This window comes from Edaphobacter bradus, assembly GCF_025685645.1.
In the GTDB taxonomy this organism is placed as follows: Bacteria; Acidobacteriota; Terriglobia; order Terriglobales; family Acidobacteriaceae; genus Edaphobacter; species Edaphobacter bradus.
The window spans coordinates 802,394-1,458,508 of sequence record NZ_JAGSYF010000001.1 but is presented as its reverse complement, the minus strand read 5'-3'; the positions used below and the strand labels follow the sequence as shown (position 1 = coordinate 1,458,508).

Annotated in this window: 569 protein-coding genes, 11 tRNA genes, 1 pseudogene and 3 riboswitches (1 of these 584 running past the window's edge); of the genes and pseudogenes, 302 read left to right on the top strand and 279 right to left on the bottom strand. The window is 59.7% G+C overall.

Translation table 11 applies throughout. The annotated features are described in order from the left end of the window. Positions 1 to 456: 456 nt before the first annotated feature. The 8 genes from OHL16_RS06205 to OHL16_RS06175 form a co-directional block, all read right to left on the bottom strand. Positions 457 to 1,311, bottom strand: coding sequence for a hypothetical protein (locus OHL16_RS06205; RefSeq protein WP_263366195.1), 855 nt, complete (start codon positions 1,309 to 1,311; stop codon positions 457 to 459). Then, a complete protein-coding gene (locus OHL16_RS20220) occupies positions 1,311 to 1,592 on the bottom strand; it encodes an HNH endonuclease (protein WP_396127156.1) in 282 nt (93 codons plus the stop codon). Before OHL16_RS20220 ends, OHL16_RS06205 begins: the two co-directional genes overlap by 1 nt. A 172-nt stretch (positions 1,593 to 1,764) precedes the next feature. Beyond that, positions 1,765 to 2,535: a hypothetical protein gene (locus tag OHL16_RS06200; protein ID WP_263366194.1), complete on the bottom strand. Its 771-nt coding sequence runs from the start codon at positions 2,533 to 2,535 to the stop codon at positions 1,765 to 1,767. A gap of 23 nt (positions 2,536 to 2,558) precedes the next feature. Then, complete coding sequence (locus tag OHL16_RS06195) at positions 2,559 to 2,834, bottom strand: hypothetical protein (protein ID WP_263366193.1); 276 nt, start codon at positions 2,832 to 2,834, stop codon at positions 2,559 to 2,561. 254 nt (positions 2,835 to 3,088) lie between these two features. Further along, positions 3,089 to 3,544, bottom strand: coding sequence for an amidase family protein (locus tag OHL16_RS06190; protein WP_263366192.1), 456 nt, complete (start codon positions 3,542 to 3,544; stop codon positions 3,089 to 3,091). 98 nt (positions 3,545 to 3,642) lie between these two features. Beyond that, positions 3,643 to 5,334 carry a DUF2322 family protein gene (locus OHL16_RS06185; protein ID WP_263366191.1) on the bottom strand — a complete coding sequence of 564 codons (1,692 nt, stop codon included), beginning with the start codon at positions 5,332 to 5,334 and terminating at the stop codon, positions 3,643 to 3,645. Beyond that, a complete protein-coding gene (locus tag OHL16_RS06180; protein ID WP_263366190.1) occupies positions 5,312 to 6,769 on the bottom strand; it encodes a DUF3857 domain-containing transglutaminase family protein in 1,458 nt (485 codons plus the stop codon). Before OHL16_RS06180 ends, OHL16_RS06185 begins: the two co-directional genes overlap by 23 nt. A gap of 286 nt (positions 6,770 to 7,055) precedes the next feature. Further along, on the bottom strand, positions 7,056 to 9,734 hold the full coding sequence (locus tag OHL16_RS06175; RefSeq protein ID WP_263366189.1) for a M48 family metallopeptidase: 2,679 nt from the start codon (positions 9,732 to 9,734) through the stop codon (positions 7,056 to 7,058). A gap of 716 nt (positions 9,735 to 10,450) precedes the next feature. On the opposite strand from OHL16_RS06175, the gene OHL16_RS06170 reads away from it, so the two are divergent. Continuing rightward, positions 10,451 to 10,912, top strand: a complete 462-nt coding sequence (locus OHL16_RS06170) for a CBS domain-containing protein (protein ID WP_263366188.1) — start codon at positions 10,451 to 10,453, stop codon at positions 10,910 to 10,912. Between the two features lie 777 nt (positions 10,913 to 11,689). Here OHL16_RS06170 and OHL16_RS06165 read toward each other — a convergent pair. From OHL16_RS06165 to OHL16_RS06145, 6 genes are all read right to left on the bottom strand, one after another. Next, positions 11,690 to 11,902: a helix-turn-helix domain-containing protein gene (locus OHL16_RS06165; RefSeq protein WP_263366187.1), complete on the bottom strand. Its 213-nt coding sequence runs from the start codon at positions 11,900 to 11,902 to the stop codon at positions 11,690 to 11,692. An 8-nt stretch (positions 11,903 to 11,910) separates the two neighbouring features. After that, entirely contained in the window at positions 11,911 to 12,036 is a 126-nt protein-coding gene (locus tag OHL16_RS20215) for a helix-turn-helix domain-containing protein (RefSeq protein WP_396127140.1), read from the bottom strand. A gap of 180 nt (positions 12,037 to 12,216) precedes the next feature. Further along, positions 12,217 to 14,076: a hypothetical protein gene (locus OHL16_RS06160; RefSeq protein ID WP_263366186.1), complete on the bottom strand. Its 1,860-nt coding sequence runs from the start codon at positions 14,074 to 14,076 to the stop codon at positions 12,217 to 12,219. A 534-nt stretch (positions 14,077 to 14,610) separates the two neighbouring features. Further along, positions 14,611 to 16,257: a GMC family oxidoreductase gene (locus tag OHL16_RS06155; RefSeq protein WP_263366185.1), complete on the bottom strand. Its 1,647-nt coding sequence runs from the start codon at positions 16,255 to 16,257 to the stop codon at positions 14,611 to 14,613. A gap of 502 nt (positions 16,258 to 16,759) precedes the next feature. Continuing rightward, positions 16,760 to 17,062: a helix-turn-helix domain-containing protein gene (locus tag OHL16_RS06150; RefSeq protein WP_263366184.1), complete on the bottom strand. Its 303-nt coding sequence runs from the start codon at positions 17,060 to 17,062 to the stop codon at positions 16,760 to 16,762. A gap of 564 nt (positions 17,063 to 17,626) precedes the next feature. Then, the gene (locus OHL16_RS06145; protein WP_263366183.1) at positions 17,627 to 18,559 is read right to left on the bottom strand and encodes a helix-turn-helix domain-containing protein; all 933 of its coding nucleotides are present in this window, start codon (positions 18,557 to 18,559) and stop codon (positions 17,627 to 17,629) included. A 412-nt stretch (positions 18,560 to 18,971) separates the two neighbouring features. On the opposite strand from OHL16_RS06145, the gene OHL16_RS20210 reads away from it, so the two are divergent. From OHL16_RS20210 to OHL16_RS06125, 6 genes are all read left to right on the top strand, one after another. Then, a complete protein-coding gene (locus OHL16_RS20210) occupies positions 18,972 to 19,184 on the top strand; it encodes a transposase (protein ID WP_396127139.1) in 213 nt (70 codons plus the stop codon). 995 nt (positions 19,185 to 20,179) lie between these two features. Further along, positions 20,180 to 20,491, top strand: a complete 312-nt coding sequence (locus OHL16_RS06140; RefSeq protein ID WP_263366182.1) for a hypothetical protein — start codon at positions 20,180 to 20,182, stop codon at positions 20,489 to 20,491. Then, entirely contained in the window at positions 20,488 to 21,783 is a 1,296-nt protein-coding gene (locus tag OHL16_RS06135; RefSeq protein WP_263366181.1) for a hypothetical protein, read from the top strand. The genes OHL16_RS06140 and OHL16_RS06135 overlap by 4 nt, the downstream gene beginning before the upstream one ends. 35 nt (positions 21,784 to 21,818) lie before the next feature. Continuing rightward, positions 21,819 to 22,343 (top strand): PadR family transcriptional regulator, encoded by a 525-nt coding sequence (locus OHL16_RS06130; protein ID WP_263366180.1) that lies wholly within the window; start codon positions 21,819 to 21,821, stop codon positions 22,341 to 22,343. A 326-nt stretch (positions 22,344 to 22,669) separates the two neighbouring features. Continuing rightward, positions 22,670 to 22,984, top strand: a complete 315-nt coding sequence (locus OHL16_RS20205; protein WP_396127138.1) for a helix-turn-helix transcriptional regulator — start codon at positions 22,670 to 22,672, stop codon at positions 22,982 to 22,984. Beyond that, positions 22,869 to 23,954 (top strand): tyrosine-type recombinase/integrase, encoded by a 1,086-nt coding sequence (locus OHL16_RS06125; RefSeq protein WP_396127155.1) that lies wholly within the window; start codon positions 22,869 to 22,871, stop codon positions 23,952 to 23,954. The genes OHL16_RS20205 and OHL16_RS06125 overlap by 116 nt, the downstream gene beginning before the upstream one ends. Before the next feature lie 237 nt (positions 23,955 to 24,191). On the opposite strand, the gene OHL16_RS06120 is transcribed toward OHL16_RS06125, so the two are convergent. From OHL16_RS06120 to smc, 8 genes are all read right to left on the bottom strand, one after another. Continuing rightward, positions 24,192 to 24,266: transfer RNA gene (locus OHL16_RS06120), tRNA-Cys, on the bottom strand. 69 nt (positions 24,267 to 24,335) lie between these two features. Further along, positions 24,336 to 24,410, bottom strand: a tRNA-Gly gene (locus tag OHL16_RS06115). 66 nt (positions 24,411 to 24,476) lie between these two features. Then, positions 24,477 to 26,396: a type II secretion system protein GspD gene (locus OHL16_RS06110; protein WP_263366178.1), complete on the bottom strand. Its 1,920-nt coding sequence runs from the start codon at positions 26,394 to 26,396 to the stop codon at positions 24,477 to 24,479. A 31-nt stretch (positions 26,397 to 26,427) separates the two neighbouring features. Beyond that, positions 26,428 to 26,706, bottom strand: a complete 279-nt coding sequence (locus OHL16_RS06105) for a helix-turn-helix domain-containing protein (protein ID WP_263366177.1) — start codon at positions 26,704 to 26,706, stop codon at positions 26,428 to 26,430. Positions 26,707 to 26,757: 51 nt separating this feature from the next. Further along, positions 26,758 to 27,294 carry a CvpA family protein gene (locus OHL16_RS06100; RefSeq protein WP_263366176.1) on the bottom strand — a complete coding sequence of 179 codons (537 nt, stop codon included), beginning with the start codon at positions 27,292 to 27,294 and terminating at the stop codon, positions 26,758 to 26,760. Next, positions 27,291 to 28,184, bottom strand: coding sequence for a phosphoribosylaminoimidazolesuccinocarboxamide synthase (locus OHL16_RS06095; RefSeq protein ID WP_263366175.1), 894 nt, complete (start codon positions 28,182 to 28,184; stop codon positions 27,291 to 27,293). Before OHL16_RS06095 ends, OHL16_RS06100 begins: the two co-directional genes overlap by 4 nt. A gap of 17 nt (positions 28,185 to 28,201) precedes the next feature. Beyond that, a complete protein-coding gene (locus OHL16_RS06090; RefSeq protein WP_263366174.1) occupies positions 28,202 to 28,852 on the bottom strand; it encodes a hypothetical protein in 651 nt (216 codons plus the stop codon). An 83-nt stretch (positions 28,853 to 28,935) separates the two neighbouring features. Further along, positions 28,936 to 32,862, bottom strand: coding sequence for a chromosome segregation protein SMC (gene smc, locus OHL16_RS06085; RefSeq protein ID WP_263366173.1), 3,927 nt, complete (start codon positions 32,860 to 32,862; stop codon positions 28,936 to 28,938). Between the two features lie 360 nt (positions 32,863 to 33,222). Here smc and OHL16_RS06080 point away from each other — a divergent pair, with 360 nt between their 5' ends. From OHL16_RS06080 to OHL16_RS06070, 3 genes are all read left to right on the top strand, one after another. Next, the gene (locus OHL16_RS06080; protein ID WP_263366172.1) at positions 33,223 to 34,080 is read left to right on the top strand and encodes a hypothetical protein; all 858 of its coding nucleotides are present in this window, start codon (positions 33,223 to 33,225) and stop codon (positions 34,078 to 34,080) included. Continuing rightward, positions 34,080 to 34,466, top strand: a complete 387-nt coding sequence (locus OHL16_RS06075) for a c-type cytochrome (RefSeq protein ID WP_263366171.1) — start codon at positions 34,080 to 34,082, stop codon at positions 34,464 to 34,466. Before OHL16_RS06080 ends, OHL16_RS06075 begins: the two co-directional genes overlap by 1 nt. A 274-nt stretch (positions 34,467 to 34,740) precedes the next feature. Further along, positions 34,741 to 36,060 (top strand): hypothetical protein, encoded by a 1,320-nt coding sequence (locus OHL16_RS06070; RefSeq protein ID WP_263366170.1) that lies wholly within the window; start codon positions 34,741 to 34,743, stop codon positions 36,058 to 36,060. Positions 36,061 to 36,329: 269 nt separating this feature from the next. Here the strand turns inward: OHL16_RS06070 and OHL16_RS06065 are convergent, their stop codons facing one another. Then, positions 36,330 to 37,124, bottom strand: a complete 795-nt coding sequence (locus tag OHL16_RS06065) for a TIGR00282 family metallophosphoesterase (protein WP_263366169.1) — start codon at positions 37,122 to 37,124, stop codon at positions 36,330 to 36,332. 58 nt (positions 37,125 to 37,182) lie between these two features. Here OHL16_RS06065 and OHL16_RS06060 point away from each other — a divergent pair, with 58 nt between their 5' ends. After that, complete coding sequence (locus tag OHL16_RS06060; RefSeq protein ID WP_263366168.1) at positions 37,183 to 37,560, top strand: RrF2 family transcriptional regulator; 378 nt, start codon at positions 37,183 to 37,185, stop codon at positions 37,558 to 37,560. A gap of 288 nt (positions 37,561 to 37,848) precedes the next feature. Here OHL16_RS06060 and lysS read toward each other — a convergent pair whose 3' ends face one another. Continuing rightward, positions 37,849 to 39,612: a lysine--tRNA ligase gene (gene lysS, locus OHL16_RS06055; RefSeq protein ID WP_263366167.1), complete on the bottom strand. Its 1,764-nt coding sequence runs from the start codon at positions 39,610 to 39,612 to the stop codon at positions 37,849 to 37,851. A gap of 98 nt (positions 39,613 to 39,710) precedes the next feature. On the opposite strand from lysS, the gene OHL16_RS06050 reads away from it, so the two are divergent. From OHL16_RS06050 to OHL16_RS06035, 4 genes are all read left to right on the top strand, one after another. After that, the gene (locus OHL16_RS06050; RefSeq protein ID WP_263366166.1) at positions 39,711 to 39,947 is read left to right on the top strand and encodes an AtpZ/AtpI family protein; all 237 of its coding nucleotides are present in this window, start codon (positions 39,711 to 39,713) and stop codon (positions 39,945 to 39,947) included. Then, positions 39,948 to 40,358: a hypothetical protein gene (locus tag OHL16_RS06045; protein WP_263366165.1), complete on the top strand. Its 411-nt coding sequence runs from the start codon at positions 39,948 to 39,950 to the stop codon at positions 40,356 to 40,358. A gap of 35 nt (positions 40,359 to 40,393) precedes the next feature. After that, complete coding sequence (gene atpB, locus OHL16_RS06040; RefSeq protein WP_263366164.1) at positions 40,394 to 41,125, top strand: F0F1 ATP synthase subunit A; 732 nt, start codon at positions 40,394 to 40,396, stop codon at positions 41,123 to 41,125. 170 nt (positions 41,126 to 41,295) lie between these two features. Beyond that, on the top strand, positions 41,296 to 41,598 hold the full coding sequence (locus OHL16_RS06035) for an ATP synthase F0 subunit C (protein WP_263366163.1): 303 nt from the start codon (positions 41,296 to 41,298) through the stop codon (positions 41,596 to 41,598). Positions 41,599 to 41,702: 104 nt separating this feature from the next. Here OHL16_RS06035 and OHL16_RS06030 read toward each other — a convergent pair whose 3' ends face one another. From OHL16_RS06030 to OHL16_RS05960, 15 genes are all read right to left on the bottom strand, one after another. Continuing rightward, positions 41,703 to 43,193: an NADH-quinone oxidoreductase subunit N gene (locus tag OHL16_RS06030; protein ID WP_263366162.1), complete on the bottom strand. Its 1,491-nt coding sequence runs from the start codon at positions 43,191 to 43,193 to the stop codon at positions 41,703 to 41,705. Next, positions 43,193 to 44,743: a complex I subunit 4 family protein gene (locus tag OHL16_RS06025; protein WP_263366161.1), complete on the bottom strand. Its 1,551-nt coding sequence runs from the start codon at positions 44,741 to 44,743 to the stop codon at positions 43,193 to 43,195. The genes OHL16_RS06030 and OHL16_RS06025 overlap by 1 nt, the downstream gene beginning before the upstream one ends. Positions 44,744 to 44,796: 53 nt before the next feature. Continuing rightward, complete coding sequence (gene nuoL, locus OHL16_RS06020) at positions 44,797 to 46,833, bottom strand: NADH-quinone oxidoreductase subunit L (protein WP_263366160.1); 2,037 nt, start codon at positions 46,831 to 46,833, stop codon at positions 44,797 to 44,799. Between the two features lie 15 nt (positions 46,834 to 46,848). Beyond that, on the bottom strand, positions 46,849 to 47,160 hold the full coding sequence (gene nuoK, locus OHL16_RS06015) for an NADH-quinone oxidoreductase subunit NuoK (RefSeq protein WP_263366159.1): 312 nt from the start codon (positions 47,158 to 47,160) through the stop codon (positions 46,849 to 46,851). A gap of 6 nt (positions 47,161 to 47,166) precedes the next feature. Then, on the bottom strand, positions 47,167 to 47,673 hold the full coding sequence (locus tag OHL16_RS06010) for an NADH-quinone oxidoreductase subunit J family protein (protein WP_263366158.1): 507 nt from the start codon (positions 47,671 to 47,673) through the stop codon (positions 47,167 to 47,169). 77 nt (positions 47,674 to 47,750) lie between these two features. Beyond that, positions 47,751 to 48,812 carry an NADH-quinone oxidoreductase subunit NuoH gene (gene nuoH, locus OHL16_RS06005; protein WP_263366157.1) on the bottom strand — a complete coding sequence of 354 codons (1,062 nt, stop codon included), beginning with the start codon at positions 48,810 to 48,812 and terminating at the stop codon, positions 47,751 to 47,753. A 27-nt stretch (positions 48,813 to 48,839) separates the two neighbouring features. After that, a complete protein-coding gene (locus tag OHL16_RS06000) occupies positions 48,840 to 51,230 on the bottom strand; it encodes a molybdopterin-dependent oxidoreductase (protein WP_263366156.1) in 2,391 nt (796 codons plus the stop codon). A 138-nt stretch (positions 51,231 to 51,368) separates the two neighbouring features. Continuing rightward, positions 51,369 to 52,691: an NADH-quinone oxidoreductase subunit NuoF gene (gene nuoF / locus OHL16_RS05995; protein ID WP_263366155.1), complete on the bottom strand. Its 1,323-nt coding sequence runs from the start codon at positions 52,689 to 52,691 to the stop codon at positions 51,369 to 51,371. Continuing rightward, complete coding sequence (locus OHL16_RS05990; RefSeq protein WP_263366154.1) at positions 52,692 to 53,201, bottom strand: NADH-quinone oxidoreductase subunit NuoE family protein; 510 nt, start codon at positions 53,199 to 53,201, stop codon at positions 52,692 to 52,694. Between the two features lie 66 nt (positions 53,202 to 53,267). Then, a complete protein-coding gene (locus tag OHL16_RS05985) occupies positions 53,268 to 53,570 on the bottom strand; it encodes a transcriptional regulator (protein ID WP_263366153.1) in 303 nt (100 codons plus the stop codon). A gap of 91 nt (positions 53,571 to 53,661) precedes the next feature. Beyond that, complete coding sequence (gene nuoD, locus OHL16_RS05980) at positions 53,662 to 54,918, bottom strand: NADH dehydrogenase (quinone) subunit D (RefSeq protein ID WP_317891035.1); 1,257 nt, start codon at positions 54,916 to 54,918, stop codon at positions 53,662 to 53,664. Continuing rightward, a complete protein-coding gene (locus OHL16_RS05975) occupies positions 54,918 to 55,400 on the bottom strand; it encodes an NADH-quinone oxidoreductase subunit C (RefSeq protein ID WP_263366152.1) in 483 nt (160 codons plus the stop codon). The genes nuoD and OHL16_RS05975 overlap by 1 nt, the downstream gene beginning before the upstream one ends. After that, entirely contained in the window at positions 55,400 to 55,807 is a 408-nt protein-coding gene (locus tag OHL16_RS05970; RefSeq protein ID WP_263366151.1) for an NADH-quinone oxidoreductase subunit A, read from the bottom strand. The genes OHL16_RS05975 and OHL16_RS05970 overlap by 1 nt, the downstream gene beginning before the upstream one ends. A 60-nt stretch (positions 55,808 to 55,867) precedes the next feature. Continuing rightward, positions 55,868 to 56,815 (bottom strand): prepilin peptidase, encoded by a 948-nt coding sequence (locus tag OHL16_RS05965; protein WP_263366150.1) that lies wholly within the window; start codon positions 56,813 to 56,815, stop codon positions 55,868 to 55,870. A 21-nt stretch (positions 56,816 to 56,836) separates the two neighbouring features. Beyond that, positions 56,837 to 58,243 carry a carbohydrate porin gene (locus OHL16_RS05960; protein ID WP_317891034.1) on the bottom strand — a complete coding sequence of 469 codons (1,407 nt, stop codon included), beginning with the start codon at positions 58,241 to 58,243 and terminating at the stop codon, positions 56,837 to 56,839. A 406-nt stretch (positions 58,244 to 58,649) separates the two neighbouring features. Between OHL16_RS05960 and OHL16_RS05955 the strand changes: the two genes are divergently transcribed. The 5 genes from OHL16_RS05955 (at position 58,650) to OHL16_RS05935 (ending at position 63,118) form a co-directional block, all read left to right on the top strand. Further along, on the top strand, positions 58,650 to 58,925 hold the full coding sequence (locus OHL16_RS05955; protein ID WP_263366148.1) for a metal/formaldehyde-sensitive transcriptional repressor: 276 nt from the start codon (positions 58,650 to 58,652) through the stop codon (positions 58,923 to 58,925). Between the two features lie 456 nt (positions 58,926 to 59,381). Further along, entirely contained in the window at positions 59,382 to 60,152 is a 771-nt protein-coding gene (locus tag OHL16_RS05950) for a thiazole synthase (RefSeq protein ID WP_263366147.1), read from the top strand. Between the two features lie 53 nt (positions 60,153 to 60,205). Continuing rightward, entirely contained in the window at positions 60,206 to 60,715 is a 510-nt protein-coding gene (gene ruvC, locus OHL16_RS05945) for a crossover junction endodeoxyribonuclease RuvC (RefSeq protein ID WP_263366146.1), read from the top strand. After that, a complete protein-coding gene (locus OHL16_RS05940; RefSeq protein WP_263366145.1) occupies positions 60,712 to 61,437 on the top strand; it encodes a hypothetical protein in 726 nt (241 codons plus the stop codon). Before ruvC ends, OHL16_RS05940 begins: the two co-directional genes overlap by 4 nt. A 67-nt stretch (positions 61,438 to 61,504) precedes the next feature. Further along, on the top strand, positions 61,505 to 63,118 hold the full coding sequence (locus OHL16_RS05935) for a DUF6600 domain-containing protein (RefSeq protein WP_263366144.1): 1,614 nt from the start codon (positions 61,505 to 61,507) through the stop codon (positions 63,116 to 63,118). Here the strand turns inward: OHL16_RS05935 and rsmA are convergent. Next, positions 63,115 to 63,912 carry a 16S rRNA (adenine(1518)-N(6)/adenine(1519)-N(6))-dimethyltransferase RsmA gene (gene rsmA, locus OHL16_RS05930; protein WP_263366143.1) on the bottom strand — a complete coding sequence of 266 codons (798 nt, stop codon included), beginning with the start codon at positions 63,910 to 63,912 and terminating at the stop codon, positions 63,115 to 63,117. The two genes, OHL16_RS05935 and rsmA, sit on opposite strands and share 4 nt — an antisense overlap. Before the next feature lie 73 nt (positions 63,913 to 63,985). Between rsmA and glgA the strand changes: the two genes are divergently transcribed. Continuing rightward, on the top strand, positions 63,986 to 65,434 hold the full coding sequence (glgA, locus tag OHL16_RS05925) for a glycogen synthase GlgA (RefSeq protein ID WP_263366142.1): 1,449 nt from the start codon (positions 63,986 to 63,988) through the stop codon (positions 65,432 to 65,434). A gap of 7 nt (positions 65,435 to 65,441) precedes the next feature. On the opposite strand, the gene ypfJ is transcribed toward glgA, so the two are convergent. Continuing rightward, positions 65,442 to 66,302, bottom strand: coding sequence for a KPN_02809 family neutral zinc metallopeptidase (gene ypfJ / locus OHL16_RS05920; RefSeq protein WP_263366141.1), 861 nt, complete (start codon positions 66,300 to 66,302; stop codon positions 65,442 to 65,444). 171 nt (positions 66,303 to 66,473) lie between these two features. On the opposite strand from ypfJ, the gene OHL16_RS05915 reads away from it, so the two are divergent. From OHL16_RS05915 to OHL16_RS05905, 3 genes are all read left to right on the top strand, one after another. Continuing rightward, positions 66,474 to 68,066, top strand: a complete 1,593-nt coding sequence (locus OHL16_RS05915; protein ID WP_263366140.1) for an ArnT family glycosyltransferase — start codon at positions 66,474 to 66,476, stop codon at positions 68,064 to 68,066. Positions 68,067 to 68,107: 41 nt separating this feature from the next. Further along, positions 68,108 to 69,487 carry an APC family permease gene (locus OHL16_RS05910; protein WP_263366139.1) on the top strand — a complete coding sequence of 460 codons (1,380 nt, stop codon included), beginning with the start codon at positions 68,108 to 68,110 and terminating at the stop codon, positions 69,485 to 69,487. Between the two features lie 639 nt (positions 69,488 to 70,126). Beyond that, the gene (locus OHL16_RS05905; protein WP_263366138.1) at positions 70,127 to 71,335 is read left to right on the top strand and encodes a HEAT repeat domain-containing protein; all 1,209 of its coding nucleotides are present in this window, start codon (positions 70,127 to 70,129) and stop codon (positions 71,333 to 71,335) included. Between the two features lie 257 nt (positions 71,336 to 71,592). On the opposite strand, the gene OHL16_RS05900 is transcribed toward OHL16_RS05905, so the two are convergent. From OHL16_RS05900 to uvrA (OHL16_RS05890), 3 genes are all read right to left on the bottom strand, one after another. Next, positions 71,593 to 72,933, bottom strand: coding sequence for a sugar porter family MFS transporter (locus OHL16_RS05900; protein ID WP_263366137.1), 1,341 nt, complete (start codon positions 72,931 to 72,933; stop codon positions 71,593 to 71,595). Positions 72,934 to 73,274: 341 nt separating this feature from the next. Beyond that, positions 73,275 to 74,231 carry a CPBP family intramembrane glutamic endopeptidase gene (locus OHL16_RS05895; protein WP_263366136.1) on the bottom strand — a complete coding sequence of 319 codons (957 nt, stop codon included), beginning with the start codon at positions 74,229 to 74,231 and terminating at the stop codon, positions 73,275 to 73,277. Continuing rightward, a complete protein-coding gene (uvrA, locus tag OHL16_RS05890) occupies positions 74,228 to 77,356 on the bottom strand; it encodes an excinuclease ABC subunit UvrA (protein ID WP_263366244.1) in 3,129 nt (1,042 codons plus the stop codon). The genes OHL16_RS05895 and uvrA (OHL16_RS05890) overlap by 4 nt, the downstream gene beginning before the upstream one ends. Before the next feature lie 252 nt (positions 77,357 to 77,608). Here uvrA (OHL16_RS05890) and OHL16_RS05885 point away from each other — a divergent pair, with 252 nt between their 5' ends. After that, positions 77,609 to 77,782: a hypothetical protein gene (locus OHL16_RS05885; RefSeq protein WP_263366135.1), complete on the top strand. Its 174-nt coding sequence runs from the start codon at positions 77,609 to 77,611 to the stop codon at positions 77,780 to 77,782. Positions 77,783 to 78,035: 253 nt separating this feature from the next. Here OHL16_RS05885 and OHL16_RS05880 read toward each other — a convergent pair whose 3' ends face one another. Further along, the gene (locus OHL16_RS05880) at positions 78,036 to 78,803 is read right to left on the bottom strand and encodes a hypothetical protein (protein ID WP_263366134.1); all 768 of its coding nucleotides are present in this window, start codon (positions 78,801 to 78,803) and stop codon (positions 78,036 to 78,038) included. Between the two features lie 154 nt (positions 78,804 to 78,957). Here OHL16_RS05880 and OHL16_RS05875 point away from each other — a divergent pair, with 154 nt between their 5' ends. The 4 genes from OHL16_RS05875 (at position 78,958) to OHL16_RS05860 (ending at position 82,225) form a co-directional block, all read left to right on the top strand. Then, complete coding sequence (locus OHL16_RS05875) at positions 78,958 to 79,995, top strand: hypothetical protein (RefSeq protein WP_263366133.1); 1,038 nt, start codon at positions 78,958 to 78,960, stop codon at positions 79,993 to 79,995. A gap of 162 nt (positions 79,996 to 80,157) precedes the next feature. After that, positions 80,158 to 80,805, top strand: a complete 648-nt coding sequence (locus tag OHL16_RS05870) for a nitroreductase family protein (RefSeq protein ID WP_263366243.1) — start codon at positions 80,158 to 80,160, stop codon at positions 80,803 to 80,805. Continuing rightward, positions 80,802 to 81,275 (top strand): NUDIX hydrolase, encoded by a 474-nt coding sequence (locus OHL16_RS05865; protein ID WP_263366132.1) that lies wholly within the window; start codon positions 80,802 to 80,804, stop codon positions 81,273 to 81,275. The genes OHL16_RS05870 and OHL16_RS05865 overlap by 4 nt, the downstream gene beginning before the upstream one ends. Next, positions 81,272 to 82,225 (top strand): alpha/beta fold hydrolase, encoded by a 954-nt coding sequence (locus OHL16_RS05860; RefSeq protein WP_263366131.1) that lies wholly within the window; start codon positions 81,272 to 81,274, stop codon positions 82,223 to 82,225. Before OHL16_RS05865 ends, OHL16_RS05860 begins: the two co-directional genes overlap by 4 nt. Here the strand turns inward: OHL16_RS05860 and OHL16_RS05855 are convergent. Further along, the gene (locus OHL16_RS05855) at positions 82,222 to 82,827 is read right to left on the bottom strand and encodes a UbiX family flavin prenyltransferase (RefSeq protein WP_263366130.1); all 606 of its coding nucleotides are present in this window, start codon (positions 82,825 to 82,827) and stop codon (positions 82,222 to 82,224) included. The two genes, OHL16_RS05860 and OHL16_RS05855, sit on opposite strands and share 4 nt — an antisense overlap. Before the next feature lie 137 nt (positions 82,828 to 82,964). Between OHL16_RS05855 and OHL16_RS05850 the strand changes: the two genes are divergently transcribed. After that, a complete protein-coding gene (locus OHL16_RS05850; protein WP_263366129.1) occupies positions 82,965 to 83,954 on the top strand; it encodes a hypothetical protein in 990 nt (329 codons plus the stop codon). Here OHL16_RS05850 and OHL16_RS05845 read toward each other — a convergent pair. Then, entirely contained in the window at positions 83,951 to 84,571 is a 621-nt protein-coding gene (locus OHL16_RS05845) for a YkgJ family cysteine cluster protein (RefSeq protein ID WP_263366128.1), read from the bottom strand. The genes OHL16_RS05850 and OHL16_RS05845 overlap by 4 nt on opposite strands. Before the next feature lie 75 nt (positions 84,572 to 84,646). After that, complete coding sequence (locus OHL16_RS05840) at positions 84,647 to 84,850, bottom strand: hypothetical protein (protein WP_263366127.1); 204 nt, start codon at positions 84,848 to 84,850, stop codon at positions 84,647 to 84,649. A 281-nt stretch (positions 84,851 to 85,131) separates the two neighbouring features. On the opposite strand from OHL16_RS05840, the gene OHL16_RS05835 reads away from it, so the two are divergent. After that, positions 85,132 to 85,455 carry a GIY-YIG nuclease family protein gene (locus OHL16_RS05835; RefSeq protein WP_263366126.1) on the top strand — a complete coding sequence of 108 codons (324 nt, stop codon included), beginning with the start codon at positions 85,132 to 85,134 and terminating at the stop codon, positions 85,453 to 85,455. A gap of 98 nt (positions 85,456 to 85,553) precedes the next feature. Here the strand turns inward: OHL16_RS05835 and purB are convergent, their stop codons facing one another. From purB to OHL16_RS05790, 9 genes are all read right to left on the bottom strand, one after another. Beyond that, positions 85,554 to 86,861 (bottom strand): adenylosuccinate lyase, encoded by a 1,308-nt coding sequence (gene purB / locus OHL16_RS05830; protein WP_263366125.1) that lies wholly within the window; start codon positions 86,859 to 86,861, stop codon positions 85,554 to 85,556. Between the two features lie 35 nt (positions 86,862 to 86,896). After that, a complete protein-coding gene (locus tag OHL16_RS05825; RefSeq protein ID WP_263366124.1) occupies positions 86,897 to 87,154 on the bottom strand; it encodes a glutaredoxin family protein in 258 nt (85 codons plus the stop codon). A gap of 9 nt (positions 87,155 to 87,163) precedes the next feature. After that, entirely contained in the window at positions 87,164 to 87,553 is a 390-nt protein-coding gene (locus OHL16_RS05820; RefSeq protein WP_263366123.1) for a VOC family protein, read from the bottom strand. A 2-nt stretch (positions 87,554 to 87,555) separates the two neighbouring features. Next, positions 87,556 to 88,206: a cysteine hydrolase family protein gene (locus tag OHL16_RS05815; RefSeq protein WP_263366122.1), complete on the bottom strand. Its 651-nt coding sequence runs from the start codon at positions 88,204 to 88,206 to the stop codon at positions 87,556 to 87,558. A gap of 23 nt (positions 88,207 to 88,229) precedes the next feature. Next, on the bottom strand, positions 88,230 to 89,000 hold the full coding sequence (locus OHL16_RS05810) for an SDR family NAD(P)-dependent oxidoreductase (RefSeq protein WP_263366121.1): 771 nt from the start codon (positions 88,998 to 89,000) through the stop codon (positions 88,230 to 88,232). A 72-nt stretch (positions 89,001 to 89,072) separates the two neighbouring features. After that, positions 89,073 to 89,960, bottom strand: a complete 888-nt coding sequence (locus tag OHL16_RS05805) for an SAM hydrolase/SAM-dependent halogenase family protein (protein WP_263366120.1) — start codon at positions 89,958 to 89,960, stop codon at positions 89,073 to 89,075. Positions 89,961 to 89,974: 14 nt separating this feature from the next. Continuing rightward, positions 89,975 to 90,259, bottom strand: a complete 285-nt coding sequence (locus tag OHL16_RS05800; protein WP_263366119.1) for a DUF3175 domain-containing protein — start codon at positions 90,257 to 90,259, stop codon at positions 89,975 to 89,977. Next, a complete protein-coding gene (tadA, locus tag OHL16_RS05795; RefSeq protein ID WP_263366118.1) occupies positions 90,204 to 90,794 on the bottom strand; it encodes a tRNA adenosine(34) deaminase TadA in 591 nt (196 codons plus the stop codon). Before tadA ends, OHL16_RS05800 begins: the two co-directional genes overlap by 56 nt. Further along, positions 90,794 to 91,879 (bottom strand): agmatine deiminase family protein, encoded by a 1,086-nt coding sequence (locus tag OHL16_RS05790; protein ID WP_263366117.1) that lies wholly within the window; start codon positions 91,877 to 91,879, stop codon positions 90,794 to 90,796. Before OHL16_RS05790 ends, tadA begins: the two co-directional genes overlap by 1 nt. Positions 91,880 to 92,246: 367 nt before the next feature. Between OHL16_RS05790 and OHL16_RS05785 the strand changes: the two genes are divergently transcribed. Continuing rightward, complete coding sequence (locus OHL16_RS05785; RefSeq protein WP_317891033.1) at positions 92,247 to 93,515, top strand: sugar MFS transporter; 1,269 nt, start codon at positions 92,247 to 92,249, stop codon at positions 93,513 to 93,515. Positions 93,516 to 93,772: 257 nt separating this feature from the next. Here OHL16_RS05785 and OHL16_RS05780 read toward each other — a convergent pair whose 3' ends face one another. After that, complete coding sequence (locus OHL16_RS05780; protein ID WP_263366115.1) at positions 93,773 to 94,741, bottom strand: carbon-nitrogen hydrolase; 969 nt, start codon at positions 94,739 to 94,741, stop codon at positions 93,773 to 93,775. A gap of 212 nt (positions 94,742 to 94,953) precedes the next feature. Here OHL16_RS05780 and OHL16_RS05775 point away from each other — a divergent pair, with 212 nt between their 5' ends. The 4 genes from OHL16_RS05775 to mdh all read left to right on the top strand — a co-directional run bounded on the left by OHL16_RS05775 (position 94,954) and on the right by mdh (position 99,752). Further along, positions 94,954 to 95,451: a PEP-CTERM sorting domain-containing protein gene (locus tag OHL16_RS05775; RefSeq protein ID WP_263366114.1), complete on the top strand. Its 498-nt coding sequence runs from the start codon at positions 94,954 to 94,956 to the stop codon at positions 95,449 to 95,451. Between the two features lie 349 nt (positions 95,452 to 95,800). Next, a complete protein-coding gene (locus OHL16_RS05770; protein WP_396127153.1) occupies positions 95,801 to 97,168 on the top strand; it encodes a glutamine synthetase family protein in 1,368 nt (455 codons plus the stop codon). A 182-nt stretch (positions 97,169 to 97,350) separates the two neighbouring features. Then, the gene (locus tag OHL16_RS05765; protein WP_263366112.1) at positions 97,351 to 98,751 is read left to right on the top strand and encodes an NADP-dependent isocitrate dehydrogenase; all 1,401 of its coding nucleotides are present in this window, start codon (positions 97,351 to 97,353) and stop codon (positions 98,749 to 98,751) included. A 71-nt stretch (positions 98,752 to 98,822) separates the two neighbouring features. Beyond that, on the top strand, positions 98,823 to 99,752 hold the full coding sequence (gene mdh, locus OHL16_RS05760) for a malate dehydrogenase (RefSeq protein ID WP_263366111.1): 930 nt from the start codon (positions 98,823 to 98,825) through the stop codon (positions 99,750 to 99,752). Between the two features lie 540 nt (positions 99,753 to 100,292). Here mdh and OHL16_RS05755 read toward each other — a convergent pair. The 3 genes from OHL16_RS05755 to OHL16_RS05745 all read right to left on the bottom strand — a co-directional run bounded on the left by OHL16_RS05755 (position 100,293) and on the right by OHL16_RS05745 (position 103,267). Continuing rightward, a complete protein-coding gene (locus tag OHL16_RS05755; protein WP_263366110.1) occupies positions 100,293 to 101,633 on the bottom strand; it encodes an oligosaccharide repeat unit polymerase in 1,341 nt (446 codons plus the stop codon). Between the two features lie 279 nt (positions 101,634 to 101,912). Beyond that, the gene (locus OHL16_RS05750) at positions 101,913 to 102,434 is read right to left on the bottom strand and encodes a peptidylprolyl isomerase (protein WP_263366109.1); all 522 of its coding nucleotides are present in this window, start codon (positions 102,432 to 102,434) and stop codon (positions 101,913 to 101,915) included. A gap of 74 nt (positions 102,435 to 102,508) precedes the next feature. Further along, on the bottom strand, positions 102,509 to 103,267 hold the full coding sequence (locus OHL16_RS05745; RefSeq protein ID WP_263366108.1) for a peptidylprolyl isomerase: 759 nt from the start codon (positions 103,265 to 103,267) through the stop codon (positions 102,509 to 102,511). 163 nt (positions 103,268 to 103,430) lie between these two features. Here OHL16_RS05745 and OHL16_RS05740 point away from each other — a divergent pair, with 163 nt between their 5' ends. Then, entirely contained in the window at positions 103,431 to 103,724 is a 294-nt protein-coding gene (locus OHL16_RS05740; RefSeq protein WP_263366107.1) for a putative quinol monooxygenase, read from the top strand. A gap of 16 nt (positions 103,725 to 103,740) precedes the next feature. Here OHL16_RS05740 and OHL16_RS05735 read toward each other — a convergent pair whose 3' ends face one another. From OHL16_RS05735 to OHL16_RS05725, 3 genes are all read right to left on the bottom strand, one after another. Next, entirely contained in the window at positions 103,741 to 105,009 is a 1,269-nt protein-coding gene (locus tag OHL16_RS05735) for a dipeptidase (protein ID WP_317891032.1), read from the bottom strand. Between the two features lie 381 nt (positions 105,010 to 105,390). Then, positions 105,391 to 106,332: a Kdo hydroxylase family protein gene (locus OHL16_RS05730; protein ID WP_263366106.1), complete on the bottom strand. Its 942-nt coding sequence runs from the start codon at positions 106,330 to 106,332 to the stop codon at positions 105,391 to 105,393. 168 nt (positions 106,333 to 106,500) lie between these two features. Then, the gene (locus OHL16_RS05725) at positions 106,501 to 106,899 is read right to left on the bottom strand and encodes a GlcG/HbpS family heme-binding protein (RefSeq protein ID WP_263366105.1); all 399 of its coding nucleotides are present in this window, start codon (positions 106,897 to 106,899) and stop codon (positions 106,501 to 106,503) included. A gap of 200 nt (positions 106,900 to 107,099) precedes the next feature. Here OHL16_RS05725 and OHL16_RS05720 point away from each other — a divergent pair, with 200 nt between their 5' ends. After that, entirely contained in the window at positions 107,100 to 108,026 is a 927-nt protein-coding gene (locus tag OHL16_RS05720; protein ID WP_263366104.1) for a hypothetical protein, read from the top strand. 6 nt (positions 108,027 to 108,032) lie between these two features. Here the strand turns inward: OHL16_RS05720 and sdhB are convergent, their stop codons facing one another. From sdhB to OHL16_RS05680, 8 genes are all read right to left on the bottom strand, one after another. After that, a complete protein-coding gene (sdhB, locus tag OHL16_RS05715; protein ID WP_263366103.1) occupies positions 108,033 to 108,794 on the bottom strand; it encodes a succinate dehydrogenase iron-sulfur subunit in 762 nt (253 codons plus the stop codon). Positions 108,795 to 108,978: 184 nt separating this feature from the next. After that, on the bottom strand, positions 108,979 to 109,131 hold the full coding sequence (locus OHL16_RS05710) for a hypothetical protein (protein WP_263366102.1): 153 nt from the start codon (positions 109,129 to 109,131) through the stop codon (positions 108,979 to 108,981). Positions 109,132 to 109,166: 35 nt separating this feature from the next. Then, entirely contained in the window at positions 109,167 to 110,942 is a 1,776-nt protein-coding gene (gene sdhA / locus OHL16_RS05705; protein WP_263366101.1) for a succinate dehydrogenase flavoprotein subunit, read from the bottom strand. 7 nt (positions 110,943 to 110,949) lie between these two features. Further along, complete coding sequence (locus OHL16_RS05700; RefSeq protein ID WP_263366100.1) at positions 110,950 to 111,354, bottom strand: hypothetical protein; 405 nt, start codon at positions 111,352 to 111,354, stop codon at positions 110,950 to 110,952. Then, positions 111,351 to 112,145 carry a succinate dehydrogenase gene (locus OHL16_RS05695; protein WP_263366099.1) on the bottom strand — a complete coding sequence of 265 codons (795 nt, stop codon included), beginning with the start codon at positions 112,143 to 112,145 and terminating at the stop codon, positions 111,351 to 111,353. Before OHL16_RS05695 ends, OHL16_RS05700 begins: the two co-directional genes overlap by 4 nt. Before the next feature lie 132 nt (positions 112,146 to 112,277). Beyond that, a complete protein-coding gene (locus OHL16_RS05690; RefSeq protein ID WP_263366098.1) occupies positions 112,278 to 112,910 on the bottom strand; it encodes a non-canonical purine NTP pyrophosphatase in 633 nt (210 codons plus the stop codon). A 25-nt stretch (positions 112,911 to 112,935) separates the two neighbouring features. Next, positions 112,936 to 114,297 carry a hypothetical protein gene (locus tag OHL16_RS05685; protein ID WP_263366097.1) on the bottom strand — a complete coding sequence of 454 codons (1,362 nt, stop codon included), beginning with the start codon at positions 114,295 to 114,297 and terminating at the stop codon, positions 112,936 to 112,938. A gap of 74 nt (positions 114,298 to 114,371) precedes the next feature. Continuing rightward, positions 114,372 to 114,701, bottom strand: coding sequence for a hypothetical protein (locus OHL16_RS05680; RefSeq protein WP_263366096.1), 330 nt, complete (start codon positions 114,699 to 114,701; stop codon positions 114,372 to 114,374). Between the two features lie 97 nt (positions 114,702 to 114,798). Here OHL16_RS05680 and OHL16_RS05675 point away from each other — a divergent pair, with 97 nt between their 5' ends. Continuing rightward, complete coding sequence (locus tag OHL16_RS05675) at positions 114,799 to 115,230, top strand: secondary thiamine-phosphate synthase enzyme YjbQ (protein WP_263366095.1); 432 nt, start codon at positions 114,799 to 114,801, stop codon at positions 115,228 to 115,230. Here the strand turns inward: OHL16_RS05675 and OHL16_RS05670 are convergent. Genes OHL16_RS05670 through OHL16_RS05660 form a run of 3 tightly spaced genes read right to left on the bottom strand, consistent with a single transcriptional unit; the run spans position 115,196 to position 117,018 of the window. Beyond that, positions 115,196 to 115,957 (bottom strand): flagellar motor protein MotB, encoded by a 762-nt coding sequence (locus OHL16_RS05670; protein ID WP_263366094.1) that lies wholly within the window; start codon positions 115,955 to 115,957, stop codon positions 115,196 to 115,198. The genes OHL16_RS05675 and OHL16_RS05670 overlap by 35 nt on opposite strands. Continuing rightward, entirely contained in the window at positions 115,954 to 116,733 is a 780-nt protein-coding gene (locus tag OHL16_RS05665) for a flagellar motor protein (RefSeq protein WP_263366093.1), read from the bottom strand. Before OHL16_RS05665 ends, OHL16_RS05670 begins: the two co-directional genes overlap by 4 nt. 12 nt (positions 116,734 to 116,745) lie before the next feature. Then, a complete protein-coding gene (locus OHL16_RS05660) occupies positions 116,746 to 117,018 on the bottom strand; it encodes a flagellar FlbD family protein (RefSeq protein ID WP_263366092.1) in 273 nt (90 codons plus the stop codon). A 232-nt stretch (positions 117,019 to 117,250) separates the two neighbouring features. On the opposite strand from OHL16_RS05660, the gene OHL16_RS05655 reads away from it, so the two are divergent. The 4 genes from OHL16_RS05655 to OHL16_RS05640 all read left to right on the top strand — a co-directional run bounded on the left by OHL16_RS05655 (position 117,251) and on the right by OHL16_RS05640 (position 121,770). Beyond that, positions 117,251 to 118,462 carry a flagellin N-terminal helical domain-containing protein gene (locus tag OHL16_RS05655; RefSeq protein ID WP_263366091.1) on the top strand — a complete coding sequence of 404 codons (1,212 nt, stop codon included), beginning with the start codon at positions 117,251 to 117,253 and terminating at the stop codon, positions 118,460 to 118,462. Between the two features lie 135 nt (positions 118,463 to 118,597). Then, entirely contained in the window at positions 118,598 to 119,977 is a 1,380-nt protein-coding gene (gene fliD, locus OHL16_RS05650) for a flagellar filament capping protein FliD (RefSeq protein ID WP_263366090.1), read from the top strand. A 5-nt stretch (positions 119,978 to 119,982) separates the two neighbouring features. Then, the gene (gene fliS / locus OHL16_RS05645; protein ID WP_263366089.1) at positions 119,983 to 120,456 is read left to right on the top strand and encodes a flagellar export chaperone FliS; all 474 of its coding nucleotides are present in this window, start codon (positions 119,983 to 119,985) and stop codon (positions 120,454 to 120,456) included. Between the two features lie 513 nt (positions 120,457 to 120,969). Further along, entirely contained in the window at positions 120,970 to 121,770 is an 801-nt protein-coding gene (locus OHL16_RS05640) for a hypothetical protein (protein WP_263366088.1), read from the top strand. Between the two features lie 119 nt (positions 121,771 to 121,889). Here OHL16_RS05640 and OHL16_RS05635 read toward each other — a convergent pair whose 3' ends face one another. From OHL16_RS05635 to OHL16_RS05605, 7 genes are all read right to left on the bottom strand, one after another. Next, entirely contained in the window at positions 121,890 to 123,695 is a 1,806-nt protein-coding gene (locus OHL16_RS05635) for an ABC transporter ATP-binding protein (RefSeq protein WP_263366241.1), read from the bottom strand. A 36-nt stretch (positions 123,696 to 123,731) separates the two neighbouring features. Further along, on the bottom strand, positions 123,732 to 124,352 hold the full coding sequence (locus OHL16_RS05630; protein ID WP_263366087.1) for an FKBP-type peptidyl-prolyl cis-trans isomerase: 621 nt from the start codon (positions 124,350 to 124,352) through the stop codon (positions 123,732 to 123,734). Between the two features lie 83 nt (positions 124,353 to 124,435). Continuing rightward, a complete protein-coding gene (gene lptF / locus OHL16_RS05625) occupies positions 124,436 to 126,808 on the bottom strand; it encodes an LPS export ABC transporter permease LptF (protein WP_263366085.1) in 2,373 nt (790 codons plus the stop codon). A 64-nt stretch (positions 126,809 to 126,872) separates the two neighbouring features. Beyond that, positions 126,873 to 127,859, bottom strand: coding sequence for a carbohydrate kinase family protein (locus OHL16_RS05620; RefSeq protein ID WP_263366084.1), 987 nt, complete (start codon positions 127,857 to 127,859; stop codon positions 126,873 to 126,875). Between the two features lie 131 nt (positions 127,860 to 127,990). Beyond that, entirely contained in the window at positions 127,991 to 128,521 is a 531-nt protein-coding gene (locus OHL16_RS05615; protein WP_263366082.1) for a GNAT family N-acetyltransferase, read from the bottom strand. Between the two features lie 106 nt (positions 128,522 to 128,627). Further along, the gene (locus OHL16_RS05610) at positions 128,628 to 129,368 is read right to left on the bottom strand and encodes a response regulator transcription factor (protein WP_263366081.1); all 741 of its coding nucleotides are present in this window, start codon (positions 129,366 to 129,368) and stop codon (positions 128,628 to 128,630) included. Between the two features lie 13 nt (positions 129,369 to 129,381). Beyond that, positions 129,382 to 130,323: a sensor histidine kinase gene (locus tag OHL16_RS05605; protein WP_263366080.1), complete on the bottom strand. Its 942-nt coding sequence runs from the start codon at positions 130,321 to 130,323 to the stop codon at positions 129,382 to 129,384. 88 nt (positions 130,324 to 130,411) lie between these two features. Here OHL16_RS05605 and OHL16_RS05600 point away from each other — a divergent pair, with 88 nt between their 5' ends. Further along, the gene (locus OHL16_RS05600) at positions 130,412 to 130,837 is read left to right on the top strand and encodes an NIPSNAP family protein (RefSeq protein ID WP_263366079.1); all 426 of its coding nucleotides are present in this window, start codon (positions 130,412 to 130,414) and stop codon (positions 130,835 to 130,837) included. A 63-nt stretch (positions 130,838 to 130,900) separates the two neighbouring features. Here OHL16_RS05600 and OHL16_RS05595 read toward each other — a convergent pair whose 3' ends face one another. Further along, positions 130,901 to 131,164, bottom strand: coding sequence for a DUF3011 domain-containing protein (locus OHL16_RS05595; protein ID WP_263366078.1), 264 nt, complete (start codon positions 131,162 to 131,164; stop codon positions 130,901 to 130,903). A 219-nt stretch (positions 131,165 to 131,383) separates the two neighbouring features. Next, a complete protein-coding gene (locus OHL16_RS05590; RefSeq protein WP_263366077.1) occupies positions 131,384 to 132,376 on the bottom strand; it encodes an acyl-CoA desaturase in 993 nt (330 codons plus the stop codon). 133 nt (positions 132,377 to 132,509) lie between these two features. Between OHL16_RS05590 and OHL16_RS05585 the strand changes: the two genes are divergently transcribed. Together OHL16_RS05585 and OHL16_RS05580 are read left to right on the top strand one after the other, a co-directional pair. Continuing rightward, positions 132,510 to 135,332, top strand: coding sequence for a bifunctional YncE family protein/alkaline phosphatase family protein (locus tag OHL16_RS05585; RefSeq protein WP_263366076.1), 2,823 nt, complete (start codon positions 132,510 to 132,512; stop codon positions 135,330 to 135,332). Then, positions 135,319 to 136,239 carry a type I phosphomannose isomerase catalytic subunit gene (locus tag OHL16_RS05580; protein ID WP_263366075.1) on the top strand — a complete coding sequence of 307 codons (921 nt, stop codon included), beginning with the start codon at positions 135,319 to 135,321 and terminating at the stop codon, positions 136,237 to 136,239. The genes OHL16_RS05585 and OHL16_RS05580 overlap by 14 nt, the downstream gene beginning before the upstream one ends. Positions 136,240 to 136,246: 7 nt before the next feature. Here the strand turns inward: OHL16_RS05580 and OHL16_RS05575 are convergent, their stop codons facing one another. Continuing rightward, positions 136,247 to 137,542: an ArnT family glycosyltransferase gene (locus tag OHL16_RS05575; protein ID WP_263366074.1), complete on the bottom strand. Its 1,296-nt coding sequence runs from the start codon at positions 137,540 to 137,542 to the stop codon at positions 136,247 to 136,249. 307 nt (positions 137,543 to 137,849) lie between these two features. Beyond that, positions 137,850 to 138,716, bottom strand: coding sequence for an IclR family transcriptional regulator domain-containing protein (locus OHL16_RS05570; RefSeq protein WP_263366073.1), 867 nt, complete (start codon positions 138,714 to 138,716; stop codon positions 137,850 to 137,852). Positions 138,717 to 138,848: 132 nt separating this feature from the next. On the opposite strand from OHL16_RS05570, the gene pgi reads away from it, so the two are divergent. Next, positions 138,849 to 140,486: a glucose-6-phosphate isomerase gene (gene pgi, locus OHL16_RS05565; protein WP_263366072.1), complete on the top strand. Its 1,638-nt coding sequence runs from the start codon at positions 138,849 to 138,851 to the stop codon at positions 140,484 to 140,486. Positions 140,487 to 140,891: 405 nt separating this feature from the next. Here pgi and OHL16_RS05560 read toward each other — a convergent pair whose 3' ends face one another. The 4 genes from OHL16_RS05560 to OHL16_RS05545 form a co-directional block, all read right to left on the bottom strand. After that, positions 140,892 to 142,121 carry a carboxypeptidase-like regulatory domain-containing protein gene (locus OHL16_RS05560; RefSeq protein ID WP_263366071.1) on the bottom strand — a complete coding sequence of 410 codons (1,230 nt, stop codon included), beginning with the start codon at positions 142,119 to 142,121 and terminating at the stop codon, positions 140,892 to 140,894. A 528-nt stretch (positions 142,122 to 142,649) separates the two neighbouring features. Continuing rightward, positions 142,650 to 142,850 (bottom strand): cold-shock protein, encoded by a 201-nt coding sequence (locus tag OHL16_RS05555; RefSeq protein WP_263366070.1) that lies wholly within the window; start codon positions 142,848 to 142,850, stop codon positions 142,650 to 142,652. Positions 142,851 to 143,057: 207 nt separating this feature from the next. Beyond that, complete coding sequence (locus tag OHL16_RS05550; protein ID WP_263366069.1) at positions 143,058 to 143,285, bottom strand: hypothetical protein; 228 nt, start codon at positions 143,283 to 143,285, stop codon at positions 143,058 to 143,060. A 124-nt stretch (positions 143,286 to 143,409) separates the two neighbouring features. Continuing rightward, a complete protein-coding gene (locus OHL16_RS05545; RefSeq protein WP_263366240.1) occupies positions 143,410 to 143,724 on the bottom strand; it encodes a DUF3050 domain-containing protein in 315 nt (104 codons plus the stop codon). Between the two features lie 258 nt (positions 143,725 to 143,982). Here OHL16_RS05545 and OHL16_RS05540 point away from each other — a divergent pair, with 258 nt between their 5' ends. Further along, positions 143,983 to 144,666, top strand: a complete 684-nt coding sequence (locus OHL16_RS05540) for a hypothetical protein (protein WP_263366068.1) — start codon at positions 143,983 to 143,985, stop codon at positions 144,664 to 144,666. A 90-nt stretch (positions 144,667 to 144,756) separates the two neighbouring features. Here OHL16_RS05540 and gltX read toward each other — a convergent pair whose 3' ends face one another. After that, entirely contained in the window at positions 144,757 to 146,247 is a 1,491-nt protein-coding gene (gene gltX / locus OHL16_RS05535) for a glutamate--tRNA ligase (RefSeq protein ID WP_263366067.1), read from the bottom strand. A gap of 185 nt (positions 146,248 to 146,432) precedes the next feature. Further along, complete coding sequence (locus OHL16_RS05530) at positions 146,433 to 146,936, bottom strand: chemotaxis protein CheX (RefSeq protein ID WP_263366066.1); 504 nt, start codon at positions 146,934 to 146,936, stop codon at positions 146,433 to 146,435. Positions 146,937 to 147,220: 284 nt separating this feature from the next. Here OHL16_RS05530 and rbsK point away from each other — a divergent pair, with 284 nt between their 5' ends. From rbsK to OHL16_RS05515, 3 genes are all read left to right on the top strand, one after another. Further along, positions 147,221 to 148,141, top strand: coding sequence for a ribokinase (gene rbsK, locus OHL16_RS05525; RefSeq protein ID WP_263366065.1), 921 nt, complete (start codon positions 147,221 to 147,223; stop codon positions 148,139 to 148,141). A 212-nt stretch (positions 148,142 to 148,353) separates the two neighbouring features. Further along, positions 148,354 to 149,373, top strand: a complete 1,020-nt coding sequence (gene deoC, locus OHL16_RS05520) for a deoxyribose-phosphate aldolase (RefSeq protein ID WP_263366064.1) — start codon at positions 148,354 to 148,356, stop codon at positions 149,371 to 149,373. Positions 149,374 to 149,382: 9 nt separating this feature from the next. Next, positions 149,383 to 151,767 carry an aldehyde dehydrogenase family protein gene (locus OHL16_RS05515; protein ID WP_263366063.1) on the top strand — a complete coding sequence of 795 codons (2,385 nt, stop codon included), beginning with the start codon at positions 149,383 to 149,385 and terminating at the stop codon, positions 151,765 to 151,767. A 98-nt stretch (positions 151,768 to 151,865) separates the two neighbouring features. On the opposite strand, the gene OHL16_RS05510 is transcribed toward OHL16_RS05515, so the two are convergent. From OHL16_RS05510 to OHL16_RS05495, 4 genes are all read right to left on the bottom strand, one after another. Beyond that, positions 151,866 to 153,203, bottom strand: a complete 1,338-nt coding sequence (locus OHL16_RS05510) for a TolC family protein (protein ID WP_263366062.1) — start codon at positions 153,201 to 153,203, stop codon at positions 151,866 to 151,868. Between the two features lie 232 nt (positions 153,204 to 153,435). Continuing rightward, positions 153,436 to 154,599 (bottom strand): HlyD family secretion protein, encoded by a 1,164-nt coding sequence (locus tag OHL16_RS05505; RefSeq protein ID WP_263366060.1) that lies wholly within the window; start codon positions 154,597 to 154,599, stop codon positions 153,436 to 153,438. A gap of 496 nt (positions 154,600 to 155,095) precedes the next feature. After that, entirely contained in the window at positions 155,096 to 156,073 is a 978-nt protein-coding gene (locus tag OHL16_RS05500; RefSeq protein ID WP_263366059.1) for an aldo/keto reductase, read from the bottom strand. Between the two features lie 139 nt (positions 156,074 to 156,212). Further along, positions 156,213 to 157,169, bottom strand: coding sequence for an AraC family transcriptional regulator (locus OHL16_RS05495; protein WP_263366057.1), 957 nt, complete (start codon positions 157,167 to 157,169; stop codon positions 156,213 to 156,215). A gap of 98 nt (positions 157,170 to 157,267) precedes the next feature. Between OHL16_RS05495 and OHL16_RS05490 the strand changes: the two genes are divergently transcribed. The 5 genes from OHL16_RS05490 to OHL16_RS05475 all read left to right on the top strand — a co-directional run bounded on the left by OHL16_RS05490 (position 157,268) and on the right by OHL16_RS05475 (position 163,393). Next, positions 157,268 to 158,728: a TolC family protein gene (locus OHL16_RS05490; RefSeq protein ID WP_263366056.1), complete on the top strand. Its 1,461-nt coding sequence runs from the start codon at positions 157,268 to 157,270 to the stop codon at positions 158,726 to 158,728. Positions 158,729 to 158,850: 122 nt separating this feature from the next. Next, positions 158,851 to 159,030, top strand: coding sequence for a YtcA family lipoprotein (locus tag OHL16_RS20200; RefSeq protein ID WP_396127152.1), 180 nt, complete (start codon positions 158,851 to 158,853; stop codon positions 159,028 to 159,030). An 11-nt stretch (positions 159,031 to 159,041) separates the two neighbouring features. Then, positions 159,042 to 160,259, top strand: a complete 1,218-nt coding sequence (locus OHL16_RS05485; protein WP_263366055.1) for an efflux RND transporter periplasmic adaptor subunit — start codon at positions 159,042 to 159,044, stop codon at positions 160,257 to 160,259. Beyond that, complete coding sequence (locus OHL16_RS05480; protein WP_263366054.1) at positions 160,256 to 162,382, top strand: FUSC family protein; 2,127 nt, start codon at positions 160,256 to 160,258, stop codon at positions 162,380 to 162,382. The genes OHL16_RS05485 and OHL16_RS05480 overlap by 4 nt, the downstream gene beginning before the upstream one ends. Positions 162,383 to 162,628: 246 nt before the next feature. Beyond that, positions 162,629 to 163,393: a hypothetical protein gene (locus OHL16_RS05475; protein ID WP_263366053.1), complete on the top strand. Its 765-nt coding sequence runs from the start codon at positions 162,629 to 162,631 to the stop codon at positions 163,391 to 163,393. 202 nt (positions 163,394 to 163,595) lie between these two features. Here OHL16_RS05475 and OHL16_RS05470 read toward each other — a convergent pair whose 3' ends face one another. Beyond that, positions 163,596 to 163,871, bottom strand: coding sequence for a metal/formaldehyde-sensitive transcriptional repressor (locus tag OHL16_RS05470; protein ID WP_263366052.1), 276 nt, complete (start codon positions 163,869 to 163,871; stop codon positions 163,596 to 163,598). Positions 163,872 to 164,393: 522 nt separating this feature from the next. Between OHL16_RS05470 and OHL16_RS05465 the strand changes: the two genes are divergently transcribed. The 5 genes from OHL16_RS05465 to OHL16_RS05445 all read left to right on the top strand — a co-directional run bounded on the left by OHL16_RS05465 (position 164,394) and on the right by OHL16_RS05445 (position 170,975). Then, positions 164,394 to 165,707 carry an Nramp family divalent metal transporter gene (locus OHL16_RS05465; protein WP_263366051.1) on the top strand — a complete coding sequence of 438 codons (1,314 nt, stop codon included), beginning with the start codon at positions 164,394 to 164,396 and terminating at the stop codon, positions 165,705 to 165,707. Positions 165,708 to 165,742: 35 nt separating this feature from the next. After that, positions 165,743 to 165,940 (top strand): hypothetical protein, encoded by a 198-nt coding sequence (locus tag OHL16_RS05460; protein ID WP_263366050.1) that lies wholly within the window; start codon positions 165,743 to 165,745, stop codon positions 165,938 to 165,940. A gap of 294 nt (positions 165,941 to 166,234) precedes the next feature. After that, entirely contained in the window at positions 166,235 to 169,915 is a 3,681-nt protein-coding gene (locus OHL16_RS05455) for a TonB-dependent receptor (protein ID WP_263366049.1), read from the top strand. Positions 169,916 to 169,978: 63 nt separating this feature from the next. Next, positions 169,979 to 170,689, top strand: a complete 711-nt coding sequence (locus tag OHL16_RS05450) for an MgtC/SapB family protein (protein ID WP_263366048.1) — start codon at positions 169,979 to 169,981, stop codon at positions 170,687 to 170,689. A gap of 22 nt (positions 170,690 to 170,711) precedes the next feature. Continuing rightward, positions 170,712 to 170,975 (top strand): metal-sensing transcriptional repressor, encoded by a 264-nt coding sequence (locus OHL16_RS05445; protein WP_263366047.1) that lies wholly within the window; start codon positions 170,712 to 170,714, stop codon positions 170,973 to 170,975. A gap of 14 nt (positions 170,976 to 170,989) precedes the next feature. On the opposite strand, the gene OHL16_RS05440 is transcribed toward OHL16_RS05445, so the two are convergent. Beyond that, the gene (locus OHL16_RS05440; protein ID WP_263366046.1) at positions 170,990 to 173,839 is read right to left on the bottom strand and encodes a serine/threonine-protein kinase; all 2,850 of its coding nucleotides are present in this window, start codon (positions 173,837 to 173,839) and stop codon (positions 170,990 to 170,992) included. A 38-nt stretch (positions 173,840 to 173,877) separates the two neighbouring features. Further along, positions 173,878 to 174,213: a hypothetical protein gene (locus OHL16_RS05435; protein WP_263366045.1), complete on the bottom strand. Its 336-nt coding sequence runs from the start codon at positions 174,211 to 174,213 to the stop codon at positions 173,878 to 173,880. Between the two features lie 530 nt (positions 174,214 to 174,743). Between OHL16_RS05435 and OHL16_RS05430 the strand changes: the two genes are divergently transcribed. Then, the gene (locus OHL16_RS05430) at positions 174,744 to 174,899 is read left to right on the top strand and encodes a hypothetical protein (protein WP_263366044.1); all 156 of its coding nucleotides are present in this window, start codon (positions 174,744 to 174,746) and stop codon (positions 174,897 to 174,899) included. Between the two features lie 1,690 nt (positions 174,900 to 176,589). On the opposite strand, the gene OHL16_RS05425 is transcribed toward OHL16_RS05430, so the two are convergent. Then, a tRNA-Met gene (locus OHL16_RS05425) sits at positions 176,590 to 176,666 on the bottom strand. A 169-nt stretch (positions 176,667 to 176,835) separates the two neighbouring features. On the opposite strand from OHL16_RS05425, the gene OHL16_RS05420 reads away from it, so the two are divergent. From OHL16_RS05420 to OHL16_RS05390, 7 genes are all read left to right on the top strand, one after another. Then, entirely contained in the window at positions 176,836 to 178,152 is a 1,317-nt protein-coding gene (locus OHL16_RS05420; RefSeq protein ID WP_263366043.1) for a BON domain-containing protein, read from the top strand. A 229-nt stretch (positions 178,153 to 178,381) separates the two neighbouring features. After that, complete coding sequence (locus tag OHL16_RS05415) at positions 178,382 to 180,352, top strand: peptidylprolyl isomerase (protein WP_263366042.1); 1,971 nt, start codon at positions 178,382 to 178,384, stop codon at positions 180,350 to 180,352. A 139-nt stretch (positions 180,353 to 180,491) separates the two neighbouring features. Further along, the gene (gene malQ / locus OHL16_RS05410) at positions 180,492 to 182,090 is read left to right on the top strand and encodes a 4-alpha-glucanotransferase (protein ID WP_263366041.1); all 1,599 of its coding nucleotides are present in this window, start codon (positions 180,492 to 180,494) and stop codon (positions 182,088 to 182,090) included. 43 nt (positions 182,091 to 182,133) lie between these two features. Then, entirely contained in the window at positions 182,134 to 182,319 is a 186-nt protein-coding gene (locus OHL16_RS05405; RefSeq protein ID WP_263366039.1) for a hypothetical protein, read from the top strand. Further along, positions 182,316 to 182,891 (top strand): 3-hydroxyacyl-CoA dehydrogenase NAD-binding domain-containing protein, encoded by a 576-nt coding sequence (locus tag OHL16_RS05400; RefSeq protein WP_263366038.1) that lies wholly within the window; start codon positions 182,316 to 182,318, stop codon positions 182,889 to 182,891. Before OHL16_RS05405 ends, OHL16_RS05400 begins: the two co-directional genes overlap by 4 nt. 89 nt (positions 182,892 to 182,980) lie before the next feature. Further along, positions 182,981 to 184,237, top strand: coding sequence for an ABC transporter permease (locus OHL16_RS05395; protein WP_263366037.1), 1,257 nt, complete (start codon positions 182,981 to 182,983; stop codon positions 184,235 to 184,237). 5 nt (positions 184,238 to 184,242) lie between these two features. Beyond that, complete coding sequence (locus OHL16_RS05390) at positions 184,243 to 185,481, top strand: ABC transporter permease (RefSeq protein ID WP_263366036.1); 1,239 nt, start codon at positions 184,243 to 184,245, stop codon at positions 185,479 to 185,481. A 59-nt stretch (positions 185,482 to 185,540) separates the two neighbouring features. Here OHL16_RS05390 and OHL16_RS05385 read toward each other — a convergent pair whose 3' ends face one another. Both OHL16_RS05385 and lpxB read right to left on the bottom strand, forming a co-directional pair. Continuing rightward, the gene (locus tag OHL16_RS05385; RefSeq protein WP_263366034.1) at positions 185,541 to 187,529 is read right to left on the bottom strand and encodes a M1 family aminopeptidase; all 1,989 of its coding nucleotides are present in this window, start codon (positions 187,527 to 187,529) and stop codon (positions 185,541 to 185,543) included. A gap of 44 nt (positions 187,530 to 187,573) precedes the next feature. Continuing rightward, complete coding sequence (gene lpxB, locus OHL16_RS05380; RefSeq protein WP_263366239.1) at positions 187,574 to 188,812, bottom strand: lipid-A-disaccharide synthase; 1,239 nt, start codon at positions 188,810 to 188,812, stop codon at positions 187,574 to 187,576. Between the two features lie 96 nt (positions 188,813 to 188,908). Here lpxB and OHL16_RS05375 point away from each other — a divergent pair, with 96 nt between their 5' ends. Then, positions 188,909 to 189,595, top strand: a complete 687-nt coding sequence (locus OHL16_RS05375) for a YdeI/OmpD-associated family protein (protein WP_263366032.1) — start codon at positions 188,909 to 188,911, stop codon at positions 189,593 to 189,595. Here OHL16_RS05375 and OHL16_RS05370 read toward each other — a convergent pair. Together OHL16_RS05370 and OHL16_RS05365 are read right to left on the bottom strand one after the other, a co-directional pair. Further along, positions 189,592 to 191,568 (bottom strand): ABC transporter ATP-binding protein, encoded by a 1,977-nt coding sequence (locus OHL16_RS05370; protein ID WP_263366031.1) that lies wholly within the window; start codon positions 191,566 to 191,568, stop codon positions 189,592 to 189,594. The genes OHL16_RS05375 and OHL16_RS05370 overlap by 4 nt on opposite strands. Positions 191,569 to 191,644: 76 nt before the next feature. Then, complete coding sequence (locus OHL16_RS05365) at positions 191,645 to 192,424, bottom strand: DUF1223 domain-containing protein (RefSeq protein ID WP_263366030.1); 780 nt, start codon at positions 192,422 to 192,424, stop codon at positions 191,645 to 191,647. 85 nt (positions 192,425 to 192,509) lie between these two features. Between OHL16_RS05365 and hemW the strand changes: the two genes are divergently transcribed. Both hemW and ltaE read left to right on the top strand, forming a co-directional pair. After that, complete coding sequence (gene hemW / locus OHL16_RS05360; protein ID WP_317891031.1) at positions 192,510 to 193,745, top strand: radical SAM family heme chaperone HemW; 1,236 nt, start codon at positions 192,510 to 192,512, stop codon at positions 193,743 to 193,745. Between the two features lie 42 nt (positions 193,746 to 193,787). Beyond that, positions 193,788 to 194,816, top strand: coding sequence for a low-specificity L-threonine aldolase (ltaE, locus tag OHL16_RS05355; protein ID WP_263366029.1), 1,029 nt, complete (start codon positions 193,788 to 193,790; stop codon positions 194,814 to 194,816). A 2-nt stretch (positions 194,817 to 194,818) separates the two neighbouring features. Here ltaE and OHL16_RS05350 read toward each other — a convergent pair whose 3' ends face one another. Then, the gene (locus tag OHL16_RS05350) at positions 194,819 to 196,615 is read right to left on the bottom strand and encodes an ATP-binding protein (RefSeq protein WP_263366028.1); all 1,797 of its coding nucleotides are present in this window, start codon (positions 196,613 to 196,615) and stop codon (positions 194,819 to 194,821) included. 28 nt (positions 196,616 to 196,643) lie between these two features. After that, complete coding sequence (locus tag OHL16_RS05345) at positions 196,644 to 197,018, bottom strand: response regulator (protein ID WP_263366027.1); 375 nt, start codon at positions 197,016 to 197,018, stop codon at positions 196,644 to 196,646. Positions 197,019 to 197,191: 173 nt separating this feature from the next. Between OHL16_RS05345 and OHL16_RS05340 the strand changes: the two genes are divergently transcribed. The 7 genes from OHL16_RS05340 (at position 197,192) to phoU (ending at position 203,900) form a co-directional block, all read left to right on the top strand. After that, the gene (locus tag OHL16_RS05340) at positions 197,192 to 197,896 is read left to right on the top strand and encodes a winged helix-turn-helix domain-containing protein (RefSeq protein WP_263366026.1); all 705 of its coding nucleotides are present in this window, start codon (positions 197,192 to 197,194) and stop codon (positions 197,894 to 197,896) included. Positions 197,897 to 197,911: 15 nt separating this feature from the next. Beyond that, positions 197,912 to 199,282 (top strand): sensor histidine kinase, encoded by a 1,371-nt coding sequence (locus OHL16_RS05335; protein ID WP_263366025.1) that lies wholly within the window; start codon positions 197,912 to 197,914, stop codon positions 199,280 to 199,282. A 108-nt stretch (positions 199,283 to 199,390) separates the two neighbouring features. After that, positions 199,391 to 200,395 (top strand): phosphate ABC transporter substrate-binding protein PstS, encoded by a 1,005-nt coding sequence (gene pstS / locus OHL16_RS05330; protein ID WP_263366024.1) that lies wholly within the window; start codon positions 199,391 to 199,393, stop codon positions 200,393 to 200,395. A 136-nt stretch (positions 200,396 to 200,531) separates the two neighbouring features. After that, positions 200,532 to 201,578 (top strand): phosphate ABC transporter permease subunit PstC, encoded by a 1,047-nt coding sequence (gene pstC, locus OHL16_RS05325; RefSeq protein WP_396127137.1) that lies wholly within the window; start codon positions 200,532 to 200,534, stop codon positions 201,576 to 201,578. Beyond that, positions 201,578 to 202,483 carry a phosphate ABC transporter permease PstA gene (gene pstA / locus OHL16_RS05320; protein WP_263366023.1) on the top strand — a complete coding sequence of 302 codons (906 nt, stop codon included), beginning with the start codon at positions 201,578 to 201,580 and terminating at the stop codon, positions 202,481 to 202,483. Before pstC ends, pstA begins: the two co-directional genes overlap by 1 nt. Next, on the top strand, positions 202,483 to 203,241 hold the full coding sequence (pstB, locus tag OHL16_RS05315; protein WP_263366022.1) for a phosphate ABC transporter ATP-binding protein PstB: 759 nt from the start codon (positions 202,483 to 202,485) through the stop codon (positions 203,239 to 203,241). The genes pstA and pstB overlap by 1 nt, the downstream gene beginning before the upstream one ends. Further along, positions 203,241 to 203,900 (top strand): phosphate signaling complex protein PhoU, encoded by a 660-nt coding sequence (gene phoU / locus OHL16_RS05310; protein ID WP_263366021.1) that lies wholly within the window; start codon positions 203,241 to 203,243, stop codon positions 203,898 to 203,900. Before pstB ends, phoU begins: the two co-directional genes overlap by 1 nt. Here phoU and OHL16_RS05305 read toward each other — a convergent pair. Further along, positions 203,897 to 207,529, bottom strand: coding sequence for a UvrD-helicase domain-containing protein (locus tag OHL16_RS05305; protein ID WP_263366020.1), 3,633 nt, complete (start codon positions 207,527 to 207,529; stop codon positions 203,897 to 203,899). The two genes, phoU and OHL16_RS05305, sit on opposite strands and share 4 nt — an antisense overlap. Continuing rightward, positions 207,522 to 210,290 (bottom strand): PD-(D/E)XK nuclease family protein, encoded by a 2,769-nt coding sequence (locus tag OHL16_RS05300; protein WP_263366019.1) that lies wholly within the window; start codon positions 210,288 to 210,290, stop codon positions 207,522 to 207,524. Before OHL16_RS05300 ends, OHL16_RS05305 begins: the two co-directional genes overlap by 8 nt. 37 nt (positions 210,291 to 210,327) lie before the next feature. On the opposite strand from OHL16_RS05300, the gene OHL16_RS05295 reads away from it, so the two are divergent. After that, positions 210,328 to 211,236 (top strand): SCO family protein, encoded by a 909-nt coding sequence (locus OHL16_RS05295; RefSeq protein WP_263366018.1) that lies wholly within the window; start codon positions 210,328 to 210,330, stop codon positions 211,234 to 211,236. 6 nt (positions 211,237 to 211,242) lie between these two features. On the opposite strand, the gene OHL16_RS05290 is transcribed toward OHL16_RS05295, so the two are convergent. Next, positions 211,243 to 211,689, bottom strand: coding sequence for a CBS domain-containing protein (locus OHL16_RS05290; protein ID WP_263366017.1), 447 nt, complete (start codon positions 211,687 to 211,689; stop codon positions 211,243 to 211,245). Positions 211,690 to 211,834: 145 nt separating this feature from the next. Here OHL16_RS05290 and OHL16_RS05285 point away from each other — a divergent pair, with 145 nt between their 5' ends. Further along, positions 211,835 to 212,212, top strand: a complete 378-nt coding sequence (locus OHL16_RS05285; protein ID WP_263366016.1) for a hypothetical protein — start codon at positions 211,835 to 211,837, stop codon at positions 212,210 to 212,212. Between the two features lie 122 nt (positions 212,213 to 212,334). Further along, positions 212,335 to 214,245 (top strand): ABC transporter ATP-binding protein, encoded by a 1,911-nt coding sequence (locus OHL16_RS05280; RefSeq protein ID WP_263366236.1) that lies wholly within the window; start codon positions 212,335 to 212,337, stop codon positions 214,243 to 214,245. Positions 214,246 to 214,251: 6 nt separating this feature from the next. On the opposite strand, the gene OHL16_RS05275 is transcribed toward OHL16_RS05280, so the two are convergent. Continuing rightward, positions 214,252 to 216,339 carry a S9 family peptidase gene (locus tag OHL16_RS05275; protein ID WP_263366015.1) on the bottom strand — a complete coding sequence of 696 codons (2,088 nt, stop codon included), beginning with the start codon at positions 216,337 to 216,339 and terminating at the stop codon, positions 214,252 to 214,254. A gap of 91 nt (positions 216,340 to 216,430) precedes the next feature. Here OHL16_RS05275 and OHL16_RS05270 point away from each other — a divergent pair, with 91 nt between their 5' ends. From OHL16_RS05270 to OHL16_RS05260, 3 genes are all read left to right on the top strand, one after another. Next, on the top strand, positions 216,431 to 217,093 hold the full coding sequence (locus tag OHL16_RS05270) for a DUF4142 domain-containing protein (protein WP_263366014.1): 663 nt from the start codon (positions 216,431 to 216,433) through the stop codon (positions 217,091 to 217,093). Between the two features lie 43 nt (positions 217,094 to 217,136). Beyond that, positions 217,137 to 217,913, top strand: a complete 777-nt coding sequence (locus tag OHL16_RS05265; protein WP_263366012.1) for a TPM domain-containing protein — start codon at positions 217,137 to 217,139, stop codon at positions 217,911 to 217,913. A gap of 116 nt (positions 217,914 to 218,029) precedes the next feature. Continuing rightward, positions 218,030 to 218,614, top strand: a complete 585-nt coding sequence (locus OHL16_RS05260; protein WP_263366011.1) for a LemA family protein — start codon at positions 218,030 to 218,032, stop codon at positions 218,612 to 218,614. Positions 218,615 to 218,700: 86 nt separating this feature from the next. Here the strand turns inward: OHL16_RS05260 and OHL16_RS05255 are convergent, their stop codons facing one another. Further along, positions 218,701 to 219,048, bottom strand: coding sequence for an STAS domain-containing protein (locus tag OHL16_RS05255; protein WP_263366010.1), 348 nt, complete (start codon positions 219,046 to 219,048; stop codon positions 218,701 to 218,703). 13 nt (positions 219,049 to 219,061) lie between these two features. After that, the gene (locus OHL16_RS05250; RefSeq protein ID WP_317891030.1) at positions 219,062 to 219,589 is read right to left on the bottom strand and encodes an ATP-binding protein; all 528 of its coding nucleotides are present in this window, start codon (positions 219,587 to 219,589) and stop codon (positions 219,062 to 219,064) included. Positions 219,590 to 219,709: 120 nt separating this feature from the next. Here OHL16_RS05250 and OHL16_RS05245 point away from each other — a divergent pair, with 120 nt between their 5' ends. The 3 genes from OHL16_RS05245 to OHL16_RS05235 all read left to right on the top strand — a co-directional run bounded on the left by OHL16_RS05245 (position 219,710) and on the right by OHL16_RS05235 (position 223,826). Beyond that, positions 219,710 to 221,761 carry a M13 family metallopeptidase gene (locus OHL16_RS05245; RefSeq protein ID WP_263366009.1) on the top strand — a complete coding sequence of 684 codons (2,052 nt, stop codon included), beginning with the start codon at positions 219,710 to 219,712 and terminating at the stop codon, positions 221,759 to 221,761. 7 nt (positions 221,762 to 221,768) lie between these two features. Further along, positions 221,769 to 223,052: a magnesium transporter MgtE N-terminal domain-containing protein gene (locus OHL16_RS05240; RefSeq protein ID WP_263366008.1), complete on the top strand. Its 1,284-nt coding sequence runs from the start codon at positions 221,769 to 221,771 to the stop codon at positions 223,050 to 223,052. Between the two features lie 273 nt (positions 223,053 to 223,325). Next, positions 223,326 to 223,826: a DoxX family protein gene (locus tag OHL16_RS05235; protein ID WP_263366006.1), complete on the top strand. Its 501-nt coding sequence runs from the start codon at positions 223,326 to 223,328 to the stop codon at positions 223,824 to 223,826. A 39-nt stretch (positions 223,827 to 223,865) separates the two neighbouring features. Here the strand turns inward: OHL16_RS05235 and OHL16_RS05230 are convergent, their stop codons facing one another. Beyond that, positions 223,866 to 224,600, bottom strand: coding sequence for a GntR family transcriptional regulator (locus OHL16_RS05230; protein WP_263366005.1), 735 nt, complete (start codon positions 224,598 to 224,600; stop codon positions 223,866 to 223,868). Positions 224,601 to 224,831: 231 nt separating this feature from the next. Here OHL16_RS05230 and OHL16_RS05225 point away from each other — a divergent pair, with 231 nt between their 5' ends. Then, complete coding sequence (locus OHL16_RS05225) at positions 224,832 to 225,869, top strand: CgeB family protein (RefSeq protein ID WP_263366004.1); 1,038 nt, start codon at positions 224,832 to 224,834, stop codon at positions 225,867 to 225,869. On the opposite strand, the gene OHL16_RS05220 is transcribed toward OHL16_RS05225, so the two are convergent. Next, on the bottom strand, positions 225,856 to 226,398 hold the full coding sequence (locus OHL16_RS05220) for a hypothetical protein (protein WP_263366003.1): 543 nt from the start codon (positions 226,396 to 226,398) through the stop codon (positions 225,856 to 225,858). The two genes, OHL16_RS05225 and OHL16_RS05220, sit on opposite strands and share 14 nt — an antisense overlap. A 720-nt stretch (positions 226,399 to 227,118) precedes the next feature. On the opposite strand from OHL16_RS05220, the gene OHL16_RS05215 reads away from it, so the two are divergent. Then, positions 227,119 to 227,841 (top strand): HAD family hydrolase, encoded by a 723-nt coding sequence (locus tag OHL16_RS05215; protein ID WP_263366002.1) that lies wholly within the window; start codon positions 227,119 to 227,121, stop codon positions 227,839 to 227,841. A 47-nt stretch (positions 227,842 to 227,888) separates the two neighbouring features. Further along, positions 227,889 to 228,350 (top strand): (deoxy)nucleoside triphosphate pyrophosphohydrolase, encoded by a 462-nt coding sequence (locus tag OHL16_RS05210; RefSeq protein WP_396127136.1) that lies wholly within the window; start codon positions 227,889 to 227,891, stop codon positions 228,348 to 228,350. 7 nt (positions 228,351 to 228,357) lie between these two features. Here the strand turns inward: OHL16_RS05210 and OHL16_RS05205 are convergent, their stop codons facing one another. Then, positions 228,358 to 229,608: an Nramp family divalent metal transporter gene (locus tag OHL16_RS05205; RefSeq protein WP_263366000.1), complete on the bottom strand. Its 1,251-nt coding sequence runs from the start codon at positions 229,606 to 229,608 to the stop codon at positions 228,358 to 228,360. 622 nt (positions 229,609 to 230,230) lie between these two features. Continuing rightward, positions 230,231 to 230,992: a sugar phosphate isomerase/epimerase family protein gene (locus tag OHL16_RS05200; protein WP_317891029.1), complete on the bottom strand. Its 762-nt coding sequence runs from the start codon at positions 230,990 to 230,992 to the stop codon at positions 230,231 to 230,233. Positions 230,993 to 231,273: 281 nt separating this feature from the next. On the opposite strand from OHL16_RS05200, the gene OHL16_RS05195 reads away from it, so the two are divergent. Together OHL16_RS05195 and OHL16_RS05190 are read left to right on the top strand one after the other, a co-directional pair. Further along, positions 231,274 to 234,753: a TonB-dependent receptor gene (locus OHL16_RS05195; RefSeq protein ID WP_263365998.1), complete on the top strand. Its 3,480-nt coding sequence runs from the start codon at positions 231,274 to 231,276 to the stop codon at positions 234,751 to 234,753. A 339-nt stretch (positions 234,754 to 235,092) separates the two neighbouring features. After that, positions 235,093 to 238,548 carry a TonB-dependent receptor gene (locus OHL16_RS05190; RefSeq protein ID WP_263365997.1) on the top strand — a complete coding sequence of 1,152 codons (3,456 nt, stop codon included), beginning with the start codon at positions 235,093 to 235,095 and terminating at the stop codon, positions 238,546 to 238,548. Positions 238,549 to 238,702: 154 nt separating this feature from the next. Here the strand turns inward: OHL16_RS05190 and OHL16_RS05185 are convergent, their stop codons facing one another. Further along, positions 238,703 to 239,287, bottom strand: a complete 585-nt coding sequence (locus OHL16_RS05185) for a peroxiredoxin family protein (protein WP_263365996.1) — start codon at positions 239,285 to 239,287, stop codon at positions 238,703 to 238,705. 242 nt (positions 239,288 to 239,529) lie between these two features. On the opposite strand from OHL16_RS05185, the gene OHL16_RS05180 reads away from it, so the two are divergent. From OHL16_RS05180 to OHL16_RS05155, 6 genes are all read left to right on the top strand, one after another. Continuing rightward, entirely contained in the window at positions 239,530 to 240,567 is a 1,038-nt protein-coding gene (locus OHL16_RS05180) for an FAD:protein FMN transferase (protein WP_263365994.1), read from the top strand. Next, entirely contained in the window at positions 240,564 to 241,784 is a 1,221-nt protein-coding gene (locus OHL16_RS05175; protein ID WP_263365993.1) for a Gfo/Idh/MocA family protein, read from the top strand. The genes OHL16_RS05180 and OHL16_RS05175 overlap by 4 nt, the downstream gene beginning before the upstream one ends. A 96-nt stretch (positions 241,785 to 241,880) precedes the next feature. After that, positions 241,881 to 242,074, top strand: a riboswitch (cobalamin riboswitch). A 97-nt stretch (positions 242,075 to 242,171) separates the two neighbouring features. After that, positions 242,172 to 244,559, top strand: a complete 2,388-nt coding sequence (locus tag OHL16_RS05170) for a ribonucleoside-diphosphate reductase subunit alpha (protein WP_263365992.1) — start codon at positions 242,172 to 242,174, stop codon at positions 244,557 to 244,559. Positions 244,560 to 244,571: 12 nt separating this feature from the next. Next, positions 244,572 to 245,591 (top strand): ribonucleotide-diphosphate reductase subunit beta, encoded by a 1,020-nt coding sequence (locus OHL16_RS05165; protein WP_263365991.1) that lies wholly within the window; start codon positions 244,572 to 244,574, stop codon positions 245,589 to 245,591. 134 nt (positions 245,592 to 245,725) lie between these two features. Continuing rightward, positions 245,726 to 246,946, top strand: coding sequence for a hypothetical protein (locus tag OHL16_RS05160; protein WP_263365990.1), 1,221 nt, complete (start codon positions 245,726 to 245,728; stop codon positions 246,944 to 246,946). Next, a complete protein-coding gene (locus OHL16_RS05155; protein ID WP_263365989.1) occupies positions 246,853 to 248,418 on the top strand; it encodes a hypothetical protein in 1,566 nt (521 codons plus the stop codon). The genes OHL16_RS05160 and OHL16_RS05155 overlap by 94 nt, the downstream gene beginning before the upstream one ends. A 4-nt stretch (positions 248,419 to 248,422) precedes the next feature. Here the strand turns inward: OHL16_RS05155 and OHL16_RS05150 are convergent, their stop codons facing one another. Further along, on the bottom strand, positions 248,423 to 249,016 hold the full coding sequence (locus OHL16_RS05150) for a D-sedoheptulose 7-phosphate isomerase (protein ID WP_263365987.1): 594 nt from the start codon (positions 249,014 to 249,016) through the stop codon (positions 248,423 to 248,425). Between the two features lie 175 nt (positions 249,017 to 249,191). On the opposite strand from OHL16_RS05150, the gene OHL16_RS05145 reads away from it, so the two are divergent. The 10 genes from OHL16_RS05145 (at position 249,192) to mqnE (ending at position 261,760) form a co-directional block, all read left to right on the top strand. Further along, entirely contained in the window at positions 249,192 to 250,133 is a 942-nt protein-coding gene (locus OHL16_RS05145) for an alpha/beta hydrolase (protein WP_263365986.1), read from the top strand. Between the two features lie 14 nt (positions 250,134 to 250,147). Then, positions 250,148 to 250,432, top strand: a complete 285-nt coding sequence (locus OHL16_RS05140) for a hypothetical protein (RefSeq protein ID WP_263365985.1) — start codon at positions 250,148 to 250,150, stop codon at positions 250,430 to 250,432. A 206-nt stretch (positions 250,433 to 250,638) separates the two neighbouring features. After that, positions 250,639 to 252,066 (top strand): ammonium transporter, encoded by a 1,428-nt coding sequence (locus OHL16_RS05135; protein ID WP_263365984.1) that lies wholly within the window; start codon positions 250,639 to 250,641, stop codon positions 252,064 to 252,066. A 33-nt stretch (positions 252,067 to 252,099) separates the two neighbouring features. Continuing rightward, positions 252,100 to 252,438: a P-II family nitrogen regulator gene (locus OHL16_RS05130; protein WP_263365983.1), complete on the top strand. Its 339-nt coding sequence runs from the start codon at positions 252,100 to 252,102 to the stop codon at positions 252,436 to 252,438. An 82-nt stretch (positions 252,439 to 252,520) separates the two neighbouring features. Beyond that, a complete protein-coding gene (gene glnD, locus OHL16_RS05125; RefSeq protein WP_263365982.1) occupies positions 252,521 to 255,190 on the top strand; it encodes a [protein-PII] uridylyltransferase in 2,670 nt (889 codons plus the stop codon). Continuing rightward, positions 255,180 to 255,902, top strand: coding sequence for a hypothetical protein (locus OHL16_RS05120; RefSeq protein ID WP_263365981.1), 723 nt, complete (start codon positions 255,180 to 255,182; stop codon positions 255,900 to 255,902). The genes glnD and OHL16_RS05120 overlap by 11 nt, the downstream gene beginning before the upstream one ends. A gap of 116 nt (positions 255,903 to 256,018) precedes the next feature. Further along, positions 256,019 to 256,609 (top strand): NADH-quinone oxidoreductase subunit B, encoded by a 591-nt coding sequence (locus OHL16_RS05115; protein ID WP_263365980.1) that lies wholly within the window; start codon positions 256,019 to 256,021, stop codon positions 256,607 to 256,609. A 211-nt stretch (positions 256,610 to 256,820) separates the two neighbouring features. Further along, positions 256,821 to 258,470 (top strand): OmpA family protein, encoded by a 1,650-nt coding sequence (locus tag OHL16_RS05110; protein WP_263365979.1) that lies wholly within the window; start codon positions 256,821 to 256,823, stop codon positions 258,468 to 258,470. Between the two features lie 130 nt (positions 258,471 to 258,600). Beyond that, positions 258,601 to 260,562: a WD40/YVTN/BNR-like repeat-containing protein gene (locus tag OHL16_RS05105; RefSeq protein ID WP_263365978.1), complete on the top strand. Its 1,962-nt coding sequence runs from the start codon at positions 258,601 to 258,603 to the stop codon at positions 260,560 to 260,562. A 46-nt stretch (positions 260,563 to 260,608) separates the two neighbouring features. Continuing rightward, a complete protein-coding gene (gene mqnE, locus OHL16_RS05100) occupies positions 260,609 to 261,760 on the top strand; it encodes an aminofutalosine synthase MqnE (protein ID WP_263365977.1) in 1,152 nt (383 codons plus the stop codon). A 425-nt stretch (positions 261,761 to 262,185) separates the two neighbouring features. On the opposite strand, the gene OHL16_RS05095 is transcribed toward mqnE, so the two are convergent. Both OHL16_RS05095 and OHL16_RS05090 read right to left on the bottom strand, forming a co-directional pair. Further along, positions 262,186 to 263,358, bottom strand: a complete 1,173-nt coding sequence (locus tag OHL16_RS05095; RefSeq protein WP_263365976.1) for an MFS transporter — start codon at positions 263,356 to 263,358, stop codon at positions 262,186 to 262,188. Between the two features lie 11 nt (positions 263,359 to 263,369). Beyond that, positions 263,370 to 264,443: a LacI family DNA-binding transcriptional regulator gene (locus OHL16_RS05090; RefSeq protein WP_263365975.1), complete on the bottom strand. Its 1,074-nt coding sequence runs from the start codon at positions 264,441 to 264,443 to the stop codon at positions 263,370 to 263,372. Positions 264,444 to 264,967: 524 nt separating this feature from the next. Between OHL16_RS05090 and OHL16_RS05085 the strand changes: the two genes are divergently transcribed. Beyond that, positions 264,968 to 268,090 carry a TonB-dependent receptor gene (locus OHL16_RS05085; RefSeq protein ID WP_263365974.1) on the top strand — a complete coding sequence of 1,041 codons (3,123 nt, stop codon included), beginning with the start codon at positions 264,968 to 264,970 and terminating at the stop codon, positions 268,088 to 268,090. 102 nt (positions 268,091 to 268,192) lie between these two features. Here the strand turns inward: OHL16_RS05085 and murA are convergent, their stop codons facing one another. Beyond that, positions 268,193 to 269,476 (bottom strand): UDP-N-acetylglucosamine 1-carboxyvinyltransferase, encoded by a 1,284-nt coding sequence (murA, locus tag OHL16_RS05080; RefSeq protein WP_263365973.1) that lies wholly within the window; start codon positions 269,474 to 269,476, stop codon positions 268,193 to 268,195. 472 nt (positions 269,477 to 269,948) lie between these two features. On the opposite strand from murA, the gene OHL16_RS05075 reads away from it, so the two are divergent. Next, positions 269,949 to 271,196 (top strand): glycosyltransferase family 87 protein, encoded by a 1,248-nt coding sequence (locus tag OHL16_RS05075; RefSeq protein ID WP_263365972.1) that lies wholly within the window; start codon positions 269,949 to 269,951, stop codon positions 271,194 to 271,196. 366 nt (positions 271,197 to 271,562) lie between these two features. Here the strand turns inward: OHL16_RS05075 and murQ are convergent, their stop codons facing one another. Beyond that, positions 271,563 to 272,528, bottom strand: coding sequence for an N-acetylmuramic acid 6-phosphate etherase (murQ, locus tag OHL16_RS05070; protein WP_263365971.1), 966 nt, complete (start codon positions 272,526 to 272,528; stop codon positions 271,563 to 271,565). Between the two features lie 236 nt (positions 272,529 to 272,764). On the opposite strand from murQ, the gene OHL16_RS05065 reads away from it, so the two are divergent. Continuing rightward, complete coding sequence (locus OHL16_RS05065) at positions 272,765 to 273,835, top strand: serine hydrolase (protein ID WP_263365970.1); 1,071 nt, start codon at positions 272,765 to 272,767, stop codon at positions 273,833 to 273,835. Then, positions 273,832 to 274,428: a signal peptidase I gene (lepB, locus tag OHL16_RS05060; protein ID WP_263365969.1), complete on the top strand. Its 597-nt coding sequence runs from the start codon at positions 273,832 to 273,834 to the stop codon at positions 274,426 to 274,428. Before OHL16_RS05065 ends, lepB begins: the two co-directional genes overlap by 4 nt. Positions 274,429 to 274,431: 3 nt before the next feature. Here lepB and tpiA read toward each other — a convergent pair whose 3' ends face one another. The 7 genes from tpiA to gap all read right to left on the bottom strand — a co-directional run bounded on the left by tpiA (position 274,432) and on the right by gap (position 280,001). Next, a complete protein-coding gene (gene tpiA / locus OHL16_RS05055) occupies positions 274,432 to 275,190 on the bottom strand; it encodes a triose-phosphate isomerase (protein ID WP_263365968.1) in 759 nt (252 codons plus the stop codon). 138 nt (positions 275,191 to 275,328) lie between these two features. Further along, positions 275,329 to 275,979, bottom strand: coding sequence for a DUF4919 domain-containing protein (locus OHL16_RS05050; RefSeq protein WP_263365967.1), 651 nt, complete (start codon positions 275,977 to 275,979; stop codon positions 275,329 to 275,331). After that, a complete protein-coding gene (locus tag OHL16_RS05045; protein WP_263365966.1) occupies positions 275,976 to 277,202 on the bottom strand; it encodes a phosphoglycerate kinase in 1,227 nt (408 codons plus the stop codon). Before OHL16_RS05045 ends, OHL16_RS05050 begins: the two co-directional genes overlap by 4 nt. A gap of 95 nt (positions 277,203 to 277,297) precedes the next feature. Next, entirely contained in the window at positions 277,298 to 277,777 is a 480-nt protein-coding gene (locus OHL16_RS05040) for a DUF1440 domain-containing protein (RefSeq protein ID WP_263365965.1), read from the bottom strand. Positions 277,778 to 277,834: 57 nt separating this feature from the next. Next, on the bottom strand, positions 277,835 to 278,212 hold the full coding sequence (locus tag OHL16_RS05035; RefSeq protein ID WP_263365964.1) for a RidA family protein: 378 nt from the start codon (positions 278,210 to 278,212) through the stop codon (positions 277,835 to 277,837). Positions 278,213 to 278,581: 369 nt separating this feature from the next. Beyond that, entirely contained in the window at positions 278,582 to 278,854 is a 273-nt protein-coding gene (locus OHL16_RS05030) for a hypothetical protein (RefSeq protein ID WP_263365963.1), read from the bottom strand. Between the two features lie 142 nt (positions 278,855 to 278,996). Then, entirely contained in the window at positions 278,997 to 280,001 is a 1,005-nt protein-coding gene (gene gap, locus OHL16_RS05025) for a type I glyceraldehyde-3-phosphate dehydrogenase (protein ID WP_263365962.1), read from the bottom strand. 238 nt (positions 280,002 to 280,239) lie between these two features. Between gap and OHL16_RS05020 the strand changes: the two genes are divergently transcribed. From OHL16_RS05020 to OHL16_RS04995, 6 genes are all read left to right on the top strand, one after another. Beyond that, positions 280,240 to 281,031, top strand: a complete 792-nt coding sequence (locus OHL16_RS05020; protein ID WP_263365961.1) for an AAA family ATPase — start codon at positions 280,240 to 280,242, stop codon at positions 281,029 to 281,031. A gap of 27 nt (positions 281,032 to 281,058) precedes the next feature. After that, positions 281,059 to 281,811: an ATP-binding cassette domain-containing protein gene (locus tag OHL16_RS05015; protein ID WP_263365960.1), complete on the top strand. Its 753-nt coding sequence runs from the start codon at positions 281,059 to 281,061 to the stop codon at positions 281,809 to 281,811. Further along, positions 281,811 to 282,440 carry an ABC transporter permease gene (locus OHL16_RS05010; protein WP_263366234.1) on the top strand — a complete coding sequence of 210 codons (630 nt, stop codon included), beginning with the start codon at positions 281,811 to 281,813 and terminating at the stop codon, positions 282,438 to 282,440. The genes OHL16_RS05015 and OHL16_RS05010 overlap by 1 nt, the downstream gene beginning before the upstream one ends. After that, complete coding sequence (locus tag OHL16_RS05005) at positions 282,404 to 283,381, top strand: glycine betaine ABC transporter substrate-binding protein (protein ID WP_263365959.1); 978 nt, start codon at positions 282,404 to 282,406, stop codon at positions 283,379 to 283,381. Before OHL16_RS05010 ends, OHL16_RS05005 begins: the two co-directional genes overlap by 37 nt. A gap of 88 nt (positions 283,382 to 283,469) precedes the next feature. After that, entirely contained in the window at positions 283,470 to 283,967 is a 498-nt protein-coding gene (locus tag OHL16_RS05000; RefSeq protein ID WP_263365958.1) for a DUF1203 domain-containing protein, read from the top strand. Next, positions 283,948 to 284,472 (top strand): DinB family protein, encoded by a 525-nt coding sequence (locus OHL16_RS04995; RefSeq protein WP_263365957.1) that lies wholly within the window; start codon positions 283,948 to 283,950, stop codon positions 284,470 to 284,472. The genes OHL16_RS05000 and OHL16_RS04995 overlap by 20 nt, the downstream gene beginning before the upstream one ends. On the opposite strand, the gene pstS (OHL16_RS04990) is transcribed toward OHL16_RS04995, so the two are convergent. From pstS (OHL16_RS04990) to ribA, 3 genes are all read right to left on the bottom strand, one after another. Further along, positions 284,459 to 285,907 carry a phosphate ABC transporter substrate-binding protein PstS gene (gene pstS / locus OHL16_RS04990; protein WP_263365956.1) on the bottom strand — a complete coding sequence of 483 codons (1,449 nt, stop codon included), beginning with the start codon at positions 285,905 to 285,907 and terminating at the stop codon, positions 284,459 to 284,461. The genes OHL16_RS04995 and pstS (OHL16_RS04990) overlap by 14 nt on opposite strands. A gap of 63 nt (positions 285,908 to 285,970) precedes the next feature. Continuing rightward, on the bottom strand, positions 285,971 to 288,172 hold the full coding sequence (locus OHL16_RS04985; protein ID WP_263365955.1) for a DUF748 domain-containing protein: 2,202 nt from the start codon (positions 288,170 to 288,172) through the stop codon (positions 285,971 to 285,973). 166 nt (positions 288,173 to 288,338) lie between these two features. Further along, entirely contained in the window at positions 288,339 to 288,977 is a 639-nt protein-coding gene (ribA, locus tag OHL16_RS04980; RefSeq protein WP_263365954.1) for a GTP cyclohydrolase II, read from the bottom strand. A gap of 102 nt (positions 288,978 to 289,079) precedes the next feature. Between ribA and OHL16_RS04975 the strand changes: the two genes are divergently transcribed. After that, positions 289,080 to 290,498: a sensor histidine kinase gene (locus OHL16_RS04975; RefSeq protein ID WP_263365953.1), complete on the top strand. Its 1,419-nt coding sequence runs from the start codon at positions 289,080 to 289,082 to the stop codon at positions 290,496 to 290,498. A 28-nt stretch (positions 290,499 to 290,526) separates the two neighbouring features. On the opposite strand, the gene bshA is transcribed toward OHL16_RS04975, so the two are convergent. The 3 genes from bshA to OHL16_RS04960 all read right to left on the bottom strand — a co-directional run bounded on the left by bshA (position 290,527) and on the right by OHL16_RS04960 (position 292,707). Beyond that, positions 290,527 to 291,663: an N-acetyl-alpha-D-glucosaminyl L-malate synthase BshA gene (bshA, locus tag OHL16_RS04970; protein WP_263365952.1), complete on the bottom strand. Its 1,137-nt coding sequence runs from the start codon at positions 291,661 to 291,663 to the stop codon at positions 290,527 to 290,529. A gap of 22 nt (positions 291,664 to 291,685) precedes the next feature. Continuing rightward, on the bottom strand, positions 291,686 to 292,579 hold the full coding sequence (locus OHL16_RS04965; protein ID WP_263365951.1) for a ChbG/HpnK family deacetylase: 894 nt from the start codon (positions 292,577 to 292,579) through the stop codon (positions 291,686 to 291,688). A 51-nt stretch (positions 292,580 to 292,630) separates the two neighbouring features. Then, positions 292,631 to 292,707: transfer RNA gene (locus tag OHL16_RS04960), tRNA-Val, on the bottom strand. 191 nt (positions 292,708 to 292,898) lie between these two features. On the opposite strand from OHL16_RS04960, the gene OHL16_RS04955 reads away from it, so the two are divergent. The 3 genes from OHL16_RS04955 (at position 292,899) to OHL16_RS04945 (ending at position 295,310) form a co-directional block, all read left to right on the top strand. After that, positions 292,899 to 292,975: transfer RNA gene (locus OHL16_RS04955), tRNA-Asp, on the top strand. 199 nt (positions 292,976 to 293,174) lie between these two features. After that, a complete protein-coding gene (locus OHL16_RS04950) occupies positions 293,175 to 293,513 on the top strand; it encodes a DUF427 domain-containing protein (protein WP_263365950.1) in 339 nt (112 codons plus the stop codon). Positions 293,514 to 293,546: 33 nt separating this feature from the next. Continuing rightward, on the top strand, positions 293,547 to 295,310 hold the full coding sequence (locus OHL16_RS04945) for an MOSC and FAD-binding oxidoreductase domain-containing protein (protein ID WP_263365949.1): 1,764 nt from the start codon (positions 293,547 to 293,549) through the stop codon (positions 295,308 to 295,310). Between the two features lie 58 nt (positions 295,311 to 295,368). Here OHL16_RS04945 and OHL16_RS04940 read toward each other — a convergent pair whose 3' ends face one another. Continuing rightward, a complete protein-coding gene (locus OHL16_RS04940; protein WP_263365948.1) occupies positions 295,369 to 297,660 on the bottom strand; it encodes a Tex family protein in 2,292 nt (763 codons plus the stop codon). 678 nt (positions 297,661 to 298,338) lie between these two features. On the opposite strand from OHL16_RS04940, the gene OHL16_RS04935 reads away from it, so the two are divergent. Beyond that, positions 298,339 to 299,949, top strand: coding sequence for a lipase maturation factor family protein (locus tag OHL16_RS04935; protein ID WP_263365947.1), 1,611 nt, complete (start codon positions 298,339 to 298,341; stop codon positions 299,947 to 299,949). Between the two features lie 122 nt (positions 299,950 to 300,071). Here OHL16_RS04935 and OHL16_RS04930 read toward each other — a convergent pair whose 3' ends face one another. The 6 genes from OHL16_RS04930 to OHL16_RS04905 all read right to left on the bottom strand — a co-directional run bounded on the left by OHL16_RS04930 (position 300,072) and on the right by OHL16_RS04905 (position 305,929). Then, on the bottom strand, positions 300,072 to 300,644 hold the full coding sequence (locus OHL16_RS04930; RefSeq protein WP_263365946.1) for a response regulator transcription factor: 573 nt from the start codon (positions 300,642 to 300,644) through the stop codon (positions 300,072 to 300,074). A gap of 147 nt (positions 300,645 to 300,791) precedes the next feature. Continuing rightward, a complete protein-coding gene (locus tag OHL16_RS04925) occupies positions 300,792 to 301,694 on the bottom strand; it encodes a S1C family serine protease (protein WP_263365945.1) in 903 nt (300 codons plus the stop codon). A 177-nt stretch (positions 301,695 to 301,871) separates the two neighbouring features. Beyond that, entirely contained in the window at positions 301,872 to 303,584 is a 1,713-nt protein-coding gene (locus tag OHL16_RS04920) for a hypothetical protein (RefSeq protein WP_263365944.1), read from the bottom strand. Between the two features lie 30 nt (positions 303,585 to 303,614). After that, positions 303,615 to 304,115, bottom strand: a complete 501-nt coding sequence (locus OHL16_RS04915; protein ID WP_263365943.1) for a TadE/TadG family type IV pilus assembly protein — start codon at positions 304,113 to 304,115, stop codon at positions 303,615 to 303,617. 41 nt (positions 304,116 to 304,156) lie between these two features. Beyond that, a complete protein-coding gene (locus OHL16_RS04910) occupies positions 304,157 to 304,663 on the bottom strand; it encodes a TadE/TadG family type IV pilus assembly protein (RefSeq protein WP_263365942.1) in 507 nt (168 codons plus the stop codon). Between the two features lie 24 nt (positions 304,664 to 304,687). Continuing rightward, the gene (locus OHL16_RS04905) at positions 304,688 to 305,929 is read right to left on the bottom strand and encodes a pilus assembly protein TadG-related protein (RefSeq protein WP_263365941.1); all 1,242 of its coding nucleotides are present in this window, start codon (positions 305,927 to 305,929) and stop codon (positions 304,688 to 304,690) included. A gap of 483 nt (positions 305,930 to 306,412) precedes the next feature. Here OHL16_RS04905 and OHL16_RS04900 point away from each other — a divergent pair, with 483 nt between their 5' ends. The 3 genes from OHL16_RS04900 (at position 306,413) to OHL16_RS04890 (ending at position 309,358) form a co-directional block, all read left to right on the top strand. Continuing rightward, positions 306,413 to 307,942, top strand: coding sequence for a hypothetical protein (locus OHL16_RS04900; protein WP_263365940.1), 1,530 nt, complete (start codon positions 306,413 to 306,415; stop codon positions 307,940 to 307,942). 29 nt (positions 307,943 to 307,971) lie between these two features. Continuing rightward, entirely contained in the window at positions 307,972 to 308,412 is a 441-nt protein-coding gene (locus tag OHL16_RS04895; protein ID WP_263365939.1) for a hypothetical protein, read from the top strand. Between the two features lie 325 nt (positions 308,413 to 308,737). Further along, positions 308,738 to 309,358, top strand: coding sequence for a hypothetical protein (locus tag OHL16_RS04890; RefSeq protein ID WP_263365938.1), 621 nt, complete (start codon positions 308,738 to 308,740; stop codon positions 309,356 to 309,358). Between the two features lie 32 nt (positions 309,359 to 309,390). Here the strand turns inward: OHL16_RS04890 and OHL16_RS04885 are convergent, their stop codons facing one another. The 13 genes from OHL16_RS04885 to OHL16_RS04825 all read right to left on the bottom strand — a co-directional run bounded on the left by OHL16_RS04885 (position 309,391) and on the right by OHL16_RS04825 (position 320,313). Continuing rightward, positions 309,391 to 309,774 carry a DUF192 domain-containing protein gene (locus OHL16_RS04885; protein WP_263365937.1) on the bottom strand — a complete coding sequence of 128 codons (384 nt, stop codon included), beginning with the start codon at positions 309,772 to 309,774 and terminating at the stop codon, positions 309,391 to 309,393. 138 nt (positions 309,775 to 309,912) lie between these two features. After that, positions 309,913 to 310,812: a type II secretion system F family protein gene (locus OHL16_RS04880; RefSeq protein WP_263365936.1), complete on the bottom strand. Its 900-nt coding sequence runs from the start codon at positions 310,810 to 310,812 to the stop codon at positions 309,913 to 309,915. Between the two features lie 6 nt (positions 310,813 to 310,818). Beyond that, positions 310,819 to 311,778 (bottom strand): type II secretion system F family protein, encoded by a 960-nt coding sequence (locus OHL16_RS04875; RefSeq protein ID WP_263365935.1) that lies wholly within the window; start codon positions 311,776 to 311,778, stop codon positions 310,819 to 310,821. Between the two features lie 18 nt (positions 311,779 to 311,796). Then, positions 311,797 to 313,158, bottom strand: coding sequence for a CpaF family protein (locus OHL16_RS04870; RefSeq protein ID WP_263365934.1), 1,362 nt, complete (start codon positions 313,156 to 313,158; stop codon positions 311,797 to 311,799). Positions 313,159 to 313,219: 61 nt separating this feature from the next. Further along, complete coding sequence (locus tag OHL16_RS04865; RefSeq protein ID WP_263365933.1) at positions 313,220 to 314,464, bottom strand: AAA family ATPase; 1,245 nt, start codon at positions 314,462 to 314,464, stop codon at positions 313,220 to 313,222. 50 nt (positions 314,465 to 314,514) lie between these two features. Continuing rightward, positions 314,515 to 315,903: a type II and III secretion system protein family protein gene (locus OHL16_RS04860; RefSeq protein WP_263365932.1), complete on the bottom strand. Its 1,389-nt coding sequence runs from the start codon at positions 315,901 to 315,903 to the stop codon at positions 314,515 to 314,517. A 44-nt stretch (positions 315,904 to 315,947) separates the two neighbouring features. Then, entirely contained in the window at positions 315,948 to 316,772 is an 825-nt protein-coding gene (gene cpaB / locus OHL16_RS04855) for a Flp pilus assembly protein CpaB (protein ID WP_263365931.1), read from the bottom strand. A gap of 5 nt (positions 316,773 to 316,777) precedes the next feature. Continuing rightward, a complete protein-coding gene (locus OHL16_RS20120) occupies positions 316,778 to 317,308 on the bottom strand; it encodes an A24 family peptidase (RefSeq protein WP_317891028.1) in 531 nt (176 codons plus the stop codon). A gap of 143 nt (positions 317,309 to 317,451) precedes the next feature. After that, positions 317,452 to 317,637 carry a Flp family type IVb pilin gene (locus OHL16_RS04845; protein WP_263365930.1) on the bottom strand — a complete coding sequence of 62 codons (186 nt, stop codon included), beginning with the start codon at positions 317,635 to 317,637 and terminating at the stop codon, positions 317,452 to 317,454. 567 nt (positions 317,638 to 318,204) lie between these two features. Next, on the bottom strand, positions 318,205 to 318,390 hold the full coding sequence (locus tag OHL16_RS04840) for a Flp family type IVb pilin (RefSeq protein WP_263365929.1): 186 nt from the start codon (positions 318,388 to 318,390) through the stop codon (positions 318,205 to 318,207). A 501-nt stretch (positions 318,391 to 318,891) separates the two neighbouring features. Further along, positions 318,892 to 319,137: an anti-sigma factor family protein gene (locus OHL16_RS04835; RefSeq protein ID WP_263365928.1), complete on the bottom strand. Its 246-nt coding sequence runs from the start codon at positions 319,135 to 319,137 to the stop codon at positions 318,892 to 318,894. After that, the gene (locus OHL16_RS04830) at positions 319,134 to 319,760 is read right to left on the bottom strand and encodes an RNA polymerase sigma factor (RefSeq protein ID WP_263365927.1); all 627 of its coding nucleotides are present in this window, start codon (positions 319,758 to 319,760) and stop codon (positions 319,134 to 319,136) included. Before OHL16_RS04830 ends, OHL16_RS04835 begins: the two co-directional genes overlap by 4 nt. A gap of 250 nt (positions 319,761 to 320,010) precedes the next feature. After that, positions 320,011 to 320,313 (bottom strand): hypothetical protein, encoded by a 303-nt coding sequence (locus tag OHL16_RS04825; RefSeq protein WP_263365925.1) that lies wholly within the window; start codon positions 320,311 to 320,313, stop codon positions 320,011 to 320,013. Between OHL16_RS04825 and OHL16_RS04820 the strand changes: the two genes are divergently transcribed. Then, the gene (locus OHL16_RS04820) at positions 320,291 to 322,375 is read left to right on the top strand and encodes a lytic transglycosylase domain-containing protein (protein WP_263365924.1); all 2,085 of its coding nucleotides are present in this window, start codon (positions 320,291 to 320,293) and stop codon (positions 322,373 to 322,375) included. The two genes, OHL16_RS04825 and OHL16_RS04820, sit on opposite strands and share 23 nt — an antisense overlap. 219 nt (positions 322,376 to 322,594) lie before the next feature. After that, positions 322,595 to 322,858 (top strand): hypothetical protein, encoded by a 264-nt coding sequence (locus OHL16_RS04815; RefSeq protein WP_263365923.1) that lies wholly within the window; start codon positions 322,595 to 322,597, stop codon positions 322,856 to 322,858. A 9-nt stretch (positions 322,859 to 322,867) separates the two neighbouring features. Here OHL16_RS04815 and OHL16_RS04810 read toward each other — a convergent pair whose 3' ends face one another. Both OHL16_RS04810 and OHL16_RS04805 read right to left on the bottom strand, forming a co-directional pair. After that, positions 322,868 to 324,124 (bottom strand): ABC transporter permease, encoded by a 1,257-nt coding sequence (locus OHL16_RS04810; protein WP_263365922.1) that lies wholly within the window; start codon positions 324,122 to 324,124, stop codon positions 322,868 to 322,870. A gap of 3 nt (positions 324,125 to 324,127) precedes the next feature. Further along, positions 324,128 to 325,384 carry an ABC transporter permease gene (locus tag OHL16_RS04805; RefSeq protein WP_263365921.1) on the bottom strand — a complete coding sequence of 419 codons (1,257 nt, stop codon included), beginning with the start codon at positions 325,382 to 325,384 and terminating at the stop codon, positions 324,128 to 324,130. Between the two features lie 125 nt (positions 325,385 to 325,509). Here OHL16_RS04805 and OHL16_RS04800 point away from each other — a divergent pair. Next, positions 325,510 to 325,598: transfer RNA gene (locus OHL16_RS04800), tRNA-Leu, on the top strand. 197 nt (positions 325,599 to 325,795) lie between these two features. On the opposite strand, the gene OHL16_RS04795 is transcribed toward OHL16_RS04800, so the two are convergent. After that, positions 325,796 to 326,602, bottom strand: coding sequence for a carbonic anhydrase (locus OHL16_RS04795; RefSeq protein ID WP_263365920.1), 807 nt, complete (start codon positions 326,600 to 326,602; stop codon positions 325,796 to 325,798). A 288-nt stretch (positions 326,603 to 326,890) separates the two neighbouring features. Here OHL16_RS04795 and OHL16_RS04790 point away from each other — a divergent pair, with 288 nt between their 5' ends. The 3 genes from OHL16_RS04790 to OHL16_RS04780 all read left to right on the top strand — a co-directional run bounded on the left by OHL16_RS04790 (position 326,891) and on the right by OHL16_RS04780 (position 329,451). Further along, positions 326,891 to 327,424, top strand: coding sequence for a transporter (locus tag OHL16_RS04790; RefSeq protein WP_396127135.1), 534 nt, complete (start codon positions 326,891 to 326,893; stop codon positions 327,422 to 327,424). A gap of 392 nt (positions 327,425 to 327,816) precedes the next feature. Beyond that, entirely contained in the window at positions 327,817 to 328,971 is a 1,155-nt protein-coding gene (locus OHL16_RS04785; protein ID WP_263365918.1) for a hypothetical protein, read from the top strand. A gap of 81 nt (positions 328,972 to 329,052) precedes the next feature. Beyond that, complete coding sequence (locus OHL16_RS04780; RefSeq protein ID WP_263365917.1) at positions 329,053 to 329,451, top strand: SemiSWEET family sugar transporter; 399 nt, start codon at positions 329,053 to 329,055, stop codon at positions 329,449 to 329,451. A gap of 72 nt (positions 329,452 to 329,523) precedes the next feature. Here the strand turns inward: OHL16_RS04780 and OHL16_RS04775 are convergent, their stop codons facing one another. Continuing rightward, on the bottom strand, positions 329,524 to 330,513 hold the full coding sequence (locus tag OHL16_RS04775) for a hypothetical protein (protein WP_263365916.1): 990 nt from the start codon (positions 330,511 to 330,513) through the stop codon (positions 329,524 to 329,526). A gap of 860 nt (positions 330,514 to 331,373) precedes the next feature. On the opposite strand from OHL16_RS04775, the gene OHL16_RS04770 reads away from it, so the two are divergent. Next, the gene (locus OHL16_RS04770; RefSeq protein WP_263365915.1) at positions 331,374 to 333,128 is read left to right on the top strand and encodes a sugar porter family MFS transporter; all 1,755 of its coding nucleotides are present in this window, start codon (positions 331,374 to 331,376) and stop codon (positions 333,126 to 333,128) included. An 89-nt stretch (positions 333,129 to 333,217) separates the two neighbouring features. After that, entirely contained in the window at positions 333,218 to 335,647 is a 2,430-nt protein-coding gene (locus OHL16_RS04765; RefSeq protein ID WP_263365914.1) for a heavy metal translocating P-type ATPase, read from the top strand. A gap of 39 nt (positions 335,648 to 335,686) precedes the next feature. Here OHL16_RS04765 and OHL16_RS04760 read toward each other — a convergent pair whose 3' ends face one another. The 3 genes from OHL16_RS04760 to OHL16_RS04750 are packed head-to-tail and all read right to left on the bottom strand — an operon-like array spanning position 335,687 to position 338,229. After that, on the bottom strand, positions 335,687 to 336,346 hold the full coding sequence (locus tag OHL16_RS04760; protein ID WP_263365913.1) for a LolA family protein: 660 nt from the start codon (positions 336,344 to 336,346) through the stop codon (positions 335,687 to 335,689). Continuing rightward, positions 336,346 to 336,864 (bottom strand): type II secretion system protein, encoded by a 519-nt coding sequence (locus OHL16_RS04755; protein WP_263365912.1) that lies wholly within the window; start codon positions 336,862 to 336,864, stop codon positions 336,346 to 336,348. Before OHL16_RS04755 ends, OHL16_RS04760 begins: the two co-directional genes overlap by 1 nt. Positions 336,865 to 336,912: 48 nt before the next feature. After that, a complete protein-coding gene (locus tag OHL16_RS04750) occupies positions 336,913 to 338,229 on the bottom strand; it encodes a M16 family metallopeptidase (protein ID WP_263365911.1) in 1,317 nt (438 codons plus the stop codon). Positions 338,230 to 338,339: 110 nt separating this feature from the next. Here OHL16_RS04750 and rlmN point away from each other — a divergent pair, with 110 nt between their 5' ends. Continuing rightward, on the top strand, positions 338,340 to 339,581 hold the full coding sequence (gene rlmN / locus OHL16_RS04745) for a 23S rRNA (adenine(2503)-C(2))-methyltransferase RlmN (RefSeq protein ID WP_263365910.1): 1,242 nt from the start codon (positions 338,340 to 338,342) through the stop codon (positions 339,579 to 339,581). After that, on the top strand, positions 339,578 to 340,003 hold the full coding sequence (locus OHL16_RS04740) for a hypothetical protein (protein ID WP_263365909.1): 426 nt from the start codon (positions 339,578 to 339,580) through the stop codon (positions 340,001 to 340,003). Before rlmN ends, OHL16_RS04740 begins: the two co-directional genes overlap by 4 nt. A gap of 17 nt (positions 340,004 to 340,020) precedes the next feature. On the opposite strand, the gene OHL16_RS04735 is transcribed toward OHL16_RS04740, so the two are convergent. The 3 genes from OHL16_RS04735 to OHL16_RS04725 form a co-directional block, all read right to left on the bottom strand. Beyond that, positions 340,021 to 341,127, bottom strand: a complete 1,107-nt coding sequence (locus tag OHL16_RS04735; RefSeq protein WP_263365908.1) for a gluconeogenesis factor YvcK family protein — start codon at positions 341,125 to 341,127, stop codon at positions 340,021 to 340,023. A 70-nt stretch (positions 341,128 to 341,197) separates the two neighbouring features. Continuing rightward, positions 341,198 to 341,761: a tetratricopeptide repeat protein gene (locus OHL16_RS04730; protein WP_263365907.1), complete on the bottom strand. Its 564-nt coding sequence runs from the start codon at positions 341,759 to 341,761 to the stop codon at positions 341,198 to 341,200. Positions 341,762 to 341,932: 171 nt separating this feature from the next. Continuing rightward, complete coding sequence (locus tag OHL16_RS04725; protein WP_263365906.1) at positions 341,933 to 342,541, bottom strand: DUF4254 domain-containing protein; 609 nt, start codon at positions 342,539 to 342,541, stop codon at positions 341,933 to 341,935. An 82-nt stretch (positions 342,542 to 342,623) separates the two neighbouring features. On the opposite strand from OHL16_RS04725, the gene OHL16_RS04720 reads away from it, so the two are divergent. The 4 genes from OHL16_RS04720 (at position 342,624) to rfaD (ending at position 347,503) form a co-directional block, all read left to right on the top strand. Beyond that, positions 342,624 to 343,742, top strand: coding sequence for a glycosyltransferase family 9 protein (locus OHL16_RS04720; protein WP_263365905.1), 1,119 nt, complete (start codon positions 342,624 to 342,626; stop codon positions 343,740 to 343,742). Between the two features lie 172 nt (positions 343,743 to 343,914). Beyond that, on the top strand, positions 343,915 to 345,045 hold the full coding sequence (locus OHL16_RS04715; protein WP_263365904.1) for a glycosyltransferase family 4 protein: 1,131 nt from the start codon (positions 343,915 to 343,917) through the stop codon (positions 345,043 to 345,045). Further along, positions 345,042 to 346,526, top strand: coding sequence for a bifunctional D-glycero-beta-D-manno-heptose-7-phosphate kinase/D-glycero-beta-D-manno-heptose 1-phosphate adenylyltransferase HldE (hldE, locus tag OHL16_RS04710; RefSeq protein WP_263365903.1), 1,485 nt, complete (start codon positions 345,042 to 345,044; stop codon positions 346,524 to 346,526). Before OHL16_RS04715 ends, hldE begins: the two co-directional genes overlap by 4 nt. Then, on the top strand, positions 346,523 to 347,503 hold the full coding sequence (gene rfaD / locus OHL16_RS04705; protein WP_263365902.1) for an ADP-glyceromanno-heptose 6-epimerase: 981 nt from the start codon (positions 346,523 to 346,525) through the stop codon (positions 347,501 to 347,503). The genes hldE and rfaD overlap by 4 nt, the downstream gene beginning before the upstream one ends. Positions 347,504 to 347,629: 126 nt before the next feature. On the opposite strand, the gene OHL16_RS04700 is transcribed toward rfaD, so the two are convergent. Beyond that, a tRNA-Lys gene (locus tag OHL16_RS04700) sits at positions 347,630 to 347,705 on the bottom strand. Positions 347,706 to 348,137: 432 nt separating this feature from the next. Between OHL16_RS04700 and OHL16_RS04695 the strand changes: the two genes are divergently transcribed. The 6 genes from OHL16_RS04695 (at position 348,138) to OHL16_RS04670 (ending at position 365,648) form a co-directional block, all read left to right on the top strand. After that, positions 348,138 to 350,495, top strand: coding sequence for a cellulose synthase operon protein YhjQ/BcsQ (locus tag OHL16_RS04695; protein WP_263365901.1), 2,358 nt, complete (start codon positions 348,138 to 348,140; stop codon positions 350,493 to 350,495). Next, positions 350,492 to 355,018: a UDP-forming cellulose synthase catalytic subunit gene (gene bcsA / locus OHL16_RS04690; protein ID WP_263365900.1), complete on the top strand. Its 4,527-nt coding sequence runs from the start codon at positions 350,492 to 350,494 to the stop codon at positions 355,016 to 355,018. Before OHL16_RS04695 ends, bcsA begins: the two co-directional genes overlap by 4 nt. Before the next feature lie 46 nt (positions 355,019 to 355,064). Then, complete coding sequence (gene bcsZ, locus OHL16_RS04685; RefSeq protein ID WP_263365899.1) at positions 355,065 to 356,237, top strand: cellulose synthase complex periplasmic endoglucanase BcsZ; 1,173 nt, start codon at positions 355,065 to 355,067, stop codon at positions 356,235 to 356,237. A gap of 153 nt (positions 356,238 to 356,390) precedes the next feature. Then, positions 356,391 to 361,406, top strand: coding sequence for a cellulose synthase subunit BcsC-related outer membrane protein (locus tag OHL16_RS04680; RefSeq protein WP_263365898.1), 5,016 nt, complete (start codon positions 356,391 to 356,393; stop codon positions 361,404 to 361,406). Positions 361,407 to 361,580: 174 nt separating this feature from the next. Then, positions 361,581 to 363,563, top strand: coding sequence for a DUF3857 domain-containing transglutaminase family protein (locus OHL16_RS04675; RefSeq protein ID WP_263365897.1), 1,983 nt, complete (start codon positions 361,581 to 361,583; stop codon positions 363,561 to 363,563). A 45-nt stretch (positions 363,564 to 363,608) separates the two neighbouring features. Beyond that, complete coding sequence (locus OHL16_RS04670) at positions 363,609 to 365,648, top strand: DUF3857 domain-containing transglutaminase family protein (protein WP_263365896.1); 2,040 nt, start codon at positions 363,609 to 363,611, stop codon at positions 365,646 to 365,648. On the opposite strand, the gene OHL16_RS04665 is transcribed toward OHL16_RS04670, so the two are convergent. Next, a complete protein-coding gene (locus OHL16_RS04665) occupies positions 365,602 to 367,266 on the bottom strand; it encodes a hypothetical protein (protein WP_263365895.1) in 1,665 nt (554 codons plus the stop codon). The two genes, OHL16_RS04670 and OHL16_RS04665, sit on opposite strands and share 47 nt — an antisense overlap. Positions 367,267 to 367,486: 220 nt before the next feature. On the opposite strand from OHL16_RS04665, the gene OHL16_RS04660 reads away from it, so the two are divergent. Then, a complete protein-coding gene (locus tag OHL16_RS04660; RefSeq protein ID WP_263365894.1) occupies positions 367,487 to 368,503 on the top strand; it encodes a lysylphosphatidylglycerol synthase transmembrane domain-containing protein in 1,017 nt (338 codons plus the stop codon). A gap of 237 nt (positions 368,504 to 368,740) precedes the next feature. After that, positions 368,741 to 370,741: an arginine--tRNA ligase gene (locus tag OHL16_RS04655; RefSeq protein ID WP_263365893.1), complete on the top strand. Its 2,001-nt coding sequence runs from the start codon at positions 368,741 to 368,743 to the stop codon at positions 370,739 to 370,741. Positions 370,742 to 370,861: 120 nt separating this feature from the next. Here OHL16_RS04655 and OHL16_RS04650 read toward each other — a convergent pair whose 3' ends face one another. Both OHL16_RS04650 and smpB read right to left on the bottom strand, forming a co-directional pair. Continuing rightward, positions 370,862 to 372,418 (bottom strand): leucyl aminopeptidase, encoded by a 1,557-nt coding sequence (locus OHL16_RS04650; RefSeq protein ID WP_263365892.1) that lies wholly within the window; start codon positions 372,416 to 372,418, stop codon positions 370,862 to 370,864. A gap of 92 nt (positions 372,419 to 372,510) precedes the next feature. Next, the gene (gene smpB, locus OHL16_RS04645; RefSeq protein ID WP_263365891.1) at positions 372,511 to 373,050 is read right to left on the bottom strand and encodes an SsrA-binding protein SmpB; all 540 of its coding nucleotides are present in this window, start codon (positions 373,048 to 373,050) and stop codon (positions 372,511 to 372,513) included. Between the two features lie 296 nt (positions 373,051 to 373,346). Between smpB and OHL16_RS04640 the strand changes: the two genes are divergently transcribed. The 4 genes from OHL16_RS04640 to OHL16_RS04625 all read left to right on the top strand — a co-directional run bounded on the left by OHL16_RS04640 (position 373,347) and on the right by OHL16_RS04625 (position 378,341). Continuing rightward, positions 373,347 to 375,746 (top strand): cohesin domain-containing protein, encoded by a 2,400-nt coding sequence (locus tag OHL16_RS04640; protein ID WP_263365890.1) that lies wholly within the window; start codon positions 373,347 to 373,349, stop codon positions 375,744 to 375,746. 224 nt (positions 375,747 to 375,970) lie between these two features. Further along, on the top strand, positions 375,971 to 376,426 hold the full coding sequence (locus tag OHL16_RS04635) for a type II secretion system protein (protein WP_263365889.1): 456 nt from the start codon (positions 375,971 to 375,973) through the stop codon (positions 376,424 to 376,426). Continuing rightward, a complete protein-coding gene (locus OHL16_RS04630) occupies positions 376,420 to 376,929 on the top strand; it encodes a type II secretion system protein (RefSeq protein WP_263365888.1) in 510 nt (169 codons plus the stop codon). The genes OHL16_RS04635 and OHL16_RS04630 overlap by 7 nt, the downstream gene beginning before the upstream one ends. Before the next feature lie 119 nt (positions 376,930 to 377,048). Further along, positions 377,049 to 378,341 carry a M48 family metallopeptidase gene (locus tag OHL16_RS04625; protein ID WP_263365887.1) on the top strand — a complete coding sequence of 431 codons (1,293 nt, stop codon included), beginning with the start codon at positions 377,049 to 377,051 and terminating at the stop codon, positions 378,339 to 378,341. A gap of 42 nt (positions 378,342 to 378,383) precedes the next feature. Here OHL16_RS04625 and OHL16_RS04620 read toward each other — a convergent pair whose 3' ends face one another. Further along, complete coding sequence (locus OHL16_RS04620) at positions 378,384 to 379,013, bottom strand: malonic semialdehyde reductase (protein WP_263365886.1); 630 nt, start codon at positions 379,011 to 379,013, stop codon at positions 378,384 to 378,386. Positions 379,014 to 379,129: 116 nt separating this feature from the next. On the opposite strand from OHL16_RS04620, the gene queF reads away from it, so the two are divergent. Together queF and OHL16_RS04610 are read left to right on the top strand one after the other, a co-directional pair. After that, positions 379,130 to 379,552 (top strand): preQ(1) synthase, encoded by a 423-nt coding sequence (gene queF, locus OHL16_RS04615; protein ID WP_263365885.1) that lies wholly within the window; start codon positions 379,130 to 379,132, stop codon positions 379,550 to 379,552. Positions 379,553 to 380,054: 502 nt separating this feature from the next. Next, positions 380,055 to 381,071: a methyltransferase family protein gene (locus OHL16_RS04610; RefSeq protein ID WP_263365884.1), complete on the top strand. Its 1,017-nt coding sequence runs from the start codon at positions 380,055 to 380,057 to the stop codon at positions 381,069 to 381,071. 82 nt (positions 381,072 to 381,153) lie between these two features. Here OHL16_RS04610 and OHL16_RS04605 read toward each other — a convergent pair whose 3' ends face one another. Beyond that, a complete protein-coding gene (locus OHL16_RS04605; RefSeq protein ID WP_263365883.1) occupies positions 381,154 to 381,561 on the bottom strand; it encodes a c-type cytochrome in 408 nt (135 codons plus the stop codon). Positions 381,562 to 381,734: 173 nt separating this feature from the next. Next, complete coding sequence (locus OHL16_RS04600; RefSeq protein WP_263365882.1) at positions 381,735 to 381,995, bottom strand: hypothetical protein; 261 nt, start codon at positions 381,993 to 381,995, stop codon at positions 381,735 to 381,737. Between the two features lie 308 nt (positions 381,996 to 382,303). Between OHL16_RS04600 and OHL16_RS04595 the strand changes: the two genes are divergently transcribed. Next, positions 382,304 to 382,765 (top strand): ACT domain-containing protein, encoded by a 462-nt coding sequence (locus OHL16_RS04595; RefSeq protein ID WP_263365881.1) that lies wholly within the window; start codon positions 382,304 to 382,306, stop codon positions 382,763 to 382,765. A 673-nt stretch (positions 382,766 to 383,438) separates the two neighbouring features. Here OHL16_RS04595 and OHL16_RS04590 read toward each other — a convergent pair. Continuing rightward, positions 383,439 to 383,750: a hypothetical protein gene (locus tag OHL16_RS04590; RefSeq protein ID WP_263365880.1), complete on the bottom strand. Its 312-nt coding sequence runs from the start codon at positions 383,748 to 383,750 to the stop codon at positions 383,439 to 383,441. Positions 383,751 to 383,896: 146 nt separating this feature from the next. On the opposite strand from OHL16_RS04590, the gene gpmI reads away from it, so the two are divergent. Genes gpmI through recR form a run of 3 tightly spaced genes read left to right on the top strand, consistent with a single transcriptional unit; the run spans position 383,897 to position 386,498 of the window. After that, positions 383,897 to 385,528, top strand: coding sequence for a 2,3-bisphosphoglycerate-independent phosphoglycerate mutase (gene gpmI / locus OHL16_RS04585; protein WP_263365879.1), 1,632 nt, complete (start codon positions 383,897 to 383,899; stop codon positions 385,526 to 385,528). Between the two features lie 38 nt (positions 385,529 to 385,566). Continuing rightward, positions 385,567 to 385,899 (top strand): YbaB/EbfC family nucleoid-associated protein, encoded by a 333-nt coding sequence (locus OHL16_RS04580; protein WP_263365878.1) that lies wholly within the window; start codon positions 385,567 to 385,569, stop codon positions 385,897 to 385,899. A gap of 20 nt (positions 385,900 to 385,919) precedes the next feature. Continuing rightward, positions 385,920 to 386,498, top strand: a complete 579-nt coding sequence (gene recR, locus OHL16_RS04575; protein ID WP_263365877.1) for a recombination mediator RecR — start codon at positions 385,920 to 385,922, stop codon at positions 386,496 to 386,498. A 1-nt stretch (position 386,499) separates the two neighbouring features. On the opposite strand, the gene dnaX is transcribed toward recR, so the two are convergent. Both dnaX and OHL16_RS04565 read right to left on the bottom strand, forming a co-directional pair. Beyond that, complete coding sequence (gene dnaX, locus OHL16_RS04570) at positions 386,500 to 388,449, bottom strand: DNA polymerase III subunit gamma/tau (RefSeq protein WP_263365876.1); 1,950 nt, start codon at positions 388,447 to 388,449, stop codon at positions 386,500 to 386,502. 51 nt (positions 388,450 to 388,500) lie between these two features. After that, a complete protein-coding gene (locus OHL16_RS04565) occupies positions 388,501 to 388,962 on the bottom strand; it encodes an SET domain-containing protein (RefSeq protein ID WP_263365875.1) in 462 nt (153 codons plus the stop codon). A 139-nt stretch (positions 388,963 to 389,101) separates the two neighbouring features. On the opposite strand from OHL16_RS04565, the gene OHL16_RS04560 reads away from it, so the two are divergent. Both OHL16_RS04560 and OHL16_RS04555 read left to right on the top strand, forming a co-directional pair. Continuing rightward, positions 389,102 to 389,875 (top strand): tetratricopeptide repeat protein, encoded by a 774-nt coding sequence (locus OHL16_RS04560; protein ID WP_263365874.1) that lies wholly within the window; start codon positions 389,102 to 389,104, stop codon positions 389,873 to 389,875. Between the two features lie 32 nt (positions 389,876 to 389,907). Then, positions 389,908 to 390,447, top strand: coding sequence for a DinB family protein (locus OHL16_RS04555; RefSeq protein WP_263365873.1), 540 nt, complete (start codon positions 389,908 to 389,910; stop codon positions 390,445 to 390,447). On the opposite strand, the gene OHL16_RS04550 is transcribed toward OHL16_RS04555, so the two are convergent. Beyond that, positions 390,444 to 390,899: a hypothetical protein gene (locus tag OHL16_RS04550; protein ID WP_263365872.1), complete on the bottom strand. Its 456-nt coding sequence runs from the start codon at positions 390,897 to 390,899 to the stop codon at positions 390,444 to 390,446. The two genes, OHL16_RS04555 and OHL16_RS04550, sit on opposite strands and share 4 nt — an antisense overlap. 154 nt (positions 390,900 to 391,053) lie before the next feature. Here OHL16_RS04550 and OHL16_RS04545 point away from each other — a divergent pair, with 154 nt between their 5' ends. From OHL16_RS04545 to OHL16_RS04515, 7 genes are all read left to right on the top strand, one after another. Then, positions 391,054 to 392,280: a tetratricopeptide repeat protein gene (locus tag OHL16_RS04545; RefSeq protein ID WP_263365871.1), complete on the top strand. Its 1,227-nt coding sequence runs from the start codon at positions 391,054 to 391,056 to the stop codon at positions 392,278 to 392,280. 98 nt (positions 392,281 to 392,378) lie between these two features. Beyond that, positions 392,379 to 392,684, top strand: a complete 306-nt coding sequence (locus OHL16_RS04540; protein WP_396127134.1) for a PspC domain-containing protein — start codon at positions 392,379 to 392,381, stop codon at positions 392,682 to 392,684. A gap of 3 nt (positions 392,685 to 392,687) precedes the next feature. Next, on the top strand, positions 392,688 to 393,977 hold the full coding sequence (lysA, locus tag OHL16_RS04535; RefSeq protein ID WP_263365869.1) for a diaminopimelate decarboxylase: 1,290 nt from the start codon (positions 392,688 to 392,690) through the stop codon (positions 393,975 to 393,977). An 83-nt stretch (positions 393,978 to 394,060) separates the two neighbouring features. Beyond that, positions 394,061 to 394,801, top strand: a complete 741-nt coding sequence (locus OHL16_RS04530) for a YebC/PmpR family DNA-binding transcriptional regulator (protein WP_263365868.1) — start codon at positions 394,061 to 394,063, stop codon at positions 394,799 to 394,801. 119 nt (positions 394,802 to 394,920) lie between these two features. Next, positions 394,921 to 395,610, top strand: a complete 690-nt coding sequence (locus OHL16_RS04525; RefSeq protein WP_263365867.1) for an acyloxyacyl hydrolase — start codon at positions 394,921 to 394,923, stop codon at positions 395,608 to 395,610. Positions 395,611 to 395,614: 4 nt separating this feature from the next. Next, on the top strand, positions 395,615 to 396,547 hold the full coding sequence (ftcD, locus tag OHL16_RS04520; protein ID WP_263365866.1) for a glutamate formimidoyltransferase: 933 nt from the start codon (positions 395,615 to 395,617) through the stop codon (positions 396,545 to 396,547). Between the two features lie 139 nt (positions 396,548 to 396,686). Beyond that, on the top strand, positions 396,687 to 397,631 hold the full coding sequence (locus OHL16_RS04515) for a hypothetical protein (protein WP_263365865.1): 945 nt from the start codon (positions 396,687 to 396,689) through the stop codon (positions 397,629 to 397,631). Between the two features lie 98 nt (positions 397,632 to 397,729). Here the strand turns inward: OHL16_RS04515 and flgL are convergent, their stop codons facing one another. The 10 genes from flgL to OHL16_RS04465 all read right to left on the bottom strand — a co-directional run bounded on the left by flgL (position 397,730) and on the right by OHL16_RS04465 (position 405,108). Next, positions 397,730 to 398,626: a flagellar hook-associated protein FlgL gene (gene flgL / locus OHL16_RS04510; protein ID WP_263365864.1), complete on the bottom strand. Its 897-nt coding sequence runs from the start codon at positions 398,624 to 398,626 to the stop codon at positions 397,730 to 397,732. Between the two features lie 49 nt (positions 398,627 to 398,675). Next, positions 398,676 to 400,082: a flagellar hook-associated protein FlgK gene (gene flgK, locus OHL16_RS04505; RefSeq protein ID WP_263365863.1), complete on the bottom strand. Its 1,407-nt coding sequence runs from the start codon at positions 400,080 to 400,082 to the stop codon at positions 398,676 to 398,678. Next, the gene (locus tag OHL16_RS04500) at positions 400,070 to 400,348 is read right to left on the bottom strand and encodes a hypothetical protein (protein WP_263365862.1); all 279 of its coding nucleotides are present in this window, start codon (positions 400,346 to 400,348) and stop codon (positions 400,070 to 400,072) included. The genes flgK and OHL16_RS04500 overlap by 13 nt, the downstream gene beginning before the upstream one ends. A gap of 2 nt (positions 400,349 to 400,350) precedes the next feature. Continuing rightward, entirely contained in the window at positions 400,351 to 400,662 is a 312-nt protein-coding gene (gene flgM / locus OHL16_RS04495; protein WP_263365861.1) for a flagellar biosynthesis anti-sigma factor FlgM, read from the bottom strand. Positions 400,663 to 400,710: 48 nt separating this feature from the next. Continuing rightward, on the bottom strand, positions 400,711 to 401,025 hold the full coding sequence (locus OHL16_RS04490; protein ID WP_263365860.1) for a hypothetical protein: 315 nt from the start codon (positions 401,023 to 401,025) through the stop codon (positions 400,711 to 400,713). After that, positions 401,022 to 402,110, bottom strand: a complete 1,089-nt coding sequence (locus tag OHL16_RS04485) for a flagellar basal body P-ring protein FlgI (RefSeq protein ID WP_263365859.1) — start codon at positions 402,108 to 402,110, stop codon at positions 401,022 to 401,024. The genes OHL16_RS04490 and OHL16_RS04485 overlap by 4 nt, the downstream gene beginning before the upstream one ends. A 161-nt stretch (positions 402,111 to 402,271) precedes the next feature. After that, the gene (locus OHL16_RS04480; protein WP_263365858.1) at positions 402,272 to 402,991 is read right to left on the bottom strand and encodes a flagellar basal body L-ring protein FlgH; all 720 of its coding nucleotides are present in this window, start codon (positions 402,989 to 402,991) and stop codon (positions 402,272 to 402,274) included. Beyond that, positions 402,988 to 403,455: a flagella basal body P-ring formation protein FlgA gene (locus tag OHL16_RS04475; RefSeq protein ID WP_263365857.1), complete on the bottom strand. Its 468-nt coding sequence runs from the start codon at positions 403,453 to 403,455 to the stop codon at positions 402,988 to 402,990. The genes OHL16_RS04480 and OHL16_RS04475 overlap by 4 nt, the downstream gene beginning before the upstream one ends. A 79-nt stretch (positions 403,456 to 403,534) precedes the next feature. Next, positions 403,535 to 404,323: a flagellar basal-body rod protein FlgG gene (gene flgG / locus OHL16_RS04470; RefSeq protein WP_263365856.1), complete on the bottom strand. Its 789-nt coding sequence runs from the start codon at positions 404,321 to 404,323 to the stop codon at positions 403,535 to 403,537. Positions 404,324 to 404,352: 29 nt separating this feature from the next. Further along, positions 404,353 to 405,108 carry a flagellar hook-basal body protein gene (locus tag OHL16_RS04465; RefSeq protein WP_263365855.1) on the bottom strand — a complete coding sequence of 252 codons (756 nt, stop codon included), beginning with the start codon at positions 405,106 to 405,108 and terminating at the stop codon, positions 404,353 to 404,355. Between the two features lie 136 nt (positions 405,109 to 405,244). Here OHL16_RS04465 and OHL16_RS04460 point away from each other — a divergent pair, with 136 nt between their 5' ends. The 8 genes from OHL16_RS04460 to eutC all read left to right on the top strand — a co-directional run bounded on the left by OHL16_RS04460 (position 405,245) and on the right by eutC (position 412,645). Further along, complete coding sequence (locus tag OHL16_RS04460; RefSeq protein WP_263365854.1) at positions 405,245 to 405,634, top strand: response regulator; 390 nt, start codon at positions 405,245 to 405,247, stop codon at positions 405,632 to 405,634. 46 nt (positions 405,635 to 405,680) lie between these two features. Beyond that, a complete protein-coding gene (locus OHL16_RS04455; protein WP_263365853.1) occupies positions 405,681 to 405,899 on the top strand; it encodes a hypothetical protein in 219 nt (72 codons plus the stop codon). 123 nt (positions 405,900 to 406,022) lie between these two features. After that, a complete protein-coding gene (gene rpsO / locus OHL16_RS04450; protein ID WP_263366233.1) occupies positions 406,023 to 406,289 on the top strand; it encodes a 30S ribosomal protein S15 in 267 nt (88 codons plus the stop codon). A gap of 306 nt (positions 406,290 to 406,595) precedes the next feature. Next, the gene (gene pnp / locus OHL16_RS04445; protein WP_263365852.1) at positions 406,596 to 408,974 is read left to right on the top strand and encodes a polyribonucleotide nucleotidyltransferase; all 2,379 of its coding nucleotides are present in this window, start codon (positions 406,596 to 406,598) and stop codon (positions 408,972 to 408,974) included. A 66-nt stretch (positions 408,975 to 409,040) separates the two neighbouring features. Further along, positions 409,041 to 409,940: a hypothetical protein gene (locus OHL16_RS04440; protein WP_263365851.1), complete on the top strand. Its 900-nt coding sequence runs from the start codon at positions 409,041 to 409,043 to the stop codon at positions 409,938 to 409,940. A gap of 46 nt (positions 409,941 to 409,986) precedes the next feature. Further along, on the top strand, positions 409,987 to 410,397 hold the full coding sequence (locus OHL16_RS04435) for a hypothetical protein (RefSeq protein ID WP_263365850.1): 411 nt from the start codon (positions 409,987 to 409,989) through the stop codon (positions 410,395 to 410,397). Between the two features lie 94 nt (positions 410,398 to 410,491). Then, a complete protein-coding gene (locus tag OHL16_RS04430; RefSeq protein ID WP_263365849.1) occupies positions 410,492 to 411,850 on the top strand; it encodes an ethanolamine ammonia-lyase subunit EutB in 1,359 nt (452 codons plus the stop codon). 9 nt (positions 411,851 to 411,859) lie between these two features. Further along, the gene (eutC, locus tag OHL16_RS04425) at positions 411,860 to 412,645 is read left to right on the top strand and encodes an ethanolamine ammonia-lyase subunit EutC (RefSeq protein WP_263365848.1); all 786 of its coding nucleotides are present in this window, start codon (positions 411,860 to 411,862) and stop codon (positions 412,643 to 412,645) included. Between the two features lie 153 nt (positions 412,646 to 412,798). Here the strand turns inward: eutC and OHL16_RS04420 are convergent, their stop codons facing one another. From OHL16_RS04420 to OHL16_RS04405, 4 genes are all read right to left on the bottom strand, one after another. Continuing rightward, positions 412,799 to 413,599: a dienelactone hydrolase family protein gene (locus OHL16_RS04420; protein ID WP_263365847.1), complete on the bottom strand. Its 801-nt coding sequence runs from the start codon at positions 413,597 to 413,599 to the stop codon at positions 412,799 to 412,801. A 103-nt stretch (positions 413,600 to 413,702) separates the two neighbouring features. Then, entirely contained in the window at positions 413,703 to 414,092 is a 390-nt protein-coding gene (locus OHL16_RS04415; RefSeq protein WP_263365846.1) for a DUF302 domain-containing protein, read from the bottom strand. A 27-nt stretch (positions 414,093 to 414,119) separates the two neighbouring features. Further along, entirely contained in the window at positions 414,120 to 414,956 is an 837-nt protein-coding gene (locus OHL16_RS04410; protein ID WP_263365845.1) for an ABC transporter substrate-binding protein, read from the bottom strand. Positions 414,957 to 415,367: 411 nt separating this feature from the next. Next, the gene (locus OHL16_RS04405; RefSeq protein WP_263365844.1) at positions 415,368 to 415,991 is read right to left on the bottom strand and encodes a DNA-3-methyladenine glycosylase; all 624 of its coding nucleotides are present in this window, start codon (positions 415,989 to 415,991) and stop codon (positions 415,368 to 415,370) included. A gap of 385 nt (positions 415,992 to 416,376) precedes the next feature. On the opposite strand from OHL16_RS04405, the gene OHL16_RS04400 reads away from it, so the two are divergent. The 5 genes from OHL16_RS04400 to OHL16_RS04385 are packed head-to-tail and all read left to right on the top strand — an operon-like array spanning position 416,377 to position 419,458. Next, complete coding sequence (locus tag OHL16_RS04400) at positions 416,377 to 416,661, top strand: hypothetical protein (protein ID WP_263365843.1); 285 nt, start codon at positions 416,377 to 416,379, stop codon at positions 416,659 to 416,661. Continuing rightward, the gene (locus tag OHL16_RS20195; RefSeq protein WP_396127132.1) at positions 416,579 to 416,986 is read left to right on the top strand and encodes a helix-turn-helix domain-containing protein; all 408 of its coding nucleotides are present in this window, start codon (positions 416,579 to 416,581) and stop codon (positions 416,984 to 416,986) included. The genes OHL16_RS04400 and OHL16_RS20195 overlap by 83 nt, the downstream gene beginning before the upstream one ends. Before the next feature lie 4 nt (positions 416,987 to 416,990). After that, complete coding sequence (locus OHL16_RS04395) at positions 416,991 to 417,833, top strand: ImmA/IrrE family metallo-endopeptidase (protein WP_263365842.1); 843 nt, start codon at positions 416,991 to 416,993, stop codon at positions 417,831 to 417,833. After that, on the top strand, positions 417,826 to 418,557 hold the full coding sequence (locus OHL16_RS04390; protein ID WP_263365841.1) for a hypothetical protein: 732 nt from the start codon (positions 417,826 to 417,828) through the stop codon (positions 418,555 to 418,557). The genes OHL16_RS04395 and OHL16_RS04390 overlap by 8 nt, the downstream gene beginning before the upstream one ends. Beyond that, positions 418,547 to 419,458: a nucleoside triphosphate pyrophosphohydrolase family protein gene (locus tag OHL16_RS04385; RefSeq protein ID WP_263365840.1), complete on the top strand. Its 912-nt coding sequence runs from the start codon at positions 418,547 to 418,549 to the stop codon at positions 419,456 to 419,458. The genes OHL16_RS04390 and OHL16_RS04385 overlap by 11 nt, the downstream gene beginning before the upstream one ends. On the opposite strand, the gene uvrB is transcribed toward OHL16_RS04385, so the two are convergent. Next, positions 419,455 to 421,443 carry an excinuclease ABC subunit UvrB gene (uvrB, locus tag OHL16_RS04380; protein ID WP_263365839.1) on the bottom strand — a complete coding sequence of 663 codons (1,989 nt, stop codon included), beginning with the start codon at positions 421,441 to 421,443 and terminating at the stop codon, positions 419,455 to 419,457. The genes OHL16_RS04385 and uvrB overlap by 4 nt on opposite strands. 39 nt (positions 421,444 to 421,482) lie before the next feature. Between uvrB and OHL16_RS04375 the strand changes: the two genes are divergently transcribed. Then, positions 421,483 to 422,070, top strand: coding sequence for a histidine phosphatase family protein (locus OHL16_RS04375; RefSeq protein WP_263365838.1), 588 nt, complete (start codon positions 421,483 to 421,485; stop codon positions 422,068 to 422,070). A 9-nt stretch (positions 422,071 to 422,079) separates the two neighbouring features. On the opposite strand, the gene OHL16_RS04370 is transcribed toward OHL16_RS04375, so the two are convergent. Then, positions 422,080 to 423,300: an FAD-dependent oxidoreductase gene (locus tag OHL16_RS04370; RefSeq protein ID WP_263365837.1), complete on the bottom strand. Its 1,221-nt coding sequence runs from the start codon at positions 423,298 to 423,300 to the stop codon at positions 422,080 to 422,082. A gap of 102 nt (positions 423,301 to 423,402) precedes the next feature. On the opposite strand from OHL16_RS04370, the gene OHL16_RS04365 reads away from it, so the two are divergent. Continuing rightward, positions 423,403 to 425,076: a M20/M25/M40 family metallo-hydrolase gene (locus tag OHL16_RS04365; RefSeq protein ID WP_263365836.1), complete on the top strand. Its 1,674-nt coding sequence runs from the start codon at positions 423,403 to 423,405 to the stop codon at positions 425,074 to 425,076. 105 nt (positions 425,077 to 425,181) lie between these two features. Here the strand turns inward: OHL16_RS04365 and OHL16_RS04360 are convergent, their stop codons facing one another. From OHL16_RS04360 to OHL16_RS04325, 8 genes are all read right to left on the bottom strand, one after another. Next, entirely contained in the window at positions 425,182 to 425,943 is a 762-nt protein-coding gene (locus tag OHL16_RS04360; protein ID WP_317891027.1) for an HAD family hydrolase, read from the bottom strand. Beyond that, entirely contained in the window at positions 425,889 to 426,380 is a 492-nt protein-coding gene (locus OHL16_RS04355) for a YybH family protein (protein ID WP_263365835.1), read from the bottom strand. The genes OHL16_RS04360 and OHL16_RS04355 overlap by 55 nt, the downstream gene beginning before the upstream one ends. A gap of 29 nt (positions 426,381 to 426,409) precedes the next feature. After that, positions 426,410 to 427,261 carry a DUF4097 family beta strand repeat-containing protein gene (locus OHL16_RS04350; protein ID WP_263365834.1) on the bottom strand — a complete coding sequence of 284 codons (852 nt, stop codon included), beginning with the start codon at positions 427,259 to 427,261 and terminating at the stop codon, positions 426,410 to 426,412. 204 nt (positions 427,262 to 427,465) lie between these two features. Next, positions 427,466 to 428,674, bottom strand: a complete 1,209-nt coding sequence (locus tag OHL16_RS04345) for an efflux RND transporter periplasmic adaptor subunit (RefSeq protein ID WP_263365833.1) — start codon at positions 428,672 to 428,674, stop codon at positions 427,466 to 427,468. A 160-nt stretch (positions 428,675 to 428,834) separates the two neighbouring features. Then, the gene (lexA, locus tag OHL16_RS04340; RefSeq protein ID WP_263365832.1) at positions 428,835 to 429,437 is read right to left on the bottom strand and encodes a transcriptional repressor LexA; all 603 of its coding nucleotides are present in this window, start codon (positions 429,435 to 429,437) and stop codon (positions 428,835 to 428,837) included. A 53-nt stretch (positions 429,438 to 429,490) separates the two neighbouring features. After that, entirely contained in the window at positions 429,491 to 431,374 is a 1,884-nt protein-coding gene (locus tag OHL16_RS04335; protein WP_263365831.1) for a SpoIIE family protein phosphatase, read from the bottom strand. Positions 431,375 to 431,505: 131 nt separating this feature from the next. Next, entirely contained in the window at positions 431,506 to 432,285 is a 780-nt protein-coding gene (gene deoC / locus OHL16_RS04330) for a deoxyribose-phosphate aldolase (RefSeq protein WP_263365830.1), read from the bottom strand. 111 nt (positions 432,286 to 432,396) lie between these two features. Further along, entirely contained in the window at positions 432,397 to 432,903 is a 507-nt protein-coding gene (locus tag OHL16_RS04325; protein ID WP_263365829.1) for a DinB family protein, read from the bottom strand. A 108-nt stretch (positions 432,904 to 433,011) separates the two neighbouring features. Between OHL16_RS04325 and OHL16_RS04320 the strand changes: the two genes are divergently transcribed. After that, positions 433,012 to 433,085: transfer RNA gene (locus tag OHL16_RS04320), tRNA-Gln, on the top strand. 27 nt (positions 433,086 to 433,112) lie between these two features. On the opposite strand, the gene OHL16_RS04315 is transcribed toward OHL16_RS04320, so the two are convergent. The 3 genes from OHL16_RS04315 to mutS form a co-directional block, all read right to left on the bottom strand. Continuing rightward, entirely contained in the window at positions 433,113 to 434,549 is a 1,437-nt protein-coding gene (locus tag OHL16_RS04315; protein ID WP_263366231.1) for an ABC transporter substrate-binding protein, read from the bottom strand. 134 nt (positions 434,550 to 434,683) lie between these two features. Continuing rightward, positions 434,684 to 435,871, bottom strand: coding sequence for an anhydro-N-acetylmuramic acid kinase (locus OHL16_RS04310; RefSeq protein ID WP_263365828.1), 1,188 nt, complete (start codon positions 435,869 to 435,871; stop codon positions 434,684 to 434,686). A gap of 106 nt (positions 435,872 to 435,977) precedes the next feature. Continuing rightward, entirely contained in the window at positions 435,978 to 438,683 is a 2,706-nt protein-coding gene (gene mutS / locus OHL16_RS04305) for a DNA mismatch repair protein MutS (RefSeq protein ID WP_263365827.1), read from the bottom strand. Positions 438,684 to 438,815: 132 nt separating this feature from the next. Between mutS and ccsA the strand changes: the two genes are divergently transcribed. The 5 genes from ccsA (at position 438,816) to OHL16_RS04280 (ending at position 445,621) form a co-directional block, all read left to right on the top strand. Further along, positions 438,816 to 439,631: a cytochrome c biogenesis protein CcsA gene (gene ccsA / locus OHL16_RS04300; RefSeq protein ID WP_263365826.1), complete on the top strand. Its 816-nt coding sequence runs from the start codon at positions 438,816 to 438,818 to the stop codon at positions 439,629 to 439,631. Continuing rightward, positions 439,628 to 440,896 (top strand): glutamyl-tRNA reductase, encoded by a 1,269-nt coding sequence (hemA, locus tag OHL16_RS04295; protein ID WP_263365825.1) that lies wholly within the window; start codon positions 439,628 to 439,630, stop codon positions 440,894 to 440,896. The genes ccsA and hemA overlap by 4 nt, the downstream gene beginning before the upstream one ends. A gap of 92 nt (positions 440,897 to 440,988) precedes the next feature. Continuing rightward, on the top strand, positions 440,989 to 441,972 hold the full coding sequence (locus OHL16_RS04290; RefSeq protein WP_263365824.1) for a FecR domain-containing protein: 984 nt from the start codon (positions 440,989 to 440,991) through the stop codon (positions 441,970 to 441,972). Between the two features lie 188 nt (positions 441,973 to 442,160). Beyond that, a complete protein-coding gene (hemC, locus tag OHL16_RS04285; protein WP_263365823.1) occupies positions 442,161 to 443,114 on the top strand; it encodes a hydroxymethylbilane synthase in 954 nt (317 codons plus the stop codon). Positions 443,115 to 443,209: 95 nt separating this feature from the next. Further along, on the top strand, positions 443,210 to 445,621 hold the full coding sequence (locus OHL16_RS04280) for an Orn/Lys/Arg family decarboxylase (RefSeq protein ID WP_263365822.1): 2,412 nt from the start codon (positions 443,210 to 443,212) through the stop codon (positions 445,619 to 445,621). A 44-nt stretch (positions 445,622 to 445,665) separates the two neighbouring features. Here OHL16_RS04280 and OHL16_RS04275 read toward each other — a convergent pair whose 3' ends face one another. After that, positions 445,666 to 445,956 (bottom strand): GYD domain-containing protein, encoded by a 291-nt coding sequence (locus tag OHL16_RS04275; protein WP_263365821.1) that lies wholly within the window; start codon positions 445,954 to 445,956, stop codon positions 445,666 to 445,668. Between the two features lie 130 nt (positions 445,957 to 446,086). Between OHL16_RS04275 and OHL16_RS04270 the strand changes: the two genes are divergently transcribed. Further along, positions 446,087 to 446,839, top strand: a complete 753-nt coding sequence (locus OHL16_RS04270; RefSeq protein WP_263365820.1) for a uroporphyrinogen-III synthase — start codon at positions 446,087 to 446,089, stop codon at positions 446,837 to 446,839. A 90-nt stretch (positions 446,840 to 446,929) separates the two neighbouring features. Here the strand turns inward: OHL16_RS04270 and nth are convergent, their stop codons facing one another. Continuing rightward, on the bottom strand, positions 446,930 to 447,637 hold the full coding sequence (gene nth, locus OHL16_RS04265) for an endonuclease III (protein ID WP_263365819.1): 708 nt from the start codon (positions 447,635 to 447,637) through the stop codon (positions 446,930 to 446,932). 3 nt (positions 447,638 to 447,640) lie between these two features. Next, positions 447,641 to 448,498 (bottom strand): chlorite dismutase family protein, encoded by an 858-nt coding sequence (locus OHL16_RS04260; protein ID WP_263365818.1) that lies wholly within the window; start codon positions 448,496 to 448,498, stop codon positions 447,641 to 447,643. Between the two features lie 70 nt (positions 448,499 to 448,568). Between OHL16_RS04260 and OHL16_RS04255 the strand changes: the two genes are divergently transcribed. Both OHL16_RS04255 and OHL16_RS04250 read left to right on the top strand, forming a co-directional pair. Further along, a complete protein-coding gene (locus OHL16_RS04255; protein ID WP_263365817.1) occupies positions 448,569 to 449,213 on the top strand; it encodes a DedA family protein in 645 nt (214 codons plus the stop codon). A 26-nt stretch (positions 449,214 to 449,239) separates the two neighbouring features. Next, entirely contained in the window at positions 449,240 to 450,373 is a 1,134-nt protein-coding gene (locus OHL16_RS04250; RefSeq protein ID WP_317891039.1) for an acyltransferase family protein, read from the top strand. Between the two features lie 206 nt (positions 450,374 to 450,579). Here OHL16_RS04250 and OHL16_RS04245 read toward each other — a convergent pair whose 3' ends face one another. Next, entirely contained in the window at positions 450,580 to 450,984 is a 405-nt protein-coding gene (locus tag OHL16_RS04245; RefSeq protein WP_263366229.1) for a phosphate-starvation-inducible PsiE family protein, read from the bottom strand. 258 nt (positions 450,985 to 451,242) lie between these two features. On the opposite strand from OHL16_RS04245, the gene OHL16_RS04240 reads away from it, so the two are divergent. Then, on the top strand, positions 451,243 to 452,586 hold the full coding sequence (locus tag OHL16_RS04240; protein WP_263365816.1) for an inositol-3-phosphate synthase: 1,344 nt from the start codon (positions 451,243 to 451,245) through the stop codon (positions 452,584 to 452,586). A gap of 166 nt (positions 452,587 to 452,752) precedes the next feature. On the opposite strand, the gene OHL16_RS04235 is transcribed toward OHL16_RS04240, so the two are convergent. Then, complete coding sequence (locus OHL16_RS04235) at positions 452,753 to 453,655, bottom strand: hypothetical protein (protein WP_263365815.1); 903 nt, start codon at positions 453,653 to 453,655, stop codon at positions 452,753 to 452,755. An 828-nt stretch (positions 453,656 to 454,483) separates the two neighbouring features. On the opposite strand from OHL16_RS04235, the gene OHL16_RS04230 reads away from it, so the two are divergent. The 5 genes from OHL16_RS04230 to OHL16_RS04210 all read left to right on the top strand — a co-directional run bounded on the left by OHL16_RS04230 (position 454,484) and on the right by OHL16_RS04210 (position 459,163). After that, complete coding sequence (locus tag OHL16_RS04230; RefSeq protein ID WP_263365814.1) at positions 454,484 to 456,115, top strand: sensor histidine kinase; 1,632 nt, start codon at positions 454,484 to 454,486, stop codon at positions 456,113 to 456,115. Beyond that, positions 456,112 to 456,834 carry a response regulator transcription factor gene (locus OHL16_RS04225; protein ID WP_263365813.1) on the top strand — a complete coding sequence of 241 codons (723 nt, stop codon included), beginning with the start codon at positions 456,112 to 456,114 and terminating at the stop codon, positions 456,832 to 456,834. The genes OHL16_RS04230 and OHL16_RS04225 overlap by 4 nt, the downstream gene beginning before the upstream one ends. Positions 456,835 to 457,045: 211 nt before the next feature. Then, positions 457,046 to 457,786, top strand: coding sequence for a PP2C family protein-serine/threonine phosphatase (locus OHL16_RS04220; RefSeq protein WP_263365812.1), 741 nt, complete (start codon positions 457,046 to 457,048; stop codon positions 457,784 to 457,786). Positions 457,787 to 457,858: 72 nt separating this feature from the next. After that, on the top strand, positions 457,859 to 458,275 hold the full coding sequence (locus OHL16_RS04215; RefSeq protein WP_263365811.1) for a hypothetical protein: 417 nt from the start codon (positions 457,859 to 457,861) through the stop codon (positions 458,273 to 458,275). A 159-nt stretch (positions 458,276 to 458,434) separates the two neighbouring features. Then, positions 458,435 to 459,163 (top strand): hypothetical protein, encoded by a 729-nt coding sequence (locus OHL16_RS04210; RefSeq protein WP_263365810.1) that lies wholly within the window; start codon positions 458,435 to 458,437, stop codon positions 459,161 to 459,163. 243 nt (positions 459,164 to 459,406) lie between these two features. Here the strand turns inward: OHL16_RS04210 and yihA are convergent, their stop codons facing one another. Together yihA and OHL16_RS04200 are read right to left on the bottom strand one after the other, a co-directional pair. Further along, entirely contained in the window at positions 459,407 to 460,018 is a 612-nt protein-coding gene (yihA, locus tag OHL16_RS04205; RefSeq protein ID WP_263365809.1) for a ribosome biogenesis GTP-binding protein YihA/YsxC, read from the bottom strand. 95 nt (positions 460,019 to 460,113) lie between these two features. Further along, positions 460,114 to 460,968 carry a hypothetical protein gene (locus OHL16_RS04200; protein ID WP_263365808.1) on the bottom strand — a complete coding sequence of 285 codons (855 nt, stop codon included), beginning with the start codon at positions 460,966 to 460,968 and terminating at the stop codon, positions 460,114 to 460,116. A gap of 528 nt (positions 460,969 to 461,496) precedes the next feature. Here OHL16_RS04200 and OHL16_RS04195 point away from each other — a divergent pair. Then, entirely contained in the window at positions 461,497 to 463,623 is a 2,127-nt protein-coding gene (locus OHL16_RS04195; RefSeq protein WP_263365807.1) for an NHL repeat-containing protein, read from the top strand. A gap of 87 nt (positions 463,624 to 463,710) precedes the next feature. On the opposite strand, the gene OHL16_RS04190 is transcribed toward OHL16_RS04195, so the two are convergent. Beyond that, positions 463,711 to 464,034, bottom strand: coding sequence for an L-rhamnose mutarotase (locus OHL16_RS04190; protein ID WP_263365806.1), 324 nt, complete (start codon positions 464,032 to 464,034; stop codon positions 463,711 to 463,713). A gap of 210 nt (positions 464,035 to 464,244) precedes the next feature. On the opposite strand from OHL16_RS04190, the gene OHL16_RS04185 reads away from it, so the two are divergent. The 3 genes from OHL16_RS04185 to OHL16_RS04175 all read left to right on the top strand — a co-directional run bounded on the left by OHL16_RS04185 (position 464,245) and on the right by OHL16_RS04175 (position 468,478). Then, entirely contained in the window at positions 464,245 to 464,994 is a 750-nt protein-coding gene (locus OHL16_RS04185) for an SDR family NAD(P)-dependent oxidoreductase (protein WP_263365805.1), read from the top strand. 87 nt (positions 464,995 to 465,081) lie between these two features. After that, positions 465,082 to 465,951, top strand: coding sequence for a fumarylacetoacetate hydrolase family protein (locus OHL16_RS04180; protein WP_263365804.1), 870 nt, complete (start codon positions 465,082 to 465,084; stop codon positions 465,949 to 465,951). A 223-nt stretch (positions 465,952 to 466,174) separates the two neighbouring features. Continuing rightward, positions 466,175 to 468,478, top strand: a complete 2,304-nt coding sequence (locus OHL16_RS04175) for an NHL domain-containing protein (RefSeq protein ID WP_263365803.1) — start codon at positions 466,175 to 466,177, stop codon at positions 468,476 to 468,478. Here the strand turns inward: OHL16_RS04175 and OHL16_RS04170 are convergent. The 8 genes from OHL16_RS04170 to OHL16_RS04135 all read right to left on the bottom strand — a co-directional run bounded on the left by OHL16_RS04170 (position 468,475) and on the right by OHL16_RS04135 (position 475,324). After that, positions 468,475 to 469,203, bottom strand: a complete 729-nt coding sequence (locus tag OHL16_RS04170) for a ZIP family metal transporter (RefSeq protein ID WP_263365802.1) — start codon at positions 469,201 to 469,203, stop codon at positions 468,475 to 468,477. The genes OHL16_RS04175 and OHL16_RS04170 overlap by 4 nt on opposite strands. A 73-nt stretch (positions 469,204 to 469,276) precedes the next feature. Continuing rightward, positions 469,277 to 469,825 (bottom strand): DUF4149 domain-containing protein, encoded by a 549-nt coding sequence (locus OHL16_RS04165; protein ID WP_263365801.1) that lies wholly within the window; start codon positions 469,823 to 469,825, stop codon positions 469,277 to 469,279. Continuing rightward, positions 469,795 to 470,652, bottom strand: coding sequence for a zinc metalloprotease HtpX (locus tag OHL16_RS04160; RefSeq protein WP_263365800.1), 858 nt, complete (start codon positions 470,650 to 470,652; stop codon positions 469,795 to 469,797). The genes OHL16_RS04165 and OHL16_RS04160 overlap by 31 nt, the downstream gene beginning before the upstream one ends. Before the next feature lie 18 nt (positions 470,653 to 470,670). Next, entirely contained in the window at positions 470,671 to 471,927 is a 1,257-nt protein-coding gene (locus OHL16_RS04155) for a carboxypeptidase-like regulatory domain-containing protein (protein WP_263365799.1), read from the bottom strand. A gap of 117 nt (positions 471,928 to 472,044) precedes the next feature. Continuing rightward, positions 472,045 to 472,323: a hypothetical protein gene (locus OHL16_RS04150; protein ID WP_263365798.1), complete on the bottom strand. Its 279-nt coding sequence runs from the start codon at positions 472,321 to 472,323 to the stop codon at positions 472,045 to 472,047. Continuing rightward, complete coding sequence (locus OHL16_RS04145) at positions 472,323 to 472,799, bottom strand: cytochrome c-type biogenesis protein (RefSeq protein WP_263365797.1); 477 nt, start codon at positions 472,797 to 472,799, stop codon at positions 472,323 to 472,325. Before OHL16_RS04145 ends, OHL16_RS04150 begins: the two co-directional genes overlap by 1 nt. Beyond that, positions 472,792 to 474,858 (bottom strand): heme lyase CcmF/NrfE family subunit, encoded by a 2,067-nt coding sequence (locus OHL16_RS04140; RefSeq protein ID WP_263365796.1) that lies wholly within the window; start codon positions 474,856 to 474,858, stop codon positions 472,792 to 472,794. Before OHL16_RS04140 ends, OHL16_RS04145 begins: the two co-directional genes overlap by 8 nt. A 70-nt stretch (positions 474,859 to 474,928) precedes the next feature. After that, entirely contained in the window at positions 474,929 to 475,324 is a 396-nt protein-coding gene (locus OHL16_RS04135) for a response regulator (RefSeq protein ID WP_263365795.1), read from the bottom strand. A gap of 379 nt (positions 475,325 to 475,703) precedes the next feature. Between OHL16_RS04135 and OHL16_RS04130 the strand changes: the two genes are divergently transcribed. From OHL16_RS04130 to OHL16_RS04115, 4 genes are all read left to right on the top strand, one after another. Next, the gene (locus tag OHL16_RS04130; RefSeq protein ID WP_263365794.1) at positions 475,704 to 477,497 is read left to right on the top strand and encodes a sodium:solute symporter family protein; all 1,794 of its coding nucleotides are present in this window, start codon (positions 475,704 to 475,706) and stop codon (positions 477,495 to 477,497) included. A gap of 82 nt (positions 477,498 to 477,579) precedes the next feature. Beyond that, the gene (locus OHL16_RS04125; RefSeq protein WP_263365793.1) at positions 477,580 to 477,834 is read left to right on the top strand and encodes a hypothetical protein; all 255 of its coding nucleotides are present in this window, start codon (positions 477,580 to 477,582) and stop codon (positions 477,832 to 477,834) included. A gap of 46 nt (positions 477,835 to 477,880) precedes the next feature. After that, positions 477,881 to 478,606, top strand: coding sequence for an acyloxyacyl hydrolase (locus OHL16_RS04120; protein WP_263365792.1), 726 nt, complete (start codon positions 477,881 to 477,883; stop codon positions 478,604 to 478,606). Between the two features lie 400 nt (positions 478,607 to 479,006). Continuing rightward, positions 479,007 to 481,514: a serine/threonine-protein kinase gene (locus OHL16_RS04115; RefSeq protein WP_263365791.1), complete on the top strand. Its 2,508-nt coding sequence runs from the start codon at positions 479,007 to 479,009 to the stop codon at positions 481,512 to 481,514. 215 nt (positions 481,515 to 481,729) lie between these two features. On the opposite strand, the gene OHL16_RS04110 is transcribed toward OHL16_RS04115, so the two are convergent. Beyond that, the gene (locus tag OHL16_RS04110) at positions 481,730 to 482,689 is read right to left on the bottom strand and encodes a hypothetical protein (RefSeq protein WP_263365790.1); all 960 of its coding nucleotides are present in this window, start codon (positions 482,687 to 482,689) and stop codon (positions 481,730 to 481,732) included. Positions 482,690 to 483,067: 378 nt separating this feature from the next. On the opposite strand from OHL16_RS04110, the gene eno reads away from it, so the two are divergent. The 5 genes from eno to OHL16_RS04085 all read left to right on the top strand — a co-directional run bounded on the left by eno (position 483,068) and on the right by OHL16_RS04085 (position 487,570). Next, a complete protein-coding gene (gene eno / locus OHL16_RS04105) occupies positions 483,068 to 484,360 on the top strand; it encodes a phosphopyruvate hydratase (protein WP_263366228.1) in 1,293 nt (430 codons plus the stop codon). 20 nt (positions 484,361 to 484,380) lie between these two features. Then, positions 484,381 to 485,412 (top strand): L-glyceraldehyde 3-phosphate reductase, encoded by a 1,032-nt coding sequence (mgrA, locus tag OHL16_RS04100; protein ID WP_263365789.1) that lies wholly within the window; start codon positions 484,381 to 484,383, stop codon positions 485,410 to 485,412. After that, positions 485,409 to 485,558, top strand: coding sequence for a hypothetical protein (locus tag OHL16_RS04095; RefSeq protein WP_317891026.1), 150 nt, complete (start codon positions 485,409 to 485,411; stop codon positions 485,556 to 485,558). The genes mgrA and OHL16_RS04095 overlap by 4 nt, the downstream gene beginning before the upstream one ends. Before the next feature lie 174 nt (positions 485,559 to 485,732). Then, positions 485,733 to 486,755 carry a phosphogluconate dehydrogenase (NAD(+)-dependent, decarboxylating) gene (gene gnd, locus OHL16_RS04090; protein WP_263365788.1) on the top strand — a complete coding sequence of 341 codons (1,023 nt, stop codon included), beginning with the start codon at positions 485,733 to 485,735 and terminating at the stop codon, positions 486,753 to 486,755. A 92-nt stretch (positions 486,756 to 486,847) separates the two neighbouring features. Further along, the gene (locus OHL16_RS04085; RefSeq protein WP_263365787.1) at positions 486,848 to 487,570 is read left to right on the top strand and encodes an SIR2 family NAD-dependent protein deacylase; all 723 of its coding nucleotides are present in this window, start codon (positions 486,848 to 486,850) and stop codon (positions 487,568 to 487,570) included. A gap of 59 nt (positions 487,571 to 487,629) precedes the next feature. Here the strand turns inward: OHL16_RS04085 and OHL16_RS04080 are convergent, their stop codons facing one another. Beyond that, positions 487,630 to 487,890, bottom strand: a complete 261-nt coding sequence (locus OHL16_RS04080) for a hypothetical protein (RefSeq protein ID WP_263365786.1) — start codon at positions 487,888 to 487,890, stop codon at positions 487,630 to 487,632. A 275-nt stretch (positions 487,891 to 488,165) separates the two neighbouring features. Between OHL16_RS04080 and OHL16_RS04075 the strand changes: the two genes are divergently transcribed. The 4 genes from OHL16_RS04075 to OHL16_RS04060 all read left to right on the top strand — a co-directional run bounded on the left by OHL16_RS04075 (position 488,166) and on the right by OHL16_RS04060 (position 492,143). Further along, on the top strand, positions 488,166 to 489,005 hold the full coding sequence (locus OHL16_RS04075) for a phosphatase PAP2 family protein (RefSeq protein WP_263365785.1): 840 nt from the start codon (positions 488,166 to 488,168) through the stop codon (positions 489,003 to 489,005). A gap of 43 nt (positions 489,006 to 489,048) precedes the next feature. Beyond that, positions 489,049 to 489,510, top strand: a complete 462-nt coding sequence (locus tag OHL16_RS04070) for a nuclear transport factor 2 family protein (RefSeq protein ID WP_263365784.1) — start codon at positions 489,049 to 489,051, stop codon at positions 489,508 to 489,510. Between the two features lie 141 nt (positions 489,511 to 489,651). Next, positions 489,652 to 490,971, top strand: a complete 1,320-nt coding sequence (locus tag OHL16_RS04065; RefSeq protein WP_263365783.1) for a spinster family MFS transporter — start codon at positions 489,652 to 489,654, stop codon at positions 490,969 to 490,971. Continuing rightward, positions 490,968 to 492,143 (top strand): glycosyltransferase, encoded by a 1,176-nt coding sequence (locus OHL16_RS04060; protein ID WP_263365782.1) that lies wholly within the window; start codon positions 490,968 to 490,970, stop codon positions 492,141 to 492,143. The genes OHL16_RS04065 and OHL16_RS04060 overlap by 4 nt, the downstream gene beginning before the upstream one ends. A gap of 36 nt (positions 492,144 to 492,179) precedes the next feature. On the opposite strand, the gene ispG is transcribed toward OHL16_RS04060, so the two are convergent. Beyond that, positions 492,180 to 493,412 carry a flavodoxin-dependent (E)-4-hydroxy-3-methylbut-2-enyl-diphosphate synthase gene (gene ispG / locus OHL16_RS04055; protein WP_263365781.1) on the bottom strand — a complete coding sequence of 411 codons (1,233 nt, stop codon included), beginning with the start codon at positions 493,410 to 493,412 and terminating at the stop codon, positions 492,180 to 492,182. A gap of 64 nt (positions 493,413 to 493,476) precedes the next feature. Between ispG and OHL16_RS04050 the strand changes: the two genes are divergently transcribed. The 3 genes from OHL16_RS04050 (at position 493,477) to OHL16_RS04040 (ending at position 497,159) form a co-directional block, all read left to right on the top strand. Next, positions 493,477 to 493,553: transfer RNA gene (locus tag OHL16_RS04050), tRNA-Arg, on the top strand. A 1,090-nt stretch (positions 493,554 to 494,643) separates the two neighbouring features. Next, the gene (locus tag OHL16_RS04045; RefSeq protein ID WP_263365780.1) at positions 494,644 to 496,137 is read left to right on the top strand and encodes a DUF3300 domain-containing protein; all 1,494 of its coding nucleotides are present in this window, start codon (positions 494,644 to 494,646) and stop codon (positions 496,135 to 496,137) included. 29 nt (positions 496,138 to 496,166) lie between these two features. Beyond that, positions 496,167 to 497,159, top strand: coding sequence for a DUF2950 domain-containing protein (locus tag OHL16_RS04040; protein ID WP_263365779.1), 993 nt, complete (start codon positions 496,167 to 496,169; stop codon positions 497,157 to 497,159). Positions 497,160 to 497,284: 125 nt separating this feature from the next. Here OHL16_RS04040 and OHL16_RS04035 read toward each other — a convergent pair whose 3' ends face one another. From OHL16_RS04035 to OHL16_RS04015, 5 genes are all read right to left on the bottom strand, one after another. Next, positions 497,285 to 498,322, bottom strand: coding sequence for an amidohydrolase family protein (locus OHL16_RS04035; RefSeq protein ID WP_263365778.1), 1,038 nt, complete (start codon positions 498,320 to 498,322; stop codon positions 497,285 to 497,287). A 96-nt stretch (positions 498,323 to 498,418) separates the two neighbouring features. After that, positions 498,419 to 500,020, bottom strand: a complete 1,602-nt coding sequence (locus OHL16_RS04030; protein WP_263365777.1) for a hypothetical protein — start codon at positions 500,018 to 500,020, stop codon at positions 498,419 to 498,421. Between the two features lie 54 nt (positions 500,021 to 500,074). Continuing rightward, complete coding sequence (glsA, locus tag OHL16_RS04025) at positions 500,075 to 501,136, bottom strand: glutaminase A (RefSeq protein WP_263365776.1); 1,062 nt, start codon at positions 501,134 to 501,136, stop codon at positions 500,075 to 500,077. 82 nt (positions 501,137 to 501,218) lie between these two features. Beyond that, positions 501,219 to 502,628 (bottom strand): DcaP family trimeric outer membrane transporter, encoded by a 1,410-nt coding sequence (locus tag OHL16_RS04020; protein ID WP_263365775.1) that lies wholly within the window; start codon positions 502,626 to 502,628, stop codon positions 501,219 to 501,221. Between the two features lie 332 nt (positions 502,629 to 502,960). Further along, positions 502,961 to 503,377, bottom strand: a complete 417-nt coding sequence (locus OHL16_RS04015; RefSeq protein ID WP_263365774.1) for a response regulator — start codon at positions 503,375 to 503,377, stop codon at positions 502,961 to 502,963. A 110-nt stretch (positions 503,378 to 503,487) separates the two neighbouring features. Between OHL16_RS04015 and OHL16_RS04010 the strand changes: the two are divergent. The 8 genes and pseudogenes from OHL16_RS04010 to OHL16_RS20190 all read left to right on the top strand — a co-directional run. Continuing rightward, positions 503,488 to 503,872, top strand: a pseudogene (locus OHL16_RS04010) (integrase core domain-containing protein); the annotation flags it as partial. Between the two features lie 494 nt (positions 503,873 to 504,366). Next, a complete protein-coding gene (locus tag OHL16_RS04005) occupies positions 504,367 to 506,121 on the top strand; it encodes a sensor histidine kinase (RefSeq protein ID WP_263365773.1) in 1,755 nt (584 codons plus the stop codon). Positions 506,122 to 506,315: 194 nt separating this feature from the next. Continuing rightward, a complete protein-coding gene (locus OHL16_RS04000) occupies positions 506,316 to 507,017 on the top strand; it encodes a response regulator (protein WP_263365772.1) in 702 nt (233 codons plus the stop codon). A gap of 119 nt (positions 507,018 to 507,136) precedes the next feature. Then, positions 507,137 to 508,846 carry an aspartate-alanine antiporter gene (gene aspT, locus OHL16_RS03995; protein ID WP_263365771.1) on the top strand — a complete coding sequence of 570 codons (1,710 nt, stop codon included), beginning with the start codon at positions 507,137 to 507,139 and terminating at the stop codon, positions 508,844 to 508,846. Positions 508,847 to 508,892: 46 nt separating this feature from the next. Next, complete coding sequence (locus OHL16_RS03990) at positions 508,893 to 509,360, top strand: L-asparaginase family protein (protein ID WP_263365770.1); 468 nt, start codon at positions 508,893 to 508,895, stop codon at positions 509,358 to 509,360. 278 nt (positions 509,361 to 509,638) lie between these two features. Continuing rightward, positions 509,639 to 510,031 carry a hypothetical protein gene (locus OHL16_RS03985; RefSeq protein ID WP_263365769.1) on the top strand — a complete coding sequence of 131 codons (393 nt, stop codon included), beginning with the start codon at positions 509,639 to 509,641 and terminating at the stop codon, positions 510,029 to 510,031. After that, positions 510,025 to 510,150 carry a hypothetical protein gene (locus OHL16_RS03980; RefSeq protein ID WP_263365768.1) on the top strand — a complete coding sequence of 42 codons (126 nt, stop codon included), beginning with the start codon at positions 510,025 to 510,027 and terminating at the stop codon, positions 510,148 to 510,150. The genes OHL16_RS03985 and OHL16_RS03980 overlap by 7 nt, the downstream gene beginning before the upstream one ends. Before the next feature lie 19 nt (positions 510,151 to 510,169). Further along, positions 510,170 to 510,331, top strand: coding sequence for a hypothetical protein (locus tag OHL16_RS20190; protein WP_396127151.1), 162 nt, complete (start codon positions 510,170 to 510,172; stop codon positions 510,329 to 510,331). Between the two features lie 80 nt (positions 510,332 to 510,411). On the opposite strand, the gene OHL16_RS03975 is transcribed toward OHL16_RS20190, so the two are convergent. Beyond that, positions 510,412 to 510,924: a hypothetical protein gene (locus OHL16_RS03975; protein ID WP_263365767.1), complete on the bottom strand. Its 513-nt coding sequence runs from the start codon at positions 510,922 to 510,924 to the stop codon at positions 510,412 to 510,414. Positions 510,925 to 511,125: 201 nt separating this feature from the next. Here OHL16_RS03975 and OHL16_RS03970 point away from each other — a divergent pair, with 201 nt between their 5' ends. The 4 genes from OHL16_RS03970 to OHL16_RS03955 all read left to right on the top strand — a co-directional run bounded on the left by OHL16_RS03970 (position 511,126) and on the right by OHL16_RS03955 (position 517,424). Beyond that, a complete protein-coding gene (locus OHL16_RS03970; RefSeq protein ID WP_263366227.1) occupies positions 511,126 to 512,100 on the top strand; it encodes a glycosyltransferase family 2 protein in 975 nt (324 codons plus the stop codon). 100 nt (positions 512,101 to 512,200) lie between these two features. Continuing rightward, the gene (locus OHL16_RS03965) at positions 512,201 to 513,187 is read left to right on the top strand and encodes a quinone oxidoreductase family protein (protein WP_263365766.1); all 987 of its coding nucleotides are present in this window, start codon (positions 512,201 to 512,203) and stop codon (positions 513,185 to 513,187) included. Positions 513,188 to 513,275: 88 nt separating this feature from the next. Further along, positions 513,276 to 513,487, top strand: a riboswitch (cobalamin riboswitch). Between the two features lie 34 nt (positions 513,488 to 513,521). Beyond that, positions 513,522 to 515,993, top strand: a complete 2,472-nt coding sequence (locus OHL16_RS03960) for a TonB-dependent receptor (protein ID WP_263365765.1) — start codon at positions 513,522 to 513,524, stop codon at positions 515,991 to 515,993. A 513-nt stretch (positions 515,994 to 516,506) separates the two neighbouring features. Further along, a complete protein-coding gene (locus tag OHL16_RS03955) occupies positions 516,507 to 517,424 on the top strand; it encodes a vWA domain-containing protein (RefSeq protein ID WP_263365764.1) in 918 nt (305 codons plus the stop codon). Positions 517,425 to 517,484: 60 nt separating this feature from the next. Here OHL16_RS03955 and groL read toward each other — a convergent pair whose 3' ends face one another. Then, positions 517,485 to 519,152, bottom strand: coding sequence for a chaperonin GroEL (gene groL / locus OHL16_RS03950; protein ID WP_263365763.1), 1,668 nt, complete (start codon positions 519,150 to 519,152; stop codon positions 517,485 to 517,487). A 114-nt stretch (positions 519,153 to 519,266) separates the two neighbouring features. Continuing rightward, positions 519,267 to 519,563, bottom strand: a complete 297-nt coding sequence (locus OHL16_RS03945; protein ID WP_263365762.1) for a co-chaperone GroES — start codon at positions 519,561 to 519,563, stop codon at positions 519,267 to 519,269. Between the two features lie 345 nt (positions 519,564 to 519,908). Between OHL16_RS03945 and OHL16_RS03940 the strand changes: the two genes are divergently transcribed. Together OHL16_RS03940 and OHL16_RS03935 are read left to right on the top strand one after the other, a co-directional pair. Then, positions 519,909 to 520,478, top strand: coding sequence for a hypothetical protein (locus OHL16_RS03940; RefSeq protein WP_263365761.1), 570 nt, complete (start codon positions 519,909 to 519,911; stop codon positions 520,476 to 520,478). Between the two features lie 7 nt (positions 520,479 to 520,485). Next, entirely contained in the window at positions 520,486 to 521,214 is a 729-nt protein-coding gene (locus OHL16_RS03935) for an SDR family NAD(P)-dependent oxidoreductase (protein WP_263365760.1), read from the top strand. 12 nt (positions 521,215 to 521,226) lie between these two features. Here the strand turns inward: OHL16_RS03935 and OHL16_RS03930 are convergent, their stop codons facing one another. Continuing rightward, positions 521,227 to 522,018 (bottom strand): tyrosine-protein phosphatase, encoded by a 792-nt coding sequence (locus OHL16_RS03930; RefSeq protein ID WP_263365759.1) that lies wholly within the window; start codon positions 522,016 to 522,018, stop codon positions 521,227 to 521,229. A gap of 8 nt (positions 522,019 to 522,026) precedes the next feature. Further along, positions 522,027 to 522,725, bottom strand: a complete 699-nt coding sequence (gene purQ, locus OHL16_RS03925; protein WP_263365758.1) for a phosphoribosylformylglycinamidine synthase subunit PurQ — start codon at positions 522,723 to 522,725, stop codon at positions 522,027 to 522,029. A gap of 138 nt (positions 522,726 to 522,863) precedes the next feature. On the opposite strand from purQ, the gene OHL16_RS03920 reads away from it, so the two are divergent. Next, entirely contained in the window at positions 522,864 to 523,355 is a 492-nt protein-coding gene (locus OHL16_RS03920) for an AI-2E family transporter (protein WP_263365757.1), read from the top strand. 3 nt (positions 523,356 to 523,358) lie between these two features. Here the strand turns inward: OHL16_RS03920 and OHL16_RS03915 are convergent, their stop codons facing one another. Both OHL16_RS03915 and OHL16_RS03910 read right to left on the bottom strand, forming a co-directional pair. Then, positions 523,359 to 525,149 (bottom strand): ABC transporter permease, encoded by a 1,791-nt coding sequence (locus tag OHL16_RS03915; protein WP_263365756.1) that lies wholly within the window; start codon positions 525,147 to 525,149, stop codon positions 523,359 to 523,361. Then, complete coding sequence (locus tag OHL16_RS03910) at positions 525,146 to 526,501, bottom strand: ABC transporter ATP-binding protein (RefSeq protein ID WP_263365755.1); 1,356 nt, start codon at positions 526,499 to 526,501, stop codon at positions 525,146 to 525,148. The genes OHL16_RS03915 and OHL16_RS03910 overlap by 4 nt, the downstream gene beginning before the upstream one ends. Positions 526,502 to 526,687: 186 nt before the next feature. Here OHL16_RS03910 and OHL16_RS03905 point away from each other — a divergent pair, with 186 nt between their 5' ends. After that, positions 526,688 to 527,071 carry a response regulator gene (locus OHL16_RS03905; RefSeq protein ID WP_263365754.1) on the top strand — a complete coding sequence of 128 codons (384 nt, stop codon included), beginning with the start codon at positions 526,688 to 526,690 and terminating at the stop codon, positions 527,069 to 527,071. Positions 527,072 to 527,098: 27 nt separating this feature from the next. Here OHL16_RS03905 and OHL16_RS03900 read toward each other — a convergent pair whose 3' ends face one another. From OHL16_RS03900 to OHL16_RS03880, 5 genes are all read right to left on the bottom strand, one after another. Further along, the gene (locus OHL16_RS03900) at positions 527,099 to 527,689 is read right to left on the bottom strand and encodes an LbetaH domain-containing protein (RefSeq protein ID WP_263365753.1); all 591 of its coding nucleotides are present in this window, start codon (positions 527,687 to 527,689) and stop codon (positions 527,099 to 527,101) included. A gap of 28 nt (positions 527,690 to 527,717) precedes the next feature. Then, positions 527,718 to 528,884: a glycosyltransferase gene (locus tag OHL16_RS03895; protein WP_263365752.1), complete on the bottom strand. Its 1,167-nt coding sequence runs from the start codon at positions 528,882 to 528,884 to the stop codon at positions 527,718 to 527,720. 61 nt (positions 528,885 to 528,945) lie between these two features. Continuing rightward, the gene (locus OHL16_RS03890) at positions 528,946 to 530,193 is read right to left on the bottom strand and encodes a glycosyltransferase family 4 protein (RefSeq protein WP_263365751.1); all 1,248 of its coding nucleotides are present in this window, start codon (positions 530,191 to 530,193) and stop codon (positions 528,946 to 528,948) included. A 44-nt stretch (positions 530,194 to 530,237) separates the two neighbouring features. Then, complete coding sequence (locus OHL16_RS03885; RefSeq protein WP_263365750.1) at positions 530,238 to 531,272, bottom strand: polysaccharide biosynthesis/export family protein; 1,035 nt, start codon at positions 531,270 to 531,272, stop codon at positions 530,238 to 530,240. Next, the gene (locus OHL16_RS03880) at positions 531,269 to 533,509 is read right to left on the bottom strand and encodes a GumC family protein (RefSeq protein WP_263365749.1); all 2,241 of its coding nucleotides are present in this window, start codon (positions 533,507 to 533,509) and stop codon (positions 531,269 to 531,271) included. The genes OHL16_RS03885 and OHL16_RS03880 overlap by 4 nt, the downstream gene beginning before the upstream one ends. Before the next feature lie 145 nt (positions 533,510 to 533,654). Here OHL16_RS03880 and OHL16_RS03875 point away from each other — a divergent pair, with 145 nt between their 5' ends. Both OHL16_RS03875 and OHL16_RS03870 read left to right on the top strand, forming a co-directional pair. Further along, complete coding sequence (locus tag OHL16_RS03875; RefSeq protein WP_263365748.1) at positions 533,655 to 535,082, top strand: UDP-glucose dehydrogenase family protein; 1,428 nt, start codon at positions 533,655 to 533,657, stop codon at positions 535,080 to 535,082. Between the two features lie 114 nt (positions 535,083 to 535,196). Continuing rightward, positions 535,197 to 536,132, top strand: coding sequence for a UDP-glucuronic acid decarboxylase family protein (locus tag OHL16_RS03870; RefSeq protein ID WP_263365747.1), 936 nt, complete (start codon positions 535,197 to 535,199; stop codon positions 536,130 to 536,132). A 31-nt stretch (positions 536,133 to 536,163) separates the two neighbouring features. Here the strand turns inward: OHL16_RS03870 and pyrF are convergent, their stop codons facing one another. Continuing rightward, complete coding sequence (gene pyrF / locus OHL16_RS03865) at positions 536,164 to 536,910, bottom strand: orotidine-5'-phosphate decarboxylase (RefSeq protein WP_263365746.1); 747 nt, start codon at positions 536,908 to 536,910, stop codon at positions 536,164 to 536,166. A gap of 63 nt (positions 536,911 to 536,973) precedes the next feature. Then, the gene (locus tag OHL16_RS03860) at positions 536,974 to 537,429 is read right to left on the bottom strand and encodes a septal ring lytic transglycosylase RlpA family protein (RefSeq protein ID WP_263365745.1); all 456 of its coding nucleotides are present in this window, start codon (positions 537,427 to 537,429) and stop codon (positions 536,974 to 536,976) included. A 345-nt stretch (positions 537,430 to 537,774) separates the two neighbouring features. Here OHL16_RS03860 and thiD point away from each other — a divergent pair, with 345 nt between their 5' ends. Continuing rightward, positions 537,775 to 538,587 carry a bifunctional hydroxymethylpyrimidine kinase/phosphomethylpyrimidine kinase gene (gene thiD / locus OHL16_RS03855; protein ID WP_263365744.1) on the top strand — a complete coding sequence of 271 codons (813 nt, stop codon included), beginning with the start codon at positions 537,775 to 537,777 and terminating at the stop codon, positions 538,585 to 538,587. Between the two features lie 3 nt (positions 538,588 to 538,590). Here the strand turns inward: thiD and OHL16_RS03850 are convergent, their stop codons facing one another. Beyond that, positions 538,591 to 540,651, bottom strand: coding sequence for a DUF1800 domain-containing protein (locus tag OHL16_RS03850; RefSeq protein WP_263365743.1), 2,061 nt, complete (start codon positions 540,649 to 540,651; stop codon positions 538,591 to 538,593). Positions 540,652 to 540,786: 135 nt separating this feature from the next. On the opposite strand from OHL16_RS03850, the gene OHL16_RS03845 reads away from it, so the two are divergent. Beyond that, positions 540,787 to 541,131, top strand: coding sequence for a hypothetical protein (locus OHL16_RS03845; RefSeq protein WP_263365742.1), 345 nt, complete (start codon positions 540,787 to 540,789; stop codon positions 541,129 to 541,131). Between the two features lie 37 nt (positions 541,132 to 541,168). Continuing rightward, positions 541,169 to 541,426, top strand: a complete 258-nt coding sequence (gene thiS / locus OHL16_RS03840) for a sulfur carrier protein ThiS (protein ID WP_263365741.1) — start codon at positions 541,169 to 541,171, stop codon at positions 541,424 to 541,426. On the opposite strand, the gene OHL16_RS03835 is transcribed toward thiS, so the two are convergent. After that, on the bottom strand, positions 541,363 to 542,598 hold the full coding sequence (locus OHL16_RS03835) for a glycosyltransferase family 4 protein (protein ID WP_263365740.1): 1,236 nt from the start codon (positions 542,596 to 542,598) through the stop codon (positions 541,363 to 541,365). The genes thiS and OHL16_RS03835 overlap by 64 nt on opposite strands. 366 nt (positions 542,599 to 542,964) lie before the next feature. Here OHL16_RS03835 and dps point away from each other — a divergent pair, with 366 nt between their 5' ends. The 8 genes from dps (at position 542,965) to OHL16_RS03795 (ending at position 554,151) form a co-directional block, all read left to right on the top strand. Then, on the top strand, positions 542,965 to 543,576 hold the full coding sequence (gene dps / locus OHL16_RS03830; protein WP_263365739.1) for a DNA protection during starvation protein: 612 nt from the start codon (positions 542,965 to 542,967) through the stop codon (positions 543,574 to 543,576). A gap of 22 nt (positions 543,577 to 543,598) precedes the next feature. Then, the gene (locus OHL16_RS03825) at positions 543,599 to 543,940 is read left to right on the top strand and encodes a 2Fe-2S iron-sulfur cluster-binding protein (protein WP_263365738.1); all 342 of its coding nucleotides are present in this window, start codon (positions 543,599 to 543,601) and stop codon (positions 543,938 to 543,940) included. A gap of 245 nt (positions 543,941 to 544,185) precedes the next feature. After that, on the top strand, positions 544,186 to 545,793 hold the full coding sequence (locus OHL16_RS03820; protein ID WP_263365737.1) for a carboxypeptidase-like regulatory domain-containing protein: 1,608 nt from the start codon (positions 544,186 to 544,188) through the stop codon (positions 545,791 to 545,793). A gap of 164 nt (positions 545,794 to 545,957) precedes the next feature. Beyond that, complete coding sequence (locus tag OHL16_RS03815) at positions 545,958 to 547,511, top strand: carboxypeptidase-like regulatory domain-containing protein (protein WP_396127130.1); 1,554 nt, start codon at positions 545,958 to 545,960, stop codon at positions 547,509 to 547,511. 19 nt (positions 547,512 to 547,530) lie between these two features. Beyond that, positions 547,531 to 547,746, top strand: a complete 216-nt coding sequence (locus OHL16_RS03810) for an efflux RND transporter permease subunit (RefSeq protein ID WP_263365735.1) — start codon at positions 547,531 to 547,533, stop codon at positions 547,744 to 547,746. A 386-nt stretch (positions 547,747 to 548,132) separates the two neighbouring features. Beyond that, positions 548,133 to 549,392: a TolC family protein gene (locus tag OHL16_RS03805; RefSeq protein ID WP_263365734.1), complete on the top strand. Its 1,260-nt coding sequence runs from the start codon at positions 548,133 to 548,135 to the stop codon at positions 549,390 to 549,392. Between the two features lie 179 nt (positions 549,393 to 549,571). After that, positions 549,572 to 550,969 (top strand): efflux RND transporter periplasmic adaptor subunit, encoded by a 1,398-nt coding sequence (locus OHL16_RS03800; protein WP_263365733.1) that lies wholly within the window; start codon positions 549,572 to 549,574, stop codon positions 550,967 to 550,969. Next, a complete protein-coding gene (locus OHL16_RS03795) occupies positions 550,969 to 554,151 on the top strand; it encodes an efflux RND transporter permease subunit (RefSeq protein WP_263365732.1) in 3,183 nt (1,060 codons plus the stop codon). Before OHL16_RS03800 ends, OHL16_RS03795 begins: the two co-directional genes overlap by 1 nt. A gap of 186 nt (positions 554,152 to 554,337) precedes the next feature. Here the strand turns inward: OHL16_RS03795 and OHL16_RS03790 are convergent. Both OHL16_RS03790 and OHL16_RS03785 read right to left on the bottom strand, forming a co-directional pair. Then, positions 554,338 to 554,425, bottom strand: a tRNA-Ser gene (locus OHL16_RS03790). A gap of 190 nt (positions 554,426 to 554,615) precedes the next feature. Then, a complete protein-coding gene (locus tag OHL16_RS03785; protein WP_263365731.1) occupies positions 554,616 to 557,882 on the bottom strand; it encodes a serine/threonine-protein kinase in 3,267 nt (1,088 codons plus the stop codon). Between the two features lie 73 nt (positions 557,883 to 557,955). Here OHL16_RS03785 and OHL16_RS03780 point away from each other — a divergent pair, with 73 nt between their 5' ends. Further along, complete coding sequence (locus tag OHL16_RS03780; protein WP_263365730.1) at positions 557,956 to 558,675, top strand: HAD family hydrolase; 720 nt, start codon at positions 557,956 to 557,958, stop codon at positions 558,673 to 558,675. 239 nt (positions 558,676 to 558,914) lie between these two features. Next, positions 558,915 to 559,448, top strand: a complete 534-nt coding sequence (locus OHL16_RS03775) for an RNA polymerase sigma factor (RefSeq protein ID WP_263365729.1) — start codon at positions 558,915 to 558,917, stop codon at positions 559,446 to 559,448. Positions 559,449 to 559,466: 18 nt separating this feature from the next. On the opposite strand, the gene OHL16_RS03770 is transcribed toward OHL16_RS03775, so the two are convergent. Further along, positions 559,467 to 560,552: an isoaspartyl peptidase/L-asparaginase family protein gene (locus OHL16_RS03770; RefSeq protein WP_263365728.1), complete on the bottom strand. Its 1,086-nt coding sequence runs from the start codon at positions 560,550 to 560,552 to the stop codon at positions 559,467 to 559,469. A 177-nt stretch (positions 560,553 to 560,729) separates the two neighbouring features. On the opposite strand from OHL16_RS03770, the gene OHL16_RS03765 reads away from it, so the two are divergent. The 3 genes from OHL16_RS03765 to OHL16_RS03755 all read left to right on the top strand — a co-directional run bounded on the left by OHL16_RS03765 (position 560,730) and on the right by OHL16_RS03755 (position 561,846). Then, positions 560,730 to 560,814: transfer RNA gene (locus OHL16_RS03765), tRNA-Leu, on the top strand. A gap of 38 nt (positions 560,815 to 560,852) precedes the next feature. Then, positions 560,853 to 561,143 carry a preprotein translocase subunit SecG gene (gene secG / locus OHL16_RS03760; RefSeq protein ID WP_263365727.1) on the top strand — a complete coding sequence of 97 codons (291 nt, stop codon included), beginning with the start codon at positions 560,853 to 560,855 and terminating at the stop codon, positions 561,141 to 561,143. 79 nt (positions 561,144 to 561,222) lie between these two features. Continuing rightward, positions 561,223 to 561,846 (top strand): MBL fold metallo-hydrolase, encoded by a 624-nt coding sequence (locus tag OHL16_RS03755; RefSeq protein ID WP_263365726.1) that lies wholly within the window; start codon positions 561,223 to 561,225, stop codon positions 561,844 to 561,846. A 63-nt stretch (positions 561,847 to 561,909) separates the two neighbouring features. Here the strand turns inward: OHL16_RS03755 and OHL16_RS03750 are convergent, their stop codons facing one another. Next, a complete protein-coding gene (locus OHL16_RS03750) occupies positions 561,910 to 563,073 on the bottom strand; it encodes a pyridoxal phosphate-dependent aminotransferase (RefSeq protein WP_263365725.1) in 1,164 nt (387 codons plus the stop codon). 53 nt (positions 563,074 to 563,126) lie between these two features. Here OHL16_RS03750 and OHL16_RS03745 point away from each other — a divergent pair, with 53 nt between their 5' ends. The 6 genes from OHL16_RS03745 to OHL16_RS03720 all read left to right on the top strand — a co-directional run bounded on the left by OHL16_RS03745 (position 563,127) and on the right by OHL16_RS03720 (position 569,197). Beyond that, positions 563,127 to 563,783, top strand: coding sequence for an HAD family hydrolase (locus tag OHL16_RS03745; protein ID WP_263365724.1), 657 nt, complete (start codon positions 563,127 to 563,129; stop codon positions 563,781 to 563,783). Between the two features lie 132 nt (positions 563,784 to 563,915). Beyond that, positions 563,916 to 565,556, top strand: a complete 1,641-nt coding sequence (locus tag OHL16_RS03740) for an SBBP repeat-containing protein (RefSeq protein WP_263365723.1) — start codon at positions 563,916 to 563,918, stop codon at positions 565,554 to 565,556. 536 nt (positions 565,557 to 566,092) lie between these two features. Further along, complete coding sequence (locus OHL16_RS03735; RefSeq protein ID WP_263365722.1) at positions 566,093 to 567,034, top strand: hypothetical protein; 942 nt, start codon at positions 566,093 to 566,095, stop codon at positions 567,032 to 567,034. Positions 567,035 to 567,140: 106 nt separating this feature from the next. Next, positions 567,141 to 567,644, top strand: a complete 504-nt coding sequence (locus tag OHL16_RS03730) for an RNA polymerase sigma factor (RefSeq protein ID WP_263365721.1) — start codon at positions 567,141 to 567,143, stop codon at positions 567,642 to 567,644. Continuing rightward, positions 567,641 to 568,165 (top strand): hypothetical protein, encoded by a 525-nt coding sequence (locus OHL16_RS03725; protein ID WP_263365720.1) that lies wholly within the window; start codon positions 567,641 to 567,643, stop codon positions 568,163 to 568,165. The genes OHL16_RS03730 and OHL16_RS03725 overlap by 4 nt, the downstream gene beginning before the upstream one ends. 39 nt (positions 568,166 to 568,204) lie before the next feature. Next, on the top strand, positions 568,205 to 569,197 hold the full coding sequence (locus OHL16_RS03720; RefSeq protein WP_263365719.1) for an aldo/keto reductase: 993 nt from the start codon (positions 568,205 to 568,207) through the stop codon (positions 569,195 to 569,197). Between the two features lie 70 nt (positions 569,198 to 569,267). On the opposite strand, the gene ribB is transcribed toward OHL16_RS03720, so the two are convergent. From ribB to OHL16_RS03705, 3 genes are all read right to left on the bottom strand, one after another. Continuing rightward, entirely contained in the window at positions 569,268 to 570,413 is a 1,146-nt protein-coding gene (ribB, locus tag OHL16_RS03715; RefSeq protein WP_263365718.1) for a 3,4-dihydroxy-2-butanone-4-phosphate synthase, read from the bottom strand. Between the two features lie 110 nt (positions 570,414 to 570,523). Further along, complete coding sequence (locus OHL16_RS03710) at positions 570,524 to 570,751, bottom strand: hypothetical protein (protein ID WP_020710367.1); 228 nt, start codon at positions 570,749 to 570,751, stop codon at positions 570,524 to 570,526. A 314-nt stretch (positions 570,752 to 571,065) separates the two neighbouring features. Then, positions 571,066 to 571,560, bottom strand: a complete 495-nt coding sequence (locus tag OHL16_RS03705) for a rhodanese-like domain-containing protein (protein WP_263365717.1) — start codon at positions 571,558 to 571,560, stop codon at positions 571,066 to 571,068. A 139-nt stretch (positions 571,561 to 571,699) separates the two neighbouring features. On the opposite strand from OHL16_RS03705, the gene OHL16_RS03700 reads away from it, so the two are divergent. Further along, positions 571,700 to 574,126: a RecQ family ATP-dependent DNA helicase gene (locus OHL16_RS03700; RefSeq protein ID WP_263365716.1), complete on the top strand. Its 2,427-nt coding sequence runs from the start codon at positions 571,700 to 571,702 to the stop codon at positions 574,124 to 574,126. 82 nt (positions 574,127 to 574,208) lie between these two features. Beyond that, the gene (locus OHL16_RS03695; RefSeq protein WP_263365715.1) at positions 574,209 to 574,715 is read left to right on the top strand and encodes a PaaI family thioesterase; all 507 of its coding nucleotides are present in this window, start codon (positions 574,209 to 574,211) and stop codon (positions 574,713 to 574,715) included. Positions 574,716 to 574,726: 11 nt separating this feature from the next. Here the strand turns inward: OHL16_RS03695 and OHL16_RS03690 are convergent, their stop codons facing one another. Further along, entirely contained in the window at positions 574,727 to 575,476 is a 750-nt protein-coding gene (locus OHL16_RS03690; protein WP_263365714.1) for a glycosyltransferase, read from the bottom strand. Between the two features lie 191 nt (positions 575,477 to 575,667). On the opposite strand from OHL16_RS03690, the gene pdxS reads away from it, so the two are divergent. The 4 genes from pdxS (at position 575,668) to pdxT (ending at position 578,653) form a co-directional block, all read left to right on the top strand. Further along, the gene (gene pdxS, locus OHL16_RS03685) at positions 575,668 to 576,621 is read left to right on the top strand and encodes a pyridoxal 5'-phosphate synthase lyase subunit PdxS (RefSeq protein ID WP_263365713.1); all 954 of its coding nucleotides are present in this window, start codon (positions 575,668 to 575,670) and stop codon (positions 576,619 to 576,621) included. A 70-nt stretch (positions 576,622 to 576,691) separates the two neighbouring features. Further along, complete coding sequence (locus OHL16_RS03680) at positions 576,692 to 577,078, top strand: hypothetical protein (RefSeq protein ID WP_263365712.1); 387 nt, start codon at positions 576,692 to 576,694, stop codon at positions 577,076 to 577,078. A 375-nt stretch (positions 577,079 to 577,453) separates the two neighbouring features. Beyond that, complete coding sequence (locus OHL16_RS03675) at positions 577,454 to 577,789, top strand: VOC family protein (RefSeq protein WP_263365711.1); 336 nt, start codon at positions 577,454 to 577,456, stop codon at positions 577,787 to 577,789. 252 nt (positions 577,790 to 578,041) lie between these two features. Further along, positions 578,042 to 578,653, top strand: a complete 612-nt coding sequence (gene pdxT, locus OHL16_RS03670; RefSeq protein WP_263365710.1) for a pyridoxal 5'-phosphate synthase glutaminase subunit PdxT — start codon at positions 578,042 to 578,044, stop codon at positions 578,651 to 578,653. Here the strand turns inward: pdxT and OHL16_RS03665 are convergent. The 3 genes from OHL16_RS03665 to OHL16_RS03655 are packed head-to-tail and all read right to left on the bottom strand — an operon-like array spanning position 578,650 to position 581,177. Then, positions 578,650 to 579,858: an aminotransferase class V-fold PLP-dependent enzyme gene (locus OHL16_RS03665; RefSeq protein WP_263365709.1), complete on the bottom strand. Its 1,209-nt coding sequence runs from the start codon at positions 579,856 to 579,858 to the stop codon at positions 578,650 to 578,652. The two genes, pdxT and OHL16_RS03665, sit on opposite strands and share 4 nt — an antisense overlap. Beyond that, a complete protein-coding gene (locus OHL16_RS03660) occupies positions 579,855 to 580,706 on the bottom strand; it encodes a tryptophan 2,3-dioxygenase (RefSeq protein ID WP_263365708.1) in 852 nt (283 codons plus the stop codon). The genes OHL16_RS03665 and OHL16_RS03660 overlap by 4 nt, the downstream gene beginning before the upstream one ends. Positions 580,707 to 580,763: 57 nt before the next feature. After that, the gene (locus OHL16_RS03655) at positions 580,764 to 581,177 is read right to left on the bottom strand and encodes a helix-turn-helix transcriptional regulator (RefSeq protein WP_263365707.1); all 414 of its coding nucleotides are present in this window, start codon (positions 581,175 to 581,177) and stop codon (positions 580,764 to 580,766) included. 132 nt (positions 581,178 to 581,309) lie between these two features. Here OHL16_RS03655 and OHL16_RS03650 point away from each other — a divergent pair, with 132 nt between their 5' ends. The 3 genes from OHL16_RS03650 to OHL16_RS03640 are packed head-to-tail and all read left to right on the top strand — an operon-like array spanning position 581,310 to position 584,717. Continuing rightward, positions 581,310 to 582,062 carry a cupredoxin domain-containing protein gene (locus tag OHL16_RS03650; protein WP_263365706.1) on the top strand — a complete coding sequence of 251 codons (753 nt, stop codon included), beginning with the start codon at positions 581,310 to 581,312 and terminating at the stop codon, positions 582,060 to 582,062. Next, positions 582,059 to 583,909: a cytochrome c oxidase subunit I gene (locus OHL16_RS03645; protein ID WP_263365705.1), complete on the top strand. Its 1,851-nt coding sequence runs from the start codon at positions 582,059 to 582,061 to the stop codon at positions 583,907 to 583,909. Before OHL16_RS03650 ends, OHL16_RS03645 begins: the two co-directional genes overlap by 4 nt. A gap of 34 nt (positions 583,910 to 583,943) precedes the next feature. Further along, complete coding sequence (locus OHL16_RS03640; RefSeq protein WP_263365704.1) at positions 583,944 to 584,717, top strand: cytochrome c oxidase subunit 3; 774 nt, start codon at positions 583,944 to 583,946, stop codon at positions 584,715 to 584,717. Between the two features lie 302 nt (positions 584,718 to 585,019). Here OHL16_RS03640 and OHL16_RS03635 read toward each other — a convergent pair whose 3' ends face one another. Continuing rightward, on the bottom strand, positions 585,020 to 586,792 hold the full coding sequence (locus OHL16_RS03635; RefSeq protein ID WP_263365703.1) for a tRNA nucleotidyltransferase/poly(A) polymerase family protein: 1,773 nt from the start codon (positions 586,790 to 586,792) through the stop codon (positions 585,020 to 585,022). Between the two features lie 208 nt (positions 586,793 to 587,000). Here OHL16_RS03635 and OHL16_RS03630 point away from each other — a divergent pair, with 208 nt between their 5' ends. The 8 genes from OHL16_RS03630 to OHL16_RS03595 all read left to right on the top strand — a co-directional run bounded on the left by OHL16_RS03630 (position 587,001) and on the right by OHL16_RS03595 (position 595,339). Further along, entirely contained in the window at positions 587,001 to 587,558 is a 558-nt protein-coding gene (locus OHL16_RS03630) for a DUF6982 domain-containing protein (RefSeq protein ID WP_263365702.1), read from the top strand. Positions 587,559 to 587,588: 30 nt separating this feature from the next. Then, positions 587,589 to 588,587, top strand: a complete 999-nt coding sequence (gene lpxD, locus OHL16_RS03625) for a UDP-3-O-(3-hydroxymyristoyl)glucosamine N-acyltransferase (protein ID WP_263365701.1) — start codon at positions 587,589 to 587,591, stop codon at positions 588,585 to 588,587. A gap of 70 nt (positions 588,588 to 588,657) precedes the next feature. Next, on the top strand, positions 588,658 to 589,461 hold the full coding sequence (locus tag OHL16_RS03620; protein ID WP_263365700.1) for an ATP-binding response regulator: 804 nt from the start codon (positions 588,658 to 588,660) through the stop codon (positions 589,459 to 589,461). 141 nt (positions 589,462 to 589,602) lie between these two features. Next, on the top strand, positions 589,603 to 589,953 hold the full coding sequence (locus tag OHL16_RS03615; protein WP_263365699.1) for a hypothetical protein: 351 nt from the start codon (positions 589,603 to 589,605) through the stop codon (positions 589,951 to 589,953). A gap of 44 nt (positions 589,954 to 589,997) precedes the next feature. Continuing rightward, a complete protein-coding gene (gene tmk, locus OHL16_RS03610; RefSeq protein WP_263365698.1) occupies positions 589,998 to 590,675 on the top strand; it encodes a dTMP kinase in 678 nt (225 codons plus the stop codon). After that, positions 590,672 to 592,129: a cytochrome P450 gene (locus OHL16_RS03605; protein WP_263365697.1), complete on the top strand. Its 1,458-nt coding sequence runs from the start codon at positions 590,672 to 590,674 to the stop codon at positions 592,127 to 592,129. Before tmk ends, OHL16_RS03605 begins: the two co-directional genes overlap by 4 nt. 443 nt (positions 592,130 to 592,572) lie before the next feature. Then, positions 592,573 to 593,655: a kelch repeat-containing protein gene (locus OHL16_RS03600; RefSeq protein WP_263365696.1), complete on the top strand. Its 1,083-nt coding sequence runs from the start codon at positions 592,573 to 592,575 to the stop codon at positions 593,653 to 593,655. A gap of 202 nt (positions 593,656 to 593,857) precedes the next feature. Then, positions 593,858 to 595,339, top strand: coding sequence for a M20/M25/M40 family metallo-hydrolase (locus tag OHL16_RS03595; protein WP_263365695.1), 1,482 nt, complete (start codon positions 593,858 to 593,860; stop codon positions 595,337 to 595,339). Here the strand turns inward: OHL16_RS03595 and OHL16_RS03590 are convergent. Next, positions 595,336 to 595,944, bottom strand: a complete 609-nt coding sequence (locus OHL16_RS03590; protein ID WP_263365694.1) for a YbhB/YbcL family Raf kinase inhibitor-like protein — start codon at positions 595,942 to 595,944, stop codon at positions 595,336 to 595,338. The two genes, OHL16_RS03595 and OHL16_RS03590, sit on opposite strands and share 4 nt — an antisense overlap. Before the next feature lie 154 nt (positions 595,945 to 596,098). Between OHL16_RS03590 and OHL16_RS03585 the strand changes: the two genes are divergently transcribed. Continuing rightward, the gene (locus OHL16_RS03585; RefSeq protein ID WP_263365693.1) at positions 596,099 to 596,971 is read left to right on the top strand and encodes an aldo/keto reductase; all 873 of its coding nucleotides are present in this window, start codon (positions 596,099 to 596,101) and stop codon (positions 596,969 to 596,971) included. A 10-nt stretch (positions 596,972 to 596,981) separates the two neighbouring features. Here OHL16_RS03585 and OHL16_RS03580 read toward each other — a convergent pair whose 3' ends face one another. Both OHL16_RS03580 and OHL16_RS03575 read right to left on the bottom strand, forming a co-directional pair. Further along, on the bottom strand, positions 596,982 to 597,365 hold the full coding sequence (locus OHL16_RS03580; RefSeq protein ID WP_263365692.1) for an RNA-binding S4 domain-containing protein: 384 nt from the start codon (positions 597,363 to 597,365) through the stop codon (positions 596,982 to 596,984). Between the two features lie 21 nt (positions 597,366 to 597,386). Further along, entirely contained in the window at positions 597,387 to 598,175 is a 789-nt protein-coding gene (locus tag OHL16_RS03575) for an alpha/beta hydrolase family protein (RefSeq protein WP_263365691.1), read from the bottom strand. Between the two features lie 197 nt (positions 598,176 to 598,372). On the opposite strand from OHL16_RS03575, the gene OHL16_RS03570 reads away from it, so the two are divergent. Then, the gene (locus tag OHL16_RS03570) at positions 598,373 to 599,512 is read left to right on the top strand and encodes a DNA polymerase III subunit (RefSeq protein ID WP_263365690.1); all 1,140 of its coding nucleotides are present in this window, start codon (positions 598,373 to 598,375) and stop codon (positions 599,510 to 599,512) included. Positions 599,513 to 599,602: 90 nt separating this feature from the next. Here OHL16_RS03570 and OHL16_RS03565 read toward each other — a convergent pair whose 3' ends face one another. Then, positions 599,603 to 600,598, bottom strand: a complete 996-nt coding sequence (locus OHL16_RS03565) for an L-threonylcarbamoyladenylate synthase (protein ID WP_263365689.1) — start codon at positions 600,596 to 600,598, stop codon at positions 599,603 to 599,605. 52 nt (positions 600,599 to 600,650) lie between these two features. On the opposite strand from OHL16_RS03565, the gene OHL16_RS03560 reads away from it, so the two are divergent. The 3 genes from OHL16_RS03560 (at position 600,651) to OHL16_RS03550 (ending at position 603,422) form a co-directional block, all read left to right on the top strand. Further along, positions 600,651 to 601,253: a class IV adenylate cyclase gene (locus OHL16_RS03560; RefSeq protein ID WP_263365688.1), complete on the top strand. Its 603-nt coding sequence runs from the start codon at positions 600,651 to 600,653 to the stop codon at positions 601,251 to 601,253. A gap of 73 nt (positions 601,254 to 601,326) precedes the next feature. Beyond that, positions 601,327 to 601,659: an energy transducer TonB gene (locus OHL16_RS03555; protein ID WP_263365687.1), complete on the top strand. Its 333-nt coding sequence runs from the start codon at positions 601,327 to 601,329 to the stop codon at positions 601,657 to 601,659. A gap of 44 nt (positions 601,660 to 601,703) precedes the next feature. Next, a complete protein-coding gene (locus OHL16_RS03550; protein WP_263365686.1) occupies positions 601,704 to 603,422 on the top strand; it encodes a methyl-accepting chemotaxis protein in 1,719 nt (572 codons plus the stop codon). A gap of 65 nt (positions 603,423 to 603,487) precedes the next feature. On the opposite strand, the gene OHL16_RS03545 is transcribed toward OHL16_RS03550, so the two are convergent. Beyond that, complete coding sequence (locus OHL16_RS03545; RefSeq protein ID WP_263365685.1) at positions 603,488 to 604,570, bottom strand: energy transducer TonB; 1,083 nt, start codon at positions 604,568 to 604,570, stop codon at positions 603,488 to 603,490. Positions 604,571 to 604,877: 307 nt separating this feature from the next. On the opposite strand from OHL16_RS03545, the gene ileS reads away from it, so the two are divergent. Both ileS and lspA read left to right on the top strand, forming a co-directional pair. Then, positions 604,878 to 607,718 carry an isoleucine--tRNA ligase gene (gene ileS / locus OHL16_RS03540; protein WP_263365684.1) on the top strand — a complete coding sequence of 947 codons (2,841 nt, stop codon included), beginning with the start codon at positions 604,878 to 604,880 and terminating at the stop codon, positions 607,716 to 607,718. A gap of 17 nt (positions 607,719 to 607,735) precedes the next feature. After that, positions 607,736 to 608,236, top strand: coding sequence for a signal peptidase II (lspA, locus tag OHL16_RS03535; protein WP_263365683.1), 501 nt, complete (start codon positions 607,736 to 607,738; stop codon positions 608,234 to 608,236). Positions 608,237 to 608,328: 92 nt separating this feature from the next. Here the strand turns inward: lspA and OHL16_RS03530 are convergent, their stop codons facing one another. Continuing rightward, positions 608,329 to 609,636 (bottom strand): acetamidase/formamidase family protein, encoded by a 1,308-nt coding sequence (locus OHL16_RS03530; RefSeq protein WP_263365682.1) that lies wholly within the window; start codon positions 609,634 to 609,636, stop codon positions 608,329 to 608,331. A 159-nt stretch (positions 609,637 to 609,795) separates the two neighbouring features. On the opposite strand from OHL16_RS03530, the gene uvrA (OHL16_RS03525) reads away from it, so the two are divergent. Beyond that, entirely contained in the window at positions 609,796 to 612,903 is a 3,108-nt protein-coding gene (gene uvrA, locus OHL16_RS03525; RefSeq protein ID WP_263365681.1) for an excinuclease ABC subunit UvrA, read from the top strand. A gap of 23 nt (positions 612,904 to 612,926) precedes the next feature. Here uvrA (OHL16_RS03525) and OHL16_RS03520 read toward each other — a convergent pair whose 3' ends face one another. Further along, positions 612,927 to 613,931, bottom strand: coding sequence for an oxygenase MpaB family protein (locus OHL16_RS03520; RefSeq protein ID WP_263365680.1), 1,005 nt, complete (start codon positions 613,929 to 613,931; stop codon positions 612,927 to 612,929). Positions 613,932 to 614,189: 258 nt separating this feature from the next. On the opposite strand from OHL16_RS03520, the gene OHL16_RS03515 reads away from it, so the two are divergent. Beyond that, positions 614,190 to 615,272 (top strand): DUF481 domain-containing protein, encoded by a 1,083-nt coding sequence (locus OHL16_RS03515; RefSeq protein ID WP_263365679.1) that lies wholly within the window; start codon positions 614,190 to 614,192, stop codon positions 615,270 to 615,272. A 224-nt stretch (positions 615,273 to 615,496) separates the two neighbouring features. Here OHL16_RS03515 and OHL16_RS03510 read toward each other — a convergent pair whose 3' ends face one another. Further along, a complete protein-coding gene (locus tag OHL16_RS03510) occupies positions 615,497 to 615,625 on the bottom strand; it encodes a hypothetical protein (protein ID WP_263365678.1) in 129 nt (42 codons plus the stop codon). Between the two features lie 404 nt (positions 615,626 to 616,029). Between OHL16_RS03510 and OHL16_RS03505 the strand changes: the two genes are divergently transcribed. From OHL16_RS03505 to aqpZ, 5 genes are all read left to right on the top strand, one after another. Next, positions 616,030 to 617,388, top strand: a complete 1,359-nt coding sequence (locus OHL16_RS03505) for a tetratricopeptide repeat protein (RefSeq protein ID WP_263365677.1) — start codon at positions 616,030 to 616,032, stop codon at positions 617,386 to 617,388. Between the two features lie 21 nt (positions 617,389 to 617,409). Continuing rightward, positions 617,410 to 617,880 (top strand): hypothetical protein, encoded by a 471-nt coding sequence (locus tag OHL16_RS03500; RefSeq protein ID WP_263365676.1) that lies wholly within the window; start codon positions 617,410 to 617,412, stop codon positions 617,878 to 617,880. Positions 617,881 to 617,887: 7 nt separating this feature from the next. Beyond that, a complete protein-coding gene (locus OHL16_RS03495; RefSeq protein ID WP_263365675.1) occupies positions 617,888 to 618,418 on the top strand; it encodes a hypothetical protein in 531 nt (176 codons plus the stop codon). 33 nt (positions 618,419 to 618,451) lie between these two features. After that, positions 618,452 to 619,138: a M48 family metalloprotease gene (locus OHL16_RS03490; protein ID WP_263365674.1), complete on the top strand. Its 687-nt coding sequence runs from the start codon at positions 618,452 to 618,454 to the stop codon at positions 619,136 to 619,138. A 123-nt stretch (positions 619,139 to 619,261) separates the two neighbouring features. Beyond that, entirely contained in the window at positions 619,262 to 619,987 is a 726-nt protein-coding gene (gene aqpZ, locus OHL16_RS03485; RefSeq protein WP_263365673.1) for an aquaporin Z, read from the top strand. A gap of 46 nt (positions 619,988 to 620,033) precedes the next feature. Here aqpZ and OHL16_RS03480 read toward each other — a convergent pair whose 3' ends face one another. Then, on the bottom strand, positions 620,034 to 620,906 hold the full coding sequence (locus tag OHL16_RS03480; RefSeq protein ID WP_263365672.1) for a prolipoprotein diacylglyceryl transferase: 873 nt from the start codon (positions 620,904 to 620,906) through the stop codon (positions 620,034 to 620,036). Positions 620,907 to 620,974: 68 nt separating this feature from the next. On the opposite strand from OHL16_RS03480, the gene hpt reads away from it, so the two are divergent. Next, positions 620,975 to 621,547, top strand: a complete 573-nt coding sequence (gene hpt, locus OHL16_RS03475; RefSeq protein ID WP_263365671.1) for a hypoxanthine phosphoribosyltransferase — start codon at positions 620,975 to 620,977, stop codon at positions 621,545 to 621,547. Here hpt and OHL16_RS03470 read toward each other — a convergent pair. Further along, the gene (locus OHL16_RS03470) at positions 621,544 to 622,584 is read right to left on the bottom strand and encodes an LLM class flavin-dependent oxidoreductase (protein ID WP_263365670.1); all 1,041 of its coding nucleotides are present in this window, start codon (positions 622,582 to 622,584) and stop codon (positions 621,544 to 621,546) included. The two genes, hpt and OHL16_RS03470, sit on opposite strands and share 4 nt — an antisense overlap. A gap of 55 nt (positions 622,585 to 622,639) precedes the next feature. Beyond that, positions 622,640 to 623,827 carry a VWA domain-containing protein gene (locus OHL16_RS03465; RefSeq protein ID WP_263365669.1) on the bottom strand — a complete coding sequence of 396 codons (1,188 nt, stop codon included), beginning with the start codon at positions 623,825 to 623,827 and terminating at the stop codon, positions 622,640 to 622,642. A 45-nt stretch (positions 623,828 to 623,872) separates the two neighbouring features. Between OHL16_RS03465 and OHL16_RS03460 the strand changes: the two genes are divergently transcribed. From OHL16_RS03460 to OHL16_RS03435, 6 genes are all read left to right on the top strand, one after another. Continuing rightward, on the top strand, positions 623,873 to 625,756 hold the full coding sequence (locus OHL16_RS03460) for a SpoIVB peptidase S55 (protein WP_263365668.1): 1,884 nt from the start codon (positions 623,873 to 623,875) through the stop codon (positions 625,754 to 625,756). Between the two features lie 103 nt (positions 625,757 to 625,859). Then, positions 625,860 to 626,867 carry an NAD(P)-dependent alcohol dehydrogenase gene (locus tag OHL16_RS03455; protein WP_263365667.1) on the top strand — a complete coding sequence of 336 codons (1,008 nt, stop codon included), beginning with the start codon at positions 625,860 to 625,862 and terminating at the stop codon, positions 626,865 to 626,867. Positions 626,868 to 626,942: 75 nt separating this feature from the next. After that, complete coding sequence (locus tag OHL16_RS03450) at positions 626,943 to 629,135, top strand: ligand-binding sensor domain-containing protein (RefSeq protein WP_263365666.1); 2,193 nt, start codon at positions 626,943 to 626,945, stop codon at positions 629,133 to 629,135. Between the two features lie 79 nt (positions 629,136 to 629,214). Continuing rightward, positions 629,215 to 630,507, top strand: coding sequence for an ABC transporter permease (locus OHL16_RS03445; RefSeq protein WP_263365665.1), 1,293 nt, complete (start codon positions 629,215 to 629,217; stop codon positions 630,505 to 630,507). Positions 630,508 to 630,594: 87 nt separating this feature from the next. After that, on the top strand, positions 630,595 to 631,290 hold the full coding sequence (locus OHL16_RS03440; RefSeq protein WP_396127150.1) for an ABC transporter ATP-binding protein: 696 nt from the start codon (positions 630,595 to 630,597) through the stop codon (positions 631,288 to 631,290). A 246-nt stretch (positions 631,291 to 631,536) separates the two neighbouring features. After that, entirely contained in the window at positions 631,537 to 633,999 is a 2,463-nt protein-coding gene (locus OHL16_RS03435) for an ATP-dependent Clp protease ATP-binding subunit (protein ID WP_263365663.1), read from the top strand. A gap of 87 nt (positions 634,000 to 634,086) precedes the next feature. Here the strand turns inward: OHL16_RS03435 and OHL16_RS03430 are convergent, their stop codons facing one another. Beyond that, on the bottom strand, positions 634,087 to 634,383 hold the full coding sequence (locus OHL16_RS03430) for a YtxH domain-containing protein (RefSeq protein ID WP_263365662.1): 297 nt from the start codon (positions 634,381 to 634,383) through the stop codon (positions 634,087 to 634,089). A gap of 286 nt (positions 634,384 to 634,669) precedes the next feature. After that, positions 634,670 to 635,380, bottom strand: a complete 711-nt coding sequence (locus OHL16_RS03425; protein WP_263365661.1) for a uracil-DNA glycosylase — start codon at positions 635,378 to 635,380, stop codon at positions 634,670 to 634,672. 127 nt (positions 635,381 to 635,507) lie between these two features. Between OHL16_RS03425 and OHL16_RS03420 the strand changes: the two genes are divergently transcribed. From OHL16_RS03420 to lon, 5 genes are all read left to right on the top strand, one after another. After that, complete coding sequence (locus tag OHL16_RS03420) at positions 635,508 to 636,809, top strand: aldose epimerase family protein (RefSeq protein ID WP_263365660.1); 1,302 nt, start codon at positions 635,508 to 635,510, stop codon at positions 636,807 to 636,809. A gap of 139 nt (positions 636,810 to 636,948) precedes the next feature. Then, a complete protein-coding gene (gene tig, locus OHL16_RS03415) occupies positions 636,949 to 638,373 on the top strand; it encodes a trigger factor (protein WP_263365659.1) in 1,425 nt (474 codons plus the stop codon). 51 nt (positions 638,374 to 638,424) lie between these two features. Beyond that, positions 638,425 to 639,015, top strand: coding sequence for an ATP-dependent Clp endopeptidase proteolytic subunit ClpP (clpP, locus tag OHL16_RS03410; RefSeq protein WP_263365658.1), 591 nt, complete (start codon positions 638,425 to 638,427; stop codon positions 639,013 to 639,015). A gap of 171 nt (positions 639,016 to 639,186) precedes the next feature. Next, positions 639,187 to 640,473 carry an ATP-dependent Clp protease ATP-binding subunit ClpX gene (clpX, locus tag OHL16_RS03405; protein WP_263365657.1) on the top strand — a complete coding sequence of 429 codons (1,287 nt, stop codon included), beginning with the start codon at positions 639,187 to 639,189 and terminating at the stop codon, positions 640,471 to 640,473. 259 nt (positions 640,474 to 640,732) lie between these two features. Continuing rightward, positions 640,733 to 643,156 (top strand): endopeptidase La, encoded by a 2,424-nt coding sequence (gene lon / locus OHL16_RS03400; protein ID WP_263365656.1) that lies wholly within the window; start codon positions 640,733 to 640,735, stop codon positions 643,154 to 643,156. A 75-nt stretch (positions 643,157 to 643,231) separates the two neighbouring features. Here the strand turns inward: lon and OHL16_RS03395 are convergent, their stop codons facing one another. The 8 genes from OHL16_RS03395 to OHL16_RS03360 all read right to left on the bottom strand — a co-directional run bounded on the left by OHL16_RS03395 (position 643,232) and on the right by OHL16_RS03360 (position 652,822). Beyond that, positions 643,232 to 643,381 (bottom strand): DUF5670 family protein, encoded by a 150-nt coding sequence (locus OHL16_RS03395; RefSeq protein WP_263365655.1) that lies wholly within the window; start codon positions 643,379 to 643,381, stop codon positions 643,232 to 643,234. A gap of 103 nt (positions 643,382 to 643,484) precedes the next feature. Next, positions 643,485 to 643,766, bottom strand: coding sequence for a MoaD/ThiS family protein (locus OHL16_RS03390; RefSeq protein ID WP_263365654.1), 282 nt, complete (start codon positions 643,764 to 643,766; stop codon positions 643,485 to 643,487). Between the two features lie 6 nt (positions 643,767 to 643,772). Then, positions 643,773 to 645,053 carry a threonine synthase gene (thrC, locus tag OHL16_RS03385; protein ID WP_263365653.1) on the bottom strand — a complete coding sequence of 427 codons (1,281 nt, stop codon included), beginning with the start codon at positions 645,051 to 645,053 and terminating at the stop codon, positions 643,773 to 643,775. 119 nt (positions 645,054 to 645,172) lie between these two features. Further along, a riboswitch (SAM riboswitch) is annotated at positions 645,173 to 645,278 on the bottom strand. 95 nt (positions 645,279 to 645,373) lie between these two features. Further along, complete coding sequence (gene metH, locus OHL16_RS03380) at positions 645,374 to 648,103, bottom strand: methionine synthase (RefSeq protein WP_263365652.1); 2,730 nt, start codon at positions 648,101 to 648,103, stop codon at positions 645,374 to 645,376. Continuing rightward, positions 648,100 to 649,215 carry a homocysteine S-methyltransferase family protein gene (locus OHL16_RS03375; protein WP_263365651.1) on the bottom strand — a complete coding sequence of 372 codons (1,116 nt, stop codon included), beginning with the start codon at positions 649,213 to 649,215 and terminating at the stop codon, positions 648,100 to 648,102. Before OHL16_RS03375 ends, metH begins: the two co-directional genes overlap by 4 nt. A 109-nt stretch (positions 649,216 to 649,324) precedes the next feature. Continuing rightward, positions 649,325 to 649,834 carry an NADH-quinone oxidoreductase subunit NuoI gene (gene nuoI, locus OHL16_RS03370; RefSeq protein ID WP_263365650.1) on the bottom strand — a complete coding sequence of 170 codons (510 nt, stop codon included), beginning with the start codon at positions 649,832 to 649,834 and terminating at the stop codon, positions 649,325 to 649,327. Positions 649,835 to 649,927: 93 nt separating this feature from the next. Then, positions 649,928 to 651,517, bottom strand: coding sequence for a UbiD family decarboxylase (locus OHL16_RS03365; RefSeq protein ID WP_263365649.1), 1,590 nt, complete (start codon positions 651,515 to 651,517; stop codon positions 649,928 to 649,930). A 75-nt stretch (positions 651,518 to 651,592) separates the two neighbouring features. Further along, positions 651,593 to 652,822: an acyltransferase family protein gene (locus OHL16_RS03360; protein WP_263365648.1), complete on the bottom strand. Its 1,230-nt coding sequence runs from the start codon at positions 652,820 to 652,822 to the stop codon at positions 651,593 to 651,595. A 378-nt stretch (positions 652,823 to 653,200) separates the two neighbouring features. On the opposite strand from OHL16_RS03360, the gene OHL16_RS03355 reads away from it, so the two are divergent. After that, the gene (locus OHL16_RS03355) at positions 653,201 to 653,683 is read left to right on the top strand and encodes an energy transducer TonB (protein ID WP_263365647.1); all 483 of its coding nucleotides are present in this window, start codon (positions 653,201 to 653,203) and stop codon (positions 653,681 to 653,683) included. A 7-nt stretch (positions 653,684 to 653,690) separates the two neighbouring features. Here OHL16_RS03355 and OHL16_RS03350 read toward each other — a convergent pair whose 3' ends face one another. The 3 genes from OHL16_RS03350 to OHL16_RS03340 all read right to left on the bottom strand — a co-directional run. After that, positions 653,691 to 654,722 (bottom strand): VTT domain-containing protein, encoded by a 1,032-nt coding sequence (locus OHL16_RS03350; protein WP_263365646.1) that lies wholly within the window; start codon positions 654,720 to 654,722, stop codon positions 653,691 to 653,693. Positions 654,723 to 654,839: 117 nt separating this feature from the next. Beyond that, positions 654,840 to 656,069: an HlyD family secretion protein gene (locus OHL16_RS03345; RefSeq protein ID WP_263365645.1), complete on the bottom strand. Its 1,230-nt coding sequence runs from the start codon at positions 656,067 to 656,069 to the stop codon at positions 654,840 to 654,842. 2 nt (positions 656,070 to 656,071) lie between these two features. Next, positions 656,072 to 656,115, bottom strand: partial view of a TolC family protein gene (locus OHL16_RS03340; RefSeq protein WP_263365644.1) — the 3' portion only. Its footprint extends 1,480 nt past the window's final position; only the last 44 of its 1,524 coding nucleotides appear in the window; its start codon lies beyond the right edge, outside the window; its stop codon occupies positions 656,072 to 656,074.

Here is a 656,115-nt window from a genome sequence, read left to right as displayed (position 1 = left end):
GAGATACAGGGTCAGCCCTGAGGTTCTGGGGCTCGTAGGTCCGTGCCTGGCTTCCTGGGAGGCTTGGGATGCCTGCCGAGTTGGTTGATCTACTGCCGTAGGAGTGTTGGCTGAAGTATTTTTGTGGGACTTAGGCGACAGGAGTCGGTAGGCTCTTGTTCTGGAGGAACGGGACAGAGGGGGTTCCCTCCTATATATGCAGGCCTCTCTCTCTAGAGAGTCAGGGAATAGGCGGGTCACCCTCAGTGAGCACCAATGACATGTATGACCTCGATGTGCTCGCCAAGAAGATGCCATGCGTGGCGAAGTGGGCGAACATCATCGCCAACGCCAAATAGCCTCAGGGTGCGCGATCCACTGCTCAGCACGCGCATGAGAACGGTTCAGACACACCTTAGCCTCGCCACGAATGTAACTAAGCTACGATTCGCAGAATGACCGTAGAGCGAAACCTGATCAGAGCGAGGGAGGCTCTGATGTTCGCGAGGGTTTTTTCCACGGGTGCGAAAATGGCATCCCACTCACTTCATGGAGGGCCGTCACTACTTCCTCGTTTGATGCCTCTCTCATCCCGCTTCCATTGATCTCGCATATGACGTCGAATGGACTGAAATCCGTCTTCTTGGGCCCCAAATCGACACGCAAATGCAACCCATAAAGGCGCACGAAGGCTTTCAGGCCATCCGGTTCGGACGAAATCACGATGCAATGAGGATCGTCGTTCGTGGTGAATGTGCCCCGTTCTGGGGCCTCTTTGACCGGCTCATTCTCCGAGTCGCGATTCCCAAGGATGTACTGCCGCATCTCCTCGTCGAAGTCGCCATCCAGACCCTCACCTGAAATTGCGCCGTATAGGCCATAACCGATTTTCGCGGCGACTCTCCTCACGCACTGTGGGTCGTAATTTAGGGCGATCATGTGTTCAGTCCCGCCCTTAATCTCAGTGCCGCTTCCCCAGGCGCCAGCGTCCACTTGAAATTCGCTCAGGGCGATATGCATGAAAACGTTGTTAAATCGCATGGCTTCTTCGGGGTCTCGAGCCCTGATCATAAACCGCTTGCCCGGCAGCATGATGATTCGCGGCCAAAACTCGGGATCGGCCGATATCTCTGGATCCAGGTCCGTATTTACCGTCAGTTCGAACACCAATTCGCCACGCCCGCGCTTCACCTTCAGAAAGCCGCGGAAAGTGTCGAGGAGCTTCTGTACGTCTGCCGGAGCCGTTCCTCTGATGCGCGCCTCGACCGGTTCATCAGGAACCACCTTGATCTCGATGTAAGGCAGAGAGCTCACCTTTTCGCCGGCAGACATCAGGCTCTCCAAGTATCCGCATATGGGTGCTTACCCATGATGTACCTCGGCTGGAGCTGGCCACTTGTGGGTCTGTTCGGGTGCCTCGGCGGAAGCGGGGCGGTCAGCGCCGAGATGGCCAGAATCGATTTGCGTGAGACTTCATGCTCCGCCTTCGACAAAATGAACTGGCAGTTGCGACACGCGGGCACGGTGAACTCCGTCGTTCCGCCGAGTGCGCGTGGGACGATATGATCTGCGGTAAGCTTCTCGCCCTGGTTATGGCACCAGAAGCAGCGCATCGAACTTAGATTGATCGCCACAATCTGAGCTTATACCGGCTCTCGAAATGCCCTGCCATCGCGTCCCGTCGCCTCAGGACGCGCTCCGAGGCTTCCAGTAGTGGGTTCCATCGTTCCGCGACAGGAGAGACGCTGAAAAGCAGTTTCTCAGGTGCATGCACGCACCTGATGCTTACTTAAGAAGTCCCAGTCGTCTCGATTCAGCTTCAGTTTCGTTGACGATCATTGTGACAGCGCGAATCATCCCATCAACATTGGCCCTCACATCTCGTCCTTCGATTATTCCGACCTTGCCGAACTGTATGCCGAAGGAAAATTGGGCTTTGTACTTCCACTTGAGTCCTCGCTGTGTAACTGCAAAAGTTATCTCATCTTCTTCGCCGCCGTAAACACCGTCCATGAATCGGATGGGGCTGCTAATAACGTCGGAGGTCTCCAGATGGGGCAGATTGACGCCGACCACGGATGCGACGGGAACCAAGAGCTTGTGCTTCGATGCTTTACATAGTTCGTTCATTGCAAACAGAAGATCACTCCCACCCGCGTAAGGCTCATATCTGGCGAAAAGATCGGTAATATCTGTGGGCAACCCCTTGCACACACCGTTTATGCGACCTTTGAGGTCTCCGGAGGTTCTACAGAAGGGGAAGTAAATACCATCAACCGATATGCCGGGAATGCAGCGAGCAACATCACAGGCGGCGAGGTCCAGAGCCGCCCGGAGGTCTTCGACAGCATGAATTGTGTGCTTTGTAAGCGCGAGTGGGAGCGGCTTACAGATTCTGAACTTGTACCGTTCGTGAATGCCGTCCGGATCAGGTTCGATAAACACCTCGCATGGTGCCCGCTTGAAGTAAACGTTCGCGCACCGTTCAAAATCGGCAAGGCTTTCCTTTGCCCACTGAATACGCAGGCGTGAACCCGCAAACGCTTCTGTGTTCATGCGGCGATTGTAGCGTCTGATAGTCAGTCAAGTGTATTATTCCCGGCATTTTGGGGTCTGGGATTCCGACGGGAATGGTCGAGCGCGGCAATAATCCCAAAGACCATCGAAAGAAGTCCGGTGAGTGTTCCCAAGGCCCCATCGTATTTAGGAAACACCAGGGAGAGCAGGAAACCGATCAGGAAGCCGCCCATAACCGTTCCAAGGGAAAATAGGGCAGTTCGCCATCTCGTGTTGCTTCTGCCAATGGAATAGACGAGAACGACAAGAAAAATCACGCCTAGCAACGAACCATTCATGCCGCCATGCTACTTGTCTTTTGATTGCTCCGAAATAGACTTCTTCGCCATTTTCTCGGCTTCTAGCCGCGCCTTGATCTCCGAGTGGGTTACTTGTCCGCTACGACAAATGAACCGCACTCCGGGAAAATGACGCCACCAAGTGCACGAAATCGCGATAAACATCAGCGGAGGTTGTGAAAACCACTGTGCGACTGGTGCATTAACGGTGCACGTATGGAACACTCTCCCGTGGTAAAGAGGGGGGATCACGCCTATCCAAGTTGCCGAAAACCCCGTTTTGCGGGAATCTCATACTTCAATGCAGGAAAGCGCACGGACTCGGCTGTGTGCCCGAGTTGCTTGAGCGCTTCAGCAGCAGCTTCGACCGTCGCCGCGACCTCGCCGTCGATCGGACCACAGCCGGGCCCCACCAGCCAGCCCACACGAAGCGGACGCTTGTTGGAACTCCCAATTCCGTTATCGAACGAGATGGCGTTGCTGGAGTAGCCGTCCTGTCCGTCCTGTCCAGCTAGTTGGGAAAAAGCCAACGATAGATCGCGGATACTGCGCGCCATCGGGCCTACATGCCAGAAACGGCGCGGCTCAGGCGGCCAGATACCGGTCATGGGGACGCGTCCGTGGGTGGCCTTGAGCGAGACAATGCCGGTGTGCGCTGCAGGCCCCCGCACGGAGATAGCAAGGTCAGTACCCAGGTCAATCGGAGACATGCCTGCCACAATCGCCGCCGACTCGCCACCTGGAGTCACCCGGCGTCAGAGCCAAGATCCAGGAATGAACCGGGACGACATGAAAGCACGTGGCGAATCTACTCTGACGCGCCTTCCACTGCGATACCAGAGTTGAGCATAAATACCAAATCGCAGGTCGAGCTCTTCTTACCGCAGTACACAACTGCATCGCGCAGCACACGCGCAGACGATCCGGCTGGCTCCGCGCCGGGCAGATGCAGCGACTTTGCCTCGTCCAGCAGGGGCTTCAGTTTTGCATCACCGGAGACGAGCATAGCTGCCGCGATACCATCGGCGTTCAACTGGAGACGTACCGTGCCGCCACCCTCTGCACCCGCGCCATTCTTCACGTGGTAGCTGCGAAAATCCTGCATCGACGTTGCAAAGTGCTCGCCGCTGGCCGCCTTGACCCCGGCCTTCTCAAGGCGCGCAATGGCCGCAGCCACTTCGGCAAAGTCCTGCTTCGCATCGGCCGCATGCTCCGCCTGCTTTGCAAGCCGGTACATCCATAGGGCATCTGCATTGCGGTCCAGACCCTCGAAGGCCTGCGCCAGGTGATTGCCGACGATTACGTTTTGCTGTGAGAACCATGCTGCGCGCAGGTACGGCTCGGCCTCCTTCGGCTTGCTCTCCAGCAGCAAAATGTAGCCCAGCGTGTCCCACGAGGCTGTGAGGTTCGCCGACTCGGCAAAGGCCTTCGTATTCGCCTCTTCCAAAACGTGCGAGGCGGTCGCCTTTTCCAGCAGATTGACCGAACGGCGCGACTGCGTCTCCGCGAACGGCAGATCGATCTTCGTCTCCGACAGCACGTAGACGTTATTGTTGATGACATCCGGATCATCGCTACCGTCCATCGCCTTCTTCGCGGCCATGGCGGCTTCTTCGTTGCGATGCAGTTCATACAGCGTGCTTGCCACCTGCGAGGCCACCGCGCGGTCTTCAGGCTGGCGCGCCTGCAGATCGCGCAGAACTCCGAGCGCATGCGTGTAGTCGCCCTGTTTGCCAAACACATAGACTCGCATCTGCTGAACCCGTTCGCTGCTACCGCCGTACCTGTTCAGCAATCCCTCAGCATCGCTGTAACGCTGCTTGTTGCTGTATTCCTGGGCCAGTCCGAGAACCATCCAGGGGTCGTCATCGGGATGTGCCTTCATCTCCGCTTCGACATCGCGGGCGCCGGAGTCAAGATCCCCGTCATTCGCCTTGACGAGCCCAAGCATACCCAGGACGTAAGGCGCGTCCGGTGAACTCTTGCGTAAAGCTTCGAGGCGGCTGCGGGCTCCACCCAGATCTCTTCGCTGCAGCATAGCGGTGATCTCTGCCAGCTGCTGTCGCGTGTCAGAGGGGTTCGAGGGCTCGGCCGCAGGCGTCGTATCCTTGGCCGGCGTGGTGGATGTGCTCTTTGCGCCCTCCTTGTTGATCGTGAGGTGATCGGGCGGGATGAGCCGCAGGTAGGGCTCCCCATCGTTCACCAGAGTTGCTTTCTGAAAGGCAAGGTAATCCTTCCATCGGTCACGCGGCAGCTTATGCACCTTGACGACCAGCTTGCGATCCGCGATGACCTTCCCGTCGACAAAGCGATATGTCTTGTCGTAGGTAGCGAACTCCCGGGAGACATGAACTGCGTCGGGCAGCTCTGCACGATAGCCCGCGGGAAGGGCCATGGTACTGTGAGCCTCGACGGTACGCGGTGCGCCAAGGTCGATATCGTGTTCGGGCGCCTTCTCTTCGCTCACAAGAGTGAGTTCAACAGCGGGGAAGAGAGGCAACGATTGATTGTTCTCCCACCCAGCGCATCATGGAGCGCAACTCCAGCTCATTGTCAGATCTCGCGGTCAATACCATGTGGCTCTTCAGCAGGCCGTCACTGTCCAGGGTGCCCTCGGCGACAAAGTCTTCGTGATAGGCATAGGGCGGGTTCGCCGGAGTCTTCTCCATTGCGGCCGGAGCCTTATCCGGGATGACGAGCGCCTGCTGGTCGCGGATGACGGGCATGAGCACGCGGAAGGGTGCGACCTCAGCGGTGGAATCGAGCCAGACTCGCTCCGGCTTGCCGGCTGCGTCAGGCAATTCGACTGTCGTGATGGCGTGGTTGAAGACCGAGGGTGATGGCACATCTGTTACCGGCGCAATCCCCGCCCCGATCAGCACGGGTGCCGTGGTCATCCCTTTCGCGCGCAGCAGGCTCTCCAACAGAGTGTCCTTGTCCTTGCAATCGCCGTAGCCGTGGTCCAGCACCTCGTCGGGTGTATGCGGCTGGAAGCGCCCAACACCGAACGAGAGCGAGATGTAGCGGACCTGCGTCGCAACGAAGCGATAGAGCGCCTCTGCCTGTTCCTGAGGTGTCTTCGCATTTCTGGTCAGCTCATCGGCTTTGGCTCGCACGCTGGCGGTAGGCTGGAGGCGCTGCTCTGCCAGACCGCGGTACCAGTCGCCAACCTCTGCCCAGCTATGGAAGGTGGTCCATGCCACGCTGGGCAGCTTGCGTCCGTCGGCGTCCTCGTCCGGATCCTTCACCTTGGCCACGGTCATCTTGCCGTTCTCGTCGCGTGCGCTGGCCTTGGTCTGCGAGGAGGTCCACGTCCACACCTGCATTCCGTCGCGCGTCACCGGCATCGCCTTGTGGTTCGGGCTCCAAACCTGCACGTAGGTCTTTTCCGGCACGGCAAGCGTTAGACTCTGTTCCAGAACCACGCCACCCTGCACCAGGAAATGCTCCGCCCCCCAGAATTGTCCTGGCGCTTGCGCCTTGGTAAGGACGGTGTGGAACTGATATTCGAGCCGGTCGCCCGACGCAAGGCTACGCACGGGGAGGTGTTTCTCTTTCAGGTCCGAGTACATGGGTGCTTCACGGGTTACTTCTGCGGGCATCTCCATGGCGTCGTCGACTGGCGTGTTTACCGTGCCGCCGTCCGGCTTATGCACGCGTACGAATTCCATCGTCGCGGTCGAATTTGCTGAAGCGTAAGACAGATTCAACACGCTGAACTGCCGCGCCACGCCGTCTGACTGAATGCGCACGATCACATGCTGCACTATGTCTCCGGTGCCGTCGGCCTTCATTGTTGTAGTGGTGTCGTACCGCTCAAAGACGAACGGCTCGTCGCGGTACGGATCCACGGAGGACGCCGGAGTTTGAGTATGGGACGGCAGCGGCAGAGTCGCAATTACGGCAGCGGACAACACAATCAGACGGAGTTTCATGGATGTAACTGCGTGTATAACAGATTTCGGGAACCGGGTACATACCCCACATTGCCCCCGACCAGCCACTACAGTTAGAATGACCTAGCCCGTTCCTCGTCATGTGACGATTACTCAACGTAGGCCGACTAATGAGATGGTCCGCCGCGCAAGCAGGGGATTTTAGAGACGGCTTCTAAAGGTTGCCGAAAAACGCCGTTTCGGGGAACCTAGGTTCGGCAGGGCAGGAGCTAGACTGGACAAGTATGAACAAGGTCCAGCGTGCGACCCTACTCACCAGCGAGCTTTAGTGGATAGGTTCCGCAGAAGAAGTGTTTGAGGGACCTGCAGCGGCAATTGTCTTCTGTTGCAGGTCGATCACACGAATCTTCTGGTCCGCGCCCAGGAGCAACAACTTCTTTCCTTCGTCTTCAAATCTGGCCAGGTGAACTGTCGTGCCGGCCTGAAAATGAGAGACCTCCTTGCCATTCAGGTCATAGACTAGCGCTTCGTCCCGGCGGTTCTTCACGCAGAACAGGCCGGCCTGCTGGTCGACGCCGACTACATATCCGAATACCTGCTGTGTCATGGCACCGCTTTTGGCGGAGAATAAGAGCACACGGTTATCCGATGCGTTGAGCAGGATTGTGCCCTGTACCTCGTTGATGCCGCTGACACCATAGTAGGAAGGCGGTCGCGTTAGCACTACCGATTTCAAAATTTCCCCCTTGTCGATGGACAGGACTTCGATGAGCAGTCCGGCTTCCTTGTCCTTCAGCGCGGCCACTTGCGCTGCCAGTTCCGGCCTGTTCTTCAGCTCCGCCTTACCCGCGGCTGATGACGTCTTCCACACAAAGAGCAGGTTGTTGTCCGCGTAGTTCCGCGTAGAGGCGGGCTTTTCCTTTTCAAAGGTGCGGTTCCACTGCTCCTTGCCGTTTGCCAGGTCGCGCACGGTGAGCAGAAACTTTCCCCTTCCCTGATCCTTCCATTCCATCATGCGACCGGCACGCATGAACATCTCATCGGTCAAGGGGTAGTCCACTTTCATTATTTCGCTCTTGCCCAAACTCGCCCGCCCTACATTTCGCTCGATCTTGTCATATTTAGGGAAGTCGAGATAGAGGTTGCCGTCTGGATGAAAGGTCGCGCCGGTGAACCCGCGCATATAATAGAGCCGCCCACCGGTCTTCAGATCCCAAACCGCTCCGCGGCTTTTTCCTGAAATTGCTAGATAGCGCCCATCCGGCGACAACTCAACGACTCTCGTGCTGCCTAGAGGGCTCAGCGGCAGCATCCGCCTTGCAAGTTCCTGTATTGGCTTTATCCCATCGTACGTTCCGACCACGACCGAACCGTCGGGCGCCTCCACCGCGATGGAAGCTCCCCAGATGTCCAGGGTCTGGATCATTGGCAGCTGCATCACCTTTTGTGTCGCAAGATTCAGAACAAGCGTATTGTTGTGCTCCCCTCCCCGCGTTACTAAAAAGTCACCCTTCGACACGCTGTTCAGCGTCGCGAAGGCCATCGGCAACGTGCCGAGACGCTTTCCATCGGGGAATGAGAACCACCCTGAGTTCTTTGGCGAGGTCAGGCTCTCACCCACGATGTCCTGTTCTTTAAAGGCGAAGGCGCCGGAGACGTCATGATTGAAATCGCCACCCAGTTTTACCGGCGTGCGGCTGCGCAGATCGAATGCGAGTTTTCCGGTGTCGACGCCGATTGTGAGGTAGTTCCCATCCTGGGAGATAGCGCTGAAGAAAGGATCATCTGCCAGCCCGATCTCGTGCCGGAGCAGCCATAGCCAGACGCTATATACGTTGGTGTAGAAGAAATCGTTCTTCTGATAGATCGACTGGCCGCTCTCTATGTCGATCAGCGAAAGATTGAAAGGGACCTTGCCGGTGATTTCATTCAGCTCTCCAGCCGTCACGCACGCCAACGTGCGTCCATCTGGAGACAGCACTGTCTGGAGGCAATCGTCCTTCACTACGATCTCATGCGCGGATAGAAGTTTCTGTTGGGCGACACCCCACTCCTCGACGTGAAGCTTTGGGGTGTAGAAGACGATCTTGGTCGAGTCGGGGCTCCACTCTGCGGGCTTCGCATTATCTGCGTCAAAGCGAAAGAGTAATTGGAGGGGGTCACGCTGCAGGACGAAGATGGAGCTCTCATCCTGGGCGAACAGATACTTGCCGTCACGGCTGAAGCGTAGCCTTTGCAGGTCCATCCGCAGCGGCGGCTGCAGAGCTAGTGTTTTTTCTGCGGCGGATTCCGTTTCAGCAGCAGCAGCTGATTTCTGATTGGCCGTCACTGCATTCTTCCACTGGTGAAACTGGGCGCTTGCGCTGGTAGCAGCCGCACCACAGCCCTTTGGAAGCTCCGTGACGAGCTGCCGCAGTTGACGCAGGCGCTTCTGTGTGGGCGTTGTCTGGCCGAAGAAATCAGATAAGGGGCCGCCAGTCTTTCCTTGCACAAAGAAGCTGCGGTCCCAGAACTCAGCGTAGGCCTGCGGTTGATAGCCTGCCACCGCCATTGCATAGACGGCTACTCTGTCCGCTTGATTCTGGTTGGAGTCGGAATCAGGATCCTCGTGCCGTTTCTTGTCATTGCGTCTTGCATCCATCAGACGGCGAAACTTCTCGTACACATCGGATTTATCGCCGATGGATGTTACGCCCAACAGTCGATGCATTTGTTCGGAGATCTCGGCCGCGGACTGATGTGTGACGATGTGGCCGATCTCATGCGCCAGCACACCTGCGATCTCATCCTCACTGTGTGCGCTCGCGACCAGCTTTCGCGTGAGGTAAACACGCCCACCTGCCAGGCTGAAGCCGTTAACTTCGGACGAATCGATCAGGACAAATCGAAAACGAATTTTGGTTGGTGGAAGTGCTGCGAGCACCCGCGCGCCAATCTTATCGAGGTACGCATTCTCGGCGGGGTCTTTGATGATTGTGTACTCGTTCTCAATCATGTCGGCCATCGCGTCGCCGAGCCAAACCTCCTGCTCGTCGCTGAATAGATCGCCGGAGACTGGTTTGACCCATCCCGCAGGCGCAGGACAAGCCGTTTGGGCAGGCAGAAGAGAGGAACCGGCTGTCAGAAAAAGCCAGGAGTACAGAACAGGACGAACGAAGAAACTAAGAGTCCGGAATCCAAATGGCATGCGGTCGAACTATAACATTCCGCTCGTCATCTGGACATACATCTCTTAGGCGGTTGCGGCACACGGCTCTCAGCTGATAGGTGAGGCCCTTTTATTGGTTTGAGTTGAGCCTCTAAGACTTGATCGCGCGACTCGGTATCCAGGACATTGGACAGCTCTGAGGGCATCGGGCTCCTGCTCGGATCGATTACCGCCAGAACCACCGTCGACAAATCCGTAAAGAGCCGTTAGTTGTCCGAGGGGTAGGGTGTCCCGAATCGCATCGACGCAGGTCCGCGATCTGAGATAGGCAGAAATTCGCTAGAAATACAGGGCGAAGTTGGGCGAAAAACCGTAGTTTCCCAAAACTCCGTTTTCAGGCAGTAAGGAATCGACGGTCCATCCGAAAGTTCCGTATTGCCGACAATACGCCCGGTTCGTGGAGGTAGGCGTACTACGGTCACCGATCAACGAGGACTAGAATAGAGGCGTCCGCGTCTCCCCGACGCGGGGTGCCCGTTGGCCGGACCACGGCGCGGGCGAGAGGAGGTCTCATGAAAGTGCAGGACATCATGAGCAAGACACTCTCCTGTTGTGCGGCGACGGATACTCTCCAGAAGGCTGCACGGCTAATGAAGGAACAGGATGTCGGAGCCATTCCCGTTGTGAACGACTGCGATGAACGGAAGCTGCTCGGCATCATTACCGATCGGGACATCTGCATGAAGGTTGTCGCGCAGGGAAATCTGACCAGCACGGCCAAGGTCTCCGAGGCAATGACCAGCGCGCCGGCTACATGTAGGCCCGACGAATCGATCGAAGGATGCGAATCCCTCATGAAGCGCCACCAGGTGAGACGCATCCCGGTGGTGGACTCGAGCGGCGTGTGCGTGGGCATCGTCTCCCAGGCGGACATCGCGCTGCGCGACACGCCAGAGCACATCAAAGACACTCTGGCGGCAGTGTCGCAGCACCGCGCCTGGCCGCAGGGTCAGGCGGTAGCGACGAGCGCGTAAATACAGAGCACAGAGTTCAGTAGGAGCCAGCCAGGGTGTCGAGAACCGTGACGGAAATTCCCGGCCCTGACCGGCGGCTGCGTAAAAGCGGGGAAATGGAGGTAAGGACCTATGGCTGTCTGCGAGGTTTGCGGTAATGAGTATGACAAGGCAATTATCGTTGAGGCAGCCGGAGCACGTCATACTTTCGACAGCTTCGAATGTGCGATTCAGGCAATGGCGCCAATCTGCGAGCATTGCAACTGCAAGGTAATTGGACACGGAGTGGAGGTCGCGGGCCAGTTTTTCTGCTGCGCTCATTGTGCTCGGCTTGTCACTTCCGCTACTGATGTCAAGGACAGGGTTGCGTAATCTTCCGGCTTAGAGCCTCTATGCCCAGGAGCCAGACTCCTGATTGGACAATCACTGCGTAACTCTCGTTCGGACACATGGACCTCCGATCCAAGTGAGCAACTTGTCTTCGATGAGAATCGGACCGCTGCTCGGCACCGACGTGAGCTGTTGTTGGCGTATTACCGGCAATACGGAAGGTTCGTGGAACCGAACTCCCCAAATGTCGGGTTTTGAGCAAGTTCGCGCCAGATCACAGCTTGCGGCTGGACTGTTAAAACGCACTTATGGGACAAGCGGCCGTTGCGGGAGGCCCTATTTTCGATGAAATTCGTGGACGGTTTCGAAGGATCAACTACAACCTATCGATGAAATGACCAGCATTTACCAGCGAAATCTCGCTCGATCCGCTCCCCACGTAGGTGCGCACGCACTTGAGAACGGTTCCTAACGGGACGGCAGGCCAGCGGCCATCTCGACGGGTGCGCAGCAAAGCTCGGCAGCCAGCACCAGGGTCATCCGAGAGGGGTTGCGCTTGCCGGAGAGCCAATGGGTCACAGTCACATGGCTCACGCCAAAGCGCGCGCCGATTGCCTTCAGCGTTTCGCCTGCATCCCGGCGTGCCTGCAACCATGCCGCGAATTGGGAGCGAGTGAGCATACAAGAGTTCAGGATTCCAACTGCCAACGCAAGATAACTGCCAACGTCTCGCTGCTCATTGTGCCGTCTTTCTCGATTCTGGCAAGGGTGCTCGGGGGAATGCCGATGCGTTCGGCGGCTTGCCGGACGCTCATGTGCTCATGGTGACGCCATGCTAAGAGTAATTCCGCTATCTACATGGAGCTAGGTTACGACACCGGACGCCCACTTAGACACGCGTAGCGTTAGTAGGACGGGAACAGGTGCAGGCTAAGACACATAGTTTTCCGGATATAGCCGGCAGGGGTGATTCTCGCTCCGATGGTCGCAACAAACTACAAAAGTCTGCCCATAGCCGCCTCCGCGTTCCTTTTGCTTTGGATCGTAACCTGGGCTTCTATTGCCGGTCGAGTACGGAGTTGTTCCAGCGTCGAGCGCAACACTCGGCCAACCAACTTCTCGAGTCCCTGTTCGCGCGGCAGATTCTCAATGCACGAATTGAGCAAGGCATCGAGTGTCGGCATGCCGTCTGCCCGCGTTACTGCTCGTACTGCGCGCTCGAGGAAGCGTATCGCTTTGCTGAGTTGCTGCGACGGCTCTGGTATCCGAAGCGCGGCCCGCCACGGAGCGCCTGGGTTTGCGTCGGACAACAAGGGCCCAATACACTCGGGGGCATACGCCAGGGCTTCCGTCAACGCCTGTGCCCAGCCGGTTAGGATGGTGAGTTCTTCGAGTTCCAGGGAGCGCGCAGCCGGCGCTTCGGATTCGAAATTCGATGGCGCCGAGTCTGCGCTGCCGGCCCGCACCTGATGGACGGCGACGTCGAAGTGTTCCGTCACGTTGTTAATGGGGCTGCGGCCATCCGCGCTCCGTCGTGTCGCACGATCCCCGCAGATTGTGAGGAGGACGCCTTGCGCGCCGGCTTCCAGCGGAATCTCGCGGATGCCCCGGACTGGGTCCTTCCACAACGCGATCACAGGAGACGACTCGCGCCCGCGTGGTCGAGAGCGCTTCACCATGCCGTAGGACGTCAGCGTCAGAACAGACGACCCAGGATCATCGGCCAGAATGCTGGCATATCGTGCCGCCCAGCGCGAGGCGAGCTGTGGTCCGTCGAGCAAGGGAGTAACAACGACGGTTGGGCCGACGGATCGGATGACTTCGCCTACATCGTCGATCTGGGCCAGGTCCTCGCATACCAACGAGACCATAGTGATTTCGTCGCCGAGTTCTACGAAATGTAGTGTTCGCCGAGGTACGTCTACCGCTTCCCACCAGCGGACGTGAGGGTGAAGGGCGCCTCCCAAGTGATACTGGTAGATCTGTCCTTCATCCAGCGACCAGCGATGGTGTTTGTTCTGGCGAATGTGAAACCACTGCTCGGAGGTCGAGCTCGAAGGTGGGGCGGCTTTTTCCAATCTTGGGCTTATGCTCATGTGCACCCAGTTGCCAGGAAACCCCCCCGGCTGCGTTGAACGCTGGCGGACGCCGGTAATGAGCCCAGTCACTCCGTGGCGTTCCAAAAGGGTTTCGAGATCGTTGACTTCGCTCTCGTCGACCGCGCTCTCCGGTAGCAGCACAACGTCCACGCTGTCTACCTCATCGCGGGCAGCGACAATCAGGCGGCTCACGAGATCCAAATCGAGCTTCTCCGAAGGTGCGAACTGAAAAAAACCGAAGGGCTCTTTGCCCAACCTTTCCACCGAATTGTCCAGTGGGCGGAAATCGGACTCTCGCACTCGCAGCGGCCAGGGTAGCAGCAGCAAGTTGGCGTGCCTGGCCCGAGGGTCCGTACCGTTGCGACGGGCAGGCACCTTGTGCCAGCGTGCCTCCACGCTGGGACCTCGAACGCAGGCGTAGCGGGAAAACGAGCGCAACGACGTTCCGTTGGGAGGCGTGCGCACCTTGGGCAGTACACGCAGGAAATGTGGTTGAATTCGAGCCAGCGATCCGGTTTTTGCAAGTAGCTCGCGGCCACGGGCCCGGTATACGCACCCCTTTCCGTCCGACCTGTCGAGGGCCATGCCAAGTCCAGCGCACGCCTCGTCGGCGATTGCATGTAGCGTCAGCAGCGCCTCGAACATTCTCCAGTCGTGACCCTCGGCTAGATGCTCAAGTGTCATGCCGGCACGCTCGCGAAAGATGCTCCACTCCTCCATCAGTAGCTCGGGGAACGGGGTTGCCCGATCCTCCACCCACATGCTCCACTGCCGGCCTGCTTCCTCGACAGCATTGGACCAGGAAGAAAAGCGGCTCGGCGGCCACTCCTGATTATTTGGTGGAGATAAGACAAACCGGTACGCTTCTGAGCGTTCAAGAAGGACGTTAGTGAGAGCGAACAAGTCGGCGGGCCATTCCAGGTATTCGGCAGTGATCGGGCTTCCGGCCACAGCGTGCCATATGGATTCTAGAATTGGCTCTCCTGCGGTTGAATTCGTGGCAACGAGCGCCATTTCGCCATTAGCTTTCATCGGTCTCCCTCCCGGCTCAGAGATGCTACTCATAGCCCAACTGAAATCACAATGAACAGCGTTAACATACTTAAGAACACGGATCGCCCTTGATATTCCCCATAGAAAGGCGATACAACAAATGCTTGTAAGAGAAATTCATTTTTTCTGCCGCAAAGCGCCCTAGTGCACCGAGAAGATGGCCACAGTGCGCCGCTGAAGGCGCAGGGAGCTGAAATCGATTTGCGGTACTTTTCCACAATGCCTGCAATTCGAATTTCAAAAGCGGTCAGACCGCGAGCCAGATGCCGTCCCTATCTGGTGCTCATCCCGTATGACTTCTGCTGCACGCTCCCCGACGATCACACAGGGAGCCATGGTGTTGCCGGTGGTCACGCGTGGCATGATCGATCCATCCGCGATACGAAGGTTATCGACGCCGTAGACTTTGAGATAGCCGTCGACAACAGACATGGCTTGCCGACCCATTTGAGCGGTGGATGTCTGATGCCAAAGGCTAAACGCTGTGTCGCGGATGTAGTTTTCTAGTTCTGGACGTTCCAAGTTGTCGGGAATAAGCTCTCGCGTGACAAAAGGACGGAGAGCGTGGGAGTTGCCTATCTCGCGACAAAGTTCTACACATGCTAAGGCAGCCTTCCGATCATCGGGGTCGCAGAGATAATTCGCTTCAATCTGAACAGGATCGGTGGGATCGGAGCCGGTAAGGCGAACACGACCGCGACTCTTGGGCCGAACGACGTTACCGATGAGACACCAACCACGTGCAGGAAGGCCAAATTTTGCTGCGTCCCCAGCGCTTAGCACAGCTTGCAGAATTTGGAAGTCAGGGCTAGCTAAACCAGCCTCACTCTTCCCGTATATGACCGCACCCGGCACGAGACTGGGAGGTAGCGATTCCGAACATTCCCAGAGACAGCAAAAAGCAGGATGGTCTTGAAATCCGTGTCCGACTCCTGGGAGATGTTGGACTACCGGGATTCCAAAGCGCAGCAGTTCGGCCTGATCGCCGATACCAGACTGCATGAGGACCTTCGGCGTGTGTATTGCGCCGAGCGACAGAATTACTTCGCGTCCTGCGCGAATGCGGCGTGTGCTTCCTTCATAAGAGATCTCCACGCCAGTGGTTCGGTTGCCCTCGAAAGTTAGCCGAGTAACCAGCGCGTGGGGGAGCACCGTGAGGTTTGGCTGGTCCATTTGCGGGAAGACATACGCCCGGAAAACGGATTGGCGTTTTCCATCGCGAATGCGCATGTCAGCAGCGGATGCGCCACCGTCGGCCTCCATGATGCGGCCGTTCTGATTTTCAAAGATCGGAATCCCAAGCGAGCTTATGCCCTCAAACAAGGCTCGGACGGCTGGTGTCGGATCGCGATGCAGCGGCTGGACAAATACTGGTCCACGGGTTCCGCGATATCTTGGATCGGGTGCCCCCTGCCAGTCCTCGATGCGGCGATAAATATCAAGAACCGATTCATAGCTCCACGCTGGATCCCCCGTTTCTGATGCAAAGAAGTCCCAGTCGCTCTTGTGACCGCGAGCCCAGATCATCCCGTTGATGCTCGATCCTCCGCCCAGAACCTTCCCCATCCCCAGCGGAAGGGCGCGGCCGTTAAGATGTGGGTTCGGCTCGGCCTTGAACTGCCAGTATCTCTCGCTTCCGATATTCGTGACCCATTGGCGCGCATCCGAGACACTTGGTACATCGTCGTCGCCACCCGCTTCCAGCAACAGGACACTCACAGCCGGGTTTTCCGCGAGGCGACTCGCAACTACGGACCCTGAAGAGCCTGATCCGCAGATCACAAAGTCGTACTGAGTTTTTAGGTTGGACCTGAGTTTTCGCTGATTCGCGTGAACGCGTTCCGCGAAATTATCACCTGTTTGCGTTTCACTCTTGGAAGTCATTTCAACACTCCTTTTGACTACTCGACTAGTAAACCGAGAGTTGAACCGCGACTTGTGTCTGCATCTCGGTCTCTGTGCACAATCCTCGTGGTTGTTTATGAGGAACTACCGCCGGGGTAGAGGCCTTGTATAGAGGACACGAGCAAGTGCTGGAGCATCGAACAAAGAAGCCTCTGTTGGCCCGAATTCTTGCCGCGATGTATTTCACCGAGGGTATGTCCCAGAGTCAGTAAATCGCGCCAAAGGTGTGGAGTCGTATCTATATCCCCGGCGTCGGGTCGAATTTTTGGGGCAATTGTCACGCGCTGATGTCGGGTGTGTCAGGTGAGTGAGGAATTGATTCGGGCGCTTGACGAATGCAATCAACGTCGTTCGGGTGCAAAGAGTACGGCCCCAAGCGCTGACTGACACGAAGTATCAGGCGCCGGATGATCCGAGCTACATCGCGCTGCGCGCGACGTGACCTCAAAAGCTCCCAAGCTGCAAGCCCAGTTGCTTGTTTTCAGCGTAGGTATCGGTATCGATATTCCATCGGACTGACTCCGCATATCTGGCGGAATATGCGGGCAAAGTGCTGCTGGGTTTTGAAACCACAGGCGATGGCAACATCCAGCACGCGCGTTTCGGCAGAGCGCAACATCTCTTTAGCGCGCTCGACTCTGACACGCAAGACAAACTGATACGGTGTCTCTCCCGTTGACTTCCGAAACATCTGCGAGAAATGAGCGGTGCTGAGCCCTACGGACTGCGCCAGTTCACATAGGCGTAATTCGTCCTCCATCTTGGCGTGCACGAACTCTTTCACCGCTTCTCAAGCGGGCGGGACCGAGTCCACCTTTGTAGGTACTCGAAGACTGGTGCCACACGGCATAACCGTTGACCAGGGCTACGGCCATTGCCTGCTCTATGGAATCCAGAAATAGGAGCCCACTGGGGAAGCCTGCAGATCTCTCGGCATAAGCCGCTGCCGCCAAACCACCCACACGTGCGTCAACCAGGTTATCGATGCTGCGCAATTCAACCTCGCCCGTCGTCTCATCCGCAGCTGCCCTTAGTGCAGCGCCCGAAATGGCGATTGTCATAACGTGTAAGCCATCGATTCTGTACCACTTTTCCAAGTGAGCCGAGGTTAACCGCATTGCGCCTGTGGAATACGTAAACCTCCGCATCTTAGAACTGTGCAAACCGATTTCAACCGAGCCAGGCCGCAAAGCCATAGCAAGAACCGGTTGGTGCTCCACCCAGAAGCGTGGCTCCGTCGCAGATTCAGGCGTAAGGATTTCAACTCTCATGTTTTTCCGCGCGACCGCCCAGCATGGCTAATCCCTCCACTAGGAACAAACAAAGATCTTGGTGAGTTGTTCCCAGCCTAAGTGTGTTCTCGGATGTGATCTGGTTCGTGTCCGCCGCTCGCTGAGACTCCGTTACGCGGCACGATTAGAGTCTCTGGACGAACCGTCACGGGAATAGGTACCGCGTCAGGCAGAAAAGCCGTCGAAACTCCAGCTGGTTCGAAAAGCAGAAACTCCCTGCGATACTCTGTCGGGCTTAAGCCGCACGCATGACGAAACACGCGTGCAAAATGTTGCTGGGTTTTGAAGCCGCACGCTATGGCGACATCCAGCACGCGCATTTCGGCAGAGCGCAACATCTCCTTCGCTCGCTGGATGCGATGCCAGAGGAGACACTGGTGCGGAGTCTGGCCGGTCGTATTGCGGAAGACTTCCGAGAAATGCGTAGCGCTGAGCCCAACCGTGCGCGCCATTTCCTCAAGACTTAAGTCCTCCTCCATCTTCTCCTCCACCAATTCTTTAATCTTTCGCAATTTCGCGGGGCTTAGTCCCCCACGATAAACCCGCACGCTATAGTCGCGCACGCCATAACCGACGACCAGAGCCCGGGCAAGTGCCTGCTCGATAGAGTCGAGAAAAAGACGTCCATTGGGGAAGTCCGCGGTTCTTTCCACATCCACTGCCGTAGCCAACGCGCGCAATCGCGGATCCGCGAGTTCGCGTTCGAGGCGCAATTCTATTCTGCTCCCTGTGCAATCAGAGGCGGCCATCAACGCCTTGTCAGAAATGGTCATGGTTACATGTGTCATATCACACGTGCCGATCCAGTACTCCGATTGCGGCGGACAGAGTCCCATCAGGCCAGCATCGAAGGTGATTCGCCTAAGGGCAGAACGTCTTAACCCGATCTCCATTGAACCTGGATGGAGCGTCATCCCTAGAAGATGTTCACGATTCAGGCTTAGGTACGGCTCGTCGACAGGACCGCGAGTCTCCAACACAACCTTCATTGTTCCGCACCTCCTTTTCAGAATTCGATGCCTTGTACGTGGAAAAGAATTCCGGAGAATTCGATCCAATATCGCGGTTTAAGACACAAGCAGACTCGCTGGGCGGTTTTACTAAATTCGTCGAAGTCGCGAGTGGTCTGACCAAAGATAAATGAGGAGAGTGATGACCTTCGGGATTCGAGACAATTCGTAGTTTGCAATAGCAGCAAGCCAGCGCTCTCCGACAGCGGCGTTCACAGCAGCCTATCTTGTGGCCCGCTTCTGCGCCCTCCCTCGTAGTCGTATACGTAAACGCACTGGGACGGATCTGTGCGGGGACGATCAGTGATAGATCATCACTGCCGCAGCAGTAATTCTGCTGATCGGCACCACCGAGCGATGCGTCGAAATCCAAAACGGCATCAACACAGGAATGCCGTATCGACGTGATCTAACTGACGAACAGTGGAAAACCCTCGATCTGCTGATCCCGAAACCAAGGAGACGACGGGATGGCAGAGGCCGACCTTGGAAAAGTCGCCGATCCGTTCTGAACGGTATCCTCTGGGTGTTGCGGACTGGCGCACCCTGGGCGGACCTCCCCGACCGATACCCTTCGTTCCAGACCTGTCACAGGCGGTTTTAGCAATGGGTTCGGTCCGGCCTGATGACTAGGATCATGACTGCTCTTGCGCAAGAACTCAGTGCCCGAGGCACAATCGATGTTCGTGAAGCCTTTATCGACGCGAGTTTTGCGCCCGCCAAAAAAGGGGGCGCAAGGTCGGAAAAACAAAACGCGGCAAGGGAACGAAGATCGTGGCAGTCGCAGATCGTAATGGGCTACCGGTTTCTGTTTGCGCTGAAAGTGCCACTCCGCATGAAGTGACGCTAGCCATGTCCACTTTGCTACAGATGGTCGTTCCCGACGCCCCTCAGAACCTAATCGGTGACAACGCCTATGACTCGACCTCCTCGACGCAGAAATGAGGTTCTACGGCATTGAACTCATTGCGCCACATCGTCGGAATCGAAGGAATTCTACTCAGGATGGACGTCGTCTGAAGCGGTACCAACGAAGCTGGGCAGCCGGACACTTTCCACCACCACCATTGTGGAGGGCGATTTTTCCCCCGCCGTGCAAGTTCGGCAAAAGGCGTCCCTGCCTGCGACGTGAGCCAATTCCGGACAACTAAGTCCGGCGTGTGTGAGAGGCCGCCAGAGTTACAGGGCGACTCAGGCCGAAAGTCCGGTGATGCTGTGGTGACTAAGTGGCATACAAACCCTTGCATCTGAGTGCAAACCCATACACGGATGAAGATGAGCGATCCCCACGATTGACGCGGGTTTCTGCTCATTCTGGCAAATCCAGCCAAACGCTGCAATTTGGCCCCGAACCCGCTTTCACGGCGACAACATGAGTTCGAATTCGGTCGGCGCCAAACTCGATTGGCCCGTGCCGGGCCCCGATACGATCAGTTCCACATCTCTTCTACAGAGTGGCTGTGGCCGATCTCCGCCGCAATGCCAAAAACACCCTAAATGGCGTGTTTTCAAGAAAATAAAAATCGGGGAAGCCGGAATTGGCGGCAAAGATCTTCGGAATGAATGGCGTGTCTATACTAACCACCCCCGGACACCCAAATGTTTCGACATTTCCACCTCGATATCCATTCCCGCGCTACAGCGCCTGTTTCCGTTCCTGGTGGTGCAGAGTCCGATGAGACCAATCGCCGGCTCGCACCATATATATCGATGGCCATCCAGATTTTGTCCGATCACGATCTGGAGGTCGAAGACTGCGAACGTCTCAGCTTGATCGTTCAGGCCGCTCTGGACGGCCGCGCGCATTTCTTTTTCGCCGCCCTGCACGAACCAGACCCGGAAGAACTGGACCAGTTTTTCGCGGACTTCATCGTCCGCTGCATTGTTCCTTCCCGTGCGAGGTGTGTGTGAGTTTCCCGAAGGTACGCATCACAATCAACCCGAACGAATACAGCTTGATCAAGCCGGGCCTTGATTTGCTGGTAGCCAGGCATGCCACTGCTCTCTCAGGCAGCTTTCCCAATCGTCATCCATGGGACCGAATCGACCCTCTTGCTTCGAACGTCTACCGGGATCGTGCCTATGACGCGTCACTCGCCCAGACCTTGATCGAAGTGCGGGGCAAGCTCTTCGGGCTAGCATCTTCGCGGCGTATTTACGCAGACACGCTGGAACTATGCATTCTGGCGTTCGCCCTCCGCCAGCTACACAAAGCAGATCCATCGTTGTCTGAACAGCACCCTAAGGAAATAATCGCCGCTTTTGCTGGAAAGCTGGAGAAATATCGGAAACGGGCGAAGCGCCGTGCCATCGATCTTCTGGGTAAGCAAGCCTACGACGACGCTCATGTCCGTTGGAAACGGTTCGGTGACTGGATGCAGTATCACCTCCTTTATCAAAGGATTCCGCGGAGAGGAACTCCTTTACTCAAACAGCTATGGCGGGACAAGAGGGCGGGTATGGCCGAGCTCATCAAGACCACGGTCGCGGAGCGCTACGACTGTGCGCTGACTGAAGAACAGATCAACCGGATATGCGATCTGGCGATCCCAAGCTTGCGCCGGAGAAGGCACGAGCTGACCCTTAACACCGTCCTGTCTGGATCGGAGTCTGCGAAGGACTTCCTGATCGCCTTCATCACCAAGCGGCTGGAACTGAAGAAAGGACCCAAGGCCCCGCGGACCCATTGGGAGCAATATTGGGCAAGAGCGGAGATGATTGCTGAAGTGATGAGGAGACGAGGGGTTCAACAAGGCTCTTCCACTCCTTTATCCCCCGATGGGGACGACAGTGCCCAGAATGTCCCTGCAACCAACGGCGTCCAACCTCCGACCACGGATACTGTTGCGGATACTGGGCAGGAGCGCCTCGTTCATGTGACCGATCAACAGATCATCAAAGCGGTCAAGCAGTGGTTCCTGGATAACGTTGATGGAGGCTACCGCCAAGCCATATGCGATGAAGCCCGACATCAAGTGGTTCGATATCCATCATCATATGCGCGACCTCTGATTTCAAAATCGTTGCGCGACCTTATAGAGGAGACCCGTCCTACGATGATCCATTGCAGTCAAGATAGTGACTACATGAACGGTCACATCGAGTGGCTGCTCGGGTGGATGCTAGCCCTTCGTCGAGACCCGATCTTTCTCTATCAAGCAATCGGCGCCGGGTATGCCGCGGCAATGATATCGGCGGCATGATCGCAGTCGTACCGTATATTGACTCAGGAGCAGAAGTGGACTCATCCGTATTGGACATCTTCATTCTGTCGCTGTTGGACCGTGGTCACGAAACGACCTATGACCTGCAACGGCAAGCGGGGCTGTCCCTGGGGTCCACCGTACCCGCCCTCCGTCGGCTCGAAGCTAAGCGCCTGATCACCCGGCAGGAGACTTTCACACCTGGCTCCCGTCCCAGGAACGCCTTTGCACTGACCGCTGCTGGCAGAAAACTTGCCCGTAACGGTTGGAAGCCATTGTTGGATTCAGGACGCTCTGACGACGACCTCGAGGCTGTCCTGCGGATAGCTGAGATGGCTCGAGCCAACAACGCGCATCCCGTCGAGATCAAAAGATTTCTGGCCGAGGCCAGCCGAACAAGGCTCGAGTCTGCAAAAGTCGAAGCTAAGGCGGTGGCCCAGAAACCGCAGGACTACGTGACGGTGAGAGACCGATGGAGCCAGGCCCGGCTCCAAGCCGAGGCAAAGTTTCTCACGGACCTTGCAGACGAGTACAGAAAGCCAACAAGGCGAACGCGGTAAGAATCGCTCAACAACCTGTCCGTAATCCCAGCACAAAAGCTCGAAGCACCCTTTTGAAACACCTGCTGGTCCGGTCGCCCTTCCAATGAAGGTAGGCGCGGAGAATCGAGCTTTACGGATGCTTTGGTAGCGCCGGGCCAGTGTGATTCAGTAAGGCTTCGAGGGGGGAACCCTGGGTTCTCGATCCGAGTGCGGCACCCGCGGATCACAGGAGTGCACCTTACATCCTCCATATCTTCCGTGGTCTGTTTGGCAGGAGCCCGCGGCTCCATAGATTTGAGTCATAGACAAGCTTTGATTTTTTTCGAGGGTAAGAAACAACTGTAATGACATTTTCCCGCGAAAATTTGCTTTCGCCGCAAGAGCTTGCCGAGACACTCGGACTCTCGGCTGCTACGCTTGCGGACTGGCGATCGCAAAAACGTGGCCCAGCGTATTTAGCTGTTGGGCGTAAGATCTGGTATCCGCGGGATCGGGTAGGAAAGTGGCTTGAGACTAAGTTGAAAGAGACGAGAGACGATGGCAATACGGAAACGCAGCGGCATATGGCACTACCGGTTCAAACTCGACGGCAGGGAATACACCGCATCCACAGGCTTGGCCGCCACCACACGAAACGAGACCGAGGCGAGACAGCTTGAAGCGGAGCACCGTAAGGCTCTCTTAGAAGGACGAGCGCCTCTGCGGCGTATTGTCGTTCGGGAGTTCACAGATGCTGTCGAGGACTTTCTGCACTGGACGGAGATGGAGTATCGAACTCATCCGAACAGTCATCGTCGAATTGCTACAAGCATGACCAGCGCGAAAGAATTCTTCACGACGAAGCCCGTGAGCACGATCTCCGATGCAGATATTGAGGCATACAAGGTTTGGCGCTTCAATGAACACAAGGTCCGCGATATAACCGTCAGACACGACCTGCATGCCCTTTCCGTGTTCTTTAAATATGCAATCAAACAGCGCTGGACCCGCGAGAATCCAATTGACAACGTGAAGATTCCCTCGGACGACGATGCTGTTCGGATCCATGTGGTCACGCAGGAAGAAGAACGGGAGTACTTTGCCCGCGCAGCGAAGAACCAAAATCTGTACGACTTGGCAATGATCATGCGAAACCAGGGCATGAGACCAGAAGAAGTCACCTCTCTGCGAAAAGAGGACGTCGATCTGGAACGTGGGAAGGTTCACATTCGATCTGGTAAGTCGAAGGCTGCACGACGCACATTGGATCTGACAGCGGAAAGCCGCAGCATTTTGGCAAGGCGATGCCAAAGCACATCGCAGTGGATCTTTCCGTCTAATCGAAAATCCGGGGCGTCCATCAAGAGATTGAATGGAGCGCATGATCGCGCCTGTGCGGGCACGAAGACCAGGCGTGCCCTCAATTTTGTTCTCTACGATTGGAGGCATTCATTTGCGACGCGCATGGCGGAAGCAGGGGTTGATCTCGCGACGTTAGCGGCAATTCTCGGACACAGTTCAATCCGTATTGTTCAGCGCTATGTGCATCCCACAGCGGACCACAAAAGGGAAGCGATGCGCCGGTTCGAGCAGGTCCTCGTGGAAGTGGATAATGCTGCTATGACGGGAGCTTCGAGGGCAGTGAATTGATGCTCAGCCCGGTTTGAATCGCGACAGTTTTTTGGAAATTGGTACTTCTTTTTTTACCCGCCCTGGTGGCGGGTTTTACTTTTGCGGAATTCGGGAGAAAGCCCCGGCGAATTTTTCCGTCCGCTTTTTGTCCGCCTTTGGCGACAAATCAGCCCGAATCAGGCCCCTTGAGCACGAACGAGGACGAGTGACCTTCGCTCGTAAGTTTTTGATTTATTTGAAAAGCCCGAGAAAATTTGGAGGCGCGGGTCGGGATCGAACCGACGCATAAAGGTTTTGCAGACCTCTCCCTTACCACTTGGGTACCGCGCCCCGGGGTGGGCTATTCATTTGGAAGCCCCGCTGAATTGTAGATGAAGTGTACCGCAGGCAGGGGGTGTTTGGAGCGGGAGACCGGGGTCGAACCGGCGACATCTTCCTTGGCAAGGAAGCACTCTACCACTGAGCTACTCCCGCTCTACAGTTATAAGTATAGCGGTCCGAAGGTATGTGGTCAACGCGTGGGGGATATTGAGATGCGCCTCAATCCGACCCGGGCAGATTGAGCGCGATACGAGGCCCGGCGGCTGTATTTCCCCGGTGGCGAACAACGTGAGGAGTAATGAGCAGTACCAACTCGCTCGTGTCAGAATCTGTCGTCTTGATCGCTGTCACTGTCTGGAATCCGGGCAACTCGCCCAGACCCGGAAGGCCATTCACCGCCGCAGACTCCTGCTTGGTGAGGGAACTGGCGATCAGCGCCGTTTCGCCATCGCGTACCGTCACATCTGAGACGTACTGCCGACTGGCGAGTATGGGAATATTATTCAGCGACGTGCCCGCCAGCGCTTCGATCTTCAGGTCCAAATGCATAGCAATTCTGCCGGATCTCTGCACCACGGGTGTTGCCTTCAGAGTGAGGCCGAGGTCTTCATATTGAATCTGTGGAACGCTGACGCTTGACACCTGGGATAGCAAGCTTGTCGCGCTGATTCCGTTGATGGTGACTCCTGCTAATTGTGAGACCGTTGGTGTGGCGCCGCTGGAGTAGATGCCGGTTGTGACGGGGTAGCGCGTCCCAGCCCGAAAGGTTCCGGTCTGCTTATAGCCGACGCGGAGTTGGATGTTGTCCAGAGCTCGCGTGTCACTGGAACTGAGCGCGAGGTGGAGGTTCGTAGGCGGCATTGTGACGCCGCCCAGGGTTAGACCGCCGCCGAAGAGGCCAATCGTGCTGCTTAGTAGGGTACTCTGGACCAGGCCCGAAGAGATCAGCGCGAGCGCGATGGTAATGTCGCTGGCGTTAGCGGGGATTAACCCCTGTGAGATCGCTTGGTTCACCAGCGACTGGTTTGCCGTAACCAGGTCATGGGCCGCGCTCTCGACGCTGTAGAAGCCAATCTGCTGCGGAAACTGTATGCCGATACTGCGCTGCCGCGTCCGGTCAACGGAGTAGAGATTGATATCCAGAAGGACTTCGCCGCCGCCGTCAATCAGGTCGGCCAGCGTCACGTTAACAGCGTTCAGCGTCTCTTCAGGGGCGCGAATCAGTAATGTGCCTGAGCCGTTCAGCACGGTCGGCTGCTTGACGTCGAAGACGGTGCGAACCATGTTGCTGAGCTCCGACATCTGCTCCGGCGTCAGGCTGGGGATGTAGATCGTTTCCTGCAACTGGCGCTCGAAGCGCTGCCGGTTTTCGGTCGTATCCTTAATGACCAGCGCACTATGCGGATCGAGTGGCACAGCGAACAGGCCCGCCATCTTCAGCACGATTTGCGTGGCCTGCTGGTAGTGTGAGTCGTCCAGGTCGAAGCGCAGGTCCTGCCTCTGGACAGAATCGTCGAAAACGGCTCGTATCCCGTAAGCCGCCATGACCTGACGGACAACATCCCTGGAGTCCCCGCGGATGTTGAAGCTGCTGGTGCCTGGACCCGGCATAAGCCTTACTGGACCCGCAATGGCCGGGCCGTGCTGAGGCAAAGACTGGATCTCCGGATTGAAAGCAGGAGGAGCAGGGGAGCTGCTCAGGTGCTGGGCCACGATGCTGTTTTGCGGGTCAAGTGCCCGCGCAGCGGCAAGCAGCGCCTCTGCTTTCTTGCTCTCTCCCAGCAGGCGCGCTTTGCCAGCCTGCTGCACCAGTTCAGTCACCCGGTGCTCGCGGGCCAGGCTGGCCGCAAGGGCGTAATCTTGATTGTCGGGATTCAGCGTAGCGGCCTTCTCAAACCGAGCCTCGGCCCCAGCCAGGTCGTTGCGGTCCAGAAGGCGGGCGCCTGCGAGGTAGGCGTCCTCTGCAGCAGCAATCTGACGTTTGCCCGGGGCGGGCCTCGACGAACTCGCGACGGCCTGTTGTGTTGAACCAGTGCCGGGAGCAGGCGTTTGAGCCGGAACCAGGGTTGAAACGCCAGTCATCGCGAACGCGATCATCTGAATCGCAAGCGGGGCGCGTGGTTGAGGCTTGGATGCCATGAACTTCTGAAGCGTTAGACGACGCAGAATGCTATCGGGCGCTTGCGATGCTCTGCACACGTGGCCGTTCGCTGGCGACAGGCCTGCGCATTCCATTCCGGATCTGTGCCGTGTCCAGGTCCAGCTCGGCGAGTGTGCGGCTCAGGGTGTTGCGGTGCATGCCCAGCTCTTCAGCGGCCTTGCACTGATTGCCCTTGTGATGAGCGAGAACTTCGAGGATATACCGCTTCTTGAACTGCCGAATGGCGTCGGCGTATGAGATTCCTGCACTGTGCATCTGAATAATCAGACCATCCATTTCGCGCTTCAAGGGCGTACTCCTTGCTCGTCGTCTTTCGTCTGACGCTTCTTCATTTTCCCCTTAACTGTGCGGCTTGATCCACCCGGGTGCGGTGTGCTTGAGTTCTTCCGCGCCCTTCCGAATTTGCTGTTGCAGGTCGTGGGGTACAACGAAGGATACCGCATGAGCCCCGGCAAGGAAATAGGGAACAAACCGGGAATTTTTCGTCCAGGCATTCTGAGGCAGAAAGGCCAATGCCGCCATCAGGATCGCCACGCCCAGCAAACATCCCCTGATCAGCCCGAATCCTGCCCCCGCCAGCCGGTCGAAGAAGCCCAGTCCGATGGCATCCGCTGTCCGATGCAGCAGCTTGCCGAGGATGGCGGCTAAGACCATGATCCCGATTGCGATAAGAAGGAAGGCCACAACATTGGCAATGGAAGCAGTCGTGATAAGTCTGCCGAGCCGTTGCGCGAGCCAGGGGTAATTCCAGCTTGCCAGGAGGATACCTGCCACGAGGCCGACCAGGCCAAAGATCTCTCGCACCAGACCCCGCATGAAGGCCGCGACGGTCGAGTACGCGAGCACGGCAAGAAGGATCCAGTCGAATCCGTTCATAGCGTTGGACGGCCCGTAACCAGCCTGAAGGCCTCCAGATACTTCTCCCTCGTCTTTTCGATGACCTCGGGTGGTAGGGGAGGCGCCGGGGCCTGCTTGTTCCAGCGGATCGACTCCAGGTAGTCGCGGACGTACTGCTTGTCGAACGAAGGCTGCGCGCCGCCGGGCGAGTATGTGTCCGCGGGCCAGTAACGCGAGGAGTCAGGCGTGAGTACCTCATCGGCCAGAATGATCTCGCCGTCGATCTCCCCGAACTCGAACTTCGTGTCGGCGAGAATCAGGCCCTTGCTCTCGGCGTGCCTGGAGGCCTTCTCAAAGATCGCAAGCGTCAGATCGCGCAGTTGTGCCGCCCGCCCGGCTCCAACCGTGGCCTCCATCGTGGCAAAGGAGATGTTCTCGTCGTGGCCGCCAGTGTGGATCTTTGCAGCCGGCGTAAAGATGGGCTCAGGGAGCCGATCGGACTCGCGCAAACCGGAGGGCAGGCGAATGCCGCAGACCGAGCCGTTCTCCTGGTAGTCCTTCCAGCCCGAGCCAGAGAGATAGGCACGCACGACGCACTCAACGGGAAACATCTTCGCCCGTTTGACCAGCATGCTGCGCCCATCAAGCTGATCGAGATACGGTTTGAGCTGACCGGGAAACTGCCTGGCGTCGGCAGTGATCAGGTGGTTCTTCACCGTGCCTTTCAGGAGATCGAACCAGAATAAAGAGAGCTGCGTGAGAATGCGCCCCTTGTCCGGAATGCCGCTTCCCAGGACGTGGTCAAAGGCCGAGATGCGGTCGGTCGCGACGAAGAGAAGCTGGTGGTCGTCGAGGGCATAGATGTCACGAACCTTGCCGCGCGCCGTCAGGGGCAGGGAACCGAGGTCTGTTTGAAGAAGTGCTGTCATTGTTTCTCCTGGCGCTATCACTTGAACTTGTCCGTGTTGCGCATATGCATAGGAAGTGTTCGTTCCAGTGTCTGCTGTCCGGGATGGCCGGGGCAGATGAATTGGACTGTTTTGGCGTTGGGGTCAGCGATGGCGGAAGACTTTGCCGCGTCGCACTGGACCGTGTTGAACGCAAATCGCTGGACGAGGTGATGCAGAAAGGGGGCGAAGGGAGGCTTGTAGTACACCATAACGTCGAACCCGCTATTTTGATCTCCCCAAACCTCCCACGCGATCCTTTCACTCATGTAAGGACCGCCGATCGATGAGATCTCCGCCGGCTGCGGCTCGAAGAGAAGCGTAAGCGGCATCAGGAGACTGGACCCGAAGGTGGGAGTCAACAGAATCAGTGCACACAATACGGTGAGCCACTGGGGGCGCATCAGGCTGAAGCGTACTAACACAATCTCAAATCCGGCTGCTGCAGCCCAGTTCAGCAGAGCATTCATTCTGCCCGAGGTCATGCTCCATTGCGTTGCGGCAAAGAGCACGCGAAGCAGGGTCAGGGTGACCCCGGCGCCGATGAGCAATGTCTGCAGCCGCTCTGGGAGGTGCCACCAGAAAAACCGCAGCACAATCATTGCTGTGGTCAACAGAGCAAGCGCAGCCATCGTCAGCGGAATATACATGCCTTCTGTAGCTTAGTTCGTCTCCGCCGCCTCGCCGCAAAAGAAATGGCGGGGCAGCACCGGCGCCACCCCGAGGATCAGCATCACGCCACTGCCCGCCGGGTATCGGAGGCATCGCGCCGGTTCAGATTGACGCTGACGATCTTCGAGACGCCCGGCTCCTGCATGGTGACTCCGTAGATGACGTCTGCCTGGGCCATCGTCCGCTTGCTGTGCGTGATCACCACGAACTGGGTGGTTGCGCTCATGTCCGCAATCAGTTTGGCGAAACGGCCAACGTTGGTCTCGTCCAGCGGCGCGTCCACCTCGTCCAGAATGCAGAACGGCGCCGGCTGGAACTGGAAGATGCCGACCAGCAGGGATAGCGCGGTGAGAGCCTTCTCTCCTCCCGAAAGAAGGAGGATGTTCTGCAGCTTCTTGCCAGGAGGCGAGGCCACGATGTCGATCCCGCTCTCGGCCGAGTTCTCCTGGTCGGTCAGTTTCATGAACGCCTGACCGCCGCCAAAGAGCTTCGTGAATGTCACCGAGAAGTTCTCGTTGATCACCTTGAACGCCTCGTCGAACTTAAGCTTCGAGACCTCGTCGATCTCCTTGATTGAAGCCTGCGTGTTTTCGATCGAGTCCAGCAGGTCCTTACGCTGCGTCTCGAGGAACTCATGCCGCTGTGATGTCTCGTTGTACTCTTCGAGTGCCATCATGTTCACGGGCCCCATCGATTCGAGCTTCTGCTTCAGCCCGCGCGCCGCCTCTTCCTCAGTGTGAAGGGCATCGCCCTCGATCCGCGCAATCGCCGCGTCCTCGCGAAGCGTCGCAGCCTCGACGGCCAGATCGTTCAGGCAGGTCGCTTCAAGATGCTCGATGTCTGAGGCCAGCTTCGCCGCGCGCGCTGTCAGGCCCGCGCGCTGCTCACGAAGCGCCTCCGTCTCATGCCGCAACGTGCGCAGCTTCTGGTCCAGCTCGCCAAGCGAGGCCCGAAGTCCCGCAGCCTCCTCGGTCAGCCGGGCGCCTTCAGCCACAGCGTTGGCCCGGGTTTCCGCGATTTGGCTGTGCTCGGTGGCGAGCGTCGCGGTCTCCTCCTCGCGTCGCAACTTCTCAGAGCCTGCGGACGCAAGCTGCTGCTCCAGTTGCTGAATCCGTTGGGTCTGCCCGTTGTAGAGCCGCGCCGTCTGGTCGAAGTTCGCCTGCGCGTTGCGCCGCCTCTCCTCAAGCCCTGCCAGCGCGGCCGAGGCCTGTGCCGCCTGCTGCTGCAGCTCCTCGCGTCGGCTGCGAAGCTCGTTCAGGCGTTGCTGCAACTCCGCGAGCTGACCCTCCAACCCCGCGCGCTCTGCCTCGACGCTCGCCGCCTCCTGCTGCTTCCGAGTGATCAGCTCAGTCTTCTGGTTGCGGGCGTCGCGATTACGCTCAGTGGCCAACGACCACTCCTGCAGGCGCCGCTCGATCCTTGCCGTCTCCGACTCCATCTGGCGCAGCGCCGCGCCAGAGTTCGCCGACTCGCGCTCTGCATCGCGCCGTTCGTGGGTTTTGCTCTCAATTCCTGCGTTCAGCTCCGCAATCTGTCGCTGCAGCTCGGCTGTCCGAAGGTCGGCCTGGGCCAGTTCCTGCTCGGCCTGCTCGATCTTCTGCTGGACCTCATTCAGCTCACGCTTCAGCGCCAGCGGACCCTGTGCTCTCGCCCTGCCTCCCGTCACCGTCACGTTATGGAACGTCTCCCCGGTTGGAGATAGGAAGAACGCATGCGGATTCGACAGCGCCAGCGTCCGCGCCGTGTACGAGTCCGGTGCCACATAACCCTCGCGCAGCTTCGGCAGAATCACCTCCAGCGATTTGCCGAAGCCATCCAGCACGCGCACGCACTCCCGCAGCGGCACAACGCCGTCGATGCTGGCTACATTCGCAACCGCCCCGCTCTCCATCCCCTCCGTGAAGGCGAAGTTCGCCTGGGCGTCGTGCGGATGCACCATGAAGGTCGCGCGCCCGGCGACGTCGGTCTGCAGCAGGTGCATCCCGGCGTTGGCTGCGTCCCAGCTCTTGACCACGACGTAGTTCAACTCGTCGCGCAAGAACTCGTCGACGACGCTCTCGTACTTGCCGTCAACCTCGAGGAAGTCAGCCAGCGTGCCGACCGGAGCCATGTTGTCGTGTGTCCGGTCCTTCGTTGTCTTGAAGATGTTGCGCACCGTCTCTGTCGAGTAGCTGTGATCGCGAATCAGCCCTTCGAGCGAGTTTCGCCGCCCGTTCAGCGAAGCGACCTCGCCGCGAAGCTGATCTCCGCGGCGCTTGCTGTCGACTTCCTCGCGACGCCGCGCGTCGAGGTTCAGCCGCATCTCGGCAATCTCGGCCTCCAGCCGCTTCAGCCGCTCGGTCACGGATTCAAAGGAGAGCCTCACCTGCCCACGCTCGATTCCCAGTGTCTCCAGTTCCATCCGCGCCGTCTCGGACTCGCGCTGCAGCCGCTCTGCCTCCTGCTCCATGCTCGCCAGTGACGCAGCGGCCTGCGCCTCTTCGCTGCGAGTACGCGAGGCGCGGTCGACCATCTGCATCATCGATCGTCGAATCTGCTCGGTCTGCTGTTCCACTGCGCTCAGCGTGCGTACAGCCTCCTGGGCTTGCGCCTGCTGCGCCTGCGCCGCCTCGCGCGAGCCCGTCGCTTCGGACATCGCGTTCTCAAGGAAGCTCTTGTGCTGCTCCAGCTCTCCCGCCAGTCCGGTCAACTGCTCCCGGGCCTGCGTTAGCTCCTCGGCCCCCGTCGCGAGCCGCGTTGTCAGCTCGGCGACGCGGTCGGTGTTTGAAGCCGTTCGCGCCGCGATCCGCTCCAGTTCCACGGCAGACTGGTTCGCCTGCGCACCGGCCTCTCGAATCTGCTGATCCAGCGTATAGCCCTTGCGGATGCCCTCCGTGTGCTCGACATCCATCTGCTCCACGGTCGCGGCCTGTGCGTCGATCTGTGTCGCCAGCGCCGCAATCTGCTCGGTCGTCGCGGCCTGCTCGGCATCCATCTGCGACATGCGGCTGGCCAGCACGACGCGAAGCCGCGTCCGCAGCTCATCGCGCAACGCCCCATAACGCTCTGCCTTGGCCGCCTGACGCTTCAGCGTCGCCATCTGCCGCGTCACTTCTTCAAAGATGTCGTTCACGCGCGCGAGGTTCTGCTTGGCGGACTCAAGCCGCAGCTCCGCCAGACGCTTCTTCGTCTTGAAGCGCGTAATTCCAGCGGCCTCTTCGATGATGCTGCGACGGTCCAGAGGCTTGGAGCTCAACAGTTGTCCGATGCGCTCCTGCCCGATGATCGCGTAGGACTCACCTCCCAGGCCTGTGCCCATGAAGATGTCCTGAATATCGCGCAGACGGCAGATCTTGCCGTTCAGAAGATACTCTGAGTCGCCCGAGCGGAACAGCCGCCGGGTGATCGTCAGCTCGCCCGCTCGCACCGGTGCGCGGTTGAACTTCCGTCGCCGAATCTTCAGGACAACACTCCCGGGTATAGCGTCCCCGGCCGCAGCGTCATTTTCCGCCGCGGCGCTGTTGTCGGCGGCCTCAGCCGCGACCGCACCCTCGACCTGCTCGCCCGCTGCCTCCCCCTCAATCACCACGCCGGGCTGCGCCTCAGCAACCGCGTCCTCGGTCTCCTGCGCCCGCTGCGCCCGCATAGCGGTCTCATCCCAGTCCGACGAGTGTTCCGCGGGGTGCTCGTCCGCGATCACAACCTCAGGGCCATCCGGGGGCAGCGCGCCGTCGTAGACGTCGGGGTCCACCAGAGTCAGCGACACTTCGGCCATACCGGTCGGTTTGCGATCGCGCGTTCCTGCAAAGATGACGTCCTCCATCTTCACGCCGCGCAGGCTCTTGGCCGACTGCTCACCCAGCACCCACGTAATGGCGTCAGAGATGTTCGACTTGCCGCAGCCGTTCGGTCCCACGATGGCTGCGATGCCTTCGCCGGAGAGCTGGACCTCTGTGCGGTCACAGAACGATTTGAAGCCGAGGATCTGAACTTTTTTCAGCTTGAGCAAGGGCACCTCTTGGCCCCACCCGAGGTCTTCCGGGGGAGGGAGCACTCTAGTCTTTTAAGACGGATTTAACTCTAGCCTCGGCCGAGCGTGGAATCAACGGGTACAACACTACTGGTTGTGGATAAGGGGTATTTAATCCCACAAATGGGTAGCAATTGATATTCGGCTCACTTTTCAACCCAGCGAAGAGTTATTCAGGGTCGATCCAAATCCAGTTCCAAAAAATGATATAAGACTAATAAAGTCTTATATTGAACAGATGGATGCAGAAAAATGACACTTCGCTGTTCGTTGCTTCGACTTGATATGCGACTGTTTTAGTCTGCAATTGTTCCTTTATGAAAGCAGGTTTGATCCGAAATGCTGCGTTACCTTTGTGCCATGTGGTTGGGACTGGGAGCAATCCTTCCTATCTCCGCCCAGGAGCTTCCGTACTTTGTCACCTACTCTCACCACATGGAGGAGCCCGGTTCACTTGAGGTCGAGTCAAAAATTGCCACAGGCAAACCGGAAGACGGCAATCGTTTCGGCGGAAATGCCTTTGAATTGGAGTACGGCACCACGGCCTGGTGGACGTCTGAGCTCTATCTAGAGGGGCAGACGACAGCGCATGACAGCACGGTCTTTACAGGGTACCGCATCGAAAATCGTGTGCGCCCCCTGCTGCGAGAGCATTGGGTCAATCCAGTCCTCTACTTCGAGTTCGAGGACATCAATGGTGCGAACAAGAGTTTGCTCGAAGTCGTTGGACACGACGGCAACGATGACTTGACCGGCAGCAACAGTGAGGCGCGTGCCGAGAAGAAGCGCGAGGCTGAGCTCAAGCTCATCCTCTCCAGTAACTGGAAGGGCTGGAATTTCTCGGAGAACATCATCGCTGAAAAGGACCTCCGCCATGCTCCGTGGGAGTTTGGCTACACTCTGGGAGCAAGCCGCCCCCTGCGGTTGGCTGGCGGTGTTAGATCGAACGCATTCGCTCTGCAGAACTTCGCAGCCGGAGCTGAGATGTACGGCGGGCTCGGCGACAAAGATTCGTTTGGTCTGCATCAGACGTCGCACTACTTCGGACCAACGTTCAACTGGAATATCCCCGGAGGTCCCAGGATTACGGCTTCGCCGAATTTCGGGTTGAACGACCACAGCGTCGCGCGGATCTACCGATTCGGAGTGGCTTACGAGATCGGCCAGCTCTCCCGCTACTTCAAAGGAGGTCGCTGATGCGCGCCATTATTGTGGCAATCGCCATATCCTTCTCAGCACCGCTTGTATTCGCAGCCTCCGATGGTGTCTGGTTGAAGCGGGTCCCCGACCAGGACCGTGCACGAATAAACCCTTACGCCCTGGATGAAAATGCTGCCGCTGCCGGAGCACTTTTGTACAAGCGGAACTGTGCGTCCTGCCATGCGGCCGATGCGAGCGGGCAAGGCAAGCGCCCCAGCCTTCGGACCACACGAGTACAGCATGCGAGCGACGGCGAGCTTTTTTGGCTGCTGACCAACGGAAACCTTGGCCACGGTATGCCGTCATGGTCTCGGCTGCCTGAAGATCAGCGCTGGCAATTGACGCGCTATCTGCACTCTTTGCCGCTCGAAGAGACAAAGTGAAGCCCCTGACTTTGCGCCATTTGCACGTCAGTTTTTTGTAAAAGGTCAATGCTTTTGAGCATCGCTGCTTGCCATAGAGCAACGTGATTTCTATAATCCGCATCATCACGTGCCGTGATGCACAGCACAGGGAAGCCGAGGCCAGCAGGGATGTTGGACACAAGCGTAACCGGTGTCGGGTGCATCATCCATGTGTCTATCCGATTCATTGACCCCCGGGGCCACCGGCAGGCAGAATCTGAAGAGAGATCTACTCATTATTGAGGAGTGTGGAATGAAGAAGGCAGTCGTTGCGTCTCTCCTGGCGGTCGCTAGCGTTGCACCTTTGGCGCGTTTTGCGGTTGCACAGACCCAGGTCAATCTGGGCTCAAACGCGCAGCAGGGTGGTGGCGTCCAGATGCCCCCTGCCGAGTACAACGCGTACAACAACGCGATCACGCAGAGCACTCCGCAGGCGAAGGCTCCGGCTCTGGAGGCTTACCTGACTGCCTACCCGCAGTCGGCGGTCAAAGCTGACGTGCTCCAGCAACTGATGCTGGCCTACAGTGCTTTTGATCCTGCAAAGACGGTCGATGCTGCTGACCGGCTTCTCCAGGTTGATCCGAACAACCTCCGTGGGCTTACCTTTGAGGTCTACTTCCGCCGTCAGGCGGCCGAGCAGCTCACCGATGCGGCTGCGAAGCAGGCCGGTCTCGACAAGGCTGCCGAGTATGCGCAGAAGGGTCTCGCCGCTCCCAAGCCGCAGGGTATGAGCGATGCTGACTTCAATACGATCAGGTCCAGCGCCACGCCCATCTTTGACAGCGCTATCGCAGTTGATGCGCTCAACAAGAAGGACACCGCTACCGCGATCGACAACTTCAAGAAGGAACTCGCCAGCGTTCCTGTCGATCAGACGACCAAGCCCGGCCCCATCCTGCAGGACACCTACTACCTTGGCCTGGCCTACCTTCAGTCCACGCCTCCGGACCTGCTCAACTGCGCCTTCTACCTGGCTCGATTCGTCTCGTTCGCTCCCGAGCCCTATAAGTCGCAGACGCTTCCGACGGCCCAGTACTGCTACAAGCGGTATCACGGCAGCCCGGACGGCTACGACGGTCTTGCCCAGACGGCGCAGGCGAACCTGAACCCACCCGCCAACCTCGCGACCACCATAACCCCTGCTCCGAAGCCTGCGGACATCGCCGCGCAGACTGTGGCCAGTACTCCGGACCTCTCCACCCTCGCGATCAGCGACAAGGAGTTCATCCTGCAGTACGGCAAGCCTGAGGACGCCGCCAAGGTCTGGGACACCATCAAAGGCAAGTCGGTCCAGGTTCCTGACGCAACCGTAGTCGCGGTCTCTGACACAGCCCTCCAGGTCGCCGTCTCCGACGATGCGGTTCAGTCGAAGACTGCCGACTTTACTTTCCAGCTTGCCGCAGCGTTGAAGACTCCTCCAGCGGTTGGAGACAAGGTGACCGTCAGCGGAACCTATGCCTCCTTCGCGCCGAGCCCGATAATGATCACGATGAGCGATGGGGCGGTCGTTGAGCCGAAGAAGGCCCCGGTGAAGAAGCCGACTGCGACCCACCACCCTACCCACCGTCAGTAGTCAGACACTAGCTGGAAAGAGGGCAGCCCGTCTGGGCTGCCCTCTTTCTTTGTTGCCCCCCACCCCTACCAAAAGTGTGCAAAATATTCCATCGAAACAAGATAGGTCCGGACTTCCTTTGGCGTTAAAGAACAAAGCCCCGATAGGCTCGGGGCTTTTCCAGCTAAGACCATTCTATCAGGTCGGAAGGCGAATCATGCCACGTGCAAGTGATTGATTATTAGCATGTTAGTCCCTTTAGGGGCTTGACAGGATTTCATGTGGAAAAGTCATTCGCCGAGCATGATGTGCTGGATGCTGTACGCTCGTCCGGTAGCTCCGTCACAGCTGATGAGGGCGGCGCACATCTTGGGGTTGCCCTTGGCGGGCTCGAACTTGCCGGGCATGCCGGTGAGGAAGCGGTTGAGGACGAGCTCGGTCTCGACGCCGATGACCGAGTCGTAGGGGCCGGACATGCCTACGTCAGTCTGGAAGGCGGTTCCCATGGGCAGGACGCGGGCGTCGGCTGTGGGGATGTGGGTGTGGGTTCCCAGGACGGCGGTGACGCGTCCGTCGAGGAACCAGCCGAGGGCGACCTTCTCGCTGGTGGTCTCGGCGTGGATGTCAAGGAGAATGACCTTGGCCTTGATCTGGCTGAGGAGCTCGTCGGCCTTGCGGAATGGATCGTCGCAGGAGGACATGAAGACGCGGCCCTGGAGGTTCAGGACGGCGTAGGTCTGGCCGTTTGGGAGCGTGCCCTCGTAGACGCCGAAGCCCGGGGTTCCGACGGCGTAGTTGGCCGGGCGCAGGATGCGGCGTCCTCGTTCATGGGAGTCGGCGGGGACGGTCATGTACTCGAAGATCTCGCGCTTGTCCCAGATGTGGTTGCCGGTGGTGATGACGTGGGCTCCGAGGTCGAAGATCTCCTCAGCGATGGAGGGGGTGATGCCAAAGCCTCCAGCGGCGTTTTCGCCATTGATGACAAGGAGATCGACGGAGTTGGTTTCGAGGACGTGGGGCAGGTGTTCACGTACGATGTGGCGGCCGGCGGAGCCAAAGATATCGCCGACGAAAAGAATGTTCACAAAAAAGATGCTATCACCCGCAGTGTGCGTGGCTTGCAGGTGTGGTAGTTTGCTTGGCATGGCACAGAGTGAGCGTTTTCAACTGAGCGTGCGGGTGCTGGCAGTGCTGGCCAGCGAGCCGGAGAATATGCACACATCGGCGTCGATTGCCGAGACGCTGAAGGAGAGCGCGGTGATGGTGCGGAGGGCGTTTCTGCTGCTGCACAAGGCGGGGCTGATTGTGCAGCGCAAGGGGCCGCACGGGGGGGCGAAGCTGAAGGTCTCGCCCAAGCAGATCGGCCTGGGGGATGTGTTTGCAGCGACGGCGGGGGACTGGCTTAGTGTGGACGAAAAGGCGGTGACGGGGCTGATGAAAAAGGTCAGGGCCGATGCGGTGGAGGCAATGAACGAGCACTCGCTGGCGCAGGTGGTGAAGAAGATGAAAAAAGCTGGTTAGCGAGTCAGCAGGTCAGCGGGATTTGGTGGGGTGAGAGCCTTGATGGCTTCCAGAAGGGCGGTTCAGGCACGCCATCAATGGGGTACCCAGTTTGTGGCGGCCGAGGTTTTTACTTTCCCACCCTTCGCGATGAAGCTGCGAAGGATGGGGCACCCGAGTATTTGTGGCGCTCTGGGTGGAATGCCGGGATTCTTCGCTGCGCTCAGAATGACCGTAGCTAAGAGGCTGCGCTTGGAATGACCGTAGCTAAGAGGTTGCGCTTGGAATGACCGATTTGTCGAATGATGCCTACTCGGCGGATTCTCCGTGGGGTTGGCCTTGTTTTTCGGCTAGCTGGTCGGCGGTTTTTTGCTGGGGGCGCATGAGGGGGAAGAGGATTACGTCGCGGATGGAGCGCGAGTTGGTGAGGATCATGGTGAGGCGGTCGATGCCTATGCCCTCGCCAGCAGTAGGGGGAAGGCCGTAGCCGAGGGCGCGGACGTAGTCCTCGTCGATGGCGGACATGGCCTCTTCGTCGCCGCGCTCTTTTTGCTCGATCTGCTGCTGGAAGCGGTTGTGCTGGTCGACTGGGTCGTTTAGCTCGGAGAAGGCGTTGCCGACCTCGAAGCCTCCGATGTAGAACTCGAAGCGCTCGACCCAGTCGGGCTCTTCGGGCTTGATCTTGGAGAGAGGGGAGACGGCGAGGGGGAAGTCGTAGATGATGGTGGGTTGGATGAGGTGGGGTTCGGCGAGACCCTCAAATACGTCAGCAATGATCTTTCCCAGTGGTACGTTCTCATCTTCAATTTCTTGTGCCGGAATCCAGAGCGCATCGTATTCGTAGTCATCCTCTGAGAGAGCCAGCATCGCAGAGTCAACGCAACGACTCAATTCGGCGCGATTGTCGAAAGTCGACAATGACGGAACACGAGATTTTTTCGGCCACCACTTGATGATGGCCTCGCGCATGGAGAGCTTGGTCCAGTTGCCGAGGTTGATCTCGTTGCCGTTGAAGTGGGTGATAAGGGAGCCATTGACTTCCATTGCTACGAACTTGATGAGCTCTTCGCTGAGGTTCATCAGGTCGTGGTAGTTGGCGTAGGCCTGGTAGAACTCGAGCATGGTGAACTCGGGGTTGTGCTTGGTGCTGACGCCTTCGTTGCGGAAGTTGCGGTTGATCTCGTAGACGCGGTCGAGGCCGCCGACGACGAGGCGCTTGAGGTAGAGCTCGGGGGCGATGCGGAGGAAGAGGTCGATGTCGAGCTCGTTGTGGTGGGTGGTGAAGGGACGCGCGGCAGCTCCGCCGGCGATCTGCTGCATCATGGGGGTTTCGACTTCGAGGTAGCCCCTCGTGTCGAAGAAGGCTCGAATGGCGCGGAGGATGGCGGCCCGCTTGACGAAGACTTCGCGGACGTTGCGGGATTCTTCGGGTTCCGGTTGTGTTTGTGGCGCCTCGGGAGAACTACCGGGGTTCTTCGCTTCGCTCAGAATGACCCCGTCTGAGGGGGAGGGGTTTAAAGCGGGTTTGTCGGCCTTGGCAGAGTGACCGGTGTTCATGAAGAGGTCGACGTAGCGCTGGCGGTAGCGTAGCTCGGTGTCCTCGAGGCCGTGGTACTTGTCGGGGAGGGCGAGCATGGCCTTAGCGAGGAAGGCGATTTCGGAGACGTGGACGGTGAGTTCGCCGGTGCGGGTGCGCATGAGGTAGCCGCTGACGCCGATGTGGTCTCCTAGGTCGAGGAGCTTGTAGAGGGCGAAGGCGTTCTCGCCGACGTCGTCTTTGCGGACGTAGATCTGCAGACGCTGGCCGTTCTGCTGGAGCTGGGCGAAGCCGGCCTTGCCCTGAAGGCGGATGGCCATGATGCGTCCGGCGATGCGGACGGTGGTGCGGTTGGCTTCCAGCAGCTCGCCGGAGACGGGGGACTCGGGAGAGTCGTACTGGCGCTTGAGGTCGGGGATGAGGGCGGTGAAGTCGAAGGAGTTGGGGTAGGTGGCGTAGCCCAGGGCCTTGATCTGCTCAAGTTTGTCGCGGCGCTGCTGATAGAGCTTCTGCTCGAAGTCGGAGTCGAAGAACACGAAGTTTCCTTTGAACGGGTGTGGTCGTTTTTCAGTATAGCGGCGGGTGGAGGCGGGAAGGGAAAGCGGTGGGGATGTCGTGATGTAATAGTTGGGCTATGGCGGATGACGACAAAAAAGGCGGCGGGCTGGGCGAGCTGGTGAAAGCGGAGTCGATGATTCAGCTGGCGATTGCGCTGCCGGCCGGGTGCCTGATCGGATGGCTGATCGGCGAATGGCTGGACAAGCACTTCCACCAGACCTGGATGGGGGTTGTAGGGATTTTGCTGGGGGCTGCCGGCGGGTTTATGCAGATCTTCCTGACTGCGTCGCGATATCTGAAGAGGGGGAAGTAAGTGCGGGCTTTGGAGAGCTTTAGTGATGAGGACTTTCGCCAGACGGTGATGCGGGCGCTGCGGCTGCTGGCCGTGGTGACGGTGGTGGCGGCTCCGCTGCTGTGGTGGAAGCTGGGGTGGCAGTCTGCGGTTCTGCTGGTGGTGGGAGCGGCGATCTCGGGGTCGGGGCTGTTTGAGTGGCTGCGGCTGATGACGGCCGTGATGGAGCGGATGGACGGCGGAGGGAAGGCCAGACCGATGGGGATGGTGCTGGTGGGATTCTTCCTGCGGCTGGGCCTCACGGTAGTGCTGCTTTATGTTAGCCTTAAGGCACTCAATGGTTCAGTGTATGCGCTGGCCGGAGGCCTTGCGCTGGGAGTGTTTGCGCTCACAGTGGAAGGTCTCAAGCTGCTGAAGGCGTGGACCGTTTAGGCGAGATTAAGAAAAGATTCTGCTGATTTTTCTATATGCCAACCCAGCTTTTGTTTACCCGTTTTTTGAATGCCTACTTCGCAGAGCCTGTGACGGCTCTGCTGAAGTCCGTTCACGTGACACCGCAGTATCCTGAGGCTCCAATTTCGAACGCCTTCGCGATGGAGCTGCTGGTCTTCCTGCTGCTGGTTGCGTACTTCGTGGTGGTGCGGCTCTCGTTGAGCATTGAGAAGCCGAGCGGAGTGCAGCACATGGCCGAGATGACCAACGAGTTTGTCGAGGAGCAGGCAGAACAGATCATCGGACATGGCTCGGAGCAGTTTGTCAGCTACCTGACGGCGCTGTTCCTGTTCATCCTGCTAGCGAACCTGCTGGGGCTGGTGCCGGGGCTGGAGTCGCCAACCGCGAACGTTGTGGTTCCGCTGGGATTTGCGCTGGTGACGTTCCTCTACTACCACTTCCACGGTCTACGGGCCAATGGCGGCGCGTACATCAAGCAGTTCCTCGGGCCGGTGTGGTGGCTGTCGTGGCTGCTGTTCCCGATTGAAGTGATCTCGCACTGCGCGCGTGTGCTCTCGCTCACGGTTCGACTTTACGCGAACATGTTCGCTGGGGATCTCGTGACGCTGGCGTTCTTCTCGCTGGTGCCGGTGGGAATTCCGCTGATCTTCCTGGGGCTGCACCTTGGCGTCGCCGTGGTGCAGGCGTATGTGTTCTTCCTGCTGGCGTCGATCTACCTGTCGCTTGCCGTGGCGCACGATCATTAAAACGCGACCGCGGGTTTGCACGGAAAACCGCGGATTGAATTACCGAATTGAGTTTGTCTGGGAGGGACTCCCTCTTCCGGGCAGCAACAACGCCGCGAGCGTGAGGGTGCCAGCACGGTGAGCATCAACCACCCACTGGCGGCGTATCTGACGGGAGATGGAGTAACACAATGAAGCAGTTGCAATATCTGTTTATGTCGTTGGCCGCAATGCTGCTCGCAACGCCGGCCTTTGCGCAGAGCGCAGTCGCGCCTGCCAATCAGTGGGTTCCGCTGGCTGCCGGTCTGGGCATGGCCCTTGCGGCTGGTCTCTGCGGTCTGGGTCAGGGCAAGGCGACGGCCTCGGCAACCGAGGCCCTGGCGCGCAACCCGGGAGCTCGTCCTGGAATCTTCATCTTCCTGATTCTTGGTCTCGCATTCATCGAGTCGCTGGCGCTGTTCACCTTCGTCATCATCTTCCTCAAGGTGAAGTAAGTTCTTAGTTTTTAGCTGCTAGCTTTTAGCTGTACGAAAAGCCCTCGCTTCGGCGAGGGCTTTTCTGTGCGCGCGAGACTCTTCAATGAATTGAAGAATGAGATTTACCGGCTGGTGGCCGTGGTGCTTTGTGCGGCAGGCGCGGTGGCTGTAGCGCTGCGCTGGGCGAGCGAGAGCACGCGGCCCGGGGCGATGCCGAGCAGCAGTGTTGCGACGGCCGTGAAGGTTAGGGCTACCGCTGCCGGAATGCTGACAGAGGGAATCTGGTTGAGGCGGCTGTCTTCGTGGGGCTGGCGGCTGTAGAGTGCGGCCAGCAGTCGGAGGTAGTAGAAGCAGGCGACTCCACTGTTGAGCAGGCCGATCACGGCGAGCCAGACGCGGCCGGAGTGCAGTGCGGCGGTGAAGACGTAGAACTTGCCGAAGAAGCCTCCGGTGAACGGGATGCCGATGAGGGAGAGCAGGAAGAAGCCGAGCACGGCGGCCAGCACGGGGCGCTTGAGGGCGAGTCCGGCATAGTCGTCGATGGTACGGACCTGCTCGTCGTAGCGGGCGATCTGGGTGATGACGGCGAAGGCGCCCACCTGCATGGCGGAGTAGGCAGCAGCGTAGAAACAGGCAGAGGCGATTCCATCTTGCGGGAAGGCAGTGAAGGCGACGAGCAGGTAGCCGGCGTGCGCGATGGAAGAGTAGGCCAGGAGGCGCTTGACATCGCGCTGGAGTAGCGCGCCGAGGTTGCCAATGGTCATCGACAGGGCAGCGAGGATCCAGATGAGCGCAGCCCAGCGGTGCTCTATGCCAGCGAAGCCCGAGAAGGTGATGCGGAGCAGGACGGCGAAGGCGGCCATCTTGGGAGCCGTGGACATCATGCCGACGATGGGGGCCGGGGCTCCCTGGTAGACGTCGGGGGCCCAGACGTGGAAGGGCGCGGCGGAGACCTTGAAGCCGAGGCCGATGAGCATCATGCCTAGAGCGAGGAAGGCGAGCTTCTGCGTTGGGCTGGAGCCAAGTGTCTGGGCGATGGCCGCGATCGACGTGGAGCCTGTGGCTCCGAAGGCCAGCGCGATGCCGTAGAGGAAGAAGGCAGTGGCGAAGGAGCCGAGGAGGAAGTACTTGATAGAGGACTCGACGCCGGTGGACTGGCCCTTGCGGAAGCCGGCCATGATGTAGGTGGAGATGGAGGAGATCTCGAGGCCGATGAAGACCATCAGGAGCTCGACCGAGCAGGTCATGAACATCATTCCCACAGCGCCGAAGAGGGTGAGGGCGAAGTACTCGCCGGCGTGGGTGGCGTTGCCTTCGAAATAGTCGAGCGAGCTGAGGAGTGTGACCAGGACGACGGCGGCGATCAGCAGGTGGAAGAAGACCGAGAAGGCGTCGGTCTGGACCGTGCCATAAAAGGCATGGAGCGTGCCGAAGCTGAGCTGGTACCAGCTTGCGAGGCCTGCAGCGAGAGTCCCGAGAATGGCGAGCCAGCCGAGTGGCTTGCGCGAGCTGCCCGCAGGGAGCATGGGCTCGGCCAGCATGATAAGAACGCCGGCGATGGTGAGGATGTACTCGGGCAGAAGGGCGACGATGTTGGGGGAGAGGCTCGGCATTAGCGCTGGCCTCCTTCTGAGGTGGCTTCAAAGTTCACGGTTGTGGCCTGGGTGTGAGTGAGTGTGGCGGCGATGCGGCTGCCAGCGGTATCGATGGCGCGCATGAACACCGGAGAGGCGACGCCCATCACGAGGAAGATGATGACGAGCGGCCAGAGGGCGAGGTGCTCGCGGATGTCGAGATCGACAGCCGGAACCGATTCGCTTCTGGGACTGAGATCGCCGTAGAAGACGCGCTGGATCATCCAGAGCATGTAGGAGGCAGTGAGGATTACGCCCGTGGTGGCGAAGGTGGTCCAGGCGATGTGGTGCGCGACGGCCGACTGCATGGAGCCGGAGAGGACGAGGAACTCACCGACGAAGCCGTTGAGCATGGGCAGGCCAACGACAGAGAGTGAGGTGATGACGAACATGGTGACGATCCACGGGAGCTTCGCAGCGAGGCCGCCGTAGTCGCGCATGTCATAGGTTCCGTAGCGCTCGTAGAGCAGGCCGAGCAGCATGAAGAAAGCAGATCCGCCAAGGCCCTCGTTGAGGGTCTGGTAGATTCCGCCGTCGACGCCCGCGATCGTTAGGGCGAAGATGCCGAAGATGACCATGCTGACGTGGCCGAGGGTTCCGAAGGCCGCGAGGCGCTTGAGGTCCTTCTGGACGAGCGCGAGCAGCGCGCCGTAGACGATGCCGATGGCTCCAAGGGCGATCATGAACGGTGCGATGCGGTGCGACTGCGCGGGGAAGATGCCGAAGGAGAAGCGCAGGATGGAGTAGAGGCCGAGCTTTCCGGCCAGCACCATGACGACAGCGGTGGGGGCTTCTGAGATGGCGTCGGCGAGCCAGCCGTGCAGCGGGAAGACAGGTACCTTTACGGCGAAGGCTGCGAGGAAGGCGAGTGAGGCGAGCCAGAGCGCGGCGGAGTTGCTTGAGATGCTGTGCGTCGCGGCAAGCTGCGCGAGGACGGGCATGTCGAAGGTGCCGGTCTTCGCGTAGAGCCAGAGCATGGCGACGAGGAGGATGGCCGAGGGGATGAAGGCGTAGAGGAAGAACTTGATGGCGGCGCGCCGGCGATGCTCGGTGCGCCCGAAGGTGGCGATGAGGATCGCCGTGGGAACGAGCGAGAGCTCCCAGAAGGCGTAGTAGAGAAAGAGGTCGAGCGAGACGAAGACGCCGAGCATCGCGACCTGTAGGAGCAGGAAGAGCGTGTAGAAGAGGCGGCGGCGGGTGCCGATGGCTCGCCAGGAGATAAGGACGCCGAGCGGGGCGAGCAGGCCGGTGAGGACGACGAGCCACATGGAGAGGCCGTCGGCACCTACGTGGTAGTGGATCGATGGGTTGGCGATCCACAGGAGATTCTGCTCAAACTGGAAACTGCCGGAGGCGGCGGCGTAGTCGTAGTGGAAGGGAAGATGGAGCGTGAGCAGGAAGGTCACGAGGGTGACGGCGAGGGCGCTCCACTGCTGGATGCGGTCGCGGTCGGGCAGGAGCGCGAGGACGATGGCTCCGGCGAGGGGGACGAAGGTGATGATCGTCAGGATGGAGTGGTCGAGATTCATCGGTTCCTTGAGTACGAAAGCAGATCCCTGAGGGATGACAACCAAAGTTAGTGCTACCAGAGTGAGCGGCCAAAGATCATGACAAAGATGACGGCAGCGGCGCCGAGTGCGAGCCAGCCGGCGTAGGAGCGAATGTTTCCGGACTGAATCTGCCGGGTGAGCTTACTGAGGCCCTTGGTAGTGGCTCCCGCGGCTGCACCTGAGCCGTTGATAAGGCCGGTATCGACGAGGCCTCCAAGAATGAGGCGCGAGAACATGAGCAGCGGTGTGACGATGATGAGGCCGTAGAGTTCGTCGATGTAGAACTTGTTCAGGACGAGGCGGTAGAGGGTCGGGGACCGCTGCGCGAGCGCGGCTGCCATGCCGGGCTTGCGGTAGTAGAAGAGCCAGGCGATATAGAAGCCGATGGCGGCGGCGAGGACGGAGACAGCGGCGAGGCCAAGCTCAGTCGAGTGGCTGACGGCTTCCGCTACTGGGGCTCCGGCGCCGAAGACTGGATCAAGGAAGCTGCCGATCTCGTCGTGACCCAGCATGGCCGCAGGGATGCCGACCCATCCGCCGATGATCGAGAGCAGAGCGAGGATCATGAGCGGGAGGGTCATGACGAGCGGGGACTCGTGGACGCCGTGGGCGTGTCCGGCGTGGCGGTCGTCGTGATCGGCGACCATGACGGTGTGAGTGTCTGACTGGGCGTGGACGGCGGCTCCGTGGTTGTGGAGGTCGGCTTGTTCCTCGAAGCGCTCCTCACCCCAGAAAGTCTTGAACCAGAGCCGGAACATGTAGAAGGATGTCATTCCGGCGGTGACGAGGCCGACGAGCCACAGCAGTTTGCCGATGGGGTTGTCGCTGGTGAAGGCGCGGAAGAGAATCTCGTCCTTGGAGAAGAAGCCAGCGAGCGGCGGGATTCCGGCGATGGCGACGACGCCCATCGTCATGGTCCAGAAGGTGACGGGGATGCGCTTTCGCAGGCCGCCCATTTTGCGCATGTCCTGCTCGCCGCCCAGGGCGTGGATGACGGAGCCGGCGGCGAGGAAGAGCAGCGCCTTGAAGAAGGCGTGGGTGAGCAGGTGGAAGATTCCGGCCGCGTAGGCTCCGACGCCGCAGCCGAGGAACATGTAGCCGAGTTGGGAGACGGTCGAGTAGGCGAGGACGCGCTTGATGTCGTGCTGCACTAAGCCGATGCAGGCGGCAAAGATGGCGGTGGCCGCGCCGATGATGGCGACGACTCCGAGGGCGTAGGGGCTGTGGTCGAAGAGGACGTGGCAGCGGGCGACCATGTAGACGCCCGCCGTGACCATCGTGGCCGCGTGAATGAGGGCCGAGACGGGCGTGGGGCCTTCCATGGCGTCGGGGAGCCAGACGTAGAGAGGAATCTGCGCGGACTTGCCAGTGGCTCCGAGGACTAACAGGAGCGCGATGGCAGTAAGGAATCCGCCCTGCCACTCATGGTGTTGCGAAATGGCGTTGAAGACGGTGGAGAAGTCGAGCGAGCCGAAGTGGGCGACGAGGAGGAACATCGCGAGGAGGAAGCCGAAGTCGCCGATGCGGTTGAGGATGAAGGCCTTCTTGCCGGCGTTGGCGGCGGAGTCCTTGCGGAAGTAGAAGCCGATGAGCAGGTAGGAGGCGAGGCCGACGCCTTCCCAGCCGACAAACAGCAGCAGGAAGTTGGAGGCGAGGACCAGCACCAGCATGAAGAACATGAAGAGGTTCAGGTAGGCGAAGAAGCGCCAGTAGCCCTCCTCGTGCGCCATGTAGCCGACGGAGTACACATGGATGATGAAACCGACGCCGGTGACGACACCGAGCATGATGAGCGTGAGGTGATCGACGGTAAGGGCGAAGTCGGCGTGGAAGCCCGAGATGGAGATCCAGCTATTGCCGAAGAGGGTCGCGACGGTCTGGATGGACTGGGGTGCGCCGGGGGCCTTCATGCTGAACCAGAGCCAGATCCAGAGAGCGGCGGGGATGGCGGTGAAGACAAGGGCGACGGCGGAGACGAGAGCGCGCGGCAGACGGCGGCCGAGGGTTCCGTTGATGAGGAACCCGGCGAAGGGAAGCAGCGGAATCAACCAGAGATAGGAAGCGGGCATCGGAAGTAACGATCCTTAGAGTTTCAGCAGGTTGACCTGGTCGACGTTGAGGGTCTGTCGCGTGCGGAAGATGGCGATGATAATTGCGAGTCCGACCGCGGACTCGGCTGCTGCGACGACCATGACGAAGAAGACGAAGATCTGGCCCGAGACCTGGTGCCACATGTGCGCGAAGGCGACGAAGGTCAAGTTGACTGCGTTGAGCATCAGCTCGATCGACATAAAGACGGTGATGAGATTGCGCTTGATGAGGAAGCTGGCGACGCCGGTGGAGAAGAGGATGGCGGCGAGGACCAGGTACCAGGAGATAGGCACGACGGCTGTCATAAAGGGCTATTGCTCCTTTCGTGCGAGCACGACGGCTCCGAGGATCGCTACGAGGATAAGAACGCTGGTGACCTCGAACGGCAGCAGGAAGTCGCGGAAGAGTAGCGTGCTGACCTGGGAGATGTTGGAGACGGCGTGGCTGAGGTAGCCGCCGAGTTGGGCCGCGCCGAGGGACTTGCCTTCGGTGAGGAAGACGAAGCTGAGGAGGCAGAAGATGGCCGCGGCGCCGGGGAATCCGGCGATGTAGGCGGCACGGCTGCCGTGGGTTCGTTCTTCTTCGCCCGCGTTCAAAAGCATGATGACGAAGACGAAGAGCACCATGATGGCGCCGGAGTAGACGATGACCTGCGCGGCGGCGAGGAACTCGGCCCCGAGGGACCAGAAAAGGACGGCCAGGGACATCATGACGACGACCAGCGAAAGGGCGCTGTTGACCGGGTGCCTTTGCAGCAGGAAGTTGATGGCTCCCGCGACCGCCAGCGCGCCAAAGATGAGGAAGAGTGCCAGTTGCATGGTGATCTCGGTTCGATCTTTCTCAACGCAGCAGATATTTGGCTATCTGCTGATTGTAAAACAGCTTGCTGGCGCGGCTAGCCGCGCAGCGCAAGGACAAGGCTGGTGAGGATGATGTTGATCATCGCCAGCGGGAGAAGGAACTTCCAGCCAAATGCCATCAGCTGGTCATAGCGGAAACGGGGCAGCGTGCCTCGCACCCAGATGTAGAGCAGGAGAAAGCCGAAAACCTTGGCGACGAACCAGAAGATGGGAAAGATGGCGGTGAGGATAGGGCCGCCAAAGTTGTCGGGGAGGAGATGCCCGAGGGGACTCGAGGGGCCGCCGAGGAAGAGGAGTGAGGCGACGCAGGCTACGGTAATCATGTTGGCGTACTCGGCCATGAAGAACATGGCGAACTTCATGGAGGAGTACTCGGTGTGGTAGCCGGCGACCAGTTCAGATTCGGCCTCGGGAAGGTCGAAGGGAGCGCGGTTTGTCTCGGCGTAGGCAGCCATAAGGTAGATGAAGAAGGCGAGGATCTGGAAGCCGCCGAAGACATTCCAAGACAATGCGCCGTGGGCAGACTGGCTGTTGACGATGTCGCGCAGGCTGAGCGACTGGGCGCGGAGGACGACCCCGACGAGCGAGAGGCCGAGCGCCAGCTCGTAGCTGATCATCTGCGAGGTGGCACGGAGGGAGCCGAGGAGCGCGAACTTGTTGTTCGACGACCAGCCGGAGAGCGCGATGCCGTAGACGCCGATGGAGGTGATGCCGAGGATGACCAGCAGGCCGATGTTGATGTCGGCGATGTTGAACATGTCCACGCCCTGGATGTGGTGGACCTGTCCGAAGGGAACGACTGCGATGGAGACGAGCGCGCAGGTGAGCGCGATGATGGGTGCGATGATGAAGAGCGGGCGCGCGGAGGCGAGCGGCATGAGGTCTTCTTTAAGGAAGAGCTTGATGCCGTCGGCGAGCGGCTGCAGCATGCCAAAAGGGCCGACACGCGAGGGGCCCCAGCGGTTCTGCATGCGGCCGAGTACCTTGCGCTCGAGCAGAACGGTGTAGGCGACCGCCGACAGCGTGATGACGAGCACGACGACGATCTTGAGGATACTGAGCAGCAGGAACGTCTGGAATGGACTGAGATAGCTCACGATTTTTACTCTTGCTCCCTGTCGTTATCAGTCTGCTGCGGTTTGAATCTGGGTCAGGGGTTGGCTGGCCTGGAATTGTTGCACGTCATTGAGCATGGTGGAATAGCGGCCCAGAGTTCCTGAGGTGAAGAGGGTGTCGTTGGCCGGGAGGACTAGGTCACGGCGGTTGCCTATCTGGACGAGGCCGCTCGCGGCGGGTTCCAGGTGCTGGTCGTTGCCGCTCAGTAGCTGGAGCCGAAGCAGGTTGTAGCCGGGGACCAGCCGTTGAATCTCGTCGAGAATGGCGAAGGGGTCGAAGGGCGAGAGCTTCGGCTCGAGGTTGTTCGCCGTCAACCATACCGTATGGCGGTCAGCCTCGCCGGACTGCGCGCCGCGGCTCTGGCCCATGTCGGCGCGGAGGCCCTTGCCGAAGGGGACGAGTTGCTTGACGTCAGCGCCCATCTTGTCTGCGATGCGGACGATCATCTCGAAGTCGGTGCGGACGCCGGCGCGGTCGCCAGCCTTGTTGACGAGCTGAAGGTCGCCGTAGCTGTTGGTGACGGAGCCGGACTTCTCGTAGAGGTTCGCGGCGGGAAGGATGACGTCGGCGATCTGCGCGGTCTCGGTGAGAAACATCTCCTGCACGATGACAAAGGTGTTCTTGAGAGTCGCGGTATCGACGCCGTAACGGGCGATGGGATTTGCGCCGACGACGTAGAGAGCGGAGAGCTCGCCGCGACCGGCGGCGTCGAAGATCTCGAGCATGTCGAGGCCGGGTGTCGTGGGTGCGTTATGCTCCGCGAATGTTCCGGGCGCCGCAACCGGCGTGTAACCCGGAAGCATGTCGGGCAGCAGGCCCATGTCGGCGGCTCCGCGCGAGTTGACGTAGTCGGAGAGCAGAGCGAACTTTCTGTTCGGCATAGTGAGGCCGAAGTTGAGGAGGCGCTTCAGGTCTGCGCCCCGGAACTCGGAGCCGATAAGAACGAGGAGTTCCTTTTCGGCGCGTACGGCGTCACGGAAGCGGTGGAACGACGCTGCGTCTGCGCCGGGATGCGTCAGTGCTTCGACGGCGGAGTCATCTCCGGCGAGGAAGCTGGCGAGCGCGCCGTAGCTAAAGGGAGCGATGTGGGCAAAGGCCTTCGCCTGGCGGCGGAGCTTGATCTCCTCGGAGTTGGCAACATAGAGGCGAGCCTTGTTGAGGCGGACGTCGCTGCGGAGGTTCCACGCCGTTCCGGGGGCCTGGTTGGTGGGGTCTCCGCCGAGAACCATGATGGCCGGTGCCGTGTGAGTGTCGCGGAGCGATGCGGCACGATTGGAATGCCCTGCAAGGCCCTGGGCGAAGGTGACGTAGTCCGCCGTACGATGGTGGTCGATGTTGTTAGTGCCGACGACCGTGCGGGCGAACTTCTGCAGCAGGTAGGCCTCTTCGTTGGTGAGGCGGTTGCCGCCGATGACCCCAATGGACTTGCCGCCGCGGGCATCACGCAGCTCACGCAGCTTCATGCCCGCGTGGGTGAAGGCCTCCTCCCAGGAGACGGGCTTGAGTTCGCCGTTCGCCTGGCGGACGAGTGGCTGGGTGATGCGGTCCTTGTGGTTGGCGAAGTCGAAGGCGTAGCGGCCCTTGTTGCAGAGGAAGTCGCCGTTGATGCCGCTCTTGTCGCGGTTGTCGCCACGGAGAATCTCCGCGCCGTCGGAGGTGGAACGCACGCCGAGTGTGGTCTTGCAGCCGTCGCCGCAGTGCGTGCAGATGGTGGAGACGTGGTTCATCTCCCACGGACGGGTTTTGTAGCGATAGGTGCCGCTGGTGAGCGCGCCGACGGGGCAGGCGTCGATGCACATGCCGCACTGCTCGCAGTCCAGGTGGGCGAGGTTGTCAGGGGCGAGCTGGGCGGGAATGTTGGGAGCGATGACGGCGGATGAGCCGCGGTTCTGGATGCCGAGCGCGAAGACGTCCATGCCCTCGCCGCACATGCGGACGCAGCGGTAGCAGAGGATGCAGCGCGGGCGGTCGAAGTAGACGACCGGGGACCACTTCTGCTCCTCGCGGTGGTTCTTGGGCTCGGCGTAGAAGCTGTCGGCGGCGCCGTACTTGAAGGTCATGTCCTGCAGTTCGCACTCGCCGCCGGCGTCGCAGACGGGGCAGTCGAGGGGGTGGTTGCCGAGCAGGAGCTGAATGGTGGCCTTGCGGGCCTGGGCGATCTCGGGGGTCTCGGTCTGGACGACCATGCCTTCGGCAACCGTCGTGGTGCAGGCGGTCTGGAGCTTTGGCATCTTCTCGATGCGGACGACGCACATGCGACACGCGGCCTGCAGTGACAGCCCGGGGTAGTAGCAGAAGGCGGGGACCTCGATGCCGGCGGACTTGCAGGCGTCGATGAGCAGTGTGCCCGCGGGGGCGGTGAGTTGTTTGCCGTCTACTGTGAACTTTACGTCTGGCATCTGAAATCCTCTACTTCGACTTCTCGATCAAAATCTGCTGATCTGAGCTGTAGTGTTTGCGTAAGCTCAACACGCGGAACAGACCGACTAAAAGTACGATTGCAACCAATACCCAGACTAGTCCAGACAGAGTCTTGTTCAATGTCCTGCTCCTACGAGCTCCTGCACGGTGATGATCGGGGTTCCGGCCTTGTGGCCCTCGATGTAGTCCTCGAACTCCTTGCGGAACTTCTTGACGAAGCCGATGGTCGGCATAGCGGCCGCGTCGCCGAGCGGGCAGAAGGTGCGTCCCAGCATGTTTTCGGCGAGGTACTGGACGTTATCCACATCCTTTTTGGCCCCGCCGCCGTTGTAGACGCGGGTGAGGGTCTTCTTGATCCAGTCCGTGCCTTCGCGGCAGGGGATGCACCAGCCGCAGGACTCGTGCTGGTAGAAGGCGATGGTGCGGAGGGCGAACTCGACGATGGAGACGGTCTCGTCAAGCACGACGATGCCGCCTGATCCGAGCATGGTGCCCGCCTTGGCCATCTGGTCGAAGTCGAGGCCTACGTCGATCTCATCCGCGGTGAGGACTGGGCAGGAGCTTCCGCCGGGGACGACAGCCTTGAGCTTCTTGCCGTCCTTGATACCGCCGGCGACGTCGTAGATGGCCTTGCGGAGCGAGTAGCCCATGGGCAGCTCGTAGACGCCGGGGCGCTCTACATGTCCGGAAATGCCAAATAGCCGTGTGCCGCCGTTGCGCTCCGAGCCGAGCTTGGCGTACTCTTCGCCGCCCATCAGCAGGATGTGAGGCGCAGCGGCGATGGTCTCGGCGTTGTTGATGACCGTGGGGCCGCCGTAGAGGCCGACGACGGCGGGGAAGGGAGGCTTGATGCGAGGGACGCCGCGCTTGCCTTCGAGCGACTCCATGAGGGCGGATTCTTCGCCGACCTCATATGCCCCGGCGCCGGACTGGGTGACGATATCGAAGTCGACGCCCTGGTGGCCGAAGATGTTCTTGCCGAGGATGCCCTTGGCATAGGCGTCGGCGACGGCCTTCTCTACGATCTTCAGCAGGTAACGGTACTCGCCGCGCAGATAGATGAAGCCCATCTTCGCGCCGATGGCGAGGCCGGCAATCATTGTACCTTCGATGACGGCGTGCGGATCATGCAGGAAGATGACGTGGTCTTTGCAGGTTCCCGGCTCGGACTCGTCGCCGTTGACGAGGACGTACTTGGGCTTCTCGGACTGCTTGGGCACGAAGGACCACTTCATGCCGGTAGGGAAGCCGGCTCCACCGCGACCGCGCAGGCCCGAGGCCTTCATGGTGTTGATGATCCAGTCGGGACCCTGGGCGATGGCCTTCTGCACGGCCTTGTAGCCGTCGAGTTCAATGTACTTGTCGATATTGGTCGCGCCCTGTCCGAAACGGCGGCTGATAACGTGGACTTCATCGGGATGGGAGACGAGGGTGGGCATCTATTTCACGTCCTTTCCCAGGCCCTGGCGATAGGTCTCGAGGATCTCGTCGACCTTGACCGTGGTGAGGTTGTCGTGGAAGTCGTAGTTGACCTGCATGGCCGGGGCCCAGCAGCAGGCTCCAATGCACTCGACCTCCTCTAAGGAAAATAGACCATCTTTCGTCACTTCTTTATGCCCGATGCCGAGCTTGTGCTTGCAGTGGTCGAGGATCTCGTAGCCGCCGCGCAGCATGCAGGAGATATTGGTGCAGACCTGTACGTTGTACTTGCCCGCAGGCTTTGTGCGCAGCATGGAGTAGTACGAAAGCACGTTGCGTACGTCCAACTCGATAAGGTCAAGCCGAGCAGCAATCTCGGTGACGACCGCATCGGAGATGTAACCTACGTCGTCCTGCGCGTAGAGCAGCATGGGCACGAGGGCGGAGCGCTTGACGGGATAGATGGTGACCAGGTGGTCGAAACGGGCGGCCATCTCCGGCGAAAAGATCGAATTTGCAATCGTGCTCATCGTTTGAGTTCCTGGGCGGCAGGATGAAGCAGATTCCTCCGCTCCGCTGCGGAATGACAACCAAAACTACCGAGACTCACTCATCATCTCCCGTGCCAGCGATTCGGCGGCAAGGTCCATCTGTTGGGGTATCCCATTTAGTTTAACCGTTCCGTCTTCTTCAAGAGAAAAAGGAGAGCGGTTACCCTCGCTGTCTTCGACGAGATCGTGCGTGAAGCGAAGCCAGCGGCTTGCGACCCGCAGGGTGATCTCGTCTGCGCCGACCTCTACGACAGCATGATGCCGGCTGTTGAGTCCGTGGACAGCGGCGTAGGAACGAAGCAGCGATGCCCAGGAGGTCCAAAGCTCACGGTGGAGAATTGTGTCCAACCGTTCCCTCAGGGGCTAACTGCCCCGATTGATCCATCCAAATGTTTGGGCATGGCTGAAGGCCGTGCCCTTATGACAGCAAAAAACTGACCTATCGATCGATCTCCCCGAGAACGATATCGATTGACCCAATGACGGCGACGACATCGGCAAGCAATCTTCCCTTGCACATGGTCTCGAGCGCCTGCAGCGTGGCGAAGCCCGGGTTGCGCATGTGGACGCGGTAGGGCTTGGCGGTTCCGTCGGAGACGACGTAGTAGCCCATCTCTCCGTGCGGCGCCTCGACGGCCTGGAAGACCTCTCCGGCCGGCACTGCAAAGCCTTCGGTGACGATCTTGAAGTGATGGATGAGCGACTCCATCTGGGTCTTCATCTGTTCGCGATCGGGCAGGATGATCTTGGGGGCGACGGCGGTGATGCGGCCTTCTGGCATGCCGTCGAGGGCCTGCTGGGCGATCTTCACGCTCTCGCGCATTTCCTGCATGCGTAGGACGTAGCGGGTCCAGACGTCGCCTTCCGTAGCGACGGGCACTTTGAACTGAAACTTCTCGTAGCCCGAGTAGGGCATGTCGCGGCGGATGTCCCAGTCCACGCCCGAGGCGCGCAGGGGCGGCCCGGTGACTCCGAGCGCGATGGCGTCTGCGGCGGAGAGATAGCCAACGCCCTTGATGCGGTTGATCCAGATGGGATTGCCGGAGAGGAGGTTCTCGTACTCCTGGATCTTCTCGGGGAAGAGGTTCAGGAACTCCTGCACCTTCTCGTAGAAGTCCAGCGGCGGCTCGAGCGAGACTCCGCCGATGCGGATATAGCTGGTCATCATTCGCTGGCCGGCGAGGCCCTCGAAGATTCGGAGCAGCATCTCGCGCTCGCGGAAGCAGTAGAGGAAGACGGTGAGCGCGCCGATGTCCATGGCGTGCGTTCCCAGCCAGACCAGGTGCGACTGAATGCGCGTCAACTCGCTGAGGAGAACGCGAAGGTACTGTGCGCGCTCGGGAATCTCCAGGCCCAGCAACTTCTCCACCGCGAGGCAGTAGGTGAGGTTGTTGACCATTGGGCATAGATAGTCGACGCGGTCGGTCATGGGAACGACCTGCTGGTAGAACTTCGCCTCGCAGGTCTTCTCGATGCCGGTGTGGAGGTAGCCGATGTCTGGCGCGAGCGAGACGACGGTCTCTCCGTCGATTTCGAGCACGAGGCGGAGAACGCCGTGCGTCGAAGGATGCTGCGGCCCCATGTTGATGACCATCGTCTGGTCGGCCAGAGGGTCGGTGCCGTGCTTGTGCAGTTCGGCATCAGCGATAACGTCGTCGATTCCGGGAATGACCATGTCTGGAGCAGCGGGTGCCATTAGCGATAGCCCTCCACGGGGTAGTCCTTGCGCAGGGGATGGCCGTTCCAGTCCTCCGGCATCATAATGCGGCGAAGGTTGGGATGGCTGCCGAAGTGAACGCCGAAGAGGTCGAAGACCTCACGCTCGTAGAAGTTGGCCGCGGGCCAGACACTGGTGATGGAGTCGATCGCAGCATCATCCCCTGAGAGGCGCACGATAAGGCGTACGCGACGCTTCAGCGAGTGGGAGAGGATGTGGTAGGTGATCTGGAAGCGTGGTTCGGAGGGGTACCAGTCGACCGCGGTGACCGTTTCGAGGAAGTTGTAGCCGGCCTTCTGTACGGCCTGACAGGCGGTGATGATGTTCTCGCGGGCGACGGTGATGGTCAACTCAGCGCGGTCGTACTTGGCGTCAGTGGCCAGCGAGGACAGGGCTTTGACGGCGGGCTCTTCGGGAAACTTCTCGAAGACCGCCTGTGCGCCTGTGATTGGGGCGTCCATTAGAGATCTCCCTTGTCTGTGGACCAGTCGAGAATGCCTTTCTTCCAGACGTAGAAGAGGCCGACGGCGACGAAGCCGAGGTAGACGAGCATCTCGTAGAAGCCGAACATGCGCGAGCCAGTGATGGCCGGCAGACGGCGGAAGATGACCGCCCAGGGAAGCATGAAGACGGCCTCAACGTCGAAGAGGATGAAGAGCATCGCGACCATGTAAAAGCGGACGGTAAACCGTCCGCGAGAGTCGCCCAGGGGCTCCATACCGCACTCGTAGGAGCTTGATTTAGTACGGGAGTTCTTGTGTTTGCCGATGAGGAAGGACGCGCCGACCATACCACATGCAAGGCCCAGTGCTACCAGGATTTGCAGGACCAGCGGAAGGTAGTTCCAGATGTATGGGTACTGTTGCATGGCCATCTTCGACTCTAAGAGTGTGACTGACAAGTGTCAAGTTAGCCGACGCTTACGGTGCTATCGCATCAGCACGCTGTAGGACTCGATGATCCTGTCCCCGAACTGCGCGGCGAATAGGCCTCCAGCAGCGAGAAAGCTGCCGAAAGCGAGCTTCGTTGCCAGCGCTGCCTTGCCGCGCACCATGAGCACGACTCCGTAGACGCTCGCCGTCAACACGCCGGCAAACAACGCCAGCACTGCCGGCCAGAAGCCGAGGAGAGACGCGATCATTGCAAAAAGTTTCACATCCCCCAGGCCCATGCCTTCGCGGCGGCGGAGCGCGTGGTAGAGCCAGCGCACCAGGAGCAGCAGCAGCGCGGCACAGCAGACGGCGAGCACGCGTCCGCCGATGAGGGCTTCAGGGCCGGTGAGAAAGACGTTGCCGCGGTCGCTGACTCCTCCTGGGCTGGAGAGGTGGATACTCTGACGGGTCAGCAGGACCTGGCCCTCATTTGGGCCGAGGAAGATAGCCTGCGTGCAGATGAGGAACAGGCCGGCCGCGATTCCTGTGAGCGTAAAGGCATCCGGCAGCAACTGCGTCTGCCAGTCCATGACGATGAGGCCGATGAGCAGGAAGCCAAGGATAGTGACGGCGACGTTGACGATGATGCCAGAGACTGCGTCCGACGTCGTTCCGACGCCGCTGGGTTTCCAGAAGTAAAAGCTGAGCAGCGTGTGAAGGCGTGCTGCCTGGACGGCGAACCAGATGCCGACGGCAAGCTCGACCAGCGGATAGCGCGGGGGAATGGTCTGGTGGCAGTCGCGGCAGCGGCGTCCCAGGAGAAGCCAGCTAAGAAGCGGAATGTTGTCGTACCAGCGGATGGCGGCTCCGCACTCCGGGCAGCGCGAACGCGGGTGGATGATCGATTCGTGCCAGGGCAGGCGGGAGATGCAGACGTTCAAAAAGCTGCCAAAGAGCAGGCCGAGAAGAAACCCGGCAATCTCATAGAGGATGCGAGAGTTCACGCTTGAAGTATACGGCGCAATCTAGAAATCGACGTGCATGCGGACGGATTCGACCAGCACCGGGCCGCGGTCCTTGTTGTAGCCGGGATGATTGATGAACTGCATGTCGAGGGCATAGTAGACCCCGCGCCATGCGCGCAGGTTGTAGTAGCCCTCGAGGATGTCTTCGCGCGCGTAGTTGAGTTTGCCGTCGCCGAGCAGAAAGCCCAGTCCACCGTAGCGCAGGTAGTTCTGGTGGTCGCGCTTGATGGCGTTCGAGCTGAAGGCGAGGCCCAGCTTGTCGTAGGGGCGGGACCAGCGCCGGCCGGCGTAGTCGCCGCCGAACTCGATCGTCTGGTCGACCTCGGTGTATGCGTAGGACTCATGCTGCCCCTCGTTCCAGCCGAAACGGAGGAAGGCGCGCAGGTCCTGGGTGAGCTCCTGCTCTGCGTTGAGTCCGAAGCCATATTTGACGGCACCGAACTTCTCCACTGAAGTGATCTCAGGCCGGGTACCGACGCCCGAGAGATATGCCTTGACTGCGTCACGGTAGAGTCCCATGTGCGCGTGGTTCACGTAACCGAGCGCTCGAACGACTCCCTTGCGGTCTGAGCTGACGAGGCCTCCCAGGAGCGAGCGGCGCAACTCGAACTCCACATTCTGGCCGCTGGCGCGCCGCAGGTTCCAGTCGAGATCGATTCCGTTGGCGACCTTTGGCATCAACGCGACGCCGTAGCGGGCAGACCAACCTTTGTCGATGTACTCGGCTATGGCTCCGTAGGTGTAGCCACGGGTGTCGGCAGCGTAGTCCCATGCGCCATTGTTGTCGGTGGTCCAGTTGAGGAACTGGAGATGGCTGTCGGTGCCGATGCTGTTGAGATCGAAGAAGTCGGGCATGCCCAGCTTGCCGACATGAAGCTCCAGCCGGCGCTCAGGGGCCTGTGTCGCGAGCGAGAATGGGGTGCGGCTGACGTCCACGAGCTTGCTTGAAAGGCCGATGGTCTGGTGTAACTGAACACGGGCGACGTAGGGCGCGGAACCCAGATTAGGGTTGCGCACGACGTCGAGGTTAGTGAAGCCACCCAGTCCCAGCGCCTCGCTGATGCCGCGGCCTCCTGTGGATTCGACATCCAAAATGGCGTCGGTGTTGTAGCGGGCATGCCTATGCAACTGGAGCCCGAGAAAGAGCGTGCCGACCAATGAGGTCTTGTACTCGCCGCGGCTAAGCAGGCTGTTTGGCCCTTCATATGGTGAGTGAAATGGGCCGTGCGCCTGAAAGATGATGTTTGCCTGTCCGGTGATGAGCCATGGAGCGCCCTCCGGGTGAGGGAAGACCGTCGCCGAGGAGTCCCCTGCCGGCACCGGCGCATCGGGCAGCTTAACCCGGGGGCTGGGGTGGGCGGCGCCTAGCGCCATCTCCTGTGCATGTGCGAAGAGGGATAGTGTCAAAAGAAGAAGAGCTGCCAGAGCTTGCGACGAATTTTTGAGTGTCCGGGGCAATGTTAACGAGGATGCTGGAAGAATGTAAACGTAGCGCAAACGGCCTGCCTTCCCCGGGGGGCGAGAGAAGGCAGGCCGAGTTAATCCGGGGTCGTCGTCTTGTTCGTCGATGGTCTCTGGCAGGGCGGACCAGACGCAGGCGAGCGGGCAACGCTCATTGGTAGTTTCGACCCAGCGGCGGATGATCCCGGTACGTGGATTCGCAGTATGTTGTTTGGAGCGATTGAGGTGCAACATCCGGTTAATCATTGGCTGACTCCTCCTTTCTGTGTGCGAAGGCATTGGTTCTGCGATCTTCACAACGGGTTGACACTCGATATAGTATACCCCCATATAGTATTTACGGGGAGGTGAGATGTCCCATACCAGAAGAGAACAGATCAAGCTACTCAACCGAGTCAAGCGGATTCGCGGTCAGATGGACAGCGTCGAGCGGGCACTGGCCTCAGAAGACCACGAGTGTGCCGATGTCCTGATGCTGCTAGCCGCGGTGCGTGGTGGAATCAATGGGTTGATGGCGGAGGTCCTCGAGGACCACGTCCGGCTGCATCTGCTGCAGGATGGCCACGCTCCGCTGACCCCAGAACTGGGCGAGGACCTAATCGATCTCGTGCGCGCCTATCTCAAGTAGTAGTCGCATGCTGATGCCTCCTTTTGGGTTTGAGCGAAGTTGCGTTTTGTATGTTTGCGTATCTAAGTCGTTGATAGCAGCATATCATCAAAGTTAACCGTGGTTAACTAAAAATAGTGTTCCATGATTTATTCGAATTTCGCCTGAGTACTCCTTGATGCCGGGGTGCGAGGGGCCGCTTGCATGCGGCTGCTCCTGGCGGTAAGCTGCCTGTACACGGGAAAGGAGGGTGATCCAGCCTATGAAATCTGACAGTAAGAGTTGCATCAATACACGTGAGGTGACTGAGGCTTAGAGCGTCCCTGCTCTAGTCCTGGCGGTCTTCAACTTCGAAGCTCAACGCCGAGGCCCTCCGAGTACGGACGCCTCAGGTCAATCTCAACAGTTCACCGGCATGCGGCCCGTGGCTCCACATGGAGTGCGGGCCGTCTGCGTCTTCGGCTTTAGAATAACGACATGACACCTCTGGTTATTGCGGGCAGGGCCTTTCAGTCACGGCTGATTGTTGGCACGGGAAAGTACAAGGACGGACCTGAGACGCAGGCAGCGATTGAGGCCTCGGGCGCGGAGATGGTGACTGTCGCGGTAAGGAGGGTGAACCTCGACCGGTCGAGCGAGTCGCTGCTCGACTACATCGATCCGCAACGCTACTTCCTGTTGCCGAATACGGCGGGCTGCTACACCGCCGAGGAGGCGATTCGCGCGGCAAGGCTGGGGCGGGAGGTCGGGCTTTCCGACTGGGTAAAGATTGAGGTCATCGGCGACCAGAAGACGCTGTATCCGGATGTGCAGGCGACGCTGGAGGCCACACGGGTTTTGGTAAAGGAAGGCTTTACGGTTCTCCCGTATACATCTGACGATATTGTATTTGCCAAGCGGCTCATCGACGCTGGAGCTGCGGCCGTCATGCCGCTTGGAGCGCCGATCGGCAGTGGCCTGGGGCTGCAGAATACGGCGAATCTGCGAATCCTGCGGGAACTCATCACGGAGGTTCCTCTGATTGTCGACGCAGGGGTGGGAACGGCCTCAGACGCTTCGGTGGCGATGGAGCTTGGGTTCGACGCGGTGCTGATGAATACGGCGATCGCTCAGGCGCAGGACCCGCTGCTGATGGCTGAGGCGATGCAGCATGCGGTGCTGGCCGGGCGGCAAGCATATCTGGCAGGCCGGATGCCAAAGAAGCTGTATGCGACGGCGAGCTCGCCAGTCGAGGGAATCTCGCGATAGCGGGACTCAAGCTTGTCAGCGGCTTGCAGCCGCAGATGCAGTAAACTTCGCCCATGCGTGTCTTCGGAATCGATTGCGGCACGGAGTTCACCGGCTATGGTGTGGTCGAACTCGACGACCGCTCGCGGATGCCCCGTCTCGCTCATATTGCTGCCGGGACGATTCGGCTTAGCAAGAAAGAGAAGACGCCGCACCGGCTGGCCCAGGTGTACGCGGAGCTGACTGCGCTGCTTGCGTTGCATCAGCCCGATGTTGTGGCGATTGAAGAGGTCTTCTTTTCGGCCAATGCGAAGTCGGCCCTGAAGTTGGGGCAGGTGCGCGGTGTGGCCATGCTGGCGGCTGCGAGCTGCGGTCTGCCGGTTGCCGAGTACGCTCCGCTCTCGATCAAGAGCTCCGTCGTCGGCTACGGCCTGGCGGCGAAGGAGCAGGTGCAGTTTATGGTGACCCGGCTGCTGGAACTGGATCGCGCCCCCGAATCGCCTGACGCAGCGGATGCATTGGCGATTGCCATCTGCCATATCCATACGGCGCAGACGCTTGAGGCGCAAGGGGTCCGCCGATGAATGTGATGAGGAATGCGTTGCCGCGAGTAGTGTTGGGAGTCGTTCTGGCGGCAGGTTCCGGGCATGCCTTCGCGGGACAGTCTGGTACGACATCGAACGATCTATCAGCTTCGACCCTGCCGGAGGTAAGCTTCAACTTCGATCGAGTAGGGTTGTCGGTTCCTCACTTCACTCTTCTAGTCCATGAGGATGGCAGCGGACGGTATCAGGCCCAGGAGGCTCCGGTTGCTGGAACTCAAACTGTGTCACAACATACGGCAGGGAAGCCCATTGATCGCCCCATCACGCTAAGTGCGCCGACGGTAGCGATGATCTTCAAGACGGCCCGTTCGCTCAACCACTTCAACATGACCTGCGCGTCGAAGGCAAAAAACATTGCCGATACAGGCAACAAGACGCTGAGCTACTCCGGGCCCGATGGGCGCGGAGCCTGCACCTATAACTTCTCAGAGAACAAAGGCGTTATGGTGTTGACGGATATGTTTGAGGCCATCGCCTTCACGATGGACACGGGCCGGCGTCTGGAATTTCTACACCGCTATGACCGCCTGGGGTTGGATGCCGAGATGGAGACCCTCACGCACGAGGTGGAGCAGAAACGCGCACTGGAGTTGGGGACGATCTCGGACACGCTGACGTCGCTGGCCAGCGATGACTCCGTGCTCCAGAGAGTGCGAATACGGGCTGAAAAACTGCTGGAGCTGGCGAACAATAGCAAGTAGCGCCAGGGAACCTCTGAGCGCGACTCGCGTCTAATCATCAAGTGTTGCATGTAGTACGGAGTCCTTTATGAAGGGCCATCCTTGGTTGCGTTCCGGAGTTCCTGGGTGGGGAATCCGGCGAGTGCTGATTGCGCTGGTATTAGCGGGGGCGTCAACTTTGCTGTGGGCGGAAGCCGAAGGTGCTCACCGCACTGCTCGGCTTAGCTATGTTCAGGGCAGTGTCAAGGTGGATCTCGTCCGCACCGGGGGCAGCTATAAGGCACAGTTGAATATGCCCCTGTCCCAGGGACAGCGCATCCGCACCGAGGAAAATGGGCAGGCCGAGGTGGAGTTTGAGGACGGCAGCGTGGTGCGGCTTACTCCGTATTCGACGCTAAGTCTGGATACGCTGAAGGTTGATGAGGGTGGTAATTTTCAGACGCATATGAGCGTGGTCGGAGGCCTGGTGTATGCGGAGTTGCGTGCCTCTTCGACGGTTGAGTACAGGCTGGCTGCGGGCGGAGACGTGATTACTCCTCTGGTGGATGCGACGGTTCGCGTAAATCTGGATCAGCCTCCAGCACTGATTGCGGTGTTTTCAGGGGCGGTCCATGTCGAGCGGGTCGACATGCGAACTGGGGGGTATCGCACGGATGTGCAGGCTGGGCAAAGTGTGATCGATGATTCATCGTCGCCGAACAGATTCCTCTTGATACAGCAGATCGCGGAGGACTCGTGGGACACGTGGAACGCAGACCGGGACCAGGCGGCGGCCGATCAGGCAGCGGCCCGCACCAGCGCTCGTGACGGATTTGCCGGGAACCAGGGCTATGGCTGGTCCGACCTTGACACGTATGGGACGTGGTATGACGTGCCGGGGCAGGGGCTGGTGTGGCAGCCGACGGCAGGGCTGGATTCAGGGTTCGATCCTTATGGCTACGGGAGCTGGGTGTGGTCTTCAGGCCTGGGGTATTTATGGGCGTCGGGATATCCGTGGGGATGGACGCCATACCGCTGCGGAAACTGGTCGTACTGGGGCGGTTTTGGCTGGGGCTGGGCGCCGGGAATCGGTTGCGGCTTCGGTGGATGGGGCTTTGGCGGAGTATCCGTGATTAATATAGGCCGGCCTCCGTTGGGATATCGCCCCCCGACCGTGCCGGTGCGTGGCCCGCAGGGCGTGCATCCGATTGTGAGTGTTGGACGGCTGACCAAGCCTACGAGGCCTTTGCATGCGCCGGAGGAGACGCGGACAATTGCCGGGCAGATCGCGACTCCATTGCATCCGGTCGGCGGCAGCGAAGCATTTCAGAGTGGCAACACGGGAGCAGCCTTGCGGCGGGATTTCCCGGTTGACCGCACTAGCCATCCAGGATCGGTAATTGTGACTGGGCCAAGTGTCACTGGGCAGCGTCAGACAGTGCCGAACATGCCAGTGCAGAGGCAGCCGTATTCGTCGTTCCGCTCCGGACCGGCCGCTCAGTCTTTACGACCAGCTCCGATTGTGGGCCATATCCCGGCTGTGGAGATACATGGCGCTCAGGCTCCAATGCCTCACCCCTCTTACGCGATGCCACAGCCGTACTATGCGCCGCCGATGTTACAGCCGCACTATTCTGCGCCGCCGATGTCCCATTCGCCGGCGGGACCTTCCGCTCCGTCTGGAGGGCATTCGGGGGCGGCGGGTTCTGGGCGAAGCCGTTAGAGAGCGTGCTTGCTCAGCGCGCGATAGAGCTCTGCCATTGCTTCCAGTGTGAGGGATTCGGCCCGCGCCTGCTGCGATATGCCGGTGGGCCAATGGGTCAGCTGCGCAGTGGAGTAGCCTGCGGCCCGAAGGTTGTTGTGCAGCGTCTTGCGTTTCTGCGCGAATATCTGTTTGAGGAAGGCGTCGAATCCTGCTGCGTCGACGCGCAGTTCGTGAAATCGTGGTGCGAACTCCAGCCGGAGCACAGTTGAGTGGACCTCGGGAGGCGGTGAGAAGGCCGAGGGTGGAAGGGTAAATAGATTCTCGACTCGCGCATACATCTGCGTGGTCGCAGAGAGAAGTCCATACTCTCGCCTGCCGGGAGAGGCGGAGACTCGCTCCGCGACTTCGCGTTGCATCATGACGACGGCTCGCGCCAGCTTGACTTGCGCGGCAGCGGCGTAGAGGTGGAGCAGGATGTCGGATGTGATGTAGTACGGCAGGTTGCCGATGACGTCCGCTGTTTCGTCTTGAGGGGCGAGAGATGCGAGGTCGGATTTCAGCACGTCGATCTCTACGATCTCGACATTGGGTTGGTCGCGAAAGCGGTGAGCAAGCTCGGGGGCCAGTTCGCGGTCAAGTTCGAGCGCGATCAGCCGTTTGCAGCGTGAGGCGAGGATTTCGGTGATGGCTCCGCGCCCGGGGCCGATCTCGATCACCGTCCGCTGGCTGATGTCTCCGAGCGCTGCCACGATGGCGTGACGCGCGGCCTCATCGACCAGAAAATTCTGTCCGAGTTTCGCTTTATGTTTCATTCGTCGTGGTGCGCGGGAAACGCATTGGGCATCTCTTTGTATAGACTAACGTTTCGGGATCGAGGGACAAAGGATGGATATCGTTTTTGCGGCGTCGGAGTGCGCTCCCTGGGCGAAGACAGGCGGGCTAGCGGATGTAGTCAGTGGTCTTCCGCGAGAGCTGGCCAAGTTGGGGCACAAAGTCAGAGTGTTTATTCCTTATTACCGTCAGGTCGCGAAGGCGGTTCCTGATCCGCCGGTTGTGCTGAAGAGCGTGACGATTCCGTTTTCGTACTACAACCGTTTTGCAAGGATTGTGGACGGCGGGAATGCGCACGGCGTCCAGATGTACTTTGTCGATAGCCCTGAGATGTTTGACCGCGAGAGCTTCTATGGCACACCGTCGGGCGACTATCCGGATAACGCAGAGCGGTTCGGTCTCTTCAGCCGCGCCGTGATCGAGGCGACGAAGGTGCTGGGGATTCCAGACGTCTTCCATGTGCACGACTGGCAGGCCGCGATGGTGTCGGTCTATCTCCGCTCGACATACTACTTCGACCCGGTCTTTCGTCACGTTCCTGCCGTGCTGACCATCCATAATGGCGGCTACCAGGGCACGTTTCCGCCGCGCACGATGGAGACATTGCTGCTGCCGTGGGACATGTTCACCATGGACAAGCTGGAGCACTACGACAAGGTGAACTTCCTGAAGGGAGGCGTCATCTACTCCGACGCAATCACGACGGTCAGTCGCAAGTATGCCGAGGAGCTCCAGACGCCGGAGTACGGCAACGGGCTGGAAGGGATATTTCGGCGGCGGAACGGCGACCTGTTCGGCATCCTGAACGGCGCGGACTATACCGAGTGGAACCCGGCGATCGATCCGTATATCGCCGCGCACTACACGGCTGACAAGCTTGCAGGTAAGAAGGAGTGCAGGCGCGATCTGCTGCACGCCTTCGGGTTCAATGGAGTCAGCGACGAGACGGCGGTGATTGGCGTGGTCTCGCGCTTCGCGACACAGAAGGGCTTCGACTTCATCGTCGAGATCATGGATCGCCTGGTCCAGCAGGACATGGTGCTGGCGATGCTCGGCAACGGGGAAGAGTATTACGAGCGCCAGTTGACTGAGATTGCCGCGCGACACCCCGCGAAGGTCAGGGTGCAGGTGAAGTTCGACAACGTAGTGGCGCACAAGATTGAGGCCGGGTCAGACATGTTCCTGATGCCGTCGCGCTACGAACCGGGCGGGCTGAACCAGATCTACAGCCTGAAGTATGGGACCGTGCCGATCGTGAGGGCGACGGGAGGGCTCGACGACACGATAGACGAGCAGCCTGACGGCAGCGGCAACGGCTTCAAGTTCCGGGGATATGACGCGTCGTTGTTGATGACGGCGATTGAGCGCGCGCTTGGCACCTTCCGCAACAAGAAGGAGTGGACTGCGATGATGAAGCGCGGAATGGCGCAGGACTTCTCCTGGTCGAAGTCTGTGCGGGAGTATGTGCGGGTGTACGAGCGGGTGATTCAGAACCGGAGCTAGTCGGTTTTCAATGGAGCTGGCCGCCTGTCGCAAAAGTATTGCACGCCGCGACCGTTCCCTCATCGAAGCCGCGCTTGAACCAGCCAGTGCGCTGTGCGGAGCTTCCGTGCGTGAACGTCTCGGGGCTGACGGTGCCGCGCTCCATCTTCTGCAAGTGGTCGTCGCCAACCGCTGCGGCAGCCCGGAGGCCAGCGTTGATGTCGCTTTGATCGACCAGCTTGCGCTGATCGGTGCTGTGCGCCCAGACTCCGGCGAGACAGTCGGCCTGGAGTTCGAGATCGACCGAAAGAGAATTGGTCTCCGATGGGCTCCGGCTGGAGAGCTGCCGAAGCTTCTGCTCGATTCCAAGGATGTTCTGCACGTGGTGGCCGAGTTCATGGGCGATGACGTAGGCCTGAGCGAAGTCGGCCGTGCTGCCGCCTATGCGCCTAAGCTCGTTCCAGAAGCTGAGATCGATGTAGACCTTCTCGTCGGCCGGGCAGTAGAAGGGGCCGGTCTGAGACTGTGCGACGCCGCAGCCGGACCGGGTGTAGTCGCGGAAGAGGACGAGCTTGGCGTGGCGATAGGGGTGTCCCGTCTGCTCAGGAAGAAGCTGTGTCCAGGTCTTCTGCACATCGTCCAGCGTCCACGAGACGAGTTGCGCCGAGCGGTCTTCGCCGGGAGAGATGGCGCGGCGGTCGGCAGAATGCGGCGCAACTGCGCCGCCGCCGGCCAAGTAAGCGCCAATGAAGTTGCGTCCGGTGATCAGGCTGATGACGAGCAGGACTACGATGCCGAGGATTCCCAGGCCTCCGCCGCCGAAGCCGCCACCTGAAGAGCGTCGCCTGTCTTCTACGTCGTTGCTGAGACCGCCAGGTGTCCAGTCCATGATTTACTCCATAAGCAAGAAATTCATCGGTTGATGGAACAAGGCGGCCCACTGGATCCGTATGATGCTCCAAGATTAGGCAAGCAGCAGTGGACCAGTCAAAGGCGGTCGCTATGTGCTTTAGTGTCCGCTGGAAACGATGCTGAAATCCCTCTCAGGAGAGAGAATCGCATGCCGAATGCGACTACGACGGTCGTTCGCCCTGTGGACCAAACCCTCGCCGCGGCGCTTCGCCTGGCAACGCTGTTTGCCGCGATCAAGCTGGTCTTGCATATTGTTGCGACGGCGTGGGAGCAGCATATTGGCTACAGCTACTTCCGTGATGAGTTCTACTACCTGATATGCGGCCGCCACTTTGCGTGGGGCTACGTCGATCAGGGGCCGATCGTTGCAATCCAGGCGAGGCTTGGCGAACTGATCTTCGGCAAGTCGCTCGTCGGCATTCGGATGTTCTCGGCGATGGCGGGCGCGGCGCGCGTGCTGCTGACGGGGTTGCTGGTCTGGGCTCTCGGTGGGCGCAGGCCGGCGCAGACGTTGGCAATGATCGGGGTTCTGGTTGCGCCGCAGTATCTGGGGATCGATAGCTATCTTTCGATGAACTCCTTCGAGTCGATCTTCTGGATGGGCTGTCTCTTTTCCCTGATCCAGGTCGTCCGCGGCCGTAGCGAGAGATGGTGGTTGCTGTTTGGCGTTGCCGGTGGAATCGGACTGCTGAATAAGCCATCGATGACGTTCTTTCTTGTGGCGCTGCTTGCAGGGTTGCTGCTGACTCGGCAACGGCGGGTACTCTTCAGCCGCTGGGCCGCTGCTGGCGTTGCGTTTCTGATTCTCATCGCGCTTCCGAACCTGCTATGGCAGATTCACTATCATTGGCCGACGCTCGAGTTTTTGCATAATGGCCAGATTGAGAACAAGAACATCAAACTAGCCCCACTGCCGTTTCTCTGGAAGCAGATTCTGAATATGCAGCCGGTTGCGGTGCTCATATGGGGCGCTGGGCTGGTATGGCTGTTTCGCAATCCTGCAGCCAAGGGTTGGCGATGGCTGGCGTGGACATATCTCTTGTTCCTTGCCGCGATGATGGCTCTGCATGCGAAGGACTACTACGTCTCTCCGATCTATCCCATCCTGTATGCCGCTGGCGGTATCGCATGGGAGATGCGTTTTGCTCAACGGGCAGCCGTCAGGCAGGACCGGGCCTTTGCGTTTCCTGTGATGGAGACGGTGCTGCTGGTCGTTGCGGTGGTGGTGCTACCGATGTCGATACCGACGATGCCGCCGGCGCAATGGATTGCCTATGCCAAGGCGATGCACCTTTACAACGCAAGCGACAACACCGAGAACGAGGCGAGCGGAGCGCTGCCGCAGTTCTATGCAGACCGGTTCGGCTGGCGGGAAGAGGTCGATGAAGTCACGCGCATCTATCATTCGCTCTCGCCCGAGGACCAGAAGAAAGTCGGAATCCTCTGCTCGAACTATGGTGAGGCGAGCGCGATCAATTTTCTCGGACATGGACTTCCTTTCGCAATCAGCGGGCACAACAATTACTGGTTGTGGGGGCCGCATGGGTATACGGGCGAGGTGATGATCGTCGTCAACGGCGCGTCGCCTGAGGAGATGCGCAAGTACTACGACTCAGTGACTGTCGCCGGGCGGATGGACAGCCCGCTCTCGATGCCCTATGAACGGCGCAATATCTACCTGGTGCGCGGGCGGCACAAGAACATCGTTGACGACTGGGATGACTTCAAGCACTACATCTAGCTGAGATTGCGCGGGAGTGTGCTACTCTCCGTGCATCCCTCATGCAGGAAACCAGAACAGAGCTCCCGCGCGTTCTCAACGCCTCGCACGCTACCTCCATCGTTGTCGGCATCATCATCGGAAGCGGCATCTTTCTTGTGCCGCGGGAGATGATGGCGGCTGTTGGCTCGTCCGGCATGGTCTACGCGGTGTGGATCACTGGCGGCCTGCTGTCGCTGTTTGGCGCGATGACGTACGCGGAGATTGCCGCGATGCGGCCGAAGTATGGCGGCGAGTATGCGTTTCTGCGGGAAGCGTATGGCGATTTGGTTGCCTTTCTGTACATGTGGACTTGGATCACCATTGCGAAGCCTGCGTCGATTGCGACGATCGCCGCTGGCCTGGCTCGCGTGCTGGGGACGTTTGCGATCTTCAGCTTTTTCTCGCGGCCTGCGATTGGGCCGCTCTTGTGGAGCCAGGTCTTTGCGATTGCGATGACGTGGCTGATTACGGGGTTGAACATTCTTGGCACTCGCAAGTCGGGCAATGTGCAGCTTGCGCTGACGTGGCTGAAGGTGCTGCTAATCATTGTGATCGCAGGCTTCTGTTTTGGAGCCGCGGGCAGCCATGGCTCGTGGCATAACTTCGCGACCAGCTTTGCCGGGGCCCGGGGAGGGTTCTCCGGCTTCATGATTGCGCTGATCGCGGCGCTATGGGCCTACGACGGCTGGAGCGATGTCACCCAGATGGCCGGCGAGGTGAAGCGTCCGCAGCGCAGCCTGCCAGTGGCGCTGGTGGGAGGAGTGGCCATCGTCGGCGGGCTGTATATGCTGACCAACGCGGCCATTCAATATGTCATGCCCGCGGCGGCGATCGCCACGGCGGACCGGCCGGCGGCCGATGCGCTGCGCTCGATCGCGGGCGCGTGGGGCTCGGGGCTGGTGTCGATCGGCATGGCGGTGAGCATCTGCGCCACGTTTGTCGGCTCATCGCTGTCGGGCGCACGCGTTCCGTTCGCCGCGGCGCACGATGGACTCTTTTTCAAGCGGCTGGCGCATGTGCATCCGAGGTTTGAGACGCCTTCGACGGCTCTGATCCTGCAGGCGGTGCTGAGTTCGCTGTTGCTGCTGGCGATCGGCAGGTTCCAGGCGCTGTTTTCGCTGGCGATCTTCTCGGAGTGGTTCTTCTATGCCCTGACGGCGAGCACGGTGTTCGTCTTCCGCAGGCGCGAGCCTGAGGCGAAGCGGCCTTACAGCGTCTGGGGCTATCCAGTGCTGCCCGGCTTGTTCATCGCTGCGGCGGTGGTGCTTCTGGTCTTCTCGTTTGCCGACCAGCCACGGAACTCGCTGATCGGGACTGGTGTGATCCTGCTGGGGATTCCGCTGCATAAGGCGTTCCAGCGGAGCAGGGTTGCTCAGGGAGTCAGCAAGTCAGCGAGGTAGTGAGTCAGCAAGTTAGCGAGTCAGCGGGTCAACAAGTTAGCGAGTCAGCAAGTTAGCGAGTCGGCAGGGGCGTCTTGGTAACCCCCTTCCCCCCATGGTCTTGCGTAAAATATTCATTCTATTTGGTTTAGGTTTGGACTTAGGATGTAAAGTATTCTATCTAAAGGGCTTAATTTTTAAAGTATTAAAGACAAATGAGTTGTGGAGTTAAATGTGGAAGCCCCGGGGATGCCGGGGCTCTGGCCTATTTCTATTATAGCGAGTTAGGAAAACTATTCTGCCATCGGGAAGTTGTTGATTTGGATGTGGTTGAGCGGTTTGGGGGCTTGACAGGATTTTCTGTGGAAATTCTGGCTGAATCTGGTGCTAGTGTTATGGCCGAAGCTCAATGATTCAACGACTTAGTGGGTGAAGATGAAAAATCGAACGCGCTCTGAAGAGACGAATTACTTCCGTGAAATGATCTGTCTGGTTTTGTGGGGTTCGCTTCTGGTCAACGTTGCGTATGGGCAAAGCGCGGGCGAGCAGACGGATGAAGCCTCCAATGCAAAGACTCTTCAGGTTCTGAATTATCTAAGACAAGGTGTCTATGGCCCCACGACTCCGGAGCAGGTTGCTGGAGCGGAGAGGGGACAACTGGTGTCCATTCTGGAAGAGAGATTTGTGCACACCCAGGATGCCGACATAAAAGCGAGAGTCGCCAAGGCATTGGTCGATCTTGGGGACAAAAACGAAGCCTATTGGGACTTTTTGGTGCAGCAGGCGAAGCTGGCGATTGAGAGCGATGCTCCGTCTCCACAGTGCCAGTCTCCAGTGAACTGTATATCGGGGCATCCAGCGGAGTATGTTGCGTGGGCCCGAGCCCATAACGTTGCTGAAGGCTCACAAGCAGAGATGGCATTGTATTGGCGTGAGGGCAAAGTTTACTTGGTATCTGGCGATCCAAGAGGGATTCCATTGCTTCGTGAAGCCCTCAAGTCACCTAACCGCGACGTCGTCTGGGCAGGGGCGAATGGACTGACGCGTGCCGATGACAAGGATTCGATTCCGTTGATCGTCGAGGCATGCAAGCGGTTCCATGATGCAGATGAGGTGCGGCTCATCGCGCATACTCTAAGGCAATTCCAGACAGATCCCGAGGCACGAGCTGCGGCACGAGCTGCTGAGGAACAGTGTCTGCCCCCTCCCGATCCGATTGAGGCCTTGAAACGGAACAACGAGGACCCGCTGTTTTACGTCCAAAAAGCCGCAGCGACACATCCGGCAGAGACTATTTCCATCCTGAAGGAAAACTTTGTGAATACCGAGGATGAACGTCATAAGGCGCAGATTGCGAGTGCTTTGATCGGCCTGGGAGACAAGGAGGATATCTACTGGGATTTTCTGTTGCGGATGGCGACAGCGTTGCTGGAAAGCGAAGCCTCGTCTGCTGTGAAGAACGATGCGCAGGGAAAGCCGATCGAGGGGCCTTCGCCGGAGGACGCGTGGGACAAGGAGAATGCGATCTTCAACAAGATGCTGACGTTCATTGAGATCGTGGCTGAAACCCGGGATCCCAGGGGAGTGCGGCTGCTTCGAAGAGCTCTTTCATCCCCTGATTATGAAATTCAGACTTTTGCAGCAGCTGGATTGGTCCGGGCGCGGGACAATGATTCGATTCCGCTGATCATTGATGCATGCAAGAATGCGTCGCCGTATGTGGCGTCTTCCATTGCGCAGGCGTTGGTGTATTTTGATGATCCTCGGGCGCAGAGCGCTGTGGATCGGTACCTTTCCAAGGAGGACGCTAAAGCTGCTCGCGAGGAGAAGGCGAATGGGATTGGTCCTCTGGGACCGTGGCCTCCTTAGCAGCAGATCCCCAATGGGGAGCAAAACCACTATGCGGCCGGAATGTTGGGTTCATTCCCATCCATAGCGGTAAAACTGCGATGGATGGGGCACTCGAACATTTGTGGCTGGGAAGAGAAAAGCAGATTCCTCGGCTTCGCTCGGAATGACAACAAGAAAAGCAACCGCAGATCCTTCGACTCCGCTGCGCTTCGCTCAGGATGACACGTTGTTGAGAGGGCTTCGCTCAGGATGACACTGTTTGGGGACGTGTGGCTTCAATGCAGGCCGAGGTGGGCTTGCATGCCTTCGAGGGTCTGGCCTTTGGTCTCGGGGTACAGGAAGAGGACAGTGAAGAACTGCACCACCATCATCAGGGCGAAGAAGGCGAAGGGTAGCGCCTTGGAGTAGACGGCCACGTAGGGGAAGACGTTGGCGATGATGCCGTTGGTGATCCAGTGGGAGGAGGAGCCGAGACTCTGGCCCTTGGAGCGGACGTTGGTGGGGAAGACTTCGCTCAGGTAGACCCAGATGACGGCTCCCTGTGAGATGGCGAAGGAGACGATGAAGCCGACGAGCAGGGCGAGGAGTATGTGGAGATGCTGCCCGGTGTGGAAGACCCAGGCGACTCCGGAGAGGGAGAGGCAGCAGCCAACGGCTCCGATGAGGAGGAGGGGTTTGCGGCCGATCTTGTCGATGATAGAGATACCTACGAGCGTAGTGAGCAGGTTGGCGAGGCCGACGACGACAGCCTGCATGGCACTGGAGACAGAGCTGAATCCAGCGTAGGAGAAGATGTCATTGAGGTAGTAGAGAATCGCGTTGATTCCCGAAAGCTGGTTGAAGAGGCCGATGGAGACGGCGAGGAAGATTAGCTTGCCGTAGCGGTGCTGGAAAAGGGTGTGCTGAGTGAGGCCGCCTTCGGCCTTGAGGGATTCCACGATGGAGTCAACTTCGGCGCGGGAGTCGGGTGAGCCGAGCTCGGCGAGGATGCGGTAGGCCTCGTCGAGGCGGTTCTGGCTGACGAGCCAGCGAGAGCTGTGGGGCACGGTGAAGAGCAGGGCGAGGAAAAGGGTGGCGGGAAGGACTCCGACGCCGAGCTGGAGGCGCCACTCGATGGCTCCGAAGTGGAAGCTGGCGATGATGGCGTTGGACAGATAGGCGAGAAGGATACCGATGACGATGTTGATCTGGAAGAGGCCGACGAGGCGGCCGCGCCACTTGGCGGGAGAGAGCTCGGCGATGTAGACGGGGCCGAGGACGGAGGAGCCACCTATTCCGAGTCCTCCGATGAAGCGGAAGATGAGGAAGCTGGTCCATGGGCCGGCGAGGGCGCAGCCCAGGGCAGAGACCACGTAGAGCACGGCCATGACGCGAAGGGCGGCGCGGCTGCCGATGCGCTGGCCGAGCGGGCCGGAGAAGATGGCTCCGAGGACGGTTCCGTAGAGCGCGATAGCGACGGTGAAGCCCTTTTGGCCTTCGGTGAGGGCGTAGTGGAACTGGAGGGAGTGGGTGGTGCCGGCGATAACGGCAGTGTCGAAGCCGAAGAGGAGACCACCGAGCGCTCCGGTAAGGGCACTCTTGGCGAGGAGGAGGAGGGTTCTTTTTTGGGCGTCCATGATGGGCGCTTCATTTTCTCATGGGGCTAGGGTTAGGTTGAATCGAACAAGCAACGCAAAGGTCGCAAAGCTCCACAAAAGCGCGGACTCAGACAGGCTTAGCCGCAAAGACCGCGAAGGCTGCGGCAATCCGTTGCGCTCCCTGTGTCTTCGGTTGTACCGACATATCCGAGATGTCGGAGACGTGAGATATAGGCAGAAAGGGAGAAAGTATGGGCAGGTCGAAGAAACATCAGATCCATTCGACTACGCCTATGGCGATGAAACTGCCATAGGCTCCGCTCAGGATGACATTTCAACGAGAGCCAAACACTTACCTACTACCTATATGTCGAAACTACCTAGTTCGTCATGCGCTCTAAGTGGCGGTAGCCGCCGGTTCCGATGAAGAGGTGGAGGAAGATAGTGAGGTTGTAGCCGGCGTGGACCAGCGTGGAGCAGGCGACTGATTGGGTGCGCAGGCGGACCAGAGTGAGGATCAGCGAGACGCAGAAGAGCAGGATAAGAACGGGCCAGGCGAAGCCGACCTGCTGTCCGTGGAGCGCCGTGAAGAGGATGCTGGTGACGACGGTGGAGAAGACGATGGCCGGCGCGGTGAGGCTGGTGGTGATTCGCCAGCGCTCGTGAGCGGCGGGGGAGCGGGGGAGCGAGAGCCAGTCGTAGGCGATGGCGAAGGCGGGGAGGAAGAAGCCGCGGAAGCAGACCTCCTCAAACATGGGCGCGAGGAATATCCCGAAGGCGGTCACGAGCCAGACGTCGGAGGCGCTGCGGAAGAAGTCGTCCATGGGGATCGACTTGGGAACGGGAAGAAGCGAAGAGATGGCCTGCACGGTGACGCTGAGGACGATGCCGAGAGGAACGAGCTTGAGGACGTTGCGGAGGGCGGCAGGGAGGTCCCAGCGGAGGCCGTCGGCGAAGGAGCGGTGCCAGAGCAGGGGAAAGACGGCCCAAGAGAAGAGCAGCGTGGCGATGTAGGTAAAGGCCTCGGAGCCGACGATAAGCTTGGGATTGATCAGGGCAGTGATGCTCTTGTGGGGATCGCGGGCGGCGGGGTGGGAGAAGGCGAGGATGGCGGCCTCGGTGAAGAAGAGCACGACAGCGGCGAAGAGGACGAAGAGCAGGGCGTGGCCGATATGGGGGACGCGGGCCGGAACTCCGGGGCCGGGAGCGACGGAGGGCGGCGGGGCTTCGATGACGATGGCCTTGCCGCCGGTGGGGTTGAGGGCCTGCGGAGAGTCGACGGGCGGAGCCTGCGGCTGGGAGGCGTCGGCGGTGCGTGTTGGGAAGCGGTCGATCATGCCTTCTTTTTCTTCGCGGCTTTAGCAGTGGTCTTCGCCGGGGGCTTGGCTGCGGATCGTTTGGCGCGAGGCGGCTTGGCTTCGGCGGCTTCGGTCAGTTTAGACGGACGCGGGGTGGGGACGCCCGTTTTCTTTTCAGGAGGGCTGAAGGGAGTTTTAGCTTTCTTGGGCGCGTCGGGGGCGGCAGCGAAGCTGGCGGGCTGTGGGCCGGCGTGGGAGTTTCCAGCCCCGTTGCGGCCGGCGAGCTGCGCCGGGGTGTAGTGGCGGGCCAGGAACTCTGCGGTGTAAGAGCCGGGTACGGTGGCGACCTGCTCGGGGGTGCCGTGGGCGATGACACGGCCGCCGCCTTCGCCGCCCTCGGGGCCGAGGTCGAGGATGTAGTCGGCGTTGCGGATGATGTCGAGGTTGTGCTCGATGATGATGACGGTGTTGCCGAGGTCGGTGAGGCGGTGGAGAACCTCGAGGAGCTTGCGGACGTCGTCGAAGTGGAGGCCTGTGGTGGGCTCGTCGAGGAGGTAGAGGGTGCGACCGGTCTGGCGCTTGGAGAGCTCGCGGGCGAGCTTCATGCGCTGGGCCTCGCCGCCGGAGAGGGTGGTGGCGGACTGGCCGAGGTGGATGTAGCCGAGGCCTACGTCGACGAGGGTCTGGAGCTTCTGGTTGACGGCGGGGATGTCCTTGAGGACGGGCAGCGCGTCTTCGATGGGGAGGTCGAGGATGTCGGCGATGGAGTAGCCGTTGAATTTGACGGAGAGGGTCTCCTGATTGTAACGGCGACCGTTACAGACGTCGCAGAGAACGTAGACGTCGGGGAGGAAGTTCATCTCGATGCGGCGTTGGCCTTCGCCCTGGCAGGCCTCGCAGCGTCCGCCCTGAACGTTGAAGGAGAAGCGGCCGGGTTTGTAGCCGCGCTCGCGGGACTCGGGGAGCATGGCGAAGATGTCGCGGATGGCGGAGAAGACTCCTGTGTATGTGGCGGGGTTGGAGCGCGGGGTACGGCCGATGGGGGACTGGTCGATCTCGATGACCTTGTCGATCTGGTCGATGCCGACGATGCGGCCGTGCTGGCCGGGCTCTTCGCGTGAGCCGTAGAGCTCTTTGGCGAGGGCACGGTAGAGGATGTCGTTGACGAGAGTGGATTTTCCGCTGCCGCTTACGCCTGTGATGACGGTCATGACGCCTAGGGGGAAGTGGGCGGTGACGTTCTGGAGGTTGTGGGCGTGGGCATTCTCGACGGTGACCCAACGGCCCGTGAGTGGGCGCGGGGCTTGATCGGGGGTGGGGCGGGCGACGATGTCGATCTTGCCGGCGAGGTACTGTCCGGTGATGGAGGCTTCGTTGTCCATGATCTGCTGCGGAGTTCCGTCGGCGATGAGGAGGCCGCCGTTCTTACCGGCACCGGGGCCGAGGTCGAGGACGTAATCGGCTTTACGGATGGTGTCTTCGTCGTGCTCGACGACGAGGACTGTGTTGCCGAGGTCGCGGAGGTTTTCGAGGGCCTGGATGAGACGCTGGTTGTCGCGCTGGTGGAGGCCGATGGAGGGCTCGTCGAGGACGTAGAGGACTCCGCGGAGGCGCGAGCCGATCTGTGTGGCGAGGCGGATACGCTGGCCTTCGCCGCCGGAGAGCGTGGCGGCTGAGCGATCGAGCGAGAGATAGCCGAGGCCTACGGCGTTGAGGAACTCGAGGCGCTCGATGACCTCGCGCTGAAGACGGTCGGCGATGATGCGGTCGCGGCCGGTGAAGTTCATGTTGCGGGCGCCGGTGAGGGCGCGCTCGAGTGAGAGGCCGGTGAAGTCGGCGATGGATGCGCCGTTGACGGTGACAGCGAGGGACTCGGGGCGGAGGCGTTTGCCGTGGCAGCGGGGGCAGGTGGTCGCGGACATGTACTGCATCATGTACTCGCGGTAGCCCTCGGAGCGGGAGTCTTCGAGGTTGGAACGGAGATAGCTGAATATGCCGTGGAAGCCGGTGCGGGAGGCTTCGCCTTTGGGTGGGCCGTAGAGGAAGAGGTTCTGGTGATCGGTGGTGAGCTGGTCGAAGGGCTTGCGGATGTCGATCTTGTACTTGTCGGCGGCGAGCTTGATGAGGCGGAGGAGGTACTGCGAGGCGGAGCCGGGGCCCATGGCTCCGTCGAGGAGGGGCTTGGACCAGTCGGCGATGGTCTTGGCGGGGTCGAAGTCGTAGATGCTGCCGAGGCCGTGGCACTCGGGGCAGGCTCCGTAGGCGGAGTTGAAGGAGAAGCTGCGGGGCTCGAGCTTGGGGACGTTGATTCCGCAGTCGGGGCAGGCCATCGAGGAGGAGTACAGAGTCTCGTCCTGCTTGCGGGTGTCAGGGTTCTGGATGCCGATGAGGACGAGGCCGTTGGCCATCTGGAGGGCCTTGGCTACGGAGGCTTCGAGTCGGCGGGTGTCGTATTTCAGTTGTTGGTTGTCAGTTGTTGGTTGTTGGTTGGGGTCTGGTTGGAGGGGTTTGAGGATGATGCGGTCGACGATGGCCTCGATGGTGTGGTTCTTGCGCTTTTCGAGGCGCATGCCCTCGGTGATCTCGGTCATCTCGCCGTCGATGCGGGCACGGAAGCCCTGCTGGTCGAGGGATGCGAGCTCTTCGCGGAACTCGCCTTTGCGGCCTCGGACGATGGGGGCGTAGATGGTGATGCGTTCGCCGGGGGCGAGGGCTACGATGCGCTCAACGATCTGGTCGGCGCTCTGGCGTGAGATGGGTCGGCCGCAATTGGGGCAGTGGGGCTGGCCGACGGAGGCGTAGAGGAGGCGGAGGTAGTCGTAGATCTCGGTGATGGTGCCGACGGTGGAGCGCGGGGAGCGCGAGGTGGTCTTCTGCTCAATGGAGATGGCGGGGGAGAGGCCGTCGATGGAGTCGACGTCGGGGCGCTCCATCTGGTCTAAGAATTGGCGCGCGTATGCCGATAAGGTTTCTACGTAACGACGCTGGCCCTCGGCGTAGATGGTGTCGAAGGCGAGGGAGGATTTGCCCGACCCCGAGAGGCCGGTGACTACGGTGAGGGTGTTGCGCGGGATGGTGACCGAAACGTTGCGCAGGTTGTGCTGGCGCGCTCCGCGGACGGTGATCTGGGTGATGCCTCGGGGTGATTCCTGCGCGGTGTCCATGGGCGGATTTTGGTGCTGGGTGGCCAAGTCTCTAGGATAAGGCATTTGGAGGGACGAAGGAGGCTCGGGTCGCGAGACTGGCCGTGGCTGGCTCCGGTTGCGGAGATGTATCTGAAGTTGTACTAGCAGACGCTTCGCGGGCCATTGTAATTCACGGTCGATCTGTAAGAATGGTGCAGACCGCGACCCTTCCTGATGAGGAAAGCAGGGGATGATGGTTGGTTTTCAAGATGTTGAAAGAGGGAGTCTTCTGTGATTTCGATAGTGCTGATCTCTGCTGTGCTGGCGTCTTTGGCATTCGGTGTTCTGGTCGCTTATTGGATATGCGCATCGATGTTCAGGATCTTCCGGATCCACGCGCAGCAGGTGGCTGCGACGAAGACGGCGCGGACGCTGGTGGCATCTTCGCAGACGGTGGAGAGCTAGAGCCCTAGGGAATAGGGACCGGGAATAACGTCTGATCGGCGCTCGGCTTGGGTGGGCTGGCCAGATTTCTTGAAAAGAACGGAATCGAGATTGGGCTTGTGCAAACGGCAGGTGTCTTCGGCCTTGCCCATCGCAGGCTCTTCGGTAGCTCTGGAAGAAAGCAGATTCCTCCCCATTCGGCTTCGCTCAGGGCAGGCTGCTGCGGAATGACGACAAAAAAGACATCGGCAACGGCATAGGCAGAATCCGCAGCTTACTGCGGATTTGTCTGTTGTTGCTGCTGCTGCTGGCGGAGGCGCTGGAGGTCCTCGTAGATCTGCTGCGGCGTCTTGACGCCATTGGGCGATTGCTGCTGAGTGGAATCAGCGGGTGAGCTGGAGGAGGGAGTGTCTCCGGTGCGGATGTTTGCTGGCGGGATGGACGGAGGAGTGGGGTTTGGCTGCGCTGGTGAGGATCCGGCCTCGCTGGACGGTTGCGGATACCCAACCGGCCCGCGCGGCGGCAGGTCGCCCGCGTCGTCGTCGTCCGCGCGCACGGCGTTGGGGTTGGGGGGCGTGGGGCCTCCAGTGCGTGGAGTGAGGATGAGCTCGGTCGGCGTGGACCCATTGCCCTGAACGAGAAGCATGTTGCTGCTGGTGCCGTCGAGCAGCGCAGCGAGGACCTGGCCGGCAGGGCCGCTGTAGTCGCCGAAGACGCGCTCGTCCATGACGCCGCCGGTGATCTTGATCTGTTCGGCGCGGGCGATGTCGCGGAGGATCTGGTTGAGGCTGGAGTTGTAGGCTGAGACCGTGATCTGTCCTGCGGCAACGGTGACTTCAGCACGGCGCGCGGGGCTCTGAGCCGGAGTGAGCGGAGCAGCCGGCGCTGTGGTCACTGGCGGAGTCGCGGTCTGAGGGGCTGGCGGCAGCGTCGAAGTCTTTGCCGGTGGTTGCTGGCGGGTGGGGCGCGATTGGGCACAGAGGAGTGCCGAGGCTGAGAGGCCGATGGCAGCGAGGAACCGGATTGATGTTTGGGCCCGCATAGTCTCTGTGTGAGTAAGTATAGGACGATTGACGGTTCCGGAGGTCACTGTGGTGTGCCTCTGATTCGTCAACAGCTTATCGCGTCCATTACGTCCGCGAGAGAAGAGAGCTCGTTGTACTAGACTTGTTGTGGCTTGCGAGGAGGAGTGGAAGATGCAGGCGATTGGGCACAGTATGGGCCGGGGTGCGACGGCGGCCGCGATGGCGTTGATGCTTCTGGTGGGTGGAGGCGCGGCGCTGGGAGAGAGTTGCACCACGCAGTCGGCGATGACTGCGACAGTTCGCGACGCACTGGCGGCAGCCGGACGAGGGCTGGCGGAGAAGGTTCAGGCGGGGGACGCGTCTGCTGTTCGCGCGATGACGGTACCCGAGTACGCGAAGGACTTCAGGGCGATTGAGAATGCAGTGGCAGCAACATCGGCGAAGGTGAAGGACGCGAGGCTGGTGGTGGAGCAGGTGTATCTGCTGGAAGCGAGCGATCTGAAGCTGGGAGCGGATGGGTCGGCGCCTGAGGCGCAGTTTTTGTGCTCGCTGAACCAGACGATCGCGGAGGCGGAATTCACGATTCCCACGCTGCCTCCGGGGAGGTATGGATTTGCGATTGTGGAGGCGCACGGCGCGACTCCGTGGCGGCTCTCGTTCCTGATGCGGCAGGAGGAGGGACCGTGGCTGATGACGGGCTTTTATCCGAAGCCGATGACAGCAGCAGGCCACGATGGACTGTGGTACTGGACGCAGGCGCGCGTGATGGCGAAGGACAAGGAGCGGTGGAATGCGTGGCTGTATTATCTGCAGGCTGAGAGTCTGCTGAATCCGGCGAACTTTATCCAGAGTTCGCATCTTGAGAAGCTGAAGTTGGAGGAGTCAGCGGCGACCCCTCCGGCCGCGTCGGAGGGGGTGAGTGCGACGGCTCCGCTCGTGGTGCGCGGGACGGATGGAGCGGAGTACCACTTTACCGGGATCGGAACAGATGATTCGCTTGCGAAGGACAAGCTGGATGTGGCAGCCAGGTTGAAGGTGGACGCGATCGGCGACCCAGCGGCTGCGCGCAAGCGGAATGAGAGCGCGATGGCCGCGCTGCTGGCGGCGTATCCGGAGATGCGCAAGGGATTTCATGGAGTGTGGATCTTTGCCGAGGCGCCGGGACAGAACCCGCTTGCAACCGAGCATGCGATGAACGAGATTCCATGAGCAGCGGCGATCCAGGCGTAGTGACGATGATTTGATATGGCGATGGTATCTTGAAAGACGTTTCCGCGGAGGACGGGATGAATCTGAACTGGTGATCGGGGCGGGCGGCATCGCATCCTGTTTGCAGGACCAATTTGAGACTCCGTGGTAAAGAAGAGCATGATGGCAAAGATCAAGAAGACTTTGATACAGGCGATTGAGGAGCGACGCGCGACACCCAGCTTTGATGGGACGCCGATTCCTGCCGAAGACCTGAAGCAGATTCTGAACGCGGGCCTGCATGCTCCGAGCGGGTTCAACCTGCAGCCATGGCGGTTTATCGTAGTGCAGTCGCTGGAGCAGAAGAAGAAGCTGCGGGCGGCGAGCTTCAACCAGGCGAAGGTGGAAGAGGCGTCCGCGGTGATTGTGGCCTGTGGCGATGCGGACGCGTGGCGCAAGGACCTGGATATGATGCTGAAGATGGGGCGCAACGGAGGAATGCCGGAGGCATATGCGGCCCAGGCCGAGGTGCGGGTCTCAAATTACATGGCGAATTTTTCGACCGAGCAGATGCAGTCGTGGCTGACGAAGCAGGTGACGCTGGCCTTTACCCACATGCTGCTGATGGCCGAGGTGATGGGATACGACACGGCTCCGATGGAAGGGTTTGAGCAGGAGAGGGTGCATGAGGTGCTGCGGCTGCCGATGAGCTACTGGGTGGTGGCGCTGCTGGGAGTGGGGCATCTGAAGGGGCCGGATAAGTACAACGGCGGCCGCTTCGAGATGGGGCATACAGTGTTCGGGGAAGAGTACGGCAAGCCGCTGAAGTGAGTAACGAGGTCGAGAGGGTGGAGCGGGAGTATCCAGCGTCGCCGATGGTGGGTGTGGCGGCAGTGGTCGTGCGCGGAGATGAGATTCTGCTGGTGCGGCGCGGGCGGGAGCCGCTGCGTGGGACGTGGTCGCTGCCCGGTGGCCTGCTGGAACTGGGCGAGACGACCGCAGAGGGCGTGGCGCGCGAGGTCCTGGAAGAGACCGCCGTGCGCGTGCAGCCGGTGGAGATTGTCACGACGCTTGACCGCATCATGCGTGATGACGATGGCCGCGTGCAGTACCATTATGTGCTGGTGGAGTGGTTGTGTCTTGCTGAGGACACGCGGAGCGAGCCGGTATGTGGAGACGATGCCGAGGCCGCCGAGTGGGTGAAGCGCGACGAGATTTTCTCTTCTGCGTATGGCCTGGCTGAGCCTACACTGGGCGTGATTGCAAAAGCTCTGAAGCTCGCGGAGACAATGAAGAGATGAGGACTGGGTTGCGGATTCTTTCAGTTGTAGTGCTTGTTCTGGTTGTCGGCGGCCTGGTGTTTTACTTCCATCCGCTATGGGTAACGGATCAGCAGCTTCGGCTTGCGCTGTGGCGCGAGGGTGTGAAGAGCGATTATGTGGAGGCAGGCGGGTACAGGCTGCACTACTTTGAGGCGCAGCCGGCTGGAGGGGGCGGCACTCCGCTGCTGCTGGTGCATGGATTGGGTGCTCGGGGGGAGGACTGGGCGAAGATGATTCCGGCGCTGGCGGCGCAGGGATTCCACGTATATGTGCCGGACCTGCTGGGCTATGGGAGATCGCAGAAGCCGGACGTGAGCTACTCGATCTCGATGGAAGAGGACGTGGTGGTGAAGTATATGCAGGCGATGCATCTGGCCAAAGCCGACGTGGGCGGATGGTCGATGGGTGGATGGATCTCGATGAAACTGGCGCTGGATCATCCGGAGCTGGTGGATCGGCTGGTGGTGTATGACAGCGCTGGGATTTATTTTCCCGCGAGCTTTGGGCCGGAACTGTTTGTGCCGGCAGATCAGGCGGGGATTACGCAGTTGATGAAGATGCTTTCGCCGCATCCGCGCGTGGTGCCGGGGTTTGTAGGCGAAGCTATTTTGCGGCGGATCGCGGGGAATGGGTGGGTCGTGGAGCGCAGCATGTCGGCGATGACGAACGGGCACGATCTGCTGGACTTTCGGCTGCACGATGTAAAGGAGCCGACGCTGGTGGTGTGGGGATCGCACGATGATCTGATTCCACTTTCGACGGGCGAGAAGATTCATGGCCTGATTCCGGGTTCGTCGTTGTTAGTGGTGGATGGGTGCGGGCATCTGGCTCCGGCGGAGTGCTGGAAGCCAGTAGTGAAGGGCACGGTGGAGTTTCTGAAGGCGGAGTCGCCTGCCACCGGTGGGGAGAAGACTGTTGCGGGGAACTAGTCTTCGTCGGGGTGCCACTGGTAGGCGTCTGGCTGGGACAGGCCGACGTGAGCGAGGACGCGGCAGACGTACTGGCGGGCCATCTCGCAGATGCTTTGCGGTTGGTTGTAGAGCGTGGGGATGACGGGAAAGATGGTGGCCCCGGCGTCAGACGCGAGCTGCATGTTGCGCAGGTGGATGCGATTGAAGGGGGTCTCGCGGACGCAGAGGATGAGCGGGCGGCGCTCCTTGAGGGTGACGTCGGCGGCGCGATGGATGAGGTTGGAGGCAAGGCCGTTGGCGATGGCGGCGAGGGTTCCCATGGAGCAGGGAAGGATGATCATGGCCGAGGTGGGATAGCTGCCGCTGGCGATGCTGGCTCCGATGTCGGAGTCGGCGTGCTGGTGGACTTTGGCTGAGGGTGAGCCGAGGAGCTTTTCGGCGAGGGCGTTGCGACCGCTGAGCTGGAGCTCTTCAGCGAAGACGCGGAGGGAGTTTTCAGAGGCGATGAAATTTATTTTTGCGACACGAGGGTCTGCGGCGAGGGCGCGAAGCATCTCAGCAGCGTAGATGCTGCCGCTGGCTCCGGTTACGGCGAGAGTGATGTTGTGGGGTTCGGTCACGAAATTGATTATCGCTCAGTGATGAAGAAGCTGCCGTGCGCGACTTTATCTGAGCCTTCGTTGTTTAAGCGGAATATGTCATTGAGTGGAGGGATATGGGCGCCTGCAGAGCAAGGAGTGAGCGCTGGAGTGTGTGGATGATGATCGGGATTGTGGCGATGCTGTTCCATGGCGCGAGGGCGCACGCCTCTGTCGCTCTGCTGATGGAAGAGCCATATGGAGATTTCGGGGCGTTCAATCCGACTGGACATGCGGCGGTTTATCTGAATCATGTTTGTGCGGAGTCGCCGACCGCGCTGCGGATGTGCCGCAAGGGTGAGTACGGCGTGGTGATCAGCAGGTATCACAAGATGAATGGATATGACTGGATTGCAGTGCCGCTGATTCCTTATCTGTATGCGGTGAACTCCGTGGATGAGATACCGGCTATGGTGGACAATGCGGCGGTTGCGGGGCTGCGTGATGCGTACCGGAGAAACTATCTCGAAGCGCTGGCTCCGGACAACAAGAAGGGCCTGGCACCGGGCGGGGAGTGGACGCAACTCGTCGGGGCTTCGTATGACCGAACGATCCATGGGTTTGAGGTGGAGAGCACGCCGGAGCAGGATGAGCGGTTCGTGGAGTACGTGAACGACAAGAGAAATGTGGGGCACTTCAACCTGTTCTTCCATAACTGCGCGGATTTTTCGCGGGTAGTGCTGGATATTTACCTTCCGCATGCGATCCATCGGAACTTTTTTGCCGACGCGGGCTTGATGACCCCTAAACAGGTGGCTCGTTCGCTGGTGAAGTATGGGAGAAAGCATCCTGAGGTGCATATGTCGGCGTTTGTGATCCCGCAAGTAAAAGGGAGCGCGCCGCGGAGCCATGGCGTGGACGGCGTTGCCGAGTCGCTGGTGAAGAGCAAGAAGTACCTGATCCCGCTGGTGGTGCTGAATCCCGAGGTAACCGGTGGGATTGTTGTGGCGTATCTGTTTGATGGCAGGTTGAAGCTGCCTAAGGACGCGAGAGTGTTTGCGGTAGACGATGCTGAGGTGACGGATGTGCCGGGGATGGCGGGCGTTACGTCGAGCGGAGTGCGCACGCCACTTCCGCAGCCTGCGGAGGGAACGAGTCCTCCGCATTAGCGGCTGGGGTTTGGGCCGCGGAGAGCGTAGGTGATGAGGGTCTCGCCGTGGAGGTTGTGGACGGTATTCCAGGCTTCGTTGCTGGCAGCTTCCTGTGCGGGGATGGTGGGGTCGAGTTCGCAGGCGGCGATCTCTTCAGTGGTGGCGTGGATGTAGCAGAGTTCGCAGGTGGCGAGGTTGCCGTCGGCGGTCCGCATGGGAGGACCGAAGGTACGGCAGACGATGGGGCGGTCTTCGTAGAGGTCGCAGGTTCCGGTGGTGGGGTCGAGGACGGGGCATGGCTCGTTGTCGCCTAGAGCGTTTTCGGCTTCGTCGGCGAAGAGGGGCGAGGTTTCGTAGTCTCCAGAGAGGATGCCGGTGGAGGTGTCGCCGGGGAAGTGTGGGTTCAGGCGGGCGAGGGATTCGGCTGCTCGGGCTTGGATGCGTTGCGATTTTGCTGGATCGGATTGTTCGAGGGCCTGGAGGCCTTCGCGTAGGCGGGCTGCGTCCCGCCGGGAGATGGGGAAGACTCCGTGGCAGCATTGGGTACAGCCGGGGCGGCAGACCAGGTGTGAGCCGCTGCGTTGGGTGGCGGAGAGTAGGGCGGCGTCTGCGATTTGGATTAGGGATTGCAACACGATGAATTCGTGGAAAGGTCGCGCTTCGCGCGATGCCCACATCTCAAAATCGAGATAGGGGGCACCCTTACCCGGCTAGACGGATTTGCGCTGGAAGGTCGTCTTCTTCGTGCCGGCGAAAGAATCTTTCGCCTTGACTGAGGCCGTGGACGATCCGGCGATTGGGTTTCCGCCGCTCTTCGCTTTCGCAGCTTTTTCGCGCGCTGCCTGGAGTTTCTGTGCTTTAGGGCCCAACCCACGTACCTTTATTTCGGATGCTTTAGGGATGAAATCACTCATGGAGAAATGCTCTCATGCTGAGAGGTTGTGAAACAAGGTGGGGCCGCGCGTGATCATTTTTGCGAGGCGCGCAGTAAGACGCCGTGGGTGCTTGGGTGCACTGGGACGACGGGCTAATTGTGGTGCCTGCGTTGGGTGGCGGAGAGTAGGGCGGTGTCTACGATTTGGATTAGGTTATCAACCAATGCGATGACACACTGCGAGCGAGGTGAGGTACTGGTTAACGTCCGCCAGGCATACTGATTGTCATTCCGCAGCGCAGCGGAGGAATCTGCTTCTCTATGCCTTATGGAATTGCTAGATTCAAACCAATGGCAGGTCGCGAGTACATCTTCTACACCTACATTCTCGCGAGTCGCTCCCGCAATCTCTATATCGGAGTCACAAACAATATTGTTGCAAGAGTCTTACAGCATCGCGAGCTTCGCCCAAATACATATACAGCACGATATAGAGTCACGCGGCTTGTCTATTACGAGCGGTTCGCCTATGTGCACAACGCGATCGCTCGCGAAAAAGAGTTAAAGGACTGGAACCGCCAGAGGAAGATCGAACTCATCGAGCAAGCCAATCCAATTTGGGAAGACCTTGCCGCAGACTGGTAGATGACATCCTCGATGGGTAAGACTAAAGCAGATTCCTCCGCTTCGCTACGGAATGACAACCAGAGGGGCGGACTGCAACCCAAAAGTAAGAGGCTTGACTAAATTGGCTTCTCTAAGACGCGATTGAAGATGGCGTCGACGTTGGCTAGCTGGCGGTTGTAGTCGAAGGCGTGGGCTAGTTTTTCGGGGGTGAGGCGGGCGGTGATCTCGGGGACTTTAGCGATCTCGTCGCGGAAGATGAGGCCGTTCTTCCATGAGTTCATGGCGTGGGATTGGACGAGGCGGTAGGCGTCTTCGCGGCTCATGCCGGATTCGGCGAGGTCGAGGAGGAGCTGGCCGGAAAAGATGAGGCCGCCGGTGGACTCGAGGTTCTTGAGCATGCGCGCGGGGTAGACGAGGAGCTTGGCTATCAGGTTCTCCGTCTTCGCGAGCAGGTAGTCGGCGAGGATGGTGGAGTCCGGGAGGATGACGCGCTCGGCCGAGGAGTGGGAGATGTCGCGCTCGTGCCAGAGGGCGATGTCCTCGAGCGCGACCTGGGCGTTGGCGCGCATGACGCGGGCGAGGCCGGAGATCTGCTCTGAGGTGATGGGGTTGCGCTTGTGCGGCATGGCGCTGGAGCCCTTCTGCTTTTCGGAGAAGAACTCCTCGGCCTCGCGGACCTCGGTGCGCTGGAGGTGGCGGATCTCGGTGGCGATCTTGTCGAGTGAGCTGCCGAGCACGGCGAGCGTTGAGATGTAGGTGGCGTGGCGGTCGCGCTGGAGGACCTGCGTTGCGATGTCGGCAGGCTTGAGGCCGAGTTCGGCGCAGATGGCCTCTTCGTGCTCTGGCTTGAGGTGGCCGAAGGTTCCGACGGCTCCGGAGAGCTTGCCTACGCGGAGATCTTCGGCGGCGGCGTCGAAGCGGGTGAGGTTGCGCTGAATCTCGGAGTACCAGAGGAGGAGCTTGAGCCCGAAGGTGGAGGGCTCGGCGTGGATGCCGTGCGTGCGTCCGATGATGGGGGTGTTCTTGAACTCGAGGGCGCGTCGCTTAAGGGTCTCGGAGAGTGTGACGATGCCGGCGCGGATGAGCGTGGAGGCCTCTTTGATCTGGAGGGCCTGGGCGGTGTCTACGACGTCTGTGGAGGTCAGGCCGTAGTGGAGCCAGCGGGAGTGCTCGGGGTTGTTGATGTGCTCGGCGACGGTGGTGGTGAAGGCGATGACGTCGTGCTTGACCTCGTCCTCGATGGCGTTAATGCGGGCGACAGTAAAATCTCCGCGGTCGCGGATGGCGTCGGCGGCCTCCTGCGGGACGAGGCCGAAGCGGGCGAGGGCCTGGGAGGCGGCGGCTTCAACCTTGAGCCAGCAGCGGTACTTGTTGTCGTCGGACCAGATGCGGCCCATCGCGGCGCGAGTGTAACGGGGGATCAAGGTGAGCTTCTCCGAGGACTATCGTTGGGGTGCGGTTACGAGTTTACGACGCCGAAGAGTTCGGCCATCTCGTCGTGGAGGAAGCCTTCGCCGGGACGGTAGGGCTGGACCCACTTGCCGTCGATGACGAACTGCGGGATGGCGCGCTTGCCTACGTTGGCGAGGACGAGATCGGCGGCACCGGGGGTGGTCTCGATGTCGATCTCGTTGTAAGGGATGTTGTGAGTAGCGAGGAACCGCTTGGCTACGCGGCAGTCGCGACACCAGGCGGCTGTGTAGACGGTTAATTCCATGTATGTATTTTACCGGTTGGGTTGGAGGAGGTCCCAGCGGTTTCCGTAGAGATCGCAGAAGACGGCGACGGTGCCGTAGGACTCGCTGCGTGGGTTCTCCAAGAAGAGAACGCCCTTCGACTGCATGCGCTCGTAGTCACGCCAGAAATCGTCGGTGTGGAGAAAGAGAGCGACCCGGCCACCGGTCTGGTCTCCGATGTGTGCCGTCTGTTCGGGCGTAGAAGCTTGCGCGAGGAGGATGCTTGTCTCCGTGGCTCCGGGAGGAGCGACTAGAAGCCAACGCTTGCCGTCGCCAAGGGGAGTGTCTTCGATGAGTCTGAAGCCCAGCGATTCGGTATAGAAACGCAAGGCCTCGTCGTAGTCTCGGACCAACAGGGTGACGTATCCGATGTGCGGCATGGTTATTGCCTATGGTAGTTGGTGAGCAGTTCAGTGATCGTCATGAGGTCGGTGACAATAGTGTCTCCCATGTGCTCAAGCGTTGCGACGCATTGGTCGGCGGCCTCGGCGTTGCCTGCGCCGCAGGCGTCGCGAACGAGAATGGGGATGATGCCGAGGTCGGCGGCTTGACGGCACGTCGGCTCGATTCCGATCTCGAGGGCGATGCCGGCGAGGATGAGACTGCGGATGCCACAGTCGCGCAGAGTGAACTGGAGAGGCGTTCCCTCAAAAGCGGACATGGCAAGCTTGTCGAAGATGGCTTCGCTGGGAAGAGGCTGGAGCTCGGGGACGAGCTGGAATCCCGGGGAGTCGCGAAGAAATGGAGAGGAGACCTCGGCGGGGCTTTGCTTGCGTTGCCAGGCCATGGCCATGCGGTATTGGAATGCGCCCATCAGCTCAAGCGGGAGCGACATGTGGCGGGTGAAGATCGTCCGGATGCCTGCTCGGCGTGTGGCTTTGAGGAGTTTCTGAACCTTGCTCAGAATGGCTGGGCCGTCTGGTATCTGCGGAACGATGCCGACCTGCATGTCATAGACGAGAAGCGCGGTGCGCTGCGGGTGTACCAGTTCCTGAACTGTGGAGAAGATCTCGATGCCGTTGTGCATTGTCATGGTTGATGTGCTTTGAACTGCAATTACTGCTCATGGTAGTTGACCATGAGGCCTCCATCGACGACGTAGGTGCTGCCGGTGATGTAAGCGGCGTCGTCGGCGGCGAGGAAGGCGGCGAGGCCGGCGACGTCTTCGGGTTTGCCCAGGCGGTTGAGGGGGATGTTTTTCAGAAGGGCGTCGAGCTTGGGTTTGTCGCCGAGAAGCGCAGTGTTGATGGGGGTCATGATGGCTCCTGGCGCGATGTTGTTGATGGTAATGCCAAGCGGGCCGAGCTCGACGGCGAGGTTGCGCGTGAGCATGCGCATGGCTCCCTTGGAGGCGCAGTATGTGGAGAAGTGGGGAAAGGCCATGTCCTCGTGGACGGAGCTGATGTTGATGACGCGGCCGGGGAGTTTTGCGTCGCGGAGGCGGCGGACGAAGGCCTGAGTGAGGAAGAAGGCTCCCTTGAGATTGACGCCGAGGACGGCGTCGTAGTCCTGCTCGGTGACGTCCCAGAAGTCGGCGCCTTTTTCGATGCCGGCGTTGTTGACGAGGATGTCGCAGCGGCCTAGCTGTTTGTACGTCTGGTCGACGAGGTTCTGGGTGTCGCTGAGTTTGGAGACGTCGGCCTGGACAAGAATCGCTTTGCCGCCCACTGCTTCGACTTTGGCTTTGGTGTCGTTCGCGCCTTCGGGGTGGCTGCGGTAGTCGACGACGATGTTTGCGCCCTCGGCAGCGAGCCGAATGGCGATGGACTGGCCGATGCCAGAGCTGGAGCCGGTGACGATGGCGACTTTGTTCTGCAGCGTGGGCAAGCGGCTCTCCTTTGTGAGAGGTCTCCAGAGTGTGATGCAGTGTGCGCCGTGGCTACGTGAGACGTGTGTGAATTATTTCTTTGCCGGGATGATGACGGCCATGCCGGGAGAGACTTTGTACTGCTCGGCGAAGTTGCGCTGGTTGAGCGAGAGCGCGAGGCGGCCTCGGGAGTCGATGTAGAAGAGCGGGCTGGCGATGGGGACGTCGCTGAAGGTCTTCTCGAACGGAATGGTGTAAGAGCGGCCGTCGATGGTGACAGGGACGGAGTCGCCGATGTCGTAGCCGAGTCTGGCGAAGGTCTCGGACGGGACGTTGAGGATGACGTTGCCGAAGGGGCCGTCGAAGCCGAGGACCTGGGCGTGGAGGCCGGTGGAGTCGACGGTGGGGACGGGGATGTCGATGCGAACGAGCTTGGCGACGTCGAGCGCGGGGCCGGCGGTGGTCCAGTCGTCGCCGCGCGCGAGGTGGGCTCCGGCGGGCGAGAAAATGTCACGGCCGTGAAAGGTGGAGGAGAGACGCGCGCCGATCATCCATGCGGGGTTGGTGATCTCGCGGGCGGCGATGATCCGGTTCTCGCCCTTGGATGGCATCAGCGTGAGCAGGCCGTTGTCGGGGAGGACGAAATACTGGCCGCGCCGCGAGTGGGCGATGATGGCCTTGCGTGCGCTGCCGACGCCGGGGTCGATGACGACGATGATGACTGCGTCGGCAGGGAAGTAAGGCGCGGAGCCGGCGAGGAAGCGGGCGCCTTCGGCGACGTCATAGGGCGTGGCCTGGTGGGTGATATCGATGACGCGGACGCCGGGGTCGATGCTTTCCATGACGGCCTTGCAGATGCCGATTGCGTCATCTTTGACGTCGAAGTCGGTCATGAAGCCGACGACGTGCTGCTTGGATTGCTGGGCGTGGAGTGTGGTGGCGGCGAAGAGAAGAGCAAGCAGCAGACGGGCGAGCTTCATGCGATGAGCATAAATTATGCCTGGTGCTTCGCCGCTTCCTTTCCTTTGTGTCTTGCGATGATCTCGGAGAGGAGGGATTTGGCTTTTTCGAGTTCGGATTTGCGCTCGTCGGAGAGATTTTTGCCGGCGCGGTTGATGTAGAAGTTCAGCATGCGCATGCCGGAGGCCGGGCCCTTGGGCGATACTTCCTCGGATGCGAGCGAGCGGGCTATGGTCGAGGCGCTTCTTGTGAAGAGTCCTTCTTCAGGATAGGTTGATGCCGTCGTAACCTTCGCGGACCACTTTTTCTTCGTTGCCATGGGGCCCTCCTGCCAGCGCGTCCTGCGCATCTATAGGATGCGGATCGAGGATGGCTTTGCCGCGGCGCTCGCGGAAGAAGTTGGTGAGCATGCGGCTGCATTGGTCGGCGAGGAGGCCGGTGCTGACCTCAACTCGGTGATTCAGCTGAGGATGGTTAAGGACGGAAAGCACGCTGCCGCAGGCTCCAGCCTTGGGGTCGTCTGCGGCGTAGACGAGGCGTGCGATGCGGGCGTGAAGGATGGCGCTGGCGCACATAGCGCAGGGTTCGAGTGTGACGTAGAGGTTGCAGCCGCCCTGGGGAGTAAGGATGCGGTAGTTGGAGAGTCTGCGGCCAGCCTCACGGAGGGCGACGATCTCAGCGTGGGCGGTGGGGTCGGAGTCGCGAAGGACGCGGTTCTGTCCTCGGCCGAGAATTGTGCCATCGGGCCCGACGACGATTGCTCCGACGGGAACTTCGCCGGCGGCCTGAGAGGACTGGGCCTCTGCGATGGCGATGCGCATGAACTGCTCGTCCGTGATGTCGTCGGCGATCATCAGGCGGGCTCCTGTTGCGTCATGCAGTGTAATGCGCCGAGTCCCCAGATGAAGTCCACGCAGTGGATTCCGATGACTTTTCGGTCAGGGAAACAGGTGGCGATGGTGTTGAGGGCGTGGCGGTCGTTGGTGTCGTTGAAGGTAGGTACGAGGACGGCCTCGTTGGCGATGTAGAAGTTAGCGTAGCTCGCGGGCAGGCGCTGGCCTTCGAAGACGACGGGCGCGGGCATGGGGAGTTCGACAATCTTGAACGGCTGGCCCGCGAGGTTGCGGGCAGAGCGCAGGCGGTCGAGATTTTCTGCGAGCGGGAGGTGGTTCTCGTCGTGGGTGCTGGGTTCGACGCAGGTGAGGATTGTGTCTTCATCGACGAAGCGGGTGATGTCGTCGACGTGGCCGTGGGTGTCGTCGCCGGCGGCTCCGCGGTGAAGCCAGATGGTCTGGTCGATTCCAAGGTAGTCGTGGAATGCCTGCTCAAGCTGCTCACGGCTGACGCCGGGATTGCGTTGCTGCACGTCCGAGAGGAGGCACTCTTCAGTGGTGAGGAGGACTCCGGCGCCGTTGGTGTCGATGGAGCCACCTTCGAGGACGAGGCGGTGTTGCCTGCCGTCAATCTCGACCTCGGGCTGGAACTCTTCCATGTCGTAGAGTTTGGCGACGTGGTGGGGGATCTGGTCGTCGCGGTGCCAGTTGGGGTACTTGGCCCAGGCATTGAAGCGCCAGTTCGTGATGGCGAGGGCGCCGTCGGGGTTCTTCACGGAGCCTTCAGCCATCTTTTTGACAAAGATGGGGCCGGAGTCGCGGAGCCAGACGCGGTCGGTGAGCCAGTGGTGGAAGTGGAGGCGGGCGAGGTTGGCTCCGGCGCGAAGGAGCATGCGTCGGGCGCGTTTCTCGGAGGTCTCATCGTTGATGAGGATGTGGATATCTTCGCAGCAGGAGAGGTGGCGGACGATCTCGACGTAGACCCAGGGGATGGGCTGGAACTTTCCGGGCCAATCCTCGGCGTTGTGGGGCCAGGCGATCCACGTGGCAGAGTGGGGAGCCCATTCGGCGGGCATGCGGAAGTTCTGGTCACGGGGTGTGGTCATCTGGCGTCTATCGTCTCTCGTTGCGTTCGGCTGGGATGATGTTGTTGCCGTCTGGACCAGCGTATAAAGCAATCAAACAAATGGTTCTTAAGCCCGGGTTTCCTCGTGCATGGCCGCTTCCGTGGCTGCGCAAGCAATGCCTCGCAGATCTTCCGCGACTTCTTTTTCTGCAGTCCAAGTATAGGACACTGGCTGGGCGGTTGAGCGGAGTGAGGCTGAGAGGCCGAGCAGGGGTATAGGATGTATGTCGGCTACACGCTCTAACATTTCCGTGGTCAGGAAGGCTCTTCGATAGATTATGGCAATTGGCGTCGGTGTACCCTCCAGCTCGCAACAAATTGGCGCATATAGAACGGATGTCCGGGCCATGAGCATCGCGACGATGCTCTTCTTCATGTGGGGCTTCCTTACCTGTCTCAACGACATCCTGATCCCCCACCTGAAGGCTATCTTCGATCTGAACTACGCGCAGGCGATGCTGGTGCAGTTCTGCTTCTTCTCGTCGTACTTCATCTTCGCGCTGCCTTCGGGCAAGCTGGTGGAGTGGCGCGGGTATAAGGGCACGATGGTGATCGGGCTGCTGGTGATGGCGGCGGGAGCGTTTCTATTTCTGCCTGCTTCGACGATGGCATCGTTCGGCGTGTTTTTGACGGCGCTGGTGATTCTGGCTGCCGGCATTACGAGCCTGCAGGTTGCGGCGAATCCGTATGTGGCTCACCTGGGGCCTCCGGAGACGTCGGCCGCCCGCTTGAATCTTTCGCAGGCGTTCAACTCGTTTGGAACGTTTGTGGCGCCTTTTTTTGGCAGCGCATTGATTCTGACCACGACGCAGGTTTCGGAGGAGACGCTGCGTTCCTATCCGGTGGCACTGCTGCACCAGTACCGCATGGACCAGGCCTCGTCGGTGCGGCTGCCTTACCTTGGTATCGGCCTGACGCTTGTGCTGCTGGCGATCGCGCTTGCGCTTGTGAAGTTGCCGCCGATGGACTTCACGCGCGACATCCGTCCGGGTGAACTGGTGGAGGGTGCGGACGGTGGCAGCATCTGGCGGCATCCAGTGTTGCTGGCCGGCGCGCTGGGAATCTTTGTGTACGTGGGGGCGGAGGTTTCGATCGGCAGCTTCCTGGTGAATTATTTCGGGCTGCCCGAGATTGCTCACTTCCCGGAGAAGGTGGCTGCGCGGTATGTCTCGCTGTACTGGGGCGGAGCGATGGTGGGCCGGTTCGTCGGCTCGTGGCTGTTGACGAAGCTGAAGACGAGCACGGTACTGGGCTCGGCGGCGGTGGTGGCCTGTGGACTGGTGGTGACGTCGATCCTGACCCACGGACACACGGCGATGTGGGTCATTCTTGCGGTGGGGCTGTTCAATTCGGTGATGTTCCCCAGTATCTTTACGGTTGGACTGACAGGGCTGGGGCCGCTGACCAGTAAGGGATCGAGCCTGATGGTGGCGGCGATCGTGGGCGGCGCGCTGATTCCGCTCGCGGAAGGACATCTGGCCGATGCGATTGGGGTGCACCACGCGTTTGTTATTCCGGCGGTCTGCTACATCTACATTGCCTTGTTTGGGTATTTGGGTGGGCGGCGTGCAGAGCGGGAGATAGCGGAGATCGAGGCGGCGCAGGCCCGGGCTTAGGGGTTTGGCCATATCTTTGTTGCGGAGAGATGCCGGCGTTTGTTGCGCGAGATCAGTGCCGGTTGCTTCTAGGTACGCCAAGCCTGATTGCGACGGCACCTCCTATTCCATCGGCCAGAAATCCTTCTTTAAGCTGCAAACACCAAGCAAAAGAGCGGAGGTAGCATTCTGCCTCGTCCGCCATTTTTCTTAGCAGGAGCGTGTCTGTCTCGTCGTCCCCGACGATGCTATCGACTGCAATATCGGTTCGGAGATCGCTAATCCAAAAAGCGTTTTGCTATGCCTTCGTAGGCGTCGATGCGGCGGTCGCGCAGGAAGGGCCAGTGCTGGCGGGTGACTTCGATGAGCTTGGAGTCGAGGTCAGCGTAGAGGATCTCTTCCCTGTCGTGGCTAGCCTGGGCGATGATGCGGCCGAAGGGGTCGGCGATGAAGCTGCCGCCCCAGAACTCGAGGCCTGAGCTGGGAGTGTGGTCGCCGGGCCCTTTGAGCTCGACGATCGCGGGGTTGCCGTCGGCTGCGGGGGCCTTGAAGGTGACGTCGCCGTGCTCGTGGCCGACGCGGTTGACGGAGCAGACGAAGACTCCGTTGGCGATGGCGTGGGCACGTTGGGCGGTCTGCCAGGCCTCGTACTGGGCGGTGCCGAACTCCTTCTTCTCGGAGGGGTGCCAGCCGATGGCGGTGGGGAAGAAGAGGACCTCGGCTCCTTTGAGGGCAGTCACGCGGGCGCCTTCGGGGTACCACTGGTCCCAGCAGACGAGAGTGCCGATGGGGCCGGAGGTGGTTTTGGTGGCTTTGAAGCCGAGGTCGCCGGGGGTGAAGTAGAACTTCTCGTAGTAGAGAGGGTCGTCGGGGATGTGCATCTTGCGGTAGATGTCGGCGATGCGGCCGTCCTTCTCGATAGTGACGGCGGTGTTGTGGTAGAGGCCGGGGGCGCGGCGCTCGAACAACGACGCGACGAGGACGACCCCGGTTTCGCGGCAGACGCGAGTAAGGACGTCGGTGGAGTGGCCAGGGATGGACTCGGCAAGGTCAAAGAGGGCGTGGTCCTCGCGCTGGCAGAAGTACTGGGCGCGGAAGAGCTCAGGGAGGCAGACGAGAGTGGCCCCCTGGCGGGCGGCCTCGTAGACGCGCTCGGCGGCCTTGTCGAGGTTGATCTGGGTGTCCGGGGCGCAGGACATCTGAATAAGGGCGACGCGCTTCGTGGTGCTGTTGGCTTTGTTCGACATTGTCTCCTTCTATCTTACGGATGAGTGGCCCGGGATGGTTGTCGGAAGTGCGAAAGTTGCGGCACATTTAGGCAAGACTTTGCAGATAGGAGCCGAGGAAAACCTTGCGAATTGTTGAGAAATAATGCCTTCCTTCTACGGCAGGCAGATTGCGGATGCGTCTTAACGGATTCAAAAAAATCCGGCCCTGTCGGCCGTTCCGGGGGGACTGTATGAAAAAGCTGGTTCTGGCACTTTCGGCTTTGGCTATTTCAGCAACGATTTGCTCTTCAGCATTTGCGGACACGTTTAAGTTTAGCTTCAGTGGCAGCTCTGATTCGGGCTCAGGTCAATTTACGGCGGCTGCGACCTCGACTCCCGGCGAATATCTCATCACGGGTGTGATCGGGACAACGGACGGTTTCACGATCAACTCCCTGCTGCCGGCGGGATCGTATGGAGGGAATGACAATCTGCTGTTTTATCCGGCGGCGGGCGGCTCGTACGTGGACACCCATGGGGTCTCTTACTTCCTTTCGAACGGCACCGACATCAATCTGTATTTCTTCGCTGGTATGTATGGTATCGAGAGTCTCGGGAGCTCTGGTTCTAGAAACGTTCCACTGAACTCGCTGACAGTGACTGCGACTCCGGAGCCTGAGTCGTTGATATTGCTGGGAACAGGGCTGTTAGGGTTCTGCGGTGTGGTTCGACGCCGGTTTGTTGCATAGGGCGATCGAGAGATAGGTGAGGCCGCTCCATGTGGGCGGCTTTTGCTGCATCTGAGTACAAGAGCGAGCGTTCGCCTCTCGTGGTAGACAAGCTGCGTGGGTGGCGAAGCCCAGGCGCGGCGCGAAATCAGGGATACTCCTTTGTTCAGACTGTGATTTCTGATAGGTTTGAGGGTGGGGGAGTGGCCAACCCATGTCCGCTTGGCCCGACCCTCTTCCTGACTACTGAGACCTAAATCCCAGCCGTTGCAGTGGCCGTGTATTTCATTGCAGAAGAAGGAGCGTTACGTTGAACGAATTTCGCGAGTTTCTGGAACTTCCCTACTCTGAACTTGAGGATCTGAACCTGATGGCGAAGGAGCAGCGCAAGAAGCGTGTTGCGCCGCATGTGATTCAGGAAGAGCGGTTGAAGTATCTGACCGATGAGCGCCGCATCAAGGCCGTGACGGTACTGTTCAGCGATCTCGAAGGCCGGCTGCACATGCTGGACTACGACAAGAAGTTCCTGGTGAAGAGTTTCGACAATCTGACGTTCGACGGCTCGTCGATCCGCGGCTTTACCGCGCAGCGCGAGAGCGACCTGCGGCTCGGCATCGACTGGAGCGCGTTCTACTGGGCGCCTGCTGACATCTTTGGCGCGGGCAAGGTGCTGGTGTTCGGCGAGGTCATCGACAAGAACGGCCAGACGTACAGTGCAGATATTCGCGGAGTGCTGAAGAAGTTCTCGCAGGAGATGTACGACGAGCACGGCTACACGCTGAACGCTGCCAACGAGATTGAAGGCTTCCTCTTCGAGGGCGTCGACGCCGAGCGTCTCTACCATGAGAACGGCTCCTTCCAGTACGTCAACAAGGGAGGGTACTATCACTCGCTGCCCGGTGATCCGCTGCGCGAGTTCATCGACACCACGGCGGAGGTGCAGCGCGCCATGGGATTCGAGAACGAGAAGGACCACCCGGAGGTTGCGCCGAGCCAGTTCGAGATCAACTACAGCTATGGCGAGGTAGTGGCTGCTGCGGACCAGATTCAGCTGTACAAACTGATCTGTCGGCAGGTGGCCACGCAGATGGGCATGACTGCGAGTTTCCTGCCGAAGCCGGTGGTGGGCGTGAACGGAAGTGGCATGCACACGAACATCTCGATCACGAAGAATGGCAAGAACCTGTTCTGGGACCCGAAGGGTGAGGAGAAGATCTCGAAGCTGGCGTGGCAGTTCACGGACCGCATTCTGACGCACGGCAACGATCTTTGCCTGCTGCTGAATGCGAGCGTGAATGCGTACCGGCGGCTTGATCCCCACTTTGAGGCTCCGAACCAGATCAAGGCCTCGGCTGTGGACCGTGGGTCGATGATCCGTATTCCTATCGGCAACGAGAAGTCGGCGCGCGTTGAAGTGCGGTCGGTTGGGCCGGATGCGAATCCGTACATGGTGATGCACTCGATCTTCAAGACCGGACTGAATGGCGAGACGGCGAAGATCAAGAACCTGCGCCAGGCGGAGCGGTATCTGCCGGATAATGTGTACACGGCGATCGAGGACTTCCGCAAGGCGGAGTGGACGACGAAGCTGCTGGGAGCTGACGTGAAGGCTCGTTACGCCGATCTGAAGCAGGCTTCGGCGGATCGCTGCCCGCGGCTGCTGGGGACGATCGTAAAGACTCCGGAGGTTCAGTTCCACCACGATGTCTACAACCAGCTTCTGTGGAACCAGTTCTAAGGTTACGAGAATGGAGTGAGAAGCCCCGGCTGCGGCCGGGGTTTCTTATTTGTGGATCTGACGCCGGCCGTCTTACGGTTCGCGACAAGTGTGCGATTATCGCGTATATCGTGCGAATATTGCCAGAGCTTCTTGGCGAATGATAGTTTGTTCTCTCATACTTGATGGAGGGAAGAATACGTATGCAGGACAGCTATAACGGGATTGCGGTTCCTAAGGATGGGGCTCCGATTCAATATGCGAACGGCAAGTACGCGGTACCAAACAATCCGATTATTCCGTTCATCGAGGGCGATGGAACGGGACGTGATATCTGGAAGGCCTCGCAACGCGTATTCGACGCGGCGGTGGAGAAGGCATACGGCGGCAAGCGCTCGGTGAAGTGGTTTGAAGTTCTGGCAGGCGAGAAGGCGTACAGGCAGACACAGAACTGGCTGCCTGATGACACGGTGAAGGCGACTGTGGACTTTCGCGTGTCGATCAAAGGGCCGCTGACGACTCCGGTGGGCGGCGGGATTCGGTCGCTGAACGTGGCGCTGCGGCAGTTGATGGATCTGTATCAATGTGTTCGTCCGGTGAAGTATTACTCCGGCGTGCCCAGCCCGGTGAAGCATCCGGAGAAACTGGATGTGGTGATCTTCCGCGAGAACACCGAGGACATCTATGCCGGCATCGAGTTCCGCGAGGGGACGCCAGAGGCGGCGAAGTTCATCAGCTTTGTGAACGACGAGATGCTGAAGGGCGGCAAAAAGAAGGTCCGGCTGGATTCTGGAGTTGGCGTGAAGCCGATCTCGATTACGGGATCGAAGCGGTTGGTGCGGGCGGCGATCCAGTATGCGCTGAACCACGGGCGCAAGACGGTGACGCTGGTGCATAAGGGAAACATTCAGAAGTTCACCGAGGGCGCGTTCCGCGAGTGGGGTTATGAGGTTGCGACACAGGAGTTCCGCGAGCAGACCGTGACCGAGCGCGAGAGCTGGATTCTGGGCAATCTGGAAGCGAATCCGAAGCTGACGCCGGAGGAGAATGCTGCGCTGGTGGAGCCGGGAATTGAGTTTGCTCCGAAGGCGTTTGTCGACGAGGTGATCGCCGAGGTGAACGGCGTGATCGCCGCCATCGGCGCGTCACACGGCAACGGCAAGTGGAAGCAGAAGATTCTGGTAAACGACCGCATCGCGGACTCGATCTTTCAGCAGATCATCATCCGTCCGAGCGACTACAGCGTGCTCGCGACGACGAATCTTAACGGCGACTACATCTCCGACGCGGCAGCGGCACAGGTGGGTGGGCTTGGTATCGCTCCTGGTGCGAACATCGGCGATGGCTATGCGGTCTTTGAGGCGACGCATGGCACGGCTCCGAAGTACGCGGACAAGGATGTGATCAATCCGGGGTCCGTGATGCTTTCGGGCGTGATGCTGTTCGACTTCATTGGATGGCCAGAGGCAGCGCGGCTGATCGAGTCGTCGATGGAGAAGACGATTCAGCAGAAGCACGTAACGTACGACTTCGAGCGGCAGATGCAGGGCGCAACGAAGGCAAAGACCAGTGAGTTTGCGACTCGCATGATCGAGAATATGTAGACGGCCGCAAATGCGCAGATAGGGCGCGGATTTGAAACCATAGAAATGGATTTTGATAGGAGAAGTGCAGAATGCGTAAGAAGGTAACAATTGTTGGTGCAGGAAATGTGGGCGCGACGGCGGCGCACTGGATTGCGGCGAAGGAGCTGGCGGATGTCGTGCTGATCGATGTCATCGAGGGCGTGCCGCAGGGCAAGGGGCTCGACCTGCTCGAGGCGATGCCGATTGAGAAACGCGATTGCAGCATTGTCGGCACCAATGATTATGCAGATACGAAGGATTCGGATGTCGTTTTGATTACCGCCGGCATTGCGCGCAAGCCTGGAATGAGCCGCGACGATCTGCTGAACACCAACTTCAAGATCATGAGCGATGTTGTTTCGAAGGTGGTCACGCAGTCGCCGAATACGATCATCATTGTGGTTTCGAACCCACTGGATGCGATGGCACAGACGGCGTTCAAGCAAGCCGGCTTGCCGCGTGAGCGCGTGATCGGCATGGCCGGTGTGCTCGATTCGGCACGGTTCCGCACGTTTATTGCTGAAGAATTGAAGGTTTCAGTGGAGAACGTGACAGCGTTTGTGCTCGGCGGGCACGGCGACACGATGGTTCCCCTTTCGCGTTACTCCACGGTGGCGGGGATTCCGATTACCGAGTTGATTGCGCCTGACCGACTGAAGGAACTGGAGACGCGGACGGCCAATGGCGGCGCGGAGATTGTGAAACATCTGAAGACTGGTTCGGCTTACTACGCTCCTTCGTCTGCTGCCGTGGAGATGGTTGAGGCGATCCTGAAGGACAAGAAGAAGATTCTTCCGTGTGCCGCTTATCTGCAGGGTGAGTACGGGATCTCTGGGCTGTATGTCGGGGTTCCGTGCAAGCTGGGTGCCAAGGGGCTTGAGCAGATTATTGAAATCAAGCTGACTCCGGAGGAGCAAGCGGCGCTGAACAAGAGCGCGGATGCGGTGAAGGAGCTTTGCACCGTGATTGGCGTAGCTTAGTCGAAGTGTGGACTCAAAACAAAGGCCCGCAATTGGCGGGCTTTTTGTTTTGCATAGCAGAGCCGCGGCGCTTCTATGTAGAGCTCCTAGCCAGGATGCACAAAGCGACGGGACTACCAGTCTCCTCCTGCTCCACCTCCGCCAGAGCTCCCTCTGTCGCCTCGGCTGAAGCTGTCGTCGCTGCTGCTGGAGCAGCTGTCGCTGCTGGAGATGGTTCCCCAGTCGGACCATGAACTGCTGCCGCTGGACCAGGACCTTCCCTTGTTACGGCTACTAATGAACCCCACGACCAAGATCGCGGTCATAGACAGGGGAAAGAAGATGATGAGGAACAGAAGCCACAGAGGGGATGCGCACTTCTCCGCGGCGTGCGGTTGTAGTTCGGGCTCGCCGATTGGCTGGAGTCCGCCGATGCGCCCGAATTAGACAGCGCATTGAGTGTGACTCCGGCGTCTGCAGCGATGACCTTCGTGTCTGTTGCCTCGCAGCTGTGATGCTGGGTCAGGCTCTGGCAATGGGCAGCGAAGTTACCTAAATTTCCTAACTAACCTGCGTCCGCAAATGAGAGCTGCGTGGCTGAATCATTCGTTGTATACGAAGGCAGAACCAAGAGAAGAGGTAGATCCCTCCAAGAACATAGAGGCCTGAAAAGCCTGAGCTAATGGCGCAGGCGCCCGCGACGCCGATCAGCATCGTAGAGGCGAACGCCTTCATCATAGAGGGTCGAGAAGACGCCAGGGCCCCTTTGACATCCATATCTACGCGACGAATAACAATGCCGAGAGCGAGCCCGATGCCAACTACCCCGACCACTCCGAAGTTGAAAAAACCTTCTCCAAAGTATCCCGGCCTGACCCCGGGATGCGAATGAGGATCAAGACCGAGCGTCGTGGCTGTCGCGGCACCCAGGCCCCAGTTGTCCCGAAATTGGGAGGCGAAGCGTGGAACAAATGCCGTTAAAGCAGCAAAGTAGGTCTTGCCGACCCAAAACTTGTGGTTCCATGTGGAATATACCCACGCAAAGTCACGCAGATCGGAAAAGTTGTTTCCAAAAAATATAGCTAGAACCAACACTCCGAAGAACATACTGAGCGAATATTGACCGCCCCGCACGCTCCCGAGATAGAGGCCAGCTACAATAACGGCAGAAATCATGCTAGTGAGCCGAACCAGGCTGATTTTGCTCCGAAGCGCCACCAGATAGCACATCAGAACATTGATGTAAATGGCAGCAATATTGGATCTGGCGCCGAAGAAGATCATCCCAACGGTCAGCAGCAAGGTGCATGCCAGCAGAACCCTCTCCTTTGTGTCGATATACCGTGCAAGGCAATGTGAAGCGATGATCACGGAATAGTTTGAGATGAAGAGAGCAACGGGGCGAAGAGTGGGGTTGGCGAACGTGTATTCTCTGAGGTTAAATGCGAACCCGCTCTGAGAAAAGTATATAGACAGGATCAGCATCTGCAACAAGAGGCAAAGCAACGTCTGAAACACCAGAATGCCTCTGGATGACATGAGCATGAGTGAGCATCTGGGAACGATGTCCAGCACCTGAATCGTTGTTTTACGTGCTCCCAAGCCGGCGCGTAGTCGCCAAAAAATGCCTCCAGCCAGCATGGCAAAGAATCCTAACAGTGTCAGCAAAAAGACAATGGGCAGCACGGCAAGGACCGCGGCAAAATCTCGACCAAGAACGAGTTCGTTCAGGTCACTCTTGGCGAATGGAAGCAGAAGCAGGTTAGGAAAAACGCATATAAGAAACAGCTGCGCGTGCCAAAAGTCGATTCGATACCCTCGCCGGTAGCAGTTGCGGTAGTAGGAGATTGCGAAGAGGGAAATCGCTAAAAAATCGATGACATAGAGGATATTCCACGTCATCTTATGTCACCCCTGCGACGAAATGAGGAGGTAGTGGCGAGACGCGCGAGAAATCTTGAAGCAACAAGCCGTTTTCACACGCAGAGCTTTCTTGACTCATGGGTTTAAGAATACAGTAGGCGTGTTGATGCACCTCAACCAAATGATCAGTCCGTGATCTGTCCAGAGCACTCTGGAGGCAGCCCATGCTGAGGCCAGGTGCTAGATATCAGCTAAAATGACGAGGGAGCCCGCTGTGTTTCCAAAGCGGGCCCTTCGTCGTGGATCTTTCAAATGAGTCTACGCAACCCGCTCGATGGAGACAGATTCGAGAACGACAGGCGTCTTGGGGCGGTCCATGCCGTCGCGGGAGACTTTGCTGATCTTCTCGACGATGTCGTAGCCTTCAACGACCTCGCCGAAGATGGTGTGCTTGCCGGTGAGCCAGGTGGTGGGGGCTACGGTGATGAAGAACTGGCTGCCGTTGGTGTTGGGGCCGGCATTGGCCATGGCGAGCTTGCCCTTCTCCTGGAATCCGTGGCGGGAACCTTTGGTTTCGTCGGCGAACTTGTAGCCGGGGCCGCCCATGCCATTGCCTTCGGGGTCGCCGCCCTGGATCATGAAGTCGGGGATGACGCGGTGGAAGATGGTGCCGTCGTAGAGCTTGGAACCCTTCTTACTGCGGCTGTTCCACTCCTTGGTGCCCTCGGCAAGGCCGATAAAGTTGGCGACCGTCTCGGGGGCGTCCTTTTCGAAGAGTTCGCAGACGATTGTTCCCTGGTTGGTCTTGAAGGTGGCGTAGACGCCGGGCTTGGTTGGCATGTTCGTGGTTCTCCTTGCAGGGTTAGATGCGTGAGAAAGCATTGTCTCGGCAGTTGCAACGCAGAGACGGGAATTCAGTTGTGCGGTGCGGCTGTTGTGGCTGCCGCAGGCGCAGCGGCGGGTGCTGTGGGAGAAGTTGGTTCCGGCGGCATAGGCTGGCCATCGCGCACGATGGTGACGCGCGTGATGGTGACAGGCGTGAGAGGCTTGTCGCTCTCGTTGCGCTCGACGCGCGCGATGGAGGCGACGAGGAGGACGGTGTGAGCGTCGCACTGGCCGAAGATGGTGTGCTTGCCGTTGAGTTGCGGGACGGGAACCTCAGTGATGAAGAACTGGCTACCGTTGGTTCCACCACCGGAAGGGCCGGGGCCGGAGTTGGCCATGGCGAGGCGGCCGGGTTCGTCGAAGGTGAGTGAGGGATCTATCTCGTCCTGGAAGAGGTAACCGGGGTCGCCAGTGCCGTCGCCCACGCGGTCGCCGCCCTGGATCATGAAACCGGGGATGACGCGGTGGAAGGTGGTCCCGTTGTAGAAGGGCTGGTGGTGGACCTTCTTGAGGGTCTTGGGATCGGTCCAGTCCTTGGTGCCGTCGGCGAGGCCGATGAAGTTCGCGACGGTAACGGGAGCCTGCTGGTCGTAGAGTTTGCAGGTGAGGCGGCCCATCGTGGTGTCGATGACGGCAGTGGGGCCGCTGGGAGCGACGGGAGGCTTCGCCTGGCTGGCGGTGCTGGGAGCGTCGGGAAGGTCCTGGGATGATTGCTGTGGTGGCGCTGAGGATTGAGCGAACGCGGCGGCGCTGACTGCCAGGGCGAGCGCGAAGGAACGAAGGATCATGCGGTATGGTGCTCCATGAAACAGGCTATCGCAGCGGTGTGCCGAGGTGCAAAGCGGTGGCCGTGATTGGTCACTCTTTTTGCGACGTGAGATTGTCCGCTGGACTTTGTTACCGCGGAAATGGTTCGGCATCTAACGCTGAAGAGCACAGGAGGTGCGGCAGATGACGAAGTTCGCGTTGTACGTTCCCTTGATGGCGAAGCCGGGCAAGGAGGCGGAGGTTGAGGCGTTTCTGGAACAGGGCGCGCGGATGGCTCAGGATGAGTCCGGCACCGTGACATGGTATGGGTTGAAGGAAGGCGATGGGTTTTACAGCGTCTTCGATACGTTTGACGACGAGGCTGGGCGTGACGCGCATCTGAATGGACCGATCGCGCAGGCTCTGATGGCGAAAGCGGGCGAGCTGCTGGCAGAGCCGCCAAAGATCAACAAGATCACGTTGATTGCGAAGAAGTAGGTTCGGGCGAAGTTCCTTATGGATTGTGGTCCGAAGTAGCCTGGACTGCAGCGAAGACGCGCAGGATGTTGCCTCCGAGAACTTTTTTGACGTCTTCGGCAGAGTAACCGCGTGCCATGAGGGCTGCGGTGATCTTGGGGAAGTCGGCGGCGGAGTCTATACCGGCGGGTGGGACAGGGATGCCGTCGAAGTCGGTGCCGATGCCTACGTGGTCGATGCCTGCGACCTTGATGATGTGGTCGAAATGGTCGATGAGCGAGTTGAATGGGGCCCGTCCGAGTCGATCGGCGAACTCTCGATCGATCTTGTTAGACGCCGCATAGGGGACGGGCAGGCCCTTGGCCTTGTACTCGGCTTCGAGGGCGTCCTGTGCCTTCTGGCGTTCGGGTTTCTGCGCAGCCCAGGCCTGACGCCACTGTTCGTCGATGAAGGCCTGGTGGAAGTTGACCATGACGACTCCGCCGTTTTTGGCGACGGCGCGGATCATGTCGTCGGTCATGTTGCGCTGGGCGTCGGTGAGGGCGCGGGCGGAGGAGTGCGAGGCGATGATGGGAGCTTTCGTGGTCTCGATGACGTCCCAGAAGGTTTTGTCGGAGACGTGGGAGATGTCGACCATCATGCCGAGGCGGTTCATCTCACGGACGACGTCTTTGCCGAAGGGGGTGAGGCCGTTGTGGTGGGTGACGGTGGTGTCGTCGATGTCGCCGGAGGAGTCGGCCCAGTCGTTGGTGTTGGACCAAGTGAGGGTCATGTAGCGAACGCCGAGGCGGTAGTAGTCGCGTAGGAGGCCGAGCGAGTTCTCGATGGAGTGGCCACCTTCGATTCCCATGAGGACGGCGAACTTGCCCTGCTTGTGGGCGGCGAGGATCTGCTCGGCAGTAGTGCAGAGCTGGAGCTTGTCGGGGTGCTTGCGGACCTGCTCGAGGGTTCCGTCGATGAGCTCAAGCGTCCGGCGGGCGGAGGCGTTGGCTGGGTACTGGCCGGGATCGACCCAGATGGAAAAAAATTGCGCGTCGAGGTTGCCCTTCTTCGCGGAGTCATAGTTGAGCATGCCGCCGTTGAGGGGATCGGTGAAGTCCCAGTGCTCGTCTACGAAGCGCTGCGGGGTGTCCGCGTGGGTGTCGATGACGATGGCGGACTGATGGACAGCTTGCGGGTCTTGAGACATGGCCTTCTTTCCTGCGGACTGTGAGGACTGCGCTCCGGCTGGCGTTGCGGCCAGCAGGAGCGCGGCCGATAGGAAGGATGCACAGGCTGCCGCAGTGGATTTTGTGATCGTGTGCATGGGTTTCCTTGAAGGTTATTAAGGGAAATTGTAGCAAGCGTTTGGGTTAGGTCTTGTTTGTATGGTCCGCCCGTTGCTATCCTCGGTATCCCCCCTCCCCGTGTTTTTGTGCAAAATATTCATTCCATGTGGTTTAAGCCTGGACTTAGAGTGTAAAGTGTTCTATTTATGAGGCTTGCTGGTAAAGCATTGAAAATGAAACACATAAGGCCGAGCTTTGGATCGCTCGGCCTTTATCTTTTCTGATTTTATTTTAACGGATTGGATGGACCTACTCTGCCACTTGAAGGCGGTTTATTTTATTGGGTAAATGCTTTTGTTTATGTGGCTTACCGGGATGGTTGCATCGTTTTGCACAGGTTTGGGGATTGACAGGGTTTGTCATCCTTCTCTTCCACCCTTCGCGGTGAGACCGCGAAGGGTGGGGCACCCGAGGGCCTCAAGCACCCGTAGTGGGGAGAGCAAAGGGTTGCGCATTGCGTCCGATGGAAGAAAAAAGGTTTGCTCCATCGCGTGCTGGCCGGATAGCGCCGCGTGGGATACCTGATCAGTAAATGCAATCCAGGTCGATCCGGCGGGAAAGTGGATGTCCGAGCGCGAAGCGGCCGCCTGATACTCGTCGTCGAGTTTCATCTGGTCATGGATGTGCAACATGTAGTGATCGTAGGGGCTGCGTTTTTCCTTGGTGATCCTGAGCAGTCGCATGAGGAGAGCGCTGCCGGGGAATGGAGCAGAGATGCGAGGCGCGAAGCGCGCGGCCACGTCGGCGAAGGGTTCGCCGACCTGCCAGTGCCGGGTTTTTCCGGAGGGATCGACGTTGGCGAAGATGCGAAGGATGCGTTTGCCCTGCGTGGGTCGAGAGGGGAACGAATCGACGTGCAGGAGGCGGTCGTCGTGTCGCTTGCTTTGCACGCGCCCCTCGACCTCGACTGGGCGGAGGCTGCCGTTACCGATGATCAGGGCGGCGGAGTAGCGGGGGAGAAGCCGGTTAACCAAGTCGCGGGCAAAGTCGGCGTAGCGGGCCATCAGCCCTGCGAGTGCCGTGGAGTTCTTGTGTTGTTCCGCCGCTCCCCAGATTTTTCTTTGCGTTGGAGAGTACTTGATGCTCTTTGAGCCCGGGTCCAGGCAATCGGGATTGAGAAAAGCCTCCTCTTCGTGGGTCAGGCGGAAAGGCTCATATGGAAGCATTACGATCTTTCCGTTTTCAAGTTCTTCTACGGCCCGGGTGGGAGCGTCTGCGTTGGCAGGGATCCAGATGGCCTCTGCAGCGGCCGAAAAAGGGTGATGCGATGGCGGCTTTTGAGAAGAGATGAGCCCGCTCATGCAGGCAGAGTACTCTCTGCAAGGTTGGTTTGAAAATGACCGGACAGTAGATCGCCAGCTCTATGGCAAGGAAATAGATAGGAGATGAGCATTTGGGCAAGACAGGGCTGGGTGGGGCCTCGCATTACCACCCATCGCAAAAGCGCGATGGATGGGGCACCCGAGCAGTTAGAAAGCTGCCGCACCTGCTTCTGCTACGGCGTGGTCCTGTTCGCCTGAGCCTCCGCTGACGCCGATGGCTCCGACGACCTTGCCGTCCTTCTTGAGCGGGATGCCACCGGCGAAGATCATCACCTTGCCGTCGTTGGAGGCATGGATGCCGAAGAACTGATTGCCGGATTGTGAGTGCGTGGCAAGATCTTTGGTGGCGATGTCGAAGGCTCGGGAGGTCCAGGCCTTCTTGATGGAGATGTCGATGGAGCCGATCCAGGCGTTGTCCATGCGGACGTGGGCGATGAGGTTGCCGCCTGCGTCGGCTACGGCGATGTTCATGGGCTGGCCGATCTCGGTGGCTTTTTTTTCGGCGGCGGCGATGATCTTGCGCGCAGTCTCGAGGTTGATGCTCATGCTGATCTGCTCCTTTACTGTGATCTTGCGGCGGTGATTTGCGCGACGGCGATTAAGTAGGATGCAGGTGGGGGTGGAACGGAGGACGGCGATTCGCGCTTTCGCGCGATAATCCCAACGATGTGCGGAAAGCGCGCATGGGGCATCTATGAGTTTTTTGTGAAAATTACAAAGTTGACGTACAGGATAGACTGATCCGAATGAGAACAACCAAGTTGATGTACATTTGGGCCAAATGTCTTGGTGTTGCTGGAACATTCGCAGCCGTCCACATGGGCGTCAATGCACAGCAACTTAAAACTCGAAGTGTTCCGCTAACGCAGGCAGAAATGCACGCACGCGTTGAAGCTCTTTATGATTTCCATCCTTCGAAGCTTACTGATGCGGAACGGTCGAAGAAATCAGCCGAGATGGATCATTTTTGGGGCGAGGCGAAAGGCGACACCGCCAGAACGCTTCCTTTATTGCGTGTCGAACTCCGTGATGCGCCGCAAGGATCGTTCTTTTTAACGGATGGAAGCGAACTTCTGCTCTCTCTATCCAAGACGTCTGAAGACAAACAGTTGGCGGCTGATGCATTGGCTCGAACGGACCTGCGAGACACACAGAGCCGAACTTACTTCTTTACCGTGCATGACCTTGCCTGCGACGGCGTAAATACTACCGCTGCTGCGCTGCATATTCTGGACAATCCTACGTTCCGTGTTTCTGTGCCGCAGCACGCTATGACTTTGGATCAGCGCATGGCGCTCATGTACATTTTGCTCTCTATGAAAGATGACAGTTGGGTGAAGCCGGCGGCAGAGAGGTTCGCAGTCGAGAAGAATGTAGACGGCAAGATCGCATTGGTTAATGCATTTTTCTACGAGCAGACCGATTCGGCGGACGCGGAGTTGAGAAAAATAGCAAGCGACAATTCCCAGCCAGATGCGGTTAGAAAGAAAGCACAGGAGTTTCTTAATGACGCGCATAAGGCCGCGAGCAATTGGATACCCGTGATGGGAACGGTTGCCGGAATTCGTGAACAACGTCGTCAACGGCTACGGGCCGTCAGCGATGAGGCAGTTGACGACGTAGAGACGATGACGGGCAAGATCGTACAGTTACGCGCGAAAGGTAAGACTTAGGTAGAGCTAGCGGGAGAAGAGGTCTTTGACTTGCTGCACGAAGACGTCGCGGCCCATGTCGCTGATGGCTTCGGTCAGGGGGAGTTCCTTGGGGCAGGCCTGGACGCAGTTCTGGGCGAAGCCGCACTCCTGGATTCCGCCGTCACCGGCGAGGGCGCGGAGGCGGTCTTCGGCGAGAACGGCGCCCGAGGGGTCGATGTTGAAGAGCTTGGCCTGCGCGATGGTGGCGGCTCCGACGAAGTTGGTGACGTCGTTGAACTGCGGGCAGACCTCCATGCAGCAGCAGCAGGAGATGCAGTTGGAGAGCGGGTAGCGCTGTTCCTGGATTTGAGGGTGCTGGCGAGGGCCAGCACCCAGGTCATACGTACCGTCGATGGGGACCCAGGCCTTGACGCGCTTGAGGTTCTCGAAGAGGACGGAGCGGTCGACGGCGAGGTCGCGGACGACGGGGAACTTGGAGAGCGGGGCGAGCGTGATGGGCTTGCCGGGGTTCTCTTTCTGGAGCTTGTCGACGAGGGCGGAGCAGGCCATGCGGGCCTTGCCGTTGATGAGCATCGCGCAGGAGCCGCAGATCTCTTCGAGGCAGTTGGAGTCGTAGGTGATGGGCGTGGTGGGCTTGCCGTAAGCATCGACGGGGTTGAGCGCGATCTCGCCGAGGAGCGAGGTGATGTTCATGCCCGGGCGGTAGGGGACCTCGAAGGTCTCGGTGACGGCGGGGGCGCCGGGCTTGGCCTGACGCTTGATCTCGACTTTGATGGTGCTTGGCATTGTTGGTTGCCCTCAGGGGCTAAAGCCCCGTTTCTTCGTCGTTCTTTTTGCGGCATCCTTCGACGCCGCTCAGGACAGGCTCTAAAGCCGTGCCCTAAAGCAAAACTCTTGAACTATGCATCGTAGCGGCATGGTCGTGGCTGATGTGACTGCGGGTTGCCTGGTTTGTCATAAGCCCTTTCGCTCATTGGCGCTTCTTGGAGAAGAACATGTAGGCCATGACGCAGGTGAAGATGATTGCAAGTCCGGTGTAGAAGAGGTTGATGTGCTTATCAATCGGCACGCTGATGATGGCCAGCGCCTGCGGAGCGAGTTGGAGTTCGACGATTCGGGACATGGTTGCTGCTCCCTCTGGTGAAATCTCATATGGGCTCAGGCAGTGGCGTCGTAACGGCGTGGACGTGGTTTGATGTGGCTGATGTCGACGTCTTCCCACTCGAAGGCGGGGCTGGAGTCCTTGAAGCTGGCCTTGGTGGTCTTGAGGAACTTTTCGTCGTTGCGTTCGGGGAAGTCGGGTTTGTAGTGGGCTCCGCGGGATTCGTCACGGAGGCGCGCGCCCTGGACGATGACTCGGGCAAGGTGGAGCATGTTCCAGAGCTGGCGGGCAAACGCGAAGCTGGTGTTGGCCCACTGGCTCTTGTCGGAGAGGTTGATGTTGCGGTAGCGGTCGAGCAGCTCGACGATCTTGGCGTCGGCCTCCTCGAGGCCTGAGTTGTAGCGAATGATCGTGGCGTGCTTGGTCATGGTTTCGCCGAGCTCCCGCCAGATTTTGAAGGGGTTCTCGGTGCCGGGGTTGCTGAGGAGGATCTGGTTGTACTCCTTCTGGCGCTGCAGCTCGGCGGCATGGCCTCCGTCGCCCTCGGGCGCGGGGAGGGACTTGGCGTACTGGATGGCCTGCGGGCCGGCGACGAAGCCTCCGTAGATGCAGGAAAGGAGGGAGTTGGCGCCGAGGCGGTTGGCGCCGTGGATGGAGTAGTCAGCTTCGCCGGCGGCGAAGACTCCGGGGATGTTGGTCTGCTGGTTGAAGTCGACCCAGAGGCCGCCCATGGTGTAGTGCATGCCGGGGAAGATCTTCATGGGAACTTCGCGCGGGTCGTCGCCTACGAACTTCTCGTAGATTTCGAGAATGCCTTCAAGTTTGCGGTCCAAAGTTGCTCGATCGATGTGAGTTAGATCGAGGTAGACCATGGGCTGGCCGTCGATGCCCATGCCGTATTCGTAGACGACTTTGAAGATGGCGCGGGTGGCGACATCGCGGGGGACGAGGTTGCCGTACTTGGGGTACCACTCCTCGAGGAAGTACCAGCGGTCGCCTTCTGGAATGCTGCGCGGGGCGCGCGTTTCCTGCTTATTTTTTGGTACCCATACTCGGCCGCCTTCGCCGCGGGCGGACTCGGACATGAGGCGGAGTTTGTCTTCGCCGGGGATGGCGGTGGGATGGACCTGAATGAACTCGCCGTTGGCGTAGTAGGCTCCCTGCTGGTAGAGGGCGGACTGCGCGGACCCGGTGCAGACTACGGAGTTGGTGGACTTTCCGAAGATGGCTCCGTTGCCTCCGGTGCAGATGATGATCGCGTCGGCGGGGAAGGTGCGGAGTTCCATGGTGCGGAGGTCCATGGCGCAGATGCCGCGGCAGACTCCGTGCGAGTCGAGGACGGCGGAGAGGAACTCCCAGCCCTCGTACTTGGTGACTTTGCCCTCGGACTCGTAGCGGCGCACCTGCTCGTCGAGCGCGTAGAGGAGCTGCTGGCCGGTGGTTGCTCCGGCGAAGGCGGTGCGGTGGTAGAGGGTGCCTCCGAAGCGGCGGAAGTCGAGCAAGCCCTCGGGGGTGCGGTTGAAGGGGACGCCCATGCGGTCGAGAAGGTCGATGATGGCGGGGCCCTGCGCGGTCATGTTCTTGACCGGCGTTTGATTCGCGAGGAAGTCGCCGCCGTAGATGGTGTCGTCGAAGTGCTTGAAGACGTCGTCGCCTTCGCCCTTGAGGTTCTTGGCGGCGTTGATGCCTCCCTGAGCGCAGACGGAGTGCGAGCGCTTGACGGGGACGATAGAGAAGAGGTCGACCTTGCCGCCCGCTTCGGCGATCTTGATGACGGCGGAGAGGCCGGCGAGTCCGCCGCCTACTACGATGATTCTGGGTGTTGCTGCCATGAGGTTCCTATCCCTGTCTCTTTCGCAGTCGAGTAAAGCTAAATAAGAGGAAACTGAACGCGAGTGCGCTTGCGATCACGACGACAAAAGCGAATGTTCGAATTGAATATGCGTGAGAAAGAAACAGCCCAACGCTAATCATTAGTACGGCGAAGAGTGAAAACCCGCCAATGAATAAAGGCTTGAGTATTGCTCGCTGCTGGTTCATTACTGTTGTTTGTTCATGCGGTGTGAGTTGTGCGATGCTCTTTTGTCTACGAATCGCCAATAAAGTCACATATTGCCATAGAAGGTTGACGGCAATCCCGACGACCCCCGGCCATTGAGGATCACGAAATTCCTCGACAATTCCAAACAGCAGAGCAAGAACTAGTACAACCTCGAATGCTTGCAGGATTCGCAAACGTGTCATTGTCGTACCAGTCCCGGTTGCGCGGAATTCGTTGCTGGCACGGACAGGGTGATTGACGGCTGCTCGGGCATGACGTCTTCTGGGGCCGGCGGTGCATTGACGACGGCGTAGATGCTGGCGAGTCCCATGAGACAGAGCGCGATGCCGACGACGGCGCAGACGTAGCCGAAGCGCTTGCGGGCCTTGTCGCCGGGGGTGATGCCCCACTTGGCGGCGAAAAGCCAGATACCGTAGGCGAAGTGCCAGGTGGTGGCGACCATCGCGATGACGTAGATGGCGACCATCCACGGATTCGAGAGCTCGACCTGGACTTTGTGGAAGGCTGCGCCGGGGTGGTCGGGGAGGCTGACGCCGCTGAAGCGCTGGCTCCAGACGTGGTAGCCGATATAAAGGAGCGCGATGATGCCGGTGACGCGCTGGGAGAGGTACATCCAGTTGCCGGCCCAGGGGTAGACGTTTACGTTGTTGCGGCCGCGGATGGCGATGAAGACGCCGTAGAGGGCGTGGTAGGCGAGCGGGATGAAGATGAGGGTCCATTCGAGGACGCGGACGAGCGGGAGGGAGTTGAGGAAGAGGACCTGCTTGGCGTAGGCCAGCGGGCCGTTGACGATCTCGAAGTTGGAGACGATGTGCTCGATCAGGAAGGCGCCGATGGGGACGATGCCGGTGAGCGAGTGCAGCTTGCGCCAGAAGAAGGAGTGGCCCTGGCCGGCACGTAGCGGTTGCACGCCGCCCTTGATACCCGGGTGGGGCTGAGCGGCGGGCGGGGATGGCGGTGCGGCAGTTGCCATGAAGGCTCCTTGGGATGATTTGGGCGCGCACCTGCGGATGGATTTGTGCGGCAGGCTGATTATTCCGCTATGGTCTTGCCAGCGTCAAGAAAACAGGGCGTGTTTCGTGCGGTTATCGGTAAGTTTGTGCGATTAAGTGAACTTAGCGGAAGAGAGGTGCGGCTCGAGTTCCTTGAGCAGCGCTGCAAAGGCCCGGCCGCGATGGCTGAGGGTGAGCTTGGTTGCGAGGTCGAGCTCGGCCATGGTGCGGTGGTGCGTGGGGAGGTAGAAGAGCGGGTCGTAGCCGAAGCCGCCGGAGCCGCGGGGTGCAGTGAGGATCTCGCCTTCGACGGCTCCGTGGCCGATGGCGAGGATGTGGCCGTTGCGCGCGGCGGCGAGGACGCAGTGGTAGCGCGCCTCGCGGTCGCTGAGGGGAACTCCGGTGAGGGTTTCGACGAGGTAGAGGTTGTTGCGCTCGTCGGGAGGGAGCGGCGACATGGGGAGGAAGTTGTGGTCTTCGGCGAAGCGAGCGGAGCGGACGCCGGGGGCTCCGTGGAGGGCGTCGACTTCGAGGCCGGAGTCGTCGGCGATGACGATCTCGCCGGGCGCGTGGTGGGAGTAGTAGAGGGCCTTGGCGATGGCGTTGCCTTCGAAGGTGGGCTCGTCTTCGGGCGGCGGCGCGATGTCGGCCAGGTTAGGCAGGGGCTCGATGGGGATGTGGAGGGTATCGGCGGCGGCGAAGTCGCGTAGCTTGCCGGGGTTCGAGGTGGCGACGTAGAGGGTCACGGGGCTGGCTCTATTTTGCACCTGTCTATTGCGTGATGCGGAGGCGGACGAAGATGGCCGCTCCGAAGGGGTGGCGGCCGTAGGCGGAGACGAGCGCGTCGGGCGTGGAGTAGGTGGTGAATTGGGCTCCGGGGGCGGCGAGGAGGTGTGAGGCGATGCGGTAGTCGCGGTCGTAGCCGAAGCTGTAGGCAGCGACGTGTCCGATGGGGGACTCTACAAAGTTGGGAGGGAGCGGCGAGCCGGAAGAGAAGAGAAGCTCGTTGGAGCGGCCGGCGTTCTCGATGCGCGTCCAGGCGTAGTTGCGGGTGCGGAACTTGATCAGGGATTCGAGGAGGTAGCTGTTCTCTTTGCTGTGGTCGGAGAGGGATTTGGTGCGGCCCCAGACGAGAGTGTTCGACCAGTTGCCGTTGTGGAGGGGGCGGTTGTACATGATGGAGGCGGTTTGACGCTGCTGAGCGTCATTTGGGTAAAGCGATTCCGGGCTGTTTAGGTGGGCTATGGAGTATTGCGCGCTCCAGTTGGGGCGGGGTGAAAAGGTGATGCGGGAGGAGTAGCTGTCGATGGCGTGGCCGTTGGGTGACGGCTGGAATCCCCAGCGCTGCTCGGTAGGTTCGGCGCCGTGGAAGCCCGAGGCTTCCACACGGACCGAGTGGAAGGTGAGGCCTGCGGTGAGGACGTTGTAGGCGATGTGGGTGGAGTCTTCCTGGTGGTGGCCGAGGGCTGCGAGTGGGTTCTCAGATGCGGAGAGGCGGTGCGGGTAGGCAGTGGGGCCGATTGCGGGGTCTCCAACGGGAGCGGCGTAGAGGCTGAGGAGCGAGCGTTCGCCGAGGTGGATGTCGTAGAGGGCGGCGACCTCCATGAAGAAGTTGTGCGGATGCTGGCCGTCGATGATGGGCTTGCCGAAGGCGGTCTCGCCCTGCTGGAAGAGCAGAGGGTACTGGCGGCCGGTGATAGTAGCAGGTTCAAGCGAGAACATTGCGCGGAGGCTGAGCTCGCCGGGGCCAAGCTGGCGCATCGCCATGGGCATGATCCAGTTGGTGGAGAAGAGCTTGTCGGTGCCGCGCGGGCCGCTCTGCTGTATGTCGGTGATGAAGGCTGTTCCGTGGAGCATGAGCATCCAGTTCTTGTAGCTGCCCATGAGCATGGGGACGGATGTGGAGGCGGGCTCGATGCTCGTGCCAGACGAGGCGTGGTTGAGCTGCGCTTCGATGAGCGTAGCCGCGGATATCGGCATGTCCATCTGCATCGGGGTTTCGTTATCCGGGGATTTGGGCGAGCTGTGCATGGGCATCTGCATGCCGGGCATATCGTCGTGTTGCGCAAATGTGAGTTGAGCCGAAAGAGCGAGGACGGCAAGCGCAAGTGTGAGTGCACGGAGGCGGTGCATGGGAATCCTTTTCCTGATGGTGCGGGGCGACAGGCAGCGCGAGGAGAGGCGCTGCGGGAAGGCGCGGGTCAGGATCAGATGCGGAGGGCGATGAGCGTGTGGAGAGGCGGGAGCGAGGCAGTTCGTACGTCGAGAGGTTGCACGACGGCAAGTGTCACTGGTGGGAACAGACTGGATGTGATCAGCATCGCTGCGGCCGGCTGTTCGAGGGAAGTGGATGCGGTCGGCGATGAGGGCAGATGGTGAACCGTGCAGCAGGACGTAGTTGGCTGCTGGAGCGGCGAATGTTTCGTGCAGTGGTTGCAGGACTGGTTCTGGTGAGTGCCTGTCAAAGTGCACGTGGCACCAACAAGAATCGTAAGCACGCAAAGGATGGCCGCGAGAGTGTAGATCGTCTTTTTCATGGTCGCGATCTGTGAAGCGGCTCCTTGCTATGGTTGCGGCGTTGGCCGGTATGCTCTAAGTATAAATCCGGCTGAGAGCAGGGAAGTGAGACGTGTCATGCCAACGATGAAGGCGCATACGGAGTATCTGACGTTTGAGACTGAGCAACGTTATGAGATGGTGCATATTACGCCGCAGGTGGAAGAGATCGTGCGGAGGAGCGGGATCGACGACGGGCTCTGCTTCGTTTCGCCGATGCACATTACGGCGGCAATTTATGTCAACGATCTCGAAGACGGGTTGATCGAGGACATCGGCACATGGCTGGAGAAGCTGGCGCCTGCGAAGCCGGACTACAAGCATCACCAGACGGGTGAGGACAATGCGGATGCTCACCTGAAGGCGCTGTTGCTGCATCACGAGACGACTCTGCCGGTGACCAAGGGAAGGCTTGATCTGGGGACGTGGCAGCGGGTGTTTTATGCGGAGTTCGATGGACAGCGGCGAAAGCGCGTCATTGTGAAGGTGCTGGGCGTCGCAAAAGGATGATATCGACACGACGATTCTGGGCGCGACCCACTTCTGTGGCGTTCGAGGCGATGGGGTGGAACTCTGCGTAGCCGGCGGCGGAGAGATTGGCTGGGGCGAGGTGGCCGCGCTCTAGCAGGAGCCGTGCAATGGCGCTAGCGCGTGCGGTGGAGAGCTCCCAGTTGGTTGCGAACTGCGCCGTGTGGATGGGCATGTCGTCGGTGTGGCCTTCGATGCGCAGCGGGCCGGCGGGCAAAGTTGCGGAGAGGCCTGCGAGCATGGGGATGGAGGTAGCGCGGACCTCGGCGGAACCGGAGGGGAAGAAGCCGATCTCATGGAGCGAGATGACGACTCCTTCGGGGGAGGTGTGGATGGTAACGCTTCCCGGAGGGATCTGTCCGGCTGCGATGCGGGCTTCGAAGAAACGCGTGAGGCGCGCGGTGATCTGCTGCGTGTCGGTCTCTCCCGCCGAGGTTGTTGGTACAGGAAGTGCGATCGGTGCAGGAACCGAGGCGTCAACGGCGATGCCGCCTTCGGTGAGGGGCGGCGTTTTGGAGTGGGCCTCGAAGCTGCCCATAGGAGTGAAGGCGGTCTGCATGGCGGCGGCGATCTGAATCTGCTTCTTCTTGTCGGACTGGCTGGAGGCGAAGAGGACGACGAAGAAGGCGAAGAGAAGCGTGATGAAATCCGCGTAGGAGACGAGCCAGCGCTCGTGATTGACGTGCTCGTGTTTCTTCTTGCGGCTCATGCTGCGGCCTCTGCGGGCGTGCTTTCGGATTTGCTGTCCGAGAGGAAGGTGCGCAGACGGGTTTCGATCATGCGTGGATTCATGCCTTCGAGGATGGAGATGACGCCCTCGAGCATCATCTCCTTGATCATCTGCTCTTCGCGGTGACGGATCTTGAGCTTGCCGGCTGCAGGAAGGCAGACGAGGTTGGCGAGAGCGACTCCGTAGATGGTGGCGACGAACGCGACGGCGATGCCGCGGCCGACCTCGTCGATATTGTCGAGGTGCTGCATGACCTGGATGAGCCCGAGCACGGCGCCGATGATCCCGACGGTGGGAGAGTAACCGCCGGCAGCCTCGAAGACCTGCGGGATTTTCTCCTCCATCTCGCTCTTGTTGTCGATCTCCATCTGCATGATCTTGCGGACCTCGGTGGGTTCGGTTCCGTCGATTGCGAGCATAAGGGTCTGTTTAAGAAAGGGATCCGTGACGGAGGGAAGATCCTGATCGAGCGAAACGATGCCGCTCTTGCGAGCTTTGTTGGCGAAGGCGACGATCTGCTTGAGCACAGCTTCGCCGTCGGAGCTCGCAGAGATGAAGACCTTCATGAGATGTTGCAATGCGGCTAGAAAGGTCTTGAGTGGGAACTGCAGCATGACGGCGCCGGTGGTGCCCCCAATGACGATGAGGGCTGCGGTGGGCTGCGTGATCTGCGCGATGCTGCCGCCCTCAATCATCATCCCGGCGAGAATTCCGAGGATGGCTACGAGGATTCCACCGATGCTGGCGATGTCCATGGCGAGGTGTCCTTAATTCGATTCGGCCTTGAGTCCGCCGCTGAGCAGCTTCGCGTCGTGTGCGGCTTTGGCGTTGAGCATTGCAGCCGCGTCAGGCCACGCTGCGCGCAGGACACGGGAGCGGTAGTCAAGCGTGCGCAGCGCGACTTCGTCGCAGGACTCGAGCACGACGAGCTTCTCGCCGGTGACGAGTGTGAGTACGGTGTCAGGCGCGGATTCGGCGTGCTTGATGAGGTCGCAGTTGACGGTGAGGCGGTGGCCGTTGAGGCGCGTCAGGTCGATCATAGTGGCCCTTTCAGGTCTCTTATCGACAGGACGGAGGAGATCGATAGAAGGAACTGCGGCGGAAGGTAATGGGGAAAGATTGGGGGCCAGCCTCAAGTCGGATGGACGTGGGCCGATGAGGGTAGCGAACGCGGAGCCACTCGCACGGTGAACTGAGGTCGTATCGACCTGCAGGGCAGCAGACGGGACAGGCGGCGCGGTAACTCAAATCGAGTGATACAGGAGCGTCCCCATGTCCTTGGGCGTATTGAATAACATCGCGGCAACCCTTGCGCAGACCAATCTGAATCAGACTCAGAACAGTCTGCAGAACACTCTCACGCAACTCTCATCGGGTTCGCGCATTAACAGCGGCGCGGATGACGCAGCCGGGTTGGCTCTGGCAGATGGCCTTCATGCCAACGTCGCGGCGCTGACGCAGTCTTCACAGAACGCGACGGCCGGTGTCGGTCTGCTGCAGACTGCCGATGGCGCGTTGTCGCAGGTGACTAACCTGCTAAATCGCGCAGTGACGCTGGCGACTGAGGCCGCCAACGGCACGCTGAACTCGAGCCAGGTGAGCTCGGCCAACCAGGAATACCAGAACATTCTCTCGGAGATCGGCAACATCGGATCGACGACGAACTTCAACGGCAACAGCGTGTTCTCCGCGACAGCGAAGAGTGTTTTTGTGAGCGATGGAACCTCGTCGGGCGCGACGACCTTCAGCGAGACGACCGGCGCGCTGAGCACTGCGAGCGTTGGCACATCGGCGCCTGCGGCCGCGTCGAGTGTGGCGATCACCAATCCGACGCCGACGGCTCCCACGGCAGGCGCCGGCGCCACGGCGACGTTTGCGCTGGGCGCAGCGACCAACACCATCTCCGGCACGCTGAGTGTCAGTGTCGGGGGAGCAGCTGCCGTGTCGGCAACTCTTGCCGCAGGTACAACCCTGGCCACGGCTGTGACGCAGTTGAACGCAAATGCCGGCTTCAGCGGCGCCGGACTTGTTGCAAGCCAGGGTACCGGTGCGAACGCCAACAAGCTGATCATCACCGGACCGACCGGAGTGACGAACACACTCTCCTTGACTGGCACAGCGCTTTCCGACACAACGCCGGCTGGAACATCGGCGGGCCCTGGTGTCGACTTTACTGCTGCCGGCGTGGCGACCTTATCGGCGGCTACGGCAACTGCGGTGCTGACAAGCGTGACGAACGCGATCCAGGACGTAGCGTACCAGCGCGGTTCGATCGGCGCGAACATCAACGAGCTGAATGCGGCGTCAAACGTTGCGAGCTCGGAATCGGTGAACCTGACTTCGGCTGAGAACAGCGTTCGTGCTACCAACTACGGCCAGGCGACGAGCGATCTGGCCAAGTACAAGGTGCTGAGTGAGACAGGCATCAGCGCGTTGTCGCAGGCCAACAGTGTGCAGCAGGAGGTTCTGAAGCTGCTGCAGTAAGGCTGGCCGTGGTGCGGCGGCGGGCGTGTTCGCGCCTGTCGCCGCGCTACTGGGTACGAATGTTAAGGGCGCCTAATCCGGTGATCTCGGGTTAGGCATCGCAGTTGCTCTGTCTGTGTGGGACGTGGAGGATGGATGAGTACGGTCGGGTTGAACTTCGGGTCAATCAACAGCGGAACCGGGTTCGACGTGGCCTCGACGGTGAGTTCGATCCTCGCGATCGAACAGGGGATTGAGACACCGTGGAAGACGCAGCTGGCGAATCTGAAGGCGCAGGATACGGCGCTGAGCACGTTTGGCACCGATCTCGCGACGCTCTCCACGGCACTGCAGTCGCTGACGGATTTCAATGGCGTCTTTGCAGCGAAGCAGGGCTCGAGTTCAGACACGAACGTCGTGGCGCTGACTTCGGCAAGTTCACTGGCTGCGGCGGGCAGTCATACGATTGTTGTCAACCACCTGGCGCAGACTTCGTCGGAGTACTCGAGTGCGTTGAGCAACGCGAACGATACGCTGAGCGGCAGCCTGACCATTCAGGTTGGCTCAGGTGCGAGTCAGACGATCAACATCGACGGCACGAACAACACGCTGGCAACTCTTGCGGCTTCGATCAATGCGGCGTCGGTGGGCGTGACGGCGAGCGTGGTGAAGGACACGAACGGGTCGCGGCTGGCTCTGACGAGCAGCACGAGCGGCGCGGCCGGGCAGATCACCGCGAGCTCTTCGCTGACCGATGCGACAACGAACAGCGCGATCTCGTTCCAACAAGGACTGCAGGGCGTTGATGCGAGCCTTACTGTCGATGGGCTGGCCACGACGAGCGCGTCGAACACCGTGACCGGAGTTATTCCGGGAGTTACGTTTCAGTTGCTGTCGGCGTCGCCGAACTCGAACCAGCCGGTACAGGTGCAGATCACGAACGACAATAGCTCGATCGAGCAGGCGGTGAGCTCGTTTGTCACGGCCTACAACGCGGTTGTTGGCGACATCAAGACGCAGGAGGGCAAGGATTCGAGCGGCAATCCTGAGCCTTTGTATGGCGATCCTACGGTGGCGCTGATTCAGAACCAGCTTACGCAGGGTCTTCTTTCCGGCGCGGCGAGCGGATCGATCAGCAGCCTGTTACAGCTTGGGATCTCGGTAGGCCAGGACGGGAAGCTGACGCTGGATGCTAGCGCTCTGGATAGCGCGCTGAATTCAAAGTTTTCCGATGCGCTGGGCTTTCTGCAGAACTCCGGAAGCTTTGGGCAGACCTTTACCTCGGTACTGAACGGGTTGAGTAGTACCTCAACCAAGGGCGGAGTTTATCTCGCGCTGCAGCAGAACTCGCAGCAGGAGGCGGCGCTGAACCAGAGCATCGGCGACGAGGAGGCGCGGATCGCTGACGAAAAGACGCGGCTGACGAACGAACTGAACACGGCCAACCAGATTCTGCAGTCGATTCCGAGTCAGATCAATCAGGTAAATGAACTTTACAGCGCCATAACCGGCTACAACACAACACAGACAGGATGAGCGAGATGAGCGAGGCGAATTATCAGCAGCAGGCGCTAGTGGGTGCCACCGGCGTCGAGCTTGTGGTCGCGCTATATGACGGCGCGATACGGTTTCTTTACCGGGCGATGCAATGCGTCGAGGATGACGATGTCCGCGGGCGACGCGTCGCAGTGAAGAAGGCGCTCGATATTCTGATGTATCTGCAGGCGCGGCTGCGGCCGGATGTTGGCGGCAGCGCGGCTGAGTCGCTCTCGGATTTTTATGCGGAGATGTTCACGATGACGCTGGAGGCCTCGCACGCGGCGTCGGTGGAGCAGTTTCATGAGGTTGTGGCGTGTATCCGCAATGTGCGCGATGCGTGGGTTGTAGTGGCTCGCGATCCGGAGGCGGGCAGGGTCCTGCCGCGGGAACTGCGGACCCGAGAGGAGAGGTTTGTGCCTGGCCGGGTTGTTGAGCAGGCAGGTGATGGAGCGGTGGGTTCGCGCTGGTCGGCTTAGTTTGTTTGGTGTCATACCCCTCCCCCTGTTTTTGTGCAAAATCTTCATTTCACATACCTTAAGTCTGGACTTGTTACGCAATCTGGTTGCCAGATGGAGCAAAGTCCTTGTTTTTGAAGTGCTTGATTGGCAAGGTATTCATTTCTCGTTACTTAGTTCCTGGTCGACTATTGGCGCAAAGGAAAGCCCCGGCTGGTGACCGGGGCTTCTTTGCTTTTTCTATCTATGTATTAAGTATATCAAATGGAATGAATTGCTCTGCCATGGCCATCTCATTTGTTTTGTGCGGTTTATCTCTTTTGGGGCTTGACAAGAGATCGACGTGCCGGGACACACCATAAGGACAGCGAAACAAGAACAGAAGGTAAGGGATGATTTCGTACATCCAACCGGACAATCAATTGGGAGCAGCTCAAAAAAGGGGACAACGGTATATTGATGGTGACCAAAGCACCGATCTCATCTAGCAGTGGGCTGCCAGCGATTCTTTGAGGAGGCACCGTGGAGGCTCGGATGAAGATGCGCGGAATTGCTCATATGGCTCTACTCGTATGTATAACTTTCATGCCGCTCCATCCCTTACTTGCTTATCAAGCACTGTCAAAGGAAGATACTTCTATTCTCACACCATGCGTCGCGGTCGAAGCGAATTGGTTCTTAATGCGCACTGGCGCGCCGTTTATTGCGTCATGGAAGGAAACGCGCGTCTTTACCAGGAGTGCAGATGGCGCCAGCGTTACAAAAGTGATTACTGGAAAAGAAGCTCGAGATTCAAGCGGCAAGGTATACATCGAGACCCATGGTTGGGTCGGTCTCACCAACAAACTTGCACATGTTGAGTTTACGGTGCTTGATCCGCAGAAATATATTGGAGTCGAGTGGATGGAAAACTTAAATCCAGCCTTGCTTTTCCATTTTTCTAAGTGGGTAGCCCTACGGAAGGAATGGAATAGCGCGCCGTGGGTGCCCAACGCAGACGCGTGCAAGGCAGTCGGTGCAACATGGGGATTGAGGGTTCAGAAGTTGGGAACGAAAACGATTCTCGGCATAGACACTGAGGGGATACATGCCACCGGCACGATCCCAGCTACTACTACTAATGGACTTATTCGAGTTACGCAGGAGCGGTGGTACTCTACTGCCTTAGGGATCACACTGTTCAACTCTTTTGACGAGCCCGGGAAGTCGTCAACGTGGGAAATCACGGAATTCCAACCTGCTGAACCAGATCCTCAGCTCTTTTTGATACCAGAAGGATATACAATCAAGAATCTTTGTCCAGATGAATGTGACATCGGATTGTCAGGTCACTAACCCCTTATTTTCTTTCCCATCCATCGTTGCGCGATGGATGGGGCGCCCGTTTATGTGTGGCGCTCCCGGCGAAATGAGGGGATTCTTCGCTTCGCTCAGAATGACAACCTAAAGATGAATCAGGTGGCGACGGAGAGCTCTTCTTCGAGGCGCTGCTTTTCGAAAAGGCTGGTGTAGTAGCCATTGCGGGCGAGGAGTTCTTCGTGGGTTCCCAACTCGGCGATGCGGCCGTTGACGAGGACGACGATCTGGTCGGCGTTGCGGGCGGTGGAGATGCGGTGGGAGATGAAGATGGTCGTGCGACCCTGCATGACCTTGCTCAGACCGCTGAGGATGCGCTCCTCGGTGTAGGTGTCGACCGAGGCGAGGGCATCGTCCAGGATGAGGATGCGCGGGTTGCGGATGACGGCGCGGGCGATGGAGGTGCGCTGTTTCTGGCCGCCGGAGAGAGTGACGCCGCGCTCTCCGACGAGGGTTTCGAAGCCGCGGGGGAAGTCGAGGATCTCGGTGTGGATGTGGGCGATGGCGGCGGCTTCTTCGATCTGATCATCGGTGGCGTCGGGAGTTCCGAAGGCGATGTTATGGCGAATGCTGTCGGAGAAGAGGAAGGTTTCCTGCGGGACGAAGCCTATGCTGTGACGCAGGTCTGCGAGGGGGAAGCTGCGGATAGGTTCACCGTCGATGAGGACGGAGCCGGGTGCGGCGTCCTGGAGGCGGGGGATGAGCGAGACAAGAGTGGACTTGCCGGAGCCGGTAGGGCCGACGATGGCGAGCGAAGAGCCCGCGGGGATGGTGAGGTTGATGTCGTGGAGGACGGTGGGGCCGCTCGGGTAAGCGAAGCTTAGGTTGCGGAGCTCGATTTCGCCGCTCAGCGGTTTCTGAAGAGAAGCAGATTCCTCCGCTGCGCTGCGGAATGACAGCATAGGAGAAGGGCTGCCAGTTCGCAGCAGGGCGGGGTCGTCGGCGATGGCGGGTTTCTGTTTAAGAAGTTCGTCAATACGGACGATGGAGGCGGTTCCGCGCTGGAAGAGGTTGACGACCCAGCCGACGGCGATGAGCGGCCAGGTGAGCTGCACCATGTAGACGTTGAAGCTGGTGAACTGGCCGACAGTGATGTGGTGGGCGACGACCTCGCGTCCTCCGACCAGGAGTGTGATCATCAGCGAGAGGCCGAGCATGAACTCGAGCGTGGGCCACAGCATGGCCATGAGTCGGACGAGGTGGAGGCTGCGGCCGATGTACTCACGGTTGGCCTTTTCGAAGGAGGCGATCTCGGCCTCCTCTTGCGCGAAGGCGCGGATGAGGCGGGCGCCGGAGAAGTTCTCCTGGGCCTTGGCGGATATGTCGGAGAACATCGCCTGGATGCGCTCGAATCGGCGATGGATGCGGTTGCCGAAGTACTGCACGAGCACGGAGACGGCGGGGAGCGGGACGAAGGCGAAGAAAGTCAGCTTGGGGCTGATGCGGTACATGAAGGGCAGCGCTGCAGCCATGAAGACGATGGTGTTCGCGCTGTACATGATGGCGGGGCCGAGGAGCTGGCGCACTGCATTCAGGTCGTTGGTCGTGCGCGCCATGATGTCGCCGGTGCGATGGGTGTGGTAGAAGCTGGGCGACTGGCGCTCGAGGTTAGTGAAGAGGTCGTTGCGGAGGTCGAACTCGATCTCGCGGGAGGTTCCGATGATGACCTGGCGGGTGATGTAGAGAAAGACGCCGGAGGCTGCTGCGGCAGTGAGAAGACGGAGGGCGTGGAAGAGTACCTTCTGCTCGGTGAGACTGTGCCTCATGTCATCGATGGCGTGGCCGATGATGATGGGCACAAGGACCTTGATGACGTTGTACATAACGTCAGCAACGCCACCCCAGGCGAGGGACTTCCAGTATCGCCTGAGGTAGGGGTTGAGTGGTCTGAGCTTTTCCAGCATCATGTTCTGCCTAACCCGCCTGAGGATGGGATGAGTTTAGTGGGTGTCAGGGTGCGGAGTTTTGGTGTCGGTGTCGGTTGTGGATGGCTTGGTCTCCGTGGGCGCCGGGGTCTCGGGGGCGAGGCGAGGGTCCGTCTCGGACTGGCTGACCAGCTCGACGTCGAAGATGAGGTCGGCCTTGGCAGGAATGACGGGCGGACGGCCGCTCTCGCCGTAGGCCAACTGGTAGGGGACGAAGAGGCGGCGCTTGCCTCCGACGTGCATGCCTGCAAAGCCTGTGTCCCAGCCGGGGATCACCTGACGTGCGCCGTACGGAAAGACAATGGGCTTGGCTCCGGGATGGTCGCTGGAGGAGTCGAACTTGGTGCCGTCGGTGAGCCAGCCGGTGTAGTGGACGGTGTAGTAGCGGCGGGACTCGGCGAGTGGGCCGGAGCCGACGGTGATGTCGATGTAGCGGAGAGCGTAGAGGTTTTTCGGCGTGCCTTCGACCTTGGGGACGTTGGGCGGGTTGTCGGCGGGGTTGGCGACAGTCTTGGCTGCTGGCTTCGTCATTGTGTGATGTGTGGTTGCGGGCTTTCTGGTGGTGGCAGTGGAAGTCTGGGCTGTGGCTGCAGTGGAGAGAGTCGCCAGAAGAGCGAGAGAGAGCGGTAGCTTCATCGTGGTCTTAGTTTAGCTCGGGGGGACTTGCTGTGCTTCGGGCTTGTGATCCTGGTGCAAGAAAGCAATAGCAAAGGCAGACATTAAGTTGAGCTGCGAAGGAGGAGATAAGTTCCCGCGATGCCGAAGAGGAGGTCGGGGGTCCAGGCGGCGAGGATGGCAGGCAGGGTGTTGACGTTTCCCATGGCCTGAAAGAGTCCGTCGATGACCCAGTAGGCGATGGCGAGGCCGATGGCGGTGGCGATGCCGGCGAGTGAGCCGCGTTTGCCCATCGACAGCGAGAAGGGAATGGCGAGGATCGCCATCACGAGCGTGATGAGCGGGTAGGCAAGCTTGCGGTTGAGCTGCACGCTGAGGCGCTTGGTGTCGAAGCCGGATTGCTTGAGGTCGGCGATGTAGCTCGAGAGCTCGTTGTAGCTCATCTCCTGCGAGGGGCGGTCCTCTTTAACGAAGTAGCCGGGCTGCTCGCGGATCTCGGGAAAGGTAGTAAGGGTGAAGGGCTGGTAGGAGGCGATGGTGTCGCCGGAGAAGGTGCGCTCCCATCCGTTCTCGAAGGCCCAGCGGTTGATGTGCTCGTTCCAGTGGGCAGAGGCAGCAAAGATGCGGCGGTGGAGGGTGAAGGTTGCGGGATCGAACTCGAAGACGGTGAGGTTGGCGAAGACCTCTTTGTTGGGATCGTAGAACTGGTAGTAGAAGATGCGCATCGGCGTGCCGGAGGGGCCGCCCTGACCGGAGATCCACTGTCGGTCGGGGCGGAGGAACGTGCGGGCGGGCTTAGCCTTGATGGTGTAGCGGAGGGCCTCCTGGCGGCGGTTGGCGGCGGGGAGGTAGAACTCATCAAATGCGAACAGCCCGATGGAGATGAGAAGCGTGGTGATAAGTATGGGCGAGACGATGCGGTAGAGGCTGATGCCCGTGGCCTTCATGGCCGTGATCTCAGAGCTGCGCGAGAGCGTGCCGAAGGTGACGAGCACGGCCACGAGTGCGCAGAGCGGTGTGACGTTGTAGAGGATATAGGGGATGAGGTTGATGAGGTAGTCGCCTACGGTGACGAGCGGCGTGCGGTTGCGGATGATGTCACCGATGAGCTCGAAGAAGGTAAAGATGATGAAAAGAGTGGAGAAGGAGAAGACGACAAGCGCGAAGTTGGTGGCGTACTCGCGCATGACGTAGTCGTCGAGCAACAAGGGGAACTGAACGCGGAAGGTGCTGCGGAAGCGACGAAGGATGGTGGCGATGTCGAGGTTGCCGTTGCCGGCTGCGGCGAGCTGGCGGCCGCGCGTGAAGCGGGCGAGAAGCTTATCGAGCGAGGCACCGAGGGAAGAGAAGAGGCCAAGGGCGATGCCTCCGCGAGACATCTGGTAGAGCAGGATGGCTCCGAATGCGGCGAAGATAAGGTTTGCTCCCCAGACCCCGAGAAAGGGTGAGAGCTTGCCGGTCTTGGCGAAGGCGACTCCGAGCGACGAGAGGAAGTAGTAGATGAAGACGAGAACGATGGTGAGGACGAAGCCGGTAGACTTGCCTCCGCGTTTGGAGGAGATGCCGAGCGGCACGCCGACGAGCATGAGCACGAGGCAGGCGAAGGGATAGGAGAAGCGCTTATTGAACTCGATGCGGTAGATGCGCGCGGGCTGGCCGGGCAGATCGCTGGAGGAGTTGCGAAGGCGCCAGAGCTCGGTGAGAGGAAGTGCGAGGATGGGGGTGTCGGAGCGGCCGAGGCGAGGATCCTCCTGCGATCCGGTGGCGATGGGCAGGTCGGTGGATAGGAAGGTGGAGATGTTGTACTGGTTGGGGTCGTTGGGTGCAGTCTGGTGCTGTCCGCCGTTGAGGAGGTGGAGACGGATAGTCTGGGCGTCGTTGCCGACGACGACGGCCTCGTCAGCGGTGGTGATGTTGGGGTTGGCGGGCTGGGTGATGTCGGCGAGGAAGACATGTCGCCAGAGCGCGGCGCCGGAGGCAGGACGGACGTCCTGAATGTAGAGGACGTAGTTGCGGAAGTCTTCGTAGAAGACACGGGGCTGAACCTCGAAGGAGGCCTGCGAGGAGCTGAGAGAGGCTTCGAGCGCGAGAGTGGCCGCGGCGGAGCGCGGCGCGAGATAAAGCGAGTTGAAGAGTCCGAGGCCGACGGCGACAGCTGAGACGATGGAGACGATGCGGACGAAGTCGAGCGCTCCCATTCCGGAGGCGCGCATAGCGGTGATCTCGGAGTCGGCCGCGAGGCGCGAGAGACCGAGCAGGATGCCCACCAGCACGGCCATGGGGATGGTGACGATGAGGAAGTTGGGAAGAAGGTAGGCGAAGATGCGCAGGACGTCAGTGAGCGAGGCGGAGTCGCGGACGACGAGCTCGAGGATATGCCCGAGGTCGCGCATGAAGAGCACGAAAGTAAAGAGGGCTCCGCCAAGCAGTGCGTGAGAGATGACCTCGCGGAGGATGTAGCGGGTGAGGATGCGCATGCGGAACAGGTGCCTGGAATGAGTCTATCGCGTAGGAGAGGGGCAACTCCTCAGAACCTGTTGGTCAACGGATCGCGTCAACAGGGTGCGGTTCGCCAAGCCGCTTGACGCTGCGTGAGGGTGTGTACTGAGGGTTGTACCGGGAGCCGGTCGCCACAAGGCTTTCAATCGCTTCGACTGTCTGAATGCCTCCGCGGGCCCCGACGGACATACAGTTGAGGGCGGCGGCGGCGCAGGCGAAGTCGAGTTGGCGGTCGAGAGACCAGTCCTGGAGAAGACCGTAGATGAACCCTGCGTGGAAGATGTCTCCAGCGCCGGTGGTATCGACGACAGGAACGCGATAGGCAGGAGTGTGGTAAAGCCGGTTGCCGTCAAAGGCGAGGACGCCGTCAGGGCCGAGGGTCGCGGCCGTGAGGCGGCAGTGGAAGCGGTTGTGCATCCTGGTGACGGCCTTCTCAAGATCGTGCTCAGACATGAGCCGGCAGGGAAAGTCACGGCTCACGATCAGGTAGTCGATGTTTTCGAGGAGATCCTCGACGCCGGGGTAGATTTCGTCGAGATCGGCGATGACGGGCACGCCTGCATCACGCGCCCAGCGGGCCGCAAGCGTGGCCGCATCGGTATCGAAGCCATCCACGTGAAGCGCCCGCGCGTTGACGATCCATTCGCGATGGAGCTCAGAGGGCAGCAGGGTAAGCCGCTCGTCGTGCCGGCCGAGGACGGTGCGCTCGCCGTTTCCGTCGACAAGGATGAGAGATTGAGGGCTTGGGGCGCCGGGAACCGTGATGATCCGAGCCTCCACTCCGGCGCGGTCAAACTCATCGTGATGAAGCTTCGCCGCGTCGTCATCGCCAAGCTTTCCGACGTAGCGAGTGCGCATCCCCCAGAGCTGACAGGCGACAACGGTGCTTGCTACCTGTCCGCCGGCCAGAACACTTTGGGAGGTGTACTCAACCTTGGAGCCGAGAGCGGGGTAATGGGAGAGCGGGATAACGGTGTCGGTGGCATTCAGTCCAACGCCGACGAGGTCAACCTTCGACGCATTCGTCATATTTTCACTTATAGGAATTGTAAATGGCGCGGTCGGTCGAGGTGGTGGCAGCCCACGCGGGCCAAGGTTCAGGCTTGCTCCGGGTTGGCTATGAAGCGGTAGCCGATGCCGCGGACCGTGACGAAGGTGCGCTAGTTCGAGTTGTCTGCGTCGGCGGTGGGAGTCGGGGCCAGATCTTTTTCCATGAGGATGAAGTGACAGGGAAGAATAAGGATCTCGGGGCGGACATAGGGAGCTTCGCCGACGACTCGATATCCCTTCGGCTGATACCATGCGACGAGGTCTGGCCGGAGATTGATGACGGAGATCTCTATGACGCGAGAGCCGTGGTCGCGGCAGAACTCTTCGCCAATCTGCAGTAGCCGCGTTCCGATTCCGCCGCGCTGACGGTCAGGGTCGGTCGCAATCATTCCGATATAACCGCGGCCATTCTCGCGCAGTTCGGTGTAGACCAGACCGTACAACTCACCAGCATCTTCGAGGAGGAAGAAGACGCCCTTGCGGAGGTACTCTGCGACCTGCGAGGGATCGGTACGCTCGGTGCGCTTGAAGTAGTTGTCGGGCGCGAAGGCGCGGTTGATGAAAGTCACCAACTGGCCGGCGTCCTCTGTCGTGGCTGGCCGCAGTCCAGCGACGGCGGCCGACTTCTCTGTTTGGAGCAAGCTCATTTTCCTGACTTGGTTGCACGAAGGGTTTGGCAGACAGTCGGCTGTTTCCTGTGACGATCGTCTGGGGCCTAACACCGGCTCATTTTCTATTTTAGATGTTTTAGGGGTTGGCTACGAAGCGGTAGCCAATGCCGCGGACGGTGATGAGGTGCTGGGGATGGGCGGGGTCGTCCTCGATGTAGCGGCGCAGACGGACGATGAAGTTGTCGATGGCGCGGGTGTCGGTGTCTTCGTGGAGCTGCCAGACCTCTTCGAGGATGGCCTTTCGGGGAATGATTTCGCCCTCACGGTCGGTGAGGTAGCGGAGGAGGTCGGCCTCCATTACGGTGAGATGCGTTGTGCGGTTGGGAGCGATCAGTTCGAGTTGGTCGAAGCGGATGGTGCGGTGGTTGAAAGCGTACTCCGCAGTTGGCTCGGTGGGCTCCGATGGAGTGGCTGTGCCGGATGTCTGCGCCCGCTGCCAGGCAGTGCGGCGGAGCAGGGATTTGATGCGGACAAGGAGAATGCTTAGGTCGAATGGCTTGGGGAGATAGTCATCGGCGCCGGACTCGAGGCCTTCGAGGACATCCTCGGGGCGCGAACGCGCGGTCAGCATGAGCACCGGGGTGAAGCGCTGCGCTTCGCGGAGTGCGCGGACGATGGTGAAGCCGTCGGCTCCGGGGAGCATGCAGTCGAGGACGATAGCGGCGATGGGGTCTGTTGTTCCCAGAAGGTAGGCCAGCGCGGCGTCGCCGTCGGATTCGAGGTGAGTGCGGTAGCCCTCGGCCTGGAGGTTGAAAAGAAGGCCCTGCGCGAGGTGGTCTTCGTCTTCGACAACAACGATGAGAGGCGTCTCTGCCATGAGGATAGGATACTCAGGCGGTTGTGGTCGCGACGGCAGCGGTTTGCGTCGTCGGGTTGGCCAGAGGCAGCGTGAGTGTGATCGTCGTGCCCTTGTTGAGCCCCGGGCTTGAGGCGGTGGCGTCGCCGCCGTGCTGGCGGGCGATGTTGCGGACTAGGAAGAGGCCGAGGCCGGTGCCTTTGATCCTGAGCATGGCTCGGCCGGGGGCGCGGTAAAAGCGTTTGAAGATGCGTTTGAACTGGTTGGACGGCAGGCCGATGCCGGTATCGGTGATGCGGAGCGTCACCCATGTGTAGTGGGTGATGGCGAGCGAGCAGCGGACATGGACTCCCTCGGGGGAGTACTTGACGGCGTTGTCGAGGAGGTTGAGGACGGCGGTGCGGAGGTCTTCGGTAATGCCGAGGACGCGGAGGCGGACGGCTCCGGGGACAGGGTCGAGCTGGATAGCGTCGGAAGGCAGGTGGTGACGCTGGAGGGAGACGGCAATGCAGTCGGCGACGAGGGGTTCGAGGTCGATGAGGGTGCGGTTCTGCTGGCGGTGCCGCTGGCCAAGCTCGCCGGCCTTGAGGACCTGTTCGACGGTGGCGAGGAGACGGTCGGAGTCCGCGAGCATGATCTTGTAGAACTGCTGGCGCTGGGCGTCGTCGAGGGGGCGGCGCTGCAGGGTTTCAAGGTAAAGCCTCATCGACGCGATGGGAGTCTTGAGCTCGTGAGTAACGGCGTTGAGGAAGGAGTCCTGGCGTTCGTTGCGGCGTACCTCGCGGACGAGGAAGACGGTGTTGAGCACAACGCCGGCGATAAGAACAGAGAAGAGGATGATGCCGAGCACGGCGAGCGCGACCGTGCGCTCGTTGAGCACGACCCAGCCGACGTTGAGGGTGACAGCGAGGCCGACGAGGATGGCGCCCAGGGTGATGAAGAAGGCGATGGCTCCGCGGCGGCGGTTGATGTTCATGGCTCTCTCTGAAGAAGTATAGAGGCAGGGCAATGCGGGCAGGCCTTCCGTTCGTTGCCCGGAGCACTGCAGGGGTTAGGATGTTTGCATGGATAGAAGAGCCTTACTGCAGGTGATGGGAGCGGCAGCAGTCGTGCCGTTTGCGGGCGGAGCTGAGCTTGTGGCTCAGAGCGTGGATAAGGAGACGGTGTATGAGCTGCGGGTGTATCACGCGGCCGAGGGCAAGCTCGAGCCACTGCTGGCGCGCTTCCGGGGGCCGGAGAGAGCGATCTTCGAACGGAATGGAATGCATTGCGTCGCGTTCTGGACTGCGACGGATGATCCGTTGAAGGGCCACACGTTGATCTACATGCTGCGACACAAGAGCAGAGCGATCGCAGACGAGAACTGGAAGCACTTCAGGGACGACCCGGAGTGGGTGAAGCTAAAGGCCGAGACAGAGGCCAATGGCGCGCTGGTCGAGAAGCACGAATCCACCTTCATGTCGCTGACGGATTTCTCGGCGGTTTTGTAGTCAGACCATGCAGGACAGGCCGTGGAGGGCGTCACCCCTGCACGGCCTTTGACCTTTACAGCGTCATCTCAAGCGGAACTCGGCCCGGCAGCCACGGTCGACCCAGAGGCCGCGCTGGTCAACGCCCCAGGTCTGGCCCCGGACGCAGGCGGTGCCGTTGAGCTGGCGGCTGAGGGCGATGTTCTGCGGGTTCGCTCCGTAGCTGTTGCAGTAGTTGCGGCCGCCGTTGTCTGAGGAGCAGGTGATGGTTTGGCCGGCGGAGGCGCGTGACGAGTCGAGGGTGAAACAGAGAATTGTGAGCAGGAGGAGTCTCGATGGGGATGTCATTTTGCCCCTGTCGCTACGAAGTTTTGTAGTCCGGATTGCGTGGCCCGGTGCGGAGATCTCTCTTCGGTCGAAGGGGATAGCTCTGTAGGTAAAGTCTGTCGGGTGGGATGCGGGTTTCGAAGGAGAGGGTTTCCAAACCTTTGAAGAACAGGGAGAAGCGAAAAGACGAAGGGCGCAGAGTCTGGCTCTGCGCCCTTGGGTATTTCGCGTGTTTGCGAGTTAATGGCCGGCAGGTTTGGGGTTTGCCGGATCGAACTTGGCGATCTGGACCTTTTCGGCGAGGCCGAGCTTAGAGAGTAGCCAGATTCCGTAGTAGTTGACGTCGAACTCGTACCAGGCGAGGCCATGGCGCGCGCTGACGGGGTGGGCATGGTGGTTGTTGTGCCAGCCTTCGCCGCCGGTAAGGAGGGCGACCCACCAGCTATTGCGAGAGTCGTCGCGGGTCTCGAAGCGGCGCTTGCCCCAGAGATGCGTGGCCGAGTTGACGAGCCAGGTGGCGTGGAGGCCGAGGGAGACGCGTAGGAAGGTTCCCCAGAGAACCATGCCGAGAGCGCCGACAATCCGATGGCCGGGCGAGGCAAGCGCGGCTCCCAGGCCAAGCTGCAGGAAGCCGGCGATGGTGAGGGGCAGCCAGTGGTACTTGGAGAGCCAGACGTGGACGGGGTCGCGGGTGAGGTCGGGGGCGTAGCGGCCAAGGAGGGCGGTCTCGGAGTGGAGCGAGCGGCCGGAGAGAATCCAGCCGGCGTGCGCCCACCAGGTTCCGTCGTGCGGGGTGTGGGGGTCGCCTTCCTGGTCAGAGTTCTGGTGATGAACGCGGTGGGTGGCGACCCAGAAGATGGGCCCGCCCTCAAGCGCCATCGTTCCGCAGATGGTGAGGAAGTACTCGACCCACCTGGGAGTCCTATAGCCGCGGTGCGTAAGCAGGCGGTGGTAGCACATGCCGATGCCGACATTGATGGCGAAGAAGTACATGACGACCGCGACGGCGAGGTTCGTCCACGAGAAGAAGAACAAAGCGGCGATCGCTCCGACGTGGAAGAGCGCCATGGCGATGGCTGTGATCCAGTTGATACGGCCCTCCTGATACTGGCGGCCCATGCGGAGGTCTTCGCGGACCTTCTTTGCGGTTCGGGCGGCGACTGAGAGGGAGGGTTGCGCGGCGCTCTCTGGAGCGGAGGTAACTTCTTCGGGGGAGATAAGGGAGGGGCTCATGTGTCTCTTCTTGGTTCCTATTTCTTCGCGGTGCTTTCGCGATGTGTCTGATTGAAAGCTAACAGGGGCTGCGAACGATGGATGTAAGACTTTTGTAATGCTACGTAAGACTATGAGTTGATAGTGTGGAACGATGGACATGATGCGCGGATGGTTTGGGTTCATGGTCGTGGGCGTGTCGGTGGGAGCGTTCTCTCAGTCGATTGATCTTCCAACGAGCAAACAGATTGTGCGGCCGGTTCCGGGGAGTCCGCAGCGGCTGAACAATCTGCCTATGTCGATGGCGGTGTCTCCCGATGGTCGCTATGTTGTGACGGTGAACGCGGGGTATGGGACGTTTGAGTCGAAGTACATGCAGTCGCTGGCCGTGATGGATACACAGACGGGGACGATCGCCGATTTTCCCGACGACAGGACACCCACCAGGACGGCGAAGCAGACGCTGTACTCCGGACTGGCGTTCAGCAGGGATGGCAGACATGTCTACGCCAGCATGGCATCGCTGGTGGATCCGCTCGGTCAGGGCGAGGGCGACGCGGGAAGCGGCGTGATTGTGTATGGGTTCAGCGACGGGAAGATCACTCCTGAGCGGATGCTGAAGATTCCGCTGCAACAGCTTGCTCCGGGTCGGAAGACGATGCTGCTGGGAGGAGTTGAGGGTGATCAGGGAGTGCCTTATCCGGCGGCGATTGCAGTCCTGGGGGCAGCCGGCGCGGAGAAGCTTCTGGTGGCAGACAATCTTTCCGACGATGTTCTGCTGATGGATGCGGCTACGGGGGCGATTGAGAAGCGGTTCGATCTTGCGGAGAACGATGCTGTGCCTTCGACCTACCCAGTGGCACTGAGCGTCTCGAAGGACGAGACGAGGGCGTTTGTGGCGCTTTGGAATGCCTCGGAAGTGGTTGAGTTGGATTTGAAAAAGGGCACGGTGGGGCGGAAGCTGGCGCTTCTGAAGCCTGAGAGCGCGACGGCTGCGGGGACGCATCCCTGTGCGCTGGAGATGTCGCACGACGGACGCACGATGTATGTTGCGCTCGCGAATCGGGACGCGGTGGCTGCGGTCAATGTTGGAGCGAGGAAGTTCGCCGTGAAGGGGTACCTCGATACGCGGCTGCCCCACCAGACCTACTTCGGCGCGGAGCCTGAGGCTCTGGCTTTGTCTCCGGATGGAACCCGGCTCTATGTGGCGAATGCAATCTCGGATGCGATCGCTGTGATGAACACCGCGAAGCTGACGGCAAAGGCGGCCAAGCAGGGGATGGTGGAACCAATCGGATTCATGCCGACGGAGTGGATGCCTATGTCCATGAGTTTTGCGGGAGGCAAGCTCTATGTGGCGACAGCCAAGGGCAAAGGTACGGGTCCGAACAATTTCGCTCAGCGGCAGGCGGACTGGCAGAAAGAGCGAGGACAGATGGTGAATCCTTCGACCTACATCGGGACGCTGCTCTCTGGTTCGCTGGCGGCGTTGGATGTAAAGGCGATGGAGCAGGAGTTGCCACGGTGGACGGCTGAGGTGGTGGAGTCGAACCGGATGAAGGCGGCGGAGGAGAAGATCCAGTTTGCGAGTGGCAGCAAGAGCCGCATCAGACATGTGATCTACATCATCAAGGAGAACCGGACCTACGATCAGGTCTTTGGCGATTTGAAGCAGAATGGCAAACCGGTCGGCAATGGCGATCAGAGTTTGACGATGTATGGCGAGGAGACTACGCCGAATGAGCACGCGCTGGCGCTTCAGTTTGGAGTGCTGGATAACTTTTACGACTCAGGCGAGGTGTCGGGCGATGGGCACGTGTGGTCGACTGCCGGGATTGGGACCGATTATCTCGAAAAGACGTGGCCGCTGAACTACCGGGGCGGCCAGCGCACGTATGACTTCGAGGGTGTTGTCGCTGAGGGGTATCCCTTGCTGCAGAAGATTCCCGACGTGAACGAGCCGGCGAGCGGATACCTTTGGGGCAACCTCGCGCGGCACGGTAAGACGTACTACCACTTCGGCGAGTACATCTCGTCGACCTTCTGCGATGTAAAGAAGAGCGGGAGCTCGCAGGAGGGACCGCTGCTGGAGGGGCTGCATTGCCCGCATCCATCGATTCAGCCGGGAGAAGAGATTCCGGCGGAGTGGGGCGGCGGCGTGAACAAGTGGCCGTGGGCGATTCCGCTGCTGGCGAAGAACATCGCGACAAAGCCTGAGCTTGTGGGGCATTTTGCTCCTGAGCAACCGGACTTCAATCTACTTGTTCCGGACCAGATACGCGCGGAGGTCTTTCTTCGCCACTTCAAACAGTGGGTCGTCGATCGTGAGGCTGGCAGGGACACGATGCCGAACTTCGTGATGCTACGTCTCGGGAACGATCATACGGCGGGAACCACACCAGGCGGCCCGACGCCGAAGTCGTCCATTGCGGACAACGATCTGGCAATTGGGCGTGCGGTGGATGCTGTTTCGCACTCGCCGTACTGGGACGACACGGCATTCTTCATCCTGGAAGACGACGCGCAGAATGGCGCCGACCATGTGGATGCGCATCGCAGCCTGGCGCTGGTGGTCAGCAAGTATTCGCCACAAGGGGCAGATGGAGGGGCGTTCGTCGACAGCCGGTTTTATTCGACGGTGAGCGTGGTCCGGACCATGGAGACGCTGTTGGGGCTGCCGCCGATGAACAACAACGATGCGTTCAGCTCGATGATCGGGACGCTGTTTACCGGGCCGGGAGATCAGGCCCCATATACGGCGAACTACACGAACCGCGACAATGGACTGATCTATACGGCAAACGCGAAGACCGCGCCAGGGGCGAAGGAGTCGAGCCGGATGGACTTTCGCCACGCCGACAGGGCCGATGCACAGAAGCTGAACGTTATCCTGTGGAAGGATGCAATGGGCGATAAGCCCGTGCCCTCAACGTTGTTTGAAAAGAGGAAGAAGGCAAAGAAGGATGATGATGACTAGCGAGGAGTTGGGAGTAGTAGCGCCGTTTCGCCTGAAGCCGTGGTTCAGTGAGAGAGTCTGGGGAAGACGGGACCTGCGGCCGTGGTATGAGGAGACAGGCACGACGGAGTTGGTGGGCGAGGCCTGGCTTACCGGGCCGCAATGCATCGTGGAGACCGGAGACTTGGAAGGCCGCACGCTCGCTTCACTGGCGAAGGAGTTGGGCGGCGAATTTCCTCTGCTGGTGAAGCTGCTGTTCCCGAACGAGAAGCTTTCGGTACAGGTGCATCCCGATGATGCGCAGGCACAGGCTGCGGGTGAGGCCCGTGGAAAGACGGAGTGCTGGTATGTGCTCGAGGCCGAGAAGGGAGCTGCGGTCGCTCTGGGCCTGAAGGACGGCGTGACGACGAAGGACGTGGAGGGCTCAATCGCAGCCGGAACGATGGAAGATCTATTGCAATGGGTTCCCGTTTCGGTGGGGGACATGCTGTTTGTGGACGCGGGAACTGTGCATGCGATCGGGCCCGGCGTGGTTCTGCTTGAGACGCAGCAGACCAGCGATATCACATACAGGCTCTACGACTACGGACGTCCGCGCGAACTCCACCTGGAGCAGGGACTGAAGGTCATCAAGACAAAGACCACCGCGGGTAAGGTCGCACCACGAGCGATGGATGGGTTCACCCGGCTGATAGAGCAGAAGTACTTCATCGTGGACCGGTTCGATATGGGGAAGATGGAGGAACGTCGCGTTTCGATTGCAGGACGTGGATGCTTTGTGGGACTGAAGGGCAAGGTCGCGGTGATCACGCCAGGAGATGAGGCGGAGCTTGTTCCCGGCCAGGCCGTGGTGATTCCGCCCGAGCACGGTGAGGTGATTGTGGAGGCCGAGAGCGACGCGTCGTTTGTGAGATGCGTGGCTCCGTAAGGGCGCCTCAGACTCTCGCCATCTCATCCTTGCTCAAGGCCTCCGAAGACTCTTCTGGTGTCTGGGAGGCCTCGTCGAGACCGAAGAGCCCAACGGTGACCAGGATGACGATCTCCGGTTCAATCGGCTGGCGGTAATCCATGGAACTGTGAGTGAGGTAGTACGTCAGCGGAAAGACCCCAAGCAGGATGAGGTAGCGAAGCGTGGTGACCCGGTCGGCGCGCCACCATCGCCCAACGCCACGAAGCATCAACAGGGTAAGTCCTGTGCAGAAGAAGAGATTGGGGACGTCGAAGGGCTCACGGCGAAGGTAGGCGCGGTTGAAGCTCCAGAAGCCGGTCCAAAAGCGGAGGGCGCGGCGAGCCGAGACTTCCGCGAAGAAGAGTGGGTGGTGTTTGACGAAGTTGAGCGCGAGGGTGCGCTTCTCCGCAAAGTAGGCGATCTCGCCGGAGGCCTGATATTTCTGCATCTCGACGGAATTGCTCGCCGGGTGCGCCCAGGCTGGATTGGACTCGGAGGTGTCACCGTTGTTGCCCGCCCAGAACTCCAGCCAGAAGCCATTGCGAACGGGGAAGACGGCGTGCATCGTGCGGTAGTTGCGGATCGTCCACGGAGCGAGGACTGCAGCAAATGTGAGAAGCGTGACGAGCCCGTTGCGGAGCCAGCGGCCGTCAACCTGCCTGACCTTGAGGACCGCAATCAAGAGAAGGAAGGGAAATGTCACCACGACGGACGGATTGGAGAGCGCCGTAACGCCGAAGAGTGCGCCGAAGGCGGCCCATGTAATGAGCCGCGGATGGAGATGTAGCCGCTGCGCTGCCCAGAAGCAGGTGCAGAAGAGCAAGGCAGTGAGGGCGTAGTCCCAGACCATGCCTGCCGAGAAGTAGATCGCGAAGGGATAGAGGACCCATGCCCACCCCGCAAGCTGCGCTGCCCGCTGGCCGAGGGTGTGTTTTGCGATGAAGTAGATGGGCAGGCACGTGAGCGCGGAGAAGACGCTGTTGAGCGAGAGAATGATGAGAGCGGATTTGGCCGTGTAGAGGCCAAAGAGCCGGAAGACGAGAGCCAGGAGATAGGGATAAAGGGGTGGTACGAGCGCAGTTGGGCCTGTCGATGGAAAGAAGGGCGAAGCGAAGCCGTGACCGAGTACGAGACTGCGCGCAGTCCAGCCCATCTCCCATCCGAATTCATTGTGGTCGATTGTTGGAGCGGCTACGGACCGAAAGACGAAGGCGGTCACTAGCAAGCGAATTGCCAGTGCGGAGAAGACCATGACTCCAAGGGTCGCTGCTTGAGAGCGCACCTTGGTGTAATGGCTGCTGACTGGGCTGGAGGCTTCCTTCGAGGCGTCGAGGTCAACAACTGAAGAGTAAGTAGGAATAGTAGGCTCTGAAATGCGATGAGGTGATTGTTTACGTCCCAGCGATTCTCTTGGAACGGACGGACATAACAGCTACTGTTTGCGCAACACGAACTGACGAGGAATCGCGAGTGATCGCCTTATACGGTTCACGAAATATTAAATATTTCTTTTCAATCACCTAAACACGGGTGAGTGAAGGGAGTTGTCGTGCGGTGAGAATTCGCACAATTGCAACCAATATCCGACCTCAACGAAGGAAGACAGCGATCTCGTTGGCTGCGTTTCGCAGATGAGACAGGAAGCGAGTCTGCATCTCGAGGCTGGATAGGCGTGGCGCGCTGCCGCTGAGGTTCACGGTAGCGACGGCACGGCCGTTGGGGGCGAAGACAGGGACGGCGAGCGATCGCAGGCCGATCTCATACTCCTGGTCGCAGAGGGCGTAGCCGTTGCGGCGTATGTTGCGGAGGATGAGACGGAGCTTTTCGACCGAGGTGACGGTGCGGGGAGTGTGCGGGGTCAGGACGACGTGGGCGAGGTACTGCTCGAGCTGCTCAGTGGGAAGGTAGGCGAGCAGGATGCGTCCCATACTGGTGCAGTAGGCGGGCAGGCGGCTGCCGATGTGGAGGTCGACGGCCATGACGCGGGAGACGGTTGTGCGGGCGACGTAGACGATGTCCTCGCCGTCGAGCGTCGCGACTGAGAAGGACTCACGAAGCGCGGCCGACATGCGCTCGAGAATGGGCTGCGCCGCCGACGAGAGCGTGTTCGACGCAGTGTAGGTGTGGGAGAGGGCGAGCATGCGCGGGCGCAGCGAGTAGCGCGAGCCGTCTTCGGCGCCGGCGAAACCGAGTTTGGTGAGGGTGTAGAGACAGCGGCGGACGGCGGCGCGCGAGAGGCCGGTGCGGACGCTGAGCTGCGAGATGGTCATCTGCGGGTTCTGCTGAGTGAAGGCCTGGATGACAATGAGCCCGCGCGCGAGCGAGGTCATGAAGTTCGGATCGCCAACAAACGCGTCGAGCGAGGCCGCGGGCGTAGGCTTGTGAGCGGGCGGAGTCGCAGGAACTGCGGCTGGAGGAGGGGTTTGGGGCAGCGGACGGCGAGGCGTGAGGCTCATGGGGTCCCTTCCTGCCGGCGGTTCGCGATCGCAGGGCGATAGCCGGACTGTCTTTACGATAAACGCACGACACGGCTCGCCGCAAGGTTCTAAACTACATTTCAGTACCAAGGATAAGGAGAACCAAAGCGTATGCAAACCGCGACACAGCTTGCACCTCTCGTCGACCGTTCCGCGTGGAAGGCCCTTCAATCTCATTCGCAGCAGATTCGCGGGAAGCATCTGCGCGAGTTGTTCGCAGCGGATTCGGGTCGCGGCGAACGCTTTACCGCCGAGGCGGCAGGAATCTTTCTTGATTACTCGAAGAATCGGATTACGGACGAGACGCTGAAGCTGTTGATGCAGTTGGCCGAGCAGTCGGGGCTGCGCGAGAAGATCGAGGCGATGTTTCGCGGCGACAAGATCAACATCACGGAGAATCGTGCGGTTCTGCATGTTGCGTTGCGCGCGCCGAAGGGTGAGTCGATTGTCGTGGACGGCTCCGATGTCGTTCCGGAAGTGCATGCGGTCCTCGACAAGATGTCGGGATTTGCGAATCGAGTTCGCAGCGGCGAATGGAAGGGCCACACGGGCAAGCGGATTCGCAATGTAGTGAACATTGGGATTGGCGGCTCGGACCTTGGGCCGGTGATGGCGTATGAGGCGCTGAAGCACTACAGCCAGCGCGATCTGACGTTCCGGTTTGTGTCGAACGTCGATGGCACGGACTTTGCCGAGGCGGTGCAGGACCTGAACGCTGAGGAGACGCTGTTCCTGGTGGCTTCGAAGACTTTCACGACGCTCGAGACGATGACGAACGCTCATACGGCGCGCGACTGGGCACTGGCGAAGCTGGGCGACGAGAAGGCGGTCGCGAAACATTTTGTGGCGATCTCGACGAATGCGAAGGAGGTTGCGAGGTTCGGGATCGACACGGAGAACATGTTCGGGTTCTGGGACTGGGTTGGCGGACGCTACTCGATGGACTCGGCGATTGGGTTGTCGACGATGATCGCGATCGGGCCGGAGAACTTCCGCGCGATGCTGGCGGGATTTCACGAGATGGACGTTCACTTCCGCACAACTCCTTTCGAGAAGAATCTGCCGGTGCTGCTTGGGCTGCTGACGGTTTGGTACACGGACTTCTTCGATGCGCAGACGGTGGCGATTCTGCCGTATGAGCAGTATCTGAAGCGGTTTCCGGCGTACCTGCAGCAGTTGACGATGGAGTCGAACGGCAAGCATGTGACGCTTGATGGATCGAAGGTCAACTACGAGACGGGACCGATTTACTGGGGCGAGCCGGGAACGAATGGACAGCACTCGTTCTACCAACTCATTCACCAGGGGACGCGACTGATTCCCTGCGACTTCATCGGGTTCTACAAGACACTGAACCCGCTGGGCAATCACCACGACCTGCTGATGGCGAACGTCTTCGCGCAGGCCGAGGCGCTGGCCTTCGGGAAGACGGCGGAGCAGGTGAAGGCCGAGGGCACGGCAGACTGGCTGGTTCCGCATCGCGTGTTCGAGGGCAATCGTCCTTCGAATACGATTCTGGCCGACAAGCTGTCTCCCACGATGCTGGGCAAGCTGGTTGCGCTGTACGAGCACTCGGTGTTTACCCAGGGGGCAATCTGGAACATCGACTCGTTCGACCAGTGGGGCGTCGAGCTGGGCAAGGTGTTGGCCCAGAAGATCGTCCCGGAGCTGGCGAGCAAGGACGAGCCGAAGCTCGCGCATGACAGCTCGACGAACGGCCTGATCCGGAGGTACCGGAAGAACAAGTAGTTGAGGGGGGTATCCCACTCCCCTTGTTTTTGTGCAAAGTATTCATTTCATTTGGTTTAGCCTCGGACTTGCGATGTAAGATATTGCATCAAAATGGCTTAGGCGCAAAATATTCTTTCTAAAAGGGTTACAGGTTAAATAGGGAAGCCCCGGCTCATGACCGGGGCTTTTCTTTTTCTGCCTTCTTCTATTATAGCGAGTTGGGAGAACTACTCTGCCACGGCGATCATGCTTGTTTTGTGCGGGTTAGGTGGTTAGGGGGCTTGACAGGATCTTCAGTGGAAATCCCTGTCAAGTTTTTCGGCAGGATCCTGTTTCTTCAATTGCTTTGTGATGATGCTGCAGGCTTTTGGGTTCCTTCGGTCGCCGGTGCAGCGGTTTCGGGGATATTGAGTGTTATGCCGGTCAGGTCTGCGTCAATGACTTCGACGTCGTGTTTGCCTTCCCATAGGGGTAGTCTGCCTTGCGTTCTTGTCCTGCCCGCAGGATCGGAGACTGGTCAGAGAGGCTGGCGGTCTTCAGCTTATATTTGCCGGGCGGTAGATAAGGAAACTGAAAGCTACCGTCAGAGTGAATTATTGCCTCCCGGGTGAAGGCCTTGTCATCGAGGTCCTGAAGCGACACAATGCCGAAGAAAACAGGCGGCTGATTCCCCAGGGCGGCGACTGTTCCTGAGATGGAATAGAGGCCCTGCAGAGGAATTTCGATGTCGGCATCGCTGACGTCTTCGCCTGGCGCTAGTTTGAAGATTTTTGCGTTCTTCTTGTGTAGCGTCTTCTCCGCATAAGTCGTATCCAACATTATTACGTAAACTCTATCCGGGCTTAGATCGAGATCTGGATCCGCTAATGGATTGCCGCTCGGTTCGACGCTACCCGTAGAGGCTTCAATTACGTATTCCGCACCAGGCAGTCCACTGATTCGGTAGTGGCCATAATCGTCCGTCATTGGCGCCGAGTTGACTGCGAGGCCTTGGATAGGCCGGTATTCCTGCGGGGGCACATCGTGTGCCAGATCGATACGCACGTAAACCCCGACTGCTGGGGTACCGTCGTCATAGATGACCTTGCCTGAGATGGATGCGCCTCGTTCAATGACGACATCTGCGTGAGCTTTCTTGCCTGGCTCGACGTGGACTGACGGCAACAGTTGTGCCAGCTTCTTGATTGAGTCTGGTGTCAGATTCTTCAAATCAGTCATGCGAAACTGGGCGGCAGGCGATAGATAGCCTGGCATTTCGGCAAGGACGAAGTAATCGCCGGTTTCGATCCTGGGCAATGTGTAATCCCCCTCGAGATTAGTCCTCGCGGTATCGTTGCCTTTGACTTTGGGTAGGGTCGCGTTACCGGCGGTATCGAATACTGGGATGGGAATCGTGAGGACCGTGGCAAGGCGCGCCGGACTCCTTGTGTCGGCGCAAAGGACGCGGCCTGTGATCGCGCCGGTTTGCGGCTGCTGATCGGCCGGAGCTGGTTTCTTATCCTGAGCGTTCAGGCTCAGGACCGCGAGAGTGAAGCCAGCTAGAAGAGGGAAGCGAGCGCGAGGGTTCACGCCGACAATCTTGCCATATCGCTGATTTGGTGAAAATGGCGGCTTCGAGTGTGGTGTGTCGGCCGGGTCCAGGAGGAAGACCAAGTGATTTGCAATCCACGCCTCAGCTCGGGGGATTTTGAACGATATAGCGAACCTCATGATGTGATGCCCAGGCGCCTACGCCAAGGAGAAAACCGAAGTCATATCGTCTTCCCTTGTTGCTGGTCTCGTATACACGAACGTTTGGGCTGAGCAAACTGACCCAAAACATAAATGGCGCAATGATGCCGTGCCACAATCCAGCCCAGAAACCGGCGGGTGTGGCATTTGGCAATTTGTACTTTGAGTTGGGACCGGCAATCGCGAGTATATTGGCCATGTGTTCCCCCACGATAACAGCAACTCGCCGTGCAGACGGGTTTGGGGGCTTGACAAATTTTCTGTGGGATCCGGACATGCATCACTATGCTATGGCGGATGGTGAGACCATCGTGCAGGTCCACGGCATGTCACCGGTGCAGTTCAACTACATCAACCCGCAAGACGACCCTGGTAAGAGAAGGACGGGACAGTAAAGGAAAAGCCCCGGCTTTTGGCCGGGGCTTTTCTGTTTCCTCTGAATGTTTTGAATTAGAGGGGCTGAACGTTCTCGGCCTGCCAGCCCTTAGGGCCTTTGACGACGTTGAACTGGACGCTCTGGCCTTCCTGGAGCGAACGGAAGCCGTTGCTCTGGATGGCGGTGTGATGCACGAAGACGTCCTCGCCGTTGGGGCGGCTCAGAAAACCGAAGCCCTTTGCGTCGTTAAACCACTTTACGATTCCTTGTTCCATGACTTGTTCCTTGATAACTGCAAAATGTACCGCTGAACTCAAATTTGGAATTGATTGCGAGTACAGCAAGAGCAGAACAAGCAAGAACACCAGATCGGATTCGACGATCAGATACCAGTCTATCAGCTTCTGTGGAAATTACGGTGTTTGTCTGTATGGGTTTTGTAATAGTGGGTGGCTAGGCCGTGGCAATGGCGAAGCTTGCGATCAGTGGGTTACACCGTGTTGCTTTCTCCACTTTTTGATCGCCTGGGCTTGCTGCTTCTGGGACTTTTTCAGTTGTTTCTTCTGGTCCTTCATGTAGGCTTTGCTTGCCTTGACCGAGCTATGCTGCGGCGCCTGCCGCGCGGAATTTGTGTCGGCATGGGCGACCGCTGGAGTGGAAGGCGACAAACCGATGAGGATAAGGAGCAGATAAAGGACAGCTTTATTCACGAGTCTCCCCCAATGAGGCTTTGTGCGGGATTCTACAACGCGAATCGCTGCTGGATGACAAACAAGTGAACGCACAACGGCAAGAGGTGACGGCGAAGGCACGCAAGCCGCGCGAAGGCGAGGGTCAAAGAGCGAGAATTCTTGACTGGATGCCGTCCCAGAGGGCCAGTCGGGCAATGAGCGCAGCCAAAGCTGTTTCGGCGGCCTCGGACCAGTGGAGCGGGGTTGGGCAGAGCATACGCATCATTTGCATCGCCCTGGGGCCGTGTTCGTGGCCGTCCAGCTCGATATGGCGCTCGAGGTAGTAGCGGAATGGCGCGATGCGGCCGGGGAGTTGTACATTAATCCCGCGAACAAACTCGGAGAACATATCCGGGATGAGGTCTTCGCGTCCGAAGGTGAACGCCGCAGCGATTCTGTGTGGGGCGCCGGTGGAGATCTTAGGTCAATGCAGTGTCTGCGACCTATCTCGTGGCGTCTTCGGTAAGCGTCCGAGCAACGCACCTGTTGTGGACGGGATGGGTGTGATGGACTTAACGCATGGGCGAAGAGCAGTTATGACGGGGAGACGTGGGCGGCGGAGGATAACGTGCGATCCGTAGTTAGCGCAGTGGCGTTCGGATTTGGTATGCTTTGCCGCACGACGGGGAAGATGCCTACATTTTTATGTCTCCCTCTCGACGGGAAAGGAGAAGCCATGCAAGTTAAAAGAACTCTTTCCGTTGGTGGTCTCGCCACTATCGCATTGCTCCTAAGTTGGGTAGTTTTCGGACGCTTGGCCAGAGCGAGCGATGAAGACCATGTACAAATCAACTTTGTTGGGGATCAGATCGCGTTTGAATTCACCGGAGAGGTAACAAACAATCCGCCCACGCCATCTGCCCAGCTTGGCTCCTCGAATCAGTATGGGTATCTCACTCTAGTCCGAGGAATCGACAATCTGTTCAGCGGGACTCCGCACAACGAAACAACAGCACTGCTCACGTTTTTCAACGAGGCGACAACCCAAGAATCGATCAGTAATGGACCACTGCGGATCATAGATCGGAACGGAACTACGACGATTTATCTCAACAGTGCTCCCGCGAACTTCAACAATCCCGATACTTTCCGGGCTGGCATCCCCGTTCTGATCGCCACGCTGCATCAGCAGGTCATAGTGGATACAGTTGATGGTACGTTTACAGCCGTGTTCGAAAATGTAGTTTCGTCAACGAGTACGTCCACTATAAATGGCGTGAGCTTCAGACTCGCACAAAAGGGGCAGGCGTTCAGATCGACGATCACAGGCCAACTGAGTGCAACAGCACCACCGCCCAGCGGCTACTTTGCCGGATACGCAGTGGGCGCAGGTAGACAAGAGCGACACGACCAAGATTAAAGATGCGTTGCCAATGTCAAGTATGCCCAATTTCAAAATTGAGCCACTACCACCTCTGATTTGCTGACAGCCTCACAGAGAAGGTAGCGATTACTTTTTGGTGCTGCCCTGCTTCTTCTGTGCGTCCAGGAAGCGGCGGACTCGGTCGAGCGAGCGGGCTTTGCCGAAGACGATCATGCTTTCGAGCAGCGGTGGCGACATGGTGCTGCCGGTGATGATGGCTCGGAGGAGCATGAAGTTTTCTTTGACGGACCAGGACTCTTCTTCGCCTAGTTTCTTGAGCGCGGGCTCGAGGGCTTCGTGGGTCCAGTCGGTGGCTTCGAGGACGGCGAGCTGATTTTGGGCGAAGGCGAGGGTCTCTTCGAGTGTGCGTTTCCTGGGGAGGAAGACCTCGGGCGGAGGCAGGACGCCGTCGGAGAAGAAGAAGTTGGTGAGGTCGCCGAACTGGCCGAGGGTCTCGATGCGGGTCTGCATGAGGGCGGAGATGTTGCGGAGGTAGTCGTCGCCGAAGACGCGGGTGCGGACTTCGGTGAAGAACTGCTCGGGGGAGAGGGCGCGGAGGTACTCGCCGTTGAGCCACTTGAGCTTGGTGAGGTCGAAGACTGGGCCGCCGACACGGATGTTGGTGAAGACGAAGTGCTCGACCATCTCGGGGAGGGTGAACTTTTCGGTTCCAGCGTTGATGTCGGCTGGCATGCCGCCGCCCATGAGGCCGAGGAAGTTGATGATGGCGGGGGGGAGGTAGCCACTCTCTCGGTAGTAGATGAGCGAGACGGGGTTTTTGCGCTTGGAGATCTTTGACTTGTCGATGTTGCGCAGCAGCGGCATGTGCCAGAACCGCGGGGCCTGCCAGCCGAAGGCCTTGTAGAGGAGGACGTGCTTGGGCGTGGAGGAGATCCACTCCTCGGCGCGGATGACGTCGGTGATCTGCATGAGGTGGTCGTCGACGACGTTGGCGAGGTGGTAGGTGGGGTAGCCGTCGGACTTGAGGAGGACCTGGTCGTCGACGTTGCCGTGCTCGAAAGTGATGTTGCCGCGTAGCTCATCGCGGAAGGTGGTGGAGGCGGTGAGGTCGCCTTTGTGCGGCGGGACGGCGAGGCGGATGGTGTAGGGCTTGTGTGCGGCCTGGTTTGCAGCGATTTGATCCGGTGTGAGGTGGCGGCAGGTTCCGGGGTAGCGCGGGGGGAGCTTGGCGGCTAGCTGCTGCTTGCGTGTGGCCTCGAGCTCTTCGGGGGTGCAGAAGCAGCGGTATGCGGTGGCGTTCGCGAGGAGGATCTCAGCGTGCGCGCGGTAGATCTCGGTGCGTTCGGACTGGCGGTAGGGGCCGAAGGGTCCACCGACGTCGGGGCCCTCGTCCCAGTTGAGGCCGAGCCAGCGGAGGGAGTCGAAGATCATCTGCTCGGAGGTGGAGACGAAGCGGGTGCGGTCGGTGTCCTCGATGCGGAGGACGAATTTGCCGTCGCGCTGGCGGGCGTAGATGTAGTTGAGCAGGCCGATGTAGGCGGTGCCGACGTGAGGGTCTCCGGTGGGAGAAGGGGCGATGCGGACGCGGATGGGGGCTTCTGTGCTGGTGCTAGTCATTGTGTGGGCCAAACCTTAATGCTAGCAGAGGGGGAGACAGGGAATAGGGAATAGAGAGTAGGGACTAGAAGACAACGATGCGGTGAGGGGCGACCGCGGATTTACGCGGATTAAAAGCAAAAGCGGATTCCTCCACTCCGCGCTGCGCGCTCCGGTCGGAATGACAATCCATGTGGAGTGCGTGGTCAGGGTGTTTCGCCGTGGATGGTAACGGTGAAGACGTGCTCGTTGAAGCGGTAGCTGCGCACGAGGCGGAAGGCGGAGCTGCGCTTGTGGACCTCGTACTGAGTGCCCGTGACGACGGTGGGGACGGAGAGGAGGCAGGCGGCGTTGAGCGAGGGGATGCGAGACTTCCAGGCTCCGGCGAGCATGTTGGTGATCTCTCCGAGGCCGTCGTAGACGGAGTCGTCGAGGGAGTCGATCTCCATGCCCATGAGGCAGGCGGTCATCCGGATGGCGGCGGGGGCGGTGACGAGGACGGTGTAGGCTCCGCTGAGCGCGCCGGCGAGACCGATGACGGCGGTGAGGGTGATCGGAGGGACGGCGGAGGCGACGACGGCTTCGTCGGCGACGGTGACGGGCACTCCGAGCATGAGGCCGAGGACGTCTTCGACGGCCTGGTCGAGGATGGCGGTGTCGGTGAGGGCGGGTGCTGCGCTCTGCGGGGCTGCGTCGATCACATGAACCATGGATGGTCTCTCATTTCCTGTTGCGAGGCCGCGGGGCGCGCCCCGTCGGGTGCTGTCGCTGATGGCGGATACGCTTCGCGCGCCACGGATTGTCGGTGCTTACCCTATCGGCGGATTGCAGGGAGAGGATGAGAAGGGAAGAGGGGATTTCTTTTTGTAACCGTGTCAGGTCTTTGATTGAGGAGGGCAAGAAGGTGCTTGGACAGGGTGCCTCTCAAAGGGCATAATGGCTGATCGCGCGGGCATGTGCGACGTATGAGAACGAGAAGAGAGAAGAGGAGCGGATGAGTAAGGGACATGTTGTGGTCATGGGGAGCTACGTGGCCGATGTTGCATTCAGGACAGAGAAGCTACCCGCGTGGGGCGAGACGTATATGGGATTGGAGTTCAAGCTGGGGCCTGGCGGCAAAGGATCGAACCAGGCGGTAGCGGCGGCGCGGGCGGGGGCGAATGTCAGCTTCATCAGCAAGCTGGGGCGTGACGCCTTTGGAGACCTGGCGCGGAAGACGTATCGCGAGGAGGGGATTGACGCGACGCATGTGCTGGAGACGGACTCTGCAACAGGATCTGCGGCGATCATCATCGACGCGGTGAAGGGAGAGAACGCGATTATCGTGGTTCCGGGCGCGTGCTTTGAGCTGACTCCGGAGGAGGTGGAGCAGGCGCGCGCGCTGATCGCGGAGTCGGCGATCTTTGTGACTCAGCTCGAGCTTTCGCTGCCGACTGTGGAGGCAGGGCTGAAGCTGGCGCACTCGCTGGGCGTGCCGACGATTCTGAACCCGGCGCCGGGGTGCAAACTGCCGGAGTCGATCTTTCCGTATTGCGACTACATCACGCCGAACGAGACGGAGACGGAGATTCTAACGGGCATTTGCGTGGATTCGCTGGCGAACGCGGATCGGGCGGCTGATGCGCTGCTTGCGCGCGGAGTACGCAATGTGGTGATAACGCTGGGAGCGCAGGGCGCGCTGGTGAAGAACGCGGCGATCAGGCAGCATGTGCCGGCCTTCTCCGCCGGCACGGTGGTTGAGACTACTGGCGCGGGAGATGCCTTCAATGGTGGACTTGCCGTGGCCCTGGCGGAGAAGAAGGACCTGGTGGAGGCGGTGCGTTTCGGCTGCGCGGCCGCCGGTATCTCGGTGACGCGGCCGGGAACTGCTCCCTCGATGCCGTATCGCGGGGAAGTGGATGCTCTGCTGCGGTGATGGCGTGAGATCCTGACACAGAACTAGGCGATGGACGGCTCGTATACTTGAAGGGTTGGCACTGCGCGCAGGTGCTATGATCGAAGCCTTCTGTGGAGCGTGCCAGTGAGCTTTTGGCGGGAGTTTCAAGCGGCGATCATCAGCGCGTCAGGACTCCCGACAGGTAACTCCCATTCGAGAGGCTTCTCTCAAGAGTTTGGAGAGGTAAGACTATGGCAGTGAAACAACAGGAACAACACCCCATCGTGCATTCGCCAGTTGCGGTCGAGTTGAACGGACGGCCTCTGGAGCCGAACCGGCGGATACCCCTGAACCTTGAATGGGTGGAGGAGATTCGCGTCAACACGAGCGCGGTGGAACGGCGTGCGAGCACGATTGACACGCGCCGCTCGGTGAAGAAGGAGTGGCAGGCAGCGTGGCTGCTGCGCGCGATCGCGTGCATGGACCTCACGACGCTGAGCGGTGACGACAGCGCGGAGCGCGTGAAGCGGCTGTGCGCGAAGGCGAGAAATCCGCTGCAGCGGCAGCTCGTCGAGAAGCTGGGAATCGAGGAGCTGAACCTCACCACGGGCGCAGTCTGCGTGTATCACGCGTTTGTTGAGACTGCGGTGAAAGCGCTGGAGGGGACGAGTATTCCTGTTGCCGCAGTTTCGACGGGATTCCCGGCGGGTCTGTCGCCGCTGGCGGAGCGGGTGCAGGAGATTCGCCGCTCGGTCGAGGCCGGGGCGCAGGAGATCGACATCGTCATCACGCGCGCGCATGTGTTCAACGGCGAGTGGCAGGCTCTGTACGACGAGGTTGCCGCGTTCAAGGATGCATGTGGACCGGCGCACATGAAGGCAATTCTCGGCACGGGCGACCTGCTTACGCTGCGCAATGTTGCGCGCGCGAGTGTTGTCGCCATGATGGCTGGGGCGGACTTTATCAAGACGTCAACGGGGAAGGAGGCCGTGAACGCGACGGTTCCGGTCTCGCTGGTGATGGTGCGGGCGATTCGCGAATACGCCGAGCGCACCGGGATGCATGTCGGCTTCAAGCCCGCGGGTGGACTCAAGTCGGCCAAGGATGCCCTCAAGTGGATGTCTCTGATGAAGGAAGAGCTGGGACGGCCCTGGCTCGAGCCGAGTCTCTTCCGCTTCGGTGCAAGCAGCATGCTCGCCGACATCGAGCGCCAGTTGGAGCACTTTGCTACGGGCCGCTACTCTGCCGCCTACCGTCACCCGATTGCATAAGGAGATTTTGTGAGCAACTTAATTGTGGAAGAGTTCTACGCGATGGATTACGGACCGGCGCCGGAAGACCCCAAGGAAGTAGAGCGCTGGCTGGATGAGCATAAGCGCACCTTTGATCTCTACATCGGAGGCAAGTGGCGCAAGCCTGTCTCCGGCGAATACTTCGCGACGAGCAACCCTGCGACGGGCGACAAGATCGCCGACGTAGCACAGGCGGGCGCGGCGGATGTGGATGCGGCGGTGAAGGCCGCGCGCAAGGCCCTGCCTACGTGGCAGGCACTGAGCGGACATCAGCGCGCGCGTTATCTGTATGCGCTGGCGCGGCAGGTGCAGAAGCACTCGCGGCGGTTAGCTGTGCTGGAGACGATCGACAACGGTAAGACCATCCGCGAGAGCCGAGATCTCGATATTCCGCTGGTGGCGCGCCACTTTTATCACCATGCAGGCTGGGCGCAGTTGCTGGAGAGCGAGTTTCCCGGCTACACCGCATGTGGCGTTGTGGGCCAGGTGATTCCGTGGAACTTCCCGCTGCTGATGTTTGCGTGGAAGGTGGCTCCGGCGCTTGCTGCAGGCAACACGGTCGTCATCAAGCCGGCGGAGTACACGCCGCTGACGGCGCTGGCGCTTGCGGAACTGGCGGACGAGATTGGTCTGCCTCCGGGAGTTCTGAACGTAATCAACGGCGATGGCCGCACTGGCGCGCTGCTGGTGGAGCACGACGATATCGACAAGGTAGCGTTTACCGGCTCAACCGAAGTAGGCCGGATGATTCGCAAGGCTACGGCGGCTTCGAGCAAGAAGCTCTCGCTTGAGCTGGGCGGCAAGTCGCCGTTCATCGTGTTCGATGACGCGGACCTGGACTCCGCGGTCGAGGGACTGGTCGATGGCATCTGGCTCAACCAGGGGCAGGTCTGCTGCGCGGGCTCACGGCTGCTGGTGCAGGAGCGTGTCGCCGAAGTTCTCTACGAGAAGATTCGCGCGCGGATGAAGACGCTGCGTGTGGGATCGCCGCTCGACAAGGCCGTCGATATTGGAGCGATTGTCGCTCCGGTGCAGCTTGAGCGCATCCGGTCGCTGGTGGATCAGGGAGTCACGGAAGGTGCGACGTGCTGGCAGCCGGAGTCGGCGCTGCCTGCCCGGGGGCTTTACTTTCCTCCGACTCTGCTGACGGGAGTTCATCCAACGGCGACGGTGGCCCAGGAGGAGATCTTCGGCCCGGTGCTGGCGGCGATGACCTTCCGCACGCCGGCCGAGGCGGTGGAGCTGGCGAACAACACGGCCTATGGCCTTGCTGCCAGCATCTGGAGCGAGAGCATCAACGTGGCGCTCGATGTGGCCTCGCAGGTCAAGGCGGGAGTCGTGTGGGTGAACAGCACGAACCTGTTCGATGCGTCGTGCGGCTTTGGCGGTTATCGCGAGAGCGGGTATGGGCGCGAGGGCGGGCGCGAGGGAATGTATGAGTACCTCGAGACGACGTGGCACAAGAAGGCGAACCACAAGCGCGCCACGAAGCCCGCTCCGGTGGCCGAGGCTAACGGCAACGGTGCGTTGCACTCCATTGACCGGACGGTGAAGCAATATATCGGCGGCAAGCAGGCGCGGCCGGACTCGGGATACAGCTTCCCGGTTTATGGGCGCGATGGAAAGCTGATTGGCGAGGCTCCGCTGGGCAACCGCAAGGATATTCGCAACGCAGTCGAGGCGGCTCGCAGTGCAGGGAAGTGGGCGAAGGCTCCGGCGCACACGCGGGCGCAGGTTCTCTACTACATTGCGGAGAACCTGATCCAGCGGCGCGGTGAGATTGCGGCAGAGCTGGCGAAGATGGTCGGTGAGGAGCAGGCAGGCGCAGAGGTGGAGTTGAGCATCGAGCGCATCTTTACTTATGCAGCGTGGTGCGACAAGTACGACGGCCAGGTGCATAATCCGCCGATGCGCAACGTGGCGCTGGCGATGAATGAAGCGATCGGTGTGGTTGGCATCCTTTGTCCGACGGAGGCTCCGCTGCTGGGATTGATGTCGCTTGTGCTGCCGGCCATTGCGGCGGGCAACACAGTTGTTGCGGTTCCGTCAGAGAAGCACGCGACGATCATCGGCGATCTCTACCAGGTTTTCGACACGAGCGATCTTCCGGGTGGGGTAGTGAACATTGTCGCCGGGCGGCCTGCCGAACTGGCGAAGACGCTGGCGGAGCATGATGACGTCGACGCCATCTGGAGCTTCCGCGAGCCGGCGGATGCGACGCTGGTGAAGGCGGCTTCGATCGGCAACCTGAAGCAGGTCTGGACCAACGACAGGCATGACATCGACTGGTTTGATGCAAAGCAAAACGAAGGACGCTACTTCATGCGGCACGCGACGCAGATCAAGAACATCTGGGTACCTTACGGGGAGTAGTTCGTTTTCAATGGGGAACGGAGAGCCGCTTCGCCGGGAACGTCGGGGAGCGGCTCTTATTTTATGGAGCGAAGCTCTGAGGGCGGGCGGTGAAGGGGCTACGGGCGCTCACCCAACATCTGTTGAATATCGTCTTCGGCCAGGACTAGCCCCAGTCGGGCTTCCAGGAGGGAGGCCCTCGATGCGAACACAGCCGCGTGGCTCTTCGCCACCGTTGAGGCGAGCTCCGCGCTCTGGTCAAATCGTTTGTCGTTGATGCGAGCAGCTTCCTCTCTTGCCTTGAGGGCCTCGGTCGCGACGGCGACAAGTTTATCGAGCTGTTCAACCTTATCGTATGCGGCGGCGACTGCAATGGACACGTCAGATTCAGTCTGCGCGAGCTGAGTCTCTGCCATTGCAAGCTGGATCTTTGCCTGCCTCAGTTGAGCTTCGCGGGCACCGCCATCGAAGAGGTCGTAGGTGACGACGCCACCAAATGTCCCGAAGTTGTGTACGAGGAAGGGCACACCACTCTGGTAGCTCTGACGCGCGATTCCGCTGATATCGGGAATATACGCTGCCCGGGCGGCCGAAACGCCTGCCTTCGCCTTCTCCACAGCCTGTTGGGCGGTGAGGACCTTTGGGTTGTGCTCCTTTACTGCAGAGATCGCTTCGGTACGCGATGGCAAAGCCGGAGCATTGCCCAGCGCATTGGGATCTAAATTAAGCCTTGTTCCGAGCGGAAGGCCCAATACGTCGTCAAGTTGCAGTGTCAGATCATCGATGGAGAGCTGTACGGTGAGGACTTCATGTTGCTGATCTAGAAACGCTGCGTGGCTTTCCAGAGCAGCTACCTCGAGTGAACGCCCTTCAGAGACGGCGCGCATGCTTTCCTGCTCGTTTGTAGCCGCAGCCGCTACGGACTCCTGAGCGGCGCTCAGATGCGCTTGTGCCGTGAGAATGTCGAAGTACAGTTTATGAACCAGAAGCGAAATGGAGTTCTCGGCATCTCTTTCCTGGATTTCCGCCGTTGTTACATCTGCTTCCGCCGCCCTGTCGCCAGCATGAATTTTGAAGTATTGCGTCAGTGGCTGCTCGAGCCCTGTGCCGCTTGTGTATGCAGTTAGAGCGCCTTGCTCGAGACGCAGCGTCTGACTGGGGATGGGGCCTGTAATGGCAGAGTTTCCGAATGTTCCGGCAGGAACCACCACGCCTTGAAGGGCCGTCAGATAAATTGACGTCGATTGATTTGTGATGTGGGGATAATAGTGCGATCGCGCGATCGTGTGCTTCTCACGGCTTTCAGCGGTTGCCAGCTGCGCCAATCTAAGATGACGGTTGTGTTGCATCGCCATCTCGATGGCCCGTGGGAGTGTCAACGCGATCGCAGGCCGATGGTCCACGTTATTTCCGGGAGGGGTCGGAGCCTCCTGGGCCATGACACCTGGTATCAGCATGAACGGTACCACCAAGGCCGTAGTGAGAATGCGAAGGCGCCGTGTCTCCCACGGAAGGACACCGCTTACAACGCTTACATACGATACGTTAGCTATCTCTCTCAATCGCATCAGGCCCTCTGCGCCTTTGCTGCGGCGAGCGCTTGTTTGTACTGAATGTTGAGTGATCCAGCGAGCATGGAATAGGTCTTGCTCGCGGAACCAGGCTGTGGAGTCGCCTCTGCCATGAGTCTTACCTCGGGGAAGATCCGGTGGAGGGTTCGGCCTCGCGGTCCGTTGTTGCTCCCGACGCATGAATCGCAACTACCGCGGAAAACCCCGGCCGCAATTGGCTGATCTGTTGCCCCTGATCCAGATCAATCCTGACCGGAACACGCTGGACGATCTTCGTGTAGTTGCCCGTTGCATTGTCTGGAGGTAGGAGAGCGAACTGCGAACCGCTGGCCGGTGAGATTTCAGAGACATGGCCGTGGAAGGTTTGGGAAGGGAGAGCGTCGATGTGTATATCGACGGGGTCACCAGTCCGTACTCTCTCCAACTGTGTTTCCCGGTAGTTCGCCTCAACCCAGATGCCGCTCTGCACTAAAGGAACGATCTGTACGCCTGCTCCCACTAGTTGGCCGGGATGAACGCGGAACTCACCCACCGCACCATCGGTGGGTGCGAAGATTTTGGTGTAACTGAGATTGACCTCTGCCACGGTGATGGCGTCCTTCTTCGCATCTATTTGTGCCAGGATTCCGGCATCCTTCGCGTCGAGTGCCGCGCGCTGTTGCCTTGCTCCGGCCAGAGCGGCCCGAGCACTAACGATGGCTTCCTCAGCTCTGGAGAGGTCTGCCGTATGGCCTTGCACTCCTGCAACGGTACTTAATTTCGCGGCCTCTGCCTGCTCGAACTGCTGATGCGTGGTTGCCTTTCCAGCGAGCAACGCCTGTTGCCGCTTAAATTCACTCTCGGCCTGCGCGGCGCTCGCCTGGCTTGCTGCAATGCCTGCCTGGGCGGCGGCCATTGCGGCCTGTGCCTGACCGATTCCCGCTTGAGCCGCGGCGATACTCGCATCAGCTGCACGCTTTGCATCCTGATTCGCGGTGTATTCAGCCTTCGCAGCGGCGAGAGCGGCTCTTGCTTCACCGACGACAGCCTTGTAGTCAGCATCATCAAGCTCCACAAGAAGCTGTCCTGACTTGACCGGCTGGTAATCTCCGATCGTCACACGGCGCACCGTGCCGCTGATCCGCGTACTTAAAGACGTCTCGTCCGCTTTCACATACGCGTCGTCGGTCCTTTGGACTCTAGCCTTAGATTCGCCTGTAGTCCAGTGTCCACGGATGAAGAGAAAGAAAGCAACCGCTATGCCGAGCACCAAGATTGGGACCAAGACAGTGCGTTTTAGCATGATTCAGAGAACCCTCCATCTTGCCGCTGCACGTGAAGTAATTGCCAGGTCCCCGTACTGTGTCGACGATTGTACCCGACATCCCATGACCCGATCAGGGAGTTCTTCAGGTACGGCCGATTTCCTTCGTTTGAACCCACTGCAGTTTGAAACAACTGAGGTAGCCCTTTATAGCTCGACGAAGCGGAGCGAGGCTGTTAGGCTGGCCTCCGAGATGAGTAAACAACCAGATATTCCAGCGCAGAATTCACCCCTACCGCGCCATGATGGGGAACTGAAGATCAGCAGATGTAGCCGACCGGCGAATGCTAAGGCGTGGAGCTGCTGGGAAAGAGCATGACGGGTATCCACTCGCAGACACAGAAAGGCCTCCATCGCGGAGGCCTTTTCTTTGCTGTACGTTCCGGTGATTTTCCACCGTCTCTGGGAGGGCGGGCTGTACTTGCCCCTTATGCCCTCGATCTTGGATGGCTTCGAAAGCGACGGAACAGCCTCGTCATCCGAGGCTCACCGTCTCTGCCGGAGTCTTGTCGCGCTTGATGTGGTTATTGATCTCGTCATACTCCGCGTCGGAGAGGCGGAAATTCAGGGCCGGGACGACATCCTCGATCTGAGCCGCGTTGCGCCCACCTACAATCGCCGCCGTGATGCCGGGATGATGGAGCGTCCAAGCAATTGCAACGACGCCAGCCGATACACTGTGGCGTGATGCGATTGTCTTGAGAAGATCTGCCCACCCGAGGTTCCGCGAGAGTAGAGGCTCTTGGTAATTCTTGGCACGCTTCCGGAAATCATCCTCAGGAAAGTTCGCCACGCGCTCCTTCGTCATTTTTCCCGTCAGCAATCCCGAGTGCATCGGCGCGTAGTTGATCGTACCGATGTGATGCTCCTGGCAGAACGGGAGGATCTCGCGTTCGATGTTGCGATTGATCATTGAATACGGCGGCTGATTCGACGTGATGGGCGCAATTTTCATGACACGCTCCATATGAGCCACGTCAAAGTTCGAGACGCCAATCCAACGAACTTTGCCTTCTTTGTGCAGGTCGGCCATCACGCTCCAGCCTTCTTCAATATCCTCTTCCGGCGTGGGCCAATGCATTTGATAAAGATCGATGATCTCCACCTGCAAACGCCGCAGGCTGTCTTCTACCTCGCGACGAATTTCCTTGAGGCTGTTGCCGGTCTCGCGCTTCTCATTCCACGTGCGAGAGCACTTGGTGAAGATGTAAGGCTTGGTCGATGCTGTCTTTAATGCCTTTGCGACGATTTCCTCTGAGTGACCGAGGCCATATACCGGAGCTGTGTCGATCCAGTTCATTCCCAGGTCAAGAGCACGATGAATCGCAGCGACGGAGTCGTTATCGTCTTGCGGCCCCCAAGATGATGTGAGACCACCGCCCCCAATCGCCCAGGTTCCGAGACCGATTCGAGAGAGGTAGAGATCGGAATTCCCCAGTAGATTCTTGTTCATTGACAGTTCGATGCTACAAGGCGGCGGAGAGGTTCAACCGTTTTTGTGGATGACTCATGCTGGGGCGCGCAGCGGATTCCTTATGGAGCCTCCCGGCGTCCGCGATGCTGATCAGAGGTTCGGGACGCAGAAGCTTCCTTCAGTGACTTCTCCGGACAGTTCTCCGCGGAGGAAGTTGGGAGCTCGGAGCATACTGTCCAGGCGTGACACCGAGAACACGTTTGAATTTCTTCGTGAAGTGACTCTGATCAGTGAAGCCCACCAAGTTGGCCACATCCACGAGAGGCGTGCCAACCCGTAAGAGAGATGTAGCGATCTCAATACGGAACTGGGTCAGGTAGGCGTGGGGCGTTAGTCCGACAGTATCCCTGAATATCCTCAGGAAGTGGGAAGCGCTGAACGAGGAAAGTTCGGCAAGTTCCGTGAGGTTCAGGTTCTGCTCGTAATTTGCTTCCATATATTGCCGTGCCAGGTCGATTTTGGCTTTGTCCGATGTTGGTTCGAAGACACGGCCAACGATCTCTGAGTGCCTTTCTGCCAGACGTGAAAAAATTGAGAGGAGAAGGGATTCAAAACGCAGCGTCTCTCCATCCTGTTCTAGTTCACGATGGAGTTGAAGAAGGCTTGAGGCCAATTCATTGTCCTGAACGAACGGTTCCTTAAACCTAAGGTCTTGTGAAACGAAGTTTAATGAGGCCGAGTTGAAGAGCTTCTCTTCGAGGTAAAACATACGGAAGCTCCAACCGGGGGAATTGGCAGGGGCAGGAGCATGAATTTCACCAGGATTCAGTAGAAGAACCGTCCCTGTTCCCAGGAAGTGGTTTGCTCTCCGACAATACGAACTCATGGATCCACGTTCGACTACACCAATTGCCGGAAAACGGTGGAAGTGCTTCGCGAACTGGTAATGTCTGTATGAGCCCTGAAATAGTTCAACCCCCTCAAGTCTCGAGTGGCGCCATATTCGGGCGCGGTCACCGGGCTCAAGAGGCCTGTCGCCATGATCCAGCTGAACATTTGAGTCTACGTTGCTCAGTACCTGCGACGAACTGCGGTCAGGAGAAGCACCACCGCCATCTTGACTTGAACCGACCACGTCTTAAGTTTATCAGTAACTTTAACCTTTCGTTCAAAAGGCGATTTCGTACAATCTCTCCGATTCACTTTGATCCCACAATCTAACTTGTGGGCAGATTGCACGAACAGTTCCTGGGTCGGATTTCTCTTAGCCGCTTTTTGATCTTTTTCCTCTTTACGGGGATGGCGTTTCTGGCAGCAAGGGCGCAGCGTGCCCCAGTCTCTGCCGACACCCCATGGCAGCCGCCTCCCAATCTATTCGGTGGCGGCCCGATACCGCTCTATCGGCATGAAGCAGTTCTTCAAGATGGCGGTGCCTATACGCTCGGCCAGTTGATCGACATCGCCGAAGCGAACAATCCCTCGACCCACGCCGCATGGGAACGTGCCCGTGTAGCAGCTGCCTCGGTCGGGATCGCAAAAAGCGAACTCTATCCTACTGTCCTGGCTGCTGCTGCAGGAAAGACTTTCAAGAATGCGCCGCTGCTCTACCAATCTTTCGTTCTACAAGACATCGGGGCCTTTGAGACGGCGCTTACGCTCAACTACACGCTTGTCGATTTTGGAGCGAGAAGGGATGAAATCTCTGCAGCCAAGGCGCAACTGCTTGCTGCAAATCTCAGTTTCAACAACGAACACCTCGTGCTGATTCAACAAGTGTCGGCAGCTTATTACAACCTCCTCAATGCGATCGGTCTTCGGGAAGCTGCGGAGGTCAATCTGCATGATGCCCAGGCAGTAGAAGTTGCAGCCCGTGACCGGAAAGCAAATGGGCTGGCAACGCTTCCGGACGTGCTCGAGGCGCATGCCGCTACTGCGAAAGCAGACTACGACCTGCAAAGCGCGCTTGGGACAGAACAGACCGCATTCGGTGATCTGGCAACAATTATGACCGCTACGCCAATCAAACCGTTCAAGGTGCAGGAGCTTAATGACATCGTGATCCCCGAGGCATTGGACAGAAGTGTTGAAGATGCTATCGAGAGTGCCTATCAAACCCGCCCCGATCTCCTCGCGGATATTGAGCGTGTTCGAGCAGCAGACGCAGAGGTCAAATACGCGCGCTCGGCCTACTTTCCGAAACTTGAATTTGATGGCTCGAAGGGTTGGCTTCGTGCCTGGGGACAGCAGGAAAAGTTTGGTGGGACCTACGGCAAGACATATACCTACGATGCTCGATTGAGCCTTACGTGGACAGTCTTTGACGGTTTCAAACGGGAGAGTCGATTGGCCAAAGCGAAGGCCGAGCGTGCGGAGGCCGAGGAAGAGGTCCGCGAGAGAGAAGACAGAATAACTGATCACGTATGGGGTGACTACGCGAATGCGGTTACCGCGTTACACGAGCGTCAAGCGGCCACATCTCTCCTCAATGCGTCGAGCGAGTCCTACTCTGCGGCCGTTGAGTCCTACAAAGACGGCGTACGAAACATTCTGGATGTTCTTTCCGCAGAAAGAGATCTTGCCCACGCAAGAGCGGTTGACGTGACTGCCCGAACTCAGGTTCTCCAGACATTCATGAATCTGGCATTCAGAACAGGCGATCTGCTGACACAACATCCGAAAGGGAATCATCCGTGAATTCGGAACGACACGCTGGGCGCAAACAGTCCATTCAGATTATGAGATACATAGCCGCGATGGGAATCTCGACGATCGCTTTCGGGCTGAGCGGTTGTTCCTTCTCGCCCTCGATCAATGTCATGGGGTCGTACTTTCCTGCCTGGATCGTCTGTTGCGTAGCAGCGATTGGGGTAACAGCATTGGCGCACTCTCTCTTCGGGCGCTGGAAACTTTTTGGTGAGCTTTGGCCTCTGCCTCTGCTTTATCCCTGCCTGATCTGCTTTTTGAGCTGCATCTTGTGGCTCACCTTCTTTCGATAGTGAGGCCTTGCTTGAGCGACAATAAACAATCATCGAAGTACACTCTGCGCGGACATCTGATTAGCGGTTTCATTGTCCTCGGCGCTCTTCTGACGGGAGTGGCCGTCCTATACACGGTTACCAACTATCCTCGGACGGACGACGCCGAAGTGGTGGCCAACCTGATCGGGATGGCACCTCTCGTTGCCGGCCCGGTTGTCGAACTTCCAGTTCGGGATAACGATTTTGTGAAGAAAGGAAGCCTCCTTTACAAGATCGATGATCGCCCGTATCTGTACGCGTTGCAGGACGCTCTAGCCGCACAGCAGCGCCTTGAGGGAGATATCGAGAACGAAACCCGCCGAATCTCAGCCCAGGAAAGCACTGTCGATGTGGCAAATGCCGGAAGACAAAATGCACTCGCGAATGAGTCCAGGACCGACGATGAGATCAAAGTGAGTGAGGCTGCGATTGCCCAGGCAAGCGCAGCCCTCACGCAGGCACGCGCCGACGCTGATTATGCAGTAGGAAATTTACACCGTATCGAGCCTCTACTCGCAAAAGAATTCGTTACTCCCGATGATGTGCACCGTGCCAGATCGTTAGCTGAAGCAAAGACAGCTGCTGTGGAACAGGCGCAGTCGAATCTTGCGCTTGCGAAAGCGAAGCTGCTCTCTGCAACCGCGCAGAAACAGCAGGCAGTCGCGCAACTTGCGCAGACCGAGGCGCAGGTCAAGGAATCGTCTCAGGCCGTCCTCGTACTGGCTCCTTTGATCGCACAACGAGAGAGCAGGGCAGCGGCCGTTCGCTTGGCGCGTTACAACTACGAGCAATGCAGCGTGGTCGCGCCGTTCGATGCACGTGTCACAAACCTAACGATCTCGGAGGGAGAATACGCCAAGGTCGGGCAGCAACTTTTTACGCTGATCGATACGCGGACATGGTGGGTATTGGCAAACTTCCGTGAAACTCAAATTGAGCATCTTCAAGTTGGGACACCGGCAGATATCTATCTCATGGCTAATCTGCACAAGAAGCTACAGGGAAAGGTGGAGAGCGTCGGATATGGTGTGACTCCTGACCCGGATGTCGTCGGCAAGCTGTCTCAGGGCCTGCCTGATGTCCAGCGAACCCTCAATTGGGTACGGCTTGCGTCACGCTATCCGGTCCGAATCAAAATCATGGATCCACCGCCGGGCGGTTTGAGGGTTGGAGAAGTCGCCATTGTCGGGATGCAGCCAGGATCATGAGTGACACCGCTATTGATGCTGTTGCAATCGCCGGGCGCCCGCCGGACTACTCAAGGTTTGGCTCACTTTGGGCACTCCTTCAGGCAGAACTGAGCTCGTATCCAGGCCGGCCGCTTCTGGTCTTTCGGATCGTTCTGTCGTGCACGTTGGTGATGTTTTGCATTCTGGTGTTCCGTATACCGGGAGCCGCTCTAGGCGCCTATTATCCGCTCCTTGTATCCCGGGACAATCTGCATTCGACAAGACGCTCCGCGGTGTGGATTGCGGCAACATGTGTCTTGGGAAGTGTCGAGGTTGTGCTAGGTGCGATGTTATTTATCGGCTCTCCCTTCCTGCATCTTGCCTGGGTCTGCGCGAGCCTCGGCGCTGTCTTTTATCTCATCAGTTCTCTCAAGGTGTATGAGGCCGCACTTGCATCAGGTCTCTTCATCGCGAACACAATCACGACTTGGGACCAGCCTGTCGCTGCCGATTGGAGACTGCGTCAGACACTTTTCACTTTGCTTGCCATTCTCATCGGATGTGCAGCATCCGTGTTGATCGAGTATCTGTTCTCCCGCACCCACCCGCCAGATGCAGTAATCGGTGGCATTCAACAGAGACTCTATCTCATCGGGGAAATCCTGCAGGGATACGTCAACGGCAAGCCCGTCAGGATGAAACTAGTCCATGAAGTGAGGCGCTCTTCAGGAAGAGGTACCGGCGCTCTGCGGGAGCTGGTCTCACAGGCAGGGTACAGTTTTGAGGAGCAACAGCGCCTTTCAACAGCAGTCGCATTAGCTGGGAGACTGATCGATCTTGCCGCGACTTTAACCGAGACCGGCCATACCCTTTCGGCTCATGATCGAGAGCTATGTGCAGTCATTGGTCAGAATGTTGTGCTCATCCGGGGAAGTCTATCGCGTCGGGAAATCCCAGAGTGGATCGATATTGACGGCAAGTACGAGACCGGCACTCCAATCCTCATCGAAATCGAACGCACCGTGGATCTGTTGGCGGAGAGCCTGTCGCAGCCGATGTGGGATGGAAGCGAGCAGAATCTGGGACACCATGTGCCAGAGCCAAGCCGCCGCATATTTGCCGCTGATGCATTTAGCAGCAAGGAGCACGCAAAGTTCGCCATTCGCGGGGGCGTCAGCGCAATCGCGTGCTACATGTTTTACATGAGTGTCGGCTGGATCGGCTTGAGTGCATCAGTCACCACTTGTATTCTGACAGCCCTGCCCATCACAGGTGCCGCGAGACATAAGCAGCTGATGCGTTTTGCTGGAGTTGTGCTCGGAGCGTGCGCAATCGGTTTTACAGCTCAAACGCTCATCCTGCCGCAGATCGACTCCATCTTTAGTTACACGTTGCTCTTCGCCTCCGTCATTTTCCTGGGGGCGTGGATCGCAACATCCGGCCCACGCATTGCGTACTGCGGGGCTCAGATTGTTCTTGCATATGAGCTGGTCAACCTAAACCGCTTTTCAATCAACCCGTCTCTGGTACCCGCACGTGACACAGTGCTGGGGATCGTTTTGGGTATCGGCGCGATGTGGCTCATCTTTGATCACCTATGGGCAACGTCTTCTACACGGTCATTGCGGTCTATGCTTGGGGCCACAATCCGTGAGATTGCCGAACTGGAGGTGGCATCCACGGAACAGGCGGAACAGGCAGGCGACGTGCTTCTTGAGAGAAGAACAAATGAGATCATGGAGAACTTTGAGAAACTGCGAACCTTGGTCGACGTCTCGATCTTCGAGGCTTTCCCAAAAGCCATGCCGGATGAAGTTCTCCTACAGCGCACAAGAGATTATTTGCCGCAGTTGCGTGCCGCTCTGCTGATCAAGACCGGTTTAATTCATCATCGGACGGTTTCTGGGAACCAGTGTCGGAGCGATATCGCCGTTCAGGTCCAACAGCGCTGCTCGGAACTGTTGGTCGAAACCGCTCGTCACGTCGAAGCTGATTCGCCTGATATCCGTGTAGCACAGGCCGCTGTCGACCACCAGATCCAACAAAGGCTGCGCTCAGATGCCGACCTCATACGGACGGGAGGCCTCGAGTGCGACCTGACCGAACTACGCCTATGCTCGTCTCTGTTCAATGTCGTGCGCCATCTGATAAGCACGACGTAAGATGGCGGGTTATGCGTAGATATTGTACGGAATCCAATGGTGATGGCGATAACGTACTATCAATCGAAAATGCAATAGGCGCAATATCGGTCTGATGATCTACCGTCCCCCGACGGAGTATCGCGGCGGCCCGGGAGCTTGCAGATAGACAGAACCAGACGGGCTTCTGCTTACTCTTGCGACGTGACACCTGTGGCTGCTCTGGAGGGGGCCCGGTTAGATAGAACGGGGTGCCTCATGCATTTTATGAAGATCGTCTTTCTCGCTCTGGTTGCGTCGCCTGTGACGCTGTTTTCCGCTGCTTATGGGCAGCAGGATCCGTCCGCAGTCTCGCGGACCGCATTGCCCATCGTGATCACGAAAAGCGTTAGTGCAAAGAATGCCCATCCGGGTGACGTAGTCTACGCCAAGACAACTCAAGCTTCTCGGTTGCCTGATGGTACGTCGGTACCATCAGGAAGCAGGGTTTTTGGCCGTGTCGTCAGTACCTCAGGCTCTGTTACGGGAAGGGGCGATGCTATTTCGCAAGAGAGTTACCTGACAATTCGGTTCGACTTCGTGCAAATCGCAAACGAGAAGCTTCCTCTTAACGCCCATGTACGTGCGATGGCGGACCCCATCGCGAGCGAAGAAGCGCAATCGCCCGCAGCAAACGATATCGACCCCAAAGGCGCACTGACTCAAATTGGGGGAGATCAGATCACACCTTCGCTACGCGACGTTGTCGACCAGGATGGGCGGATTGTCGCACAGAATCGTCGCCACGGAGTCTATGCCCGGCTTCTTCCGAATAGCACTTGCAGCGGCACCGATATAGAGGTCTCTGTGGGGATATATTCAGCGTCGGCCTGTGGCCTCTACGGCTTCACTGGAATCCACGCGGGCGGCATCGGATCCCCTCATTCTCACCCCGACTTGACTCTCAGTTCGACCGAGTACACACCAAAGGTGTGGCGCAACACCACCGCACTTCTAGAAGTTGTCGGCGCGCAAAGAGAGTGGCAAGAGTGAATTGAATGACAGAGCGTGCTCAGGCACTACGGACGTCGTAGGTGTGCAGAGTCGACACTGCATTCAACGAGCATCCAGCAGATCGTGACGACTTGAAGGAGCTTGATCGTTCGGCTTGTGTCTTTCGGCACATGGCAACCGCTATCGCCGAGTGTATGCGCTGCCTCATGCTCGTGCAGGATTAGCGATGCGTCCGATGTGCTCATTTCAGGTATGCCCTCACCAGTTCAATCATGTCTTCTGCCAGTTCGTGCGGATTTGCTGTTGACCTTTCGGGCGTCAGCAAATGCAGCCGGATGTGGTCTTCGAGCACTTCGGCCATAAGACTGTTGATACCGCCCCGGATGTTCGCAAGGAGCAGGAGAACATCTGCGCAGTCGTCCTCGGAGGTCAGCGAACGTTCGATGGAATCGACCTGCCCGCGAATACGTTTGATACGGGCAACGAGTCTCTGCTTTTCTTTATCGATGTGCGACATGGTCTTGCATACCCTAGGGGGATATGATACAAGATGGAAGGCGCAAGTGTCATGCGCAGGAGAAACTGAAGCACTTATGAGCATAAATTCCGCACAAGAGCCTCCTAGTACCCCGAGTGCCTCCCTGTGGTGCGATGAGCGCTCTGGAACCCGCCTCTAGCTTCCGCTATCGGCGATTTCTCACCGCTCATCTCAGCATACGACCTGAGATTTGAGCGCGTGAGATTGTGGCCCAAGACGGCCAGCCTCACACCTCCCCAACCGATGACCCGATCATGTGTCCTACCGGCTACGCCTTTTCGTGAGTAGCGGTCAGGCGTGTGACTTGGATCGCGCAAGGAGGAACCATGAACTACGTTCAGAACAATAAGACCTTTGCTGCCCGTGAGCCGAATCCACTCGTCCGGGTATGGCGTTCGAGCGGTGACCCTGGAATGCCACTCGTCTCAACTTGGGTAAGGGCTGAATTCACAAAACTACGTCCAACTCTCCCGACTCGTCGAGCGGCGAGATAGGAGGATTATGCGCATAGCAGAGCAAGAGACGGATACCGTGACCACAGCACCCGCAGCGGGAGTTGTGGTTCGGAGCGCATGGCAGCGGCGCATTCTGACCTTCCTGATGGTCTTCGGCCCCGGCCTGATCGTCATGGAGGCTGACAACGACGCTGGCGCAGTCTCAACCTATATGCAGGCCGGTGGTCAATACGGCCTGCACTTGCTCTGGTTGCTCGTAGTGCTGTTGCCCATCTGCTACTTCATTCAGGAGATGGTCGCTCGTCTCGGCATCGCGACGGGCAAGGGCCATTCCGCGATGATCTATGAGCGGTTCGGTAAGTGGTGGGGGCGGTTTTCGCTCATCGACCTGCTCGCCGTCAATTTCCTCACTCTCATCACGGAGTTCGCGGCGATCTCGCTTGCTCTCAGCGCACTCGGCATCAGTCCTTACATTTCAGTTCCTATCTCCGCCGTCGGATGGACGCTGATGGTTGTGACCGGAAGCTACCTGCGCTGGGAGCGGATCGTCATTGCGCTGTGCTTGATGGATTTGACGTGGTTTGTCCTCGCTTCTATGCTCCATCCGCATTGGGCTACCGTCGCCCATAACTCTGTCATTCCTACCATGCCGGCAGGCGGCATCAACAGCAGTCTTGTCTTTCTTGTTATCGCTATCGTCGGCACAACCATCGCGCCGTGGCAGCTCTTCTTTCAACAGAGTTGTGTCGCGGAGAAGCGTCTACGCTTTGCCGACTTGAAATGGGCGCGGCTGGACACGCTCATTGGAGCCACCTTCACAGTTTGTGTTGCTGGCGCAATGATGCTGGTCGGGAGCTACGGTTTCGAACATAAAGTCGCCTTTCAAGACCCGGCGCAGCTTGCGCTGGCGCTGGGTCCAATCGCCGGCAACTTCGTTCGCAATGGCGTTCTGCTGCTGATGGTGAACGCCGCCGTTCTCGGAACGACGGCCATCTCACTCGCCAGTGCATGGGCGTATGGCGAAGTGCAAGGGTGGGAGCATTCCTTGCATAAGAAGCTCTGGGAGGCACCGGGCTTTTATGCGACGTACATCGCCTGTGTTGGTGCAGCAGCAGCCATTGTGCTGATTCCGCATGTGCCGCTGCAGTTGGTCATTATTAGCGTGCAGGTCTTCGCGGGACTCATCCTGCCCTCCGCCATCATCTTTCTTCAATTGTTGCTCAATGATCGCGAACTGCTCGGTGAACGCTGGGTCAACCGCCCATGGAGCAACTACATCAACTGGACGATCATCGTCGTCCTCTTTGCCCTGTCGCTGCTTCTGGCAGCACAGGTGATCCTTCCAAATCTATTTCGGTGAGGTGAGTTATGGCAACGATGGGAGCATCTCCAAACATGAACGAATTTCGCGTCATTCATCCGCTGGATGACGTTGCAGAGCAGAAGTGTTCGACCGAAGGGCTTGGCAAGATTCGGATGACACGGGCGGTCTGTGTTTCTCTCGGAGTGCTGCGGGCCTATCTGATTCTGATGACGTTGATGCTCGGCTACCACGTCCTCGATCTCTCCGGTCTTCTGCACAAGATTCTCTAAGCGATTTCAACACTAAGGAGGAAGTATGGACGACCCGGTTCCAAGTGAGCCTCCGCATAGCCGGAGGCTGGCGGCATACCCTCTCTGCGCGTGACGTCGCATGATGCTCTCCGCTCGCAGCAGGGGATCTCCGCCCACTGCGCGAGCTTATTGAACAAAGCTCCGTAACAACTGAGTGCCTGCGTAAGAGACAGACGCAAGCGAACGACTCACTGGCGAGCCGGACAGCGGCTCGGCCCAGAACGGTAGAGGTGCGCCGACATGACTGTGGGCCACGCTACATCGGAGGCTACGATGAACCACCTCAAACTGATGAACGATGTCTGGACCTACAACGCAAATATCCGCGCCGAAGATGGCCCACAGCCACACACGGGATGGAGAGCAGTACTTGATACCGTTTTGATCCCGCTTATCTTCATTCTCGCTCTAGTCTTGTTTTCCATGCTGATGAGCCATTCCGCTTTTGCCCAGGCGGGAAGCGGCAGGATTGCCGGTTCTGTGAAAGACACGACGGGCGCCCTTATTTCCGGCAGTGATGTCACGCTGATCAATACGACGACCGGTGTGACTCAGAAAACAACCAGCAACGGCGAGGGGGTATTCAACTTTCCTGTGGTCCCTGTCGGGCAGTATGAACTGGACGTAACCGCATCCGGCTTCACGCCGTACAAGCAGACGAACAAGATCAAGATCGATGTCAACACGGCGCTGTCGATCGACGTGCCGTTGCAGGTTGCACAGGCCTCCTCGGAGATCACCGTCACCGAAAATACGGCTGAGGTCCACACCACCGACACCCAGATCGGTCAGACCATCGAGAGCAAGCAGGTGGTCGATATCCCGCTCAACGGGCGCAGCTACACCGACCTGCTGGCCGTACAGGCGGGTGTCTCTCCCATTACCACCAGCGGCGCGGGCAACACCAGCTCTGGCGGCGGCTTCGGTACTGTGCCCGCAGCAGGCCAGGCCAATACCGGGCAGTTCTCCATCCACGGCCAGCGCGAGTCGGACAACGCATATTACCTTAACGGAGCAAGCGTGCAGGAAAGCATAGGTCAGCAGGCCGGCATCATTCCGAACTTGGATTCGATTGCCGAGGTTCGCATTCTTTCAAGCAACGTCGATGCCGAGTATGGCAGCTTCACTGGCGGCATCATCAACGTTGTCACAAAGTCCGGCACGAACAGCTTTCATGGCAACCTCTTCGAGTTCTTCCGCAACACGCACCTCGATGCGCGTAACTACTTTTCGCCGGAGCGTGCAGCATTCCATCAGAATCAGTACGGCGGCACCATCGGAGGCCCGATCCGCAAAGATAAGATCTTCTTCTTCGGCGACTACCAGGGCCAACGCTATATCCAAGGCATCGAGACCGGCTCCGTCAACGTCCCCACCAGCGCGAATCGTACCGGAGATTTTACGAACTCAGCAGCAAGCCTCACCGGGACCGTCAACGGACCTTACGTGGCTCAAACTCTAAGCCAACGTCTCGGCTATCAGGTCAATCAGGGCGAGCGCTTCTATACCCAAGGCTGCACGCAGTCGAGCCAATGCGTCTTCCCGAACGCCACTATCCCCATGAACGCATGGGGCAACGCACCCGCGCACATGCTGCAGTACATTCCTCAGGGAAACATCGCCGATGGCACCTTCTCATCTGGAGCCTATAAGCGCCGCATCAACGACAACAAGTTCGGCGGCCGGCTCGACTTCAACTCCAACCGTTTTGGGACTTCCTCGATCTACTACTTCAACGATCGTTACAACCTCGATGATCCTTATCCCAGCAGTCTTGGTGGGTCGACTCTCCCCGGCAACGGGTTCGCCTACGATGCGGCTTCGGTCGGCGTAGACCAGACGATTGTCTTCAGCAACATTCACAGCTTTGGCATCAACACGGTCAATGAGGCACGTTTCAGCATTACTCGCCTCGACAACCACATTGGCACCCCCGTAGGTGGTGTTGGCGTCACCCTTGCCGATCAGGGGATTCAGGCTGGCGGCCTAGGCATCATTCAAGGCTTTCCGAAGCAGGCTGGCGTTGAAGAGATGTTCTTCAACGGCTTCTCGGTCGGAACGAATCCGTTCTCAGTTGCACAGGTCAATACCACCTACGATCTACAGGACAGCGTCTCGCACACGGTAGGAAATCATACGATCAAGGCAGGCGGTCGATACATCTGGTACAAGGTCAAACAGAACCCCAACCTGGTCGCCAACGGCACCTTCTCCTTTTTTGGGACGGGTAGCCAGACGACGGGCAATGGTTTTGCCGACTTCCTGCTGGGCACACCCGACTTCTACTCGCAGCAGTCCTCTCCCACCTTTTACGAGAGTGCCGCCGACGGCGACCTGTTTGCCCAGGACAGCTTCCGCATTCGTCCGAATCTGACTCTCAACTACGGCGTGCGTTGGGACTATGTCACGCCCTGGGCGGAAAAGTATCATCAGACGACCACCTTCGTGGCGGGCGTGCAGTCCGCTACGTTTCCGGGCGCGCCGCTGGGCTACCTCGTACCGGGAGATCCGCTTCCTGGCGGAGGCACCATCCCGGATGCCATCGCACCTACGCCGAAGAACAATTTATCGCCGCGGTTTGGACTCGCCTACTCACCTGCGTTCTCTGAAGGGCTGATCGGCAGACTCACCGGCGGCCCAGGTAAGACCAGCATCCGGCTCGGCGGTGGACGTTTCTTCACGTCGCCGCAGGGTCTCACCGTTGCATATCCAACTGGCAACCCGCCCTACGGTCTTACATACACCAGCCCGGAGTCGCCGGTTATGGAGACGCCGTTCATCGGCGCTCTTTCCGGTACGCAGTACGTCCAGCAGTTTCCTGTGCATGTGCCGTCATACAGCGTTTCTACAAAGAACCCCGACAACAACGTCGCTTGGAGCCGCTACTACCCCATCAGCGGCGCCGGAAGCGTGTACTACAAGAACAAGACCAGCTACTCGATGCAGTACACCCTCTCGATCGACCGGCAGATCGGCGCTAACTCGCTGTTGAGCATCGGCTACATTGGTTCGCTAGGGCGTCACCTGTTGACCGTTCATGGAGCGAACCCCGGCAACCCAGACCTCTGCCTCAGCCTTAGCCAGCCGTCGGAAGTTGCGCCCGGAACGCCAACGTGTGGACCGTTCGGAGAGAACCTCGTCTACACCCGCGCAAACGGCCAAGTGGTCAACGGAACGCGCGGGCCTTTTCCGAACCAGATCGGCACCGACGCTTACTACGAGAACATGGGGAACTCAAACTATAACGGTCTTGAGGTGACCCTCAAGCGAACGGCTGGGCCGCTGTCCTTTCTTGCCAGCTACACCTACTCCAAGTCCTACGACCAGACCTCAAGCATCCAGGAGCAGGTCGATCCCTTCAATTATCACCGGCTGGACGGCATCTCGGCCTTCGATCTCAAACACAACTTCGTTGTCAGCTACAACTACGATCTGCCATTGAATCGCTTCCTCAGGCGGAGCCGGCTCACCAGTGGCTGGGCGCTCTCCGGCATTACTCGTTTTGCTACCGGCGTGCCGGTGACGTTTGCGAGCTTCGGCGACAACTATCTCGTGCAAGTGCAGAACAACGGCGTGAATTCGACCAGCCTCGACATGCCGAACTATGACGGCACCGGCTACAAGATCAAGCGCAACCCCCGCGGCGGCAAGCCGTACTTCAACAATCTCGCTTTCACACCGAACGCGCTCGGAACACCGGGCAACTCCAAACGCCGTGCCTTTTATGGGCCAGGCATCGACAACTACGACATGGCGCTCCACAAGCTAACCAACATCTCTGAGGGTCGTGTACTCGAACTTCGTCTGGAGATGTTCAACGTCTTCAACCACGCGCAGTTTTATGGGGGTAACTCAGTCGACGGGAACATCGGCGACCAGGGCGGCACATTTGGCTATGTCACCAAAGCGGCCGATCCGCGCATCGGCCAGATTGCAGCAAAATTCCGCTTCTAGCGGAAGTGAGGGAGGCTTGTAAAGTCTCCCTCACTGTTCGACCTCAGCCGCACGGAGAAAGAAATGATCGGCATAACTACGCTTCAGTTTTCGCTACGATTGTTCCTCGCGATCGGTATGGGTGCATTGGTCGGTTTGGAACGCCAGTGGCGGCAACGCATGGCCGGCACTCGCACCAACGCTCTCGTCTCTGCCGGAGCGGCGGCCTTTGTGATGTGCGGCCTGCTCCTCGAGAATGATCCCTCGGCCCGAGGCCGAATCGTCTCCTATGTCGTCTCAGGAGTTGGTTTCCTCGGTGCGGGTGTCATCTTCAAGGACGGTGCTAATGTGTGTGGCCTCAACACCGCTGCGACGATCTGGTGTTCTGCTGCAATCGGAGCGTTGTCTGGGCTCGGGTCATTGAATCTCGCGCTCGTACTGACGGTTGGTGTGCTGATGACCAATGTGGTGCTACGCCCACTCGCCTATCGTCTTCACCCGGTCCTTCCAGAAGTCACTCCGGTGGAAACACTCTATGAGGTTCGGCTGACCTGCAAAGAGAGAGCTGCAAATCATATCCGGGCGTTGTTGCTTTCGACGATCAGCCGCCTGCCCGTGACGCTGCAGTCTATCCACGGCGATCAGGACGAGGTAAACGATCAAACGCATATCCGCGCCGAGATGACGACCGCAGGTCGGAACAACGAAGCGCTTGAACAAGTAGTGATGCGCCTGTCAATTGAAGACGACGTCTCAAACCTGAGTTGGGCCATCGTTCAATCCGCTATGGAGTAAATACATGAATGGAACGTCTTCAATGATTGAGCGCCGCAATCAACGCATCACTGCGCGGTTACGCCGTATCCAGGGGCAAATCGTCTCGCTTGAGCGCTCTCTTGCCACAGAGCGCGATATTTCAGTGCTTCTTCAGAGAGCGGTGGCAGCGCGTGGCGCGATGAGTGGACTTGTGGCCGATCTGATGGAAGAGCGACTAAGGAGCCTTCAAGCCTCAGCTGCCAGCGACGAGGCACGCGCCGAAGTTGCTGAGATGATCGACATTGTTCACGGCTATCTCAACTAGTCTAATTTGGTGGCCTACTCTTTAGCCAGGATTCGGCGCCATTCGGCGGCTTTGTCAGGCTTGTTCCACGCGGCGTAAAAGTTGATGACGAGTTCACCGACCTTTTTTATTTTCTGCCGACTAAAGTCGGAGACGGCCGCAGCATTCTGCTTCATGCCCTCGTATCCACCGACCAGGAGCGGTTCGGCTTCGACGTATTTGTCGTCCCCGGCAAGGCTGGCGCCCAGCAGGGCTTCGGTCAAGTAGCGGCGGTAGTCGGATGGCATCGTTTGCTTCTGGATGTCGAGACAGCCGCGCAGCATGGCTTCGGCTTCCGCGTATCGGGCCTGGTCGATGCGCAATTCGCCGAGGTGCGCGATGGCGTCGAGCGTGTCAGGATTCCTGGGGCCGAGCACGCGCTGACGCACCTCGATGACTCGGGTGAAGAGCGGGTCGGCCTCGGCGTACTTTCCTTCTTCCTCGAAGATTGACGCAAGGTTATTCTGCGATTGGAGCGTGTCACTGTGTTCTGCGCCGAGAACGCGCGTGCGAATTTCTAGGACGAGGTGGCCGAGCGTTTCGGCTCCCGCGAAGTCGCGCTGGCCCTGCTTCAAAGCCGCGAGGTTCGACATGACGGCCAGCGTCCGCGGATGCTCCGGCCCCAACTGCTTGCGCCACTGCTCGAGCACCGTTTCGTAAATCGGAGCGGCCTCGGAGTACTTGCCCTCGACGGAATAAAGGACGCCGAGATTGTTAAGTGCATTCAGGGTCTCGGGATGGGTGGGCCCATTGACGCGGCGCTGGATATCGATGACGGTGGCATAGAGTTTCTCTGCATCCTGATTGCGGTGTTCGCGCTGGTAGAGCACCGCCAGGTTGTTCATTGTGCGGACGGTGAAGGGATGCTCGGGACCGAACGCGCGCCTCTGGATGGTGATCATGTCCTGCAAGAGGCGTTCTGCCTCGGGGAACTTGCTGCGCATGAAGTAAACACGGGCGAGCACGTCGGTGGCGTCGAGCGTGTTTTCGCTATCCGCGCCGAGAACGCGGCGGGAGCGCTCGAGCAGGTCGGAGAGCATGGGCTCGGCTTCCGCGTACTTGGATTCGATCACGTAAACGCCGGCCAGCGCACGCGCCGCTTTCAGGGTTTGCGGATCGTCGGCGCCGCGAGAACGGAGCGAGGTCTCATAGGTGTCGCGCAGGAGCGCCTCTGCCTGGGCATAATTTCCGGCGCTGCGATAGGTTTCGCCCAAGGTCGTGCCGACCGTCAGTGTTACGGGATTGTCGTGACCGAGCGCGACGCGATCCAGGTCCAGCGCACGCGCCAGGTGCTGCTTGGCTTCCGGATAAATGCCGAGATGCCAGTAGGTCGTCCCAATCGTCGATTCAATGGAGCCTTCGACCTGCGGCTTTCCATTGAACCTGCCGGCAATGCGGCCGGCGGCGCGATCGAGCACGGTGCGCACCTTGATGTCGGGATCGGCCTTTGCGTTGGAGCCCTGACCTACGGCGCTCGCTTGCGCCAAAAGGTCGGTAGTGAGGAAATCGTTGATGACCTTGGCGGTGGCGGCTTCAGTATCGGCGCGACGTTTTTCGACGACGGCTGTGTCGCGTTCCCGCTTTGCCTGCGCCTCGGCCTTTACCGCGCGATCGAGCGCCTCGGTGGCAGCGTGTTCGGCGGTGACGGCGCGATCGCGTTCCTGGGTCGCATTGTTCTCGGCCGTAACAGCGTGATCACGCTCGGTGCGTTCCTGGACCTCGGCCCGGCGGGCAATCACTTCGGCGCGCTTGGCTCGCACCGATTCCATCGAACTGGCGACGATTCCGGCTATCAGCACCACGAATACTGCGGCAATTCCGATCACCAGCACGCGATTGCGCCGCGCGAATTTCTGAAGTTGATAAGCAGACGATGGCGGGTGCGCCGTGATGGGCTCGTCGTTGAGGAAGCGCCGGATATCGGCGGCAAGATTGGCGGCCGAATCGTAGCGGCGGGTCTTGTCCTTCTCGAGCGCCTTGGCGACGATGGTTTCGACGTCGCCGCGATAGGCGCGGTTGACGGAGCTGAGACGTGCGGGTTCTTCTTCGCGGATGGCACGGACCGCCTCGTGAATCTGGCGGCCGATCGCATATGGCGCTTTGGCGGTGAGGACTTCGTAGAGGATGACGCCGAGCGCGTAGACGTCGCTGCGGGTGTCGATTTCCTCAGGGTCGCCGGAGACCTGCTCGGGACTCATGTAAGCGAGGGTGCCGATGAGCTGGCCTACGTCGGTCTGGCGCGTGGCCTGGGCGTCGGAGTCGGTGAGGCGGGCGACGCCGAAGTCGAGAATGCGAGGCTGGCCGGAGTCGTCGACGAGAATGTTGGCCGGCTTGAGGTCGCGATGGATGAGGCCGCGCTGATGCGCGTGCTGCACGGCATCGCAGATTCTGGCGACGAGCTCAAGGCGCTGGCCGGCGTTGAGCTTGTGCTGGTCGTAGTAGGCGAGGAGATTCTGGCCGCGGACCAGTTCCATGGCGAAGTATGGCTGCCAGCCAAAAGGGGTCTCAGCAGTGCCCGCTTCGTAGATCTGGGCGATGCCGGGATGTTGCAGTCTTCCCAGCGCCTGCGCCTCGTTCTCGAAGCGGTGCAGCATTTCACCCGTGGCGTAACCGGCGCGGATGACTTTGAGAGCGACAATGCGATGCGGGTTCTCCTGCTCCGCCTCGTAGACGACGCCCATGCCGCCTTCGCCGAGCAGGCTCAGGATGCGGTAATGGCCAATGGATTCCGGAACACCCGGAGCCATCGCGCGCGCCGGGGCCGTTGCGTGCGGAGATGTGCTCGTCTCGCCCGAAGCATCTTCAGGAAGAGGAGCCGCGGTGGTACCCAGGGTCTCTTCGCTCATGACCTAAGAAAACATGCCGAACGACCAAACCGGCCTGGTTAAGTGGTCTGGGTGGCGGTCCAGCCGTCTTCGCCGGCACCGGGCCCTTTCTGGTGGCAGTTACCCGAATATTGCGCCTTATCACCGGGCTGGTAGGCAAAGCTGGATCCATTGAACTGCACAGTCTCGGTGCCGTCGGTAAGGTCGAAGACAATGGCATTTCCGTTGGATGTATTGCTGGTGTTGTATGTCCCGGAAGGATTGGTGCGCGTGTAATCGATCGCTCCGTCGGTGTAGGTGAAACTTCCATCCCATGAGCTGAAATCAGCTCCGCAAGTGGAGGTGTAGGTGCCGTTAGGAGGATTGGACGGATCGGTCGCAGAATTATTCGGCATGGTCGCTCACTTTCTGGTGCAAAGGTTTGATATACACAGTGCGGCGCTGCGTCAAAAAAAATTGATTAGTACTGGGGAGAGCCGCTATTTTATGCCCACTGGCGTATCCTGTCAAGCGCAATCTTGCAAGCACGCTGGGGTCGAGTACCGTCCCAGGTGGACGGCAGGCAGGATGCGCAAAACGCCGCGCCTGTGGGGTGCCACACGGTAACACCTCGCGTGGACGTGGCCAACTTGTGGGGTTCACTAATCAGAGCCACTTCACGAAGAAATTCAAACGTATTCTCTTTGTCACGCCTGGCCAGTGGCTCCGAGTTCGAAAGCTTCCTCGAGGGAGAACCATTCTAAGAAGCCATTGAAGGAGCGCACCTGGATCCCGAACCTCTGATCTGCACGGCCTGATGGATGGCCTTGCGGTTCAAGTCGAAGGGCAGCTCGCGGCTAGCAGTGGTTAGCGATTCTTCGGGCGAGACGAGCACCTCTCTGCACGCAACGGCCTGGGCACACGCGATGGCTCCGGGCGTTCCGGAATGCATCGGCCATTCCGCATCTTGCGACTCATCGCGCAGGGTGGCATGGGCGCAGTCTACGAAGCCGAACAGGAAAAACCGCATCGCATCGTCGCGCTCAAGGTCATCAAGCCGGGACATGCCAATGCGGAAATTACTCGGGGAGTCGAGCACTGAGGAACCACGCCGCGTGGGCGTACTTCTCAAGGTAGGAGGAGTTGCAGTGGCACACAGGTTCTCTTCGCTCATGACTCAAGAACCATGCCGAACCTCGCGCAAACCTGCCTGGCTAAGAGTCCTGTGTGGCGGTCCAGCCGTCTAGGTCGAATGCCACCACCAGTGTCATAATGAAATTAATCATTATTTCTCCTTTCTATCCCGCTACATCAATAGGTGAATCGTGACGTAGTGGGATGTCGTCATGAGCGAAGAGAACCTGTGTGCCACTGCAACTCCTCTTACCGAAGCAACGGTGTGGGTTAACCGTCGAGGGTGTAAACGGTTCCGTCCGTGTAGGTGAAACTTCCGTCTCAGGAACTGAAATCAACTCCGCAAGTAGAGGTGTAGGTGCCGCTAGAAGGATTGGACGGATCGGGCGGAGGATTATTCGGCATAGTCGCTCACTTCCTGGTGCAAAGGTTTGATATACACAGCGCGGTGCTGCGTCAAAAAAATTGATTAGTACTGGGGAGAGCAGCGATCTTATGCCCACTGGCGTATCCTGTCAAGCGCAATCTTGCAAGCACGCTGGGGTCGAGTACCGTCCCAGGTGGGCGGCAGGCAGGATGCGCAAAACGCCGCGCCTGTGGGTGCCCATGTTGACGATCGAGCAACGCAACATCGCCCCGGATGTAACCGTCCTTCAACTGTCATACCTGCACGAACTGTCGATGGATGGAAGCGAACATGTTCTCCAGACCGGAGATCAGCCGGGAGTTGAAGCGGTATATTTGCGTGCGGCTCTATACCGACGGTGATGGTGAAGTTTTCAACCGTCAACAGAACCTCCAGCAGGAGAAGTTCGGTACAGTAGCGCTGCCTCTCTATGTAATTTTGAGCGCGGAAGGATCCGTGTCCGACACCTTTCCAGGACTCACAAAAAGCGAATCTGAGTTCCTTACCTTCCTTACGAAGAGGGGTCAACCAAACTCAATGAGTGCTAAGGCCTGCTATCAATAGTTGGGTGGCAATTCGGAAGTTAGCGCTCATTCTCAGTTGTTGCCAAATCGCGAACTCACTCATCGAGAAATCGATTAGTACCGATATGTCGGCTTGTGTCTACTGATTTTCTGTTTGCCGATAGGACTCCCTATGAGTTGACACTGCGAATGGAACGAGGATACGACGCACCTGTACGGCCGACCAGGCGCCTCCACGAGATGCTGTGATGCCTCTCGCATTGAGGCCATCAGCTGCCGTGTTGTGAGACCCGCGGCGCGAATGTCCTCGATGACAGGGTAGAGATCATCGTTACGCTTGGCGACGGCTGCACGCCGGACGGACGCGCTGGCGGCAGATCCCTTCTTTGCCATGCTTCCCATTCGGTCTGGGCTTCCACGCTGACTGCCCAATTCCACCCCTCGGGACTTGACGGAGGCCAAGGCGGCTTTGGTACGAGCCGAGATCATAGAAGCCTCGTGCTCGGCGACTGCGGCGAGGATATGGACCGTGAGACGGTTGGCCTGGGGAAAGTCAACGGCGATGATGGACACATACGGCAACGCGCAGATGACCTCTAAACGTGTTGCAAACACTAAGGTTGTACAGATGGTCTTGCCCGCCAAGGAGGGGCTATCCATAGCCGTTTAGTGACCCAAAGCCAAAAACCCCACGATAACGTGGGTTTCTGTGGGGTGAGATCTTGTATTGGTTGCGGGGGCAGGATTTGAACCTGCGACCTTTGGGTTATGAGCCCAACGAGCTACCGGGCTGCTCCACCCCGCAATATCAATATATCGTTACTGGGAGCTAATGGTCAACCAGAGGAACTCGATTGGGTCGGCGTAACTTTTTCAGAAGAATTACGTTTAAACGGCATGGATGCTGTGTGGCAATGCAGGCAGGGAACCTCATGGCAGAGCACAAGTTGGGCGATTGGAAGTGGGAGGAAGTTATGAGGTCTGATGGTGGTTTGTTTCGGAGCTCGCGGGCGGTAGTGGTGGCTGCTGCGCTGCTGGCCACTTCCAGGGCTGGGGTTGCGCAGGACAAGGTTCCGACGGTTCCCGATGCCCAGGTTGAGGCCAATGTTCTGAAGGCTTTGGCAGGGGCTCCCGAGCTTGCAGACCAGGCGATCAGCACGACGACCGTATATGGCACGGTGACGCTGAGCGGAACGGTGCGGGACGAGGCTTCGCGGGTGAAGGCCGAGCAGTTAGTGGCTCATACGGCAGGAGTGAAGAAGGTTGTTGATGAGCTGGTGATCGGGACAGTTCCTCCCATTGCGGTTCCGAACCCGCAGCCGACGGAGAATGCTGACGGCCAGGAGCAGGGAACGAACCCGAACCTGCAGTCGGATGGGACTATGGCTCCTCCAAACGCTGGCCAGGATAATGGTATGCAGCAGGCTCCCGCGCAGAACCAGCCTTACGGTCAGCCACAGGGACAGGCCTGGCCTCAGGATCAGGGACAGCCACGGTACGCAGGGCAGCCCCCCTATCCACCTCCTCCGTACAGGCGGTCTTATCCCTATGGAGCACCTCCGCAGTACGCACAGCAGCCGCAGCGGGCCACGATCGTGCAGCAGCCGGGGCAGACTGTGGTTGTTCCGAGCGGGACAGTGTTGCGCGTGCGAATCAATCAGGCTCTCGACAGCCAGAAGACGCAGCCGGGAACCGCGTTTGATGGGGTTGTGCTGACAGATGTCATCGCAGGAAATCAGATTGCGATTCCACGTGGAGCGAGCGTGCAGGGGGTGGTCGCCGATGCGCAGCCTGGGACACCGCTTCGGGGCCGCGGAGGAATCGCGCTGCAGCTTACGCAGGTGTCGCTGGAGGGCAAGACCTATCCGCTGACGACCGGCGAGTGGACGCAGGCCGGTGCGGATAAGACCGGCCAGACGGTTGGGAACACCGTGGGGCTTGGCGCTTTGGGCGCGATCATTGGTGGAGCGGCTGGCGGCGGCGCTGGTGCTCTCGCCGGTGCAGGTATTGGCGGCGTTGCCGGGCTGGGAGTTTCATCTGTGACGGGGCGCGGAGATGCGGTGATTCCGGCCGAGGCGATCCTGAACTTCAAGCTGACCCAGCAGGCGGCGCTGACGACGGTCTCACAGGCGGAGTTGGACAGGCTCGGGGCCGGGTTTCCGCAGCAGACTCAGCAGCAGCTTCGGAGACGGTATCCGTACGCGCCACCACCGCCTCCTCCTCCGGGCTACTACTACGGCCCGGGATATTACCCGTATTATCCGTATCCTTACTACCGGTATTACCGGTGAGGTTGTTACGGATGTTTTGAGCACAAGAAAGACCTCAGGAAAGAGAATGGTCTCAATCGGTTGCGCATGAGGTTCGCTTTCGGGGAGGGCGAGATGGATTTGCCCCCGCGCTGATTTATACTTATGACTTGTGCTCTGCAAACGGTGAGGGGTCGTTTGTCCTCCCTCCGGCCGCGCAAAACTCCCGGGCACGCGTTGGCCAAGCCCACGTGAAGGTCTTAATTCAAGCATGATTCGCATTCTGCAGCAGGACACTCGCGCCGTTAAGATTCTGTTTGCCGTCATCATCGGCCTCGCCGCAGTCACCATGGTGATCACGCTCGTTCCCGGCGTCTTTGACAACCCAGACACCAATAACGCGGCTGTGTACGCGACGGTTCGCGCACCAGGGCTGCTGGGCCGGTTCGGGATGGACACCTCCAAGGTGACCACGGTTGAGGTCAACCAGCTTGCGGCACGTCAGCTGCAGCAGCAGCACCTCCCTGAGGCTTTGATGCCATACCTTGTTCCGCGTGCGGGGCAGATGCTGGTGCAGAGGACGATTCTGAAGCAGGAGGCTGACCGGCTGAACCTGCAGGTGAGTGACGAAGACCTGCGGCGCGAGCTTGAGACGGGAGTGTTTGCGCAGTATCTGTTCCCGAACGGCAAGTACATCGGCGACGACGCTTACATGAACTTCGTGCAGAACTTCTTTCAGACCAGCCGTGCCGACTTCGAGTCGCAGGTGAAGAGCGATATGGAGCTCAACCGGCTGCAGGCGCTGATTACCGGCGGCATCAATGTCTCGGACAACGCCGTGCGCGAGGCCTACAAGGTTCAGGGCACGAAGGTGAAATTCGATTACGCTGTGATCTCGGCTGAAGACCTGGGCAAGACGGTCAACCCGACCGACGCGCAGCTTCAGGATTTCTACAAGCAGAACGCGGCACGCTATGCGACGGCGGTGCCGGAGACGCGGAAGATTCAGTATGTTGCCTTCGACGCGTCGAACCTGCCGGGCGGCAAGCCGCAGGTCAGCGACGCCGACGTTCAGGCTTACTACAACCAGCACAAGGACCAGTTCCAGGTGAAGGACCAGGTGAAGGTGCGCCACATCCTGATCGCGGTTCCGGCAGGAGCCGATGCAAAGACGGATGCCGCTGCAAAGGGCAAGGCAGAAGACCTTCTGAAGCAGATCAAGGGCGGAGCGAACTTCGCAGAACTGGCCCAGAAGAACTCGGACGACCCAGGCAGCAAGCCGCAGGGTGGCGAACTCGGATGGCTCGACCGCGGCAAGACGGTTCCGGAGTTCGACAAGGCGGCGTTCTCGCTGCCCGTGGGACAGACCTCAGACCTGATCAAGACGCAGTTCGGCTATCACATCCTGCAGGTGGAGGATAAGAAGACGGCGCACATGCGTCCTCTGGACGAGGTGAAGGGCGAGATCGTGCCGGTGCTGGAACAGCAGCGGATCGGCGCGGCAGAGCAGACGTTTGCCTCGCAGCTCGCCTCCGATGCGAAGAAGAATGGGATGGACAAGGCTGCGGCGGCCCGCGGGCTGAAGCTGGTGACGACGGACTACGTCGGTAAGGATGGCGTTATCGCTGGTCTGGCGGACGGCTCGTCGCTGCTGACCCAGGCCTTCACTGTCGTGAAGGGAGCCGATCCGGCTCCGGTTTCGACGGGCGATGGGTTTGCGGTGTTCCAGGTCGCAGACGTCAAGCCGGCACATGCTCCAGAGTTCGCCGACTATAAGCAGCACCTCCTCGACGACTACCGTGCGCAGCAGGTTCCGCAGCTTTTGAACGCGCAGCTCAACAAGCTGGACGACCGTGCAAAGGTGCTAAACGACCTCAAGAAGGCGGCTGCGGAGATGAATATCCCTGTGAAGTCGAGCGAACTTGTGGGACGGGACGGCCAGGTCCCGGATCTCGGTGCAATGAGCGGGCAGGGAGCCGCGGCCTTCACGATGAACAAGGGCGGAATCTCCGGGCCGATCAACGAAGGTCGCATTGGAGTGGTGTTGTCGGTGACGGACAAACAGGAGCCGACGGCCGAGGATATCGCCAAGAACTTCGACCAGACGCGTGAGTCCCTGCTGAACGATCAGCGCGAGGAGATCTTCCGCGTGTATGTCGGGAGCCTCACGGAGAAGTACCAGAAGAGCGGTGCGGTCCGGTACTCGAAGAAGTCGCAGGAGAGCTTGCCAGTTGGGAATTAGTGGTTAGCAAATCGGTGAGTGGTGAAAGGCCCCAGGATCTTCCTGGGGCTTTTCTTGTGGGATCCGCCTTTGATTTGTTTTGTGGTTGCTCACGTATGATTTTGGCATTGTGCAGGAGCTTGGTCTGGAGGGGTGGCGGATGAGTGGGGAAGCGGCGAAACAGGAGCGGATGTCGGGGATTCTGCTGCATGTGACTTCGTTACCGTCATATGGCGGCGTAGGGGACTTTGGCCCGGCGGCGTATGCGTTCGCAGACTTTCTCGCGAGCGCAAAGCAGAGGCTGTGGCAGGTGTTGCCCCTGAGCCCGACAGGCTACGGAGACTCGCCTTATTCCGCGCTGTCGGCGTTTGCGGGGAACCCGCTGCTAATCAGCGTGGAGCGGCTGGTCGACGATGGGTGGCTGCGGCATAAGCAGATTGCAGGGCTGGCAGGGCATGAGGGGCCGGCAAACTTTGAAGCAGCGACTCGGCTTAAGCTGCCGCTCATCGAGAAGGCTGCAGCGAATTTTCTGGACCACGCGAGCAGCGAGGCGAGGTCCCGGTTTCAAAAGTTCTGCCATGACAATATCTCCTGGCTGCCGGACTATGCCGCGTTCAGCGTGCTGCGACGGATGCACAATTACGTAAGCTGGAACGAGTGGCCGGCAGGCTACGCGCTGCGCAAGGATGGTGAGATGGCGGCGCTGCTGAACTCGCATGGGCGGGAGCTGGCCATTGAAGAGGTCATCCAGTTCTTCTTTAGCGAACAGTGGTCCGCTCTTCGGACTTACTGCGCGAAACGGGGCATTCGCATCCTGGGCGATGTAGCGATCTTTGTGAGCTACGACAGCGCCGACGTGTGGACGCATCCGGAGATGTTCGAGCTGAACGAGGAACGAAAGCCGACTCGTGTTTCGGGCGTGCCGCCGGATTATTTTTCGGATACCGGGCAACGATGGGGGAATCCGCTGTACAAGTGGGGGCTACTGCGGGAGCACGGGTTTGACTGGTGGGTGGCGCGAATTCGCCGGGCTCTGGCGCTCTATGACATGATTCGCCTCGACCACTTCCGCGGGTTTGAGGCGTACTGGTCGATCCCGGCCGAAGAAGAAACGGCGGTCAACGGACAGTGGGTGAAGGCTCCGGGGCATGAGCTGTTTCACCGGCTGAAGGATGTCTTCGGCCCTTTGCCGTTTGTGGCTGAGGACCTCGGATTGATTACGCCGGAGGTCGAAGAGCTGCGGGAGCACTTCGGGATGCCGGGGATGAGGATTCTGCAGTTCGGTTTCTTCGACCGGGGGAGCCATCTCTATCTTCCGCACCAGTTCCTGCCGAACACGGTCGTCTACACGGGGACGCACGATAACAACACGACACTGGGATGGTGGCGCGACGATGCAAGCGCGGCGGAACGACTGCATTTGCAGATATATCTCCAGAGGATCAAGCACGGCGACGATGTGGTGTGGACGATGATTCGGGCGGCGGCACGGTCGGTAGCGAACCTGTGCATCTTTCCACTGCAGGATGTCTTGCACCTGGGCAGCGAGGCGAGGATGAACACGCCAGCGGCGGGAACGGGGAACTGGACGTGGCGATATGGGCTCAACTCACTGCATCCGGACTTTGCCACGCAGATGGCGGCGTTGATGGAGATGACGGACCGCGATGGCTATAAGCCTCCTAAGGAAGGGGCGGACGCGGGCAGGGACGTGGCCAAGGCGGCGAAAGATGCAGCCAAGGGGCAGAGCAGGACATAAGCATTTAGACTAGAGAAGTATTTTCAAAAACTCAGGAGTATCCATGCCTCTTTCCGGTGAAGCGATTCGGACGATGAACTACGTTGACGACATCTCGGTGACGCTGCGGCGCATTCTCGCAGTGCTGCCGTCGTTGACCGAGGAGGAGCGCAAGCGCGTCTTCGAGCACATCAAGCATGCCGAGCCGAGCTACGATTCGGTAGTCGCAGCGGTCTCCGGGAAGCAGTGAGCCCGGAGAGCAGCGCTCCGGCGATCAGAACGGTAGCGGTAATAGGTGCTGGTACGGCAGGGCGCAGTTTTGCCATCGCATGCGCGGCGGCGGGGTACACCGTCGTTCTCGAAGACGTGATGCCGGCCAACCTGCGACATGCTGAGGCAGAGTACGCCGATGCCAGTCTGCGCGGGAGGTCCGGCTCGCTGGAGTTGGCCTCGACCGTGGAAGACGCCGTGCGCGAAGCCGACCTTGCGGTGGATTTCGTGCCGGATGAGCTGGAGTCGAAGCTGGAGATCTTCAGCATGATCGACCGGATGGCTCCGCCGAAGACGATTCTGTGCACTCCGAGCGAGGCGTTGAGCATTACCGACCTGGCGTCGTGCGTGTATCGCCCGGAGCGCTCGGTGGCCGTGCGGGGTGGACTGGCGGCTGGCAGCACGGTGCGGGTGCTGTATCCGGCGCAGGCTGAGGCGGGTGTGGTGCAGGCGGTGGAGGATTTTCTGCGAAGGCTGGGGTTTGAGGTGCGGGCGGAGGTCGACCCGGACGAGCCTGCTCTGATGAAGAACCAGGTCCGTGGCCCAATCTGACTGGGACGGTTGCCGCTGCTGGTCACTGTAGGGAACTGTTTTCACTGACTTTGCGTAACTGTTGCTGGAAATCGTAGTCCAATAGACTCATGCGCGCGCTGCTCGACATCCTCGCTCAGGTGTTCCGGTCGATCGGGGCCAACAAACTCCGCTCATTCCTGACTATGTTCGGCATCGCGTGGGGAGTGGCCTCGCTGCTGCTGCTGGTCGGGCTGGGTGAGGGGTTCCGGTCGGGACAGAGGCGGGGTCTGGCGCAGCTGGGGACCGACGTGATCATGATCTGGGGCGGCACGATTCCTGCGATGCCGAACCAGCATACGGGGATGCGGCCGTACAAGCTGACCCTGGACGATGCGGATGCAATCCGGACGCAGGCTCCGCACGTACGCAATGCGACGGCGTTCATCAATCGCGGCGACCTGAAGGAGGTCAGCGAGTTCTCGAGTTCGGGCGGCTCGGTGATGGGCGTCGAGGTGAACTATCCGGAGGTCCGGCACCTGCCGATCGCTCAGGGACGCTTTCTCAATGCGGACGATCTGGCACAGCGCAGGATGGTGGTTGTGCTGGGGCAGAAGAACAACAAACTGCTGTTTCCCGGACGGCCTTCGCTAGGAGCGTTCATCACCATCAACGGGTACAGGTTTCAGGTGATCGGCGTAGCCGAGAAGATTGGCCGAGGGAACAACGACGGCGACAACCAGAGGATTTACCTTCCGCTGTCGACGATGGTCGAGCTGTTTCCGATGACGGGGGACAACATTCCGGAGGACTCGATCTCCTCGATCCAGTATCAGCCCCTGACGCCTGATATGAATGAGACGGCCAAGGCGGAGGTGCATCGCATCGTCGGGCAGCGGCATGGGTTCGATCCCAACACGAAGGACGCCTTCGACGAGTGGGACACGATCAAGTCAGAGCGGACGGTGGGGCTGATCTTTACAGCAATGGATGTATTTCTCGGTGGTGTGGGGATTGTTACGCTGGCGCTGGGAGCAGTGGGAATCATCAACATCATGCTGGTGACGGTGACGGAACGGACGAAGGAGATCGGTCTTAGGAAGGCATTGGGTGCGACGAGCCGTAGCATCCTGACGCAGTTCTTTCTGGAGGGGCTGCTGCTCACGGGGATGAGCGGGATAATCGGGATTCTGGGGGCTGCGGGTCTGATGGTTGTACTGCGCGCAGGGATGGGAAATAACCAGATGGGTTTCGATCCGCCGCGGCTGGTTCCGTGGTCTGCAGCCATGGCGCTCGGGACGCTGACCCTTTGCGGGATTGTCGCGGGACTGTATCCGGCGATTCAGGCGGCGAATATGGAGCCCGTCGAAGCGCTGCGCAAGGAGTAAAGGCGATGTTCAAAGACATCTTCGGCCAGGCAATGGAGGCTATGCGGCACAACGGCCGCAGGACGGCGGTCACGATTGTCGGGATGGCGTGGGGGATTGCGACGGTGGTGCTGCTGCTGGCCTATGGAGCCGGGTTTGGCCGCGCCTTCGAGACGATCTTCGCGCAGTTTGGCACGAACATGATCGGCGTCTTCCCAGGAACGACCAGCGAGCAGGCGGGAGGCACGAAGGCTGGGGTGAAGGTGCGCTTCCAGATGGATGACGTCGAGCGAATCGCGGAGACGGTGCCGGGCGTGATCCACGTCGCGCCGGTGCTCTGGAAGACGGTTCCGGTGCAGAATGACCTCCACTCCTATTCGTGGGAGACGGACGGCATTACTCCTGAGCTGCAGGACGTCATGAAGATGGAGGTGGCGGAGGGGCGCTTCATCACAGCGGATGATATGCAGCAACGGAACCATGTGGCGGTGATCGGGTCGGAGGCGAAGACGAAACTGTTCTCCGGAATGTACCCGCTGGGGCAGAAGATTCGTGTGAACGGCGTGAGCTTTGAAGTGGTCGGGGTGCTGAAACCGAAGATGCAGGAGGGGGATGACAACCTGAATCGCATCATCAACATCCCGTTCCCGACGATGGGGGACATCAAGGACACAAAGTATGTGGACGGCATCTGGATGAGCTATCACGGCGACCACATGGCCGTGGAGCGTGCGCTGCGGAATGCGATGGGCACGGCCCACGGCTTCCGTCCCACAGACAAGAATGCGGTCTTCGTCGCGAACATCATGTCGCAGCTGGCGCAGTTCCGCATTATCTCTCTGGCGCTTCAAGTGCTGCTGCTGTTTATCGGAGTGCTGACGCTGGGGATTGCGGGCATCGGGCTGATGAACATCATGCTGGTGAGCGTGCAGCAGAGGACAAGGGAGATCGGCGTGGAGAAGGCGCTGGGAGCGCGGAAGCGGCATATTCTGATGCAGTTTCTGGCCGAGGCCCTGGTGATCACGGGCGTCGGCGGGCTGGCCGGAATTGTGCTTGCCTATGCGGTGAGTAAATCAGTGGGAGGGATTACGTTCTACAGCGCGATCGCCTCCAACGCGGAGGCGGCTGACATCTACCTGCTGATATCCCCGCACATTGTTGTGATCGCCACGGTGGTACTCGTGGTTGTGGGGCTGGTGAGCGGGATGATTCCCGCAATTCAGGCGTCGAATCTCGATCCGATCGAGGCCCTGCGCTACGAGTAACTCATACTCGCCTTATCGGTCCAGGATACTGTGCGGATGGGTACTGTCGAGGTGAATGGTTAGTTATCGCTGCTCTCGCGCTTGTAGGGCTTCTGCATCAGGGCCCTTGCTTCGTTGACGGCTCCCTGCGTGTTGTCGTTGGTCTGGACGGCGAGCCGATACTCGTTGACGGCACGGTCGCGCTGGCCAGTGAGGTCGAAGATGCGGCCGAGTTCGATGTGGCTCCAAACCTCGACCCATCGGGGGTCGCCGTCGCCGCGCAGGGCGTCGCGGAAGGAGTTGGCGGCGGACTGGTAGTTGCGCTGCATGAAGAACACCTCGCCGATCCGGTAGGCAGCCAGCGAACTGCTTTTGTTAGCGTCGAGGGCCTTCTGATATTCGATGAGGCCGGCGGTGAGATCACCTTGGGCGACCTGCTGCTGGCCGCGCAGGACGGCTACACGGACGGCGAGGTCGGGTGTGCTTTTGAGGACCCAGTTCTGTGGATCAATGCTGATACGGCGCGGACGGCCGAAGGTCTCGACGGAGAACTGGCTCTCGGCGCCGGAGACGTCGACACGGCGGGTCTCGGTCTTGCCGTCTGTCTCGATGCGCAACTCGATCGGCATTCGGAAGAGGTCGAGGTCCTGGGCGATGGAGCCTACGGTGCGGAAGCCCTTGTTGTTGCCGAGGCGGAAAACGGTGTACTTGTTGGTAAAGGTGGGGGCCCCGGTGCCGTCGCACCACTGGGCGAAGAACGGCGTGAGCTGGAGGTTGGACTGCGCCTCGGCGACCGTCTGAACATTGGAGGTTCGGATGGGCTTGTCCGTGTACTGAGAGAGCATGCCGCGCAGGAACTTGATGAAGGCGTCATTGCCCATCTCCCAGCGCAGCATGTGGAAGACCATGGCGCCCTTTTCGAGGGTCATGGACTGGAACTGCGGCGAGAAGGGATCGAGCCGGCCGACGGTGGTGAGTGGCTCGGTGTCGTAGGCGAGGGCTCCAGCAGAGATGTCAGTAACGGCGGATTCAAAGGCGGTCTTGCCAGCGGAATCCTCGAGGTACATCAGCTCGGCGTAGCGGGACATCCCGTTCGTGATCCAGGCGTCGTTCAGAGTAGCTGGCGAGATCTCGCTGCCCCACCACTGGTGGGCCAGGGTGTTGGAGAGCAGGCGCTGGAAGTTCTTGGCAGCCAGCCGTCCTCCGGCGATGGCGGCGATCTCAGGCGCCCAGGTGGCGGAGACGGCATCGTCCGGCAGTTCGACCAGGTCGATGCGGCCGGACTCGGGCTGGCCGAACGTGTTCGTCATGAATTCGAATTGGCGTTCGGCGGTATGGGCAAAGTCCGCGGCATCGGCCTTGTGCTTCTCCGTGACGAAGACGCGCATGTTGCTGACACCCGCCGTGACGGGGTCGAGAAACTTGCCGGCGATGATGGTTCCCGGGAAGCCCGGTTTGGCCCACTTGAAGGTGAACTCGGTGCGATTGCCGGGGACGCTCTTCTGTGCGGCCACGCCGGAGCCTGAGCCGACGACGCGCTCATCCCCGGGGACGCGGATGTGCATCTCTGCCGTGAAACGGTCGGTGTAGAGGCCGACCATGGGGAACCAGCGCCCCGGGTAGAGCAGGATGCTGATGGGGTCGTCGACCGAGGCGAGCTTGATGCCTTCGACGGGGCTGGTGTCGGCGCCGTGGAGCGTGCCGGAGTACACAAAGGTGTACGTGGTTGAGGTGCCTTTGAGGATGGGACTGGCGAGGGTGAAGCGGACGGTGGAGTTGTTGGTGAGCCGTTCGACCTCGAGTGGGGTCTTCCTGGCGTCGGTCACCTTGGTGATCTGCAGGCCGTTGTTCAGTTCGAAGACGGGTGAGGTAAGGTCTTCAAGGGCGGTGAAGGTGACTTGCGCGGTGGCCGACAGCCGGTGGACGGCCGGGTCAAGGTCGGCGTCGATGATGTAGCCGGTTACCTGGAGCTGCGGCTTGACGGGCGCGGCCCAGGCAGCGATGTCGAGGATAGAAATGGAGATAATGGCTGCAATCGACGTGCGAAGAAGATGAAGAGAAGAGCGCATGCGAGCGAAGTTCCTCAGTAGCCTATGGTACTGCCGTCGTCCTATTAGACGCTCGGAAGTTTGTTTCGGCCAACGTCTTGCAAGCGCGAAGATAACAGCGCCAGGACAGCGTCGGCGACCTGGGCGATGGAGCCGCATCGTACTGGCGAGAGGAGGTTTCGGCGGACCTCTTCGAGGTCATCGATCATCTGAGCGCGCTCGGGGGTGTCTTCGATGAGTTGGCGCAGCGACTGGGCGACGTTGGCGGCGGTGAACTGCTGCTGGATGAACTCGGGGACGATGCGGCGGCCGGCGATGAGGTTGACCATGCCGATGGGCAGGTTGCCGTACGCGTCAGTCTGGACAGAGATCTCAGCGGGGTAGCGAATGAGGCGTTTGGCGGCGGCAAAGGTAGCGGGCGAGACCCGGTAGACAACGAGGAAGGGGTTGCCGATGACAGCGGCCTGCACAGTGGCAGTTCCGCTGGCAACGACCGAGGCGCGGGCGTGATAAAGGGCATCGCGGGAGTCGCCTACAAAATGCAGGTTCGTAAGCAGAGGAGAGGAATGGCTGTCCTGAGGCGCGGTCCATGGCAGCGTCTGCTGGCTGACCCAGTAGGGGGCGAGCGTGGAGGCGACGGGCAGAAGGAACTCGCAGCCTCCGCTCGGACTGATCTGCGCCGCGGCATCGAGCATGGCGGGAAGGTTGGCGCGCAGCTCCTTGTGACGGCTTCCGGGCAACAGCGCTACCCAGGGGCGGGCGGGGTCGAGGCCGTGTTTGGCGGCGTAGTCCTCGCGTGAGATATCCGGTAGGGGAAGTTCGGCTAGCGGGTGGCCGACGAAGGTCGCGTCGACGCCGCGGGCGCGGTAGAACGGCTCCTCAAAGGGAAAGATGACCATCATGCGGTCGACGCGCTCTTGCACCCAGCGCAGGCGGCGGCGCTTCCACGCCCAGAGCTGCGGGCTGACGAAGTAGACGACGGGGATGTCGAGCTTCTTTAACTCTCGTGCGAGCCGGAGGTTGACGTCGGGAAAGTCGATGAGGACAGCTGCGTCGGGACGGCGCTTCTGGATGGAGGCGACGAGACTGCGGTAAGCCCCGTAGACGCGAGGCATGTGACGGATGACCTCTGTGATTCCCATGTGGGCGACCTCTTCGGCGCGGACGATGCGTTGCTGGCCGGCGTCCGCCATCTCACGGCCTCCCAGACCGAAGAAGCTGGCGCCGGGAAGTGAGGAGCGGAGCGCGGCGATGATCTGTGCGCCGTAGTGGTCGCCGCTCGCCTCCCCGGCGGAGAGAAAGATGCTCGAGTTGGATGGTGTAGTGATGGTTCAAGTGTAATGGTTCGGAGGGCAGCCGACTGTCGTGTGATCGGCCCGGAGCAAGGTAAGATACCTGCGATGGCGAAGACGGCTGACCGGGGAGTAAAGAAGAGCTTTCGCGCAGCGCTGGAGCCTTTGGGCGATGGCCTGGGATGGGTCATCGCGCGCGTGCCCTTTGATATCGAAAAGGCCTGGAAGAAGATGGTACGGCTGCGAGTGAAAGTGGAAGCAGGCGGCGAGGTCTTTCGTACATCGCTATTTTCATTTTCCGATGCCGGGCGGGGCGGCCACTTCATTCTCGTAAACAAGAAGATGCAGAAGGCCGCGGGCGTGCGCGTGGGCGGAATGATCGACCTGGTGGTTGAGCCCGATTTGGAACAGCGCGAGGCGAGCATTCCTGAGGAACTTGGGCGGCTGTTGAAGAGCGAGAAAGCCCTGGCGAAGTGGTACGCGAATCTCAGCGAGGCGATGCGGCGCGAGATCGGCAAGTGGATCGACGGGGTGAAGGGAACGGAGGCTCGACAGCGGCGGGCGGAGCAGATGGCCGAGCGATTGATGCTGGCCATGGAGGGGGAGAAGGTTCTGCCTCCCGTGATCGAGGTCGCGTTCCGTAGGAACCCGGCAGCGGCTGCGGGGTGGCAGAAGATGACGGCGGCGCAGCGGCGCGGGAATCTGCTGGCCGTGTTCTATTACCAGAGCCCGGAGGCGCGGGAGAAGCGGGTGGCGAAGGTCGTTGAGGACTGCCTCAGGATCGCGCGCGGCTAGTCGGCGCTGAGTGGCTGGAGCGGCGCGCCGGTGTCGGTTCCTGAGCCGAGCTCCTGGTCCTTGTACTGGAGCTGATAGAGCTTCCAGTACAGGCCGCGCTGCGCGAGGAGTTGCTGGTGTGTTCCGCGCTCACGGAGTTGCCCTTTATGCATCACGAGGATGGTGTCAGCTCGCTGGATCGTGGAGAGACGATGCGCAATGAGGATCGACGTGCGGCCGGCGATCATGCGCGAGAGTGCGAGTCGGACACGGAGTTCGGTGTCGGTGTCGACCGAGCTGGTGGCCTCGTCGAGGATGAGGATACGCGGTGCATGAGCCAGCGCGCGAGCAAAGCTGATGAGCTGCTTCTGGCCGGTGGAGAGCGTCGCGCCGCGCTCGCGGACCGGCTCATTGAACTTCAGCGGGAGCGTGCGGATGAAGTCGCCGACGTTGACCTCGTCAGCGGCGCGCTGAAGCTGTTCATCCGTAATCCACGAGGACCCGAGGCGGATGTTGTCGGCAACCGTTCCGGTGAATAGGAACGGGTCTTGCAGCACGACACCGAAGCGGCGGCGCAGGGCGTTCAGATCCTGCTGGCGGACGTCGACGCCATCGACGAGGATGCTCCCGCGCTGAATGTCGTAGAAGCGCATCATCAGGCTGGTGATGGTGGTCTTTCCGGCGCCGGTGTGGCCGACGATGGCGGCAGTCTCGTCGGGCTCGATGGCAAAGCTGACGCCGCGCAGTATCCACTCGATGTCGGCGAAGCTGTTCATATCCTCATCGCTGGCCGTTGCGAGGCGTGCGAGTTGAGCTTCGTCGAGCCGCTGGTAGGTAAACCAGACGTTGCGGAATTCGACGCGACCGGAGTTGTCGCCTGCGGTGGTATGCGCGGGCGAAATGATCTCAGGCTGTGTATCCAGCAGCTTGAAGACGCGCTCGGCGGCGGCCATGGCGGCTTGGAGGATGTTGTACTTGTCGCTGAGGTCTTGGATAGGCCGGAAGAACCTCTGCGCGTACTGCATGAAGGCAATGAGAATGCCGAGCGTGACGGTCCCTTTCAGGACGCTCGCCCCGCCTCGCCAGATGACGAGTGCGATGGCCGTCGAGCTGAGGAACTCGACGATAGGATAGTAGAGCGCATAGGCGAAGATGGCGTCACTCCACGCCTTCTTGTTCTGCGCGTTCACCTCGGAGAAGTCCTGGAACGCGCGCCGCTCACGGTTGAAGAGCTGCACAACGCTCATGCCGGAGACGTACTCCTGCGTGAAGGAGTTGATGCGTGCTGTAGCGGAGCGCTGGCGGCGGTAGCTGTCGCGCACATGCCGGCGGAAGATTCGCGTGACGTAGAGAATTGCCGGTATGACCGAGATCGCGAGCAACGCCAGCGGCCAGCTCATGCGCAGCATGATGAGGACGATGAATGCGAGGACGAAGACATCCTCGAAGATAGCCAGAACGCCCGACGTGAACATCTCGTTGAGCGCATCGACGTCGGAGGTGACGCGCGTGACGAGTCGGCCAACGGGATTGTGGTCGAAGAATGCCGGGTGCATCTGCTGCAGGTGGCGGAAGATCTGGCTGCGCAGATCGAACATGATCTTCTGGCCCGTCCACTGCATCAGGTAGGTCTGCACAAACTCAAGACCATACGTCACAAGAAGCGCGCCGAGATAGATGCCGGCGAGCTGGGTGATGCCGTTTAGGGGAGTACGGCTGAGATGCCGCGCCAGCCATGAGAGCTTCTCCGGAGGAGCGCCGGTCATGTAGGTGTCGACGGCCACCTTGACGAGGTACGGCCCGGAGACGTCCGTAGCCGCCTTGAGCAGAATGGCGAGTGTAGAAAGGCCTGTCTGCAGCGTGTAAGGCCGCAGATAGGTAAGCAGACGGCGCATGAGGCGGCCGTCGTAGGCCTTGCCCATGACCTCATCGTCCTGCGGCGGTTTCTTCGCGGGTTCCTTCCGCGGTTTCCTGGCTTTGTCCGAGTCGGCCATCTCTCACCATTCTAGATGTTCGGCGTCGAGAGGTGGATTCTGCGATCTGCTAGCAAATCATGGAACTTTTGTGGGATCAGTGCCCGGCCTTGACGGTCGCTGCTCCCTGAATGGCGCCCTGGCCGGAGCTCTGAGCGAAGACGACGACGCGCAGGTTGGCGGCTGGAGCGTCCGCTGGAGCGCTGAGGGTAAACTTCACGGGACCGGAACTGAGGTCCTGAACCTTCCCGATGCGCTGCATCGAACGGACGATGCCGACGTGTTCGAGGTGACGTCCGCCGTTCTCGCCGCCGCCGACGTTCGTTGACGCTGCGGACTGGACGATGGCGGCGTAGAGGTCGCCTTTAGGGAGCGAACCCGAAGAGGCAGTCGAGACCGAGCTGCTGATGTTCCTCCCTTCGATGATCGGATTAGCTAGAGTCAGCGTGATCTTGGGCGTCTGTGCGGCCTGCGAAATCGCGTAGAGGGCCTTCCGGCCATCGCTGCCGACGAACTGCGCCGAGCCGTCGACGACCATCTGAGGAGTATAGGGCTCCTCGAATCTGAGACGGGGCAGGTAGTTGTTCTGGCGTTCAGTGAACTGGGAGGAAGAGAAGCGGTCACGCCAGCCGCCCTGATCCCAATAATCTACGTGCTCTTCCAAGACGATGATGTCGGCCGTGTTCACAGGCTGTTCGCGGTCGAGGCGACCCAGCAGAGCGTCTGCGGGTGGGCAGCTTGAGCAGCCCTCAGAGGTGAAGAGCTCGACCACCACCGGAACGCGTGTTGAAGACGCTGCCTGAGCGGATGCAGTAGGAAGAAGCGCCGACAGGGCAAGAAGTAGAATGGAAGCAAGGTGATGTTGAGTCGAGGACATGGTGCGTCTACCCCTTCGCCTCATTAGACGTGACCAGCGGAGCTGCGGTCACAAGAAACATGGCCCCCCGTGAAACAATAGAGCTGTGGCCATTCTTTTCGCGATGAACAACCCCTTAGGTGTCTATATCTCTGTACCGTTCTGCAGGGCGAAATGCACTTTCTGCAACTTCGCCTCGGGGGCGTTTGCTGCTGAACGGCTGCAGGGTTATGTCGATCGCCTTGAGGCCGAGGTTTGTGGAACGCGAGCGGCCACCGCGAGGCTGGGGGCAGAACTGGTTCGCCCTGTCGATACGATTTACTTTGGCGGTGGGACGCCGAGCCTGCTGTCCGCAAGCCAGGTTGGACAGATATTTCGAGCATTGCGTGACGAGTTCGAGGTTGCTCCGGATGCCGAGATCACGCTTGAGTGCGCCCCCGGGCAGCTTGCCGGTGAGACGCTCGAGGAGCTGCAGCGGCAGGGGATGAACCGTGCCAGCCTTGGCGTGCAATCGTTTGTGGACAAGGAGACGGCGTCGGTCGGGCGACTGCATACGCAGGAGATCTGCAAGGCCGAATTCGCTCGGCTGCGGGCTGCGGGAGTGAACGAGATCAACATCGATCTGATCGCCGGGCTGCCCCATCAGACGGAGGAGAGTTGGCGTTACTCTGTCGAACAGGTGATCGCCAGCGGCGCTCCCCACGTGAGCGTCTACATGCTGGAGGTCGATGAGGACTCGCGCCTGGGCAGGGAAATGTTGGTTCATGGCGGCAGGTACCATGCTTCCGATGTCCCGGATGAGGACGCCGTCGCGACATGGTACGAGATGGCGTGCGAGCGGCTTGATGCTGCAAGCGTGCGGCAGTATGAGATATCGAACTTCGCGTACGAGGGGTACCAGTCGCGGCACAACCTGAAGTACTGGAAGCGCCAGCCCTACATCGGCTTCGGACTTGACGCGCACTCGATGCTGCCGGCTGCCGCTGGCGCGGTGCGATTTGCAAACACGGACGATCTAGATTCGTATTTAGGCGAAGCCAGAGGCCCGCTTGAGTTGCTGCCGCGAAATCAGGCGCACAGGCCGGAGGCCGAGTATCTCGGAAGGGAAGAGGCGTTCGAGGAGTCGCTCTTCCTTGGGCTGCGGCTTACGGAGGGAGTCCGGCTCGACATGCTGCGCGAGGAATTTGGCGACGCGATCCTTACGGCCGTGATGCCCGCAGCGTTTGAGGCGCGTGACGCTGGACTGCTTGCAATCGAGCGGGACTGCATGCGCCTGACGGCTCGCGGAAGAATGGCCTCGAACGAGGTCTTCAGCCGGCTGCTGATTCCTGCCGCGGCGTAAACCCGCGTAAACCTTAGAGATTCAGAAGGAGAGTTGAAGAGCATGATCGATCTGCGCAGCGATACCGTCACCCGTCCCACCCCAGCCATGCGCGAGGCGATGGCCACAGCGGTGGTTGGCGACGATGTGTACGGCGAAGACCCGACGGTGAACCAGCTTGAACGCGACGCCGCTGCCATCTTCGGCAAGGAGGCGGCGATCTTTGTGCCGACCGGAACCATGGGCAACCAGATCGCGATCCGCCTGCATACGCAGCATGGGCAAGAGGTCATCTGCGAGGCGCGGTCGCATGTGCTGGACTGGGAGATGGCCATGATGTCGGCCTTCTCCGGCTGTCAGGCTCGAACAGTCGCGGCCGAGCGCGGCATCCTTACCTGGGAGCATATCCGGCCTGCGATCGGCGCGAAGATCTACTACAGGGCGCAGACAGGACTGATCAGTCTGGAGAACACCCACAACATGGCCGGTGGCACAGTCACGCCGCTGCCGGTGTTCGAGGAGATTTGGCACGAGGCGCGCAAGGCCAGTCTGCCGGTGCACCTGGACGGTGCGCGGGTCTTCAACGCCGCGACCACGCTTGGCCTGAGCGTAGCTGAGCTGACGCGCGGCTTCGACACGGTGATGTTCTGCCTTTCGAAGGGGCTGGGCGCGCCGGTCGGCTCCATGCTGGTGGGCAGCGCGAAGGCAATCGAGCAGGCGCGGGTGCATCGCAAGGCACTCGGCGGTGGAATGCGCCAGGCGGGAGTGCTTGCAGCGGCGGGCCTGATTGCGTTGCATGAGATGCCGAAGCGGCTCGGCGAAGATCACGCCAACGCGCGCCTGCTGGCAGAAGTGATCGCGGCTGAGCCAAACGCGGAGATCGATCTCGATGCTGTTGAGACGAACATCGTGTTCTTTCGCCTGCGCGGTGCAGCCGATGCTGCGGCCTTCAGCGCGTCGATGAAGCAGCGAGGCGTGCTGGGCAGTGCTATCGGGCCCCACGCAGTGCGGCTGGTGACCCACTATGACGTCGATCGAAAGGCCTGCGAGCAGGCCGCGGCAATTCTGGCGGAACTGTTGCGAGTTCTCTAGGCTCAGGTACCGACTGCGTTGATCGTCGGCTTGACCGCGAGGAAGACCGTCACGGTCGTGCTGTGGGAGGACGCGCTGGTGTCGCTCGAAAGGTTGATGCTCCCGCCGTGCTTGTTGATGATGCCGCGGCTGACCCAGAGGCCCAGTCCGGTTCCGCGCTCGCCTTTGGTGGTGAAGAAGGGCTGGAAGAGATGCGGCCGAACATCATCGGGGATGCCGGGGCCGTTGTCGGCGATGACGATCTGCGCTCCGGGCGGCATCTTCTGTCCGGCCGAGCCGGTTGCGGCCGGCTGTGGAGCGACGCTAACGCGCACTTCCCCTCCTGGACTGGCTGCTTCGGCGGCGTTTGTGATCAGGTTGGTGAAGACCTGCCGCAGTTCGGCAGGGAAGGCATCGACCGTGACGGGGGAGCGAAGGTCGGAGCGCACCGTGACTCCTAGCTCGGTGAAGCGGTGGTCCATCAGCAGCAGGATCTCCTGGAGCATGTCCTTCAGGTTCACCCTGACCGGGGCCTTCGACTCGCGATAGAGGCCAAGCATGGCGCGGCTGATCTGGGTGACGCGCTCGAGTTCATGGCCGGCCATCTCAAGAAACTGCCTGGACTCCTCGTCGGAGACGCCGGTGCGCATGAGATAGAGAAGGTTTGAGACCGAGTCAAGCGGATTGTGGATCTCGTGCGCGATCGTGGCGGCGAGCCGTCCGGCTACTGCGAGCTTCTCGTTGGCCAGCAGCGCATCCTGGGTCCGGCGCTCGAGCGTGATATCGCGGAAGACGAGCACAATGCCGATAGTGGCTCCCGTCTGGTCGCGGATCGGAGCCCCACTGTCGGCGATGAGAAGCTCAGAACCGTCCTTGCGGATGAGCGCCGTGTGATTATCAAGCCCCACGACGCTGTTCAGGCGCTTGACCTTGGCAACCGGAGTCTCCAGCGGCTCTCGAGTACTCTCGTTGATGATCTGGAAGACGTCCTCGAGGGGGCGGCCCAGAGCCTCGGACTGGCTCCACCCCGTGATCTCGCAGGCTACCGGGTTCATCATCTGAATGGCTCCATTGGCGTCGCACGTGATGACTCCGTCGCCGATGGACGCAAGCGTTGTGCGCAGGCGCTGCTCGGACTGGAAGATCTCTTCCGCCCGGCGGCTGAGAACGTCAAGCGAGGTCCGGTAGGCCGCCGAGACCGCGTGCAGGCGGTTGCGCGTGAACATGCCAATCAGGATGCCCAGCAGAAGTGCGACGGCCAGCAACGCCTCGAGCACATCCCTCACCTGGCGGTGCCATTGTGCGATGCGAACGGAGCGCCGCGCCTCGTCCATCTGGGTGATCGAGGCAAGATCCTGCCGCACCTGGTCCATCAGAGACTTGCCGTAGAGGTTCAGATCGACATCGCTGGTCACTCCGCCTGCCTTGACGGTGGCGATGACGGGCAGCGCGAAGGCATCGCGCCAGGTCTGATGCTCGCTTCGGAGATCTTCGATGGTGCTCTTTTGAAGAGGGTCGGAGCCGGCAAGCGCTTCGAGCTTCTTGAACTCGGCATCGAGACGGCCCTCCGCCTCGCTGAAGGGTTGGAGAAATCTTGGATCGGCGGTCGTCTCATATCCGCGCAGACCGGACTCCTCATCGACGATGAGCTTTGCGACAAGCGTGACCTGCGTTATGCGGGCATCGGATTCCTGGATAAGGCTGACCGTCGCGTTGGAGTCGCGAATCTGCCAATAGAGAACGCTGGCAGTCACCAGGAGTACGACCACCGGCAGCAGGAAGACCTGCACCAGAATCCGTTGGAACTGAGCTAAATTCACCTCTCTGGTCACCCGCCTCTTCGGGTCGTTATGGTGCACTTGCTGGTTGAAGTAAGCTTGCTAACTTATTCAAAAGTATGGGAGCTCCCTCGCCCTTGGTCATGTACAGATCGACAAGGGATGTGACCTCCGCAGGCAGACCGATATAGGCTGACAGCAGCAGAATCGGGATTTTAGGCTTGACCTGGCGCATGAGGCTGGCGACCTGGCCACCGTGCATTCCAGGCATGGAGTAGTCGAGAACAACTGCTTCGACGGGCTCGTTTTTGAAGATTTCAAGACCGGAGGTCCCGTCGATCGCTGTTAGAACGCGATATCCGGCGCGCTCAAGCAGCATCTTTCGCACCCGAAGGCCGACGAGTTCGTCATCCACGCAGAGGATAAGGTGCGAGCTTTTTGCCATACGCGTCTCTGTCACAGTACAGCAGGACTACGGCCTCTCTCACGCCTAAGTATACGTAGTAAGGTGGGTCTTTGTACCCAGTTACGGAGTATTCATCATACGTTTGCAAATTGTGAAACCGGGGTAGAGTAAGCTACAAGCGGTAACGCTGCATAATCGTCGAGGTCTTAGAATTGAGTCAGACAATCTTTCTGCTGGAAGATGACACAGACATCTCCCGCCTGGTGCAGTACCACCTGGAAAGTGCTGGATTTGGCGTTCGTTCCTACCTCACTGTAGGTCAGATTCTCCCCGACGCGGAGCGTAATCCGCCCCATTTGTTCCTGCTCGACATCATGGTTCCCGGTGGCGATGGCCTCGATCTCTGCCGCAGGCTGCGGCAGAATCCCACGTTGAGCGTGGTGCCGATCATCTTTTTGACCGCACGCGCGGCGGAGAATGATCGCGTGCATGGCCTCGAGATGGGGGCCGATGACTACATCACCAAGCCCTTTGGCACTCGCGAACTGATCGCCCGCGTCAAGGCTGTTCTGCGCCGGTTCGAGCGGCCGACGACCCCCTCGGTCGTCAAGTTCGAGAATATCGAGATTGATGCCGGAGCCATGCAGCTTCGCGTCAACGGGGATCTGGTGACGACGACCGCCACCGAGTTTCGCCTGCTGGATTATCTTGTCCGCCATCCGGGGCGGGTCTTCAGCCGCGACCACCTGCTGGACGCCGTATGGGGCGACGCCCGCTTCGTGACGCCACGTTCCGTCGATGTCTACGTTCGCCGTATCCGTGAGAAGATCGAGGCCGACGCCGAGATGCCGCGCTACCTTAAGACAATGCGCGGGGCAGGGTACCGGTTCGAGATCCCCAAGGCAGTCCCCGCATAGGAGCACACGGCGGCCGTGACGCGCAGTCTCTTTTTCTCGTTCTTCCTCAGGATGACGATCGCCCTGGCGTTCGTCGCCGTAATGCGCGTCTGGTTTACCCCTCATGGGTGGCTTCTCGGCATAATCCTTGTGCTTGCGTGGGGCGCAATCAATGCGTTTCTGCTAACGCGATCGGTGCGGCAGAACATCACTCTGCTGGAGACCGCGACCTCCGGGATTCCTGAGCGGCCCGTAGGCAGGCTTGATTCTCATTACACCGACTTCGATGGCTTGGCGCGGGCGATCTCAGCAACCTCGGACCAGGTGCAGCGCGCACTGAGCGACTCGTCGGAGAGCCGCAAGGAACTCGAGGTGATGATCGACAGCATGCAGGACGCGGTCGTTGCAGTGGATCCCGCAGGACGCATTCTGTGGACCAATCAGCGCATGCAGCGGCTCATTCCAGCGGCCTCCGTCAGCGGGGCCGTTCGCGTGGGTCACGCGCTCGTCCAGACGATTCGCGACCCCGAGGTGCTCGAGTGCGTTCGAATGGCGCTCGACAAACACGTGGTTAACGAGCGGCGATCGACCTCGATGGTGCCCGGCCGAATCTTTGAGATCACTGCCTCTCCGATACCGGGCGGCGGAGCCGTGGCCGTGCTGCACGACATTACCCGAATCGAGCAGGTGGAGCGCACGCAGCGAGACTTCGTCGCCAACGTCTCCCACGAGCTACGAACGCCACTTACCTCGATCAGCGGATATGTAGAGACGTTGCTCGATCACGAGGCGAACCTTAGCCCGCAGGCCCGCGAGTTCCTCTCAACCATCCTCAAGAACGCCGCGCGGATGGGCCGATTGACCGAAGATCTTCTGGCGCTTGCGCGGGTAGAGTCTTCCGAGCATAAGTTGCGGCCTGCTCCGATTCCTGCCGATGTGCTGGTGCGTGACGCCGTGCAGGCGATGAGCGGTCTGGTGAAAGACGCCGAAGCGGTACTTGAGGTTGGTGGGACGACCAGCTGCGAGGTACTGGCCGACTCGGACTCCATCGTGCAGGTGTTGAGCAATCTGATCGAAAACGGCATCAAGTACGGGCAGGCGCGAGGCGAGACGCACAGTCGGGTGATTTTGAGTGCACATGAAATATCTGAGCCCGTGGAAGCTGTCGAGTTCCGTGTCCGCGATTTTGGACAGGGAATTGCTTCCGAACACCTCGACCGGATCTTCGAGCGCTTCTACCGGGTGGACAAGGCACGCTCCCGGGAGTCCGGAGGCACTGGCCTCGGCCTCGCCATCGCACGCTACGTCGTTCAGACGCAGGGAGGCGAGATCTACGCCGAGAGCGAGCTGAACGCCGGAAGCACGTTTATTTTCAGACTTCCAAAGGCGCTCAAGGCCGCTATCTAGCTTGTTTTTTGCCGTTTTCACTCGGATGTAACCTTCCCGTAACATTTTGGCCGCACACTTAAATAGGTGCTTCAGGCAACCTGTCGCATCGAAATTCGAGGGGGAACAGTGAAACTGAAGGTTATTGCAACAGGCATTTTGGCGCTTGCGGCCGTGGGAGCCAGTGCGCAGAATCTCAACGGAGCAGGCGCGACCTTTCCGTATCCGATTTACTCAAAGTGGTTCACCGAGTACAGCCAGCAGCATCCAGACGTGAAGCTGAACTACCAGCCGATTGGTTCGGGCGGTGGAATTCGCCAGGTCTCTGAGGGCACCGTCGACTTCGGCGCCACCGACGGCCCAATGAACGATCAGCAGATCGCCGATGGCAAGGTTAAGGTTCAGCACATTCCGACGGTGCTCGGCGCCGTGGTCCCGGTGTACAACGTTCCCGGCGTGAACAAGGATCTGAACTTCTCTGGCGACGTCATCGCTGACATCTACCTCGGCAAGATCTCCAAGTGGAACGATAGCCGCATCGCAAAGGACAATCCCGGAGTCAGCCTGCCTGATAAGCCAATTCTTCCCATCTATCGCTCAGAGGGGAGCGGCACGACCTACATCTTCACGGACTTCCTCTCGAAGGTCAGCCCGGATTGGAACAGCAGGGTCGGCAAGAGCACTTCTGTAAAGTGGCAGGCTGGCATCGGCCAGAAGGGAAATGAGGGCGTTGCCGGCATGGTGCGTCAGACGCCCTACTCCTTTGGCTACGTCGAGCTGATCTATGCGCTTCAGAACAAGATGGCATTCGGTGCGGTGAAGAACGCCGCTGGTAAGTTCGTGAAGGCTTCAACCGACGGTGTCACCGCCGCTGCGGCTGCTTCCGCCAAAGCGATGCCCGCAGACTATCGCGTCTCGATCACGAACGCTCCCGGTGCGACTTCCTATCCCATCTCGAGCTTCACCTGGCTCCTAATCCCAACCCACGGAGATGCGGCGAAGACGAAGACTCTCACCGCCTTTCTGACGTGGATGCTCGACCGCGGCGAGAGCGAGGCTTCCTCACTGAGCTATGCTCCGCTGCCCAAACAGGTTCAGGACATGGTCCGCAAGACCGTCTCCCAGATCAAATAGCCAGAACGCCGCACGGAGCCGTCATCTTTAGGCCTCGTGCGGCGTACCATCTCCGGCCGGGAATCCATCGCGCCGGATACAATCGAGCTGCAAAAGCCACCGAATCTTCAGGAACAGAATTGTGTCTCCCAGTCGCATGACGACCGAACGAGAACCCGGGTCTCTTCTGCCGATGCCGCCTGCTATCTCTCAGCCGGCAGCCGCGCCACCCCCAGACGATGCTGCTCCTTCGGTGATACGTTCCTTCCTGAACCAGCGAGGAAGCGGACGGGCCGCCGACAACAGTTTTGCTGCACTGATGCTGTTGTGCGCCTGCAGCATCTTCCTCATCGTTCTGTTCATCTTCGTCATCCTGATCCTTCGATCCCACCTCAGCCTGGCCCAGTTTGGATGGAAGTTCTTCACGCGTCAGGCATGGGATCCCGTCTCCGGCGACTTCGGCGCTCTGCCGTTTATCTACGGCACACTTGTGACGTCATTACTTGCGCTGCTTATGGCGGTTCCGCTGGCACTCGGTGTGGCGATCTTTCTTACCGAGCTCTGCCCACGTCCTCTCCGCGGACCAATCTCGTTTCTCACCGAACTGCTCGCCGCAATCCCCAGCGTCGTCTACGGTCTGTGGGCCGTCTTCATCCTGGTGCCGTTGATGCGCGATGTTGTGGGGCCATTCCTCTACAAGACACTAGGCTGGACAGGATTTTTTGAAGGCTCAAACTTCGGTGTCGGCATCCTGACGGCCGGCATCATTCTGGCCATTATGATTCTTCCGATTATCTCCTCGCTGACGCGCGACATTATGACTGCAGTGCCGAACAGCCAGCGTGAAGCAGCGCTTGCGCTCGGTGCGACGAAGTGGGAGATGATCCGCATCGGTGTGCTGCGCAACTCGCGTATCGGCATCGTAGGAGCCGTGATGCTCGGCCTCGGCCGCGCTCTCGGCGAGACGATGGCCGTCACGATGGTGATTGGCAACCACGCGGAGATCAACAAGAGTCTCTTTGCTCCGGGGAACACGCTGGCCAGCGTCATTGCAGGAGAGTTCTCCGAGGCCACGGGTGATCTTTACCTTAGCGCTCTCATCGAGATCGGCCTCGCACTCTTTCTCGTCACCATCGTCGTCAACGCGATCGCCCGTCTGATGGTCTGGGCTGTTACGCGTGGTGCGCCGTCGAGGGTCGCCTGATGAGTACGCAACCGATCGCCAGTCAGCCTCTGGGGCTTCCTCGCAAACCATCGCGCACCAATGCAGTGCGTCGTACGGCCGCAAACTATATCGTCAGTGGGCTGGCGATTCTGGCAACCCTACTAGTGTTGGCCCCCCTCGCCGCTATCCTGTTCTACCTGGTTTACAAAGGCGCTCGCTCGCTCAACCTCGCCTTCTTTACACACGTTCCCGCTCCGGTTGGCGAGGAGGGTGGCGGCATGGCGAACGCCATCGTTGGCTCGGGCATCATCCTTATCTTGGCAAGTTTTTTTGGAATTCCCATCGGGATTGCCGCTGGCGTGTATCTCGCGGAGTTTGGCGGCGGCAAGATGCTGGGCAATGCTGTGCGCTTTACCGCGGATGTGCTCAACGGCGTGCCGTCCATTGTGATGGGGATCTCGATCTATTCGCTGGTTGTGATACAGCAAAAGCACTTCTCTGCGTTGGCCGGAGGCATTGCGCTCGGCATCATGATGATCCCTACTGTCACGCGCACCACCGAGGAGATGCTGGCGACCGTGCCTCACGCGATTCGTGAAGCGGCCCTGGGGTTGGGAGTCCCCAAGTGGCGCACGATCCTCTCAGTCAGTCTGCGAACGGCTTCGCCCGGCATCATCACCGGCTGCATGCTGGCCTTTGCTCGTGTGGCCGGCGAGACAGCTCCCCTGCTGTTTACCGCGCTCGGAAACCAGTTCTGGAGCGTGAAGTTAAACCAGCCTATCGCCGCGCTGCCGTTACAGATATTTGCGTACGCTACCGGACCGTACGATGAGTGGCATCGGTTGGCATGGGCTGGTGCTCTGGTTCTCATCGCCCTCATCATGGTTTCGGTTACGCTCGTGCGCATCTACGCCAATCGCGGCGTGCTCAAAGGAGGAAGTTAGTGGGAGTCGGCATCTTAGTTCAGGACTTGAATGCGTGGTATGGCACGAACCACACGTTGCAGGACATTAATCTGCACATCCCCGCCAACCACGCCACCGCTCTCATCGGCCCTTCCGGCTGCGGTAAGTCCACTTTCGTGCGCTGCCTGAACCGCATGCACGAGACCAACCCGATCGCCCGCGCTGAAGGCACAGTGAAAATGGGGGAAGTAGACATCTACAGGGATGCTTCTCCCGTAGAGATTCGCCGCCGCGTCGGCATGGTCTTCCAGCGGCCGAACCCTTTCCCTACGATGTCTATCTACGATAACGTCGTCAGCGGCCTAAAGCTGAATGGATTTCGCAATCGCCGTGTTCTCGACGAGACCGTCGAGCGCTCGCTCAAACAGGCCGCACTGTGGGAAGAAGTGAAGGACGACCTGAAGAAGAAGTCCGGCGCCTCGCTCTCCGGCGGCCAGCAGCAGCGCATGTGTATCGCACGTGCCCTGGCTGTGGATCCCGAGGTGCTGCTGATGGACGAACCAGCCTCGGCGCTCGACCCCGTTTCGACCTCGAAGATTGAAGACCTCATCTTCCAGCTCAAGAGCCAGTACACCATCGTCATCGTCACGCACAACATGCAGCAGGCGGCGCGCGTGGCCGAAAACACTGGATTCTTCCTCAACGGCAAGCTCGTCGAGTTTGACTCAACACACAAGATCTTCACCAACCCCCGCGACAAACGCACAGAGGATTACATCACCGGGAGGTTCGGCTGATGCGGGTCAAGTTTCATCAGAGCCTCGACGAACTGAAAGAGAAGCTGCTTGTCATGGCTGGGATGGCGGAGCAGGCCATCCAGCGTTCAATCGAGGCATATCGCACACGCGACCTGGGCATCTGCGAACTCGTCTTCCGCTCCGAGCCCGCGATCAACCGGCTTGAGCGCGAGATCGACCAGATGGCGCTCGACCTGCTCGCCATGGAGCAGCCCATGGCAATCGATCTCCGATTCATCGTCGCTGTCATCCGCATCAATGCAGACCTCGAGCGCGTCGGCGATCAGGCAGTCAACATTGCTGTGCGCGTACGTGAGATGGGGGCCTTTGCCAACATCGATCTTCCGGTCGATATCCCCAAGCTGGCGTCGCTCTCCTCGGCGATGGTGCGCAAGGCGCTGCAGTCCTTCATCGAAGGTGACGCCGAACTGGCGCAGTCGGTCCTGAAGATGGACGATGAGGTGGACGCGATGAACGACGCGGCCTTCTACGCGCTCAGCACTCTGATTAAGGAAAAGCCCGACCTGACGCCGCAGTCTCTGAACGCTCTGATCATCGCGCGTAACCTCGAGCGCGTCGGTGACCACGCCACCAACATCGCAGAGGACGTCATCTTCTGGGTCCGCGGCGCGGACGTTCGTCACTCGGCGGCGTCCTAGCCCTCAGGCTTCCACCAGATCAGTCGCGACAACATCGGATAATAGAGCCCCAAACGTAGCTCACGTCCTCCTGCCGAGGTGCCGAGGATTCGCGCATAGGTCTCCATCTGCGGGCCGTACTTCTCGCGCTCCTTCGCGAGAAACTGGTCGACTCCTGACGGCCCGTGCGACCCTGTCTTGTAGTCGACGATCCACAAACAGCGATTGCCATCACCGTGCGGCTCCGTACCAGCAACGAAGGTGCGATCGAGACGGACGTTCTGCAGCCGGTCGGTCCAGGCTGTGAGTTCGTACTCGCTGGCGGCCTCCTCTTGCGCCGCCAGAATCCACAGCCCGGCCGGGTCTCGCAAAGTTTTCCCCAGTGCGGTCATCACCTCTGGCTGCAGCCGAGCCACCGCGGCCTGCGAAAGACCCTCTGCACGCAGCAACAGAGTGATTCGATTCTTCCATCCGGCGACCTCGTTGAGCAGAGCCTCCGGCTGCTCCCCTGCGCCGAGGCGCCGCGCCAGAACTTCCAGGAGGGCATGCACCGCGTTCCCAAAGGCGCGGGCCTCAAAGGAGCCTTCCGGTCGCGTAAAGTCTGCTGTCCTATCCGATGAGGTAGTTGGCTCTCCGCTCGCAAGGCGCTCTGTCGCGTGGAAGCGCTCCCTCGGCGTAAAGCTCAGAGGCAGGCGCTTGAGGGTAGGCAACTCCCGGCCCTCTGCCGCGAGATCCACTACTCCTGTCTCAGCATCGGGTATCCGCGGCTCCATCCTCACGACATTTGCGGCAGCTAGCTGCCGGGCGAAGTGCTTCTCGGCTGCCGGCCACGCCGCACGAAGCAGTGTGTTCCACTCCGGTGTCGGCAGGCCTGCCTTTGCGCTGGACTTCGGTGAAGCAAACAGGTGCAGCTCCTCGCGCGCGCGAGTGCATGCCACATAGAAGAGCCGCCTGCGCTCGGCTGCCTCGCGTCGCTTGTGGATGCTGGCCAGCCACGTGTTCAACTCCTTTGAATCTTCCCCCTTGCCGGCGATGGGAGCGAGCAGCACCTGTGCTGCCTCGTCATCGCCGCTACGAACTTCGCTCCAGACAAGCAGCCGCGACGAATTCATCCTCGGCTTTCTCTCGAGCGCAGGCACGATGACGACATCCCACTCCAGGCCCTTGGCCTTGTGGATCGTCATCAAGTCGATCGCGTTCGGATTGGTCTCCGGCTCAGCGTAGAGCTTCGCGAGCCTCTGTCGCAGCGTCTGCATATCCACGGCGCCCGCTTGCTCTTCGAGCTCATCCAAAAGCTCGAAGAAACGGCGCGCATTCACCATCTCGGTCGCGGTGAGGCTGGCGTCGCCTCCCAGGGAGCGCCAGGTACGTTCGACCCACTGGGCCAGAGTCAGCCGCGAGCGCTGCAGCATCGCCGCTTGCAAAACCTCCCACATGCGAGTAAGCCGCTGGCAGCTCTCTTCGTCCAGGTCGTGTCCACGCTCCGCGATTACCTCCTCCATCGAGCGGTGCGCCCACTTTGGATCATCGTCTCCCGCAAGCATGTGCAGCTCAGCGAGCTCCAGGCCACACCACGGTCCGCGCAGCAAGGCGAGCCACGCCACACGATCAGCTGGATGCAGCAGCGCCCGTGTCAGCGCAAAGAGATCGAGCACCTCAGGACGTTCGCCAAGTTCCTCGATATCCACTGCGCGGAAGGGAATTGGCCCATCCCCATCGTCTTCTTTGAGTGCCGCGACGATGCGGCTCAAATGGCCGCGGCTCTGCACCAGCACGGCGATCTTCCACGCCTCACTTCGACCCGCAGGCAGAGGCCGTGCGCGCCACTGCTCAACGATAGAACGAATCTCTTGTGCTTCCTCCTCCGATCGCTGCTGACGTTCAGCTCTGGCTGCGTCGCCCTTCAAACCTGCGGGGAGCGCCTCGGCATGCCAGACCACCGCGGGCTCCTTGACCGACGATCCGCGAATCGCGGCCGCTTTGACGAAGGGCACATCTTCCGGATGCGACGAGCTGATGTGAGGCGGAAACAACAGCGAGAAATCTTCGTTAAAGGCCTCAACCAGTTCTCTCTGCGAGCGAAAGTTTGCCTTCAATTGCAGACGGCTCAGAGGAAGCTCTCCAATGCGTTCCGCCTGCATCGTCTGAAGAAACCGCTCAACCCTGGCCTGTCGAAACAGATAGATGGACTGCTTTGGATCGCCCACGAGAAAGACCGTCTGGCCGGTGCCAAGCCATCCTCGAGTCAGCAGCTCGATCAGCTCGTACTGGCTGGTCGAAGTGTCCTGCATCTCATCGACGAGGATGTGCCGGAACCGCAGTCCCAGCGCGGTCTCGAGTGCAGCAACGCCGCTTTCATGCCCCTCGCTGCGTCCCAGTGCCTCGCGAGCCAGCAGGCCAAGTTCAGCGAAGTCACACTCGCCGCGTTCGGCAAAGACGAACTGCAGCTCCACAAGAGCACGGCGAAGCACGCGAAAGAGAGCTTTAGCCACGCGCCACTGCTCGTCCGGATACTCGAGCGGCGGCAAAGAGTCTGCCCGCAGCATCGCCTCCAGCACATCGTCGCGCTGTGCAATTCCATCGCGCAGCGCGCTGAGCCGGCCCCTCTCTTCACGCGTGGTCTCGAACAAGAGCGAGCTTTTCGCGAAGCTCTTTCTCCACGCCTTCCCTGAACGAAGAACCAGCAGGTGAACGAGAGCGCGCCAGTGGTCAAGGTGATCGGCAGAAGCTCCCGGAGCAATTCTCCCTTTGCACATCGCAATGGGAGAAACATCGCGCTGATACGGCTCCCTGTCTGCCAGAGAAGATGCCATCGCTGCCAGGTCGCGCAGAAAATCCGAAGGTACAGTCCGCACGAGATCCTCGAGACAATCCTCCACAACCCGGCGCAACGTCCTCTCCAGCTTTGGGCGAACAACGCTATCCAGATACGCGTCGCTGAGTTCCTCGCCGCGCAGGGGAATCAGGTCACCCCACTGATCGCGCCACTGCAGCATCTCGGCGATCAGCCGCTCCACTTCGCCCAGGTTGCCGTCGCGATGCAGCAGCACGAGCCGCAGCGAAGAATTGAGATCGGCGTCTTCTCCGCCAAGACAGCTCAGCGCGCGCTGTGCCGCCTCGTGATACAGCGGTCCGGCCTCAGGTACAGGAGCCTTCACGCCGCCCGAGCCTGAGAGCACTGGCAGCGATCGCGCGACCTCCGAGCATATTGAGTCAATCGTGCGGATATTCAGTCTACGCGGTCGTTCGAGCAGCCCCCAGCGCAGCGTAGCGTCGCGCCGCAGAACCGACTGGGCCAGCACGCGCGTCATTCGATCGAACTCGCTCTTCGACGCGTCTGGCCCACGCGCAGCTTCGAGTTGTTTTGCGATGCGCTCACGAATCTCGATCGTTGCCTTTTCGGTGAAGGTGATCGCAAGCACCTGCTCCGGCTCTGTGACCTCCTCATCCGTGAGCAGCTTCAAATAGCGCTGGATCAGAAGCCCTGTCTTGCCCGAGCCCGCGGGCGCCTCGACGATCCACGACTTCGTGATGTCGAGCGCCTTCTCTCGTTCTGCATGGTCAGGAGGCAGCTTGTCGCTCGTGCCACTCGTGGCGTTCGTGTCGTCGGCTCGCGGAAGCGGCGGAGGAAACTCGAGTAACTCAGACATGCTCAGCCTCCGCCGCATCGTTCTCTTCTGCATCGTCCTCGACCGAAGCAGGATCGAGCCGGCATAAGATGCGCTGGCGGCAGTGTTCACAGGTCTTCGGATAGTTCTTCGGGTTCACGCGCGCGTCGCCGTTATAGAAGTCGGTGGCAAGCTTCGTCAGCACCTCGCGCCATTGCTCCACCTGCTCCTCAAGCGTCGCAGCTTCCGTCAGCTTGACGGACTTGGTAAGCGCGTCCGCGCTGGTTGCATAGCCTGTCAGCGTCATCTCCTTGCCTGTCCGCACCTGGGCAAAGGCTACGGCCTCCAGCCGCTCGGCGTTCGTGAGCATCGCGTACAGCGGAAGCTGTGGCGCCTCAGGCCGCTCTCCTAGCCAATCTGCCGGCTTCGCCACGCCTGTCTTGTAGTCGATGAGAATCTCGCCTTGCTCTCCCTCATCCACGCGGTCCACGCGAACATCCAATCGCAGCGGTCCGATCCGCACATCCTTGAACTCGCGCTCGCTCAGCTTTACCGTAAACGGCGCGCGTCCCCGCTCCAGCTCCAGCCACTGTTCCATCAGGCTTCGCAGCCGCGCTCGTTGAACCTCAACATAGGCAGCGTCCCACGCGGTCTTGCTTAGCTCTGCAGCCTTGCGCAGGGCCTCACTGATCGACTGGTCGAGCACGCCGTCGAACTCCGAAGCTGTCATCTTCTTCAGTGCAACTTGCGACTCCACCTGCTTCCAGAAGAGTTCGAGCGCACGATGCACGATGTTGCCGCGCCCAGCCGCGTCCAGTCCCAACTCAGCATGTTCAAGCTCCGTCGACCACAGCCTCTTCTCGGCGAAGGCGCGGAAGCCGCACGCTGCTTGGAGCTTCAAGATATCTGCGCCTCCGCGCATGACCTCATCGCGCCGCAGGGGCAGGGAATCGCTGTCCTCCACTGTTTCGAGTTCAACAATCTGCCGTTCAGCGGAGACGGGTGCGAACTCTTCCGCAACAACCTCCTCCATCTCGATGTCCTTGAGCGCGGCAGACGCACGCTGATGACCCTCGGCAGCCTCAACCGCATAGCTGAACACGACCGTCTCCGCGCTCTCCGCGATCCGCCGCGTCACAAGCCTCGCCTGCGCGTCATCGCGCTCAGGGTCGACACCGGGCATTCCCAATTCACGCTGCAAATGCCACGGCAGCAGCGGATTGCTCCCTGTCCCCCGTGGCCACGACAACTCGCCCGCGCCGAGGAACCACGCTGCGTCAAACCTGCTGCCTGCCGCCTCAAGCGGCCCCATCACCTGCACCGGAGCTTCGCGCGACTCCGCAGCGAACATCGTCTCCCTTGCAATCCACTCCAGGCGGCCCAGTGCCTGGCGAAACTCCACGCGTCCCGCGTTGAAGTCCAGCCTCGCCAACTCATCCAGCACGCGCTCCCACTTCCTTCGCGCCTGAAACTCGAGACTGCTCTCGCCCCGTGCTGTGTCCCGTCCTGCGCCCCACGCCGCGGCGTCAAGAAACTCGCCGATCACCTCGGTCCATGCTGCGAACGACCTGCGTTCGCGCGATGCGAGCCGCTCTTCGGCGACGCGCTCCATCTTGCGCACAGCCTTCAGCAGTCGAGAAATCTTCCCGTTGCGCTTCCACCCTTCAATGCACTCGAGCAACCATCCAATCGTCACCTCCGGACGCAGCAGGTCTTCCTGCCGCATCGCAAACGCGTCGAACTCCGCACGACCGCCTCGCTCGCCCTCTGCTGGCGCGAAGTATGGCGAGAGCAGCAGCGCGCTCACCTGCGTCAGCGGCAGCGCTCCTATGGACCACCGCAGCAGATCAAGCGCGACTTCAATCATCGGAGTTCGCGCAAGTGGCACACCCAACGAAAACTCATACGGCGCAGCGTCATCGTTCGCTGCGATGTTCTCAAGCTCAGGCGCCAGCACCTCGCGGAAGGCACGGTCGATCCTCGCTCGGCGCGCCTCGAGGTCCGGCACAATCACAGCAATGCGCGCTGCCGGATGGTCCTCAAGGTACCGCCGAATCCAGCGTGCAGCCGCGTACAGTTCGCCGATCTCATCGGTTGCTCTGGCCAGCACGCGCTGTTGCGCTGGTGCAGTCAGCTCGATCGATCCAATCACAATCCCCGCGGCGCGAACGGCCTCCACTACGGCCTCCTGCGCCGGAGTCATCCCGTCAAACCCAACCAGCGCAATCTCAGGCGGCAGAGCATCTACAGCCCCACCCTGCAAGGCCGCCCGTATCGCGTCCTCCATCTGCGCCGAGGGCAGCAGATCTTCTGCGCGGCAACGCCGCTCAAACTCCTGCGCCCACCGCTCGAAGGCCCTCGTGTCCGTATTTCCGCTGAAGTTACGCAGACGGCGCTGTCCATTGTGACGGCAGAGCAGCCGCCACGCATCCGCAGCCAGGGTTGCTAGCGAGTCCACTTCGCGAAGGCTGCTCAGCTCAACATCGGCGCTCAGTAACGACCGCCATATCGCGTGTTCCTGTGTGCCGTTGAGTAGCATGGCCGTGGCGCGTCCTTCAAGCATCCACTCATGCCACAGACCCGAGGCCCACGTCTCCCAGGCCATGATCGACGGCAGCCGCCAGCTTGCCAGCCCGCGTGCACGGCTCTGCTGATTGAAGGCGTGCTGCAGCGTCCGTGTCGCACGCTGGTTCCCCGTCACCACGGTCGCGCCCCGTTCGAGCGCCTGTGCGATCTCGCCCGGCAGCCGATCCACGCCATCCATGTCTCGGTTATACCCCAGCAGGCCTTGGAAAACGCGCACTCGTCCGTCCAAGTATCATCAACAAAGGAGTCGAATCGTGCCTTGGAAGTCCCTGTCTCTCCTGTTCTGCCTCAGCTTGCTGCTCATCGTTGGCATCGCCGGATGCCGCCAGTCCGCCCCGCCAGCTTCTGCAAATGCATCCGCCACGCTCCGGAGCTTTCCCGTCCGCGGCAAAGTCGTCAGCACCAACGCCACTGAGGTCACGCTCGATCACGAGGCCATCCCCGGCTTCATGGACGCCATGGTCATGCCCTACAAGCTCAAAGACCCCAGCATCGTCAGCGAACTGCACCCCGGCGACCGCATCACCGCCACTCTCCTCGTCCACCAGGACGAAGGAGGCTTCCACGACGCCCTGCTCGACAACATCGTTGTCACCGCGCAGGCCAGGCCCGACTACAAGCCCGCCGTGCAGTTCCACGTTCCGGCACCCGGCGACAACGTGCCGGACTTCCAGCTACTCAATCAGAGCGGACGCACCATCCACCTCGCGCAGTTCAAGGGCAAGGTCCTCGTCGCTACCTTCATCTACACCCGCTGCCCGCTCGCCGACTACTGCCCCAAGATGAGCCGCAACTTCGCCGAGATCGACAAAGCCCTCGCCGCCGACCCTGCGCTCTACTCACAGACGCATCTTCTCAGCATCAGCTTCGACCCCGCCTACGACACCCCTGCCGTTCTGCGCAGCTACGGCGGAGCCTACACCGGCCGCTACACCACAGAGACCTTCACCCACTGGGACTTCGCCGCACCTTCGGAGAAAGAACTCCCCACCGTGACCCAATTCTTCGACGTTGGCGTCACCCCAGGCGAGAACAAGACCCTCACCCACTCGCTCTCAACCGTCATCATTGGCAAGGACGGCAAGATCGCCGCCTGGTATCCCACCAACGACTGGCAGCCGTCCGATGTCGTGGCCGCCATTCGGAAAGCCTCCGCAAGCTAACCGCAGCTAACGAGGCGTCCCGCAGATATAGGACTCCAGATGGCGGATTGCCTCATCCTGCGCCGAGATCACGGCGTTCACCAGGTCGCCGATGGAGACAATTCCCACCACCTTGCCTGCCTGCTTCACCGGCAGATGCCGTACGCGGTTGTTCGTCATGATCACCATGCAGTCGGCCACCGTATGTTCGGGCGAGACGGAGATCGGGGGGCTCATGATCTCTGAAACCGTTGTCTCGTTGGACGACCGTCCCTGCAGTATCACCTTGCGCGCATAGTCGCGCTCCGAGAGCACACCTACCACGTCGTCCTGCTCCATCACCAGCAGAGAGCCCACCTGTTTTTCCGCCATCATCTCGATGGCTTTGTAGACGGAGGTATCCGGCGTCGTGGACCACATCTCGCGGCTCTTTCCCTGCAGAACCGCACCGATCGTTGTTGAAAGCTTACTCATGCAAGGTTCCTCCATGCTGGCCGTATTCAGCTGAGGCCAGCAGCTTATTCCTCTACATGCAGACTTGGCAAAGTCTTCCAGGGCTGCGGGCTCCGGCGCGAATCAGGTATCCTGAGCCTTCAGGCAAAAAGGAGTAATGCAATCAATGGCTAAGCTGACCATCTTCTTCGGCATCCTTCTCATTCTGCTCGGCATTGCCGGATTCGTCGGGACGGGAAGCGCTCACCCCACGGCCCTCATTCCCGCGGGACTTGGGCTGATCTTCATCTTTTTTGGCGTGCAGGCCCGATCCGAGGATGCCAAGAAGCGCATGCTCTGGATGCACATCTCGGTCACCGTCGCCCTGCTCAGTTTCCTATCGATGATCCCGGCGGACATTGACGCCTACCGTCTCTCCCACGGCGTCGAATTTCCGCGTCCTGCCGCCATTCTTGAGAAGTCAGCCATGTCGCTGCTCTGCCTCATCTACGTCCTGTTCTGCATCCGCTCTTTCATCGCGGCGCGCCGCAGCCGGATCGCGTGACGGCACACTTTGCGACTTCCTTTTACAAAAGCAGCATCTGGACTAAGCTCCAAATCATCTAATCGGAAACAGGTGGAGTGTCTGCCCCTAAGGCCTCCGTCGTCGTACACTTGCAGCCAGATATGTCTTCCTTAGGGCACTCAAGCTTCAGCGGCGGGATCAAACATGCGGACCGCCCCTCCCGCGGCACCGGCCGGGCGACTGCCGCCGACCTCACCGCGTCGCGTCCCAAGCCAAGCCTGAAAAAGGTTCTGCCTGAGGTCTGGAAGCTCATCAAGCCGCGCCGCCTTCTTCTCGGCGGCAGCTTCCTGCTGATGATCATCAACCGCGCCAGCGGCCTCGTTCTGCCCGCCTCGACCCGCTATCTCATCGATAACGTCATGGGCAAGCACCAGCTTCACCTGCTGCCCATCATCGTCGGCGTCGTCGTCGGCGCGACAATCCTGCAGGGCATTACCTCGTTCACCCTCACCCAACTCCTCTCGATGGAGGGCCAACGCCTCATCGCCGAGCTGCGCATGAAGGTCCAGGCGCACATCGGACGCCTGCCTGTCGCCTTCTACGACGCGAACCGCACAGGAACTCTCGTCGCCCGCATCATGACTGACGTCGAGGGCGTCCGCAACCTCATCGGAACCGGCGTCATCGACTTCTTCGGCGGCGTCCTTACCGCGCTCTTCGCCTTCGGCTATCTCATTCATCTCAGCGTGCAGATGACGCTGGTCACCTTCGTCATCCTCATCATCTTCGGCCTCATCCTTCAGCGCGCCTTCAAGACCATCCGCCCCATCTTCCGCGAGCGCTCGAAGATCAACGCCGAGGTCACCGGCCGCCTCACCGAATCGCTCGGCGGCGTCCGCGTCGTCAAGGGCTACCACGCCGAGGCCAGCGAGGCCGGCGTCTTCGCCACCGGAGTCGGGCGTCTCCTGCGCAACGTCATCTCCTCGCTCACCGCGCAGTCGCTCATGTCGCTCGCCTCGACGGCTGTGCTCGGAATCGTCGGCGCACTCATCATGTACCTCGGCGCACACCAGGTCGTCGCCGGACGCCTCACCACTGGCGGGTACGTCACCTATGTGATGTTCCTCGCGTTCATGATCGCGCCCATCGTGCAGCTCGTCGCCATCGGAACCCAGCTCACCGAGGCCGTCGCCGGGCTCGACCGAACCACCGAAATACTCTCTGAGCTGGAAGAGGACTCCAGCCCCGCCCGCACCAACGTGCTCGGCCCCATCCACGGCGACGTCGCCTTCCGCGATGTCAGCTTCGAGTACGATCCCGGCAAGCCTGTCCTCCACGGCATCAGCTTCGAATCGAAGCCCGGCACCGTCACCGCGCTCGTCGGCTCCTCAGGCTCCGGCAAATCGACCATCATCTCGCTCATCTGCGACTTCCACACCGCGACCAGCGGCCAGGTCCTCGCCGATGACGTCGACCTCGCGACCGTCCGGCTCTCCAGCTACCGCAATCAGCTAGGCGTCGTGCTCCAGGAAACCTTCCTCTTCGACGGAACCATCCGCGAGAACATCCTCTTCTCCCGCCCCGAAGCCACCGAGGAGCAGCTCACGGAAGCCTGCCGCATCGCACGAGTCGATGAGTTCGCAGAGCGCTTCCCCGAGGGCTACGAGACCATCGTCGGCGAGCGCGGCGTCAAGCTCTCCGGCGGCCAACGCCAGCGCCTCTCCATCGCCCGCGCCATCCTCGCCGACCCCCGCATCCTCATCCTCGACGAGGCCACCAGCTCGCTCGACTCCGAGTCCGAGGCCATGATCCAGAACGGCCTAAGCTACCTCATGCAGGGCCGCACGACGTTCGTCATCGCACACCGGCTCTCCACCATCCGTCGCGCCGACCAGATACTCGTCGTCGAGCAGGGCGAGATCGTCGAGCGGGGAAACCACGAGACGCTATACGCCCTCGGCGGCCGCTACTACGACCTCTACACCCGCCAGCACGGCGTCGAAACCAACCTCTTCCTCGCCCCCGGCGAAGGCGACAAGGTTATCGAAGAAGACATCGCCGCCAAAGCTTGAGGCAGCCTAAGCCCCCACCCTCAACTGCGTCAGCAGAAACGCATAATCAAACGCAATCTCCTTCAGGTAGTCATACCTACCCGAGGCCCCGCCATGCCCCGCATCCATATTGATGTGCAGCAGCAAGGGAGTGTCGTTTGTCTTCAGCGTCCGGAGTTTCGCCACATACTTCGCCGGCTCCCAGTACATCACCTGCGAGTCATTGAGGCTTGTCTTCACCAGCATCGCCGGATAGTTGCCCGGCTTCAGGTTGTCGTAGGGCGAATACGACCGCATATAGGCAAACGCCTCCGGCTCATTCGGATTCCCCCACTCCTCGTACTCCGCGACTGTCAGCGGCAGGGAAGCGTCCAGCATCGTGTTCATCACATCCACGAACGGAACGTGCGACAGCACGACGTGAAAGAGATCCGGCCGCTCATTCACCACCGCGCCCATCAACAGCCCGCCCGCGCTCCCGCCTTCGATCGCCACCCGGTCCTTCGCGCCATACCCCTGGGCCACAAGCTGCTCGACGACCGCGATGAAGTCCATAAACGTGTTGCGCTTCACCATCATCTTTCCGGCATCGTGCCAGGTGTCGCCCATCTCGCCGCCGCCGCGAATATGCGCATACGCGACCACCACACCGCGATCAAGCAACGACAGCCGCGCCGGGCTGAACCCCACAGGCAGCGGATACCCATACGACCCATACCCATACACATACAGCGGCCCTGTTCCATCCTTCCGGAACATCTCCCGCCGATAGACCAGCGACACTGGCACCTTCACCCCATCCGCCGCCGTCACCCAAACCCGCTCCGAGGCGTACCGAGCCGAATCAAATCCTCCAGGAACCTCCTGCTGCTTCAGCAGCTCTGACGTTCCCGCTGCCACGTCATAGTCGTAGATCGAAGCCGGCGAAACCAGCGACTGGTAGCTGTAGCGAAACTTCCCCGTCACAAACTCCCGGTTCACATTCCCCTGCGCGGTATATGTCGGCTCGGGGAAGCTGATCTCCTTCGCCTCACCTAGGCTTCCGTCAACGCCAAACATCTGGACCGCCAGCGTCGTCAGTCCAAGCTCTCTCATGGAACTTACGCAGAACGATTGAAATACATCAAAATCCTCAAGCGGAACATCCTTATTGAGGGGGATCAGCTCCTTCCAATCCTCCCGGCCGCCGCCGTCCACCGCAACCGTCACGACCCTGAAGTTCTTTCCCGTATCGTTCGTGCGGATATAGAAGAGCCCATTGCGATGATCGACGTAGTACTCATGGTCATCCTCTCTCGGAGCAATCACCAGAAACACTCCGCCCGGAGTCGTCGCATCCAGATAGCTGCACTCTGTCGTCGTGTGGCTTCCCGCTTCCATCAGGAGGTATCGTCCATCGCGCGTCTTGCCCACGCCCAGGTTGAACCGCTCATCCCGCTCCTCATAGATAATCGCGTCATCTGAAACCGGATCTCCCAGCCGATGACGGAACAGATGGTCCTGCCGCTTCGTCACTGCATTCTCGGTCGTGTAGAAGAGCGTCTTCGAGTCCGCGGCCCACGCCAGCGAACCGACGCGCTGCGCTGTCTCCGGCAGGTCAGCTTCCGTCTTCAGATCGCGAACATGCAGCGTGTACTGCCGAAAGCCTGTGTTGTCAGTCGAATAGGCGAGCTTCGCGCCGTCCGGGCTCACGCTCATCCCACCCACGGCCATAAAGGCCTGCCCCTCGGCCAGCTTGTTAACGTCCAGCACCACCTGCTCAGGTTGCGAGTCGTCGAACGCCGTCCCCGTCGCCGCCTTGCGGCAGTAAATCGGGTACTGGCTGCCCTCCAGCGTCCGCGTGTAGTAGTACCAGTCGTGATCGCGGTAGGGAACCGAGATGTCCGTCTCCTTGATATGCGACAGCATCTCAGCGTAGAGCTTTGCCTGCATCTCCTCGGTCGGCTTCATCACGGCACTGGCGTAGGCGTTCTCGGCCTCAAGGTAGTTGATCAGCTCCGGCGAACTCTTGTACCGCATCCAGCGGTAGTTATCCTCCAGGGTCTGGCCGTGCAGTGTGGTCGGCGTGGGTTCCTTGCGGGCAATCGGCGGTGTCAGTGCGGTCGTATCGATCATGCGGGCTCCAATCGACAGCATATCGCGTTCGCACCGGCCAGTCAGGCAACCTCAGGTAAGCTCGTCTACACAAAAGAAGTAGGAGTTTGTCATGTCCTGTCGTTGTCTCCGGCCCCTTGCCCTTGTCTGCGCGGTTGCGCTTCCTTCCTCCTTCGTCTCCGCCCAGAACGAGCCCTTGGCTCCTCCTGCCTCAGCGACTCAGCCGAACCTGCCCAGTCAGGCGCAGCCTTCTACCTCAATCCGGGACTCCAACACCGGTGGCGACACCGTCCAGTTCATGCGCGACAAGACGTTTATTCGCCATGCCGCCGAAGGTGGGCTCGCCGAGGTCCAGCTCGGACAGCTCGCCGCGGAGAAGGGCACAGGCGACGACGTCAAAGGCTTCGGCCAGAAGATGGTCGAAGACCACACCGCACTCAATCGGAAGATGGCTGCTATCGCGGACTCCCTCGGAATCAAGTTGACAAACCGCATGAACAAGACCGATCAGGAAGAGTACGACAAGCTCAGCACAATGTCCGGCGACTCCTTCGACACGCAGTACATCGCCTTCATGGTCAGAGACCACCACGCCGACCTGCGCGAGTTCCGCATCGAAGCCAACAGCACCACCGATCCCGTCCTGAAGGAAGCAGTCACCAACGGCGCCCGCGTCATTCATGAGCACATGGTCATGATTGACAGAATCGCCCGCAGCAAGGGACTCCCAACTCCCGCCGGACGAGGCCGTCCCGCACCGCCCTCATCAGAATGAGCGTCAACGGCACACTCATCGTTCGGGCGTAGAATGAGCCTCAATGAAGACCATCCTGCGATGGCTGACCGTCATCCTTTTTCTGCTTGTTCCGGTAGCGTCGCTGTCTGCCGAGTCCGTGAGCTCACTGCCGGCCCCTACCGGCTACGTCAACGACTTCGCCGGAGTTCTTAACCCAACAACCAAACAGAACCTCGAAGTTCTCTGCACCCAGGTGGACCGGCAGGCGCAGGCCCAGATCGCGGTCGTCACCATCAAGACTCTCGACAACGACCAGAGCATCGAGGAGTTTGCCACCGAGCTTGAAGACAAGTGGAAGGTCGGCACCAAGGGCACCGACCGCGGCGTGCTGATGATCTTCGTCATGACCCCCCGGCGCGGACGCATCGAGGTGGGCTATGGCCTTGAGGGCATCCTCAACGACGCTAAAGTGGGCGACATCGGCCGCTCCATGTCGCCCGCCGTGCGGCAGGGCGACTACAACACCGCCATCCCGCTCGGCGTCCGCCAGATCGCGGGCGTCATAGCGCAGGACGCCGGTGTCACGCTTACGCTGCCAACGCACCAGTATCATCGCGAGCCAGTCCAGCACGGGCCCATCCAGCTTTCGCTGACCGAGATCGTCCTCGGCGGCGGTGTCATTCTGCTGATTCTCTTCTTCCTTGTCAGCACCGGAAACACCGGGCTCATCTTCTTCCTGCTCGGCAATCTGATGGGCGGAGGCGGAGGCGGCGATCGTAGACGTGACAATGACGGCGGGGACTTTGGCGGCTTCGGGGGCGGCGGTTCCGGAGGAGGCGGAGCCAGCGGAGACTGGTAGCCCCGTTCCGGCAAATGTCGTTTCAATCAGGGCAGATCTGTCGGCGTTGGTGATACATTGCCGGATAGACCTGCCAAAACTCCAGAAGAAACCTCAGAAGAAGGGAATCGAACTGCATGAAATCATTATGGGTCGTACTTGGCGTAGTCGGCCTTCTCGTTCTCGTTCTGCTCTTGTCGGGCGGAAGCTATGTCAGCACGAAGAACACTCTGGTACAGAAGAACGAAGCCATCAACGCTGCCTACTCGCAGGTAGACGTCCTCCAGCAGCGCCGCCTCGATCTCATCCCAAACCTCGTTGCTTCGGTTAAGGGCTACGTGGCCGAAGAATCCGCTATCCTGACCAACATCGCAAATGCCCGCGCCGGAGTTCTGGCTGCAGGCTCGGACCACGCCGCCGCGATCAACGCCAACACGAAGCTCGACGTCGCCCTTGGCCCCTTCTTCCGCCTTCAGGAGCAGTACCCCAACCTCAAGGGCAACGAACAGTTCATGCGGCTCGAGGACGAACTTGCCGGCTCGGAAAACCGGATTGCCGTAGGGCGCCAGCGCTACAACAAAGTTCTCGAGGACTACAATGTCTACGTTCGCCAGTTCCCCAACAGCCTCTGGGCTGGCATGGCAGGCTTCCACTACCGGGACGAGTACTTCAAGGGCAACCCGGAGAACAAAGCGGCGCCGAAGGTCGACTTCTCAAAGTAACTGCAGAAGGCGAATTGAACCATCGGCACACAAGAAAAGGCCGTCGCACCCGCGGCGGCCTTTCTTGCGTCTTTGGCTTCCCGTCTTTACTTGCCGAAAGATGCGATCGCGGCCGCCTCGTCGTCCTTGATGTCGAAGACGGTGTACAGCTTCGTGATCTGCAGCAGGTCATGGACCTTCTTGGTCAGGTTCAGCAGCTTCAACTCGCCGCCCGCGTTCTTCACCGTCGTAAACGCGCTGACCAGCTCACCGATGCCCGAGCTGTCGATGTAGGTGATCTCGCCCAGGTTCAGAAGGATCTTCTTTTGTCCCTTGGTAAGCATGTCGCGAACTGAATCGCGAATGGTGACGCTGCCTTCGCCGAGGGTAATTCGGCCGCTGAGATCGAGAATGGTGACCCCGTCCACTTGGCGGGTCTGTACTTTCATGCTCATTTTCCTGTTCTCCTTAGGAACCCGGCTGCGCGGGTGTGCGGTACTTAATGAGAGTCAATTCTGTGCCTGGATGTAACTGGCGAAAGTTTACCTCATCCATGAAGGCCCTGATAAGAAAGATGCCTCGACCCGATCCGCGAAGGATATTTTCCGGTGCCAGAGGGTCCGGAAGAGTCTCCGGATCGAGCCCCGGGCCCTGGTCGGTGATCCGGATGATCAGAGCATCCGAGGTCGTCTCAAACGACGCCATAATGTGCTTGCGCGTGTCGTAGGCATTGCCGTGCAAAACAGCGTTCACCGCGGCCTCCCGCACTGCCATTGCAATATGGGGAATTGTGTCCTCGTCGAACCCGGCCCGCTGCGCGCACTGTTCCGCCGTCTGCTCAATCTTGTTGACGCTTTCCAGTGTCGAATCCAGTGTGAAGCTGACGCGGCTTGTCGTGGGATCGGCCAAAGCAGTCCTTGCACTCTTTGTCTGTGCGTCGCCAGCAGCGGACAACAGCAATGTTGGCAGTGTGCTTGTGGAAACCTCGAATGTCAAGGATGCAGTATCTCTCTTGGGCACCATCACACCTTCCTTTCGCGATTATTGCGCTCTCGTTGCAAATGCGGCAAGTTAGCCTTGCGCTGCGCTAACATGCCAACACAAGGTATGACACGAATGCGGACCCTTTTAGCCCCACTTCTTATTGGCCTTCTATACGCCTCCACGCCTGCCTCACTCTTCGCTCAGCAGCCAGCTACGCCGCTCGATTCCATGCCCTACTCGCCGAGTCTGGACCTCACATCGCTCGATCGTTCCGTCAACCCTTGTGACGACTTCTACCGCTTCACTTGCGGAGGCTGGATGAAGAAGAATCCCATCCCCGCCGACCAGTCCAACTGGAGCGTCTACGCCAAGCTCGCCAATGATAATCAGCAGTTCCTCTGGGGAATCCTCGCGGACGACGCTAAAGCCACAAACCGCACTCCCAATCAGCAGAAGATCGGCGACTACTTCGCCGCCTGCATGGACACCGCCGCCATCGACAAGCGCGGCATCTCGCCTATCCGGCCCGAGCTCGACGCTATCGACAAGCTCCGCGACCGCAAGGCGCTCATAGCCTATATCGGCCCGCTCAACAGCCGCATGATGGGGACCTTCTTCTTCGACGCAGGCCCCACGCAGGACCCCGGCGACTCCAGCCAGATGATCGCCGAAGTCGGGGCCGGCGGCCTCGGCCTCCCCGACCGCGACTACTACGTCAAGACCGACCCCAAGAGCGAGGAGACTCGTCAGAAATACCTCGCCTACATCACCAGAATCCTCACCCTCTCCGGCGAGTCCTCTGCCCAGGCCACACAGGATGCCGCCACCATCCTCCGCATCGAGACCACCCTCGCCAAAGCCTCTCTCACCCTCGTTGAGCGGCGCGACCCCTACAAGCTCTACCACAGCATGTCCGTCGCCGATCTTGAGAAGATCAACCCTGCCGTCTCCTGGCCCGCTTACCTCGCCGCGCAGGGAGCGCAGGCCGTCTCCTCGCTCAACGTCACCCAGCCCGACTTCCAGAAGACCCTGAGTTCTGTCCTGAGCACCGAACCGCTCCCCGCGCTCAAGGTCTATCTTCGCTTTCACGTCCTCACCGCTGCGGCCCCGTCGCTCTCTTCTCCCTTTGAGACCGCCAGCTTTGACTTCTACAGCCACTACCTGCGCGGCACCGAGCAGATGCCTCCGCGCTGGAAGCGCTGCGTCCGCGGTGTCGATCACAACCTCGGCGAGGCCCTCGGCCAGGAGTTCGTCCGCCGCACCTTCTCGCCAGAAACCCGCCAGAAGACCCTCCTCATGACCGACCAGATCGAGCAGGCCATGCAGTCCGAGATCGAGCGCCTCGACTGGATGAGCCCCACCACCAAAGTCGAGGCCCTCCGCAAGCTTCACGCCATCCGCAACAAAATCGGCTATCCCGACAAGTGGCGCGACTACTCAAAGCTCGACATCAGGCCCGGCGACTACTTTGGCGACGTCGTCCGCGCCACGCAATTTGAGTCCAACCGCCAATGGGCCAAAGTCGGCAAGCCCGTCGACCGCACCGAGTGGGGAATGACGCCGCCCACCGTCAACGCCTACTACGATCCGCAGATGAACGACATCAACTTCCCGGCAGGCGTCCTCCAGCCGCCGCTCTACGACCCGAAGTCCGACGACGCCCCCAACTACGGCAACACCGGCTCCACCATCGGCCATGAGCTCACCCACGGCTTCGACGACGAAGGCCGTCAGTTTGACGCCCAGGGCAACCTCAAGGACTGGTGGACCAAAGAAGACGCGCAGGGCTTCGAAGACCGCATCAACTGCCTCCGCAACCAGTTCGCGAACTACATCGTCGTCGACGACATCCACATCAACAGCAAGCTCACCAGCGGCGAAGACGTCGCCGACCTGGGCGGAACCCTCCTCGCATACATCGCATGGCAAAAGACCATCGAAAACCAGCGGCTCAAGCCTGTCGACGGCTTCACCCCCGACCAGCGCTTCTTCATCGGCTTCGCCCAGTGGGCCTGCGAGAATACCCGCGAGGCCAGCCGCCGCCTGCAAGCCCTTACCGACCCGCATTCTCCTGGCTTCGCGCGCATCAACGGCATCGTCAGCAATATGCCGGAGTTCGCCACCGCTTTCGGCTGCAAAGTCAGCCAGCCCATGGTCAAGCAAAAGGTGTGTAAAGTCTGGTAAGCGGCCTATGACGAAACTCGCCCAGAAGACGACAGCCTCCGCCCTGCTCGGCACGCCAGTCCTCGACGCCAGCGGAGTCCTGCTCGGCCGTGTGCGCGAACTCGTCGTACGCCCCGCGCTCGATCCTTCCCGCGTCAGCAGTCTCCTGCCGAAGCTCTCCGGCCCTGCGCTCGACGCCGCCGCCAACTCGGTCGCCGTCGAAGACCTCGAGCTCACCCCCGACGGCCTCAAACTCCATCCCGGCGCCCAGCTCCGGCCGCTGCCCGACGACCCCGCGCTCGTCCTGCTCGAACGCGACCTGCTCGACCAGCAGATCATCGACGTCCACGGTCACAAAGTCGTACGCGTCAACGATGTCGATCTCGTCTGGGAGCACAACGGTGAGCCCAACGGAAACGGTGGCAACCACGCCCCTCTCAGCCTCCGCATCACCGAGGTCGAGGTCGGCGCTCGAGGAGCCGTCCGCCGTCTGCTCAAAGGTCTGCCCCGCGCCGCGGTCGAGAGCCTCGCCCAGCGCATCACACCAAGCGTCATCCCCTGGGACTTCGTCGATCTGATCGACCCCTCGCGCCGTGTCCGACTCAAAGTCGATCAGGACCGCCTCTCCCAGATACACCCCTCCGACCTCGCCGACATCCTCGAAGACCTTGCCCCGCCCGAGCGCCACGCCCTCTTCACCTCGCTCGACGAGGAGGTCGCCGCTGAGACGCTCGAAGAGGTCGAGCCCAAGCTGCAGAAGTCCCTCCTCGAGTCCCTCGACTCCGGCCAGGTCGCCGACATCGTCGAGGAGATGGACCCCGGCGCCGCCGCCGATCTTCTCAACAAGCTCCCCGAAGACCGCTCCGAGGCCATCCTGGAGAAGATGGAGCCCGAAGAGCGCGAGGAGGTCGAAGAACTCCTCGAGTTCTCCGGCAACTCCGCCGCTGGCCGCATGACCACCGAGTACGTCGCGGTCCCTGAGGCTGCCAATGTCTCCGACGCCCTTAACGCCCTTGCCTCCTTTGAGGGAGACCTCGACCTCATCACCGACATCTATCTCCTCGACAAAGAGGAACGCATCACAGGCATTGTTCCCGTCGTCCGCATGCTGCTCTCCCCGCCACAAACCCCGCTCGCCGCGGTCCCTCACGGGCATCTCGTCACCTGCGGCACCGACGCCAGCGGCCGCAAGGTCGCCGAGCTCTTCGACAAGTACAATCTCCGTTCGCTGCCTGTCGTCGACGAAGACCAGCATCTCGTCGGCGTCGTCCACGCCGAACAGGTCATCGCCCTTCTCCGCGAGACCCACTGACGCACCCGCCGGTCATCCCAAAAGACATCACCTCGACCGGAGGCGGCGCGTTTGCCCCATAGTGGGAGAAGCCTGCCCTGAGCGGAGTCGAACGGGACCACGCGACCTCCAGGTCCCGAGAGCGAGGTCAATATGCTGGTACAAATTTCCCAAGATGATGCGTGACCTTTGATGACATTATGACGTCATAATATAGTCGTGAAATCCCGAGCCACACGCAGATTTCTTTGCGTGCTTTGGTTCACAGCGACGATTAAAAAGGAGCAATCGAACATGAATGACTTTCGCAAATCATTTGAACAGGGATGGAGCAGTCGTTTTGTGCGCCTGAATCGAACCTCAGTAGCTCGTTGGGCTCCGATTCCGCTCCGGCTGATCGTTGGATATGGCTTTATGCAGCACGGCTTCGCCAAGTTCTCTAAAGGCCCTGAAGCATTCGCCGCCATCCTGCATGCAATCGGCGTACCCGCTCCTCATCTCATGGCATGGCTTACGATTCTGATCGAGTTCTTCGGAGGGCTCGCCGTTCTACTGGGAGCTCTGATGCCCTTGGTTAGTTTGCCGATGACTGCAATTCTCCTCGTCGCGATGTTTACAGTCCATCTGCCCTATGGCTTCAGTTCCATCAAAATCATAAGCGTCACTTCCGGTCGTGCTCAGTTTGGACCTCCGGGGTACGAGTGTGACCTGCTCTATCTTGCTTGCCTCGCGGCGCTCGTCCTCGGTGGTTCTGGACCGATGGCGATCGACGGCTACCTCAGGAGGAACACATAGCATTCTCAATATCCCAAAGGAAGGGCCGCTGAGCATGGCTCATCGCGAGGCTTTTCGGGCCAGGCGTGTCACGAACCGGACGAGATCGCCTCGGTAGTACAGCTTCTCGTAGTCCACTGGCCGACCGCCCGTCGAGTACGAGGTTCGTTCAATGCGGAAGATTGGGCTACCTGGCTTCACTCGTAGCGCTGCGGCGACCTCCGCCTCGGCAACTACGGCTTCCAACTTGTATTCGGCCTCTATCAGGGGAACATCATATTTGCGCTCAAGGAGCGAAAAGATAGGCTCGGTCTTCAAGTTGTTGGTGATGATTCTTTTGCCGAGCTCCAAGGGGAGGTAAGTCTCATCGAAGGAGAGGGGAATGCCATCGGCCAGACGCACGCGACGGATTCTGACGACGCGCTCGCCCTTTGTCAGCGCAAGTTGGCCTGCCACCGTCATATCAGCAGTCACAAGGTCTTTGCCGATCACGCGGGCCGTTGGCTTGCGGCCAAGTGCCTGCATATCTTCCACAAATCCGCTCAGCTCTGTAAGCTCCTGAGTAATTTTGGGCGCGGCGACGAACGTGCCCTTGCCACGGCGAATCTCGACGAGACCGCGATTCACGAGATTCTGGATAGCCCGGCGAACAGTAATGCGGCTGACTTCGAATCGCGCAATGAGGCTGTCTTCGGTCGGCAGTTGATCTCCAATCTTGAGGCAGCCATCGGTGATCTCGCTGGCGAGGACCGCCTCGACGTGTGAATAAAGAGGAGAATCCTGTGCGATCGTCATGGAGACATCATAACGTCGTAGCGTCATAAAGCTCAGATAGCCAGCCACGCACGATTTGGCGTGTTGAAATTTCAGCTGTTGAGAACAGGGCATTTCACTTACTGAAGAGTTCGGGCCGATCTGTCGGTGAGCTGGCAACTCCTGGCCTCTCGGCAACCTGGAGACTGACCCACTATACTTTGCAGCCTCACCTTCCACCCCACCCCACACACATCGGATAATCAAACCTGAATGAAGATTCTCTACGCCTCTGGCCTCTCTCCCAACGATTCCTCGCTCTACCGCCTCTGGGCGCTGGAACGGCTTGGCCACCAGGTCATCCCCCTCAACTTCTTCGACTACCTGCCGCGCAACCCTCTCCTCGACAAGATTGTCTTCCGTCTCGCCGCCGGTCCTCATGTCAATCGCCTCAACCGCGACCTTCTCGACATCGCGCAGCGGGAAAAACCTGACCTCCTCTGGGCCGACAAGCTCCTCTGGATGAAGCCCAGCACACTCGACGGCCTCCGCGCGCTCGGCATCGCCACCGTGAGCTACATGATCGACAACCCCTTCGGCACCCGCCAGGACCCCGGCTGGCGGCTCTACATGAAGTGCATCCCCCGGTACGACCTCCACGTCGTCCAGCGCGACAAGAACATCGCCGACTACCGCGCCCGCGGAGCCCGCGACGTCATCAAGATTCAGACCGCCTTCGAGCCAACCCTTCACTTCCCGCCGTCGGCCACCTGGTCCGACAAGGACCGTGATCGCGACGTCTCCTTCATCGGAACTCCCTACGACGACCGCGCCCAGACCCTCGTCCGTCTCGCCCAGCTCAACGAGTTTGGCGTCACCATCTCCGGCGGCCAGCGCGTCTGGCAACGTGCTCTCTCGCCTGCCGACCTCGCCGCCCTCTACCGCGAGGGGGAACTCCATCAGGAAAAATACCGCGAAGCCATCTGGCGCTCGAAGATCAACCTCAGCTTCATCACTCACTCCAACCAGGACGAGTTCGTCCACAAGAGCTTTGAGATCGCCGGCTGCGGAGGCTTCCTGCTCGCCGAACGCTCCCAGGGACACCTCGACCGCTTCCGCGAGGACGAGGAGGCCGTTTTCTTCTCCAACTTCGACGAACTCGCCCGGAAGATCCGCCGCTACCTCCCGGATGAAGCGGCCCGGACCCGCATCGCGGCCGCCGGACACGCCCGCGCCCACCGCGACGGCTACTACAACGACCGTCAGGTTGCCCTCATCCTGGACCGCGTGCATACCCTCATGGAGTCATGACAAGACGTACCGTCGAGTTGTTCAGATCATTCACGAGGTTGGTTGAACTCGAGAGGTTGCTCACGACGGTTATCAAAAAACCTAGGGTCGAAAAGCCGACACTCTTCACCAGATCATGCGTGTACGGAGTCGGGAGCATGACAACGAGCAAACAAACGAGCCCTTCTAACGCATAGGTCCACGCATAGATCGTCCTGAACTCGGAACTCTGGTTCGTCGTGAGTTTTGCCGACGCCTCCTTCGTTGACCCAGGTTGAATGTTGGGGTCCTTGTCTCCCTGTGCAGCACTCTGTGAAGTTGTCGTGGTGCGAGGAACTGCTTTAGCGGGGGTGCCTATCACGCCGCTCGCAACGCTCAGCACTAACCCTGCAATGATTGTGGCGACATAGGTGAACGTAGGATTGGTCGTGGGTTTGTTACGCACACTGCAGTAGATCGCGATGAGGATTGCGACCGTGAAGATCACCAACACGGCCAGCGACAGCGCCCCAAGAAGTCCGTTGTCCCAAAGATGATCGTAGCCAAACATAGAAGCTGGTCCTCCTCTGTGTGTTGTACGGAAAAGCTTGCTGGAAAAGCCTGACGATTGGCCCGTGGGGAGGGGTGAAGTCTATCACATCGGGCAATCGACCAAGAGAGGAAGACCACCCTGGCGGTGGTTTTTGCCGTTGCCCTTGTAACTCTGTTCTAGTTGTCATTCCATAGTGGAATAGCGAAGCGGAGGAATCTGCTTGTGCAGCCAGTTGCCCCACCCTTCGCGGTTTCATCCCGTAGGGTGGGAAGAATCAGACACGCCAGCCTCAGCCGTCTTTTCCTCTTGCCAATCCCGCACTCTGAACGCTCTTGCGTGTACCCAGATTTCCACCGAAAATTTGTCAAGCGCCAAAATTAGGTATCTATAACAAAACAATACATTTCAACGTGGCAGAGCAGTTTCGTTCAATCCATTACAATAGAAGCAGGAAGCCAGGAACGAAAACAGAGGAAGCCCATTCACAGGGATTTTCTTTGAGTCATAACTCCTTCATTAGCAGTATCTTGCAGCTAAGTCATTTGAATGGAATACTTTGCATGCGAAGTCCAAGCCTAAGTATCATGTTTTGAATACTTTGCACGATATATGACTGGGGGGGATACCCCGAAGAAGCATCCTTGGAACCATCCGAACAGGTAACATAGAAAGGAACCTCCCGGGGAATTGAATGAGATTTCACCAACGCCACGGCGTTAGGAAAGTAGAGTCATCTTTGTGAGCAACGCAGTCTCCACCAGCCGCCTGAGCACTGAGCAGTTCCACGCCGCCGTCCACGAGGTTGCCCACTCCATCGCTGTCTTCGACTGCGACGGCACCCTCTGGTCCGGTGACGCAGGCTCCGGCTTCATGAAGTGGTCCATCGAAACCGGGCTCATCTCCCGCGAGGCGACCGACTGGATCGACCGCCGCTACCGCGGTTACCTCCGCGGCGAAGTCTCGGAACTCGCCATCTGCGGCGAGATGGTTCAGCTCTACCAGGGCCTTCGCGAAGACGAGATGCGCCGCGCCGCCAGCGACTTCTTCAGCGCTCAGATTGAGCGAAACATCTTCCCCGAGATGCGGCAGCTCATCGCCGACCTTCATTCCCGAGGAGTCGACATCTGGGCCGTCAGCTCCACCAATGACTGGGTCATCGAAGAGGGCGTAACCCGCTTTGGAATCCCGGCAAACCGCGTCCTCAGCGCGCGCGTCGAGATCCGCAACGGCCTCGTCACCGACAAGCTTCTCGACGTGCCCACCGATGAGGGCAAGGTAGCCTCCCTCGCAGGGGCCGGAATCAACGCTCCCGATGCCGTCTTCGGCAACTCGGTGCACGACGCGGCCATGCTCTCCATCGCCCGCCGCGCCTTTCCGGTGAACCCCTCGCCGGCGCTGCTCGAACGCGCCACCTTTGAGGGATGGCCGGTTTACTATCCCGCGTCTGTCTCCCCGGCCTGAGGCCGCGCGGGCCCTAATCGGCCCACCGCGGTCTAAACTAGAGATAGGTGAAACAACGAATTCGTAAGTTGAACAACAAAATCGATCCGGCCGCTCCGAGACCCGTGAGGTTCGTTGTAGCGGCGCTGATTCTGCGCCAGGCTGAGACTGGCACTGAGGTCCTGATCTGCCAGCGCAAACCCGATCAGCCGATGAGCCTCAAGTGGGAGTTCCCCGGAGGCAAGATCGAGCCCGGCGAGACCCCGGAGACCGCTCTCGCCCGCGAACTCAACGAAGAGCTTGGAATCATCGCCGTCATCGGCAAGCGCATCGCCCGCGTCCGCCACAAGTACCGCAACGGCGGAACGATCGACCTGCAGTTCTTCGCGGTAGACGAGTTCACCGGTGCGCTGGAGAACCGCATCTTCAATGACATGCAGTGGGCCGCGCTCAACACGCTGCCCAGCTACGACTTCCTCGCCGCCGACCTCGGCCTCATCAAGGACCTCTCGGAAGGCAGGCTGCTCTAAGCTCAGCTCAGCCAGAGATCTGGTTCCACATCAGCACCAGAGACAGGCCGATGACGATCACCGTCGTGATCCAGGCCACGGCATTGAACCAGCGCGAGTTTGTGTACTTGCCCATCAGCTCATGCTTGTTGATCAGCTTCAGCATGAAGATCAGCACTACAGGAAGCAGCACGCCATTAAGCACCTGCGACCCGATGATGACCTTCACCAGCGGAAAGTTGGGAACCAGAACGACCCCGGCGCCCAACGCGAGCAGCAGCGTATAGAACCAGTAGAAGAACTTCGCCTCGCGGAAGCCCTTGTCCAGTCCGCTCTCGAATCCCATGCCCTCGCACACCGTGTAAGCCGTCGAGAGCGGCAGAATTGACGCGGCGAACAGGGAAGCGTTGAACAGCCCCGCTGCGAAGAGGATGAAGGCGTACTGCCCCGCGAGTGGCTTCATCGCCTCGGCAGCGTCGGAGGCCTCGGAGATGTTGCGCAGCCCGTGCGTATACAGCGTCGCGGCGCAGACTACGATGATGAACCACGCGACGACGTCAGTGAAGATCGAGCCGATGATGACATCCAGCCGTGAGGCCTTGTACTGCTTGATCTCGATCCCTTTTTCGACGATCGAGGACTGCAGGTAAAACTGCATCCACGGCGCAATGGTCGTGCCGATGACACCGATCGTCATGTAGACGTAATTCCTGTCACTCCAGACCTCGCGCCTAGGCAGCTTCACCGTCTCTACGAGCGCCAGATGCCAGTTCGGCCCGCTGAGAACTCCGGCGAAGATATAGGCGATGTACACAACGCTGGCAACGAGGAAGACCTTCTCGACGCTCTTGTAGTCGCCCTTGACGACGAGCGCCCACACGATGAAGGCGCAGGCAGGCACGCTTATGTACTTGCTGATGTGGAACAGTTGCATACTGCTGGCGATGCCCGAGAACTCGGCCATCACGTTGCCGAAGTTCACGATCACCAGAAGGATCATGATGAAGAAGGTGATGCGCAGGCCGAACTCCTCGCGGATAAGGTCGCTCAGCCCCTTTCCCGTCACGGCCCCCATGCGCGCGCACATCTCCTGCACTACGATGAGCGCGAGAGTGATTGGGATCATCGTCCACAGCAGCGTGTAGCCATACTGCGCGCCCGCCTGCGAGTAGGTAAGGATGCCGCCGGAGTCGTTGTCGACGTTGGCAGTGATGAAGCCGGGCCCAAGGACGGCAAGCAACAACATGAGCCGGGTTCTCCATCTACGCCACCACGTCATTGCTTGTCCTTCGCGCCGGTTGGAGGAACATATCAGACGAACCAGGAGGGTGCGCCTCTTCAGAGCATCCTGGTTTGAGTCAGGCGATCATCGCCCGACTCTGAAGCATTGTGTCAGGGAAGATATCTGCTTTGTGCTGGTTGCGTCTCTAGGTCTTCGACCCACCAAAGGTCTCATTATAGCGGGCTATAACTGCTATCTCCGATAGTTGCTCGAGCAGAAAAAGAAATAAGTGGAACCTCCGACTTAACGATGATTCGTAACGCTGATCGTGCTCTGATCTGCAAAAAGGTTTTGACGAGCCAAACGGTCCCGAACTAAACGTTTTACGAAATTCGAGTAGAGGATGCGAGAAATCGAACTGGCCATACGGTCGCGCTGGCTCTCGCGGCACAGAATGGAATGCGACTCGATCGCGACGGTGCGACTGCCGCGATCGAGTCGTATGCAGCACGTGATCCGCGTAACAGTGAGCTTGCGACAGAAGGAGGCTCTCGCAAGACCGGGATACGGGATCGTCGCTCACCGGCGCAAAGACTCCGAACGGCGCTGAGATCGTCGAAGTTGCAAGAGGGTAGCGGAGCGCGGACCCTTGTTCGCGCGGTTCGCGCTCCTTCAGTAGTTAGCGAATGTTCATGCCGGCGATGACCCCGCGCATATAGGCAAAACTCTTGATGACGCCGGGTAGAGGGTCGTCGGCGTTGATCTCGTATTCGAGGTCGACGCATCCGGGATAGCGCATATCGACAAGTGCACGGAAGATATCGCGGACGGGCATCAAGCCATCCCCGACAGCAACCTGACTCTCCTTTACCTTGCTTTCGGCGAGGTCCTTCATGTGAACGTCGAAGAGCCGTGGGCCCACCTTGCGAATCGCCGCGACGACATCTGTTCCGGTGCGCATTGTGTGGCCAACATCAATGCAGCAGCCGATACGGGGATCCATCGATTTGACAGCATCGAGGACGTCGAGCGGCGAAGGCCACTGCTTGTCCTCGGGGCCATGGTTGTGTATGCCGACGCGGACGTCGTACTGCTTCACAAACTTTTCAACACGCGGAAGCACCTGTCGCGTAGGAGCGCCGACGATGAGGGAGATGCCGGCGGCCTTGCAGTACTCAAACTTGGAACGGATGTCGTCATCGTTATCCTTGTCGAAGTAGATTGTTCCAGCGGCGGTGAGCTTGAGGCCGGCATCGCGGTATTGGGCTGCACGCGAGGCGACCTGATCAAGCGGGGTCATCGGGAGATGAGTGTCCTTGAGGTTGAGGTATGGGGTCTTGAGCTGCTTCATGAAGTCGATCAGGTGGGCTGAGTCGAACTTGCGAAACGTGTAACTCGCAATACCCAGTCGGATAGGGGATTCCGGAAGTGGTTGGGCCATTAAAAAATTCCCGGGCTTGGGAAGGATTGACGCGGCTGCGGTGACAGCGCCACCACGAAGCAGGTTACGGCGGGTCAAGGATAAGGTCATGTTGCGCATGGTAAAGGCGATTATCAGTGGTCGTCCAGTGTTGGATGTTGTTGTCAAAAGAAGGTGATGGCCTCGTCTTTTGTGTTGACTTGTTCCTAGGGGAGGTGGTAAGTTTCGTACCCGCTTCAAAACAATAAAGCAGCTGCGTTTCAGGCCGAGTTCGAAAGCTGTGGTTCTTTCGGGAGGTCGCCATGAAGCAAAAGAAGATGGCTGTTGTGGCGGTGGTGTGCCTTTTCTTTGTCTCGGGGACGCTGATGCTGTTGGGGCAGGCCGTAAGCGGTTCGCTGGTGGGAACGGTTCAGGACAGTACCGGTGCGTCAGTGGTCAAGGCCACCGTAACAGCGACTGAGACCGGCACTGGCACGACCTACGAGGCGGTGACGAATGATACTGGCAACTACACCGTTCCAAGTTTGCCGCCGGGTAGCTATACGGTGACGGTCACCGCGGCCGGATTCAAGAAGATCGCCCACGAGAACATCGACGTGCTGCTGAACTCTACAACGCGCGTCGACTTCGAGGTTGTGCCGGGCAGTGTGAACGAAGAGGTTCTGGTGACAGCTGCGCCGCCTTTGCTCCAGACCGACCGCGCCGATATCAGCACGAAGCTCGACACCCGTCAGGTGGCGGAGCTTCCTCTGGGAACGAACCGCAACTTTCAGTCCCTGCTGAACCTGGTTCCGGGTACTGCGCCGGCGAGGTACGAGCACTCGCAGTTCTTCAATGCCCAGGGCGCGTTGCAGACGGAGGCGAATGGCTTGCCGCGGCACGGAAACCTGTATCAGATCGAAGGCATCGACGACGATGAGCGGACCGGGCTGTTGCAGATCATCATTCCTCCGGCGGAGGCTATCCAATCGGTCGATATCTCGACGAACAACTTTGATGCCGAGCTTGGGCGCGCCACCGGCGCCGTGACGAACGTAGTTCTCAAGTCAGGGACGAACTCATTTCATGGCTCGGCCTTTGAGTTCATCCAGAACGACTATGTGAATGCACGGTCATATTTTGGTCCGCCACTGGGACATCTTTCCTACAACTACTTCGGCGGCAGCATTGGCGGTCCGGTTCTAAAGGACAAACTTTTTTTCTTCGGCGACTACTTGCGGACGTCGGACCACGAGAAGATCGCCAATACGTTCACGATTCCTCCGCCAATCTGGTACACGCCGAATCCACAGGGCTTTATCGACCTGAGTGGACCTCTTGCCAGCGGTGCGGGACAGATCTATGACCCCGCCACGGGTGACGGAACGGCTCAGCATCCGCGAACACCGTTTGCGAATAACCAGATTCCGATCGGCAGGGTCAATCCGGTTTCGCTCCGAATCCTGCAGGAACTCGGGAAAGTGGCCCAGCCGAATCAGAACCAGGGGAATCTGGTCAACCCGACCAACAACTACGGGACGAAGCTGCCGTTCACCAAAACTACCGACAGCTTCGACATCAAGATCAACTACACATTGGACGAGAGGAATCACGTCAGCGGACGATATAGCTGGCAGCGGGTAATCACCTTTCAGGCGCCGGCATTTGGATCGTTTCTTGGCGGCCCGGCGGGCGGGGGAGGCTTTCAGGGGACAGGCCACCAGAAGTCCTATAGCGTTGGTGTGAACTACGACCACGTTTTTTCGTCGACTCTCTTCACCGAGGCGCGCTTCGGCGTTGCTCACCTTCGCAACAATGCGCAGCCGAGCGATTTTGGGTCGAATGATGCGACAGCGATCGGCATCCCCGGGGTCAATATCGACCAGTTCACCAGTGGGCAGGTTGGTATCTTCATCGGAAACGGACTCTTCGGTCAGCAGGGCCAGAACTATCCTCTGATCGGCTACTCCGCCTCTGTGCCGTGGATCCGGGGCGAGTCGAACATCGACTTTGTCAATATGTGGACGAAGATTATCCACAATCATACGGTCAAAGCAGGCGTGGACCTTCGGCGAGTTCGCGACGATCTGCTACAGGACCAGACTTTCAGCCCACGCGGAGCGTACACCTTCGCGGAGCCGCAGACCTCAGACTTGCGTGGCAAGACGAACATTGCAAACGATATCGCCAGCTTCCTGCTCGATGTTCCGAGCCAGGTGGGCCGCGATGTGAACACTTACTTCCCAGCCTACCGGCAGTGGTGGTTCTTCGCCTTCGCCAGCGACAAGTGGCAGGCGACATCGAAGCTGACGGTGGACATGGGAGTGCGGTGGGAGTTCTACCCTCCCGCCACACCAAGGAAGGCGGGTGGTTTTTCCAACTATGATCCCGTGAACAATAGACTGGTGATCGCAGGAATCGGTGGCAATCCGTCCAACCTGGGGATGGAGACGCGGTATCGTTACTGGGCTCCGCGTACGGGATTCTCTTACCGCGCGACTGATAACACAGTGATCCGCGGTGGATTTGGCATGAGCTACACGCCTTTTCCCGATAACGTCTATGCGTACAATTACCCTGTCCGCTCAAACAACGCCTATACCCCGGTCGGCTCATCGCCCTTCACGCCTGCGGTGCTCGCCGATGGAGTGACAGTAGCTACCTTCGAGGCCGGTTTCCCGGCTCCTGTAGCCGTGCCGATTCCATCTAACGGAATTATCCCGGCGAACACGAAGACGCTGCTGGCGCAGCAATACTTTGTAATCCCGCTGAAGTATAAGAATCCCTATGCCGAGTCCTGGAACGTTGCGGTACAGCAGGCCCTGCCGAGCAATATGTCGCTCCAGGTGGCCTATGTGGCGAACCACGGTGTAGATATCTCCGCGGCCCAGAACATCAATTTTCCCAGCGTCTATGGCGGTGGCGCAGCGTCAATCCCCGAGAATATTGCTTTCGGACGCACTGCCGCAACCAATCAGTACTTTCTCCCCTACTCCTCCAACTTTCAATCCCTGCAGCTCCAGCTAAACAAGCGCTTCTCCAACGGCCTCGCCTTCACCTCCGCTTTCACATGGGGCAAGGCGCTGGGGTACATCAGCGGCACCGTTGCGCCGGCAAACAGCGGCGACAATGGCGGTCTGATCTTCTTTATCAACCAACGCAGAAATTACGCCCGTCTGGACTTCGATCGCGCTTACAATTTCGAGCAAAGCTTTACGTATGAGCTGCCTTTCGGGCGCGGTCATAGCCGTCTCAACACTGGGGTTGCTGCGGTGGCTCTTGGCGGCTGGAAGGTTTCCGGCATTATCTCGGCGGTTTCGGGCACTTCGTTTAGCGTCTATGCGAACCCTGGCAGCCTGAATACTCCGGGCACGGCGCAGACGGCAAACCTGACGGGGACGTACAGGGTCACGCATGGGATCGGCCCCAATACACATTGGCTTGACGTCACCGCCTTCAGCCAGCCCAGCGGCTGTCCCGCTCCCCCGACGCCATGTACGGCGCAGAATGTAGGACTGGGCAACACGGGAAGAAACCAGTTCCATGGCCCGGGCTACATCCAGGACAATCTCTCGGTTTTCAAGAGCTTCCCGATCTGGCGCGAGGCGGCCGTGGAGACGCGGTTCGATGCCTTCCAACTGAGCAACACGCCCCAATTCAACAATCCGAATGCCGGGAGCGGAAACATCATCACCTCAGCAAACTTTGGGCGGGTCACGAGCACGCTGGGCAGCGGGCAGGGCAGCGTGAACGGCGTTGGTGGAGGACGCAGTCTGCAAGCTTCGGTACGCGTTTCCTTCTAGGTTTGAAGTTCTGTTCGTTTTACCGGACCGGCGGCTGTTCTGAACAGCCGCCGGTTCTTTATGATGGTCAGCGGAAATTTCGAAATCTCTTGAGCAAGCTGCGGTAACAACCACATGATAAGCAGATTCTGGGCGTATGGATAAAGTGATGCTGCGCTAATGTAATGGCGATCATCTTTGGCGTCCAGCGTTAGGTGTTGCTGTCAAGAGGATGGTGCCTCGTATTTTGTGTTTGACTTGTTTTGCGCAGAAGTGCTAGCGTTCGTTCGTTCTCCAAACAATAAAGCAGCTACGTTTCAGGCTGAGTTCGAAAGCTGTATTTCTTTCCGGGAGGTCGGAGTGAAGCAAAAGATCGTTGTTCTAGCAGTGTGCCTCTTTTTTGTCTCAGGAACGCTTATGTTGTTCGGGCAGGCCGTAAGCGGCTCGCTGGTGGGAACGGTTCAGGATAGCACCGGCGCGTCAGTGGTCAGGGCTGCCGTAACAGCGACTGAGACCGGTACTGGCACGACATACGAGTCGGTGACGAATGATACCGGCAACTACACCATTCCAAGTTTGCCGCCGGGCCGCTATACGGTGACGGTCACCGCGGCCGGATTCAAGAAGGTCGCCCACGAGAACATCGACGTGCTGTTGAACTCTACAACGCGCGTCGATTTCGATGTTGTGCCGGGCAGTGTGAACGAAGAGGTTCTGGTGACAACTGCGCCGCCTTTGCTCCAGACCGACCGCGCCGATATCAGTACGAAGATCGAGACGCGTCAGGTTGCAGAGCTTCCGCTGGGATCGAACCGCAACTTCCAGTCCCTGTTGAACCTGGTTCCGGGCACTGCGCCAGCGACGTTCCAGCATTCACAATTCTTCAATGCCCAGAGCGCATTGCAGACGCAGGTTAATGGCTTGCCGCGGCACGGGAACCTGTATCAGATCGAAGGCATCGACGACGATGAGCGGACCGGGCTGTTGCAGATCATCATTCCTCCGGCAGATGCGATTCAATCAGTCGACATCTCGACGAACAACTTTGAAGCTGAGATGGGACGCGCGACGGGCGCGGTGACGAACGTCGTTCTGAAGTCGGGCACGAATGCATTTCACGGCTCAGCGTTTGAGTTCATCCAGAACAATGCTGTCAATGCGCGTTCATACTTTGGCCCCCATCTGGGGCATCTTTCCTACAACTACTTTGGTGGCAGTATTGGCGGTCCGATCCTGAAGGACAAGCTGTTCTTCTTCGGGGACTACCTGCGCTCGTCGGATCACGAGTTGGTCTCCGGTACGTATACGATTCCCGATGCTCGCTACTTTACTCCGAACGCTCAGGGCTTCATCGACCTTAGCCCGGCAGTAACGTTGGATCCTAAAGGCAGAAAGGTCGGAATCGTATATGATCCGAAAACGGGAGACGGCAAGAACACGCCGCGTACACCGTTTGCGAACAACCAGATTCCGTTCAGCCGTGTGAACCCGGTGTCGCTGGCGATTCTGCAGAAGGTGAACGCGGCGGCGGCGCAGTACGGCAAGCTGAACTCCACGCTGCCGCTGTCGAATCCAGCCAACAACTACACGACAACCCGACCGTTCACGAAGACTACGGACAGCTTTGACACGAAGATCGACTATACGCTGAACGAGAGGAACCACATCAGCGGGCGCTATAGCTTCCAGCGGGTCAATACCTTTCAGGCGCCTGCCTTTGGCCCATTTCTCGGCGGTCCCATCGGCGGCGCGTTCCAGGGGACTGGCAAGCAGACCTCCTACAGCACGGGCGTAAATTACGACCACGTTTTTTCGCCTACGCTGTTCACCGAGGTGCGATTTGGCGTTGCCCACCTGCGCAATAATGCGCAGCCAAGCGATTATGGCTCCAGCGACGCGACGGCGCTGGGAATTCCCGGCGTCAACATCAACCAGTTCACCAGCGGTCAGGTGGGAATCACGAACGGCGGAGGGATTAGCGATAACCTGATCGGGTACGCGGCCTCCGTTCCCTGGATTCGCGGCGAAGCGAATATTGACTTTGTCAACAATTGGACGAAGGTGATCCGCAATCATACGGTCAAAGCTGGTGTGGATCTTCGACGGGTGCGTGACGACCTGCTGCAGGACCAGACTTTCAGCCCGCGCGGAGTGTTCAAGTTCGGCGACTCACAAACCTCGGATGTAAAGAGCACAGGTACGAATATCGCCAACAATATCGCTAGCTTTCTGCTAGATCTTCCAAGCCAGGTGGGCCGCGATGTGAACACATACTTTCCGGCCTACCGGCAGTGGTGGTTCTTCGCCTTTGCCAGCGACAAGTGGCAGGCAACATCGAAGTTGACGGTGGACCTGGGAGTGCGGTGGGAGTTCTACCCGCCGGCCACACCGAAGACCGCCGGTGGCTTCTCGAACTATGATCCGGTGAACAACAATCTGGTGATCGCCGGTGTTGGTAGCAATCCATCCAACCTTGGAATGCAGACGCGATATCGGTACTTCGCGCCACGCACAGGCTTCTCTTACCGGGCTACGGACCAAACCGTGATTCGTGGAGGATTTGGTATCAGCTATACTCCCTTTCCGGATAACAACTACGCCTACAACTATCCTGTTCGAGCCAACAACAGCTACAACGTCGCCGGAACGAGCCCCTACACGGCCGCTGTGCTGGCCGATGGAGTGACTACAGCGACCTTCCAGGCAGGCTTTCCTGCTCCAGTACCCGTGCCGATTCCATCAAACGGAATTATCCCGGCGAACACGAAGACGCTGCTGGCGCAGCAGTACTTTGTAGTCCCGCAGAACTATAAGAACCCTTATGTCGAGTCCTGGAATGTAGCTGTGCAGCAGGCTCTTCCCTACAATATGTCGCTCCAGGTGGCTTACGTGGCGAACCATGGCGTGAATTTGGGGGGCAACGTGGACATCAATAATCCCTCGACCTATGGCGGGGGCGCGGCACAGAAGCCGGAGAACATCGCGTTTGGGCGTACCGCCGCGACGCAGTTGATCTTCCAAGGGTTTTCGTCCAACTATCAGTCGCTTCAGACCCAGTTGAACAAGCGGTTCTCGAACGGCCTGTCGTTTACGACCGCCTTTACCTGGGGCAAGGGACTGAACTACATGGACGGCGATGATGGAGGGCTTAAATTCTTTATCAACCAGCGGAGAAACTATGCGCCGGCTGACTACGACAGGGCTCTGAACTATGAGCAGAGCTTCACCTACGAGTTACCGTTCGGGCGCGGCCACAACCGCCTCAATTCGGGTATCGCAGCTCTCACGCTTGGCGGATGGAAGCTCTCGGGCATCATCTCGGTAGTCTCTGGATCGCCATTTACCATTACTGCGAGTGGCAGCAGCCTGAATACTCCCGGGACGACGCAGACCGCAAGCCTCACTGGTCCCTATAAGGTCACTCACGGAATCGGCACCAATACGCATTGGTTTGACGTTACGGCGTTCACTCCGCCGAGCGGCTGCCCAACCTCAACGCCACAGAACCCTGTACCGTGCACCCCACAGAACGTCGGTCTCGGCAACACAGGCAGGAATCAGTTCCGTGGACCTGGTTACATTCAGGACAACATCTCGCTCTTCAAGAGCTTCCCCGTCTGGAGAGAGGCAGCTCTGGAGACTCGTCTCGACGCCTTCCAGCTAAGCAATACGCCTCAGTTCAACAATCCGAACGCTAGCCTCGCTTCCGCCGGGAACTTCGGTCAGGTCACGAGCACTCTGGGTAGCGGACAGGGGAGCGTGAACGGCGTTGGTGGAGGACGCAGTCTGCAGGCTTCGGCACGCATCACCTTCTAGGTGTGAAGCTCCAGTTGGTCTAACAGGGCCGGCGAGTGCGAAAGCAACCGCCGGCCTTTATAGGTTCCACAGGTTAAAGTGATCGGACCCTCCACTTCTTGATGTGGAGGGTCCGACCATTTTGGCGTAATGGAATTGCGGATCTCGACTGGATTCAGTGGGGGGATTCACTTTTCGTCAGTTCTGCAAGCACTTCCTCAGATGTAGATCTGTCGCCGTGAGAATGGCTGATCTTTCGGAAGAGGATTGTGCGGTTTCGGTCGATGATGAATGTAGATGGATAGGCTGTTTCGAACAAGCCTTCCCAGCGAAGGCCATATTGGTTTGTAAATTTGTAGTCAGGATCGACTACCAGATAAAGATTGCCGGATAGCTTATCTTGCTTGGTCAGAAATTCTTCGGCTTTTTTGTCCACTTTGGCAGGGGGGCCGGGGTACACGAAGAGGACTTGAGTCTCAAGCGCGGCAAACTTATCGGCATGGAGCTGAAAGTCGTACACCTGCTTGTGACAGTAGGGGCATTGATAATGCGGAAATCCTCGAAGGAGGACCAGGACGACTCTGCCTTTTGGCGTCAGCTCCGACAGGGTTATGGCGCGTCCATCTGGAGTTGAAAGCGTGAAGTCTGGGGCCTTGCTTCCAACTTCGGGGGGTTCAGCTACTGCGGAGGCTGGAGAGACGAGGAATAGGGAAAAATATGTTAGTGCCGTTGCTATAAGCGATAAGCTACGTTGGTTCACAACCCCTCCAGGACGTTTGCTTGTTCATACAGGTGAAGGAGAATGTCACTTCGCCCGGTGATGTATATCTGAGTCGAATCGTCGGAATAGGTAACAGATCGACGATTGCTTCTCAGAGGTCTTTACACTTTGCAACAACGCGACCAGCGCCTCCTTGCTGGTCTGACCACCCGCGGGCGTTTATGTCACAATGGGTTGTGGCTGATAGGGCAGTTTGTGCTGTGACTCGGGTGCTGTACGCGGTGGCGTTGCTGGCGGGATTTGCTGCGGTGTGCCAGGGAGTGGGGGTGGCTCAAGCCGGGCCGCTGGCGCTGTACCATGAGGTGCACCAAGCGATGGGGTCGGAGTTCACCATCGACTTATATGCGCCCGACCAGGAGAGCGCAGAGCGGTCGCTGGAGCTAGCCTTCGAGGAGGTCGACAGGATTGAAGATCTGTTGAGCAACTATCGGCCGACGAGCGAACTGTCACGAATAAGTCGCGAGGCGGGAGCAGCACCGGTCACGACAGACCCCGAGACGTTCTCCTTCATCGAGAGAGCCGTAGAAGCCAGCAAACGATCCGATGGGGCTTTCGACATTACGGTTGGACCCTTGATGCGTGCGTGGGGTTTTTTCTTCAACAAAGGACGCATCCCGTCGGCCGATGAGTTGTCAGCGCTGCGTAAGAAGACGGGATGGCGCTATATCCAGCTGGATGCGTCACGCCGGACGGTATTTTTCACCAACCACGTGAATATGGAACTCGATCCAGGCAGTATTGGTAAAGGCTATGCCGTCGATCGAGTGGTGGAGCTTCTCAGGCAACAGGGAATCAGCGCAGCGTTGATCTCGGCTGGGTCGAGCAGCATCTATGGTCTGGGATCTCCCCCTGGCGCCGATGGTTGGCCTGTCAATGTGCCCGATCCGGCACATGCTGGCAGGGTGCTGAGTAAGGTTGTGTTGAAAGACCTCTCCTTATCCACGGGGGCCTGCACAGAAAAGTTCTTCATCAAAAATGGCCATAGGTACTGCCACATTCTTAGCCCGCGTACGATGAGCCCCGTGGAAGGCATGCTTCAGACGACGGTTCTTTCGCCCTCAGCAACGGACAGTGATGCTCTTTCTACGGCGACCTTTGTGTTGGGAAAGGCTGGGTTCAAATCTGTGTTACAAGCGTATCCGCATTCATCTGGTTTGATTGTTTCCGGAACGCCCCGCTCGCCCGCCTACAGTATGTTTCAGTGGCCACAACCAGTTAAACTTAGCCAAAGCAAGAAAGAAGGAGATAGAGCGCGATGATGAGTCGGCGTAGTTTTGTCCAGGGAATATCGGCTGCTGCATTAGGAGCGAAGACCGTTGCCGCTATTGCCGAGGAAGAGCTGTCAAAGGAGTCGGCCACTCCGGTTCGTCTCGGCATCATTGGCCCAGGCAGTCGCGGGAAAGAGTTGTTGCGGAGTTTTCTACGTGTGCCAGGAGTCACCGTCGTAGGTGCTGCAGACGTCTACGCTCCGCGATTTGCTGAATTGAACAGCGTGTGCGGATACAATGTGCCGTCCTACAGCGACTATCGCAGCCTGCTCGACCAGAAGGATATCGATGCATTTGTTGTGGCTACTCCGTTGAGCTTTCACTCGCAGCATGTTGTGGCCGCGCTCAAGAGCGGACGGCATGTTTACGGCGAGAAGACCATGGCCTTTACCGTGGACGAAGCGCAGGAGATTGTGCGGACCGTCGACGCAGGGAAGCAGATCTATCAGGTCGGGCACCAGTACCGGTATGCGCCGTGGATTCGTAAGACGATTGAACGCGTGCATCAGGGCGAGATCGGTGACGTGACGCACGTCTACGGTTATTGGCATCGCAACAGCGATTGGAGGCGACCGGTCCCCGATCCCTCTCTTGAGAGGCTCATCAACTGGAGGCTGTACAACGAGTACTCCCTTGGGTTGTTGTCTGAGTTGGGCTCGCACCATATCGATATTGCGAACTGGGTGTTTGGTGAAACTCCCCAGGCAGCGCTGGCAACCGGAAGCGTGGCTGCGTATCACGACGGGCGCGAAAACGACGATAACGTACAAGCAATCCTTTCCTACTCAAAGGGCCGCCGGTTTGTCTTCAGTTCGATGACGAACAATGCAATGATGGGCGACCAACTATGGCTGTACGGAACCAAGGGAAGTCTCAACCTGACGCTGCAGGATGCGGAGTTCTACTATGAGCCAACGCGCGCGGCTCAGTTACCGGCAAACGCTCTGGTTACGGAGAAGGGAATCACTACAGGAGCCTCTTATCGCGCCGGCGGCGAGATGCCATACCGCGGTCAGGGGAAGAAGCTGAATATTCCCGTTGTCGAAGATCCAACTGCGACCGCATGCAAGGCCTTTATCGAGTGTGTACGGACGGGGCAGCGTCCCGTTGCCGATGTTCGCGCGGGGTTGGGAGCTGCTCTTGCTGTTGTGACGGCCAATCAGTCTCTCAAGGAACGCCGTGAATTGGAGGTTCTGCGGGCGACATAAGAGATTTCGTCGCCCCTGATTGTGTCGGGAGGGACGTGTGGATATCTGCGTGATAACCCCAATATATTGATGTTGACCCCCTGTCTGGCCCTTGTTATAGTGAGTTCACTTCACGGTGCCTGGTCCTCTTGGGTCAGGTGAAAAGGGAATCCGGTGAGAGTCCGGAACTGCCCCGCAGCGGTAAGCAGGAGCGAACGATCCATCAAGGCACTGGCTCTTCGAGAGCTGGGAAACCGGATCAAGTAGGTAGCCTGCGAAGTCCGAAGACCTGCCATGAGGCCGTGCCGAAAGGGCACGAATTCACGCACCTCCGAGGGGAGGGTGGGGTGATCGCGGCTTGCTTTTGAGCGGTCTTCCATCCGTACCTTTGGAGCACAAGGATGCTCCATGGCTACGCTGCAAACTACGCTGTCCGACCTCGATCCAAACTTTCCCCTCGCAGAAGAAGCGCCTCAGATGCATGTGAGGAAGCGCAACGGAACGCTCGAGCCCGTTGATGTAAACAAGATCGTTCGGGCCGTGCAGCGGTGCTGCCAGGGGTTGTCTCATGTCGATCCGATTCGCGTAGCGAGCAAGACCATCGGCGGATTGTTCGATGGAGCCAGCACGCGGGAGCTTGACTCCATCTCGATTCAGACAGCGGCTGCGCTCATCGCGGAAGAGCCCGAGTATTCGCGGCTTGCCGCTCGGCTACTCCTGGCCACAATTGCAAAAGAGGTGGCAGGTCAGAACATCTACTCCTTCTCGCAGTCGATTGAAGAAGGACATCGTGAGGGAGTCATCTCAAAAGACACCGCCGAATTTGTCGCTGCAAATACGCGAAAGCTCAACAATGCCATTGACGATCGATTTTCTGACCGGTTCGAGTACTTCGGACTGCGTACGGTGTATGACCGCTATCTCCTACGGCACCCAATAACACGGCAGGTCATCGAGACGCCGCAGTACTTTTTTATGCGTGTCTCCGCAGGACTCTCTGTGCGTGTGAGTGAGGCAGTCGGCTTTTACGAGATGCTCGCCTCGCATGACTACCTGCCGAGCTCGCCGACGCTCTTCAATAGTGGAACGAAGCACTCTCAGATGTCTTCCTGCTACCTGCTCGACTCTCCGAAGGATTCGCTTGAATCCATTTATGACGCTTACAAGCAGATAGCGATGCTGTCGAAGTTTTCCGGGGGCATTGGTCTGGCCTTTCATCGAGTGAGATCGGAAGGTTCTTTGATTCGTGGGACCAATGGGCTCTCCAACGGGATCGTCCCCTGGCTGCGAACGCTGGATGCCTCTGTCGCTGCAGTGAATCAAGGCGGAAAGCGCAAAGGTGCCTGCTGCGTCTACCTGGAGCCATGGCACGCCGACGTCGAGTCGTTTCTCGAGATGCGCGACAACACGGGCGATCAGGCGCGCCGCACGTACAATCTGAATCTCGCGAACTGGATTCCCGACCTCTTCATGCGCCGGTCTGACGAAGATGGCCTGTGGTCGCTGTTTGATCCGAAGGAAGTGCCGCACCTCACCGATCTTTACGGGGAGGCCTTCGAAAAGGCATATATCGAGGCGGAGGAGCAGAGGAAGTTCGTACGCCAAATCAAGGCGCGGGACCTTTACGCGAGGATGATGCGGACCCTTGCCGAGACCGGTAACGGGTGGATGGTCCTCAAAGACGCCTGCAACCTGAAGTGCAATCAGACGGGAGTTGATGGCAACATCGTTCATCTCTCCAACCTGTGCACCGAGATCACGGAGGTGACGTCGTCTGAAGAGACGGCGGTTTGCAACCTTGGGTCGATCAATCTCGCGCGGCATGTTGAGAATGGCGTGTTTGATTTTGTGAAACTTGCGGCGACGGTTCGGCATGCGGTTCCGATGCTGGATCGAGTAATCGACATCAATTACTATCCTGTACCTCAGGCGGCGTCTGCCAACAGCCGTTGGCGGCCGGTTGGGCTTGGAGTGATGGGGCTTCAGGATGTGTTCTTCCAGTTGAGAGTGCCGTTTGACTCAGCCGAAGCGCGAGCCCTCTCGGCGAAGATTCAAGAGGAGATCTACTTCCACGCTCTCTGTGCATCGTGCGACCTGGCGGAGAAGCATGGCCCTCACGCGGCGTTTCAGGAGACGCGCGCGGCTAAGGGGCATTTCCAGTTCGATCTATGGAGCATTGCACCACCTGATTCTGCGCGTTGGGAGAGTCTGCGCGAGCGAATGAAGACGGTCGGTCTTCGCAACTCGCTTCTGATTGCCATTGCCCCAACCGCGACAATTGCTTCGATCGTTGGTTGCTACGAATGCATTGAGCCGCAGGTCTCGAATATGTTCAAGCGGGAGACGCTCTCGGGCGAGTTTATGCAGGTTAATAGGTACCTCGTAAGTGAGTTGAAGCAGTTGGGTCTATGGTCTGAGGCGATTCGCTCGCGCATCAAGCTGGCCGAAGGCAGCATTCAGAGCATCGAAGAGATTCCGGATGAGGTGAAGACGGTCTATCGGACCGTTTGGGAGATTCCGATGCGGTCGTTGATCGACATGGCGGCGGACCGCGGAGCCTTCGTCGATCAGAGCCAGTCTCTGAATCTCTTTGCCGAGTCGCCGAACATCGGGCGCTTGAGTTCCATGTACATGTACGCGTGGAAGCGCGGAATCAAGACAACGTACTATTTGCGTTCGCGGCCGGCGACGAGGATTGCCAAGACTACGGTGCCGCAGCCATCCACCACTGTTTCCATTAGCGCCAGCGTGAGCTGCTCGCTCGACAACCCTGAGGCCTGCGAGGCCTGTCAGTAACGGAGATTTTTCATGTCGATTCAGTCGCCGCAGTACATCCTCGACCCGGGCCTTTCACTTACTCTGCGTCCGATGCGCTATCCCGTGTTCTTTGAGATGTTCAAGAACGGGATTCGCAATACGTGGACCGTGGAGGAGGTCGACTTCTCGACCGACCTGGTCGATCTTCGTTCGCGGCTCACGAATGCAGAGATTCACCTTATCCAGAGGCTGGTTGCGTTCTTCGCGACAGGGGATTCCATCGTCTCGAACAACCTCGTGCTCAATCTGTACAAGCACATCAACTCGCCTGAGGCGCGGCTCTACCTTTCGCGCCAGCTCTTCGAAGAGGCTGTGCATGTGCAGTTTTACCTGACGCTGCTGGACAACTATGTGCCTGATCCGGAGGCCCGCGCGGCAGCGTTTGCCGCGGTCGAGAATATTCCGTCGATCACGAAGAAGGCGCAGTTCTGCATGCGCTGGATGGATTCGATCCAGAAGCTTGATGAGCTGCGGACGACGGACGAGCAGAGGCAGTTTCTTCTCAACTTGATCTGCTTCGCTGGCTGCATTGAAGGGTTGTTCTTCTTTGCGGCGTTTGCGTATGTGTACTTTCTGCGCTCGCGCGGGCTTTTGAATGGTCTTGCGGCAGGGACAAACTGGGTGTTTCGCGACGAGAGCGCACATCTGGAGTTTGCTTTTGAGGTGGTTAATGTCGTGAGGTCCGAGAATCCAGAGTTGTTCGACGAGAAGCTGGAGCAGGACGTCGTCGAAATGATGAAGGAGGCGGTCGACTGTGAGCTGCAGTTTGCCGAGGATCTTCTTTCGGGCGGAGTTGCTGGTCTCTCCGTCCGAGAAATGAAGCAATATCTCGAGTATGTTGCAGACTCGCGCGTTGCTAGGCTTGGGATGGAGCCGATCTTCGGATCGAAGAACCCCTTCGCGTTCATGGAACTGCAGGACGTGCAGGAACTGGCCAACTTTTTTGAGCGGCGCGTTTCGGCTTACCAGGTTGCCGTCGCGGGGGAAGTCGGTTTCAACGAAGACTTTTAGCTGTTGAGCAGTTGCGTCATTCGAACTTGCTGGTCGCTACGCCGGGATGAAAGATTGGGGGCTTTTTTCATCCCTGCAGTCGAAGGTGTGGCCATGCTCGTATGATGGGTGAACCTACGTTTGGCGGAGGGCTTATGTCGACTGCCGCAAATCAACCGAGGGTACTCGTCCCCAGTACTGTGGGGGAAGCAGCGCAGGTCCAGTCTCGAAGTGCCGCAGTCCCCTGGTACGTGTGGGCAGGAGTGCTTGCGGTTACGTCGGCGTCGATTGGCGGGGCGTGGGACGTGTCCTGGCATAGGTCGATTGGCCGAGACAGTTTCTGGACGCCAGCGCACCTGGCGATCTACGCGTGCGGTGTGCTCGCGGGGATTGTGGGCTTGTGGCTTGCGATACAGTGCACGTTCGGCAGAGACAAGAGCATGCGTGATGTTTCAGTGAGCCTCTTCGGCCTGCGGGCTCCGATGGGGGTGTTTCTGGCGGGATGGGGCGGCGTGGCGATGCTTACGTCGGCTCCGTTTGATAACTGGTGGCATAACGCCTATGGGCTGGATGTGAAGATCGTCAGTCCGCCGCATACGCTGCTGATTCTCGGCATCCGCGCGGTGGCGGTCGGGATGCTGTTTCTGATTCTGGCGGCGATGAATCGTGCTGCGACGGACTCGGCGGCTGGAGCAGAGGCAGGGAGCTTCAGGCGGCTGCAGATGCTCTTTCTGTATCTGGGCGGCCTGATGGTTGGCGGCCAGATGTTCTTCCTGCAGGAGTACACGTGGGACGTGATGCTGCACCAGGTCTCGGCGTATATCGCGATGGGGATCGGGCTGCCGGTGTTGTTCGCGGCGTTGTCGCAGGCCTCGCGGTCTCGCTGGGCGGCGACGGCCACGGCGGCGGTGTACACAGTGTTTGTCATCAGCGAGATTCTGATACTGCCGCTGGTTCCGGCGCAGCCGAAGCTGGGGCCGGTGTACTTTCCAGTGACGCATCTGGTTCCGGCGAAGTTCCCGATCCTGATTCTGGTCCCGGCGCTGGCGCTCGATCTGCTGTGGCAGCGTGCCCGCAAATGGAAGTCGTGGCAGATTGCGCTGGCCTCGGGCGTGGTGTTCGTCGCGGTTCTGACACTGGTGGAGTGGCCGTTTGCCAACTTCCTGATGTCGAAGGCGAGCGCGAACAGGTTCTTCGGGACGATCTACTTCGACTACAACTCGCGGCCTGGGGGCTTCGACCGGCTTCGGCAGTTCTTCAAGCCTGACCATGGAATGACGGTGTGGCTCGGGCTTGTGCGGGTGGCGGTCTATGCGTCGATCTCGACATGGATTGGATTGGCGTTTGGCAGGTGGATGCGGGGCGTGCAGCGATGAGGATGGCGCTGCGGGTCTTTATCTTCCTGCTGATGGTGGGTGGGCTTTCGGCGCCGGGGTGGGCGCACGTCGGCAACAAGGATGTCTTCGAACAGGTTGATGCGGGGCCGTACAAGCTGTTTGTAACCGTGCGGATGCCAAAGGTGATTCCCGGCGTCGCGACGATCGAGGTGCGGACGACGGGGCCGAAGGTGGGCGCGGTAAGGATTACGCCGGTTCCGCTGACCGGCGAGGCGTCGAGGCATCCTCCTACGGCGGACGCGATGAAGGTGTCGGCGGACGACCCGGCTTTTTTCACGGGGTCGCTGTGGTTGATGGCTTCGGGCTCGTGGCAGGTACGATTCGAGGTAGAGGGGGTGGCGGGAGCAGCGGCCACTGGGGTTCCGGTGCCGGCGATTCCGCTCTCGATTCTGCCGATGCAACGTTCGCTGGGGATTGTGCTGGGTGTGTTGGGGTTGATTCTGGCTCTGGGAATGGCCGGGATTGTGGGCGCGGCAGTGAGGGAGTCGCGGCTGGCCCCGGGCGCGGCTCCGACGCCAGATAGGAGTCGTCGAGCGCTGATTGCGAGCATGGTGGCTCTGGTTCTTGCCGGGCTAATGATCTATGCGGGAGACAAGTGGTGGAGGGTTGAGGCTGCGAACTACGCGGCAGATATCTATCGGCCGATGGAGCTGCGTCCTGTGCTGCACGGCAGCACGCTCGATCTGAGCTTCGGGGACTACAGCGAGAAGAGGCAGCGGTGGAAGGCGGAGTCGATGGACGGGCTGCTGCCGGACCATGGGCACCTGATGCATCTGTATGCGATCCGCTGGCCGGAGATGGATGCGGTGTTTCATCTGCACCCCCAGCCGGTGGGAGACGATCGGCTGAGCATGACGTTGCCCTCGATGCCAGCAGGCGAATACCGGATCTATGGCGACATCGTGCATCGGAGCGGCTTTCCGGAGACGCTGACGGCGAAGCTGGTGGTTCCAGACGGGGCGCCAACGGCTGTGCTGGGGGCGGATGATGCTTCGGCGAGGCCGCCGGGGATCTCGCAGGGAGAACTTGGGCCGGTCTATAAGCTGCCGGATGGATACACGATGGCATGGGACAAGCCTGCGGAGCTGACCGCGAATTCTGCTTATGCGTTCCGGTTCCGACTGGTGGGGCCAGATGGCAAACCTGCGATGGATATGGAGCCGTATCTGGGGATGGCGGGACATGCGGCGTTTGTGAAGACCGATGGGACGGCCTTTGCGCACACGCATCCAGAGGGGTCAGCGGCAATGCCGGCGATGATGCTTGCCAACGGCGGCCAGCAGGAGATGGCAGGCATGCCGGGCATGGAGATGCCAATGGACAGCGGGCCGATTGTGCCCGTGGTGGAGTTTCCCTATGGGTTCCCGTCGCCGGGACGGTACCGCGTCTTCATCCAGATGAAGCATGGCGGGGCGGTGGAGACGGGCGTGTTTGATGCGGAGGTCCGGTAGCCGGTCAGGGCTTGTTGTAGGCGGCGTCGTAGTAGAAACGCTCGACTGCGAGGCAAAAGATGTGCTCGAGGGCGAGGTGGCACTCCTGGATGTTCATGGTCGTGCTGGAGGGGATCACCACGTTGTGGTCGCAGAGTTCGAACATCTTGCCACCTCCATTGCCGGAGAAGCCGATCGTGGTGAGGCCCATGGAGCGGGCCTGCTGAAGGGCAAGGAGGATGTTGGGCGAGTTGCCGGAGGTGGAGATGCCGAGGAAGATGTCTCCGGGGTGGCCGAGGGCCTCGATCTGGCGGCTGAAGATGCGGTCGAAGCCGAAGTCGTTGCCGCAGGCGGTGAGGATGGAGGAATCGGTGGTGAGGGCGATGGCGCGGAGCGCGGGGCGGTTGTCGGCGAGGCGGACGACAAACTCGGCGGCGAGATGCTGGGCGTCGGCGGCGGAGCCTCCGTTGCCGGCGACAAGCAGCTTACGGCCGCCCTGCATGGCATGGGCGGTGAGCTCAGCGATGGTGACGATAGTGTCGGCGATGTGCAGATCGGCGAGAACGGCCTGCATGGTGTTGATGGATTGAGCGAGCTGCTTGCGGACAAGATCCTTCATCCAGTCTCCGATGGGCATAAATGCCCCTCAAAGAGATTAAGGGAATGGCGCGTGGAAAGCTATGACGCTTTCTGTCTCGCTCCTGAAAAGAAAGGGCGGGGTCGTCCCGTCACCTCTGACGGCCCATGTACGATTGGCCTCGGCGAGTGAGATGAGAACTCTTCAGGAGGACGGAGTGCGGATTTATCTTGGGATAGTGTTGAGTTTTGCGGCAGTGGCACCTGGACAGCCGCAGGCAGCGCAGGCTCCTGCGGCTGCTTTGCCCTCCACGGATTCACGGGTCTCCCAGGGCGGAGCGGGGAAGACGATTTTGTTGTGGACTGTTGGAGCTCCGGGGGCGCAGGGCGATGAGGACATCGACAAGCCGACACTGACGGTCTTTCTGCCGGTGGCTCCTAATGCGGCGAAGACCGGAGTGGTGGTGGCTCCGGGAGGCGGGTACCAGCACCTGGCGATGGAGAAAGAGGGCTATGCCTTTGCGGGGTGGCTCAATGAGCGCGGCGTGGCGGCGTTTGTCCTCAAGTACAGGCTGGGGCCGAAGTATCATCACCCGATCGAGTTGGGGGACGCGCAGCGGGCGATTCGGATGGTGCGGGCGCACGCGGCGGAGTATGGCGTGGCCGAGGACCACGTGGGGATGTGGGGATCGTCGGCGGGAGGGCACCTTGCGGCTACGGCGGGGACGCACTTCGACGCGGGCAATCCGGATGCAGCGGACCCGGTGGAACGGAAGGGAAGCCGCCCTGATTTTCTGATCCTCTCCTACCCCGTCATTACGTTGGAGGAGCCCTGGGCTCATGGAGGCTCGGGTGAATTTCTCCTGGGCGAGAATCCTGATCCGGCGATCGTGGAGAACCTTTCGAACGAGACGCAGGTAACGAAGGAGACGCCGCCGACTTTTCTGTTTGCAACAACCGATGACAAGACAGTACCGGTGTTGAACAGCGTTATGTTCTATGAGTCGCTGGTAAAGGCCGAGGTCCCGGCGGAGATGCATCTGTTCCAACATGGAGCCCACGGGGCTGGGCTGGCGGCGGCGAATCCGCAGCTGAGCGGTTGGCCGGATTTACTGATCAAATGGATGCGAGAGCGGGGATATGCCTCTCCTGCTCCGTAGCAAGGGGAAATGCGATGACAGTTGCTGAATTTCGCGTGGCGGATTCTACGCAGTTCTCCGGGCCTCTCCTGGCGCTGTGGTGGGATGGCCAAGGCAACTGGGACCGGGCGCATGAGGTGGCGCAGGACGTGCCCGGCAAGGATGGCGCGTGGGTGCATGCCTACTTGCATCGCAAGGAGGGCAGCCTGGGAAATGCGGCGTACTGGTATGGGCAGGCGGGGCGTCCGCCGGAGAGCGGCGATCTCAGCGCGGAGTGGGAGCGGATGGTTGAGGAACTGCTCTTGCGCGGAGAGCTCTGAGGGCCGATTCGGTGTTGGGACGTTTGTGGATGAATTTCCTGCTTTGTATTGAGCTCTCCGTTGTGTAGATTAAAAACCATCAAGAGAACAAAGTCTTCGCTCCCACGCAGTAGCGAAGGAATATGTAGTTCCGGCGCGTCTTATTCCAACGAATCAGACGTAGTCCCCTCTTTTTGCTTACGAATCTTGAAACAGGTGATAGATCCATGCGTGTTGCAGTAAAGGTGTTTTTGGCTCTTCTGCTGGCGTTGCTGGTGGGTGGGTCGATGATGGCGGGATCGCAGGCGATGGCGCAGACTGCAGCCACGTCGCAGGCGGACAGGATTGCCGCGCTCGAGAAGCAGGTGAGCGACCAGACGGCGGCGATTGCGGCGGCCCAGACCTCCGGCGACAACGCTTGGATGCTGGTTTCGGCGGGACTGGTGCTGATGATGAGCGGGCCCGGGCTCGCGCTGTTTTACGGCGGACTGGTGCGGAAGAAGAACGTGCTGGGCACGATGATGCAGACCTTCGCCATGATGGCGGTGGTCACGGTGCTGTGGGCGGTGGTGACGTACTCGCTCGCCTTCGGGAGCGGAAATGCCTTTATCGGCGGGCTGCACAATATGTTTCTACACGGCGTAGGACTGACGCCGGACAAAGACTACGCAGCGACGATTCCGCTGCAGACGTTCATGGTGTATCAGCTGATGTTTGCCATCATTACGCCGGCGCTTATTACAGGAGCGTTTGCCGAGAGGATGAAGTTTTCTGCAATGCTGCTGTTCATGACGCTTTGGGCGTTCATGGTCTACAGCCCGATGGCGCACATGGTTTGGGGCAAGGGCGGTCTGCTGAACGCAGCTCTAGGCGGAAAGATTCCGTGCCTGGATTTTGCTGGCGGGACGGTGGTGCACGTGACGTCAGGTGTCTCGGCGTTGGTTACGGCGCTGTATCTGGGCAAACGGCTTGGGTACCCGAAGGAGGCGATGCCTCCGCACTCGGTGGTGCTGAGCGTTATCGGCGCGTGTCTGCTGTGGGTGGGCTGGTTCGGGTTCAACGCGGGTTCGGCACTCTCGTCCGGCACACTGGCGACCTCGGCGTTCGTGGCGACGCACTTTGGCGCGGCGGCCGCGGCGCTGGGCTGGAGCGCGGCGGAGTGGATTCGGCAGGGCAAGGCTTCGGCGCTGGGAGCAATCTCGGGAGCTGTGGCCGGACTGGTGGCGATTACCCCAGCCGCGGGCTTTGTGACGCCGATGTCGGCCCTGTGGATCGGTCTGATTGCGGGCGTCTTTTGCTACTTCATGGTCGTGAAGGTGAAGGCGTGGTTCGGCTATGACGATTCGCTTGATGCGTTTGGCGTGCACGGCGCGGGCGGAACCATCGGAGCCATTCTGACTGGCATCTTCGCGAACAGCGCGATCAACCCGATCTTCGGAGCGGGCAAGCCTACGGGGCTGCTAGAAGGCAATGGATTGCAGGTGCTGCATCAGGCTGGCGGCGTGGCCATTGCGTGGTGTATTTCGATTGTGGGTACGCTGATCATTTTGTTCGTCGTGGACAAGCTCATCGGGCTTAGGGTGAGTGAGGAAGCGGAGCGCAATGGACTGGACCTGTCGCAACACGGCGAAGAGGGCTACGATTGGGCGCACTAGAGCAGAGCAGGTTGTCGAGAGGACGATACGGATATGCAGAAGATTGAAGCGGTGATTCAGCCATCGAAGCTGGACGCTGTGAAGGATGCGCTGGTAGAGATCGGCATCGACGGCATGACGATCTTCGAGGCGCGGGGCCATGGCCGCCAGAAGGGACACACCGAGGTCTACCGCGGACGGGAGTACTCAGTGGATCTGCTGCCGAAGGTGAAGGTGGAACTCGTGGTCCGCGATGAGATGGTAGACAAGGCCGTTCAGGCGATTATCGAGGCTGCGCGGACAGGAACGATCGGCGACGGCAAGATCTTCATCTCGAAGATCGATGAGGCGATCCGCATCCGGAACGACGAGCGCGGCGAGATCGCGCTTTAGACGAGCCTGCAGGCGAAGGCGCGGCCGGGGAGCGGAAGACGGACGTCGGGCTGTATTCTGAAGGCTCCGGACGGCTACGAGCATGCAAGCGAAAGAATCCACGACCAAGGAGTTGCGCGAGCGGTACCAGCGGAGAATGCTGGAGACGCGGGGCGCGTTTGACGCCGGCGCCTCAGGCTCGGCGACGCTGGGCGCGCGCTCGGCAGCCATGGATGAGCTTGTGCTTGCACTGTGGCGGCAGAGCGTCGAGAGCCATCCGCGGCTGGGCTCGGGCGTCGCAGTGCTCGCTATTGGGGGATACGGACGGCAGGAGCTGTTTCCGTACTCGGATGTAGACCTCTTGTATCTGCTGGACGTACGTGTTCAAGAGAAGGATGTGAAAGACGCGTTGCGGCGAATCAGCCAGGAACTGTGGGACGTCGGGATTCGCGTCTCGCCGGCGACGCGGAAGCTGAATGAGTGTGAGCGGTTTGCCGAGGAGAATGCCGAGTTCACGCTTTCGCTGATGGACCACCGTCTGTTGATCGGGGATGCGGCGCTCTACAACAAACTTGCCGGGGAGGTTATGCCGAAGCTGCTGGAGCGCGAGCGGAAGTCCGTGATCGCGCGGCTGCTGGAACTGACACGCGAGCGGCACGCGAAGTACGGCGACACGCTCTTTCATCTGGAGCCGAATATCAAGGACTGTCCAGGCGGGCTGCGCGATGTGCATGTCTGCGCGTGGTTGGCGAGGCTGCAGTCTCCACCGCAGTCGCAGAAGAAGGGGGATGCCGCAGCGGTGTCTGGCAACGGCGTCGGAGCTCTGGAGGGTGCGGAGTTTCGGCAGGCAGTGGAGTTTCTGCGGCTGGTGCGGTGCTTTCTGCACTACAGGCACGAGCGTGATGACAATACGCTGGACTGGCAGGCGCAGGATGCGGCCGCCGAGGCTGGAAGCGGACTGAACGGGAGGCAGCCGTCGCATGTGGACGCGGCCTACTGGATGCGCCTTTACTTCCGTCATGCGCGGAGCGTGGAGCGATCCGTCAAGCAGCGGATGGAGGACGCGCTGCCGGTGAAGGCTCCTTCGAAGCTGCTTGGCCTCAAGCGCACCCGGCGGCAGGAGCCGGAGCACGAAGGGTTTCATGTGGAGCGGGGGAGGGTTGTGCTGAATCCAGCCGCGAGGGCAGACGAGAGAGCCGGCGGACTCTATGGGGATCCGGCACACGATCCCGGCATTGTGCTTGAGGTTTTCACGGCAATGGCGCAGACAGGGGCCGTGCTGAGCGGCGAGACTGAGGAGCGGCTCTCACAGGCCCTGCCGCTGCTCTCAGCAAATCTGGAAGAGGGGCCAACTCTGTGGCATCACCTGCAGCGGATTCTGACGGGAACTCATGCAGGGACGGCGCTCAGGGCAATGCACGCGCTGGGGATTCTGGAACTGCTGATTCCGGAGTTCCACGGCATCGACGCACTGGTGGTGCGGGATGCGTACCACCGCTACACAGTCGATGAGCATACGTTTGTGTTGATCGACTCGATCCACGGCCTGGAAGGGCCGCAGACGGGAAGGAAGGCGGAGTGGACGACAAAGTTTGGAGCGGTGCTGAGGGAGCTTCCGCACGCCGCGGTGCTGTACCTGGTGGCCCTGCTGCACGATACAGGCAAGGGGCGCAGCACAGGCGATCACGCGCAGGAGAGCGCGCGAATGGCGCAGAACGTGATCGCAAGGCTGGAGCTGGATACCTACGAGAGCGTGCTGGTGCTGAGCCTGATTGCCAACCATCTGGAGATGTCCGCGGCGCTGCGGCGGGACATCTTCAACTCCGAGACGGTAAGCGCCTTTGCCGGCAAGGTCCAGACACCGGAAGCTCTGCGCATGCTGACGCTGTTTACCTATGCGGACATCAACGCCGTGCACCCCGACGCGCTGACGCCGTGGAAGGCAGAGAATCTGTGGCGTCTTTACATCGCAACGGCGAACCATCTCGACCGCATCGTGGACGAAGAGCGTGTGAGTTCTGGGGAGAGTGAACTGGTGCATCGTGTCGCGGCGCTGATGCCTGGGCGCAAGGCCGAGGTGGCGCAGTATCTTGAGGGGTTCCCGGAACGGTATGTGCGAACGCGCTCGCCGGAGCAGGTGCGAACGCACTTCCGGATGGCGGAGCGGTTGAACGTGGACCGGGTTCAACTGGACTTTCATTACACCCCCACGGTGAGCGAGCTGACTGTAGTGACCCCGGACCGGGCGCTGCTATTTGCCAATATGACGGGGGCGCTGGCGGCGTGGGGGATGAATATCGTAACGGCGGATGCATTTTCGAACCGCCAGGGTGTCGTGGTCGACAGCTTTCGGTTCACCGATACGTTTCGCACGCTTGAGATGAACGAGAGCGAGCACGAAGCCTTCGTGAAGAGCGTGCATGATGTGATGACCGGCGTGCTCCCGGTGGAAAAGCTACTGACCGGCCGCAGGCGGGGAAGAAGAAAGGCTCCACTGGTGGTCGTGGACACGAGGATTGAGTTCGATGATGAGGCTTCGTCGCACAGCACGCTGCTGGAGGTCGTCGCGCAGGATACGCCAGGTCTGCTGCGGGCGCTGAGCCTTGCGATTGCCGGGCAGGAGTGCAACATCGAGGTCGCGCTGATCGATACCGAGGGCGAGACGGCGATCGACGTCTTCTACCTGACGCATGACGAGGCGAAACTCGAAAAGGCGGAGCAGAAGAGGCTTCGTGAAGCCTTGCTGGCAGGTGTGGAGGAGAATGCGCGTTAGCGGTTGGTTCGGGGTGATTGTAGCAATGGCAGCGCTGCCGGGGGTGGCAGCGACTCGAGGAGAGACAGCGGCAGCGAGCAGGCCGGGAGCCTGCGTCGACGTAGTGCTTGAGGGAGAGATAAACGCCGGCCAGACCTGGGTGCAGCCCTTCGGCGAAGGGCTGGAGTTGATGCTGGAGCCGTTGCCCTCGGGGTGGATTCTCCGTGTGCTACCGACGCAGAGTGCGAGGCCATCGCATGACTACGCCGAGCTGGCTACGCCGCCGTACCAGTCGGTGAGCCCGCTTCTGCTGTCGACGGACTTCAGCTTGCGCGCACAGGATGCGGTTGGCTGGAATCCGCGGCGGTTTCGATTTGCTCCGAACGCGGTGGCGTACCGTCAGCTGTTGAAGGCTCATGAGGCCTACCGCAGCACTCCAACTCCGACAGCGGCGTCCCAGCAGGAGCTGGCCGGGGTGGTCAGCCGGATGCCGGAGGGGACGCTTGAGATTCTGGACGCGCGCCTCGTACCTGGGACGGCAGACCAGAGCCGCGCGGCCAGCGCTGTTGCGTTGCACTTCGAGACGACAGCGCATCACCTTGACCAGCCTGCGGGCGGAAGAGCAACTCCTCTGGGGCGGATCAACTGGGTTCGCTTCCGGATTCGCCTGGAGCTGCCACCGGGCTTCCGAGCGGACCGAACCCTCAGGCTGGAACGGCATCCGTGCCGGTGACCGTGGCAAATCCACGCAAAAAAGCGTCGATAGGAGTGACGTATCTGAGCGGTTGCCGACCACGTTCCGGGCCGAATTTGCTCTCCGACCTGCCCAATCGGTTTTATTATTAAGTTATGAGCGACGGATCGATCGATAAGACCAGTCAGAATGACCGCTATCTATTTGGCAGCCTCGATAGCTTCGGGAAGAACCAGGAGAAGCTAAAGGAGGTTAGCTGGGGTTACGACCAGCCAGAAGGTATCGTGCTGGCGTCGCTGGATTCAGCGATTAACTGGGTCAGGAAGAACTCTATCTGGCCGATGACCTTTGGACTGGCGTGCTGCGCGATCGAGATGATGTCGATGGGTGGCTCGCGCTATGACATTGCGCGGTTCGGAGCCGAAGTGTTTCGTCCCTCGCCACGGCAGAGCGACCTGATGATTATCGCCGGCCGGGTGTCGCAGAAGATGGCCCCCGTTATCCGTCGTCTCTATGAGCAAATGCCTGAACCTAAATGGGTTATCTCGATGGGAGCGTGTGCGACTTCGGGCGGCGTGTTCAACAACTACGCGCTGCTGCAAGGGGTCAATCAGGTCATCCCAGTGGATATCTACGTCCCGGGATGCCCACCCCGTCCCGAACAGCTCCTGTATGCCATAACGCTTCTGCAGGAGAAGATCCAGCGGGAGCGCGGCACACTACGTAAGACGCTCAATCTGGATTAGGGAAGAACCTTCTCGTAACTGGGAAGGTTCTCCGCAGTCTCCCCCCGCTCCAAGTGGTTGTAAAGTCATGAAAAGATAGTTGCCAGAGAGTACTTTTTACCAGTACCCTTAGCAACTGGGTCGAGCTTTCTTGAATCGTACCAACATCATGGCAATTTTTGAGGCCAGCAGGGCTCATTTCAACTGGAAGAATTTGAGCGGAGGAAGTCGTATGGTTTATCGCCCATTACGCAATTTAAGCCGGTTAGCGCTGGCTGCATGTGCAGTCAGCCTTGGAGTTGCAGGTCTGGGTGCACAGACTCCCAGCACAGCCGCACCCACGGGCATTAACCCATCGCGAGTGGATGCGTTTTTTGGATACTCCTACTTTGGCGCACACGGACAGTTGAAGCCTGCGGGGATCAGTTATTCCTCGATCAACGCTGGAGCGATTGGCAGCGGAGCTTATTACTTTAACAAGTATTTCGGTGGCGAGGTCATCTTCGTAGCACACCCTGATGGCAACAATGATGGTCTGTATACCATTTCTGGCGGCCCGATCTTCCGCGCTCCGATGCAGAACTTCACGTTGTTTGCGCACGGTCTTGCTGGCGGCGGCCATCTTGGCGGCCCCAACAGCGAAGGGCCTCTCACATACCACAACCCCTACACCTGGGGGCCTACACTGACAGCCGGCGGCGGCATGGACTATGACCTGCCGTTCATGAGTAATCGGTTCTCGCTCCGCCTGTTTGAGGCTGACTATCGCTACGTTCACGCGAACTTCGGTCCGTTCACACCTCCTCCGACGAGCGGCGTGATGGGTGGCCGCGCGAACCTGAGCGGAGTTGATCTCAGCACGGGTATCGTTGCGCACTTCGGCCACATCATTCCTCCTCCTCCTGTGACTTACTCCTGCGCGGTTTCGCCTTCGACGGCATTTCCTGGCGATCCTCTGACTGTGACGGGTACGCCTGTGAATCTGAACCCCAAGAAGATCGCGACTTATACGTGGTCGTCTGATGGAGGCACGATCTCCGGCACTACGACCACCGCTAACATCGACACGAAGAATCTGAACCCCGGATCCTACACGGTGAAGGGACACGTCACCGAGGGTAAGAAGCCCGGTGAGATGGCAGACTGCACGGCACCGTTCACGATCAAACAGTTTGAGCCGCCGACCGTCAGCTGCTCAGCGAATCCTTCCTCGGTCAATCCGGGTGATTCCGCGACGATCACTGCGACCGGCGTCAGCCCGCAGAACCGTCCTCTGACCTACAGCTACAGCTCGACGGCTGGTTCGGTCAGCGGCAACACTTCGACGGCGACCCTGAGCACGTCGGGTGCGGCTCCTGGCACGATTACCGTGACCTGCAACGTGGTCGACGACAAAGGCCAGACCGCTTCGGCGACAACGAGTGTGACGGTTGTTGCTCCGCCTCCGCCGCCTGCTCCGAAGACGAGCGACCTTTGCTCGATCAACTTCGATCGCGACAAGCGTCGTCCGACACGTGTGGACAACGAAGCCAAGGCCTGCCTTGACGACGTATCCCTCAACCTGCAGCGCTCTTCGGATGCGAAGCTGGCAGTAGTCGGTAATTCTACGACGAAGGAGAAGGAAGCTGCCACAAAGCGCAAGAAGGCAAAGGCGGTTGATCCTGCGGCGGAGCGCGCTGTGAACACGAAGGACTACCTGGTCACAGAGAAGGGCATCGACGCGAGCCGCATCTCGGTCTACACCGGCTCTCAGGACAGCACGGCTGTTACGACAACGTTGATACCAACCGGTGCGACGCTGGACACCACTGGCCTCACGCCTGTGGATGAGAGCGCAGTGAAGGCCAAGCCCCGCACTCCGGTCGCCCGCCGCAAGAAGTAAAGCAATCAGGCTATAAGCCACAAAGGCTGACTGGGTCCTCCAGTCAGCCTTTGTGTTGTAGGACAATAATCTAAGTAAGTGAAAGATGAATTTGATTAGACAGTCTCGTATGAAAGCGGCGCTGCTGTCCTTGACCCTTGCTCTCATCTGCCCTCAGGCTCACTCGGTCAACTGGCTTCCGTTCGGGCCCTATGGAGGCGACGCCCGCAGGATCGCTGAAGATCCGCACGACCGTGCGCATCTCTATCTCGGAACGGCCAATGGCTGGATCTACGAATCGCACAATGGCGGCGTAGAGTGGAAGCGGCTCGCGCGGATCGATAACCGCGACGACCTTGTGCTCGACTCCATCGTGGTCGACGCCGTGAATCCGAGGCGCCTTATTATCGGCGCCTGGGTGCTGAGCAGCCCTGACGGCGGTCTCTACGTCAGCGACGATGGCGGCGTGACCTGGAAGAGCCAGGTCGACATGGCTGGTCAGAGCATCCGAGCGCTGGCGGCCGCGCCGTCGGATCCGAAGATTCTTGTTGCCGGAACACTGAAGGGGGTTTACCGGTCCAACGATGATGGCGTTCACTGGCAGCTCATCAGCCCGGAGGGGAGCGTGGAGCTGCATGAGGTCGAGTCGATCGCGATTGACCCGAAGGACCCCGCCATTATCTACGCCGGCACATGGCATCTGCCGTGGAAGACAACCAATGCTGGGGAGCACTGGGCCAACATCAAGCAGGGAGTGATCGACGATTCGGACGTCTTTTCGATCATCGTCGATCCGGAGCAGTCGAATGTGGTCTATGCAAGCGCCTGCTCCGGCATCTACAAGAGCGAGAATGCCGGCGAGAAGTTTGACAAGATTCAAGGCATTCCTTCGACGGCCCGCAGGACGAGAGTGTTGACTCAGGACCCGCAGCAGCTGAATGTCGTGTATGCCGGCACAACCGAAGGACTCTTCCGCACCTCAGACTCAGGGAAGACCTGGATTCGTACGACGGGACCTGAGCTAATCGTCAACGATGTCCACGTCGATCCGCGGGACTCAAGCCATGTGATGCTCGCAACCGATCGCGCGGGCGTGCTGAACAGCAACGATGGCGGCTTCACGTTCTATCCCTCCAACAGCGGGTTTTCTGCGCGCCAGATCACCGCGTTCGTCGTGAATCCGCGTCAGCCAGCGAACCTGTTTGTCGGCGTCGTCAACGACAAGGCGTGGGGAGGTGTCTTCCAAAGCGAGAATGGCGGCCTCACATGGACGCAGCAAAGCGCCGGCCTCGACGGGCAGGATGTCTACAGCCTGGAGCAGGCCTCCGACGGAACGTTGCTCGCAGGAACAGGGCATGGCATCTACCGGTTGACCGGCGGTGTGTGGACTCGCGTGGAACATGCCTCGGAGACGCCGTCTGTACCAGAGGTGGCCGCGAAGAGAACGGTGGCGCGGAGGAGAACCTCGGGCCGAGCGCCCGCAATGCGAGCGAAGGCCAAAGTGAGCGACTTTGACGGCATGGTGTTTGGGTTTGCCCGGGCTGGCGATGCCGTCTATGCCGCGACCTCTGAGGGAGTTCTGAAGTCGGTCACTGCCGGTACGAGCTGGGATGTGCTCGGCAGCCTTGATCAGACGGAGTGGCGATTTGTTGGAGCGCAGATGTCTACGGTGTTCGTGACGGCGCTTCACTCGGCCAGTCTCTCGAAGGATGGCGGCCAGAGGTGGAGCGCAGTGGTGCTTCCGGGCGCGTTGACTCAGGTCTCTGCCGTAGCGGTCGACGGAGAGCACGGGCTTTGGGTTGGAGGGCGCGAGGGCTTGTTCCGCTCCGTGGATGGTGGCGCGACGTGGATAAATTTCGGCAACGTCAACGTCCGCGATGTGAATAGCCTGTTCTACGATGAGGCGTCGCAATGCGTCCTTGTTACGGCGAGCAACAAGAACACCATCGCTTTCTCGGTCCACGTTCCAGACGGTGCGGTGCGGTACTGGAATACGGGCTGGGTGCTTCGCATGGTACGGCCGGTTGGCGATCACCTCGTCGGAGCCACTCTGTTTGACGGTGTCGTGATTCAGCCGCGCATGGTCAACTCGGCCGAGTTGTCGGGGCACTAGAGATAACGGGGAGCAGGCGACGGCTGCAGAGCGATACAATCATTCCATGAGCGTTGAATCCTCCAGCCTTCGTCCTCGCCACTCCTTCCAAACCGACGACGCTGCGCTTCTTCCAATAGCGACGAAGGTGCAGGCGGGAGAGCGTCTCAGCTTTGAGGATGGTGTCACGCTCTACCGCAGCGGCGACATTCTTGCAGTGGGCTGGCTGGCCAACTCCGTCCGCGAGAGACTGCACGGCGATGTGACGTACTTCAATGTCAACCGCCATATCAATCCGACCAACGTCTGCGTCGCCTCCTGCCGGCTGTGCGCCTTCGGGCGAAAAAAAGGAGATGCCGGCACGTACACGATGGCGCTCGAAGAGGCCTGGGACGCTGCGGCCTCCGGCTATACGGAGGCCGTGACGGAGTTTCACATCGTCGGCGGGTTGCACCCGGATCTTCCCTTTGAGTACTTCATGGATCTGGTGCGCGGTCTGAAGGTCCGGTTTCCGAAGGTTCACATCAAGGCGTTCACGATGGTGGAGGTCGCTTTTCTCGCCAAGCGAGGCAAGATGACGATTCCCGAGACGCTGCAGCGGATGAAGGAGGCCGGCGTGGACTCTATGCCGGGCGGGGGCGCGGAAATATTTGCCGACCGGATCCGCCACATCATCTGCGATCACAAGATCGACGGCAGCGAGTGGCTTGAGACGGCACGTCAGGCGCACAAGATCGGCCTGCGCTCCAATGCGACGATGCTTTATGGTCACGTCGAGAACGACGAAGACCGCGTCGATCATCTGGTGAGGTTGCGTACACTGCAGGATGAGACGAGTGGATTCCAGACCTTCATCCCGCTGGCATTTCATCCCGACCATACGGCACTGTCGCACATTCCGCGAACGACGGGCATGCTCGACATAAGGCAAATCGCCGTTGGGCGTCTGATGCTCGACAACTTCGCCCACATCAAGAGCTATTGGCAAATGGTTACGCCGAAGATGGCCCAGATCTCGCTTCGCTTCGGCGCAGACGATATCGACGGCACCGTGGTCGAGGAGAAGATTTACCACGACGCAGGGGCAACCACGCCACAGGGCCTGCGCCGCAAGGACCTGGTCCGCCTCATCACCGAGGCTGGCCGGACGCCCTTTGAACGTGACACCATGTACCGCGCGGTCACACGCAGCGAAGACACCTTCACGGTCGCGGTCTAAAGGCTTCTACCTCGTAACTCACCAGACGTTACTCTCGAGATGTCCCCCCCGTAACATCATGGCAGGCCTACGTTTGCCAAGTTTGTCGAGATAGGGAATCGCTTTGCCATCGGTGTGGGTAAATATTTGGAACTATCACCGGCAATTTCTTGCATATTTCCACGCTTTCTCCTCAGAAACTTTCAAAACTCCCTGTAAATCGCTGGTTCTGCGAATGGTTGTCTGCTTGCAAGCGAAAAGAGCGTACCAGAAATTCGGCTCATCCTCAGGGGGAAGTTATGTATCTGCTCTTTACACCGGCCATGGTCGCAGTTGCTGTCATCGCATTGATCACGATTCGCGACCAGTTCAGATTCACTGTCAAGTAATCATGTAGCGGCAGACCACGAGGAGAATGCTTGTCGTGCGTCTGCGGCTTTGTTCTTCTAAGCCCGACGGGCTGCCTCGTGCCTGCCGGTGATCGCGCCAGAGATGGCGAGAAGCGTAATCGCTCCGATCACCGGGACGGCGAGTCCTGCGCTGAGCTGGTGAAATCTCGTTGAGGTAACTCCGGTCAGCCAGGGCAATGTGGCGCCGCCAAGTGAGGCGGTGGCGAACAAGGGCCCGAGGTGGGGATGTCTCCCCGTTCTTGCAAGCAGGAGCGAGACGATAAGGGGGTAGAGCGGAGCAATTGCCAGCCCGCAGAGAACCGCGAGAAGCACGATCGACCCTGCGTGCAGGCGCTGTTCTATCGCCAGCGTCGCTGAGGCGCCAATCAGCACGACGAGCGCTGCACGATACAGTGCGACCTCTCCGAGGCGCTGGACGATGGCCGCCATCAGCATACGACCCGCGAGCTCAGCCAGCCAAAAGTAGAGCGAGATGGAAGAGGCCAGCAAGACTGCACTCTTTCGGACAGCGTAGCTAGGCAGCCAGCCACCCAGCGTGCTCTCGATCCCCACAAAGAGCATCAGCGACAAAGCGAACAGTAGGAGAGGAAGCAAGGAAAGCGGGAGACGAGACGGTGCTGTCTGCCCCTTAGGCTGTGCTTGCGACTCTGCCTGGGGCGGCAAGGTGACCGCAACGAGACCAGCGAGAGCCAGCGCTGTTCCGGTGATCAAGAAGAAGAGTCGCGGGCCGCAGAAGCGTAGGAGCGACGGGCAGGAGATTGCGCCCAGGCTCCAGCAGACGTTAAGTAGCGCGAGAAGGCGTGCCCGTCCTGAGCTGACCGCCGTGCCCACGAGAACGTTGCCGGCCGTAAGTGAGGCCCCGATCCCCAGACCCACGAAAAAGAGCGTGACGTGTGCGACGCCGAAGGCTGCCCAGGGCATGACGAAGCATCCGGCCGCCGTGAGCAACGATCCAAAGATGACGCTGAGGCGCAATCGGAACGAAGCGACCACGGATCCAGACAGCTGGCCGGCGAAGAATGCTGTGAACAGAACCCCGGCCGCTGCGTCCTGAATGTGCCAGCGCTCGATGAGCCCTGGCAGCAGAGGCCCGAGCATGACAGTTGCAATGCCACCGCACGCGAAGGAAAAAAATACTGGAGCGATGATATGCAGGGGGAGGGGACTGGCGTTTTGGGGGGAGCCCTCTGTCAATGTCTTTGAGTCCACCGTGTCCTCATTCAGCGCCGTGCGCGTTTCGTCTTGGAGGAGGGAACTTCGTGGACGCCTGCCGTAGATTCGCGGACAACGAGCTCAGGCTCGAACCAGACGTTGTTCTGATAGGGTGCTTCAGGAGACTGGATGCGCTTCACCAGAAGCTCAGCGGCGGTCGCTCCCATCTGGTGCAGCGGCTGGCGAACGGTGGTGAGGCGGGGGCTCAAATACTCGGCGACGATGATGTCATCGAATCCGATAACGGAGATGTCGAGCGGGCAGTTGAGGCCTACGTCCTGAATTGCGCGAATTGCCCCGATGGCGGCCGTGTCATTGAAGCTGAAGATGGCGGTGAAGTCCCGGGTGCGCGCCAGGAGTTCGCGGACGGGCTGATAACCAAGGTCGGGGGACCAAGAGTTCTTCTCGAGATGAATGCACAGCTCGGGGCGGACGGTAATTCCTATCTCCCGTGCGATGCTGACGATGGCGTCCCAGCGGGCTTCGGAGTCGCTGACGTACTTGTGGCCTTTCATGAAGGCGATACGCCGGTGGCCCAGGTCGTAGAGGTGGCGGAGCGCCACCTTCGCCGCGCGGTCGTGGTCCAGAACGACGTTCGTGACTCCCGGGATATCGCCGTGTGCGGAGATGCTGACGACTGGTAGAGGTACCTTGTGCCGTAGCTCGGTGTTGACGGTGAGGAAGCCATCGACGGAGCGTTCCATTAGCAGGTCCGGGTACTCCTCCACGAGGTCAGGACGGCAGAGGTGGCTAACGGTGAAGTAGAGGAAGCCCGCTTGTAGCAGGTACGACTCGACGCCTAGCATGACGCGCGTGAAATAGCCTTCGCTGACCTCAGGGACGATGACGCCTACGGTATTGGTGAGGCGTGTGCGCAGCATGCGCGCGTGGAGGTTGGGGCGGTACTCGAATTTCTTTGCGGCAGCCTGGACGCGCTGGCGTGTCGACTGCGAGATGGACTGCGCCACGGGGGAGTTGTTGAGGACTATGGAAACCGTCGCCGGTGAGAGATCAAGGTATTCCGCGAGGATCTTGAGTGTTATCGGTTTGCCAGAGTCAGGCTTACTCTTCTTGCCGGTCATTTAACTTCCGCAAAGGGTCTCTTAAGCGATGCAACTGTTGTACAGAAGCCATACCTCAGTTGTATACCTTTCGCCGAGGATGCCTAAGACTTACGCGACACGAATCTATGTTTTGAGGAAAAGAGACAAGTCTCTTACTTGTTTTCTGATGACAACTAATATTGAACGGACCTGCTAGCCTATCGGCAAAAGATATATCAATCTACTCACTATTAGCCCAGTTTCCTTTTGGGAATGGGTTTGTGGTTTCGAAACTGAAAATGAGCTTCAAGTTGTGGCCAAAGGCATTGACAGAGATTCCAACTCGTGGAAACTTAGTCACATATCTCTGTTGATAACGCCTTTCCCCCTGCGCGACGAGCAGACGTTTTCGATCTGTGGTGAGCGCAGGATCTAAGTGATTTCCTGGAGTCGCCTTATATCCGGGCCTGATTAGCTATTGCAGATTGAGTGATTTGTCATATCGAAAACAAAAAAATATTTCAGTACCAGTAAAACGCTTGCAGTTCTTGAGGAGGCATCAAGTGAAACGATCTAAGAAGCTGTGTGGACTAATCGCCGCTGCAGTTTTGGTGCTGTTGAGTACGCCTTTGGTTCTGGGGCAGTCGACAGCTACGTTGTCTGGAACGGTCACGGATCCGAGCGGAGCCGTCGTACCAAACGCTACGGTGTTGGTTCACTCGCTGGCGACCGGCGTAGATCGGAGCACTGTAAGCGATGGAGCTGGATATTACACGGCGCCCTCGCTTCAGCCCGGTGAGTACAGTGTCACTGTAAATGCTGCGGGGTTTGCCAGGTTCGTCGTCGAACGAGTAACGCTCGAGGTGGACGGACATGGAACGGTCAACGCCAGGCTGGCCTTGTCGAGTACCGGCGAGACCGTACAAGTGGAAGGAACTCCTCCGGCAATTGAGACGCAAACGATTACCGTTGGGCAGGTCATCGATCAGAAGACGGTGCAGGAGATTCCCCTGAATGGCCGCCATTTTCTAGACCTGACGGTGCTGACCCCTGGAGGCGTGACCGCCCCGCCATCGGGGAACCTTACCTCTCCGAGCCGCGGCCTGGGTGCGAACTCGTTCATCACGGCGGGCAACCGGGAAGACTCCGTAAACTTCCAGATCAATGGCGTGAATTTGAACGACATGGTTCAGAACCAGATTACGTTCCAGCCGTCGATCAATACGACCTCAGAGTTCAAGATAAACAACTCAACCTACAGCGCGGAGTATGGGCGCAGCTCCGGATCGATCGTGAATGTGAGCACGCGGTCGGGCACGAATGCATTTCACGGCGAGGCGTTTGATTATCTGCGCAACAACTACTTCGATGCGCGGAATTACTTCAACACCAAAGCGGTACCGCAAGCGGCGCTGAAACGCAATAACTTTGGCGGCGCTTTGGGCGGGCCTATCTTCCGCAATCGCACATTCTTCTTCGTAAGTTATGAGGGGCTGCGCCAGGCGCAGGCGATCACGCTCAACAGCGGTGTCTTCACCAACGCGCAGCGCACCACGATTGCGGCCACCGGCAGTCCGTCGGCGAAGGCGCTCCTTCCATTGATTCCTTTAGCCAATGATTCTTCGGGAGCACGGTTCCTAGGGAGTACTCCAGGACCGGTGAATATCGATCAGGGAACGGCCGATGCCTTTCATCAGTTCAGCCCCTCAGACCAGATTCACGGCTTTTATGCCTTCCAGGCCGATAGCCGTATTGAACCAACTCTGCAAGGCAACACCATCTCAGGCTTTGGCGATCATCGCAATTCGCACCGTCAAATCCTGACTCTGAACGAGACACATATCTTCAACTCTAACTTGGTCAACGAGGCTCGTCTCGGCTTTAACCGAATCTCGATTGCGTTCACACCAAACGCGCAGCTGAATCCAGTGAACTACGGTATTTCAAGCGGAATCACTACAGCGCTGGGACTTCCGCAGATGACGATCACCGATATAGGGCTGAACTTTGGCGGCCCTTCCACTTTCCCGCAGGGGAGAACGGATACGTTGGGGATATTCTCGGATGCCGCGACGTATCTGAGGGGACGGCACACAATCAAGTTCGGCGGCGAATATCGCCGGTTTCTCAATGCGAATTTCGCTGGTGATGTGGGGACGCTTGGTTTTACCACAACAGCAACCTTTATCGCGGGCAACGCGACCAACTTTTCCATCACTCCATCCATCGTCTCCAGTCGCATTTATGCGAATGCGATTGGCGCGTTCGTCCAGGACAATTACAAGATTGTTCCCAACCTCACGCTTGAGCTTGGCTTGCGCTTTGAATGGAACGGCACGCCAACGGAAGGCGCCAATCGGCTTGTTGTCTTCGACGCTCCGACGACCAGCCTGATCCGAACCGGTACTCAGGGACTGGGCAGCGTGTACAAGCAAAACTACAACGCCGAACCGCGCCTTGGGCTCGCCTATGACGTGTTTGGCACAGGCAAAACGGTGGTTCGCGCCGGCTATGGGTTGATGGCGGATCAGCCGACGACCAATGTGATTACTGGGCTGGCATCGAATGCGCCATTTGCCGCGCCGGTCTCGTTCAACGCGAGTAGCAAGACTCCGTCGATTCCGGTGAGCAACCTATATGGCTCTGCGGCGGCGAGCGGGCTGGCGATCAGCAACGTCATGCAGAACTTCCGCAATGCCTATACGCAGTCCTACAACTTCAATATTCAGCAAGAACTCCCGGGACGGGTTGCGTTGCAGGCTGGCTACTTTGGATCAGTTGGGCGCCATCTCCGGGCACGGTTGAACCAGAACCAGCCGATTAACGGAGTACGCCCTTATTTGGCAATCTCGTCGTCGAGCCTGATTGCACAAGGCAGATCGACGAATGCTAACATCGCTGAGGCGTCGAGTGTTGGATCGTCGAACTACAACGCGATGTGGCTGTCAGCGCGCAAGAGCGCCAGCCACGGGCTGACGCTGAACACAACCTATACCTATTCGAAGTCCCTCGATGTGAACTCCCTCGGATCGCAGGGAGGGTATGTCTTCCAGGACAGCTACAATCCAGGGAACAACTACGGCCCTTCGGACTTTGACGTGCGGCATCGTATCTCCGGGAGTGCGATCTACGAACTGCCGTTCAAGGGAAACAGGCTTGTAGAGGGGTATCAGTTGTCTGGCATCGTACAGTGGCAGACAGGCAACCCGATTAACGTTGTAAACCCTGTCTCAACCTTCAATGGATTGAACGGGGGGACAGCGACCGTTCGTCCGAATGTGGTTGCCCCGATTAGGATTCACAAAGGACGTGTCGGGACGAATCCGAACGTGACGTGGATTACGTCGACTTTGTGCCCGACGAGCGGACCCGTAGCCGGTTGTGCGTTTGTGAACACGACCAACAGCTTCGGCAGCCTTTCGCGCAATGCGATCACGGGACCTGGCTTTGCCGACGTCGACTTCTCGCTGGAGAAGAACACGAAGATCACCGAGCGGGTGAGCATGCAACTCCGCGCGGATATCTTCGATATCTTCAATCATCCCAGCTTTGCCAATCCGACCGCGGGAGCGGCGAATGCGAGCGATACATCGACGACCTTTGGACAAATCTCTGCAACGCGGTTTGCGGTTGGAGATCTTGGGTCATCGCGGCAGATTCAACTCGCCGGGAAGATCATCTTCTAGCCAAAAGCTGAATCGCTTATCACCGTAACAAGAGCGCTTCGTCTGCTGGACCGGGACGAAGCGCTCTTGTTTTATGCGAATTCGAGTGGAGTGGGTTGAGAGCTATTTCTTACCGAAGACGTCGCCCAAGCGGCGGATTTGGGCTCCTACTCCGCGAAGTTTTTCTTCGAAGCGCTCATAGCCTCGATCGAGGTGGTAGACGCGGTCGAGGATCGTCTCGCCATCGGCGACGAGAGCGGCAAGGACGAGCGAGGCCGAAGCACGGAGGTCGGAGCACATGACGGCGGCGGACTGCAGTGGCGTCTTGCCGCGGACGGTGGCAGCGCGGCCCTGCACAGTGATGTTGGCTCCCATGCGGTTGAGCTCCTGCACGTGCATGAACCGGTTTTCGAAGATGTTTTCCGTAACGATGCTGGTGCCGTCGGCCTGGCTGGCGAGGGCCATGTACTGGGCCTGCATGTCGGTGGGAAAGCCGGGGTACTCCTCAGTGGAGAGGTCGGTTGCCTTGAGGTCTCCGCCGCCTGAGCGGACGCGGATGCAATCAGCTCCTATGTCGAGCTTGACGCCGGACTGCTCGAGCTTGCTGATGAGCGCGCCGAGGTGGGCGGGGTTGCAGGAGTCGACGTTGAGGTCGCCGCCGGTTATAGCCCCGGCGACGAGAAAGGTTCCGGCCTCGATGCGATCGGGGTTGATGCGGTGGCGCGCGCCGTGGAGGCGGGAGACGCCCTGGATGCGGATGGTCGGCGTGCCAGCGCCTTCGATCTTCGCGCCCATCGCGTTGAGCAGGGCAGCGAGGTCAGTGACCTCGGGCTCGCGGGCGCAGTTCTCAAAGAGGCTCTCGCCGTCGGCGAGCGCTGCGGCCATGAGGAGGTCTTCGGTGCCGGTGACGGTGATCTTGTCGAAGACGATGTGGGCGCCCTTGAGGCGGTCGGCCTTGGCTTCGAGGTAGCCGTGGTCGTAGGTGATGGTGGCTCCCATGGCCTCGAGTCCCTTGATGTGGAGGTCGATGGGGCGGCCTCCGATGGCGCAGCCTCCGGGCATGGCTACGCGGGCCATGCCTGTGCGGGCGATAAGCGGACCGAGGACGAGCGAGCTGGCGCGCATGGTTTTGACGATCTCGTACTTGGCGACGGGGTCGGAGAGGATGCCGCACTTGATGCGGGTGCGGTGCTGGGCGCGACCGTAGCCTAGCTCGACCTCGGCTCCCATGCTGGCGAGCAGCTTGCGCTCGGTCTCGATATCGCGGACCTGGGGGATGTTTTCGAGGATGACTTCATCTTCGGTGAGGATGGCGGCGGCCATGCAGGGGAGGGCGGAGTTCTTGGCTCCGGAGACTTTGATTGTGCCGAGAAGCGGGTTTCCGCCGCGTACTACGAACTTATCCATGATTCTGAGTTTACGGGCATCTGGCGTGGAAATGGGTAGCTTGGCTGATTCCACGTCGTAACGCCCCTCCCTAGGACTTATTTGTGCAAAGTATTCAAAAATAATGATTTATCTTCGAACTTCACGCGGAAAGTACCGCCACGGAGGGGGTGGCTCCTGCAAAGTCTTGTCAGGATTTGGGTTATCGGCGAATTCATCGCTCCTCCTCGAAGATGTTTGATGCCCTAAAGTGCGAGAACCCCGGTATGGGTTCCGGGGCTCTCGCGCTTACTACTTCTATTCTAGCAGTTGGGAGAAACTAGTCTGCCATTTGTATTCGCGTGTAAACAGGAGGGTTAGACAGATTTGGGGCTTGACATGTTTTCTGTGGATAAGCCAGAAAATGCCTAATTGGGCGTAAATGGAGAGTGGCCGGAGCAAAGTCTTTCTGCTAGTGTTTGCTGAAATGCAAAGAGCCTCCCGAAGAGAGCTGGTGCAGACGATCTTTCTCTGTGCGTTGGCTGTCATGGCTGTGTGTCAGATCGGGATATGCTTCGGTGGCCTGGAGGCGGCGTTGGGAGGTCTGGATTTCCGGACCTTCTATGCAGCGGGGCATATGGTGCGCTCGGGAGAGGCCTCACAGCTTTATGACGTTGTGGCGCAGAGATTGGCGCAGGACAGGCTGGTAGAGCCTCGGTGGGGGGTTCTGCCGTTTTTCAATCCCGCATATGCTGCGCTTCCTTTTGTCCCGCTTTCGCTGCTTGGCTATAAGGCTGCTTACTTCACCTTCTGGGGACTCAATCTCCTATTGGCCGGCTGTGCGGCGGCAGTGATACGGGTTTACCTCCCGTCCCTTGCCGGTCTCGGGAAGCTATTGCCCATTCTGATCTTTTTGTCTTTTTTCCCGGTGGGAGTTGCGTTGCGGAAGGGGCAGGTGTCTCTGATTCTCCTTCTGATTTTCTGCGGCTGCTTTGCAGCATTGCAGCGTGGCCGGGCCTTTGCTGCAGGCGGTTTGCTTGCGCTTGCCCTCATCAAGCCTCAGGTTGCATTGCCTGTTGCTCTGCTCTTTCTGGTCTGGCGCCGCTGGCGGTTCGCCGCAGGTTTTGGCTGCGGTTCGGTTGTGGCGGCTTTGCTCTCACTTTGGATTACAGGCAAGAGCGGTTTTGAAGAGTATGGGCGCATGATTCTATCGTCCAGAATTACTGTCCCAACGGCCCAGATGCGGTACGCCGTAGTTCCGGAGCAGATGCCGAATCTGTATGGCTTCCTTTCTTCCATCTCACACGGAGCGCATTGGGGGCATGTCCTGACCATTGTTTGTTCGCTGGTGATACTGGGGTGGGCTATGTTTCAACGGCCATCGTTGCCCGTTGCGCTGCTCGCAGGCATGCTGGTGAGCTATCACCTTTACGAGTACGATCTCAGCCTGCTGCTATTGCCGGTCTGCCTGACGTTGAATGAGTTCGTTTCCGGGTATATCTCCGATTCTTCGGTTGCGAGTGACGTCTCTCTTAGGAGCGTCCGTCGCGTGGCCGCTGGAGTTCTGTGTGTTGTCCTTTTGCTCTCGCCACTCTATATGCTCTTGATGGTGACGGAGCGGCTGTACCTGATCGCGCTCATGGTTGCGGCGCTGCTGCTTTGCCTGCCTGTTGTGGAGGCACAAGGAATGACGCAACCGCTGGATTCAACGCGCTCGAGGCAAGGTGATTGTGTGACTACTGCGGATGCAGAATTTCTGTAGCGAGATCGCACGATTCACTGAGGCCGATTCTTTCCCACCCATGCCGCGATGAGGCTGCGGCATGAATGGGGCACCCGAGCTTTGGTGGCTCTTCAGGCGAACAGCAGATTCCTCGGCTTCGCCCGGAATGACAACCAAAAAGGCGAGTGGTTTTGTGGCTGGAGGTGTGGTTCTTTCCCACCCATGCCGCGATGAGGCTGCGGCATGAATGGGGCACCCGAGCTTCAGTGACTCTTCAGGCGAACAGCAGATTCCTCGGCTTCGCTCGGAATGACAAGCAAAAATGATGCTCCGGAATGACAAGCAAAAATGATGCTCCGGAATGACAACCCAAAAAGGATGCTCCGGTAATCCGGAGACTCAAGGCTAGAGTTCGAGGCGGGAGTCCTCGATGGCGAGGCGGACGTTGCCGTCGGATTTGGTGAGGCGGCGGACGGCTTCCATCTTGTCGACGTTGGCCTTGAGCATGACGACAGCGATCGGGATGGATTTGCCAGCGGACTTGATGGTTCGGATGGCAGTGTCACGGTCGATCTTGCAGACCTTCATGAGGACGCGGATGCCACGCTCGACGAGCTTCGCGTTCTTCATGTGCACGTTGACCATGAGGTTGTCGTAGACGTAGCCGAGGCGCGTCATGGCTCCAGTGGTGATCATGTTGAGGATCATCTTCTGGGAAGAGGCAGACTTCATGCGCGTAGAGCCGGAGATGACCTCAGGGCCAACCTCGGCGACGATGGTGATATCCGAGACGGTCGAGAGCGGAGTGTTGAGGTTGCAGGTGACAGCGGCAGTCTTGGCACCGCGGGCGCGTGCGTACTCGACTGCACCGACGACATAAGGCGTGCGGCCAGAGGCAGAGACGCCGATGACGATGTCTTTGCGGGTTGGACGGCGGCGGGCGATGTCGCGCTGGCCGATCTCGGGAGAGTCCTCGTTGACGTCGGAGGCCGATGCCAAGGCCTTAGGTCCGCCGGCCATGATGTATTGCACCTGAGCCGGAGCGGTGGAGAAGGTAGGCGGACACTCGGAGGCATCGAGCGAGGCGATGCGGCCCGACGAGCCTGCGCCGACGTATATAAGGCGTCCTCCGTCGCGGAGCGAGCGGGCAACAGTGTCGATCACGAGAGCAATCTCCGGCAGCGCCTTCTTGACTGCAGCGGCGACCTTGGCGTCCTCGTGGTTAATGATGCGCGCGATCTCGATGGCCGACTTGGTGTCGAGGCCTTCGGATGCGGTGTTTGGGGTCTCTGTTGTGAGCCTCTCCAGGAGGTCTTCGAGGGGGGCAGATTTGGAGGGGGATGCCTGCTCGAGCATGGTTAGAGTGGCCATAAGGTTCCTTGCGCGATTCGTTCGGCGAGATCCTGCGCTACGTCGCTGCCAGGCCTCGCTCTGTCATCTCCTATGAACATTCTAGTCCCATTGGGCTTAGATGCGTAGGGAAAGCTTTGCGTCTAGGGGGGTGGAATGCTCGATGATCCCCAGACTCTGTATAGCAGGAGTCGGCTGGATAGACCAGAAATCTTTTTCTGCTTTGCGGGGTGAGGGTTCTCTGTAAGACTAATCCTATGGGAGACATCTTTGCCGGTCGTCGGGTGGTTACGGGAGTTACTGCGTTCGTAATGCTGACGGGGCTGCTGGGGGCTCCAATTGCTGCACAGGCCCAGGGAGTGGCTCAGCAGCCTGCGATTATCGCCGGACAGGACAGTCGGCTTGAGATGGAGCTGAAGGGACTGGCGGCGGCGCACCACGGGCATGTGGCCCTGTATGCCAAACAATTGAACACCGGGCATACGGTAGGGATCGACGAGAATACGCCGGTACAAACGGCCTCGGTGATCAAGCTGACGATCCTGTTTGAGGCGATGGAGCAGGTGCGTGCAGGCAAGGCGCGGTGGGACGAGAAGATCACGCTGGCCAAGGGAGATGGGGTGAACGGGTCGGGAGTGTTGGCGTTTCTGGACGCTCCGCAGACGCTGACCCTGAAGGATGTGCTGACGCTGATGGTGGTCTTGAGCGACAATACGGCCACGAACCTGATGATCGACCGGTTTGGTGTAGACGCGGTGAACGCGCGGATCGCATGGATGGGCCTGAAGGATACGCATCTGTATAAGAAGATCGGCAAGCCGGCGTCTGGGCCGATGCCTGCCGATCAGCCTAAGTTCGGGCTGGGCAAGACGACTCCGCGCGAGATGGAGATGGCGATGGAGCGGATCGGGCGGTGCGAGCTGGGGGCTCCGGGCGAGGCTTCTCAGCCGGGCGATGCGGCGATCTGTCAGGTCGCACTGACGATGCTGCGAAACCAGTTCTATCGGAATACGATCCCGCGGTACCTGGAGAAGCTGGACGCGAGCGAGACGGGGTCGGGGATTGCCAGCAAGACGGGCAGCCTGAATGCTGTTCGGAATGACGTGGCCATTGTGGCGGGAAAGACGGGGCCGATGGTGATCTCGATCTTTACGTACGACAATGAAGATAAGAGCTGGACGGCAGATAATGAGGGTGAAGTAACCATTGGCAGGCTGGCGAAGGCGATTGTGGAGGCGTGGTCGCCGGCAGGGCTGGATGGGAAGATGCTGGTGCCGGGTTTAGGGCTGGAAGGCGCACCGAAAGGGGAGGTTAGCGCGTCTAAATGAGTGTGGAAGAACAGAACGGTTTGAACGGTCAGGGAAGCGAGCAGCCGCCCGCGAATGAGCCGGAGCAGAGGTCTGCCCCTGGACGGAACAGCGTGCACTCGTGGGTGCGCGACCTGGTAGTCTCGATTGCGGTTTCGACCTTCATTATTGTGTTTCTGTACCAGCCGGTGAGAGTGGAAGGCACGAGCATGCTGCCGATGCTCGAAGATCAGGACCGGCTGTTTGTAAACAAGATGGCGTACCGGGTGGGAGAGATTCATCGCGGAGACGTGGTGGTGTTTCTGTATCCACACGACCATGAGAAGAGCTATATCAAGCGGGTGATTGCGCTGCCGGGTGATGAGCTGAGGATCGATCATGGGCGGGTGTATGTGAATGGCAAGCAGCTGGTGGAGAAGTATGTGCCGGCGCAGTTTGAGGACGACCGGTCGCAACCGGAGATGACGGTTCCGCCGGATGAGTATTTCGTGATGGGAGATCACAGGTCGATCTCGAGCGACAGCCGCGACTTCGGTCCGGTGGACCGTGACCTGATCTATGGGAAGGCTGCGTTTGTGTACTGGCCGATGGAGCAGGTGGGAGTGGTTCGGTAAAGGCTACGCGGTGGCGTTGCGGATGATGTCGAGGAAAGACCTGGGCTGAAGGCTGGCGCCGCCCACCAACGCGCCATCGATCTCAGGCTCTGCCATGAGGTTGGCGACATTGTCGGGTTTGACTGAGCCTCCGTAGAGGATGCGTGTGCTCTGGGAGCAGCGCTGGCCGAGGTGGACTGCGACCTCATGGCGGATGATGGCGTGGGCTTCATTGGCCTGGCGGGGCGTCGCGACGCTGCCGGTGCCGATGGCCCAGACGGGCTCGTAGGCGATGACCAGCTTGCCGCAGAGGTCACCTTGGATGCCGTTGAGCGCGACGGCGACCTGCCAGCGCAGGACGGCTTCAGTGAGTCCGGCCTCGCGCTTGTCGAAGGTTTCGCCGACGCAGACGATGGGGATAAGGTCGTGGTCGAGCGCGGCCTTGAGCTTGAGGTTGACCATGTCGTCGGTCTCGTGGGCGTAGATGCGGCGCTCGGAGTGGCCGATGAGGACTGCGGTGCAGCCGATGCTTTCGAGCATGGTGGGCGAGGTCTGGCCGGTGTAAGGGCCTTCGTTGAGCCAGTGCATGGTCTGCGCGCCGGCGGTCACGCACGTTCCCCGGGTGGCCTCGATGACGTAGCCGAGCGAGGACATGGTGGGGAAGATGGCGATCTCGCTGGCGGTGTGGCTCTCGACCTGCGGAAGGAACTCGTCGAGGAAGGCCAGGGACTCTTTGGGGGTCTTGTACATCTTCCAGTTGGCGGCGATCATCGGCTTTCGCATGTGCAGGCTAGTATTCCATCTAGATGCTTTTTCTGTGAAGCAGAATCGATTATCGTGGCGGTTACTGCCTCGTGCAGAGGACTACCATGCCGATTCGATGAGGGGTCTGCGCATGTCGTGATCAGGTAGCTTCGATTGCTAAGGTCCTTCTGAGGCTCTGCGGGTCAATTCGATATCTGTATCGGTATTGAACCAGAGGGTCATCTCCTTGCCGTCCTGGCCAACTACAGTCATCTGGTCAAAGGAGTGTCCTCCCCGTTTGACCAGGGCTTGCGACTTTAGAGACAGGCCAAGAAGCCGGAGGACGAAATATTCTTCCGTGGTGCTTACCGTGAACCACGCCGTGTCGGCGGTTTTGCCATCGCCGGAACTCAGAATGGATTGCAGGATTTTATCCACGATCAGTTTTTCGTGAGCTGCTTCGTCTTGTTTTCCCAGGTGTTTCAGCGCCACCATTGCCAGGAAGTGTCCATCGCCATTTGCGATGTCGTGCTGGATAATCTCCTGCGCTTTGAGAAGCGCCTTGTTGTAATCGCCGGCGTTGAATGCGGCGACACCATCGCTGTTTGCCTTGTGCCAGTCAAATAAACCGTCGAAGTCCGCAACGACTGCATCCAGTCGTAGTTCACGCCAATCGATGTTGAGGTCACCACCCTGTACCTTAGCCTTCAATGCGTCGTACTTTGCCTGGGCGACTTTGGCATCATCGAGGCCAAACACAGGAGGCGCGAGTCCAAAGAAGAGCAAAATGCCGCCAAGCGCCAGCGATTTATAGCTATAGGACTTCATTTATCGGTGAGTGCAGCTACTCCGGGGAGGGTCTTGCCTTCGAGGAATTCGAGCGAGGCTCCTCCTCCAGTGGAGATGTGGGTGATCTTGCTGGCTACGCCGGACTTCTGGACCGCGGCGACTGAGTCTCCGCCGCCGACGATGCTGGTGGCGTCGTGGTTGGCGGCTACGGCCTTGGCGATGGCGTTGGTCCCCTTGGCGAAGGCGGGCATCTCGAAGACGCCCATAGGGCCGTTCCAGACGATGGTGATGGCGTCGGCGATCTCTTTTTTGAATAGCTCGATGGAAGCGGGGCCGATGTCGAGGGCCATCCAGTCGGCGGGGAAGGCTCCTTTGCCGGAGAAGATCTGTGTCTTTGCGTCGGGCGCGAACTTGTCGGCCAGGACGTGGTCGACGGGGAGGAGGAAGTTGACGCCGTTCTTCTTGGCCTTGGCGAGCGCGGCCTTGGCAACGTCGATCTTGTCGGTCTCGACCAATGACTTTCCTGTTGCCTGGCCCTGGGCGTTTAGGAAGGTGTAAGCCATGCCTCCGCCGATGATCAGCGAGGTGACGCGGTCGAGGAGGCTATCGATGACCTCGATCTTGTCGGAGACCTTGGCCCCACCGATGATGGCGACGAAGGGCTTGATCGGGTCGGCGACGGCCTTGCTCAGATAGACGAGTTCCTTCTCCATGAGCAGGCCGGCGGCGGAGACGGGGACGAAGTGGGTGATGCCTTCGGTGGAGGCATGGGCGCGGTGCGCGCTGCCGAAGGCGTCGTTGATGTAGATGTCGCAGAGCGAGGCGAGCTCGCGGGCGAAATCGGGGTCGTTTTTTTCTTCCTCGGCGTGGAAGCGGAGGTTTTCGAGGAGGAGCGGCTGGCCAGGTTCAAGGTTGGATACCAACTCGGTGGCGATCTCGCCGACGCAGTCGGGGGAGAAGGCGACGTTCTCTTCGTCGTTGATGACGTGGTCGAGCAACTCGCGGAGGCGATCGACGACGGGACGGAGGCTCATGGAGGGGACGACCTTGCCCTTGGGACGGCCGAGGTGAGAGCAGAGGATGACGCGGGCCTTGCGGCGGAGAGCGTACTCGATGGTGGGGATGGTCTCGCGAATGCGCGTGTCGTCGGTGATGCGCGGTGCAGCGTCGCTGCCGTCGGCCGAGAGGGGGACGTTGAAGTCGACACGGATGAGGACGCGCTTGTTGGTGAGATCGAGATCGCGGATGGACATCTTCGACATTCGAGTTCCTTCTTGCTGGGTTACAAAAGATGAACTTATCTGTAAGGAAATGATAGCGGCTTGGAGCGCGCGTGGGGGCGATGCCGGCTGGGAAATTAGTTAGCGGGTGATGCGTAGCGGCGGGCGATGAGAGCGACCGGGATGCCGATGCAGAAGATCAGCGCGGCAACTCCGTTGATCAGGGGGATGAGCGGAGGTGTGGGGCGCGGGCCGATCCGCGAGAGCGGGAGGACGACGTAGTTCATCACCAGGTAGACAGCGATGCCATAGAGAGCGCCGAAGAGGAACGGATGGCTCATGAGAGGGAGGCGGCGGCTGGCGAGGATGTAGATGGTGGCGACGGTCGTTGCAATGAAGTAGTGAAGCAGCAGGCCGAGGATGGCGGTGCGGAGGCCTTGCGAGAAGGCGGCGCGGCCGAGGATGCCGGACGCGATGTTCTGCAGGAGGCGGATGGGAGGGGCGCCGCGGAGGCCGTAGAAGATGAGCGCGTCGGCGATGTCGAGCGTGCCGGCGATGACGCAGCAGAGTGAGATCGCCTTGACGAGTTGAGGGCGGCGGTCGGCAGGCGTCTGCATGAGACGGGATGATTGTACTCAGAGGCAAACGCTGCAGGCGCGTTTTGTGATGTTGCGCTACTGTTCGGGGATGAAGGCATCGGCTTCGATCTCGATGCGCCAGTGGGGATTGAGAAGTTCTTTGATGATGACCATTGTGGCGGCGGGGCGGATGATGGAGAAGAATTTGCCGTGGACGCGCCCGGCGGCCTCCCAATCGGAGGTGTGGGTGAGGAACATGCGGGTGCGGTAGACGTGCTCGATGGAGGAGCCGGCGTTCTTGAGCGCGGTGGCGATGAGGTTGAGGCACTGCTCGGTCTGCTGGGTGATGTCGCCGTCGTCAGCGCCGACAGGGCCTGTGCCGGAGACGTGGACGTGGTTGCCGAGGCGGACAGCGCGGGAGAAGCCGATGATGGGCTCGTAGGGGGATGTGCCTGGGATGTTTGTGCGAGTCATGGGTTTATTTGAGAGTTGATACATGTTCTGTCGCTTAGCGATAGAAGAGGGAACGGATAAGCATTGCGATCAAGATTGGCGCTGTGTAAACCGCTATCCAGAATAGAATTTTGCGAACGACTACAAAAATTCTTGTAAGTTGTTCGTCCCAAGTCAACGGAGGCGCGCTTGCTTTTACTTCGTAGCTAGGTTCGATTCGATTTCCATGATCATCATAGTTGATAACGACGCGGTTTTCGCTGACATACGGCCCAACTAGGTAATCACTACCTGACGGACGCTGTGGAGGGATCGGTTGCTGATCGGGGACTTGGCCTGAACCCGAGCACCAACGGCAGTTTTCATTTGTTCCTCCGCATGAGCACGGTTTCATCGTCGTTCTGAATCTGGAGTTTGTTCCGAAGCATGGCGCAAAGGATTCGGCCCGCTCCATTCTCGGACCACTTCCTCCTTGCCGCCCTTCGTTCGACGAATGATGCGAAATGGTCCATCGCGTAGGCTGCCCTGTGGCATTCCATAAGCCTCGACGCTGAGCCTCCATGTTTCTTCAAAGCGCTCTGCAGCAGTTCGGTTTTGCCAGTAGCGAATGCTGGCGAGCCGTTCTTCCTTGGTTCCTGTGTCTTTATCGACCTCGTCGCACATGGAACCCCTTCTCTATTTTACAAGCGCAGGATTGGAGACTGGAGTTTAAGTGGCGAAGCGAAAAACCTTGCCGCTTCGAGCAAAATGCGGGGGTTCTTCGCTTCGCTCAGAATGACGAGCGTTTAGGGAGAATCTGACTTGCTTAGAGGCCCTTCTTTACGAGGAAGAGGATGAGGTCTTTGACGCGGTTGGAGTAGCCCCATTCGTTGTCGTACCAGCTGACGACCTTGCCGGTGTTGCCGATGACCTTGGTCAGCTTGGAGTCGACGATGGAGGAGAGTGCGTTGCCCTTGAAGTCGGAGCTTACGAGCTCTTCGTCGGTATAGCCGAGGTAGCTCTTGAGCTCGCCGTCTGCTGCGGCCTTGAGGGCGGCGTTGACGGTCTTGACGTCGATTGGCTTCTCGGTGACGAAGGTGAGGTCGACGACCGAGACGTTGGGGGTGGGGACGCGGATTGCGAAGCCGTCGAGCTTGCCGTCCATCTCGGGAATGACGAGTTTGAGGGCCTTAGCGGCGCCGGTGCTCGAGGGGATCATCGAGAGCGCGGCGGCACGGGCGCGGCGGAGGTCCTTGTGTGGCGTGTCGAGGATGACCTGATCGTTGGTGTAGCTGTGGATCGTGGTCATGATGCCGGACTGGATCCCGAAGGCGTTGTGCAGGACCTTGACGACGGGCGCGAGGCAGTTCGTCGTGCAGGAGGCGTTGGAGATGACGTTGTGCTTGGACGCGTCGTACTTGCCCTCGTTGACGCCGAGGACGATGGTGATGTCCTCGTTGGTGGCAGGGGCGGAGATGATGACCTTCTTGACGGTCGAGCCGAGGTGAGCCTTGGCCTTTTCGGCGTCGGTGAAGAAGCCGGTGGACTCGACGACGACCTGAGCGCCTACGCTGGCCCAGTCGAGCTTGGACGGGTCTTTCTCAGCGAAGACCTTGATCTGCTTGCCGTCGACGTTGATGCAGTCGGCGCCGTGGGTGATTTTGTTAGGAAGGTTGCCGAGAATGGAGTCGTACTTAAGAAGGTGGGCGAGCGTGGCCGGGGTGGTGAGGTCGTTTACGGCTACGAATTCGATTTCGGGGTTGCCGAGGGCGCTGCGGAAGACGTTACGTCCGATACGGCCAAAGCCGTTGATACCTACCTTTACAGCCATGATTACGGTTGCTCCTGTCTGTTTGAGTGCGTTGAACCAATTATTTGAGTGCGTTGATTCAATTTTAGAACGCGGGTGGGCAGGCTGCACATCTGCCAAGGGGAATCTATCACATCAGTGTTTGGCGCCCAGGAGGGAAGAATCTCGCGGCGGCGGAAGTGCCTCAGATTTGCGACAGGCTTATACGCTGTGTTACAAGCGACATATGCGCGAACTGCGCGAATGGATGCGCGAAAAGATGAGACGACGTCCTAGACGTGGGCCGAACGATTCGGAGTCCACGGGGAAGAGCGGACAGGAGCTCCCGGCGAACCAGCCGGCTCCGTTGAGACCGGCCTATCCTGATGCACCGCCGGCACGTGCCGCGGAGCCTGAGTTGCCACCGGTGGTTGAAGCCAAGAAGGAGCCCGTCGCGGTTGCGGTGCCAGCCCCTGAGCCGGCCCAGGAGCCGAAGATGGTGGTGGAGACGCAGCCTGAGTCGCTGGGGACTCCTCCGGCAGAGCCGACGGCGGTGAAGTCGCCGAAGGGATACGTGGTGCTGGCGATTGGACTGCCGGGATCGGGGAAGACGACTTGGTATAAGCGGCGCGGAGTGACTCCGCTGTCGAGCGATATGCTGCGGTCGATCTTGTTTGACGACATCACAGAACAGCGGTATCAGGGGCTGGTGTTTTCGACGCTGCGGAGTTTGCTGCGCGCGAGGCTGATTGCCAAGATGCCGTGGAACTACGTGGACGCCACGAACCTTTCGCCGCATGAGCGCAGGCAGTGGATCAAGATGGCCAAGAGCTTCGGGTACGAGGTGCAGGCTGTCTTCTTCGATGTGCCGCTGGCCGTGTGCATGGAGCGGAACCGCAAGCGCGACCGCGCCGTGACCGACGAGGTGATGCAGAAGATGGCGGAGCGGCTGAAGCCTCCTACCTTCAAGGAAGGGTTTGAGAAGATCACGGTGGTGAGGGTGAAGGGTCAGCCGGGGACGGAGCCTGCTGCTCCGGTTACGGCGGAGACTCCTTCGGGCGTGGTCGAGTAGCGACAATCAATCTATCGAGCAGGGAAGATGCCCATGGCCGGCGTTGAGTTCGCGAAGGTGAGCTACACGTTGGCCGATGGGCGTTTTTTGCTGCGCGATGTCTCGCTGGAGCTGGCTGCCGGAACGACGACGGCCGTGCTGGGGCGGAGCGGGTCGGGCAAGACGACTCTGCTGCGGATGGTAAATGGGCTGGTGAGGCCGACCTCGGGTCAGGTGAAGGTTGGGGGCCGGGACGTCGCGACGTCTGATGCGGTGGAGCTGCGGCGCGGGATCGGGTATGTGATCCAGGAGACGGGGCTGTTCCCCCACATGACCGTGGAGCAGAACGCCGGGCTGGCGCTAGCGCTGGCGGCGGGTCGCACTAACGGGGAGATTGCGGCTCGGGTGGCAGAGGTGCTGGGGCTGGTGGGGCTGGACTTTGCGGAGTACCGCGGGAGGTTTCCGTGGCAGCTCTCAGGAGGGCAGAGGCAGCGGGTGGGGCTGGCCCGGGCGCTGGCGAACGATCCGGCGGTGCTTCTGATGGATGAGCCGTTTGGGGCGCTGGATCCGCTGACCCGGGCGGAGATGCAGACGATGCTGAAGAGCCTGCTGGAGCGGGTGGGGAAGACGGTTGTGCTGGTGACGCACGATCTGAACGAGGCGCTTTATCTGTCGGAGAGGGTGATTTTTCTGGAGGGTGGACAGGTGGTTGCCGACCTGCCCGCGGGGGAGGTTCTGGAGTCCGAGAATCCTCATGTAAAAGATTATGTTTCCGCGGTACATCGCGGAGTGACAGCGTGATGGACTTCATCCAGTTGCATGGATGGGAGGTCGGGCGGCTGACCTTTGAGCATCTTTGGTTGACACTAAGCGCGATGCTCTTTGCGGTGGGGATCGGGCTGCCGCTGGGAATTCTGCTGACGCGGAGGCAGAGGCTGGCGGGGCCAGTAATCGGGTTTGCGAATGTGGTGCAGACGGTGCCTAGTCTGGCGCTGTTCGGGCTGCTGCTGCCGGTGCCGTGGCTGGGGGAGAATGCAGCCAGGCTGGCGATTGTGGCGCTCACGGGATATGCGCTGCTGCCGATTCTGCGGAATACGTATGCGGGAATCGGGAGTGTGGATGCGGCTCTGGTGGATGTCGCGAATGCGATGGGGATGACGGGGTGGCAGCGGCTGGTGAAGGTGGAGCTGCCGATAGCGGCGAGCGTGATTCTGGCTGGGGTGCGGACGGCTACCGTGACTTGCGTGGGAATCGCCACGATTGCGGCGGCGATCGGGGCAGGTGGGCTGGGGGAGCTTATCTTTCGTGGGGTGGCCAGCGTGGATAACCGGCTTGTGCTGGCGGGGGCGATTCCCGCTGCCCTGCTGGCGTTGGTGGCGGATGCTGGGCTGGGATGGGTGGAGCGGCGCGTGACGGTGCGGCGGGCATGAAGAGCGAGACGGCGAGTCAGCAAGTTAGCGAGTCAGCGGCTCGGGGACGACGCGGAATTTTTCACAAGGTTGGGATTCTTGGGTTGCTGCTCTGTGTGGCTTGTGCTCCTCCTCGGTCTTCGCGGGTGGTGATTGGTGCGAAGAATTTTACTGAGCAGGTGGTGCTGGGGGAGCTGCTGGCGCAGGAGATTGAGGCGGTCACCGGGCAGTCAGTGGAGCGGAGATTTTATCTGGCGGGGAGCTATCTGTGCCAGCAGGCTTTGGTGAGCGGCAGGATCGATGGGTATGTGGAGTACACGGGGACTGCGCTGACGGCGATTTTGAAGCAGCCGCTGCCTCCGGTTGGGCAGCGCGACGCGGCGCGGGTGTTTGTGACGGTGAAGCAGTTGTATGCGGAGCGGTATGGGGTGCGGGTGGAGCCGGGGTTGGGGTTTGAGGATACGTTTGCGATGGTGGTGCGCGGCGAGGATGCGAGGCGGTGGGGACTGAGGACGATCTCGGATGCGGCGCCGCATGCCGGCGCGATGCGGCTTGGGGTGGGGTATGAGTTTGAGCAGAGACCGGATGGGTTGCGCGGGTTGGAGGCGGCTTATGGGTTGAGGTTTGCCGGGGCTCCGCGGGTGATGGATCTTGGGCTGCTATATCGGGCGCTGACTTCGGGACAGGTGGATTTGGTGGCAGGGAACTCGACGGATGGGCCGATACGGGTGCTGGGGTTGGTGATGCTGGAAGACGACAAGCACTACTTTCCCCCGTATGAGGCCGTGCCGTTGGTGAGAGAGGATTCGTTGCGGCAGCATCCGGGGATTCAGGTGGCGATGGATCGACTTGCGGGGAGGGTTTCGACGGATGAGGTGCGAGCGATGAATGATGCGGTGGATGGGCAGCACAGAGATGTGGGTGAGATTGTGCAGGAGTTTCGCAGGAGCAAAGGGCTTTGAGTTTGGGGGAACTTTGCGGAGTGTCGGTTTGGCGGGGTTCCGCGAGACTTGCTTCAGCGGCTGGAGGTGATGGCCGCGGAGGTGAGCGATGACTGAGATTCGAGTGATTGCGTTATCGACGGATACGGTGAAGAAAGTGCTGAAGACGAAGCGGTCGCCGGGATATGGGCACCCGGCGTTTACCGAACTGGCGAACGGGTATGGGCCTTGCCGGCATTGCCTGCGGCCGTTTCGCGTGGGCGAGGAGATGCGGACGCTGTTTACGTGCAACCCGTTTTATATGGTCGCGCCGGTGCCTGCTCCGGGGCCGGTTTTCATCCATACGGAGGGGTGCGAGCGGTATGACGAGATGGCGGGGTATCCGAGACAGTTGCTGCAATATCCTGCGGTAATGGATGGATATGACTTCGAGCAGCGACTGCTGATACAGCGCACGGCGGCCGGAGGCAATCACGAGATGGTGTTGCGTGAGATATTCGAGGACGCGGCTGTGCGGTATGTTCTGGTGCGCGACCTCGAGGCGGGGTGCTTCGACTTTCGAGTGGAGAGGATGGAGGTGTTGGTTGATGGAGGAGCGGAAGATTGAGCCGTGGCTGCGAGGGACGCGGACGGAGGTAGACGCGATGAGGCGCGGGGTGATCCATGCGCTGGAGCTGGCGGCTGAGGATATGACGCGGTGGTCTGAGGGGCTGAGTGACGAAGAGATCGAGGCTCGGCCAATGGGGCTGACTTCGGTGGGGTTTCATCTGCGGCATATTGCGCGGTCGCTTGACCGGCTACTGACGTATGCAGAGGGGCAACAGTTGAGCGAGCGGCAGTTGAAGGCGCTGAGGTCGGAGATGGAACCCGGAGCCGGTCGTGAAGCTGCGCTGATGGAGTTTGCTGAGGCGATTGAGGTTGCTGTCACGCGGGTATTGAAGATCATGCCGGGCAGTTTTGAAGAGGCACGTGGAGTAGGGAAGAAGATGCTGCCGACGACGGTTGGAGGGCTGCTGGTGCACTGCGCGGACCACACGCAGCGGCATGTGGGGCAGGTTGTGACGACAGTGAAGGCCTTGAGGGGAGTCGTGCAGAAGACTACTTCGATTTGAAGGTTGCCAGGAGTTGCAGCTCGCTATTGACGATCTCTTTGGGGAGGGGGTTGTAGGCGAGAGCGGAGCATTCTTTCTGGCCCGCGGTGAGCATCCATTCGAGGAACTCGGCGACGACTGATTTTGTGGCAGGATCGGGCATGGACTCGGGGATGAGCAGCCAGGTAAGGCTGGTGATGGGGTAGGCGTCCTTCCCAGAGGCGTTGGTGAGAGGGGAGTAGATGCTGCTTTCGTTGCGGGAGATGTTAGCTGCGGCAGCGAGAGTAAGCAGGTTTGCCTGAACAAAGTTGCCAGCGGCGTTGCGGACGGTTCCGTAGCTCAGCTCGCGCTGGATAGCGAAGCTGAGTTCTGTGTAACCGATGGAGTCGGGTGTGCTGGCGACTGCTGTTGCTACTTCATCGTTACCTCGAGCTTCTTTGCCCACGGGCCAATTGACTGTGGTCCCGCTGCCGACGGAGGCTTTCCACTCGGGGCTGGTCTTGCTGAGAAAGTCGGTCCAGGCGAAGGTTGTGCCGCCGCCATCGGAGCGATGGACGACGACGATCTCGTGGTCGGGCAGTGTGACGTGATGATTGATGGCGGTGATTCTGGGGTCGTTCCAGCGGCGGATCTTGCCCATGTAAATGCCGGCGAGTACGTCTGGGGTGAAACGGAGATCTCGGCCGACGTTGGAAAGGTTGTAGACGGGAACCACCGCACCGAGAACAGTCGCGAATTGGAGGATTGCGGTGGGCATCTGCGCCATTCTGGCAGGCGAGAGTGGAACATCGGATGCGGCGAAGGTGAGTTTGCCGTCGCGGAGTTGCTGGATTCCTGCCTCCGAGCCGATGGCGTCGTAGGTGATGACGAGGCGGGGATGGCGCTGCTGGAAGGAGACGAACCACGCCTGATAGAGAGGCGCGGGGAAGGTAGCTCCGGCGACCTTGAGGGTAAGACCTAAGTGTTGAGCTGGTTGATCGGGGGATGGCTGTATTGTGCTGTCGTGAAGAGCGGCAAGCATTCTTTTGGCGACCTGGTTAGCGAGGTCCTGCCGGATGCTGGAGGAGGATTTGCTTGGGGTTACGAGATACGACCAAAGCGTCTCACTGTCCTTGCCGGTGATTTGTGCTGAGAGGTAGCCTCCGTAGACCGGGTATTGATTGGTTGCGCGCGGGCTCACAGAGACGTAGGCACGGACCCAGATCTCTCCTGTTCCTCTGAGCACGGCGTCGGCGTGGGCCGGATCGGGAACGATTTCGAGTGCGGGGTTCTTGCGCAGGTCATTGATGATTGCCTCCCTTAGTTCGGGGCCGCCAAGTTTTCCAGTAAAGGAGTCGACGTAAATCTTTTTGATTTGGTTAAGAGCGTCAGCGGTCTGAGCCGGGGCTGAGGATGTCAGGAGCAGGAGCGCGGCAAAGCTTGCAAAGACAAACCGAGTGAGAAGACGAAGCATCATAGCGGCTCTTTCCAGGCCGAAAGAGTATCACTTGTGATTGGCTGGTTTATGAAGACGTGTGTGTCATTTGTGCTTGCCGAGCAGGCCGCCGAGTGCGTTGGTGAGGGAGTCGGTCGTGCTGTTGGATTTGCCTGAACTGGATTTTCCTTCGAGGTAGCTGCTGGCGGCGCTGCTGGCCAGTCCGGCCATGTTCGGGGCGAAGGTGGGGTTGGAGGTGGTGCCACCGATTTGAACGGGGATTCCGTTCTTGAGGGCTGCTCCGGTGATGTTGCCGGCAGCACCGGTGGCCGCACCTCCTGGAATCATTCCCAGGAGCTGGCCGGCGACGCCTCCTGCACCGGCGGAACTGGTGGCGCCTCCGCGGCCTCCTCCAGAGAGGATGGTGGGCTTGAGGATGACGTTATAGTTGAGCGCTCCGGCAGCGGAGATGGTCCCAGCTCCTGTCGCCGAACCCAGAGCAGGAACGACGAGGGAGACGTTGTCGGTGCGGACGTTGCCGTTCTCGATGTGAAGATTGGTGCTGAGGGATTGAATGGCTGTGACTGAGCCGGTTTTGGCCCCGGTGAGTGCAGTGACAGCGGACAGTTTGGAGCCGAGGTCGAAGCCGGCGAGGTTGGTGTTATCGAGCCGGACCGGGCCGTTGATGATGGGGGCGGCGGAAGAGCCGGTTACGTTGAGGTTGGTGGTGAGGGTTCCCCCCTGAAGCCGCGAGCCGCTCGGTAGATGGACGCCAACCGAGGGAAGAAAGGCTTCAAGCTCGTCGATAGGGACGGATTGAGCGCTGACCCGGAGATTAAGAGCTGTGGTCGGCCCGCTTGTCTGGTAGGTGCCGGTAGTGTTGATAAGAGCCTTACCGATCGTAATGACGGCCCTTTGGATCTGACCAGTCAGGGCCTGGACATTCTGCGCGACGCTGAGCTGCACATCGACGGGTTTGGGTGAGGGTGAGCCGTTCTTCGCCAGACGAAGACCCTGCACGTTTGCAGAGACGTTGGCGTTGAGTGTCTTGCCATCAGAGAGAGCTTTGAGATCGATGTTGGCGAGGCCGCTGATGCCGGCGTCAGGAGCGACCACTCCGCTGGAAGTGAGATCGAGGTGATTGAGGACGGCGTGGGCGTTGAGCGGCGTGGCTGAGGCGTTGGCCTGATTGATGGGGCCCGCGGTGCCGTCCGCGGTGAGGGAGCCCCCGCCGGGGATTTGTGCGCTGAGCTTGAAGGGCGAGGGGGCGGTGGGGGAGATGTTGCTGACTTCGGCGTTGAGCCGCTGGTAGACGGCTGGAGTGGCCTGGCCGGTAGTTGTGATGGTGAGGGTGCCGTCCTTGATCTGGAGATGGTCGGCCGTGAGAGTGCTGAACATGTCGTTGCTGTTTGGGGCGGGCGGCGGCGTGGCTGCCGTGGGGGTGTTCGAGCGGACAAGGGTGAGCTTGGGAGAGTCGACGAGGAGATTGGCGACGTGGAGCTTCTGGCCGTTCCAGTTGGCCCGGACGTCGATGGAGTTGATGATTCCGGTGACTCCGGCGGTTGAGTCGACGAAGCCTGCGGCGAGAGGATCGAGGTGCTTGACCTCGAGATGTGCGGTGAAGGGGGTAAGGGAGGCGTCCTTTGGGTTGATGGGACCTGCATTGCCGCTAAGAGAGACGGTTCCATCAGCGGGTAGGTGCGCGGAGGCGGTGAAGGGAAAGGATTTGTCGAAGGAGAAGTCTTTGGCGTCGAGGTTGAGCTGGTCGTAGGTCCGTCGAGGCGTGGCGGCCGCGCCGGGAGCCGGCGTGACGCCTACGGTTATCTGTCCGTTGGTGATGGTGACGCGGCCGACGGTGAGGTTGGGGACCATGGTGCCGGCTTCTTTGTTGGCTGAGGTGTTCTGCTGCGCGCTGCCGATAGTGGAGTAGTTCCATTTGCCGGCGGCTCGGAGAAGGATGATCTTCGGCGAGTCAAGAACGAAGCCGGTGATGTGGATTTCGCGGCTGAAGATAAGCGGGATCATCTCGATGCCGATTTTGAGGCGGGACACCTGCAGAAAGGGCTGCGTACTGAACGCGGGGTCGTCGGCGAGAGTGGTGTTCTGGGCGACAAGACTGCCGGACATGACGGAGAGATCGAGCTTGCCGAGCGTCGCTTTGCGCCCGAGGGAGGCGGTCAGAGCCGATTCAATCCGGGTGCGGAAGCTGTCGGCGTTGAGAAAGAGCGGGATGGAGAGAATGGCGAGGAGGATGAGTGCGAGGATGCTGCCGAGGCCGATCAGGAGGGTGCGACGGGGAAGTGCCATGCGGGAGCCTCTCATTCGTGCAAACCGAAGATATCTGGTCTGATGAAGCTGACAGACCTGGAGTTTACTCCCTATTCAATTGAGAGAGATAAACAGATACACCTCAAGCGGATACGTGACTTGAGGAGAGTCTAGATTCGGACATCGCTGGAAGTGGTTTTGCCGATTAGCCGACGAGGTGGCCCATCTTGTCGCGCTTGGTCTGGAGGTAGCGCTCGTTGGTAGGCTCGGTGGGGACGATGGCGGAGATGCGCTCTGCAACCTTGATTCCGGCGAGCTCGAGGGCCTCGACCTTGGCGGGGTTGTTCGTGATGAGGCGAACAGCTTCGACACCAAGCTGCTTGAGGATCTCGGCGGGGAGCTCGAACTGGCGGCAATCGGCCTTGTAGCCGAGCTCGAGGTTGGCTTCGATGGTGTCGAGACCCTGGTCCTGGAGTTCGTAGGCGCGGAGCTTAGCCATGATGCCGATGCCGCGGCCTTCCTGCTGCTCGTAGAGAAGGATGCCGGAGCCAGCTTCGGTGATGGTGGCAAGGGCAAGCTCGAGCTGCTGGCGGCAGTCGCAGCGCAGGGAGTGAAGGACATCGCCGGTGAGGCACTGGGAGTGAATCCGGACGATGGGGGGCGCAGAGTGAATGTCGCCCATGACGAGCGCGACGACCCCTTCGATACGGCTGGTAGGGGCGGGCACGTTGTCGTTGCAGGACTCCGGGTTGTCGCTTACGCCCTCGAAGCCGAGGATGCGGAAGTGTCCCCAGCGGGTGGGAAAGTCAGCGTCGGCTACCTTGCGGACGGACGAGAAAGGCATGGGGCGATTATACGTTTCTACGGTAGAAGGGCTCACAAGCATTAGATTCAACAGGCACAGGTTGGATGCAAGCGGGTAGAGGAGCAGGCGTAAAGTAGTGGTGTGGCCAATATCCCGCAATCTCTGATCCTGGTTACGCTGCTGGTGAAGCTGGGCGTAGCGGCGGCGGTGTCGAGCTCGCTGGTGCGGTCGAACACCTTCAAGAACCTGATGCTGGAGCCGCGGCGATCTCCGAAACGGACAGTGGCGCTGGTGGCGATGATCTGCGTTCCGCTGACGCTCGGAGTGTTGATTCGGACGACGGTGTCGAACTTCCTGGCGGCAGATCTCTCGTTCGAGACGACGATTCTGCTGGGAGTCCTGGTGGGGCCACTGTCGGCAATGGCGGGCGGGGCGGCGCTGGCGCTTCCGGCCTTGCTTCACCATGAGTACTGGACCCTGCCGGTGAATCTTGCGGTGGCTGCGGTGGCAGGGACCTTTGGCAGGTTTGCCGACCCGGAGGATGTGTGGTCGTTCTCGCCGATGATCGACCTGAGCATCTACCGGTGGGTGACGCGAAATCTGCAGCGTCCACACCTGGACAGGCAGGTATTGCTGCTTGTGCTGATTGCGGGCATGCAGTTGTGCACGAGCATGCTGGCGCGGTTCTACCCGAAGAGGTACTTCACTCTGCACTCGGACGAGTGGTGGGTGGAGCTGCTGATTTGCGCGACCGCTCCCATTGTGGTGGGGATTCCACTGAAGATATGGAATGCAATCCGGGTCGAGCGGAAGCTGGAGGAGCAGGAGAGGCTGCTTTTGGAGGCGAGGCTGGATGCGCTGCAACGGCAGATCAACCCGCACTTTCTGTTCAATACGTTGAACTCGATTACGTCGCTGGTGCGGTCGCGGCCGGAGCTGGCGCGCGAGATGATTGTGAAGCTCGCGAATATCCTGCGCGTGCTTCTGAAGGACCGCGATGCGTTTGTCCCGTTTCACGAGGAGTTGGCCTTCACTGATGATTATCTGGACATCGAGGTGGTGCGGTTTGGCGAGAAGCTGAAGGTGGTGAAGGAGATTGCTCCGGAGACGCTGGATGTGGTGGTGCCGGGAATGTTGCTTCAGCCGCTGATTGAGAACAGCATCAAGCATGGATTGGAGCCGAGGATCAGCGGAGGAACGGTCACGCTTCGCAGCAGGATTATGAATGACGGCATGCTGATGATTGAGGTGGAAGACGACGGCGTAGGGATACAGCCTGATCGGCCTCCGATTCCGAGAGTGAGCGGAGAGACGCCTTCGGGGACCGGCATCGGCATGAAGAACGTACGCGAACGCATGCAGGTGCAGTATGGCGATCTGGCAACTGTAGAGGTGAACAGCAGACCAGGGCGCGGAACGAAGGTCACGCTGCGGATGCCGATTCTGCATGCGGCTGAAAGCTGGCCGCACGGCGGGCAGGTGATTGAGGCGGCGACGAACGCGATGGGGAGTGTTGTCCGGAGGGTCGCTGGCGGCGTTGGTTCAGGCTGGGGATCGTAGAGGATTACGGGGCGGGTGGCGTGGTGGGCTACGTGCGATCGATGACGCGTCGGTAGTAGTCCTCGTAGAGAGGGATGATACGTGAGGCGCAGAAGCGGTCCTGTGCTGTCTTGCGCGCGGCGGTTGCTAGCTCGTTCAGGCGGGTTTGGTCGAGGAGTAGTCTGACGGCTGCATCGGCCATGGAGTCTACGTCGCCCACTTCGAAGAGCAGGCCGTTTATCTGGTCATCGATGAGCTCCGGGACTCCGCCGACGCGGGTGGCGATGGCCGGGACGCTGCAGGCCATGGCTTCGAGGGCGGCGAGGCCGAAGGACTCCATCTCGCTAGGCATGAGCATGAGGTCGGCAAGCGGGAGAAGCTCGTTGACGTTGTCTTGCTTGCCGAGGAAGTGGACGCGATCCTGTATTCCGTGATGCAGGGCAAGATGCTCGGCGAGGCTGCGGTCGGGGCCGTCGCCGATGAGCATGAGGCGCGCAGGAAGAGCACGGGAGACACGGGCGAAGACTTCAATGACGTCAAGCACGCGCTTGACGGGGCGGAAGTTGGAGAGGTGGACGAGAAGCCGCTCATTGGGTTGCGCGAATCGGGGGCGCATGGCGGCGACAAGCTCGGGCTTGCGGACGTAGACGTCGCAGTTGACGAAGTTGCGGATGACCGCGATCTCCGAGGTGACGTTGAAGGCCTCCCGGGTGCGATCGCACAGGTATTCGGAGATGCTGGTGACGCCGTCGGAGCGGATGATCCCGAAGCGCGTGATGGGAAGGTATGAGCGGTCGAGGCCGACGAGCGTGATGTCGGTGCCGTGCAGCGTAGTGATGATGGGGAGGGTGCGGTTGCGGTCGGCAAGCATCTGTTTGGCCAGCAGCGCGCTGACAGAGTGAGGGATCGCGTAATGGACGTGCAGCAGGTCGAGCGAGTAGAACTCGGCGACCTCGGCCATGCGAGTCGCGAGAGCGAGGTCGTAGGGCGGGTGCTCGAAGAGAGGGTAGTTAGTGACGGTGACTTCGTGGAAGAAGATGTTGGCCTCGCGGCCGGTGAGGCGAAAGGGCTGAGAGTAGGTGATGAAGTGGATCTGATGGCCGCGTGCGGCGAGTTCGATGCCGAGCTCGGTGGCGACCACTCCGCTGCCGCCGTAGGTGGGATAGCAGGTAATGCCGATCTTCATAAGGCTCCTGACGGCTCTGCGGTTAGAGATGCTTTTCGATCTGCGGCAGCGCTCCGAGGTTACCGTAATTGATGAGCCCCGGCGGGTTTGGTTGCGCAAGTCGTGAAGGAATAGCGGACATGAGCGCCTGCATCTCGATCTCGCGGTGCGTGCGAAGGCGGGTGTTAATGCGGTCGAGGTCGGCGTCGTTGTAGCCGGGATGACAGACCAGTTCGAAGATTCCGGAGCCGGGAAGGTTCGCGAGGAGCTGCGACAGCGTGGCGGGGTTGACGTTGCCGGTGGCCGAGACTCCCAGGGTCCCATCGGTGGTGAGGATATGGGCGTGGCGGAGCTGGTTGTGACGTTCGAAGGCCGGGCTCAGCCGGTTGAGAAGCGAGAGTTGCAGGCGGCGCTTGAAGCCTGCGTGAGCGAGTCTCTGTGTGAACTCTGGCTCGAACGGATTGCGGATGGCCGGGATGGAGGTGTGTTCGAGGACGCGGAGAAGCGGGCGCGCCACGGCAGGGAAGAGGTGAGTGTGTTTGTGGGTGTCGACGTGGGTAACGTCGATGCCGGCGCGCTGAAGCTTCTGAATCTGGGCGAGGGCCTCGCGCTCGATCTCTTCCTCACGAACTTTGCCTCGGAGAAGGGCCTGAACGAAGTCGATGAGGGAGGGGCGGAAGGTTCTTCCGTCGGGGCCGAGAAGAGTCGGGATGGTCTCGGGGAGCGAGACGGGGACGCCGTCGGTCAGGACGACATGGCAGCCGACGCCGAGAGATGGATTGGCACGGGCAATGGCGACGGCCTCGTCGAAGGCGGGGCCGGTGGCCATGAGGGTTGTCGAGGTGAGAACGCCGGCGCGGTGTAGCTGCTCGATGGCGCGATTGATTCCGGAGGTTAGGCCGAAGTCGTCCGCATTAATGATGAGGCGGCAGGACATGAGGGTGAGGTGTGATGGGATAAGACGACTGCTCAGGCTGAAAGAGCGAAGTGGTGGGCGGTGAGGGACTCGAACCCCCGGCATCCTGCTTGTAAGGCAGGCGCTCTAACCAACTGAGCTAACCGCCCCATCGCTGCGCTCAAGAACCATGTTCAGTGTATGAGACCAGAGAGCGAGATGCAATGCAGGCTGTTCGTTTGGAGCAAGATGCCGCATTAGGATGGCGTTTGATTTGACCGTACGGCGCGGAGTCGATACACTCAAAAGTGTTGCGTGTGAGGTGAACCTCGCAGGCAACATCCAAGAGATTACCTCTTTTGGGGACGTAGCTCAGTTGGTTAGAGCGCTGCCCTGTCACGGCAGAGGTCGCGGGTTCGAGCCCCGTCGTCCCCGCCATGATCCTAAATACCTTAGATCATGGGTGACCCCAGAAAAGACAGAGGTCGTGGGTTTGATACGGGTGCAATAGCACCCTATCCGCCGATTTGTGGGTGTGTTGCATCCTTCGTTTCACCCAGATTCAGAACCATCATCCTCAAAACCTTGCTTTGTGCGGACCGCTGGCGAAGTTGCCGGAAGTCCGCGGTTCATACATGTGAGTGTTGACGATTTTCGCGCCGTCCGTGACAACCTCGGAGGCGACAACCATGTGACAACAGGCAGGCAGATCCTGTACAACATCGGTGACGTGCGTCTGGCAGCATGGTCGTATCCTGACGCCTATCCTGGGGTCGGCCGCATTACTAACCTGGTGTCGTTCGAGCCGGACATCATCTCGGTACATCTCGACGGCACGCAGCTCCATCTTGAGCCGGGTCAGACGGTGATTCCGCATGGCCCCGATCGCGACCTCACCGTCGACGAAGTGCTCCGCCCTGGAAGTGGCCTTGAGCGAGCACCCGGCGGCGCGCCCGAAGCGGCTGCGGGCGGTTAAGCGGGGTTCCGGTCCTCACCAGAGTGGAGGGACATGGCTCGACTACTATCAGTGAATGTCGGACTTCCGCGCGACATCGAGTGGAAGGGGCGCACTGTGCACACCGCGATCTGGAAGGATCCAGTGCGTGGCCGCTGTCGGGTGGGCCGGTTGAATTTAGAGGGAGACGGTCAAGGCGACCTGGCCGGACATGGCGGTGAGCAGCGCGCCGTCTTCGTCTACCAGATCGAATCCTATCGATTTTGGCAGGAGCACCTGAAGAAGACCGGCGTCGTCCACGGACAGTTCGGCGAGAACTTCACGATCGAAGGATTGCCCGACGATGCCGTGTGCATCGGCGACCGTTATCAGATCGGCAACGCACTGTTCGAGGTTACTCAGCCGCGCGTTACCTGTTATCGCGTCGGCATACGGATGAACGAGCCAAGGATGCCGGCATTGCTGACATCCAGCGGACGGCCGGGGTTCTACTTCCGCGTCTTGCAGGAAGGCGTGGTATGTGCCGGCGACGAAATCGTGAAGGTAGGAGAAGCGGAAGAGCGAATGACTGTCGCAGAGATCAACGCGCTCCTCTATTCTCCCAATCATCCACGCGACCGGATGGAGCGCGCTTTGCGGATCGAGGCGCTTTCGCCCGGATGGCGTTCTTCGTTTGAGGCGTTACTGCAGAGCCAGACGACTGCTCCGGGGAGTGGTAACGCGGGGCTCGCGCCGGCATCGGCTGCGCATCCGGCTGCACCAGGATTTCGGCCGCTCGCGGTGACTGCGATCGATCAGGAGTCCGCGGACGTCCTCTCGCTGACGATGCGAAGCCCGGACGGTCAGCCGCTGCCAACCGCTCTGCCCGGGCAGTACGTGGTCTTGCGTCTTCCGTGGCCCACAGAAGGCACGCCGCTTTTTCGCAGCTACTCGCTCTCGGGTCCCCCCTCGACGGAGCGCTATCGAATCAGCGTGAAAATCGAGCCGAATGGAGTGGCTGGAACCTACCTGCGGGAGCATGTCCGAGTGGGCGATGCACTTGACGTCAGCGCGCCGCGCGGAAGCTTTATTCTTCAGTCCGGAGAGGGGCCGGTGGTGCTGCTCAGCGCGGGAATCGGGGCGACGCCTGTTCTGGCGATGCTGCACGCGCTGGCGGCGGTCCGCTCCACACGGCAGGTCTGGTGGCTGCACGCGGCTCGCGATCGGCAGCATCATCCATTCGCCGCCGAAGTCTGCCACCTCATGCTCACACTAACGAACCGGCGCAGCTATGTTTGTTACAGCAGGCCGGGCTCGAGCGACAAGATGAGCGGGAATTTCGATGCTACCGGACACCTGTCGCGATCAGTCTTCGACGAGGTCGGCATCCCACGAGAGGCGGAGGTCTATCTCTGCGGGCCGACTCGCTTCATGGCGGACATGAAAGAGGCGCTCGCTACCTCGGGCGTGGCGCCGGAGCGGATTCACGTCGAACTCTTCAACGGCAGCGAGTCGATGACTCCTGGTGTTGTCGGCGCAGCGAGGCGAATTCCGCATTTGCCCATTGACGACGCCAACACAGGTCCGCTGGTATCGTTCGCGCGCAGTGGGATCGCCGCACACTGGAAGGCGTCGACCTACCAGAGCATTTTGGAGCTGGCCGAGGCGTGCGACGTCCCGGTCCGCTGGTCGTGCCGGACCGGTGTTTGTCACAACTGTGAGAGCGGTTTGGTTTCGGGGGCGGTCGTCTACGGACCGGAGCCGCTCGATAAGCCTACAGAAGGCAACGTTCTTGTTTGTTGCTCACAACCGATTCACGATGTCGTCATCGATTTGTGAACACCTGATTGATCCGATTGCGGAGGGTGAAGAAAACGGACCTCGCGCGAACGCGGGATTAACGAACCTTCCAACGGGTGGAGAGGGCAGCCAGTTTGTCCTCCATGGTCTGATGTTGTGAGATGGTTTGCTTGTGAGGCTTCGGTACAGGTCGGGTATTTGATCTTGGGTTAGGGCGTGCTGCGGCGCCGGACGGAGCCATCAGGGCCTTCATGGAGAGGGCGATGCGCTTAGTGGCCGCGTCTGCGCTGAGGACCTTCACCTTGACAATCTGGCCGGCTTTGACCGCCTCGTTGGGATCCTTGATGTAGCGGTTGGAAAGCTCAGAGATATGAACCAGACCGTCCTGATGGACGCCGATGTCGACGAAGGCGCCGAACTTCGTGACGTTGGTGACGACACCTTCGAGGACCATGTCCGGCTGTACGTCGGCGATCTCCCGGACTCCTTCGTGGAAGATGGGTGCAACGAACTTGTCGCGCGGGTCACGGCCGGGCTTGCGGAGCTCTTCGAGGATGTCGGTGAGGGTGAAGGTGCCGGCGGCGAAGCTGGATCGGTCGATGCCGTCGAGGAGAGTAGGGGTGGCGATGATCTGGTCGATGGGAGCGTTCAGTGAGGCGGCAATCTGCTCCACCAGGGCATAGCTCTCTGGATGGACGGCCGTGGAGTCGAGGGGCTGCGAGCCGCCACGGATGCGAAGGAAGCCGGCCGCCTGCTCAAAGGTCTTGGCTCCTACGCCGGGGACTTTCTTGAGCTGGGCGCGGTTGGTGAAACGGCCGTTCTCGTCGCGGAACTGAACGATGTTGAGCGCGGTGCGCTCGGTGACTCCGGACACATAACGAAGGAGCGTCCAGGAAGAGGTGTTAAGGTCGACGCCAACCTTGTTGACGCAGCTCTCGATGGTGGCCTCGAGCGATTGCTGAAGCTGTCGCTGATCGACGTCGTGCTGGTACTGGCCGACCCCGATGGACTTAGGATCGACCTTGACTAGTTCGGAGAGAGGATCCTGAAGCCGACGTGCGATAGAGATGGCGCCGCGGACGGTGAGGTCGAGGTCAGGGAACTCCTGGCGAGCTACGTCGGAGGCCGAATAAACGCTGGCCCCCGCCTCGCTTACCATAACTTTGAAGATGCCCGTCATGCTGTGTTCGGCGAGGAGGTCGCGCACGAACGCGTCAGTCTCCCGGGAGGCGGTGCCGTTGCCGATGGCGATGGCACGGACGTTGTGCTGACGGATCAGGGTGGCAAGGGTCTGGCTGGCCTTGGCGGTCTGGCCAGTGTGAGGGTAGATGACGTCGTGGGCGAGGAACTTACCGGTTTCGTCGACGATGGCGATTTTGCAGCCCGTACGGTGGCCCGGGTCAATTCCGAGGGCCGAGATTGGGCCGGCAGGGGCGGCGAGCAGGAGGTTGGCGAGGTTGTCGCGGAAGACCTGGATGGCGTCGATGTCGGAGCGCTTCTTGAGATCGAGGCGAAGTTCGCCCTGGATGCTGGAGTTCAGGAGCCGGGCCCAGGAGTCTTCGATGGCGAGATCGAGTTGGGTGGTCCAGTCGCCCGTGTGCCCGAGGATGTAGCGGCGGATAACACCGGTTGCCCGGGCCGGGTCGAGCTCGATGAGGAAGTACAAGACGGATTCGGCTTCACCGCGGCGGATGGCGAGCATGCGGTGGGAAGGGATTGTTTTTACGGGCTCGCGGTAGTCGTAGTACATCTTGAACTTTTCCTGGGCGTCTAGAGCGTCCAGGGACTTGCGGCTAACAATGACGCCCTCATCGTGGAGGAGCTGGCGGAGGGCTTTGCGGAGGTCGGCGTGCTCGGAGATGCGCTCCGCGACGATGTGGCGTGCACCCTCGAGGGCCTCGGTGATGTTGGCGACGCCCTTGGCTTCGTCCACGAAGGTTGAAGCGAGTTCGAGGAGGGGGTGCGCCGCCGGCTGCTGTGCCCAGATGTAGTCCGCGAGGGGCTCCAACCCCTTCTCGCGAGCGATCGTGGCCTTGGTGCGGCGTTTGGGGCGGTAGGGAAGATAGAGGTCCTCGAGCTCGCCGCGGTCGAGTGTGGTCTCGATCTTCTGCCGCAGATCGTCGGTGAGCTTTCCCTGTTCGGAGATGGAGGAGAGGATGGTCTCGCGGCGGCTGACAAGGTCGCGAAAGTAAGCAAGTTTCTCTTCGATCTCGCGGATCTTGACTTCGTCGAGAGCCCCGGTGGCCTCTTTGCGATAGCGCGCGATAAAGGGGACCGTCCCGCCTTCGTCGAGGAGCGAGATGGTGGCGACCAGGGAAGCGAGGGGGATGTCCAGAGTTTGGGCGACGTGCAGAAGAATGTCGGGGGAGAGTTGCTTTGCTTCGTTCATGTCCTAAGTGATCTTAACTCTTGGCGCGGAGGAAAACGCGTTTTGGGCCGAGCTCACGACGCGTGAAATTGAGCCGGGAAGCCCGCTCCATCCTCTAGCTATACTCTCGAGCTACAGAGATGGTTGTGTGGAGTATTCCTCCTTGTCTCGATCGGCATAGTCGAGCAGGGGCAGTTAGAGCCGCCGGGCGTCCGTTAGAGGTGCCACTTGTCCGGGGCCCACTCAGATAGGTCGAGAAACGAGGCCGTGAAGCCGACATCATTGTGCGAGGACAGGGATGCCGAGGCTACGAGCAAGCCCGTTTGTCTGTCCTCGAGCTATTCATCCAGATGCAAGGAGAGAACGACGAGGATATGAGTGGTCTTCTGACAATCTTGAGACATCGATGGGGATTAGGTCTTCCCGAACTTATATCCAAAACCTTCTTCTTCCCCGCAACCTGGGCCGTCCGACCCCTCGCTGTATCCCAGTACAGCTTTCGAATTCCGGGTCATTCTGGGCCGTCTCGCAAATCTAACGCGATCTCGTAAGCGCGAGGGAGGCGGCGCGGACTCAGATCCTCTTTGGGACGGGAAGAGTTATGGCTCAGTGACCTAGATACCGGATTAATGCTGAAACATTTGCCGACGAGGCGCTTTGACCGGTGCCTACAGCATCCAAATTCTCAGATGGTATGCAATGAACAGGATCGAAAGCATCTACCGCTATCTGTTCGATTCGGAATCTGGTTCCGTGAATCACTTCATCGCGCGCTGGCTCTTTCTGCGTGCGCTCGGTGTTATCTACTTTTCAGCTTTTTTCGCGCTGCTCTTTCAAGTACGCGGTCTAATCGGACCGCAAGGCATTCTTCCAGCCGCCGACTACTTGCAGGCGGTAGGTACCTTGGGCGGTCTACGCTTCTGGTATGCCCCTACGCTTCTCTGGTTCTCAAGCAGCGACCATACGCTGATGGTCCTCTGCTGGACCGGTCTCATCGCCTCTCTCATCCTTGTTGCCAACGTCTTGCCTCGCGTCATGCTGCTCGTCTGCTTCGCCAGCTTTCTCTCGTTCGTCAGCGCGGCGCAGGACTTCTCCGGCTACCAATCGGACGGCATGCTGTTGGAGGCGGGTTTTATTTCGCTGTTTCTCGCGCCCTCTGGCACCTTCCCCGGTTTGGGCACAGAGCAGCCTTCCGCACGAGCTCCTATACTTCTGCTGCTGTGGGAGTGGTTTCGAATCTACTTTGAATCGGGCGTTGTCAAACTCAAGAGTGGAGACCCCACATGGCGCAATCTGACGGCGATGTACGAGTACTACCAGAATGGTCCGCTGCCTACCTGGATCGGATGGTACCTGCAGCATCTGCCGCACTGGTTTCACATCGCCACCGCCGCTGCCACGCTTGTGATGGAACTCGTCCTCGTCTGGTTGGCCTTTCTTCCACGCCCCTGGAGAATCGTCTGTTTCTTCATCGTTACGGCGTGGCAGGTCGGTGTCATCGCCACCGCGAACTACGCCTTTCTTAACTACCTTGTCCTTGCACTCGCAGTCCTGTTGCTGGATGATGCATTTCTACAACGATTCTTCTTGTGGTGCCGGCGGACTGGTCTCAATCACAATGCGCGTGTCGCCAGAGAAGAGCCAACCCTCACTGTCGAGGAAGGGAAGACTCGAACGAAATCAAATCTGCCAGCGTCTCTTCGCTCCGCCATATTCGCTGTTGTGCTCACGTGGATCTTCTACGCGACCATCGTCCCCCTCGTGAAGATGTTCTGGCGTGATGCTCCGTTTCCCGCAAAGCCGGTAGCCGTACTTGAACCCTTCCGCATTGCGAATGAGTATGGCCTGTTTGCCGTCATGACACCGCACCGTTATGAGATCGAGTTTCAGGGATCGAACGACGGAGAGCATTGGGTTGCTTATCCCTTCCGTTACAAGCCGCAGACGCTGAATGAGCGTCCACGCATCTATGCGCCCTATCAACCTCGGTTCGACTGGAACCTTTGGTTCGCCTCGCTTGGCTCTTGGCAGCAGAATCTGATCGTTCCGCAAACCGAAGAGCTTCTTCTCGAAAACGATCACGCCGTACTTGAGCTCTTCGCCGGCAATCCCTTCCCCGACGCACCGCCACGTCTGGTTCGTGCCGTGCTTTGGCAATATTGGTTCAGCACTCTGGAACAGAAACATATCGAAGGCGAGTGGTGGCATCGCCAGTTCCTTGGCGCCTACGCCCCGACACTCATCCGGCTTCCCGACGGTCGTTTCGCGGTGGTGGACAAGTCCACTTTCAATAATCTGATACGACCCTAAGCAACTCAGGACGGATACACCCATCTGCCGTCCCGTACCATCCCCCACTTCGTTGCACAGGGAAATCACTAGTGCCGTATCGAATCCTTTCCGGACCTAACAGTTCTCCGGCGCTGCTACATCTAAATTGCCACTAAACCACGCATCATGCCGACGGTGACGGCTTCCGTCCGGCTCGCCGCATCGAGTTTCGCCAGAATTGAACTGACGTGAAACTTCGCTGTGTGTTCGGAGATATCAAGCCGCGAGGCTATCTCTTTATTCCCAAGACCGAGCGCCATCAGGCGCAAGACCACTGTCTCTCTTGCCGTCAGATGCTCGACAACTCTCTCAGTTGCCTCGATCCCGTCTGCCGTGTTCCAAGCGGCGTGCTTAACTTCTGTCTGCCAGAACCGCTCCAATGTGACCGCCAGGCCCGCTACAGTGGCCCTAATTGCAGCGAGCAATTGATCGGATGTCACATCCAGAGGAAGGATAGAGTGGATATGAAAGGCTGCAGCTCGCTTCCGGAGAAGGGCATGGATTTGGCTGGCCAACAGAACAGTCGGCGTCGAGGAAAGCAGGGCTGTCAACTCGCCGTCGTTCTGCCATGCAACGGCTCCTAATTCTTCCGTCGCGATAACGATTGCATCCGGATCATCGTTCTGGGCGCGATAGACCAGAGTGGAGGGCGATGCAACGGAGAGCAGGTCCACCTCCACCATAGATCGAGGAAAAAACATAGACTGCGTCCGCACACTTGAGTCGACGCAGGGCAACACTCGCAAGGGTTTGGGCCGGGTGGTCACGCCTACCTCTGCTCCCCGCTTTCTGCCACGATCGAAGGAATCAGCGGCACGAGTTCAGCCACGATCTGCGACGCTCATGGTCAGGTCCACTTTTACACCTCCGCGGAAGACGGCCAGGGAGATAGTGTCTCCGATGCGCGAAGCAAGGAGTCGATGCAGAATCTCGCGCACACCAGCAACAGGCTCCCTATTGAATGAGACAATCAGGTCTCCCACCATCACACCCGCCAGCGCGGCAGGCGCCTTCGGTTCAACGTGCGTTACCAGGAGTGCCCCATCTGCCCCGCCAGGAAACAGCTCCCGTGCTGGCTCAGGGATGGGAATCGGCTGCATGGCGAGGCCAAGAAATGGACGAGGCACATGGCCGAGTTCAAGGATGTCTTCGACAACCCGGCGGATGGTCTGCGCTGGAATGGTGATAACCGCCTGGCGAGCCAATGCCGGACTATTGATGCCCAGCACCTGTCGCTGTTCAGTGACCAATGCGCTGCCCGACTGACCCACATAGAGCCGAATATCTGGACGGATCAAACTGTCGATCGCTCCTCCGCGCCAGGTTCGCCATGCGCTGCCGGTACGGGCGATGATTCCGCAACTTGCGGAGATATCTCCCAACCGGGAACGCCCTACTGACAGCACAACATCTCCGGCTCGGGTGACCACACCGTCCGCGCTTGACGCCGGCGTCAACTTAACCGAGTCAATGCCAAGCACGGCGAGATCGGTCGTTACATCGCTCCCGATCAGACGTGCGTTGAGCGGTTCTCCGGCAAGAATGATCTTGATGCCCTCGCGAAGGCGAAGGCTGTGATGCGTTGTTACGATCACGCCCGGCCGCCACACCACTCCGCTCGAGGTCGACCTTCCACCGCTGTCAATCGCGACGATGCTGTTCTCAAGCGCCGCGATCGTGTCCGCGAAGGAACTCGACAGTTGAGTCCATAACGACTTTTCCATTCGGTTTGCCACGACATTGCCCCCTTACTTCGGAGTTATCGTGACACGTTTACCACGTGGGGCGCATCCGCCAATTGACTAGGAATGTCTAAGGACAATTGCGCGCAGAAATTACTAGCGTCGGACGAACGTTCGAACACCCACACTACCAGTCTGTAGCCACTGAGCCCGTTGGATTCACGGAGCGCTGGACGCCATCACTGCGGCGATTGGAATGCCGAGCAGGACTTTGATGGGTACAGGTTCCTCGCCAAACGATGCCGCCTGAAACGCCCAGTGCATCAGACACTCTTCAAGCAGAACGCTCAGCTTCGGATCGGGCGACTGAAGAACGTGGAACGCTTCGAGTTTGCCCTCCGCGCTCAACTCAGCCTGCACGACCATCATGCGACCGACATTTGCTGCGACAATAGAGGCGGGAAACAGTGGCAAAGCTTCTTTGACCGCGTACGGCGGCGCGAGTGGAACGCCGAGATGTGCCTTCCGGATCTCCTGAGACACGCCGTACTGCAGGCTCCATCGTGAGCTGTGGATTCCGATGTTTGTGACGTCGAGGTAGATCGTGTAGGTCGGACCGCCATCGCGAAACACGCCGTAATCACGCAGTCCGCCGCCGCTGGAGCCACTTGAGATGATGGTCATGCCGTATCCCTCGCTGTGCGGGATCTGCTTTGCTGGCGGGGCCGGACTTGGGGGCGGTGTCGCGTCCGTTATCTTATTGCGGGCTACGACCGTGACGTTGGCGAAGGGGCCGGATTGCGAGCCTGTGCTTCCGCCAGCGCCGGAGGCGGGGCCTTTTACGCCCGATCCTGCGCCAGCCGTGATCGCGGCGGCGGCCGCGCCGTGGCCGTCGGAGCTGTTGGAGTGGCCGCCACCTGATGAACTCTTGTCATCGCCGCCGGACTTGCCCGCGCCTGTCCCGCCCCCTGCGACGTTGGTGGCCGATGCTCTGCCTGTGTTGCCGGGCGTCTGCGAGGAAGACGAGGAAGACCCCGGAGCGGACGACGAGCCTTGCGGCAGCAGGGACGGAACAACTTCGAAGGCCCCGTGTAACTCTCCTGGCGGAGGATCGCCATGGGCCGTGGCATCCGCTGGGCTGACGGCGTTGATCACCAGCAGGTTTCGATCGTCAGTGCCTGATTGTGGATGAGCTGTCTGGGAAGATGCTGGAGCAGCTGTGCTTGCGGTCGGTTCGACATGCCGCGAGGTGGGTGCCGGCGCGGCGGGCTGCTGCACCCTTGCGATCACGGCCTCGAGCGCAGGTGTTGAACTCACTGGAACTGGAAGTCTAGGGTGCTCCCTCGTTGGAAGCGGCGGGACAGGAGATTTGCTGATCAGTGCTGTCTGGTCGGGCTGCGTCAGATCGATCGGCGTCCCATTCTGTATCGAAGCGGCCGTCGGGATCGGTGGAGCCGCACGGGTGACCTTCACCTGCGGCAGATTGGGCAATACGAGAGACCGCGGCATGGCCAGTTTGACCATATTGGGCAGAGGAACAGGGCGCGGCAGCTTGGGGGGCGACAGCAGGTCAGGCTGCAGCACGGTCTGCGTCGAGTTATCGGGGGTAGTCGGAGCCGAGACGATGTGCTGGACGCCATAGTAGGTCTTAGTGCCGTTATGGCTGTCGGCGGAGGAGTTCGTCTTCTCCGGCGCGCGGTGCTGGGGACCGCTCTGTCCTTCTGCCCCGGCCTTGACCAACTCGGGCAGGGGAGTGATGTTGTCGAGGCGTTGAACCAGGTGAGCTTCTTCGGGGTCTGCGGGAGCGAGCGCCGGGGTGGCCCTCAACAGCGCCACTACGCCGAGCAACGTGCAGTGAAGCATCATCGAGTAGACGAACCAGCGTCCGGGAAACCCTGTCATCCGCGCCAGGGTGGGAGGTGATATGGGCATCCAATCCTGAGCGCGTGGCATAGGGAGCCTTTACTGCTGGATAGTCATCTGAGAAGTGCTGCTCATGTTGATTGTTCTGTTCGGAATGAAAGGGATCGTAAGAGGGAATTGATAGCTGACCTTCACCTGCACCGTATGGCCTGGATTGTTATCGCCTGCTGGCCAGGTTGTGCTCACTGTCAGCAAGCTCGAATCAAGCCCTGGATAGCCGAGGCCCACCACGTAGTTCTGGACATCTGAGGCTGCAGCCGGGCACGCACTGCCGAAACCGGAACAGGAAGAGCCGCGAACGATAGCGTAGCGAGTCGCCTCCCGGGCGGCCTCCGAGATGAAGTTATAGCTATAAAGGGCAAGTGCCAACTCCATCAGCCCGAACAGCATGGTAAGGAGGATGCTAAGTGTCATGGCGAACTCCACCGTAGACACTCCGGCTTCGCTTCGCCGCGGATTGCGATCAGCATCGCTCAGAACTCGCGTTCCGAATGCCCGCCGGAGCCTGAGGTTCTGCATAAGGCGTTGAAGTTGTTTCATAGCCGTGTCGGTCTCCCACCGTGTTATGCCGCCGGGTTTCACTATTCTTCAACCCTCATCGTCGCCTGGCCGTGCAGCGTAATTGAAGTCGGAATCCCGGTCCAACTGATGAACGGACTGATCGGCATGGAAGTGGTCACTGTAACGTTCGTGATAATGCGTGCGGTGCCGGTGCACGTCGTGGCGGCGTTGAGGCACGACGAGACCGCTGACCCGTCGGAGCATGTGCAGGTGTTAGTTACCGTCGTGGTTATGCCCGAGAGGTTTGCCGCGTCATTGTTCACTGCCGCTGAAATTGCTGGTTGGTTGTTCGGCGCCGCATAGGTAGTGGATTGTGCCGCGTACTGGGCGCCGGCATTCGTAGCATTTCCCAGTTCGATGTAGCTGTAGGCTATCCAACCGAAGTCGGCGATGCCGACAAGAAGCAGGAGCAAGAACGGCATGCAAAGGGCGAGCTCGACGAGAGAAGATCCATGGTCGTTGCACAGCGCCATGCGGCGGCCAGACGTGCCAGCCCCGCTCGGCTTTGCCTGCCGTAATCTCTTCATTGCGTCCTCCATATCCCGCTAACGTTACTCAACTAAGGCCACCTTCGTAAGTGGGGAGTTGCATCCACAGCTTTGTGTGTAACTTGTGAGGGAGAGCATCGACGCCGTATCCGATAAGGTGTTTACAATCAGGTCTGTTACCAGTTGCAGCCCGCCGGTGGTGTGGCCACCGTTGTCCTGTAAAGTGAAGTTCATGGTTGGGGCGTAGATGATTCCCTGGAGCGTTCCACTCGCATTGCCCACGTTGAAGGCAAGCGTACCGGTGTCGGTTGAAGCGCCGTAGAAAAGGATGCCGTAGTTGGAGCTAGTGGCTGGGTAGTTGGTGGCGCTGCTTGGAGCGGTTAGGTTTAGCCTACTGTTTGTGAGGGCACTGAGATTGCCCAGCAAGTAGAAGGTGACACCCGTTCCAGTCACGGTTCCGCTCAGAGTGACGTCTCCCGTAAACACATAGGTTCCGGCAGCCAGATTCGCGTTGTTGATATTGACGCTCCCGCTGTAACAAACAGTGCCCGCATTATTGACGGGGCCAGTCAGAGTACCGCCCGGAGCTGCAGTGCATCCGGAGTAGGGAGGCGGGGTGGCAATGCCAATCAGTGGATCGGATACCGGGGCAGTCCCGCTGATCGGAGTCGGCGTGCTATCGCTGGTATGGCCGGTAGCACCTCCCACGACGCCGACTGACCCGGCGCTGAGCGTTCCAGAGGCTCCTGTGAAATTGAGAGCATTGGAGGCGTTCGAGTCCACCACGATACCACAACCCGGTACTGACACATCGAACCTACCTGTCAAGGCCATCGCTGGTGATGCATTTTGAGACATGACATAAACGCAGTCAGTTGACTTGGCTCCCTTATACGCAACAGCCCTGGCCGAGACCGGCACGGAGTTCCAGCCGAAAAGGCCCATGAAAACAGTCGATTGCGGCTGGGAAACGACCGCTTCGACGTAGCCATTGGGGCCGGTGGTGCTCGTGTGCGCCCCGCTTAGCGGCGGACTGTTCACCACGACAGAAGCTCCTCCGGTTCCGTTGGTCACGCCGTTTGCCGTGGCCGCAGCCTGGCCGGCAGTGTTAGCGCCAGATGAGCCTGTATATGGGTATTCGGATGCTCCGGCGATCGCGGCGGCATCTGCCACGATTTGCAGGTTTCTCTTGGCGTGGAAGAGGAGGCCAACGTCCGTCCCCAAACCCACAAAACCCAGCAGACCGAGCATGCTCAACAGCACCATGATCGTGGCCTGCCCGCTCTCATGCATACGCGTTTTCATAGAGAGTCTCCAAAGGCTCGGGCGACTCGACCAGGCCCGTCAACGTCGCCGGCTGCGATTCTGTAAAGAAGAGCAAGTGCGATACCAAAGATGGAAGGAAAGTTGCTGGTATCGTTTGCAAGACAAAGGGGCGTTGTTGCAGGCCCGGTCGCGATAGGCTGTCCCGGCTTCGGCTGACCGCTATTTCGCAAAGGGCGCAGCATCAGAGGTTGCCTCGCGAAACCCAGTAATGATTATTGAGATAGTGTAGGACTCCGTTTTTCGCTGTCAACACCAAAAGGTGCAATACCCGTGATTTTTGAAGCTCCGTACGATGGGACGCAAAAGAGAGTATGCACAGAATTGCATAAGTATGAGTAAGTATATGGACTCACTAACACTTGGCTTGGTCGTAGCCGCTTTGCCAGGAAGCTTATAGCCACTATTTTTTTTGCGGCGACGTGCCCGGGAAGAAGGTACTCTGGTGCTCTCCCCGAGCTTTCTATGACGTTCGGCCTTCGAAGGCAGAAGATGGTGACCGACGGTATGAGTGCATCGGATGTTCTTCCTTTGACCAGGGACCCTCAGACGACGCGTGTCTGGTGCCCGTTCCATGTGGCGCTGGCGGCTGCACTGGCGATCATGGTCTACCTCTTCTGTGGCCAGTCCGTGGCGGACCCCGACATCTGGTGGCATCTGAAGAACGCCCAGGTTCTGATAAGGGAGCATCACTGGATACGCTTCGATACCTATTCCTACACGATAAAGGGAACACCCTGGGTCGATTCCGAATGGCTCTCAGAGCTTATCTACTTTGCCGCCTGGAAAGTGGGTGGCCTGAGAGGGATCTTTGCCCTGTATCTGTTCATGGCGGAGTCAGTGATGATCGGAGTGCTCTACCTTGCCTACAAGGTGAGCGGCTCGATCAAGTCAGCAACGCTGGTGAGCATCCCTGCCGTGCTCCTGGCCGTTGTCAACTTCGGTCCCCGTACCATCCTGTTTGGTTGGGCCTGCATGATTATCGTCATGCTGGTTTTATGGAGGTTGTTGGACGACAGGGAAGCGCCTCTCTGGGTTCTGCCTGTCGTGTTCTGCTTATGGGCGAATCTGCATGGGTCCTGGCTCGTTGGGATGGTGGTCTGCGGGATTGTCGTGCTCTCCAGGACAATCAATTGGAGCTGGGGAAATATCGAGACCACACGATGGAGTAGCGCTCAGGCGCGGCGGCTTCTCTGGACAGGTCTGTGTACGGTTGGCGCTCTCTTTGTGAATCCATACGGCTACAAGTTGGTGAGCTATCCGTTCGATTTGGCGTTCCGGCAGAAGTTGAACGTCTCGCATGTTGAGGAGTGGGCTTCCGTAGACTTCCATGAGCCGCGCGGCAAGGTTGTCTACGGCCTTATCATCTTGATTTTGCTGCTTGCGCTCACCGCGAAGAAACGGTGGAGTCTCGCGGAAGTAGGGCTCACTGCCTTCGCCCTGTACGCCTCGCTCACCTATATTCGATTCCTGTTTCTGGCGGCGATTGTGCTGACGCCGATCATTGCACGCCGCTTCAACTTCCTGCCCCCTTATAAGAGGGAGATCGATAAACCATGGTTGAATGCAGCGATCGTCGTTGCCCTTCTAAGCATCATGGTCTACCGCTTTCCTTCGGAAAAGAAGCTCTCGGAAGATATAGGGAAGAAAGTTCCGTTTGGAGCAATTAAGTTCCTGCAAAGCCATCCTGGTATGCGAACCCTCAATCACTATAGTTGGGGTGGGTACATGATCTGGGCCGACCCCGCAATTCCAACCTTTATCGATAGCCGGACCGATATCTTTGAGTACAAAGGCGTCTTAGCTGATTACCTGGACATGCTTGGTATGAAGGGGTCTCTGGAAATAATGGATAAATATAAGGCGGACTATGTCTTTTTCCCGGCAAAGGACGCGAATATCTATCTGTTGCGTCACACCTCGGGATGGCATGTGGCCTATGAGGATGAGATCAGTTGCATCTTCGAGCGAGACAAGGCCAATCCGAGGAAATGAAGTTGTGCATCTGCACATAAGAGGGCTTCATGATCTACGGGCGAAGCGCACGCTGGCTGGTAATGCTGCTTCTACTGTCTATGGTGCTGGTTGTGCGATCTCTTGTTCCGCACTACGAGCTGAGGTCTGATCCTCCTTCCTGGTTTCTCGCCGCCGCGCCCCGGAAGTATCCGGATGCCCAATCGCTTTCAGGGCAGTACTGGCAGAATGCGCGCGCGGCTTTGGTGCGTTTTGACTATGGACAACCGCTGCCAGAATCTCAGCCGCCGGAGTGCGTCCTGCACAACACCCATCTCACCCCCGCCCAGCAGACAGATCTGGAACATGTCTTGTGGAAGCAGTTGGGTGTCGCGTGGAACGATCCGCTCAATTGGAAAAAGCACTATGAGCTCGACTTCGGGTGGATCCCGAGGACGGTTATGACTGCCGGCAGCAAGATAGACGCATATCTCCCGGCCCTGAAGAAGTGATCGGGACTCTAAGGGTTTGTATCGAGGTGTAACGGTGGAAGTGGAAGTGAAGACGGAGAATCACGACGCACAACAGTTCGACGGTAGCCCTTTTGCTACCTGCATGAACTGTCACATCACCTACCCGGTAGAAGTCTCCATCTGCAGCTCTTGCGGGTTATCGACGTCGGCTCTCCGGAAGTGTGGACAATGTAGTCGTCTCGTCGCGGCAAAGCATCCATCGTGCCCGTACTGCGCGCACAGATTTGGATCTCTTCCTGCTCCTTCAACAGAAACCCTACCCGTACTCGTCCCACAGCATCGCGAGCAGCAGAGCCTGAAGAGATTGATCGTTTGTTCGGTGGTCTTTGGTAGCGTCGCTACAGCGGCGTACATCTTCAGAGATGAAGGCAAGCGCCTGCCGCCAGCTAGCATTGGGTCGACTTATGCTGTGCAGGGCATGAATGTCTACCAGGGAACGGACATGACTGGTCCACCGTCAGGTGTCGTCCCACGGCAGGGGCAGCTCGAGATCACTGGCTTCAAATTGGCTGGCAACGGAAAAGACTGGATACAGGTACGCTCTCGCGGTGTGAGCGGATATGTTCATCCATCCGAGGTCGCTCCTCCCAAAGTCAGCAACAGGGAGCAGGGCTATCTGTTACTCAAAGGGTTTCTGGGGACGATTGATAATCCTTCCCTTATGTCGCTTGCGGTCGATTCAGTTGACTCCTACCGGCATTACTCTGGGGCGGATGCACGCGCAGACGAGTTGGATTGGACGCTGGCGGAGCATCTGCGGACGCTGAAGAGCGGCGAAGACCTTGCTCGAGTCGAGAGGCTGGAATATAGCAAACTCGCCGCGAAGCCGGGTGAGTATCAACAACGAGCAGAGGCTCGTATGGCGGAGTTGTCTGCACGGACGAGAAGCGTATCGCAGAATACAACCCACTTGGTCAGGCGCTGACGCGGGCCCCGGGGACCGGTGCCTTTGTAAGGCTAGAGGTGTTCGGGAAGATTCGGAGCTATCGAAAGCCGATCTCCTACCATCGTCCCCGTGCTGAGCCGGACGCCGGAAGGGAGTTCCAAAGCGCTCGCGGCCTTCCAGAAAAGCCGCGTCATGCGGAACGGGGGCATAGAGTCATAGACTGCTATTACCTCCCGCTCTCGGTTGAGTAAGAGGACATCGATAGCGAACCGCATTCCGAGGGTATGCACACCGCTCGATGGCTCAATCAGCAATCCTTCCGAGGGAAGAAGCTCGCGCCGCGTCAGAAGTCCCAGAAACCGGGACGTGACTGTGTCCGCGATGCGAATGTGGTCGCCTAAAGTGACGTTGCGCGTCAGATTTGTGACGACGAGGTCGTTTGGGGCACCCGGCACTGGTTCAGATCTTCTTCTTACGCCGCTGGATGAGAACGAAAAGCACGATAACAAACAAGATGCCCGCAACAACCCGTATCATAACAACACTATCCATGTCTGGCTCCTAGTATGTCTAAGAAGATGTTGTACTGCAGCCTACTGAAACGCATTTCCCATGCTGTGCTTGATGCTGATGATAGCTGGTGCCAACAACACGATAAACATACTCGGAAAAATGAAAAGTACCAAGGGAAAAACCATCTTGATTGTTGTCTTTGCGGCTAACTCCTCAGCCTTTTGTCGCCGTTCCGTTCTCAGGGATTCAGAAAATGTGCCCAGCGACTTTGAGATCGGAGTGCCAAATCGATCTGTCTGGACAAGCATGCTGACAAAGGATGCGACCACCTCAAGCTTGGTTCTTTCGGCCATATGCCTCCAGGCTTCAATACGTGGAGTTCCTGCACGCTGCTCCAGGTTGATTATGCGAAATTCATCACTAAGTTGCGGATGATTGAGACTCAGCTCTGTCCCTACACGAATCAACGCCTGGTCGATACCGAGTCCTGCCTCCATGCAGATGATGAGGAGATCAAGAGCATCGGGCATTGCCAACCTTACCGCTTCGCGGTGACGTGTGATTGCGCTGGATAACCAGAGGTCAGGCAGAAAATATCCAACCACTCCGCAGACCAAAACCCAGAAGACAACATTCTGGCTGACCAGGAAGCTTGCGGACACGGCTGCAACGATGGGGAGGAGTAGTTTGGCTGTTAGGAAATACTGTAGATGGGCAGGCTTTCTGTATCCCGCCAGCCCGAGTTGACGCTCAAATTCAGGTGCGTTGGCAACGCCGGTGCGGCCAACCAAGGCAGTGACAGACTGAGCGAATTTGCTGAAAACCCCCTGCGGCTGCTCTGTCTCATCCGTTTGAACTCGATCTCCTGCCAGTGCCCTGGAAAGGCGCACTTCTGCAGAAGATCTTGCCTGAAGAAGCAGGGTGATCGCAGTTATTCCAAGGAAGAGCGTGAGAGCCAGGAGAATGAATGCTAGCGTCATATTGGTCTAGACCTTAATGTCGATAATTTTTCGGATTACAAAAATTCCTAGCCCCATGAGAGCAAGACCAGCCCAGACGAGGTGCCGTCCCAAGGGGTCATTGAGCAGCAGATCTGTGTACGTCGGATTAATGACGGAAAGCGCGAGAAACGAGACGAAGGGAAGCAGACAAAGTATCCATCCTGTTAGCCGGCCTTGCGCTGTGTGAACGCGAAGCTGTCCTTTCAGTCGAATTCGATCCCTAAGAACAGAACTCGTCTTCTCCAGCACCTCGACCAGGTTGCCTCCGGTCTCTCGTTGGATAAGCATCGCCGTGACGATGAATCGAAGATCATCAAGAGGAAGCCGCGCCGTCAGGTTGAAGAGCGCGTCGCGGAAGGGAAGACCGAAACTCTGCTCTTCAAAGACCCGGCGAAACTCCGGCCCCAGCGGTGGCGGATTCTCTTGAGAGACCATCTCGATCGCCGCTGAGAGGGAGTGGCCTGCCTTGAGTGCACGAGCAAGGAGATCCACAGCCGCAGGAAGCTGCTCATTGCACTTCCTGAACCGCACAGTCCTCGCTATATAGAGGTACGCGAAAGGCAAGAACATTGCCACTACGGCGACAAGAAAGAGCAGGGCGTGGTTTCGCAATACGAAACGGCCAAACCAGAGAACAACCACGCCTGCCAGCAATGATCCTGAAATCAGGCGTCCCACGGTCCAAGGCTGGTCTGCCTCGCTGATGAGTCGCCTGAGCTGCACAGCGGGCCCAAAACGCGACAGGATGTCATTGAACCACCCTAGATCGCTGAGGGTGTCCTTCTTAAGGATGTCAACCGCCTCAACTTGACGCTGCCCGATGGGACGTCCAATCGCCTGCAGACGCGATTGGACGAGCGCCTCGCTCCGGCTGGGTCTCGTCAGCAGCGCAACGACGGCGAAACCGGCGACAAAGAGAACGAGAAACGATATCACTAAGATCATCGGAACCTCTTGTCTGGGCTAAACATCCATGCACACGTCGAACAGGTTCAGGGGAAGGTCAATTCCCGACGCCTTCAGCTTCTCAATGAACTTGGGAACGACACCGGTCGAGCGGAAGCGGCCCAGCACTTTGCGGTTGTCTCCAATACCGCGCTTCTCAAAGACATAGATATCCTGAAGGCTCACAATGTCCTCTGTCATGCCTGTGACCTCAGTGAAGTGAGTTATCCTCCTGCTTCCATCGCTCATTCTCGAGATCTGAATAATCACCGCAATTGCAGAAGCGATCTGCTGCCGGATGGCCTTTTCAGGGAGATTCAAGTTGGCCATAAGCGCCATTGTTTCCATGCGAGCTATCGCGTCGCGAGGACTATTGGCGTGGACTGTTGTTAGTGACCCATCGTGTCCGGTGTTCATCGCCTGCAGCATATCCAACGCCTCTTCCGAACGGACCTCGCCGACAATGATGCGATCCGGGCGCATACGCAACGAGTTGACAAGAAGTTCACGTTGCCGCACTCCACCTCTGCCTTCAACGTTGGCAGGGCGGCACTCCAGTCGAACGACGTGCGCCTGCTTAAGTTGAAGTTCCGCGGAGTCCTCGATTGTTACGATCCGCTCCTCTTCGGGAATAAAAGTTGAGAGGACGTTAAGAAGCGTCGTTTTACCCGCTCCGGTTCCACCTGAGATAACAATGTTCAGGCGCGCCTTGATCGCACCTTTGAGAAGTTCAAGCATCTGCAAAGTCATCGCTTTGTTTGAGAGCAAATCCTCGGCTTCAAGGGGCACATGCCCAAACCTGCGTACGGAAAGAATGGCCCCGTCAACCGCAAGTGGGGGGATGATGACATTGACACGCGATCCATCGCTAAGGCGTGCGTCGACCATAGGAGACGACTCATCAACGCGGCGCCCGACGGCTGAGACAATCTTGTCGATGATGTGCATCAGGTGCAATTCATCTTTAAAGACCACATTCGTCTTCTCGAGAATGCCTGCTCGCTCTACATAAACGGAACGATGCGTGTTTACGAGAATGTCGTTGATTGTCGGGTCTTGCAACAATGGCTCAAGCGGACCCAGGCCGAACACTTCATCGAGCACCTCTCGGCAGAGGCGATCTTTTTCGAGCATGCTCAGTGGCGTATCCAGCGAGGATGCGAGATCCTGGATCACTCCAAGAATCTGCTGACGCGCACGCATGTCCTGAAGAGAGCTAAGCTTCTCAAGGTCAACCTTCGCCAGCATGTTGCGATGGATGTTTGACTTGATCTCCTGGTAAGCCTTGACGGACATTCCGCCGCTGTGCGGTTCCGGGCGATTCTGCGCGAACAGAGTTGGACCAGCCTGAGACTGCAATTGATTTGTGCCTACGCTCATAAATCACCCCGCGTTACGTTCTGTCTCCCTAGCAGCAGCTAACACCTTAGAGATATGTCTTCTAGCTTGTTATGCGAAGCAGTCCGAATCGTGACTTAGAAGGAACCACGCTGGAATCAGGCTGCGACGACTTCTTTTCGTTCCCTCCATCGATGGAGTCAGCGAGCTTCGATATGATCTGCATCAGATCGGATCGCGATCGTACAGGGATTGGGATGCCGGTGCTAATTGCCTCCGTAAGCTCACCTTCACAATGAGGTACGACTGCGCTGACCTTGCGGCCGAGAACCTTCTCGATCTGGTCGACAGAAATTGAGCTATTCTTCGAGCGGCGATTAATCAGGACACGGGTCTTTGATGAAGGATAGTCAAGCCGTGTCAGGTACTCGGAGTAACGCGCAAGGTTTCTTGCGGACGGTAAGTCGGCACTCGAGACCAGATTGAGCTCATCGGAGGCTTCCAATACGGCGAGCGTCAGATCTCCCATTCCTGGCATGCAATCCACAAAGACATAGTCATACATTCTTGTGAGGGCCTTGAGGGTGAGTAGCACCGAATCGCCTGTTACTCGTGAACTTGAGCCAAGCATCTCGGGCGAGGGCAGCAGGTCCAGACCACTGCTATGCTTCAGAACAAAACCTTGCAGTAGCTCGGCATCCAGCCGCTGAAGGTTGTGGACGAGTTCGTAAAAGCCGTAGTTATGGTGTTCCAGACCCAGATGAAGAGTTGCGTCTCCTAAGTCGGTGTGGGCGTCGATGAGGAGGGTGCGATGCTCTCTCTTGGCGAGGCTATGGGCAAGTTGAATCGCGAGCGTCGTCGTGCCAACACCGCCCTTTACGCCCTTGAACGCTATGAGCTTCCCTTGGGCGGCAGGTGTTTCAGTCTGCTTGCGCTTCTTGACGAGTTGGACTAATGCATCTTTGACGCGCTCTTCCTGCAGGGGTTTGGTCAGGTATTCGGTGCAGCCGCACCGCATGGCAGCGATGATTGATTCGGAGTCGACGCTCGATGAGACCGCAAAGATTGCCATGGAAGCCGGCGTAGTACGCCTGAAATATTCCACTGTCTCCATCGACATCTCTCGTTCGCGATCAAGATCAATGACGCAGACATCCGGGCGGTGATCTCGAATGAAGCGTACAAGAGTCGCGTCTTTCTCTCCAAAATACTGATGAAAGGTTGCAGCCAGATCAAACTCCTTCAGGCCGCTCATAGAGCGTCTGAGAACGCCTTCGCTGGCGTCGTCCAGATGGATGCAGATCACCTGCATCGGCTGGCCAGTCGTTACTGTTTGCTGTTCCCTCACTTAATGCTCCTACGTAATCTGCTGGTCGATCAGTATTCGAAGCCGCAGACTTACCACCGCCTGTGGGCCTCTTTGTCGAACTGTTTCGAATCCAAGAGCTTCTCAGCTAGCTTGGGATCAGTCGGCGGGGGGGGATTGCCTTGTAATGGGTCAACAACTGTCGGAGTCACGATGACCATAAGTTCAGAATGTGCATTATTGTCCGACTTCGAATGGAATAGCTGACCCAGAATCGGAACGTCGGCGATACCTGGGATCTTGCTCATCTGGGCGGTCGTCGTCGAATTCATCAGCCCAGCGATGCCGAAGCTCTGGCCGTCTTTGAGTTGAATCTCAGTTTCAGCTCTGCGCGTCGAAATTGCCGGGACGGTAAAGCCAGAGATAGTGACTGAATTGGCGTAGTCGAGAGAGCTCACTTCGGGAGCGACCTTCATTCGGACACTGCCGTCAGGCTGAATGATTCCAGTGAAGTCCAGTCTGACGCCAAAAGGACGGAACTGGATCGTAACCGCTGTAAAACCTCCTGCGCCGCCTCCCTGCACTACGGGGTAGGGGAACTCGCCGCCAGCGAGAAAGTGAGCAGGCGATCCGCTCATTGCGAGCAGGTTAGGCTCCGCGAGAAGTTGCAGAATGTTGTGCTGTTGAAGGTCTGAAATCGTCGCACCAAGGTTCAGGTCCGGACGAAACAGAAAGATATTAAGCAGATTGCCTAGGGAGAACGCCGTTGAGGTTCCTGCGGCAGAACCACCGATAGTCCCTGTAGGGGGAGTATTGAGCGTAGTGGAACCAAACTGTTGCGTCGTGATCGTGCCGATTGTATTTGCGGCTCCTGTGCTGAAAATGTTGATGCCAAAATTCTGCAGCTTGGTACGGTCGACCTCCGCAAAACGGACCTTCAGCATGATCTGCCTTGCATGTGGCGGTTCGCTCAAAAGCATTGCATCTACGACATCTTTGGAATACGTCTGAGCCATCTTGGTAATGCTGTCCATGGTCTCCTTGTCCCTCGCCGTTCCAGACAAGATGATTCGTCCCTGCTCAGCTCTCACCTGAATCGCCTGCCCCGGGAACTCATCTTGAACAGCATCGCGCAGGCCCGTAACGTCGATGTCGGCATAGAGTTCCAAAAGCTTAGAATTACCAAACTCGTCCCAGAAGACAACGTTGCTGGCGCCGGGTGCCTTCGCCGTGACGACAACTTGGTTAGGAGTGGTCGTTGAAGTCTCCACAACTGCCGGATTGCTTACATAGATCCGGCGCAGTCGAACCTGCATGTTGACCACGATAGAACGGCCCACGAGGACATGAACCGTTTCACTCTCCGGCGCGGATGGCACACCCGGGCTCGCAGGAGGGGCCTGGGGGGAAGAGTTCGTGGTTTGAGCTACCGAGGCAAGGTTAAGAAACGCCAACGCAAAGACCGTAAACAAGAAAATCAAGAAAAGTTTTGCTTTCATGTTGGTTGTCTTTCGTCAAACCGGGGTTAGAATTTGTCAACCGAATGCTTTTCTCCGGCGATCGTCTCGACGGTGTAAAAATCGGGAAGCTTGGCGAGTTTTACCGTTCTCACTGCACGTCCGCTCGAACTAGGTGTGCTCTGTACGGGTTTTCCGCCGGACATCTCTGAAAGCAGCAGCGGGTGAGTGTCGGCCTTCTTTTGATCTGCTCCATTCCGCAAGACAAACTGCACTGTCCCTTGCTGGGCTGCCATGACCATCTTTTGTGAGTCCTCGGGACTCAGCAGGAGCGTAACGACGCTCACGTTCTCCGCCTTGCCCTTTGGATCAGGCTCAAGTGTCTGTCCGGCGGTCAGCACGGTCACATCCTGCAGAATCGTGGTTGTAACCGGGTTGGGGGAATTTTCCGGGCGATAGGTCAGCACAACGTCAACGTGTGATCCGGGATACAGAAAACCTGCCACTCCTACGACATCATTGGACCGAACGGAGATCGCTCGCATGCCGTCCGGGATCTTGACGGACAGGCCTATTCCTGACCCAGCCGCCGCGAGACCAGAGTCTACGATGGGCTGATTCGCACTCACCGGATAGATCAAAGATCTTCCGATTACCGTCTCAGGCTTTGTGATCGCGCCCTGGATCGACGCGCTGACGGGCCACTCTGCGAGGACGACGGCGTCACTGGTCAGAGGCGTGCCGGCACTAAGGGCGCGAGACGCAACCACGATACGAGTGGTACTCGGCGTGCCCGTATTCATCCTGCGGATTCGAGAATAGAGAAAATATGTAGCCCCGACCGATAACAGCAAAGCTACGAACAACGCGAATATGACACGGCGAAGTTCCATGGGAGTCAACCTTTCCAGATTCCAGGAAGTAGCAGCGAGAGGGAGCCTAACGCAATGGCGACCCCGTATGGCATTCGGACCGCCGAAGGATTGGCGAGGTTAATCTCGGGGTGAGGCTCCGCTCCCATTACGGCATGAAAGCGGATTAGCGAAACAACGTTACTGAGAGTAGAACGGAACCGCTTCAGGAAGATCATGTAGCCGACTGCCATCAGGCCACCGCACAGCGCTGAAGCAATAAGAGCGCGGCCAACATTTGGAAGACCTACCCAGGCTCCCACTGCGGCCATCAGCTTCACGTCGCCTCCGCCCATAGCGCGAATGACAAACAGGAGAAAGAAGACTCCTCCTGCGATCAGCAAGCCCGCGGTTCCATCCACCAGCCCGCGCCATCCAAGAAATGCGAAGCGACAGACCAGGGCCGAGGCCATGGCTGAGTATGTCAGGAAATTAGGTATACGGGCGCTTCGAATATCGAAGAGGGCACCACAAAGGGCAACTATAGCTGCTCCCGCCAGGAATCCCGACTGCGTCATGCGAGCCTCTCCGTCTAGTGTGCTTCTTGAAAGACGTGCGAAAGCCACTGGTACGGCCTAGCATAAAAGGGCTATAAGCTGGCATCCTGAAGCGGGTTGTCCCCAGCATGCCAGCCTATTTCGGCCGCGTTGTTTCTCAGAACTTAGAGTGCAGAGCTGAGTTTGCTGCTGATAGTGCTGAAAGCATTGTTGATCGCGCTGGCGACTGTTCCCATACCTGCCACAGCGCCAAAAGCGATGAGTGCGGTTACGAGAGCGTATTCGATCAGATCTTGACCAGACTGATCGTTGTGAAGGGATAAGAGGGCAGACCGAAAACGATTAATCATTTCTTGTCTCCTAACTAGATTAAGTATGGCTTTGAGGCCACACGAGATACGATAGTTATCTCTCTCAGTGAGACACCGGAGCCGACTCCGGAAAAAGCCTCATCAAAGAGACTCTTAAAGTAGCTTGTGCTGACGCAAAGCAACGATACCACTAAAGAAGCACGTGAGTTGCCAAAAGTGCAGAACTGACATTTCCATAAACTGAAATTCCACGAGCAATTGTTATGCAACTACTCGCCTGCGGTAATTTACATATCTACCTGGCATCATTCTTTGGTCTCTTACCCCGAACGATAGCCCGGTTTGACTGAGCAAGTTTTTTCACACGGAGGATAACGCCTTTTCTTCTTCGGCGGCAAAATTAATTTAATTGCTTTGCTGGGTCAATCGGCCGAGAGCCGGCAAAGAGCAAAGATAAAGAGCAGACACGAAAGCACACTGTACTATCCCGCTCATGGATATAGGGTTGCCATGTTGAGACCTTCGCGAACATGGCAAAGTCTCGTAGCCTATCGCTTGCGATAGGCTACGAGACTTTGCCGTTTCCCGGTCACAAGGACAAAGCGGTTAGAGAGCGGAACTAAGCTCCGAGCTGATTGTGCTGAAGGCATTGTTGATTGCACTGGCGACCGTTCCCATGCCGGCGACAGCACCAAAGGCAATCAGGGCAGTAACAAGAGCATATTCGATCAAGTCCTGACCAGACTCATTGCGATGTAGGCTCAAGGCGATAGAGCGGAAGCGATTCATCATGTTTGTTCTCCTTGTCCGAGTGCAATATTGTGACGGTGGGCCCACACTCCTCCATGCATCGAACGCTCAATTAGCTACACAGTTTACCCACTTCCGAGACGACTCGGAAAGGCGCTCGTAGGCACAGGAGAACCTAGCGAGACAGGATGTCAGCCAAGGTCACCAATACCGTAACAGCACGCTGAGTGCCAAGAAATTGCGAGGAAGTGGAAACGGATTGCTCAGTCGAGAGACGTTATATAGATGCGAATCTAACTATCTCATATAGGTCGATTTAGATGGAATCGACCTCGACAAGGGAGTCAGGGAGCGTTTCGACAGTGACGGAAAAGTGACCATGCATTCTATGTCACTTTGTAGGAAAATATTTTCTCAAGGGTTCAGCAGGGCCCCGCGCTGAATCAAGCCTGACACAAATGCCCATGATCGCACGCGAGGTGCTGCTACTATCCTAATGATTCTTCGCCACTTGGCGAGGAGACTTGGGTCAGCCCAGTGTCCTTACGCAGTCTTCTTCTTTGCCCTGCACTTTGCCATGATGGCGGAGTGCAGACGCTCACGGAGTTCGGTCGAGATCTCGTAGATGTCGTTGCCACGATAAACCTCGATGGTCTGACGTGTCGTGTTGAGCACGACCTCGCAATGGCTGCAGCCTGCCAGGTGTGCGCGCACCTCTTCGAGCAGTTCAGGACTGATCTGGCCGTCGAAGTAATCGGTTAGCTGGCTGAGAAAGTCGGTGCAATTCATGCGGGAAAGCCTTCCTTTTTCTGACGGAAGTAACGGCTGAGCCGCTCACGCAATTGCAGGCGTGCCCGTAACAGCCTCGATTTTACGGCAGGAATGCTCAATCCGAGAGCCTCCGCAGTCTCTTCTGTAGAGAGATTTTCAACGTCGCGGAGCGTGAAGACGGTCCGGAACCCCGGAGGAAGCCCCTGGATTGTCTTGCGCAGGATATCGCCCAGTTCGTTCTGGTCGTAAATCTGCTCGGGGTTAGGGCGCCACTCTGCGAAGTCCCGTGGGATAGAGCCCTCTTCGGTCTGGACGTCCTCATCCATGGAAACTGTCTTGCTGGTCTTGCGCTTGCGCAGCCGCATGAGGCTCTCATTGACCGCGATGCGGACGAGCCATGTGGAAAACTTGGAGTTTCCCTGAAACTGGTCCAGCTTCTCGTAGGCCTTGAGAAACGTATCCTGCGTGATGTCTTCGGCGTCTTCACGGTTCTGAGTAATATGTTGCGCTACCCGGAAGATCTGGCGTTCGTACTGGCGGACGAGCTGCTCAAACGCGGCTTCATCCCCCTCCTTGGCGCGCGCAACCAGCGCTACGTCTGGGTGAACTTCTTCCGTTCCTGGGGATTGGATGGCTGGCATGAGAAAAAAGGTGCGTAAATCTGTGATGAGTGGGCAACGCTCAACCCTACGGCGGTGCCACTCCTCCATAGTAAATGGCAGTGGGCAGCAGCGCCACTTCCATGAACGAGCGTTTGCTCAGAAAGGCCGTCCATGTATCTGATGTGATTCCGCAGGAAAGGAGTCCACATCAGCAGGGAGCGAGAGCAGCTTAGAGTGGAGAGGTAGGCTTGTTGTATCGAGAGGGAAGTTTGAAGGGCCGGAATAGGTTTCAAATCGCAGTTCTCCTGGTTGTTTTGCTGATCACCGGGGCGGCGTCAGCCGCTGGCCGGAAAACGTCGCAGGAGGCCTCTGACCCCCCTGCGTCCCAGGTGAGGCAGGGAAAGAGCAAGTCCTCCGCTGCGGCGAAGCACTCGAGCCACTCGACTAGCTCGAGTGCCGGCAAGTCAACAGGCCACACGAAGTCCTCCCCCAGATCTTCGAGCAGGAAGAACTCAGCCACGGCAGCGAGGAAGGGACGCGCATCCCGGCCCACTGCGGAGAGCATCCGCTTGACGAGTGCCTTCCATGCCACGGAGCAACTGCGGCCGATGGCCCAGCAGCTGGCGGTATCTCGCTCGGCCCAGGCTTACAGCGGAGTCATTTCGTACGCGCGGTCGCATTCGGGTGACGCGGCGGCGACCGCGTATCTTGCCCTCGGTCACGCGTACATGCTGGATCGCCGCTATTCTGACGCCGCCACGATGTTTCGTCAGGCGGCGACCGCCGGCGATGCACTAGACGACTACGCGGATTACCTCGGCGCGCAGGCCGCGCTGCAGGCCGGTCATGGCGCCGATGCCTACGCTCTCCTTGATCGCTTCCCGGAGCGACACCCCGACAGTATCTTTGTCGCCAACGCACCTATGCTGTTGGCGAATGCCTACCTCCAGCAGAACAATCCCCAGGGCGCGCTCAAAGCCCTTGAGCCTTTGGCGAGCAGCCCACAGGCAGGGCATAGCGACTTCCGCTATACCCTCGGCCGCGCCTACCAAGTAGCTGGCGACGGCGCTCGTGCCGTGCCTATCTTCCGCAGCATCTATGCAAAGATGCCTTTGAGCGTCGAGGCCAGCCAGGCGCAGACGCAGCTTCAGGCAATGGGTGCAGGGCTGACCGCTGCCGAGCGGAAGGTTCACGCGGATCAGCTCTTCAACGCTAAACGTTATGCAGAGGCGGGTGCAGAGTACCACGCGATCTCCAAAAAGGATGCCAGCCTCAGTCAGGCCGATCGCGATGCGCTCGCCATCTATGCCGCTGTGTGCGACATGAAGCTCAAGCACATCAGCCGGCGCGAGGTGATGCGCCTGCCCAATACCAACGACGACAGCGCCGCGCTGAAGCTCTACATGCTGGCAGAGCTCTCGCGCAGCGACGGCGACCGCAGCGGTCATGACGCCATCATCGCCGAGATGATCAAGCGCTTTCCGTCCAGCCGATGGCTGGAGGAGGCACTTTACTCAGGCGGAAATATGTATCTGCTTAAGCATGACTCGCAGCAGGCGACCTATCACTACTCCACTCTGGTGCAGATGTTCCCCAACAGCACCTATGCGCCTTCGGCCCACTGGCGCTCGGCGTGGATGAACTACCGGCTACGGAACTACTCCGAGGCGGCGCGGCTGATGGATGAACAGATTCAGCGCTACGCAGGAGGCATCGAGGTTCCGGCCGCGATCTACTGGCGCGGTCGCATCTATGAAGACGAGGAGCGCAACCTCGGTCAGGCGGTGAACTACTACCGCGCGCTGCTCTCGGCCTACGTCAACTCGTATTACGCCGAGCTGGCGAAGAAACGCCTGCGCGTATTAGGCACGCAGCCAACGGTGTCACCCACTGCTGCTCTGAGCGCCGTCCACCCGCCGTCCGTGCCGCCGTTAAGCGCGGACCTGCCGGAGAACGAGCCGCACCTGATCAAGGCCCGGCTGCTCGCCAATGCTGCGCTGAATGAGTACATCGGCCCGGAGATTCAGGCCAGCCCCACCTCAGACGAGTGGGGAGCACTGGCTCAGGCCGAGATCTTCGCTTCGTATGGAGAGAACACGCGTGCCCTCCAGTCGTTGAAGCGCAGCGGAATCTCGTTCTTCTCACTTTCCATCGATCAGGTGCCGTCGATCTACTGGCAGTTGCTGTTCCCCAGGCCCTACTGGCCGGATCTGGCGTCGAACTCCGAGCGTAATGGGCTCGATCCTTTTCTGGTGGCATCGCTCATCCGGCAGGAGTCGGAGTTCAACCCGGGAGCGGTGAGTCGCGCCAATGCCTACGGCTTGATGCAGCTTCTTCCATCGGTTGGGAAATCGCTGGCGCGGAAGCAGGGAATCAAGGGCTTCAAGACACCGCAGCTCCTGAATCCCGCGACCAACCTGCAACTGGGCACGGAGAACCTGAAACAGGTGCTCAATCGCTTCGGCGGCCAAACCGAGTACGCCCTGGCAGCCTACAACGCCGGGGACGTTCCCGTGCGCCAGTGGACCTCAGAGGGCAACTACAAAGACATCGCCGAGTTCGTCGAGTCGATTCCATACACCGAGACCCGGGAGTACGTGCAGGCCATTGTGCGCAATCGGCAGATGTACCGCGCTTTGTACTCAGGGCATTAGCCGTACCAAAGCCAACAGGCTCGCCGTAAAGGAATCAACTCTGAATCGCTCACCGAAATGAGTCATTGACAGCGGTGGGGAATCCGTTATCTTATGCACCATAAGTGGTGCAACGCCATCGAGCCGGGAGGACTCTCAGCAGCCCTGAATCATCGCTCATGCAGGCACGCCGCAAGCGTGCATCGCAAACCCTGACAACCTTAGATAACGAGGCAGGATATGGTAGCGGAGCTCAATTTCCTTGAAGTATGGATACCGGAGCAGATGCAGCCGGGTACGCTTTTCGTGCTGGAGCAGGCCGGTGAGTTGGGGAAGGCAGAAAACCCCTATTGGGCTGTGCTCGCGTGTCCCTCTTGTGGGTCGCTGGGGCTGATTACCAGGCAGCAATGCGCGGGGTTAGAGTCGATGATCTGCGGTTCTGAGAACTGTTCGGCAGAGTACTTCCTCGAAGAAGGTCACATCCGCTATCGCCCGACGAATTAGCATTCGACGCTACTCGTGGCGAAGGGCTTCGACAGGATCCATCCGTGACGCGCGCACGGCAGGCAGCAGGCCGGAGACGATTCCGACTGCGGCCAGAATGCCGAAGGAGATCAGCATCACGCTCGGAGAAGCCCTCAGCACGATATCGCCCTCGTGGTTGGCCGTCTTGTAGATGTCCGAGTAGAGCGGCATCGGCGGAACCAGATACCCCACCACGATCGCTACAACCATACCGATTGCTCCCGCGATGAAGGTAAGCGTGAGGCTTTCGAGAAGAAACTGCGAGAGAATATCTCTTCTCTTCGCACCGAGGGCCTTCAGTAAGCCGATCTCACGCGTCCTCTCCGTCACCGAAACAAGCATGATGTTCATGACGCCAACGCCTCCAACGCCGAGTGTCATGGCTCCGATGATTCCCAGCAGAAGCTCGAGCGCAGTGCTGAACTGCATGATTTCCTGTGAGTCCTCGACCGTGTCCCACGTAGGAGCGGCCTTGTCGTCCTTAGGGTCGAAGTGGTGGCGGCTTGCGAGGACGGCGCGGACCGCCTGTATCGCCTTGATATGCAGATCGGGTGAGCTGGGCTGGAAGACGATGCTGCCGGGATCGCGCTGGTCGGCCAACAGACGCATCATGCCGAAGGGGATGAAGGCATTTTCATTGTCAGGCCCGTTGTTTGACGAGTCCTGAATCTTGTTCCGCAGAACACCAATGACCTGAAAGACGTGACCCTCGATCTCGACCGTTTCGCCTACAGGTGGATAGCCGTTGAAGAGCTTCTGCGCGGCATGCGGCCCGAAGATGACGACCTGGCGATGTTCCGTAAAGTCTGCCGGCTCAAAGTAGCGTCCCTCCTCGATGTTGAGCCTGCGCATTCCGCCATAGGGATATTCGATGGCCTTAGTCGAGATATTCACGACCTTGGGCCCGTACTTGAAGCTGAAGCCGTCGTCAGTCTCGGAACTGACAGCGGTGAGGAAAGGAACTGTGTCGCGAACGGCCTCAGTATCGCCGTCGAGGAACTTGACCTTCTTGCCGGAGCGCTCCCCGCCGGCCTGCATGCTCGTCTGGCCGCCCCACATCATGATGACGTTGTCGCCGAGGCCCATGAAGCCGTTGAGGACCTCCTCGCCGAGGCTCCTGCCATAACTGAGCAGAAGGACGACGGTCACGAGTCCCCAGATGATGCCGAGCATCGTCAGGCCGGAGCGCAGACGGTTTCTGAGCAGGGAGGCGATGCATTGGCTGATAATCTCGCGTACGTTCATTTGCTACTCCGTCCTGAGGCATTCCATGGGGCTGAGGTTGGCGGCGCGTAGCGCAGGATAGGTCCCCGAAAAGAGCGTGATCGCCGTCAGCGTCACGAGCGAGGAGACGATGGCGGCCAGTGAGATGACGGGATGGGGAACAAAGTCGGGCAGTGGAACCAGCCGCAGCAGAAGGCAGACGCCGACGCCGAGCGCCAGTCCGGTGATGCCGCTCACGACGGTGATGATCGCCGACTCCACCAGAAACTGCCGCCGGATATCTGTGGCCGTCGCGCCGATGGCCTTGCGAATGCCGATCTCTCGCGTGCGTTCGGTGACGGCGACCAGCATGATGTTCATCACACCGATGCCGCCGAGAGCGAGCGTAAGCAGAGCGACCGCACCGAAGAACAGGGTCATCACCCCGAAGATGCGCTCGGTAAACTTCGAGCCTTGGAGAGTGTCCCATATCCACAGGGCCTCTTTGTCGTTAGGGTCGTAGTGATGGCGCTCAGCGATGATGCGGGTGACCTGGTCGAGCGCCTTCTCGTGCAGATCGGGAGAGACGGGTTCGACGACGATATTGTTGACGTAGCCTCGTATTACGCCCGGCCGCTCAGGTGGCGGAAAGTCGCGGGCCATCGCCGAGTAGGTCGTAAAGAGCTGTGTGTTGTCCGGCCCGCTGCCGTAGCTGCCGTTCTGCTTCTTCTTGGCGAGCACGCCGATGACGATGTACCGGTAGCCGTTGACCATCAGGGGCTCGCCGATGACTGGCTTGCCGGGGAAGAGCTGCCGGTTGGCGTCGGCACCGAGAAGGATGACGCGCGCGCCCTCGATCTCGTCCTGCTCGCTCATCAGCCGGCCCTGCTCGACCTTGAGCGAGCGGAAGCGCTGATACTCCGGCCACACGCCACGGATAGGCCGGTTGGCGGCGTTCCACTGGCTGACCTCGGCGACGCTGCGCCGCAGCTCGGGGCTCACGGTCTTCACCAGCGAGGCTTGCTGCTGGATGGCAATGGCGTCGTCGATTGAGAGCCGGACGTAGCGGCCTGCGGCGTATCCTCCCGCCTGCATGCCCGTCTTGCCGCCGAAGAGGATGGCGATATCGGTGCCGATGGAGCGCAGATGCTCCTTCTGGTCCTCGTTGAAGCCGATCCCCAGCCCTACCAGCAGAATGACCGAGGTGATCCCCCAGACGATGCCGAACATCGTGAGAAAGCTGCGAAGTTTGCTCTCCCATAGGGCGGAGAGTGTCTGCTTGAAGATCTCGCGAATAGGCATAGACCGGGCCGATGGAGAAGATTTGGAATCTGACCTCTATATACGGAGCAGCGTGCCCGGAGGTTCCTTGAGCAGGGCGGGGTGCCCGATACGTTAGCATGGGTTAGCAGAGATTCCGTTCTCTAGCCCGGATGGTGAAATCGGCAGACACAGCGGACTTAAAATCCGCAGACCCTAACCGGTCGTGGGGGTTCAAGTCCCCCTCCGGGCACCATAAATGCTACTAATCGACGATTTGGGGCGTAGCGTCAATTTGGTCAGCATGGTGAACGTGACCAATTTCGTGACTTACCTGTGATTCCTGCTGGTTCAAACGGAAATCAAAATGCTTGCATGGGTGGTAAACGCGTCGGTGCTGGGCGCAAGTCAAGTGCGTCCAAACTAAGTCAAGCAAAATCAATCTTCAGGCTCTCACTTGCTTTCCAAAACGACACGGCCATAGAGCGGCTGCGTCGGACGCGCGTCGTTCCTGTACAGTTTCGAGAACTGCTCGATCTCCGCAGCCGAAACGGACACAGGATGTTTAAGTACGAACCACGTCACGTTTTCACTGCAAGGAGGAGTAGTGAGGGAACCCAAAAAGGTGTAGTAGCTGTGATCTGAGGGAAGCAACCCATCTGCGTCGATCTGGACATCCTTCTCAGATTCTATTTTTTCCTTTTCCTTGGGCAGGGCCTTCCATATTGTGCGGACCATAGCGTTGTCTTCTCCCTTCTCCAGAAGAACTGCCACTACCGCCGCATTGCCTTTCTCGTCGGCGTGCACCAGATGTACCGTCATCTCATAGCCCTTGCCGTTGATCTTTTCCTCGCTTGGCCTGTGGAAGTGGAATTGCTTGAGCTCGTATCGATTACCACCCACTGTGATGAAACTCCCGGGGCTGTAAATAATCATGATCGTGTGGCCGTTATCGACGATATTCAACGTCGAGGGCTTGTAATCGAACTGGATGGCCGGAAGGTTGGCCTTTTGCGGATTGTGGATATCAATAGGTGACTGGCGATGCCCATTCTTGCACGGAGCAAACTCCGGCTTAAGCTCACCCCAATGACTAGGCCCTCGCGACGCACCATAATCCCATGTATGTTCAGGACTCGCATGCTCCTGCGCTCCGCTCGCGGCTGTTAACCCAAACGCGCAACCGACGATCGTAAGGAGACGATGGTTCCGGCAACGCATATCAACACCCCCGACAGCGAGAATGCTAGAAAGTCGCAACTCCGGTGCTTCTGATCTGATGAGGGGTTTCCCCAATAACCATCATGGATAAACGGCCGGTCGTTATCTGCCTTGCTCTAGCCGTCCTGCACACCCACGCCTACGCCCAGTTCACCGACCCGCGAACGTACCAGAACACACCTGTGGGGATCAATCAGCTCGAGCTGGCCTACGCCTATGTTCGCTCCAATACTTCGATCGATACTTCCTTCATGGTCTCAGGAGCAAAAATTCAATCTCAACCAGGGTCTCATCGACTATACGCGCTATTTCGCATTTCTTCATCGCATGGCCTGGGTTGAAGCCAGCGTCCCCATCGCCAACCTCAGCGGCTCCATCACTGGCACCGACATCACTGGATCAACCACCGGCACCGGCGACTCCGGCTACACCGCAGCCATACTCCTCAAAGGAGGCCCGGCGCTCAGCCCGGAGCAATTCGCAAACGCCCAGACCACCACTTCCATCGGCCTGAGCCTCTCCATCACCGCACCCACCGGCCAATACGATCCCAACAAGCTTCTCAACCTCGGTTCCGATCGATGGTCGTTCAAGCCCGAACTTGCCATCTCCAAGCCATTCGGGCCCGAGCAGCGTTGGGTATTCGACGCCTACGCCAACACCTATCTCTACACAGACAACACCTCGTATCGTGGCGCAGAAGTCTTGCGACAGCGAGCGCTCCTCGGCCTCGAGGGACACCTCAGTTACACCTTCAACAACACCATATGGGCCTCTCTCGATACCCGGTACTCCTTTCGAGGCGACACCACTGTCAGCGGGGCGTCAATCAGGACAATCCGCAGCGAAATTTCATCTTAGGCAGCGAGCTTGTCGTCTCCCCAAACTCCCGAAACTCATTCACCTTCGAATTCGCCAAAGCAGCCATCCACAAAAACGGCCCATCCCTCACCGGCTTCACTGTGAAGTATGACTACACCTGGGGAAAGGACTACAGATAAAAGAATTGTTCTCGCAACTGGCTCTAACAGACCAAGCCACTCATTGACCCTGAACAAGAAGCCTTGTTTGGCGACTTTGGCGAATGATCGGTTGATAGGTCGTGGGAGCGACGTTATAATTCGTGTCCGGCATTGGCAGATCGGACAAATTGGCATGGACATTGAGGCAGGAGGCCGCCGTCTATGATCCCCATACCGAACGATGTGAAGCAGGGCTCGCCTACGATGACGAAGGCAGCTCTTCAAGAGAAGGTGACCGACTTCTCTCTGGTTATGGGTGGTCCGATCTTCCAATTGTTTCGGAAGGCACATCTCACGGGAGATCACCTGGAGCTTCTGCACCGGCGTCTACTTACGATCATCTCAATCGCGTGGCTGCCGATGCTGGTCCTCGACCTTGTTGCTTCTCGACCTGGTATCCCGGGCCGGCTTACCTTTTTTCATGATGTTGAGGTCCAGGCCCGTTTTCTGGTTGCCCTTCCAGTGCTGATTATGGCCGAGTTGATTGCTCATTCGCGCCTACGCCCTGCTGTGCAGCGATTCGCGGAGCGGCGAATTGTCAGGGGAGAAGACCTGCCGCGTTTTGAGGCGGCGATCGAGTCGGCAGTCAGGCTGCGAAATTCCATCCCTGTCGAACTGGCGCTTCTTATCTCGGTTTACACGCTTGGACTGTGGCTCTGGAACAGCCGATTCGGCATCGAGTCTCCAACCTGGTATGCGAACCCAGGCGGCCGTTGGCATCTGACCCCCGCCGGTTGGTGGTACGTGTTTGTCAGCATCCCGATCTTACAGTTTGTGCTTCTGCGCTGGTATTTAAGGTTCTTCATCTGGTATCGCTTTCTCTGGCGGGTGTCGAAACTGAACCTGCATCTGGTTCCCATCCATCCCGATCACAGCGCAGGGCTCGCTTTCCTGGGTAAGAGCGCATACGCCTTTGGTCCAATTCTCTTTGCTCAGGGCGCTATGCTGGCGGGCCTGGTGGCGAGCCGTGTCCTATACAGAGGGGAGAGCCTGTTGTCGTTCAAGCTGCAGATGGGAGGCTTTGTCGCCTTTTTCGTCCTGGCGATTCTGGGGCCGCTCCTGATGTTTACCCCCAGGATGGCAGCCGCAAAACGAAAGGGACTGGCCGATTACGCCCAGGTCGCGCAGGGTTACGTCGACAGATTTGAAGAGAAATGGGTTCTTAATACACCGCCGTCGGAAGAGGTCCTGGGATCTGGCGACATTCAGTCTCTCGCTGATTTGAACAACAGCTATGACATTGTTCGCGGTATGCGCGCCGTTCCGTTCGGACTTGATGACATCTCCCGCTTAGCCGCGGCGACCGCTGCTCCCCTCGCACCACTCCTGTTAACGACCTTCTCTCCGGAAGAACTCATCATTCGGCTCGTCAAGATCGTGTTCTGAAGATATCGAGATCCGTATGTCCACTTTGTTCATTTCGTCGTATCAGAACCCGACGTGAGCATCTCAATGTGGAGACAGTGTATGCGCCGATTCCATCCAGTCATTCTCCCGGTTCTGCTCCTGAGCGTGATCCTCCTCGATGGCTGTAAGGAGCTTATTCCACGCGACACGTCGAGCCTGCTGATTCCCAGCCTGCGCCGGTCGGAGATATTTGGTCTTGTGGCGGGTTTTGGGACGACCTTCGCCGCTGTGCCGGACATGATCGCAATGTTCAGGCGCCGGTCAAGCGCGGGCATGAATCCGAGAATGGCCGCGATCATCGGCGTCTTTCAGATCCTTTGGATCTACTACGGGCTTCTGATTCTGTCGCGGCCGGTGGTTGTATGGAACACGATCGGCGTGTTGATCAATTTCCTCAACGTCTGGGCGTATCGCCACTTTGCCCGCAAGGAACAGGCAGCGGATCAGTCTGGGAGTTGACGGGATACGTGGCCAATCGAGACGTGGCCAGCGTCATGATTTCATATGGCTCTCAGTTACAGTCCACTGGGTTCATTTCTTCTCATCAGAGCTCGACGTGAGCATCTCTTTGATTGCGCGCTTGTCTGTTGCGTAGTTGCCATGGGCCGAGGTCGGATTCTCAAACAACCATAGCCAGTGAGTTGAGTTTCTGACGTTGTAGTTTTCGACGTGAATGTCATCCAGTGCGGGAACTGTCCAGGTAAGCAAGTCGCTCGGATCATTCAATGCAACGATTCGTGGAGGCTTGCACTCCTGCGGAGCGCTGGGGAGTGACTTGAGATATTCGCACCGAACCTTTCCCCAATCCTGGAGATGCGTCGCGATATTTCTTTCCGAAGGTCCGTCCAAACCAACTAATTCCAGCAATCGGAGTTGATTCGCGAAGAAGACCACCAGGGAAGTGCGTTTCAATATCTCCTGAAGGTCGCTTCGAGTTTCTTCCGCAGTAGCCGTCTTCCCAGTTGTTTGATCCATATCGAGGGCCGAGAAGATCAGATAACTTCCCAGGCTATGGGAGACAATCACGAATTCCTGATTGGCCCGGGCTCTGGTTGCGTCAGCTTGGGAGGTAGTGGGCGCGTCCGCAAGCGATTTCAGAATCAATTGGCGGATCCCGTCGAGAACATAAGCTCGAAGCGGGCCGAGCGCCATCACGGCGTCGGAGAATGCCCAGTCCATCAAATCGCTCTTCAACTGTCGATTGGCCCTGGCACCTCGCGCGGGGAGCTGGCGAAGACGCGTGGCCTCATCCTTGGAGATCCAGTCGTACGACTTGAATCGCTGTGCAACACCGGCATTCGGTTCACGAGTGGAGCAGGTATCAATTCGTGCTTTGCTTGGAGCGACAAGGGAGGCGTCAGCAGCGATGATCTGACGGCATTTGAGCGAGAAGGTCAGTGGCCACCAATTCAGCTCGTCCACGTACAAGGCTGGGCCAGTGGAGCGAGCGAGTAGAAAGTGAACGGCATAAGGGGCTGCCGCATGCCATTCTTCCTGGCTCTTCCAAACCGGCTCGTCCATGTACTCGAGCGCCGGAACTGACGCATCTGGTCGAAACTCATCCCGGTCGGCGTAGTCCCACTCGCCAATTGGGGTGCCCTCAGGGGTCGTGCAGTCCTTCAGATAGTCGCAGATGCTCTTTCTAAGCGCCCGCGAGTCGCGATCCTTAGGGCCGTCGGATCCAATCCCGTGAATGTAGAAGATGTGTATTTCCTTGCCCTCAGAATGACGCAGCTCCTCCCCGAAAGACTTTGGCGATTGGGAAGGCACAGCAGGAGCAGGGGTGGACTGAGCGGGGCAGGAGAGCGCCGGGACGCAACAAAGGAATAGGGTCAACGCCCAAAAGGTTTCTTTGACTGTTGCGTGGCTTCCGGCAGACAGTCGATCTGACTCGCCGTTTTGGCCGTGCATTCCTTTCATGGCTCCTCCAGGAGAAGAACAAGAACAGCTGCGCGAAGATCCCGGGTTCATTATCAGCTACGCCGTAACGCTATGGCCCATGTTGTTGACAGTGGTCGGAGGAAATAGAGGCCCGATATATCCCCGCAATGTTGAGTACCCGATGATTGACCTTGGGTTGGACGGCATCATTTCTGCAATAGGCCTTGAATTGCTAGATCGCCAGTTATTTCCCGGGGGGAATCCATGCCGACAGTCTCAGATTAAACAGTGAGCGTGACCAATTCCGCGACCAACCGCCCCCGAATTGGCCGTCACCGAACCTCACCGACCAAACCGGTCGAACGAGCGAAGCCGCTAAGAACACTGGGATTTCAATAAAATGGTATTGTGCCGAAGGGGACTTAAAAATCCGCAGACCTTAACCGGCCGAGGGGGTTCAAGTCCCCCTTCCGGACACCAGGCATAAGGACGTCACAGGCATGGCATTGTCAGCAGCGCAGATGGCAGTTGGGACGAAGCGTTCAAATCCGGTGATCTATGGCCGTTTTCTGATTTTGATCGCAGGTCTGGGTGGCCTGCTGTACGGAATCGATGTAGGGATCATCGCCGCTGCGCTGCTCTATCTCGGTAAGACTGTGAGCCTTACCGTCGCGCAGACCTCGATGATCGTCGCGGCGGTGCTGGGCGGCAGCACGATCTCATCGCTTATCGGCGGCTTTCTCGCCGACTGGCTGGGCCGCAAGCGAATGATGATCGGCAGCGGGCTGCTTTTTGTCGTGAGCGTGGGGATGATTGTGTCGTCGCACGGCTTTGTCCTTCTGCTGCTGGGGCGACTATTACAGGGAGTGAGCGGTGGCGTGATTGCGGTGGTTGTGCCGCTCTATCTGGCCGAGTGTCTCAGCGCCAAGAGTCGCGGCCAGGGCTCTGCAATCTTCCAGTTCATGCTGACGGTGGGGATTGTCGTCGCCGCGCTCACCGGTCTCTACTACACGACACATGCCGAGGCGGCCATCGCAGCGGCGGCAGGAAATCAGGTCCTGATTTACGCAGCAGAGAACCATGCCTGGAGAGGGATGTTCCTCTCGGTCATCTATCCCGGCTTCGTCTTCTTCCTGGGGGCGTTCTTCCTGAGTGAGAGCCCGCGGTGGCTCTTCCGCAAAGGGCGCAAGCAGGAGACCCTCGCTGCGCTGCGCCGCTCCTCTTCGGAAGAAGATGCACAACTGCAGTTTCGCGAAATGGAGGAGCTTGCGGCTGAGAGCCAGGAGAAGGCTGCGGTGCCTGGCGCAACAGACTCCCTGCTCCGGCGGAAGTACGTCTTCCCATTCCTGCTAGCCTGCGTGATTCTGGCGTGCAATCAGGCGACGGGAATCAACTCGATCCTCGCCTACTTAGTGCTGATCCTCAGACAGGCAGGCATGAGCGCGGCGCACTCGACCCAGGGGGACTTCGCCGTAAAGCTACTCAACTGCGTGATGACCATCGTCGCGGTGGCCTTGATCGACCGGCGTGGGAGGAAGTTTCTGCTCACGCTGGGAACCGCCGGCATCGTCGTCGCGCTCACGTTCGTGGGCTTCTCCTTTCACCGGGTTGAGTCGCAGCACACGGACGTGAAGGCACAGATGCAGGCTGCCGTGAAGGACAACGCGCTGACGATTCCTATCAGCGAGGTTCGCGCGGAGAGCGGGATCGAGCAAACGCGCGCCTCCGTGCTCACCGTGCTGTACTCCTACGGCGACGGAGAGCGAGTCGCCTCGGTGCTGAGCGACGATAAAGATCCTGTTCTGCGCATCGAACCGGAGACGAAGCAGACATCGTCCCAGTCGCAGACGCCCGCCCCATTGATCATCGAACGCGCAACATGCGGCCCGGTCCCTTCAGGGATGACCGGCTGGCTCATCACGGTGGGCATCGCGCTGTTTATTGCGAGCTATTCGGTGGGACCTGGTGTTGTAGTGTGGCTTACGCTCTCGGAACTGATGCCGACGCGAATCCGCTCGGCGGGCATGGGGATCGCGCTGCTTCTGAATCAGGGAGTCTCGACGCTGATCGCCGGGATCTTCCTGCCTGTCGTCGGGCACCATGGCTACTACGCGATGTTCCTCTTCTGGGCGGGGTGCACGGTCGTCTACTTCGTTACGGCTGCGTTCTTTCTTCCGGAGACCAAGGGCAAGACGCTGGAGGAGATCGAGCGATACTTCGACGCAGACAGGCACGCGCAATCGCAAACGACTTAGCGTCGCAGCATTTTGCGCCGAGAGACTCGCCCCAGGTGTAAGGAATTCCGAGGTCGCCCGTCCTTAGTATGGTAAGGAGGGGTAACAGGATGGCGACAGATCCGGTCTGCGGGATGCAGGTTGATGAGGAGAAGGCGAAGTGGTCGACCGAGCATGGGGGCACGCGGTGGTTCTTCTGTTGCCAGTCATGTCTGAAGAAATTTGAAAAGGAGCCGCGGCAGTTCGACGGCTCGCAGCCCAAAGCTGCGGTGGGGTTGGTGTCGATTGCGTCGGCGGCGCCGAAGCCGATTGCACCGCTATCTGCCCCTGCAGGAGCCCAGTACACGTGTCCAATGCACCCCGAGGTGCAGTCGGAGAAGATGGCAGCCTGCCCGAAGTGCGGGATGGGGCTTGAGCCTGCGACGATAGCCCCGAGCCGCGTGGAGTACACCTGCCCGATGCACCCGGAGATCGTGCGGGATGGGCCGGGAAGCTGCCCGATCTGCGGAATGGCTCTGGAGCCGAAAGAAGCGACCGGCGAAGAGGAAAATACTGAGCTTGAGGATATGACGCGGCGGCTCTGGGTGGGCGCGCTGCTGACGCTGCCACTGCTGATCGTGATGGTGCTTGAGCTTGCGGGCGGCGTCCGCTGGCTTCAAGGCCCCTGGCTCGGATGGGCAGAGCTGGCGCTGGCGACTCCGGTGGTGCTTTGGTGCGGCTGGCCGTTCTTTGAGCGCGGATGGGGCTCCGTGGTGTATCGCAGCCTGAATATGTTTACGCTCATCGCGATTGGCACTGGCGCGGCTTATCTGTACAGCGTGGTAGCCGTCACAGCGCCGGGGATATTCCCGTCCTCATTCCGTGAAAGTAATGGGAATCTGGGACTCTACTTCGAGTCCGCAGCGGTCATTACGGTGCTCGTGCTGATGGGGCAGGTGCTGGAGCTCAAAGCCAGAGGACGCACTGGCGCTGCGATCCGCGCGCTGCTCGGGCTGGCTCCGAAGACGGCGCGCAGGATTGCGCAGGACGGGACCGAGAGTGACGTTCTCCTGGCCGAGGTGCAGGTCGGCGACCGCCTGCGGGTCAGACCGGGCGAGAAGGTCCCCGTGGACGGCGTCGTAATCGAAGGGCACAGCTCGGTCGACGAGTCGATGGTGACGGGAGAATCCGTGCCGGTCGAAAAGACCGAGGGCGAACGTGTCGTGGGCGGCACTGTGAACGGAACCGGCAGCCTGGTCATGCGCGCCGAAAGGGTTGGGTCGGAGACGCTGCTGGCGCAGATCGTGAAGATGGTCGGCGAGGCGCAGCGTTCACGGGCGCCGATCCAGCGGCTGGCCGACCATGTCGCCGGATACTTCGTTCCCGCGGTACTCGCCGTGGCGGCGATTGCATTTGCCGCGTGGGCGATCTGGGGGCCGGAGCCGCGGCTGGCTCACGCGCTGATCAACGCCGTCGCCGTGCTGATGATCGCCTGCCCCTGCGCCCTCGGCCTGGCCACCCCGATGTCGATCATGGTCGGGACGGGACGTGGCGCGACCGAGGGAGTGCTGGTGCGAAACGCCGAGGCGCTTGAGTCCCTCGAGAAGGTCGACACCATCGTCCTCGACAAAACCGGAACCCTGACTGAAGGGAAGCCTCGCCTGACCGTCGTTGCGCCTGCGGAGGGATTCGATGAGACAACCCTGCTGCGTCTGGCGGCGAGCCTCGAGCGCGGCAGCGAGCATCCGCTCGCAGCGGCAATCGTCAAGGGAGCCGAGCACAGGATGATTCTGCCGCAACAGGCAACGAACTTCGTCTCAGTGACCGGCAAGGGCGTGACGGGAGTCGTCGAGGGCAGGCGTGTCGCAGTAGGGACTGCGGCTCTCCTGCGAGATCAGGGACTCGACGCGGGCGATCTGGAGAAAGACGCCGAGGCTCTGCGGCAAAACGGGCAGACAGTTGTGCTCGCGGCAGTGGATGGGCGCGTGGCAGGGCTGCTTGGTGTTGCCGATCCAGCCAAGCCTTCGTCGGCAAAGGTCGTGGAGACGCTGAAGCGGGATGGCCTGAAGATGGTGATGGTGACCGGCGACAACCGCACGACTGCCTCCGCGCTCGCCGCTCAACTCGGAATCGAGTTTGAGGCTGAAGTCCTGCCTGCGGGCAAGGCCGAGGTGATCAAGCGGCTGCAGTCGCAAGGCCGAAAGGTCGCCATGGTGGGGGACGGCGTGAACGACGCTCCCGCGCTCGCGCAAGCCCAGGTAGGCATCGCCATGGGAACCGGCACTGACGTTGCAATGATGGCCGGAGGCATGACGCTGGTAAGCGGCGATCTTCGCGGACTGCTCCGGGCAAGACGTCTGAGCCAGCGCGTCATGAAGAACATCCGGCAGAACCTCTTCTTCGCCTTCATCTACAATGCGCTCGGCGTACCGCTGGCGGCAGGAGTGCTCTATCCGGTCTCCGGCCTGCTGCTGAGCCCGATGATCGCGGCTGCTACGATGAGCTTCAGCTCAGTCTCGGTGATCGCAAATGCGTTGAGGCTGCGAAGCGTGAAGTTGTAACGGCTAGTTCCTACCGTGGACCCGGTGCCAGACCGGTTCTTAGACCGGTGGAAGCGCATCGACCACCGCCAGGCCTTCAGGCGGATGAAAGGTGAAGTCGGCGTCTTTGGTCGGGATGTTCTCTTCGTAGGCCGAGAAGGCGAACTCCGTAACGGAGCCATCGATCTCTTCAAGACGCATCCGATTGATCGTGCCAGCCGGCGAAACCCAAAGGGTCAGCAACCGCACTCTCTGCTCCATTCCCTTAGGAACTCCGGTGATCAGAAAGCCATTGTTATCAGGCGATACCGCGAGATTATCCAGCTCTTTTTTGAGCTGCGTGTGACCTAGAAGAAAGCGCAGCGGAGAGCGCAGATCGTCGAGTTGTTTCGCCGGCGTGCGTTCCACCTGAGCGTCGCCGGGAGTGTAGAACCAGGCATATTTGCCGTCGAGCACAAAGAGCTTGCCGGCCGGTAGGTCGTAGCTCCAGCGCATGCGGCCAGGTTTCTTGAGCAGCAGCGTGCCGGACTCTGTCCGGTCGAGGCCCATGCCGGAGTAGTGCTCGGTGTAGCGGGCCCGAAGCGATGTGAGGTGGTTGTAGTGATCGTCAACCTTGCGGACGATGGCCGGATCGGCCTTGTCCGCCTGCTGCGCACGAACGAGTCGAGCGCAGCAGGGAAGGACGAAGGCTACTGCGAGCAGCAACGATGCAGGTCGCATTACTGGATAGGCTGGGTGCAGTTGGTGCCGCCCGCTGGATCGAAGGTGACGTGGTTATTCTCGTCGGTGCAGAAGCCGCGATCACCGGACTTGCCGACGGAACTGGGAACAGCCGTGATCTGGTAGGAGGTATACATGTCCTGGTTGTTGACGGTCACTTTGCTGCAGTTGGTGATCGCGAAGGTGTAGCCGGCCTTGAAGCCGGTGGCAAGCGCGGGCTCAATGAGCTGCGCCGCCTGGGCCGAGGGAGCTCCGGACTTCGGGTCACCGCCGAGCTGCTGCAGCGAGCAGGAGAAGCCGTTGGCCGGGTACGCCGAGTTGTACTGCAGCTCTGCCTGGCCAATCGTCCGCAGCGACTGCACCGCCGAGGTCTCATTGGCCTGCTTGCGCAGCTTCAGAAGCTGAGGCACTGCGAGCGTCATCAGGATGAGCATTACCGACATCACAATGAGCAGCTCGATCAGGGTAAAGCCTTCTTCGCGGTTCATCTCAGGGCGGATCGCGGCAGGGCGGTTCATCTTTATCATGGTCTCAGTGGTCCTTACTCCCAACAACACAACACTTTATCAGCAGGCGAGGTCTTCGCGCTCAATCTTCAGCGAGCCGAGGTTCCCGAGCAGCGTCAGCGCAAGGGCCTCGGGGCGGAAGAGCTTCTGCGCTATCGACTGCACGGACTCCGGCGTGACGGCGTCGATCTCACGAGTGATCTCGTCGACGCCGAAGAACCGGCCGAAGTACATCTGCTGCCGGGCGAGGTTCGACATACGGCTGGAGGAGCTCTCGAGGCCGAGGACAATATTGCTCTTGAGCTGGTCCTTGGCGCGCTTGAGCTCCGACATGCTGACAGTCACTTCCTTAAGACGCCGCAACTCGTTGAGCGTAAGCTCGAGCACGTGGCGGGTCTTATCGGCGGCGATGCCCGCGTAGATGGCGAGCAGCCCGGTGTCGCGGAAGGGATTCATCTCGGAGAAGATCGAATAAGCCAGGCCGCGGTCTTCGCGGATCGTCTGGAACAGGCGCGAGCTCATGCCGCCGCCCAACATGCTGTTGAGCAAATAAACAGAGTAGCGCTCGGAATCATTGACCGGAGGAGCCGTGACGCCGAGGCAGAGCTGCACCTGCTCAAGCGACTTCTTCCGGCGCAGCGTGATGTGCGGCGTGGCCCGAGGAGTTTCGAACCGCGGAGGAGCCTGGGAGCTCAGGGCCGAGAGCGAGCGGAACTGCTCCTCCACCTGCGCGACGAAGCTGTCGTGCTCGAGATTGCCAGCGGCCGAGAAGACAATATTCCCCGGTGTAAAGCGACCCGCGTAGTAGTCGAAGAGAACCTGTTGGTTGAAGCTGGAGACGGTCTTCTTGGTGCCGAGGATGGGGCGGCCGAGCGGAGCGCCCTTCCAGAAGTTCTGCGTGAAGATCTCGTTGACGAGGTAGTCGGGGTTGTCCTCGTCCATCTTGATCTCTTCGAGGATGACACCCTGCTCGCGCACCAGCTCCTCAGGCGTGAAGGTGGGATGCAACACAAGGTCGGCGAGGATATCGAGGGCAGGGGCGACGTTTTCGTCGAGGACCTTGATGTTGAAGCAGACGGTCTCCTTACCGGTGAAGGCGTCGAGATTGCCGCCGATCGAATCCACCTCGCGGGCAATCTGCTGGGAAGAGCGCGAGGTCGTGCCCTTAAAGACCATGTGCTCGATGAAATGCGAGATCCCGTTGACCTCAGGGAACTCATCGCGCGAGCCGGAGTTGATCCATGCGCCCATGGACACACTGCGGAGATGAGGCATACTCTCGGTCAACACCGTGAGGCCGTTGGGGAGGGTAGTCGTACGGATGTTGCGAGATGTGCCTCGGGTGAGGTCGGTCTCTTCGATCAAGGTTGCTGCCATGCGTCTCCTTACCCTTTTATTGTTTCACAAGGGAGTGGGACAATGGGTGAGGCGGTTATATCAGATCCGGCCGCAAAATAGCTAGTCTTTAGCATGAAGAGTTATGGTTTATGTCACAGAAAATAAAGGATGTTAAAAAATCATGTGGCCCTGAGTCCAAGGCCCTCTTCGGGATGCTCCCGGACGAGCTGGGCGGGCTGATGGCTGAGCTGGGCCAGAAGGGGTATCGCGCGACCCAGATAGCTGAGGCCCTTTATCGTCAGCGGGTTACAGGATTGGACGGGATGACGGCCCTCCCAGCCACGCTCCGGGGCCAGCTAGAGGCTGCAGGGTATTCGGTGGGACTGCCGGAGATCGTCCAGACGGCTCGCTCAGGGGACGGGACGGAGCGCTATCTCATCCGGCTGGCCGATGGCGAGACTGTCGAGACGGTCTGGATGCCCGATGGCGATGGCGGCGAGCGCGGAGACGGAAGCGAGGCATCGCTCGAAGAGGAGGTCGCCGAAGGACTCGAAGGGAATGCCTCGGAGTTTGGAGAACAGAGGCGGGACCTGCGAAACCTGGGAGCGCTCGAGCAGAGCGGTTACAGTCGCGCGACCATCTGCATCTCGAGCCAGGTAGGGTGCGCGGTGAACTGCCAGTTCTGCCTGACGGCGAAGCTGGGCATCAAGCGGAACCTCACAGCAGGCGAGATCGCCGGGCAGGTCGCGGCCGCGCTGAACCGTCACGGCGTCAAGATCGGTAAGGACCGGATCAACCTCGTCTTCATGGGGATGGGCGAACCCTTCCTGAACTACGACGAGTTCATCCGCAGCGTGCACCTGCTCGTCAGAAGCATCGGGATTCCCGAGTCAAGGATGACAGTCTCGACGAGCGGAATCGAGCCGTCGATCCGAAAGTTCGCCCATGAGCCGCTGCGCCCGAAGCTCGCGCTCAGCCTGAACGCCTCCAACGACGTCGTGCGGGAGCAGATCATGCCGATCACGCGGAAGTGGAAGATCGGCGACCTGCTTGACGCCGTGAGGACCCTTCCACTGGGCAAGCGCGAGTGGGTCACGTTTGAGTACGTTCTGCTGGGAGGCGTGAACGACCAGCCCGAGCACGCGCGCGAGGTACTGGAACTGCTCAAAGGGATGAAGGCCAAGGTCAACTTAATCGTCTGGAACCCGGGGCCCGGAATCGCCTATACGCAGCCAAAGCCGGAGGACGTCGCCGTCTTCCAGAAGATGCTGATCGACGGCGGAATGCCAACGTACATCCGGCGTCCTCGGGGGCGCGATATCTACGCCGCCTGCGGGCAGCTCAAACGAACGGTGAGCGAGGAGCAGCCGCAGTTGGTGGAGATCCGATGAGACCTCCGTTCAGCGTGGGCTTTGTCGTCGCGTCCGAGCGGGCACTTGGCTGCCTCTTCAGCTTCTATAGCCTGATGTTACTGGTCTACGGATTCTATGGCCTGCTCCATTCAGCGCTGACTCGGGTTCTCGGCTCCTTCGGGCTTGCCGTGCTCCTCGCGGCATCTGCGGCTGGGTGCTTCTACACCAGCGCCGCGTTCCTCAAAAGACAGCGCTGGGCATGGAGTGCCTCATGGGCGGTTGGGCTGTTTGTCGCAGCGGTCGGAAGCTTCTTCCTCTGGCAGTCATCGCATCGCTGGCCAGGCGGGCACGGCGAAGTCAGTCTGCTCGTCGGACTCGTCTCGCTGCTCCTTGCACTGATCGGGCTTCTCTTGCTTATCCTGCCGCAGACGCGACGATACGTTCACTCTGCCCAGGCCTAGGGCACGCAGTGCCTCCATCATCCATGCGCGGACTGACTCGTCGTATTGTTCGCTACCTGCTGCGGCGTCGCAAGTGAGAGCAGTGCCTCAGCCACGCGATCGTAGTCGTGACGCAGCACATCTCCTTCGTGGACGAAGTTGCCCGTAACTGGTTCCACCCCGAGCGCGCGGATGCGGTCGAGATCGGCTCGAATCGGCTCCTGGCCTTCGCGGGCGTAGCGTTTCAGCAGCTCCGGCGAGATAGGAGCGGTGTTGATTAGTGCGTAGTCGAAGATCGGTGCCTGCGCTTCGCCTGTATGCTTCAGAATCTTCTCGATGTGTTCGGAGGCTGACAGTCCAAGCGACTCGTTCGCCTGCGTCATGAGATTGCAGACGTAGACCTTGGTGGCGCGCGAGGCCGCCAGTGCCTCGGGAATTCCGCGAACCAGAAGGTTGGTGATGAGCGAGGTGTAGAGCGAGCCCGGGCCGAGGGTGATGAGGTCGGCGGTTGCGATGGCCTCAAGCGTCTCGGTCAGGGGATCGACCTCGGCTGGCTCGAGCATCAGCTCGATGATGCTCTGCTTGCTCTTGGTAATGCTGGTCTCGCCACGGACGATGGAGCCGTCGTCCATCTGGGCGGCGAGGTTGACGTTGGCGTTCGTCGCCGGAAAGATGCGTCCGCGCGTCCGCAGGATCTGCGAGGACATCTGCACGGCCTGGGCGAAGTCGCCGGTGATGTTGGAGAGCGCGGCCACAAAGAGGTTGCCGAAGCTGTGGCCCTCGAGCTCGCCCTGGTCGAAGCGGTAGCGAAAGAGCTGCGAGAGCAGGTGCTCGTCCTCGGAGAGCGCGACCATACAGTTGCGGATGTCCCCCGGAGGCAGCATTTTGAAGTCTTCCCGCAGGCGGCCCGAGGAGCCGCCGTCGTCGGTGACGGTGACGACCGCCGAAAGATCGCAGATCACCGTGTGAGCCATTACGGCCGAGGTGGGATGCAGCATGGCCGAGCCCGAGGCACGGTTGCTCTTGCGTCTATCCTGCACCGGGACGTAGCGTTTCAGGCCGCGCAGCAGCGTAGAGAGACCCGTGCCTCCACCGATGGCCACTACACGGAGGGATTGTTCCTTCGATCCGTTCGGCTTCAACAAAACAGACTCCACCTTTCAAACGGTGCATCCATGGTAGTGGATACAAAGGAATGTCGAAAGGTTGAGGTGGCTAGACCTCAGGGTAGAGTAGTTCCGTGAAACGCGGATCGTCGGCCATGTCCTGAAAATCCGAGTCCGAGCGGGCCTGGATGCGGTTGCGCGGATTCTGCCGGATCGCCTCGGTGAGGTGCTCGAGGCAGGTCTGCGCGTCGCCCGTCATACTTGCCAGCACGGCCAGGCCGTAGAACGCATAGTCGGCCTTGTCGTTGTCCTTCAGGATGGTCTGGAACTCTTCACGGGCGTCTTCATAGTGGCCGTCATTGAGCAGGGAGATGGCGTAGTCGTAGCGCTCTTCGCTGCTGGTGAACGAAGTCTTGCCCTTTGAGATCTGCAGAACGCACGCGTTGATGTACATGCGGATGCGGTCGGCCAGTTGGCCCGCCCCTCCATCGAGCAGCTTTTCGAACGCTGCCTTTGCCTTATCGTACTTGCCCTCCTGCATGAGATGCAGCGCCGCCTCGTAGTGGGCGAGGCTCTGTTTGCGAGCATGATCGTCAGTTGCCGGTACGTTACCGGCCAGAGTACGTGGGGAACGCTTGGGGGAGGATACGGTCGCGGTCTTTGTCTGTGCCATGATGCCTGTTTCGCCTGAGGCGCTCCTGAGGTCGCCGGTCGTTCGTGGCGACCGATTTTCTTTTGTGTCCAGTTTCGGTTTTATACGCACACCCGGCCACGAGGTCAACTGGACTTCTGTGGGAGGGATTCTGCTGCCCCTGAAAGGGCAACGAAAGCCGACGATCTGCTGCTACGGCTGATGCTTATGGCTGTAGATCGCCGGATTCAGTTCGGGGTCGTTATACATCTTCATCTGGCGGTAGAGCTTGAACTGGCGTCGTCCTTCGAGGATGTCAGTCCACAGGGCATCGAGACAGCCGGCCAGGTCGTTTCGCTGCTCCTCGAGCAGTGCGAGCCGTTCGCGGTTGCGGATACGGTGGGTCTCAGTGGCCGTCTCGCGCAGGCTCTCCTCGCGAGTGTGGAAGATTCTTAGCGCGAGGATCGAGAGGCGGTCGATGATGAGCCCCGGCGTCTCCGAGTTCAGCGGAGCCTTGGAGTTCTCTTCGAGGCCCGAGAGCAGAAGTGTGTCGAGCTTCTCCACCAGGTCGTTGCGCTGCTGGTTCAGCTTGTCGATCTGGTGTTTGACGGCGGCGATCTGCGAGTCGGTCGCCGAGGGGTCGCGCGCCTTGTCCTCTTCGTGCCACAGGTCGAAGTTGGCGCGGTGCTGCGCGGTGGCGATGGCAATCAGGTTGTCGGCGTACAGATCGGCCTCGTCGGCAAGCACCGTTCCGTCTTCGGTCTGGTGCCATGCGCGCGTGGTCTCGTCCTGCATTCGAGTGATCACAAGGGCGTCGAGCATTGAAAGAGTCCCACGGAAGACTTTAGCAGTTTGAGAGGCAGGTTGCTTCCTCAGCGCGAAGCAAGCAGACTAGGGGCAGACCATGGCGAACAAGACACGGGACACGGCCAGCAGAGTTCTGATCTACCGGTTGGGAAGTCTTGGAGATACGGTTGTCGCTCTACCGGCGCTGCACCTCGTGGCGAAGGCCTTCCCGAATGCGGAACGAAGGCTGCTGACCAACTTTCCCGTCAATGTGAAGGCGCCGCCGGCAGTCGCCATCCTCGAACACACAGGGCTCGTGCATGGGTTCATTCCATATGCAGTTGGCACGCGCAGCCCGCGAGACCTGATCTCGCTCTGGTGGCAATTGGTTCGCTGGCGGCCTCAGGTCGTGGTGTACCTGGCGTCAGCACGCGGAATCGCATCGGCGAAGCGGGACGCCGCGTTCTTTCGCCTCTGCGGAGTCCGGCAACTGATCGGTGTCCCATTGACCGAGGAGATGCAACGCAATCGCCTCGGTCCTGACCAGGTGTTGGAGCCAGAAGCGGAACGGCTGGCCCGGAATATCGCAGTGCTGGGAGACGCCGCTCTGGATGAGCCGTCAAGCTGGGACCTTCGGTTGACCGCAGAAGAGAGGAGACGGGCTGCTGAGGCGCTTGAGCCGCTGGGTACGCGGAGGGTCGTCGCGCTGAGCGTAGGAACGAAGCGGCAATCGAAAGATTGGGGAAAGGAAAACTGGAGAGCGTTGCTCGCGCGCATGGCAGAGCTCTATCCCGAATACAGCGTTGCGTTGTGTGGCGCGGAAGAAGAGCGGGAGGCAAGTGAGTATGCCGCCGAAGGCTGGAGGCAATCGGCAGCACCGAAGACTGCGAATGCAATCGTGAATCTCTGCGGTAGTCTCTCCCCGCGGGAAAGCGCCGCGGTGTGTGAGAGAAGCCGAGTGTTTGTAGGTCACGATAGCGGGCCCATGCATCTGGCTGCGGCGGTGCAGACACCCTGCGTCGCTGTATTTTCGGCGAGAAATCGGCCAAAGGTATGGTTTCCCTATGGACGGCGGCATCGAGTGATCTATCACCAGGTAGATTGCTGGGGCTGCAACCTCGAGACATGTATTGTCGAAAAGAAAAAGTGCATCGATTCGATCGAAGTAAAAGAGGTTCTTGATGCAGTGCGCGCTCTGATAGAAGAGTCTGAGGGGACCGGCAAAAGGACAGGATGACGAAGTCAACGGAACGTGTGCTCGAATGCCGGACCAGCAGGTTACCCGGGCTGTATACTGGACTCCCGCATCGTCGAAGGAAAACGGTGTCTTACGTCGGTGAGCGTCGCGGAGATGTTCGAAGTGGCGGCGTAGGCTGCGCTGGAGGAGGAGCCGGCGGAGTCGTGACCGGATGAAGATTCTGTTGATCGGAAACTACGAACTGGGCGACGCCAGGAGCATGCCTCGTTTTGGCGAGATGCTTCGGCGCGAGCTGGCCGCGCGTGGGCACGAGGTGGAGCTTCTGCGCGCGAAAGCGGTGCTCGGAGGTCTCGGCGGTGGTGACACCAACTCGGGCGGCCTGAGCAAGTACCTCAGCTACGTCGACATGTATGTCATCTTCCCGCTGCGGGTGTGGCTGCGTAGCGGCCGCCGCTGGAACGCGGTGCACATCTGCGATCACTCGAACGCAGTGTACGGGCGGTGGGTGCGCGGGCGGAAGCCGAGCGTCACCTGCCACGACCTGCTGGGGATCCAGCGCGGCGAAGGCAAATTTCCGCAGCTGCGCGTCGGCCGCATGGGCCGGCGGCAGCAGCAGTGGATCAAGCGCAGTCTCCTCGCCATACAGCGCGTGGTGTGTGTCTCGCGTGCGACCGAGCGAGACTTGCGAGCCATGGGCTTTGCAGGTGAGACGCGGGTGATTGCGAATCCGCTGAATGAGGACTTTCACCCGGCGAGCAACGATCGGGTGCGCGAGGTGCGCCAGGCGATCGGCCTCGGCGGTGCCGAGCCGTATGTGTTGCATGTGGGCGGAAATCTCTGGTACAAGAACCGGCCGGGTCTGGTGCGCATCTTCGCTGCCTTGCGCAAGTTTGGCGCCGACTTCGCTTCGCTGCGCTTCGTCATGGCTGGACACCCATTCAACGATGAACTGCGCGCCGAGGTGAGCCGGCTGGGGCTCGGAGCCCAGGTAATCGAGATGGTGGACCCGCCGAACGATGTGGTGGAGGCTTTGTACACCGACGCCTCGCTGCTGCTGTTCGCATCCCTCCATGAGGGCTTCGGCTGGCCCATCGTTGAGGCACAGACGCTGGGGTGTCCTGTGGCGACGTCAAACCGTGAGCCCATGGTCGAAGTCGCGGGCGGTGCGGCGATGCTGGTCGATCCGGAAGACGCGGAGGGCGCGGCAGCGGTGATTGCAACCGAGTGGCCGCGGCGAGCGGAGCTGCGCGAGCGTGGTTACGGCAACGCCGCGCGTTTCAGCCGCGAGCAGTTAATAGGCGAGTATGAAGACTTTCTGAGCGAGGAGTGGAGACGGGAATGATGCGGGACGTGCATGAAGTAATCGAGATGCTGGAAGGCGGCTTCGCGAAGCTGAAGATCCTGGTGGTTGGCGATATCATGCTCGACAGGTACATTCACGGCGAGGTGGAGCGCATCTCGCCCGAGGCTCCCGTGCCGGTCATCCGCCACGCGCAGCGGTACGAGCGGGCCGGCGGAGCAGCCAATGTCGCCATGAACCTCGCAGGCCTCGGATGCAAGGCGGTGCTTGCAGGCTTCTGGGGCGACGATACTGATCGCAACGACCTTGCCGCCATCCTCGACCGTGTGGGAGTCGACACCGTGGGCGTCGTCTCCAGTTCGCTGCCCACGATCTCGAAGACCCGGATCGTCGGGCGAACCCAGCAGCTCCTGCGGCTGGACATCGAGAGCAGGGAAGCGCCGCCGAAGATCGAAGCAGACCGTCTCCTTCAGCGTGCCACCGAACTCGTGGGCAAGGTGAACGCCGTGATCCTCTCGGACTACGCCAAGGGCGCGCTTACGAACGAGTTGTGCGAGTCCGTGATCCGCGCAGCGCGTACCGCGGGCGTTCCAGTGCTCGTTGACCCGAAGACGCGTGACCTCAGCAAGTACGACGGAGCAACAACAGTTTGTCCGAACCTAGGCGAACTCGCCGCCGCCACGGGAGTGCCCGCGCACCAGACCGAGGCGCTGCTCGACGCCGGACAGAGATTGCTCGCCGAGCATGACTTCGACTACCTGACTGTCACCATGAGCGAAAAGGGAATCACGCTGCTGCGACGCGACGGTGGCCGCTATCACTCGCCGGCGCGGGCGCGGGAGGTCTTCGACGTCTCCGGTGCGGGCGACACTGTGATTGCCACGCTCGCCGCAGGACTCGCGGGCGGCCTCCAGGTCGAGACCACCGTGGAACTCGCAAACCTCGCCGCCGGAATAGTGGTGGGCAAGATGGGCACCGTGCCCATCGCGCAGCACGAGTTGATCGCAGAGCTGACCCCGAGCACAGGCCTGACCGCCGGAGATAAGATTCTCGACCTCGAGCGCGTGAAGAAACGTGTCGCCGAGTGGCGCGCCTCGGGCGAGTCCATCGTCTTCACCAACGGCTGCTTCGATCTGCTGCACGTCGGCCACATCACGCTGCTTGAAGACTGCAGAAGGTTCGGCACCAAGCTCGTGCTGGGCCTCAATGCCGACGCATCGGTCTGCCGGCTGAAGGGACCAACGCGGCCCATCGTAGGCGAGCGCGAGCGAGCGCGCGTGATGGCCGCCCTTGCATCAGTCGACGCCGTCGTGCTGTTTGAACAGGACACGCCGCTGGAACTGATTCGCGCGCTCAAACCCGACGTGCTCGTTAAAGGCGGCGACTATACGATCGAGACTGTCGTGGGGCACGAGGATGTCATTGCGTACGGCGGCCGCGTCGAGATTGTGCCCACCGTCGAAGGGTTTTCGACGACGAACATCGTGAAGAAGCTGACGGCAAACCAGGAGGAGAGCAAGTGATCATCGTCACCGGAGGTGCAGGCTTTATTGGCAGCAATCTCGTTCACGAGCTGAACCGCGCGGGCGAGAAGAAGATTCTCGTCGTGGACAACCTTGCCCCTGCGCCGAACCTGAGCGGACCGAAGTTTCTCAACCTCGCCGGAGCCGAGTACTCCGACTACATGGACAAGCGCGAGTTCCGCGCCGCCCTCAAGGCGGGCGACCTCGAGAGCGAGTCGATCCGCGCGATCCTGCACCAGGGCGCGTGCTCCAACACGCTCGAAGACGACGGCCGCTACATGATGGATAACAACTTCACCTACTCCAAGGAACTGCTGCACTTCGCCCTCGCGAGGCGCATTCCTCTGGTGTACGCGTCAACCGCGGCCACCTATGGCGCGAGCACAAGCTTCACAGAAGAGTCGGCCAACGAGCGGCCGCTCAACGTCTACGGCTACTCGAAGCTGGTCTTCGACAACTACGTCCGCAGGCTGATGCCGGAGATGAAGAGCACCGTCGTCGGCTTACGGTACTTCAACGTCTACGGCCCGCGCGAACAGCACAAGGGACGCATGGCCAGCGTGATTCACCACTTTACGCGGCAACTGAAGGACACTGGCGTCATTCGTATGTTCGAAGGCTCAGGCGGCTATGCCGACGGCGAGCAGCGCCGCGACTTCGTCTTTGTGAAGGACCTCGCGCGCATCAACATGTTTTTCGCCGGACTTCTGCCCGGACAGTCGAGCAGGAAGGTGCATGCTGTCGTCAACGCAGGAACCGGCGAGGCGCGGACCTTCAAGGCTGTCGCCGAGGCGTTGATGAAAGTCCATGGCCCCGGCAAAATCGAGTACATCCCGTTCCCCGGTGATCTGAAGAACCGCTACCAGCACTACACTCAGGCAGATGTCACTGGTCTGCGCGCCGCCGGATACACCGACAGCTTTACCGCCCTCGAGAACGGCGTTCAGCAGACCTTCGCCGAGGAGCCAGCGAAGTAGCGCCTCCAGGAACGTTGGCTGGCCTGGCCCTCATTTTCGAGGAGGAATCTCGGGAGTTACTATCGCTGGCGGAGGTCCGCTGGCGATGGAATTTCGTCTGCAAATTACTGAAGGAAGAGGAGGAGATGGTGAGAGCGCTGGGGCTCGAACCCAGGACCAACGCCTTAAAAGGGCGATGCTCTACCAACTGAGCTACGCTCTCGTGCCACTCTTCCACGATAGCACGTTTTGACTGCCTAAATTCCCGCTGATCAAGTCGCTACGGCAGCTTCGCTCCGTTCAAGTCCTGCTCTGCGGCGGTGCCTGAGGAAGGTCGGGCAGCGCTAGTCTTTGCTGGCTCATGAGGCCCGCTTTCTCCGGAGGAAAATGCAGTACTGCGCATCCTCCATTCATTGCACGAAACTTCCGGTAATGCAGGGTTCATTTGCGACGTTACTAACGTCGCAAGCAATTTTGAGGCCGTCACACGAAAGTGCCATGAGCAGTTGATTGACTTGAGGTTAAACGCAAAGTAGCCTCAGGGCATTGCATAACTACAGGTGCAACGTCTCCGTCGAGCTAACGCGAAGCACGCACGAGTGAACCCAAGCAACCGCAACAAGCCGACATCCGGATGGATAGGGCGAGAGATCTTATGGAACCGCGCTGGAAAGACAAAACTGAGGAACGGGGCACCACAGAGACTCCTGAAGACGTGGCCGTTCTGTACTCATGGGCAAACCTTCATGGAGCGAAGTATCGCGATTTCTCTGCGTCGCGCAGGGAGTATCGTGCCCAGTTGAGACATCGCGCGGCAGAGCAGGAAAGAGAGCAGGCGCTGCAGGCGCAGGCAGAAGCCGAAGCCGCGGCCGCCGAGGCCGATGAGGCAGCGCGAAAGGCTGCCGAGGTAGCGCACTCGCAGCAGACGAAGACAGATTCCGGCGTGCGACGCGCACTCCGCGAGGCCGAGCAGGCCGCGCGCATGGCAGCCGCAGAGCGCGTGGAGGCAGCACGCCGCGCCGAGGCAGCCGCAGAGGCCGAAGCCGCAGCCCGCCGCGAAGAGCGTGAGATTGCCGAGGCGCACGCCTCGGCCCAGAGGCAGGCAGCGCGTTATGCGGAGTCGGAGATCCGTCGGCGTGAGTTGGCTGCCCGGCAGGCGCAGGCTCCAGTGCCCGGAAGAATTTCCGATCCCTACACCCCGAAAGCAAGTTCCCAGCAATCAAATCCCCAGACAACGGCGAGCAGCGCAGAGATGAAGAGTCCTACTGAATCGCAGAGCCAGTCAGATCCGCAGGCTCCCTTGCCCGCGGCCAAGGGATCTCCGGCACCGCCACCGCCGCCATTGATCCAGCGGACGGAGCCGGGTGTGCACACGGCGCGTCACACGCAGTCCTCTGCTGAGGTCGTCTCCGGACCTATCCAGCATGATTCCGGCGCGTCGCTCTCGCAGCAGATCTCGCTGAAGCGCCGCCAGGGATACCACCCCGACGAGGCGTCCGGCGTGCGCGAGATCTATCGCGGACCGGAGCACCCGACGCCACAGCCCATCCATCAGGCGATTCCTCCTCTGCCGCGGGGCGTGGCTTCCAGCGAGTTGCCTTCTTCTGCCGACCAGCCTGTCTACGGAGGCAAGAGGCACACCGATCCCCAGCCCCCACTGGGCAGAATTCGCCAGGTGCCGACAGACCCGGACATCCCCTCCCCCGTCAGGACCGAGGGCTGGCAGACGGCTTCGGGCAATCGTGCAGTGCCGAACCCGGCTGCGGAGTTTGAATCCAACATCTACTCGAATCTAGGCGGCCAGAGACCAATCGCAGGAGCTCCTGCGCCGCAGCCAGGCTCACAGCAATCAGGCTCGCCCCGGCCGCTCCCTCCCGTTGGCCAGGTTCCAATGCGCTCCGACTCGACACGGGGACGGCGTGCGCAGGACAGCTTCATTGCGCAGCCCGCCAACTCCTACGCAGAGCCTCCGCGCAGAATCATGTCCGAGGAGGCCCATGAGTCGTCGGCATCCTCGTCGCGCGCCCCGTATGTGGCCGACCCAGCCGGGCCTGCGTGGCTCTACGCGCCTCCGCCGGCGCCTGAGGTGCCGCAGCGGTCGATCATTCCACCCCCGCAGGTCCAGTCTTCCGTGGCCGAGACGCTGCAGCACTCCCGCGAGCGCGTCGCCGCACGCTGGTATGCGCTCAAGGGAGTCTTCGAGCAGCCCGGACAGGATTCCGTCGAGGCTCCTCCTGTTCGCCAGAAAGAGATTCGCACGCCCGTGCTGGCCGTCTTTTCGCTCGCTGGAGGCGTCGGCAAGACCAGCCTGGTGGCCACCGTTGGCCGCTCGCTCTCGTCCCTCGGGGAAAAGGTTCTGCTCACCGACACCACTTCGCAGGGGCTTCTACCGTTCTACTTCGGCGCAAGCGAGCTGAGACCGGGCACAGTACGGACGTTCTCGCCGCCCAGCGGAAGCACAGACGCTCCGATTTACCTGGTCAGCTATGACGTCGAGGAGAAGTCGCAGATCGAAGAGGCGCAGCAGCAGCTCGTCGAGGAGATTCTCAACAGCAGCCGCGGAACACATCGCATTCTGCTCGATCTCACGGTCAGCTCTGGCTGGGTCGTCCGTCACATGGCGCGCATGAGCCCGACCATCCTCGTGCCGCTCGGTCCCGATATGAACTCGGTCATCACCTTGCAGACGATAGAAAAGTTCTTCAACGGCATGATCGACGGAGATGGCCGTCCGCTCGAACCCTACTATGTGCTCAACCAGTTCGACGCCTCGCTTCCGCTGCACCTGGATGTCCGCGAGGTCCTGCGCAGGCAGCTCGGCGACAGGCTGCTGCCCTTTGTGATCCACCGCGCGCCTGTGGTCAGCGAGGCGCTGGCCGAAGGCATGACCGTGGTGGACTACAGCCCTGACTCGGCTGTCTCTGAGGACTATATGAACGTAGCCACCTGGCTTCGGACCATTGCGGCGCCGGCCGCGGCGGGCTTCCGCAACGTGCGCTGGAGTGAACGATGACGAGTTCGCCTTTATGGCGGGAGTTCGAGTCGGGCGACACCTTCCTCCACTGGGTTCTGCGAGTTGCCATCCTTGTTGGCGGAGTCTTCTTCCTCGGCTTTACCGGCATCCTGGAGCTCACCTGGCCGCAGCAGCTCGTACTCGGCATCCTCACCGTGTTAGTTGCGATCTGGATGGACCGCAGCTCTAGCTCCTACCTCGTCACGCTCACCCTGATGATCGTGTCGATGTACTCCACCTTCCGTTACGGCTTCTGGCGGTTAGCCACGACGACAAAGTTCTTCCTTGAGCCCGGCTCAAGCTGGAGCTGGCTCGACGGCTTCTTCATCATGATGCTGGTCATAGCCGAGACCTACGCCTTCATCATTCTCTTTCTCGGCTACATGCAGACCGCATGGCCCCTGCGCCGCACGCCGGTTCCTCTGCCCGACGATCCGGAGAAGTGGCCCTCCGTCGACCTTCTCATCCCGACCTACAACGAGCCACTGAGCGTTGTGAAGTACACCGCTCTCGCCGCGATGAACATCGACTGGCCCGCCGACAAGCTGAACGTCTACATCCTCGACGACGGCAAGCGCGAGGAGTTCCGCCGGTTTGCCGAAGAAGCCGGCATCGGCTATATGACGCGCGATGACAACGCGCACGCAAAGGCTGGCAATATCAACCGTGCATTGGCGCGGCTCGACTCGCCATTCGTCGCCATCTTCGACTGCGACCACGTTCCGACGCGGAGCTTCCTGCAAGTGACGCTCGGCTGGTTCCTCCGCGACAGCAAGCTCGCGATGCTGCAAACGCCGCACCACTTCTACTCGCCCGATCCGTTCGAGCGCAACCTCGACCAGTTCCGCACCATCCCCAACGAAGGCGAGCTCTTCTATGGCATCGTGCAGGACGGCAACGACTTCTGGAACGCGACCTTCTTCTGCGGCTCCTGCGCTGTGCTGCGCCGTACCGCTCTCAACGAGATCGGTGGTATCGCCGTCGAGACCGTCACCGAAGACGCGCACACCTCGCTGCGCATGCAGATCAACGGTTGGAACACCGCTTACATCAACATCCCGCAGGCCGCCGGCCTTGCGACGGAGCGGCTGAGCGGCCACGTGAAGCAGCGCATCCGCTGGGCCCGCGGCATGATTCAGGTCATGCGCACCGACAACCCGCTCTTCGCGCGCGGTCTCAGGCCTGCACAGCGGCTCTGCTACTTCAACGCGATGTCGCACTTCCTTTATGCGCTGCCGCGGCTTATCTTCCTCACCGCTCCGCTCATCTATCTGATCCTCGGGCAGGTGAACGTCCCCGGATACTGGGCCGCTATCCTCGCCTACGCCTTGCCTCACTTGTTCCTCTCGAGCATCACCAACTCGCGCATCCAGGGCCAGCACCGCCACTCCTTCTGGAACGAGATCTACGAGACCGTGCTGGCGCCGTACATCTTTCTGCCGACCATGCTCGCGCTGGTGAACCCGAAGCTCGGTAGCTTTAACGTGACTGCCAAGGGCGGCGTCGTCAACAAGCGCTTCTTCGACACGCGCATCGCGCAGCCGTTTCTCTTCCTTCTTACACTGAACTTTATCGGGGTGCTCTGCGCCTTCCCGCGCTTCTTCCATTTCCCCGGAGCAGGCCTGCCCTGGCACCTGGACTTCCTTGCGAACATGTACGACGGTGACCGTCCCGGAACCGTCATCATGAATCTGATCTGGGTCTGCTTCAACACCGTCATCCTTGGCGCGGCGACTGCCGTGGCCTGGGAGAGCCAGCAGCGCCGTCAGACCGTGCGCGTCGCCATGGCCGTCCCCGCCGATGTCCTGCTTCCCAACGGCAGCAAGGTGCACGGCGTCACGACAGATCTCTCCAGCGGTGGTGTCATGATCAAGATGGAGCGCGACTTTACCGCCTCATCCGGCGACTCCGTCAAGATCACCGTCCCTGTGCTCGACGGCTTCGCTACGCTTCCGGCCTCCATCATCGAGGCAAACGGCAATGTGCTGCGTGCACAATTCGACCCCCTTAGCCTGCAGGAGGAAGAGGCGCTGACGATGGTGCTTTACTCGCGCGCCGATACCTGGCTCGGCTGGGGAGAGTCGCGCGAAGCCGACCGCCCGCTCAAGAGCCTGGGTCTCATCCTGAAGCTCTCCTTACGTGGACTTTCGCAAACGATACGAGGATTGATGACGACGAAGAAGACCGCGCCGAAGGGCAGACTGGTCACAAGCATTGCGCCAGTTCTGGTCCTGTTCGTTCTGGCCGGAGCGGCCAGACTTGCCGCACAGCAGGGAAGTCAGTTGCCTCCGATGGCTGGAACCGCTGCGCCTTCAACCGTCGCGGCGCAGGCCCTCGCGATTCAGTCGCGCACAACGGCTCCCGGAACCTTCGACAACCTCTTTACCCTCGCCGATATCGGCGTGCCGGATACCATCGTGCTTCGCGGCGTGGACGCCTACCGCACGGTCAGCTTCTCTCTGCCGCAGACGCAGGTCGTGAAGACGGCGACTATGCACCTGCGCTACCACTTCTCTCCGGGGCTGATTCCCGCGCTGAGCCATCTCAAAGTGAGTCTCAACGGAACGGTCTTCGCAACCTTGCCCGTCACCACTCCTGCAACTCCGCCGGCGCGCACTGCCGGCCCGGCCAGTGGCACATCGGCAACCATCACCTCCGAAGAAAACAGCGCGCTTCTCGAAGCGAACGTGACGCTGCCGGCCGAGATGCTGGTGCGTGACAACCAGCTTACCTTCGAGTTCGTCGGCCACTACACGATGGAGTGCGAAGATCCGTCGCACACCACGCTGTGGAGTCACGTCGATACCTCCTCGACGATCGAATTCTCAGGCTCCCTTCTTCCACTGCATAACGACCTGAAGCTACTGCCGCTGCCGTTCTACGACGCCGCGGTCAACCTGCACCCGGTCGTCCCCATCGCCTTTCTCAACCAGCCCTCGCCGAAGGCCCTCCAGGCCGCCGGAGTCGTCGCCTCCTGGCTCGGCATCCTCACCGACTTCCGCCCTGTACGGTTTCCCGTCTCGGTCGGTTCTATCCCTGTCGGCAACGCAATCGTGATCAGCGAGAACGCCGCCGATCTTCCCGCGGCCCTCAGGGTCACCGGAAGCTCAGGCCCGACGATCGCGATGCGCGACAATCCGAATGACCCCTATTCCAAGGTGCTGGTGCTCACCGGAGACAACGCCGACGATCTGCTCACCGCCGCCATGTCACTCGTGTTGCAGCGGGACCTCCTCGATGGCGACCAGGTAAGCATTCGCTCCCTCAAGATGCCCGCACCCCGCGAAGCCGACGACGCTCCGCGATGGATGAGCACCAACAGGGTTACCTACTTCGGAGACATCGCTCAGACCGGCCAATTGCAATCCGACGGCTCCGGCCCGGCCATGGTCTACATGCGCCTTCCGCCAGACCTCTACTACGGCGGCATCCAGAACCTCGGCTTCCACATGGGCTACCGCTACAACGGCATCCCCCTCTCCAACGAGAGCTCGCTGCAGGTCTTCATGAACGATGCCTTCGTCAGTTCGTCGCCGCTGCCCCATACCGACAGGGCCTCCGCGCAGCTTGAGACGATTCTGCCGATTCCCGTGGGCAACATGCGGCCGTTCTCCAACACGCTCAAGTCGCAGTTCGCCTTCCTGCTGGCCAAGAAGGGCCGCTGCCAGGACATCGCACCCTACAACATGATGGGCGCGATCCTCAAGGACTCCTACCTCGACATTCACGATATCCCCCACTGGGCCACGCTCCCCAACCTTGAGATCTTTGCCAACGCCGGCTATCCCTTCACCCGCAAGGCCGATCTCTCCGACACCGCGGTCGTCCTGCCGGACAACGCCGCTCCCGACGAGATCGAGACCTTCCTTACTCTCATGGGCCACTTCGGCGGCCAGACCGGCTACCCGGTCCTCAGCGTCACCGTCACTAACGCCGACGGCATGAAGTCGAGCCTTGGCAAGGACTACCTGGTGATCGGCACCGTCGACGACCAGCCTGCGCTCAACCACCTGAACCCATCCCTGCCCGTAGAAGTCGACGGCAGCGGCCTCCACATCCAGGACACGCAGGGCTTCTTCGCCTCGCTCCAGCATGCCTGGTGGAAGGTGCGCAGCTCCGACCGCATTCAGTCGGGCCAGTTGGAGACGGCAGGAGGCCTGCCCGATGCCATGATCGAAGGCATCGAGTGGCCCAGCGGTTCCAGCCATTCGGTCGTCATCATTGCGTTGCGCGATCACTCTGTGGTGCCGAACTTCCTCTCGGTTTTCCTCAAGACCTCGCAGTCGTCCGACATCGCCCAGTCCGTCAGCGTGCTGCACGGCAACCGGTTCGTCTCCTATCGCATCGGCAACGACGTCTATTGGGTAGGTTCGCTCTCGTGGTGGATCCGGCTGAACATGCTGTTCTCCCAGTTCCAGTGGCTGATGGTCGTCTCGACGATCATCATCTGCTTCCTCATGGCCGGCATCGTCCGCGCTCTCTTGCGCCGCCGCGCACGGGCCCGGCTTCAGGGAAACGACTAGCTTGTCCGGTACGACGCCAGCTCAACTCGGTGAAAGGCTTCACAGAATGGCACGCACGCCTCGCAGGCGGCGCGTGCCATTCGCTGCTGCCCTCTGTCTCCTAGTGGCGACAGGCCTGCAGACCGGCTGCCGCGCGCAGGAGACCTGGCCTCTGTGGGACGCCTATGCCCGCCGCATCATCGACGGGCAGGGCAGGGTGATCGACCACACTGCGCAGGACCGCACCACCAGCGAGGGCGAGGCCTACGGTCTGTTCTTCGCGCTCGTGGCCAACGACCGCACCCGCTTCGACAAGCTGCTCAACTGGACCGAGCAGAACCTCGCCGACGGAGATCTCACGCAGCGGCTCCCGGCCTGGAGTTGGGGCAAGCGGCCCGACGGAAGCTGGGGTGTCACTGACCAGAACCCAGCCTCCGACGCCGACCTCTGGATGGCCTACGCGCTCTCCGAGGCCGGCCGTCTCTGGCACACGCCGCGGTATCAGAAGCTCGGCACCGCTCTCGCCGCACGCATCGCTCAGCAGGAGGTCGCCTTCATTCCCGGATTGGGAACTGCTCTCCTCCCGGGAACCACCGGCTTTCATCCCGATGCGGAAACCTGGCTCCTGAATCCGAGCTATCTTCCACCACAGCTTCTGGCCTACTTCGCGAAGATGATGCCCACCGGCCCCTGGGCAGCCATCCTCGAATCGCTCGAGCCGTTGCTCACCAGGGGATCGGGAAGCGGCTACGCAATGGATTGGGTTGCGGCCGGAGGCAGCATCCGGCCCTCGGTGACTCCAACTCAGGTCTGCTCCAGCGACACCGCTGCCACTCCCGTTGGCAGCTACGACGCCATTCGTGTCTATCTCTGGCTCGGAACCGCCGACCCGCAGACTCCCGTCGTCCGCCAGCTGCTCCCCAGGGTCCTCGGCATGGCCAACTATATGAAGCAGCGCCTCACGCCGCCTGAGCGTGTCGACGCCACTGGCCGTGTGGTGAATCCCGCCGGTCCACCCGGCTTCTCGGCAGCGCTCGTGCCCTATCTGCGCGCTCTCAACATGGGCACCCAGGTCAAAGAGCAAATGGAGCGGTTGTCAGAGTCTAAAGACACCTCTACCGGGCTTTACGGAAAGGACGCTGCATATTATGACCAGAACCTCTCATTATTCGGAACCGGATGGGTCGAGCAGCGGTATCGCTTCGATCCTAATGGTCGGCTTCAGGTGAAATGGAAGTAGTACTGGGACAAAATTTCCTATAAAGTCATTGACAAAGCAGTAAATACCAGAATAAATCGGTACAAATCCGGAAAAAAGCGGTAAGCTTTCGGGAGAGATGGTAGCGCTGTCGGCAGCTGCCAGAGGCGTCGCGTCGGGATGCTGGCGAAAGATATGAAGAGGGTTGGGTCAATTCGGCCATTTGTGGCGGCGATCCTCCTGGGGACGGCCTCGTTCGCACCCCTGGGGATCGGTCTGCGCGCGCAGACGACTGAGTCTACGACACAGGCGCTGCTCGATAAGGCTCATGCGCTCGAGGTTCGCGGGCGCATGGACATGGCTGCCCAGACATGGCAGCAGGTCCTGCTCAACGACCCGAAGAACGTCGATGCGCTCGCCGGTCTCGCCCGTGCCGCCAGGATGAGTGGCAACGAGGCGCTCGCCGGAACCTACCTTGACCGCCTCCGTGCGATCAATCCCAACGACCCCAACATCGAGCGCATCGAGAGGATGGGCTCGCAGCAGAACCAGGCCGCCGAACTGCAGCAGGCCGGCAAGTATGCCAAGGCCGGGCAGTATGCCCAGGCGATGACCATCTACCGCAAGGTCTTCGGCAACACACCGCCGCCGGGAGACTGGGCCCTCGCCTACTACGAGACTGAGTCGGCCACCGACGACGGCCGTGCTCACGCCATCGCCGGACTTCGTGCGCTCACCGAAAAGTATCCCAGCGACTCGCGCTATCAGATCGCGCTTGGCCGCATCCTCACCTACAACCCGCAGACGCGCGCCGAGGGCAGAAAGCTCCTCGAGCGGCATCCGAGTGACCCGCAGGCCGTCGAAGCTCTCCGCCAGTCACTTGTGTGGGACGCCGCCAACCCCGCATCGGCCGCGGACATCCGCGCCTACCTCGCGAAGCACAACGACGCGCAGCTTGCTCAGGCCCTGCGCAACCAGCCCAAGCCTGTTCCGGGCCGCGCCCTGATGACCCCCGAAGAGATCGCAGCGGGCAAGGCCGCCCGCGTACGCTCCGAGGAGGAACAGGCCGCCTACAACGCCCTCAACGCGAAGCGCCTCGACGATGCCGAGCTGCGCTTCAAGGCTATCCTCGCCAACGATCCGCAGAACGCGCAGGCGCTGGCCGGTATGGGCTACGTCCGCATGCAGCAGTCGAACTTCGGCGGAGCCATCAGTTTTCTCGAGCAGGCCAAACAGTACGGGGCCCGCGATACGGGGCTCGACAAGGCATTGGAGCAGGCGCGGTTCTACTCCGTGATGGGCGACGGCTCCGTCGCGCTCAACGAGAACGACCTGCCCACCGCGGAGCAGAAGTACCGCGAAGCCCTTACCATGCGTCCCGGAAGCCCTGAAGCGCTAGAAGGGCTGGGCGGAACTCTGCTCAAGGCGCAGCACCCTGAGGCCGCCGTTCCCGTCTTCGAGCAAGTCGTCAAGGCGCAGCCTTCGTCGACGGCCGCCTGGCGCGGCCTCTTCATGGCACAGTATGGTGCCGGCAATGCGCCCGGAGCACTGCTCACCGAGCGCCGCATTCCTCCCGGCGTACACGCGCGGCTCATGAAGGACCCGGATTTCCTCCGCACCCTCGCCTCCGCCTACTCCTCCGTAGGACGCGACGCCGACGCGCAGCGGGTCCTGCGCAGCGCGCTCGAGCTTCCGTTCCCCGCCGGAGCCCGCGGTCTGCAGGTGGAGACGCAATTGCAGTACGCCGGCCTTCTCCAGCAGGCCAACCGCCTCGATCAGGCTGCCGGCCTCTACCGGCAGGTGCTGACCGCCGACATGACCAACGCGCAAGCATGGCAGGGGCTCGTCCGCGTCGAGCACGCCATGAAGAAGGACCGCGAGGCCGCCCAGACGCTTGCGAGCATGCCGCCGTCCATCTATCAGATCGCGATGCGCGACCCCGGCTTCCAGACCACCGTCGCGTCGATCTACCAGGCACAAAACAGACTGGACATCGCGCAGGACATCCTCGAGAAGTCCGTTCAGGAACAGACCGCCGCCGGCCAGAAGCCTTCAACCGCTGTGATGCTCCAACTCGCAGGAATCTATCTCTCGCGCAACGATGCGCAGCGCGCCTATCCCATCTATCGCGACATCCTGACGGAGAACCCCGACCGGCCCGATGCCTGGAAGGGTCTGCTCACCGTGCTGCACTCCTCGGGCCGCGATCAGGAGGCGCTGGCACAGATCCAGCAAATCCCCACCTCGATGCGAGCGCAGCTCGAGTCCGACGTCGAATACCTACAGACCGTCGGCGCCGTCTACAACGCGCTGGGCCAGCCGCGTGAGGCGATGGTCTTCGTCAACCGCGTGCAGCAGCACTACGCCCTCCAGCACAGCGCTCCTCCGGCCGATATCGATATTCAGGATGCATGGTTGCTCTTCAACGGCGGCAATGACGCCGGGCTCTACCGTCAGCTCATGCTGCTTGGCAGCCGCCAGGATCTCAGCGACGAGCAACGCCGCTCTGTGCAGATGATCTGGAGCAACTGGGCTGTCCGCCGCGCCAATCAGGCTGCCGCAACCGGCAACATCAAGCGGTCGCTGGCAATTTTGAACGCCGCTGCCAAGGCCTTCCCGGACAATCCTGGCGTCCTTCGTGCCCTGGCCTCCGGCTACGCCCGCGCCGGTCTGCCCAAACAGGCGGTCGCAATCTTCAAGGCTCAGGACATGACATCCGCCTCGGCCTCCGACTACAAGTCAGCTGTGGGAGCCGCGCTCGCCGCTGGCGACACAAAGATCGCGGAGACGTGGCTGCGCTACGGCCTCGACCAGTACCCGAAGGACTCCGAGATGCTGACCCTCGGAGCGAAGTTCGAGCAGGCGCGCGGCAACAGCAACCGTGCCGCGGACTACTTCCGCGCATCGCTCGCCGCCATGCCTCCGGGCGATCCCGGCGCCGAGCTTGCCAGCGAACTGAGCCAGCCCGCGCCTGTAGGCCGCATCCCCAACGCAACGCAGTCGCAGGACCTCGCCTCGTTGCTCGCCTCGCCCGACAGCACGGCCTCCGGAGCTCAGGACGTGCCCGCACCTCCACCCTATCTGCCCAGCTACACCAACATCTACGGTCAGGCTCCGGTTCAGGTCCACAGCAACGACAGCAATAAGGTCTACCCCGGCTCCTCAAGCGTAGTGCCGTCCTATATGTCCAACCCGGCCTCGCACCGTTCGCAGCCGGGTTCAAGTGTGGGCACCCTGGGGAACTATGTTCCCGAGAACACCGCATGGCGGTCGACAATCACCGGGTCAAGCCTTCCTCCCACCAGCATCACCGGCGGAGCCGATATCGCTGGCGCTCAGCAGTCGAACTCTCTGCCCGCGACCGAGTATCAGCGTCAACAGATCACCATCCTCACCGAGCAGGCCGAAGCCCGGCCGCCCATCACTGCAGCCCCGCAGCAGGCTGTCTACGGCCCCTATGTGCCATTCGCGCCTCCCACGCAGAACGCCGGCTACACTCCGTCTCCGGTCGCAGTCCAACTCGGCGACAGCACGCCGCACATCGATCCCGCGCAGAGGGAAGTGACGGACGTCCTTCCGACCGCCCGCTACGTGCCCAATGCAAGATCCGCCCGCGCCGGCCGTCCCATGACGGGGATGAGCACCCCTCCTCAGGATGTGTACAACACCCCCACGCAGAACGCACAGTACAACGCGCAGGCCCAGCCTCAACCGCAGCAGCCTGGCGAGAGCTACGGCCAGCAGTATCCTCAGCCGGGAGTCGCGTCCTCTGGCGGCACGACACGGCGACGGCGCACCACCCCTGCGCCAGCAGTCACCTCGCAGCCTCCGCTGACCTACCCCGGAGTCCGGCAGCCGCTCAGCGACTCTGGCTATCCGTCCCTCGGACCCGCCGCTCCTGTTGGCACGCCTCCCACCGACGCCGATCTGGTCTCCAAGAGCGTGCCGCCTCTGCGCGGCTCTTACGACGCGAACGCCGTCGTCCCCGGAGGCCCGCTCTCTCCCCGTGCGCAGAACGAGCTTGAACTCGCCGCGCTCGAGGGCTCCTACAGCGGATGGATCGGCGGCACGGGCTATGGCCGCTACCGCAGCGGCACCGCCGGATTCGACCGCCTCACAGACATCGAGGCGCCATTTGAAGCCTCCGGCGTCCTCGGCAAGACCATGCGTGCCACGGTCATTGCCCGGCCCGTCTTCCTCAACTCCGGCGTCGTCGACAGCGCGGCCTTCCAGAACCAGACCGGAGGAATTATTCCTGTCCTCGGCACGCTTCCCGCAAACGCACTCACGCCTCCTCCGCAGCAGTTCTCGACCGGTGTCGGCGGCGAGTTTCAACTGACCACCGCCAACATCGGCCTCGCTGTCGGCTACACACCCTACCAGTTTCTCGTCTCCAACGTCACCGGCCGGGTGCAGTGGCGTCCCTTGGGTGGTCACTTCACGCTCTTCGGCGATCGCGACTCGGTCAAGGATACCCAGCTCTCCTACGCCGGCCTGCGCGATCCCGGCACGATCTCGGCGGTCTTTCAGGGCAACATCTGGGGCGGCGTTATCTCCACCGGTGGAGGAGTACGGGTCGACGGCGGCAACGAGCGTGCCGGCTTCTACGTCAACTTCGATGGCGCTAACCTCACCGGCTTCCATGTGCTCGAGAACCGCAAGTATGAGGGCCAGATGGGAGCCTACTTCCGGGTCAAGAACTGGCCCGGCTATGGCAGCCTCAACCTCGGCGCCAGCTTCTTCGGGATGCATTACGATCACAACGAGCGCGGAATGACCTACGGTCAAGGCGGCTACTTCAGCCCGAACGTCTACTTCCTCGCCAGCGTGCCCATCACCTTCAACGGCTACTACAAGACCAACATTCACTACACCATCAACGGCAGCGTCGGCGTCCAGACCTTCCAGGAGGCGCAGGCCCCCTACTATCCTCTGGACCGCCCCTTGCAGACCGGCTCAGGCAACGCCGTCTTTGCGCAGAACAGCAACACCGGCGTCAACTACGCATTCAACTCCGAGCTTGCCTACCGCTTCGCCGATCACTGGTACCTCGGCGGCTACCTCTACGCCAACAACACCAACAACTACGACATGGTCTCAGGCGGATTCTTCGTCCGCTTCCTCTTCAAGCCGCAGTACCCCACTGAGAGTTACCCCACCGGGCTCTTCCCGACCTCAGGCTCCACCTTCCGGCCGCTGCGGCTTCCGTAAGACATTCACATACGCCTCAGCCTGATCACCCATTAGGGGCATCCATTCGCCCTTGATTTTCCTTGATAGGCGGCCAGCTTCATCGTATAAATTCTGGAACGCAGACAATTCAATTTCAGGTACAAACTGTCACGATCTCTCGATGGACAGCGAGTTGCGGGCGTAAGGGGCTCCATGAACGGTCGGACTGTTTGTCTTCGAAGGGCTGGGCTCTTCTTCTCTGCCGTACTTTTTCTTCTCACCGACGCATCAGCCTTTGCGGCGAAGGACGGCGCTCCTGATTGGGTGAAGGCCGCCGCGGCGCAGCCCATCCCCACATACTCGCCGGAGATCAACGCCGTCGTTCTGCTCTCCGAGACCACCTACTCCGTCGATCCTGACGGCACTGCCATCGAGCATTACCGCCACGTCCTCAAGATTCTTCGTCCGCAGGGCAGGGAAGACGCCACCGTCAGAGTCTCCTTCGACAAAGGCAGCAAGATTCTCTCGCTGCACATCTGGAGCATCGGTCCCGACCGCCACGAATACGCTCTCAAGGACAAAGAGATCGGCGAGTACGGTTATCCCGGCGGAGGCATTCTCTACGCGGACGAGCAGTACAGGATCGCGAAGGCTCCCGGTGCAGATCCCGGCGGCATCGTCGCCTACGAGTACGAGCAGCGCGTACGCCCCTACGTCAACGAAACCACATGGTTCTTCCAGGGCAGCCTGCCGCACGTCCACCAGACCTTCACGCTCGAACTCCCCGCCGGTTACACCTACACCACCGTCTGGGCGCACCATGACGCGGTCAAGGCGTCTGACCTTGAGCATCAGCGCTGGCGCTGGGAGATGACAGACACCCCGGCGGTCGATCTGCAACACGTCCTTCTGCCCCCATCCTCGCTCGCTCTTGAAGGCCGAATGACCATCCACTATGGTCCGAGCGCCACCTCTGCAGATCAGGGAACATGGAAGGGAATTGGCGAGTGGTACGCACCGCTCGCAAAGGACCGCCTCGCCGCAACGCCCGAGATCGCGGCCAAGGCGAAAGCACTGGTCGGCGACAAGACCGACTTCTACGAGAAGACCGACGCCATCGCCGAGTTTCTGCAGACCCAGATCCGTTATTTCGCCATTGAGATGGGCATCGGAGGCATCCAGCCGCACTACGCCGCCGACATCTTCCATAATCGCTACGGCGATTGCAAGGATAAGGCCACGCTCTTCTCCTCCATGCTCTCGACCGTCGGAATCCATTCGACGCTTGTCATGGTTGACCACCGCCGCGGCGTCGTCGACCCTGAGGATCCCTCCATCGTGGGCGATCACATGATCGCAGCTGTCGAGATCCCGAAGGGGTACAGCTCGCCCAGGCTGCGCAGTGTCGTCACCGCGAAGACCGGCCGCCGCTATCTCATCTACGATCCAACTTCCTCGAAGACCGCCTACGGCCAGCTTGAGCACGAGCTTCAAGGAGGCTATGGTCTTCTGCTGGAGGGGAGCGACAGCGAGATAATTGCGCTGCCCCTGCTCTCGCCGGAACTCAACACCGTCCACCGCACGGCCCATTTCGAACTCAAACCCGACGGCGGGCTCCAGGGCACCATCACCGAGAAGCGATTTGGCGACGTCTCAGAGACCCGTCGTCAGCTCTACACAGCCGGCGACGCGAAGGAGCAGGGCGAGTTCCTCGACCATCTTCTTGAACAGGATTTCACCACCTTCAAAGTCTCCGGCTTCAAGGTCGAGAACGCCGCCTCCCTGAACAAAGACCTCACCACCAGCTTCAGTATCAGCGCTGACCGCTACGCCAGAACGATGGGCCGTCTCCTGATGGTTCGCCCACGCGTGCTGGGCAACATCTTCATCGAGACCGACCATGAGAAGCGCACCCTCCCGATCAATCTCGAGGAGACCCTCCAGGTCAGCGACGATTACGAGATCGCCCTGCCCGGAGGCTACGCCGTCGACGAGATTCCCGACCCAATCAAGCTCGACCTCGGCTTTGCCTCCTATGAGAGCTCAAGCCGCGTCAAGGACAACGTTCTCCACTACACCCGAACCTACACCGTCCGCCAGGTAACGCTTCCCGCCGAAAAGTACGACGACGTGCAGAAGCTCGCCCAGGTCATCGCCACCGACCAACAGAGCCACGCCGTTCTCAAGAAACAGTAGCTCTCGCTTCACAGCATTCCGTATCCAGAGAAGGACATACAACGCATGAAATCCATCAAGGGCCGTACTCTCCTCTACAACCTGCTCCTGATTGTCCTGCTTTCTGCAACTGCCGCTGCATTCTGCGAAGACAAGTGGACGACGCCCACCAAAGAGGAGCTGTCCATGACGTCGCAACCCGAGGTCCCAGGCGCAGCGGCCGTCTATCTCTATCGCGAGGAGATCACCGACGACAAACTCCACATGTGGAGCGTCTATGTCCGGCTCAAGGTGCTTACCGATAAAGGCAAGGACTACGCCAACGTCGAGCTCAGCTATGCCTCAGGGGGCGACGGCAGCGGCACCACCATCGGCGATATCGCCGGACGCACCATCCACCCAGACGGCACCATCATTCCATTCACGGGCAAGCCGTACGAAAAGCTCGTCGGGAAGACGCATGAAGCCAAGTACAAGGCAAAGGTCTTCACTTTGCCCGACGTCGAGGTCGGCAGCATCGTCGAGTACCGCTACACCCGCCGCTACGACGACCACTGGTTCTACGCGCCCAAGTGGTTCATTCAGTCCGATCTCTACACCCGTAAGGCACACTACCTCTGGAAGCCGACCGGCAAGCAACTCGTCAGTAGCGATGAGCGCGGCCAACTCACCAGCAGCATCGCATGGTTCCAGGTGTTGCCTCCCAACACAGAGCTCAAACAGACGCGCCTGCCCGATTCCGGAATGGAAGCAGGTCAGTTGTTCCTGGAGATCAACGCGCATGACATCCCCCCAGCGCCGGAGGAAGAGTACATGCCTCCAACCTCCAGCTTCACCTATCGCGTGCTCTTCTATTACACGCCCTACCGCACCATCGAGGACTACTGGAAGAGTGAGGGCAAGTACTGGTCCAAGCGCCGCGACAAATTCATCGGGCCCGGATCCAGGGTCAACGCAGCCGTCCACGATCTCACCGCGTCCTCCGATACTCCCGACCAGAAGCTCCACAAGCTCTACGCCGCGGTCATGCAGCTTGAGAACACCGACTTCACCCGCGAGCACTCCGCCGCTGAGGAGAAGGCGCAGGGGTTGGGCGCAGTCCACTCCACCGACGACATCCTCGAACGCAAGCGTGGCAGCAGTGACCAGCTGGCCGCACTCTTCGTCGCCATGGCTCGCGCCGCGGGATTGAAGGCCTACCTCATGTCGGTCACGAACCGCGACCACAACATCTTCGCCAAGGCCTACGCCAGCTTCTCGCAGCTCGATGACGACATCGCCATCGTCAACATCGACGGCAAGGATCATTACTTCGATCCCGGCTCGCGCTACTGCCCCTACGGACACCTCGCCTGGAAGCACACCGCCGCCGGCGGCATCCGGCAGACTGATGGCGGAACAGAGATCGCGCTGACTCCCAGCGAACAATACCAGTACTCGCACGTCAAGCGCATCGGTGATCTCGCTATGGACCAGCACGGGTCTGTCAGCGGCACAATAAAGTTCACCTTTACCGGAGATCCTGCGCTCGAGTGGCGGCACCGCGCTCTCTCCGGAGACAACGCAAGCCTCCAGCATGAGTTACGCACCTCCGTCGAAAAGCTGGTACCCGGCGGCATGGAGGTTCACGTCATCACCGTCGATCATCTCGAGGACTATGAGCAGCCCCTGGAGGTCGCCTTTGGCATCAAAGGACCGATCGGAGCTCCTACCGGCAAGCGCCTTCTCATTCCCGCTGACATCTTGATGAGCAACTCCAAGCCGACCTTCCCCCACGAAAAGCGCGAGGTCGCCGTCTACTTCCACTACCCCTACATCGAGCAGGATGCTGTTCGCATCGCCCTTCCTGCCGGAATAAGCCTGGAGTCCGCGCCTGCGGCCGAGAAGTTCCAGTTCCAAAATTTCGCCCTCTACAGTCTTTCAGCGACCACAACGCCAAACAGTGTTCTGATGCACCGAAACTATATCCTTGGCGAGGTTCTCTACATGCCCAAGGAATATCCGGACCTTCGTTCCTTCTATAACCGGATGGAGACCAAGGATCAGGAGAGTGTTGTGCTCATCGCGGAGCCCGCGGCGGCGCCAAAGCCTGTGAGCGGGAACTGATCATTACCGGGCCTGCGGCTCCGGGCAAGCGGCACACCTTCACCGCTTCGTTCGCGTAGTCGCAGGCAAAGCCCGTCACAGCGCTGTCCTCAAGCACCACCCACTCGACTCCCAGCGGCTGCAGCGCGGCGACCCTCTGTGCATCGGTCTCCGCGCTCAGCCTCGCCTGCGCGCTCTCTCCTGCCATCCATTCGCTCGAAAGCGACGGTGTAATCGCCGCCTCGCCGCCATCCTTCGAGTAATCCGGCAGCGCACTCCGCTCGGCTATCGCGCGGAAGCACTGTGCGTCCTCGCCCGGCTTCTCAATATAATCCGCGTCCATCGCCAGCAGCGCATCCTTCGGCGTGTTCTTCCTCACCCACAGAAACGCACGGACCCACGGGTTCTTCTGCGCGTTCAGCGAGGGCACATTCTGCAGCTCCAGATGAGCCGAGTGCGGAAAGGTCTGCCGCTCTGCATACAGCATCACGCCCGCCAGCAGAGCGGACGTCGCCGCCCAGCGAACAGTGCTGCGTCGCAGCAGTCTCTCGCCCACCTCCGCGCCAACGCACACAATCATGACCGCATAAATGATCTGGAACACGCGCAGCGGTTGCAATCGCGCGACAACATGCGTCGCCGCATCCACTCGCGCAAACAGCAGTGCAACAATCACGGCAGAGAGCCCCGCAACGACCGTCATCCTTGCCAGCGCGGCCCTCGCCAGTGTTGTCCTCGCCAGCACCGTTCCTTCCGCGCTCCTTGCCACCAGCGTTATCAACAGCAGCGGAGCCGCCAACCCCACCCACTCATACCAGTGCCACTGGCTTAGAAACCAGTACGTCCGCGTCATCGCCACCAGGAGATACGCCGCGCTCTCCTGCGTTGACAATGCCTGTAGCAGCGCCGCCATCGCCACGGCAGCGGCGCACACCGTAGCTCCCATTCGAACCGCCAGCTCAGCCCTGGCCACAGCCGCCAGCGTAACCATGCAGCTCAGCGCATAGGCCGCCATCAGAGGATGCATCGCCGCGGCAACAAGAAGAGCGCCGCCGCACAGGCCTATTCCGCGCCATCGCCGGCTTTGCCTCTCGTCCTCGGGCAACAGGAGATCGAGCGCGCCCACCACCGCCAGCAGCGTGCACGGCGTCGAGATCGAGCGCGCCGTCACGTAGGGGTCCATCAGCATCAGCGATGTGCCCGCCACCGGCAACGTCAGCCACACAGCCAGCAGGGCCACGGCGCCCGTCCGCGCAGTCCGGCTTGAATAGCAACGCGCCGCAAGCCGCCATCCTGCAAGCAGAGTCAGCCAGAAGCATGCAACGTAGAGCAGAAACAGCAACGCCTCCAGACTCATCCGCGAATGCCGAACCATCCACGCCACAACCGGCGCGAAGGCTGAGAAGCGCAGATGCTCCACGACGAACGCAGTCTCATGCGGATACATCCCCGGGTCCAGCAGGCGCTTGACTCCCGCCAGATAAAGCCCGCCATCTTCCGCGTAAGGATGATACCCATGGACTGCGACAGCCATGCAGCTCAACCCAGTCACCAGCGCGACGGCATAGCCGCGCTCCTGGCGCTGCGTCTCTTCTTGTTCTGTCTCTGTAACAACGGGTACTACAACGGTGGTCGCCAAATGCGGGGTGCCCTCTGCCGCCAGCTTCTGCGGCCTCGTTTCAGACTCTCATCCCTTGAGATGAGGTAACCGCCGAGGCGACGCCCAGGTCGGGTTTCGTTGCAGGTACAGACGGACGAATTGTTCCAACAGACTCAACAGTCGCAAAGATACAATAAAAATTCATGGTTCCTTGTTTCCCAACTTCTTCCGCACACATCGCAGGTCTTCGCAGGCCTGCATGAGCGCTTCCAGCAAACGCAATCTCGTCAAAACAATTCCGGGCCTTCTCGTCAGCGCCTTCTTTCTCTGGTACACCTTCAAGGGCATCTCCTTCTCGCAGATTCGCGCCCTTCGCTTCACGCATCCGGCCTGGATCGCGGGCGTCCTCGCCTTTACCTGTGCCAGCTACACGCTGCGCTGCGTCCGTTGGACACGTATGATGCGGTCCACTCGCGCCGGCTTCGGCGTCTGCGCGCGTGTCCTGATGACCTCGCTCGCAGCCAACAACATCCTCCCCTTCCGCATCGGGGATATCATGCGCGTCTTCACCTACTCCGGCGACCTCGGCGCATCGCCATCCGTCATCCTCAGCACGGTCATTCTTGAGAAGCTGCTCGACATCTTCATCCTCGTTCTTCTCTTCGTCGTCTTCATGGGACCCGGCGTGAACCCTCACTCGCGCGTCGTCGCCGAATCGCTCCTGGGAATCTCCACAGTCGGTCTGCTCGTCATGCTCCTGGGAGCGCGAACGCTCGAGCCTCTGCTCCGAAAACTTTTCGCATATCTTCCTGCCAACCCCACCCTGGCCCCGAAGTTGCAAAAAATCGAGCACTGGGTTCTGCTCGCGCTCGACTGCATCCGCCAGATCGGAATCCTCGGCTCGCTTTTGCTGCTCGTGCAATCGGCGGTCATCTGGGTATGCGAGGGCATGATCTTCGTCTCCTCCGCGCGTCTCATTGGCCTTGCGGTCGATCGCATCGGCCCCTGGCAGGGCGTCTCAGTCGCCAATCTCTCTTACCTCATTCCCAGCTCGCCCGGAGCCATCGGAACCTTCGAGTGGGCCGTCAAGACCTCGCTCGTCAGCCACGGCGCGCTCAAGCCTCAGTCCGCCCTCTTCAGCCTCGCGCTCCACGCCTGGCTCCTCATCTCCGTTACCGGAGCAGGCGGGCTCATCTTCCTCATCCACCGCATCCGGATCCACAACCACACGCCGCTGCTCGAAGAGATTGAGACCCTCCCCACCGAACTCCCGTAAGGCTTCGAGCGGGCGCCGTGTCAATGCGCAAAATTTAGAGAATGCCATCCTGAGCGGAACCTATGGCAGTTTTATCGCCATAGGCGCAGTCGAAGGATCTGCTGTTTGTCCGGAGCGCCCGCCTTTTCAAGGAAACTTGAGACCGCGAATATGTCGATTAACCCTGAACCTCAACTCCCAGCGCCTCACGTAAACTGAAACCAGCTCCAAATCCAGAAAAATCGGTGAATCCGAAGCATGTACCGCACAGTTCAGCAGACCCTTCTGGCCCGCATTCAGGCCATTCTTCTCGCCAGGTATGAAATCACGCTCACGCAACTTGCCGTCGAGCAGCCGCCCAGCATCTCCCTCGGAGAACTCGCCCTGCCCGTCGCGTTCGAACTGGCCAAGCGCCTCCGTAAGGCCCCGCGCGCCATCGCCACCGAGCTGGCTGCTGAGCTCACGGCGGTTCTGCCCGAAATGCCGGGCATTGCCTCCGTCGAAGTCGCCGGCGCCGGCTATCTGAACATCCGCCTCGACCGCGCCGCTATCGCCCGCCGCGTCGCCGCCGACGAGCATGCCCAGATCGGCGGCCCCGGCTTCCGCCTCGTCGAGCACACCAGCATCAACCCCAACAAGGCCGCGCACATCGGCCACCTCCGCAACGCCATCCTCGGCGACACCTTCCAGCGCCTCCTCCGCCCCGACGCCTACAAGCGCGGCTACGAAGTCGGCGTGCAGAACTACATCGACAACACCGGCGTCCAGGTCGCCGACGTCGTCGTCGGACTCATGCAGCTCGAAGGCAAGACCCTCGCCACCACGCGCGAGCTCCTCGATTCACTCAAAGCAAAAGGCGAGCGCATCGACTTCTACTGCTGGGACCTCTACGCCCGCGTTTCCCAGTGGTACACCGCCGACCCCGACCAGGCCGCCGCACGCAAGCAGGTCCGCCTCGACACCCTCCACGCCATCGAGGCCGGAGGCAACGACACCGCCGAGATCGCCGACCTCATCGCCACCGCCGTCCTTCGCCGTCACCTCGAGACCATGCAGCGTCTCAGCATCGAGTACGATTTTCTCCCCCGCGAGAGCGAGATCCTCCACCTCCACTTCTGGGATGCGGCACGCCAGCTGATGATCGAAAAAGGCGTCCTTTACCTCGAGACCGAGGGCAAGAACAAGGGCTGCTACGTCATGCGCCGCGCTGGAGCAGAGGAGCAGGGAGACGGCCCCGACGAGGACGCCAAAGTCATCGTCCGCTCCAACGGTACCATCACGTACGTCGGCAAGGACATCGCCTACCACCTCTGGAAGTTCGGCCTGCTCCCCGGCAAAGACTTCGGCTACTCAAAGTTTCACGAGTACCCGAATCACATGTGCTGGATCTCGACCGTCGACGGCGAGAATCCGCACCCCACCTTCGGCAAGGCCGACGCCATCTACAACGTCATCGACTCGCGCCAGAACGACCCGCAGACACAGGTCGTCCAGGCCCTCCGCGGCATGGGCTTCACGCACGCAGCCGACAACTACACCCACTTCAGCTACGAGATGGTCGCCCTCACCCCTCGCTGCGCCATCGAGCTCGGCTACGCCGTCAGCGAAGAAGACCAGAAGCGGGCCTTCATCGAGGTCAGCGGCCGCAAGGGCTTCGGCGTTAAGGCCGACGACCTCCTCGACCAGCTCATCGCGGCCGCGCGCGCCGAGGTCGACACCCGCCACCCTGACCTCACCGACGCCGAGCGCCAGACCATCGCCTCACAGATCGGTGTAGGCGCGCTGCGCTACTTCATGCTGCGCTTCACCCGCAACACCGTCATCGCCTTCGACTTCAAGGACGCCCTCAGCTTCGAAGGCGAGACCGGCCCCTACGTCCAGTACGCCATCGTCCGCGCCGCCAACATCTTCCGCAAGGCCAGCACCACCGCCGAAGCCTCACTCGCCGCGTTCGCCAGCGTCGATCTCACCGGCCAGCTCGACACCGAAGAGGGAACCACGCTCTGGGAGACCTGGCTGCTCGTCTCCAAGCTCACCCTACTGATCGAGCAGTCGATCGTCACCTCCGAGCCTGCCTACCTCGCCAAGTACGCCTTCCAGCTCGCGCAGCAGTTCAACAACTTCTACCACCGCCACCACATCCTGCACGAGACCGACCCCAACCGCAAAGCATTCTTCCTCGCAACCGCCGCCGTAGCCCAGCGCGAGATGATCCGCGCCCTCGGCTATCTCGGCATCGAAGCGCCAGAACGAATGTAACCAAATCCGTCACAAACAAAAGCGACCAAGGATCTTCGCGGATCAGAACGGATAGCAACCTGAAAAGGTCTCAAATCCGCGCTCCATCCGCGAAAATCCGCGGTCGCAGTCTTTAGCCGTCTAACCGTCGAAGCGCCGCACCCACTCCACAATCGACCGCACCGCGATGCCGCTAGGTCCCTTCGGGAGCCACGGCTTCTGCTCCTCGTTCCACGCGCACCCTGCAATGTCCAGGTGCACCCACGGCGTATCCTCGACGAACTCCTTGAGGAACATCGCTGCTGTGATCGCGCCGCCCCATCGCGATCCACCCGTGTTCATGATGTCCGCAATCTGGCTCTTGATCTGTTCTTTGTAGTCGTCGGTGCAGGGAAGCCTCCAGAACTTCTCCCCCGAAACCTTCATGGCTTCCTCGAACTTCCCCCACGTGGCCTCGTCGTTCGAGAACACTCCGGCATTGATCATTCCCAGCGCGACAACGCACGCTCCCGTCAGTGTTGCCGCGTTGATCAGGTGCGTACATCCCAGCGTCTTCGCATAGTGCAGCCCATCGGCCAGCACCAGCCTGCCTTCGGCATCCGTGTTCAGAATCTCAATCGTCTTGCCCGACATCGCCGTGACCACATCGCCAGGCTTGAACGCCTTGCCATCCGGCATATTCTCCGCCGAGCACACCACCGCAATCACCTTCACCTTCGGCTTCAGTTGCGCGATCGCGCGCATCGCGCCGATCATCGCCCCTGCGCCGGCCATGTCGTACTTCATCTTATCCATGCCATCGGGTGGTTTGAGCGAGATGCCGCCCGTGTCGAACGTAATTCCTTTGCCCACTAGGCCCAGCACCGGAGCGTCCTGCGGCAGCGACTCCCCCTTCTCCAACTTCGGCTCATACGTCATCACGATCAGTGCCGGCGGCTGGGCCGAACCCTTGGCCACGGCCCAGAACGCGCCCATCTTCAGTTCGTGCAGCTTCTCTGTCGAGAACACCTCGCAGTCCAGGCCAACCTCCTCGCACATCGCGGCGGCTCGACTGCCCAGCTCGGTAGGGGTCAGAACATTGCCGGGCTCGTTCACCAGCGCCCGCGTAAAGTTCTGCGCGCCGGCGATGATCAGCCCTTCTTCGAATCCCTTCTGAATCTCCTCTGTTGTCGTCTTCTCTGTCTCCCTTGCAATCAGCGTCAGTGACGCGACGGACATATCCTGCCGGTCGCTCTTGTACGTGTCCCAGTCGCGCTCTGCCAACTCTGCGCCCTCCACCAGTGACCGCGCCGTCAGCGTGCAGGGCAGCGCCTCCAGATGCTCGTCCGAGAGCGCATGGTCTTCAGGAAACGCGACCGCCATCTCTCGAACATTACGCGGCTTGGCCGCCCGCACCGCGGCACCTGCGCCCTTGCGAACCTCGTTCACCGAAAGCGATTTCGCCTTGCCCAGTCCAACAATCAGCAGTCGCTGCGCCTTCAACCCATCCGGGGCATGCAGCAGCAGCGTCTCACCCAGCGACGCCTTGAACTCGCCCGACGCCAGCACCTTCGACGCCGCATCCGTGATCGCATCCGAAGTGGCCAGCAGCACCGGAAGTGCATCCGCGTCCTTGCCTACCGAGACATCCACGGCGAACACAGCCAACAGGGGTATGGCAAAGCCAGCCGCATCTTGAAAAATGAGCTTCGTATCCATGTTTCTATCGTAGCGCGAGACTGCCGGCTCGCCATCTACAACGAAAGATGTGCGCAGCCATCGCTAACATTTCATTACGAAGAAATCTGAGCCTACCGGCGCTGGCTCCGCGCCACCGCGGCCTTCGCCTCTCGGTCCGCCTCGCGCTTCCGCTCCGTCTCGCGCTTGTCCCAGTCCTGCTTGCCCTTCGCCAGCGCCAACTCGCACTTCACCCTGCCGTTGCGAAAGTAAAGGCGCGTCGGGATCAGCGTGAAGCCCTTCTGGCGTGTCTGTGCCTCAAGCTTACGCAGCTCGTTCTTATGGAGCAGCAGCTTCCGCGTGCGCAGCGAGTCGTGGTTCATCGTGTTGCCGTGCGAGAAAGCCCCTATGTGCGCGTTCAGCAGAAAGCATTCGCCGTCCTTCAGCAGTCCATAGGAGTCCTTCAGGTTTGCCTTGCCCTCGCGGATCGACTTCACTTCCGTGCCCCGCAGAGCCACTCCGGCCTCGAATCGGTCCGTCAGGAAGTAGTTATGGCTGGCCGCGCGGTTCACTGCCGCGTCCCGCTGTCCCGTCGCCACCGGGTCGCGGTCCTTGGCCTTCGCCGGGGATTTCGACGTGTGGGCGGCCGTCGGATTGGAGAGCATACGAGGCATGAACTTCCTACTTTAACATGGCGAAAAAGTGTTATCTCACCCGCAAGCTGCCTGCGCGTCTAACCCCTGTAGCCGGTGCTGGACCGGTTTCACCGCGTCTTATGGAACCAGCACAGGATCCCCAAACTGTAGCCCTTTCTGGAGTTTATCTTCTGCCTTGGATGCTATACTCACCCGAGCGCTACAGGCTGGCAGGCATTCGAGCGACAGGCCACAACCTGCGGTCGTCATCATCGGGGCAGGCGGGCCCTCGGGCATACCTCACCTCTCCAAATAAGGACGAAAACGGAAGCAGAATGGATCGCGGCAACATAGTCTTCACCACACGATCGTCGGGCGCCTTCCGGGCGCTTCCACTGCTCTTCCTTCTGGCGGCGCTCTTCGCGGTCTCCCCGTCGGCCCGAGCTCAGTCAGCCAACACCTGGGCCAAGCGCGGCCTGGACGCCGAGGCCCGTCACGACTACGACACCGCCTTCGAAGACTATCGTCAGGCCGCCCTCAAGAAGCCCAAGGACTTGCGCTACAGGACCCACGTCGAGCGGGTCAGGTTTCTCGCTGCCGCAAGTCACGTTGACCGCGGACGTATCCTCAAGCAGAGCGGCGACATGAACGGCGCTGTCGCCGAGTTTACCCGGGCCATTCAGATCGACCCCTCCAACCAGACCGCACAGCAGGAGATTGACGTCATCCAGAAGCAGATGGCCGCTCCGCCTAGCGCGGCCATAGGGCACGGCGGACATGAGGACGTGATCAAGGAAATCAGCACCGTCGCCGGCCCCGTCGAGCTCAAGCCGGTCTCCAACGAGCCCATCACTCTCCACGCCGTCGAAGATGTCAAGAACATCTATCAGGCTATCGGCAAAGCTGCCGGCCTCAACGTCCTCTTCGACCCCGAATACAGCTCCAAGCGTATTCCCGTCGATCTCACCAACGTCACCCTCTCCGACGCGCTGCGAATCGTCGGAACCATCGCCGGAACCTTCTATAAGCCCGTAACTTCCAACACTATCTTTGTCGCACAGAACACGCGCACCAAGCGTACCGACCTCGACGCGCAGGCTGTTCAGACCTTTTATCTCACCAACGCAGCCCAGCAGCAGGATGCTAACGAGGTCCTTACCGCTATCCGCAACGTGCTTGATCCAACCATCAAGATCACCCTCGTCGCCAGCCAGAGCGCCATCATCATCCGCGCCACGCCTGACCAGCTTCTCCTCGCCGAGAAGCTCATCAACGATCTCGACCGCTCCCGCCCCGAGGTCGTCGTCGACGTCGCGATCCTTGAGGTCAATCGCGACACGGTGCGCAACCTCGGCATCACCCTGCCGCAGTCGTTCACCGTCACCCCACAGGCATCACCCAGTACGACGACCACCAGCAGCTCAGGCACCACCACGGGCGGCACCAGTTCTCCCTCCAACTTCACCCTCAACACTCTGGCCAACATCAACGCCACCAACTTCGCGGTCACCATCCCACCCGCCACGCTCAACGCGCTCCTCAACGACACCGACACCCGCATCCTCCAGAACCCGCGCATCCGGGCCACCGATGGCCAGCGAGCCCAGCTCAAAATCGGATCGAAGATTCCCATCGCCACCGGTTCGTACAGCTCTACACTCTCCGCTACCGCCAGCCTCGGCGTGCAGACCCAGTTCACGTACCTTGATGTCGGTGTCAACATCGACATGACGCCTACCGTGCACTACGACCGCGACATCACTCTCAAGTTGAAGGTAGAAGACCTTTCGGAGACCGGATCCGTCACCATCAGCGGCGTCACTGAGCCCATCATCGGCCAGCGCTCGGTCGAGCAGGTCATTCAGCTCAAGGAGGGGGAGCCCAGCGTCCTCGCCGGCATCCTTATCCAGCAGGACAACAAGACCGTCAGCGGAACTCCTGGAATCGGTGAGCTGCCATTCTTCAAGTACCTCTTCGCTACACAGAACAGGGAGCGCCAGCAGAATGAGATCGTCTTCCTGCTGATCCCCCACATCGTCCGCGAGTCGATCCTCACCCGCCTCAACACCCGCGCCATCGACACTGGCACTGGTCAGGCGGTTGAACTTCACCGCGATCTCTCACTCGGGGCCGCCGATCTCGTTCCGCTCGGCCCAGCGCGGACTCAGCCGATCGGCGAGCCCACCACCGCGGCCAATGCAGCCGATGCCGCCGTCCAGCAGATGAAGCAGCAGGCCGCCCCGCCAACTCCCCCTGAGCCGGGAGCGAAGCCTTCTCAGCCTGCCCCGACTCCGGCGCAACCTCAGGTCCAGCCCGCAGGTCCGCCCGTCAGCTTCTCCGTCGTCCCGCCCGCTGGCAACCAGGCGGTCGGCGGCACCTTCCAGGTCTCCGTCAACCTCGCTAATGGGCGTGACATCTTCTCTGTTCCGATCCAGCTCCAGTTCAATCCCGCCGTCCTCCAGCTCGTCAATGTGGACGCCGGGGAACTTCTCGCGCGTGACGGACAGGCGGTCTCCATCGTCCATCGTGATGAGGGCAACGGTCTGGTCACCATCGCCACCTCGCGGCCGCCCAACGTTGCCGGCATCACCGGGCAGGGAAGCGTAGCCACGCTCACCTTCAAGGCCATTGCAGCGGGCGATTCCAACCTGGCCCTCTCCAGAGTCGGCGCCATCAACAGCGCCCAGACCAATCTTCCCGCCGTCGGTTCGGCGGCCGTGGTGCATGTGAAATGATTAGGTCGAACAATCCGGCAAGCACGCTACTTAGACCAGTGCGAAGCCCGCAAGCTGTTTCAGACCCAAATCTGTCACTTCGACATCTGTCATATCGACCGGACTCCGAGCGGAGTCGAGAGAGGCGGAGCGGAGAAACCCGCTTTTCTACCACGGCTCTCTGGGGTCAAACCAACGCAGAGTCCAGCTCGGGTGCCCCATCCTTTGCGGCTTCATCGCAAGGGGTGGGATCCACCAACCCCGAGTCCGGCCTCACACTCGTAGAGCTCATCATCACCATCACCATCGTCGCCGTCCTGGCCACTGCCGCCATCCCCATAGCACGCTTCCAGGTCAAGCGCGAGAAGGAACGCGAGCTTCGCCGCGATCTCTGGGAGATGCGCTCTGCAATCGACAAGTACAAGGACGCAGCCGATAAAGGAGGCTTTCAGATCAAGGCCGACTCCCTCGGCTATCCTCCCGATCTCGAAACCCTCGTCAACGGCGTCGAAGTCCAAGGAAAGAAGGTCAAGTTCCTCCGCAGGATCCCCACCGATCCCATGACCGGCAACACCGACTGGGGCCTCCGGTCCAACCAGGACGACCCCGACTCCGACTCCTTCGGAGGCCAAAACGTCTTCGACGTCCATACCAAGAGCACCGGAACCGCCCTCGACGGAACAAAATACTCAACATGGTAGCCACGGTCACATCCCGCAATTCCGACCGTGTCATCCTGAGCGGAGGCGGCGCAGCCGCCGTAGTCGAAGGATCTGCTTCTCTTCCGCAAAAGCCCGGGTGCACGGAGGAAGCCAGGCGTTCCGAACACGGCTTCACCCTGCTCGAACTGATGATCGTCATGGTCGTCATCGGCCTTCTCGCGGCCATCGCCGTCCCGTCCTATACGAACAACATTCGCCACGCCCGCGAGGCCGTCCTCCGCGAGGACCTCCACACGATGCGCAGCGCCATCGACTCCTACACCGTCGACAAGCAGAAGGCCCCCCAGTCCCTCGACGACCTCGTTCAGGCCGGCTACCTCAAGTCCATGCCAGTCGACCCCTTTACCCACCGCTCCGACACCTGGGTTCCCGCCCAGAGCGAACTGCTCAGCACCACCGACCAGACCGAGCCCGGCATCGATGACGTCCACTCCGGCTCCCAACAAACCGGCTCCGACGGTACTAACTACTCAACCTGGTGAGGGTTCAGGGGCCTGATCCCTGAGCCCTTCCCACCGCTCACCAAACAAGCGCATACTAAGTCCAACACGGTTAGGGTTGCGTCTATTTGTGCGGAAGCAGCTCTTCCGGAGGAGACCTTATGCGTCCCGCAGCTCAGCTCGGCCTGGCCACTCTCATCGTCCTCTCGGCAGTTGCCTTCGCTCAGACGCAGACCCCGGCGAATCAGACCCCTCCCGCGCCCCCATCCGCCCAGGCGCCGGCCAACACCCCCTCTGACACCACGCAGGCCAAGGACTCCGAGACAAAGCAGCCGACCCCAGACGACACCAAGGCGACCTCCGACAGCGCCCAGACTAGCGCCCAGGCAAGTGACGACACGAAGGCAGCGGCCACCGATACCAGCAGCACCGGCCCCGGCAAAGCCAAGCACAACACAAAGAACGCCGCCAGCAAGAAGACCGACTCCCTCCCGTCCCCCGGCGAAGACCTCAATCCGCACATCAAGGCGGGCAGCGAAGATGACGTCAACGCCGTCGGAAACCGCAACATAGGCGGCCGCGGCATCGGCAACTGGTACTCCACCGACTGGGAGATCCGCAACGGCAAGGCCTACTCGATGGAGATCGAGAAGTCCGCGCACATGATCACCGATCCCGTTATCGCCGAGTACGTCAACCGCATCGGTCAGAACATCGTCAAAAACTCCGACTGCAAGGTCCCCTTCACCATCAAGATCATCGACTCTGACGAGATCAACGCCATGGCGCTCCCCGGCGGATTCTTCTACGTCAACTCCGGCCTCATCATGGCCGCCGATGAAGAGGCTGAGCTCGCCGGCGTCATGGCCCACGAGACCGCCCACGTCTGCGCCCACCACGCCGCGCGCCAGATGACCAAACTCAACTACGCGCAGATCGGCTCCATCCCGCTCATCATCTTCACCCAGGGCACATGGACCGGCTACGGCATCTACGAGGCCACCCAGCTCGCCGTCCCCATCGCCTTCCTCAAGTTCTCCCGCGTCGACGAAGCCGAGGCCGACTGGCTCGGTCTCCAGTACATGTACAAGGCCGGCTACGATCCTCAGGCCTTCATTCAGTTCTTTGAGAAGATCGACGCACTCGAGAAGCACAAGCCTGGCACGCTCTCCAAGGTCTTCGCCGACCACCCCCAGACCCCTGACCGCATCGCCCACTCCGAGGACGAGATCGCGACCATCCTCCCCGCCAAGCCCGACTACATCGTCTCCACCTCCGAGTTTGACGACGTCAAGGCCCGCCTCGCCCGCATCGAGAACAAGCGCAAGCTCAACGACAAGGGCAAGGACAACAAGCCCACCCTGCGCCGCGTAGGCGGAGGCAGCAACGACCCCAACAACCCAAACAACCCCTCCAACACTGACGATCGCCCAACCCTCGGCCGCCGCGAATAGCGGCCGCAACTAAGGCCTCACCGTTACAGGCTCGGAACACAGCTAGAGCAAGGTACACGCCTCGCCAAACTCGAGGCGCGGACTCCTCGCGTGTAGCTTGGAACTGTCACCATAGCCGAGGTTGCATAAGAAATTCGACTTCACATGGCCTTCCGGAAAGAACTCCTCCTCGCACTCTTCGCATTTGCCGGAACCGAAGAACTCTTCATCTACCTTGAAACTATCGAAGCCGGACATCGGCCCGCAATCTAATCCCAGCGCGCGAGCCGCCAGCATCATGTACGCCCCCTGCAATGACGAATTTCTCTTGGCCGTGCTTTCGATCAGCTGAGGATTGTTCGCGAATACTTCCCGCATCCCAGGATTGTGCGGAAACAGCTTCGGAAGTTTTTCATAGAACTTCAGATCGTAAGCAACGATAGCTGTCACCGGCGCAGCCATAGTCTTCTCCACGTTGCCGGGCGACAGCGCCGGTCGAAGTCTTTCTTTTGCTTCGCGCGAACGAAGGAAGATCAAACGTGCAGGACAACAATTCGCACTCGTCGGAGCCCACTTCATCACGTCATACAGTTGACGAAGGACGTCATCTGCCACTGGCTTAGCCAGCCATGCAGAATGTGTATGTGCTTCGCGAAATAAAGTATCGAGAGCCTCATCACTTACCCTGTTCATGTGCCCTGCCTCCAGTCTCTGCAGTCTCGCTAGGGCAATCCATCATGCCTGCCCCTGACACCGCCATTGTGAAACGCTAGCGGCCGATTCTAGACCCAACCGGCTAAAATAGTCATATGACCACCAAGCACACCACCGGCTACACCGACGACCACGCCGCAGCCGGTTTAGACACAAAGTTCCCCGAGATTGAAACCTGGCCCAACCAGTTCAAGTCCTACGAGATCCTCGTCGACGACCCCGAGTTCACCAGCGTCTGCCCCAAAACCGGCCTCCCCGACTTCGGCCGCCTCACCATCCGCTACATGCCCCGCGAGCGCTGCATGGAGCTCAAGTCCCTCAAGGAATACCTCTTCACCTACCGCAACCTCGGCATCTTCCAGGAGAACATCGTCAACCAGGTCCTCGACGACGTCGTCAAAGCCACCGACCCCGTCTGGGCCAAGGTCGTCGGCGACTTCCGCCCCCGCGGCGGAATCTCGACCATCGTCGAAGCCTTCTATCCCCGCCCGAAGGATTCCAAAGGCCCCCGCGGCTGACGCATCCCAACTGAAATTTGCGCCGGAATAGAGCAGACTACAGGTTCAACCTGTGTCTCCGCTCCACGTCGAGGAAATTTATGTTGATTCTCGGACTCCGGCTCTGCTCTCCTTCAGGTTTCAGAGGGCTACACGATCAAAGCCCCGTATCGTGGATCGAACTGAGCCTGAAATCCTCTGCGTGCCCAGTGGAGCGCGAGCCGCAGGAGCCACTGTCTACGCCGGCTCCACATACCGGAAAGGCCTGTGCTTGTGGCTCTTCCAGAAGTAAGCCAGGATGATCACACTCGCAACAGCCGCATAGGCGCACCACAATGAGGTGTAAATCCACGCAAATCGCGACCCCGCGTTAAAGCAGTCTCTGAATTCCAGCTAACCGCATATAATCGCGTGCGACACTCTCTCCAGAACCATCCGGGCCAGCTTGATTCACGGGCTACGTTGAGCGAATCCACAGAAATCAGTCATTTGCGCTGACCTGACCAACCCACGGGAGGAATCCATGGCCACCGTAGTCCCGCATCAACCGCCCACTCCAGAGCGCTTCTTCAACGCCATTAACGCCTATGAGCAGACCGAGGCAATGAAGACCGCCGTTGAGCTGGAGCTCTTCACAGCCATCGCCGAAGGCAACACCACTGCCGCAACCATTGCGAAGCGCTGCCAGGCCTCCGAACGCGGCGTGCGCACCTTGTGCGATTTCTTAACCATTCACGGCTTCCTCGCCAAGGAAGGAACGCAGTACTCTCTAGCACCGGATTCAGATGTATTCCTCAACAAAAAATCGCCGGCATATATCGGCACCGCCGTTGAGTTTTTGCTCACCCCGCGCCTGCGCGAAGGCCACGCGCGCCTGACCGAGGCCGTGCGTCGGGGAGGCACCGCGCTCGGCGAAGGAACCTTGGAGCCCGAAAATCCCGACTGGGTCAAGTTTGCTCAGGCCATGATGCCGCTCATGTATATGCCCGCCGAGATCATGGCCGCCGAACTCCGCAAAGGCGGCGAGGCGCACAAAGTTCTCGACATCGCCGCCAGTCACGGCATCTTCGGAATCTCCGTAGCAAAGCAGAACCCTGCCGCACACATCTACGCAGCCGATTGGAGAAATGTCCTCGAAGTCGCAGCGAAAAACGCGCAGGCAATGGGTGTCGCCGATCGCTACCACCTGCTCCCCGGCAGCGCCTTCGAGACTGATTTCGGCAGCGGTTACGATCTGGTGTTGGTCCCCAACTTCCTGCACCATTTTGATCTGCCCACCTGCGCCGCATTGATGCGCAAGGTGCATGCTGCGCTAAAGCCAGGCGGCCGAGCCGCAATTGCCGAATTCGTTCCCAATCCTGATCGCGTCTCGCCGCCCAGCGCAGCCGCCTTCAGTATGATGATGCTGACCACGACCCCCGCCGGCGACGCCTACACCTTCGCAGAACTCGAGAGCGTCTCGAAAACTGCCGGCTTCGCCCGAGTCGAACTAGCGCCACCAGAGATCGGCCTCGACCGCCTCGTCATCGCATACCGGTGATTCCTGACTGCCCCCGCGTCATCCCGACCGGAGTGGAGGGATCCGCTTCTTTATCCACGGAAGCCGATGGTGCGCGATTCTTTTACTTCTTGGCAAACGACCGCACCAGGATCACCATGTTCCAGACATCTTCCGGATTCGCGCGGGCCACCTCTTCCGCGGGCATTTGGCCTTTACCGTTCCTGATGATGTAGAAGAGCTCTCCGTCCGTAAAGTCTTTCAGAGCTGCCGGATCCGTGTAGTCCTTCATCTTGAGCTTCAGATCGCCAACGAGATCACCTTTACCATCGCCGTTTACTCCGTGGCACATGGCACAGTCGTATCCGAAAATCTTTTTGGCGTGGGCTTGTGATTCGGGAGTCGGCTTTACCGGATTGACCATCTTAGCAGCTTCAGCAGGAATAACCGTCTGGGCCGGGTCAGCAGCCTGTTGCTGTGGCGAGAGTGCAAAGAGAAACAGTGTGCAAGAGACGAACAAAGGCTTCAACATGCGAGCCTCCTCTATTGCCGAGCGAAATATTATGCCTCTGACGCTCCAATAGGAAGTCTTATCTTTAGGCGGCGTCAGTTCGGCAAACGGATTGGCTGACGGCGGGCAACCCCAGCACGATCCGTCGCTTATGACGTGCCGTAAAAAAACAAGTCCAACCGGCTGAACGCCAATCACCCTCGAGGTGCCGACTCCTTGACCACAAGCCGGCCGACGGTCAACTCGCCGACGCTTATTCTCTCGATGCGGCCGCTGCGTATCGCGAGCTTCCGAACGGCGAGCGCGCCGACAGCCAACGCGCCAACAGCCAAAGCGCCGACAGCAACCGTACCAATAGCCAGGGCACCAGCGGCGGTGGCTCCAAGAGCCAGACCACCGCGCACGATTCTCTTCCTTACAGCTCTGTATCGACTCATCCTGTTCTCGCTATCCATTGAATCCTCCATGCCGAGATGGTGGTGAATCAACTCCCCCAATATTCTGAGCGAGCGACACTTATCTTGAGTAATCAACACCGGGCCCTTGCATATCACTGGTACGCTGAATTGTTTCCTCTGCAGGATGCGTTAAATCTCGTGGAAGAGGAGGCAAACCAATGTGTGATTATTAACTGCCGCTCTGCGAACTCGTTTGGCGGTTGAGAGTGAGGAGTTGGTTGATTCCCAACAGGAACGCTGGGATTGACATCCACGATAGGATTCAACGACAGGCCAATAATCGTTTTCATTTGGAGGATATCAAAATGGCGACCACAGTCAGGAGCATCGTGTTGTGGCGAAGGGAAATCGAGAACCAACCGGGAGCCCTGGCGAGCACCTTGGAACCGTTTGCCAGTGCAGGTGCAGACCTCCAGATCATCATGGGTTATCGCTACCCGGGTAATCAGGCAAAGGCAGCGGTCGAACTTTCTCCGATTGTAGGGAAAAAGCTGGCTACCGCTGCGGAGACAGCGGGATTCAAGGCCTCTGGAATCCCGGCCCTTCTGGTGGAAGGTGATAACAAGCCGGGGTTGGGGCATGCTATTACGGAGGCGATCGCGGACGCTAAGATCAACCTCGATTTTCTCGTGACGCAAGTAATTGGCAGAAGATACTCAGCAGTTATTGGATTTGAAAGCGCCGAAGACGCAAAAAAGGCTGCCACCCTGATCAAGAAAACGACGACGCGCAAAGTCAAGAAAACGACGACGCGCAAACGCAAATGAGAGCACCGATGGCGCGTGCCCTCTAGGCGCGTGGACAGTTCACCCGGTCACGCTTTGTTCTCCAGCGATCCTAATCCCTTGATTCCGGGATCGTCTCGAGGTCCGTACTCACTAATCGCCGGGTGCCCGGCTACCACTCTGCCCCGAGCAGCGCCGAGGGGCTTGAGCCCAGTTCCGAAGAGCTTGCCCTGAGCTTGTCGAAGGGACGAAGCGACCAGAATCATTGCTGTTGCTTTTGCTCAAGCCAATCGCTCCTCCAAGGCCCTTTTCCACAACCAAATCCTTGACACCCCTGATAGCCTTAAATCAGAAGAAAGAAAAAAGCCCGGCGCAAGCCGGGCTTTCGCATTTAACCCGAGAGACCAAAAACACGACGCGGAAACAAGTCCCCACCCAGCTTGCTGGCTGGGGACGAAAGTCCGGATTCAGGTCTTTTCTTTTGAAGACTTTACACGCATTTCACCCAGTGGGGGAGCGAACCATGTCACAGATCATGACCGAGATGCAGAACGAAGCAGAACGCCGCCAATGCCGCCACATCTTTCCCGACGGTCTTCGCTGCGGCAGCCCCAGCATGCGCCGCACGCACTTCTGCTACTACCATCACGACGCCCGCAAACCCGTCCCCAACCCTCGCCAGCGCCAGGCGCGCCGCAGCATATTTCTTCTGGGCTCACCCACCAGCCGAGCCTCCATCCAGACCTCCCTTGGCGAGATCCTCAGCCGCCTTGCCACCAACGACATCGACCCCCGCCGCGCCGGGCTCATTCTCTACGGCCTCCAGATCGCCTCCACCAACCTCTCCCACGAACAGAACGACCAGCCTGAAGCCGCGGCCACAGCACCCGAAGCCCCTGCACCCAAAGCAGCAGCAGAAGAGACCCGCAATAACAGCGAATCTGCGAGCGCGCCCGGCCCCAAACCGGGTCTCCACCGCCTCAGCCGAGGCACCGCCGGCGCGCTCATTGAACAACTGGCGAAGCACCACGGCGTCGACATAGAAGAAATCTACGAGCGCTCACAAACAGGCATCCTGCAAAGAGTGAACGCTACCGCCGATACTGCCTCACAACCGCGTACAGTGGACCCTCATCCTCGCCCAACAAACTCTTGTTATCCTGAACCACAGAAATGCCAAACAAACCGATCGTCCTCACCATCCTCGACGGCTGGGGTTACCGCCCCGAGACTCACGGCAACGCCATCGCACTGGCCCGCAAGCCGACCTACGACAAGCTCCTCGCGACCTACCCCAACACTCTCATCCGCGCCAGCGACCACTACGTCGGCCTGCCGGACGGTCAGATGGGAAACTCCGAGGTCGGCCACCTCAACCTCGGTGCCGGGCGAATCGTCCGCATGGACATCACCCGCATCGACGCCGCCATCGCCGACGGCAGCTTCTTCACCGACCCCGTCCTCACCCAGGCTATCCAGCTCGCCGCGCAGGGCAATCGCGCGCTCCACCTCTTCGGTCTGCTCTCCGACGGCGGAGTCCACTCGCACCAGCGCCACCTCTACGCGCTCGTGCGTCTCGCCGCGCAGCACAAGCTCACCCGCGTCTACGTCCATGCCTTCATGGACGGCCGCGACACCATGCCCACCAGCGGCATCGGCCACCTCGAAGCCCTCGAGCAACAGCTCCGCGAGTACGGCATCGGTCAGATCGCCTCTGTCTCCGGCCGCTACTTCGCCATGGACCGCGACCTCCGCTGGGAAAAAGAGCGCCAGGCCTTCGACGCCATGGTCACCGGCTCACCCGAAGGCGGAACCTACACCGACCCCCTCGCCCGCATCCGCGAGCTCTACAACAACGGCGTCACCGACGAGTTCATCCCACCGTTCACCGTCGTCGACGGCCACGGCCACCCCGTAGGCCCCATCCGCGATAACGACGTCTGCATCAACTTCAACTACCGCGCCGACCGCGTCCGCCAGATCACCCGCGTCCTTGCACGAAATGTAGCCCGCAACGCGAACATCCCCGGCGGCCTCACCGCAGCCAACGCGAACGACTTGCCGAAAGCAGCCGAGCTCGAACACGAGATCCCTCGCGCACAGGCGCCCGGCAACATCCACTACGTCTGCATGACGCAGTACGACAAAAACTTCACGCTCCCCGTCGTCATCCCGCCGGAGTCGATGGACAACCTGCTCGCCAACGTCATGGCCGACGCCAACCTCCGTAACCTCCGCGTCGCCGAGACCGAGAAGTACGCCCACGTCACCTACTTCTTCAACGGAGGCATCGAGAAGCCGTTCCCCGGCGAGGACCGCGTGCTCATCCCGTCGCAGAAGGTCGCCACCTACGACCTCGCTCCTGAGATGTCCGCTCCAGGCATCGCCGAAGCCGTCGTCAAGGCCGTCAACGACACCGCCTTCGACGTCATCATCGTCAACTTCGCCAACGCAGACATGGTAGGTCACTCCGGCAAGCTCGAGCCCACCATCCGCGCCGTTGAAACCGTCGACGCCCAGCTCGCCCGGATCTATCAGGCAGTCAAGCAGCGCGGCGGCAGCCTTCTCGTTACCGCCGACCACGGTAACGCCGAGATGCTCATCGACCCCATCACCGGAGGCCCGCACACCGCCCACACCACCAACCCCGTCCCCTTCATCCTTATCAGCCCAGACACCGATCCAGCCCACCACGCAATCCTCAAACCCGGCGGGAGTCTGCGCGACATCTCGCCCACCATACTCACCCTCCTCAATCTCAAAAAGCCAAGCGAGATGACCGGAGTGAATCTGGCGACGAAGTAACGCCAGCCAAGCGAGATAATTAGAAATGTGAGGGATGTATGGACTTTTCCGATCTGGCAAAGATGAAGGAAATGATGGGGCAGGCGCGCCAAATGCAGCAGCAGATGGAGCGCAAGCTGGCCGAGACCATCGTAGAAGCCTCGACAGGAGGCGGCGTTGTGACCGTACGGATGAACGGCAAGAAGGAGCTCCTGCGTCTCAAGATCGAGCCCAGCGCGATCGGTAGCGCAGGCAGCGACCTCGAGCTGCTCGAAGACCTGATCACCGCTGCGGTCAATGAAGCCGGACGCCGCGCCGACGAGGCGATCAAGTCCAGCATGGCAGGGATGATGAGCTCGCTCGGCCTGCCGAACCTGCCGGGGCTGCTCTAGTGGCCCGCTTCGCAGAGCCGATGAGCCGTCTCATCGACGAGCTTCGCAAGCTTCCTGGCATCGGAACCCGCAGCGCGCAGCGGCTGGCCTTCCACGTACTGCGTTCCTCGGCAGAGGACGCGGAAGCTCTCGCCTCTGCGATCCGCGAGTTGAAGGCGCACCTGCGCCTGTGCTCGGTCTGCAACAACATCACCGACGTTGATCCATGTATCTACTGCACGAACGCAGTGCGCGATCAGCGGCTCGTCTGTGTCGTGGAGGAGCCGACCAACATAGCAACGATCGAGAAGACCCGAAGCTATGCCGGCGTCTACCACGTCTTGCACGGGACTCTCTCTCCCATCGGCGGAGTAGGCCCCGACCAGCTTCGCATCAGCAACCTGATGACTCGGCTGCCCGAGGTGAACGAGGTCATCCTCGCAACCTCCCCAACCACCGAAGGCGAGGCTACCGCTAGATATCTCGCAGAAGAGATTCACCGAGCGAACCCGGCGGTGAAGATCACTCGCATCGCGACAGGCATTCCAGCCGGAAGCGACATCGAATACGCCGACGAGGTCACGATGTCCCGCGCGCTCGAGGGCAGACGAGAGATTTAGCTTAGTTGTTGTCCCGCAGATCGATCACGTTGCGGATCTCGGCATCAAAGAGCTTCTGCGCCTGCTGCACTACAGGATGCTCGAGGGCCTTGGCCTGAACGCTGCCCGTCCTCGCAGCCTTGGGTTTCTTAGCGGCTGCAGCGGCTGCCGATCCGGGCAGAAGCACAAGCTTCAGCGTTCCAGCACCCGATGTCCGCAGGGCCGCGCGAACGATCTTGTCCGCCTCTGGATTGATCACCATCGGCAGCATGGTCTTCGACAACTCGGTCTGAACGCGAATCTCGCCGTTCTCGATCGTCCACTCAGCATCGGCCAGCGCATCGGCCGCTGAGCCCTGGCTCTTGGCGTTCATCAGTGCGTCGGTCGCAATCCGCTGCAACTCGTCCGGACTATGCGAGGCTGTCGGCTGGGAGATTGCAACCGGACTCGCTGCTGGAGCCTCCGGCTCAGGTGTAGTCTCCACAACCGGCTCCGGGATAGCGACAGGCGCAGGCTCGGCAGCCTTTACCGGTGGTGGAGTAGGAGCGGGGACAGGAGGCGCAGGAACAGAAGCAGGAGCACGAGGCTCGGTCTTGCTTGCAGGAGGCTGCGCGACCGGCAAAGCTTCATCAAACCGCTTGCGGCTTTCGAACGGAGAGAACACTGGCTTCGTCGGAGCTGGCGCTGTTGCAGTCGAGGCGGCTGACCGCAGGGGAGCTGTTGTTGCGGGAGCCGGAACCGTCGCGGCGGTTCGCTGCCTGGACTGTCCTGAACCGCCGGGCACGGGCATCTGGCTCAGCAACTCTTCCACCGGAAGCAGGCGCCGCAGATGCACCAGCTTGAGCAGGCCAAGCTCAAAATGAAAGCGCTGTTCCTGTCTGTATCCCAGCTCGTCGAAGGTTCGCAGCATCACCTGGAGAAAGCGCGCGAGCTCTTCTTCGCCGAAGAGTGCCCCCGTCCGAGCGGCGCGGCGCTGCTCGTCGGGAGAGATCTGAAGCAACTCTGTTGCGGCTCCACTCTGCTCGTCGCCGTTTGCGCTGATCCCGGCGACCTTGGCAACCAAGCAGTTCCGGAGGTAGCGGACGCACTGCCGCGCAAGCTGGACAGGGCTGTTGCCCGCATCGAGCAGTTGATTGGCCACAGTCATCACTTCGGCGCTGCGGTTGTCATTCACGGCTTCGAAGATCTTTTCGAAGACGGCATTCGGAACTGTGCCCATCAGCTCACGAACCTGAACTGCATCGAGCCGGGGCCGTCCATCTTCGAGCGGCGCGCTGGCGATCGCCTGGTCCATGATGGACAGGGCATCGCGCATCGAGCCGTCTCCGGCCTCGGCAAGAAGGCTCAATGCTGCTTCGTCTGCCTGAACACCTTCTTGCTCGGCGATTCCGTGCAGCTGGGCAAGAATGTCCACCAGCTTGACCGCGTGAAAGCTGAAGTGCTGGCAGCGCGACCGCACCGTCTGCGGAATGTCCTCAGGCTGCGTTGTCGCCATCATGAAGACGATGTGGTCAGGCGGTTCCTCGAGCGTCTTGAGTAAGGCATTGAAGGCCGCATCCGTGATCTGGTGCGCCTCGTCGAGGATGTAAATCTTGAACTTGTCGCGCGCTGGCCGGTAGCGGGCAGCGTCGCGCAGCTCGCGAATCTCGTCGATGCCGCGATTTGTCGCCGCGTCGATCTCGATGACGTCGACAGCGTTGCCGGAGCGGATCTCCACGCAGCTATCGCAGACCTGACAGGGCTCGGCAGTAGGACGCTCCGCGGAGCCAATCGCATTTCGGCAGTTCAGTGCCATCGCGACGATGCGCGCGATCGTCGTCTTCCCAATCCCTCTGTGGCCACTGAAGATATAACCGTGCGCGATGCGCCCCTGCGTCAGAGCGTTCATCAGCGTCACCGTTACATGATCCTGACCCACGACATCGGCGAAACGCTGTGGCCGGTACTTACGCGCAAGAACCTGATATCCCATAAACAGAAGGCGGCTACGAGCCGCATTTTGCTATTGTAGCCTCCGCGCTGCCTAAGATTTTCTGGCTGTCTTTTTCTTTCTTGCGAGCCTGGCGCGGCGCTTCACTTCATCCTCGCTGAACATGGTTCCCCGGCAGCTTACAGCGCCGCAATGACAGTCTGCATCGTCGTCGTCGCTGTCGTGAAGGTTGTACTCGTAGGTCAGCTCTTCGCCAGCGGCAATATTACGGATTGCCGTGATCCAGATGCGGCCATCGAAGTCCTCGGTCTCGCAGTTTGGATCGCAGGAGTGGTTGAGGAACATTGCGGTTCCAAACCCGTCGATGACCGCGCCATTCTCGCCGGTGCTGAACAGGTAGGTGATAAAGCGGTCTTTGTAGCGCTCGTCCGCCACCTCTTTGGGGAACCGCGGGCCGTCGTATTCAACGACCTTGGCGCCTTTCCTGATCGGCCGCGTTGTATAGCAGCCAGCCGCGTGGATTGCAGACGAACGAACGATAAGCCCTTTGAGCATTGCGAGGTAATCCTGGGTCGGTTGTATGTGGCTTCAGAAGTCAGAGAGCAACTCTGACTCCTGAAGCCCACCTTTGGACTGACTATAACAAACAGTGGATTGGCCGCGTCCAATCACTATGCGAGTAAGCTTAAGGTTGATGGCAAAACGGTCTTCCATTGAACTGGCAGCCTGCGTGTTGCTCTCGTCAGCCGCACTATCGATGACCTGCGCCGCACAGACCTCCTCTTCGCAGCAGCCGGCTCCGTGTCAGTCCTCAGGAACGAGCCAAAACAAGACCTGTCCTCCCTCTACAGCTACGCCGAAGCATCCATCGACGGCTGATCAGTTTCCGTTCCCCGGCGACACGGGAGCAGATATGCCAGGTGCTCCTGCGCCCAACGCTCCCGCACCAAACGCACCGGCTCCGAATGCTCCGGCTTCCGGAGCCTCGCATTCCTCGGCCGCGGCTGATCATCCGTTTCCAGGAGACGCGCCATCCTCTTCTTCTTCCTCCGACGCTGGTTCCAGCAGCAGTTCGGGCAGCAACTCCGATACCGATCCCGGGGATGCCGCGTCGTCGAAGCCTGCTGACACAGACGCTCCCGCACCGACGCCGGGCCGTAAAAAGCTTCCCAAGGTCGAGAGGATTCAGTCGGATGAAGAGCGGGCAGCCGAGGATCTCAATGTCGCCAGTTTCTACGAAAGCAGTGGCGATCTCAACGCGGCATATCTCAGGGCCAAGGACGCTGTGAAGTATCAGCCCAACGATTCGGATGCCCACTTCACCCTTGCCCACCTTGCCCAGAGATTGAAAAAACGCGATGAGGCGATCGCTGAGTTCAATGCGTATCTCAAGCTCGATCCGGACGGCCTCAAGATCAAGCAGGCCCGGAAGGCGCTCAGCGAATTGCAGCGTGAGCACGCGCAATAGGCACAGCGGGGTGTAGTCTTGTGCGGTCAGCTATGGACCCTAATCTGGAGAAGCTCCAGCAACGGATCGCTCACTCGCTCGAGGGCCTGACGTCTGCCCAGACGCAGCTTCGCACTGCAGACTCTCCGGACAAGTGGACTATCCAGCAGATCGCTCAGCATCTCTGCCTGTCGTATAAGTCCACCGCCGGTCTCATTCAGGAGCGCCTGGCCAAGGGGCGGCCGACGCGTTCAAGGCCAACCGTTCCCCAGCACTGCGCTCGGTTTCTGATTACAGGGCTTGGCTTTTTCCCGAGCGGCAGAGAGGCTCCTCCCATGGTTGTACCGCCCGCCGCTTCGCCTTCCGCTGAGGATCACCTCACTGGAGCAGCGCTCGCACAGGAGACGGCAGAGCTTCTGCAATTTATGGATAAGCTTTTTGCTGAGGCCGGAGGGCGCTTCGGCTCAGGACGCTCGGTAAGTCACGGGATTCTCGGTCCGCTCAGCGTTGCGCAGTGGCGGCGTTTTCATCTCGCTCATGGCTGTCACCACGTGAAGCAGATCCTCGAGATCCGGCGCGACCATGGTATTTAGGACTCGTCGTCCGTTCCGGATGCTTCGATTCGGATCTCCTGTTCGCCCTCTTCTTCGAGGTCATCGGCCACGCGGAGATAGCGCCGCATGTATCGCAGGGGTTCTTCGGCGAGAGCCATCTCCCTCAGGTGGTATCGCCAGGCATCATCACGCGTGCTGCGCCGCGTGTAGGCCTTGCGCTGGACGGTGCCGATAGTCCCGTCGGCCATCCTGCGCGTAAATGTCTGCGTGGGTACCTGGAAGGTCATGAGCTCTCCGGGCTTCCAGAAGCTTGACGCGAATTCGTGAGAGAAGAGCAGGGCATAGTACCGCCGCTCGGCTGCGAGAGTCTCCAGAGCCTCACGCGCGTTCTTCCACGGGATTCCCAGCTTTCCGACATACCACTTCCGAAACTCGAAGCCATTGTTGCGAGCCTGGCCCACTAGTAGTTGAAGCAGCTCAAACCGTGTCATGATTTCCCTTCGAGTGTGGCAAAGGAAGCGATTCGCCGAAAAATCCCGGCGATCAAGGGTATAGTCTACGGTCACAGTAGTCCAATACTCTAAGGACAGATTGTGAGTCCTTGGACTGCATCCTGGAATAGCTGGAGTTAGATCACCCCTCATCATGATTTCGAAGCTGCGTTGTCTCTCGTTTGCCGGTCTTTTGTGCGTTTGCTTTACAACGACGGTCTTTGCCGCACAGCCGGTAAACCAGAATCTCCACACCGATCCGATCAACCTGACTCCCCAGGTTCGGGAAGCCCACGATCTCTTCTACAACCTCGACTACGACGGGGCCCTCTCGCGCTTTGAGGCGATTCAGCGTGCAAATCCGCAGAACCCCATGGCGTCGAACTATATTTTGATGACGCTCATCTTTCGCGAGCTGTATCATCAGGACCTGCTGGATACGACCTACTACGCCCACAACTCTTTTCTCTTCACAAAACGCGAAGTCAACATTCCAAAGGCGACGCGCGACCGCATCGAGCAGCTAACGAATCACGCCATTGCGTTATGCGATGAGCAGCTCCGCACCAACCCTAATGACGCCAATGCTTATTTTGCTCGCGGTTATGCTCGCGGTATGCACGCTGCGTTTATTACGCTGGCAGACCACAGCTTTGTCGCCGCTGCCCGTCAGGGTTATGCTTCGCGAGGAGACAGTGAGCAGGCCCTGAAGATCGATCCCGACTATGCCGACGCAAAGATGGCCGTGGGGATTCAGCAGTTCGCTGTCGCCAGCCTGCCTCGATTTATCCGCATCATGATTGGTGTAACCGGTGTCACGGGCAACAAGGAGAAGGGCCTTCAACTGCTTCGTGAGGCTGCTGCTCACGGCGTGGTCAACAACGTCGAGTCGCGCACGGCCCTCTCTCTCTTTCTTCGCCACGACGGCCGGTACGAGGAGGCTATCGTGGTTCAGCGTGCTCAGGCGGAGCAGTATCCGCACGACTATCTCTTTCGCCTTGAAGAAGCCAACCTCATCAAGGACAAGGGAGATGGCCCCGCTGCTATTGCGACCTACAAGCGTGTATTAGAGGACGCTCGCAAGCCGAATTACTTCACCGACCCGCGTCTCCAACTGGCTTACTTCGGTCTGGCGGATACCCAGCGCGGCCAGAATCTCATCGCAGACGCGGCAGAGAACTACCTTCAGGCTGCGGCTCAACCTAACTGCACGGACTGGCTGCGCAAGCGAGCCCAACTGAATGCAGGCGAGATGTTCGACCTGCTTCATCAGCGCGACAACGCGATCACGCAATACCGGAAGGCCAGCGCCAGTGGCGGCGATCAGTCTCAGGCCGAAACTGCACGACGCTATCTCAAAGTTCCGTATGGGAGGGAGTAAGCGCCATCTGCGGATGAACTTTTTCTGCTTTCCTCCGTATCTGCTTCTGCGACAGTCGTTTCGGCGATGTGTCACAATAGAATCTCCGGAGAACTTCCATGTTCTGTACTCGTTGTGGAAAGCAGATGGATCCGTCATCCCGCTTCTGCTCGGCCTGCGGAGCAGCGGCCACGAGTTCTTTCTGGACGCCGCAGCCCACCAGTACAATGGTGCGTCCACGACAGAACCGAATGATTGCCGGTGTCTGCGCGGCTTTTGCACAGCACTACGGGTGGGACCTCAATGTCGTGCGGATCATCGCCGCTTTACTGATCGTTCTCACGGGAGTCGGCGCCCTGGCGTACATCGCCGCCTGGGTCATCATTCCCGAAGAACCTTACGCAATCCCTACGAAGAGCATCTGAGTTTTGACCAAGAAGACACCCACATTCCAAGACGTCGCACGCCCATTTACCTATCGCCGCCGCAGGCTGTTCTGCGATGGGGTTAGCTTAGCCGACCTCGCTGAGCAACACGGTACTCCGCTCTATGTCTACTCGGCGGAGCAGATCTCGCACCGCTTTCAGCTCTTCGAGCAGGCCTTCTCCGACCGGCCCCATACTGTCTGCTACGCAGTCAAGGCGAATTCGTCGCTGGCGATCCTTCGCCTGCTAGCGCGGCAAGGCGCTGGCTTCGATATTGTTTCGGGGGGCGAACTGGAGCGTGTTGGCCGGGCGCACAAGCCTGCCCTTAGGAAGGTTGTCTTCTCAGGCGTGGGCAAGCAGCCGTGGGAGATTGATGCCGCACTCAAGGCGGGCATCCTGCTGTTCAATGTCGAGTCAGAAACTGAGCTGGAGTTGCTCGCATCCCGAGCGCAGGCGCTCAAGGTTCGAGCCCGCTTCGCTCTTCGCGTCAACCCGGACGTCTTTGCCGAGACTCACCCCTATATCTCGACCGGCCTGCGGGAACACAAGTTTGGCATCGACATCAAAATTGCCCGCGCAATGTACCACAGGGCAGCGCGGTCCAAGTGGCTCGATCCTGCTGGCGTGAGCGTTCATATCGGCTCGCAGATCCGCAAGGTCGATCCCTTCACCGCTGCTCTGGCTCGTGTGACCTCGTTGATCGCCGACCTGCGTACCGATGGTCACGAGATTCGTTACGTCGATGCCGGAGGTGGCCTTGGGATTGATTACAGCGACTCGCCCTTCCATCCTGCGCAGCAGGTGCAGAAGTATGCTGCCGCTCTGAACAGGGGGCTTGGCGGCGAGGCTGCGCATCTTCTGCTCGAGCCTGGCCGGTTCATCGTTGCCCAGGCCGGAGCCTTGCTGACCCGCGTTCTTGTAGTCAAAAAGAACGGCGCGAAGACCTTCGTCATTACGGACGCGGCAATGAACGATCTCATCCGCCCTGCGCTGTACCATGCACACCACGAGATCGTCCCCGTGAAGGAGCCAGCAGGGAAGAGCGAGCTGACGGCTGACGTCGTCGGCCCAGTCTGCGAGTCTGGCGACTTCTTTGCTCGGGACCGCAATCTGCCCGCGGTGAAGCAAGGGGATCTTGTTCTGATTCTTGACGCGGGGGCCTACGGAATGACGCTCACCTCGAACTACAACAGCCGTCCTCGCCCGGCAGAGGTCCTCGTCGACGGCTCTTCCGTCAGGTTGATCCGCCGCCGCGAGACCATTCGCGATCTCCTCTCACCCGAGGTTCTTTAGTCTCACCGCGTGGTAAAATCACAAGGTCGCATGAGGTTCGGTGAATCCCGTAAACCCGCGCTAAATCACCCAAGAGGTCGTTCATGTCAGGCCACTCAAAATGGGCCACAATCAAGCACAAGAAGGGCGCGCTTGACGCCAAACGTGGCAAGATCTTCACCCGCCTGATCAAGGAAATCACTATTGCCGCCAAGCAGGGTGGTGGTGATCCCGATGGCAACCCGCGCCTGCGTACCGCTATCGCCGCGGCCAAAGCAGAGAACATGCCCGCCGACAACATCAAGCGCGCCATCCAGCGTGGCACTGGCGAACTTGAGGGCGTCTCCTATGAGGAGATCACCTACGAGGGCTACGGCCCGGGCGGAGTGGCAGTCATCGTCGACGTGCTTACCGACAACAAGAACCGCGCCGTCAGTGAGATTCGTCACGCGTTCTCAAAAAACGGCGGCAATCTGGGAGCGGAAGGCGCCGTCGCGTGGATGTTCACCAAGAAGGGTGTTATCACGATCGCGAAGTCGGCTGCCAGCGAGGAGAGGCTCACGGAGATCGTCCTCGAAGCGGGCGCCGAAGACCTTAGCGATGAGGGCGAAAACTGGGAGGTCCTCACGGATCCCAAGGACTTCGAGGCCGTCACCGAGGCCCTCAAGGCCGCGAAGATCGCTCCCGAGCACGCGGAGGTCACCAAGATCGCTTCGAGCTACACGAAGCTTGAGGGCGCTCAGGCCAATGCGATGATTCGCCTCCTTGAAGCGATCGAGGACCTCGACGACACGCAAAATGTCTACTCGAACTTCGACATGGACGAAGCTGCTGTCGCAAGCTAAGTCAGAACGGTCTTTTCTTCACCGAGGCCGCCGCTTTGGCGGCCTTTCTTCTGCCACTCATCTTAAAGCGGGAGCCTCATTTGACGCACTCAATTCGACTGGTTGGAAAACTCTGCATATTGGCTCTAGCTTTAGCGGTCTCAGTTCTTCCGGCTGTCGCACAGGCTACTCCGGCTGCCGTTAATCCGCTCAGCGATACGTCAGCACGCAGACCACTTGAGGTTGGGGGCATTGTTCAGGGCGGCTTTGGCACCGGCGACCGCAACGATTTCAAGTTCCTGATGCTGGGCGGGCATGCGGGCAAGGTACTGACCTCCAATGTAGGCCCAGGCCTCCTGCATGGAAACTTTGAATACGCCGTCGAGGTGTTTCCCTTCTGGCAGTCCTACACTCCTCGCTTCCAGCGCAAGCTCTGTACCACGAACACCAGTTGCTCGGCTCCCTACACCGTAGGTGGAACCTATACCGGCGTCTCCATCACTCCCATCCTTTTGCGGTGGAACTTCTCGAGCTCGCGACGTCTTGTACCGTGGGCGCAGGGAGGAGGCGGTGTGATCTGGACGAATCATAAGTATCCTCCGGTTGGTGGCCCTCCTTACACCACTTTCAACGACGGCCCCAGCGCCAATACCAGCGTCTGGAACTTCACTCCGCAGTTTGGCGTGGGGCTTCACTACTTCGTCCGCCCGCGCCGTTCTATTGACTTCGGCGCCAATGCTGTGCACATCTCCAGCGCGTCGATCGGCGACAAGAACCCCGGTGTCAACGCGAGCGTACAATTCACAGTCGGCTACACATGGTGGAAATAGAGAAGTGAACCCAGAAGCAATCATCGAATGCGTTCCAAACTTTTCCGAGGGCACAGAGTCCAGCAAGGTAAGGCGAATTGTCGCGTCCATGGAGGTGGAGGGTGTACGCCTTCTAGACTGGTCGCTCGATACGGCGCACAACCGCTCGGTCGTCACGATTGCGGGTTCGCCTGAGGCCGTTGTTGAATCTGCGGTTCGCGCTGCGGGCAAGGCCGCGGAGTTGATTGATCTAACGCAACAGAATGGAGTCCACCCCCGTATCGGCGCTGCGGACGTGATCCCCTTCATCCCGGTCAGCGGAGCCTCGCTGGCGGACTGCGCGGTGCTCGCGCGGCAGGCTGGGCTGCTGATCTGGCGGCGGTATGGTGTTCCGGTGTACTTCTACGGGGCTGCGGCAGCCCGTCCGGACCGGGTGCAACTTGAGGACGTTCGCAAGGGACAGTTTGAAGGACTGCGTGATGCGGTGCAGCGGGACGCCTCGCGCCGTCCGGACATCGGCGGGCCGGAGCTGCATGAAACCGCGGGGGCATCGGTGGTGGGTGCGCGGAGCTTTCTGATTGCCTACAACGTTTACCTTCGCCAGCCGGATGTGACTCAAGCCCGGGCGATTGCGCGTGACATTCGTGCCTCGAATGGCGGTCTGCATGGGGTCAAGGCGCTGGGCGTGCTTGCCGGAGGCAGGGCGCAGGTCACGATGAACATTACCGACCATCGCACGACGCCGATGCGGAAGGTCTATGCGAGGCTGCTGGAGCTTGCCCAGCGCCACGGCGCCGACTTGGAGGACAGCGAGCTGATCGGCCTTATCCCGCAGGATGCGTATGAACCGGACGCTGAGTGGATCACGCGCATCCCAAACTTCGATCCGGACCTCAAGGTGCTGGAACGGCGGCTCGAACGGCCGCTGAACTGGGCCGAGCAGGCGCGGGGCGTCTAAGAGGTTCGCTATCGGGGCTTTGCGACGCCAACGTTCCGACGCGGCCTACGTCCAAAGTGGCAGATAGGGGCACTTGTCTGTTGCGGTGTTTCACGAAAAAATAGAAGGGCTTGCCGCCTTGCGGCGAAGGAGTTGTCCAGTGCGTTTTTCCAAATCGTTCCTCCCCATTGCCGCGCTTGCGGTTTCGGCCACCCTGACACAGGCAGCGCAGCTTTCGAGCGACGCCAAAGCATCCATTCCGCACGATGTCCAACAGATCATCGTCGTCGACTACAGGGCGATGCAGAACTCATCGGCGGCGATGAGCCTGAAGGACCGCGTTCTGCCGCCTGAGTTGAAGCGGCTGGAGACGGCCTTGAAGAGCTCGGGCCTGAAGGTCGATCAGGACACCGACGCGCTGGCGTTTGCGTCGTTCCGCGAAGGCGGGCAGGGAAACCGCACGGTCGGGATCGCGCAGGGACAGTTCCACACGCGCGAGATCATGGCGAACTTCGCCAAGAGCAAGACCAAGGCGGTGATGCTGCGCAATAACAGCATCTATCCGATGGGCTCGAACGGCATGAGCGTGGCGTTTCTGAACCAGACGACGATGGTCTTCGGCGACCGCGATGCCGTGAAGGCCGCGCTGGACGCGCGCGACGGCCTGACGCCGAACTTCCTTTCCAACGGCGATATGGTCAACGAGATGATTACCGTCGACCAGCGCGCTGTCTGGAGCCTGCTCGACCAGAAGGGTACGCAGACGATGATGCGTAGTGTGCTCGGCGATGCGGCACAGCTCGCCGATTACGATACGGTTCGCGAGAGGATGAAGAGCTCCCGGTACACCATGGACTTTCAGAACGGCGTGAAGTTCGATCTGGCGGTGGTGATGTCGGACACGATCACGGCGGCTACGGCAGCGACGCTGCTGAAGGGCGTCTCCCTGTTGAAGAAGACGCAGGGAAGTCCGCTCGAGAAGACGGCCTTGGATGATACGACGATCGATTCGAACTCGGGGACGATGACGGTCTCGTACTCTTCGTCGGATAGCCAGTTTGCCAGTCTGCTGACCTCACCGCTTTTCCAGAGTGTGGTCAGGTAGCGGATTACGATTGGTCTCTGGAGCGGCGGCCTTCGGGCCGCCTCTTTCGTTTGTGCCAGCTTTCTGGCCCTTCGAATGCAGAACGTGAGAAGCGCAGTTTACTGCAGGTAATCGAAGAGGTTGTGTTTCTGGAGACTGCCGGCGGTGCTGAGGAGGGCCTGGTATTGGGTCTCGGAGGTCGCCAACTGGGTTGCTACAGCGGCGGCGTCGGCGGAGACGAGAGAGCTTTGCTGGACCTTGAGCTGCGCCTCTTGGGTCTGGGTGTAGGTGCTGACAGACTGGAGCTGGCTGAGGGAGCTGTCGAGGACACTGCGCTGGGTGGAGACATGGCCGAGGGCAGTGGTCAGGGCGGAGCTGTCGGTGCTGAGGGTGGAGGCGGAGGCTCCTGTGGCGAGGTCGGCGATGATCTGGTTGATCGCGCCGAAGACTCCTGAGGAGCCGGAGCCGAAGATGGAGGAGCCGGGGAGATTGGTCTGGAGCCTCTGGCCGCTGGGGGTCTCGATGTGGTTGAGGTTGGTGTCGCCGTTGTAGGTGACGGTAGCGGGCTGGGTGGAGGTGTCGAGGGTGAAGGGAGCAGTGGCGTTCTGGCTTCCGCCGAAGAGGTAGGTCCCCTGATAGCTGGTATTGGCGAGCGAGAGGACCTGGTCACGGACGGCGGTGAGCTGCTGGGCGAGGGTGGAGAGATTCGCGGCGTTGTTGGTGCCGTTGGTGGCTGAGACGGAGAGACTGACGGCCGAGGTAAGTTGGCTGACAACTTCGGCGAGTGTGGAGTCGGTGGCCTGCATGATGGAGGATTCGGTGGAGGCGGTCTGGACGAAGGTGTCGTCGCGGGAGATGGCGCTGGAGAGCTGGCTGCTTTGTGCGGCGGCGAGAGGGTCGTCGGAGAGCGAGGAGACGCGCAGGCCGCTGGAGAGCTCGGAGGTGAGCGACTGAGTGTTGCTGGTGGCTCGGTCGATGGCCCAGGTGAGGTTTTGGTAGTGGGGATCGGCTCGCATTGGTTTTCTCATTTCGGGCTTGTATCAGGCGTGGGGCCCAGGATTTCCGCTAGGAGACGGTGGTTTGTTCTCCGAGATTGATGGCGTTGGCGAGAAGGGTGTCGACGATGGTGAAGACCTTGGCGGCGGCCTCGTAGGAGCGCTGGTATTGGGTGAGGTTTGCGGCCTCTTCGTCGAGCGAGACGCCGGAGAGCGAGTCGCGCTGCGTGGTGAGCTGGGAGAGCGTGGCCTGCTGCGTGGTGTTGTCGGTGTTGGCCTGTGCCGCGGCGCTCCCGAGCTGTCCGAGAAAGGTGGCGAAGAAGCCGGAGGCGGTTTGTCCAGAGACTATGGAGGTGTCGGCGAGATCGCTCATGGCTAGAGCGTTGCCGCTGCCGGAGGAGCCTTCGCCGCTAGCAGCTGCGGCGATGGCTTGCGGGTTGGTGGTTGCGACGGCGATGGTGGCCGCGGCTCCGCTGGCGGTGGCGGGAAGGATGAAGAGAGCCTGGCCCGGGTTACCATTGTCGTCGAAGCCCTGCTGGTTCCGCTGATTGAGCTGCGTGCCGATGGCATAGGCGAGTTGGTCGAGTTGGCTTGAGAAGGTGGGGATCTGCTGATCGCGGGCCTCGAGGATGCCGCCGAGCTGGCCGCCGGTGAGACCGCTGGTGACATCCTGCGGGGTGCCCGCGCCGGCGAGGATATGGGTGACTCCGGAGACGGTGGTGGTGTTGAGGGCGTAGGCGTTGTTTCCGCTGACGAGGACGGCTCCATTGCTGGTGGTGAGGGTGATGCCGTTGTTCTCGGTGGTGATCTGGTTGAGGCCGATGTACTGCGAGAGCTGGGCGATATCGTGCTGGCGCTGGTCTTCGAGGGTACCGGCGTCAGCGTTGGGGCTGAGGGCGGAGATCTGCTGGTTGAGCGAGGCGATGGCGGAGGTGAGGGAGTTGACCTGTCCGACGATGGTGCCGGCCTGCTGGTCGAGTCCGGAGGAGATGCTGGAGAGCTGGTTAGCGGCGGAGTTGAAGGCGTTAACAAGGGTGCTGGCCGCAGAGAGGACGCTCTGGCGGGTGGAGGAGTCTGAGGGGTGCGTGGTGAGGGTGCTCAGGGAGTTGAAGAAGGAGTCGATGGCGGAGCCGAGCGCGGTGGTAGCGCTGGAGGTGGAGGAGGAGGTGAGGCCGAAGACGTCCACGACCTGGCGGAGGGCGGTGGAGAGCGCGGCGCTCTGGGACTGGATCTGGGTTTGTTGCTGGACACGCTGCTCGAGTACGCGGTCGCGCTGGGAGATGGCGTCGACGCTGGCCCCGGAGCCGACACTGAGGCCACCGATGTTGACGGTATCGCCGGGGTGCCAGGTGGCGACCTCGCGGGTGTAGCCGGGGGTGTTCTGGTTGGCGATGTTGTTGGAGGTGATGTTGAGCGCGGCCTGGTCGGCGGCGAGGGTTTGGCGAGACATGTCCAACAGTGCGGTCAGCGAGCCCATGGAGTTTCTTCCTTTGAGGCGTGCAGACGGCTCAGCAGTGCGAGATTTGCGGAAGTGTCTTCGAGGAGCTGGCCCAGGAGGCGTTTCTTCCGGAGAAGTGAGCGGGTGGTCTCGGCGCTGAGGGACAGAGGGGCGGAAGAGTGTGCAGAAACTTTCTGTTCGAGAGCTAGGAGCGCGTCGGAGTCGAGCCGGACGAGGGCCTCGATGGTCTCGTCGAGGAGACTGAGAAGGCCAGGGAGGTTGAGAGGTGCGGGTCCGGTGGCCATGGCTATTTGAGGAGAGAGTCGATGAGCTTGCTGGCGACGTCGGACGAGGAGACGTTGTAGGTTCCGGCGGCGATGGCTTGCTGGAGCTGGGCGACTTTGCCGGTGCGGACGTCGGAGCCGCTGTCGAGGGCCTGGGCGATGAGTCCGCCGGTCGAGCTGAGGTGGGTCTGGTCGGTCTTTTCGGTGGGGGCGGCAGAGAGGCCGCTGCCGGTTGGTCCCTGCTCGACGTTCGTCTGCTGGGTCTTGCCGGTCTGGGCGGCTGCGAGGGAGGTCAGGATCTGCTGCAGGTTGCCGATACCGCTTGTATAACTCATGAGGATTCCTCCAACTGCTGGAATGTATCGGCAAGGCGTGGAAGGACTTTAGGGCTCCGAGACATTTTTCTGGGTCCTTTGGTGTGGGCTGTTGAGCTGCTGGATGATCTGGCGGGCGATGCCGAATCCTCCGCGGCTGGAGATGGCTTTGGCGACGGCCTCAGTTCCGTAGCTCTGGAGGGTGTCGGTCGAGCTGTCGGAGGCGTCTTCGCCAGTGAGGCCGTCTTTGCCCGATTGCATGGGCTTGAGGAGCTCCTGCAGGAACATGCCTTCGAACTGCTGGGCGGCGTCGGCTAGCTTGTGCTGGCGCTGGGTGTCGGCGTTGTTGGCTTGCAGGCTGGGAGTGATCGCGGAGACGGTCATAGGACCTCGATCTCGGCTTCGAGGGCTCCGGCGGACTTCATGGCCTGAAGGATGGAGATGACGTCGCGGGCTGTGGCTCCGATGGTCTGGAGGCTGCGGACGAGGTCGTCGACGGTGGCGCCCTCTTTGAGCTCGATGCGGTTGACGGGCTTGTCCTGGGCGCTGACGCTGGTCTGGCGGACGATCTGAGTGGTTCCGGTGGAGGAGAAGGATGGCTGCGAGATCTCGAAGTGGCTGACGACGTTGATTGCGAGGCCTCCATGCAGGATGGAGACGGGCTGGAGGACGACGGTTCCGCCGATGACGACGGTTCCGGTGCGCTCGTTGACGATGACCTTGGCGCGGGGGAAGAGGGAGACCTCGGTGGACTCGACGCGGGCGAGGAGTTCGGGGACGTCTTCGCCGGGCTGGATGGCGAGGTCGATGCGGCGGCTGTCGATGACGCTGGCGGTGGGGCGGCCGAGGTTGTGGTTGATGGCTCCGGCGACGGATTCGGCGCTGCGGAAGTCGGCGTCGTTGAGCATCAACGAGAGGGAGTGGCGGTCTCTGAGGTCGAGGGAGACTCCGCGCTCGACGATGGCCCCGAAGGGAATGCGGGCGGTGTTGGGGTGGTTGACCTGCTTGGTGTTGCCGTTGACGCTGACGGCGTAGCCTCCGACGACGAGCGGGCCCTGGGCCTGGGCGTAGATCTTGCCGTCGGCTCCGTAGAGCGGAGTCATGAGGAGGAGGCCGCCTTCGAGGCTGCGGGCGTCGCCGGCAGAAGAGGCGGTGACGTCGATCTTGGTTCCGGGTTGGGCGAAGGGCGGGAGCGTGGCGGAGATGAAGACGGCGGCGAGGTTCTGCACGCGGATGGAGGAGGCGGGAACGCTGACTCCCATGCGGAGGAGCGTGGCGGCGAGGGTCTGGATGGGGAAGGCGGTCTGCTGGCTGTCGCCTGTGCCCTGCAGGCCGACGACGATTCCGTAGCCGACTAGCTGGTTGTCGCGGATGCCTTCGATGGAGGCGATGTCTTTGATGCGTGCGAGCTTGGTGGTTGGGATGTCTGTCGCTCCAGCTGAGGTGCTGAAGATGAGGAGTGCAGCCATCGTAGAGCAGAGCGTTGCGATGCCTCTCGACGAAAGGGTCGCGGCTATAAAAAACAAACCGCAGGTTCTTCGACTGCGCCTCTCGCAATAAAGCTGCGAGAGGCTTCGCTCAGGATGACACTTTGGGTTGGCGAGTAACCGTTTAACATTCATCATTATGCCTAGAAGATGAGGGCCTTTTGCAGGAGACGGACGAGTACGTTGGGGCGGTGGGTGTAGTCGGTGATGATGCCTTTGCCGCGGACCTCGAGCTCGAGTGAGGAGATGGCGGTGGAGAGAACCTGATTCTGCTGGGAGATGTCCTCGGGGCGGACGAGGCCTCGGAGGATGATGGTCTGGGTCTGCTCGCTGAACTCGACCTGGCGGGCGGCCTCGATGACGAGCATGCCATTGGGGAGAACGTCGATGACCTGTCCGCCGAGCGTGGTGCTGAGGCTGGAGTTGGTGGCGGTGGTTCCCTGGGCGTTGAGGCCGGCGGCGGAGTTTTGATTGACGAGGTTCTGCAGGGCGCTGCTTGGGTGGAGCGCGCCGAAGAGTGAGGAGACCTGCGAGCTGGCGTTGGAGGCTCGGGAGTTTTTCACCGAGCCGTCGGTGGAGGCGTTGAGGTTCTCGGAGACGACAACAGAGATGAGATCGTGCGGGCGCATGGCGCGGACGTCGGTGGTGATGCGCGTCAGGCGGCCGCTGTCGATCCAGATGGAGCCGGGAGTGGGCTGCGTGGAGTTTTCAGCGCGGACGCGGTCAAGGTACGCAGCGAGCGAGGCCGAGGCTACGTTCGTTTTGAGCCTGGCGTTCTTTTTGTCTGCCTCGGGCTGCGCTTGCAGCGAGACGGCGATCAGAAGAACGGTGAGGGAGAGAGTGCTGAGCGGGGTGCGTGTCATCGCTGCATCTCCACGTTGGAGGGGCCGCGGACGATTCCCCGCAGTTGCTGTTCGGATACGCCTGCGGTTGGTTGTGTGAGGCGCACGTGAACGAAGGAGCCGATGGCGCCGCTCTCTTCGGCGATGCCTGTGATCTCCATTCGGACGTTGGCCTCCTGGCCCCACAGGTGGACTCTTTCGCCGGCGCGGACGACCAACGGGGCGGTGGGCTTTGAAGCCAAGTTGGCTGTAGGGTTGGTTCGAGCGAGTGTCCAGGATGAAGCGATCAGCCTTGACTGTGCGGGACGTTCGGGGTGTTCGCAGTCAGTGGTGGTTCTCCATTGCTGATGCAGGATGGGATCCCAGCGGACGGCAGCCGCGTCTTGCGCGTTGATGCAGACGGCGAAAGAACGCGGAGTGGCGGCGAGTCCCCATAGGGCAGTGAGGCAGGCGAGTTGAACAGTGTGGGTTGGGCGGCGATGCATGTTCTTCCTGTGTTGTAGCAACACGTGAGATCCCTCCACTCCGGTCGGAATGACAGGTTTATGTGGCGGAGTCCATGAGCTAACGGATTATGTTGTTTACCTGCGAGTACATGTCATCGGCGGCGTGGATGACCTTGGAGTTGCTCTCGTAGGCGCGCTGCGCGAGGATCATCTGGACGAACTCCTCGACGACGTCGACGTTGGAGTTTTCGAGGTAGCCTTGCTGGAGGGTCCCTACTCCACTATTGCCGCCGGGTGTATCGGTGATGGCGTTACCGGAGGAGCCGGTTGGCTCAAAGAGATTGCCTCCGATGGAACTTAGGCCGCCAGGATTGGCGAAGGTGGCGAGTTGAATGGTGCCGAGCTGAGTTGGGGTGGTCTGGCCGGCAAGTGTGACCGAGACGACGCCGTATTGCGAGATGGTGGGAGCGCTGGCGTTGGATGGGATGGTGATGGCGGGAAGAAGAATGTCGCCGTCGGCTGTGGTGATCTGTCCCTGGTTGTTCATGTGGAAGTTTCCGGAGCGCGTGTAGGCGAGGACTCCGTCGGGGCGCGAGACCTGAAAGAAGCCTGCTCCCTGGATGGCGAGGTCGAAGGGGCTGCCGGTCTGGTTGAAGTTGCCCTGGGTCTGGACCATCTCGGTGGCCACCGAGCGGGTTCCGAGGCCGATCTGGAGGCCGGCGGAGACGGTCTGCTGGCTCTGCGCGGTGCCGGGCGTGATTATGTTCTGGTAGATCATGTCCTCGAACTGGAGCCTGCGGGCGCGGAAGCCTGCGGTTGCGGAGTTGGCGAGGTTGTTGGCGATGGTGTCGAGGTTGGCTTGCTGGGCGCTCATACCGCTGGCGGCCGTGTAGAGGGCTCGGATCATGTGTACTCCTTATTTTTTGACCTGCCGGTTCAGACTCGCGGTAGCTCTTCAGCCGCGGTCTTGTCGAAGTCGTTGTTGAAGACGCTGAGCGCCTTTTGCATCATCTCTGCCTGTCGCTGGACGAGGATGAGTTGCATGGTTCCGTGGATGGCGTCCTCGTTGGCTCCTTCGAGGGCCCCTTGCTGGATTGCACCGTCGGCGATGGCCGGCTTCGCTCCGTTGGCGGAGAAGCGGTTGGTTCCCTCGGCGGAGAGGGTGGATGAATCGGAGAAGGTGAAGACGCCGATCTGGCCTACGGCTGCACTGCCGTCTGCTGTTGAGACGGAGACGGTCCCATCGGGGGCGATGTGGATGGAGCCAGTGGGGATGGTGATCGGCTGCTGGCTCTTATCGAGCACAGGCTCGCCAAGGTTGGTTTGCAAAACTCCTGTGGAGGAGCGGGTGAAGGCTCCGTCGCGGGTGTACTGGATGCTCTGTGCCGTCTTGATGGCGAAGAAGCCGCTGCCTTGAATGGCGAGGTCGAGCGGGTTGCCGGTGGTCTGGAGCTGTCCCTGGCCCAGGTCGAGGTGATTGCCGCCAAGGATGCCGAAATCGTTGACGGTGTTGCCTACCTGGGACTCGCCGAGAGAGTTTGGGGAGAGTCCATCGACGAGCGCGGAGCGGAAGTAGTCGCGCTGGGCGCGGAATCCGTTGGTTCCCGCGTTGGCGACATTGTTGGCGGCGGTGTCGAGCGCCTGGGTGCGCGCCATGAGACCGGTGTATGCCGCGTAGAGTCCGCTGTCCATGCCGGAGGTTAAAGCAGTTTTGATGCCGAAGTTGGAGGCGCGAGGTTAGAAGGAGTTAAGAACAGCGGAGCGATTCAAGGATCGAGCTTTGCGGTCGATAGAGAGGGAGATGTCTCATTGAGACTGTGGAGGATAGGTGCGAGCGCTAATTGTGGATGATTCTTCCGTGATGCGTAAGGTGGTTGAGAGAGCGCTGCGTCAGTCGGGACTGGAACTGACCGAGGTGCTGCAGGCTTCCAACGGCGAGGAGGCGCTGCAGGTTCTGCGAGACGATGCAGGGAAGGCTTCGCCGATCGGACTGATTCTGAGTGACATCAATATGCCGGTGATGGATGGGCTGCAGTTTCTGGAGGCGCGGCGTGATGCGAATCTGGCGCCGGGGGTTCCAGTGGTGATGATCACGACCGAGGGTAGCGAGCCGTTTGTGCTGCGTGCGATTGCAGCCGGGGCGCAGGGGTATATCTGCAAGCCGTTTACCGCCGACCAGGTGAAGATTCGAGTCGTTCCGCTGTTGCAAGCGGCTTGACGGATGGCGCCGCCGGTTGCTTTATGCTGGAAGAGTGATCGGTGGATTGAGATTTCTGTGGCATGCGACGGAAGGACACAGGCTGAGACCGTGGCGGAGTCCTTATCTGCGATGGCGGCTGGAGACTTACTCCGGGCAGCGGGCGGAGACGATTACAGCCGGGGACTTCTGGAGGCTGTTTGCGAAGGAGCGGGGGCAGTTGTTGCGGTTTCTGCGGTGGACGGGCGAGATTCGCGAGTACGCCGAAAGCGATCGTAAGGAGTAAGGTGGAAGTGGCGATGCTTGTTTGATTTGGGTGGTTTACACCGGGCCGGATGGGGCGGGCATGTGCTATCCTTGGGTAGACACTAAGAGTGGACTAGAAGAAAATCAGGAGCAGAAGACAGCAGTGTTAGCCGCCGCTAAGAAGACCGATATTATTGCGAAGTTTCGCACCCATGACACCGACACCGGTAGCCCCGAGGTTCAGATTGCCATTCTGAGCGAGCGCATCGGTGAGTTGACGGAGCACTTCAAGGAACACAAGAAGGACCACGGATCGCGCCGCGGGCTGTTGATGCTCGTGAGCAAGCGCCGCCGTCTGCTTGATTACCTGAAGAAGTGCGACGCCGATCGCTATCGTGACGTGATCGGGAAGCTGGGAATCCGCAAGTAAACTCCATCCCCACCGGAGACACAATCCGACATGGAAGTACGCACGGACCGATCAGATTCGGCTGGAACGCACGTGCAGGGCAGCAAATGGCCTTGCTGGTGGAGCCGCTGACGATGACGGATCTGCGTGGTGTCGCCGTGGATAGTGCTGGCAGATCTCAGCTCATGGAAGACTGCAAACGAGAGCGCAGCCTGCAGACGGCGGTATAGCCGCAGAGCAGAGCTGCGCCTTTTCGCGTTCGCCCGCAGGATTGGTGCTACGCCCCGAACAAGATTTGATCGAAAAGAAGAGAGAAGAGGAAATCGTATGAAGCAGGACGTAACGATTGAGCTTGCAGGTGGCAAGCATATTAAGTTTGAGACCGGACGTATGGCCAAGCAGGCCTCCGGCGCGGCGCTGACGACCAGCGGCGACAACGTAATTCTGGCGACGGCTGTGGCCGCGCCCGATCCGAAGGAAGGCATCGACTTCTTCCCGCTGACGGTGGAGTATCGCGAGTTTACGTACGCAGGCGGCAAGATTCCCGGCGGGTTCATCAAGCGCGAGGGCCGGCCGAGCGAGAAGGAGATTCTGACGAGTCGTCAGATCGATCGTCCGATTCGCCCGCTGTTCCCGGAGACGTTCCGGAACGAGACGCAGGTGGTTGCGTTTGTGTACTCGGCGGACAAGGAGAATGACCCGGATGTGCTGGGTATCAACGGCGCGAGCTGCGCGCTGGCGCTGAGCGATATCCCCTTCCACGGGCCGATTGGCGCGGTGAGGGTTGGGCTGCTGGATGACCAGTTCATCGTGAACCCGACCTATGATGAGCGTGCGAAGAGCAAGGTGAACATCATGGTGGCGGGAACGAAGGACGGCATCGTGATGATCGAGTCCGGCGCGCAGGAGATCTCCGAAGAGCGCGTTGTCGATGCGATCGAGTTTGGCCATGAGCAGATCAAGAAGATCTGCGCTGGCATTGAAGATCTGGTGAGCCGTGCGGGTAAGACGAAGCGCCTGGTGGCGGCTGCGGAGACCGACCACGAGTATCTGGCGGCGCTGAAGGCGAAGATCGGCGACAAGCTGAAGGATGCGCTCGACACGAAGAAGTATCCGAAGTTTGATAGCTACGCCAAGGTCAAGGAGATCAAGGACGATCTGAAGAGGGAGTTGCCAGAAGGCGATGCCGAGGCGGCGAAGAAACTGAGCAAATATTTCGAACTGCTGCGCGAGAACATCTTCCGCGAGCAGGTTCTGAATGACAGAATTCGTCCGGACCATCGTGCGTTCGATGAGATTCGTCCTATCTCGATTGAGGTTGGCGTTCTGCCGCGTGTGCATGGCTCGGCGCTGTTCACGCGTGGCGAGACGCAGGCGCTGGTTTCGGCGACGCTGGGCACGACGGATGATGCGCAGAGGCTGGAGAGCTACGAGGGCGAGCAGAAGCGGCGGTTCATGCTGCACTACAACTTCCCGCCGTTTTCGGTGGGCGAGGTTGGCAGGATGAGCGGCGTGGGTCGGCGCGAGATCGGACACGGCGCTCTGGCGTCGCGTGCGATTGAAGCTGTGCTCCCGGGCGAGGATGAGTCGCCGTACACGCTGCGGGTTGTGTCGGACATTCTGGAGTCGAACGGTTCGTCGTCGATGGCGACGGTGTGCGGCGCTTCGCTGTCGCTGATGCAGGCCGGCATCAAGATCAAGGGAGCCGTGGCTGGAGTTGCAATGGGCCTGGTCAAGGAGGGCGATAACTACGCCGTTCTGACCGATATTGCAGGCGCCGAGGACCACTACGGCGACATGGACTTCAAGGTGGCCGGAACGCGCAACGGCATCACGGCGCTGCAGATGGACATCAAGATCATGGGCATCACACCGCAGATCATGAGAGAAGCATTGGCTCAGGCGAGGCGCGGGCGGCTTTTCCTGCTGGACAAGATGGACGCGGTGATCGCGGGCGCGAGTGAGGAGACTTCGAAGTTTGCTCCGCGAATCCACACGTTGCAGATTCCGACGGACAAGATTCGCGATCTTATCGGGCCGGGTGGCAAGGTGATCCGCGGGATCATCGACGCGACCGGTGTGAAGATCGACGTGGACGACACAGGACGTGTGAATGTGGCATCGAGCGATGCGGATGGACTGCAGCGTGCGATCCAGATGATCAGCGACCTGACGGCGGTGCCTGAGGTGGGTAAGACGTACCTGGGCAAGGTTGTCCGTCTGGCGGAGTTCGGCGCGTTTGTCGAGATATTCCCTGGAACAGACGGTCTGCTGCACGTCTCGGAGATCGCGGAGCATCGCGTGAAAGAAGTGAAGGACGAGTTGCGCGAAGGCGATCAGATTCTGGTGAAGGTGCTGGCGATCGAAGGCAACCGCATCAAGCTGTCGAGGAAGGCTGTGCTGCGCGAGCAGCGCGCGAAGCTCGGCCTGCCTGAGTTGCAGCCAGATGCGCCGCGTCGTGAGGTTGTGGAGGCTCCGCCTCTGGTTGACGGTGACTACGAGGAGGGCGAGGAGTTCGACGAGGAGGAGGATGGCGACGAGCCAAACTTCAATCGTGCGGATGTTCCTGCGGTGGCGCAGCCGAATCCGGGTGGTCAGCGTCAGGGTCAGGGACAGGGACAGGGGCAGCGGCGTGGTGGAAGGCGTCGTCGCGGAGGCCGCAGAGGTGGTCCGGGCTCGGGCGCACCGCAGGGTGGCAATCGCTAGGTAGTTGATTTAGCAGGGAAAAAGGCCACGCAATGCGTGGCCTTTTCTACGTCTATGGCGCATCGTTTGCCAATCCGGCGAAAGCAGATGGTGTGGGGCGCTTTTGTGCTGCTCTGCGTGTTGTCGTCGGCGGAGTGGGTGATACCTCCTGCGATGGGCGAGATTCCTGGAGTAGAGTTGCAGGGATTGATGCATGCGTTGGTTGGGATCGCAGCTGCAGTCTTTGCAGTGTTGCGGTGGAGGAAACACAGGCCAAGGTTACGGTTGGTCTCGATCGCGTTGGGTGGAGTGGCGTTCTTTGGATTGCCTGTGATTCTGCTGGAGTCGGTGAGCGGAAGGATTCCATCGACCAGTATCTCGGCGCTGTTTTCGATGGCGCCTGTGGTTGTGGTGCTGGCGAGCGAGAGGTTGGGCGTCACGGGACAGAGTGGCGGGCAGATGCTTTTGGCGCCGGCACTTGCGGGGGTGGGCGGCTTGCTGTGCGTGTTGCCGTTTGGTTTTCCGGATTCGCCACGCGGGTGGGGCGGGTTCTGTGTCGTAGTCGTGGCTGTAGTGATCGTCGGAGTAGCTGGAGTCTGGCTCTATCGTTTGCTGCGTGATGTTGGGTTGATTGAGGCCGTTGCGGCTGTGGGGATCGCCAATGCGGCGCTTCTCTTGCTGTGGTGCGGTTTGCATGGGGAGCTGCTATGGCGGCCGGATGCGCTGGTGCAGGGGGTATCGATTCTGTTCTTTGTGCAGACGGCTGAGATTGTGCTGACGATATGGCTTCTGCGAACGATGGAGGCGATTCCGCTTTCGGCGCGGTACCTGGTGATTCCTCTGTTGACGATTGTTGAAGGTTTTGTCGCTATGCGGCCCGAGGTGACGGCGAGGCTGACGGTTGGGGTTGTGCTGCTTGGGGTTGGGGCGTGGAGGATTCTTGCAAGCAGGACGCAGGACGAAGATCGTTCGTTGTCGCTCAAGTGAATACCTGTTGCTTTCGCACAGGCCCGGGGGCGGTACACTGCGAAGGATGGCTGCATCGATGTACATCGTTGTGCAGGGCGACGACCCGGGGTTCGATACGTTTGTGAATGGTCGCTCGCTGGCGCGGCACGAGGATGCGCTGGAGAAGCTTGCGCTGCGGCTGGGAGTAAGGCCGCTGATCGAGTTTTTTTCGGCCGATGAAAACTCTATGTCTCTGCTGATTGAAGAGGGCGCGGGGAATCAAGAGATCATGAATCGGCTGCCGCCGCCGCAGTGGTACTCGGCGGAGGATGGGCTGGCGACGGTGGACGCGCTTGTGGATGCGCTGGAGCATGAGCCGCAGCAGCTGGGCACGGAGGGGGTAGAGGTGCTGGCCGAGCTGCTGGAGTACAGGAAGGTGTTGCGGAAGACGCAGGATCGGAGGATGCGTTGGCATCTGGCGGTGAGTTGGCGATAGCAGTGGCACGTGGGCGATGTCGATGGTAGGTGCGACGTGAGCGCGGGCAGTTGGTAGACTGCATTCAATCTGTTCCTCGACAGTGAGGGAATGCGTGCGGTTGCAGCATACGATTGGTGGCACGACTTATAGCTTTCGCGACTTGAAGGACCTGCTGGCGAAGGCTACGCCGGCGCGCTCGGGCGACGAGCTTGCCGGCGTAGCTGCGCGAAGTTCGGTGGAGCGAGTTGCGGCGCAGATGACGCTTGCGGATCTACCGCTTGCCGCATTTCTGAATGAAGCGGTTGTTCCCTACGAGAGCGATGAGGTGACGCGGCTGATCGTAGACAGCCATGATGCTTCCGCGTTTGCGCCTGTTGCGAGTCTAACGGTTGGTGGCTTTCGCGACTGGCTGCTTTCGCATGAGACGACGGCAGAGTCTCTGGCAGCGCTTGCGCCCGGAGTGACTCCGGAGATGGCAGCTGCAGTCTCGAAGCTGATGCGGGTGCAGGACCTGGTTGCGGTCGCGCGTAAGATTCGGGTGGTGACGCGGTTTCGCGCGACGGTGGGTTTGCCGGGACGGCTTTCGACGCGGCTGCAGCCGAACCATCCGACGGACGATCCGGCGGGCGTTGCAGCGGCGATGATCGATGGCTTGTTGCTGGGTTCGGGGGATGCGGTGATTGGGATCAATCCGGCGGCGGACAACGTGGCGAGCACGGTGAAGTTGCTTCGGCTGATTGACTCGGTGCGCGAGCGGTACAGGATTCCGACGCAGAGCTGCGTGCTGGCGCACATCACCACGCAGCTTGCCGCTCTTGAGCAGGGGGCGCCGTTGGATCTTGTGTTTCAGTCGATTGCGGGCACGGAGCTGGCGAATCGGTCTTTTGGGGTTACGCTTGCTCTGCTGAAGGAAGCGCAGCAGGCTGCGTGCGAGCTGCGCCGCGGCACGGTGGGCGAGAACGTGATGTACTTCGAGACGGGCCAGGGGAGCGCGCTATCGGCGAATGCGAATCATGGGGTAGACCAGCAGACCTGCGAGGCGAGGGCTTATGCAGTTGCACGTTGCTTCGCGCCGATGCTGGTGAACACGGTCGTTGGGTTTATTGGTCCGGAGTATCTTTACGACGGCAAACAGATTCTGCGCGCAGGGCTGGAGGACCATTTCTGCGGCAAGCTGCTGGGGCTGCCAATGGGTTGCGACGTCTGCTACACGAACCATGCGGAAGCGGACCAAGATGATATGGACTCTTTGCTGACGCTGCTGGGAGTTGCGGGGGTGAACTACATCATGGGAGTTCCGGGGGCCGATGATGTGATGTTGCAGTATCAGAGCACGTCGTTTCATGATGCGCTTTACCTGCGGTCTACGCTGGGGCTGAGGCCGGCTCCGGAGTTTGAGGCGTGGCTGGAGGGCGAGATGCCGCGCCAGCTTGCGCTGCAGGCGCAGGTGCAACTGCCGACGGAGGGATGAGGGGCTACGATGACCGGAATGATTCGAGGTGTTGGTCCTGATCTGCGGGATTTCACTCCGGCGCGTGTCTCGCTGCCGACGACTGGCGATAGCATCGCAACGGCTGAGGTACTGCGATTTCAGCTTTCTCACGCGCAGGCACGGGATGCGGTGCTGGCGGCGCTGCATCTTCCTTCGTTCGCGCAGCGGTTGAAGAGCGAGCTGCCCGTGCTCAGCGATGCGTCGATTGCCGTGCTTGAGTTGCGGACGAATGCCGGCGACCGCGCGGCGTATCTGCGCCAGCCGAACCTTGGGCGTACGCTCGATGCGGAGTCGGCTGCGCTACTGAAGCGGGGATTGTACGATCTTGCGATTACGGTGGCGGATGGGCTTTCGGCGCTGGCGGTGGAGCGCAACGTGATCCCGTTACTAGGGGCGTTGCTGCCGGAACTCGTGACTGCGGAATGGAGGGTCGCACCGATCACGGTAGTTGCGCAGGGCCGGGTTGCGATTGGGGACCCGATCGGTTCTCTGCTCGGCGCGCGGATGGGGCTGGTGTTGATTGGCGAGAGGCCAGGGCTCTCTTCACCGGACAGTCTAGGGGCCTATCTGACGTGGGAGCCCTGTCCGGTGCGGACGGATGCTGACCGGAACTGCCTTTCGAATATTCGCGAGGGCGGGTTGTCGGCGGAGGTGGCGGCGGCTCGGCTGCTTTGGTACCTGCAGGCTGCGCGAGCGAAGCGGTGCACGGGGATTGCGCTGAAGGAGGGGGCGGCTGTGCTTGAAGGTGGAGTCGTTACCGATTTGCCTTTGTAATTAGGGCTCTCGTGGCAAACCGCAGGTCCTTCGACTGTGCCTCTCGCGATGAGGCTGCGAGAGGCACCGCTCAGGATGACACATCTGTCAAGTAGATAGTCTCTTTCACGCAGATCAGTTTCTTTCAAACAGATCAGCCCTTTGCCCCAGAGATCAGTGCCTCACCTCTGCTCCAGAGGTCGATACAGCCGAAGGGGTCGTGGGCTGGTTGCCTTCGCCAAGCTTGCGGTGGAAGAGGTCGAAGGTGAGATCGTAGAGGCGATGGGCGAGTTCGGGGTCGTAGCGTGGGCCTTCATCGCGCATGAAGGCGTGAGCGCCGTTGACCTCGTGCCAGCTTAGGCGCGTGCCTAGTTCGTTGAGGCGGGCGAGGACCTTGAGGCGGCCTTCGAGGGGGATGTGCGGGTCCTGGCGGCCCCAGATCATGATGAGCTCGCCTTTGATGTCTGCAGCGCCTGCGAGGGAGTCGTCGGCCATGCCTTTGCCGAGGCTGCCTTTGTGAATGTCGGTGGCGTAGAAGCAGGCGGTGGCGAGGACCTCGGGGTTCATGGCGCAGCGGAAGGCGAGGTGGCCGCCGATGCAGATACCCATGGCTCCGATGCGGCCGGTGCAGTCGGGGCGGGACTGAAGGTGGGTGATGACGGCGCGAGCGTCGGCGTCGTAGCTGGCGATGGTCTTGGTAGTCTTGAGGGCGTTGCCGCGGTCGGAGCCCGCCTGATCGTAGGCGAGGACAGTGCCGGCGGGCTCGAACTCGTGGTAGATCTCAGGCATGGCGACGACGTAGCCGTGACCTGCGAGCATGGCGGCTGTGCGGCGAATGGGTGCGGTGATCTGGAATATCTCAGAGTAGAAGACGATGCCGGGATAGCGGCCGGGAGCGGCGGGGCGGACGATGTGGGTCCGCATGGGACCGTTGGGCGTGTCGAGAGTGACGTATTCGTCGGTGAGGATGATCAAGCGATGTCTCCGAACTGGGCGCTGAGAGGAAGGGTAACAGGAAGCGGGGTTCGGAGTCGTGAAGACGTCGTGGGATTTCTGGGATTGAGTAGCAGGTGATCCTTTATAGGACGGCTTGCTTGATGAGGGCGCTTGCAGCGTTGATAAGCGGGAGGAGATCGTCGTTGAGCAAGTAGCGGGCTTTGAGGTACTGAGGGTCGTTATAGCTGAGCCAAACCTTACCTTCGGCGTCCTGCCAGGCGAGGGCCTTGAGGGGAAGGTCGATTGCGGAGAGAGGTGCGGCGAGCATGATGGGGGTACCGCCTTTGGGGTTGCCGAAGATGAGCAGTTGCGTGGGCGGCATATGCAGACCGGCTTTTTCGGCTTCGCCGCTGTGGTCGACGCGGGTGAAGATGTTGACGTTCTTCTGGCGGAGGATGGTCTCGAGACGGTCGAGGGTCTCAGGGACAGAGTAGGGGCTGGGAAGGGTGATGAGGCCATTGGCAGTAGGCATCTCCATGCTCCTTTGGGCGGAAGTGTATCAGCGAGCGAGGCGGATGAGACGCGGTGCGGCGGTGAAGTGATCAGGGTGGATGGCGGCGGAGAGGCAGGCGAGGCCTTGCGTGAGTGAGGGGATGGCGGGGGTGTTGAGGTACTCGTCGGGGATGCAGTAGACACGGGCGTTGCGAACGGCGCGCAGGTGGTGCCAGTTCCGCTGGGCGATGACGCGGTCGAGGGGAACCCGGTCGCCTGTGCCGCACCAGGCGAAGAGGAGAATGTCGGGGTCTGCGGCGGCGATGGTCTCGGGAGTCGTCTGAGCGCCGGGCGTGCCGAGGAAGGTGCCGCCGGCGACTGCGGCGAGCTCGGCGACCCAAGGTTGTGAGTGGATGAGCGGCTTGCCCCACTCTTCGCAGTAGACGGCTGGTTTGGGGAGGTTGGCGCCGGTGTTTTGAGTGGATTCTAGGGTTTGCTGGAAGGTCTCGATGAGGGCTTCAGCTTGAGCGGTGCGGTCGACCTGGCGCGCGATGAGGCGGGTGTCGTGGAGGACGTCGGCGAGGGTGCGTGGGGCGAGGGCCAGGACGGGCAGACTGGACTTAAGGATGGCGGCGAGGGATTCGAGGCGGTATGGGACGGAGGCGATGACGAGGTCTGGTTTCACTGCGGTGAGCTCATCGGATGTGGTGGTCCATGAGTCGTGCAGGATGGGGAGGCTGCGTGAGGCTAGTTCGGGTAGGACTTCGAGGCAGTACTTGGTGTGGGCGCAGAGGGCGTCGAGGGAATTGAGCGCGGCCAGGGTTAGGGTGATGGAGGGTTGGAGGCTGGCTATGCGGAGGTTTGGTGTGGATTGATCGTAAGTTTTTCTCGGCGGTATCGACATACAAGGCAGGTTCCTTCGGCTCAGGCCGGGGATACCCCCCTCCTGTTCTTGTGTAAAGTATTCATTTTATTGCACTTGTCGGCGGACTTGATGGGTAAAGTATTCCATATAAATGGGTTACGGTAAAAGTATTCATGACAAAAGGGTTGCGGTGATCTTTTTGAATCAGGTATCAGGTGTCGGGTATCAGGTATAGAAGAGCCCCGGTTTTTGCCGGGGCTGTCTGATCTATTTCTATTTTATCGACTTTGGAGAAACTGCCATGCCACTTGGATGTTGTTGATTTGTTTGGAGTTGGTTGGTTTTGGGGCTTGACAGGCGATTTTGCTGGTGATTTGGGAATTATTTTGTAAGTGGTTGGATTCTTCCGTGGTTATGGGTTGCTAAAAGCGAACGCAGAGGGCGCTAAGTTTAGCGCGGAGTACGCGGGACTGCCTCTGGGGATGGCTTATCTTTCGCAATCTCGTCTATGAGGAAACGGAGTGGCCTGTCTGCAGCTTTACGAATCCCGATGCGAGGTGTGATCTGGATTTCGACCGGGCGAGCACCATCGTCCGCGATCTGGAGGGGGGAAGTTGCCGACGTGACGTCAAGTCCGTTGTCAGTCTTGCGTGTGACGCCGAGGGCCTGGCAGAGACGGCCAGGTCCTCCTGTCAATAGTTTGGGCTTGGCGTTTTCCGAGACGCCGCGAAGCCGGGCCATGGTCCTGAGTCCGTCGATTGGATCAAGCGCTCGGATGAGTACTCCGCCTGCTTCGCCTTCGCGGTGAGACGCTACATTGAGGCAGTAGTGCATGCCGTAGATGAAGTAGACGTGTGCGTGGCCTGGTGGTCCGAAGAGGACAGCGTTGTTGGGAGTGAGGCCGCGGAAGGCGTGAGAGGCGGGGTCGGTGAGGCCCAGGTATGCCTCGACCTCGATGATGCGGCCGGTGAGGCGCTCGCTGTGGAGATCGCGGATGAGTAGCTTGCCGAGGAGGGCGCGTGCGACGATCTCGGGGGAACGGGAGTAGAAGGCTCGTGGGAGGGTTTTGAACAAGCCAGGTGGCTTTGCGCTGGAAGGCGGTCTTTTTGCCGGCGAAGGAGTTTTTAGCTTTGAGTGAGACTGAGTTGTCCGCTGCATTGGGCTTATTATCGGCGTGATTGGCACACCTCGTCTGGGCCTAAGCCTTTTGTTGGGTAAATGCGAAAGCCCGGCGGTTGCCCGGGATCAATCTTTACTCTTTAGTTGATTATATATTGGTGAGTCAAGCTTTTGGTTGTTGAAATCGCTGTAAGTTATTGGTATGGATGGAATAAGCGAGATGTGTTGCATCCCGGTGACTCTATCTGCAACCCTCCAGCTGCTCAATACAAGCTTGACAGATCTACGAGGCTTGGTAATATTTTCTTACCACATGGATGGAGATCTATACCAGATGCAAATGGAAATGAAGACTCTCGCCGATGTGCAGAATCTGCTCCTCGCATTGGTTATGAAAGGCTGTGCGGAAGATTCCGCGCTTGTTGTCAAGCCTCAGACCGATCCCTTGAAGGATATCGAGGGGTTCGACAGCCTCAACGTCCTCGAGGTTCTTACCGAATTCGAGGATCATACCGGATTGCACTTCGAGGACGATATTTTCTATGTCGATCTGGACTCGAAGGACAGTCGTGACATCGCTGAGATTGCAACAGCGATATGGGCAGAAATTAACAAAGGGGGATGAAATGCCAGCGGATGCCGACCTGCCAGGACTCGGACTCAGGCTTAAGCAAGCTCGCGAAGATGCGGGACTCAGCCAGGCACAAGCAGCAAAATTGCTAGGAATTCACCGGCCGACTATTTCCGAAATGGAGTCAGAGGGCCGTCGAGTCACTGCGGGAGAACTTCGGAACCTTGCTCTCCTGTATCACGTCTCGATTGGTTGGCTCCTCGGAGAGCCAACCGAGGCTGATGAAGACTTGAAACTTGCTGCACGAAGGCTCGGAGGATTGAAGAAAAAAGATTTGGAGACAGTTATGAGAGTGATCGATTCATTCAGAAGAGGATGAAGGCATGGTTACAAAGCTTAAAACCGAGGCGGCTAGGCGCGCCCTTAAATCTAGGCTGACATTCGGCTACGCACTTAACTCGCCCTGCGACGTATTCGAGTTGGTTGCCCGATATGGACTAAGCCTTCGCTTCACGCGGGCCGATTCGCTTGACGGTCTTTACATCAATGATGGTCTGACTGGGTCAATCAACGTTGCCGCGCTTCGTCCCGCCGGTATGCAACGGTTCACCGCTGCACACGAGTTGGGGCATTTCATCTTCGGACACGGCGCCCGACTCGACAAGGGTCTTGAAGGAATGACGAGTGACTCTACGGAGGAGATGATCGCTGACACTTTTGCGAGGCATCTTCTTATGCCGAAAAGTGCGGTTTTGCGCGGCTTCGCGGAACTTGGGACGGAGCCAAAGAGCGCGTCTGCAGCGCAATATCATGCTGTGGCTGCATGGCTTGGCGTGGGCTACACAACTTTAGCTCAGCAATGTCGTTGGACTCTTGGTTTGATCGGTAACCAGAAGCTTCATGAACTTACTTTGATTCAGCCTCAAAGGATTAAACGGTCACAAGTTCCTTCGGTTCATTGGAGGGGGCGCAAGGAACTATGGCCGATCTGTCCTTCGTGGAATGGCTCTCGACTTCATGTTCAAGTTGGGGATGTTCTTACTGGACTTGTAGATCCTCCATTCGATCATTTTGACGTCGGCGACGGATTTTGGATCGCCCGGCGACCTGGCGATATCGAGGTGGAAATCACGGGGCATGGGCGTGTTCAGATTTCGATCGCGCGCGAGGATTACGTAGGTATGTACCAATACCGCTATCTTGAGGAAGAGGACGAGGATGCCTGAGCTTAGTGGTTCGAACGTTTCTGATCTATGGTTGGCCGCGAGCAAGCTCGCATCCGCATCTCGCGGGAAGGAAATAAACAATTTAGTTGTCAATGTAACCGATCTGAATTTGGAAGAGGATTTGGAGAATCAGGAAATTCGTGCGACGCTGGATGCTTCGCTTTTACGAAATGGCAAGTTTGCCGTGTCAACTGTTGCTAGTACCATCTTCCCGAAGTCATTGTTTCGAGCCAATGAGCCCCGCCACGCATTCTACGAACGATACTTACGACTCTGGCCTCGTATTGTTAGCTACAGTCAAAATAGGCGTGGGACCTATTTCCAACGTTTGATTGGATATCCCTCCGGGAATCAGCCAACCTTCAATCAACTTGAGTTTGTGATCGATGCATATCTCGCGGGCACCCGACGTCGATCAGCTTTACAGTGTGCAATTCTTAATCCGCCGATTGATTTGAATCCGACACCATACCAAGGATTTCCATGCATGCAGCAAATTTCATTTCATCCGGAGAACAATGGAAGACTTCGGATCACTGCGCTATATCCGATGCAATACTTGTGGGCACGAGCCTATGGTAATTATCTTGGTCTAATCGATCTTGGAAGATTTGTCGCATCCGGCATGGGCCTTACCCTCGGCACAATGACTTGTATCGCTGTCGTCGCTAAGCTCGATGAGCCAAATATACTTCGTGCGACGGGGTTGTTAGATGAGCAGTGACAGTTCGATTCGTTTCGACGATTACCAGAAATTATCTGTAGAAACCTCACGATTGAACAGGCTCGGCGAGAGACCAGAAATTGTCGCCCTTCTTGGGCTCGGCGGTGAGACTGGCTCGGTTCAAACTCTTTACAAGAAAAGATTGCGAGACGGCGAGCAGTTTTCTGGATTCAAAGAGAAGCTGAAGGAGGAACTAGGGGATGTTCTCTGGTATCTGACGGCAATCGCCTCCTGCGAGGGGCTATCCCTCAACGAAATTGCCGTTGACAATCTCGACAAGACCCATTCCAGGTGGCTGCCGACTGGCGAGGACGATCGAGTTAGCTTCGACGATCATTTTCCGGAGGGTGAACGTCTTCCACGCTCCTTTACTGCTCGATTCGAGGAAGTCATCGAGGATGGCGTGGCTAAAGTTCAGATACTAATTGACGGACGGCCGTTTGGTGCGAAACTGCGAGATAACGCATACGTGTCTGATGGTTATCGCTTCCACGACATCTTTCATATGACCGAGGCTGCAATTCTTGGTTGGTCTCCCGTCTTCCGAGCGCTTTTGGGGCGCAAGCGGAAAAGCGACCCGGAAACTGATGATGTAGAAGATGGCGGTCGTGCAATCGTGACGGACGAAGCCCTGGCCGCGGTAGTTTTTAGCTACGCCTTACGACACAATCTATTCGAGCAGATCGAAGCGTTAGATTGGCAGCTTCTGGATTTGTGCCGTGATCTAACCAGGGGATTTGAAGTTGGCAAAAGATCGACATACGAATGGGAGCAAACAATCCTGAAGACATTCGAGATATGGCGTTTAATCAAAAAGCATAGCGGTGGTTGGGTACGCTTCGATGCGGATGCGAATACGGTGGATTGGTCACTTACAGATCCATCGCTCGAAATGGTTTAGCTAAATAGGAATTCTTTGGTGCGGAGTTCCTTGACGGTGTCGCGTAGCTTGGCGGCCTTTTCGAATTCGAATTTCTTGGCTGCTTCGCGCATGTCGGTTTCTAGTTTGGATATGTAGTTGTCGAGTTCTTGCTGGGTGCCGAAGTCGGGCATGTCACCGGTCTCTTCGGTCAGGTCGGCGTAGTCGGCCTTTAGGATTCCGGCGAGGGCCATCTCGGCGGGGCGGCTGATGCTCTGCGGGGTGATGCCGTTTTCCTCGTTGTAGGCCTGCTGAATCTCGCGTCGTCGGTTGGTCTCGTCGATGGCGCGCTGCATGGACTCGGTCATCTTGTCGGCGTAGAGGATGGCGCGGCCTTCGAGGTGGCGGGCGGCTCGGCCGATGGTCTGGATGAGTGAGCCCTGGGAGCGGAGGAAGCCCTCTTTGTCGGCGTCGAGGATGGCGACGAGGGAGACTTCGGGGAGGTCAAGGCCTTCGCGGAGGAGGTTGATGCCGATGAGGACGTCGTACTCGCCTTTGCGGAGGTCGCGGAGGAGCTTGATGCGTTCGAGGGTCTCGATCTCGGAGTGCATGTAGCGGCAGCGGACGCCGACTTCGGTGTAGTAGCCGGCGAGGTCTTCGGCCATGCGCTTGGTGAGAGTGGTGACGAGGACGCGCTGGTTGTTGGCGGCGCGGTCGCGGATTTCGGCGAGGAGGTCGTCGATCTGGCCTTTGACGGGGCGGATCTCGACGATGGGGTCGATGAGGCCGGTGGGGCGGATGATCTGCTCGACGACTACGCCTGCTGATTTGGTGAGTTCGTAGGGACCGGGTGTGGCGGAGACGTAGATGATCTGGCCGGTGCGGGACTCGAACTCCTCGAAGCGGAGAGGGCGGTTGTCGAGAGCGGAGGGCAGGCGGAAGCCGTAGTCGATGAGGTTCTGCTTGCGGGAGCGGTCGCCGTGCCACATGCCGTGGAGTTGCGGGACGGTGACGTGCGACTCGTCGATGAAGATGAGGAAGTCGCGTGGGAAGTAGTCGAACAGAGTGGGCGGGGGCTCGCCGGGAAGGCGGCCGGAGAAGTGGCGGGAGTAGTTTTCGATGCCGTGGCAGTAGCCTACGGACTTGATCATCTCGAGATCGAAGCGGGTGCGCTGATGAATGCGCTGGGACTCGACGAGGCGGCCCTCTTTTTCGAGCTGGGCCTCCCAGTCGAAGAGCTCGGCGAGGATGGAGTCCATGGCGGTGGTCTTGCGCTCGGGCTGCACGACGTAGTGGGACTTGGGGTAGATGGGCAGGCGGGAGTATTTTTGTTTGACGCTGCCGAAGAGGGGGTCGATCTGCGAGAGCGAGTCGATCTCGTCGCCGAAGAGCTCGATGCGGTAGGCGGACTCGTCGTAGGTGGGGTAGACCTCGATGATGTCTCCGCGGACGCGGAAGGTTCCGCGGCGGAAGTCGACGTCGTTGCGGTCGTAGAGGATCTCGACGAGGCGGCGGGTGATGTCCTCGCGCTTGATGCGCTGCCCCTTTTCGAGCATCAGGAGCATGCCGTAGTAGGCTTCCGGGCTGCCGAGGCCGTAGATGCAGGAGACGGAGGAGACGATGATGCAGTCGTGGCGCTCGAAGAGGGAGCGGGTGGCGGAGAGGCGGAGCTTGTCGAGCTCTTCGTTGATGGTGGCTTCTTTTTCGATGTAGAGGTCGCCGGAGGGGATGTAGGCCTCGGGCTGGTAGTAGTCGTAGTAGGAGACGAAGTACTCGACGGCGTTGTTGGGGAAGAAGTGCTTGAACTCGTGGTAGAGCTGAGCGGCGAGGGTCTTGTTGTGGGCGAGGATGAGCGCGGGCCGGTTGAGCTCAGCGATAATGCTGGCCATGGTGAAGGTCTTGCCGGAGCCGGTGACGCCGAGGAGGACCTGATCCTTTTCGCCGGCGTGGAGACCGGAGACGAGCTCGGAGATGGCGCGGGGCTGGTCGCCTTGGGGCGTGTAGGTTGTTGCTAGCTGGAAGTCCATCAACCCATAAGATAGTGGAAGAGAGACGGAGGATGCGAGATGAGCGCAGGAACAGAGTTATGGGTGATCAGGCACGGTGAGACAGAGTGGAGTGCGAGTGGGCAGCATACGAGCCGCACGGACATCGCTTTGACGGATCACGGACGGAAGCGGGCCGAGGAACTGCGGGACTTTTTGAAGGGGACGAAGTTTGATGCGGTGTTTGTGAGCCCGATGCAGCGGGCGCGGGAGACGTGTGCGATTGCGGGGTTTGGGGACCGGGCCGTGGTGCAGGATGGGCTGAAGGAGTGGGACTACGGGATCTATGAGGGGAAGACTACGCCGGAGATTCGGAAGGAGGTTCCAGGGTGGTCGGTGTGGAAGGATGAGATTGTGGGCGGTGAGACGGCGGAGCATGTTGGAGCGCGCGCGGATGCAGTGATCGCCCAGGCTTTGGCGGCTGCTCCTGATGGGGGGAAGGTGGCGTTGTTTGCACATGCGCACATTCTGCGGATTCTTGCGGCGCGGTGGATTGGGCTGGAGGCTCGTGGCGGGAGTTTGTTTGGGCTTGGAACGGGGAGCGTGAGCGTGCTGGGGTGGGAGCGAGAGACACGCGTGGTGGAACATTGGAACCATGGGTTTGAGTGATCGAAGGCTTTACTGCGCTTTGATGTGCTGAGGCTGGAGCCCCATGCCTACGAAGCGTGCAGTGAGGTACTGGAAGCCGGGGATGCTGGTGAGGATGCGGAGCGCGAGTGGGGGAGTGACCGGACCGGGGTTCTGGAGGACTCGGTTGAGGATGCGGTGGACGAAGACCTGAACGGACTGGGTTCTGCGGACGGCTGTTTCGCGGTAGTGTTGGACCTGTTGGAGGTGATGGGGGGTCAGGGAGCGCGTCTGTAGCGCTTCGGTGAGGATGTTGGCGGTGGCGACGGCGTCCTGCAGGGCGATGTTGATGCCGATGCCTCCGACGGGCGACATGGCGTGGGCGGCGTCTCCGATGCAGAGCAGGCCGGGAGAGGACCATTGCTGGAGGCGGTTGACCTGCACGGTGAGGAGCTTGACCATGTCCCAGGAGTCGATCTCGGAGGTGCGGTCGGCAAGGAAGGGGGCGATGCGCTCGATGCTTTGACGGAAGGCGGGGAGGCCAGCTTGCTGGATCTGCGCGAAGGCTCCTTTGGCGATGATGTATCCGCACTGGAAGTAGTCGCCGCGATTGATGAGGACGATGAGGCGGCCGTAGTTGATGTAGCCGAGGGCGTTGTCGGGGTCTGATGGGCGGCGAGAGAAGCGTAGCCAGAGGACGTCGATGGGGACGCCCTGGTCGATGAGAGGCAGGTGTCCGGCTACGCGTGAGGTGGCGTGGCGGCCGTCGCAGCCTACGGTGAGCGTGGCGGGGATCTCGACGGGGCCGTCGGGAGTGTTGGCGAGGACGCCGGTGGTGACGCCATTTTTCTCGATGAGGCCGGTTGCCTCCCAGCCCATGCGGAGGGTGAAGGAGGGGAAGTGCGCGGCTTCGCTGGCCATGAAGCTGAGGAAGTCCCACTGCGGCATGAGCGCGATGAACTTGGCGTGGGTGGGAAGGTGGGCGAAGTTCGCCATGGTGAAGCGGCGGTCGCCGATGATGCCGGAGAGGCGGGCGACTTTCGAGTGCGGGACGGTGAGGAGTTTTTCGAGCAAGCCGAGTTCGTGGAGGAGCTCGAGTGAGGAGGGGTGGATGGTGTCGCCGCGGAAGTCGCGGAAGAAGTCGTTGTGCTTTTCGAGGACAGTGACGGGGACTCCCGAGCGGGCGAGGAGGTAGCCGAGCATGATGCCGGCGGGGCCTCCACCGATGACACAGCAGGTTGTTTGGGGGAGCTGATTTGTGGCGGCAGCCATGGTGGGATGAGGGTAGCAGTGGCGGTGGAGAGGGTCAAAAGAGAGTGTGACGAGCGGCGGCGTGCTAGATTTTACGCATCCCTTCTGGACCTGGAGATGATGATGCGTCTACGCCGTTTTGCAAGCGTTGTGGCTACGGTTGTACTTGTACTGGGCTGTGCTGCGGTTCGCGCCGGAGGAGCAGTGGGAGATGATGCGGTGAGCGATGAGGCGATGGGGAGGGCGTGGTGGGCGCATGTGCAGTATCTGGCGGACGACTCTTTGAAGGGACGGCTGACCGGGAGTGACGAGTATCTGAAGGCTGCGGCGTACGTGGTTGGCAGGTTCAAAGAGTATGGGCTGAAGCCAGCGGGAGTGAATGGCGGGTTTTATCAGCCGGTGACGTTTGATGTGCAGCGGGTGCTGGCGGATAAGTCGTCGATGAGCCTGGTCGTGAATGGCAAGGCTGAGCCGCTGGTGCTGGGGACGGATGCGGTGCTTGGGTCGCGGTGGGCGCAGGTGGGGACCGTGGATGCTCCGCTGGTGTTTATCGGGTATGGGCTGCATTTACCGGAAGCGAAGTATGACGACTTCAACTCTGCTGAGGTGCCGTGGAAGGAACTCAAGGGCAAGGTTGTGGTGTACATCAACGGCGGTCCTGCTGAGTTGCCGGGGCCTTTGAAGTCGTACGCGCGGACGGCTCCGTTTGTGAAGGCGCTGCGTGATGCGGGAGCAGTGGGGGCGATTTCGATTCCTACGCCGAAGTCGATGGACTTTGGATGGCAGAGGGTGGCAAGCGGGGGTTCGCAGCCGGGGATGCGGCTGGTTGCTACACCGGAAGCCGGAGGGGTGGCGGAGCGGCATCCGGCGCTCGCAGATGACCATGGCGCGATGTTCACAGCGACGTTCAATCCTGCGGAGGCGGAGAAGCTGTTTGCCGGAACAGGGCATACATTCGCCGAGATGCTGGCCCTGGCGGATGCGCAGAAGCCGCTGCCGAGGTTTGCGCTGGGCAAGCGAGTGACGGCAACAGTGGTGGGGGAGCATACGGAGGTGGTGTCGCCGAATATTGTGGCGAAGCTCGAGGGGTGGGACCCGGTGCTGTCGAAGGAGTATGTGATCGTGTCGGCGCATCTCGATCACCTGGGCGTGGGGGCTCCGATCAAAGGGAAGACGATTTACAACGGCGCGATGGACGACGCTTCGGGTGTGGCGTCGGTGCTTGAGACGGCGAAGAGATTTGGCGAGTCGAAGACGAGGCCGAAGAGGTCGATTCTGTTTCTGATCTTTACAGCGGAGGAGAAGGGTTTGCTGGGTTCGCGGTACTACGCCGGGCATCCTACGGTGCCGGAGGGTTCGATCAAGGCCGATCTGAACCTTGATATGTTTATGCCGATCTTTGCGCTGAAGAAGCTGCATGTGCAGGGGCTCGAGCAGTCGACTCTGGCAGTGGATGCGAAGAAGGTCGGCGAGGCGCACCATATTGTGATTGCGGGAGATCCGGAGCCGGATCGCAACTCGTTTATAAGGACGGACCAGTACAGCTTTGTGCAGGCGGGGATTCCGGCGCTGGCGTTCAAGTTCGGCTGGGAGCCGGGCTCGCCGGAGTACAAGGCGTGGCGCGGGTGGCTGGCGCAGCGGTATCACTCGACGGAGGACGATCTGTCTCAGCCGGTGGACCTGGTCGCGGCGGCGCAGTTCAACAGCTACTTTGCCGATCTGGCGAGGACTGTGGCGGATGATCCGGCGACGCCGCATTATCTGGAGACGAGCTTCTTCAAGAGATTTGAGCAGTGAGCAAGTGTGCTCGCTCTCTTGAAGTCTGAGGCATCTAAGGAGAACAGCAGATTCCTCCACTCCGCTGCGCTTCGGTCGGAATGACAACCAAAAGATTGCTTCCGGTTATGGAATGCCGAGGATGGTTTGCCAGTCGGTGGGGGAACTGGCAGTGTAGTCGGGGCGCGCGGCTGCAAGGGTGTGAGGGGCGAGGCCGAAGGAGCAGCCGACGGAGAGTGTGCCGCAGTTGCGGGCGGTGAGGACATCTATGTCGGAGTCGCCGATCATGGCGGTTTCGGCCGGAGTGATGGTGCGGCCCGCGAGAGTGGAGGCCTCGGCGATGAGGGCGAGGAGGCCGTGTGGGTCGGGCTTCTTGGTGTGGAAGCTATTGCCGCCGTAGTTCTGGAAAAAGAAGCGGTCGAGGCCGAAGTGCGCGCAGATGTCGCGCGACGGGTTGACGGGCTTGTTGGTGAGGACGGCCATGAGGGTCTCGGGATGGGCGGCGCGGATGGCTTCGAGTGAGTCGACGACACCGTCGTAGACGTAGGTGAAGTCGAGCTTGTGGATGCGGTAGTAGCTGAGGAAGAAGGCGAGAGCCTCGGCAACGTACTCTTCGTCGTGGCGGTCGCCTTCGGGATCGCCGAGGGCCCGGCGAACGAGCATGGAGGCTCCGTCGCCGATGTAGGTGGCGATGACGTTGTCGGGAAGTCGTGGCTTGCCGAAGTGCTCGAGCATGGCGTTGATGGAGTTGCAGAGATCGACGCGCGAGTCGATAAGGGTGCCGTCGAGATCGAAGACGATGAGGCTGGGAATGGGAGAGATCGACATCGTGCTTAGCGGGTGGAGGCTGCGGCCTGCGGCTGGAGGGGAGTCGTTTTGGCTGTCCATGCCTGCTGGACGATGAGCCAGCGGCCGTCTGGGGTGCGCCGGTAGATGGTGAGGTAGTTTCCGGAGACGGGGATGGTTGTGTTGGTGCCGTGGAGGACGGTGGTCTCCTGATAAGAGCCGCTGTCGAAACCGAGATCGCCAGAAGTCTGGATGGTAGTTGAGGTGAACTGGATGGTGCTGTCGGTGGCGGAGAATGCGATCTGGAAGAGATCATGGAGTGCCTGCTGGCCCTGAATGCGGCTGCCGCGCGGCTCAAGAAAGGCGGCGTCGGAGGCGTAGAGCGAGAGGCAGTCATCGAGGCGCTTGGCGTGAAGCGCTTCAGCCCACTGCGTTCGGAGGTGGGTGATTGTGGCGGACGAGTCGGGCTGCTGGGGGTGAGCCGGGAGACTCGCTGCGACGACAAGGAGCGAGGTGAGGAGGATGGTGCGAGGCATCATGCACCATCCTCTCACGAGGAGAGATTGGATTAGTGGACAGTGATGTCGCCGGAGCCGGTGTTGGCGCGGATGGTGGGGCCTCCGCCGTTGACGACTCCACTGACATGATGGCGATTGAGGCTGCCCTGCATGGTGATGGGCTGGTCGACGCGAATGCTGCCTGAGCCGGTGTCGGCATTGAGGTTGAAGTGTGCTGCGTTGCCGAGAGCGAGCTGGATGGAGCCGGAGCCGGTCGAGAGCTTCCAATCAGTGCTGGGCTGACCGTCGACCTGGACGTCGCCGCTGCCGGTGCTTGCCTTCAGGGCGCCAGAGACACCGTACAGGCGCAGTGAGCCGCTCCCGGTTTCAGCTTTCACGTCACCCGGGCCGGAATGATGGAGCTCAACGTCTCCAGAGCCAGTGCCCAGTGTGGCTGGTCCCTGAACGCCATTAGCGCGGATGGAGCCTGATCCCGTCTGGGCCTTGACGCTGGCGCCGACGTCCTGAATCTCCATGTCGCCCGAGCCTGTAGTGGCGGCGATGTTGGAGGTGCGTGGGAGGGTGATGTCGTAGTCGATGGAGATGTTGTGGAAGAGGTCGTTGTCACCATGACGGCCGCCAATGGTGATGTCGTTGCCGTTCTGCGTGATGGGCGGGTTGGCGATGACCTGCTGGACGCGGGATTCCACGTCGCCACTCTTCCAGCCGTGGCCGGCGTGGACATGGCCAATGATGTGGACCTGGTTGTCGGAGCCGGGCTTGAGGCGAATGTACCCGGAGCCGGTAGCGACCGAGACATTGGGCGAGGCGCTTACGTTGAGGGTGCGGTCGAAGTTGCCGTCGGCAAAGGCCGCCGTGGTGATGGCGAGGGTTGCGGCGGCAAGGAGGATGCGAACTTTCATGGTGTGGCCTCCGTTTTGAGTCGGTTACGCGTCTTTGTGGATATTTGTTCCAGATTTTTTCGTGCGGGGCTGTGCTGAGCCTGATGTATTCCGGTGGGCATCGGGGAACCCCACGCGAAATGCGGGGGTTCTTCCCGTTCGACTTCCCATTCAGCTTCGCTCAGGGCAGGCTGCTTCGCTCAGAATGACGCCTCTAATTTCTAATTACTGCTGGAGGATGACTGTGTCGCCGGAGTTGAGGCCAGAGAGGACCTCGGTTCTGGTGCCGTTCGAGATGCCGGCCTTGATGTCGACCTTGCGGCGGCCCTTCTTCTCTTTGGAGTCGGGAACCTCGACCGATGCGTTGCGGTTCTTGTCGTAGATGACGGCCTGCTCGGGCACTGTGAGGACGTTCTTGTGCTCATCGAGGAGGATCTCGGCGTTGGCGGTCATGTTGGCCTTGAGTTCGCCGCCGGGATTGTCGATGGAGACGCGGACCTCAAAAGTGGTGACGTTGTCTTTCTCGACACCGAGCGGAGCGATCTTGGTGACCTGGCCCTGGAAGGTCTTCTCCTTGAAGGATTCGACCTTGATGCGGGCTGGCTGGCCGAGGTAGACCTTGCCGATGTCGGACTCGTCGACCTTGCCCTGGACGTAGACCTGGCGGGTGTCGCCAATGGTCATGACGAGGGTTGCGGTGGAGCCCATGACGAGGATGGAGCTGACGGCGTCGCCGAGCTCGACGTCGCGGGAGAGGATGACGCCGTCCATGGGCGAGGTGATGGTGGTATAGCTGAGCTGCTCCTCAAGCTGCTTGAGCGAGGCCTGTGACTGCTGGACCTGGGCCTGCGCCTGGTGGAGCTTGGAGGTGTCGACGGTGATCTGGGCGACGGCCTTGTCGCGGGTGTTCGCTGCGGCGAGGTACTTCTGCTGGGCGTCGTCGAGGGCCTGCTGGGAGACGACGCCGTCCTTCGACATCTCGAGATTGCGCTTGTAGGTGTGTTCGTACATGGGGAGGTCTGGGGCCTGGGCGTTGACCTTGTCGTACTGGATGGCGGCCTGCGCGGCGCGGGCGTTGGATTCGGCCGCGGCGAGTTGGGCCTTCTGCGCGTTGACCTGTGCAAGGATCTCTACCTGGTCGAGCTGGGCAAGAAGCTGGCCCTGCTTCACGTGTGCGTTGATGTCGGTGTAGAGATGGGTAACGATGCCCGAGGCCTTGGATTTGACCTCGACCTTGGTGATGGGCTGCACCTTGCCGGTGGCGACGACGGACCGGGCAATGTCGCCGCGCTCGACCTTGGCGAGCTGAGACGGCTCGATTTTGGCGCTATTTCCACGGGCCGCGACCGCGACGCCGAGGATGACGGCGATAAGCAGAACGGTGACGCCGCCCCATATCCAGATTTTGCGTTTCTTGTTGCGCTGTGTGGCCAAGGTAGAGCTCCCAGTAAATTGCCGCTTCGGAGATGGATTACGCAGGAGTGCCCCGCATAGTTCCGTGGAAAGTTTAAGCCGCGGGAGTAATAGAGCTGGTACGTCTTTTGACGTATGGAAAAGCCGTGCGGAAGCAGAGGTTAAGTGCCTGCGTAGGGTGTTATGCGTACTTGCGGAGGACTCCGAGAACCTTGCCCTGAATGCTGACGTTGGAGGCCGGGACGAAGATGGGGGCCATCTCGGTGTTGGAGGGCTGGAGGCGGATCATGCTGCCTTCGCGGTAGAAACGCTTCAGCGTTGCGTCGGCTCCGTCGACGAGGGCGACGACGATCTCTCCCTCGCGCGCGGTGCGGGTCCGCTCGACCAGGACGTAGTCGCCGGAGACGATGTGCTCGTCGCGCATGGAGTCGCCACGGACCTCAAGGGCGAAGACCTCGCGGCTGCCGATGATGTCTCCAAGAGAGATGCTCTCGGCGGTCTCGATGGCCTCGACTGGCTTGCCGGCGGCGATGCGGCCGACCAGTGGGAGGCGGTCGTAGCTCTTTTTGGAGCGGGAGGGAAGCACGTCGATGGAGCGGCTGCGGTTATGCGCGCGCTGCAGCAGGCCTTTGTTCTGGAGGTTGGTGACGTGTTTGTGCACAGTGGCGAGCGAACTGAGGCCGAGACCGCTGGCGATCTCCTCGTAAGAGGGAGAGTAGCCGTTCTTCTGCGTGAAGCTGGACAGAAAGTCGAGGACCTCTTTTTGCCGCCGCGTAATTGCCATGCTGGAATTGTAGCGAATAAAAGGCGAATTGCAAGTAGTTTCAGTGCGTCGTGCTAGAGAACTCGCAGAACAACCAGCGTCTCGTCGTCGAAGTGCTCTGTGCCCGACTGAAAGTTCGAGACCGACTTCACAATGCACTCCACCGTGGCAGCCGCCGAGGAGTGGTGCTGCGAGGCAAGCACAGCCTCCAGCCGCTCCGTCCCGAACATCTCTCCGGACGCATTCTCGGCGTCCGTAATCCCGTCCGAGAGAAAGACAATCGCGTCACCGGGCCTCGTCGAGATGGTGAACTCCTCGTACTGGACGTCGGGGAAGAGTCCCAACGGAAAGCCTTCCGCTTGAATCGTCTTGACCTCAATCTCCGGCGCACCCGTGGCGTTCTCCGAGGTTGAAACAAACAGCGGCTGGACCGACCCAGCATTGGCGATTTGAAGCGTCTGGTTTGAGTCGTCCCACAGCGCAATCAGCATCACCACGTACTGCGCATCAAGCTTGCGCTCCTGAAGCTGATCGTTCAGCGCCGTCAGCAGAGCCGCGGGCGACAGGTGCTGCGCAGCAAGCGACCGCAGTATCCCGCTCAGCATCGCCGCGTACAACGCCGCAGGAGCTGCCTTGCCGCTCACATCGCCCACGGCCAGCGCCACGCGCCCCGGCCCATAGTCGAGAAAGTCGTAGATGTCGCCCCCGATGGACCGCGCCGCCATAAACCTCGCCGCGATCTCCGCATGCTCCAGCTTTGGCGAATGCCGTGGCATCAGGCGCATCTGAACCTTGCGTGCCATCTCCAGGTCCCGCTCCAGCCGTTGCTCTTCCTCGGAGATGCGCTGGTACAGCCGTGCATTCGCAATCGAGATCGCAACCTGAGCCGCCAGAGTCGAAAGCGTGCGCAGGTGGTCTTCGTTGTAGTAGTTCAACTTCGTGTGTTCCAGGTCGAGGACGCCGATCATCTGACCCTTGTAGATAAGCGGCACGGATAGCTCGGACCGCGTCTCCGGGGCTTGAGCAAGATAGCGCGGGTCCTTGCGTACATCTGGCACCACAATCGGCTCGCGAAGCTGCGCTGCCGATCCGATAATCCCTTGGCCGAGTGAGACCGTGCGCTCGCGTGTCACGCGCTCGCCATACCGGGAAGAGAAGCGGTGCTCAAGCTGCTGGGTCCGCTCGTTCCACAGCAGAATGGTGAACATCTGGAAGTCGATCACGCGCTTCAGCAGAAGCCCGATTCGCTCCAGCAGGTCATCCACATCCAGGATGCTCGTAATCTCGCGGGAGATTTCGTTGAGCACCGTCAGCGTCTGAGCCTGCCGCGCGACCCGCGTGTAAAGCCGCGCGTTCTCCACCGCGCCCGCAATGCGGGAGGCTGTCAGTTCCAGCAGCCGCTGGTGCTCATGGGTAAAGTAGCCCACCGACTCCGACTGGATATCCAGCACGCCAATAACGCGGTTCTTGACAATCAGGGGAACCGCAAGCTCCGACCGCACCTTCGGATTGACGTCGATGTAGTTTTCGTACGTCCGTACATCGTCCACCCGAATAGACTTCCGTTCCAGCGCAGCCGTCCCGCTTATCCCTCGGCCCAGCTTGACGCGGACTCGCTCGATCTCCGCCGTATGGCCGATCTGAAAGCGCATTCTGAGGTCTTGGGTTCGCTCGTTGAGCAGCAGAATTCCGAAGATCTGGTAGTCGATCACCGCCCGCACCAGGTCCGCTACGCGGTGCATCAGGGTATTCAGGTCGAGCGTTGTATTCAGGGCGTCAGCGAGCCGGTGCAGGAACTCGACCTGCGGGGTCTCGACGCGAATATTGACCGGCTTCTCGGCGGCCTCGCCCGGTTGTGCCGGGGGGCGGTAGTCGCCCTCAAAGTGCTGCTCCGGGACAGGTTCCGGCGTCGGCGAACCCGGAGTGTCAGTACGGTTGGATTTGTCGACAGTGGGCATCCCGAAGAGCCGATGATACTACTCGGGGCCTATGTGCGTCAGGGGGTATCGAGTCAGATTGACCCGGCGGGGGTTACAGCGTCGGAAAGTCAGGGAGAAGATGAGCTCCAAGGGGCAGATGCCGCTACGCCTCAGTACCCTGGGTTGGCATTCGAGCCGGTCACATTGTGGTCGCCCGTCAGCTCGGAGACGATCCTGACGCTCGCGCTGGACCCGATCCGCGAGGCCCCGGCATGCAGCATCGCCGCGGCATCGGCCAGCGACCGAATACCGCCAGACGCCTTCACCCCAGCCCGGTTGCCCGCCACGCCACGCATCAGTGCGACGTCATCCACCGTGGCCCCGCCGGTTGCAAACCCTGTGCTCGTCTGCAGGAAATCCGCCCCAGCGCTCAACGCCAGCTCACTTGCCCGTAGCTTCTCTTCAAAGCTCAGCAGGCAGGTCTCAAGAATCACCTTTACGATCGCCCCGGCCCCGTGAGCCAGCTCTACCACACCCCGGATATCCTGCCGGACAGCCTCATAGTCGGCTGCGTTGCCTGACTTCAGCAGGCCGACATTCATCACCATGTCGATGTTGTGGGCCCCGTGCTTCAGTACCCGCGTCGTCTCATCCCGCTTCGAGGCCGAGAGCGTCGCCCCCAGAGGAAACCCTACCAGCGCGCCAACCGCAACTCCCGTGCCGGTCAGCGCCGATGCTGCCAGCGAGACCCACGCCGGATTCACCATCGCGCAGGCGAACCGGTGCGCGGCCGCCTCGTGGCACAGTTGCAACACATGAGTTCGCGTCGCATCCGGCTTCAGCAGGGTATGATCGAGCACCGCTGACAGATTCTCAGCGGAGGAGAGAGCGTGGGTGGCAAAGGAATCAGCGTCATAGCTCTTCGTCTCCAAGTGCGGCACGGTGCTCATGAATCTCCTTCAGCGCGGGTTGCTGCGCCGGTCTTTTCTACCACATGGACGTTTCTTCTGGCTTACAAGATGCATCAGGTTGCCGATCTCCGATTACAGCCGATTCTGTTCCTACCTAGGCCTCGGGATGCTCAGGTCCAGGTCTCTCCCCGTCATCTGTTTGGTGAGAACAACCACCTGGCCCACGTGGCACTGCACATGGCCTACCACCTGGTTGATTGCTTCGAGCACGCTCACTTCGCGTGCCTGAGGCGTAATCCTCTCAGTCAGCCGCACTGCTGTCACTGAGGCGATCACCTTGCGGGCCTCGGCCGCTGTGGCCTCGAACAACTCGGCCAACTCTGCCGCGCTCCGGCCACCGTCTGCGCTGAACTCTTTGTCGCGTTCGCGTACGTCCTTTGCGCCGCCCACGCCATGCATGATCCACTGCCGCATGTTGCCGCACATGTGCAGCACAAGGTTGCCCACGGCGTTCTCGTGCGCGCCATGTCGCTCCCACACTTGCACATCGGTCAACCTGCCGAGGCACGCCTTCAGGTCTGTGGTCAGCTGCCCGAGTCTCCTGTCAGAGTACTCAAGAAACAGCTTCGCAATCGTATCCGTCGTCGTATCGGTCATAGCATGATTCTACGTCGCAGGGTTGACCCGGAGCGCGTCACCTCGTACACTCAATAAGGCAGCCGTGAGCTCCCCGCTCACGATTCAACGGCTTGCAAACTCAAGCTTTGCCCCCTCGTTCAATGGTAGGACAGTCGGCTCTGAACCGATCAATCGGGGTTCGAATCCCTGGGGGGCAACCAACGCAGTGAAGCTAGTTTCAAGCAGCCCTACCGCACGCACGCCTCCCGCAGGAAATCAAAGTTCCCCGAAGCCCGTAGCTTCACATTCTCGATTCTCCGCGTGTGGATCACCTCATTGTTCGGATACCACAGCGGAATCCCCGGCAGCTCGTCGGCCAGAATCTTCTGTACCTCAACGTAGTCCTCGCGCCGCTTTGCTTGGTACAACTCGCCTGCCGCGGCCTTCAGCAGCGCATCCACCCGCGCATTCGAATAGTGCCCGCGGTTGGCTCCCTTCGGAGGAAACGCTTCCGACCCATACCCGTACCGGAAGATGTCCGGGTCTTCGTTCGACCCGATCCACCGCAGCGCATACATCTGAAACGCGCCCTTCGTAACGTCCGAGTAAAACGTTCCAAACTCCGCCGAGCGAATCTCCAGCCGAATCCCTGCCGCGCGCAACTGCTGCTGCAACACCACCGCCATCAGCCGCGTCGTCTCGTCCGTCGAAGTCTTCAGCGTAACCCTGAGCCTCACGCCATCCTTGCCGGCAGGGAAGCCCGCCTCATCCAACAGCCTCTCCGCCCGCCCCACGTCATGTGGATACTGCGCCAGCTCCGCATCGCTCGCCGCGGCCCAATGCCCCACAGGAAGCAGGGTATCGGCCAGCCGAGCCTGCCCGCGCCAGATTGCATCGACGATCGCCTGCCGGTCCATCGCGCATGCAATCGCCTTCCGCACGCGCTTGTCCTTCAGCAACGGGTCCTGCACGTTGAAGTTCGTGTAGATCACGGCTGAGCTCGGCCCCGACTCGACCTTCAGGTTCGGCACACTCTCGAGCGTATGGACCATATCGAGCGTCACCACATTGCTCGCCAGATCGGCCGAACCCTTTTGCAGCTCCAGTGCGCTCGTAATCGTATCCGGCACCACTTGAAAACGAACCCGCTCTATCTTCGGAGCCCCCGCCCAGTAATTCGCGTTCCGTCCGACCACGACCTCTTTGTCCTGTACCGCGCTCACAAACCGGAACGGCCCCGATCCCACCGGATGCAGCCCAAAATCTCTCCCCGCGCCGCGCGGAACCACACCAAAGAGCCCATCGCTCATATTGAAGAGCAGCCCCGCATCGGGCCGTTTCAGATGCACCACCACCGTGAGCCTGTCCGGCGTGTCGACCCGGTCCACCGAAGCAAACGCCCCGCCCTTGGCCGTAACCAGCGTGCCATCGATCATGCTGCGAATCGTCCACGCCACGTCCGCAGCCTCAAGCGGCCGCCCGTCATGAAAACGCACCCCGTCGCGCAGATGAAACACCCACGTCAGCGCATCGGGCTGCTCCCAGTTAGTCGCCAGCCACGGCTTTAGGTTGAAGTGCTCATCCTTCCTCACCAGCGCATCAAAGATCTGCCCACCCACCCGCTCACTCTGCGCATCCGTCCCCTGCCGCAGATCAAGATTGTTCGGGCTGCTCTCGATGATCATTACCACCGTGCGCGGATCATCCACGCGCGAACGGCACCCCAGCAATCCAATGCAAGCCGCCAAAATTACCGTGCCAAAAAATCGGCTGCCCCATCTTCGCGCAGACCGCGATCTGCCTTTCGCCTTCGAATCCCTCATCCCCGAGTAACCTTCCCCAGCACCACAGCCCGCTTCGCTCCCGTAGCGCTCGGAATATTCCCCGGTAGCCCAAACCAGCTCAACCAGGCCAGCAGAGCAAACCCCACTCCCTCCTTCGCCTGCGCCGGAATCCCAAGCTCCTCCATCAACCGCACCTTCACCCCAAGCGGCTCCAGCCCATCCCGAAGCATCTGCATCAGCGTCTCATTCTTCGCTCCACCACCTGCGACGACATACTCGATCCGAGTGGCGAGTGGAGCCGTCTGCCCCAGATGCCCCCACACAAATCTCTCGTACGCCTCCACGATAGAGCGCGCGGTCAGTGTAGTAGCTGTAGCCACGACATCGGCATCCGTGGCTCCCGCCTTTCGGCACATCGCAAGAAACCGCTCGACAAACGTATCCCCGAACTCTTCGCGCCCGCAGCTCTTCGGAGGCAGGGCAGAGAAGTACTTCTGCCGCAGAACCCGCTCCACCACAGCATCAATCACGCGTCCGCGACGAGCGACAGCACCGCCACGGTCATACCCGCGCCCAAACAGCCTAACCATGCACCCGTCGATCACCATGTTCGCCGGCCCGGTATCGAACGCCATCACGCTTTCTTCTGAAGCTCCCGCAGGAATCGCCGTCAGGTTCGCAATCCCGCCGAGATTCTGCAGCACCCGGCTTACCGTCGCAGACCGGAACATCACATAATCCAGCATCGGCACCAGCGGAGCGCCCTGCCCACTTGCCGCCAAATCTGCAGGACGAAAATCACTCACCACCGGCACGCGCAAACGCTCCGCGATTACGCTGGCTTCACCGATCTGCCACGTGCATCGTACCTCGCTCCCCAGAAACCGCGAGGCCGCGCCCTGGTGATACACCGTCTGCCCGTGGCAGCCCACCAACCCCAGCTTCACGCCAAACTGCTTCGCCGCCGCCTCCACCGCATCGGCATATACCTCACCCAGCCGCCAGTTCAGCCGCGACATATCCGCGACCGACATCGCACGGGCATCCATCGCCGCAAGCACAGCCGCGCGCAAAGCCTTCGGATACCCAAACGCCGCATGCCCAATCAACTTCACCCGCAGAGGCGCATCACCCGCACCAGGCGCAATCCTGCAAAGCGCAACATCCACGCCATCTGCCGAGGTCCCGCTCATCACCCCGGCCACCACCATTGCCTTACTCATCGCGTAAGCCTCAAAAAGGAAGTGTCATCCTGAGCGAAGCCTCTCGCAGTTTCATCGCCAGAGGCGAAGTCGAAGGATCCGCTTTTTGTCTGTCGCGCCCTGGTCTTCATCCCTTCAGCTCCCGCTGCAGCTCAGCCAGCAGATTCAGAGCCTCGCGCGGAGTAAGCCCATCCACATCCACTTCGGCAATCCTGTCCACGATCCGCTGCGACAGCGGCGTGAACATCGTCATTTGCAGGGCAGGAACACGATCAGGCGCAGCCTCGCGCACCTGCTGCGTCTCTGCACGCTCGTGCAGCTTCAGCACCTCACGCGCGCGTCCGATCACGCCTGCAGGAAGTCCTGCCAGCCTTGCGACCTCAATACCATAGCTCTTGCTCGCCGGCCCCGCTTCAACGGTGTGAAGAAACACGATCCCGCCCACCGTCTCCTTCACAGTCACGCGCAGATTCTTCAGACGCTCCAGCCTCTCGGCCAGCAGTGTCAACTCGTGGTAGTGCGTCGCGAACAATGTCCGCGCGCCGATGCGGTCGTGCAGATGCTCCACTGTGGCCCAAGCCAGCGAGAGCCCGTCATACGTCGCCGTCCCACGTCCCATCTCGTCGAGTAGGACAAGTGACCGCGACGTCGCTGTATTTAGAATCGCCGCCGTCTCCGTCATCTCCATCATGAACGTCGACCGTCCGCGCGCGACGTTATCGCTCGCCCCAATCCTCGTGTAGATGCGATCCACCAACCCCAGCCGCATCCGTTCCGCCGGAACAAAACACCCACACTGCGCCATCACCACCAGTAGCGCAGCCTGCCGCAGATACGTACTCTTGCCCCCCATATTCGGCCCAGTGATCAGCAGTACCGAAGGCCCAGCGTCCGCGTCCAGATATACCGAGTTCGGCACAAACCTTCCCGCGCCCGACTCCTCCAGCCGCCGCTCCACCACGGGATGCCGCGCCCCCACGAACTCCAGCCTTCCGCTCGCCTCGACCTCAGGCCGCACCCACCCGCGCAGCGCCGCCAGGTGCGCGAAGCACGCCAACATATCGATCTCCGCCACGCGCCGCGCCGTCTCGCGCATCCGTCCCGCCGCATCCAGCAACTGCCGCCGCAACTCCGCAAACAATCTTCGCTCGATCTCGCCGCTGCGTTCCTGCGCAGTCAGGATCTTCGTCTCATACTCCTTCAGCTCAGGAGTCGTAAACCGCTCGGCGTTCACCAGCGTCTGTTTGCGCTCATAGTCCGCGGGCACGGCCTTCGCATTCGCCTTCGTCACTTCGATGTAGTAGCCGAAGACGTTGTTGAACCGCACTTTCAGCGAGCCGATCCCCGTGCGCTCACGCTCGCGTTCCTCAATCGCCGCCAGCGCCTGCCGTCCGCTCCGGCTCAGTTCTCTCAGCTCATCGAGTTCCTTGTCCACACCCTCGCGAATCACCCCGCCGTCGCCCAGTGAGACCGGTGGCCCCTCAACGATCGTCTGCACGATCATCTCGTGCAGATCCTCCATCGCATCGAAGCCTGCACAAAGCCGCTGCCACCGCTCCGCTGCAAACTCCTTCACTGCCTCTCGCAACCCCGGCAGACACCCCAGCGTGGCCGCCAACGCGACCACCTCGCGAGGCCCGGCTGAGTCGAGCGCCACCCGCCCCAGCAGCCGCTCCAGATCAAGCACCCCATCCATCGCCCGCCGCACACCCTCGCGCCGCCGAAGATCGCGAGCAGCTTCAGCCACTGCCTCAAGCCGAGCCTCAATCTCAGCCAGCTCACTCGAAGGCCGCAACAGCGTAGCCCGCAGCAACCGTTTTCCCATCGGCGTGCAGCAGGCGTCGAGCGTGTAGAACAGAGTCGTCTGCGCGCTCTCGCCGGAAAACAGCGGTTCCACAAGCTCCAGGTTCCGCACACTCACCGCATCCAACTCAAGCGAACTTGACCGCTCATAGAACCGCAGCCCATCCAGATGCTCGAGGCCCCCTTGCTTGGTTGCGCGCATATAGTGCAGCAGGGCTCCTGCTGCCACTGCAGCCGCCTCATGCCCGCCCAGCCCCATGCCATCTAGGGAATGCACCTTGAAGTGGTTCCGCAGCAACGGCAGCGCATACTCCGCCGTAAACACCCACTCCTCCACCGCCGTCTTCGTCCGAATCGCGTCCAACCCAGCGCTGGCATCATCATCCTGGTTCTTACCCCGCCTCGAATCTCCGGGTGCCCCATCCTTCGCAGCTTCATCGCGAAGGGTGGGAAGAACACCGCTCGAACCAGGGTTCAACCCCAGCAGCCCCTGCCCATACAGCAGCTCCACCGGCCTCACCCGACCCAGCTCATCGACTATCAGCGCCCACGCGCCCGCGCCAGCAAACTCCGTCGCTCGAAACTCCCCCGTTGAAAGATCCAGCAGCGCCAGCCCGCAAGCCGTCTCCTTGCCCGTGCCTGTCACCACAATGCTAGCCAGATAATTGCTCTGTTCGGCCCCCAGCGAAGGATCGACTGCCGTCCCCGGCGTCAGGACCCGTGTCACCTCGCGCCGCACCACCGTCTTCGCGAGCTTCGGGTCCTCCATCTGCTCACAGATCGCGATCCTGTAACCCTTGCGCAGCAACCGCTGCAGATAGCTCTCCGACGCGTGGTAGGGAACCCCGCACATCGGCACGCTCTTCGCCTTGTCCCTCGCGGTCAGGGTCAGTTGCAGCTCTCGCGCCGCAACGATAGCGTCCTCAAAGAACAGCTCGTAGAAGTCCCCCATTCGGAAGAACAGCAGCGTATCCGGATGCGCGTCCTTCGCCGCCCGGTACTGCCGCATCGCCGGCGAAAGATTCGCCATCTCCCCGCTCAAAATGCCTGTTGTCTCTTGTGCCATTGCAGAATGGCCAGAATACCGCACCCGCACACCTCAATGCCCTAAGACCCGATATACTGAGGATTCGCCGGAATCGCGCGAACCCGCTCTCTCCTCATGTCCCTTGTTTGGCTCAGAGTCGCAGTTTTCTTCTACGGTATCGCAGCGCTGGCCGTCTTGCCCGCTGCGCTCTACGACCGCCCCCGCTGGCGGCACATCGCTGTTCCAGCCGCCGTCGCCGCGCTGCTCTTCCACTTCGTCTCCTTCGCCGAAACCCTCAACGCCGCTCACCACCGCCTTCCCGTTGAAACCCACGAGACACTCTCGCTCCTCGGCCTCATCCTCGCCCTCGCCTTCCTGCTCGTCTTCTCGCGATACAGGACCGTCTCGCTCGGCGTCTTCATCCTTCCCCTCTGCTTCCTTCTCGGCCTAGTGCCCGCCTTCCATCCAGGCCAGGAGAGCACCCCCTTCCCGCAACTCCACACTGGCTGGATCTTCCTTCACATCGCGCTTCTGCTTGCCGCCTACGCTGCGCTACTTCTCTCGCTGCTTGCCTCGCTGCTCTATCTCATTCAGGAGCGAAGCCTCAAATCGAAGCACTCCGCTCCCGGCGCATCGTGGCTTCCGCCGCTTGAAACCACCGATCAGATTGCGCTCAAGTCTCTCCTATTCGGCCTGCCCTGCATGACCGCTGGCCTGCTCATCGGCTCGCTCATTGCCCAGCAGACGATAGGCCCGTCCTACTTTCTCGACACCAAGGTCCTGCTCTCCTTTGCCATGTGGATTGCCTACATCGGCATGATCTACATCCGCCGCCACTCCGGCCTCCGAGGACGCCGCGCCGTGTATCTCTCCGGCTTCGTCTTCCTCGTCGTCCTCGCCGTCTGGGCCGCCAACCAGTTTTCCGCCGTACACAGGTTCGCCGCGCCATGAGCCCGCCCCCCAAACTCGTGCTGCTTGGCATCAACCACACCACGGCCCCCATCGAGGTCCGTGAACGCCTCGCCATCCCCTCAGAGCGCCTCGCCGACGCCACCCGCACCCTTGTCCACCAGCCTGGCATCCGCGAGGGCCTCATCCTCTCCACCTGCAACCGCGTCGAGTTTCTCACTCTGCAGGAGAACGGCCAGCCCACCCAGACCGCCGACCTCCTCCGCTTCCTCCACGAGTACTTCGCCCTCCCGCCCCAGAGCCTCCAGCCGCATCTGTACGAACTCCGCGAAGGCGAGGCCATCCGTCACATCTTTCGCGTCGCCAGCTCGCTCGACTCCATGGTCGTCGGCGAGCCCCAGATCCTCGGCCAGGTCAAGGAGTCCTACACCGTCGCCCGCGAGGTCGGCGCGCTCTCCGGCCCGCTCGACGCGCTCTTGCAGCGCGCCTTCACCGTAGCCAAGAAAGTACGCAGCGAGACCCAGATCGGCTCGAGCTCCGTCTCCATTGCTTCGGTCGCCGTCGATCTCGCCCGCAAGATCTTCGGCTCGCTCCAGGGCAAGACCATCCTCCTCGTCGGAGCTGGCAAGATGTCCGAGCTTGCCGCGCGTCATCTCATCCAGCATGGAGCCTCCAACATCCTCGTCGCCAACCGCACCGAGTCCCGCGCGCACAGCCTCGCCGAGCAGTTCGCCGGCTCCGGCGTTCACACTGAAGCCCTCTCGTTCGACTCCCTCTACGCCGAAGCCCCGCGCGCCGACATCGTCATCACCTCCACCGGCGCTCCGCAAAAGATCTTCGGCCGCTCCAACGGCCAGCACTTCCTCCACCAGCGCCGCAACCGCCCCATGTTCTTCATCGACATCGCCGTCCCCCGCGACGTCGATCCGCGGATGAACGAGATCGAAGGCTGCTTCGTCTACGACATCGACGACCTCCAGCAGGTCGCCCAGGCCAACCTCGCCGACCGCAGCCGCGAAGCGCAGGCCGCAGAGACCATCGTCAGCAGGGAAGTGGACAAATACCAGAAGCGTCTGCAAGCCCGCGACGCGGTGCCCGCAATTCTCGCTCTTCAACAGAACGCTGAGGCCATCCGGGAAGCAGAACTCAAGCGCATGCAATCCAGGCTGGCTACCCTCACGCCCGAACAGCAGGCGCTCGTCGACTCACTCACACGCTCGCTCACTGCAAAGCTGTTGCACCCGCAGCTTGTCGCCCTTCGTCAAGCCGCGCTGAGCGATAAGGGCAACACGGAACCGCAGGAATAGTCGCGGTCGACGGCGCTCCTAACCCTAGTCTCTGCAATAGTACGACTGTGACTTTTCTGCATCGAGAACATCTAAACAACAGAGGTTCTACGATGCCAAGGTTAACGGTACTCCTACTTTCCCTGGCGACTCTGAGCGCATTCGCGTACGGACAGAATGCGAACCCAGCCCGTCCAGGGACTCTCAATTACATAGAAGGGCAGGCGTCCATCGAGGGCAACCAGCTCACTTCCAGTTCCATCGGCAGCACCGAGCTTCAAACCGATCAGACGCTGTCCACCGCCAACGGTAAGGCGGAGATCCTGCTGACGCCCGGTGTCTTCCTCCGTCTCGGAGGCAATACCACCGTCCGGATGGTCTCTCCCAACCTCACGCAGACCGAGGTCAAGCTCGTGCAGGGCCGCGCAGATGTTGAAGTCGATCAGATCTACAAACAGAACGTTCTTCTCGTCGACATGCCGAACGGCCAGACGCAGCTGCTGAAGAACGGTCTTTACGGCTTCGACGTTGACGACTCGACCGTTCGGGTATTCGACGGACAGGCCGCAGTCTATCCGGGAGCCGGCCCCCACACTGGCATCAAGCCCATCGAAGTCAAGGGCGGCCATCAACTCGCGCTCAACGGCGAGCCAGCTAAGTCGCAGCACTTCAACAAGGGCAAAGCAGAGGACAATCTCTACAACTGGAGCAGCCTACGGTCGCAATATCTCGGCGAGGCGAACGTCAATCTAGCCGAAGCATACGCCGGATATCCCGGATTCTATCCCGGCTGGTACTGGGCAGGCGGACCATACGGCTACACCTGGCTCCCCGGCGACGGCCTCTTCTGGAACCCGTTCGGATATGGCTTCTACTCGCCCTACTACATCCACGGCGGAGGCTTTATCTATGGCCGTTATGGTAGCGGCATCTACCCATACCGCGGAGGCTACGTTGGAGGTCGCGCAGCTGGAGGCGGATACGTCCACGGCGCCGTGCCCGCCCACTCATCGGCAGGCTTCAGCGGTGGCAACAGTAGTGGTTTCCATGGAGGAAGCAGTGGTGGCTTCCACGGTGGCGGAGGCGGTCACCGCTAGTACCGCTCTGATTGGCTGTATCGGAGAAAGCGTCGCCCATTGTTGAGCGACGCTCTCCTACGATTTGGCATTCGGTTTTACTAAGCCTTACGAACTTCGTCAGAAGGCAAAGCTGGCCTGAAAAACGACGCTCCGATTTCCCGCAGTGGTCGTTTTTGCTCGCCAAAATCCCGTATCCTAAACAAGACATGAGTACCGAAAGCAGCAACGTGAAGGCTCCGATCCGCATCGGCTCCCGTGGCTCCCAGCTTGCGCTCTGGCAGGCTAACCACATTCTCGAAGCACTCCGCGAAGCTGGCCACGCCGCCGAGATCGACGTCATCCGGACCACGGGCGACCACATGCAGCAGGCCAGCTTCGTCACGCCTCCCAACCTCGACGGCAAGGGCATCTTTATCAAGGAGATTGAAGAGGCCCTCGAAGAGAACCGCATCGACATCGCTGTCCACTCGCTCAAGGACCTGCCAACGCAGCTCGCTCCTCAGTTCACCCTCGCCGCCATTCCCAGGCGCGCCGATGCGCGTGACGCCTGGGTCTGCGAGCCTTACTGGGCGCTCCACGCCCTCCCTTTGCACGGACGCATTGGCACCACAAGCCCGCGTCGCCGCGCACAGCTTCTCGCGCTCCGCCCCGACGTCGAGTTCGTCGACATCCGCGGCAACATCGATACGCGCCTCAGGAAGCTCGCCGCCGGCGAGTGTGACGCCCTCGTGCTTGCCGCTGCGGGCCTCGAACGTCTCGACCGCACGGAGTGGGTCCATCAACGCTTCTCGCCTGCCGAACTTTGTCCTGCTCCCGGCCAGGGCGCCCTCGCCATTGAGACTCGCTCCTCCTACACCGAGCGCGACATCTTCATCCGCGAGGCGATCGCCTTCCTCGATCACGCCGAGACCCGTTTCGCCGTCGAGGCCGAACGCGTCACTCTCGACGCACTCGGAGGAGGCTGCTCACTCCCCATCGGCGCGCACTGCGTTCCCGAGTACAACAAGTGGCGCATGTTCGCCCAGGTCATCGCTCCTGACGGCGAATCGATGGTCCAGATTGACACCGAAGCCTCGCTCTCCACCTCCGCAGAAACCCTCGGCCGCTGGGTCGCCGAAGACCTCAAATCCAAGGGCGCGCTCGAGCTTCTGACTGTGTAAAACTTCGTCCGTCAAATTCTCGTCTTATTCGCGTACGAGTAAATTTCCGTGCGCCAAAATCGCTATAAACTGTCTGCTGGAAAGTGTGAGGTGGAATGAACGAAGGTCGTTGGGTTCTGTTGATTGCAAGTGAAGTGGGTGGAACAGAGTCGGTCTCAGACCGCGCTATGGAAAGACTCGTCGGGGCCATCAAAGAAGAGGGCTATGAGGTCATCCGCACATCCACTCCCGAGGATGGTCTGTCTCTCGTTACCTCCGACCCCTCGCACTCCGCAATCCTCCTCGACTGGGACCTCGAAGGCGAGGGCCAGTTCGACGAGCGCGCGGCGCTCAAGGTGCTCCGCGCCGTCCGACACCGCAACAAGAAGGTTCCCATCTTCCTCATCGCCGACCGCACCCTCGTCAGCGAACTGCCTCTCGAAGTCGTTAAGCAGGTGCACGAGTACATCCACCTCTTTGGCGATACGCCCGCCTTCATCGCGAATCGCGTCGACTTCGCCGTCGAGCGCTACCACGAGCAGCTTCTCCCGCCCTACTTCCGCGAACTCAAGAAGTACACCGACCAGGGCGCCTACTCTTGGGACGCACCCGGCCACATGGGCGGCGTCGCTTACCTCAAGCACCCCGTCGGCATGGAGTTCCAGCGCTTCTTCGGCGAGAACCTCCTGCGCTCCGATCTCGGCATCTCCACCGCACAGCTGGGCTCCTGGCTCGACCACCTCGGTCCTCCGGGAGAGTCCGAGCGCAACGCCGCCCGCATCTTCGGTGCTGACTGGACCTTCTTCGTCCTCGGCGGTTCCTCTACCTCCAATCAGATTATCGGCCACGGAGTTATCGCGCAGGATGACATCGTCCTCGCTGACGCCAACTGCCACAAGTCCATCTGCCACTCCCTCACCGTCACCGGCGCGCGCCCCGTCTACATGAAGCCCACGCGCAACGGCTATGGCATGATTGGCCTCGTCCCCATCAAGCGCTTCGCTCCCGACTTCATCCGCGGCCTCATCGACAAGAGCCCGCTCACCAAGGGCGTCGCCAATCAGAACCCCACCTACGCCGTCGTCACCAACTCCACTTACGACGGCCTCTGCTACGACGTCAATCGCGTCGTTGAAGAGCTGTCGAAGTCCGTGCCCCGCGTCCACTTCGACGAGGCCTGGTACGCCTACGCCAAGTTTCACAAGATATACCGCGGCCGCTTCGCCATGGACGTCCCCGACGACGTGCCTGATCGCCCCACCATCTTCTCCGTTCAGTCCACCCACAAGATGCTTGCGGCCTTCTCGATGGGTTCAATGGTCCACATCAAGCTCAGCCCGCGCGCGCCGCTTGAATTCGACCAGTTCAACGAGTCCTTCATGATGCACGGCACAACCTCGCCCTTCTACCCGCTCATCGCGTCGCTCGACGTCGCCGCGGCCATGATGGACGAGCCCGCCGGTCCCACGCTAATGTACGAGACCATCCACGACGCCATCAGCTTCCGCAAGGCCATGTCGTCCGTCGCGCATCGTCTCCGCCGCGCCGAAAACGGCGAAGGCTGGTTCTTCCGCCTCTTCCAGCCGGAGCAGGTCACCGATCCTCACACCGGCGAGACGCACGTCTTTGAGGAGACCCCCGACGGTCTGCTCGGTTCGAATCCCAACTGCTGGACCCTCAAGCCTGGCGAGGATTGGCACGGCTTCCAGGACGAAGACATTGCCGACGGCTACTGCATGCTCGACCCCACCAAGGTCACCATCCTTATGCCCGGAGTCAACGCGCAGGGACAGGTAAGCGACTGGGGCATCCCCGCCGCCATCCTCACCGAGTTCCTCGACTCCCGTCGCGTCGAGATCGCCCGCACCGGCGACTACACCGTCCTCGTCCTCTTCTCCGTCGGAACCTCCAAGGGCAAGTGGGGCTCACTTCTCGAGAACCTCTTCGAGTTCAAGCGCCTCTACGACAGCGAGGCCCCGCTCGAAGAGGCCCTCCCCGAACTCGTCGCCAAGTACCCCACCCGCTACCGCAACGTTACCCTCAAAGAGCTCTCCGACCAGATGCACGCAGCCATGATCGAGCTCAACCTCCCCACGCTCGTCGGCGACGCCTGCGACGAGGACTTCGACCCCGTCCTCACTCCCGCGCAGACCTACCAGAAGCTCCTGCGCAACGAGACAGAGAAGATTCGCTTCACCCAGATGCACGGCCGCATCGGCGCCGTCATGCTCGTTCCGTACCCTCCCGGCATCCCCATGTGCATGCCCGGCGAGCGCCTCGGTGGGCCTGAAAGCCCAGTCATCCGCCTCATCCTCGCCACCGAGGAGTTCGGCAAGCGCTTCCCAGGCTTCGAGCGCGAGGTCCACGGCATCGAGGTCGATGGAGATGGGAACTACTGGATGCGCGCCGTCGTCGAAACTCCCGAGCAGAAGCATGTCGGCGGCGGAAACGGCAAGGTTCACCCGCCCAGCGCAGCGCCGCCGGTCAAGAAGGCCCGCAGAACCCAACCCCGCCGTAGTTCCGAGTAAATAGAAAAGCCCCGGTCAGCAACCCGGGGCTTTCTTCCGGCTGCTTACAGAGCAGCCATAATGCTTCTGTACTCTGTTTCTGTGAAGGCGCGTGATGTCTGCGTCGTTATGTTTCCTTGCGAAATCAGGGAGAGTGTCGCCTTGGCTAACGCCTCATCGTTGGGAGCTTCCGAGATGATCACCATGTCGTACTTGCCCGTTGTCATAAAGAAATGCAGCATCTTCACGCCACCAGTCTGAAATGCCTTTCTTGCTGCGTCCAGCCTCGCCGGACTCTCTTTGACCTTCTGCGCTCCTTGCTGCGTCCAGCGACATAGCGAAATGTACGTCGGCATAGGCCACCTCACAGCGCGCTATGCTAGGCGCGTATCTGGAATCAAGTCAAATTCGCCGCGCATGAATCTGCGCCGGGAAAACAAGTGTCTACGGCCGACACTTCGAAGGAGACATACAATACGCAAAGCAATGCATACCCTGCATAACAAACGCATCCTCATCACGCGCACCCGCTTGCAAGCCTCCGATCTCGCCGTGCAGCTCGAAGCCCTCGGAGCCAATCCCCTCGTCATTCCCACTATCGAGATCATCCCGCCCGACTCTTACGCACCGCTGGACGCCGCCCTCGCCCAGCTCGACACCTTCGACTGGCTCATCTTCACCAGCGCCAACGCCGTCGAAGTCTTCGCCGCACGCCGAAATCCCACATCTCGTTCAAAGAAGATAGCCGTCATCGGCCCCGCCACAGCCCGAGCAGTGCAGGGAATCGGCCTCCACGTTGATCTCATCCCGCCGTCGTACGTCGCGGAATCCCTCGCCGAAGCTCTGGCGCCCCTCACCTCAGACAAACGCATCCTGCTCATCCGCGCCGCAGAAGCCCGCGACATTCTCCCCGAAACCCTCACCCGCGCCGGAGCCACTGTCACCATTGCAGAAGCCTACCGCAACCGCATCCCGCCCGAATCGATCCCCGCACTCCAACAACTCTTCGCTTCACCCGCGAGCTACCCCGACGCCATCACCTTCACTAGCGCCTCCACGGCTCGAAACCTCATCGCGCTCCTCGAAGCCGCAGGCGTTACTCTCCCGAAGGGAATAACCCTCGCATCCATCGGCCCCATCACCTCACAGGCCCTGCGCGACCTCGGCCTAACCCCTACCCTTGAAGCCACTGAACCCACCATCCCATCGCTGGTCGAAATCCTCGCCCAGAGGCTCTAACCATTTTGTTGTCATTCCGCAGCGAAGCAGCCTGCCCTGAGCGAAGCCGAATGGGGAGGAATCTACTGTTGTCTTTCAGGCACCTGAGAACTAAGCTGGATGCGAACTCCACGTCTTATCCCCCGAGTAGCACAGCTTTTCCAGCGTGCAATCCACACACTTCGGCTTACGTGCCACACAAATCTGCCGCCCATGATGAATCAGCTCATGCGAGAAGTTGATCCACCGGTCCTGCGGAATAATCTTCATCAGGTCCTGCTCCACCTTCTCCGGAGCCGTCTCCTTTGTTAATTCCAGCCGGTGTGATAGCCGCATGACGTGGGTATCCACAACAACTCCTGCCGGAATCCCGAACCACGACCCCAACACAACATTCGCCGTCTTCCGAGCAACCCCCGGCAGCCGCAGAATCTCCTCCATTGTCTGCGGAATCTTCCCCCCAAACTCCTCCGTCACGATCTGCGCCGCGCCCTTGATCGACTTCGCCTTGTTCCGGAAGAACCCTGTCGTCCGAATCATCTCCTCGATCTCCGGCAGAGAAGCCGCCGCCATCGCCTTGGGAGTAGGGAAGACCTTGAACAACGCGGGCGTCACCAGATTCACCCGCACATCCGTGCACTGCGCCGAAAGTATGGTCGCCACAGTAAGCTCCCACGCATTGTGGTGGTTGAGTGCACAAACCACACCCGGATACGTCTTCTCCAGCACATCCAGAATCGCCGCGACTCGCGCCGGGTCCGTAGGATTCCGCTTAGTCTTCTTCGCCGGTGTCTTCGTCGCAGCCTTCGCAGTCGCCATTCCTCACCCGATCCGGTTCAGCATCTCTTCTGCCGACAGCCTCACGCAGCTAAAGATAGGCGTGTCCTGCAGTGTATACATGCTGATTTCCGTCTCCCGAAGCTGCTGCACCAGGTCCAGAAAATCCTCCGGAAAGTTCGTCTCAAACGCCACCACAAACTCCTGGTCGTCGATCCCGAACGAGTAAGTCGTATTCAGCTTCACCCGCGGATACTGCAGCCCAATCCGGATATGCTCATCCATCAGCCGCTTCCGCTCCTCCGCCGGCAGCAGGTACCACGCCCGCGTCTTCCAGAACGGATAGATGAAGATGTACTTCTGCCCGCCCGGTCTGATCGCTCCACGGCCTTCGCCCTCGCTCTCATCCGGCCGGTCAATCTGGTACTGTGACCGCTTCGTCATCGCCAGAAAATTGTGCGGAGCCGTCAGATACCCACCCAGCGGAGTCGCCATCAACTCACTACGCATCCGGTTCAGCTCATCGACAGCATAGCCAATCGACCACACGCACATATCGACATCGCCGCGCGTCCCCACGGTCGAGTATGTCATCGAGAGAAACTCTCCCGGCTTGTTCCACTTCGCCAGCACCTCGGCAAACGCCGCTTTGTGCTCGGCCCTCGTCTCAGCAGGCAGTCTCCGCCACTCCGGCATCACCTTGTAAAAGCTGAAACACACAATCTGCCGCTTCACCGGCGGCTTTGAGGGATCATGTGGCTGCGCCTGCGGTTGAGAACCCGCGCCGTAGCTGCTCGCGGGACGTCCACTTACCGCCGCAGGCGCGCCTGCCGCTTGAGCTGCTGTCGTTGCTCCCGCACTCTTTATCGGCGTCTCCACCGGAGTTCCTGCTGTATCTGCCATTGCACTTTCTCCTGACAAATTAATGCTAGCGCATCTGGCCCTTCCGCTCACCTCGCTATACTCGAACAGAATGTCGGAAAAGCTCATCACTGCCATTGCCTCCTTCATCATCGCCATCATCTCTGCCGGAGGCTATGTAGGCATCGCCCTCCTCATGGGCATCGAATCCGCCTGCATTCCGCTGCCGTCGGAGATCATCATGCCCTTCGCCGGCTACCTCGTGCACACCGGCCAGCTCAAGCTCTTCTGGGTCGCTACCGCCGGAGCCCTCGGTTGCAACCTCGGCTCCATCCCTGCCTACTGGCTCGGAGCCTGGGGAGGCCGCCCCGCCGTCGAGCGCTTTGGCCGCTTCATCCTCCTCAGCCGCCACGACCTCGACCGCACCGAGCACTTCTTCCATCGCTTCGGTGGCATCACAGTCCTCGTCGCGCGTCTTCTCCCCGTCGTCCGCACCTTTATCGCTCTGCCTGCCGGCATCGGACGCATGCCGCGGCTTCGCTTTCACCTCTACACCTTCATCGGCTCCTGGCCCTGGTGCTACGTCCTTGCCTACGTCGGCATGAAGCTCGGCGACAAATGGGACTCCGACCCGCGCTTCAAGGAGATCTTCCACCGCTTCCACCTCGCCGTCGAGGTAGCGCTCCTCGCAGCAATCCTCTTCTTCCTCTACACCCACTGGAAGAACCGCATCCGTCCCGATAAAATCGAAGCGTAAACAACAGCCACCAACGGGGAACTGTCCTGAAGCAGAAGCAACATATCCCGGCACTCGACGGTCTCCGCGGATTTGCCGTGCTCACCGTCTTCATCTTTCACTACGGCGGCGGAACTCACTCCTCCATCCGCGCCATGCGCCTCTTCGGCCTGCTCAACAAAGGCGGCTGGGTCGGCGTCACGCTCTTCTTCGTCCTCTCCGGCTTCCTCATCACAGGCATTCTCTGGGACTCCTTCGACCAGCCTCACTGGTGGCGCAACTTCTACGCCCGTCGCGCCCTTCGCATCTTTCCCCTCTACTACGCCAGCCTTCTGCTCGTCCTCCTTGCCGCCGCGGTCCAGGGAACCCTGCTTCCCGCCCTTCGCAGCATTTGGATCCCCGCGCTCTTCCTGCAGAACATGCCTCATCTCATCAGCGTGGTCGACCGCATCCCCTCGCCTTTCGCGCTCTTTCACTTCTGGAGCCTCGCCGTCGAGGAGCAGTTCTATCTCATCTGGCCATTCCTCCTCGTCATTCAAAAGTCCCGCATCCGCGCAGAGATCTTCTGCTTGCTCACCTTTCTCTTCTCCTGCCTCTTCCGCATCCTCCTCTGGCACTTCGCGCCTCACGCCGATCAGTACTCGGCATTCCTCCTCACCCGAGCCGGAGAGCTCGCCGCTGGCGGCTGGCTTGCTCTCGCCTTCCGCGGACCCTCCTGGTCGCGCATCGAGCGCCTCGCTCCCGGCGTCGCTCTCACTGGACTCGTTGGTTTCCTCATCTGCGGCACCCTCGCTGGCTCGTTCGAGGCCAACAGCCGCCTCCAGATGACCTTCGGCCTCCCCTCGATCACCCTCTGCTTTACTGCCCTCCTCGTGCTCTCCATGCGACCCGGCATCGTGCAGAGCTGCGCCGAGGCAGCCTGGCTCCGTTGGCTCGGCGGCATCAGCTACGGTGTCTATGTCTTTCACATGCTCTTCCTCGGCGCCTACATGGGAATCGTGGAGAAGCTCCTCGGCCACGGCAACGTTACAGCCACTAACCTTGCCCTTCTCTTCATCGCCGCCGTCTCCTCTGTCGGTGTCGCCTGGCTCTCCTACCACTTCTTCGAGACCCCATTCCTCAGGCTGAAGTCCCGCTTCGCCTCGCGTCGCACTCAGCCCGTAGCGGAAGTATCCCAATAAGCCCCTCCCTCCGGGCCACCTGCAAAGAACGCATCCGCCTGAGTGAGAGTACGTAAAACCCGTCGAAGTGGCGCTCCTCGCAGCAATCGTCTTCTTCCTCTACACCCACTGGAAGAACCGCATCCGCGTCGAAGAGGCATAGCTGCTGAAAGTCGCCGGAAGGCAATTATCTTGCTCTTCGTGGTCCCCAAATCGCTGAATATCCGCTATTCATCTTCATTACTGTGCAGGGCAGGCTTGCCCAGCCGCTCAAAATAGAAGGCAATGGCCAAGGCAAGAATGAGGGCTGCAATTCCGAACAGCGTCAAGCTGGGCACTTCATTTGGCTCTTCGATAATCACCTTTCGCGCCATGGCGATCAGTGCAACTTCAATTACGACACGAACGTGAATTACATCCTTTTTTAGGTAGGCTTTCAGCGTTTCAATCAGCTCTACGCCGATCAACACCAACAAGAAGTATCCAAAGATTTCAAGCAATCCCGGGACTGGAATCAGGAACCGCGGCGGCTCTAATATCTCATGGCCTATCAGTACGCCAAGGTGCACTGTTGAAAGAACCATCACCACGATCAGCATTCCAGCGAGCGTCAGTACAGTGAGCTTCTGCATCTTCGTCAATACCATTTCCACAGTCACTCGAAACCCTCCCGGAGAAAGAAGACCCTGATTCGCTATTGACCCTGAATTGTAGCGAGTTCTATGGGGTCAGGATGATTTCGCCCTGCAGACACGCCGAAATCCGCACAAATCGCGTTACCGCTAAAGCCTGTAGATTCGCCCATTTTGTTTGCGCTGCCTGTTTGACTGCGAAATACTAACCTTTCCGGCTACACGGAAAAATCGCGTCATAGAAGGGTATCGCCAAGCATGTCTAAACCCAGCGCCGCTGCCAACGAGGCGGCCAGCAGCATCAAGCCAGCCACAGGAAAACTTGGGGTCATGATTCCCGGCATGGGAGCCGTCGCAACGACGCTCATCGCCGGTGTCGAAGCCATCCGCCGCGGACTCGCCAAGCCAATCGGATCCACCTCGCAAATGGGAACCATCCGCCTCGGCAAGCGCACCGAAGGCCGCAGCCCGCTCATCAAGGACTTCGTCCCCCTCGCCTCGCTCGACGACCTCGTCTTCACCGGCTGGGACATCTTCGGCGGCAACCTCTACGACGCCGCCAAGACCGCGCAGGTTCTCGACCGCGACCAGCTAGACGAGATCAAGCCCTTCCTCCAGTCCATCGAGCCCATGCCTGCCGTCTTCAACCAGCACTACGTCAAGCGGCTCGAAGGCAAGTCCGTCAAGACCGGCAAGAACAAGTGCGACCTCGCCAACCAGATCCGCAACGACATCGCCGAGTTCAAGACCAAGACCGATCGCCAGGTTATGATCTGGTGCGGCTCCACCGAGATCTTCCTCGAACAGACCGCCGTCCACCAGTCCCTCGCCGCTTTTGAAAAGGGCCTCGTCGAGGACGACCCCAACATCTCCCCCTCGATGCTCTACGCCTGGGCCGCGCTGAAAGAGGGCGTTCCCTTCATCAACGGCGCGCCCAACCTCACCGTCGACATCCCCGCGCTCAACGAGCTCTCCCGCAAGATGAACGCCCCCATCTGCGGCAAGGACTACAAGACCGGCCAGACCTTCATCAAGACCGTCCTCGCACCCGCCTTCAAGGTTCGCAACCTTGGAGTCAGTGGCTGGTACTCCACCAACATCCTCGGCAACCGCGACGGCGAGGTTCTCGACGACCCCGAGTCCTTCAAGACCAAAGAGGTCTCCAAGCTCGGCGTCCTCGAGCACATCTTCCAGCCGCACCTGCACCCTGAACTGTACGGAGACATCTACCACAAGGTCCGCATCAACTATTACCCGCCACGTGGTGATAACAAAGAGGGTTGGGACAACATCGACATCTTCGGTTGGCTCGGCTATCCGATGCAGCTCAAGGTCGACTTCCTCTGTCGCGACTCCATCCTCGCCGCGCCGCTCGCTCTCGACCTCATCCTCTTTATGGACCTCGCCGCCCGCACGCCATCGCTGCGCGGCGTCGGCATCCAGGAGTGGCTGAGCTTCTACTTCAAGGATCCAGACAGCGCCCCCGGCGTCTACCCCGAGCACGACCTCTTCATTCAGCACATGAAGCTAAAAAACACCCTCCGCCACATCATGGGCGAAGACCTGATCACCCACCTCGGCCTCGACTACTACGGCGAGTAACTCCGAAGGAACAAGTACCAGACAAGCGGTGGCTGCGAACCAGACCTTTGCAGCCACCGAATCGTTTTCCTGTTGAAGCAATCGTTCAGAGGGAACAGACCGCAAAAAAAGAAGCTCCGGGGCCAGGTCCGGAGCTTCTTTTACAAACATTCCCAGCTGCTCTTACCTAGTAGCCCCTGTAATACCCTCGGTATGCGATCGGAGGATATCCGTATCCATAAGCCATTGGAGGGTACGCGTAAGCCACCGGAGCAGGAGGATACCCGTAAAACACCGGGGGCTGCACCTCAACCGGAAAAGGCTGCTGGATAATCGTGGGAGCTTGTGCAGGAGCCTGCACAATGACTACCGTCGGGCTTGGCTGAGCATATGCTTGCTGAACCGGTGCCGGCTGTCCAGGCTGCGCATACGCGCGCTCGATCGGCGCCGACTGCACTGAAACGCGCTCGATCGGTGCCGCCTGCTGCGCCGGCGTAGCATCGGCATAGTTATAACGGGAGATCAGCTCAGGTTGATGCTGCACCTCGGACTTTGTCGGAATCCCGAAGTCGTCCAGGACCATGACCGTCAAGCGCGTCTCCGGCTTCAGTGTTGGATACGGTCCACGCCGCGGCAGATTGATCAGGTCGATCGGCCAAAGCACCGGGATCATCCACTCCACGGTATCGCGAACCGCGTGTCCCGTCCCATGAATCTTCCCATCGCGGTCCACAGGATTCTTCCCCGAGGTTGCGACAACCCGCGTCGAAATCGGGATCACGGTATCGTTTCCAACCACCATCCGATTAAACTTCAGCTCCATCCAGCCCTTGCCAACGAAGTGCCCGGGATCTTTGTAGTCTTCGAAACGGCCGACCATGTAGCTCCCGTACGGAAACACCGATCGTCCGTACATTTCAGCATGGCTCACCTGACAGAGCACCGGGTCTCCGATGTGCGCTCTCTTGGAGGAGAGGTTGGGCTCGGACACCATGCACTGCATGACCGAACCGGCTGGAATCAACTGCTCCGCACCTGCGGCAAGCGAAGCGAAGAAAACAAGCAGTAACGCGGCAAAAAAGCGCTTCATGAAACCTCCTCAATGTGCGTACGTGGACTAAGGGCCCTGATGCCTTAACCTTCGTTCGTCGAATCTCGGAGAGTAATCTAAGACTTGCCTGTATGTTCAGCCGATGGTGCCCGGAATTGTAGCTTAATTCGAGCGCAGCGAACCTCATTTTTTTGATAGGGAAGTGACATCAGCCGGGTGCCCCATTATGCATGCTTTTGCGCATGAGTGGCACCGCTCAAGAAAGCTCTTACCGCTGCTTTTGTCTGTTCTACGCCGTCATCCTGAACGCAATGACAGCACATGAATGGTCGCCCCGCACACCTCGGTGAGCGCATTGCTCTGTTCGCGCCATCTGACGGTCAATTTCTGGTTTGCCCGTTATCCGGGCGGAATCCAGAAGGCGTGGGGGAGTTCCCAGAAGCTGACTTCGGATCGCTTCGGAAGATTCAGCTCCGCCAGATTCCCGTTGTACAGTTAGCTTCCGTACCTTGCTCATGTGCCTGCTCTCACAATGGCCCACTCAGCGCCCCGCGATGATCTGCGGGATTGATCAGTTCCATAGCGCGGACTACCCTATGAGTATGGCAGAGGTGTGATCTGCTTGATCCGCTCTAAGTATATAGCTAACCAAGCACTTAGGCGTAGAAACCATCTTGCCGGGTCTTCTTTTCTTAAGTTCACAACTTTTTGCAATTTGTTGCGTCTTTGTGACATATCGCCGAGTTTCCTCGCTTATTCTTCAATCCGATGGAAATGGGGAGCCTCTCTCCGAAAGCGCACAGGCGCCTCTCCGAAAGCGCGCTTATGTTGAAGTTTCTAGTTCGGCGTTGGTCCGAGCGCCCACGCATGCTGGTGTTCATGCTGGGAGTTATGCTGCCTGCGGCCGCCCTCATCGTGGCCAATGTAAAGCACCTCAGGACCATACAGCGTGAGAAAGCGATCGAGGCCGTCTTTCAAGTGGAGTATCAAGAGGTCTTAGCTATCGCCGAAAAGCGGATTGATGCGCGCGCTTATGAGATCACCGAGGAAGCCAGGGCGAAATTTCCTGATGCGCACCAGGGTGACGAACTCGAGGCTTTTCTGGCGGCACACCCAGACATTGCGCATACGTTTCTGTGGACCGGGAAAGGCCACCTTGAGAGTCAATCTCAGCCTGATCGGATGAGCGATCCTCAATTTGTTGAAGAAGGCAAGAAGTTCTCATCCATGATGGGGCCTTGGCTTGATCTGGACTCCAGCGACTGGATCGCCAAACTGAAGAAGAGCGAGGCGACCGAAGGGCGGCACGTCTACCTTACCAACCTCTGGGCAACCAGGGGCGACAAGATGCAGTATCAGTCTTTGGTGTTCTTCATGCCTCGCGGTTCTACCGCGGAGCATCCCGCTCTGGCAGGGTTTGTCTACGATACTGACTATCTGAGTAACAAGTTTTTTCCGCAAGCGCTGAACGAGGTGCTGCCAAATCAGAACAAGAACGATACATCCCATCCTCAACCTGTGATCATGGTGCGGACTGCAAAGGAGCACACTCCTTTGGCCGCTTCGATTTGCTGGGATGGAGGTACGCCAGAAGTAGAGCGCAGTTTTGACGGTGTCTTCCCTGGGCTGATCCTGGGAATCAAGCTGCACGGGACTACGATTGCGAACATCAGCAACCACTTTGTGCGGACAGCCTTCCTTATTCTTGGAGCGCTTTCACTGCTGATGGGTGGAGGAATGCTGCTCGCCTATCGAAACGTCGCGCGAGAACTTGCACTGGCGAAATTGAAATCCGATTTTGTCTCGAACGTCTCGCACGAGTTGAGAACACCTCTGGCGCTCATCCGGCTTTACGCAGAGACGCTGGAAATGGGACGCATCGCCAATCCTGTAAAACGTCAAGAATATTACGAGATCATTCGCAAAGAGAGTGAGCGGTTGACTTCGCTGATCAACAATATTCTGGACTTCTCTCGTATTGAGTCAGGCAAGAAGGAATACAGCTTCCGCGAAACCGATGTGGCTGATCTGGTGCGGAGCACGCTGGAATCTTATCGTTTTGAAATCGAGCAGAACGGGTTCCAGTTCGAAGAGAAGATCGACAAGGATCTGCCACAAGTGTGGGTGGATCGCGAAGCGATTGCGCGTTCGCTGCTGAATCTGGTGAACAATGCGGTGAAGTACTCGGCGACAGAGAAATATCTTGGCGTACATCTATACCGGCACAATGGCGGCGTCAACCTTGAGGTCGTGGATCACGGAATCGGCATTCCCGAGAAGGAACAGCCCAAGATCTTCGAGAAGTTCTATCGTGTGTGCGATCCACTGGTGCATAACACCAAGGGAAGCGGACTGGGGCTGTCTCTTGTGCGCCACATCGTGCAGGCTCACGGGGGTGAAGTTGCGGTTGAGAGTGAGCCCGGTCACGGCAGCAAGTTCATCATTACTTTACCGGTGCAGACTTCAGCGGTTCAGCAGGCGAAAGGGATGTCGGCATGAGACAGCAAGAGAAGGCGAAGGTAACTGAAGCGCCGAGGCCAGCGAGAATTCTTGTGGTGGAGGACGAGCCCAATATGGTGGCTGGACTCCGAGACAATTTCGAGTTTGAAGGCTACGAAGTGCTTACAGCGGGCGATGGGATCGAAGGCCTTCGGCGAGCGCTGGAAGAGTCTCCCGACCTTGTGGTCCTGGATGTCATGATGCCCCGGATGAGCGGACTGGAGGTATGCAAGCAGTTACGCGCTCAACGCGGTTCCATCCCGATTATCATGCTGACTGCCCGCGGCCAGGAACTAGACAAGGTGGTGGGCCTCGAACTCGGCGCTGACGACTATGTGACCAAGCCGTTCTCAATCCGCGAGTTGCTGGCGCGAGTGAAGGCCGTGTTGCGACGCACGGCAGTCGTTCCCAAAGATAAGGATCAACACTCCTTCGGTAACGTGGAAGTCGATCTGCGTCGTCGTCGAGTGCTCAAATCAGGCAAGGCTCTCGAGGTTTCCTCCACAGAATTCGAGCTGTTGAAGTATTTCATCTGTCATTCCGGCGAGACTCTGAGTCGTGATCGTCTTCTGGAAGACGTTTGGGGATACGCGAATTACCCATCAACCCGGACCGTGGATACGCACCTGGTACGTCTCCGCCAAAAACTTGAGCCCGATCCCGAACAACCACAGTACTTCCTCACAGTGCATGGAACAGGTTATCGGTTCGTCGGTTAGAGCAGCGATCAGAATCGAAATGGGGTAGATGATGAACGATGGGAGAGCACTACCAAAGAGTAAAGGCAAGTTACGAATCAACGGTGGACTCCGAAGTTACAGCATGCGTCCGTCCTCGATCATGTCGTCGATGCCGCCCCCGCTATCGAGTGTGTCACTACAGGACGAGGTGGACTCACTCCTGCGAGAGAGACTTGATCTCCATTCTCAGTTGTTCGAGGCCGCACAGATCCAGCGCAAACTAAGCGGTCCGCATGAGTTGCGCTACGGCGGTTTACAGTTCGCAAGCGAGGTCTTCGCGGCGCGCTTTCTCTCCGGGGATTTCACGACGTACTTGCAAACCGGTTCCAGGATTCTTGTGGCGCACGGAGACATTGCCGGTAAAGGCGTTGCGGCTGGAATGTGGTTCACCAATCTGGCAGGGCTTTTGCAAAGTTACGGCCGTCCAGATTCTGACCCGGCAAAGATCGCCTCGGAAATCAATCGCCACCTCTGCTATCTGCGCCCAGTTGCGCCGTTCGTAACGGCATTTCTCGCGCAGATTGACTGCCATAGTGGAGAACTAACTTACTGCAATGCCGGCCATTTCCCGCCAATATTGCTTCGCGCCGATGGACGGACTGAGCTGATCGAGAGGGGCGGCCCACTGTTGGGTGCTATCGAAGGTGCGGAGTACGAGTCGGGCGAACTGATTCTAGAACCCGGCGACACGCTTGTCACATACTCCGATGGTGTACTCGAATGCCGCAACACTTCCGAGGAAGAGTTCGGGTTGGATCGGATGCTAGTGGCATTACGACACGCCGAATCGCCATCCGCTCAGGCCACGCTCATGATGCTCCTCGCCACCTTGCAGGACTTCGCGAACGGTAGTCCGCTCTGCGACGACGTCAGTTTGACAGTGATTCAACGCGACGCGAAATGCACCGACATCCGACATCCTGCCGGATGATCCGGTCGGAGTGGCAGACAAGCAAGTTAGTTGATTTACCTTTCGCGGCCGCCGCTATCTTTTGAAGCGGAGTTGAAGACGATTCTGGTCATCCCGCCTTCCACCCAGCCTCCCGCAACCGGAGTAGCATTCGGCCAGGCTGGCGTGTCCATGATGCATTTTGGCGGCACGGGCCATTTCACTCAAGTGGACTTCACCATAGTCAACGGTGTGCCATCCCCCGGCGCCACGAACGAGAATGGTTTCAGGGAAGGGCAGATGAGGACCTACACGGTGAATCCGGACTGCACCGGCAGTGCGGAGATTGATTTTCCTCCACCTCCTGGCGTGACCCCGGGGCAGAGGATCCACCTCAAGTTCGTGATAGGAGACAACGGGAAGCAAATCCACGCCGTGGTTTCAGGCCTGTTCCGGCCAGGCGAAACCAACCCCACGCCCGCCGTAATTCGAAGCGATGGTGTGAAGGTGAAGCAGAGATCTGAAAGGTGAGTCAACGAGAACGACTTGAGACTCTGAAGTCATGGGGGGGCAGGATGAACTCGCATCGATGCGGACCCGAAGTAGCGTTCTTGAACCGTCGGTAATCGCGGGATTGTTCCCGGGTGACGGTCAATACGGAAGGTATGTAGCTGATACGATTCTCTTCGAATGCCCCCGCAAGCCACTCCCGGTGATATCCAACCCCAAATCCTCCGCACCTACACAGTCCTTCACCAACTCCGTCGAGACTGGGGAGGCTCTCTCATCCTCTCCCTCGGACTCGACCCGCAAGGCGCAGCCCTCTCCATAGCCGCTAACGTAGTCGGAGCCGTCTCCCTCGCCGTCGACAACAATCCAACCCACGTCCGTGAGGTAGTCCGCACCGGAGCCTGCGACTTCGTCGTCAACACCCTCGATGAAGCCATCCGGGCCATGAAGAACGAGGTCCGCAAGCACGCCCCGCTCTCAGTTGCCCTCAACGCCGACCCCTTTCTCGCTCTCAACGAGATCGCCGAACGTGGCCTCTCCCCGCAGCTCTTCGCAAACTTCCTCCCCGCCAGCCAGCAAATCTCAGAGGCTGCCATCCACCTTCACTCCCTCGGCGCCGCCCTCATCGACTTCCACGAAGACACCCCGCCTCCCGCCGGCTTTCACAGCAGCCAATCCCTCCTCACCCCACTCCTCAAAGATCAGGGCTGGCAACTCCACACCTTCACCTTCGACACCCCGACCGCCCTCCGCACCTTCGACGCCAAAGCTCTCTCACTCCTCCCCGCAAAAGACTCTCTCCGCCGCCGCTGGCTCGAAGCTGCCCCTCGCATCCTCCAGCGCCAGCGCCCGCCCCACCGAAGCCTCTGGCTCACCGAAGCCGAGAAACAAGCCCTCAAAGAGAGCTGAAGCCCATCTTTCCCACAAAAATTTCTGTCAAGCCCCCAAATCACTCAACTCATTCAAATCTTGATGGTTAGGGTTGGCAGAGTAGTTCCATTCAATTCGCTAAAATAGAAACAGGCTGAAAAAAAGATGACTGAGCCCGGAGACATACGGGGCTCGCTCTCTAACAGAATCTGCACCCGTAAGTCCAGACCTAAACCGTCTATTTCGAAGATTTTGCGCAAAAATGTACCGGGGGAGAGGGGCTCACTCAGCTACGGTCATCAACCGCTGCCAAAGCGCCTTTACCCCGGCGTCGCTCTTCGCGGACACAGGAAGAATCTCCTCCACTCCGTGCTCACGCTTCAGAGCGGCGACATTCTTCGCCAGCACGTTGTTCGAAAGCCGGTCCGCCTTCGTGCCCACAACAACAAAGGGCCGCTGAGTCTGCTTCAGATAGGTTATGAGTTGATGATCGCTAGCCTGCGGAGGGATATTCGTGTCCACCAGGCAGACGCAGAGCGCCAGCGCCTCGCGTTCAGAGAGGTAAGGCTCGATGAACTGCGGCCACTCTGCAGAGATTGACTTGGATATCTTGGCGTATCCATAGCCGGGCAGATCGGCAAATATCAGCGCCGGCCTCACCTTCATCTTGTCGCCTGAACCCTCGTGCAGCGCAAAAAAGTTGATCGCCCGCGTCCGCCCAGGGGTCGAAGACACCCGCGCCTCATTCGATCCCAGCAGCGCATTAATCAACGACGACTTGCCAACATTCGACCGCCCCAGAAACGCGACCTCCGGAGCGCCGAACGTTCTAGCCTCAGAAGGGAAGTGTGCGGCATCGGTCGCCGAGAGCAGAAAGACAGGACGAAATCGCATATCCCAGTCTATCGTCCGCATCCTGAGAGGAGGTTGCCGGCCAACAGAAAAAAGGCACCTGCCCAGGCAGGTGCCCTCCATTTGTCACTCTCGAATCAGGGCTGCGCAGACTCAGCGTGTTCCTTAGGATGAACCGTGATCGTAATCGGACTCTGCAGAGTAAACGACACCACCGACTCAGCCGGGATCACGATGTCCTTGTTGCCCGTCAGCGCAGCTCCCGCTGTACCCGCACCGGCACCCACAAGGCCGCCAATCAAGGCGCCCTTGCCGCCGCCAGCCAGTCCGCCGATCAGCGCACCGCCACCGGCACCGCCGCCAATCAAGCCGGCGGTCCGCTTGCCCTTACCCTTCTGCTGCTGCAAGTAGCTGCTGGTCGTTACCGCGTGTCCGCCGACCGAGAGCAGTTGGATCGCCAGAGTGCCCTCGCCCTTGAACTTACCTTGGCCCTTGGCGGCGACCACGGTACCTTGCACCGGGGTCCCCTTCCTAAAGACGGTCTTGCCGCTTGATGTCGTCATCGCTGCCGCAAGTTCGCCAGTAAACGCGTCGCCGACGTTGCTATTCTTCGCGCTGAGTTGCTGTGTGATGACTACCGACACCTTGGCTCCAGCCGGAACCGTCAGCTTCACCGGCTGAGGCGGTGGGGGTGGTGCTACCGGAGCAGGCGGCGCAGCAGGCGTCACCGCTGCAGCGGGTGCTGGCGTCACCGCCGAAGCGGGTGCTGGCGTCACCGCCGAAGCGGGTGCCGGCGTTACCGCCGGAGCGGGAGCAGGAGCCGATGCGGGGGTACTGGCCGTCGCTGGCTCACCTGCTGCTGGCGGAGCCTGCGGTGTAGCCGACGTACTGTTGCTGGCTGGCGCAGCCGGAGTAGAACTCTTGCATCCACCAACGCAAAGAGCGGCGGTAAAGGCGAGGGTCGCTGCTAGGGATATTTGCTTTGAGAACATAATGCCATCTCCATGAGAGGTGGGTTCGTGGGGCGTTCAAATAGTACTCCCCCATAGAGTCGGTTCGCACGAGCAGAGTTGTCCGGTCCGTGCAAAACAGTCCAGACGAAGCAGATACTCCAGCACTCTCATCCCGGACGGTAAGCTCAGAAGTTGCTATTTTCAATTCCGGAATGCAAAAAGACACTGTTCCATACGCCGGGAATCTGTCAGGATCGTTCCCAAATGGAACTCCCATGCCCCAAAAGTGTCATCCCGATTTACGGGAAAGTGTCATGGGGTGATGGATTGGAAATGGGCCTTCGTCGGGTATCCTCCTCCATGAGATTATGAAAGCTTTTTCGAGCATGGAGTTAGCGTCGCCTCAAGAAGCAGTGATTCGCCGTAAGGACGATTCGCTGCCTGGTTTCATGACTCATTCCACTGTGGGCCCGTCTTGCCGTCGGCCTATGCATCAATCATCCCTGGCTATCTTTGAAACCGCTCTGTAACGCAACCTACAGTATTGACCTTTCGGAGGGAATATTCATGAACCGCAACAATCAAATCCGGCTCGTGGGCTCAAAGCGAAACCTGCTCGCTTTGCTTGCCTCCAGTGCTCTTTTTACGGCTGGTTGCGCAAACATGGTGACGACGGCGCCCTCACTGAATCCTGCAACCTCGGCAACCTTTGGAGGCAAGATCTACGGCGGCAATCAGCCCATCTCCGGTGCCACTGTCAATCTCTATTACGCTGGCCAGAACGGTCTCGGCTCGGGCGATCCTGCCGGCGGGGTCAGCAACGGCGCTGCCATCCTGGCCGCGACGACCACGTCTTCCTCCGATGGCACGGGCTCATTCAGCTTCACAAAGAACGCCACCAATGGCCAGGCCTCAAACGGCAACCAGTTCTCCTGCCCCACTGCGGGCGACCCTATCGTCTATGTCACCGCCCACGGCGGCAACACGCTCAATGACGGTAATGCCAGCGAGAGCAACAGTGCAGCTGCGTTCATCGGAATTTACGGTTACTGCAGTCAGATCAGCAACTCAAACTTCATCAACCTCACTGAAGTAACGACCGTCGCGACCATGGCTGCGATTACGCAGTACTTCAATCCGGTCACCGAGAGCGTCGGTGCCGACGGCATCGGTGCAACAAAGCTCGCCCTCGCCAACACGATTAACACCATCTCGAACTTGGCTGACACCGTCGCGGGAACTGCGCTTACTTCCAAGCAGCTTGTCGGAGGGGGTGGCGTCACCGTGACGGCAACTCCGGAGACCGCCAAGGTCAATACTTTGGCCAACGTCATTTCGGCTTGCGTCAATAACGCGTCATCGAGCGCACCTGCATGCACGACGCTCTTCAACAGCGCGACGCCTCCGGACGTCTCCGTAACTGGCAGACCGTACCACAGTCCAGCATTTACGCCGGCGACTGATACGCTGCAGGCGCTTTATTACATCTTCAGCAACCCCACGAATGGCGGTTCGACAAACCTGCAGAATCTTTACGGTCTCGTACCAGCCGTTGGCGCCCCCTATCAGCCAACTCTTGCCTCCGCTCCAACGGATTGGACGATTGCCATCAACTACAGCAGCACCAGCACCTGCGGCAGCAGCAGTGGCAAATTTATCGGTCAGCCGCAGGACATCAACGTCGACGTCAGCGGCAACATCTGGCTTGCTAACGGAGAGGCCACCAAGGGAAATCTTACGGAGATCTCTTCCAACGGCACACCAAGCGCCTGCGTCTTCCTTGGCGGAGGATCGAAGGGCGGGGCCTCAGTCGATACATCGGGCAACATCTGGTATGCCTCCACCTCCGCGAATACCATCTCCCGGTACAGCCCATCAGGCGGGGCGGTTCTTACCTACACCACAGCAGCTGCTCCGCTCGCGGTCTTTGCCGACGGCGGTTCCAGCAGCAGCGACCAGAACAGTAATATCTACTTCACGACCACCGATGGCTCGCTCTATCTGATTGACGACGGCGCGACTGCAACTACCGCTACAACACCGACCAAGATATCCACAGGCCTGGGTTCCAACCCGATCCACATCTTCGTCGATACCAGCCACAATGTGTGGGTCACCTCGGGAGGCAGTGTCATCTCCCAGATCGTTCCCGCCACAACGGACCCAGGCAACAGCCTAGGCTATCTGAATGGCTTCGCCACCTATCAGACCGGTGTGCCAAACAATACCTATGGCCTTACGGTCAACCATACGGCCAACGTATGGGTCTCTTCCAACGGAACCAATAACAGCATCTATAACCTGACGGGTAGCGGCACGAACTATGCAATCACGTGGTCGACGACAACTGGCCAGGCTGGAATCAACAGTCCCACTGCGATCGCTCTCGATGGCCGTTCCAACGTCTGGGCAATCAACAACACCGCTGATACCGGAACTGGCCTCTACACCGCCAGCGAGGTAAGCGGCGTTGGCAGCAGCCTCACCACCGACGGCACCTCCGGCGGCGGGCGTCAGTTCTCGTCCGCGTTCCTCGTCGGCGGCCGCGCCATCACCGTCGACCAGTCCGGCAACGTCTGGCTCGCAGGCGATGGAACGCCGTCGAGTATCACTGAGATCGTCGGATCGGCCGTCCCCGTCTACCAGCCGTACTCATTTGGCTACAACAATGGCCGTTTCCAGACACTCCCCTAACCGCAAGTTCAACCGCAGACGAAGAGGCCCCGAAGACATCTTCGGGGCCTCTTTACGTTGTCCCCATCTTTAGAGGACAGCCAAAGCCTATTGCTCTGTCAGATGAAACACCTTCTGCATCAGCACCCAACGTTGTTCCGGAGTCGACTGAGGCAGCGGCTGTGCAAACCCTCCCATGATGTCCTCCCACTCCTGGACCTTGGTGTTGGCAGCGTCTGCAGCGGCCTTGGCCGAAAACGAAAAGCTGTCATCGACATCGAGAATCATGAACATTCGCGTGTTGAGCAGATAAATCTCCATGTCCACCACCCCGACGTCGTAAAGGCTCTTTTTGATCTCGGGCCACACATTACGGTGGTACCGTTTGTACTCCGAGATCGCCGTTGCGTCGTCCTTCAAGTCAACTGTCAAACAGTGCCGTGGCATCCTTCCTCCGCATCTTCCTTTTTCAAGGGTGACATCGAGCATCCACCGAGTGAAATTTCAGTTTGAAGGGTATCACTCAGGCACTTGATCGCCCCTCTTGCTGTACGAAAAAGATAGAGAGCACTACAGTATCTGTAGGCGTCTCGCTGGTCGAGTGCGTTATTCTTCTTGTGGGTCAAATCGGTATTTCAACATATGGCAGAAGCGTTTTACCTGGAAAATAAACTTGCCCTCGTCACCGGGGGAGCCAGCGGCATCGGCGCCGCAACTGTTCGCGAACTTGCTCGAGCTGGAGCCCAAGTCCTCATCGCCGACCTTAACCTTTCCGCCGCCCAGGCGCTAGCTTCCGAGCTTCCTCATGCGAAGGCCATCCACATGGATGTCACCGATGCCGCCTCCATTACGGCAGCGCTCGCGGGAGTCCCGCAGCTCGACATCCTCGTCAACAATGCGGGCATCGGCCTCGTCGGCGACATCACCCGCACCTCGGAGGAGGACTTCACTCGCGTCATGCGGGTCAACGTGAACAGCGTCTTTCTCGTCACTCAGGCTGCCTTCCCGCTGCTCCTCACATCCCGCGGATCGATCGTCAACATCGGCTCGGTGGCAGGCTCAGTCGGTGTGAAGCAGCGCTTCGCCTACTGCGCCAGCAAGGGTGCAGTGCAGGCCATGACGCGCCAGATCGCCGTCGACTACCCCAAAGAGCTTCGCGTCAACTGCATCGCTCCCGGCACGGTGCAGACGCCTTTCGTTGAGGGCTATCTCGAGAAGTATCACCCTCACGAAAAGGACAAGATCCGTGCGGAGCTGGTCGCCCGCCAGCCCATCGGCCGACTCGGAACCCCGGAGGACATCGCCTCGCTTGTGCGCTATCTCTGCTCCGCCGAGGCCGAGTTCATCAACGGAGCTGTCATCGCCATCGACGGAGGCTGGACAGCGGCCTGACGTCGAACTGCAGCGCGCCCCACACTTCGGCATGAGCCTCAAACCTGTCTGCGATCTCGCAGTGACATACGCACGGAGCAAAAAGATATGAAGCTGATCACCTTTACCCGTAAGTCGACTGACAAACCCACCCCTGGCGTTCTGCTGCCGGTGCAGGGAAGCGCGACGCACTACGATGTCGTTGACCTCTCAGGCCTTGGTCACCCCACGGTGCTGTCCCTCATCGAGGCCGGCCCCGCGGCTCTCGATGCTGCCCGCGCCGCCAGCGCAACCGCGCCCCGGGTCCCGTTGTCCGACGCTCAGATCCTCGCTCCCATTCCGCGCCCGCCACGCGTCTTCGGCATTGGCCTCAACTACCAGAGCCACGCCGCCGAGTCCAAGATGGCAGTGCAGAAGGTCCCTACTGTCTTCATGAAGCTTTCGAGCGCCGTCGTAGGTCCCGACGTATCCATCATTCTTCCCGCCGTCAGCACGCAACCCGACTACGAAGCCGAACTCGCAGTGGTCATCGGCAAGCCCGGATACCAGATCTCCGCAGCCTCCGCCATGGACCACGTCCTGGGCTACACCATTGCCAACGACGTCAGCGCCCGCGACATCCAGCTTGCTACGTCCCAGTGGACGCTGGGCAAATCCTTCCCCACCTTCTGCCCTCTTGGCCCATCCATCGTTACCGCCGACGAGGTTCCCGACCCACATTCGCTCGCCATCTCGCTTACGGTCAACGGAGAGCTCCTTCAGTCCGCCAATACTCGCGATCTCATCTTCAAGATCCCCGCGCTCATTGAATACATCTCCAGCACTACACCCCTCGAAGCTGGCGACATCATCAGCACCGGCACGCCCGAGGGAGTAGGCCTGGGCCGCACGCCGCCGCGCTGGCTCAAGCCCAATGAAGAAGTCATCGTCACCATCGAAAGGCTGGGGCAACTGCGAAACACCACCGTTGCCGAGTAACGCCTTCCACGGCTGAAACGGCGGACGGCGTCCGTCGCGCACGAGTAAAGAATCTTCGCATCAAATCTGCCTTCAAATCATGTAATCTCAACTCACTCCCATGGGTCCGCAGAGCATTTTCCCCCAAGGACGCAGTAGTGCCGCGCTCCGTCATCTTCTCGTTCTTCTCCTAGTCGCTCCGTGTCTTCTCGCCCAGACACAGGCTACTGCCGTCCCCCTCATTTTGCCATCCGTCATTCTGTTTGACGCACAAGGTAATCTCTACCTCGCCGAGACGGCCAACCACTCGGTCCGCAAGGTAGATACCTCCGGCAACATCACCACCGTCGCCGGTAACGGCGTGCAGGGCTTCTCCGGAGACGGCGGTCCCGCCACTCAGGCACAGCTCGACTCTCCCCAGGGGCTCGCGCTCGACACCTCTGGCCACCTCTACATCGCCGACGCCCACAACAGCTGCATTCGCCGAGTCGATCTCGCCACCGGCCTCATTACCACCGTCGCCGGAGGCAGCACCCCAGGATTCGACGGCGACAACGGCCCCGCCCCCGGCGCGCATCTCAACTTGCCCACCGCGCTTGCCCTCGATGCCAACCAGAATCTCTACATCGCCGACACTCAGAACCACCGCATTCGCAAAATTACACCCGGCGGCATCATTACAACCGTCGCCGGCAACGGCACACAAGGCTTCTCCGGTGACAACGGCGCAGCCACCGCCGCCAGCATCGACTCCCCCTCCGGGCTCGCCCTTGATTCGCGCAAGAACCTCTACATCGCCGACTCCCGCAACCACCGCATTCGCCGAGTCGACGCAATCACTGGCATCATCGATACCATCGCAGGCACCGGCATCGGGGGCTTCTCCGGTGACGACTCCCAAGCCAGCGCCGCCACCCTCGCACTCCCACGCGGCATCACCATCGATCCATCCGGCAACCTCTACATCGCCGATTCGCAGAACCACCGTATCCGCCGCATTGACGCTGTCACCGGCACGATCACCACCCTCGCAGGCGACGGCACCCAGAGCTTCTCCGGCGACGCAGGCCCTGCGGCCGCGGCCTCGCTCAACGACCCACGCTCCGCCGCGCTCGCGCCCACTGGCCTCCTCGCATTAGCTGACACCGGCAACCAGCGCGTGCGTCAGATCGCCTCCGACGCGACCATACGCACCTTCGCCGGCCTCGGGGCATCCGTTCCTGGAATCCTTACCCTCACGGCTCCCTCGGTTATTCCTTACGGAAGCGGACACCTCAGCGCAACCCTTGCGACCTCGACCGCTGCATCCGGCTCCATCACCTTCCTCGACACCTTCAACGCCAACACAACAACTCTCGGCGCGGCGAACCTCTTAGCCAACGCCGCTACACGTGACCTCTCCACTCTTCCCGCCGGCTTACACGCCCTCTCCGCGACCTACTCCGGCGACCAGTTCCACGCCCCGGCGCACAGCAACACTCTTTCGCTCACTATCTCACCCTTGCAGCTCGCAGCAATCGTCACCCCCGCTACTTTGCTCTACGGGCAGCCCATTCCTACGCTCACCGGAGTCATCACTGGTGTCCTCCCACAGGACGCGGCCCGTATCACCGCAACCTTCACTACTACTGCTGCCAACCTGTCCCCCGTAGGCTCCTACTCCGTCACCGCGCTTCTCTCGGGCCCCGCAGCAGGGAACTACACTATCGCTCCAATCCCTAACGTGGCCATTACTCCGGCGCCAACCCTGATCACTCTCACCACGCCCACAACCACCATCGCCGCTGGACAGTCCCTCACCCTCACTACACACGTTGCCAGCACTACCACCGGAAGCCCCACAGGCACAGTCACCCTGACCATCGACGCTATCCCACAACCCGCCATCACCATCGCCTCCACGGGAGATGCTGCCTTCACCACCAGCGCTCTCTCCCTCGGAAACCATACTCTTACCTCCCAGTACAGTGGCGACGCCAACTTCCTGCCCAGTTCTTCCGCCGCATCTTCGCTCGCCGTATCCGCAACGGCGTCACCCGCCGATTTCACCCTCGCGACGGCCGGGGCCACAAGCCAGACCGTCGTCAGCGGCAACTCCGCCACCTTCACCTTCACAGCCCAGCCTCAGGGAACACTCACCAGCCCGATCACGCTCGCAGCCTCAGGCCTGCCGCCTTTCGCGACCGCTGCCTTCAATCCTTCGTACATCCCACCTGGCTCCGCCTCCACTACTTTTAACCTCACCATCGCGACTCCCAGGAGCACCGCGTTCCAACCGGCGGTGGCGCCCGCACCCATTGCTCTAGCAATTCTGGCGCTGCCTCTAATCCCGCTCACTCGCCGCAGGAAGCAGCCTCTGCGAATCCTCTGCGTCGCAGCGATCCTCACATCCACATTCCTATCTGGCTGCGGAGACCGCATCAATACCGGCGCGCGATCAGCCAACGGCACCACTGCCTACACCATCACCGTCACCGGAACAGCTACCACCCCATCCGGCACCGCTCTACAGCACTCCGCAAGCGTCGTGCTTGTCCTGCAGAACTAGAACGGCCCGAGCAGCCTCGCCACAAAGAACACCACGACGCCGAGAAAGAAGACCAGCGCCATCCTGACCCCCGGTTCGCGGTTGACCTCCGGCACAAGATCTGTCGCTGCGACATAGATCGTCACACCTGCCGAAAGCGGCAATCCGGCCAGCACCCACTTCGGCTCAAGATTGATCACCAGCACACCCAGCACCGTCGTCGCACCTAGTACCATCGCTGAGTTCAGCGCCGCCTGCCGCCCTCGCCCACCCGCCAGCATCACACTCGCAACCGTGAAGCCTTCGGGAATCTTGTGCAGAAATACGGCAACAAAGATTAGCCATCCCAGCCAGTGCGAGAGCGCGAATCCCGAGCCGATCGCAATTCCGTCGAAGAACGTATGCGCCGCCAGGCCTAGCAGCACCGAGTAGCTCGTTCTCGCTGAAAGAAACTCATGCTCGTGCGTCTCTTCGCCAAAGTGAAAGTGCGGCACCAGCGTGTGCTCCAGCAGATGCACGCCGCAATACCCCAGCAGCACAAGCAGGGGAGCCCACTTCGCATTGATCCGTACTGCCTCCGGCACCATCTCAAGCAGCGCCGCAGCCAGCATGAAACCCGCACCCAGAGCGACAAAGTAGCGCAGCGACTTCGCCGAAGGCGAACGCCGCACCAGCAGCACTCCTCCTACATAGTCCGCCAGCCCGGCCACCAGTCCTAGTCCCAGGCTCAGCCACAGAGCGGGCATTATTGGCCTCGACGGCACACGCCATCAGCGGCCGCGTCGCACACAAAGGCGGACAAGGAAGTCATGTCAGTCGTCATATCTCCCTGATTTTACCCGTCCCGGGCCACTGGGACTCGCGGGCCAGCACCAGCACCACGCCAATCCCGCAGAGCAATACAAGCCCCTCCAGCCGCTCTGAGTACTTATGCAGCCGCTCAAAGTCCATTCGCGCCGGGCTCTCCGCATCCGCAGTTTCAATTACGCCACCGGCTGCCGTGCGGTCCCGCTCCATCGCCGGCAGGATCCGGAACTGCGAGTAGGCCGTGAGAGCCAGCATGATTCCTGTCAGCGCCATCTCGATCGCAAAGCTCGCACGCGCCATCACCTCAGCGCGAAGCCACAGAGCTCCCGTCGCGATGTAAAACAGCACCCCGCCAATCAGCCCGATCCAGTGCAGCACGCTTAGCGTGCCGCCCACTACCAGGCCCGCCTCATGCGTGCTCGGTAGCCGGTGAAACGCTACCGGAGCCACCACAAACGCAAAGAACATGAGCCCGCCGACCCATGCCACCATCGCCATCAACCGCAGCGCCCGGAGTATCCCTTCGACCACTAGACCAGGTCCCTTCCGATCAGCCGCCATATCCGTTCCTTGATCGGCGGATGCGTCGAGAACAGATTTGCGAACCCTCCGCTCCCCAGCAGCGGAGCGACAATAAACAGATGCGCCGTCGTCGGCGAAGCCTGCATCGGAATCCGCCGCGAGTAGTCATCCAGCTTCTGCAGCGCGCGCGCCAGCGCGTACGGATTTCCTGTCTCCTTCGCTCCCGTCGCATCCGCTTCATACTCACGCGACCGTGAAACCGCGAGCTGAATCAGCGTCGCCGCGATCGGCGCCAGAATCAGCATCAGCAGAGCGCTGATCCCGCCGCCGCCCCGCTCGCGACTGCTGCTCCCGCCTCCGTAGCCGCCGAACAGCGAAGCAAAGTAGCCCATCCGCGCCACCATCGTGATCGCGCCGGCCAGTGTCGCCGCAACAGAGCTCGTCAGAATATCGCGGTTCTTCACGTGCCCCAGCTCGTGCGCCAAGACGCCCTCCAGCTCTTCATCATCCAGTAGCCGCAGAATCCCATGGGTCACCGCAACCGAGGCATGCTTCGGATTCCGTCCCGTCGCAAACGCGTTCGGAGATTCCGTGGGAATCACATAGATCTTTGGCATCGGCAGTCCCTGTCTTGCCGCCAGCCGCTCGACCACGTCATACGCTCGCGGCAACTGTTCCCGCGTCACCGGCTGCGCCCGGTACATGGCCAGCGCCAGCTTGTCCGAGAAGAAGTAGGTCCCAAAGTTGAAGACAACCGACAGCAGAAATGCCAGCACCATCCCATTCTGTCCGCCGAAACGCCCGCCAACGAAGATCAGCAGCAGAGTCAGTGCAACCAGCAGAAACGTCGACTTCAGCGTATTCATCGGAATACTCCTTTAGACCTAGACCACCGGTCCCGTACCATCAGACGCACTGCTGCCGCGTTCGTTGCGAGCCAACGCCCGCCGCAGCACGATCTCCAGCGCAGCCTTCTGCTCGGCGTACTCTTTTTCTCCCAGCCGTCCCTGCAGTCTGTCTGTCTCGACGGCAAACAACTCTTCCTTCAAGCTCGCGAGCAGGGAATTTCCGCCAATCACGCCAGTTCCCACCGCCAGCGGAGCAGTAGTCTGCGATGTGTTGCCCTTCAGCATCACGCCAGCGCCGGATGCCATAGCAAGCCCCAGGGCGCCCAGAATCCACCACTTATACTTGGCCCACGGATCGTTCGTTCCCTGAGGATCGATCGGATTCCCAAGGCCACCTCCCGGACGCGTATCCGTCGCCGCCGTCCCTCCACCGCTCTGCGCCGCTGTATCTGCCCCAGTCGCGCCGTTCGCGCCATCCTGCTGGTTTGCCTGTTGCTGGTCTCGCGGAAGCTGCCCGTTCCCCGAAACCGTAAACTCCAGCGGCTGGGCAGGGGTCACATTCCGCGCCACGAACGTCTGAGCCGTCGTCTCCTCCGTCACCGGCGAGTAGGGCGCAGACGCGCCCGGCTTGAACGTCATGCTCTTCGGCATCATGATCGCAACTGTATCCGTAGTCATCAGTACTTTCGGCGTGAACCTGAAGCTGCCGTTATAGGGAAGCCGGTACGTCACCTGAAACCGCGTCTCTCCTGGCCGGATCGGAAAGATAAACGCGAAGTGGTTCGGATCGCCCAGCGGCATCGGTGAAGCCTGCACCGGCATCCCTCCGGGGGCCAGCGCCGCCGAACCCTCCACCACCGCTCCCGGCGGCAGATAAAACTCAAACGGTCGCTCGCCGAACTGCGTCCGTGGCGGAGTGGACTCGTTCTTCACAAAGAAATTCTCCACAACGCGCAGCCCATTGCCGCTCTCATCGCTCTGGATGCGCATCACATCCGCCTCGCCGCTCACGCCCTGCACCTTGGCCGCGGCGTTGAAGACCTCAATCTCCACCGACTGCGTTCCCGGAGGCGCGGGCCGAAAGTAGTTCGCCTTGTCGTGCGTCACGCGCACCAGATGAAGCCCCGGATCAGGCACATCCAGCGTGAAACGTCCCTTCGCATCCGTCTTCGTGCGGGTCGATTCCTGCATGCCCTGCTGGAGCCTGATCAGAACAACATCGTCCCCTGCGGCAGGCTTGTTGGTGGTCTTGTTCGTGACAGTTCCTGTGATGGTCTCGGCTGAAGCAAACACAGCAAACAAAGCTGTTACGGCAGCAACTTCAAGCAAACGTCGAAGGGAAGGGAAAGAGCGGCTCACGCCCTAAGTTTACGCTAAAGCAGGCATAGAGCGGACGAACCGCAACCCACACTAACGCACCGGCGTAGCACGCTCCAGCATCTCCATCTCCGCAATCACGCGCGCAGCCTCGTCTTCAAGGTTCGCCCGCTGCTCCGCGTAGTCCTGCTCGGGATACTTCCCGGCCAGATACTCGAAATTCAGGTCGCGCAGATTCTCGTAGATCGCATCCTTCCGCTCGCGCAGATAGTCCACCCGTGTCTTCTGCCGCTGCACGAAGAAGCTCCGCTCAGGCCAGAAGATGTAGGCAAACATCGCCGCCGTCAGCACAAGTCCCGCAATCGCGCCCATCAGTATTGTGTCTCCCGCCGAATCCTCTCGCGCAGCTCATCCCCCACAACCGGAGCAGCATCCGCAGGCGCATGAGCCGCACTCCGCCGTTTCCAGAACACAACTAGAAATCCTGTCCCCACCGTCGCCAGCAGAAACACCGCTACCGGAGTGATCCACGCGACATTATCAAAGCCGCCCCGAATCGGCGCCGCCAGGATCGTCGGCCCATACTTCGCCGAGAACCAGTTCATCACCGCCGCATCCGGTCCGCCGCCTGCAATCTGCTGCCGCAGCTCGCCAATCATCCTGGTCGAGTCCGGGCAGCCTACATGATTGCACTCCAGCAAAATCTGTCCGCATCCGCAGGCGCACATCATCTCGTGCCCAATCCGGTTGAACCGCGACTCCGAATCGCCCGCGCCCAGCATTACCACTGCCAGCAGGCACACCGCCGCACCCTGCATCCAGCGCTTAAGTCCAATGCGTCTAAGCATGATGCACCTCCGCCTCGACCACTGGCGCCACCACGGTAGCCCGCGCCCGCGCCAAACCCGGAGCCAGACTTGGCGCAAGGGCAAGGAACGTCCCCGCGACAACAATCAGCACGCCAATCCATATCCAATTAATCAGCGGGTTCAGAAACACTTTGATAATCGGCCTGCCCGTATCAGGATTCTTCCCCTCATAGATCACGTATAGATCGCGCTCAAGCGTCGAGTGCAGCGCCACCATCGTCGAGCTCGTCTGGCTCGCAATGTAGAAACGTCGCTCCGGAGCAAGCTGCGTAAGCTTCTTGTCGCCTTTGAAGACGTCCAGCAACGCATACTCCGTGTCGTAGTTCGGGTTGCTCTCCTGCGTGAAGCTCTGGCACACCAATCTGTACGGCCCCAGCCGCAGCGTGTCCCCGAAGCCCATCTCCTGCTCGCGTGCCTGATTGAACGCGCCGCCCGCAATCCCGATAAACATCACGACAATGCCGAAGTGAACGATGTACCCGCCATACCGCCGCGTATTCCGCCGCACCAGCAGCACCGTCGAAGCAAACAGATTCCTGCCCGTCTGCGTACTCACCACCGCCGCGCCGCGCAGAAACTCCGAGGCAATCGCCGTAATCACGCCCGCCGCCAGCGTGAACGTAATCAGCGAGAAAAACTCCGCCCGCATATCGTCGCCCGCGCTCCACGGCCGCACGCCCACGGCGATCAGCACAACCAGCGCCGCGAGCATCGCGATCCCAGGCAGAACAAAGTTCCGCCGGATCGTCCGCAGCGAGGTTGATCGCCACGCCAGCAGCGGCCCAATGCCCGTCAGGAACAGTAGAAAGATCCCGATCGGCAGGTTCACCCGGTTATAAAACGGAGCCCCCACCGTCACCTTCGATCCCTGCACATACTCGCTCAGAACAGGGAACAGTGTCCCCCACAGCACTGTGAAGCATGCCGCCAGCAGAATCATGTTATTGAACAGAAAGCTCGACTCTCTGCTAACCAGCGACTCCAGCCGGTTTTCGCTCTTCAGATGGTCCTTCTGCTTGAAGAACGTAAACAGGCACACCGCAAACGCAACCAGGATGAAACCGTAGAACCATGCACCGATCGCACTCTGCGCGAAGGCATGCACCGAGCTCACAATTCCCGACCGAGTGAGCAGTGTTCCCAGAATCGTCAGCAGAAACGTGGAGAAGATGAGCCACACGTTCCAGCTCTTCATCATCCCGCGCTTCTCTTGCATCATCACCGAGTGCAGAAATGCCGTCCCAGTCAGCCATGGCATCAGGCTCGCGTTCTCCACCGGGTCCCACCCCCAGTAGCCGCCCCATCCAAGTACGCTGTACGCCCAGTGGGCTCCCAGAAAGATTCCGCACGTCAGAAACAGCCACGTCACCATCGTCCACCGGCGCGTGATGTGGATCCATTTCTCGCCTGGATACCGCATCATCAGCGCGCCCAGCGCAAACGCAAACGGGACAGAAAACCCAACGTAGCCCAAATACAGCATCGGCGGATGGATCACCATCTCCGGATACTGCAGCAGCGGATTCAGCCCGAAGCCGTCCTTCGCCACCGGTCCCGGTTGAATCGCAAACGGCGGAGCCGCAAAGTTCAGCAACAGCAGAAAGAAGACCTGCACGCCCGCCAGAATCGTCGAGGCATACGCCGAGAGCTGTACGTCCACTTTATGCCGCAGCCGCAGCACAAACCCGTATGCCGAGAGCAGCCAGGCCCAAAGGAGCAGCGAGCCCTCCTGTCCGCTCCACAGCGCGGAAAACTTGTATGCCGTATTCAGGTCCCTGTTTGTGTGATGGAGGATGTACGAGACCGAATAGTCATTCGTGAAGGAGGCCCACACCAGCGCAAACGCAGCGCCCGTCAGTGCGACAAAGCTGCCGATTCCCGCACGCCGGGCTGTCTCGCCCAGCCGCCCACTGCCATCGTTCTGACCAGACTTTGCGCGCCACAGAGCCAGTCCGCCCATCACCATGGCATACGCGCTTAAAACCAGAGCCAGAAGCAGGGCGTAGCTACCAAACTCCGGCATGGGGTGTTGTTGCATGGATTCCTCCACCCCATTCTCTCAGCCGTAGCTTCGAAACCGCAAACCGCCTGCTTCGAATACCGAATCATCACCCGGCTTCGCGCAGTCTTTCGCTCCGCACCGAACTAACCAAGGTATGTACGCTCTCCAGCAGGGAATCAGGCTGCAGCGGCTTCACCCGGAACTCCACATCCAGCCCCTCATACTCGGCCTCAGCCTCCTCCAACCCGCTGATCACCAGCACGGGAAGATGAGGCCGCAGCTTCCTTAACTCGCGCACAAAGGTTGCGCCGTTCATTCCCGGCATGATGTGGTCGGTAATCACCAGTTGGATATCAAGTGGGAACTCGTCTTCGCGAAACTGTTCAAGCGCACGCCCTGGGTTTAACGCCGCAATCACGCAATAGCCGGCCCGCTTCAGGATCGTCTGCCGAGTAACGGCCTGCACCGCATTGTCATCAATCAGGAGAAGAGCCTCAGTCATTGCCAACTACTCCAAGGAGATAAGAACCTCACGACGTGTCCATCATCAGAAAGGAAGAGTTCCGAAAAACTCGTGGACACAAAACGATGCATATCTAAATCATTTCAGCCGCCTTTCGCTCCGGCTCTCTGCCAGGTTGCGGAGTCTGTTGCGGACTCATGAATAGGATGCTTCGTTTTTATCATCGAGTTTTCCCATGTGACCCTTAAATTGTGCGGAACACTTTGATGCCTCTCAACTTGCAATTCTTCATCTTTGGCCATGCAAGTGCTGTAGATCGAATACGACACAGTCGGGGGAATGCTGGACGAAGCCCTGCAAACGATTTACAGTTGGCCGAAGTAAGTTGATTTATTCGTTCTCTCCGAAGGGCTTGACCGTGAATTTATCTACTGTCGACTGGCTCATAATGCTGGTCTACTTCGTCTTCGTTCTGGGGATCGGTTTTGCCCTTAAGCGCTACATGCGGACCTCGAACGACTTCTTCCTCGCCGGCCGCTCCATGCCGGCCTGGGTCTGCGGTCTCGCCTTTATCTCTGCCAACCTCGGCGCGCAAGAGGTCATCGGCATGGGAGCCTCCGGCGCGAAGTACGGCATCAACACCAGCCACTTCTACTGGATCGGCGCCATCCCCGCCATGATCTTCGTCGGCATCTTCATGATGCCCTTCTATTACGGCTCCAAGGCCCGCTCTGTGCCGGAGTATCTCCGCCTCCGCTTCGACGAAAAGACCCGCGCCGTCAACGCCTTCTCCTTCGCCTGCATGACCGTGCTTAGCTCCGGAATCTCCATGTACGCGATGGCGCTGCTCATTCAGACGCTTGGCCTCTTCCGCGGGATCATTCCTGACGCCTGGATATTTCACGTCTCCATCCTCCTCTCGGCCGTCATCGTTCTCGGCTACATCTTCCTCGGCGGACTCACCAGCGCCATCTACAATGAGGTCCTTCAGTTCTTCCTCATCGTGGCCGGTTTCGCTCCTCTCGTCTGGATCGGACTTCGCAACGTAGGCGGCTGGCAGGGGATCAAACACACTCTCCCCACCAGCATGACGCGCTCCTGGCACGGCATGGCGCATGCCAGCACCAACACCCTCGGTGTCGAGTGGATCGGCCTCTCCATGGGGCTCGGCTTCGTCCTCAGCTTCGGATACTGGTGCACCGACTTCCTCGTCATCCAGCGCGCCATGGCCGCGGACTCTGAAGCGTCTGCCCGCCGCGTTCCGCTTATCGCTGCCATCCCCAAGATGTTCTTCCCGTTCCTGGTGATCCTGCCGGGACTCATCGCTGTCAGCATCACCTCGCACGCCGCGCCAAGCCCGGCCGCCACCGTCGCCAGCACATCAGCGACGATCCCTCTTGATGCGCAACACCCCCACGGCATCATTCCGCAGAAGACAGATGCAATCAGCGGCAACCCAGTCGTCGACTCCGACGGCCAGCCCGTCTACAACTACGACCTCGCGATTCCGGTCATGCTCCTCCGCTTCTTCCCGACCGGCATCCTCGGCCTCGGCCTCACCGCGCTGCTCGCGAGCTTCATGTCCGGCATGGCCGGCAACGTCACGGCCTTCAACACCGTCTGGACCTACGACATCTACCAGGCCTACATCAACAAGAAGGGCACCGACGCGCACTACCTCTGGATGGGCCGCATGGCGACGATAGGCGGCATCGCTCTCTCCATTGGCGCTGCCTACGCCGCCACCAACTTCAACAACATCATGGACGCGCTGCAGCTCGTCTTCTCCTTCGTCAACGCGCCCCTCTTCGCGACGTTCCTGCTCGGCATGTTCTGGAAGCGCACCACCGGCCACGCGGCGTTCATTGGCCTCATCTCCGGGACTGTTGCCGCGCTCCTCCACCACGGTCTCACCCTCCCGGACGACGTTTCGCGCGGCATCCACGGCGGCTGGATCACCGTCCTCCATCGCTACCCCAGCGACATGGCGCAGAACTTCTGGTCAGCCATCTTCGCCTTCTCGACCAACTTCATCCTCACGGTCGCAATCAGCCTCGTCACCAGGCCGCGGCCCGAGGAAGAGCTCGTCGGCCTCGTCTACTCGCTCACTCCCAAGCCGCTTGAGACTGACCTCGAGTGGTACCAGAAGCCCGCCACGCTCGCCGTTGCGGTTCTCGCCATGCTCGTCATCCTCAACCTCGTCTTCGCTTAGTTTGTTTGTCATTCTGAGCGAAGCGAGGAACCTTCCGCATTTTCGCATTTGTTGTTGCAGCTGCTTACGCAAAGGAAACCTAATGGGACTCGACATCCGCATCCCCCTCGGACTCATCTTCCTCATCATCGGAGGCATGATGAGCCTCTACGGCCTCTTCACCCGTGGCTCTGCCATCTACGAGAAGTCGATGGGGCTTGATCTCAACCTCGGCTGGGGACTCATCATGTTTTTCTTCGGCGTCGTCATGTTTTTTATTGGCCGCCGCCAAAAGTGGCAGGACGCTCCCGTCAACCCCCGCCCCTGGGAGCGTGAAGGCGGAGCACCACGTCACTAACTTTTTCTTTCTAAATTGAGAGAGCTGCAGGTACTGTAGAGAACACATGAGACTCTCTCGTCTGGTTGCAGTTCTCCTGGTTGCGCTTGGCGCAGGACTCTCACAGGCTCAAGACGTTCCGTCCTACTCCTTCCATCGATCTGTTTCCGTATTCGCGGAATACTCCAACACCTCTAGCCACATCTTTCTCGGAGTGTCACAGGATCGCCGCCTCATGGCCCTTGGGCTTACCTTCTCGCAACGTCTTCTGCATACGCGCTATGCCGACTGGACCTACGCGCCAGAGGTCCGCCCCTTCACTCTTATCCAGGAGCCCGTCCTGACGCAGACCATTCTTTCGACCAGCTCCGGCTTCTCGCAGTCCTTGCCGACGGACCGCGCCTGCAAGGCTGGTGTCTATGTTGTTCCGACAGACCCCAACACCGGATCTCCTGGATATACCTACAGCCAAACCTGTAGCACCCGCTGGACCTATGCTGGAGGGATCAGCCCCCTCGGCCAACGCATCAATTTCGCGCCCCGCAGCCGGATCCAGCCCTTCGTCGTTGGCAACGCCGGTTTTCTCGTCTCGCCTCGCGATGTGCCTGTCAATAACTCCTCCCGCTTTAATTTCACCTTCGAATTCGGCGGAGGCTTCGAGTTCTTCCGCGACCATCATCATTCGTGGTCAGCGGAGTACAGGCTTCATCACCTGTCAAACGACTACACGGGTTACTACAATCCCGGCATTGACAGTCAAATCATAAAGCTCACTTGCTCATTGAGCAGGTGACTGTCGCCACGTAGCAGAAGAAATCGAGCTGGCAAAGGATTAACGGCCGGCTCAGAAATTTTCAATCATCCAGACGTTGCGATCGAAACTTCCGCCTGCTACCGCAAGTTGACGCCCGTCCGGAGAGTGAATTCCCCAGGTAGTACCGGACCCAGTTGCCTGCCAAAGAATACGTGCATCTCCAATCAAGTCCACATAGAGCAGCCTTGACGTCCTCGCGTTCGAGCTTGAGACGAAGAGTCCTCTGCCGTCAGCCGACCATTAAGCCCTCCCGATTTCTTTAAGACAACCACTCTCCAACACACTGGCCCTAGCGTTCGCCGTTACATTCATCGCCCTGAGATTCCGCAAATAACCATCCTTAACGTTCCACATACGCGCACCTTGCAATAATGGAAGTATGAAGAGGCGCATCATCAAGCAGTACGAGATCGTCCGCAAGATCGGCACGGGTGGCAGCGGCGTGGTCTATCTGGCCAATGACACCCTCCTCCAGCGCCCTGTCGTGCTCAAGCTCCTCAAACGCGGCAATCTCACCATCGAGCAAATGCGCGCCACGCAGCTCCGCGAGGCCCGGCTCGCCTCCGCCATCGACCACCCCAATGTCTGCGCCATCTACGACGTCGGCGAAGCCCCAGCCGAGTCCGGAGACAGCGAAGAAGCCTACATCGTCATGCAGTACATCCCTGGCAAGTCGCTGGACAAGATGATTTCCGAGGGCCCATCCAGCCTGCAGCTCGTCCTCTCCGCCGGCATTCAGATCGCCGAAGGCCTCTCCGCTGCGCACTCTCTCGGCATCTTCCACCGCGACCTCAAGCCTGCCAACGTCATGCTCACCGACGGCGGCCTTATCAAGATTCTCGACTTCGGTCTCGCCCGCCGTCTCGCCCTCGACCAGACTGACTTCGACCCATCCGGCCCAGCCACCAAGCGCGGCCTTCCGCCTCCCGGTGCCACCTACACGGCTCGCGGAGGCACCATCGCTTACATGGCCCCCGAGCAGTTTGTCACCGGACAGTCCAGCGTTCAGTCCGACATCTTCGCCTTCGGCCTCATCCTCTATGAACTCGCCACAGGCCGCCACCCCTTCCATCGTCCCGACGCGGCCGACTTCCAGTCCATCCGCGCCATCCAGTTCGCCGATCCACCATCCATCCGACAGATCGTTCCCGACCTCCCGGTCGAGCTTGAGAGTGTTATCCTTCGCTGCCTCGAAAAGCAGCCCTCCGCCCGCTTCGCCGCTGCGGCCGACGCCCGCGAGTCCCTCAAGACCATCATGCGCTCCATGCATCTCGACTCCGCGCTGATGCCCGGCGGCGAAGCGCTCCCGCTGCTGCCCACCCAGGGTCGTCTCCCGCTCGACACCCGCGAGGAAGAGAAGCGCACCACCGGCATCCTCTCCATGCTCGCCGAGCGCTTCCGTGAGCCCGGTGCCACCGCCGCCGGGAACCAGAAAAGTATCGTCGTACTCCCGTTCATCAACTTCGGCCCGGCCGACGTTGCCCCGCTCTACGGCTACGCTCTGGCCGACGCTATCGCCGCGCGCCTGGCGCGCATGCCCTCGCTCGTCGTCCGTCCTTCCAGCTCCATTCCAATCGGTGCGCAGCAGCTCGATCCTCTCAGCGTGGGCAAGAAGCTCCTCGTTAACTTCGTTCTGGCTGGAAACTTCCTGCGCTCAGAGCAGGGCTTCGACCTTAACTGGCAGCTCCTCGACGTCCCCAGCCAGAGCGTCCGCACCGGAGGCTCCATCAACGTCGCCTCCTTCGACCTCGTCAGCGTCCAGACTGAAATCTGCAACGAGGTCTTCAGCAGCCTGCAGGGCGTGGGCGATTTGCAGGTCGCCCATGAGAACAGCAATCACCGCGCCTCGTCCCTGGCACCCTCACTTGTCGAAGAACTCTCCGAGGAGTACCTCCAGGCCCGCGCCGTCCTCTCCTCCTTTATGAGCCGCACCGGCAGTCGCGACGACCTCGACCGCTCCCGCCAGCTCTTCGAGTCGGTTACCCGCCAGAACGAGAACTATGCCCCCGCCTGGACCGGCCTCGGCATCGCACACCTCCAGTACACTCGTCACGGACTCGGCGGCCAGATGCACCTGCTTGAGGCGCGCCGCGCCTTCGACAAAGCCCTGCAGCTTGATCCCGGCTCCGTCGAGGCCAATCTCTACCGCGTCTACATGCTTCTCTCGCGCGGCGAAAAAGAGTCGGCCCGCCACGGCATCGAGCACCTCCTTCAGACTGCCGGCAACGACTGGAATGTCCGTCTTGTCGCCGGCATGACCCTTCGCCTCGATGGCATGTACGAGGAGGCTCTTGAACAGTTCAATGCGTCGCTGCGCATGAATCCGTCGGACGCTCCGACGATCTACAACCATCGCGCCCGCGTCTATCAGTACCAGAACCAGCTTGAACTGGCCGCCGACGAGATCGAAAAGGGCCTCACTCTTGAGCCCCGCCAGCCCCTGTTGCGAATCTCCCTCGGCTACCAGCAGATGCGCGCTGGCGAGCCTGCCGCTGCCATCCAGACGCTCGAAAACGTTATTCGCGACGAGAAGTCCCTGCGGATCGTCTTCCCAACCATCGCACTCTGCTACGTTCAGCTCGGCGAGCGCGAAAAGGCTGCCACCTTCATCATCGATGAGACACTTGCTGCAGCCGAGGCCGACTCCGAGATGGCATACCGCCTCGCCACCTACTTCGCCCTTGACGGCGACGAGTCAGAGGCCCTCCACTGGCTCCGCCGCGCCATCTATCTCGGCAATGAGAACTACCCCTGGTTCTCAAAGAACCCTAACTGGCGCAAGCTCTCCGGCCACACCGATTTCGAACGCATCCTCGAAGATCTGAAGAAGAGCTACCGCCGCAACCAGAAAAACTGGAAGAGGCTTCTTGCTCAGGTCCGCGGCTAGGTAGTATCGACATATCCATGTCATGTAGGTCCATGATTTCTATAGAAAGTGTCATCCTGAGCGAGGTCGAAGGAATCTGCGGTTTGCCCCATGGCACCACAGATTTTCATGACCCCCACTAGGCCCTTAAGTCGATACAGCTTTGATCGCCGCTCGCCGCAAAGCAAAAGGGACGGGCCGAAGCCCATCCCCTCCAAATCGTAATCCGCAATCCCTTACTGGATTGGAGCTGTCTTCAAAGCCGGCCCCGCGCCACCATTCATGGAAACAGCGCCCGTCGTGCTCGCATGCAGCGGAGTCAACTCCATCGGCTCCGTCAAACTGAACACCAGCCGCACATCCTTCTGCAAAGTAGCCTGGTGGTCCGACTTCAGCAACATAACTGTACTCGCTCCTGCGCCCAGGCCAGCGCCAACCAGTGCTCCAACTCCGCCGGCGACCAACATTCCTGCAGCCGCACCGCCACCCGTCGCCAGCGAAACCACAGCCAGCGACTTCTTGGCATGGTTGCGCCGCTTCAGCGTGCCTTCATCGTCCACATTGAAATCGCTGATGCTCGCATCGGTCAGCTGCGCGTGCAGAACGTACTCGGTGCCATCGGGGAGCGTCACATTCCGAGGCTCCAGGTGCAGCGCTGCCGCGCCTGAAATGCTACGTCCACTGCGGACCTCGGTCACCTGCCCATTCAGAATCGAGCCAATCGGGACAATGACGCGCCCATCCTTCTCGAGCGGCTGCATCACCTCGGCAGAGAACTTCGACCCCTGCGTGGTCGTCGCAGTCGAGAGGTCCTGCAGCATACGGACGTGCAGCAGCGTCCCTTCGCGCAGCTCATTTGCTCCCTCCGGCACGCTGGTCACAATCTCCGCATCCGGGTCGAGCGGCTTCGCGGTCGCAGCCGCCTGCGCTGTAGACGCGGCCCCCGGAGCTTTGTACGGCACATACGACCCGTAAACCTCACCGGTCGTCGCTGCCGGCGACTGTGTGGCGGCCGAGGGCTTAGCCGCGGTCAGTGGTCTTCTGCCTGATGCAGCAGGCAGCGGCGGCGTCTGTACGCTGTCGTCGTTCGACGTGATCGCCGCAGCATCCGGGTTCGAAACCCCCGTGCGTGCCGACTGGGCTGCAGCGGGTAACGTGGCGAGAACAAGTGCGGCTGTCGTGATCGATTTCTTCATGGCTACAATCCTCGGGTACAGTCTCTGCGCCTGCGATTGATGGGCAAATCCTTGCATCAATTGAGACGCCTTTCCCTGATTAAAAGGTTAGAATCTCCAAAATATTCCTGCGACAAATTCAGCAGCAGGGAATCGACCCTGCTACTACACGGCGAAGCACTCTCTCCCGCGCCCTGGCTCCCCTGCCGTCCGGACAGGATCCCTTCGCCCTTTGCTAGAATCCAAAAGGTGAAATCCTCCGGTGAACCTCTGGTGCAGTCCATCGTTGCCTCGGGAGGCCGGTCTGTTCCTGTCGACCGCCGCCCTAAGCTCAACGAACGCCTCATGCACCGCGTCGTCGCATCACGTTCCGTCTCAACACCAGAAAACAGGAGCAACATGACCGAGATCGTCTCTATCCACGCGCGCGAAATCCTCGACTCTCGCGGAAACCCCACCGTCGAAGCCGACGTCGTCCTCGAAGGAGGAGCACGCGGCCGCGCCGCCGTTCCCAGCGGGGCCTCGACCGGCGAGCACGAGGCCGTCGAACTCCGTGATGGAGACAAGTCCCACTACCTCGGCAAGGGCGTGCTCAACGCCGTGGAGAACGTCGAGTCCATCCTCGCGCCCGAACTCACGGGCATGGACGCCGCCAACCAGCGCCTCATCGACGCCACCATGATCTCGCTCGATGGCACCGAGAACAAGGGCAAGATCGGAGCCAACGCCATTCTCGCCGTCTCCATGGCCGTCGCCCGCGCCTCTGCGGAGGCCCTCAAGCTCCCGCTGTACCGTTATCTCGGCGGCGTCAACGCCCGCGTTCTACCCACGCCCATGATGAACATCATCAACGGCGGCTCCCACGCCGACTCCAACGTCGACTTCCAGGAGTTCATGGTCATGCCCGTCGGCGCGGAGAGCTTCTCGGATGCATTGCGCTGGGGAACTGAAACCTTCCACACGCTGAAAGGCGTTCTGAAGAAGAAGGGCTACTCGACCGCCGTGGGCGACGAAGGCGGCTTTGCTCCTAACCTCAAGTCCAATGCCGAGGCCATCGAGCTCATTCTCGAAGCAATTGAGCTGGCCGGCTACAAAGCAGGCGAGGACATCTCCATCGCCCTCGACCCCGCCTCCAGCGAGTTTTTCAACAAGGAGACCGGCAAGTACGTCTTCAAGAAGTCCGACAAGTCCGAGAAGACCTCCGCCGAGATGGTCGCCTTCTGGGACTCCTGGGTCCGCCAGTACCCCATCGTCAGCATCGAAGACGGCCTCGACGAAGACGATTGGGACGGCTGGAAGCTCCTCACCAGGCAGATCGGCGACTTCGTCCAGCTCGTCGGCGACGATCTCTTCGTCACCAACACTGAGCGACTTCAGCGGGGAATCGACGAGAACGTCGGCAACTCCATCCTGATCAAGGTCAACCAGATCGGTACGATTTCTGAGACCCTCGACGCAATCGAACTCGCCCGCCGCTATGGCTACACGTCGATCATCAGCCATCGTTCCGGCGAGACTGAGGACACCTTCATCGCCGATCTCGCGGTAGGCACCAACGCCGGCCAGATCAAGACCGGCTCGGCCTCCCGCACCGACCGGATCGCCAAGTACAACCAGCTCCTGCGCATTGAAGAAGAGCTTGGTCAGTCCGCCGAATTCTTCGGCATCGAATCCGTCAACTTCGGCGAGTAGCCGCTGGAAGCCTGCCACCGATGACCTACATAGCCGACGCCAAACGATACATCGATGCGCCATTTCGGCGGTGTGGACGATCAGGGATCGTCCTGCCGCCGATATCCCTCGGCCTCTGGCAGAACTTCGGCGGCGCCGACGTCTTCGAGACCGCCCGCGCCATGGTCTGCCGCGCCTTCGACCGTGGCGTCACCCACTTCGACCTCGCCAACAACTACGGTCCACCGTACGGCTCAGCCGAAGAGAACTTCGGCCAAATCCTGCGCAAGGACCTGCGTCCCTACCGCAACGAGCTCATCGTCTCCACTAAGGCAGGGTGGGACATGTGGCCCGGCCCCTACGGTATCGGAGGATCGCGCAAGTACCTCCTCGCCTCGCTCGACGACAGCCTCCGGCGCATGGGCCTCGACTATGTCGACATCTTCTACTCCCACCGTCCCTCGATGGATGTCCCGCTCGAAGAGACCATGGGAGCGCTCGCGCAAGCCGTGCGCCAGGGAAAGGCCCTGTACGTCGGCATCTCCTCCTACAGTCCCGAACGCACCAGGCAAGCCGCCGAGATCCTGCGCAGCGAAGGCGTGCCTCTGCTCATCCATCAGCCGTCCTACTCGCTGCTCAACCGCTGGATCGAAAAAGACCTCCTCGCCACACTAGAAGAACTCGGCGCGGGCTGTATCGCATTCTCTCCGCTCGCCCAGGGGCTCCTCACCGACAGATACCTCAAAGGCGTGCCGCAGGACTCACGCGCCGCCGTCGGAGGCTCCTTCCTGAAGTCCTTCCTCAACGAGCAGAATCTCGACCGCGTTCGCGGACTCAATGAAATCGCCCGCGGCCGCGGACAGACACTGGCCCAGATGGCCATCGCATGGGTGCTGAGAGACGCGCGCGTTACCTCGGCGCTCATCGGCGCGCGCAACGTCGAGCAGCTCGACAACTCGCTCGCTTCCGTTACGAAGCTCCAGTTCACCAGCGACGAGTTGAACGCGATCGACCGCTACGCCCTCGAAGCTGGAATCGATCTCTGGAAGGAAGCCCGCGAAGGAACGGGGTGAGCGCGCTAACGCCGGCCAGATCAAGACCGGCTCGGCCCCCCCGCACCGACCGCATCGCCAAGTACAACCAGCTCCTCCGCATCGAAGAAGATCTGAGCCAGTCCGCCGAGTTTCTCGGCATCGAGTCCATCAACTTCGGCGAGTAGTCACGACCGGTGCCCTACGATCACTCAGCCCGCGGAGGGAGTGATCGTGGGGGAACTCAGTCCTGCCACTCAGCACGCCTCCCGTTTTTTACAATTTCTGACTCCGCCGCTACCTCCGAAACATCCGAATCGGCATCAAACCCAGCAAACCCAGACTTTCCAAAGGAGTGGTCTATGCAGCTAGGAATGATAGGTCTCGGCAGAATGGGCGCCAACATGGTACGCCGTCTCGCAGCCCACGGTCACGAGTGCGTCGTCTACGACCGCTCCAAGCAGGCCGTCGCAGATCTCGCCAAAGAGAAGGGAGTCACCGGCGCATCCTCCATCGAGGACACGATCGGCAAACTCGCCCCCCCACGCCCCATCTGGCTCATGATCCCCGCCGGCGTGGTCGAGCAGACGATCGCGCAGATCGCCCCCCGCCTCCAGTCGGACGACATCCTCGTCGACGGCGGCAACTCCTATTACATCGATGACATTCGCCGCGCCAAAGACCTCGCTGACAAAGGCATCCACTACGTCGACGTAGGCACCAGCGGCGGCGTCTGGGGACTCGAGCGCGGCTACTGCATGATGATCGGCGGCCCTGACACTGCCGTCCAGCGCCTCGACCCAATCTTCAAAGCCATCGCGCCCGGCGTCGGAGACATTCCTCGAACCCCCGGCTGGGACAAACTCGGCAGCACCGCAGAGCAGGGCTATCTCCACTGCGGCGCAAGCGGAGCCGGACACTTCGTCAAGATGGTGCACAACGGAATCGAGTACGGCATGATGGCCGCCTACGCCGAAGGCCTGGGCGTCCTCAAAGGCGCCAACATCGGCAAGCACACCGCCGAAATCGACGCCGAAACCACCCCTCTGCGCGACCCCGAGCACTACCAGTACGACTTCAACCTCCCCGCCGTCGCCGAAGTCTGGCGTCGCGGTTCCGTCATCGCCTCGTGGCTGCTTGACCTCACCGCGTCCGCACTCGTCGAAGACGGCGAGCTCTCCAAATTCAGCGGCCGCGTCTCCGACTCCGGTGAAGGCCGCTGGACCGTCAGAGCGGGAATCGACGAAGGCGTACCCACTCCCGTCCTTACGACCGCACTCTACGAGCGCTTCAGCTCGCGCGGCGACGCCGATTTCTCCAACAAACTTCTCTCTGCCATGCGCTACGAGTTTGGCGGCCACCTGGAAAAGCCTGCCGCGAAATAGGTTGCATCAAGACGAGAAGGTTTTGCGGGAACACGGTGTGGCACTGCAGCCCGTCTGTTCGCAGACTGGCTGCACTCATCTCAACTTTCATCATGCGTCTTACTCCCCACGACCGCCTCTTCGTCCTCACCGGAGCCGGCATCTCCGCCGAGAGCGGCCTCGCCACCTTTCGCGGATCCGGAGGCCTTTGGAACGGCTACCGCGTTGAAGAGGTCGCTACGCCCGAGGCCTGGCAGGCCGACCCTTTACTCGTCTGGCGCTTCTATTCCATGCGCCGCCGCGACGCTCTCGCCGTTGTACCGAACGCCGCCCACATGGCCCTCGCCCACATCGAGCAGGAGCTAGGCGACCGCTTTTATCTCTGCACCCAGAACGTCGACGATCTCCACGAGCGCGCCAGCTCTTGCCGGATTCACCATATGCACGGAAGCCTGTTCCAGTCACGATGCATCCGCTGCAACCTGCCCTTCGCCGACCACTCCCTCTACGAGACCGCCGCAACCCTGCCGAAATGCAAAGCCTGTGGCTTACCCGTCCGACCGCACATCGTCTGGTTTGGTGAGATCCCATTGGACATGGACGCTATCTACAGTGAACTCGACCGCGCCACCGTCCTTCTCGTCGTCGGCACCTCAGGCTCCGTCTATCCCGCCGCGGGCTTCGTCCACATTGCCCGGCAGCGCGGCATCCGAACCATCTACATCGGCCCTGAAGAGCCACTTAACGCCGAAGCCTTTGACGAAGTAATCCTCGGGACAGCCACCGAAGCGCTCCCCCCAATCAGCACACGGATCATTCCCACCGGGCGGCCATGAGCATCACGGAGCCACGCACGCACATCGCATCCATCTCTGCCATCGTTCGACACCGCCGCTCAGGCCGCAGCCAGTTCCCGCTCGATCGCAGTCTTGACCGGTTTTGCCGGCGGGAAGTTCTTCCACTCGCCCATGCAGCGGCTCAAAAGCGCCGCTGCGCATCCTTCTCCGCAAAGAACGACGATCTCCTCGTTGCGAGCCAATGCAGCGTCCCAGGGCATGAACTCAATCCCGAAAGGCGTCACTCTGGCCAACACCCAATGATTGCTTGTCTTCTTCTGCACCCCGCACACACACGTAAAGAGGGAAGTCGCCGCCATATTTTCTCCTTTTTTACCGCTCGCGATGTCGCCGGCATTGTGTGCTACGTCTTGCATAGTAGCAAGCAGCGTGCCAATCTCGAGGGAAATCTGTAAATACCATTCATTTCAATACCGTCCTCCTCGATGCCGGCCCCCTCTCTGCATCGGAAACACTCCCATAGCACTGAAAGTGGAAATGGTTTTCCTATCAGGTGCACTAACATACACCTCCACATTTGGCCTTGCGTCCAGCCGCTCGAACCGGTAAACGAATCATTGGAGACGACTCGACGATGCGAGCTTCCGAGTGGATGCAGACCGCCTTTCCAGCGTTGCTCGCCCTGGCTGCTTGGACCACCAGCCTCACTCCGCGCCTGCTCCCCCGGCGAAACCAGTGGATCGTCACCGCCCTCGCCGCTGCTGCCATCCTGACCGTGGCCCTTGCCCGTCACATCGCTACCGTCCTGCCCGCCGACGACGCTTCGATCCTGCGCGACTGGCTCACCGTTGCACTCTTCCTCGTGCCGTACTGGCAGACTGGCCAGTTCTTCCTCGGGCCAAACCCCAAAATTCAAGATCGCCTTCTCGCCTTCGACTGGTGGCTGTTGCCCGGAATCGCCGCCAAATCAGGCACAGAACGAACCCCGATCGGTTTCTTCCTCGAGATGGCCTACCTCTCCTGCTACCCCCTCGTGCCGCTAGGCCTGCTAGCCGTCTACGCCGCCGGCCTCCGCAGCCAGGTCGCAGGCTTCTGGCTCGTCGTTCTGGTCTCGACCTACCTCTGCTACGCCGTCACCCCTTTCGTGCCCGCCTACCCCCCGCGCACGCTCATCGATCCAGCCGCCACCACAACCCCGTCAGACAGCGCCAACAAAGGACGAGTCTTCAACCGCTGGATTCTCAAGCACGGCAGCATCCACGCCATCTCCTTCCCCAGCGCGCACGTAGCCTCGGCCTTTGCCATCGCGTTATTTCTGCTTCGCTACTCGCCGCCCTTCGGCATCATCTTTCTGGCCATAGCGATCTCAATCTCGCTTGGCGCCATCATCGGCCGGTACCACTACGCTCTGGACGTTCTCCTCGGAGCCGCCACTGCGCTGACTGTCTTCCTGGCCAGCTTCAGATACACATAGAGTAGAAACAGGTATTCAAGAACAGAGCTGGAGAACAATCATCATGAAACGGAAGTGGAACAGCGTCACAATCATCGCGGCCTTGCTCGGGGCAACTCTTAGCACCGCGAAGGTATCTGCCCAGCAGCAAAAGGACGCGCAATTACTGCGTGTGCGTGAAGCCGTCTGGCGCTCATGGTTCGCAGACGACACCAAGACCCTCGAAAAACTAGTGCCGCCCGGAACCATCGTCATCAGTGCTGGTGACAAGGAGTGGAAGAACCAGGCTGAAGTCTTTCGTGCTGCCGCTGAATTTCACGCCAAGGGAGGAAAGCTCATCCGGCTCGAATTCCCCCGCACCGAAGTTCAGCACTTCGGAGATGTCGCGATCATCTACAGCAAATATCTCGTAGAGACTGAGCAGGAGGGCAAGCGCTCAGCCATCTCCGGGCGAGCCACCGAAGTCTTCGTGCTGCGCAACGGCCAGTGGACAAATCCCGGCTGGCACACCGACGCGGAAAAATGATCCAAGCCAATGCTCGGATGCCCATCCTTCGCAGTCGTATCGCGAAGGGTGGGATCGCAAACCCGCCAGACTCACCAAGTCCACTCGCGTCCTGACTTGTAATCGCACGCAACGCCATCCACTGCTATCCTTTCCCCACAGATGTCCTCCGCGGCCAAACCCACCCGCAGTCCCTCCGTCGCCGGAGCCACCACCGCCCTCATCCTTCTTACCGCCCTCAACTTCGTCAACTACATCGACCGCTACATCCTTCCCGGCGTACAGGAGCAGATCAAAGGCGAGTTCCGCCTCTCCGACCAGCAGATCGGCTCACTCACCCTCTGGTTCATGGTCGCCTACATGGCCACCTCGCCCATCACCGGTTGGCTGGGCGACCGATTCCCGCGCAAGCCCATGATCGTCATCGCCGCGCTCTTCTGGAGCGGCATCAACTTCTTCACCGCCTCGGTCCACTCCTACGACTCGCTCAACCTGCGCCACGCCGCCCTCGGCATCGGCGAAGCCAGCTTCGGAGTCTTCGCCCCAGCGCTGCTCGCCGACTTCTACCCCAAAGATCAGCGCAACCGTGTCCTCACCATCTTTAATGTCGCCATCCCCGTAGGAGCTGCGCTCGGCTACCTCGTAGGAGGCACCGTCGGGGAACACCATGGTTGGCGCATGTCCTTCATCGTCTCCGCCATCCCCGGAGTCATCCTCGCGCTGCTAATCCTCTTCTTCATGAAGGAGCCCGCTCGTGGAGACAAAGGTCACGATGAACTAAGAAGTAACGCACGCGCTGAAGCGGAGGCGTATTCCGGACCGCTACTACGTTGGATTGTTTACGTCCTGGCTTATCTAAAACAGCTGAAGATTAATCTCGGTAAGCCCGCATACCTGGCCTCCATCCTCGGCTACGCGGCCGTCACATTCTCGCTCGGAGGAATCTCCTGGTGGATGCCGTCCTTCCTCCAGCGCGTAGGCGGCCGTTCACAATCCAACGCCGCCTTCCTCATGGGAGCCATCACCGTGGTCACCGGCCTGCTCGGCACCGTCACCGGAGGCGTCATCGCCCAGCGCTGGTCACGAAAGACGTCGAAAGCCCTTTACCTCGTCCCAGCCATCAGCGCCGCCCTCGCCGTCCCACCCGCCTTGGTCTGCTTCTTCGGCCCGAAGTCTCTGACCATCCCCTCACTTGCTCTTGCCGTCTTCCTCATCTTCCTTGGCACGGGCCCCGTGAACGCCGCCACTGTAAACGCGGTTCGTCCTGAGATCCGCGCGACAGCCCTCGCCGGTCAGCTCTTCATCATCCACGCCCTCGGCGACGCCATCTCGCCCCGCATCATCGGAGTCGTCAGCGACCGCTCCACCCTCAACCTCGGCCTCGGCTCCACGCTAATCACCCTCGTGCTCGCCGCCATCATATTCTCCCTCGGCTCCCGCTACGCGCCGCCGCTCCACGCGGAAGAGCCGGTCGCAGCATGACCGCCCTCAAACTCCTCGCCTGGCTCATCTCTCTAGCCTGGTTCTGGAAGGCGATCACTGCGGCTCGCGGCCTTCGCCGCATTCCCAACCTCCTCGACCCGCAGTTCGACCTCGCCCCAACCGGCAATCCTTCCATCACGGTCATCGTCCCCGCAAGGAACGAGGCTGAAGCACTCCCTGCAAGCCTGACCTCACTCCTCCAACAGGACTACCCCAACCTGCACATCCTCGCCGTAGACGACCGCTCCACCGACGCCACCGCCGTCATCATCGACACTCTCGCCGCCCAGCACTCCGACAAGCTCACGGCCCTCCACATCACCGAACTCCCCGCCGGCTGGCTCGGCAAGACCCACGCCATGGCCCTCGCCGCGCGCCATGCCATCGCCATTCACCAGCCCGCCTACCTCCTCTTCACCGACGCCGACATCCTCTTTGAGCCGCAGGCCATCCGAAGATCGTTAGTTCAGGCGGTGGCCACACAGGCTGACCACTTCGTCACCTTCCCCACGCCCATCCTCAAAACCGCAGGCGAGGGAATGTTGCTAGGCTACCTCGGAGTCATGGGCCTCTGGGCCACGCGTCCCTGGCTTGCCTCCGACCCCAAAGCCCAGCGCGACTCCATCGGCATTGGAGCCTTCAACCTGCTCCGCACGCCCGCCTATCAACAGCTAGGCGGCTTCGACGATCTTCGCATGGAGATCCTCGAAGACCTCTTCCTCGCCCGCCGCGTCAAACTCGCCGGCCTTCGCCAGCGAGTCGCCATTGCTCCTGGAATGGTAAGCGTCCACTGGGCCTCTGGCGCCCTCGGTGTCGTCAATGTCATGACGAAGAATCTCTTCGCTGTCTTTCGCTTCCGAATCACGCTCGTCCTGCTCGCCGTCCTCTGGCTCACACTCTTTTGCATCGGACCGATAGCCTTTCTGGCGCTGCCACAAACCCGCATAGCGGCCATCATCGCCCTGGCCTCCATCGCGACGCTCTACGTCGTCTCGAGCCGCCACTCCCGCATCTCGCCCTGGTATGCCGCGCTCTTTCCCGCCGGAGCCACACTCTTCCTTTACTCGCTCCTCCGCTCCGCGGTCAAAACGGTGCGAGATGGAGGAGTCACATGGCGAGGAACTTTCTACTCGCTTGCCGAGCTCCGCAAAAACATGACGCCTCTCCGTTAGGAGAGGCGTCATTGAATCCATTCATTCACAGCAGGACTAAGCTTCGACCAGCACCCGCCCATACCGCTTCTCGACGTACTCGTTCAGAATCTCCTGAAACTCCTCGACGATCCTGTCACCCTTCAGCGTCGTGTAGAGCTTGCCGTCCACATACACCGGAGCCTTCGGTTCCTCAAACGTCCCCGGCAGCGAGATCCCGATATTCGCGTGCTTCGACTCGCCCGGCCCATTCACGATGCAACCCATCACCGCGAGCTTCAGCTCTTCAACTCCCGGATAATGCTTCTTCCACTCCGGCATCTGTTCGACGAGATAGCCCTGAATCCGCTCCGCCAACTCCTGGAAGTAGGTCGAGGTCGTACGCCCGCAGCCGGGACAACTCGTCACCTGCGGCATGAAGCTGCGAATCCCCAGCGACTGCAGAATCTGCTGCCCGCAGCGGACCTCCTCCGAGCGGTCGCCTCCCGGAGTCGGCGTCAGGCTCACGCGGATCGTGTCGCCAATTCCCGAGAGCAACAGGGGAGCCAGACCTGAAGCCGAGGCCACGATGCCCTTCATTCCCATGCCGGCCTCAGTCAGGCCAAGGTGCAGCGCATAGTCGCAACGCCGCGCCAGCTCAGTGTAGACATCAATCAGATCCCGAACCCCGGAGACCTTCGCGCTCAGCACAATCTGGTCGCGCCGCAGTCCATACCGCTCCGCAGCCGCCGCGTTGTCGAGCGCGGAGACCACCATCGCCTCCATCATCACGTCGCGCGCAGGCTTCGGATCGGCGGCCTTCGAATTCTCATCCATCATTTTGGTCAGCAGTGCCTGGTCGAGCGAACCCCAGTTCACTCCAATCCGCACCGGCTTCTGGTGCTTCACCGCAACCTCGACCATCGTCCGGAAGTTGTCATCGTCCTTGCGCCCGATCGACACATTGCCCGGATTGATCCTGTACTTCGCCAGCGCCTTCGCCGTATCGGGATATTTGCTGAGCAACAGATGCCCGTTGTAGTGGAAGTCCCCGATGATCGGCGTCTTCCACCCCTTCTTTGCGATCCCTTCCACAATGTAGGGAACCGCTTTGGCTGCGTCGTCGTTGTTGACGGTTACGCGAACCATCTCCGACCCGGCGCGCGCCAGCGCCGCAATCTGCTGGACCGTGCTTTCGACATCCGCCGTGTCGGTGTTGGTCATGGACTGCACCACAACCGGTGCATCCGAACCCACGTGAACCCCGCCAATGTTGACCGTTACCGCACGACGACGCTGTATCTCAGGCATAAACTCTCCACCCTCAAGTTTACCATCCGGCCGTCGGTAAGCCTCGCGATACACTAACGTAGAAGGCCCGGTAGCTCAGTTGCATAGAGCAGCGCACTCCTAACGCGAAGGTCGCAGGTTGGACTCCTGCCCGGGCCACCATAAGCCACAAATCTACATAGCTCGGTATCCGTCAGGACTCCTGCCCGGGCCACCAAGAAATGCCAGCATAAACATTTGAGCATCTATAGCATTTGGCTGGTTTAGGGTGAACTGACCAAATGGCACCCTCGATAACGTCGGATTGCAGGTTCGGGCGAACAGGGAGTACTATGCAGGCCGAGCTACTCTCCTCTACTGATTATGTCTGCAAGAAGCAGACCCTCCTCCGACTGAACCCACTTCGAAGAAAGAGAAAGGAGAGCTTACGGGCTAACAACGGCGTCTTCTACCCGGCCAAGCGTACGGGCTTATCTTCTGTTTCTGTTCAACTCAACTAAGAGGGTAAAAATCATGGCCAGCGAAAATCTCGATGGACCAGCGCAACGGCGGATCGGGCTGAGAACAATGCCTTTTTCCCTTCGCCCTATTCTCTAAGCCATACACATCGCCTCAATCCAATTTGAGTGGAGCGGACTACCCGAACCCATCCCGTGAAGGTGTTCCCCCCCTACACGATGTCCAGTTATCCGCTACGTCGGTTATTCAGGCAAATAGGACACACGGGACATTCGCTGAAAGTCCATGATGCCCGCTCAAGCAAATAAAGGAACTTGGGACGATCCTGCCGCTAAGGGCAAAGGACTGGCGTCGCTGATCTTTCAGCACTCGTTAGCGATCTCATTGCAAAAGACTGACAAGATCACTGCATACGGCAATTACTTCAGTCCCAAATGATTTGGCAATCTGAACAGCGAAAGGTACCGACACCACCAGATGCGCCATTGATCAGAACTTGCTGGCTGCACCGGCCCTGACCTAATCCCGAAGACCCTGAAGGGCACTGATTGCCGCCACAAACACTGCTGCTGCCTCTGCGAAGGATAGGCTGGCCGGCATTGGCGTAAGGAGCCCTGAAATGTAAGGGTTTTCCCTAGTATCGATTCTCTTCGTCATGAGGTAGACTCCCTCACGATCACAAACTTGCGATTCCGGGAGGAGCGGAAACGCGACGCGAGCCAGGCGGAAGGTGGACACGCTCTGGGGGTCTCAAGGGATTCCCGGAAGAGTGGAAGACGGAGGGAAGTTTCCCATGAATCCGAAGCCAGAAACATTCGCAGCAGGACTTCGACGTTTGATGGCAGTCCTCTGCGTCATCGTTATCGTGCCAGGTGACGCAGTGGCGAGGTTGCAGTCCCCCCCTCCGCAGAAAGCGGCGTCGACGACATCGCCGGCCCCGGCTACTAAGATTCCTCCGGACCAATTGGATGCACTTGTCGCACCGATTGCTCTCTTTCCAGATCCGATGTTGGCCCAAACCCTTGCCGCCTCCACGTATCCGCTTGAGATTATTCAACTCCAACAGTGGCTTGCGAAGAATCCGGGGCTGAAAGATAAAGCCCTTGCTGATGCTGTGGCCAAGCAGACCTGGGACCCAAGCATTCAGGCCTTGGCTGGACTGCCCGACTTAGTCAAGCGCCTTGGAGACGATATCCAGTGGACAACTGATCTCGGCAACGCGTTTCTGGCGCAGCAAAACGATGTGATGGATGCCGTCCAGCGCATGCGTAAGAAGGCCGAGGGTACTGGCAATTTGAAGTCGACTGAACAGCAAAAAGTAGAGACCAAGGTTATCGAAAACAAGAGCACGATCATCATCGAACAGGCGAATCCTCAAGTGGTGTACGTGCCTTCTTACGATCCAGTCGTGGTGTATGGACCACCGGTGTACCCCTATCCTCCTATTTACTACCCGCCTCCGGGATACTATGCGGCTGGGTTGGCGATCTCTTTCGGCGTCGGCGTTGCCATGGGCGCAATGTGGGGCGGCGGTTGGGGGTGGGGCTGCGGATGGGGCGGCAACAATGACATCACTATCAACAACAACAATAATTTCAACCGCAACACCAACGTTGGCGGCGGCAACCGAGCTTCCCAACTACCAGCTCGCGGTGGTGCTGGAGGCGTCGGAGGTGTAGGGGGTGCGGGTGGCGTCGGCGGTGTTGGTGGTGCTGGCCGTCCCGGTGGCGTCGGCGGGGCCGGTGGTGCCGGTGGCGTCGGCGGTGTTGGCGGCGTTGGTGGTGCAGGCCGTCCGTCGCAACTACCTTCCGGCGGCAATACCTGGCAGCACAACCCACAACATCGCGGCGGCGCGCCATACGGAGATCGCACAACAGCGGACCGTTTTGGCGGTTCGGCTCGCGGGGACTCGCTTGCCAATCGTCAGGCTAGCGCGAGGCAACAGGTTGGCCGTCAGGGAGGCAATCTTGCCAGTGCCAATCGCGGCGGACAAGGTCTCGGTGGCGGCAATCGCGCCGGTGGAGCAGGTGTAGGTGACCGTGGAGGCCCTGGTGGAGGCAATCGCGCGGGAGGAGCTGGTTTCGGCGACCGGGGGACAGGAGGCGGCGGAGCGGATCGTATGGGAAGCCGCGATCTCTCGCGCAGCAGCGGCGGAAACCGCTCCTCCTTCGACGGTGGTTCCAGAGGATTCAGCGGATCTAGCGCGCGCGCGAGCAGCAGCCGTGGCGGCTCCAGTATGGGATCTCGCGGCGGCGGCGGTGGTCGTGGTGGCGGGCGGCGGAGGTAAGCATGAAGGCCGATGATAGGAGCGCTGAGATGAAATCAACATCTACGAATGGAAAACTCCCCCGACCTGGCTTGGTTGTCGGCATCGTGGTCTCGGCATGTCTCTCCATGCCTGTCTCTTTTGCGGCTCAGCAGACCCCTGCCAAGACCACTCCGACTGCTGCCACCGGCGTTCCTGCGGGAGTGAAAACCTTTGACACCCCGCAGCAGGCTGCCGATGCTCTGGTCGGCGCCGCGGGGCAGTTCGATGAGGCTGCGCTCGCTCAGATCTTTGGCCCCGATGGAGAAGACATCGTTTTCACCGGAGAAATCGCGCAGGACCGCCAGCGTGCCGCCGATTTCGCCGAGGAAGCCCACGAAAAAAAGAGCGTCTCTGTGGACCCAAAGAACGGGCAACGAGCATTTCTTCTCGTGGGCAAAGAGGACTGGCCATTTCCTGTACCGATTGCGAAGAAAGGCAGCAAATGGTTCTTCGATAGCAAGGCGGGCAGGCAGGAACTTCTGAACCGTCGCATCGGCGATAATGAGCTCGACGCCATTGAAATCTGTCACGGCTACGTGGAGGCGCAGGACGAATACGCCCTCCAAAAGCGCGAAGGGTACGACGTGAATCAGTATGCGCAGCGTATTATCAGCACCCCCGGCAAACAGGACGGATTAACATGGCGAAACCCCGATGGCACTCCGGGAGGTCCAATAGGTGAAAAAATCGCGGAAGCAATCGCGCAGGGCTACAGCAGCAAAGAGGAGCCTTATCACGGATATTTCTTCAAGGTGCTAAAGGGCCAGGGCCCCGCCGCTCCCTTGGGAGAACTGGACTACGTAATCAAAGGGGCTATGATCGGTGGCTTCGCGCTGGTCGCCGCGCCGGCTGAATATGGCATCACGGGGGTGAAAACCTTCATTGTCAGCAACGATGGCGTCGTCTACGAAAAGGATTTCGGCCCCACCACAATGGACGAATTCAAAAGGATGGAGCGCTTCAATCCGGATAAAACCTGGACTCCAGTGGAAGAAGACTAGAAAAAGGTCAGGAACGATTTGCAGTCGGTGACCAAGAGACTCACTAGGGATTTTCCTGGTTTCGCTCCTTTCGTTGGCTCCACGTAGCTTTCTGTCTATCGGAACGACCGCACAATGGTCCCAAATTACTCGCCGCGAGCATGGGTGTTTTCCCACGCTCGCACTTTGGGTCGCGCTTCGTCGAAAAGACGCGCGAAGTTTCCTTTGCGCACCTTCTCGCTGGCCTCTGGGCTAAGCAGATTCCACAAGGGCTCATACTGGTAGAAGATCTTCAAGTAGCTCTGCTGGCTAGTGGGTGCCACTTCGTCAGTGCCGAATAGAAAGCGATCCGGGAAGCGATTGATTAAATCCGCAGTGATCTTTGTCGCTTCAGGGCTCGCAACAACGTACTTGGCTACCTCGTCCCACGAGATGTCGAAATAGACATTCTTCAACGTGGGATCGCTGAGGATGACCGCAAGATTGGCTGCATGATCTTTTATCGGTCGAACGATGCGTCCCAGACCCGTGTGCGCCCAGATGATCGTCGTGTCAGGGTGCCGCTTCAAAAGAGCTTTCATCTGGTCCAGATACGCCGGCGGCGCGCCTTGCTTCGGGAATGGAACATCCATGTCGTTGTGAATGATAACGACCAGCCCAACCTCCGCAGCGAAGTCGAGAACCTTGTCCAGCGCACGGTTTTGAAGATCCGCTGTCTCTCCTGCAATCTTGGACGAGACAAACTCCTTATGAATCGTGAACTCCCCGATGCCTGAGAACACACCCGGAAACGTTTGAAGCACTCGCCGAATATGATCCGCAGCGTACATATCGGTCGGGTTGAAGCCCGTAATCATCGGTTCAAACCGCGCCTGCTCTTCCTTGGTAAGTGATCGGTATGCCATCGCGATGTACGCATCCGTGAACGAGTAGTAGTAGAGCGGCGAATCGGTCTGCAAGTAGTAGGTGGGAGCAGAGTCACCCGAGTTCGCGTACGACCATTGCTGCTGCAGCGGGATTCCGAACAGTGCAACCCGTCCCACCTTGTTGCCCATGATCCTCACAAAGTCGTGGAGATCTGTGCCCTCCTGAATGTAGTTCGTCAGGTGGAAGTGGGCATCATTAACGTCAGGCTGTTCGGAAGGACGGGACTGTGCGATTACGGGACTGCAACACAGCCCCAAGGACGCACTCAGGCCCAAAGCGAAAGCGAACTGGACTATTCTGTAACGCAAACAGTCAGAAGCGCTTTTCATGGAGGTTTTCTCCTCTTTAAGATGTCAGTAGAGGGCGGTCATGCCGAAGCTGAATACTTGTCCGGTGAGCTGCCCTGTATAGAAGCCGAAGGTGCTGCTGACGGGAGAGTGGTCGACGTTAATCAACTGCACGTTGAGGCGGAGGTTGCGTGTGTTCCAGGGATAGTAGTTAGTGCCAACGATGAACTCTTTGGGGTCGTGTCCGTATTTGGTGAAGATGTAGGAGGTGGCGCCGTAGAGCTCGAGCCTATTCTGGATGACCATGTCTGAGAGCTGGACGTAGAACCCTGTATCGCGGATGTCGCTCATGGGCAGCGGCCCGGTGGCCTTGAAATGATCGAGCCAGCGGCTGTAACCCTCGCCCTGAAGCCAGAAGCCGTGGTACTTCATTCCGGCGGAGGCGGTGAGGAGTTTGTAGTGGACGTCCGTCACGGTGACGTTGTTGGCGAAGGTGTTGGGGTCGAATACGTTGAGGCTGTCGCCGATGCGCAGGGTGGTGTTGGTGGTTGCGGAGCCGAGTGCGGCCTGGCGATCCTCGGGGCTGTAGGTGTAGGCGAGGTTGAAGCGGGTGGCGACTTTCTCGTGGTTTTCGTAGTCTCCGAAGGCGCCGCGAGGACCGAACTCCTTTGTTGTGGGCAGCCATGTGAAGGCGAAACCCGCGGAGAGGTCGCGGTCGAGCTTGACGGCGGGTGTATCGAGGTTGCTGTTGTTATTTCCCACCATCCATCTGTACTCAAGCGCCGGAAGGAGATGTCCAAAGGCAAATACTCCCTGCGAAAAGAACGGCCGGAAGTATTCGTCCGCCATGACGCGATCGTAAGATGTCCAGTAAGGGTGAGAACCCTGCAGCGACTGTGTACCGGGATATGCGTTCCATCCTCCGCCAAGCGTCATGTATTTATTGAAGGTGTAAGTCAAGGCACCGCCTACTGCCACTTGATTCGTGTCCTGTACAGTCCATACGAACGTTCCATATTGAAACTTGGGAGTGAATAGCCATCCCTGAGAAAACAACATGACGCGGTGGAACTGAAAGTCATTGCGAGGATCTACCGTGATGGGCCGCCCCAGATGGTCGGTCGCCGATTGGTTGGGCGGCAACTGATTCAGGTAGCGTGCAACCATATAGCCGCTGAAGTTTAGAGTTCCTAACTCACCCGATGCGACAGTAAATCCACGCCCGGGATTGAATTCTCCGAATACGGCTGGGTTTCCGTCGGAGGCTTCCGGGAGCCGCGTTTTATCGTCGTTATCCGGGTTATAGGTCCGGCCCGAACGTTGGTTGGCGGACTGGCTTACCGGTTGGTGTGGCCTACTTGCCTCAGGAAGAACCGTTTCCACGACAGCCTTCTCAAGCGCCTGTGTCGTCTCAGAAGGCTTCTTGTTGACGACTCGCCGCAGAGCCCCGATCTCCTCCATCAGCTCGCGATTTTGCTTTTCGAGTTGAATGTTCTGATCAACAAGCTGATCAACCTTCTTCAGCAATTCAGCGGTTGTGTCAGATTCGGTACTGGCGTCAGCGGCTTGAATATCCGAGGCCTGACCGCTCGCGAAGACGGGAGAGTCCGCGATCACAAACAGGAGCCACAGGATTTTCCACGATATTTTCCATGCGGTCCATTTCACGATTAGTCCTCCTGCTCCTCGAGACACGATGATTCTCAGTAATGCGGCGAAAGCTCATTTCAATCCCACCGAACTCGGAGAGTACAGATTGAAATCGAGCTTGTTCGCAACATACTCGATGACTTTTTGCGCCTTGACGCTATTCCCGGCCTCATCCAGCGGCGGCGCGAAGACGGCAATGGCTCCCTTGCCTGGCACGATGGCTACGATTCCACCACCAACTCCACTCTTAGCCGGGAGACCGACGTGCCAAGCCCAACCACCCGAGCCGTCGTAGAGCCCAGCCATCATCATCGTCGACAGAATATGCGGTATGTCCTCCTCTTTGATGACACGTTCGCCTGTAGCGGGATTAACACCGTTGTTTGCCAGGGTTGCTCCCATGCGGGCAAGCTGAGTGGCGTTCACTCCAACAGAACACTCTTTGGTATAGACATCGACCGATTCAAACGGGTCGGCATAGATGCGATCGTACTTCGCGAGCAGATACGAAAGAGCCTTATTTCCGGTATTCGTGGCGGCCTCCGATTTATATACCTCATCGATCAGGGTAAGTTTCTCCCCTGCGACCTTACTGTAAAAATCGAGGATCTTGTCCCATTTCTCGTCAGCCGTGCTGCCGGAGATCAGGCTCACCGTGGCGATGGCCCCTGCGTTTACCAGCGGATTAGCGGTGTGGCTCGGCATGTCGACTACCGCTACCGGAGAGTTGAAGGCTCTACCCGTCGGTTCGGAACCGATCTTTTCGAAGACTTTGTCCGGACCTGATTCTTCCATCGCGAGGGCCAGCGAGAAGACCTTCGCGATCGATTGAATGGAGAAGGAATACTTTACGTCACCGAGCGCAAAAACCTGGTTATCTGTCGTAACGACGGCGACCCCAAACAGTTTTGAATCGACTTTGGCGAGATACGGTATGTAGTCGGCATTCTTGCCTCCAGTATCGCCACGAAACTTCTCATAGGCTTCGGTAACGACCGCTTTCACCCGTTCGGCGCCTGGCGCTACAGGGCTAACGTTTTTAGATTGTGCGGAGATGGGTCCGACGCACACACTAGCAATAAGAAGATATACCGCAAACATCCACTTACTAAGCCGCGACTTCATCCTGAACATTTCTGCCTCCTGACCGGCCATTCGTTGATTTCGCCTATCCGTAAAACCAACCCGCGACTCTCCGCACTAATACCGGCGATGCTCAGAATTCGAAGCCTTTGCTCCAGTCGTAGCGGAAAGAGAACTGCAACCTGTACTGGTTATAGTTGTAGCCGTTGCTGAAATTCACCCGCCTTCCAAACTGAAATTCACTCGCCATCGTCACCCTGGGCACCGGGTGGTAGAGAAGATTTCCTAAGGCGTAATGTCCTTGATGGAAGTCGCTTGGCGCCGAGGCATTGGAGTTGTCGATGTTTAGCATCGAATATCCGACCGATGTGGCGTATCGGGTGCTCCAGACGTGATCGAGAAAAGCCACGACTCCGAGTACGGGGAGGGCCACCCCTTTGATCGGCCTTATGGGGTTTGAAAAGTTGTTTTTGACACCGATGTCTACAGGCGCGTCGTTCATATAGTTCTCGACGCCGTGTCCGTACATCACCGCGAGCTTACCCGTGTCTCTCTTCGTGAACTTAAGGTTGGAACTTACATTCACACCCGCGCCAACGGCGTAGCCGCTGAGATGAAATGGGCCTGTGCCTGTGTCGACCCAGGCGATCTTCCTCACTATGCCAGCCACTTGCACGTAACCCCAGTCTCCGGCGTATTTGACGTGACCGCTCAGATCTGGCCATTTGAAGTGGGGAACGACGTTTGCCAATTCGACGCGGCCGGCATAAATTCCCTGGTCGGCACTGGCTCCAGGACGTTCCAGTGCGATCTGTATGTTGCTGTCGCCTTTTTGTAACGGGGTGAAGCGGAACTGCACGTTGCGGAAGAAGACCATGCCGTTCGGCCCCCAATACTCAACCGAGTCGGGGAATACGCCGATATCCATAAACGGGCTCCATGTCTGTCCCGCACCGAAGTGCCCCATTTCGCCCCAAGCGTGACGTAGACGGAATGTCGTCTGGCCGGCGTCAACACCAGTCCCGAAGAGCTCCCATTCGAAGGTGGTCTTGAGATCCCCCATGGCTGTCGGAGTGAGTGTCTTAATTCCAATTCGGGTTTGCCGCACCCCCCAGTACGTACTTCCGTTGGGGCCAAACTGTCCGGCAAACGCAGGTAATTTTGTGGGACGCACCACGTCGAACCAATTCGGATCGTTGGCTCCGAAGTTATATCCACTGTCCAGCATGACGAAGCCGTAGACATCCACCGAACTTCCCGTCTTCGGTTTCACTGGTTGCTCCGACTCGTTGGGGTTTGTCGGATTACTCACCGCGGCGTTGAGTTCCTGAGCGGACACCTGGGCTGCGGCACTCATCTGCTGCTTCAATTGCTGAACTTCGTTCTCAAGCTGTGACAACCTCTTCTGCATCTGCTGCATGTCTGGCGTTTGAGGAGGCTGGTCTTGTGCCCGAGCGGACACTCCTGGAAGCGATGTCAGAATAAAACCCATCGCCAGTGCGATCAGGAGCCGTTGAGAGGTTTGCGAATGGGTGCGTTTCATGGGTAGCCTGCTCCTTTGCTAACAAAGCGCTATGCAAAAGGCCCGCCGTGGTGTGCGAACTGAACCGCCCGCTTCTGCGCCACCATGTGCTTTGTGTAACCACAGTGACAGCATTGAAATGTTGAATTGTTTCTACAGGAAGGGAGCGGTGAACCACAATTAGGGAAATCCCTAGGACGATCTACGTGCCGTTCGGTTTACGCACAGAGGTGCATGCGATATCACTTCACTCACAAGCTCGCCTCAACGGCTTGATGACCCGGTCCCTAGAGTGATGAGGCTAGGCTCATATTAGCGCCTCCGCAACTAGGGAAATCCCTGAGCGTTGAATCTCACACGGAGGCTGGAGGTGGCATGTAGGCCACTCCCGCCAGAGCGGCCCAAATCGCGGGCACCAGCTGAGTTTTCATCTTGGATTTCAGGACATAACCGAGCGCGCCTTCAGCCCTGCAGGCGGCTACAAACTCTTCTCCCGCATGAATCGTCAGAAAAACCGATCGAGCGGATGATCTCAATTCACGCAACTGATGGACGGCGTCAATGCCGCTCAATACGGGCATAGTGATATCTACCACAATCACGTCAGGCTCAAGGCGGAGCGCTTCAGAAACCAGCGTTCTGCCGTCACTCGCGGTCCCTACAACATCAAAGTAGGGGGCAAGTAGAGCTGTTGCAGCTTCCAACAGATGAGGATGATCATCGGCTAGGAGTACGCGAGGGCGATTTATGGGGGAACTTCGCTCACTCATACGCAACTCGCGGCTATAGACGGCTTGACAGGCCCGCTATGAGCTTCATGAGCAATTGTGGGATGGAGTTGCAAAATGCGCCATTGGGGAAATCCCTAGGCATAAATTGCTTGATCAAGGGCGTTCCGGAGCGTATCCGATCCGATAACGGACCGGAGTTCGTAGCCAAAGACCTGCGGAAATGGCTTGCCGCTACGGGAGCAAAGACGCTGTGTATCGAGTCTCGCAGTCCGTGGGAGAACGGCTTTTGCGAGAGCTTCAACTCGAAACTGCGGGATGAGTTCCTCAACGGAGAGATCTTTTTACTCGATGGGAGATCAGGGTGCTGGCCGAACCCTGGCGTGCTCACTACAACACCGTCAAACCTCACTCGTCATGGGATACAGACCACCGGCTCCAGTTGCCTGGCAGGTCAACAACGACACAAGGCATGAAGAACTGGGAGCCGCTACGTGCTTCCCAGCTCTTCATGCCTCCACAATGGCGCTGAACTAGAGATAACTGCGCGACACTAACAATGGACAACCACTCCCGGCAACAAGGCGCCAGTTGGATCACCTGTCACACCTGCCCAGGCACCTGTGGCAGGTGTCTGGGCAGGTAGAGGTGTAGAATTCAATAAGGCAGGCAACTGCGATGGCTATCAAACCTAACGACAAGAAGCCACGCTGATGCTGATGGACCCTTCGCAAGCGTCGTTCATTGCTGGCCTCGTAGGGAACAACATAACGAGCAAGGCTACTAGCCTCTCGTGCGACACCTGCAACGAACCAGTCCTTTGATTTTTCTGTTGGAGTGGCCGTGAAAGTGCTTGCTATCCGGGCCCGAAACGTGCCAGTTCGATAGTGCTTGGGCTTCAATATTGAGAAGCCACTTGGAGGTCCCCCTTGGTCACTCCAATGGAGCATCAGATCACGGACCGGCAGGGCCCTGTCCAGGATTTTCAAGGGAGCTATGTACACAGTGGAAGGCAGGCTCGAGCCTTAATTGTGGCTGCGATCCTTTTTTTTTCACAATTGCTTTCGGCGCAGGCCGATAAATCTGTTCGACGCGTCCTCATTTTCAATGACTTTAATTCTATTTCTTCGCCTGGTATTGCAATCATAGATCAGGCCATTGCAGCTGGTTTAGCGAACTCCACGTACCAAGTTGAGGTGTACAACGAGACCCTCGAATCGACTCTGTTTTCGGATGACGCTACCCAACACCGTTTTCGTGATTGGTATATTCGCAAGTATTCGGACCGCAAACCAGACTTGATCATTACTGTGGGGCCGGCTTCTCTCAAGTTTATGATCGAATCGCACGAGAGCTCATTTCCGAACATTCCGATTATCTTCTGCGGAACCACCGAGAAAATGCTGGAGCCGTTGAAGCCCTCTGCTCATTTTACTGGCGTTTGGGCGGTAGCGGATCCAGAGAAGACCCTGATCGCGGCACTGCGAATGCGACCCGGCACCAAGCATGTGATCGTCGTAGGGGGCGTCGGAAAGTTTGACCAAGCGGTTGTAGCAACAGCGAGGGAAAGCTTCCATGACTTCGAATCGAGGTACGAGTTCACCTACCTCACTGACCTGGACATGCCTTCGCTGCTTGAGCGTCTGAAACATCTGCCCAGTAACAGCATCATTTATCACGCTTCAATTATGCTGGACGCCGCAGGAAATCACTTCGTTGACGCATCTCAATCAGTCCCCCTGATCGCTAGCGCTGCGAATGCTCCGATATTTGTTATGGATGATGTGGACCTCGGTCAGGGAACGGTGGGCGGGTATCTGCTTAGTTGGGCCGCGGACGGCCGGGTTGCAGCCGCGATGGCTTTGAGGGTTCTCAACGGTGAGAGACCGCAGGACATCCCCATTGTTAAGAACAACAACATCTACCTCTTCGATTGGCGAGCCCTGAATCGCTGGGGGATCAAAGAAAAGGATCTTCCACCCGGCAGTACGGTGCTTTTCCGTGAGCCGTCCGCTTGGGCGCGCACCAAGTGGGTCTGGCTCACGGCCCTGCCGATCATTCTTGGTCTCTCTATCCTTGCCGCTTACTTGCACTTCAGCCGAAAACAAATCAAGCTCGCAAAAGACGCGCAGCTACACCTCAGTGGACTATTGATCAATGCTCAGGAGAAAGAACGAAGCCGGATTGCATCGGAACTCCATGACGATTTTAGCCAGCGCATTGCGCTACTCTCACTCGGATTGGAAAATGCCGCAGATGAATTGCCGGATTCGTCAGTGGCTGTGAAGCGGCAGTTACAAAAACTTTTTGATTCGGCTAGCGAGCTTGGGGCCGACATTCATACCGTATCCCATCGCCTTCATTCATCGACGCTCGAGAGTCTCGGACTTGTACCGGGGGTGAGCGCTCTATGCAAAGAGTTTACTGATCGGTATGGAATTGAAATCGATTTCTGCGCCGACAACATTCCACGCCGCATTCATCAGGATGTGGCTCTATGTTTATTCCGCATCGTCCAGGAAGGGCTTCAGAATTTAAAAAAGCATAGTGGAGTAGCAAAAGCTCAAGTCAAATTGTGGACGGCCGGAGACAAAATACTTATGTCCGTGTGCGATAAAGGCAGAGGATTCGATCTTAAGGAGACCACCAATAAAGCAGGACTCGGAATTCGAAGTATGGAAGAACGCGTACGCCTTCTGGGTGGACGATTCGAGATTCATTCAGAACCCACGAGGGGAACCAGAATCGAGGCCTCTGTCCCCCTCCAGCCAGTTACCGAATGTTGAAGGGTTTAGGCTGATCATCTTCATGTTGGGCGCTGCGTGAAAGAACGCGCTAAATAATTCTTCGATAGAGCTTTAGTCGCTATGGCAGTAGAAGACACTATATGCCTGTTATTAGCCAGAAACCGGATGACGAAAACTGGCATAGGATAGGTGCACACTATCGGGCTCTCTGACCGGCGAAAGGTTGGCATGTCATGGAGAAGATTCCCACGAATCGGGCCCGCCCACGTTGCTTGATCGCAGATGACCACGTGATCTTTTCCGATGCTTTACGGGTTTATTTGGGTACGGCCCTCGAAATTGTAGGAGTGGTTTCGGATGGTCGTGCTCTTGTCCTTGAAGCAATCAGGCTGAGGCCGGAAATAGTTATTGTCGACGTAGGAATGCCGCTCTTAAATGGATTAGACGCGGCCCGCAGAATCAAGGAACTGGCTCCCAAGGTTAAGTTCATCTTCTTGACGATGCGGGACGACCCGAATCTTGCTGCGGCAGCGCTCCAACTCGGCCCAATCGCATTTGTTCTCAAACATTCGGCCGGTTCAGAGCTGCTACAAGCGATTGAACAAGTATTGCGCGGCCGATCTTATTTGACACCCAAACTGAAGGCCGACGATTGGGTTGAAGCGAAGGCCAGGGCGAGGCAGTTCTCGACAGAAATGACGCCGCGACAGAAAGGTATCGTTCAATTGCTCGCCGAGGGCAGGTCCATGAAAGAGATCGCCGGACTTCTCCAGTTAAGTCAGAAGACCGTGGAGTTCCACAAACATCACATCATGGTGTCGTTCAACTTCAAAAGCAACGCCGACTTGGTCCTGTTCGCGCTGAACCGCGGCCTGATTGCCCCAAACCCCGAACTGCAATTTAAAGAGCAAACTATCGTTCCCTCGCGCTATTAACACTCATACGTTACGGAGCAATCTAGCCTTAACGGCGCACCGGGGATAGACTGGCCCATGATGTGGGGTAGGCGCGGACCAACTTCTCTAGCACAGAGGAATCATGGAGGCAGCGTTGAATGACAACAACAATCGAATGGATCAGAGATGCTCTGCGAGATCACGCTGAAGTGGCTCTCTTCCTGGCTCTCGCTGCGGGTTATCTCATCGGGCGACTTCGGATTGGATCGTTCAAACTCGGTCCGGTTGTTGGATGCCTTCTGGCGGGCCTTGCTGTTGGGCAGTTCGGTATCGTAATCCCAGGCGTTCTTGGTAGAACGTTCTTTCTCTTATTCCTATTTGCCGTCGGCTACAAGACGGGGCCTCAATTTGTCAGAGGTCTTGGGCGGAATGCACTTCCGCAAGTGATCCTTGCCGTCTTGTTTGCGGCAACCGGATTGCTAACGACCTATTCAGTAGCGCGTGTCCTTGGATTCGATGCTGGGACGGCCGTGGGACTCCTCGCTGGAGGGCTTCATTCGGCGGAGGCAGTAGGAACGGGAAGTGATGCTATTGAAAAACTCGCTCTAGAGGAGAATGTGGATCGCACACTTACTACCAATATGGCCATCGCTTATGCGGTGACGTACATGGTCGGAATATTTGCAGGAATCTTCGTCCTTGTTCGAATTGGTCCTTGGGTGTTGAGGATTGATCTTCGCGCTGAATGCCAAAAGCTGGAAAACGAATTGGGCATGAAAAAGGACGAACTCGGAGTTTTTTCTGCCTACAAGCAATTTGTGATGCGGGCCTACAAGGTACCGGAGAACATGAACAATAGGTCTGTGGCCGAATTGGAGGACTCCTTCTCACCTGAACGGGTGTTTGTAGAAAGAGTGAAGAACAATCAGGGAGTTATGGATGCCGATCCAAGTCTTCCACTCGTTGCAGGCGATCTCATCGTTCTCTCCGGACGCCCCAAAATGCTTGGAGGATCCAATAATCCGTTGCATCCGTATGAGGTTGAAGAACCAGCACTATTGGACATTCCCGCTATAGCGGTCGACTACATCTTAGAGCGGAAAGATCTGCGGCATCGAACCCTTGCCGAGATAGTCGAAACTTTAGGAGGTGAAGTAGCTACCAGAGGAGTCTATGTTCGTAAAGTATTGCGAGCAGGAGAAGAGCTACCGTTGGGGTCGAAGGTAGTACTGGAACGCGGCGATGTGTTGACGCTTATTGGTGCCAAACGTCACGTCGACCGAGTGGCAGCACAACTGGGTCCCGTCAAGCGGCCGTCAAATGCGACCGATCTAATATCTGTTTGTCTGGCCATTGGTATTGGCGGGCTCATTGGTTTGCCTGCATTGCATCTCGCAAGACTAAGCATCGGGCTTGGCCTTCCTGTCGGCGTCCTCCTCGCTTCACTTGTGATCGGTTGGCTGCATTCGATCAGGCCTGCCTTCAGCAAAGTGCCTGAACCCGTAGTCTGGTTGTTAGATTCCCTTGGCCTCACCGCATTCGTAGCCTCAATCGGTATAAATGCTGGTCCTGGTTTCGTGCATGGAGTCCGCTCAACCGGCCTTGCTCTCCTTATTACGGGCGTTATCGTATGCGCAGTACCGTATTTACTCACTATCCTTGCGGGTCATTACATCTTCAGATTGCATCCGGGAATTCTGCTCGGCATCTGTGCGGGAAGTGGCACATCTTCTCCTGGATTGGCAGCCCTGCAGGAGAAAGCGGAGAGTCGTGTGCCAGTTTTGGGTTATGGCGTGAGTTATGCAATAAATTCAGTGTTATTTGCGCTTTGGGGATCGGTAATCGTGGTATTGGTGCATCAGGGCTAGCCGTACTGCTCAGGATAGGTTCCTAGACACTCTGAAAAATCCGTTCATGTCGCCCTTGCGGGGAGTAGTTGGAGTCACGGCCTACGGCAAGGACGATTGGTACAACACGCCAGTGTGGAAGCACACCTCGCAAAGCGAATTTGACATCTCAAACGTCACGAAACTGCCGCGTGTCGATATCGTTTTCGCGGACGCCGACATGGAACCAGACTTGATCGACGCGAGTGTCAATGCCGGTGCGAAAGGAATTGTCATTGCCGGTGTAGGCAACGGCAATATGAACAAAGTCTCGGTCGAAGCGGCAGCACGCGCCGTTAAGAAAGGTGTAGTCGTGGTTCGCAGCAGCCGCGTCGCGACGGGAATGGTCGACCGCAACGTGGAAGTAAACGATGATGAGCTCGGATTCATCGCTTCCGATGAGCTGAATCCGCAGAAATCAAGAATCCTTCTGTCATTAGCACTGCTGAAGCCCGAATCGCCTTCGCAGATTCAACAGTTATTCAGGACCTACTGATCGCATCCGGGGAAGGCGATATGAGGGGCATGCTAAGGTCGCTCCTGCTGTCGCTGACTGCCTTTGCTGTCTTGCCTGCATGGCAATCTTGCCAGGGGCAAGACAGCATAATTGCCGGGGAAACATTGGAATTGAGCCGGCAACCGCATCAGGTCAGCTCGCAGAGACCGGTTGTTACGGCACCTAACACCAATCCCAGATCACAACAGACGACGACTCCGGCGCAAAGCACTACGTCCCCTTCATCCTCGCTTGACGACTCCATTGATGCAGGTGAAATGAACGACGATATCTTCCACGCGCCGCGCAGGATGGAAAGCTGGCAAGAGTACCGCGGACCACACTTCACTGCCAAGGCCGGCCTGGGGTTTCTGGTCGAGACAGCAGCCTACGCGCAGGATGATGTGAGCAAGGAGCAGATTAAGATGCTCCCCGATCAAAGACTTCGCGACGTCCGGTTCGTCGTGAATGGGGGCTTTCCGAGTCTCCCGCGCAAAGTAACCTACAATTTAGGGATCATGTACGACGGCCCGACGCACGCGTGGCTGATACGTCAGACCGGCATTATGGTCGCGGTCCCCGAACTGTGGGGCAACATCTTTATCGGGCGCTCTAAGGAAGGGTACTCGCTGAACAGGGCGGCAAGTTCAGGCGTTTTACACCAATGGTGAATTGGTACCTGACGGACTACCTGCGCCTCGAGGCCGCCTATGGCATAGGACATCTGGATCGGTTCAACCTGAAAGGCAATACGCAGTTCTTCCAGACTCGCCTTCAAATCGAGTTCTGAAGGCCGGTTCGCATGAGGCATTATTCTGTGGCTGCAGGTCAACGCTGCCTCCCACAATTTCGAAGCAACAGACCGGATGAGAATTCGCGCCGATCTCAGCATCATGGGCCGCCGAAATGAATTCCTCGAGCAGATCGTCACTCGGCTTTCCTTAGAACCGGGAGTATCGGCCGTCAGTTGATACATCGTTCCAACAGCGTTGGAATGAGATGTCCGCGAATCCCAACTCATCATGCGTCAGGCATCTTGCCCTGACCACTCCTAGTTTCTGCCGCATCCGGCCCGATAGACCTTAGGCTTCTTCCACTCCTCATCGGTCGCGAAGATGATGCAGCTCCGGCCAGTCTCCGTATCGAGCCTCCAGGTGATGTTGCCCTGTCGGTAGAGTTGATAGCGGCCAGACCCCGAAAACACCATCCCGTTCGGAGGATTCGGACTGATCGTGTCACTCCCCGGCGCCGTCGCCGGAGGAGGCTGCATCGACTGGCTCACCTGGGGCTGGCTCACCTGGCCGCCCTGGTCTGTAGCAGCAGCGACAGCCTGTGCTGAACTTTGCACACTGGCCTGTGCAGGTGCGGCTACTGGATACACAACCGTCTCGCCCTCAGAAGACCTATCGCCCGTCGCTCTTGCCTCATCCTTCGCGGAGGTCGTTCCGTCTGCTCGGTACACATCTCCCGTGACTCCGGCGCGCTTGGCGTCGTACGAGTGGTATCCCAGGAAGGCGAGGAATACCAGTAGGACAAGCACGCCGAGTACGACCCATTTGCTCATCTTCCTCTCCATCTTCCTTTCCGCAGCATCCAATCGCCAGGGAACTTCATCATAAACAATGGAGTAGCCCGGTTCCAGCTGATTCGGTTTAATGCACAACCATCATCGCCTTCACGGGTTCAAACCAGTCAGGGAATCTGACCCAGTCGTAGTTACTATCTCGTTACCATTTCGCTGCCTAGAGGGAGTATGATCAAGAACGTGCCCAAATATTCTATCGTCGTCCCATTTCACAACGAAGAGGATAGCGTCACAACCCTCTACGACCGCCTCAAGGCGACGATGGAACAGGTCGGCGATACCTTCGAGCTCGTCTTCGTCGACGACGGCTCCAGCGACCGCACGTATCGTCTCCTCGAAGAGATCGCCGCTGTAGATTCCCGTGTTCTCGTCGTGAAGCTGCGCCGCAACTTCGGCCAGACGTCGGCGCTCGCCGCCGGCTTCGACCACGCCCAGGGCGACTTCATCCTCGCCATGGACGGCGACCTGCAGCACTCTCCTCACGAGATCCCCAACTTCCTCGCCAAGCTCGAGGAAGGCTACGACGTCGTCAGCGGCTGGCGTGCCCAGCGCGGTGACAACTTCATCATGCGCCGCATCCCGTCGCGCGCCGCCAACTGGCTCATGGCCTCGCTGAGCGGAGTCAACATCCACGACTTCGGTACCACCTTCAAAGCATACCGCCGCGAGGTCATCCACAACATCCCCCTCTACGGCGAGATGCACCGCTTCATCCCCGCGCTCGCTTCATGGTACGGCGCCAGCATCTGCGAGATTCCCATCTCGAACCCCCCGCGTGACTCCGGCAAGAGCCATTACGGCATCTCCCGCACCTTCCGGGTCTTCTTCGACCTGCTGACCATACGGTTCCTGCTGAAGTACATGACGCGCCCGTTGCACTTCTTCGGCTCCATCGGAGCGCTCGGTGTAGTGTCGGGCTCTCTGCTCGCTATGTGGCTGCTCGTGCTCAAGGTCGTCACCGGCCAGCACATCATGGATATCCACGGTCCGATCTTCGTCATCGCCGGCATCATGATCCTCGCCGGCATCCAGATGATAGGCATCGGACTGCTGGGCGAACTGCAGGTGCGGCACTTCCACACGGCCTCGCATCGCGCTCCGTACACGATTGATCGCGTCATCCGCCTGCGGTCCGAAGAGAGCCTTCTCCAGTAAATCCTGTTTTCCGGATACATCTTTCTCTCGGAAACTGCCTCCACTTCAGGTAAAGTGTGGGAGCACGTTCTTCGCCACAAGTCACAGCATCCAACACCCCATGCAAGTCATCCAGATCCTCAAGCCAGGCGGGCCCGAGGCCCTCACACTCCGCGATCTTCCTACGCCAACCCCCGGCCCCGGCGAAGCGCTCATTCGCATCGAAGCCTCCGGTGTCAACTTCATCGACGTCTACCTTCGTGAAGGCCGCTATCCCGCGCCGCTGCCTTACACCCTTGGCCAGGAGGCCGCGGGAACCATCGTCGCCCTCGGCGACCCCGACCCCAAAGCCGTCCCCGGTCAGCCCGCGTTCCAGCCCGGCGACCGCGTCGCCTGGTGCAGCGTCCCCGGAACCTACGCGCAGCTAGCCATCGCGCCTGTCTCCAGCCTCATCGCCATTCCTGACTCTCTCACGACTCAGCAAGCAGCCGCGGCGATGCTCCAGGGCATGACCGCCCACTACCTCGCCCACTCGGCCTATCCCATCCACCGCGGCGACGAGATCCTCGTCCACGCCGGTGCCGGAGGCGTCGGCCTCCTCCTCACACAGATCGCGAAATCTCTCGGAGCCCGCGTCATCACCACCGTCTCCAACGAGGAGAAGGCCGAGCTCTCCCGCGAAGCTGGAGCCGACGAGGTTATTTTCTACACGCGCGAAGACTTCGCTGCCCGCGTCAAGCAACTCGCTCCCGCTGGCCTTGCCGCAGTCTACGACTCCGTCGGCAAGACCACGTTCGAAAAGTCCCTCGAAGTCCTCCGCCGCCGTGGAACCATGGTTCTCTACGGAGGCTCCAGCGGCCCCGTCCCTCCCTTCGACCTCATCCGGCTCTCGACTATGGGCTCGCTCTTCGTTACACGCCCCACTCTTAAGGACTACACCGCGACCCGCGCCGAGCTTGAATCCCGCGCCGGCGACATCTTCCGTGGCATCGCCAACGGCTCCCTCAAGCTGCGCCTCGAACACACCTACCCGCTCACCGATGCTGCCCGGGCACACCGCGACCTCGAGGCCCGCCTCACCACAGGCAAGCTCCTTCTGGTCCCCTGAGCCCTTTGACTTGACTCGGCGGGATGCCGCAAACTAAAGCTCTCACTCGAATTCAGCGGCAGGCCTCTTATCGCCCGCCGTTCAACCATCACCTGTACCGCTGTGGAATGTTCGGGAAGCGCGGTGAAAATCCGCCACTGCCCCGCAACTGTTATTCGCGCGCGCTCGCCTCATCGAGCGTGAATGTCCGCCAGGGACTCTCCCACTGACCGCCACCCGGCGTCGGGAAGGGAAGCAACCCGTGACACGGTGGGCATGTATCGCGTCAGTCAGGAGACCGGTTCCTCTGCGCTCATCAACCACGTTCCCGAGGGGGGAACGGAGGAGTTTTTCGATGCCTACGACCATGTGCCGCATTGCGGCCGTGCCTTCACGTCTAAAGAGCCTTCTTGCGCTCACACTTCTCATCGCTGCCATTCCAGCCAAGGCCGTTGTCGTGCGCGGCACCGTCTCTGATCCGCTGGGCGCCGTCATCCCTGCAGCACGCGTTCAACTCATTGCGGGAACCACAGTCGCTGCCTCCGCTGTGACCGGCCCTGATGGCTCCTTCGAGATCCGCAGCACCGCCTCCGGACGCTTCGTTCTCCTCACCTCTGCCGCCGGCTTCGCGCTAGGCATCGGCCAGGACTTCTACGGTGGACGCACCGACATCGTCACCCGGAGGGTCACTCTTGAGATTGCTACCGTCACCGCGCGGGTCACGGTCACGGCCACTGGAATCCCCACGCCGCTCCAGCAGGCGAGCAGCGCCATCAGTCTCATCCCTTCGGCCGATCTCGCCACCCGCGTCGGCATCGTCGACGATCTTCGCCAGTCTCCCGGCCAGGTTGCCGTTCAGAGCGGCCAGTACGGCGGGGTCGCCTCTCTCTTTGTCCGTGGTGGAAACTCAGACGCCAACAAGGTCCTCGTCGACGGCATCACCTCGGAGGATGTTGGCGGTCGCTTCGATTTTGGCACCGTCTCCTCCACCGCGCTTAGCGACATCGAGATATACCGCGGCCCGGACTCCGTTCTCTACGGCTCCGACGCCGGAGCCTCCGTCGTCAACCTCGCGACGCCCCGCGGAAGCTCTCTCCGCCCTGTCGTTAACTACTCCGGCGACGCCGGAAACTTCTCCACCTACCGCAACGAAGTCGCCCTCTCCGGCGCGCATAGCCGTCTCGACTACTACGCCGCCTTCTCCCGCTTCGACACCTCCAACGCGCTCCCGCTGGACAAGTACCACTCCGGCACCGCAGCCGCGAACATCGGCTACAACTTCACCGGCAACACGCAGCTCCGCTTCACCATCCGCAACGCCGACTCCGCCACCGGTGTCCCCAGCGCTCACGACTTCTTCGGCATCTCCGCCGCCGGTAAACAGGGCGATCAGGACACCTACTCCGGGGCCACTCTCGAAAATCGCCACAACAAGTGGCACAATCTCGTCCGCTACGGCATCGCCCGCAAGCGCGAGCAACTCACCCAGTTCTACCCCGTAGGCGAGCCCATCACTGCGTTCGGATTCACCACCTGGTTTGGCAATACGGTCACCATCCGCGGAGCCAACGGCTACTCGGCCACCGGCCGGGCTGCGATCAACTACGGCAGCAGAGACACCTATCCTCAGGCTCAGAGCGACGATCAGGCGTCCAACCGCGACGAGCTCTACTTCCAGTCCGACTACACCTTCTCGCCGCACTTCATCGCGCTGCTCGGTTTCCGTTATGAGGACGAGCGCGGCTCCTTCAACGACCCCGGCTTCTTCGAGTTCGACAAGATCCAGCGCACCAACTTCGAGTACACCCTCCAGTTTCAGGGCGACATCAAGAACCGCCTCTTCTACTCGCTTGGCGGAGCCATCGAGCGCAACAACCTCTACGGCACAGCAGGCACTCCGCGCTTCGGCCTCGCCTGGGTTCCCGTGCGCCCCGGCCCGCGCCTCCTGCATGGCACAAAGCTCCGCGCCAACGCTGCTACCGGCGTGCAGGAGCCCTCGCTCTCCATCCAGTTCACCTCGCTCTACCAGCAGCTCCTCAATACACAAGGCGGTTCCGCTCTTATTGCCGCCTACAACGTCAGGCCCATCCAATTCCTCCGCTCCCGCACCTTCGACGTTGGCATCGACCAGAACATCCTCAACCAGAAGCTCATTCTCAAAGCCGGCTACTTCCACAACCAGTTCAATCACCAGATCGACTTCATCGACTCCGGCACGCTGCTGAAGGTCTTCAGAATCGACACCAGCGCCGCCAAGCTCTACGGAGCCGAGCTCAACACCCTCGCCTATCGCGCCCAGGGCTTCGAGGGCGAACTCCAGTTCCAGCCCACCAGCCACATCCTCTTACGCGGCGGCTACACCTACCTTACCTCGCTGGTCGAACAGTCCTTCTCCACCGACGCCGCCTACAACGGTACGCTGGCCGAGAACCCAAACCTCCCCGGCATCCCCATCGGCTCGTCCTATCCCCTCGTCGGCCAGAGGCCCTTCCGCCGTCCCCCGCAGACTGGCTTCTTCACCGCCAGCTACACCGTCACAAAGTGGAGTGCGGCCCTCAAGGGAGCCTTCTCCAGCCGCTCCGACGACTCCACCTTCCTCTCCTACTCCGACATCAATAGTGACAACACGCTGCTGCTGCCCAACCGTAACCTCGACTTCGGCTACGCCAAGCTCGACGCTTACGGAACCTACAACGCAACCAAACACATCACCGCCTTCGCCGAACTGGGCAATCTCCTCTCCCAGCAGCATATTGGTCCCATCGGCTACCCAGGCCTGCCATTCACCTTCCGAGCAGGTATCAAGGCAAGGCTGGGAGGTTACTAACCGCGGAAACCTGCTGGTGCCCACGTCCTGCTTCTGGGACGTGGGCACCAGCAGGAAGCTTCGTTGTCGTTGCCTTTCTCGTTGTCATCCCCGAACGGGATCTGCTTTTCTGCCGTCGGGCTGCTCGAGCGCCTGCCGTGACGCCACACTAACCCACACAATTACAATCACTTATAGAGATCAATTCAGCAATGCTCCAGCAAACGAGCGTGTCAAGTCCTGAAGCGGCCTATCTCATTGAAAACAAATAAAATAGAGATGGCAGACCAGTTACGCCAAGTTGCTAAAATAGATAGAAAGAGAGAAAGAGAGAGCGAAGGCCTCGGGACAATCCGGGGCCTTCGTCTTTCTAAGCCATTTATTTTTAATACCTTGACGAATAATCAGAGCCATTGGACCAGAAGTCCGAGCCCAAGCTTATTGGTTTGAAGACTTTGCACAAATAAGTAGGGGGGAGGGGGCCAGGGATCGCCGCGCTGGATCAAGCGTCTAACAAACTGAAAGGAAGTGAGAATGACCCGATATTTGCTTGCAACCCTCCTCCTCGCCGCTCCGGATCTCTCCGCGCAGCGGGAGGGGCCGACTCCAACCCAGACCCTGATCTCGCTCGACTCGAAGACGCCTCAGACGCCTACAACACAGAACCTCAGTATCAAGGTCAACAACCACGACGCGCAGATCTCCTCCGTCGTCCCAATTTCTCCCAACGGAGCCCAGATCGCGCTCCTTATCGACGACGGTCTCCGCGAGTCCGTAGGCCGCAATCTCGGCGACCTGAAAACCTTCATCACCTCACTGCCGCCCGGAACCGAGATATTCATCGGCTACATGGAGAACGGCCGTGTCCAGCCCGCACAGGAGTTCACCACCGACTACGCCGCCGCAGCCAACAGCCTGCGCGTCCCCCTCGGTTCACCAGGCATAAGCGCTAGCCCCTACTTCTGCCTCTCCGACTTCGCCAAAAGGTGGCCTGCACCTGCGGCGGGCGAAGGACACAAAGCACGCTTCGTCATGATGATCACCAACGGAGTCGATCCGTACAACGGCAGCACTAGCATCACCAACCAGAACAGCCCCTACGTCGACGCAGCCATCACTGACGCTCAGCGCGCCGGCATCGCCGTCTACTCCATCTACTATGCCGACGCCGGCTTCCGTGGCCAGCGAGGAAGCTTCAGCGGCCAGAGCTACCTCTCGCTGGTAGCCGAGGGCACCGGCGGCCAGGCCTACTTTGAGGGCTTGGGAAACCCCGTCTCCATGGCACCCTTCCTCAACGAGTTCCGCAAAGCCATCGCCGAAACCTGGATCGCCACCTTTCCGGCTCCCGGCAACAAGGAACTCGTGCCCATCAAGGTTTCAACAAAGTTGAGTGGCACCAAGGTCCGCGCCCCTGAACAGGTCCGGCCCGGAAACACTGTCCTCTCTGAGTAGTGATTAAAAGCAGAACCCCGGATCGCTCCGGGGTTCTGTGCTACTGGAGAAAGGAGCGGCTTAGTACATGCCGTCCATTCCGCCGTGGTTGTGCCCGCCAGCCGGAGCTTCCTTCTTCTCAGGAATCTCCGAGATCATGGCCTCGGTGGTCAGCATCAGGCCAGCGATCGAAGCCGCGTTCTGCAGCGCCGTGCGCGTAACCTTGGTCGGGTCGATAACGCCGGCCTTCACCAGGTCCTCGTAGACGCCAGTTGCGGCGTTGTAGCCGAAGTTGGCCTCCTTCGATTCAAGGATCTTGCCGATCACAACCGCGCCCTCCGCGCCTGTGTTCAAGACGATCATGCGCAGCGGCTCCTCGAGTGCGCGGCGGATGATCGATGCACCGATCTTCTCGTCGCCATCGAGGCTCTTGAGCACGTCATCTACAGCAGTAGCCGTGCGAACCAGCGCAACGCCACCGCCCGGAACGATGCCTTCCTCAACCGCAGCGCGGGTCGCGTGCATAGCGTCCTCAACGCGGGCCTTCTTCTCCTTCATCTCGGTCTCAGTCGCAGCGCCGACCTTGATGACGGCGACGCCGCCAACCAGCTTGGCAAGCCGCTCCTGCAGCTTCTCGCGGTCGTAGTCGGAGGTGGTCTTCTCGACCTGGGCGCGAATCTCCTTCACGCGGCCCTCGATCTCGGAGTCCTTGCCGCCACCGTCGACGATGGTCGTGTTGTCCTTGTCGATCGTCACGCGCTTCGCGGTGCCCAGGTCCTCGATCTTGACGCCCTCGAGCTTTATGCCGAGGTCCTCAGTGATCGCCTTGCCGCCGGTCAGGATCGCGATGTCCTGCAGCATCGCCTTGCGGCGGTCGCCGAAGCCAGGGGCCTTGACCGCAGCAACATTCAACGTCCCGCGCAGCTTGTTGACCACGAGCGTCGCCAGAGCCTCGCCGTCCACGTCCTCAGCGATGATGATGAGTGGCTTCGCGGTGCGGGCGATCGACTCGAGCAGCGGCAGCAGGTCCTTCATCGACGAAATCTTCTTCTCGTAGATCAGGATGTAGGGGTTCTCGAGAGCAGCTTCCATGCGCTCCGCGTCGGTTACGAAGTAGGGCGAGAGATAGCCGCGGTCGAACTGCATACCTTCGACGACCTCGAGCTGCGTCTCCATCGTGCGGGACTCTTCAACGGTGATGACGCCATCCTTGCCGACCTTCTTCATCGCTTCGGCGATGATGGTGCCGATCTGCGCGTCCGCGTTGGCTGAGATGGTTCCCACCTGAGCAATCATGTCGCCCGAGACCGGCTTCGACAGCTTGCTCAGAGCGCCGCCAACGGAAGCGCCGTTCTCGTCACGCTTGCCAATGATTGCCTCAACGGCCTTGTCGATGCCGCGCTTCAGCGCCATCGGGTTCGCGCCGGCGGCAACGGTCTTGACGCCCTCGCGGTAGATCGCCTGTGCAAGCACGGTTGCGGTGGTGGTGCCGTCGCCGGCCACGTCGGAGGTCTTCGATGCGACTTCCTTCACCATCTGCGCGCCCATGTTCTCGAGGCCATTGCCCAGCTCGATCTCCTTGGCTACAGTCACGCCGTCCTTGGTGATCGTGGGCGAGCCAAACTTCTTCTCGATAACGACGTTGCGGCCTTTGGGACCGAGCGTCACCTTCACAGCGTCGGCCAGCGTGTTCACTCCACGCAAAATCGCCTGACGCGAATCTTCTCCATGCAGAATCTGCTTTGCCATCTCGTTTACTCCTGTTGTTGTCGGCCTTGGCCGATCAGAGTTAGGTCAGTCTGAAATCTGTGTCGTGCCGCAGCAGGCATCCCAGCCGCGTCTGCTGCATGCAATGCTTACTGCTTACTTGAGAACGCCGAGGACCTCTTCCTCGCGCATGATCAGGTACTCCTCGCCGTCGAGCTTGATCTCTGTGCCGGAGTACTTGCCGAAGAGAATGTTGTCACCAGCCTTGACGTCGAGAGGGAACACCTTGCCCTCGTCGTTAGACTTCCCCTTACCGACCGAGATCACTTTGCCCTGCTGCGGCTTCTCCTTCGCCGAGTCGGGAATGATGATGCCGCCACGGACGCTCTCGCCCTCCTCGACGCGCTGAACCAGAATGCGGTCGTGAAGCGGTGTAAACGATGTCTTCGCCATTGTTTCCTTCTCCTTGATGCGATTAGTTGGCGGACGAACGTGATTCGTCCGCGTTTTCTCACGCAGCTTCACTGACCGAATGAGTCCGGCGAGTGGCTGGGTGAGTTGGGTGGATCTGGCCTGAGGTGCTCCAACGGGATCCCGGTGAGGCAATCTCGGAGGCGATTAGCACTCAAGCCTTCCGATTGCTAACGATAGGCCAGCGGATGCCGGGATGTCAACTGATGGGACGTGAAATCTGAGTGAACATGACGCAGGTTTTGCGGTGTGCCATCTCGTGCCCTTTTGGAACGGCGGATCAATCACTTAGCACGAACCCCTGAGCCTGCGTGTGGAGGTAAAATAGTGGCTACCATGAAGTCCTGCCGTTCCATACTTCTCCTGCTCGTCTTCCTCCCAGCGGTCCTTGCTTCCTCCAGTCTGCTTGCTCAGGATTCCCCTGTGCGCCACGGCCGGAAGTACAAGCCGCCACCGGCCACCTCGCACATCGAGGTTCTTGTCACGAAGAAGTTCAACGGCAAGCCCATCATGAACGCTTCCGTCATCTTTAACCCCTATGACAAGGACGGAAAGGACCTCGGCAGCCTTGAGGTGAAGACCGACCCGGAGGGCAAGGCCGCCGTCGACATCATCCCGACAGGAAGCCGGGTTCGGGTCCAGGTCCTCGCGAATGGTTTTGCCACGTTTGGACAGGACTTTCAGGTCGACGAGCCCAGCCGTGAGATCGCGGTCGCCCTGCTTCGTCCGCAGGAGCAGGTCTCCTCGTACGAGGACAATTCCGGTAAGGCTTCGACACGCAAGGCAGGCATCCAGGAGCCTAATCACCCTGTAGCTCCAGCCGTCACCACAAAATCTTCCGCCAAGCCTTCTTCCTCCACAAACAGCACGTCAGCGCCGGCCGCGCCGCAGCAGTAGCGCGCCGATGACGAGAGCTCTGGCAGGGAAGACCGCGCTTGTCACAGGAGCGGCGAAACGCATTGGCCGCTCCATCGCACTTGCTCTCGCCGCCAACGGCGCCGATGTAGCCATCACCTATCTGGGCTCGCAGGCGGAGGCTGAGCAGACCGTTCGCGATCTTGCCGCCAACGACGTAGACGCCTTCGCTGTTCGCTGCGATCTCCGCGACTCCCAGTCAATTGAGCAGTCGGTCGCTGCTGTTGTCGAGGAGATGGGCCGGCTCGATATTCTGGTCAACAACGCCGGCGTCTTCGAGTCTGCGGCGCTCGAGCAGATTACAGTGGAACAGTGGGACGCCATGTTCGCCACGAACACGCGTGCTCCATTCCTTGTTGCCCGTGCTGCCTACCCGTACCTTCGAGCTGCATCCGGACGGATCATCAACATCGGCTCACTTGGCGGCTCCCACCCCTGGGTTACGCACGCCCACTACTGCACCTCGAAGGCTGCGCTGCACATGCTGTCGCAGACGATGGCCAAGGCATGGGCTCCCGAGATCAGCGTCAACTGCATCGCCCCGGGCATGATTGTGCAGGATGAGATCGAAGAAGCCTACCGCCACTATGCGGAGAGGACTCCGATGAAGCGCAACGGAACCGCGGACGATGTCGCAGCGGCGGCAGTGTTCTTCGCTACTGCTCCCGCCTTCATCACAGGGCAGCTTCTCACTGTAGATGGCGGCCTTGGGCTCTAAAGAAGAAGAGCGTTATCCCCAGGTCAGCCGCTGCCACCATCGCTTCGGCTTCATGTCGTCGTAAAGCCCCAAGGGCTCAAGCTGACCCGGCAGGGGCTTTCCGAGAAAGGCCGCCAGCGGATTCGACACACAGAGCAGATGTGCGTAGTCCGGCCCGTACTGCTGCGCGACAAGCTCAAAGACCTCTCGCATCTTCGGCGGCCGCGACGTTATGTTGTGGGCATCTGTCGCCAGGAAGTGCACCCAGCGTTTCGCGAGCAGTTCGTGCGCCATCCTCTCGGCTTTCTTGCCCATGCGGCCCATGACCGAACCCGCAGTGATCTGGATTAGGACGCCGCCGCGCAGCCAATCCACCAGTCGCGAGGCGTCTTCCTGCAGTGTCGCGTTCCGCTCAGGGTGGGTCAGGATCGGCGACAGTCCGTCAATCTGCAACTGATAGAAGACCTCGGTCAACGAGGGCGAAAGCCCGTAGTCCGGAATCTCGGCTAGGAGGTAGCCCAGCCCGTTGATGCTGAACCGTGCGGGGTCGGCCTTCGCCTCCTGGATGTTGTCATACGAGAGGTGGAAGTCGCATCCTCGGCCCAGCTTCAGATTCAATCCTTCCTGATTGATCTGATGCTGCAACTCTGCAATCTTCTTGTCGATAACCGCTGGTTGATACACATACTGTCCATTCGAGTGGGGCGAGCAGACGACATGCGTAATGCCATCGGCAGCGGCCATCCGCGCCATGGCCAGCGAGGTCTCAAGAGTGGCGGCGCCATCATCCAGCCCCCACAGAAGATGGTGGTGAATATCAATCATTCCGTCGTCTATGGGGCTGCGGCCAGCGAATCTGCCATCGCTTTGAAGAGCAGAAATCCGTCGGCTGAACCAAGAAGGGCCTCGCTCGAGCGGTCCGGATGCGGCATCATCCCAAGTACATTGCGTCCCTCGTTGAGCACACCGGCGATGTTCTCAAGCGATCCGTTCGGATTGGCGGAGGCGGTTATCTCGCCGGCAGAAGTGGCATACCGGAAGACGATGCGATCCTTGGATTTCAGCTTTGCGAGCGTCTCCTGGTCACAGAAGTAATTGCCTTCCATGTGTCCGATCGGCATCTGCAGTACCTGGCCCTTTGTGAGGGCATGTGTGAAGGGAGAGTCTGTTGTCTCCGTGCGCAGATGAACCTGTTTGCAGATGTAGTGTTGACCGGCGTTGCGCATCAGCGCTCCCGGCAACAGCCCTGCCTCGCACAGAATCTGGAAGCCGTTACAGATTCCGAGCACCAGGCCGCCATTCTTTGCGAACTTCGCAACTGACTGCATGACTGGTGCAAACTTCGCAATTGCTCCCGTCCGGAGGTAGTCCCCGTAGGCAAAGCCGCCGGGAACGAGGATTGCATCGCAGCCTTCAAGCTCTTCCGACGCGTGCCACAGGAACGTAACCGGCTGCTTCGCCAGCGCATCGATCACATGATAGGTATCGTGATCGCAATTGGAGCCTGGAAAGACCAGTACGCCGAATTTCATGGGTTAAGGATATCACCCACGCGGGTGCGTTATGCCGCTCGCAGATACGTACAGCACAGACGCGCGGCGGTTGTTCTGGAATATCCTTAGGCCAGCAAGTTCAGCACATCGGGTGCGCGGTAGCATAAGCAGGCTGGCATGGACCCTGGAAGCGGCAAGCCCGTGACGCATCTCAAGACCGCTGGCAAAGCGATTGTCGACTGGTGGCGGGCCGCTACGCTCGACGCGCTGATCGTCGGGGTACTGTGGCTTATTGGCCTCGAACTGATCCGTGTGCCACTCGCTCCTATGTGGGCGGTCCTCGGAGGCATGTTGCAGATCATTCCCACCTTCGGCAGCATGATCGCGCTGATCGGCCCTGTATTTTCAGTCGCTGTCAGCGGGCATGATGAGTGGCGGCTGGGACTCGTCCTTGGCCTCTACGGCCTGATCGTCATTCTCGAGGGCCTCGTCATAGCTCCCTACGTGCTGCACCGCAAGACCCGAGTTCCCTGGTGGGCAGCTTTCTTCGGCCCCATTCTGCTCGGCATCCTCGTCCCGTTCTGGGGAGTCCTCTTCGCGCCGCCCCTGATGGCTATCGTCTTCGCTCTGCTTGAAGATCCGGCGCCGAAGAGCCCCTCGTCCCGCTGAGGCTCAGTCGCCGAGCTTATAGCGCGTCTCGGCCAGCCGGTAGAGAGGCCGCCACACCAGCCGGTTGATCGTCACTACCATCATCGCCATGACAATCGTCGCCAGCAGAAGAATCTGGAACTGCCCGCTGTCGGTTGCTGCACTGATGACCGCGCCGAGCCCAACCGTTTGCAGGGTCTGGTTCTTCAGGCGGAAGTACTCAGCGATGATGCTGGCATTCCATGCGCCGCCCGAGGCCGTCACCAGCCCCGTAATCAGGTACGGAAAGATTCCCGGCAGAATCACGGTCTTCCAGCGTTGCGCTGTGCTGAAGCGAAACATCTCCGCGACCTCGCGCAGGTCTGTGGGGATCGCCATGGCTCCCGCGATGACGTTGAACAGGATGTACCACTGCGTCCCCAGCAGCATCAGTGCGATAGAACCGATGCCCAGTCCTCCTCCCATCTGAACCAGCGCAAGAAGCAGGACAGGGAAGAGCGCCGTCGCCGGAACCGAGGCCGCGATCTGTGCCAGTGGCTGCGCAATCCTCGCCAGCCGAGGATGAAATCCGATCGCCACGCCTGCAGGAATCGTCCACACCGAGGCGAGCAGCAACGCTGTGTTGACCCGCAGGAATGTCGCCAGCGCGCCCTTCATGATCCCCGCGAACTCAGGGCCGTGCACCTGCTGAAGAAGCGTAAGGGCATGGAGAGCAGCATAGAGCACTGACGCACTGAGGGCGACCAGCATGGCCCACCTCAGCAGTCCCATCCAGCGGGTTTCGCGCCCATTGGATGAGTTGGCGGCCTGTGCCATCTGTTTCGTGATCCGCTGCTTACGTCCCTCCGCGAAGAACTGGTTGATGCTTTCGCCGAGCGGGTCCACAGTATGGTGTCTGAGTGTCCGCAGTCCGCGCGAGTGTTGCAGCAGATGCAGCAGCGGCGACGAGATCCGGGTGCTGCTCTGACCCTGCTCGAACTTGAACTTGTCGCTCCATGCAATCACAGGCCGCCAGATGAGCTGGTCGGTTGCGACGATGATCGCGATCATCGTCACCAGACCCCAGGTGATGGCGGTCAGGTTTCCCACGCCTGCGGCTGTCTGCAGGTACGAGCCCAGTCCCGGCAACCGGAAGTCCCTCGTCCCCAGCACGAACATCTCGCAGGCCATCAGGAAGAACCATCCTCCGGCGACGGACACCATCGAGTTCCACACCAGGCCGATTGCCGCATAGGGCAGTTCGAGCTGCACCAGCCGCTGCCATCGCGAAAATTTGTAGATTCCCGAAGCCTCCATCAGCTCTCGTGGAATGCTCTTCAGCGAGGAGTAGAAGCTGAAGGCCATGTTCCAAACCTGACCGGTGAAGATCAGCAGAATCGCGCCCATCTCCACGCCAATCTGCCGCGTCGGGAATAGCGCCACCATCGCCAGCATGACCCCGGGAAGAAAGCTGAGCACCGGGATCGATTGCAGGATGTCGAGTCCTGCGATCATCAACGCTTCGATGCGCTTGTTGTAAGCCGCGATATATCCATAGGCGACGGCAAACAGCAAGCTCAGCACGTACGCCAGCCCAATCCGCACGACGGAATAGAACGCATAGCGTGGCAGCGCCCGGGGACTTAGCGAGATGGTGATCTCAGGCACGGGATGGCCGAACCAGTACTTCGCGATCTGAACCACCCCGTAGAAGCAGGCCAGCCCAATCCCCGCGACACACAGGTCGAGCACCACCGGCCAGCTTCGCCGCAGCACCTGCGACCGCGCCATGGTCTCCCGTCCGGGAATGTTGCTGAAGCTGTCAGGAAAATTCATCGTGCTTCCATCTCTCCCACAGGGCTGGGTTCTGCCTCAGGGTGCAGCTTCTCAGGTTGGATGAATCTGCGCCGCGAGGCGTCGAAGTCAAACAGCTCGGCATAGCGGCCCCAGTTGATCGCCGTCTCCAGTTGCCGGAGCGTCTCGTCTTCACTGAACTGCTCATCCAGCATGTCGTGGAAGAACTCCTCCGGAACAGAGCGATCGCTCTTGGCCTCAATCGCCCTGACGATCTGCCGTAACAGCAGGACATTGTCTACCGCGGCCTTGCGGAACAGCTCTTTCTGCCGCAGAATCTCCGAATTTGCATACTCTGTTCCGGTCGGAGTAATCGCAGCGTCGCCCTCGGTCACCTTGAGGAAGCCCAGTAGCTGCGCAGCATCCACGATCGGGAGCAGGTCGTCGATCTCAAACGCAAGGTCATCGGCTAGCCGATAGATGTCGTCTTTGCCGTTGTGGTCCAGCAGCAGCTCCAGCAGGCCGGCGATACCGCCGGGCCGCGCGTGCGGAAGCATCTGGTAGTGCATCGAACGCTGGTCGCGGACGGGTCTGCCTGCGGGCGTCTGCGGTAGTGCTGGCGGCTGCGCATCCGGCTGCGTCAGCACCTTGTAGATGTAGTCGACCAGTTGGGTAAAGGCGGGCTTCTTGCGGTCACGCGGATGCGCCAGTGCAACCTTGAAGTCCGTCCGCACGTGCCCCGGATTGCGCCCCAGCACAATGATCCGGTCTGCCAGCAGCACGGCCTCTTCAATATTGTGCGTCACGATAAAGATGGCCTTCGTCGGAATGGTCTTCTTCTGCCACAGCTCCAGCAGTTCGCTGCGAAGATTTTCTGCTGTCAGCACATCGAGAGCGGAGAAGGGCTCATCCATGAACAGGACCTCAGGCTCAACCACCAGCGCACGCGCAAAGCCCACCCTCTGCCGCATGCCGCCGGAGAGCTCCTTAGGATAAGCTGCCTGGAAGCCGTCCAGACCAACGGTGTCAAGAATCTTGAGTGCTCGCTTGCGCCTCTCCCCCGGCTCCATGCCGCGGGCTTTGAGCGGAGCCTCCACGTTTTCAAAGACCGTGAGCCACGGAAAGAGAGCAAAGCTCTGGAAGACGATGGAGACATTGACATCGGCGGTCGCAATCGGTTGCTCGTGCCAATAGACCTGGCCCGCCGAGGGCCTCGACAGGCCAGTCAACATGCGCATCAGCGTCGATTTTCCCGAGCCTGAAGGCCCCAGCAGGGCTACGATCTCGCCCTCGGTGATCGAAAGGTCCGTCGGCGAGATTACCTGGATGCGGTTTTCACTCGGCTGAGAGTAGTACTTCTCAACCTGTTCGGCGCGGATGATGATTTGCTGCATAGACGCCTGCATGGATGAAGGATTCACTGTATCTGTTGAATTTGTGTTGAGTTGTGCTGCTTTCCGCTCTGCGGTCAGCGTATCATTACTTTGCAGTGGAACTGTGAATTGCTGGCGAGCAATGCCGTATAGATCGACCGGTGCGATGTACTCTCACAGAGATAGCCTAAATCTTCGGGGAAATGCATGTCTGATACAACGTCGACCGCGGCGTCTAAGCCCAAGGTTCTTGTCGCCGATGATGAACAAGTAATCGCCAATACTCTGGCGATTATTCTCAACCAGGCAGGCTTTGATGCGCGCGCGGTCTTCAGCGGTGAAAAGGCGGTCGAGGTCTTGGATAGCTTTCAGCCAGACATGCTCATCAGCGACGTCATCATGACTGGTATGACGGGGATTGAGGCCGCCATCATCACTCGCTCCCGTCTCCCCAAGTGCAAGATCCTGCTCTTCTCGGGGCAGGCGGCTACAGCTGATTTACTGGAGCGGGCCAGGGAGCAGGGCCACGAGTTTGAGATTCTCGCCAAACCTGTCCATCCCACCGATCTGCTCGCGCGGCTCCGCAGTTAGACTTCCGGATTTCGAGGAAAGAATCACTCAAACCGTCCTCTGTCGCTCCTTCACCCTCACTGCCGGAGTTCCCGCGTAGACGGTCCACGGTTCCAGATTGCGCGTTGCGACCGACCCCAGGCCTAGAACCGCGCCCTCACCGACGTTGACCCCTGGAGCGACTGAGGCGCGTGCGCATATCCAGCTATAGGCGCCGAAGCTCATGGCGTAGGCAATCAATGGAAACGCCGGGTCGTCGTAGTCATGGGTCGCGCCGCAGATATACGCCTCCTGCGAGAGGATAGCGTGCGATCCCAGGTGCACCGGAGCGGGGTTATATATCTCAACTCCGTCGCCAGCTGTTACCTGATCGGCACACACTAGGTTCCACGGAGCCCATACCTTCGACTTCGGGTAGAAGTGGCAGTTAGGGCCCATGGTTGCGCCAAAAAGCCGGAGGAGCGACGCTCGCCACGCGTGCAGCGGACGTGGCGATGATCGGTAAAACAACATCCAGCAGAGATTCCACACCAGCCGGCGTATCCGGTTGCCGCGCGAGAAGGCAGGCCGCAGATATGGATCCTCCGCCGTCGTGGGAGAGATATGCTCCGCCGCGTTGTAGTAAATCTGCCTGGACATAGAGTCGAACTGCGCCTCCGTTCAGAGTTTACGAGCCAGCTGGGTGCGTCGTCGCCGTCTCAAAGAGCCGAATGATCGCTTTTGCATTCTCCCGCATATCATACTTTGTGTGGAAGCACTCGCTCGCCCGCTTTGACATTGCCTTCCGTTCGTCGGGGGTCATGCCAATCCACCGGCGCAACAGGTTCAGAGTGCCATCCAGGGTATCGAGTTCCATCAGTCCTGCGCCTTCCTCTGCGATCTCCTCGGCGATGTTGACCTTGTCCGCCAGCAGAGCGGGAGCCCCGCAGCTCAGCGCTTCGGCCACAGCAATTCCGAAGTTCTCCTGGTGCGATGGAAGTATGAAGGCCTCGGAGGCAAAGAAGGCTCCCCACTTTGACTCTCCGGTCAACATGCCTGGCCAGTGGATGCGGTGGCTGACGCCGTACTCTACTGCAATCGCTTTCAGCTCCGTGCTCCAGCGTTGCTGATCCGGTCCAGCCATCACCAACTCCAGGCTGGGGTCTTCGTGAGCGACCTGCCCGAAGGCCTGGATCAGCATGTCGCATCCCTTCTTGCGGTGGATCCTGCCGAGATAGAGCAGGAAGCGCTTGCCTTTCACGCTTGGGCAGCACTCGAAAAAAGCACGTTTCATCTGCTCGGGATCGATCTCGGGAGGCCCGCTCGCACCATACGGCACGACATGAGGGTTCCAGCGGTGCAGCCAGAAGCTCTGCTCGGCCAGCCGCTTTTCTGCCTTGGAAGTAAACAGGACGCGATACGCGTCCCGCAGGACGTGGTATTCCACCGGAGCCCAATAGAGCCACTTCTTGATGTGCTTCATCGGAAATGTGTGCTTGAAATATGGGTCGAGCATGCCGTGCGTGAAGACCACATAGGGAGTATTGCCTGAAAGAGTGCGCCATGCTGCGTACCCGCAATACTGCCACAGGCCGTTCACCACCACACCGTCAAAGCGGCTGCGGTTCTCCTTCAACCATGGCAAGAGCTTCGAGTTGAAGCCGTATTTTGTGCTGGTTGGCCCCAACGCGTGAACACGAAACCCAATTTGTCGCAGATATGGAGCCGTCGGGTCGTCCAGCGTAACCACTTCGCCGGTATAACCGATCGGCCCATAGCTGAGCAGCACTCTCACAGACTCGGTTGGCCCGCCTGCCTCGGGGTTCAGCGTTCCAATGATGTGAAGAATTCGCATCAGCGACCGTCCTTGAGCATACCAACCAGTTCTGTTTGATTCGACGTGCAACCAGCACTCTTCATGCTGTGATCCTCCGTGTCACCGTCGCCAGTGCCTGCCGCAATCCCCGGACGTCTTCCTCAAAGTTCCACGTCTGAATGCGCTTCAGGGCGTTCAGGCCCATGCAGGACGCCGTCTCGGGAGACGCCAGCACCCCGCGCAGCGCTGAAGTAAGGGCGGTCACATCGCGTGCAGGGAAGACATAACCCTCGATGCCGTCCCGGACCAGATCGGGGTGGCAGCCTACATCGTCAGAGACGATGACTGCGCGACCCGCGTTCATCACCTCGTTCACGATCAATCCCCACGGTTCATGGCGCGACGGCAGCACAAACACGGTAGCCAGATCGAAGAATCGTGGTAGTTCGGACTGGTTCCTGAAGCCGCAGAAGCGAACTCCGGTCAGATGGCTCTCTGCGGTTCGCCGCTCCAACTCCCCACGCTCCTCTCCGTCCCCGACGATCACCAGGTAGGGGAGCGGCTCCTTGCCGGGTGCTGAGGCGAGGTTCTTGTAGGCCTCCAGTAGATCGTCACAGTGCTTGCGGCTCTGCAGCTTGGAAGCGAACAGAATCACCGGACGCGCCGGGTCCAGCTTCAGCTCCGCTTGCAGGGCGCCGCGTCCCGCTTCCGCATTGCGGCTTAGCTTCTGGAAAGATTGGTTGTCTACCGCATAGGGCATCAGGAACGATGGAAAGTCCGGGCCGAAGTAGTACCGCCAGTACTCTGCGTTGTAGGTTCCGATAGGCAGCACCGCATCCACGAAGGACCCGAGTGTCCTGAAAAAGGCGCGCTTTGCCCCCAGTTTTGTACCTGACCTCTCACGATCTCTCAGCCATGACTCCGCGCGAAGCAGTACCGGAATGCCCAGGGCCTTGGCTGCGACCATGCCGTGAAGCGCATTGATGGAGGAGTAGCCGTGCACCCAGAGTGCATCAAAGGGGGGCTCGCCTCTGATGCCACGCAAACGGCTCGTGATTCCATAGTTAAGCGGGCTGGTGATTGTGGTCTTATCGCCGTCCTTCAATTTCGGCAGGAATTCATGGCGGTATCCCTCCAGCAGAGGGACATCCCACTTCACGTCAACGCCGAAACCCTCGTCCTTGTATCCGCGCACGGAGAGGTCCGAGCCGAAAAAGACCGTTAGATCAATGTCCGGTTCCTGCGCGATGCGCCGGAGTAGCGGCGCCTGATACTGGATCGGATGGCTTACCAGATAAGCGAGTCTGACTCTTTTTGCACTACTGTTACCACGGGGAGGTCGGGGCATATACCTGTCTAATGGATAGATTCTGTTGTGTGAACCTGTCTTAGTTAAGGGCGTATGGCGATGATAAGAATTGAAGCCAGGCCAAGCAGTGTTCCAAGTCCACCGGATTTGATTGCACTCTTCATGGCGTCGTTCGGCAGGAAGACGATATCGTCTGCCTGCAGGACTGGATCAGGATCCTTGCCGTTGATCACTCGCTTGATATCGACCCTGACCACCTTTCGGTCGGTTCCAACTGTTCGGATCAACCGGAGATCGTTGTATTTCCCTTCAAATCCCGTGCCCCCTGAGAGCGAGGCGACCTGCATCAGCGTCAACGGCGAGTTCTGCACGATCGGGATTGCTCCCTGGGTCTTGAAGGCTCCCAGCACGTAGACAACTCCGACTCTCGGGATGACGATGGTGTCTCTGGCAAAGACCGGGACGTTTGCCATATTGCTTTTGGCAGGGTCTGTTCCCATATCGATCACAATCGTCTGGTCGACCCCAGGGCGGTTGATCATAATGACGTGGCTTGCGGTTGGAGGCAGCCCTCCGGCTGCTGACAGGACATCGAACAGACGCCGTTGACCAGTGATCGGGACGATGCCATGGAGCTCGCCCGTGACCGTGACGAGCTGATTCGGAGATTCGATCAGTTGGATCGTGACCTGCGGATTGCGGTACATCCCCGCGCTTACCAACCGCTGGGCGATCAGTCTCGAGGCCTCGTGGAGACTGAGGGAGTCAACCGCAACTGTTCCGATCAATGGGAGTTGAATGGTCCCGTCCATGCTCACGCGCACGGACGGGCTGAAGTCGGTCTCACCGTAGACATGGATAGCGATCAGGTCTCCGGCCCCCAGGCGTATCTCCCTCGATGGCGGAAAAAGGATTGCCTGGTCGGTCGTTGGCGTGAGGGACCGATTTACCGGCGTGGACGCTCCAAGTGCAGGCCCGCTGAACTGAGCCCGGGCCACGCAACTCATCAACAGCAGCACGGAGAGCAGGGAAGTGGCCGCGGTCCATATTCTGCGTCTGCCAGCCCTGATACTTGAAGCCTCAATGCTGGCACGGAGCCGATGGTGGCGATGCCTCATACCTTGGTCTCCTTCGCCTTTGTCTGCGACTCCCAACTTTCGGAGTCGACGCCCGAATAGGAGTATCCCGAATAGCCGTAATAGCCGTAGTACTCGGGAGAGTTCATGTCTACCGCGTTGAGCACAATGCCTGTTACAGGCGCGCCGGCGCGTAGCAGGAGATCCCTGGTGCGCCGAACGACATGTTTGCTCGCTTTACCGTGACGGATGACCAGGACTACGGCATCGGCCGCGCGAGACAGAATGACTCCATCCGTGACAGACAGGATTGGCGGGGAATCGATGACCACATGGGTATAGATATCGCCGCAACGCATCAGCAGGTCGTTCATCGCCTGCGAGCTCAGCATCTCGGTTGGAAATGGCGGTATAGGTCCACTTGGCATGACATCCAGATTAGGAATCTCTGGGACGTGCTGCACGGATTGCTCCAGGGTCGTGGCCCCAGTCAGCAAGGTTGTCAGGCCGACCTTGCCATTCAGGCCGAAGCGGTGGTGAATGGCCGGTCTGCGCAGGTCAGCATCGATAAGCAGGATACGTGCAGCACCTTGCGCGAGGACGCAGGCAAGGTTGGCTGCGGCGGTTGTCTTGCCCTCGGACATCGTAGCGCTGGTAAACAGAATGAACTTCGGCGGATGGCCGGCCGTCGACAGCAGGAGCGCTGTTCGCAGCGAGCGGAAGGCTTCAGCAAATTGAGACTTCGGCTGCGTCAGTACCGTGATATTGCGCTGGGCAGTGGACCATGTAGCGTCACCATCCGTGGCCGAACGCCGCGAACGTGGAATGATTGCCAGCGAAGGAAGCTCGGTAAGGCTCTCAATCTCGGCGACGTGGCGAAGGCCTGTGTCGAGGCTCTCAAGCAGGAAGGCCACAACGATGCCGCCCAGCAAGCCAAAGATAGTCATCGTGACGACGATCCTGGACTTGGGCTTGAGGATCGGGTCGGAAGGCACCATCGCCTGATCGACTACGTCGATCTCCAGGGACTCCAACCCCGCCTGCACCCCTGCGGTACGCAAGCGTTGCAAGAGCCCTTCATACAGGGTGCGGTTTGATTCGAACTCCCGTTGCCGCAGCGTGTATTCCACAAGATCGTCGCGCAGCTTGTATGCATCTGACTTCTGCGATTCCAGTGCCCCACTCGTCTGCTGCTCATTCGTCCGCGCGATAAGGTAGTTTTGTTTGGCTTGCAGCAGAAGACGCTGTTGCTCGGTATCAATCTCCCGTGCGAGTTCATCGATCTGTGCCTTCAACGCCTTGGCCTGCGGATGATTCGGCCCAAGCGTCGACTCCATCTGGGCGTAGTTGGCTCTTGCCGTAGCAATCTGAGTCCGGAGGGCGTTCAGTTCCGCTGGCGTGGTCCCCGGCGTCGCCTCGATCGAGTTCTCGATCGTGTTGGGGTCCATTCCACTCAGCATCCGGTACCGGGATTCCGCGATTATGCGTGCCAGCTTGGCCTCATTCGCCGCCCTCGAGAGGTCTTCGAGCGATGAGCTCATCTGATTATGATTTGGATCGAAGCCCAGGATCCCCAGGCGGCGTTGCAGGTCCATCATCTGTTCCTGCGATGTCTGCACCTGCTGCTTCAGATCGTCCAGTTGGCCCGAGAGCCAGTTAGAAACTCTCTTTGTTGATTCGAAACGTGTCTCAAAGCTTCGCTGAATGTAGGCTGAGATGACCTTATTCACAATATCGGCCGACAGCTTCGGATTGTCGCTGTCATAACTGATGCGGATGATATCGGTCTTTGGAACGAGCGTAATGTGCAGGTTGCTCAGCAGACGGTGGGTCGTCGATTGCCGTACCTTCGGGTCATCGAGCGAAGCGTGAGGAACCGGTCCTTTGACTCCCAGGAATACATGGTCATTGCAGAGGTTCATGTCCCGCGCGACCGTCAGCATCAGGCTGTCGCTTTGAAGAATTGCGACCTCGGTCTGCATCCTCGACGCCGTATCGTTTGAGTAGGCCTGCACCGCATTCACGCGATACTCGTTCGACGATCCAGAGCGGACCTGTATCCGCCCGAACGCCTCATAGACCTTCGGTTGCGTGAGCGCCTGATAGAGGCCGTAGAGCACCCCCAGCAGAAAACATATCAGGACAACGAGGCGGCGTTTGCGCAGTGTAATCAGCGCTTCCGACAGCGTCGTGTCGGTCATCGATGCAGCGCTGAATCCGGCTGGAGTCAGTTCAGAAGTGCCCACACCGGGCGGAGTCTGCGAGATCTCAAAACCCATTCTCGGTAGTCTACTAGACCATTCGGCTTCGCGAGATACAGAATCACCTAGGCATCGTCTGTGGTACTTCGGTTATTCAGAAATACCGAAAAGTCAGATATCCTTGAACTTGCAGTTGGTCTAGCTGGCCTCACAAACAGAACCTATGGGAAAAAGCATTCGAATCGCTGTGGTTGGATCAGGGTATGTCGGTCTTGTGGCGGCCGTCTGCTTTGCTGAGATGGGGCACGAGGTCATCTGCGTCGACAATGATGAGCGAAAGGTCCGGGCTCTGCAGGGCGGAGAGACGCTGATCCACGAAAACTTCCTCCCCGGACTTCTCCATCGTTACGGCAACACGAGGGTTCGGTTCACGACCGATCTCTCTGATGCCACGCGCTCTTCCGACGTGATCTTCATCGCCGTCGGGACCCCGCAGAGCGGGAACGGCGACACCGACCTTTCTTACGTCGAGGCGGTTGCCTGCGAGATCGCCCGCTCGCTCAACTCGTACAAGGTCATCGTCGAGAAGAGCACCGTGCCTGTCTACACCAACGAGTGGATTAGCCGCGCCATGGCTCGGAATGGCGCCGCGCGGGACCTATTCGACGTCGTCTCCAACCCCGAATTTCTTCGCGAGGGAACTGCTGTTGCTGACTTCCTCCACCCCGACCGCATCGTCGTAGGCTCCGACAGCGGGCGGGCAGCCGGCATCCTGGAGGATATCTACCTCCCGCTCACGACAGGGGAGTATTACACACGCGCCGACGCCATCTCGGGACACTGTAACGTCGATCAGCCACCCCCATTATTGCTGACGTCGACCAAGAGCGCCGAGATCATCAAGCACGCCTCGAATGCCTTCCTTGCGCTCAAGATCTCTTTTATCAATGCTGTCGGCAACCTCTGCGAGGCCACCAATGCCGATGTTGAACAGGTCGCACGCGGCATGGGGCTCGATCGGCGCATCGGCCCGCGCTTCCTTCGTCCCGGGATTGGCTACGGCGGCTCCTGCTTTCCGAAAGACGTCGCTGCCTTCCGCTCGGTTGCCGAGCAGCTTGGCATCGACTTCAACCTCCTCAGCGAGGTGGAAAAGATCAACGTGCTGCAGAAGAAGCGCTTCATGAGCAAGGTGCGCTCCGCGCTCTGGACTCTCCGCGGCAAAAGGCTTGCCGTCCTCGGGCTGGCCTTCAAAGGGGAGACCGACGACATTCGCGAATCCCCTGCCGTAGAGATCGTACGAATGCTGCTCGCGGAAGGTTGTTCCATTGCGGCATACGATCCTGCCGCGATCAAACGCACTGAAGAGGTCTTGCCCTCCGGTCCCAGCCTGCGTTACGTCGAGGACTGCTACACCGCCGCCAAGGATGCCGATGCTCTCCTTATCCTCACGGACTGGCAGGAGTTCGCCGAGCTCGACCCTGAGCGGCTCAGTCAGGCCCTTCGTCATCCCATTGTCATCGATGGTCGTAATCTCTATGATCCGCAGGTCATGTCCGGCAATGGGTTCACGTATCTCAGCATCGGCCGGCCTCCGGCCCATCCAGTGAGTGATCTTGCTTCTATTTCCGCCCCATCCGCCCGCAGTAATTAGTGGCGTGGCCAGGGTTCAGCCTCGGTAGTCCCTAGGATTGTGAAGAGAGATGCGCGCCAGACCAGCACAGCGCGCCCTGTTCTAGACACCAACCCATAACTCAGAAAGGCGAAGATGGAGTCGAAGAGAATACTTGCCACAGGGGCAGCAGGCTTCTTAGGATCGCACCTCTGTGATGCGCTGCTGGCCGAAGGAAATATTGTCGTTGGTGTTGACAACCTCTGCACTGGCCAGACCGCTAATCTGGCCCACCTCTCCGGTGAGCCACGTTTCAGCTTTATCGAGCAGGACATCATTCGTCCCTTTGACCCCGGGAAAGTCGACTTCATCTTCAACTTTGCCTCTCCAGCCAGCCCGACTGACTACACCCGTCTCGGTGTAGAGACACTCCTCGTCGGCTCAGCCGGAACCGTCAATACTCTCGACATCGCCCGCAAGTACGGAGCCGGCTATCTTCACGCCTCCACCTCGGAGTGCTACGGCGACCCCGAGGTGCACCCCCAGGTCGAGACCTACTGGGGGCATGTCAACCCCGTCGGCCCGCGTTCGGTCTACGACGAAGCCAAGCGGTTCTCCGAGGCTGCCGTCATGGCTTACCACCGCTACTACGGCGTCGACACTCGCATCGTCCGCATTTTCAACACCTACGGTCCCCGCCTTCAGGCAAATGACGGACGAGTGATCTCGAACTTCATGATTCAGGCACTCCGAGGAGAGCCCCTGACCATCTACGGCGACGGCTCGCAAACCCGCAGCTTCTGCTATGTCTCCGACCTCATTGACGGAATTCTTCGGCTATCCCGCTCCTGCGAGCATCTTCCCGTCAACATCGGCAACCCTGAGGAGTGGACAATCCTCGAATGCGCCCGCGAAGTCCTGGCGGTGACTGGCTCCAAATCTGAGATCGTCTCTCTCCCGCTTCCGATCGACGACCCCGCACGCCGCCGCCCCGACATTGAAAAGGCCCGCACTCTGCTCGGATGGGAGCCCAAGATCAAGCTTCGTGAAGGGCTGGGGCGTTCGCTGGATTACTTTAAGGCCTTCTGCTAACTGTGTTTTCTTGCAGGTAATCCTTGTTGAATCATCGCGAGGCGGACTCCGCCTCAGCGATCTCAGCAAGAATTGCCTGCGCTGCCCCGATAGGGTCGGTGGCCTTTGTAATGGGCCTGCCGACCACGAGCATAGAGGCTCCCACCGCAATCGCCTCCGAGGCTGTTGCGACTCGTCGTTGGTCATCCGTCGCGCTCCCAGCGGGACGAATCCCTGGGACTACCAGGTATGCCTCCGGCCCCAGTTCTCGCCGGAGCATCCCAACCTCCTCGGCCGAGCAAACCATTCCCCGGATTCCGGAGTTCCAGGCCAGTCGCGCGAGCCGGAGCGCCTGTTCAGCGGGAGGGCTCATCACGCCAACGCCCTTTAGTTCGTCCTCATCGATGCTTGTCAGGACCGTAACGGCCAGCAGGCGCGGAGCGTCCGGTCCGGCAGCTGCCCCGGCAGCCGCCCGTAGCATCGCAGCACCGCCTCCGGCATGGACGGTCAATAGTTCCGCTCCCGCTGTCGTGGCGGAACGAACGCCACCAGCCACAGTATTGGGAATATCGTGCAGCTTCAGGTCAAGGAACACCTTGTACCCGCGCTCGCGAAGCTCGGACACCAGTTCATTGCCGGCGGCGTAGTACAGCTCCATCCCGACCTTCAGCCAGCGGCAGGTATCTCCCAACCGATCAACAAGATCGAGTGCAGCGCGGGCGTCAGGGAAGTCGAGCGCAACCGCGAGACGTTCCTTGGCATTCGACAGGGAACCAAGATCATTGTTCGAAGGGGTCACGCCTTCAAGTCTAAAACGTGATCCCCTCGCAATTGCAAAATGCCGAGATTGAAATTGTCAGAACTACCGTCCGAAGGCAGGGATGTAGGGCAGGTGAAGCTGGGCAACAAACTCCCTGGCCATCTCCTTGTCCTCGGGACGCAGAGGCTCGACCTTCACCCTGCCGATCCCACTGCCTGCCAGTCCAACCGCTCTGGCCGCTCCATACGAGAGGTCCACAATACGCTCTTCGGGAACTGGACCACGGTCATTGACCCGGACAAAGATCGACTTCCGGTTCCGCAGATTGGTCACTCGGATCCAGCTTCCGAGGGGAAGGCTTCGGTGGGCGCAGGTTAACCCGTTCATGTCGTAAGGCTCGCCGTTTGCGGTCGGCTTGCCCTGGAAGTGCCTGCCGTACCAGGACGCTAGGCCGACTTGATACCAGCGGCGCTTCGCCTGTGGTGACTGCTGCTGTTTGCCTTCAGGAACAGAATCGTTGGCCGACGCCGTCAGACCAAGCGTCAGTGACAGTGTCACGAGAGCAACTCCGCCTTTCATCGTTCGAACCCGAAGGCCTCGCAACTGAGAAGGAATTATCTTCATGGCATAAACTCCATCTACTATTGTTCCGGCAGAATAAGACTAAGTCAATCGACATCAAAGGTTTACGTTCTTAAGATGCTTGCCGGGTCATTGCCGTTGTGCTAAAGAAAAAACAGAGGGGAGATGTCGATATTCGGCCGTTTTTGATCGTTTTTCGCCCAGCTTCCGCCCGAAACAGGACTTTCGAAGCCGATCCTGCTATTTTTCAAAAAAGTTGAAGAAAGGTACTTTTCGGCTGGTTTCAGCCCGGTCGCCCCTTTCCAGGCCCTCAGAACCTAAATGACGAAAACTGTCCTCACCATCGCCGGCTATGACCCCTCCTCAGGTGCGGGAGTCACCGCCGACCTCATGGTCTTCGCCGCACATGGCCTCTTCGGGACCTCCTGCATTACCGCGCTGACGGTTCAGTCGACCCTTAAAGTGCAGTCCTCGCACCCCGTAAGCCCCGATATCGTCCGCCAGACGCTCGATTGCCTTGAGTCCGACCTGCCCCCAGCCGGCATCAAGCTCGGAATGCTGGCCTCTGCACCCATCGTCGAGGCAGTCGCTGACTATCTGGCTACCGTCCGACGCCGCCACCCCCGCATCCCGGTTGTCCTTGACCCTGTCCTGCGCTCCACATCCGGCAGGGAACTACTCTCCCACGAGGGCCTGGGCATCCTGACCGAACGCCTGCTCCCCCTCGTTGACTGGATTACTCCGAACCTCTCCGAACTGGGCCTTCTCTCCAGCAACTCTGTCGCCCAACGCGAAGATCTCCTCCCAGCAGCACGCGCCCTCCACCATCTCCACCCCGGGCTTACTGTCCTGGCCACTGGCGGCCACCTCAACCCACCAGACGACCTGCTCCTCAGCGCGACGGGCGAGGCGACCTGGCTTCCCGGGAAGCACATCGCCACGAAGGCGACCCACGGCACCGGCTGCACTCTATCCAGCGCCATCCTCAGCCGTCTCGTCCTCGGTGACGAACCCCGTCCAGCCGCCGAAGCTGCAAAGCGCTACGTCACCGAGGCCCTCCGCACCGCGTCCCCCGTCGGACACGGCCATGGGCCGCTGCACCATCTCTGGCCCCTGCGTTCCTCTGAAAGATGACTTCTAGCGCCGTTGGAACTCCGGCGACCCGAACAGAAGTCCCGCGGCCAGCGCCGTCGTGGGATCGACTGTCGCCATAGCCTCCGGTCGCCTGCCACCCGCTATAGCCAGAGGATCGCGGTTGCGATTCTTGACCGCCACTTGCCGCAAGCTAGCCTCCTGCTGCTCTCGGTCACTCGAAATCTGCGTCAGAATGGTCTGCTTTGTCCGCTCGCTCACCGCCTGATGTAGCAATTTATCTTCGAGCAGCGCAGCGGTGGCCTCCGGACCTAGAGGTTCGCTCGGATTACCCAACATCGCCGGCCAGTTCGTCATCACGCCCGCGACCCGGTTCGATGCCAGGGCTAGGGCAAAGTTCATTCGCTCTACCAGTGCCGCCGTGTTGTTCCAGGCATCCGCCTTCATCGAGTACCCATTGGGTGTCTGCATTCCATAAAGCGGCATCCCCAGGTCCGCCACGACGTTCACCAGTGCGCCCGGACTCTCAACGTCCACTCCGGAGGCCCTCACCGCCGAAGCCACAAATTCCTGCGGGGTCTTCACCTTCGCCCGGTAGCTTTGCGGAGCGAAGAACTCTGTCGAGTTCACCATAGCCAACAGAACCCGGCGAATGTCTCCATTCGTGTTCAAAAACGTCTTTGCCATCCGATCCACCATCGCCTGTGGGGGATCGTCGCTTACGAACCGTACGGCGAGCTTGGTTGAGATAAACCTCGCCGTCTTTGGGCTGGTCGCCAGCATGTGCAGCACCTGCAACCCCTCTTTTTCGCCGCTCTCCTTGATCGTCGTCCCCAGAACCTGCTTTGACCCCGGCTCGTGCTTGGTCCAGTCGTACTCGGCGAGTACTGCCTCCGGCGACCCAGGCCGCCTGGTTCCGATCGTCCAGCCGGTGAACACCTTGGCGACTTCGGTCACGTCATGCTGGGTATAGCCGCCATTCACGCCGACTGTGTGCAACTCCATCAGTTCACGCGCGTAGTTTTCATTCAGGCCGGTTGCTTTCTTGTTTGCGTTGGGGTTCCGGAATCCGCGCTGTGGCCAGGTCGCAAACGCCGAATGTGGCCCGATGCTCGAAGCATTATCCAGATAATTCAACATCGCGGGGCTGCTGGCGACAGCCACAAGAAGGTCCTCGAATTGACCCAGCGCGCGAGGCCGAATCACGTCGCGCTCGTAAGACGCGATATAGTACGGCGCCTGCTGCGACTTCCGCATATACACGTTGAAGTGATTCAGCCAGAAGTCCACCATAAGCTCGTTCAACTGCCGCTCGGTGTAGATATCGCGCAGGAGCTTGGTCTGTATGTCTTCGGCGGCAACGACGGCCTGTGGACTGTTAAACGCAGCCAGAGATTCGATCTGCTGCGGGGTGAATCCGTCGGTGAGATGCTGGCGCTGATCTTCGTTCAGCGACTGGCGAAGCCCTCGCAACTCGGCCGGCTTCATCTTGCACAGGGCGGAGAAGCGCTTATCCGGTGGCAGAGCAAGAACCGCCTGCACCTGGTCCGCGGGCAGAGGGGCGATGCCATCGGCTATGGCCTGGTTCTTGCGGTCCTTCTTCGCCTTCTGCCGTGCCATCTGGTCGTTGTAGATTGCCTTCTCGGTCTCTCCACTTGGGATGCCCATGCGCCCGTTCATCGTCGCGCGGACCATGCCTTGATTCGGGTACATCTCCATGAGCTGAGCCAAGGGAAGCCGCATGGCAGGGTAGGCAGACAGCCTCGCCTCCAGCGCGCTGTCGTCGATCGTCTGCGGCGAAAGCTGCTGCGTGAACCACGCACTGAGCCCCATGGCGCGGACACGCTCCAGGTCCCCAGGACGAGGTCCGTACGTGAACCGGTTGAGCACGTGCAGAATCCTCTCGTCGTTCGACAGAGGCCCGCCAGCCGCCGCATTCTCCCGCAGGCCAACGGCAGGCGCGTTCGCCTGGGCCGTCATCTGGGCCGATAAGCCCGCTGGCATGGCCATCTGCGTAACGAAAAAGCCTGCCACCGCGGAGCGAAGAAGCGAAGTGGCCTGCGTCCTCAACCGGGCTATATGCATCGATGAGAGGGAACTGGCCACAATCGAACTCCTGTCCTGAGCATGTTGGTTTGCTAAACCCAAAACCGGCTGCCGTGTCTCGGTGATCCCAGCCTATTTCCCATAATGTTCGGGAGCCCCAGGCCGATGAAAAGCAGGACGGAGGATTTCCCGACCATGTCTACTGCGGCCCTCATGGGCAATCTAACTTCTCCCATCGGCAACGAGGTTTCACTGCCGTTCACTGCGGTGCCAGTCAGGCCAGCTGGTAACCCCGACCTGACGATTCATCGGCGAACAAAGACACACCATGGACGCACCTTACTCACTCTGGGGCACGCCGCAGAGTATCTGGTCGAGTCCCGGCGATACATGATGTCGTCCGGCAAGGCCGATACTGAAGCCGTCCATATCCTCATGCGGCTCAGCCGCGAGGTCTTCGAAGACTATGTCCAGGACGTCGCGATCAGCAAGCGTGTTGAGGACTGGGTGATGGACCAGGCCCTGAAGATCTATGGCTGAGATTTCTTCACGAGCTTCCTGCTAGGCTTAAGTCAGTATGCCGCTTACGCTTCTTCTCAACGGCCAGAACCGTACCTTCGACGCACTCTCGAAGTCCGCGACCATCGAACAGCTCGTCGCCGAGCTTGGCCTCAAAACAGACCGCGTCGCCGTAGAACATAACGGCGAGATTGCCGCCCGCGCCCGATGGCATGAGACGCCACTCAGCGAAGGCGATAGGCTCGAAGTGGTTCACTTCGTGGGAGGCGGACTGGACACTGGTCCGGTTGAAGGCACTCTGCCGGTCAGCTTATAAAGCAGAGCCTCCCAGCGGTCACCGTACTCGTTCCACCCGCCAATCGACCGGACACGCAGCAGAGCAGCTTCGCTCATCTTCGCCTGGAGAGCAGGATCGTCTGCGAGCCGCTGCATCCGGTCCGTGAGAGCGGCTACGTCGCGCACAGGCACGATGAATCCCTCCACCCCATCGGTGAACAGGTCTTCGCCGCCGGTGTTTGTCGAGCAGAGGACCGGGCAGCCGCACGCAAGAGCCTGCCCCTGGACCAGCGCCAGCCCCTCTTCGATGCTGGGCAGAACCATAACGTGGCTGGTGCTCATCAACCCGGCAAGACGCTGCTGATCCACTGCGCCGAGTAGCTCAACCTGATCCTGCGGGAGCCGGCCAAGGACGGTCTTCATGTCCGGATGAAGCGCCCCAGCGATGCGCAGGCGCTTGCGGCTGTGCTGCACTGCGGCAAATGCCTCCAGCAGGTAAGGAACCCCCTTGCGCAGTCCCACCGAGCCAGCAAAGAGTACCTCGAAGCCGCCAGCCGGAGGTTCGCCGGATCGAGTGAATCGCTCAAGGCGCACCCCATAGGGGATGACGTGAATCTTGTCCTGGGGAAAGCCGCTCTCCAGGAAGGAGCGGGCGGCAAAGCTCGAGGGAACCGAAATAGCGTCGGCAACCTCATAGATATGTTCTTCTCGGACAATGTCGCGGACATCCGTAACCTGTCTTTCGACCCCCCAGCGCTGATACTCCTCCGAGACGATCTGCTCCTGCCAGCGTTGATGGGAGGAGCCGCGATCGCAGATGAATTTTCCGCCCTCGGACTGAATGAATCGACCGGTCCTCAGGCTCGAGCCGGAAAGCCCGATCAACGCATCCGGAGCCCCCGCCTGGCGTGTCCGCGCATGCGTCCAGCCGTCGAAGGCTAACGCATTGGCGTAACTCAACTGATCCAGCAGCCAGGGATTGTGAATGCCAAGCCTCTGAAGAAGCATCTCCGGCGTGTGGATCCACGGAAACGTCCCGACCAGTTCGTGCGGCAGGCCCTCGCGCTGAAGCCGCGTCCAGGGCCAGGAAGAGTAAATCTTTCGAAGATGCCCGCGCCTCCGGAGCTGCCGTGCCAACTCAAAATGATGAAAGACGCCAAAGGCGGTTTGGTCGATGCGCATGACAGCCGAGTCCATCGTAGCAAACCGCATGGGAACGGCTTCAGGGGGAGTTACACATCATTGGCTGAGCGGCCTGGTGTCAGAGGAAGGCGGAAGCGCAGGCGATCATTCCAATGAAATTGGGATCTCCTTCCCATTTCAAGGAGAAACATGCTAGATTGATCGCCTCGTCGCTTCTCAAGACCGCCCAACGTTGTTACGATTGCGGCCGCTGGAGGGCAGATATGAGCGCTTTTCATGGGACACGCTTGATCCCGCGCTACCTGATTTCAGAATGCTCAAGCGATGCTTGACAGTCAGTCCCCACAGGCAAATATCCGGGTCTCGTGCATCAATTCCTGACATTCGCATAACGTTTGTGAGCTAGAGAATCCAGTTGTGGAAAGGACAACTCCCATGGCAACACAAAGCACAGTGCAACCGGGCGATGTTACGCAGCGCGTCGGAGTGGAAGTCATCCGGGCTCGTGGCGTCGATGTAGAGAAGCTCATCAAAATGCTCGTCGCCAATGCGGCAGCGGAATTCGCCAGCACCTACTACTACTACACCATCCTCCGCATGAACCTCGCCGGTTACGAAGACTACAAAGAGATCTGCGAAGATGCCCGGCTCGAAGATCGTGCTCACTGGGAACTGATCGTCCCGCGCATTTACGAGCTCGGCGGACACCTGCCCAACGATCTCAAGGCATTTCACGATCAGGCCGGGTGCGCCGCCGCCAAACTCCCCGACCCACCCACCGTCGTCAACATCCTTACCCTGTTGCTCGAATCGGAGCGTTGCGCCATCCGCAGCTGGAGCGCCGTCTGTGACATGACCTTCGGCAAAGATCCCCGCACCTATGATCTCGCCGCGCGCATCCTCAATGAAGAGATCGAGCACGAGGCCTGGTTCATCGAGCTCCTTGCTCACGAACGCGACCACAAGTCGATACCCTCCGGACACTTCCGCCGCGGCGAGCCGGGCGAGGCGCCGTACAGCAAGAACCGCCGGTTCTATAACCCATAAAATCTGTCGCATCGAATCCAATATGACTGAGGAGCGGAGCTTTCGGGTCGTCCTTGAAATGCCCGAAGAGCGCCGCTCCATCGATTGCGGCGCCAGCGAATACATCCTCAACGCCGCCGCCGACCACGGGATCAACCTTCCCGTCATCTGCCGCCAGGGCCGCTGCCTCACCTGCGCCGCGCGTCTGCTTGAAGGCATCGTAGAGCACGACCATCCCGACTCGTATTTCGCCGAAGACCAGACCGCCGGCTTCATCCTTACTTGCCTTGCCATGCCACGCAGGGAACTTCGCATCCTCACCCACCAGGAGTGGGAGATGCGGGCGCACCGCCTCGCCCACAACCTGCCCGCCCCGTATGCCTGAGGAGCCTCCGGCTCCATGGAAGCGAGCTCTCTCATGGAGCTTCAAAGGTGGGTAGTGGACACAGTTTTACTTGAAAGGACGCTGGAAAGCAGACCTGTTCGATGCGAAGGTTTGCGATATACATAATATGTGTTATCGGACGTACTACCTGGCCGAGTCCACTATCTCTGACTAATATCGGGTCCAGATCGTCAATATCCTTGTATCTGCTCTGCTGAGGTGTCTGCTTGTCGCCGATACTTAGATTGACCCGTTGCCGGTGCCTTCTCGCGCTATCGGTCTTAGGCGTTGTCTCCCAGTCTTCCATCGCACAAGTCCAATCGGTTGGGACTTCGGGAATTTCGACGGCGACCGCCACCACTGAGACCGTCACTGGTCAGGTGGTGAGTGCGACCACTGGACAACCGGTTGCTCGTGCCCTGGTCCGGCTGAACGACCGGGCTGTCCTCACCGACCACGACGGCAAGTTTGAGTTTCCCCAGTTTGCCGCCAATCAATCCAATAACCTGCAGGTCACCAAACCAGGCTTCTATCAATCTGCCGACCCATTTGGTGGTGGCTCTCTCTTTATCAGCTCAGGCCAACTCGCATCCTTGCTGCGGGTGAGGCTGTACCCGGAGGCTCTGTTGACAGGGACGATCACGGCTCCGGATGGGACTCCGCTGCCGCGAATCGTTGTAAGTGCTCTTCGAAGCACTTACAACGACTCCAGCCACCGCTGGATGGCGTCGTCGCAGTCCTCTACCGATTCCCATGGGAACTTCCGTCTCGCTGTGCCGCCCGGCGAATACAAGATCCAAACCAGATATAGCCCACGGAATAGTAGTTTTGCTGAAGCTGTTTTGCCTCTGATAGTTCCAGCAGATACTACAACAACCTCTTCAGGATTAATTCACGCAGGGAGCGGTACTGAGCAGCACTTTGACCTTCGGCCCGCCATGAGCCGGACCTATGGCATCACAGCCGAGGTCGAATCCACCTCAGAACGAGGCTTCCCGATGATCACGGCGCGCTCGAGCAATGGGCTCTCATTCCCGGTCGCAGGTTACGGCCGTGCCTCAGGTCCGGGCGAGATGCGGCTCGAACTCCCGAGCGGAAGCTATACCCTGATCGCTTCGACCAATAACTCCGATGGGCTTCAGTATGGAGAGACACGAGTGACGGTGACAGACCATGACGTGCCGGGCGTAGTGTTGCGCCTGGCGCGTGTTGCACCAATTCCTGTAGATCTCGCGGTCGACCCCTCTGCGACGTCTGATAATGCGTCGCCCGCCATCCAGCAACTCGGTCTCATCTTTGAGTCGATGCAGGACTCGCTCCCCGGGGATAGCTTCCAATCCGGGTCCGCCGGTCTCACGACACTTCAGGACAAAACCCAGGCTTTCCGCCTGGCCCCTGGAAGCTACCGCCTGCAGGCGCGTAACACAGGGGCCTGGTACGTGAAGTCAGCCAGCTACGGAACGACCGACCTCCTAGCCCAGGAGATGACGGTAGCACCCGGCGCCGGCGCGGCAACGATCCGTGTAACGGTGAGTGACAAGACTGGCGCGTTGAATGGCACCGTTAGCCTCAACGGTGTGCCCGCCGCCTGCTACCTTTATCTTGTTCCCAGCGGGCCCAGCGCCTCTACGGTCTTAACCGTCCGCAGCGCCAACGACGGCTCTTACAGCTTTCTTCATCTGCCACCCGGTACCTATCGCGCCATTGCCTTTGAGACGCGTCACTCGGCCAACTACCGCGATCCGAAAGCACTGGAGGGGTTCTCAACCTACGTTCAGACCTTGATGCTAGAGGTCGGCGACAAGGCCACGCTTAATCTGGAAGCCGTTGCCGACTCGGGGCTGAAGCCATGAGGCCGTCTTCCCTGCTCTGCTTCATAGGAACGGCGCTCCTCGCTACTTCGGCTTCTGCGCAATCGCCAACGCAGTTCAGGATTACCGGCGTCGTTGTAAGTAGCGTGGACGGTTCGCCCGTCGCTCACTGCCATCTGACGGCTTCTCCAACAGGACGACGAACAGTGGCGACAAAGCGTCAGTTCTCAAACCAATCTGGGGGCGTAGACGCCGATGACAGGGGGCGGTTTTCCATCACGGTGAGTTCGGCCGGCGCGTGGCATCTTACGGCGACCGCTCCTGGATATGCGACGCAGGTTTATGAGGAGCACGAGGGTTTTTCCTCAGCCGTTGTCCTCACGGACCGGGCCCCGGCGACCGATCTCACCTTTCGCCTTTCGCCAGAGGCAAGCGTCTCCGGCACAGTGCTCGATGATGCGGGCGAGGCCGTGCGCAACGCAAGCGTGTCTCTGCTGATGGTTCCTCCACCCAGTCCCGACAACACCCCGGATACCATGAGCGTCCACGGGGTGACTCAGACCGACGACCGCGGCTACTATGAGTTTGCGAACCTGCCGCAAGGCAACTACCGAATATCGGTGGATGCAAAGCCTTGGTACGCCTCCAACCCGCAACAGAGTCGTGACATCTCTGCCACCACAGGAACCACCTTACAAAGTCCTCTCGATCCGTCGCTCGATGTAGCGTATGCCGAGACGTGGTATCCCGGCGTCGACGACCCCTCCAAGGCGGAGACGCTTGCACTCCATCCTGGGGATAACGCTGAGGCGGACTTCCACATGATTCCCGTGCCCGCAATACACCTTCAGGTGATCACGCCACCCAGTTCCACGACGTCGCAAGGGCGAACCACCGTCTTTCCGTTGGCGGAACGCGTCAATCCGGGAACCGGCAACAGAATGCCCACCGGGTCAGTCTCCATTACGACCACGCCGCAGGGGCAAACGGAGATCGGAGGTCTTGCCCCCGGCTTCTATCAGATTCGCTTGCAGGGGCAGGGTCAGGAGTCGCGGACGGCATTGGTGCAGGTGTCCGAAGGCGGAGTCCACACGGTCGATTTCAACGAACCGTCCTCCGACGCGAACATTACGATTCGCCTGGACGGCGTTGCAGACGAGGAGAGTGCAATCCAGGTGGGGCTCATCAACACTGAGACTGGAGAGAGAATCTTTGCGTCGAACCAGCGCTTCGGGGGTGAAGGTGGCAGACCTGGACGTGGACTCAAGCAGGTGGATCATCCGAGTGAGCGTGTCATGCAAATTCCACCGGGACGTTACGAGGTGGTGCTTGCTGGCCGCGTAGGTGTCTATCTCACCGGGATGACCGCGCAGTCTGCGGAGGTGACCGGGCGCTACGTCAAGGTGCACAATGGCGACTCGACCCTTACTCTTCACATCGCCCGTGGACGAGCCTCCGTGAGCGGCATCGCAAGCATCGCCGGCAAACCTGTCGTAGGGGCAATGGTGCTCCTGGTGCCAGCGGGGCTCGATGATCCTTCATCGCTCACGTTGTTCGCGCGTGACCAAACCAACACCGACGGCAGCTTCGATCTTCCGGAGGTCGTCCCAGGTCAGTACATCCTTCTGGCGATCGAAAACGGCTGGCAGGTTAACTGGAAGGACCCCTCGACGCTGAACCGCTACCTGATCCACGGGGTTCCGCTGGAATTGAAGCTGGCTTCGGAAGTGAAGCAGAACATCGAAGCACAGGCCCCATGAGACAGGATTCAGCGCCTTCTTGCCTCCTTTCATGGTTCAGATCGAGAGTGACGTTTATTCGCAAATCGGGCTGGTCATGCTGATCGGGCTGGCAGCCAAGAACGCCTCGACTGGCCTCGACTCCGTGAACGCGCTATGCTGTATGGGAGGCAATGAAATCAGTTCGCCAATTCGGAGCGCTTGTCCTGCTGCTGCTGTCGTGGCTGGCTCCGGCTATGGCATGCATAACGCCTGAAGCGCAGCTTACGCAACAGGAGCGTGCCTGCTGCCGCATGATGAAGAACCAATGCGGACAGATGGAGATGCCTGTCTCGCATGGTTGCTGCCAGAAGGACGTTCGGGCCACTCACTCCGATGCCCTTCAATCCAAAGCTATAGATTTCCATCCAGATAAAGCCGCGGTAACACATCTGTTCATCGCGGATCTTTGGAATCCGACCCCGGTGTTGGCCGGGCGGGCAGAACACCCTGAGTTTTCACCTCCGCAATCCCCACCCAGGTCCATCTCCGTACTCAGAATCTAGGTAGCCCCTCTCTCGCACTCTGCCTTCGCCGAGTGCGCATACGTGTTCTGTGTGTGCCGGGCGATGTCTTGTACTGCAATCGAGATTGGAGCTTGGTATGAACGTGGTCTCTTTGGCGACCGCCACGCTCGTGCTTGCGAGCGCGCTTTCCGCCTTCGGACAGCAAGCAGCAGGCACGGCTACGCCTCTTTCTCAGCTTTTAGCCGAGGCTGAGACAAACAACCCGCAGATCTCCGCTGCCGATCATGGAGCACGAGCTGCGAGGCAGATGACGCCGCAGGTGACGACGCTACCGGACCCGAAATTCACCTACCAGCAATTCAGTGTCGGCAGTCCGAAGCCGTTTGCGGGATACACCAACAGCGATTTCGCCTACATCGGCGTCGGAGCGTCACAGGAGCTGCCCTATCCGGGGAAATTAAGGTTGCGAGGTGAAGTAGCCAATCGCGATGCTGACACGAAACAAGCCGAGGTTGGAGTAACGAAAATCGGCATCGCCGACGCGATCAAGGCGGACTATCTCCAACTGGCCTATCTGCAACAGACGCTTGGCATCCTGCAGCAAAACGAGTCTGTTCTTGACCAGCTCATTCAGGATGCTACGGCCCATTATCAGGTCGGGCAAGGGATGCAGCAGGATGTTTTACAGGCCCAGGTGAACCGAACCAAGATCGTGAAAGAGATCACGATGCACCATCAGCAGATGGGACAGGTGCAGGCACATCTCAAGGGCTTGCTCAGTCGGGACCAGGGGACGTCGGACATTGTTACGGAAGACCTGATTGAAACTCCGCTCAAACGCACTTCTGATGAGCTTCTTGCGATGGTTCGGCAGAACAACCCTCAGATCCAGGTGGACGCGAGTTCCATCCGGAAGCAGGATGCGCAGGTAGCGTCCGCGAAGCGCGAGGGGAAGCCGGATTTTGAAGTCGGCTATATGTACCAGAACACCGACCGCAAATACCGCGACTACTACGTGTTCACCTTCGATGTGCGCCTTCCCCGCAGAGCACGGGTAAATGCGGAGGTCGCCGAAGCTGCCGAAAAGCGTGCCGAGTCACAACAGACTCTCGATGCGCATCTGCAGCAGGAGTTCGCACAGGTGAAAGAGGAGTATGTCAAAGCGACAAGCGATGAAGAGCTGTTGAAGGAATATCAGGATGGCCTGATACCACAGTCCGATGCGGCATATCGAGCAACACTGAGTGCCTACGCGTCCAATCGCGAACAGTTCATTCATCTCCTTTCGTACTTCACAGACGTTCTCAACCTGAAGCTCGAATACGCGGAGACACTCGTGGATCACGAGACTGCCTTAGCCCATCTCGAATCGCTGACAGGAGTGACACTGCGATGAACAAATATGTCTTAAGGACCTCTCTCGTCTGGATCGTTGTCCTGGCAGTTGTCGCAGGGATCTGGGCATACCGTTCCCATTTGGTGAAACAGCCCAAAGCGATGAATATGCCGATGTCCGGGGTTGTGCAGCCCGTGGCTGCCGGACCATCTTCAACCACCCAGGAGTCAGCACCATCCATGTCGGAACAAAAGATGGAGACGCCGCTCGTTCCCGTCCAACTCACGCCCGAGCGGATGCAGAGCATCGGCGTGCAGACCGGTACGGTAGAGTACAAGCAACTGAGTGACGACATACGTGCGACCGGCACGGTGGACATCAATGAGCGTCTTCTCTCCTATGTGCAGGTGCGCTTTCCTGGCTATATACGTAAGGTTTTTGCGAATGCCACGTATCAATATGTTCGCAAAGGAGAACCGCTCTTCACCGTGTACAGCCCTGATCTGGTGGCAACTCAGCAGGAATTTCTGCTTGCGCGGCAAAACCGGAAGGCTCTGAGCACCAGTACGGTGGACGGAGTGGCATCCGGAGCAGAGTCATTGTCTGCCGCAGCTGAACAACGTCTGGAGCAGTGGGAGGTTCCGCAGAGTGAGATTGCAAAGCTCAAGCAGACGGGCAAACCAATTACTGATCTCACCATCAACTCGCCGGTTTCGGGATACATCACCGAGCGAAATGCTCTGCCCAATATGTATGCCGAACCTTCGACCAAACTCTACACCGTTGCCGATCTGTCGCGGGTATGGGTCTATGCCCAGGTATTCCAGAACGATATTGGCCGGCTGAAGCCGGGTGATAGGACAGAGATCACTGTCGATTCCTATCCGGGTCGTACATTCTCCGGCCAGATCGAAGAGATCCTGCCGCAAGTGGACATGGCGACGCGCACGGTGCGCGTGCGACTGTCGATCGCCAATCCCGGTCTCAAGCTGAAGCCGGGCATGTTCGTGAATGTCGATGTGAAAACCAGCCTGGGGCGTCAGCTCATCGTGCCTGCTTCGGCTGTCTTTCAATCGGGTACGCGGCAGTTAGTCTTTCTGAATCACGGTAACGGCAGCCTAGAGCCGAAGGAAATTACGGTCGGTCCTCGCGTCGGAGACGACTTTGTAGTGCTCAAGGGGCTGGAGGCGCATCAGTCGATCGTCACTTCGGCGAGCTTCCTGATCGACTCCGAAAGTCAATTGCAGGCTGCAGCAGGTTCCTTCGTGCCGCCTCCTCCGGGTGCCGGGAGCAACGCTCCACCGGCGAATGCGCCTCAGACGAACATCGACTTCACCACCGATCCGAATCCGCCGAATAAGGGTGCAAACACCTTCCGTGTGCATCTGACCGGCGCTGGAAATGCGCCTGTTACGGGCGCAGAAATAACGGTCACATTCTATATGGCTGCGATGCCGGCGATGGGCATGGCTGCAATGAACACAACCACGAAGCTCAGCGACAAAGGCAACGGCTTGTATGAAGGGAGCGGTTCGCTCGGCTCTGGAGGGACCTGGCAGGTGACCATCACGGTGCAGAAAAACGGACAAGTGATCGCAACAAAGCAATTGCATGTGAACGCTACAGGAGGCATGTAATGCTTTCCAGAATTATCGACGTTTGCGCACGCAATCGCTTCCTAGTCTTTACGGCCGTCTTGCTGCTTACACTCGCAGGAATCTGGTCGCTCCAGCATGTGCCTCTGGATGCGTTGCCCGATATTTCGGATGTGCAGGTCATTGTCCATACGAACTGGGCAGGCGAGCCACCCGATGTCATCGAAGATCAGGTGACATACCCGATTGTGACCAGCTTGCTGGCCGCGCCCCATGTAAAAGCTGTTCGTGCGCAGACCATGTTCGGTGACTCCTATGTCTATGTTGTCTTTCAGGACGGTACTGATCTCTACTGGGCCCGCTCGCGTGTCATCGAATATCTGCAACAGATCAGCGGACGCCTGCCGGAGAATGTACATCCGTTGATTGGCCCCGATGCGACAGGCGCAGGCTGGGTTTATGAGTATGCCATCGTCGATAAGAGCGGCAAGCACAGTCTTGCCGACCTGCGCAGCCTGCAGGACTGGCATCTGCGCTATGCCCTGGAGACTGTGCCCGGAGTTGCTGAGGTCGCCAGCATCGGGGGCTTTGTCCGGCAGTATCAGGTACAGCTCGATCCCAACAAGCTGCTTTCCTATGGCATTCCGCTGTCGATGGTCATCGACAAGGTAAAGATGAGCACGAACGAGGTCGGCGGCCGCGTTCTTGACTTGAGCGGCGCAGAGTACATGATCCGGGGTCTAGGCTATCTCCGCTCGCTGGATGATCTCGCTACGGTTGCGGTCGGCAGCAAGAACGGAACACCTGTCCTACTGCGCGATCTGGGAACGGTGAGCTTCGGCCCCGATATCCGTGAAGGGGTCGCAGAGTGGAATGGCGAGGGAGAAACCGTCGGCGGAATCATCGTCATGCGTCAGGGCATGAATGCGCTGAACGTCATCAATGGAGTGAAGCAGAAGCTACGCGAGATCGCACCGTCTCTACCACCAGGCGTCCAGATCATGCCGGGTTATGACCGCTCCGCTCTGATCGACGCGTCGATCAAAACGCTACAGCGCGATTTGCTGGAAGAAGCGGTAATCGTCAGCTTAGTGATTATCGTCTTCCTCTTTCACTTCCGTTCAGCGCTCATCGCAATCCTCGCCTTGCCCATCGCGGTGCTGGTGGCTTCCATCCCGATGTACTGGCTGGGGGTGAGCTCGAACATCATGTCGCTGGGCGGCATCGCATTGGCAATCGGTGTGCTCGTCGATGCCTCCATCGTGATGGTCGAAAACGGGTATCGCCATCTGTCGGAGTGGCAGGAAAACGGTGCTAACCCGGTATCGGAACCGGAGCGGCAGAAGATACTTATCAACGCAGCCAAACAGGTTGGCCCGGCGCTTTTCTTTTCACTACTCATCATCGTCGTTTCCTTTCTGCCGGTCTTCCTGCTCGAAGCGCAGGAAGGACGTATGTTTCGCCCGCTGGCGTGGACCAAGACCCTGGCAGTTGGATCATCCTCCATCCTCGCCATTACTCTGGTGCCGGTCCTGATGGTGATGCTGATTCGAGGGCGGCTACGACCGGAAGGCGCCAATCCAATCTCTCGCATCACCCAAGCAATTTACCTGCCCGTCCTGCGCTTTTGCCTTCGCCATCGCTGGCTCACGATTGCAGTCAATCTGATCTTCCTGGTTGTCACGTTTCCGCTTGCATCGCGTCTGGGAAGCCAGTTCATGCCGCCGCTCTTTGAAGGCTCAACCTTGTACATGCCGACCGCTCTTCCCGGCATCTCCATCGAGCAGGCGAAGGTACTTCTCCAGCAGCAGGACCGCGTCCTTCGCAGCTTACCGGAAGTGGCTAGTGTGTTCGGTGCCGTTGGCAGATCAGACAGCGCAACCGACAATGCGCCCCTCGATATGTACGACACGACTGTGATGCTCAAGCCCCGGGAGCAGTGGCCCGCCGAGATGACCTACGAAAAACTCATTCAGGAAATGGACGAGAAGCTCCAGTTTCCCGGACTCTCGAATACCTGGACCATGCCAGTAGAAAACCGTCTCGACATGGAGTTGACCGGCATCAAGACTCCGCTGGGCATGAAAGTGCAAGGACCGAATGTCGACGGCATCCAGCAACTGGCTTCGCAGATTCAGACGGTCCTCTCTGGACTGCCGCAACTGCGATCTGTCTTTTCTGAGAAGGTCGCGCAAGGTTTCTACGTCAATGTCGATGTCAACCGTGCAGAGGCTGCCCGGTACGGCCTCACAGTAGCAGAAGTTCAAACCGCAGTCACCTCCGGTATCGGTGGAGAGAACATCGCGGAGAACATCGAAGGACGAGAGCGCTATCCCATCAGCGTCCGTTATCAAAGAGACTTCCGCGACAACATTGAAAAGATGCGCGGAGTACTGATCGGCACCCCTTCAGGAGCGCAGATTCCGTTGGGACAAGTGGCCCGCGTCTCCTTCAGTCGTGGTCCGGCAATGATCCGGGACGAAGACGGCGCACTGACCGGATACATCTATATCGATCTCAAGAACAGCGACTATGGCGGCTTCGTCGCCAGAGCAGACAAGCTCCTGCATGACAAGCTCACCTTACCCGCGAACTATTCCTTCCAGTGGTCAGGGGAATATGAATTGGAACAGCGGGCCAGGCAGCGTCTGCAACTCATCCTTCCGGTTGTGTTCTTTGTCATCTTCCTGCTGCTGTATCTCGTGTTCCACTCGGTTGCCGAGGCGCTTGTTCTCATCTTCCCAACCATCTACGCCATGAGCGGAGGACTGCTGCTCCAGTGGTTACTCAAATACAACTTCAGTGTCGCGGTCGCGGTTGGCTATATCGCGCTCTTCGGGATCGCAGTGGAAACCGGTGTTGTAATGGTGGTCTATCTGCACGAATCTCTCGAACGCCGGCTGCAAACCAGGAAACTGCTAACGAATGCCGATGTTGAAGAGGCTGCCATTGAAGGGGCTGTACATCGGCTCCGTCCGAAACTCATGACCGTCTGTGCCGTTCTCGCAAGCCTCATCCCCATTCTGTGGGAGTCCGGTGTCGGTTCCGATGTGATGAAGCCGATTGCCGCTCCGATTGTTGGAGGCATGATCACATCTACGATCCACGTCCTTATTCTCGTACCCGTGTTCTTCGTCATGATGAAAGAGCGAGCATTGAAGCGCGGCACGCTTGTTTCCCAGGATGCGGGTGAGCACGCAATGTCGATGGATGGGGGAAGATAGCAGTGCACCGGTCTATCCCGATCTCAGTCCTGCACCAACCCCCAATCCCGGATGCCAGGAACTGTTCTTTGCCTTCAAGGCGTTGCGCTGGCATAGATGCTGGAATAAGGAGACTCTCCAGACCTAACCTAAGCCATTTATTTCGTTATATTTAGTTGATTTGGAAGGATTTAGCCAGATAGATAATGGCGGAGAGACAGGGATTCGAACCCTGGATACCTTGCGGTATACACGCTTTCCAAGCGTGCGCCTTCAGCCACTCGGCCATCTCTCCGCGATCAGGTAGGCTCTCTCGAATCTAACACAGTTAAGGCCAATGGCGAACGTGCAGCATCGTCGCAAACATCCTGACTATGTGGCGTATTCGGCGTCCGCGTACCGGTGAACCATGCCTCCGGCCCCTTGCGGCAGCTATGCATCTCACTGGGCAGTGTCTTCATGCGGCGATGATATCGCGCGGAACGTCATGGCCGCCGGGAAGCCTTAGAGGCCTCGGCAACAAGTGGCTGTCCACTCTCGGCATTGTTCCACAGCGTCAAGAAACGTTGGTACGCCGCTGCGCTTTCCGAGTGATCGTGGGCAGCTAGCGCTCGAGCCAGTCCAATCTCAGCAATGGGATAGACGTTATTCCCCTGCAGAAACGCAGCGCCTCGATGCTCCAGCACAGAACGGAAATCAGCAGTCGCATGCTCCGTTCGTCCCATAGCCGCGTTGGTCAAGGCGCGCAGGTATGGTGTCAGCGAAACGCTGTCATACGGCTCAGCTCTCGTCAGAATCACGAGCGCCTCACCAAACTTCTTCGACCGCAGCAAAATCGCCGCCTGCAGGTCTGGCACAAAGTACTGCACAGCAGCGGTGCTGTGCGGGAACGATTGCTGGAGAGAATGAATCGCATCCTCGGCTCCGCTATTATCTCCACACAGAGCAGCAGACATCCCCACATCGAAGATAGCCGTCTCACCGCCAGACATCGTCTTTGCCTCGCTCGTAAGCCCCTGCGACTCAGCGCAGTTGCCAGCGAGCGCATTATCGAGTGCTCCCTGGGCCAGCATGAGAGCGCTCGCGGAACCGAGTCCCTCCACATGCCTTGCATCGTCAGCCGTCAACTTCCAGACCGCCTCGCCAGCGCTAATCTGCCCCGTGTTGTCCAGATAGAGTCCGTAGTCTCTCATCGCTCCATAGGACATATGTCGGGAATCAAGACTTCGAAGTGTGCCAACATATTTCCTGATCTCATCGTCTCTTCCAGCAAGAAAGGCTGCGGCCAGTAAATTCCGGCCACCCGCGACGCCGAGCCGCTCGGCCTGCGCTTCAAGCTGCGCCGCGGTGTCGTAACGATCTAGCCCCAGCATTGCAAGCTCCGCCTCGTCATACGCCTCGGCGCTGTAGGGATCCACCTCATACGCCTGCTGTGCCGCGAGCAACGACTCCACCATGTGTCCCTGCAACCGAAGCACACGGGCCAGTCCGATCATTCCCTCTGAGTCGTGCGGGAATCGCTCACCGTAGAAGCGGATCGTGGTGAGCGCAAGGCTATAGTCGCCACTCACATTCATCTCGTAACAGAACGCAGCGAGGAGCTTGAGCTTGTCGCTTCCGTCCCGCGCGCCCTTTTGCGCTAGATCTGCCGACCGTGCCGATGCGACCTCGCTTCCCTCACTGCGATACAGCCAAGCCAATTTCATCTGTGCCTGGGCAAATTTCGGATCGGATTTTGTTGCACTTTGGTAGGAGTGCAACGCATCAGCCGTTCTCCCGCTCGCAAGCGCGTCATCTCCCGCGGAATATTCGTTCAGCGCGTCAAGATTCACCGTTGCTTCCGTTGCCAGCGGAGCCGCTGCATCGGCGATAGACTGTTTGCTCTCTCCGATCTCTGAGCGAAGCTTCTGCGCCAGCCGGTCGATCGCAGCGGGAACCTCCTCGCGAGACGCGGCGGTCTCCGCAACGCTCGCCAGCTTGTCGTTCGACTGCGTATTCAACGCATCAACGTTGAGGACGTACTCCGAACCCTGCCTGCGTATCCCTCCGTACAGATATGCCTTGGAGCCAACACGCTTCGCTACCGTCTGCGCCAGAATCTGCGGGGCCACCTCACCATCGTCTTCTACCTGCCGAAGCCCAGCCTGATAGGCGGAGCTCCCGAGAAGATTCAGATACTGCGACTGCCGGAGGTCAATCTCAAGTCCCTCCCCAACTGCTTTCTCCAGCAGGGCCTCGCCGGTTCTATTCTGAAATCCGGCCAACAGCAAACTGTCATTCGGTTTAAGCAGCGCGGGCCGCAATTCTCCGCTCCTGACCAGCAAATATCCCGCGCCTGCCACGGCTACTGCGAGTGCTGAGGCAGCGGCCACCTTACGACGCATACCTTTCCGTGCCGCCTCGTCCCGCGGTTTGGCTGATGCTTCCGCCGTCGAGTCCTCTATGCCAAACTCAAACTGCGTTATGCCCGAGCGGCTTCTTGCGAGAGACGGGACCGCGCGGCGTTTGTCAGCGGCGCGTCTCTGCCCCGCAGAAGAAGGCTGCGCATGGTTTGCGTCGCTTTCCGTCGTCACGGCATTCAAACCCACCGGATGCAGCACTCCTTTGTCACGGCTGCCAGGCGCCGCAGGTATGCGACGTGGCCGAATCAGGAGATTGTCCGCGCTTGACTCCGATTTCGCCGTTTGCACTGCTCCCGGCTCCATCTCCTGCGGAGCATCCGGAGCCTTCCGCACCGGACGCCGCGGCCGCACATCGGGCTCGATCGCCTGCACCAGCGGAACAGGCGCTGCACTCGGCTTCTTCAGCCATCCGAGCACGCCGCGCTTGTCGACCATCTTTGCCAGCGCGTCACGCAGTTCGCCCGCTGTCTGAAAACGATCCTTGCGGTCTTTGGCGAGCAGCCTCAGGATCAGCCGTTCAAGCTCCTTCGAAATCGACTCGTTCCAACTTCGGATCGAATCCGGCTCATGCTCCAGGATCTGACTGTAGATAAGCGCGCTCGTCGTGCCGCTAAACGGAATCCGTCTCGTCGCCATCTCGTACATCACTACGCCGAGCGAAAACAGGTCGGAGCGAGCGTCGAGCTCCATGCCGCGAGCCTGTTCCGGCGACATGTAGGCCAACGTACCCACTGTAGCGCCAGCGAGCGTCAGATCGAGCGATCGCGATAGCCAGCCTCCACCTTGATTGAGGCCGATCTTCGCAAGACCGAAGTCCAGCACCTTTGCCTGCACTCCGTTCGGCTTTTTGACGAGGAAGATATTTGCCGGCTTGATGTCGCGGTGAACGATCCCTTTGGCATGGGCCTCGCCCAGCGCATCGGCGACCTCCTGCGCGTACTCGATGATCTCACCGCTGGACAATGCGCCACGGGCAATCCGCGCCTTCAGCGTCTCGCCTTCCAGCAGTTCCATCACCAGGTATGGGTCGCCGTCCTTTTCGCCGATATCGAAGATTGTGCAGATATTCGGATGGTTCAGCCCTGAGGCTGCCCGCGCCTCCTGCATGAAGCGCTCGCGTGTGCCGGGAATCCGGTAATCCTCATAGAGCAGCTTGATCGCGACTTCGCGGTGCAGGCGTTCATCCCACGCGCGAAAGACCAGACCCATGCCACCGCCGCCAATGCGACCGAGGATCTCATACGGTCCGAACTTCTGGCCCGCTTCAGGATTCATTGCGTTGTGAAGCCTCTCTTCTCCAAATTCCTGGAAGATGCCAGGCTCAAATCTCTGCTGCAGCGACCTCATCATACCCGCTGGTCTTCTCTTACCGGCATGCCACCTTAGTCGTGTTACCCAGTCAGGCAACCCGTATAATCGTCCTGTGTCGCCCTCGAATCTTCTCCGCCGTCCTGCCAATCAGACACTGCTCATCGACGCCGACGATACGCTCTGGGAGAACAACATCTACTTCGAGCGGGCCATTGCCTCCTTCATCTCCTACCTCGACCACCGTACCTACACCACCGAGCAGGTCCGCGAGCACCTCAACCACTGTGAGCGCGCCACCATCGCGGCCCACGGTTACGGTCTCCAGAGCTTTCGCCGCTCGCTGGTGGACTGCTTCGAGCAACTCAGTGAGACACCCATTACACCGGAGAAGCATCAGCGCATCGTCAGCTTTACCCAGGCCATAGCCGAGCAACCAGTCGAGCTTCTCCCCGGCGTCAGTGAGACGCTGGCCGACCTGTCCACTCGTCACCGTCTCATCCTGGTCACTAAGGGCAACCCCTCCGAACAGACTGGCAAGCTCGAACGCTCCGGCCTTGCCTCCCACTTCGGTGCTGTCGAGGTGTTACCGGAGAAGCATAACGAGGCATACCTCTCGCTCGCCGCACATCACAGCTGTGAGGCCAGTGACACCTGGATGATCGGCAACAGCCCGCGCTCCGATATCAATCCCGCTCTCGCCGCCGGCCTGCATGCCGTCTTCATCCCCCACGACTTCACGTGGGTTCTTGAACACGAGACCGTGAACCAGCCCCCGCCCGGCCAGAACCTCCTCGAGCTGGCATCTTTCAAGGAACTTACGGATCACTTTTAGCTGCACTTCCGCGGGTCGTTTAGCCACTGAACTCCACGACTGTAAGGTTTTCACGGCTCATGCGTCAGCATGGGTGTTCGGATTAAGTCCGGCCAAAGGAGAACCCTAATGCTCGATCAGAAACTATGCACTTGCGGCCCCGTTTGTCCCTGCGGCGACAATTGCGGTTGTCCTGCATCCAATTAGTAGTGCGGCTGGTGCAGGATCCCCTGCGCCAGCCTGCCACGATACAAAGCACTATGCCGACAAACACAATTGCGGATCTATTTCAGCAACGAGACCAGTTCCTGAGCTTCATCAGGAAGAGGGTAGAATCCAGCGCCACAGCGGAGGACATCCTCCAGAGCGCCTACGTTCGTGCCATGGAGAAGTCTTCAAGTCTGCGGAGTGGAGATTCCATTGTTGCCTGGTTCTATCGCGTTCTGCGCAACGCCGTCATCGACCACTACCGTCATCGCGCCGCTGAAGACCGCGCCTTCGATGGCTGGGCGCAGGATGTCGCCACCGAAACCCAGCCAGACTCTCTGGCAGAAGACAGCACCTGTCACTGCGTTCTTGGGGCCCTCAACAAACTCAAGCCCACATACAGCGAGATTCTCCGCGAGGTCGAACTCGACGGCAAATCGCTTGAAGCAGTCGCCAATGCTACCGGCATCACAGCGGGAAATGCCGCCGTCCGAGTCCATCGTGCAAGGCAATCTCTCAAGAAGCAACTGACGCTCGTCTGCGGCACCTGCTGCACGAGCGCCTCCTCCAATTGCACTTGCTCCTGATAACGACGGCGTCCTCCGCTACCTCTCATCACCGTAGATCTGCACCTCGACCGGCCTGCCCTCCATCACCTTCGCCCGATACATCCCCGGCGTATTAAAGCTCCATGCCATCTGTCCGTCGGGAGCAATCGCAATGACGCCGCCATCGCCGTGGATCGCCTTCAGCTCCTTCTGCACCACCTCATCGACAGCCGCCTGCAGGTCCATTCCTTTGTACTGAACCAAAGAGCAGATCGTCCGCGCCACCGTCAGCCGGATGAAGTACTCTCCCGTCCCGGTTGCCGAAACTGCGCATGACTGATTCGACGCATAGGTACCCGCGCCGATGATCGGCGAGTCTCCCACTCTGCCCCACCGCTTTGCCTGCGTGCCTCCAGTCGAGGTACCCGCCGCAATATTCCCATCGCGGTCGAGCGCCACCACCCCCACCGTCCCATACTTGTGAGCATCCGGAGGCTCAATCTCGGCCATCCCGCCGGTCGGAGCCGGCGGCGCACCTGCAGGCCGCGGCGGAATCGGGAGGCTCTCCTTCTTCAGCTGCTTAATCAGGCTCTGCCAGCGGCGTTCCGTGAAGAAGTAGCTCGGATCGACCTGCTCCAGCCCAGTTGACGCCGCGAACTGATCCGCTCCTGCGCCGATCATCATCACGTGCGGCGACTTCTCCATCACCGCTCGAGCCAGAGAGATCGGATGCCGCGTTCGCGTCACCCCTGCCACCGCGCCCGCCTGCATCGTCTCCCCCTTCATGATCGCGGCATCCAGCTCGTTCTTGCCTTCCGCTGTGAACACGGCGCCCTTCCCTGCGTTGAACAGCGGATCATCTTCCATGATTTTGATCGCCGCCTCCACCGCGTCGAGCGACGAGCCGCCCTTATCCAGGACATTCGCCGCCGCCTGAACCGCCGTCTGCAGCGCAGCCCTGTACTTTGCGTCCATCTCCTTGCTCATCGACTGGCGCTCGATGACCCCCGCCCCTCCATGCAGCACCACCGCCCACTTATGCTCCTTCGCCTGAGCTGCCATTACACGATCCGGCGCAATCGCCACCGAACTCGCCAACACAGCCGCCAACACCGCTACGCCAATCCTCATAACAGCACGCATCCAATGCCCTCTATTTACCTAAGATCAACGCCAGAGACCTGCAGTGTAACGTCTTGCCGTAGAAAGAGACATGTGTGCCTTCCCTGTCACCCAAGACTCCCAGAGAACCACGATTCCCTGCTATACTTGTCTACGGATTGCTCACCGCTCTTCTGGCACCTTAGTGTGGAGCCTAACGCGGAGGTGGCGAAATTGGCAGACGCACAAGCTTGAGGTGCTTGCGCCGCAAGGCATAGGGGTTCAAGTCCCCTCCTCCGCACCAATCCAACACATTCTCTGGAAGGCTGCTCGCTTCATTCCATGATTCCTCTTCTTGTAGTTCTGCACATCATCGTCTCGCTCTTCCTCATCGGAGTCGTCCTGCTCCAGCAGGGCAAATCGGCCGACCTCGCAGCAGCCTTCGGCGGCCAGGGCTCACAGACGGCGTTCGGCCCCCGTGGAGCAGCCAATCTTCTCACGCGCCTCACCACCTACTCGGCCATCATCTTCATGCTTACCTCCATCGGCCTCACGATCCTGCTCTCGCGCGCCAGTGCCGACCGCTCCGTGCTCGCCGGCCATCCCACGACACAGAGCACTCCGAAGAAGTAATCGCCTTCAGGCAAGTAATCAATGCGCAGGCCTCTGGCCTGCGCATTCTTCATGCGCGTCATCGGGCGATAATGGAGCCATGATCCGAGAAACACTTCCCGTAGGGATGCTGCAGTGCAACTGCACTATCCTCGGCGACGAGACCTCCCGCGAAGCCATCGTTATCGATCCCGGCGACGACATTCCCCGCATCGCCGCCCTTATCAAACGCCATGGACTCACTGTCAAGCAGATCATCATTACCCACGCCCACATCGACCACATCGCCGGCGCCCATCACCTCAAAAAGCTCACCGCCGCCCCGATCCTCTACAACCAGAACGATCTCCCGCTGGTCAAAATGATGGACATTCAGGCTGCCTGGCTCGGTGTCCAAACCCCTGAGGTCGCAGCGCCAGACGCCCCACTTACCAACGGTCAGACCATCGCCATCGCGGGACTCTCGGGCTCGATCCTCCACACGCCCGGTCATACTCAGGGCAGCGTCTGCCTTTATTTGCCTCAAGAGTCACTGCTGCTAGCAGGCGACACCCTCTTCGCCGGTTCTGTAGGCCGAACCGATCTTCCCGGAGGCGATACCCGCCAGCTCGTGACCTCAATCCACAACGAACTCCTCACCCTGCCAGACACCACTCTCGTCATACCCGGCCATGGCCCTACCACAACCATCGGAAGGGAAAGGCAAAGCAATCCATTCCTGTAAGAGTCGTATAATCAGTAGATAAATAGAATAATATCGAGTAATACATGACGAGAATCAAGAGGCTTATTGTTTACCTTGATTCCTGGCAATCTTGCTAATTCCCTCCGCAAACTCCTCGACCGGAGTGATCAGGCTGACGACTATCCGACCCTCATCGCTCATCCCATAGAAGCTTCCGGGGTGCACGACAACATCCGACGAAGCCAATAACTCCTCAGCCCCAAGCCCCACCCGAGGAAGCCGCAATACCGCACTCCATCCCGCTTCCACTTTAAGGTGCTCGACGCCAGAAGCTTCTATTCTGGTGAGATTTACTGCAACTCTCTCAAGTATCTGTTTCTGAATCGTCTCTCTCCCCGCCAGCCAGTGTGGCAGGGCTACCTGCGCCGGAGCATTCATCGAAAGGAACGTATCCGCGATCACCTCTAACCGTGCGGTGGCAGCTGCCCGATCCTGTTCCGGCCCAAAGCCCGCGATCCATCCAACCTTCATCTGCGGCAGTCCGGCGATCTTGCTCATTCCGCTCAGGCAAAACGTCAGTACCGGATGCGACCCCACGGCGAAGCTCACCAACCTCTCAGTCTCCGCCTTTCCAATCGGGTAATCGAGAAAGACCTCGTCCACGATCAGCGCCAGTCCGTGACGCGCGCACAGATCTTCCATGCGCTCACGCTCCAAGTGCTTCGTCCCATGCCCCGTGGGATTGTTCGGATGCACCACGACAATCGCACGCGTCCTCGGCCCGATCCTCCGCTCCAGTTCAGCAAAGTCGATCCACCACCCGTAGTCATAGAACAGCGGGTAGGGCTTCAGCCGCACGTCCTCCAGGTCCGCCAGAAAATCAAAGAGCGGATAGCTCGGCTGCGCGACCAGCACATCATCCCCCGCGTCACAGAGTAGCCGAAAGAGATACCCGTACCCCTCGCTCGTGCTTGTCGTCAGGACCAGCGCATCCGGATCGACCGCCGCCCCGTGTCCTGCGTAGTACTCCGCGACGGCCTCCCTCGCGGACCGCATCCCCCGCGGATCGGGATCATAGGCTAACGCCCTTGCATCCGCCAGCGGCGTCAGGATCGCCTCAGCGTCATACGAAAACCTGCAGACCGTAGGGTTCGACACTGTCAGATCAAGCAGCCTCCGCCCACTCTCTCTCGCCTGCCGAATCGCCGCAGCGAACCGGCTCTCCCTCGTGTCCCACCCCGTCCTTGCTGAAAACCTTTGCCTCACCTCAACATGCTAACCGTATCGCCACAAACCTCTCCTAAAATAGAACCCAACCCATGAACCCCATTCAGGCAGTTCTCTTCGATTACGGCATGGTTCTCTCTGGCCCTCCCGATCCCGCAGCCTGGCAGCGCATGCGCGCCATCTCCGACCTCTCCGAGGAGGCCCTCCACGCCGGCTACTGGGCCTACCGCCACGATTACGACCGCGACACTCTCAACGCCCGCGCCTACTGGGCCCACGTCGCCTCGCACGCTGAGACTACCTTCACCCCCGAGCAGATCAACGGCCTGATCGCCGCCGACCTCGATCTTTGGGGCGAACTCAACCCACCCATGCTCACCTGGGCTCAGAGCCTCCAGCGCGCCGGTGTTCGCACCGGAATCCTTTCCAACATCGGTGACGCCATGAGCGAAGGCCTTCTCGCGCGCTTCGACTGGCTCAGTGCCTTCAACCACTGCACGTGGTCCTATGCGCTCAAACTTGCCAAGCCCGAGCCCGCCATCTACCACGCAGCCGCCCAAGGCCTCGCCACATCCCCAGCCAATATCCTTTTCGTCGACGACCGCGCTGAAAACGTCGAAGCCGCCCGCGCCACCGGAATGCAGGCCATCCAGTACAGCCATGCCGACCATCCCGCCTTCGAGCAGGAGATGCGCTCACTCAGACTGGACTACCTTCTCGATCCAGCTTCAAGTCCCACAAGCACCTAAAGTGTCATTCCCAAATCGGAACTGACGCCTCACCTTCGTAACGACTTCCCAAATCAAGACACCTGAACCCAGCCATCAACATGGATAGTGAGGGCAGGCTGCACCCAGCGCCGTAACCGCAGCCAGATGACCATGATGAAGCGTTTGCCTCTTCTCTGCTTTTCTCTAGCCGCACTGCTGGGCCTCGTGACATTACCCATTACGGCGCAGACTGCCCAGCAGCTCGCCTTCGCCGGTCTGCTCGCCTCAGGACATCAGGGGCAGTTCAACGCCGTCCAATCCGACGCCTCCGGCAACCTTTATCTTCTGCTCGACCAGAAAGACGGCGTTCGCCTTCTCAAGACCGACCCCACTACCACTAACGTTCTCGCCCAGGCTCATCTCGGGGCACAGGGCGACATCGGTCTCGCCCTCTGCCTCGATCCTTCCGGCAACGTCTACATAACCGGCACCACGACCTCCGGGGCACTCGCCGGAACCTCCGGAGTTACCTTCCCCACGCGCGCCGACACCTCCACGAACTCCTTCATCGCAAAATTTGACCCCAGCCTCAACCCGCTCTTCGTGACCTTTGCCGGAAGCGGCCGCACCGCCGTCTCCGCCATCGCCGCCACCTCCGACGCCGTCTTCATCACCGGAAGCACCTTCGCCTCCACCCTTCCCGTCACATCGTCGGCGATCATTCAATCGCCTGCCTCGGGCAGTTTCCAGAACGGTTTCGTTGAGAAGTTCAACTCCTCCGGCACAACGTTGCTCTACGCCACTTATCTCACCGGTCTCAACGGCGACACGGCTCCGGCCGCGATTGCCGCGGACTCCTCTGACAGTGCCTACATCGCCGGATATACCACGAGCTCTGGATACCCCACGCTCTCTGCCGTCGTCCCTTCCATCCTCTCGGCCACCTCTGGCTTTCTCACCAAACTCACCCCGGCCGGCGACGGCATCACTTTCTCGACCTTCATTCCCGGCGAAGGCATTACCTCCCTCGCCATCGATTCGTCCACGCAGACCCTCCTGCTCACGGGCTCGATCGCGCTCGGTCAGTTCCCTGTCGCCACAGTCACGACTCCGCTCGCCGGGGACCACCTATCAGAGCCTCATCCGTATGGCACTCGACGGCAGCAAGGTTCTCACTTCGACCCTCCTCGCACCCGGCACGCAATCGACAATTACACCAGCGTCTTCAGGCAACGCATGGGCTGCAGTCCCTCTGAGTACGCCTCTGCTTCCCTTCCCCGCGCTGTCCACCATCGGCAACTCTGCGCTGCTTCGCATCGACTCTTAAAACGGCATCGACCAGGCTGCGCGCTTCGGCGGGCTCCCGACAACCAACCCAACCTACGCCTCCGCGCTCGTCACCGTCACCTCCATCGCCGTAGACTCCAGCGGCCAGCCCATCGCTGCCGGCAGCGTCGCCCCCACGACAAGCTCCAGCCTGCTCGCCAGTCAGACCTACGATCTCTCCCTAAACAACTCACTCACTCCCGCGCTCCCCTCGACGCTCCACGACGCCGTCCTTGCTCCGGGCTCTTGCAACGGCAGTCTCTGCGCCGGGTCCGCGGCCTTTCTTGCCAAGCTCAACCTCACCAACGCACCAGCTCTGGCTCTCTCCGCCGACGGTTCTCCCAACGTCATCCTCCGCAATCTCGGAACGGCCACCGCCACCGGTCTTCAAGTCTCCGCGACAGGCTTCACGCTCGCTCACAGCTGCCCCGTGCAACTTCCTGGCGGATCAGAGTGCAATATCGCCTCACCGGTTCAGGCCCCTGAACCATCACCGCACAGGCCGCAAACGCTACGACGCAGACTGTCACCCTCCCGGCAACTGCGGCCACGCCAAACGCTATCGTTGTCTCGCCTCATGAGCTCGACTTCGGCATTCGCACGGCAACCACGACTCCCGCCCCGCTCACGCTGACCATCACCAATCTCAGCCAGCAGACCCAGACCTTCACCTCTGCCCCAGTCGGATCCTCGACGAGCTTTACCGAACAGCTTAGCGACTGCTCTCCATCGCATGTATCACGCTAACGACGGCTGCGCTCCTCGCATCCTCGGGCTGTGGCAGCGGAGGCACAATCAACACCGACAATCCCAACCTCCGCTACACACCGCCCGGCAACTACCAGTATCAGGTCACGGCCACCTCCACCACCGGCGTCCAACTTACCCAGACCGTCACCTTGAACCTTACCGTCACAGCGCAATAGATCCATAACCGTAAAGATTCTGTTAACCAATCGCTACGCATATCCGTTGTATATACAGAAGGCTTTGAAAGCCTTCTTCATTCAAGGGGACACACGATGCGTTATCGGCGAACTGTAACCTGGGTCATTCGTTCCATCGCAATGCCCGCAACCCTGCTCGCAGCATTTGCCTCTGCCCAGCCAAAGCCACACGAGGCACCGGATGCAAAGGGTGGCGCGAAGGACGACCGCGCACTGACGCAAGAGGCAGCACGAGAGACACAGGAGCAGCTCATTCGCCTTCTGCGTCTTAGTCCCACCCTCACAACTGTTGTCGCCCACGACCCTTCTCTGCTCTCCAATCCGGACTATGTAAGCCGCAACAACCCCCAACTGGCACAGTTCCTGCAAAGCCACCCCGAGGTAGCCCGCAATCCCGATTTCTACCTCTTTTCAAAGTTGAGCAGGGACGGCGGCGAGCGACTCGAGCGCGCAGTGTGGCCCGAATATTTGCAACCACGGCCCGAGCCCTCGACGTATCAGCTGTTCATGCATGACCTAGGCCCGTTCCTGGTATTCCTCTGCATCGTCGGCTGCCTGCTTTGGCTGGTGCGGCTTCTCCTGGAAAACAGGCGCTGGGGACGAGTCTTCAAATCGCAACTTGAAGTCCATGGAAAGTTGATCGAAAGGTTCGGGTCCAATCAGGAGTTGCTGACCTACATGGGGACCGATGCTGGTAGACGCTTTCTTGAAGCAGCTCCCATCGCCGTGGACTTCGAACGAGACCAGCGCGTTCCGAGTGCAGTCGCCAGAGTGCTCAACCCGCTTCAAATTGGAATCGTGCTGACTCTTCTGGGGATCGGCTTCCTCTTCCTTCGTCATGCTCTCGTCGAACTCGAAGCCCCTATGTTGGTGCTGGGAACCCTTGTCCTCATGCCAGGCATCGGCTTCATCCTCTCCGCAGCCGTTACCTGGATGCTGGCAGGCCGTCTCGGTCTGATGCCTGAGAACACCTCCCGTCGAATTACCACACCTTTCGACTCGAACGAGAGACAATGAGTGAAACGTCCCACAAGTCATCCGAGAGCCCTTTCATATGACGCCCTGGGAATCAGCCATACCGAGCCTAGCAACCGCCGACGTGACGCGGACAATTGAACCGCCCATGGACAGTGACGCATTCGCCCTGTTCTACGAGCGCTCAGCCCGTCCGCTTTGGGCGTATCTGGCTCGGGTCTCAGGTGACCACGCGCTGGCCGACGACCTTATGCAGGAGAGCTACGTGCGCTTCCTCTGCGCATCACGGCCCGACGACGGCGAGGTAGCCAGCCGGCGGTACCTCTTCCGCATCGCCACTAATCTCCTGCGCGATCATTGGCGCCGTCCAGCGTCCACTTCAATCGACGATCTGCCCGAAGAGCTCTTCGCCTCGCACGACACCACAGGCCATATCGTCTCGTCCTCAATCCTCGGTCCGGCACTGGCTCGCATGCGCCCCCGCGACCGGCAGCTTCTCTGGCTGGCTCACGCCGAAGGCTACTCACATCGCGAGATTGCCGAGGTCACCGGGCTCGGTATAGCCAGCATTCGCCTTCTGCTCTTCCGCGCAAGGCGCAGAATCGCGCAGCTATTGCGCGAACAGCCTCCTGCAGAACGGAGCAAGCCATGACCCTTAAAGGATGCTCACGTGAAAAAGAGATCTCGGATCTGCTGACAAGCGGACACTGGCCCCATGCCTGCAGGTCTGAGCTGCGCGCCCATGTCGAGACCTGCCGCGCGTGTAGCGACCTGATTCTCGTCACGCGCACATTCCAGACCTCGCGCGAGCAATCCACTGCGATGGATCGCCTCACTCCCCCCGGCGTGCTCTGGTGGCGGGCACAGCTGCGCCGAAAGAGCGCGGCTCTTGAGCGCATCAGCAAGCCTGTCTGGGGTGCACATATCTTCGCCCTGTCGATCAATCTTTTGATCGCGGTTGCATTTGTTGGGTCCCAGGCGAAGCTCGGCCTCCACTGGTTCTCATGGCTGGAGAGCCTCGCTAACTCCTCCATGTTCCACTTCGAAACGCTCTGGTCTCTGACGTCCACACAGGTCGGCTGGAACCTCGCACTCGTGGTATCAGGCCTTGCAATCCTCGGAATACTGAGCGGAGTGATCCTTTACCTGGCATCGGACAGGCAGGAAACCTAGCCGATCGAATCTTATCTCCACTCCGCTCATCTAAAAGCGATGGAAAAGGTCAAACTCGGTTCACAAGGCGCGGTCGTCTCCCGAATGGGACTCGGTTGCATGGGAATGAGTGAGTTCTACGGTGAACGCAACGACGTTGAATCCGCGGCAACGATTCTCCGCGCACTTGATCTCAGCATCAACTTCCTGGACACCGCGGACGTCTACGGAATCGGCGACAATGAGGAGCTCGTAGGCAAGACCATCCGGCCGCGCCGCGACGAGTTCTTTCTCGCTACCAAATTCGCCAACATCCGTAAAAAGGATGACCCGACTCACTGGGCCGTCTCCGGCAAACCCGAGTACGTCCGTCAGGCGTGCGACGCCTCGCTGAAGCGTCTCGGCGTTGATCACATCGACCTCTACTACCAGCACCGTGTCGATCCCAACACTCCCATCGAGGACACCGTTGGCGCCATGGCCGAGTTAGTGAAGGCCGGCAAGGTCAAATACCTTGGCCTCTCTGAGGCCTCACCTGCGACCATCCGTCGCGCACATAAGGTGCACCCCATCACTGCCCTCCAGAGCGAGTACTCCCTCTGGGAGCGCCACGTTGAGGCGGAGATTCTGCCCACTGTTCGCGAACTCGGTATCGGCTTTGTTCCCTACAGTCCCCTTGGTCGTGGCTTCCTCACCGGAACTATCAAGAAACAGAGCGATCTTGGCCCGGCAGACTCTCGTTCTCAGCGTTATCCGCGCTTCGCTGGCGAGGCCTTCGACAAGAACCTGGTTCTTGTCGACCGCGTCCGCATTATCGCCGAGCGCAAGGGAGCCACGCCTGGTCAGCTGGCCCTCGCATGGGTTCTCGCCAAAGGCAACGACGTCGTTCCGATCCCTGGAACCAAGCGCCGCAAGTATCTCGAAGAGAATGCTGCCGCAGCTCGCATTCAACTCTCCTCGGCCGAAATCGCTGAGCTCGAAGCAGCTATTCCTCACGAAGAGGTTGTCGGGGAACGATACGCCGCCGCCAATCTTAAGGCGATCGATCGGTAGCCCGCCGCTCAATTAGCAGGCATCGCATGCAAAGACGATGCCTGCTTCTTTTTGTTCAGGATGAATAAGTCTACTGTCGCACTTTTGAAGTCGACACCGACACCTGCTCCACGATCTCGATTCCGAACCCCTGCAAGGCAGGCACATGCGTCGGCGTATTTGTAAGCAGCCTTATCTTGTGGATTCCCAGGTCTGACAGAATCTGCCCGCCCAGTCCCACCTGCCGCAGCGTTCTGTGCGCTCGCTCTTCGCACTTCTCCTTCGATCGCTGTTCGCGGTGAAAAATCACCCGATGCGGCGTAACTCCCTTGTCGATTCCAAACCCCGCTGACCCATTGTGCAGATACACCAGAGCGCCACGCCCCGACTCCGCGATCATCCTCAGTGAGTTCTCCACCAGCGACTTGCAGTCGCACAGCGTCGTCCCGAAGGCATCACCTGCGAGGCAATGTGTGTGCACTCGTACCGTCACGGGTGAATCGCCGGCCACGTCGCCATAGACGAGGGCCACATGCGACTCGCCGCCCTCGACCTCGCTCTCATAGGCAATCATGCGGAACTCGCCATGCGCCGTAGGCATCACCGACTCGGCAACGCGGTGGATGTACCGCTCGTTCTGCAGCCGATAGCGAATCAGATCGGCGACCGTCACCATCTTCAATCCATGCTCTTCGCAGAACTTCACCAGGTCAGGCACCCGCGCCATCGTGCCGTCGTCGTTCATGATCTCGCAGATTACGCCCGCAGGAATCAATCCGGCCATGCGCGCGAGATCCACCGAGGCCTCAGTCTGCCCTGCCCTCACCAGCACACCACCTTTGCGCGCGCGCAGCGGAAATACATGCCCCGGCCTCGCCAGGTCCTGCGCTGTCGACTTCGGATCGATCGCAACCTTGATGGTGTGCGCGCGGTCGGCCGCCGAGATGCCGGTTGTCACACCTTCTCTCGCCTCAACGCTCTCCGTAAACGCCGTACCGAAGCGTGACGTATTCTCTTGCGTCATCGGCCCCAGTCGCAGATAGTCTGCGCGGTCCTCCGTCAGAGTCAGACAGATGAGTCCGCGCCCATACTTCGCCATGAAGTTGATCGCCTCCGGAGTAACAAACTCCGCCGCGAGCGTGAGGTCGCCTTCGTTCTCGCGATCCTCATCATCGACCACCACCACCATCCGCCCCGCTCGAATCTCAGCGACAGCCTCCGCAACTTCTGCAAACATGGGCATCCCTCCGGCGCGTGCCACATCTTTCGACTCATCTCATCCTACATTCGACGCAAAAAGAGACGCCGCCCACATTCGGGCGGCGTCTCCAACATCCTGCGCCGAAATTAAAGCGTGGACTCTATCTCAAATCCCCAAGCCTCAAGCAGAGCCTCCGGGATGTACTTCGAATTCTTATTCCTGCGAGCCCACTCGCGCAGCCTCGTCGACCGAACATACTGGTCAGGCGTCAGCTTGAACTCTTTTACGACCTGTTCAAACGATGTTACCGTTGGGACGACCGGGCCAATAGGCTCAGGCTTGCCCCAATTCGGATTTCCACGGCGCTTTGCCATATCTGTCAGTACCTCTTCGTGTTTTGGGTTTGTTTCAGACTCATGAACGACCAGAGAGAGAATGGACAACCTTATACATTCTAAGGCATTTAAGTGTGAAAATCAACGTGGTCACCCATTGATGCAGACTCCGGAGGGAGCAACTGCGGCCAGCCGCGCAACCCTTTTCTTTGCATCAGTTGTGTTGCCTCGTGAAACGGAGAAGTCTCCAACGGCTCCCCCTCTCCTGCTTCGGGGGCAGGCTAGGGACCAGCGAAGGGTAACCAATGACCCCATTACTCCACCGAAGCCCTCACCGGAACCGAGCCCCTCAGCTAGCTTGCCGTGTCGAGATGGAAGGGGCGATCATACCGTTCCACCGGATAGCCCTTCGCCTTCCAGGCCGCCAGCCCGCCTCTGAGCAGCTTCAGTCGCGTGAAATTCAGTGATCTGGCATGGCGTACGATCGCGCGGCTGGTCTTCTCTCCATCGCAAGTACAGTAGACGACGGCGTCCTCTTCCCGCGGAATCAGCGATGGATTGTCGAGCAGATCCTTTGGCGGAATCCTTACCGAGCCAGGAATGATCTCCGTGTGTGCGAGAAGATCCAGTGGCTGCCGCACATCGTAAACAGCCACCTTCTGTTGTGCCTCAATCAACCCGTGCAGAACCTCAGCATCGATGCTGTTCTGCTCCAGTTCCCTTCGCGTTCTCTGCCGGCTGACCCATACACTCAGGAAGACCGCAAGACACAGCACTACGGCGACAATCGCAATCAGGAGCATCTCCATCCCTCCCAGCCTCTCGGCAAACCAACTTATCTGATTCATCAGCAAACCGCGAAGATTCCCCTTTCGTCAAGCGCAGAGGACGATGCCTCCCGGCCCTTCCACCGAGTACCTCACCTTGTTCCCCAGAGCCTGACGTCTCATACCTGAAGGCAAGCAATATGCGAAGATAAGCAGGTTCATGGACCTCTCCGGCCTTCTTCACAAGACCTTCGGCTTCCCCACATTCCGGGCCAATCAGGAAGCAGTCTGCCGCGCCGCCACCGAAGGCCGCGACGTCCTCCTTGTCATGCCGACGGGCGCCGGCAAGAGCCTCTGCTACCAACTCCCCGCCATCGCCCGCGGAGGCACTGCGCTGGTCATCAGCCCGCTCATCGCGCTCATGGACGACCAGGCCGCCAAGCTCTCCGCGCTCGGTCTCAAAGTCGCGCGCATCCACTCCGGACTCTCCCGCGAAGACTCCCGCCAGGCCTGCCGAGACTACCTCGACGGCACGCTGCAGTTCCTCTTCATCGCGCCTGAGCGCATGCGGGTCCCCGGATTTCCCGAGATGCTCGCTAGACGCAAGCCCGCGCTCGTCGCCATCGACGAAGCCCACTGCATCTCGCAATGGGGACACGACTTTCGCCCCGACTACCGGACGTTAGGCGATCACCTGCCTTCGCTACGACCCGCTCCAGTCATTGCGCTCACCGCCACGGCCACGCCCGCCGTTCAGCGCGACATCGTCGCACAACTCCAGCTTCGCGATCCCGCGCTCTTCATTCACGGCTTTCGTCGCCACAACCTCGCCATCGAGGTGGTCGAACTTTCCAAGCCCCGCCGCAATGAGTTCACCGTCAATCTGCTCAAAGCGCAAGAGAACCGTCCGGCCATCGTCTACGCCCCTAGCCGCAAAGCCGCCGAAGAACTCGCATCGCTGCTTGGAGGCAGCGCTGCTGCCTATCATGCTGGACTCGAGCCCAGCGTCCGCGAGCGCGTCCAGCGCCACTTCCTCAGCGGCAAATTAGAAGTTGTCGTCGCCACCATTGCCTTTGGCATGGGCATCGACAAGGCTGACGTCCGCACCGTCGTCCACGCCGCGCTGCCCGCCAGCGTTGAGGCCTACTACCAGGAGATCGGCCGCGCAGGACGAGACGGCCTGCCCTCGCGCACCGTTCTGCTTCACAGTTTCGCCGACCGCAAGATGCACGACTTCTTCCTCGAGCGCGACTACCCCGCTCCCACTGAACTCGCACGCCTCGCCGCCGTCCTCACCGATGAGTTTCAGATGCCCGACGTCTTGCGCCAGAACCTCAAGATGGACGTCGAGACCTTCGCCCGCACCTCAGAAAAGCTCGTCGCGCAGGGCGCAGCCAGCTTCGACATTGCTGGCAACCTCCGTTCAACCGGCCAGAGAAACTGGCGCTCCGGCTACGACGCGCAGCTCGCGTTCCGCCGCGACCAGATCGACCGGATGATCCAGTTCGCCGAGACCCCTCAGTGCCGCATGGCCGCACTCGTCCAGCACTTCGGCGACACCGCTGACGGCCTCCGCCCCTGCGGCCACTGCGACTTCTGCTCCCCCGAACGCGCCACCGCCCAAACCTTCCGCGCCCCCACCGCACAAGAAGAACGCCAGCTACGCGCCATCCTCAACGCCCTCCAGGGAACGCCTCCGCGAGCCACGGGCAAACTCCACACCGATCTCGCCCTCGGCGTCGACCGCAAGCAGTTCGACGCCCTGCTCGAAGCCCTTACCCGCGCCGGCCTCATCACGCTCTCGCCCGATACCTTCACTAACCCAGAAGGGCAGCTCATCACTTTCAAGCGGGCCTCACTTACTCACGAAGGGCGTAACCTCTCTGCCGATGAGCCGCTCGCAATCCATCTCAAAGACGCGAGTGATCCAAGCGCCACAAGCGGCCGTAACGGTTCTCACCGAGCAAAACCATCCTCTGCAACTCGCAGAGTTCCCAAGGCTGAATCAACGGAGCCTTACACTCCCGATCAGAAGGCACTTGAGCAGCGCCTACGCGAGTGGCGCAAAGCCGAAGCGGCGAAGACCGGCAAGCCCGCATTCATCGTCTTCGGAGACTCGGTCCTCGAAGCGATCGTCCGCTCCTGCCCCACAAATATCGACAGCCTGCTCAACGTCTCCGGAATAGGCCCCGAAAAGGCAGACCGCTACGGAGCCGCAGTTATCGCCCTCTGCACATCTCAACCCGTTCCGGCCGAGTACGGCATCACCGTCACGCCATCACGCACAAAACGAGCCAGCAGCAGATCTCCAGCCTCAAAACCGGAGCCTCGTCCCACGCGCAATCATCAGCAGATCGCACTTGAACAACCTGCCGAAACCTTCACCCGCCCACGCGCCGCCGACAGCAACCCCGCCGAAGCCCTCACTCCGGCCCAGCAGGCGCTCGATCAACGCCTACGCGACTGGCGCAAGTTTGAGTCCGAAAAGCTCGGCCTTCCACAGTTCTTCGTCCTCGGCTCGTCCACGCTTCGCAGCATCGTACTGGCTCGCCCCCAGACTCTCGCTCAGCTCAAAGCCGTCGACGGCCTCAGCCTCGAGAAGCTGGAACGATTCGGCGCGGGCATCCTCGAAGCCTGCAACTCATAGCCACAATCGCCTGTATCCGATTTAGAAAATGAATCGCTATTCATTTTCATGCATCTCCTGTGGTAGTGTGCAGGCACATCGCATGGTATCCCCCGACACAACCCGCCACACCCCGGTCTCCCTCGAACGCAGCAACCCCACGATCGATGAGCGAGCGAACTACTGCTTCGGCTGCGGCCCTGCCAATCCTCAAGGACTGCATCTCGTCTTCACCACGGACACCTCAGATCCCGGCTTTCCCGTCGCTACGTGTCACTTTCAGCTTGACCGCTTCCACGAGGGCCCGCCCGGGCACATCCACGGTGGCATCGTCGCCGCGCTGCTCGATGAAGCGATGAGCAAGATCAACCGCCCGCTCAACGTCCTCGCCATGACGCGTCACATGGAGGTCGACTATCTTAAGCCGGTCCCGCTCTACCAACCGCTTGTTCTCACCAGCCGTCACCTTCGCCGCGATGGTCGCAAGCTCTTCCACGAAGCCGAGATTCAGAACTCGGACGGAACTACTCTCGCCCGCGCGAAAGGCCTCTTCATCGTCGTTGACGAAAAACTCCTCGCTCTGGCAGGCCTCACCCAACCGGAAGACTGATCGAGCCGCTTCTAGATCTCAGCCTCTTCCCAATACCCCTGATCGCGGAGAAAGTAGCCGTCATCCCAGCTGTGCATCATGGTCTTAAAGAACATCCACACCATCCGGCCATGTCCCAGCTTCTGAAATCTACGGTTTGTCGTCAGAATTTTTCCACGCACAATCCTGAATCTCGTTCGCGCCACGCCCTTCGACAAGAGGTAATCTTCGGCGAACAGAGCCCGTTCATTGAATCCACCAAGCGCCCAGAACGCCTCGCGGTCGAAGAGCATAAACATCCCCGTCGCAAACGGCTTTAGAACCGACCCCACACGCTGCATCAGGTTGTTGCCCATGTACAGGGCGTCGTCGAAGAAGCTCCCTTCGCGGCAGGCGATGTTCGTTGTTGCCAGGTGGAGCTTACGCCGGCGCATCCGCCACAGCGCGCGCCGCAGCAGCGTAGGCTCGGGAAGCTCAACATCTGCATCCAGAAAGAGGACATAAGGCGTCGTCGCCAGCTTTGCCCCCGCATTCCTCCCGACCGAGGGCAGTCCGCCCCGGATCACCTCTACGGCCAGCCTGTCCCGAAAGCTCAGCGCCAATTCAACGGTTCCGTCCGTGGAGCCCGCATCTGCCACGATCACCCGGGTCGTGCTCATCCCCTCGTAGTCCTGCCGTGTCAGCGAGTCCAGCAGCCTAGGCAGCATCTGCGCCTCGTTCTTCGCTGGGATCACAATCGTCAGCTCTGCGTGCATCCGCACCTCCAGACCGTCGAAGATCATCCTGCCTCAAGAAGCGGCTGTAACCCGTCAATCACATTTGAATATTCAGCAAATCTTTCTACGTGGACTCCCGGCAATCAACCCGCAGGCTGAATCTTCATCACGCGGCAACAAAGCTGATAAACTGAAGTTTCTCGCGGCAATCGTCCTTACAACACAACGCGCGACCGCGACTCTCAAGGAGATTCGTCATGGCAGACCACACCACCAACGGCAACCTCGGCTCATCTTCCCTCCGCCTCAAGACCGGGCTCGCCGAGATGCTCAAAGGCGGAGTCATCATGGACGTCATGAACGTCGAGCAGGCGCGTATTGCCGAAGAGGCTGGTGCCACCTCCGTGATGGCGCTTGAGCGCGTCCCTGCCATGATCCGCGCCGAGGGCGGCGTCGCCCGCATGGCTAACCCCAAGCTCATCAAGGAGATCATTGGGTCCGTCTCCATCCCGGTCATGGCCAAGGCCCGCATCGGACACTTCGCCGAGGCCCAGGTTCTCGAGCAGCTCGGCGTCGACTTCATCGACGAGTCCGAAGTCCTCACCCCCGCCGATGAGACCTTCCATATCGACAAGCACGCCTTCACCACCCCATTCGTCTGTGGAGCACGCAACCTCGGCGAAGCCCTGCGCCGCATCGCCGAAGGCGCAGCCATGATCCGGACGAAGGGCGAGGCAGGCACCGGAGACGTCGTCCACGCGGTCCAGCACATGCGCCAGATCGTCCGCGAGATGCGCGCCCTCACCGTCCTTGATGAGTCCGAGCTCTACAACGCCGCCAAGGTCCACCAGGCTCCCTACGAGCTGATCCGCATGGTTGCAAAGGCCGGCAAGCTGCCCGTCCCCAACTTCTCAGCCGGCGGAATCGCCACCCCTGCCGACGCTGCTCTCATGATGCAGCTAGGCGCCGAGGCCGTCTTTGTAGGCTCGGGAATCTTCATGAAAGAACGCGCCACACCGCTCGACGTGGAGAAGAACCCCAAGGAGCGCGCCGAAGCCGTCTCCCGCGCCAAGGCCATCGTCATCGCGACCACGCACTACAACGATCCCAAGATCGTAGCCGAGGCCAGCGAGACCGTCACCGGCACAATGAAAGGCCTCGCCGCCGCCGCTCTCGAAGAGTCTGAACTCCTCCAGACCCGCGGCTGGTGAGGACTGGCCGTCCAGGCACACGCGGCCTCCGGCCGCAAAAACGATTCACACGGGTTCCGGCTCTTTTGCCTTGTCATTCCGCAGCGCAGCGGAGGAATCTGCTTTTCAACTCCACGATGGTGTCATCTCCGCCCACGATGGTGTCATCCTGAGCGAAGCGGCGCGAGCCGCCCCTTGGTTCCTTCTTCGCTATTTGCTCCAACTCTTGATCGCTGAAGCCTCCGACAGTGCGCAGCCCTGTGTCGCGTTCTTTGCCGGTAGAACGGGATTGAAGCACACTGCGCTGATTGCACAAAAAGCAGAGGTCATCATAGATGGGCGCTGCGCAAGTACGATTCAAGTTCTTAAACGTGAGGCTCGGTGTGCCCTGAACCTTGAGCCGGAAGTGCACGTCGGCGGCACAGATACATTAAGAGGCCCGATGCAATTGCTGTTGCCGGCGCAACTTCGAAAATGAATGTTAGCCAGTTGTATTCGGCAAAGAACGTTGACGGGAAAATGACGTTCAAAGAAGACGGTGAGCGCCAGCCCAATAGAGCATAAAGAGTGAGCGATATCTGGATCGCAAAGCCAGTTCTCTGCATGACTATTGCGAGGCCGCACTGACGCTTTGCACCGAACCAGATTGCCCATGAAGAAGCGAGGGTCGCAACCAATGCGGTTCGTAAGACGGCGATAGCTTGTTCGAAATGGTTCTTGAAGGGATCGACTGTTCCTGCGCCCAACAAACCCAAAAAATAGATTATGGCCAACCCGCAGCATATGCAGGTTCCCGCCCGTATGCTCGCGAAAGCGGAGTATCGCGAATTTTCCTTCTGCTAGTCGCCACGATTTGCCTTTCATCGCAGGTTGCATAAGTCCGCTATCAACCTGCCACCAACTGGTTTCTGAATTACGCTACAAGGACGGCGACAGCTATGCCTTCATCCACCGCGACGGCCAGGAACTCCACCTCCGTTCCACCCCCTCTCTCGATCCAGCCAGCAACCCCACCACTACCTACTTCTTTTTGAACGAAGGCACCGCCTCCTCACTTGAGTCCGAGTTCAAAGCCGCCGGAATCGAGTTCACCCAACCTCTTAAGCCGCGCGAATGGCGCATGAACGAGTTCGTCCTTCACGATCCCGACAGGAACCAGTTGATATTTGGTGAAAATATTAAGTCATAAGCTGTCTGATATCAATAAGTAACGAGCAACTTCATCAGTTTTGCCTCAGAAAACGTCTGTCAAGTCCTGGAATCACATAACACCTACAAAACAAAACACTTCCTAAGTGCCGATTAATTCCGCGCAACTCTCTATACTGGAAGTAGCGACAAAAATCGCTGTTAGACGCTACGGCAGCAGCGGATCGTACAGGAAGTACGAACCTAAGTTCAATTTTTCGAATACTTTGCACAGAAAGGTAGGGGTGGGGGGATGAACGCGGCAACAGAGCCAAACACGAAAGACAAGCCGATTATAGGCGTCCTCGCCCTCCAGGGCGCATACGAAGCCCACGCCCAGACCCTGCGCACACTCGGTGCAACGCCCAAGCTCGTCCGCCTCCCCGAGGACCTCAATGGCCTCGACGGCCTCATCATGCCCGGCGGCGAATCCACCACCATGCTCAAATTCCTCGAGCAGCGCGGCTTCTTCGAGACCCTCAAGACCTTCGTCCACACCACCCCCACCTTCGGGACATGCGCCGGAGTCATCCTCCTCGCCAAAGACGTCACCAACCCCGCGCAGAAGTCTCTCGACGCCCTCGACGTCACAGTCGAGCGCAACGCCTACGGCCGCCAGATCGACTCCACCATCCTCCACGCCGAATCCAAGCTCCCCGGCGGCCCACTCGAGATGGTCTTCATCCGCGCCCCGCGCATCACCCGCACCGGTCTCACGGTCGAAACCCTCGCCACCCGCGCGAACGACCCCGTCCTCGTTCGCGAGGGCCACATCCTTGCCGCCACCTTCCACCCCGAGCTAGGCCACGACACCCGCGTCCACCAGCTCTTCCTCGACTTGGTCCGAAGCCACACGGCCGACTAGCCACGGCTTATCAATCGGCCTAATACATCTGCCGCGAAGCGCAACTCCTCATCGCGGGTCAGACAGTCGGGACAAAGACGAAGCCACTCGCCTCGCGCATCGCAAACTATTCCCTCCCGCTCAAGCCGTGCAGGGAACTCCATCGCGTTCGCAAGCCGGATGGCAAGGAATCCACCGTGGCCTTCATCGCCGCCTGTCACTGCGCTAATACCGGCAGCGGCGAGGTAGCCACGCAAGGCGTTAAGCTGCTGCAGGCTGTACTCGCGAAGTCTCTCAACCCCCATGGCCAGGGTGAACTCCGCGCCGCTGCGGGCCTGATACCAAGTAAGCACCGGCGGAGTGGACTCGAGAAAAGCGCCGCCGCCCGGCTGGAGAGCAGGCAACTCTGGCCGGTCATATCCAAAGGTATCCGAGTTGGCAAACCATCCCATATCAAGCGGACGCAAGCCGCTCTCAAGCACCTCAGGCTCTATGTACAGAAAACAGGCCCCAGGCCCGCCCCGAAGATATTTGTAACTCCCACCAATCACAAAGTCCGCGCTCATCTGTACCACGTCGACAGGGATAACCCCAACAGCATGGTAAGAGTCGACGAGCAGCTTAGCTCCGCGCTCATGACAAGCTTTCGCTAGCCTATCCAGGCCAGCGACGATCTGGCCGGTCATAAACATGACCTGAGACACCACAACCAGGTCCGCTCCATCATCCACTGCTTCGATCAGTGATCCTACGGCGAAGTCGCCTTGTGCATCTGGCTCGACCCATTGCAGCGCGATACGCCCCAGCGCAGCATACTGCTTCAAGATCACGTCGATCGAGTCGAACTCCCCTCGCGTACTGATCACCCGTGGCCGACCCGGCAGCGCGTTCAATACGGCCCGCAGACCCTGGCCCGCTGAAGTCTTCGGAACAACGCAATCAGCACGGGTAGCGCCGATAAGCGTTGCAACCCGCGCGCGAAATGCCTCCCGTTCCTCCAGCCACCCATCCCACGCATCGCCGAGTTTGCCGTACCACAGCGCGATCGCTTCGGCGATGTCATCCGTCATCACATTCAGCGGCCGTCCTAGCGAGTGGTTCGCCAGATAGGACGACTTCCCCGACAGCACACGCGAAAAGAGCGGCGCGACATATTGCTGAATAGGCTCCTCCCGTAACGGACCGCCCCCGATTGCAGACAAAGCCTGCCGGACCTGTGCATTCATCGCTGCGATAGCCCTGTTCGCACCGCAAGCAGTTCCGGGAAGAAGGTCAGCTCCAGAGCCTGCTTCAGGAAACCCACGCCGGACGATCCGCCGGTTCCCGGCCGGAAACCGATGATCCTCTCTACTGTCTTCATGTGGCGGAAGCGCCAAAGCTGAAAATATTCCTCTACATCGACAAGCTTCTCGCACATCTCGTAGGCATCCCAATGCTTGCGAGGATGTTCGTAAATCTCGCGGATCACCTGGACCAGTCCATCGTTCTTGTGGTGCGGCTCACCCCAGTCGCGTTTCATGCACTCCTGCGGAACCGGAAAGCCACGCCTTGCGAGGTGTAACAGAAACTCGTCATACAGGCTCGGCGCTTCGAGGGTTGCCTTCAGCTCGCTATGCAGAACCGGGTCATGAGCAAAGACCCGCATCGCGTCGCGATTCTTGTTTCCCAACAGGAACTCGAGTTTACGATACTGGAACGACTGAAAGCCGGACGCGTTGCCCAGCACTCCGCGGAACTCCAGATACTCCGACGGTGTCAGTGTCTCGAGTACCGCCCACTGGTCGAACAACTGCATCTGAATCAGCTTTGCCCGCGACAGAATCTTGAAGCACGGGTCAAGCTCGTCGCGTTGCACAAAGCGGATCGCAGCACTCAACTCATGAATAAGCTGCTTGATCCATAACTCCGCAACCTGATGCTGGATGATGAACAGCATCTCGTCATGATGGGGCGGCGAAGACAATGGACGCTGCTGCGCCAGCAACTCCGGCAAGCACAGATATCCAGCGTAGCTCAGCCGATCCGCAAAGTCCGTCACAATCCCAGGTTCGAGCGGTCTTTGGTTCTCTTTCATCAGGTTACACTCTACGACTGCTCTGCCAACCTAGGCAAAAACACAGACAGGCGCTGCCTAGACCCGTACAATCATCACCTCAGTCGCCTTCATCAAAGCCGCAGCCGTCTGTCCTTTGCGAAGTTGCATCTCGCGCGCTGCATCTGCCGTGATGATCGACGTAATCCGCTGGTCTGCAATCTGCAGCACCACCTTGGCCAGCAGTCCGCTGAACTTCACCTCAACAATCTGCCCCACCCGTTGATTGCGTCCGCTCACGCGGCGGAACCGTTCCCGCGATGCGGTGTGTTCCTTCTTCGGCGCCGACCTCATCATCTGAGCCAGCACGCTCTGCGGAACGCGATGATGCCCGCCTGGCGTCTTGATCGTCTTGATCTTTCCGCTCAGAATCCACTGCTTGACCGTCGCATAACTGACCCCAAGCGCCGCGGCTGCCTCGCGCGGCTTCAATAGGACGTCCACATCCGCCATTCTCCGAACCTCCACGAAACACTCAGTATAGTGCCGCACGAAAAGCGAATCAGACCTCCCGGCACAATCTCCGCACTAAGCGACGATCTGAACTAACAGTCCTATTGCAGCAAAGGCAGTATCCTTGTTTCTGTGACCTCTCTCTCGCATGCTGCCGCCGATATTCTGGCCTCGTGGTGGCTGCCGGTCGACGCGAGCGCTCACGGTCCCGCGCTCGATCGCCATCTCCTGCTCAATCTTTGGATCATCCTCGGTCTCGCCACCCTCGCTCATATCCTGCTCGTTACCGGCCTCATCCTGCGCCGCGCCTCCGAGCCCCGCAGCCTCTGGCGACTTGAGTACCTCCCGCTCGCCGCCTTCGCCATCCTCTTTGCTGCGCTTGCGGTCAAAGCCGAGCGCCTCTGGGCCGCCACCCGATACACCGGAGCCTCCCCCTCCGCCCTCCAGGTCGAGGTCACCGGGATGCAGTTTGCCTGGTACTTTCGCTACCCCGGTACCGATGCCATCTTTGGCGTCACACGTCCCCAACTCGCCTCGCCCGCGGAAGGTAACCCTGTCGGCATCGATCCCATAGACCCCCACGGCGCCGACGACATCGTCACCTCCGAACTGGTCCTTCCTGCGAACCGCGAGGTCGATCTCCGCCTCCGCGCCGAAGATGTCATCCATGGCTTCTCCATTCCCGAGCTACGCCTCAAGCAGAACGCCGTTCCCGGCGACACCATTCACATCCACTTCACCCCTACCGTTCCTGGGACATACGCCATTCTCTGCACCCAACTCTGCGGCCTCGGGCACTACCGCATGAATGCCACCCTCCGCATCGTCTCCCAGGAGGAATACGTTGCCTGGCTCGCCCAAAGACAAAAGGCGGTCCAGCCATGACACCCAGGCAAAACCCAGCGCCGCAAGCCAGGCCCCAGGCCCAGCCTGCAGCCAAACCCGGCCCTGAGCCCTGGACCATAAGTCCTCGCTTCTCCTTCACAGACCATCGAACCATCGGCCGCCAGTACCTCGCCCTCGCGCTCATTACGGTTGCCGTTGGCACGCTGCTCTCGCTCGTCATGCGACTTCACCTCGTCTGGCCGGACTGGCGATTCCCCCTTCACGGTCCGATCCTGCCGGAGGACTACCTCGCTCTCGTCACCCTGCACGGCACGCTGATGCTCTTCTTCGTTCTCACCACGGCTCCGCAGGCAGGTTTCAGCAATCTTGTCCTTCCCGCGCAGATCGGTGCCCGCCACATGGCCTTCCCCCGCCTCAATGCCGCCAGCTTCTGGCTCACCGCGCTTGCGTTGGTGACTCTGCTCGCCTCGCCCTTCGTCCCAGGTGGCACCGCCATCTCTGGTTGGACCGCCTACCCACCCCTCAGCGCCGTCTCCAGTGCAGGCCCCGGTCAGGGTGCCGGCATGGACATCTGGCTCGCGGCCATTGCCATCTTTTCCATCGCGTCCACTATCAGCTCTATTAACACGCTCGTCACAATCACCGGCATGCGCTGCGAAGGCATGACCTGGAATCGCCTCCCGCTCACTGTCTGGGGATGGTTCACCGCCGCTCTTCTCAGCATCATCGCCTTCTCGGTGCTCCTCGCAGCGCTTTTGCTGCTCTTCTGTGACCGCCATGCCGGAACCAGCTTCTTCCTTCCCACTGGCGACCTCGTCAACGGAGCCCTCCACGTCTCGGGACGCCCTGGCAACGGCAGCCCACTCCTCTGGCTCCATCTCTTCTGGTTCTTCGGACACCCCGAGGTCTACATCGCCATCCTCCCCGGTATGGGACTGACGTCAATGCTGCTAGCGAACTTCTCCTACAGAAAAGTCTTTGCCTACCGCATGATGATCGTCACCACGCTGCTCATCGGCGGCCTCGGCATCCTGCTCTGGGGACACCACATGTTTGTCGCCGGCTTGAGCCCCTTCGCCAGCTCTGCCTTCTCGGTCACTACGCTGGCCATCGCGCTCCCAGCGTCAGCCAAGGTGTTGGGCTGGATTGCGACCGTGTGGCGCTCCCGCCCGCAGTACACCACCGCGATGCTCTTCTCCCTCGGTTTCGTCTCCCTCTTCATCACCGGAGGCCTCACCGGCCCTGTCCTCGCCCAGCCCATCCTCGACGAGTACCTCCACAACACCTTCTTTGTCGTCGCCCACTTCCACCTCATCATGGCCATGGCCGGCGTCTTCGGACTCTTCGCCGCTACCTACTATTGGTTTCCGCTCCTCACCGCGCGCGCTGGCCAGCCTGGCCGCATAATGTCCGAGACAATGGGCCGCTGGCACTTCTGGCTCACCCTCGTTTTTGCTTATTCGACGTTTGTCCCCATGCACTTCACCGGCCTCGCTGGAGAGCCTCGCCACTACGCGCAGCTAACCGGTGTCCCAGGCCCAGGAGGAGCGCTCAGCCCTGCTGGCCATCTCCTCTCGGCCACGCTCCCTCTCAACCGCCACATCACTGCCAGCGCCATTCTGCTGGCCGCCGCTCAGCTCATCTTCCTCTTCAACCTCATCCGCAGTCTTCGTCGTGGAGTTCCCGCTCCGCCCAACCCCTGGCAAGCGACCACACTTGAGTGGCACCCGGGCTTGCATCCCGCCGCCCCTGCCTCGGCATCAGAGGAGCAGATCGTCGTTTACCGCGCTCCATGTCACTATGTTTCGTCAAACCATCACGAGGAAGGTTTTCTCCCGCAGTGGGTCTCTGACGACGACTCTCCACCGGAGTCAAAATCGGAGTAATCTATACCCTCACACAGCCAGTTGAAAGGCCGCCATGCCCCCGACCATTACGCCGATCAATACGGAGCGAGAGAAAAAACACCGCCTCGACGATCACGATGGCGGTCACGGGCGTCGTCCGCCAACCGACAAACGGACCGGCGGCGGAGGCGACAACGACAGCTGGAACGACCGTCCCCAGGGACGCCGCGGCCCGCGTGAAAAGCTAAGCCGCTACCGCATGGCCGTTTTCTTCGCGCTCGCTGGCGACCTCATGTTCTTTATCGCCATCGTCAGTGCCTTCTTTGTCGCCCAGGGCACGGGCCACTACGACGCCTACAACAACTACGTCAATCAGTGGCTTCCCACCGCCATTCCTCCCATCCTCTGGCTCAACACCGCGATCCTCCTCCTGAGCTCAGTCGCCATGGAGATCGCCCGCCGCCACATGTTCCGTGAAAACGACGTCATGGACGAGTGGCTCGGCCTCGGCAAGCCCATCACGCACCGCGCTCTGCCTTGGGTCGCGGCCACGCTGCTGCTGGGGCTCGTCTTCCTCGCCGGTCAGTCAATGGCCTGGCATCAGCTCGCGCTCCAGCACGTATTCTTCCGCTCAAACCCAAGCAGCCACTTCTTCTTCCTCATCACGTACACCCACGCCATACACCTCTTTCTCGGAGTAAGCGCTCTGGTGGCAACGCTCGTCGGTCTCAGCGCCTCGCACCTGCTCGAGACCCGCCAGATCCTCGTCGACTGCACCGCCTGGTACTGGCACGCAATGGGTATCTTCTGGACATTCCTCTTCGTTCTCCTTGCCTTCTTCCAATAGTGCCCAGCCTCTCCTCAATCCGATCAACGCTGACCAGCCTCCTACTGCTGCTATGCCTTGCCACGCCCGCCGTGACCGCTCACGCTCAAGGCTGCACCCAGTGCCGTGACAACACTGCGTCTACTCCCCCGTCCACGCAACGAGCTTACCGCCACGCCATCGTCCTGCTCGCCTTTACCGCCGCAGGCATCTTCGTCGCGGGTGTGACCATGCTGCGGCGCCATCAATAACCGGTTTCTAATGCAAAGCAAGAAGGCCCTTGAACGTAGTCAAGGGCCTTCTTGCTTGAAATCGACTGCCTGCTACCGCCTCTTCTTTACGGGAGCCTTTTTGGCCGGAGTCGGTCGCTTCGCTGCAACCTTTTTTTCAGCCGGCTTGGCCGAAGTCTTCTTAGCTACCGCCTTCTTTAGCGGCGTGGCCTTCTTCGCCGGCTTTGCCGGAGCCTTCTTGGCTGGGGCTTTCTTGGCCGGGGCAGCCTTCTTAGCTGCAACTTTCTTCACGACAGCCGCAGCCTTCTTAGCCGGAGCCTTGGCCGCAGCGGCCGCCTTAGGAGCTGGCACCGCCGGCTTTTTCGCCTCAGCCTTTACCGGAGCAGTTGCCTTCGCTGGAACCGCGGGCTTCTTCTCCTCTCCCTTAGCCGGTTTACCGGTCGGCTTAGCCGCGGCAGCGACCTCAGAAACAGGCACAGCCACCGAAGCCGCTGCGGTCGAGATTTCGACTTCAGCTTTCTTCTTAACTTTAGGCACCTTAGGCTCCTTCTTGGCCGCGCGAGCCCGGCGCAGATGCACCGGCGGCGGAGGAGCCGGCGGAGAATATGGTTCAAGGAAGGCCTTCATCGCCTCAACCGTTCCCAGCTTGCCATCCATCAGCTCAAAGAAAAGCTTCTCTACCAGTTCGTCATACCCGGCAAGCTCCGGAGTAATCCGCATCTCCTGCATCAACGCGTACGGAATCTTCTGCTTCGCCTGCGGCCACTCCGTGTAGAAGGCCTTGAACTTTCCTTGAATCGTCGCGCCCTTGCCCGTATGGGCCGCCCACAGCACAACCTCCGGTCTCGCCGAGTGAATCAGCTTCCACGCCTGCGACGGCAGCGCTGCGCTCTTGCTTGTCAACTGAGCCGCAAACTCCCTGGCCTCTTTGTCCAGGGCTTCAATCTCCTCCACAAACGCCCGCCGCGGGAAGCTCCTCTTCAGCGCAGCCACGTCCTTGGGAGGCATCTTCGCCGTCAGCAACGGGAAGCTCGCCAACGAAATATCCGCATCGATTCCCTGTATATGGAGCTGCGCCTGCGTCTCCCGCAGGCGATCCAGTTCTGCCACATTCGCTTTGCTCGAGCTCACGGAATGGTTCAGATGCTTCATCCACCCCTCGGCCTCTAGCCGCTTCAACACCCGCAGCGGATCGTCCTCGAGGAAGATCTCCTCCAGTTCGTATGACCGCTGGAAGGCTGACATCGCAGAGATGTAGCCCTCCTGCTTGCCGGTCTCGTACCGGGATTGGGTTCTCTCGTCCATCTGCCAACCCAACCGGGCCATGAGTCGTGCCGCCCGTATCATTCGCACCGGGTCCTCGATGAAGCCGTAGGGACTCACCAGCCGAAGCTCGCGGTTCTCGATGTCGGCCACCCCGTTCAGAGGGTCCATCAGCAGCCCATACGACCCCTCGTTCAGCGACAGCGCCATTGCATTGGCCGTAAAGTCCCGTCGGCGCAGATCGTCCAGGATCGTCGCGGGTTTGTACACCGGCTTGCCCGGCTTTGGATACGTTACCGTCAGCGTGCCGCCAATCTCCATCCGGACTCCACCCGGGAACCGAACAAAAAACGACTGCGTCAGCTCCGAGTCCCCGCTGATCTCGCCGCCGGCTTTTTCTATATCTTTCTTTATTTTGAGCGCAGTACCCTGAACAACTACATCAAGGTCTCGCACCGGAGAGCCGCTCGTCAGGTCGCGTACCGCTCCCCCTACAAGAAAGGTCGTAAGCCCTTTTGAACGAGCAACTTCCCTAACTTTTTTCAGCGCCGCCTGCTGCGGCTTCGAAAGCCTGTTTTCAAGCAGATAGATATAATCGGCCATATTCTCTTGTATTTAACTCCGAGCCGGTCTTAAACAGGATCCGCCGCGTAGGAAACCTACCATAAGCCGCAACAAATCAACCGCTTAGAAAGAACATCCAACGGAAACACAAAAGCTGAATGTAACACAGCGTTGCTGAATTGACTACTCTGAACTCAGGTTTTTCCGACACCTGCGCCCCTGGGCGTGCGACAATCCGCCCAGCCCCATGTCCTCCGCCCACAAAAAAGTCATCGTGCGCCGCTTCATCGGAGACACCCTCGCCGGTTACTTGCCTCTCTCCGGCTTCGTCCGCAGCCTGCCCTCCGGACGCACCATCGACCTCCTCGACCTCACAGGCCGCGTCGTCAGCCTCCCCCTCAGCGACATCAAGCACATCTGTTACGTCCGCGACTTCAATCTCAACGACACAGCGAACCCCGAGCGCCTGACCCGGCGAACCTTTCTGGCCCGCCCACGCACCGAGGGGCTCTGGCTTCGCCTCACCTTCCGCGGAGAGGAGACCGACCCGTTCGAAGGCCTCGCCCCCATCGACGCCACCATCCTCGATGACATGCTTAACGACGCCGGTCTCTTCCTCACTCCGCCCGATACCCGCTCGAACACCCAGCGCATCTACGTCCCTCGCGCCGCCGTCACCGAACTGCAACTGCTCGCCGTCATTACCACCCCATCCCGCCGCAAGCCGCTCCCATCCTCCTCGCTCCCGTCACTTCAGGAGGACCTCTTCAACGCGCCGCTGCCGCCAAACACCCGCCCCAACTAGCGATGGCCCACCTCCAGTAAAATCGCCTCCATGAAACTCGCCGACCTCGCCTATCGACTCGGAGCCACCCTTGAGGGCGACCCCGACCTCACAATCAACGGCGTAGCCGCCATCGACGCAGCGTCTCCTGGCGACCTGACCTTCGTTGCCAATCCCAAGTACGCCGCCCTCGCCCGAACTACTCACGCCTCCGCCGTTCTCGTCGAGCCCTCGTTTCCTAAGATCACCGCTGCCACACTCCGGATCGACAACCCCTACCTCGCCTTCGCCCGCTCCATCGAACTCTTCTACCAGCCGCCCGCCTATCCCCCCGGCATCCACCCCACTGCCGTCGTCGCTCCCACGGCAAAGATCGGAGCCAACGCTCACATCGGGGCGTATGTCGTCGTCGGAGATCACGTCGTCATCGGCGACAACGCTGTCATTCTGCCCCATGTGGTCCTTTACCCGCACGTCCGCGCCGGCAACAACCTCTTCGCACACGCCCACGCCGTCGTCCGCGAGCACTGCCGGCTCGGCGACAACGTCGTCCTCCAGAACGGGGCCATCATCGGCGCCGACGGCTTCGGCTTCGCCAAGCAGTCCGACGGAACCTGGTACAAGATCCTCCAGTCCGGCCCGGCCGTCCTCGAAGACGCCGTCGAGGTCCAGGCCCTCGCCTGCATCGACCGTGCCTCCATTGGCGAAACCCGTATCCACGCTGGCGCCAAGATCGACAATCTCGTCCAGGTCGGCCACGGCTCCTCCGTCGGCAAGGACACCCTTCTCTGCGCCCAGGTCGGCCTGGCCGGTTCCACGACCGTTGGCAGGAATGTCATTCTTGCCGGTCAGGTCGGCGTCGCCGGACACTGCACCATCGGTGACGGCGCCCTCGCCACCGCTCAGAGCGGCATCCCCAACGACGTCGAGCCCGGCAAAGTCGTCAGTGGCTACCCCGCAATCGACAACCGCCAGTGGCTCCGCTCAGTCGCTCTCATCAACAGGCTCCCCGAGTTGCTGAGGGGTCTGAAGTCCCAGTCGAAGCAATAGCCAGAATCCCCGCATAAGTAACCATTTTCCGGTTGACTCTCGTAGCCGACCGGGCATCCTATTTCTACCGATGGCCGACCCGCCCGAACTCCCGGAGACAGCAACAGTCAGCGTTCCCAACGTTCGCGTCCTCCTGCTCGACGATGAACCGGTAAATCTGCACGTGCGCTGCGCCATCCTCCGCCAGCACGGCTACCACTGCCTCCCCGTCTCCACCATCGAGGAAGCCATGGAGCACTTCGACTCCATCGACATCGCCGTGCTCGACTACCACCTCGGCTCCGGCCAGTTCGGCACTGAGGCCGCGCATTATCTCCGTCGCCGCCGCCCTCACGTCCCCATCATCATCCTCTCGGCCACGCTCGACCGCTCCTTCGGCGGCGTCGAGGACATGCACCTCCTCAAGGGCTACAGCTCTGTCGACGATCTTCTCCTTGCCCTCAGTTCGTTCGAAGCCAAACGCCGCGGCGCTCCCGTGGTCGTCGATGCCAGAGACTTCTACTACTCGCGCATCTCGCTTGCCATCGGCTCCGACGTCCTCGTGCAGATCTTCGACGACCGCGGCGTCTGGCTCTACTGCAACGACACAGCCGCCGATTACCTTGGCCAGCCCCGCGATTGGTTCCCCGGCCGCTGCGTCTTCGACGAGATGCCCACGCTCATGCGCGACTGGCGCGAGATCCTCCAGACTGTAGCTCACAGCCGCGAGACCTACATCGATCGTACCCGCCGCGGCCTGCTCACCATCCCCTGCGCCAACGAGCAGAAAGTCACCTGGAGCGTCCTAGCCTTCCCCATCACGCTCCACGACAGCCGCCCCGGAGTCGTCCTCACCGCCCGCATCCTCGACCGCTCCCCTGCCTTTTACGCCTAGGGGAATCGAAGATTTTCTGAGCAGTCGAAGGATCTGCTGTTTGGCCGGCCGGAGCAGCTCAGCTATTCCGGAAAATGGAACTTCACACTGTGAGCATGTCGACACGTTGACACTCTCGCGCCCTGATACCCTAAAGCCTGTATGCGTCTGTCCCGCCTTCTCGTGCTGTCTTCTCTTCTCGTTGCTGCCGGATGCCACTCCCCTTACGTCGAGGCCACCGTCTCCAATCAAACCTCTCAGCCCATTCAGCTCATCGAGGTCGACTACCCCAGCGCCAGCTTCGGAGCCCAGTCTCTCGCGCCCGGCCAGGACTTTCACTACCGCTTCAAGGTACTGGGCGAGGGAAAGATGAAGCTTACCTATACGGACTCCACCAACCACGAGCACAAATTCGACGGCCCCTCGCTTCACGAAGGAGCTGAAGGCCCGCTCACCATCACTATCTCCCCCGACGGTGCTCACTGGCAGCCGCACTTCACCTCCAGACCCTGAGCTTCATCCTTCGAAGCTTTCAACCGCTGCTTTATCCTGTCTCTATGTCTCGCGGTTTCTTCATCACGTTCGAGGGCCTCGACGGTTCCGGCAAAACCACCCAGCTCCGCCGCCTCGCCGCCACGCTTGAGGCCGAAGGCCGCACCGTCGTCACCCTCCGCCAGCCAGGCGGAACCGCTCTCGGTGACCGCATCCGTTCCATCCTCCTCGACTCCCGTTCCGAGGCCACGTTTGGCCCGATCGCACCCGCCGCCGAGATGGCCCTCATGTTCGCGGACCGCGCTCAGTCCATCGCTGAGATCATCCTCCCCGCCGTCGCCTCCGGCCACATCGTGCTCTGCGACCGCTACACCGACTCCTCCGAGGCCTACCAGGGCGGCGGCCGCCAGCTAGGCAGCGAACGCATCCTTGAGATGCATCGCGCCGCGTGCGACAATCTCCAACCCGACCTGACGATCCTGCTTTTGCCGCCGCTGGAGTCTTCCCTCCACCGCGCCCGCCGCCGAAACCAGCGCAACGTTCAGCAACGTGGTACTGACGAGAACCGCTTCGAGCGCGAGTCCGACGACTTCTATCGCCGCATCTACGCCAAGTACGAGGAGATCGCCGCACGCGAGCCGCATCGAGTCGTTGCCATCCGTGATGAAGCCTCCATCGATCAGATCGAAGCCCGCATCCGGGAGGTCGTCGCCGCCCGCCTCACTCCCGTCACAGCCTCATGACCTCCAAGCAGTGGAAGCTCCCTCCTGGCCTGCCGCACTCGCTACAGTTCTACGCCCTCAAACCCTGGGTCAAGCTCGGCGAGCCCATCCGCCTCTTCGAGCATCTCCACCGCACCTACGGCCCCATCGCCCACTACCGCTTTATGGGCACGCCCATCATCTTCCTCAATCAGCCTGACTACATCCGCGAGATTCTCGTCACCCAGGCCTCCGCCTTCGTCAAAGAGCGCACCGTCCGCCGGATGAAGATCCTCCTGGGCGAAGGCCTCATCACCTCCGACGACCCCATCCACATGCGCCAGCGCCGCATCGTCGCGCCTGCCTTTCATCGTCAGCGCATCGCTGCCTACGCCGATGAGATCGTTGCCATCTCCGCACATCACTGCGACCGATGGCAGCCTGGCGAGACTATCGACATTTCCGCCGCCATGATGGCTCTCTCGCTCGAGATCGTCGCCCGCACCCTCTTCAACACTGCGGTCACCGCTGACATCCGCCGCATCAACGACGATGTCAACACCATCATGGGCATCTACAACTTCCTCGTCGCCTTTCCGCGCATGGAGAGCTTCCTCCACCTCCCCATCCCGGGCATCATCAAATTCCGCCGCTCCAAGGCCAGTCTCGACGCCGTCGTCCAACGCCTGATCGTCGAACACAAAGCCGAGGGCATCGACAAAGGCGACCTGCTCTCGATGCTGATCGATTCGCGCGATGACGACGCAACCGGCATGTCCGATGAGCAGATCCGCGATGAGGTCCTCACTATCTTCCTCGCCGGCTACGAGACAGTCGCCAACGCCCTTACGTGGACCTGGTACCTGCTCTCACAGAACCCAGATGTTGAGGCAAAACTCCACGCCGAACTCGATGCTGTCCTTGGATCTTCTTCAGAGATGTCATCCCGGCCGAAGTCGGAGCAAAGCGGAGACGCAGCGGAGGAGCCTGCCCTGAGCCCGTCGAAGGGATCTGCTTCTCTACCTCAGAACCATCACCGCCTCCCCACGCTCGCCGACTACCCCAGCCTTCGCTACACCGAGCAGGTATTCGCCGAATCCATGCGTCTCTACCCGCCTGCGTGGGCCATGGGTCGCATGTCCACCAGTCCCGTCACCCTTGGCCCATACGTCATTCCACCGGGCGCGCACTTCTTCATGAGCCAATACATCATGAGCCGCACACCGGAGTTCTACCCCGACCCTCTGCGCTTCGATCCAGACCGTTTCACACCCGAGAACAAAGCCGCTCGTCCGCGCTTCGCCTACTTTCCCTTCGGAGCAGGCAGCCGCCAGTGCATTGGCGAGAGCTTCGCCTGGATGGAAGGCGTCCTCGCCATCGCCACCATCGCACAGCGCTGGCGCATGAGCTACATGGGCAATACTCCGCCTGTCCCACAAGCGAAGATCACCCTTCGACCCCGCGACCCTCTGCTCATGCAACTCACGCCGCGATGAAATTGTCGAAATTCGCCGCTCAAAAAAGCGTGGCTGATGCTCGCTCCATGTAGAATCCGCATCGAGGAACACTGAGCAACCATGATTTTGCCCAACGGACTTCCCCTGTTTGTCCTCATGTTTGCCGTGCTATTCACGGGATGTGGTGAAGGAGGCACACCGTCAACTTCCACTACAACTCCCTCCACTCCTGCCGCACCACCAACACCCGCTCAGTCGCGCAATCAATGGGCTTGGGTCGGAGGTTCTAACGTCTCCAATCCGTCCGGCACCTACGGAACCCTCGGTGTTGCTGCCGCTGCGAACATCCCCGCTGGCCGGTACGGTGAGGTCAGTTGGACCGACACCTCAGGAAACTTCTGGCTCTTCGGCGGAACCGCAGCACCTTCTTCCTCCTCCGATAGCCTCTTCAACGACCTATGGCGATATAGCTCCGGCCAACAATGGACCTGGATGGGCGGCTCCAGCCAGTACAACCAGCTGGGAATTTACGTACTCTCGGGACCCCCGCCCCTGGAAATATTCCCGGAGCCCGCATCTCCGCCGTCAGTTGGATCGACAAAGCTGGAATTTTTTGGCTCTTCGGCGGCCTCGGCATCGACGGCAGCGGCCGAAGCGAGTACCTCAACGACCTTTGGCGGTACAGCAAGGGCCAATGGACATGGATGGGCGGTCCCCGCATCTCACTGCAGAGCACTCCAGGCATCTATGGGACGCAGGGAACCCCAGACCCTGCCAATCTTCCCGGTGCCCGCGCCAATGCGGCGAGCTGGACGGATCCCTCGGGTGTCTTCTGGCTCTTCGGCGGCTATGGTGCCGATTCCACTGGCGCCCTCGGCGACCTCAACGATCTCTGGAACTACAGCGCAGGTCAGTGGACCTGGGTCAGCGGATCGAACCTCGCCGACCAGCCCGGAGTCTACGGAACCCAGGGCGTTCCCGCTCCCGGAAATGTTCCCAGCGGCCGTTACGAAGCCTCGGGCTGGGTCGATACTTCAGGTGCTCTCTGGCTCTTCGGCGGAACCGACGGCAAAACCGGACGCAATGGGTCTCCTGCAACCTTTACTCTCCATAACGACCTCTGGAAATTCAGCAATGGCCAATGGGCTTGGATGGCCGGCTCGAGCGCCACTGATCAAGCCGGAGTCTACGGCACTCAGGGAGTTGCCTCAGCCGCCAACACACCAGGAGCGCGAGTCGCCGCTGCCACATGGACGACCAGCGATGGCGCTCTTTGGCTGTTCGGCGGCAACGCGCGCGACGCTACCCGAAATATCGGCTTCCTCAATGACCTCTGGAAATTCAGTAACGGTCAATGGACTTGGGTCAATGGCTCCAATCTTAGGGATGCACCCGGAAACTACGGTACCCAGGGAGTAGCCGCGACCGGCAATACCCCCGGAGGGCGTATTGGTGAAGCCGTTTGGGTCGATTCCTCTGGCACCCCTTTTATATTCGGCGGCGACGGCATCATTACCGGTACCTCGGTCGTCTACCTCAATGACCTGTGGCAATACCAACCCTGAAGCAAGAATCTCATCAGCGTCCAGCGCAGCACCCTTTCCCACAATCCGTTTCTTGACGCACCTGTTAGTCTTAATTCAGGAAAGCTAACAAAGCCCGGCCATTGCAGCCGGGCTTTGGCACTTTAAATTGCAGCCTGAATCCAGAGCTAAGTGTTTTTATTTGAATACTTTGCATGTTTAAGATAGGGGAGGGTTACCAACCATGCGAGAGGCAACACAACACAGAGTCGAGCGCAAGACCCTGCACCGTCGTCCCTTCTCCATTGCCCGGATATTGTTATTTTCCACAACTCTCGCCGCTGCAAGTCTGCATGCGCAGAATATCGACCCCGCCGCCAGACAGCTCTCTCACGACATCTTCAGGCAGCTAATTGAGATCGACACAACCGACTCTGTCGGCAGCGTCACGGCCGCAGCTGAGGCCATGCGGCAAAGGCTCCTCGACGCTGGCTTCCCGGCCGCAAATCTTGTACTCGCCGGTCCCAACGAGCGCAAGCAGAACCTGGTCGCGCGCTATCGTTCAGCGCCGGGCGCTACCCTCAAGCCCATTCTCATCATCTGTCACCTCGACGTCGTCGAAGCACCGCAAGCCGAATGGGCCACCAACCCGTTTCAGTTCGTCGAGAAGGACGGCTACTTCTACGGCCGCGGCACACAGGACATGAAGGACTCCGACGCCATTCTCGTGACCAACTTCATTCGTCTCAAACGCGAGGGCTTCATCCCCAACCGCGACATCATCCTCGCGCTCACCGCTGACGAAGAGGGAGGTAAATCCAACGGCGTCGACTGGCTCCTTCAGCATCGCCCCGACCTCGTCAGCGCCGAGGCGACGATCAATCCCGACTCAGGTGGCATCGACTCCGAGAAGGGCAGACTTGTAGTAATGGGTGTCGAAGCCACCGAAAAACTCTACGGGGACTTCGAGGTCTCCGCGAAGAACCCAGGTGGCCATAGCTCGCTTCCCACGCGTGACAACGCCATCTACCACGTCACCGACGCCCTCTCCCGTCTCGAAACGTATCAGTTCCCCTTCGAACTCAACGCCGTCACCCGCGCCTATTTCGAAATGCTTGCTACCCTCTCCACTGGCCAACAGGCAGCCGATATGCGCGCCATTCTCAAGAACCCGCCCGATTCCCGGGCCATAGCCCGCCTGTCGGAGACCCCGCGCTTCAACGCAATCCTACGCACTACATGCGTGGCAACGATGCTCTCAGCGGGACAAGCGACCAACGCCCTTCCACAGTTTGCAAGAGCCAACGTCAACTGCCGTATTCTGCCGGGCTACACCCAGGAACAGATTCGACAGCAACTGATCAAAGTATTCGACGACCCCGCCGTCACCGTGCAATACAAGGACAACGCCGGCAATCTGTTAGACAGAGGCACCGATCGCGTTTCACCAGTGCCGCCGCCACTGCGTCCTGACATCTTCGGTCCCCTCAACAAAGTCGTCGCTGAGATGCACCCTGGTCTGCCTATTCTCCCAGAGATGGAAACCGGAGCCTCCGACAGCGTCTACACCATAGCAGCGGGCATGCCCAGTTATGGCATCAACGGTGTAGCTATCGATGTCGATGACGTGAGAGCTCACGGCCGTGACGAGCGCGTTCGCATCTCCTCCTTCGACAGTGGTGTCGACTTTTACTATCGCTTTCTTCGGGCGCTCACCACTAACTAGCCACTAACCGCGGGGTTCAGCGAATAGGTTCCCATTACGCTCGCCTCGCCCAGTACATGCCCCTTCAACGCAGCCTTTACGTTCTCGGCCGTCGGCTCGCCCTTCACATCAAGCCGCTCCACATCGAGTGCATAGATCGTGAAGTGGTAGTGATGAATAATCGAATCATTCCACGGAGGACAAGGCCCATCGTACCCGTAATGCTTCTTTTCTCTGCCTGAATAGTTGTTGATTCCATGCCGCATTCCTCCGGGAGCCTCCGGCCCATTCTTTCCATGCGGAGTAATCCCATCGCTCTGGCTTCCCGCCGCAATCTCCCGCGTCGATGCTGGAATATCCCAAAGCAGCCAGTGATAGAAGTTCACACGCGGCAGCGAAGCCGGAATTTTGCGTCCCTCCTTGTTTGCCTCATCGAATCTGCTCGGCACATCTGGATCATGACAGATCAGCGCAAACGACTTCGCCCCTGCCGGCGCATCGCTCCACGCCAGATGCGGATTGCGATTTTTCCCTGGCGCAGTGTGGCTCTTCGGGGCGATCACGGCAAAACAGAACTCCCCCGGAATCACAGCGCCATTGCCAAAGCTCTCACTCTTCAATCGCATACCAAACCTCCTTCATAGAGATGCATCTTCTCAACCCTCATTGAGTTGCAGCAACAAGTCAAATTTTCTCTGCATGCACAGTGAGAATTACACGGCAAAACTATCTTCCGCCCCACAGAAACGGCGTATCCTAGCGGCAACAGAGGAGGCATCCATGCTCCGCAGAGACTTCCTTCGCCGCACTGCCCGGGGCCTCGGAGCAGCATGGCTCGCGACCCGCGCCGCCAACGCCGCCCCCTTCGTCTTCGATAGACTCCCGCAGCACTACCGCGCCCACGACGAAGTCACCCTCGGCCGCACTGGCATCCGTACCACCCGCCTCGCCATGGGAACCGGCACAATAGGTTTCGGAGGGGCGTCGAATCAAACCCGCCTCGGCATGAGCACCTCTACTCGCCTTCTGCTCGACGGCTACCACGAGAACGGCCTTCGCTTCTTCGACACCGCCGACTCCTACGGCAGCCACCCCAACGTCGCCGCCGCCGTCAAACAACTCCCCCGCGAAAACGTCACCATCCTCACCAAGACCGACACCCGTGACCCCGCCGGAGTCCGCGCAGATCTCGAACGCTTCCGTCGCGAGCTCGGAGTCGAGACCATCGACATCGTCCTCATCCACTGCGTCACCGAAGCCGACTGGACCACGCGCTACCAGGGCGTCATGGACGTTCTCTCCGAAGCCAAACACAAAGGCGTCATCCGCGCTCACGGCGTGTCTTGCCACTCAATCGAAGCCCTCCGCGCCGCCGCAGCCTCGCCTTGGGTCGAGATCGATCTTGTCCGGCTCAATCCCATCGGTTCCCACATGGACGCCAGCCCCGACACCGTCATCAAAGTCATCAAGCAGATGCGCGCCGACGGCAAGGGCATCATCGGTATGAAGATCCTCGGCCAGGGAGACATGCGCGACCGCCCTGCCGAAGCAATCCGCTACGCTCTCGGCACCGGGGTTCTCGACGCCTTCACCATCGGCGCTGAATCACGCCGCGAACAGGATGATCTCGTACAACGAATCGCTGCTGCCTGAGGCAAGCGAATCACCCACGCCCGCGAAACCGGCTCATCACCCTGCGATCCCGCTTCGTCGGCCTCCCACTCTCCCACGATGACTCGTACTGTGGCATCGCCTTGAACGCCTCCGCCATCTTCATCCGCCGCTCCTTGCTCTCCTCTGTCTCGTGATACAGGGTCTGCGCAACCGTAGCAGGACCACGCACCTCGCTCAGCCCCAGAACCTCCACCACAAATTCGCCGCTGTCATTTCTTACCTTCAGACTGTCACCCACGCGAACATCGCGCGAGGCCTTCGCAGGCTGCTGATTCGTCTCAATCCTACCCAGTTCACAAGCCCGCGCCGCCAGCGAGCGAGTCTTGAAGAACCGCGCAGCCCAAAGCCACTTGTCCATCCGTACAGAATCCATGAAGACATTCTCGTACATTGATCACTTCGCCTGCACTGTCATCCCAGCTTTCACCGCGGGCAGCGGACAGTTCCCTTTGCGCGCTCCGTCCAGAAAGCTTCCGACGGTCGCCATGGCCATAGCGTTCACGTGACCCGCTTCCGCACCGGCGCCGGCAAAGTTCATATGCTTCGCCCCATCGATCACAGCCATCCATTGACACTTCCCTATGCTCCCCGGCATCTCCTTCCACGGAATCAGCCGCGACTCCCACCCTCTCCCATTCAGCGCCAGATCTTGCGTCCCGGTAAGCGCCAGCACCGGTTTGCGGATCTTCGTCCATGCATGATCGGGAAAGTGATTACCCGGGCCCTCTGGTGACAAAGCCACATACGCATCGAACCGGTCCTGCCCCGAAGGCGGCGACGTCACGCCGACGATGTTCTTCGCCCCCGCTTCCAGCATCACCGTCTCCGACCCCATCGAATGCCCCAGCAGAACACGAAACGGCGACCTGCACTGTTCATCAGCCCATTTCAGCGCGGCACCCACGTCAAGCAGCCTTGCCTGCTCAGTCTTGCGGCTCTCAACCGCTTCTGGCACATGTCTTAGAATATCGACCCTCATCGCCTCCGGCCCGCTCTCCCGATGCCCCATCACAACCGTCGTGTAGCCCATCTGTGCCATCGCCCGCGCGAGGTAGACGTACCCATTCTCGGTCCCACCGGCGCCGTGAGAGATCACAGCCAACGGAGCGCAGCCCTTTCCCGCCCTCACTGCGTCGTACACCAGCATCGGAGTCGTATGACCATCCGCCCTCACTTCACTCACTTGCCTCTGCGCTACCACAGGCAATGGCAGCAATAGAAACAGCAATCTAAAGCAGCAATGCGGCCGGTAACTCTTCCCAATCATGGAACCACCCTCCGCAGCGAATAGAGACTCTAAATCCACAGCACTGGGCTCAGAGAAAGCGCCGCGCCACGCGCCCGCCCTGCCCAATCCGCTATCCTTTCAGAAGAGCCCCGATGACGCAGTCACCTGTCCCGCCCGCCACCTTCAACGACTTCCTCGGCAACACCGGCGCCGTCGAGAACCTTCGCACGGCCATTGCCCACGGCCGCCTTCCCCACTCGCTCATCCTTGCCGGACCTGCAGGGGCGGGCAAATACACTCTCGCCCTCATGCTCGCCATGGCCGTCGAGTGCGAGCGCCAGCCCCGTGACCTCTGGTCGAGCGGTCAGTCGCTGGCCTCCTTCTGCGGCGCCTGCTCCAACTGCACTCGCATCGCCACCGCCGCAAACCTCGACGAAGAAGTGGACAAAGCCGTCGCCGCCCGCGAAGAACTCCGCGAGACCGACAAGAAAGACACCCGCGTCCTCATCCAGCCTCACCCTGACGTCCTCATCCTGCCGCCCGACCCGCCGCAGCTCCTCATCAAGCTAGGCCAAGTCCGCACGCTGATTCATCGCGCCCACACGCTGCCGGGCGAAGCCCCACGCAAGATATTCATCCTCACCGCCTCCGCTATGATGAAGGAGGCCGCCAACTCTCTCCTCAAGGTGCTCGAGGAGCCGCCCGCCACCGTCCACATCATCATCCTGGCGGAGAACCCCAGCGATCTGCTCCCCACGATTCGCTCCCGCTGCGCCCTCATTCGCCTTGGAGCCCTCCCGGTCGAGGAGATCGAGATGCTTCTCGCCGACCGCCGCCCCGACGTCGCACCCAAACAGCGTTCTCTCATCGCGCGCCTCTCCCAGGGAGCCGCCGGCCGCGCCTTGTCTTTTGATCTAGCCGCCTACACCGCCGCCCGCGCCGACGCCCTCATCTTTCTACGCTCCGCCGTCGCCGACCCAGACCACACTGCACTCTTCAAGATGACCGAGACATACCGCGCCGGGGCCGAAGGCCAGCAGAAGACCGCCGAACTCCTCCGCACCCTCTCGCTCCTCCTCGAAGACGTCCTCCTCCTGCAATCCGGCACGCCCGAGCTCCTCCGCAACACTGACCTCCGCGGCGAGCTTGAAAAGATCGCAGCCTCCGTCTCCTTTCAGTGGATCGAACAGGCCACCCGCGGCCTAGACCAGGTCTGGAGCGGAATGCGACGCAACCTGCTCCGCTCACTCTCCCTCGACGCCTACGCTGCCCAGCTCGCCGACGCTCGTTAGAGCATTCTAGCGTTGCGGTTCTGAGGAAATGCGCAGCCAAGAAAACCGGGTGCCCCATACAATCGCGCGACTGCGCGATCCGCCTTTCTCTTACTTCGCCCGAGCGGCTTTGGTAAGCCGATCCCTCAAAGCTACCCCCACGCCATCTCCCTCTGGCACAGGGCAAACAATCACTCGAGCCCCTGCCTCATCTAACGCCCGCAGCCCGGCAAACAGCCTCCGCGCCAGCACCTCGCCGTCCCCCCACGGCCCCCAGGCAAAGACATGCGGAGCCCCCGCAGCATCCCACCCATCCGGCAGCATCACACCGACGCTCTCGCCACCCGCGCGCACTGCCGCCCCCAACCCACTCGCAGCCACCAGCACCAGCCGAGCCCGCGGAGCATAGTGCCGCAACCCAACCCCCGGCGAAGGCAGTCCCTGAGGTCTTTGTCCCTCCGAAACCGCGCCCTCCGAAAACACCTCCACCTCACCCACCACCTTCGAGATCATCTCAGCCGTAACCGCTCCCGGCCGGTAGATCATCCCCGCATCAACATCCAGCACCGTCGACTCCACCCCCACCTCCGTTGGCCCACCATCCAGCACCGCATTGATCCGACCATCCAGATCCGCCAGCACATGCGCCGCCCTCGTCGGACTCGTCCTGCCAAACCGGTTCGCACTCGGCGCCGCTACCGGAACACACGCTTGTCGAATCAACTCCAGCGCCAAGGGATGCCGCGGCATCCGAACTCCCACCAGCGGCCTCCCCGAGGTCACAGCATCCGGAACAGCCGCCGTCCGGGGCAACAACAGAGTCAACGGTCCCGGCCAGAAAGCCTTTATCAGCACCTCTGCCTTCTCCGAAACCTCAGCCACGCGTCGAACCATCGCCTCATCGCAAACATGCACGATCACCGGGTCCCATCCCGGCCGCTCCTTTGCCGCGAATATCCTCCCAACCGCTGCCGAATCAAGCGCATTGGCTCCCAGCCCGTACACCGTCTCGGTCGGAAACGCGACCGTCCCTCCCGCCCGCAGCAGCTCTGCCGCCCGTAGCAATCCTTCTTTCCCCGCCAACCGCTCCGTTTTTACCCTGGACATATCTCAATCCTATTCGCTGCGGACACACCGCATACCGCCGTATACTCCTCCCATGCAGAACGCCGAGATCGAACTCAAGTTCCCCGTCTCCGACCCAGCTGCTCTTCAATCTCGCCTTCCCCAGCTCGGCTTCCATCTCGAAACTCCCCGCACCTTCGAGCACAACACCCTCTACGACACCCCCGCCCGCGATCTTCGCGCCCGGCGCGGAATCCTCCGCATTCGCAAGTACGGCCCCACCTGGACCGTCACCCACAAGCGCACGAACGGCACCGAAAACCCCGCCGAACCCTCCCGCTACAAAGTCCGCATCGAGACCGAAACCACCGTCGCCGACGGCGAAGCCCTCGGACACATCTTCGAGCAGCTCGGCTACACCCCCGCCTTCATCTACGAGAAGTACCGCACCGAATGGTCCACCCTCGACCCCGACACCGGCACCACCCCGCATCTCGTCCTCGACGAGACCCCCATCGGCACCTACGCCGAGCTCGAAGGCCCACCCGCATGGATCGACCGTACCCTCGTAGACCTGGGCATCGATCCCGCCACCTGCCTCACCGACAGCTACGGCGCCCTCTTCCTCACGTGGAAGCAACGCACAGGTAGCCCAGCCGAAAACCTCACCTTCGCTGCCATCCTCACCCCCGCCTGAAAGGCTCAACCGCTCTAAAGCCACACTGAACTCGTGCCGATACAGCCTCTGTAATCCACCCGGAGGCAGCATCTTGGTACGCTCAAACATTCTCTCTGCTCTTCTTCGGTCCGGAGCCCTGCTGCTGGCCACAGGCCATGCCTTCGCTGCCGGTTCTCACCGCACCGTCGTCACCCGCGTCCCGCCGGTCTACCCCGAGCTCGCGCGCCGGATGCACATCGGCGGTACCGTCGTTCTCCACCTCACAGTGCAACCCGACGGCAGCGTCTCAGAGGCAAAGGTCGAGTCCGGCCACGCCCTCTTGGGCCCTGCCGCACAAGATGCCGTCAAACGCTGGAAGTTCGAGCCCAGCAGCGACGCGACCGACATGGTCGTCGACGTCAACTTTGCCAGCGACGGCCACTAATCAGTCTCTCAACCCCAACTCACATTCGAACGACGGGACAGACCATGAAACTTGAATCGAAGCTCGGCCTCACCACCGGCGCCGTCATCCTTGCGATGCTGCTCAGCGCCTTCACCGCCACCATGCGCATCCAGGAAGCCAACCGCCTCGCCTCGAGCGCCACCACGCAGCACGTTCCCATCAACGCAGTCACGCGCGACCTCCGTATTCAGCTCCTCTACAGCATCCACGCGCTCGAGTCTTACATGCTCTTCGGCATCGACCCCGCCTCAGCCTCGGCCTACCGCACCGCGCGCGAGCAGTACATTAATCAGGCCGATGCATCCATGGCGAAGCTCCGCCAATACGCCAGCCAGTACAATCTCGGCTACGACACCACTCGTATCAACCAACTCGACCAGGAGCTGATCACTCTCAAGGGCCTTGAAGATAAGGTCGTACAGCTCAACGAATCCAAGACCTCGCAGGGCACCGCGCAGGCGTACGACACATTTCAGAACCAGATCAATCCGCTTGAGAAGTCTCTCTTTGCGATGACCGGAGACCTCGGCGAGTCCCAGATGTCGCAGGCCAACCAGGAGATCGCCGACCTCCAGCACGCGAACACCGCGACCCTCTACACCCTCTGGATCGCGACCATCCTCGGAGCCATCATCGGCGGCGTCATTTCTGTGCTGCTCGCCCGCCGCATCACGCAATCCATCAGCCTAGTCGCTGAGCGCGCCGACGCCATCGCCGATGGCGACCTCACGGGCAGAGAGCTTGACCATCTCTACGGCAGCGACCAGATAGGGACCCTCGCCACCGCGATGCAGAAGATGCAGTCCAGCCTCAGCTCCATCATCGGCACTGTCGTCGAGACGGCAGGTTCGCTTACAGGCAGTGCGCAGTCCATGCGCGCCGCCAGCGACCAGATCCACCGCCGCATCGACCAGCAGAGCCAGCAGACGCAGCAGGCCGCTACCGCTATGCAGGAGATGTCTGCTTCCATCGCCGAGGTCTCGCGCCACACCCAGTCTGCCGCCGAGACCGCCCGCTCCGCCGCCCAGACGGCACGCGAAGGCGGTGACATCGTCAAGCAGGTCCTTGGCTCCATGCACTCCATCGCCAAGGCCGTCAGCGAGACCTTCTCGACCGTCGGCCTGCTCGGCGAGGACTCCAAGCGCATCTCGCAGATCGTCACCGTCATCGACGAGATCGCCCGCAAGACCAACCTGCTCGCGCTCAACGCAGCCATTGAGGCAGCCCGCGCCGGCGACCACGGCCGTGGCTTCGCCGTCGTCGCTGGAGAGGTTCGCCGGCTCGCTGAGAGCACCGCGCAAGCCACTGGCGAGATCGCAACCATGATTCAGGAGATCCAGGACAGAACCCGCGTCGCCATCGCCAGCATGGAGAGCGGCACAGGAACTGTCCGGCAGGGCGTCGTCACCACCAATCAGGCCGGAGAGGCGCTCGAGCGAATCATAGGCATGGCCGAGCGCGTCGACAAGATGATCGCCCAGATCGCCATCGCCGCATCCCAGCAGGCCGCCGCCGCCGACCAGTCCAGCGCCAGTCTCGACTCCATCCACTCCCTCAGCCACGACAACCTGGTTGAGATGGCTACCACTGCCACAGGAATCGAGTCTCTCCGCACCACGGCCGTTACGCTGGAGGAGCAGGTCGACCGCTTCCAGCTTCAGGCCGGCGCAACAACAGCCAAACCCATCTATTCCCTCTCCCAGCGTCCGCAGCCACGGGGTTCGCTCCCTAAGGCCGCGTAATCCTTCACAAGAAGACGAAGGGCCTGTCAAAAGTGACAGGCCCTTCGCAGTTAACAAAAATCCGGTTAGAAGATCTGGAAGTTCACCTCGACGTTCAGTTCGACTAGCACCGGTTTACCGCCCTCCATAGCAGGCTTGAACCTGTACTGCCTGACCGCCTCGACCGCCTTCTCGTCCAGTCCCATGCCCACGCCGCGGATCACGCGTACGTGGCTGGGATTGCCGTTGGTGTCTACCCACAGATTCACCAGCACGTTGCCGGCGACCTTGGCCTTGCGGGCTTCTTCGGAGAACTCCGGCTCAACCGAATAGATCAGTATCGGAGCTGAGACTCCGCCGCCGATCCGCCTTGGCCCGCCGCCGATATTGCCTCCCGAGCCCGGCCCGATGCCAGAGCCGTTGCCAGAGCCAAGCCCGGTTCCGCTGCCATTACCCATCGACATTCCCACCAGCGGCGAGTTGGGCAGACCGAAGTTAGGAAGGTTGGTCGCCATCTTCACGTCCTTCTGGACCTCAACCGTGGGTTCGATCTTGATCTTCGGCTCTACCAACGGTGGGGCCTTCGGAGGCACGATCTGCTGATCGGCGAACTTCGGCGGTGACCCCTTGGTCACGGGAGTCGGTCCGCGCTGACCGCCGCCGCCGCCCATCTGCGCCGCCTTCGCCGGGGCCATCGGTGGCACGGCAACCTCGGTCACCAGAGTCGTCTTGGCTGGTGCGGCAAGTGGAATCTTCTTTATCAGAATCCACGCGATCACAATAATCACCATGCCGTGGATCACGATAGCAATCGCCGTAGAGGTTGGGTCGCGCTTGAAGCGCATCCGGTCGACCACTGCGATCGGCTTGGACTCAAGCTCCAGTGGCGGCAGCTTCTCCGGGAAGAACACGTCCCGGATGCTGCTCATGAGCGAAGAGAAAACCCCCTCTTCCTCAATGATCAGATCGTTCTCCGCCGGACGGGACTCAAGCCTCAGCGGAGCCTCCCGCGCCGGGGTAAAAAAGTCGCGCAGGTTTGAGAACAGCGAGGCCCACATCGAGCCTCCGGTCTCTTCGTTCAGCTTCGGAGCTTCCACTGACGCGTCAAGCGTCGGAACCTCTTTCTTGGGATCAATATCCGGTGGTGGTGTCAACAAAGTATTCGCCATATGCCGCATTTGCCCTGTAACAGGAATCTATGGCTCCTGCTACCCTCTCGAGAATCGCGCGTCACTCTCGCTTGCTCTTCATCTCCGGTCTTTGCCGGTTTCATCTGTTTTACAGCGATTCCAGGCTTTTTGGCTCCGTTAATCATTCTACAAAGATTCACCAACCCGTGCTCTGTACCATTGGACGCACATCCCCACACGAATGTCTCCCCGCATCTTCCTGATTCCTGTAGCCCGGCTACAATAGACCTTTGGGGCGTATCTCTAACAGCCAGCAAGAGGAACAATGCCGGAAGTAACCGCGACTATGTCTGAACTGAAACCGTTGAAGTCCACTCTCAACCTGCCAGAGACCTCCTTCGCCATGAAGGCTAACCTGCCGGTCAACGAGCCCCTCCGCCTCGCCGAGTGGCAGAAGCAGGACCTGTACGCCCAGATTCGCGTCGCCCGCGCCGGCTCCCCCAAATATATCCTCCACGATGGCCCTCCCTACGCCAACGGAGCCATCCACCTCGGCCATGCCCTCAACAAGTGCATCAAAGACTTCGTCGTCAAGACCAAGACTATGGCCGGCTTCGACGCTCCCTACGTCCCCGGTTGGGACTGCCACGGACTCCCCATCGAGATCAAGGTCGACGAAAAGCTCGGCCGCAAGAAGCTCGAGATGCCTCCCCTCTCCGTCCGCAAGGCCTGCCGCGAGTACGCCCAGAAGTACGTCGACCTCCAGCGCACCCAGTTCGAGCGCATCGGCGTCTTCGGCCGCTGGAACGACCCGTATCTGACGATGTCGCTGGCCTACGAGGCCTCCATCGTCGAGACCTTCTACGATTTCTTCGAGAAGGGCTTCGTCTACAAGGGCCTCAAGCCCGTCTACTGGTGCATTCACGACCAGACCGCCCTGGCCGAGGCCGAGGTCGAGTACGAGATGCACACCTCGCCCTCGATCTACGTCCGCTACAAGCTGACCTCCGACCCCGAGCAAATCGAGCCTGCGCTGGCCAACCTGCCCGTCTACACGATCATTTGGACTACCACTCCCTGGACGCTACCCGCCTCGCTTGCCGTCGCCTTCAACCCTGAACTTGACTACGTCGCGTTGCGTAACACCGACGGCAACGTCTACATCGTCGCCGAGGCCCTCGCCGCCCAGACCCGCGAATCCTGCAACCTCACCGAGGCTGTCGTGATCGCCCGCTTTAGGGGCACGCGCATGGACCGCGTCACCTTCCAGCACCCATTCCTCGACCGCGAGATCCTCGGCGTGAACGCCGATTACGTCACCACCGAACAAGGCACCGGAGCCGTCCACACCGCTCCTGCCCACGGAGCCGACGACTTCTACACCGGAGCAAAGTACGGCCTCTCGCAGCTCTGCAACGTTGATGCAGCCGGACGCCTCCGCAACGGCCTGCCCGAGTACGACGGCCAGCAGGTCTTCAAAGCCAACCCCGCCATCATCGACCTCGTCGCCTCGCGCGGAGCCCTGATGGGTCGCTCCGAGATCCACCACTCCTACCCGCACTGCTGGCGCTGCCACAACCCGGTCATCTTCCGCGCCACAGAGCAGTGGTTCATCGGTATGGAGACCCCCATGCATGCGCCCAATGGCAATGAGACGACCTTCCGCCAGCGCGCCCTGGACGAGATTGCCAGCGCCGTCTGGGACCCTTCCTGGGGGCAGGAGCGCATCTCCAATATGATCGCCACGCGCCCCGACTGGTGCATCTCGCGCCAGCGCATCTGGGGCGTGCCCATCGCGGTCTTTCTCTGTGAAAAGTGCCACCAGCCGCTCAATAATCCTGCAATCAACAAGAGCATCGTCCAGCTCTTCTACCGCGAGGGCGCCGACGCCTGGTACACACACGACGCCGCCGCGCTCCTGCCCTCCGGCACTGCCTGCCCCAACTGCAGCAGTACTGAGTTCCGCAAAGAGATGGACATTCTCGACGTCTGGTTCGAGTCCGGCTCAAGCTGGCACGCTGTCCTCGACATCGAGCCTGAGCTTCACGCTCCCGCCGACCTCTACACCGAGGGCGGCGACCAGCACCGCGGCTGGTTCCACTCCTCGCTCCTAACCTCGGTAGGCGTCAACGGCAAGGCTCCCTACAAGATGGTCGCCACCTCCGGCTGGACCCTGGACGAGCAGGGCCGAGCCTTCTCTAAATCCCTCGGAAACGGCGTCGACCCGGTAGACATCGCCAAGCGCCTCGGCGGAGAGATCGTTCGCCTATGGGTCGCCTCGGTTGATTTCCGGGAAGACGTAGCCGCCAGCGAAAACCTCATGCAGCGTGTCAGCGACAACTACCGAAAGCTGCGCAATACCTTGCGGTTCCTGCTAGGCAATCTGCACGACTTCGATCCTGCTACCAACGCAGTGCAGGACTTCGCAAAACTCGAACCCTTAGACCAGCACATCCTCGCGCGTCTCGCCCAGCTCACTACCCGCATCCGCGCCGCCTACGACGATTTCGAGTTCCACCGCGCCTATCACGCGCTCAACGAGTTCACCAACAGCGACCTCAGCGCGCTCTACCTCGACGTCCTCAAGGACCGCCTCTACACCTTCGCCCCCAACCACCCCGCGCGCCGCAGCGCCCAAACCACCCTCTGGCGCATCGCCGAGGCCCTCACGCGCCTCATCGCACCCATCCTCAGCTTCACCGCCGATGAGGTATGGCAGCATCTGCCCAAGGTCGATAGCCGCGAGCCAAGCGTCCACCTCGCACTCTTCCCCAACATCGCCGACATCGTCCCTGGCAATGTCACGCCACTCATGGAAGACTGGCAAGAGCTGCTCGAAGCGCGCGATGAGGTTCTCCTCTCGCTTGAGGCTGCACGCCAGAACAAGCTCGTCGGAAAAGGCCTCGATGCCAAGGTCAGCATTGAAGCGAGCGAGCCGCTCTACGCTCTTCTTCAGCGCTACGAACCCAGCCTCAAGGAACTCTTCAACGTCTCGCAGGTCTCACTCGCCCACATCGAACACGCAGACCAGAAGACCCACGTAACAACCAGTCCGGCAGAAGGCACCAAGTGCGAGCGCTGCTGGAACTACACCACCGACGTAGGCGAGGACGCAAACTACCCGACCGTCTGCCTCCGCTGCGCCGAAGCGCTGGCCGCCATCAACTATCCCCCTTACAACGTCTAACGGAGCCATAAGCCTGAATGCCTGACCGCAACAACCGCAACTACCTCGGCCTGCTGCTGCTCATCTCCGCAGTCGTTGTCCTTCTCGACCGCATCACCAAGAGGCTCGTCGTCGCCCACCTCGCCGCGGGCAGCACCCACACGGTGATCCCCGGCATCTTCCGCATCTCTCACGTACTCAATTCCGGGGCCGCCTTCAGCGCCTTCGCCGACTCCGCCTCGCCTGGAGCCGTTCGCGCTGGCCTTATTGCCTTCTCTGTCGCAGCCGTACTCATCGTGAGCTATATGCTGCTGAAGGTTCGCCAGTCACTCTCGCTGACCTCGATCGCGCTTGCTCTCATCCTCGGCGGAGCCATCGGCAACCTCTACGACCGCGTCGTCTACCACTACGTCATCGACTTCCTCGAAGTCCACATCGTCCACTATCACTGGCCCGACTTCAACATCGCCGACAGCGCCATCGTCATCGGAGCCTGCCTCCTCATGATCGAAATCTTCCGCCCGCAATCGCAGTCCTGACACGACGTTACTAAGTCAGCCTTCATCTTTGCGACAATCTGGATCTTCGAGCACCACAAGCGCGTTTATGAGGACCAACATTGATGCCTCGGCTATTTTTGCAGCTTCGCAAGTAGATCCTTCCGAACTTTCAACACCACGCCAGCATTCCGATCCGCTACCTCCGCGATCCGGTACTCTGCTGCGACGCCAAGCACCTGACCAATCTCGGATGGTGTAAGGCTGTAGTCTTTCGCTAGCCAATCAGCCATGCTGTCTGTAGCGGCTCTCATCGCGCCGTCGACACTTCCGTCGAAGCCCGTTGCGGCAATGTAAGTAGCAGTCTCAATCCGAGGCGTCTTGATGTTTTTGCTGGAGATCAAATCGACGGAGACCTCTACGTCCATAGAGGTCTCCAATGCGTTGCCGTTCAGCTCGCCATCGCCCTGCAATGCATGGGCATCACCAAGGTAAAGGAGCGCACCCGGTACATTGACCGGAAGGTATACGGTCGTACCCACTCCAATCTCATTGAAATCCATGTTGCCACCAAAACTGCCACTATCGAATGTCGGCGGTGCAGGCGGCCCAGGGATGGCTGCTGTACCGATGCCGCCCAGCATCGGATGCAGTGGTACTTCAAACGCCGACAGATGCCCGCTTCTTCCCACGGGCCAACCGACCATGCGATTGCGGTCCAAGTGCCATGTTACGGCGCTCCTGTTATCTTTTGTCATCACTGCAAGATCTCGGTTCATCGCCGAGTAGGTAATCACATCGTCACTTTGAGCCGTGTCACGATTCAGTGTCAGTCGAACAATGTGGACTGCAAGGACGTCTCCGGGCATCGCCGAATCGATGTAAAAGGGGCCAGTCTGGGGGTTTCCTCCGGCCGTGCGGCGCACGTTTTCACCGTCAATGCCAGAATTGTCCACTGTTTCTGTCCTGACGGTATCGCCCGGCGCTATATGCAGAACTGGTGGGTTCAACGCGGAAAAGCTGCGATAGAAAACGGAAGGCTTGAAGCTGTGCGTCATTGGCGCGCGTGACGGTCGCGGCGGCACGCGGGTTGCGACAAACGTCAGTTTCAGAGGATGCGGATCTTGCGGACTTGCAGGAATGATTTCAGTGCCGCGTATCTCTTCCCCAACAATGGTCGCGTCGCCCTTGCTATCCCCTTGCGTTGAGCGAAAGGAGATCATTGTTCCCGAGCGAGTACCTACGATCGGCTGACCCAAAAGTGTCCCGGAGAGACTGCCGTTTTCTTCTCGAATGGCTGCCCGGCCATACATCTTACTTCCGAGGAAATCGAAGTCGACGATCCAATCGCCCGTGATCGGCTTGCCTTGAGCTTGAGCCAGGTGACAGGCAAAGAAAAGCAGACAAGCTCCTTTGAACAGCGATCTTCTGCTCCATATCATGAGTCAAGCTTATATTCATTCCAGACCGGGACTGGCAGGTCGGCTTGTGGGAAGTAAAAGATTACTCTCGATTTAACAAACTAACCGATCGGCCTTTCACATCACTCAGTCAATTAATTCGCGCTCAAGCCTGCAATGCCTGAAAATAGAAGTTTGGCCATGAGCAACCCGACGCCCGACACCAAGCCCGATCAGATCACCATCCGCGGAGCCCGCACCCACAATCTCAAGGGCATCGACGTCGACATCCCGCACAACGCCCTCACCGTCGTCTCCGGAGTTAGCGGCTCGGGCAAGTCCTCGCTCGCCTTTGACACGGTTTACGCCGAGGGCCAGCGCCGCTACGTCGAATCTCTCTCCGCCTACGCCCGCCAATTCCTCGAGCGCATCGAAAAGCCCGACGTCGACCACATGGACGGCCTCGCCCCGGCCATCGCGATCAAGCAGAAGAACCAGACCCGCAACCCGCGCTCCACTGTAGCCACTGCCACAGAAATTTACGACTACCTCCGCCTCCTCTACGCACGCTGCGGCACCGTCACCTGCCTCCACTGTGGAGGCATCGTCAAGCGCGATACCGTCGACGAGATCGTCGCCGCCCTCTTCGCAATGGGTGGGCGGGAAGGCGAACCAGCCACCCGCATCTACGCGCTGTTCCCCATCGTCCGCGCCGAGATCAAGCTCGAGCCCATGCAGCAGGCCTCCACCAACGAAGCCGAAGAACCCGAGCCCAAACCGAAAAAATCCGCCGCAAAAAAATCCGCGAAATCCGTAAAATCCGCAGTCGCTCCAACCTTCGACCTAACCGACTCGCTCAAGGACCGTCTCGCCGAACTTCGCCGCCGAGGCTACAACCGTCTCTACCAAAACGGCCGCATCGTAGAGTTCTCCACTCCCGAGTCCCTCCTCGAACTCGACTTCACTCAGCCCATCTTCGTCCTCGTCGACCGCCTCGCCCTCTCACCCGACATCCGCTCCCGCCTCGTCGACGCCATCGAGACCGGCTACCGCGAGTCCGGAGAGATCCAATTCATCACTGTCCCGCGCTCTGAAGAAAGTGTTGTCATTTCGACCGGAGGACCGGAACGGGCCGGAGCGGAGAAATCCGCTTCTCTACCACAGTACCTCCGCTTCTCCGCCGCCTTCGAGTGCACAACCTGCCATCGCGCCTACCGCGAGCCCGAACCGCGCCTCTTCTCCTTCAATAACCCATACGGCGCCTGCCCACGCTGCCAGGGCTTCGGCAACACCATCGACTTCGACCCGAACCTCATCATTCCCGATCGCTCGAAGACGCTCGCCGCCGGAGCCATTGCCCCGTGGACGACTCCCAAGTACCGGCCCCACCACGGCGAGATGCTCCGCGCCGCCAAAGCGGCCGGCGTGCCGACCGACGTCCCCTGGTACGATCTCACGCCTGAGCAACAGCGCTTCATCGAAGATGGCAGCGGCAGCTTCCCTGGCATACGAGGCTTCTTCGCAGCGCTAGAGCGCAAAAAATACAAGCTGCACGTCCGCGTCTTCCTCTCCAAATATCGCGGCTACGCGCTCTGCCCCGACTGCCGTGGGCAGCGCCTCCGCGCCGAGGCCCGCGCCGTGCTCATCAACAACAAGAACATCTGTGAGGTCTGCTCCTTCACCATCACCGAGGCGCAGCAGTTCTTCGACTCGCTTCAGCTCTCGCCCGCACAGACTGAAATTGCCGGAAAGATTCTCGAAGAGGTTCGCCAGCGCATCTACTTCCTCCACCAGGTTGGCCTGGACTACCTCACCCTTGACCGCCTCAGCTCCACGCTTAGCGGCGGCGAGTCCCAGCGCATCCAGCTAGCCACCTCGCTCGGCTCACGTCTCGTCGGAGCGCTCTACGTGCTTGATGAGCCGAGTATCGGCCTGCACACCCGCGACACCGCCAAGCTCATCCGCATCATGGAGGAGCTGCGCGATCTCGGCAACACAATCCTCGTCGTCGAGCACGACCCCGACGTCATCCGCTCCGCAGACCATCTTCTCGACCTCGGCCCCGGAGCAGGCGAGCTCGGTGGCCAGCTTCTGGCCTCTGGCACTGTCGCCCAAGTCGCTGCCAACCCCAACTCGATTACTGGCAAATATCTTTCAGGCCGGGCGAATATCCCGGTTCCTAAACACCGCCGCGAGCCCGGCCGCGAGCACCTCAAGCTCTCCGGCGCCCGCATCCATAACCTTCGCGGCGTCGACCTCGACGTTCCCCTGAATATGCTCGTCTGTGTCACCGGGGTCTCCGGATCGGGCAAATCCACCCTCATCCACCAGGTGCTCTACCGTGCCTTGACGCAGGTCCTCGGTCAATCCGCGGAAGGCCCGGATACCACTGACTCGCCCACGCACTTTTACCGCGAGCTCACGGGCACTCACCACCTCAACGAGGTCGTGCTCGTCGACCAGTCCCCTATCGGCCGCACGCCGCGCTCCAACCCCGTCACCTACATCAAAGCCTTCGACGAGATCCGCGCCCTCTTCGCCGCGCAGCCCGACGCCAAGCGCCGCGGCCTCACCGCAGGACACTTCTCCTTCAACGTCCCCGGTGGCCGCTGCGACGTCTGCGAAGGCGACGGCACCGTCACGGTCGAGATGCAGTTCCTCGCCGACGTCGAGCTGCCCTGCGAGGAGTGCAACGGCACCCGCTACAAGTCCTCCATCCTCGAGATTCGCTACAAGGGCCGCAACATCCACGACGTCCTCAACATGACCGTGAAGGAGGCCCTCGTCTACTTCGCCGGCCACCCCAAGATCGTCGACCGGCTCTACGTTCTCGACGAGGTCGGCCTCGGCTACGTTCGTCTCGGCCAGTCAGCCACCACACTCTCCGGAGGCGAAGCCCAGCGCGTCAAGCTCGCGTCCCACCTTGCAGCCGCCCGCTCCATCGCCAACCGTAACGGCAGCAACGAAGCCGCAAAAAAGGCCGCCAGCCGAACTCTCTACATCCTCGACGAGCCCACCACCGGCCTCCACTTCGACGACGTCGCCAAGCTCCTCGCCGCCTTCCGCAAGCTCATCGAAGGCGGCGGTTCTCTCCTCGTCATCGAGCACAACCTCGACGTCATCAAGTCCGCCGACTGGATCATCGACCTCGGCCCCGAGGGCGGCAGCGGAGGCGGCCAGATCGTGGCCACCGGTACTCCCGAAGAGGTCGCCGCCAGCCCGCGCTCCCACACCGGCCACTGGCTCGCCCCCGTCCTCAAAGCCACCACCGCAGCAAAGCCAGAACCGGAGCTGCAAACCATCGTCTAGTAACCATGAAGCTTTCGTGGCGCTCAGCCCGGATCCTCATCGTCGGGATCCTGTTTTCCGCCAACCGAGAACATCATCCTCCCCTGCCCCATCCAGAATCGATTGCTCGTGACAACTAGCGAACGAACATGTTTTCCTTCAAGCCGAGCCAGCGCCTCCTGATATGGCCCGACAAACCGTACCGCCCCCGGCAGCCGCCGGTAAATGATTGGCAACCAGCGCAAAGCCTTTAACGCAGCCTGCTGCTCCTGCCTTCCGAACCCCAATCCAAACTCCACCCTCAGCCGTTCCGGCATCCACGCAGCGGTCAACGCGCGATACCACTCCGGAATCGTCACCAACGACCCACGCCCATGTAACACTCCCTGCGCCATCTCACGCGATAACGTACTAACCCCCAATCTGTCCGAATCCCACATTCCACGGTTGTACTCCTCAAATGCTCCCAAATCGGCAGGCAGCGCTTCCGCGGGAATCCCGAACAGCGCCGCCATCATCCTGCTCTCCGCGTAATAGCTCTTGCGTTCTTCTTGCGACAACGGAGGCAACACGCAGTCATACGCCATCAGCGCGCTCTCCACCAGTGTCGAGTAGACCCATAAGAGCGCATTCACTTCATTCGCCGCATAGTGCCCGCCCCGCCGATATCCAGCTACTCCTTCCGGAAGTTCCCCCGTAATCCTCGTATGCAGCGAGTACAAATGCCTCGAAGCTGCTAACGCCTGCGACAGCGTCCCAAAGATCATCGTGAACACGACGCGGAACGTATTGTGAAATCTCGCTACCGGATCGTTCCGCAGATTCGAATGCTGATCCAGCGCCGCCGCCACCCACGGATGCGCAAGCTGCAGCAGTGCCGCCCGGCCTGCTCCAAGAAAGAGAGCCGCCTCCCGGTTCACCTTCCAACTAACGGAAGACCACCCGAAGATACCCTCCCGTGGATCAGCAGTCTCCTCCTCAACCGAGTTCCACAAAGCTTCAATATCGTTGTTTGAGACGTTTGAGACGAGTGAACTCTTATCTGACATAAATTCGCAGTCTGAAGGCTGAGAAAATCTCATCCAGCTCCTGGTGGACTGCATGAAGTGACTTCTCCGTAGGTCGACAGCGACTCTCTCACCAGACTAAGTTCGACGTTCAGCGGATGTAAACAGACCTGTACATCTAACTAGTGGTCGTGGTCTGCAAGATCACGTCTAATTGGGGGGCGTTCATCTCGTCGTTTGTTGAAGTTGTGTACAAGGGCTCCATTCCAGAATGAACCATTGACGCGGAGAGGTACCGCTATGAACATCCGTGCCGTCATCCTGTGCTGTCACCTGGCTTTAGCTGTGCCTCTGTTGGCGCGAGAAAGCACCGACGTGATCGTCATGAAAAACGGCGACCGCTTCACATGCCAGATCAAGGCCCTGAACAGTGGCGTGCTCTATGTCAGCCTCCCCTACGTCATCGAGACCCTCTCCGTCGATTGGTCGAAGGTGGCGCGTTTGGAGAGCAAGCAGTTATTTCTCGTGAAGACAGAGAGCGGAACAGTGTACAGAGGCGTCCTCAACAGCACCGAATCCTCCCCCGATCGACCCATCAAGATTGAGGTCGCAGAAACTCCCGAGAACAAAGTCACCATCGAAAGCAACCGAATCGTCGATATCTCCGCCACCTCCGAAAAGTTCTTCCAGCGATTCACCGGCGGCGTGGATCTCGGATTCATCTACTCCAAAGGCAACCAGTCGTCCCAGTACAGCCTGAGCGGGCTGGTCGGGTATCCCCGGGAACGCTGGGCGGTTCAGGCCGGCATCGTCTCGAACCTTTCCAACTCCAACGGCGTGCCTACCTCCACTCGCAATCAACTATCCTTCTCCGGGTTGCGCCTCTTGCGAAAGAACAATTACTTCTTCGGCGGCTTTGATGGTTTCCTGCAAAGCACCGAACAAGGCATCGCTGGTCAGAATGCCCTCGGAGGTGGTGTCGGACGCTATTTCAAGAACACCAACCGGACAGTCTTCTCCGTGTTGGCGGGTGGAGCGTGGCAGCACACAGAATACCACCCAACCATAGTCCCCATAGCAAACCAGCAGGTTGCTACAGCCGTGATCAATGCCCATCTGAACCTTTTCAGGTTCGATAAGACAGATCTCAACGTGAATGCCTTTGTGTCTCCAGCTCTCTCCGACCTCGGTCGCGTCTATTTCTCAACCAACGCCACCTACTACATCAAGCTCCCCGCCAACCTCTCGTGGAATGTCTCGTTTTACGGCAGCTGGGATACGCAGCCTCCCGGCACCCTGTCCGGCAGCGACTACGGCACCACAACCGGAATAAGTTGGACATTTGGAACCAGCCTCCGGACTAAGCCCAATACGATTCAATAGCCCCGAAGCGGTTGCAGAAACATTGTGAGGCGGTCGTTACGGGGCTGTACCAGTCATCCCGCTTGTCTTCGTCCCGCGACGGCGCCACCGACCGCACCTCCCAGAAATTCAGAGCATGAGCCACGAGATAGGCGAGGGGTTCCGGCGACCCAGAGTCAGGACAACGTATATAGCCGTGGCAACCGCTCCGACCAGCACCCCGTGTACAACGCTAGCGAACGAACTCAGTCCTGGCGGAGCAAATCGCCGAGCTTGGTGAGCGACGGCATGATTTCGCTGAAGTTTTCGGACGAGCCCGCCCCAGCGTGGATCACGATCAACGGCTCTCCGGTGCCGTGGATTTCGTAATACATCTTTAGACCATTCAGTAGCCCGCCTTTGAGGGAGTTGTCATGCGTGTCTGGGCGAATGTAAGGGATCTTGCCAGGATGATCCCGATTGCGGAAGGTGCGATGGAACTTCTCTTTAGCTCCATCGTCATATCTCGTCCCACCTACGCGTCGAATGAACGGTGGTGAAATCGACAGGCCCGGCTATGTTTTGATGCATTCGCTAATTCTCGCAATGCTTTGACCATCTTCCTCGCCTTTCCACAGCCAAAGCCTTGACGCACCTGTTACTCTTAAAAGAGGGAAAGCTGTCGAAGCCCGGCCATTCCAGGCCGGGCTTCCGCACTTAACCCCGGACGCGAAGTCCGGACCTATGTCTTTTGGTTCGAAGATTTTGCGCACTTAAGGTAGGGGGAGGGGTACCAGGAATGCAGGGAGCGAAACACAAACATCTGGACGCGTCACGGCACCGCTTTCTCGTGGCCGCAATACTCAGCTTCCTCCTCGCCACCATCCCTGCCCACGCCCAGCTCCCCCCCGGCACCACCGACGCCTCAAGCCAGCCGGAGGCCGCCCCGCAGGACCCCCTCCGCACCCAGGCCAGCGAAGCCCTCTCCAAACAGGACTACCCCACAGCCCTGAAACACCTCACCACCCTCGCCGAAAAGAATCCGAACGACGCCCAGATCCTCTACTCGCTCGCCTCCACACAGGACGCGCTCGACCAGACCACTGAGGCTGAGGCGACCTATCGCCGCGCCATCGCCGTCAACGGCAACCTTCTCGAACCCCACCTCGCCCTCGGCCTGCTGCTCGCCCGCGCCGGCAAGTCCTCTGATGCCCACACCGAACTCGCCGCCGCCACAGCCATTCCCAACGGCGACCCGAATCTCCGCGCTCGTGCCTACCGTGCCTTAGCCCGGCTTGACCAGCCCGCGAACCCCAAGGGAGCCAGCGAGGAACTGCTCGCCGCCCTGAAGCTGTCTCCCGAGACCTCCGACGACATTCTGCTCTCGGGAGAGCTGGCAGAGGCATCCGGAGACCCCGCTGGAGCCGAAGCTGCTTATCGTCGTCTGCTTGCCGCGGAGCCGGATAACTCAGAGGCCACGGCAGCCCTGGTGCATCTCCTTCGGCATCAACAAAAGACGGACCAGGCCGAAGCTGTCCTCAAAGCAGCACTCGCAAGGCACCCTGATGACCTCGTCCTCAACGCCCAGCTCGCCAGCCTGTACGAGTCATTGAACCAGCCTTCCGAGGCGCTTCCGATCGTCGAAAAGCTGCACGCTGCGCACCCGGACGACCCCAACATCACCCGCATCCTCGCGCGCATCTACAGCCAGGACGGCCAGTACGACAAATCTGAGCCGCTCTACGCCGACCTCATCGCTCGCTCTCCGGCCGATCCGACCCTGCTGGATGACCGCGCCAATGCGCTAATTCACCTGAGGAACTACGCAGAAGCCGAGACCCTCCTGAAGCGCGCCGTCGCCCAGCCGGACGCCTTTCCGAGCAAGGAGGACTACGGTCTGGCCGCCAGCCATCTGGCCTTCGCGGCTTCGAATAACAACGACCCCGCCATGACCTTGCAAGCGCTCGAAGTTCGTGCTAAAGTGCTGCCACAAAGTCCGGCAGCGCTCTTCCTGGCGGCGACGGCACACGACAAACTTCACCAGATCAAAGAAGCATCTGACCTGTATAAGCAGTTTCTCTCCGTGGCAAAAGGACAGTTCCCTGACGAAGAGTGGGAGGCCCGCCACCGCCTCATCGCTCTCGAGCATATGAAGTAAGCGCTCCCTGCGAGGTGCGTTATGAAATCGAACCTTTGGTCCCTCGGTTTCTTTGCTCTCCTCCCTCTCCTTCTATCTCCCTCCCTATCCCTTTTCGCCGCCGGACTGGACAAAAATCTCCCAGCCGAACAGGCGATACTGCAACTTGAACAGCGCGCACAGCAGGCCAATCCCCGCGACCAATGTTTCCTCTACACCGAGCTTGTCTCCGCCATGACCGACGTCGCAGGCAAACAGATACTCGATGGGGACATCGATCACGCCAGCGCAACACTGAAGAAGATCGAACATTACGCCCAACTCATCCACCTGGGTCTCGGCAACGACACGAAGAAGCTCAAGAACGCCCAGATGCTCATGCACCGCACAACCTATCGGCTGAACGAGTTCCTGCACGAAGCCTCCAATGAAGACCAGGCGACGCTGCAGGCTACACTGAAGGAACTCAATCAGGTGCAGGACGAACTGCTGATGCAGGTTTTCAAACACTAACCCACGAATGATCTCCCGCCTCGTTCTCCTCGCCCTCTTCGCATGTGCACCCTTGCTCTACGCGCAGCGCGACTCCAACCTGACTGACTCTGAGGTCGAGCAGCTTCGGGATTCAGCTTACGTCGCCAACGACCGCGTCCTTGTGTTCATTAAGTTGATCGATGTCCGAGTCAAGGCGCTGCAGGATCTCTACTCCCATCCTCGCCGCCCCGGGCGCGAGCAAGACACGCACGACCTCCTCCAACAGTTCACCGCGCTGGCCGACGAGCTTGACGACAATCTTGACGACTATGGCCCTCACCACCGAGACATACGCAAGGCGCTTCCCAAACTTCTCGAAGCGACGGAACGCTGGGGAACCGCCATCAAGTCACCCCCGGACGACGCAACCTATGATGTCGCCCGCAAGCTTGCGCTCGAGGCCGTGCGCGATCTTCGCGAAGAGGCCACCGAGCTTATCGAGCAGCAGCGAGCATGGTTTGCTGCTCATCCTCCTGGCAAGGAAAACCCGGCCAATGCCGAGACAGCACCACGCTGAAAATCGCTCTCATACCGTGCTACCCTCGAGATAGTGCACTCCCCGCTCGTCGCCATCTTTGAGCAGCAGTACCGCGACCTGCGCCCTCGCGCGCCGATTCCACCGCTCGACATTCGTTTTCGCCGGTTCACATCCCTCAACACGACGATCCGTCTCCGCGAGGGACGGCTCCACGTGAGTCTCTCTGACGTTCTTGAGCATGCCCCGGAGTCCGTCCACCACGCCATCGCTCACATCCTTCTCGCCAAGCTCTACAAGAAGCCTATTGCTCACGTTCACGCCGACCGCTATCGCCGCCATGTCTCATCGGAGGCGGTATCCCGTCAGGCCGAGCATATCCGCCAGACGCGCGGCCGCAAGCGCATTCTCACACATGCGGGCCACCACTACGATCTCAACGAGATATTCGACTCGCTGAACACGCGCTTCTTTCATGGTCTTCTCGGACGCCCCATTCTCACCTGGAGCGCACACTATGCCCGCCGCATGCTCGGCCACTACGATGCAGCTCACAACACGATCGTCGTCAGCCGTGTCTTTGACCGCTCTGACACGCCGCGTTGCGCGATCGAGTACCTTCTCTACCACGAGATGCTCCACCTTAAGCATCCGGTTCGAGTCAAGGCCGGGCGTCGCTGTGTCCACTCCCGCGAGTTTCAGGCCGAAGAGCGTCTCTTCCCTGAACTGGAAGAGGCAAAGGTCTACCTCCGCCACCTGTAATCATCAGCTTGAAATACGATATTGCGCATTCCCTCGATGCGGTCGTGGTAGGCTGCTTCCGTCCGCACCTTTGATCTCTGCGGACAGTGCCCATCTCAAAACTCGAAGAGTGAGGTATCCACGATGCCGCTGTCGAAACGTGCTGTGGCTGAGTTTTTCGGAACATTCTGGCTTGTCTTTGGTGGCTGCGGAAGCGCTGTTCTCGCAGCCGCGTTTCCTTCCCTGGGCATCGGCTTTGTCGGTGTCGCCTTTGCCTTCGGGCTCACTGTGCTCACCATGGCCTTTGCCATCGGACACATCTCGGGATGCCATCTCAATCCGGCAGTCTCCGTTGGCCTCGTCGTTGGCAAGCGCTTCCCTATCTCTGAGCTTCCTGCTTACGTCGTCGCTCAGGTTGTGGGAGCGATCGCAGCCTCGGGAGTTCTCTACGTTATCGCCAGCGGCAAGGCTGGATTTTCGCTCTCAGGAGGCTTTGCGTCCAACGGCTACGCCGACCACTCCCCGGGCGGTTATTCCCTCTTGGCCTGCTTTGTAGCCGAGGTTGTCCTGACAGCTTTCTTCCTTCTCGTCATTCTCGGTTCCACTGACAGCCGTGCTCCCAAGGGCTTCGCTCCGATCGCCATCGGCCTCTGTCTCACGCTGATCCACCTCATCAGCATCCCGGTCACGAACACATCAGTGAATCCGGCCCGCAGCACCGGCCCGGCACTGTTCGTCGGCGGATGGGCGCTTGGCCAGCTCTGGCTCTTCTGGGTCGCTCCAATCCTGGGCGCCATACTGGGCGGGGCTGTCTCGCTCGTCTTCTCTCCGCCAACTCAACCCTCCGTCCGCGAAGAGCTCACGCGCTGAAAACGTGGGCGAGTCCGAGGCAAATGGCAGCGGGCTCGCCCAGCCTTTACGTAACCGATTGCCTCGCCAGCTTGGGAGCCCACTGCACGTTCTTCGACCGTGCTAGTGCAATCAGCGCTGCTCCAACGGCCACCGATCCCAGCGCTGCCATCTGTGCGTTACTCATTCCCCAGTAGAGCTTTGGATTGATGCGCACAAACTCCACCAGGAACCGGCCCACACCGCTCAAAAGCAGATACTCACCCGTAATCACGCTTACTGCGGGTGAAGACTTCGCCCGCCGCCACAGCCACCATGCCAGAGCGAGAGAGAACAGCAGCTCATAAATCGGCGTCGGCTGCACGAGCGCATTCGGTGGATTCGGTGGTACGAGCGCATCCGCGGCCATATGAACACCCCACGGCAGAGTCGTATTGATTCCGTAATCGCCGTCGCCGCTCAGCAGGCAGCCGATTCGTCCAACGCCATAGCCCACAGCCGCCGCCGGAGCAGCAAGGTCCAGCATTCTCAGCGGTCCAACCGGCTTGCCCGGGGTTCCTTCCAGCGCTCCTTTGAACCGTGTGACGCGCCCCTGCCACATGAGGGATACGATCCCGGCCAGCATTCCGCCAAACCAGGCAAAACCTGCCTGAAACCAGTGCAGAAATCCCATCAGTACGTCCAGCGGGTGCGTCCATCCGGGCAATCCGATCTGCCTCAGTGCGACGCCGAGTTCCTGGGGCTGTTGGAACTCATGCCAAGCCTTGGCGCCGATCACTCCTGCGATCACGGCAAGTGCCACGATACCCAGCGCATCACCGTCCACCCTGAGCCGGATAAAGTTCTTATGCAGTACGGTCGTTGCCACCACGGCTGCAAGCCAAAGCAAGAGCCCAAAGGTGCCAAGGTGCACCGGGCCAAAATTGATGTAGGGATACATAGTCCTCGCTTGGTTCAAGTATAGGCGACGCTTGGCCTCCCACCGGCATTCGCGCTACTCTGACGTCTATGCCCACCAGCACTCCCGTCATCACCCCCGCATTCCCCGCTCCCGAGACCATGCAGGTCCTCTTCAGCAAAGAACAGATTGCCCAGCGTACCCGCGAGATTGGCGCGCAGATTACCGCCGACTACGCCGGGAAGTCCATCGTCCTCATTGGAGTCCTCAAAGGGGCGGCGATCTTCCTGGCCGACCTAGCCCGCGCTATTCAGGTAGACAACACCTTCGACTTCGTCGCCGTCTCCAGCTACGGCCGGGCGCGTGTCTCCTCCGGCGCCGTCAAGCTCATCAAGGACATCGACAACCCGATTGAAGGCCAGCACGTCATCCTCGTCGAAGACATCCTCGACACCGGCCTCACCCTGAGCTTCCTGCGCCAGATGATGCTCCAGCACAAGCCTGCCTCGTTGAAGATCGCCACCTGCCTCGACAAGCCCGAACGCCGCCTCGTCCCGATCGATGCTGACTACGTAGCCTTCAAGATTCCCAATCAATTCGTTATCGGATATGGCATGGATTACGCCGAGCGGTACCGCGGGGTGGAAGATATTAGACTCTTCCCAGAGGACGCCGGCCACTAGCCGGCGAGTCCAAACTCCCTTGCCAGCAGCTCATAGCTCCGCGCCCGTTTCGCGTGGTCCCAAACGATCGTGTTCACGATGATCTCGCTGATCCCCAACTCTCCTGCCATCTGCTCCAAGTGTTCTCTCACGAATGCGGGGGTCCCCCCAAAGTAACGCGGCCACTCGCCCTCTTCCATCGGAACATCCCCCAGCAGGCGAAGCTCGCGCAGAGCTTCCTCGGGCGACGCCACGGGCCTGCGATCCCCCAGCCGGATCCTCCGCTGCAGCAGCTTCACGCTGGTCGCAAGATACTCCGCCTCTTCCTGTGTCTCCGCGCAGACCACTCCCACCGCCACAGTGGCCTCGGGCTGACTCCGTCGAACACCAGCCGTGAAGCTCCGCTTATAAGCCGTAATTGCCTCCCGCGTCTTCACCGGGCTGAAGAAGTGCGCAAACGAGTACGGCAGCCCGAACTCCACGGCCGCTGCTGAACTCCACATGCTAGACCCCAGCATCCAGACGTCTGGCCCCGCATAACGCCCATTCAGCGCGGCCGCCGGCATCGCCCTCACTCGTGAAAACGGATGCCCCTGCGGAAACCCGTCCTCCAGAAATGCCAGTAGTTCGGCCACCTGGTCCGGAAAGTCGTCCTCCATCGGAGTCTTCCTGCTCCGCCTCAGTGCAAGAGACTCCATCGGCCCACCGCCGGGAGCCCGTCCGACTCCTAGATCGACTCGCTCCGGATACAGCGCGTACAGCGTCCGAAAGACCTCCGCTATCTTCAGCGGAGTGTAGTGCGGCAGCATGATCCCGCCAGACCCGATCCGTATCCGTTTGGTCTCGGCGCCAATCCGCGCCAGCATGATCTCTGGAGCTGTGCACGCCAGGGTATCCATCGCATGATGCTCTGACATCCAGAAGCGCTGGTACCCGAGCTCGTCCACGCGACGCGCCAGCTCTATCGACCGCTCCAGAGATTCCGCCGGAGTACTCCCCGTAAGCACTGGAGACTGATCTAGCACAGACAGCCGCAGGCCACCCTTAACGTCGCTCATTGCCATTTGATGCCGGCCGATTCTAAAGGAATCGGCGAGCCGGTTGAGACGAGGCCTACTCCACCGGTAGCTTCGCCCGGTAGCCGTCGCGAGCGATCACGGAGTACTTCAATGGCTTGTGCTTCTCATCCTGCATCTGGAGCGGATGGCCCTCGTTATCCACGAGCGAGACCTTGATCTTTCGATAGGTTCCATCGTTGCGGGTGTTGCTGGGCCGGTAGGTAAGAACGTACTCGTTGCGGATCGAGTCGTTGATCTGGCCGAAGACATCAGGCAACGCTCCCTGGAACATCGGATTGAAGCTGAGCCCGCCTGTCATTGTGGCGAAGGTCTTCATCTGATTCTCAGCCTGAAGATAGTCCAGCCGAGTGACCGGCCCCATGCGGCCTGAGGCGTCGGCAAGCTCGCGAATCATTGCACCGGTTCCAATCGTGAAGATCGTGACGTTTGGAGTGGCCTTGATCTTCGCCAGAATCTTGTCGAGCGTAATCTTCGAGAAGGTGTCCCGGCCGGTGCCGATGAGGATGATGTACTTGCGGCCTTCGATGCGGCTGACGCGATCGAGTGTCTCATAGAGGGCGTCGAAAAGGTCTGTGTCGGAGAAGCCAGGAATTATCAGCGAGTTGAGAGCATTGGCCACGACATCCTTGTTATTTGTGAAGTCGGTAAGGATGTGCGTTCTGAGGTCATAGGTCACGACGGCAACATAGTCGTCCGGACGCAGCGTCCGGAAGAAGCTCGCCGAGGCGTTCTGCATGTCGTTAATGAAGTAGTAGCTATTGGCGGCAAACTCCAACAGCATGACGGCGGTAATCGGCGTCTGCGTTGTGCGAACGCTGGTGATCGTCTGAGGCACGCCGTCTTCGAGGACCAGAAAGTTCGGCGCTTTCAGTCCCGGAACAAACTGATGTGTCTTATCGAGGATGACGTTGACGTCGAGATTGACGATCGGCACGTCCACCCGCAGCGAGTAGGTCTCGTTGTTTGGATTCTTGACCTTGGGCTCAGACGGGGCGGCCGGCGGCGGGACCGCGTCGTCTTCCTTCTTTTTCTTGAGAACGATTGGCCCTGAATCGGTCGTCGGGCCGCCGGAGTCGGCGTTGTCGTCGGGCTTCTGTTGTTGCTGCTGAGGCGTGTCCTGACCAGTAGTGGCCTGTCCCCATGCCCGGGGAGACGGAAGCAGCAGCAACAGAGTGGCTGCCAGATAGAAGGAGGCCGAAAGATGGAGGCGGTTCATCATCATCTCAAACTTTACTCCGGATGTTGGACGAACGAGAGGGCCAAGTGGATGAAATCCCATACCCGGGAGGGTGGCAGTTCGGAGTACGGTTTGGTGTTGTGGCCTAAAAGCTCTACTCTTGTAGACGTGATCGCTAGCGGAAAGACGCGGTGGCTGGCCTGCCTGGCTCTGGGCTGGGGCCTTACGGGGATTCTGCGGGCTCAGACGATGACAGCCTCTGCCGATGGCAATTCCTTCTCTGCCGCTCTGCCGGCGTCTCCCCCCGCCGAGACAAGAATCTTCCCCCTCTCCGAGGTAAAACAGGGGCTTGAGGGCGTTGCCTATACGGTATTTCAGGGAGTCTCTCCTGAGCCGATGCGAGTGGAGATCCTGGGAGTCCTGAAGGACGCACTAGGGCCCGGCGAGGACATGATTCTTGCCCGTCTGCACGGACAGAAACCTGAGTACACAGGAGTCGTCGCCGGAATGAGCGGCAGTCCGGTGTACATCGACGGACGGCTGGCGGGCGCGCTGAGCTACCGGATCGGCCAGTTCAGCAAAGAGCCTATCGCGGGCATTACGCCCATCGAGCAGATGCTCGAGGTGCGCGATGAAACGATATCGCCTGCGGCCGCACCAATCACAAACCAAGCGGCGACCGAGCGCCAGCCCGAGATCCGACCCATGGATACCCCTCTGGTGTTCAGCGGGTTCACCCAGGATGCCGTTCAGCGCTTCGGCGATCGCTTCCGCGCAATGGGATTGACTCCGGTCGCTGGGCTCGGAGGCTCCGATCCAAAGGCGTCGCAGCCGGAGCCCCTGCTCCCAGGTTCTGCAGTAAGCGCGGTTCTTGTGCAAGGGGACCTCTCCATCGCCGGAACCTGCACGGTGACCTATGTGGATGCCTCGCATCTGCTCGCGTGCGGTCACCCCATCACGCAATACGGCCCGGTGGCCATGCCAATGACCAAGGCGGCAGTTCTCGCGACTCTTCCCTCGCCCCTGAACGCGTTCAAGATCGTCAACACAACCGAGACCGTGGGCGCCTTCACCGAGGATCGCTCCTCCGCAATCATGGGACGTTTCGGAGTGAAGGCGAGGATGATTCCGGTCATCGTTGATGTCACGTCTCCCGGCAATCCGGCGAGGACGAAGAGCTACCACTTCGAGGTTCTCGACAATCGCGGACTCACGCCTTCGGCCATGCTCGTTTCGGTCTACCAAAGCCTTCAGGGAAATAACTCTGCCGCTGCGGAGATGAGTTACCGTCTCAGTGGACAGATCGCGGTGGAAGGCCATAGTCCCATCCAGTTGAACGGAATCATGGCCCAGAACGATCTGAATCCCGCACCGATCAATGCGGCACTCTATGTGACCGATCGCTTCAGCAAGGTCTACGGCAATGCTCTCGATCAGCCTACGGTGACCAGTCTCACGCTGAAGGTGGAGGAGATTCCCGAGCGCAGAACAGCCGTTATCGAGGATGCGCGTTTAGGCCGGGTTGTAGCTTTTGCCGGTGAGACCATTGAGGTCGAAGCTACGATTCACCCCTATCAAGCTCCTCCGCGTATCGTCAGGCTTCCGGTGAGGCTCCCGGCAGATATCGCTCCGGGCTCCTACCGGATATTGATCAGCGATGGAGCGACAGTCGACCGTCTCCTGCAGCCAACAGGAGTCGTTACGCACACCGTGGGCCTCGACGACACCATTACGCAGGTGAACCGTTTGCACCCGAACGATCGAGTCTTCATGACCTTGCTTGACCACACCGCTCAGGCGGTACTGGAGGGGGATGCCCTACCGGGTCTCCCGCTATCGATGGCGAACGTGCTCGGGCCTCTCAAAGAGGCTCAGAAGATGCAGTTGACCGGCGAGAGTGTTGTCGACCTGGGGTCGGTCGAGACCGGATATTCAGTGGCCGGATCGCGGGTATTGACCCTGACTGTTCGATAAGCGGCACCTGCAGCACTCGCACGAAGGGGCGTTTACAGCGATGTTGTAGCATCAAGGGACGCTGCGGGTGCGTTGGTTCCCGCGCAAAGGGAACTGATTCCTGATGAGTGAGATTCGTGGATTGGCTGTGCATGCGGCCGGTGCGCAGTTGTTGCCGTATAAGTTCGATCCGAGAGAGTTGCAGACGAACGAGGTCGAGATCAAGATCTCGCACTGCGGGGTTTGCCACAGCGATATTCACCTGATCGATAACGACTGGGGTCTAAGCAAGTACCCGTTCATTCCGGGGCATGAGATCGTCGGCGCCATAGTTGCCGTTGGCTCCGGTGTGCGTGACCGCAAGATCGGCGAACGAGTTGGCGTGGGCTGGCAGGCCGACAGCTGCGGCATCTGCGAGTGGTGCCGTCAAGGCGATGAGCACCTGTGCGCTCAAACGCAACCTACTTGCGTCGGGCGAAACGGTGGGTCCGCGGACAATATCCGCGTGAACTCGCGGTTCGCGATTCCCGTTCCGGATGTGCTTGAGAGCGAAAACGTCGCTCCGCTGCTGTGCGGAGGCATCACGGTGTACAGCCCGCTGCGCAATCACGGAGTGCGGCCCTCATCGCGCGTAGGCGTTATCGGAATCGGCGGCCTTGGACACTTTGGTATTCAGTTCGCCAGGGCATTCGGCGCCGAGGTAACGGCGTTCTCTACCTCAAAGGACAAGGAAGACGAGGCGAAAAGGCTGGGAGCGCACAACTTCGTGAATACGAGAGATACGGGCGCTCTGAAGAAAGTGGCGGGGTCGTTGGACTTTCTGCTGTCGACTGTGGGCGCGGATCAGGACTGGCAGGGGTATGTCAACGCTCTGCGGCCGAAGGGGGTGCTGTGCGTGGTGGGCGTGCCGCCTTCGGGGATCAATATTCAGGCGTTTCCGCTGATTTTGGGGCAGAAGGCCGTCTCAGGCAGTAACACCGGAAGCCCTCGGGACCTCCACGAGATGCTCGACGTCGTCGCGCGGCACGGCATCAAGGCAGTCACGGAACGATTCGCAATGGCAAAGGCAAACGATGCCGTTGCGAGGGTCAAGAAGAACCAGGTGCGCTACCGGGTGGTGCTGGCAAACTAGCAGGAAGCAAGGAATGAGAAAAGACCGGGGCTGCGGCTCTCGTCTTTTGTTTGCAGCGTTTAGACTTTGGGAAGAATGATGCGACCGAGATTCGTGACTGGGCTGATTGTGGCGGCTTCCCTACTGTCTGAGATGGCATACGCGCAGGGAACAAAACTGTGGAGCGTCGAGCGTTACGAGCAGATGGAGAAGGGCTCCACCGATGGAGTGGCCATCAGGAGCGATGGACGGCTGGAAGCGGGACCGGCTGAGGCATTGCTCTACGACACGGGCAAGAGCTATGTGTGGTCTCTGACGAGCGACGCCGCCGGCAATGGCTATCTGGGGCTGGGCGGAAGCACAGCGGCCTCTGCCCTGGTGATGCGAGTCACGCCTGACGGAAAGGCTTCGAAGCTTTTTGACAGCAAAGAGCTTGCCGTCCAGTCCTTGCTCGTAGCGCCTGACGGATCCTTGCTGGCAGCCACATCCCCGGACGGAAAGGTCTATCGGATTCCCGCGAGCGGTGGAGCGGCAACGGTACTCTTTGACCCTGCGACGACCGAGGAGAAGCCGAAGTATCTCTGGGACCTGGCCGTCGACAAGGCCGGCGAGGTCTACGTCGCGGTCGGAGCCCCCGCAGTGGTCTACCGGGTTCCTGCCGGAGGAGGCAAGGCCGAGGTCTTCTTCAAGACGGCAGATCAGCATATTCGCTGCCTGCTGATGGGGCAGGACGGAACCATGTGGGTGGGCAGCGACGGCGCTGGAGTTATCTACCGGATCGATACGAAGGCAGAGGGGGCAAAACCGTTCGCCGCCTACGCGGCTCCGCGAAAGGAGATTACTGCTCTTGCGATCGATGCTACGGGGAACGTGTACGCCTCAGGGGTGGGCTCCCGCGGAGCAACTCCCCTTCCGCCGTTGCCTGTAACGGGCACCGTCGGGGTGACGGTGACTTTTGTGCAACCGGGATCATCAACGGCGGCCGGAACGAACTCTCTGGTGCCTGACGGAAGCGAGATCTACCGGATTGCACCGGATGGAACTCCGCAAAAGCTGGTGACGCTGAAGGACGATGTCGTCTATGCACTCGCGACCCGCAATGGCAGCCTGTTTGCCTCAACTGGAAACCGGGGACGAATCTACAGGATTGACCCTGCGATGCCCGGGCAGTTCTCAGATGTAGCCCACCTTGAGGCGTCCCAGGGTATGGCGTTTGCGACTGGGAAGGACGGGCTTCTGGTGGCGACGAGCAATGGTGGCAAGGTCTTCCGGTTGGCGGACGAGTCATCCAGGAATGCGACCTATACCAGCGAGGTGTTTGATGCACAGGGCTTCTCGCGGTGGGGGCGTGTTGAAGTCCGCGCGGGAGCGCCTGGAGCCTACGATCTCTACGTGCGCAGCGGAAACGTGGAGAGCCCACAGATGGGCTGGAGCGAGTGGTCACGCATCTCTCCGAACGGAGCGGTTTCAGCACCTCCGGGAAGATTTGTGCAGTGGAAGGCAGTGCTGCGAACCGGCGGCTCCGTCGATTCGGTCGCGATGAACTACCTGCCGAAGAACGTCGCCCCTGTCGTGGACGAGATCATAGTGCAGGCAGGCGCGCGAGTTGCTGCAGGTGGCGGTCTGCCGCCGACCACAACGGTACAGATCGCGTTCCCTGCAGCGACCACGCCGGCAGTAACCTTTCAGCCGGACGCGAATGCGACTCCATTGACCGCTCAGAAGGACAAGACAGCAGTGACGGCGCGCTGGCAGGCGCACGACGACAACGGCGACGAGATGATATTCGCCGTCTGGTATCGCGGCGTAGGCGAGTCGAACTGGAGATTATTGAAAGACAAGATCACGGACAAATTTCTCAGCTTCGATGCCTCCCTGCTGCCGGATGGGAGCTACGAGCTGAAGGTCGTTGCGAGCGACTCACCGGTGCACACCGACTCCGACGCGTTATCAGGCGACCGGGTTAGCGAGGTGTTTGTGGTCGATACAACACCTCCGGTTCCCGGAGCCTTGAGTGCGACGATGACGGCTGGAAAGATTCACGCCACGCTTGAGGCTCGGGACGCTACCTCGCCCATTGCTCACGCGGAGTACAGCGTCGATGCTGGCCCGTGGCAGTACCTTGAGCCCGTCGGCAAAGTATCGGATTCGCTGACTGAGCGATACGACTTCACAGTGGATGTCCCTCCTGCAGTCGCCCCGGTCGCTGACGCAAGAGAACATGTCCTGGCGGTCAGGGTCTACGACCGGTACGACAACATGGCTGCGGTGAAGGCGATAGTGCGTTGACCTCTATGCGGAGGATCGCAGGTGCCTCGCGCTCCGGCCTCTTCAGCACTCACCCGCGGGTAGTAAGCTTGGACTCGAGATGCGATTCGAACTCTTCATTGCAACGCGTTACCTGAGAGCCAAGCGACGGCAGGCAGTGGTGGGGGTCATCACAGCGATCAGCGTCATTGGCGTGGCGGCAGGTGTGGCCTCCCTGATCATTGCCCTCGCAATCACTAACGGGATGCGGCGCGACCTTCAGGATAGGCTGGTCGGGTCAACCGCACATGTTGATCTGATGCGTGTGGCTGCCGATGGAATACGCGACTGGAGGCCGCTGCTCGATCGGCTGCGGAAGGTTCCGCACGTGACGGCTGCGGCTCCCGGTCTCTACGGGCAGGTTCTGGTCTCACGCGGCGCGCGCAGTGGTGGAGCGCTGATCAAGGGAGTGATTCCCGAAGAAGAGCGCACGGTGAGCGACTTGCTGCAGGCAGTCAAGGGTGGCTCCTCAGCGGCTCTTGAGCCCGCGGCTGTGGGGACGAAGCTGCTGCCAATGTCTACCCACGAAGACCACCCTCAGGGTGGGCAGGCTTTTCAGCCGATGCCCCCCATCGTCATCGGTAGCGATCTTGCGGAGACCCTTGGCGCAAGTGTCGGTGACACTGTGCTGGTCACAAGTCCTCAGGGAGAGCTGACCCCGATGGGCTTGATCCCTCGCTATCAAAGGTGCGATGTCGTGGCCATCTTCAAGTCGGGCTTCTACCAGTACGACTCAAGCTACACGTTCATGCGGCTGGCTGACGCGCAGCGACTGTTCAGCGAGCCCGATCTGATCTCGGTGATCAGCTTCAAGGTCGATGACCTGTACCACGCCGATAGAGTGGGACGTGCAATCGAGGCCGAAGCCGGCAAGGGCTTTCAGACAACGAACTGGATGGAGCAGAACCGAGAGCTCTTCCGCGCCCTGAAGCTGGAGCAAATTGTGACCTTCATCGTCCTGGCCCTGATCGTCTGCGTCGCGGCGCTTAATATCCTGATCGCCCTGACCATGATGGTGATGGAAAAGACGCGCGACATCGCTGTGCTGATGAGCTTCGGCGTGCGTGAGGAACAGGTGCGCAGAATCTTTCTGCTCCAGGGGTTGCTGATCAGCGTGATCGGAACCGTGCTGGGGCTGGTCCTCGGCTACACACTGAGCTGGGTGGGTGGGCACTATCGCTTTATCCATCTGGACGCTGCGGTCTATTCCATCGACTATCTGCCTTTTGCGCCGCGAGTGTGGGATGCGGTGATTGTGGCTGCTGTGTCGTTAGGCGTTAGCTTGATCGCTACGCTGTACCCGAGCGGATCGGCTGCGAAGGTCCTGCCGGCGGAGGCGCTGCGCTATGAATAGGATGGTGACATACGTGGATTGCGGGGTGCGGGCTTGAGCGAAAGAAGCGCCGAATGGGACGACATCAGTTCCCTGCAGCCATTGTCGATGACGACGGCGCGGACGGTCGTACTGCGTGCGGAGGGTTTGACCAAGGTCTACCCGGCTGTGCCCGGTTCGGAGAAAGGCGGGCTTGAGCTCTTTCGTGGACTCAATCTCACGATATACACAGGCGAGATGGTCGCGATCGTCGGAGAGAGCGGCGCGGGCAAGAGCACGCTGCTGCACCTGCTTGCCGCGCTTGACAAGCCCTCAGCCGGCGAGGTCTGGTGCGGTGGCGAACGGCTGAGTTCCTTCACCCGGAAGCAGGCAGCCGACTTTCGCAACCGGGATGTTGGATATGTCTGGCAGTTCCACTACCTGCTGCCGGAGTTCACCGCACTCGAAAACGTCGCTATGCCGTTGCTGGCCAGGGGGATGAAGAAGTCCTCTGCCATTGACCGTGCTCAGTATTGGCTGGGGGAAGTCGGTCTTGGCCAGCGAGCAAAGCACAGGTCCGGCGAGCTGAGCGGAGGGGAGCAGCAGCGCGTATCTCTCGCCAGAGCCTTGGTTACCGAACCGAAGATACTGCTGGCGGACGAGCCTACGGGGGACCTGGATTCGAAGACGGCTGAAGCAGTCTTCGAATTAATCCGGGGCCTGCATCAGGCTCACGGACTCACAAGCGTCATTGTCACGCATAATCTTGACTTTGCAGGGCGTTGCGGGAGAATTTTGCGCCTCCGCGAGGGGCGCTTGGCCTGACAGAAAGCCAGTGCACCTCGTTTAGTGCTAGTTTTGCACAGGCAAAGTCAAAAGTAGTGCTAGGTTAGATCACTACTTTCGCGGTATTACGGAGATGTTGCACGGGCAGCTACACTGTTAATGGGATGGGTGCTTTGCAGGTGGAAGTAGCCCGAAGGGTCTTCGCGAAGTGGCACCGCGGAGATGGTTGTACAAGAGGCGCTCATTGGCCTTCGGGCCAGGAGTGGCCGGTTCGAAAGGGAGAACATGTTCGAACGCTATACAGAAAAGGCACGGCGGGTAATCTTCTTCGCCCGTTACGAGGCCAGTCAGTTCGGGTCACCTTACATTGAGACGGAACACCTGCTGCTGGGACTGCTTAGGGAGGACAAGGCGCTCACCAACCGCTTCCTGCGGTCGCATGCGTCGGTGGAGTCGATCCGCAAGCAGATTGAAGGGCATACAACGATTCGCGAAAAGGTGTCGACGTCGGTCGATCTACCTCTTTCCAATGAGTGCAAGCGCGTACTGGCCTACGCTGCCGAGGAGGCCGAGCGCCTCTCTCACAAGCACATCGGCACCGAGCATCTTCTGCTGGGCCTGCTGCGCGAGGAGAAGTGCTTTGCCGCTGAGATTCTGCAGGAGCGCGGCCTGAGGCTGCCGGCCATCCGTGAGGAGCTGCAGCGGACGACCCAGGAGAAAGCACCTTCCACGCAGAGCAAACAGCGCGGCGAGCAGAGCATGCTGGCGGAGTTCTCCCGCGATCTCACGCAGTCGGCAATGGACCAGCAGCTCGATCCCCTGGTGGGTCGAGACGCCGAAGTCGATCGCGTGGTCCAGATTCTCTGCCGCAGGACGAAGAACAACCCTGTGCTCATTGGCGAACCTGGCGTCGGCAAGACCGCCATCGTCGAAGGGCTGGCCCAGAAGATCGCCGACGGCGAGGTTCCCAGCTTCCTGGCCGACAAGCGAGTCCTGGCACTCGACCTGTCGCTCATCGTGGCCGGAACGAAATACCGTGGTCAGTTTGAAGAGCGTCTCAAGACCATCATGAAGGAGCTGATGGAGAACCAGAACTCCATCGTCTTTATCGATGAGCTGCACACGCTGGTTGGCGCTGGCTCGGCTGAAGGGTCGCTCGACGCAGCCAACATCCTCAAGCCTGCGCTGAGCCGAGGCGAGATCCAGTGCATCGGCGCCACAACGCCGGCTGAATACAGGAAGTCCATCGAGAAGGACCGTTCGCTTGAGCGCCGCTTCCAGGCAGTCAAGGTTCCTCCGCCGACCGAAGAGGACGCAGTCAAGATCATCATGGGGATCAAGGATAAGTACGAGAAGTTTCACGCCGTCAGCTACACTGACGACGCGATCCAGTTCTCGGTCTCGCACTCCAGCCGCTACATCCCCGACCGCTTCCTGCCCGACAAGGCGATCGACCTCATCGACGAAGCCGGTGCACGCGTCAAGCTGCGCCAGACCTCCCTTCCCGAAGAACTGACCGAGGTTCAGAAGCGCATCAAGTTCATAGTGCATCGCATGGAGAACGCCATCGCGAACCACGAGTTCGAGAAGGCGCGCTTCTACTCCGACGAAGAGCGCAAGGAGCGTGAGAACCTCCGCGCCCTCCGCGACAAATACCATCTTGATGACTCTTCGGCTGGCATCGTGACCCGCGAGGACATCGAGGAGGTCGTCAGCCGCTGGACCGGCGTGCCAATCACGTCCCTCAAAGAAGAAGAGACGCAGCGTCTGCTTCGCGTCGAGGAGGAGCTGCACAAGCGCGTGATTTCGCAGGAAAAGGCGATCTCCGCGCTTGCACGTGCCATCCGGCGATCCCGTGCAGGCCTCAAGAGCCCGGCGCGTCCGATCGGGAGCTTCCTCTTCCTCGGACCCACCGGCGTTGGCAAGACCGAGATGGCGCGCACTCTGGCGCAGTTCCTCTTCGGCAGCGAAAAAGCGCTCATCCGCTTTGACATGTCGGAGTTCATGGAGAAGCACTCGGTCAGCAAGCTCATCGGCTCGCCTCCGGGCTACGTTGGCTACGAAGAGGGTGGTCAGCTCACCGAACGCGTCAAGCGCAACCCATACTGTGTCGTGTTGCTCGACGAGATCGAAAAGGCCCACCCCGACGTCTTCAACCTGCTCTTGCAGGTCTTTGAGGATGGTCAACTGACCGACGGCCTTGGAAACACGGTTGACTTCAAGAACACCATCGTCATCATGACCTCGAACATCGGGGCCAAGCACCTGCAGAAGCGCCAGGGGCTCGGCTTCCAGAGCGAGAAAGAAGACATGGTGATGGACAAGATGGAGGAACTCGTAAGGGGTGAGGTCAAGCGCACCTTCAACCCTGAGTTCTTGAACCGTCTCGACGAGATCATCATCTTCACCTCGCTCACCGACCAGGACCTGATGCAGATCCTCGAACTGCTCGTGCAGCAGCTCAACACCAACCTCGTGCACAAGTCGATCACAATCTCGGTGACCGACAGCGCGAAGAAGTGGATCATCGAAAAGACTGCCTCAGACCGTACCTATGGGGCTCGTCCGCTGCGCCGTGCTCTGCAGAAGTACATCGAAGATCCGCTCTCCGAGGCACTCATCGGCGGCGGCATCGCACAACGGCCGGCGTTTCTGGAGGTCTACATGGAGAACAATGCCTTGTTCTATCGGCCGATTTCCTCCGATGGCGAAGAGAAGGTTGCCGGCTTTGCTCTGACAGCCGTGTAACCCTCAACGATCACTTTAACAATGCCCCGGCTATCTATCAACCGGGGCATTTGTTTTTTAGATGAAAAGTCAAGTAGCCGCTGTCTCCTACACCAATGACTGCGCCGACTTCACGGCCCCCGAGACAACGTCGCTCGCCTTGCCGACAACGGACTCAGCTTGACTCCGCGTGCGGTCCAGCGCCTTCTGGGCCTCTTCGCTGAAGCGCTCTGCCTGCTCTTTCAGGTAGTCGCCTGCGCTCTCAAGGTAGTCGCCTGCATCCTCGACACCCCGGCGCAGCCGTCTGCGGGTCTTTGCCCCGCTCTGTGGGGCGTAAAGCAGAGCCATCGCCGCTCCGGCGGCAACTCCGATACCAAAGGCGAGCCAACAATTCTTTGCACTCATGCGATCTACCTCACGATGGATGTCACATTGCTTTGGATTCGATGCAATGGCGATCGGTTGGATTGCATGGAGGCGCTAAGTAAGGGTCTCACTGCGGAACCGCTCCCGATAATAGCTGTCCGTGCCCCGGTCCGCTCAGAAGAAGCCTATATCTTCCCGTGAAAAGTTAGAGTGAATCAGGAGCGTGTGCAATGAAGGACTTTCTGATCGCAGTCACATTTCTGGCCATGGTAATTTCACCCGCGTTTGTGGCACTGAATGTCTTTCGCGACGAAAAGAACAGATTCTAGTCCGAAAGCCCCGCCAATTCCCTTGCCCGTACAAAGATCCGGGTGAACATCGCAGCATCCAGGCGTCCCGTGTTGGTGTTGCGGAGAGAAGGATGGTAGCTGGCGAGCAGATGAACGCCATCCGGCAACTCATAATGCGCTCCGTGGACAAATCTGTAGTCAGACTTCTTCGCAATTACTCCGGTCTCCAGCAGATGCGCCATATATCCATCGAAGGCGATCTTCCCAAGGCATACGACCACGCGGATGCGGCTCAGTGCCTTGATTTCTCTCGCAAGATGGCCAGCGCAGTTGCGGATCTCCTGCGGCGTCGGCTTGTCTCCCGGCGGAGCGCACCGAACAACGGACGCAATCCATGCATGCCGCAGCTTCAGCCCATCATCGCGCGAGACGCCCTCAGGCTGATTGGCAAAGCCCACCTCGTGGAGTACCGGGTACATGAAGTAGCCGGAGCCATCCCCGGTAAACGGCCGACCCGTCCGGTTTGCGCCGTGTGCTCCGGGCGCCAGTCCCAGGATCAGGACGCTCGCTCGCGGGTCGCCGAACCCCGGCACAGGCCGCGCCCAGTAGGTCTGGTCCTGATAGGCCCGCCTCTTCTTCTCGCCGATCCCCTTGCAATACTCTCGGAGTCGCGGACATCGTTCGCACGAGATGATCGAAGAGCGGGCTTTCTGAAGGACGGGAGGAAGCAGATTTGAACGTTTCACTGTATCCGATGATAGAACCAATACGTCCATCCTTACGGTGCCATGCTTCCGGGGCTCCGGTTACGTAAGATTCATTCAACTCCTACAAGGGAATGGGTGTTTTTTGGAAGAGCACAGGATCAGTCGAATGTATGCCGCTCTCGTGAAGCGGTGGTTTCTCCAATTGCCAGACAGGGTTTGGCGCGCAACCCTTATGCGCTCCGGGCTTGTGACTGTCCTGCTATTGGCGCTTGTCCTGTTGGTACTAACGCTCGGTTGGCGCGCACACCAGCATGGCCGCTTTGCAGTGTTGAAGGCCGAGCTGAAGAGGCCTGCTCCGCCTCCACCCATGCCATCTTTTCGCCCTGGTGGCCAGGACCCCATCATTCTCGAGCGCACGCAGGTCGAAGCTGGCACCGCGCCTGAGTTTCTGAAGGCCACGCTGCTGCCTGGTCGAGGAATGGATCTGCTACAGATCACGGCCTATCTCCCTGAGAAGGGTGAAGTTCAACTCCTCGCATCCCCTTCCCTGGAGAGGGCCACGAAGATGTTGAACGATCCAGCCGCCGCGGTGAACTCAGGCAGCCTCTCCCTGGGCGGTCCGTTTGAAGCTCCCTGGGCGGGCCTGATCCGCGGAAGCATAGGGCCGGACGGCGAGACCATGAATGTCTCATGGCAAGGTCACACGGTGAACCTTCCAGCTGGCCGGCACAACGTCGGAGCAGCGACAGCGGCTGGGGGGCTTCTGCTGGGGCAGGCCGCGAGCCGGGCCAATACCAATGTGATGCCAGACGGCGGCGAGGCGCAGGGTGTCTTCGCCGCAGGTGACTTTGATGGCCATTGGCTCTCTCAAACTGAGGTCACGACGACCGTGCAGTTGGATAGCCGGGCCATGGAGATGAAGATCGTCGCTCGCAACACTGGCGACCAACCGGAGCCCATCGGGCTGGGCTGGCGGCCTCAGTTCGCGATCCTGGGCAATCGCGCTTCGGTGAGGCTGCGCTTGCCAAGCGACGTGCGCACTGAGGTGAAGGACCGCAAGTCCGGCCTGCCGACCGGAAAGCTGCTGACCGCAACGCGCGGAGAGTACGACTTCACCCAACCCAACGGCGCGCCGCTCGGCAGCCTTGGCCTGGATGAGACCTTCGTGCATCTCCGGCAGGGATTGCTCGAGAACGGGCCGACCGTGGAAGTGCGCGATCCGGAGAACCACTACGGATTGCGCATCACCACACTCACCTCAACCATCAAGGCATTGCAGGTCTACGCCCCGGCAGACAAGAGCTTTATCTCCATCTCCCCGCAGTTCAACTACGACGATCCCTTTGGCCGGGAGTGGCCCGCGGATGAGGACACAGGCATGGTCACTCTGGCCCCCGGCCAGTCCGCCACGTGGCGCATCCGGCTTGAAATTTTTCCTCTCACAGCAGTGGACAGGTCACACCTCTAGCAGCCCCACGCAGAGTACGACCGTGCAGGTTTGACCCCTCGCAAGTAAGGCCCGTACAGTAGTAAGAGGGCGCAGGCCGCACGGCGAACTCCCGAGCGAGTGCCCCGGCACATTGACGCGCCCCCTGGAAGGCATTGAATTGACTCCGACTGAGACAACAGAGACGAATGGGACTGCTGAACTGCAGTCTGAAGTTGCGCACACCCACGCGCATGATCACGACCACGACCATGGCCATGAGCACCATCATCACGCCGCCCCCTCCCTCAACCCCGAGTTGACCCGCGAGATTGAGGTTGAGGTCGGCGCCGACGAGGTGTCGAAGGCATTCAAATCGGTGGTCAAGCGCTACCAGAAGCTGGCACGCATCCCCGGCTTCCGCGCCGGCAAGGTGCCCGAGTCGCTCGTTCGCACAAAGTTTGCCCGCGAGGTTCGTCAGGAGGTTCTTGAGAGCCTTGTATCGGATCGCTTCCGCAAGGCGATCGACGAGCGCAAGCTGCGCCCGATCTCTGAGCCGCAACTGCTCGACATGCAGTTGAACGACGGCCAGCCTCTGAAGTTCAAGGCTGCGTTTGAGGTCGCTCCCGAACTGAACATCAGCGGCTACGACGCCGTGACGATTGCTAAGCCCGACGTGGCATTGACCGACGAAGAATTCGACGCCGAGCTGAGCCGCGTCCTCGACAGCCATGCCACCGTCGAGCCCGTTCAAGAAGACCGCGCGTTGGTCGATGGCGACTGGGCTGAGATTCAGTTCAGGGGCGAAGTCAAGGACCTTGCCCAGACCGTGACGGAGGAGGGCCTCCAGAACCCGTCGAAGCGCGAGCCTGTCACCGGCGAGGACGTCCTGGTTGAGATCGGCGGCAAGAATACGCTGCCTGCCTTCAACGAGGCGCTGCGCGGCACAAAGCCCGGCCAGGAGCTGAAGTTTGAGGTCGAATATCCCGCCGACTTTGGCGAGCAGCGGCTTGCGGGCCAGACTGTCAGTTACGACGTCACAGTCAAGAGCATCAAGCGCAAGATCTATCCCGAGCGCGACGACGAGTTTGCTAAGCAGCTCGGTAGCTACGAAAGCTGGGACGACTTCGAGACCAAGCTGCGCGAGTATGCTTCGAACCGTAAGAAGAATTCCCTCGAAAGTCAGGCCAAGGACAAGTTGCTGCAGGAGCTTGTGACGAAGTACCAGTTCCCTGTTCCCGAATCGTTTGTGCAGCAGCAGGTGGACGCCAGGCTCGACCGCGGTCTCCGCGCGCTGGCGCAGCAAGGCATGAAGCCTGAGGACATGCGCAAGCTCGACTTTGGCAGCCTGCGCGAAGCACAGCGCGATCAGGCTCTGAACGAGGTCAAGGCTTCGATGATCCTCGACAAAATCGCCGAGGCCGAGAACGTCACGGTTGCCGACGAAGATTTGGATCGCGAGCTGCTGATGCTCTCCATTCAGTCGCGTGAGCCTCTGGAGGCAATGCGCGGCCGCCTTGCCGGCGATGGCAGCCTCGACCGCATCCGTGAGCAGATGCGCCGCGAAAAGACAGCAAGCCTCCTCTACGATAAGCTGGCCTCGTAGAATTCAACTGAGTTCATCCATGCAAACTTGGGACGAGAGAAAGAGAGTGTTATGGGACTAGTACCGATGGTGATCGAGCAGACGAGCCGTGGCGAGCGTGCCTACGACATCTACAGCCGTCTGCTCCGTGACAACATCATTTTTCTGGGAACGCCGATCGACGACAACATCGCGAACGTCATCATTGCGCAGATGCTGTTTCTTAGCGGTGAGGATCCGGAGAAGGACATTCAGCTTTACATCAACTCGCCCGGCGGCTCCATTACGGCTGGCCTGGCGATCTACGACACCATGCAGTACATCAAGAACGATGTCGTCACCTTCTGCATCGGCCAGGCTGCCAGCATGGGAGCCTTCCTGCTGATGGCGGGCAAGAAGGGCAAGCGGTTCGCTCTTCCCAACTCCCGCATCCTCATCCACCAGCCGTCCATGGGGGGGCTGAGTGGCCAGGCGACCGACATCGATATCCACGCTCGCGAGATTCTCCGCATCCGCGAGATCACCAACAAGCTCATGAGCCAGAACACTGGCCAGACGCTTGAGCGCATCGAGCGCGACGTCGAGCGTGACTTCATCATGACGGCCCCGCAGGCCAAGGAGTACGGCATCATCGATGACATCATCGATCGGCCTCGAGTCTGAGCGCTCCTGAGCATATCCTAGAAGCCCGGGCAGTGCCCGGGCTTTTTCCTCATCAATGACCATTTCGATGTACCCCGGTAACCTTGACCGACCGTAGCTTCAAGCCAAACGGGTGTAAAATTTTTAATAGCAGTGCATCTCAGTACTGCGCTGTCAGGAGTCGTCCTATCTATGAAAACGTCCCGGGGCTCAGAAGAATCACTTCGTTGCTCGTTCTGCCATAAGTCGCAGGATGCCGTTGCAAAGCTCATCTCCTCCCCTTCGGACTACCCGCGGGCCTACATTTGTGATGAGTGCGTGGCTGTATGCAACTCCATCCTCGAGGACGACCGCACCGAAACGCAGCCCGGAACAGCTGCCGCTCATCTTCCCAAGCCTCACGAGGTCAAGGCATTCCTCGATGAGTATGTGATCGGGCAGGAAACAACAAAGAAGAAGCTGGCCGTTGCCGTCTACAACCACTACAAGCGCATCCAGATGAACAAGACGCGCGGCAATGACGTTGAGCTCGCAAAGTCGAACATCCTTCTCGTCGGCCCCACCGGCTCCGGCAAGACTCTTCTGGCGCACACCCTGGCCAAGATGCTCGACGTGCCTTTCGCTATCGTCGATGCGACCACACTCACCGAAGCCGGGTATGTGGGCGAAGATGTCGAGAACATTATCCTCAAACTCCTGCAGGCGGCCGACGGCGATGTAGCCCGCGCGCAATGCGGCATCATCTACATCGATGAGATCGACAAGATCGGCCGCAAGGATGAGAACCCGTCCATCACTCGCGACGTCTCTGGCGAAGGCGTACAGCAGGCCCTTCTCAAGATTCTCGAAGGCACCGTCGCCAACGTCCCACCGCAAGGCGGCCGCAAGCACCCGCACCAGGAGTTCACCGCGGTCGATACGACCAACATCCTCTTCATCTGCGGCGGAGCGTTCGTAGGCCTGGAAAAGGTTATTGGGCGCCGTGTCGGCAAAAAGGCCCTTGGCTTCCGCGCAATCTCTGATCCCGACGTTAAGGAAGGCGACGTCACGCCGATCCGGGCTCAGCGAGACTCCGAACTTCTCCGCCAGGCCGAGCCGCAGGACCTGTTGAAGTATGGCCTGATCCCGGAGTTCGTCGGCCGCCTGCCTGTCATGGGCATCCTCGATGAGTTGGACGAGGCCGCGCTCATCGAGATTCTAACCAAGCCCCGCAACGCAATCCTCAAGCAGTACGCCAAACTCTTCGACTTCGAAGGCGTCAAGGTCACCTTCGCCGACGATGCTGCCCGAGCTATCGCCCGCGAAGCGCTTATGCGCAAGGTTGGCGCACGCGGTCTGCGCATGATTATTGAGGAACTGATGCTCGACCTCATGTATCACTTGCCCGGCAACAAGAAGGTTAAGGAGATCACTATCACCGAGGCCATGGTCAAAAACCGTGACCTCACCTTGCCTCTACTCCTCGAAAAGGCTGGTTGAGCAGACGTCTAAGACCTCTCTTCTCACCCGGACTCTCTGTCTCGGGAAGCCCGTTACACGTCCGAATGACCTCACTTTTCCACAGCGGGAATCCGCATAACCCTCCTGTTTTTCCAATGTTGGCAACAAAGCTGCCTCTCCCAAAACCACCACTTTTGAGTACTCGCGCACGGCTTCTCGACGCATTACAATCACATGAAGCCGCAGCCGTCGCTGCTTGCATCGCTAGAGCGTCAAGCGCGTCTAATTGGGGAGAGCAATGACAAATCCGACAAAAGAACAACTGAGCGGCGAAGTTCGCAAGCTTCCCATGATGCCGATCCGCGACATGGTCATCTTTCCATACATGATGACGCCGTTCGTCGTAGGTCGCGAGTCCAGCGTGCGTGCCCTTGAGGAAGCTCTTTCCGGCGATCGCAAGATCTTCCTGGCCACGCAGCACGACGCCTCGATCGACGAACCCAGCGCGGGCGATATCTACGAAACCGGCACCATCGGCAACATCGTCCAGAGCGTCAAGATGCCGGACGGCAACATCAAAGTGCTGGTCGAAGGCGTCGAGCGCGCCCGCGCCACTGAGGTCACCGATGTTGATGGCTTCTTCGTCGCAACTGTCCGCACCGGCCGCACCCATCTTGAGTTGACGCCCGCGGTTGAACAGATCGCCCAGCGCGTGCACTCGCTCTTTGAGCAATACGTCAAGCTGCAGCAGTCGCTGAACTACGAGACCATGGCGGCCAGTGTCCGCGCTGATGAACCAACGAAACTCGCCGACACCATTGCGGCAAACCTCCAGCTCTCCATCGAAGAGAAGCAGCAACTCCTGGAGGTCTTCGATCCCGAGTTGCGCCTCTCGCGTGTCGCTGACGTCCTGGACGTAGCCATTGAGAAGCTCAACATGGACCGCACCATCCAGTCACGCGTCAAGCGGCAGATGGAGAAGGCCCAGAAGGAGTACTACCTCAACGAGAAGATCAAGGCCATCCAGAAGGAGCTTGGACGCGGCGAAAAGTCTGAGTTCGACGAGCTGAAGAAGAAGATCGAATCGGCAGGCATGCCCAAGGATGTGCTCGACAAGTCCCTCCAGGAGCTCAAGAAGCTCGAGGCGATGCCGCCCATGTCCGCCGAGTCGACCGTCTCGCGCAACTACCTCGACTGGCTGCTCGCTGTTCCCTGGAAGAAGCGTTCCAAAGAGATTCGCTCTATCGAGCATGCTGAGACGATCCTCAACCAGGACCACTACGGCTTGGAGAAGATCAAGGAGCGCATTCTCGAGTTTCTTGCTGTCCGTCAGCTCGTCAAGAATCCCAAAGGCTCAATTCTCTGCTTTGTTGGACCTCCGGGCGTCGGCAAGACCTCGCTCGGCATGTCCATCGCGAAGGCCACTGGACGCAAGTTTGTACGCATGTCGCTCGGCGGCGTACGCGACGAGGCTGAGATTCGGGGCCACCGCCGCACCTACATCGGCGCACTCCCCGGCCAGATCATCCAGTCGATGAAGAAGGCCGGAACCAAGAATCCCGTCTTCATGCTCGACGAGATCGACAAGATGGCCTCCGACTTCCGGGGTGACCCCGCCAGTGCCCTGCTCGAAGTCCTCGACCCCGAGCAGAACACCTCGTTCCAGGACCACTACCTCGACGTCGAGTACGACCTCTCGCAGGTGCTCTTCGTAGCCACAGCAAACGTCCTGCACACCATTCCCAGCCCGCTTCAGGACCGCATGGAGATCCTCCGCCTCCATGGCTACACCGAGCTCGAAAAGCTCGAGATCGCCAAGCAGTACCTCGTCAAGAAGCAGCGTGAGGCAACTGGTCTTACAGATGAGCAACTCATCTTCGAAGAAGACTCGATCCGCCAGATTATTCGCTACTACACTCGCGAAGCAGGCGTCCGAAACCTGGAGCGCGAGATCGGCAATGTATGCCGCAAAGTAGCGCGGCGCGTTGTGAAGAACGGACCGAAATATAAAGAGACGGTAACGGCGGAAAATCTCGCTGACCTTCTCGGCGTTCCGAAGTTCCGCGACTCTCAGGTGCACGAGAAGAGCGAGGTTGGTCTCGTTACAGGCCTTGCCTGGACCGAGATGGGCGGCACGATTCTCCAAACTGAGGTCCAGGTCCTGGACGGTAAGGGCAAGCTCACTACCACCGGCCAACTGGGCGATGTGATGCAGGAGTCGGCGCACGCAGCACTCAGCTACGTGCGTTCCAGGGCCCAGCATCTCGGTTTGCCCAAGGACTTCTATCGCAACGTGGACATCCACGTGCATGTCCCTGAAGGCGCCATCCCCAAGGACGGTCCTTCGGCCGGCATCACGCTCGCTACCGGGCTTGCCAGTGCGCTCTCCAAGATCAAAGTGCGGCGCGATATCGCCATGACCGGCGAGATCACCCTGCGCGGTAAAGTGCTTCCCATCGGCGGGCTGAAGGAGAAGCTATTGGCCGCCCATCGTGCCGGCATCTTTGAGGCAATTCTGCCTGAGGAGAATCGCAAAGACCTCGCCGACCTCCCCGATCTGCTGAAGACCGACATGAAGCTGCACTTCGTCGAGGAGATGGATCAAGTTCTCCAAATAGCCCTCGAAGGCAAGCTCCCGGAGCTTCAGCCCGAAACTCCCGAGGGTCTCGCTCCCGTGCTTCCGGCAGTTGGCATCGACATCCAGCCGGTCTCACACCAGTAGCATTCCAACCTGTCCTAAACAATAAGGCTGAGCCTGCACAGGCTCGGCCTTACGTCGTACTTGCGCCCGCCCCATTCAGACCGCCCTCCGCCTGCTGATGAAGTGCATCATCAGCGAGAGAACCGCAAAGAGCAGAAGCAGGTGGATGAGGACGCCGACTGTCTTGATCAAAAGAAAGAAAAATAACCACACGATGACCAGGACAACAGCCAGCCCAAGAAACATCTCGCACCCTCACTTCCCTCGCAACCGATAAGAGCGAACCGCAGTCGTGATGCGTTGCACGCCCATACGGGCACCTCAATATCTGATCCCGCCGGGTTAGCCCTTACGCTGCCCCACCCGCGATCGAGGGGATGAGCATGACCTCATCGCCATCCTGAAAAGAGTACGTCTCTCCACCCAGAAAACGAATGTCTTCATCGTTCACATAGATGTTGATGAAGCGGCGCAGCTTGCCACCCTCATCCTTGATATGCGACCCAAGCGCCGGAAAAGTCCTGTCGATATCCGCAAGCAGCGCAGGCAGATTTTCAGCCGCGGAGTCGAACTGTTTCGTGCCGGCGGTGTGGCGGGTGAAGGCGGTGGGGAACGTTACTTTAATCGACATGTCTTCTTACTTTCCTCCTGCTACAGCCAGTTCGGCGTCGGTCGCTACATCGATCTCACGGAGATAGGCACCAAAGTCGGCCAACCGTGGCCGCACCGCCCTCTCCTCCTCATAGCGGCCAACCAGCGCGTCTGTTGTCTTCAATCCATTTCCCGTGATGCACGTAACGGTAAGCTCATCCGGCGAGATGCGGCCGTGCGCATACAGTCGCGCCGTGACAGACGTAGTCACGCCGCCCGCCGTCTCCGTAAAGATGCCTTCTGTTTCGGCCAGTTCCTGGATGCCTGAGACGATCTCAACATCCGAGACATCCTCGGCCCATCCGCCGCTCAGCTGAATCATCTTCGCCGCCGCAGGGCCATCTGCAGGATTGCCAATCGCAAGCGACCGCGCGATCGTATTCGGCTTCTGCGGCTCGATGTAGTCACGGCCTTCCTTCACCGCCTGCGCGATCGGCGAGCAACCCGTAGCCTGCGCGCCGAAGAACCGCACCGGCTTGTCCTCCACCAGGCCGAGGTACACAAGCTCCTGAAACGCCTTGCGAATCTTCCGAATCAGCGAGCCTCCGGCCATGGGCACAACAACGTTGTCCGGCAGACGCCATCCAAGCTGCTCGGCGATCTCATAGCCCACCGTCTTCGAACCCTCCGCATAGTAGGGCCGCAGGTTCACATTCACGAATCCCCAGTTGTACTCATCCGCAATCAGCGTGCAGAGCCGGTTGACGTGGTCGTAGTTCCCATCAATTCGCACCAGCCTCGCGCCATACACCTGCGTGTTCAAAATCTTCGCAGGCTCCAGATCGGCCGGCACCAGAATGCAGGCCTTCAGGCCAAGCCGTGCAGCCTGCGCTGCCACCGAGTTGGCCAAGTTGCCCGTCGAGGAGGCCCCCACAGTCTCGAAGCCAAATCCCTGAGCGTTCGCGAGCGCGACCGACACAACACGGTCTTTGAAGCTCAGCGTCGGAAAGCAGACGGCATCGTTCTTCACATAGAGATTGTTTGCCCCGATGCGCTTTCCAAGGTTCTTCGCCTTCACAAGCGGCGTAAAGCCAACCGGCAGATCCGGCTCAAATCCCCTTGGGATGGGCAGCAGTGCGGCGTAGCGCCAGATATTGGGAGGTCCCGCAGCGATAGCCCGTTTGGAAAAGACACCGCGCGCGGCATCCAGATCGTAGGCCACCTCCAGAGGAGCAAGGCAATCCGGACACGCAGAAAGCGGCTGATTCTCAAATCGCTTGCCGCACTCATTGCACTTCAGCTCATACGCCGTACACGAATAGCTCATCGCACTCTCTCCGAGCGGAAAGAGGATACCGGCTATTGACAGGCTCTCTGTGTTGGGGCTGTTACCAGCCGGGGAGGAGAAATGCGGATGCACACCCTACAACCGGCTGCGGTCTCCGAATCTCATGTTCCCTGTTTCCAGGAGAGAGTTGACACCGGTACGCCTTTGTTCTGTCCGGTTGTCGTGGCGTCAAAGGGCTCGTCCCTCAACCACTCTTCATGAAATTCAAATCTGCGCAAAGGCAGACTGGAATATTTCCTTTGTAACACGTACGAAGCAGGTCCGCAAGGCTTGGGCTACGGTTTCTGAAAGGGTTGTACCTAACTTGGGTCGTAGTTCAGGCTCTGCCCTAACCATCGCTCCACATCAGCCACGCTCATTCCCTTGCGCTGGTGATAGTCGGCAACCTGATCCCGGTCGATCTTTCCGAGGCTGAAGTAACGCGACTCAGGGTGCGCGAAGTAGAGTCCGCTGACGCTTGATCCCGGCCACATCGCGAACGATTCGGTGATTCGCATCCCCGTATTCGCCTCGACATCGAGCAGCCGCCAGATGGTTCCCTTCTCCGTGTGATCGGGGCACGCAGGGTAGCCCGGCGCAGGCCTGATTCCTCGATACTTCTCCTGAATCAGTTCTTCGTTGCTGAGGTTTTCCACGCAGCCGTAGCCCCATTCATCGCGTACCCGCTTGTGCAGGCATTCGGCGAAGGCTTCCGCTAGGCGGTCAGCTACGGCCTCGGCCATGATGGCGTTGTAGTCGTCATTCTCCGCTCTGAACCGATCGCACAGCTCCTTCAGGCCGATTCCACTGGTTACCGCGAAGGCGCCGATGTAATCGGCGAGTCCTGTCTCCTTCGGTGCAATGAAGTCCGCGAGCGAACGGCAGGGCTCGCTGCCTTCCCTGTTTGCCTGCTGGCGCAGAAAGTGGAATCGCGCCAGCACGCTTGTGCGCGTTTTGTCGGTGTAAAGCTTGACATCATCGCCAACAGCGTTAGCCGGGAAAAAACCGTAGACACCGCGCGCGGTGATGAGGTTCTTCTCGACGATTCGATCAAGAAGCGCATTCCCTTCTTTGAAGAGCTGGCGAGCCTGTGCGCCGTACTCCTCATGATTGAAGATACGGGGGTAGATGCCCTTGAGACCCCAGGTATGGAAGAAGGGCGACCAGTCGATGAATTCGCGCAGAGTCGCGAGCGGAAAGTTGTCTAGTACCTTCACGCCCGTGAATGAGGGCGCTTCAATATCCTGGGCACGCCACTCAATCGGAGTGCGCCTTGCACGAGCGACCTCCAGCGGGACGGTTTGCTGGCGAGGCGCGGAGTGAGCCTTCCGCACCGCCTCGTATTCGGCGCGATGTTGTTCCACGAAGGCAGACTTGCCATCCTCACTCAGAAGGCTGGTCGATACAGGCACTGCACGGCTGGCATCCAGCACGTGAATAACCGGCTCGCTGTAATGTGGCGCAATCTTGATGGCCGTGTGCGCCCGGCTGGTAGTTGCGCCGCCGATGAGCAATGGCTGCTTGAAGCCCTGGCGCTCCATCTCGCGGGCCACGTGCACCATCTCGTCGAGCGAGGGCGTAATGAGGCCGCTGAGCCCGATGATGTCCGCCCTTACCTCTTTGGCGCGCTCCAGAATTCTTTCCGCGGGGACCATCACCCCGAGGTCAATGACCTCGTAGTTGTTGCACGCGAGCACAACCCCCACGATGTTCTTACCGATGTCGTGAACGTCTCCCTTGACGGTTGCCAGCACGATCTTCCCTTGCGACTTGACCTCTTGGCCGGCCGCAGCCATCTCAGCCTTCTCGGCATCCATGAAGGGCGTCAGGTAGGCTACCGCCTTCTTCATGACCCGGGCAGACTTGACCACCTGTGGCAGAAACATCTTGCCGGCTCCGAACAGGTCTCCGACAACACCCATGCCGTCCATGAGGGGGCCTTCAATCACCTGCAAAGGACGCCCTAGTTTGACGCGGGCTTCCTCGGTATCGGTCTCGATGTGGGTATCGATCCCCTTGACCAGCGCGTGAGTAAGGCGCTCCTCGACCGTGCCGTTGCGCCACTCCTCGGTCTTCTTCTCACTCGCGGATGCGCCACCGCCTGCGGCCTTCAGCGTCTCTCCGAACTCCACCAGGCGCTCCGTCGCATCGGACCGGCGGTTGAGAAGAACATCTTCAACGAGCTCTTTCAGCGCCGGCTCAATCTCTTCGTAGATCTCGAGTTGGCCGGCGTTAACGATACCCATGTCCAGGCCCGCCGCGATGGCGTGATACAGAAACGCGGAGTGCATGGCCTCGCGGACCTTGTTGTTGCCGCGAAAGCTGAACGAGATGTTCGAGACACCTCCCGAAACCTTGGCATGAGGGAGATTCGATTTAATCCAGCGTGTCGCGTTGATGAAATCGACCGCGTAGTTGTTGTGCTCCTCCATGCCTGTGGCAACAGTCAGGATATTGGGATCGAAGATGATGTCCTCTGGAGGAAGACCCACGTCGTTCACTAGAATGCGGTAGGCGCGCTCGCATATGCGGATCTTGTCTTCGTAGGTTGCTGCCTGGCCTTGCTCATCGAAGGCCATCACCACCACTGCCGCGCCGAACTTCAGCACTGTTCGGGCGTTTTGAACAAATTTCTCCTGGCCCTCTTTCAGCGAGATCGAATTAACGATGCCTTTGCCCTGCAGGCACTTCAGGCCCGCCTCGATGACCTCCCACTTCGAGGAGTCCACCATGAAGGGCATCTTGGCAACCTCAGGCTCGCTTGCCAGCAACTGTAGGAAGCGCGTCATTGCTGTGGCGCCGTCGATCATGCCCTCGTCCATGCAGATGTCGATGACGTTGGCGCCATTTTCAACCTGCTGACGTGCTACGCTTACCGCCTCTTCGTATTTGCCTTCCTTGATCAGCTTCGCGAACTTTGGCGACCCCGCCACATTGGTCCGCTCGCCGATCATGATGAAGACGCCAGGTTGCTGCGTAAATGGCTGCGAACCGGACAAACGCAGCGGCTTGAACTTCCCTTCTGCGGACGCGTTCTCGGTTCTGCTCACGCTGCGACCTCAAACTTGCTGAGCTTGCGCGGGTGTTGGCCTTCGAGCGCCGTGGCGATGGCCGCAATGTGCTCGGGCGTATTGCCGCAGCATCCTCCTGCGATGTTGATCAATCCGCCGCGCGCGAAGTCTCCCAGATAACGTGCCATGTCTTCCGGTTCCAGATCAAAGCCGGTGGGTGAAAGCGGATTGGGCAAACCGGCATTCGGATAGGCGGAGATCGCCACGTTCGCCTTCTCTGAGAGTTCCTCCAGGAACGGATACATCAGGTCAGGACCGAGCGAGCAATTGAGCCCAACCGACAGCGGCTTCGCGTGCTCGACGGCGTTCCAGAATGCTTCGACTGTCTGTGCAGAGATCATGGTCTCGCCTCCGCGTCCTACTGCGGCTGAGATCATTACCGGCAATTCATTATTATTTGCAGTCAGGCCATCCTGCTCGAAGACCTCGCGGATGGCCACCAACGCCGCCTTTGCATTGAGCGAATCGAAGATCGTCTCGACGAGAAGAAGGTCTGAGCCGCCGGCGATCAGAGCGCGTACCTGCTGTGCGTAAGCGGTCTTTACCTGATCGAATGTCACTACCCGAAAGCCGGAATCGTCGGCATCGGGAGAATTCGAGAGAGATACCGTCAGGGGCCCTATCGCTCCGGCCACAAAACGCTGGCGTCCTGTCTCGTTGGCAACGCGATCGGCCCACTCGCGGCACTGGCGCGCCGACTGTTCGTTGATCTCTGAGGCGAGGTTGCCGAGGAACTTGTCTTCGATGATCTTCTGGTAGAACTCAGGATCCTTGCGGCCGCCGTGCTCGCGCGGGTCGTCAACGAAGAACTCGCTCTGGGAGATGCTGGTCGCTCCGAAGGTGTTCGTCTCGATGATGTCAGCTCCGGCCTCCAGGAACCGGCGATGAATGTCGCCAATCATCTTCGGTTGTGTCAGAGAGAAGAGATCGCCGTTGTTCAGCAGGTCCTTCTTCGAATCCTTGAACCTCTCGCCGCGTATATCGACTTCCTTCAAACCGTACGTACGAATCGTCGTGCCCATTGCTCCGTCGATAATGGCAATCCGGCTCTCGAGGATATTTTCAAGAGGATGTTTGCTTGCTGTACTCATTTTTTAGCTGACGTCCTTCATCTATTGCGCGATGCACTTTCGCGCATGGGCGGGCGATATGGGAAGCCGTTGGACTTACTGAAAAATTTTCGCTTTTCAGCTCGAATCTTCAGGCCAGCGACTCTGCCTGGTCCTTCTCCGACTGCACAACATCCGGCAGCGTGCGCTGCTGCATCGGAACAAGCAGGTCTTCCTTGCGCATGACGAGGGAGGTGGCATTCAGCGAAGCCAGCTCAAAACCATGTCCATGCGTAATCGCGTCCGTCGGACACGCCTCGACACAGTAGCCGCAGAAGATGCACCGGTTGTAGTCAATGTTGTAAACCTTGGCGTAACGCTCGGCGCTCGAAATCCGCTTCTCTTCCGTATTCTCGGCAGCCTCGATGTAGATACAGTTCGAAGGACAAGCCGCCGCGCACAGAAAACAGGCAACGCACTTCTCAAGGCCATTCTCGTCACGCTGCAACTGGTGCTTGCCGCGGAAGCGCTCCTGAAACTTCGCCCCTCGCATCGGCCCCTTACCGTCGGGATAGTTCTCGACTTCGGTCGGCTGGAACACCTCCTTGAGCGTGATGCTCATTCCCTTGGCGATTGCGGACGCGTTGCGAACGATTGACATAGATCAAGTATAACGCGGAGCCGCTCCTCCGTTACGATAGCCCCATGCGAACGACCCAGGGCATCTGCTGGCATGGCCAGCCAAAGGCCGATACTATTCGATCCCCAGCTTCTTCCAGATCGAATCCACTCTGGCCTTTACAGTGTCATCCATCGTCAGCATCTGCGGCCACGGACGCGTGAAGCCCTCCGCCGGCCACTTCCGCGTAGCATCAATCCCCATCTTGCTCCCGTAGTTCGGCAACCGGCTCGCGTGGTCCAGCGTGTCCACCGGCCCCATTGTGAACTGGATATCACGCTCCGGATCGATGTTGTTGGTCACCCGCAGCGTCACCTCAGCGACATCCTGCACATCGCAGTCCTCGTCCACCACAATGATGCACTTGGTGAACATCGCCTGCCCCATCGCCCAGATGCCGTTCATCACCTTGCGCGCCTGCCCCGCATATGACTTCTTGATCGACACGATCATCAGGTTATGGAAGACGCCCTCCGGCGGCAGATTCACATCACGAATCTCCGGCAGCGTAAGCTGCATCAACGGCAGAAATATCCTCTCCACCGCCTTGCCCATCCACGCATCCTCCATGGGAGGCTTCCCCACAATCGTCGCCGCGTACACGGGATTCTTGCGATGCGTAACGCACGTCACATGAAAGACCGGATACTCATCCTGCATCGTGTAGAAGCCCGTGTGATCGCCAAACGGCCCCTCTGTCCGCAGTTCACCCAACTCCACATAGCCCTCCAGCACATACTCTGCGTGCGCCGGAACCTCCAGATCAACCGTCTCAGCCTTCACCAGTTCCAGCGGCTTCTGCCGCAGGAAGCCCGCAATCAAAAACTCCTCCACGTCAGGCGGAGCCGGAACAATCGCGCTAAACGTCGTCGCCGGATCGGTTCCAATCGCCACCGCGACCTCCATGCGCTCCTTCCGAATCTTTGAAAGGGTCACCGTCGGAATCGTCTCTAGAGAAGACGCAGCCGTCGTACCCCCTGCCGTCAAAGCCATCAGGTCCACCGCCCCGCTGGCATCCACCGAAGCCTCGCGCAGGCGCTCGCGCAGATGCTCCGCCGCAACCTTCTGCCGCTGCCAGTGCATTCCGGTCGTCTGCCCGTCGTACACTTGCATCCGGTACATCCCCACGTTGCGCTTGCCCGACTTTGGATCGCGCGTCATCACGCAGGGCAGCGTAATAAACCTCCCGCCATCATGCGGCCAGGTCTTCAGAACCGGCAGCTTGTTGAGGTCGACGTCCTTGCCGCGAAGAATGACCTCCTTGCACGCAGCGTCCTTTGCCGAGACGATCTTCGGGAAAAAACTTCCCACCTCCGCCAGCTTCGGCAGCATCTTCAGCTTGTCCATCAGGCTCGTCGGAGTCTCCGGCTGCAGCAGCGTTCGAATCCGGTCGGCAATTGCGTCCAGTGAATCCGTCTCGAGCGCCAGGTTCATCCGCCGCGTGCTGCCAAACTGGTTCATCAGCACGCGTGCTCCCGGATAGCCCTTCACGTTCTCAAACAGCAGCGCAGGCCCACCTGCCTTGGGCGTTCCCCGCCCCATCTTGGCCGCGCGGTCGGCGATCTCCGCCATCTCCAGAATCGGGTCTACCTCGACGTCGATGCGTCTCAGTTCGCCAGCTTTTTGAAGCGTATTGATCCAGTCGCGCAGATCCGTGTAGGCCAAGTTCTCGTTCTCCTTCAGGCATGCGGTTTTAAGCCACTCTTTCTATGGTACTTCGAGCTGCCTGCACGCGAGCCGTCATATCTTCACGAAGATCTTCTTGCGCCACAGAAGCCAGTTCGGAATAAAACACAACAGCACAAAGCACAATGCGAACGCCAGCGAGCTGAGGTTCGTCGAATTCCCCCGCGCAAACCAATGCGCGTATGTCCAGCTCCAAACGGACAACGGCTTGCCATTTGCTCCCATGTTCGATGTCTTGAAGTAGAGCAGCGCCTTCACCAACACTACTGATGTCGTAAACGCCACAATCGCATTCGATCCAAAGACCAGCCAGGGCCACACCAGCCATCGGCCGACCCAGGTCTCCTGAAACCGCTTCATGTCGATCAGCCAGTAGCATCCTGCCAACCCAATCAACGACAAGCCGGCAGCAAGCAGCACATAGGAACTCGTCCAGAGGTTCTTATTGATCGGGAACCACAGGTTCCAAAGCAAACCCATGCCAACCCCAAGCATCCCCGCCAGCAGGAGCCCCATCGCACACTGTGCCTTGGTTGGAATATACGCATCGCCCTCTCTGGTGGCTCCTGTGCAACGGAGCCACAGCGCAGCAACGGCGCCCAGCAGTGTCGTCGCAATTGCTGGAATCGTGCTCAGTAGCCCCTCAGGATCGCGCGTCTTCTCATACAACACTCCCGTGTGGATCGTCCGTTGCAGAAAGCCAATGACTCCGCGATCGATCCACGCCGCCAGATTGCGATCCTGATCGAGTAAGGGCATATCGCGCACCGGCAGGCCGAACCCCGATACCGGCACAAACCGCATCAACGCCCAGTACCCCACCAGCAACACACCGGCGATCGCCAGCAGATTCCGCGCACGCTGCGTCGCCAGACAGATAAGTCCCGCGCACAGGTAGCACAGCGCAATCCGAGGTAGCACGCCATAGAGCCGCAGATGGGTAAACCGGAAGTACGGAATCAGGTTCAGCGTCATCGCCAGCGCAAAGATTGTCGCCGACCGGCGCACAATATGCCCCGCCAGCTCCCTCCTGCTCTCCCCCCGCGCCACCCGCGAGGCAAGAGACAGAATGATCGACGCTCCCACGATAAACAGAAAGCTCGGGAACACCAGGTCAGTCAGCGTCCACCCATTCCACTTCGCATGATCGAGCTGCGAATAGGTATGGGCCCAGTCCCCCGGATCGTTCACCAGAACCATAAACGCGATGGTGACACCGCGAAGAACGTCAAGGGATAGAACTCGAGTAGACGGCGCGCTGGTAGCGATGGAGCCTTTTTTCATGAACATCCATCATCACGCAGTGCAGCTCATTTGTTTAGCCCCATTTTGCGTACCGGGAACATTTCATCTCACGAGGTGTCTAACTCAGTACGGACGCATTCCTCGCAGATGCGCCCCCTGCAAGGAAAGGGGTGCTCTCATGTTTGAGGATAGTTTCGTCGAATCACAAGTCACTCCCATCTCAGCCACCAAGCAGTGGGCGACCCTCGGGTCCTTTGCCATCCAGAGCGCAGTCGCCCTCGCACTCATCGCTCTGCCGCTCCTGCACCCCCAACGACTCCCAGTGCACCTCAAGGCGCCCGGGTCTTCATGCCACCGCGGCCACGACCAGTCATCGAGATGAAGCCGGCAACTTCTTCTTCCTCTGCCGCTCCTCGTATGGCAGCGCCAAACGTCGCTCCAGCGGCCTCACACACCTCGCTGCTGAGCCTGCATGGCCGCATCGCGGCCCCCGGCCCCGAACCCGCGCTCTCCAATCACGACAGCATGAGCGACAACACAGCTCTCCCGGACGCGCTCACGGCGAGCAGCCGCAGCCCATCCGTCACCGTCACTCCACCGCACTCCGATAAGCCTCTGCCCATCTCCGGAGGCGTCTCCGCCGGTATGCTACTGAATCCCATTCGACCGATCTACCCCGCCATCGCCCGCGCCGCACGCGTCGAAGGAACCGTCGTCGTCGACGCCGTCATCTCCCGCACAGGAACCATCGAGAGCCTGCGCGTCATCCGCGGTCCCGCCGTGCTGCAGCAGGCAGCCATCGACGCCATCAAAGCCGCGCGATACCAGCCCTATCGCCTCAATGGAGAACCCACCGACGTCCAGACCACGATCACGGTTAATTTTCGACTGGAAAACTAAGCGAAACTCAAAGCAGCGGAACCGCAGACTTCGGTTCAGGCTGCACCGGGGCGATCGAAGATGGGAGGACGGCGGAGTTGGGGGTCTCCGTAACATAGTCCGTCAGCGGGTACCCAGCGTTTTTCCAACCGTCGAATCCGCCACGCAAAGGCCGCACACGATACACCCCCATCTTGTGGAGCTGCAGCGCCAGCTTCGCGCTAGTCTCTTCACTGGGGCACGTGCAGTAGAGCACCACGTCGCGGTCCCGCGGGATGATCTCGCTATGTTGCCTAAGCTCATTCGGCCCGATCCGCAGCGCGCCCGGCAGCACTCTCGGGTCCGGTAGATAGTCCAGCGGATGTCGCAGATCGACGATGAACGGCGGCGTATTTCCCTGCTCTGCCGCTGCATCCAAGATCTGCTTCAGTTCCTCCGGCTCCAGCCTCAACTCACGGACTTCCTTGAGAAACTTCTGCTGCTTCATGAACCGGTACGCCATCAGCCCAAGAACCATCAGGACGAAGATGACAAAGGCGAAGTGGCCCAGCCAATGGAAGAACCGCGTGCTCTTCTCGGCAATGTCGCCAAAGAACCGCCCGGCCAGCAGAAATGACTCCGCCCACACAAAGGATCCGGCAAGGTCCCACGCGAGAAATCGCACATACGGCATGCCGGTCTGCCCGGCGATTGGAGGAGCCACAGTGCTCAACCCAGGAACAAACTTGGAGAACAGGAGCGTCGACGGCCCACGGCGGCTGAAGTAATTCTCCGTCTTGCTCACGCACGTCGAAGCCTCAAACGAGAGGCGGCAGAGCACCTCCACGACTCCGTGTCCGTACCTCCGTCCCAGCCAGAACCACAGGGAGTCGGCCAAAGCGCAGGCAGCAAGGACAGCCATCAACGAGTACGTATGGCTGACCTGATGCGTCACGCTCAGAGTTCCCGCCGTCAGCAGGACAGGAATGCTCGGGATCGGCAGACCGATCTGCTCCGCAAACACCCACAGGAACAGCAGCACATAGGCGTAATGGATGAAAAACGCGATCGCGATCGGCATAGCGGAGGGCCCCGAAACAAGTATGAACTATTCTTCGAATTGGATGCTAACCGCTCTTTAAAGTTACATAGCCCGGCGCCAGGGCGCAGCCGGGCTATGTCAATCACAGTTCGAGACTTACTTGACCGAGACGACCGGCGTCACCGAAAAACCGGGTCTCAGCTTGTGGTCGCTGTTCTCTTGCTCCAGGTTGGTAAAGTCGACCCGCACCGGAATGCGTTGCACCACCTTGACATAGTTGCCGGTCGCATTCTCCGGCGGAAACAATGAGAGTTTCGATCCGGTGGCTCCGCCGATCTGCGTTACCGTGCCGTGGAACTTCTTGCCACCCAGAGCATCCACCTCGACGACGACCTTCTGTCCGGGGCGCATCTTCTCAAGCTGCGTCTCCTTGAAGTTCGCCGTGACCCAGAGGTTGTTCAGCGGGATGATCGTCAGCAAGTCCTGTCCGACCGAAAGGTTTACTCCTACCTGCACGTTCTTCTTGTTCACGATTCCGCTCACCGGAGCCGTAATCTTCGTATAGCCTAGGTTTAGCTTGGCTTGATCAACCTTGGCCTGCGCCTCCTTCACATCTGCAGACGCAGACTGCGCTTTGGCCACTTGAGCCTTTACCTGGCCGGGGGCGTTCTGCACCGCCTCGACGGCCTGCGAACGTGACAGATCAAGCCGGTGCTGCGCCATCCTCACAGCATCCTGCTGCGCGATCAGCTGTGCCTCAGCCTCAAGCACCGCGGCCTTGTTGGCGTCGGCCTGAGCGACCGCTGCGTCAAACTGCTGCTTGGAGATAACATCGCGCTCCACAAGCGGCTTATAGCGCTGCACGTCGAGGTCCGACTTTATCGAGTTCGCCTTCGCCTGATCGACACGTGCGGCAGCCGCAGCTACCTGCTTCTGCGACTGCGCCAGCGACGCTGCAGAACTTTCGGCATCCGACCCCGTCGTGCTGATGCTCGTCCGTGAGGTCACGCTCGTAATCGGCACATTCACGCTGGCCTGCTCCGCGGAGGCCTTCGCGCTGGCCAGATTCGCCTCAGCCTGCTCCAGGGCTACCTGGTAGTCCGTCGGATCGATCTCCGCCAGAACATCTCCGGCCTTGACCTCCTGATTGTCCTCCACGTACACCTTGACCACCTGCCCGGTTATGCGCGAGCTTACCTGATACAGGTCGCCATCCACCTGCGCGTCGTCAGTGTCCTCGCTATACGTCGAGTGCCAATAAAACAGCCCAGATCCCAGCGCCAGGAGCACGATCACGGCGATAATAATCAGCTTCCGGCGCGGGTTCTTCTCCGGGGACTCTTCGATCACCGGCTTACTGTTCTTCTCGTACGTCTGCTCTGCCAAAGTTACTTTCCTCCCAGATAATCTTTGTAGTTGGTCTGCGTCGCGC

What these genes read in the sequence shown, in the direction of transcription:
- OHL16_RS04235 (WP_263365815.1), bottom strand. Translation starts at nt 453,655, where the DNA reads ATGAAGCGCTTTTTTGCCGCGTTACTGCTTGTTTTCTTCGCTTCGCTT.
- OHL16_RS05820 (WP_263366123.1), bottom strand. Translation starts at nt 87,553, where the DNA reads ATGCCGCACATCGGATACGTCACCCTGTTGGTCCGAGACTACGACGAG.
- OHL16_RS04310 (WP_263365828.1), bottom strand. Translation starts at nt 435,871, where the DNA reads ATGAGTAAGGCAATGGTGGTGGCCGGGGTGATGAGCGGGACCTCGGCA.
- OHL16_RS03640 (WP_263365704.1), top strand. Translation starts at nt 583,944, where the DNA reads ATGCCCCCGACCATTACGCCGATCAATACGGAGCGAGAGAAAAAACAC.
- OHL16_RS03920 (WP_263365757.1), top strand. Translation starts at nt 522,864, where the DNA reads ATGGACCCTGGAAGCGGCAAGCCCGTGACGCATCTCAAGACCGCTGGC.
- OHL16_RS06195 (WP_263366193.1), bottom strand. Translation starts at nt 2,834, where the DNA reads ATGAATGGTTCGTTGCTAGGCGTGATTTTTCTTGTCGTTCTCGTCTAT.
- OHL16_RS05345 (WP_263366027.1), bottom strand. Translation starts at nt 197,018, where the DNA reads ATGGCAAAAAGCTCGCACCTTATCCTCTGCGTGGATGACGAACTCGTC.
- OHL16_RS04210 (WP_263365810.1), top strand. Translation starts at nt 458,435, where the DNA reads ATGCCCCCGCAAGCCACTCCCGGTGATATCCAACCCCAAATCCTCCGC.
- OHL16_RS04915 (WP_263365943.1), bottom strand. Translation starts at nt 304,115, where the DNA reads ATGAAACAACTTCAACGCCTTATGCAGAACCTCAGGCTCCGGCGGGCA.
- aspT (WP_263365771.1), top strand. Translation starts at nt 507,137, where the DNA reads ATGACAACAACAATCGAATGGATCAGAGATGCTCTGCGAGATCACGCT.
- OHL16_RS06000 (WP_263366156.1), bottom strand. Translation starts at nt 51,230, where the DNA reads ATGCCAGACGTAAAGTTCACAGTAGACGGCAAACAACTCACCGCCCCC.
- OHL16_RS05270 (WP_263366014.1), top strand. Translation starts at nt 216,431, where the DNA reads ATGTCCTGTCGTTGTCTCCGGCCCCTTGCCCTTGTCTGCGCGGTTGCG.
- OHL16_RS05870 (WP_263366243.1), top strand. Translation starts at nt 80,158, where the DNA reads ATGGCAAAGATCAAGAAGACTTTGATACAGGCGATTGAGGAGCGACGC.
- OHL16_RS06080 (WP_263366172.1), top strand. Translation starts at nt 33,223, where the DNA reads ATGCTGCGTTACCTTTGTGCCATGTGGTTGGGACTGGGAGCAATCCTT.
- OHL16_RS04720 (WP_263365905.1), top strand. Translation starts at nt 342,624, where the DNA reads ATGGCGAACAAGACACGGGACACGGCCAGCAGAGTTCTGATCTACCGG.
- secG (WP_263365727.1), top strand. Translation starts at nt 560,853, where the DNA reads ATGATTCCTCTTCTTGTAGTTCTGCACATCATCGTCTCGCTCTTCCTC.
- OHL16_RS05470 (WP_263366052.1), bottom strand. Translation starts at nt 163,871, where the DNA reads ATGTCGCACATCGATAAAGAAAAGCAGAGACTCGTTGCCCGTATCAAA.
- atpB (WP_263366164.1), top strand. Translation starts at nt 40,394, where the DNA reads ATGCCAACCCAGCTTTTGTTTACCCGTTTTTTGAATGCCTACTTCGCA.
- OHL16_RS05365 (WP_263366030.1), bottom strand. Translation starts at nt 192,424, where the DNA reads ATGTCCTCGACTCAACATCACCTTGCTTCCATTCTACTTCTTGCCCTG.
- hldE (WP_263365903.1), top strand. Translation starts at nt 345,042, where the DNA reads ATGATGCGGGACGTGCATGAAGTAATCGAGATGCTGGAAGGCGGCTTC.
- gnd (WP_263365788.1), top strand. Translation starts at nt 485,733, where the DNA reads ATGCAGCTAGGAATGATAGGTCTCGGCAGAATGGGCGCCAACATGGTA.
- OHL16_RS04410 (WP_263365845.1), bottom strand. Translation starts at nt 414,956, where the DNA reads ATGTCGATACCGCCGAGAAAAACTTACGATCAATCCACACCAAACCTC.
- OHL16_RS04280 (WP_263365822.1), top strand. Translation starts at nt 443,210, where the DNA reads ATGAACGAAGGTCGTTGGGTTCTGTTGATTGCAAGTGAAGTGGGTGGA.
- OHL16_RS05840 (WP_263366127.1), bottom strand. Translation starts at nt 84,850, where the DNA reads ATGAGTGATTTCATCCCTAAAGCATCCGAAATAAAGGTACGTGGGTTG.
- OHL16_RS05915 (WP_263366140.1), top strand. Translation starts at nt 66,474, where the DNA reads ATGCCGAATGCGACTACGACGGTCGTTCGCCCTGTGGACCAAACCCTC.
- OHL16_RS06050 (WP_263366166.1), top strand. Translation starts at nt 39,711, where the DNA reads ATGGCGGATGACGACAAAAAAGGCGGCGGGCTGGGCGAGCTGGTGAAA.
- OHL16_RS03360 (WP_263365648.1), bottom strand. Translation starts at nt 652,822, where the DNA reads ATGAAAAAAGGCTCCATCGCTACCAGCGCGCCGTCTACTCGAGTTCTA.
- OHL16_RS05160 (WP_263365990.1), top strand. Translation starts at nt 245,726, where the DNA reads ATGTCGACTGCCGCAAATCAACCGAGGGTACTCGTCCCCAGTACTGTG.
- OHL16_RS04080 (WP_263365786.1), bottom strand. Translation starts at nt 487,890, where the DNA reads ATGGCGGCGACTTCCCTCTTTACGTGTGTGTGCGGGGTGCAGAAGAAG.
- OHL16_RS03910 (WP_263365755.1), bottom strand. Translation starts at nt 526,501, where the DNA reads ATGCAGCAAATCATCATCCGCGCCGAACAGGTTGAGAAGTACTACTCT.
- OHL16_RS04110 (WP_263365790.1), bottom strand. Translation starts at nt 482,689, where the DNA reads ATGAAGAAATCGATCACGACAGCCGCACTTGTTCTCGCCACGTTACCC.
- flgM (WP_263365861.1), bottom strand. Translation starts at nt 400,662, where the DNA reads ATGAGTTATACAAGCGGTATCGGCAACCTGCAGCAGATCCTGACCTCC.
- OHL16_RS03655 (WP_263365707.1), bottom strand. Translation starts at nt 581,177, where the DNA reads ATGGCGGATGTGGACGTCCTATTGAAGCCGCGCGAGGCAGCCGCGGCG.
- OHL16_RS04625 (WP_263365887.1), top strand. Translation starts at nt 377,049, where the DNA reads ATGCGTCCCGCAGCTCAGCTCGGCCTGGCCACTCTCATCGTCCTCTCG.
- OHL16_RS05530 (WP_263366066.1), bottom strand. Translation starts at nt 146,936, where the DNA reads ATGGTTCATGTGATCGACGCAGCCCCGCAGAGCGCAGCACCCGCCCTC.
- OHL16_RS03745 (WP_263365724.1), top strand. Translation starts at nt 563,127, where the DNA reads ATGAACCCCATTCAGGCAGTTCTCTTCGATTACGGCATGGTTCTCTCT.
- OHL16_RS05255 (WP_263366010.1), bottom strand. Translation starts at nt 219,048, where the DNA reads ATGAGCATGAAAGTACAGACCCGCCAAGTGGACGGGGTCACCATTCTC.
- OHL16_RS03695 (WP_263365715.1), top strand. Translation starts at nt 574,209, where the DNA reads ATGGTATCCCCCGACACAACCCGCCACACCCCGGTCTCCCTCGAACGC.
- OHL16_RS06175 (WP_263366189.1), bottom strand. Translation starts at nt 9,734, where the DNA reads ATGGCCGACATGATTGAGAACGAGTACACAATCATCAAAGACCCCGCC.
- OHL16_RS06165 (WP_263366187.1), bottom strand. Translation starts at nt 11,902, where the DNA reads ATGCTCACTCGCTCCCAATTCGCGGCATGGTTGCAGGCACGCCGGGAT.
- OHL16_RS04065 (WP_263365783.1), top strand. Translation starts at nt 489,652, where the DNA reads ATGTCCTCCGCGGCCAAACCCACCCGCAGTCCCTCCGTCGCCGGAGCC.
- OHL16_RS03800 (WP_263365733.1), top strand. Translation starts at nt 549,572, where the DNA reads ATGTCGGAACAAAAGATGGAGACGCCGCTCGTTCCCGTCCAACTCACG.
- OHL16_RS03990 (WP_263365770.1), top strand. Translation starts at nt 508,893, where the DNA reads ATGTCGCCCTTGCGGGGAGTAGTTGGAGTCACGGCCTACGGCAAGGAC.
- OHL16_RS05970 (WP_263366151.1), bottom strand. Translation starts at nt 55,807, where the DNA reads ATGCAACAGTACCCATACATCTGGAACTACCTTCCGCTGGTCCTGCAA.
- glnD (WP_263365982.1), top strand. Translation starts at nt 252,521, where the DNA reads ATGCAAGCGAAAGAATCCACGACCAAGGAGTTGCGCGAGCGGTACCAG.
- OHL16_RS04895 (WP_263365939.1), top strand. Translation starts at nt 307,972, where the DNA reads ATGATCTACGGGCGAAGCGCACGCTGGCTGGTAATGCTGCTTCTACTG.
- OHL16_RS05415 (WP_263366042.1), top strand. Translation starts at nt 178,382, where the DNA reads ATGATTCGCATTCTGCAGCAGGACACTCGCGCCGTTAAGATTCTGTTT.
- OHL16_RS06060 (WP_263366168.1), top strand. Translation starts at nt 37,183, where the DNA reads ATGGCACAGAGTGAGCGTTTTCAACTGAGCGTGCGGGTGCTGGCAGTG.
- OHL16_RS04465 (WP_263365855.1), bottom strand. Translation starts at nt 405,108, where the DNA reads ATGGACAGCGGACTCTACGCGGCATACACCGGTCTCATGGCGCGCACC.
- OHL16_RS03875 (WP_263365748.1), top strand. Translation starts at nt 533,655, where the DNA reads ATGGGAAAAAGCATTCGAATCGCTGTGGTTGGATCAGGGTATGTCGGT.
- OHL16_RS04335 (WP_263365831.1), bottom strand. Translation starts at nt 431,374, where the DNA reads ATGCCCACTGTCGACAAATCCAACCGTACTGACACTCCGGGTTCGCCG.
- OHL16_RS04475 (WP_263365857.1), bottom strand. Translation starts at nt 403,455, where the DNA reads ATGCATCGCCGCCCAACCCACACTGTTCAACTCGCCTGCCTCACTGCC.
- OHL16_RS05150 (WP_263365987.1), bottom strand. Translation starts at nt 249,016, where the DNA reads ATGAAGGATCTTGTCCGCAAGCAGCTCGCTCAATCCATCAACACCATG.
- OHL16_RS05395 (WP_263366037.1), top strand. Translation starts at nt 182,981, where the DNA reads ATGCGCGCGCTGCTCGACATCCTCGCTCAGGTGTTCCGGTCGATCGGG.
- OHL16_RS20195 (WP_396127132.1), top strand. Translation starts at nt 416,579, where the DNA reads ATGTCGATCTGGACTCGAAGGACAGTCGTGACATCGCTGAGATTGCAA.
- OHL16_RS04140 (WP_263365796.1), bottom strand. Translation starts at nt 474,858, where the DNA reads ATGCAACAACACCCCATGCCGGAGTTTGGTAGCTACGCCCTGCTTCTG.
- OHL16_RS05065 (WP_263365970.1), top strand. Translation starts at nt 272,765, where the DNA reads ATGGGAGACATCTTTGCCGGTCGTCGGGTGGTTACGGGAGTTACTGCG.
- OHL16_RS03985 (WP_263365769.1), top strand. Translation starts at nt 509,639, where the DNA reads ATGAACGACGATATCTTCCACGCGCCGCGCAGGATGGAAAGCTGGCAA.
- OHL16_RS03465 (WP_263365669.1), bottom strand. Translation starts at nt 623,827, where the DNA reads ATGATGATGAACCGCCTCCATCTTTCGGCCTCCTTCTATCTGGCAGCC.
- OHL16_RS04840 (WP_263365929.1), bottom strand. Translation starts at nt 318,390, where the DNA reads ATGATGAATCGCTTCCGCTCTATCGCCTTGAGCCTACATCGCAATGAG.
- uvrB (WP_263365839.1), bottom strand. Translation starts at nt 421,443, where the DNA reads ATGGACTTCCAGCTAGCAACAACCTACACGCCCCAAGGCGACCAGCCC.
- OHL16_RS06155 (WP_263366185.1), bottom strand. Translation starts at nt 16,257, where the DNA reads ATGACTTCCAAGAGTGAAACGCAAACAGGTGATAATTTCGCGGAACGC.
- OHL16_RS03825 (WP_263365738.1), top strand. Translation starts at nt 543,599, where the DNA reads ATGACTGAGGAGCGGAGCTTTCGGGTCGTCCTTGAAATGCCCGAAGAG.
- murQ (WP_263365971.1), bottom strand. Translation starts at nt 272,528, where the DNA reads ATGGCCACTCTAACCATGCTCGAGCAGGCATCCCCCTCCAAATCTGCC.
- nuoI (WP_263365650.1), bottom strand. Translation starts at nt 649,834, where the DNA reads ATGTCAATCGTTCGCAACGCGTCCGCAATCGCCAAGGGAATGAGCATC.
- ruvC (WP_263366146.1), top strand. Translation starts at nt 60,206, where the DNA reads ATGCGTGTCTTCGGAATCGATTGCGGCACGGAGTTCACCGGCTATGGT.
- OHL16_RS03690 (WP_263365714.1), bottom strand. Translation starts at nt 575,476, where the DNA reads ATGATCTTCGACGGTCTGGAGGTGCGGATGCACGCAGAGCTGACGATT.
- OHL16_RS04270 (WP_263365820.1), top strand. Translation starts at nt 446,087, where the DNA reads ATGCATACCCTGCATAACAAACGCATCCTCATCACGCGCACCCGCTTG.
- OHL16_RS04620 (WP_263365886.1), bottom strand. Translation starts at nt 379,013, where the DNA reads ATGAACAGGGTAAGTGATGAGGCTCTCGATACTTTATTTCGCGAAGCA.
- OHL16_RS04385 (WP_263365840.1), top strand. Translation starts at nt 418,547, where the DNA reads ATGAGCAGTGACAGTTCGATTCGTTTCGACGATTACCAGAAATTATCT.
- OHL16_RS04750 (WP_263365911.1), bottom strand. Translation starts at nt 338,229, where the DNA reads ATGGCAGCAACCTTGATCGAAGAGACCGACCTCACCCGAGGCACATCT.
- OHL16_RS05640 (WP_263366088.1), top strand. Translation starts at nt 120,970, where the DNA reads ATGAAGATGCGCGGAATTGCTCATATGGCTCTACTCGTATGTATAACT.
- OHL16_RS05445 (WP_263366047.1), top strand. Translation starts at nt 170,712, where the DNA reads ATGATTGAGCGCCGCAATCAACGCATCACTGCGCGGTTACGCCGTATC.
- tpiA (WP_263365968.1), bottom strand. Translation starts at nt 275,190, where the DNA reads ATGCGAAAGCCGATGATCGCCGCCAACTGGAAGATGTACAAGACCCCC.
- OHL16_RS05305 (WP_263366020.1), bottom strand. Translation starts at nt 207,529, where the DNA reads ATGTCTGAGTTACTCGAGTTTCCTCCGCCGCTTCCGCGAGCCGACGAC.
- flgG (WP_263365856.1), bottom strand. Translation starts at nt 404,323, where the DNA reads ATGATCCGAGCCCTCTACACGGCCGCCAGCGGTATGAGCGCCCAGCAA.
- OHL16_RS05670 (WP_263366094.1), bottom strand. Translation starts at nt 115,957, where the DNA reads ATGAGCCGCAAGAAGAAACACGAGCACGTCAATCACGAGCGCTGGCTC.
- ribA (WP_263365954.1), bottom strand. Translation starts at nt 288,977, where the DNA reads ATGCCTTTCTCGTCCGTCCGCAAGGTAGCCGACGCTGACTTTCCCACC.
- OHL16_RS03710 (WP_020710367.1), bottom strand. Translation starts at nt 570,751, where the DNA reads ATGGCAAAGCGCCGTGGAAATCCGAATTGGGGCAAGCCTGAGCCTATT.
- bcsA (WP_263365900.1), top strand. Translation starts at nt 350,492, where the DNA reads ATGACGAGTTCGCCTTTATGGCGGGAGTTCGAGTCGGGCGACACCTTC.
- OHL16_RS03605 (WP_263365697.1), top strand. Translation starts at nt 590,672, where the DNA reads ATGACCTCCAAGCAGTGGAAGCTCCCTCCTGGCCTGCCGCACTCGCTA.
- OHL16_RS06170 (WP_263366188.1), top strand. Translation starts at nt 10,451, where the DNA reads ATGAAAGTGCAGGACATCATGAGCAAGACACTCTCCTGTTGTGCGGCG.
- OHL16_RS06070 (WP_263366170.1), top strand. Translation starts at nt 34,741, where the DNA reads ATGAAGAAGGCAGTCGTTGCGTCTCTCCTGGCGGTCGCTAGCGTTGCA.
- OHL16_RS03505 (WP_263365677.1), top strand. Translation starts at nt 616,030, where the DNA reads ATGCAGGGAGCGAAACACAAACATCTGGACGCGTCACGGCACCGCTTT.
- OHL16_RS05750 (WP_263366109.1), bottom strand. Translation starts at nt 102,434, where the DNA reads ATGCCAACCAAGCCCGGCGTCTACGCCACCTTCAAGACCAACCAGGGA.
- OHL16_RS04770 (WP_263365915.1), top strand. Translation starts at nt 331,374, where the DNA reads ATGGCATTGTCAGCAGCGCAGATGGCAGTTGGGACGAAGCGTTCAAAT.
- pstS (WP_263365956.1), bottom strand. Translation starts at nt 285,907, where the DNA reads ATGATGCTTCGTCTTCTCACTCGGTTTGTCTTTGCAAGCTTTGCCGCG.
- phoU (WP_263366021.1), top strand. Translation starts at nt 203,241, where the DNA reads ATGCGGGTCAAGTTTCATCAGAGCCTCGACGAACTGAAAGAGAAGCTG.
- OHL16_RS03735 (WP_263365722.1), top strand. Translation starts at nt 566,093, where the DNA reads ATGCGTTATCGGCGAACTGTAACCTGGGTCATTCGTTCCATCGCAATG.
- smpB (WP_263365891.1), bottom strand. Translation starts at nt 373,050, where the DNA reads ATGCCTCGTATGCTCTCCAATCCGACGGCCGCCCACACGTCGAAATCC.
- OHL16_RS06075 (WP_263366171.1), top strand. Translation starts at nt 34,080, where the DNA reads ATGCGCGCCATTATTGTGGCAATCGCCATATCCTTCTCAGCACCGCTT.
- OHL16_RS04530 (WP_263365868.1), top strand. Translation starts at nt 394,061, where the DNA reads ATGTCAGGCCACTCAAAATGGGCCACAATCAAGCACAAGAAGGGCGCG.
- OHL16_RS03770 (WP_263365728.1), bottom strand. Translation starts at nt 560,552, where the DNA reads ATGCGTGCTGTTATGAGGATTGGCGTAGCGGTGTTGGCGGCTGTGTTG.
- OHL16_RS04725 (WP_263365906.1), bottom strand. Translation starts at nt 342,541, where the DNA reads ATGCTCGACGCCCTTGTGATCACTCGAATGCAGGACGAGACCACGCGC.
- tmk (WP_263365698.1), top strand. Translation starts at nt 589,998, where the DNA reads ATGTCTCGCGGTTTCTTCATCACGTTCGAGGGCCTCGACGGTTCCGGC.
- OHL16_RS03725 (WP_263365720.1), top strand. Translation starts at nt 567,641, where the DNA reads ATGACCCTTAAAGGATGCTCACGTGAAAAAGAGATCTCGGATCTGCTG.
- OHL16_RS05165 (WP_263365991.1), top strand. Translation starts at nt 244,572, where the DNA reads ATGTCGATTCAGTCGCCGCAGTACATCCTCGACCCGGGCCTTTCACTT.
- OHL16_RS03445 (WP_263365665.1), top strand. Translation starts at nt 629,215, where the DNA reads ATGCGATTCGAACTCTTCATTGCAACGCGTTACCTGAGAGCCAAGCGA.
- OHL16_RS03630 (WP_263365702.1), top strand. Translation starts at nt 587,001, where the DNA reads ATGTCCTCCGCCCACAAAAAAGTCATCGTGCGCCGCTTCATCGGAGAC.
- OHL16_RS04150 (WP_263365798.1), bottom strand. Translation starts at nt 472,323, where the DNA reads ATGGGCGCGATTGCGGGACTTGTGCTGACGGCGGCGATGTTTGCCTAC.
- hemA (WP_263365825.1), top strand. Translation starts at nt 439,628, where the DNA reads ATGAGCCCGCCCCCCAAACTCGTGCTGCTTGGCATCAACCACACCACG.
- OHL16_RS05610 (WP_263366081.1), bottom strand. Translation starts at nt 129,368, where the DNA reads ATGGCAGAGACGCCTCTCATCGTTGTTGTCGAAGACGAAGACCACCTC.
- OHL16_RS06030 (WP_263366162.1), bottom strand. Translation starts at nt 43,193, where the DNA reads ATGCCGAGCCTCTCCCCCAACATCGTCGCCCTTCTGCCCGAGTACATC.
- OHL16_RS05465 (WP_263366051.1), top strand. Translation starts at nt 164,394, where the DNA reads ATGCGCATAGCAGAGCAAGAGACGGATACCGTGACCACAGCACCCGCA.
- OHL16_RS04740 (WP_263365909.1), top strand. Translation starts at nt 339,578, where the DNA reads ATGAGACCTCCGTTCAGCGTGGGCTTTGTCGTCGCGTCCGAGCGGGCA.
- OHL16_RS20120 (WP_317891028.1), bottom strand. Translation starts at nt 317,308, where the DNA reads ATGACGCAGTCGGGATTCCTGGCGGGAGCAGCTATAGTTGCCCTTTGT.
- OHL16_RS05630 (WP_263366087.1), bottom strand. Translation starts at nt 124,352, where the DNA reads ATGAAGCTACCGCTCTCTCTCGCTCTTCTGGCGACTCTCTCCACTGCA.
- uvrA (WP_263366244.1), bottom strand. Translation starts at nt 77,356, where the DNA reads ATGGACACCGCGCAGGAATCACCCCGAGGCATCACCCAGATCACCGTC.
- OHL16_RS03620 (WP_263365700.1), top strand. Translation starts at nt 588,658, where the DNA reads ATGGCCGACCCGCCCGAACTCCCGGAGACAGCAACAGTCAGCGTTCCC.
- OHL16_RS03460 (WP_263365668.1), top strand. Translation starts at nt 623,873, where the DNA reads ATGAAATCCCATACCCGGGAGGGTGGCAGTTCGGAGTACGGTTTGGTG.
- OHL16_RS03960 (WP_263365765.1), top strand. Translation starts at nt 513,522, where the DNA reads ATGCCTACGACCATGTGCCGCATTGCGGCCGTGCCTTCACGTCTAAAG.
- lspA (WP_263365683.1), top strand. Translation starts at nt 607,736, where the DNA reads ATGCCTGACCGCAACAACCGCAACTACCTCGGCCTGCTGCTGCTCATC.
- OHL16_RS03730 (WP_263365721.1), top strand. Translation starts at nt 567,141, where the DNA reads ATGGACAGTGACGCATTCGCCCTGTTCTACGAGCGCTCAGCCCGTCCG.
- OHL16_RS03580 (WP_263365692.1), bottom strand. Translation starts at nt 597,365, where the DNA reads ATGGATTCTGTACGGATGGACAAGTGGCTTTGGGCTGCGCGGTTCTTC.
- OHL16_RS05680 (WP_263366096.1), bottom strand. Translation starts at nt 114,701, where the DNA reads ATGAAAAAGACGATCTACACTCTCGCGGCCATCCTTTGCGTGCTTACG.
- OHL16_RS04480 (WP_263365858.1), bottom strand. Translation starts at nt 402,991, where the DNA reads ATGACACGCACCCCGCTCAGCACTCTCTCCCTCACCGTTCTTCTGATC.
- OHL16_RS04760 (WP_263365913.1), bottom strand. Translation starts at nt 336,346, where the DNA reads ATGCGACCTGCATCGTTGCTGCTCGCAGTAGCCTTCGTCCTTCCCTGC.
- OHL16_RS04370 (WP_263365837.1), bottom strand. Translation starts at nt 423,300, where the DNA reads ATGGCTGCCGCCACAAATCAGCTCCCCCAAACAACCTGCTGTGTCATC.
- OHL16_RS05935 (WP_263366144.1), top strand. Translation starts at nt 61,505, where the DNA reads ATGAAGGGCCATCCTTGGTTGCGTTCCGGAGTTCCTGGGTGGGGAATC.
- hpt (WP_263365671.1), top strand. Translation starts at nt 620,975, where the DNA reads ATGCCCACCAGCACTCCCGTCATCACCCCCGCATTCCCCGCTCCCGAG.
- OHL16_RS20205 (WP_396127138.1), top strand. Translation starts at nt 22,670, where the DNA reads ATGACATTTTCCCGCGAAAATTTGCTTTCGCCGCAAGAGCTTGCCGAG.
- OHL16_RS04715 (WP_263365904.1), top strand. Translation starts at nt 343,915, where the DNA reads ATGAAGATTCTGTTGATCGGAAACTACGAACTGGGCGACGCCAGGAGC.
- OHL16_RS03660 (WP_263365708.1), bottom strand. Translation starts at nt 580,706, where the DNA reads ATGAAAGAGAACCAAAGACCGCTCGAACCTGGGATTGTGACGGACTTT.
- OHL16_RS05050 (WP_263365967.1), bottom strand. Translation starts at nt 275,979, where the DNA reads ATGAAGTCCTATAGCTATAAATCGCTGGCGCTTGGCGGCATTTTGCTC.
- OHL16_RS05205 (WP_263366000.1), bottom strand. Translation starts at nt 229,608, where the DNA reads ATGACGTGGTGGCGTAGATGGAGAACCCGGCTCATGTTGTTGCTTGCC.
- OHL16_RS04870 (WP_263365934.1), bottom strand. Translation starts at nt 313,158, where the DNA reads ATGAGCGTAGGCACAAATCAATTGCAGTCTCAGGCTGGTCCAACTCTG.
- OHL16_RS04550 (WP_263365872.1), bottom strand. Translation starts at nt 390,899, where the DNA reads ATGACACGGTTTGAGCTGCTTCAACTACTAGTGGGCCAGGCTCGCAAC.
- bshA (WP_263365952.1), bottom strand. Translation starts at nt 291,663, where the DNA reads ATGAAGATCGGCATTACCTGCTATCCCACCTACGGCGGCAGCGGAGTG.
- OHL16_RS04400 (WP_263365843.1), top strand. Translation starts at nt 416,377, where the DNA reads ATGGAAATGAAGACTCTCGCCGATGTGCAGAATCTGCTCCTCGCATTG.
- OHL16_RS04545 (WP_263365871.1), top strand. Translation starts at nt 391,054, where the DNA reads ATGATTTCGAAGCTGCGTTGTCTCTCGTTTGCCGGTCTTTTGTGCGTT.
- nuoD (WP_317891035.1), bottom strand. Translation starts at nt 54,918, where the DNA reads ATGGCACCCGCTGCTCCAGACATGGTCATTCCCGGAATCGACGACGTT.
- OHL16_RS05285 (WP_263366016.1), top strand. Translation starts at nt 211,835, where the DNA reads ATGGCTAAGCTGACCATCTTCTTCGGCATCCTTCTCATTCTGCTCGGC.
- OHL16_RS05590 (WP_263366077.1), bottom strand. Translation starts at nt 132,376, where the DNA reads ATGAGCCCCTCCCTTATCTCCCCCGAAGAAGTTACCTCCGCTCCAGAG.
- OHL16_RS05480 (WP_263366054.1), top strand. Translation starts at nt 160,256, where the DNA reads ATGAGTGACACCGCTATTGATGCTGTTGCAATCGCCGGGCGCCCGCCG.
- OHL16_RS03870 (WP_263365747.1), top strand. Translation starts at nt 535,197, where the DNA reads ATGGAGTCGAAGAGAATACTTGCCACAGGGGCAGCAGGCTTCTTAGGA.
- OHL16_RS05140 (WP_263365985.1), top strand. Translation starts at nt 250,148, where the DNA reads ATGACAGTTGCTGAATTTCGCGTGGCGGATTCTACGCAGTTCTCCGGG.
- rsmA (WP_263366143.1), bottom strand. Translation starts at nt 63,912, where the DNA reads ATGAAACATAAAGCGAAACTCGGACAGAATTTTCTGGTCGATGAGGCC.
- OHL16_RS03930 (WP_263365759.1), bottom strand. Translation starts at nt 522,018, where the DNA reads ATGATTGATATTCACCACCATCTTCTGTGGGGGCTGGATGATGGCGCC.
- OHL16_RS06010 (WP_263366158.1), bottom strand. Translation starts at nt 47,673, where the DNA reads ATGCAACTGGCACTCTTCCTCATCTTTGGCGCGCTGGCGGTCGCGGGA.
- OHL16_RS04325 (WP_263365829.1), bottom strand. Translation starts at nt 432,903, where the DNA reads ATGACCGATACGACGACGGATACGATTGCGAAGCTGTTTCTTGAGTAC.
- OHL16_RS05880 (WP_263366134.1), bottom strand. Translation starts at nt 78,803, where the DNA reads ATGCGGGCCCAAACATCAATCCGGTTCCTCGCTGCCATCGGCCTCTCA.
- OHL16_RS20200 (WP_396127152.1), top strand. Translation starts at nt 158,851, where the DNA reads ATGGGGTCGTACTTTCCTGCCTGGATCGTCTGTTGCGTAGCAGCGATT.
- OHL16_RS04435 (WP_263365850.1), top strand. Translation starts at nt 409,987, where the DNA reads ATGGCTGCATCGATGTACATCGTTGTGCAGGGCGACGACCCGGGGTTC.
- nuoK (WP_263366159.1), bottom strand. Translation starts at nt 47,160, where the DNA reads ATGACAGCCGTCGTGCCTATCTCCTGGTACCTGGTCCTCGCCGCCATC.
- OHL16_RS06205 (WP_263366195.1), bottom strand. Translation starts at nt 1,311, where the DNA reads ATGTCTGCCGGCGAAAAGGTGAGCTCTCTGCCTTACATCGAGATCAAG.
- OHL16_RS04540 (WP_396127134.1), top strand. Translation starts at nt 392,379, where the DNA reads ATGTTCTGTACTCGTTGTGGAAAGCAGATGGATCCGTCATCCCGCTTC.
- OHL16_RS04815 (WP_263365923.1), top strand. Translation starts at nt 322,595, where the DNA reads ATGGTAGCGGAGCTCAATTTCCTTGAAGTATGGATACCGGAGCAGATG.
- eutC (WP_263365848.1), top strand. Translation starts at nt 411,860, where the DNA reads ATGACCGGAATGATTCGAGGTGTTGGTCCTGATCTGCGGGATTTCACT.
- rlmN (WP_263365910.1), top strand. Translation starts at nt 338,340, where the DNA reads ATGTCACAGAAAATAAAGGATGTTAAAAAATCATGTGGCCCTGAGTCC.
- OHL16_RS05850 (WP_263366129.1), top strand. Translation starts at nt 82,965, where the DNA reads ATGATGATCGGGATTGTGGCGATGCTGTTCCATGGCGCGAGGGCGCAC.
- OHL16_RS03705 (WP_263365717.1), bottom strand. Translation starts at nt 571,560, where the DNA reads ATGAATCAGATAAGTTGGTTTGCCGAGAGGCTGGGAGGGATGGAGATG.
- OHL16_RS04020 (WP_263365775.1), bottom strand. Translation starts at nt 502,628, where the DNA reads ATGAAACGCACCCATTCGCAAACCTCTCAACGGCTCCTGATCGCACTG.
- OHL16_RS05700 (WP_263366100.1), bottom strand. Translation starts at nt 111,354, where the DNA reads ATGACACGTTTGCGAATCCTGCAAGCATTCGAGGTTGTACTAGTTCTT.
- OHL16_RS20215 (WP_396127140.1), bottom strand. Translation starts at nt 12,036, where the DNA reads ATGAGCGTCCGGCAAGCCGCCGAACGCATCGGCATTCCCCCGAGCACC.
- recR (WP_263365877.1), top strand. Translation starts at nt 385,920, where the DNA reads ATGAGCCGTCTCATCGACGAGCTTCGCAAGCTTCCTGGCATCGGAACC.
- OHL16_RS03645 (WP_263365705.1), top strand. Translation starts at nt 582,059, where the DNA reads ATGACACCCAGGCAAAACCCAGCGCCGCAAGCCAGGCCCCAGGCCCAG.
- hemC (WP_263365823.1), top strand. Translation starts at nt 442,161, where the DNA reads ATGAGTACCGAAAGCAGCAACGTGAAGGCTCCGATCCGCATCGGCTCC.
- OHL16_RS05600 (WP_263366079.1), top strand. Translation starts at nt 130,412, where the DNA reads ATGGATAGAAGAGCCTTACTGCAGGTGATGGGAGCGGCAGCAGTCGTG.
- OHL16_RS03775 (WP_263365729.1), top strand. Translation starts at nt 558,915, where the DNA reads ATGCCGACAAACACAATTGCGGATCTATTTCAGCAACGAGACCAGTTC.
- mqnE (WP_263365977.1), top strand. Translation starts at nt 260,609, where the DNA reads ATGAGCGTTGAATCCTCCAGCCTTCGTCCTCGCCACTCCTTCCAAACC.
- OHL16_RS03980 (WP_263365768.1), top strand. Translation starts at nt 510,025, where the DNA reads ATGGTGAATTGGTACCTGACGGACTACCTGCGCCTCGAGGCCGCCTAT.
- OHL16_RS04925 (WP_263365945.1), bottom strand. Translation starts at nt 301,694, where the DNA reads ATGGAAAAGTCGTTATGGACTCAACTGTCGAGTTCCTTCGCGGACACG.
- OHL16_RS04355 (WP_263365835.1), bottom strand. Translation starts at nt 426,380, where the DNA reads ATGATGCCTCGCACCATCCTCCTCACCTCGCTCCTTGTCGTCGCAGCG.
- OHL16_RS03495 (WP_263365675.1), top strand. Translation starts at nt 617,888, where the DNA reads ATGATCTCCCGCCTCGTTCTCCTCGCCCTCTTCGCATGTGCACCCTTG.
- OHL16_RS04670 (WP_263365896.1), top strand. Translation starts at nt 363,609, where the DNA reads ATGAAATCCATCAAGGGCCGTACTCTCCTCTACAACCTGCTCCTGATT.
- OHL16_RS05510 (WP_263366062.1), bottom strand. Translation starts at nt 153,203, where the DNA reads ATGCTGATACCAGGTGTCATGGCCCAGGAGGCTCCGACCCCTCCCGGA.
- OHL16_RS04260 (WP_263365818.1), bottom strand. Translation starts at nt 448,498, where the DNA reads ATGGCAGATACAGCAGGAACTCCGGTGGAGACGCCGATAAAGAGTGCG.
- OHL16_RS04965 (WP_263365951.1), bottom strand. Translation starts at nt 292,579, where the DNA reads ATGTCCTGCCGCCTCATCATTAATGCGGACGACTTCGGCCTAACCTCC.
- OHL16_RS04695 (WP_263365901.1), top strand. Translation starts at nt 348,138, where the DNA reads ATGGAACCGCGCTGGAAAGACAAAACTGAGGAACGGGGCACCACAGAG.
- OHL16_RS20210 (WP_396127139.1), top strand. Translation starts at nt 18,972, where the DNA reads ATGCCGTATCGACGTGATCTAACTGACGAACAGTGGAAAACCCTCGAT.
- OHL16_RS05505 (WP_263366060.1), bottom strand. Translation starts at nt 154,599, where the DNA reads ATGCTAAAACGCACTGTCTTGGTCCCAATCTTGGTGCTCGGCATAGCG.
- OHL16_RS05605 (WP_263366080.1), bottom strand. Translation starts at nt 130,323, where the DNA reads ATGAACATCAACCGCCGCCGCGGAGCCATCGCCTTCTTCATCACCCTG.
- mgrA (WP_263365789.1), top strand. Translation starts at nt 484,381, where the DNA reads ATGACCTACATAGCCGACGCCAAACGATACATCGATGCGCCATTTCGG.
- OHL16_RS03590 (WP_263365694.1), bottom strand. Translation starts at nt 595,944, where the DNA reads ATGCGATTGAAGAGTGAGAGCTTTGGCAATGGCGCTGTGATTCCGGGG.
- OHL16_RS05555 (WP_263366070.1), bottom strand. Translation starts at nt 142,850, where the DNA reads ATGGAACAAGGAATCGTAAAGTGGTTTAACGACGCAAAGGGCTTCGGT.
- OHL16_RS03635 (WP_263365703.1), bottom strand. Translation starts at nt 586,792, where the DNA reads ATGGCCGATTATATCTATCTGCTTGAAAACAGGCTTTCGAAGCCGCAG.
- OHL16_RS04075 (WP_263365785.1), top strand. Translation starts at nt 488,166, where the DNA reads ATGCGAGCTTCCGAGTGGATGCAGACCGCCTTTCCAGCGTTGCTCGCC.
- OHL16_RS05455 (WP_263366049.1), top strand. Translation starts at nt 166,235, where the DNA reads ATGAACCACCTCAAACTGATGAACGATGTCTGGACCTACAACGCAAAT.
- OHL16_RS05800 (WP_263366119.1), bottom strand. Translation starts at nt 90,259, where the DNA reads ATGGCAACGAAGAAAAAGTGGTCCGCGAAGGTTACGACGGCATCAACC.
- OHL16_RS05200 (WP_317891029.1), bottom strand. Translation starts at nt 230,992, where the DNA reads ATGGCCCAACCACTTCCGGAATCCCCTATCCGACTGGGTATTGCGAGT.
- OHL16_RS04070 (WP_263365784.1), top strand. Translation starts at nt 489,049, where the DNA reads ATGAAACGGAAGTGGAACAGCGTCACAATCATCGCGGCCTTGCTCGGG.
- nuoL (WP_263366160.1), bottom strand. Translation starts at nt 46,833, where the DNA reads ATGCCCGCTTCCTATCTCTGGTTGATTCCGCTGCTTCCCTTCGCCGGG.
- OHL16_RS04415 (WP_263365846.1), bottom strand. Translation starts at nt 414,092, where the DNA reads ATGCCTACTGCCAATGGCCTCATCACCCTTCCCAGCCCCTACTCTGTC.
- OHL16_RS04755 (WP_263365912.1), bottom strand. Translation starts at nt 336,864, where the DNA reads ATGAACCGCCCTGCCGCGATCCGCCCTGAGATGAACCGCGAAGAAGGC.
- OHL16_RS05660 (WP_263366092.1), bottom strand. Translation starts at nt 117,018, where the DNA reads ATGATCGACCTGACGCGCCTCAACGGCCACCGCCTCACCGTCAACTGC.
- OHL16_RS05765 (WP_263366112.1), top strand. Translation starts at nt 97,351, where the DNA reads ATGCAGGACAGCTATAACGGGATTGCGGTTCCTAAGGATGGGGCTCCG.
- OHL16_RS04600 (WP_263365882.1), bottom strand. Translation starts at nt 381,995, where the DNA reads ATGGATAGCGAGAACAGGATGAGTCGATACAGAGCTGTAAGGAAGAGA.
- OHL16_RS03560 (WP_263365688.1), top strand. Translation starts at nt 600,651, where the DNA reads ATGCAGAACGCCGAGATCGAACTCAAGTTCCCCGTCTCCGACCCAGCT.
- OHL16_RS05375 (WP_263366032.1), top strand. Translation starts at nt 188,909, where the DNA reads ATGGCGAAGACGGCTGACCGGGGAGTAAAGAAGAGCTTTCGCGCAGCG.
- tadA (WP_263366118.1), bottom strand. Translation starts at nt 90,794, where the DNA reads ATGATCGCCGACGACATCACGGACGAGCAGTTCATGCGCATCGCCATC.
- OHL16_RS04170 (WP_263365802.1), bottom strand. Translation starts at nt 469,203, where the DNA reads ATGCCCGCTCTGTGGCTGAGCCTGGGACTAGGACTGGTGGCCGGGCTG.
- OHL16_RS04375 (WP_263365838.1), top strand. Translation starts at nt 421,483, where the DNA reads ATGAGCGCAGGAACAGAGTTATGGGTGATCAGGCACGGTGAGACAGAG.
- OHL16_RS05175 (WP_263365993.1), top strand. Translation starts at nt 240,564, where the DNA reads ATGATGAGTCGGCGTAGTTTTGTCCAGGGAATATCGGCTGCTGCATTA.
- OHL16_RS04085 (WP_263365787.1), top strand. Translation starts at nt 486,848, where the DNA reads ATGCGTCTTACTCCCCACGACCGCCTCTTCGTCCTCACCGGAGCCGGC.
- OHL16_RS05020 (WP_263365961.1), top strand. Translation starts at nt 280,240, where the DNA reads ATGAGACGACGTCCTAGACGTGGGCCGAACGATTCGGAGTCCACGGGG.
- OHL16_RS04015 (WP_263365774.1), bottom strand. Translation starts at nt 503,377, where the DNA reads ATGAGTGAGCGAAGTTCCCCCATAAATCGCCCTCGCGTACTCCTAGCC.
- OHL16_RS03885 (WP_263365750.1), bottom strand. Translation starts at nt 531,272, where the DNA reads ATGAGGCATCGCCACCATCGGCTCCGTGCCAGCATTGAGGCTTCAAGT.
- OHL16_RS03450 (WP_263365666.1), top strand. Translation starts at nt 626,943, where the DNA reads ATGATGCGACCGAGATTCGTGACTGGGCTGATTGTGGCGGCTTCCCTA.
- clpP (WP_263365658.1), top strand. Translation starts at nt 638,425, where the DNA reads ATGGGACTAGTACCGATGGTGATCGAGCAGACGAGCCGTGGCGAGCGT.
- OHL16_RS03550 (WP_263365686.1), top strand. Translation starts at nt 601,704, where the DNA reads ATGAAACTTGAATCGAAGCTCGGCCTCACCACCGGCGCCGTCATCCTT.
- OHL16_RS03720 (WP_263365719.1), top strand. Translation starts at nt 568,205, where the DNA reads ATGGAAAAGGTCAAACTCGGTTCACAAGGCGCGGTCGTCTCCCGAATG.
- OHL16_RS05895 (WP_263366136.1), bottom strand. Translation starts at nt 74,231, where the DNA reads ATGATCGACCGCTTCCCAACACGCACCGCCGACGCCTCCCAGCCGCAG.
- OHL16_RS04900 (WP_263365940.1), top strand. Translation starts at nt 306,413, where the DNA reads ATGACGTTCGGCCTTCGAAGGCAGAAGATGGTGACCGACGGTATGAGT.
- OHL16_RS05460 (WP_263366050.1), top strand. Translation starts at nt 165,743, where the DNA reads ATGAACGAATTTCGCGTCATTCATCCGCTGGATGACGTTGCAGAGCAG.
- OHL16_RS05280 (WP_263366236.1), top strand. Translation starts at nt 212,335, where the DNA reads ATGTCTTCCTTAGGGCACTCAAGCTTCAGCGGCGGGATCAAACATGCG.
- OHL16_RS06190 (WP_263366192.1), bottom strand. Translation starts at nt 3,544, where the DNA reads ATGTCTCCGATTGACCTGGGTACTGACCTTGCTATCTCCGTGCGGGGG.
- OHL16_RS05725 (WP_263366105.1), bottom strand. Translation starts at nt 106,899, where the DNA reads ATGAGCATCAACCTCGAGACTGCGCGCAAGATCATCGCCGCCGCCGAA.
- ypfJ (WP_263366141.1), bottom strand. Translation starts at nt 66,302, where the DNA reads ATGGACTGGACACCTGGCGGTCTCAGCAACGACGTAGAAGACAGGCGA.
- OHL16_RS03890 (WP_263365751.1), bottom strand. Translation starts at nt 530,193, where the DNA reads ATGCCCCGACCTCCCCGTGGTAACAGTAGTGCAAAAAGAGTCAGACTC.
- OHL16_RS04485 (WP_263365859.1), bottom strand. Translation starts at nt 402,110, where the DNA reads ATGGCTGCACTCCTCATCTTCAGCACCTCAGCTGGAGCGACAGACATC.
- lpxD (WP_263365701.1), top strand. Translation starts at nt 587,589, where the DNA reads ATGAAACTCGCCGACCTCGCCTATCGACTCGGAGCCACCCTTGAGGGC.
- OHL16_RS04365 (WP_263365836.1), top strand. Translation starts at nt 423,403, where the DNA reads ATGCGTCTACGCCGTTTTGCAAGCGTTGTGGCTACGGTTGTACTTGTA.
- OHL16_RS03955 (WP_263365764.1), top strand. Translation starts at nt 516,507, where the DNA reads ATGACCCGATATTTGCTTGCAACCCTCCTCCTCGCCGCTCCGGATCTC.
- flgL (WP_263365864.1), bottom strand. Translation starts at nt 398,626, where the DNA reads ATGCGAGCCGATCCCCACTACCAAAACCTCACCTGGGCCATCGACCGA.
- OHL16_RS04040 (WP_263365779.1), top strand. Translation starts at nt 496,167, where the DNA reads ATGAAATCAACATCTACGAATGGAAAACTCCCCCGACCTGGCTTGGTT.
- OHL16_RS05260 (WP_263366011.1), top strand. Translation starts at nt 218,030, where the DNA reads ATGAAATCATTATGGGTCGTACTTGGCGTAGTCGGCCTTCTCGTTCTC.
- OHL16_RS04910 (WP_263365942.1), bottom strand. Translation starts at nt 304,663, where the DNA reads ATGAAGAGATTACGGCAGGCAAAGCCGAGCGGGGCTGGCACGTCTGGC.
- OHL16_RS05275 (WP_263366015.1), bottom strand. Translation starts at nt 216,339, where the DNA reads ATGATCGATACGACCGCACTGACACCGCCGATTGCCCGCAAGGAACCC.
- OHL16_RS03500 (WP_263365676.1), top strand. Translation starts at nt 617,410, where the DNA reads ATGAAATCGAACCTTTGGTCCCTCGGTTTCTTTGCTCTCCTCCCTCTC.
- OHL16_RS04225 (WP_263365813.1), top strand. Translation starts at nt 456,112, where the DNA reads ATGAGACAGCAAGAGAAGGCGAAGGTAACTGAAGCGCCGAGGCCAGCG.
- OHL16_RS05120 (WP_263365981.1), top strand. Translation starts at nt 255,180, where the DNA reads ATGCGCGTTAGCGGTTGGTTCGGGGTGATTGTAGCAATGGCAGCGCTG.
- pstA (WP_263366023.1), top strand. Translation starts at nt 201,578, where the DNA reads ATGAGTACGCAACCGATCGCCAGTCAGCCTCTGGGGCTTCCTCGCAAA.
- OHL16_RS06110 (WP_263366178.1), bottom strand. Translation starts at nt 26,396, where the DNA reads ATGGCATCCAAGCCTCAACCACGCGCCCCGCTTGCGATTCAGATGATC.
- OHL16_RS03600 (WP_263365696.1), top strand. Translation starts at nt 592,573, where the DNA reads ATGGACCTGGATGGGCGGCTCCAGCCAGTACAACCAGCTGGGAATTTA.
- OHL16_RS05675 (WP_263366095.1), top strand. Translation starts at nt 114,799, where the DNA reads ATGCCAACGATGAAGGCGCATACGGAGTATCTGACGTTTGAGACTGAG.
- nth (WP_263365819.1), bottom strand. Translation starts at nt 447,637, where the DNA reads ATGGCGACTGCGAAGGCTGCGACGAAGACACCGGCGAAGAAGACTAAG.
- OHL16_RS04605 (WP_263365883.1), bottom strand. Translation starts at nt 381,561, where the DNA reads ATGTTGAAGCCTTTGTTCGTCTCTTGCACACTGTTTCTCTTTGCACTC.
- OHL16_RS04060 (WP_263365782.1), top strand. Translation starts at nt 490,968, where the DNA reads ATGACCGCCCTCAAACTCCTCGCCTGGCTCATCTCTCTAGCCTGGTTC.
- OHL16_RS05785 (WP_317891033.1), top strand. Translation starts at nt 92,247, where the DNA reads ATGAGCATCGCGACGATGCTCTTCTTCATGTGGGGCTTCCTTACCTGT.
- OHL16_RS20220 (WP_396127156.1), bottom strand. Translation starts at nt 1,592, where the DNA reads ATGCGCTGCTTCTGGTGCCATAACCAGGGCGAGAAGCTTACCGCAGAT.
- OHL16_RS03375 (WP_263365651.1), bottom strand. Translation starts at nt 649,215, where the DNA reads ATGAGTACAGCAAGCAAACATCCTCTTGAAAATATCCTCGAGAGCCGG.
- OHL16_RS05745 (WP_263366108.1), bottom strand. Translation starts at nt 103,267, where the DNA reads ATGATCCTTCGTTCCTTCGCGCTCGCCCTGGCAGTCAGCGCCGCCGCG.
- OHL16_RS05040 (WP_263365965.1), bottom strand. Translation starts at nt 277,777, where the DNA reads ATGCAGACGCCTGCCGACCGCCGCCCTCAACTCGTCAAGGCGATCTCA.
- OHL16_RS05170 (WP_263365992.1), top strand. Translation starts at nt 242,172, where the DNA reads ATGGCTACGCTGCAAACTACGCTGTCCGACCTCGATCCAAACTTTCCC.
- fliS (WP_263366089.1), top strand. Translation starts at nt 119,983, where the DNA reads ATGAGCGAGGCGAATTATCAGCAGCAGGCGCTAGTGGGTGCCACCGGC.
- OHL16_RS03435 (WP_263365663.1), top strand. Translation starts at nt 631,537, where the DNA reads ATGTTCGAACGCTATACAGAAAAGGCACGGCGGGTAATCTTCTTCGCC.
- OHL16_RS05975 (WP_263366152.1), bottom strand. Translation starts at nt 55,400, where the DNA reads ATGGACGCCCCAATCACAGGCGCACAGGCGGTCTTCGAGAAGTTTCCC.
- OHL16_RS04315 (WP_263366231.1), bottom strand. Translation starts at nt 434,549, where the DNA reads ATGATCATCGAGAGCAGCCCGAACAATCTTGATCTGCGGCAGGGGACG.
- OHL16_RS05005 (WP_263365959.1), top strand. Translation starts at nt 282,404, where the DNA reads ATGGGTGGAGCGGCGCGTGACGGTGCGGCGGGCATGAAGAGCGAGACG.
- OHL16_RS03565 (WP_263365689.1), bottom strand. Translation starts at nt 600,598, where the DNA reads ATGTCCAGGGTAAAAACGGAGCGGTTGGCGGGGAAAGAAGGATTGCTA.
- OHL16_RS03740 (WP_263365723.1), top strand. Translation starts at nt 563,916, where the DNA reads ATGATGAAGCGTTTGCCTCTTCTCTGCTTTTCTCTAGCCGCACTGCTG.
- OHL16_RS03615 (WP_263365699.1), top strand. Translation starts at nt 589,603, where the DNA reads ATGCGTCTGTCCCGCCTTCTCGTGCTGTCTTCTCTTCTCGTTGCTGCC.
- OHL16_RS04810 (WP_263365922.1), bottom strand. Translation starts at nt 324,124, where the DNA reads ATGAACGTACGCGAGATTATCAGCCAATGCATCGCCTCCCTGCTCAGA.
- OHL16_RS04275 (WP_263365821.1), bottom strand. Translation starts at nt 445,956, where the DNA reads ATGCCGACGTACATTTCGCTATGTCGCTGGACGCAGCAAGGAGCGCAG.
- pdxT (WP_263365710.1), top strand. Translation starts at nt 578,042, where the DNA reads ATGAACGCGGCAACAGAGCCAAACACGAAAGACAAGCCGATTATAGGC.
- aqpZ (WP_263365673.1), top strand. Translation starts at nt 619,262, where the DNA reads ATGCCGCTGTCGAAACGTGCTGTGGCTGAGTTTTTCGGAACATTCTGG.
- OHL16_RS04185 (WP_263365805.1), top strand. Translation starts at nt 464,245, where the DNA reads ATGGCAGAAGCGTTTTACCTGGAAAATAAACTTGCCCTCGTCACCGGG.
- OHL16_RS06200 (WP_263366194.1), bottom strand. Translation starts at nt 2,535, where the DNA reads ATGAACACAGAAGCGTTTGCGGGTTCACGCCTGCGTATTCAGTGGGCA.
- OHL16_RS03785 (WP_263365731.1), bottom strand. Translation starts at nt 557,882, where the DNA reads ATGATGAGGTCGCTGCAGCAGAGATTTGAGCCTGGCATCTTCCAGGAA.
- OHL16_RS03390 (WP_263365654.1), bottom strand. Translation starts at nt 643,766, where the DNA reads ATGTCGATTAAAGTAACGTTCCCCACCGCCTTCACCCGCCACACCGCC.
- OHL16_RS04350 (WP_263365834.1), bottom strand. Translation starts at nt 427,261, where the DNA reads ATGAAAGTTCGCATCCTCCTTGCCGCCGCAACCCTCGCCATCACCACG.
- OHL16_RS03805 (WP_263365734.1), top strand. Translation starts at nt 548,133, where the DNA reads ATGAACGTGGTCTCTTTGGCGACCGCCACGCTCGTGCTTGCGAGCGCG.
- OHL16_RS05585 (WP_263366076.1), top strand. Translation starts at nt 132,510, where the DNA reads ATGGACATGATGCGCGGATGGTTTGGGTTCATGGTCGTGGGCGTGTCG.
- OHL16_RS04290 (WP_263365824.1), top strand. Translation starts at nt 440,989, where the DNA reads ATGCCAAGGTTAACGGTACTCCTACTTTCCCTGGCGACTCTGAGCGCA.
- OHL16_RS05195 (WP_263365998.1), top strand. Translation starts at nt 231,274, where the DNA reads ATGAAGCAAAAGAAGATGGCTGTTGTGGCGGTGGTGTGCCTTTTCTTT.
- OHL16_RS03595 (WP_263365695.1), top strand. Translation starts at nt 593,858, where the DNA reads ATGCGAGAGGCAACACAACACAGAGTCGAGCGCAAGACCCTGCACCGT.
- OHL16_RS04360 (WP_317891027.1), bottom strand. Translation starts at nt 425,943, where the DNA reads ATGGACAGCCAAAACGACTCCCCTCCAGCCGCAGGCCGCAGCCTCCAC.
- OHL16_RS06025 (WP_263366161.1), bottom strand. Translation starts at nt 44,743, where the DNA reads ATGAATCTCGACCACTCCATCCTGACGATCATCACCTTCGTCCCCCTC.
- OHL16_RS05440 (WP_263366046.1), bottom strand. Translation starts at nt 173,839, where the DNA reads ATGAGCGAAGAGACCCTGGGTACCACCGCGGCTCCTCTTCCTGAAGAT.
- OHL16_RS05235 (WP_263366006.1), top strand. Translation starts at nt 223,326, where the DNA reads ATGAATGACTTTCGCAAATCATTTGAACAGGGATGGAGCAGTCGTTTT.
- purQ (WP_263365758.1), bottom strand. Translation starts at nt 522,725, where the DNA reads ATGAAATTCGGCGTACTGGTCTTTCCAGGCTCCAATTGCGATCACGAT.
- OHL16_RS03440 (WP_396127150.1), top strand. Translation starts at nt 630,595, where the DNA reads ATGACGACGGCGCGGACGGTCGTACTGCGTGCGGAGGGTTTGACCAAG.
- OHL16_RS03880 (WP_263365749.1), bottom strand. Translation starts at nt 533,509, where the DNA reads ATGGGTTTTGAGATCTCGCAGACTCCGCCCGGTGTGGGCACTTCTGAA.
- OHL16_RS05420 (WP_263366043.1), top strand. Translation starts at nt 176,836, where the DNA reads ATGAGGTCTGATGGTGGTTTGTTTCGGAGCTCGCGGGCGGTAGTGGTG.
- clpX (WP_263365657.1), top strand. Translation starts at nt 639,187, where the DNA reads ATGAAAACGTCCCGGGGCTCAGAAGAATCACTTCGTTGCTCGTTCTGC.
- OHL16_RS05695 (WP_263366099.1), bottom strand. Translation starts at nt 112,145, where the DNA reads ATGGCAACTGCCGCACCGCCATCCCCGCCCGCCGCTCAGCCCCACCCG.
- OHL16_RS03510 (WP_263365678.1), bottom strand. Translation starts at nt 615,625, where the DNA reads ATGTATTACGAAATCCACGGCACCGGAGAGCCGTTGATCGTGATCCAC.
- OHL16_RS05570 (WP_263366073.1), bottom strand. Translation starts at nt 138,716, where the DNA reads ATGAGCCTCACGCCTCGCCGTCCGCTGCCCCAAACCCCTCCTCCAGCC.
- OHL16_RS04565 (WP_263365875.1), bottom strand. Translation starts at nt 388,962, where the DNA reads ATGCTCAAAGGGCTTATCGTTCGTTCGTCTGCAATCCACGCGGCTGGC.
- OHL16_RS05135 (WP_263365984.1), top strand. Translation starts at nt 250,639, where the DNA reads ATGCGTGTTGCAGTAAAGGTGTTTTTGGCTCTTCTGCTGGCGTTGCTG.
- OHL16_RS05370 (WP_263366031.1), bottom strand. Translation starts at nt 191,568, where the DNA reads ATGGCCGACTCGGACAAAGCCAGGAAACCGCGGAAGGAACCCGCGAAG.
- OHL16_RS04200 (WP_263365808.1), bottom strand. Translation starts at nt 460,968, where the DNA reads ATGTTCTCAAAGCAAATATCCCTAGCAGCGACCCTCGCCTTTACCGCC.
- OHL16_RS05230 (WP_263366005.1), bottom strand. Translation starts at nt 224,600, where the DNA reads ATGACGATCGCACAGGATTCTCCTCTTTATTCACACGTCGAGGCGGTC.
- OHL16_RS05735 (WP_317891032.1), bottom strand. Translation starts at nt 105,009, where the DNA reads ATGCACACGATCACAAAATCCACTGCGGCAGCCTGTGCATCCTTCCTA.
- OHL16_RS03755 (WP_263365726.1), top strand. Translation starts at nt 561,223, where the DNA reads ATGATCCGAGAAACACTTCCCGTAGGGATGCTGCAGTGCAACTGCACT.
- pgi (WP_263366072.1), top strand. Translation starts at nt 138,849, where the DNA reads ATGCAAACCGCGACACAGCTTGCACCTCTCGTCGACCGTTCCGCGTGG.
- OHL16_RS03975 (WP_263365767.1), bottom strand. Translation starts at nt 510,924, where the DNA reads ATGAGCAAATGGGTCGTACTCGGCGTGCTTGTCCTACTGGTATTCCTC.
- OHL16_RS04675 (WP_263365897.1), top strand. Translation starts at nt 361,581, where the DNA reads ATGAACGGTCGGACTGTTTGTCTTCGAAGGGCTGGGCTCTTCTTCTCT.
- OHL16_RS05240 (WP_263366008.1), top strand. Translation starts at nt 221,769, where the DNA reads ATGACGAAACTCGCCCAGAAGACGACAGCCTCCGCCCTGCTCGGCACG.
- OHL16_RS05900 (WP_263366137.1), bottom strand. Translation starts at nt 72,933, where the DNA reads ATGGACGCCCAAAAAAGAACCCTCCTCCTCCTCGCCAAGAGTGCCCTT.
- OHL16_RS05000 (WP_263365958.1), top strand. Translation starts at nt 283,470, where the DNA reads ATGACTGAGATTCGAGTGATTGCGTTATCGACGGATACGGTGAAGAAA.
- OHL16_RS03470 (WP_263365670.1), bottom strand. Translation starts at nt 622,584, where the DNA reads ATGAGCGACGTTAAGGGTGGCCTGCGGCTGTCTGTGCTAGATCAGTCT.
- OHL16_RS03845 (WP_263365742.1), top strand. Translation starts at nt 540,787, where the DNA reads ATGTCTACTGCGGCCCTCATGGGCAATCTAACTTCTCCCATCGGCAAC.
- OHL16_RS05635 (WP_263366241.1), bottom strand. Translation starts at nt 123,695, where the DNA reads ATGCTGGAAAAGCTCAGACCACTCAACCCCTACCTCAGGCGATACTGG.
- OHL16_RS04395 (WP_263365842.1), top strand. Translation starts at nt 416,991, where the DNA reads ATGGTTACAAAGCTTAAAACCGAGGCGGCTAGGCGCGCCCTTAAATCT.
- OHL16_RS05390 (WP_263366036.1), top strand. Translation starts at nt 184,243, where the DNA reads ATGTTCAAAGACATCTTCGGCCAGGCAATGGAGGCTATGCGGCACAAC.
- thiD (WP_263365744.1), top strand. Translation starts at nt 537,775, where the DNA reads ATGACGAAAACTGTCCTCACCATCGCCGGCTATGACCCCTCCTCAGGT.
- gap (WP_263365962.1), bottom strand. Translation starts at nt 280,001, where the DNA reads ATGGCTGTAAAGGTAGGTATCAACGGCTTTGGCCGTATCGGACGTAAC.
- OHL16_RS04905 (WP_263365941.1), bottom strand. Translation starts at nt 305,929, where the DNA reads ATGAAAACGCGTATGCATGAGAGCGGGCAGGCCACGATCATGGTGCTG.
- OHL16_RS04830 (WP_263365927.1), bottom strand. Translation starts at nt 319,760, where the DNA reads ATGCCAGCCATCCAATCCCCAGGAACGGAAGAAGTTCACCCAGACGTA.
- glsA (WP_263365776.1), bottom strand. Translation starts at nt 501,136, where the DNA reads ATGTTCAGGATGAAGTCGCGGCTTAGTAAGTGGATGTTTGCGGTATAT.
- fliD (WP_263366090.1), top strand. Translation starts at nt 118,598, where the DNA reads ATGAGTACGGTCGGGTTGAACTTCGGGTCAATCAACAGCGGAACCGGG.
- OHL16_RS05290 (WP_263366017.1), bottom strand. Translation starts at nt 211,689, where the DNA reads ATGAGTAAGCTTTCAACAACGATCGGTGCGGTTCTGCAGGGAAAGAGC.
- ribB (WP_263365718.1), bottom strand. Translation starts at nt 570,413, where the DNA reads ATGTTTGCAGAAGTTGCGGAGGCTGTCGCTGAGATTCGAGCGGGGCGG.
- OHL16_RS05265 (WP_263366012.1), top strand. Translation starts at nt 217,137, where the DNA reads ATGAAGACCATCCTGCGATGGCTGACCGTCATCCTTTTTCTGCTTGTT.
- OHL16_RS05730 (WP_263366106.1), bottom strand. Translation starts at nt 106,332, where the DNA reads ATGAGCGGGCTCATCTCTTCTCAAAAGCCGCCATCGCATCACCCTTTT.
- OHL16_RS04730 (WP_263365907.1), bottom strand. Translation starts at nt 341,761, where the DNA reads ATGGCACAGACAAAGACCGCGACCGTATCCTCCCCCAAGCGTTCCCCA.
- OHL16_RS05780 (WP_263366115.1), bottom strand. Translation starts at nt 94,741, where the DNA reads ATGTCGAACAAAGCCAACAGCACCACGAAGCGCGTCGCCCTTATTCAG.
- pnp (WP_263365852.1), top strand. Translation starts at nt 406,596, where the DNA reads ATGAAGCAGGACGTAACGATTGAGCTTGCAGGTGGCAAGCATATTAAG.
- dnaX (WP_263365876.1), bottom strand. Translation starts at nt 388,449, where the DNA reads ATGGGATATCAGGTTCTTGCGCGTAAGTACCGGCCACAGCGTTTCGCC.
- OHL16_RS04845 (WP_263365930.1), bottom strand. Translation starts at nt 317,637, where the DNA reads ATGATTAATCGTTTTCGGTCTGCCCTCTTATCCCTTCACAACGATCAG.
- dps (WP_263365739.1), top strand. Translation starts at nt 542,965, where the DNA reads ATGGCAACACAAAGCACAGTGCAACCGGGCGATGTTACGCAGCGCGTC.
- OHL16_RS05620 (WP_263366084.1), bottom strand. Translation starts at nt 127,859, where the DNA reads ATGACGAATGCGTCGAAGGTTGACCTCGTCGGCGTTGGACTGAATGCC.
- OHL16_RS04875 (WP_263365935.1), bottom strand. Translation starts at nt 311,778, where the DNA reads ATGATCTTAGTGATATCGTTTCTCGTTCTCTTTGTCGCCGGTTTCGCC.
- mutS (WP_263365827.1), bottom strand. Translation starts at nt 438,683, where the DNA reads ATGGCGAATCTTTCGCCGGCGATGCGGCAGTACCGGGCGGCGAAGGAC.
- OHL16_RS04195 (WP_263365807.1), top strand. Translation starts at nt 461,497, where the DNA reads ATGAACCGCAACAATCAAATCCGGCTCGTGGGCTCAAAGCGAAACCTG.
- OHL16_RS04390 (WP_263365841.1), top strand. Translation starts at nt 417,826, where the DNA reads ATGCCTGAGCTTAGTGGTTCGAACGTTTCTGATCTATGGTTGGCCGCG.
- uvrA (WP_263365681.1), top strand. Translation starts at nt 609,796, where the DNA reads ATGAGCAACCCGACGCCCGACACCAAGCCCGATCAGATCACCATCCGC.
- OHL16_RS05790 (WP_263366117.1), bottom strand. Translation starts at nt 91,879, where the DNA reads ATGACCACACCCCGTGACCAGAACTTCCGCATGCCCGCCGAATGGGCT.
- OHL16_RS04160 (WP_263365800.1), bottom strand. Translation starts at nt 470,652, where the DNA reads ATGAATACGCTGAAGTCGACGTTTCTGCTGGTTGCACTGACTCTGCTG.
- OHL16_RS04650 (WP_263365892.1), bottom strand. Translation starts at nt 372,418, where the DNA reads ATGGATACGAAGCTCATTTTTCAAGATGCGGCTGGCTTTGCCATACCC.
- OHL16_RS04835 (WP_263365928.1), bottom strand. Translation starts at nt 319,137, where the DNA reads ATGAATTGCACCGACTTTCTCAGCCAGCTAACCGATTACTTCGACGGC.
- lptF (WP_263366085.1), bottom strand. Translation starts at nt 126,808, where the DNA reads ATGCGCATCCTCACCCGCTACATCCTCCGCGAGGTCATCTCTCACGCA.
- lexA (WP_263365832.1), bottom strand. Translation starts at nt 429,437, where the DNA reads ATGGCAATTACGCGGCGGCAAAAAGAGGTCCTCGACTTTCTGTCCAGC.
- deoC (WP_263366064.1), top strand. Translation starts at nt 148,354, where the DNA reads ATGGCAGTGAAACAACAGGAACAACACCCCATCGTGCATTCGCCAGTT.
- OHL16_RS05910 (WP_263366139.1), top strand. Translation starts at nt 68,108, where the DNA reads ATGCAGGAAACCAGAACAGAGCTCCCGCGCGTTCTCAACGCCTCGCAC.
- OHL16_RS03545 (WP_263365685.1), bottom strand. Translation starts at nt 604,570, where the DNA reads ATGGCGAATACTTTGTTGACACCACCACCGGATATTGATCCCAAGAAA.
- deoC (WP_263365830.1), bottom strand. Translation starts at nt 432,285, where the DNA reads ATGAGCACCGTGCCGCACTTGGAGACGAAGAGCTATGACGCTGATTCC.
- thiS (WP_263365741.1), top strand. Translation starts at nt 541,169, where the DNA reads ATGCCGCTTACGCTTCTTCTCAACGGCCAGAACCGTACCTTCGACGCA.
- OHL16_RS04940 (WP_263365948.1), bottom strand. Translation starts at nt 297,660, where the DNA reads ATGAACGAAGCAAAGCAACTCTCCCCCGACATTCTTCTGCACGTCGCC.
- OHL16_RS04240 (WP_263365816.1), top strand. Translation starts at nt 451,243, where the DNA reads ATGTCTAAACCCAGCGCCGCTGCCAACGAGGCGGCCAGCAGCATCAAG.
- OHL16_RS04560 (WP_263365874.1), top strand. Translation starts at nt 389,102, where the DNA reads ATGGCAAAACGGTCTTCCATTGAACTGGCAGCCTGCGTGTTGCTCTCG.
- OHL16_RS04255 (WP_263365817.1), top strand. Translation starts at nt 448,569, where the DNA reads ATGTCGGAAAAGCTCATCACTGCCATTGCCTCCTTCATCATCGCCATC.
- nuoF (WP_263366155.1), bottom strand. Translation starts at nt 52,691, where the DNA reads ATGCCCACCCTCGTCTCCCATCCCGATGAAGTCCACGTTATCAGCCGC.
- ltaE (WP_263366029.1), top strand. Translation starts at nt 193,788, where the DNA reads ATGATCGATCTGCGCAGCGATACCGTCACCCGTCCCACCCCAGCCATG.
- OHL16_RS06140 (WP_263366182.1), top strand. Translation starts at nt 20,180, where the DNA reads ATGTTTCGACATTTCCACCTCGATATCCATTCCCGCGCTACAGCGCCT.
- bcsZ (WP_263365899.1), top strand. Translation starts at nt 355,065, where the DNA reads ATGGCACGCACGCCTCGCAGGCGGCGCGTGCCATTCGCTGCTGCCCTC.
- OHL16_RS05385 (WP_263366034.1), bottom strand. Translation starts at nt 187,529, where the DNA reads ATGCGCTCTTCTCTTCATCTTCTTCGCACGTCGATTGCAGCCATTATC.
- OHL16_RS04880 (WP_263365936.1), bottom strand. Translation starts at nt 310,812, where the DNA reads ATGACGCTAGCATTCATTCTCCTGGCTCTCACGCTCTTCCTTGGAATA.
- OHL16_RS05860 (WP_263366131.1), top strand. Translation starts at nt 81,272, where the DNA reads ATGAGGACTGGGTTGCGGATTCTTTCAGTTGTAGTGCTTGTTCTGGTT.
- OHL16_RS06100 (WP_263366176.1), bottom strand. Translation starts at nt 27,294, where the DNA reads ATGAACGGATTCGACTGGATCCTTCTTGCCGTGCTCGCGTACTCGACC.
- lepB (WP_263365969.1), top strand. Translation starts at nt 273,832, where the DNA reads ATGAGTGTGGAAGAACAGAACGGTTTGAACGGTCAGGGAAGCGAGCAG.
- OHL16_RS05580 (WP_263366075.1), top strand. Translation starts at nt 135,319, where the DNA reads ATGATGATGACTAGCGAGGAGTTGGGAGTAGTAGCGCCGTTTCGCCTG.
- OHL16_RS05805 (WP_263366120.1), bottom strand. Translation starts at nt 89,960, where the DNA reads ATGAAGCTCGCCCGTCTGCTGCTTGCTCTTCTCTTCGCCGCCACCACA.
- OHL16_RS05030 (WP_263365963.1), bottom strand. Translation starts at nt 278,854, where the DNA reads ATGTGCGACGAGGTCGATAAAGACACAGGAACCAAGGAAGAACGGCTC.
- OHL16_RS04000 (WP_263365772.1), top strand. Translation starts at nt 506,316, where the DNA reads ATGGAGAAGATTCCCACGAATCGGGCCCGCCCACGTTGCTTGATCGCA.
- OHL16_RS04945 (WP_263365949.1), top strand. Translation starts at nt 293,547, where the DNA reads ATGGCTCGACTACTATCAGTGAATGTCGGACTTCCGCGCGACATCGAG.
- OHL16_RS05430 (WP_263366044.1), top strand. Translation starts at nt 174,744, where the DNA reads ATGCATCGGCCATTCCGCATCTTGCGACTCATCGCGCAGGGTGGCATG.
- OHL16_RS05835 (WP_263366126.1), top strand. Translation starts at nt 85,132, where the DNA reads ATGCCTTATGGAATTGCTAGATTCAAACCAATGGCAGGTCGCGAGTAC.
- OHL16_RS03795 (WP_263365732.1), top strand. Translation starts at nt 550,969, where the DNA reads ATGCTTTCCAGAATTATCGACGTTTGCGCACGCAATCGCTTCCTAGTC.
- eno (WP_263366228.1), top strand. Translation starts at nt 483,068, where the DNA reads ATGACCGAGATCGTCTCTATCCACGCGCGCGAAATCCTCGACTCTCGC.
- OHL16_RS05770 (WP_396127153.1), top strand. Translation starts at nt 95,801, where the DNA reads ATGGCGAAGGAGCAGCGCAAGAAGCGTGTTGCGCCGCATGTGATTCAG.
- OHL16_RS05220 (WP_263366003.1), bottom strand. Translation starts at nt 226,398, where the DNA reads ATGTTTGGCTACGATCATCTTTGGGACAACGGACTTCTTGGGGCGCTG.
- OHL16_RS05740 (WP_263366107.1), top strand. Translation starts at nt 103,431, where the DNA reads ATGACGAAGTTCGCGTTGTACGTTCCCTTGATGGCGAAGCCGGGCAAG.
- gltX (WP_263366067.1), bottom strand. Translation starts at nt 146,247, where the DNA reads ATGACTAGCACCAGCACAGAAGCCCCCATCCGCGTCCGCATCGCCCCT.
- OHL16_RS04660 (WP_263365894.1), top strand. Translation starts at nt 367,487, where the DNA reads ATGAGCGCTTCCAGCAAACGCAATCTCGTCAAAACAATTCCGGGCCTT.
- OHL16_RS04245 (WP_263366229.1), bottom strand. Translation starts at nt 450,984, where the DNA reads ATGCAGAAGCTCACTGTACTGACGCTCGCTGGAATGCTGATCGTGGTG.
- OHL16_RS04580 (WP_263365878.1), top strand. Translation starts at nt 385,567, where the DNA reads ATGGACTTTTCCGATCTGGCAAAGATGAAGGAAATGATGGGGCAGGCG.
- OHL16_RS05245 (WP_263366009.1), top strand. Translation starts at nt 219,710, where the DNA reads ATGCGGACCCTTTTAGCCCCACTTCTTATTGGCCTTCTATACGCCTCC.
- OHL16_RS04630 (WP_263365888.1), top strand. Translation starts at nt 376,420, where the DNA reads ATGGTAGCCACGGTCACATCCCGCAATTCCGACCGTGTCATCCTGAGC.
- OHL16_RS04985 (WP_263365955.1), bottom strand. Translation starts at nt 288,172, where the DNA reads ATGGCACTTCCCCGTCGCACCCTCCTGATCGGCCTCGGCAGCATCCTC.
- OHL16_RS03945 (WP_263365762.1), bottom strand. Translation starts at nt 519,563, where the DNA reads ATGGCGAAGACATCGTTTACACCGCTTCACGACCGCATTCTGGTTCAG.
- OHL16_RS04595 (WP_263365881.1), top strand. Translation starts at nt 382,304, where the DNA reads ATGGCGACCACAGTCAGGAGCATCGTGTTGTGGCGAAGGGAAATCGAG.
- OHL16_RS05955 (WP_263366148.1), top strand. Translation starts at nt 58,650, where the DNA reads ATGTCCCATACCAGAAGAGAACAGATCAAGCTACTCAACCGAGTCAAG.
- OHL16_RS03900 (WP_263365753.1), bottom strand. Translation starts at nt 527,689, where the DNA reads ATGTCCAGGCAGATTTACTACAACGCGGCGGAGCATATCTCTCCCACG.
- queF (WP_263365885.1), top strand. Translation starts at nt 379,130, where the DNA reads ATGACCACCAAGCACACCACCGGCTACACCGACGACCACGCCGCAGCC.
- OHL16_RS04180 (WP_263365804.1), top strand. Translation starts at nt 465,082, where the DNA reads ATGAAGCTGATCACCTTTACCCGTAAGTCGACTGACAAACCCACCCCT.
- thrC (WP_263365653.1), bottom strand. Translation starts at nt 645,053, where the DNA reads ATGAGCTATTCGTGTACGGCGTATGAGCTGAAGTGCAATGAGTGCGGC.
- OHL16_RS05500 (WP_263366059.1), bottom strand. Translation starts at nt 156,073, where the DNA reads ATGAACAAGAATCTACTGGGGAATTCCGATCTCTACCTCTCTCGAATC.
- flgK (WP_263365863.1), bottom strand. Translation starts at nt 400,082, where the DNA reads ATGGGCTCGCTGACCGCACTGTTGGACATGTCTCGCCAAACCCTCGCC.
- OHL16_RS03455 (WP_263365667.1), top strand. Translation starts at nt 625,860, where the DNA reads ATGAGTGAGATTCGTGGATTGGCTGTGCATGCGGCCGGTGCGCAGTTG.
- OHL16_RS03395 (WP_263365655.1), bottom strand. Translation starts at nt 643,381, where the DNA reads ATGTTTCTTGGGCTGGCTGTTGTCCTGGTCATCGTGTGGTTATTTTTC.
- OHL16_RS03585 (WP_263365693.1), top strand. Translation starts at nt 596,099, where the DNA reads ATGCTCCGCAGAGACTTCCTTCGCCGCACTGCCCGGGGCCTCGGAGCA.
- OHL16_RS04640 (WP_263365890.1), top strand. Translation starts at nt 373,347, where the DNA reads ATGGATCGCGGCAACATAGTCTTCACCACACGATCGTCGGGCGCCTTC.
- murA (WP_263365973.1), bottom strand. Translation starts at nt 269,476, where the DNA reads ATGGATAAGTTCGTAGTACGCGGCGGAAACCCGCTTCTCGGCACAATC.
- OHL16_RS03665 (WP_263365709.1), bottom strand. Translation starts at nt 579,858, where the DNA reads ATGAATGCACAGGTCCGGCAGGCTTTGTCTGCAATCGGGGGCGGTCCG.
- OHL16_RS05115 (WP_263365980.1), top strand. Translation starts at nt 256,019, where the DNA reads ATGAGCGACGGATCGATCGATAAGACCAGTCAGAATGACCGCTATCTA.
- glgA (WP_263366142.1), top strand. Translation starts at nt 63,986, where the DNA reads ATGGATATCGTTTTTGCGGCGTCGGAGTGCGCTCCCTGGGCGAAGACA.
- OHL16_RS03420 (WP_263365660.1), top strand. Translation starts at nt 635,508, where the DNA reads ATGTATGCCGCTCTCGTGAAGCGGTGGTTTCTCCAATTGCCAGACAGG.
- OHL16_RS03350 (WP_263365646.1), bottom strand. Translation starts at nt 654,722, where the DNA reads ATGCCGATCGCGATCGCGTTTTTCATCCATTACGCCTATGTGCTGCTG.
- lon (WP_263365656.1), top strand. Translation starts at nt 640,733, where the DNA reads ATGACAAATCCGACAAAAGAACAACTGAGCGGCGAAGTTCGCAAGCTT.
- OHL16_RS05655 (WP_263366091.1), top strand. Translation starts at nt 117,251, where the DNA reads ATGTCCTTGGGCGTATTGAATAACATCGCGGCAACCCTTGCGCAGACC.
- OHL16_RS05225 (WP_263366004.1), top strand. Translation starts at nt 224,832, where the DNA reads ATGAAGATTCTCTACGCCTCTGGCCTCTCTCCCAACGATTCCTCGCTC.
- OHL16_RS05775 (WP_263366114.1), top strand. Translation starts at nt 94,954, where the DNA reads ATGAAAAAGCTGGTTCTGGCACTTTCGGCTTTGGCTATTTCAGCAACG.
- OHL16_RS05825 (WP_263366124.1), bottom strand. Translation starts at nt 87,154, where the DNA reads ATGGAATTAACCGTCTACACAGCCGCCTGGTGTCGCGACTGCCGCGTA.
- OHL16_RS05045 (WP_263365966.1), bottom strand. Translation starts at nt 277,202, where the DNA reads ATGTCGAAGATGTCCATCCGCGATCTCGATCTCACCAACAAGCGCGTC.
- OHL16_RS04490 (WP_263365860.1), bottom strand. Translation starts at nt 401,025, where the DNA reads ATGACCGTCTCCGCGATCACTCCCAGCCTGCAAGCCAACAACGCCGAC.
- OHL16_RS03700 (WP_263365716.1), top strand. Translation starts at nt 571,700, where the DNA reads ATGGACCTCTCCGGCCTTCTTCACAAGACCTTCGGCTTCCCCACATTC.
- OHL16_RS05035 (WP_263365964.1), bottom strand. Translation starts at nt 278,212, where the DNA reads ATGACTCGCACAAACATCCCAGGCACATCCCCCTACGAGCCCATCATC.
- OHL16_RS05665 (WP_263366093.1), bottom strand. Translation starts at nt 116,733, where the DNA reads ATGGACATCGCCAGCATCGGTGGAATCCTCGTAGCCATCCTCGGAATT.
- OHL16_RS05405 (WP_263366039.1), top strand. Translation starts at nt 182,134, where the DNA reads ATGCCTCTTTCCGGTGAAGCGATTCGGACGATGAACTACGTTGACGAC.
- OHL16_RS04805 (WP_263365921.1), bottom strand. Translation starts at nt 325,384, where the DNA reads ATGCCTATTCGCGAGATCTTCAAGCAGACACTCTCCGCCCTATGGGAG.
- OHL16_RS04765 (WP_263365914.1), top strand. Translation starts at nt 333,218, where the DNA reads ATGGCGACAGATCCGGTCTGCGGGATGCAGGTTGATGAGGAGAAGGCG.
- ispG (WP_263365781.1), bottom strand. Translation starts at nt 493,412, where the DNA reads ATGCCTGAGATACAGCGTCGTCGTGCGGTAACGGTCAACATTGGCGGG.
- OHL16_RS04165 (WP_263365801.1), bottom strand. Translation starts at nt 469,825, where the DNA reads ATGGCGGCTGATCGGAAGGGACCTGGTCTAGTGGTCGAAGGGATACTC.
- OHL16_RS04145 (WP_263365797.1), bottom strand. Translation starts at nt 472,799, where the DNA reads ATGCTTAGACGCATTGGACTTAAGCGCTGGATGCAGGGTGCGGCGGTG.
- OHL16_RS05090 (WP_263365975.1), bottom strand. Translation starts at nt 264,443, where the DNA reads ATGACCGGCAAGAAGAGTAAGCCTGACTCTGGCAAACCGATAACACTC.
- rbsK (WP_263366065.1), top strand. Translation starts at nt 147,221, where the DNA reads ATGAGTAAGGGACATGTTGTGGTCATGGGGAGCTACGTGGCCGATGTT.
- OHL16_RS04775 (WP_263365916.1), bottom strand. Translation starts at nt 330,513, where the DNA reads ATGGACGAGCCGGTTTGGAAGAGCCAGGAAGAATGGCATGCGGCAGCC.
- OHL16_RS04120 (WP_263365792.1), top strand. Translation starts at nt 477,881, where the DNA reads ATGAGACTCTCTCGTCTGGTTGCAGTTCTCCTGGTTGCGCTTGGCGCA.
- groL (WP_263365763.1), bottom strand. Translation starts at nt 519,152, where the DNA reads ATGGCAAAGCAGATTCTGCATGGAGAAGATTCGCGTCAGGCGATTTTG.
- OHL16_RS06095 (WP_263366175.1), bottom strand. Translation starts at nt 28,184, where the DNA reads ATGACAGCACTTCTTCAAACAGACCTCGGTTCCCTGCCCCTGACGGCG.
- OHL16_RS04115 (WP_263365791.1), top strand. Translation starts at nt 479,007, where the DNA reads ATGAAGAGGCGCATCATCAAGCAGTACGAGATCGTCCGCAAGATCGGC.
- OHL16_RS03570 (WP_263365690.1), top strand. Translation starts at nt 598,373, where the DNA reads ATGACGCAGTCACCTGTCCCGCCCGCCACCTTCAACGACTTCCTCGGC.
- malQ (WP_263366041.1), top strand. Translation starts at nt 180,492, where the DNA reads ATGAGTGGGGAAGCGGCGAAACAGGAGCGGATGTCGGGGATTCTGCTG.
- OHL16_RS06090 (WP_263366174.1), bottom strand. Translation starts at nt 28,852, where the DNA reads ATGTATATTCCGCTGACGATGGCTGCGCTTGCTCTGTTGACCACAGCA.
- sdhB (WP_263366103.1), bottom strand. Translation starts at nt 108,794, where the DNA reads ATGCCAAGCACCATCAAAGTCGAGATCAAGCGTCAGGCCAAGCCCGGC.
- OHL16_RS05685 (WP_263366097.1), bottom strand. Translation starts at nt 114,297, where the DNA reads ATGCACCGCCTCCGTGCACTCACACTTGCGCTTGCCGTCCTCGCTCTT.
- OHL16_RS04230 (WP_263365814.1), top strand. Translation starts at nt 454,484, where the DNA reads ATGCTGGTGTTCATGCTGGGAGTTATGCTGCCTGCGGCCGCCCTCATC.
- OHL16_RS04500 (WP_263365862.1), bottom strand. Translation starts at nt 400,348, where the DNA reads ATGGCCACCGGACCCGCACCTCTCAACCTCCCTGGCCTTCTCAGTCTC.
- OHL16_RS06145 (WP_263366183.1), bottom strand. Translation starts at nt 18,559, where the DNA reads ATGAAGGTTGTGTTGGAGACTCGCGGTCCTGTCGACGAGCCGTACCTA.
- OHL16_RS05450 (WP_263366048.1), top strand. Translation starts at nt 169,979, where the DNA reads ATGATCGGCATAACTACGCTTCAGTTTTCGCTACGATTGTTCCTCGCG.
- OHL16_RS06180 (WP_263366190.1), bottom strand. Translation starts at nt 6,769, where the DNA reads ATGAAACTCCGTCTGATTGTGTTGTCCGCTGCCGTAATTGCGACTCTG.
- OHL16_RS05110 (WP_263365979.1), top strand. Translation starts at nt 256,821, where the DNA reads ATGGTTTATCGCCCATTACGCAATTTAAGCCGGTTAGCGCTGGCTGCA.
- OHL16_RS05950 (WP_263366147.1), top strand. Translation starts at nt 59,382, where the DNA reads ATGACACCTCTGGTTATTGCGGGCAGGGCCTTTCAGTCACGGCTGATT.
- ccsA (WP_263365826.1), top strand. Translation starts at nt 438,816, where the DNA reads ATGTCCCTTGTTTGGCTCAGAGTCGCAGTTTTCTTCTACGGTATCGCA.
- OHL16_RS03480 (WP_263365672.1), bottom strand. Translation starts at nt 620,906, where the DNA reads ATGTATCCCTACATCAATTTTGGCCCGGTGCACCTTGGCACCTTTGGG.
- OHL16_RS04045 (WP_263365780.1), top strand. Translation starts at nt 494,644, where the DNA reads ATGAATCCGAAGCCAGAAACATTCGCAGCAGGACTTCGACGTTTGATG.
- OHL16_RS05710 (WP_263366102.1), bottom strand. Translation starts at nt 109,131, where the DNA reads ATGTCCCGAATCGTCGAACTCCAACTCGCTCCGCAGGCGCTGGCCATC.
- OHL16_RS03935 (WP_263365760.1), top strand. Translation starts at nt 520,486, where the DNA reads ATGACGAGAGCTCTGGCAGGGAAGACCGCGCTTGTCACAGGAGCGGCG.
- OHL16_RS03915 (WP_263365756.1), bottom strand. Translation starts at nt 525,149, where the DNA reads ATGAATTTTCCTGACAGCTTCAGCAACATTCCCGGACGGGAGACCATG.
- OHL16_RS05990 (WP_263366154.1), bottom strand. Translation starts at nt 53,201, where the DNA reads ATGAGCACGATTGCAAATTCGATCTTTTCGCCGGAGATGGCCGCCCGT.
- OHL16_RS05875 (WP_263366133.1), top strand. Translation starts at nt 78,958, where the DNA reads ATGCAGGCGATTGGGCACAGTATGGGCCGGGGTGCGACGGCGGCCGCG.
- OHL16_RS05815 (WP_263366122.1), bottom strand. Translation starts at nt 88,206, where the DNA reads ATGACAATGCACAACGGCATCGAGATCTTCTCCACAGTTCAGGAACTG.
- OHL16_RS04655 (WP_263365893.1), top strand. Translation starts at nt 368,741, where the DNA reads ATGTACCGCACAGTTCAGCAGACCCTTCTGGCCCGCATTCAGGCCATT.
- OHL16_RS04935 (WP_263365947.1), top strand. Translation starts at nt 298,339, where the DNA reads ATGAACAGGATCGAAAGCATCTACCGCTATCTGTTCGATTCGGAATCT.
- OHL16_RS04555 (WP_263365873.1), top strand. Translation starts at nt 389,908, where the DNA reads ATGGACCCTAATCTGGAGAAGCTCCAGCAACGGATCGCTCACTCGCTC.
- OHL16_RS05755 (WP_263366110.1), bottom strand. Translation starts at nt 101,633, where the DNA reads ATGACGTGGAATATCCTCTATGTCATCGATTTTTTAGCGATTTCCCTC.
- cpaB (WP_263365931.1), bottom strand. Translation starts at nt 316,772, where the DNA reads ATGGAACTTCGCCGTGTCATATTCGCGTTGTTCGTAGCTTTGCTGTTA.
- OHL16_RS05130 (WP_263365983.1), top strand. Translation starts at nt 252,100, where the DNA reads ATGCAGAAGATTGAAGCGGTGATTCAGCCATCGAAGCTGGACGCTGTG.
- OHL16_RS03520 (WP_263365680.1), bottom strand. Translation starts at nt 613,931, where the DNA reads ATGTCAGATAAGAGTTCACTCGTCTCAAACGTCTCAAACAACGATATT.
- OHL16_RS03895 (WP_263365752.1), bottom strand. Translation starts at nt 528,884, where the DNA reads ATGCGAATTCTTCACATCATTGGAACGCTGAACCCCGAGGCAGGCGGG.
- OHL16_RS05940 (WP_263366145.1), top strand. Translation starts at nt 60,712, where the DNA reads ATGAATGTGATGAGGAATGCGTTGCCGCGAGTAGTGTTGGGAGTCGTT.
- OHL16_RS03430 (WP_263365662.1), bottom strand. Translation starts at nt 634,383, where the DNA reads ATGAGTGCAAAGAATTGTTGGCTCGCCTTTGGTATCGGAGTTGCCGCC.
- OHL16_RS05435 (WP_263366045.1), bottom strand. Translation starts at nt 174,213, where the DNA reads ATGCCGAATAATTCTGCGACCGATCCGTCCAATCCTCCTAACGGCACC.
- OHL16_RS05540 (WP_263366068.1), top strand. Translation starts at nt 143,983, where the DNA reads ATGCAAGTTAAAAGAACTCTTTCCGTTGGTGGTCTCGCCACTATCGCA.
- OHL16_RS06035 (WP_263366163.1), top strand. Translation starts at nt 41,296, where the DNA reads ATGAAGCAGTTGCAATATCTGTTTATGTCGTTGGCCGCAATGCTGCTC.
- OHL16_RS03835 (WP_263365740.1), bottom strand. Translation starts at nt 542,598, where the DNA reads ATGCGGTTTGCTACGATGGACTCGGCTGTCATGCGCATCGACCAAACC.
- OHL16_RS03515 (WP_263365679.1), top strand. Translation starts at nt 614,190, where the DNA reads ATGAACATCCGTGCCGTCATCCTGTGCTGTCACCTGGCTTTAGCTGTG.
- OHL16_RS04680 (WP_263365898.1), top strand. Translation starts at nt 356,391, where the DNA reads ATGAAGAGGGTTGGGTCAATTCGGCCATTTGTGGCGGCGATCCTCCTG.
- OHL16_RS05720 (WP_263366104.1), top strand. Translation starts at nt 107,100, where the DNA reads ATGAGAACAACCAAGTTGATGTACATTTGGGCCAAATGTCTTGGTGTT.
- OHL16_RS03905 (WP_263365754.1), top strand. Translation starts at nt 526,688, where the DNA reads ATGTCTGATACAACGTCGACCGCGGCGTCTAAGCCCAAGGTTCTTGTC.
- OHL16_RS05595 (WP_263366078.1), bottom strand. Translation starts at nt 131,164, where the DNA reads ATGACATCCCCATCGAGACTCCTCCTGCTCACAATTCTCTGTTTCACC.
- sdhA (WP_263366101.1), bottom strand. Translation starts at nt 110,942, where the DNA reads ATGGCAGCAACACCCAGAATCATCGTAGTAGGCGGCGGACTCGCCGGC.
- OHL16_RS03355 (WP_263365647.1), top strand. Translation starts at nt 653,201, where the DNA reads ATGGCAGCGCCAAACGTCGCTCCAGCGGCCTCACACACCTCGCTGCTG.
- OHL16_RS05010 (WP_263366234.1), top strand. Translation starts at nt 281,811, where the DNA reads ATGGACTTCATCCAGTTGCATGGATGGGAGGTCGGGCGGCTGACCTTT.
- yihA (WP_263365809.1), bottom strand. Translation starts at nt 460,018, where the DNA reads ATGCGATTTCGTCCTGTCTTTCTGCTCTCGGCGACCGATGCCGCACAC.
- OHL16_RS04125 (WP_263365793.1), top strand. Translation starts at nt 477,580, where the DNA reads ATGGGACTCGACATCCGCATCCCCCTCGGACTCATCTTCCTCATCATC.
- OHL16_RS04780 (WP_263365917.1), top strand. Translation starts at nt 329,053, where the DNA reads ATGCGCCGATTCCATCCAGTCATTCTCCCGGTTCTGCTCCTGAGCGTG.
- OHL16_RS03530 (WP_263365682.1), bottom strand. Translation starts at nt 609,636, where the DNA reads ATGATATGGAGCAGAAGATCGCTGTTCAAAGGAGCTTGTCTGCTTTTC.
- ileS (WP_263365684.1), top strand. Translation starts at nt 604,878, where the DNA reads ATGTCTGAACTGAAACCGTTGAAGTCCACTCTCAACCTGCCAGAGACC.
- OHL16_RS04920 (WP_263365944.1), bottom strand. Translation starts at nt 303,584, where the DNA reads ATGCCCATATCACCTCCCACCCTGGCGCGGATGACAGGGTTTCCCGGA.
- pdxS (WP_263365713.1), top strand. Translation starts at nt 575,668, where the DNA reads ATGGCAGACCACACCACCAACGGCAACCTCGGCTCATCTTCCCTCCGC.
- OHL16_RS03965 (WP_263365766.1), top strand. Translation starts at nt 512,201, where the DNA reads ATGCAAGTCATCCAGATCCTCAAGCCAGGCGGGCCCGAGGCCCTCACA.
- OHL16_RS05475 (WP_263366053.1), top strand. Translation starts at nt 162,629, where the DNA reads ATGAAGATCGTCTTTCTCGCTCTGGTTGCGTCGCCTGTGACGCTGTTT.
- OHL16_RS04790 (WP_396127135.1), top strand. Translation starts at nt 326,891, where the DNA reads ATGGCCTGGGTTGAAGCCAGCGTCCCCATCGCCAACCTCAGCGGCTCC.
- gpmI (WP_263365879.1), top strand. Translation starts at nt 383,897, where the DNA reads ATGCCAAACAAACCGATCGTCCTCACCATCCTCGACGGCTGGGGTTAC.
- OHL16_RS04610 (WP_263365884.1), top strand. Translation starts at nt 380,055, where the DNA reads ATGGCCACCGTAGTCCCGCATCAACCGCCCACTCCAGAGCGCTTCTTC.
- pstC (WP_396127137.1), top strand. Translation starts at nt 200,532, where the DNA reads ATGACGACCGAACGAGAACCCGGGTCTCTTCTGCCGATGCCGCCTGCT.
- OHL16_RS04995 (WP_263365957.1), top strand. Translation starts at nt 283,948, where the DNA reads ATGGAGGAGCGGAAGATTGAGCCGTGGCTGCGAGGGACGCGGACGGAG.
- mdh (WP_263366111.1), top strand. Translation starts at nt 98,823, where the DNA reads ATGCGTAAGAAGGTAACAATTGTTGGTGCAGGAAATGTGGGCGCGACG.
- OHL16_RS04135 (WP_263365795.1), bottom strand. Translation starts at nt 475,324, where the DNA reads ATGACTGAGGCTCTTCTCCTGATTGATGACAATGCGGTGCAGGCCGTT.
- OHL16_RS05015 (WP_263365960.1), top strand. Translation starts at nt 281,059, where the DNA reads ATGCCCATGGCCGGCGTTGAGTTCGCGAAGGTGAGCTACACGTTGGCC.